This window comes from Thalassospira sp. SN3W (genome assembly GCF_038070535.1).
GTDB lineage: Bacteria > Pseudomonadota > Alphaproteobacteria > Rhodospirillales > Thalassospiraceae > Thalassospira > Thalassospira xiamenensis.
Genome location: NZ_CP121124.1, coordinates 1,836,228 through 2,758,973 on the forward strand (window position 1 = coordinate 1,836,228; position 922,746 = coordinate 2,758,973).

Genomic DNA, 922,746 nt, shown 5'->3' on the forward strand with positions numbered 1-922,746 from the left:
GCCGCATCCCTCACCCGGCATATATCGGCACAAGGAGCCTGTCGTGAATCTGATTTTCCGACTGATCCGTGTGCTGGTTCTGTCCTGGTTGCGGCCCGGCCTGCATCCGCTTGACCCGTCTGTCTTGTCATTCCGGGCGTGGCCATTGGATCTGGATATCAATGTCCATATGACCAATTCGCGCTACTTCGCATTGATGGATCTCGGACGAACCGAACTGATCCTGCGTAACGGCATTGCCAGACAGATGCTCAAACGCAAATGGCAGCCCGTCGTGTCCGGGTCCACCATGCGGTTCAAACGCGCGATCAAACCGTTCCAGCGCTTCAAACTCGAAACGCAGGCCCTTTATTGGGACGACAAGGGTTTCTATCTGGAACAGCGTTTTATCGCGAACGGCAAGACATTGGCACTCGGCATCGTAAAGGCCGTGTTTGTCGGCCCCGATGGCATCGTCCCGCCCGAACAGATTTGCAGGCTGGTGGGTGCGGATGAAACATCACCGGTCATGCCCGACTGGCTTTCAGGCTGGCCGGACATGGAAACCGCCATCGAAGCACGGCTTGCCGCCTGACAATAATAACCGGGCACAAACCCGCGGGAGGAATTCTTATGACTTCAAATGATGCCGTCTTGCTGTCGATCACCGATCAGATCGCAACGATCACCCTGAACCGGCCCGACCGGATGAATGCGCTTGATCAGTCCATGATCAAAGGATTTGGCACCGCCCTTGATCGGATCGAGGCCGACATTGCCAATATCGGCGCGGTCATTATCGAGGGATCAGGCGGCACGTTCATGGCCGGTGGCGATGTGAAGTTCTTTTATGAGCTATCAAAAAACCCGGTGGAAGAATCCCGGCCCCTGATCGAAAACATGATCAACCGGGTCCATGACATCATCATCCGCCTAACCGCCCTGCCCCGCCCCGTTATCGCAAAGCTCGAAGGGGCGGTTGCCGGGTTTGGCATCAGCCTGATGAATGCCTGCGACCTTGCGGTTGCCGCCGAAGAAACCGTTTTCACACTGGCTTATATCCATATCGGCACGTCACCAGACGGCGGATCAACCCATTCGCTGCCCCGCCTTGTCGGCATGAAAAAGGCCAAGGAAATTGCCTTTCTGGGTGACCGGTTCAACGCGACCGACGCCCACGAATGCGGTCTGGTCAACAAGGTCGTCCCCGCCGATCAGCTGGCATCCGCCACGGCCAAATATGCCGCCCGCCTTGCCGCCGGCCCACGCGATGCCCTTGCCCGAACCAAGGCGTTGCTCAACACCGCGCTTGAACATGATCTGGCCGAACAATTGGAACTGGAAGCCACCGCCTTCGCCGATTGCGCCGGAAGCCACGACTTCCGCGAAGGTGTCCGCGCCTTTGTCGAAAAACGCAGCCCGCAATTTGGCAAATCATAAGAAAATTCAGGGAAGAAAATCATGGCAAGTTTAGCTGGCAAAACACTGTTCATCACCGGCGCATCGCGCGGGATCGGCAAGGCAATCGCACTGCGTGCGGCACGCGACGGGGCAAATGTCGCGATCATCGCCAAAACCGATGAACCCCATCCCAAACTGCCCGGCACGATTCACAGTGCCGCCGCCGAGATAGAGGAAGCCGGTGGCAGAGCACTCGCCCTTAAAACCGACATTCGCGAAGAAGACCAGATCGCCGATGCCGTTGCCCGAACCGTCGAAACCTTTGGCGGGATCGACATCCTGATCAACAATGCCAGCGCGATCAATCTGACCCCGACCCTGCAAACACCGATGAAACGGTTCGATCTGATGTATCAGGTCAACACCCGGGCCAGTTTCGCCTGCGCGCAGGCCTGCCTGCCGCATCTGATGAAATCCGATAACCCGCATATCCTGACCATGTCGCCACCGCCCAACCTGTCGGCACAATGGTTTGCCAACCACACCGCCTATACGATTTCAAAATACGGTATGAGCTTGGTGACGCTGGGCCTTGCTGCGGAATTCGAAGACGAAGGTGTTGCTGTCAACTCGCTGTGGCCCGTCACCGTGATCGAAACCGCCGCCCTTAACATGATCCCCGGCCTTGAACAGGGTCGCGCGCGTAGCCCCGAAATCCTTGCCGATGCCGCGCACGCCATCCTGACATCGCCCGCACGCGACGTTACCGGGGGATTCTTCACCGATGAAAGCGTGCTGGAGGCCATCGGGATCACCGATTTCGAACCCTACAACCTGACACCGGGCAAGGCCCCCTATCCGGACTTCTTCCTTGAACTGGACCGGAACGGCAAAAACGATCCGGCCGTCGCCCGGCTTCTTGAAAAACTATCCGCCGCACGCAAAGCGGCCTGAACCTTTTTTCGTCGGCGTTGGGGAGTGTGTGCCCTGACGTCATCGGGATCTGATTTCATTCGGGATCAGGTCCCACTCGCCCGCTGAACTCGACCCGCCCTTTTGGGCGGGTTCTTTTTTTGCATGCCCCAAAACCAACAAAGCACCGCCTGTGTGGCAGTGCTTCATTGGGAATGCGCAAATGACGTTGAGGGTAAAACAAGTCAGCGCAAATCTTTAAATTATTCAGGATGCGGCGCGACGATCCAGCGACTGGCGCGGCATCACACAGCTTTTCACCGCCGGGGTCGGGCACATCATCTGTACCGACAGGGCAAGGGCAAGGTCGTTGTTGCTGTGTTCACGATCCAGAAAACGCTCGGACCAGGCGTTGTCGCAGTTGGCCGACAGAAACGCACAACGCATCATGGCAAAACCGGAAGAACCAAAACAGTTGTTCTGGCCGCTCAGATCAGCAAACCAGCTTGCGATGGCATCATGGGCCGCCTGATCAAGAATGTCCTGCATACTTTCTTTTTCCGTTGTCGCAACGGTGTCCTGCTGCAAGGCAGTACGCAATTCGTTCACCAGACGCTGATGAGCCTGCGGATTATCAACACTGAACGAACGCAACCACGCACGCGCGGTCTCGTCAATCAGGCGAGTCACAGCAGCAGATTCAAAAGCAGCGTAGGAAAAGCCTTTTGATGCGATGGTCAGATCAGTCATGTTTGCGGCCCCTTCGGGCTAAATGGCGACAATCGGTGATTAACTCTTTGGTAAGGATTATGATCACCTAAAAACCGCGGCATATTTTGATTAAATCAGGGCGTTTTTGTGGCGCGACCTATGCAAGAAAATCAATGCACTATGACGAATTAGCGGGCATTTTTGCGTTTTCGTCCTTTTTGCCAGCCATAATCTGATCAAGCGGTTTGACCGGCCACGATAGAATCTTGAGTTTCTCGTCTTTTGTCAGGCTTTCGACCCCCAACCGGGACAGCTTTTCATAGATGATCCCGATCTCGATCTGGGTACGACGATCGGGTTTACGCGCGGGCAAAAGGGCCGAATGCAACGCGTTGGCAAACGGGTCCTCGATCAGGCGCAGCAACCCGTCTTTGACATCTTCATCGGGCGCTTCCGCTGTCAGGCGCGCCAATGTCGCAAGTTCTTCGGGGGATTCGGTTTCTTCGGGTGTCACAAAAAGCTTCATCCGGCGCGCCGCACGCCCGATGGCAAGGCTGCTTGACCAATGCGTCAGCCACGGTGCCAGAACAAGCCCCGCCAGAATCGGCGACAGCCACCAGAAGAAGGCCGTATCCACAAACAGCGCTACCGCCCCCCAGATAAGGCCAATCACGATGATCGTCCGATGGGTTTTCAATGCCGCCTTAAACGGCACCCCCGTATCGTCACGTTCCTGTGCATCCCAACCCACCTGATTGCCGGTCAGAACCGAAAACACGAACTGCGCATGCAACATCATCATGATCGGTGCCTGCAAGGCGGAATACAGCGTTTCAAGAACACCACTCGCCAGCACCATGACCCCGCCATACTTCTTGCGGTCCCGCCCGAAACAAACCATCAGGATCGAGATGATTTTGGGCACCACCAGCATACCGATGGTAAAGACCAGCAACACCAGCATCTCGAACGACCGGTCAACCGGCCATTGCGGGAACATCGTGAACTGGCTGGGAAAGAAGCTATAGGTCAGTTGCGTGTTCTGCAGCGTCGCAATCGTCGAAGACAGCAACAGCAAAAGCCACAGCGGCGAGGAGCCAAAGCTCATGACCCCCATAAAGAAATGAAGACGGCTAAGCGGCCTGAATCCCGGCGCAAACAGAAGCCGCGCATGCTGCATATTGCCCTGGCACCAGCGGCGATCACGGATTGCATAGTCAATCAGGTTCGGCGGCAATTCTTCCCAGCTGCCTTCAAGCTGCGGGATCAGCCAGCAACGCCAGCCCGCCTTGCGCATAAAGGCGGCCTCGACAAAATCATGGCTCAGGATATGCCCGCCCATCGGCGGCTTGCCCGACAGAACCGGCAACCCGCAGCAATCAATGAACGCCTGCACGCGAATGATCGCGTTATGGCCCCAATAGTTCGAACTACCCATGCACCAGAACGAAAGACCCGCCGACATGGTCGGGCCATGAACGCGCGAAATGAATTGCAGGATACGGGCAAACAGGGTCTGGCGGCCGGTCGGCTGCGGCGGGCTCTGGATGATCCCGGCATCGGGATTGTTTTCCATCAGATAGGCCATATTCACCATGGCCTCGCCCGACATCACACTATCGGCATCAAAAACGATCATGTGATCGTAATGCGTCGCATAGGTTTCGCAGAATTCCTTAAGGTTCCCGGATTTGCGTTCGGTATTTTCAGCCCGACGGCGGAAGAATATCTTGCCGCGCGCTTTCAAATCCGCGCAGGCCTTGGCCCATGCGACTTCCTCGGCGATCCAGATATCGGGATCACGGGTATCGGACAGAACAAAGAAATCAAACGCATCGATTTCACCCGTCGCGACAAGGCTTTCATAACTCGCACGCAGTCCGGCAAAAACACGGTCCGGGTCTTCGTTATAAACCGGGATCACCACCACATTCCTGGATCTGAGCGACCCTTCGCGCGCAATCGGCTTCAACCGTTTCAGCGTAATCGCATCCAACCCGAACCCGCGCAGGAATATCCCGACAATCCCGGTAAAGAAGGACACTGAAATCCAGGCAAAGTTGATCGTAAAGAACGCAATAACCACCATTTCCATGACGGTCAGTTGGTCGGCCCCCAATACATCGGCCATCAGCCACGCGGCATAGGCGGTCGCAAAAATCGATGCGCCAAACAGGAAAATGCGCCGTGATCCAACACCCGGCCCACGCAGTTTGACTGTCGGGTCAAGGTCATCCTCGTTGACACCATGATTGGCTGCGCTATCAGGCATAGGATCGGAAATCCGGCTCATAAGGTTTTACTTTTCCCTGAATTCAACTTGCGACTGTCGGGCAAAACGCACCACACAGGCAATTGTGCCCGCATGATGGGGCCAAAGGCGTCAAAACACCCACGGCATTGTCCAGGTTTCACTCAGCACCCTGTCGTCATATTGCAGGAAGGCCCGTAAATTTGAACTTTGGGCGTCACCTGTCCCAATCAGATCAAAGATCACGCGAACACCACCGTTTTCCGAATCCTTCATGATACGGACATTACGTATTTCGGCATTGGACGCGCTGATATTGGCTTTAAGATTGTCGAGGTCAGCCAGATAATATTCAAGCTCTTCACCAGCAAAATTCAGGATGAAACGGGTTGCCGCCTGCGCGTCATCACCCTCAGGCTGGATACGCATGATGCGCGTATCTGTCGCCTGTGACAGCTTGTGCAGGTCGCTTCCATCCTGTGTTGCCGCAATCTTATATTCGAATGTCAGCTCGGTTCCCGCCTCGGGCTTGTTCTGCGGGACCCAGAAGGCAACAATATTGTCGTTACCTTCGCTCGGGCTTGGTATCTCGACCAGTTCAACATGCCCTTTGCCCCAATCACCTTTTGGCGTCACCCAATATCCCGGCTGCTGATCGAAACGGGTATCGAGATCCTGATAATGGTCAAAGTTCCGGTCACGCTGCAAAAGCCCGAAGCCGCGCGGATTTTCATCCAGGAACGAACTGATCTGCAAGTTGGCCGGGTTATCAAGCGGCCGCCAAAGCCATTCATTTTTGCCGTTATTGATCAAAAGACCATCACTTGAATGAACTTCGCCACGATAATCATCAAGGCGGCGGCGCTTCTGTTCGCCATAAAGGAACATGCTGTTCAATGGCGCAAGGCCGATCTTTTCGACACGATCCCGGAAGAAAAGCGTGCTGCTGACATCGACTTTGCTGTTGTTACCCGGACGAATATCAAACCGATAGGCACCGGTTACGCGCACGCTATCAAGAAGCGCAAATACCGTGATCGTACGCTCGCCTTGTTTGGGCGCAACGATCCAGAATTCACGAAATACCGGGATTTCTTCGCCGGACGGACCGGCAAGATCAATGGTCAGGCCGCGTGCCATCTGTCCGGCAACCTGATCACGCCCCTGAATACGGAAATAGGAAGCGCCAAGGAACGTCGCCAGTTCATCACTGCCTGCAACATTCCCCAACGGATACCGCAGACGGAAACCGGCATATCCCTGTGTCGAGAAATCATTACCCGAAAGGCCGGTCTCGCCAAAATCGAACAATCCCGCAGAATAGGGAACAGCCTGCACCTGACCTTCACGAATAAGGTTTATGGCAACCGGCACGTCATACATGTTGCCCGGATGATAAAGGTCCAGTGCGAAACCCGAATTCGCCTGACTGAAAAATGCTTTCTCGGATTTAAAGCGGATCTTCGCGTAATTATCGGAGCTAAGATTTGCCAGTGCTTCGGGCAGCTCACGATGCGGGTTCTCGAACGGTTGCTTTGCAAGATTGCGCGCCCGCTCGATCACCTGTGCGGGATCAAAGGCCACTGGCACGGAAACCGCCGGTTTTTCAGCTATCTCTGGTGCCGCCGCACCCTCAGCAGGTTGCACAGAATTATCAACAGAATCATCAGCAGGGGTTTGGGCACTATCCGCCGCCGGCTCTGTGCTTTCTGCTGCCGGGCTGGCCGTCTCGGCCTGTACGGGTACAGCAGGCTGCTCGCCTGACGAAGTTTCGGTCGTGGTGCTGCTATCCTGCGCGTGTACCGGGCCACTCGCCCCAAACGTTAAAAACCCCGCCAGCGCAACCGCAAGCAGAGCATGAACCGAGACACTGGTGACACGCTTTTGAAATCTGTACATATTTCCCGTCTGAGTTTTCCAACTGATCGGCGATTTTCCCGCCAAAGATGTTTTGCTTAAAGAACGGGGCAGCAATGTGACAGCATATTGATAAGAATCCGGTGCTGCCAGCATTTCAAATTCCGCATCTTGCGTCTTTACGCTTTTCCGGCCCAGACTCAAAGCAGCATTTTTGCATGGGCTATCCCCCTGAATTGCGGTGATTTCCATCTTGACGAACCGAAAAACATTAGCAGATCAAAATATCGGATTTTCATAAGAATTAAGGCCGGTCAAATTAATGACCGGCCTTTGCACCAGATGAATTAAGGGGAGCTCATCTGAATTGAGGATGGGAAGATTAATATCCGACGGCACAACCGTCTTTTCGCGGATCAGAACCGGCAACATATCCGGCATCGGTTTTCGCGATAAGCTGCGCACCACCAAAACCGAAATTGGTGCTATCGGGGGCCTCAACCTTGATCACATGCCCCTTGGTTTTCAGGGCATCGATCACATCCGCCCCGACCGAGGCCTCAACGGCAACCTCAAGCCCGGAAAGCGCCTGCCAGCGCGGCGCATCTGCCGCCGTTTGCGGGTCCTGCCCCCAAAGCTGGGTGCGAAGCGTCATCTGCAAATGGCCCTGTGACTGCATCGGGCCGCCCATCACGCCAAAGCTCATGACCGGGTTGCCGTCGTCCCCCATCAGGAAACCCGGAATGATCGTCTGGAACGGGCGTTTTCCGCCTGCCACCTGATTGGGATGACCGTCTTTCAGGGTGAAACCGAAACCACGGTTTTGCAGGCTGATTGATGTGCCCGGCACAACAACACCAGACCCGAAACCCATATAGTTCGACTGGATGAACGACACCATCATGCCGCTTTCATCCGCCGCCGTGACATAGACCGTGCCGCCATGCTTTGGCGCACCGGCCTTGAAATCCTGCGCCTTGTTGGCATCAATCAATGCCGCACGCGATTTCAGGTAATCATCGGACAGCAGATGTTCGACCGTCACATCGCGCATGTGATCCAGATCGGCGACATATTCATGCATATCCGCAAAGGCGAGCTTCATCGCCTCGATCTCAAGATGCAGGGCCTCGACCGAGTCCGGTGCATGATCGGCGATGTTGGTATGGCGCAAAATACCCAGCGCAATCAGGGCTGAAATCCCCTGCCCGTTTGGCGGGATTTCATGCAGCTTGACCTTGCCAAAGCTTTGCGAAATCGTTCCGACCCAGTCGGTTTTATGATTTCCAAGGTCCTCTTCGGTCAGGACCGCACCATTTTCCTTGGCAAAGGCCGCAATTTTGGCCGCCAGCCGCCCGCGATAGAAACTCTCGCCACCGGTTTCGGCAATATCTGTCAGGCTTTCCGCAATCGCACGGTTGATGAACAATTCACCCGCTTTCGGTGCCTTGCCACCGGGCAGAAACGCCTCGGCAAAGCCCGGTTGCTTCCCCAAAAGATTGCCGCCCTTTTCCCAAAGGGTCGCGATGATCGGGGAGACGGCAAAACCACGGCTGGCATATTCGATGGCTGGCTCGAACAGTTTTTCAAACGGCAATTTGCCGAACTTGTCGGAAATTTCGCGCCAGGCCGAAACCGCCCCCGGTACGGTAACCGATTCCCAGCCGCGTTGCGGCATGGCATCCGCCCCGGCAAAGCGTTCCGGCGACCATGCCGCGGGCGCACGACCCGATGCATTAAGCCCGTGCAGTTCCTTGCCATCCCAGATGATGGCATAGGCATCCGAACCAAGCCCATTGCCGGTCGGCTCAAGCACCGTCAATGCGATGGCGGATGCCAGCGCGGCATCGGCCGCATTTCCGCCCGCCAGCAACATGCGCAAACCGGCCTGTGCGGCCAATGGCTGGGATGTCGATACAACATTGCGCGCAAGCACCGGCGAGCGGCGTGAGGCATAAAGCGCGTCATGACGAAGTTTCATTGAAGTCTCCTGATCGGCTTAATCGCCGTCCTGTTCATCGGTGGCGGGACGGTTCTTTTTGCGCATTTTAAGGATGGAACGGACACTGAAGATAACCGACAGCAACGCTGCCGCCAGAAGGACGGCTGAAATCGGTCGGGTAAAGAAAGTCATCCAGTCGGGATCACTCATCAATGCGCGGCGTAAATTGGTTTCGGCAATCGGCCCCAGGATCACACCCAGCACCAGCGGTGCCAGCGGATAATCAAGGCATTTAAGGCCATAGCCAACCAACCCGATAATCCCCAGAAGATACAGGTCCGTCACACGGTTATTAAGCGCAAACGCCCCAATAACGCAGCAAATGATGACGGTCGGCACGATGAACTGTTTGGGAATGTCGGTCACCCGCAGGAACAGGCGCATGGAAGCGACACACACCACCAGCATCATCAGGCTTGAAACGATCATGGCAATGAACATGCCATAGGCCAGATCGGCATGATCCATGATCAGGCGCGGACCAACCGAAATGCCGTGCACCATAAGCGACGCCATCAGAATGGCATCAACCGCAGACCCCGGAATGCCCAAAGCAATCATCGGGATCAGACCACCACCCGCCGTGGCAGAATTCCCCGCCTCGGACGCAACCACACCATCGGCACAGCCTTCGCCGAATTTTTCCGGGTTTTTCGAACTGCGTTTGGCCTGATCATAGGCCAGCAGGTTGGCGATGGATCCACCCGCACCGGGCAGCGCCCCAATCAGAACCCCGATCATCGATGACCGGAACAGATTGACCGGTGCCATCAGGACTTCGCGCATGACTTTCCATGTTTTGAAGTCGATCACATCGGGGATCAACGCCTGATTGGTCTTCTTGCCATGAATTTCGACTTCGCTCAGCAGTTGGCTGATCGCGAAAATACCAATCAGCACGACAAGGAACGGCAAGCCCGGCATCAGAAGATCGGTATCAAAGGTCAGGCGCGATTTGCCCATCATCGGGTCCGGGCCGATGGTCGCAATGCCAAGGCCAATGACACCCGCGATCAAACCACGGATTAACGAGTTTCCGACAAGGCTTGCGACAATCGTCAGTGCAAAGACGATCAGCGCGAAATATTCCCACGGGCCAAGCTTGACCGCAATCAGCGCCAGCGGCGGGGCGGCCACGATCAGAACGATGGTCGAAATCACCGTCCCGAAGAACGATGCCCATACACCCAGTGAAAGGGCCCGGCCCGGTTCCCCCTTGCGTGCCATCGGAAAGGCATCAAAGGTTGTGGCAACCGAACTTGGTGTTCCGGGAATCCCCAGAAGGGCGGCACTGATCAGACCACCGGTATACCCACCAACATAAACCGACAGCATCACCGACACCCCCTGCAACGGTTCCATCGCAAAGGTCAGCGGCAGCGTCAGAATGATTGCCATTGTCACGGTAAAACCGGGGATGGCCGCGGCGACAATCCCGGCAACCGACCCGATCAGCATGTATGTCAGGGTATCAAAGGCAAATACCTGATGGGCCCCGGCAAGAAACGCATCCAGCATAATTTAAACTTTCCCGCCTAACCCGCGAACAGAACGCCGCGCGGTAAGAACACATTGAAAACTTCTGCAAACAGCAGGTTCAACCCGACCGAAAAAATCAGGGCGGCGATGATCGACTGCATGACCGTGCGTCGCGAAACACCCGCAATCATCAACTGCGCAATCAGCAGAAAGACAAAACTTGCAAGCGAAAACCCGGTCCAGGGCATGACACCAAGATAAACCGCAAACAGCGCAAACAGGCCGATGGATACCCGACGCACATAAAGCCACTGGGTAAAGGCAGCCCCCACACCCGCAAGACCACCCGCCCGCACGATTTCAATGATCGAGCGAATAGCCGCAATCAGGCAAAGCACCGCCAGCAGCGCAAAGACAAGTTTCGGGAAGGTGCCCGCCCCCAGCGGTTCCCAGCGTGACGTCGGCAAACCGGCCGCCATCGAGGACAGAACAACAGAAACGCCACCAAAAACGATATAGGAGATCAGCCGCGCCAATTCGGTGCGGGCGCGCGAAGCAGCGGATACACCTGTATCCGCTGCTGCTGCCTCCGTCACCTTGACGGTCATCCTTCGAGCTTGCCGACAAGCTTCGCGATGGTCGCATTAAGCTTTTCAAGATAGGCGCTGTATTTTTCCTGACCATAAAACACCGGATCGGCACCGGCATTTTTCATCAGCTTGATCACGTCTTCGCGCTGCATGACTTTTTCGATATGGGCTTCAAGCGCATCAACGGTTTCCTGCGGCGTACCTTTCGGCAGAACCACACCACGCGTGATCACCAGCTCGGCATCCATGCCAAGTTCCTTAAGCGTCGGAACGTCCGGTGCATCGTCGGTACGTTCCTCGGTACCAACGGCGGCATAAACCAGATCGCCATTGTCGACGAACTGCTTGGCCGACGAAATATCACCAATCGCGATATCGATGTTGCCACCCATCAGCGCACGGATACGCTCACCCGTATCGGTGTAACCGACATAGGAAAACTGAAGCCCCATGGCTTCTTCGATCATCGCGATATGAACATGCGGAATCCCGCCCAGCGTCACACCGGCGCGAACGGCACCCGGATGCGCCTTGGCATAGGCGACCATTTCTTCGAAGTTCGAAAAATTATCGTTCTTCGAAAGCGTCAGATACTGCGGCGACGATGCCACCAGTGCGACGGGGATAAAGCTGTCCCAGTTAAGCTCGGTAATTCCGGTCTGGCTCGATACCAGAAGACCTTCGTGAATCTGCGAAATGGTATAGCCATCTGCCGGACGTTTGGCGAATTCGGCAAGGCCGACATTGCCACCCACGCCGGGCATATTGATGACAGGAATGGCCTGACCGGTTTCTTCGGCAAGGCCCTGGGCAACGATACGCATCAACGTGTCACTGCCGCCACCCGGCCCCCACGGCACAATGAATTCAATCGGTTTTTCGGGATAGCTCTGCGCCTGCGCGGGTGCGGCAAAGGCAGCGGCCATCAAACCGGCGGCTACGGCAATCTTGCGGAACATATGTTCTGCCTCCTGATGAGATTTGATACCTGAGTCTGAACCAATTTATATTTGGTTTGTTCATTTTGTCGCCATATTGTTGGCATTCTTGCATTTGGTTCGCAACTATTAAATCTGGTTAATCGTGATTAATTGCCAGATTAAGCTGCTTAATGGCGCAAAACATTTGCCAACTACGACCAATCAGAGTTAGTACCAATACACCTAGATAGTCATTATTGGTTTGGATTGGTTCATCATGATTGAAATCGAAGGCACCATGAGCCTGTATCTGCTGTGGGGTGCGGCAATGCTGTTTGCCGGCATCGTCGGCGGCATCATGGCAGGGCTTCTGGGCGTCGGCGGCGGCATCGTCATTGTGCCGGTGCTGTATCATTTCCTGACCACCATGGGTGTCGATGAAAGCCTGCGCATGCAGGTTGCCGTTGCCACTTCGTTAACGACGATTATCGCCACCGCGATTTCATCCACCCGAAGCCACTACAAAAAGGGTTCGGTTGATATCGCCCTGCTCAAACACTGGGGCCCGGCAATTGTCGTCGGTGTCCTGATTGGCACCGCGATTGGTGGCTTTGCCGATGGCCGGGTTCTGACCATCGTGTTTGCCGTCGTCGCCCTGCTGGTTGCCGCCAATATGATTCTGGTCCGGGATCGCGAAACCGATACCCAGAAAAACCCGCCCAAATCCGTCTGGGCGATACTGGGTGTGATCGCAGGCAGCCTGTCGGCGATGATGGGGATCGGCGGTGGCACGATCTGCGTACCGGTATTAAGCTTCCTTGGATATGACATCCGCCGTGCGGTGGGCACATCGGCCGCAATCGGCCTGATCATCGCCCTGCCCGGCACCATCGGTTATGCGATGTCCGGGATCGGTGTGGACGGGCGCCCGCCCTTTTCGCTGGGATATGTAAACGTTCTGGCCGCGGCCCTGCTGATCCCGATGACGGTTCTTTTCGCACCGGTTGGCGCGCGCATCGCGCATTCCATCCCAAGGCGCGCGCTTCGCATCTGTTTTGGCCTGTTTCTGGCCATCACATCATTGCGCATGTTCTATGATCTGATTTCCTGATATCTGATTGGGATTGATGCTGTTCCGGGCTGACGAAACCGCAAGGGTGCAACATGCGGGCAACAGGCCGGAACAGATAAGATTTAAACGTCCAGATAACGATAAAAAAAGCCATGAATGACATAGCAACCCAGAGGTTGGCAGAAAAGCTGAGAACAAGCTTCGCCGCGGGAGAATTCGTCAAGAACGGGCGCGTCATCGCCGAACGCGAACTGGCCGAACAGCTTGATGTCGGGCGTCGTGCGCTCCGCAAGGCATTGGATCAGCTTGAATCTGATGGTCTGATCTGGCGTCGTCAGGGTCAGGGCACCTTTGTCGGCACCCCGCCAACACCGCGCCTTCGCAAACTCGAAGGACTGGCCACCCGAACAAGCCCGTTTGAAATCATGGAAGTCCGCCAGGAGATCGAGCCCTCCATGGCCCGGTTTGCCGCCCTTCGCGCCTCTCAGGCCGATATCGACACCATGCGCACCATGATCGAAAACGCCGCCAAAGCCCAAAATCAGGGCGAATATGAAAAATGGGACGCGGCCTTTCATCAGAAACTGGCCGAAAGTGTCCGCAACACCCTGTTTCTGGCAGTGTTCGAAGCCGTCAGTGCCGTCCGCCGCGAAGCCGCATGGGCCCGTATGCGCGAAAGCAGCCATTCCGACCGCCTGATCAATGACCTGAGCACCCAGCATCGCGAAATCGTCGACGCGATAGAACAGCGCGACCCGAAACGCGCAGAAGACGCCATGCGGCGTCATCTGGTTCAGGTTGAACAGGCGTTAAAGCAAATCTGACCGGAAATTTGATCGTCGATCACGCCACCGGGGCAAACGCGGCAAATATCCCGTCATAGGTTTTCACCGGCGGGCTGGCATACGCCCCCGCCTTGCTGGTCTGAAGCCCAAGCATCCCCATCGCTTCAATCAGCTTGACCGCCGCACTGACCCCGTCAATCACCGGCACGCCAAGCTCGGCCTGCAATCGCTCGGCAATATCGGTCATTCCGGCACAGCCCAGAACAATCGCCTCGGCACCATCTTCGGCAAGGCAGTTTTCCGCCGAAATTTTCAGCGCCAGATAGGCCATATCCGCATTTTCGCCCTCGAAATCGAGTGTCCGGACACCCGCCGCCCGCACCACACATTGCGATGACGCCCCATATTTCGACACCAGATGTTCAAGCGGACGCACCGATACCGCCATCGGGGTGACAATGGCAAAGCGCGACGCAACGATGGCCGCAAACCGAAGCGCCGCCTCGCATAACCCCATCACCGGCGCCTTGGTCAGGCAGCGCGCGGCATCAACACCGGTATCATCAAAACACGCCACGACATATCCGCTGATCTTCCCGCCCAATGCCCCGTCTGCCTCAAGCCCGCGCATCGCGGCAAGCAACCCGACGCTGGCAAACGCCTCGTCATAATAACCCTCGATACTGGCCGGGCCGAATTTCGGATTAAGGGCCAAAACCTCGGTCCCCGGTGCAACAATACGGCGCGCCTGCGCACCAACCTTTTCGGTAAACCCGACCGACATATTGGGATTGATAACCGCGATCCGGGTCATGCCTTTTGCCCCTTGCGATGCCGCAGGATCAGGACCGAACCAAGTGCGATGGCAATCACCACAAACGAAAAGCCCGTCGTCACCGTGCCCAGCGCATAAAGTACTGGTGTCGTCACGTTGGTTGTCATCCCGTAAATCTCAAGCGGTAGGGTATTAAGCGCGCCCGCCGTCATCAGCGTCCGGGCAAACTCGTCATAGGACAGGGTAAAGGAAAACATCGCGACCCCGATCAGGCTGGGGGCCACCATCGGCAGAACAATATGCCAGATGGTCTGCCAACTGCTCGCCCCCAGATCGCGTGCCGCTTCCTCATAAGACGGATCAAACCGGTTAAACACCGCAAACATGATCAGAAGCCCGAACGGGAAGGTCCATGTCAGATGCGCGCCAAGGGCTGATGTAAACCATTGCGGTTGCCAACTGACGATATTGAACAGCAACCCGATACCAAGCGAAATCAGGATCGACGGCACGATCAGGCTGGCAATCGCCAGATAGAAAATCACGCTGTCGCCCTTGAACCGCTTGCGAAACGCCAACCCCGCCATAAAGGACACCAGAACCGTCACCACCATGACAATCAGGCCAAGCTTGAGAGATCGCAGGAACGATCCGCCAAAATCCCCGACCGCCTGCTGTTCAAACAGATTGCCGAACCAATGGACCGACAATCCATTCATCGGAAAGGTCAGACCGCCATTCTCCCCTTGGAATGACAGGATAAAGATCGTCAGCATCGGCCCATACAGGAACAGCACAAACAGCGCAAAGAAAGCCGCCAGAAAATAGAAACTTGTCGGGCGCTTTTCACGGGTCTTCGCCATCTCAAAGCTCCTTCCTGATATCGACCATGCGCAGCAACGCCGTCACGATCAAAAGCACGGTCACCAGAAGCACCACCGCACTGGCCGCCGCCGCCGGATATTGCAGCAACCCGATCTCATTGGAAATCTGAAGCCCGACCGACGCACTCTGCCCGCCACTCATCAAACGCACCGTGATGAAATCACCCATCACGACCGTGATGACAAAGATCGAACCGATTGCAATGCCGGGCTTTGATAACGGCACAATCACGTGGCGCAGGGTTTCAAACCCCGATGCCCCGGCATCGCGCGCCGCCTCAATCAGGGACCGGTCAATGCGCATCATCGAATTGAAAATCGGCACCACCATAAACAGGGTGTAAAGATGCACATCCGCCAGAACGACCGCAAAATCCGAAAACAGCAGGAATTCAAGCGGCTCATCCACAATCCCCAGCCCCATCAGGGCGGAATTCAAAAGCCCGTTGCGCCCCAAAAACGGAATCCACGAAATCATGCGAATGATGTTCGATGTCCAGAACGGGATCGTGCACAACATGAACAGGACAATCTGCCATGTCAGGCTCCGCACATGGAACGCCAGGAAATAGGCAACCGTAAACCCGATCAGAAGGGTAAAGCCCCAGGTCAGGGCGGCATATTTGAAGGTATTAAGGTAAATCTGCCAGGTTACTGAAGACCCCAGCAGGTATTTGTAATTTTCAAAAATGAAGTCGGGCAGAATGCGGTATTCGTCATAGTCCCAGAAACTGACGACAATAATCGTCAGCAACGGCACGACCAGAAAGATCGCAAAGATCAGCGCCATCGGCGAGATCAGGAAATACGACGATCGTTTGGACATATCAAACGCCATTGTCTGCCCTTTGAACCGGAAAAATCATCAGGGAAATCAGGATATCGGGCGCAACCGAAGCTGCGCCCGATCAAATTCAGATGCCGTTAGGCGGCGATGAATTCGTTCCACTTGCGGACCATGTGCTTGTTCTCGTCCATGACAGAGTTCCAGCACGCAACCGATCCCATGCGTTCCTCGTACGAACCGCCATCGCGAACCGCACCGGCCTTTTCCATCACCTTGCCATCCGGGCTAAGGATATCGCCCTGGGCTTCCTTGCCTTCCATCCAGAAGCCCCATTCGTCTTCGGACATGAATTTCTGTGCGGTTGCCGGGGCTGCACTGTAATAACCCTGACGGTTAAGATACGCCCCGACCCAGCCCGACAGGTACCAGTCGATATATTCATACGCCGCCGCAAGTTCGAGGCCGGTAAGGTGCTTGGCAAGACCAATGCCACCACCCCATGCACGATACCCTTCCTTAAGCGGCTGGTATTTGCATGCAATGCCCTTGGACCGAACGGCGGCAACCGCCGGTGACCACATCGACTGGATCACGACTTCGCCCGATGCCATCAGGTTGACCGACTCATCGAAGCTCTTCCAGAATGCGCGGAACTGACCGGCTTTCTTGGCATCGATCATGATCGCAATCGTCTTGTCGATTTCTTCCTGGGTCATGTTGCCCTTGTCACCATAGGTGACTTCACCCATGGCTTCGCAAACCATGGCCGCATCCATGATCCCGATGGACGGAATGTTCAGGATCGACGCCTTGCCCTTGAAGGCCGGATCAAGCAGATCGGCCCAGCTATTGATCGGACGCTCGATCAGGTCCGGGCGAATGCCCAGCGTATCCGCATTGTAAATCGTCGGAACAAGGGTCATCCACTGGGTCGGCGCAGATGCAAATTCGACACTGTCGGCACCTTCGACAAAGCCAACCGTGTGCGGTGCCGTGCCCTGTGCGATCTCTGAATCCGGGGTCAGTTTGCCATCGATGAACAGCTTGGAGATATACTGATAGTTTTTAAGCTTGGTGGTATCCATCGGCTGCATGGTGCCCGCCGGGAAGACCTTCTTACAGATCCAGTATTCGATATCGGCAATATCAAACGATTTCGGCTGGGTTACCGCACGCTGGGCAACCGCATCGGAATCAAGGGCCGTCATCTGAAGCGTGAAACCAAGGTCTTCCTTAACCTTGTCGGCAACCGCATTGATGTTTGAAACACCCGTGCCGAACTGGCGCAATGTCACATCCTTGATGTTCTGCGCCCAGATGGTCGGGAAACCGGTGATCGCACCTGAACCAATCGCGACACCGGCAGTCGCAGCCGCACCCTTAACAAAACCGCGGCGGGTGACTTCCTTGGTCGAAAGCAGGTTTTTCGTCGTTTTGGAATTGTCGGTCGTCATGTGAAGCTCCTGATAAATGATGTTTTTTTAGGCCAGAACATGCGCGTGTTCGGGTTTCCAGTAGGCGATGAACTTTTCCTTCCGGCGCACGGGCGCCTGCCGAAATTCACTTTCGGTCTTCATCAGGGTGATTTCCTTGCCGTCATTGGTCGTCGCCACAATCCGCACCCAAAGGCCGAGATACTCGACCGTTGTGATTTCGACGGGAATCTGACCGTTTTCGGCATCACCGGGCGCTGTTTCACCCAGTCCGATCAGGTCGGTACGAATTGTGAATTCAAGATCCTCGCCCGTGGCACCACCGCCATAACCGGGCAGGAAGAAACTATCGGGACCACGGCTCAGAAGCGTTCCCGCCGGACTGCTTTCCGAAACCGTTCCCTTGAAGATATTCTGACCGCCCATGAAATTGGCGATGAAGCGCGAACGCGGCTTGTTGAATATTTCCTCGGGCGTGCCTTTCTGGCGAATAACACCGTCTTCCATGACAACAACCATGTCCGAAAGCGCAAGCGCCTCGTCCTGGGCATGGGTGACATGGACAAACGTGATGCCAAGCTCCTGCTGAAGGCGGCGCAATTCGTCGCGCATCCGCGCCCGCAGGAACGGATCAAGGGCCGAAAGCGGCTCGTCCAGCAACAGGACGGAGGGCTGCGTGATCAAGGCACGTGCAAGCGCAATGCGCTGCTGCTGCCCACCCGAAAGCTGATCGGGCTTGCGATCCGCAAATTTTTCCATATGGACGCGGGCCAGCATTTCCTTGGCCCGTTCATTGCGCTCTGCCGGGGAAACGCCCTGCATCCGCAGGCCGAACGCGACATTTTCCATGCAGGTCATATGCGGAAACAACGCATAATTCTGGAACATCATCGCCGTGCCGCGCTTGACCGGCGGAAGCTCGGTCACATTGCGATCCCCGATCAGAAGATCACCTTCGCTGATCACCTCATGCCCGGCGATCATGCGCAATGTCGTGGTTTTGCCGCAGCCGGATGGACCAATCAGGCAGCAATAGGCCCCTGCCGGTATTTTGAGGTCGATCGATTTGACTGCGATGGTACTGCCGTAATGCTTACTGACAGCGATCAACTCAATGGCCCCGTTACCCTTCATGCGCCCACCCGTTACTGCATGCAAAATTGTTAACAATCCATATTTTCGATTGTAGGCAAATTGCGTGCCATTTTCAGGATCGGCGGTTTTCCGCGAAGCGCATACAAAACCCCAAGGCGACAAAACCGGCCAATGCCCGATTCATACGCAACTTGTGCGCAATTTTTGCGCAGCAGCATTGTTTTGATCAAACCGAAGGCAAAGCCATTCCGACTCATCCGAAAGGGCTGTCACATTTTTTTGTTTTGCAGATAGTCAACAATTTTGTAGAAAAGAATTAACCCCTCGAATGAACAACCGGAAAGACGCGCCGCAATGGCCAACCCCGCACAGCCCACCCCCTATAAAGGCAGCGGTAAACTTCGCCCGGAAGAACTGATTTATCGGGAAATGCTCGACGCCATTCTTGACCGGCGACTGGAACCGGGCATGAAACTGATCGAAGAAGATCTTGCCAAAACATTCTCGGTCAGCCGTGCGCGCATCCGGGCCACCTTTTTACAGCTCGCCCATGACAAGCTGATCAATCTGGTCCCAAATCGCGGTGCCTTCATCGCCGAACCGACCATTGACGAGGCCATCGAAGTCTTTTCGGCGCGTCGCATGATCGAGGATGGGGTGGTCCGCAAAATCGCCGCCAACATGACGCCCGACCGCGCAAGCCAGATCCGCGAACATCTGGAACGCGAACATCAGGCCCACCACGCAGGCGACCACCGCGCCGCGATCATTCTTTCCGGGGAATTCCACCTTTTGCTGGCACGCCTTGCTGGCAATCTGGTGATCGAGGAATTTCTGGAACGCCTGATCCTGCGCAGTTCCCTGATCATCGCGATGTATGAAAGCCCGCAACCGGTTGATTGCTCTCACTCGGAACATGAAACGCTGTTAAACGCCCTTCTGGGCGGCGATCCGGACGCGGCAGCCGCCGAAATGGCCAAACATCTTGATGCCATTCGCGACCGGTTACAGCTTCAACGCCCCAAACCGGCCAAAACCGATTTCGCCAGCATCTTTGGCCGAAATCCCAAATCGGTTGCCAGCTAATCCGGCCAGTGATGGGTCGGGATTTTCAAATATCAGCACCCGCCATCGGCTTCCATAAGGCATGGGGCGGACCGCGCAGCTTCCGCCCGGACACGCCAGAAATCCTTGGCCAGAAATCCCTAGCCAGTAATCCTTGGCCGTAATGCGCGGCACAACACAGCGCAGCACTATACGGCACGGCACGGGCATACACGCCCGCAGGCTACTGACACAGCATTCCCAACCAGATCATCATTCCCACGACGGCGGGAATCCAGTCTGTTTCAATGGGATATGGATTCCGGGTCTGCGCGCCGCTTTGCCCGAAATGACGATTTTGATCCATTCCGGGCTTTGTCAGTAATCTGAATTCTGACGGACACACACGCCCGTCGCTTTCTCTGACCAAACATAATTGTATAAATTATCCAATGATGCTTAACTGTTTGAATCTCTACTTGCGGCTGCCGATGTCGATTTTGTCATATAATATGATATTTACATCGCCGCCCCGATTTCCTAAGCTGCGCCGAAGAAAACCGCGCAAATCGGGCGTTTGCAGATTACCGCAATCCACGGCCCAACCCTTTGCGCGGTATCATCATACAAACACGCCAACCCCACAGGAGGCTCCATGCTGAATGGACAGCACTATATTGCAGGCGAATGGCTGAACGGTCCGGATGTGTTTCAGGCCGACAATCCGTCGACGGGTGAAAAACTGCCAACAAAGTTCCAGCACGGCACCGAGGAACTGGTGGATCAGGCGGTTCAGGCGGCAAATGCCTGTGCCGAAGAATTTGCGGCGATGCTGCCGGCCAAACGCGCGGCCTTCCTGCGCGCGATTGCCGATGAAATTGATGCACGCGGCGATGAAATCACCGAAATCGGCAATCTTGAATCAGCCCTGCCCGCGGCACGCCTGACCGGCGAGCGCGGCCGCACCGTGGGCCAGTTGCGCTTCTTTGCCGACTGGATCGAAGAAGGATCATGGTTCGAAGCCCGTATCGAAACCGCCCAGCCGGATCGTCAACCCCTGCCAAAGCCCGACATCCGCGTGATGCACAAGGCACTTGGCCCGGTCGGTGTTTTCGGTGCGTCAAACTTCCCGCTGGCATTCTCGACTGCGGGCGGTGACACCGCATCGGCACTGGCTGCGGGTTGCCCGGTCGTGTTCAAGGGCCACGCGGCCCACCCCGGCACGTCCGAAGTCGTTGCCAAGGCCATCGAAGCCGCAATTAAAAAAACCGGCATGCCCAAAGGCGTATTCAGCCTGATCCATGGCGGCACCCGCAAGGTCGGTCAGGCGCTGGTCGCCCATCCGCTGATCAAGGCGGTTGGCTTTACCGGTTCGACCGGTGGCGGTCGTGCGCTGTTTGATATTGCCGTTTCGCGCCCGGAACCGATCCCGTTCTATGGCGAACTCGGCAGCAACAACCCGGTCTTCCTGATGCCCAAAGCAATGGGTGCCAAGGCCGTTGAAATCGCCAAGGGCTGGGTTGGGTCGCTCACCATGGGTGTTGGCCAGTTCTGCACCAATCCGGGTCTTCTGATCGCGCTTAAGGGTGCCGATCTTGACGCCTTTGTCGAAACTGCTGCCGCCGAACTCGGTCAGGTTGGCGGTGCCGCCATGCTGACGGATCGTGTATCAAGCGCCTATCATCATGTAACCGATGCCATGGCCGGTCACGCCAAGGTAACCTGCGCGCTTAAACGCCGCGACAGCGACGGCCCGTTCGAAGGCAGCCCGGCGATCTTCCGCACCACCGCTGCCGACTGGCAGGCCAACCCGGAACTGGCCGAAGAAATGTTCGGCCCGGCTGGCATCATTGTCGAATGCGACACGCCCGAAGAAATGGTTGCCCTGTCCGCCACCCTGATCGGGCAGTTGACCGCGACCGTTCATATGGTTGATGCCGATGCCGAACTGGCCGGGAAACTGCGCCCCGCCCTTGAAAAATGTGCGGGCCGCATCCTGATCAATGGCTGGCCAACCGGGGTCGAGGTCTGCCACTCCATGGTGCATGGCGGACCCTATCCGGCAAGCACGGATTCCCGTGCAACATCGGTCGGGTCGCTCGCGATCAAGCGTTTCATCCGCCCGGTCTCCTATCAGGCCTTCCCGGATGCATTGCTGCCCGAAGCCCTCAAGGACGCAAACCCGCTTAACATCCCGCGCCTTGTAAACGGCAAATGGCAGATGCCGAAATAATCCCGGCCACATCAAACAATCTGCAAAGGGCGCGTCACAAAGGCGCGCCCTTCTGCCTTATGAGGCGGTCAAGGACACCCGGATCATCCTGACGGCAATGGCAGGATAGAACGCCAGACTCCGAAAGCACGGCAACAGGCCGGCTTTCCCGTAAGCTGGCTCAATGCCCCGCCCGGCCAAAACACGGGCCTCCAACAGCCCCACCAACGAACGATCCACTGACAGCCACAGGCTTACCGCCCGCTCCAGTCCCATCCGCCAATGGCATGACCACGAAGCCCGGAAAAACCTCGGCTTCCATCAACGTCGCCAACAGACGACCATCAGGCTCACGGCCTGCTCCACGGCGACTTCCGGCGATGCAGGACTTCCGGCAACTCTGGACAAATCCCGGACTTTCGCCACCCTCGCCGACAGACGGCCTTCTGACGAATGCCCCACCTGTCAACTGTTGACGGATCACGACCCAATGCTGCCCCTGCTGCCTCTTCCGGCAAATCCTCCACGACGACTGGCAATGCGGAACTTCCAGCACCCCTCGACAAACCTCGGGCCTCCGCCAGCCCCACCACCAGACGGTCCACTGACGCCCACGACCTCCATGCCCACTCCAGCCCCTTTCGCCAATGCCATGACCACCAAGGACGAACTTCGGGCCTCCAGCAACCTCGCCAACTAACGCCCCACGGACCGCCCACAACCTCGCCGCCCGCTCCGACCCCTTTCGCCAATCCCATGATCACCGACGCCGGACAAACCTCGGGCCTCCAGCAACCGTCGCCGACGGACCACCACCGGCTCGCTGCCCACTTCGGTCACTTTCCGACCACGGCGGTAACCTGCCACCCCGACATCCAGACACACCTCGGACGTTCGCCATTTTCACCAGCAGACACTCTTCGGGCGCACTGCCCCCAACCTGCCCACCGCTGACGGGTCACAAATCACCGCCGCCACTGCTGCCATTGCTGCCATTGCTGCCGCTTCCGGCAAATTCGGGGTCCGTTCCCCAACAAGACGCACCTCTCCCGTCATGACAAATAAGCGTGTTTGAAACGTGTTAGAACTAACGCAGAATGCCGCCGTAATGGCTTCGCCATCCGCCGATGAGCATCCTGCGGATTGCCCCGCCGCCCTGCCTCAATCCTTGCCGCTGCATCCTGATCACCTCTTTGATCCCGCCCCAAACGCAAAAACCCGCGAGGCGCACAAGGCGCTTCGCGGGTTTCGGTCCGGGTGCATTTCTCCCGTTGACTTTGTCCTTATGCCACAATAAAAAGAACAAATCAAGAACTTTTTGAAAAACTTTATACCCGGTCAGAAAAGCGGGAAGCAGGCTACCATCCGGGGCTGTCCTGTATTTTCATAAACCCTATGCGTCGCGCGGCACCCCGTTCGGGTCCTCGCTGCCGCGATGGTATTTGAAGGTGCCGGTCGCGGTTGCGATCACTTCGCCCGCCGCGTTATAGGCCGTGGCTTCGGTAAAGACGATCTTGCGCCCGCCGCCCTGTTTGCGTCCCTCAACCCGCACCGTGCCGCCGGTTGCCATTCCGATGAAATTGGTCGTCAGTGACAGGGTCAAAGATTTACGGACATTCCCCGGAACGGCACAGTAACAGACGGCACAGCCCGACGCCGTATCCATCAGGGTCGCAATCACGCCACCATGCAGGATGCCCGCCCGATTGCGGTGATGATCCCTGATTTCAAGTTCCACCACGGCACGGTCTTCGTCCCATTCAACAACCTGATACCCCAGATAAGCCTGAAGCCCGCTACCATGCGCCTGTTCCCAGGCAAGATTGTCATTCACATCACTCATTGCGCCGACCTTTGCGTAAATCCTGTTTGCCAAGCTATAGCAGATAAATCCGACATTTTGGACCATGCGAGTTTGGCAATGGATTGTGCATTGCGATATAAATTTATCAATCAATATCAATTAGTTATATCTATCGTTCTCCAAACAAGAAGGGGATAGCGGTGAAACGAGAATAGTGGGTTCGAACGGCTTCTGGTACATCTGAAATCACCCCAGACGCAAAGGAACCTAACCATGGCAACGCTTGCACTTAAAGACACCACCACCATCGAACGCGAAGTTCGCGTCAACTGGTTCACCAACCTTGTTCATGCGCTTCAGGTCGCCGTGATCATGAAATCGTCGAAAGCACGCACCCATGATGAACTGATGACCGAATGGAACAATGCATGGCGTCAGGTCGAGGGCTAATTCGCCCTCTCTGACCCTGCGGGTTTGAGGATTGGCATCCAAAAGATGCTGTCAATTCATCGCCCTTGACGGTTTCAACCAAACAACCGAAAACGGTTGAATGCAAAAGTTTGATATCGTCACGATCCGGTTGTTTGTTGCCATTGTGCGCGCCGGAAGCATCAATGAAGCCGCCCGGCGCGAACATATCGCGACATCGGCTGTAAGTCGCCGCATCGGCGAACTTGAAGCCATGCTTGGCGTCAAGCTGCTGCGCCGTCTGCCCCGCGGTGTCGAACCGACGGAAGAAGGTGCCATTTTCGCGCGCTACGGCGAAAAGCTGCTGGGTGATCTTAATCACCTGTCAAACGAGCTGCGCGATTTCAACAGCGGCGAAAAGGGCAAGATTTATCTTGCTGCCGTAACCTCGGCAATCCTCACCGGACTGCCTGCATTTCTGGCCGATTTTCAACGTGATTTCCCCGATGTGACCGTCGATGTCCGCGAACTGACATCGCGCGAGTCCTCTGATGCCGTCCGCGAAGGCCGTGCCGATCTGGCGATCATGGCCGATAACGGCCCGTGTCAGGGTTTGTCGAACCACGTCTTTTGCGACGACCCGATCTGGGTCGTGACGCCCAAAGGCCATCCACTGATCCCCGATCCATCCAATCCGGCCCCGGTTACCTTTGCCGAAGCCGCAAAATACGACATCATTTCCCTGCATGAAGGCGGCGTGATTGATGACCTGATCAGCGAGGCCGCAGGCAAACTGCATCACGACATGCATCCGCATATCAAGGTCATGCGTTTCGGCTCCTTGCGCCAGATGATCGCCGCCGGACTTGGCATCGGCTTCCTGCGGCAAAGCTCGGTTGCCGGTTACATTGACCACATGAATATTTCCGGCGCGCCGATTGCCGATAGCTGGGCCAAACGCCAGTTGCTGATCGTGCATGACGGCGAAGATACCCTGACCAGTTCAGCGAAAATATTCCGGGACTATCTGTTAAAGAAATCGTCCGAAACAACAGTCAAACCGGGTCTTGGCTGATCACGCCATTTTATACAATGGCTGCACTGCTTGCGGCATGGCCGTCTTTGGCATTCGCGCTTAACCGCAGATTTGGCCTGCCCATTTCAGACCGGACGTATTTTGCGGCTTCCTTCAGGATCAAGTCGGGTAATTCGGCCCACTCGCCAATCGGATCAAGTATCTCAATGGCTTCATCGGGTTGCCCGGCAATCATTTCCGGCAGATCGGTAGTGGCGTGCGTGCCGCCGCCAGCCAGCATCGGAACAATCACAGCCCGTTCGCGCGAGCCAATTTTCCGCCAATCGCGAAGGGACGGGTTGCCTTCGATATTTCCAATGCAAATTTCTGCATCGGGGCAGAACTGACCCACTTCATTGGCAAGCCTGACGGTTTCCGGCAATGCTTTGGTCAGGGTTTTCAGGCCATGCGGCACAAGAAATACCGACGTTTCCGAACAATCCCAGCCACGCCGCACCATCGCGGAATTCACATGACGTGAAACCATCTCCGCGAAACCGAGCAAATTGATTGCAGGCGGCAGAATGACCGCACGATCAAGTCCGGCATCACGCAAATTGCGCGGCAATTCCTGAAACACCAGATAACCTTCACTGAAAAACAGCGGAAAGACGATCAGTTCGCTGGCGTCATGATTGCGTTTCAGCTTTGCCAATTGATCCGCAACCGAAGGCTGGCTACGCATATAGCCATGGTGCACAAAACCAGCCCAATGGTCGCGCACGGCTTCTGCCAGTGTTCCCGCAGGATCACCGCCATTACCACTGTTACCGTGCGACACAATCATCAGGGTCGGCATATCGAATTCCGCCATGTCCTTGAACAGTTCCAAAGCTGGTCCAGATCTAATGCTCAGTACGGATCTCGCAAGAGATCGGATTTCACCACAGGCAGATTATTGTACCAGATCCCAACGCGGTTGCCCGCCAAACCGGTCATAAAGAAAATCAACCAGAAGCCGGATACGCGCCGATAACTGCCGACTGGGCGGATACAACAGATACAGGAAAAGCTCTGGCGAGGTATAATCACACAAAACACTGACAAGATTGCCGCTTTGCAAATCCGGACCGGCGATAAAGGTCGGCAATAATGCCAATCCGAGATCAGCCAGGGCTGCATCACGCAGAACCTCGGCATTGTTGCAGCAGAACACGCCATTCACCTGCACCGAAACCGGTCCGTCCGGTCCGGTCATCTTCCAGCTCGACCCGGCGGGCAAGCTACCGTAATGCAAACAAGGCAAGGTTGCCAGATCACGGGGCGATACAGGTTCGCCATGCTTTCGGATGAATTGCGGCGATGCACACAGAACCCGGTTCATTGGAATGATTTCTTGATCAATCAGTGCCAATGTCTCGCTTGGCTGACTGATCCGCACCGTCATGTCGTAACCATCAGCAACCGGATCGATGAACCGGTCCGAAAGTGCCAGCTCCACCCGTATTTCAGGGTATTCACGGGCAAAATCGACCAAAGCAGGCCCCAGATGCAGGGTGCCAAAGGACATCGGCGCATTGATGCGAATATCCCCCGACGGGGTTGCGCGGTTTTCACGAATGGCTTCTTCTGCCTCGCGCAAGTCTGCCAAAACAGCCTTGGCCCGGTCATAAAAAGCGCGCCCGCTTGGCGTGACAGCAACCTGACGGGTCGTACGGTTCAAAAGCTGCACGCCCAGGTCTTCTTCAAGTGCAATAACAGCACGGTTAACCTGGGATCGTGACTGCCCGATGGCACGTGCCGCAGCGGCAAAGCTTCCTTCATCAACCACTTTTACAAAGGTTTGCAAGCTTACCAGCTTGTCCATCCGAACGCTCCATCTGGCGAAGGTCACAACAATTGTCGCATAATTTGCGACAGTATGCACATTATTACGATAATTGTCACTTTCATCGAAAAGCGTATTCTGGCTCCAACAAACGACAACCCAGCGATGGAGACCAACATGATTACCAAGATCGAATCTGCCGACCGTGGCCGCGCCCAGTTTGGCTGGCTTGACTCCCATCACACTTTTTCCTTCGGTCACTATTACGACCCGAAACGGATGGGCTGGGGCCCGCTGCGCGTGATTAACGAAGACCGGGTTATCCCCGGTGCCGGTTTTGACACCCACGGCCACAAGGATATGGAAATCATTTCCTATGTGCTTGATGGCGCGCTTGAACACAAAGACAGCCTTGGCACCGGTTCCGTTATCCGTCCGGGCCGCCTGCAACGCATGACTGCCGGTACCGGCATCCGTCATTCGGAATACAACCATTCCAAGGAGAAGCCGGTTCATTTCCTGCAAATCTGGGTCATACCCGAAGCCGCGAACCTCGAACCTGGTTACGAGGAAAAGAAAATCGCACGTTCCGATACGGGTTCGGGCCTGTCACTGATCGGCAGCCGCACCGGCCGGGATGGATCGATCACCATTCATCAGGATGTTGACCTTTACGTTGCTCATCTGGGTGAAGGTGAAACGGCATCCCATAAAATCGAACCGGGCCGGATTGCCTGGGTTCAGGTGGCACGCGGCATGCTGAAGGTTAATGGTGAAACCCTGAAGGCTGGCGATGGTGCCGCCATCCGGGACGAAGATGAACTTGTCTTCACCGACGCAACCGAAGCTGAAGCTCTTGTTTTTGACATGGTCGCCTGAGCCGGTCTTCCGGTCCGACCCTTCAAAGGAAAACGAATATGTCGTCCCTAGAACACACCAAACCACGTCCGATTATCCCGGCCCTTGGCAATCTGTGGACTGCCCTTGAACCTCTTTCACCCGTGATCGTCCGCGTCACCACGGGTCTTCTTCTGGTCCCGCACGGTGCACAGAAACTGTTTGGTGCCTTTGGTGGCTATGGCCTTGAAGGTACGGCTGGCTGGCTTGAAAGCATCGGCTTTGCCCCGGGCTTCCTGTTTGCCCTTCTGATCGGGCTTCTGGAATTCGTGGGCGGCCTGATGCTGACTGTGGGCCTTCTGACCCGTCCGGTTGCCGCCGCTGTGATTGCCTTTATGGCTGTTGCGGTCACCATTCATCTGCCCAACGGGTATGCATGGAACAATGCCGGGTTTGAAATGCCGGTCTTCTGGGGCCTGATGGCACTTTCAGTTCTGATCCGTGGCGGCGGAAAATATTCGATCGATCACAAGATTGGTATCGAATTCTGATCCTGCTCACCCCAACGCAACGACCTTCCCTCTTCCCTGAACAACGACTTCGGGCTGCCTTTGCCGGCAGCCCTTTTTTGTTTCCCTCCCTATATAGGGATATGTGGCTCTTCTCAATCGACGTAACATCCACACATAAAAGACTGCCAACTGAACCAGTATTTTGATCAACCGGTCTTCAGGAAACCATTACGGTCAGAGTTTGAGAAATGAACGCGATAAAATCCAATAGCCATAATGATATTGCCATTGCCGATGGCTTGCGTCGCTGTAAGGGTGACAATGCTTTTGGCAAACCGAACGCGCAGAAAAAGTTCCTGATCGTGGACGACAGTATCGAAGTCCGCTTCTCTATCCGTCGGATTTTGCGCAGCGGCGGAGCACAATCCGTCGATGTTGCAGAAAACGGTGAAACCGCACTTCAGATGATGGCGCAACTGTCGCGAAAACAGCAAAGCTATGACGTCATACTGATTGATTACATGATGCCCGGCATGTCGGGGATCGAAACGCTTTATGAAATCAAACGCCGACAAATCAAACATGCAGAAGGCACCCGCATGATCATGCTGACCGGCTTTTTTGATCCGGATATGGGCAAAGAAGCCGTATCGGTAGGAGCCGCATTTGTATTGTCAAAACCCTGCGATGCTGCCAGCCTGATGGCAGCAATTGCCTGAACCCTTCCGCGAAGGAGCCGGGATGCCAGAAAGCGCTTCAATCATTTTCGTCGATGATGATCCCCATGTCCTCAGCGGATTACGCCGCCGTATCGTGTCCAAACGCCCGAATTGGAAACTGCGGTTTTGCACCAGCGGCGCAGAAGCACTCGTAAATCTGGATCAGCATAGTGCAGATGTCATTGTTTCGGACATGCGCATGCCCGAGATGGACGGGGCAGAATTGCTTCGGTCTGTTGCCCGGAAATATCCGGATACCGCACGCATCCTGCTTTCCGGCTACGCCGATGAACAGGCTATCCAGACCGGTCTTGCGGCAACCCATCATTTCCTGATGAAACCCTGCAGCGATCAGGAAGTTATTCATGCCATCGAACGTGGCCTGATACTGCGCAACTATCTGCGAGACCCCCAGCTGATCAATATTCTGTACCGCATGCCTGCTGAACTTGTCTGGCCCCCGGTGTTTTACCGGCTTCATGCAATTCTGCAATATAAGGGACCACACAGTCAGAACGAACTACAGGAATTCTCCTTTGAAAATCCTGGTTTTATTATGCTGGTATGCGAAATGGCGCGGCGCGAAAAGCTGATCCTGCCAACAGAGGGTCCGGATCTCGTTACCCTGATTGACCTGTTCGGTCTTGAAACCATCAAGGCACTATGTGTCATTTGGACCTTGCATGGACAGCAAACCAGATTTGATCCTTACAATATCGACCAGCCAATAGATCGCTGCCTCATTCTGGGCAATATGGCGGCCGGGATCGCAAAACTTGAAGGCATGCCCTCAGAAACAATTGATCTGATTCGGGCAGCAGCATTGCTGTGTCATATCGGCCTGAATGTGATGGAGCATGTAATACCTGATCAGGTTGCTTTAAGCCGCAAGCAGGCCGACGACGATCAATGCGATATCATTTCCACTGAGATCGGCGAGATTGGAGTGTCTCATCCTGCCGTATCGGCATGCTTGGCCGCTCTCTGGGGTTTTAAACACGAAATTATCGAAAACATTGCTTTTCATCATCGCCCCGAAGCTGCGCCAACCCGTGACTCGCTGTCTCTTTTGATCGTTTATGCAGCCCAGCATTTTGCCCGCAAGTTTGGCAATGACCGTCATATCCGGGCGGCAAAATATGATCGCGCTTCGGGTTTCATCGCCCATTGTGATGCCCAGCAAAAATGGGCGAATTGGGAACGTCATTGTGCCCCACTTGGCGATAACCAAGCCTGACCAATCACCTTCTATCTCAGTCAAACGATACCAACGACCATGAACATCACGACCGGATGTCATAGAATTCATCGGTCGCAGTGTAATTCAATGCACTATCATCATCAGTTGATCGAATACCGGGTTTCGGAATTCGAATAACGAATTCCGCCCCTTCGCCGTCCGGAGCGGAAAGGGTCAAGTCACCGTTAAAATCGTCCTGAATCAATTTCCGACATATCGGCAAACCCTGCCCCGTCCCAACGCCCCGTTCCTTCGTCGTGAAGAAATAATCGAAAATTCGATCTCGTAAATCCTCGGGAACACCACCGCCATTATCCCGTAATCGGATAAAAACATTCTCAGCGTCCGATGTGACATTCAGTTTGATTTTGCCGAAACGTTGGCCCGATTCGCGGATCGCCTGCGAAGCATTGACGATCAGGTTGATCAGGGCCTGTGACAAATGGTTCCGCCGCCCTTCAACTTCGGTGACGTCCGTATCATAGCTTTGTTCGAGTTCGGCGACATGTTTGACCTGGTTGCGCGTCAACGTTATCGCTGTTTCAATTTCCTCGGCGATGGAAATCCGTTCCACAGAGTCCGTTGTAGGATGGGCAAATTTCCGGATACCACGAACAATTTCCGCTATGCGATCAAGCCCCTGAATACTCTCACGGATCGCAAGCGGTATTTCTTCGGTCATAAAATCGATCCGTTCCGGCGCCAGTTCAAGACGAACAGCTCCGTCACCTTCGTCTTTGCGGAGTGCATGAACGAAATCGTCAAAGCTGTCAGAGAGAAATTCAAGATTGTTCTGTATGTATTGGGCTGGGGTATTGATTTCATGTGCAACCCCACCAGCCAGCGTCCCCAAAGCATGCATTTTCGCGTAATCTGCAGCTTCTTCAATCACTTCCTGTTCCTGGCGTGCGCGTCTTGCATCGATATCAGCAGCAAATGCACGTTGACGGTGACGAATTACAAAGATCGCCAGGCCAATCATCACGATCATCCCGGAAAAGAATAGATATGACAGAATCTCTATGTCGGACTTTACGCTCGCGATGTTACTTGCATTGTAGACTGACACAAAATTTGTTGTCCGCACCACCGCCTGCTGCAAGGGATCATCGATCGACACAAGTTCTTCGCGGATAAATTCCACCAATGCAGTCGCGTTCGATACGCTTTTGATCCGCTCATCAATCCGTGCGATCTTTTTATCAAGCATCCCAAGCAAATCGCCAACTTCCGGGATTTGGGCTAAAACCTGAAACCCTTCGCCCTGCTTGACCAATAGGGTTCTGCTAACAAAGATTTCATATTCCAGTAAAACCTTTTCAAGCTCCTCCCTCTCAACAACGCCATCGGAACGGGCATACTCGATATACCGTTCGATTTCGAGGAACTGCCGCTGAATCTGGAAAACTGCCCATGCAAAATTTTCGCGATAGGCAAATTTCTCATCTTCGAGCTTTCTTACGATTGCGATCGAGAAAACCCCATAAAGAACAACGAACAGAGCCAAAATTGAAAAAATGGCCCTGTTCGATATTTTTGACAGAAAATTTCTAGTTTTGCCCATCAATCGACTTCACCTGCCAGACGGAATAAGACCAATAGGTATCAGTCTGGAAACGGGTATCGCTGTCATAGGGGAACACAACCCAAAACGGCCCTTTGTCTCGTACCGACATTTCCGCATCATTAAGTCGATAAACCAGGATGGCATTGTCACGACGCAGGACACCAGCCGGAACCATCACGCTATAATCATTTAGCGCAGAAACGCGGACTGTATCGGCGGTGATGCCATAGGTATCGAACAGAACGTCGAAATCGACACCCTGAAATTTCTGAACACCATCCGTCCATGGGGTCGAGGTGTAAAACTCGGTGCTTGGCAGTTTGGTCAATTCATCAAACGAGACAGTCACCGTTTCACCGCCCGTGTTTGAGAGCATTAGCTTTCCGGCTGCTCGGGCGTTTTCCGTTGAGAGAAAACCGATGACACACAAAGCCATCGTAAATTTAATGATCGTTTTCATCATCATAGTTGTACTCCGAAACTGATTTACACATTGGTCACGCCAAAGGGTTACCACAATAGCTGGACCGGAAAAAATGGCTGCATGGCCGGTTCATTTCGTAAAGATACTTGGAATATGTTCTTCAATCGGTTGTGGCATACCAAACAGATATCCCTGCAATTCATCAACGCCATAACTTCTGAGACGAAGGGCTGTTGCCTCATTTTCAACGCCGGTGGCGACGACCGAATAATCAATCTGTCGGCATATCTGGACAATCCAAGAAATAAACCTGCCCGTATCGTCATTTTCCATCACCTGGCGGATCAATCGACGATCAAGTTTAACGCCAACAAAAAATTCGTGGCGCAGCAACTCCAACGCCCCTTTATCAGCCCCAAACCCATCGATAAAAATTCGTATTCCGCGATCTGAGAGAAACCTCGCGTTTTTTATAAAATTTTCGTCAATCTTGCCGAGCTGCATTTCATGAATTTCAAACGCGACTTCCAAACCATATTTCTGCATTTCAGCAGCAAAACCAGACAAAGCCTGAACGAACTGGCGGTTGCAAACCGAGGTGTAATCAAGATTAAGTGACAACAGGGCACCTGAACCCAGAATTTTGCGATAAACAGGCGCTGAATTAATCGTCATATCCATCAAACACATCGTCAGACGATCCATGACAGGCTGATTTTGGCACTGCCTGATGATTGTCCCGATATCATAACCTTTATGCACATCAGACGTTCGGCAAAGAACCTCGCCCCCCGTTCGCGAAAAGTCTTCGGCTCTGACACGGGGCTGGAACGCGGTTGTGACTGCGGATCGATCAAGAAGCTCATTCAACGTATCGGCAATGAGTTGATCAGCATGATTTTCTTTGCGTTTGTCCTCAATCGTCTTGAAAAGCACTTCCTTGAAGGTCGCAATCGAAATCGGCTTTGTCAGAATTTTACTGACTTTTGCCAGACCGTTTGCTTCACGCATGGGAACTGCCGAAATATTTCCGGTTAGCAGAATCCTCGGAATATCGGGGGCGCACCGAAATGCACGTTTCAGAAAGCTGATTCCATCAATCGTCGGCATCACCAGATCAGCTACAATGATATTCACACCCGAACGATTTTTGGATAACCATTCAAGAGCCGCTTCACCATTGATATATTTGACTAAATTAAAGCTTCCGGACAAAGAACGGGATACCGAAGCCAGAAGATTCTCATCATCATCTACTATCAGAACCGTCGGAAGACCGGCTGCAGCAACGCTCATCTGAAACAACTCCGGTTAGTACGAAACCTTAAAGATTCTGGGCACGAACGATCTTCACCAGTTCATACAGGTCTTGATATACTGAAGAATAATGTCAGGATGGACGCACCAATATCCCCATATGTGGAGTGTGCATGACAATGGTGTCGGATCAGCCTGTCCGCATTGCTTTTGTCGATGATGATGAAAACCTTCTGTCATCGCACCGGCGGAATTTCGCGCGTCTCGCCCCGCATTGGCAGGGATTGTATTTCAACAATCCGCAAACCGCGCTGGCAGAAATTTCTGGTGATCCCGATGTTACGGCGGCGATCCTTGACATTCATATGCCGATCATGACCGGGCTTGAGCTGGCGGCCAAGCTTCGAAATCTTCGAAGCGATCTGATCATCGTCATGTTGACCGGCTATGCCGACCTGCAATCAGCATTAACCGCGGTCAATGAATTCGGTGTATTTCGGTTCTACCCCAAACCTACCGCCCTGAAGACGGTTCTTGAGGGCATCGAAACCGAAATCGCCCGCAAACGCGGAGAAAGCCGCGATACCATCCCCGCGGCATTCCTGGATCTCTTTCATCTGGGGCTGATTGCAACCGACAATCGGCTTGCGATTTCACATATGAATGCACAGGCTGCGGAAATGCTACGCCGATCACCCGCCATGCAGGTTAATCCTGAAAACCGGCTTCTGATCGACAATGCCCCGGATGATCTGGATCGGTTTCTGCACCCCCCCGCCGGTCGTGTCCCAGCGATGCAACGCGGTTTTTCGCTTGATCATGAACAGGGTGCCCTTTCGGTTTTCCTGCGCCGTGTGCGAAATGGTGCTGACAAGAAAGACAGTTTTGTGTTCATTCTGGTTGAACCGGAACGAATGGGGCCGCCAACAATTGATGATCTGATTGATGTGTTTGGTCTGACCCGGTCCGAGGCCAAACTGACACAAAAACTGGCAGAAGGAATGTCCCTTGATCAGGCCGCAGATCTGGTCGGTATTTCGCTAAGCTCGGCGCGCACCTATCTTAAAACGGTGTTTTCCAAAATCGGAGTTAACAGGCAGCCGCAATTAATGAAAACCGTGCTGTCGACCATCCCAGCCCTTCGCCGTTAAAGTGCGTTTTATTGGTCTGATGCCAACCGGAAACGCACCGAGAAGATCGCGCCGCTGTGATTTTCGGGTTCATCCAGCCCGATACGGGTATCGTGGCGCAAGGCGATTTCGCGCACGATAGACAGGCCAAGACCACATCCGTCTTCCCCGCCATCCGACACGCGATAGAACCGCTCAAACACATGCTTGCGATGTTCAAGCGCAATGCCCGGCCCATCATCCTCAACCACCAGCTTGATGAATGCAGTGTTACCTGCCTCGGGTATTAACCGAACCGTGACCGAACTGCCTTCTGGGCAATAGGTCAACGCATTGTGGATCAGGTTCTTCAGCAATTCCTCGATCAGCGTCGCATCGCCCATGATCGGGGCCGCCCCGTCAATCCCTTCGTATCCGAGATCAATACCGCGTTCCAGTGCCTCGGGCACCTTGCTGCCCGTGACCGCACGGGTGATCTCGCCCAGATCAATACGGACAAAGGGTCGTCCGGCCAGACCTTCGGGTGCGGACCGTGCAGATGCCAGCAACTGATTGGCAAGATGGGATGTCTGACGCGTTGATGCCGCCAGCTTTTCCATGACATCATGCAGCTTTTCCGGATCCTTTTCACGCAGTCCCAGCTCGGCCTGGGTAAGTAACGCCGCCAATGGTGTCCGCAACTGATGCGCGGCATCTGCGGTAAAGCGCTGCATGGTCGAAAGCGTATTTTCCAAACGTTTCAGCAAATGGTTGATCGCCCCGACAAGGTGGCGCACTTCGGTTGGGACATCATGCAAAATCGGCCTCAGGTCCGAAGGCGATCTGCGGTTAAGTGCTTCTTCCAATCGCGCCAGCGGTTTAAGCCCCTGCCCGATCCCAAACCAGACAATAAGAGCCGCAATCAGGATCAGTCCGAATTGCCGGACAGCGGCACGTGCCAGAATATCCTCGCTCAGGCTTTCGCGTGTTCCGGTAGTTTCCGCGACCAGTACGTGAAAACGGGTCGCCATCCTTGCACTGGCAACATACCGCGATAACGCCCCGATCCGCACACGTTCACCGTTATATTCCGCGTCATAAAATACCGGCTCTTCAAGTAGTGGCATCAGTTTTTCGGGAACCGGTGGTAATTCCTCATAACCAGTGATGAATTCACCTTGTGCGGTGCTGACCTGATAAAAAACCCGATCCTGTGCGGAGCTTGTCAACATCTCAAGCGCGACATAAGGCACGTCAACCTCGATCTGGCCGCCAATCAAAACCACACGATCAGCAATTGCCAGTGCAGAACTCAGAAGCGCACGATCAAACGCCTGATTGGCGGAATGCACGGCATTGCTGCGCACCTCGAACAGCATCAGCGAACTGATCAGAAGCAACGGGATCAGAAGCCAGATCAGCAATCGCCGGCGAAGGGATGCGTTACGCCACTTCATGTTTTTTTCAGCAGATAGCCAAGGCCGCGGATGGTCTGGATTTTGACATCAGCCGTTTCGACGCGTTTGCGCAATCGACTGATATAAAGTTCGACCGCGTTTGCACTGATATCATCCTCAAACCCGGCAAGCTGGTCTGTAATCTGTTCCTTGGATAAGACATGCCCAAGTCGCAGCAACAGAATCTCAAGGATATTCAGTTCTCGCCTTGGAATTTCGATATCCTCGCCGTCAATCATCGCACGACGGGCTACGGTATCATATGTCAGGCGGCCACAGGTGATCCGGGTATTATGCGTACCGGAATGGCGACGCATAAGGGCGCGCACACGCGCTTCAAGCTCGATCAGTTCAAACGGTTTTGCCAGATAATCATCCGCACCAAGATCAAGGCCGCGCACACGATCATCGATATCGTTGCGGGCCGTAAGGATCAACACCGCACTTTCTGACCCGCGATGACGCAACCGGCGTAGTATTTCAAGTCCGTCCATCCTGGGAAGGTTGAGATCAAGCACCACAAGACCGTATTCCTGTGTACGCAGAATTTCATCCGCTTCCTCGCCATCGGAAATCACATCAACTGCGTAGCCCGCCAACTGCAAGGAGCGGGCGATGCCATCGGCAAGTGCTGCGTGATCTTCTACGACAAGGACTCTCATTGTATCGGGTCCGGTCCCCTGTTAAACCAGAAAGGTCTGGTACATATTGCCCGAACCACATGAATTTTCCAGATTTTGCCGGATCGGGAAAGCCTTGATATAATCATCTGGCATCACGCCTGCGCGTAAACGGTTAATGAGGGCCTGTAAGCAATGAAACTGCGCAGTACTATCATTATTGCAGTTTTCTGCGCAGCAATTTTCCGCGTTTTTCCCGCGTCTGCCGAGTTGTTTGTTTTTCCTGCACAGCAAAATACAGGTCCCGGCGACCCGGAACAGAACCTGTTATCGGAAAGTCGAACTGTCGTCATTTATGGATCGGCCGACATCGAGGCCTTTCGCCCTGTGATTGATGGCTTCCAGCAAAGTAACCCTGAAATTCGCGTCGAATATCATCAGCTACAAACGCTGGAAATGTATCACCAGACCCTGGCGGAGCATGAAGCCGAAGAACCAAACGCCGATCTGGTGATCAGTTCTTCGATGGACTTGCAGATGAAACTGGCGAATGACGGTTATGCCATTTCCCATCAAAGCGATCAGACCCGCGCTTTGCCAAACTGGGCGCGCTGGCGCAACGAAGCATTTGCCGTCACGCAAGAACCCGCCGTAATGGCGTATAATCGGCAGTTCTTTCGCGAAAACAATCTCGAACCTCCAAGAACACGTAACGACCTCATCCGGCTTCTGAACGATCATGATGATCTGCTCAGCGAAAAAGTCACGACCTATGATATCGAGCGCAGCGGGGTTGGCTTCCTGTTTCTGGCACGCGATGAACGCTTTTTTTCGGGGATATGGGATTTTGTCCGCACACTGGGGCAGGCAAGGGTAAAACTGTATTCCAACACATCCCCGATGCTTGAAAAAATCGCCGACGGCCAGTTGGTCCTGGGATACAATTTGCTGGGATCATATGCAGAAACATTCAGTCGCCGAAACCCCAATCTTGGGGTGATCCTGCCTGATGATTTCATCGTTGTTTATTCCCGTATCGCCATCATTCCGCGCGGCGCGCGCAACCCGGAAACTGGCGGCAGATTCCTTGACTATATCCTTTCTATCGAAGGCCAGAGCATCCTGCAGGATGAAGGGAATTTTAACCCGGTCCGCCCCGATGTCCCACCCAGCCCGTTTTCGTCGCTGATTTTCGACCGCTACGGCGAACGGGTCCGATCATTCCCCGTAGGGCCAGGGCTTCTGGTTTATCTTGATCAGGCAAAACGCCAGCGGTTTTTAAGCCGTTGGCAGGATGCATTGCTTAATCGCCGGTAAAAAATTTTGTGCCGGCCGGAATAAAATACCATGCGGCGGTGTCTTGCTTGATGAAGGCGGATTTTCGATCCGTCCCTGTTCCAAGGAGGAATTCATGAAGAAGCTTATGATCGCTGCCGGCCTGTTCACTGTGATGTCCCTGCCGCTTTCGACCGTCGCCCTTGCTGCCCCCGATACCATGACCGTTGAAACCGGCATTGGCCCGGTACTTGCCGGTGGAAATGGCATGACCCTTTACACTTTTCGCAAGGACACGGACGGACAATCGAATTGCTATGATGCCTGCGCAAGTGCTTGGCCGCCCTTTATTGCCAAAGCCGGTGCAACTGCGGATGGCAACTTCGGCCTGATCCAGCGTAAAACCGGTGAAATGCAATGGGCCAAAGACGGAAAACCGCTCTATTTCTGGGTCAAAGACACTAAAAAAGGCGACACAACGGGTCATGGCTTCAAGGATATCTGGGATGCTGCCCGTCCTTAAGCGATCAATCCGTAACAGGTCTGACTGCAATTTGTTTTGCAAGTCTTCCGGGGCAGTACGAAATTCGTTTCGTGCTGCCCGGAGGATAATGTGATGTCGCGACAGAGTCAGGCGATGCTTGATCTGATCCCGCAATTGCGCCGCTATGCGCGCAGCCTGACCCGATCATCGCACGATGCCGAAGACCTGTTGCAGGACTGCCTGACAAATGCTGTAGAGAACGAGGCATCCTGGCGCGGCACCAATCTGCGCGCATGGATGACACGAATCATGACCAATCTGAATTACAATAACCTGCGCAAAAACCGCCGCACCCCGCCACATGTCCCAATCAATACCACCGACAGCGATCCGGGTCTGCAAAGTCCCAATCTGGCTGTCGAACATTATGCCTTTCGCCAGGCAGTGGAAAAACTGCCGGCCGATCAGCGATCTGTATTGATGCTGGTGGCGATTGAAGGATACAGCTATGGCGAAACTGCAGAGATTCTTGACATCCCGGTAGGCACGGTAATGTCACGCCTGTCACGTGCCCGTCACTTCCTTGCCAAACAGCTTTCCGGCAACAATATTGTTGAACTACGGAGTTCCAGATGAACGATAGGAACAACACATCCGTAACCGAAAATGATCTTCATGCGTGGGTCGACAACCAATTATCTGATGAACGTCGACAGACTGTCGACGACTGGCTTGAAACCCACCCTGAAGACCGGCAAAAGGTTGAAACCTGGCGCAGACAAAATGTAATTCTTAGGGGTCTGTTCCCCGAACCCGATGCAGATCTGGGACTTCCCCTATCACGACGTCGCGCATCAACAACAGAACATCATCGCACAATCTGGCGCAACCTTGCTGCGGCTTTGATCCTGTTTATCGCCGGAGGGGCCAGCACGCTTTTGGGACAAAAAATAATTGGCCCAACCAGCCTTGAAGCCTCCTATATCGACATCCTCCAACAGGCATCACGTGACGGATATGGAATTTATGCCAGCGAAGTTCGCCATCCGGTAGAAGTCTACGCCAATGAAAAGGATCATCTGGTCACGTGGCTAGGCAAACGTCTTGGCATGTCGATGACGGCGCCTGATCTGGAAACACAGGGTTTCGAACTCGTTGGTGGGCGATTGGTGCCCTTTGATGGCAAACCCGGTGCGCTTTTGATGTATCAGGATGGCAGTGGTGCAAGACTGACCGTAATGATCGCACGCGATCCTGATAATGGATCAACGGCATTTCGCTATGATCAGAAAGGGTCTATCGGCACCTTTTACTGGGTCGATCAGGGGATCGGTTATGCCTTAAGTGGCGAATTTGATCGGGATCTTCTGGAAAGTGCTGCGCGCAGCATCTACGCGCAGCTGCCGACCTGAAACCTTACTGATCGCCGACATCTTTCGGGAACGGGCGGCGTTCCGGACCGTCATAATTCCAGATCAGACGACGCGGAATTGGCCCCTTGTTGCGCCCCCCCTCATTGGTTTGCTCCCAGGCGTGGGCCAGTATCCCAACCGAACGGGACAAACAGAACAAGCCCCGTGCAAGAGGTGCTGCAAATCCAAGCTCGGCATATATCACCGCCGTCGCACCGTCGATATTCATCGGGATGCGTTTGCCTTTGCGTTGCAGAAGGGTTTCCTCGATCTGACTGGCGATCTGTCCAAAGCGCCCGGAAACGATGCCCTCCGCAGCCGCCTTTTCAACAAGCGACAATAAACGCGGGGCACGCGGATCAAGCGGATGGAAACGATGCCCAAATCCCGGAATATGTTTGCCATGTTCGGCAATCTGATGATCCAGACCAGCAGCTGTCGCATCGGCCAGGCTTGCGCCGCTATCCATGCGCGCGGCAATATCGTGGTAAAGTCCGACAGCCTGTTCGCCCGCCCCACCATGAACATCACCCAGAACATTTACAGCACTGGCCATCGCGTTATTCAACCCGACCCCGCAGGTCGCAGCCATTCGCGCGATTGCGATACTCGGTGCCTGCGGGCCATGATCGACTGCCGCGACAAGCGCGGCCTCAAGCAAGGCTGCCTGTCCCTTTGATGGTAACTCACCGCGCGTCATCAACCAAATCATACCGGGGAAACTGATATTGCCGATCAGGTCCTCAATGGCGTAACCGCTGAAATGGATTTTGCCCGGTTCCATATCGATGATGGATGTTTTCCACCAGTCGCTGACTTCGTTTTCAATGTCTTCTGCAGTTTTATCGCTCATAGCACGCCCTCGGCTTTCAAGGTGGCGACCTCCTCGGCGGAAAGACCAAGAGTGGCCAGAATGGTTTCGTTGTCCTGTCCCAGAACCGGTGGCGGCGCATTAACCGAAGGCGCGTCGCCATTCATCTTGATACCGGTACGCAGAATGCGGATGTCACGTTCGGCACCCGGTACATCGGTAAAATCGGCAAGCATCCCGCGATCAGCAATTTGTGGCAGCGAAAGTGCCTGCGGCACGGTCAAAACCGCGCCTGCCGGTACGCCAGCGGCGTTGAATTTTGAAACCCAGTGATCTGTTGAACGGGTTACGAGTATTCCTTCAAGCAGATCGCTTAGTTCCCTGCGATGCGACAGGCGTTCCGTTCGGGTAATGAAACGCGGATCGATTTTCAGGTCTGGCAATTCCAGAACATCACAAACGGCTTCAAACTGTTCCTGTTTGTTTGCTGCAATGTTGATCTTGCCATCCTGTGTGCGGAAAGTACCCGACGGCGAGGATGTGAAATTATCGTTTCCGTTGGCTGTTGGCTGTTTCCCGGCGATCAGGAAATTCGACACCACCCACCCCATGGTGGCAATTACGGATTCCAGCATCGAAATATCGATAAAACTGCCCTTGCCTTCATTGCTTCCCATGGCACGCCCGGCAAGTGCCGCTGTGATTGCGTATGCGGCGGTAAGGCCCCCTATCGTGTCAGCCATCGGATATCCGACACGATAGGTTTCCTTATCTTCTTCGCCGGTGATTGTCATAATGCCCGAAAGCCCCTGCACGATCTGGTCATAGGCAGGCAGCTTTTTCATCGGTCCGGTTTGCCCGAAACCCGAAATCGCACAGTAAACCAGCGCCGGATTTACTTTCGACAGCACATCATAGCCAAGGTCAAGCCGATCCATCACGCCGGGTCGGAAATTTTCGACAACGACATCCGCCTTCGCGACCAGCTTTTTGAGTATTTCCTTACCGCGCGGATCCTTGAGGTTCAGCGTGACGGATCGTTTCCCGGCATTCTGCGCCATGAACGAAACCCCCATCAGCTTTTCATTCAATCCCTGATCCGCGCCCAATTGACGTGCAAGGTCCCCCCGACCGGGTGCTTCGACTTTGATGACATCAGCCCCCAGATGGGCAAGCTGATGGCAGCAAAACGGGCCCGCCAGAACGTTGGTCAGGTCCAGAACGGTAATACCGGCAAGTGGTTTGGTCGTATCCATGAGATTTCCTTAAATTCTGTCTGGTAGAATTTCGTTCTATTATATAGAATTTTGACCAATCACAAAACGCCCAATAACATTGCATCGGGTCCAACCGTCACGCGGAAATCGGATTAATCATGTCAGAACAGAATGTTAGCGCGGTTGAACGTGCCCTGGTCATTCTTGATGCCTTTACAGATCGCGACGCCGATCTTTCGCTCAAGGACCTGGCTGAACGCACAGGGATGTATAAAAGCACGATCACCCGATTGGCTGGAACGCTGGAGTCGCGGGGGTTTCTGGCAATATCGGGGCGTGGACGTTACCGGCTGGGACCAGCATTGTGGCGTCTGGGGTCAATATATCGTCGTTCATTTCGTATGGATGACGTGGTTCGACCACATCTGTCGGCGCTTGTTTTGGCCAGCGGCGAAACAGCCTCTTTTTATGTGCCCGAAGGAGAAAACCGCCTGTGCCTGTTTCGCGAAAATTCCCCCAGCAGCCTGCGCCACCATCTGGAAGAAGGTGCGATACTCCCCTGTGATCGTGGCGCGGCCGGGCACGTGATACGCGCATGGGGTAATGGCGTCGATGATCATGCAATTGACGTTCTTGAAGCCGGTTTTTCCCAAAGCGAAGGCGAACGTGATCCGGATATATCAGCAATCGCAGTACCCGTTCTGGACCGGCAGAACAGGCTGCTTGGTGTTTTGACTCTTTCGGGACCGGTCAGCCGGTTCAATCAATCGAAACGCAAGGAAGCACTTCTTTTCCTGAAGAAACATGCCCTTGAGTGTGGACGAGCATTGTCGGCATAAACCGTTTTCCGCAGCGGCTTTTGCCGCATGATCATAAATGCTGTGAACTTTTTTCACTCTGTTTGGTGCGATGACAGGTTGGTGACAGGTTTGCCTGTTACCGTCTTCGCGCTGCCGATCCGTCAGGTCGAATGATCTGATATAAGGACAATCAAAAAGGATCATCGGCAAGGGAGGCCTTCAGCTGTTTGTTGTCATGGGGTACCGGCATGTCGCCGGAATGCAAGCGCAGCCAGACCTTCATTGCAGATGCCTTGTCCTGAACTGATCGGCCTGCCGCCAATCGGCGGCCAGGGAAGGTTTTTGTGTCTGGAGGAGACGACAACATGACGAAGCTGACGATGTTCTCACGTCGCGGATTCTTGGCTGCAGCAACTGCTGTTGCCGTTTCAACTGCTGCATTTGGCGCCTTTGATGCCAAAGCGCAGGAAGTTAATGATATCCACTTCATCGTTCCGGGTGGTGCCGGCGGTGGCTGGGACAGCACTGCACGTGGTACCGGTGAAGCCCTGACCAAATCTGGTCTGGTCGGTACGGCGTCTTATGAAAACATGTCTGGCGGCGGTGGTGGTAAAGCCATTGCCTACATGATCGAAGCTGCAGATCGCCTCGACAACACCCTGATGGTCAACTCCACCCCGATCATCATCCGTTCTTTGACCGGCGTATTCCCGCAGTCGTTCCGTGACCTGACCCCGATTGCCGGTGTTGTTGCTGAATATGCCGCGTTTGGCGTTCCGACTGACAGCCCTTACAAATCCTTTACCGATGTTGTCGAAGCGATCAAAGCTGATCCGAGCTCGGTCAAGTTTGGTGGCGGTTCGGTCCGCGGCGGTATGGATCACATTGTTGCGGCCTATGCTGTTCAGCAGGGCGGCGGTGATGCCAAACAGGTGAAATACATTCCTTACGACGCAGGTGGCAAAGCAATTGCCGGTCTCCTGTCGGGTGAAACCGAGGTCATTTCGACCGGTCTTGGCGAACTTCTTGAACTGCACAAAGCAGGTCAGATTCGTATTCTGGCTGTGACCTCGACCGATCGGATCGAAGTTGCTCCGGACGTTCCTTCGCTGGGTGAGCTTGGCATTAATGCTGAATTCATCAACTGGCGTGGTTATTTCGGTTCCCCGGCTCTTTCGGCTGAAAAGGCGGACGAATACGCCAAGATTCTGAAAGACGTTCAGGCAACCGAAGAATGGGAAGTCGTTCGCAAGCGTAACGGCTGGGAAAAGTTCTACAAGCCGCGTGCCGAGTTTTCCGCGTTCATGGAAAATCAGGAAAAAACGGTTGGCGATCTGATGCGTGAACTTGGCTTCCTGAAATAAGCCATCCCGACCTGCAATAAAAAAGACCTCTGAAGGAAACCACGCCATGTCCATCAATCGTGACAAGTTCGGCGCACTGCTCTTTTTGTGCCTTGCGCTGATCTATGGCTATTATGTTCGCGATATCCCGCTTCTGTTCGGTGACGAAGATGCCCCGTTCAATGCCCGGACCCTCCCTAATGCCGTGGCGTGGGTACTGGGTGTGGTTTCCTTCGTCCAACTGGTACTGCCGGCCAATCGAGAGGCCGGCAGCCTCCTTGCCGCATTCCGCGGCATGAAATGGAAACCGGTCATCATGCTTGCGGCATTGATGATCTTCTATGGCCTGACCATTCGCTATCTCGGCTTCCTGATCTCGACCACCATCTTCCTGATGGGCGGTTTTGCCGTTCTTGGCGAACGCCGCATCAAGGTCCTGCTGGGTGCAGCCGTACCTGTCGTTTTCGTGTTCTGGTTCCTGCTATCCCAGTTGATGGGGATTTATCTGGCACCGGGCGACATCTTCGAAATGCTGGGCTAAGGCGAAAGAAATGCTTGAAGGAATTTTCTCCGGTCTTTCGACCGCGGTCATGCCGATCAACCTTCTGATGGTTGTTGTCGGTTGTTTTGCCGGTACCTTTATCGGCATGTTGCCTGGTCTCGGTCCGATCACGGCCATTGCGCTGATGATCCCGATCACCTATGGCTTTGATCCTTCTACCGGCCTGATCCTTATGGCTGGTGTGTATTACGGCGCGATTTTTGGCGGGTCGACATCATCAATCCTGATCAATGCGCCCGGCGTTGCCGGAACCGTTGCCACGGCGTTTGACGGTTACCCGATGGCTCAGCAGGGCCATGCCGGCAAGGCGCTTGCCATCGCGGCCTATTCTTCCTTCTCTGGGGGCACGATCGCTGCCATCTTCCTTCTGGTTGCAGCACCGGCACTGGCTTCGGTTTCGCTGTCCTTCCAGTCGGCTGATTACTTTGCATTGATGGTTCTGGGCCTGACTGCCGTTTCCGCGTTCGCCGGAAAGGGACAGGTTCTGAAGGCAATCACGATGACCCTGTTTGGCATCATGCTATCAACCATCGGCACCGATCCGGCGGCTGGCGTTGCGCGCTTCACCTTTAGCAGCATGGACCTTGTCGACGGCATCAGCTTCCTGTTGCTGGCGATGTCGACATTTGCCCTGTCCGAAGCCCTTCTGCAGATTCTGCGTCCGACCAAGGATACCCGTACTGACGAACAAAAAGCACTTAGAAACCTCGGCTCTATGAAGCTGACGAAGGAAGAGGTCAAAATCATGACCCCGGTCATCGCCCGCTCCTCGGTGCTTGGTTTCTTCACCGGCGTTCTTCCGGGTGCCGGTGCAACGATCGCGTCCTTCCTTGCCTATGGCCTTGAACGCAACCTGGCCAGTGCCAAGGAAAAGCTCAAGTTTGGCAAGGGATCAATCCGGGGTCTCACAGCACCGGAAACGGCAAACAACGCGGCATGTTCCGGTTCGTTCGTCCCGCTTCTAACGCTTGGTATCCCGGGTTCGGGGACCACTGCCGTGATGATGGGTGCGCTGATTTCTTATGGTGTTCAGCCAGGTCCGCGTCTGTTCGTCGAACAGCCTGACGTGTTCTGGTCGGTCATCATTTCGATGTATATCGGCAATATCGTTCTGCTGGTTCTGAACCTGCCGCTGATCCCGTACATCTCGCGTTTGCTGGCACTGCCGCAACAGTTGCTGGTTCCGTTCGTCCTGTTCTTCTCGCTGATCGGTGTTTATCTGGTGACGTTTAACACCATGGATATTCACATGATGGTCTTGGCCGCGGCAATTGCCATTGGCCTGCGCCTGTTGAACTATCCGATGGCACCCATGCTGCTGGGCTTCATCCTGGGCGAAATGATGGAAGAAAACCTGCGTCGCGCATTGATGATCAGTGATGGTTCGATTTCCTTCCTTTGGGAACGCCCGATTACGCTTATAATCCTTTTGATCAGCATTGCCTTCCTGTTGGCACCTCTTGTCGGGAACACCCGTCAGTGGTTGCGCAACCGCAAGGCCGTTCCGAACGACGGCGAAATGTAAGACCAAATATCTTCGACGCGAAGGATACAAAAGCGATGCGTTTTCTCGATAATCTTTCAATCGGCCCGAAAACCCTTTTGGTTCCTGTTTTTCTGATGGTTGTGATCATTGCGATGGGTATCGCAACGGTTCTGACATTGGAAAGCGAAAAGGAAACGCTGAACAACCTTCGCGTCGAAGCTTATGAACGCCGTTCCGATGCACTGACACTCAGTGACGCACTGAACGAAGCGCACGGAAGCCTTTTCCGGATTCTGACGTGGGATTCCAACGGCGTTAATGCCGCCGCGGTTCCCGAACTTCGCGAAAAGGCCGGTAATCTGTCTACCGAACTGGCCCCGCTTGCCGAACGTCTGGCAGCAGTCGGCGGCGATGAATTTACCACCGCCTACGACACCTATATGAACGAAGTCGATCAGTTCCTGATCGAAAGCGAGATGAATATCTATGGCGCGCTTGAGGTTATTGCGCGTGCCGATGAGTCCTTCCGCGCACTGCAAGTACCGTTGCAGAAAATTCTCGCGCAGTCTCAGGAAGTTGCCACCACATCATTTGGCAACGCCCAAGCGCAGGCCGAAACACTTCAGAAGGTCTTCGTCATTGTCGCGATTGTCGTGATCTTTGTCGCGGCAGTCGTTTCAGTTTTTGTTTCACGCCGTATTTCGCGCCCGATGACCGATCTTGCGCAACTGATCGAACAGATTTCCAAGGGTGACCTTGATGTGGAAATTCGTGGTGTGCAGCGCCGTGACGAGATTGGCGTGGTTGCGCGCTCGGTAACCGTTCTTCGCGATCAGTCAAAAGAAGCCGAAACACTGCGTCATGAACGCGAACGCGTGCGAAAGATAGAACGCGAACGCCAGCTTGAACTGGTTAAGGCAACCGACAATTTCCAGCGTGCCGTCCAGGAAGCTCTCGGCGGATTTGACCGTGAATTCGGGTCACTGAACGGCTCGGCCAACGACATGGAACAGATTGCGACATCGGCCACCGCACGTGCTGCTGATGCCAACCATCATTCCGAAGCTGTCCTGCATCATATCGAGGCCGTATCACAAACCACCGCCAGCCTGTCAGAGGCCATCGGAGAAATTGGCCAGCAGGCACAGAAATCAGCCGAAGTTGCCGGACGCGCCCGCACTGAGAGTGAACATTCCCGCGCCCTGTTTGAACAGCTGACCGAAGCAACTCAGCGAATTGGTGATATTGTTACGCTGATCGAAGACATCGCCAACCAGACAAACCTTCTGGCATTGAACGCAACGATCGAGGCAGCACGTGCCGGTGACGCAGGCAAAGGCTTTGCCGTTGTCGCAGGCGAGGTTAAAAACCTTGCATCGCAAACCGCCCGCGCGACCGAGGATATTTCGGCACAGGTCGAAGAAATCCGCGGTCTGACGGACAATGTTGTCAGTGCTCTTGAATCCGTTGCCAATGTTATTGGTGAAGTTGATCAATCAGCCGCGGCCATTGCGGCGGCGGTGGAAGAACAACAAGCCTCGACCAATGGCATATCGACCAGCATCCATGATGCCAATGGTGGCATGCGAACGGTTGCCGATGCAGTTGGTGCATTGGACACGGAAACCGCCCGCGTTCACACCGGATCGGAAAACGTTTCGCGTGCGACAAACACCCTGAATGCCGAAGCTGCCCGCCTGCGTGATGCGATCGACGGCTTCCTTGACCAGATCAACAAGAACAAGGCCGAGGCATAATAATGAGCGTCCCGCCGGAAAGGCCCGCAGACGACAGTTGGATCAACCGCCTTTCCAGCAGCCTCACCCCGAAATTTTTCAAAAACCTGTTTGTGGCACTTGGCATTGGGCTTGTTGGCGGGTTGATCGCACACGGCATCAATATGCCGCTTGCCTGGATGATGGGGCCAATGCTCGCGACATTTGTCGCCAGCCTGCTGCGTGTCCGCATGGGTATCCCGATGCGATTTCGCTCCGTTATTCTGGGTGTGATCGGCGTATTTCTCGGCGCATCCTTTACCCCAGATACCCTTGATCAGGCGGCCCGATGGCCGATCAGTATGATTGCGGTTCTGCTTTACGTTCCGATCATCACGCTTGTTGTTACCTGGTTCTACAGCAAGGTCGCAAAACTTGATCCGGCAACAGCTTTGTTTTCAGCCACACCGGGCGGTTTGACGCCAATGGTGGTTCTGGGTGCCGCCGCAGGCGGCAACGAACAGGAAATCGCCCTCACACAGGGTTTGCGCGTTCTGCTTCTGGTCATGTCAGCACCATTGATCGTCCTTATGATCACCGGTGTCGTCGCAAGTGGTCATGGCGATAGCGAAGCCATCCAGATGACGTTGTCCGAGGGACTGATCACGGCATTCTGTGCGATTGCAACCGTCCTGGTTTTCCGAAAGATCGGCATTCCCGCCGCCGAAATGACCGGCGCCATGATGGCCAGCATGGTTTTGCATGTAACCGGCCTTGTGGAGGGCAATCTGCCCGGATGGTTATTGGCCGGAAGCCTTCTGATCCTCGGCTCGGCAATTGGCAGTCGCTTCGCCGGGGTAAAGCTTTCCTTCCTCGCCCGTCTTGCAGGTTATTCGATCTTTGCCACTGTGCTGATCCTTGCCTTCACCGGCGGAGTGGCCTGGTTTGTTTCTGACTGGCTGGATCTTGATTATATTGCTGTTCTGCTCGCCTTCGCACCGGGTGGCGTTGCGGAAATGTCCCTGATCGCGCTAGCGCTGAATGTCGAACCAAGCTTTGTTGCTTTCCATCATATCGTCCGCATTTTCGAGATCGTATTGCTGGCACCAATCATGGCAAAGTGGTTCGAACGATATCGTCAAAAGCGTTTAAACAACCTTTAGTTATAAAGCGTTGGCGTCTTACGATTAATTCGCTAATCTTTTCCTGCACATTCCGGGCGGGGAACAGAAAATGCAAACGAGGCTTTCGGGGCGGAGCTCGCAAACATCCGGCTTACACGGCCAAAGTCCTTTGCCGAAACGGCTCTTTGATATTTCAGTTGCCACAACCTTACTTATCGCGACCCTGCCTTTACTACTTTTGATAGCGATAGCCCTGAAATGCGATCATCGTGGCCCCGTATTTTTCAAACAGGTTCGCATCGGGTATCTTGGCAGGCCTTTCAATATTTATAAGTTCTGCACTCTTTGGGGTTCGATACGCCCGGACGGCACACCTCTGCCGCCGACAAAATTCTGTAATTTCATTCGGCGCTGGGGTCTGGACGAGCTGCCGCAGCTTTTCAATATCGTTCGTGGTGATATGTCACTTGTCGGGCCGCGCCCGCATACACCAGCGGACAATCACGATTTCGCCCGGCACTTTGCGCTTTATAATGCACGCCATCAGATGCCACCTGGCATCACAGGTCTGGCCCAGATCAATGGTTGGCGCGGCCCAATTCAGTCCAGTTTTGATCTGAAAAGCCGCCTTGACTGTGATCTTCTCTATATCAACCAGCAATCTTTGACATCTGACATACTTATTTTGATCTGCACAGTCACGCGCCCTTGGTACTGGGTGAATGGCCCAAAGCGCACATCCCCTGAAACACTGTCATCATGTCGTACCGGATGAAAAACGCTGGCTTTAAGACTGCTTTACTATGTTGCTGCATTCTGCTGGCCAACTGTTTCAATCCTGTGGCTTTTGCAAAGTCTGAAGCGACACAAAAGAACAGGCGAGATACAACAATTCAGCTTGGCCTTTTTGATTTGGTGCCATCGCTTTCGGTGACAGAGGAATTCAACGACAATATTTTTCTGTCCGATAGCTACCAAAAGTCCGACACCATTAGCCGGGTAGTACCTGCTTTAACCTTGCAATCAAATTGGCAACGGGCCCGCTTACGACTTGAAGCTCTTGGTGATGCTGGGTTTTACGCCAAATCAGGCGAAGATGATTATCTGGATGGCGAACTTGGTGTTTCCGCCGGATCGGATATCGGCCCGGCATTTGCTGTTGATGGCGATTTCCGTATCGCCAAAGGTCACGAAGATCGCGGCGGTGATGATATTCCGGCCGGTGCCAGCGAACCCGTCACCTATGACGAGAAAAATACTGAAATTGCCATTCGCTATTTTGCCGGTGATGTTCACTACCGAGCCGCCATGGCCTTTCGACAGCTTGATTTTGACGATACCGCGCTCACCAATGGGGGTATTGCCAATAATGATGATCGGGATCGGACTGAATTGCGGCTGATCATGCGGGCTTCTTATCAACTGGGACCAGGCCGCGAAGCTTATGGCGAGACCACCTTTAACCAGCGAGAATATGAAAATACCCCCGACGATCAGGGAATTTTTCGCAATTCAAACGGTTACCGATTGCTGGGCGGCATGACATTTGACCTTACCGATTTGATTAAGGCCGATCTCGGGGCTGGATGGATGTCGCAAATTTATGAGGATTCCCGTTTGCAAAATAACGAAGGGTTTTCACTTCGTGCCGCAACAACATGGAATATTACACGCATGACTGCGTTGGATTTCCGTGCCAAACGCGAAATCGGGGAAACCACCGTTACCGGTGCCAGCGGAATTATCGGTGAAAGCTTCGATGCCGGTATTGAACATGAACTACGGCGCTGGCTAAGCATCCGCCTTAACGCTGGCTATCAGCAGGATCGGTTTGAGGGGGCTGGACGGACTGACAAAGTAACGCGCTTTGGCGGAGGTGTGCGTTATGAACTCAACCGTTTTACGGAACTGGATGGTTCCTGGCGATATGACCAGCGTAAATCAAACGAAACCGGCCATGATTATCGACGCAATCGCGCTTTGCTGACGCTTCGGTTGAAAATGTGATGTCATGAAAAACATAATTCTGACTGCAATCCTTTTGTTCGCGGTTTCAGGTGGCGTTCATGCCCAGACCGTCTACACGATTGATAGCGGAGACGAGCTGCGTATCACGGTTTTCGACGAGGAATCTCTTTCAGGTGATTTCTCGGTCGGTGCAGACGGATCCGTCACTCTGCCCCTGATCGGAACGGTTACCTTGCGCGACCTCACGCCACAAGCTGCACAGCAAACCATCGCCAACGTCCTTGCAGACGGTTATCTACGCCATCCCGTTGTATCCATTGATGTTCTTCATTTCCGCCCCGTCTATATTATTGGCGAAGTCAATGAGCCCGGTGAGTACGGATATGCTTCAGGAATGAACGTATTGAATGCCGTCGCACTTGGTGGTGGTTACACTTATCGCGCCGATCAGGATGACATCATTATCATGCGTGGCCGCGACGATAATCGCGTCGAGATTCAGGCCAACGAGCAAAGCATTGTATTGCCTGGTGATATTATTCACATCACTGAACGGTATTTTTAAAATTCGTTGTAAGCGAATAAGCGATCAATCTAATTGGAACGATTTCAAAAGATTGACGAAAAAATCTGTTTCAAGGTGAACCCCATCTTTACGGGCCGGTTTAACCATGATGAAATCCGGTCACGCGCAAAAGCGCCCCACCAAGACAATGCGCATCTCAGGGAGCCCCGAATGTCGAATACTGCGGAAATGCGTCACGGCGGACGCATACTGGTCGATCAACTTGCCCTTCACGGCTGCGAACGGGTTTATCTTGTTCCCGGTGAAAGCTATCTGGCCGTTCTGGACGGTCTGGTCGACCATCCCGATATCGAACCAATCATCTGCCGTCAGGAAGGCGGTGCCGCCATCATGGCCGAGGCACACGGAAAACTGACCGGAAAGCCCGGCATCTGCATGGTCACGCGCGGTCCAGGTGCCACCAATGCATCAGCAGGCGTTCATGTCGCCCATCAGGACAGCACCCCGATGATCCTTCTGGTCGGGCAGATCGGACGGGACATGGTCGACCGTGAAGCATTCCAGGAAGTCGACTATCGCAAGATGTTCGAACCGCTTTGCAAGTGGGTCGCCCAGATCGATGACATCAACCGCATCCCTGAATATATCAGCCACGCCTATCATATCGCGACCTCCGGTCGCCCCGGACCGGTCGTGCTTGCCCTGCCGGAAGATATGCTGTCCTCGGCAGCCGAGATTGCCAATGCCAAACCCTATGTCCCGATCGAAGCCAAAGCCGCCCCCGAAGACGTCGCCCGTTTCCGTGGCGCACTGGCAGATGCAAAACGGCCGATCATGATCGTTGGCGGTGGTGGTTGGACCGCAGAAACCACTGAAAACCTTAAATCGTTTGCAAAACGAAACAATGTTGCGATCGCCACCAGTTTCCGTTGTCAGGACTATATTCCGAACACGCACAGCCATTTCATTGGCGATGTAGGCATCGGGATTAATCCAGAACTGGCGAAATTTATTCGCGAAAGCGACCTTGTGATCCTTGTCGGGTCGCGCATGGGGGAAATGACCAGCAGCGGTTACAGCCTGCTTGAAATCCCCTGCCCGAAACAGAAACTGATCCATGTTTACTCAGGCCCCGATGAACTGGGTCGTGTTTATCGTCCTGATATCGCAATCAATGCATCCCAACGATCATTCATCCGTGCGATTGCCATGATGGAACCGGTGGATGGAAGTGAACGTGAAGAACAGATTGAAACGGCCCACGCTTCATATCTGAAATTCTCGACCCCGCTTGATACGCCAGGCGATGTAAAGATGGCGCATGTTGTCGCAAAGCTTCGCGAAATCCTGCCCGAAGACGCCATTGTGACCAACGGGGCCGGCAACTATGCCGCCTTCCTGCATCGATTCTTCCGGTATGGCAAATATCGTACCGAACTTGCACCGACTTCGGGCTCGATGGGCTATGGCCTTCCGGCATCTGTGGCCGCCAAGCTGACACATCCGGACCGGCCGTCGATCTGCCTTGCCGGTGACGGATGCTTTTTGATGCACGGCCAGGAATTCGCAACAGCAGTTCAGTATGGTGCGAACATCATCGTAATCGTGGTCAATAACGGTATGTTCGGTACCATCCGCATGCATCAGGAACGCAATTATCCCGGTCGCGTTTCCGGTACCCAATTGCACAACCCGGATTTTGCGGCCTACGCCGTTGCCTTTGGCGGGCATGGCGAAACCGTCACCAAGACCAAAGATTTCGGCCCGGCTTTTGAGCGTGCCATGAATTCGGGAAAACCGGCGATTATCGAGGTACAGGTTGATCCGCAGGCATTAACCCCGATCAAGACACTGGATCAGATTCGCGCGGGCAGTTGATCTGTGAAGCTATGAAATACGACGAGGTCACTTACCATTCGGCAGGGTGATCTCGTCATTTTCAAGCGCCTTGCGCAACTTGCCAACCGCGGCTGCCAGCTTCTCATCAATGACATGCAAATAAGCTGTCCAATCCGAAAGCTTTTTGAGCTCTTCCTTGCCATCGGAAATTCCGCGCAAACCGATTAGCGGCACGTCAAACTTCTGGCAAACGCGCAGAATGGCATAGGTTTCCATATCGACCATATCGGCATCAATCGCGTCATAAGCGACACCCGATACAACGTTTGCGCCCGTAGACAAACGTGCTTCCGCGATACCTGAAATGCGATAAGGCAATTCCATAACTGCCGGAAGATTCAGATAGGGCGTAATCCCCTTCTCAAAACCAAGTGCTGAGCAATCCATATCGCGGTAAGACACAGATGACGCCTGATAAACCGCCGCCTGCTTAAGCGTGCGCGAACCTGCCGATCCAAGGGTTACCACCAGATCGGGCAAATCGCTCACCAATTTCAGCTCCGTCAAGGCTGCGCTCAGATTAAGTGCCGCCTCAACCGGACCGATGCCGATCATCAGTGGTTTGAACAGTTTTTCAAGATGAGGGCCATATTCCTGATTTGCCGCCATGGCAAACAGCACATTGGTTCCGGCAAAATCATGAAGATATCCGTGCATGTCTCATCCATCTCATCTGCGATTGATCAAGATGCAGATTAGTGGTCAGAAAACGCTTTGCCAGCCCTTAATTGGGCGGATTTGAAAATATTCTTGGGAAATTGGCGCACCCGACAGGATTCGAACCTGTGGCCTTTGCCTTCGGAGGGCAACGCTCTATCCAGCTGAGCTACGGGTGCGCAATAGGCATCGGGCAGCACGACCCGAGCGGTTGGGTGATACAGGTTTTGTCCGTCGCGGGCAAGGATTTTTGACGGCCCCTGCCAATCAGCATCCTGTCGACCGTTTGGTTAAATTCTGGTTGCTGCATATCACAGCGATCAGCTTTCGACATCACGTCGCTCATAGGGATCCCGTACGATCCAGGTCCCGTTCCATTCCCGGTCCTGTTCACGGCGCTGCAGACGTTCCATTCGGTTAAGCATGAGCTGGGCGGCAAAATCGCTGCCGATACCCTCCTGAACTTCCTCAAACAGCGGTTGCGCCTTATCAAACTGGCCCTCGCGATAAAGCGCAATCGCCATCTCATAGGTTTTGCGCCACTCGCGACGTTCATCGCTCAGCTGTCCGGACTGCGCCAGCACTTCATAGAGATAGACCACATGCTCGGTCCCCAGCAGCACGACATGGTCAAGATCACGCATCTCGATTTCGCCGGCTGCCATGCTGGCGGTTTCATGCGACGCCAGAATTTGCGTACCATAAATCCGGTTGGCCTTTTCAAGACGGTTGGCATAGTTCACACAGTCGCCGACCACCGTATAAGACCGTGATTTATCCGTCCCGATGGAGCCGACAACGACCTCGCCGGTTGCAATACCAACGCGAATATCAAGTCCGTGATCGCCAATCAGGTCGGCATATTTGGTCTTTAGCGCATTAAAGCGTGCCACCTGCTCCAACGCTGCCAGACAGGCATGCCCGGCATGGCTTTTTTCCCCACAGAAGGGCGGGCCCCAGAAACCGATCACCCGGTCCCCGACAAAGTTATCAATAATGCCGCTGTGGTTGGCAATCGGTTCGGTCATGGCGGTCAGATAATCATTCAGAAAATCGACGAGTTTCTCGGGCGGGATATGCTCCGCCATCCAGTCAAAATTGGTCAGGTTGACGACGCTAACCGTCATTACACGCTTCTGCGAGGTCTCAAGCGCGGTTTCCTGCGACAGCAGGTTATTGATAATCTTTGGATCAATATATTTGCCAAACCGTTCGCGCATCCGGAACCGGACACGTAATTCACGCGTCATTCGGTTAAAGGCATCCGCCAAACGGGCAAAATCGCCCTTGCCCTTGAAATCAAGGCTGGTATCGAGCTTTCCCGACTGCACGCTGTTTAACGCATTGGTCGTATCACGAACCGCTTTGACCACTGCCTGCGCCAGATAGTAGGCCAAGGAAATGCCAATCACCACCGCGGCCAGCATCATGATGAATTCGGCCTGGATCAGGAAATCTTCGCGGGCTGAGACATTTTCGACTGTTTCGCTGGAATATTTTTCCAGCAGCAAAATCTCGCTGCGCAGATCAAGCACGATATTGCGATGAATGCCACGCACCAGATTTTCCTGACGTTGCGCATCGTCAAGATCGCCATCGCGTACCCTGCCAAGCAGCCGTTCAACCCCCAGATTGAACTGGGCGGCAATATCGGCAAATTCACGCATCCGCACGTCAAGATCAAGCAAGACGCCCTGATCAAAATGACCTGATGCCTGTGCCCGGCCAAGGGCTGCCGATGTGAACGCCTTGCGAAAAGCCTGTTCGATCTGGGTCTGCTTGGCATCAATTTCGATTTCGATGCCACTCAAAAGCGATGCATCCGGTCCTTCATTCTCGACCACACGCATATAACGGTCGATCAGCGAAATCTGCTCAAGCTGACGGGAACGCACATCGGAAAGCGCATCCTTCACCGGCGTGACATAGCGCGACACCGCTTCAAGATCGCCATTGATCCCCAACGACTGAATGACGGAGAACCCGGTAGCCACCACAAGCCAAACGACAAAAAAGGCCGCGACACCCAGGAACTTCGCCCGAACGGTCCTTAGCATGCCGGTCCTGATCCTCCGAAAAACATGGCTGAAAGCACCACCAAATACGCAAAGGCGATAGGTGCCATATCGTGATGGTCGCACCGCGTAACAAGCATCGCAACCATATGCAACTGATTAAAAATGCTACCTGATCGGTGATCCACGGTCAAAATGCAATCAGTTGACCCGACACGAAAAATCCCGCGCGGTACCGCCACCCTTTATCCAACGTCCGATATCGCCGATCACCGTTGGCCCATTCAGGTCCCGCAACAGCATGTGATAGCCGTCGCGATAAAGACAAATCGTGCTTTGATCGCTATTTGACGCCCGCATGTTATCTGCAATCGCGGCAACCGCCCCCGGTGGAATAACCTGATCCTGCTGACCTGACATCAAAAGTGTCGGAATATCGATATCTCCACCGCGCTGATGCGCCAAATCCATCAAATCTGCCAGTCCTGCAACCATGTCGACCCGCACCGATTTCATCATGTACGGATCACGAGATAGACGACGAAGCATTTCTATATTGTCAGACGGCCATATATCAAGCCCCTGCCCCGACAGGGGCAACCACGGCAAACTATTGGAAATCATCGATAATGGCGCTGTCTGATACCATGGCATCATGTCGCGGTTCCAGACTGCCGGTGCGACCAGAATAACCCCGTCCATCCATTGGGGGCGCGACGCAGCTGTCACAATTGCAACTGCACCCCCCATCGAGTCCCCCATCAAATAGATCGGTCGCCCCGGATATCGCATGCGAAGAATGACGAGCATATCAGATGCATCATTGATCAGGCTTTGCGTTCCCGGCCAGAATGGCCGTGTCGCCGTGCGGCCAAATCCGCGCTGATCATAGGCAAAAAGCGCAATATTTTCAGAAGCTAACGCCGTTCCGGCTTCGTCAAACGCGTTCGCATAATCGCCAAACCCATGCAGACCAAGGATTACCGCATCCGGATCATCAACCGGCCCCCAATACTGCAACGGCAAAGATGCCCCATCAGACGCCATAAACGCATTTTCGGTCATTCTAACGCTGGCGATCGGATCGCCAGCGGGAATTACCGTCGGCGCGCAGCCCGCCAGCCAAAATGCGAACCCAAGCCCGACAAACCACGACAATGCCTTCTGAATGTGATGAATTGCCGTCCCCAAATCATGTTGCTTTGCATTTACAGATCAAATTAAGGCCAAAAAACAAAACCCTGCAAGCAACTTGCAGGGTTTTGAAGGATGGTGAGACGCCCCGAAAATCAGGCCGCCTTGCCCGCACGGGCCTTGTCGTTATCACGAGTCAGCATCAGGAAGATATCTTCAAGATCGCCCTCCTCGGTCGACAGGTCGGTAATCGCAAGACCGCAGCCCTGAATGGCGTTGAGAATTTCAGCCATCTGGGTGTTGCTGGGCCGGTAATTCAGCGCGATCTGGTTTGCGGCCTTAAGCTCAGCACCCCACGGGGTCAGTTCCTCGGGTACGGCATTGAGTGCATTTTTAACTGTCAGAATCAGGGTTTTATGATCGATACGACGCAGAAGACTGCGCTTGTCTTCATGGGCAATCACATTGCCCTTGTTGATGATCGCAATCTCGTCACAAAGCTCTTCGGCTTCTTCAAGGTAATGCGTGGTCAGAACAATCGTAACGCCCGCCTTGTTCAGTTCCTTCACATAGGCCCAAAGCTGCTGACGCAGTTCGATATCAACCCCGGCCGTAGGTTCATCCAACACCAGAACCGGCGGCATATGAACCATCGCCTTGCCGACAAGAAGACGTCGACGCATCCCGCCCGAAAGTGAGCGGGAATAGGAATCGGCCTTGTCAGACAGTCCAAGGGCGGCAAGAATCTCGTCCGTACGACGTTCCGCTTTGGGGACACCATACAGGCCTGCCTGCAATTCCATCGCCTGACGCGGCGTGAAAAATGCATCCAGATTAAGTTCCTGCGGCACGATCCCGATTGAGCAACGCGCAGCACGCATTTCGGTTTCGATATCGTAGCCCCAGATTTTTGCCGTACCGCTTGTCTTGGTGACAAGACCAGCCAGTATATTGATAAAAGTGGACTTTCCGGCACCATTCGGACCAAGAAGGGCAAAGAAAGAACCGCGTGGAATTTTCAACGACACATTGTCCAGTGCCAGTTTTTCGCCGTTCGCACCCTTATAGAGCTTGGTCAGCCCTTCGACTTCGATGGCGTAGTCGGGCATTGCAGTCATGAATGCGTGATCTCCGCTCTTTTCCGCGTGGCTTGTTTGCGCTAAGACCATGCGGAAGTGTTGATTGAATATGCGCAATCGGTATCATCCCCATGAAAGCGGGGTCAATGGCTCTTGGACCTGTTTCAGGCCGATGATCAACCGATGGCAACACCGATGCCTGTGCTAACTGGGAAGCTGGATATATGAAGATCACCGAAGAAATCAAAGTCGGCAGCCTCAATGTTGCCTGTGACGGCGGCAAAGGTCACCTTGGCCATCCCACCGTTTACCTCAATCTTGAGGAAAAGGGCGAGGTGGTCTGCCCATACTGCTCAAAGAAATATATTTTCGACAAATCCCAGGCCGAGCACGCAGCCCATTAATCTATTTTGCCTGACCACAGGTAAAAGGAACCAGCGCCAAAGCTGCCAATATCGTTCATCCCGGCAGCTTTTCGCTGACTTAATGACTGTCGCATGTCTTTGCCGTCGCGGCATTGTTCGCGGCACATCCACGGGGAAATCCTATGACGTCTGCACCAACCGCTCTTAACAGCTATCGTGCCCTTCCGGATCCGGACGGACATTTCGGCAATTTCGGAGGCCGCTTTGTCGCCGAGACCCTGATGCCGCTGATTCTCGAGCTTGAGCAGGCCTACAAGGATGCCAGGAAAGATCCGGCGTTTCAGAAAGAACTCGACTATTACCTGAAGCACTATGTCGGTCGCGCAAATCCGCTTTATTTCGCCGAACGCCTGACCGAACATCTTGGCGGTGCCAAGATCTATTTCAAGCGCGAGGACCTGAACCATACCGGCGCGCACAAGATCAATAACTGCATCGGTCAGATCCTTCTGGCCAAACGCATGGGCAAAACCCGCATCATCGCCGAGACCGGCGCGGGTCAGCACGGCGTTGCAACAGCGACAGTTTGCGCGCGCTTTGGTCTGCCCTGCACGGTTTATATGGGCTCGAAGGATATCGAACGTCAGTCGCCGAACGTTTTCCGCATGCGCCTGCTGGGTGCCGAAGTCAAACCAGTCAAATCCGGTTCCTGCTCGCTCAAGGATGCGATGAACGAGGCCCTTCGTGACTGGGTCACCAATGTCGAAGATACCTTCTACATCATCGGGACGGCGGCGGGTCCGCATCCCTATCCGGAACTGGTTCGCGATTTCCAATGCGTGATCGGCAACGAAGCCAAAGAACAGATTCTTGAGCAGGAAGGTCGCCTGCCCGATCAGGTAATCGCGGCCGTTGGTGGTGGATCAAACGCAATCGGTTTGTTCCACCCGTTCCTTGATGACAAGGATATCGAGGTGGTTGGAGTCGAAGCTGCCGGTCATGGCGTGCACACCGGTAAACATGCCGCCAGCCTGAGCGCTGGAAAACCGGGCGTTTTGCACGGGAACCGCACCTATCTGCTGATGGATGACGACGGACAGATCAAAGAGGCCGACTCGATTTCGGCCGGTCTTGATTATCCCGGTATTGGGCCGGAACATAGCTGGCTTAAAGATATTGGTCGTGCGCGTTACGAGCCGATCACCGACAAAGAAGCGCTGGAAGCTTTTAAACTGTGTTCGGAACTCGAAGGCATTATTCCCGCGCTGGAATGCAGTCACGCCATCGCGCAGATCATGAAAGAAGCCCCAAAAATGGGTAAAGACAAGATCATTCTCATGTGTTTGAGCGGCAGGGGCGACAAGGATATCTTTACCGTGGCCGAAGCACTGGGAGTAGAACTGTGAGCGACGCAATCATCGGCGGCCAAGACCGCATCGCCAAACGTTTCGCAAAGCTCAAAGAAGAAGGTCGTGCCGGTCTGGTCACGTTCATCACCGCAGGTGACCCCGACCCGGAAGCATCGTTTGAAATCCTTAAAGCCCTGCCTGCGGCAGGTGCGGACGTCATCGAACTCGGTATGCCATTTACCGATCCGATGGCTGATGGTCCCGCCATTCAGGAAGCCTCGATACGTGCCTTGGCAGCGGGGATGCACATGCGCAAGACCCTGTCGCTGGTCCGCGGTTTCCGCGATCAGGATCATGAAACGCCAATTATTCTGATGGGGTATTACAACCCGATTTATATTTATGGCGTGGCAGAGTTTCTTGAAGATGCCCGCAATGCCGGTGTTGATGGCCTGATCGTTGTTGATCTGCCGCCCGAAGAAGACGCCGAGCTTTGCGTCCCGACCGTGGAAAAAGGGTTGTCGTTCATTCGTCTGACGACACCGACCTCTGATGACAAGCGCCTGTCGAAACTCGTTCAGAATACGTCGGGCTTTGTTTATTATGTTTCAGTTGCCGGTGTTACCGGTGCCGGTTCAGCAACCAATGACCAGATTGTTGAAGCGATGGCGCGTCTGCGTCGCCACACGGATCTTCCGATTGCAGTTGGCTTTGGCATCAAGAACGCGACCCAGGCCGCAGAGGTTGCCCGGCAGGCCGATGCTGCTGTGGTCGGCTCAGCAATCGTATCAAAAATTGCCGAAAGTCTTGACGAAAACGGCAAGGCCACCGATAAGACCGCCTCTATGGTCACAGGCCTTGTTCGCGAACTTGCAGACGGGGTACGCAACGCGCGTAAATAACGCTGCGCGTTGCCGTGAAATGACCGATATAGGCAAAACCAAGGATCAGTATCCGATATGTCGTGGCTGACAGAATTCGTCCGTCCCAAGATTCAGAAACTTGTTCGCCGCACCGAAGTGCCCGAAAATCTCTGGCATAAGTGCCCGTCTTGCGAACAGATGATCTTCCACCGTGACCTGGCAAAGAACAAACATGTTTGCCAGCATTGCGGCCATCACATGCGCATTTCCGCCAAGGAACGTCTGGAACTCCTGTTCGATGATGGTAAATACCAGACCATCGAACTGCCGAACGTTCCGGTCGATCCGCTGAAATTCCGCGATCAGAAAAAGTACACCGACCGCCTGAAAGCAGCACAGGCCAAAGCAACCTATAAGGATGCACTGGCTGTTGCCCACGGGGAAGTCGGTGGCCATGCAACCGTCATTGCGGTATTCGATTTTTCCTTCATGGGCGGATCGATGGGTACTGCCGTTGGCGAAGGCATTGTTGCGGCTGCCGAACTGGCAACCGTTCAGGATGCGGCCCTCATCATCGTTCCGGCATCGGGCGGTGCACGCATGCAGGAAGGCATCCTTAGCCTGATGCAGATGGCGCGCACCACGGCCGCGATCGAGAAGGTCAAGGAAAAGGGCCTGCCCTATTTCGTCCTTCTGACCGATCCGACCACCGGTGGTGTTTCTGCATCCTTCGCCATGCTGGGTGACATCCAGATTGCCGAGCCAGGCGCACAGATCGGTTTTGCCGGTCGTCGCGTGATCGAAAACACCATTCGTGAAAAGCTTCCCGATGATTTCCAGACAGCAGAATATCTTCTGGATCACGGGATGGTCGATATGGTCGTGCCGCGCGGTGAGTTGAATGAAACCATCGGTCGCCTGATCGATATGATCCGCCGCACCAAGCCGGGTGCCGCGATCGTTCCGATCAAGGATGCAAAAAAGAAACCCGCGAAAAAGGCCGAGACCGAAGGTGACAACGCCAAGAAGTGACGCCATTCTTGCGCGTCTGGGCCAGCTTCATCCAAAAGTGATCGACCTTTCATTGGGTCGGATTACCCGCTTGCTCGACAAGCTGGGTAATCCGCACCTCAATCTGCCGCCAGTCATTCATCTGGCCGGAACCAATGGCAAGGGATCAACGCTGGCTTACCTGCGTGCCATCTATGAGGCCGCAGGCCTTCGTGTTCACACTTCGACCTCCCCGCACCTTGTTCGCTTTCACGAACGCATACGTCTGGCCGGTGAACTGATCAGCGAAGACATGCTGTGCGACCTTCTTGAAGAAGTCGAAGCAATCAATGATGGCGAACAGATAACCTTCTTTGAAATCACCCAGGCAGCAGCTTTTCTGGCCTATTCACGGGTTCCGGCAGACGTTGTTCTGCTTGAAACCGGTCTTGGCGGGCGGGTTGATGCATCCAACGTGATTGATAAACCGGCTTTGACCGTCATTACACCGATCTCGCTTGATCATCAGGGGTTCCTTGGCGATACGATTGCCAAAATCGCCTTTGAAAAGGCCGGAATCATGAAGCCGGGTGTGCCGTGTGTACTTGCGCCTCAAAGCCTTGAGGCATTTGATACGCTTGCCCGCCACGCTGGCGATATAGGCAGCCCCCTGATCACGAATTTCGCCGTTACCGCCGAGCGCGAGGATGGCTTCACACTTCGTATCACCGAAGAAGAATTTGATCTGCCCTTGCCCGCCTTGCCCGGTCGCCATCAATTCATCAATGCCGCAACCGCCATTATTGCCGCCCGCAAGGCCGGTATTCCGAATATCGCAGGCCCGGATTTGGCAACGATTTCCCGCGGCATTACCCAAGCCAGTTGGCCCGCCCGCCTTCAGAAGCTGACCAAAGGCCCGCTGTGCGATGCCATGCCTGACAAATGCGACCTGGTTCTGGATGGTGGCCACAACATCGCCGCCGCAGAAGTCATCGCAGACTGGCTTTCCCGACAATCCACGAGTGAAACGGTTGTGATTATGGGAATGCTCGACAACAGGGATCCCATCGCATTTCTGCGGCCGCTGGCCCCGCATATCGCATTATTTGCCGGGATTCCGATCCCGGGTGATCATGAAGTCCACAGTGCAGAAACATTGCGTGATGCTGCCGTTAAGGCCGGAATTGCCAATGCTTATGCCTGTAACACGTTGAATGATGCGCTGGCAGTTCTGAAAAACAGCATCAATCAACCCAAAAGGGTTTTGATTTTGGGTTCGCTCTATCTGGCGGGTGTTGTTCTGGAAAATCACACCTGAACTGACACATCCGGCAATCAGATTTCCGGCAAACGCACTTTGCTGTGTACCGCGGATGAATTGCCGCCGCCCATACCACTACCACTTGATGACCCGTCATCATCTTTACGCAGGCGAAGACTGCCAGCTTTGTGCACCTTGCGCCGGTCGCCGGTTACACCGGGCGGCAACCCACCCAAAGCAGTCTCTTGCGAAACCTGATTTCTGACTTGTCCGATCCGATCATAACGTTCGGCTTCACGCCGAACATTACGACCAGCGACCCATGTATAACCCAGCACATAAAGCAGAAATCCACCAACCCCGATGGTCAGGGTCAGGAACTGCAAAACTGGCAGGAAGCTTCCGAATAGCTGTCCGCCGCCGTAAATCATGAAAATGCAAACCGCCGCTACGGGTGCCAACGCAAGAAAGAATATTCCGCGCACCTTGTGACGGATCGGCCCGTAATGCATCAACATCGCATAAAACAGATACATCAGCGCGATGAACACGACGAGCTTGATCAGCAGCACAAAATGGTCGGCCGCAGGAAGGCGCTGATTGCGATCATAAACGCCAAAAACCACGAACAGACCGTGCAGGAAAAACCCGAAAATCCCAAAAGTAATCAGAAAGCGCAGCCACGAGGACACGCTAAAAAATCTGCGCCATCCCGATCCGTTGGATCGCGCAACCCGTTCAGCTTTCCTGATTTTTTTGTGCCGATTTGCCAGCTTCATGTCGTCATGAAGCTGGCGCGTCGGTTCTGCGGTTTCAATGCCGATGCCTTGCGGCTTGAAAACCGGTTTATCTTCCATCGCCGGCAATGACCGGTTCTCCCGTTTCCCAGAGCGAAGTTGCACCGCCATCGACCATATCAATCCCTTTGCATCCTGATAAGCCCAAAGCGACATGCTGCCGCAAATGGCAAGAATCATATCCTGATCAAAAATTTCATTTTGATTTCGATATGATATCAAAATACCTGTCATCAACTGACAAGCTCCTGTCAGAAGTAAAGCCGAAAACAGGTGACATATTCCCGCTTTCGACGATGCCCCACTCGACTTAGCCGACCGGATCGGGCATTCTGCGGACCATCAAATCACATGAATGAATGAGCATTAGACGCATGACAGATTCTGCGCCATCCACTGGCAAAGCCCCACGCCGCGTCGTTCTGGTTGACGGTTCCGGTTTTATCTTCCGGGCCTTTCACGCCTTGCCACCAATGACAAGCCCCGACGGTACGCCGGTGAATGCAGTGTATGGTTTCTGCACCATGCTGATGAAATTGCGCGAAGATACCAAGCCCGATCATATGGCGGTGATCTTCGACACCAAGGGAAAGTCGTTCAGAAACGATTTCTATCCCGAATACAAGGCGCACCGTCCGCCGCCGCCGGAAGAACTGGTTCCACAGTTCGGGCTTATCCGTGATGCGACGCGTGCCTTCAACCTGCCTTCGATCGAACTCGAAGGATACGAGGCCGACGACCTGATCGCGACCTACGCCCGACAGGCTGAGGCCGAAGGTTCTGATGTTATTATAGTATCTTCGGACAAGGATTTGATGCAACTTGTCTCAGACCGGGTGCAAATGTTTGATGCGATGAAGAATCGCACCATTGGCGCACCGGAAGTTCTGGAAAAATTCGGCGTCACACCGGATAAGGTCATTGATATCCAGGCGCTTGCTGGCGATTCCGTTGATAACGTTCCCGGCGTGCCCGGCATTGGCATTAAAACCGCGGCCCAACTGATTGACGAATATGGCGATTTGGATGGCCTGCTGGAACGTGCAAGCGAAATAAAGCAACCCAAGCGCCGCGAAAAACTGATCGAGAATGCCGAACTGGCGCGCATTTCACGCGATCTTGTGACCCTCAAAACCGATGTTCCGGTTGTCGAAAAGCTGGATGGTTTTGAACTGCGCGAACCTGATCCGGATGTTCTTTTAAGCTTTGTTTCAACACATGGCTTTAAATCACTGATTTCTAAAATAAAGGCAAAGTTCGGTGGCTCTGTTGATGCCGATGGCATTGTCGAACCGGGTACCGGTGTCAATGATATCAGTGTCGAAAAGGCAGAATATGAACTGGTGCAGGATGAAGACCGCCTAAAGCACTGGATTTCAATGGCTGAATATGCCGGTACGGTTGCTGTCGATACAGAAACCACATCGCTTAATGCCCATCAGGCCAAACTGGTTGGCATTTCGCTTTCGACCGAACCGGGCAATGGCTGCTATATCCCTGTTGGGCACGGACAGGGTCACGGCGAAAGTGGCGAAGCACAGGGAGGTTTCGATTTCGATGCCCCTGCCGAGGCACCGACAGAAATCGAAGTGCCAAAGCAAATCCCGCTGGATCGCGCGATTGCCTTGCTCAAACCCCTTCTGGAAGACCCGGGTGTTCTCAAGGTCGGCCAGAACCTGAAATACGATATGATCGTATTGTCCCGTCACGGCATTAATGTCGCCCCGATAGACGACACCATGGTGCTGTCCTATGTTCTGGACGGCACAAGCCACGGCCATGGCATGGATGAATTGGCCGAACTGCATCTGGATTACAAACCCATCAAGTTTTCCGATGTTTGCGGATCGGGCAAAACCCAGATCACCTTTGATCAGGTGCCGCTCGACAAGGCGCTTGATTACGCCGCCGAAGACGCCGATATCACGCTGCGCCTGCATCGACTTCTGAAGCCGCGGATTGCACAGGAACACATGGCCAGCGTTTATGAAACGCTGGATCGGCCACTCGTCCCGGTCCTGGCCAAAATGGAAAGCCTTGGCATCCGCATTGATGCCGACAAGCTCAAAACCCTGTCGAATGACTTTGCCAAGCGGATGGCTGCCCTTGAAGAAACCATCCATGAAATGGCCGGTGAACCGTTCAATCTCGGCAGCCCAAAACAGCTTGGCGAAATTCTGTTTGAAAAGATGAGCCTGCCGGGCGGGAAAAAAACCAAAACCGGTGCATGGCAGACTGGCGCGGATGTTCTTGAAGCATTGGCGGCTCAGGGACATGACCTGCCGACCAAAATCCTTGAATGGCGGCAGCTTTCAAAGCTCAAAAGCACCTATACCGATGCTCTTGCCAATCACATTAATCCTGAAACCGGCCGCGTTCACACAAGCTATGGCCAGACCAATGTGAATACCGGTCGCCTTTCGTCAAACGATCCCAATCTGCAAAACATCCCGATCCGAAGCGAGGAAGGCCGTAAAATCCGTACGGCCTTTATCTCGGAACCCGGTTGCAAACTGATTTCTGCCGACTATTCGCAGATCGAGTTGCGCCTTCTGGCGCATGTCGCCGAAATCGACGCCCTGCAGGATGCCTTTAAAAATGGCGAAGATATCCACGCCGCAACAGCATCCAAGGTGTTTGGCGTTCCGATTGAAGGCATGGACCCTATGGTCCGCCGCAAAGCCAAGGCCATTAATTTCGGCATCATTTACGGGATTTCGGCCTTTGGCCTAGCCAATCAGCTTGGTATCCCGCAAAAAGAAGCCAAGGCGTTTATCGAAGCCTATTTCGAAATCTATCCCGGTATTCGCGATTATATGGAACGGGCAAAAGACTTCGCCAAAAAGCATGGCTTTGTCAGGACCCTGTTTGGCCGTCATATTCATATCAACGGCATTAATGATAAAAACGGGATGCGGCGAAGCTTTGGCGAACGTGCGGCCATCAACGCCCCTATTCAGGGCGGTGCCGCTGACATCATCAAACGCGCCATGATTGCCGTTCCCGGTGCCCTTCTTGATGCGGGGCTTAAAACCCGCATGCTGCTTCAGGTTCATGATGAATTGATTTTCGAGGCCCCCGAAGATGAAACCGAAAAGGCCGTTAAGGTGATCCGCGAGGTTATGGAAAATGCCGCACACCTGTCCGTACCGCTTATCGCAGATGCCGGTATCGGGGATAGCTGGGCGGATGCACACTGATCAGTTCAATATCCAGATCCTTAATCATGACAAAAGCCCCGGCAGTACTGCCGGGGCTTTTGCGTAAAATGCGTCGATTGGCGATGGTTTATAGGCCCAGAACGTCACGCATTGAATAAAGACCGGGCTTCTTGCCCTCGGCCCATTTCGCGGCACGTACCGCCCCCTTGGCGAAAACTTCGCGTGATGATGCCTTATGAGTAATTTCGATCCGCTCACCCTCGCAGGCAAAAACAACCGTATGGTCGCCCACAACGTCGCCACCACGCAGCGTTGCAAAGCCAATGGTGCCGTTTTCGCGTGCGCCGGTATGCCCGTCGCGTGAGCGTACCGAAACCGCATCCAGATCGACCCCACGGCCCTTTGCCGCCGCTTCGCCAAGGCCAAGTGCCGTGCCGGAAGGTGCATCAACCTTGTGCTTGTGGTGCATTTCAACGATTTCAATATCAGCCGTATCCTTATCAAGGATCGCCGCAACCTTCTCGACCAGCGCAAAGGCAAGGTTCACACCGACACTCATATTCGGTGCGAAAATGATGGTTGCTGTTTTGGCTGCGACCTTAAGCTCTGCTTTCTGATCATTCGAAAGCCCGGTCGTGCCAATCACGAGGATTTTACCGGTTTCAGCTGCCAGCTTGGCATGGTTCATGGTTGCCGCCGGTGCGGTGAAGTCAATCACCGCATCAACAGCTTCAAACAAGGCCTTGGGATTGTCACCTACCAGAACACCGCTTTCTTCCAGACCGGCAATCAGGGTGACGTCCTTGCCAACAAAAGGGCTGTCTGGCAGATCGGTACCACCGCCAACCTCGCAGCCTTTGGTTTTGGCCGTTTCATTGACCAGCATGCGCCCCATTCGGCCGGCACATCCGACAATCCCGATCTTCATTTCCGCGTCTCCTAGCAACAAAGCGTGCAAATCATGCCTTTGCTTTAGCACAGGCCTCTAACCGCGCAAAACAAAACCCCCGACACGTCCGCCGGGGGTTTGAATTTCAGACTGAAATGCTGTGTTTGAACCTAGTCGGTCAGGTCTTTCCAGATTTCCTTCATCTTGGAAAAGAAACCTTCGCTTTCCGGGTTACTGCCCTCTTCGCGCGAAATCTCGTCAAACTCTTTCAAAAGTTCTTTCTGCCGCTCGGTCAGTCTGACCGGGGTTTCGACACTGATTTCAACGAACATGTCACCACGCGCCTGCGACCGCAGGATGGTCATGCCCTTGCCGCGCAGACGCAGCTGCTGTCCCGATTGCGTACCTTCAGGGATATTGATCCGGGTGCGCGTCCCCTCGATTGTTGGCACCTCAATGGTGCCGCCAAGGGCTGCCTTGCTCATCGGGATCGGAATCCGGCAGTACAGGTTCGCCCCGTCGCGCTGGAAGAAGCGATGATTCTGGATATCCAGGAAGATATACAGATCACCTGCCGGTGCACCATTGGCACCAGCTTCACCTTCGCCCGCCAGACGAATACGCGTACCATCCTCAACACCGGCCGGAATCGTCACCGACAGGGTCTTTTCCTGCTCAACGCGGCCAACACCATGACAGGATTTGCAAGGATTCTTGATGATTTTGCCTTTGCCATGACAGCTCGGGCAGGTGCGCTCGATCGTAAAGAAGCCCTGCTGCGCGCGGACCTTGCCGTGACCATTACAGGTCGGACAGGTTACCGGCTGCGAACCGGCCTCCGCACCGCTGCCATGGCATTCTTCACAGGCAACCGACCCCGGAATGGTGATCTCGGCCTTTTTGCCTTCAAACGCTTCTTCAAGCGAAATCGCCATATTGTAGCGAAGGTCGGCCCCGCGCGACGATCCACCACCACGACGACCACCGCCCATGGCACCGAAAATCTCGTCGAAAACGTCGGCAAACCCGCCGCCGCCGAAACCACCGCCAAAGCCGCCACCGAAACCACCGGCACCGCCCGGCCCACCTTGCTCAAACGCAGCGTGACCAAAACGGTCATAGGCAGCACGCTTTTCCTGATCTTTCAGGACTTCGTAGGCTTCGTTAACTTGCTTGAATTTTACTTCGGCTTCGGTATCGCCCGGATTTTTATCCGGATGATACTTCATAGCCTGTTTACGATAGGCGCTTTTGAGCGCGGCAGCATCGGCGTCTTTGCCAACACCCAACAGCTCGTAATAATCTTCTTTCGCCATCTGTAACTCCGAAACACGGTCGGGCCGTTCCCGCAATTCTCTGCGTCCGGAACGGCCCGATTTTTATTTACAGGGCGTCGTTCAAGACGACCTCTGCGGTCGCCTTACTTGTCTTTTTTGCTGTCATCGACTTCTTCGAAGTCGGCATCAACAACACCGTCATCGGCCTGTGCGGATGCGCCAGCAGATTCACCTTCGCCACCTTCTTCGGCCTGCTGTGCCTGATACATGGCTTCGCCAAGTTTCATTGCAGCCTGCTGAAGTTCGTTGACCTTCGTGGTGATTGCTTCCGGATCTTCGCCATCCTTGGCTTCTTTAAGCGCAGAAAGAGCGTCTTCGATCATCGATTTCGCACCGGCATCAACCTTGTCTCCGTGTTCGGCAAGGTTTTTCTCAGTCGAATGAATGACGGCTTCCGCCTGGTTACGGGCTTCGACAAGCGCTTTGCGCTTTTTGTCGGATTCCGCATTGGCTTCGGCATCCTTGACCATTTTTTCGATCTCGTCATCGCCAAGACCACCAGATGCCTGAATACGGATCTGCTGTTCCTTGTTGGTCGCCTTGTCTTTGGCAGACACGTTGACGATACCGTTGGCATCAATGTCAAAGGTCACTTCGATCTGCGGAACCCCACGCGGTGCCGGCGGGATACCGACCAGATCAAACTGGCCAAGCATCTTGTTGTCGGCAGCCATTTCACGTTCGCCCTGGAAGACGCGGATGGTCACGGCCGTCTGGTTGTCTTCAGCGGTCGAGAAGGTCTGCGACTTACGGGTCGGGATCGTGGTGTTACGGTCGATCAGACGGGTGAACACGCCGCCAAGGGTTTCAATACCCAGCGACAGCGGGGTCACGTCAAGCAGAAGAACGTCTTTTACGTCGCCCTGCAAAACGCCACCCTGAATTGCTGCACCAAGGGCAACAACTTCGTCCGGGTTTACACCTTTGTGCGGCTCACGACCGAAGAACTCTTTAACGCGTTCCTGAACCTTCGGCATACGGGTCATGCCGCCAACCAGGATAACATCGTCGATTTCGCCTGCAGTAATGCCAGCATCTTTAAGCGCGGCCTTACACGGGGTCATCGTGCGTTCGATCAGATCACCCACCAGACCTTCAAGCTTCGCACGCGACAGCTTGATGTTGAGGTGTTTCGGACCAGATGCATCAGCCGTGATGAACGGCAGGTTGACGTCGGTCTGCATCGACGAGGAAAGCTCGATCTTGGCTTTCTCTGCGGCTTCTTTCAGACGCTGCAGGGCCAGACGATCTTTGCGCAGGTCGATCTGCTGTTCTTTTTTGAACTCGTCAGCAAGATAGTCAATGATCTGTTTGTCGAAGTCTTCACCACCAAGGAAAGTATCGCCGTTGGTTGACTTAACTTCAAAGACACCGTCGCCGATTTCCAGAACCGAGACGTCAAAGGTACCGCCACCAAGGTCATAAACGACCACGGTGCCACCATCTTTCTTGTCCAGACCATATGCCAGTGCTGCTGCAGTCGGCTCGTTAATGATACGCTTTACTTCGAGACCGGCAATTTTACCGGCGTCCTTGGTTGCCTGACGCTGGCTGTCGTTGAAATATGCCGGAACGGTAATAACGGCTTCGGTTACCGGTTCACCCAGATGGGCTTCTGCGGTTTCCTTCATTTTCTGAAGCACCATGGCTGCGATCTGGCTCGGTGCCATTTTCTCGCCATTGACTTCAACCCATGCATCACCATTGTCACCCGCGACAATTTTGTACGGGACAAGGTCTTTGTCTTTTTCGACTTCCGGGTCACCATAACGACGACCGATCAGACGTTTAATCGCAAACAGGGTGTTTTCCGGGTTGGTCACTGCCTGGCGTTTCGCAGGCTGACCGACAAGGCGCTCACCGTCATTGGTGAATGCGACCATCGACGGAGTGGTACGGGCACCTTCGCTGTTCTCGATCACGCGGCCTTCTTTGCCGTCCATGACTGCGACGCAGGAGTTGGTGGTGCCAAGGTCGATACCGATAATCTTGCCCATAGTAAGTTCCTCTTTTAGCGGCCGGTCCGTCCCGCAGCCTTCACGATCTAAGCGCTGCGCAGGACCTCCTGGGACCAATGGTTGTAATAGTCTCAAAATTCATGGGGTAATTACCCCGCGCACCTATATATGAAAGTCATCAAAAACTCGCAAGCGGTGAAAACGGGGAATCTCGGGTGAATTTTACTCTGAAACGTGTATTTCGGTGTCCTGAACCGGTTCGAACACCGTTTCCCCGAACGAAATTACATCTTTTCCAGCTGTTTGCACGGACAAGGTTAATGAAATTCGCTGGAAGCATATCGGGGTTGCCGACACAGCAAAACCACTCAAAGAATCTCGAGAACCCGCTTCAAACCTCGACTTTCACTAATCACACTACACGAGGATCGGGACTGCATCGAGCCTGACGCAGCAGGCGATCAAGCTTCCCGGCAAGATCGGTTTTTTCTTCCGCACCCAAAAATCCCCCAATCTCGAAACGCTTTCCATGTGATCGCAAATAAAGTTCGCATCGGTCATCATCACCCCGTTCAAGCACCACCTGAAGCCAATAGGGTTGAAAATCAAATTCCTGTCGCGTCCCGCGCGCCGAAATTCTGGTGACCCGCAAATTGCCGTGACGCAATTCAATCCGCTCCTCTGCCCGTGCTGCACGGAAACTGAAATAAAAGGCAAGCGACAATAGTATCACGTCAACACCAAGAAAACCGATCACCGGCCACGCCCCGACCAACCAGAAAATAAGACCGATAGTCGATGTGACACACGCCATCGCAATAACGATATTGCGCGCCGCCCGCCTGCCAAGCGAACGCGGCGGATGCAGATTAACCCGAAATATCGGCATTTCTGTTCTTGGTACGGCTGGCATGGCTATCAACCGGTTTGCGGCATTTCCAATGTTTCAATTCTGGAACGCTTCCAGATCCGTCGCAATCAAAATTCGACCTTTGCAAAGCAGCCGTTTATATATGCTGATAGCAGGAGATCAGATCAGGAATGCGGAAAGTCAACCATCCCTTGTCCCGGAAATGACCGCAAAAATACGGCATCAACACAGAGACGAAAATCCATGTCCCGCCCGATGAGCAAAACCGCCATAGAAGAATTTTTTCAGCGTCTTTCGGATGCCGATCCGGAACCAAAGGGGGAGCTGGATTACACCAATCCCTATACGCTTCTGGTCGCTGTTGCACTATCAGCGCAGGCAACCGATGTTGGTGTCAACAAGGCCACCCAAAAGCTGTTCCAGATCGTCGAAACCCCGCAGGACATGCTTGACCTTGGCGAAGAAGCCCTGATCGAACACATCAAAACCATTGGGCTCTATCGCGGCAAGGCAAAGAATATCATGGCTGCTGCACGCATTCTTGTTGAAAAACATGGCGGGATCGTCCCCAACGATCAGGATGCGCTTGAAGAATTGCCCGGCGTTGGTCGCAAAACAGCCAATGTTGTCCGCAACATTGCGTGGGGCGAACACACGATGGCTGTTGATACCCATATTTTCCGGCTCGGTAACCGGACGGGGATGGCAAACGGCAAAAACGTGCTCGCTGTTGAAAAGGGTCTTTTGAAAAAGGTCCCGTCACGCTTCATGAACCATGCCCATCACTGGCTGATCCTGCATGGTCGTTATATTTGCAAGGCACGCAAACCACGCTGTGGTGACTGCATCGTCAATGACCTGTGCAATTACAAAGACAAAACACCCGCCGAAGCATAATCGGCGGGTGTTTGAGAGCGTTACAGCAGTCTCCAAATCCGAACAGATCAGAAAACCTGATCGAATGCAGCAGGTGCCGGTGCGACAACCTTTGCGCCATCAGGCTGGATTTGCATAACTGCATAGCCACGTTCCGAACGTCCCTGAGCCGTCAGACGGAAAATACCGTCCACCCCGACAAACCCGTTCGGGTTCGTAACAGCTTCGTTGGTCATCTGACCGGAATCGCGCGACAGCACAGCGGCAAGGGCCGCACTGTCATAGGCAAGGCTTGAAATACGCGGGGGTTGTTCACCAAAGGTCCGCTGGAAGCGATCCGAGAACAGTTTCCAGTTTTCGGGATCCAGTGCAGCAAAAATGCCGCCCTTAAGTGCCGGCTCGGAAAACAGGCCCGGATCATTCCAGCCGAATGTCCCGATAAACTGAACCTGCGCACCATCGACATCAAAATAGGCCAACAGCGCAGAAACCTGACGAAGCTCGCCACCGGTTGCCGGCAGGATCAACGCGTCAAAATCAAGTTCACCAAGTGTATCGACACCTTCCAAACGCTTCAAAGCACGTTGGGATGCTGCCGAACCATCGGCCTGCAATTCGCGTTTACGTGCCCGCAAGTTTGCCCGTCTGGCATCATAATTGGCAAAATCACGAATTGACTGTTCCAGATTTTCCGACCCCGGTGCATAGAACGCGACCCGGCCAAGGCTGCCACCGACACGTGAAACAACACCCTGCAATGCGCCTGCGATCTGGCGCCCATAGTCGTTTTGCGGCAGCAGGGCTGCAAATCGGTATTTACCCTGTGTTGTTGCATAGCCAGCAGCACGCGCAATCTGGTCTTCGGGGACAAAGCCGTTAACCCAGACACCGCTTTCGGCAACCCGCTGATTGTTCGAAAATGCGATTACCGGAACACCGGCGGCCTTGGCGATTTCACTGGCACCGCTAACCGATTCGGCAAAAAGCGGGCCAAGAATCATCTTTGCCCCGGCATTGATCGCCTGATGGGCTGCGGCCTGTCCACCCTGATAAGTTCCTGCCGTGTCAATCGGCATCAGGACGAAATCGTCACCGGCAACATCAAACATTGCAAGTTCGGCCGCATGGCGCATCGCCCGGCCAAGCTCCTCGTTTGGCCCGGAAAGCGGCAGCAGAAGTGCAACGCGCTTTTCATTTAATGCCGCTTCATCGTTATAAAGCGTCAGAATCTCCTGACCCTCTCCCTCCGGCAGGGCGGCATCGCCCGGCCAAGGGTTGGCATCCGTAATAAGCCCCTGATCGGGGGCTCTGGTCGGATCGTTTGCAGGGTTATTTGCCGTTTCCACAGGCGCCCCATCCCGTTGCATGCCCAACAGGTCCGTGATACTCGTGGTCGCGTTACATGCCGCAAGCCCCAGCGAAAGGACCACCACAGATGCCGTCCGGCGCGCGACCCGGCACCATGCCGAATTCCCGTCCTGATTCTGCAACGGATGACGTTTCGGAAAACCCACTCTCACCTCCCGATAGCTCGTTTCGCACGCAGGGTAATGCGCGCGACGGATCAAGTAAACCAGATGAACGACACTTGCCACTTTCATCAGGTCTTTATCTTGTCGCTACTCCAATCGGTAATTTGGGCGATATTACGTTTCGTGCGCTCGATATCCTCAAACGTGCCGATATTATCCTGTGTGAGGACACCAGAACATCGGGCAAGTTGTTGTCGCGATATGGCGTAAAAACCAAACGGATCGCCTATCACGAACATAACGCCGCCAAAATGCGCCCCGAAATCATGGAACGCCTTGGCAAGGGACAGGGACTTGCGCTGATTTCGGATGCCGGAACGCCCCTGATCAACGATCCCGGCTACAAGCTAGTCCGTGATTGCAAGGCAGAAGGCTTCAATGTCACTGCTGCCCCCGGCGCCTCGTCACCGATTGTGGCTCTTATTTTATCGGGACTTCCCAGTGACCACTTCTTTTATGCTGGCTTCCTACCCCCCAAGACATCGGCACGCAAAAAGGAACTGGCACGATTTTCAAGCATTCCCGGAAGCCTGATCTTTCTTGAGAGTCCCAAACGACTGGCAAGCAGTCTTGCCGATATGGCTGAAATGCTGGGCGAAGCGCGCGAAGCAGCCGTCACCCGCGAACTGACAAAAATGTTTGAGGAAGTTCGAACCGGAACACTTGGCAATCTGGCGGCTCATTACGCCACCGAAGGCACGCCCAAGGGCGAAATCATTGTTGTTGTCGGGCCGCAGAATGAACAGGACGCCGAACCCGACGCCGATGACATTGATGCGCGCCTGACCGGACTTCTGAAAACCCTGCGTACCAAAGAAGCAGCCGATCAGTTGGCCAAGGAAACCGGCCTTAAAAAGCGTGATCTTTATAATCGGGCGCTTGAACTTTCCAAACCATCCGGGGGATAGCCATGAAATCCGCCCGGACAACACGCGACACAGTCCGATCTGATCGTCGCAAGGCCGAGCAGGCCGGTAGACGTGCTGAATGGTTATGCGCAATGTGGCTTCGGCTATGCGGTTATCGTATTATCCAAACCCGGTATCGCTGCCCGGTCGGCGAAATCGATATCATCGTCAAAAAAGGCAATCTGATCGCCGCAATCGAAGTCAAAAATCGCGCTAACCTCGACGATGCGCTGCATGCTTTGCGACCCAAACAGCAACAACGCATTGCCCGCGCTCTTTCAAACTTCGCCTCAAACATAGGGCATCATGGCGATTTGCGGTTTGACATCATAGCCGTACGGAACGGCTGGCGTATCAGGCATTTGAAAAACGCCTGGATGCTGTGATCAGATTAATCACGGATGCATCTTTGCGCCCTTGATGATTTTGTCAGTCACCCGTTTTTCCGCGCGCAAAGCAATTCCGACCGCTTTGGCATCCTCTGGCGAAAACTGCCCGAAAGCATCGCGATTGGCTTCGTCATGACCGGTTGAAAACATTTCCTCGACATAAAGCGATGTGGTTACCCCACGCTCAAGGGCACGGCGGTGAATCTTTGCCATTGTCGCGGCATCAGCCGACAGAACGATCGCCGGTTGGCGGGACAAGGGGTTATAGATATTATTGTCACGGTCTTTATAGGGTTCCCCGATGATTTCGGGAAACTGGGCGACAATACCGCTCATTAGAAATGCCGTCACATTCAGCGATTGCCAATTTTCGAGATCATTGCGAAGAACAATGGCGACTTTGGTATCAAACATTTGCACATCCGTTGATTTTCAGGTTCGGGAGGTTGTCGGAAAAACCGTAATGCTGGATTCTGTAAACCAAACCCCATCTGACGGTCTTGAACGTTTGTGCAAACCGCGCGAGCACTTCATTTCTGCGGCCCCGCTGCCGGGGATCGAGCGAATGGAAGCCCTTTTCTTTGGTAATATGTTTGCCCCCCATCGCCACGATACCTATGCGCTGGGCATCACCATGCAGGGCGTTCAGACCTTCAATTATCGCGGCTCTTCCTGTGCCAGTCAGCCCGGTAATGTGATTATCCTTCACCCCGACGAGGTCCATGACGGAGGTGCAGGAACCGAGGACGGTTTGCGCTATCGCATGCTTTATCTCGAACCATCACTGCTACGGCAGGGCCTTGGCACGGATACGGCTTCCCTGCCCTTTGTTTCTGATCCCGTCATTGCCGACTCGCAGCTGGCAGCAACCCTTGCCTCAATGCTCGCCCATCTTGATGAAGATGTTGATCCCCTTCTGATAGATCAATTTATCTCTGACATCGCCACCGGCCTTGCGCGTCACACCAAAAACTCAATGAAACCGATTGGCTTTCTGGCGTTGGAACGCATGGAACGGGCCAGACAATATCTTGAAGACAACTTTGATCGCCCGGTACAGTCCGCCGAGCTTGAAGAGGTCACGGGACTTGATAGATATCGTCTTATCCGTCAATTCCGTGCCTGTTTTGGGACAACACCATATCGTTATCTGATAATGCGTCGCCTGCAAAAAGCCCGCATCCTTATCAGCCTTCGCCAGCCGATGGTCGATATTGCGGGCGATACCGGATTTGCGGATCAAAGCCATCTTAATCGGCATTTCAAACGTGCATTTGGTATCACACCCGGCCGTTGGGCCGAACTCACATGCGAAAAAAGTCATTAATCGTTCAAACCGCGCTTCGAGTTTAAAACTCCTTAACCGGCTGCGCTCATATTGGCAGTTGAGACGACGGGGGAACGCGGGGCGAGAAACCGATAGATGACATTGCTGTCACGCACATTGCGACGATCAAAGGGCCGTATTGTTAAAGTCAGGAATTATATTGCGCAGGCAGGACCCGTTCTGGTGATCCTTGCTTTTATGCCACTTGCGGGGTGCACGTCTCTTGCAGTGGGTGCAGGTGCAACTGCCGGTGTGGCCGCCCTACAGGAACGCGGATTTGGCGGCGCGGTCAGCGATACCGCAATCACGGCCGAGATCTGGCAGAAGTTCCTGACCGAAGATGAAAACCTGTTTCGCCGGATCGAAATCGAAGTAGTTGAGGGGGAAGTTCTGCTTGCCGGAACGGTTGAAAATACCGACAGCGAACTTAAAGCGGTCGAACTGGCCTGGCAGGTCAATGGCGTAAACCGTGTCATCAACGAAATCAATGTCGGTCAAGGCAGCAGTTTAATGGACAGCGCCAATGATCTTTTGATCACGACCCGCATCAAAACCGCACTGATGTTTGACACAGACGTCTATGCGATTAACTACAGTGTCGAAACCATCAATGGTACCGTCCATATCATGGGGATCGCGCAAAGCGAACATGAGCGCAACCTTGTCATCGCTCATGCACGCGCTACCAGTTATGTCAGACGCGTCGTCAGTCATGTAAGACTTAAGGACGACCCACAACGCCAGAGGACCTGAGCATTATTATTGATCGGGAAAAGGACATCACAGCAAAAGATCGCCAATGGCTTACCAATTACGGTAACGGCCAATATCCCGATGCAACTGCGGCCGAGGCCGCTTTGCATTTTGCACGGTTAAACGACCCCAGCCGTGATATCGCACCTTATATCGATTTGCTTGAAGCCATTTCTGGTGATGTCCGCAACCGGATTGGCTCCCTATCTGCGCAATCAAGAGATGAAGATGGCCGCGCCGCCATCGACCTAATCGTGCGGGCCATGCAGGATGTTATCCCCGGTCACTATCAGTTTCAGGGCGATGCGGAAAATTATGACGATATCGCCAATGCAGATTTGATGTCGGTCATTGATCGAAAGCGCGGTCTTCCTGTGGCGCTCGCATTGCTTTATGTACATGTCGCAAAACGTTGCCAGATAGAGATCACGGGCATCGATTTTCCTGGTCACTTTCTGCTGCGTCTGCAATCCGGGGGGGCGCGAAGAATGATCGATCCCTTCCATGGCGGCATCACATTGGGTTCTGCCGAGTTACGCGAATTGTTGAAGGCGTTTCAGGGGCTAGATGCAGAACTGCAACCCGCTCATTATCGTGAAGCATCTGATATTGCGATATTGTTACGACTTCAAAACAATATAAAGGTTAGGGCCCTTCGGCAGGGTGAGCTGGCCCTCGCCGCGCGTGTGATTGACAACAGTTTGCTGATTGCACCTGATCATGACGGGCTTTGGCATCAGCTCGGCGCGCTTTACGCCCGCCTGCACGAAGATGCAAAAGCACTCCATGCCTTCACCCGGTTCGTTAAACTGTGTAAGGACCCGATGCATCGGGCCCGCATAAGTGCTGTTGTCGAAGAACTGCGTGATCGCCTAGGTCATCAATCTTCTGACCGCAAGAATGACACGCGCGACGTGCCAAATTCAGATGCGCCAGTGCAGCTATATCCGATCCGGTCGCAAAACACGGATCACAAAAATCCCTCGGACAATCCTGATTCCGGTCAACCCTGAACTCCTCAGTAGTGTCAAGGCACGAGGAAGCCACTTCAGACTTAACAGCCACTTTTCCCAGCATAAGATTGATAGCATGTTCCTATATTGTAGTTTTTAGGGATTTTATGTATATCTAGATGAAGACATACCAGTCTGTTTGAATTTTAACACGCCTCTTATCTTCGCTAATTTCATAATTAAGATAAATAAAACGATCTTATAGTGAGATTTATGAGTGACAGCAGAGCACTAAAGACATCACATCGACAAACAATAGGTAAAGAGCCCTCATCATGCCTTGGAGGAGTCAAAAAGCGCGGTTTTCTGCGCATCGTGGAATCGGCGACCAGAGGTGCGACGAATCAATTTCCGACAATGGCAAAAAATTTCGGTCAACAAAGATTGAATTGATTTCGGAAAGCCGCGTGAAAAACTACGGATGCAGTTTTTTACGTCCTTAACGCAGGGTTAAAAGACCGGACGCGAAACGGTCGCGACGCTTGCACCGCGATTTTCATTCTCTATACTCCCGCTCCAGATCATCCGACCCATAAAGGCGATGGCAGCCAAGCACTATGACTTGCAGAACCTTGACTGTCGGGAAATACCGAAAAAAGCTTAGGAAATTCAAGTCAATGAGTGACACCAAATTCGACGTCGTCGGAATCGGCAATGCCATTGTCGACGTTCTTTCTCACTGCAAGGAAGAAGACCTTGGCCGTTTGAACCTTGTAAAGAACGCCATGACTCTGATCGACGCCGAAACCGCCGACAGTCTCTACGCCCAAATGGGCCCTGGCCTTGAAATGTCCGGTGGATCCGCTGGCAATACCATGGCGGGGATTGCGGCCCTTGGCGGCAAAGGTGCTTATATTGGCAAGGTGCGTAACGATCAGCTGGGTGAGGTTTTCCGCCACGATATCCGTGCCATCGGCGTTTCCTTTAATTCTACCCCTGCAACAAGCGGCTCCCCAACGGCGCGCTGCCTGATCTTCGTGACACCGGATGGTCATCGTACCATGAATACCTTCCTTGGTGCCTGCACGGAGCTTGGCCCGGATGATATCGATGCCGAACTGATCGCATCGGCCAAGGTCACCTACATGGAAGGATATCTTTGGGATCGGCCCGAAGCGAAGGAAGCTTTCATCAAGGCCGCACAGGTCGCGCACGATGCCGGACGACAGGTTTCGATCAGCCTGTCTGATTCCTTCTGTGTCGACCGTCATCGTGAATCGTTCCGCGATCTGGTCCATAATCATATCGACGTACTGTTTGCCAACGAAGACGAGATCAAATCGCTTTACGAGGTCGACACCTTCGAAGAAGCCCTGGCGGAAATCCGTAAACACTGCAAAGTCGCAGCCCTGACCCGCAGTGAAAAAGGTTCGGTCATTGTATCGGATGACGAAGTCATACAGGTTGATGCCGAACCGGTTGCCCGCGTGATTGACACCACCGGCGCAGGTGATCTTTTCGCATCGGGCTTCCTTTATGGCTACACACGTGGCGATAGTCTTGCGACATGTGGTCGCCTTGGCTCGATTTGTGCTGCCGAAGTGATTTCGCATATGGGCGCACGCCCCGATGCAGACCTTAAGGAACTGGTTGCGAAGACTCTTTGACCCTTCGCCATGGTTTCACGATAAAATTCACGGGACGGCAACATTTGGTTGCCGTCCCGTTTCTTTTGTAGCAATTGCCGGTATTCTGCCGTTTTGCAATGCACACAAAGATTGACTTTCTCCAGTTAATAGCGCAAGAACCCGGCATTGCATAAAAATCAACCCCGCATGGCATGCACAAGGCTGGTCATTCGCCTCGACATTGGCTATGACAGGGCGGCTTCCGAGCCAAACTGCAATTTGTCTTTTGGGCCAGTAAACATTCAGCATGTGCAGTGCTGCGCTAATGCGCGGGTTTGAACTTGCCGACCGGGCAACACCGGTCCTGCGGCAGCTGAATATCTACTGGCCTTGAAACTTTTACTGACCGATGCGCAAGGGATGTATCCCGGCGCGCGGCATTTTTATTCTGGAGTCCGCGCCAATGAACTTGCGCAATATCGCCATTATCGCACACGTCGACCATGGCAAAACCACCCTCGTCGACGCGATGTTCCGTCAGTCCGGTGTTTATCGTGACAACCAGCGTGTTGATGAACGCGCCATGGACAGTAACGATCTGGAACGCGAACGCGGCATCACCATCATGGCAAAGCCGACCGCAATTCAGTGGGGCGATACGCGTATCAATATCGTCGATACCCCGGGCCACGCCGATTTCGGTGGCGAAGTCGAACGTATCCTGTCGATGGTTGACGGTGTTGTTCTGCTGGTTGACTCGGCCGAAGGCCCGATGCCGCAGACTAAATTCGTTCTGGGTAAAGCCCTGAAACTCGGCCTGAAGCCCATCGTGATCATCAACAAGATCGACCGCCCGGACCAGCGCGCAGAAGAAGTTCTCGACGAGATATTTGATCTGTTCGTGTCGCTCGAAGCCAATGACGAACAACTTGATTTCCCGGTTCTGTATGCCTCCGGTCGTGATGGCTGGGCTGCCGAGGCACCGGAAGGCCCGAAAGAAAACCTGACACCGCTGATGAACCTGGTTCTGAACTATGTTCCGGCACCGAAGGCAGAAGTTGACGCGCCGTTCGCAATGATTGCGACCATGCTGCATGCTGATAACTTCCTTGGCCGTATCCTGACTGGCCGTGTCGCACAGGGCCGCGCAAAACTGAACATGCCGGTCAAGGTTCTGCGTGGTGATGGCACTGTCGAAACCGGTCGTCTTTCGAAATTGATGGGTTTCCGTGGTCTTGATCGTGTCCCGCAGGAAGAAGCTGTTGCTGGCGACATCATCGCGATTGCCGGTCTGACCGACGCAACCGTTGCCGACACCATTTGCGCACCGGAAGTCACCAGTGCAATTTCAAGCCAGCCGATTGATCCGCCGACCCTTGCCATGACTTTCTCGGTCAACAACTCTCCGCTTGCTGGGCAGGAAGGCGACAAGGTTACATCGCGCATGATCCGTGCCCGTCTGGAACGCGAAGTCGAAGGCAACATTGCCATTCAGCTGTCGGAAACCGCCGATAAGGACGCCTTTGAAGTTGCCGGTCGTGGTGAACTTCAGCTTGGCGTTCTGATCGAAACCATGCGTCGCGAAGGTTACGAACTGTCAATCTCGCGTCCGCGCGTTCTGATCAAGGAAATCGACGGCGTCCTGTCCGAGCCGTTCGAAGAAGTCCAGGTCGACGTGGACGAAGAATTTGCCGGTGCCGTCGTTGAAAAGATGAGCCTGCGCAAGGCCGAAATGACAGACATGCGCTCAAGCGGTGGCGGCAAGACCCGTATCATGTTCCTGGCACCGTCGCGTGGCCTGATCGGTTATCATGGCGAATTCCTGACCGATACCCGCGGTACCGGCGTGATGAACCGTGTGTTCCATTCCTATGGCCCGGTCAAAGGTTCGATTGCAGGTCGTCGTAATGGTGTTCTGATCTCGAACGATCAGGGCGATGCGGTTGCCTATGCCCTTTGGGGTCTCGAAGATCGCGGTTCGATGTTCATCAATCCAGGCGAACGTGTCTATGAAGGCATGATCATCGGCGAACACAACCGCAACAACGACCTTGAAGTTAACATTCTCAAGGGTAAAAAACTGACCAACGTCCGCGCATCGGGCAAGGATGATGCCATCACCCTGACCCCGCCGCGTCGTATGTCGCTTGAAGAAGCGCTGGCTTATATCCAGAACGACGAACTGGTTGAAGTTACCCCGCAAAGCATCCGTATTCGCAAGCTGCACCTCGACCCGAACGTGCGCAAACGCGAAAGCCGCAAATCGGAATCCGAAACCGTTTAAACCGGTTTGGGTCGTGATTTAGAAGGGTCGCCTGATTGGGCTACCCTTATACATTGAGAGGCACGAACATTTGCTATGATGTTCGTGCCTTTTTCATCAGGGGTCTCGTCCCGAAGTCGACATTGTCTGCGCCTATAGCTGACAACGTATTTCAGGACGAGACATACAATCGCCTGCACCGTTTCGGCATTCCTTAACGTGTTTCCGCTAATTTCGCACAAGGCCGCATTCAGACCGGGAATATCCATGCACGACACAGCCTTGCGCAGTTGGGGTGATTCATTTCGGGCGTTCATTCATCCACGCGTGATTACCATGCTGTTCATGGGACTGTCGGCCGGGATTCCCATCCTGCTGATTTTCTCAACCCTGTCGATCTGGCTACGCGAAGCCGGCGTGGACCGTTCTACCGTCACCTATTTCAGCTGGGCCGCCCTTGGTTATTCTTTCAAATTTGTCTGGGCCCCCCTTATTGACCGGCTGCCGTTCCCGATTTTGCATGGGGTTCTTGGACGTCGGCGAAGCTGGCTGATTATCGCCCAATGTGCCATTATCGGCGCCATCCTTTGGATGGGCTTTACCGATCCGGCCGAAAACCTGACTACTATGGCCTTTGCTGCTGTTGCGCTTGGCTTTGCATCGGCAACACAGGACATCGTGATTGACGCCTATCGCATCGAGGCAGCAGATACCGACCTGCAAGCCATGATGAGCTCGGCCTATATCGGTGGGTATCGTATCGGAATGATTGTCGCCGGTGCCGGAGCATTGACCATTGCCGGACTATTTGAGGCCGAAGGCAGTTATGAGCCGATTGCTTGGACAATTGCCTATGGCTGCATGGCTCTGGCCATGGGGATCGGCGTTATCACCACGCTGATCATTCGCGAACCCACCGTAAATCGGACTGACAGCAAGTATTTTCATAAAACATCCGATTACGGTCGTTTCCTTCTGATGTTTGCGCTGACTGTGATCGCCTTCATCATTGCCAACATTTATGCCAGCGACCTGACCGAGCCGTTAAAAACGGCTTTAGTCGAAAACGGAATGATCGACGAACTGGCTGGTTTCATCGCCGGGTTTCTCAAACTAGCCATCTCTGTCGCAGCCGCAATCCTTGTCGCATGGCTGACCACCCGTATCGGCGTAACCCCAACCGGCATGGTTCAGGAAACCTATCTCGCACCGGTTAAGGATTTCATCGACCGCTATGGCAAGGCTGCGATAGTTGTGCTGGCACTCATTGGCGTCTATCGGATTGCCGATATCGTCATGGGGGTCATGGCAAATGTTTTCTATACCGATCTGGGCTTTTCCAAGGAAGAAATAGCAGCTGTTTCCAAAACATTTGGCCTGTTCATGACCATCGCAGGCAGCTTCCTTGGCGGTCTTCTTTCGGTTCGCTACGGGGTCGTGCGTATCCTGTTTCTTGGCGCACTTCTCTCGGCAATTACCAACATCCTGTTTGCAATTATGGCTCATCTGGGCCCGAACACGATCATGTTTGCCGGTGTGATTATGGCTGACAACCTGTCAGGTGGTCTTGCAACAGCCGCCTTCATCGCCTACCTGTCGGGCCTGACCAATATTTCCTTTACCGCCATGCAATATGCGATCTTTAGCTCGATCATGACACTGTTCCCCAAAATCCTTGCCGGATTTTCGGGCAGTGTCGTCGATGCGTTCGGTTACAGCTGGTTCTTTATTGGCACAGCCCTGATTGGCATACCCGTGCTGTATCTCGTTGTCCTGGCCGGTAGGCTGATGACACAGAATACCGCAGAAAAAGCCGCGCACGCATCAGCGATAAACGAAGACGGGTAACCAACAGTTATTCATCAAGGCAAAATAAAACCGGGCACCACATAATGGCACCCGGTTTCAGATTTTCTGATTTCACGACGTTCAGGCGGCTTGTTCAGCCTCATCCTGTGTCAGCAGTGCATAGATTGCATCCGCAGAACCCGCACCGCGCAACTTGTCGCACATGCCCTGATTACGCAGAAGGCGGGAAATACGCGCCAGTGCTTTCAGGTGATCTGCACCTGCTTCTTCCGGGGCAATCAGCATGCAAAACAAATCGACAGGATGTTCGTCAACGGCATCGAACTCAATCGGGTTCTGAGCACGCGCAAAGATCATGTGCAACCGGTCAAGATCCGCCAGCTTGCCGTGTGGAATCGCGACACCACCACCTACGCCGGTGCTGCCAAGTTTTTCACGGTCAAGCAAAACGGAAAAAATCTCGCCCGCTTCACGCCCGGTGACGTCAGCTGCCTTTTCGGCAAGTTCCTCAAGGACAGCCTTTTTCGCACCGGACCGCAGGGCCGGTATTACCCCCGAAGGGGAAAGAATCGATGATATGTCCATTTTTCGCGTTGCGTTGTTTGGCTCGGAAGAATCTGTATCCGTCACGCTGCACCAGCCTCCTTATCGGATGGGTCAAGCCACCCGATATTGCCGTCAGCACGACGATATACAACATTCAATCCGCCATGTTTGCCATTCCGGAACATAAGTGCCGGAATGTCCCCCAAGTCGAGCCGCATAACAGCTTCTCCAACAGAGAGCGTATCAATGCGATCCGGTGTTTCAGCGACGATCACAGGCTCGAAGCCGTTGACATGTTCGTCATCTGAATGATCGTCGTCTTCCTGTGCGATCACATAATGTGTCGCATCAATTCTTGCCTGCTCATACTGATCACGGTTGGTATGATGGTCACGCAGACGCCGCTTGTAGCGTCGCAACTGTTTAGCGACACGATCACAGGCGGAATCGAAGGCAGGATACACTTCATTCGCTGATGCCTTCGCCTGAACCAACATGCCCTTGCCGACATGGACCGATATCTGCGTGATGTAGAGATGTGCCTCTTTGGTGATGGTCACCGTGGCTTCGATCGCGTGATCGAAATATTTCTCTACCGCAGGGTCCAACGTCTCGACGACGTGTTGACGGAGTGCGTTACCAACGTCGAGTTGTTTACCAATAACCGTAATTTGCATGGATCGCCTATCCCCAGTTGAGTGACTTCCCAGTACATATGGACATTCAGTGCCCCTCAATCAGGAGGCCGCACCATATTCCCTCGTTAATGCCAAGTCAACATTTGGGTATTATTGCTGAATATACAATACCTTAAGGTATATTTTGCAGTGTTTGACTGGCTAGGAAACCCGCGGCTTTTTTTCGCGCCGTCGCTGGACCGACGAGGGAATTCTCATCGATTCGCGGTATTTTGCCACTGTTCGGCGGGCGATGTCGATCCCTTCCTTTTGAAGCAGCTCGACAAGTTTGTCATCAGACAAAATCTTTTTCGGATCTTCCCCGTCTATCAATGACTTGATGCGATGACGCACAGATTCAGAAGAATGCGCATCTCCGCCATCCGCAGATGAAATTGCCGTGGTGAAAAAGTACTTCAACTCGTAAACGCCACGCGGGGTCGCCATAAACTTGCCATTGGTCACCCGTGAAACCGTGCTTTCATGCATGCCGATTGCTTCGGCAATATCGCGCAGGATCAACGGGCGCAAATGCGATACGCCGTAATTGAAGAATCCATCCTGCTGACGCACGATCTCGCTTGCGACTTTCATGATCGTGGTAGCACGTTGGTGCAGTGCCTTTACCAGCCAATTGGCGTTTTGAAGCTTCTCGCTAAGAAAACTTCGTTCCTCGCGATTACGCAGCCCCTGTCCTATCTTTACGGCGTAATCCTCGTTCACCAATACGCGCGGCAATGCATCGCTGTTCAGTTCAAGATGCCAGTTGCCGCTTCCGGCTGCGCGCATCAGAACATCGGGAATGACCGGCGTTGCCGGTTCCCCATCGGCGGTTCGCCCCGGACGCGGATCAAGGGTGCGAATTTCGGAAATCATGTCCGAAAGATCATCGTTATCCACGCCGCATATCCGGCGCAAGCGATCAAATTCACGACGCGCAAGCAAATCCAGATTGGACAGCAACGCTGCCATCGCCGGATCAAACCGATTAAGCTCACGCAATTGCAGTTCGAGGCATTGGGCAAGGTCGCGGGCGAAGATGCCCACTGGCTCAAATCCCTGCATAACGGCAAGAACGCGCAATACATCGCTCATTTCGCATTCAAGTGCCTCAGCAACCTCTTCAAGCGGCCCGGCGACATAGCCATTTTCATCAAGCATATCGATCAGGTAGCTGCCAATCATGCGTGAAATAGCATCCGCAAACGCGATGTTAAGCTGATCATCAAGTGACTGACGAAGTGTCGCCTTGTCGGCAAGCGTCTGTTCCAGGCCCGGCAGATCTTCGCCGCTGCCTCCACCACCCGTTCCACCGCTATAGGGCGACGAATAATCATGGTTTCCGGCAACCGGGGCACCATCGGGAGTGATTTCACCTTCGCCGTTGTAAAGGGCATCTGGCGCACAATCGAGCGGACCGGAATCGCCGGTGCTCGTGGTTTCACTTGACGTCAGGCGGTCGGTGCCAAAACGATCTTCTCGATCCGAAAAATCATCGCTGGTACGGGAATCGATACCCTGATCGCCATTCCCGACGGCCCCGTCACCTGTTTCGGCAAAGGTTTGCCCCGGATCTGCGCGTTCCAGCAGCGGATTTTCCAGCAATTCACTATCAATGAAATTGGAAAGTTCGATGTTGTTAAATTGCAGCAGTTTGATCGCCTGCTGCAACTGAGGCGTCATGACGAGAGACTGAGACTGACGAAGATCAAGCCGCGCCTTCAGGGCCATTATGAACTACCCCTCGTCAATCCGAACCCCCTAGAAACAAGGTGTGTGATCAAAGGCTGAAACGATCACCCAGATAAACCCTTCTGACATCGTCATTTCTGACGATTTCGTCAGGACCACCTTCCATCAAAACCCGACCGTCATGCAAGATATATGCCCGGTCAATGATGTCCAGAGTCTCGCGCACATTGTGGTCGGTAATCAAGACCCCAATGCCACGATCTTTCAGATGACGTACAAGATCGCGAATATCACCGACCGCAATCGGGTCAATCCCAGCCAGCGGCTCGTCCAGCAGAACGAAGTTCGGATGGGCCGCAAGGGCACGTGCAATCTCGCAACGGCGGCGTTCCCCACCCGACAGGGCAAGGGCAGGAGTGCGGCGCAAATGCTCGATGGCAAATTCCGCCAGAAGATCTTCCAGGTTCTGTTCACGCTTGATCCGGTCATCTTCCACGACCTCCAGAACCGCCATGATGTTCTGTTCGACCGTCATCCCGCGGAAAATCGATGCTTCCTGCGGCAAATAACCGATTCCCATGCGTGCACGCTGATACATCGGCATCATGGTGATATCGCGCCCATCAAGCGAAATATTCCCCCGATCCGGAGAAATCAGACCCGTGATGATATAAAAACTGGTTGTCTTTCCGGCGCCATTTGGTCCCAGAAGGCCGACGGCTTCGCCGCGTTGTACCGACATCGACACGTCTTTAAGCACCGGTCGCTTCTTGAAGCTCTTGCCAAGATTGTGCGCCACCAGCCCCTTGTTGGCTGTCACCAGCCGCGGGCCCGTACCGGAGGATGCATTGTTGCCACTACCGGTCTTTGGTGCATGTGTGTTGTCGGATTTTCCGCTTTTGCGCGACCAGAACAAATTCCCGACCCTTCGTCAGTTGCCATTCCCGGATTGGCCCGGGCTGTTTTCGTCGTCTTTTTCCGGCACAAGCAAACCGCGAACGCGGCTTTTGCCATCGCCATTTCCGTTGGCGGTCAATCGGCTGACACCTGTATTCAGGTCGACAACAGCGCGATCCCCATTCAGCTGGTTCTCGCCGCGCGTGATCTTAACCGATCCGACAAGGGTTGCGATACCCGTTTTCGCATCATAAACGCCTTGATTGCCAACTACAAAATCGGTTGACGTTCGGATGGTAACATTTCCATCACCGTCAATGCGGCTCAGTTCGTTTTCGCCATTCTTGCCTGCTTCGAACCGTGCCGTCAGAACATCACCGCGAAGGGTACGATCATCGGCAACGGCAACCGCATTACCGCGTGCAACCGCCATACGTTCGGTTTCCCAGTATTCAAGGCTTTCTTCAGCGGTCAGGGTTTCATTGGGTGTTTTGTATCGCAGATCTTTACCCGTCAAAACGACAACGGCATCGTCAATGTCATAGATCGCCTGATCACCGGTTGCGACATCGGTTTCTGAAGACAGTTTTACGTTGCCCGTGGCAATGATACGGTAAATCTCGCTTTGACCGTCACGATCCCGATAAAGGGCACGCAGTTCATCTGCGTCCACACGGGAATTGCCGCGTTTAGCCACAGCATTCCCTCGCGCAATCAGGACCTGCTCGTTACGACGCCATTCAATGCCGTTATCGGATTCGACCTCAAGCCCCCCGCTTCCTCTTTGGGCAAGACCAAGTGGATCGGCATATGCCGCCACTGAGGGAACCAGCAGCGCGCCCCCAAAAACTGTCGCCATCAAAAAACGGCGCACCGCAAAACGCGCAACTGCGATCATGATTTACCTTTCAAAGCACTATCGAAAATCACCAGACGAGCATTCCCCAAAAAGCGGATCACGGCACCCTTGTCCTCAAGCTCAAACCCGGTGTCAGATTTGATCGTCCCGAACGGTCCCTGTCCATCGACAGGTTCATTGCCTTTGGCACTGCCGCTATTCAATGCGATCTCGGCCTGCTCGGTATGAATTTCAAACCCCTGATCGTGATACATATTCACGGTCCCGACCAGATCAAGCAATTCATCGGACTCGGTATAAAAACCTTCATCCGCCGTAAGTGCAATCCACGAACCATCTTCAAGCGTTATATCAGCCTGTGGTGCATCAAGATGCACATGTGCCAGCCTCTCGCCGTTTTCCGGCTGCTCAACCGCGTCGTTGGCTGTCACAGTGAAGGGTTGCTTATTCCCATCCACGCCAAAAAAGCGCGGATTGCTCATGGTAACATTTTCCATCAAATCATCAGGTGTCGTCGAAAAGCCAAGACGAAAACCGCTTTCCTGAACCTTCTCGATTTGTGGCCACAGCACAACAAGAGCAACAAGCGATGCCGCAATCAACGGCAGCACAAGTTTCAGCATGTTAACGATCGAACGGCGAAACGGATTGATTCGCACGTCCCGCCGCCCGGACGGAAGACGATCGTTCATGCGCGCATTACGCGCGGCCCTTTCGATCTCGGCCTTCCGCTCTTCGCTCATGGATTACGCAACCCCCAGACGCAGAAGGTCATGGATATGCACAAGGCCAACCGGCTTGCCTGCATCATCAACGACAAACAAGGCGGTGATGCTGCGATCATTCATAATCGCAAGTGCCTCGACAGCCAGAACATCGGATTTGGTCGCCTTGGGATTGGGTGTCATCACATCACCGACCCGCATTGCCACCAGATTGTCTGCCATATGCCTGCGTAGATCACCATCCGTTACGATGCCGCTCATCAAGCCTGTATCGTCGAGCACACCGACACAGCCAAATGACTTGCCAGTCATGATGACCAATGCCTCGGACATCAGCGCATTTTCCCCAATCAGTGGAATATCCGCAACGTCATGCATAACGTCACCAACACGCAGCAATCGCTGCCCCAGTTTGCCACCAGGGTGGAATGTGCGGAAATCATCGGCGCTGAAACCACGACGCTCCATCAATGTCACAGCAAGCGCATCGGCAAAAGCCAGCATTGCTGTCGTCGACGTCGTCGGTGCCTGCTTGTTCGGGCAGGCTTCCGGGCTATTGGGCAGAATCAGCGGATAATCACATTGAGCTGCCAGCGAACTTTCCGGACGCCGGGTCATACCGATCAACGGCACGTTAAAGCGGCGCGTATACGCGATGATATCTGACAGTTCAGGTGTTTCGCCTGAATTCGACAGGGCCAAGACGGCATCATTTTTGCCAATCATCCCCAAATCGCCATGGCTGGCTTCAGCCGGATGGACAAAGAAGGATGGCGTTCCTGTCGAAGCAAAAGTTGCTGCGATCTTTTTGGCAATATGACCACTTTTACCCATGCCGGTTACGACAAGGCGGCCCGCAAGGCTCTCGATCAGATCAATTGCCTTGCAAAAATCGCCGTTTAAGGATTTTGCAAGATCACTGAGTGCATCGGCTTCAATTGCCAGAACCCGGCGGGCGACTTCAAGGTCTTTCTCCGATGCCGGTTCAGGCGTGTTTTGCGGTTTCGGGGTCACTGTCATCAGTTTCTTTATGCGTTTCCCGGCGGAACTAACTACGGGGAAAGATGGGCGGGATCATCTGCACTGGCAAGCGACAAAAGCAACGATCAGGTTAATGATGTCGCAGGGATCATTTCCTTACGCCAAAGGCCGTTGACGCAGAATTAACAATGCAGGCTCACCAGGAAAAATTTCAACACACCAAAAAGGCAAATCAGTGGGCAAAAATATCTATCTCTTCCCAGCCAGCAAGATCAAGCGCCGCCCGTGTCGGCAGGAAGTCAAAACAGGCCTGGGCCAGTTCCGTTCTTCCTTCGCGCGCCAAACGACGATCAAGCTCTTCCTTGGCCTTGTGCAGATACAGCACATCGGACGCGGCATATGCGATCTGTTCATCTGACAGATCAGAAGAACCCCAGTCAGAGCTCTGCTGTTGCTTGTCGAGGTTGATTCCAACCAGCTCCCTTACAAGGTCTTTTAAACCATGGCGGTCGGTGTAGGTGCGCACGAGTTTGGATGCAATCTTGGTGCAATAGACTGGTGCACACCGCACACCAAGATACTTGTCCATCACAGCAATATCGAACCGCCCAAAGTGAAACAGCTTCAAAACCGACGGATCGGACAAAAGCTTTTTAAGGTTGGGCGCTTCGTAGCTTTCCACGTCAAACTTCACCAGATGAGCATCGCCATCACCCGCCGAAAGCTGGACCACACAAAGACGATCACGATGCGGATTAAGGCCCATGGTTTCACTGTCAATGGCAACGGTTTTGCCAAGATCAAGCCCGTCGGGCAAGTCTCCATGATGAAGGAAATTGGTCATCGCACTTCTCCAGAATGCTGGTTTGACGCTGTCTTAACACAGCAGTACCAACGTCGCGATGCAAAAGACTCATCAAGATCAGCTTTTTACGTCGATGAAATTTCGCAAAAAGCCTAATCGATCACATAGATTTAATCTGATGCTTTTCAGACAAGCGCAACGCAGCAACGGCAACAGCAATCGAATTCCACGCAACAATCGCAGGCCAATTTGAAAATGCACTTTGTGTTGCCGCCAACGGAAATAAGGACAGAACCAGCGTACCGAAATACAAACCAGCGACCAGACTTTGGCGATCCCCGTTACGGAAATGGCGCAGCCCGGCCCAAACAAGTATTCCAACAAAAGCCAACCAAGGCAAAGTGCCCAGTAATCCAGTATCCGACAACCATTCTACATAGAAGTTATGCGGATGGGGATGACATTCGCTAATCAAGCCTTGTGCTTCGTAACTCGGACAAACCAGACCAAAGTTCCCCATACCGGTCCCGGTAATAGGATGTTCCGCGAACAAGCGCCAACCAAGTGATGTCAGCTCCCCATAGATCGAGTTGCTATAGTCATTAACAACGCTAACAAGCTCCATAACACGAGCAACGATACGATCACTCAAAAGAAGGAGTGCACCGATTCCAGCCGCAACAAAGATAGCGATTGTCGCTGCTGCATAGCGCCATTTCCCCCCGACAAGAAAAAGCCCGAACAGACCGCAGCTAATGGCCAAAAGAGAAAGAACACTTGCTGTGCGTTCCCCACTTAAGAATACGATTGCGAGTAAAAACGGAAAGCCTACCAGAGCGACATAAAGCTTGTTCTGTTTTGATGTCCGAACAAATTGCGCGCCTATCAGAGTAAGTGTGGCAAAACCAGTCTTCGCCAGATAAATCCCGACATTTGGTCTATCCAGCGGCCCTGTAAGACGACCTCCCTCCATAGGCTGCCCCCCCAAAAGGGAATAACCCAAAAAGAACTGATAGAACGCATCAGCAACCGCGACAGCAGCCGTTATCATAAAAGCCTTGCAAACCCATCGAACAGCTTTCTCATCAGCGAGAATCCAACGCGTTACCGCCGCATAGAAAATCACAAACCGTATCCAGCTCGCTGATCGCCCGAAACTTTTGCCAGTAAATTCGGCAAAGGGTGAAACCAGTAAATTCAGGATCAGCCAGATCATCAAAAGGATCGCGATATCTACTTCTCGCACCCAAGACCAATCCCGGTACACAGCACTACGCACGAGAAACAACAGTCCGATTAAAACCAAAGCACCATCAGCAACGCCACGCGCAAACAATAGGAAAGCTGGGATCGTGCAAAGGAAGAATGTCGCAGCAATGTGCATACGGCGATCAAACACACTGGAAGACTGGGCGGAAATCACGGTTTGATCGGCCTCCTGATGCCGGAAATTTGTTCAAAAACAGGCACGAAGCGGTTCAAACTCGTTGAATCAGCAGGGCCAATAGAAAGTTTGTTTGCCAGATATTGAAGCTGAAGATCAAGCCAATTGAACGGCGCACCATCACGCTTGGCTTTACGTGCCGCAGAAATACATTTGCCAAACACTTTGCGACGCTTCGCCAAGTCCAGCTCGGGATGGGCGCGTAAAAAGTTTGCATAGGCAAAAAAACGATCATGATGTTGCTGCATTTTATTTGCCGAGAGGTGGCTGCCTGCGTCCGGAACAAGTGTCACAACCATGTCGGCATCAACGACCCGACGACCATGGTACGACAATCTCAAAGGCAAAGACTCGTCCTGAATGAAGATGTTAGGGTCGCATCCCCCTGATTTTTCAAACAGCTTCCTCTCAACCAGCCAAGTCATTCTAACCATGCCCCGGCCTAAAATCCGCTCCAAGGCATCATCAAATATCTTGGCATCAATATTGTTGCCAATCATGTCGATGTTTGCCCGGGCAATTATCGCGTCAGTCTTTCGTCCGCGGCCATGCACCATGTCAGCATTGTATTCTTCGGCAAGCCGGAGCATGCAGGAAACCGCATCGGGCGCCAGAAGCTCGTCACAATCAAATAACGCAAGATATTTGCCACGCGCGCGTTCCGCGCCCTGATTTAGCCGGATCGCGGGACCGGCATTGTCATCATTGGCAATGACGCAAACAAAATCGTACTGCTTTGCAAAACCCTCCAAAACAGCACGCGAGCCATCGGTTGACGCATCATCGACAAATATCACCTCGCACGAAAATCCACCCTGTTGCGCAAGCAATGTCTCAAAAAAATGCGGCAAAGCATTTGCCTTGTTGAACACCGGCAGTACAAAACTGACATCAGGCATCACGCCATCAGAAGGAGAGGAAATCATCACAACTCTCAACTATGCAGATACTTCATCGTCTTAACACAGTGCTTGATGCGCCGCGACGCAAAAGTCATGTGTATCTATGGCTTTAAAGGTCCTAGAACGACAATACCCCAGCACATCGTCGATGTGCTGGGGTATGGTGCCCAGGAGAAGACTCGAACTTCCACGACCTTGCGGCCACTGGCACCTGAAGCCAGCGCGTCTACCAATTCCGCCACCTGGGCATAGGGGCTTGTGGTATTTGCCCGGCGTAATCCGCCGGAACGGGGCGCAATATACGCTGCCAAACTTCAGTGTCAACAACCTTTTTGAGGGTTTTGCAAAACGCGTCTTTGAAAATCGCCCACCGTCGCAAGACATAAGGAAAATCTTGATTTTCCCACTCATCCGCGATCACGCCGAATGGTCGAACAAGTATCTGAGAACCCCGTTCAAACGGTTCCGCCCCTGATCGGTCGTGCTCAATCCTGCCTGATCGCAAATCAGATCGCCCGACGCAATCAGGGTTTCAAGCCGTTCTGAATCCAATGCCTCGCGCGGGGCTTTGCCAATAATCCGCTCGAAGCGTCCCACCGGAATCGGTTCATTCAGGCGCAGCCCCATCATCACCATTTCAATAAGGCGTTCATCCGCAACCAAAGCGGTTTCTTCCTGCGTGCCGTGTCCCTGCTTTTCCACACGATCAAGCCAGATTTCCGGCGCACGATGACGGCGCACCGCCATTGGTTTCGTGTTGCCATCTGGCTGAATAACAGCTTCGCGGCCATGTGCACCCGGACCAATGCCAAGATAATCGCCATAGCGCCAGTATACGAGGTTATGGCGGCTTTCCTGCCCGGGTCGGGCATGGTTCGAAACCTCGTAACAACCATAACCGGCGGCTTTGGTTTCTTCCTGGGTGATTTCATAAAGATCGGTCGCAAGATCTTCATCGGGTACAACAAGATCACCGCGCTGATGCAAGGTATGGAACTGCGTTCCCGGTTCGATCGTCAACTGATAAAGCGAAATATGACCGCGCGCGATCTCAAGTGCTTCGCGCAGCTCATGGCGCCAGGCTTTCGGATCTTGTTCGGGCCGGGCATAAATCAGATCGAACGAAAACCGGTCAAACACATTCGCCGCAACATCAAGGGCACGCATGGCTTCAGCCGCATTGTGCTCCCGCCCCAGAAATTTAAGATCGCGGTCATTGAGCGCCTGAATGCCAATTGAGACCCGGTTGATGCCATTGGCAGCAAAAGACGAGAACCGGTTGATTTCAACCGTACCCGGATTGGCTTCAAGCGTGATTTCGATGTCATCGGTTACCGGCCAGAAGGTTTTGATATCGGCGATCAGGGCCCCTGCGGTTTCCGGATCCATCAGCGACGGTGTCCCACCACCAAAGAATACCGATCCGACCGTGCGGCCGGGATGACGCGCAGCACCTGCGGCAAGTTCCGCACGCAATGCCGCCCTCCAGCGCGCATGATCAACCTTGTCAGCAACATGACTATTGAAATCGCAATAGGGACATTTCGACAGGCAAAACGGCCAATGAATATAGATGCCAAACGGGACAGCTTCTGCGGTTGCTAGGGACACGCGGTTCTCGATCTTCGACTGCGGGAAAGACGGATAAAGTAACACGCACCACCGATAGTTACATCAGCGATGCGTGCATAGGTTCGATGCAGACAGTTAGCCGCCTAAAATCCTTACACGAAGCAAGCCTTGACCAGCTGGCGAAACGCATCCGCGCGATGGCTCATTGCATGTTTCTGTGCCGGGTCCATTTCCCCAAAGGTCTGCTCATAACCTTTTGGCTGGAAAATCGGATCATAGCCGAAACCGTGACGGCCACGTTTGGGCCAAACGATTTCACCTTCAACACGACCTTCAAAATTCTCCACATGACCGTCTGGCCAAGCCAGAGACAAGGCGCAGATAAAGGCCGCCCGGCGGTCAGGATGGTTCCCGATCCCGTTCTGGACCTTTTCCATCGCCATATCAAAATCCTTGTCCGGCCCGGCCCAGCGCGCTGAATAAATGCCCGGCGCCCCATCAAGGGCGGAAACCGCCATGCCGCTATCATCAGACAGGGCTGGCAGATTGGCGGCCTTTGTTGCCGCCAATGACTTCAGCTGTGCATTGCCAATAAAACTGTTTTCGCTTTCTTTGGGTTCGGGAAGATTCAAATCGCCTGCTGAAACCACTTCGATCCCGAACGGATCAAGCAGTTCGGCAATCTCCTTGATCTTGCCTTTGTTGTGGCTGGCGATAACGAGTTTTTTTTCCGTAAAGCGACGGGCCATGATGCTGCCTAGAGATATTCGGGTCGTTAAGACGAAGACGGGTGAAAACCGCAAAAACAATATCGGGCGAGCCATATCCCGGCTCGCCCGAATAAATTCTTAGATGCCAATCGCTGCTCGCTGTTTGGCAAACAGTTCCTTGCAGCCTTTTTCCGCCAGTTCAAACATCTTGTCATAAGCAGAACGATCAAACGGCACATCTTCCGCGGTCGCCTGAACCTCAACAATGCCGCCACTGCCCGCCAGAACAAAGTTCGCATCCGCACCCGCATTGCTGTCTTCGGCATAATCAAGATCAAGAACCGCTTCATCCTGATAAATACCGCACGAAATTGCGGCAACCGGCTGAGTCAACGGGATTTCCTTGATCAGGCCAAGACGGCGTACGCCCTGAAACGCTAGATGGGCGGCAACATAGGCACCCGTGATTGATGCGGTGCGTGTTCCGCCATCAGCCTGGATAACATCGCAATCAAGGCGCATCTGCATTTCACCCATGCCCTTAAGGTCAGCGACCGCACGGATCGAACGCCCGATCAGGCGCTGAATTTCCTGAGTCCGGCCCGACTGACCACCGCGTGCAGCTTCGCGCTGCATTCGGCTGTCGGTTGCACGCGGCAGCATGCCATATTCTGCAGTGATCCAACCCTTGCCGGAATTACGCATCCAGCCTGGCACCTTGTCCTCGACCGTCGCGGTACAAATCACATGGGTATCGCCAAATTTAATCAGGCAGGAGCCCTCTGCATATTTGGAAACACCTGTCTCAATGGAAACGTCGCGAAGCTGATCGAAATTACGGCCGGATGGACGCATGGGGTCTGAACCTCTTTGTTCTGAGTCGGATCAACCTGCATGGCTGATCAACGATGGCTGAAATTGCGGCCAAAGCTACTGAGCATCGTATCAAAGGTCCAGCAATTTCCCCGAAAATAACGGCAAAATCCCAGCAACACCATGCCTCAGATCCACGCGCAAAAACCATAAATGGCACTCGATTCGCGACGAATTCAAAGATTTGGCAGGACTAACTTGCTGATTGATACCATCGTTTTCCCGTCCACCAGCTATCACCAATCTGCCAGCTTCATTGACGCCTGCCCGACACCTTACTAAATTCCACGCTACACATTTGGTTTTGACAGGTTTGACATGGCGCTGTTTGACGACACATTGCTGGGCGACATGAACGCACGATCCCGCGAAGTCTTTCGCCAGATCGTAGATGCTTATGTCGAAACCGGCGAACCGATCGGATCTCGATCCATCGCACGCCGCATGTCAGAAAACCTCTCGGCGGCGACCATCCGCAATGTCATGTCCGATCTTGAGGAAATGGGGCTTCTGGTTGCTCCCCATGTTTCGGCCGGTCGATTGCCAAGCGAGAAAGGCCTGCGTCTTTTCGTCAATGCCCTGATGGAAGTCGGTGATCTGCCAAATGCCGAGCGCGATCAATTGACCAAAAATTGCGAGCAGGCCGGATATTCCCTTGATCAGATGCTGGGCGAGGCCACAAGTATGCTTTCAGGGCTGTCACGCTGTGCAGGGCTTGTGGTTGCACCGAAAACCGATGGAATCCGTTTAAAACAGATTGAATTTGTTGCGCTTTCGCCGGGCAAGGTCCTTGCGGTTCTGGTTTCGCAGACCGGTAATGTTGAAAACCGTATCCTTGATGTTCCGCCCGATTTGCCGACCTCGGCATTGACAGAAGCATCGAACTATCTAAATACCCGGTTGGCCGGAAAGACACTTGATGACGCCCGGCAATTGATGAGTTTGGAACGCGACCGCATCAAACAGGAACTCGACGAATTGTCGGCTGGACTGATTGATGCCGGACTTGCGACATGGGCCGGCGGGGTCAAGGGTTCGTCCCTGATCGTAAAGGGCCAGTCGCAATTGCTTGAAAATATCGACACGATCGAACAGCTCGAAACCGTAAGAAGGCTGTTCAACGTGCTCGAAGCACGCGATCAGATGATTGAATTGCTTGATGTCACCACGATTGCCCAAGGTGTGCAGATTTTCATCGGGTCCGAGAACAAATTGTTCGGCGGATCGGGGCTTTCGATGGTGATTTCGCCCTATCAGAATGCCGAAGGCAGCATTGTGGGCGCAATCGGGGTTGTCGGGCCGACCCGGATCAATTATGCCCGGATCATTCCGCTGGTCGATTACACCGCCAAGCTGGTCGGGCGACTGATTGGATAAACGTTGGCGCTGCGTGTCAGGCCACACAAATTGAAGGTACAGGTTAGCCATGTCGGAAACCGCAAAGAACAACCAGGACGATCTGCATGATGCCGCGTCGGCAGAAGAAACTGCCGCAGAGGATGTCGTCTCAGAAGCAACCGAAGCCGAAGGTGGCGAAGCCACCACAGATCCGGTTGCAGCACTTGAAGCAGAAGTTGCTGAGTTGAAAGACCGCCTATTGCGCGCCGTCGCCGAGGTGGAAAACACGCGCCGTCGCGCGAAGAAAGACGTCGAGGACGCCGGGAACTATGCGATTACCAAATTTGCCCGCGAACTGCTTGATGTAGGTGACAACCTCCGCCGCGCCCTTGAGGCTGCTGGCGACACGTCCAATGCCGACCCGACGATGAAAAAGCTGGTTGAAGGCGTTGAAATGACCGAACAGACGCTTCTTAAGGCACTGGAAAAGAACGGCGTTGAAAAGCTTGAACCGCTTGGGGAAAAACTTGACCCCAATCATCATCAAGCCGTGTTTGAAATGCCAAATCCTGCTTATCCAGACGGCCATGTCGCCCAGGTAATGCAGGCCGGTTACGTGCTCAAAGGTCGCCTTTTGCGCCCGGCAATGGTCGGGGTCACCAAAAACCCCGCCGGTCAGGCAGCCGCAAAAAACGACGAACCTGGCAGCAATGTTGACACCTCTGCCTGATAGCGCTGGCTGATTTCTGGTCGGGAATCCGCAAACCGGTTTTGAAAGATCAAATATTTAAACGGCCCTGCCATTTTCACGGCGGGCCGTTTTATTTTGTCCATTTCAGGTCTAATCTGGCTTGGTTGCAACAATGACATCGGAACACGCCATGCCGCTTCGTCCTGACATTATCAATATTCTGCGCGATGAAGCCGCAACGATTGTTATCTTGACCGGGGCCGGTATTTCGAAGGAAAGCGGCCTGCATACCTTCCGCGACCCAGATGGTATCTGGGCAAAATATGACATTTCCGAAGTCGCAACGCCTGAGGCATTCATCAACAATCCCGATCTCGTACATCACTTTTACAATGACAGACGCGCAGGGCTGCTTGACCCTGCGATACAGCCAAACAAGGCGCATCTTGCCCTTGCCCGGCTCGAAACCAGATGGCCAAGCGACGTTCTGCTGGTAACCCAGAATATCGACGATCTCCATGACCGCGCCGGATCAAAAAACCTTATCCATATGCATGGCGAATTGCTGAAAATCCGCTGCAATCATTGCGGGCTTCTGACGGTCTGGTCTGCACCACTGGGACGAGACACTCCCTGTACCTCCTGCACCAAAACCGGGGGCCTACGCCCACACGTTGTCTGGTTCGGGGAAATGCCGCTTGAAATGGAACGCATTTATGCTGCTCTTTCCAAATGTGGCCTATTCATTTCCATCGGCACATCAGGGAACGTTTATCCGGCTGCCGGGTTCGTCCAAATCGCCAGTGAAGAAGCTGGTGCAGAAACGGTCGAGATCAACCTGGAACCTGGTTCCGGGGCGTCCTTGTTTGATCACAGTTCATATGGCCTGGCGACTGAATTGGTTCCGGCACTGGTCGACAGCCTATTGATGGATCAAGTCTGACAACTATTAACTATCGCACAGCGCCTTGAAGTTGCGTTCGCCTTCGGGGCTGAAAATCACCACACGCGACTCCTTACTTCGGTGTGCCCAGCCCAGATCATAAAACCGGTCCAGTAACGCAGCACCAAACGACCCTGCCAAATGAGATTGTCGGGCGCTCCAATCCAGGCATTCCCGGCAAAGCGGCCTGCGGCTGGTGCGCAGTTCATTCAGATTAATCCCGAACGCCTCGGCGAAATCTGCACCGGCATCTGTCAAAGCCACGCCATTATGATCTGTCGAAATCAGTTTGCGGGCCTCAAGCCCCGAAAACAGGGCAACCCCCATTTCTCCGGCCAAATGATCATAGCAAACACGTGCCTTGCGCAATGCCGGGTCCTTCGGCCCGGTTCGGACCCGATTATGTCCGACCCGGCTGGCAATCCCCATCAGGACTTCCAATGCCTCAACAATATCGGGGCCCGAAAGCGTAAAATAACGATGCCGCCCCTGCTTTCGCGGGATAACGATCTGACCAGCCTCAAGCTTTGCAAGATGTGAACTCGCCGTTTGCGGCGTCACACCGGCCTCCTGTGCAAGTTCGGCCGCGGTCAGGGCTCGGCCACTCATCAGGGCGGTCAACATGTTCGCGCGTGCCGGATCGCCAAGCAATGCAGCCACGCGGGCAATATCTGGTCCTTCTTTCATAGTTCGATATTAATCGAAGCATTGGTCGCCAGCAATCGGTTATTTGTTCAGAATTGCCCCCGCCCCGGAGATCCGAATGACATCGTCCAAAATATCGCTACCCCTTGAAATCGGTTTGCTGACTTTGCTCGCCCTGCTTTGGGGATCGTCTTATCTGTTTATCAGAATCGCCCTAACCGACATCCCACCGGTTACGCTGATTGCGATCAGGGTTGGCATCGCATCGCTGTTTCTTCTAGTCGTCATGTGCTGCCGTAGCGAACGTTTTCCGCGCGATGGCAAGGTTATCGGCACATTGCTGATCCAGTCGGTTTTCAACAGCCTCGGCGCATGGACAATTCTTGCTTGGGGACAGCAACATGTCGAAAGCGGCCTTGCCAGTGTGCTGAATTCGACGTCACCGGTTTTTGTGTTCCTGTTCACGGCCCTTCTGACACGGCATGAACGGGTTGACCAGTTTCGTCTTGTCGGTGCGTGCCTTGGCGTTGCTGGTGTGGTTCTGATTGTCGGCCCCGGTGTGATTATCGGCCTGGGGCAGCATGTTGGCGGGCAGCTTGCCGTTCTGGCCGGAGCGATCCTCTATGCCGGAGCAGCAATCTATGGCAAGCGCTTCAACACCCTGCCCGCAACCGTTACCGCCGCCGCAACCATGATCTGGGCCAGCACCTTTCTGATCCCGGCCAGTCTGGTGCTGGATCGACCCTGGAACTTGACACCGTCAACGTCCGCCATTCTTGCAACGCTTGCCCTGTCGGTTTTTTGCACAGCAATCGCTTTGCTGATCTATTTCAGGCTGTTACGCACGCTTGGCTCAATGGGTGTTGCCAGTCAAAGCTACCTGCGTGCCGGGATCGGCGTCGTGCTTGGCAGCCTGTTGCTTGGCGAAACCATAAGTTCCCCGGTTCTTGCTGGAATCCTCTGCACGCTTGTCGGCGTCGCAATCATCAATCTGCCGCGCACATTCTGGCGACAGTCACCCTTTCCTAAATCGTAAAATCGTCTCCCAATAAGGATATAAAGCCAATGATCACGTGTTTCATCCGCTATGAAATCGACCCTTATAAGAAGAATGCTTTTGTGGAATATGCGCGTAACTGGGGCGAAGCAATTCCACGATGCGGTGCTGATCTGGTCGGCTATTTCGCGCCTCATGAAGGAACAATATCGACTGCTTACGCAGTTTATCATTTGCCGGATCTGGCAGCATATGAAGCCTATCGCGCCCGCCTGTCACAAGACCCACTGGGGCGTGAAAACTATCAGTTCGCCCAACGTGAAAAATTCATCCTGCGCGAAGAACGCCAGTTTTTCAAAATCGCCTCTACCCCGCATGCGGAGCTGGTCAAGCCATGATTGCCGTCATTTTCGAAGTCCTGCCTAACCCGCAACATCGTAACGAATATTTCTCGATCGCAAAGGACCTCCGGCCGGTACTTGAAACAATCGACGGCTTCATTTCCATCGAACGGTTCGAAAGCCTTAACGAGCCGGGCAAGGTTCTGTCTCTTTCGTTCTGGCGCGATGAAGAAGCCGTCATGGCATGGCGCAATGTCAGTGAACACCGCATTGCACAGCACAAAGGCCGTAACCGGATTTTCGACGATTATCGTCTGCGGGTCGCCCATGTCATGCGTGATTATGGAATGCATGAACGGGCCGAAACACCCGATGATTCCCGCAAGCAACACGACGACAGTTCATAACGGATAAACAGGTTTTCCGAAGAAAGGCTAAACTTTCGCCGTTGCGGCCTTGCGATTTCCATCACTTTCATCATCTTCGGCGGGCGCAACCGAAACCGGTTTTGCCCCGCCTCTGTAATCCAGCAAGGCAACCGCCAGCACGACAATCGCCGCCCCGACAAAAATCACCGGCACCGGAAACATGTCAAAGAAGATCAGATCCATTGCTACAGAAAACGGCAAGGCCGTATAGGCTGCAGGCGAAATGACACTGGCATCCGCAACCCGAACAGCCCGCAGAACCATGTAGTTGGTCAGCATGGCAAAGAAACCTGCACCCGCAGAATAAAGCCAGTCAGAAAAGGCCGCCGGTTGCCACATGATGACGGCAACCGGCACCCAGATCACGATGGCGATAATCTGGGGCCAGAACAGCATGGAGAAATTCGTCTCGGTCCGGGTCAGAACCTTGGCATAAAGCGTTTGCGCGGAAAAACAGAACGCCCCGACCAGGGCTGCGGCAACCCCCAATGGAACGCCAAATCCGTCCATTTTGGGAACGCACATCACCCAAACGCCAACAAGTCCAAGAAGGGTTGCGATTACTTTACGTGCCGTCAACTGCTCGCCAAGAATCACAACGGCAAGCATCACGGTCAGCAAGGCCTCAATGAACAGATAGGCATTTACCTCGGCAATACTCATCTGGCGAAGGGCAAAGAACACAAAAAACAACGATCCGTACCAAAGAACGCCGCGCGCCAGATGCGCATAAGGTCGCTTGGTCCGGATCGACCTGGTGCCAATAAACATCAGGATGATCACGAACACAGCCACCGTCGTCACTGCACGCATCGCGAGAATTTGTGCCGTCGGCACATCATGGGATACCAGCTTGGCACAGACATCGACAAAAACGCCCGATGCCATCGCCGCCGTCATCCACAAAACGCCGCGAAAATTGCCGCTGAGGCGCAAAAGCGTCCCGGTCATCACCTGATCCTGATCTCTGGAATTAAATTGGGTTTCCGACAGCGGGGAGACTGCTGCGGGGTGGCGCAAGGAGACTATCTATCGATCAGCCGGAAACCCTTTTCATTCGGCAGTGTGCCCGCAAAAATTGAAAAATGCGAATGAGGAGTTTTCAGCCATTGATGAGAATTTTTTGCCCCAAACCACATTCAGGCCTGTTACACAGGAATAAACTCTAAAAACCCTGTCCCACGGAAATGTTCGATGCGCCGCAAACTGCCCCCCTTACGCGCGCTTGTCGCTTTTGAAGCCACCGCCCGCCATCAAAGTGTGAAGGCAGCGGCGGAAGAATTGCATGTCACCCAAAGTGCGATCAGCCATCAATTGCGTCAGCTTGAAGAATGTCTTGGCGTTGTCCTGTTTGTTCGCAAGGGACGCGGGCTCAGTCTGACCAAATCGGCAACCCGTCTGCTCCCGCGCCTGACAGAAGCCCTTGATGGCATTGCCGATATCACCGGCGAAGTCGGGCCCGACAAGGGCAAGGCGATCCGTATAGGCGCATTGGCAACCCCTGCCTTGACCGTTCTGTTAAACGAGCTTGGTGACCTGCAGGCCCGTATGCCTGCCGATATTCCCGTTCAGTTTCGCAAGATCGAATTTGATGATGATCTTGATCCACTTGAAATCGACATCGCCCTTCAGATCGCACCAAAAGATTTGCCGGGGCTTGATGGCTGGATCACCGAACTTCTGACTCCCGAAATTTACAATGCCTTTGCTGCGCCTGAATGGCTGAAAAAACGCGGACTTGATCCCTGCAATATCGATGTCGGTTCACTTGGATCGCGCGATATCCTGCTGATCGACAGCGACAGCGAACAATTTTCGCAGATTGCCAACTGGTTTGATCGCGCCACCTTTTCACTCGATGATTGCTGGACCTTCAGCCATCATATCTGGGCACTCGAAGCAGCCCGTGCTGGACAAGGCATTGTTGCCAGCACCGATGTGATCGCCCGCAACTTTGTGGAACGCGGGGAACTGGTCTTGCTTAATTTCCCCGATTTCGTATCGCACTGGTGGTATCGCCTGCTGATACGCCCGGCCCGTGAAAAAGACCCGGCCGTCATCGCCACCGCCAACTGGATCCGCGAACTGATCAATCCACATACGGCGTCGCTGAAAGGCAAAATGCTTAAAAAATGATCTGCCAGACAGAATTCACCTAATCTGTATTTCTAATACGACCAAATCATTGGCTGGATATTGAACAGAACGGAAGCTATGGAAAAAATACTGGTAACAGGCGGCGCCGGATATATCGGATCTCATATATGCCTGAAATTGCGAGAAAGTGGCTATCTGCCGGTGGTTCTTGACAATTTGTCGAACGGTCACCGTGACGCGATTTCTGGTGATATCCCATTTGTTCATGCAGATATTCGTAATCGCACCGCTCTTGACGATACCTTTAAAAAATTCCAACCAGCTGCCGTCATTCATATGGCCGCCCTGATTGAGGCAGGTCTTTCAATGCAGGAACCAGCCAGCTTTTACGAGGTGAATACGACCGGCTCATTTAATCTGCTTGAAGCAATGCGTCATCATGAGTGTCGGCAGATCGTTTTCTCATCAACTGCCGCCATATACGGTAACACCAATCTCGACATGCTTGACGAGACTTTACCGGCTCAGCCTGAAAATCCCTACGGCCGCTCAAAGGCGATGGTTGAAACAATGATCGCGGACTATTGCGCGTTATATGGTTTTCGTTCCATTGCTCTGCGTTATTTTAATGCCGCGGGTGCGGACCCTTCAAGGCGAACCGGTGAAAGACATGATCCGGAAACTCACCTCATTCCGCTTGCTCTATTGGCGGCGGCCGGGCGAAGAGACGGTTTAAAAATATTCGGCAATGACTATGACACGCCGGATGGAACCTGCATTCGTGACTACGTTCACGTTGATGACCTGGCAGCGGCCCACGTCAAGGCACTTGAGCATATAACAGGCGAAACAAAACCATTTTTTGATTGCGTCAATATTGGGACGGGCAAAGGCTGTTCTGTACGTGAAATATTGATGCTTTGCAGAGAAGTTACGGGTATCGAGTTCCCGATATCTGACGCGGCACGCCGCCCGGGCGACCCCGTAAAACTGATTGCCAATCCGGCGAAAGCGAATTCACTATTAAACTGGAAACCGAAATATACAGACCCACGTGAAACGATTGCTCATGCTTGGGCCTATTATTGTTCTAACGCTCGAAAGTCTGAATGAACACAAATTGGTAACCTGTTCATGTGATATCCGATTTTAATATCTAGAACTTTTTTGTAATTGACGAGACGGAGCGGAAGTCGGCTCCATGCATTATGGACCAGAGGGGATACTGGTTGAATGCGTTCTGTAATTGGGGGGAAATTACGTGCATAAGGTTTCTGTGATCGTTTCGACCTATAATTGGCCCGAAGCGCTTGAGATGGTCTTGCAGTCGTTAATCGACCAGAAAGACAGGAACTTCGAGGTGATCGTCGCAGATGACGGGTCCGGCCCGGAGACGGCAAATACCATTATCCGCATGCAGAAAAAATCACCCGTGCCGATCAAACATTTCTGGCAAGAAGATATGGGCTATCGCCTGTCACGTGTCCGCAATGGTGCAATCAAACTCGCAGAGGGCGATATTGTTGTTTTCACCGATGGTGACTGTTGTCTTCTTCCTGATTTTGTCTCAAACCACCGAAAAGTTGCCGAACCAGGCTGCTTCGTGACCGGCAAGCGCGTTTTTCTTAAACGTCGCTTCACTGAATTCGTTATGAAAAAGCGCTTTTCATTTCACAAATGGCCTCGCATCCTTTTGTTCATGCTGGGTCTGATGGGACAATGCAATCGCCCCTTCCAGTTTGCCCCTCTCCCGCAAAACAAGAAAAGCCTTTGGGCGCATCAGAAATGCTGGAAAAAGGCACAAGGGTGCAATATTGCCGCCTTTCGAAATGACATTCTGGCAATCGGCGGTTTTGACGAAGCCTATGAGGGACACGGTCTCGAAGATTCCGATTTCGTGCTGCGCATGATTCGATCTGGCGTGAAACGCAAAAGCGTCGAATACTGCTCACCCGTTCTGCATCTGTATCACGGACGCTCCATAGGGCAACGTCACGCCAACAAATCAAACAACGGTATGTATTTTAACGAGCTAGAAGCAGACCCGAGCCGCTTCCAACCGAGACAGAGTGAACTTATTCCAATCGCCGCTTCAGCATAAAATAGTCCAGTTATCTGCGGGGCTTGGAACAACGCCAATTTCAAGATAAAAGGACCACCTGATTTTTGCATCCTCGATAGATTTCGAGTGTTTGTGCGTTGTGACAGCCCCGGCAACGGGGCACAGCCTTATCAAAAAGCGAAAGGGATTTTCCCACATGGATCTCAGCAAGATTGCCGTTGGCAAAGATGTTCCCTGGGACGTTAACGTCGTCATCGAAATCCCGCAGGGCGGACCGATCAAGTACGAAGTCCACAAAGACTCCGGTGCTGTCTTCGTTGACCGCTTCCTCCATACCTCGATGTATTATCCGGTAAATTACGGTTTCATCCCGAACACCCTTGGACTGGATGGTGATCCGGTCGATGCCATGGTCATGTTCCGTGAACCGGTTGTTGCTGGCTCGGTCATTCGCGCCCGTCCGGTCGGTGTTCTGATGATGGAAGACGAGGCCGGGCAGGATGAGAAACTGATCTGCGTGCCGCACGACAAGATCGATCCGTACTATACCGATATCAAATCCCACGAAGATCTTCCGCAGATTCTGCGCGATCAGATCCAGCATTTCTTCGAGCGTTACAAAGACCTCGAAAAAGGCAAATGGGTAAAAGTCACCGGTTGGGAAGGCGCTGAGAAGGCCGCCAAACTGATCGAAGAAGGTGTAGCCCGTCTCGGCAAATAAGCCGATTTATGTGCGATGGCTTTCTAACGCCCCGCCCGGATTCCGGTGCGGGGCGTTGTCATTTTAACATGACGCCAAAAAACATACATAATCTCAATTCGCTCGGGACTATTGGACAAAGGATTTGTTCCGTGCAGGCGAGGCACACCTGACGCAGGCATTAAGCCTTCCGCCCCTTTCCAAAGGTATTTTTGGTTACCTGCGAAACCTGACAGTCTGCATTCCCGTATCAACTTTGCGTGCAATCATTGTAGCCGATACGGCATTGCCACAAATTCACCTTTGTTGTTTCTCAACATCTTAAAGAAATTTTCTGCAAAACGCTTTGGCGACAGCACTTTAGACAACAGGAATTCAGAGTTTCAGACCAATGCAAAGCAACCTGCAAACCAGTACGCCGTCCGATCCGGTCGAAATGATTGTCTCGACAGATGGATTGCTGCGCTTTGAGGACCGGGAATTTCGCTGTGCAATTGGCAAAAACGGTGTGGTCTCTGCCGATGCCAAGACCGAAGGTGACGGTAAAACGCCGGCTGGAACCTGGCGACTGCGTTATGTTATGTATCGGTCTGATCGCCGTGCAAGCCCCCATACAGACCTTCCAGTCACCACTATTTCCTTTTCTGATGGCTGGTGCGACCATCCTACCCATCCGGACTATAATCGCCCCGTGCGGCTTCCGTTTGATGCCAGCCATGAGAAACTGTTTCGCGACGACGGGCTTTACAACCTCATCGTCGTACTTGGTCACAACGATGATCCTACCGTCCCGGGAAAAGGGTCGGCGATTTTCATGCATATTGCCCGCCCGGATTATACCGGTACCGAAGGCTGCGTTGCGCTTAGCGAAAAAGATCTCGAAACCGTTTTGTCCATGTGCACGACTGAAAGCTATATTCGGATCGATATGTAAAATCATGGACTTGCCGTTGTGGCAATGACACCCTAGTTTCATGCTGCAAGCCATTGACCGGGACGGATCATGATTGAAGACGATTATCTATACAAAAAGAACGGTATTTCCGGTTTCGGAGCACGCATCAGGCGTGTTTTCAGCTCCCGAAAGTTTTGGGTGGGCAGCCTTACCGTTATTGTGTTGGTCGCTGTCATCTATTATCCGGTCGGCATGGCACTGGTGCACAAGATCGACGACAATCCCGATTTCACTGGTAATTATCAGGGCGGCAGCCATTCGGTAAGCACCGCATCCGCACTGATAGATCGCGAAATCAATCAGAACCGTTGGACGGCGAACGATCCCTTCTTCCTGCCGAGTGCCGCACTGGACAATATGCCGAACTTCCAGACGGGTATCGTCTATGCCCTGTCACGCTTTGCAATCGAGTTGTCCGATCAGATTGGTCGTACGCGTGGCTCAAGCCAGGTTGACCCGGATCTGGATGATGCAGCAGGCCTTCTGAAATTCAGGGGTGACAAATGGGTCTTTGATCCCAGCGTGTCGCTTTTGCCCGGTGTAACCTCCGAACAGCAATACCGGCAGGCTATTGCAGCGCTTAACCGTTACAATCAGCGCCTGGCAGACGGTCAGGCCGTTTTTGAACGCCGTGCTGACAATCTGCAGGAAACGCTGAACCGTTTCGCCAATGATCTTGGATCAGCATCCGCACTGATTGATGACAAGGTCGAAGACCCATCCCTGTTTGATCGCACTGCTGATGATGTCTTTTATGCCACCAAGGGCCGTCTTTATGCCTATAGCCTGATCCTGCGTGACCTCGGCACCGATTTCGAACAGGTCATCAACGAACGTCAGGTAGCACCAGCCTGGGCGGAAATGATCGGCTCGTTGCAGGCAGCAGCGGCTCTTGATCCGCTGGTTGTGGTCAACGGTTCGGCCGATGGCATAATTTTCCCAAACCACTTGGCCGGGCTTGGTTTTTATCTGCTGCGCGCCCGTACCCAGATGCGCGAAATCAGCTCTATCCTGCAGCGATAAGACAGGTTCCCCGCACCGGGTGTCAGATCACGAATACCTGAGTTGCGCGCTCAGACTTGATCTTTTCCTGTTTTTGCCCCATTTAGGGCCTAACCAGATGAAATCGGGAACGCCGCGCGGGCAAGATTTGCTCCGGCCCCCAGAGTGAGAGGACAAGCCGACATGTTCATTCAAACCGAGCCGACTCCGAACCCGGCAACACTGAAATTCCTGCCCGGCGAAGATGTTATGGGCCGTCAAGGCACCGCCAACTTCACGGCAACCGATACAGATGTAAAATCACCGCTTGCCCGCAAGCTGTTTGAAGTTGAAGGCATCACAGGGGTGTTTCTGGGCGGTGACTTCATCACCATCACCAAGGATGATGCCAAAGACTGGCAGACACTGAAACCGCAAATCCTTGGCGGTATCATGGAGCATTACACCTCCGGACAGCCGGTTCTTGATCAGAATTCCGGTGCCGCCACCGGTGCCAGCACCGCATCAGATGGAGATGATGAACTGGTCAGCCAGATCAAGGAACTGCTTGATACCCGTGTCCGGCCGGCCGTCGCGCAGGATGGCGGCGATATCGTCTTCCACAAATTCGAAGACGGCGTTGTCTTCCTTGAAATGCACGGCGCATGCTCCGGCTGCCCGAGCAGCACGGCGACCCTTAAAATGGGCATCGAAAACATGCTGCGTTATTACGTGCCGGAAGTTCAGGCCGTAGAACCGGTCATGGCTGACTGATTTCCCGATTCGCAAAATTTTTTCCGCCCGGCGCGCACAAATCACGGTGCCGGGCGTTGTTATTGCGCGCGCGGACGCAAACGCGGTTAAGGAAAAATTAACCTTTTCGATATTGCAGGTTGCGATCCGCGTGACACGCAGGCATAGATAACGGCTCGCATGAACCGACAGTTTTACTGATCCTGGAGAAACAACATGAATAGCGCAAAAGAAGGAAGTTACCGTAAAATTGCGCTTGCTTCAGTGTTTGGAGCGGTAGGTTTACTGTATTTTGGTATTTTTGGCGGATGGGATATCTCCCCGTCGCCCAAAGGTATGAGCTTTGACGAGGTCGCAGCAGTTACCGTTGCACCAGAAAAGAAGAACGTCAAACCGCTCTACCGTCGCGATCCAGAAGTGATCGCGCTTAACCAGTATTATCAAAGCATCGGCTATAGCCTGTCGGGTGTGCAGGAAGTTCCACGCGTCTATATCAAACGCGTTCCCAAAGGCATGCGCGATCTGGCATCCGCAGACGAGCGCAAACAGATTTTCATTCGAATCATGCTGCCGCTGGCATTGCGTGTGAACGAGGAAATCACGGCGCGACGTGATCGCCTGATGGCCATACAGAGCAAGAAATATTCCGGCGACCCAATCAGTACGGCTGAAAAGGAATGGGTCGACCAGATGATGAAACGCTATCGCGTGACGGATGGTGGTGTCACCGCACTGCTTGAACGCATCGATATCATTCCGCCATCTCTGATGCTTGCTCAGTCCGCTGAGGAAAGCGGCTGGGGCACGTCGCGCTTCGTGCGCAAGGGTAATGCCCTGTTTGGCCAGTGGGCCTGGGATGAAGACGGCATCGTTCCAGAAGACCGTGCCGAAGGCAAAACCCACGTCATCAAATCGTTTAACAGCCTGATCGACAGTGTTCGTGCCTATGCACGCAACATCAACTCACACCCGGCATACGCCGAACTCCGTACTGAACGTGCCAAATTGCGTGAAGGCGGCGAAGTCGTGCTTGGTTGGGATCTGGCCGATACACTAACCAAATATTCCGAACGTGGTGAAGAATATGTCGACTCGCTTCACGCCATCATGCGCGTGAACGGTCTTGAAACATTCGACGGGATCGGCTTCGCGTCCGGCGATATCCCGCCACCGCCAAGTGTTCTGGCACTTCTTGAAGATTGATCGCACCAATCGTGGATAAAAAAGGGACCGTTTTCATGCGGTTCCTTTTCTTATTTCCGTAAATGGATATCTCCAGATTCTATGGCCGGTAAATCCAGCCTTTCTCGGATTTGACCAGCCGGATCTCGCTTTCGACAATGCGCCTGTCACCCGCCTTGAACTCGCCCTCCTTCAAGGCCAGCATCTTGGTCTTCACCAGATCAATTGCTTCACTGACAGTGTCACCAACCGTATCAAGGTCCCCGGCGGCCTTGCCCTTTTCCGTGACGTCATCGGCAAAATCCGCGACCGAGCGATCAAACACCAATTCGTAACGCACCATAACTGTCGTTTCATCGTCGGCTTCTTTGATGCTGTTGGTCTTTGTAACATTTTCGACATGACCAACTTTGGCATAAGGATCATCACGGAAACGTTCGATCACGGCCGTGGTGATCTCATTAGCTGTTGGGCCTTCGGTCTTTGTATCGTCGCACGCAGCCAGGGCCACAAGCGCCGGAACAAACAGAATAAATGCAAAAAAATGACTGATGCGATGCATCGACAAGTTCCTTATGCCTGAAATACGGTTATGGCGCTAACCTGTTACAGTCCGATGTGGCAGAAATCGGGTCGATCCACGCTATTGCCCAAACGATAAACGCCATCAGGGCTGCGCGATCCATTTGCCTTTGATCTTAACAAAATCGACGACCCGGGCGACGTCAAAGCGCTGATCTTTTTCAAATTCACCATAAAGGCTGGTCAGGCCCGTCAATTCAACAGTTCCAAGAATACCAAGATAATCACGAAACCGCTTACGCTCAGCTTCCGAAGCTGCCCCCGGATCGGCAACAATGCGAATGGCATTGGCAAAATCAATGTCAAACACCAGTTCGTATCGCACAGATACACGGCTGCGATTGTCGCCTGTACGCTCCGTATCGGATATCTCGATATTTTCCAGATGCGATAGCATGCCTATCAGGGCTTCATCGTGCAGTTCGTTCAAGCTGGACGTAATCAGTTCTGACGAAGGCTCGGAAGCATTGCACCCGAACAGAATCAAAAAAACTGTGCATAGCCCAAAACGCCATTTGCATGAAAAATTCAACGTCACGTTCCCACGATTACCGGTTGTTTTTTGTTATATTCCGGCCTCTTAAAGTAAAATGGCGGAAATTGCATCAGCAATTCCGCCATTTTAACAATATTGTTTAGCGCAACTTAGCCGTGTTCTGCCTCGTGTGCGGCCAGTGCTGCCAGGTTGACAAGGTCGTTAACCGTACTGCCCATCTGGGTGATCTGTGCCGGCTTTTCGAGCCCGATCATCACCGGACCAACAACCGTACCACCGCCCAGCTTGTCGAGAAGCTTTGACGCCGTTGTCGCCGCATGAAGGGCCGGCATTACAAGCACGTTGGCCGGGCCGGAAAGACGGCAGAACGGATAAAGCTTCAACAGTTCAGTATCAAGAGCCACATCAACCGCAATATCACCATCGAATTCAAAATCGACATTACTGCGCTCAAGGATACCGACCGCCTCGCGGATACGGTCGGTATCTGCACTCCACGGGTTGCCAAACGTCGAATGCGATACCATTGCCACACGCGGCTCGTGACCAAGCTGACGGGCTTTCTCGGCCGCCTGGATCGCAATCTCGGCAAGCTGCTCCGCATCGGGCATGTTATGCACGCGCGTATCGGCAATAAACACCGTCCGGCCTTTGGCAATTGCAATCGAAAGACCCATCGGGATTTCGCCCGACTTGGCATCGATCACCGAACTGATATCGGTAAAGCTGCGATGGAAGTTTCGCGTCAAGCCGGTAATCAGGCCATCGGCGTCACCCTTGGCCACCATGACGGCGGCAAAGACGTTACGCTTCTGGTTGACCATGCGTTGGCAATCGCGCCACAGGAAGCCTTTACGCTGCAGGCGACCATACAGGAACTCGGCATATTCCTTGTTCTTGTGAGAAAGGGCCGCGTTGCTGATTTCAACACCCTCAAGGCTTTCGATACCGAGCGATTTGGCCGATTCCGCGATCCGGTCCTCGCGCCCGATCAGGATCGGGGTACCATAACCGGAATTGCGATAGGCCACAGCCGCACGAATAACGGTTTCCTCTTCACCCTCGGCAAAGGCAATCCGTTTCGGATGCGCCCGCACATAATCGGAAATCAGTTGTAGATGGGCCGCCGTCGGATCAAGGCGACCGCGCAGCTGATTTTCATATTCCGCCATGTCAATGATCGGTCGGCGTGCAACACCACTGTCCATCGCGGCCTGTGCCACGGCCTTAGGCACCGCAATGATCAGGCGCGGATCAAACGGTGCCGGAATGATATATTCCGGACCATATTGCAGGCGACGGCCGGAATAAGCCGCAGCAACCTCGTCAGGCACATCTTCTCGCGCCAGTGACGCCACCGCATGGGCCGCGGCAATCTTCATTTCCTCGTTGATCGTGGATGCCTGAACGTCAAGCGCCCCGCGGAAGATATAAGGGAAACCAAGCACGTTATTGATCTGGTTGGCATAGTCCGAACGCCCGGTGGCACAGATCGCGTCATTTCGGATCGCGGCGACGTCTTCCGGGCTGATTTCCGGGTCCGGGTTTGCCATGGCAAAGATGATAGGCTGTTTGGCCATGCTTTTGACCATGGCCGCCGTCACCGCGCCCTTGACCGACAGGCCAAAGAACGCATCCGCCCCGTCCATCGCTTCTTCCAGCGTGCGGGCATCTGTTTCGGCCGCGTGCGCCGATTTCCACTGGTTCATGCCGTCTTCACGGCCCTTGTAAATCACCCCGCGCGAATCGCACATGATGACATTATCGGGTGTCACTCCCATGCTTTTGACCAGTTCGCAACATGCAATCGCCGCCGCACCCGCACCGTTGATCACAAGCTTGATGTCTTTAAGTTCGCGCCCCGTCAGGTCGCAGGCATTGATCAGGCCGGATGCGGCAATAATCGCCGTACCGTGCTGGTCGTCATGGAATACCGGAATATCCATCAGTTCGCGCAAGCGTTGCTCGATGATGAAGCATTCCGGGGCCTTGATGTCTTCAAGGTTGATCCCGCCGAACGACGCTCCAAGGAAGCGCACGCAATTGACGAACTCGTCAACATCCTCGGTCGACACTTCAAGGTCCAGCCCGTCAACATCGGCAAAACGCTTGAACAGGACCGCTTTGCCTTCCATTACCGGCTTGGATGCCAGCGCACCCAGATTGCCAAGCCCCAGAACGGCCGTACCATTCGAGATCACGGCGACGATATTGCCCTTGGACGTATAGTCATAGGCCGTTGCCGGATTCTTGGCGATTTCGAGGCATGGCACCGCCACACCTGGTGAATATGCAAGTGAAAGATCGCGCTGTGTGGTCAGCGGCTTCGACGGAGTGATTTCGATTTTTCCGGGGCGGCCACTTGAATGAAACAGCAGCGCTTCACGGTCACGAACCTTGATTTCTGAATCTGACATATATTTTCACTGACGCTTGCGTGGTGGATTGGAAAGCGGCGAGAACCTGTAAACTTTAACCCGACAATCAGGTGTGGAGCCGTCATGCCGGACCGCTCAATAAATCAGGCTTCTGGCCCCGGGTCAAAGGCGACGTTAACGGCAACCGCAAAATTACGTAGCGTTTTCCGTATGTTGCAGCGCATCATATGCCAACCGGAAATAAGAAAGGCGATCATTTCTGATCGCCTTTTACGTTTTAGCAAACCATGTCCGTCATGCCGAAAAATGCAAATACGCACTCAAAATCAAGGGATTATCCCTGATGCAGATGAATGTTTTCCGCGCCGTGCTTTTTCAGAATCGCGGTCGCCTTGGCTTCTGCATCGTCCTTGTCGGGATCAATCCGCACCCACAGGATCACCGACCCGGCATTGATCGCGCGGGCGAAATCTTCGGTATGCGGGGTTGATGTAACTTCCTCGATAAATTCGCGAAGCGCCACGGCGCCAACGCCCGCACCAACCGCAAGCGCCACCGGCGCGGTTGCCGCCCCGCCAAACAGTGCAATCGCCCCCGATGCCACCAAGGGCACCTCGTATTTTGCTTCACCGACCAGCGCGGTCAGCACATCGGACCAGGACCGGCCATCCGACCCGGCAACATCAATTGATTCATGGGAACTTAAAACTGACAGGTCCGTGCGCGAAAATCCGCTATCGCGCAATTCCCGAACCGCGGCATCAAAGCCGTCTTTTGTATCGAATAATCCAACCAGTTCCGGTGCCTGACGGGTCGCTTGGTCTGCTGCCATCTTCTTATCTCCTTGGTCACTGGTCAAAGGGCGGCAAATCGGCGATGATCGCGCTACTTTGCTGCCTGCGTATCTTAACATATTTTACAGAAAATCAGGCATTGCAATGGCATAGGTCAAAAACTGCTCCCGGGCCGTTTCATCCCCTCGTCAATGCCTTCAGGGTTTGCTATCACACTCGCTATGAACAATATTGCCGATCCTTCCGATACTCAGACCGTCCCCCTTTCGTTCGATACCGAAGGTGCGACCCCGATGATGATGCAGTTCCTTGAAATCAAGGAACAGTATCAGGACTGCCTGCTGTTTTACCGCATGGGCGACTTTTACGAGCTGTTCTTCGACGATGCCGTCAAGGCGGCCGAGGCACTCGATATCGCGCTGACAAAACGTGGCAAACATCAGGGTAACGAAATTCCCATGGCCGGTGTTCCCGTCCATAGCCACGAAACATATCTTCAGCGTCTGATTCGCAAGGGTTTCCGTGTCGCTGTCTGCGAACAGATGGAAGACCCGGCCGAGGCCAAGAAACGCGGCGCCAAATCTGTCGTCAAACGCGGCGTTGTCCGACTGATCACGCCCGGCACCCTGACCGAAGACAGCCTTCTGGATGCCCGGCGCCATAACTATCTGGCTGCGGTGTCCGAAGTTCGCGGCAAGGTCGGTCTAGCCTGGCTTGATATGTCGACCGGCGATTTTTATGTTCAGCCCTGTGATATGGGCGGGCTTCCTGCCGCCCTTGCCCGTCTTGACGCTGGTGAGCTTCTGATATCGGACAAACTTCTGAATCGTTCGGAAATGTTCGATATCTACGCCGAATACAAAAACGTCATCACACCGCAACCCGCATCACGCTTTGATGCCGAAAATGCCCAGCTGCGCCTTAAAAAACTATATGAAGTTGCGGCCCTGGACGCTTTTGGCGGATTCGAAATTGCCGAACTTTCGGCGGCCGGGGCGCTAATCGATTATGTCGATCTGACCCAGAAGGGTCAGATGCCGCGCCTTGCCCCACCGCAACGCATGGCTGCGGGTGCTGCAATGGAAATCGATGCCGCCACCCGCCGGTCACTGGAATTGACCCAGACCCAATCAGGTGAACGCAAGGGATCACTTTTATCGGTCATCGACCGTACCCGCACTGGCGCAGGTGCACGCTTGCTAGCCGCCCGTCTGTCCGCACCGCTGACCGATGCGGGCACGATCAATAAACGCCTTGATCTGGTCTCCTATTTCCATGATCGCGATGCCCTACGGTCCGATCTGCGCGCTGCCCTTGGCGAATGTCCGGATATCGAACGTGCATTGTCACGTCTGTCCGTCGGTCGTGGCGGCCCACGCGATCTGGCTGCCATGCGCGATGGTCTGTCCTGTGCCTTTTCGATTGGCAACCTTTTGCACAAACCCGATGGCGGCAATGACGGCCTGACCGCGCAACCTGCCGCCCTTGTCGATCATTTGACCGATATGGGCCATCATGGCGATCTGGTTGATCTTCTGCGCCGGTCGCTTAGCGAAAATCTGCCGTTGCTGGCGCGTGATGGCGGTTTTATCACAAGTGGCTATCACCCGCCGCTTGATGAATTGCGCATGCTTTCAAGCGAAAGCAAAAAGCTGATCGCCAATCTGCAGGCCCGATATACCGAACAAACGGCCATCACCAGCCTTAAGGTCAAACACAACAACGTCCTTGGCTACTTCATCGAAGTACCGGCCAAACAGGCTGACCGGATGATGGAAATCGATGAATTTATTCATCGCCAGACCATGGCCAATGCGGTTCGTTTCACCACGGTCGAGCTGTCCGAGCTCGAAAGCAAGGTTTCCAAGGCCGGGGATCAGGCGCTTGCACTTGAACTCGAACTGTTTGACTCACTGGTCACGGGCGTCCTTGAACATGCCGACGCCATCGCGCGCTGTGCACAGGCGCTTGCCGGGCTTGATGTGTCGGCCGCGTTGGCCGAACTGGCGCGTGATCAGGGATGTATCCGCCCGACCATTGATGATAGCCTTGCCTTTGATATCCGTGGCGGTCGCCATCCAGTGGTGGAAGCCGCCCTGCGCGAAAATGGCGACAGCCCCTTTGTCGCCAATGACTGCCGCCTTGAAGGCGAACAAAGCCTTTGGCTGATTACTGGTCCGAACATGGCCGGTAAATCGACCTTCCTGCGCCAGAATGCCCTGATTGCGGTTCTGGCCCAGATCGGTGCCTTTGTCCCGGCGGAAACAGCGCATATCGGTGTGATTGACCGGCTGTTTTCGCGTGTCGGGGCGGCGGATGATCTGGCGCGTGGCCGGTCGACCTTCATGGTCGAAATGGTCGAAACCGCCGCCATCCTTAATCAGGCATCCGATCGTTCGCTGGTTATCCTTGATGAAATCGGGCGCGGCACGGCAACATTTGATGGTCTTTCGATTGCCTGGGCGGTTGTTGAAAACCTGCATGAAGTCAATAAATGCCGTGGCCTTTTCGCAACCCACTATCATGAACTCACAGCCCTTGCCGCCAAGCTTGCCCATCTGTCCTGCCACACCATGCTGATCAAAGAATGGCAGGGCGAAGTCGTCTTCCTGCACGAAGTCGGTGCAGGAAGTGCGGATCGGTCTTATGGCATTCATGTTGCCCAGCTCGCAGGCCTGCCTAAACCAGTGATCAAACGCGCAGAACAGGTACTGAAAACCCTGGAGAAGGGCGAACAGGGCGGTGCGGTTTCCAAACTGGCCGATGACCTGCCGCTTTTTGCTGCCGCAATCGAGCAGGTCAAACAGGAAGAAAAAGCCAAATCCCCTGCATTGTCGCCGGAACAAAAGGCCCTTCTGGATGCTGTGGCTGAAATCGATCCCGATAACATGACCCCGCGCGAAGCACTTGATGCGCTATATCGCTTGCGCGCCATACGCGGTTGATTTCGCATCTGTCGCGAAAAATATCGGCCAACGCATTAAAAACAGGCACTTTGCCCTTATATCAGGCAGGTGCCTGTTTGCTTTTTGATGTTAAACTCCGGCGATCAGCCTAACACTGGCATCGGAAACACGGCATGCCATATGCATTGGGATGGACCCAATAGGGCAACCAACCCGTTCATGCCAGACCCGACCGAGGAAACCACTTCAAGTGACGTATAGAATCAAGAAACAGCGCGAAATCATCGACCGCCGCAAAATCTTTGCCGAGCTTGAAACCATCGCTGCCAATTCGGATCTGACATCCTTCAAACAGCGTGCGGAAATCCTTAAACACCTCAAAGCCGTTCTGGAAGATGGCCGCAAGGTCATCCGTGCCCGTTTCGAAGAAACCAATTCCGGGCAGGACGCGGTCTTTTCCAACAGTTTCCTGATCGATCAGATTGTCCGTCTGATCCATGATTTCGCCCTGAAATTCGTCTATCCGCTGCATAATCCAACCAATGAGCAACGCATGGCGGTTGTCGCGGTCGGCGGTTACGGTCGCGGCGATATGGCGCCGCAATCTGATGTCGATATCCTGTTTCTGTTCCCCTACAAACAAACTGCGCATGGCGAACAGGTTGTCGAATACATCCTTTATATGCTCTGGGATCTAGGGCTGAAGGTCGGTCATGCCACCCGTTCGATTGATGACTGCCTGCGCATGGGCAAACAGGACATCACAATTCGCACCAACCTGCTTGAAAGCCGGTTCGTATGGGCGGATGAAGAAGTCTATAAAGCCTTCCGCACCCGTTTCATGGAAGAACTGGTCAAGGGCACGGGGCTTGAATTCATCGAAGGCAAGCTGAACGAACGCGATGAACGCCACATTCGCATGGGTGATTCCCGCTATGTGGTTGAACCCAACGTCAAGGACGGCAAAGGCGGCCTTCGCGATCTTCATACCCTGTTCTGGATCGGCAAATATCTTTACCGTGTCAGCAACCCGCTTGAACTGGTCGACCTCAAAGTCCTGACCCGCAAGGAAGCACAAGGCTTTCTGAAAGCACAAAACTTCCTGTGGTCGGTGCGCTGCTGGCTGCATTACCTGACCGGACGCGAAGAAGACCGCCTGACATTTGATATGCAGCGCGATATTGCCGATAAGCTTGGCTATACCGACCATGCAGGCGCATCAGGTGTCGAACGCTTCATGAAACACTATTATCTGATGGTGAAACATGTCGGCAACCTGACCCGCATCTTCTGTGCCGCACTTGAAGAACGCCATCAACGCAAACCGCTAATCCGCTTCCCGGCACGTTTTTTCGGTAGCAAGGAAATCGACGGTTTCCAGTTGCGCAATGATCGCCTGACCGTCGACAGCCTCGAAACCCTGCAAAGTGACCCGATACAGATATTACGCCTATTCCTTGTCGCCCATCAGAACGGGGTCGGCATTCATCCCGAAACGCTGCGCTGGGTAACGCAAAGCCTGAAACTGGTCGATCACAAACTGCAAAAGGATCCGGCCGCGAACGAGGTCTTTCTTGAAATCCTGACACACCGCGATACCCCCGATATTCCGCTTCGCAAAATGAACGAAGCCGGGCTGCTTGGCCGTTTCATCCCGGATTTCGGCCGTGTCGTTGCCCAGATGCAATATGACATGTACCACACCTATACCGTGGACGAGCACACCATCCGTGCGATCGGCATATTGAACCAGATCGAACGCGGCGAACTGGCAGAAGAAGCCCCGGTCGCCACCCGTATCATGGAAAAGGTGATTTCGCGCCGCGTGCTTTATGTCGCGGTATTGCTTCATGATATCGCCAAGGGCCGAGGCGGTGATCATTCGGAACTCGGCGCCGAAGTCGCCGAAAAGCTTTGTCCGCGTCTCGGCCTGTCGCCTGCCGATACCGAAACCGTCGCTTGGCTGGTCAAAGCCCATTTGTGGATGAGCCTGACGGCATTCAAACGTGACCTGAATGACCCGACGACGATTCGCGCCTTTGCCGATCTGGTCCAGTCACAGGAAAGACTGCGTTTGCTGCTGTGTCTGACGGTCGCCGATATTCGCGCTGTTGGCCCGAATGTCTGGAACGGCTGGAAAGCGACCCTTCTGCGCGAACTGTTCTATGCCACCGATGATTTGCTTTCGGGCGGCCTGAATGCCGACAGTCGCGATTCGCGCGTCGCTCGTGCCCAGCAGAAATTGCGCGACGCCCTTGCCGCATCCGGTTCCAACTGGCCAGAACAGGATGTCGAGGACTTCATTGATCGCGGTTATCCGTCCTATTGGCTCAGTTTTGACACCGAAACCCATGTCCGTCATGCCCATCTGACCCGTGATGCCAAGGCAAGCGGTGCGGACATCACGATCGATATGCGAATCGAAACCGATATCGATGCCACCGAAATCATTGTCCACACCACCGATCATCCCGGGCTGTTTTCCCAGATTGCCGGATCGATGGCGCTGTGTGGCGCCAATGTCGTCGATGCCAAAATCCTGACCCTTGCCGACGGCATGGCACTTGATACCTTCTTTATCCAGGATACCAATGGCGAGGCCTTCAACGACAAATCCAAGCTTGATAAATTACGCAAAACGCTTGAACAGGTGATTTCAGGCCGTCTGCGACCGAGTCAGGAAATCGAACGTCGCCAGATCAAGGATAACAAGCACCGTACCGCCGTGTTCAAAGTCGAGCCAAACGTCATCATCGACAACAAGGCCAGCCGCACCCACACGGTCATTGAAATTACCGCGCGCGACCGGCAGGGTCTGCTTTACGACGTCACACGCACATTACGTGATCTTTCGCTGCAAATCGCATCGGCGCGTATTTCGACCTTTGGCGAACGCGCAGTCGATGTTTTCTACGTCAAGGACGTGTTTGGTCTGAAAATTGATAGCCGCACCAAATTCCTGCAGGTCAAGGAAACCCTGACCCAAACCTTGGAAAACGGCTGAACACCGACCCGAAAACACAAAATCCCCGCCCCTGCGATTGGCCAAACGCCAAATCGCCCCGGCAGGGATCCGTGTTCAATGGTGCAAGCACCATGATCGAATTTTGATTTGTATCGGAAGTTTGAACGGACGAGGGCTGGTCGGTCCTGAAACCTGATGTTATGGCCTGTTGTCCCGTAACATCATATTCCTCGGAGTGCAGCAGGTTGAGGTGGAGCGCCTTTATCCCTCGTCCGGTCAGAATAGCGAGGCTCGCGTCCCAACGAATCCTCAGCGAGTTGCAATGTATGAGTATTGCAGCATATTTTCTGTGACGGTTGTCACAACCCCGTGCATTTTTTACAAAACCACAGCCCATTTCACAAAAGTTCAATGTTTGTGCGCCCATTTAGGCAAAAATTATCGCGGCTCACTCACCGCTAATCCGCCGTCATTACGAGTTATTCACCTTCGACTGGCAGATTTCATGACTATCGAACCCGGTGGGACTCTTTGCCACGGTTAAAAACACATTCTGGTTCATAACTTTTTTGGATTTGATCGCGAATGTCGCTCGTACGTTCCATTGCCACAGTCAGTGGTTTTACCCTGATCTCGCGTCTTCTAGGTTTTGCCCGCGACATCATGATTGCCGGGATGCTAGGTGCCGGTGGCATGGCCGATGCCTTTTTCGTCGCCTTCAAATTTCCCAACCTGTTCCGCCGCCTGTTTGGCGAAGGCGCGTTTAACGCAGCCTTTGTACCTTTGCTCGCCGGTGATATCGAAAAACGCGGCCTTGATGTCGCGCGTGAATTTGCCGCACGCGCCATGTCGATGCTGATCCTGATTACCGGTTTTCTGGTCGCGATCATCGAAATCACCATGCCTTGGGCAATGCATGTCTTTGCGCCGGGCTTTGCCGAAGACCCGGAAAAATTCGCCCTTGCCGTCGAACTGTCGCGTATTACCTTCCCCTATCTCGCCTTCATTTCGGCTGTTGCCCTGATGTCGGGTGTACTTAACACCCTGCACCGCTATGCCGCGGCAGCGGGTGCGCCCATCATCCTCAATATCTGTCTGATCGCTGCCCTTCTGGGACTTACACCGATGACCGAAACCCCGGCCCATGCCCTGGCATGGGGGGTTGCGATTGCCGGTATCGCGCAGTTCATCTGTCTGATGATTGCCTGCAAACGCGCCGGTTTTGCCATCAAATGGCAATTGCCCAAAATTGATGACCGGATCAAGTTGCTGGGCAAACGCATGATCCCGGGCATGATCGGTGCAGGCGTCTATCAGTTGAACCTGCTGATCGATACCATGCTGGCATCTCTTGTTTCGGATGGTGCCGTATCCTGGCTTTACTATGCCGATCGCGTGCATCAATTACCGCTTGGCGTCATCGGGATCGCGATTGGCACGGCCCTTCTGCCGACCCTGTCACGCCAGCTTCAGGGCGCGGATGCCAAAACCGCGATGTATAGCCAGAATCGCGGCATCGAAATCGCATTGCTGCTGACCCTGCCTTCCGCGGTTGCGCTTGGCGTAATGGGTATTCCGATCATCAATGTCCTGTTTGAACGCGGTGCCTTTGGCGCCAGCGAAACGCTGATGACTGGCATGGCACTGACCATTTTTGCCTTTGGCCTGCCCGCGTCGGTTCTGGTCAAAGTTCTCGCGCCGGGATTCTTTGCGCGCGAAGATACCAAAACGCCCATCCGCATCGGCATTTCCGCCATGGTGATCAATATCGTTCTGATCATCGCCCTGATGCCGACCTTCGGCCATCTTGGCATTGCAGCAGCAACCTCGACCTCGGTCTGGATCAATGCAGGCGCGCTTGGCTGGATTCTGCACAAACGCGGTGATCTGGTCTTTGACGACCGGCTTAAACGCCGGGTACCACGCATCTTGCTGTCATCGGTTCTGATGGGGCTTGCCCTATGGTTTGCCATCGAATGGCTGTGGCAAAATGACGCCCTTTCAATCACGCGCGTCATCACCATGGCCGGGCTGGTCAGTGGCGGGTTGCTGATTTACGCCGTCACCGCGCAGCTTTCGGGCGCGACCAGTTTCTCGGAACTGAAAGCAACTCTTAAACGCGGCAACACTGCCTGAAGACGACTATTGCACCTTATTTCCGTCATTTCGGGACAAGCCGCTTGACCAAATCCGGTCCGGCGGCTTAACTCCCGCCCGAAGATTTGCAGGCTCGTCCGCCGGCGGGTGTCCAAAACCTGGCGGAGCATGCAGGTCACTCAACACATTTTTGGAAATGGACGATATCGTTATGGAACGTGTTTTTTCGGGTGCTCAGCCCACCGGTAACCTTCATCTTGGCAACTATCTTGGTGCGATCCGCAACTGGGTCGCGCTGCAGAAAGACTTCGAATGCATCTTCTGCGTCGTTGATCTGCATGCCATAACCGTCTGGCAAGAGCCCAATGAACTGCGTTCCAACATCCGCGAACTTGCTGCCAGCATGATTGCATCTGGCATCGATCCGGAAAAACATGTCCTGTTCAATCAAAGCCAAGTTTCGGCACATGCCGAACTGGCCTGGATTTTCAACTGTGTCGCGCGCATCGGCTGGCTGAACCGGATGACCCAGTTCAAGGAAAAGGCCGGCAAGAATCGTGAAAACGCATCACTTGGTCTTTATGCCTATCCCAGCCTGATGGCCGCCGACATTCTGGCCTACAAGGCGACCCATGTGCCGGTCGGCGAAGACCAGAAGCAGCATCTTGAACTGACCCGCGACATTGCGATCAAATTCAACAACGATTTTGGCGTCGAGTTTTTCCCACAGCCAGATCCGCTGATTCTTGGTCCGGCAACGCGCGTGATGTCACTACGTGACGGTTCGAAAAAGATGTCGAAATCCGATGCATCGGATATGTCGCGCATCAACATGACCGACGATGCCGACACGCTGGCAAAGAAAATCCGCAAGGCCAAAACCGATCCGGAACCGCTGCCAAGCGAGGCTGCGGGTCTTGAAGGCCGCCCCGAGGCCAAAAACCTGATCACCATCTATGCTGCACTGACCGATGCAAATGTTGCTGACGTTCTGGCAGAACATGGTGGAACCCAGTTCTCGGGCTTCAAACAGGCGCTGACCGATGTTGTTGTCGAAAAACTGGCACCAATCACCGAAGAAATGGCACGTCTTAAAGCCGACAATACCTATATCAACGCAGTTCTGGCAAAGGGTGCAGAACGTGCGGATGCCATTGCCCAGCCGATCCTTAAAGAGGTCAAGGAAATCGTCGGTTTCCTTAATCGCTAAAATCGCCAAGGATTCGTTACCAAATCAAAACAAAACCCGACATCAAACGATTGTCGGGTTTTTTGATACTTTATGATCAGGTAATCAGATTGAATTGCCTGCGGGCTGCTGGCGACCTTCCTGCATTGCCTGGTATTTCTTAAGCCCGTCCATCATGGTCTGACTGAACCAGACTCCGACCGGGGCGTCACTATTGCTGTGGCTTTGTGCTTTTTCCATCAATGGATGGACCATTTCGGCACTGCCTGCGCTATCATTGCGCGCTATGTCGCGCTCCAAATTTGCCCTATCATCGCGCTGAATCTGCTGACCTGATGCAGGCTTGTCCTGTGCCACCGCATTGGTCGATGCAACGGCATCATTTGCCATGGTTTGCGACCGATCACGGCCAAGGGCTGCGTTAAACCGTGCGGCCATTTCCGCAGCACTCAAGGGGCCCTGCTGCCCCGAACCTGCTTCTTGTGAATTTGCCGGTTTGGTTACGTCACCCTGCTTGATCTTGGCATATTTTGCCTCCCGGGCAGCAATTTCGGGCGCAACGCCAAATTGCGATGTTCCACGGCTTAACCGCCCGGAACTTTGCGCTCGTGCCCAGACCGTATCACCATTTTCGCTACTAAAGGATGCGCGCTGTATCATGCCCTGATGCCCATTGCGGCTGTCCTCTGCGGTGCGCATGGTCATGTTTGATGCAATATCACTCTGCCCGGCACGTGCAATTGCTACGGCCAGTTCGGCCGGATCGGCATCCTGCGCGTCGATATTGGTTCCGGCCACATCATCCCCTGCCTTGGCCAAAAGACGCTGGGCGGTCTGTATTGCGGGATCATCGCCTGCTGACATTGAAGCTGACGACGTTGCGACCTGCTGTCGGGCAACTGATTGCACCAAGGTTTGAGCATTAGAGACAGCCGGACTTGCAACTGGTTTAACAGCACCATAGGCAGCTGCGGCATTGGCATTGCTAACCGCCCCGCCCCAAGGCGTCACCAGATCAGCCGCATTATAGGCCATGGTACCTGTTTGGGTCGCAGTACCCGGCTGTTCGTTCATCGCCAGTGTCTCAACACCGGCCACCGGGGCAGCATCGGTAATCGTTGCTTGTTCGGCGGGATCGACCGGTAAACCGTCCTCGCCGGCCATTGACCTGTCACCAACCATCCACGGCAGGACAAGATCGCTTGCCCCGCCAGTTGGGCCACCTTCGAGCGATGCATCGGCCATCATCGGCTGATCTGCCGGGGCCTCGTCACCTTCAAACATCGCCATGATATGCGCACCGGTATCTTCACCGGTCGCCAGATCGACAACCGCATCAACCGCCGCACCGGCCAGACCAAAGATACCGCCAAACAGACCGCCACCAACAACGCGCGCACCATTGCCAAGCTCGTCGCCTGTGATGCTGCGGTAAACCATGCCCACACCGGGGATATGCTGCAAAGGATTGATCACATCGAGGAAATCGGTGAATTCAAAGCCGTCCTTTCCGAACATATATTCGGAAAAGCTGCGGCCTTCTTCGGCACCATCAACAAGCTGCTCGGCTGCACCCGATCCAGCAGACCCGCCGCCTGCCGTTCCGTTTGCGATGCTTGCCCCGTTACCGGGCGATATTTGCCGCCAATCTGCACCAATCGACATATCAGTCCTCCTCTTGCCAACTATTTTGCAAAAGGAGTGCCAGTTTTGTTTCTGGTTAAGGTATTGATTTTAAGGGAGTTTATTGAAAGAGAATTTGACGCAGAACTGCCTGTCGGAATCTTCTGCCGGGTAGCATCAGGCAGTCATAATCAGGCGGATTCCGTTATGCGCGACTCAAAACAGGTGGCCGGCGCGGTCCTTTTTGGTCTGAAGATAAAATTCGTTATGACCATTGGACGGAAACTTGTGCGGCACACGTTCGGCAACCGTCACGCCCCAGCTTTCAAGCCCGGTAAGCTTTTCGGGATTATTGGTCAGGAGCCGGACAGTTTCAAACCCCATCTGACGCAGCATTTCGGCAGCTGGCCGATAAACCCGTTCATCAGCATCAAAACCAAGTTCCTCGTTGGCATCCAGCGTATCAAAACCGCGGTCCTGCAATGCATAGGCGCGCAATTTGTTCACAAGCCCGATACCGCGCCCTTCCTGTCGCAGGTAAAGAATAATTCCGCCCTGCCCACTTTTCGCAATTTCGGCAATCGCTCCGCGCAATTGCGGTCCGCAATCACATCTCAGCGACCCGATCAAATCGCCGGTAAAGCATTCTGAATGCAGCCGGATCAAAACCGGCTGATCTTTTGCCGGCTCATCAATCACAATCGCCAGATGTTCCTGACCACCATCTTCCGGACGAAACGCGATAACCGTTGCGTTCTCGGCATTTTCCAACGGAACGCGCGCTTCGCTGACCTGGCGCAGGGTTGCGGCCGATGCGTCTTCGTATCCATTGATGCTCTCGGACTGAAGCACCAGAAGGTTCTGCGCCTTTGACAGCATTTCAAGCTGTTCGGGGTCAACCGGTGCTGTCACCACCGCCGGTAGCAACCGAGCCAGCTTCGCAAGGCGAATGGCCGCACTTTCGGCCATATTGACCGGACGCCACGCGCCAGCTGGCATGCTTTCAAGATCCAGCAACGGATTGGCTATCTCGGCCAACGCTTTCGCATCAACAGCGGATTTTTTGGCGCTGACAAAAGCAATGAAATGATCGTTTTTACAGGTCTTGCCGAGCGATCTGGCCCGCACGCGCGGCAAAACAATCGCGGTGTTTCCGCTTTTGCCAGCAATGTCATGAAGGCGCGCCAATCCGTGGTCGGAAAGCGGTTCGGCAGCAATCACCGCCACACAATGGGCAATGCCATTTGCCTGTCCCTGGACCAGAACGATTTCACCGCGCCGCAAATCGGCAACAGCACGCGATACGGTCACCAGATCGGTCGCGGAAACATTGGCTTTTGATGGCACGGCAGCAGATTGGGTCATTGCAGTCTTTGTTTCTTCTGGGTCATACACGGATGATCACAACATCGCGATCCGGTCGGTATGGGGCTGGATAAGGTGCACGTCAATGGGCTAAAGCGAAAACAGTTTGTTCTTCAAATCGCAGTATGAGACTCTAATCCTAAGTATATGGCGGGCCTACGAGAACAATGCCACAAAAAGAACCGTCGGCAGGCCCAGAATATAGGCGGGATTTAGCAAGCAGCAAGGGATGGCGAATGTCGACAGGTAAACAGGTTCTGGTGGTCGAAGATGACGCGGCACTTAGCCAGTCTCTCACCGAGCAGCTCCGGCTTCATGAGGAATTCGAATGTGTCGTCGCCAATAGTGGCCAAAACGCCCTCGAAGTCGCCAAAGAAAATTACTACGATATTATCCTTCTTGATGTCGGCCTGCCCGATATAGATGGTCGTGATGTCTGCAAACTGATGCGGCGCGCCGGGGTCAAATCCCCGATCATCATGCTGACCGGTGCCGACAGCGATTCTGATACGATCCTTGGCTTGGAGTCGGGTGCCAACGACTATGTCACCAAGCCGTTCCGCCTGAACGTGCTGCTGGCGCGTATTCGTGCCCATATTCGCCAGCATGAACAAAGCGAGGATGCGGTTTTCGTCATCGGCCCCTACAGCTTCCAACCCAGTGCCAAGCTTCTGATCGAAACCACGACCGAGAAAAAAGTCCGTCTGACGGAAAAGGAAACCTCGATCCTTAAATTCCTGTTCCGGGCGGGCGACAAACCGGTCACACGCGAAACCCTGCTTGACGAGGTCTGGGGCTATAACGCCGGGGTCACCACCCACACGCTGGAAACCCACGTTTATCGCCTGCGCCAGAAAATCGAAAAGGACCCGTCAAACGCGACGATCCTGGTCACCGAGCCTGGCGGCTACAAGCTCGTTCCATAACCAGACCCAGACAAACCGCAGAAATACAAATAATTTGCAAAAATCCCGCCGGGCTAAATTCACTTGGCGGGATTTTTGATTTTTTTCGTCACAAAACGGCTTTGAACGCGTCTTATACGTCCGGGCCAGTTATCCACATTTTCTGCCAAATTCGGGCAGTTGACCGAAATCACACCTTAAAGATAGAAAAATCGGCGTTTACAGCATCAGATTTGCGTCGAAAACAATAAAAACAGGGTTTCAGCCGTCTTTAAAAGGCTTCATCTGGCGATTTAATAGCCCCGTGAGCCGAAAACTGCTGTCCCGACACGGATATGGGTCGCGCCAAGCCGGATTGCTGCTTCGTAATCGCCACTCATGCCCATGCTTCGAATGGCCAAACCATGACGGTCGGCAATTTTGCCTAACAGGGCAAAATGCAGTGCCGGTTCCTCATCCACCGGCGGGATGCACATCAATCCCTTGATCGGCAATTTCAGGCGTTCGATGCAATCGATAATAAAATCATCGGCATCGGCCGGGGCTATTCCGGCTTTCTGCGGTTCTTCTCCGATATTGATCTGGATATAAAGATCAGGGCATTCGCCGGTCGTATCGCGATGCTTTGCCAGCGCATTGGCAAGTTTTGGACGATCAACGGTTTCGATCACATCAAATAACGCAACCGCATCTTTTAGCTTATTGGTCTGAAGCGGCCCGATCAGATGCAGTTCGATATCAGGGAATTCATCCCTCAGGCCCGGCCATTTCCCTGCTGCTTCCTGTACCCGGTTTTCACCAAACACCCGCCGCCCGTCGACAAGAGCGGGTCGCACATGATCGGCATCGTGGTTCTTGCTGACACAGATCAGGGTGACATCGCTGGGTGCGCGACCAACCGCTGTACAGGCTTTATCGATATTTTGCTGGATCTCGGCAAGATTGGCCGCGATGTCGGGATTGCCGGATGACAGATGCTGATCGCTCATGGATGATGGCCCAAATCGGTACAGGAATCGGTGAAACAGAATCGGGATACTATCAATGGATGCCACACTGGCAAAGCAGGCACGCCAACTCAATTTGCGCAATGGCGGTCCTGATTGCCTAATCCCGCCGATCATATTGATGACCGACGACAAACGCATGCCCGATCCGATCCCGGCAATCATCGGTCTGCCGCGCAGAAGCATGGTAATTTTCCGACACTACGGGCTCAACCCTAAGGACCGTGCAAACCTTGCCTACATCGTTCGGCGAACCTGTCGCCAATATGGTCACCTTTGCCTGATTGCCGATGATCTTGCACTGGCCTTGCGCCTAGATGCCGATGGTATTCATTTGCCGGAATACCGCATCGAGAAAAGACCACATATCTATCGGCAAATACCACACGACATGTTTGTGACATCCGCCTGCCACAGCTTGCAAACGCTGCGCAAGCTGGCACTTCTCGCACCCGATCAACGTCCCGATGGTGTTCTGATCTCGCCGGTTTTTGCCACCCAAAGCCATCCCGGTCAACCGGGCATGACGTTTTCGATATTCCTTCAAAGAACTGCTTTTTGCCTCAGTCTTGGCCTTATCCCCGTTGCCCTTGGCGGCATAAAACCCAACAATGTTGCCCTGTTAAGGGGATCGGGCGTTGCATCTTTGGCCGGGATCGGGTTCTCTGCCACATAACACCGAGCAAAAGGTGACCGGAGATCGCCCGAAAATGCCTGCACATCACCATCCCGCCCGTAAGAAATTTACCCGGTTTGCATCAAAACAGCCGTTTCAGTTCGGCCTGCCCAATGTCAGCCCGGACCTCATGCAGGCATCGGATAACAGCCCGGCCTATCTGACGCGCACCTCATCGCTTTTGCGCCAGCAAATTCTTGCCAATGCGCCATCAGTAAAAATCATATCAGATAGCGTTCAACCTGATGTGCTTGCCAGCGATGCATGGGCCGATACCGATTTTGACCGGAAACAGGTCCTGTTTTTGATCCCGGACGATGCGATTGGCGATTGTGTCGGCATGGTTCTGTTTCTGCGTGCCTTTGCAACAAAATATCCCGGCGCGAAAATCGCTGTGCTCAATAGCGGTACGGCGTCTGACATATTCGCCACCATCCCCGATATCACGATCTTTCAGCTTTTCATCTCCGCCAAACGCCTCAAAACATTCGACTATCTGATCGATTTCAGCGAGATGGAAGGCTGGAAAGATATCGCGACCATGCCGGTTAACCCGGAAGAGGCACTTTGCGAGGCATTCGGAGTTCCGCCGATCCCGCTTGCATCCGAACGCGCACCGAAACTGGCATCGGGTATGAAAATTGGCATCCTGCCAATGGCCTCATCCCCCCTTCGCACCCTTCCCCCGGAACTAGTGCACGAAACCACGGAACTCCTTGCACAAGCCGGATTTGAAACCACTCTGATCCTCAACGCCTATCAGGGGGTAATGAAGAAATATAAGGACACGATCGGGTCGTTCAACACACCGAATATCCGCGTCGTTGACGGTTTCAAAACCATTGGAAATCTCGTGTCCTTCATCCGGGAACAGAATTATGTCGTGCTGGCCGATAGCGGACCTGCCCATATCACCAAGCTGTTTCAAACGCCCGGCATTGGTATCTATAGCTCGGCCTCTGCCACCGTTTTACAGGGCCGCCATCACAACCTTTACCCTTGGCAAAGCAGTTATAAAGGCGAGTTCTGCGAAGCGCCCTGCGGGCTTGCAAAATTGCGCGCAACCACATCGGGTGAAATCGGCTGCATGGGTAGCCTCCGACTTCCAATGTCGGAACTCGGAAACCTGCCGGTCAATTCTGACAGGGCACTGGCCGAACGGCTTGTGACCGAAAATCCGGTTCCCTGCGTCGCCGACCTTGTCGCACAGAAAGACCGCTTTTTAGCTTTTCTGCGTCAGGATATCGGGATCTGAGCCAGAACAACGGATGTTGGACAAAAAAGAAAAGGGCGGAAAACCGCCCTTTTCAAATCACGCTAATTCCCAGGAATTAGAAGGTCAGTGCCAGACCGGTGACAACGCCGTAACCGTCATTGTCCTCTGCGCCATCGACTTCGTCATCGAACCAGAAGATCGATGATTTCCAGGCAACGCCGGCACCAAGGGTGTAGGCAAGGCCAAGGTCGGCGGTGCTAATTTCACCGGTACCGTTACCACGGCTGCCATTACCATATTCAGCATAGCCATAGGTCAGAGATACAGCTGCTGCATCCATTTCATAGGAAACACCAACGTCGAACTGATCGGTATCGTCCGGATTGCGGCTACCTTCGCTGAAGCCATAGTCATCGTCGGTATGGGAATAGGAGCCGCCAACGGTAAAGTTGCCGAAACCAACATTCAGACCGCCACCAAAAAGATTGCCTTCACCCCAGTTTTCGCCAATCGCGGAAACGCCAAGTGAAATACCGTTGAAGTCACCGGTATATTCAAGGGCACCAGAAACGATGTTGTCGCCAGAACCCGAGGTATCGGAATGCAATCCACCGATTGCGCCGTTCGAGACGTTTTTGTCGAAGGAACCATTTTTACCACTATCATCCGCAAAGGATACACCAGCGCGGAAGCCGCTGAAACTCGGCGTGAAGTACGTGACGCGATTCTGATCACCATTCGGGACAGTCGTGTCGATCAGATAGGAGTTAACCCAGATGTCGAGGTCGCCATCGTTAACGCCAACCGGACCTACTGCTGGCGCAACGATCTGCATCGAATCGGCTGCACTATCGTTTTTGCCCATCTCAATACGACCGAAATTACCGCTGACATACAGGTACTGTTCATCGATCTGGTCACTGGACGTTTCGCCTTCTAACTCGACCACCGCACCAACTTCAATACCATTATCAAGGGTGGTCGAGCCCTTGAAATGAATTTCGGTATCGGATTGGAAGGCATTGTTGCGATCACCGACTTCCTGATCGGCAAAACCGGCCCATTGGTTCATGTAACCACCAACCGACAATTTAATCGGCTCTGACGCCTGAGCCTGACCGGCAAATGCAACAGCGACAAGTGCACTGGAAGCAACAAGGATCTTTTTCATCTTACCCTCTTGGTTTTACGTGTGAACCGGACATTTGTATCGATATACATGCCCGAACTCTCCCGGCTGATAAAACGATTAAAATGACCGTCGGTCAATTACAATAAAGCCGCCGTCTTTATTTTGCCCCTCCCTTTGACATAATTGGCACACCCGACGATGACGCCTAATTTTTAGCGGAGAATCACGTTATTGAAGAAGGCCTTGCAAATTCGGCCCTACCTAATTATATGACCTATAGTCATTTAACTTTGATACCAAAAGCAACAAACACTGGAAAGATGGCCTTCCACACACATGGACAAAGATGACATTATCGCGCAGGCATTCCCTCTGCCTGCGCGAATTTTTGTTTCCACGGCATAAAACAAGCATAGGTCGTTTAATACCGACAAAAATATATCCGGCGGATAACCCCTTCGCAACCGACAGAAAAATCGATCATTTCTAAATAAAAATCCCGCTCAGCGTCTTTCAACGCAGCGGGATTGGCAATAAGAAGGGGGCTGAAAACCGCCCCCTTCAAATCGTACTAATTCTGGATGAATTAGAAGTCGAGACGCAGACCGGTTACAACACCGTAGCCGTCGTTATCAGCAGTGGTATCGTTCTCCTGATCGAACCAGAAGACCGACGAACGCCACGAAACGCCAGCACCAAGAGCATAGCGCAGACCAAGATCAACCGCGCTGACGTCACCGGTACCGAAATCTTCATAACCATAGGTCAGGGAAACGGCAGCAGCATCCATGGCGTAAGACACACCAATATCAAATGCGTCCAGATCCTGGCCGGCAGTGTCACGCGAGCTCAGACCATAATCGTCGTCGGTATGGCCATAAGAACCACCAACGGTGAAGTTGCCAAAGCCAACATTAGTACCAAAGCCGTACCAGTTGCCTTCACCCTGGTTTTCACCAACAGCCGACAGACCAAGCGATACACCACCGAAGTCACGGTTGAATTCCAGACCAGCGGAGATGATGTTGTCGCCAGCGCCCGAAGTATCGGAGCTCAGACCGCCAACAGTGGTTGAAGTACCTGAAGTGGTTACGGTTTTGTTGAAGGTACCGTTTTTGCCGCTATCATCAGCAAACGACACACCTGCACGGAAACCACCGAAGACCGGGGTGTAATAGGTCGCACGATTCTGGTCGCCGCTGGAGCGAACGGTGTCGATCAGATAAACGTTCGACCACTGGTCCATGTCACCGTCGTTGACGCCAACCGGGCCAACTGCCGGTGCGGTGATGCCCATGTCATCGGCGGCACTATCGTCTTTACCCAGTTTGAACTGACCGAAACCACCATTAATGTAAAGGTACTGTTCGTCGATCTGGTCAGAGGAGGTTTCACCTTCAAGTTCGATTACAGCTCCGATTTCAATGCCGTTATCAAGCGTGGTCGAACCTTTGAAGTGAACTTCTGTGTCCGACTGGAAGGCGTTTTTACGACCACCGGAAGCAGTGGTATCTTCGTCAGAGAAGCCAGCCCACTGTTCCATGTAACCGCCAACCGACAATTTGATCGGTTCGGAAGCGGAAGCTTGGCCTGCAAAAGCAACAGCAACGAGCGCGCTGGAAGCAACAAGAATCTTTTTCATCTTACCCTCTTTATAATCTGTAGCCGATCAGCAACACCGTATTCCACACAACATGTCAGCTGATCACTGAGCGAGAGTAAAGCGGATATAATGACTTATGGTCAATTGATTTAAATGACCGATGACCAGTTATGTCATTACGTGTGATATTTTAATCACAAATATTGCCGTTTTTTCGTCATTTTTTCTGACCGTAAGCTACAAGAATAAAACCCGATGGCCTCCGGTAAAATATGCTTCCAGATAAATGACCGCCTATCCATTTATGTGTGCTCGCTACGAAAGGCTGAATTATCAGTTCTAAGTCGTAAAACGAAGATCAGCCATGATGTCATAAAGATGATCTGACGTACCTAACCGCTCACAGCTTCCTAAAACAAAAAAAGAAGGGAGCGATTTCTCGCTCCCTTCTTCCGCTTCTAGCTCTCGATAGAGAATTATTAGAAGGACAGCGCGATACCGGTAATAGCACCGTAGCCGTCGTTGTCGCTGGTCGTACCAGCTTTGTCTTCGTCGAACCAGAAAACAGACGACTGCCAAGAAACTCCTGCACCGAGCGTATAGTTCAGACCAACCGAAGCACCCTGAGTTTCGGTGCTGCCGGTTTCCTGATAAGCATAGGTTGCCGAAACAGACGCTGCGTCCATGGCGTAGGAAACACCAAGGTCAAATGCATCGGTATCGTCAAGGCCAGCGGTGCTGTTACGCGAAGTCAGACCGTAATCTTCTTCTTTGGTGCCGTAAGAGCCGCCAACGGTGAAGTTGCCGAAGCCAACGTTTACGCCAGCGCCATACCAGTTACCTTCACCCTGGTTTTCACCTTCAAGCGACAGACCAAGCGAGAAACCATCGAAGTCATTCGAGTAAGCAACAGCAGCAGAGACGATGTTGTCACCAGCACCCGAAGTATCGGAGGTCAGGCCACCAACATTCGTAGAGGTAACGCCGTTGGACGTGGTGGTCGTTACGCTCTTGTCGAAAGTGCCGTTGGTACGGCTGTCATCAGCGAACGACACACCAGCCTGGAAACCGCCAAAGTTCGGGGTGTAGTAGGTAACGCGGTTCTGGTCACCAGAAGACGGAACGGTATCGATAATGGTCATATTGACCCAATCTTCCATACCACCATCGTTCGGACCAACCGGACCAACGCGCGGAGCGGTGACACCCATAGCGTCAGCCGCACTGTCGTTTTTACCCATTTCGATACGACCGAAGCCGCCGTTTACGAACAGGAACTGCTCGTCAACCTGGTCGGTCGAAGATTCGCCTTCGAGCTCGATACGAGCACCGATTTCGATGCCGTTATCAAGAGTGGTCGAACCGGTGAAGTAAACTTCGGTGTCAGACTGGAACGCGTTTACGCGACCACCAGCTGCATCGAGGTCCTGGTCAGCAAAACCAACCCACTGTTCCATAAAACCGCCAACCGACAGTTTAATCGGCTCAGAAGCCGAAGCCTGGCCTGCGAAAGCAACAGCGACGATTGCGCTGGAAGCAAACAGAATCTTTTTCATCTTTTCCCTCAACGTCTTTGCAAGTGCGGAAAACCGCCTACAAAAATTAGATGAACGACTTTTCGCCGTTCGGTTCGGGAGTAATGGAGCCAGTAAAACTATGGCGCGTCAACAACACTGTGATCGAAAAGATACATTTCCGCATCTTAGTTGCATATTTGACACACATGTTTTTGTTTGCTCCAAGCCGTGTCGGCCCTATAGTGCGGACAGAAATTCTGATGCCTTGGACAAGGAATGGACCGTGCGATTGTCTCTTGTTAAATTTTTTGCCCCGGTTGCAATATGTTTGCTGCTTGCAGCATGTGGTGCGGGCACCCAATCCGAATATGATAGTTATCCGGGCTCCGCGCCGGGTGACAAACGTGTTGGAACAACCGGCCGCTCGCAAACAATCGCGGATCAGAAAAAAGAAGGGACCCTGTTTGGTCCCGACGGCTTTAATTTTCTGGGTGGAGACGATAGCAAGAATCAAGGCGGAGGCACAGGTATAGGTGTGAACAGCTTCCTGTGGCGCGCATCGCTTGATACGCTGTCCTTCATGCCGCTCAATTCGGCCGATCCGTTTGGCGGTGTAATCATCACCGACTGGTACAGCCCGCCGGAAACACCAAACGAGCGTTTCAAGATTACCGGCTATATCCTAGGTACCGCCCTTCGCTCCGACGCAATCAAGGTCGCTGTATTCCGCCAGGTCCGCGTTGGCACGGACCAATGGGCGGATGCTGTGGTTGAACCAAGTACGGTAACCGCAATGGAAGACTCGATTCTGACCCGTGCGCGTCAACTGCGCATTGACAGCGCAACCGCACAATAAGCATTCTGTTTGGATATGCTAGACACACCTATATATGTGTCAGATCAATACAACCCCCATTCGCTGACACGTGAATGGGGGTTTGTCTTGGCCCTTCATCGACCTGCATTATCACAATACGGGGATGATCTGCGCGCTGGGCGACTTGCAATCGCGTGCGAAATTCTTGGCCTGCTTCCTGCTTGGGAAGAACAAAAGGATTTTCCCCGCCAGCCAAAAAATGCAGGATCGGTTTCAACAGACTTCATCGAAAACAATCTGGCAAAGCTTCATTCCCAGATAGGCAGTGATATCTTGTGCCTCACGCTTCTGGCAGATGTGCCACTTGATCGTCCTTTGCATATTACCCAAAGCAGCCTGATCGGCCATTGGCGATGGCTGCGTCAGGTTTGGAGCAAACTGGCGATAGGCGAGCAGCCCTTTACCTTTATGCCTGAAGCCCAGACTCACAGTTTACGAGATACGCCGAAAAGCAAAATTGTGGACGAGCTTGAAAAGGGTCGGTTCAATACGGCCATTGCGAACCTGCGCAGCGACTTCAAGTCTCTTTCAAATAACAGCGATTCAGCTAAAGATCTTGAACTCAGACTTTCTTTCATCACGAACCTAACTCTGTTTTGCCCTTTGATCGGATCGGAACTATTGTATCGTCTTGGTCATGCGCCTTTTGGCAAAAACCATCACGCAAAAAATAGCGAGGAATGACGTTGCGCGCCCTGTTATCGATTATCGCCGTGCTTGCCCTGACCGGCCTCACCGCTTGCGGCTTCCGCCCTCTTTATGCCGAGGATAAAGGCGGTGACAGTACCGCGGCCGATATGGCGAGGGTCAAAATATCGATGATGGAAGACCGAATCGGACAAATAACACGTAACGTTCTGGTCGAAACGCTGACCCCGCGCGGCCAAACTGTTCGGCCGGAATATACCCTCGATATTACTCTTGATGAATCAACTTCCGAACTCGGTTATACCAAGGACAATGAAGCAACCATTGCCGACTACATTTTGAGCGCCCAGTACCAACTTTCTCGAATTTCCGACTCAAGAATACTCCGTTCAGGCACGCTTCGCGCCCGAACAACTTACAACCTTGTCGACTCCGACTTTGCATCACTAGAAGCAGAGTCCGCCGCCCGCTCAGACGCTGCCCGGAATCTTGCCCGACAGCTTGCCAATCAGGTCGCCGTTGGCCTGCGCAGCGGACGTTAGGTAATATCACGCCATGAAGCTCAAGGCAGCACAGGCCGAAAATTTCCTTCGCGCTCCCGATGCCAAGGCGCAACTCGTCCTGATCTATGGCGAGGATGAGGGGCTTGTACGAGAACGTGCGGTCAGACTTGCCAAAACCGTGGTCGAGGATCTCAAGGACCCATTCCGCGTAATCGAACTTGGCACTGCCCAGCTTAAGGAAGACGCCAGCCGTCTGCGCGATGAAGCCGCCGCAATCAGTTTCGGCGGTGGGCGCCGTGTGATCCGAATCCGCGACATTGGCGAGGCACAGGCCCCCGTAATTGCCGATTTCCTTGCCGATCCCGCCGGTGATGCCCTGATCGTCATCGAAGCCGGCAGCCTTGCGTCCAAATCGAAACTGCGTCAGACGGTCGAGAAAGCCGGTAATGGTATGGCGCTGCCCTGCTATGCCGACAGCGGCCGGGATATCGAAGCCCTGATCAATTCCGTCATGGAAGATCACAAACTGCGCATTGATCGCGATGCCATACGCTATCTGGTCGGTAATCTCGGCTCTGACAGGATGATTTCACGAAGCGAACTTGAAAAACTGGCTCTTTACGCTCTGAAAGAAGGTCAGGTCACATTGGCTGACGCGATGGCCTGTGTCGGGGATAGTTCCGCCCGCCATTATGACGATGTCGTGCAAGCCGTATCCCAGGGCAATGTCGCAAGCCTCGATAGCGCCCTGACCCGCCTGGTCGAAGAAGGCCTCAATCCGGTTGGCGCACTTCGCATGATGATCGGCTATTTTCAAAAACTGCATCTGGTCAAAGGCCAGATGGCACAAGGCACGAATGCCGAACAGGCGATGAAATCGTTGCGGCCCCCCCTGTTTTTCAAGGCCGCAGATCAGTTTCGCGCCAATCTGCAGAATTGGGCATTGGGAAATCTGCAACGCGCCCTGCAAATCCTGCTAGAAGCCGAAAAGGATTGTAAAAGTGGGCTCGCCATCCCCGAAACGATCGCACACCGCGCGATGATCAAGGTCGCCGTTGCCCGCCAGAAGCAGGGCAGACGCTAACGACCGTACATATTTCGCAAAAAGAAAACAGCCCCGCTGACCGAGTCGTACGGGGCTGCTTATCGTTTGCGGATTGGCTATAAAAATCTATTCGTCGCTATTACTTAGGGCTCCATGAGCTTTACTCTTCAGGACTTTCGCGTCCGACAATGTCTCAAGCGCCTCTTCACCGACTTCATCCTGCTCAATCGGCATATCGCCTTCTGGCTCGTCTAGAAACGAGTCATCGGCATCCAGCGCGATCTCGGTCGCGTCGGCAATCGATTCGAGCTCGTCAGTCAGAAGATCATCATCGATAAACATCGAATCGAATTCGTTGTCCCCCTCACCTTCGGGAACAAGCGGATCATCCTCGTCATTAACCTGTGCCGACTCGCCCAACCGTCCCTGACTCAAACGTTTGAGAATATCGTCAAGTTGCTCAAGGGTTTCATACCTAACAGAGATTTTACCACCCGCCCCGTCAAAATCGATATTTACTGCCAACCCCAACATATTGCTAAGATCATGCTCCAGTGCCACTGTATCTGGATCTTTATCGCTTGTGCGTCCCGACGAAGGCTTCTTCTGGCGCGCGGTTTTACCGCCGTCACTTTTCACCAGTTTCTCGGTCTGGCGAACGTTTAGCCCCTTCTTGACGATCTGGTTTGCGAGCTCGACCGCGTTATTCGCCCCCAAAAGGGCCCGCGCATGACCGGGGCTCAGCACACGATCCGACAACATCTGCTTGATCGGTGAAGGAAGCGTCAACAAACGCAGGCTGTTCGCAATATGACTGCGGCTTTTGCCAAGCGCCTGAGCCAATGCCTCCTGGGTATGCGAAAAATCGCTCATCAGGCGGCTATAACCTTCGGATTCCTCGAGTGGCGACAAATCCTGCCTTTGCAGGTTTTCGATCAGGGCAATCTCGGCGGTTTCCCTGTCGTCAAAATCACGTACCAGAACCGGCACTTCGTGCAATTGCGCCCGCTGTGCAGCTCGCCAGCGACGTTCACCGGCAATGATCTCATAGCTGGTTTCACCTGTAGAGGACGCCCGCACAAGAATCGGCTGAATAATACCCTTCTGACGAATCGATGCCGCCAGATCGTCAATCGCCTCGTCATCAAAATTGCTGCGCGGCTGGAATGGTGATGGCTTCAGATCGGTGATGGCAATCAGCTGTGTGGTCCCGCCAGGGCCTGGATGAGCAACAGCCTCATTGCTACCAGCAACCGCTGCACCGACATCATCGTCTTCCTCGCCCAGCAGGGCCGATAGCCCCCGTCCCAAACCGCGTTTTTTTGCCTCACTCATGCCTTCACCCCTTCGCGTTTCAGAACTTCGCTTGCAAGATTAAGATATGCCCGCGACCCCGGACATTTCATATCATAGACAAGCACCGGCGTACCGTGGCTTGGCGCCTCTGATACACGGACATTGCGCGGGATCACCGTGCGGTAAACGACATCACCAAAATAGTCGCGTACGTCATTGGCTACCTGTGCTGACAGGTTGTTACGCTTGTCATACATCGTCAAAACAATGCCCTGAATTTCAAGAGCAGGGTTAAAAGCCTTTTTCACCCGCTTAATGGTGCGTACCAGATGGCTGATCCCCTCCAGTGCGAAAAACTCGCACTGCAGCGGCACCAGAACCGCATCACTGGCAACCAACGCATTAAGTGTCAGCAAGCCAAGTGACGGCGGGCAATCGATCAGCACATAATCGACATCATGCGGCAACCGACCGAGCGATTCTTTAAGCTGCATCTCGCGGCGTTCAAAATCGACAAGCTCGATCTCCGCCCCAGAAAGATCCATACCTGATGGCACAATCGTCAGGCGCGGAATAGCAGTTGCCTTGCGTGCTTCTTCCAGCGTGTTGCCGTTGATCAGCACGTCATAAGAACTTATCTGGCGCTCAGACGGACGCAGGCCCAAACCGGTGCTTGCGTTGCCCTGCGGATCAAGATCAACGATCAAAACCCGCTGGTTCACAGCCGCCAACGCAGTTGCCAGATTAATCGTGGTCGTGGTTTTACCAACCCCGCCCTTCTGGTTGGCCACGGCAATGATCCGCGGCCGGTGACCGGCCTCGGAAGAGATTGAAAGCGGCAAATCAATAACGTCGGTCACCGGTCAACTCCTTGCAAAATCAACACCACGCCTTCTGGATCAACCAGGCTGGCATGGGTGGTTACAGTGAATGCCCAACCGGCTGCACGTGCATCGGCCAGCTCTTCCTCAAAGGCACGTCCTTTTAGCAACACATAATGCCCGCCCGGTTTAAGATGCCGCTGCCCAAGCTCCAGAAGCTTTGGCAATGGCGCAAATGCACGGGCTGTAATCACGTCGGCTTCACGCGCGTTGGCGACTTCAATACGCTCGCGAGCAATTTCGATCTGGCCCAGCACCCCACAAACCCGCGCAGCTTCCAGCAGAAACACGGTTTTCTTGGTGTTTGATTCCATCAAAATCACGTCATTCGCACCCAAAATCGCCAAAACGATCCCTGGGAACCCTGCCCCGGAACCGAAATCGACAATTTTCCCGCCACGGGCAACGTCTTCCACATACGGCCAAAGTTGCGCAGAATCCTGTAAATGACGTGTCCAGACGTCATCAGCCGTGCTGGCACCAACGATATTGATCCTCGGCTGCCATTTGACAACAAGGTCAGCATAAAGGCCAAGACGGTCCAATGTTTCACGTGAAACATTCAAATCGGTCTCAAACCATGTTTTTACGGGTTCTGAAATGGATTGCATGTTCGAGTTATAATCCGCGTTAATGATTCGCACCAGACTTGATTTTTTAAGCAAACACGTTTTATCGCGTCGAAATCAATAATTTTTGGGAAAAACACGAAAATGTTTCACGTGAAACATTTTACAGACAAGTAAAAGCATCACGCGTGCAAAGCCGGTGGGCCAGAATAAGACCATGCAGATATTCAGATATTGTATTTAAAGCCCGCGGTGAATGAAGCCCCATCGTCAATGATAAACAGCGGCACATCAAAAAAGAGCAGCACACTTATACAAAATGTGCTGCCTTTCCGAAATTATGAACAACCCAACGTAAGTTCCAATCAGGCGCTGCGTATCGCCTTATGCTTGTGGCTTTTGATATGCCCAAGCAAGGCGGTCACTGCCGCGGGGGTGACACCTGGAATGCGTGATGCCGCACCAATAGTTTCGGGCTGGATTTCTTTCAGTTTCAGACGGATTTCCGCCGAGAGGCTGCCAACGCTATCGAAGTCAAGATCGCGCGGCAGACGCAATTCTTCATCCCGACGGAAGGCCGCAACATCGGCGGACTGGCGATCCAGATAGCCTTTATATTGCGCATCGATTGAAACCTGTTCTCGGATCGCCGGGGTAATTTCAGAAAGCTGCGGCCAGACGCGGGTCAAGGTATCGAAATCAATATCCGGATATGCCAGCAAGTCATACGCCGAGCGCCGCACACCATCCTGGTTGATTTTGATGTCATGCTTCGCCAGACCATTCGGGGTTTCGGTCAAATCGGAAACGGTGCGTTTGGCTGTTTCAAGCGAAAGTTTTTTATCACCCCAAACCTGCTGGCGGTGCGATGCCACGCAGCCGATGTCAAGACCACGATCCGTCAGACGCTGGTCAGCATTGTCCGCACGAAGCATCAAACGATACTCAGCGCGTGAGGTAAACATGCGATAAGGTTCGCGCGTGCCCAGCGTCACCAGATCATCAATCATCACGCCGATATAGGCGTCAGCACGATCAAGAACAAATTCGCGCTCAACCGCCCCTGCTGTGCTTCCGGCGACAAGGGCAGCATTAACACCCGCGACAAGTCCCTGCCCGGCAGCTTCTTCGTAACCGGTCGTGCCATTGATCTGCCCGGCAAAGAACAGTGCACTGACTTTCTTGGTTTCCAGCGTATGGCGCAGCTCGCGCGGATCAACAAAATCATATTCCACTGCGTAGCCAGGACGGAAAATCGCGACCTTCTCGAGACCCGGAATGGTGGCCAGCATCGCAAGCTGAACTTCTTCGGGAAGTGAGGTTGAAATGCCGTTCGGATAAACCGTCGGATCGTCGAGCCCTTCTGGCTCCAGAAAAATCTGGTGCTGGTTCTTTTCGGCGAAACGCACAACCTTGTCTTCGATCGACGGGCAATAACGCGGGCCACTGCTTTTGATCTGGCCACTATACATCGGAGCCCGATGCAGGTTTGCACGGATGATTTCGTGCGTCGCCTCAGTTGTCCAAGTCATGTGACACGAGATTTGCGGTACGGTGATTTCTTGGGTCAGGAAGGAAAACGGATCGGGCGGATTGTCACCCGGCTGTTCTTGAAGACTGGCCCAATCGATCATTCGGCCATCAAGCCGTGCCGGGGTGCCGGTTTTCAAACGCCCCAAACGGAAGCCGAATTTTTCCAAAGTTTCCGAAAGACCAAGTGCTGGCGCATCACCGATACGCCCGGCCGGAGTGGTTTTTTCGCCAATGTGAATAAGACCACGCAGGAATGTTCCCGTTGTCAGAACCACCGCACCGGCATCATATTCGCGCCCGTCTTCGGTGATCACACCGGTCACGCGGCTGTCATCGCCCTCGGCAATTTTAAGGTCGTGAACCGCGCCTTCGATGATCGTCAGGTTTTCCTGATTGGCCAGAATATCCTGCACCGCTTCGCGATACAGCTTCCGATCAGCCTGCGCGCGTGGGCCGCGCACAGCCGGTCCCTTGGAACGGTTCAGCATTCGGAATTGGATCCCAGCGCGGTCAATCGCACGACCCATCACACCGTCAAGCGCGTCGACCTCGCGAACCATATGCCCCTTGCCAAGCCCGCCAATAGCCGGGTTGCAAGACATTTCACCGATACGATCAGCACGGTGTGTGACCAATGCGGTTTTCGCCCCCATGCGCGCAGCCGCAGCCGCAGCCTCGCACCCGGCATGGCCCCCGCCAACAACAATCACATCAAATCGGTTATCCGACATCGAATTCCTCGTTGAATTCCTTGACTACGCCAAGCCATGACATCTGCTCAATGCAACACAGCTTGCGAGTCTTATTCAGGTCTTAATTCAAAACCACGTGTCATCGAAATGGCCGATGTTTCACGTGAAACAATTTCTGATAATCTTATTTGCCGATACAGAAGTCGCCGAAGATAATATCAAGCAGGTCTTCCACATCGACGCGTCCGGTGATTTTACCGATTTCACGCACGGCAAGGCGAACATCCTCGGCCGCCAATTCGGCAATATCGGTCTGCAATCCGCGATCCAGATGATCACTGGCACGCTCAAGTGCCTGGCGGTGCCGCAGCCGTGTCAGGGGAACTGGTCCCGCAAAACCGAGCCCTTCTTTTACGCGAGTCTCCAGCAGTTGCAAGAGGCTTTCCATCCCCTGCCCGGTCATGGCCGATATGGGCAAAACGGGCAGCTCAAGCCGATCACCTATTGCCGATTTTCCAGACCAGACTGTCGGGATATCGCCAACATCCACACCATCCACCTTATTGACCAGAAGGATCGTATTGGCATCAATCAGGCGCGCAGCCTCTGCGTCGATGTGGGGCCAGTCGGAACGATCCACCACAACAAGCCGCAAATCCGCATCCTCCGCGCGGGCGGTTGCACGGCGAACACCCTCGGTTTCGATCACATCGCCACTTTCGCGAAGGCCCGCAGTATCCACCATGGTGACGGGAAAACCACCAAGATCAAGATGGACTTCGATCATATCGCGCGTGGTTCCAGCGATCTCGGACACAATCGCCGCCTCACGCCTTGCCAGCCGGTTCAGAAGGCTTGATTTACCGGCATTAGGCGCACCGAGAATCACGATCTGGAAACCTTCGCGCAACCGTTCCCCGCGCCGGTTGTCGGCGAGATGTTTATCCATCTCGCCGTGAACGGATGACAAATCACCACGCACCACCGGCACAATACCACCAGGCAAATCTTCGTCCGGAAAATCGATATCCGCCTCGATGTAGGCCAATGCCTTCATTAAACGCGCGCGCCAGTTTTCGTAAAGGGCGCCCAATTCGCCTGCCATCTGGCGCACGGCCTGCCTGCGTTGGGCCGCAGTTTCGGCATCAATCAGATCGGCAATGCCCTCGGCCGCGGTCAGGTCCATTTTGCCATTTTCGAAGGCACGTCTGGTATATTCCCCCGGTTCGGCGATACGCAGGCCCGGTCGAGCGGCCAAGCAATCAAGAACACCGTCGATTACCGCACGCCCGCCATGAGTATGAAGCTCGACGACATCCTCGCCTGTAAAGCTGGCCGGACCTGCAAAATAGATCGCTACCGCATCATCAAGTCGCTCGTTCGTTTTCGGATCATGGATCGGCGCATAGATCGCATGACGTGGTTTTGGCAGGCTGTCGCGGCCCAGAAGCGCGCACAATGTCGCCCCAGCCATTGACCCGGATAGCCGGATAACCGCCACCCCGGCCCGCCCAGCGCCGCTGGAAAGGGCAAATATGGTGTCTGTCTGGCCCACTCGGATCGGGGTTCCACTGTCGGTCACGTTAATCGTCATCCGTTCTGCTATCCGTCACGCCATCTGAAGAAAAATGTTGCTGGCTGTCCATATCGGTCAGCATTCCGCGAAGGTCAACATATAGCTGCAATCACAAACGGGGCTTTAAGGCTGCACAAGATAGCTGAAAGCGGCATATCATCAGCTTTCTGACCACCAAACAATCCTCGCGGAAACCGGTTTCTAGTTTGATTTACAGATCTTTGGAAACGGCACCAACTTGTCACCGTTCTCGTTGCCGGAAAACACAAAACGACCCCTGTCGGAGCCGTTTGAAGTGATTGTCCTAATGATGATGCCGCGCATCGCGCCTTACCGGTTTATCGATCCGGGCTTAGGCGCAGCCGTTCAACCACCTTTCCCCCGACCAGATGGTCATTAAGGATGGTATCAATATCTTCGATCGTCTCGTAACGATACCAAGTGCCTTCGGGATAGATAACCATCACCGGCCCCAGTTCGCAGCGATCAAGACATCCAGCGGTATTGATACGAGTCATCGGCAGACCCAGTTCCTTGGCGCGAACCTTCATGTAATTGCGAAGCTTCGTAGCACCCTTGGAATTGCAGCATCCGCGTTCGTGCGTCGCGGGGCGCTCGTTCTGGCACACGAAAACATGCGCCTGATAAAAATGTGCCTCGGTCGTCAAGCTAGTCAGTCCTTGCTGTTCTTGCCAGTGGTGTTTCCGGCAGCGTTAAACTGGCTCCAGAAGGCTTTCTGAAGCTGTTCCCAGTTCTGCATGCCCTGCGGCAGCCAGGTATTGAGCATGGTTTCGGGATCCATCGCCGCAAGATTAGCTTTCATCCGGTCCTCGATATCTTTCATCAAGGCCTGCTGCATAGGCTGCACATCGGGCAGACCAAAAAAGGTGCGCAGTTCTTCCGGCGTGCAATCAATATCCACGGAAACTTTCATCGCCCTGATCTCCTCTGTTTGATCTTCTGCTTTTTATTGGGTCCATTATGGACGCCCGTGCGAAGTTCTCAATCACTATCGACCTCAGAGCACTTCCAATCAGTTAAAAGCCGATAAAATCGCAATATATTGCTAATCCAATCCCTTTACCCCCCTTGTCTTTCGCTTCAGGGGCTTTACCCTTACATCCATAGAATGAATATCAGCAATGGGATGGAACACTTCCCTTCCCGCAAACCATAAAAAGCCCGCCACCTTCACAGGAAATCCGGACGGGCACAGGATACGACGCCATGAAACTTGCGCAGAACAATCTTGGTTCGGAAACCAGCCCCTATCTTTTGCAGCACCGTGACAATCCGGTGCATTGGCAACCCTGGAGTACCGAGGTTCTTGCCGCGGCCAAGGCCGCAAACAAGCCTGTTCTGCTGTCGGTTGGCTATGCGGCGTGTCACTGGTGCCATGTTATGGCACATGAAAGTTTCGAGGACGATGGTATCGCGGCCCTGATGAACGAGCTGTTTGTGAATATTAAGCTAGACCGCGAGGAACGCCCCGATCTTGATAGTGTCTATCAGAATGCGCTGGCATTGCTGGGTCAGCAGGGCGGATGGCCGTTGACCATGTTCCTGACGCCGGATGGCGAACCGTTCTGGGGTGGGACCTATTTCCCCAAGGAGGCCCGGTATGGCCGCCCGGGATTTGCCGATGTTTTGAAGTCGGTTTCAGAAATCTATACCCAACAGCCGGATAACATCCGCCATAACGTTGCACAGATCGGTCAGGCGCTGATTAAAATGAATAGCGGTGCAACCGGGTCGATGCCGTCGCTCGCGATGATTGATCAGTGCGGTCATGGCTGCTTACAGATCATGGACGGCGAAAATGGCGGCACCAATGGTGCACCAAAATTCCCGCAACCAAGCCTTCTGGCCCTTATATGGCGTGTCGGAGTTCGCACCAACGATACCGATCTTAAACGCATCGTCCGCCACAGCCTTGATCGCATGTGCCAGGGCGGGATTTATGACCATGTCGGTGGCGGTTTTGCCCGTTATGCGGTCGATGACCAATGGCTGGTGCCGCATTTTGAAAAGATGCTGTATGATAATGCGCAGCTGATTGATCTTTTGTGTGATGTCTGGCGTGAAACCGGCAACACGCTTTATGAAGCCCGCATTTCCGAAACCATCGACTGGATACTGCGCGATATGCGAGTCCCCGGCGGAGCCTTTGCCGCCAGCCTTGATGCCGACAGCGAGGGTGTAGAAGGCAAGTTCTATGTCTGGGACGAAGCCGAAATTAACGCCATTCTTGGCAATGATGCCGCCCTGTTCAAGGATATCTATGACGTCAGTCCCTCGGGCAACTGGGAACATAAAAATATCCTGAACCGCACGCAATCGGGCCTTGGCCTTGCGGACCGAACGACGGAAAAGAAACTTTCGGAAACACGGACAAAGCTTTTGGCAGTGCGCAACAAGCGCATCTGGCCGGGATGGGATGACAAGGCTCTGACCGACTGGAACGCTATGACCATCGCAGCTTTGGCTGAAGCCGCAATGGTGTTCAAGCGCGCAGACTGGCTTGATTATGCAAAGCTTGCCTATAATTTTGTGATCAACAGCCTGATGACTGGCGAAAGCAATGACCGGCGCTTCCTGCATAGTTATCGCAATGGAAAGGCACAGCATGCCGGGATGCTCGAAGATTACGCGCACATGATCCGCGCTGCTTTGCGGCTTTATGAATGCTTTGGCGAGGATGCATACCTTCGCGAAGCCACCGAATGGTGCGAAGCAGTCGAAAACCTGTTTGCCGACACCAAAGGTGGTTATTTCCAATCGGCATCTGATGCCGATGATCTGGTTGTGCGCCAGAAACCGCATATGGATAATGCGGTTCCGGCTGGGAATTCGGTCATGGCACAAAATCTGGCGCGGCTTTATGCCCTGACCGGCGATACCAAATATCGCGACCGGGCGGAAATCACCATTGCCGCCTTTGCCGGGCGATTAAACGAACAATTTCCCAACATGCCTGGCCTTCTTCTGGCAGCCGAAATGCTGCAAAATCCGCTTCAGATCGTGCTGATCGCCAAGGAACGCAGCCAGATGTACATGGAAATGCGGCGTGCCATCTTTGCCGCCTATCTGCCAAACCGTGCGATCACCATTCTGGCCGACACCGATGCCCTGCCCGACCTGCACCCAGCCAAGGGAAAAACCGCGATTGACGGACATGAGACAGCCTATGTCTGTAAGGGGTCGGTCTGTTCCGCCCCGGTTACTAATGTCGCCGACCTTGCCAAGCTGCTTGCCAATTTACCAAATAAGTCGACATAAGAAGAGCCGCTGATACGATGCCTGCTCAACTCGGATGTTTCACGTGAAACATCCGATGGTTGGCCTCCTCCTCCGGCGTCCAAAAATTAATTATGCCTTTTACCCCTTCCCACAAGCCGCAGGATTTCGACCATGCCGCAGATTTCGATGAACAGCCCGGTCGGGGCGATTACAATTTTCGAATTCGACGATCAGATCGTCGCCGTCGATTGGGGCTTTGTCGAGAATATGGAACCGAGTCCGGTCCTGAGCGATGCCAAAGCGCAACTCAATGCCTATTTCGATGGCAAGCTTGATGCCTTCAACCTGCCGCTGGCGCCCGATGGCACCGATTTCCATAAGGCGGTATGGGATGCGATGTGCAAAATCCCGCGCGGCAAAACAGCGACTTATAAAGATTTGGCAATTGCCGCCGGGGCACCAACAGCCTATCAAGCGGTCGGCACAGCCTGCGGGCTTAATCCGATCCCGATCATCATTCCGTGTCACAGGGTTCTGGCAAGCGGCGGCAAACCGGGTGGTTATTCCGGCGATGGCGGGCTTGAAACAAAACGCGCGCTTTTGAAAATAGAAGGCATCGATCTGGTTATCCCAAGCGATCAGGGCAACCTGTTCTGAACAAAGCGGCTATCAGCCAATTTTGTCTGGCATTCCATCAGATGAAATACCGTCTTTTAACATCCGTCGGAACGGGCAAAACCAAACCTGCCGGATAGCAAAATGCCGTTTTCTGACATAGACTTGGTCCATTGATCAGACAAGCGCCAAAATGGCGCATTAACGGGAGGTCTCCATGACCAAAGCTTTCCGATTTTATGAAACCGGCGGCAGCGATGTCCTGCGTTTTGAAGATGTCGAGGTTGGTGCACCAAGTACCGGTGAAGTTCGCCTGCGACAGGAAGCCATCGGACTGAACTATATCGATATCTATTTCCGTTCCGGGGTTTATCCGGCCCCGTCCCTGCCATCGGGCCTAGGGCTTGAAGGTTCGGGCGTGATCGAGGCGGTTGGTGACGGCGTAGCCGACCTTGCAGTTGGTGATCGGGTTGCCTATGCTGCACAACCGCTTGGCGCCTATGCCGAGGCCCGCGTGATGCCAGCCAAGGGTCTGGTTAAAATCCCGGACGGAATCAGCTTTGATCTTGCAGCCGCCGCCATGTTGCAGGGCATGACGGCACAATATCTGCTGCGCCGAACCTATCACGTCAAAAAAGGCGATACGATCCTTATCCATGCGGCTGCAGGCGGGGTTGGCCAGATTGTCTGCCAGTGGGCCAAACATCTGGGTGCCACCGTAATAGGCACCGTCGGATCGAAGGAGAAAGCCGAGATCGCCAAATCCAAGGGCTGCGATTATCCGATCCTCTATCGGGAGGAAAAGGTATCCGAGCGCGTCAAAGAGATCACCAACGGCCAGGGCGTTGAAGTTGTTTATGATTCGGTCGGCAAGGATACCTTTGACGACTCGCTCGATTGCCTGAAACGTCTTGGCATGATGGTCAGTTTCGGCCAGTCATCAGGCGCCGTTCCGCCAATCCCGCTTAAGGCACTCGCACCCGGGGCCTATTTCCTGACCCGGCCAAGCGTCTTCCAGTATACCGCCACCCGCGAAGAGCTTCTGGCGACTGCAAACGAGCTGTTTGACGTCCTGAAAACTGGTGTGGTGAAGATTGATATCGGCGCGACATATGACCTTGCGGATGCAAAACACGCACATGACGACCTTGAAGGCCGCAAAACAACGGGCTCGGTCATCCTGAAACCGTAAGACGGTATCGCATTGAAAAACATCGATTCACGCCTTTGCGGAAATGATAGGAAAAGGAAGAGGCAGGGTTAAACCCCCGCCTCTTCCTTTTCCGTGTGCCAGGCACGAACATCGCGCGCGATAGCATCGAAACGATCCGACAGGCCGGAGCTAACCGCACGGCACGGAGCAATGACAGCTTCAGCCCAATCGACATAGCGCAGAATCTGTTCTCGGTCCCAACCAACCGGGGTATCGGTCAACATCGCGCCAACATTGGCGACCTTATCGGCCAGACGGACCAGTTTAGCCCCGTTACTAAGATGCGGGGCGGTTTCGATCTGGCGGGCTTTGCGCTCATCGCGCGGCAGCGCCTTGTCATCGCTGACTTCAAGGACGATATCGGCGATCATTTCATTGAAACAGGCGGCAATTTCATCGCGAGTCGCCCCGCAATCCTCGATCACATCATGCAGGACCGCAGCACAGAGCACGTATTCATCCGTATGCGGTTCACATTCGACGATCAGGCGCGATACCTCGATCGGGTGATTGATGTAGGGTTCATGGGCCGGGCCTTTGCGGCGCTGGTCACGATGCGCGCGGGCGGCAAAATCGACGGATTTCAGTAAAAGCTGCATCAGCCTTGAAAAAAGTAGTGGAAGAACGAGACCAGAGTCACATTTGATTGCGGCTACTGCAAGCATTGATGGCTATCGACATCAAAAATATATGCCCCACATACAGGAAAGAGCCAAAATCAAAGAGGTACGCGAGACATGCCCGAGGAAATGAATCTTAAACTAACCTTGCAAAATACCGGCACCGAACCTCTGCATTTAACCAGTCTGGCACCGCAAACCGGCTGGAAATCAGCCCCGCCCCATCATCTGGCCGCCAATAACCAAATCGATTGCGAAATCGTCGCTGCTGATGAGCTGACAATCACCCTTCGATACGGGGTGCATCATATAGGGCTTCATTTTGGTAATGGAAAGCTGCATGTCGAACCGGGTGATAGCAAACTGATTCGGCAGAAACTTGACGGTCACAATGCCGAACTAACATTGGCAATGACCTGAATAGCGAAGTGTTTCACATGAAACATCCCGCAAGGTTGCAGATCAGGCCCGGTTCCGGCGAGTGCCTGCCATTCGGCGGCCCGCACAGCACAGATATATTCATCGCGCAAAGGCAACCTGTCACTGTTCAAGCGAAGTAGATCACAGTGATCTACCGCACTCATAAACCTGTCGGATACCTCCTGTCGGCAAACAAAAACCCCCGACAGATTGTCGGGGGTTTTCCATGACGGGTCGATTACAGGATCGAACGGCGATCAGCCATTCATTGAATCGAAGAAATCGTCGTTGTTTTTTGTCGATTTGAGCTTACCGAGCAGGAATTCCATCGCATCCTGCGGCCCCATCGGGTTGAGGATACGGCGCAGAACCCACATTTTGGAGAGCGCGCTTTTTTCGACCAGCAGTTCTTCCTTACGGGTACCCGATTTAAGAATATCGATCGCCGGGAAGATACGTTTGTCGGACAGTTTGCGATCCAGAATAAGCTCGGAGTTACCAGTACCTTTGAATTCTTCAAAGATGACCTCGTCCATGCGCGAACCGGTATCAATCAGGGCAGTTGCGATGATGGTCAGCGAACCGCCTTCTTCTATGTTACGTGCCGCACCGAAAAAGCGTTTCGGACGCTGCAGGGCGTTGGCATCGACACCACCGGTCAGAACCTTGCCGGAGCTTGGAACGACAGTGTTGTAAGCACGTGCAAGACGAGTGATGGAGTCCAGCAGGATGACGACATCGTGCTTGTGCTCAACCAGGCGTTTTGCCTTTTCCAGAACCATTTCAGTGACCTGGACGTGACGCTGTGCGGGTTCGTCGAAGGTCGAACTGATGACCTCGCCCTTCACGGAACGGTCCATGTCGGTCACTTCTTCCGGGCGTTCATCAATCAGAAGAACGATCAGATAGGCTTCCGGGTGGTTTTCCTCAATCGCGTGCGCAATGTTTTGCAGCATCACGGTTTTACCGGTGCGCGGCGGTGCGACGATCAGGGCACGCTGACCTTTACCAAGCGGGGAAACAAGTTCAATCACACGGTTCGTGATGTCCTTGTTGCCTTCCTGATCAAGGTGGCGCTCCATCTTGAGCGGTTCGTCCGGGTAAAGCGGGGTCAGGTTATCGAAATTGATGCGATGGCGGACTTTTTCGGGCGCATCAAAGTTGACCTTGTCGACCTTGAGCAGCGCGAAATAACGCTCGCCCTCCTTGGGCGAACGAATCTGGCCTTCAACCGTATCGCCCGTGCGCAGACCAAAGCGCCTAACCTGGCTCGGCGAGACATAGATATCGTCCGGACCGGCAAGATAGTTTGCCTCGGGACTGCGCAGGAAGCCAAAGCCGTCTGGCAGAACCTCCAACACGCCTTCGCCGAAAATGGCATGATCGTTTTCGGCCAGCTGTTTGAGAATGGCAAACATCAGCTCCTGTTTACGGAGCGTGCTGGCGTTTTCGATTTCGAGTTCCTCGGACAGGGCAAGAAGCTCCGTCGGGGATTTCTTTTTGAGTTCCTGAAGATGCATATGTGCGTTTAATGATCTTGTGATTGCCGGGAAAGGCGATGATTGAAAGGAGAGGAGATATAGAGAGGAATACGGTTGACGATCAGGCAGATCATAGTTTCTGCGGACCGGTCAGAACCTTGTAGTTGTGAAGCAGACAGGACTGTTTCATGTTTCGGGTGTAAAACACCACAGATTGATAACGCCGATTGAACCAATAGTCAAACCGTGTTTCAAGCCATTAAGGCAATATCACGTGCACCTGTTGCAGAACTGCCATGCCATCGCCTGCCCAAGCTAAACCGGCGAAAGATATTCTTCAACCAACTGGCGAACCTTCGTGCATCTGTCTGGTCAACCAACCCGTTCGCGGACTATCGCCAGCATACGGGCAAGCTGATCATCGCTTAAACCGGCAATCCGTTCCGACAGAAGATTGGCAAGTTCGGTTGCCTCTGGCTCAAGCCCGGCGGTATCTACCGTTACCTTGGGATGAGAAAGCTGTGCCAGGCGTTTGATTTCGTCAACTTCATCCCAGACCAGATTGAAATAGCCGCAGATTTGCTGCACCAGACCCGGGCTTGGCCGGCCACGATGGCCATGTTCAAGCGCGGAAAGGTATGCTGGCGAGAGCTGCAAGGCGTTTGCCATATCGGTCAGGGTGACATTATGCCGCGCCCGTAATTCGCGAATACGATTGCCAAAGGGTGTCACGGGCGTCTCCGTTTCAGCAGAACATAAAAAGCGCCCGATCCGCCGTGCTGGATACGGGCTTCGCTGATGGCAAGAATACGGGTGCGGAGCCTTGGCGCGCTTAGCCATTGCGGGGTGCGTTGGCGCAAAAGACCGGTGCGGCCATATTCATCAGCACGCGATCCTTTGCCCGTAATCACCAGAACACACCGTTTTCCGGCCCGCCAGCTGTCTTCGATAAAAGCATTCAGTGCATGGTGGGCGACATCCTGGGTCATGCCGTGCAGATCGATACGTCCGTCGATTGACATCTGGCCTTTCTGGAATTTTTTGGCCGTCGACTTATCAATGTTATCGGTGACACCGGGTTCAAGTTCGGCCAAGGCGCGATTCTTTATCTGCGGGCCTCGATCAGCATTGCGTGCAGATGGCAGATTGCGCGCAGCCCGGACTTCTTCAGCCTTCTTGATTTCGCCTTGCAGGTCATCAGGAAGCGGCATCGCCGTATCGCTTTTGGGATGATCTTCGTCCAGTTCGAACACGGCGTCGCTGCCCTTGCGCTGTTTGGAATGCAGGGGTTTGACATCACGCGTGAAAATTTCCCAAAGGGCCTTTTCTTCGTCGCTGACGGAGCGCCGTCTTTTATGGGTTTTCTTTTGTGTCATCCACCAGAACGATATGCAAACGGCGCGGTCCGTGCGCGCCTAGCTGTATCGTCTGTTCGATATCGCCTGTTCGCGACGGGCCTGTCACCCAAAGGAATGTTCGCGGCATATTGCCGTTTCCTTCCCATTCGCGCAACCGTGCCCATACTTCTTCGTAAGTTCCGACGATGTCGCTGACTTTTAAAACGACAATACGGGTGTCGGGAAGCATATTGAGCGTAAAGGCATATCGGCCCAGAGTAAACCAAGCCATAGGCATGACCGCCAACCGCGCCATAAACCGAACAATGGTGGGTCCAAAGCCTGATGATCACTACATGTGCGAATGTTCATAAACCGTATCAATCATCCCGCCCGAAAAGATCAAGACAGGCAACACCGTTATTGTCGAGGTTCAACATTGCTCGCAGAAACGCACTGTCGGTATTCGAAGACAAGCCATGTCTCTCACGTAAATTAATGAATTGGCCACTTTGCTTAATCTTATCGAGAGAGTTCTGAAGTTTTTTGATCTCGTCAATCGGGGCCGCATTGCTGATGGCAATATAAAGAAAACAACTGCGATATGGTAAAATCCCGTCAATATCGCGTTGCTGAGCACTGGGATCGACAATGTCGCGATATTGGCGCAGAACCGAACCACCAATTGCAATCAGATCCACACGATCAGCATGTAACATAGGCAGTAAAAGCTCTTCGCGTGGAACCAGAACAAGCTGTTGTGCGCCGCGTTTACGTAAATAGGGTTCACGCGCCGATCCCAACAAAACACCGATCCGTGCCGAGGACAGGATGTTATCAAAGCTCATATCCTGCCATTTGGCACCGGCGTAACCATAAAGGTTCCAGATGGTGCGACTGATCGGCCCAACCCATTTGAAGCTGTCTTCGCGATCCGCGGTTCGAGTTGTCGGATAGATTACATGCCGGGTGCCCTGCACCGCCTGTTCCATAACCCGCTTCCAGGGTGCTTGCGCCGCAATGACATAGGGCAGACCAGCATCGTTAAACAGAGTCGTGACAAGATCATCAAAATAGCCCGGTTCGGGACGGACTTTATCACGACCGCCCTCAGACGCATGAATGGTATAGGCAAGTTCGCCATCGATGAGGGTGTCTGTTTGCTGCAACTGGATCGGGGATTGGTCACCCAATTGATATTGGGCGCTCGCATCGCGGGTTGGGATCCCCGACAGAAGCATTGCAGTGATCAAACATCCGATTACACCCGGCTTGTTGAAAAGCGGCGAGTTCAAGAACGGGAGTTCAAAAAGCAAAAAGACGATCTGACAAAAAAAAGAAGTTCTAAAAAAAACGGCATATCGGGAAAACATGCCGGTCACATCATACCTCTTCGTGCTTTAGCCAAAAGGCACCGGAAAGCTTTGTTTCAATATAGGCGCGATGTGCAGCCAATTCTTCGTCGCTGACGATATGGAGCCGTGGTTCAAGACGATTTTCCTTTGGCCCCACCACCATGCGCGGGGTATTCGCGGTCTCCTTTGCTTTGTCCTTGGCATTGGAATCAAGCAAAAGTCCATGTTGCCGCCCCCCCAGCAGTTCAAGATAAACCAGCGCCAACAGATCGGAATCGAGCAGTGCGCCGTGCAGGGTACGGTTCGAGTTATCGATCTTGAAACGACGACACAGCGCATCGAGGCTGACCGGAGAACCAGGGAATTTTTTGCGCGCCATCTGCACGGTGTCAATCGCGCGATTCATGTCAATTTTCGGCTTGCTCAGCCATTCAAGTTCTGCGTTCAGGAATTTCATATCGAACGCAGCGTTATGGATCACAAGAAGCGAATCATCACCGATAAATTCGAGGAAATCATCGACAATTTCGGCAAAAACAGGCTGGTCTTTAAGGAAATCGTCACCCAGACCGTGAACGTCAAATGCCTCTTTTGGCATCGGACGCTGTGGATTGATATATTGGTGATATTGCTGTCCCGTCGGCATGTGATTGATCAACTCGATGCAACCGATTTCCACCAGACGATGGTCTGCATATGGATCAAGGCCGGTGGTTTCCGTATCAAGGACAATTTCACGCATGTCGGGTCCGATTTTCCAGTTGGTCAACGATGGTCCGTATCTTAGCGAAAGTTACCGCCCGCCCCAAGCCTGTCGGGATGATGAAATCGGCTTTGCGACGTTTTTCGCGATCGGGCATCTGTTTGGCAAGAATGGCGGAAAATTTGGCCTCCGTCATCCCCGATCGCGCCATAACACGTTGGCGTTGAATGAACTCCGGCGCTGATACTACTGCAACTTGATCGCAGCGTTTTTCGCCCGCCGTTTCAAACAGAAGTGGGATATCAAGTACAACCAATGGTCTTTGCGCCAGACGGTTCTGCTTTAGAAATCGGTTTTCTTCACCGCGAACCAGCGGGTGCAGGATTGCTTCAAGACATTTCAGCGCATCGGAATCGGCAAAAACGATTGGTCCGAGTATCTGGCGATCAATACGGCCGTCTTGCAGGACATCAGGGAATGCCGAAATGATCGGTTCAAATGCCGCCCCATCCGGTGCCATCAAATGATGTACGCTGGCATCGGCATCATGAACCGGCACACCGAGATAGCGGAACATCCCCGCCGCTGTCGATTTACCCATGCCGATGGACCCGGTCAGTCCCAAAATCACCATAATAAATAGTGTCCTGTGATCTTAATTCGGATTAATCTGGCAAAAGCACGAATTCGCGAAGCTCTGGCGTAACCTCTGGATCAATCCCGAACCAGCGATGGAAACCCGGTCGTGCCTGATGCAGCAACATGCCTAACCCGTCAACCACTTGATTGCCGCGTTTTTTGGCCTGTGCCAGCAGATCGGTTATCAGCGGTGCATAAACGATATCGGTAACAAGGGCTGTTTGCGGCAAACCTTCAAGATCGATTTCAAGTTTCGGCTGTCCAACCATGCCAAGGCTTGTGGTATTGACCACAAGTGCCGCATCGGCAAGGCTTGCGGGATCAAGCGGCCAGTTCACAACATTTATCCGGGGATCATTAATCTCGGTCGCCAGATCTTCAGCGCGTTTGCGTGTACGATTGGCAATACGGATTTCGGGACTGCCTTCGTCAAGCAGGGCAATCAAAACCGCGCGCGATGCCCCACCCGCACCCAGCACCACCGCCGGACCAGACGCAAAATCGATATTCGGGGCTTCTTGGCAAAGGTTTTCGATAAAACCGAACCCATCGGTATTATCGCCCAGCATGCGGCCATCCTTGGCAAAGGTCACGGTATTGACTGCCCCAATGCGACGGGCACGGTTGGACAGTTCATCACATTCGGGCATCGCCATTTCCTTTTGCGGAATGGTGACATTGACCCCGGAAAAACCCAGATTACGCAAGGATTTCAGGGCATCCTGAAAATTATCCGGCTCTACCGGGAGCGGCATATAGCAACCGTCGATCCCGTATTTTGCCAGCCAGTAACCGTGCAGACGCGGCGATTTCGAGTGCGATACCGGCCAGCCCATCACACCGGCAAGGCGCGAGGTACCCGACAGGGTTCGATAAGGGGTTCGCGAAATCATAATGAAGAATTTCCTGCCTGAATGTCTTTTATTATGCCTTGAGAATACCGTGATCACGCAAGAAGCCAATCAGCGGCAAAAGAGGCAGGCCCAGAACGGTAAAATAGTCACCGCGTACTTCGGTGAAAAGCTGCGCGCCAATACCTTCAAGCTGATAACCTCCAACACAGTCGTAAATGTCGTCGCCGGCGGCATCAAGATAGTCTTCGAGCCATTCATCCGTAAAGTTGCGCATGGTCAGATGGGCGGTATCGATGGTGCCCCAGATACGTGATCCTTCCTTATAGATCACGGCCGCCGAAACCAGTTGATGGGTTTTACCGCGAAGCGCCAGAAGCTGGGCACGGGTATTGTCGCGGTCACGCGGCTTGTCAAACCAGATCCCGTTGCATTCCAGCATCTGATCCGCCGCAATAACGATACCATCGGGTTGCTGTCGATACATGCGCAATGCCTTCATTTCGGCGAGCGTTTCGGCGGCTTCGGCAGCACTGGCACCTTCGGCCTTCATTGATTGCTTGTAACCGTCTTCGTCGATCATGGAGGCAATTGCCTCGCAATCCACACCTGAATTTCTCAGCATGGAGTGGCGAGCTTTGCTGCTGGACGCCAGAATCAGTCTGGTCATGTATCGGTATCCTGTAATTTTCTGATGTCTTTGAATTAATCGAATTAATGACCGCGGCGATCATACATGGTCGATAGAATGATCGCCGCGGTTTCTTCGATGGATCGTCTGGTGACGTTGATAATCTTCCAGCTGCGATCAGTAAAATAACGGCGTGCCTGATGGACTTCGTTTCGCACGGCAACCGGGTCAACGTAATCTCCACCCTCGCCGCGCTCGATCTGGCGCAGTCGATTTTTGCGGATCGATACCAGTTGATCAACATCCTTGATCAGGCCAACAACCAGCGGATTTTTAAGCTTGTCGAGTTCAGGGGGCAACGGGCACCCCGGCACAAACGGCACATTGGCGGTTTTGATGCCACGATTTGCCAGATAGACGGAGGTCGGTGTCTTTGACGTACGCGAAACTCCGACAATCACGACATCGGCTTCTTCAAGATCCCAGGTCGATTGCCCGTCATCATGAGACAGCGTGTAATCAATGGCTTCGATCCGGTTGAAATAATCTTCGTCCATTTTATGAAGGGCGCCGGTGCGACCGCGTGATTGCTGTCCCAGATACCCCGCCATCATGGTAATGGTATTATCAAGCACATGGCTGTGCGGTACCTGCAAACGACGACAGCCTTCTTCGAGCTTACGGCGGATATCCATATCGAAAACCGTATAAAGCACGATACCGGGATTGCGTTCGATATCGGCAAGCACACGGGCAAGCTGCGCATCGGTTCGGATCAGCGACCAGACATGTTCATGGGCCCGGACATCGGGAAATTGTGCAATGCAGGCACGTGCCACCCCGTCAACGGTTTCACCGGTCGAGTCCGATACCAGATGGAGGTGAAAGATATTGTCGTCATCAATCATTGCAGACCCGCAATTTTCCAGCATTTCATATTACTTAACCGAAACCCGGTGTTCGATATTTCGATCATCTGCCATATGTCAGGGCACTGCAATCCCAACCATAAATTAAACTGACGGAGTCGGGCCTGTGGATAATTGTGGATAACGGGGGCGACTCCGGCCAAATGTTTTCCACAGATTTTATCCTGCACGTCATACAAAATTTCTCAATGCATTCGTCCCACGGGGGATAAGCGGAAAATTTTTTCCCTAATAGCAGGGATAACAGGGCGAAAACCAGATTAATCCCCGCTATCCCCATTATTCAAAAACGGCTTTTCCCAAGCTCATCCTTGGGAGTCGTTCGGATTCGTCCCCAGTTTTCCCCAAGACCGTTTGAGATGAATCATTTTTCCCGAGTCGCAATGTGGATAAGTTGTGCACCAAATTTGATCCCCGTTATCCACAGGGAACCACTAACAAACAACATCCTTTTTTATTAAAGAAGGTTTTGTTAGAGACACGGTGGAAAAACGGATTGGAAAGGCTTCAGGACACAATTAACGGGTCAGGAACCGGGAACCAGACATAAGCGCCAGATCATCGTGTCTGACAAAAGGATCGGGACTATCATACCCGGAAACAGCCAGCTAAAAGGCAGTTACCGGCAGTCAAACAGGAAACGTCATGCCAAAACCAAACAAGACCTTTTTGCGCGCCCTTGCCGGTGAAATATTGCCGGTACCTCCCATCTGGCTCATGCGTCAGGCGGGTCGCTATCTTCCGGAATATCGCGCAACACGGTCCGAAGCAGGTTCGTTCCTCGATCTTTGCTATAATCCTGATCTTGCGTGTGAAGTTACCTTGCAGCCGTTGCGGCGCTATGACTTCGATGCGGCTATTCTGTTCTCCGATATCCTCGTCATACCACAGGCACTTGGACAGCATTTGGCTTTCAAGCAGGGGGAAGGCCCGCAGCTTGAAGCCATTAGAGATGCTTCGGGACTTGGCATCCTAAATGTTGATCGTATCCATGACACACTGGGGCCGGTTTACGAGACGGTTGCAAAGCTCTCTGCATCCATTCCGTCTCATACCTCTCTCATTGGTTTTGCAGGGGCACCTTGGACGGTTGCGACCTATATGGTTGAAGGAAAGGGCAGCAAGGATTTTGCCAATATTCGCCGCTTTGCTTATGGCGATCCAGACGGGTTTTCACGTCTGATAGACATCCTGGTCGAAGCCACCACGCAATATCTGCTAAAACAGGTTGAAGCAGGTGCGGAATGCATCCAGCTTTTTGAAACTTGGGGCGGAGTACTGTCGGAAAACGGGTTTGAACGCTGGGTGATCGAACCGACCAAAAAGATTGTCGCAAATCTTAAGGTGGTACATCCGGATTTGCCTGTGATTGGCTTCCCAAGGGGTGCTGGCTTGCATCTGATCGACTTTAAACAGCAGACTGGTGTCGATGCCGTTGGTCTTGATAGTGGTGTTCCTTTGAAATGGGTTGCGAAAAAACTTCAGCCATTGGGCCCGGTGCAGGGTAATCTTGATCCGATGTATCTGATTACCGGTGGGGACGAAATGATTGATGAAACCCGCCGTATCCTAGATGTGCTGCGTGATGGTCCGTTCATTTTCAATCTTGGACACGGGATTACCCCGGAAACATCGCCGGAAAATGTCGGCAAGCTGGTCGATTTTATTCGAAATTATCGCTGATAATTGAAATCGATCAAATCGATTGAAAAATTCAATGCGTAAAATGGTTTAAACCCGTTGCACTTCGATACTGATTGGCCATTATAATCGGCAGGATTAAAAGAAGTGGGACGGGTTTATCCAGACAAAACTTCCGGGATGAACCGGACAGTTTCAAAACGCCATGAAGGATATGCCGATGTCCGAACTAAAGCGTAAAAAACGCGCGATCATTCTTTTCAATCTGGGCGGCCCGGATGGGCCGGATGCGGTTAAGCCGTTTCTTTTCAATCTCTTTAATGATCCGGCGATTATTAGCCTGCCCAATCCGTTCCGGTATTTTCTGGCAAAGCTTATTTCATCGCGCCGCGCACCGATTGCGCGCGAGATCTATAACCATATCGGCGGAAAATCGCCGCTGCTGGAATTGACTAAAGATCAGGCGGATGCGCTTGAAACAGCGCTTAACGGGCTTGATGACGGCTATGAAAATCGCTGTTTCATTGCCATGCGTTACTGGAAACCGTTTGCCGATGAAAGTGCGGCCGCGGTTAAGGCATGGGGTGCGGATGAACAGATTTTGTTGCCGCTTTATCCGCAATTTTCAACAACCACCAGCGGATCCTCGGTCAAGGACTGGAAACGGGCCTGTCACAAGGTTAGCCTTGCGGCGCCGATCAAAACCGCGTGTTGTTATCCAACCAATCCTGGCTTTATTGATGCATCGGCTGAAATGGTTAAGGCCGGGTATGAAAATGCCCTGAAAAAGGCTGCCGATCTTGGTGTTGGCAAGCCACGCCTGCTGTTTTCTGCCCATGGTGTGCCCAAGGCAGTGATTACCAAACGTGCTGATCCATATCAGTCGCAGATTGAAAAATCAGCACAAGCCGTGGTCGACAAGATGGCAATTGCCGATCTGGACTGGCTTGTGTGCTATCAAAGCCGTGTAGGGCCGATGGAATGGATTGGCCCGTCGACCGAGCATGAAATTGAACGTGCCGGCAAGGATGGCGTACCATTGGTGATTGTTCCGATTGCCTTTGTTACCGAGCATTCCGAAACGCTGGTCGAGCTGGACATTGAATATCGCGAAATTGCCGATGAGCTGAAAATCCCGGTTTACGAACGTGTTCGAACGGTTTGTTCGCATCCGCTGTTTATCAGTGGCTTGGTTGATGTGGTCAACGAAACCCAGCAGGAACTTGATCAGAACGGACCAGATGATTACGCGGTGGAAACACGTGGCTGGTGGTGCCCGGATGAACATAGCTGTGCGGTGGCCAAACAGCCGATGGGTGCGGGCCCTGCCTGATTATATTGCTGATCGGGCAATTTGACGTTTATCCTGTTTGAAACAAACAATATCGATTGCCCTGTGCCCCGAATCGACCAGAAGAGAGAGACATGGATACCTACAGCGTTATCAAATCCCTGCATGTCATCAGCATTATTGCCTGGATGGCAGGGCTTTTGTATCTGCCGCGGCTTTTTGTCTATCACTGCGAAGTGGCACCGGGTTCCGAAGCCAGCGAGAAGTTCAAGATCATGGAACGCCGGTTGCTGCGCGCGATCATGAATCCGGCGATGATTGCATCATGGATTTTCGGCGGTTATCTGATCCATGCAGCCGGTGTGATGACCGAGGGATGGTTCCACGTCAAATTGCTGTGCGTGGTGCTGATGACCGGGATGCATATGATGATGGCGCGCTATCGCCGTATGTTTGACGCCGATGCAAACACCAAGTCCCAGAAGTTCTTCAGAATTTTGAACGAGGGACCAACCATCCTGATGGTGATTATCGTCTTTATGGTCATTGCCCGCCCGTTCTGATCCGGATGATTTCAGGGTGATTTATCGATCATTTGAAAATCATTTCGGTATTAAAATAAAAAGGCCGCCCGTTTGGCGGCCTTTGTTTTGGTATCGTATCAAATTGACTCAAAGCAGGAAATCAGGCGTTGCCCGCAGGCTGACCTTCCATCTGTTTGGCGAATTTCTTGCGGAAAAGATCAGCAAAATCAATCTGCTGCATCATCAACGGTGGGAAGCCACCATCGGCAGTCAGGTCAGAGATGATTTTGCGTACATACGGGAACAGCATACGCGGAACTTCAATAAGAAGAACCGGCAAACGATGTTCGTCAGCCACATTAAGCGTCACGACGGCACCATAGTGAAGTTCGGCGATGAAGGCGACTTTGTCGGCAACGTCGGCTTTGACGTTGATCTTTACGGTGACTTCGTGAAGTTTCTGGTCTTGGGTCGTGCGCGCCTCGACATCGACATCGATGTTGATTTTCGGCTGCTGTTGCAGGGCTACGCTTTCCGGTGCATTCGGATTTTCGAAGGAAAGATCCTTTATGTACTGGGTGTGGATCGTGATCGGGTTGCCAGTCGGCTTCTGTTCTTCGCCGCCCTGTGCTGCACCGGTGGTGTTCTCGGCCATTAAAGTATAACTCCCTTAAATCTCGGTCTTGATCAGAAACAAGCCGTTCAGAACGTATCTGCCAGGGGATTGGCAGCATGGTCAGATGTTCTGAAACTGGCTGATATGCTTGTTTCTGACGCCGCAACCTTGCGGCATGTCCTTTCATGGCCTAGCATGTCTTCTGGATACGGGCAAGAAAATCGCCGTAACACCCGGTCTAGGTCACAAATGGCGCAAAAAGGCCACTTTGGGTGTGACCAGCAGTAGGTAGCCAAGCCTTGCAGAATGTCGCGCAAGACGTCGAATAGCCGCCAAAACGACAAAAGGTCCCAGCGCGTGGCCAAAGTCCTGTCAGGAACGATCAATGTGATCGGTTATGCCAAACGTGGCGAAGAATTGTCGTTATGAATTCTTGGGCGGCAGATTGCGGGGATCATCGTCATTTCTGCTGTGATCGGTTGTATCCCTGCTTTCGCCATTACCATTGGTGGGACTGACATTTTCGAAATCACCATCAATGATCGGTCCAGTACCCGGACGCCGTCCGCGGCCAGCAGAAGTACCGCCCGACGACGAGCTCTCATTGCTATAGGTTCGGCGCGAGAAATTGGTCCGGATATTGCCCGACTGAACCAGTTTCATGATGACGCCGGCACCAACCGCCTTTCGCAGCGGCGGGACCAGCAACAGAAAGCCCATGGTATCGGTGACAAAACCGGGGGTCAGCAGCAGCACACCAGCAACCAGAATGCAGATGCCGTCAAACAGCTCGCCAATCGGCATTTCGCCTTGATCTATCTGGGCCTGCGCACGTGCTAAGGTTTGCAAACCTTGGGCACGCATCAGTGAGGTTCCGACCACGGCGGTCAGGATGACGATGCCAATCGTTGGCCAAAGGCCAATCAGTTCGCCTGCCTGAATGAAGACGGCAATTTCGATGATCGGCATGGCCACGAAGATGGCCAGAAAATAAAAGCCCATTTTTGCTCCGCTCGGCTTTGCATTTGGTCGATGTGATCAGGTTTGATCACAGTCTGTCAGGTAAACATACTTTGACAGGACCTGTCCGCAAAGCGCAGTATTACATAAACATGTTGGTTTTCAGGTATTTCGCTTTAATCTGACCTGAAAGACTTTCTGAATTTGTCGGCAAATTAACGGTATAACTGGACGAAAATGCGGCAGTTTACCAACGTGTTCGCGACGATATGATGATTGTGCGAATGAACATGGTGAAACCGATCACATTTTAAATGCGATAGGGAGTTGCCCTTGCATTCGCTTCGGTTCATACCATTTCTCGACCACAGCAGTTTTGCTGTTTTTGGCGTTTTTCGAAACCTTACAGATCAAGAGTCCGGGCTTGCAGTATTTCGACATCATTCTTTTCGCATTGATCGCTGTTTTTCTGGTTTTGCGCCTGCGCAGTACCCTTGGGCGCCGCAATGGCGAGGAAAAACAGGGTCCAACGGATGTTTTTGGCCGTCGTTCGCACGAGGATGACAGCAAAGGTGCCACCAATGGCGCGCCACAGCCGACGGACAATGTCTATCGTCTGCCTGATGCCGACAAGGTAGTCGGAAAGGATGATGCAACTGTTGCGGTTGACAGCAGTGCCTTTAGTGTGTTGCGGCAAATCCAGAAAGCTGATCCCGACTTTACCCAGCAGGATTTCCTGAATGGGGCGCGGATGGCATTCGAAATGATCGTCGAATATTTTGCCAAGGGCGACAAAGACGGACTGAACCCGCTTCTTTCGGCCGAAGTCTATAAAAACTTTGCCGCCGCCATTGATGCTCGCGCCGAAAAGGGAGAGCGCGAGGAAACCACGCTGGTCGGAATCAAAAGTGCCACCATTCACGATGCCAGCCTTGAGGGCCGCACCGCCTATATCACGATCAAATTCGTCTCCGAGGAAGTATCAGTCATTCTCAATAATGAAGGTGATGTGATTTCCGGCGATCCGAATCAGGTGGTCGAGGCCGAAGACCTCTGGACGTTCGCACGCAATATTGAAAGCCGCGATCCAAACTGGCAGCTGGTTGCGACCGAAACGCCGGAAGAAGAGACCGCGCAGTAATTTGGCGGTCTCCACTGGCACTGAATTGATAAAGGTGATCCAGACGGGTCGCCTTTTTTATTGCCTGATTTTATGGATTTGATGGCCGTTGTGGGTTTCGATTATCGGCTTGTTAAGCATGTTTTTGGACAATCGCGGCAGATAGTTGAAATGGGCAAGCATGCGTCAAATCATCTTGCCGGTTCTGATCGGATTTTGCAGATAGCGGGTTTTGCCTTGAAAAGACGTCTGGTTTTGTCGCGACTTCTTTCATTCATTGCGGTTTTTATCGGGGCGACAGGTGCTCTTGTCTGGCTGTTTTGGACCGATATTGCCGGTTTTGTCGGATGGGGAGAGGTACCGGAAAAACCGGCAGATGCACTGACACTGAGTGCCACGGACTTTAATCATCTTGATGGTTGGCAGTCTGACGACATGCGCGGCAGCCTGAAAGCGTTTCAGCGGTCCTGTGCAGCAATGATCAAACGTTCTGATGACCGCGATATCGGCCCGGACCCGCGGATGGGAACGGTTGGTGACTGGCGCGGATTGTGCGAAACCGCGCTGGCACTTGAGCCCGATACGATACGCAAGGAAGACGCACGCACCTTTTTCCAAAGCAGATTCAAACCGTGGCTGGTGGGCAATAACGACGATCCCGAAGGATTGTTTACCGGTTATTTCGAACCGGAACTGCGCGGTAATCTGACCCGAGAAGGACCTTTCCAGACGGCGATTTACCTGAAACCTGACGATATGGTGTCAATTGATCTTGGCGCGTTTCGTGAGGATCTTAATGGCACAACACTGGTCGGTCGGATTGAGGGTAAAAATGTAAAGCCCTATTACGACCGTGCGGCGATTGAAAATGGTGCACTTGCCGGACGGGATCTTGAACTTGTCTGGGTTGATGACGCGATTGATGCATTTTTCCTGCAAATTCAGGGATCGGGCCGTGTTGTTTTGCCAGATGGCAGTGTTTTGCGCATCGGATATGCTGCGACCAACGGCCATCCCTATTTCGCAATTGGTCGGGAACTGATCGAACGGGGCGAGTTGACGCGCGAAACCGTATCTTTGCAAACCATCCGGCAATGGTTATCCGATCATCCCGATCAGGCAGCTGATGTTATGAATACCAACGCATCCTTTGTGTTTTTCAATCCGCTGAAAACCGACCCTGATGACCCTGATGCCGGGCCGCTTGGATCGCAGGGCGTACCGCTGGAAACAGGGCGGTCATTGGCTGTTGATCGGCGTTTCCATGCCATGGGGGTTCCGATCTGGCTTGAAACCGATGATGCGATGAATGCCGATGCCAGATTTCATCGTCTGATGGTTGCGCAAGATACGGGCGGCGCCATTCGTGGTCCGGTACGCGGGGATATTTTCTTTGGCCCTGGCGAGGATGCCGCCCTGCATGCCGGTCATATGAACCGCAAGGGACGCAAGTTTGTTCTGCTGCCGGCATCAATTGATCCGGTCAAACTGACAGAGGTTCAACCCTGATGCTGCGCCATATAGTCCTGCTTCAGATCAGTGATGCAGTTCCGGCATCGGAAATTGACGGATTACTCCGCGAATTATCCGAAGTGGCGCTTGAAACGCCGGGAATATGTGCCTTTGTTGGTGGTCCCAAAACACCGGGAAGCGGCATGAGCCAGGGTTTTACCCATGCCTTGACCATTGATTTCACCGATGCGCTGGCGCGCGATTCCTATTTATCAGGTCTGGATAAAGACGGGGTGGGTCGGCGTATTTCGGAAATGACAGTTGGGGGGCTTGGCGGAGTGTTGGCAATAAATATCGATATTTCAGATATGAAAGCACCTGACGACATGGCACCTAAAAAGCTTCAGGCGAAATGGGCCTGATGATAAATTAGAATCAATGGAATGATCCTGATGCGATTAAACCAGCTAAGAAGTGCTGATAGTTTTCTACTGAAAACGTTAATCAGAAAATCAAAATAAAACGGGCAGGATAACCTGCCCGTTTATAATTCCAGATGTTCGCTAGGTTGTACGGGTTAATTATTGCGCGGCAACGACATTGGCATTTTCACCATCGGATGCGTTGCCACAACCACCGACGCGTGATTTGCGTTGGCGCTGGCTTTCGGATTTCAACTGGCCGCAAGCTGCCAGGATATCGCGGCCGCGCGGCCAGCGGATCGGCGCTTCGTAGCCGAGTTCAAGCAGCGTATGTGCGAATTTCTTGATGTCGTTGGTCGGCGTGCATTCATAGTCCGAACCCGGCCATTTATTGAACGGGATCAGGTTGAATTTGCAATGAACGCCCTTGACCAGTTTTGCCAGTGCGCGTGCATGTTCAGGTTTGTCATTCACGCCTTTAAGCATCACATATTCCATGGTGATCGGGCGCGAATTGGACATGCCGGGATAATGGCGGCAGGCATCCATCAGTTCCTTGAGCGGGTATTTCTTGTTGATCGGCATGATCTCATTACGCAGATCATCATCAGGCGCATGCAGTGAAATTGCCAGACCAACACCGAGTTCCTCGCCACAACGCACGATTTCCGGCACAACGCCAGAAGTCGAGAGGGTAACGCGACGGCGCGAAATTGAAATTCCTTCACCATCCATGGCGATTTTCAGCGCTTCACGGACATTTTCATAGTTAAACAGCGGCTCTCCCATGCCCATCATAACGATGTTCGACAGGCGACGGATACCGTTCGCAGGGGTTGGCCATTCACCATAACTGTCACGGGCAACCATGAACTGGCTGATGATTTCGCCAGGGGTAAGGTTGCGCACCAGAAGCTGGGTACCGGTATGGCAGAATTTGCAGGTCAGTGTGCAGCCGACCTGCGATGAAATGCAGACAGCACCACGATCTTCGTTACGATCAGGGATATAGACGGTTTCGGCTTCGTTACCGTCATGGAACTTCATCAGCCATTTATGGGTATCGTCCGAGCTTTTCTGATCGGCTGTCAGAATCGGGCGGCCAATATAGAAGTCCTGCGACAGTCGATCGCGAAGCTTTTTGGAAATGTTGGTCATATCCTCGATGTCTTTGACACCGCGGTTATAAATCCAGTTCCACATCTGCTTGACGCGAAACTTGCTTTCACCCATTTCGCCAAGCAGTTCGGTCAACTGATCGCGCGACAGACCCACAAGATCACGACGTCCGTCAGCAGCCTGCCCGTTGGCGGCGCGCGTTACGAAATCGGTCAAAGTCGGGCCGGACGGTGTGGCACTGTTTTCGGCGTTCTGGGTCACGTTTTCGGACAGGACGTCGGTCATCCCGGGCACTCTCTTTGGTGTTTGGCGTTTATCGGCGTTTGTTCTTCGTTACTGGCAGCATCGTACTGTTTCCGGTTGTTTCCGGTTTTGTGCATCCGATGCGCGCCGATTTGCAACGGGGCGGGACTATAACAGATTTTCCCGCGAAATGCTTTTGGCGCATAAACCATGGCCCCGCATATAGCGGGGCCAGGGCAATTTACAAACGATAAAATTCACATTGCAGCTATTTGCCGAACGCGATGCAGCTATACAAGCGCCTACAACCACTGGGATTTATCGGTTTTCTGTTCGGTTAGTTAACCGGTTTGGCGTCGCAAGCCTTTGAAATTGCATTATAGGCAGCGGTGAAACCGGAAAGAGAATAAGTATCGGTAGTTTTCGTGCCGCGTGATGAGTTCCCGACAACAACCATCGTGCTGCCCGACTTCATGGCACTGACCAGTTTTCGGTCTTCTTCACCGTTCACGGCCCAAGCTGAATCTTCGTAGGTGAACAGCTTGAAGCTTTTGGAATCGATTCGAAGGTCAACATCGCTATCCTTTTCATAGGTATAGCCGGTGATGAAACTGACTTCGTTGAACAGTTTGAGCGCCGGGCGGTGCGTGACCATGACATAGATCTTGCCGCGCTGGGTGTAGTCACCTTTGGCCGAGGTCGGCTGACTTCCGATATAGCAAACTTTCTTGCCTTTCTCGGAATAGCTATAGGCCTCCCATTTTCCATATACATCAATTAGTTGCGGCGCATTTTGCGCAATCGCAGCCTGAGAGATCAAAGCGATAAGGGCGGCAGCTGCACCTGACAGCGAATTTCTGACAAGACGATGGGCGTGTTTTTTCATGGGCTCGCGTATCGTGTCTGAAGTTTCGGGACGAAGACCTTAAATCCACCCGATTTGGCGGATTCATGAGAAATTTTCCCAAGGGTGACGGGAAAAGGTAAATATTCGACCAAGGAAATAACGGCATATCGCGAAATTTGAAAAAATCGGCTGCGATATGGCAAAATGGTGCAAATACCTGTTCCTTTTGGGCTTTTAACCCTTGTTGTTTAGGGCAGATCGGGCTTTTACGACCTGATCGAGGCAATCTTGGACCGAGATTTTATCGGCACTTTTGCGTTTGCGGGCAAGCATATGGGTCATTTTGCGTTTTTGCCCTTCGGCAGCCGGGAAAAAGAACGCATCAAAGGAGCAGTCATCGGACCGGTATTGCCAAACCCGTGCGGGGCCTTCGCCGCGGGTCATTTCCGGTTCGCCGATTTTTTGTTCTACAGCGTCCTCCGAAAGACCCATCAGGGTTTCAGCCTTGATTGATTTGAAGGGAACAGGCGGAATGGCAACCGTGATATGCGGCGACTTCGATTTGGATGTGCCAGTCGAGCTTGCCGCGGGTTCTGTTGCCATTGCCGTCGTGCTACCAGTGGCAGACGCTTCGGGTTTTTTCGGGATGTCCTGGGTCACGCGCGGCGAACTGGCCGATGTAGCCTTGCCATAGTTCTGATTGGTACTGCCCGGCGGGAGGGCATTGCCGCCACATGCCACAAGCGATGTCGCGATCAGGATCATCGCGCAAAGAAGCCCGGCGGGGTGTGCTTCACCACGCCGGAGCTGTATCGGGGTCGTATGGACTGGTGATCGGTTTATGCCGGTCACGGATCAGATATCGTCGCTTTTGCGCGGAATGGTGATCGCAGCCGAATGACCTGTACGGCTGGTGCCGTCGTCGCTGCCTTCAACATATTCCAGCGAGCCCTTGATACGGGCACCGTTTTCGATCTGAAGTGCACCATAGGTGATCTTGCCGTTGATGTCGGCTGTGCCGATCACGATGACGCGGCGTGCTGTCAGATCGCCTTCGAAGGTGCCGCTGATTTCGGCTTCGTCGACCTGTGCGGTACCGACAAATGTCCCACCCTGGGAAACTTCAAGACGGGTGCATTCCTTGATCTGGGCTTCAACATGGCCCTCGACGACAAGTATGTCGCAGGAACCGATTTCGCCAGCCAGACGAATATCGCGGCCAACCGTCAGCTTCTTGCCTTCGGTGTTGTTTGGTGTTGCGCTCGGACGGCCAGCACTGCCGCGGGTCGGAATTTCAAGCGGGCGCTTCGGGATTTCCGGGCGGAAGCTGGTGGAATGCGGTTTGCTGGACATTTGCGGTTCTTCCTTTGTGCGCGGCTGGGTAAATAGCTGCGGCTCACTACGTTTTTCTGTTTTTGTGGCGGTATCGTTGCTGGCACTCGCACTTTCGTCCGAAGTCGACGTGTTCGGCGAGGAAGCTGTGCTGTTGGAAAGACCGCCTGAATTCAATCTGGAAGAAGATGTATCTGACGAAGCCGGGCTGCTGTCGACTGTTTTGTTGGCTTTTTTCTTTCCGAACATGGGGATGACCAAATCCTTGTCTTGCAGTTTTGTTTCAGGTTTCCGCCGTTTTATCCGATGCCCACCGGAATGGCGTCAGGCTGTGGTCCGGTTTTCGAACGCGCCCAGACGGACGGAGTAATGTACCATAAAGGCAGTCGCAATGATCGGAGCCACAAGGTTGACCAGCGGCACGGTCATCAGGAATGTCAGGCCGATCCCGGCAAACCACAGTTTCATCTGGCGGCTCTTGCGAATGGCATTCACCGTGTGCACATCATAACGACGTGCGGCGACCAGTTCAAAATATTCGCGCGAAAGCAGATACCCATTCATCGCATAGAACGCGATGATGTAGACCGGTCCGGCCAAAAGAAGCGGCAGTATCAGGATGTTAAGCGCCAAAGCGGTCAATGCGAATTTAAGGCCGCTGATCAGGGCTTCGGTGATCGGTTGCGGGCGGGTGTTGGGCAGGGTTGGATAATATTTATCTTCAACCGCATCGGCGATCTGATCAAGCAGCAGGCTTGAAATCAGCACGGTCGCTGCCGGGAACATCAACAGCACCAAAAATGCCAGACCAACGCCAAGCAGCCAGTCTGCCGCGGTTTCCATCCAGCCGCCATCGGCAAAAAAGGTTACCGAATTCAGGCCAAAGCCAATCAGCATCCAAAGCCCGACAATTGTTGCCAACGCGCCGGCAACGCCGATCCACACAACCTTGCGAAAACGCGGGTCGGAGAACTGGGAAACGGATTTCAGAAAGTCATTGATCATTGGCGGAATTTTATCCTGCTGGCACTGTCGTAAATACGTTCCAAGGGAATCATGCCAAACATTACTAGGCAATCAAAATTAACAGGCCGTGAAATCGGTAGCGGATTTGACAGATTTTTTGCCCAAAGCGTCGGATATCGTATGTGTTGGGCAGAAAAAAGGCGTCCGGTCAGGGGGGAGAACCGGACGCCAGCGCTCCGATGATCTGGAGCGTGAGGAAAGGTAGGGGAGACCTGTTCCTCACACTTGGCTCCCACATCAAAATTCGGGAACCTTGTGACAGATTTTCATATAGGGACTATAACCCCCGTCTGCCATAGATCAGGGCCGCTTATCGGCGATAAATTTCGTGGATGCCGGTGAAAAATGTCATACCGATTGATCGTTGCGAAACAACAATGTTTGCAAGAGTTTGAATCGGAATGCTTAACCGCTTTGGCAGGCAGATTTGACATTTTCGTGAAGTTGACCGGGAATTTTGAAATCAGCCGCGCTGATTGGGCCAGATGCGGTCAAATTTGAATAATGCCGGGTCCAGCTTCATGCCTTCTTCGGTATTGAACAGGGTCACGGTCGTTTCTACCCCGGCGGGGTCGGTGACAATCCATTGACGCAACTGCATCGGATTTTCCTGAAACACCAGTGTGACACTGCCAGCACCCGGATCGGATTTGCGCACCATTTCAACCCGCATGGTTTCGGCGGTACGTTTGAAATCAATAACCTTGACCTCTCGCGTCAGAGACACGTCCTTTGCCAGAATGATACCAGCTGGGGTTTCGTCGATATTGAAATAGGTCGGGGCGTTGATTTCCTTATCATAATAAATGAAATCAGACCCGGTGGAGACCAGCAGGATTTGAGCAGGCGGGTTATATTCAAACCGCATCTTGCCGGGCCGCTCCATATAAAGCTTGCCCTCTGCGGCACCACCATCCGACGAAATCTGGACGAAATCACCTTTCAGTGTGGTGATGTCCTCAAGATAGTTTTCGATTTTCTCGATGGTTGCCTGGTCCATCGCGCCTGACTGCGCCAAAGCACTTGCGGGCGTCAGGCTGATTGAAACCGGTGCGGCAATCACAAAGGCTGTGGCAAAGACAGATGCCGCCGTCATGGAGCGGAAGCGCGCGCCCACCTGTTTGATGCGGAATTTGCCGAATTTGCTGAAGAATGCCATGTGACAGCCTGTCTACCCGTTTTAAGAAATTCTGTGATCGCGATTGCGAAACCGGAATGGCGAATGATAAAAATTCAGCCAAATTGTAACCAACCACAATATGTACAACATATCGCATCATTTGGCCGGGAAGGCCAGCCGGGTCAAGTCACGCCCGCAAATGATCACAATTGGCCGGGTTTGGCCGCATTTGCAGCAGTGATCGGCTTTCCGGCAACAGGAGAAAGCGTTTTATGAGTCGTATCGTCGCAATTCAGATGGATCCAATCGCATCGATCGATATCAAGGGGGATTCAACCTTTGTGATGGGGCTCGAAGCCCAGTCACGCGGTTATGATCTTTTGCACTATCATCCCGATGACATGTTTTATGACCGCGGTCGGATCAAGGCCGAAGTCCGCCCGATGACGCTTCGTTACGACAAGGGCAATCACTATGATCTGGGTGAGGCAAAGATCATAGATCTCGCCAAAGAAACCGATGTGATCCTGATGCGTCAGGACCCGCCGTTTGACATGAATTACATCACGGCGACCCATCTGCTTGAAGCCGTTCATCCGGAAAGCTTCGTGGTCAACCACCCCGGCCATGTCCGCAATGCGCCGGAAAAGATTTTCGTTACAGAGTTTTCCGATCTGATGCCGCCGACCCTGATTACCCGGTCGGCTGCGCGTATTCGGGATTTCCGCGAGGAATTCAAGGACATCATTGTCAAGCCGCTGTTTGGCAATGGCGGGGCTGGTGTTTTCCATCTGAAACCGGGTGACGAAAACCTGAATTCGTTGTTGGAACTATTCGCCGCGCAGTCGCGCGAGCCTTTGATGGTGCAGGCTTACTTGCCCGATGTGCGCAAAGGCGACAAACGCATCATTTTGGTCGATGGCAAACCTGTCGGTGCGATCAACCGTGTCCCGGCCGAGGGCGAGGCACGGTCGAACATGCATGTTGGCGGCGTAGCGGAAAAATCCATGCTCACCCCGCGTGAACTTGAGATTTGCGAACGCATTGGGCCGGAACTGAAAAAGCGCGATCTGATCTTTGTCGGGATTGACGTGATTGGCGATTATATGACGGAAATCAACGTCACCTCGCCGACCGGGCTTCAGGAAGTGAACCGTTTTGACGGATCGAAACTGGAATCCCTGATCTGGGATGCGATTGAAACCCGCTTGTCCTGATCGGATTTGACGACGGGACGATTTTCGGGGCAAGTGGTTTAACCGCTTGCCCCTTTTTCTGGCCCCCCTGTCTGGTCGGAATGGATGGCCGCGAAATGGCCGGATTTCATCGGCAATTCTGCACCAATTTGCTGCCCATATCCGTTGATGTGACTGAATTCATGCCCGCAGGCTGGAACCAAACGCCTGTTTCTGCGTATGATTTTGGGATCAATCATCAACAAGGCGGAATCCGATTGCATGGCGGATAAGCAAAACAGCGCAATTTCAACAAACGGTACCTTTGGCCCGTTCCTGTTCGCGCGTGGCAGCGACGATAAAACGGCCCGTCTGGCCGCCCTTGTTGTGACGCCGGAAGGAGCCGATCCGGCCGAGTTTCGAATCATGGGTCAGGATATTGTAACCCCGACAAAGCTTGCGAACCGGTTCGGGCGTCATTACTGGCGTTATGATTTCGAGCTGCCGGTTGCGTCGGATGCGCGTTATAGTTTCGATATCGAAACATATTATGTGAATACCGATTTGACTCATGACCTTCGGATCGGGTTTGTCTCGTGTAACGGACAAGAAGACGGCGATTTGGACCGACCTTTGGCGGATCGTAATGCGCTGTGGATTGATTTGGCCCGCGAACATCAAAAACGGCCTTTTTCCCTGCTTTTGCATGGCGGGGACCAGATTTATGCCGACGGGGTCTGGGGATGCCATCCTGATATTGTCACCTGGAAAAAGACGAGACGTCAGCAGAAACTGGCAGCGAATTTCACCCCCGAGATGCGCAATAGTGTTCTGAAATTCTATCTGGAACATTATCTTGAAATTTATGGACAGCCGCAGATCAGCCATATACTGGCGCGGGTGCCCTCTTTGATGATGTGGGATGACCACGACATTTTTGACGGTTGGGGCAGTCACAAGAAATGGTTTCATGACAGCATGGTCGCAAAGGGCATGTTTGCCTGCGCGCGTGAAGCATTTTGCCTGATGCAGCTTTGCACCGCGCCCGACGAATTGCCGCAGAAAATACTGGACCGTTCGGGGCAAAGCCTGGGCTGGCGTACGGATTTCCCCGGATTTTCGGTGATTGCGCCCGACTTGCGGTCGGAACGGACCCCGCATGCGATCATGGGCGAACATGGTTGGCGGGACATGATTGCGGTACTCGATACGATTCCGGAACATCATCGTATTTTGTTGATGTCGAGTGTGCCGGTGATTGGCCCGCGCCTGTCACTGGTTGAGGCGATCCTGCATCTGATGCCCAGTGCGCAGAAATACGAAGATGACCTGCGCGATCAGTGGCAAAGCCGTTGGCATCGTAAGGAATGGTGCCGTTTTCTGGAAACCATTGAAGATGTCGTCGTCAAGGGCGGTTATGACATGACCATGCTTTCGGGGGAAATTCATGTGGCGACCCGCGGCACGTTTGAAACCCATGGCAAGTCCATTCACCAACTGGTGGCATCGGGCATTTCGCACACTGCCCCGCCGGTGGCGTTTGCGCGTGTGCTTGGTCTTTTGGCATGGATTGGCGATAATCCCCTGCCCGGTCGCCCGACCAAGCTTAAGCCGCTTCCTGGGCGGATTGGCACCTATTGCGCTGCACGCAATTACCTGACACTGGACCGAAAGGGCGAAAACTGGCGGGCCAACTGGCATCTGGAAAATATTGGCTGGACACCGGATTTAACGATCTAGGGAGGATCCCATAGTTCCTACCATGCAGCTTTACTATTCGCCGACATCGCCCTTTCCACGGAAGGTGCCGATCAATGTTCGCGAATTGGGATTGGAAGGCGATATTTCTGAAATTATGATCAATCCTTGGACGGATGCGGCTTTGCGTGACGGTATGATGTCCTCGACCGGGCGGTTATACGCCGATAGCAAACGCCCGGAAACTGAACGTTCCGATTTCGTAATGGATCGTCAGCGTGCCGCGGTTCATGCAAGCATTGACGCCATAGAAGCCGGGATCAGCAGCCTCGCAACAGATAGGCCAGATATCGGCACTCTTTCGGTGGTCGCGGCCCTTGAATATGTTGATTTCCGCTGGCCCGATGGGTGTTTTGCTGTTTCAGACGATCTGCGCCATTTGATGGCGGGCATGGCCAATCGCCCAGCCATGCTTGCCACGCGGTATCATTTGCTTCCGGTTTGACAGATCTGATCTGCATGGATGCAATATTGTCCGGGCCGGTTAAACAAGCTATAGCGTGGCGGGGCAGCGAGATGTGTTATGATGTCGGGCAGCAACTTTTCAGATGAAACGGGTTTCATGACCGACATTACCAAATCCATGCGTGAACGGGCCTGGGCCCGGGCCGGAAAAATTCAGGGTGAAGATTCCGCCGAAGTGCGCAAGCACCGTTCCAGCGGCATCACGATGAAAAAAGAAAGTTTTGGCAAGTTCCGCAATTTTGGCTGGACCGTTGTAGATGGCGTTGCTGTTCCATGCCGCAAGGAATTCCTACCGCCGCGTGACGGCGATGCGACTGATGGCGATGCATCTGAAGATATGGCCAAATCCGAACCGTCCGAAGACTGATCATCTGATTCTGTCCTAGCCATTCGTCAGGTTGATCAAATCTGTCAAAAGGTGGCGCGAATCGGAATTCGCGACCAGTGCGTTGAGGTCTTTCTGGGTCTTTTGCCAGATCGGAAAGGCTTTAACAATCAACGCCATTCCCTGATCGGTTAGAGTCAGCAAACGACTGCGTTTATCCTTGGGGTCGATATCGATTGCAACCAGCCCCCGTCGTTCCAGCGGTTTAAGATTGGCGGTCAGTGTTGTGCGATCCATCGCCAGCAAATCAGCAACATCTTGCATGTGCGGCGGGTGTGGCCGGTTAAGCGACATAAGCAAGGAATATTGCCCGCTGGTCAGGTCAAGCGGGCGAAAAGCATCGTCGAACCGGCGCGCAATCGTGCGCGCGGCCCGCCGCACATGCAGACAAAGACAACTGTCACGCACCATCAGCGTCGATGAAAACGGGACTTTATCGTTCTGGTTGAAATCTTTTTTTGACATGAATTAATTATGTTGATATCAACGTATTTGTCAAACGGGAAAATAAGAAAAAACTGATCAATCGTTTGGTTCATAAAGCGCCACCACGCTTTACCCGATTTGGAATTCACTTCTGAACGGCAAGGAGGAAGCCCGATGCAGAAGATCAGCCCCTTTCTATGGTTTGACGGCAACGCCGAAGAAGCCGTCAATTTTTATGCGTCCGTTTTTCCAAATGCCACGATCGGCAAAATTCTCCGCAGCAGCAAGGCCGGACCCGGACGGGAAGCCCATGTTTTGACCGTAAGTTTTGAGCTTGAAGGTCAACAATTCACAGCCCTTAACGGCGGGCCGCAGTTCAAGTTTACCGAGGCTGTTTCCTTCACCGTGTCCTGCAATGATCAGGCAGAAGTTGATTATTACTGGGACTGCCTTTCCGAAGGTGGGGAACTCAGACAGTGCGGCTGGCTAAAAGACAGGTTTGGCCTTTTCTGGCAGATCACTCCGGTTCGCCTGATCGAATTGATGAACGATCCCGATCCGGATGTAGCGGCCCGGGTGGCAACAACCATGATGTCGATGGAAAAATTCGATATCGCCGGGATTGAACGTGCCGCCAAAGGCATCTGAAAACTCCACGCAAAATTTTTGCCAATCCCTCGCACCACCAACGCAAGGAAATGCCCCCATGACTGATAAACAAAGCAAAGACAAAGTTGCTATCCGCGAGATTTTCACCCGCTGGTCAACGGCGGCGCGTAACAAGGATCTCGACGGTATCATGGCGTTATATAGCGATGATATCTGCTCCTATGACGCGGTTGGTCCATTACAATTCAAGGGCCGCGACGATTATCGTGCCCATTGGGAACGCTGCATGGCGTTCGATGACGAATTCATCATGGAACCGCAGGAACCCCTTATTCGCATTTCCGGGCATTTGGCAGTTGCACGGTTCCTGATCCGGTGCGGTATGCGCAAGGAAGATGGGACCGAACAGGCAAGCTGGATGCGGTCAAGCTATCACCTTGAAAAACACGATGGTCAATGGCGCATCATGCATGAACATTTTTCCGTGCCTTTTGACTTTGAAAACGGTTCCGCCCAGTTCGGGCTGCAGCCGTAAATCTCCAAACCAACCAGATTTTTACACATAAAGGAACGCTCCGATGAGACTGATCACCTATCTGAATTTCGATGGTAATTGCCGTCAGGCTTTTGAATTCTATCAATCGGTCCTGGGTGGTGAACTGATCATGATGCCGTTTGGCGATACGCCGATGGCCGGCGACACTGCGGAACTCAACGACAAAATCGCCCATGCATGTTTGATGGGGGATGGCTGGCACTTGATGGCGTCCGACTGCCCGCCGGGCTATTTTGCTAAAATGCAGGGTATGACAGCGTCCCTGCATTTTGAAAAAGCGACCGATGCCAGAAAAATGTTTGATACTCTCTCGTCAGGTGGCGAAGTCACCATGCCGTTCGAGGAAACCTTTTGGTCGCCGGGTTATGGCATGTTTACCGACAAGTTCGGTACGCCCTGGATGATCAATACCGAGATGTCGCCAGAAGACGGAGCAGGTTGTGCCTGATGACCGGGGATAAACGACTTGTTGCCTTGATCCCCGTTTCCCGCCAAAGTGGTATATATAACTTGGGGTTACGGGGATCAACACCACATGACAGCAAGGGTTATGACCGTCGCCTTTGCCGGGATTGATACAATTCCGGTCGATGTGCAGGTTCAGATGGCAAGCGGATTGCCCGCTTTTAGCGTGGTTGGCTTGCCCGACAAGGCGGTTTCCGAGGCGCGCGAACGTGTGCGATCCGCGCTTTCAGCGATGGGGCTGGCATTGCCGCCCAAGCGCATCACAATCAATCTGGCCCCCGCCGATTTACTAAAGGAAGGATCGCATTTCGATCTGCCGATTGCGTTGGGTCTTCTGGCCGAGATGGATGTGATCGGACACGAAGACATTGCGAATTTTGTCGTACTGGGTGAATTGGGGCTTGATGGCAGTATCACCGGCGTCGGCGGGATTTTACCGGCGGCCATGCAGGCAAGTGGCTTGGATCGGGGGATTATCTGCCCGGCAGATAACGGTGCGGAAGCGCTTTGGGCAGGGGAACTTGAAATTCTGGCACCATCGCGTTTGACCGGATTGATCAACCATTTCAAAGGAACTCAGATCCTGTCGCGGCCATGTGCGCCGAAAGTTAGCTCATCTCCCGTATCATTGCCAGATCTACGCGATATCAAGGGGCAGGAAAGTGCCAAACGTGCGCTCGAAATTGCTGCGGCTGGCGGTCATAATTTATTGATGAGCGGCCCGCCCGGTTCGGGAAAATCGATGCTTGCCGCTCGTCTGCCGGGGCTTTTGCCAGAATTGAATGCCAGACAGGCCCTTGAAACTACCGTGATCCATTCGGTTTCCGGGATGCTGCCCGAAGGCGGTCTTATCCGCACACGACCCTTCCGACAGCCCCACCATTCGGCATCCATGCCTGCACTTGTTGGCGGTGGCCATCGTGTCCGCCCTGGCGAGATTTCCTTAGCCCATCATGGCGTTCTGTTTTTGGATGAATTACCGGAATTTCAGCGCAATGTCCTTGATGCGTTGCGTCAGCCACTTGAAACCGGACAGGTATCGGTTGCGCGTGCCAATGCGCATGTAACCTATCCGGCGCGTGTGCAACTGGTTGCGGCAATGAATCCCTGCAGGTGCGGCTATTTGGGTGATAATGATCTGGCGTGCACGCGGGCACCGCGATGTGGCGAGGATTATCAGGCGCGGCTTTCCGGCCCGCTTCTGGATCGTTTTGATATCCAGATTGATGTTCCCGCAGTCACACCCGAAGAACTTGACCTTCCGGCGTCGGGCGAGACGACGCAGGTGGTGCGTAAACGGATTTTGGTGGCGCGCGAAACCCAGTCATTACGATATAAAAATGATAATATTTTGACCAATGCTGAAGCAGATGGCGAGGTCTTGCAAAAAGCAGCGGTTCTGGATGAGGATGGGCGTGCCTTGTTGCAGGATGCCACGCGTCAGATGAAGCTTTCAGCTCGCGGGTATCATCGTGTTTTGCGTGTTGCCCGCACGATTGCCGATTTGGCGGGCATGGATAACGTCAAGCGCGGGCATATCGCCGAAGCCCTTGGTTACCGGCATATGGCTTATCGGAGATGATCAGGCAACGCGGGAAATCCGGTAAACGGACGATGGTGGTACATTGCGCATGATCGTTCCGATCCGGCTGGCGCGAAGGCCCATCCGATCAAGAATGGTGCTTGGAATCGGGCAGCGTGGGCCATAGGTGAACTGATAGAGGGCACCGGTAGGTCCAAGATAACGGAATGCACCATTCAAAACGCCCATCACTTGGCGGGGTCGCATGGAAAGCAATGGCAGGCCGCTGATGGCAGCACCCAGATCATTGGATGGATAAAGCGGGTTTAAGGTGATCCGGCTGGCATCCATATGCAGCACCCTGGCACGTGGGTAACGATCTGAGAGCAATCGGGCAAATTCGGCCCCGGCTTCGACCAAGGTCAGATCGCCCTCATCAAGACCGCGCGCGATCAGGGCCCGTGTAAAAACACCGGTACCCGGACCAAGCTCAAGCACGGAGCCGGTTGCGGGGGAAATTTCGGATGTAATCAGTTCTGCCAATGCCGAACTGGAGGGGGAAATGGCCGAAACCCGTTTGGGATCGGCCACCCAGGCCCGAAAAAACGGCAACAGGTCCGACATCGCATTTACTGCCTTTTGATCGAATTTCGATAATGACGTCAATCTCATCATCCTTCATGTCGCCAAAAGTGCAGGTTTGTGTTCATTTTGTGAGAACACGTGAAAAACCGGGATATCGCGATTAATGTGTGTTCCGACGCAGATCATCAATCAACTGTGCCTTGGCTGGATCAGTATGAAAACTTGAAGGGATGATCATCATTCCCTTGGTGCCATCGCGGGCTTCGATCATATAAAGGGTGGCATCATCCCCTGGATCGGTACCTGCATCGACACTGTTGCTGTGCACGATTTTCAGATCTGCCGGATCATAGACCGGGCCGCCCCCATCACAACGCAATACGCCATCTTCATAAACGAATTGATGCGAAAAGCCGTGGCGGATGGCATTTTCCTGAAGTTCTGCGAGATTCATGACTTGGCTCCTTGCTCGTTTTGATATCCGTGTTTCATAAACGCGCAAAGAGAATGTCTGTTCCGTCAGGATTAAGGATTGCCCGATTTGCTTTCGCGTTGCTGACTTCGCAAATGGTCAATCAGTTCGGCTTTTTCATGTTCTGTGTAAAAGCTGCTCGGTACGATCAGGGTGCCACGCGTACCGTCGCGGGCCTCGATCATATAAAGCGTCGCATCATCACCCGGATCGGTGCCGCTATCGACGGATCGACTGTCGATAATAGTCAGATCATTGGCGGAATAGCTTACTTCCTTGCCATCGCAGGTAACATGGTTTCCAGCCGCACTGAAATGATGGGTGAAGCCCTTGAGTGTGGCAATTTCCTGCAGTTCGGAGAGATTCATGGTGTAAGCTCCGTTTGCCAGTGTTTCGTGGGATTTCAATCATAGCATGATAAGGCCGGGAAATATTGCCATTACTATGACAGAAAACCTCAGATTTCCTTTTTCATACCTTCGTGGCTGGCAACAAAACCAAGCCGTTCGTAAAAGCGGTGCGCATCCTTTCGGCTTTTATCGGTTGTGAATTGCACAAGCGATGCACCAAGTAATTTCGAAATCGAAATGGATTCGGTAATCAGCTTTTCCCCCACCTTCTGGCCGCGACATTTTGACGACACCCGCACCCCTTCGATCTGCGCACGCAGACGACCTTTGCGCGAAAGCCCGGCAATCAGGGTCAGTTGCAGACAACCGACAATCTCATCCCCGCGACACGCCAGCAGGTATTTGTTGGGAAGGGCTTGGGTGCTTTGGCTTTGCATGGCATCGAACGCGGCATAATAGACATCAGGCAGCGGATCGCGCAGTTCTTCGCGGGTTTTGCCCTTTTCGTCATCTGCCAGAAGCGCAACGATGGCAGGCAAATCTTCATGCGTGGCATAGCGGAAGGTAATATCGGTCATAAAGGCATCCTTGTTCGGGGCGTGGCCATCATGGGTTAAAATCAGGGGCTTGCCAATTTGCTCGGTGGAGTTTTTGCGAGTTTCTTGTCGCTGTTTTGGCAATAGGGCCTTCGTGGAACGGCAAAGGTGCCGTCCTCATGTTTTCAGGACGGCACCTTTGTGTAATCACCCTGTCGCGCGGGATCGGGGGAAAAGCGGTAGGGCAATCAATTTAATGATCAGGATCAGGCAAGGCCGCCATTGGCGCGCAGCGTCTGTCCATTGACCCAATCGGAATCCGGCCCAGCCAGGAAGGAGACAACACCGGCGATATCTTCTGGCTGTCCGAGGCGTTCAAGTGGCGGCATTTTGGAAAAATGTGTAATCTGTTCGTCGGTCTTGCCGTTCAGGAACAACTCGGTAGCAACCGGGCCGGGGGCAACGGCATTGACCGTGATATTGCGGCCGCGCAGTTCCTTGGCATAAACACCTGTCATGGCTTCAACCGCCGCCTTGGTTGCATTGTAGACCGCATAACCCGGCAATTTCAGATGAAGGGCCGTGGTTGAAAAGTTGATTACCCGACCGTTATTGCGCAGGCGTTTGGCCCCCTCGCGCAGCATGTTGAAGGTACCGCGTACATTGGTATCCATCATCGAGTCATAGACCGCGTCACTCATTTCCGAGATCGGCTGTGTGGTCATGACGCCAGCATTATTGACGATGACATCAACCCCGCCAAAACGGGTTTCGGCGTGATCGAACATCTGTTTGACGGCATCGGCATCGGTGATATCGGCCTTGATTGCCATCGCCTGATGGCCGCTTGTTGTCAGTTCGTCGACAAGGGCGTTTGCGCTGTTGGCACTGTTGGCATAGTTGATAACAACGGCAAACCCATTCTGTGCCAAGCGTTTGGCAAGGGCCACACCAATGCCACGTGCGGCACCGGTGATAATGGCGGTTCTGGTTTCATTTGCATTTGTCATGTCGGTTTTCCTGCCTGGTGATGAACCAATTTCGATGGGCGGAGTATGAACCGGATGACATTTGGGATAATTACCCCATAATCGACAATACTGTTCGATAAATCATAACAATTGGAAATGCGATGGACCGGTTTGAGGAAATGCGCAACTTCGTTCGAATTGTCGAGCGCAGAAGTTTTACCAAAGCAGCGACGGATCTTCAGATACCACGCGCCACGATGACCAACGCCATTCAGCGCCTTGAAGAACGGTTGGGTACTCGGCTTCTGAACCGCACCACCCGACAGGTTCGACCAACTCTGGACGGCGAAGCTTATTACAAGCGCTGTATCCGGATACTGGGCGAGCTGGAGGAAGCCGACGGCCTTTTTCGGCCTTGTGCGCCCAAGGGGCTTTTGCGCGTCAATCTTCAGGGGACACTGGCCCGGATGTTTGTCATTCCGGCCCTGCCGGGCTTTATGGATGAATATCCTGATATCACGCTTGTGGTGGCGGATGGTGATCGGTATGTCGATCTGGTTCATGAGGGATATGATTGCGTGTTGCGCAGTGGGGAACTGGTCGATTCATCCATGATCAGCCGTCGTTTGGCAACAATGCCCGAGGTGACGGTTGCAAGTCCTGGCTATCTTGAAAAATATGGCATACCCGAACGGATCGAGGATTTTGAACGCCAGGGACACCGGGTTGTTTCCTTCCTTTCCGGTGCGGATGCCAAGCCGATGCCGCTTGATTTCACGATTGACGGTCTTGTGCGGCAGGTGGAGATTCCTGCCAATATTTCCGTGACCGGGGCGGATTTATATATCGCGGCGGCTATTGCCGGGCTTGGGATCATTCAGGTCCCGTATTACCGCGCGGTGGCCGATCTGAAGGCTGGTCGGCTGGTCGAAATCCTGCCGCAATATCCGCCGGAATCGATGCCTGTATCGGTGCTGTATCCACATAACAGGCAACTTTCACCGCGCGTTCGCGTATTTACCGACTGGCTGGGGCAGCTTTTTGCCAATGGGGTCGAAGGACTGATGGCAAGCTGATTGCGGTTCGAGGTGACTAACGTTGGCAGGCAGAATGGACTGGCATAGCCAACCATTCTGCTCCTTTACCAACGATGCGGCTTAATATCCTGTTTTACGATCAACAAGGCCGCGCGGGGTTTCGCCGCGTGAGATGCGATCAATATTTTCGGCGATCTGATCGACCGATTCCTCAATCCGTGTCGCGGCCGCGATATGCGGCGTGATGCGGATTTTCGAATGATCCCAGAACGGGTGGCTTTCGGGTAGCGGTTCGGTTACCGCCACATCAAGGAACGCCCCGCGCAGATGCCCGGTATCTATCAGGCGCAGAAGATCCGCCTCCACAATCATCGCACCGCGCGCGGCATTGATCACTGCGGCATTTTTTGGCAATTGGGACAGAGTGTTTCCGTTCAAAACGCCCTCGGTTTCGGCAGTACGCGGCAACATGCAAACCAGGATGTCGGATTGTCCAAGGAACTCGTTGAGGGTTTCGGCCCCGGCATAGGTGGTGATGCCATCAATCGCCTTCATCGTGCGGCTCCAGCCGGATACGGCAAAGCCAAGCTGGGTCAGGGCGGTGGCGACCGCCGCACCAAGTGCACCCAGCCCCATCACCCCGACCCGGCATTTCGAAATACGTGCGACATCGTGCTGGGTCCAATCGGCCTTGGCCTGCTGACGGGCATAAATATCGAAATCGCGCATAAAATGCAGTGCGGCATACAGATGATATTGCACCATCTGATCGGCCATACCGGCATCTTCAAGGCGAATGACTGGCACTTCTGTCGGAAGGCTGGGCGCTGAAAGTACATGATCAACACCCGCGCCAAGTGAGAAGATCGCCTGAAGTCCCGTCAGGCTTTTAAGCAATCCCTGCGGCTGTTTCCACAACAAGGCAAAATCAATCGTTTTGGGATCGTAATTTTCATATTGTGTGACGATATTTGCATCCTGCAGGCGGGCGACCATGGCCTCTTTCCAGCGATCATCCTCGCCCGCCGCCGCAATCAGGATGCTGGGGGTTTTGCGGGTAGTATTGGCGGAACTGGCGGCGGACATGGGCAATTCTCCTGACGGACGGATGATGTGGATCGACGATTTAGGGATGTCGCGGATACCGATCAGAACCGGCATCGCTTATATTACCTGATCATATAACGCATTGCAGGGCAAAGCGTTCCGCGACATCAAAGCCAAAGTCGGATCATCTCTGCCTAAAATGCCAATTAATGCGCAAAAATCATCGCCGGATCGCGGAATGTCTTGAATTCCAGACCATTGCCGGCCGGGTCTTCCACAAAGAAAGTTCCCTGTTCGCCCGGTTCATCTTTAAAGCGGATTTTCGGCTCCAGCAGGAATTTAACCCCCGCTTCTTTCAGGCGATCTGCCAGATCATGCCATTTATCCCATTCCAGAACCGCGCCAAAATGCGGGATTGGCACCGCATCACCATCCACATTCCCCGCGCCCGCATTTTGTCCTGCTTCGGGGCGAACATGGGCAGAAAGCTGATGACCAAAGAAATCAAAATCAATCCATGCCTCGGTCGAACGACCTTCGTTACAACCAAGGATATCGATATAAAACGCGCGTGTATCGGCAATCGATTTAATCGGAAATGCCAGATGGAACGGGGACAGTGGCATGTGAACCTCGTAACGTTAAGGAAATTGCTGCGGCCTAGGCCTTTGGTTTTCGAAGATAAATGCTGTGCAACAAATGGTCTTTCTTCGGGCCAGTTATTTTTATTTTAGTTTCGAAATGATTTTCATCATGCCAGATCATGCAATGATGATAAAAATCATCACCACAGGGATGAATGTCGCGTGCACAAAGCACATCGGCTGCATCCTCTCCAAATTGCAGCAGGACATAGCGATTGCCAAAGCTTAACGGATCGCGAAACAGAAGCTCAATCCCGGGCGGGTCTTCATGCAGAACGAAGTCGTATTCGCGGTAACCGTCAAAGCGTTTGCCATCCCTGCGCTCAAGAACTCCTTCCTCCCGATAGCGTATAATTCCGGTCTTTTCAGGCTCTATCAGACGAAAAGTCACATCGCCTTTGAACTTTCCTGTGGGACCAATATCTCGCACAAGCGTCCAGTCACCCGGAAGGCTTTGGAAAATCTTAGCGGCGGACGAGATATCTCGGATCATGACATTCCGGTAAATCAAAAAGGCAGGGACGCCATAGCCGCCCTGCCCCGAATTCTAGTCTTGCAGGCGTCAACCTTAGTCTTTTGGCAACATCAGGCCCAGCTTTTTGCCGCCGATGATATGGACATGAAGATGCGGGACGTCCTGGCGGCCATGGTCGCGGGTATTGGCGATCAGGCGATAACCGTCCTCGACAACGCCTGCTGCGGTAGCGATTTTGCCGATTGCACGGGTATAGGCGATGACTTCTGCGTCCGATGCATTGGCTGCAAAGTCGTCATAGCTGGTGTAGGCACCCTTCGGGATCACAAGGATATGGGTCGGGGCCTGCGGGGCGATGTCGTGAAAGGCAAGGACATGATCGTCCTCAAAAACCTTGTTGCACGGGATTTCGCCACGAAGAATTTTGGCAAAGATGTTTTGCGGATCATAGGCAGAGACGGCCATGGGGATGCTCCTGATCTTGACGGGATATGACCCTATTTATCGGTGCGGGATGCCTTTTCGGCAATACCGGAAATACCCTGACGTTCGGCCAGTATGTTCCATACATCTTCCGGCTTTACCCCTTGATCAGCCCAAAGCACGGTCAGGTGATAGAGCAGATCGGCACTTTCGGATGCTACTTTTTGAGGTGTTTCGGCAAGGGCCGCGATCACGGTCTCAACGCCTTCTTCGCCGACTTTCTGGGCGATTTTTGCCGTGCCTTTGGCAAGAAGTCTTGCTGTATAGCTGGTTTCGGGATCTGCGCCCTTGCGTTCGGAAACCACAGCGTAAAGCTGATCAAGGATATGTTTATCAGTCATAATCACCCCTCGCGGACCGGGATGCCGGCGGCTTTCATGTGGTCCTTGACCTCGCGGATACGATAGGTCCCGAAATGGAAGATCGAGGCAGCCAGAACCGCCGAGGCATGGCCTTCGGTCACACCTTCGACCATATGGTCCAGCGTCCCGACACCGCCCGATGCAATCACCGGCACATGTACGGCATCCGCAATTGATCGCGTCAGCGGCAGGTTAAAGCCCGACTTGGTGCCATCGCGATCCATCGAGGTGACCAGGAGTTCCCCGGCGCCATATTCCGTCATTTGTTTTGCAAACGAAACGGCGTCAATCCCGGTTGGTTTGCGACCACCGTGGGTAAAGATTTCAAACTTGTCCGGGCCGGTCGATTTGGCGTCAATCGAAACCACAATACATTGTGATCCGAACTTGCGTGCTGCTTCGCGCACGAAATCGGGGTTATTGACCGCGGCCGTATTGATCGAAACCTTGTCGGCACCTGCCAAAAGCAGTTTGCGAATATCTTCAAGCGAACGCACGCCGCCACCGACTGTGACGGGCATAAAGCATGCCTCGGCGGTGCGGGCAACAACGTCGAAAATGGTATCGCGATTGTCGCTTGATGCGGTGATATCAAGGAAACAAAGCTCGTCTGCGCCTTCGGCGTCATAGATACGTGCTTGTTCCACTGGATCGCCGGCATCAATCAGATCAACGAAATTGACTCCCTTGACGACGCGACCGTCCTTGACGTCGAGACAGGGAATGACACGGGTTTTCAGCATGGTCGGTTTCCTGTTTGGGTCCGCTTAGGACAATGCCCTGATAGCTTCTGCCAGATCAATCCGGCCATCGTAAAGTGCGCGTCCGGAAATCGCGCCGTCAATCCCGGCATCGGTATGTTTGGCAACTGCAATCAGATCATCCAGCGATGAAACCCCGCCCGATACGATTACCGGGGTCGAAATGGCACTGGCAAGGGCTACCGTGCTTTCGATATTCGGGCCGCCCATTGCACCATCGCGGTCAATATCGGTAAAGATGATCGCGGTAACCCCGCAATCCTCGAATTTCTGCGCCAGTTCAAGTGCGGTGACTTCGGATGTTTCGGCCCAACCTTCAACCGCGACATAGCCATCGCGGGCGTCAATGCCAACCGCAATACGACCCGGCCATTTTGCACAGGCTTCTTTGACAAAATCCGGATTACGCAGGGCGACAGTGCCAAGGATCACACGGGTGATGCCCTTGTTAAGCCAGTAATCAACCGTTTCCATTGTGCGGATACCGCCGCCAAGCTGGGTTTTGGCCTTGCCTGCGACTGCGGCAATGATGCTGTCAACCGCAGCTCCATTGACCGGTTCACCGGCAAAAGCGCCGTTCAGATCGACGATATGGACCCAATGACAGCCGGCAGCGACAAATTCACCAGCCTGTGCACCCGGATCGTTGTTGAATACGGTGGCCTTGTCCATATCACCGCGCAGCAGGCGAACGCAGGCGCCATCTTTAAGGTCGATTGCCGGATAGAGATTCACTGGTCAGTGTCCTGTATTTTTTTGGTGTAGTAGTAACCTTCGACCATTTTACCGTTGACCATTGCGTAATAGGGATTGATGCCCCAACGGACATAACCCAGCCCGTTATAAAGTGCGATGGCAGCAGTCTGGGTTTCACGAAGATCAAGTTTCAAAACCGAATAACCGCGTTCGCGCGCATAAAATTCGATGCTGCGCACGATGGCCTTGCCATTACCGCGCCCGCGCGCCCACGGTGCCACGAAATGGCCGGTAATCTGGGCTGAATGCCGTTGTGCTTCAAGGTTGGACGGCGTTTCAAGCAACTGGGCCGCGCCGGAAATCACACCATCCACGCGCGATATAAACAGATGGCGCCCCGGCATCAGCAAAACGCCGCGCCAGTATTTTTCCATATCCGGACGATCCGGCGGGGTCAGCCAGCCAAAACCGCCGCCTTCGACGATTGCCTGGGTACAGGCATCGACGATGTCAGAAAGGTCGCCCGCGCTCAGTTCCGTAACGCGTTCGGCGGTAACACTGGGTTCGATCGTATTGCTGGGTGCGGTCATGGTTTCCATCCCAGGAAGTTACCAATGATGGTAAGTCCCGTTTTCTGGCTTTTTTCCGGATGGAATTGCGTGCCGATCATGTTGTCACGCCCGATCATTGCGGTCAGCGGCCCGCCATATTCGACCGATGCCAGACGCTCGGCCGGGTTTTGCACATGCATGTGATAACTGTGCACAAAATAGGCGTGATCGCCATCCGAAACGCCCGATAGCACGGCATGTTTCCTGCCCGACGGATCAAGTACCAGCTCGTTCCAGCCCATATGCGGGATTTTAAGCGATGGGTCTGCGGGTTCAATTGCAACCACTTCGCCCTTGATCCAGTCAAGACCCGGGGTGTCGGCAAATTCGCGACCAACCGTCGACATCAACTGCATGCCGACACAAATGCCAAAGAATGGCTTACCACCTTTGATGACCTGCTCGTTCAGAACTTCGACCATGCCGGTAACGGCATCAAGGCCGGCACGGCAATCGGCATAGGCACCAACACCGGGCAGGACGATATGGCTGGCATTGCGGACCTTTTCCGGATCATCGGTGACAATGATATCGTCGGAAAAGCCGGTTTCGCGGGCCGCGCGTTCAAACGCCTTGGCAGCAGAACGCAGGTTGCCTGAACCGTAATCGATAATCGCAACACTCATGGGTAGGGGGTGCTCCCGTATAAGGGGGTGGGCGCAGCATTTTGCAGGGTATCGTAAACAGCGCGTCCGCCACGCAGGCGATCAAAGAAACGATGTTCGGCTGCATTTTCGTTGGGGCCTGCGACAATTTCGACAAGCTTCCAGCCACCGGCCGCAAGCTTTTTGCGCCGCAAGTCATTGGCAATCAGGCCAAAACCGATGCCGGTCGCAAGGGCGAGGGCAAAATCCATTTCCGGACCGCCATCGAATAGATAGATCACAAGATTGCAAAACAGCGATACGCCGATCAGACCAAAAAAAGCGGCCCACAAACGATGATAAAGCGCCCAGATGCCGCTAAAAATAAAGGCCCAGAAATTAAAGCCTTCGCGGATCAGGATCGCATTTTCCATCGGATCGGCATCGCCGGGATGGGTATAGACTGTGTAAACCTTCATCGAAAACCGGCTTCCTGTTCCGGGTGATGGATCACCCGGTCAATCGGATCAGACCAAGGGCACCTGGCGGGTTAAAGCGACCCGCCGAGAACACCCTTGGTCGAGGGAATGGCATCGGATTTGCGCGGATCGATTTCGATCGCGGCGCGCAGGGATCGTGCCAGCGCCTTAAAGGCACTTTCGACGATATGATGGTTGTTATCGCCATACAGATTTTCAACATGCAGCGTCAGGCCTGCAGCCTGTGCAAAGCCCTGGAACCATTCGCGGAACAGTTCAGTGTCCATATCCCCGACCTTGTCGCGAGTAAACTCGACATTCCAGATCAGATAAGGACGGTTTGAGCAATCCAGCGCCACACGTGTCAGTGCCTCGTCCATCGGAAGCAAGCAACTGCCGTAACGATTGATGCCCTTTTTATCGCCCAGTGCTTGCGAAAACGCCTGACCGATTGCGATGCCTGTATCTTCGGTGGTGTGATGGAAATCGATATGCAGGTCGCCCTTGGCCCGGACTTTAAGGTCCATCAGGCTGTGGCGTGAAAGCTGTTCGAGCATGTGATCAAGGAAGCCAATCCCAGTCTCGACATCGTATATGCCGGTCCCGTCAAGATTAAGCTCGACCGTGATCTGTGTTTCGTTGGTATTGCGCTCTACGCGGGCCTTGCGCATGCAAAGCTCCTTTCCTGCAGGTATCAATGCATCTGTTGGGTCGTATTTAGCAATAACAGCAGCGAAAAGCCAGTTTAACCGGCTAAGTATTGGCCACAAAACGTAACCGGTATTTGTCATTGTTAAACTGTCTGGTTTGATGGCTTAGACAAAGTCGAACTTGTCGACGTCAAACAGGCCCTTGTCCGTCATTTTCAGGTGCGGGATTACCGGCAAGGCCAGGAAAGCGACCTGCAGGAACGGTTCTGGCAGGACACAGCCAAGATTCTTGGCGGCAGCGCGCAGCCTGATCAAGTCCTTCTCGACCACCTCAAACGGTTCCGTACTCATCAGTCCGGCAACGGGCAACGCCAGTTCGGCCGTGATCCTGCCTCCATCTGCAACGGCAAAGCCGCCACCCAGTTCAATCAGGCGATTGACCGCGGCGGCCATGTCGGCGTCATTGGCACCAACCACAGTGATATTGTGGCTGTCATGCCCGACCGAAGATGCAATTGCCCCGCGTTTCAAACCAAAACCACGGACGAAACTGCGCCCAATATTGCCGTTCTTGCCGTGGCGTTCGACAACGGCCACCTTGATCACATCCTTTTCAAGATCGGGTTTAAGGCCGTTATCGCCAATTTCAAGGGTGGCTTCACCTCGGAAGGTCAGGATCAGGCCCGGTTTGACGCGTATCACAGGCGTTTGGTTCTGACCCGGTTTGGGTTCGGCCATGAATGCCTCGGCGGTGACCGGTTTGGCCTTCATCGAGGTCAAGCCAATTGGCGCAACGGTTTCGCGGGCATCAAACAGACCGTTGGTGACCAGACGGCCACCGGCAATCACATCGCTGACCGCGCAGGTTTCCAAATCATCAAGTATGGCTATATCGGCCCGCCAACCAGGCCCGATCAGTCCGCGGTCACGCAAGCCGAAAATACGGGCCGCTGAATGCGATGCGGCGCGATAGACATGATGGATAGGGCAATTACGTGCTTTTAAATGACCGATTAATCGGTCAATAAGACTATCAAGGTGACCCTCTTCACCAATATCAAGCGGATTGCGGTCATCTGTGCATAGTGCAACGAAGCTTGACGTATTTTCATCCAGAATTTCGGCCAGCGCCTCAAGATCCTTGGAAACAGATCCTTCGCGGATCAGGATTGCCATGCCCTTGGCAAGCTTTTCGCGCGCTTCGGCGGCTGATGTTGCTTCGTGGTCGGTGCGGATGCCTGCGGCCATATAGCCGTTCAGTGCTGTGCCCAGAACCAGTGGTGCGTGACCGTCAATGTGACCATCCTGAAAGGCTTCAAGCTTGGCCATGATGCCGGTATTAAGGTTCAGCACACCCGGATAATTCATCATTTCGGCCAGTCCGACGACCTTGGGATGGCTTCGGAATTGCAGAAGATCATCGATTTCAAGCTGCGCACCTGATGTTTCAAAACTGGTGGCAGGAACGCAGGATGACAGATTAACGCGGATATCCATCACCGACCGTTCGGCACAATCCAGAAAGTATTTGATCCCGTCAGATCCCAGCACATTGGCGATTTCATGCGGATCACACAGGACCGTCGTCACACCATGCGGCAAAACACAGCGATCAAATTCAAGCGGCGTGACAAGCGAGCTTTCAATATGCAGATGCGTATCGATAAAGCCCGGGACGGCGAATTTACCGGCACAGTCAATTTCGCGGTCGCCCTCGTATTTGGCATGCGTACCAACAATCCGGTCACCCACAATGGCAATATCGGTTTCAGTTACCGTGCCGGTAATGACATCAAGCAATCCGATATTGCGCAGGACCAGATCAGCCTTGATCCTGCCCTGACCGGCCAGAATGCATTTGCCAAGATGGGTTTGCGCAAGGTCAGGATTGCCCATGATTATTTTCCTTCGTTCTTTGAAATTCTTTTGTGGTCTAAGGGTAAAGCATGTGGTGGTGATACGTCCTGAATTTTTTCTGTTCCGTCGCATTGAAACAGTGTTTGTGATCCGGGCATGGTGGTTCGCGGGGCTTGGCCCTTGACCGGGCGGTTGTGCGTGCTAACTCTTGATCGAACGCATTGGATGAAAATCTAGGGATTATTTATGAGCGAAAAATCGCAGCCGAGCTGGCATGGCACGACGATCCTGTCGGTGCGCAAGGGCAATGAAGTGGTGGTTGCCGGTGACGGTCAGGTTTCTTTGGGCCAGACCGTGATCAAGGGCAACGCCCGCAAGGTGCGCCGTATCGGCCAGAAAGGCGAGATCATCGTCGGATTTGCCGGGGCGACGGCGGATGCCTTTACCCTTTTGGAACGTCTTGAAGCCAAGCTGGATCGTCATCCAGGCCAGACCATGCGCGCCTGTGTCGAGCTGGCCAAGGACTGGCGCACGGATCGTTATCTGCGCAAGCTTGAAGCAATGATGGCGGTGGCCGACAAGGATGTTTCGCTGGTCCTGACCGGGATGGGCGATGTTCTTGAACCGGAAGACGGCATTATCTCCATCGGATCGGGCGGGAATTATGCCCTTGCCGCGGCGCGGGCCCTGATTGATCTGGACCTGAGTGCCGAGGAAATTGCCCGCAAAGCCATGGCGATTGCCGGTGATATCTGTGTTTATACCAATGACAGCGTTACGCTGGAAAAGATCGAGGATGCGAAATAAGGGTGCCGTTTCGGGCCTGACATCGCATTTCCGTCGCAAGAACTAACGGATAAATTTAATGACCCAACATTTCAGCCCGCGCGAGATCGTATCCGAGCTCGATCGCCATATCATCGGTCAGAAAGATGCCAAGCGGGCGGTCGCCATTGCCTTGCGCAACCGTTGGCGCCGCCAGCAGCTTGACGACACGATGCGCAATGAAGTGCTACCCAAAAACATTCTGATGATCGGCCCTACCGGTGTTGGCAAAACCGAAATCGCCCGGCGTCTTGCCAAACTGGCAGAGGCCCCGTTCATCAAGATCGAAGCCACCAAATTCACCGAAGTTGGTTATGTCGGTCGTGATGTTGAACAGATCGTTCGTGACCTTCTGGAAGTGTCGCTGGACCTGACGCGTGAAAGCATGCGCAAGAAAGTCCGTGCCAAGGCCGAAATGCAGGCCGAGGAACGCATTCTTGATGGTCTGGTTGGTGAAAATGCCTCGGCTGATACCCGTCAGAAATTCCGCAAGATGCTGCGAGAAGGCGAATTGCAGGACAAGGAAATTGAAATCCCTGTTCAGGAAAACAGTTCTTCTTCGATGCCGACCATTGATATTCCCGGCATGCCAGGCGCACAGATGGGGATGCTGAACCTGTCGGATGTGTTCGGCAAGGCCTTCGGCGGCCAGACCAAACCAAAACGCATGACCGTCGAGGAAGCGTTTGAACGCCTGATCGACGAGGAAGGCGACAAGCTTTTGGATATGGACAAGGTCACCGCCGAGGCCATCGAAAACGTTGAACAGAATGGTATCGTGTTCCTTGACGAGATCGATAAGATTACCGCTCGTTCCGAGCGTGGCGGTGATGTATCGCGCGAAGGTGTGCAGCGCGATTTACTGCCGTTGATCGAAGGGACAAGTGTCTCGACCAAACATGGTACGGTCAAAACCGACCATATCCTGTTTATCTGTTCGGGGGCATTCCATCTTTCAAAGCCATCGGACCTGCTGCCGGAATTGCAGGGCCGTTTGCCAATCCGGGTCGAGTTGAAAGCCCTGACCGAGGAAGATTTCCGCCGTATTCTGCTGGAACCGGAAGCATCGCTGATCAAGCAGTATGTCGCACTGCTGAAAACCGAGGATGTTACGCTGGAATTCGCCGACGATGCGGTTGATGAACTTGCCCGTATTTCGGCCAGCGTCAATGAAACGGTGGAAAATATCGGCGCACGTCGACTGCATACGGTGTTGGAAAAGCTTTTGGATGACATCAGCTTTACCGCAACTGACCGCGGCGGTGAAACGATTAAGATTGATGCGAATTACGTCCGCGAGCAGGTCGATGGCCTTGCCAAGGATGCGGATCTTTCGAAATTCATTCTCTGATCCGCGACAATCATGGAATGCAAAGACCGGCATATCGTTGCCGGTCTTATTTGTTTCATATGAAATATTCTGAATTTCCAGATGCCTTTGAGGCTGAAATCAGGCCCGATGCAAGGTGCGGATATTATCGCTGGCCTTGGCGGGCAGATAGACGGTGAATACCGAACCAACCCCCTGTTCGCTGTCGATGATCATGGTGCCACGGTGGCGTTGCACCAGATGTTTGACGATGGCGAGACCAAGACCGGTGCCACCAACGGCACGCGACCGTGCCGTATCGACCCTGTAAAACCGTTCAGTCAGGCGTGGTAGATGTTCGCGTGCGATTCCGTCGGAATGATCCCGGACGGCAACGGCCAGAACACGGTCATGCCGGTAACGGGCCAATGCACCCGGGGTCTTTTGGGCCAGTGTGATCGATACATCAATACTGGTTTTGGGATGTCCGTATTTGATGGCGTTTTCGACCAGATTGACAAAAACCTGGGTCATTTCCTTTTCCTCGCCAACAATTTCGGTGTTGTCGAGGTCGCAGGAAATCCTGATTTCCATGCCCTTGGCTTCGGCCTTCATCGCCAGTGTCTGGGCGACTTTGTCGATGATCTTGCCGATATCGCAATCATCAGATGGCGGTGTATGTTCGTTCAGCTCGATCCGTGCAAGTGACAGCAAATCTTCGATCAGGTGCTGCATACGCTGGCCCTGATCACGCATGACCGGCAGGAACTGGTGCAACGCATCGGGATCGTCCTTTGCCGGGCCTTCAAGCGTTTCGATAAAGCCCAGCAGCACCGAAAGCGGGGTGCGTAGTTCATGCCCGGCATCGGTCGCGAAATCGGCACGCATCTGTTCAAGTTTGCGAAGCTCTGTCAGGTCCGAGAAGGACAGAACAAAGTTCCGGTCCCCGGTTGCGGCTGGCAGGCGCGCGGTCAGAACATCGAAATGACGATGGGCGTCGCTTGCCAGAACGAATTCGGCATGTTTCATCTGTTCGCGTTCGCCCGCGACATCATCAAAGGCATCAAGCAGGATCGGATCGCGGATATAGCGTGTCAGATCGCGACCGATTTCCAGATTGTGGAACAGGCCGCGTGCCGCCTGGTTAAAACCGGTCACAACGCGTTGTCGGTTGACCATCACAACCGGATTCGGCAGGTGATCAAGGATTTCGGCATCGGTGCTGGTCTGGGCTTCAAGATGGGCGATGCGTTCGCGAAATGCGTTGGTGATCTGGGTATAAAGGGACGACAGCTCGGACGCCGCACCGAAAAAAAGATGCTGTGGCGGGGTGCCGCGGAACTTGTCACGCAATGCGGTGGCGTAACGCGCAACACGGCGCAGATCATCGAAATAGATACGTAAAACCCCGGCGACACCGACCCACGCCAAGACCGCACACAGAATCGCTGTGCCCCAGCCAAGCAATTCCATCGATGCCAGTACGATAAAGATCGCAGCATTGGGGAATGCAACCGCAAATGCGGTCATTAACAACTGGCGAAAGCCCAACGGATGCTCCTGATGTCGGGTACCCCAAGAGGGTACGCATTAACGCATGCAAAAAATTTCGACTAAAATGATTATGCGCCGGTAAAGATCAAATAAAAGTTAGATGACAGTTTTCAAGTATCGGAAAAGCTTGAAAAAATACGTCGTCCGAACCCTGATCATACAGGTGTATAATCCGATTTTGCCAAAAAATCTGCGAATGCGCCAGCGCGGCCATCCCGCGTCGGTTTCGACTTCAGATAGAAATCAGATAATTTCGGCACCGTCGTCAAACGCAAGGCGAGGGCTGCGATCAAACAGTTTTGAGGGGTCGCCATAGCCGATATTGATCAGGAAATTGCTTTTGACCGACGTGCCCGCGAAGAATTCCCCATCAACCTTGGCATTGTCAAAGCCTGACATCGGGCCGCAATCAAGTCCAAGGGCACGTAACGCCAGAATGAAGTAGGCTGCCTGTAATGTTCCGTTACGAAACGCAGTGGTGGCAATCAGGTCATCATTGCCTGAAAACCACGATTTTGCATCTGTGTGCGGGAACAGTTTCGGTAATTTTTCATGGAATTCCATGTCATAGGCAATGATGGCTGTGACCGGAGCTGCCAGGGTTTTTTCCCGATTTCCTTCGGAAAGTGCCGGTTCGAGACGTTGTTTGGCGTCCTGTGATTTAACAAACTTGATGCGCATCGGCTCGCAGTTGGCGCTGGTCGGGCCCATAACCGTAAGGTCCCACGCCTTTTTCAGAAGCGCTGTGTCGACATCGCGATCCTGCCAGCCATTGTGGGTTCTAGCTTCATTGAAAAGAATGTCCAGTGCGTCTGAATCCAGCATGCGAATCTCCGTTAATACTGCGGTTGAATTGAGTGCCTTTCAGGTAGGTTGCAGTGAACTATACACAAGCCGAGTGACGAAATTGTGGAAAAACAATTGGTTCGCTGGTAGGTTCACAAAAAACATAATTACCGGAAACCATAAAATGAAGACTGTGGTTTTGGGGGCTGCAGTGACCAATGAGTGGGGTCGCAACAAGATGGATGTGGCAATGCAAGCACAGACCAATGGGCAGCAAACTTCTGATGCTGTTGCGCGCGCCAAACGCGCAAACATGTTTCGTTGCATGGTATTCGGCACGGCCTTTGCGGTCGGTCTGACATTTGGTGTCTCGCCGGGCATGGCTCAGAATGCCGATACAAGCGGTACTACAACTGAAATACAACCTCCTGCTGCTGATGTGTTGCAGTCTGATAATCGCCAAAGCAACAATGATGCCTCCGGTGACGTACAGGCACCATCGGGTGATGCGACGTCGGCCGTTGTGTTTATGTATCATCGGTTCGCGGAAACCGATTTCCCGTCGACCAATATTCGTGGTCCGCAGTTCGAAGCCCATATCCGCGAACTGACAAGTGGCAAATATACGGTCATGGGCATCCCGGAAATCATTGATGCCATGCAAAATGGCAAAGGACTTCCCGATTATGCCGTCGGTATTACGGTCGATGACGCCTACCGTTCGGTTTATGACGTTGCGTGGCCAGCCTTTAAAAAGCACAATATCCCGATGACGGTATTCGTCGCGACCGAGCAGGTTGATGCTGGGTACGAGAACTACATGACCTGGGATATGTTGCGCGTACTGGTCAAAGACGGGGTAACCATTGGCGGCCACAGCCAGCATCATTCGCACTTGCCAAGCTTGCCAATCCAGGAAGTGAAGGCCGAACTTGCGCATTCGGCGCAGCGTTTCAGGGAAGAACTGGGCTTTGTCCCGGACATCTTTGCATATCCGTATGGCGAGGCCAGCGACGAAGTTGTCACCGCGGTCAAGGAAGCCGGTTACAAGGCGGCATTTGGCCAGCAAAGCGGCGCGATGAGTACGGAATCGGATATGATGTATTTGCCGCGCTTTGCCATGAACGAGAATTACGGCGAAATGGACCGCTTTATTCTGGCGGCAAATTCCCTCCCGTTATCGGTCAGCGATGTGACACCGCCAAATTACACGCTTGAACGTAATCCGCCAGCATTCGGCTTCACCCTTAAGCAGAAGGCAGCCCACATAGCCTGTTACCCTTCCGAGGGCGAACCGACCATGAATCGGCTGGGCGATGAGCGGGTTGAAATCCGTCTGGATGCCCCAGTTTCATCGGGGCGGTGGCGGATCAACTGTACTTCGATGGGGCCGAATGGACGGTGGCGCTGGTTTGGAATGCTTTATACTGTTCCCTGATAAGTAATTGAAAATCAACAATGAAATGGCGCCATGGGTTTTACGAACCTGTGGCGTTTTTTCTGATCACTTTGGACGCTTGCGCGCAATCAACGGAGAAGGTAGGTTAATCACACTTCTTCAACGTAAATAGCTGGTAACCACAGTGCAGGCAGGAAAAAATATCCTTCTGATCATCTCGGGCGGCATTGCCGCCTATAAGGTTCTTGAGGTGATCCGGCGGTTGCGCGACCGAGATATTAATATCCGCGCGATCCTGACCAAAGGCGGTGCAGAGTTCGTTACACCGCTGTCGGTGGCCGCCCTGACCGAGAACAAGGTTTATCAGGATCTTTTTTCTCTGACCGATGAGGCCGAAATGGGCCATATCCGCCTGTCGCGTGAGGCCGACCTTGTTCTGGTCGCCCCGGCAAGTGCCGATATCCTTGCGAAAATGGCCACCGGACAGGCGGGTGATCTTGCAACGACGGCCCTGTTGGCTACCAACAAGCCGGTGATGGTCGTTCCGGCGATGAATGTCGAAATGTGGAACCATGCGGCGACACAGGCAAATATCGCGACCCTTGAAGGGCGTGGCGTGATGCGTGTCGGGCCGGCGGCGGGTGATCTGGCTTGTGGTGAGACCGGATCGGGTCGTTTGGCAGAACCTGCTGAAATCATCGCAGCGGTTGTTGATTTTCTTGAAGGACAGCCGGTTTCAAAACCGCTTTCAGGGAAAAAGGCCGTTGTAACCAGTGGCCCGACATACGAGCCGATTGATCCGGTGCGCTACATCGCCAACCGGTCTTCTGGCAAGCAAGGGCATGCGATTGCCGCGGCTCTTGCTGCGGCGGGTGCAGATGTGACGCTGGTTAGCGGCCCGGTAAGCCTGCCTGATCCGATGGGTGTCAAAGTTGTGCGTATTGAAACAGCCCGCCAGATGCTTGATGCGGTGCTGGCCGCCCTGCCTGCCGATATCGCGGTTTGTGCTGCCGCAGTTGCAGATTGGCGTGTGGCCGAAGAAGCAGGTCAGAAGCTTAAAAAAGATGGCTCTGGTGTGATTGCAGACCTGAAGCTTTCGGAAAATCCGGATATTTTGGCGACACTCAGCCAGAAAGGTCCTAAACGCCCGCAATTGGTTGTTGGTTTCGCTGCCGAAACGGAAAATGTCATCGAACATGCCCGCGCCAAGCGCGCGCGCAAGGGGTGTGACTGGATTCTTGCAAATGATGTCGCCCCCGGAACCGGGACCTTTGGCGGTGATCATAATGAAATTTTCCTGATTTCCGGGGCGGACGCCACCAGTGACGAAACCTGGCCTCGCCAGGGCAAGAACGGTGTGGCGCGGGCGCTGGCAGAACGAATTATCCAGCATTTTGCATGATATTATGGATTTAACCCGGTCAGTGTTTGTGTGGCATTGCCACGCACCTGACCAGAAAAGTGAAGACAAGGATTGTTTATGACGCGTTTGACTGTCGATCTGAAACAGCTGCCCCATGGTGCGGATTTTCCGCTGCCCGATTATGCCACCGCACAGTCGGCGGCCGTCGATTTGCAGGCAGCGATTGACGATACGCTTGTGATTGCTCCGGGTAAACGGGCCATGGTTGAAACAGGTATTGCGATTGCCCTGCCCGCCGGGTTCGAAGCACAGGTTCGCCCGCGTTCGGGGCTGGCTGCGAAAAATGGCGTCACGGTTCTGAACAGCCCGGGGACGATCGATGCGGATTATCGCGGTGAAATCAAAGTAATCCTTATCAATCACGGTGACGCGGCATTCACCATCGAGCGGGGTATGCGCATCGCCCAGCTTGTGGTCGCACCGGTAACCCAGGTGGCGTGGAATGCGGTTGCCGATCTGGATGAAACGGCGCGTGGTGCAGGTGGCTTTGGATCGACCGGTGTTGCCGCACCGGCGGAAAAAACGGTCTGATTGCCGTTAAATACAGCAGCAATATCATCGAAAGCATTTGGGTTATCTGATGATGTTGCTGCGTTGTGAACTCTGATAATCGCCAGTCCCGATATTTCCGGGGGATCAGCGGGACTGCAAGGGGAGCATGAAAGAGACGATGTTAAAACTGTCAAAGAAGATGCTGTTCGCCATCGAGGCGGTGGTGGACATCGCCTATAACGCTGCGGGTGAACCGGTGCAAAGTCGCGATATCACTGCACGTCAGGGCATTCCGAAACGTTATCTTGAACAGACCCTGCAACAGTTAGTGCGTGCCGACATTCTGGTCGGTGTGCGCGGTCCGCGCGGCGGGTATCGTCTGGCACGTGAACGTCGGCGCATTACCCTTGCCGATATTGTATCCGTCATCCGGTCAATGGAAACATCCGACGACCCGATCGAGGATCCGGCAGGATCGCCGTTGGGTAAGGAAGTTGTCCGTCCGCTTTGGCGGGAATTGCAGGACGAAATGATGGTGGCGCTGACTCGGATCACGGTCGAGGATCTTTGCAACCGTGCGCGTGACGCAGGCCTGCGCAGCGGGATTGAGGAATCACCGGATTTCATTATTTAGTCGTCGGAACGGGCTGCGGATTGTTGTATCGTTAAACCACAAGAATCCGCTGCGGTTCATATCCAATACACAGGCATCGGAAACCGGCCAAACCAAGTTTTGCGTAAAAACTGTTTAAACCCAATTGACTTGGGTGTTAAACGGGATAAATACAAATCAAGAATGTGGTTGGTTTTAAATTACAAGAAATTGCGAGGAAAACATGACTGAGTTTCGCGGCAAGATTTACGACAGCATCATCGACACCATTGGTGCGACGCCGCTGGTTCGTCTTTCACGTCTGGCAGCGGCCGAGGGTGTGAAGGCCGACCTGATTGGCAAGCTTGAATTCTTCAACCCGCTGGCCTCGGTTAAAGACCGTATCGGTCTCGCAATGATCGAGGACGCCGAAAAGTCCGGTCGGATCAAGCCGGGTGCAACACTGGTCGAACCGACATCTGGCAATACCGGTATCGCGCTTGCTTTTGTTGCGGCGGCCAAGGGTTATAAGCTGATCCTGACCATGCCCGAAAGCATGTCGCTGGAACGCCGCAAGATGCTGATGCTTTTGGGCGCGCAGATTGACCTGACCCCGGCAGCCAAAGGCATGAAGGGTGCTGTTGCCCGCGCCGAGGAACTGGTCGCCGAGATTGATGGCGCGATCATGCTTCAGCAGTTTGAAAACCCGGCAAACCCGGAAATTCATCGCAATACGACGGCCGAGGAAATCATCAAGGATACCGCAGGCAAGATCGATATCTTTGTTGCCGGTGTCGGTACTGGCGGAACATTGACCGGTGTTGGTGAAGTCCTGAAAAAACATAATCCGAATATCCAGATCGTCGCGGTCGAGCCCGAAGACAGCCCGGTTATTTCCGGTGGCGCACCTGGACCGCATAAAATCCAGGGCATTGGTGCTGGTTTCATTCCAGGTAACCTTCATACCGATGTGATTGACAAGGTCATGACGATTGGCAATGAAACCGCCTTTGCCACCGCACGCAAACTTGCCAGCATCGAAGGTCTGCCGACCGGGATTTCGTCCGGTGCGGCCGTTGCTGCCGGTATCGAGCTTGGCCAGTTGCCGGAAAACGAAGGCAAACGTATCGTGATCATCATCCCGAGCTTTGCCGAACGTTATCTTTCGACCCCGCTGTTCGAAGGTCTGCAGTAATCCGGTTTTGCTGACCGACGCATCTTAAGAAGGCCCGGATTTTCCCGGGCCTTTCTTGTCTGTGCCATGCGCGCTATATGCAATGGCAGACCCGTTTGGCATGAATGAAAGAAACCGCCTGTGAGTGATTTTGATTTCAGCGAAAATGAAGTGCAGCGCTATGCCCGGCATATCGTTCTGAAGGATGTTGGCGGCACAGGGCAAATGAAGCTGAAGCGCGGGCGGGTGCTGATTGTCGGCGCGGGTGGACTTGGATCGCCATTGGCGATGTATCTGGCCGCGGCCGGGGTTGGCAGCATCGGGATCGTCGATGCGGATACGGTCGAACTTTCCAATCTGCAGCGCCAGATCGCGCATGGCATGAAAGACCTTGGCAGCCCTAAGGTCGAAAGCGCCAAATCAACCATGCTTGATATGAACCCGGAAATCACCGTGCAGACGCATAATGTGCGGCTTGATGCGTCCAATGTTATGGACCTGATTGCGGATTATGATGTGATTGCCGACGGGTCGGACAATTTCGAAACACGATTCCTGCTAAACGATGCATGCTATTTTGCGGGCAAAACACTAGTGTCGGGTGCGGCCCTTCGGTTTGACGGGCAGGTTTCGACATTCAAGGCGCATCTGGGCGATCCGCATCCCTGTTATCGCTGCATCTATCACAGTCCACCGCCCGAAGATGCCATTCCGTCCTGTGCGCAGGGCGGTGTTCTAGGTTCGGTCGTGGGAATGATTGGCGGGATTCAGGCAACCGAAATTCTCAAGGAACTGATGGGGATTGGCGATGGTCTGTCCGGCAGGCTTGTGATTGTCGATGCACTTGGTGCATCCTTCCGAAAGATTAAAGTCCCGCGTGATCCGGGCTGCCCGCTTTGTTCCGAAAATGCCAGTATCAAGGACCTGTCCATTCATGAGCACTGAAAACGCGAAACAGTCGGAAAGCCCACGGAAATTGTCACTGGTGGTGTTTTCAGGAAACTTTGAAAAGGTTCATTACGCACTCGTAATGGCGTCAGCTGCCCTTGCATCCGGGCGTGAGGCCACCCTGTTTTTCACTATGGAAGCCAGTCGTGCGGTCCTTGCGCCGTCGGGCTGGCGTCATCTTCGGACCGAGGCCGAGGGGGCAACTGCAACCTCGATTGACCTTAGTTATTCGATGCGCGGAATTGGCACTTTCGAGGAATTGCTGTCGGCCTGTGTGGCACTGGATGGGAAGTTCATGGTCTGCGATATGGGTCTTCGTGCGCTTGGCCTTGAAAACGAAGCAAAGCGCGAAGAGCTTAAAATCGAAACGGGCGGCGTGGTAACGTTTCTGAATGATGCCCGTCAACAGGGCGAAATGCTATTTATCTAAGACGTTGAAGAATTCAGTTGGTGCTTGTCAGTAGCTTGATGCCAAGTCCGGCAAGACACAGGCCCACACCACGTTCAACCCAGATTTTAATAGCTGCGATGCGCGCTTGCACCGAAGGCAGGGTCAACGCGACCGCGACCAGCGCAAACCAGATCATGTGGCATGCTGCGATATACAAACCGTAACCGATTTCCATCAAAACCGGTGTATCGGGTGAAATCATCTGACTGAACAAAGAAACGATGAACAGCATCGTCTTGGGGTTAAGGGCATTGCAGGCAAAACCGATCCAGAAAGCGGATCCGTTCCGTTTTCGATCTTCTTCCGGCCTGTTGGTGCTTTTGTTTGTCATTCGAGTCTGAAGTGCCGCGGGTCTTTTCGAAAATAAAGCCCGAATATCTGGCCAAAGTGCGGATATCCCCAGCCATATCAGATAGGCAGCACCCAGATAGCGCAAGCTGGTCAGAACCCAGACATTACTGGCAAATACAACGCCAAACCCGATCAGCGTATAGGCCAGATGTACTGAAACACCGCTGCCGATCCCGATAGCGCACAGAACACCAGCGCGACGACCCCGTGTAAGTGCAATACGCGTCACCATGGCGAAATCCGGTCCGGGGCTGATAACGGCAAGAATGGTGATGATGGCGACGGCAATGACTTCGATCTGGGCAATGACGGGCATGTTCGTGGTCCTTGATCTGTGAGTTGATTCAGTATCAAATTGAAAAGATCACCAGAAAATCGAAAATTCGTGGGAAATTTCGTGAGTAATTTTCACAGAAAGCGCAATCTGCCGCCACTTGCTGCGTTACCTGCCTTTGAGGCCGCCGCACGGCATCAAAGTTTTTCGCGCGCCGCCGAAGAATTGCACCTGACGCATGGTGCGATCAGCCGTGCAGTCGCGCAGATCGAGGAACGGCTGGGTATTGATCTGTTTGTTCGTCGCAACCGGCGTGTCTGGTTGACCCCGGCAGGCGAACGGCTTTTCAAGTCGGTCGTAACAGCGCTGGACGGGCTGGATGGCACGGTCGAGGAAATTCACCGCCATGACAGTGCATCGCCGATACTGTCAGTATCGTGCGAACCAAGCCTCGCCATGCGCTGGTTGATGCCAAGGCTGGGTGCGTTTCGCGAAGCCAATCCTGACTTGAATATCGATCTAAGGCTGGCCGGTGGGCCGGTTGATCTGCTGGTTGAGGGATGCGATCTGGCAATCCGGCGGGCTGATTTCGGCATTGCCGAGGATTACGAGGTAACCCGCCTTTGGCCGGAATTTGCCGGGCCGGTTTGTGACCCGGATTGCTGGGAAGGCATTCTGGTTCGCGATTTGTCCAATGCGCGATGGCTGCATAGTCGTACGCGGCCGGATGCCTGGGATATTTGGAAACGGGCGAGTGGAAGTAATGCAAGTCCGGCAAGCGAGCAATATTTCGACCATTTCTTTTTTACACTTCAAGCCGCTGTCAATCGTTTGGGGACTGCAATCGGGCCTTTGCCGCTGGTTTATGATGATCTCGTGGCTGGCCGATTGGTTGCGCCGCACGGTATGGCACCTACCGGCTATGACTATGTCCTGATTACATTGGATAGACCGGGGCGCGACCCGCGGATTTTGCGCTTCTTTGACTGGATGATGGTCGAAGCCAAGGGAATTGAAAGTGGAGTCGTGCCGCAAGACTGATTGATATCGGGCTGCCCGATTGACCGTTGGTGGAACAATGCACGAACAGGGCGCGTTTCGGTCTGTATATCAAACAGATTAAGCGCGAACTGGAAGCGGCATGACCAATCTTTCCTATCTTGCAACCGTCGAAGGCTATTTCGATATTGCGGTAATCGACATGATCCTGCGGCTGTGCGCGGCAACCGTCATTGGCATGCTGATCGGGTTAAACCGGGATGTGAATGGCAAGCCGACCGGCATGCGTACATTGGCATTGGTAGCACTTGGTGCGGCGGTTGTGTCGGTGGTTGCGGTGCATTTCGAGGATTTGATCGATCACCCTGATGCACTATCGCGCGTCGTGCAGGGGATTTTGCAGGGCGTTTTAACCGGCATCGGCTTTATCGGGGCGGGTGTTATTCTGCGCCATCCAAAGGATATGTCAGTCAGCGGCCTGACGACGGCGGCAACCGTCTGGATCACGGCGGCACTTGGCATCGCGTGCGCCCTTGCAGCCTGGCATATCGTGGTGATCGCGACGGTGTTGACGTTGATTGTCCTGATTGTTTTAAAACCGGTCGAACTGATGCTGGTTCGGCTTCTGGGTAGCGACGAAACGGTGGAAGATATCAGGAAAGACAACGAGGGGTGATTGCCATCGATCAGAAATCCTCCCCCTCCCGGAAAGCGGCAAGGTCATCAATCCGCCGATAAGGCAGCAGTGTTTGCAGTTCTTCGGCGGGTGTGCCGGTCATCAGGCTGTGCAAATGTTCTGACAGGACTTTTCCAACCTTGCGTTGCGGCTGGTAGTAATAGGCAAGTTTCTGTTTTGAAAGCATACGGAACGGCATGCCGCCAAAGCCGACAACACCAATTCCGTCACGGATCGTATCCATGTCCAGTTCCAGCAATGCTTCGAGTGCGCCAATCATTGTCATCTGACTTGCGCAGACCACGGCAGTAGCATCGCGCTGATCAGTCAGCAGGCGGATGGTGGCTTCGCGGGCCGCGCGGACGGAAACATCCGAGGTCATCCAGATCAGGCTTTCTGGATCAAGTCCTGCCTCGATCATGGCGCGGCGCGCACCGCGTTTGCGATATCCGAAAAAGGTCAGATCTTCAGGCGGATCAATCATGCCGATTTTGCGTTGGCCGTCATCAATCAGGCGTTTGACCGCATCATATGCCGCCTGTTCATCATCGTGATCGACAAAGGCATGCGGGGTTAAAAGTTCGGTCCGGCCAAAGCTGACAAAGGGAAAGTCATGTTGCAGGCAGTATTTGGCGCGGCTGTCCTGCAATGTGGTGCGCGAAAAGACAACCGCATCGGCCATGTGTTGCGTATGCACGCGGCGAACGGGTTCAAGTGGATCTTCGCTGCTGGTCTGGGCCAGGACAACCAGTGAATAGTGATCGGCCTCCAAACCTTTTGCCAGGCTTTCAACCTGGGCCAGAAAGCCCGGGTCGCCATAATCACCAACTTCGGGGGAATACAGGATCGAGCAGACCTGCATGGTTTTGCCGGTGCGCAGCATGACGCCACGGGCATCGGGGTGATAACCGATTTCGGCTGCCGCGGCTTTGACGCGTGCGACCGTATCAGGTTTGACCTCCGGCCCGTCTTTCAATGCACGAGAAACCGTTGTGACCGACAGGCCAAGACGGTCAGCAATAGTGCGAAGGTTCGGGCGGGAGGCTGACATACACAGGTCCGTTCATCTATTCTTTGGCGGACAATCTAATCGCCCGTTTGTGGTTAAGGCAATGCGTTGCTTTCGATCACGCGCCGCATGAAGTCATAAGACGCCTTTGGAGTCCGTTTCAGCGTGTTGTAATCGACATGCACCAACCCGAACCGCTTTTCATAGCCATATGCCCATTCGAAATTATCAAGCAGGGACCAGGGCATATATCCTTGCACATTTGCGCCTTCGTCAACGGCGCGCAAAAGAGCCGAGAGATATTCACTGTAGTAGGCAATGCGATCCTGATCGTCGATATAGCCGTCATGACCGGGAAGATCGATGAAGGCACCGCCATTCTCGGTCACGAAAACTGGCGGATTGCCGTAGTTCTCCTGCAGGATTTTCATGGTGCGATAGAAGCAGTCACCATCAATCGCCCACCCCATTTCTGTGCGGCGGAAATATTTTGGCGGTTCGGCGTGTTTGAACGGCCAGGCGCGTCCGTCGGTGGTTTCGATATAGCTTGGGAAATACTGGTTCAGGCCCTGAAAATCGACTTTGGTTTTGATCGTTTCAAGGTCGCCATCCTGAATATGGGGTTCCATGCGATCAATAATCAGCTCGGGATAGCGGCCGAAATAGACCGGATCAAGGAAGGTGCCATTCCATTTGGCTTCGAACAGATCGACCAGATGGGCGTCCTGTTCGCGCCGATGCGGCAGTGTATAGGCCTTGTGCATTGGCAAAACGAATCCGACCGGTGCATCCGGATAATGATGTTTGATCACGCGGGTCGCCCGCGCATGGCACATATTCAGATGATGGGCGACGCGCATCGCTGCGCGTGGATCGGTAATGCCCGGTGCGTGGCGGCCTTCTTCGTGACCGACCCATGCAACCACGTTGGGTTCGTTAAATGTAACCCATGATTTGACCCGGTCGCCAAACCGTTTCACAAGCAATTCGGTGTAATCGCCAAACCAGTCAACGATATCGCGATTCGCCCAGCCCCCGCGATCCTGCAAAGCCTGTGGCAAATCCCAGTGATAAAGACAAAGCCAAGGATCAAGACCGCGTTCGCACATTCCGTCAATCAGCCTGTCGTAAAACGCCATGCCGACTTCATTAACTTCGCCGGTGCCATTCGGTATGACCCGCGGCCACATGACAGAAAATCGATAATGTTTCGCGCCAAGCCGACGGATCAGGTCAAGATCCTCGGCCCAGCGATGGTAATGATCGCAGGCGACGCTGCCGTTGTCGCCATTGGCAACCCGGCCGGGTGTGGCGCAGTAGGTGTCCCAGATGCTGGCGCCGCGCCCGTCGTCGCTCGCGCCGCCTTCAATCTGATAGCTTGAGGTCGAGACACCCCAGCGGAAACCGTTGGGAAAAGGTTTGATCATGATTGTTTCCTTGCCCTGTCGCGGATCGCATTCGTTGGCAGATCCAAAATCGTAACGTTTCGGAAATTTCGGCAAAAAAATAATGCCGGGTCGATTTCGCCTTATTATGGCCGGGTTTTCTTGATTGACAAGAGTGAATAAAGCGCTTATCAAAAAAATCGAAACGTTACGAATTTTCGGCCATTAAGAAGTCGGGCGCGAACGTATCCATTAGGGAGGACATCCGTTATGAAGAAATTTTCAAGGGTCGCAGCACTTGCGACATTTCTGAGCGCCGGTGTTTCTGCCGGTGCGCTTCACGCCCAGACTGCCGAAGTTCTGCATTGGTGGACATCGGGCAGCGAGCAGGCTGCTTTGGGCGAAATCCGTACCGCTTTCGAAGCACAGGGCGGTAAATGGGTCGATACACCGATTGCGGGTGGCGGCAATGCCCGCGCGGCTGCGGTCAACCGCATGCTGGGCGGTGACCCGGCGACTGTTTTCCAGTTTTCCATCGGGCAGCAATTGCGTGAATTGGCCGATCAGGGGCTTCTGGCCGATGTGAATGCGGTGGCCGAGGAAGAAAACTGGGATGAAAAGCTGCCGCCACTTATCGTTCAGGCGGCAAAATATGATGGTGATTATATCGCGGCCCCGATCAACATCCATGGTGAAAACTGGATGTTCTACAACAAGGAAGCGCTTGAAAAAGCCGGGATCAAGGTGCCGAAAAGCTGGCCGGAATTCGTTGATGCGGCGAAAAAGCTTGAAGATGCCGGTGTGATTCCGATCGGCCTTGGCGGGCAGCCCTGGCAGGAACGCATCCTGTTTAACAGTGTCCTTCTCGGTGTTGGCGGGCGTGAATTCTACGCCAAGCTATACAGCACGCTGGATGATGAACTTCTGGCATCCGACACCATGCGCAAGGTGTTTGAAACCTTTGCAGCGCTCAAGCCCTTTGTCGATGAAGCGAGCCCGGGTCGTAACTGGAACGAAGCGACCAATATGGTCATCCGCGGCGACGCCGCGTTTCAGTTTATGGGTGACTGGGCCAAGGGTGAAATTATTGCGGCCGGTGTCGAACCGGGCACAACGGTCGGCTGTGCCCTCGCCCCGGCCATCGATACCGCCTATATCATGACGGTTGATGCCTTTGCCTTTTCCGCGATGGATAGCGAAGAAGCACAGGCGGCCCAGGAAAAAATGGCGCATGTGATGCTGGAGCCTGATGTCCAGATTGCGTTCAATAAGAAAAAGGGTTCGATCCCTGCCCTTCTTGATGTGCCGGGTGATAGTTTTGATGTCTGTGCACAAAAGGCCATGGCGACATTGCAGGACAAGAAAACCCATCTGGTCAGTACCGGTCTGTTTGGTGTTCCAAGTGCCGTTTCCGGGGCAATTGATGACAGTATCTCCAATTTCTGGAACAGTGCTGACATGAGTCCGGAACAGGGGCAGGAAGAATTCCGTCAGGCGATTTCCTACGCCAAGTAAGGCAGATGGAATGACACGGCTTTGCAGGTGTGCCGCTGCTTGATGCAGCGGCACCTTTACAAAGAAGCGAGATTACTTATGGCCGAACCGGCACAGGGTGCGTTGAAAACTTCGCACAACGGCAGACGGCGCTGGCGTCCGCAATGGACGGCAAGAATGGCGCTGATCCCTGCCATGACGATTACCATCGTCTGCTTTTATGGCTTTATTATCTGGACCTTTGTGATTTCGCTGACGCGGTCGCGTTTGTTGCCGGTCTATAAATTTACCGGCTTTGACCAATATGTGCGCCTGTTCGCCAATGAACGTTGGTGGACGGCAATGCAGAATATTGCCATTCATGGCTTCCTGTTTATCGGTGGATGTATCGTTTTCGGTTATTTGCTGGCGATTCTGATTGATCGCGGGATCAAGGCCGAGGGCATGTTTCGCACGGTTTTCATGCTGCCGCTTTCGATGTCTTTCATCGTGACAGGTGTCATCTGGCAATGGGTGATGAATCCGGGTTTGGGGCTTCAGGATGCTGTGCGCGAACTGGGCTGGACCACATTTGAATTCAACTGGATCGTGCGTCAGGATCGGGCGATCTATACCCTTGCCATTGCCGGAATCTGGCAGCAGGTCGGGCTGTGCATGGCACTATTTCTCGCAGGGCTGCGTAATGTAGATCCCAATATCTGGAAGGCATCACGAGTGGATGGCATTCCGGTCTGGCGGGTCTATCTGCATGTGATTACGCCGATGATGCGCACCGTATTCTTTACCGTATTCATCCTGATGAGCGCGATTGTCATGAAGGCCTATGACCTTGTCGTTGCCCTGACCGGCGGCGGGCCCGGCTTTTCATCGGATTTGCCGGCGAAATTTGTGGTCGATCATATCCTGAACCGGCAGGAACTTGGCCTTGGTGCGGCCGGTGCATTTGTATTGCTTTGTACCGTGATTGCAGTCATTTCGCCCTATATCCATTTTGAACTGCGCAAAGCACGCGACGGTGGAGGGCATTGACCATGCGATTTAACCGTCTTGCGCTTTATGGACTGCTCGGGATTGCTGCCCTGATGATTTTGGCGCCGGTTTTTATTATGGTGTCGACATCGCTTAAGCCGATGGATGAAATTCGTGATGGCAGCATCTTTGCCCTGCCGGTGGAACCAAGTTTTGACGCGTGGCGCGAAGCATGGTCTGGCGATTGTAGCCAAACCGCAGGCGGAAATTGCGGTGGTCTGTCATCCTCCTTCCTGACATCAGTCAAAATCGTCATTCCGGCGCTTTTCCTTTCGGTCGGACTTGGTGCGGTTACCGGTTATGCCTTGGCAGCGTGGAAAATGCGCGGGGTCAATCTGATGTTTGCCGCCCTTCTGGTTGGCATGTTCATCCCGCCACAGGTAACACTTTATCCCCTGATCATCATGGTGCGCGAACTGGGAATATTTGGATCCATTCCGGGATTGGTTCTAGTGCATGTCATATGGGGCGTCGCCTTTACCACCATGATGTTTCGTAACTTTTTCAAAACCGTTCCACAGGATCTGCTGAAAGCCGCCCGCATTGACGGAGCCGGTTTCTGGCCCTTGTTCTGGCATGTCATGTTGCCCATTTCGTTGCCGATCCTCGGTGTCGCGATGATTTTGCAGTTCACATATATCTGGAACGATTTTCTGTTGGGCCTGACCTTTGGTGGGCGATCCGGACAACCGATGACGGTTGCGCTCAATAACCTTGTCGGATCGCAGTTCGGCGAGAAGGAATATAACGTGGATATGGCTGCCACCATGCTGACGGCGCTTCCGACATTGGCTGTTTATCTGCTGTCGGGGCGGTTGTTTGTTCGCGGAATTGCGGCTGGTGCAGTGAAAGGATAACGGACATGAACGGCGTTGAATTACGTGGTGTGACCAAGGCCTATGCCGGTCTGACCGTGATGAAGGATATCAATCTCGAAATCGAGGATGGTGCGTTTCTGGTCCTGTTAGGGCCGTCGGGGTGCGGCAAATCGACGATCTTGAACATGATTGCCGGTCTGGAACCCGTCACCGGTGGATCAATCCACATCGCAGGGCGGGATGTCACGGAACTGGAGCCTGATGAACGCGATATCGCGATGGTGTTTCAGTCCTATGCGCTCTATCCGACCATGTCGGTGCGCAGGAATATCGGTTTTGGCCTTAAAATGCGTGGCATGCCCAAGGCCTATATCAAAAAGCGTGTCGATGACATTGGTGAACTTCTGCAAATCACCCCGCTTCTGGATCGCAAACCGTCGCAATTGTCCGGTGGGCAGCAGCAACGCGTGGCGATCGGCCGTGCGCTGGTGCGCGAACCATCGGTTTTCCTGTTTGACGAGCCTCTATCGAACCTTGATGCCAAATTGCGTGCCGATATGCGTGTCGAATTGAAACGCCTTCATGAACGGCTTGGCCGGACCATTGTCTATGTCACCCACGATCAGATCGAAGCCATGACGCTGGCAACCAAGGTTGTGGTGCTGGACAAAGGGTCTATCCAGCAGGCTGATACACCGGAAAATGTTTATCGCCGACCGGCCAACCGGTTTGTCGCCAGCTTCGTTGGTGCCCCGACCATGAATTTCATTGATGGCAAGCTGGTTCAGGTGGGTGACGGAATTGCGTTTGACGGGGGATCGGGCCAATTGCCATTGGTAGATTTGCCCGGCCGCGCCCGTGAACTTATCGGCTGCCCCATGACATTGGGCGCGCGGCCGGAACATCTTGTATTTGATGACTTTGGTGCAAATGCCCGGGTGCTTCTGGCAGAGCCGACCGGGCCTGATCAATATGTCCGTCTTGCCGTCGCCGGGGCGGAGGTTACGGCCCGTACAGGCCCCGAACAGCATTTCAGTTCCGGCAGTGATGCCCGGATCATGATTGATGGTGCGCGTGTATCGCTGTTTGATCCGGAAAGTGGTCAGGCCGTTCTATAGAAACCGGGCCAACCGCGTGCTTATTGCGGTTGGCCCGGCAACTTTGTTGCCCAATCAATTATTTCATCATGCTTTGCGGCAGGGAACTGTCGGAAAACAGGGGGTAATTGCTGCGTGCGTTGGGCAGTTGATAATGCCACCATTCGTGGTTGTAATATTCGAAACCCGCACTAACCATGATGCCCAGAAGCAGCAAACGGTTGGCCTCGGCGTCTTTTGAAAGCCCATCCGCTCCATGATAGGACCGGATATGCATTTCATCAAACCCTGCCCCCATGTCCAGTTCCTTGCCGTTTGCGTCCAACAGCGTTAGATCAATGGCAACACCACGGCCATGTGGCGATCCAAGATCGGGATTGGCGATGAAATCGGGATTGGGTGTATGGTTCCAAAGAGCCCGCTGGGCTTCTTGCGGGCGGAAGGCATCCAGAATGCGAATGCGTTTACCGTGACGTCGTGCCATGGCGACAGCCTTTTTCAGGCAGTCCGCCGCATCACGATGAAGATAGCAGGCAGGCCGTGAATAAATCGGTGCCCCGGTGAAATTGCGATCCGTGGCATAAACAATATCAATTTCGACATCATATTCTTGTGGCGTAATTTCGACCAGCGCCATTGCCGGAGGCCCCCTGTTCTTGTCGTTTACCGATTACATCAAAAAAATGCTGACCGGTCAGTTGCGTAACAATCCCCATAGCGCAGATCAGATCGCACCGCAAACGTCATCCGGGGCCATTGAAAAAACGGGCCCAACGCTTTTGGCTATCGACACCGCGTCAACGTCACTTTCAACTGCCGTGCTGGTCAATGGCGAGGTCAAGGGCGAGCTTTATGAGGATATGGAACGCGGGCAGGCAGAAAACCTGATGAGGTTTATTGCCGAAAGTCTGGATCAGGCGGGAATCACCTTTGACGAGGTTGATGGTGTCGCCGTCACCGTCGGACCGGGCGCTTTTACCGGTATGCGGATCGGCCTTGCGACCGCGCGTGCGCTTGGGCTAGCACGTAAAATTCCGGTGGTTGGTGTCAGTTCGCTTGAGGCGGTGGCCTATGGCGTTTCCGAACGTGATCAGCAGGGACGAAATATTCTAGTGGCACTCGACAGCAAGCGGAACGAAATTTTTGCCCAGGCCTTTGATGGCAAGAAGCGCCCGCTCAGTGCGCCGGAATGTGTTGCACCCCGACAGGCTCTGATGATGGCCCCACCGGGCGATACGCTTCTGGCCGGCGATGCTACTCCACGCCTTTTGACTGCGGCTGCCCACGCGCCGGATGCGTTTTATGACTGCACGGCGCCGGGGCTACCGCGAGCCGGAAATGTGGCGCGTATTGCCGCGGCGCGCTGGGGAACGGATGAAAACCTGCCGCCTGTGCCAATGTATCTGCGTGCACCCGATGCGCGCCGGATCGAGGATCAGGGACCGGCAAAAAACAAGCCGGTACATGAGGAATGAGTGCTTCATCCCACCAGCCGGAAGTTGAAGACGGGATTGAAGTCGTTCCCCTGACTGCGGCGTTTTGCAATGTTGCAAGTGCGCTTCATGCTGAAGGGTTCGAAGATCAGGATTGCTGGTCGGCGGATGAGATGATCGCACTGCTTGATGTGCCTGGGGCCTTTGGGTTTCTGGCCTTTGCACCGGGGAATGAGGCGGAAAACCGCCTTGATATCCCACTTGGTTTTATCCAGATGCAGGCAGTGCTGGACGAGGCGGAAATCAACACCATCGTTGTCGCCAAGGAAGCGCGTAAACGCGGCGTTGCGAGAAAGCTGCTGTCTGCGACCTTTGATCGCTTGCGCGAAACCGGTGTCGGGCGGATTTTACTGGAAGTGGCCGATGATAACGCACCGGCGATTGCGCTTTATCGTGATTGCGGCTTTGTCGAGATCGGGCGGCGCAAGAGATACTATCGCCGGAAGTCCGGGCGTGAGGTCGATGCGCTGATTATGGAGCGTGATCTTGGTGCTTGTGTTTTGGGCTGGGGCGATTAATGCAAGCTGGATGCATTCTATTTCGCTATATCCACATCAAATGTGTGGTTTTGACCGTCAAGCTGTTATAGTCTAGGCCTTGATGACGACGCGCGGGATTTGTTCAACCTTTTCGTATCGTTAAACGGTATGTGTTCGGTGCGTCGGCAAGTTCGACAAGGTCAATGACGGTGTCGCCCATTTCGGTGACAGAACGCGGAACGTTTTTTAACGGTTCGCCAGCGCCTAGTGTTACTTCGAGAACCTGACCCTGTGTCATGGTTTCAAGTTTCAGTCGGGTGCGAACAAATGTCATCGGGCAGACATCCTTTGTGATGTCGATCTTATGATCGGGCGTGATGTCGTCCATATGCTGTCTCCTGATTGGGCACCGGAAACGTGAAGTAGCGTTTCATCGGGCTGGAGGCAAGCTGGAGAGAACAAATTATCGCTATTTGTACCTTGCGATATGTGACAGTTTTCTCGATATTTAGCCCACATGAGAGCAAAAGCCTGGGAGCATCCTGGCTGGGGACAGGCGGAACCGGAAACGAGAAACAAGACTATGCTTACAGAATCAACCATCGAGCAGAAGTGCATCGACGCGGGTTTGAAAATGACCGGCCAACGCCGGGTGATTGCCCGGGTCCTGTCGGAATCAGAAGATCATCCCGATGTGGAGCTCGTTTATCGCCGGGCGACCGAAATTGACCCGAAGATTTCGATTGCAACCGTTTATCGGACCGTTCGCCTGTTTGAAGAGGCGGATATTCTTGAAAAACACGATTTCGGTGATGGCCGTGCACGTTACGAGGAATTGACCGAGGAACACCACGACCACCTGATTGATATGCGATCAGGTAACGTGATCGAGTTTTCGAACGAAAAAATCGAAAAGTTGCAGGAAGAGATCGCCAGAGAGCTTGGTTACAAGCTTGTCGGTCATCGACTGGAGCTTTACGGCGTTCCGATGAAGGACGAAAAGTAACCGATTTCTGACAATACGGTTGCGAAAATCGCAGATTTCAAGCCACCCGTTCATGCCGAGCGGGTGGTTTTTCATATTCCTGTTACGCGTTCTTAACAAAGCCTTCACTCGCCCCTGGCGCGAAACTTGCGCAAAATCTGCGCAGATGAACGAAAGGGAGTTGCGATGAGCGATGATCGACAGCAGCGGTTAGAGGTGCGCCTCGCCGAAACCGAGGACGAAATCCTCGCCAGTCAGAAACTTCGCTACAAGGTGTTCTATGAGGAACGCGGGGCAAAGCCCAGCGCGGAAATGGCTGCGGCCGAGCGCGACTTTGACAATTATGATCCTTTATGTGACCACCTGCTGGTAATCGATCATAATCGCGGCCAGGGACCAGACGGTGTTGTCGGAACCTATCGCCTGCTGCGTCAGTCGGTTGCCAATCAGCACGGCGGCTTTTACAGCGCTGATGAATACCACATCCAGTCAATGCTTGATGCGGCACAAGGCAGCGGCGAGATCATGGAACTTGGTCGTTCCTGCGTTGAAGAAGCCTATCGCACGATGCCGACCCTGCAACTTCTCTGGCAGGGAATTGCTGCCTATGTTTTCAAATACGATATCAAGCTGATGTTTGGCTGCGCATCTTTCCATGGCACTGATCCGGATGCCTTTGGTGATGTTCTGACCTATCTGCATCACAATCATCTGGCACCCGAAGAAATGCGACCGCGCGCAGTCGAAGGCCGGTACGAGCCGATGGCGCGCACGACGATTGATGCAATTGATGCACGACAGGCGCTTCGCGATCTGCCGCCATTGATCAAGGGCTATCTGCGATTGGGTGGTTTCGTCGGTGACGGTGCGGTGGTTGATCATCAGTTTAATACCACTGACATTTGCATCGTGTTACCGACGGAAAAGGTAACTGATCGTTATTACAAGCATTATGAGCGGACCGCGAGGGTATCGTGAACTGTTATGCGTGTGCAGCCATCCGGCTGTTGGCCTATGCTTTGCTGACTTTGATCCTGATACCGGTTCAGGTGATGGCGATTGCGTTTCGACTGCGATTGGCCGATGATCTGCCGCGGTTTTATCATGCGCTTTGCCTGAAAATCCTTCATATCGAGCTTCGCGTTTCCGGTGCAGAGTTGATGGATGGGCCGGGTGTTATTGTGGCCAACCACGCATCCTATCTCGATATTCCGGTGCTGGGGGCCTTGGTTCGCGGTAGTTTCATTGCCAAGACCGAGGTCGCCAGCTGGCCGATCTTCGGAACGCTTGCCAAGTTGCAGCGATCGACTTTTGTCGAACGTCGCCCGGCCCGCGCTCGCGACCAGAATGATCAGATTTCCCAGCGTCTTGCTGATGGGCACAAACTGATCCTGTTCCCGGAAGGCACAAGCAACGACGGCAACCGTGTGCTGCCGTTCAAATCGACTTTGTTTGGTGTTGCCGAACGCACCCTGCCCGATGGATCGCAGGTAAAAGTCCAGCCGGTTTCGATTGCGGCTACCCGTCTTGATGGAGCACCGATCGGACGCGATTTGCGTGCTTTCTATTCCTGGTACGGCGATATGGACTTGGCGCCGCATTTGTGGCAGTTTCTGGCTCTTGGCAAAGTAACGGTTGAGCTGGTTGTTCACCCGCCTGTGACCTTGGCCGATGCCGGGTCGCGCAAGGAACTTTCCCGGATGTGTGAAACAGCTGTTGCACGTGGACATCATGCAGCACTGACCGGCATGCATCAGGGGGTTGCGGTTCCGCTGATTGATAATGGACGTACCGGTGACCTGATTGGCTTTTCGCCGCTGGCCATTGTTTCCGAAGATTTTCGTCTGTTCGGACCGGATCGTCAGTTCGGCTCCTGACCGTTTTGCCGTATGATCCGATTGCGTGAATTGGGTTTCATGTAACCGGAATTTCAGATATCGAAGATGTCCGGTCTGCGGTGTGAGCTTTCACACCGCTTTTCGGCGTATTCGAGAAAGCAGAAAACGGATCCAGAAGTGAGTGTGACGAAAAAGCTTTTTGTAAAAACCTATGGCTGTCAGATGAATGTTTATGACAGCCAGCGCATGCAGGACGTATTGGCGCCGCTGGGTTACCAGCCGGTCGACGATGCCGCAGGTGCCGATATGGTTATCCTCAATACTTGCCACATCCGCGAAAAGGCTGCTGAGAAGGTCTTTTCTGATCTTGGCCGTATTCGTAAACACAAAAAAGCCAAGGAAGCCAATGGCACGGACAAGATGATTGTCGCTGTTGCCGGTTGTGTTGCGCAGGCCGAAGGTGCGGAATTGATGCGTCGCGAACCGATGGTCGATATGGTGTTCGGGCCGCAGACCTATCATCGTTTGCCGGAAATGGTAGCGCGCGCCAATCGCGCAGTCGGGCGTGATCGCATCATTGATACCGATTTCCCGGCCGAGGAAAAGTTTGACCACCTGCCTCAACAGGTTTCAAGACAGGGTTATTCGGCCTTTCTGGCGATTCAGGAAGGTTGCGATAAATTCTGTACCTTCTGTGTTGTGCCTTATACCCGTGGTGCCGAATATTCCCGACCGGGCATGGATATCATCAATGAAGCCCGCCAGCTCGTTGAAAAGGGCACCCGTGAAATCACTTTGTTGGGGCAGAACGTCAATGCGTATCATGGCGACGGCCCGAATGGCGGCGAATGGACGCTTGGTCGTCTGTTACGCGAATTGTCCGAGATTGATGGACTTGATCGCATTCGTTACACAACCTCGCACCCGCGCGATGTTGATGATGACCTGATTGCAGCCCATCGTGACCTTCCCAAACTGATGCCGTTTTTGCATCTTCCCATTCAGGCAGGGTCGGATCGTGTGTTGCAGGCGATGAACCGCAAGCATGATGGCGCATCTTATCGCGAAATCGTTACAAAACTCAAAGATGCCTGCCCTGATCTTGCGCTGTCGTCTGATTTTATCGTGGGTTTCCCCGGCGAATCCGACAAGGATTTCGAAGACACGATGCAAATGGTGCGCGATATCACCTTCATTCAGGCGTTCAGCTTTAAATACAGCCCGCGCCCCGGCACTCCGGCATCGGCCATGGAACTGCAGGTTCCCGAGCCAGTAAAGACCGAACGGATCATGCGTCTTCAGGCGCTTCTCGCCGAGCAGCAGCTTGAATTCAACCGAAAGTGTCTTGGTCGGGAAATGGATGTCCTGCTGGAACGCCACGGCAAACTTGAAGGACAGCTTGTCGGAAAAAGCCCTTATATGCAGCCGGCTCACGTCAGCGGTTTACCAGAATCCGCATTGGGACAGATCGTAAGGTTGAAAATCACCGAAGCACTGCCTAATTCCCTTGGCGGTGAACTGGTCGATGCCCCGGTTCAAAACCGGGATTCTGAAAGGAAAATTGCGTGACTGCCACTTCAGCCAAGGCAAAAAACACGACAAAAGCCAAGTCTTCGACCAAAGACACTGACCAGATCGAATTTGCAGATAATGCACTTGCCCAGCTTTTATATGGGCCGCAGGCCGAAAACCTGACCCGCCTTTCCGAAGGTACCGGCGTTCAGGTTTCCAGTCGTGGATCGGTTGTGACCCTTGCCGGGCAAGGTCCCAAAGTAGCCCAGGCCAAAAAGGTTCTTGGTCAGCTTTATGCGCGCTTGCGCGACAAGGAAATAGATCATGTCGATGTCGAAACAGTTGATGGTGCCATCCGTTTGTCCGAACCCGACGAAGCTGACCCTTGGACCGGGCAGACCAAAGATATGTTTGGCGGGTCGCGTCTGACCATCCAGACCAAAAAACGCCGGATTTCGCCGAGATCCAAACGCCAGAAGGATTATGTCGAGGCCATGCTTGATCACGAGCTGGTCTTTGGCATTGGTCCGGCCGGAACCGGCAAGACCTATCTGGCGGTCGCCATGGCGGTTCAATCGCTTATTCAGGGACAGGTTGATCGTATCGTCCTGTCACGTCCTGCGGTCGAGGCCGGCGAACGGCTTGGTTTCCTGCCGGGTGATCTGAAGGACAAGGTCGATCCGTATCTGCGTCCGCTTTATGATGCGCTGCATGACACCTTGCCTGGCGACGTCGTGATCAAGCGAATGGAAAGTGGTGAGATCGAAGTTGCCCCGCTTGCTTTTATGCGTGGCCGTACTTTGGCCCATGCCTTTGTCATTCTGGACGAAGCACAGAATACGACAGCCATGCAGATGAAAATGTTCCTGACCCGTCTCGGCGAAGGATCGCGGATGGTGGTGACGGGTGACCTGACTCAGGTCGATTTGCCCGATGGCACCAAATCGGGTCTGCGGGATGCGCTTGAAACCATCGCGGATGTCAAAGGTGTCGCGACGATCAAGTTTGATCAGCGCGACGTTGTTCGCCATGCGCTTGTCACCAAGATTGTTCAGGCTTATGACGCGGCAGATGCATTGCGGGACAGACTGAAAAAAGGCTATCGCGGAATCAAGGACGAGGGTCAGGGCGATGACAGCACCGCTTGATCTGGACCTTGATGTTGAAGCGGGTAATTGGACCAAGGCGGACATTGATGCGATTGAAAATGCTGTGCGTGCCGCCCTTGATGGCGCTGTGCGTGACGGTGCGCTTTGGGAAGAAGATGCGGCTCCAGCCGATGGCACACCCGACCAAGGAGATGGTGCATCGCTTTTAAGTATTGCGCCGGTGGTTGAGGTCGGTGTTCGGTTATCCGATGATGCGTCTGTCCGGATATTGAACCGTGATTATCGCGGCAAGGATAGTCCGACCAACGTTTTATCGTTCGCAGCCCTCGAAAGTGCGGATGATACAGCAGCTTTCATGATGTCATCCGATATGCCCCTGATGCTGGGTGATATCGTCATTGCACGTGAAACATGCGAACGTGAAGCTTCGGAACAGAACAAGACGCTGATAAATCATCTTGTTCATCTGACTGTACATGGCACGCTGCATCTTGTCGGCTATGATCATATGGTTGATGATGAAGCCGAAGAGATGGAAGAACTTGAACGGCAAATTCTTGCCGCACTAGGGATCGATGATCCCTATGAACCGATTGAAGATCAAGATATCGAAACAGGACAATGAACGAGAATAGTCAGCGCGACGACGACCACGAGAGTACGAGCCCTCGCCAGGGCGGGGAGAATGTTCAGGATTCCGATAACGGATCCTTGTGGGGAAATGTCGCATCGGCATTAGGCCTTAAGCGTGGCAAGCCAAGGAATGGCGAGGCATCGCTTTCCGACACACTTGAAGAACTTGCCGAGCGCAGTGAAGAAGATGACGAGCCCGTCTCGCTTCACGAACGGTCACTTTTTGAAAATATCATCGCACTCCGCGATATGACGGCCGAGGATGTCATGATTCCGCGGGCCGATATCGTTGCGGTCGAAAAAAACATCACGCTTGACGAGCTTGTTGACGTGATGGTGAAAAAAGCTCATTCACGCCTACCGGTTTATGGCGAGTCCCTCGATGAAATTGCCGGGATGGTTCATATCAAGGATGTGCTGGGCTGTGTCGCTGCCGGCAAGGAATTCAAGCTGCAATCCCTTTTGCGTCGGGTGTTGTTCGTATCGCCCGCCATTCGGGTGCTTGATCTTCTGTCCGAAATGCGTTTGTCGCGAACGCATATGGCATTGGTCGTCGACGAGTTTGGCGGCATTGACGGGCTGATCACGATCGAGGATCTGGTCGAGGAAATCGTTGGCGAGATTGATGACGAACATGACATTGATCAGACACCGAAACTGATCCGGCTTTCCGATGGCTGTTATATCGCCGATGCCCGCTACGAGGTCGAAGACCTTGAGGAAAAGCTGGGCTTCGGCCTGTTGGATGAAGACGAGGACGAAGATATCGATACATTGGGCGGGCTGGTCTTCTCGCTTGCGGGGCGTGTGCCTGCGCGTGGGGAACTGATCGAACATCCGTCCGGTATCCAGTTCGAAGTCCTTGATGCCGACCCGCGCCGAATTCGGCGTTTGCGTATTCATCTGGTCCGGACCGAACCGGCCGAGATTAGTGACGAAAGTTCCAAACAGGGATCATCGAATGATTGACAGACTAGCGGCGCGCCTCGCCAACCTTTCGGGTTGGCGCAGGCGCTTCCTGTGGTTGGTGTCTGGGGCGGTTGCGGTTTTGGCGTTACCGCCTTTCTTCTTTTTGCCGGCCTTGCCAGTGGCTTTTGCCATACTGCTCTGGTCGCTTGAGGGGGTTAAGTGCAACAAGGGGGCGCTGTCCGCCGGTTGGTGGTTTGGTGCCGGGCATTTTGCCGCTGGGTTCTATTGGATCAGTCATGCGTTTCTGGTTCAGCCGGAAATCTATGGATGGATGATTCCATTTGCTCTTTTGGGGCTAGGCGGCGGGCTGGCAATTTTCCCGATGGTCGCCGTTTGGGCAAGCTGGCGGTTGACGCGGCAAATCATTGGTCGTGCCATAATGCTTGCAACTCTTTGGGCTGTGGCGGAATTCCTGCGGGGCCATGTATTGACCGGATTTCCGTGGAATTTGCTGGCGCATGTCTGGGCTTTTGATCCAGCACCAATGCAGTTTGCCTCGATTGTCGGTGTTTACGGTCTATCCGTATTCACGGCTTTGTTTGCGACCCTGCCGGCAACGTTTATTGCCGGGCGCGTGGGCAGAATAAGCGCTATTGCCGGCATTATGATTGCGGTTCTGCTGTGGGGCGGTGGTGCCATTCGTTTGTCGCTGGTTGGTCCCGCGACAGCCGACGCAACGGTTTCTGACGATCTGCCCGTCATTCAGGTTGTTCAACCCAATATTCCCCAACGTGAAAAGTGGATTCCCGAACTTCAGGATCAGCATTTCGCAAAATTGCTGCGATTGTCGCGTCGCCCGGTTGATATGGCACCAGATCGAAAACGTATCGTGATTTGGCCAGAAACGGCTGCAACATTCTTTGTGGAAGCCCAACCTGTTCGTAGGTTGCAAATGGCATCGGTTCTTGGACCTGATGATATCCTGATTACCGGGGCACCTAGGACCTATCCGCGGGATACGAATGAATTCAAGGTTTGGAACGCCGTTCAGGTTCTTGACAGCAACGGGGAAATTGTTGCGAGTTTTGACAAGTTTCATCTTGTGCCATTTGGCGAATATGTACCTCTCAGGGAATGGATTCCGATCCCTAAGCTGACTGCTGGCCGCACAGATTTTTCATTTGGTGAAGGGCCACAGACCCTTGAAGTGGCCGGGATGCCAAGCTTCTCGCCGTTGATATGCTACGAGGTCATTTTCCCGGGCGCTGTTATTGACGATGCAAATCAGCCTGACTGGCTGCTCAATGTTACCAATGACGGGTGGTTTGGCAAAAGTGCCGGTCCGTATCAGCATCTGGCAGCAGCACGGTTCCGCAGCATCGAAGAAGGCCGACCGCTTGTCCGCGCTGCCTATACCGGGGTATCGGGAATGTATGACGCCTATGGTCGAGAACTGGCAAAACTCCCCTTAAGAACAGAGGAGATCATGGTTCACCCCCTTTCGGGGGTGTATAACCATACCACAGTATATTATTTGTGGCGCGATATTCTATTTTACGGTATTGTAACCTTTCTAGCCGTTCTCGTTTTGGGATATAGTAGGTTATTCAAATCCCTTAAAGCGGCTGTGTGAAGCACCGAACCGCTCCCTGATTGTCCCACCAAAAATAAGAGCGGGTAGGTCGGAGTGAGAGAAGGACAACACAAAATGTCGCCTAAGGATGAAAACACGATGGTCAAGAATACCCGTGGTAGAGGTCGGGGCCGGACCGCAAATGGCAAGCCGAACCCCGTCGACATTCATGTCGGTGCACGTGTTCGGTTGCGCAGAACCCTGCTTGGTATGAGCCAGGAAAAACTGGGTGAGGCCATTGGGCTGACATTCCAGCAGGTCCAGAAATACGAACGCGGTGCAAACCGTGTCGGTGCTTCGCGCCTTTATGATTTGTCGCGCGTTCTGGAAGTACCGGTTTCATTCTTCTTTGATGATATGCCTGACGAGATTTCGACGAAATCCGTGCATGAGCGTCGCGAAATGTCGGAAAGCCCGGATCCGTTCGATAATGATCCGATGAACCGCCGTGAAACCCTTGAACTGGTACGTGCATATTATCGGATCACCGATCCGACCCAGCGCAAGCGTGTTTTCGAGCTGGTTAAATCGATGGGCATTCTTGTTGCCGATAACGAAAATGCGAAATAGAAGACACCCGAAATTATGATTTCAAAAAGCGCATTTGCCAGAAAGTTGCAGATGCGCTTTTTCTTTGTTTCCTTCGAGTTTCTGGCCGAAATGCGTCAGGCGCGTTACGCTTATGCGTCGATCTTTCTTGACCCTAAAATGTCATTGGGGCAAAACCGCAGCTTGGGTGATAAGCCCGATTGAATACGTGGACGGATTTGGACCGCTTGCCACCACGTTAAAAAAGGCTAAGTGGGCGCAATTGGTGCAAACTTGTACCGATGCCCTCCGGTCCAGTTTTGGAACTCCTTTTTTACCGGAGAAGGTTTTAATGTCTCTTTCCGAATATCTTTTTACCAGTGAGTCGGTTTCCGAGGGTCACCCGGACAAGGTCTGTGACCGCATTTCCGATTCCATCGTTGATGCGTTTCTGGCCGCCGATGAAGATTCGCGCGTTGCCGTTGAGACTCTGGCAACTACCAATCGTGTGGTTCTGGCTGGCGAAGTTCGCGGTCCTGAAAGCGTTTCGAAGGAAGTCATGGTCGAAGCTGCACGCGAAGCCATTCGCGCCATTGGCTACGAGCAGGAAGGTTTCCACTGGAAAACGGCCGAGATTGAGTGCCACGTCCACGAACAGTCTGCAGATATCGCTCAGGGTGTCGACTCCGCTGGTGAAAAAGACCTCGGCGCGGGAGATCAGGGCATCATGTTCGGTTATGCCTGCAACGAAACGGATGAGCTGATGCCGGCTCCGATCCAGTTCTCGCACCGTATCCTGCGCAAAATGGCCGAAGACCGCCATTCTGGAAAATCGGCTGAGTTCGGTCCGGATGCAAAAAGCCAGGTTACCTTGCGCTATGTAGATGGCAAGCCGGTTGGGGCGACGTCGGTTGTTGTTTCGACCCAGCACGCAGATGGCCTTAATCAGGCCGATGTGCGCTCGCTTGTTATGCCCTATATCCAGAACATTCTGCCGGAAGGCTGGATGCCAGCCGAAGACGAGATTTACATCAACCCGACGGGTCGTTTTGTTATTGGTGGCCCTGATGGCGACGCCGGTTTGACCGGTCGTAAAATCATCGTTGATACCTATGGTGGCGCTGCACCGCATGGCGGTGGTGCATTCTCGGGCAAAGATCCGACCAAGGTTGACCGCTCGGCTGCTTATGCTGCGCGTTATCTCGCGAAAAACGTTGTTGCCTCTGGTCTTGCTGAACGTTGCACCATTCAGGTTGCTTATGCGATCGGTATTTCCAAGCCGCTGGCTCTTTATGTGAATAACCATGGCACCGGTAATGTGGATGAAATCAAGCTGGGCAGTGTGCTGCGTCAGTTGATGGATCTCAGCCCACGTGGCATTCGCGAACATCTTTCGCTGTGTCGTCCGATTTACACCCCGACTTCTGCGTACGGTCATTTTGGTCGTCAGCCGCAGGAAGATGGTCACTTCTCTTGGGAACGTACCGATCTGGTGGGTGATCTTAAGTCGGCATTCGGTGCCTGATTGGCTGAAAAGCCAACGCGCGATTTGCCAAAATCGTGTGACATGATATGAGGCGGGCGGCCCCGATACAGTTCCGGGGCCGCCCGTTTGATTTTGAACCCCTTTTCGAACCCGTCCTGACAGATAAGACAATGCGCAACAGCAACCGCCCGCTACCAACTCCGGATCGTCCAAATTTTTATGGCCGTCGTGGCAGCCGTCCTCTTAAGGACTCGCGCCGGGCGCTGGTCGACGAACTGTTGCCGAAAATCGGGATTACCTATCCCGATCAGGCTGATGTTGATCCGAATAGCTATTTCGAGGAGAAACCGGAACAGCTTTGGCTCGAGATCGGCTTTGGCGGGGGGGAACATCTGGCGGGCCAGGCTCAGGCCAACCCGCAGACGGGGATTATCGGGGCTGAACCGTTTATGGACGGGGTTGGCAGCCTGTTGCGCCATATCGATGAGCGCGGACTGACCAATGTTCGGGTCATTGCGGACGATTCCCGACCACTGCTTTATAAGCTGGCTGATGCCTGCTTTGATCGGGCATTCCTGCTGTTCCCGGATCCGTGGCCGAAAAAGCGTCATGCTGAACGTCGATTCATTGGCCCCAAAAACCTTGCATTGCTGGCGCGTCTTCTCAAAGATGGGGCCGAGTTCCGGGTGGCCAGCGACGATATGCAGTATATTTCCTGGACACTGCAACATCTGCACAATCATCCGGATTTCGAATGGCTTGCTGAAAGCCCCGAAGACTGGCGCAATCCGCCCGTTGATTGGGTCAAAACCCGTTATGAACAAAAAGCACTCCGTCAGGGCAAAAAGTGCAACTATTTGCGGTTTCGTCGTAAAAAGCGTTCCTGATCTGCACGGTTTTCTATTGTTATCTGAACCGCACCAAAGGCTTTTCGTTGTGTGCGGGTCTTCTTTTGCGTGAACAACATAACGGCACAATTTCAATAAGTTGAAATTTTAATTGAGAATGATTGTCATGTGCGATATTCATGTTGTTCCACTGATATGACATTGTCGCAAAAACGCTTGTGCCAAATGCCGGTAACAACAATTTTTGCGCATAATTCCAAAGGTCCGAACCGTGACACACTGGGATGTCAACATACTGTTCCGAACCTATCGCTCCCGGTTGCTGCATTTTGTGCAGCGGCGGAAGTTGTCGTGGCACATGGCCGACGACATCGTGCAGGACACCTTCCTTCGGGTTGTGACCACACCATCGCTACCCGATCCGCAATTTGCCCAGTCCTATCTTTTTAGGACGGCCCAAAATCTGGTGATCGATCATTTCCGGCGGGAACGAATACTGACCTTCGTTCAGGAACCCGATAAAGCATTTGAATTCGTTGCCGATGACGCTCCGTCCCCCGAACAGATCGCATGGTCTCGGCAGGAATTGCGCCATCTACAGGCTTCACTGAATGCTTTGCCAAAAAACCTTCGGACTGTTTTCATTCTTGCCCGGCTTGAAGGCAAAACATACGTCGAAATCGGCGAACAACTTGGCATTCCGACACAAACCGCGTTTAGCCGCATGGTCCGTGCCCTGACACTTGTCAAAGAGGCAATGGATAAATCGGAAAAAATTTGACTGTCAGATCAGAAATATGCGCTTCAGGTTCGTCCCAATAGTTGGGGTGTTTGTGTGATATGCCCAAAGACCATCTGATCAATGACGCACGGAACCCGGCATTCATGGCTATGACAGGTGAAAATCACCTCGCAAATCTGCCCGATACGGTGTCGGAGCAGGCGATCTATTGGTTTGCACTGTTGCTTGATGGCAGTGAAACCGAAGAAGACCGTCGGGCATTCGCCCGCTGGGTCGAGGCTGATGCGGCGCATCTTAAGGCCTTTGGCGAGATAGAAAGGCTTTGGAGTGGCAGTACTAGCCTTAATCTTTCAACAGGCAATAAGGTCGGTCGACGTGCCTTTATGACGGGAACGGCGGCAGCGCTTGTCATCAGTGCGGGTTGGGCATTCGCCCCGCGTCACCCTTTTGCCGATATCCGGACTGTAACCGGCGAACGGCATAGTTTTTCCCTTCCCGGCGGTGTTGAGGCCGAACTAGCGAGCGATACCGTTATGTCCTACGTCGCGCGTGACGGGATAAACGGTGTCGAACTCCATAGCGGCGAAGCATGGTTCAATCATTCGGCAACAGGCAACGCCTTTTTTGTTGCTGCTGCCCATGGCGCAAGCTGGTCGTGGGGCGGAAGGCTCGATGTGGCTGCTTATGATGGGGATGTCACGGTAATCGCCGAACAAAATCCGTTGATTGTTCGTGTTGGCGGCGCGCAAACCCAAGTGGCTGCGGGAAATGCCGTGCGCTATCGAGATGTGCAAATCGGGCGGCCTTACGAGGTTGATCTTTCGGCAGAGCTGGCCTGGCGGAACGGCCAGCTCGTCTTTATGGGGAGGCCGCTCGGCGAAGTCGTTCGCGTTTTGCAGCGCTGGCAGAACGGCAAGATCATGATCATCGGTGAAGAACTCAAATCCCGCCCGGTAACCCTTGTGGTCGACCTTGAACGGTCAAAGGATGTTCTGCCGGTTCTGGCCCGCGTTCTGTCGATCAATGTGCATCGGTTTACAGATTACCTGACCGTCATTCGCGCCGCCTGACCCTATCAAACTCCAAAATCACCAATCGATATGATCCCTCGGTTCGGTCAGAATATTTTGATAATAAAAATTATTATCAAAAAAAAGCAATGAATATCAGATATCTGAATTTCAGCCTCGTCTAACTGAGTAACGAAATAACGAATGAGACGCAATCTCATAGGTATGCATTCGTGACTCAGGAGACAAAAAGAATGCTCTCGAACGGGGTGGGTCGCATTGTCGACACCAACAAAATAATTCGTAAATCCAGTACACCTATTGGGGGTGTTCGCACAATTGCCCTGACAGCAGTTGGCAGTGGCATGATTGCTTTGATGCCGCTTGCCGTGGGGGCTCAAACCCGGGGCGCAGAAATATTGCAACAGGCTAACAAGGCTGAAATTGCGCAGGCCGCTGAAGGGGGCGTGACCTTGTCAAATGATATGCTCTCATTTGATATATCCGCACAACCGCTTGCCATGGCATTGGTCGATTTTTCGCGTGTATCGGGGATCGATGTTGCCGTGGACGGGACATTGCCCGACGGTACACAAAGCGTTGCCGTCCAGGGGAATATGACGGCTGGCGCAGCCCTTGATCGCATGTTGTCGCAAAGCGGTTTGATCTGGAATGCCGTCAATCCGACAACCATTTCCATCATTGATCCTGTACGGGAAGATGCCGGTAACGCCTCAATCATAACTGTTCCGGTCACCGTAACGGCGACTGAAAGGGCGCTTGGTCCTAATGGGGTACCGGACAAAGTGTATGAAACGCCGGGCTCGGTAGCGGTAATTACCCAGGAAAGTATGCGCAAGTCGCCCGTACGCGAAGCGCGCGAGATTTTCAACAATGTTGCCGGTGTGGATATTTCCAATGACGCGCGTGACCCCGGTTTGACAGTCAACGTTCGCGGTCAGCAGGAAATGGGGCGTGTGAACGTCAATATCGACGGCGCGCGTCAGAACTATAATCAGATGACACATGGCACATCTTCTCGTGTGTATCTGGACCCTGCTTTGTTGGCAGAAGTGGAGATCGAGAAATCCAATCTCAACCAGAATGGTGGTGCCGGGTCTTCTGCAGGTATCGTCACAATGCGTACCCTCAATACACAAGACATTCTTGATGATGGCGAAAAATGGGGCGGCAAGGTAAATGTCAGCCACGGCACGAATGATTACGAATTTGCGGGCGATGCTGCTGGAGGTGTTAGGCTTGCGCCAAGGTTTGACATCTCAGCCGCGGTAAGCCGGAAGGTCATTGGTGACTATAGTCCGGGGAAACGCAATCCAGCCCTGTTTACTGACGGAAACGGCAATTATCACGATGTACACAGTTCCAGACCTGAATACACTTTCCTTCGCCAGACATCCGGTTTGGTGAAAGCCAATGTCCATCTTACAGATGATCAGGAACTGAATCTTGGGTATGTTGGCTCAAAAAGCAATTACACCAAAACCAACGACGTCACGAATACAAGACCGGATCTGAACGAAACCAAAACCCATACCCTGACCGCCAAGCACAACTGGAATCCGTCGACTGATTTGGTCGATCTGGATACGCACGTTTATTGGACCCGAACAGAAAGTAACCAATACAGGCCAACCAGATTTAACACCAGTGGATCAGTTAGCCAGAACCCCTACGACACGGACTATACGCTTGATACGACAGGGCTTGATTTGGCCAACAGTAGCAAGTTCGAGCTATATTCAGTGGGTGATGGCCTGAGCAAGGTTAGCTTTGACTATGGTACCGAGTTCTTTCACGACAGGGCAAAGACAACCTCTGAGGTCGAGGACCTTGGAGGATCAGGTTCTGCCTATCAGGCAGAAGGAACAACCCCATCCGGGGAGCGTGATGTTTATGGTGGACATGTAACGGCGACGTATGGCTGGAACGACGTGTTTCAAATCAGTGGTGGTTTTCGCTACGACCGTTACGAATTGACAGGTGACTCGTATTGGTGTGAAGCGTTACCCGGTGGTTTTACATCACAGCAGTGCGGAAGCGGCAATGACGTACCTTTGGACGTTGATTTGTCGGAGGACCGGGTTTCGCCGTCTTTTGGTGCAAGCGTGACGCCATTCCCCGGTCTGCAATTCTTTGCCAACTATCGCGAAAACCTGCGGGCGCTGACAGTGATGGAAGCCATGTTCAAGGGCATGCATATCGGTGATCAGCCGGTTACCTATTTTTCGAACGCCAATCTCAAGGCTGAGGAAGTTGAAACCAAGGAAGTTGGTGTCAACTTCATGTTCGATAACGTCATAAAGCAGGGCGATGGATTCAGAGCCAAACTGTCCTACTACCGTTCAACAATCGATAATTATACGACTGTTGGTTTCGTGCCTTTGCCCTCACTGCCGTCAGTGAACTGGCCATCGGTTGGGGCGGGCATGGTCAACCTTAGTGACCCTGTCTATATGACCGGTACGGAGCTTGAGGCCTTCTATGATGCTGGTGAGTACTATTTTGGCGGTACGTTGACGACATCGGACATTGATCTGATCGGGAATTATAATCAGTTCATTCTTGATACCACCTATTCTACTGCAGCGCAGAACGCAGCTACTTACGGTACAGTTGGCGGATTGTTTGGCATTTATGCGCCGCCCAAACGCAAATACACGCTTGACGGCGGGTTCCGTCTTTTCGATCAGGATCTTGTCTTGGGAATGCGGGCGACATTCGTTTATCCGGAAGAAAACTATGGTTCCCAGGTCGGGTCGGTAAGTCTCTCGACCGTTGGTGGCGAATATTACAAGTACCGCGTATTCGACTTTTACAGTTCCTATGACATCAACGATGCCGTGAAACTGCGGTTCGCCGTCAATAACCTGTTCGATGAGGGATATGTTCAAGGAAGCGGGGGAACGTATGCCCCGGCACCGGGACGTACCGCGATCATCAGTCTCAGCGGCAACTTCTAGGCCGCTTAAAAGGAAAAATGCCAATCACCGGTCAGGTCATCGACCTGACCGGATAGGTTTGTCTTTCTTTCAACTAAGTATTTGATTTTAAACATTATTTTGTTGACTCATGATGATAATAATAGTCATCCTCATCATGTTGCTCCAATGGTTGGGGCGGAAACAAACCAGGAGATGTCTAAATGACTATTACAATTGATCTGAACGCAGATGGTTCCGGAAACGGTGTTGATCTGCATGGTCTGTTGGAAGATTTCGACGCCAACTTTTCCAAGGGATTGTTCAACTACGGCGAGTTTCTGAATGGTGGGCTCTTTGACGGTCCGCAATACTATCTCAGCGATGAAGACAGTTCATCAAGCTACACCGATGGCTTCCTTGCAACGACCGGTGGCGGAGATGACTTCACCTATGACATCAGCACCCATCAGATTGTCGGAAATCTTGATCAGCTTTCATTCGGGGAAACGTTGGTTCAGGATTCTAGCGGCGACTACAATCTTAGCGACTCGTCGGTCGATATTTCTGGCCTTGACCTAAGCAGCAGCAAGACTGGTATGGTCCTGACCGCGCTTTTTGGTGGTGACAGTTCAGAATTGCAGTCTGTTTTTGCCTCCGAAGGTGTCGAAATCAACGGCAGTTCCGGCGCGGATGTGATCGGCGGTTTTGCAGGTGACGACGTCCTGACTGGCAATGGCGGGGCAGACACTTTCGAGTTCGATACTTCGGCATCGTTCGGTGATGACACCGTTACCGACTTCACCGATGGCACCGATCTTCTCGATATCGATTACAACTCGGTCACGATTGGAGATGATGGTGCTGGCAATGCGCTCATTACCCATGCCAACGGCACCATCACCCTGACTGGTGTTGACTTCAACGACCTTGACGCAAGCGACTTCGTTTAACGAAGACGGCCCGCTCCGCAGGCGGCGGAACGGGCACAAGGTCTTTGATTGCAGGGCACCGCGGAACAGCGGTGCCCACCTCATCCTATCTTTTTCTTTTCCGGAATGGAAACAGCGTGTTCGAACAGGTCCATTCGCAACATTTGTCCAAATCGTCCGTATTCTCGCCGTTGGCGGCCGCCATTCGATCCGTGCGCGGAGCGTTCCTGTCGGTCGCGGCGTTAAGCGGCGTGTCAAATATCCTGATGCTGACTGGGCCGCTTTTCATGCTGCAGGTTTATGATCGGGTTCTGGCGAGCCGCAGTGTGCCGACGCTGGTCGCGCTCGTTGTTCTGATGCTGGCGCTATACATGTTTCTGGGAACTGTCGATGCGCTTCGGGCGCGGATGCTGGTGCGGATTGGCTGGCGGGTGGATGAGCAAGTTGGGCCTATGGCACTGGCAACTACACTCGATCAGGCGCTGCGAAATGATAATGCAACCTTAAGGCCGCTCAACGATCTTGATCAAATCCGACAGTTTCTGGGTGGTGCGGGCCCTATTGCGATTTGCGATATGCCTTGGATGCCGCTGTTTCTGGGGATCGTTTTTGCTTTTCATCCCTGGCTTGGTTTTCTTGCCCTTATTGGCGGTATCATTCTGGTGATTTTGACATTGATCAGCGAGCTTGCCACCCGTCGCCAGGTTGAACGGATGAACCGCCAAGCCGTTTCACGTGCAAATCTTGTCGAAGCTGGGCGTCGAAATGCCGAAGCCATTCGCGCGATGGGCATGCTGGCGAGTTTCACGGACTATTGGGCACGTCTGAATGACAGGTATTTACGCGACAATACCGGTGTCGGTGACGTCAATTCGACCTTCTCGGCCTATATCAAGGTCATTCGCCTTGCGATGCAGTCCGGCGTTCTGGCACTTGGTGCGTATCTGGCGATCCTGCAGGAAGTCACACCGGGTGTGATGGTTGCCGCCTCAATCCTGACAGCACGAGCATTGTCCCCGGTCGAACAGGCGATTGGCAACTGGCGCGGATTTGTTGGTGCCCGTCAATCGCGACAACGTCTTGAACGCTGCTTTGCCGACACACAAAAAACGTCTGAACGCCTCGAACTGCCTGCCCCGCAACAAAGCCTGCATGTTTCCAATCTGATCGTTCGGGCCCCTGCAAAGCGGGTGGAAGGAAAGCTGGCCGCACCGGGGCGCGTATTGCTGCGCATCAACGACGTGCTCCTGAAAGCAGGCGACGGGCTTGGCATTATTGGGCCAAGCGGATCGGGGAAATCGACATTCGGTCGCGCACTGGTCGGGATTGGTGCGATCCATAATGGCACCATCCGCCTGGATGGGGCGGAGCTTGACCACTGGGAGCCGGATCGGCTGGGGGTGCATGTCGGTTATTTGCCGCAGGACGTCGATCTGTTTGACGATACTGTTGCCCGCAATATTGCGAGGCTACGGAGCGATGTGGACTCTGCGGCAATCGTTAAGGCCGCGCAATTGGCCGGGGTGCATGACATGGTCCTGTCTCTGCCCAAGGGATATGACACGCCGATCGGAAGTGGCGGGCTTATTTTGTCGGGTGGGCAACGCCAACGGATCGGGCTGGCGCGTGCCCTGTTTGGTGATCCGTTCCTGATTGTCCTTGATGAACCCAATTCCAGTCTCGACAGTGCCGGGGAACAGGCCCTGATCGAAGCGGTCCGTCTGGCCCGGCAACGCGGGGCGATTGTTGTCATGATTGCCCATCGCCCCGGCGCACTGGCAACGGTCAATCTGGCGATGGTTATTAAGGATGGACGCCAGATTGCCTTTGGTGCGCGTGACGACATTCTGCGCAAAACCATGCGTCAGGTCGGAGAAAGCGCATGAGCCGAAAAAAGTCGCACACGTCGTCAAAAACTCCATTCGCCAGCCCTGCAATGCATAGTTTGCGTCGACATACCCTGTTTGGCGTATCCGTGATGCTGGCATTGTTTGCTGGTCTGGGAAGCTGGATGGCGTTGGCCAATCTTTCCGGGGCGGTGGTTGCTACCGGCAAACTGGTGGTCGAAAGCAATGTCAAGGATGTGCAGCACCCTGACGGAGGCATTATTGGTGAAATCCACGTGCGTGACGGGGATCGGGTGCAGGCCGGTGATCTTCTGATCCGGCTGGACGATACGATGGCACGCGCAAGCCTTGGCATTGTCGATAGCCAGATCGATGCCTTGCGGGCGCGCAAAATGCGTCTGGTTGCTGAACGGAACGAAGCGAAAATCGTTGCCGTGCCCGATTTGTTCGCGGCCCGTATGCAGGACCTGGCAATCGTTGAGCTGGTTGCGGCCGAGACAAAACTATTCGAAGCAAGGCGTAAAAGTCTGGAGGGTGAAAAGGCCCAGCTTGAGCAAAAACTGTTGCAGCTTTCGGAGACGATCATCGGGCTTGAGGCCCAGAAAGCTGCCAATGAAGAAGAAAGCCGCCATATTCGCGATGAACTTGACGGGCTTGAAATGCTTTACAAAAAGCAGCTTGTACCGATTACCCGTGTTGCGGCATTGCGTCGTGAACGCGCCAGTCTGAGGGGCAAACACGGGGAGTTGACGGCACAGATTGCCGCGACCGGCATGCAAATCTCGGAAACAGAAATGTCGATCCTGCAGCTTGACCGGAACCGCCAAACCGAAGTCCTGACGGAACTGGGTGACATTGATCAACAATTGGCTGAATTGATGCAAAAGCAGGTTGCGTTGCGCGATCAACTGCGTCGTGTCGACATCCGTGCCCCCTATGACGGGACGGTCTATCAGATGACGGTACATACGATTGGCGGCGTGGTTGCGGGCGGGGACCGGATCATGGGGATTGTGCCTGATCAGGATGAGCTGGTGATCGAAGCCCGAACCAACCCGCGCGATATTGACCAGGTCCATCCAGGGCAAAAGGCGATGCTGCGTTTTACTGCCTTTAATCAGCGCACAACGCCGGAACTTTCCGGGACGGTGTCCTTTGTGGCAGCGGACCTGTCACGCGATGAACTGACAGGCGAAACCTACTATAATGTCCGGGTGAAAATTGCCGGTGGCGAGATGGAAAAACTTGATGGGCAAGGTCTGATGCCCGGCATGCCGGTTGAAACCTTTATCGCAACGGGGGATCGCACCGCACTTAGCTATCTTGCCAAACCGCTTACCGATCAGTTTGCCCGCGCGTTCCGCGAAGAATAATTTTTCACCGGTTTCGGATATCGAACGCCCCGAATCGTTTCTGGTTTAAAGGGCTGCGAATTCATGCGGCATTTGCGGACAGGGACGAAAGGTAATCGGGATGACTTTGGATATAACAGCAGACGGTGTGATAAAAACCCGCCTTCAGAACCTCAAACAGGCAACAACCGGCGACCATCAGCACATTGATGACATGGTGATGGAAATGGCACCGTTTGAAAGCCGCGATAACTACGCCCGGTTTGTCGGGATGCAGTATGTGTTTCACCGCGCTGTAAAACCGCTTTATGACGCCAGTGACCTGAACGACCTGATACCCGGGCTTTCGATGCGCAGTCGGTTCAATCATGTCTGTGCAGATCTTGCAGACCTGCAATGCAGCCTACCTGAAAATACCAAACCATTTCCTGTTCCCCAAACCGGAATGGGTCGTCTGGGATGGTTATATGTTTGTGAAGGTTCGTCGCTTGGGGCGGCATTTTTGCTGAAAGCAGCCGGAAATATCGGGCTGAATGCCGAGTTTGGTGCCCGTCACCTGGCTGGGCACGAAGACGGTCGCGGCAAGCATTGGCGCGAATTTGTTGATCAGGTCAATGGCTTGGCTTTAAGCGCTAAACAAGAACAGGAAGTGATTGATGGTGCTATTGCTGCCTTTGACTTTTTCCGAACCCTTTTGATCGAAGATCGCAAGCTTGCCGCATAGGCGCAAATCCCTTGGTTGAAAGGCTTGCAGAGACAGGATCGTGACTTGATTTCTGGCAAAGTCGGCTGTATAAAGCCGCCAAGCTTTTTGTAAATTCTGACAAAGAGTGGGCCCTTCGCCCGCTCTTTTGTGCTTTTTGGGGTATGGCATCGCTATATGGCTGAGCTGATCGGACAACAGTTGAAAGACCCGCTGATGATGCGGATCACGGAGATTATCGAGCCGTCGATCAATGCGCTGGGTTTCGAACTGGTACGTGTGTCCATGATGGGCAAGGACAGTAATGTCTTGCAGATCATGGCAGATCGTGCGGATGGCAACGGCAGCATCAATGTAGAAGATTGCGCCGAAATCAGCCGTACCGTCTCTGCCCTGATGGATGTCGAGGACCCGATTTCCGGGGCTTATCACCTTGAAGTCAGTTCACCGGGTATTGACCGCCCGCTGACCCGTGCCAAGGACTTTGATGTCTGGCGCGGGTTCGAGGCAAAGGTCGAGCTGGTGATGGCCCAGAATGGCCGTCGCCGTTTCAGCGGAAAGCTGGATGGAGTTGAGGATGATGCGGTCGCCCTGATTGTCGATGGCGAACGTGAATTGTTGCCGTTGGCCGATATCGCAAAGTCGAAATTGGTGCTGACGGATGAATTGATCGCGCATGTCACCGGCAAGGGCCGGTCTGACGAAAACGCAGAATAGAGGTTGGATATGGAAGCAACTTCGGGAATGCCGCGGCCGGAACTTTTGCAGGTTGCAGATGCCGTTGCCCGTGAAAAGGGCATTGATCGTGATGAAGTTCTTGGCGCAATGGAGCAGGCCATCCAAAAGGCCGGCCGTTCCAGATATGGCCACGAGCATGACATCCGTGCCCATATCGACCGTAAAACCGGTGAAATCAAGCTGGCCCGTTTCATCGAGGTCACGGATGATATCGAAAACGACTTCACCCAGATGTCGCTGGAACAGGCGCGTATTCGCAACGAAAATATCCAGCTTGGTGAATTCCTGATTGATCCGCTGCCGCCGATCGATTTCGGACGTATTGCTGCGCAGACCGCAAAACAGGTTATCGTGCAGAAGGTCCGTGATGCGGAACGTGAGCGTCAGTTCGAAGAATATAAAGACCGTGCAGGTGAAGTGATCAACGGCGTCGTCAAACGAGTCGAGTTTGGTAATGTTTTGGTCGATATGGGCCGTGCAGAAGCCATTCTGCGCCGCGAAGAACTGATCCCGCGTGAAACTGTCCGTCAGGGTGATCGCGTTCGTGCGCTGATCCTTGATGTGCGTCGCGAACAGCGTGGGCCGCAAATCTTCCTGTCGCGTACCCATCCGACTTTCATGGCAAAACTGTTTGCCCAGGAAGTTCCGGAAATCTACGACGGTATTATCGAAATCAAATCGGTTGCCCGTGATCCGGGGTCGCGCGCCAAGATTTCCGTTCAGTCGTCGGATAACTCGATCGACCCGGTCGGGGCATGTGTCGGTATGCGTGGTTCGCGCGTGCAGGCTGTTGTTGGCGAACTTCAGGGCGAAAAAATCGACATCATCCAGTGGTCGGAAGACCCGGCAACCTTCGTTGTGAACGCATTGGCTCCGGCCGAGGTCACCAAGGTTGTTCTTGATGAAGAAACCAATCGTATCGAGGTTGTCGTTCCCGACGATCAGCTGAGCCTGGCCATTGGCCGTCGTGGTCAGAATGTGCGTCTGGCGTCCCAGCTGACCGGATGGGATATCGATATCCTGACCGAGGAAGACGAAAGCGAACGTCGCCAGGAAGAAGCCCGTAAACGGGCGGAGATGTTCATCAAGGCACTTGATGTTGATGAAGTCATTGCCCATCTCCTGGTCGCCGAAGGCTTTACCTCGATCGAGGAAGTCGGTTACGTGCCGTTGGCCGAACTGGCAGAGATTGAAGGTTTCGAAGAAGAAATCGCCGAAGAGCTGCGCACGCGCGCTCGTAACTTCCTTGCCGAAGAAGCCGAACGTCTTCAGAAGCGTCGTGAAGAGCTTAAGGTTGCCGATGACCTCGTCGAATTTGGCGGACTGTCGCTGGCCGTTGTTGTTCGCCTGGGCGAGAACGATGTCAAAACCCTTGAGGACTTTGCGGATCTCGCAAGCGACGAGCTGATCGAATATGTCGGTGATGCGGACAACATGACCATGGATCAGGCCAATGACCTGATCATGGACGCGCGTCGTCAGCTTGGCTGGTTCGAAGGACTTGAAGAAGAAGTTTCCGAAGATGCCGAAGAAGGCGAAGACGCCTGAGGGCTGATCGGAGGACGCCATGTCGCACCGTAAAGGCGGCAAGGTAGCCGAGGTTCCGGAACGCCGGTGTATCGTCACCGGCGAAGTCCGGCCCAAGGAAGACCTTCTTAGGGTTGTGATCGGACCGGATGATTCGGTTGTTCCCGACCTTGAGGAACGGTTGCCTGGACGGGGATTATGGTTGTGCCCGTCGCGGGATGTGATAAATACCGCCTGTGCAAAAAATGCCTTTGCCAAGGCGGCGCGGCAAAAAGTCGTGATTGATCCTGCGCTGGCAGACCGGATCGAGAAGCTTTTGCTTCAGAAAAGTCTCGATCTGCTGTCGCTTGCGCGCAGAGCCGGTCAGGCGGTTGCCGGTTACGAAAAAGTCAGGGCCCAGATTGACGAGGGCGCGGCAATGATATTGGCAGCCCGAGATGGTGCTGCGGACGGAAAATCCAAGATCGAGGCGAAAGCCCGGGATCTGCCGATTTATACCGTTCTGGATGCTGCCGAGATTGGCGCGGCCTTTGGCCGCGAAAAAGCAGTACATGTGGCTGTTGCGCCAGGTGGACTGGCAAAACAGTTAAGTCGCTCGCTTAGGCGGCTAGAAGGATTTCGCGCGGTCTGAAGGCAGGCTTGCGCAGAACGGACAGGACAGGACAGGCAAAGGATGCCGGTCCCGCAGGAAATGAGGAAGTTGGACGGATTATGAGTGATCGCGATCAGGAGAAGAAACCGCTGAGCCTCAACAGATCGAAACTTGAACTGAGCAAGACGGTCGAGGCTGGGCAGGTACGGCAAAGCTTCTCGCATGGACGGTCCAAATCTGTGACTGTCGAAGTGCGCAAGAAGCGGACTTTCGAAAAGAACGAATCCGGCCGCTTCCGTGAAGTGAAGAAGGATGCGGTTGCTGAACAGCAACCTGCCGCACCGGCGCCGGCAGCAAAACCCGAACCGGTTGCCAAACCGGAACCGGTTGAAGACCACGGCAATCTTACCGATAGCGAGCGTGCAGCACGCATGGCTGCCCTGAAAGCAGCCGAAGAGCGCCGCAAGCAGGAAGAAGCCGAAGCAGCCCTACGTGCCGCTGAGGAAAGCAAGCGCAAGGCAGAAGAAGCCGAACGTCGTAAACAGGAAGAGGCCGAAGTAGCAAAAGCTGCTGCGGCAGAAACCCCTGTGCTGGAAAAGGATGCCCCGGTTTCTGTAGAAGAAGTCGAGAAAGCCCTTGAAGCATCGACGACCAAAGGCAAATCCAAACCGAAGCCTGCTGCTGTTGCCAAGAAACAGGAAGAAATCATTCCTGGCGAACCGGCAGAACCGCTGGTTCCGGAAGAACGCCGTCGTGCCGATCCGTCCACCGTCAAGCCGAAAAGCCGCAAGGAACTGGACGAGGAAGAAGCCCGTACCGCAGCCGCACGCAAACGCGCCGAAGAGGAAGCTCTTGGCCGTGCCGCGCGTACGAAGGGTGACGAAGGTCGCCGTCGTGGCAAGCTTTCGATCAATAATGCGATGACCGGTGACGAAGGTGGCCGTCGTCGTTCGATGGCCTCGATCAAGCGTCAGCAGGCAAAAGCAAAGGCCCGTATGCAGGGCCAGCAGAAGCCGAAAGAGAAAATCGTGCGTGATGTTATCGTTCCGGACGTTATTACCGTTCAGGAACTTGCCAACCGTATGGCTGAACGTGCTGCCGACGTCATCAAGTGCCTGATGGGCCTTGGCGTTATGGCAACCATCAACCAAAGCCTTGATCCCGATACCGCACAGCTGGTTGTCGAGGAATTCGGCCACAAGATGAAACGCGTTTCGGATGCCGATGTTGAAGAAGCGCTGGTCAGTGCCGTTGACAACGAAGATCAGCTGATCGGTCGTCCGCCGGTTGTGACCGTCATGGGTCACGTTGACCATGGTAAAACCTCGTTGCTCGATGCCCTGCGCAAAACGGACGTTGTCAGTGGCGAAGCCGGCGGCATCACCCAGCATATCGGTGCCTATCAGGTGACGATGGAAACAGGATCGAAGATTACCTTCATCGATACCCCGGGCCACGCTGCCTTCACGGAAATGCGTTCGCGCGGTGCCAAGGTTACCGACATCGTCGTTCTGGTTGTTGCTGCTGACGACTCGGTCATGCCGCAGACGATCGAAGCCATCAGCCATGCGAAAGCAGCCGGTGTGCCGATGATCATTGCGATCAACAAGATCGACAAACCGGGTGCAAACCCGTCGAAGGTTAAAACCGAACTGCTTCAGCACGAAGTCGTCGTCGAGGAAATGGGCGGTGAAGTTCAGTGTCTTGAAGTTTCCGCCAAACAGGGCCTTGGCCTGACCGAGCTGGAAGAAGCCATTCTGCTTCAGGCCGAGGTTCTTGACCTTAAAGCCAACCCGGCACGTGTTGCTGACGGTGTTGTCGTTGAAGCCCGCATGGAAAAAGGTCGCGGCCCGGTTGCCACGGTTCTGGTTCAGCGCGGTACGCTTAAAAACGGTGATATCTTTGTTACGGGTGCCGAGTGGGGCCGCGTTCGTGCGTTGGTCAACGATCATGGTGTTCGCATCGAAGAAGCCATTCCGGGCATGCCGGTCGAAGTAACCGGTCTGAACGGCGTGCCGTCTGCCGGTGATGACTTCGTTGTTGTCGAAAACGAAGCCAAAGCGCGTGAGATTTCCGACTATCGTCAGCGTCGCATCCGCGAAACGCAGGCTGCTGCGATGAAGAAATCGGCACTTGAGAACATGTTCTCGAGCTCGGGCGACGTCAAGGAACTGCCGATCCTTATCAAAGGTGACGTGCAGGGTTCTGTCGAAGCGCTTATCGGTACCCTGCAGAAGCTGGGTAACGAGGAAGTCAGTGTACGCGTCCTGCATAGCGGCGTTGGCGGAATCAACGAGTCCGATGTCACGCTGGCGCGCGCGTCGAATGCGCTGATCATCGGCTTTAACGTGCGTGCCAATCAGCAGGCCCGTGAACAGTCCCGTCGCGACAATGTCGACATTCGTTATTATTCGATCATCTATGATGTTGCAGACGACATCAAAAAGATGCTGTCGGGCATGCTGTCGCCGGAAGTTCGCGAGAAGTTCCTGGGGTACGCAGAAATACGCGACATCTTTACCATCTCAGGCAACAAGATTGCCGGTTGTATGGTTACCGAGGGTACCGTCAAGCGTGGTGCGGGCGTTCGCCTGCTTCGCGACAACGTCGTGATCCATTCGGGCGAGCTGTCGACACTGCGTCGCTTCAAGGATGAAGTAAAAGAAGTCCGCGAGGGCTATGAATGTGGCATGTCATTCGCCAAGTATAATGACCTGCAGGTCGGCGATATGATCGAGTGCTTCGAGCAGGAGGAAATCGCCGTCGAACTTTAAGACGGTGGATTGACGATATGGCGAAGCAACCGGCCAAAGCACCAAGTCAGCGACAGTTGCGCGTGGCGGAGGAAATCCGCCAAGCCCTGTCGCAGGCACTTGAGCGCGGAGATATTTATGACCCGGACCTGACCCGGCGCCCGGTAACCATTACCGGCGTCAGTTTGAGCCCGGATATGCGCAATGCCATGGTATCCTTTACGCCGCTTGGCGGGGGCGAGGCGGAAACCTCGCTTAAGGCGCTAACGCGGCAGAAGGGCCATTTGCGTACCCATGTGGCGCGTACGGTTCATATGAAATACGTACCGGCGTTGCGTTTTGTGGAAGACAAAAGTTTCGATGTCGCCGACCATATCGGTGCCCTCCTGCGTGACCCTCATGTCGCACAGGATCTTGCGGCGGACCGGTCGGACGACCATGAGAATGAGGACGACTGATGGCGCGTCGGCGTCGCGGTAGAAGCATCAATGGCTGGCTGGCAGTCGACAAACCCTTGGAAATCACCTCTTCGACGGTGGTCAATCAGGTGCGTCGTCTGCTTGATGCGGCAAAGGCCGGTCACGGCGGGACACTTGACCCATTGGCGAGTGGTGTCCTGCCTATTGCATTTGGCGAGGCGACAAAAACGGTTGCCTATGTCATGGATGGCAGCAAAAGTTATCGTGTGACGCTTAAATTCGGCGAAGCACGCAGCACCGACGATGCCGAGGGCGAGGTTACTGCCACCTCGGATCATCGTCCGGATGCAGACGAAATAAAGGCCGTGCTGGGTGAGTTTATTGGCGAAATCCAGCAGGTGCCGCCAAAGTTTTCGGCGATCAAGGTTAATGGCAAGCGTGCCTATGATCTTGCCCGTCGCGATGAAGACGTGGTGCTTAAACCGCGTCCGATTCTGATCAAGGATCTTCGACTGGTCGATATGCCGGATCGCGATCATGCTGTTCTCGAAGTTGTTTCGGGCAAAGGGGCATATATGCGGTCTTTGGCGCGCGATATTGCGCTGCGCCTGGGTTCTGTCGGCCATATATCCGCCCTTCGCCGCACGTCGGCGGGGCCGTTTCCTGAAACGAGTTCCATTCCGCTTGCGGAGTTGCTTGAAATGGATCCGGATGCGGTGTTGGAGAAATTGCTTCCGGTCGAGACCGCGCTGGACGACATCCCGGCGCTGGCCCTGACCGAAGTCGAGGCGCAGCGTCTATCGAGTGGGCAACCTGTCGGGTTGTTGCCGGTGGCAAAACGCAGTGCCCTCGAAACCCCCGTCGTGCAGGACGATATCGTCTGCGCCATGCTCCATGACCGCGCGGTTGCGTTGGCGGAGATAAGTGGCGGCGAAATCCGGCCTGTACGTGTTTTTAATCTCTAAAGGCGAAAGGATGCCTGATGTCGATTACTGCTGAACGCAAAGCTGAGCTGATCAAAGAATACGCTCAGAAAGACGGTGACACCGGTTCCCCCGAAGTCCAGGTTGCAATCCTGACCGAGCGGATCAAGAACCTGACCGAACACATGAAAGAACATAACCACGACTTCCATAGCCGTCGTGGTCTTCTTATGATGGTTGGCCAGCGCCGTCGTCTGCTGAAGTACCTGCAGCGCAAAGACCAGTCGCGTTACGAGACCGTTATCGAACGCCTCGGTATTCGCCGCTGATATCGAACTGCGGCGGAGGTGGTTGATCCCCTCCGCCGTCGTTTTTTTAATGTCCCGAGCGGATCGGGAAACACGGGGAAGCAGGGTCGGATGGGCCGACCTCTTTGCTTGGTCCGGACCCATTAATTATGCAGCTTTTATGAAAGCCTCATAATTAATGTGTTCGGAACTCGTGTATGACTATCCGGGTCCGCTGAAGGTTTGTAAGAGGAAGAGAAAATAATGTTTAATGTCGTCCGCAAGGAAATGCAGTGGGGCAATGCCAAGCTGGTTCTCGAAACCGGTAAGGTCGCGCGCCAGGCCGATGGTGCCGTCATGGTCACCTACGGCGAGACCGTTGTGCTTTGTACCGCTGTTGGCGCGAAATCACCGCGCCCGGATATCGACTTTTTCCCGCTGACCGTGAACTATCAGGAAAAAGCATTTGCTGCCGGTAAAATCCCGGGTGGTTTCTTCAAGCGTGAAGGCCGTCCTTCGGAAAAGGAAACTCTGGTTTCGCGTCTGATCGACCGTCCGATCCGTCCGCTGTTTCACCCGCTTTATCGTAACGAAACCCAGATCGTTTGTACCGTTCTGTCCCATGACATGGAAAATGATCCGGACGTGGTTGCGATGATCGGTGCGTCTGCGGCGCTGACCATTTCCGGTCTGCCGTTCCTCGGCCCGATCGGTGCTGCGCGCGTCGGTTACAAAGACGGGGAATATATCCTGAACCCGGCAACCGAGTCGGTTAAGGAAAGCGACCTTGATCTGGTTGTTGCCGGTACCCGTGACGGTGTGATGATGGTTGAATCCGAAGCCAGCGAGCTTTCGGAAGAAATCATGCTTGGCGCCGTTAAATTCGGTCACGAGCAGTTCCAGTCGGTTCTTGATCTGATCATTTCGCTGGCCGAAGACGCCGCGAAAGAGCCGCGCGACATTGCAGAACTGCCGGAAGGCTATGATGAGCTGGTCGAAAAAGTCGCTGCCCTTGGCACCGACGGACTGACCAAAGCATACAGCCATGTCGTCAAGCAGGAGCGTTCAGCTGCTGTTTCTGACGCCAAAGCCGCGATTGCGGAAAAACTGGCCGAAGAAGAAATTGCCGATGCCCTGAAAGGCAAGGTTTCGTCGATCATCAAGGATCTGGAAAAAGACATCGTTCGCGGTGCGATCCTGAAAACCGGCAAACGTATTGATGGCCGTACAGGTGCTGACGTTCGCCCGATCCTTGGCGAAGTTTCGGTTCTGCCGCGTGCACACGGTTCCGCGATTTTCACCCGTGGTGAAACCCAGGCACTTGCCGTTGCCACCCTTGGCACCGGTCAGGATGAACAGATCGTTGACGCGCTTGACGGCGAATATCGCGAAAACTTCATGCTGCACTATAACTTCCCGCCCTACTCGGTTGGTGAAGCTGGTCGTATGGGTTCGCCAGGCCGTCGTGAAATCGGTCATGGTAAACTGGCATGGCGTGCCCTGCACCCGCTGATGCCGGGCAAGGACGCGTTCCCTTACACCATTCGTATCGTTTCTGAAGTAACCGAATCGAATGGTTCGTCCTCGATGGCGACCGTTTGCGCAACCTCGCTTGCGATGATGGATGCCGGTGTTCCGCTGGCACGTCCGGTTGCCGGTATTGCTATGGGTCTGATCAAGGAAGGCGATGATTTTGCCGTTCTGTCCGACATCATGGGTGATGAAGATCACCTTGGCGATATGGACTTCAAGGTTGCCGGTACCGAAAAAGGTATCACCTCGCTACAGATGGATATCAAGATCACCTCGGTGACTCCGGATATCATGCAGATCGCACTGGGCCAGGCCCGTGACGGCCGTCTGCACATCCTTGGCGAAATGTCCAAAGCACTTCCGGAAGCACGTGGTGAAGTTTCGGGCAATGCACCGACCATCACCCAGTTCTCGATCCCGCGTGACAAAATCCGTGACGTTATCGGGTCGGGCGGCAAGGTCATTCGCGAAATCTGCGAAGAAACCGGTGCGAAGGTCGATATCGAAGACGATGGCTCGATCACTGTTGCACATACCGACGGTGCAAAAGGCAAACAGGCAGTCGATTGGATCAAATCGATCGTTGCGGAACCTGAATTGAACCATATCTATGATGGTAAGGTTGTTAAGGCTGTCGACTTTGGTGCATTCGTCAATTTCTTTGGCGCGCGCGACGGTCTGGTCCATATCTCCGAACTGGCGCAGGAACGCGTCAAACAGGTTTCGGATATCGTCAAGGAAGGCGACGCGGTCAAGGTCAAGGTCATTGGCTTTGATGATCGCGGCAAGATCAAATTGTCGATGAAACGCGTTGACCAGGAAACCGGTGCCGATCTCGACGCCGGCGACGCTGAATAATCCGATCTGATAGACCGGACGGCGATAACAACAACACGCCGTCCGGTTTTCCAAATGCGATGCCGGGGCATCGCTGGCGATGAAAAGCCGAATGGGAGAGACGAATTTGAAAGCCCTTAAACCGCTCGTCATGTCGGGAAAAGAGGTCTTGCCACTGATTGAAGGTGGCAAAGGTATCGCTGTTTCGACGGGTAAAAGTTCCGGCGCATGGGCAGCTGCTGGTGGCATCGGGACGTTTTCCGCCGTCAATGCCGATTCTTATGACGAAAATGGCAATCTGGTTCCGGTCGAATATGCCGGAAAAACCCGCGGTGAGCGCCATCAGGAACTGATCGCCTATGGCATCCGCGGCGGTATCGCCCAGGCACAGATCGCACACGAAATGCGCGGCGGTGAAGGCCGCCTGCATATGAACGTTCTGTGGGAAATGGGCGGTGCGGAAGAAATTCTGCGTGGCGTGCTTGAGGGCACCAAGGGTCTTGTCCATGGTGTGACCTGTGGTGCGGGTATGCCTTACAAGGTATCGCAGATCGCAGCCCAGTATGGCGTGCATTATTACCCGATCGTCTCGTCGGCGCGCGCATTCCGTGCCTTGTGGCTGCGGTCGTATAAAAACACCCCGGAATGGCTTGGCGGCGTGGTCTACGAAGATCCATGGCGTGCCGGTGGCCACAATGGCCTGTCAAATTCCGAAGACCCGCTTGTGCCCGAAGACCCGTTCCCGCGGGTTGCAGCCCTTCGCGAATACATGAATTCGGTCGGCCTGAATGAAGTTCCGATCATTATGGCGGGTGGCGTCTGGTTCCTGCGTGACTACGAAGACTGGCTTGATAATCCGGAGGTTGCCCCGGTGGCGTTCCAGTTTGGAACCCGTCCGCTGCTGACCAAGGAAAGCGAAATTTCCGAAGAATGGAAAAACCGTCTTCTGACGCTGCAGAACGGCGACGTGTCGTTGCATAAATTCAGCCCGACCGGTTTTTACAGCTCGGCTGTTCGGAACGACTTTCTTGAAGACCTGCATCAGCGTTCCGATCGTCAGGTCCGTTATTCGCGCACCGCAGAGGCCGATCTGCATGTCGGTATTCCGCTGGGCCGTCGCGGTCGTCCAATCTATGTCCGCGAAGATGATGCCGACAAGGTTCGGGCATGGCTTGATGCTGGTTATACTGAAGGCATGCCGACACCCGATGAAACCATGGTGTTTGTCACGCCTGACAGTGCGCTGACGATCAAGAAAGACCAGATCGATTGCATGGGGTGCCTGTCACAGTGCCAGTTCTCGAACTGGGAACAGCATAGCGGCACCACCGGCAAGCGTGCCGATCCGCGTTCATTCTGCATCCAGAAAACGCTCCAGAACATTGCACATGGTGCGATGGTTGAAAACGAGCTGATGTTTGCCGGTCATAATGCCTATAAATTTGGTGAAGATCCGTTCTACGCCAACGGCTTTGTCCCGACGGTCAAACAGTTGGTCGACCGGATCGCCACGGGCGATTAGGTTGGACAACAAATCAGACACTGGTCTTTTACGGATCAAAAAGGGGTCGGGTTTCCGACCCCTTTTTGTTGTTTGATCCCCTATGGGCCATTGAAAATCGGTATGATTGGAGTTGATCAAAATCAAAGAAAGGTGCGTCTTGGTTCCTTAATATACGCTTGGATTTGATCGGGAACCGGGCATTGGCCGGTCCTGAAAAGCGTATGAAGGGACAATTTCATGACGACGAACCCGCGTCCTTACACCCATGCTCTGAACCGCCTGAAAGAGGCCGGGTTGCGCCCGACCCGTCAGCGCTTGGCATTGGCCCGCCTGCTGTTTGATAATGGTCATCGGCACATCACCGCCGAACAGCTTCATTCCGAAGCCATGAGCCAGAATATCAAGGTATCACTGGCGACCGTATACAATACGTTGCACCAGTTCACCGAGGCAGCGCTTCTGAATGAAATCGTGATTGATTCCGGTCGATCCTATTTCGATACCAATACCGCCCCGCATTACCACTTCTATTGCGAAGAAGACGGCATGCTCAGCGACATACCCGCTGATGCGGTGCAGCTTGCACGCGTCCCCAATATGCCCCGTGGTACGGAATTGGCATCGGTTGATCTGGTGTTTCGTTTGCGGCGCCAGTCGGCCCGCAACGCTGCCTGATTGCTATTGGGTCGGTTTATTCGGCAGGGCTGTGTCGCAAATATAGCGGTGCGGTGACAGCGAAATGACGCGTCGATGAAAACCGCCTGAAATGGCGCGAAACGTCCCTTCAGTGCTTGACGGGCAGGGTTTTCAAGACAAATACAGAGGCGACGGTTCCACATGGAACGGTCGCCCTTTTTTTACCTATGTGTGTGACAGCAACACCGCATATTTCAGACTTCAACGACAAAAAAGGAAGCCCGTAATGGTGCTCAAGGGAACACGGACCGAGGAACTTCTGCGTGCGGCATTCGCATCTGAAGCACAGGTCAATCGTCGTTATCTTTATTTCGCGCAGCAGGCTGATATCGAAGGCCATCCGGAAATTGCCGAAATGTTCCGCGCCACCGCCGAAGCCGAAACAGGCCATGCCTTTGGCCATCTCGAATTTCTTGAACAGGTCGGGGACCCTGCAACCGGGCAGCCGATTGGTACCACCAGGCTTAATCTTGAAGCCGCATTTGCCGATGAACAGAACGATGCCAGATCCCGATATCCCGAAATGGCCCGTATTGCGCGCGAAGAAGGTTTTAACGATATTGCCGACTGGTTTGAAAGCCTTGCGCGTGTCGAAGATGCCCATGCCGCCCGAATGGAACGCGCCCTGGCATCTTTTGGGACTGTTTCCGAACCGGTGGAATAAGGTTGAAGACAATCCGACGATGCCTTTACAGAAATAGCGCCTTTCTGCTTCTGGTGATGTTAATGGCACCGCTTGCGGCCAAGGCACAATCGTCGGTGGACCTTGACGATATCCTGACCCATGCGGGGCGTTTGGAGCCCTTGCATGCCGTGATTATCGCCCACCGTGGTGACGTGATCGCGACGCAGGGCTACCATGGTAGTTCCCCCGATCAGGCGGCCAATATCAAATCCGCATCGAAATCGATTATTTCGGCATTGGTTGGCATTGCCATAGAACGTGATGTTTTGACCGGTACGGATCAGAAAATCGCCCCCTTGCTGCGGGATCAGTTACCTGCCGATCCCGACCCCCGACTGTTTGATATTACCATCGGGCATCTTTTGTCGATGCAGGCCGGCCTGGGGCGGACATCGGGGCAATATTACGGTCAGTGGGTCGCGCAATCGAACTGGGTGCGTGCTGCTCTTGCCCGCCCGTTTGCCGACGATCCGGGTGGTGACATGCTGTATTCTACCGGCTCAAGCCACCTGCTGTCGGCCATCCTGACGCGCCAAACCGGAAAATCGACGCTGGAACTGGCGCGTGAATGGCTGGGGCCATTGGACGGTTTTGCTATTACCGCTTGGGATCGCGACCCTCAGGGTATTTACTTTGGTGGGAATCAGATGGCGATGAGCACCAGATCGCTTCTGGCTTTTGGCGAACTTTACCGGAATGGCGGGCGTACCGCGGATGGCAGACAGATCATCACGCAAAACTGGATCGATCAAAGCTGGCAGCATCGGACAAATTCACGCTTTACCGGCGATGAATACGGTTATGGTTGGTTTATGCGCGATCTTGCCGGGCAGGATGTGGTCTATGCGTGGGGATATGGTGGGCAGATGCTTTACATCGTTCCTAGCCTTGAATTGACCGTGGCGATGACATCGGACGAAACAAAACCCTCGGGCCGAACCGGATACCGCGATCAGCTGCATGGCTTAATGGCCGATATCATCGACAGGATAGAAGCAGATGCAGGCTGATCGGGGTGAGCGGACTTTTTATTGAGCCGCAATCCGTTCTGAAAGGTATTCGGCGGTGTGGCTATTGCCGGTGATCGGTCCGCGCAAAACAACATGCGGATGACCAAGCGAATTGCGTTCGACATGCCCATCAACCTGATACACATCACGCAAAAGATCACGATCAATCACATTGGCGCATTCGCCAAATGCCACCATGCGGCCATCGCGAATCGCCATGGCGTGATCACAATATTGCAGCGCATGGTTCAGATCGTGGATCGCGATCAGGACGATTATTTTCTGGCGCTTGGCGATATCGCGCATGAAAGACAGGACCTCCATCTGACGATGCAGATCAAGGGCTGAGGTCGGCTCGTCCATCAGCAGGATTTCGGGTTCACGCACCAGCGTCTGGGCAATGGCAACCAACTGGCGTTGACCACCACTAAGTTCGCCCAGATTGCGGGCAGCCAGATCAGAAATCCTAAGGGCGGCCAGAATATCGTCAATCCGGGCCAGTTCATCGGTCTGAACGCGCAATGACGATCCCTGTTTGGCAGCAAGGATAACCGACTCGTAAACAGAAAGAACCGCGTTTGATCCGGTGTCCTGCGGCATGTAGCAAATCGTGTTGCGGCTATAATTCGCCGTTTCGACATGCACTTTTCCGCCACCCTTGGCAAGACCGGCGACCCGTTTGAACAGGCTTGATTTGCCCGCTGCATTCGGGCCGATGACGGCAATTACGTCGCCCCCCGTCAGAACCGGTGTACTAACACCGGAAACCACCTCGGCGCGGCCATAACGGGTGCCAAGGTCTTCAAGACGAAGTGTTGTTACCATGATTTTCTCCGGCTTGCGAAAATCAGCGAGAAGAAGAACGGCACGCCGACAAGCGCGGTAATTACCCCAATGGGCAGGATCGCGCCGGGGACCAGAAGTTTTGACAGAACCGACGTCGCCGACAGGATCAACGCCCCGCACAGGACGGATGCCGGCAGGAAGAAACGCTGATCCTCGCCCACCAGCATGCGGGCGATATGCGGCCCGACCAGACCGATGAACCCGATGGTCCCGACAAAGGAAACCGGGATTGCCGCCAGCATACTGACCAGCAACATCGTCTTCAGGCGCAACGACTGGACATTGACGCCGAAACTTTCCGCCTTGGCATCGCCTAACCGAAGAGCGGTCAGTGCCCACGCCTGGCGGGTAAACAGCGGAAGGGCGATGGCAACCGCTATGGCCGTGATGGCAACCTTGGACCAGGTCGCTTTGACCAGACTGCCCATGGTCCAGAATACGACCGCGGCCAATGCCTGTTCGCTGGCGAGATATTGCAGCAACGCCAGAAGCGCGTTGAAGGTAAAGACCAGCGCGATCCCCAGAAGGACGATGGTTTCAACCGTGACACCGCGCATCCGGCTGAAGAAATGAATGATCAACGCGGTCGCCATCGCCATGAGAAAGGCATTGATCGGAATAATGAATTCGACAAAAGCCGGCAGGATCGCGACCCCGAGAACCAGTGCCAAGGCTGCACCGAAACCGGCCGCAGCCGAGATACCCAGCGTAAACGGGCTGGCGAGCGGGTTGGCCAGGATGGTTTGCATTTGCGCGCCCGCGGTCGAAAGGGCCGCACCCACGGTAAGCGCCATCAGGGCGACCGGCATGCGAATTTCCCAGATCACGACGCGCAACTGATCGCTGGCATCCGACGGGTTCAGCAGTGCGAAAATCACATCAGCCAGCGGATAATTGGCCGGGCCGGTTGCCAGATCAACAGCAAATGACAGGAACAGCGCAATTGTCATGCCGCTCAGGATCAGGATACGATGCAGGGAACGCGCCTTGTAATGCGCGCTCCCTGCCATAACGGTGGTTTGATCGGAGATCATGGAAATCAGTTCTGATCGCTGATGGAAATGAAGTAACCCGGCTGATAATCGATCGGTAGAAATCTTTCATGCAGTTCGCGGAATGATGCCTCCGGTTCGATATCGGCAAACAAATCCGGGTGGAACCATTTTGCCATTTGTTCGATCACCACGAACTGATAGGGGCTGTTATAGAATTGATGCCAAACGATGTGGATATTGTTGTTTTTGGTCGCCTTGATATCCCGGAATGCCGGGCGTTCTGTCAGGCCAATCAATTTGCGTTTGGCTTCTTTCATGTCAGCTCCGGGACCAACAGGAACCCAGCCCATGCCGGGTGCATATGCTTCCCAGTCACCGCCAGTACCGACAAACTGGTCTGGGTTGCTGGCAACAACCTGTTCCGGGTTAATTGTGCCGAAAGTGCCCGGAATGATATCGGCTGCAATGTTTTTGCCACCGGCAAGTTCAACCATTTTACCGAAATTCTCATTACCAAACGACATGCAGCATTCGTCGGAATAACCGGCAGCACGTTCGATGAAGACGTCGGGTATTTTGGGGTTGGCCTTGGCAAGGCGATCAGTGACCAGTTTGATATGATCGGCGCGGAATTTGATGAATTCCTCGGCGCGCGTTTCCAGACCGGTTAACTGACCAAGAATGCGCATACTGGTTTCCGTGTTCTTCATCGGTGATTCACGGAAGTCGATATAGACCAGCGGAATACCTACAGCAGCGAGTTTTTTGTCAAGGCTGGCATCATCGGTCGCACCCTTTGCTTCAAGGTTCATCACAATGACATCAGGTTTAAGCGATATGGCCTGTTCGACATCGAATGTCCCATCCTTGATACCGCCAAACGTCGGCAAGCTATCAATTTCCGGATACTTTGCTGCATATATGCCGTAACCTTGCGGATCGGCTTTTTTAAGATCATCGCGCCAGCCAACGACTCGCTTGAACGGCGCGTCGGTATCAAGCGTCGCGAGGCCATAAATCAGACGACCTTCGCCAAGAATAAGCTTTTTTGCCGGAACTTTGACCGAAACTTCGCGGCCTGCCACATCGGTGATCGTGACGGTTTCTGCTGCGTGAACGGTCCCTGCGACCATTAACGCAACGGCAGCAATAGCGCCAAAAATTTTCATCCCCGTACCCTTATTTAGGATTGCCTGACCGCGGCATTATCATTTATTGAGAATGCAAATCAATACTTTTCGCAATAATTGATTTTTTTATGGATTTGGTGATATTTGGCGCGGTATCTGCCGCCGTGTGATCCCCGCAAGATCGCGCGGCCTTTTGCAGAGACAGGCTATTGGGGATTCTTCGAACGATGACGACGCATTCAAGCAATTTCAATTTGCGTGACGAGATCAAGGAATACTGGTCAATGCGCGCCGCCACGTTCGACCAACAGCCCGGACACGAGATTTTTTCAGATCGGGAACGTCTGGCGTGGCACGATCTGTTTCGCCGTCATCTGGGCGACGGGACCGGCAAACGGGCGCTTGACCTTGCCAGTGGCACCGGGGTTATCAGCCATTTGATGCATGACATCGGTTTTGAGGTTACCGGGCTTGATTGGTCCGAAGCGATGCTGGAAAAGGCGCGCGCCAAATCGAAACAGCGTCAGTCCAATATCCGTTTCCTTCTGGGCGATGCGGAAAACACCCTTGAAGACGATAACAGCTATGACGCCATCGTCACCCGGCATCTGGTCTGGACGCTGGTTGATCCGGCTGCAGCCTTTGCCGAATGGTTCCGGGTTCTGAAACCGGGGGGCAAGCTGCTGGTGGTGGATGGTGATTTCGTCTCGCCCACTTGGATCAGTACGCTAAGCAAGGCGATAACGGGGTTCCTGCAATCCATCGGATTGAAGCGCGATGTTGCCGAAATCCCGCAACTCAAAACCCATCAAGATATTCTGTCGCGCGTTCATTTTTCGCAAGGTGCGCGGGCCGATGAAGTGACATCGATGTTGAAAACCGCCGGATTTGATCCGGTTGTTGCCGATTTCAACATGCGCCAGATTCACCGCGCCCAGTCAAAACACCTTACGCTTGCCAAGGGCTTGGAACGCGGAGCCCAGCACCGTTATGCCATCTGCGCGACCAAGCCGTAGAAGGTCACACAGAATTGGCTGATTGCAGGCGACCGGAAAACATTGCGATGTCGTGGCGCATCGCATCCAGCAACGGGTGAAGTAGCGCAAGTTGCGCATCTTCCGTGCCCAGCTTAACCGTCAGGTAATTTACCCTAATCAAGTTTGATGCTGATTTCGGTTTTGACCGAATTGGCAAGAAAGCAGGCCTCGTGGGCCGCGTGATGCAGTTCGGCCTCGACCTCGGCCGTCGGTGTTGCGGCGGCATAGGTGACCTTGGGGTAAAGTTCGACCCGGGTGATGATGGTTTTGCCGTCCTGCTTTTCCATGACACCGGTTGCAGCATCGACATAACTGTCGACGACGATTTTCCGGCGTGATGCGAAGTCAAGGAAGAACAGCATGTGACAGCTTGAAAGGGCCGCCACATAGGCTTCTTCGGGATCGACATTTTCGGCGACGGAATAGGGCAGTGGCACGACATGCGGGGATGAGGATGCCGGGACTTCGACCCCGCCGTCAAACCGCCAGAGATGACCACGGCTATAACGGCGGTCGGCAAAGTTTGCGCCGTCGCGTTGCCATGTGACTTCTGCACCGAAATTGCTCATTGTGGGGCTCCGCTTTCGGGGTGGACGACAAGTTGTCGTGATGTGATGCCGATGTGTTTTTCAATGATTTCGACGGCTTTGTTGACATCGCCAAGGCTGCATACGGCCAGCAAGTCATTATGTTCTTCATAAAACGCTTTGCGCGCCTGCGATCCTGCGGGTTGCCGGTGATAGGAACGGCGCGCTTCGCCGCGTAATTCGTCAATCATCTGCATCAGGCGACCATTACCACACGGGGCATACAGGGTCCGGTGAAACGCGATATCGAGCTCCTCGATGATCGCCGGGTCTTCTTCTTCAAAAAGATCGTCGTTCAGGCGGATCCCCTTGCGCAGGTCGCGTTGTGTCAGATGCGGGATCGAGAGGATAAGAGCGGTTGATTCAAGTGAAATACGTATTTGCGACAGTTCGTGGGCCTCGTTGGCGCTTAAACCGTTTACTGCGAGGCTGCGGTCGGAACGTTTGGTCAGTAATCCGTTTGCCAGCAAGCGTTCCAGCGCTTGACGCACCGGCTGGCGGCTGACGCCAAATCGTTCGGCCAGCCGTTCCTGTTTCAGGATTGTGCCGGGCGAAAGGGTGCCGTTTTCGATTTCGCTTTGAAGCGTTTCTGTAATTTTATTTGGATCCATGGATCCAAAATCAAGCAGATTTGCCAAAGAGTCAAGTGGGTTCGTTGGGATGAATTCACCCGAAATTTGATGCGACAGCATCGTAAATCCCGGTCGCATTTTATTTGTATGAGGATTTAACCTGGGGCATTGTCGATGTGGTGTGGACGTTGGGCGTTTGCCCGAGGGATGCTCAAGGGCTCCGGGGGCTAAGGGGCGGCGGCTTCGGCGGGCATTCCCTCGAGTTATTGGGCCGGGATGGCTGCGGTCAAGGTGCTGTCGGCCGGGGCGGTTTTGGAGACGAAGTCGATCACGCGATTGACCGCATTGTCGATATCCTCGTTCAGGATGCCGTGCCGGTCGGATGCGAGCATCTGGATATCCAGTTTGCTGCATCCTGTGGCGTGGCGTTTGATCAGGGTGGCACTGGCGGGGTCAACCACCTGATCGCCGTCGCCCTGCAAAATCAGGATCGGACAGGTGATATCGGGCAGACGGTTTTGCATTTCGGCAACCGTCTGGCGCAGATTGTGCAGGCCGCCAATCGGGATGTTGCGGTAATTGATATCGGGATGTTCGGATTCGTTAAGCCGGAAACTGAGCATTTCCTGTGCCGAAGGTACCCAGCCCATCAGTTTGTTGGCACCATAAAGCAACGGCACAAACATCAGGTTACGGTTTCGGAATTTAAGCGGTGTTGATGCCACGACGAGCCCGGCCAGTTTTTCGGGCCGGTCGGCTGCCAGAATGGCCGACAGCGCCCCGCCGGTTGAAAAGCCGACAATAATGATGTTGTCGCAAAAGGCCGACAGGATTTCATAGCCGCGCCGAACCGATGCCAGCCAGTCACCCCATGTGCGTTTTTGCAATTCATGCGGTGATGTGCCGTGCCCGGCAAGGCGCACCCCCATTACGGCATAATCGCGCGCGGCCAGCCGATCCCCAAGATTTCGAAGTTCTGCCGGGGAGGCAAGGAACCCGTGGACGACGAGAACGCCGGTGGTGAAATGTTCGTTGCCATTGGGCAGCAACAGATAGGGACGGCTATCGGCGGTTGCCGTTTCCTGATCATTGATCGCGGCGTATTTCGGTTTCTGGTATTTGGCGCGGTTCCATTGCCATGCACGGATTTCATCATCGAACCGGCGTTTGGCAAAATCGCGTGGTGTCAGATGATCGACTTCGTTCCGCGCCTTTTCAAGTGCAGTCCAGGCCGCATTGATCGGGGCCATTTCATTGGCATAGACCATCACCGGATTGTCCATGCGGATCTGGTCAAAAGTGGCTTCTTCCTGCAATTTCGGCAGGAAGCAATATTTGCCGTCAGCGCGTTCGATCAGGCCAAGTTGTACAGCGGCATCGATATATTCGCGGATTTGCGGGCATTTCAGATCAAAAATGCCAATATAATCTGCCGGGTTGCGCATGCCGCGATGCAGATGAACGCCTTCGGCCTGCTGGACATTTTTGATCGCCAGATAAAGGGTGCGGTCGAAATGGGCAATATCGACCTCGGTCACGCCATCGGCCAGCCACATCATGATCAGGCGCGATGCCAGATGACTGACATTGAGCGTGAGGTTCGAATACATCACCGCCATGCAATGATCGCGAAGCGGGCTGATATGGCGGGTAATGGCGTATTGCGTGATGCGATCCGGGATTTTTTCAAGCGTCTTGGCCGGGCGGAACAGATCATCGATGCAGGTCGCGGTTTCAACCCGATGGGCCAGCATACGCCGGTCAATCCAGTTGAATTGATGGCGTGGATCAACCGGATCGCCAAGCCGGATATCCATATCTGTGCGTTTGAACAGAAGATTGCCTTCGATGATCAGTTCTTCGGCCATCTTGGGGCTAAGCCCGCCGGCGAAAAGATCGGCACCGCGCGCCAGCAGGTTCTGATCAACGCGGAGCGGATGGAAGGTGATGTTGGCGGGAAACATCAGGGTCGGCTTGGCAAGGGCGGCTTTGAGAATTTCGGGCGTGGTATCAATCGCAGTTGCCCAGCGATCAAGTTCATCGTGTTTGCCTTTGTCCAGCAGCATCGACAAACCGGTTTTAAAACCATCGATGCAAAGTGCGAGCAGGGCCGCGCCGCTATGATGGGCGCGCCGTTGATCGGCGGAGCGGGAATAGATGCTGTAATCCGGGCGTTTGGGATGCGGACGTTCGGCGGCCAGAACGCGCCGGTCCTTGACCATGCCGCCTTCGGGAAAGATCACGACCTTACCGCCGCGCAGGATTTCTTCGGCAAGGAACGGCAGCAGACGTTCGTAATCATTGGGCACACCGCCAAGAGCCCGCAAGTACCGAGAAAATTTGTTGTCTTCGACGAAAAACTCGCCCGACGCGATGGACCGGCAAAACACCCCGGTTTCAAGCGCGATCAGATATTGCGGGATAAAGGTTTCAAACCGGGCGAAATGGTTGAACATGAAAATGTCGCCCTGGGCCAGATGATCGCGGTCGCCATGCATCTTGATGTTGATGTCGACCTTGGCGCGCAGTGCGGTCATGGCCCTGAGGGTCCATTCGCAAGTCTGGTTGCGGATCGCGAATTTTTCGCGCTCGATTTCCCGAAAGTTCTGATGCATGGGTGTTTCCGCCCCGAAGGCATGAATGCCGTGTTGATCGGCGTTATAATTAACTGCTGTTGTTTCCTTTAGGTCCTGATGCCTGAAACAGATATGTGTTTTCCCAACGGGTTTGAGAAGGCCAGATACACGCATCAGGCGAACAATCTGTGGCACGCATCTTTGCGTATCCCTATAATCGTTACGATACGTTAAATTACTGTTCTGTCCGGATAGCAGGCCATTTCGCCCCAAATATGGCCGTCAAATGCAACCGTCCGGTGCAACATGATCCCGCCCCGTCATGAAAACTGGAAAATCCGTGCTGCCACCAACCGCCGAGCCATCCCGGAAATCGATCTTTCAGGATCGCAACTTTGTCCTGTTTCTGATCGGGCAATGCATCACCACACAAGGACTTTGGGTGCAGAAAATCGCCATGTCGTGGTTGGCATGGTCATTGACCGGGTCGGCATTCTGGACAGGGTTGATTGCGGCACTTAATTTCGCCCCGGCTTTTATTCTGGGGCCGGTTTTCGGCGTGATGGCGGATCGGGTCAATCTACGCAAAACGGCGGTGACATTGAACCTTATGATGGCGGCGACGGCATTTCTGTTGATGATGCTGTCGATGGCAGGGCAAATCAATCTGTTCTGGATGGTGGTTCTGGCCGGGGCGAACGGGGTTTTGGCCAGTGCGATGACGCCCATTCGGCTTTCACTGGTGCCGGTGATTGTTCAACGCGAATTCATGAGCCGGGCGGTGGCCTATGCCGCGATGAATTTCAATATTTCACGTCTGGTCGGCCCAGCGGTGGGTGGTGTCGTGATCGCGACATGGGGAACCGGGGCGGCATTCATGATCAATGCGGCATCCTATATCCCGATGATCTTTGTTCTGGCGACTGTCAAAATCCATGTTGAACGGGCACCCGATGCCAAAAGCAAACGGGTGCTGGCTGCCCTTGTCGACGGGGCCAACTACGCCCTTCATCATCCGATGATCCGGTCTGTTCTGGCGCTATCGTGTTTTGTCGCACTGGTCGGAACCGGGATGGTTGAACTGATGCCGGTCTTCGCCGAGGCGGTTTATGACCGCGGCGTCACCGGGCTTGGCATGCTGGCATCGGCAAGCGGGGTTGGCGCAGTTGCATCGACATTCATGTTGTCGCGGGTCAGATCCGATCCGGCCGCCTTTCAGCGGGTGACGATTATCGGGGCCTTTGCCGCCGGATGCGGCATGCTGGGGCTTGGTTTTGCACCGTGGTACGAGCTTGCCGTGGTTCTGGTTGCGATTACCGGCTTTGGTTTGACGGCGGTCGGGGTTGGGTCGCAAACCGCATTGCAATTGACGGTGGATAACAAGCTGCGCGGTCGGGTGATGAGCTTCTGGAGTGCGACAAGCTTTGGCGGGATTGCCTTGGGCGGCACGATGCTGGGTGCGATATCGGAGGCCGGACACATTCAATATACCGCACGTGGATCAGGGATATTGATTTTGTGCGCGGCGGTTTTCGGGTTTTGGCGCTTGTATCGCATTGCGACAAATAGTTCGAAACCTGCCACAGAAACGGCAAAATGATCTTGTTTTTCGGGGCTCTTTGTAAACGCTTGTTTAAAACTCGTCGGGTTAGGGTGACGGATCATTTTGCATTTCTTGGGGGAATATCGCATGCGGCTGGCGGTCGTTATCGGATTTTGTATGCTTGTATCGGGATGCTTTGCATCTGCAAGTACGCCAAAACCCAATAGCGGCCTTGAAAGTGACGGCGTTTCGACCGTGACCAATGTCAGCTTGCCGTCATCGCGTCTGTTGCCCTTTGCCCCCACCGACGAATTTTTGCAATGCGTGCCTTATGCGCGTGCTGTGTCGGGCATTGAAATTTATGGCGATGCCTGGACATGGTGGGATCAGGCGAAAAATACCTATAACCGGGGCAAAAAACCCGAAGTCGGTGCGGTTCTGGCGCTGAAGAAGACATCGCGGTTGAGATACGGGCATGTGGCGGTGGTTGCCGCCATCCTCGACAGTCGCAAGATCATGGTCAATCATGCCAACTGGGGCAGCGATTCGCGTACGCGGGGCAAGGTGCATTATCGCCAGCCGGTTGTGGATGTTTCGCCCAATAATGACTGGTCCGAAGTGCGGATGATGAACACGATCGGCACATTCGGTCGGGTTTATCCGGCACATGGCTTTATCTATCAGCCACACGAAACCGCCGAAGCCCACTAGATTTTCCGTCCTTTTCCTGCCTGCTTTCCTCTTCCCGCTTTCCTGGCCCGGTTATAAAAAAGACGAAGGCCCGACTGAGGGGCGCTTCGCCAAGGGGAACATTGCGCGGGTGGGTCGCACAAGTTCGGGGGTTGATGTGGATATTGTCAGGCCACCGACGCCGGAATCGGGCCAAGGGCGGCGAACAGGGCGGTGTCGCAATCTTCTTCCGGGTTTGGTGTGGTCAGAAGTTTTTCGCCGTAAAACACCGAATTGGCCCCGGCCATCAGGCACATGATCTGGGCTTCGCGGGTAAGGTCGGTACGCCCGGCCGAGAGGCGGACGGTTGATTTTGGCATGGTGATGCGTGCGGTTGCGACCATGCGAACCAGTTCAAGGGCATCGACCGGGTCGCGGTCGGCAAGCGGTGTTCCGGCCACCGGCACCAGCGCGTTGATCGGTACACTTTCGGGATGTGGCGCGAAACCGGCCAGAACATGGAGCATCGATGCCCGGTCCCGGATGCTTTCGCCCATGCCGATGATCCCGCCGCAACACAGGTCAATCCCGGCACCGCGCACGGCAGCCAGCGTATCGAGCCGGTCCTGATAGGTCCGGGTGGAGATGATCTGGCTGTAATATTCCGGGCTGGTATCAAGATTGTGGTTATAGGCGGTGAGGCCTGCCCCGGCGAGGCGTTCGGCGTGGCGGGTTTCAAGCATGCCAAGGGTCACGCAGGCCTCCATGCCGAGGTTGCGGACACCGCGTACCATTTCGATCACCGCATCAAAGGCCGCACCATCGCGCACGCGACGCCATGCGGCCCCCATGCAGAAACGATCCGCCCCAGCGGCCTTGGCACGCGCCGCCATTTTCAAAACCATACCGGGGTCCATCAACTGTTCCCTGCCCAGCTTGACCTCGCGGTGGTGGGCTGATTGCGGGCAATAGGCGCAATCTTCGGGGCAGCCGCCGGTTTTGATCGACAGCAGGCTGGCCTTTTGCACTGCATTGGGATCGTGATGGGTGCGATGGACCGCGCTGGCGCGGCCCATCAGTTCAAGCAGGGGCAGGCGATAGATCGCCTCGATCTCGTCCACCGTCCAGTCGTGACGGAGGGTTTGATCGATTGCCGGGTTTTGTGCGGGAAGGCTGTTCATCAGGCGGTGCCGCCTTTGTTGTGTTTGATGAAGCGGGTGCAGGCCGCACTGCCAAGGGCAACGAGGGCGATTTTGATGGTGTCGCCCAGAATGAACGGGGTGAAGCCATATTCAGCAACCTTTTCAAGCGGCACAAAGGCGGCAAGCCATGCCAGACCCAGAAGATAAACCGGGATCATACCGGCCATCATGATGCCAAATCGCGCCAGCGTACCGCGCCCCTGTGCCAGTGCGCCGACCAGCCATGAGGCAATCAGATAACCCAGCAGATAGCCGCCGGTCGGCCCGGCCATATAGGCAAGCCCGATGCCACGTTCCGGCGTTCCGGCAAAGACCGGCAGACCAACCGCACCCGCTGCCAGATAACCCAGCATGGTGGCACAGGCGACGCGCGGACCGGTCGTCAGTGCAATTGCCATGATCGCCATGGTTTGCAGGGTCATTGGCACCGGCCAGAAGGGAACGGTGATTTTGGCGCTGGCGGTCAGGATGGCGATTCCGGCCAGAACCATCAGGCTGTATTTCATTCCCGATGATATGCGGGTTTCGGCCGGTTTGGAGACTGCATTGCTCATGGTGATTTCATCCTCCTCTGGATCGCATTCAAAATTATAGATAAAAAACGAATCTCATCTATTAATTACGCCGTGATCGGAGGGTGAAATCAATCCCCAAAATAGATAATTGGATGAAATTGGCCGATATTTGCGGAAATGTATCGTTAGTATATTGATTTATATGTTATATTTTTATCTATAAAATTGGAGATTTGCACATAAGCAGGTGTCCTGCATTGCCAAAACGCAGGCAGGAACAGGTTCGAACCGTGGATTTTGGGTTCGGGAGACAGTTCTGGAAGGGGTCAGGAAAGGGTTTGCGGGCGGATTTTAGGCCCCGGTTTGGTGCCGATCCATTTGACGTGACGCGCAAGGGTGGCGGCAGCAATGTCAAACTGCCGTTCGCGGAGCGCCTTCAGGATGGCGCGGTGATCCTGATCGGTCGGGGCTTCCCATTCCATGCGGAAGCCGGAAAACAGGAAACGGGCACTTGCGGCATGCAGATCGTCAATGGTTGCCAGCAGGCGGGGCATGCCGCACGGGGTCAGGATCAGGCGGTGGAAGGCGCGATTGGCTTCTTCCCATGCCCGGACATCGGGGGCATTTTCGCCCGCACGGTTGATCGCCTCTGCCTCGTCGAGAATGGCGCTGGTCAGGTGCGGGGCGGCATGGCGAAGGGCGAGGACTTCGAGGGATGCGCGCATTTCAGCGACTTCGCGGACTTCTGCGATATCAAAGCTGGCAACCCGCACACCGCGGCGCGGTTCGCTGACGACCAGCCCCTGTGCTTCGAGGCGGCGAAAGGCTTCGCGGACCGGCACGTGGCTTGCGCCGAATTCCTCGGCAAAATGGTCCTGGCGCAATTTCGTGCCCGGGGCGATGTTCCCGGCGATGATGCGGTCGGCCAGTTCGCGGGTGATCCTGCCGGTAACGGTATTGTCCATGTCGCTTTTCATGATTTTATAGATAATTTTTATTATCCGTTATGTCGAGAGTTTTAGGTTATTCTATGAAGCTTTCGTACTGTGGTTGATACTTCAAAGTTTAGGTCAGTGATGAGTGAAATTGGGCCATGGGCAGATCCGGCAAAAGCATTGATTGAACGTGTTTCTGATGCGATCGGAGGGATGTTGGTGCCATGGCAGATTGAGCGCACTGCCAAAGCTGAGGCCAATGCTAAAATTATTTCCGCTAAGGCAGAGCTAGAAGTGAGCTCACTACGTGATCGTGCTGAACGTCGAAAATATCACGAAGCAATAATTGATCAGAAAAACATCGAGAGTGTTGTTGTGCGGAGTCTTGTTTATCTGAATGAAGACGCTAGGCCAGAAAAAATACATGATGACTGGATAAGGATTTTTCTTAGCAAGTGTAAAATGTATTCTGACGAGGACATGCAGGATCTTTGGTCTAGAATACTTGCAGGAGAAGCAAACATTGCGAGTTCATTCTCTCGCAAGACGATAAATTTAGTATCGCTTTTGGATGAAATAGAGGCACGATATTTTGCTGCTCTATGTGATTTTTCTATCAAAGTAGATTATGGAAAAGGTGTCTATTTCCCATTCGTAAATAGCTTCGACGAGAATATACATCTTAATGCTGGGCTAAGTTTTTCGGTGCTGAAGAATCTTGAAAGTTTGGGGCTGGTTCACCTTTCCCAAGTGGGAGGATTTCGCGAGGGGTTGGGGAAAAACGAACTGGAATTTGAGTACTTTGAAGAAAAAATAAAGTATAATACCACAAAAGAGAAGTATTTTGATGCCGGTATAGTTAAATTTTCAAGTGTAGGTTTGGAATTGCGTCGGGTATGTGACGTTGGTCCAGTGAATGGGTTTGTTGATTATTTTAAAGAGAACTTTGAAAAAATTAATCCATCGCTGAAATTAGTAGATTTATAACATTTTTACGTATTTAATTTCTTCATAGATAATATTAATCGCGCGATATCAGGTTTAACAGTCCGGCGCACAATGTTCGTCGGGCATATCGGCGAATGCCTTGCGCAATGCCTGCGACCAGGCGTCCGAAAGGGCCTTGAACCCGGCATCTTCGGCATCAATCCGGCGATGTTCGGAGAATTGGCATGATCCTTCGGGCAGGACGGCAAGATCAAGCGGCATGCCGACTGAAAGGTTCGAACGCAATGTTGAATCCATCGACAGCAATGCGGCTTTGACGCCATCGGCAATCGGCGTTTCGGGGGTGATCACGCGATCAAGGATCGGTTTGCCGTATTTATGTTCGCCGATCTGAAGATAGGGGGTGTCTTCGGTGGCCTCTATAAAGTTGCCTGCCGCATAGACCAGAAACAGGCGCTGAGCCCCGCCCTTGCGCTGCCCGCCGACCATGATCGAGGCGGAGCTGCTTTCCTTGCGCTGTTCAAGGGTGTCCTGATATTTGTGCTGAACTTTCTGCATCGCCTCGCCCATCAGTTCAGCGACGCGGAACATGCTGGGTGCGCTCAGGATACAGTCGCCCGGTTCGGTTTCCGGGTTGTCGATGGCTTCCTGCAGGGTGCTCATGACTGCCTGCGTGATCGCGAGGTTGCCCGCCGTCAAAGCCACGATGGCGCGTTCGCCGGGGACTTCCCAAGTGAACATCTTGCGATAACGCGAAATGTTATCAAGCCCGGCATTGGTTCGGGTGTCGGAGAGGAACACCATCCCCTCATCAAGCATCAAGCCCACGCAGTAGGTCATATTCTATTCTCGGGTCCGGCTATTGCTGTGATTGCGCAACGATGACTGTTACATCCAAATCCTCGTTTGCACCACCAGTATGTACACCCCGTATAGGTGTGGCACCCTGCGCATCAAGTCCAGACCCCAGACGAATATAATAATCGGTCGGGCAGCAGCGGTTGGCCGGGTCAAACCCGACCCAGCCGAGTTCGGGCAAATGCAGTTCCGCCCACGCATGGGATGCTTCGTGTGATTTGCCATCCTGATCGGCAAACAGATAACCCGATACATAGCGTGCGGGAATGCCAAGATGGCGGGCGGCCGAAATCATGACATGGGCGTGGTCCTGACAGACGCCCTGACCATCGGCCAGGGCGTCGGCGGCCGTGGTATGGACATGGGTGCTGCCCGGGACATAGGCGACGGCATCGGACACGGCTGCCGAAAGGGCGTGGGCCCGTTCAAGCAGGTTATCCGGGCTGGTTTTCTTTTCGACTTTGGCGGCGAGTTTGCGGATCGCGGCACTGGATTTTGTTACGGGCGTTGAACGCAGGAACACGGTTGGAAAGGCGCGTTCCTTATGCCCGCGAAGCATGCCTGTGGTATCGGTGGTTTCGACTTCTCCGGACACAACGACATCAACAGAATCAACTGGCCCGGTTGCGGTCAGCGTGCTGATGGTGTCGCCATTGCCATCGACAAATTCTGAATTGATCACGCATCCCTCGGCCTTGATCGACCAGCGGATGATTTTTTGTCCGTCAAACAGGGACGGCGTCAGCTTCAGACTTTGCACGACATAGCGTGCCGACGGGGAAAACCGATAATGGGTGCGGTGTTCAACAGTCAGGCGCATCTTACTGGCCCCCGAAATAATAGGTTTCGGCAATTGCCGATGACAGGGTCTGATTTCGTTTGAGGAAATCAGACAGGAATTCGTGAAGGCCCTGGCTGAAAATTTCGTCCATGCGGGTTTGGGTCAGCAGGGAATATGTTTCGACTGCCAGGCTGTGCACCGGGCTTCGTTGGCCGTAATGGCGGGCCAGATGTTCCAGATGGTTGGTGATCTGTTCCGAACAATGGGCCAGCGACCGGGGACTGAACGGATTGAGGATCAGGAAGTGCGCGATGTGATAGGGTGAATAATCATCGCGATAAACCCAGTGGAAGGCACGCAGGGATGATGCCGCCCGCAGAACCGTCGTCCATTGGTAATTATCGACACCGTCGCCGACCATGCTGGTTTCGGGTAGCAGGACATAATATTTCACGTCAAGCAATCGTGCGGTGTTATCGGCGCGTTCGATGAAAATGCCAAGACGGATAAAATCGTACCCGTCGTTGCGCAGAATTGTTGAATCGGTCGCGCCGCGAAACAAGGCACCCTGCCGTTTGACCCAGTCGATGAATTCCGGCAGATCGGTTTTTGCAAGGTTATGCATTGCCGTTCGGCGCAATTCCATCAGGGCATTGTTCAATGCTTCCCACATTTCGGCGGTGATGGCGGTACGCATGGCGCGCGCGTTGGCGCGTGCATTTTCAAAACAGTTCAGGATCGAAGACGAATTATCGCGATTGAAAATCAGATAATCGGCAACCTCGGCCTGACGGAGCGGCATGGCGGGATCGTAACCCTGGGCGCAGCCCGATGCAGACAGGACGGAGGCCCATTCTGAGCGGTTACCGTCACCGGCGGCCGGCATCAGGGCCATGCGATAGCCCATTTCCATCAGCCGGGCCATGTTTTCGGCCCGTTCCACGTAACGGGACAACCAGAAAAGGTTGTCTGCTGTACGACTAAGCATGTGACTTCCCTTTCTTCTCTACTCGGCCATGATCCAGGTGTCTTTTACCCCGCCGCCCTGCGACGAGTTGACGACTAGTGATCCTTCGCGCATGGCAACGCGGGTCAGGCCACCCGGCGTCAGCCGGATGTCATCGCCGACAAGGCAGAAGGGCCGGAAATCGACATGGCGCGGGGCGATGCCGCTTTCAACGAAGGTTGGGCAGGCGGAAAGGGCAAGGGTCGGCTGGGCGATGAAATCGCCCGGATCGGCCTTGATGCGCTCGGCATAGGTCGTCTGTTCTTCCTTGGTGGAGGCCGGGCCAACCAGCATGCCGTACCCGCCCGAACCATGGACTTCCTTGACGACCAGTTCGCCAAGATTTTCCAGCACATATTTCAGATCGTCCGGGTTGGCGCATTTCCATGTCGGTACGTTATTCAGGATCGGTTCCTGCCCAAGGTAAAACCGGATCATGTCGGGCACATAGGTATAGATTGCCTTATCGTCGGCAACACCGGCGCCCGGTGCCGAACAGATCGCAACCCCGCCTGATCGATAGACATTCATCAGGCCGGGAACGCCCAGCACGGAATCGGGCCGGAAACAGAGCGGATCGATAAAGGCATCGTCGATCCGGCGATAAATCACATCAACCCGGGCGGGCCCGCGCGTTGTGCGCATATAGACGCGGCCTTCGGACACGAACAGATCCTGCCCTTCGACAAGCTCAACACCCATCTGGTCGGCAAGGAAGGAATGTTCGTAATAGGCGCTGTTCATTGCACCGGGTGTAAGGACCACGATATTTGGCTCGCGGTCGCACCGTTTGGGCGCGATGCTTTTGAGCGTCTTATGGAGCATGTCCGGATAGCTTTCGACCGGTTCGATCCGTAATTTCGAAAACAGTTCCGGGAACATCCGCATCATGATTTCGCGGTTTTCCAACATATAGGAAACGCCAGACGGGGTGCGGCAGTTATCTTCCAGCACATAGAAATCATCCGGGCCGACGCGCACGACATCAACGCCGACAATGTGGCTATAGACCTTGCGCGGGGGATCGATGCCGATCACGGCCGGCTCAAACGCGGCGTTCCTGAACACCAGATCGGCTGGGATGATCCCGGCCTTGATGATTTCGGCGTTGTGATAGACGTCATACAGGAAGGTGTTGAGCGCGCGTGCGCGCTGCTTGACGCCGCGTTCGAGCTTGCGCCATTCCATGGCGGTGAAAATGCGTGGAATAAGATCGAACGGGATCAGCCGTTCCGGATCGCCACCTTCGCCATAGACCGCGAAGGTGATGCCGATTTTGCGAAAAAGAGTTTCTGCCTCTAGTCGCTTCTGCTGGAGGGTTTCGGGCCCGCTGGCCTCCATCCAGTCAACCAGTGCGCGATAAGGTTCGCGTACTTCATCGTTCATCATCATTTCGTTGAACATGCACACTCCCCTTGCTTATCCTTTGATTAAAGGCGGTGCTGCAAGGGGCGGTCAAGCATGTTCACGGTTGAAATGTTTCTTTTTTCAGCAAAAACAGGATTTGCTGAAAATTTGGGCCGGGTCGTCTAACTGATTGTGCAAAAAACGGGCGTTTTACAGTTCGGTTACGGTTTTGCTGGCCGCAAAACATGGGTGTGATCGGCAGCATACAGGCGGGAATCGGTGAAATCCTTCCGCCCAAAGACCCCGCCCACCATGATCAGAGCCGTCCGGGTGATACCACTACCTTTGACCTTGGCGCGGATATTGCCAAGCGTGCCGTGGATGAATTGCTGATCGGGCCAGGTGACGCGATAGGCGACAACAACCGGGCAATCTTCCCCGTAATGCGGGATCAGATCGCGGACGACATTGACCAGATTATTGATCGACAGATGCACCGCAAGGGTGGCGCGCGAACGACCCAATTCGGCCAGACTTTCACCTTCGGGCATGCAGGATGATCGCATGGCGGTCCGCGTCAGGATGACGGTTTGCGAAATATCGGGCAGGGTCAGCTCTGCCCCCAGTTCGGCGGCAGTGGCGGCATAGGCCGAAACGCCCGGCGTGATGTCATATGGAATGCCAAGATCATCAAGCCTGCGGATCTGTTCGGCGATTGCGCCATAGATCGACGGATCGCCAGAATGCACGCGCGCGACATCCTGTCCAGCGGCGTGGGCGGCTTCAATCTCGGCCAGGATTTCATCAAGGTTCATCGGCGCGGTATCAATCACGCGCGCGCCGTCGGGGGCGGATTTGACGATTTCCTCGGGCACGAGTGACCCGGCATAGAGGCAGACCGGGCATTTTTCGATCAGTTTAAGCCCGCGAACGGTGATCAGATCGGGGGCGCCGGGACCGGCACCGATAAAATGAACGGTCATCAGTTTGCCTTATCGTTTTTGGGATCGTTTTTGGGATTATCGAGGCTGTGGACCGGGGCGTTTGCAGCGTCCGGGCCCTTTTTGGCATAGCCGCGCGGGGTATAGACCCAGCTGTTTTCGCCGCGTGTGATATGGCGGCTGTTGCTGGAGCCGACCAGAACGGTGGTCAGCATATCGACCATATCGACTTCAAGTTTCGCAAGCGGAACGACTGTTATCTGTTCGTCAGGGCGGCCAAGCTGTCGACCCAGCACGACCGGTGTTTCCGGCCCGCGATGTTCAAGCAGGATATCGCGGGCTTGTGCCAGAAGATCACGGCGGCGTTTGGATACCGGGTTATAGAAGGCGATGACAAAGTCGCCCTCGCCCGCGGCCTTGAGACGACGCAGGATATCCTCGCGCGGGGTCAGAAGGTCCGAAAGCGATATCGCACAGAAATCATGGCCCAGTGGCGCACCGATCCGTGATGCGGCGGCTTGCAGGGCGGAAATGCCCGGAGATACCTGCACGGCAACGCGGTTCCAGTCAGAACGATCTTCGCGATCCAGCAGTTCAAACACAAGCGTCGCCAGCGCATAAATCCCGGCATCGCCAGACCCGATCAGGGCGACGTCCCTGCCAGTGGCGGCCAGTTCAAGTGCGTGTCTGGCACGGGCTTCTTCAGCGCCAAGGTCGGAATGATGGCGGGATTTGCCGTCAATCAGTGGCCCCAGAAGATCAAGATACATCTGATAACCGACAATATCGGTCGCACGCGCAATCAGGCTGCTGGCTTCGGGACTGCGCCAGCCGGGCTGTCCAGGGCCGATGCCGACAATCGACAAACGTCCCTGCGGACGACCCGATTGCAGCGGATCAATGTCATCGATTGAAAGCCCGATGGCACAGGTGGCGCGTTTTGATTTCTGTTTCGAAACGATCAGAGTGCCGTTCGTGCCGATGGTGGCAAGGGCCGCGCCCTCAGCAACGCCGTGACAGCCGGTTTCGGCAAAGACGATTTCGGACGGATTGGCAAGGCGGGGGGCCTCGGCTTCGAGTGTTGCGGCGTCATAGAAACGCGCGGGGACGCCCAGATGATCGGCCAGTGCGTGAACGGCGGCTTCATCGGCCTTAAGATCGATGGACGCAATACAGGCAACGCTTTGCGCGCTCAGGCCATTTGCGGCGAGGGTTTCGGTGACGAGTTTTATCAGCTCGTCCGGTTCGCAATGACGTTCGCATCCGACGCCAAGCGCCAGAACCGGCGGGTGATAGACAATCTCGTGATTGTTCTTGTCGTCCCTGTTCGTGTCCATCGCCTTGGCGGTGGTGCGAATGATGACATTGCCAGTGTCGCTGCGTTCGATATTGCTGTTGGTCAGCCAGGCCGCCGATCCTGCCTCGATCTCGAACCGGGCGGTTTCACCAGCCAGAAGGGCTGCGGTGGCTGGTTTGACAGCTTGCGGATTAGCAAGATGCCAGCCGACCGGCAGTTCATCAAGGGCCAGTCCCAGCATCGCATCGCCGGGTGTGGTGATCGCCGCCTGCCCGCCCAGCCGTTCGGCCAGATCGCGCGCCAGCCGATTGCCGCCGTGATGGCCGCCCAGAAGCGGGATGAAGGTGCTGCCGGCTTCGTCGACGGCGATGACCGCCGCGTCCTGCCACTTGCCAGCCAGAAGCGGTGCCAGTGCGCGGATCAGGATGCCTGATGCGCAAACACCGATAATCACATGATCAGCCGAAAATGTTTGTTGCAGATGTGTAATGGTATCATCGAACGCGACATCGACATCGCTTGTCGAGACGCGTGTGCGCAGGCCGTGGACTGATGCACCCTGCAGGTTTGCGGCAATGCGTTTGGCGGTGGCAAGGGCGCGCTGCGTCAGACAGATGACCGCAATTGGCGCAATCGGGTCCGTCGGCAGGATCGGGTTGGTATTGCTGGCGGTGGGGATATTCGGGGGCGTCATCGCCATGCGTCTCCGCGACGGTGGATCAGGATCATCGAGAAATAGGGTGCTATGGTATCTTCCGGAAGGTCACCAAGCGGGACCATTTTCTGGGTTTCAAGCGTCGCGCGTTCGATATAGCGCGCCCGGTCGGTCAGGCCAAGTTCTTCGATCACCTTGCGGACTTTGGCGAAGTGACGGCCAAGTTTGATGATGGCGGCCGCATCGGTGTCGCCAAGCTGCGCGCGCAGGCGTTCTTCGGACAAGGGTCCCGGAATGACCTGCAACACATCGTTTCTGGCGGCAAGCGGTGCGCCAAGCTGGGCGGCGCAGGCCATCATGGAACTGACACCCGGCACGGTTTGAACCGGATGCCCGGCTTCGGCCAGACGGCCAAACAGATACATGAAGCTGCCATAGAAGAACGGATCGCCTTCGCACAGAACGGCAACGCTTTTTCCGGCTTTCAGATGGTCGCCGATTTCAAGGGCCGCGGCGTCATAGATCGGGTCGGCGGGCTGGCCCATGGTAATGCGGATGGCGATCTCTATCCGTCCTGTGGGGACATGCGGTGTGACGATTTGCCGGGCAAGACTGGCGCCGTCTTCGAGGGCGGGATAGGCAATCACATCCGCCTTTTGCAGTATGTTATAGGCTTTGAGCGTGATCAGGTCGGGTTCGCCCGGCCCGATGCCAAGGCCATAGGCCGTACCCGCCACGGGTAGTGCGCTGGCGGGTGTTGTGGCCGCGTCGCTCATGCTTTTACTCCGACATAGTGGGTGACGGGGGCAAGGTTGCTCCAGCCCCTGAAACTGCCGCGTGGAACCAGCCGGGAAACCGACAGGCGCGATAGGGTGCCACCGTTTTTATTGTAAAACCGTAATAATTCTTCTTCGCCTTCCAGCGTGACCGTATTGGCCACCAGCCGCCCATGCATCGGCAGGATATCCCAGCACCGATTCATCAGACCGGATGTCGTGATGCCGCCGCCAACGAAAATCGCATCGGGTGTCGGAAGTTGATCGGCGAAGGCAATCACATCCTCGATCCCCTTTTGGCGGATCATCAGATCTGGTGTACCAAGGCGGATGGCATTTTTTGCGATCAGGTCGCAGCGTTTTGCATCGCGTTCTATGGCGATGGCCTGCCCCCCGGCGCGCATCCATTCGATTGAAACCGAACCGCATCCCGCCCCCAGATCCCAAAGCATGGCATCGCGCCAAGGCGCAAGGGATGACAAGGTTTGGGCACGGATTTCGGATTTGGTGATCATCCCGTCATGGATGAAGGCATCATCGGGAAGACCGGCCCCATTGCCCAGAACGCGGCTTTTGGGACCGGCCACCAGATCAATCATGATCAGGTTCAGTGGATCAACCGGTTTGACATCGGGCATTGAGGTTGCCGTGGACTGCCATGTTTGGGCGGTCTGGGTGGTAATGCGTTCTTCTGTACCGCCCAGCCGTTCGCAAATCGTCATATGGCTTTGATCGTAGCCGGCTTCGCACAGCATGACGGCAACCAGTGCCGGGGTGCTGCCATCGGCACTGAGCGTGATCAGTTTGCCGCGCGGGCGCAGGTGCGATCGCAGGATTTCCGGGTCGCGCCCGTGCAATGTGATGACATCGCATTCGGCAAGCGCCCAACCCATGCGGGCGGCTGCCAGACTGATGCTGGACGGGTGTGGGATCACGGTAATTGATCTGGATCCGAAATAATTAACCAGTGTATTGCCGACACCAAAAAACATCGGGTTGCCACTGGCGAGAATGACCGGGTTCTGATCAAGGCAATCCTCGATCAGGGGCATATTGGCTTCGAACGGCGTGATCCAGCTGTTCTGGATGGCAATATTTGATCCGGGCAGCATGGCGATGTGGCGTTTGCCGCCAAAAATCACGCTGGCGGTTTCCAGAATCTGACGGGCAATCGGGCTTAGTCCGTCATAACCGTCTTCGCCAATGCCGATCACGGTGATTCTGCCGTTCAGGGGCGATTGTTCGTTCATTTGCCATTCCCCTTGTCAGGGTCGGTGGGTTTTGTGGCCGTGCCATCCGGTGTCTGCCCCGGCGATGCGAGGCGCGCCAATGCGTTAAGCGTTGCCGCGGTGACCGCACTGCCGCCAAACCGGCCGCGCAATGTGACGAACGGGATGTCACCGGCATGGGAAATCAGGGCTTCTTTGCTTTCCTCCGCACCGACAAAGCCCACCGGCATGCCGATGATCAATGCCGGTTTCGCCAGACGGTTCGAAATCAGGGCCTCAAGCAGATGAAAAAGCGCAGTTGGCGCGTTGCCGATGGCAATTATTGCACCATCGATATGATCTGCCCAATCTTCGATGGCGGCAGCCGACCGTGTGGTAGCAAACTTGGCTGCGCGTTCGGCGTTGCCATCTGTATTCAGGGTGCAAATGACCGGGTTCTGTTGGGGCAGAAGGCGGTAAATGATCCCGTGACGCACCATTTCCGCATCACACAGGATCGGTTTGCCATTTTGCAGGGACCTGATTGCTGCGGTCACCACGTCGCCGCCAAAAGCAATCAGATCTCCCTTTTCAACCATGCCACAGGCATGAATGATCCGTACGGCAACCGGCCGCAATTCTTCGGGAAAGCGGGCGAGATCGGCTTCGGCTTCGATGGTTGCAAAGCTTTGCCGATAGATTTCCTGCGGGTCCCGCAGATAGTCGAACATCGCCACACCTTTCGCAAAGGAACGAAGGGCGACCGGTTAGGAACCGGTCGCTTTATTGGTTTCGTGGCTGTGATCGTGGCTGTGCCCGTGATCATGGCTGTGGTCATGGCTGTGGTCATGGCTGTGGTCATGAGAATGATCATGAGAATGACCGTGGGAATGCCCATGATGATGGTGACCGTGATCATGACTGTGGCCGTGACTATGCCCGTCGGTGCCAATCCCCATCACATGATGATGATGGCCGACCTGCGGGGTTGCAACGTCGCCTTCATATCCAATGATCTGTTCGCGATATTTGCAAAGCTGGCAGTTCATATTGTTGTCGCCGGTGTCAATTTCAGCCAAGCGTTCGGCAAAGCTTTCCAGCACCAGCGGATGATCGCGCAGATATTCCGCCTTGATGAATTCAACATCTTGGAATTCGGCCGCGATTTCGTCTGTATGGGCGTAAATCCGGTCGATCAGAATGCCAGCAAACAGGAAATACGGGAATACCACCACACGCTTGTAGCCAAGCTTCATGGCTTCGCGCAGACCGGCATTGACGCGCGGATGGGCAACCCCGGAATAACTGATTTCGGTACGTCCGAAACCAAGCCCTTCCTGTAACATGCGTGCGACCTTATAGACGTTTGAATTGGCATCCGGGTCATTGGTGCCACGCCCGACGACCATCAAAAGCGTATCCTTGCGCGTGATGCTGTCGTCAGCCGTTGCAAGGGCTTCTTCGATGCGATCAGCACTGGCACGCAGAAGTTTCGGGTCAATCGCCAGATCACGTCCGAATTTAACGTCGATATCCGGGTTTTCATGGGCGAAATTGTTCACTTCGCTTGGCAGGTCATTTTTGACGTGACCGGCGGCAAACAACATGCCCGGCAGGGCATAAATCTTCTTGTGGCCCATAGCTTTGAGTTTTTCAAAGCCATCGCGCAGGATCGGGTGCGCAAATTCGAGAAAGCCGCTTTCGACATCATAATCGGCCAGATGGGTCTGCTTCATTGTTTCAACCATGGCGTTGAACTGTGAAACAGCGCGCTCATCACGCGAACCGTGTCCGCATATCATTACGGCGCCTTTGGGGGACATAAAAGGCTGCTCCTTTGTCTCTCTCGTGTTTTGGTGCATGGCGGTCACAAACCGCCACTGTACCCGATGCCACCCCCGTTTTCACCGATTGGCCTGCGGAATGCAAGCCACAGCTTATTGGATAATCGTTGTAAGGGCGGGTCGGATAGAAAATACAAACTGTTGTGGTTTGTTTTACGGGCGATTGCAGATGTTGTGGTCACAAATCTTGCTACCCGAAATGATGGAAGGGGTAAGTAACAGGTTTGAGGCCTCCTGATCTGGATGTTGAAGTGTTGTATGAAGAAAAAAATAAAAGTATGAAATACTTTTATCAAAGCCCGTACCGTTTGGCAAATCGTGCTGTTTGTTCGGTAATTTGCCCGTGTAATCCCGGATGATGATTGACGGGCATGTGCCTGCGACGCACATTGCCGCAATGGAAACCATGATTCTTGAATTTCTGATTCCGCAGCCCGGTTTCATGGGCCCGCTTTTCACCGTGCTGGTTCTGGCACTGGTGCTTGATGCGGTTTGTGGGGATTTCCCTTGGCTGTTCGGGCGGGTGCCGCATCCGGTGGTCTGGGTTGGCAATCTGATTGCGTGGTTTGAAAAACGCCTGAACAAACCGCGATATGGCAACAGTGATCGCTTTTTACGCGGAAGCCTTACCAGTCTGGCGGTCATTGCCTGTGCTGCGGCGTTTGGCGGCGTGATCCAACTGATATCGTCATTTGGCGATGTTTTCCGGTTTGCCGATATTCTGCTGCTTGCCATCCTGATTGCGCAAAAGGGGCTTTATCAACATGTCAAGGCCGTCTCGGTCGCGTTAAAGCGCGATGGCCTTGCAGGCGGACGGGAAGCGGTTTCGATGATTGTCGGCCGCGATCCGCAATCACTTGATGATGCCGGGGTCAGCCGGGCGGCGATTGAAAGCTGTGCGGAAAACTTTTCGGACGGGGTGGTCGCGCCGCTGTTCTGGTATGTGCTGGGCGGGCCGATCGGGCTTTGTGCCTATAAGGCGATCAATACACTTGATTCGATGATCGGTCATCGCAGTGACCGTTATCTTTATTTCGGCAAGTTCGCGGCACGTCTTGATGATGTTGCGAACTTTGTCCCTGCACGGATTGCCGGTGGGGTGATCTGCCTTGCCGCTGTGATGGGCCGCAAAACTTCCGGCGCGCATGCCTGGAAAATCATGCTGCGCGATGCGTCAAAACACAAATCGCCCAATGCCGGGTGGCAGGAAGCAGCCTTTGCCGGGGCGCTTGACCTATCGCTTGCCGGGCCGCGCCAATATGGCGCGGAACTGGTCGAAGACCCCTATATCGGTGATGGCAGGCGGGATGCGGATGCCAGCGACATCGACCGTGCGCTAAAACTTTACACCACGTCCTGTATTCTGAACGCGGCGTGGCCGGTGGTGTTAAAGATGATCTGGGTCGGGCTGGTCTAGTCTTTGCCCTGATTGATGCGCGCAATGGTCGATGTCGTCGAGAAGCCATCGGCGAGATTGGCTAGAACAACCTTGCCGCCATATCCTTGCACGATATCTGCGCCGACAACCTTGTCGATGGTGTAATCGGCACCCTTGACCAGAATATCGGGTTTTAGGGCCTCGATCACCGTGATCGGGGTGTCTTCGCCGAAAATCACCACACCGCTGACGGTTTCAAGAGACCCCAGGACAGCCGCACGCGCGGCTTCGGATTGCACGGGGCGTGCTTCGCCCTTAAGGCGTTTGACCGACGCATCGGAATTAAGCCCGACAATCAGCCGATCACAGTTGGATCGCGCCTGTTGCAGCAGGCTGAGATGGCCCGGATGCAGAAGATCAAAGCAGCCATTGGTGAAGCCGACCTTATAACCCTTGCGCCGCCAGCGTTCGACACGGTCCACCATGCGGTCAAGCGGCATCAGTTTGGCTTCGCCGATCATCAGGTCGTGATGATGCAGAACAGAAATCAGTTCGTCCGGATAAACAACAGCGGTGCCGATCTTGCCAACCACGATGCCCGCGGCAACATTGGCAATACGCGCAGCGTCTGAAAGTGATGCGCCCCCGGCAATCGCCGATGCAAGGCAGGCAACGACCGTGTCACCGGCCCCCGATACATCAAATACTTCGCGTGCTTCGGTCGGAAGGTGGGTTGCCTCACCTTTGCTGGTGACAAGCGTCATGCCATCCTGGCTTCGGGTCAGAAGGACGTTTTCAATACCGCATTCGGTTATGATTTTGGTGGCTGCGGCAATTGCATCCTCGTCACTTTGAATGTCGATGCCGGTTGCGGCCTGGGCTTCGGCTCGGTTCGGGGTGACGACCGTCGCACCGCGATAGATGCTGTAATCTGTACCCTTGGGATCGACAATAACCGGTTTTCCGGCCTTGCGCGCGGCAGCAATGGTTGCGGCGACAACGTCACCATGCAAAACGCCCTTACCATAATCGGAAAGGATAATGGCACTGACATCGGGCGCTAGTTGTGCAGCCAAGGCAGACAGGTTGCTGATGGTTGGGGCGGCAAGCGTTGCGGTGGTTTCGTTATCAGATCGTAACAATTGTTGTCCGCCCGCGATATAGCGGGTCTTGATCGTTGTCGGGCGGTTGCGTTCAATCTGGATATAGGGCTCGACACCCTTGTCATTGGCGACATATTCCATCACCTCCCGGCCTGGAAGATCATCACCGACAAGGGAAAGAAAACGAACCGATGCGCCAAGGGCCGTCACATTGCGGGCAACGTTGCCCGCACCACCCAGCATTGCACTTTCGCGTTCGACCCGGATGATCGGGATCGGTGCCTCGGGCGAAATACGGGTGACCGAGCCATAGACAAACCGGTCAAGCATCACATCGCCAATGCAAAGTACCTTGGCATTGGGCAGTTGTTCAACCAGTTGGGCCAGATGGCTAAGATCGGTCATGTGCGTATCGTCTTCTGTTCGTTAAATCGAAAGTGGCTCGGATCAGGCCTTGGTCAGGCCAAGGGTATGTTCGAGTGCGCCAACAAGCATTTGCCCGAGCTGTATATGCATTTCCTGAATACGGGCGGTGGTGTTGCTTGGCACGATCATCAACGGATCACACAGATCAACCATGGCGCCACCGGTTTTACCGGTCCAGCCAGTGGAAATCAGCCCCATCTCGCGCGCCTTTTCAAGGCCGAGATTGACGTTTTTGCTGTTGCCCGATGTCGAAATACCAATTGCGACATCTCCTGGCCGACCCAGTGCCTCGATCTGGCGGGAAAACAGATAATCAAATCCGAAATCATTGCCGATTGCGGTCAGTGCCGAGCTATCGGTTGTCAGGGCAATGGCCGGCAATGCACGCCGGTCATTGATGTAACGAACCGTGAATTCGGTTGCGATATGCTGCGCGTCGGCGGCCGATCCACCATTGCCAAAGAACAGGAGTTTGTTGCCTTCGTTCAGCGCATTGGTGCAGATCGATACCAGTTTTGCAAAGGGCGCACGCGTTGCTTCGCGGGTTTTGTCGACCAGGTCAAGATGCTCGTCAAATTCGGCATCGAAGAAGGCATTGATATCCATGTTTTGATCTCTGGAATGTTCGAGGCTGATGAAATCGGCCTGAAACTAGCAGCTTGGATGATCCATTGCCATGACTTATCGTTTTTAAAAGTGGTGTTTTCGGCAAATATCGGAACGTCAGGAAATGACTGATTTTCGGGTTTGGTTTCAATTTGTCACAATGATAAATACATAAGCTGTTAACGGCCCGCGAACTATTGTATTTCAATCGGGACTTTCGCCGCGCGTTGCACATTGGAAAATCTGGTCATCCTGTATGTCTGAAAGCACGTTACCCTCACCCGAAGCCTTTTTGGTCGATTATGTGCGCCGTCTTGAGCGTCGCAAGGATGGCGTGGGGGCGGTTCATGTGCATTTTTCAAAGCTGCTGCCGTTCAACCGGCGCGATCATCATATCCGGACGGCAATTGCATCATTCGAAGAAATCGTTCCTGATGTGACCGGGCGTATTTTCACGCTGTCCAATCAGGATCTGATTTTCATCTTTGATGCGGCCGAGATTGACGAGGTCAATGCAGTCATCTTCCGGCTCAAATTCCTTTTCAATGATGATCCGCTGATCAGTGACGGCAAGGATGAAAGCGGTGCGCCTGCGACCTTTACCGACTATTTCGATGTCGCACAGCAATACAAGGATTTCCTGCATCTGACACAAACGCTTGTGCGCTCAAACGCCAACCGTCCGCGTCAGGTCAGCAAGGCGGCCGAGCGTCACAACGACAGCCCGATGCTTGAAGATGATCGTGCACCGCTGACACCCAAAATACTGGGGCGTATTGACGAGGCATTGCGCAGGGCCGATCTTTCGAACCTGATGCGCAGGCAGGCGATTTGTGCGGTTGTCGGTGATGCGAACCCGACGCCGGTTTTTCACGAATTGTTCATTTCGATCAAGGATTTGCAGCAAACACTGCTGCCCGATGTCAATGTTTTGTCCAATCGCTGGCTGTTTCAGCATCTGACGGAAATTCTTGATCGTCGCATGTTGTCGTTGCTGACACGCAGCAATGACGCATCGGTGACCGGTTCGGTCAGTATCAATCTGAATGTTTCGACCCTGCTGTCGCCGGATTTCCTGACATTTGACAGCAACGTCAAGGCAGGTCAGCGCGGAACCATCGTGCTTGAACTGCAAAAGATCGATATATTTGCCGATCTTGGCGCATTCTTTTTTGCGCGTGATTTCTGCCGCGATCGTGGTTACCGGATTTGTATTGACGGGATCAGCCATCTTTCGCTGCCCTATATCAACCGCAACAAGCTTGGCGTTGATATGATCAAGATGATCTGGGACCCGGAAATGGAAAATCTGGACGAAAAGCACGGCAACGCCATGCGCGAAGCTGTGGCGCAATCAGGCGATACGCGCGTGATCATGTGCCGCTGCGATGATGAGCGGGCGATCAAATTTGGTCATTCGATCAATATCACCATGTTCCAGGGTCGCCATGTCGAGCATCTGCTGAGCGAGCGCACCAAAAAATAACGCCAGCAAACGGCCGGTACCTTTTTAATTCCGAAATCAAAACGATTACGCGTCGCGGCTTGTGACACCTGCCTTGGCAAAGGTTGCCATGCCGTTGTGGCATTCCGCCGATGCCCGCAATAGCGGAATGGCAAGGGCAGCACCCGATCCTTCGCCAAGGCGCATGCCAAAATCGAGAAGCGCCTGTTTTCCAAGCTTTTCGATCAGTCGTTTATGGCCCGGTTCGGCCGAAACATGCCCGACCAGACAATGGTCAAGGGCATCGCTGCGAAGAGTGCCAAGGATTGCCGCGGCTGCACAGGAAACATATCCATCAAGAAGAACCGGTACCCGTTGGTAACGCGCGGCCAGAATGGCACCGGCCATCGCGGCAATTTCGCGTCCGCCGACACAGCGCAGAACGTCGAATGCATCATGGAACTGATTTTTGTGCAGGATGATGGCATCCCCGACCACGCGTGTTTTGCGTTTAAGCGTTTCATCGTCGATGCCGGTGCCGCGTCCGGTCCAGTCGGTGGCTTCACCGCCAAACAGGGCATAGGCAATGGCGGCGGCCGAGGTGGTATTGCCGATCCCCATTTCACCGGGCACAAAAAGGTCAATCCCCTTTTCGATGGCGCTCATGCCAAAGGCCATTGCTTCGGCGCAGCCTTCGTCATCCATGGCGGGTTCTTGCGAGAAATCGTTGGTCGGGATTTCAAGGGCGACTTCCATCACGCGCAGTTCCGCGTCAACCGTTTTGCAGATCTGGTTGATTGCCGCACCGCCATTGATGAAGTTTTCAACCATCTGCTGGTTGACCTCGACCGGGAATGCCGACACACCCTGTGCACAGACGCCGTGGCTTCCGGCAAAGACCGTGACACGCGGGCGTGTCATGTTCGGTCGTGAATTTCCTTGCCACCCGGCCAGCCAAAGGCTGATATCTTCCATCCTGCCGAGCGCGCCTGCGGGCTTGGTCAATTGTGGCTCGCGCGTACTTACGGCTGCCTGTGCCTCTGCATCGACACCGGGCAATTGGGCCATCAGGGTGCGGATTTCATCAAGACTTTGGGGGGGATGCTTGGGATCGAACATGGAAAATCTCCGGCTGGCGGACAAGGATGCAAAGCGTCTTCTGCTTGGCTTCTGTCGCGCCCATGATTAGTCTGATTGCGTGCAAAATGCCAGTTCGAATATCGGAACACACCCGTGAACAATGATCATAATCAAGCCGGAATGAATTTGCAAAACCTTGATGATGATCAAGTTGATGCCAAAAAGCCAGAAACCGGATCTGAATCAGAACCTCAGCCTGAAGCACCCCCCACGGGGATGCTTGCTGATTTTTGGCGTGCTCTTGCCCTGCTAAGCCGGATACCGGTTTTCATTCCATGTGACTTCAGCGCGCATGCGATGGCACGATCAGTTTGGTGCTGGCCGCTGGTTGGGTTATTCATGGCTGGGATTGCGATCATTGCGGCCTACGTCATCGAGATTCTGACCGGCAATGTCATGATTACGGCCATTATCGCGACTTTTACCCTGATCGCGTTGACTGGGGCGATGCATGAGGATGGCATTGCCGATTGTGCCGACGGGTTTGGCGGTGGATTGGACCGTCAACGCAAGCTTGAAATCATGCGTGACAGCCGGATCGGGACTTATGGTGTTGTTGCGCTTGTTTTATGCCTAGCGATGCGCATCGCCCTTCTGGATGCTGCGGGTGAAAGTGGCAGCATGGCCGCCATCCTGATTGTGATGGCGACACTATCGCGTGCGGCGATGCCGATCGTGACCTATGTGTTTGATCCGGCGCGTGAAGATGGTCTTGGCAAAAGTGCCGGGCGACCCGACATTAAAGTGGTGAGCGCGGGTATTGCCATCGCCTTGGTTCTGGTGGTGATTGTTGCGGGTGCGGTGACCGCGTTCATGTGTCTGATTGCCATGATGGTCGGGGCATCGGTTGTCGGATGGATCGCCCGGTATCAGATTGGCGGCCATACTGGCGATGTGCTGGGCATGACTCAAATCATCTCCGAACTGCTTGTCGGTATTGCATTTATCGCGATACTGCAGATTGCCTGATGATAAGATCATGAAAAGGACCGTTCAAAACCGAGCCCAATCCCGGATCGTATTTTTCGACCGCATTTTTCCTTGGGGGAAGAATGGACAAAGCAGTGACAACCCGTTGGTGGCTTGTTCGCCATGCGCCGGTTCTCAACCCGGAACGGCTTGTCTATGGCCGAAGCGACATGCCGGTTGATCTTACCGATGAAAAGGCATTGCGTGCCCTGTCGCGCCATTTGCCAAACGACGCGGTCTGGATTACGAGCCACCTTTCGCGCACGCTTGATACCGCGCTTAAACTTCTTGAGCTGATGGATGAAAACATCCTGCCGACGCGTGAAACCGGCTTTGCCGAACAGCATTTTGGTGCATGGGAAAAGAAACACTGGAATGATCTGCCCAAAGGGGAAACCACCCGTTTCTGGGCCGATTTCGCGCGCCAGCATCCTCCGAATGGTGAAAGTTTCAGCGACGTTGTCGAACGGGTTGGGCCAATATTTGACCGGCTGACAAGATATTGGGCCGGGCGTGATATTGTCGCCGTTATTCACGGTGGGACGGTGCGCGCGGCCCTTGCCAATGCGCTCGGTCTGTCGCTTGAGGCGGCTTTATCATTTCATATCGATACGCTTGGCGTGACACGGATCGAACATATAAACGGCGTCGATCAGCCGGGCTGGCGGGTGACCGGTGTTAATCTGCGTTACTGATAAAAGGGGGGGGGGCTGGGCAGTACCCATCTGCCGATACCCTGTGGGGCTTGAATGACATGCCACACAGGGTATCAGTTTTCAGGCGGATTTCCGTTGATCGGTTTCCTGCGCATCGACAAGCGCATATTCCGACAAAAAGCGATCTACCATATCGGCAGAGACATCGTATCTGCCACAGATTGACGCGACATCGTCGAGATAGGCTTCGTAGTAGGGAATAGGCCGGCTGCGCGATTTGCCGCGAAGCTCGCTGATTTCCGTAAAGTCGGATGCAAATTCCGGTGCTTCGATAACCTGAATGATCGTGTCGTCGATGATGGCGGCGGGTTTGCCTTTGTATTTCTTACCACAGGCTGAAAGCATTTTGCTGGCGGTCGGGATGGATATCCCAGGCTGGCCCAGAAGCAGTGACATTTGATCTTCGTCGAAATCGTCATTTTCGAACAATTCCACGAGTTTCGTTAGGTCACGGACCAGAAGAGAAAGCGCATTTACGCGGATGCCACGCGCATGCGACCAAATGATGGTCGCGACAACACCACAGGTCGGACGGCTGGCATAAATGTTTCGAACATCACGACGCGCCAATGATATTTCACCATTTACAGCATGATGTTGCAGGAATTCGGGAAAGGATTGATCATTATAGCTCAATCTATCCAGCAGCCCGCGCCACATGTCTTCGCGTGATACGGTCTGCCAGGTTGTTGATTTCAGATTCCGAATTCGTTGAATTTGTTCATGAATTGCCATTTGATCAGCAAATTTCCAATTAACCCCAAGAAGTTTTTCCGAAACCCTTTGCGGTTTCGGCATCCGGACTTTGTTTGTTTTGTAATGTCCGGCGGTCACGCGGGCGGCTTTTGTCGGCTCTGATCCAACGTGACAAAATTATGTTCTCCTAAAGAATAACCGCCGACAAGCAGTCAATTCTTACAAATACTGACCTTATGGTTAGGTCGGAGTTTGGGCTTTGGTCGTGGGGGTAAAGCTGCTAGGTTCGGCGCTGCCGTTTGGTGATGGGAAACCGGTGTGATGCCGGTGCTGCCCCCGCAACTGTAACGGGTTGGGTGATCCGGGTGATGTGATGTCACAAGCCACCGGTAATGTTGATTTGCAGACAACATGCCGGGAAGGCGGATTGCTTTCATGCCCGCAGCCAGGAAACCAGCCATCGGTATCCCTGTTCGTAAGGATATGGGGTAACGCAATCCGGCCTCGGTGGGAGGTCAAAGCGAAGGAAGGCGGCTATGACCCATAATATGGCTGATAACAGCCAGTTTGCCGGGATCCATCTGATCCTTGGCGGTGCCAGATCGGGCAAAAGCCGGTTTGCCGAAAACCGGATCAACCATGCAGGCGGCGGTATTTATATCGCGACCGGCCGGGCATGGGACGAGGAAATGGCAAATCGCATCGAACTTCACAAATCATCGCGCGGCGAGATATGGCAAACGATTGAGGAACCGCTTGATCTTTTCGGTGTCCTGTCTGCCTGCAATCGCGACGGCAGCAAACCGGTACTGGTCGATTGCCTGACGCTTTGGCTGACCAATCTGATGCTGGAAGATCGCGATATCGAGGCCGAGTTTGACCGGCTTTGCGACCTTTTGCCGGAGCTGGATATCCCAGTTCTTCTGGTTTCGAACGAGGTCGGTTTCGGGATTGTGCCGGAAAATGCCATGGCGCGCAGCTTTCGCGATCATGCCGGACGATTGCATCAACGGATTGCCGAGCTTGCCGATCAGGTGACGCTTGTGGTTGCGGGCATTCCGATGTCGGTTAAATAGATCAGAATTCATAGATTTAAGGGTAATTGAATATGGCACAGCTTGGAAAAATTCCGGCAACAGTGATCACCGGTTTTCTTGGTGCAGGCAAAACCACGATGATCCGCAATATGCTGGAAAATGCCGGGGGTAAGCGGATTGCGCTGATCATCAACGAATTTGGTGATCTGGGCGTGGACCGCGAAGTGATAAATGGTTGTGGCATTTCGGGATGTGCCGAGGACGACGTTGTCGAACTTGCAAACGGTTGCATCTGTTGCACGGTGGCCGATGATTTCCTGCCGACCATCAAGGGCCTGATTGATCGCGACACGCCGCCTGATCATATCGTTATCGAAACATCAGGGTTGGCACTGCCAAAACCGTTGGTCAAGGCGTTCAACTGGCCGGAAATCCGTTCACGGGTCACGGTAGATGGTGTGGTGGCTGTTCTGGACGGGGCGGCATTGCGCGACGGGTTGTTTGCCCATGATCATTATGCGGTTCAGGCCCAACGCGAGGCGGATGATAATCTTGATCATGAAAGCCCGCTTGAGGAACTGTTTGAAGAGCAGCTTCATTGCGCCGATATGGTGGTTCTGAACAAAACCGATTTGCTGAGCGCTGCCGAAGTTGCCAAGGTCGAGGCAGATATCCGGGCCGAGCTGAAACGCCCATCGGTCAAGATCATCGCGACCGCGCATTCGAAGGTCGAAAATGCTGTTTTGCTGGGACTTGGAGCGGCGGCCGAAGACGATCTTGATAGCCGCCCCTCACATCATGACGATGGTCACGAACATGACCACGACGATTTTGAAAGCTTTGTCGTGTCACTTGACGCGGTTGACGATGCGGCCGTGCTTGAAAAACGCCTGATTGATGTCGTGCGTCAGTTCGATGTCCTGCGGATCAAGGGTTTTCTCGATATTCCCGGCAAGCCGATGCGCCAGGTTGTTCAGGGCGTTGGTGAGAGGTTCCAGCGTTATTTCGACCGGCCGTGGGCCGAAACCGAAACGCGCCGGTCGGAACTGGTGGTGATCGGCCTGCATGGCTTGGATCGCGGTGCCATCGAAGCGGCAATCAAGGCATCGTGACGTTTTGAAATTGTAAGATCATCCGGTCGACAACGTTGTGCGGGCGGATGATCTTGAACCAGCACACGATAAAAGAAACGGACATTTCCGATGCATCTGCTTGCCGCCCAGCCTGGACTTGTTACCGATGGAAGCGAAGCCGTCGATCTGGGGCAAAGCCCGGGCGATGTCGTTATCCTGTCGGCAGCAGAGTCCGAGCTTGCCTGTCTGGCCGGGGCGCAGGCGCGATTGCATTCAGCATTTGGCGACGCGACACCGTCGCTGCGATTGGCAAGTCTATTGCAGCTGGGTCACAACATGTCGGTCGATCTTTATGTCGAGGATGTTCTGACCGATGCCAAATTCATCATCGTGCGCATTCTGGGCGGGCGGGGATATTGGGAATACGGGATCGAACAGCTGGTCGAACTGGCCCGTCGCAACGACGTGCCGTTGGTACTGTTGCCAGGTGACGATCAACCCGATGCGGAACTGTTGTCGTTATCGACGGTAAAGGGTGCAACGTATCAGCAAATCTGGCGTTACCTGATCGAAGGTGGTCCGGGAAATGCTGAACATTTACTGCGTCTTATATATGAAAAATTGAACCCGTCTGTCAGTTGGGACTGGAAGCCGGCGGCACCATTGGTCAAGGCAGGCCTTTATTGGCCGGGGAAAATCACCGCAAATCTCGAAGAAATTGAACAGAATTGGAAACAAAATCATGCTGTTGTTCCGATCATCTTCTACCGTGCATTAATTCAGGCTGGTAATCTGGATGTAATTGATGCGCTGGTTGAGGAGTTGTTGGGTAATAGCCTCAATCCATTGCCTGTTTTTGTTGCCAGCCTCAAAGACCCGGTTGCGGCGGCCTTGGTTGAAGAATGGCTGGGGTCAACACGTGCGGATTTGATCCTGAACACCACCGGCTTCTCTCTTTCCGTTCCGGGTGTGGAACGAAAAGATGGGCCGTTTGATGTTGTCGATGCACCGGTTTTCCAGGTGGTGCTATCTGGCGGTGGTGAAGCATCGTGGCGGGATGGGGTGAACGGCCTTGCCGCGCGGGATATTGCGATGAATGTCGCACTTCCCGAAGTGGATGGCCGTATTTTATCGCGCGCCGTGTCGTTCAAGGGATCGGCGGGCAAGGATGCCCTGACCCAGATTGATCTGGTCAAATATATCCCGGTGCGCGATCGGGTGGCGTTTGTTGCCGAACTGGCGGCCAATTGGGTCAAATTGCGCAAGACGGATGCCCCGGTGCGCAAAGTTGCGATGATCATGGCCAATTATCCCAACAAGGATGCGCGCCTTGGCAATGGTGTGGGGCTTGATACACCGGCCGGGATGATTGAAACCCTTCGGGCGATGAAGGATGCCGGGTACAGGATTAATGAGCTGCCGGAAAATGGCGATGCCCTGATCGCGGCGGTCAAGGCCGGACCGACGAATGATTTCAAGTCGCTGGCGGATCGCACCGTTCGTGTGACGATCCCGGTTGCCGATTATCGCGCGGCATTTGCCGTCCTGCCCGCACGCATCCGTCAGCAGGTAACGGATGCCTGGGGAGAGCCGGAGAGTGATCCGTTTTATCTGCCAGATCGGTCGGCGATTGCCCTTTCGATCCTGCCGATGGGCAATGTTGTGGTTGGGCTGCAACCGGCACGCGGATACAATATCGATCCCCTTGAAAGCTATCATTCGCCCGATCTGGTGCCGCCGCATAACTATTTCGCGTTTTATATCTGGCTGCGCCATCATTTCGGGGCGCAGGCAGTCATTCATTTCGGCAAACACGGCAATATGGAATGGCTGCCGGGCAAGTCATTAGCGCTGTCGGAAGAATGCTTCCCCGAAGCCGTGTTTGGCCCGACACCGCATTTCTATCCCTTTATCGTCAATGATCCGGGGGAAGGCACACAGGCCAAGCGCCGTGCGCAGGCGGTGATCCTTGATCATCTGACCCCGCCTTTGACGCGAGCAGAGAGTTACGGACCCCTTAAGGATCTTGAGGCACTAGTTGATGAATATTACGACGCAGCAGCAGTTGATCCACGCAGATTGATCATCCTGAAGCGTGACATCCTTGAGCTTGCTATTCGCATCGGGCTTGACCGTGATTGCGGAATAGAGCCAGACGAGGACGAGGAAAGCGCGCTTGCCAAGCTTGATAACTATCTGTGCGAGTTGAAGGAACTTCAGATCCGCGATGGTCTGCATATCTTTGGTAAGGCACCGGAAGGCGATCTTTTGACCGATCTTCTGGTCGCACTAGCAAGATTGCCGCGCGGGGCGAGCGAGGGGTCGAAGGCGTCACTTCATCGGGCCTTGGCCGCCGATATCCTTGGTGATCCCGATTTTGATCCGCTTGATTGTGCCTTTGCCGAATTCTGGCCAGGAATTAGGCCCGAAATTCTTGCGCAATATGACGTTGGTGCGTGGCGTACCATGGGCGATACGGTGGAGCGGATCGAGCTTTTGGCGCGTGATCTGGTACGTGGGGAGGTGGTCGCGGATCAGGCATGGCAGCGGACAATTGAAGTTCTTTCCGATATCGAAATATCTATTCGTCCGGCAGTGACAGCCTGTGGCGAGGCAGAGATTGCCGGATTGCTGCGCGGTCTTGCGGGCAAATTTGTCGAACCGGGACCATCGGGGGCCCCAACGCGCGGCCGACCGGACGTGTTGCCGACCGGGCGAAATTTCTATTCGGTCGATACGCGCACTGTGCCGACCCCGGCAGCATGGCAATTGGGATGGAAATCCGCCGAATTGCTGTTGGAACGGCATGTGCAGGATCATGGTGAATGGCCCGTGGCCCTTGGCCTTTCGGTTTGGGGCACCAGCAATATGCGCACCGGTGGTGATGACATTGCCCAGGCGTTTGCCCTGATGGGTGTACGGCCAACATGGGACAGCGCATCGCGCCGTGTGACCGGGTTCGAGATTATGCCGATATCCCTGCTGGGGCGGCCGCGCGTTGATGTGACGTTGCGCATATCGGGGTTCTTCCGCGATGCATTCCCCGGCCTGATTGACCTGTTTGACAGCGCGGTACGTGCGGTCGCCGTGCAAACTGACGAAGCGCCCGACATGAACCCGATTGCGGTTGGGGTGGCGGCAGAAACGGCAAAGCTGTGTGACGCCGGGGCCAGTCCTGATCAAGCCAGAAAACAGGCAGCATATCGCGTGTTTGGTGCCAAACCCGGTGCCTATGGCGCGGGATTACAGGCAATGATTGATGAAGAGCTTTGGGAAGATGACGCCGATCTGGCGGATGCCTATCTGGCGTGGGGCAGTTATGCCTATGGCAACGGGGCGGAGGGCGAAGCCGCGCGTGATATGTTTGAAACACGGCTGTCGCGGGTTGATGCGATTGTCCATAATCAGGACAACCGCGAACATGATTTGCTGGATTCCGATGATTATTATCAGTTCGAAGGCGGAATGACATCGGCAGTTCGGCATCTGTCCGGCAAACAGCCGACGGTTTATCATAGCGACCATTCCCGCCCGGAAAGCCCGAAAATCCGTACATTGGAAGAAGAAATTGCCCGTGTGGTCCGGGCACGCGTGGTCAATCCGAAATGGATCAAAGGCGTAATGCGCCATGGTTACAAGGGCGCATTTGAGATGGCGGCGACGGTGGATTACCTGTTTGCCTTTGCCGCAACGGCGCGCTGTGTTGCGGATCATCATTTTGATCTGGTTTATGATGCGTATCTCGATGATACGGATGTGCGTGATTTTATCAGGGATTACAATCCCGACGCACTTTCTGATATCCGCAACCGCCTGCGCGAGGCGATTGATCGTGGTTTGTGGCAGCCGCGCCGAAATTCCGTATCAGTCGATCTGATGGGGAATGGCGCGGCATAACCGGGCCTTAGACGTTATCGTAAATCACGAGAATTTTACCGTTGAAATGGATGGTCGGAACAAACCGGGCGGTTGAAACGTTTCGTTTTCGCACCATATCTCTTTTAACCAAGTGTTAATCTATTGGTTGAGGGACGGGGCACACCTATCGAGCCGATAACCGCACAAGACGGATCGGCAACAGAGTTAGGAGGCCACTATGGAAAGAACGAAACACGTTCGTTTGCCTGACTATCTGCGGACACCTCTGCCGGTTCATGCCGGACATGCAGAAATTGTCGATTTCCTGCTTGCTGATGCCGACCTTCCTGACTGGTTACGTGCCGATTTGCACGGCCAGGGCCGTTATCGCCCGGCCCGCGGTGCGATCCATTCGGTTCTTGACCTGCGTGAACGGTTTCACGGCGTTCATGCACCGGTCAGTATTGAAGAATTCCGTGATGACCTGGACGAACTTGCGCGCCATCTGCCGGGGCCGGATCAAACAACCATTGAAATTGATGCCAAGGTCCGGATTTACTGGCGTTACCTGCAAGGTGTTGAACGCCAGATATGGCGTGCAACCATTTCAAGGGCCCATGTGGCGTTAAATCATTTCCCGGTGGTTCGCGAATTGAAGTCACTGATTGCGGATGTGGTTTCGACGCGCAACTGGCTTGAGCGTCGGCTTGAAGTGATCGAAAAAAGCTTCCAGAAACCGGTTCATGCCCCGAATGATGCGGTGCGCAAGGCATTGCTTCGCCTGCGTCAGATGTCGCCGGGCGACCGGTTGCAGTTATTTAACAAGGCGCGGATGCGTCGCCCCGAATTGCGTAATACCGACATGCGTGAGCCTGATAAATGGGCCGATTTGGTGACCGGCGACCTTGGTTTATCGTCAGGCTGAAGGGCTAAAAGATATATCGATTGACCGAGCCCGGCGGGTTTCGGGGGATCGCACCCGTTACGGGTGCAAGAGCGCGGCTGGAAACGGTCGCGTTTTCTTTTGGGAGGTTGTCTATCGCCCTTCAGACGGGCAAAGTCGCAAGATTGATTTTCCGGGGGTATTGATGCGCGCGTTTTTTACTGTTGCCGGTTTTGTTTTGCAATTTGGTGCCGGGGTCGGCATTGCGGCGGCGGATGACTGGTCAACGGTGCCGGACGGGCCGCTGCACTGGCAGTTGCAGGGCGACATTGAAATCGGCAGCAATATCCGCGTAATCGATAGCGATCTGTTTGAAACGACGGCCGAGCGGGTTCGGGAATGGCGCGCGGCCGGTATTTTTCCGATTTGCTATATCAATGTCGGTGCGGTCGAGGAATGGAACGAGGATTATACGCAATTCCCCAAAGATGTGATTGGCAACCCCTATTGGGGATGGGAAGGCGAAAACTGGCTTGATATCAGCCGGTTTGACCAATTCGCCCATATTATGGAAGCCCGGCTTGACCTGTGCCGGGAAAAGGGTTTTCTGGCTATTGAGCCGGATAACATTGATGCCTATGAAGCTGATACAACCAACAAGAAAACCGGGTTCAATCTGACACGGTCCGATCAGGTTCGATATATCGGATGGCTGATTGAGCAGGCGCATGCGCGCGGGCTTGCCATTGGGCAGAAAAATGCTGCCGAACTGGTGCCTGATCTGATCGACAGAATGGATTTCGCCCTGCTTGAATCATCCTATCGGTTTGGCTTCATGGATGCGTTTTTGTCCTATGTGCAGATGAACAAGCCGGTCTTTGCAATTGAATATATCGAAGAAGGGGTCAATCCGGACCGGTTCTGTCCCGAAGCCCGAAAATACGGTTTTCAGGGTGTCATCGCGCATGTCGAACTGGATCGAAAACCCGAAAACTGTCCTTGATCCGGCGTACGCTTCGCCGCATTGTTCGGGCAGAAATGCAAAGGGATGAAGCAATGACCGACACCAACACGCCCGATACCGATCTCAATACCCGCCACGACGAAAAAATGAAGAAGATCAAGGCCGCGCGCGACAAGATGATGGCGCAGAAGATCGACAAAAAGGGCCTGATCATCGTTCATACGGGTAAGGGGAAAGGCAAATCATCGTCGGCATTTGGCATGGCGATGCGCTGTGTCGGGCACGACATGAAAGTTGGCGTTGTTCAGTTCATCAAAGGCGGCTGGGAAACCGGCGAGGCAAAGCTTTTGAAGAAATTCCCCGATCTTTGCGAATTTCACGCCATGGGAGCGGGCTTTACCTGGGAAACCCAGAACAGGGCGCAGGATGTGGCTTTGGCGCGTGACGCCTTTAACAAGGCGCTTGAGATGATGCGTGATCCAAGCTTTGCCATGGTGATCCTCGACGAGATCAACATCGTTCTGCGCTATCATTTCCTGCCGCTTGATGATGTTCTGGCAGCCTTGGCCGACAAACTGCCCGACCAGCATGTAGTCCTGACCGGGCGTAATGCGCCTGATACCCTGATCGAGGCGGCAGACCTTGTGACCGAGATGACAATGATCAAACATCCGTTCCGCGAACAGGGCATCAAGGCACAGATCGGTGTCGAGTTCTGATTTGCGATCTTGGCATACAGCCAGATAAAAGAAAGTTTTGAAACCGGAATGAGCGCGCGCCCTGTTCCTGCTTTGATGTTGCAAGGTACCGGTTCGGATGTTGGAAAATCCTTGCTGGTGGCGGGCCTGTGCCGTGCCTTTGCGCGGCGGGGGCTTCGGGTGCGACCATTCAAACCGCAAAACATGTCCAATAATGCGGCCGTAACCGAAGATGGCGGCGAAATTGGCCGGGCACAGGCGTTGCAGGCGCGGGCGTGCGGTGTGCCTGCGTCGGTTCACATGAACCCGGTTCTGTTAAAACCCCAAAGTGAAATTGGTGCCCAGGTCGTGGTACAGGGCAAGGTCCTGACCAGTGCCAAGGCACGGGATTATTATCGGTTAAAACGCGATTTGATGCCGCGTGTGGTGGAAAGCTTTGATCTGGTTTCTGCTGATGCCGATCTTGTGCTGGTCGAAGGTGCCGGATCACCGGCCGAGGTTAATTTGCGTGCCGCCGATATTGCCAATATGGGCTTTGCCGAGGCGGCCAAAGTTCCGGTCGTTCTGGTGGGGGACATTGATCGGGGCGGGGTGATCGCATCAATCGTCGGTACGCATGCCCTGCTGTCCGAGGGGGACCGCCACTGGCTGCGTGGTTATATCATCAACAAGTTTCGGGGCGATGTATCGCTGTTCGAGCCTGCCCTGCAGATCATCCACGATCATACGGGGCTTGAAAGTTACGGTATCGCAACATATTGGCAGGGGGCCAATCGCCTGCCGGCCGAGGATGGCGTGGCGCTTGAAAAAGCCGGGCGTTATGTGCGGTCGGGCGTGGATGAGAACCGGATCAGGATTGCAGTGCCGCACCTGCCGCGGATTGCGAATTTTGATGATCTTGATCCACTTGCCGCCGAACGAGATATTGATCTTCTGATCATTAAACCGGGCGAAGTTATTCCTGCCGATATTGATCTGGTACTTTTGCCTGGCAGCAAATCGACCACATCCGACCTTCGTTTCCTGAAACAGCAGAGCTGGGATATTGACATTTTGGCGCATTACCGCCGGGGTGGCCATGTCGTCGGAATTTGCGGTGGTTATCAGATGTTGGGGCGCATGGTCCATGATCCCGATGGTATAGAAGGTGCGGCGGGATCAGAAGCCGGGCTTGGATTGCTTGACGTTGAAACCGTGATGGGCGGTGACAAGACGCTGCGTCAAACCACCGGGCTGGCGGGACTTGGTGGGGTTATGGCCGATATCCCGGTCAGTGGTTATGAAATCCATATGGGCGAGACAACCGGGCCGGATCGTGACCGAAGCTGGCTTTGTCTTGATGGCGGAATTATTGACGGTGCGCAAAGTGCCGATGGACGAGTTACGGGATGCTATTTACATGGCCTGTTTGGCAGTGATCCGTTCCGGTCGGCTTATCTGAGCGCGATCGTCAACCGGGACCGGAACAGTACCATCGATTTTGAAGCTGGCATTGATGCCGCCCTTGATGAACTGGCCGATCATGTTGGGGCGTGCCTTGATCTTGACGGGCTTTTGGCATTGGCACAAAGCCGGTCAGGATGACAGGATGACAAAAAGCGCAAGATTGGTGCTGTTTGGCGCGACAAAGCCTTTACATCGGCGCATTTGCGTGGTTTGAGAGAATTTGAAATTCCGGTCCTGTAATGAATGGCGCACAGACGCCATATGGTATCAAACTGCCATATGCGGCCCGGTTTGCAAAACGTTCATCCTTGGTTGGGTATCTTCAATTCCATGCGTCAATTACATCATTTCTGGCTATCACCGTTTTCGCGCAAAGTGCGTCTGGTTCTGGCCGAGAAGAAGCTTGAATTCGAGCTTAAGGCAGAACCGGTCTGGGAGCGACGCGATGCGTTTCTGTCGCTGAATCCGGCGGGTGAAGTGCCGGTTCTGGAAGAAGAAGATGGCACGGTGTTGTGCGATTCAACCGTCATCTGCGAATATCTGGATGAAGTTTATACCGACACGCCGCTTTTGGGTTCGGATGCCAAGGAACGTGCGGAAATCCGCCGCCTTGTTGCGTGGTTTGATGGTAAGTTCAACCGCGAGGTCACCGATCATCTGCTCGGCGAGAAGTTGTTGAAACGATTCTTTTCGACCGGGACGCCGGATACCAAAATCCTACGCGCCGGACGGACCAATGCGGCCTATCATCTGGATTATATCGGCTGGCTGTTTGAACGCCGGAACTGGCTGGCGGGCGAACATCTGACCATGGCTGATATTGCTGCTGCGGCACAGATTTCTGTCATTGATTATATGGGTGACATCAACTGGTCGAAACATCCGCGTGCCAAGGATTGGTATATGCGGATCAAAAGCCGCCCCGCGATGCGCGATATTCTGGCGGACCGGCAGGCAAGCTTCCCACCGTCTCCGCATTATGCAGATCTGGATTTTGAATGACGGGTTCATCGAAGGTCGACAGCTTTTACCCGCAAGGTGGCCTTAACGCCGCCAGCTACGACCTTCGTGCCGATCTTGATCGCAAATTATTCGAAGATCCGATTCCGTTTTATCGCGATATTGCCGTCAAAACCGGTGGCCCTGTTCTTGAACTGGGGTGTGGAACCGGGCGCATTGCGGCTGCCATTCACGAGGCCGGTATCGCGATTGAAGGACTTGATCTTTCCGATGCGATGCTGACCCAGGCACGGACGAAATATCCCGATATGGTCTGGCACAAGGGCGATATGTGCGACTTTGATCTGGGACGGAGATTTGCCCTGATCATCATCCCGTTTCGTGGTTTTCAGGAAATCACCGATGGCGAGGATCAGAGACGCTGCCTGATGACGGCCTTTGATCATTTGCTGCCTGGCGGGATGCTGGTTCTTGATCTGATTGATCCCGACCTTCGGTATTGCCTTCCGGAAGGTGATCCGGAAAGTGTTGAACTGCCGCTGTTTCCGATGCCAGAAGGTGTTGGAGCACAAGATAGCAGGTTGCGGATCACCGCAATGGAGCGCACAAGCGACCCCCTGACCCAGCGGTTTGAAGAACATTGGCGGTTCGAGGAAATTGATCCGTCAGGAAATGTTCTGCGATGCGAGGATTGCTGGCATCACATGCGATGGGTTCATCGTAGTGAAATGCGCCTGATGTTAGAGATTTCAGGTTTCATTTCGGTGTCGGAATTTTCGGATTTCAAAGGCAGCCCGCCGCGATATGCAGCCAATCAGGTCTGGATGGCAAAACGACCGGACTGATGTCCGGCCGTTTGTTCATCCATTTTGCGCGGGCTTAGTTCCCGACGAATTTCTTTGCCCCGGCAAGGGCGTCGGCACGTTCATCATCGGGCAACGGGACCAAGCCATTTTCGGCAAGCAGGCCTTCCTCGCCAATCACCGTGTCCGAGGTATAGGTCGAAATGAACGAGCCAAGCGTTCTGACCAGTTGCTGGTGATCATCTTTAACATACAGGTAAAGGGCGCGCGATCCAGGATAGCTTCCGTCAAGGATCGTATCGTAATCGGGGGCAACGCCATTGATCGATACACCCTGCATGGTGTCGCGATTGCGGTCCAGGTTGTTGAAACCCATAATGCCGTAGGACTTCGGGTCTTTCTCAAGTTTGCTGATGACCAGACGATCATTTTCACCGGCAGCGATATAGGCACCGTCTTCGCGGATGGTGCGGCACAGAAGGCGGAAGCTTTCGGGGTCGCTGGCTTCGAGGCTGGCGATGTCACTGAAAGTTGCGCATCCCTTGTCCATGAGAAGCTGTCCCATAAGGTCGCGTGTACCCGATGTCGGCGGCGGACCATAGACGCGTATCGGAATATCGGGCAGGTCGGCATCGATATCGGACCATTTGACATTCGGATTGGGAACGCTTGCGCCCTGAACCGGGACAGTACGGGCCAGTGCCAGATAAAGCTGCCGTGCGGTCAATGACATGGTCGGTGCATTACGTCCTCCCATAAGCACGATGCCGTCGTAACCGATTTTTATTTCGCTGATATTGCGTACCGAATTGGCAGCACAGATGGCGGTTTCCGACCCGGTGATCTGGCGTGATGCATCAACAATATCGGGATATTCCGCACCGATCCCGCCGCAGAACAGTTTAAAACCGCCACCAGAACCGGTGCTTTCAACCACCGGGGCGGGTTCACCGGTGGTCTTGCCAAAATATTCGGCGACCTTGGTGGTCAGCGGAAAGATGGTCGAAGAACCGACAATTCTTATCTGGTCACGCGCCTGCGCAGTGTTTGCGGCAAGCATCATGGATATGGACGCGGCGATGGCGGTCGTGGCAATCAAACGACGCATGGGGTCCCCCGGCTGAAAATCTGGCGATATGGTCCCGAAACCGACGGGCACATATCAAGTACGGATCAGAACCTATTCCGATCCGGTTTGAACATCCATCTTTTCTATATTCGCTCTTGCCGCATCAGCGACAGGGGTTCCGTTTGAATTTTCTATGACAGTTAGATAATCCTGACGCGCAAGGTCATTGTCTTTGTTGATCCGGTGCAGGTTCGCACGTTCAAAAAGCGCCTGAATATTTTGGGGCGAGAGTTCCAGCGCGCGTTGAATATCGGTCATGGCAAGGTCGTATGTTTCAAGCATGCGCCATGCCGTGCCGCGATAAATCAGTGCTTCGACATTGTTTGGATCAAGATCAAGCGCGTTGTTAAGGTCATCGATTGAATCCCAATATTGACCGGCCATGCCAAGTACCATTGCCCGATCAACCCAAAGGGTCGGATCGTTTTTAACAATGCCAAGTGCGCGGGACTGGTCGCGCCAGGCAAATTCCAGATTTCCCGCCATCATCCAGCTTTGTCCTGCTTGGGCCAAAAGCCCGGCGACAACCTGTTGGGGGGATGTGCTTTCATCGGCAAGTGCATCAAGGCGGGTTGCGGCTTCTTCGTATTTTTCAAGTGCAATCAGGGCGACCGCAACGCAATGTTTCGCCGGTTCACCGCCGCCCATATCGCGCCACGCGATGGCGCTTTCAAAACCGTCTTCGGGTTTCAGGCGGGCGAGTTTCAGGCAGTCCTGATATTGTTTGGCGTCCTCCGCGCTCATATCCGTGCCTTGCGCCAAGGCTTGCCTTTGAAGGCCGAGCGAAACCAGAACCATGCCAAACAAAGTCATCGTAACAAGGGATGATGCGCGCAGGGTTTTGCGTGCAAGCAGTTCAGACATGATGGGCCTTTCAGTTTGGCGTTGGTTGCAAGGCGGATCGATAATGATCAGCATAGGCGGATGTTGTCGATTCTGACCAGAAGCCGTTTATAAGGGCCGCATTGCAAATCATGAAAGCGGCAAGAAAATGATTGTGATTTCAAAGTTTCCGAAAACCGACCGGAAAGCTTTTGTCATGCGCGTTCAGGGCCGATAGTGTTCCACACAAAGATAGTCGCCCCGACATATGGATTTGATAATGACCGAAAAGCTGTTTTGCTTCGGATTGGGATTTTCAGCGCGCCTTGTCGCAAATCAGTTACGCGAAGAAGGCTGGGAAATTGCCGGTACCACGCGTAGCGCAGAAAAGGCCGATAAACTGCGCGCAGAGGGGATTGAGCCGCACATTTTTTCCGATGACAAGCCGGTTGCCGATATTCGCGATGCCTTGAAATATGTGACACATGTCCTGATTTCTGCACCGCCAGGTGGAAATGGTGATCCTGTTCTGGCCCATCATGCCGGTGATCTTGCCGCGCTGCCGGGGGGTACATGGATCGGATATCTGTCGACAACAGGTGTTTATGGCGATTACGACGGTGCGACCGTCACCGAAGATGACGACCTGATGCCAAGCGGCAAACGTGGTCGCAGACGGGTGGCCGCAGAAAAGGCATGGTTCGATCTGGGGCAGCGTCATGATCTTTGTGTGCAAAGTTTCCGATTGGCCGGGATTTACGGACCGGGACGTAATGCCCTGGAAACGGTTCGATCCGGACGGGCGCGGCGGGTTGTAAAGCCCGGACAGGTTTTTTCACGTATCCATGTCGAAGATATTGCACAGACGGTTCTGGCATCCATCAAACGTCCGAATGCCGGTGCGGCTTATAATGTGTGTGACGATGATGCCGCTCCTCCGCAGGATGTGATTGCGTATGCCTGTGGTTTGCTGGGTATGGACCCTCCGCCGGAGGAAGATTTCAAGACGGCATATCTGAGCCCGATGGCTGCAAGCTTTTATGAAGATAACAAGCGGGTTGCCAATGGCCGGATCAAGGCCGAACTTGGTGTGAAGCTGCGTTTTCCCGACTACAAGGCGGGTTTGCTGGCGCTCCATGATGAAATATTGGCCAAAATCAACGGGGGCGGGACACATGCGCTTTAAAAGCGCATTGTTGACGCACCCTATGGGTCGTATATAACCGCTTAGGAATTTTGATCGGGCCGATATCCGCATTTGGCCCTGATGGTACCCAGCGCCGGATCGTGATGGCGGGATCATCGCGACATTACCGACCGGCAAGGAGAGAGCAAGCATGGATCGTCGTATCGTAACCGTTTTTGGCGGCACCGGATTTGTCGGGCGTCATATCGTCAAGCGCCTGCTTGAGCGCGACTTTATCGTCCGCGTTCCGACCCGCAGCTTTGAGCGCGTCAAGAAACTGAAGCCGATGGGCTATCTTGGGCAGGTGGTTCCGGTGCATTGCGATGTCCGCAATGAAGAGTCGCTCAAAAGCGCGATCGAAGGTTCGGAAGCGGTGATTAATCTGCTGGGCATTCTGTATCAGCGCGGCAGCAGCAGTTTCATGAATATCCATGTCAAAGCGGCCAAGCGTATTGCCGAGGAAGCCAAGGCATGCGGTGTGAAAACCTTCCTGCATATGTCGGCGCTTGGTGTGGATAAGAACCCGCATGCGCTTTATGCGACTTCGAAACTGGCTGGTGAAAAAGCTGTTCGCGCAGCCTTCCCGGATGCGGTGATTTTCCGTCCGTCGGTTATCTTCGGCCCGGAAGACAATTTCCTGAACCAGTTTGCCACCATGGCGCGCTATTCCCCGGTTCTGCCGGTCATTGGTGCGCCGGGCTTGCCGAAGGTTGAACTCGACAAAGGCAAGGTCGACATGCTTGGCGATGGCGGACCGAAATTCCAGCCGGTCTATGTTGCCGACGTTGCCGAGGCATTCGTGACGGCACTGGTCGAGGGTAAATCTGCGGGTAAAACCTATGAACTGGGGGGGCCGGAAGTCTATAGCTTCATGGGACTCCTGCGCGATATGCTACAGATCACCCGCCAGCGCGCCATTCTGATGCCAGTGCCGTTTTGGCTGGCGTCGATCAAGGCGTTTCTCCTGCAATTCCTGCCAAAACCGCTTTTGACCCCGGATCAGGTTCGTCTGCTTAAAACCGATAATGTCGTTTCTGACGGTGCCGAAGGTTTTGCCGAGCTTGGCATTACGCCCAACAGCGTTGAAGCAATTGCGCCGACCTATCTGAAGCGTTTCTGCCCGCCGCGCAAAAGCGGTGAGTTCCGGCGTTTCGTCTAATCACTAAATCTTTCAGAACTGATATTAAAATCCCCGCCGATCATTTCGGCGGGGATTTTTGCTGATTTCAGGCATTCTCAAGCAGCCTAACCGGCGCGAACACGGGCTACAAAGCTGTTGGCTTCGTCCTGCAGACGATGGGCCTTTTGCAGAAGCTCTTCGGCAGTGTTGCGGGTTGAACCTGACAGGTCCTGAACCGCCTCGGCGGCACGTGATACATTGAGCATGTTTTCAGACACGTGACGCACACCGTTGGCGGCTTCTTCCGATCCGCTGGCAATCTCGGCCGTGGCAGCACCCTGTTGACGCATGGCGGCTGCGATCGAGCTTGAGATCGTATCGATTTCGCCGATAGTCCGGGCGATGGTCGAAATCATCTCGACGGCTTCGCTGCTGACCGAACGCATTTCTTCGATCTGCTTGCCGATATCCTCGGTCGCGCGCTGGGTTTGGGATGCCAGATTTTTGACCTCGTTTGCGACCACGGCAAAACCCTTGCCGGCATCACCGGCTCGCGCGGCTTCGATGGTAGCGTTAAGGGCCAGCAGGTTGGTTTGGTCAGCAATGGTCGTGATCAGTTCAATGACTTCGCCAATGCGATTTGCCGTGTCAGACATCTGGCGAACGGTTTCATCAGATTTGCGGGCTTCGGAAACGGCAGCGCGGGAAACTTCCTCTGCCTTGGAAACCTGTCGTTCGATTTCGGCAATCGATGCAGACAGTTCCTCGGTTGCGGACGAGACCGAGCTGACATTCTGGGATGCATTCTGGGATGCTTCGCTGACTTCGATTGCGCGGTGAACGTTGTCACCGGCGTTATGTGCCATGTTGTCGGCGGCATCGCGCATGTCACCAACCTGGGACAGCAGTTCCGTGACCAGCCCATTGACGGAGCTTTCAAAGCCGTTCGCCATTTCCAGCAATGCTTCGCGACGTTGTTGTTCCGCACGAATTTCTGCGGCTTTGTTTTCTTCCCGAAGACGTTCTGCTTCCTTCGCGTTTTCCCGGAACAATTCGACTGCCGATGCCATATCTGCAATTTCGTCGCTGCCATGATCGGTTACCGGTGTTTCAAGGTCGCCTTTGGTCAAGCGATCCATGGCAACGTTCAATCCGATCAGACGGGCCAAAAGATTGCGTTGGACATAAAACCATATGATCAGTGCAGAAATAATCAGTGCTGCGGTCGCAACCGCGATCATGATGTTTTTCGCAATGCCGATGGTGGTTGTAACCCCCTGATTGGCATCGTTGATTTTCGCGCGCATATCTTCCAGAAGTCGTTGCGCGGTTTGGGCCATTTGTTGGGATGTCTCTGTTGTTTGTGTCAACAGATCGGTCAGCAAAGCTTCGCTAACGAATTCGTTCTGACGCAAATTGAACAGATTGTTACTGCCGTTCGATGTCAGACCATTTGCAATTGTTTCAACCGACGATCTTGCCGTTTCGCGATCTTCATCCGACGGAATTTCATCTGAGCCACTTTGCATTTGGGGGATAAGCGGCGTTGATAAATTCTTGATCTTGTCGAGTTCTTCGGGGCTGCTTGCCGTGAAAGTCATGCGGGCCAGTGCGGGAATCTTAAGTGCCACCGCGCGCAGTTCCAGCATGTTCTTTGTTGTTGGCGCGTCCTCTCCACGAAGCGTATTCAGCGTTTGAAAGACTTCTTTGGTTTTCTCCGGATTGCGGACCAGGCCATATAGCTGGCTTAAGTTGTTTTCCAGATTGCTGTTCGCCATGTCACTGGCGCTGATTGTGATCGATTCAATTTCATTCACGGCGCGAATGATGTCACTCATGATAAGTTGACGCGTTTTCTGCGTGTCAAATCGTGACTTCATGATATCGGACAAGCTATTAATATTATTGATCATCTTCCCTGTTTGTTGGGAGAATGAGTTTAGTATTTCGCCATCAATATCGTATCTGGCCAACTCGGCGATTTGATCGTTCATGCGATTTTCGATCATGCCGAGTGCTTTGGTCGTGTTTTCCAACTGTGCTTCTGATTGCGCAGTTGTGACACGACGCGCCATGCCGGTGACGGCATCGCTAAACGCGCTTAGTTCCTGGCCGGAAATCAGGGCCGGGATAGCTTCTTCTGCTACGACTTTTTGCTGTTGTTCTGTGATTTGGAAAGAAAAAACCGCTAGGGCGGCGGCACATACAGCGAGCAAGGCGATTGGCACAATTGCCAGCATCAGCCTTCCGCGCAAACCAATTTTGCCGGTCATGACAATTCCCATTAAGGATTTCAGGGTGTCGGCGGCTTATTTTGCCCTTCTCGACTGTTGTTACTTGGACCGCCCTGAAAGGTCCAAATCACGAGAAGAAATATCTTTTTGAGTCAGTGTTTTGCAAGCGTATTTCTGATTTTTTCTATTATTTCTTGTATTTTCTCTGCTTGTTCAACCGGAGCTGCACCGGGCCGTTCAACCATGATGATCGGTATGTTCAGTTCGCGGGCAGCCAGAATCTTGGCTTCGGTAGCATCACCGCCGCTATTTTTGCTGACGATGACATCGATTTTGTGGCGTTGCAGAAGTTCGATTTCCCCTTCGACCGTGAAGGGACCACGGGCAATCAGCCATTCACCCAGAGTCAGATTGAATGGATCTTTGGGAGACTCGACAGTCCGCACAAGCAGCCATGTTTTTTCCAAGCCTTCGAAATGGGCAAGATCCTTGCGTCCGCTGGCGATCAAGGCGCGTTTTCCGTGTTCGGGCAGGATTTGAGCTGCCTCTGCGAGGCTTCTGACGATGATCCAGCGGTCTTTATCCGTTTTTTGCCATGCCGACCGCTGAAACTGAATGCAGGGTGTCGCCACCGCGTGACAGGCTTGGGCAATGTGGCTGGATATCTGTGTGGCATAGGGGTGAGTTGCATCGATCACGAGATCGATTTTTTCCGAACCCAGACAGGATATGATGCCTTCGGCTCCGCCAAAACCACCAATGCGGACGGGAATGCCATCCGGTAATCTTGGGGCACTGGTACGACCGGCAAGAGAAAGCTGCAGACGCACATCTGATCCAAATTCCTGTAACAGGTCAGCAGCTATACGGTTGGCATCCCCCGTGCCGCCAAAAATAAGAATGTTCAGCGGGGTTTCTGTGTTTCGAGGGGGAGTCATATGTTGCGGGCCTGTTCTTGTTCATTTTAAAGGTTTGGCTTTGTGCCTTCGGCAGGAAGAAAGGCGTCAAAATCACCATGTCCGGCACGGGCGATGATCCTGCCAACACGATCAACAACGACAATTTCGATGGCGGAAGCACCGTCGATGGTTGCGCGGGCGGTTTCAACAGCCTGAAGGGCAATGGTGCGTGCTATATCAACGTTTCTGGATGAGCAAAGTTCCAGAACCTGTTTGGCCGTATTGGCGTTGGCAATTTCAGATACCAGTTCGGCATCACCGCCAAGTGCGGCAACTGTATCAGAGAGCTTGTTGAAATCGACTTCGGACCGGCTGCTATGCAGATCCATATGGCCCTGCGCCAGTTTGACCAGTTTGGCAAATCCGCCTGAAATTGTGATATAATCGACTGGATGGCGACGCAGATATTTTAGCATGCCGCCAACAAAGTCGCCCATATCCAGGATAGCCTCGTCCGGCAGATTATAAAATTGCCGAATGGCTGCTTCGGACGTTTTGCCGGTGGCCCCGGCAACATGTTTGCGGCCGGTGGCGCGCGCGACATCAATGCCACGATGGATGGAATGAATCCACGCCGAACAGCTGAACGGAATCACCACGCCGGTGGTTCCCAGTACGGAAAGACCGCCAACAATTCCCAGTCGCGGGTTCCAGGTTTTCAGAGCGATTTCCCGCCCGCCGGGAATGGAAATTTCAATTTCGACATCGGTAGTCGCGTTAAACCTGTTTGCCAGTTCGACGATCTGCTGTGTCATCATTTCGCGCGGTTTGGGGTTGATCGCGGCTTCGCCCACCGGGATGGGCAGGCCAGGTTTCGTAATCATCCCGACACCGTCGCCGGCATGGAAGGTGATGCCGGACCCCTGTTGTCCATGGCGGATTGTTGCAATGATTTCCGCGCCATGGGTGACATCGGGATCATCGCCTGCATCCTTGATCACGCTTGCCCGTGCCCAGCCATCGCCGGTTTCAGCCTTGATCAGGTTAAAGGATGGTGTTTCACCCCGGGGAAGGATGATGGTGACCGGATCAGGAAATTCGCCAGACAAAAGCGCTTGCCACGCCGCGCGGGTTGCCGCGGTGGCACAGGCCCCCGTTGTCCATCCCTTGCGTAGTGGTCCGTCCGGTTTTCGGGTCATGGGGCGGGCGATCCCGGTTTAGGGCTTTGAAGATTTGGGTTAACCATTATTATGGCACCACGCATTTTTTGACAAAGCTCATATATTAAACATTATAAATGATGTGGTATTAGGTAAATAACGAAAAAAATACGGATTAATATGTTGGACGTAGCACCAAGATGCTGTTTAACATATCCAAACGATCCGGTCCTGCACAGATGGACCAGTTGGCTGAGAGATAAAGAATTCCGCAATGACGACACTTGGTCTTGATTTTCCGGTATTTGAGCCGGGTTGGGTTTGGCTGGTCGGCGCAGGTCCGGGTGATCCCGGTTTGCTGACGCTTCATGCTGTCAATGCGATGCAGCAGGCCGATATTGTTGTCTATGATGCGTTGGTTGATGACCGGATTCTCAATCTTTTGCGTTCGGATGCCAAGCGTGTTTATGCCGGGAAGCGCGGTGGTCGGCCGTCTTCAAAGCAAACGGATATATCCCTGCAGCTTGTTGATTACGCCAAGCAGGGCTTAAGGGTTCTGCGGCTTAAGGGTGGTGATCCGTTTGTTTTTGGTCGCGGTGGTGAAGAAGGCCTGACGCTGGTTGAACATAATGTGCCGTTCCGGGTCGTGCCGGGTATTACGGCGGGGATTGCCGGTGCGGCCTATGCCGGGATTCCAACAACGCATCGTGATTGCAATTCATCGGTAACCTTTGTCACAGGCCACGGTTCAAGTGGCGAAATGCCCGATAACATTAATTGGGCGGCTCTTGCCAAAGGGGCGCCGGTATTGGTGCTGTATATGGCGATGAAGCATTTGCGCCGTATTTCATCGGAACTGATGGCCAATGGACGATCCGGTGACGAACCACTTGCGGTTATCAATCAGGCAACAACCCCCAATCAGGGCATTCTGATTTCGACGCTTGCCAATGCGGCCGATGATGTCGAAAAAGCCGGTGTGGAACCGCCGGCAGTTTGTATTCTGGGCAAGGTGGTCGACTTGCGCGACCGGTTGAACTGGCTTTCGCCGCAGGATGACGTCAAAGCCGTGCGCCATGTTCCGTTCGAACAGGTTCTTGACCTTATTACCATGCCGGTGGATGCGAACGTTTCCAAATCCTGAGTTCCGGATTGATCTATATCGTTGTTCACAATGGATCGGCGCGTCACAATCGACGTAACTGATCATTCCGGGTGGATCATGGACGAACAACAGATACTGATCCGCATCATCGAAAGCGGCTGGGCACAATGCGTGACTGTTTTGCAAGAAGACAGCGGCGTTTTGGCGACAGCATTGATTGCCGGACTTGTCGGCAGTGCCACGCACTGTGTCGGGATGTGTGGGCCATTTGTGATCAGTCAGGTCACATCGCGCATGGAAAAGCTGCCGCTTGAAAAGATGAGCGAGCTTCGCCGACTTACCGGGGCCGCCTTATTGCCTTATCAGTTTGGCCGATTGACGACCTATACCCTGCTTGGTGTGATGGCGGGCTTTTTCGCCGATAGCATCACGGTGCTGACCAAAATCTGGTGGTTGGGGCCTATGTTGCTTTTGTGTGCGGCATTTTTCTTTCTGGTATTCGGGGTAATCGGTCTGGTGCCACATCTTGCCGGGCTGTTTCCAAACGTGGCTGGAGGAAACGCTGCGGGGGCATGGTGGAACCGTGTGGTTGGTGACCGAACCAAACCGCTATTTGGTGCGCCATTTGGCTGGCGGGGTTATCTGCTGGGGATCATGCTTGGATTTATTCCCTGCGGCCTGATTTATGGTGCGCTGGTTCTGGCGGCGGCAGGTGGCAATGCATTGACCGGCGGGTTCGTCATGGCGGTATTTGGTCTTGGCACCGTGCCGATGCTGTTTGCAACGGGCGTGATCGGCCAGTATGCCACCCGACGTTTTCGTGCTTTTATGGCACCGGTTGGGCGGGGGCTTATGGTCGTTAACGCCATCATCCTTGCCATGCTGGCATTTCATCAGATCGGATAGTTTTGCGAATTCGCAATGACGCTATTGTGAGCCATGGCACAGTCACGAGTCTTGCATGATCGTTTTGCGGATTTATAGTGCCCGCAAGACAGTGGGTTATTCATCCGGTTGATTGCGGCAAAGGTAATCCCGGGACAAAAGGAACAGGTAGCGGCGTGAGCAGGAAAACACTCGTAATCATTCTGGCGATTGCGCTGGTTCTAGGAATCGGATTGACCTATCGACTGATGATGATGGGATCGGAAACCGCATCTTCAAGTTCGGGTGCTGCGGCAATTGGCGGCCCGTTTGAACTGGTTGATCAAAATGGTCAGACCCGCACCGAACAAGATTTCCGCGGAAAATACATGCTGATTTATTTCGGTTATACCTATTGTCCGGACGTTTGCCCGACCGAATTGCAGGTGATGGGCAATGCGCTTGATGCCCTTGATCCCGAAATTGCCAATGAAGTAACACCGGTCTTTATTTCGGTTGATCCGGAACGCGATACAGTTGACGCGATTGCGGCTTATGTTCCCCATTTTCATAAACGTATGGTCGGCCTGACCGGAACGCTTGAACAGACTACAGCCGCGGCAAAGACTTTCCGTGTGTATTACGCCAAGGCATATGCCGACGGGGAAGCAAAGGATTCGGATGCCTATCTGATGGACCATTCGTCCTTTGTGTATCTGATGGGACGTGATGGGTCATTTATCCGTCACTTTAATTACGGAACAGCCCCGGAAGATATGGCAAAGGGCATTGCCGAAGTCGTTAAGAAGAACGGATGATTACCGCGTTTCTGTAGGGATCAGTTTGTGCGGCATGCAGGGAAACCGGAAGAATATGGAATTATCTGCAATGCAGCTTCCGGGCCTGATTATTGCCGCACCTTCGTCAAATAGCGGCAAGACGGTTCTGACGCTTGGCCTTTTGCGTGCACTTGCCAATCGGGGTGTTCGTGTAGTGGCGGCGAAAACCGGACCGGACTATATAGACCCGGCATTTCAGGCCGCTGCATGCCGAGAAAAATGTATCAATCTTGATCCCTGGGCGATGTCCGGTGATCAGATCGTTGCCCTTGCCCAGCGGCAGGCCGGAGAGAAGTCACTTCTTCTGTGCGAAGGCGTGATGGGGTTGTTTGACGGGGCGGCGGACGGCAGTGGGTCGACGGCCGATCTTGCGGCGATGATGAATTGGCCGGTGGTGCTGGTTATTGACGTCAAGGGGCAGTCGGCATCGGCTGCCGCGGTGATCGCCGGGTTCGCCGGCTTTCGCAAAGATGTGAAAATTGCGGCTGTGATCCTGAACCGGGTTGGCAGTGATCGGCATCGTATGATGATTGAAACGGCATGCCGCGAACATCTTCCGGAAATTCCTGTGATCGGGGCGGTCCGGCGCAGTGATGCATTATCGCTGCCCGAACGGCATCTTGGCCTTGTGCAGGCAGGCGAACATGACGCGCTTGATGTGTTTCTTGATCAGGCGGCCGGGATTATTGCCGAGGATGTCAATCTTGATCAGTTGATCGGTCTGGTACGCGGGCGGAAACTTGCGGTGGGGGCTGGTGATGGTTCGGATGCGGTTGGCATCGGTATCCCGCCATTGGGGCAGCATATCGCCATCGCACGGGATACGGCTTTTGCCTTTGCCTATCCCCATCTTCTTGAAGACTGGCGCCGTCAGGGGGCGGAATTATCGTTCTTTTCCCCGCTTGCCGATGAAACCCCAAGCAATGGGGCGAACGCGGTCTATCTGCCGGGCGGTTATCCGGAACTGCATGGGGAACAACTGGCGAATGCGGGAAATTTCAAAGCGGCACTCGCGGCGCTGGCAGCCAGAAATATCCCGATCTATGGCGAATGCGGTGGCTATATGATGCTGGGCGAGGCATTGATTGATGCAACTGGCCAACATCACCAGATGCTTGGGCTTTTGCCCCTTGTGACGAGCTTTGCTGATCGCAAGCTGCATTTGGGATATCGAACACTGGTTTTGTCCGGGGCAACAGCTTTGGGGCCGGTTGGGACCGTTCTTCGCGGGCACGAGTTTCACTATGCCTCGACCATCAAAGCCGATGGTACGCCCCTTGGAAACATGGCCACGGCAATTGGTGATGACCTTGGCAGTGCCGGTTTGATGAAGGGCAGTGTTTTCGGCTCGTTCTTTCATCTGATCTGCCAGTAGCTTCGATTGATGATCTTTGCGGTTTGGAAGTCCGCCATATGTTACAATCCAAAAATAATAAAATGATGCCGGACGAGAGAGACGATGACAGAGCCGACGGTTGAGACAGGGAATGAACCGTTTTGGGAAACCAAGACGCTTGATGAAATGACTACCGAGGAATGGGAGTCCATTTGCGACGGATGCGGCAAATGCTGTCTGCATAAGCTGCAGGATGAGGACACCGACTTTGTTTATTATACCTCGGTAGCCTGTCGATTACTCGATTGCGAAACCTGCAGTTGCAAGGATTATCCAAATCGAACCCAGCATGTTCCTGACTGTGTGCAACTTTCACAGGAAAACGTCACGACATTGTCCTGGATGCCATCGACATGTGCCTATCGTTTGATGGCCGAAGGAAAAGGATTACCTGACTGGCACCCACTAATTACAGGACGCACAGACTCAACGATTGCGGCGGGAATGTCGATCAAGGGAATGGTGATCTCAGAGGATGACGCCCACCCTGATCTGACCCGATATATTGTAAAATGGCCAGCTTGAACGTATAATCCAAAGTATGTTCACCTATGCTAAAATAGGCGGTTGATTACTTCATCGGTATAGATATCCTGTGATCCGAACAATTGCGCAGTATATGCGGAATTGTTCGTTTTGTTTTTATACAGGCCTCTAAATGACCGGGTCTTCAGTTAGAAACCCGGGCAACACAAGGAAGACATTTGGATGGGTTTTGCGTCACTTTTCAGTAATGACAAGTCGCAGGAAGGTCAGCAGATTGTAAATGCGCTTAGCCTGTCGATGGCTGTTATCGAGTTTTCGATTGATGGCAAGATTCTGACCGCCAATGATAATTTCCTGAAAACAATGGGTTTCTCGCTGGAGGAAATAGTTGGTCGGCATCATTCGATGTTTGTCCCGCGTGAAATCAGTAATGGCGAAGAATACCGGAAATTCTGGGAACAGCTTCGCAGCGGTAAATTCTCGTCGGGTGCTGTGCCGCGTGTGCGCAAAAATGGCGAGATGATATGGCTTGAAGCGACTTACAACCCGATTCTTGGCAAAGACGGAAAGCCGACGAAGGTCGTCAAATTTGCATCCGACATTACAGCGCGTCGCGTTGAGCGTGCGGTTTTGCAAAGTGTCTTTGACGCGATGGAAAAATCGCAGGCCGTGATCGAGTTTGACCTGAACGGCGTTATCCTTAAGGCAAACAAGAATTTTCTCGATGCCATGGGATACAGACTCGATGAAATTATCGGCAAGCATCACAGCATGTTTGTTGAGCCAGAATATCGTGACTCTGCCGAATATCGCTCGTTCTGGGAAACCCTGAAAACCGGGAATTTCCATACGGGCCAATTCAAACGCGTCGGCAAGGGCGGCAAGGAAATCTGGATTGAGGCGTCCTATAACCCGGTGCTTGATCCGGTTGGAAAGCCTTTCAAGGTGATCAAGTTCGCGACAGATATTACCGAGCAAACCCTTCTGTTGCTTGAGCTCAAGACCATGATCGATCAGAACTTTACCGAGATCGATAGTAACATCGCCGCTTTGGGCAATTCGGCCAATCAAAGTGTCAGCACATCCGAGGAAACCTCGCATACGGTGCAGACCGTTGCGGCAAGTGCCGAGCAGATGGCGGCATCAATTGCAGAAATTTCGCGTAGTATGGCGCAGTCTCGTGACGAAACAGAGCGCGCATTTGATCAGACGATCAGCGCCAACAGCTCGACCCAGCGTATGGCGGAGGTTGTCGAGTCAATGGGGAGCATCGTTGAAGTCATTCAGAATATTGCCGGGCAGATCAACCTTCTGGCATTGAATGCGACGATAGAGAGCGCGCGTGCGGGCGATGCTGGCAAGGGGTTTGCCGTTGTTGCCAACGAGGTCAAGAACCTGGCCAATCAGGCCGCTCGTGCGACCGAGCAGATTTCCGATGAAATTTCAGGCATTCAGTCGATCTCGTCGGAGGTTGTCGGTGCCCTTGAAACCATTCGTCGTTCGGTGGAAACGGTCAGGGACAGTGTCACCAACATATCCTCGGCGGTTGAGGAACAAAGTGCGGTGACTGAAGGCGTTTCGGAAAACATGCGCATGATGGCAGGTGCGGTTGACGGTCTTGCCCGGAACCTTGATAACATCAAGTCCACCACGGGTATGGTCGCCGACTCGGTCAGTCGAACTCGCAAGGCTGCGGAAGTCCTGGCGCGTTAACCGTCTGATTTCCTATACAGATGTATCGAACTGCAGGATGGCCGATGCATTCAGCCACCCAGTTTTCTTTGTGCGGTGACGGTTTTGAGACTTTATCGCGAAAACAAATCTGAACAGCTTGCCTAATGTTCACTGTCTCAGCAAAAATAGACACTCGTTGCAAATGATCCGCAAACAGCGCGGTGACAGGGAATGTCGAGTGAATATATGCGCATAGATGTTCTGGGTGTTGGCGAGGCATTCGATCCCGCCTTTGAAAACTCATCCGTCGTGGTGAGTGCAAATGGCTATCGGTTGATGATTGACTGTGGGGCAACGGTGCCCGGATTGCTGATGCGCAAGTTTCCCGATCCGGATGCCATTGATGCGATTTATTTCACCCACATGCATCCCGATCACGTTTTCGGACTGGTGCCGGTTATGCTGAACTGGCGCGATGACGGTCGATCAAAGCCGATCCATATCATCGCGACACCTGCGGTACGCAATCATCTGGAAAAGATCATGGAGCTTGGCTTTGCCGGGCTTGGAAGTGCGTGGCCGTTTGAAATTATCTGGCATGCGGTGCCGGAAACCACGCAGATAGGTCCGTTCGAAACCAAATTTGCCCGTTCCGATCACAGCGTTCAGAACCATGCAATTTTGCTGCGTTTCGAAAATAAGGGTTTTGCCTATTCCGGTGACGGTAATGTGACAGCCGATACTACAGCGCTTTTTACCGCTGCTGATCTGGTGTTTCAGGAAACATATTTGCCCAAGCATGATCCAAAACATGCCGCGCACTGCGATTTGGAAACTGTTCTGCAATTGGCATCTGATATGCCCGGATCACGTTTCTGGCTATATCACATCAAACGTGATGTAAGACGCGAGATCGCCGAACTTCTACGCGAAAATCCGCAGGTACGGGTTGCCGTACCTGGCGAAGTGATCGAAATTCGTTAGGGTGACACCTGATCAAACCCAGCAAAAAGGCAGCCCATCGGCTGCCTTCTGATTTCCGAGATATCCTGATCGGGTCGTCTTAGTGAACCGAACGCGGGTCCATGTCGTGCTGGCGGATTGCCGCATGGGCTACGGCCTGACTTTCGAACGATGCGATATGGGTACCATCGGCGGTAAATACCCCAAAGACCGTTTCGTTGCTTTCGTCTTCAGGATTGGCCATCGCGCGCACATAAGCAAAATCGTGAATGCCAAGCATGGCAAAATCACCAGACGAAAGCAGGTTCAAATCCTGTTCCGCGCCGCGGGTTTCTTTGGTCTCATGGTCTGAGATGCGATTGCTCATAAAACCACTCTCCTTGTTACGCCTTGCGGCTTTTATCTTCGACCGCGTCTGCGCCATTTTCAGCATCGACGGTCATATCTATGGTGCGTGACGAGACGGCTTTCTTCTTGGCAGAGTTGATCGCAATTTCACGTACAACCGGTTCAGGAACCGGACGGTTCAAATCCACATGCAAAAGTCCGTTATCAAGATGGGCGCCAACAACTTCAATACCCTCGGCCAGTACAAAGGAACGCTGGAACTGGCGGGATGCTATACCGCGATGGATATAGATGCGGTTGCTGTCGTCTTCCTGATGCTTGCCACGAATAATCAACTGGTTGTCTTCGGTCGTTACCGACAGATCGTCTTCGGCAAATCCTGCGACCGCGACCGTGATACGCAGATGGTTTTCGCCGATTTGCTCGATATTATAAGGCGGATAGCCTTCTGCCTTGGTTTTGGAAACCTGATCAAGAACACGTTCGATCTGGTCAAACCCCAACAGCAGCGGACTGTTAAACATTGAAATTCGTGACATAGGCAGCACCTCCTCAGTAGAGCGAGTGTGATATCGACCAGACCCCACGCTTTTGGCGTTTCGGGCGTCTGAACATCTGACCCGACCCGTTCGGCATCAGACATATCTATCTAATCGAATAAATGTGGTTTTCTATCGCATAGTCAAGACCCGGATTGATACTGTAACCGCGGAAACCTTGGGAATATGCGATATCAGACCTGTGTAATACGCAGATCATGACCGATAAGAGATGATCATACAACGCGTTCTGGCAGTTCGGGCATATTTTCCAGTGCATAGTAGGCAACAGTCTGATCCTTTCCGCGCAAGGCCACTTCATGCATCACCGCATTTTCAGGTAATGGAATTGGCCCATGGTCGAAAATTGCCTTTGATATCACCAGCGGCACACCATGCTTTTTGGTCTGGCTTTCCAGTCTTGCCGCCGTATTGATCGTGTCGCCGATGGCGCTGATGTTTTCGCGGCCGGGTGGCCCCATTTCGCCAACAATCGCTTCGCCCATGTGAATGCCAATACCGATGCGCAATGTATGCGGAAGCTCTGATTTCAAATGTTCATTCAGGTTTTCGATTCGGCGCAACATCCCCGCCGCCCCGTGAAGGGCATCACGGATCATGGTTTCCGTATCGTCCGTATCAAGACCATAAAGCGCCATCAGGCCATCACCGGTGAACTGGGCATAGAGCCCGCCACTTTCGCGCAAGGCTTCTGTCATTTCGGCAAAAAACTGGTTCAGGATGAACAGCACATCGTAGGGCATTTTCTTTTCGCCCAAACGTGTCGAATCCCGAAGGTCGGTGAATATGGAAACAACCTGACGTTCGCTACCGGACAGACCGCCGGGGCGGCGTCCATCCTGTGCGGTGGCGTTCGGCGGCAATAACGGCGCAACCGCAAGATCGTTTACCGGTTTGATCTGGCAGGCCAATCGCATACCACGCGGCGCGTGGATGCTCTCAAGCGCGGCTGCTTCGATCTTGCCGGGGGCTGCAAGCTGATCAATGCCCGATCCGCAATGGATGCGGCATGTCGTGCAACGACCATGTCCGCCACAAACCGATGCCATCTGCACACCGGCATCGCGAAGGGCTTCAAGTGCCGTTGCCCCGGGGGCGACGCGGATCAGCTTGCCGTTGGGCATCGATAGCATCGGTCCGCGTTTGATGCGATCAACGGTCTGGCGAATTTGCCGCACGACAAAGGGTGCCAAAGCCAGAGAAATGGCAATTATCGTGCCTGGGAGAAGCGCATTTTCATAAAATTTTACTGCCGCGTCATTGACGTTTGCGGCATCCAGAACACCAAAAACATATTTGCGTCCGCCTTCTTCGGTCCGGCGAATGATTTCAGCGGATGCCGCGCCAAATCCGGCCAGTGCCAGTGTCGGGACAAGTACTGCTGATGCGCCAAGCACACCACGCCAACGCGGGTAAAATGGCTTTAATCGCAGCCAGAAATGAATACCGATACAACCATGGGTCCAGACGACAATCACAGCGATTGCATGCAATACGCCCTGGCTCGGAATAAACACGGCAAGATCAAGCAAAACACGTTCAAACGCGGAATCAACACCAAATCCGAGGTCGATGATCCGTGTTGCGATGATATGGCGGAACAATAGAAATGGAATGCACAGACCAAGGACCATCTGTGTCCATTCGGATTTGCGCAGGCGCAGGGAGCGCCTGCTGGTCAGTCGAGCTGTCGCAAGAAGGAAATGCGTGATCGCAGCGCATAAAAGAAGAATTTCCAGCGGTGGGAATTGCCAGATACCGGTTGTAACCGGGACGATGGCTTCCATTGCTTCGGGCGAAATGATGCCAGCGGCCTGATTGATCAGATGCATGAAGACATATGCAAACAGCGTCAGACCGGAATAAAGCCGTAAATTATGGATCATGGCATTCCATTTTACTGGCAGAAATTTTGCTAAAGTCCAGTATCAGGCGCAATCATAAACAAATCGTATTGCAGAATGTTCTGAAAACTTCCAGCCGGTTGCGCATGCATCACTATATCTTAAAACGCAAAACGGACCGCCATCGAAATGCAGCGGTCCGTTATAAGGGTATAATGCCTTCCCGATCCTGGGTCAGGCGGCTTTAACCGCCCGATTACCCCGCAGGAAATTGAGCATCCATTTGGCAAACAGTTGGCTATCAAGCGTTTCGTCAAGTGACTTGGTTGCCTTTGAATGTACGTCTTCGGGCAACAATGTGTATCGTGCCTTCAGCAATGCTTCTTCATAGGGGCGCTGGAATTCCGGATGCGGCTGGATCGAAGCAGCGGTTTCGCCGTATTGAATAGCGGCATAGGGGCAGAATTCGGAGCTTGCCCAAACATTTGCGCCTTCGGGCAATTCTATAACCTGATCCTGATGGAATGCGTTCAGCTTGAACTTGGCCGGCGCATTTCCAAGCCAGATCGGGGCCGTTTTGCTGGTGGTGTATTCATGAACACCAATACCCCAGCCTTTGTCAGATTTGACGACCGTGCCACCAAGGGCGGCTGCCAGAATCTGGTGACCAAAGCAGACCCCGAAAACAGGAATTTGTGCGGCGACGATATCGCGAAGCAATTCCTGCAAACGGATCATCCAGGGTTCGTTTTCATAAACACCATGCTTTGATCCGGTCACAATCCAGGCATCGACGGCATTCAGGTCTTCGGGGAATTGATCCAAAAGTACAGTCCAGGTCTGGAAGGCAAGCTCGGGATCCAATGCGCCAAGCATGGTTTCGAACATGGATGGATAGCTTTTGAATTCATCGCGAAGTTCTTCCGGAACAAGACCGGTTTCAAGAATGCCGATTTTCATGCGAGGCCTTTGAAATCATACTGTGATGTTGTTTTGCACATATGCCAGTGTCGCTGCAAAGACAAGCATGTTGCAGCAAGATTTCAGGCTTTCCAGACTAGTCGCCACAAATTTTGAATGCTAACAGATTGATTTCCCTGCGAATGGCAATTTGTGGCGTATGGCTGGTTTGCGTGGCGCACTTGCCATAAAGGTTAAGGTTTTCGCTATTTTTGCGCGATTGCGGCCTGATCCAATGTGTTCATCATCAGTTTATGCACGATCATTCCGGCGATCATCGCGATCACAAAAATGATTGTTTCGATATGCCCAAAGGCAAGCGCACTAATCGCGGGACCCGGGCAATAGCCAACCATGCCCCACCCAATGCCGAACAATAGCCCGCCAATAACCAGATTGCGGTCAATGTCGCGTCGTTTCGGCAGTTCTATTGTCCCGCCGCAAATGGCAGTTCTGCGGGATTGGGCAAAGCGAAATATCGGGAATGCGATAACAAGGGCACCCGCCATGACGAACGCAAGGCTGGGGTCCCAGTTTCCGGTCTGGATCGCTGCGATATCAAGGAAACCAAGAACCTTTTGGGGGTCTGTCATCCCCGAAATGATTAGGCCCAAGCCAAACAGGGCGCCACAGAAAGCAGAAGCAAGAATACGCATTGATTTAGCCCCCGATAACATGACGAATGACAAAGGTACTGGCCATGCCCGCGCCCATGAAACACAGGGTGGCGACCATTGATCGTGCTGACAGACGCGACAGGCCGCAAATTCCGTGTCCGCTGGTGCAGCCACTGCCAAGTCTCGTGCCAAACCCGACGATCAAGCCGGCTGCAATAATGACCGGCCAGGAAGCGCTTACAATGCTTTGGGCATTGATCGGCGTGAGGGCCAACAGGATCATTGGCGCAATGATCATGCCAGAGATAAAGGCAAGTTTTTCAACGCGACCCGATGTCGGGCCTTTGCTGGTAAGTAGGCCTCCCAGGATGCCGCTGATGCCCGCAATGCGGCCATTGAGTAAAAGGTAAAGGCCTGAAGCCAGTCCGATCAGCGCACCACCCAGAAGTGCGGAATAAGGCGTAAAGTTTTCCATCTTGTTTCCCGGCAGCAAGAGGTTGAGGTAAATATTTATATTAATACATTATGTTTTAATCAAGTTATTCTGGTGATCGCCCGGATCATCCAAGACTATTCATCAACTGCGAAGTTTGTCGTGAATTCTGATGCAGAGGGACCAGATAAAATGATTTTGCAGCGTTCAAAAGCGATAAAATTAGATAAACATCTGATTTTAAATGATATTATCCATATTGCCAAAAGCGCGGATTCAGCTGATATAGCGATGATCGAGTTTTGATGCTGCCGGTCATTTGGCCGGAGCCTTTTCGGATTTCTTCATATACATGAGCAAAGATCGTTTGTTGGCCAGTCGGCGGCTTGATGTCGCGCTGGCGCTTGTCGGGCAGAATGATACCGAGGCCGCAATCGATGTGACCCGGGCGGCAATTTCGGCTGATCCCGATTGGGAAGAAGCACATTTTGTGCTGGGCGATATTTTCGAACGCATGGGACAGCACGAAAATGCGATCGAAGCTTTTCGTCAGTGCCTTGCTCTTGATCCGGTTGACCGTATGGGAGCCGAAGTTCGACTGACTTTGCTGGGGGCGGTTGCCATGCGCGATCGCTTGCCGCCTGATTATGTTCGGGCCCTGTTTGACGACTATGCACCACGTTTTGAAATCTCGTTGCGGGATCGCTTGGCCTATCGTGGGCCGGAGCTTCTTTTTGAAGCCATCCGGCCATACTTGCCGGAATTGTTGCGCCCGTTGCGGGTTCTTGATCTTGGTTGCGGTACAGGATTGGTCGCGGATGTTTTTGCGGGCCATGTTGACGTGATTGACGGTGTCGATCTATCGCCGCGCATGATTAACCGGGCAAAGGCAAAGGGTCTTTATCGAAATCTGATTGCCGCGGACATCACGGATTTGCCTGATGCGCTTGATCGCGACTATGGCTTGGTGGTTGCTGCTGATGTTCTGAATTATCTGGGCGATCTTGTCCCGGCGTTGCGGGCTGCCCACGACCGGCTTGTACCAGGTGGATTGATGGTTTTCTCACTTGAACATGGTGACACATTCCCGTTCGATCTTGGGCCGGGGCAAAGGTTCCGCCATCATGAACAGGCAATTCATGACTGGTTGAAAGATTGCCAGTTCGAAGTCATTGCCGATGTGATTGGAATTTTGCGACAGGAAAAGGGGACCCCTGTTTCAGGCCGTATTATGGTGGTTCGTGCAGGAGATGGTATCGCCGAATTGCTTGATGGTTTTGGACATCTTCCCGATCCGGAGCGTTCAATCGATCGCACCGTGCACTAAGCAGTATTTTGCATCCAGACGCTTTTGAAGGTCGTCCTTTGGACGGCCTTTTCATTTGGGAAAAGAATACTGAAACGACAAAACCCGTCGCTTTAGGCGACGGGTTTTGATGGTGGAGCCGATCAGGATCGAACTGACGACCTCTACAATGCCATTGTAGCGCTCTCCCAACTGAGCTACGGCCCCATTTTAGTCCGCGTCGCAACGATTTTGAGTGTTTCCGTTGCGGCGCGGGCGATATTTAGAAGGTTCACCAAATCTTGGCAAGACCTATTTTTAAAAAATCCTAGCGGTCGTCTTCGTCGCTTTCGACATGTTCGAGAACTTCGCCAAGATCATCGTCATCTTCACCAAGATCAGACGCATCCTCAAGGATATCGTCATCAATATCGGTGTCGACGTCGTCATCGAGATCGACGTCATCATCAAGATCTTCGTCTTCTTCCGGCTTCGGCTTTGCAACCGCGGCTTTCTTGATTTTGGTCACCCCGTCCGGGGTTGCGCATTTGGGGCACACGACCGGCGTACGATTCAAATCATAGTATTTGGTACCGCAGGCTTGGCAGTGACGTTTCTTACCGCGTGCTGACATTACGGCAAACCCTCTTAAATACCGTTTCATCAAAGAATGGGTTGAAGGCCGAATTCACCTTCTTCTAGTTGGCCCAATTGCCATCTTGGGGCGGGCTTGTCAAAAGGAAATTGTCCGATTTTATTCCAAGCCTCAAAAAGGCGGGATTCTGCGCTACGCGCCGCCATAAGCTTCAAGCAAAATTTGGCTTCGATACTGGTGCGTCAGAAGCGCATATGATACGAGTTTGCCCCCCGGCAATCGAACGTACCATTTGCGCCTGGACTTGCGGCGGCATCAAAGTGCGGTTCAATGGCCGGAAAACGATTATTTGATGGTCACAACAAGAATAGACAGGCAGGCCCGATGAGCTCTTCGCAGACCAAGCGTCCGCTTCAATCGCTGAATTCCCGTGCGCTTAAAGGCGATATCCGGGTTCCCGGCGACAAATCAATTTCCCATCGTTCCCTGATGTTTGGCGGCCTTGCCATTGGTGAGACGAAAATTACCGGCCTGCTCGAAGGTGAAGATGTACTGGCAACCGCAGAAGCCATGCGCAAGCTTGGCGCGACCGTTAATCGCGATAATGACGGGACCTGGCATGTGACTGGTGTCGGGGTTGGCGCCTTGCGGGAACCTGATAGCGTCATTGACATGGGCAATGCGGGAACCGGTATTCGCCTGATGGCCGGGATTGTTGCGACCCATCCGATCACCACTTTCTTTACCGGTGATGCGTCGCTTTGCAAACGTCCAATGGGGCGTGTTGCCGACCCGCTTGCTGAATTCGGTGCGCAATTCATCACGCGTGAACGTGGTCGCCCGCCGATGGCCGTCATTGGAACCGATGAAGCAAAACCGGTGACGTATACGCTGCCGATGGCATCCGCGCAGGTAAAATCAGCCGTGTTGCTTGCCGGTTTGAATACCGCCGGAACGACCACAGTGATCGAACCGAAACCATCGCGTGATCATACCGAACGCATGTTGCGTCATTTCGGTGTCGATGTTGATGTCAGCATCAATGACGATGGCGGCCGCACGGTCAGCCTGACCGGCCCGGTTGAAATGAAGGCGGCTGATATTGTGGTTCCCACAGATCCGAGCTCGGCGGCATTCCCGCTGGTGGCGGCTTTGATCAATCCGGAATCACAGGTTACCATCCGTGATGTCTGTTTAAACCCGTTGCGGACCGGCCTGATCACGACGCTTATTGAAATGGGCGGTGACATCACGATCACCAACGAACGTGAAGAAGCCGGTGAAACCATCGGTGATCTTGTTGTTAGTGGTAAAAACCGCCTGACCGGTATTGTTGTGCCAGCAGAACGTGCGCCATCAATGATTGACGAATATCCGGTGCTGGCTGTTGCTGCTGCTTATGCGCAGGGTGAAACCCGAATGTGCGGACTTGAAGAATTGCGGGTTAAAGAATCGGATCGTCTTGCCGCTGTGGCCGCGGGTCTGGCAGCAAACGGGATCATTCATCGTATCGAAGGTGACGACCTTATTGTTACGGGTGGCGATGTGCCGGGTGGCGGCATGGTTGAGACCCACCTTGATCATCGCATTGCCATGTCGTTCCTTGTTCTTGGACTGGGCGCGAATGATCCGGTTGCGGTTGATGATGCCAACCCGATTGCGACCAGTTTTCCGAGTTTCGAAGCGCTGATGCGCGAACTTGGGGCCAACCTTGCCCCGGCTGGTTCGTAATCTGTTTCGCGGGCGGGCTTCTCTATTCACATACCGGGGCTCGTAATGCCGTTATTGGCACACAAGTATTAAGTGACATCAAAACAAACAGGGGCACCCGCGCATGATCATCGCAATTGACGGACCGGCAGCATCGGGAAAAGGTACTTTGGCGCGTCGAGTCGCTGCAGCAATGGACTATGCCTACCTTGATACCGGACTTTTATACCGGGCAACGGGCGCAAAGGTTTTGGCGCTTGGGCTTGATCCTTCGAACGAGGACGCAGCGGTCGGGGTGGCAGAAAAACTTGGTGCCGACGATCTTGAGGGTGAAGAGCTTCGTAGCGAAGAAGTTGGAAGTGCCGCATCAAAAGTTGCAGCGATTCCAAAGGTTCGCGCGGTATTGCTAGCTTTTCAGCGCAACCTTGCCAGCAGCCCGCCTGATGGCAAACGTGGTGCTGTTCTGGATGGTCGTGACATTGGCACGGTTGTCTGTCCGGATGCCCCGATCAAGTTCTATTTGACGGCCAGTGTCGAAGAACGTGCAAACCGTCGGTTCAAACAGTTGCAGGAAAAAAATCCCGCTGCTATATACGAGCGCGTTCTCAAGGAGCTTGAAGAACGGGATGCTCGAGACAGTGCGCGGGACGTTGCACCGCTCAAGATGGCATCGGACGCAATCCACATCGATACGGATCGTCTGAATGCTGATGCGGTGTTTAATGCAGTCATGGCGCATATTCGGACCCATATGGGCGAGAATGACTGACACACGGGCGTTTTAACCGTCAAGCGACAGAACGATCTCAGGGGTTGTTACCCTAAGGTGAACGACATGTGCGTTCACCTTTTCGTCTATGGAAAACCGTTTGGTTTTTCGCGAACGGGATCGGGACATCGATTGGCAAAAACCCGCCACGATTTTGTGGCAAGACCATCGGATACAACCGATTGGCCGGAATAGTGACGATACACTCGAAAGGAAGTCTCTTTAATGACAACCGCTGAACAAGCACAATTCTCCACCGGCGAAGATTTCGCCGCCCTGCTGGCCGAAAGCCTCGGTTCTGAAGACGAGGGCTTTATTGGCCGCGTGATGACCGGTACGGTCGTCAAAACCACCGACGACGATGCAATCGTCGACGTGGGGCTGAAGTCCGAAGGCCGCGTGCCGCTTAAAGAATTTGGCGCAGGCGACGTTAATATCGGCGATACCGTTGATGTTTATGTCGATCGCTATGAAAACAAAGATGGCCTGATCGTTCTGTCGCGCGAAAAAGCGCGTCGCGAAGAAGCCTGGGTCGAGCTGGAAAAACAGTTCAACGAAGGCAAACGCGTCGACGGTACCATCTTTGGTCGTGTTAAAGGCGGCTTCACTGTCGACCTGTCGGGCGCCGTGGCATTCCTGCCGGGCAGCCAGGTTGACATCCGTCCGGTTCGCGACGTTACCCCGCTGATGAACAATCCGCAGCCGTTCCAGATCCTGAAAATGGATCGTTCGCGCGGTAACATCGTGGTTTCGCGTCGTGCCGTTCTCGAAGAAACCCGTGCTGAACAGCGCGCCGAACTGATCCAGAACCTCCAGGAAGGTCAGGTTCTTGACGGCGTTGTCAAAAACATCACCGATTACGGCGCATTCGTCGATCTCGGCGGTGTTGACGGCCTGCTGCACGTCACCGACATCGCATGGAAGCGTATCAACCATCCGTCTGAAGCCCTTCAGATCGGCCAGACCGTCAAGGTCCAGGTTATCCGCTTCAACAGCGAAACCCAGCGTATCTCGCTTGGCATGAAACAGCTTGAAGCTGATCCGTGGGAAGGTGTCGAAGCCAAATACCCGGTCGGTTCGAAATTCGAAGGCCGTGTCACCAACATCACCGATTACGGCGCATTCGTCGAACTCGAAGCTGGTGTCGAAGGTCTGGTCCACGTTTCCGAAATGTCCTGGACCAAGAAAAACATCCACCCGGGCAAAATCGTTTCGACCTCGCAGGAAGTCGAAGTCATGGTGCTCGACGTCGATGCACAGAAACGCCGTATTTCGCTTGGTCTCAAGCAGTGCACCTCGAACCCGTGGGATGCCTTCCTGGCCGCTCATCCGGTCGAGTCCGAGATCGAAGGCGAAGTCAAGAACATCACCGAATTCGGTCTGTTCATTGGCCTTCTGGGCGGTATCGACGGTATGGCGCACCTCTCGGACCTGTCATGGGACCGCGCTGGTGAAGAAGTCATCAAAGAATACAAAAAAGGTGACATCGTCAAAGCCAAGGTTCTTGACGTTGACGTCGAGAAAGAACGCATCTCGCTTGGTATCAAACAGCTTTCGGGTGACCCGTTCAAAGAAGCCGTTACCGGCATCAAACGCGGCGAAACCGTAACCTGTGAAATCACCGAAGTTAACGATGGTGGTATCGAGGTTGCTGTTGGTGGCACCGATCTTAAAGGCTTCATCCGCAAGGCTGAACTCGCACGTGACCGTTCGGACCAGCGTCCGGAACGTTTCGCAGTTGGCGAGAAAGTCGATGCGCGTGTGACCACGATCGACGCCAAAACCCGCAAGGTTACCCTCTCGGTCAAAGCTCTTGAAGTTGCAGACGAGAAGAAAGCCATGGCGGATTATGGTTCGGCTGACAGCGGTGCATCGCTTGGTGATATCCTTGGCGAAGCACTTCGCAAGAAACAGGAAGGTGCCGAATAAGGCATCTGTTCCTGATCGAACAGGGTCTGCTACGGCAGATCATGAAGACGGGTCGTGCATTGCACGGCCCGTTTTTTTTATCGCTTTTGTTGAAAATTCCCCGTTTGGACGCGACTTTGCCGTCGCCGTGTCATTTTTTAGCGAGAATTTTGGTTTCAAACAGTTTTTGTCCTTGCCAAGCGAATGAAGAAAAACCATTTGAAAAGGCAGGTTTTTGAAGCTGTTAGTTCATACTGAATGCCGGGGCACATTAAATGGCACTTGATGCCGATATCCTTCTTGATCGTCGACGTTTGAAAAAATCGATTTTCCGCTGGCGGGTCCTGGCGGTCGTTACCGTCATCATTGCCATTGTGATCGCCTTTGCACGCAGCGGCGCAAGTGACGCCGTATGGGGCAATATTGGTCCGCGCATTGTCGAGGTGAACATCGAAGGGGTGATTACAGAAGATCCCTATCTTCTGGATGCGCTGGAGGAGATTGAAGAAGACAGCGATGTCGCAGGTGTAATTGTCCATATCAACAGCCCCGGTGGCACCATGGTCGGTGGCGAGGCGCTGTTTGAAAGCCTGCGCCGGATTGGTGAAACCCGACCGATCGTTGCTGAAATGGGAACCGTGGCCGCATCGGGTGGTTATATGGCCGCCATTGCCGCCGATCATATTGTCGCCCATCGCGGGACGGTGACGGGATCGATTGGTGTGATTTTCCAGTCGATGAATTTCAACGGCACGCTGGAAAAGCTTGGTGTCGAGCCGCTAACGGTTAAAAGTGGGCCGCTTAAAGCCGTGCCAAACCCGTTTGAACCGACGGACGATGCCGCGCGAACGGCTATGGAAAGCCTGATTTCAGACATGTTTGGCGTGTTTGTCGACATGGTCGCTGAACGACGCGGCATGGATACCGATACCGTACGGAAATTGGCCGATGGTCGGGTTTATACCGGTCAGCAGGCCGTTGCGAACGGTCTGATCGACGAAATTGGTGGTCGACGCGAAGCTTTGCGTTGGTTGCAGGATGAAAAGGGTGTTGCACCCGATGTGGCAGTTGTGCCGCTTGAAATCGATTATCCGGATGACTCCCTCATGACTGTGTTATTCGAGGGAAATATCGGAAAAATGCTGTCATCTGAGGGGCTTAAACTTGACGGGTTGCTGACTGTCTGGCAACCTGAGTGAAAGCGCCGACGTGACGTAATCTAACCTTTGGTTGATTGGATATCTGTCAGAACGAACAGGATGGGGCCTGAATATGACAAAATCAGAACTGATCGCCCGGCTGGCCGAGATGAACCCGCATCTGTATCAGCGCGATGTGGAACGGATCGTGGCGACGATCTTTGACGAAATTACCGAGGCGCTGGCACGCGGGGATCGGGTTGAGCTGCGCGGCTTCGGCGCATTTTCCGTGAAACAGCGTGATTCCCGGGTCGGACGCAATCCGCGTACCGGTGAGGCTGTGCCTGTGGGCGAGAAAAAGGTTCCTTATTTCAAAACTGGGAAGCAGCTGCGCGAGCGTCTTAACTGACAGTTTACCGTTTTGAGCGGCTTGCTGTTCGTATGCAAACTGCGTTAAACCAAGCCTGCCGGGTTTTCACGGTGGCTGTAAAGTCATTTGAAAATATTTCCGTTTGACCATATCGGGTCCATGCTTTGGCTTGTCTGAGGTGTGGGCTATGACACCATGCCTTTTTGCCCGTCGGCACCAGGAGTTAAAATGCGCATTCTCTATTGGATCATTTCCATTCCGCTTGCGATCCTGATTGCGATTTTTGCCGTGTCGAACCGGGCGTTGGTGACATTGTCGTTGTGGCCGTTGCCCTATGAAGTCGATATGCCGCTTTTCCTGCCGATCATGGTCGCACTGTTGATCGGGCTTGGTATCGGGTTGACATATGAATGGCTGGTGCATGGCAAGCATCGTCGTGCGGTCAAGCGCATGGATACAGAATTGCGTCGATTGCGCCCGGAAGAAACCGGCAACGACACGCCAAATGACAACAAGGCGATCAGCCAGCAGAAAGCGTCCTGACAGGAAAGACTGCGACGCGCGGGCCAATATTGTGCCTAATTCGGGTTGGTATTTCGGTTAAAATCGGCTAAGTCATGCCCGGTCCGCCGCAACTTCGTGGGCCAATCATGAAATTCCAGCCCGCCGGAGGACCCATGACCCAAGCTATAGCCCCCCAAGACCGTATTTTTTGCGCCATCGACACCACTGATCTTGCACATGCAGTTGGTCTGGCTTCTCGTTTGTGCGGAGTGATTGGTGGGGCGAAGCTTGGCAAGGAGTTCTTTGCGGCCCACGGCCCGCAGGGCGTGCGTGAAGTTGCAAAAGCCGGGCTGCCGATTTTTCTGGATGTCAAATATCACGACATTCCCAATACCGTTGCTGGTGCCGTGCGTGCGGTAACGCCGCTTGGCCTCAGGATCGTGAATGTTCATGCCACGGGCGGCCTTGAGATGATGAAACGTGCTGGTGAAGCCGCACGTGAAGCCGCCGACAAAGCAGGTGTTAACGTGCCGTGGGTTATCGCGGTAACGATCCTGACCAGTCTGGATCAGGCTGACCTCGATGATGTTGGTCTGAGGGGACCGATCAGTGATCGTGTTGTCAAACTTGCCGAATTGACCCAGAAGGCCGGTCTGGACGGGGTTGTTTGTTCCGCACAGGAAATTACAGCGGCACGTGCGGCATGTGGACCTGATTTCAAATTGATCACACCGGGCATTCGGCCAACCTGGGCAAGTACCGATGATCAGAAACGCATTGTCACGCCGCACGATGCCATGGCGATGGGAACGGATGTGATGGTGATTGGTAGACCGATTACCAAAGCTGATGACCCGGTTGTGGCCGCAAAACGCATTGTTGCAGAACTCTCCTGATCCGATTTATCCATTTTGTAATTCACGCAGGTCCGGTGTTCAACCGGGCCTGTTTCAGTTGTGACGTAACCGCATAGTTTTTATGCCAATTTCGCGATGGTGGAATTTGTGCGCTGCACGCAGAATTGAATCGTTTCAAGCTTTCGGCTGATTAAAGCGCTTCGCAAACACGTCCGAAACTTGTCGCCCGACATTATCCCGCATTGGTGCGATGCACCCCTGGACATCCTGATCATGATAACTGCTGCTGCCCGTAATGGTTTCTTTGGAAACCTTCCGATCCTTGCTCTTGCGCTCGCATCCTTCGGGATCGGCACGACCGAATTTGTTATCATGGGATTGTTGCCGGATGTGGCGACAGATCTTGGTGTAAGTATTCCCGATGCCGGGTTGCTGGTTACCGGTTATGCGTTGGGTGTTACGTTTGGCGCGCCGTTTCTGGCGATTGCGACGTCAAAAATGGATCGTCGTCATGCCTTGCTGATGCTGATGGCAATTTTCATTTTCGGCAATTTCCTGTGTGCGATGGCACCGGACTACTGGCTTTTGATGGCGGCCCGTGTTGTGACCGCATTCTGCCATGGGGCATTCTTTGGTCTGGGGGCTGTTGTTGCGGCAAATCTTGTTGCGCCACATAAACGGGTACAGGCCATTGCCTTGATGTTTTCCGGTCTGACATTGGCGAATGTTCTTGGTGTCCCGTTTGGCACGGCACTTGGTCAGGAACTTGGTTGGCGTTCGACTTTCTGGGCGGTTGTCGGGATCGGGGTTTTTGCGGCTGTGGCACTTTATTTCTGTTTGCCGCGTAAAATCGCCGCATCGGGCGGTAGCTTGATTGCCGAAGCCCGGGCTCTGGCGAAAACCCAGGTTATCTTTGCCATGGCGATCAGTGTTCTGGCTTCTGCCAGCATGTTCAGCGTGTTTACCTATATCACCCCGATGTTGCAGAACATCACCGGCATTTCGGCACGGCAGGTGACCTATGTTCTGTTGCTGTTCGGTGCCGGTTTGACGATAGGCAACTATATCGGTGGCCGTCTGGGGGATTGGCGCCTGATGCCCGCGATCATTGCGACGTTTGTTCTCCTGATTGCGATACTGGTCGTATTTGCTGAAACCATCACCAATGTGATCCCTGCTGTGGTAACGGTTTTTGTCTGGGGGGTGGTTTCCTTTGCACTGGTTTCGCCGCTTCAGATGCGGGTGGTTAACGAAGCCACGGAGGCACCCAATCTTGCATCGACCCTTAATCAGGGGGCCTTCAATCTTGGTAATGCTTCTGGTGCCTGGTTTGGCGGTATCGCGATTACACAGGGCGTTTCCTATCAGGATATCCCATGGCTTGGTGCCGGGATTGCGGTGATTGCCTTAGTGTTTGCAGTCTGGAGCCACCTGATTGATCGCCGGGACGAGGCCTTTATCGAAACCGCAGCCAGCGCCTGACGGATTTCTGAACCAAATACAAAGCCCGCCGGAAACCATTCGGCGGGCTTTGTCGCATCGTAAATAAGCTATGTAGAACCTTATCCGGTCCAAACCTGCATCTGATCCCAATACTGGCTGATGGTGCTGCCGTACTGGTCGATGATCAGTTTGATCGAAATCGCGATAGAGGTGACAACCAGAAGCGGGCGTACGAGCCTTGCACCGACCTTCATCACCATATGCGATCCGATCTGGGCGCCGATCAAAGAGCCGACGGCCATAACCGCTCCGATGATCCAGACGACTTCGCCACCGGCAATGAACATGACCAGTGACGCGAAATTTGATGTGAAGTTCAGGACCTTGGTATGAGCAGTTGCCTTTGTCATGTTGAAGCCAAGCAAGGCGACAAAAGCGATGGAAAAGAATGATCCGGTACCCGGTCCGAAAAAGCCGTCGTAAAAGCCGATGCCAAATCCAGCCGTAAAGGCAAATACGGACTTGCTGATGATCTGATGGGCGTCAATGTCACCAACGCGCGGCGAGAAAAGGAAATAAAGCGCAATCAGGATCAACAGGGCCGGAAGGATTTTAAGCAGGATGCTGGCATCAAGCATCTGTACCAGCACGGTGCCAAGTGCTGATCCGGCAAATGTCAGGACAATCGCCAGTACCATATCGCGCGGATCAACATAACCCTTACGGATAAAGTTGATTGAAGATGTCAGGCTGCCAAAGCTGCCCTGCAGCTTGTTGGTTGCCAAAGCCTGTGCCGGGGTAATGCCCGCCCAGAGCAGGGCCGGGATGGTAATCAATCCACCGCCGCCGGCTATTGAATCAACCATGCCGGCGAAGGCTGCGACAGCAAAAAGTATCAGTAAAAGATCAACGCCAAATTCCATTGACTGAAATCCTGTGGATGGCACGTAAGGTGGGGCAGACGGGCCGGGTGGCAATAAACGGCGCAATCATATGTACTTGGCGGTCATCGTCCATTGTTACTTTGTAATGGCGACAATGTTGTTTGGTGTGCTGGCTTGCCAATCACCGGGCCGGGTTCTAGATATGTTTGACCCATTCATTTTGCGAGTTTTCCAATGCCTGAATTGCCTGAAGTCGAAACGGTGACACGCGGTCTGACGCCGGTGATGGAAGGTTTCGTGGTTGATCACGTTGTGCAACGCCGTCCAAACCTGCGTTTTCCATTTCCGGAAAATTTTGTGGAGCGCATGGCGGGGCGCCGGATCAATCAGCTGACCCGTCGGGCAAAATATATCCTGGGCTATCTGGATGACGGGCAGGTTCTGTTGGTCCATCTTGGAATGTCGGGCCGGATGACGATTTTTGATGATCCCTTGGTGCGGGTTCCGGCCCCTGCAAAGCACGATCACGTCGATTTTGTCATGCAGAGTGGCGCGGTTGTCCGGTTTGCCGATCCGCGGCGGTTCGGGGTTATCACCCTGATTGCTGCGGACGAGGTTAACACCCACAAGATGCTTGCCGATATTGGGCCGGAACCATTGGGCAACAGTTTTAATGCGACCGTTCTGGCGGCGGGAATAGCCAAACGCGCAAGTCCGATCAAAACGGTGCTGCTTGATCAGCGATTGGTTGCGGGACTTGGTAATATATATGTATGCGAAGCATTGTTCAGATCGGGCATCGCGCCGGACCGTTTGGCCAAGGATTTGAAACCGGACGAGATTGAACGTCTTTATCGTGAAATCCGGTTGGTTCTTGAGGACGCGATTGCCGCCGGAGGATCGAGCCTGAAAGATCATCGTCAGGCCAATGGCGAGCTTGGCTATTTTCAGCACAGCTTCCGCGTCTATGGCCGAGAGGGTGAGGGTTGCTTTGCCGATGGTTGCGGCAGCACCGTCGGGCGAATCGTTCAGTCAGGGCGATCAACCTTCTTCTGCCCGACATGTCAGAAATAAATCCCTGACCCGCATGTGAACCGGGAAACCGACCTGGTTATCATTTGATTCTGCCGGTTTGGTTGCGGCCAGCAAATAAAATCGGTAAAACAGTATCAAAATATGGTTTCGATCGAATCGGCCTGCTTTTGAATATGGGCGCGATTCTCCGACAAAGGATTAGCAGAATGTCATACGAGAACATCATTGCCGAGGTTAAGGGTAATGTCGGTCTGATTACCCTTAACCGCCCGCAGGCGCTGAACGCACTTTGTGCGGCACTGATTACCGATATCGGTGAAGCGCTTGATCAGTTCGAAAATGATGAAAACATTCGCGCCATCGTCATTACCGGATCGGAACGGGCCTTTGCCGCCGGGGCCGACATTAAGGAAATGGCCGATTACAATTACATGGATGTTTATAAGAACGACTTCATTACCAAGGGCTGGACGCGGGTGGCAAGCTGCCGCAAGCCGGTTATTGCCGCCGTAGCGGGCTTTGCGCTTGGCGGCGGTTGTGAGCTTGCGATGATGTGCGACATCATTCTTGCGGCTGACACCGCAAAGTTTGGCCAGCCCGAAATCACCATCGGAACCATCCCCGGCGCGGGTGGGACACAACGCCTTACTCGCGCCATTGGCAAATCCAAGGCAATGGAAATGTGTCTTACCGGTCGGATGATGGATGCAGAGGAAGCTGAACGTTCGGGGCTCGTTGCGCGAGTCGTCCCGGCCGACTCGCTTTTGGAAGAAGCCATGAAACTGGCCGATAAAATCGCTTCTTTCTCTGGTCCTGTTTCGATGAAGGTCAAAGAAAGTGTCAGCAAGTCCTATGAAATGACCCTGACCGAAGGGCTGATGTTTGAACGTCGCGAATTCCATTCGACCTTTGCCCTTGATGACCGTGCAGAAGGCATGAAAGCCTTTTCTGAAAAGAGAAAACCGGACTTCAAGCATCGTTGAATCTGATGGCTTATTGCCCCGGTACCGGCGATGTATTGCTGCCCGGTAGCAGTCAAGAGTCGTAAACCGCGGAAATTCACCGGGATTGAAGGTATCGGGGGTTGACGAGGGTTTCCGACGGAGCTATAAGCCGCGCTCCGAATTACGTAACATTTGTTTTAAGAGACAGGTTCGCAATGGCTCACCATAAATCGGCCAAGAAGCGCATTCGCCGCAACGCCGCACGTGCAGAAGTTAATGGTGCACGCATCGGTCGCATTCGTACCTTCGTTAAGAAGGTCGAGGCTGCGCTGAACGTTGGCGACAAAGATGCTGCTCTGGCTGCGCTGAAAATTGCAGAGCCGGAAATGGCGCGTGGCGCGCAGCTCGGCGTTCTGCATAAGAACACCGTCGCTCGCAAGGTCTCGCGTCTGACCGCTCGCGTCAAAGCGCTCTAATTTATCCCTTACGGGATGGCGAGTCGAAGGCCGTGCTTGTAGCACGGCCTTTTCGCTGCCCGGATTTCGTCGAATCACCTTTTGTTCCTTGGTTGCGGCATCGCAAAAAACCGCACAAACAAAGGACTGTTTTGGTGCCGAAATCCTTTTAACGTTCTGTTAAAGATCGCCTTGCCTGATGTGGATCGCATCAGTACAGTGTTTTGACTTCGCTGGCCGCGCAACGCGGCGAAAGACGAAGAACCAAAAAACAAAAGGCGCGAGTACGCTTCCAAGACTTGGTGGAAGACAGGCGTGTTGATCATGATCGTGATCAACGCGGGCGAGTACTTTTTTGTCTTTCGCGTTTTGTTTGGTAGTGAAGATTGATTAAGCGGGGAAAGGTTCTAACAGTGCAGCACGCCGTTAGGGGAACGCAATCGGCACTCGGGGAGTCCAACGGGGGGATTCCGGGTGACCAGCAGGCGGCACTAGACGATCACGCGAAAGCGACATGGCAGGTTGTCCGCGAAAAGCTTCGTTCGGAGTTTGGCGCGACTGCCTATCGCTATTGGCTTGATCCCGTCGCATTGATCGCCGTCGAAGCGGGGGTCGCACGTCTTGGTGCGCCAACGCGTGCGATGCGTGACTGGGTAACCCAGCACTATCTGGATCGTATTCAGTCCTTCTGGCATTCCGAGGATGAGAATATCCATTTTGTCGAGATTGTTGTTGTCCAACCGGCAAATGGAAACGGACAAAAAAACGCATCTTCTTCCGCAACTTCTAATTCAGTGGCCCAGTCTGCCAATAGCAGTGCACGCGGACGCATCTCTGACGATGTCGCACGACTGGATAAGGCTGCGAACGAGGTGACTGGTGCCGTGTCCTATGCGGGCAATGCAAAAGGGCTGGTGTCGGGTGGTCGCAAGGCAATTGGCACCATGTCCGACGACGGCATATCGGCGGCTCTTGATCCGCGATATACTTTCGACAATTTCGTGATCGGAAAGCCGAACGAATTCGCCTATGCGGCAGCACGCCGTTTGGCAGAGGCCGAATCGGTGCCATTCAACCCGCTGTTCCTTTACGGCGGCGTTGGCCTTGGTAAAACCCACCTGATGCACGCGATTGCATGGCATATTCGCCGCACGCAGCCGCACCGCACGGTGATTTACCTGTCTGCCGAAAAATTCATGTACCGCTTCATCCGGGCCCTGCGTGACAAGAACACCGTCGATTTCAAGGATCAGTTCCGGTCCGTCGATGTTCTGATGGTTGATGACGTTCAGTTCATTTCGGGCAAGGACTCGACCCAGGAAGAATTCTTCCACACCTTCAATGCGCTGGTGGATCAGGGGCGTCAGATCATCGTGTCTGCTGACAAGTCGCCATCCGATCTGGAAGATATCGAAGAACGCCTGCGTTCGCGTCTTGGCTCGGGCCTTGTTGCCGATATTCATGCTACGACCTATGAGCTGCGTCTGGGTATTCTCGAATCGAAGGCAGAGCGTCAGAACATAGAGCTGCCACAGCGTGTGATGGAGTTTCTGGCTCACAAGATCACCGCGAACGTGCGCGAGCTTGAAGGTGCGCTTAACCGCGTGATCGCCCATGCGCAGCTGGTCGGTCGTGAAATCAGTCTCGAGATGGTTCAGGACGTGCTGCACGATGTCCTGCGCGCATCCGAACGCCGGGTTTCAATTGAAGAAATTCAGAAAAAAGTTGCCGAGCATTTCAACATCAAGGTGTCGGACATGCATTCCGCCCGTCGCGCCCGGGCAGTTGCCCGTCCGCGTCAGGTTGCGATGTATCTGTCCAAACAATTGACGACGCATTCCCTACCGGAAATCGGTCGTAAATTTGGCGGTCGTGACCATACGACCGTCATGCATGCAGTTCGCAAGATCGAAGAGTTGCATGTGAGTGATCCGTCGCTGTCGGAAGACATCGACCTGTTGCGTCGTATGCTTGAAGGCTGATCGCAGTTTGAAAATACTCTACGGGTCACGGTCCAGGGGCGGTGACCCGTTCTGATTCCTGTCGGATATTTACGGTAATCGACGGGCTGAAAATCAGGCATCGCGCGGGGTTCCGCCTTTTGCGTGCATTGGGTGGAAAAATATACAACGACTCGTTTTGTTTGCTTGGGTTTAAGCCTTAAAAATCCTTCGATTTCCCAGCATGCATGTTATAATGCGTCTGCCTTGCCCGAAAGGGTGGAGCAAAAGCGACAAAACCGATTATAAATCAATTTGTTAAACCAATACTGACAGACGGATAGGACGGGCATGAAGCTGACCATTGAACGCGCGGCTCTGTTGAAATCTTTGACCCATGTTCAAAGTGTGGTCGAACGGCGCAATACCATTCCGATTCTGTCCAATATTTTGCTGCGGGCGGAGAATGACCAGCTTTCTCTGACGGCAACGGACATGGATCTTGAGGTGATTGAAACCACCACTGCAGAAGTCAGTGAAGCCGGTGCAACCACAACCCCCGCCCATACCCTTTACGAGATTGTCCGCAAGTTGCCGGAAGGCTCGCAGGTGCAAATCGCGCTTGAGCCAGGTGCAGGGCGTCTTACCCTGTCGGCGGGTCGTTCGAAATTCAATCTGGCGGTTCTTCCGGTTGATGACTTCCCGGTCATGTCTGGTGGTGAGCTTCCGGTCAGCTTCGGCCTTGCCGCGGCGGAACTTCGCGGTCTGATTGATCGTGCCGAATTTGCGATTTCGACCGAAGAAACCCGTTATTACCTGAACGGTATCTATTTTCATGCGACAGACGCCGAAGGAACCAAGATCCTGCGTGCGGTTGCAACCGATGGCCATCGGTTGGCGCGCGTCGAAGCACCGCTTCCCGATGGGGCGGAAAACATGCCGGGCGTCATTGTGCCGCGCAAAACCGTTGGCGAATTGCGCAAGCTGATCGAGGAAACCGGCGAAGCGGTCGATATCGCATTGTCCGATACCAAAATTCGCTTTGGTTTCGGAAAGGCGGTTCTGACCTCCAAACTGATCGATGGTACGTTCCCGGATTACGAGCGTGTCATTCCGTCTGGCAATGACAAGACCCTTGATATCGAATGCAAGGCTTTTGCAGACGCTGTTGACCGCGTTTCCGCCATTTCGATCGAAAAATCGCGTGCGGTCAAAGTCGTCATGTCGGGTAATACCCTGACCCTTTCCGCGTCGAGCCCGGAACACGGAACCGCATCCGAGGAACTCGAAATCAATTATGATGCTGATGACATCGAAATCGGTTTCAATTCGCGTTATTTGCTCGATATCGCCAAGCAGGTGAAGGGTGACACCCTGAACCTTCTGATGTCGGACGGATCATCGCCGACCATTCTGCGCGATACCGATGATCTGTCGGCATTGTATGTTCTGATGCCGATGCGCGTCTGACGGTTAGCGCACTTTTGCTGTGGCTGTTCTTGCCCATAATCTTCCACACCAAGACGGTACGTCGATGACGAACCGTCTTGCCGTTTCCCGTATACAGCTTGGTGACTTTCGGTGTTACGAAAGCCTGCGCCTGTCGCTTGACGGGGCTCCGGTGGTTTTGACCGGTCCGAACGGGGCCGGGAAAACCAATCTGCTTGAAGCGTTATCGCTTCTTTCGCCGGGAAGCGGGTTAAGGCGAGCCAAGCTGGGCGAGATATCGCGCAGGGTGCCGGGCGAAGACGAGGGTAGCGTAAGGGCCTGGGCCGTTTCAGCGCACCTGACCACACCGGATGGTGAATATCAGGTTGGATCAGGCCTTGATCCTGCGGCTCTTGCGCAGGGGCGCGAAAAACGCGCCGTGCGTATTGATGGTGAAAGCCAGCGTGGGCAGGCATCACTGGGCAGGGTTTGTGCCGCGGTCTGGCTGACACCTCAAATGGATCGTCTGTTTCTGGACGGCCCATCGGCCCGTCGCCGTTTTCTGGATCGTCTGGTTTATGGCCTTGATCCCGAACATAGCAGCCGGGTCGCCGCGTATGAACATAGTTTGCGCAGTCGTGCCAAGCTTTTGAAAGAAGGCAAAGGTGACGACAGGTGGCTGGCCTCGATCGAGGATTCGATGGTGCGTCATGGTATTGCCGTTGCGGTTGCGCGGGCTGAATTGCTGGCAAAGCTTGGCCGTGCCGGGACTATGGTTGTTGGGCCTTTTCCGGCGGCAAGACTTGCACTTGCAGGGGATCTTGAAAACTGGCTGGAGCAGTTGCCAGCGATCGAGGTTGAAGACAGGATGCGGGCGGCATTGCGCGATGGACGGTCACGCGATGCTACCTATGGCGGGGCTTCCGTCGGACCACAACGCAGTGATTTGCTGGTGTGGCATGATGCCAAGAACCAGTCGGCAGATCAGTGTTCGACGGGCGAACAAAAGGCCCTGCTGCTATCGATGATTATGGCCAATACCCGCTTGCAGAGCAAAGCACGCGGAGCTGGTCCGTTGCTGTTGCTTGACGAGGTTGTGGCGCATCTGGATGCAGAGCGTCGCCGCTACCTGTTTGATGAAATCGTGGCGCTTGGCGTCCAGGCCTGGATGACAGGCACGGACCGGGCGCTGTTTGAAGGTTTGGACGGACGTGCGCAATTCTTCCGCGTGGAAGATGCCACACTGACCGCTGAAACCACTCCGTGAATGCCGAGGTTGTGACGCTATGACCAACGAAACAGAAGCTCCGAAAACCGCCGAACAGCAGGCGCAGGATTACGGTGCAGAATCGATCAAGGTTCTTAAGGGCCTTGAAGCGGTGCGTAAACGCCCGGGCATGTATATCGGCGATACCGATGACGGCAGTGGCTTGCACCACATGATCTACGAAGTCGTCGATAACGCGATTGACGAGGCACTGGGCGGGTATTGCGATACTGTCTGGGTGCAGTTGAACGGTGATGGGTCGGCAACGATCCGCGATAACGGCCGTGGCATCCCGACCGATCTGCACAAGGAAGAAGGCGTTTCTGCAGCCGAGGTCATCATGACCCAGCTGCATGCCGGTGGTAAGTTTGACCAGAACTCCTATAAGGTTTCTGGCGGTCTGCATGGCGTGGGTGTGTCGGTTGTGAACGCCCTGTCGACTTTGCTGAAACTGCGCATCTGGCGTAATGGCAAGGAGCATTACATGGAATTCTCCGGTGGCGATGCGATCAAGCCGCTGGAAATTGTTGGTGATGCGCCGATGACGGCAGAGGGCAAGCCGCTGACCGGGACCGAAGTTACCTTCTATCCCGATGCCGAAATCTTCACGATGACCGAGTTCAACTTGCCGACGCTTGAACATCGTCTGCGCGAACTGGCTTTCCTGAACTCTGGCGTGATCCTGACGCTGCGTGATGAACGCCATGGCGAGCCGGTTGAAACCAAGCTGCATTACGAAGGTGGCATTCGTGCTTTTGTCGAATATCTCGATCGTAACAAGACACCGCAGATTGAGGAGCCAATCGCCATTGTGGGTGAAAAAGACGGTATTACCGTTGAAGTTTCCCTGCAGTGGAATGACAGCTATCACGAAACCACGCTGTGCTTTACCAACAACATTCCGCAGCGTGATGGCGGAACCCACATGGCCGGTTTCCGTGCGGCTCTGACCCGTCAGATCAACTCCTATGCGCAGGAAAGCGGAATTGTGAAAAAGGAAAAGGTCAGTCTTTCGGGGGATGATGCCCGGGAAGGCCTGACCTGTGTGATTTCGGTCAAGGTACCGGATCCGAAATTCTCATCCCAGACCAAGGATAAACTGGTTTCATCCGAAGTCCGTCCGGTCGTCGAGAACATCGTGAACGACAGGCTTCAGCAATGGCTGGAAGAACATCCGCAGGATGCACGCAAAATCGTCACCAAGGTTGTCGAAGCCGCGTCGGCCCGCGAAGCGGCGCGCAAGGCACGTGAACTGACCCGTCGTAAAGGTGCGCTTGATATCTCATCCCTGCCGGGCAAGCTTGCCGATTGTCAGGAACGTGATGCGTCCAAAGCCGAACTGTTCATCGTGGAGGGTGATTCCGCAGGTGGATCGGCCAAACAGGGCCGTGAACGTGGCTTCCAGGCAATCCTGCCATTGCGTGGTAAAATCCTGAACGTTGAGCGCGCGCGTTTCGATAAAATGCTTTCAAGTCAGGAAATCGGTACGCTGATTACCGCCCTTGGCACCGGGATTGGCCGCGATGATTTCAATATTGAAAAAACGCGCTACCACAAAATCATCATCATGACTGACGCCGACGTCGATGGTGCGCATATCCGAACCCTGCTTCTGACCTTCTTCTATCGTCAGATGCCTGAATTGGTTGAACGGGGATATCTCTATATCGCACAACCACCGCTTTATCGCGCCAAGCGAGGTAACTCGGTCCAGTACCTCAAAGATGACCGCGAGATGGAACAGTACCTGACCGCACAAGGGACCGAAGATGCGTTGCTGACGCTCAATGGCGGCGTGCAGGTTGCTGGTTCGGATCTGGTGCGGATTGTGGAACTGGCGCGCAAGGCCAAGGGACTGCTGGAGCCGCTTTCACTGAAATTGCCGATTTCGATTCTCGAACAGGCCGTGCTGGCGGGTGCCCTGAACCCGGCATTGCTTGACGATGATGCCAAACGTCAGGAAGCGGCGAATACGCTTGCTGGTCGGCTTGATCTTCTGTCCGAAGATTTTGATCGCGGCTGGAAGGGCGAAGCATCGCAGGATGAGATCGTCATGTGGCGTATACTGCGTGGGGTTGAAGAACGTCATGTTATTGATGGTAATATTTTGCGTTCTGCCGAAAGCCGTGCGATTGCCGGGTTGCTCGTTGAACTTCGCGAATTGTTCGAAAATGGCGCTGAATTCGGTGCCAAGGACAAGATCTGGAAAATCAATGGTCCGGTCGATCTTGTCAACGCGGTAATGGAATATGGTCGTCGCGGAATTTCGATCCAGCGCTATAAAGGTCTGGGCGAAATGAACCCCGATCAGCTTTGGGAAACCACCCTTGATCCGAATGTCCGTTCGCTCCTTCAGGTGCGTGTTGATCACGCGGACGAGGCAGAGGAAGTCTTCTCGACCCTGATGGGGGATGTCGTTGAGCCGCGTCGTGACTTCATCCAGTCCAATGCGCTCAAAGTTGCCAATCTCGACGTTTGATCGGTTCGGAAGTCGCAGAAATATGCAGGGCAGTCCATTGGGCTGCCCTGTTTGCGTTTGGGAGAAGTACTTTCTTAATAGCTTGTCGGTTTACTGTACGTTGGCATAGTAAACTTGTGGGAAAAGCGGAACCGGGCGTGGCAGAAGAAGAACGGGACGAACCGCAACGCGGTGGTGCAAATGCCGCGCAGGCGGCAATGCAGGAAATTGCAGAGCGTGAACTGCGTATCATCAGGCGCCGGCGTCGTCGTCGGCGCACGCTGCTGATCGGCTTTTTCTCGTTAATCGGGTTCGCTGCCGTGATGGCGATTGTACTGACAATTCAGTCCAATCTTGATTTCAGCCGCAACATGATCAGAAGCCCCGAAGTCCGTATCATGGGCTTTGATGGTGCAACGCTTGAAATTGTTCAGGGGCGATACAGCCAGGACGTATCCCTTACCACCATTCCGGAACGCATACAGAATGTGTTCGTCGCAGGAACCGATCCCGGATTTTATGGCCACTTCGGGGTATCGACCAGCGACTTTGTGCGTGTCTTTTCAAGCAACGATATTCCTGGTTCGACCATCACGATGCGGGTTGCACGAAGCTTCTTTAAAACCCCGGAAGTCAGTGCAGGTCGCCACTTGCAGGAACTTCTGGTTGCGCTATGGCTTGAGTTTAAATTCAACAAGAAAACCATTCTGCGCAGCTATCTTGAACGCAGCTATATGGGGCGCGGGATATTCGGGATCACTGCGGCATCGCGTATCTGGTACGGCAGTCCGGCCGAACGGATAACGCTGCATCAGGCCGCCGTTCTTGCGGCTGCGATGAATGACCCGAAAAAATTTGATCCGCTATATCATCCCCGTGACGCAGCGAATGCGGCCAACGAAATCCTTCTGAATATGGGGCGGTATAAATATATCGAACTTGATCGTGTATCCGCCCTTACACTGGTCGAGCCAAAGCTGGATGTTCAGTACAGGGATGGCGTGGTTTCAAGCTATGTTGTCGATATGGTGATGGATGAGGTCGCTTCTCGGATCGGTTATACAAGCCGCGATATCGAAGTCACCACCAGCATTGATTTGACCATTCAGCGTCTGGCGCAGGACGTCGTGCGCGAGGTTTCCAATCTTCGCCTGAAGCCCAAGGGCGTTGAGCAGGCGGCCTTGTTGTCCATGAGCCCGGATGGTCGTATTCGTGCGATTGTTGGCGGTGCCAGTTACAGCCCGTTTCGTCCCAACCGGGCATTGGATGTTCGCCATTTCCCGGGCCGGATGATCAAAATCGTTCCCTATTACTATGCGATGAATGAAAACAGTGATCCTGCCCAATGGGTGCGTGACAACCGTATGGCAGTGGGCGGCTGGCGACCGGTAAATCCGGATCACGAATATCGCGGACAGATTTCACTGCGCGAAGCCTTTGTGCGTGATGTCAATACTGTGCCGGTCAATCTGGCCGATCAGTTTGGTTTGCTCAAGGTCAAGGAATACGCCCAGGCCATCGGGGTCAAAAGCCCGCTTTCGAACGATATCCGGACGGTAGTGGGTCTTGATCCGGTGACCTTGGCCGATATCGCATCCATTCACGCCCTACCGCAAAATTCAGGTAAACCGGTACAGCTTAGTCTGGTCAACAGGGTGGCTTTTGCCGGAACCGGCGAATTGGTTTACCAGCGCGTCGAGCAAACGGTCCAAAAGCGCCTGACAGACGAAGCCATTCAGGGTGCCTATACGCTATTTTCCAGCGTCACAGACCCACAGCTTCGTCTGGACCGACCGTTTGCCGGGTATGGCACACAGGATAGCGGTGCGTCCGATGCTTGGTTTACCGGCTTTACGTCCGACCTGATTACGGTTGTCTGGGCGGGGAATGACGATAATAGCCGAATTCCGCAAATCCGCGGCGATGTAGAGCTTGCGTCTCTTTGGCGGTTATTTATGCTAGATGCACATGACGGTTTACCAATTCGTTCGATGATTCGAGCCGCATCACAACGACGCCGTGAAAGTGATGGCGTAGCAGATATGTGGAAAAACGATTTGTCGAATGAAAAGCAGTAAGATCGTCGAATGAGCAGGGGATTGGGGTCTTCTGCCGATGTTGGGGCATAACCTGTAAATTTCAGTCGAAATGGCTGAGTGGCGCGGTTTGGCACCTGTCGTCCGCAAATCTGGCAGATACGTTGACAGATCGGGCGTTCACGGGCACAAACCGGCGTCCCTATTTGATATCAAAGGTGCTTCGTGGCCCAAAGACCATTCAAACGACAGCAGACCGTGCGCAAGGGGGCAACGACGCCGCGTAAACGCAACAAGAAGCGCGTTAGCAGCGGAAGTAGTACCAGCAGCAAGAAAAACGGGTCGGGCATTTTAAGCAAAATCGGTGGGATGATCCCAGGGCCCGAGGCGATTGCACGTTTTATTGTTATTATGGGCATTTGGGCGCTGGTTATTGCTGGCGGAGTGGTTGCCTATTACGGTTACGGACTGCCTGAAAAGGTAAGCTTCGAGGTTGCCAGCGAACGTAAGCCTTCCATCCGCGTGGTCAGCGTTGATGGCGTGGTACTCGGTTCTTACGGTGATCGTTATGGTAGCCCGGTAGAGGTCGGAGATCTGCCGGACCATGTCGGACAGGCGTTTGTTTCCATCGAAGATCGCCGGTTTTACGATCACTTTGGTATCGATATTCTGGGGATTCTGCGTGCCAGCTGGGTCAATCTGATGTCAGGGCGTATTGCCGAGGGCGGCAGCACGATCACCCAGCAACTTGCAAAGAATCTGTTCCTGTCACCGGAACGCAATTTCGGGCGTAAAATCGAAGAAGTCCTGCTGGCGCTTTGGCTGGAATTCAAATTTTCCAAGCAACAGATTCTGTCGCTTTATCTGAACCGTATTTATTTCGGATCGGGGATGTATGGCATTGATGCCGCGTCCCGGCACTATTTCGGAACCGACCCTCGGCGCCTTAATCTTTACGAGGCGGCAGTTCTGGCTGGATTGCCAAAGGCGCCAAGTCGTTACAACCCGCTGGTTGATCCGGAAGATTCCGCAAAACGTGCCAATATTGTTCTCGATGCCATGGCATCAAATGGCGTGATTACTGGCGCGCGTGCCGAGCGCGCCAAACAACGGACTGTCCGTACCACTCGACAGGGAAAAAGCGGGCCCGGTGTCCGGTATTTTACCGATTGGGTGCTTGATCGTGTCCGTGATTACATCGGTTACGTTGATCAGGATTTGACGATCAACACCACACTTGATTCCCGTCTTCAGGAAATTGCCGAACTCAATCTTGAACGTGCTTTGGCAAGCCTCGTCGCGCAGCAAAAGCGTGTAGGCCAGGCATCCCTTCTGGCGATGACCCCGGATGGGGCCGTTCGCGCAATGGTTGGGGGGCGCAACTATTTCGAAAGCCAGTATAACCGTGTGACACAGGCACGGCGCCAGCCCGGTTCCGTGTTCAAACTGTTTGTGTATCTGGCAGCCTTGGATAAGGGGATCGGGTCGAACGACTGGATGCGCGACATGGCAATATCCGTTAACGGATGGGAACCGCGAAACTTTGATCGCAAACACCACGGCACCATGTCGATCCGCGATGCGGTGGCAACATCGAATAATTCAATCGCGGTTCAGGTCGCCATGGAAGTCGGGTTGGATAATGTGATCAAAAAGGCTCACGATATGGGTGTTTCTGCCGAACTCGGGCGGGAACCCAGTCTGGCACTGGGCACCAGCGAGGTTTCGATGCTTGAGCTGACCGGTGCCTATGCCATCGTCGCCAATGGCGGATTTTCGGTGTTTCCGCATGCGATCCGTAAAATTGTCGGTCAGGGCGGCGAAGTTCTATATGAGCGCAATGACGAATTCCCTGTCCGTCTGATGAACCCGCTGCACGCGGGGGAAATGAACAATATGCTGTCATCTGTTGTTGCCAAGGGCACGGGACGCAATGCGATCATTGATCGCCCTGCTGCGGGCAAGACGGGCACAACATCGGATTCCCGTGATGCGTGGTTCATTGGCTATACCGCTGAACTGGTTGCAGGGGTCTGGATGGGGAATGATAACGGCAGTCCGATGGATGATGTGTCCGGGGGGGACCTTCCAGCCAAGCTTTGGCATGATTTCATGCTGCATGCTCATCAGAACCTGCCTGTTCGCTCGCTTGGCAAGGCCGCGCTTGCGCGGTCGCAAAAGGTGGGCGAAGACGGCAGTTGGCGTGACTTTACTTCTGGCTTTACAACCGGCAACAAAAAGCAGTAACCGGCTTTGACACAAGTACCGCAAAGGTGCTTCAGGGGCGGTGCGGATGCATCGCCCCTTTTCGTTTCGGCCAAGAAAAAATGGCCGGTATCCGTTACGGAAAACCGGCCATCAAGTTTGCAGTTTGCATGGCTTCATCGGGGGAGTCCGACGAAGCCGAGGGAGGTCTCACCTGTCGAATATCGCGATGTGATCAAGGGTCAGGGGTGCAATCTTCCCCTTGCATCGCAAGGACATCCGCATGCACCGTTCAGGGCGGTACATCGGCGAGAGCATCAGGCCGCTACAGCCTGATCACTGAGCTTCTCGAGGAATTCCAGACATTCCTCGATCTGCGAAATTTCGATGAATTCATTGGCCTTATGGGCCTGTTTGATACTGCCAGGACCGCAGATGATCGACGGGATATTGCCCTGCTTTTCGAAAATCCCGCCTTCGGAACCGTAAGAAACCTTGCCCGAAACTTCCGGGACGATGTTGCGAACCAGCTCGAACGCCTCTGCATCCGTGCAATCACCCATTCCGGGATAGGAAAAGATTTCTTCCCATTCAAATCCGGTTTCGGCTTCTTTGGCTTTCATTTCCGCATCGAGGGTTTCAAGGATTTTCTTTTTGATCCCATCAAGAACTGCCTTGGCGTCGTGTTCCGGCAGATGGCGAATTTCGAACGTGAATTCACAGAAATCCGGTGTGACATTGGTCGCTGTTCCGCCGCCAATGGTGGTGGTCAGCATGGTGCTATGCGGCACAGTGAAGTCATTGTCGAAGGGGCCGTTTTCTTCAAATTCACGAGCCAGATCGGAAATCATCGTAATGGCGCGTGCCGCATATTCGATGGCGTTGACGTGGCGGGGGGCAAAGGATGAATGCCCGGCTGTTCCGGTGACGGCAACCCGCATCGAAAATTTGCCCTTCTGACCATTGATGACTTTCATCTCGGTCGGTTCGCCAATCACGGCAAGGCGTGGCGGAGTTTTAAGGTTTGCCAAATGATCGACCATCGAACCCACGCCAAGGCAACCGACTTCCTCGTCATAAGACAGGCAAAGATGGAACGGGATCGCCAGATCGCGTTTGACCAGTTCCGGAACCATTGCCAGCGCACAGGCCGAAAAACCTTTCATGTCGGCAGAACCGCGACCAAACAGTTTGCCGTCGCGTTCGGTCAGTTCAAATGCCGGGCTGATCCAGCTTTTTTCAAGGGCGGGAACCACGTCTGTATGCCCCGAAAGCGCGATGCCAGGGACATCCTTCGGACCGATGGTTGCCAGAAGGTTTGCCTTCTCGCCGGTTTCGTCATGGAACAGTGTGCTTTCGATGCCATATTGCGCAAGATAGTCACGGACAAAATGGATCAGACCGAGATTCGAGTTCTTGCTGGTGGTGTCGAACGCCACAAGTTTGCCAAGCAGATCAATGGCATTATGCAGGCGGGACATGTTTGGTTTGCTCATTTTATTATCGCTTCTCGTTTCTCGGAATGTTAGGCCGACTGCGCCGTATTGCGGGACTTCTCGCGCCATTTCTGCCATTCACGGCGAATGGTCAGGGCGATGAACAGGACGGTCAGGGCAAAGAACGCCCATGAAATCCACGAATGGAAGAATACGCCCAGATCGCCGCGCGAAATTGCCAGCGACCGGCGCATATTGTCTTCGAACATCGGCCCCAGAATGAAGGCAATCAGGAACGGTGCTGCCGGAATGTTCAGGATCATCATGACGAAGCCGACAATCCCCATGACCAGAAGGACGCTGACATCAAACGGGCTGGCACCGATCGAATAGATGCCAAACACGCACAGAACCAGAATGCAGGGCAAAAGCAGCGTCTGGGGAATGCGTGAAATTTTCGCAAAGGCACCTGCCGTCAGTTTGCCGGCAACAAACAGGAACACCGAACTGAACAGGATGCCGATAAACAGCGAATAGACTTCACCGATATTGTTCTGGAACAGCAGCGGACCCGGCGTCAGGCCATGGATCATAAATGCGCCCAGCATTACACCCGTAATGACGTCACCCGGAACACCGAGTGCGAGAAGCGGGATCATGGTCGCCCCGCAGCAGCCATTGTTGGCAGACTCGGATGCCGCAACGCCTTCCAGCTCGCCTTCGCCGAATTTATCGCCGTTTTTCGATGTCCGACGGGCTTCGCTATAGGAAAAGAAAGCGGCAGTTGACGGCCCGATGCCCGGAATGGCGCCGAGTATCACACCGATAACACTGCCCCGCAGGATCGATTTCACGCTGCCGCGGAATTCGGCCATGGTCAGGCGGTTATCGCCAAGCTTCATGGCCGCATTGTTGTCCTCGGGCCGGAAGACGATCATCTTGATCAGTTCCGGCAAGGCAAACAGGCCGATCAGCACCGGTACAACACCAAGACCCGATTTCATGTCCTCGGTTACGGCAAAGCGGAACGAACCATAAATATCCTCGCCCACGGTTGCCAGAAGCAAACCGATACAGGCGGAAATGATGCCAAGAACAAGTGACCGACCTGAAATGCTGGCAACGATGGTCAGTGAAAAGGCCATCAGCATGAAATATTCCGGCGGTCCGACCCGAAGTGCAAACATCGCAAGCGGCATCGCCAGGAAGAACAGCGAGATATTCGAAATAAAGTCGCCAATGCAGCTTGAAACCAGCGCCATATTAAGCGCCTTGCCACCTTTGCCCTGCTGGGCCAGCGGATAACCATCAAGAACGGTACAGGCCGCAGACGCGGTACCCGGTGTTTTGATCAGGATCGCCGAAATCGATCCGCCATAGGTCGACCCTTTGTAAAGGGCAACCAGAAGCAGAATGCTGGTGACCGGCGGCAGATAGAAGGTAAATGGCAGGGCAAGGGTCACGGCCATCGTACCGGTCATGCCCGGTATGGCACCGATGATCACACCACCCCAAATCCCGGCCGCCATGGCAATGAAGTTGGGCAGCGTTGCGACGGCTTCAAAGGCGTAAAGCAGTTCATTCCACATGAAGGGGCGCTTTCAAATCAGATCAGGGTCACGAAATTGGCTGTGATGGCCGAAAACAGATGGCCTTCGGGGAAAGGCGTGTGGGTGACTTCGGTGAAAACAAGATAAAGCAGGATCGGAAAAACGATTGTCAGTCCGATCATCCAGATTTTGCGGCTGTAATTGCCGGTCATCAGGAAAAGATAGGCGAGAAGCAGAATGGTCGCGGGGACAAAACCGATTTCCGGCATCGCGTAGGCAAATGCGGCAAAGCCGATCAGGACTCCGGCAAAACGCACAATCAGTTTACGATTTCGGTGCATTGTTGCGCCAATTGACATGACACGGTCGTTCGCTGTCGCCCGCATCTTTGGAATGGCAAAAAGAATGGCAAGGATGCCCATAACCAGCCCGACCACGGTAATAACACGTGGCCACATATCAGGTGGCGGGGCAAATCCGGGAATGAAAGACGGAACCTTCACATAGATCGGGATCAGGACGAACAGGACAAAGGCAAAGAATGCCGTTGCGATCAGTCCGGTATAAAAATCGCGATTGGGAGTCATGGTTCCGTCTCACATTCAGAAAATTAAGGGGTGCGGATTACTGAATGTAACCGAATTTCTTGGCCATGCCGTTATAGAGCTCGTACTGGCTCTTGACGAAGGCAGCCGGGTCCTGGTCACCAACGACGGAGACAGAGCCGCGTTTCTTGGCAAGATCAAGCCACTGGTCGTTGGTTGCAACGTTCGAAAGGATGTCTTTCCATTTTGCAACAACGTCTTCCGGCAGATCTTTCGGGGCGAACAATGCGCTCCAGCCGTCAACCTGTCCGGCAAGATTGTAACCAAGTTCCTTGGCAGTTGGAACGTCAGGAAGGGCATCCATGCGTTTCGGAGCGTAAACCATCAGTGCACGCATTTTGCCAGCTTCGATGTGAGGCATCAGCGAACCGGCCGCAATAGCCAGGAAGTCGACGTGACCGCCAAGAAGAGCTGCGGCAAGGGCGCTGCCGCCTTTGTATGGCACGAGGGTGGAAGCAGACAGCGGATCCAGATCGGCATCGGCGAGAAGGGCCTGAACCGTAAAGCCGTCAATCGCGGTGGGGCCGGATGCAGCATAGGTGGTCGCGCCATTGCTTGATTTGATTTTGGCAAGCAGCTCATCAACGGTTTTGATGTCCGAGTTTGCATTGACTGCAAGGATCATCGGGGTTGATTCAAGAATGCCAAGGAAGGTGTAATCATCCCAGGCAACCGGGCTGTCGGTGTAAACGGCCGGGTAAAGCGCCATGCCAACGCGTGACAGCAGCAGGGTGTAACCATCCGGCTTCTGTTCGGTGACGTAACGGGCACCATTCATGCCACCATTGCCGGTTTTGTTCACAACCACGACCGGCTGTTCGTTGGTGTAATTGCGCGCGGTTTCAGCCAGGGCACGACCGGCAAGATCCGATGCGCCACCTGCGCCATAAGGCACGACAAGGGTGATGGCTTTTTCTGGATAGTCAGCGGCCTGTGCGGTCGAAACCAGTGTTGTGGTTGCAAGAACTGCAGCCGCAAAAGTCGCGGCCTTTTTGAGCTGTCGAAACATTTTTCATGTCTCCCTGTTTGGTGGTGGCAGGATTGCCCGAGCTCGTCGTTTTTTGTTTTGTATACATTCCATCGCAAACTATAACTCGTGACGCAAAAAATTAATTTCAGTATAACTAATTTACATACTGAAATGAGTCGCGGGCCAACCAATGAATTTGCGAGAACTTGAAAGCTTCAACGCCTTTATGACCTACGGTTCCGTCACCAAGGCGGCACAGGCCATGAATATCAGTCAGCCCATGGTCAGTCGGTTGTTAAACAGTTTTGAAAAATCTGTCGGGTTTGCGTTGTTCAACCGCAAACGAAACCAGCTTTCGCCAACGACCGAGGCATTGCAGTTTCACACAACGGTTCTGCGGTCGCTTAATTCTCTGCGTGAAATCGAAACACAGGCCCGCGCCATTGCCAACGAGCAGCTTGGCAGCATCCGGATCGCGGCCCAGCCGATCTATGTTGATACCTATCTTCTTGATGTGGTCGCAAAGTTCAAGTGTGCCCATCCCAATGTTGCCGTCAGTATTACCGATACCGGTCTTGAAGGCATGCTTGATATGGTCACGACCCGGCAATGTGATTTGGGAATCGGCATCACGCTTGATCTTCAGGATCCCAATATGGAAGTCATGCCGCTTGCGCAATGTCGCGCGGTGTGCCTGATGCCGCGCAATCACCGGCTAGCTGGATTTGAAACCATTGATATCGATCTTTTGCGCGGTGAAAGCTTTGTCGAACTTTCGATCGGATCGCCGCTTCGCACCAAGATTGATTACATTTTCCAGATCGCAGGCTGGCCGCGCAAGATCGCGGTCGAAGCCCGCACCATCCGAACCATTTCCCGACTGGTTGAACGTAATGTCGGTATCGCTGTTATTGATCCGTTCGCCACTTTGCTGGTCGACGAGGAAAAGGTTGTCGCACGCCCGCTGACCCCGGCAATTGAATGGGATGTCGCACTTTTCCGATCATCGGGGGAACTCAGCGCGGTCGAACGCAGTTTTCTAAGCTTCCTGCGTGCTGAATTGCCCGACCTGCGAAAGGCGGGATGTGTTCTGTGATGTGTGTGCTATGCCCGTTTGTCAAAAGCCAGCCGGGCGGCAAGTGCAAGAAATACGCAACCGGTGAAGATCTGGAACGCGCGTGCCAACCGGGCCGAGCGTGACAGAAACTGGCCAAGCTTTCCGGCAAAACCGCCCACCAGACAGTTGATGATCGTGCCGCCGATATTGAGGATCACACCAAGGATCAGAAACTGCGCCAGCACCGATCCGCGTCCCGGATCGACGAATTGGGGAATGAAGGCGAGAACGAACACAATGATCTTGGGATTGAGCAGATTGACGACGATCCCGTCGCCCCAGGCTTTCATCGCGGTTGCCGGTGCGGTTTTCGTTGGTTTCAGAACGTCCCCGCGATCCCGGAAGGACTGAATGGCCAGCCATACCAGATAGCCAATCCCGGCCCATCGCAGAATTTCCAGCCCAACCGGATGGGCGGCCATCACGGCAGCCAGTCCCAAGCCGGCAAGAAGAGTATGGATCATTGCCCCCGTCGCAATCCCGAAGCTGGCGGCCAAACCGGCACGCGGACCGGATTTGATCCCTTGCCCCAGACAAAACAGCATGTCGTTACCCGGCGTCATGTTCAGCGCCAGCGCCGTCGGGATGAAAATCAACAGGGTTTCAACAGGGATCAGCATATCGGGGCTCCGTTGGGATCAAGTACCAGCACCATAACGATGCAGGGCTGAACCGTTCTTCTTTAACCAGTGCTGCTGTTTCTTTGATGGGCCATAAAGATCTTCGACGACAGCCCAGAAACGCGCACTATGGTTCAGTTCCTGAAGATGGGCGACTTCGTGGGCAACCACGTAATCCAGCACATCTTCAGGGGCGAGTACGAGTCGCCAGCTAAAGGACAGATTGCCATTCGATGAACAACTGCCCCAGCGCGTTCGCGTATCTTTCAGCGAAATGCGATTGACCTTCTTGCCGATCCGTTCGGCATAGGCGTGCGCACGGGGCGCGATTTCAAGCTTTGCCTGCTTTTTCAGCCAGTCGGAAACCCGGCGATTGGTATGCTCCGGAAGTCCCGAAACCCAGATGACACCTGCTTCGGCCCAAACACCGCGCTTGGCGTCGGGCACCGTGCGGATCGCATGTTCATTACCCATGAACGGCACCCAGGCCCCCGGAACGAACTGCACACGTTCAGGCAGGCGGCTCATATGGGCGGTGACCCAGTCGCCATGCTGATACAGCATCGAGATCGCTGTTTTGCGCGATATGCCGTTCGGAACGACGATTTCAACACCGTCAAAGGCCGGATCGATCCGCAATTTGAGTCGCGTCGCACGCGCGCTTGGCCGCAACCGGACCGGCAAGGGGCCGATTTGCGGCAGATCGATTTCGGTTTCTTCGATATCTCGCAGCATTCAGGGTGAATTTTTCCAAAAGCGGGGTGGAATTTTCGTACTTTTTGCGCCTTTTTGGCCGGAAGGGCATCTTGCCCCTTGCCCGGCAGTAGTGTTTTCCTATACTCCGCGCTCAAGGTCTAGGGGACTTTTGCAATGTATGTGTTGCAACCCCGCAAGGGACGTTGGCCTGAATGTGCCGCGCCCCGGTTTACATCGGAAGAAGAAAGGCGTCACTCCAATGAGCGATCAGGTCAAAAAGGTGGTGCTTGCCTATTCAGGCGGGCTTGATACCTCCATCATCCTGAAATGGCTGCGCGAAGAATATAACTGCGAAGTCGTGACTTTCACCGCCGATCTCGGCCAGGGCGAGGAACTGGAACCCGCCCGCAAGAAAGCCGAGATGTTTGGCGTCAAACAGATTTTCATCGAAGATCTGCGCGAAGAATTCGTTCGCGACTATGTCTTCCCGATGTTCCGTGCGAACGCCCTTTATGAAGGTGTGTATCTGCTCGGTACCTCAATCGCGCGTCCGCTGATTGCCAAACGCCAGATTGAAATCGCCGAAGAAGTCGGTGCAGATGCCGTTTCCCACGGTGCCACCGGCAAGGGCAACGATCAGGTCCGTTTCGAGCTTGGTTACTATGCCCTTAAGCCGAATGTAAAAGTCATTGCGCCTTGGCGTGAATGGAAACTGAATTCGCGTACCGCCCTTCTTAACTTTGCCCGCGAACATCAGATTCCGATCTCGGCTGACAAGCTGGGCGGGGATGAGCCCCCATATTCAACCGATGCCAACCTTCTGCACATTTCCTATGAAGGCAAGGCGCTGGAAGATCCGTGGGTCAAGCCGAACGAACAGATGTTCGAACGGACCGTATCGCCGCAGAACGCACCCGATGCGATCACCACGATTGAAATCGAGTTTGAACAGGGTAACCCGGTTGCCGTGAATGGCGAACGTATGAGCCCGGCTACCCTTCTGACCAAGCTGAACGACGTTGCGGGCAAAAACGGCATCGGTCGTCTTGATCTGGTCGAAAACCGTTATGTCGGCATGAAATCGCGCGGCGTTTACGAAACCCCGGGTGGCACCATCCTGTCGGTGGCGCACCGCGCAATGGAAAGCATTACGCTTGACCGTAATGCCGGTCACCTCAAGGACGAGCTCATGCCGCGTTACGCCGAGATGATCTATAATGGCTACTGGTGGTCGCCGGAGCGTCAGGCCCTGCAGCGCCTGATCGACGAAACCCAGAAAACCGTCAACGGTGTTGTTCGTCTTGACCTGTACAAGGGCAACGTCACGGTTACCGGCCGCAGGTCGCCGAACTCGATCTACTCCGAAGAGCATGTCACCTTCGAAGCAGATACTGTTTACAACCAGCGCGACGCAGAAGGCTTCATCAAACTGAATGCTCTTCGCCTGCGTCTTGGTTTTGATCGCGACGGCGTGAAGTAAGTTTCACTGTCGTGATGCATTACGAAACGAGGGGTGATGAACACCCCTCGTTTTTGTTTTGAAGCTTGGTTATAAGCACCCGATGCAGCGCTATAAATGTACCGTCGAATATAATGGGCGTCCCTATCACGGATGGCAGTTCCAGGACGAGGTGATCTCGGTCCAGCAGGTTTTTGAAACCGCGCTGGAAAAGTTCATCGGCGAATTTGTGCGCGTATATGTATCTGGCCGAACCGATGCCGGGGTACATGCCTTTGGCCAAGTCGTGCATTTTGACCTGCCCCGCACCTATCCGGCCGATGCCGTAATGAATGCAATCAATCATCACCTCAAACCTGACCCGGTTGCCGTGATTGACTGCGTTGAAGTCGGTGAAGACTTTCACGCCCGGTTTTCATCCAAGAAACGGTACTACATGTATCGCATCGTCAATCGGCGGGCGCCCCTAACCGTTGATGCCGGTCTTGCATGGGGCATTTTCAAGCCGCTTGATATTGATGCGATGAACGAAGCTGCGGCCTATCTTATCGGCACGCATGACTTCACAACCTTCCGCGCAAGCGAATGCCAGGCCAAAAGCCCGATCAAAACACTGGAAAAGCTTGTCGTGACGCGCAGCGAGCATGATCCGCTTGATATTCGTGTGCATACCGAAAGCCGGTCATTCCTGCATCATCAGGTCCGTAATATGGTCGGTACTCTTGTTCTGGTCGGCAAGGGCAACTGGAAGCCGATTGACGTCAAAACAGCACTGGAAGCTTGCGATCGTAAGGCAGGCGGCCCGACTGCTCCGGCTGACGGGCTTTATTTCGTCAAGGTCGATTACTGAACATTACGGATCTGCCGAAATTTGGCTTTCTGGTCGTTTTGATCATTTTTTGCACAAATGTTCAGTTGTTTTGATATTCTGTTATTGAACTGACAGTTAAAGAACACCAGATTCCAATAAGATAAATGCGATTTTTAAATCGCTATGTTGTTCAGGTCTGATCCATCCTGACTATCGGTCAGGATTATGGGTTGTGGGAGTTTTTTGCGTTGGTGTCTTGGGGGCCAGTGCAATGGGGTCAGGGGACGATCGATCATGTCCAGAAGTATTGTTTTCAAGGTTGCGTTGGCCGCTTTGATCATTTTGATCAGCGGTATTTTCCTGCTTGGTGTTGTGATCATGCAGCGCATTGATCAGCAGGTCAGTGATACCAGTCTGCAATCGCAAAAGCTCAACCTGCGTGTTGCCGCTCTTTTGTTGCAGAATGCCTATCCGGATTTGAAAGTTACCATTGGTGCAGACGGTGAAACGACCAAACTGGTTATGCCGGAAATTCCCGATCTTTCATCGCATAGCCTGATCGACCGTATCGGAACCGCCACAGGCCAGACGGCAACCGTGTTTTCCTGGGTGCCTGCCGAAAAGGACTTCATCCGCGTTTCGACCAATATCATCAAGCCGGATGGCCAGCGGGCCGTTGGTACGATGCTGGGGAATGGCAGTGCTGCCTATGGCCCTACCATCTCGGGAAAAACATTCCGTGGCGAGGCGGTCATTCTTGGCACCGCCTATATCACCCAATATACGCCGATCTTTAATCCGGGCGGTGATGTGATCGGCATTCTTTATGTCGGTATTGCCAAGGCCGAAGTTGCCGAAGTTGCAACTGCTATCGAGCTTCGTATCGCGATTGCAGGTATTGTCGTTGCCCTGATCGCCGGGGTGTTGCTGGTGGTTCTGTTGCGCTGGCAGCTTGGTCCGCTTCACGTTCTGGGCAATACCATTGTCCGGTTTGTCGACCGCGATTTTTCCGGCGATGTTGCCTATACGATGCGCAAGGATGAAATCGGCGTGATCGCCGATGGTCTTGTCCGCTGGAAAGAAACAGCAGGCCAGATCAAGGAAGCCGAAGAAGCACGCATCACAGCCGAAAAACGTAACGAGGATGAACGCGTTCAGCAACGCAACCGTCTTGCGAAGCAACTTGAGGAATCGGTCGGTCAGATCGTTTCGTCGGTGCGTCAGGCGACCGAGGGCATGATGCGCTCGACCCGTCAGATGCGGGATTCTGCCGATCATTCTGTCCGTCAAAGCAGCCATGTCAGCGAAGCCGCCAATGAGTCGGCCCGCAGTGTCCAGACGGTTGCCGCCGCGACCGAGGAACTTTCGGCATCAATTACAGGCATCGGAAGCCAGGTTGACGAATCGACATCAATTGCGGAGACCGCCGTTACTGAAGCATCGCGGGCCAACGAAATGGTTAGCGGCCTCGCCGAAGCTGCCGAGCGGATTGGCGAAGTCGTCAGTCTGATTAACGATATCGCGGCACAGACCAACCTTCTGGCACTAAACGCCACCATCGAGGCCGCCCGCGCTGGCGAGGCGGGCAAAGGCTTTGCTGTTGTTGCGCAGGAAGTCAAAAACCTTGCCAACCAGACGGCAAAGGCAACCGATGAAATTGCCCAGCAGATTGGCGCGATCCAAAGTGAAACCAAACTGACGGTCGAGGCCATTGAAAAAGTGACCCAGACCATCGCGACCATCAACGATATCACCAATGGCATTTCGTCGTCAGTGTCCGAACAGAATGCTGCTGTTGGTGAAATTGCCAATAGCGCCTCGACCGCATCGCGTGGTTCAAGCGAGGTCGTCAGCAATATCGAGGAAATCCATCAGGCCGCCAGCAGCAGCGGTGCTGCCGCAAACGAGCTTGATACAAATGTCGGTGCGTTGTCAGGACAGATCGAAACCCTGCACAGAACCGTATCCGACTTCCTCAAACAGCTGCGTGCCGGCTAATCTGCCTTTGGGCTTCGGGTGAGTTTCGGCTCACCCGAAGAACCAATGCCACAGAAACGGCAGGGTGAGCGCGGTGGCCAGCGTATTTAACCCCATTGCAAGACCCGAAAACGCCCCGGCCGTTTCATTGACCTGAAACGCCCGTGCTGTTCCGATCCCGTGTGCGGCAACCCCCATGGCAAATCCGCGCGCCCGCCAGTCTTTCAATCGTGCCAAGTTCATCACCATCGGACCGAGCGTTGCGCCGACAATGCCGGTTGCGATTACGCAAACCGCAGTCAGGGCCGGGACACCGCCAATTTCATCGGCAATACCCATAGCAACAGGTGTCGTAACTGATTTCGGTGCCAGTGACGCCAGTGTTTCCGGGCTGGCCCCAAGGGCCCAGGCCAGCACAACCGTGCTGACACTCGCAACCAGCGATCCGAACAGCACACCGAAAATAATCACCGGCAATGCCCTTTTCAGTGTCTCCATCTGGCGAAATAGCGGCACGGCAAGGGCGACCGTTGCCGGGCCCAAAAGAAAGTGCACAAACTGCGCCCCTTCGAAATAGGTGGCATAAGGCGTACCCGTGCTTTCCAGCAGAAGCGCAATCAACGCAATGGCGATCACCACCGGATTGCAAACCGGATTGCGGTTGGTTTTCTGATACAGCCAGAACCCGATGGAATAGGCGACAAGCGTAATGGTAAGGCCGGTCAACGGCTTGGTCGAAAGATAAACCCAAAGCTGTGTGATATCTGTCTCGCCCATTATTTTGCCTCCCCATCGCTAACGGATGCCTTCGGTTTGGGAAGAAGTTTCGACATCAGAAGGGCGGTCAGAACCATCGCAAGCAGGGTGGAAAAAATCAGGGCGGCGGTAATTGGCAACCAGTCCCCGCGCAGCCGGTCAAGCTGTGTCACGACACCGACACCGGCCGGAACGAACAGCAGCGAAAAATGGATCAGAAGGTTATCGGCTGCATCTGTCAAAACCTTGGGCGGGTGGCGTTTGACAATCAGCCCGATAAACAAAAGCCCAAGCCCGATCACCGGGCCGGGGACCGGCAGGTCAAACAGTTCCGATATTACCTCGCCAAACAGCTGGCAGACGAGGATCAGGGCAAACGCAGCAATCATCAGCAACCTCCCGACATCTATGTCTTTGGATTAGACATAATGACTTTGCGTCCGTTCGACTTTTATTAATAACGAAAAACGCCCGTGCGGAAATGGCACAGGCGTTTGAAGTCATTCGATATTTCAGGTGGCCCTAAAGAATTTCCAGAACACTTTCCGGCGGTCGCCCAATGGCGGCCTTGTGGCCATTGACCACAATCGGGCGTTCAATCGCGCGCGGATGGGCACAAAGGGCTTCGATCAGCGCGTCACCACGAAGATCGGCAATGCCTTCTTCTTTGGCTTCTTTTTTGCGCAGGATATCTTCTGGGGCCATGCCCAGCATGCCAAGAATTTCGTTTAATTCCTGCGGGGTGGGCGGCGTATCCAGATACTGGATCACGTCGGGGGTGATCCCCTGTTCCTCAATCAGTGCAAGCGTCTGGCGCGACTTGGAACAACGCGGATTGTGATAGATACGGACCATCATATTCATGGTTCTCCTTCACGTAAAAGGCAGCCTGTATCGGTTCTTTTTAGGGGCTCGATACCGATTGCACCAGTCTGTTGTTGCCTATTTCACCATCATCCAGATCGCCATCGCGACCATCATGATGTTTTCCGTCAGTGAAATGAAACCAAGCGGAACATTGCTGTCCCCACCGACACAGGCACATTTAAGATCGCGCTTATCGATATAAACCGCCTTGAAAACCGATATCGCCCCGATTGTCCCGATGAAAAGGGCAACGGGAACGGCAATCCACATAAGCGCGCCAACAATCATAAGCACACCTGCCAGTGCTTCACCAAACGGGTAAAGATAGGCATATCGCACCCACCGTTGCGCCAGCAGGTCATAACCCAGAAACATGTTGGAAAAACTTTCGATATCCCGAAGCTTCAGGATGGCAAGGATGCACATCGACGTTGCGATGAACCATTCAACTGCCCGAACAGTCAGAAAATCACCAAAAGCAGCCCAGCTAAGGCCCAGCGCCATAAGGGCTGCCATGCCAAAAACGGCAATGACCGGCTGATAGGTAACCGAATTGCCATCATTTACCGGCTTGCCGAAATATTCCCGCAATTCGTCATGGCCACCGATCCGTTCGCCATCAATGAATGTCTGCGGTGTCGTATCGACATTGTGTTCTGCCTGAAAGTCGTCGGTTTCTTTCCGGGTGGTCAGCCAGTGATCATCGACGGCGTATCCTTCGCTTTTCAAAAGATCGCGCGATTTCAGGCCGAACGGGCAGATATGCTCGTCCATCACCATCCGGTAAAGCGTTGCCTTGCGTGTCTGTGCGGTCATGACTTGATCTCTCTCGTCTTGCCTTTGGGTCTACGCTTTTATGGAACTTGTCGGGGCGGCATTTGTTCCACATAACGCAGAAACGCCTTCTTTCGGGGTTTGAAAAACGCCAGGGCAGTAATCAGATGCCGTCAATCATGGAGAGCAGATCGTTCAGGTGATCCAGATCGCCATCAATGATCCGGGTGGCGGTGTCATAGCCAAACGCCTGTCGTGCAAGTGCAGCCAGATCCTTGTCGCGTTTTTCATCGCGCTGTTCCGGGCGGCGAAACGGGCCAAGCCGACGGCGTCGGGCATAGGCCGCGGCGGCGGCAAGGTTGGGATCGGTACCCCGGACATCTTCGTAGGCCGCCTGATCGGCTTCCTGTCTGAGGTCGGTGATGGTGTCATCAATCATGTGCGATGCAATGCCGCGTGCATTCAGATCGGCGGCGATAACCCGCATGGCTTTGCCCTTGCGCAGAAGTGACCTTGCTCGTCCCTTGGCATAGGCGGTGTCATTGATAAATCCGGCATTCTCGCAAGTGTTCAGAACGCTTTTCATCCATTCTTCGGCTTCCTGCGGGTCGGTGCCGTATTCCGCAACCGAAAGCCTGATTTTGCCGCGCATCAGTTTTTCAAGCCGGGCGCGTGACGCGGCAAAGCGTTCCAGATACCAGGTGGCATAATTCATCAGATAGTCGCGCGTGACCCGGCGCGGCTTTTTGGGTTCGCGTGGGTTATGGTCTTTATCTTTAGCCCTGCCTTTGCCGGTAAAACTGGCGTTTCCGCCAAATTTTTCCGCTTGGCTGTCAGGCGCTAAATCACTGCGGTTTTCGTGTGATTCTTTCATTTCACCCAATGCTGATCGATACGCACCCTTGCACTTGATGCCCGACTCTCCCTATTTTACCGGCAATTGTCTGCATTTTTTCGAAGGATATTTCATGCAAGAGCTAGCACCGCGTCAAATGGGCGCGATCAACTGGCTCGGTCTGTGGACGCTTTATGCCAAGGAAGTTCGACGTTTTCTGAACGTTCATCTGCAAACCATCGGGGCCCCGGTGGTTACCAGCCTGTTATTCATGGCGGTCTTCCTTCTGGCACTCGGGCGCGCGGTCGAGACGGTCAATGGCGTTCCCTTCGCCACCTTCCTTGCCCCCGGTCTGGTCATGATGACCATGGCCCAAAACGCATTTGCCAATACCTCAAGCTCGATCATCATATCGAAAGTACAGGGCAATATTGTCGATGTTCTGATGCCGCCGCTTTCGGCCGGTGAAATGGTTGCCGGTTTTGCCTTCGGCGCGGTTACGCGCGGCATCATGGTGGGTGTCGCCACCACCATTGTCATGGCGTTCTTTGTTGATGTCGGCATCCATAATATCTGGGCTATCCTGTATTTCGGAATTTCTGCATCGCTGATGTTGTCGCTTCTGGGGATTGCCGGTGGTGTCTGGTCCGAGAAATTCGATCACATTGCTGTTGTTACCAACTTTGTCATCACCCCGCTTTCCTTCCTGTCGGGCACATTCTATAGCGCCGAAAATCTGCCCGAAGCCGGCAAGGTACTGGTCCATTACAACCCGTTCTTCTACATGATTGACGGGTTCCGCTATGGCTTTACCGGGGTTTCGGACGGCACGGTGATGACCGGAGTTGTGGTGCTGGCGGTGGTCAATGTCCTGCTTTGGATTCTGTGCTATCGGATGATCAAAAGCGGTTACAAGCTTAAGGCCTGATCGCCAAAACAGGGCGGATTTCAGCATTAAATTCCGTTTAAGGGCAGCATTCCGCATCGGATGCTGCCCTTTTTCATATCAGCCCTGTCTATCTAAGGGGTTTTGCGTCGTTGACAGAGGTCAGGAATCTCTTGATACTCCGCGGCTTCCCGGTATTCTGCCGGAGCTGACCTGTTGGTCAGGAATGATTTTTTACCCCTGATTGAGGAATGAAGAAGTGATTACTCCCGTCATGCCGACCTACGCGCGGGCCGATCTGGCCTTTGAGAAAGGTGAAGGACCTTATCTCTATGCGCAGGACGGCCGACGATTCCTCGATTTCGGGTCGGGTATTGCGGTGAATACCCTTGGCCATGCGCATCCGCATCTGGTCGAAGCCTTGACCGAACAGGCCAAAAAGGTTTGGCACACGTCGAACCTGTACCGGATTCCGGGGCAGGAAAAGCTGGCAGCACGTCTGGTTGAAAATACCTTTGCCGACACCGTGTTCTTCTGCAACTCCGGGGCGGAGGCTAACGAAGCCGGCATCAAGATGCTGCGCCGCTACCAGTATGTCAGCGGCCATGCCGAAAAGAACCGGATTTTGGTGGCAACCAATGCCTTCCACGGTCGGACTCTGGGCACCCTGACGGCTGGTTACAGCGATAAATACCGTGAGGGCTTTGGCCCGATGCCAGATGGTTTCGACCGCGTTGCATTTGGCAATCTGAACGAATTGCGCGATGCGATCACGCCCGAGACCGCCGGTATTCTGGTCGAACCGATCCAGGGTGAAGGTGGTATCTGCAAGGCCCCCGAAGGGTATCTTGAAGGGCTGCGCAAGGCTGCCGACGAGTTCGGCCTGCTGGTTATGTTTGACGAAGTCCAGACCGGCGTTGGTCGCACGGGCAAACTTTACGCCTATGAATGGTCGGACATGGTTCCCGATATCATTTCGTCGGCCAAGGGCCTTGGCGGTGGTTTCCCTGTCGGGGCTTTGCTTGCCAATGAAAAGGCGGCGGCTGCCCTGACGGCGGGTATGCATGGCACAACCTTTGGCGGCAACCCGCTTGCCATGGCGGCTGCAAATGCGGTCCTCGACGAAGTTCTTAAACCCGGTTTCATGGACAATGTTCTTGCCATGAGCCAGTTGATCCGTGACGGCCTTGCGGCCATTGCCCGCAAACATCCGGGCTTTATCGCGGAAGTTCGTGGCATGGGCCTGCTTTTGGGCATGAAAACTGTGCCGACCAATGTTGATGTTGTCGCCAAGTTGCGTGAACTGGGTCTTTTGACCGTTCCGGCAGGCGATAATGTGGTGCGCCTGTTGCCGCCGCTTAACATCACCAAAACCCATGTCGACGAGGCGCTGGCAGCAATCGATGCCGCCGCGGCAGCCTTGGCGCAATAAGGAAGACTAAAATGACTGATATCAGGCACTTTCTCGATCTCGACAAATTGTCGGCGGGAACGCTGAACGATATTCTTGAACTTGGAGCGGTGGAAAAGGCAGGCAAGGCACCGTTTGGTGACAAACCGCTGGCGGGCAAAACCCTTGCCCTGATCTTTGAAAAGCCGTCAACACGTACGCGTGTGTCTTTCGAAGTCGGCATGCGACAGCTTGGCGGTGACGTTGTGATCCTTGATGCCGCAAGTTCGCAACTTGGCCGTGGTGAAACCATTGCCGATACCGCGCGTGTCCTGTCGCGGTTTGTTGATGCGATCATGATCCGTACCACGGACGAATCGAAACTGCTGGAACTGGCGAAATATGCCACCGTTCCGGTGATCAATGGCCTGACCGATCAAAGCCACCCCTGCCAGATCATGGCCGACCTTATGACCGTCAAGGAACACAAGGGCCGCCTTGAAGGACTTAAATTCGCCTGGGTCGGGGATGGCAACAATGTTTCGGCGTCCTTTATTCATGCGTCGCCGAAATTCGGGTTCTCGCTTGATATGGCCTGTCCGGCTGGTTATCGCCCCAATCAGGGCCTGATCGAAACCGCTAATGCGGAGGGTGGCAAGGTTCGCATGACCGATATGGACAGTGCGCTGGACGGGGCCGACGTTATCGTTACCGATTGTTGGGTTTCGATGGGGGACGAGGACGCCGATGCCCGCATGGAAGCATTGGCCCCCTATCAGGTCAATTCCGCCGCGATGGCAAAGGCAAACAAGGATGCGATTTTCATGCATTGCCTGCCTGCCCACCGTAACGAGGAAGTCACCGACGATGTGATCGACGGGCCGCAATCGGTGGTGTTTGACGAAGCCGAAAACCGTCTGCATGCGCAGAAAGGGGTTCTGCTATACTGCTTTAATGGCTTGCCTTCCTGACGGTGCAGACTAAATAAGCATCAGAATTTTGGGGCGGACAGTGATGTTCGCCCCTTTGCTTTGGCGTGACATGGCTGGACAATGCGGTTCTGCTGTTGTTATACGCCCCGGAACACGTAAAAACGCGGAACCCGAAAATGCAGATCGCTGTCGATTTTTGTCAGCCCTTCACGCTGGATCATTCCAATATTCGCGGCCGTTTCGCACGGCTTGGCCCGACGGTGCAGACCATCATCGGTCAGCACAGCTATCCGTCGCTCGCAAATCATCTGCTGGGCGAGATTATCGGGCTGGCTGTCCTGCTGTCCTCGGCGCTGAAATACGAAGGCCTTTTCACCCTTCAGACCTCGTCTGATGGTCCGATTGGCATGATGGTTGTCGACGTCGATAGCGATGGCAACATTCGCGCCTGTGCGCGTGTTGACGAAGACCGCCTCAGCACCATGATTGCAGCCGAAGACGGCGGTGAAGACGCCCTGCGCGGACAGGTGCACAAGCTGATGGGGCATGGCCACATCGCTTTCACCGTGGACCAGGGCGGTGATCATGAACGCTATCAGGGTATTGTCTCGCTTGAAGGCAATACGCTTTCCGAATGTGCCGAGGCCTATTTCCGTCAGTCCGAACAGATCGAAGCTTCCTTCAAGCTTGAAGTCCATCAGGGTGAACAGGCCAATGACTGGTGGGTTGGCGGTCTGTTCCTGCAGCGTCTTCCGGCCAGTGCTTCGGGCGATGCTGCAACCCCGGAAGAAGCCGAAAAAATCACCGAGGACTGGAACCGCTCCAAGATCCTGATGGCAAGTGCGACCGAAAACGAACTGGTCGATATTTCGCTATCGGCGCATGATCTGATCTGGCGTCTGTTCCACGACGAAGAACCGCGCGTGTTTGATCAGACAGCGTTGCAGTTCAAATGCCGTTGTTCGCGCCAGAAGATCGAAGGCGCGCTTGTATCCTATCCGCTTGAAGAACTTCTGGATATGCGCGAACCCGACAGCGGCGAAGTCGCGGTTTCCTGCCAGTTCTGCAACACGCGATATGGCTTTAACGAGGCCGATCTGCGTGCGCTCAAATCCGGCGACGATGCATAAGTTTCTGCATCGGGGCGGTTTTTGATCGTCACAGCCTTGCCTTAATCATCAAGCAAACTCACCATGCCCACACAAAGGTATGGTGGCGTTTTTATTTGAGGCAGGAGAAAGACTTGATGAAGGCATTGTCCATCAATGGAATGCGCATGGCCCTGGCGGGTGCGGTTGTTGCTCTTCTGGCGGCCTGTACCAGCGCACCGGTGCAAACCTATCCCGATGTGACCTGGCGCCATCTCGACCCGATTGTATTTGCAGCCGGGCCGATTGAAAAAGTGGCAGCCTATCCGGCCGGGGGTGACAACAACCTTGAGAGCTATCTGCCGTTCAGCCTTGGCAAGATGGCGATGAACTGGCCTGATGACCGCATCCAGACGGCAGGCACCAGTGATGTTTTGCGTTATAGCGTGACGGAGGCATCAATTACCTCAAGCGTGCTTAAGACGAAGAAGGGTTTTTCGGGTGTTTTTACCGATGATCAGTCCGAAAAGGTCGAAATGAAAGTTTCGGCCAAGCTTGAAGTCCTTGATCCGAACGGCACCCAGAAGGGTGAAGTTGCTGCAACCGCAGTTCGCACCCGGACCCTCGCGGAATCGATGTCCGTCGCCGAACGTGAAAAGGCGGTCTATGACGAAACCGCAACGCTCCTGATGGACCTAGATCGTGAACTGGAACGCCAGATCAATAACAATCTGGGGCGTTTCCTGCTGCAGTGATCGACTTCCTGTTTGGGATTTGAACAAAGCCCAAAGACCGCGATGATCGGCCATCGCGGTCTTTTTTGTTGCGCGCCACTGCGACACGCGGGACAAACATCGAGTTACGATTTCCAGTTGCCAGATTGTGCCAAGCCTTATGTTTGAGATCCCGTTGCCCTTCGTTGTTGCCTTGTTGCTGGCGATTTTGCTGGTGCGCCTGACCCTGCGCGGTCCGGCCGGGCCTGTCGGGCGGAGCATGCGGATATTCGTTGCCGCCAGTCTGGCATTGGTGATTATGGTCGGGTTGCGCTGGCAATTTGATCTTTTGGTTTTCCGTTTCTTGCGACCCTTGTTTGCCGCGATGCTGCCGCCCATCGCCTGGATATGCTTTGCCGCACTCGGTTCGGAGGAGCGGTCGCAAACCAGATGGCGTTGGCTGCACATTATCCCGGTTTTGGCGATTTTCATCGCAAGTCTGACCTGGCGAAAATGGCATATCCAGGTTGATTTCCTGATTGCAGTGGAGTTTGCCGGATATGGTATTGCGCTAATGATTCTGGCCAGCCGCGGCGAAGACCGTTTTGCGCAGGCACGGCTGGGCGATATCGGATCGGTTCGGGGCATTGTTGCCGTGGTTGGCGGGGCGCTGATTTTCTCAGGGCTCGTTGACGGGCTAATCGCCCTTGATTTCAGCATCACGCAAGGCACAAACGTTACAACAATCGTCGGCTATGCGCAGTTGGTTGTTCTGGTGGTGTTGGCGTTGCTCATGGTCCGGTTAGAGCGGCTCAGTCCGCAGACCACGCAGTTGACTGACAGCGTGACCGAACCCGCACTTGCGCAGCATAAAGACGACCGCAAAGACAACAACGATATCGCCGGGGATGATGCCATCCTTGCCGCGATTGATGAGGTCATGCGCACGCAGCATCTGTATCGGGATCCTGATCTGACACTGGACCGGTTGGCGCGCCGTGTGGTGATCCCGGCGCGGCAAATTTCCGGGGCGATTAACCGCCGGTTCGGGCGCAATGTGTCACAGGTCGTCAATGAATACCGCGTGGCAGAGGCGCAAACTCTGTTGCAGACGACCGCTAAGCCGGTAACCGAAATCATGTTTGACTGCGGGTTTCAGACCAAATCGAACTTTAACCGCGAATTTGGTCGCGTGACCGGGATGGGTCCACGGGCATATCGCGACGCGGACCCAAGTTCTGATCAACTGGCCCCCGATCAACCGTTCGGTCCGATCAGGAAGCTGTTTTTAGAGAATGCAGAAAGTCGAGAATAAGCGTAATGGTCTGTTGATGCAGATCTGATCGATCCGTTGCGTCATCGCCATCGAGACAGATAATGCCATCACCCGGGACGTCCTGTTCAAGGAGGATCGCGGCATTTGGTTTGCATTCCGGCAGGAAGCTGAAATGCGCGGCACCGGGCAGGTCATGATATTGGACTAAGTTGGTCGGCATGTGTTGGATCAGATAACCCGATTCAAGTTCCTTGGGGATTTTCGGATTGGATGAACCGGCAGCAATGACCAGAACCGGGATGTCGATGGCCGCCAGACTTTCCGGGGTAAAACCACGGGCAAGGCCAAGATCAAGTGAGATCGCAGCACGAATGCGTTTGTCTTTAAGGTCGGCGGCAAGCTTTGTGCGTTCTTTTGGTGTACGGCCTACTTCAAGTTCTTTGAGGCCATCACAGGCGGCGAGTTCGGGATGCTGTTTGCAGTCCCCGTCCATGTGATCCATGTCCATCTGCGCGCCTGCGAGCTCAAGTGCAGTCCATCCGCCCAGTGAATGACCAATGACCGTGATGTTGGTTCCGTCCAGATGGGGCGACCATGCGAGATCTTCGGTCAGCGATGTGATCAGGTGACTGATATCAAGCGGGCGGAGCCATAATGCAGATCCGACTTCGGCGGTAACATCGCGGCTGGTGGTGCCGGGGTGATTGATCGCGGCCACCACATAGCCCGCCTGCGCCAGTGCGGTGGCAAGCCATCCCTGATTGCGCCAGTTGCCGCCAAACCCGTGCGACATCACGACCAAGGGATGGCGTCCGTCCTGAATTTTGGCATCAGGCTGCACCATCTGACCGAAAAAGACCGGGTTTTCGCCGACAGATACCGTTGGGTATGTATCGCTGGTCGGATACCAGATTGCACCAACCAATGCGCGGTTCCCATCGCTTGCGGCGATGGTGGTTTCCGTGAAACCAACGGCATAGGGCGCGCCATGAGATGGTGTGGCCATGACAAAAGCCGCCAGAGTGGCCAGCGTGGTGACGGTAAAACGCAACATGCTTGATCCTTCAAACCAAATGAAATGATGCGATGAGTTTTACCGGTCGGGGAGCTGTTGGCGTCCTGGATCGCGATCAAGGACCTTTCAGTGTGCCGTCCTAAAATACGTTGACGGTTTTTCCAGAAGCCAGCGGCCTAATCATCCGCTGGCTTTTTGATGCACGCATTCTGGTGTTTGCATTGCCAGAGCGATGTGCGGTCGCATGGTATTGTAAGCATTGATGGCTTCGTTGAACAGCTTGGCTAGATCTTCGAATGTTTTGCACCGGTGCAGGATGAACTCCTGTTTGAGAATGCCATTGACGCGCTCGGCCAAAGCGTTCTGATAACGGTCATATCCATCCGTCATCGACGGGGTGATTTGATTTTTCAAAATTTTTTCCAGCATCTGGGAATAATTGGGCCTGCCAGCTGTCTAACCTTTATGTCGTCATTGAACATAGAGGTCCCCCGATGTCCTACGCTTCGTTTTCGCCCCGTTCCTTTGTTGCGCGCCGCATCATGGCGTTTGGCGTATTTGCCTGTATGTCGGTTGCCGGAATTGTCGGCATGGCTATTGTCGCCAATGCCCATAACGGTGTTGATCATAGCAAACAGGGTTCAATGCCCCGTGATGATCACGAAGCCCATAGCGGGCATACCATGCCCGAAAGCGCATCGGCTGATATTCCCGAACATGAAAAGCCGTTTCTGGCAAAAAATGCGGCCGCCATGGACAAGATGATGGCTGATATGAATGTCGCGCCGACCGGCGATATTGATCGGGATTTTGTGGTCATGATGGTCCCGCATCATCAGGGGGCAATTGATATGTGCGCGGCCTATCTGCCTTATGCCGGCAATACGCAGCTTAAACGCCTGTGTCAGGAAATCATTGTGACCCAGCAACAGGAAATTGTTGCGATGTATCTCGCCATCGGGGCGGAATTGCCGCCTTCGGCCCCGGCATCGACTCGTTAACCACGAATGCCCATGCCTGCGCAGTGGCAACCGTTCACCGTCTAACATTGGCCGCCTGTTACCTGCCTATCGCCTTTCTTCGATATATTTCTACGCCTGCTGCATTTCCGTGCGCCATATCTCCGCCCCTGGTCAGAAGAAACCAAGGGCAGGGTAAGTCGCCTTACGCCAAGGAGTACTCATGAAGAATATTTTTGCCAGAACCCTTATGGCCAGAACCCTTATGGTCTGCACGCTTTTGGCGGGCAGTTCCGCCATCGTTCTCGCCGGACAGGCCCCCTATCCGGCGGCCAGCTCCGACCGGGTGCTGGGCCATCAGGATCGGGTTTATTCCGCCGACCAGTTTTCAAATACAGTGTCGGTGATTGACCCTGCCGATAATAAATTGCTGGGCGTGCTGCGCCTTGGCGATCCGCAGCCGCGCAACCTCAGCCCGCTGTATCGCGGGCAGTTGCTGGTGCATGGCTTGGGATTTTCGCCCGATGGCAAAACGCTGGCGGTTGTCGCGGTCGGCAGCAACGCCATCAGTTTTATCAACACCCATGACAACACTGTCCTGCACACCACCTATCTGGGCCGGTCCCCGCATGAAACCTTTTTCACACCCGATGGAAGTGAAATCTGGGTAACCATCCGCGGTGAGGATTATGTTCAGGTGCTGGATGCCAAGACATTCGAACCCAAAACCCGTATCCAGACCCCTGCCGGTCCGGGCATGCAGATTTTCTCGCCCGATGGGAAATATGGCTATATCTGTTCGTCTTTCAATCCGGAAACACTCGTGGTTTCGGTGGCCGATCACAAGATCGTCGGCCATGTGAAGCAGGCCAGCCCGTTCTGCCCGAACATTGCCGCCAACCCCGACGGCAGTCAGGTGTGGTTCACCCTTAAAGATATTGGCAAAGTACAGATATTTGATGCCAAACCGCCCTTTGATGTGATCAAGACGATTGATACCGGCCCGATCACCAACCATGTAAACTTTGCCCGCACGGCCAAGGGTAATTTTGCCTATGTCACGATTGGTGGCCTTAATCAGGTCAAGGTGTTTGATACGGAAACCTTTGAACAGGTGGCGACCATTCCGGTCGGGCGGCTGCCCCATGGTCTGTGGCCATCTGGTGATGGATCGCGGGTATATGTTGGGATTGAAAACGATGACCAGCTGATGGCGATTGATACCGCCACCAACAAGGTGATTGCATCCATTCCTGTCGGTCAGGCCCCGCAGGCCATTGCCTATGTCCCCGGTGCGGTAACCGAAGGGGCGGGAACCGACAATCTGGAACCGCTGAAGGCAACGGACAATTCGGTGCAGCTGTCATTGCGTGCGGTTGGCGGGGCCAGGGATGGTTCGGCCCCCAGCAACGTGTCGCTGTTTGATCAGGGCCTGACACAGGTGGTGCAGGCCTCGGTCACCGGTCTGGAACCAGGCAAGGAATACGTCCTTGCACTGGCGGGCAATCCGGATGGCAGCGGAACATTGCAGGCCCTGTCGAATTTCAAGGCCAACCCGACCGGGGCAAGTATTGTCAATGCGCTTGGTCCGATCCGCCAGTTGGTCAAGGGCGAGGATGAGCAGCCCAAACGTTATCTGGTAGTGGCCCCGAAAACCGCCGATGGTATTGGCGCACCGGTGCAGGTTCAGGCCGACTGACCCCATATGGTATTTCACCCCGGTTCCGATGCGGGCCGGGGTGAAACGGATTATATACGAAACGGATTGCATTATTTGTCCTGCAATCCGTTTGGTGTCCTTCATTGCCAGATGCCCGGCACCGTATTGGCAATGGAGGTGTCTGGCCCCAGCACAAGAATTACCAGTGCCACAACACGCCCCTGTCACAGGACGATAGGAATGCATGATGACATGATCCGGCGGATAGAACCGCTGATCCCGGCCCTTCGGCGATATGCGCGTGCCCTTTGCGGTGATCGCGCGCAGGCCGATGATCTGGTACAGGATTGTCTGGAACGCGCCATCAGCCGCTGGCACCAGCGCCGCGACGATGGCAACACACGCACATGGATGTTTACCATCCTGCATAATCTAGCGGTCAATTACTGGCGCCAAAACCGGTATCGCGGACCGCATATCGCTCTTGATGATACGGTCGAAACCGCATTTGCCCATGACGGCACACAGGAAAACAGCCTGCATTATCAGGATGTGATGGGCGCGATTGCAACCCTTCCCGATGATCAGCGCAGCATTCTGCTGCTGGTATCGATCGAAGATCTGTCCTATGCAGAAACGGCAAAGGTGCTGGATATACCGTTAGGGACGGTTATGTCGCGTCTGTCACGCGGGCGAGAAAGATTGCGCCAGATTCTGGATGGTGACAGGCGGAACAACGGGGATCGTCAAAGCACCCCAAATTTGCGGAGGGTCAAATGAGCCACAGCCCCATTTCAGAAGACGATCTGCATGCTTTTGTTGATGGTGCGCTTGATGGGGCGCGCCACGATGCGGTGGCGGCCTATATCGCGCAGCATCCCGATATTGCCAGACGGGTTGATGCCTATGCCCGGCATCGCGACCTGATGCGCGCGGCTTTTGCCCCGGTAGCCGATGAACCGGTGCCATCGCAATTGAATTTGCATCACCTGATCGAAAACCGCCGTCATGACGGCAAGTCGGTAACCGATCACCGTCAGGATGGATTTCAGGACGGGAATGCGGGCGGTCGGATTGCGTGGTTTGGCGGTTGGCAGGGGGCGGCAGCCGCGATTGCTTTGCTGTGTGTTGGTGGCGGGGCCGGATGGGGATTGCACGGATTTGTGCAAAATCCCGATGTGCCGGTTTTGACGGCATTGTCGGCACCTGAAGGGATTGGTGCTTTAGCACGCGAGGCATCGGCCAGCTATGTTGCCTATGCCCGAGATCGCAACCGGCCGGTCGAAATCCGGGCGGATAAAACCGATGATTTGCTGCGCTGGATCAGTGATCGTGTCGGAATGAATTTGCATGTACCCGATCTGACGGCGGATGGATACCGGTTTATGGGCGGGCGGGTTGTTGCTACCGATCACGGCCCGGCGGCAATGCTTATGTATGATGATGATCAGGGGGTGCGTCTGGTGATGCTGGCCCGACCGATGCAGGCTGACCAGAATGCCCCGATGCAGGAACATCATGCCGATGGTGTCACCGGTATTTCCTGGGCATCGATGGGCACGGGTTACAGTGTGGTCGGGCCGCTTTCCGATGACCTGTTGCACCCGGTTGCCGATCAAATGCGCAAACAGCTAACAACCCCGGCATAGGCCGGGACGGGTTGACGAGTACCGGATGCAGGACCGTTTTACACAGTCCGGCATCCGGGCCGGTGATAGAGGCCAGAACAGCGCGCTTAGCAACGACTGCGTTCGCTGCTGCCCGATCAGTCATTTAGCGGAACATCATTACCGGCACATGGCAGGACCGAACCATTTCGGTGGTGGTGCTGCCGATGATCAGGTTGCGGATGCGCGAATGGCCGTATGCGCCCATGATCAGAAGGTCGATGCCATCCGCCTCGATCCGGTTTTTGATCATGTCTTCGGGTTCACCGGCCTCGAAACCGGCGTCAACATCGTATCCTGCCTTGCGCAAAATGGTCGCCGCGTCATCAAGCTTTTCCTGAAGGCTATCTGTTGGTTTGCCAACGCAAAGCAAGACGCACGGAAGTCCGGTAAACAGCTTGCCACCCGCAATGTGGCGCACGGCCTTCATCGCACTTTCGCCGCCGTCAAACGCAATCAGGAACTTGTTGATCGGCTTGAATGCGCGCGATGCGACCAGAACCGGTTTGGTCGCAGACCGGACAACCCGTTCAAGATTTGATCCCAGATGCAGTTTGGCAAAATCGGCGGCCTCGCCCCTCTTGCCAATGATGATCAGGCCGGCATCGCCTTCAAACTCGCCAATTGCATCAATCAGATCGCCATGACGAAGCTTGGAGGTAACGGATGAAAGTCCGGCTTCTTCAAGGCCCGATTTGGCTTCTTCAAGCAACAGCCGCCCGCGTTTTAGCTCTAGCTTGGCCTTTTGTTCATCAAGGTCGGCCAGTTCCTGCAAAAGTGCGCTACGTGCACCAAGTTTGAGGTTACCACTAAGGTCGGCGGGTTCGGAGCCCACGCCGCGACGGCCCAGCACATGCATCAGCTCAACCGATGCCTCGGTGCGTTCCGCCACCCAGCAGGTCAGGTCGCGAACGCTTTGCGAATAGCTCGATCCGTCGATCAGTGCGATCAGATGTGTCATTGATCGTCCCCTTCCCTAATGGCCCATCAGGCGTTCAAAAGCGCCGGGCTTGTCATGTATGGCCAGTTTATCGACAATTGTTTCGCTGGCTTCATTGAGACCGATCAATTCGACTTCGGCCCCTTCACGGCGGAATTTCAGCACGACCATATCAAGGGCCGCAACACTTGAAATGTCCCAGATATGCGCATGGCTGACATCAATCGTGACCTTGTCCAGCGCTTCCTTGAAATTGAATGCCGCGGTGAAATCATCGGCAGAGGCAAAGAAAACCTGCCCTTCGACGTTATAGGTCCGATGCGTACCGTCTTGTGAAAGTGTGCTGGACACGCGGAAAATCTGCGAAATCTTCCACGCAAAGAAAATGCCGGACAGCAAAACCCCGATCAAAACGCCAATCGCAAGGTTATGGGTCGCGACGACCGTTACCACGGTTGCCAGCATCACGATGGACGAGCTTCTCGGATGGTCACGAAGGTTTTTGATCGAGGACCAACTGAATGTTCCGATCGAGACCATGATCATGATCGCAACAAGGGCTGCCATCGGAATGATGCTGACGATATCGCTTAACACGACGATCATGAAAAGCAGGAAAACCCCGGCAACAAAGGTCGATAAACGTCCGCGCCCGCCCGATTTCACATTGATCACGGATTGCCCGATCATCGCGCAGCCCGCCATGCCGCCGATAAAGCCGGTGGCGGTATTGGCAATGCCCTGGCCGATGCATTCGCGGTTCTTGTTGGACGGTGTATCGGTCAGATCATCGACGATCTGGGCCGTCATCAGACTTTCGAGCAAACCGACAACCGCAACAGCCGCCGAATAGGGCAGAATGATCATCAGGGTTTCAAGGTTCAGCGGAATGTCGGGGATCAGGAAGACCGGCAGGGTCGAAGGCAGTTCGCCCATATCACCCACGGTTCGCAGATCGGCATTGATAAACAGCGAAATCACCGTCAGTACAACGATACAGACCAAGGGTGACGGGATTGCTTTGGTAATGCGCGGGAACAGATAGATAATGGCAAGTCCGCCCGCAACCATCACATAAGTCACCCAGGTGACATTGGTCAATTCGGGCAACTGTGCCATGAAAATCAGGATGGCCAAGGCGTTGACAAAACCGGTCATCACGGATTTAGAGACAAACCGCATGACATAACCCAGCCGAAGCAATCCGGCCCCGATCTGTAACAACCCGGCCAATACGGTAGCCGCCAGCAGATATTCAAGACCATAATCGCGCACGAGCGTAACCATAAGTACAGCAGTCGCGGCGGTCGCGGCTGAAATCATGCCCGGTCGCCCGCCGACAATTGCGGTAATCACGGCAATCGAGAAGGACGCATAAAGTCCGATCTTCGGGTCGACCCCGGCAATGATCGAAAAGGCGATGGCCTCGGGGATCAGGGCAAGGGCAACGACAATCCCGGCGAGGATATCGCCGCGAATATTGCCAAACCATTCGGTCCGCAATTGCGGAAGGAAATCGGTGTTCACAGGCTTAACTCCAGTCTCGCAGTCCGCCAGCAATCCGGCAGACGGGTTTCTGTTATATGATCAGGGAATAAAAAGTGGGGCGGAAAGCTGTTTCGTCACTGCCACGCGATAACATCGGCGCTGTTGATACAGCCCGGTCGCAAGCAGGAATTATCGAAACAGTTCTTACATCGGCCCCGTGTCCGTCAAAGGATAAACAAGTTTTGCTGCGTCGCAACGCAGCCTATTTAAAGGAATTCCAGAACCGGCACAACCAACAATATTGGAAGGCTGCGGGTAAAGTGCTGTGATCCAACGTAAAAGACCCCGCTTAAATCAAAGCGGGGTCTTTGTGCATCAACAGGTTGGGCCTGAAATTCTATTTACGATTCTGGCGATTTTCGATCAGATCATCAACCACACCCGGATCGGCAAGGGTTGATGTATCGCCAAGCTGGTCATATTCGTTCGCCGCAATCTTGCGCAGGATACGGCGCATGATTTTGCCCGAACGGGTTTTCGGCAGCCCCGGCGACCACTGGATATAATCGGGGCTGGCAATCGGGCCGATTTCCTTGCGCACCCACTGAACCAGTTCCTTGCGCAGTTCTTCGGTCGGTTCTTCACCGGCATTCAGCGTGACATAAGCATAGATGCCCTGTCCTTTGATGTCGTGGGGAACACCGACCACGGCGGCCTCGGCCACCTTGGAATGTGCGACCAGTGCACTTTCAACCTCGGCGGTGCCCATCCGGTGGCCTGAAACGTTGATCACGTCATCAACGCGGCCCGTGATCCAGTAATAACCATCTTCGTCCCGTCGTGCACCGTCGCCGGTGGTATAGACATTGGCGAATGTGCTGAAATAGGTCTGGATGAACCGTTCATGATCGCCATAAACCGTGCGCATCTGCCCCGGCCAGCTATCCTTGATCACAAGGTTGCCATCGGTTGCGCCGGTAAGTTCCTTGCCTTCATTATCCAGAAGGGCGGGCTGCACACCAAAGAACGGAAGCGTCGCTGACCCCGGTTTAAGGTCGGTCGCACCCGGAAGCGGCGTAATCAGGATGCCGCCGGTTTCGGTCTGCCACCAGGTATCGACAATCGGGCATTTCCGTTTACCGACATGCTCGTGATACCATTCCCATGCCTCGGGGTTGATCGGCTCACCCACCGAACCAAGGATCCGCAGGGACGAAAGATCCGCCTTGTTGACCCAGCTTTCGCCTTCGCGCATCAGGGCACGGATCGCTGTCGGCGCGGTATAGAAGATATTGACCTTGTGCTTCTCGCACACCTGCCAGAAACGCGATGCATCCGGATAGCTCGGCACACCCTCAAACATCAGGGTCGTGGCACCATTGGCCAGCGGGCCATAAACGATATAGCTGTGCCCGGTGACCCAGCCAACATCGGCCGTACACCAGTAAATATCGCCTTCGTGATAATCAAAGACATACTGATGGGTCATTGATGCGTAAACAAGGTAACCGCCCGACGTATGCAAAACGCCCTTTGGCTTGCCGGTCGAACCCGACGTATACAGAACGAAAAGCGGGTCTTCGGCATTGACTTCGGTCGGCGGGCAGTCAGGGGATGCTGCCTCGCAGACCTCGTGATACCAGACGTCGCGGGCATCGTTCCACGCAATGTCCTTGCCGGTGTGCTTGACGACAACAAGCTTTTCGACGGATTTGACACCCGGATGCGAAAGCGCTTCGTCTGCATTGCGCTTCAGCGGCACACCGCGCCCGCCACGAAGGCCTTCATCCGATGTGATGACAACCTTCGCACCGCAATCTTCAACGCGGCCGGCCAATGCTTCGGGCGAAAAGCCGCCAAATACGATGGAATGGATCGCACCGATGCGCGCGCAGGCCAGCATCGAAACCGCTGCGGCCGGGATCATCGGCAGGTAAATGACAACGCGGTCGCCCTTGCCCACACCCATCGATTTAAGCGCGTTGGCAAACCGGCAGACACGTTCATGCAGGTCTTTATAGGTGATATGTTCGGAAACGGACGGATCGTCGCCTTCGAAAATGATCGCGGTCTGATCACCGCGTTTTGCCAGATGACGATCAAGGCAGTTGGCCGCAACGTTCAGCGTACCGTCTTCATACCATTTGATATAAAGGTCCTTGGTGTCAAAGCTGACATTCTTGACCTTGGTAAACGGCTTGATCCAGTCGATGCGTTTGCCATGTTCGCCCCAGAAGCCTTCGGGGTCTTCGACCGACTGCTTGTACATGGCGTCGTATTTTGCCTTGTCGATCAGCGCGCCCTTCGCGATGTCGTCGGATACGGGATAAACGTTCGCAGACATATGTGGCCTCTTGTTCGTTTCCTGTTGTCTGTACGTTCGCACCGGTTACCTGCCCGCTGAAAGGTCTTTGGGCCGGTGCGATATTCTTGTGCGTTTCAGGTACCGGTTTTCGCAGTCGCAATAATTGGTGCGGGACAACCGAACGGGCGATGCAAGATCATCCGGTCGATATGGCGTAAATCGGTTCCTGTCGCTTGCGCCCTATGCTAGTGCGCTGATGGATTTCAGGGAATACAACTTAAGACGGGGGGCAAAATGGCGCGCAACTGCCGCGGCACCGTTCTGATTTCCCTGCCTTGCGTTTGGATGCATTGTTGCAACACAACCAATCCATCCCAGCAATCCTGTCTGGATGCTGACAAACGAGCATTCCCTGAAGTAGGTAATTGAAACATAGTGATATTATTGCGATTTCGCCAGTCACGATCTGACGTTTTGCGACGTTTCACAGCGATATATCAAATCGGTTGCGTTCTGGATTTAATGGAACAAAACAGATACAAAGAAATCAGGCTATAACCAAACGGTGGGAATATGGATCCGATCTCTCTTGCAGCGGGCGCAATTGCGGCACTTGTCGTCGCACTGGTTTTCAGTGTGCTGATGGTCAAACGCACCAAAGAAGCCGTGATGGCAGAGGCAGAGTCGCGAACCGCCTTGCTGGCAGCACAACTCGATCAGGTCGATGCAACCCGGCGTGAACTGGCAAACGAATTGGCAACCACGCGTAACCGGCTTTCCGAAGAATCCGAAAAGCGTGCCATTGCCGAAACCAGACTGGAAAAAGAGCGCGAAGCCACCACCGAAAAGCTCGCGATGCTTGATGATGCGCGCACCAAACTGCTTGATAGCTTCAAGGCATTGTCGTCTGACGCGCTTAAAGTCAACAATGACGAGTTCATGAAGCTGGCACGTGAGAATTTCTCGCGCATGCAGGAAGGGGCCAAAGGCGATCTGGAAAAACGCCAGCAGGCCATCGACAGCCTCGTCAAACCGATTCAGGAACGTTTGCAGGCGTTTGATACCAAGGTCAATGAACTGGAAAATTCGCGCAAGGAAGCTTATGGCGAATTGCGTAATCAGGTCGGCCAGCTGGTTGAATCGCAAACCCGTCTGTCCAAGGAAACCCAGACGTTAAGCTCTGCCCTGCGGTCTAGTTCGTCGGTATCAGGCAAATGGGGTGAATTGCAGCTGCGCCGGATCGTTGAGCTGGCCGGCATGCTCAAACATTGCGATTTCGAAGAACAGGTGCATTTCAATACCGACGAAGGCGCGCAGAAGCCCGATATGGTCATTCATCTGCCGGGTGGTAAAAACATCGTCGTCGATGCCAAGGCCCCGACATCGGCCTATCTTGAGGCGATCGATGAAAAGCACGACGACATCCGTCGCGAGGCCCTGATGGGCACCTATGTGACCAATGTGCGCAAGGTGATTTCCGACCTGTCAAAAAAATCCTATTGGAAATCGGTCGATTCGCCCGAATTTGTTGTTCTGTTTCTGCCGGGCGAAAGCTTCTTTTCGGCGGCCCTTGAACGAGACCCCCGCCTGATCGAAGACAGCTTCCGCGATGGTGTCATTCTGGCGACCCCGACAACCTTGTTGGGACTTCTGAAGGCCGTGGCCTATGGCTGGCGCCAGGAAGCCTTGGCCGAAAATGCCCGCGATATCAGCGAAATCGGTCAGCAGCTTTTTGATCGTCTGGGGACCCTTGCCAAAAACTTTGCCTTGATGGGCAAGTCGCTTGAAAGCACGGTCAAAAACTACAACAAGACTCTTGGCACGCTTGAAGGAACGGTTCTGGTTTCAGCGCGCAAGCTCAAGGAAAAGCATATCGTTGCCGACGACCGCGCCATCGAAGAACCACTTCATGCTGAAACCCATGTGCGTGAAATCACCAAAACCGAATTGCTTGGCGCACCTTCTGATGTTTTGACGGCCCAAACCGATGATGATGACGATGAAACGCCCCATACCGCTACCGATCATGGGTGAGTTGCGCGTAAGTGCAGGGCTGTTGCTTGACTAAGCTGCGACGAAACCTTATCTCGAAGCGCTGATTTCGCTATAATGCGATGAACACATAGATTTCCAGACCGGACAAAAGACACATGGCCCTGCGCGACATTCTCATTGTTCCCGATCCCCGCCTTAAGCAGGAATGCGAAGAGGTGGCAGAGGTGAATGACGAAATCCGTGAATTGCTCGATGACATGCTTGAAACCATGTATGCGGCACCGGGTATCGGCCTTGCTGCGCCCCAGATCGGCGTGATGAAGCGTGTGGTTGTCATGGATGTGTCCGATGACAAGGAAAAGCCCCAGCCGCTGAAACTCGTGAACCCGGAAATCATCTGGGAATCCGAGGATACATCTGTCTATCAGGAAGGCTGCCTGTCGATCCCGGAACAATATGCCGATGTCGAACGCCCTGCCGAAGTTGGCCTGCGCTATCTGGATGAAAACGGCAAGGAGCATGAAATTGAGGCCGATGGCCTGCTTGCCACCTGCATCCAGCATGAACTTGATCACCTTGATGGCATTCTGTTCACGGATTATCTCAGTGCGCTTAAGCGCAACATGATCCTGAAAAAGGTGCAGAAGCTGCAAAAGACGAAAAAGTCTGCCTGAGTCGATCAGTTTTCAGTCTTAAGAAGGGCCGTATGATCGGCCCTTTCATTTTGTGCGCGGTTTGAGGGAGCCGATATCCATTCCGATGATCCAGCCTTCGCGTTTGCGGATGATCGGGCGATCAGGCAGATATTCGGGATGTTTGCCATCGGCAATAAGGATCAGTCCCAGGGCTCCGACCAGCGCATCAAACGCATCGTCCTTGCCCTCGTCGGGGCCGAAACCTGATTTGATGTCGGCCGCAACTGCGGTGTTTATTTCAATTCCATTTCCCACGGCATAGTCGATCAGGGTCGCAATAGCCAGAGTACGGCTTTTATGATTTGATTTGGTCACCTCATCAATGCCGAGCCAGCCATAGATTTCACCGGGATAGGTTTCAATCAGGGTTACGCCGTTCTGTTGGCAGCATGTCGAAAGATCACCGGTAAAGGGCCATATGTTAAATCCATCGCGATAGCCGGGAGTGATCAGATGTTCGAGCCCGTGCAACATTGCTTTGCCAACCTGATTGGCACCAAGGGTCCAGAAAGACGGGCAGGCGGCGGGGCGGTGATAGGTGGCACCTTCGCACAGGCGATAAAGCTTATCAAAGCTTGATACACCAAGGGCATCTGCAAGATGTTCACGCTTTACGCTGCCTTTTACGCGGGCTGTTTTGGGATAGAACGGTCTGTGATGGGTGATTTCGTCCGGGTTTGTACAGACGTCGGAAAAACTATCCCATTTGCCAGTGAAAATAATATCCAACAAAGATTTAAAGTCTTGAATATTCACGCCATCATACCAGTGATCGACAAAGCCGACCGGCATATCAAGACCAAGCCAAAGGGCGTGGTCCCGACCGTATTGTGAAAGTGACTGGCGAAACTGGTTTAACAGTCCGACCGGCTCGATCGCATAAATCAGCCACCCGGATGTATTGCGACGTGCTTTGGCGACCCATCGGGATTTGGCAGATATGCTCCAGTCCGCATGCCATATATGTTCGACCGGGTATTTGCGCGGCTCGGGAAAGGCTTGGCTTGTCATTTCCACAAGATAGCGCCAAATTGCCGACCAGTAATCGAAAAATACCCCCCGACATTGTGATGAATGGACGTGACCGATGACCAAGCTGCGCATTGCCTTTATGGGAACTCCGGATTTTGCCCTTGTGGCGTTAAAGCAACTGGTCGCAGCCGGTCATGATGTTGTCTGCGTCTATTCCCAGCCGCCACGCCCGGCCGGTCGTGGGCAAAAGGAAACGCCGACTCCGGTTCATGCATGGGCGCAAGAACAGGGGATCGAGGTCCGCACGCCTGTTTCCCTGAAATCAGATGACCAGAAACAGGCCTTTGCCGACCTTGATCTTGATGTTGCGGTGGTCGCGGCCTATGGCCTGATCCTGCCAAAGGCTATTCTCGATGCGCCGAAATATGGTTGTCTGAACATTCATGCGTCCCTGTTGCCGCGCTGGCGTGGTGCGGCCCCGATCCAGCGCGCCATACTGGCGGGGGATGACAAGACCGGTGTGACCATCATGCAGATGGATGTCGGGCTTGATACCGGTGACATGCTGTTGGGTGGTGATATTCCGATCACGTCCGAAACTTATGCCAATGCCCTTCATGACGATCTTGCCGAGCTGGGTGGCAAACTGATTGTCGAGGCGCTTGAAAAGCTTCCGGTCGGTGGATTACGGGCAACCAAACAGCCTGAAGACGGCGTGACCTACGCTGCCAAGCTTGAAAAATCCGAGGCAAAGCTTGATTTCACCGATGATGCTGCGGCACTTGAACGCAAGATCCGCGCATTTACCCCATGGCCGGGTGCCTATTTCGAATTTGGCAAGGAACGTATCAAGGTGCAGGCCGCCATCGTTACCGACCAGACCGGTCCGGCGGGCACCATCCTTGACGACAGTCTGACGATTGCGTGCGGCACCGGTGCGCTGCGCCCGACCCGCATTCAACGGCCGGGCAAGGCAGTTATGGATACCGATGCGGTTTTGCGCGGCTATGACAAGCTTGCCAAGGGCGTGGTTTTACAGGGCTAAGTCCATGGAAATGGTATTCGACATTCGCAAAGCCACTAACCGGGACGGCGATCAAATCGCAATCCTGATTGATGCGGTCTTTTCTGACTATCCCGGTTGCATCTTTGACCGTGCGGGCGAGTTTCCTGAACTTGATGCGATTGCCGATGATTTTACCGCCGGGAATGGTTGTATCTGGGTTGTCGAGGGGGATGGGCGTGTTTTGGGATGCCTTGGCATCAAATACGATCCGGCGCAAAAGCAGGCGGAATTGCACAAGGTCTATCTGGATCGTGCCACCCGCGGGCAGGGCGTTGCACAACGCATGCTGACAAAGGCACTTGATTGGCTGATGCAAACCCATCCCGATTGCACCGAACTTGTCCTGTGGACCGATACGCGGTTTGAAGCCGGACATCGCTTTTATGAAAAATGCGGGTTCACCCGAACTGGCGAAACCCGCATTCTTGATGATCTTAGTGCCTCGTCGGAATACCGGTTCAAAGCTCGACCGAACGATGTTCTGCTTCGGATTACCTGACCGTTTGCGAACTCAGCTTTGCAGCCCGGTAACCGGGGCTGCAATGGCCTTGGTTTCGGTACCGGCTTCGGGTTTGCGGACGGAACGAGCATCGCGCAGGCCCAGTTCCCATGGCGGGATCGGGGTGAATTTTTCGGCCAGAAAGTCTACAAAGGCACGAACCTTTGGCGACAGGTGACGTTTGTGTGGATACACAGCCGAAATCCACGCCAGATCGTGAACATATTCCGTCAGAACCGGCGTCAGGCGGCCCGCACGGATATCTTCATGGACCAGATATTCGGCCAGTCGCGCCATGCCCAGTCCGGCAACGACCGCTTCGTGCAATGCGTCACCGTCATTGGCGGAAAAACTGCCCTGTGCCCGGAACGAAACATGACCTTCGGGGGTATCGAAATGCCAGTCGTTGAAGCTTTCGCGCGAAGACAGATGCAGACAGTCGTGGTTTTCAAGTTCCTGGGGTTTACGCGGGATACCGTTCTTTTCCAGATATTCCGGCGATGCGACGATCATGCGGCGGTTGACCGCATATTTGCGCGCGATCAGCGATGAATCTTCAAGGGCTGACAGGCGAATCGCCAGATCGTAACCATCGTTGACCAGATCGGTGAATTTGTCATCGAGCGTCAATTCAATGCGGACATCGGGATAACGCGCCAGAAATTCCGGGATCAGCGGCACGACCTGATACTTGGTAAACGCCACTGAAGCATTGATGCGAAGCGTTCCGCGCGGGGCGGCATAAAGCTGGGTTACGACTTCTTCGGCTTCCTCGATCTCGTTTAGGATCGTGCGGGCGCGCTCGTAAAAGGCACGGCCTTCCTCGGTCAGGCTAAGCTGACGGGTTGTGCGCATCAAAAGTCGTGCGCCAAGCCTGTCTTCAAGGCGCGAAATGTATTTTGAAACCGCCGAAGGTGACAGACGCATGGTCCGTGCAGCAGCTGAAAAGCTGCCTTCTTCAACGGCATGGACAAAGATTTCCATTTCTGCGGCGCGATCCATCGGTATGTTTCCTATTTATGACGCATATTCACAAGTAATGTGCATATTGAGGTAATTCTCTTCTGCCGTAAAGGAAATTAGATTGGGTTCATCAAACGCGACACGTTGTCGCAATGAACCAAATTCTTAAAGGAGGTCTGCCATGACCACTTATGCTGACATCACCAAGCTGAACATCAAAACCAGCGAGATTGAAGCTGGCGTGCGCAAAGGCCAACAGCTTCGCGCTGAATATATCGGCAGCCTGTTCCGCAGCCTGTTCAAAGGCTCTGACAAGTCCGCCGACATCAAGCATCCGGCTGGCACCGTTGGCGGTGCTGCCTAATTGACGACCTCGCGGTCGAGCGACGTTTGATCTTCCTCCCCAAACGACGCTCCCGCGATGGACTACCGCGTTTTTTCTAGCGTCTTCCTCCCTAGACGACGCTGTTTTCCCGACTGGCCCGGGCTCTTTTGAGCTCCGGGCCATTTTTTTGTCTTATCGGCGATTTCCGACATTGAAATCCCCCGGCCTTATTCACCGGTTTGGCGGGCGACGCCCGGCGGGATATAGAAGCCCGGCCGTTCCGACATCCATGACAGCACCGAAACAACCGCCATTGCCACGATGGTGATCCAAAGCGTCGTCGCGATATCAATATCGGCGGCAAACATCCAGCCATAGATCGCCGGGCCAATCGCCGATGCCAGAACCATGACCGCAGTCAAAGTGCTTCGAACCGCACCAATTTCATCCAGTGGCACCAGTTCCGGGATAATCGCGGTACGTAATGTTGTGGCAAAGCCGGTGGTGATCCCCAGCATCCCCATATAAACCGGGATCATGACCGGGGTTTCGGTGATCGCCAGCAACGATACCGCCCCGATGGCCGGGATCAGATGATAGGGGAACAGCTTTCGTGCAGTATGGCTGTCAATCAGCGGTCCGCTGCCAAAGGCCCCGATCACCGATGTGATGGCGAAAACCGTAAAGCCCGCTGCAAACCAGGTGAGGTCGATGTCTTTACTGGCTGAAATCGATCCCTGATGGAAGAACAGGGCGGTCATCACCAGCGGCGGGGCGGCCAGCATCGGCATGCAGAACCAGATATAGCGTGACCGGAACAGGCGTGGATGGCTGCTTGTGGGTGACGTATCCCGGGCGACCTCCTGATTCGCACTAGCGGTCTTGCTGTTGTTTTCCATTTTGCCCGGTGCTTCGCGGAATTTCGCGTTATCGCGGATCAGCAGGATCGCAATCGGCATCAGGATAACCACGATGAAAATACCGGCCCCGGCATAGGTGGCCCGCCAGCCAAATCCGGCAATAAGTGCCAGCAGGGTTACCGGCATGATTGCCTCTGCCAATGGAAAGCCAAAGCTTGCAATGGCGAGGGCACGTCCACGACTGCGGTCAAAATAACGCGCAATGCCGGTCATGCTGACATGGCTCATCAATCCCTGCCCAGCCAGACGCAGAATAAACAGGGCCGCAATCAGCATCCAGGCCGACTGTGCAGCGGCAATCACAAGGCAGCCGATGGTCAGCAACACCATGGTCGCCAGGCTATAGCGCAGCATATCGATGCGGTCGATCAATCGCCCGATGAACGGCAGGCAAAGCGCGCTTGCGATGGTGATCCCGGCATAAATATTGGCAAACTCGGTTTCATTGATTGCAAGGCTGGCCCCGATGAACGGAACGAAAAGGGCGACCAGAAAGGTCTGGCCGAATGACGAGCCAAAACTATGAAGCGCCCCGAATGCCAACGGGCGGGGTGCCTGACGCAAAAGACTGAGGAATTGCATGAGGTTCAATCAATAGTATGAGGAATTCTTCCGGCGATATTATCTAGGGCGGTGAAAAGCGTCTACTGCCCGAATGCATAGGTATTATGTAAGCAAATAATAAGAAAAAACCCCCGCAAGAACATGTTCTTGCGGGGGTTTTCGGATCAAAAGTAAGTCGTTTCAGCGGTGAAATCAGGCAGCTATTTTGGCTGCCGGACCATCCGAATGACGGCTTTTCCACCAGTTCAGGCCCAGTATCGCCAGAATGACGACCGTGCCTGCGATCTCTGCCCGAATGTCAGGATAGAAGATGCCAATTGTCGCTGGAACAATCAGAATGCGTGACACCAGATCAATCTTGGCAAACATGAAGCCTTCGAGTGCGGCGGCAAAGGCTGCCAGCGACAGGATCGCGGTAAAACCAGTCCAGAGCACAAGCGGCAGCGGGCCACCAGTGATGATTTCCGGATTGAACACCATGAAGGCCGGGATCAGATAGAGGCCCTTGGCAAATTTCCAGGCCTGCATACTGGTTTCCAATGGACTTGCCCCGGCAATCGCGGCCCCGGCAAAACCGGCAAGCGCAATGGGCGGGGTCACGTTACTGTCCTGAGAATACCAGAACACCACCAGATGAGCGATCAGCAACGGAATGCCGAACTCGTTGGACAGTGCCGGTCCGACCAGAACGATCAGAACGATATAGGATGCCGTCACCGGCAGGCCCATACCGAGAATCAGGCTGGCGATCAACACCAGAACCAGTGCCAGAACAATATGGCCGCCCGAGAAAGCGATCATCATCGACGAGAATTTCAGACCCAAACCGGTCAGTCCGACGACGCCGACAATAATACCGGCAACAGCGCAGGCCATGCTGACCGCAACCGCATTTTTTGCACCGAGTTCAAGGGCGGCAATTGTAATCCTGACGCCATTGGCAAGGGCAACCTTCAGGCGATCATGGCTTGCCTTTTCGCCGTTCTGCGGCGCGACATAGAAGAACCAGATCGCGTAGCGCAGGGCGGCAACCGCAAGGACGGAAATGATCGCCCAGAAACCGACACGCATCGGTGAAATGTTCAGCACCAGAAGGTAAATCAGAACGCCAAGCGGCAGAATGAATTGCCAGCCTTCCTTAAGCACCTGCTTCCAATCGGGCAGTTCTTCGACCGGCATGCCGCGCATACCGTTTTTCAGCGCGACGATATGGACAAACAGATAAACCGTGCCGAGATACAGGATCGCCGGGAAGATCGAGACCATAACGATTTCAAGATACGGAACTTGTGTATACTCGGAAATCAGGAATGCACCTGCCCCCATGAGAGGTGGCGTGATCTGGCCGCCGGTCGAGGCGGCGGCTTCGATACCACCGGCCTGTGCGGGGCGATAACCCAATTTTTTCATCAGTGGAATGGTAAAGGCCCCGGTGGTGACAACGTTGGCAATCGCCGAACCGCTGATTGATCCCATACCGGCAGACGCCAGCACCGCGGCCTTTGCGGGACCGCCAGCCTTTCTGCCGGTCGCCGCATAGGCCATGTCGATAAAGAATTTACCCGCACCGGTCACTTCAAGGAATGCGCCAAACAGGACGAACATGAAGATGTAGGTCGCTGCAACTCCCATCGGCAGGCCATAAATGCCTTCCTGACCAAGATAAAGCTGACCGACTAGGCGATCCACATCAGCGCCCCGGTGGCTAAGGATGCCGGGCAGCCATTCACCAAGCCATGGCAATGCACCACGTGGACCGGAAAGTGCATAGACGATTGCAACGATGCCAATCACAGTCATGCCAAGGCCAACAGCACGACGGCTGGCTTCGAGTACGGTGACGGTCGCAATGATGCCGATGATCAGATCGGTACTGGTCCAGAAACCCGCCCGGTTGAAAATCTCGTCCAGATAGAAGGACAGATAGAACCCCGTAATGAACGCACCAGCCAGAAATCCCAGATCGATAACCCAACCCAGAACGCCCCGTTTGCGGTTCGATCCGAAAACGGGGAACATCAGAAAGGCCAGAAACATCACAAAGGCCAGATGGATCGAACGCTGATAAAACAGGCCAAGCGGCTCGATCCCAGCGCCATACATCTGGAACAGTGAAAGTGCAACGGCGACAACAGAAATTGCCAGTACAACCAGTTTGGGTTGTGGCAGTTTGTCCGCCAAGGACGGAAGCGGTGCCGGTTCAGACATGAAACTTATTCCCCGGTATCAAGGCGGATGGTGACACGGGTGTGTTCAGCCATCTTTGAAAGATATATTTCGTCACCCTCTGTCGTGACGATACGATGGTCGACTGCAAGACTTCCGACGCGCAGGGCATAGGCATTGCCCGGCACAGGTTCGTCGATGTCCTCGATCCAGTATCCGCCACCTTTGGCGCTGGTCAGGACTCCACGACCCGGATAATGGCCAAGACCTGCTGCAAAATCGGGTTGGTATGTACGATGCAGGACCATCCTGCCCAGATCATCGACATAACAATCGATAACCCCGTCACCAGTGACCGAATGGTTCCAGTAAAGGCACCAGCCAGATTGGCGTGGAATTCGTGTTCTGGCCAAAACCGATCCGTCAGCGGCAATGACTTCCAGATGGTCCGTTGCCGTACCCGGCGTGGTTTCAGCATGACGAGCTGGCCCGCTACATGCCGATATCAGAAGGGTAAAGGCGGCCAATGCTGGCCGCCCCCAATTTAGTGAAATCATGGATAAAGCTTAGGCGGAATCGGTGAACCGGTTTCTTCGTAGTAACGAAGGGCACCCGGATGCATCGGAATTGGCGTCGAGTTCAGAGCGAAATCAACGGTGGTGTCGTTGGCAGCCGGGTGAATGGCGATCAGTTCATCAACTTTTTCAAACAGGGTTTTGGTGATCTGATAGGCCAGTTCGTCATCCATTTCTGCATTCACGAACAGAACGTTCGGGGTTGAAACGGTGTTTACCGGTGCGGTTACACCGTCATAGAGCCCTTTGCGCAGCGCATAGGGTGCGAAGGTCGGTTCGGCATCAAGAGCAGCAACGATTTCCTCATCGCTGAGAGCGATCAGCTTGATCTCACGCGTGGTTGCGAGGTTGAGGATCGAGCTGGTGGGCGGGCCGACGCTCCAGAAACCTGCATCGATATCGCCGTCACGAAGTGCGTCGGCGGTTTCGTTGAAGTTCAGGCGCTGTTCTTCGATGTCATCATAAGAAATGCCGTTGGCTTCAAGCAGGGTTTTGGCAGAAACTTCGGTGCCGGAACCTGGCGCACCAACAGAAACGCGTTTGCCTTTAAGATCGGCAAGGCTGGTAATGCCGCTATCTGCCATGGTCACGATCTGAACGGCATTCGGATAGATCGAAGCCAAGGCGCGAACATTGTCAAGTTTGCGGCCTTCGAATTTGCCTGTACCCGTGAAGCCGGCATAAACAGTATCGGCCAGACCGATTGCAATGTCGCTGTCGCCACGGGAAATAAGGCCCATGTTTTCAACAGATGCACCGGTGACTTCGGCAACTGCGGTCGCACCGTCAACATATTTGCTGATCAGTTCCGCAAGACCGCCGCCATACGGATAATAAACGCCACCGGTACCGCCGGTCGCGATGGAAAGCTGACTTTGGGCGAATGCCGGGGCACCGAACATCATCAGTGCTGCCGCTGCAGAAAGCAGATTCCGCAATTTCATACTTAGTCCTCCCTAGGATTAGTGTTTACTGCGTTGATAACAACAGAAACGGTCAATAAAGAAATATTGGCAGTTATCTTTTGGTATCTCCTCAGTTGTTGGTCGTCCTGTTCTCTAACGAATTATGGTGTCGGGTGGGCACTTAACAGGTCGTCGGGATAATAAAGCAGTGTCCGATCCGGTCGCCAAATACGGCACGCGCAAATCGCCCGTGAAACTGATTCACAAGGATGCTGTCAGAAATCCGACAAAATGCGGTGGCATTCAGATGCGATTGACCCGTTATCGGGCCGATCAAGCGTCATGCGATGAAAGCATGCCTTCCCGGACATTGGTTATTCTCCCTGACGAATGTTGTTTATTGTTTTGCCCTGATGATTGGCAAACATCATGCCAACCGGGGATTCTATTTTTCTATTTATATATCAAGCAGATACAAAAATCAGCCCGATCATGTCGGCGGAATCTTGCCGATGTACCATTTCTTTTTCGGCGGATTTTTGCCGATAGACCCGATTCACAAATATCCTAACACTTTAAAGCTGCGGGACAAATTATCGCTCTTCAATGGTATCACGGCGAATGTTCAGCTTTTTCATTTTTTCGTTCAGGGTGCGACGCGGAATGTCGAGTTCGTCCATTACTGTTTTGACGTTGCCGTTATGGCGCGTCAGAGCATCGCGGATGATGTGCTGTTCGAAATGGCGAAGCTGATCTGCGAGTGATCCGGTTTTGTCGGCAGGGTCGGCGGCACCATTGCCAATGCTGTTGCCAAACAGGCGTGCCCAGCGTTCTTCGGCGTTGCCGGTCAGGAGCACATAGCGTTCCGCGAGATTTTTAAGTTCGCGCACATTTCCCGACCATTCATGAGCCAGAAGTCCGCCCCAAAGTTTTGCAGGCGGTTTTTCATAAGGGCGATCAAAATTTTCAGCCGCGCGTTCGGCAAAGATATCGAAAAGTAACGGCAGGTCATCCTTGCGCTGGCGAAGCGGGGCGATTTGCAGTTCGAATGTGTTGATCCGAAACAGAAGGTCTTCGCGGAAACGCTTATCAGCAACGGCGGTCGGCAAATCTTCGTTGGTGGCACAGATCAGCCGGAAATTGACCTTTACCGGGGTGTTTGACCCAAGGCGCACGACTTCGCGCTGTTCGATGACGCGCAGAAGCTTGGCCTGCAAGGCCAGCGGCATGCTTGATAATTCATCAAGAAACAGGGTGCCATTATCGGCATGTTCGATCCAGCCGATCCGGCGGTTGGTTGCGCCGGTAAAGGCCCCTTTTTCATGACCGAAAAGTTCGCTTTCGGCAGTGCTTTCAGGAATGGCCGCACAGTTGACGGCAACAAATCGCCGATCATGTCGGACACTCAGATCATGGATGGCGCGCGCTACAAGTTCCTTGCCGGTACCGGTTTCACCGGAAACCAGAACTGGAACTTCGGTCGGGGCGATATTGGCGATTTCGGCCTTTAGCGCACGCATCGACGGGCTGTTGCCGATCAGGCGGCTGTCAAGCGTGCCCTGTTGGGCGATTTGCGTGCGCAGGGCGCGGTTTTCGATGACAAGTTTGCGTTTTTCAATTGCGCGCTCAAGGCTTTCGAGGATGTCGTTCGGCTCAAACGGTTTTTCAACGAAATCATAGGCCCCGCTTTTCATCGCTTCGACCGCCATCGGGACATCGCCATGACCGGTCATCAGGATCACCGGAATGTCACGGTCGATTGCCAGAACCGATTTGGTAAAGGCGATGCCATCAAGCTTTGGCATTTTGACATCGGTCAGGATGACGCCGGCGAAATCGGGTGTGATATCTTCAAGGGCTGAAATCGCGTCGGCATGAACACAGATGGTGTAGCCTGACAGGTCAAGCCATTGCGACAGGGAAACGCGCAGGGCTTCTTCATCATCGACGATGATCACCTGTGCCGTTTGTGGTTTTGCGCTGGTGGTATCGATTTTCGAGTGCGGCATTACTTCTGCGTCCCCCGCATCAATGGCAATTGTATTTCAAAGCAGGCCCCGCCACCCGCCCGATTATAGGCGCGGATCGTTCCACCAAAGTCACGAACAATTCCATAGCTGACCGACAGGCCAAGCCCCACACCCTGTCCCGGGTCCTTGGTGGTGAAGAACGGGTCAAACAGCAAAGCCAGGCTTTCCTCGCCGATGCCAGGACCGGTATCGGAAATGCGAATGGTGGCTTTATCCCGGGTTTGCGTAAGATCGACGATGATGCGTTTTTCCGTCTTGCCGTTCGCATTATCCGTTCCCGGTATTTCGGCCATGGCATCAAGGGCATTGCGGATGATATTGACGAAAACCTGTTCGATCCGAACCAGATCGGCATGGACAATCAGATCACCGTCAAATGCCGACTGTTCAAGCACACAGCCTTCATTGTGCAGCTGTGATGACAGTAATTGTATCACATTATCAAGGGCAGCCCGGATATTGACGGGTTCAAGCACGCCGGTTGATTTGCGCGAGAAGGTTTTAAGTTGCCCGGTGATCGATCCCATGCGTTCGGTCAGGGCAGAAATCTGTTCGATATTGGTGCCCAGATTTTCGGGCTTTCCGCGTTCCAGCATCAATCTGGCACTGGCGCAAAAGGTTCGGATTGCGGCAATCGGCTGGTTGATTTCATGGGCGATTGCGGCGGACATCTGCCCAAGGGCGGCCAGTTTACCCGCCTGAACCAGTTCATCCTGTGTGCCGCGCAATTCGGCCTCGGTCTTGCGGCGTTCGGTGATTTCCTGTTCAAGACGGGTGTTAAGCGCCTGAATGCGGGCAAATTCCATGGATTTGCGCTGGGATGCCAGTTTCAATTCACGTTCGCGCAGGAACAGCACAATCAGGATGATCAATCCCGACCCGATCAGGGTGATCAGCATGACGCTTGTGCGTCGTTCTGCGACATAGTCCATCGGAGTCAGATAAAACAGATTCCATTCACTGCCGCTGATCGGTTTGATGTCAAACAGGAAGCGTTCATTACCGATTTCAAGCAAGCCATCCTCGCCAGAAGGATTTTCAGCAATGTTCAGTGACCGGAGTTCCTGACCGGAATATTGGCGATTGCGCAAGATGCGCTCACGATCGGTTTCGGTCAGCGGGCGAATGGTGCGATATTTCCAGTCGCCGCGACTGGTTAACATGATCACACCGTCGGCATCTGAAACAAAGACTGTTTCGCCCCCGTCCTGCCAGTTCCGTTCAAGCTCATCGAGTTCAATTTTGACAGCAACCACGCCGACAATTTCGCCGGATTTCGATATCGGATGGGAAATGAACAGGCCTGATCGCCCGGTGGTCACACCGATCCCGTAGAAAAATCCTTCCTGCCCGGCGAAAGCTTCGGTGAAATAGGGGCGGAAACTGTAATCCTGACCCACGAAACTGTCGGGTGTTCCCCAGTTGCTTGCCGCGACCGTTTTGCCGGTTCGGTCCATGACATAAAGTGCGGCCGCGCCCGACCGGCCGTTGACCTTTTGCAGATACTGGTTGGCAATATCCACAGTGCCGTTTCCGGTGACGACATTGACGATTTCATGATTCCGCGCAACGACATAGGGCAGATATCGATAGCGATCGACAGCGGCGCGCAATGTGCTTTCATAAAGTGCAAGGCGGGCCTGGGATGTTTGCTGTAACTGGCTGATGGCAAGGGTTTCGGTCGAATTGACAGCAAGCCAGACGACCAGTCCGGCGATGATAATCCCGGCAAAACTCAACGACGCGCGACTATAGGTGCTTAACCAGTAGAACAATCCTGCCTCTCGCGCGTTAGAGTTTGGTCTTTTGCTTCATACAGGGCGTTTTGGCGTCCGGCCTGTTGGCTGGGGTGTCCGGCTTCCTGTTCGGGTGCACGATAGTTATGTGGCATCGGGAGGGGGAGTCAATAAAGACGCAGGGCAGTACCGGTATTGAATGTCACTTTCCCATGGGGTGGAACGGCAGAAATCAGGTAGGGTCTTGGTGTCGTACATGAACAAAGCCTCAAATATGCCTCAAGTGGTTATTTTTTCGCCACAATGGGATGTATTTTGTTAGGCTTGTTTCAAATTTTAATCTGTCTAACTGACGAGGTTCAGGTGAGTAAGATCGCACTTGTTGATGACGACCGTAATATCCTGACATCGGTTTCGATGGCGCTTGAAGAAGAAGGGTATGAGGTCCAGACATATTCCGACGGGTCTGAAGCGCTGCATGCCTTGACCAAGGAAGAGCCCGATCTTGCCGTGCTCGATATCAAGATGCCGCGCATGGATGGCTTGGAGCTTCTGACGCATCTTCGCAAAAAGACCCAGATGCCGGTGATTTTTCTGACATCCAAGGATGACGAGGTCGACGAGCTGACCGGTCTGAGACTTGGGGCAGATGATTATATCAAAAAGCCGTTCTCTCAGCGTTTGCTGATAGAGCGTATCCGGACCTTGCTGCGTCGTGCCGAAATCATGCGCGCAGGCGGTGTTCGCCCGAGCGGTTCGGAAGACGTTATTCAGCGCGGGGAACTGGTTCTTGATCCATCCCGCCACATGTGCAGCTGGAAAGGCCAGCATGTGAACCTGACAGTGACGGAATTCCTGTTGATTCAGGCGTTGGCAAAGCATCCGGGCCACGTGAAAAACCGTGATCAGCTGATTGATGCGGCTTACGGCGAACATATTTATGTTGATGATCGTACCATCGACAGTCACATAAAACGTCTGCGCAAGAAATTCCGCGAGACAGACAAGGAATTCAAAGAAATCGAAACCCTGTATGGCGTTGGTTATCGTTACCGCGACACAGCGACGGTTGCGAGTTGAAGTCCTGAACACTCTTGTCGCAGTGCCGGGCCGATATTGGCCCGGCCAGAATTGCGGGTCTGAATGAGCGATTTACCTGCCTCGGCTGAACAGCAATCCGTGCCGCAACACGAAACCCGTGTTGCGCGGATAGAGGAACGCCACGGACTTTTTTCCCCGTTAACCTGGCGCATTCTGGCGGTGAATGCGCTGGCTCTTTTTGTGCTGGTCGCGGGTATCCTTTATCTTGGCCGTTACAAGCAGGAATTGATCCATTCCGAACTTGAAGCCATGGCCGTGCAGGCGGAAATGTATGCTGCGGCATTGTCGACCTCTGCCGTCGGGCAGGGTGATGATGCAACCAATCGGGTGAAGCTTGAAGTCGCGCGCGAAATGGTGCGCCGACTTGTCGGGATTACCGGGGCACGGGCACGGCTGTTCGGGGCGAATGGCCAATTGATCGCTGATAGCCGCAATGTCCGGACATTTGGCAGCGGTGCGGTTCAGGCAGAAGAGCTGCCAGCACCGGGTGAAGATGACCAGCTTGCCGAAATCATGCGCAAACTGACCGAGGGGATTCTGTCGCTTTTTGAGGGCGAGCAGCCGCTTCCGCTTTATGTAGACCCCCCGGTCGCAAGTGCCAGTGATTATCCGGAAGTACGTGCCGCCCTTGCCGGATATTCACGCGGCGTGGTCCGGGTGGATAGCCAGGGGCGCCGGGTTTTGTCGGTTTCGGTGCCAGTGCAGCGTTTCAAGCAGGTTCTGGCGTCGATCATGCTGACCAAAAATGGTGATGCGATTGAAAATGCCCTGCATGCGGTTCGGCTTGATATCCTGAAAATCTTTGTTTTTGCGTTTGGTATTACGGTTCTGCTGTCGATTTATCTGGCCGGGGTGATTACGCGCCCGTTAAACCGTTTGGCGCGTGCGGCCGAACGGGTCCGGCGCAGCAAGAACCGTCAGTTTACCATCCCCGATCTTTCGGATCGTCGCGATGAAATCGGCGATCTGTCGACGACGCTTCGCGATATGACCGAAACGCTTTGGGATCGTATGGACGCGATTGAACGTTTTGCCGCCGACGTCGCCCATGAAATCAAGAACCCGCTGACGTCACTTCGCAGTGCGGTTGAAACCGCGACCCGTCTGAAAGACCCGGAACGCCAGCGCCGTCTGATGGAAATCATTGCCGAAGACGTTCAGCGCCTTGATCGCCTGATCAGCGATATTTCCGATTATTCACGCATGGATGCCGAATTGTCGCGCGCTGAAACCGAAGAAGTTGATCTGCGTGTTTTGCTGCAAACCCTTTGCGAGCTTTATAACGCCGATGCGGATGGCCCGCCGGTCAAGGTATCGGTGCCTGAAAACCTCATTGTGCCGGCCCTTGAAAGCCGATTGGTGCAGGTGTTCCGCAACCTGATTTCAAACGCGATCACCTTTACCCCCGAAGGCGGGTCGGTGCGGGTGCGTGCGTGGCGGGACAAGGATCAGGCGGTGGTCACGGTCGAAGATGACGGACCCGGCATTCCGCCCGGCAAGGAAGAAGCGATTTTCAACCGGTTCTATACCGAACGCCCATCAGGCGAAAAATTTGGTCAGCATTCCGGTCTGGGGCTTTCGATTTCCAAACGTATCGCCGGGGCGCATAACGGCGACCTGACAGCGACAAACCGAATCCTCGATGGCGAGGTCAAGGGCGCGATCTTTACCCTGCGCTTGCCGCTTGAAGAAGGTGCGTAATCCGTCGAATTGCCGGTAATTTCTATCCATGAGGATAGACCTGCATGTTTCACGTTTGACAAGCCGGTATCACCCGCGCATCGTTTTGCCCGCTATGACACAAATCCATGCAAATTGTGTCGCGCTTGGGTCCTATGCGATTTTGTTGCGCGGGCCATCAGGCAGCGGCAAATCCAACCTTTCGCTGCGGCTTGTCCGGGCCGGAGGGCGGCTTGTTTCCGATGACAGGACCGACATTTTGGCGCGCGATGGCAAGCTGATTGCCAGCGCGCCGCCACAGATTGCACGATTGTGCGAAGTGCGCGGGATTGGTATCGTCCGCGGGCTTGCCCATCAGGCAGCCGGCGATGTGAGGGTTTTGTTCGATCTGGTGGCCGACCCGGCCGAGGTGGAACGGATGCCCGAGCCCCGTTTTGAAACGTTTTATGGTATTTCGATTCCGTCCTGGAAAATCTGGCCATTCGATATGGCAGTCGACGCCAAGATTGAGGTCGCCTTGTCCTTGGCAACAGGTGAGATGCAGCTCGAAACATGACCGATGCAGACAATGCAATAGGCCCGATAAACACCGATGGCGGCACCGGCGAGAATGGCGAGGATACGCGACTTGTCCTGGTGACCGGGGTTTCCGGTGCCGGACGAACGACGTCGCTGAAAATCTTCGAGGATTTCGGCTTTGACGCGGTCGACAATCTGCCGTTGCGGTTGCTGCCAGCTCTGCTGAGCGGGGGGACCGACCTTGATCAGCCGCTGGCGATTGGCCTTGATATCCGTACGCGCGATTTCGGTGTCGATCAGTTTGTCAACATCGTCAGCTCTTTGCGCGAGCAGCCCGGCGTTAACCCGATGGTGGTTTTTGTCGATGCCGAGACAGGCATTTTGCAGCGTCGCTTTACCGAAAGCAGACGGCCCCATCCTTTGACCCATGACCGGCCGCTTGTCGATGCGATTGAACATGAAAAACGCCTGATGGCGCCGATTGCGGCGACGGCGGATATGATTATCGATACCTCGCGGCTTAAATCGGCCGAGCTTCGCAAGATCCTTCAGGACCAGTTTGCGATTGGCGAAAAGGATGCGATGGCGATCTTTGTCAAAAGCTTTTCGTTCCGTCAGGGCGTGCCCGGCGAAGCCGACCTTGTTTTTGACGTTCGTTTTCTGCGTAACCCGCATTATGATCCCGAGCTTCGTTTGCTGACCGGGCTTGATGACCGGGTTGGTGCCTATATTGAAACGGATCAGGATTTCGCCGGTTTCATGGATCGGTTAAAAGGCCTTATCGGCCCTGTTCTGCCGCGTTATGCGCAGGAAGGGAAAAGCTATCTGACCATCGCGGTCGGTTGTACGGGCGGTCAGCATCGTTCCGTTTACATCGCGCGCATGCTAAACGACTGGATTGCCGGTCTGGGATATGATGTTCATCTCAGTCATCGTGACAAGCCAGATGAACCGAAACCGGGGGAGTGAATTGATGGAGAAAACGGCATGATCGGGATGGTGCTCGTCACCCATGGCGATCTCGCGAAGGAATTCGTATCGGCCTTGCAGCATGTTGTCGGCGAACAGGAAAATGTCGCTGCCGTCTGCATCGGACCCGACGACGACATGGAACAACGTCGTGCCGACATTCTTGCGAGTGTCGAGGCTGTCGACGATGGCAAGGGTGTTGTGCTGTTGACCGATATGTTCGGCGGCACGCCGTCGAATCTGGCAATTTCCATCATGGAACAGGCCAATGTCGAAGTGATTGCAGGGGTTAATTTACCTTTGTTGATCAAACTGGCATCGGTGCGCATCGATGGCACGCTGGCCGAAACGGTCAATGCAGCGCAGGAAGCGGGCCGGAAATATATCAATGTGGCGTCGCGCCTACTAAGCGGCGAGGAATAAACAACAAAAACAGAAGTTCGGGCGATCGGGGATGGCCCGGATCTTTTGAAAGTTTGCCGACGGGGACTTGAAGTCGGGACTAAGGCGGGACAAATATGGCGCAGACGGAAAAGCGGATCGTAACCATCAGCAATCAACGCGGATTGCACGCGCGGGCGGCCGCAAAATTTGTTAAACTTGCCGGTGAATTCGAATCCCGGATCATGGTTCGCAATCGCGGCACAGAGGTTTCAGGCGTGTCGATCATGGGGCTTATGATGCTTGCAGCATCGACGGGCACGGAAATCGAGATCGAAGCATCAGGCACGGATGCCAAAAAGGCGATTGATGCGCTTAACGAACTTGTTGATGCCAAGTTCCACGAAGAATAATACGCAGAATGAATAGGATTTCCGCATAGGCGGGAACGGGAATTTCTGGAAACAACAAGAACGAGTTGGCAGCAAACCAGGCTTGCAAGTTCCACCAAAAGACCAGACCACAATCGATGACCAGTCGCCGTCCGACCGCCGGGTAATTACAGGGCTTGGGGCATCGGGCGGGATTGTAATCGGTCGGGCCTTTGTCATGGACCGGCAATATGTCGATGTCAGTCGCACACGTATCGATGCGGCGGCCATCCCGACCGAAACCGAACGCCTGCACAAAGGCGTTTCGGAAAGTATCGAACAGCTTAAACGCCTTAAATTCCAATCGGCCAATGTCGGCGGGGCCGCATCCGAGGAGCTTGGATTCCTGCTGGATGCCTACGTTCATATGCTCACCCAGTCGCGCCTTGTCCGCGGGGCAGAAGAACTGATCCAGACGCGCCATATGAATGCGGTACACGCGGTCAGCGAGGTCATCGATGCCATCGCGACCCAGTTTTCCGGTATTGATGATCGTTACATCGCAGCACGCGCGTCCGACATCCGCGAGGTTGGCCTGCGTCTGATGCGGTGCCTGATCGGGGAAACTGACCGGGCATTTGAAACTGCGCCCAAAGGTGCCATTCTGATCGCCGAGGAAGTCAGCCCGGCCGATATGGCGCGCCTTCAACCCGGCCAGATTACAGCATTTGTCACCGCGCTTGGCGGGGCGGAAGGCCATACCGCGATCATGGCCCGGTCACTTGGCATTCCTGCGATTTTGGGTGCGGCCGATATCATTCACGGGGTTTCGGGCGGTGATCTGATCATTGTTGATGGCGGTCGGGGTGAAGTTATCCTGCGTCCGACCGAGGATGATCTGGTCCATTATAGCCAGCGTCGCGAAGACTGGCGGGCGGCACGCGCCAAACTGGCCAGCCTGCGCGATGTCCCATCGGCGACCCGCGACGGGGTCGAAATTGATCTTCATGCCAATATCGAACTGCCGATTGAACTGTCGGCGGCACTGGAAAATGGTGCGACCGGCATTGGGCTTCTGCGCAGCGAGTTCATGTTCATGAACAAGGACTACCTGCCGGACGAAGACGAACAATATGCCGAACTGGCCGATATCGTGACCCGGATGAATGGCAAGCCGGTCACGATCCGCACCCTTGATATCGGTGGTGAAAAGCTTGCGGTGTCATTACAGGCAGAAATCGGATCCGGCCCGAACCCGGCATTGGGGCTGCGTGGTATTCGGTTGTCATTGCGCAAGCCCGAATTGCTTGAAACACAATTGGCTGCGATCCTGCGCGCATCCCTTCATGGTTCTGTCCGGGTGTTGATACCGATGGTGGTTAGCGTTCATGAAATGAGCCGTGTACGCCAGATTTACCAATCGGTCGCAAAGCGACTGCGCAAGGAAGGTCATGCCATTCCGGATGATCTGCCGCCGTTGGGTGCCATGATTGAAATACCGGCCGCCGCACTTGCGATTGATGCTCTGGCGCGCGAAAGCGATTTCTTTGCCATCGGCACCAACGATCTGACGCAATATACGTTGGCGATTGATCGTACCGACGATCAGGTGGCCGGGCTTTATGACCCGCTGCATCCATCAGTTTTGCGCCTGATTCGCGACGTGATCAAATCATCGCGGGATCGTGACATCCCGATCAGTGTTTGCGGTGAAATGGCCGGTGATCCGCGATATACGCCGCTTTTCATCGGATTTGGATTACGTAATCTTTCGATGTCATCGGTCAGCCTTTTACCGGTCAAACAGCGCCTGCGCCGACTGGATACGCGAAATTCCGAACAGCAGGCAGCCCGTGTGATGGAACAATGGGATTCAGCGCGCATCGCCATGATGCTGGATGATTTCAACGATCTTGCCTGACCGGCGATCATAATACCTAATAAATCAATCGGTTATGAAATGGGCCCATACAGCATGGGCGCTCTGCCTGTGCGCGTATTTTTCCGGCATTGAAAATTCATCGAAGAAAAGACTTGAAATCGATATAAAGAAATCTTTATATGTCTTCTATCGCGAACGGGTAAACCGTCGCACAGGAATTTTCGGGCGTATCTGCAAGATCCATCTGGTCGGCGGTTGCGCTGTTTTTGTTTGATTGGAGACGACATGTCGAACTTTACCGATTGCAAGGTCGCAGACATCTCGCTGGCCGCATGGGGCCGCAAGGAAATCGCGATTGCCGAAACCGAGATGCCGGGCCTGATGGCGCTGCGTGAAGAATATGGCGCGGCCAAGCCGCTTGCCGGCGCGCGCATCGTCGGTTGCCTGCACATGACCATTCAGACTGCGGTTCTGATCGAAACCCTGACCGCACTTGGTGCAGAAGTTCGCTGGTCGTCGTGCAACATCTTCTCGACCCAGGATCAGGCTGCTGCGGCGATTGCGGCAACCGGCGTTCCTGTCTTTGCCTGGAAGGGCGAGACCGAGGAAGAATTCTGGTGGTGCATCGAGCAGACCATCACCGGCCCGAACGGCTGGAAACCGAACCTGATCCTGGATGACGGCGGCGATGTTACCCAGCTGATCCACGACAAGTATCCGGAACTTCTTGAAGACATCAAAGGTCTTTCCGAAGAAACCACCACCGGTGTGCACCGCCTGTATGAAATGGCGAAAAAGGGCACGCTCAAGGTTCCGGCGATCAACGTCAATGACTCTGTCACCAAGTCGAAATTCGACAACCTGTATGGCTGCCGCGAAAGCTTGGTTGATGGCATCAAACGTGCAACCGACGTCATGGTTGCCGGTAAAATCGGTGTGGTTGCCGGTTTTGGTGATGTTGGCAAAGGTTCGGCTGCGTCGCTGCGCAGCCAGGGTGCCCGCGTTCTTGTGACCGAAATCGATCCGATCTGCGCGCTGCAGGCCGCGATGGAAGGTTACGAAGTCACCACCATGGAAGATGCTGCACCGGTTGGTGATATCTTTGTCACCACCACGGGCAATATCGACATCATCACGCTCGACCATATGCGTGCGATGAAAGACCGTGCAATCGTTTGCAACATCGGTCACTTCGATTCCGAAATCCAGATCGGTTCGCTGCGTAATTACAAGTGGGACAATGTCAAGCCGCAGGTCGACGAAGTCGAATTCCCGGATGGCAAACGTCTGATCGTTCTGGCCGAAGGCCGTCTGGTCAACCTTGGTTGCGCAACCGGTCACCCGAGCTTCGTGATGTCGGCATCCTTCACCAACCAGGTGCTGGCCCAGATCGAACTTTGGAAAAACCACGCCAACTACGAAAACAAGGTTTATGTCCTGCCGAAACACCTCGACGAGAAAGTTGCCGCCCTGCATCTCGACCGTCTTGGTGTGAAACTGACCAAGCTTTCGAACGAACAGGCCGAATATATCGGCGTGCCGCAGGCTGGCCCGTTCAAGCCGGATCATTACCGCTACTAAGCGCAATCGCGTTTTGCATCAAAGCCGGTCCGTTCATTCGGACCGGCTTTTTTGTGTTTTGCGACGACGCGTTCGGGTAAGAAAGACAACACCACAACAGGGAAGCAAGCCATGCCCCAGCTTGAAATCGAATATTCCGCCAATTTGCCAATCGCCGAGCAGCTTCGCGGGTTGGCGATCAGCCTGCATCGTGAAATTGCCAAGGCAGCCGATGCCGATCTGGAAAGTTTCAAAACACGTTTATCGCCACTTGAAAATGTCGTGATTGCCGATGGCGGGCCAAAACATGGCATGGTGCATCTTGATGTGCGGCTGTTGTCGGGACGCTCTGACGATGTCAAACATGCCGTTGGTGCCATCGCACTTGAAACCGTGCGGGCGCATCTGGAAAATCTGGTCGGGAATTTCGATGTACAGTTTACTGTTGAAGTACATGATCTGGACCGGGCCAATTATCACAAGCATGTGACAAACGCCTGACGGCCCGATCGGGTTGGCAGTTACATCAAAAGTGCTTCATGGATCGGATGATCGGGGCCGTAACGATCATTCATCAGTTTGATCAGCTCGCGCGAAAACTGCTTGCCGGCATCCAGCAGGGAACGGAGTTCGGTGTCACTGCGATCATTCGGGTCGACTTTTTCAAGCCGTTTGCGGACATCCGGATCGCTGAGTTCGCTCAGAAACCGGTCATAGAGTTCGAGCGCGGGAAGGCTTTTGTTACCAAAAACCGTTTGAACACGTGTGATCGGCGGTAACTGCAAAAGTTCCGATAGTTTCGCCCGTTTGCCGATATAATCACGACCTGCGGTTTCCGCGGCTGCGATAATGCCGCCGAAATAAAGCATCTTACGCGAAAAGACGAGTTTAAGGCGTCTGGGGGCCCATGCCTTGCTGGCGTCGCCTTCGCGGGTTTTGATTTCGAAATCGACGCTGATGGTGCGGTAATAGCGGATGACGTCATTGACCAGAAAGCGTGCGATGGATTCCCGTGTAACCGTTTCGGTGACATAGTTGGCAATCAGTTCGTCAAAGAAGGCACGTTTGCCGACTTCGTTATAAAGCCATTCACATTCCAGCAGAAACAGCAGGCGGCGTGTGGTGATCGAATTGGTGTCGCCATCAAGGCCGATGCGGTTGACCAGTTCCTCGGCCGGGACATAGGATGAAAACGGGCCGTTAACGGCCGCCTTTTTGGTCACCATGGCACCAAGAATTTCGGAAACGTCACGGTGGGGGGCCAGATCACGGTCAACTTCACGACCGATGATGAAGTAATCCAGATCCGATTGTTCTGATGCCTCGTGCCGACCAAACGACCCGGTAACGACAACGCAGAAAGCGCTGCCATGCAGCTGATTGGCGAGTGCGCTTCGCATCTCGTCGAGCCGCTTTGCGGTATAGGCCTGATTGCTGGCGATGGTATCTGGCAACAAGATTGAAATGATTCCGTTGAATGCGGCAATTAATTCAGTATCGACCTAAAGGTGAAAGATTAAAACCGGGTTTATGGGATAACTGCGGAGTCCCTTGTAAAACCGGACCGGATTTCACAATCCGGCAGAGGCTTGGCACATAATTGCCATTACTTGCCGATAAAACGGCCTTAAAGTCGAATAACCCTGTGCCATATGTCGTTTGTCGGGGCCGTTGGCCAAAAGACCTTTTGCATATTTCCCCGATTGGAAATCACCCTGGATTATGGAGAAGTCCGATCAAAAATCTTCATCGCACCCTGCTTGCCGTTCCGCTTCTTGGCCTGATGGCAATGCCTGCCTTTGCCCAGTCCGCCGATATGAAATCGCCCGAGGAGATGAAGGATATGGAACCCGATGCGTTGCGCGACGGGATCGAAAATCGCCATCCATCGGCCTATTACATTCTGGCAGCCAAGCAGTTTAATGCAGGCGAACGTGATGACGCGGTTTTCTGGTTCTATACCGGCCAGTTGCGCTATCGCACGCTTTTGGGCTGCAAACCCGACCTTGCACCGGATCAGGACCCGGCATTGTTCGCGTCCCTGAACGAAACCGTCGGTCGCCCCCTTAATGGATATGCCTTTGGGGATGTGGAGGAACTAAGCAGCACGATCGAGGATGTTCTCGAATGGGATGCCGCGCATGCCAATGGCTATGTCGCCAAAGCCGAATGCGAACAGGTCATTACTGCCGAGCGCGCCGGACTGGACGAGTTGCGTGAAATGATCGTCGCCAAGGCAGATGAAATCCGCAAGCAGCGCGAAGAAAACGGGCTGGAAAACCGGTAAATCATTTTACGAAGATTGATAAAAGCCCGGTCCGCGTGCCGGGCTTTGTCTTTGGCTGGATGTGTTGACGGAAAGTTTGGAAACGCGATAGCGTCATGAAATTGTTATCCGGTTCCTGGTGGCAGTTGCCCCGCATATCTCTTGAAAGATTACCATGGAAATTTCCAATCTCCCGTTCGGCACGACCGACTGGTCGTCAATCACGCCAACCGAGCATTCCGGCGATACCGGCATGGCATATTGGCGCACACAGCAATTTGGTCCGATCCGGGTGCGGATGGTGACATATACGCCGGGCTATCTTGCCGATCATTGGTGCAAGAAGGGCCATATCCTGCTGTGTCTTGAAGGTGAATTGGTCACCGAACTGGAAGACGGGCGGGTTTTCACCCTTAAACCGGGCATGAGTTATCAGGTGGCTGATAACGCCGAAGCCCATCGTTCATCAACAGAGCCGGGTGCCACATTGTTTGTCGTTGACTGAACTGACGGTTTTGGGAATTACCCCAGATACACCTGACTTGACGGATAGGAAATGCGCGGCGGAACACGACGGGCAAGGAAGAATCCCAGTGTCAGCGGGCCGACACGGCCAATGAACATGATCAGTTCAATCACGATCCGGCCCAGTGTATCGAGTTCGTCGGTCGTCCCGCGCGAAAGACCGACCGTGCCAAAGGCCGACGTCACTTCAAAGACAAGATCAAGAAAATCGCCGTCGTGAGACATGGTGATCAGAAAGATACCGCTCATGACGACGAACATTGAAATCATCGTCAGGGCCAGCACCTTCATCACTTCTTCAAGGCCGATGCTGCGCCCAAAGGCATGCAACTGATTATGGCGTTTGAAAAAGGCGATGGTTGCCAGAACCAGTACGATAAAGGTGGTGACCTTGATCCCGCCTGCTGTTGATGTACTGCCCGCCCCGATCACCATCAGAAGGATGAACATCAATGCGGTGGTGTCGTGAATGGATCCGATATAGACCGTGTTGAACCCGGCAGTGCGGGTTGTCAGGCCTTGAAACCAGCTGATTTGAAGTTTGTCGATCGGGTTGGCAAAAGCCCCGAGCGTGTCGGGATTGTGCCATTCAAGGATGGCAAACATCGTGACAGACCAGACGATCAGAATGGCAGAGCCGGTCAGCATCAATTTGCTGTGCAGGGATAAATGACGCCAGCCGCGATGAATCCACAGATCGGAAATCACGCTGAACCCGATTCCGCCAATCAGAAGCAATGCCGGGATTGTCAGATTGATCACCGGGTTTGTGGCCCATCGGCTCAGGCTGTCGGGCATAAGGGCAAAGCCCGCATTGTTGAAGGCCGATACCGAATGGAATACCGCAAACCACGTTCCGCGTGCCCAGCCAAAATCGGGGACAAAAACGGTCAGCAACAGAATGCCGCCGATCAATTCGCAGAAAAGCACAACGGCAAGGATCGTTTTGACCAGACCCACGAGCTGATGCAGCGATGTCTGGTTCAAATCTTCGCGCAGGAAATTGTGATGACGCAGCCCAATTGGCAAGCCAAGTGCGGATAAAACAAGGGCTGCAAATGTCATCAGACCAAGACCGCCAAGCTGGATCAGGATCAGGATCATGGCTTGCCCGAACAGCGTGAAGCTTGACCCGGTATCAACCACGGCAAGGCCGGTGACGGTGACGGCGGACGTGGCCGTAAACAAGGCGTCGGAAAAGCTGATCGGATGGGTGACGGCAACAGGGAGCACCAAAACAACCGCACCGATCAGGATCAAGGCCAGATACAGGATGGCGAGCAAAAGCGGCGGTGGTATTCGGATCGGTTTTCCGGTGCGGTTCGGAAAATAAAAGGGCATGGCTCAGATGCCGTCGCTGAAGTCGCGCAAATTCTGGCGGCGACCAAGGATCAGGATCTTGTCACTGGCTTCCATCGTGACGGTCCCGGTATCACAGCCGATAAATTCCGATCCGCGCAAAATGCCCAGACAGCGCAGTTCGTGGGACTTTTCAAGATCAAGCGACTCAATGGTTTTCCCCGCCATGCTTTCCGGGACTTCCAGATTGATGACATGCATACCGTTACCAAGGCTAAGGTAATCGCGTACGGCGGGGTTATGCAGTTTCTGGGCGATGTGCTGGCCGATTTCCTGTTCGGGTAAAATGACCCGGTCGGGTTCAAGTTTGGTCAGGATGCGATGATGGGTTTTGTTGATCGCCTTTACCCAGACGGTTTTGACCCCCAGCATTTTGACATTCATCGTGCACAGGATATTGGCTTCAAGGTCTTCGCCAATGGCAATCAGGGCGACGTCATATTTATCGACCCCGGCCTCGCGAAGGGCTTCTTCATCGCGGCCATCGGCGATGATCGCTTCGGACAGGATATCCGACAGGGCGGCGACGGATTTTTCGTTGATGTCGATGCCCAGGACGTGATTGCCACTTCGTGCCAGATCGGTCGCAACCGTGCTACCAACGGTTCCAAGCCCGATGATGACAAAGGTTCGGTTGCGCTTCTTTTCGGTTTTGGGGGCCATATCGGTTACTCCCTTTGCAATGGATTGCCCGATGCAGCGAAATTCGCACGGCGATTTTACGTCCGACGGACGAGCATATCAGTCAAACAGACTTGCTGCAGCAGCCTGTTGTGCCGGATCGGTCAGATTGCCGACACGCCGCAGGAACGAGTTCTTTTCCTCGTAATAGCGTTTGCCAAGATCGGCAAAGCTTTTGACCTCGGCATTGGTATTGATGTGAAATTCGCGTTTGGGCACTTTGGTTGCGGTTTCATCCATCAGGACCGCGCTGATTTCCGGATCGATAACATCGGCAACACCGTCAAGCTCGATCCGGTTTTTCAGACTGAACAGAAACTTTTTGAAAGCCGGATGGCGCTGCAAAAATGCTTTTTCGGTCAGAAGGAAATCATTGGCGGCAAAGTCGGGTGCATTTTTGACAACGAATTCGCGGCAAAGATGATCGGTGGCAAAACACATCGGGCCGAAAATGAAATTGCGATAGATGTCTTCTTTAAGCTGCCAGAACTTATCAAGGCGTTTCAGGGCATCTTCATCAAGCTTTACCGCCGCCTCAAGCAACAGGCGCGGATGACAATGGACATAGTTCGGATGCACATAGGTCTTGGTCCGGCTGATGCCTTCGAGTGTGTCGATATTGACCGGGCCAGACAGCAGGCTGGCATGCGGGTGGGTCGATTTTTTTGACAGAAGGGCAATGACCTCGTCCGGATCAACACCGTGTTTGACCAGAAGATGATTGACTGACAGATCAAGCTGAACTTCGCCGGTGATGATCTTTTCGGTCAACTGGTGATGGTTCAGGTTGAACCGCCGGGCAAATTCCGGCTCCAGTGTATGCGAAAACGGGCCATGGCCGATATCATGCAAAAGGGCCGCTGCCCCCAGAAGATCGCGATCAGCCTCCGACAGGCCCATCAGACGGCAATATTGCTGCGACAGCAGGGCAACACCGATGGTGTGGTCATATCGGGAATGGCGGATATTGGCCGGGCGTCCGTTGGGATGGAACAGGTAATCAATCGCCCCCAAAAATGAGATTTCCCGCAGGCGTTCAAACGCGTGCGACGCGATCAGCTTTTTATGCAATGGGCGGTCAAAGGCCGACGCGATTTGCGAACGTTTGAAATGATAGTTGTATTGTGGCGCATCTCGAAACAGCAGTTCCCATTCTGCGATGTCATCGGCGCTGAAATTGGTGTCGAACAGATCGCGCATTTCCGGTCCCGCCGGTTTGGCCGCGGCAGACTCCTTTTGGGGCGCGACCGGTTTGGCGGCCACGCGCGGCGTAAAAAGGTCTAGCTGCGGTTTGGGACTCATTTTTGAAATGACGAGATCGTTATAGCTGTTGTTTCGACAATAGCGCAGACATAGCCCGATTTGGGGTATATGTCATCGCGGATTTTCCTGCGATCACGGGCGTTCGGCCGGGTATCGGGAAAACGTCGTGAAACAGTGGTAAAAGCAAGACGTTTTCACCATAATAATAGCTCATAAACACAAACGGTTAACAACACGTGACACGGGCTACATCCAACCATCAAAGGGGGAAAGAACCAATTGGTTCCCGCAAAGGGGGATCAAACAGGTTTGGTTTGTCCAGACTGTGGCAATGGGGATGCTATGGTCTGACGTCGCTTTTCATCGCAGCCGACCTGCATGCACAGGAAAAATTCCGTGTTGGCAGCGCACCGGAAGCCGCGCCGAACGCAGGCGCTGTATCAGACGCGGCCTCGATTTTAGGCAGTTTCGCCGATCTGAGTGATCGCGATTGGCTGGTTGTTGGTTTGGCGGCAATTGGTGGTGCTGCGATTGCCGGTGGAATCGGGTGGCGATTATCGCTGCGCATGCGCCGCCATCTTGAAGAGGCGGAAGATCACGAATCCGAATTGGCGGATTCGACCGAACAATTTACCCATCTGTTCTTTGCCGGGCCGGACCCGGTTTATTATTGGAGCCAGGCCGGCTTTGCCGAGGGGGCAAGCCCGTCGCTGAAACGTGCGTTCCAGCTTGGCAAGGATGGGCGTTTCCCCGATGTGCTTGACCAGTTGCGCGATGATGATGCCAGGACCCTTAAGGAACGTGTGCGAAACCTGAAATCCACCCACGAGCGGTTTGAGCTTTGGGTTACAGCTGTTGATGAACGCAAATTCCACGTCACCGGGGCGATGGCACGCAAGGATCGGACTTCGCCGGTTCTGGCCCATGCACTTTGGTTCCGTGATGAAACCCGCCATACCCGTGAACGCGAAAGCCAGTTCGGCGATTTTACCGCGCTCAAACGCGAAGTCAGCGGGTTGCGGCTTTTGATCGACAGTCTTCCGTTTCCGGTGTGGCGGCGCGATGGCGATTTGCGTTTGATTGATTGTAATGCGGCCTATGCGACCGCGGTGGAACTCGACACGGTCAAGGATGCCCTTGCCAGACAGGCGGAACTGGGCGGCGGGGTGATCCCCGATAAGGGCAAGTCATTGGCGGCGTCGGCATTGCGCAACGGCGAAACCATGACACGCGATTATCATATCGTGATCAAGGGTGACCGGAAGCTTCTGCGCATTACCGAATGTCCGTCACAAACGCCCGAAGACCTTGATGGTCTGATCGGCTTTGCGATTGATTGCACCGCGATCGAGGAACTGCAATCCGACCTGTCGCGTCATATTCGTGCCCATGCCGAAGTCTTGGAAAACCTTGGAACCGCGATTGCGATTTATGGCGGTGACAAGCGGCTTATCTTCTTTAACACCGCGTTCACCAAACTTTGGGATATGGACGAGGACTGGCTCTGGGCGGAACCGTCGCTTGATGATGTGCTGCGCCGGATGCGCGATGAACGCAAATTGCCCGAAGTCACCGACTTCACGCAGTTCCGCAATATCGAAAACCAGCGCTTTACCGATCTTCTCAAGCCAGAAGAAGATTTGATGCATCTGCCGAACGGCATGACCTTGCGCCGGTTCATTTCACCGCATCCGTTTGGCGGACTGATGTTCGCGTTCGAGGATGTCACCGACAAGCTGGTTCTCGAAAGCAGTTACAACACCCTGATCGCGGTTCAGCGCGAGACGCTTGAAAACCTGCATGAAGCGGTAGGCGTGATCAGCGGCGATGGTCGGTTGCGGCTTTACAATCACGGTTTTGCCGATGTCTGGGGCCTTGAAGACAGTTTCCTCTCAGGTGCGCCGCATATCAGCGAAGTGGTCGAAGAAGCCCGTGATTACTGGCACGAGCGCGAAGACTGGGACAAATTCAAAAGCCGGATGGTCGCGCGTATCACCAACCACGAACCCATGAGCGGTCGTATCGAGCGTGCCGATAACAGCATCATCGATTTTGCCATTGTACCGCTGCCTGACGGGGCGGTGATGATGTCTTATATCGATGTCACCGACACGATCCGGGTCGAACGGGCGCTTCGCGAACGCAACGAAGCGCTGCGGACCGCCGATCAGATGAAGTCGGACTTCATTTCGACCGTGTCGCGTGAACTGACCCGGCCGCTTGACCATATCAATGGCGAGGCAGATCGCCTTATTCCGCATTTACAGGGCAATGTCGCGCAGTCGGTTGAAACCATCCGGGCCGAAGCCCAAAGCATGCTGGCACTGGTGGATGACATGCGGGACCTTGCAACGCTGGGATCAGGGCAGGTCGCGCTTGAACTTGATACGGTCGATCCAAGGCGTTTGTTACGTTCGCTCGAAGCACTGACGCGGGCGCGCCTGGCGGAACTTAACGTTTCGCTACGCCTTTACTGTTCGCGCAATATCGGCTGGATGATTGCCGATGAACGCCGCCTTAAACAGGCGTTGTTCATTCTGGTGACCAATGTCCTGCGTACCGCCCCCGAAGGCAGTGAGGTTTCCGTGGTTGCCCGTCGTCGGGGCGAGGATATCGATATCAGCATTTCACTATCGGACGAAGCACCGCAACCGATGCTGTTTGAAGGATTGCGCGAGGGAGAATCACCATCTGCGCGCCGCGCACTTGGCATGGCAATGGTGCGCGCAGTGGTCGAAATCCACGGCGGCCGGGTCAAGGTCAGCCGGGATGGACATGAAATTTCCTGTATCCTGCCCGCAGGCGAAGAAAGCGATCTGGAATAACAAAAGGCGTCCATCGGTCGCCTTTTGTTCCAACATCATCAAACTTTGAACGGTACTTCCCTGCCGGCAATGAAGGCATCAATGTTATCAAGTGCCCGGAATCCCATAGCATTGCGGGTTTCGACCGTTGCCGATCCCAGATGGGGCAACAGGAACGTATTGGGCAGATCGCGATAGGTCGGCTCGATATTCGGTTCCCCGGCAAAAACATCAAGTCCGGCGGCGGTCAGTTTGCCCGATTTGAGTGCCGCGATCAGGTCCTTGTCATTGACGATATCACCGCGTGCCGTATTCACAATGATCGCCCCATCTGGCAGCTCGGCGATAAAATTGCGATTGACCATACCGCGTGTTTCCGGTGTTGACGGGCAATGCAGTGACAGGAAATCGCAATGGGGCAGAAGGTCATCAATGGTTGGGTGATAGGCCGCGCCGAATTCCTGATCTTCGGGCAGGCGGCGACGGTTGAAATAATGGACTTCCATATCAAAACCACGCGCACGTTTCGCGACGGCCTGTCCGATCCGTCCCATGCCGACAATGCCGAGTTTCTTGCCGGTCACTTGTGTGCCCATCAGATGGGTCGGACGCCAGCTTGACCAGGTTGCGTTGCGGACTTCGGCCTCGCCCTCGCTGGCGCGGCGTGCAGCACCCAGAATCAGAAGCCACGCAATATCCGCCGTTGCATCGGTCAGAACCCCGGGGGTATTGCCGATGACGAAACCGTTGGCTTTTGCCGCGGCCAGATCAATGTGGTCGGTGCCCACCGAAAAGGTGGCAATGATGCCAACCTTTTGGGGCAGGGCTGCAAAAAAGGCCGCATCAATCGGATCGCCAACCGAAACCAGGGCGGCATTTGCGTCTTTGCACAGGTCAAGAATCTGATCGCGTGACAGCGGATCATCGCCGTCCTGCATGCGCAGATCATAACTTTCGCGTGCGCGTTTTTCGACAGCTTCCGGCAGGCGTCTGGTGATGGCGAGAACCGGTTTCATTCTGATGCATCTCCCTGAATTTTAAGACTTGTTTGTTGATTGTGTCAGAATAGCTGGCCAAGTGCGAGACGAATGCCGATTGTCGTGATGGTCAATGATAGCAGGAAATCGGCTGCAACAATGGCACTTGCCGTGGCAATCGGGACCGCCAGTGTCAGTTTCGCAATATAAACCCCGTAAATCAGCATCGCGATCACGGCAATCAACACAAATCCACCAACGCCAAGCATCGGAAACGCCGCGCCAAGAAGCAGTGCCAGCAGATAAACGCCCATCTGCAAGACGCTTGACCAGTTATAGACGGTGATAAACGCGATATAGCGATTGGCGCGGCCAATCATTGGCGCGACATGCAGCATCAGCAGCGGAAAGGCGAACCATTTCATCACATAGGCGATGGTTTCCACCAGCATGTAACGACCAACCGGGAATTCATCGGGAACCGTGTCGAGATCATGCCAACGCAACAGCGCAAAGGCCGGAAAGACAATCACGGCGGCAAAGAAAGAACGCCAGAACGCTTCGATGGAATAATCAAAGAAAGCAAGGCCTTTGGCGTCACCACGCGCAATACGCCAGGTTCCATAAAGTGCGCGCAGGGTTTCAGTCGACATGGTCATGGAGGGTCGTCGTTTCACATAAAATGGGGCTGATAAAGAGGACGAAAATCTTGAACAGGGATCTCAATCACAGCTTATCCCTGTTTGACCCGTCTTCACAAGACGGGTGCTTGCCCGTCTGTTAACCGGCGCACATTGGTCCCGGAATTCAGGCAGAAGCAGGAAAAAGACATGTCGGACAAACTTGCCGGATATTTGCCGCGCCTGTCATTCCTGCGGGCGACGGAACCCGGTTCGTTAACGCTCGCACGTCTTTGTCTTGAAATGGCAACCGCACTCGATAAATCCGAACGGATGGTAGCCCTTTCCCTGTTTGACGAGGCAGATCAAATCTTTGCCTCCCACCTGCAAACGGCACCGGATGCCGCCCGTGCCGGATTGGCCCATAGCCTTAATAACAGGGCAGCCCTTGAAATCGGTGCAGAACAATGGGCGGATGCAGTTGATGCCGCATGCCAGGCTGTTGTACTTCGTCGTGATCGGCTGGCCAGGTTACCATCGGGGCAGAGCGAAGCCGCCCGACTTGATCTTGGATATTCGCAAGGCGCGCTTGTTTTGGCACTGCGGGGGGCCGGGCAGTTCGGGACCGCGCGTGAAATATGTGGCGAGGCCTTGGTTAATCTTGCGGTGTTTGCCGGAAAGAAAAACCAGCAGGCGTTTATCCTGCTGGCCAAACTGATTTGTCTTTATACCGAACTGTGCGGCATCACCGGCGAGAAACCCGACCCGGTCCTGCTGCTGCCGCTGGCCAAGGCCTTTTATGACAGCAACCAGACCGGATAAGTGGCCCGTTTTAAAGGTTATCGGGTACTTTTTACCGACCAGCTCAGATTGATTTCCTTGCCTGCCGGGACCTCGATGGTCCAGACAATCAGGTCTGGTTGCGGCTTGGTGTGTTTGTGGTCTTCGCCGGTAACAACCCAGTCGGCCGGAACATTTTCACGGATCGTAACGGTTTCGGTGCGTTCACCGCCATTGGTGATCGACCATTCCATGTTGGCGGTGATTTCATCAGGCAGATTTGGGCGTGCCTTGCGGTCAAATGCCGTGACCTTGCGCGTACCGGAAATATTGCTGGCCTGGCCAAGGCGGATGGTTGCCTTGCGTCCGACCGGGGTCAAAGACAGATTGTCTTCACCAAGGAAGCCGGTCACACCGCTTTGGGACTGGCCAAAGACGCGCACGGTTCCTGCGGGCCATGGGCTTTTTTCGTCCGGGCCACCATCGTTTTCAATTTCGATTTCAAGGTCAGGCCGGACAAATTCAGACACGTCACTTTGTCCGGCATAGTAAAGATTGGCACTGCCGTTAAAGGTGACCTTGCGGGTTGCAGGCAAGTTTTGCGATGCGATCAACGGCATCATCACGACATCACCATTGCGCATCGAAAGCCCGTCGAACGGCCCATATAAATGCAGGTTTTCCATGGTTTCGCGATCCGGCGCGCCGCCACCCGGTGCGCTATCTGCCATGGCTGACATCATCATTTCCCCGCGGGCGGCCTTTGCCATCGGGGTGTAGCTGACCCGGTTGGGATCACCGGCGACCAGACGCAGCTGGGCATTGTTGATTGCCGAGCCCGTCTGATTGGTAATGCGTGCCATTGCCGAAAGGTTCAGGACATTTTCCACACTGTCATACTGCCCGACATAGGCCGTCTGCCAAGAAACACCGCCGAGAAGGTAAGCAAGCGAGATGTGATCAAGTGCCGCATCCGAGCCAATGGTGGCTTCGATTGCCGGGCTGGTAGCGAAGTTGCCGGGCAGGTCGGAGATGATGATCTGCTCAACAGGGACCTGTTCAATACCATCAAGGGTGCGAACCAGTGCGCCACCGTCAATCGATAGCAACGTGCCTTCGACCAGTTCGTCATCCTTGCGCCGGATGGAAATGGTTTTGCCAACCTGATCTTGCAACAGGCGATACATGGTCGCTGGGCCATTTGCCGTATTGCGTAACGAATGCCAGACAAGATTGGCATCTTTCTGCGCGCCCATCACGAAGGTCTCGTCCATGATGGTTTGCGGCAAATTTTCGATCCGGAGTGTTTTGACCCCTTTGGGGATCGTGCCGTTACGTTGTTCGGCAATCATGCCAAGATTTCCGGGGTAAACGGTCAACTGCATTTTGCTGCGGCTTTCACCGGAAAGCGTGATGGTTTCTTCGGTCTTTTCGTCACCGGATTGGGCGGATGCCGGTTCGATGACGGGACCTGCAAAAAGGGCCGCGCTAAGAAGCGTGGCCATGGCAAAACGGTTGCGCAATTCTGATGACATCTCGAATCCCTTGTGTCGCTTGGTGCGTATTGTTCTTCAACAAGCTTTACGCGAAAAAGTGGCAGGATCAAGGACGTATCAAGATTATGGAAGGACCGTTATCGCAATTTCGGCCCTTCCGGAACGGTTCGGCATCGACGGGTTATTGACCCAGCGTTTGATGATAGGAATAGGACGCGTCGGGTAACAGATATTGGTATGCCGCCTGCCTGGATGTATCGATGATGATCGGTGCGCGCAGATTGACCGACATGATGGTATCACCGCCATCTTCCGGTTTATGCAGCGTCACAATCAGCAAAACCGCCCCTTCGTCCTTCTTTATGCCATGAACGGTAAAGGCCTGGGCGAGATGTTCGGCTTTGATGCTGTTGCTTTCCATATTGTAGGGCGCAACGATAAAAGCCAGTTCCTGTTCCGTCAGACTTTGCATGAGGATAAAGGAACCGTTGCTTTCGCCGGGGAAAGAAGCAAGGGCAAAGACGTTGTGATCAGGAAAGCCCTTTAGCCCAGCGGGAAAATAGATGGCTTTGTCCCACAGGAATTCCTTGTCCCCGAACAATGTCCGGATCGTAACAGAAGTCGGCACGCTTTCAGTTCCAGGTGACTGCGGTGTCGTGGAATCCGCCATACCTTCCTCCCGTGTTATGATTGTTTGGCGATCAAGTGGCATCTTGGACCTATTTCACCAGAATTCAAGGCCTTGGCACATCTTGACGGTCGAATTATTCGGTTATATCGACCGGGGTTGGAAGTGAACCCTAACCGCCTGGCTGAAACCTTTGACGTGAATTGCATCCTGCTTGGTAAAGCTGCGCATCAGGATGGATGTGGCAGAGGGTGCCTCGGACCGAAGTTTGTCGGCAAAGCTGTCACTGATAATGATGTCGGTATCAAGGGTTCTGGTGGCACGTTCCAGACGGGCTGCCAGATTGACGCTGGCGCCGATAACAGCGGGCGTAACGGCCTCGCCTTCGCCAATATCACCAACAACCGCCGGGCCAAAATTAAGGCCGATACCGATCTGAAGTGGCGTTGTGCTATCTGCTAGATCACCGTTTTGCCAGTCCCGGACATGGCTGACCATGGATTGCGCGGCCGATAACGCGTTTGCCGCCGGACAATTCATATCGTCAAATGCGCCAAAACTGGCCATGACGGCGTCGCCGATATATTTTTCGACAATCCCGCCATAGGCACCGATTTGTGTCGTCATGATCTGATGGAATTGGTTTAACAGACGCATCACATCCTGCGGATCGCGTTTTTCGGCATAACCGGAAAAACCGATGATATCGGCAAACAGGATCACGCATTCCCGTCGCGCGCCAACGCGAACCGGCTCATCGCGATCTGCCAGTTGGTCAGCGAGGGCCGCCGGGAAATATCGTGCCAGATTGCCATGCGCGCGTTCGGCGGCGGCAAACTGATTGATCAGGACACGTAACCGCGAAACCATCACCGCACAGGCCAGCGTAAACACCACGACAATCACGACCTGCTCGGCCAATGCCGAAATGTCGATAAATTCCGGCAGGGTATAGGTCGTGATGATTTCGTCCTGGGTTGGTGTCCAGTCATCGCCGAAATGCTGCGAAACGATGACACCGGGCCGGGTCATCAGCCAGACAATACTGGTGCTCCATGCGGCGAACAGCCAGAACCCGAACCAGATGATAAGACGCGGTGAAAAGGTCATGATGACCAGTGCCATCATGATCATGGAGAACACAACGCCCCGATCCCGAACGACGAAGCTGTATAGCCATGCCGGATGATCGGCAAATGGGTTCAGCGGGTCTGGAACGACCGACACATAAACGATCAGGGCCGCATCGGCGATTGCCAGAATATAAAGCAACCAGCGCCAGTTGCCGCCGCGAAAGGCGACAAAAAGCTGAACCAGAACACCCGGGATGAACCAGCCCAGAACTTCCAGTAGGGAATACAGCTCACCTGTTGGCGAATCCGGTTTGGAAAACAGCAGCAGGATGAAGGCAAGCATGCATATGCGTAGAAACGCCACAAGGATCAGGCCACGCTTTTCCTCGCGGGCGACCAGTCGATCAAACAGGGAACTGGGAGAAGGATCAGCTTTTGATTGCATCGGCGAGAAGGTTTTTCAGGCCGTCTGTATCGCGGATCACCAAACGCCCGTCACGGCGAGTAATCAGGTCGCGTTTTTCAAGGTCGCGCAGCTTTTTGTTTACCGCTTCGCGTGTCACACCCAGCATAAGGCCCAGTTCCTGTTGCGACAGCGGAAGGGCGATGCGGATGCCTTCCGGGTCTGGGCCACCGTGACGTTCAGCCAGCCACAAAAGGCGCTTGACCAGTCGTCCGGTAAGATCAAGGAAATTGGCGTCTTCCAAAAGGTCGCTGACCCAACGAAGGCGACGGCACAAAAGAGCCGTGATATGACGGCGGAGCGGTGCCTCGCGGTCAAAGATTTCAAAGAAATCATCACGTGAAATAAACAAAAGCCGTGTCGGGCCGACAGCACGCGCGGTTGCCGTGCGCGGCTCACCATCCAGAAGCGCGATCTCGCCAAATACCGCACCGGGGGCCAACACGTTCAAAACGATTTCCTTGCCGGTGTCTGAAACGGTCGAAATGCGGATTTTACCAGCCTCGACAGCGTATAATCCATCGGCAGGCGCGCCTTTTTCAAACAGCAATTCACCATCGTCCATCCGGCGGACACTTGCCTGATTCGAAAGTTGGGCAAGCAGTTCGGGATCGAGATCCTCGAACAGGAAACTGCCCGCAAGAATGCGCGAGGCAATTTTGGCCAGTTGGGGTGTTGCAGTACCGGTAACGCTGTTCACTGAGTTCACTTTTGAAATGGGCGTCGTTTCGATCATCGAATCGATGCATTGCTGGGCCAAAGTAGCATGAAATACCGGCTGCATCGCAAGTGTTTTACAGCAAATTCCATTGTGACGGCAGGGGGATGGCGAAGGAAGAGCATCCAGAAAGTTCGAATTGATCCGTCTTTGTCGTGGAAAGATGGATGGCGTGATGCCGATATTGGTACCGACAGGTGCATAACATCAAACAGGCATCGGCGCGGTTAGGATTTGGGAATGTGGGTTTGCCGAACATGTTCTAAATTATATTGATTCTAGAATATTTGACAAAATCTCCTATATTTTTTAAAGTCTCCCTATTCCGATAAGGGCCGATGCAGAACACCATGAATAATATCGGGCCAGCGGGATTGTTTTCATTCGGGAGGAAAAAAATGAAATTCGTTTCCAAAAGCACGCTGCTGGGCGCTGTTTCGCTTGCTGCTGCTTCTTTCGCCGTACCTGCCCAGGCTGCGGACATCACTTTGAATTTTGCCCATGTTGATCCGGCTGAATGGACGACCTCGAAGAAGGGGGCCGCAACACAGGTCTTTAAAAACATTGTCGAAGCTGAATCGGGTGGCCGCATCGAAGTTCAGCTTTTCCCGGCCGGTTCGCTTGGCGGGGAAACCGACCTGCTGCAGAATACCCAGGATGGCACGCTTGCCATGTCGATGATTTCCGGTCCGTTCTCGAAAGTCTGCCCCGAAGCTTCTGTTCTCGACATCCCTTATATGTTCCCGAACGCGAATGTCGCATGGAAGGTTCTGGATGGCGATTTCGGAAAACAGCTTGCCGAGCATTGCCTTGAAAAAACGGGCTTGCGCACCTTGGCCTATGGCGAAACCGGTTTCCGCAACTTCACCAATTCCAAGCGCGCAATTGCCGAGCCGAAAGACATGGAAGGCCTTAAAATCCGTGTCATGACGGTTCCGCTGTTCGTCGAAATGGTCAAGGCACTTGGGGGGGATCCCACCCCGATCCCGTGGCCCGAAGTGCCGACGGCACTGACAACTGGTACGGTCGATGGTCAGGAAAACCCGATCAGCGTGATCTATGCCAACAAGTTCTACGAAATGCAGAAATACCTGACGCTTGACCGTCACGTATATGGAACCGACTTCATCCTGATCAATGAAAGCGTTTATCAGGGCCTGACCGAAGGCGATCAGGCGCTTCTGCGGCGCGCGGCGGGGATTGCATCGAATGTTGGTCGTGCGGTCCAGCAGTTCAACTCGGCCGAAGGTGTCGCGAAACTTGCTGCCGAAGGGATGGAAGTCACAACCCCGACAGCGGAACAGCTGAAAGCGTTCCGTGATGTGGCCCAGCCAGCAGTTATCAATTGGCTGTCGGGCGAGATCGGTTCTGAATGGATCGAAAAACTGCAATCTGCTGTCGGTGAGGCTGAAGCCTCTATGTAACCGGCATTGGCAGGCCGGGTGCTCAGACCTCCTTTGAGCCCGGCCTGCCCTTTTTGTTCAGTGATCATCGCATCCGCGACAGGCACCAACAATTGTCGCGGTCATGTTGTCGGCTTCCCGTGTTCATCCAGAGGAACTTATGCAACGCGCAGAAAATGCTTTCAGGCATCTGCTTGCCGGGCTTTCGGGATTTAGCATCCTTGTCGTCTTTGGCGTCGTCTTTGCTGGCAGTGTCAGCCGCTACCTCTTTTCCGCGCCTCTGCAATGGAGCGAGGAAGTCGCGAAATATGCGATGATCTATGGCACCATGTTCGGAATGGCTTTTGCCTATCTGCAAGGTACACAGATTACGTTTAGCATATTCATTGATGCCGTTCCTGCCCCGATCCGCCGCAAGCTTGCGCTGGGTGTCGATGTCGCAACGCTGATACTGGGGGGCATTCTGGTCCATGCCGGTTTGATCTTTGCCGCCAAGCGCGGTGGGATTATGGCATCGGGCATCGGAATTCCGATGTATTGGGCGCAAATCGCCATGACGGTTGGCGGGGTCTGCCTTGTTATTGCGGCACTGTTTCGTCTCATTGCTTTCTTCACCCGCAAATCTTCAGGGGGTGAGGAATCATGATCACGGGGCTTGGCCTTTTTGTTCTGCTTGCCATTGGCGCGCCGGTGGCCTTTGCGATTGCGCTGGCGATTGCGATCTACATTGGTGGTGCGACATTCAGCATCGATCTTCTGCCCCAACGCATTTTTGCGGGGCTTGACAGCTTCACCATCCTTGCCATTCCACTTTTTGTTCTGGCCGGGGAATTGATGAATGCCAGTGGAATCACGTCGCGGGTCATCAATCTTGCCAATGCGCTTGTTGGCCATGCCAAAGCCGGTCTGGCCCAGGTCAATATCTGGTCCTCGGTGATTTTTGCGGGCCTTTCCGGGTCGGCGGTGGCCGATACATCGGCAATCGGGCGTATCTTCATCCCGTCGATGGAAAAAGAAGGTTATCCGCGCGATTTTGCCGCGGCTCTGACGGCGGCATCATCCGTAATCGGTCCGATTATTCCGCCCAGTATTCCTGTGATTATCTATGCGCTGATTACCAGCAATGTGTCGGTTCCAGCGCTGTTTCTGGCCGGGATTATTCCGGGCATCCTGCTTGCGATTGCGTTGTCGGTTTATGTCCGCATCTTTGCGGCCAATTATGCCACGCCGCGTGGCCGGATGAATATGCGCCAAAAGATGCGCGCCCTTTGGGATGGATTGATCCCGCTTTTCATGCCGGTCTTCGTGATCGGATCAATCCTGGCGGGGGTCGTGACCCCGACCGAGGCCGCAAGCTTTGCCGTGTTTTATGCACTGGTTGTCGGACTGTTTGTGTTTCGCGAACTCAAACCATCGGACCTGCCGGGTATTTTTGCCAACTCAATGCGTGATTCTTCAAGCATCCTGATCATTATGGGCACGGTCGCCGCGGCGAACTGGTTCATGACCTTTGCCGGGATTCCGCAGGCGGTCAGTTCGTTTGTGCTAGGCTATGTCGATAGCCCGACAATGTTCCTGATCCTGATCAACATCATGTTGCTTGGTGTCGGTCTGGTGCTTGAAGGCATTGCCGCAATGCTGGTTCTGGTGCCGATCCTGCATCCGATTGCGATCAGCCTTGGTATTGATCCGACCCATTTTGGCATTGTCGTGATCTTCAACCTGATGATCGGGCTGATCACACCACCAATGGGGCTTTGCCTGTTTGTTGCGGATGCCATCGCCAATGTTGGTATGGCCCGGATGATCAAATCGATCATGCCGTTGTTCCTGGTAGAATTGGCGGTTCTGATCCTGATCACCTTCGTGCCGCAACTTGTCACTTTCATGCCCAACCTGTTCGGATTTTAGGATTTCGCCCCATGTTGAAACTTGGTCTTATCGGTAAAGGCATATCACGCAGCCAATCGGCCAGACTGCATGTCTTGCTTGGCCGGATGTGCGGAATTGATGTGACCTATGACTATCTCGACAGTGAAAAGATCGCCGATTTCGATCTGATCGGGCAACTTGCAGCCTGTGCCAAGGCTGGTTATGCCGGGGTGAATGTTACCCATCCCTACAAAACCGAGGCCCGCAAGCTGATCCAGCGTCGCAAACGTCTTCCCGAGGCCCTTGGTGCGGTGAATACGGTGGTGTTCCGCGAAGATGGCTGGCGCGGGGACAATACCGACTATGTCGGTTTCATGCGCGGCTATCGCGGGCAGTTTGGCGATCAGGCACCGGGTACGGTGCTGCAGATGGGGGCTGGCGGCGTCGGCCTTGCCACGGCATTCGGGTTGCACGGGCTTGGTGCGGAACGCATCCTTATCCATGATAAGGATGTTGATCGTGGCCATACGCTGGTTGCGACCCTGAAGGCGGGCGGGGCCAACGTTGCCTTTGTTCCCGAACCTGAACTTTCCGATGCGATCCGCGATGCGGACGGTTTGATCAATTGTACGCCGGTTGGCATGAACCAGTATCCGGGCAGTCCGATTGATGCTGCTTTGCTGGGCGGACAGAAATGGGCGTTTGATGCGGTTTACACGCCGGTTGAAACATCATTCCTGCATTCCGCGCGAAAGGCCGGGCTTTCGGTCATGACCGGCTTTGAACTGTTCTTTTTTCAGGGTATTGAAGCGTTCGAGGTTTTCAGCGGGGCGCAGATCGACGGGGATGCCGCCCGGATCGAATATTTCAATGCCTATCCCGAGGCATTGACGGGGTAAGGGGAAAGTCCATGAGCAGCAGCACAGTTGCCGAGACCGTTTATAACGAAATCCGCGATGACATCCTGTATGGCGAACTCCAGCCCGGTGTGAAGCTGAAGCTTGATGCGTTGCGGGATCGTTATAATGCCGGGGTCAACACGCTCCGCGAGGTGCTGAACCGTCTTGTTGCGTCGGGTTTTGTTTTTGTCGAAGGGCAGAAAGGTTTTCGGGTTGTCGAAACGTCGCCCTCGAATTTCAAGGAACTGACCGCGATGCGGTTGCTGCTTGAAACCAACGGGCTTGCGAAATCGATTGATGCCGGGGATGTTGAGTGGGAAGGCCGTGTTGCCGCCGCCCATCACAAGCTTTCGGCCATTGAAAAACGGATGCTGACCGAGGACAGCCGTGAACTGACCGTCCGCTGGAGCCAGTATGACCGCGAATTTCATCAGGCGCTGATCTCGGCCTGCGGATCAGATCTGCATATGCGCATGCATCGTGAAATCTTTGACCAGTTCCGCCGCTATGTGGTGATCGAGCTGAAAACGCATGGTTTCCGTGCCGAAGACATCATTGATGAACATCGTAGCATTTGCGATCTGGCGCTGGCGCGCGACAAGAATGCCGCACTGGCAAAACTGACCGACCACATTGAAACCTATCGGCGTCGTTCGCAGGACTGATCGAACCGATCCTGCCGGGCAACGTGCCCGGAAGTCCTTCCGCGCGACGGTGCCGATGCGCCACACGACCATCCCGGAGGGATAAAATGCTGACTTCCATCGCGACCGTATCGCTATCGGGCGATCTTCAGGAAAAACTTGATGCCATTGCCGCTGCTGGTTTTGACGGTGTCGAGATTTTTGAAAATGACCTTCTGACCTTTGATGGCTCCCCCGAAGATGTCGGCAAGACCATCCGTGACCTTGGTTTGAAACTGGTCACCTTCCAGCCGTTCCGCGATTTTGAAGGCATGCCCGAACCCCAGCGCACCCGCGCGTTTGAACGTGCCGAACGCAAGTTCGATCTGATGGAAGAACTGGGTACCGATCTTTTGATGGTTTGCTCGAACGTCTCGCCGCATTCGCTGGGCGGGCTTGATCGTGCGGCAAAAGATCTGGCCGAACTTGGCGACCGCGCGGCAAAACGTGGGCTTCGCATTGCGTTCGAAGCCCTGTCCTGGGGCAAACATATCAGCGACTATCGCGACAGCTGGGAAGTTGTGCGGCGCGCCAATCACCCCAATGTCGGTCTGGTGCTTGATACCTTCCACATCATGGCGCGCAAGGTGCCACTTGATGCGATTGCATCGATCCCCGGCGACAGGATTTTTCTTGTGCAGGTCGCCGATGCCCCGATCCTTGAAATGGACCCGCTTTCATGGAGCCGCCATTTCAGGTGCTTTCCGGGGCAGGGGGACTTTCCCCTTGATGAATTCATGCGCAATCTGGCCCGGACCGGGTATGACGGGCCGCTATCACTTGAAATCTTCAATGACCAGTTCCGCTCAAGCTCGACCAAAAACGTTGCCAAGGATGGCTTGCGTTCCCTGATTTATCTGGGGGATGGGGTCGAAGGTGTAAAAATCGGGGAAAAGGCGGTTGCCCTGCCGCCAAAGGCGCATGCCCGCAATGTCGAGTTTGTTGAATTCGCGGTCGAAGAAGAAAACGCCGAAAAGCTTGCGGCCCTGTTTGCCGGGCTTGGATTTGAAAAACGCGGCAGCCATAAATCCAAGGCCGTCACATGGTGGAAGCAGGGCAATATCAACCTTGTGATCAATTGCGACAAGGATGGTTTCGCGCATTCCTATAACATCGTGCATGGCCCGTCGGTTTGCGCGGTGGGGCTTAAGGTCGATGATGCAAACGCATCGCTTAAACGCGCGCAATCCCTTTTGGCATCACCCTTTGTCCAGTCCGTTGGCCCGGGCGAAATCGAAATGCCCGCCATCCGCGGTGTGGGCGGCAGTCTGGTCTATTTCCTTGATGATCAAAGCGAACTGGCGCGCATCTGGGATGTCGAATTCGAAGCATCGACAACTGCCGACAAACCGGCAAATGACGCCAACCTGAAATCGGTCGATCACGTTTCCTATTCGATGCAGTACGAGGAAATGCTGACCTGGGTGCTGTATTTCACCTCGATCTTCGATCTTGGCAAAATGCCAACGGTCGATGTGCCCGATCCCGGCGGGCTTGTGCAAAGTCAGGTGGTTCAGGGTGAGGATGGCGGGGTGCGGCTGATCCTGAACGGATCGCAAAGCCCCCATACCCAGCATTCACAATTCCTAAGTGAGTTTTTCGGAAGCGGCGTGCAACATATCGCACTTTCAAGTGGCGATATTTTTGCCAGTGTCGATTTTTGCCGGAAAAATGGTGTTGAAGTTCTGCCAATCCCGGAAAATTACTATGATGACATCGAGGCGCGCTTTGGACTTGATCCCGATCTTCTGGATCGACTGAAGGCTGCCAACATCCTTTATGATCGTGATGATGACGGCGAGTATTTTCAGGTCTATACCAAGACCTTCGCCAACCGGTTCTTCTTTGAACTGGTCGAACGTCGCGATTATCGCGGGTTTGGTGCGGCCAATGCACCCATCCGGCTGGCATCGCAAACCCGTATGAACCGGCGCAGTCAGACGTCGAAATAAGCAAACCATTTCAGGGGATCAGGAAACCATGAGCGTTTCGGAAATTCTTGTCATTAACGGCCCCAACCTGAACCTTCTGGGGCAGCGGCAGCCGGAAATCTACGGCTATGACACTTTGGCAAGTATCGCGGATAAATGCGCGTCCCTTGCCGAAACGCTGGGGGTTTCCGTCCGGTTTGAACAGTCAAACCACGAAGGCAGCATTGTCGATTTCATCCATGATGCACGGCAACGATCAGATGCGATCATCATCAATGCCGGGGCCTATACCCATACATCAGCCGCCATTCATGACGCGCTGAAAACATTCGATGGCTATATCATCGAACTGCATATCTCCAACCCGCATGCCCGCGAAGAATTCCGCCACCACAGCTGGATCAGCCCGGTTGCCAATGCCGTGATGGCAGGTGCCGGTGCTTATGGCTATGAACTGGCAACGCGTCTTGCCGCGGAAAAGATTGCGCAGACCAAATAGGGTGATGGTGCCCGGGTCCGAAACAACAAAGGCAGCATCGAATGCTGCCTCGGACTGCTGAACAGCTCACAGATAACATTCCTTCAAGAGACAATTCCCGCAAAGCCTGCCCCCGTGAAAGCGGGGGCGGCAATTCCGTCTCCTGCAACAGGGTATGGATTTCGGGTCTGCGCTCTGCTCCGCCCGGAATGACGATTGTGATCAATCGCCAAAGCCAATCCCGCCAGCCAACCAACCCCGGACCGCTGACAAAGCCCCCCAACCAGATCGTCATTCCCGCGACGGCGGGAATCTAGTCTCTTTCAGCGGGGCATGGATTCCGGGTCTGCGCTGCGCTTCGTTTCGCCCGGAATGACGGTTTTGGTCAATCGCCAAACCAATCCCGCCAGCCAACCAACCCCTCTGCCCCGAACGACGCTCGCTCTCGGTTGCCCCAAAACGCACCTCACCCCAAGGGCAACAACGTTGCCGAATGGCAGGCACACAAATCCCGCCATCGATGACCCACGTTTCGGCATCTCCGAACGCACCACCAGCCCGCTGGCAACCGATCCTGCTAGCCGCTCCCCGCCAGCCAATCCCGGCAACCCGGCCGCCGATCCCGTGCTGATCCAATCCGGGCGCAATTCGGGCCCGCTGATTCTCGGCATTGTCACGCTTCATCGACCGGACTGGACCAAACCAGACCAGCCTCGCCCCGGCTCTCGCTACCCCGTTCAGACGCCCTTGCCCCAAGGACACATTTCTCCCGTCATGATAAACACCCGTTTTTCGCAAATTTCGCGTAGCCTTACGGCACGAACACACCACCGCCGTAATGGCTTTTCCATGCGCCAGTGATGCTCCTTTGGCGACGCCGTCCCCGCCATGTCATCCCGTCAGATCGCTGTCCCATCATCGTCTCATTCCTGTTTTGCCGCCCGAAACGCAAAAACCCGCAAAAGCGGATCACGTTTTGCGGGTTTTGTCTCCGGACCCATTTGTCCTGTTGACTTTATCTTTATGCCACAACCGAAAGAACAAATCAAGAACTTTTTTCAAAGAAAAACGGAAAAAATTCCCGGCCGATGCTTTGCGTGACCGAAAAGGTATATTTATCAATATCCTAGGCAGAATTAAATGCTGCCCTTCTGTTTTCATGAACGGTTTGCGATCAAACTGCGCTGCGTGATCGAAGGGCTGCGGCCAGCGTGCCGTCATCAAGGTAATCAAGTTCGCCACCAACCGGGACCCCGTGCGCCAGACGTGTAACCTTGACCCCGGTTTCGATCAGGCGTTCGGTGATGTAATGTGCCGTGGTCTGGCCATCAACGGTCGCGTTGGTCGCAAGGATAACTTCCGTCACAGCCTCGTCACGTGCCCGTTCGATCAACTGGTCGATACGCAGATCATCCGGCCCAACCCCGTCAAGCGGCGACAATGTCCCGCCCAGAACATGATATTGCCCCTTGAACGCCCCGGCACGTTCCAGCGCCCAAAGATCCTGCACCTCCTCGACCACGCAAATTGCATCGCGGGTGCGATTGCGGTCGGCACAGATGTGGCACGGATCGACAACATCAATATTGCCGCAAATGCCGCAATTGGTCATGGCATTGGCGGTTTCTTCCAGCGCGTGGGACAACGGGATCATCAGGGTTTCGGGCTTTTTGAGCATCTGCAAAACCGCACGCCGTGCCGACCGCGGGCCAAGCCCTGGCAGGCGTGACAGAAGCTTGATCAGATTTTCGATTTCCCGTCCGTTCATGATGGTCCCGTCTTGCGGTTGATCTTGTGATGACTGTTTCTGATAGCTTGTATCAAAAACAAAGGGCGGCGCAATGCCACCCTTTGATTTATGCGGCATGACCGCAATTTGATACCGGTTTTGCCGATCAGAACGGAAGTTTGAAACCTTCCGGCAGGTTCAACCCGCCGGTGACGTCCTTCATCTTGTCCTGAACAGCGGCCTCGACCTTGACCTTGGCGTCGTTATAGGCCGCAACGATCAGGTCTTCGAGGACTTCGGTATCCTCGGGATCGACAATGCTTTTGTCGAGTTTCAGGCCGCGCATCTCGCCCTTGCCGTTCAGCATGACCTTGACCATGCCAGCCCCGGACTGGCCTTCGATTTCAAGTGCAACAAGTCCTTCCTGCATTTCCTGCATTTTGGACTGCATCTGCTGGGCCTGTTTCAGCATCCCTGCAAGGTTCTTCATAGCTCGTCGTCTCCTTCGAGATAAAATGCATCATCGTAAACGGAACCGCTGTCATCCTGCTCGCCCTCGGTTTCTTCCTGTCCCGGTGGCAGATGGACGGCAACGATTTTTGCCTTTGGTAATCCGTCAAGGATCGCCTTGACCAGCGGATCAAGTGATGCATCCGCCTTGCGCTGTTCAAGTTCCTCGAGTTCCTGTTCCTTAAGGGTCGGCGCACCTTCTTCGCGTTCCGAAACACTGACCAGCCAACGATGACCGGTCAGATTGTTCAGGGTTTTGATAAGCTGGCTCGACAGATCCGCACGCGCTCCGCGCGCCGGACGGAATTCAATGCGACCCGGTTCGTATTTCACCAGATGCATATAGTTTTTAAGCTGGATCGCAAGTGCGGTTGTTTCCCGCTCTTTTGACAGCAATTCGGCGACTTCGGCAAAGGTTTCGGGCAGCTTGGCATAAACCTGCTGCGGGGCCTGTTCGGGCTCACCTAGCGGATCAGGGCGCGCATGGGCAACCGCCGCCCCGCCGCCATTAACCACCTGCATGCGCGGACCCGGTCCGCCACCACCATTGCTGCCGCCGCCACCTTGCGGTGCATTGCCGGATTTGTTCAGATCATTGCGCAGTTTCTTGATCAGATCGCCCGGGGGGGGCATTTCGGCGGCATAAGCCAGCCGGATCAGGATCATTTCGGCGGCCTGTATCGGACTTGGTGCAATGCGGGTTTCTTCAAGCCCTTTAAGCAGCATCTGCCATGCACGGGTGAGCTGCGGCATGGCAAGCTTGGCGGCAATTTCCTTGCCGCGGTCGCGTTCGATCTGCGACACGCCCGGATCATTTGCCGCCTCGGGTGACAGCTTCACACGCGTCAGCCAATGGGTCAGATCAAGCATATCCTGCAACATCACCGCCGGATCGCCGCCCAGTGCATATTGCGCCCCCAGCAATTCCAGCGCTTCGTTGATTTCGCCCTTCATGGTCCGGTCAAACAGATCGAAAATCCGCGACCGGTCTGACAGGCCCAGCATATCGCGAACCTGCTGGGTGGTGACTTTGCCCGCACCATGCGAAATCGCCTGATCCAGAAGGCTCATACCGTCACGAACCGATCCGTCAGCCGCGCGCGCGATCAGGGCCAGCGCCTCGTCCTCGATATCGGCATGTTCAAGGGTTGCGATGCGTTTGTAATGGGCGGCCAGTTCATCGGTCTGAACCCGGCGCAAATCAAAACGCTGGCAACGCGACAGAACGGTGATCGGAATTTTGCGGATTTCGGTGGTCGCAAAGATGAATTTCACATGCTCTGGCGGTTCTTCCAGCGTTTTCAAAAGCGCGTTGAACGCACTTTTCGACAGCATGTGCACTTCGTCGATGATGTAAATCTTGTAGCGGGCCGATGTCGGTCGATACCGAACGCCTTCGATCAGTTCGCGAATATCGTCAACACCCGTGCGTGACGCGGCATCCATTTCCAGAACGTCGACATGACGGTCTTCGGCAATCGCGCGGCAATGCTCGCAAACACCGCATGGCTCGATGGTGGCATTGCCTTTGCCATCCGGTCCGATGCAGTTCAGCGCGCGCGCAATGATGCGGGCGGTCGTGGTTTTACCGATCCCGCGCACCCCGGTCAGAACAAAGGCATGCGCCAGTCGGCCACTTTCAAGCGCATTCGACAGCGTCTTGACCATCGGCCCGTGGCCGATCAGCTCGTCAAAGGTTTTCGGGCGATATTTGCGGGCAAGAACCTGATATTCGCTTTTGGGCGCCTCTTCGGCCTTTGGCGCAGTCACAGATGCAGGTGCCGCTGCGGCGGGTTCCTGTTCCATATCAAGCTCTGGCGCCTCAGCCTCGGGCGTTTCTGGTGCTGACGTTTCGGTGCTGTCGATCTGATCCGTCATTCATCCGGTCCGGCATGTTTCAATGTGCTTTGGTTTTAGCAGCTTCGCCCCCGCATGGGAAAGACCAAGTGGGAAATTTCCCGCACAAAATTCCATAGCAGGCATGATGCTGCAAAGCATGGCGGAAACATGTGATTTTTGGGGGGATATAAAGGGTGAGAGACTGAACCGCGACCCGGAAAAACTCGTTACGGCTGCTACCTTCCGGTCCTGACCGGGTTGGCGAGCGGTCCGTCCACGGCCAGCCTCTCGCCCCCTATATCGCGCAAGGAACCATAAAACGCAAGGCCCGGCTTTGATTTTTTGATAAATCGCATGATCGTGGCTTTGATGGCGGGTTTGGTCGCGCTAATGTCGGTGCCCGTCACCTGAATATGCTGACCCACCATATTGAATTACGGGACTCGATCCCGTCTCTGGTGGATCCAACCAAGGAATTGCCCCGAAATGGACAGGCTGTTTTACGAAGCAACAGATCTGGATCGCGATGCCCAGTTGCGCACCCGGGAAAACTGGCGCGAGTTGTTGCTGGCTGAGGTAACCGTCAAAATCCTGATCTGCCATGGCGGTGATCCGCTTTTTGCCTGGCCCGAAGACATGAACGAACATGAACTGGTCGTTGTGGGCGGCCCGGCATTGCCGCATCTTGATCTCGAAATCGAACGGGCAAACTGGATCTATATCGGTCGACAGGGCGGCGAGGCGGTCATCGCGATTGATATCGAACCGGTTATTTCCGATCGTGATGATGCCATTCGTCGGCTTGGGGGCGGGTTTGGCGATATGCGAAGCCGCATGGCAGCCCTTTCCGAAGACGAGGCCGCCCTGGCGGCCCAGGCCCGTGCCATTTTCAACTGGCACCACAAGCACCGTTTTTGTGGTGTTTGTGGTCACCCCAACCATGTGATGGAAGCCGGTTACCGTCTGCAATGCAGTAATCCGGCATGTGGCACACCGCATTTCCCGCGGACTGATCCTGCGGTCATCATGCTGATCCATCACAATGATCATGTGTTGCTGGCGCGCTCACCACAGTTTCTTCCAGGGACCGTTTCTGTGCTTGCCGGGTTTGTCGAGCCGGGCGAAACCCTTGAACAGGCGGTTGCGCGCGAAGTGTTCGAAGAAGTCGGGATACGCATCAAACGTGCACGTTATATTGCATCTCAACCATGGCCTTTCCCCGGTTCATTGATGCTGGGTTTCGTCGCCGAGGCAGAAACGACCGACATCGTCATTGATGAAAAGGAAATTGAATTTGCGATGTGGGTGCATCGCGACGATGTTGCCGGGCTCCCCGAAAAGGACATCAACCTTCCCCGTCCGATTTCAATTGCACGCTACCTTCTGGAAAATTGGCGCGAAGGCCGCATATAGAAGGGACCAGCGTCATATCCTGATGCAAAATCCGGAGCCGACGCGCATTGGCAATTTATAGTGTGCGAAAAGGGAGAGGCTTCTGATGCAGGGGATATTTCGTTGGTTTTGTCATATGTCGAGCGTACTGGTTTGTTGGGTGGTTGCCACAGTGGCCAATGCTGACACCAAGAACGCGATACCTGTCAAGGTTGGCGCCTATGAATATGGCGTCGTCTATTTTTTTGAAAATGATAAACCTTCAGGTTTCACCCCGGAATTGATTGCAGACCTCAATGCCATCCAATCGAAATACTTTTTCGAATTGGTCGAAACATCGTCACGTCGTCGCTACAACGATCTTGCGATGGGGGGCTTCGATCTCATTTTGATGGAAAGTCCCGACTGGGATTGGAGAGATCAGGATGTTCTGTTTTCTGATCCCATTGTTGTCGAATATGATTTATTCATTGCCCGCAAGGAGGACGTTCCGGGGCCAGGTTGGTTCGACGATATAACCCGACATGAGCTTCTTTGCGTACTGGGGTTCCATTATAAATTTGCCTCTTTCAACGCCAATCCTGAGTATTTGCAAGATCATTTCGGTGTTTTGTTCCACTATGACGAACAACAATTGTTCGACCATTTGTTGGACGGAGAAGGTGACGTTGGCATTGTTTCAGCAGGATTTCTGGCAAGAGCCTATGCAAAAAATCCGGAACTGAGTCAGAGAGTATTTATTGGACCAAGCCCTGATTTCAGCTACGAGCTGGTTGCGGTTCTTTCAAAACAGTCGGCGATATCGCTGGCTGAGTTCAATGATTTAATCCGGATAGTGAAAAGGGAAGGAAATATCGCGCAGGAATGGCGCGATATGCACGGAAATTTGCCAACAGGTTAAGCTTTTGGCCTCAATTGCCGTCAGTCTAGTGGCGGGATTCGGGCAATCACATTGCGACGCAGACTTTCAGGACGTTCACGCCAAGGCACGATGCCGTCATCGGTTTCCGCGTATTTTGTGGCAAGTTCCTGCAGATCAGCGATCATGTTTTCCGGATCAATATTTCCGTAAACATAACCCCATTTTCCCATGCCATTCAGCGCAACCGAACAGCCCGACTTGCAATTGGTCAGGCATTCAACGGCCCTGATTTCAAACGGTATGTCCAGCGTCGCCCCGTTTTCGACCATTTTATCAAACAGTATCCGACCGTGACGTGGCTCGGTTGCCCCTTCGGTCGAGGATGCGGTGCAGGTCGTGCAGATATTCAGGCGGGCTTTTGGGGACATGGTATCCGTCATGATTATGGTGTTTGCGGGGGCGCATAAAATCAGCTTGCCGGTTATCGGGTCAAGCAATCATCTGGTGGCTCTATCGACCCTGAAGACCTTTGCCCGCAAGAATTCCGGCAACAGATTTTTCAATTCGGGATCTGCGTGTGGCCGATTGTTTGGCGCCAGAAAAATAAAGATTGTATCCCCGCTGCCGACCCGGCGTCAGGGCCTTGAACGCTTTTTCAAGATCAGGATTTTTTGCAAATTCATCCAAAAGTTCAGCCGGAAGCTCAAGATTTTCCTTTTCGCTGAAATCAATCTTCAGGCCGGATTTTTCGACTTCGATGGCCGCTTTGATATAGGCCTTCAGAGCATTTTCTTTTGCTCTGATTTCTTCAGCCGACGTAAAATGAATGCGGCGCATTGCTTGCGAATTTTCACCCGGTTTCGCAAGAACACCCTCAGGGTCCTCCATCAACGCGCCCTTGAAAAATCCAAGCGCGCAATCATCTTTCATCCCGTAAATCATAAGGATATTTTTGCCCTCCGACGTGTAGCAAAGATTACCCCACTTCACGTCTTCGGTCAGGCCCGATTCAAGAATGATCGTTCGCAGGGCCTTGCGTTCTTCGTGCCATTTCTCCTGTGCCAGAAGGGCCTCAATCTTTGATGTCAGACTATTCATTTTGTTGAATCTCCGGCGGACGCGTCTCCCCGGCGGAATAAAATCAGCTTGCCGCGCGTTTGGTCAAGTCGTCATCAACTACATACTCGCTGACAAAATTCTGTATTGCTGCGGCAAGTTGGCGATCAACAAGTGGATGAGACGTATCTGACAGCATCAGGGCTACGCCGACTGCGGGTAATGGTGGGAAACCGTCGCGACTTTCAAGAATCTGAAACTCATCGGTGACGCTTGCCGCTGCAAGGGCGGCGACACCCAAACCGTCACGCACCAGATGCAAAAGCGATGCGGCCTGTCGTGTGGTCGCAAGCAAGGTATATGGCCGGTCTGCCTTGGAAATCGCATCAATTGCCCATGCATGGAATTTGCAATCCTCTGCAGGCAGAACAAGTGATAATGGGTTTGCCAGATGTTGTCGGTGAATGGGGGATGAAACCCAGACACCGGGCTCATGACGCAAGAAATATCCTTCTTCACCCTGTTCCGACCGGCTGATGACGGATATATCAAGTTCCCCTTGGTCGAGCATCCGGCGCAGCAATATCGTCGGGTTGACGGAAATGAAGAATTTGGCATCGGGATGGACCTTGCGTATTGCACGCAGCACCACCGGCAGGATTTTCTGAGTGTAATCATCCGGGCATCCGATCCGGATCGGACGGCTGCTATCATGACCGCGCATCTTTCCCATGGCTTCGTCCTGCAACGACAGCATTCGCCTTGCATAACCGACAAAGGTGATGCCGTCCGCTGTCAGCAAAACATTGCGGCCCTCCCGTTCAAACAGCTTGTTTCCGACAAGATCTTCCAGCCGTTTCATCTGCATGGAAAATGCCGATGGAGTGCGGCCGATCCGATCCGCAGCACGGTTGAAACTGCCACATTCGGCAAAGGCGACAAAGCTTCGGAGCAGATCGGAATCCATGTGACTTCCTTTGATCAGTAAAAAAGATCAATAAAATTGAACGGTCAGGTCAAAACTATTCGATTGTTTGATCCTGGGCCAGAACCAATTATCTCCCTCGGCCGGCCAGTACGAAACCGTATGTGCCAAAGGAATACCGGAATGATACTTCACGATTTTTTACCGTCGGGAAACGGCTACAAGATTCGTTTGCTGCTGACCCTGCTTGGCAAATCATTTGATCTGGTCGAACATGACATCACCAAGGGTGAAACCCGCACACATGACTTCATGTCGCGGATCAACCCCAATGGCAAAATTCCTGCGCTGGAATTCGATGATGGTCGGGTTCTTGTCGAAAGCAACGCGATCCTGATCCATCTTGCCGATGGAACGCCTTATTTGCCGGCCGATGCGTGGGAACGCACGGAAGTCATGCAATGGTTGTTCTTTGAACAATATGATCATGAACCAACGATTGCTGTTTTGCGGTCATGGGTCGGGATCAAGGGCATGCCTGAACATGCCGATATTCTGGTGCCGATGAAGCGGGCTGGTGCGAAAAAGGCGCTGGATCTGATGGAAAAGCGGTTGTCGGGGCATAACTGGCTGGTCGGGGACGCCTTGACCATCGCTGATATATCCCTTTACGCCTACACCCACGTTGCCGAAGAGGGCGATATTGATCTGTCGGTCTATCCGGGCATCCAAGTATGGCTTGACCGCATTGCGGCGCTGCCGGGATATGTTCCGATCACGTGGAAGCCCTGACTCCACTCGCTTAATGAAAAACAGCCGCCCCGTCATCGGAAGGCATATTGGGGCATCCTTATCGGGGCGGCTGCAAGAACCGATGCGCGATCCCGGTAGCGCATCGGTGCAAAGAAAAAGATGGTTGTGAGTCCCTATGCCGACCGTAAAATCCGGTCGGGCAATAGCGGATCAGTTGCGGCTGCGGAATGGCGTGCCTGAAAACTGTTGAAAGCGGCATTTATATTTGGGACTTCTGCCAGAATTTCCGGCCCACCGGGCATTGCTTTCAGATACTGGATCATTGGCATGATCAGCATATCGGGGATGGTGAAACGCGGGCCGAACAACCAGCCGCCAGCATAATGCGGATCAATAACCTTGAGGTCTCCTGCAATCAGCTCGCCCATGCGGCTCATGCGTATGGCAAAGCCGGGATCGTTGCGCTGTTCTTCATCGGCAAAGACCATCGGAATGACAAATTGCCGCAGGATATGGGGATCAAGCCGGGTAAGCGCGACACTGATCCATTGTTCCATATGCGCGACCTTGTCCTGACGCACGGGGCGTAACAATGGTCCGTCAAAGGCATCGTCAATATACCGGCAGATCGCGGCTGTTTCGTATAGCACCAGACTGTCATGTACCAAAACCGGCACCTTGCCAAACGGGTTGAAGCGTAGCAATTCGGGCGTAGGGGATGAGCCGGAGGTTTGAATGCCCTTGGTGCGAAACTCGAACGAAATCTCTTTCTCGATACAGGCAATACGGACGGTGCGCGATAGGCTGCTACGCGGCATGCCGTAAATAATCACCTCGGACATCGCAAAATCCTTTGCATCAGTGATACGCGCATGAAACCGAAACAGGGCTTTGATGCGCGAAACTTGCCAACAGGATTGCGGACTACATAATATGTTCAAGAACATATTATAAAAATGTGCGAGCCTTGTTTCCAGCCACACCAATCGGAGCCAAAGCATGCCTTACAGCCCGGACCACAAACCAAAGACGAGGCAAAAAATCATCCGCTCGGCGGCCAAGCTTTTCAAAACGGTTGGCTATGAACATGTGACCATCGATCAGGTGATGGCTGATGCCGGGCTCACGCGCGGCGGATTTTATGCCCATTTCAAAAACAAGGAAGATCTGTTTGTCGCTACAGTCGAAAGCGGCATCGATCTTCTTGGTGAACCGATCCTGTCACGCTTGCGCAAGGCCGAAAAATTCGGACTTGATTGGACCACCACCTTTGCCGAGCTTTATCTGTCAAATCAGCATCTGCATCACCCCGGCAAGGGTTGTGCATTACCAACGCTTTCAACCGAAGTTGCCCGTTCAGGCGAGCGGGCACAGAAGGCTTTTTCCAAGGTTATCCGCGGGGCATGCGGCAAGCTTGCGGCGAAACTGGCACTTGAGGAACGGGGCATGGCGCCGATGACCCGCGAAGAAGGCGATATCTGGTTTGAAAATCCGCCGCTTGCTGAAATCGGTAAGGAACACCGCATCAATGCAACCGCGATGCTGTCGATGATGGTTGGTGCGATGGTGCTTGGCCGGGCTGTCGATGACGAAACGGCCGAACTGATCCTGAACTCCGTGCGAAAATCCGTGCCGCGTCTCAAGTCACTACAAGAAAGCGTGGAGAATACTGCGCGCCAATCCGCTGAAAGCCCTATCTAACGATCGATCAGCGTTTCATCGCAAGTGGTGCAACCTGGCCTTTGCGTTGTGCAATCATTTTCTGTTCTGCAATCGCACCGGCTTCATCGGTTAGGAAGGTAAATATCCCGAATCGGCGTCCCTTGGTCACCGGCATTGCTTCATGCAACAGTGAACAGGAAAATACGACGGCACCCCCGGCAGGCGGCGCGTAAAGGCCGCGACCATACTCGGGAAAACGAACCTGCCCGCCTTCGTAAGTTATCGGGTTCAGGTTCAGCGACACTGCAAATCGACGATGTGCGGTAAATGCGGTGCGATTGTCCCGGTGGCGACCGAAATGTCCCTTGTCGGCGGCGTCATAACACCCGATCCTTAGGGCTTCCATGCTTGCCGTTCTGAACTGGAATGCCTTGAACAGTTCCGGGATAACCCGCCCCACAAGTCGGCTTTTGACTTTCTCAAACAGCACTTCATCCAGAAGGACAACGTCATTGCGCTTTTTGATGTCGGATTTCGCCGTGCTGCTGTTTTCCGTCCCCTTGGATACACCATCCGCACGCTTTTCACCGGCTTCCCAATAGGAAATCAGTTCCTGACACAATTCCGGTTCCAGAATGTCATGCAGCAACATGACCGGTGCCTGGCGATTGATCACGTCTGATTTGCTTCCGGCGTGGATTGCCTTGCAGACGTCAATGCCGTTATCAACATCCGCAAACGATGCGTTGAACACCAGCCGATGATTTGGATCGATCAGAAGCATTGAGAGGCCAGTAACGCCAAACAGCTTTTTGACCGCGTTTTCCGCGTCATAAAGCTCGGTTGCCTTGGCGTTTGACTTTGCTGCCTTCCTGGGGCTTTTAGTGCCGCCGATGATCAGAAAAGTCAGGGTCTCGCAACCCGCGACCTGATCGAGAAACCGATCAATTTCCTGCCATGTTTCCTTGGTCGGTTTTTCATCCAGCAACCAAAGCGCAAGTGTGTTTCCCGCGATCAGTTGATCTGTCAGGTCGACCGTTTGTCCGGCGGTATCGGGCAGGACGATTTTCGGGACAATGTCACCTTTGGCAATCCGAATTGAACTGGTTGCGGCCTTCGGTGTCTCTGCCATTTCCCTGATCCCCCGATCCATTTAAATCTATCCGGCCTTTCTCAGACTTTCGCAAAGTACCCCGAAAGAATATCGGCGTAAATCACGACCAGTTTTTCGATATCATCAATCATCGCATGCTCATCGACCTTGTGCATGCTTTGCCCGACAAGGCCAAATTCCGCGACTTCGCAATATTTGTGGATGAAGCGCGCATCCGAAGTGCCACCCGTTGTGCTCATATCCGGTCGGTGGCCGGTGACTTTTTCCGAGGCGTCGGAAATAAGGGCTGCCAGTCTGCCGGGCTCGGATACAAAGGCTTCGCCGGAAATCTTGACTTTAAGGTCATGGGGACCGGCATGTGCGGCACAGGTTTCACGGATCCATTTTTCCAGATCGACGCCCTGATGCAGGTCATTGAAACGGATATTAAATGCAGCACTGACCTTTGACGGAACCACGTTGGTCGCCGGATTCCCGGCATCGATGGTGGTAACTTCCAGATTGCTTGGCTGGAAATGCGGGGTGCCTTGATCGAGTTCATGCGTGGTCAGTGCATTGAGGACCTTTAACATGCGCGGTACCGGGTTATCTGCCAGATGTGGATAGGCAACATGGCCCTGCGCGCCATAGATCGTCAGCCAGCCGGTGATGGAACCGCGGCGACCGACTTTCATCATCTCGCCGAGATATGTCGGATTGGTCGGCTCGCCAAGAAGGCAGACATCAAGTTTCTCGCCATGCTTGTCACACCAGTCCAGCAGCTTGATCGTGCCGTTCACCGCATCGGCTTCTTCATCACCGGTAATCAGGAAGCTGATGCTTTCGTCAAAATCGGGATGGGTCGCCAGAAAGGCGTCAACGGATTCAACGAAACAGGCAATGTTGGTTTTCATATCAACCGCGCCGCGCCCGAACAGACGGCCATCCTTGATTTCGCCACCAAATGGATCAACCGTCCAGGCCGCGACATCGCCCGCCGGAACCACATCAGTATGCCCGGCAAAACAAAAATTGCGCCCTTTGGTTCCCAGCCGCGCATAAAGGTTGTCTATGCTGTCCCAGCCGTCTTCGTGAAACACTTTTCGTTTGCAGTCAAAACCGCGTGCTTCAAGGGCTGTCTGCAAGACATCAAGCGCACCGGCATCCGCAGGGGTAACGGACGGGCAGCGGATCAGGGATTGGGCAAGATCAAGGGCGGCGGACATTTGATATTCTCTTGGCTTCTTGATGAATGAGTAGGATTAAAAATCCATCATGGATGTTTCAAGTGAAACATTTGATGTGCAAAGGGGCGAAACGGCATTCCGCTTCGCCCCTTATAGATCATTGGCAAATCCGGTGACAGAAATCAGTCACGCAGCAATTCGTTGATCGAGGTTTTCGAACGGGTTTTTTCATCCACACGTTTGATGATGACCGCGCAATACAGGCTCGGTCCCGGCTTGCCATCGGGCAATGGCTTGCCCGGAATGCTGCCCGGAACCACAACCGAGTATGCCGGAACGCGGCCGACAAAGGTCTCGCCAGTGGTGCGGTCGATGATCTTGGTTGAAGCGCCGATAAACACACCCATCGAAATCACGGCACCTTCTTCGACGATAACACCTTCGACGATTTCCGAACGCGCCCCGATAAAGGCGTTGTCTTCGATGATGACCGGACCGGCCTGAAGGGGTTCAAGCACGCCACCGATACCGGCACCACCGGAAAGATGAACGTTTTTGCCGATCTGTGCGCAGGAACCGACCGTTGCCCAGGTATCGACCATCACGCCGGTATCGACATAGGCACCAAGATTCACAAAGCTCGGCATCAGAACGGTGCCCGGTGCGACATAGGCCGAACGGCGCACGATGCTGCCCGGTACGGCGCGGAAGCCAGCATTTTTGAATTCAGCTTCACCCCAACCTTCAAATTTTGACGGGACCTTGTCCCACCAGTTGGTGTTTTCGCCGGGGCCGCCGGAAATGGTGGTCATGTCATTGAGACGGAAGGACAGAAGAACCGCCTTCTTGGCCCACTGATTGACAATCCACTTGCCGTCTGTCTTTTCGGCAACACGCAGTTTGCCGCTATCAAGTGCGGCAAGCGTCTGGTCGACGGCCTTGCGGATTTCACCCTGGGTGGCGGAGCCGATTTCGTCGCGGTTTTCCCATGCGACGTTGATCACGCCTTCAAGTTCTGTTCTGTCCATTTTCAGAAGTCCTTGCGGTCAGCCTTAATTTCATGTCGGGCGGAGAATGGTCAAAGCCTGCTGTGAAGTCAACTCCGCCAGTTTACGTAGTTCCGGCTTTTGGGTTCCCTGATTCTGACCCGCGCAAGAATTACCCGATCACGGCACCAAGCTCAATCTTGGAACCATGACAAATTTGCCCGAACCCGGTTTTAGGCCGGACCCTTGCCCAGTTCGCGTAAGAAATGCACCAGATTGTTGGTTTCGTGGTCGATCCTGGGATCGTCGCGGCCAACCTGCGCCCATTCCTCGTCAGTATGGACCCATACGGTCGTCATGCCCATGTCCTTTGCCGGAAGCAGATTTTTGGCCATGTCTTCGAAATAGATCGCGCGCGTTGGATCAATTGCATCGCGCGCAAGCAATCGGTCATAGGGCTGGCGTTCGGGTTTGGGGATATAGTCGGCGTCGACGATGTCAAAGATGGTTTCGAAATGGCTGGCAATGCCAAGGCGATCCATCACCCGTTCGGCATGCCCGCGCGACGCGTTGGTGAAGATCACCTTGCGGCATGGCAGCGCATCCAAAGCAGCCGCCAGTTCCGGCGCAGGATCCATCACGGACAGATCAATATTATGAACCTTGTTAAGGTAATCCGCCGGATCAATGTCATGTTCGGTCATCAGACCGCGCAGCGTCGTGCCATAGCGGTGAAAATAGCTTTTCTGGATCACATAGGCCTCGTCCGACGGAATCCGTAATGTATCACGCACATATTGCCCGATTAGATTCGAGACCTGCGAAAACAGGTCGCATGCCGAGGGATAGAGCGTGTTGTCGAGATCAAAGATCAGGACATTGTCCGGCGCAATACGCGGAATGACAGCAGTGGCAGAAACGATCGAGGGCATGTTGAAGCATTCCGGTTATGGGCGATGGTGGCACAAAGCTACGCGGCGTTCACGACGTTCTTTATTATGGGATTACATCCGGTTTGCAAAGGTGCCGACGGTGATTTTGCAATGCAGCATTGTAGGCATGCGGTTTTTGCAACAATTTCAGGCTCGAATAATTCGGGGTAGGGGTTTAAAAAGCGCAGCCTGAACAAAGATATAGTCAATCTGTGTTTGGAGCCGGGCGGTGCCAGGGGAATGTTCCGAATTTCGGCGCGTTACGCACCCGGAAATGTATTCGCGAAGTTCGAAATCTGTCGGTGCTGTAAAGGCGTTATTAAGGGTGCCATGCAGATGATAGGCGAATTCGTCTTTGCGGATGATGTGACTTCCTGAATTGGGGGCAGGAAGGCGCAAGGATTTCGAGGCAGCGCAAGAGGACCCTTTGGAAAAGCTTCTCAAAAGTCGAACGACGGCACTTCGGAACGAACGGAATCGTTTCGCTGCACTTGCGTTTGTGTGGGGGGATCTTCTGCTTGAACTGGATGACGATCTGAGGATCGTGTTCGCATCCGGGGCGGCAGATGGCATGATGGGCCGGTCCGCAGCCGACCTTGAAGGACATAGTCTGCAATCGGTTCTGGCCCCACAATTCCGGCCGCTGGTTCAGGAAATGCTGTATGTGGCGCGCCGTCGTGGCCGTATGGACAATATCCAGGTGCGGTTTATTCGCCCGGATGAGCAGTTAAGCGCCCCGGTTTCCATGAGTGGTTATTTCCTGCCCGATCTTGGCGATCATTTCTTTGTTGCCCTGCGCGTTGCGATCAATACGCTACCCCATGATGTGGCGCGATCAATCAGGCGCGATGAGGCAACCGGACTGATGGACGAGGAAAGCCTGTCCCGGGTGGTGACCGAACGCCTGATGGCGCAACGCGAAACCGGTGCAGAACACAAATTTACCCTGATGACATTGAATGCCTTTGATCCGCTTTGCAAACGCATGGAGCAGATCGAACGGGATGAAATGCTGTCCAGTATCGGTGCATTTCTAAGGGCGCATTCCGTTGCCGGGGATACTGCGGGCCGCCTGAATGGCAATCAGTTCGGTATGTTGCACCGGCCCGATGTGCCGGTTGGCGAACTTGAAGATCGGATTGCCGATTGTGCGCGGGACGCCGATCCGGAAGGCAAGGGGGTGGAGATTTCCACGTCCGTTACCGACTTTACGGCCGAAATGATCCCGCCTGGCGATCTTGCTCGCGGGGTGCTTTATTCTATCCGCCGGTTCTGTGACCGGCAGGAGCACGGATTTACATTTTCGCGCCTGATAGGGCAGACCCCCAATCTGGTGAATGATACCTTTTCGGCAATGCGCGATTTCGGCATGCGGGTTGACCGTCTGAAATTCGATGCGGTTTATCAGCCGATCGTGCGGTTGCCATCTGCGGAAATCCATCATTTCGAGGTCTTGGCGCGCTTTTATGATGACGATGGTAATCTTATTCCGACGGAACGACTGATCAGCTTTGCCGAACAGGTCAATATGATCCACAGGCTGGATCTGGCGATGATGCGCCGGACCCTCAAATGGATCCGTAACCAGCTGGACGAGGGCATCGATGCCCGTGTGGCGGTCAACGTTTCGGGTCATAGCATCGAAAACCCGGATTTCTGCCGGTCTGTGATTGCACTGTTTGAACGCAATCGCGACACGATGGGGCAGTTGATGATCGAGATTACCGAAACGGCCGAGATTACGGATATCGATACCGCATCAACCTGGATTTCACGGTTCCGCGATTTTGGTGTTGAAATCTGTCTGGATGATTTCGGTACAGGAGCATCGAATTTCCGATATCTCAGTGCGCTGGATGTTGATTATGTCAAAATAGACGGGGAATCGATCCGGCAGTCATTGAAGGCAACCAAAGGCCGTGCATTCCTTAAATCGCTGGTCGATCTTTGTCATGAACTGAAGGTCGAGGTCGTGGCCGAAATGATCGAAACCGAAACCATGCGCGAAATGGTCACCAAGGTCGGTTTTGACTATGCCCAAGGATATCTTTTCGGTAAGCCCGAAAAGGACATTACGCTTTACTGGCGCAATATTAATGATCCCAAACGGTAGTAAGTTCAGTATCCGTTAGTCACCGTAAAGGTCGCCATTCTGAGCCTGTGTCAAAACCCCGTTAGATTGTTAGCGGGGTTTTGCATAAGCGAGAGTGTTTTCATTTTGCCGGGAAGAGCGAGAGCCTTTCGATGATGTTTTTGACCCTCAGAATGTTGATTTAATTCGTTCTGGTACGATGTCGCCTGTGTCACCGCGTGATGGGCAATTAGTCCGTGGGGGTCATCTACCGCCGACTGAAAATTGTAGTCGACAACCACTTGCGTCTGCCCCATCTCTTCCATCAAAAGCACCGATTGGGTCAAATCGGCTTTCTGCGCACGCAGCTTTGCCAGTGTTGCACGCAGATCGCTCTGGCAATGCAAACAACAGAAAGCGTGCATCAAAAAGCCAGCGGATGATCGACCGCTGGCTTCAGGAAAAAACGTCAACGTATTTTAGGACGGCACAGCTCGGGCAGTTCCGTCGGTTGAAACGAGAATCAATTTTCTGTTTTCAGCAAAAAGGCCGATGCATGCACCGGCCTTTCTTAAATAACGGGTGTCAGTCGCCTTACTCGGCGGCTTTGACTTCGGCGTTGCTGCGGATTGCAGCATCGCGAACGTCGGCAGCGACATGTTCTTCGAACTTCGCGAAGTTCTTTTCGAACAGGCTGGTCAGGTTCGCGGCGGCTTTGTCATAGGCAGCCTTGTCTGACCAGCTTTCACGCGGGTTAAGGACTTCGGCGGGGATGTCACCACACGCGGTCGGGTATGCCAGACCGAAATACGGGTCGGTCGCGAAGTCGGCATTTTCGAGTTCGCCATTGAGCGCCGCGTTCAGAAGGCCGCGGGTATAGGCGATTTTCATGCGCGAACCGACACCATACGCACCACCGGACCAGCCGGTATTGACCAGCCAGCAATTTGCCTGATGTTTTTCCATCAGTTCGCCAAGCAGCTTGGCATAAACCGACGGATGACGCGGCATGAACGGTGCGCCAAAGCAGGCGGAAAACGCCGCGGTCGGTTCCTTGACGCCTTTTTCGGTGCCAGCAACTTTTGCGGTGTAACCCGACAGGAAGTGGTACATCGCCTGTGCCGAGGTCAGCTTGGCGATCGGCGGCAGAACGCCAAACGCATCGCAGGTGAGCATGATGATGTTTTTCGGGTGACCACCACGACCGTTTTCCGATGCATTCGGGATGAATTCGATCGGATAGCTTGAGCGGGTATTTTCGGTGTGACGGGCATCGTCGAGGTCAAGCTCGCGCGATTGCTTATTCATCACAACGTTTTCCAGAACCGTCCCGAAGGTTTGGGTTGTGGCATAGATTTCCGGTTCTGCCTCTTTGGAAAGCTTGATCACCTTGGCGTAGCAGCCGCCTTCGAAGTTGAAGACGCCATCTTCGCCCCAGCCATGTTCATCGTCACCGATAAGCGTGCGTGATGCGTCGGCCGACAGGGTGGTTTTGCCGGTACCCGACAGACCAAAGAAGATCGCGGTGTCGCCGTCCTTGCCCATATTGGCCGAGCAATGCATCGGCATGACGCCTTTGGCCGGAAGAATATGGTTAAGAACAGAGAAGATCGATTTCTTCATTTCGCCGGCATACCAAGTGCCGCCGATGATCACCATTTTGCGTTCGAACGAAACGACGACGAATACTTCGGAACGGGTGCCGTCGACTTCCGGATCAGCCTGCAGGCCAGGAGCGTGCAGAACGGTGAATTCCGGTGCGAAGTCGCGAAGTTCTTCTTTCTGCGGCTGAATGAACATGTTGCGCGCAAAAAGATTGTGCCATGCATTTTCGTTGATCACGCGAACCGGCAGGCGGAAACGCGGATCCGAACCGGCATAGCAGTCCTGAACGAACAGTTCGGTGCCCTGGAAGTAAGCGCGCACTTTTTGATACAGGCGCTCGAACACTTCCGGGCTGACCGGGCGGTTAACGTCGCCCCAGTCGATGTCATTCTTGGTGCCTGCCTCTTCGACGATAAAGCGATCCAGAGGGGAACGTCCGGTATGCTCGCCTGTCAGCGCAACAAATGCGCCACCCTTGGCAATTTTGCCTTCCTGACGACGGATTGCATGTTCGTAGAGGCCGGCAGCGTCCAAATTCCAGTGAACGGCGCCAAGATTCTTGAGGCCATGGGTTTCAAGGCCTACACGGCTGACAACGGGTCCTGATTGCAGCACGGATCTCTCCTGGTGGGAATTGAGTCTGGGGGTTAATAGTCAATTCTACACAATCGGTATGTGGGTTAACCGTTTGCGTCGCGACATATTGTTACAAAGGTGTCTCAAAAGCAACCTGTCCTTTGGCTCAATACCAAGGAAAACGTAGACGTTTTTGCGTTTGCGAAAAGTCACCTTTCGAAAGTGATAATTAAATCTTCGTTGCCAAATTCAGGACACCTGACCGCGCGATTTTTTACACATTTCGACCAGAATATCGCGCGCTTCGCCGGGGCTGCGGATTGTTTCGGTGAAGTTGACCCGCAAAGGTCGGGAATCGGCAGAATTGCATTCCAAATCCATTCCATCGCAATCAATGGCGACCATTTTCCAACCGTCATTCTTATCCTGATCGGTGAAATATCCGACAATGTCGGCTATCGCATCGGCATGATCGGAATTCATTTGGAAAATGACTTCATCATGGCCATCAATCAGTGGTTGGCAGCCATCAATCACAAACTGGTTCCCCGTTAGTCGGCGCTGTTTGCCAAACCCGCCAACCCAGTAAACCGCCTCTACCGCAACGTGGTAAAAGTCAAAATCGGCGAAATCGGCATATTGGGCGGCATCGGGATGGGTTTGAAGGTAGCGTTGGCGTGTTTCCGGTGCGTGATCGGCAACGGCCCGGCCAAAGATCGTCAGTCTGGCATTATCCGTATCGATCCGCTCGCTTTGTCCGGCATCGATATTGCCGTCGGTGAAAAGAAGCGACAGACGCGGATCACGTCGTAAATGACGGGTATGATCCGCCAGATCGGAAATCAGCAGAATGGGGCTGCCATCAATATGGGCGGCAGGAACGACCATTGATGTCACCGGCCAGCCATCGCCAACCTGTTTATGATCGCAGGCGGTTGTGGCCATGACGGCATGTGTGGCACGTCTTGTCATGCGCCGGAGTTCTGCCGCGGCATTTCCGTTGTGGTGTGCAATGTCCGACATGCCGTGTGTCCCTTTGATGAACAGGGCTTTTATTTGGGGTTGGTTGTTGCCGTCCGCAATGTCTGGTCTGGCTGGGTTACAGGTCTTTGTCCCCGGTCGTGATCAGCGGTTCGGAAGTGGTCGAAAGACGCCGTTTGCGGACGGTTTCCAGCAGCCGTTTCTTGCTGCCGTCACTCATGCCCATCCATGCACCAATTTCGTCGCCCGTACGAAAGCATCCGGTGCAGTAGCCAGCGGCGGGGCCAAGAACGCAAACGCCAATGCAGGGGGATTTGACAGGCATGATTTTCCAAGCTGGTAACAGGATTGATTGCCTGCATAGAAAACACAAAGCCCGCCAGGATCAAGAGGGTAATAATCCGGCGGGCTTAGTTATGTGTGGTAATCTGGTGGGGATGAAAGCCCTAGAGGCGGTCAAACCAGTTGCGGACCTGACGGTCGGCCTCTTCGCGTTTAACGCCATAGGCTTCCTGAACCAAGCCAACCAGTTTTTCCTGCTGGCCTTCGATCTCATCAAGATCATCGTCGGTGAGGCGGCCCCATTCGCGCTTGACGTGACCACGCATCTGTTTCCAACGGCCTTCAATCTGGTCCCAATTCATCAGGTGTTCTCCTGTTTCTTTCGGGGTGTTTGCTCGTTCGGTCCGGAAATTTTATCTGCATGCCAATGGCATGCTGCTTTTCCGGTTGCCTGATCATAAAACGGCTCGGAGTGTTTTTTGTTCCACGATGCCCGGATTGCTTCCTCTGTCGGGGCAGGGTTGTGGCCCGCTGACTTGCCATATTCGCCTTTGAGGGGTATAGCCGAGCCAGTTTTTTCATTGGAGTGTGTGTGAGCGCACCATCGGCGTGCAGCACGGAGGACAATATGCGCGGATATTTCGGGATCGGGATCGAAGGGGCCAGCAAGCCTTTTAACGTGGGCACGCTGTTTCGTTCCGCTCATGCGTTTGGTGCCAGCTTTGCCTTTACGGTCGATGCGGATTTCCGTGATGAACGGGCCAATGTGGCCGACACATCACGTGCGTCCGAGCAGATGCCCTACTATCACTTCCCGGATCACGATCATCTGTTCCTGCCCGATGGATGCCGGATGGTTGGTGTCGAACTGACACCTGATGCGATTGAACTGCCAAGTTTCAAACACCCGTCGCGCGCGGCCTATATTCTTGGCCCGGAACGCGGAAATCTGTCGCAGGAAATGCAGGATCAGTGCGATTTCATCATCAAAATCCCGATGAGCTTCTGCGTGAATGTCGCTATTGCTGCCAATATCGTGATGTATGACCGCCTGATCAGTCTGGGCCGGTTCGCCCCGCGCCCGGTACGTGCTGGTGCGCCGACCGAACCAAAGCCGGAAGCCTTTTATGGCGGCTGGATTTCGCGCACGCGTGACAAACGCAAAGCCGATCCGGAAAAGTTTCGTCAGGCTCCGCCACCCGATTACAGTGTGATCGACGGGACGCTGGATGACGACGACGATTAAGGCATGAAATGAAGCAACGGCCGCGAGGGAGGGGCGCGGCCGTCGCATTTTCCTGACCCGGTTTCATCGACAGGGGGAGGTCGATGGCAGGGGGATGGGTCAGGTAATCCGGTCTATCGTATCGCTTCAGGCGGCTTGGACTGTTGCTTCATCACCATCGAAAATCTCAGCCTTTTCGGGCAGAATGCCGTGCGGGTTGCGAAGCAGGTTGGCAATCATCCGCATTCCGACATCGCCTTGCAGGGTCAGCAGGCTTTCGGGATGGAACTGCACCGCACTGATCGGCAGACTTTGGTGGCGTATTCCCATCACAACCCCGTCGCTGCTGCGCGCGGTGACCTTAAGATCGGCAGGCAGGCTCGCCAGATCGGCAAATAGCGAGTGATAGCGACCGACGACGATTTCATCGGGAAGGCCTTCAAACAACGGATCAGACGGGTCCAGTTTCACCTTAGACGGTTTGCCATGCATCGGTGTGTCGAGTTGACCAAGTGATCCACCAAAAAATTCGACAATCCCCTGTAAACCAAGACAAACACCAAATACCGGAAGCCCCGCGGCAAGCGCACGTTCAATGCTTTGGCGCAGACCATAATCATCGGGGCGCCCCGGACCCGGGGACAGGAACACCAGATCCGGTTTGAAATCATCAAACGCCTCATCCGGGAAACCGGGGCGGAGCGTTAATGTTTCGGCACCAGTCGCACGGATATAGCTGGCAAGGTTTTGAACAAAGCTGTCTTCGTGATCGATCAGAAGCACGCGTTTGCCAACGCCCGAAATGGTCGGATCAATGGTGGCTTCGTCCTTGGCATCGCGGGTGACTGCATCAATCATGGCCGATGCCTTCAACACGGTTTCTGCTTCTTCGGCGGCAGATTCACTATCAAACAGTAATGTCGCACCCGCGCGAACTTCGGCGACACCCTGTTTGAGGCGCACGGTGCGCAATGTCAGGCCGGTATTCAAGTCGCCATTGCACAGAACCGCGCCGATGGCCCCGCCATACCATGCCCGCGGGCTGCGCTCGACTGTTTCGATATGTTTCATGGCTGCCCGTTTGGGGGCACCGGTTACGGTAACCGCCCAGCAATGCGTCAGGAAAGCATCAAGTGCATCAAAGCCTTCGCGCAGGCGGCCTTCGACGTGATCGACCGTGTGGATCAGGCGGGAATACATTTCGATCTGGCGACGGCCAAGAATACGGATGCTGCCGGGTTTGCAGACGCGTGCCTTGTCGTTGCGATCAACATCGGTGCACATTGTCAGTTCGGCTTCTTCCTTGGCCGAATTCAGAAGGGTTCGGATATTTTCCGCATCCTCGATCGCGTCGCGACCGCGCGCGATGGTGCCCGAAATCGGGCAGGTTTCAATACGCTGACCGGTGACGCGGACATACATTTCCGGCGATGCCCCGATCAGATGTTCACCATCCCCCAGATTGATCAGGAAACCATAAGGTGCCGGGTTGCGGCGTTTAAGGCGGCGGAAGATTGCCGACGGGGCAGTTTTGCATTCGGTCCGGAAGACGCGGCTTGGCACGACCTCAAACAGTTCACCGCGCGCAAATCGTGGCTTGGTATCATCGACGACGGCTGCGTATTCGCCGTCTTTCATATCATTTTCTACGATGCCGTTTGCACCATGTGATGGCGGGTGATCCTGGGCAATGCGATCTAGCCCGGCGGTACTATGGCCATCTGGTGCAATGAATTCATATTCAAAAAGGGTCGCGACCTTGGACGCATGATCGACCGTGATCATCTGGTCGGGTAGATAAAGATGGACATCCTTGTGATCACTGCTGCGGTTCTGGGTCAGTGCAATTTGTTCGAAATGAAGGGCGATGTCGTAGCCAAAGGCACCGTATAGACCCAAACGTTCCTCGCCCTTGTGGGCGAACAGATCGCGAATGGCCCGGACAACGGAAAACAGGCTGGGTTGTTGACTGCGTTCTTCTTCGGGGAACCAGGCGGCTGCTTTGCCGACATAGCCGTAAAGCCCGTCATCGCCCTTGGTCAGGCCTTCGATATGGGCATGATCGGCAAGGGCGTTTTCAATCACCGGCAAAAGCACCCGGCCGCGATCATTAAGCGCACGGATTGCAAAGCCGCGTTCGCGTCCGGTGATTTCCAGCGGTGGTTTGGCAAAGCCCATGTCCCAGCGCGAATAGCGACCCGGAAACTCGTAGCTTGAAGACAGCAAAACACCCTTGGTCCGATCAAGCGCGTCGATCAGGCTTTCGGTGGCATTTTCATAGGTGATTTCTGTCTGGCGGCGAATAACGGCGATGCCGCCATCCGTTGTATATCGATATTCGCTACTGGTTTCAGAAGTCGGGTTGGTCACGTCAAATACTCCGTTTGCGGGGCGCTGCCGCAGGAGCAATGTGACTTTTCAGCAAATAGGGAGAAGGTCTGAAAACACAAAGCCGCCTGCGAGGATCAGGCGGCCGGTTGTTTCAGGGCATGATAATTGGCCGCCCGCTTATGCGGACCACCACCAACGATTGGAAATAAGGATTGGGTTCATGCCGTGTGTTTTCATGTTTCAAACTATGATCAGCGATCAGGCGGGCGTCAAGCATTTTGATCAGACGATTATTCGCCCGGTTCGGAAACTTCGAAACGAAGCGGTTTATGGCAATGTGGACAGGACAAAAGATCGTCTTCGTGATTATGATGAATGTCGCGGATGTCGGATATGATGGACTGGGCCTGTTCATCGCTGATGCCAAGTTCGTCCTGATGGGATCGCAGCCTTTTTCGCACGGCCTCGGTCAGGCGTTTTCCCGAAAGCTGATGGGCAGCTTGTTGGCGATAGGCCTCTTCGCGGCGGCGCAGTTCACTGGAAAAGGCGGATGCCAGAATGCCGGCAGGCACCGCGACGATGCCGATACCCGTTAGTGAAATCAGACTTGCGATGATTTTACCGAGTGCTGTGATTGGTACGACATCCCCGTAACCGACGGTGGCAAGGGTGATAACGCTCCAGTAAAGGGCACTGGGCAGGTTGCCAAATGCGTCAGGTTGGGCTTCGTGTTCAGCAAGATAAATGGCGCCGGCGCTGAAAACCAGCATGCAGGCCAGCGCTGCGCTTGCGGCACCAAAGATGCCCATCTGCTGACGAAACACCATCAGCATCAGTTCAAGGCCGGTAGAATAGCGGGTGAACTTCAAAAGCCGAAGCAGACGGACAATGCGGATGAACCGCAGATCAATCGACGTGAAAAACAGCAAGAAGACCGGGAGGATCGCAATCAGATCAACCATTGCCATCGGTCGCAGCATATAACGCAAACGCCCCCATTTTCCGGAAAATTCCGGGTTATCGGGGGCCGACCATACGCGCAAGACATATTCAACTGTGAAAATCGCCGTGCAGATCAGCTCAATGACCAGAAACAGTATAAAAAACTGTTCGGCCAATTCATGAACGGTGTCGAGAATGACGCAGATAACATTGATCACGATCAGCGAAGCAAGGATCAGATGTACCGTCAATGACACCCGTGATTGACGGTCGACCCCATGCAGCAAATTCTGAACTTTTGATCGAAGCGTTCTTTCCATTTGACCCCATACGCTAACGGGGCACCAAACACCGCCCGCGATCGTCCGATAATTGCGGGGATCGCTTCAGAAATGGTTAAAGAGGATGCTGATACAGCGCGGTCGGGTACTAGTAACCCTTTGCCGCGCGAATGAAATCGGCAATCTTGCGCGCGTCTTTCACGCCTTTGGTCTTTTCAACGCCAGACGATACATCAACCCATGGTGCACCGGAAATGCGTACCGCATCGGTGACATTATCAGGGTCAAGCCCACCGGCGAGCATCCAGCTGCTTTTGAAACTGCGCCCGGTCAGAAGTGTCCAGTCAAAGCTGACGGCGTTGCCGCCGGGTAGAATGCTTTCTTTGGGCGGTTTGGCATCAAAAAGCAGAAAATCGGCGACGCCATCGAAGTTTGCCGCAGCGGCATCAATGTCATCGGACGTACTGACCGAAACGGCCTTCATGACGCGCAGACCGAATTTTTCTTTTACTTCTGCGACCCGTTCCGGGCTTTCCTTGCCATGCATCTGGATCACGTCAAGGCGACCGGCCTTGATCGCGTTTTCAAGGGCTTCGTCACCAGCTTCAACGAACAGGCCAACCTTAAGGATGCTGTCTGGTACGCGCTCGGTCAAAGTAGTGGCGCCGTTAAGCGATATGTGACGCGGGCTTGGTGGAAAAAAGACATAGCCCAAGGCATCAGCACCGGCACTCATCGCGGCCATTGCGGCGTCTTCGCTATTGATTCCACAGATTTTGACCATGCAGCTCATCGGAGTGTCCTGTCTTGTAGCCAATTCAAACTTCCGTCCAAGTCATTTGGTCCTAGCAGAAAGTGATCCCGACCAACAGGATATTTGCGAATTTAAGTGGCTTTCCACTGGCGAGATGGCGGTTGCTGCGCTATTTTCCCGGCCATGAACAAGCACACAGGCCCAGCCGGGGGCGAAAACGGCGAAAAGACAACCCATTTCGGTTTTCGGGATGTTCCGGAAAGCCAGAAGGCATCCATGGTGCGGGAGGTTTTCGATACCGTCGCGTCCAAATATGACTTGATGAACGATCTGATGAGCGGCGGTGTACACCGTTTGTGGAAAGATACGTTCATCAACGAGCTGAAGCCGCGTCCGGGCATGAAGCTGCTGGACGTTGCCGGTGGCACGGGGGACATTGCATTCCGGTTCCTGAAGAATGGTGGCGGCTCTGTCACGGTGTGCGACATTAACTATGAAATGCTGCATGTCGGTCGTGATCGCGCGGTGGATCACGGGTTGCTGAAAAACATCAACTGGACTGTTGGCGATGCGCAGAAACTGCCACTGCCCGATCATTCGGTTGATGCCTATACCATTGCTTTTGGCATTCGGAACGTGACGCGGATTACCGAAGCCCTTTCCGAAGCCTATCGTGTGCTCCGACCGGGTGGAAAATTCCAGTGTCTAGAGTTTTCCAAGGTGGTGGTGCCGGGGTTTGATAAACTTTACGACACATACTCCTTCAAGCTTTTGCCTGAAATCGGTCGCTTCATTGCCGGGAATCGCGAAGCATATCAGTATCTGGCCGAAAGCATCCGTCAGTTCCCCGATCAGGAAACTTTTGCATCCATGATCCGCGATGCCGGGTTCGAACGGGTGAAATATCGCAATCTTTCCGGTGGTATTGCCGCCATTCATTCCGGCTGGCGGGTATAGGTGGCGACTGAATGATACGGTTCGTTCGCAACAGCTTTCGACTGCTTGGAATGGCTAGGACTTTGGCGCGTCATGATGCGCTGTTTCCACTTGCCCTTGTGCCGGGTGGAAAGGTTCTGGCGTTTTTTGCCCGACTGACAGCACCATTTTCACGTCGATCCGATTTGCGGCCGGGGCGCCGGTTGGCCCGTGCGCTTGAAGAATTGGGCCCCGCATTCATCAAACTTGGCCAGACACTGGCCACGCGTGCCGATCTGATCGGGGATGATGTTGCGGCTGATTTATCAAGCCTGCAGGATAGATTGCCGCCATTTTCGGCCAAGATTGCCAAGCGGATCATTACCGAACAGCTTGACGGGCCTTTTGAAACCCTTTTTTCCGAGTTTGATGATACGCCTGTTGCGGCGGCATCCATCGCACAGGTACATTTTGCCACCACGTCCGATGGGCGAGAAGTTGCCGTCAAGGTGCTGCGCCCGGATATCAAGACGCGCTTTGCCCGTGACCTTGATCTGTTTTACTGGGTGGCGGAGATTGCCGAACTGACGCAACCGCGCTTGCGTCGTCTCAAACCGGTTGAAACCATCAAGACGCTGGAAGACAGCGTGCATCTTGAAATGGATTTGCGGTTTGAAGCATCGGCAGCATCCGAGTTCCGCGACAATTTCGAGGCTGATCCGACTTATTATGTGCCGCAGATCGATTGGGAACGGACGGCGGAACATGTGATCACCATGGAACGGGTCAAAGGTGTTCGCATCGACAATGTCGAGGCCCTGGATCGCATGGGTGTTGATCGCTCTGCCCTTCTGGCGAAGGCGGCGGGGGCATTTTTCCAACAGGTTTTCCGTGACGGCTTCTTCCACGCCGATATGCATCCGGGCAACCTGTTTGTCGACGAAACCGGTAAGGTCAGCATCGTTGATTTCGGTATCATGGGGCGTGTTGACCGTCAGACGCGCCTGTACCTCGCAGAAATGCTTCTTGGCTTTCTGACGCGTGATTATCGCCGTGTCGCCGAGGTGCATTTCGAAGCGGGATATGTCCCACGTAACCAGTCGCTTGAAAATTTCCAGCAGGCGTGCCGTTCCATCGGCGAGCCGATTCTGGGCAAGGAACTGGCCGATATTTCGGTCGGGCGCCTGTTGGGGCAGCTTTTCCAGATTACCGAAACCTTCGGGATGGAAACCCAGCCGCAGCTTCTGATGTTGCAGAAAACCATGATTGTCGCCGAGGGGCTTTCCCGTATTTTAAGCCCGAACGAGAATATGTGGGAATTGTCGCGTCCGCTGATTGAGGAATGGATGCGTGAAAACCTTGGCCCGGAAGCAAAGATTGCCGAAGCCACCCGACAGGCAGGGACCATGTTACGCCGGTTGCCGCGCGTTCTTGAGGCTGCCGAACAGGCATCGGCTGTCTTTACCGATCAGGGGTTGCGCCTGCATCCTGATACGGTTGCAGCGATGCGTGGCCGGTCAAACGGGCAGCGCAGTTCCGGTGGAGTTTCCAAGCAATCCATCCTGCTTTGGGTCGCGATTGCAGCACTTGCAGTCGCCCTGTTCGTCAAATAGAGGACGGCAATGAGCGAAATTGAGATCAGTTGTGATCGCGGTCGGCTGGACCTTGGATATTGCTATGATTTCATTGCCAATTCTTATTGGTCGCGGGGCAGGTCGCGCGGCGAGTTTGACCGTTCGGTTGAAATGTCGGTACCGGTTGGTGCCTATTGTGACGGGCGGCAGGTTGGTTTTGCCCGCGTCGTGACCGACTTCATCGCCATTGCCTATATCGCCGATGTGTTTGTTGACCCCGATTACCGTCGTCGGGGCATTGCATCCATGATGCTTGATGCCCTGCATGCTCATCCCGATATTGCGCGGGTCAAACGATGGATGCTGGCGACACATGATATGCAACCGGTTTATCGCCTTCATGGATATGAAGACCTGAATGAAACGATCATGATGCGGCTTGATGCAGAATCCGATGATCGGGAACCTTTGCTCTAGGTATGATTAAACCCGACATCTTTTAAAAGAAACGCCGCCACGGTCAGACCGGGCGGCGTTTTTGTTTCCGGCAATCTCGCAATCAGCTGGTGCGGACTTCATCAAGGAAGTTGCCGACCTCGCTGCGCAGCGTTCCTGATTGCGCGCCAAGTTTTTCGGAGGCATCAAGTACCTGTCGGGCGGCATCGCCGGTCTGGCGGGCCGCAGACTGCATTTCATGGATATGGCTTGTGACTTCCTGCGTACTCTGGACCGCCTGCTGCACGGAGTGTGAGATTTCGGACGTCGCCTGTCCCTGTTCCTGAACTGCGGCGGCAACCTCGGATGCGATTTCGTTCAGATTGGCGATGATGCTGGTGATGCCATCAATTGCACCAACAGCTTCCTGGGTCGATCCCTGAATGCCGGAAATCTGGGCTGAAATATCCTCGGTCGCGCGTGCTGTCTGATTGGCAAGGTTTTTGACCTCGTTGGCCACCACGGCAAAGCCTTTGCCCGCGTCACCGGCACGTGCGGCTTCGATCGTGGCGTTCAGCGCCAGAAGGTTGGTCTGTTCGGCAATGGCCTGAATGATCTGGACCACTTCGCCGACTTTCTGTGCTGAAACATCAAGCCCCTGAACCATTTCATTGACCCGATTGGCTTCGGTGCTGGCGTTGGCGGTAATGTTTGACGTGTCATTTACACGCGCACTGATATCGCGGATTGAAACAGATAGCTGTTCGGCAGCACTGGCAACCGTTTCGACGCTATGATTGGCCTGCTCAACTGCGGCAACCACTGCCTGCGAACCGGATTCGTTCTGATGAACGGCCGCAACCATTGTCTGGGCGACTTGCTGCATTTCGCTTGATGCGCCCGATACACCGTCGACAACACCCATGACGGTCTGTTCGAAACGACCGGCAAGGCCGTTCATTGCCTCTCGCCGTTTTATTTCTGCGCGCTCGCGTTCCTGTTCGCGTTCCCGATCAAGTTGGGCAACTCGGTTGGCATTTTCCTTGAATACTTCGACCGAGGCCGCCATCTGGCCAATTTCATCGGTGCGATGAACGCCAGGGATGTGAATCTCGCGATTGCCATCAGCAAGGGCCGCCATGGCACCATTGATTTTAACAAGCGGAGTAATGATCTGATTGCGCAGGACAAACCAGGTGCTGCCCAGAAGGACGGCAAGGATTGCCGCCGCAAGGGCCAACTGGATGATGACGGCCTGTTTTACCTCGGCATTTACGCGCTCCAGGCTCCATGCGGTCAGCAGCATGCCGCGATATTGATCTTCGTCCCGGCGTTTGGAATATTTGGTAATCGGCGCAGCAACAATGACCGCATCGTCAGAGATGAAGCTGACAACTTCCTTGTTTTCAAGCCGCTCCAGATAAGGTTCGGCAAGTGCAGCCAGATCGTGTTCGGGAAGGTTTTCGGATTGATAGGTCGCAATGGGTTCGCCGTCCGGATTGGCTGCCACCAGCGATGCCAGCTGTGATCCTTTCTTGTCGGTGATCTTGCGAAATTCTTTTTCGACCGAGTTGCCGTCCATGGCAATAAAGCCCGGTTGCACGGCTGTTGACAGCATTTCGGTTTTTTCGACCGACTCATTATACATGATTTCGATCATCGCATCGCGTTGCGAAACCGTCTGGATCGTCATCATTGCGCCGAAGCCGACAATCAACAATGCAACCACAACCAGAATAACTTTGCGTCCGACAGAGCCGCCGGATCGTTTGGTTTCGGCCATTTAAGGTCTCCCGTCCTTTGAAGCCTGATGAATTTTTGTTTCCTCGAAATCCTCTCGTCTGCCAGCGATCATTTGAGGCTGTCGTGGCATGAACGATCAGGATTGGTATCGTTCCGGCTGTCATCCGAATGGTGATTTCGGGGACCTGCCAAAGCGACGATATTTATTATTTCTGACTTCCCCTGATTTAAACTCCCCGGGGAACGGGAAGCTTTTTTATGCTTTCCTTCGGACCCCACAAAAAAGCTACTGCAAAGCGGCGGATAACCGAAATAATTAAAACAGGCTTGTTTGAAATTACCGGAAACTTGCGAAATGCGATAAAATCGTCCGGTATCATTCAAGTTTTTAGTAAATAATGCTGTTCGGGGAACCGGTGTTTCTCGTGATGCGAATCGCAGGCTGACTTCGTCGGTCCTAACATACCCATTCATATGGTGATGGTGGCTTGTCTTTTTGATGCTGTCCGATCACGATGCTGCAGTTTTTGCGGGACGGGGAACCCGAATGGCTAAGTCCAGAACCATAACAAAATCGCGTGCCACCAAAAAAGATAGGAAAACCATGGCTATTTCCGGGGTGAAAAGCCCTGTGACCAAGCCCGCGGGTGATGACAGTCCAAAACTGCCCAAAGGCGAAATCGGTGCCCTTGATCAAATGCGAGGCGATGAACCCGGATCAGCAAGTGTATCGTCCCGACCGGCACCGGATATTGCGGTTAACCGTTCTGACAAATCGGAACTTTTTGCGCGCGCGCTTGAAGCCCATCGGGCGGGCAGGATTGACGAAGCGATTGCGCTTTATGGTGCTGTCCTTCGCCAGAACCCGGATCAACCCGATGTCTGGAACAATCTGGGCGTGGCACTTCGCCGCAGCAAACGCCATGATGCGTCACTTGTTGCTTATCGTCGCGCGGCGGAGTTAAGGCCGGGAAATGCCGGGCTTTGGTCAAATATGGGCAACTGCCTGCGTGAAATGATGCGTTTTGAAGAAGCCACGGCAGCGCATGACAAGGCCCTCGAACTTGATGCTTCGATCAAATCGCATCCGTTTAATGCCGGTCTTGTTTTTCGAGATACCAACCGTTTCGAGCAGGCAATCCGGCATTTTGATGCAGCATTGGCGATTGATCCCGACTATGTCGACGCCAACTGGGACAAGGCATTGGCCCTTCTGGCGATGGGGCAATATGAGGCTGGCTGGGCGGGATATGAAACGCGCCGCAAACTGGCCGATAACCCTATCCGTCCTCTTGAAGGTGCTCCGGAATGGGACGGCAAGGCTGATTTGCGTGGCAAAAGACTGCTGCTGCGCGCCGAGCAGGGCTTTGGCGACATGATACAGTTTGCCCGTTTTGTGCCAATGGTCGGGAAGAAGGCCGCGCATATTATCCTTGAATGCCGATCAGAATTGATCCCGGTGATGCGTACGATTGCCGGTGTCGGAACAATTGTTGAAAAGGGCGCAAAACTGCCGCCCTTTGATCTGCATGTACCGTTGCTAAGTCTGCCGCATGTTATGAAAATCAACGAAGCGGAATTACACCGCGTATCTGCCGAACCCTATTTGAGTGCACCGAAAGGCAAGCAGGCACGGCTGAGCCCGCCACCGGGAACGGTGCTTAAGGTCGGACTGATATGGGCAGGCAAACTTAATCCGCGTGACCGATCCTGCCCGCTTGAAAAGTTGATGCCGCTTATGGCTCAGAAAGGGGCCTGTTTTTACAGTTTTCAGGTCGATGAACGGCGTGGTGACATAGCAAAACTTGGTGCCAATGCCCTGATTACCGACATGGGTGAACATATTCATGATTTCGGTGACAGTGCCGCGTTGATGAAGGCGATGGATCTGATCATCACAATTGATAGTGCCCCGGCCCATCTTGCCGGCGCGCTTGGTGTACCGGTCTGGATGTTGCAGCTTTATACAACGGATTGGCGGTGGATGGTCGGGCGGGCCGACAGCCCGTGGTACCCGACGATGCGGATTTATCGGCAAGAAGCACCGGGGGATTGGGCTACTCCGATTGAACACCTGGCAAGAGATTTTGATGTGTTGCTGCAAGCACGGATAAGAAAAAAACCGAAAGATGCATGATACTAAGGTGTTTGGCTCTAAAGAGTAGCTTTAAGCTAATCTTATGGGTAGTTCCGTTTTTTGTTTGGTTTATGCAAGAATGCTTAAATTGGGGGAGATTTCAAAAGGGGGATAGAATTTTGCAGCGAGTAATCTTGCATTTGGCTTTATTGGCGGCGACTCTGTTTCTATATGCGGGCGAAAATCCAGTTGCTTCCGCAGATTTTGTTTTGTCCAAAGCAGAAGTCAAATATCCAAAATACAAGGTCGAGTTGTATGCTGGACCAGGGGCGCAGGACCCGGTGCTTGATGAACGTAGGGGGGATCAGTTTCCGGAGATTGTCCAATATTTCGGGACATCAACGGTTGCCGGGCGTATGCATCACATCCGTTTTGAAGGTGACCCAAAAGATTATTGGGTTGCTGGGGATCAGGTTCTGATCGAAGCGGAAAGCAGCAAGGTCAAGATTACATGCGACGCTGGCCAAGCCACTGCGACTGGAAATCTTGGTCGTGGTGTCGGGACCGAAGTCGTTTGCGACAACTGATCATTTTGGGAAATACCATGAAAAAATCATATGTTTCGCTGCTCGCGGCATCTTTTCTGCTGACTGGATGTGTTACAAACCAGACTGGAATGGATCTTCCTTTTTTAAGCTCCATTCCCGATGAGGGAAAATACATAGATACCGTTTCGGTACCGACGGCCAAGTCATTTAGCGCAGAAGAAATCCGGAAGGCGAAACTTGAAGTTCTTGCAAATTCCAAAGGCATTGCACCATTGGAAGGGCTGCAAAGCTACGCTCAGTCGGTGCTCGACAAGATAATCACCAATGCGCCAGAGCCAGCCACGCCGGCGAAGGTATACCTTTTGGCGAATGCTAGTGCTGGGGCGATGGCGCTACCCGAAAGGATGATCTTCCTGCATCATTCGGTCTTTAACTATCTTCAATCCGAGGATCAGTTGGCGTTTGTTCTGGCGCATGAATACAGCCATGTTCTTTTACAGCATAATCCGGATTCCCTGTTGCGGACATTGCGTCCCTATATGGTGACGGCAATGGACGTTGCTGTTTCGCAAGCCGCTGGCGACAATCAGGCCCGTAAGGCAATCCAGCTTTACGGCAGCGATATACTGACACGTGACCTGTTGTTGCCAGTGTGGGATCGCGCTGATGAACGTCAGGCAGATCACTTGGGCGTCGATCTTATGGTGCGTGCTGGCTACAATCCCTCCGAGGTGGACAGTTTTTTCCAAGTATTGGACAAATACGAACAGCAGTATGACAATCTGTTCCAAGACACCCGGAACTATCTTGAAAAACAGTTGGAGGCAGAATTCGACGCAACTCGGAAGAACAGTGACAATGCACTGTTCAATCAGTTCCTGACTGAATTTGGCAATGCGTTAACCTCTATGCAGGAAACCTTGGCAGATCGGCATGGTGAAGCCAAAGAACGTGCCGAAGCGTTATTTGCCTACAATATGCGCGAATATTCTACCGAGCGTCGACAGCCGGTTCAGGCCGATGCCTTTTTGGCGATGGTAAGCAAAAACCGGGAAACGCTTGACAAGTACGATGTGGCAAACAACATCATGGCCGCCCTTCAGAACGAAGAAGTCACCCCCGACTACAGAGCTCTTGAACAAAAAGCCCGGATGACCGTCAGCGGCGAAACATCAACCCACCCCTATGTCCGCTGGGCTTTTGCCAATCTTCGCGAAAAGCAGGGAGAGCCCAAAAAGGCGATTCAGAATATCGACCTTGTCGAAAGCGAGAGTTTTCTGCCGCTGCCGTTTGAGATCAAGCGTGCAACTTTACAGGATTCGCTTGGGCAAACGGAGCTGGCTGTAGCAAGGATTGAGGCTGTCGCAGACTATTACGGTTGGCCAATTGAGGTTTACGAGTTTCTTTATCCCCATGTAAAGCAAAGCGGTAACACGGTGCGTGCAAATGAACTTGTAATGGGATGTACGCTTCGTTACCCGCAGCAGCGCGCTCTTTGCAGTGGTATGAGCGAATACTGATCCATTATGAACTCAAGAGATCAGGGAAAGGCTGAACTACATCTTCTGCCGAGCCGACGACATATCGTCTGGATACTGTCGATTGTCGTGGGAGCCGGATTTTTCATGTTTATGGAACCGGAGGAATTTTCAAAGCCGGTTGATGAATATTCGTACGCGTTATTTAATCGCATATTCTCCAGCGTTGTTTACGACGCTGAGAATTCAGACACCATTGGTGTTGTGATTGCCGATGACGATGCGCTTCGTGATATGGCGTCAAGTTGGCCGATCCCGTATGGCCTGCATGCAAGAGTTTTGGAGGGCATATTCTATGAGAAGCCGCTTGCCGTTTTTCTTGATTTCACCCTGCGTGACCGTCGCGGGCCTCCATTAAGCGCTACAGACACAGAAAAAGTTGGCTCTTATCCAGAGAATTATGTCCTTGATCAAAGCCTGAATAGGTTGGTTCGGGTATTTAGAAAATATTGGGATGAGGGGATTCCCGTTTTCATTACTGCGGCTGAGTTGAAAAGCTGGGAGCAGCACGAGGTTCTGGCAGAAATCTCTGATTATGTGACTCCTGTGGCCGGGTGGGGGGATGCCAAAAGTCAGTCTGATGTTCGGGGAATCACATATAGCCTTTATCCTGAAAAACCCAATCAGAATGACAGTCGTAATGCGGACCAAAGCCAGAGAAAATCTGCAGCGTTGACGCTTTATGAAAATCTGTGTCTGCGTCAGGAGTCTTTGCTGACATCGGTAAAACGGGATCCCGAGGCATTTGATCAATCAGTTGTTAGGAATATCGAAAACTGGAACTGCGAAAATGTGATTGATCGTGACGAGGAGTCAGAACAGCCACATATTAAGGATGAATGGCAAAAATATAGTCGTGAACGTCCAATGTGGTTGGTTTGGCCAGACAAGCAACCAAACTACAAGGGGTGGTCTCAAGGCATAAGCGACATTGACCTGAACGATGAGGTCGGAAGCGATACAATACCGCCCCGTCCATATCGGTGCCCGTTCGCAGGAACATCGGATGGGTCAAAAATGTACCAGCTCGGCAGAAATATTGTTTATGTACTGGGTATTGGCGAGCGCTCGGATGTTCTGTGCGCACCTTTCGATACCATTTCGTCGGCTCATGTTTTGTTCGAGGCACCAAAACCTCGAACATACGGCGAGGAAGCAATCTCAAGTCAGTCCGAACCGCTTCGAAGCTGGCGAAGCCAGTTTTCCGGTCGCGTTGTAATGTATGGCTTTAATCTTCAGGGTTTTCAGGATGTCATCCAGCCACCAACAATAGATACAGGTGTGGCCGGGGTTTACTTGCATGCGATGGCGTTGGAGAATCTCCTGACGAAAGGTCGGGGCTACATCTCTGATCGGGCCAGTGTCAGAGATCCGAAGCAAGGGAGTAGTTTTACCGTTGATATCGAAAAGGTGGAGTTTCTGACCTTGATTGCGGTATTTGGCTTCCGTCTTCTTGTCATGTGGGGAATGCGTCACTGGTGGCCAGCGCACCCTAAACAGGAAAGGCAGATAAAGCATGTCGGTTTATTTGAATTCTTGTGTCGCATGCTGGCTTCTGCAATCGGTACCATTCGGGCTATTCCATCAAGCTTGACTGATGTGGAAGGCAAACAAAAATTACGCCGGATACTGTTCGTACTATTGCTGCTTTTGCTTGATGCGGTTGTCGTTATGGGAATCGTCGTATTTAGCGCGTTCTGGATCGAATATAATTACCTTGCCTTAGCACCAGCTAACTGGCTTGGAATTCTTGGGCTGGCATTTTTGACCTATCCGGTTTTTGTTGTTGCCCTGTTTCGTGACGGTATGCAGAGAGAAAACAGCACAACAATCAACTAGGCCCTACCCATTCGCCGGGGTGTACCGCTGTTTCCTTCAACCAATGCAATCCCCTTGTGTTTGGCTGTGACTCAGCGTAGGAAAGCGCCTTAAATTTACGAAGAATATCGACCGCTGTCCGGTCTTTCTCCTGATTTGGTATGACAGACAGCAGGCGATCCGTTTTTTGCGCAGGAGAAAGCTTGTGAGCGAAGCTGCTTATAACAAAGGTTTCCCGGTTTCCTGGGAACAGATGCATCGCGACGCACGTGCATTGGCGTGGCGTCTGCTTGAAAAAGGTCCGTACAAGGGCATTATTGCGATTACCCGTGGCGGTTTGGTCCCGGCGGCCATCATCGCACGCGAACTTGATATTCGTCTGATTGATACGGTTTGCGTTCGCAGCTACTCTGACAAGTCGCGCGGTGATCTTGAATGGCTTAAGGGGATCGAAGGTGACGGCACGGACATGCTGATCATCGATGATCTGGTCGATACCGGCAAAACCGCAAAGGCTGTGCGTGAAAAACTGCCAAATGCGCATTTTGCGACTGTTTATGCCAAGCCGCTTGGACGCGAGATCGTCGACAGCTTTGTGACCGAAGTTTCCCAGGATACGTGGATTTATTTCCCGTGGGATATGGAGCTTTCGGTTAACGCACCGATATCCGAACGCGTCCGCTAATCGGTCTTGAAGATCTGATCGTATCTTTCTCAAGGCCCGTTGGACCGAAAAGGAGGACACGATGCAAAATCAAAATTGCCCGGCCTGCTATCGTCAACCGTCATTAACGGTCCGATGGGCCGGGCGTTTGTTTTTTATGCTGGGATTCTGCGCCCTGAGTATTCTCGGTGCAGTTGTTCCGGCATTGGCAGATAATTTGCCGCTGCAGACCGCGAAGGCGATGTCACTGCTAAGGCCGGAAAGCGGCTACAGGCTTGAATTATTCGCCGCGGTAAATAATGCGCGCTCTATTGCTGTTGCCCCGGAACTGAAGGGTATTTTCGTCGGAACGCGTGGTCCCAATCTTTATTTCGTGCGTGATGCGGATGGGGATGGCAAGGGCGAGGAAGTCAATCTGATTGCTGATGACTTCAAGATGGCGAATGGCATTGCCTATAAGCCCGGAACCCTGTTTGTAGCCGATCAGCACCGCGTTGTGTCCTATGATCTTTCAGATTTTGACGGGACAGCATTGGGACGCGCGCGCATCCTGTTTACCAATCTGCCGGACAAGCGCCATCATGGCTGGCGATACGCCGCACTTTCCCCGGATCAAAGCCGCCTGTTCATCGCCGTTGGCGCGCCGTGCAATATCTGCAAGGTTGGTGGGCTGGAAGGTACGATTATTTCCATGCCGATCAGCGGTGGGGCACCCAAAATCTATGCCAGCGGTATCCGTAATTCCGTAGGGCTGACGTTCCATCCCGACACCGGAGATTTGTGGTTTACCGATAATGGCGGGGATAACCTTGGTGACGATGTCCCGCGCGAGGAACTGAACCATGCCACCGCCGAAGGGCTGTTTTATGGATATCCCTGGTATGCCGGAAACGATACGCGTTCCCCGCAGTTTGCCGATGAAACTCCACCGGCTGAGGTTACCTTTCCTGCCTTTACCTTTAATGCGCACAATGCAGCGCTTGGTCTTACCTTTGACGATGGTGATGCACTTGTGGCGTTGCACGGATCATGGAACCGGACAATTCCGGATGGTTACAAGGTTGTGCGGGTGGAATTTCGCAATGGTGAACCTGTGGCGACCAATCCGTTCCTTGATGGTTTTCTGCGCAGCAACGGCGAAGTTGTTGGCCGCCCGGTAGACGTAAAGCATTATATTGATGGATCGATTCTGGTGTCGGACGACCACGCCAGTGCGGTTTGGCGACTGGTTCCGACAAAGAAATGACACGGGCATGACAGGTTTAAATAAATCATTCCGGTATCGGGGATGGGCTTGCACCCATCCTGAAACCGGGCTATAAAACCGCCGCTTAGCGGGTGTAGTTCAATGGTAGAACGGCAGCTTCCCAAGCTGCATACGAGGGTTCGATTCCCTTCACCCGCTCCAAGCTTTCCAAATATTTCGATGCCAGATTGACGTGCAGGGACGGTTGCTTAAAGAAACCGTTCGGTCAGATCGGCTTACTTTTGTATCGGCGCGTAAGAAAGGCTCTGTTTGCGGGCTTGTTCATCGCTACACAGAAGTTTTGCCTTATCCGTGACGAGCTCCTCATAGCGGGGGTCCAGGGTGCTGACATAGTGCCCATTGACCACTGTGGCGAAAAGACAGCGTCCGCTTTCACCATCAAGCCGTTTGCCTGATCTCCATTCGGATGGCGGGATCATATCGCCGCCCTGAATGCCGATCCCTGCATTATCGGCTTCTTTCGAAAGACCGTCATATCGGTGGGAATATCCTTCGATCGGAAAGGCTTCGCCGTCACTGACCATCGCTGCGGCCACATCGCGTTCGCCAATGCCGCATTCGACAATCGGGAAATCGTCACCTTTGCCAGAATGTTGCTGATCACCGGGCCAGCAGCGCACCGTGAAGGGGGCCATGGCGAAATATTTGCGAAGCTGCATGGCCGATGACATGCCGCAATCCCAAAAACTACCGTTATGCAGGCATTGCTGTCCAAGTTCCGGTGCATCGATCCCGGCAATATCGGCGACGACGCCATCAATCATGATTGTATCACCGTCAATGACCAGAACATCGCGTCCTTCTGCCTCCAGCGCTATTTGATCGCTTTTTTGCTTGTCACCCCCGGCCGCTTGAACTGGTTTGTCCTGCAAATAGACGGCAAGTAAAAAAGCAACAGGAATGGCAAGCAGGATAATCAGGCGGAAAAAGCGGTTCAAAGTGACCTCGATGGTTTGGTGATTGGACAGAGGCGATGCAATCGAGATACAGAATGGCATGAATGGCTTTGATAAGGACAGCCGAAAACAACGGCAAAATAATGACCCGCAATATCGGGAAATTTGCGGCTCTGATTCCTTCTGTGAAGGTGCATCTGCGATAACAGGATGCAATCGCTGTCGTTTGGCTGTAAAAGCGGATTTCCCGAGTTAGGCACGGACACTGTTCTTGTTTCGACTGCAACCCATCTTTTTCGTCGTAGGTATCATGGTCATCATCATCGGTGTGTCGATGATGATCCCGGCTGCGGTCGATTTGTATTACGGTAACCCGGATTGGAAAATCTTCGCGCAGGCGTCGATGACCAGTATCGGGCTTGGTGGTATGGCGTGTCTTGCCTGCCGGTCTGAAATGGGCCCGCGTGTGACAGCCCGGCAGGGATATGTCCTGACAGTTTTTTCATGGGTCGCGATCAGTCTGACCGGGGCATTGCCCCTTTGGTTTTCATCTCTTGATATCAGTTTCTGCGATGCGGTCTTCGAGACTGTTTCGGGGCTGACGACAACCGGATCGACAATTTTGTCCGGGCTGGATGATATGCCGCCCGGGTTGTTGCTTTGGCGGTCGATCCTGCAGTGGCTGGGCGGCATCGGGATTATTGTTACAGCGCTTGCATTGTTGCCTATGATGCGGGTTGGCGGAATGCAGCTCTTTCAAATGGAAAGTTCGGACCGTTCGGAAAAGCTGAGTCCGCGCATTCGTGACATGTGCCTGCAAATCGTGATGATTTATGTCGGCCTTAGCGTCATCTGCATGGTGTTGTACCGGATTTTTGGCATGACCTGGTTTGATGCGATCAATCATGGCATGTCGACTTTGGCGACTGGCGGTTATTCAACATCCGATCTCTCATTTGCCAAATTCGATTCCAGTTTGGCGCTGCACTGGGTCGGCATCATTTTCATGTTTGCTGGTGCCCTGCCTTTTACGGCCTATGCCGTTCTGATTCGTAAACGCGATATCAGCGCGATAATAAGTAATCAGCAAATAAGGCTTTTTCTGCTTGTCATTGCCGTTTTCACCGGGCTTTTGACACTGAGGCTGATGCATATTTCTGATGACGGCTTTTTCAGGTCACTGACCATGGCTGCGTTTAACCTTGTTTCGGTGATCACGACAACCGGTTACGCGTCGGGCGACTATCTGCAATGGGGACCAGCGGCGATCATGCTGTTCTTCTTTGCGACATTTATTGGCGGGTGTTCCGGCTCTACGGCCGGCGGATTCAAGATGTTCCGGCTTTATGTCGTGTTCACCGGACTTAAAGCCCATTTCATGCGGCTTCGCAGTCCTTCGGCAGTAATAGTAAGCCGGATCGATAAACATGAAATCACTTCTGATATCTATAATGCGGTAACGGTCTACGTCTTCCTGCTAACGATCAGCTATATCGCGATCAGTGTCGCATTGGCTTTTACCGGCCTTGATCTGGTGACCTCGATGAGTGCTGCGGCGACGTCACTTGCCAACGTTGGTCCGGGCCTTGGCCCGATTGTCGGTCCGGCAGGGAACTTCCAGTCATTGCCTGATGCGGCAAAATGGATTCTTGATATCGCGATGGTGCTTGGGCGGCTGGAATTTGAAACATTTCTTGTGCTTCTGATGCCAGCCTTCTGGCGGGACTGATTTCGGTCATTTGTGACGAATGCCCGCAGCATTGCCGTGGTTTTGCCCGATACGGGCAGTCGTTTTCATCTGAACAAATTAACGAAGGACACGCAAATGGCAAAATGGAACATTCCCGGTCGTAAACTCGTTCTTGGCTTGTCGGTTTTGATGGTGGCCGGGGCGCTCGGTGCCTGTTCGCCAGAGGTTGGCAGCAAGGAGTGGTGCGAGGACATGAAAGCAAAGCCAAAAGGCGACTGGACGGCCAACGAGGCAACAGACTTCGCCAAGCATTGCGTTTTCTGATCTTCGATTACCTGTTGCATGGGGGGCTTTGGCCCGACACCCTCTAATGATGCCCTTTGGCTGCCGGATGTCGGGAAAAACGCCAAAGGGCAGAATTTTGCGTAAAACCCGAATAAAAATGAATGGAACAACTCGTTTAGAGTGGCGTTTGAGTTTCAAGATTGCCGTGTATGCGTGCGATGCAGCAAGCTGCATTTGCCAACGCACGAGAAATCCCTATAATGCGCGGCCCGCGAGCAATCGCGTAAGTCGAGAATGACACCAATTTTTATACGAGGTTAGACAATTATTATGAGTGCCGAAAATCTCCATGTCGGTGTGATCGGCGCAACCGGTGCGGTTGGCGTCGAGCTGATCAATGTTATGTTTGATCGCAACTTCCCTGTGGGTGAACTTACCCTGTTCGCATCCGAGCGTTCTGCAGGCAAGACCGTGGAGACTAAGTACGGTACTAAGACCATCGCACTGTTTTCGGTTGAAGAAGCCAAGCAGTGTGACATTGTCTTCCTTGCAGTTTCCGGTGATTTCGCCAAGGAATTCGCCCCGCAGATTGCCGAGGGCGCGCTGGTGATCGACAACTCTTCGGCGTTCCGTCTGAATGACGATGTGCCGTTGATCGTGCCGGAAATCAATGGTGATCTTGCCAAGACTGCCAAGCTTATTGCCAATCCGAACTGCACCACTGCGATTGCAGCCGTGGCTCTTTGGCCGCTGCACAAGGCATTTGGTCTGAAAAAGGTGTTTGTATCCACCTATCAGGCGGCGTCTGGTGCGGGGCAGCCGGGCATGAACGAACTGCGTGAAGGTTTGGCCGCAGGTCTTGAAGGCAAGCCGGTTCCGGCCGAGGTGTTTGCTCATCCGCTGGCTTTCAACGTTATCCCGCATATCGATAGCTTCCAGGAAAATGGCTATACCCGCGAAGAGATGAAGGTTACCTGGGAAACCCGCAAAATCTTTGGTACGCCGAACCTGCCAGTATCGTGCACGGCTGTGCGTATTCCGACCGAGCGTACCCATTCGGAGTCCATCGTGATCGAAACCGAAAAGGTTGTGACCCCGGCGGCCGCGCGTGAGGCACTGGCGAATGCCAAGGGCGTTAAACTGGTCGATGATCCGGCAAACAATGTCTATCCGATGCCGATCAACGCGACCAAGCAGTATGACGTCGAAGTCGGTCGTATCCGGTCAAACCTGATCTTTGGTGATCATGGTCTGGAACTGTTCGTTGCCGGTGACCAGTTGCTTAAAGGTGCCGCGTTGAACGCAGTCCAGATCGCTGAAGCCTATATCGCGGATTAAGCGATATAACGGATGCTAAATGAAAACGGCCCCGATTTCGGGGGCCGTTTTTGTTTGTGAAATCACCGTATTCAGGCGACAGAGATGTGATCCCGTCCAGTATTTTTGGCGGTATAAAGCGCATTATCAACACGTGTGATTAGCGTTTCAAACTCCTCGCCATCACGATATTCCGTGATGCCGGCGCTGACTGTGACCAGAATGTTATCCCGCCCGAAACGTATCGGATGTTCGCGAATGGCATCAGCAATTTCGCGTGCCTTGGTCATGGCTTCCTGCCGGTTGAGTCCGGGCAGAAGAAGAACGAATTCATCACCACCCCAACGGCATAGCGTATCTGATTCCCGCGAATGATGGCGAATGGTGGTGGCAACTTCCTTAAGCGTTGCATCGCCTCCCGGATGGCCGAAGGTATCGTTGACCTCTTTGAATTCATCAAGATCAATACAGACGATGCCAAGCGGTTCTGCCCGGCGTTTGCAGGATTTGGCCACACCTTCAAATACCAGATCAAAAACCTGTCGATTGCACGCACCGGTCAGCTTATCGCGCGATGCCAGTTCTTCCAGGCGGTTCTGATAATTGCGGATCGTCAGATATGCGGCAATGCCGACAATTGCCGTGATCAGAAGAGATATGGCGATATTGATCAGGAAGGTGGTTTCAATCTGCTGATCACCGATATGTTCCTTTTGTTCAACCAGCAATAGCCAGCCGAATTCGGGAACAAGGCGACTGTTGACGAAATAGGTTTCACCATGGTCCTCGTAGGTGATCGAAGAGCCCGGAGACGTCAGAATCTGCGTCGCATGAATACGAATGCCATCGCGATCATGCAATGTTTCGGACGTGCCAAAGCCACTGCCGTGCAGGGTGATGCGGCCTTCCTGATCAACAAAGTAAATCGTCCGGCCATACCGTTTCTGATAGGTTTCTATCAGGCGGGTCACAGAGTTGACGGATAGGCCAACACCGGTAATGCCGATGACATTGCCATCATAATCGCGCACCTGATAATTGACGAAAACGGCCAGGCGCGACCGGTCTGCGGTATCGTGATCAACATTGATTTCATAAGGTTTTTGATTGTCGCGGGCCTGAAAATACCAGAAATCAGCCGGATCATCTCTGGATACCTGCTTGATCATGCCGGTCGGGTGATAATAGTTCCGGGTTTTATCCGAGATGAAATAAGCAGTGACCGTGTCATAGCGCATCTGGATTTCGCTGAGATAGCGAATGATTTGTTCGGGATCATTTTCCCCGCCAAGCGTCCAGTCGCGGACAAAGGTATCCTGCGCCATCAGTGACGAAATAAAGATCGGTTGCAACAGGTCGCGCTGGATTTCCGAATAGATGTTGTCACTGGTGAGTGGCAGGGTGCTCTCGGAAATCTGCTGTTCCAGCGATTGTCGCGCGACATAGAAGCTGACAAAACTCGTGGTCAGAAATCCGACAACGAGCAAAATGCATAAGACGACGGCGAAATAGATTTTCTTTCCCGGCACGGAAAGCCCCCAAGGTAGTTTCAGGGCAACGATATTCGTTGCAAGTTATTGTTATTTTGGGAATTTTATTTTTCCCGAGTATAATTTATTCGATAATTTTCATGTTTTCTATCGGCCATTTCGCCGAATTAACGAATTACTTTCATACGTAGTAAATTATATCAAAAAATAAACCGCCAGTCATTAAGGCTGGCGGTTTGATGAGAGATTGTGGTTTCGCGTCTGTGTTTTATCGACGGAAGACGACGGTCTTGCTGCCATTGCGGAAAACACGATGTTCGCAATGCATCTGAATTGCGCGCGAGAAGACGACGGATTCAATATCGCGCCCGATTTCAACCATGTCTTCGGCCGTCATCGTATGATCGACATGTTCGATGGCCTGGTGGATGATCGGTCCTTCATCAAGGTCGGCTGTGACATAGTGCGCAGTTGCCCCGATCAGTTTCACGCCCCGCGAATGCGCCTGATGATAAGGTTTGGCACCCTTGAAGCTGGGCAGGAAGGAGTGATGAATATTGATGCAGCGACCTTCAAGTTCGCGGCACAGATCGGTTGAAAGAACCTGCATATAGCGCGCCAAACCAACCAGATCGGCATCGTGTTCGTCGACGATATCAAGCAGTTTGGCTTCCTGGGTTGCTTTGGTTTCTTTGGTCACCGGGAGGTGATAGTAAGGAATTCCGTACCATTCGACGATTCCGCGCATGTCTTCGTGGTTTGAAACAATGGCCGGGATTTCGATATGCACATTGTTTGAGGCAACCCGGTGCAACAGATCGTTCAGGCAGTGGCCAAACTTTGACACCATCAGCAACACTTTTGGCTTCCGATGGAAATCGTGAAGTTCCCACTGCATCGTGAATTTTTCTGCGATGGTGGCGAATTTATCGGCAAATTCGGCCTTTGTGCGTAGGGCACGACCGGCATCGAATTTCACGCGCATGAAAAAGCGATTGCTCTGCGGGTCGCCGAATTGCTCCAGCTTGTTGACGAACGCGCCTTCTTCGGCAAGGAAGCTGGTGACACCGGCGACGATCCCGAACGTATCCGGGCAGGTGATCGTCAGGATGAAGGTTTTGGCGAGTTCGGACATTTCCGCTTTGTCTTTCGGTTTATGAATTTTGACCTGCATGCGATATACCGGCGTTGGCAGGCCGTGCCAACCCGGAATTGGCGTTAAACAAGCTCTGCCAACGCTGATAGACCTAATACGCATAGCTCTATGATTGAAGGCATGAAATTACGATCAAGCAAGGAGCCACACGTTTAAAAGCTGGACATTGGCAGGGCATGTGCGAAGAATTCCGCTTCGTTTGCTGGAAGATGATGCAAACGAACCGGTTTTTCGGTTATGCAGTGCAGCTTGTCGGGATAATCGCGAAGACATGTCATGCCCGGTTCAATGGGAACGGGCGTAAAACATGGTACGGGGCTTTTCATTGATCGATTTTCGTCCAATCCTTTTCATTATCGGCATTTTGCTGTGCACCCTGTCGATCGGGATGTTCATCCCTGCCTTGGTTGATATGTATTACGGGCAACGGGATTGGTTGGTGTTTTCAGCCGCGTCGGCCGTATCGCTGTTCATCGGCGGTGCGCTAGTGATGATGAACCGGACCGAGAATCTCAAAATCACATCGCGACAGGCTTTTATCCTGACCACAACAAGCTGGCTTGTTCTGACTGCCGTATCCGCATTGCCGTTTGCGTTTTCCGACCTTGATATGAGCTACACGGACGCGTTCTTTGAAGCGATGTCGGGGATTTCGACGACCGGTTCGACCGTGATCGTCGGACTTGATACTGCCCCACCAGGCATTTTGCTATGGCGCGCACTTTTGCAGTGGCTTGGTGGGATTGGAATCATTGTGATGGCAATTGCCGTCATGCCGATGCTGCGTGTTGGCGGTATGCAGCTTTTCCGGATGGAAAACTCTGACAAGTCCGATAAGGCTTTTCCGCGTGCAACCCAGATCGCCATTGGTATCGCCAGTTTGTATCTGGGCTTTACCATAATTTGGGCGTTTCTTTTGTGGTGGGCGGGTATGCCCGGATTTGATGCGATTGCCCATGCGATGACGACGATTGCGACCGGTGGCTTTTCGACCAAGGACGCATCGGTCGGGCATTTTGATAATGCCGCAGTTGATGTGATCATCACATTGGGTATGGCAACGGGCGCATTGCCCTTTATCCTTTACCTTCAAATGCTGCGTGGCAGGACCTTGGCGCTTTTTATGGATGGTCAGGTTCGCTGGTTCGTTGCGATTGCCAGTTCGATTATTCTGGGTCTGACCATCTGGCATTCGCAAACAAACGATGTCGCCTTCCTGAATGCGCTTCGATACACGTCGTTTAACATCATTTCCGTGATGACGGGGACTGGCTACGCCACAACCGATTATGGCCTTTGGGGGCCATTTGCCGTTACGGTATTCTTTTTTGTGATGTTTATCGGCGGCTGTGCCGGCTCAACGACCTGCGGGGTCAAGATATTCCGACTGCAGGTGCTTTACGAAATCGCCAAGGTTCAGCTTTCTCATATGCTGCGGCCTCACGGTGTTTTCATTGCTTATTATAACCGGAAACCGCTTTCCGAAGACGTTACGGAATCGGTGCTCAGCTTTTTCTTCCTGTTCGTCTTCTGCTTTGTGGTTCTGGCGGCGGCTCTTGGCGCAATGGGTCTTGATTTCATTACGGCGGTTTCAAGTGCCGGTACAGCGATTGCCAATGTCGGTCCCGGACTTGGTCCGATTGTCGGTCCGTCCGGTAACTTCGCAACCCTGCCAGACGGGGCAAAGTGGTTGATGTCGATCGGTATGCTGATTGGCCGGTTGGAGGTCTTCACCGTTCTGGTGCTGCTGTTCCCGGCTTTCTGGCGCGACTGATTTTGCTCTTCCAGCCTGCCATGATGCCCCGCCTTTGTGCGGGGTTTTCTTTTTCTTTCTAAGTTGATTGTCACCGAAACCCGTTGCGATTTGATTGATTGACAGATTAGGTCATTTGTTCTAAATCTCAAATAGGGCAATTGTCCTAGTCGGGTTTCAAACACCCATTATTCAGGTCGAACAGGCATGATCATGGAACAGGGCACGCGCGAACGGATTGTCGAAGCTGCGGATCAGCTGTTTTATCAACAGGGGTTCGAGCCGACCTCCTTTGCGGATATTGCGGCCAAGGTCGGCATATCGCGTGGCAATTTCTATTATCACTTCAAAACCAAGGACGAGATTCTTGATGCCGTGATCAATCGGCGCCTGACCAATACCGAACAGATGCTTGATCACTGGGAAGCCACCGGAGAAGACCCGGTCGCCCGCATTCGAAGTTTCATTTATATTCTGATCGTCAACGGGGAAAAAATCCGACGCTACGGATGCCCGGTCGGAACACTTTCTGCCGAACTGGCAAAGCTCAATCATGCTGCGCAAAGTGACGCGGCGGGACTTTTTACCCTTTTCCGCGTCTGGCTAGGTCGGCAGTTCACACGACTTGGCTTTGCAGAACGATCGGACGGTATGGCGATGCATTTGCTTGCGCGCAGTCAGGGTGTGGCGGCGCTTGCCAATGCGTTTGGTGATGAAAAATTCGTCCAGTACGAAGTCGATCAGATGTGTGACTGGCTGGATGGACAGATGCGGTCGCTTCGTACCCGGAACAACAATGCAGCAACCAAATGATCAGGGATAATAACGATGTTCACCATTTTACTGACGTTTTCGGAGAATCGAGCGAAGGCATCGCAGTTTATGGAGGGCCATAAACAATGGATCAGCCAGGGGTTTGATGAGGGCGTGTTTCTGGTGGTCGGCAATCTCCAACCCAGTCGGGGAGGGGGAATTCTTGCGCACAATACGACGATGGAAGAGTTAACGGAACGTCTGAATGCCGACCCGTTTGTTATCGAAAAAATCGTCGAGGCCGAAATCATCGAAATCACCCCGGCCAGAACGGATGAACGTTTGGAATTCCTGATGGCGTGATATCTCCGGGAATAAGAAAAGAGGGGGCAGTATGGGAACCACAACGATCAGCGCAGACGGCAAAACACGCTGTAAATGGTGTGATGCAGCACCAGAATTTGATGTCTATCACGATACGGAATGGGGCTTTCCTGTTGGTGATGATCGCCGGTTATTTGAAAAGGTCTGTCTGGAAGGTTTTCAGTCCGGCCTTAGTTGGCGCACCATTCTGTCCAAACGCGAGAATTTCCGCACAGTATTCCATAACTTCGATTTTGATCTTGTTGCTGAGTTTACAGATCGTGATGTTGAGCGGCTGCTTCGGGATTCGGGCATTATTCGCCACCGTGGCAAGATCGAAGCCGTCATCAACAACGCCAAACGTGCGCGTGAAATGGTGGCACTAGAAGGATCGCTTGCCGCTTACTTCTGGCAGTTCGAGCCAAGGGAGGATTCTGTTGCAAAGCCGCAGACTGCATCCATGTCTGAAATTTCGGCCGCACTTTCAAAGGATCTGAAAAAACGGGGTTGGAAGTTTGTTGGCCCAACGACCGTCTATGCCTTTATGCAGGCAATGGGCATGATTAACGATCATGCAGAAGGATGCTTTATGCGACCGGTAATCGATGCTGCGCGCCGGGAATTTGAACGGCCGTGATTTTAGAGAAGGTGGCGATGCCAGACCTAGGGTCAGGAGCGGATCGGGGATCGGGATATTGGTCCAGCATCGCCTTGACCCAACAATGCCAAATGAAATTCATTTGGTGAAATCGAATGTAAATTTAATTTTGATAGAAAAAATCTATTATTGTTGATTCTTTAGCGGGAGCCGACAACTTCACATTATGACCCGGAGCTGCACGCAAAACGTGGCGCCATCCGGTCCTGTTGCGCTCAGGCGAAGGTCCCCTTCATGGGCCAGAATCAGTTCCCTTGCGATGGCAAGACCAAGACCGGTTCCGCCTTTCCTGCCGGTTGCGGCGAACGGGACAAACAGATTTTTGATTGCCTTTTCAGGTAAGCCGGGCCCGTTATCCATGATCAGGATTTCAGCAAACGCGTCCTCTTTATTCTGATCATTTGCGGGTGCCAGTTTGACGGTCACCTCCGTTGCCCCGGCATCTAACGGATTGCGGATCAGGTTGCTGAAGGCACGAAAAAGCTGATCATAATCGGCTTCAATCATCAGTTCCGGCGGCAACTCGATATGGATTTTGGCCTTGCAGGGTTCCTTGGCCGTATCGAGGCTTTCCGGCGCCAGAAGACTTTCACCACCATTCTGCAACAGCACCTGATCGCGCACTTCCTCGAGCAATTCGATCAGGGTAAATCGTGCGATATCAAGTGTTGGTGGTGCTTCACGGGCAAAAGACAGCGTTTGTTCGCTGATATAAACCGCACGCTCCATCGATGATAACAGGCGGGGGACGACGGCACGGACTTCCTGATCCTCGCTTTGGGCGAGCTTCTCGGTCATCAGCATTGAGGTTGCCAATGCATTGCGCAGGTCGTGGCTGATTTTTGTTGCCGCGGTTCCAAGAGCCGCAAGACGACGACGTTGGTTTAACATTGCCTGCAAATCGTGCTGCATATTGGCCAGTTCGTGCCGGGCGATGCCAATTTCATCGTCACGATCATCTGGCACGATGACTGATCCCTGATCCTGCGGATTTTCGCGAAAACGGATCATGTCGCTGGTTAATGTTCGCATCGGCCGGACCAGAAGCCGGTTCAACGCAAAATAAACCAGCCCGGCGGTAAAGAAAGAGATCACCAGCGATAGTCCCATCACCCGCCAGCCGAAATTGCGCATGTCTTCTGCCAGACCGTGTTCATGAACCAGTATTTCGATTTCGAAGTCCGGTGCCATGGATGGCATGCCAACCACACGCAGCATGCGATCATGCGGCTGGGTCAGGGTCGAAAGACCTTCATACAATGCCATCAGGATGGAAAAGGTCGTCAGATCGACGTCATGATCGACCTTTGCGGGCATATCATCGCGCTGAAGCAGCAATTTGCGATCATCACGGCGTAAAATAACCGCTTCTATCCCGGCATTGGACAACAGTTCCTTTTCCAGATCATCGGGAATCATCTGATCGGGTGTGGCTTCCAGTGCCAGTGCCGCCAGGTAACCGGAATCAAGGTGCGCCTTAAGCCAGTCGACCCGATAGCGGGCAACAGACGGTGCAAAGACGAAAATTTCGGCAAGCATCACAAACCCCACAGTCAGCACGAGCAAACGTGCCGACAGCGATTTGGCCCATGGGGGCAGTTTGAGATGCGGGCGTTCCATGACAAATGTTAGCCAGAGACGGGGAAAAATGTACAGTGTTTCAGAAGCTTGCCCCCACTCTGACCGTCCTAGCCGAATTTCAGCAGGAAGCGGACGATCTTGCGAGTCTTTTCGCTAAACAGGCTGGGTGTGTACCACGCCCCGGCAACGCGTTTGGACAATTCGCCCAGAGTCGGATAAGGCGCAATCATTCCGGCAATCGCCCCGATTTTCATTTTCTGGGATATGGCCAGCGACCAGAGGCCGATAAGTTCCCCGGCTTGGTGACCAACAATACCGGCACCAAGGATTTTACCGCGTGTTGTGGTCACGATTTTGATAAAGCCTTTGGTTCGGGCTTCGGCCCGTGCGCGATCATTTTCCGCGTATTGCCAGGTAACGACCCTGATTGCATCGCCAAATTTTTCGCGTGCTGCGGTTTCGCTCAAGCCAACCTGTGCCAATTCAGGATTGGTATAAGTCACCCATGGAACGGCTTTGTGATCGACTTTGGCTGGCAGGCGGAACAAGGCGTTACGAATCACAATGCCAGCATCGTAACCCGCCATATGGGTAAATTGCAGACCACCTGTGACATCGCCAATGGCAAAGATTTTGGAATTGCTGGTGCGTAATCTTTTGTCGACGTTGATCCCGCGCGCACTGTATGTCACCCCGGCCGCGTCGAGGCCAAGATCATCGATAGTCGGTTTCCGTCCTGTTGCAATCAGAAGGTGGCTGCCTTCGATGGTGATATCTGCACCGTTATGCTCGATGATAACGCGTATCTGATCGTCATGTGTCTCCACCCGCTTGGTTTTGATCTTTTCATACAGGCTTATGCCAGAAGACTCGATCATATCGCGAACCACAGCCACAAGATCGGGATCGTCCTTTGGCAGGATCGTTGCCATTTCGATTACGGTGACTTTTGCGCCAAGCTGCTGGTGTGCCTGTGCCATTTCAAGGCCGATGGGGCCACCGCCAATGATGATCAGGTGATCAGGGCAAATCCGGTTTTCAAAGATGGTTTCGTTGGTAAAATACGGGACGGCGTCAATCCCGTCGATTGGTGGAACGGCTGCACGTGACCCGGTCGCAATCACAAACCGTTTGGCGTGAATGCGTTTGCCGTCGGCGATGACCTCGTTCGGGCCGGTAAAATGTGCTTTGGCCTCGATAACCCGACAGCCGAGTTTTTCAAATCTTTCAACCGAGTCATGCGGTGCAATACCGGCGATGACAGAATGGACATGATCCATGGCGCGCGCAAAGTCGATTGCCAACGGGTCGGTGCCGACACCAAATTGAAATGCTGTCCGGGCATTCTCGGCCGCGTGTGCCGCAGCCAGCAATGCCTTGGACGGAACGCAACCGGTATTCAGGCAGTCGCCGCCCATCTTGCCCTTTTCTATCAGGACAACATCGGCACCCATCTGGACCGCGCCGGCAGCAACCGAAAGCCCGCCTGATCCGGCGCCAATGATACAGATGTCTGTTTTGATTATATCGCTCATCGGGTGTTTGCCCCGCTATTGCGGTTACGGAATTTTTTATAGGCCACCGGGATCATTGCCAGCACAGCCAGGCCGATGATCGGGGTTAGAATGCGGGGTTCAAAAATAATGCCAAGATCGGGCGTCTTGCCCTGATCAAACAGTGCACCCAAACCATCCCCGATTGAAACATACACAAAGGTGCCCGGGATAATGCCAACCGCCGTACCCACAACAAATGACCGAAATTTTACCCCCAGCAGAGCCGGGACCAGATTAACCAGCCAGAACGGAAATAACGGTACAAGCCGCAGGACCATAAGGTAGCTGAATGCGTTTTCGGCAAAGCCAGCTTCCATTTTACGGATTGCACTTCCGGCCTTGGCACGCATGAGGTCATAAAAGGCATAGCGTGCGGCAAGATAAACGACTGTTGCGCCAATAGTTGCGGCAATCACGACATAACCCGTGCCCAGCCACGCCCCGAACAGAAACCCGCCAACAATGGTCAGTATCGACCCCACCGGAAGCGACAGGGCAACGGCAATGGCGTAGCCCGCCATAAAGGTAGCAACGCTCAGAACCGGATTATCCGCGACGAAATTCTGCAAAATATCGCGATTCTCGCGCAGGGTTTCGAACGATAAATAATCCACCGCACCAAATAGCCACGCGAGCACCAATCCGGCAAACAGGATCGAGACCGGCAGAAATTTGCGCCAAAGTGGCGTTCTGACGCTGGTGGCTTGCCCGGACTTGAAATGATCTTTGGTCGTGTGCTCTGACGTCATTGAATGTGTCTTGGTCATTGATTTTACTGTCTTAACCGCCTCTCTGAGGGAAGCGGCTTTTAAAGGATTGCATGTCTTGGCCGAACAATAGAGCGAAAAAGCACGAGATGCTTATGAACTGCTTTCACCATTGCGTGAGGCCACCAGGAAACTCCCATATGGATTCAAAGACGGACAGGTATGATTGTCGGGTGCGTGATGCTTGACGTCGGGGAAACCAAGTCGTATCGTCGGGTTTCTTCGTGGGATTTGTCGACCGGCTTGCGACCACGTAAAAAATCGCTAAAGAGGGTAATCGTGGCTTCGGCCCTGACCCATCGTGCCGGTCAGGGTTTTTTTGTGTCCGGGTCATCCCAATATGACCGGGCATATAGGAGCAAGACGATGACAACCGAAAAAAAGGCTTCTGATAAATGGCGTGCGGCTACCCGTGCAGTTCGCGGCGGCACGGCGCGTAGCGGGTTTAATGAAACCTCCGAAGCCATTTTTATGAATTCCGGCTATGTCTATGACAGTGCTGCCGAAGCTGAAGCATCTTTTGATGGTACCGGCCCGGAACGCTTTGTGTATTCGCGTTTTGCCAACCCGACGGTGGGGATGTTCGAAGAACGTCTGGCGCTGCTCGAAGGTGCCGCATATTGCCGTGCAACCGCATCTGGCATGTCTGCTGTTTGGAATGCCCTGATCGCGTGCACAAAGGCAGGCGGCCGTGTTGTTGGTTCGCGGGCACTTTTCGGTTCGTGCGAGTTTATCCTGACGACCCTTTTGCCCCGGTTCGGGGTTGAAACCGAACTGGTGGACGGCACAGACCATGCTGCGTGGGAAAAGGCATTGTCGAAATCGGCTGATGCCGTTTTCCTTGAAACGCCGTCCAACCCGACATTGGAAGTCATCGATATCGCATTTGTTGCCGATCTGGCGCATAAGGCCGGTGCCAAGGTTGTTGTTGATAACGTTTTTGCGACACCGATCCTGCAAAAGCCGATGGAATTGGGCGCTGACATTGTTGTCTATTCCGCGACCAAGCATATCGATGGTCAGGGACGCTGTCTTGGTGGCGCGATCCTTTTCAATGACAAGGAATGGCACGATAACCACCTGACAACGTTCCTGCGCCACACCGGTCCCAGTATGAGCCCCTTCAACGCATGGGTTCTGCTTAAAGGTCTGGAAACGCTTGGTCTGCGTGTTGATCAGCATATTCGCAATGCAACAGCACTTGCCGGGTTCCTTTCGGAACAGCCGCAGGTATCGCGCGTTATCTATCCAGGGCTCGAAAGCCATCCGCAACATGAACTGGCGATGAAACAGATGTCGGGGCGTGGTGGGGGATTGATCGCGATCGAGCTTGCCGGTGGAAAGTCGGCTGCTTTTTCGTTGCTCGATAATCTTCAGCTTATTGATATTTCGAACAATCTTGGTGATGCCAAAAGCCTTGCGACCCATCCGTGGACCACGACCCACCAACGTGTTCCGGCTGAAGACAAGATCACTATGGGCATTACCGAGGGCATGCTGCGATTGTCTGTCGGTCTCGAAGATATTGATGATCTGAAAGAAGATCTGTCTGCCGCGTTGCGCGTATAACAGTAAGCAGGTTCGGCGATATGCCTATGTCAGGCGGTCCGTATCTGCACGGGCCGCCTTTTGCTTAGCCGAGAAAATACGTGATCGGGATGGCAAATTGGTGGCAGACATCTGGTACTTGGGGCATTGACTGTCTAAATATGACCTAGGTAAAGCAAAAAAGCGCAACGCCCTTGGCAGAAGGAACGCAATAAGAATTGGCCTGGAGTTTTGCATGTATTCATCCGTGACCCGAGACATAAAAGTATCCGTGCAACCTGTGTTCCTTGACGAACAGTCAGACCCGGACACCCATCGTTATGTCTGGGCCTATCGGGTTGTCATCGAAAATCATGGCCCGAAAACAGTACAACTTTTGAACCGTTACTGGCGTATTACCGATTCCCGGGGATCAACCCAGGAAGTCCGGGGATCAGGTGTGGTCGGCGAGCAGCCGGTTCTGGCAAGTGGCGAAAGTTTCAATTACACAAGCGGCGCGCCATTGGCGACGCCAAGCGGTTTCATGGTTGGGACATATGAAATGACTGACATGGATGGAAACCGGTTTGATATTGAAATCCCGGCATTTTCGCTCGACAGTCCGCATAGCAAGCGCACACTTAATTAAACGAACCAAGATCAGGGTCGGGAGCACATGACCCACAGGACAGAATTATAAAGAGGAAGCCAAATGTGCAGCGAAACCAGCGCCGTTAAACGCCCATCGCAAGAAGAAGCAGAAGAAGCCGTTCGTACCCTGCTTCGTTGGGCAGGAGATGATCCTGATCGTGAAGGACTGCGCGGAACGCCAGACCGTGTTGTGAGGTCTTACGGTGAATTTTTCGCAGGTTACCAGCAGGATCCGGCAGAAATTTTACGTCGCACCTTCGAGGAAACCGACGGCTATGACGAGATGGTCGTGCTGCGTGATATCCGTGTTGAGTCTTATTGTGAACATCACATGGTGCCGATTATCGGTGTTGCGCATGTCGCCTATCTGCCGCGCCGCCGGGTCGTTGGTATTTCCAAGCTGGCCCGTGTCGTCGAAGTTTACGCAAAGCGCCTGCAGATTCAGGAAAAAATGACCGCACAGGTCGCCAATACCATTCAGGAAGAACTTGATCCGCTGGGTGTTGCCGTCGTGATTGACGCCAACCATCAATGCATGAGCACACGCGGCATTCACAAGACCGGGGTGTCGATGGTGACCAGCCGGATGCTTGGGGCCTTTCGCGATGATCCGATCACCCGGCGCGAGTTTTTCGCGATGATCGGTCGATAGGGTTTATTTCGAATATAATGAATAGAGGCCGCCTTTCGGGGGGGCCTTTGTCATATGCACGGTTATGTTCAGTCGGCACGAAACTGCTGATGGCAGGATTTGCAGGTTTGCAGCACGTTGCGGAATGCATCAGTTAAACTGACCAGCATCGTCGCTGCCTCTGATGGTGCATCGGCGCTAGCACTTGGTAACAGTTCGGTAAAAGCCGATCCTGCATGGCTGCTGATTTTGCCCGTCATACCCCAAAACGGGCGAGAATGCGATCCACGGAACCGACATAAGACCCGCCGAAAAGACGAACATGCACCAGAAGCGGGTAAAGGTTGTAAAGTTCACGGCGTTCTTCAAAGAAGCCCGGCAGGATCGGGAAAATTTCCGAATACCGATCAAAGAATGCAGGTGTAAGGTCACCAAACAATGTGCCGAAGGAAAGCTCGATCTCCCGATCACCAAAATAAACTGCCGGATCAACCAATCCGGCGATCTTTCCCTGTTGGCACAGAATGTTGCCACCCCACAGATCGCCATGCAGCAAGGATGGTTTGCAGTCTGATGGCAAAAGACCACCAAGTTTGGCCGACAGGGTTTCGATCCGTGATAAAAAATGCCCTGGCAGTCGTCCGCAACTTTCTGCCTGCTGGGCCATGTAAAGCAGACGGTGATCGCGAAAGAAGGTGATCCAGTCGACCGTAAGGGGATTGGGCTGATCAAGGCCGCCAATAAGCGTGTCAAAGGACAACCCAAACCGGCCTTGTGTAACCTGATGTTGACTGGCCAATAGAACGGCAAGGTCACTTTGAACCTGACCGTTCATGTGACCATCATTTTCTATGAAATGCATGATCAGCAATCCGGGCTCGGCATGTAACACGGCCGGAAATGGAATGGGGGAATGAGTGCCCAGATAGTCAAGCATCCGGCCTTCAATTTCCAGATTTGCCTCACCGCCCTGTTTGATGACGAGTTTGCGACCATCGCGAAGATCGGCCCGCTTCACATCGGAAACGCACCCTCCCGAAAGCTGGTGATAGGCCGCAACCTCGCTTCCGGTAATGTCTTTAATCCGTTGTGTAATCATCGGCGATGCCATCGCTCAAATTCCATGCTTTTCCCTGATGTGGATTAGCAAGGCACCTGACGTTTCCTCAATCATATCAAAAACCGATTTGAAGCCGTTTGCCCCACCATAATAGGGATCAGGAACGCTTTGTCCTTTGCGGTTCGGGTGGTAATCCAAAAACAGTTCCAGCTTATCGCGATACTGGGAGGGACATTGGTTTTGCATATCGGCCAGATGTCCGTCATCCATTGCAAGGATGTAATCAAACTCGCTGTAATCACTTGAAGTGATTTTACGAGATCGGATCAGGGACAGGTCATAACCGCGACTGGCGGCCATTTCGCGTGATCGCGGATCAGCCTGTTCACCGGCGTGATATCCCGAAAGGCCGCAGCTATCGACTTTGATGGCATCATCCATCCCTGCTTTGCTGACCATGGTCTTGAAAATGCCATCGGCGGTGGGAGAACGGCATATATTGCCGGTACAGACAAACAGAACTTTAATCACGATATGGCTTTCCGTTGAGTCGGGACCTTGCCAGACTGGCACATTCGGTGCCTTCGGCGCAATGATATCTACGGTAACTGCGCGAAACACCAAATGATCAATGTAACAGCTTCGTGACATTTTCTACGATAAGCTGACAGCCATCTCATATGTTTGTATGATCGCGCCAAGTGGTGGTTCAAGAATGTGATTGGTAATGCAGGAATTCGTTTCGTTTGGTTTGCATATCGCCCTGATCCGGCAGCTGGCGTGGTTGCCAAAGGGATATGATCTTGTGCCGGAAGGCACGGTCATCACCAGTGCTCGCCTGCGCAGCATTCTGCTTGCTCTTGAAGAAGCTAACGGGCCTTCGGTATTGGTCCGGCTGGGTCGTCATCTGGCGCTTAAGGAACAGCAACCGGTTTTGACCATGTTGCGCCAGGGGGCAACGCCCGAATTGATCGCGGATCGCTGGCATCGGCTTGAAGGTTATTCCCATGCCCGCAGTCGCACCGATTATCAGGCCGCCGGAAAATCATTGACCCTGCATCGTGGTGCTGTCCGTGGCCAGCCGCCCGCACGGGTCGAAAACCTTTTAATGCATGGTTTCATGGTTGGTCTGCTCGAAGCGGTCGGTGTCGAAAATGTCAGCAGCGCAATCCTGCCCAGCCATGGTCCTTCCATTCCGGTGATCCGAAATGGAAAACTGATCAAGAAACTCGATTTTGCCGGGCGCGCTTTACGTTTTCGCATCAGTTGGCAAAGCTATGTCGCGATTTCATCGGGCTATCCCTTTATGGCGAATATGCCCGGAACGGCGCCGACCGTCGGGAACAGTCGGCCGGTCGTGCAAAAGCTTTGCGCTGTGCTTGAACATGATATCGGGCGCAGCTGGACGATTGAAGATGTTGCCAATGCGCTTGATACATCTGGCCGGACTTTGCAGCGTCGTCTGCAACAGGCCAACAGCCGCTTTTCCGATCTCCTGCGTCTGATGCGGGTACGCGAGGCGTGCCGCCTTCTGGCTGGCACCAGCCTGATGGTTGGTGAAATCGGATTTTGGTGCGGTTTTACCGACAATGCGCATTTCAGCCGTGATTTCCGCCGTCTGGTGGGGATGCCTCCCTCGGTATATCGCGAAGCCAGTCTTGGTCATGCCGGTCTGACGCGCGCCTGATTAAATTGCTGCGGCAATTGACCGGTCCGATTTCCTTGGGTATCAGCACGCCAGCAACCATTGCGCCACTGTCGCCGCCCAGACTGCGAGGCTATCCATGACCGATACATCCGCAAACGATCAGTATGCAGGTTTCCTGCCGCCATTCTTCCGGGATCGCCCGGATGCAGAGGATGTGATGATCCGGACCTGGCAGGTCGGGGATCCGCTTGGCGATCATGATGTGCCTGAATTACCAGCACCGATTGCCATGTTCTTTGATCTGGTTGTGCCTGCGGCTGAGCGGGCCGGGTCAAACGGGTTTGCCCATTTGTGGCTGGATCGCCATCCGCATGAACAACCGGGTTGGCGGCTTTCTGTTGGCCATGTCGGTTCTGCCGATGAACTTGATGCCGCTATTGCCAAACCCCTTGCCCGGCTGGGGGGGGGCATGGCGATGGCTCTGATCGAAACCGAAAGCTGGCATGTGACCCGTCCGCTTTGGCGCAAGCGTGCCGAACCGGTTCGACTGACCTTCTGGGGGGCATTTGGCAAGCATGCGCGTGGCTTGATCGGTCATCGGGATGCGTCCGGTTATTATCAGCCGGTGGGGGCAGGACTTCGTTCCGATCATGTGTTTGCAGCCTTGCCCTTGCTTGAAGATATGCTAGGCGATCCGTTCCTTCGCGGCGGGATGGGATTTGAAGACGCGCTTCGTATTGGCATATCGCTTGGACGGGCGCACCTGCTTGAAAGCTGGATAGAGGCTGGCGGCGCGGAAAAGGAACCCTATTTCAGACCAATGCAAATCTGGCATCAGGCTTGGCTTGCCAATGCGCTGATTGATCCGGCGGTGGCCACTCTTGCGATGTCGGCTCAACCCCCGATGCCAGCCCTTGATTTCAGCCGTTCGGCATCTCCGCAAACGCGGCGTGCCGCGCTTGACGATCTTTCTGGCTGGCTAACAGCGGTGTTTTTCAATGATGCCAATCCGGCTCTTCGCAATGCGTTCATTGCCGGGGTGCAAAATGCCGTCTGGCTTGATCCCGATTTGCAGCAATATGTTCAGCCCCAACAACGTGCCGAAATTCTGCAAGGCTTGATGCCCTATTGCCGCTGGTTCCTTGCTATGGCGCTTTATAACCATCTCGGTAATCTTGCTGCGGGGACTGCGCGTAAAGATCAGGTCGTATTTTACGCAGCCCTTGTCGAAGCCCTGCCGGAACTTTCACCCTTGGGCGAATTTGCAACCCAGCGTGATATCGAGCAGCACATCATCCGCATTGATGCCGCACGGGCGGCTTCGGCTCTGGATACGCTGGTTCTGCCATTTTGTGATCTGCTGATGACGCGCCTTAAACTCGATGCGGTGCGCGCATAGCTTTGCATGTAGGCAAACGCGCAAAATAAAAGGCCCGCTGAGGGTATTCGGCGGACCTTTCTTTTGGCGATAAGGCGCTTGGTCTATTGCTGATAAGCTTTGATCGGACGGCTCGATACAATCGCAAACCGGATGGCAAGGCCGCTAACCGCGACAAGGCTTGCAATCACAATCCCCCAGAACAGCCCGGCAACACCAAGCCCGACCACAAAGGTCAGATAGTACCCGGTGGGTATCATCACACATATATATGACACCAGATGCAGGATCGTCGGAACCCATTTATCCCCGGCACCGCGCAATGCGCTGATTGCGGCATTCTGTCCGCCGTCGGTCGGGAAAATGATCGGCATCAGAACCAGAACACCGGCTGTCGTGGCAATCACGGTGGCGTCCTGCGTAAACAGGTGTGCCACCATCCCCGGAAGCAAATAAAGCGGCGTGCTGAGCAACAGCATCACGGCCATGGTTGTCAAAAGCCCGATCCACCCGGCCAATGCCATATCGGGTCGGTCACGTCTGCCGTAGGCAATGCCGACCCGAACGGATGTCGCCGATGCCAGTCCAAGGGCGACCATGAACATCAATGCCAGCATCGTCATGGTGATACCGTAACTTGCCGCGGCCACGACCCCAAGGCGTCCTGCGAAAAGCTGCATGGCGGCAAAGGCGCTGGTTTCCATGCCTTGGCTGGCGCCTGCGGCATATCCCATGTGGCGGGCATTACGCGAATGGCGCCACCAACCGGCAAAACCGTTCCGAATGCCGTAATCGACATGACTGCGCATCAGCAGGATATAACCAAGCAGACTGATCGCCATAAGCCAGCGAATTACGGTTGATGTCCATGCTGCGCCCTCTGCTCCCATTTCCGGAAAGCCAAACGCGCCATAAACCAGTCCATAATCCAGTACCAGATTAATAAAATTAGCCCCGATCATCAGCATCATGCCGGGTAATGGACGTTGAAGTCCTTCGAGGAAAAAGCTGCACACAATATAGATCATTGCGGCGGGCATTCCGATCGACAGGATGACCGAAAGGTTGCTGGCATGCTCGGTGATATCTTCTGGTTGGCCGGTGGCGATAAACAGCCATTCGGATTTCCAGGTCACAAGCATGAAGGCAATGCCAATCAGCATGCCATAGGGCAGACAGGCCCGCCATGTCTGTCCCGCTTCAAGAAGATTGTTTCGTCCCACCGAATGTGACGTCAGGATCATCACCCCGGTCAGAAGCCCGATGCCGGTAACCATCAATGATGTAAAGGGTGCATGCGCAATATTGAGATAGGCCAGACTGGCACTGTCATAATTGCCAACAACGATCGTATCGACAACCGACATGATCAGCATGCCAAGCCGCGCAATCACAACCGGCAGCGCCAAACGGAATAGTTCGCTTAAATGACGCCGAACGCGACTATGCGGGTATAGGGGAACCGGCGGAACATTCGGTGGCAACCCTGCCGGATGATTGGGGGGCATACCCGGTGGGGCGCCGGGTGGTGTGATCGTCATAGTCTTCGTTTCCTCGTTATCATTGACGCGCGGCAGTCATTGCGGTGGCGGTGCAATGGCGGGTGGGTGGCGCGTAGCGCGTGATTATTATCTTGCCTGTCGGCTTATTTGTTCTGGTCCTGCGGGTTGGGATGACTCGGGATTGCGGCAATCATCTTTGCGGGATCATCGGTAATGACCGATGTTACCCCCCATCCAAACAGCTCTTTGGCACGGGCCGGATCATTGACGGTATAACAGACCAGCGGCACATTGGCCGCAACGATTTCAGCGGCCTTTTCGGGATCAAGTGCCTTGTGATCGATATGAAGCGCACTTGCGCCAAGCTGGGTATATCCGTCATGCCAATTGTCGGGTAGTGTCTCCAGAAGCCAGCCACACGGCATGTCGGGCAAAAGGCGCCTGATTTCGGCAACGGCACTGTCATCAAAACTTGAAAGCAGGATCGGAAGCTTCTTTGCCCGATCAAGTTCTTTTGCAACTTCCTGGCACAGCCGCACAGGATCACAGCCCGATGGCTTGATTTCAAGATTGGCCCCCATATCCATAAAGAACAGGGTTTCAAGCGTGTCGCTCAGTGTCGGGATACGTTCGCCTTTATATATGTCTGAAAACCATGAGCCGGCATCAAGCTCGCGCAGCACGCTTAACGGCTGTTTGTGGATCGGACCTGTGCCGTTGGTGGTCCGTTCAAGTGTGTCGTCATGAATAAGTACACACTGGTTATCGGCACTCAGCGTTACGTCGCATTCAATCCACTTGGCCTGACGCGCACCAGCGACCCGAAAGGCAGCAATGGTGTTTTCCGGGGCTTCGATGGACGCGCCGCGATGGGCGACAATATGGGGAATCTCGATCACGGTTCGGACCTTCTGTATATCGGGTGGCAAATGTGTTTCAGAACCGGGTGATCGTGTTTCACGCGAAACCGTTTTGCCCGGGCCGACTGATTAGATTGGCATTGCGATTCTCATACGCCTGATGCTTTCTGTAAAAAAGCGAAAATCTTGTGTCGATTTGAACGTAACTCTTTTCATATTCGCACTGAAGTCATTGGACTCCATACCGGATTCCCGCATTGATCCGATTGTTTTTTCCGGATTTCCTGTGTTTCACGACTGTTTCACATGGGCAGTGTCATGTTCTTCGATTAAGGGATTTCAATGCAAAACCCCGGAAAGACCAGTGTTTGTGCGGACCGTTTCGGGGGTGAAAAAAACAATCTGCAAAAATCTCAGAAAAACTTCAAAAAAGGTGTTTACAGGTCCGGCGAGGGGCCCTATAACCCGCCTCCACCGACGGGGTGCGGCGCCAAGGAGACGGCGACGCGGACCGGAAGGTTAAGGGCTACGGCTCTAGAGTTCTTTGACATTGTTGATCAGTAGGAAGGGATGCGCGGGCAGCGTTATGGCGCAAAGTCTGTGCATCCTGGAGACGACGGACCGGTTTGGTTTAGGCCAGATTGGTTTGTGGTAACCACCAAAATGTGCAGACGTCGGTTTTTAAGAGTTTGTCTATGAGACAAGCTTGGATTGAACATGAGAGTTTGATCCTGGCTCAGAACGAACGCTGGCGGCAGGCCTAACACATGCAAGTCGTACGAGAAGGTTCCTTCGGGAACTGGAGAGTGGCGCACGGGTGAGTAACGCGTGGGGACCTACCTCTTAGTGGGGGATAACGGTTGGAAACGACCGCTAATACCGCATACGCCCTTCGGGGGAAAGATTTATCGCTAAGAGATGGACCCGCGTTGGATTAGATAGTTGGTGAGGTAACGGCTCACCAAGTCAGCGATCCATAGCTGGTTTGAGAGGATGATCAGCCACACTGGGACTGAGACACGGCCCAGACTCCTACGGGAGGCAGCAGTGGGGAATATTGGACAATGGGCGGAAGCCTGATCCAGCCATGCCGCGTGAGTGAAGAAGGCCTTCGGGTTGTAAAGCTCTTTCAGATGCGAAGATGATGACGGTAACATCAGAAGAAGCCCCGGCTAATTTCGTGCCAGCAGCCGCGGTAATACGAAAGGGGCAAGCGTTGTTCGGATTTACTGGGCGTAAAGGGCACGCAGGCGGTCTTGCCAGTCAGGGGTGAAAGCCCGGGGCTCAACCCCGGAACTGCCTCTGATACTGCAGGACTAGAGACTAGGAGAGGGTGGTGGAATTCCCAGTGTAGAGGTGAAATTCGTAGATATTGGGAGGAACACCAGAGGCGAAGGCGGCCACCTGGACTAGATCTGACGCTCAGGTGCGAAAGCGTGGGGAGCAAACAGGATTAGATACCCTGGTAGTCCACGCCGTAAACGATGAGTGCTAGTTGTCGGGATTTCGATTTCGGTGACGCAGCTAACGCATTAAGCACTCCGCCTGGGGAGTACGGTCGCAAGATTAAAACTCAAAGGAATTGACGGGGCCCGCACAAGCGGTGGAGCATGTGGTTTAATTCGAAGCAACGCGCAGAACCTTACCAACCCTTGACATCCCTATCGCGATTTCCAGAGATGGATATCATCAGTTCGGCTGGATAGGTGACAGGTGCTGCATGGCTGTCGTCAGCTCGTGTCGTGAGATGTTGGGTTAAGTCCCGCAACGAGCGCAACCCCTGTTCCTAGTTGCCAGCATTCAGTTGGGCACTCTAGGGAGACTGCCGGTGACAAGCCGGAGGAAGGCGGGGATGACGTCAAGTCCTCATGGCCCTTACGGGTTGGGCTACACACGTGCTACAATGGTAACTACAGAGGGCAGCGACTTAGCGATAAGTAGCCAATCCCAAAAAGTTATCTCAGTTCGGATTGCACTCTGCAACTCGAGTGCATGAAGTTGGAATCGCTAGTAATCGTGGATCAGCATGCCACGGTGAATACGTTCCCGGGCCTTGTACACACCGCCCGTCACACCATGGGAGTTGGTTTTACCCGAAGACGGTGGGCTAACCTTTTAGGAGGCAGCCGGCCACGGTAAGGTCAGCGACTGGGGTGAAGTCGTAACAAGGTAGCCGTAGGGGAACCTGCGGCTGGATCACCTCCTTTCAAGGATGAGGGTGGATTTATCTCTATCCTCTCTAGCAAAAGAAAAGACCATGGCGCTGTCCGCGCATCCCTTCCGGACCTCGAATTTGTTTGGCCCAGCCAGGCACGTTAAGCCCCTGCACAGCAGGTTGGCTGGCGGTGCTGTGCAGGGGCTAATGCAAAGGCTACGGGCCTGTAGCTCAGTTGGTTAGAGCGCACCCCTGATAAGGGTGAGGTCAGAAGTTCAACTCTTCTCAGGCCCACCACTTTTATGTGTGTGTGCGAAGCGACCGACTGCTGACTTACAGTCCATACGAAGACTGGGGTGTAGCTCAGTTGGAGAGCGCCTGCTTTGCAAGCAGGAGGTCATCGGTTCGATCCCGTTCACCTCCACCATTATCTGGTGGTTGCGCGCTGCAAAGCGTGGCAGACAGATCGCCGATGAAAGTAGCGGCAACGAGAGTTGTTACGAGGTTTGGAAGATACTGAGATATCTGGTCTTAAATGACCGGATTAGAGATGTTTGACATTGTGAATAGGGAATATGAAGAGAACGGATCTTTCCGTTGTGATTTTTCGCAACGAAAGAACGTGATCGCGATACTGGCTGTATTGTGTGTTGGCAGGGTTTTACCCCTGCGCAAGACGCAGAACAGTTAGCTGAGGGATCTCTCAAGCATAATAAGGGCATTTGGTGGATGCCTTGGCGTTAAGAGGCGATGAAAGACGTGGCACTCTGCGATAAGCTACGGTGAGCCGAGAGCAGGCTTTGACCCGTAGATTTCTGAATGGGGAAACCCCGCCCAATAGGGTGATCATAACGTGAATACATAGCGTTATGAGGCGAACCCGGGGAACTGAAACATCTCAGTACCCGGAGGAAAGGACATCAACAGAGACTCTGCTAGTAGCGGCGAGCGAACGCGGACCAGGCCAGTGGCCTGTATGTAAGAACCGGAACAATCTGGAAAGGTTGGCCAAAGTGGGTGATAGCCCCGTACGGGTAGAAAGCATACAGGTCCTCGAGTAGGGCGGGACACGTGAAATCCTGTCTGAACATGGGGACCACCCTCCAAGCCTAAGTACTCCTTAACGACCGATAGTGTACCAGTACCGTGAGGGAAAGGTGAAAAGCACCCCGATAAGGGGAGTGAAATAGTTCCTGAAACCGGATGCCTACAAGCAGTTGGAGCCTCTATATGGGGTGACAGCGTACCTCTTGCATAATGGGTCAGCGAGTTAGTCTTACAAGCGAGCTTAAGCCGTTAGGTGTAGGCGCAGCGAAAGCGAGTCTGAATAGGGCGATTGAGTTTGTGGGATTAGACCCGAAACCAGGTGATCTAGCCATGAGCAGGTTGAAGGTGATGTAACAGTCACTGGAGGACCGAACCCACGTCTGTTGAAAAAGACGGGGATGACTTGTGGTTAGGGGTGAAAGGCCAATCAAACCTGGAGATAGCTGGTTCTCCGCGAAATCTATTTAGGTAGAGCGTCAGACGAATACCATCGGGGTAGAGCACTGAATGGGCTAGGGGCCTTACCGGCTTACCAAACCTAATCAAACTCCGAATACCGATGAGTACTATCTGGCAGACAGACTACGGGTGCTAAGGTCCGTGGTCGAGAGGAAACAGCCCAGACCGCCAGTTAAGGTCCCAAAGTTGTGGCTAAGTGGGAAAGGATGTAGGACGGCCAAGACAACCAGGACGTTGGCTTAGAAGCAGCCATCGTTTAAAGAAAGCGTAACAGCTCACTGGTCTAAATAAGCTGTCCCGCGCCGAAGATGTACCGGGGCTCAAGCCACACACCGAAACTGCGGATTTGTTCTTTATTGAACAAGTGGTAGCGGAGCGTTCCGTAAGCCTGTGAAGGTGTACCGTAAGGTATGCTGGAGGTATCGGAAGCGAGAATGCTGACATGAGTAGCGACAAAGGGAGTGAGAACCTCCCTCGCCGAAAGCCCAAGGGTTCCTGCGCAAGGCCAATCCGCGCAGGGTGAGTCGGCCCCTAAGACGAGGCGGAAACGCGTAGTCGATGGGAAACAGGTTAATATTCCTGTACCCGTGAGAAGTGACGGCCTCTGGAAGTAGTTTTTCCTTATTGGATTGGAGAAGCTGCCAAGGAGGTCCAGGAAATAACTCTCACATATGGACCGTACCCGAAACCGACACAGGTGGGCAGGTTGAATATACCAAGGCGCTTGAGAGAACGATGTTGAAGGAACTCGGCAAATTGCCCCCGTAACTTCGGGAGAAGGGGGCCCACCGTGAAGGCAACTTTACGGTGGGGGCACAGACCAGGGGGTGGCGACTGTTTACTAAAAACACAGGGCTCTGCGAAGTCGCAAGACGACGTATAGGGTCTGACGCCTGCCCGGTGCCGGAAGGTTAAGAGGAGATGTGCAAGCATTGAATTGAAGCCCCGGTAAACGGCGGCCGTAACTATAACGGTCCTAAGGTAGCGAAATTCCTTGTCGGGTAAGTTCCGACCTGCACGAATGGCGTAACGACTTCCCCACTGTCTCCAACATCGACTCAGCGAAATTGAATTCTCCGTGAAGATGCGGAGTACCCGCGGTCAGACGGAAAGACCCCGTGCACCTTTACTACAGCTTTGCAGTGGTATCAGGATGTGAATGTGCAGAATAGGCGGGAGGCTATGAACCCGAAGCGCCAGCTTCGGTGGAGCCACCTTTGAGATACCGCCCTTTTGCTTCCTGATATCTAACCGAGGTCCGTTATCCGGATCCGGGACCCTGCATGGCGGGTAGTTTGACTGGGGCGGTCGCCTCCCAAAGAGTAACGGAGGCGCGCGATGGTAGGCTCAGGCTGGTCGGACATCAGCTTAAGAGTGCAATGGCAAAAGCCTGCCTGACTGCGAGACTGACAAGTCGAGCAGAGACGAAAGTCGGTCATAGTGATCCGGTGGTCCCGCGTGGAAGGGCCATCGCTCAACGGATAAAAGGTACGCCGGGGATAACAGGCTGATACTCCCCAAGAGTCCACATCGACGGGAGTGTTTGGCACCTCGATGTCGGCTCATCACATCCTGGGGCTGGAGCAGGTCCCAAGGGTTTGGCTGTTCGCCAATTAAAGTGGTACGTGAGCTGGGTTTAGAACGTCGTGAGACAGTTCGGTCCCTATCTGCCGTGGGCGCAGGATACTTGAGAAGAGCTGTCCCTAGTACGAGAGGACCGGGATGGACGCACCTCTGGTGTACCGGTTGTTCCGCCAGGAGCATCGCCGGGTAGCTAAGTGCGGAAGGGATAACCGCTGAAAGCATCTAAGCGGGAAGCCCCCTTCAAGACTAGGTATCCCTATCAGATCCCTGGAAGACCACCAGGTTGATAGGCTGGGTGTGGAAGCGTGGCAACACGTGAAGCTAACCAGTACTAATTGATCGATCGGCTTGATTGATCCCTCTTGCTAATTGAACACTTCTGACTTCTTGCGCAGCGGTAAAACCCGCAAATACGCAATCAACCAATATCGCACCTAAATCACATTCCGATCTCTTCGCTGTGTTTCGACGGCCCGGTGGCCATAGCGGCCGGGAACCACCTGATCCCATCCCGAACTCAGAAGTGAAACCTGCCTGCGCCGATGGTACTTTGTCTTAAGGCACGGGAGAGTAGGTCACCGCCGGGCCTTCAAAACACAGATCAATATTCCCTAATCACACAAAACATCCAGCGCCGCCTCACTCCATGATGCGGCGTTATCTATTTAACCCACCGGTTAATCATCACCCTGACGCGGGGTGGAGCAGCCCGGTAGCTCGTCAGGCTCATAACCTGAAGGTCAGAGGTTCAAATCCTCTCCCCGCAACCAACATTAAGAAAGCCTGCCCTCGTGGCGGGCTTTTTTAATGTCTGGTAGGTGGGTGCGGTCATTTTGAGCCTCTTGTTCAAACCAAGCAAAGCATCGCTTTGCGCCGGTTCAGCGTAGCGCAATGCGCGTAGCTAAATCCTCTCCCCGCAACCAAACGATCAAACCCCGCTATCCGGCGGGGTTTTGTCGTTTTGGCTTTGGGTCAGAATTAGAATCTGTAGTCTTCCTGTGTTCTGAGCCTGTGCGCAGACTGCGGAGGTTCGACGCATTCTCGAACCTGACAGTAATCCGCTCCCATATCTTTTTCCAAGAAGTTCTTGATTTGTTCTTTTGTTTATGGCATAAGATAAAAGTCAACGGGGGAAATGCACCCGGACCGAAACCCGCGAGGCCTTGAGCCTTGCGGGTTTTTGCGTTTGGGGACGGATGAAAGAGGTGATCAGGATGATGCGGCAAAGGGACGGACAGAGACAGAGACACGGGCCGTGCGGCGGGGTGCTCCGCAGGATATGGGGTGGCGGATGGCGGAGCCGTTACGGCGGGATTCTGCCCAAGGACTAAGGGGACTACCCCGGTCATTTGTCATGACGGGAGAGGTGCGTCTTGTTGGAAAAGGAGCGTTAGATTTGCCGGGAGCGGCAGCAATGGCAGCAGGGGGCAGCGGTGATCTGTGACCCTTCGATGGTGGACCAGTGGGGCCGTGCGCTCGAAGTGTGTCCGGGCTTCATCGGTTGCGGGAAGTTCGCCTTTGCCGAAGTGATGGGAGCGGGTAGTGGACTAGAAGGTCGTCAGTTGGCGAGGATGGTGGAGGCCCGAGGTTTGTCCGGGCTCCATCGGTTGCCGGAAGAGTCGTGATGGCCGGGAGTGACCGGAGCGTGCGGTGAGTCCGAGGTCGTCTGCTGGCGAGGATGGTGGAGGCCCGAGGTGTGTCCGGGCACCATCGGTTGTCGGAAATGTCGCCATGGCCGGAGGGTGATCGGAGTGGGCCGTGAGCCCGAGGTGGTCAGTTGGCGAGGATGGTGGAGGCCCGAGGTTTGTCGGGGCTTCATCAATTGCCGGAAATGTCGCTATGGCCGGGAGTGATCGGAGCGAGGGGGGAGCCTGAAGGTCGTCTGTTGGCGAGGCTGTCGGAGGTCCGAGCTCTGTCTGGGTCTCAGTGGTTGCCGGAAGTGCCACCATGGTCGGGAAGTGACCGGAGTGGGCCGTGAGCCCGATGGTTGCCTGCTGGTGAAGCTGGTGGAGGCCTGCGGTTTGTGTCCGGCGTCTGTGGTTGCCGGAGGAAGTTCGGTTTTACGATGCCTTTACCGTCAAACGGGATCGGGCCAAGGATAGCGCATTTCGCGAGAAACGGATCGACTGTATCAAGGGGGCTGATCTGGCATCCTTTGGCTGTACCCGAAGATACAGCCAAAGTGATCTTTATGCGTGGTCGGGAATAAGAAACCAGCCGGCCTTAGCCGGTGTTATGCGTCGATCCGGTGCGGATGCATCAGACCTTTATGCGAAACAGTTTTTCCGCATTTCGGAACGCAATTTTTTCCTTGGTTTCCCGGGGCAGATCGACTGCGCGAAACCAGTCGGTGCCCTGCTTCATGTCGGCAAACGGATAATCGGTTCCAAACATCACGCGGTCCACACTGATGTATTTCAGCAAAAGATGAAGCAGTTCATCCTGGAAAAATGCGCTGGTCGTGTACCAGAAATTGTCATTGAAATACTGCCCGATAGGCCTGTTGAGCGAGCCTTCGGTCACATCGCCCAAATCTCCGACGATACGCTCGTAATAGAACGGAAGGCCTTCTCCCATGTGGCCGATGATCATCTGCAGTTTGGGGAATCTGTCGAACGTTCCGGTCATGATCAGTCGAAGGCATTGCGTAAGCACTTCCTGATGCCAACCATATCCTGAGCCACTGAGAATGTAGTCCTGATATGCGTCATTATATCCGGGCCGCGCAATGCGGTAGTAAATGTCGAAGACTTCCTTGGGCGGGAAACCCGGATGCAGGTATATCGGCACGCCCAGTGCCTCGGCACGTGCCAGAAGGGGCTCGAAATCGGGATGGTCGAGAAACTTTTTGCCAATGAAGCCATTGGTCATGGCGCCGACAAAGCCATCCCTGCTAACGGCGCGTTCCAGTTCGTCTGCTGATGCCGCCGGGTCCTGCAGCGGCAGGGTTGCATAGGCCCGGAACCGCCCCGGATAGGTGACCATCGGGCCCGTGGCAATCATCCTGTTGAGGCGATAGGCAAAATCGATGCCTTCCTGACCCGCGAGATCCTGCACACCCGGCGTATGTGCCGAGAGGATCTGAACATTGATCCCCGCCTGATCCATGGCCCCGATGCGGCCAGGGCCGAGTTCGGCAAGGCCGGTTTCCCTGAGGTATTCGACGTGATCATCGTTAATCGCGTTCAGCGCAATCAGCTCGTCGGTGGTATAGGTTTCTTCGGTGGCGATAAAGGGCAGGTCGTGGTCTCGCAACGCGATGATCGAGGACGTCTCTGTCGCAGCCGCGCGGGAGATAATGGCAGGTGCGGCCAATCCGGCACCAACACCAAGTGCCGCCGCGCCCCCCAGAAAGCTGCGGCGTCCGATTGTGAGGCTATGTTGGGGTTTTTCGGTCGGTTTCATGTCAATTTCCAATCCGCTTTTGTTGTGGTGTGCAGTTCGGGTGCTGTTTTCGTCATCATGTTGGCGTGAAGGGCTGGCCGCCCGTGTGTGCACCAGACATCGGATCAACGGGCAAAAGAGATGCTTCTTCGGGGGATTGGCACAGACCCAAGACCGCAAGGCGGGATACAAAGTCGGATACATGGCGGGATAAAAGACAGGTCATCTATCCGCCGCTATCAACCGCCCAGCCGCCTCAGGCTAACCGGGACACCCTGTTGAGGTTCGACAGCTAGGGCAGATAGATCAGCGGTTTCAGCCATCCCTCATCCTGCATCAGCTTGATGCCCTCAAATATCGGTCCGGCAACCAGAAACCACATCGCATCGCGTGTTGTGGTTAAAAACAGTGCCGGTTTGCACAGCAGGTTTTCCTCATCCCGCCAGCGAAACCAGGTCGGGCGAAAGCGCGGGACGGTATTTTGATAGCGCCGGAATGCCTTGCCAAAACGTTCCGATAGCAAGGCCTCTTCGTGCGCGACAACATTGCGAAACACCATCCAGCACAGGCCGGCAAACAAACAGCCAAGCACGACACTGCCGGTCTGTGCCCCGACACCGAAGGCGCCGATCATGTTGAAAACATAAAGCGGATTTCGGCAGCTGGAATAAGGCCCGGTGGTGACAAGCTCTGTTTTCTTGCGCCCGCCGATATAAAGGGAGCACCAGCCACGCCCAAAGATGCAGACGCCAATCGCAAACAGCCCGGTGGCCTCGATCATGTCGTGAAGCTCGCTCTGGCGCTCCGCCATCGCCCGGCTTACGGCCACAAGAACCAGAAGCACGACAACGCCAATTCGAAGAACACGTTTTCGCCGGCGCTGTATGGTGCGCAGAGCCGCGCCATCGGAGAGCACCTCCGGCGTCTGGTCTGATGGGTCTTTACGGGCGGAACGGAGTTCGGCCGAACGCGACATGAAATTCACTCCTGCAAGATCAAGCCACAGAAGTCATATCGTCAGGGGCCGGTTCTGGCGTCCGATACTGCATATCCGGTCGTTCGGATGGTCCTCCCGGACGTATGGTCGCCGACCATATGCCTGGGCGGGGTGCCAAGCCCCTTTCCGGCGGCATACAAAGTTTTTTCAAAAAGTTCTTGATTTGTTCTTTTGTTTGTGGCATAAAAGAAAAGTCAACGGGAGAAAACCGCCCGGACCGAAACCCGCGAGGCCTTGAGCCTCGCGGGTTTTTGCGTTTGGGGCCGGATGAAAGAGGGGATCAGGATGCAGCGGCAAAGATACGGACACAGACACGGGCAGGGTGGCGGGGTGCTCCGCAGGGTATGGATCGGCGGATGGCGGAGCCATTACGGCGGTATTCTGCCCCAGGACTAGAGCAGAGGACTAAGGGGACTAACCCGATCATTTGTCATGACGGGAGAGGTGCGTCTTGTTGAGGAGGAAGCGTTCAATCTGCCGGGAGCGGCAGCGATGGCAGTAGCGGGCAGCGTTGAGCGTGGCCCGTCGATGGTGGACCACTGGGGGCCGTACGCCCGAAGTTTGTCCGGACCTCGGCGGTTGGCGGAAAGTGCGGCCATTGCCGAAAGTGACCGGAGCGGGTAGTGGGCCCGGAGATCGTCAGTTGGCGAGGATGGCAGATGCCCGAGGTTTGTCCGGGCTTCATCGGTTGCCTGAAGTCCAGTTTCGGGTTGGGAGCCTGCTGTCACACCGGTCATCGGCTGGCGGCCGCTTGAGTTCCGTGGTCGTTGTCCAGACAGGTAAAGGCCATTGGCCGAAGTGTCATACCGCAGCGGTAGTTTGCCGGTTACGCAAAGAACGTGTGATCTTCCTGTGTTCATTACCTAATGATTTGGAGAGGGTGGGGGTGGATCCGGCGGAGCAGCGTCAGTTCTGAGAATAGATTTTGAGCCGGAGGTCTAGCGTGACGAAGCTGAGATCAGACTTCGCTTATGCCTCGCTTCAAATGCGAGCGGATTTGAGGCATCAAAAGCCGATCACCAAGGTTCACTGCACAACGAGTAACCAGAAATTAAAAAAGATCTGGGACAAGGTTGGTCGCTTTCTTTTGTTGTGTAGATGCATGAAGAAAGTTGGTATGAGAGACGTTGAAGAACGTAAAATCGAAAATTACATTAATTTTCGCGATTTTGTTTGATCCAAAAGCTCTTTTGATTGTGTGCCATGTGATGCCAAAATATCTCGATTTGTTTTCTGGGTGCGGGGGCTTGTCATTGGGGTTGTCCAATGCCGGCTTTCGGGGCGTTGCAGCGATTGAAGCAAATCCAGATGCTTTCGAAACTTACCGAACGAATTTGTTATGCTCAAACAGAGAGGCGTACGCCTGGCCAGAATGGTTGGACTGTAGCTATAACGATATAGTTGCGGTAGTGGAAAAGCACGCAGGCGATCTTGCTGAACTTCATGGCGAAGTTGATCTTCTAGCTGGGGGGCCACCTTGCCAAGGTTTCTCAATGAATGGACGCCGTGATCCTAGTGACCCCCGCAACACACTAGTAAAAGCGTACATCCGAATGGTGGAGTTGATCAGGCCAAAAGTCGTACTGATAGAAAACGTGCGCGGTTTTACGTCTATGCCTCATAGTGAAGGGGGAACCTACAATAAATTTGTGGAAAACCTCTTAGATGGGCTTGGCTATAATACTTGGTCAGACGTACTGATGGCGTCCGATTGGGGGGTGCCTCAGCGACGGCCTCGCTATATCTGTATTGCCATTCAAAAGAATATACTGAGCAATATCAATCCTCTTGAGCGACTAAGAGTTTCAAGGAAAAAGTTTTTGGCTGCTCGCGGTCTTGATGGCAAACCAGTGACCGTTGGCGAAGCGATCTCAGATTTTATAATGAAAGGAAATAAGCGGCAAAGAGATCCTGTTTGGGGAAGCAAAGGATATTTTGCAGTTACTCGCCGTGATGATGTTACGCTGTCCAGTTATCAGCAATTGATGCGGGGCAGCACCATAGTGCAGCCTGAAGACAGGCGTTTGGCCCGTCATAGAGATGAAACGGTCAAAAAATTCTCTCAGATATTAGAAACGTGTGAGAAGGGGCGAAGCTTAAGTCCCGAGGATCGGAAAAGGCTAAGCATCGGAAAGCGTTCAACCACGCCTTTAAGTGCTGCTATGCCAAGTCCAACAGTGACGACCTTGCCCGATGACATGATACATTACAAAGAACCGAGAACTTTAAGTGTTAGAGAGATTGCTCGTTTGCAATCCTTTCCTGATTGGTTCTCCTTCAAGGGACCATATACAACAGGGGGGGACAGGCGAAAAACTGCATGCCCTCGGTACACACAAGTGGGCAATGCTGTTCCTCCGCTCTTAGCCGAAGCAATTGGAGAGATGTTAATTAGCCTCTTCAGAGAGCACGAGGCTTTTGAGGCGGCGAATGGCTTCGAGGTAATTGAGAAAATCTCGTCGATACCTCTCGAAGTCGCGAATTGTTAAATCACTAGCGCCACTAGGGCGTTTTATTATCCATCCATCTTCCGTAGATTCTTCTAAAGAATGCGCTAAAGTATTTCTGCGACCGAGAATGTCGTAAGGATAATTGCGGAGTTCTCTGCGAACTTCCTTAATCTCATCTGAGGCGTCGTCTCCTCCGGTAATATCTTTAATAACCCGAAAAAGAATGCCGCTAGAGGTGACCGGGCTCATTAGTATCTCATCGAGATCTTCTACATCTTTCATGCGTTCGATTTGATTCGAACTCTGGATATTTATGTGATCACGAATCTTATTAACTAACTCTGATTTCTTGTTATCGCGCACGCCAACTTTTATTATTATACTGCGGAATTCTCGGTCGCACTCCGCGACTACACGAGAAGCTAAGCCACGCATTCCCGCTAGTCTGTTTAATGCTGGTGAAAGATGAGAAACTAACTCTCCAACACGTGTGGACAAATTGGCTCGATGAGCGCAGTACGCTCCTTCAATTAGTTTGTCCGCCATCATCTTCCGCAAATTGGTTTCGTCCTCAGAACTGTAGAACAAAATTGGTGTTGAGCGAAAACTGTTGCGAACTTGCGGCGCAAGCTCATCGCCCCTTAAGCCGTTACCAAGGCGCAGGTCCAGAAGGATTAGTTCGAAATCCTGAAAATGTTTTTGGCGATTGGCGAACTCTTCGATTTTGTTGTGCTCTTGAATACGCTCAATACTAGGTTCAAACCCAGCAGATCGGATAGCATCCTCGATCGCTTGATTTTCTGCGTCACTAGCTTGGTCCTCAATCCAGCACACACCAAAAGTCAGGTTCATTTTAGTCTCTTTTTGTAAGCTGAATTAAGAAATCTGCTCTACCCAATGTTCGGTTGGGAGATAAAATAATATCGCCATTCATTTCTTTTAGGACTTTCTTGGTGTGATATAGACCGAGGCCTGTTCCATGGCGATCAGACGTGTAGCCTTTCTCAAAGATCTGACTAACGTCGATATTGTGTTCATCTATACCTCTACCATCATCCGTGACAAGTATTTCAACTTGTTTTGCGGATTTAGCACGGGCCGTCAGAGACAATTGAGTCGCGCCATGTTTTCGCGCGTTGTCCATGAGATTGTCGATGATTAAAACAAGGTCCACAGCTCTAAATCTCGTTTCAAGAGATACGTCGTTAGCCTCAAAAACAATTGAGTCAAAGCCATCTCGACCCGGTCTAACCTCGTTTACGTATTCACTTAAGAACTCAATTATGTCGCCAGTCAATTGATCCGTTTGTAAGTCAAAGCGTGCATTGGACGCAAAGCGTGCTACTGCTGTCAGGCGATCATTCTCTAAATGAATATATTCCAGATCATCAGCTATTCGCCGGTTTCTTGCTCTAATGTAACCGGCTGTATCTGCAAGGTCTTCATTCATGCCATCCGCTTCTAGTTCTAGCGCCGCATTTCTAACGTCCGAGCTTAACTTTAGTGCTCGGTCAACAGCACTTCCGATATGGCCTGCATATATTAGGACTTGGTGCAGAAGTAGAGTCATCTGCTCTACTGTCATGTCTTGTGTTGAGGCAAGGTAACGTGCCTGCTGTTCCAAGCGGGCAATACGCTCGTCGGCGCGTGCACGCTCTTCAATGGCTCTTTTTGCCGCTTGCGCAGCTTCGAACTCCGATTCTTCGAGTTCTTTGATTCTGGCGCGTGTTTCCTCCACCCTTTTGAGAAGATTTTCATCTCCTTGGGCTTCGGCAATAGCAACTAATGATTTAAGTGAGCTTTCTGTTGAACGTGCATCTTGTTCGAAAACATCTATTGCTTCTTCGTCATAGTATTGAAGTTGGATATTAGATGATGCAGCAAGTTGTCCGATTAAACTGACAACGCGATTTCTGGTGCTTAACTGTTCTAGACCGCTAGCATCCTCTCGCAATGCGTCGAGCTTGTCTTGCCAGGTTATGCCAACCACGTAACGCTCTAAGCGTACTATCGCTTTGCGCCTAATCGCTTCATAAAGATCACGTGTATTTGCATCTTCAATAAGTCCGCTATCTCTGCTTGATGCTTCGCGAAACACTCTTGTTTCTGCGACTATATCGACACGTCCCATGACGTCTCGAGTACCAAAATACCTTGATGACCCTTGCTGCTTTCTTCGGTTTAAACCGAAGGTATCATCAGTTTCCTCACCAACCGGAAAGATACGGAAACCGTTTAAGAATAAGAAAATACTACCAAACTCTACCGGTCTGACGCCCATGCGGCGCGTGAATGTATCTTTTGCACTTTTATTTAAATAATAGATTTCTGCACTAACTCTAGCAGACTTCAATCCTTCATATATATTTTCCTCCGCGATCCTGTATATAGTTCGTCCACGGTCAACTAATTCTGAATATATGCTTCCTTGATCAAAAAGTACTTTTATCCGAGTTGTTTTTTGATCCAGTAGATCGCGAATTTCATTCGCGATTGGCCCCTCAATCTTAGCCAATTGCTCATCAGTGAGAGTTGGATCATTGACGCTGATAGAGACAGGGACGTCATCTGTTGTTCCGAACGGGTCTATCAGCTTTCCTAGATAACTTCTAAGTGCTGCTATACGTTCGAAGTCCCATGTTCCCCTAAGGTCAGAGATTTCAAGTATTGTGCCAGAGCCCTTAGGGATGTTTACCAGAGCCGAAACTGGAAACTGATCCGTTGCTGTTAAGGAAACACCGATCTTATTGAAGAGGTCCCTGTTGTTTTCTTCAAATGACTCCCAGGATATGTCCAAGACATTAACGGCAGCATCTTCTGGCGATTTTGTATACATTTTGAGCGATGAGCCCAGAGTGTCACAAGAAAAGCGGCCTATACCCTTGCTGCCAGCATATTGTCCTGCGGGTCGAATTTTATTTCGATAACCCTGAGTATCTGCGGTATCTTCCGTACCATCTGCTTTGGCGGAGTAAGCTACAAACAACCATCTATCTTTGATGGTGTCTCTGTCCATACCCTTACCATCATCCGCGAGCCAAATGCGACCATGTTCAATATCAAAACAGATCTGAACATTGCGAGCGTGAGCATCAAATGAATTCTTCACAAGTTCGAAAACTGCAACGAATTCATTCGTGACTAAGTCGCGTCCAATGATGTCTTTTAAGTGCGAACTGATTCGAAAATGTTCATGCGTCATGGTAACTTAAGATACATTGCAACAATAAATTGTCGAGTGCGAATTTCTACTTTCACAGGTGGCGTTAGTCCGCACATAGGAACTAGTTCTTGAAGTCAAAAAACACCCCCAGCCTCACGACTGGGGGTGTTCGTTTGTCAGAGCCCGCAAGCTCCAATCCAGATCATTTCAAAGGCACGTTGCCTTACGCAGCCAGATCAAATCGGTCGGCGTTCATCACTTTGGTCCAAGCCGCGACGAAGTCCTTGACGAACTTCTCGTGGTTGTCGTCCTGGGCGTAGACTTCGGCGTAAGCGCGCAGGATGGCGTTTGAGCCGAAGACGAGGTCAACGCGGGTCGCTGTCCATTTGGTCTGGCCGGTTTTGCGATCAACGATGTTGTAAAGGTTGTCGCCCGCCGGTTTCCAGCTATAGGCCATGTCGGTCAGATTGACGAAGAAGTCGGTCGTCAGTTTGCCGACACGGTCGGTAAAGACGCCGTGCTTGGTGCCGCCATGGTTGGTGCCAAGAACGCGCATGCCACCGACCAGTGCGGTCATTTCCGGTGCGGTCAGGCCCATGAGCTGGGTGCGGTCCAGCATCATTTCTTCGGGCGAGACCACATAATCGTCTTTCAGCCAGTTGCGATAGCCATCGGCCAGCGGTTCGAGCGGCTCGAAACTTGCGGCGTCGGTCATTTCGGCCGTGGCATCGCCGCGGCCCGGTGCGAACGGGACGGTGATGTTGACACCGGCATCCTTCGCGGCCTTTTCAACCGCCGCAGTCCCACCCAGCACGATCAGATCGGCGAGGCTTACTTTCTTGGCAAGACCGGCCTGAATGCCCTCTAAGGTTTTGAGGACCTTGGCAAGGCGTTCGGGCTCGTTCCCGGCCCAGTCCTTTTGCGGGGCCAGACGGATACGCGCACCATTGGCACCACCCCGCATGTCCGAACCGCGATAGGTCCGGGCAGAGTCCCAAGCGGTGTTGATCAGTTCGGCACTGGTCAGGCCGGATGACAGCAGCTTGGATTTCAGGTCGGCGATTTCGGCGTCCGAGAGGGTGTAATCGACCGACGGGATCGGGTCCTGCCAGATCAGGTCTTCCTTGGGCACGTCCGGGCCGACATAGCGGACCTTCGGGCCCATGTCGCGATGGGTCAGTTTGAACCATGCACGGGCAAAGGTTTCGGAGAAATATTCCGGGTCCTTCATGAATTTCTGGCAGATGGCGTTATAGGTCGGGTCGACCTTCATCGCCATATCGGCATCGGTCATGATCGGTTTGCAGCGGATCGAGGGATCCTCGACATCGACCGGCATGTCTTCTTCCTTGATGTCGGTCGGTTCCCACTGCCATGCGCCAGCCGGGCTTTTTTTCAGCTCCCACTCGTGGCCAAACAGCATATCGAACCAGCCCATATCCCATTTGGTCGGGTTGGTGGTCCATGCACCTTCGATGCCCGAAACCATGGTATCGCGGCCAATGCCACGGCCATTGGTTTTCATCCAGCCGATGCCCTGATATTCGACGTCGGCGGCTTCTGGTTCGGGGCTGAGGTCCGAGGGGGAGCCATTGCCGTGTGATTTGCCGATGGTGTGGCCGCCGGCGGTCAGGGCCGCTGTTTCCTCGTCATCCATTGCCATGCGGGCAAAGGTTTCGCGGACCTGAGCGGCGGTTTTCATCGGGTCGGGCTGCCCGTTCACCCCTTCCGGGTTCACATAGATCAGGCCCATCTGGACTGCGGCAAGCGGGTTTTGCATGGTGTCGGGGCGGGTGATGTCCTCATAACGGCTGTCACTTGGGGCCAGCCATTCCTTTTCCGCACCCCAATAGGTGTCCTTTTCCGGGTGCCAGACATCTTCGCGGCCAAAGGCGAAGCCATAGGTTTTAAGACCGGCGACTTCATAGGCAATCGTACCGGCCAGGATCATCAGATCGGCCCAGGAGATTTTGTTGCCATATTTGCGCTTGATCGGCCAGAGCAGACGGCGGCCCTTGTCGGTGTTGACGTTATCAGGCCAGGAGTTGAGCGGTGCGAAACGCTGGTTGCCGGTGCCGCCGCCACCACGGCCATCGGCCAGACGGTAGGAACCTGCGGAATGCCATGCGACACGGGCGAACATGCCAACATAGCTGCCCCAGTCGGCGGGCCACCATTCCTGGCTTTCATTCATCAGGGCGCGAAGGTCGTTTTTCAGGCCTTCGACGTCGAGCTTTTTGAGTTCTTCGCGGTAGTTGAAATCCTTGCCCAGCGGATTGGTTTTGATGTCGTGCTGATGCAGGATGTCGAAGTTAAGCGCATTCGGCCACCAATCCATGACCGTGGTGCCCAGGGCGGTCATACCGCCATGCATGACCGGGCATTTCCCTGCTGTGTGTTTTCCGTCCATTTTTCTCTCTCCCGTAATGGCTGGCTGTTCTTGCTTTCCTGACCTGATCAGGTGTCTCTCTCCGGGCGGGTCGTGGGGCCGTCATATCGAGCGCAGGAACATTTGAATATTCTGGTGAACATTTCGGCGTGAGGCTTCCCTGTTCAAGGTAATGTCTAAACTTGTGATCGCAACAAGACGAGATTGTTAAATCATTGGGCGTCATGTGAGGCGATGCTGTCAAGCAGGCTAACGCGGTTTGGGTGCATAGGTTAAATAGTTATTTATGAAATTTTCGATAGATTTTATCGATGGTATTGCGGGCTGATTTTGGGTGCCTCCGGTTTTTGCTTTTAATCGGTGGGGCGGGGCCGGATAATCGGCCCGCGAAATAATGCTGTTTTGACAGGGGTTTGTGATGAAGGTCGGGATTGTCGGGGCGGGAATGGTTGGCAGTTCGGCGGGTTATGCGCTTGCCCTGATGGGGATCGTCAGTTCGGTCGTTCTGGTCGATCACAATGCCGAACTTGCGATTGCGCAGGCCGAGGACATTGCTCATGCGGTGCCGTTCATGTCGTCCTGTGTGGTGGAGGCCGGGGATTATGACCGCCTTTCAGGTGCGTCGGTCGTGATCCTTGCCGCCGGGGTCAGCCAGAAGCCCGGTGAAACGCGCCTGGCGTTGCTGGAACGCAATGCGGCGGTGTTTCGCGATGTGGTGGGCAATGTGTTGCGCGTCGCCCCCGATGCGATTTTGCTGATTGCGTCGAACCCGGTTGATATCATGACCCAGATCACGGTGCGGCTCTCGGGGCTTCCGGCCGCCAAGGTGATCGGATCGGGCACGATCCTTGATACCGCACGGTTCAGGAGTTTGCTGGGCCGGCATCTGGGGATTTCGCCGCAATCAGTGCATGCCTATGTCCTTGGCGAACATGGCGATAGCGAGGTTCTGGCGTGGTCGAATGCACGGGCCGGGTCGCTTTCACTGGCGGGGTTTGCCGCCCAGGTCGGATCGGCGATTACCGCCGATGTCCGGGCCCGGATTGATGATGGGGTGCGCAATGCGGCCTATAAGATCATCAAGGGCAAGGGGGCGACCTATTACGGGATTGGCGCGGGGCTTGCGCGGATCGTCAAGGCGATTGCGCAGGATCAGCAGGAAGTCCTGACGGTATCGATGGTCAATCGCGAGATCGAAGGGGTGGCCGATGTCGCGCTGTCGATTCCGCGCGTGATCGGGGCCACGGGCATCATGACCGATCTTTTCCCCGATCTGGACGCAGAGGAAAGGGCGGCCCTTCATCGCAGTGCGGCGTTGCTGAAAGCAACGGTCGAGGCGGTTTCGCTTTGATTCCGCTTTGATCTTGTGCGGGGCTGAATTTCAAAAGACATAATTGCCCGCTTTTCACAGCAGGGGCGAACGCGTTAGGCTTGCGGATAGATCAATCAAACATCATTGGGGAAGTTGTGCGACATGGACGGGTCCGATCAGGCGGTGCCGGATATCGCCTATAGCCCGATGCCCGACGAAGCAGGCATCCGTGACTTCATCGCCAGATGCGACCGGCTTTATCCGCCCGATGCGGTTGCCGCCGATATTGCGCAGCAACGCAAATGGTATGGCGCGCTTTGTGATGCGTTTGCCTATCCCCATCCGCCGGGGCTTCTGAGCCGTGATGACCATATTGCCGGGGTGGCGGTCAGGATGTATTACCCGGCCAAGATTCGCACAACGCGGAAGTTGCTTTACCTGCATGGCGGCGGGTTTATCGTCGGATCGCTGGATAGCCATGATGCGATCTGTGCCGAGATTGCCGAGGCGGCGGGGGCGGAAATGATTTCGGTCGATTACCGGCTGGCCCCCGAACATCTTTGGCCGGCTGCGCATCAGGATGCGTTTGCGGTTGCGCGCGATGTGCTGTCGCGCGGTGCGGAGATCGTCCTGATCGGGGACAGTGCCGGGGCGACATTGGCAGGCGGCCTTGCGATCCGGGCGCGCGACGAGGGGCTTGGCGCAGGCGTGATCGGGCAGGTTCTGATTTATCCGGCCCTTGGCGGTGATCTTGGTTGGCCATCCTATGGGCAGATGGCATCCGCCCCCGGATTAAGTACCGATGATGTGATTTATTATCGCGATGTCCTGAAGGCACCGATGGATGATCCGGTGGCCTATCCGTTATCGGCGGAGGATCTGCGGGGATTGCCGCCGACCTATATCACGGCGGCCTATTTTGATCCGCTACGCGATGACGGGCGGGAATATGCCGCGCGCCTTGCCCGGGCCGGGATTGACGTGACGTACCGCGAAGAACCGCAGATGATCCATGGCTGGCTGCGTGCGCGGTATATGAGCGACGGGGCGGCGACCGGGTTCCGGTTTTTGTGTGACGCGATAAAGCGCATGGCAGCGGAATAATCGCGCAGAATGTTGCGGTAATTTTCACAAGATAGATAATGATCCGGGGTTGATCGTACAGATGAGTGGCCTGATTTATTTGGCTGTTTCTTTCGATTGATTGGCGCGGTTTTGTTCCTGTATTCACCCGTGTTGTAAAATCCCCCTGCGATGGGTTTTTTGATAATTTCCTGTTCTGGTGATAGTCTTGGTCGCCTCATCTGTTTCGAAGGTGTGTTTCGCCCGTTAGGGCACCCGTAGAACGGAGGCAGGGAATGTATCGCAAGATCATGGTACCCGTGGATCTGACGCATATCGACAGGCTGGAAAAGGCGCTTTCGACGGCGGCGGATCTGGCAAAGCATTATGGCGCGGAAATCTGCTTTTTCGGGGTCGGGACAAATACCCCATCCCCCATTGCGCACAATCCGGCGGAATATGATCGCAAGATGGCCGCCTTCGCCCAAGAGCAGGGCAAGAAGACCGGTATCAGCTGTTCGGGCATGACCCGCATTTCACATGATCCGGCGATTGATCTGAGCGAAATCATTGTTGATGCGGCAACAGAGGCCAGGGCGGATATGATCGTCATGGCATCCCATGTGCCGGGTATTGCCGATCATATTTTTGCATCCCACGGCGGATATGTTGCGTCGCATTGGGATCATTCCGTGTTCTTGGTGCGTTAATAGCAGGCAAATCGGAAAAATTGCGGCCGGGGGTGGCCGCAAATATGCTTTTCAAGGGAGATTTTCATGGGATCGAATGCCGAGACGGGCATCGAAAGCCCGGATGGTGCCGCCAATCCGATCGAGACCGATTATGAGATCGGGCAGGATAACATCACCACACAGATCGGGCCGTTCGGGCTTGATGTTCATAACCCCGTCTTTCTGATATCGGGCTTGTCGATTGTGGCGTTCGTGTTTCTGACACTGGCGTTTCAGGACAGTGTGGGGCCGATGTTCAATGACATGCGGGGCTGGCTGACATCGACGCTTGACTGGTTTTTCCTGTCGGCGGCGAATGTGTTTGTTCTGTTGTGTCTGTTTCTGATCGTCTCCCCGCTGGGCAAGGTGCGGCTTGGCGGGCAGGATGCGACGCCCGATTATTCCTATAGTGGCTGGTTTGCCATGCTGTTTGCCGCAGGCATGGGCATCGGCCTTATGTTCTATGGCGTGTCAGAACCGATTTCGCATTTCACCACCTCGATGGGGGGTGCGGTTGTTGGTGATGGCGGGGCCCGGACGGACTGGGCACCGCTTGGCGGGGCGATGGGCGATGCGGATGCTGCCTTTGACCTTGGCATGGCGGCAACGATTTTCCATTGGGGCCTTCATCCGTGGGCGATTTATGCCACCGTGGCGCTCGCACTTGCGCTGTTTTCGTTTAACAAGGGCCTGCCATTGACCATGCGGTCGGTGTTTTATCCGATCTTTGGCGAACGGGTATGGGGCTGGACCGGGCATGTGATTGATATCATGGCGGTATTTGCCACCCTGTTCGGGCTTGCGACGTCGCTTGGTTTTGGGGCGGAACAGGCTAATGCCGGGCTTCAATTCCTGTTCGGGTTACCGGAATCCGACGGATCGAAGGTGTTCCTGATCATCGGGATTACCGGCATTGCGCTGATTTCTGTCCTTGCCGGGCTTGATGCCGGGGTCAAGCGGCTTTCGGAAATCAATATGGTTCTGGCGGCATTGCTTTTGCTGTTTGTCGTGCTGGTCGGGCCGACGATGGATATCATCAAGGGCTTTTTCACAAGCCTTGTCGCCTATGTCGAATATCTGCCGGCGCTTTCGAACCCGATCGGGCGCGAGGATGCCAATTTCAGCCAGGGCTGGACGTCATTCTATTGGGCGTGGTGGATTTCGTGGTCGCCGTTTGTCGGTATGTTCATCGCGCGCGTATCGCGGGGCCGGACGGTGCGGGAATTCATTACCTGTGTTCTGATCATTCCGTCGCTGGTTTGTGTGCTGTGGATGACCGCATTTGGCGGCACGGCGGTGCATATGGTCAATGAAGGCGTTCAGGCGATTGCCGATGCCGCCCTTCCGATCAAGCTTTTCACCATGCTTGAACAATTGCCGTTGCACTCGATCACGTCCTTTATCGGCATTGTTCTGGTGATCGTGTTCTTTGTCACGTCATCGGATTCCGGGTCGCTGGTGATCGATACGATTACCGCGGGCGGCAAGGTCGATGCCCCGGTGCCCCAGCGTATATTCTGGTGCACGTTTGAAGGACTGGTTGCGATTGCGCTGCTGCTTGGCGGCGGATTGGGAGCCTTGCAGGCGATGGCGGTTTCAACCGGTTTCCCGTTTGCGATCATTCTTCTGCTGGCGTGTTATTCCATCATTCAGGGATTGCGCAGCGAACCACGCTGAACGGCAGATCGATAGACGTAAAAAAGGGGCGCAGAAAATTGCGCCCCTTTTATTTTGCGGTTTGTTTTGCACTGACCCGTCGATTACGGCTTGATCCGTTCGAAGGTCATGATCGATTTGTTGCTGCCATCGACCAGCAGCAGGTCGTCTTCCTGCAATTTCCAGCCTTTGACATCGGACATGGCGGCGATGAAGGCGTCTTCGATCTCCATCGCATTTTCCATGCACATCATTTTGGTGCTGCCAAGCGGGGAGACATCAAGGGCGGTGTCATTTCGGGTGTAATTCCCGAAATAGCGGTTGCAACCGGTCGATCCGGCAACCTTACCGTCCTTGGTGAAATTCACACTGGCGAGGATCGGCGTCATTGGCATCAGGGTTTTGTCTTTGGCCTCTATCCGCATCAATTGCCAGTCGCGATCCGCGATGGCCGACCAGTCGGCGGGGGATTTTTCCTCGGCCGGTTTGGTCGTGGCTGCACAACCGGCAAGCCACAGGCTGCTGGCGATGCCAAATGCGGCGAAGGTTAAAGAGGTTGCTTTGCGCATTGGAAATATCCTGTGTTTGGAGGCTGTCCGGGTCTGAATGCCGTGTTTCGGGCAGCATGAACCATGCCGGGATACTCATACGACTTTGCGGCGAAATTTTAGCAGGGGCACGGTGCGATTTTATAGTGGTGTCATAAGGGGTTGGCAGGGTTGCGGTGCACAAGACCTTTGCGCTTGGCGGTGCCGGGGGCTATGGTATCCGGGCCCGCCACCATCTTAAGGTCACCATCATGAAGCTTTCCCTGTCTGACGCACATGCGCTTGTGTGTGATATCCTGCTGCGTTGCAAGGTTGATCCCGACAATGCCAGATCGGTGGCAACCGCCCTGATCACGGCCGAGGCCGCAGGCCAGGGCGGGCACGGTTTGCGCCGCGTTCCGGCCTATGCCGCGCAGGCCCGTGCAGGCAAGGTGGACGGGTTTGCCAAACCGGTTGCTGATCAGCCGTTTCCCGCCGTGTTGCGGATTGATGCGCAGTTCGGCTTTGCCTATCCGGCACTTGACCTGATGATCGAAAGATTGCCCGATATCGCGCGTGCGCAGGGGATTGCGGTGGCGGCAATCCATAAATCCCACCATGCCGGGGTGATGGGACTTACCGTGGAAAGACTGGCCGAGGCGGGGCTGGCGGCGATGATGTTTGCCAATGCCCCGGCCGCGATGGCGCCCTGGGGTGGTCGCCGCCCGATGTTTGGCACCAACCCGATTGCCTTTGCCACCCCGATCGGCGATGGCGATCCGATCGTGATTGATCTGGCATTGTCTAAGGTTGCGCGCGGCAAGATCATGGCGGCCAAGCAGAAAGGGGTTCCGATCCCCGATGACTGGGCATTGGATGCAGACGGCAATCCGACGACGGATGCGGTCAGGGCGCTTGAAGGCACGATGGTTCCGGCAGGCGGGGTCAAGGGTGCGGCACTTGCCATGATGGTCGAAATGCTGGCCGCGGGGTTGACCGGTGCGCAATTCGGGCATCAGTCATCGTCGCTTTTTGATGACAAGGGTGCGCCGCCCGCATTGGGCCAGCTGGTGATTGCCATTGATCCGGTTGCAGTCGGTGGGGCGGGGATACTTGATCATTTGCGCTATATCGCAGATGAAATCGCGCTTGAGGAAGCCGTGCGGTTGCCGGGGCGGCGCGGGCAGAATGCGCGGCGGGATGCGGAAATTCAGGGGCTTGATATCGAAGATGATGTCATCGCCGCGATTGAGGCGATCAAGTAAATCCATACGCGATCAGGCGGAATATAAGACCCCGGCAGTTTCTTTCTGTCGGGGTTTTTCGTGATCTGGCTCGCCTGTATCGCTATTTGTGAACGTGGTCACAAGTAATAATTGAATTATTACACTGCCATTTCTTGGACGAACATTTTTTTATTTGAAGAATATATTGATGTATAGACAAGTTTGATTGTTGTCGGTGAAATGAAGGCGTCGTAATCATCGAACTGTAACATCATCGTCACCATAGAGTCGCGGTTTGTGCGTAGCTTCTTGACCAGCGAAACACAAGCAGGCGGACTTTAATGCTGGTCGTAGATATTTCCGGACTGAACAAGAGCTTCTCGCGCGATAAACGGGCATTGAACAATGTCAGTTTACAGGTCCGCGAGGGCGAGATGGTCGCGCTGATCGGGGCGTCCGGTTCGGGTAAATCCACCCTGATCCGTCATATTGCCGGTTTGCTGCGCGGGGATCGCGATGGTGGCAAGATCGAAGTATTCGGTGAAGTCATCCAGCAGAACGGCCGTATTGCAAGGGGTGCGCGCAAGGTGCGGGCCGATATTGGTGTTGTGTTTCAGCAATTCAATCTGGTCAGCCGCCTGACGGTTCTGACCAATGTTCTGACCGGGATGCTGGGCCGGGTGCCGGCATGGCGTGGGTCGTTATGCCTGTTCACCAAGGCCGAGCGCATGCGGGCAATGACCGCGTTAAAGCGTGTCGGTATCGATGGTCATGCGACAAAGAAAGCCCGCAACCTTTCGGGCGGGCAGCAGCAGCGTGCCGCGATTGCGCGCACGATCACACAGGGTGCACGCCTTATTCTGGCCGATGAGCCGATTGCATCGCTTGATCCGGCGTCATCACGCAAGGTGATGAATACGCTTGATCGGGTCAATCGCGAAGACAATGTCACCGTGATCGTATCGCTGCATCAGGTCGATTATGCCCGTGATTATTGTGCGCGCACGATTGCGATGCGCGATGGCGAAGTCGTTTTTGACGGCCCATCCACCGAACTGACGCCGGAATTCCTGCGCGAACTTTACGGCGAATATTCTTCCGAGCTTTTCGCACCTGCCCCGGATCAAGTTCCGGCCAAGAGCAGGGTTGCGGAGAAGGATCTGGCGTTCGCTTCAAGCTAGATCAGGACGATTCCTCTCTGCCTTACCTCTTTTTATTTCACCTCTACCAACCAACCTGACGGGGGACTTCCCATGATCCGCAAGACAATTGCATCCGCAGCCCTTGCTGCCAGCATGCTCGTAACCGGCGTGGCCTATGCCGATGTCGAATTCAAGCCGCTTGAAAAAGACCCGGAAACCATCGTTTTCGGCTTTATCTCAACTGAATCCAGCTCGAACCTGAAAGCCCAGTGGCAGCCGTTGATCGAGGATTTGGAAGAAGCCCTTGGCAAGGATGTCGAAGCATTCTTCGCGCCGGATTATGCCGGGATCATCGAAGGCATGCGTTTTGGCAAGGTTCACGTTGGCTGGTTCGGTAACAAGTCGGCGATGGAAGCCGTTGATCGTGCGGGCGGCGAAGTTTTCGTCCAGACGTCCAAAAGCGATGGTACGAACGGCTATTATTCCCACATCATCACCCAGGCCGATAACGACAAGCTCAACACGCTTGCCGATATGCTGAAATGCGACGGCACGCTTAACTTCGGTATCGGTGATCCGAACTCGACCTCCGGCTTCCTGGTTCCGACCTATTACGTCTTTGCGCAGAACGGCGTTGATCCGAAAAACTGCTTCAAAACCGTTCGCAATGCCAACCACGAAACCAACCTGATGGCGACTGCCAATAATCAGGTTGATGTTGCAGCCAACAATTCCGAACAACTTGCGCGCACCCAGATGGTCAAGCCGGAAATCACCGACAAGGTCAAGGTTATCTGGACCTCGCCGCTGATCCCGTCTGATCCGATGGTTTATCGCAAGGATATGTCGCGCGAACTGAAATCCGAAATCAAGGCGTTCTTCCTTGGTTATGGTCGCCTGGGCAATGTTGAAGAAGCCAACAAGGTTCTTGGCGGCATTCAGGACGGCATGGGCAAGTTCATGGAAAGCAGCAATGCGCAGCTTTACCCGATCCGTCAGCTTGAACTGTATAAAAACAAGCTGAAAATCGAGAACACGGCAGAATTGTCGGCGGATGAAAAAGCTGCCCGCATTGCCGAGATCGACATGAAACTGGCCGAACTCGACATTCTGGTTTCTTACGAGTAACCGGTTTTATGGCAGGGGGCCCGCATGCGGGCTCCCTGTTTGCTTTTTTACCATCCGGGATTAACACCATGAACAGCAGTATTTCTTCTGCCGCGGCGGCACCGGCGGAACTTCCGCCACGCGATCTGAAACGATCCGCTGCCAATATTCTTTTATGGACCATCATCATGGGTCTTCTGGCCTGGTCCTGGGAAGGCGCGGATATGCGTCCGATGGCGCTGGTGGAAAACAGTGGCAACATGGTCGATTTTGCCGATGGCTTTTTCCCGCCGGATTTCCTGATGTGGAAAACCTATGTCAGCGAAATGTGGATCACCATCCAGATTGCGATCTGGGGTACGGCGCTTGCTATTATCTGTTCGATCCCGTTTGGCATTCTGTCTTCTGAAAACATCGTTCCGTTCTGGGTTTATCAGCCGGTACGCCGCCTGATGGATTCCTTCCGCGCGATCAATGAAATGGTTTTTGCCATGCTGTTTGTTGTCGCGGTTGGTCTTGGACCGTTTGCCGGGGTGCTGGCATTGTGGATTCATACCACCGGGATTCTCGCGAAACTGTTTTCCGAGGCGGTTGAGGCCATCGATCCCGAACCGGTTGAAGGCATTCGGGCAACGGGTGCAAATGCGCTTCAGGAAGTGATATTCGGGGTGATCCCGCAGGTTCTTCCGCTTTGGATTTCGTATTCGCTGTATCGGTTTGAAAGCAATGTGCGCTCGGCAACCGTTCTGGGTATTGTTGGTGCCGGCGGTATTGGTGCAATTCTTTGGGAATATATCCGCGCATTTTATTACGCGGAAACGGCGGCGGTCATGATCATCATCATCCTGTCGGTCAGCCTGCTTGATATCGCATCCCAGCGTTTGCGCAAACTGGTGACCTGATCCATGACGTTCAAGATTACGCAGGCCAAACCGGCAATGAAACAATTGTCGGAGGCCCCGACGATTGATCCGAGTGCGGTGGTGGTTGATTGCGAATTTGGTGTCTGGACCGAAATTGGCCCGCGCACCAGCATCCGCGAAAGCGTGATGGGTGATTATTCCTATGTCGTCAATGACAGCGAGATCATCTATTCCGACATCGGAAAATTCGTAAATATCGCCGCCCACACGCGGATCAATCCGGGGCAGCACCCGATGGACCGGGCATCGATGCATCATTTCCAGTACCGGTCGAGTGCCTATGAGCTTGGCGATGATGATCCGGCATTTTTTGACTGGCGCCGGGAAAAGCGCGTCAAACTCGATCATGATGTCTGGATCGGACATGGCGCGATTGTTCAGGGTGGGGTTACCATCGGGATCGGCTCCGTCGTTGGTTCGGGTGCGGTGGTGACCAAGGATGTGCCGCCCTACACCATTGTCACCGGCATTCCGGCAACGCCGCTTCGGCCGCGATTTGATGCGGAAATTGTTGATGCGCTGCTTCGCATTTGCTGGTGGGACTGGGATCATGCAACATTGGCAGACCGGCTTGACGATTTTCGTCGTCTGCCGGTGCGGGATTTCTGTCTGAAATACGATCTGCGATAAATCGACATCCAATTCGAGGCCCCATGACCGACTATCAGCGTTATGCTGTTTATTATGCACCAAAAGCCGACAGTGATCTGGCGGATTTTGGCAATGCCTGGCTGGGGCGTGATCCGGCAACCGGGCGGGAAATCGCGCGCCCGGATGTTGCGGGACTTGACCGGGACGAGATCGCATCGATCACCGTTTCCCCGTCGCGATACGGGTTTCATGGCACCCTGAAACCGCCATTTGCCTTAAAGGATGGACAGACACGCGCGCAGCTTGAAAGCGCGATTGTCGACTATTGTGCGGCGGCGTCTTCGGTGACGTGTGGCCCGCTTTTGCTGAAATCGATTGGCAGTTTTATTGCCCTGATCCCGACTGCGCCGACCGATCAGCTTGGTGCGCTGGCGTCTGGTCTTGTGCAAGTGCTTGACGGTTTTCGTCAGCCCGAAGACGAAGCCGCGATGAATAAACGCCGTGCATCGGGGTTAAGTGATCGACAGGAAGAATATCTGGTCCGGTGGGGTTATCCCTATGTGATGGAAGAATTCCGTTTTCACCTGACCCTGACCGGCAAGCTTGATCCGGATCGGATGATGCGGGTGCGCGATGAGCTTGCCCCGATTGTTGCACCGTTGTGCGAGGCACCATTTACGATCAGCGATGTCTGTCTTTTTGGTGATCCGGGGGATGGAAAGCCGTTTGATTTGTTGCGACGCTTTGCGCTTGGATGACGGGTGATTGCGCCGTGGGAAATAAAAAATGCAGTGTTTTGCTGCAGCATTTTTTGTTTAGACTGCCCGGTTTCCGGGCGATTGGTCCTTTGGGGCCGGGCGATGGAAAATGGCATCGATGAAACGGCCAATACCGGTTTCAAGGTCATTGTCATTTTCAACGGCGATCACGTTGGGACCATCGACCTGATAGGCCGATGCACGCCGCAGGCGTTGTTCGATATCGTCGGAACTTTCGCGGCCACGGGCCACAAGGCGTTGGCGAAGGGCATCCTCGCCCGCGCGGATGCTGATGACCCGGACGTGATCGGAACCCAGAAGATCGCGGGCATCGTCAATCACGCTGCGTGATGCGTTGACGACAACGATTTTGCCGTTGGCGACGTCGTTCTGGACATGATTGGGAATGCCGTAACAAAGATTGTGCGCCCGCCAGCTCAGCAGGAAGGCCCCCTGCTTTGCCATCGAAGCAAAATCCTCGGCGCGGACAGGAATATGGATTTCGCCAACCGACCCGGCCGGGCGGGTAATGCAGCGACGGGGAAACAGGATGGTTTCATCGTCGTGCAAACGTGTCCTTGCCGCATCCAATAGGGTATCCTTGCCAACCCCGCTGGGGCCGACGACAAGAATCAGCAATCCATTTTCCGAAACGCCATGAGGGGTGTCATGGCGCACGGTCATGACACGCGGCTTCCCAGACGCCACACACCGCGCACAATCGGATGATGCGGTGAATGATGGACCCGGATCAGATCGCCGCGTTTGCCAACCGCGATCTCGCCCCGGTCATCAAGGCCGACCTGTTTTGCCGGGGTCAGGGTCGCGGTGCGGACCGCACGCGGCAGGTCATAGGCATCGAAATCATCAAACAGTTTCATGACGCCATGCAGCAGGCTGTGCGGGACATAGTCGCTTGAAATAATGTCGAGATAGCCGTGCTTTGCCAGATCGCCCGCCGCAACGTTGCCGCTGTGCGAGCCGCCGCGCACAAGGTTCGGCCCGCCCATCATCACGCCAAGACCGCCTTCGTGCGATGCCTTGGCAGCCGCCAGGGTCGTCGGGAATTCGGCCACCGTCATTTTATCGGCGACGGCTTCGGCAACGTGTTCCTCGGTCGCGTCATCGTGGCTTGCCAGTGCAAGGCCCCGGCTATGGGCGACGTCGACAACGTGACGGCGATGTTTGGCGGAATACAGTTCGGAATCACGTTTGCGGCTGGCGACGAATTTGCGCATTTCCTCGTCCGAGAGGCCGTATTTGCCCTGATAATAGGTGTAATAGGCATCCAGACTGACGAATTGGCGTTGGCCCGGCGTGTGATCCATCACCGAGAGCATCTTGACCAGAGGCAGATCAACCAGATTATCGAGCGCCTCGACCAGCCCACCATAGGACGTTTCACAGCGCAGATGCAGTTTGTGATCTGCACGCAAAAGGTTGTTCTCGAGCGCATGCTGAAGGGCGGTCACTGATTCAACCAGTCGTTCGATCCGTTCTGATCCGTCTGAGACGTCGCCGACAGAGATGGCATCAAAGACCGTTGTGATGCCGGCACTGGCGACCTGATTGTCGTGCGCAATCACGGCGGCGGTGGCGGGCCAGCGGGTTTTGGGGCGCGGGGTCAGGTGTTTTTCGAGATTGTCGGTATGCAGTTCGACCAGACCGGGCATCAGATAATCGCCGCCCATGTCTTCGGCACCGGGCAGATTGGACGGGCGGTCCGAGATATCGGTGATCAGTCCGTCTTTGATCTGAACGGCACCTTCGATGACATCATTGGCGAGGACAATTTTGGCATTGGTAAAAATCTGTTCAGTCATTGGCCCCAACTTTAAACGAAGTCACATCAAACGATCCCGTGCAGACCGCATCGCGGGTGTCGTGATCATGGAAAATACCGGCAATGGCAGCGCCGCGTGCCTTGGCTTCTTCAATCAATGCCAGAACCGTGGCACGATTTTGGGTGTCAAGCGATGCGGTCGGTTCATCAAGCAGCATGATCGGATAGTCGGCGATGAAACCGCGCGCGATATTCACGCGTTGCTGTTCGCCCCCGGAAAAGGTCAGGGGGGAAAGTTGCCACAGACGTTCGGGAATGCGCAAGCGGGTCAGAAGATCGCGGGCCTTTGCCAGTGCCGTTTCGCGGGCCGTACCCAGCGCGATCAGGGGCTCGGCGACGATTTCAAGCGTTGGCACACGCGGAATGACGCGCAGGAACTGGCTGACATAGCCCATGGTGCGTTTACGCATATCAAGGATCGCATGCGGGCTTGCGGTGGTGATATCGAGCCAGTCGCCATCGTGCAGCACGCTGATCGTGCCGCTTGAGCAGGTGTAATTGGCATAAAGCATGCGCATGAAGGTGCTTTTCCCCGATCCGGATTCACCGGTCAGCGCGATGCATTCACCGGCATTGAGGTGGAATTCCACCCCTTCGAATACCGGGATCGTGACGCTGCCCTGAGTATGGAGGGTAAAGCCCTTGGCGACGTTTGTGGCGTGAAGCATTTCAGACATTTCAATCGCCCTAGTTTTGCAGGATGGAAGAAACAAGCAACTGGGTATAGGCGTGCTGCGGATCGTCGAGCACCTGATCGGTCAGGCCGCTTTCGATCACTTCGCCGTTCTGCATGACCATCAGGCGATGCGATAGCAGGCGGGCAACCGCCAGATCGTGGGTGACGATGATCACCGCCAGATTAAGGTCGTGAACCAGCCCGCGCAGCAGATCGAGCAGGCGGGCCTGAACCGAGACGTCCAGACCACCCGTGGGTTCGTCCATGAAAACGAGACGCGGGCTGGTTACGAGGTTGCGGGCGATTTGCAGGCGTTGCTGCATGCCACCCGAAAAGGTTGAGGGCAGATCATCAAGGCGTTCGGTGGCAATTTCGACCTTGCCAAGCCAGTTTTCGGCGGTGCTTCGGATATTGCCGTAATGACGGTCACCCACCGCCATCAGGCGTTCGCCGATATTGGCCCCGGCACTGACATTCATGCGCAATCCATCGCGGGCATTCTGGTGAACAAACGCCCAGTCGGTGCGCATCAGCAATCGACGTTGCGCTTCGGACATCTGGTAGACATCGCGGATGCCATCGATGCGGGTGTGATATTCGACGGTGCCCTTGGTCGGTTCCTGTTGGGCTGCAATGCTGCGCAGCAAAGTTGATTTGCCAGAGCCGGATTCACCAACAATGCCAAGCACTTCGCCGGGGCGGAGTTCGAAGCTGACATTGCGGCAACCGACCCGGTCGCCATACATCATGGTCAGGTCGGAAACGCGCAGAAGCGGTTCATGTGAGCGGGTCATTATTCTGCGGCCTTTCCGTTGCTGTGGCTGGTGCCAAGGGGCTGATCATGATGTTGCGGGCCGCGATGGCCGGCTTCCTGCCGTTCGCTGCAATAATCGGTGTCCGAGCAGACGAACATCCGGTTGCCCCTGTCATCGAGGATGACCTCGTCAAGGTAGCTGTCGGTTGCGCCGCACATGCCGCATTCGTCTTTCCAGCTTTGCACCTCGAACGGGTGATCTTCGAAATCGAGGCTTTTGACCTTTGTGTAAGGCGGCAGGGCATAGATGCGTTTTTCACGTCCGGCCCCGAAAAGCTGCAGGGCGGCCATCATGTCCATTTTCGGATTGTCGAATTTCGGTGTCGGCGACGGGTCCATGACATAGCGATCATCGACCATTACCGGATAGGCATAGGTGGTGGCGATATGGCCGTGACGCGAAATGTCTTCATAGAGCTTCACATGCATCAGGCCATATTCTTCGAGCGCGTGCATCTTGCGCGTTTCGGTTTCGCGCGGTTCAAGGAAGCGAAGCGGTTCGGGGATCGGCACCTGATAGACAAGGATCTGGTCTTCGCGCAGTTCCTTTTCGGGAATGCGGTGGCGGGTCTGGATGATCGATGCCTCGGCGGTTTTTTCGGTGGTGGCGACATTGGCGGTCTTGGCAAAGAACTGCCGGATCGATACCGCATTGGTGGTGTCATCCGCGCCCTGATCGATGACTTTAAGGGTATCGTCCGGGCCGATGACGGCAGCCGTGACCTGCACCCCGCCGGTACCCCAGCCATAGGGCATCGGCATTTCGCGGCCGGCAAACGGCACCTGATATCCGGGGATGGCAACGGCCTTTAGCAGCGCGCGCCGGATCATGCGTTTGGTTTGTTCATCAAGATAGGCAAAATTATAGGCCGAAGATGCTTGCGCCGGATTATTTACGGTCTGTTCCATATTGGTTACTCCGCGGCTTCGGGTTGTGATCTGGCATTTTGGGCGTCTGCTGCGTCCGCCTTTGCCAGACGTTCCAGCACTTCGGCACGCATGCGCCGGACAAGTTCAAGTTCGCCCTGGAAATCGACATAGTGCGGCAGCTTGATATGTTCGACAAAGCCGGTTGCCTGCACATTGTCGCTATGTTCCATGACGAATTCTTCGTCCTGGGCCGGGCCCATGACCTGTTCGCCCATTTCGCGCGCGCGCATGGCGCGATCCACCAGTGCCATCGAAATCGACTTGCGTTCGTTCTGACCGAAGACAAGCCCGTAGCCACGGGTGAATTGCGGCAGTTTGGTTTTGGAACCCTTGAACTTGTTGACGGTTTCGCATTCGGTCAGTTCGATATCGCCGATATCAATGGCAAAGCCGAGTTCTTCGGGTTCGATTTCGACCGCAACGCTGCCATAGCGGATTTCACCGACAAAGGCGTGGCTGTTGGCGTAGCCGCGCTGGGTGGAATAACCCAGTGCCAGAACAAAGCCCTCGTCGCCGCGGGCCAGGTTTTGCAGGCGAAGATCGCGATCCGCCGGGAATTTGACCGGCTCGCGCGTCAGATCGGCGACTGGCGCATCATCATTGGTCGGGTTGGGTTCGTCCTGTATCAGGCCCTCGTAATTCAGAAGGTCGTCAAGAACGCGGGGCATGGTTTCATCCACCGGGTGATCGGCGGTGTGGGCGGTTGCCGGTTCCTCGCCATTGGCCATCAGGGTGAAATCAAGCAGGCGGTGGGTGTAGTCGAATGTCGGGCCCAGAATCTGCCCGCCCGGCAGATCCTTGAAGGTTGCGGAAATGCGGCGTGCGATATCCATTTCGGCGGTTTTGACCGGTTTGGAAAAGGCAAAGCGCGGCAATGTCGTGCGATAGGCGCGCATCAGAAAGATTGCCTCGATCAGATCACCGCGCGCCTGCTTGATGGCAAGGGCGGCCAGATCGCGGTCATAAAGCGATCCTTCGGCCATGACGCGGGTGACCGAAAGCGACAATTGCTGTTCGATCTGGCTGGTTTCAATTTCGGCAACGTCCCTGTCGCCACGGCGTTTTTCGGCCAGAAGCCGGTGGGCATTGTTGATGGCGCGTTCGCCACCTTTGACGGCTACATACATTTTATCTGACCTCGATCCGGGTAGTGCGCGGAAGGGCGGCGATTTTGCGATCTGCGGCAAAGACGACATCGACACCGCAGGGGAACAGATGATGGTTTTCCGCGCGCCATGCGTGGAAGGCGGCAGGCAGGCCGGGCACGGAAAGGTTCTGGCTGTCCTTGATGCCGGGGCCCCGCAGGATCATGTCGGCCTTGTCCGATATGTCTTCGACCATCAGGATCAGGGTTGCCGACTGATCGGGATATTCTGCATTGCCGATGGGCAGTTCCTTGATGAAGGCGAGATCACCATCAAGGCGGGCGAAGGCAAAATCGGCAGCGGACGGTGTGCCGGTGATCGGGCTGCCGCAATGGAATTTCAGATGGGCGTTTGCCGCGTCCGATGCGCAATCAGGTGACAGCCAGATTGTCGTATCCATATCGGCCATCGCCAGCAGAAATGCGGTTGCGGATTTGTTCAGCCCGGCCGGTGCAGGGAGATCAAGCGGCAGATCGTAAATCCGACCGGGATGGGCCATGGCATCCAGAATGGTGCGAAAAACGGCATTGGACTCAAAGGCGGCATTTTCAAAACCACGCAGCAATTCGCCTGTCCGGGATTGTATGGTCATTCGTCTTCTCCGCGGACAAGGGTAAAGAAATCGACCTTGGTGGCGGCAACCTTGCGGCCGTTTTCGCGTTTTGCCTCGGCCTGCTGGCGGGCGAGCATGTCGATGAAATCGGACGCACCATCGTCGCGTTGCATGATGGCATCAAACAGGGCGGCATATTGCGCCTGTATGCGGTCCCGTCCCTTGACATAGGCATGGCCGACCGTGCCATCGGGCAGGGTGACTGCGCAGCGTGTGACCGTCATTTCGCCAAGGTTGAAGCGTTGCCCGGCCCCACCGGCACGACCGCGCACCATAACCATGCCGATTTGCGGTTCGCGCAGGTGGCTCCATTGCACATCGGCAAAATGATCGTGCCATTCCTGTTCAAGAATTGCGCGGTTCGTGCGGGCCAGCACCGCCATCCAGCGTTGGCGTGCCTGTGTGGCGGGATCGATGTTCGATCCCTGGTCTGATCCGGATTGCGGGGCGGGTTGCGCCGTCATCTGTTTGATCCTTCTATGCGGGTATCGACAAATTCAAAATTTGTCTAGACGTCTATACATATTCACGTTATAAGACGATTACGCGGGCTTGGCAAAGGCCTTGCGGTGAAAGTTTTGTGAATGGGGATTTCGATGGATTGGGAAGCCGGGCTATCTATCTGGAAGCAAATCGAAAAACAGCTTCTTGCCGATATTGCCAGCGGGGTATTCGCACCCGGCGATAAAATGCCGACCGAGATGGAACTGGTCCGCCGATTCGGTGTTAACCGGCATACGGTGCGACGCGCGATGTCAGCCCTTGTCGATGCCAATGTCGTGCGTGTCGAACAGGGACGGGGGGCATTTGTTCAGGAACAGATTCTGGATTATCCGCTTGGTGCCAAAACGCGGTTTTCCCAGATCGTATCGGGCCGTCATCGACTGCCGGACAAACGATTGATTTCGTCTGAAATCCTGAAAGCCAGTGCGACCATCGCCCAGTTTCTGGATGTCAAACCGGGCACGCGGGTTGTTGAACTGTTTTCAGTATCGGAGGCGGATGGCATTCCGCTGGCGGTGGCGACCAGCTACCTTCCGGTTGCCCGGTTCGAGGGGATTGTCGAGATATTTACCCAGACAAAATCCCTGACCGAAGCGTTCAGGCATTTCGGGATTGATGATTACAGCCGCAAAACCACCCGCATCAGCGCCCAACTGCCATCATCACGCGTTGCCAGCCTGCTGAAACAGGCGAAAAACCGGCCGGTGATATCGACGGAAAGTGTTGATGTCGATTCTGCCGGTGTACCGATTGAATACGGGATTACCGCCTTTTCCAGCGACCGGGTGCAGTTGATTGTCGAGTAGCAGACAGGTTCAGTATTCCCGCCCCGGACGGGCCTTATAGACCGGGAAGCTCAGTTTAAACCATATGGCACTTGCGCGCAGGGCGAAGGAGCACAGGAACGCGATCAGGGCGACCGGGGCACGGGGAAGCGACAGAATATCGGTGCCGATCACATAGATTGATGCGCCGAGAAGCGCGCAGGTGATGTAAATTTCCGGGCGCAGGATCAGCGGGATTTCGTTACACACCACATCACGGACCATGCCGCCAAATGTTGCCGTGATGGTGCCAAGGATGATGGCAACCAATGGCGATACGCCAAGGTTAAGGCCGATAGCCGCCCCCGTCACGCCAAACATCGCAAGCCCGAGAGCATCAAGCCAGATCAGCGCGACATAACGCCGTTCAACCAGATGGGCGGTGAAATAGGTGAAGACGGCACTGCCGATACAGGTAATGACCCAGGCCGGGTCCCTGATCCAGAAAACCGGCGTCGCGCCAGTGATCACGTCGCGTACCGTGCCGCCGCCGATGCCAGTAAAGGTCGCGATCAAAACGAAGCCGACAATATCCATCTGGCGCCGCGATGCTTCCAGCGCGCCGGTCACGGCAAAAACGGCAACGCCGGTCAGTTCGAGCCAATAAATAATCTGGGTAATTGTCATAATGTCGCTTCAACACCGTTTCAGATATTCAGTCTTATCGGATCGATCTGACTTGCCGGATGGCATAGAATTTCAGTATCACCGATTTTTCAGTATGTTTGGTGCCATCATGCCAAACGTAAGATGGCTTTGGAAAATGTTTTCCCCGTTCGTCTTAAAAAGCCGAGAGCGCGGTCTTATATGCAGCACACGATAAGCCGCATGTATTAAAAATGACGGCATATAAATAGGGCAATCGCAAATAAGGCTGCCCGTAGGGAAGTGAGAGGATTGACTGTGAAAAGCTTTTCGCAGGTGGGTATCCGTATCCAGATCGCGCTGGTCACTGCTGTGCTTGTTGCGGCGCTTGCCGGCATCATGAGCTATGTCGTTGGTCAAAGGTCGGCCGACGTTCTGACAAGGCAGATCGGCACTGGTGTGGCCGATGTTGCCCTGCAAATGGCAGACGAGCTTGATCGCACGATGTGGACCCATCGCGGTGAAGTCGCGGTTCTTAGTACCTTGCGCGCGATCCGAAACCTGAATGACATTGATCAGGCCAGCGAACTGATCAACCGGTTGCAGCATGAATTGCCAATTTTCACATGGATCGGCGTGCTGGATGCGGATGGCACCGTTGTTGCCGCTACGGGGGATATTCTGGTCGGCACGGATGCTTCGGCACGGCCGGTTTTTGAGTTTGGCCGCAAGGAGATGTTCATTGGCGATGTCCATGACGCCAAACTGCTGGCCGAGAAATTCCCGAGCCCGACCGGCGAGCCGATCCAGTTTGTTGATATTGCCGTTCCGTTGCTAAACGATGCCGGTAACTTCAATGGGGTTCTGGCAACGCATCTGAGCTGGGAATGGGCGAATACGGTAAGGCGCAATCTGTTCGCAGGCCAGGGTCTGCATCGGAGCGTTGATATCTTTGTCATCAGTGCCAATGGCACGATCCTGCTTGCGCCGGATTTTGAAAGGGCGGGCCAGAAGCTTGATCTTGATCTGAAAAGTGCAAATGACACGCCGAATGCGGGCTGGCAGATTGCCCGCTGGCCCGATGGCAATGACTATCTTACGGGGGCGGCACCGGCCGATGGCCACCTTGATTATGCCGGGCTTGGCTGGACTGTGCTTGTGCGCCAGCCGGTAACCTCGGCATTGATGCCGGTCAACGATTTGCGTTCCGATATTCTGGCGCTGGGCCTTGGTCTTGCGGTGCTGTTTAGCATCATTGCCTGGTGGGGGGCTGGTTTCATCGTCGGCCCGCTGGTCAGGATCGCGAATGCCGCCGGGGAGCTTAAACGTGGTGAGATCGAAAACCTGCCACAGGTTGCAGGGGCGCGCGAAATCCGCACGCTTTCAAGCAGCCTGAACAGTCTGGTCGTCAAACTGACCGAGAAGGACAACGCCCTTGGCGAGATGAAGCATATTGCGCATCATGATCCCCTGACCGGGCTTGGCAACCGTCTGGCACTGGATGTTTATTTCGAACATGCGCTGGCGCAGGCCAACCGCCAGCGCAGTCAGCTTGGCGTTCTTGTTCTTGATCTGGACGATTTCAAACCGATCAATGACCGGCTGGGGCATGCGGCAGGGGACGAGGTGCTATGTGAAGTTGCCCGTCGGCTGCGTCGCTGTGTGCGCGGTGGGGATCTGGTTGCCCGCACCGGCGGAGACGAGATGGTCATTGTTTCGCATCTTGGCGAAAACGGTGTGACCGAAATAGGTGCATTGGCCGAAAGAATCCTTAATGACATTCTGATGCCGTTCATTACCGGCGGAAACCGGATATCGATCAATATCAGCATCGGTATTGCTGTTTATCCCGATCATGCCACCCGCCCGGAGACGCTGCTGGAGCAGGCCGATCAGGCGCTTTATGTGGCCAAAAGCAAGGGCAAGCATCGCTATGTCATTCATGGCGATGAAAACCGCGCGCAGAATTCCGGCTCACGCGCCTGAAATCGGGTCAGATATGACCATCCAATGGCTTGACTTGGTGGTGATTGCTAAGCATTAAGCAATCCATGACCATTTCATCAGAAACCGAACTTGAACATCTGCGCCGTATTGGACGCATCTGTGCGCGTGCGCGCGACGTGATGGGGGCTGCGGCCGTTGCCGGAATGACCACGGCCGAACTTGATGCCATTGGCCGCAAGGTCCTTGAGGATGCCGGGGCGGTTTCCGCACCCGAAAGCGAATATGATTTTCCCGGTGCGACCTGCATCAGTGTGAATGAGGAAGTCGCACACGGTATTCCCGGTGATCGGGTTCTGGCCGATGGCGATCTTGTGAATATCGATGTGTCGGCGTCGCTTGACGGCTATTTTTCCGATACCGGTGCCAGCTTTATCGTCGGAACGCCGCGCCCTGAAATCGTGAAGCTGTGCGATGATGGCAAAAAGGCAATGTGGGCGGGGATCAAGGTTGTGCGTGACAAGGCACCGATCCGTGAAATCGGTCTTCGGATCGAAAATTTTGCCCGAAAGGGCGGTTACAGCCTGATTAAAAATCTGGCCAGTCACGGGATCGGCAAATCATTGCACGAAGCACCGGAAACCATCCCGACATGGGATGATCCGCGCGAACGCCGGTCGCTGAAAAAAGGTCAGGTCATCACCATCGAACCGTTCCTGTCGCGGGGGTCGAATTGGGCGCTTGACGGGGATGATGGCTGGACGCTCTATGCCGATACCGGTGCACCGACCGTACAATACGAACATACGCTGGTGGTAACCCAGAATGGCTATGAAATCATGACATTGGCCGGATAAACCCGACCGGTTTATATTGCGCTGCATGATGGATATGAAAAAGGCCGCCCGGAACATGTCGGGCGGCCTTTTTAGTGCGGTATTGATGGCAGTTATGCGCCGTATTTTGCCTTGGCTTCGCGGCGACGCGCGTGCAGGACCGGTTCGGTATAGCCGTTTGGCTGTTCGCGGCCCTTGAACACCAGATCACAGGCGGCAGCAAAGGCAACACTGTCATCAAAGTTCGGTGCCATGTTGCGATATTCCGGGTCGCCTTCGTTCTGTTTGTCGACGACGGCGGCCATGCGTTTCATGGTTTCCATCACCTGATCCTTGGTGCAAAGCCCGTGATGGAGCCAGTTGGCGATATGCTGGCTGGAAATGCGCAATGTGGCGCGGTCTTCCATCAGGCCGACATTGTTGATATCGGGCACTTTGGAGCAGCCAACCCCGGCATCGATCCAGCGGACAACATAGCCAAGAATGCCTTGGGCGTTGTTATCAAGTTCTTCCTGGATTTCGCTTGGCATCGGGTTGATGTCGCCAAGACGCGGGATCGAGAGGATATCATCGAGGCTGGCGCGTTCGCGTTTGCCAACTTCGTCCTGTACGGCACGGACATCGACCTGATGGTAATGCATGGCATGCAGGGTGGCCGCAGTGGGGGATGGAACCCATGCGCAGTTGGCCCCGGCTTTGGGATGGCCGATTTTGGCGGTCATCATTTCGGCCATGCGATCCGGTTTGGCCCACATGCCCTTGCCAATCTGGGCGATGCCCTTCATGCCGCATTCAAGGCCGACATCGACATTCCAGTTTTCATAGGCCGAAATCCAGTACTGGTCTTTCATCGCTTCCTTGCGAACGACCGGGCCGGCTTCCATGCTGGTGTGGATTTCATCGCCGGTGCGGTCAAGGAACCCGGTATTGATGAAAACTACACGGTCCTGGGCAGCACGGATGCATTCCTTGAGGTTCACCGTCGTGCGGCGTTCCTCGTCCATGATGCCGACCTTAAGGGTATTTTCCGGCAGGCCGATTTCACGTTCGACAAAGGCAAACAGATCATTGGTCAGGGCGACTTCTTCGGGCCCGTGCATTTTCGGCTTCACGATATAGACGCTGCCATGGCGCGAGTTTGAAACGCTGCTGTTGCCGTCAATGTCGTGTTTGGCGATCAGGCTGGTAAACATCGCATCAAGGAAGCCTTCGGGGACTTCGTTGCCATTGGCGTCAAGCACCGCGTCGCTTGTCATCAGGTGGCCAACATTGCGCACCAGCATCAGACTGCGCCCCGGCAGGACAACATTGTGGCCATCAAACCCCTGATAGGAACGATCCGGGTTGAGGCGGCGGGTAACGGTTTTGCCGCCCTTTTCAAAGCTTTCTTCCAGCGTGCCTTTCATCAGGCCAAGCCAGTTGCGATACACCGCAACCTTGTCTTCGGCATCAACGGCGGCAACCGAATCCTCGCAATCCTGAATGGTGGTCAGGGCGGATTCCATGATCACATCGCAGACACCGGCCGCATGGGTTTTGCCAATCGGGTGCGTGGGATCAATGCGGATTTCCAGATGCAGGCCATGATTGCGCAGAAGAACTTCGGAAAGCGCACCGTCTTTTTCGTTGTAGCCGATGAATTGCGATGGCTGTGCCAGCGATGTTTCGCTGCCGTCTGACAGGGTCACCACCAATGTCCACCAGCCAGAACCGTCTTCGCGGACTTCGTATTTGGCGACATCTGCATGTTTGCCATTGGCCAGCGGCACCGCCTGATCAAGGAATTTTGCGGCATAGGCAACGACAGCCGCGCCGCGCTTGGCATTGAAGCCCTTGGTCTTTTCCTTGCCATCGGCATCGTCAATGACATCGGTGCCATAAAGCGCGTCATAAAGGCTGCCCCAGCGGGCATTGGCGGCATTAAGGGCATAGCGCGCATTCATCACCGGCACGACCAGCTGCGGGCCGGCAACACGGGCGATTTCCGGGTCAACATTGGTGGTCGAAATATAGAAATCGTCGCCTTCGGGCAGAAGATAGCCGATTTCCTTGAGGAATTCCTTGTAGGCCAGCGGGTCGCGGGCCTGATCCTGCCGAGACAGGTGCCATTCGTCGATTTTGGCCTGCAACTCGTCGCGCTTTGCCAGCAGCGAACGGTTGCGCGGGCCAAGTTCGTTCACGAGCTTTTCGAACGATGCCCAGAACTGGTCGGAGGAGACACCGGTGCCCGGGGTGATTTCGTTGGCAACCAGATCATGCAGAACGGTTGCGATCTGAAGGCCGCCTTTGGTGATACGTTGGGTCATGTTTCCTCTCGACAGGCTTGAAGTCTTCTGCACGGCCCGATGTGACCGATGCATATCTTTGTCACAACATATGGGCTGGAAGCGGGCAGGGTCCACAGCCGGTTTCACTTTCGTGGGATGTTTTCCGTATTGTGGAAACGATACCGACACCCGGCGGGTGATTATTGCCGTTATATGCCGCTATATTTTGCCCAAAGACGGGGTGTTAAGGATTGTGTCTGTGTTGATTTGGGCCTTGATCCGGGGCAGAACCCGCCTGATCAGCAGTGTCATCTGTCGCGGGATGGCCGATATCGTCCGGTCGGTCGGCGGCATGTGACGCACTTCCGTCTTCTTCCTCGACGATGTCATCGGTGATGGGCGACATTTCAAGTGCCATGGGCGTGGTGCGCGGAACGGCGACAAACTGACCCTGTTCCTTGATCGTGATGCGGCGACCGAAACCGGCACGATAGATGGCAAAGCTTGCCACCAGCACGCCGACAATCGCAAACAGAACCGGCATGCCCCACGGACCAAAATGACCAATGGCAAGCGACCCGATGATCGGCCCGGTGGCAGCAGACCCGCCATAAATGATCAAGAGGCCACCGGATGCGGAAACGATCTGGTCCGGTTGCAGATAGTCATTCACATAGGCGACCGACAGGCCATAAACCGGCATGATAAAGATGCCGATGATCGCGCCCCACACAGTAAGATTGGCGCGCACGACTTCCGGCGCGACAAGCGGGAACAGCCCGCAGATGGCAAGCCCGATCAGCACGGCGATCATGACATACTGGCGCGGGACAATGTCGGACAGGCGGCCAATCGGCCATTGCATGATCATGCCGCCCAGAATGACGAAGGCCATGAAGTTGGCGACCTCATTGGTTGCCAATCCAAGGTCGGAGGCAAAGATCGGACCGACGCCATAAATCGCACCGGACAGAACGCCACTGCCGGCGGCGGCGACAAAGCCGAGCGGCGAAATGGCGTATAGCTGGCGGAATTTCATGCGTGCGCCACTGACCGCGGCGGGCGGGGGCTGCCGGGTGAGTGCAATCGGCACCAGAGACAGCGACAAAAGGACCGATGCCACGGTAAACAGTTCGAAACTGCCAATCGGTGACACGTTCAGCAACAGCTGCCCGATGGCAAGACCCGCCAGCGACACGGTCATGTAGGCGGCAATCATGCCGCCGCGCGATGTATTGTCGACCTGTTCGTTCAGCCAGCTTTCAATCACCAGATACAGGGCCGAAATGCACAGGCCCGTCATGGCACGGAACAGCGACCACGTAATCGGATCGACAAAAACCGCATGCAAAAGTGTAATCGCCGACCCGGTCGATGCCAGTGCCGCAAAGGTTCTGATATGGCCGACCCGGTTGACAAGCCCGGCCCCCCAGATGATCCCGCCGATAAACCCGGCATAATAGGATGCCATGATGATGCCGGTATAGATCGGGGCAAATCCCTCCGACGAGGCGCGCAACGCCAGCAGCGAGGATTGCAGCGACGCCCCGGTATTGAGGGTGAAGGCTGCAAACAATGTCGCAGATAATGCGATGATCAGTGCGACCGGCGAACGGGGCATTGCTATCCTCTGGTGGTAAAGTCGCGGCAGGGTCTACCCTGCGCGAAGGTCGGGAACCCTGTCAATCTTTACAAGGTGCTGTTCTGAAAGGTTTTGTCAGCCTTGCGGGACATGTGACGGATCGAACGTTACGGCGCATAAGATGTTCCGCAGAATTTCAAGCATTGAATTAAAGTCGAAGCCCTGCCGCGAACAGTACCGGTTTTGCGCAACTGCCATGTTAAAAGTGCGATAAGGTTGAAACCGGTAAAGGGTGGGCTGAGCGAATAACCGGCTTGACCTTCGGCCCTTTGATGCGCTCTATGACTTGGAATTGGAAGCAATTTGCCAAAATCCGTTGCCGTAAAGACGGATTTTTGCGTTGATCGCCACTATTGGCCCGATCCGCACCCAAGTTCGGTATTTGCAAACCGACCGGTGCCCGGGTTCTGCAAGGGGAGGAAACCTTGAACATTCTTCGTACAATCGGCGCAATCGCGACCGGTATTGTTGCCCTGTCGGCCGTAAGTGCCGCCCAGGCAGAAACCCGCGTCACTTTCAAATCGGCCAAGGCGGCATCATCCTATTATCAGATGGCAGCCCAGTTCGCAGAAGCGATCAAGACCGGCACGGACGGCGAAATCATCGTCACGGTCGAGGAAAGCCAGGGATCGGTCCAGAACGTGATGGAAGCATCGGTTCGCCCGGGCAATTATCTTTTCACAAGCCCGCCCGCACTTGTTGGCCTTGCCCAGGCAGGGAAGGGGGCGTTTGAAGGGCGTCCGACCGAAAAATTCAATGAAGTCCGGGCCCTGTTCCCGATCCCGTCGCTGACCATGCATTTCGTGATGCGTGCCGATGCCGGTGTGACCGACTTTGCCGGACTTGAAGGGAAAACCATTCTGCTTGGCAAGGGGTCGTTTGGTGCGAATGAGGGTGAAAAATACCTCGATCTGTTCGGGCTTAAAGATAAGGTGACACTGTCAGAAGCGGAGCTGTCCAACGCGGTTGCTGCCCTTAAAAACGGTCAGATTGACGGTTTTGTCACTGCCGGTTCCTGGCCCGCGCCGAACGTGATCGAGGCCGCGGCGGGCACGGATGTCAATATCCTGTCGCTTTCCGATGACCAGCTTGCGATGACAAAGCGCGATCTGACGGTGATCCCGGCCGGGACCTATAACGGTCAGAAGGATGATATCCGCACGTCTTCCCTGTCGGTGGTTGCCTATGCCACGACCGAGATGGATGATGAAACCGCCTATCAGCTGACCAAAACTTACTGGGGCCAGAAATCCGCCATGAGCTCGAACGCGTCATGGTGGAAAGGTGTGACCCAGGAAATGCTGGCCAATATCAAGGGTAAAATTCACCCCGGCGCGCTTCGTTTTTACGCCGAAGCCGGTTTCCCGGTTCGCGACGATCAGAATTGATCGCCGATTGGCAATAATGTGATGACAGGCCCGGCCGCCACAGCCGGGCCGTTCTTTATCGGACGTATCAGGATTACGATGTCTGCTGTTTCCCGCCCTTTCTGGATTGCGCTTGGCGCGGTATCCATCTTTTTTCATCTCTGGCTGATTTTTTCGGGGCTGGTTCCCAATCTGGTCAGTCGGCCGTTGCATATGGCTTTGGCGCTGCCTTGGGCATTGGTGTTTGTTGCCAAAACACCGTGGCAGAAAATCAGCGGTCTGATCCTGACCGTGATCGGGCTTGCAGCGTGTTTGTGGGTGGCGTTCAATCACGGCATGCTGGGTGATCAATACGGGTTCCTGGTCGGGAATCTGCAAATTGCCATATCATTTGCCCTGCTGGGCATTGTTCTTGAAATGGCACGGCGCGCCATCGGATGGCCTTTGCCGAGTGTGGCGGCGATTGCGCTGCTTTATGGGTTCTTTGGCGAATATATTCCCGGTGAATTCGGCCATGGCGGGCTTCCGATTGAAAGCATGCTGGGTACGCTAACCATTGCCGAAGGCGGCCTTTGGGGAAGCCTGACCGGGGTTTCGGTCAGCATCGTTGCGATCTTTGTCATCTTTGGCGCGATCCTGAATGGCGGCGAAGCCGGGCAGGGCTTCATGAATGTTGCCGGTGCGGCTGCGGGGCGGCTGCGTGGTGGCGCGGCCAAGGTTTCGGTGATTTCGTCGGCGTTGTTTGGCTCCATTTCCGGGTCTGCGTCGGCCAATGTGGCGTCCACCGGGGCGATTACCCTTCCGGCGATGACCAAGCTTGGCTATCCGAAAAAACTGGCCGCTGCGGTCGAGGCGGTGGCATCGTCGGGCGGGCAGATCATGCCGCCCTTGATGGGGGCCGGGGCCTTTGTCATGGTCGAGCTGACCGGGCGGCCCTATGTCGAGATCATGGTTGCGGCCATTTTGCCGGCAATCCTTTATTTTCTGGCGGTGTGGGTCGGGATCAATGCCTTTGCGCTTCGCTATGATTTGCCCGGTGTGCCGGAAAAAGACCGGCCTGATACCCGTGCTGTGATTGTGACGTCGGCGTTTTTCCTTGTGCCGTTTGCCATATTGCTTTGGGGCATGTTTGGCGGTGGCTATACGCCGCAATATGCCGCCTGCCTTGCGATGATTGCCGGTGCGGCCCTGCTGTTTTTAGATGGCAATCTGCAATTCAGTCTGAAACGGACGGGCGAAAGATTTACCGAGGTCTGCCTGAGCGCCGGGCGGCAGGTATCGATGATTGCTGCGATCATTTTGTGCGCGTCCATCGTTATCGGTGTTTTGGGTCTGACCGGGCTTGGCGTGAAGATCACGTCGCTTCTGCTGTCGGGATCGGGCGGGATGCTTTGGCCGGCCTTGCTGCTGACGGCGGTGGCGTGTCTGATCCTTGGCATGGAAGTGCCGACCACGGCGGCCTATGTGATCTGTGTTTCGGTGGCCGGACCCGCCCTGACCGAGCTTGGGCTTGATCCGTTGCAGGCGCATCTTTTCGTGTTCTGGTTTGCCCTGCTGTCGACGATTACCCCGCCGGTTTGCGGTGCGGTGTTCATTGCCGCGGGCATGGTCGAGGAAAACTGGCTGAAGGTGGCCGGAACGGCAATGGCGCTTGGCGTCGGGCTTTACATCGTGCCACTGGCGATGGTGGCAAACGGGTCATTGATTGATCTTGCGGCCAATCCGGTTTGGGCGTTGGTTGCCGGGCTTAAGGTTGCGGTTGGTCTGACGGCGATTTCCTATGGCTTGATATCGCCGCGCCCGGTTCTGGTCCGCATCGCATCGGGTGTTCTGGGTGGGCTTGTCATTTTTGTTGCCGGGGTTTAACCCCGGCGGCTTCCCTGTTGGTCCTGCGTCTGACTGAAATCATCAAGCAGCTTCATGAAATCATCGACATCCGGGAAGCCCGTGAAGCTGTGCTGTGCCGGGATGCTGACCCATGGCAGTTTTTCAGATGTCATGGTTTCGATGAAGGGTGTGGCAAGGGACTTCTGATCAAACAGGGTCGGGCGGACATTGACAAAATCATCCATGCCGGTGATTCGGGTAAACATCCATGTCTTGCAGTCCGGGCAGAAAAAATGATCCAGTTCGGGGCCTTGAGCGCCGCCTTTCACCGGTGTCCCGGACAGGACCCGAAAGCTGTCTGATTTGCACATCGCGGTCAGCGAAAAGGCGCTTGAGCTCATTTTCTGGCAACCACGACAATGGCAGGCTGCGGTCAGGACCGGGGGTGCTGCCAGCGCGATTTCAAGTTTCCCGCAACGGCAGGATCCTGTGACGGGATAGGAAATCTTGTCCATCGACTGGCACCCGGTTGTAATTGCGCACAAAAAAGGTCAGGCATGCAAATTAATGCGTGCCTGACCGGAATGCCAACAGGTTCTTCGCTAGGGTGCTTTGTCCCTGGCGGCTATTGGGTGCTGTTAGTGATTTCTGCGTTAAGCGCGTCCGCTACGCGGACCGGCAAACAGCCAGATGATCAGGCCGAGAACCGGCAACACGAGGATCAGAATCGTCCAGATGATTTTTGAACCGGTGCTGGCACCGCTGCCCATGACATTGATGATCGCCCAGATATCGGCAATCAGAATGATCAGACCGAGAATTCCACCATATTCCATAACCCAACCTCATTTTTCTGTGTCAGCAGACAGGAAAGCTGTCGGCTGTTCTTGAAAGTCAAACGGCTTGGATGGGAAGTTGTTCCCGCAGGGTATTTTGCGACCAAATGGCGAAATTACCTAGACGACTTGTCCGGCCGACCAGCCCGATGACCAGGCCCACTGGAAATTGAACCCGCCAAGATGGCCGGTAACATCGACGACTTCACCGATGAAATAAAGGCCGGGGGCATCGCGGCATTCCATGGTTTTCGATGACAGGGCGTTGGTGTCGACCCCGCCCAGCGTGACCTCGGCGGTGCGATAGCCTTCGGATCCCTGCGGCATGACCGACCACTGATTGACATCGGTTGCAAGCAGACGAAGCGCCTTGTCCCCGGTTTCACCAATCGGGCGATCAAGCCCGTGGCGGGCGGTGATCATCTGAGCCAGACGGTTTGGCAGAATACGCGAGAGCACATTATGCACGGCCTGTTTCGGGCTTTCGGCTTTGGCCGATTTCAGAAGATCAAAGGCGTCTTCTTCGGGGTTCAGATTGACCGTGATGGCATCGCCTTCATCCCAATAGGATGAAATCTGCAGGATTGAAGGGCCGCTGAGCCCGCGATGGGTGAACAGCAATCCTTCGCGGAACTGCTTTTTGTGGCACTGGACAATCGCATCAACCGAAATGCCGGAAAGCTGACCCAGATCGGCCCGCATATCCGGATCGAAGGTCAGGGGCACGAGGGCCGCCCTGGTCGGAACGATGTCGATGCCAAACTGTCGGGCAATCTGATAGCCAAAGCCGGTTGCGCCGATTTTGGGAATGGAAAGGCCGCCACAAGCCACTACAAGGGATTGACAGGTCCATTGCGCGCCGGTGCGTGTGGTGACATCGAACCCGGCATCATCGCGGCGGATGATGTTGCTGATTTCGGTGTTCAGGCGCAGCTCGACATTGGCGGCATCACATTCATCGAGCAGCATGTCGATGATCTGGAACGAGGATTCATCGCAGAAAAGCTGGCCCAGTGTTTTTTCATGCCAGGCAATGTCATGGCGATTGACCAGATCGATGAAGTCAAACTGGGTGTAACGTTTGAGTGCCGAGACGCAGAAACGCTTGTTTTGCGAAATGAAATTTTCCGGGCTGGCATGCAGATTGGTGAAGTTGCAGCGACCGCCCCCGGAAATCCGGATTTTTTCAGCCGGTTTCGCCGAATGATCGACAATCACAACCGAACGGCCGCGTTTTCCGGCTTCGATTGCACACATAAGGCCGGCGGCACCGGCACCAATCACAAGGACATCAATCTTCTTCACGCAGCAGGCCAATCTTTCGGGGAAAACGACCTGCCTTATACGGATAAATTGGTGTTCTGTCAGTGCCTGTCAGGCGTAACGCTGCTTTTTGGGCTGGGGCGTTGTGATATCGGGTGTCTGGGCCGTCGGATGGGCATCTGCAATCTGGCGTTCGGTTGCAACCCGGTTGCGGCCTTTGGCCTTGGCCAGATAAAGCGCCTGATCGGCGCGTTCGATGAAGCGGCCAAGCGGCTCGCCATAGGCAAAGGTGCTGACCCCGATTGACACGGTGACCTTGCCCAGTTCTTCATGGCGGATGCGGCTGACCACCTTGCGGGTTTCGACATTGTGGCGGATATGTTCGGCCAACTGGCGGGCGCAGCCAAGACCGGTCATCGGCAGGATGACGGCAAATTCCTCCCCACCGTAACGGGCGGCGGTGTCGCGGCCCTTGACGTTCTGCTGAAGGGTCTGGGCCATCAGCCGAATGACCTGATCGCCGGCCTGATGGCCGTGAGTATCGTTGAAAGTTTTGAAATGGTCGATATCGATCAGAAGCAGGCTAAGCGGTTTGCCGGTTTCCATCGACTGCATCGCGCAATCGCGTAATCGCAGATCAAATGCCTTGCGGTTGGCAATGCCGGTCAGACAGTCGGTCATGGCCTCGCGCTTCATGTCTTCGAGGTCCCGGCGCAGTTTCGATATTTCAGTCGAGGTATTATCAAGCCGGGTTTCAAGAAGGCGGTTTACGCCTTCGATGTCGCGGGTCGCACCGAGCAGCGTTTTAAGCGCCTGTTCCAGATTGGTGAAATCCTTGTCCCCGATATATTCGCAGAAATGATCAAGGGCCTCGCCATAGGCACAGGTGTCAATTCCCGCGTTGCGCACGGTTTCCAGAACCGATGTCAACTGATTGCGCAGATCTTCGGTGATGCGGGTGACGATTTCGCGTTCATTCACGGTGTCAAAAAACCGCGTGAAAAGGTCGCGGCACTGCAATTCGTCGAATTCGCGATTGTTGCTGCGCAGGATATCAATCGTCTGCGTAAGATCGGGTTCTTCGCCAGACAGGTAATTGAAAAAGATCGTAAAATTGTTCGGATGCGCGATAACGCCCAGTTCGGACATCATAGCGAGGGCTGCGTTTGACAATTGCTGTGCCCGATCCGGGCTGGTGCCGTATTCGATCATCGATACCTGCGCGACTTTCCAAAAAATGTATGTTTTGGCAGGGGCAATATATCGTTACAGTCCAATCATAACGTTGATTTGGATCATGGCCGAAGCCGGGTTACAAAAGCCCCGCCAACAAAACCAAGCCATAAAAAAGAAACAGGGAAGCAGCAGGAAATGACGTTACGGTTTGAACGCATGGTCGCCGGTATCATCGTGATGATGGTGGTTCTGGTCTCATCACCGGTTCTGGCGCAGGATGGCATGGGGGCTGCCCCTGCAACATCTGGCACATCTGGCACGTCATCGGGCGATACGTTGCCACCAGTCGATTTTCGTCCGATTGAAGCTGGTGAACGCACCAATATGCCGCCGCTTATGGAACGCTATGTACTTGACGAGTTAAAGGCATTGCGGACCGAAATGCAGGGCATGCGCGCCGAATTGCTGCGCGAGGTTGTTAACCGGCAGCTTGAGGCCATCGACAAGGCGATTTCCTATTCGTCGAACACGGTGACCTATTTCTTCTATTTTGTGGCCGCCGTCGGTGCACTTCTGACCATGCTGGGCTGGCAGTCGTTGCGGGAACTTAAATCAAGTGTGCGTAACCTTGCCGATACGGAATTGCGCCGCCTGTCCGAAGAATTTGAAACACGTCTGAGCGCGCTTGAAGACGAGCTGCGCCAGAAAAGCATGGTGATCAACGATCATCAGCAGGAAATCGAAAATACCCAGACCATTCATGCCTTCTGGCTGCAGGCGAACAAGGTGACCAATCCGCGGTCCAAGATCGAGATTTACGACAAGATCCTTGAACTGTCGCCGGGCGATCCGGAAGTCATGGCCTATAAGGCGGATGCCGCCCTTCAGCTGGGTGATCGTGACTGGGCGCTTAGCCTGTGTAACCGGCTCCTGGCCGAGGCGCCGGATAATGCCAATGGTTATTATCAGCGGGCGTGCGCCAATGCAGGGCTGGGTTACCCGGAAGCCGCCCTTGCCGATTTGCAGCGTGCGGTGGCCCTTTCGGATGCGATGCGTCAGCCTGCCTGGACCGAGGTTGAGTTTGAGCCGCTTCGCAATTTGCGGGAATTTGCCGAAATTCTTGGTAATCCCGAGAGTGCTGCGCCCGCGGAATAACGTCGAGGGCATTTCACGCCCCCAAGCCAAAAACAAACCCCCGGCAGTCCACACTGCCGGGGGGTTTGCATATCAGTTGATCGGTGATCTTAACCGGCCAGTTCATTCCACAGCGGATGGATCGGCGCGACATCGTTTTCGATTTCGCTGAACCGGGCGTCGCAGTCAAAGAAGTAGTTGTCGGCAAGGTCATCATTGACCTGCGATACTTCGCCAACGATCACCGGGCCTTTGCCTTCTTCGCCATAGAAGCGATGCACAAGCGTGCGCGGCAGGGTGACACTTTGACCGGGTTCGAGCACGACCTTGCCACCGGCCGGAAGGATATTGAGCTTGCCATCGGTGCGGACATGCACGTCATTGACCATGTCCATTTTGCCGTCTTCGGTCAGATTGGTCAGTTCGATCACCAGATTGCCGCCGCCACGCACAATGATGTCTTCCATTTTGACCTTGTGGTAATGCCACGGGCATTCCTGATTTTCGCCGACAATCATGATTTTTTCGGCATAGGGGACTTCGCCCGGCTGGCGCAGGATGCCATTGCGCAGGCAAAACAGGATCAGGCCGCGACGGGCGAAATCGCCTTCGCCGTAATCGGTTACGTCCCAGCCCATCTGATGGGCACGGCACCATTTCGCAAGATCAGGCTCGGCATCCCACTGCGCCGGGGAATAGTGGCCCCAGACGGGCAGTTTGAAGGAAATGGACTCGAACAGTTCCTTGGCATGCGTGATATGTGCATTGATATCGGAACGGCGCATGGACGACCTCGTAAAGCTTTTGCGTTTTTGAATGGTTGGCCGCGCGATGCGCAGGCGTTGCTGGCTTTTAGCATGTTCGAAAAAGGATTGCGACCCAATTTGAATGCATTCAAATGCCCGTTATCCGATTTCGCAAACCTGCAAAATGACTGCCCTGATTTTGTCGATTTTGTTCCGTCTGATAAGGTGTTCAAAACAAAAGCTATGCGTTTAGCGGAACAACAATAATCAAGGAAACACGGGCATGTCTTCTTCTTCGGGATTTGCGAAATTTGTTGCGGCGGTTGTGGTCAGTGCCGGTATTGCCGGTGCCGGATGGCTGGTCGGCAAGGGATTGTCCGACATGCGGTCGCTTGACCGGTTCGTGACCGTCAAGGGATTGGCCGAACGCGATGTCATGGCGGATCGCGCGGTGTGGCCGATTACCTATGTTGCGACCGATGATGTTCTGCAAAACGCACAGGCCAAGATCGAAAGCGATACAACCGCCCTTCTGGTGTTTCTTGAAACGCATGGCATCACCAAGGACATGACCGAACTGCAAAGCCTTCAGGTCACTGATCAGCTTGCGCAATCCTATCGTTCCGGGCCGATTGAAAGCCGTTATATCGTCAGTCAGACGATCCAGGTCCGCACCGACAAGATCGACGCAGTCGTTGCGGCAACGCAGGATATTGGAAAATTGCTTCAGGGCGGGATTGTTCTGGGCGGGCAGGGTTATAACCCCGGTCCGAGTTTCATGTTCACCAAGCTTAATGACATCAAACCGGAAATGATTGCGGCGGCCACGGCCAATGCGCGTGAAAGTGCGCAGCAATTCGCAACCGATTCCGGTGGTCATCTGGGCGGTATTCGCCGCGCAACGCAAGGGTTGTTCCAGATCCTTCCGGCTGATGGTGCCCCCAATACGATGGAAAGCCAGCAGATCAATAAAACCGTGCGTGTTGTCACCACCATGGAATATCTGATCGAGGATTGATCACGTTCGGCCAGACTGGTCGACTTGCCCGGTTGACTTGCCCAGTTGACTTGTACGGCAAAAATGGTTCTATGCGGCGCATGGCGCAGCTGATCCTTTTTAACAAGCCGTATGGCGTTTTGACCCAGTTTACCGACCGTGAAAACGGTCGGGCGACGTTGGCTGATTATATCGATCTGCCCGGTGTCTATGCCGCCGGGCGGCTGGATCGCGATAGCGAAGGGTTGCTGCTGCTGACCGATAACGGGCCGCTTAATGCCCAGATCGCCCATCCGAAATTCAAAAAACCGAAAACCTATTGGGTTCAGGTCGAGGGCGAGCCGACCGAGGAAGCCCTTGCCGCGCTTCGTAACGGGGTTGAGTTGAAAGACGGCATGACCCGCCCAGCGCGTGCGCGCCTGATGGGGGAGCCCGAAAATCTTTGGCCGCGTGATCCGCCCGTGCGGTTTCGCAAATCCGTACCGACAAGCTGGATCGAGCTTAGCATTACCGAAGGCCGCAACCGGCAGGTCCGCAGGATGACGGCGGCTGTCGGATTTCCGACCCTGCGTCTGATCCGCTATGCGATTGGTGACTGGACGCTGGATGATCTTGCGCCCGGTGACTGGCAGGCCATCGAGGTCAGTGCACCGGAAGCGGCCCCGATACAGGTCAAGCCCCTGCCCGGGAACATGCAGGCCAACAGTCGGCCCCGCACCGAGGGTGACGGCAAAAGCACATTCCGGCCCGCACGACCGCAAAAGTCGCGCAACCATAAACAGTCACGCGGCGGCAAGCCGCGCGCACCCAAAGGATAAAGGCAATGCTGAGCTATCTGCACGGCTTTCACGCGGGCAATTTTGCCGATATTCACAAGCATGCCGCGATGCGGATCATCCTTGATTATCTGTGCAAAAAGGAAAAACCGTTCTGCGTGATTGATACCCATGCCGGGTCAGGCTGGTACGATCTTGGCAGTGCCCAGTCGGCGAAAACCGGTGAATGGAAAAACGGCATCGCCGCCGCCCAGCAAAAGGGAAATGCCCCCAAACAGATGCAGCCCTTCCTTGATCAGATCGCGGCATTTGATCCGATTGCCAAGGGGCGCGATTACGGCGTGTTTGAAGATGATGACCTTAAGGGGCCGTTTTATCCGGGATCGCCGTTTATCATGCGCGAATTGCTGCGTGATCATGATGAAATGATCCTGATGGAATTGCATCCACGCGAATATGACCTGCTGGAATACAGCGTTGAACGCGATCCGCGTATTCACCTGCACAAGCGCGATGGGTATGAGGGACTGGTTGGCATGATGCCACCGACCATTCGGCGCGGTCTGGTTCTGATGGATCCCAGTTACGACGTGAAACAGGATTATCAGAAGGCGGCGAGTTCGATCAAACGTGCCTGGGAACGGTGGGAAAATGGCATCTTCATGCTGTGGTATCCGATCCTTGAGGCCGGATTTGATGCCGAACTGCGTGAAAACTTTGCCCGGATCAAAGCCAAGGGTGGCGTGCTTTGTGCGGAGCTTTCGACCAATCAGGGCGGGGCGAAGGGGCGCATGCGCGGCACCGGACTTATGATCATCAACCCGCCTTATGGCTTTGATCAGCAGTTTGATGAAATCGGCCAGTGGCTGTGCGATGCCGTCAAACTGCCCGGTCCGGCAACGCACCGGACCCATTGGCTGGTACCGTCGCAATAGGCCCGCGGGCGAGACGGCGCAGGATTCAAATTAAAAGGCCGCGGACATCGGTGTGTCCGCGGCCTTTCTGCGTTGGGACGCAGTTTGACTTATATGCCGATGAAGGGCTGCAACAGTTTGGGCAGCAGACGGTTGAACTTCATCGGGGCATCGGTGGCAATCAGACAGATGCATTCCTCGGCGGTGTCGGCAATTGGCTGATGATCGACATCGTTGCCAAGATCGGCGACGTCACCGGCACGGAACCGGCCGATTTCATCGATATAGGACCCTTTAAGCAACAGGGTCATTTCATGACCGTGATGCCCGTGATCAGGGATCGAGACGCCCGGTGCGATTTTCATCAAACGCACGGTGCCTTTGCTTTCGATAGATTTAAGCTGGTAATGCTTCACACCCGGTGCCAGCGACTTCCACGGAATGTCTTCGAGGGAAAGAACATTATCAGGCAAAAGATCGGCCAACGGGCGTGGGACGGACGGAATGGCAGACCCGGTGATGCTTTCCCCGACGGCAACGCGCCGCGTGGACGGCATTTCGCGGAAGACGACATTTTCGTTGGCGGTTTCGCGTTCGATCATGGCCATGACATGGTCAAGCGCATGGGCATCCATCGACATGACATTTGCCGTTTCCAGCGCCGCACCACCAAGGGTCTCGAATTCCGCGACCTTTTCACGGCATTTCGGGCACAGTGTCATATGCGTTGCCACGAGCAGCTCCATCGCCTGCGACAGCTTGCCACTGGCGTAATCCATCAATGTCTGGTCTGTCGGGTGGTGTTTGATATTCATGCTACACCCTCCAATCCACCACGAAGTTTGGTTAAGGCCAATCGCAATCGCGATTTGACGGTGCCCAGCGGAATATCGAGCTGTTCGGCAATTTCGCTGTGCGAGAGATCTTCAAAAAACGACAATTCAACAACCACTTTCTGATCGGCGGGTAATTCTTCCATCGCGGATTTGACGAGAACGGCATGTTCATCCCGGTCTACGATTTCGTCGGCAAGCGGGCTATCGTCAATAATCAGCGTCGGATCGGAATCATCCACCTCGATATGTTTGCGTTGCCGGAAACGATCAATGCGAAGGTTTCGGGCGATTGTAAAAATCCATGTACTGGCGGCGGCCTTTTGCGGATCAAACAGATGCGCCTTGCGCCAGACCTGCATCATGGCTTCCTGAGCGAGTTCTTCGGCATTTTCGGAATTGCCGCCAAACCGGAACATGTAGGCTTTGACGCGGGGGGCAAAATGGGCAAACAGCTGTGCAAATGCCTCACGGTCCTGCGTCGCCGCAACCGCAACAATCCAGCTGGCACATCGCTTGGCCTCGGCGGGGTCAGCCGGTCCGGGCCTTGTTCTTGTCGTGCCGCTCATTTTCGTTTCTGGTCCCCTTCGGGGCCGCGTCATGATGGTGTTCATGGATCATCATACGTCGGCCGGAAAATTTTGGATCAAACGAATTTGTACGTTTTCTGCCAATTACTTACAATTATCAGCATTCGTTGTTATGCAGTGATCCGCAACTTGCTGTCATGCGTAATCATATGTAGTTCAAACAATAACACTGCAAGCAGGCGCGGCACATATGACGCTTCGATCATCGGGGAAACTCAATATAGCTGTTGTTGGTTCGGGTATTTCCGGGCTGTCGGCGGCCTGGTTGCTCAGCCAGTCCCACACTGTCACGCTTTATGAAAAGGATGACCGTCCCGGCGGGCATTCCAACACCGTGGATGCAGGTCAAACACCGGTTGATACCGGTTTCATTGTCTATAACACCCGTTGTTATCCCAATCTTTGCGCGCTGTTTGATCATCTTGGTGTGCAAACGGCTGCGACCGATATGTCCTTTGCCGCGTCGATGGACAGGGGTGGGCTGGAATATGGCGGATCTGATCTGGCATCATTGATCGCGCAGAAACGCAATATTTTCCGCCCGCGCTTCTGGCGGATGGTACGTGATATTCTGCGATTTTATCGCGAAGCGCCGCTTGCGCTTGAAACCGGGCAGGCGGAAACGCAGAGCCTTGGTGATTATCTGACGGCCAATCGTTATTCAAAATCCTTTATCAATGATCATCTGTTGCCGATGGGGGCCGCGATCTGGTCCACGCCCGTTGATACGATGATGGATTATCCGTTGGCGGCGTTTGTCCGGTTCTGTCAGAACCACGGGCTTTTGCAGATCAAGGACCGGCCGCAATGGCGCACCGTTGTTGGCGGATCGCGCCAGTATGTCGGCAAGATGATCAAGGATATTTCCGGTGGCGTGATCCTTGATAGCGCCATTGCCCAGGTCGGACCGAATGGCAAGGGGGGCGTATTCATCGAAGACCGTTACGGCGTGCGGACGGACTACGACCATGTTGTTCTGGCGTGTCATGGTGATCAGGCCCTTGCGCTTCAGGCCAATCCGGCGCCCGCGGTGCGCGATCTTTTGTCAGCGTTTCAGTATGAACGCAATCTGGCGATCCTGCATGATGATGACAGCCTGATGCCGCAAACGCGCAAGGTCTGGTCAAGCTGGAACTACCTTGCCGAGGAGCATGACGGGGAACCGAAAGTCTGTGTGACTTACTGGATGAACCGGTTGCAGCATCTTGACGAAGGCCAGCCGCTTTTTGTGACCCTGAACCCGGCACGCCCGCCGCGCGAGGGCAGTGTTATTCGATCCTTCCTGTATGATCATCCGGTTTTTGATGCCGCGGCAATGGATGCCCAGAAACGGCTTTGGTCGATCCAGGGGCAGGATAACATCTGGTATTGCGGCAGTTATTTTGGATATGGCTTCCACGAAGACGGCATTCAGTCGGGCCTTGCGGTGGCAGAAGCACTGGGCAATGTCCGGCGGCCATGGAACGTTGAAAATGAAAGCGGTCGTATTCATCTGGGGCCCATCAATATCGCGCAAAAAGAAGCTGCCGAATGACAGGTACATGGACATCCGCCCTGTTTGAAGGATCGGTGATGCATCATCGCCTTCGCCCGCGCGATCACAAATTGCGCTATCGGGTGTTTTCCTTTTTGTTCGATCTTGATGAAATCGATGGCTTGGCCAGGTCGCTGAAACTGTTTAGCCGCAACCGGTTCAACCTGTTTTCATTCCACGACCGCGACCATGCGGACCGCGATCATGGGGATATCCGCACACGCCTCGAAGACATCCTGAAAAAGCACGATCTGGGCGATTGTACGCACCGGATCGAATTGCTGTGTTATCCGCGGATTCTGGGCTTCGTTTTCAATCCGCTATCGGTTTATTTCTGCCATCGTGCCGATGGGTCGGTCGGCGCGGTCCTGTATGAGGTGTCCAATACATTCGGGGATCGACACAGTTATCTGATCCCGGTCAGCCCGGATGCGATTGATGAAAAAGGCGTGCTGCGCCAGAGCTGTGCGAAGGGATTTTATGTTTCGCCCTTCATCGATATGCAGGCCGATTATCATTTCCGCATTTGCATGCCAGACGAAAAGGTCGCGGTGGCCATCCGTGAAACTGACAGGGACGGTGCATTTCTGAATGCGGCCTTTGTCGGTGATCGAACCGCGCTTTCTGATCGTAATCTGTTTATGGCTTTTGTTCGCTATCCGCTGATGACGATTAAGGTGGTGGCGGGCATTCATTACGAGGCGCTGCATCTGTGGCGCAAAGGCGTGAAGTTCCATAAACGTCCAAAGCCGCCAGCACATGATGTGACTTATGTGTTTGCTGCCAATAGCCAGACGGCCGAAGCCGCAAAAAGGTAATCAGGAAATGCCGGAACGCAATCGATCCTCTTCGACAATAGTCCGCCCGTTTCGTGACAGGTTCCTGCCCGTCATCGGGGGCATGACCGGAAGTCGCAATCTGCTGAAAATCATGCTGAAACGCATTCTGGCACATTTGCATTACGGTCGATTGACGATTGTTTTGCCCGATGGGGACACGTTGCAGTTTACCGGGCAGGAGCAGACCGAAATCCGCGCGGTTCTTCATATTCATGACTGGAAGGCGATCCGCAGGCTTGCGACCGGTGGCGATGTTGCCTTTGCCGAGGCCTATATGGATGGGGCATGGACAAGCCCCGATCTGACCAATGTGATGCGGGTGGCGATGTTAAACGAAAATATCGTTCGCGCCCGACTTGCAGGCGGCATGATTTCCCGGCTGGTGGCCCGGATCGGGCATTTGCGAAATGCCAATACGGTCGAAGGATCAAAACGCAACATTGCCTATCACTATGACCTTGGAAACCGGTTCTATCAGGAATGGCTTGATCCGGGGATGACCTATTCATCCGGTCTTTATCGCCGCCAGGACATGACGCTTGAGGCCGCACAGGATGCGAAATACCGCCGGATTTGTGAACTTGCATCGCTGCAACCCGGCGAACGGGTTCTGGAAGTCGGCTGTGGTTGGGGCGGGTTTGCCGAAATGGCGGCAGGGCAGCATCGCTGCCATGTCACGGGGCTGACGCTTTCGCGCGAACAGCATGCGTTTGCGCATCATCGCCTTTTGACACTTGGCCTGTCGGATCGCACCAATATCGAGCTTCGCGATTATCGCCATCAGGACGGGCAGTTCGACAAGATCGTTTCAATCGAGATGTTCGAGGCGGTTGGTGAAGAACATTGGCCGATCTATTTCGATATGATCCGCAAGCGGTTGAAACCGGGCGGCAAGGCGGTTTTGCAAATCATCACCATTGATCATGACCGGTTCGAGGATTACCGCAAGGGGGCGGATTTCATCCAGCGCTATATCTTCCCGGGCGGGATGCTGCCCTCGCCGGAGGCGCTTGGTACGGCGATTGCCAATGCCGGTCTTTCGCTTTGTCATTCCGAATTTTTCGGCAAATCCTATGCCCGCACACTGGCCGAATGGCAGCGCCGTTTCCAGCATGGATGGGACAGCATCGCCGAGCAGGGATTTGATATCCGTTTCAAACGGATGTGGGAATATTACCTGTCCTATTGCGAAACCGGATTTGATGAAGGGTCGATCGATGTCGGGTTCTTTGTGATCGAACATCGCGAAAATGCCGCAACCTGATCGGGGCCGCAAAACGGCGTTTTATTATGCGCTGCCAGCAATGGCGGCGGCGGTGCCGACGATTCCCGCCTATGTCCTGTTACCCAGTTATTATGGCGATGATCTTGGCCTTGGGCTTGCCCTTACGGGGGCGATCCTTCTGGCGGTGCGAATCATCGATATGCTGACCGATCCGCTTGCCGGGTGGCTTTCGGATTATACGGGACGGCGCAAAATCTGGGTCGGGTTTGGTGCGGTGATTGCCGGGATCGGGATCTGGATGCTTTTTGTGCCGCCCGATCAGCCCGGTGGCGGGCATCTTTTTGTTTCGGCAAGCATCCTTTTCCTTGGCTGGACGCTGTTTCAGGTGCCCTATCTGGCATGGGGGGCAGACCTTTCGGGGGATTACCGGGAGCGGACGTTGATCACGTCCCTTCGTGAAGGAGCGGGGCTGATTGGTATTGTCATTGCCGGGGCGATCCCGGTTGTGATGATCAATGCATCCCGGGCCGATGAAATCCGAACCCTTGCGATGATGACCATTGTTGCGGGGGCGGTTTTCGTTACGATTCTGATCATCAAGGTCCCAGACAGCGCAGCCCGCCCGGGGCGCGGCCGTACTGCCGATACCCAACAGGCGGGTGTTTCCCTTCGTGCCCGGTTTACCCAGTCGCTTCGCAGTCTGCGCCAGAACCGGCTTTTTGTGCGGCTTTTGGCGGCATGGATGATCAATGGTCTTGCCGGCGGATTGCCCGCGGTCTGTTTCCCGCTTTTTGTGCGCTATTACCTGAAGCTTGATACGGATACGGAAAACGCCCTGATCCTTTTGTATTTTGTTGCGGCCATTGCGGCCATTCCGTTTTGGGTGTTTCTGGCCGGTAAAATCAGCAAACACCGGGTCTGGTGCGTGGCGATGATCATGGCGGTGTCGGCATTCGCGTTCGTGCCGTTTCTGTCAGCCGGGGACTGGGCGGGGTTTGCGGTGATCTGTGTCTTTACCGGGGCGGCCTTGGGGGCGGATCTGGCGCTGCCACCCGCTATTCAGGCCGATGTCGATGACTGGGACCGGTACCGGTTTCATGCGAGCCGGACCGGTGTTCTGTTTGCGCTTTGGAACATGACCAACAAGCTTGCGATGGCGTTGGCGGCGGGAATTGCCCTGCCAATTCTGGGGGCTTTTGGCCTGACGGATGGGGGCGCTGAAAATTCCGCGGCTTTGATCGCACTTGTCATGATCTATGCGGTGCTGCCCATCGTACTGAAAGCAGGAGCAATCGGGATGATGTGGCGTTTTCCATTGGATCGCGTTCATCAGGTTGCAATTCGTCGGCGTCTGGCTCGCCGCACCTTCTGATCCTTGTATCCTTTGCGGGAGAAAGCTGATGCTGCGATCTTTTACGGCGCTTGTGATGGTTTTGATACTTACCGGGTGTGGGTCAATGAAACCGCAGGATTTTGCGCAAAAAGAACCCCGCTTCGACGTGTTTGAATACTTCGAAGGCAATAGTCGGGCGTGGGGCATTTTTGAGGACCGGTTCGGCAAGCTGCGGCGCCAGTTCACGGTTGATATCACTGGAACCGTCAATGATGGTGTTCTGACGCTGGAAGAAGATTTTCTGTATGACGATGGTGAACAGGACCGCCGTGTATGGACGATCCGCAAGACCGGTGAGCACAGCCTGAGCGGAGAGGCCGATGACATCATCGGCACGGCCGCGGGCGTGCAGTATGGCAATGCGTTGAACTGGAGCTACGACATGGACCTGAAGGTTGGTGATGGTAGCTGGCGGGTGACGTTTGACGACTGGATGTTTTTGCAGGGCGACGGGGTTCTTGTGAACCGGGCGCGTGTGCGCAAATGGGGGTTCGAGATCGGCGAGGTCACCCTGTTCTTTACGAAACAGCCATCCGTGCTGCGAGCCGCCGAATAAACCAGCCCAGCAGCGGAATGCGGGCATAAAAGGCCATGCCGGAATCCCAGTGATCGACATGGGATGAAATGCGCGTGCCGTCATCGGAAAACGTTACCGCCGACATGCCGGTGACATCCCAATTCCCCAGAACCGAAATCCTGGCCGTAAAGCGCCAGCGCAGAAAACCGAGATCATCATCAAGCGCGTGATGGGTGACGATGAATTGCGGATTTTCGGTGTCGCGAAACATCTTATCGAGATAGGCACAGACCCGATCCGGGCCATTGATGGTGTTGAACGGATCGGTAAAACTGTAATCCGGTGTGACGAGATGATGCAGGTTTTCAATGGATTCCGGGCTTAGTTGCGCAAAATAATCGCCATAGGATTTCAGCGTTTCGAGCCTGGTTGCGTTCTGTTCATCCATTGGATTTTCCCATCACTTTGCGGATCAGTTTGAAGTAAAGCCGATAGGGCAGAATGCGGGCAAGTTTTAGCTGTCGGACAAAGGGCGGCGGGAAGGAGATTTCAAAACCGTTGCCGCCCGTCAGGCCGCGATAAACATAGTCGGCTGCCTGCGCGGGCGTTTGCAGATAGGGCATATCGAAATCGTTTTTGTCGGTCAGGCGGGTTTTGACAAAGCCCGGATTGATCACCCGAAGACAGACACCCGTTTCCCCCAATTCGGCGCGCAGGGTTTCGCACAGATTGATCAGGGCGGCCTTGGTCGGGCCATAGGCCCCGGCCTTTGGCAGGCCGCGATAACCGGCGACGGAGGCGACAACCGCGATCTCGCCCGAACCGCGTTGACGCATTTTCGGGATCAGGGTTTCAAGGCAATTGACCGTGCCGAAATAATTGACGTCGAAATGGTCGTGGATGGTTTTGGCGGAAAATTCATCGACAGGCATCGGGGAATAGATTCCGGCGGCCAGAACCACCAGATCGGGCAGGCCAAACCGATCTTCGATCAGGGCAATCGCATCGCGAACCGCATCGGGTTTGGTCACATCAAGCGGCACGGCATGGATGTTTTCCGACGATGCCGCCAGATCGGACAGCGCATCGGCGGAGCGTGCCGATGCGATAATCGTCGTGTTTGCGCCCGCATCGGATTTTGCGAATTTTTCGACAAGTGCCGCCCCGATCCCGGCGGAGGCACCGACGATCCAGATGGTTTTGAAATGTTTGATCATCCGCGGATATCCTTTTGTGCCGTGTCGGTCTGGCAGCTTGTGCAGCGATAGGTGATTTCAGAGCCATCGCGCGCCTTGAAGCGCAATCCAACCCACCGGCCATCGGCATCGTACCACGCATTGGTTTGCAATTGGCCATCATAGGTGAAGTGGGTGGCGTTGATCATGCCGTTGCCAACGGCCAGGCGTTCGCGGCCTGTCTGGGATATGGTGACCGCGTTGGGATTGCCGGTCAGCGTATTAAGAACCTGATCGGTTTGCAGAACACCGCAATGCCAGTGATCGGTCGGAAAAATACCGGGCGGCAGGGATTTCTTACCATCGGGGCCATCGACGACAAGCTGATCGTTTTCGCGCCGGGCCGCGATGCTGGTTTGATCGCCATCATCATCGACCTTGACCGACAGGGTGGATAATTGACCATCCTGCCAGATGCTTTCGGATCGATAGCGGAAGCTATAGGCGTTAAAGCCCAGAAACGAGATATCGATATTGCTTTGGGCGACGACCTGAAGACCGTCCTGACCGCGATTGAAGCGCACGATATGCTGCCCGACCGGGGCATCATTGCGGCGGATCTGAAACGCCAGTTCATTGCCGTATCGCGCAATCGGATCGAAGTTGCGACAGGCCGCGTTACGATCAAGGCCGTTGGATTGTGCGGGGGTAAGGGCCGAAATCTCGCCGTTTTGTGCCAGCGCCGAACCGGCATTCTGGACTGCCAGAACGGCAAGCGTCGCAAGCAGATATTTAAGGGGTTTCGGGCGTGGCATGTGGTGGCGTACCCTGCTGTTGGCCCCGGCGATCAGGACGCGATCAAGCCGGATTTCGAAAACGGAATGCTGCTACTGTTACGCATGGAAATGCGGTTCAGATCAGGTTTGCCGTGCCCTGCCCGTGTGCCGGGTGATTGCGGTGCGCCCGGCTTTGAGGTAAAGCAGGGCCAACAATGAAAGGCCGACCATGCCCCATCCGATAGCCGAAGACCTGATCGCAAGCGTTCTGCATCGCGATTCAAACGTCATCGTTCTGAACAAGCCGCCGGGATTGGCATCGCATGGCGGGCCGAAAACCTATTTCCATGTCGATGCGTATCTGCCCGACCTTAAATTCGGCATTCAGCCCGAACCGACCCTGGCGCACCGGCTTGACCGCGATACGGCCGGGTGCCTGTTGCTGTGCCGGCATCCGAAATCATCGAAAAAGATCACTCGCCTGTTTACCGAAAAACTGATCGGGAAAACCTATTGGGCGGTGGTGCGCGGTGCGGTTGCCGATGATCACGGCTTTATCGACGCGCCGATTGGCAAGACCAATGATGAAAGCGGCTGGCGGATGCTGGTCCATGAAGACGGGCAGCCATCAAAGACCGAATATCAGGTGCTGGGGCGCGGCAAGGACGAAGCGGGCGATGATATCACCTGGCTTGCCTTAACACCCCATACGGGCCGCACGCACCAGCTGCGTGTACATCTGGATCATATCGGGCATCCGGTGCTGGGCGATCCGTTTTATGGTCGGGGGGATGAACCGCCGATTTTTGGACAGCCGCCGACCCTGATGCTTTTGTCGCGCCAGATCGTGGTGCCGTTCCATGCCGACCGCGACCCGGTGGTGGTCGATGCACCGCCGCCCGAATTGATGCGGCCGGGGCTTTCGGCATGCGGTTACGTGGGCGACTATGCCCCGCATGCGGCGTCAGTTGATGCTCAGTATGGCGGCGATGGCAGCGATGCTGAAAGCGGACAGGAGGGTTTCGAGGGTGATGATTGAGGCCATGGCCTCGGGATCGCCATTAAGCTGCCGGGCGAGGATATAGGCGTTGCCTGCGCACGGCATCCCGGCATAAAGCACCCCCATCGCCAGAACCATGCCCTCCACCGCGGCCAGATGCAGCGCAATGCCGGTGATCAGCGGCAGGAGGGCGAGCTTGATCGTGGTTGAAAGGGCAATCGCGCCCAATGCCTGTTTGCTCAGGATAAATCGCAATCCGGCCCCGACCGACAGCAGGCTGAGCGGCAGGGCTGCGGTTTTGAAAAGGGCTGCGGTATTTTCAATCGGCAGCGGCACGTGAATGTTGCTGATATTAAGCACCGCACCGGCCCCGGCGGCGATGATGATCGGGTTTTGTGCAAGCCCGATCATGATGCGTTTGAAGCTGCCCTTGCCACCGGCAAAGGCATTCAGCACCACAACCGCCAGCATGTTGGTGGCAATCACCATCACGGCAATAAAGACAATCGCCAGTGCCAAGCCTTCGCTGCCATAAAGCGCATCGGCGACGGCCAGCAGGACATAGCTGTTATAGCGGACCGATCCCTGAAAGATCGAGGTAAACAGCGGCGTGTTGCGGGTGATGAGCGGGCGCAGAAGCAGCAAAACCGCCGCAAGGGCAAGGGTCGCGCCCAATGTGACCATGACCGCAGTGCCCGCGTGCCCGGAGCCAAAATCGGCACGGTAAATTTCGACAATCAGAAGCGACGGCAGCAACAGGTAATAGGTCAGCCGATCAATCCCGGCCCAGATGTCAGACCCTGTGATCAGATAACGTTTGAGTGCCGCCCCGACCAGAATGGCGGCGAAGATCGGGAAGATGGCGGCGATCAGGTCATAGGCGAGTTGCATGGGGCGGTCGCATCAGTTTGATGTGGGGTGGGCCAAGCCGGGTGGCAGAGCGGACCGGGGGATGTCTCAAACCTTGCGGTTCTGGTATTCGGCAAAAACCTGTTCGGGTGAATGGCCGCGATATTGTTCGCAGATTTCCTCGAATTTCGGGTTGCTGATCAGAAGGTCGGCGGTGCTGCGGTTGCAGGCAATCGGCACTTCATACATGTTGGCCAGCCGGATCAGGGCGCGGACATCGACATCGTGGGGTTGGGGTGTCATCGGGTCGGTGAAGAAAAACATCGCCTGCAATTCGCCATGCGCAATCATCGAGCCAAGCTGCTGATCACCGCCGAACGGGCCGCTTTTAAGCGCCACGATATCAAGGTCGGGAAAGCGTTCCTGAAGCACGCGCCCGGTGGTGCCGGTGGCAAAAATCCGGGTGCCGGAAAACTGTGATTTGTGGGTTTCCAGCCAATCGGCCATTTCGCGTTTGCGACGGTCGTGGGCGACAAGTCCGATCGAAAGCGTCATGGGTGGTTTCTCCTGCGTCTTGATCCGGGCGATCCCGGCGGGTGATCTTAGCGGACCGGTCCATCATAGGGCAATATGATGGCATAGTTTATTGAAAATAAACGAGAATTTTTGCCAGAACCGGACGGCGAAAATTTTTGCAAAATGTTCTTGATTTGTTCTTTTATTTGTGGCATAAAGATAAAGTCAACAGGACAAATGGGTCCGGAGACATAACCCGCCAAGCGTGATTCGCTTTGGCGGGTTTTTGCGTTTCGGGGTCGGATTGTTTGTCAAAAGCAGGGGATGAAGTGATGAAAAAGCGACGATGTTAAGTGGTTAAGTAGCAGGCGATCACCGCCAAGCGCGGAAGATCCGTGTGGGGTAAAGTCATTACGGCAGGAGTGCGTCCGGGCATTGAAACGGCCCGGGAAACGGCGGCGTAAAGTTTGACAAACCGGAAAGACAGAACGGGAGAGGTGCGCCTGCCGGGAAGGGCGCGGGCCAGATTTGGGCCGATGCGGGGCCGGATGCGGATCGAGCCGACGATTGGGCAGATCAGCAGCGGAGCAGGGGTGGTTCGGGTGCGATGTCATCACGCCCGTGCCGGGATCGGAGCGTGGGTCAACACGGGTGAGTTCCGTTCACGCCGCAATATTTGGCGAAACTGGCGAGAGCGGCAGGAGGCGCGATCAGCGGGGAGCCGTCGCCATCGGTGGGCAGGGCCAGCATCGGTGAGCGCATCGGCCATCAGACCGGCCCCCCCCGGTAGGCATCATTAGCACCTGCGGTACCTGCCGCGAGAGCGGCAGTATCGGCATCGTCTCCGGCGGGAGGAGCTTGCCGGGTGTCACTCTTGCGACTGTTTGCAGGCCGGGGGCAGAGCAGGACAAGGGTAGATCGGAGCATACCAAGACGAGGCATTTGGCCCGGACTTGGGTCAGGTATCCGGGAGGTCAATTATTTTTTCTTCACGTTTCAATCCCGGTAATCGCGGATAGCCGTTTGGTCGAGCTTCCGGGCGGGCACGAGCCGATAGTGTTTTTCGTCGACAACTTTGACCTCGCCGTCCTGAAGCATAAGTTCGAAAAGCGCAACGATATCGCCATCCATAAACTGAGCAGCGATGGCGCGGCAGCGCATATCTGGAAACTTATCCTGGACGAAGCGGATATCTTGCGATGTCTGTACAATCCCGATCTGATCCTTGCCGCCCTTGGCCTGGACCGGGATGATGTAGTGACAGCCGCGCTTGTCGATACCTACATAAAGTTCGTCTATCTCGATCTGTCCTATGCCCTTGACCGTCGTTCGCAGGTGGTTCTGAAGGCTGTAGGTTGTGAGGCTGAGGAAGGTGTCGATCAAGCGATTGTAGCGGACAATTGCAAGAAGTGCCTGTTCATCGTCAAGGGCATATGCCCGGATGATTTCGGGCGTCGCATCCGGAATATTAATTCTGGCAAGGTCTTCGCGAGGAAGAACACGGTTAATTTTTACCAACCGAAACTTGTAAATAGCCCGGCCTGCCAGTTCGATTACCCATTCCATTCCTTCGGGTTGCGTCGCAACTATTTTCTCGGGCAGCGCAATGCGAAAACGGAACGCGTAAAGTACATCTCCCAGATTTTTAGGCAGTTTGATGTCAAGTTCGTCAGCGGCATCCTCGATATCCGTTCTGGCAAACTCGAGTTCGGTTTTTCCGGCCTGATAGCGATCAAGGAAAATCTTTTCGATGAGCGATAGATAGCGATTGGGTGTCTTATCCATGTACTAACTGCCCTGACAAGCGTTCGCGTTCGATCTCGATTTGTTTGCGCTTTTTTGCACCGCTTTTCTTGTCGCGGCGGTTACTTGGCGGTTGGACGCCGAAATGTTCTGCTGCACGGGAAAGGTCGAGCGAGAGGAGTGCTTCGTTTCCAAGTTCCAGTGTTGTATCCGGGTGGATCGGCTGAACGCCAAGTGCGTTCATCACTTCGGTAGCAACAGCCCGGGCGAGGGGCGGCGGAACGGCATTGCCAATCTGTCGGCCCCCATGCCATTTGGTGACATTTAATCGAAACCAGTCAGGAAAGCCGTGCAAGCGCGCCATTTCCCGAACAGTAATGCATCGGTCATATTTGTAGTGGATCGGCCGGGGACTGGTGAACGCGCCGCGTGCGCCGTCTGTTCCTGCCCGCAAAGTGTTTGATACGCCCTGCATCGGCAATTTAAAGAAGCGGCTGATTGGTTCGACGGTACCGGGTTCGGTTTCTGAAAATCTGCGGCGCGATATCTCGGTGTGCTCGGTCCGGGCACTAGATGTGAGCTTCATCGGATTCCAGTCACGAACATAGCTGTAGTGCCACGCACTATTTTTCATGCAGCGCAGCCCGGCAGCGTAATCAGAAGGTTCGCCGTAGGTGGAGGTTTTTACTGAATCGGAAGACAGCAGTGCTCCAAATTGATCCGCATCAGGTAAGTCGCCAATCGCATCCATACATGTCGGACCATCAGGTAGCCCTTCAATTTTTCGCGCGCGTCCAGCGAGATTGGTGCTTTCAACCGGATACTCGGGTAGTTTCTCGCCTTTACGACAGCCGAGCAGGATTAAACGTTCACGAAATTGAGGCGTCCCAAAATTTCCGGCATTGAGAACCTTCCACGGGATACGAACATCATAACCTGCTGCATCAAAGGCGGCGACGAGCTCTTTAAGAAAAGCTTTATGTTTTCCTACTGTGAGGCCCTTTACATTCTCGAATACAAATGTTCGGGCTTTGAGCTCCGACACAATTCGCACGAATTCTAGAACGAGTTTGTTGCGCGGGTCGTCGAGTACGCGATGGCCGATCAACGAAAACCCTTGGCAGGGCGCGCCACCAAATACGCAATCTACAGTGGCGTTGCCGATATTTGCTGCTTCACGAATGAGGTCTGCACTGAGTCCTTCGACTGAGCGCGGGATGATTGCAGTTTGGGGAAAGTTGTACTTGTGAACGGCGCAATGCACCGGATCGATTTCCACCGCAGCTGCAACATTGAACCCAGCTTGCTCAAAGCCAAGGCTTAACCCACCTGCTCCAGCAAAAAGATCGATCCCGATGGGCCTCATTTGCATCCAATCTCTTGCATTATACTCGACGATTCTCTGTACCGGAACTAGCACAGGATGTCGATCGCTTTCTACTATTCATTCTGGATTTGTTCTGAAAAGCCGGGAGCGGATACTTTTCACTCGGCGTTCGTGAGCCAGTAGCGGATTGCTGATAAAGTGTTGCGGGCGGACATAAAAAACGGCCGCCCCATTGGAGCGGCCGTTTCACGGATCGGGTTTTCCCAATCAGGATTACATGTGGATCGCGCGTTTGTCGGCGTCCAGGGCGGCTTCCTTGACGGATTCGCCAAGGGCCGGGTGGGCGTGGCAGGTGCGTGCAATGTCTTCGGCAGAGGCGCCGTATTCCATCGCCAGCACAACCTCGGCAATCAGATCGCCAGCCGCCGGGCCGACAATATGTGCGCCGACGACGCGGTGGGTTTTCTTGTCTTCGAGGATTTTGACAAACCCCTCGGTGCTTTCCATTGCCTTGGCGCGACCGTTGGCAGTGAAGGGGAATTTGCCGACCTTGTAGTCGACGCCTTCTTCCTTGAGCTGCTCTTCGGTTTTGCCAACAGCGGCGACTTCGGGCCAGGTGTAAACAACACCCGGGACCTTGCCGTAATCGACATGGCCTTCTTCGCCAGCGAGCATTTCGGCCAGCGCAACACCGTCTTCCTCGGCCTTGTGGGCCAGCATCGGACCGATGATGGCGTCCCCAATGGCAAAGATGCCCTGCACGTTGGTCTGGAAATGTTCGTCGGTCTTGACGCGACCGCGATCATCAAGTTCGACGCCGACCTTATCAAGGCCAAGGCCCTTGACGAACGGACGGCGGCCAATGGCGACCAGAACGACGTCGGCCTTGACTTCCTCGGCATCGCCGCCCTTGGACGGTTCAACCGTGAGCGTCACGCCAGACTTGCCGGTTTTCGCACCGGTGACCTTGTGGCCCAGTTTGAATTCAAGGCCCTGTTTGGCAAAGATGCGCTGGGTCTGTTTGACCAGTTCGCCGTCCATGCCCGGCAGGATGCGGTCGAGATATTCGATCACGGTGACTTCGGAACCAAGCCGACGCCAGACCGAACCGAGTTCGAGACCGATCACGCCAGCCCCGATGACAACCATCTTTTTCGGCACTTTCGGGAGCACCAGACCACCGGTCGAGGAGACGATGTTTTTCTCGTCAATCTCGACACCCGGCAGCGGGGTGACTTCCGAACCCGTGGCGATCACGATGTTCTTGGCATTGATGGTTTCTTCGCCGCCGTCCAGAAGGGCAACCTTGACCGAGGTGGGCGAGGTGATTTCGCCAGCACCCTTGACATAGGTGACCTTGTTCTTCTTGAACAGGAATTCAATGCCCTTGACATTGCTGTCAACGACCTTGTCCTTGCGGGCCATCATCTTTTCGAGATTGACCTTCGGCTTGGAGACTTCGATGCCATGGGTATCGAAATGTTCCGTCGCTTCCTCGAACAGGTGGGAGGAATGAAGCAGGGCCTTGGACGGGATGCAGCCCACATTGAGGCAGGTACCGCCAAGGGTGCCGCGTTTTTCAACGCAGGCAACCTTGAGACCAAGCTGTGCGGCGCGGATGGCGCAAACATAACCGCCAGGACCGCCACCGATCACGACAACGTCGTAGTTCTCAGCCATGAGTTCTTTGATCCTTTTGTCTGATCAGATGTCGAGCAGGATGCGTTCCGGGTTCTCGATGCATTCCTTGACGCGTACCAGGAAGGAAACGGCTTCGCGGCCGTCAATGATACGGTGGTCATAGGACAGTGCGAGATACATCATCGGACGGATTTCGACCTTGCCGTCGATCGCGACCGGGCGCATCTGGGTTTTGTGCATGCCGAGGATACCGGACTGCGGCGCATTCAGGATCGGGGATGACAGAAGGGAGCCAAACACGCCACCATTCGAAATGGTGAACGAGCCGCCGGTCATTTCATCCATGCCCAGTTTGCCGTCACGTGCGCGTTTGCCGAAATCGACAATCGTGCTTTCGAGGTCGGCAAAACTTTTCTTTTCCGCCGAACGGATCACCGGAACAACCAGACCCTGCGGGGTACCAACGGCAACGCCGATATCGCAGTAGTTTTTATAGATGAAGCTGTTGCCATCAATCTCGGCATTGACCGCCGGCCATTCATTAAGCGCCGTGGTGCAGGCCTTGATGAAGAAGGACATGAAGCCGAGCTTCACGCCGTGTTTCTTTTCAAAGCCGTCCTTGTACTGGTTACGGCAGGCCAGAAGGTTGGTCATGTCCACTTCGTTATAAGTGGTCAGCATGGCCGCGGTGTTCTGGGCTTCTTTCAGGCGGCGCGCGATGGTCTGGCGCAGCTTGGACATCTTGACGCGTTCTTCGCCTTCGCGCAGTTCGCGTTCGGGCTTCGGTGCAGCAGGTGCCGCCGGTGCAGCAGCCGCTGCGCGCGGCGCCGATCCACCATTTTCGAGGAAGTTCAGAACGTCGCCCTTGGTCAGGCGGCCGTCTTTGCCCGATGCCGGAATTTTCGACGGGTCGAGATTTTTGTCTTCGACCAGTTTGCGAACGGCAGGCGGCAGCGGATGATCGGCATTGGCCGAGGTCGAAGCCGCCGGTGCGCTTGCTGCCGGGGCAGCAGCCGGTTTGGCTTCTTCTTTTTTCGGCTCTTCTTTCTTTGGCTCTTCCTTGGCTTCGGCTTTTTCTTCCTTGGCCGGAGCAGCGCCTTCGGCACCTTCCTTGATCATGGCGATCAGGGCGCCGACTTCGACTTCGTCACCTTCCTGGGCGACCAGTTCGGCAATCGCGCCGGCGACCGGTGCGTTGACTTCGACGGTGACCTTGTCGGTTTCAAGTTCGACAATCGGTTCATCGGCTGCAACTGCATCACCGACTTTTTTGTACCATTTCGCAATTGTTGCTTCGGTAACAGACTCGCCCAGCGTGGGAACTTTAACTTCAGTCGCCATTTTTTCCTCGACCGTTTTTTCAATCAGACAGTTTGGGCCTGCCCGAATACGAATGAATTCTGAATGTGCGGGTCGAACGGGCGGTTTCCCGCCCGTCCGATAAAGTTATTTTACGCTCAGCGCGGCATCGACCAGTTCGGCCTGTTCGCGCAGGTGAGCCTTGAGCAAGCCCGTTGCCGGGGACGCGGCAGCCTTGCGACCGACATAGATCGGGCGACCGGCCTTGTGTTTGATTTCAGACAGCACGCCTTCGATACGACGATCGACGAAGTACCAGGACCCCATGTTTTCGGGTTCTTCCTGACACCAGACCACGTCAGCATTGGGATATTTGGCAAGTTCTTCTGCCAGTTCCTTGGCCGGCCACGGATAGAGCTGTTCGACGCGCACCAGGGCAACATCGTCAATCCCGCGGTTTTCGCGTTCAGCCAGCAGATCGTAATAGACCTTGCCCGCCGACAGGACGACGCGTTTGACCTTTTTGGCATCGGTCAGTTTGCCGGTTTCGCTGATCACTGATTTGAAGACGGTCCCCGGTCCGAATTCGGACAGCGAGGAGACCGCCTGTTTGTGACGCAGAAGCGATTTCGGCGTCATCAGGATCAGAGGCTTGCGGAACGAACGGCGGATCTGGCGGCGCAGGATGTGGTAATAGTTTGCAGGGGTCGTGACGTTGGCCACCTGCATGTTGTTTTCACCACAAAGCTGCAGATACCGTTCCAGACGGGCGGAGCTGTGTTCCGGGCCCTGACCTTCGTAACCGTGCGGCAACAGCATCACCAGACCCGACATGCGCAGCCATTTGGCTTCGCCCGAGCTGATGAACTGGTCAATGATGACCTGTGCACCGTTGGCAAAATCACCGAACTGGGCTTCCCACAGAACCAGCGAATGCGGTTCGGCAAGGGTGATGCCATATTCGAAGCCCAGAACACCGGCTTCGGACAGGGGCGAGTTGAGGACTTCAAGCTCGGCCTGGCCGGTACGGATGTTGTTGAGCGGGGTGTATTTTGCCTCGTTGGTCTGATCGACCAGTTTTGCGTGACGCTGCGAGAAAGTGCCGCGCTGGCAATCCTGACCGGACAGACGCACCGGAGTGCCTTCGCACATCAGGGTGCCGAATGCGAGGGCTTCGCCGGTTGCCCAGTCGATGCCTTCGCCGGTTTCGAACATCTTGGCCTTGGCCTTGAGCTGGCGCAGGATTTTCTTGTTGATGTCATAGTCGCTGGGCGGGGTCGAAAGTGCCCGGCCAACTTCCTGCAACAAGTCGTTTTCCACACCGGTCTGACCGGTCCAGTCCGCATCTTCGCCGTGCGAGGAGGCGAGGCCCGACCATTTGCCTTCGAGCCAGTCTGCCTTGTTCGGGCGATAGGCTTCGGAGGCCTTGAATTCGTCGTCAAGGTGGCTCTGGAATTTCTGATCCAGTTCCTTGACGCGTTCTTCGGTCAGAAGACCTTCCTTGACCAGCTTCTGGGCGTAGATGTCCTTGGTGGTCGGGTGTTTGCCGATCACGTCATACATCTTGGGCTGGGTGAAGGCCGGTTCGTCGCTTTCGTTGTGGCCAAAGCGGCGATAGCAGAACATGTCGATGACAACGTCCTGTTTGAATTCCTGACGGAATTCGGTCGCGATGCGTGCGGCGTGAACCACGGCTTCTGGGTCGTCACCATTGACATGGATGATCGGCGCCTGAACGACCTTGGCAATATCCGAGCAGTAAGGCGAAGAACGGCTATCGGACGGCTTGGTGGTGAAACCGATCTGGTTGTTGACGACAAAGTGGATCGTACCGCCGGTACGATAGCCTTTGAGGTGCGACAGATCGAAGGTTTCAGCGACAAGACCCTGACCGGCAAAGGCCGCATCCCCGTGAAGGAGGATACCCATGACCTGTTCGCGGTTGGTGTCCTTGCGCTGTGCCTGTTTGGCGCGGACCTTGCCCAGAACGACGGTGTTTACCGCTTCGAGGTGGGACGGGTTCGCGGTCAGCGACAGGTGAACAACGTTGCCGTCAAATTCGCGGTCAGCGGACGTGCCAAGGTGATATTTGACGTCACCCGAGCCCATCACGTCGTCCGGCTTGGACGGGTTGCCCATGAATTCCGAGAAGATCGCCTGGAACGGTTTGTTGAGCACATTGGCCAGAACGTTCAGACGACCACGGTGCGGCATGCCGAACACGACCTCGCGGATGCCAAGCTGGCTGCCGCGTTTGAGGATCTGTTCAAGGGCCGGCATCAGGGCTTCGCCACCGTCGATGCCGAAACGCTTGGTGCCGACATATTTGGTGTGCAGATAGTTTTCGAAACCTTCGGCTTCGACCAGACGTTCAAGGATGGCTTCCTTGCCGCGTGCGGTAAACTGTGTCTGGTTGCCGATGCTTTCGACGCGCTGCTGAATCCAGGATTTCTGTTCAGGTTCCTGGATATGCATGAATTCGATGCCGATCGAGCCGCAATAGGTTTTGCGTGCCAACGATACGATCTGACGAACGGTCGCGGTTTCAAGGCCAAGAACATTGGCGATGTAGATCGGACGATCCATGTCGGCTTCGGTGAAGCCATAGGTTTTCGGATCGAGTTCCGGGTGCGGATCGCGCGGGGCAAGGCCCAGCGGATCAAGATTCGCTTCGAGATGGCCGCGCACGCGATAGGAGCGGATCAGCATCAGGGCGCGAATCGAATCATGTGCCGCGGCACGGATGGCGTCGGAGCTGACCGGCGCGGTCTGTTGTGCGGCGTGGGCCGCCGGTGCGTAACCGCCATTGGCGGGACGTTCGGCGTGACCCTGTGAGACGTCGTAACCTTCCATACCGCCAACAACCTTGGTTTCCCGCGGCTGCCAGCTGGGTCCCTGCATTTCGGCAAGGAGATCGGAGGCGTCGTCCTGCAACCCGTCAAAAAACTCGGCCCAGCTCTGATCAACCGCAGTTGGGTTGCTCTGATACCGGGCATAAAGTTCAGCGATGTAGGTTGCGTTCGACTCGTTCAGAATCGTGTCGATATCTTGAGGTTTCATTTGTGGTCTTGGAAGGCATGGTCCCGAAAGAGACCACGCCTCCCCCTGCCTTTCCTCTGACTACCCTGATTACCCGTTCAAAGCCTTGAGCATGGTCGAGCCAAGGCTTGCCGGGGAATCGGCAACAAGAATACCAGCGCTGCGCATTGCTTCCATTTTCGCATCCGCAGTGCCCTTACCGCCGGAGATGATCGCACCGGCATGGCCCATGCGTTTACCCGGAGGTGCGGTGACACCGGCAATGAAGCCAGCAACCGGCTTTTTGACTTTGGAAGCCTGCAGGAATTCGCATGCTTCTTCTTCGGCGGAACCACCGATTTCACCGATCATGATGATGCCCTGGGTTTCAGGGTCATTCAGGAACAGTTCAAGGCAATCGATGAAGTTGGTGCCGTTGACCGGGTCACCACCGATACCGATACAGGTCGACTGACCGAGCCCTGCGGCGGTGGTCTGTGCGACTGCTTCGTAGGTCAGCGTACCGGAACGTGAAACGATACCGATTTTGCCGCGACGGTGAATGTGGCCCGGCATGATGCCGATCTTGCATTCGTCCGGCGTGATGACACCCGGGCAGTTCGGACCGATCAGACGGGTGTTCGAACCCGAAAGGGCGCGCTTGACGCGAACCATGTCGGCAACCGGAATGCCTTCGGTGATGCAGACAGCCAGTTCGACCTTGGCGTCGATGGCTTCGAGAATTGCATCAGCCGCGAAGGGCGGCGGAACATAGATCACCGATGCATTGGCACCGGTCACATGGACTGCTTCGTCAACGGTGTTGAAGACCGGCAGGTCAAGGTGCTTGGTGCCGCCTTTACCCGGGGTTACGCCGCCAACCATTTTGGTGCCATAGGCAATTGCCTGTTCGCTGTGGAAGGTACCCTGCGAACCGGTGAAACCCTGGCAGATAACTTTGGTGTTTTTATCGACGAGAACAGCCATAGTTACGCGGCCTCCTTCACAGCTTTGACCACCTTTTCGGCGGCATCGGCAAGGTTATCGGCCGAAACAATCGGCAGACCCGATTCTTCGAGGATTTTCTTGCCAAGTTCGACATTCGTGCCTTCGAGGCGAACGACCAGCGGAACGTTCAGGCTGACTTCGCGGGCTGCTGCCACAACGCCGTCTGCGATCACGTCACAACGCATGATGCCGCCAAAGATGTTGACCAGGATGCCTTCGACATTCGGATCAGACAGGATCAGTTTGAACGCGGTCGTAACGCGTTCCTTGGTGGCCCCGCCGCCAACGTCGAGGAAGTTTGCCGGTGCGCCGCCATAAAGCTTGATGATGTCCATGGTTGCCATGGCAAGGCCTGCGCCGTTGACCATGCAGCCGATGGTGCCATCGAGCTTGATGTAGTTGAGGCTGTGTTTTGCAGCTTCGAGCTCGGCCGGGTTTTCTTCGTCTTCGTCGCGCAGTTCTTCGATGTCGGGATGACGGAACAGCGCGTTGTCGTCGAAGTTCATTTTGCAATCGAGCGCGATGATGTCGCCATCACCGGTAACGACCAGCGGGTTGATTTCAACCATGGCGGCATCGGTTTCGAGGAAGCAGTTATACATGGCGGTCATGAATTTGACGGCCTTGGAAACCTGTTTGCCTTCGAGACCCAGTGCGAATGCCAGTTTGCGACCATGGAAGCCCGAGAAACCGGCAGCCGGATCGATGTCAACGGTGACGATCTTTTCCGGGGTTGCTTCGGCAACTTCTTCGATGTCCATGCCGCCTTCGGTGGAGGCCATGAAGATCACGCGCGAAGTGGCACGGTCAACAAGCAGCGAAAGATAAAGTTCGCGTGCGATGTCGCAGCCTTCTTCGATATAGACGCGTTTGACTTCCTTGCCATCCGGGCCGGTCTGGTGGGTGACCAGGGTCGCGCCGAGCATCTGACCGGCATTGGTGCCGACTTCCTCGACGCTTTTGACGACGCGAACGCCGCCCTTGTCGCCAGCGGTTGCTTCCTTGAAGGTGCCTTTACCGCGGCCGCCTGCATGGATCTGTGATTTCACCACGTAAACCGGGCCAGCCAGAGACTGGGCCGCTTCGGTGGCTTCCTGAGCGGTGTATGCAACCTTGCCGTTCGGCACGGTCACACCGTATTTGCGAAGAATTTCTTTCGCCTGGTACTCATGAATATTCATGTTCGGTCGCTTTCTTGCCTTCCGTACGATTTCCTGTGGGTCAGAAATCGTGGTTTCAATGTCCCTGCTTCATAACGGGACGTTGTTGCGAGGCCCGCGTTCATTGACGTTATAATAACGACAATGAATGAAAAACGGGCCGGTCACTGACCAGCCCGCTTCGCGATCTTAGAGCATGCCCTTGGCAGCTTCGACGAGGCCGCGAACTGCGTTCACGGAGTTGTCGAAGTTTGCCTTTTCGGACTCGTCGAGGTTGATTTCGACGATGCGTTCAACACCGCCAGCGCCCAGAACGACCGGGACGCCGACATACAGGCCGTCAACGCCGTATTCGCCGCTAAGGTAAGCAGCAACCGGCATGACGCGTTTCTGGTCTTTCAGGTAGCTTTCGGCCATCGCGATTGCCGAAGCAGCCGGGGCGTAGAAAGCGGAACCGGTTTTCAGAAGAGCGACGATTTCAGCACCACCGTCACGGGTGCGCTGAACGATCTGGTCGATCTTTTCCTGGGTGGTCCAGCCCATTTTGATCAGGTCGGGAACCGGGATACCGGCAACGGTCGAATAACGGATCGACGGGACCATGGTATCGCCGTGACCGCCCAGAACGAAGGCGGTGACATCCTTGACCGATACATTGAATTCTTCGGCGAGGAAGTAACGGAAGCGGGCAGAGTCCAGAACGCCAGCCATGCCGACAACTTTTTTCGGATCGAAGCCGGTTGCCTGCTGCATCACCCAGACCATCGCATCAAGCGGGTTGGTGATGACGATGACGAATGCGTCCGGGGCATGTTCCTTGATGCCCTGACCAACCTGGGTCATGACCTTGGTATTGATGCCGATGAGGTCATCACGGCTCATACCGGGTTTGCGGGCCACACCGGCAGTCACGATAACGACATCAGCGCCTGCGATGTCCTTATAGTCACTGGTGCCCTTGAGGTCGGCATCAAACATGTCGACGGGGGAGGATTCAGCAATGTCGAGAGACTTGCCCTGTGGCATGCCATCAACGATGTCGAAAAGGACGACGTCGCCAAGCTCTTTCAGGCCGACGAGGTGGGCCAGAGTACCACCAATATTGCCGGCACCGACGAGCGCGATCTTGTTGCGGGCCATTCCGTTACCTTCTTCCCTATTGCGCTTCCGAGGCGTCGAAACTCAACTTGGGAGCGCGATTGAAAATTTAAACCTGCGAACGCGAAAGAATCGTTCGTAAACACCGAGTGTCGTAAACTGATTCGGCCGCTTTTACAAGGGGAAACGCCGCTGTTTTCACGAGGAAAACCGCCGGTTCCCGGTTTGTTGCAACTATTGTCTAAACGCTTAAAAACCAATCATGTTGCAGATGCGAATAAATGCAAATCGGCAGCAAAACCAAAGCCTGTTTGCGCCTTGGCGCTGCCTAAAGGAAAGGCAGGTCGCGCTTTTGCCGCGAATTGATGCGCATGATCTTATCTTTTGACGTCCAGCCTTGCAGGAAACGGCCATCTGCCATGCGGCAGGCGGTGCATGAGGAAATCGTGCTTCAGGCAGATTCTGCATTTTTGCAAAGACAAATGCACGCCAGACGCAAGAATCGGCATGCCAACCCGCACCTGCTGGTGATTTTTTGTGCCAAAATTAAACCTGTGTGGGTGGAGTCGTTTTTGAGGCGTTCAAATTCGCCCGAAGTGTGCCCGGTTCGGGTGTTACGTCAGATGCGGCATGTCGAGATATTCCTGGCTGCGCATTTCGGTCATGCGCGACACGGTGCGCTGAAATTCAAACGAATAATCGCCGTCGGTATAGATTTCCGACGGATCGCATTCAATCGCACAGATCAGCTTGGTTTTATGTTCATACATCGCATCGATGAGGGTTCCGAACCGTTTGGCCCAATCACGGCGCGAGTCCGGCAGTTTCGGGATCAGGTCGATGACGATGGTGTGGAAATGGGTGGCAATCGCGATGTAATCGCCCGGTCCGAGCGGCTTGGTGCAAAGTTCATCAAAGGTAAAGCGCGCCACACCGGCCCCGGCGGCGGAAATTTCGATCTTGCGGCCCTTGTTGGTCAGGCTGTCGGGGGCGACGCGCGCACCTTCGGTGACGGTTGCGAACATCTCGTCAATTTTCGCCTTCGCATCGGGACCTGCCGGGAACAGGAAGACGTCGGCCGCCGTCAGATTGCGCATGCGGTAATCGGTCGGGCTGGCGAGTTCGAGCACATCAAGTTTCTGTTTGATCATGTCGATGAAGGGCAGGAAGTTCTGACGTTGCAGGCCGTCCTTGTAAAGATCATCGGGCATGCGGTTGGATGTGGTGACAATCACCACCCCATGATCAAAAAGCTGTTCGAACAGGCGGCCCAGAATCATCGCATCGGTGATGTCGGTGACCTGCATTTCATCAAAGCATAAAAGCCACGCATCATTGGCCAGATCCTTGGCAATTGGCGGGATCGGGTCGGCATCGTCCTTTGATTTGGTTTTGCGGAAACGGTGCATGCGATCATGCACGTCCTGCATGAAATCGTGGAAATGCACCCGGCGTTTGCGATCCACGGCGACGGTTTCGTAAAACAGGTCCATCAGCATCGATTTGCCGCGCCCGACTTCACCGTAAATATAAAGGCCCTGCGGCGGTTCGGGTTCTTCGCGGCGGCGCGTCAGGCCAAACCGTTCGCGCCAGCCGCCCGACCCGGTGTGCGGTTCGTAATGGTTCAGCGCCTTGAACAGGCTTTGCAGTTTTTCGGCACAGAGTTCCTGCATGGGATCGTGGGACAGTTCGCCCGCGGTGATTTTCGCGCGGTAACGTGAAAGCGGGCCGTCGTTCATCAGGGATCTCGTCATGCAGTGAAAGGGAATAAGGAGGCAAAGTCATAGCGCCAAGCAGCTTTGCAATGCAACATGCTGATGTGACATAGGTGTTTATGCCGTGTTTTGGAATCAGATCAGGCGCATCTTTTTAAACAGCCAGATTTCAAACAGAATGATACCGGCCAGAATGATCGACACGCCGGTAAAGCCAAACGGGCTTTCGGCGGCGGGAATTCCGCCGACATTGATGCCCAGAAGTCCGGTGACGAAACTGATCGGCAGGAACAGACCGGCGATCACGGTCAGCCAGTACATGGTGCGGTTCATGCGTTCGGTTTCCAGCGCCATCATGTTTTCATTGACGATCTGGATGCGTTCGCGAAGGGAGTCAAATTCTTCGACCAGACGGATGGTTTTATCGGTCAGTGTGCGCGCACGGCGTTTATAGCGTTTATCAAGCCAGGCGGTTTTATGTTCGACATATTGCGCCAGCGCATCGCGTTGCGGGGACAGGTGGCGGCGCAGACGCAAAAGCTGATTGCGGACATCCGAACAGCGCCGACGCAGCGGCAGGGTTTTGTTTTCAGGCGTGCCTTCCTGATCGTCTTCGATGGTGTCGACTTCGTCTTCGAGGCCAAGCACGACATTGTCGACGCGAAATACCAGCCGTTCGGCCACGGTGAGGACGAAATCATCGGGATTGCGCGGCGCGTTATTCTGGGCAATCGCGGCCCGGATATCATCAAATGCCTTCAGCGACCGGTTGCGCAGCGTAATCACCAGATTGCCCGATACCCAGAAGCGGGCCGAAATCATATCGGCGGGATCATTTTCGGCGTTCAGATTGACGCCCCGCAAATTCATCGAATAGCCATGATCATAAAAGAAGACCGATGGCCGGGTGCCGCGCGTGGACAGGTTATCGGCGATGGTGGGGTCAAGTCCGACAATATCGATCAGCCAGCGCCGGACGCCATCGGCCATCCAGTCGAGATGCACCCAGAGAAATTCATGTTCACCGGTTTGGGGAAGGTTTTTGCTGATGTCCTGCCATTCAATGGGCGTTCCGTTGCCGTCGCTATCGAGTTTAAAAGCATTGATCAGGGCGGATGAAGGCATGTGGGGCTCCGTCTGGTGCTTGAAGACAGGTTGGGGCCGGTCCGGGAACGAAACGGGACGTGATTCGTTATCGACGACAGTGTAACCTGTTTGCAAATCAGGAAAAACGGGTTTTGGGCATTCGCCCGCCAGAGGTCAGTATGGAATATCTATCATGACGACAGTTCGACCGATTGTAGTGTGGATTATGGCGACAATAATGTCCGCCATCCTGATCAGTGGCGGCGCATATGCGCAGGACAAGACACAGGAAAATCCCCAGAAGATCGAACTGGATCAAAGCCAGAAACTGATATCTGGCTGGAATGACGGTCTTGATGACATTGATGCGGCCCTGTCGGACGGTGAAGCCAGCGGGCGGTTGTTAAATGAAAGCCGGGCCCAGGTCGAAAAGATCACCGAGGGCAGTGCGACATTGCAGTCAAGTGCGGCGGAGCGTCTGAACCGCCTGAATGCCGCCCTTGGCAAACTGGGCGAACCGCCCGCCGAAGGCCAAAGTGAAGTCCCCGCGGTTGCCGCCGAACGATCCCGTCTTAACGATGCCATTGCCGAGATCAGCGGCGTGATCAAGCAGGTTGAACTGGTTGATTTCCGTGCGACCGAGGTTTCCGACCATCTGGCGCGGATTTCGCGCGAACGGTTTACGCGGCGTATTCTGGGCCGGGTTGACGTGCCGTGGGACGGCGAAACCTGGGGCCAGGTATGGTCGGGCGCGATTGAGCTGCCCGACATGGTGCGCAGCCGCTATGCCGATCTTGATCTTAAAGGCCAGATTGGCGACGAGCTGGCAGAGGTCGCGCCGGGGCTGGTGTTGCTGGCGTTTATCGTGATGGCCGCCCTGATCGGCGGCGAGGTCGCGGTGCTGCGCTGGTTGCCGGAAAGATGGCAGCATGTGCCAAAGGAAGACCGGGTTTCATTGATATCGGGGACGCGGTTCCTGTTTACGGCGATGGTGCCGGGTATCGCACTTGTCATTGCCTATCAGATCGTTAATCGACAGCCCGACCTTCTGGCCGGAAGCATGGGTGATTTCATCTATCAGTGCTTTGCCGCGCTTTTGTTCCTGCTGTTTGTCGGGGCGGCGATCCGCAGTATTTATTCCCCGTTCCTGCCGGGGATGCGGCGTGCGGGCACAACCGCGACGGGGGCGCGGGTTGTCGGGCTTTTATCGTTGCTGGCGGCGGTGATTTACGCATCCGATCTGGTGCTGCTGCAGGGTGCGACCACGCTTGGCACGTCGCTTGAAATCGCGCTGGTGCAAAGTGTTTCCAACGTTTTCCTGATTTCGGTCATTCTGTTTGTCTGTTCGCTTGGCGTGTTCTGGGAACATGGCGAACCGGACCGGCACGAATTATGGGCCAAGGTCGAAAGACGGTCGCGCCGCGGATTGCGGATCGTGGCGGTCCTGCTGCCGGTACTGACGCTTCTGGGCTATGTGGCGCTCGCACGGTTCATCCTTGAAAACCTGATGACCGGGCTTGCGTTTATCACCAGTTACTGGCTGTTGCGTGGCTATGCGCGCGCCCTTGTGCATACCTATCTGGTGAAACCGTCATCGCCCGATGATGACGGGGCCAGTGATGCGGTGCATGGCACGCTTTATTTCTGGCTGCGTGTGACGATTGATGTCGTGATGTTTTCGGTTGCCGTGCCGCTGGCGGTGCTGATCTTTACCGACATTGCGTGGGCGGATTTGCTTGATGCCGCCGAAAAGGCGTTTATCGGGATACAGGTGGGCGGGATCAATTTCTCGCTCCGCGCCATTCTGATCGCGATTTTGCTGTTCCTTGCGGTTCTGGGCGTCATGCGGTTTTTCCAGCGGATGCTCAATACGCGCGTTCTGCCCAACACCAAGCTTGACGAAGGTTTGCAGCATTCGGTTTCGGCGATTTTCGGCTATGCCGGGATTTGCCTTGCGGTGTTGCTGGCGATTTCGGCGGCGGGGATGGATTTGTCCAACCTTGCGATCATTGCCGGTGCGATTTCGGTCGGTATCGGTTTTGGCATGCAAAGTATTGTCAGTAACTTTGTGTCGGGCCTGATCCTTCTGATCGAACGGCCGATCAAGGTGGGTGACTGGATCGTGGTCGGGGCCGATCAGGGGCTGGTCAAGGATATCCGGGTGCGCGCGACCGAGATCGAAACCTTTGACCGGTCATCGGTGGTGATCCCGAACTCCGAACTGATTTCCAACCGGGTGATGAACTGGACGCTTAAGGATCGCAGCGGGCGGGGGATTATCCGTATCGGGGTTTCCTATGGATCGGATGCCAACAAGGTGCGTGAAATCCTGCTTGAGATCGCGGACAAGCGCCGCGAAATCCTGAGTTACCCGGCACCCCAGGTGGTGTTTATGGATTTCGGGGCCAGCTCGCTTGATTTCGAATTGCGCTATTTCCTGCGCGATATCGGTGATGTCCTGTCGGTGGGCAGTGCGGTGCGGTTTGAGATCCTTGAACGGTTCCGAGCCGAAGGTGTTGAAATTCCGTTCCCGCAGCAGGATGTGCATTTCCGCGATATCGACAGACTGGCCGACGCCATCCGCGATGCCGGGCATGGCAATGCCAAGCCGGTGATCGAGGCGACGGATGATATCCCAGAGGCGAGCGCCGAACCAGGTGATGGCGAGGGAGCCGACCCGGCCACACCGCCATCAACCGCCAAGGATGAAAACCGCGACAAGGATGCGGCGGCGCGCAGTATCCCCGATGCCGGGGGTGATGCGGACGGGGATGGGCCACGTTAAGCGGGTGGCGGTTCAGGCGCGGTTTTCGGCGTGAATTGACATTTTGCAGTACTGCATATATGTTACATGTAACGTTATGGAGGGCTGTCATGCCAACCTCTGTCAATGAGCGCGTTCAGAAAAGACGCGATGCGATGCGGGCCGCTGGTTTGCGACCCGTTCAGATTTGGGTGCCGGATGCGCGCAAACCCGGCTTTGCGGCGGAGTGCCGACGCCAGTCGCGGATCGTTGCCCAGTCCGACCTGCATGATCTTGAGCTTCAGGGCTTTATGGATGCTGCCCTGATGGATCTGGATGACGAGGATGGTGCGTGAAGCGTGGTGATCTTGTGACTGTTGCCGTGCCGGGCGATTTCGGGAAACCGCGACCGGCACTTGTCGTTCAGGCGGATCATTTTCAGGAAATGGCAACCGTGACGGTTCTGCTTGTCACAAGCACGCTTGTTGATGCCCCGCTTATTCGTCTGACTATCGAACCGACCCCGGAAAACGGGCTTCTCAGCCGGTCGCAGATCATGGTCGACAAGATCATGACCGTGCGGCGTGACAAGCTGGGCGCGCCGTTTGGCCATGTCGATGAGGATATGACAATCGCGGTTAACCGCGCGATGGCGCTGTTTCTGGGCTTTGCCTGAGCCATTTCGGTGCTGCAGCAGGATGTGCCTTTGCGCGATATCGCGGATCAGATATCGAAAAGCGCAGCCGTGATCTTTTGGCCCATCGGGGCCATCAGGTGGCGGTCGCGTTGCGAGAGCCAGCGCATTTCGGCGATTTCGCGTGATGGGGTCAATGTGCCGGTGAAGCGGGCGGCGAAGCATTGCATGCGGACAATAACCCCAGATGGCTGGTTATGGCCGCGACCGGCATGGATGCCCAGTGGGCGGATGGATTTTTCGATCAGCATTACGCCGAGTTCTTCGCGGATTTCACGGATCAGGGCTTCGATGGCGGTTTCGTCCGCATCGACCTTGCCACCCGGAAGGTAAAAACGATCCCGTCCGTGGCTTCTTACCGACAGGATTTTGCCGCCGTCGCGGAAAATCCAGTTGGCGGTTTCGACAATCCTTGGGGCTGGTCTGATAGCGTTCATCGTGATCCGCCCCGATCAGAGAATGGCGACATCCAGCCCGATATCGACCGCCGGGGCCGATTGGGTGATGCGCCCGACCGAGACATAATCCACACCCGTGGCGGCAATCGCACCAATGGTTTGCAGGTTCACACCACCCGATGCCTCTGTCTTGCAGCGACCCGCGACAATCGCGACGGCCTGACGGAGCATATCCGGGCCCATGTTATCAAGCAGGATGATGTCGGCACCGGCATCTGTGGCTTCACGGACCTGATCAAGCGTGTCGCATTCGACTTCGATCTTGGGAAGGTTTGCCGCACGGGCCGATCTGACGCATTCGGTGATCGAGCCGACAACGCCGATATGGTTATCCTTGATCATCACCCCGTCATACAGACCCATGCGATGGTTCTGCGCACCGCCCATGCGGGTGGCGTATTTTTCCATCTTGCGCCAGCCCGGAAGGGTTTTGCGGGTATCAAGCAATCTGGCCGTCGTATCGCCCATCGCGGCGACATAGCTGCGTGTGGTGGTGGCGATGCCCGATAGATGTTGCAGGGTATTGAGTGCTGTGCGTTCCGCGGTCAGGATGCCGCGTGCATTGCCTTCGACCACGGCCAGCACGTCCTTGGCGGCAATCGCATCGCCGTCCTCGCAATGCTTGGTGATTTTGGCATCGGGGACCAGTTTGCGGAAACATTCAAGGGCGATATCCAGACCGGCAACCACGATATCCTCCCGCGTTTCAAGGGCGACGCGCAGGCGCGCATCGGCGGGGATGACATTGTCCGATGTGATGTCACCGGGGCCGATATCCTCGGCAAAGGCGCGGTCGATGAATTCGGAAATTTCAGCCTGGGTCAGGACGGTCATGGTGGGGCGCATCTTTTTGGGGGAGGGGGATGGAAAACAGCCCCGCGAAACGAGATTTCTGCGGGGCTGTTGACAAGGTCGAATTAGGCCGCGTTTTCTTTTTTCAGCGGAATGCCTTTTGACATTTCCAGCATCCGTTCAAGCGGTTTGACCGCGGCAACACGCAAATCTTCGGGCATGATGATCTGCGGGCCGTTATTGACCAGACACAGATAAAGCTTTTCCAGCGTGTTCAGTTCCATGAACGGGCAATTGTTGCACGCGCACGACCCATCGGCGCCAGGCACGGGAATGAATTCCTTGTGCGGAGCGGCTTTTTCCATCTGGTGGATGATGTGGGGTTCGGTCGCGATCAGGTATTTCTGATCCGGGCCGTTGATCACATATTCCAGAATGGCGCGGGTCGATCCGATGTGATCGGCATGTTTCAGAATGCCGTCATGGCATTCCGGGTGGGCGGCGATTTTCGCATCCGGGTTCTGGGTTTTAAGGCGGATCAGTTCGCGTTCGGAAAACTGTTCATGCACGATGCACGAGCCGTTCCACAGCGTCATGTCACGGCCGGTTTTTTTCGCCAGATAGGTGCCAAGATGGCGGTCCGGTGCCCACAGGATCGGTTTATCAAGCGGGATCTGATCGATGATTTCGGCGGCATTGGACGAGGTCACGATGATATCGGACGCGGCCTTTACCTCGGCCGAGCAATTGATATAGGTGACCGATACGTGATCGGGATGCTGTTCGCGAAATTTGCGGAACGGTTCGGGCTGGCACGAATCTTCGAGCGAGCAGCCGGCCTTTGAATCGGGCAGCAGCACGGTTTTGTTCGGGCTGAGGATTTTGGCGACCTCGGCCATGAAACGCACACCGCAGAACACGATGACATCGGCATCGGTTTCGGCGGCCTTGCGCGACAGATCAAGGCTGTCACCGACAAAGTCGGCCAGATCCTGAATTTCTCCGTCCTGATAATAATGGGCCAGAATGATCGCGTTTTTCTCTTTCTTGAGGCGGGCGATTTCCGCTTCAAGATCAAGGGTCGGATCAATCTGCATTTCAGACATTGCGCCGGGCGCAGCCTCGGCGATGGTGGCAATCTGGTTCATGGCGTCGTCTCATCTCGCCTGTTGCAAGCCGGAGATAAGCAGCGGGTCCCGGCATTGCAAGTTAATGACAGTTTGAAACCTCAATATCGCCATTGGGCCGGGATGGCAAGGAATTGGGGGATGACGGTGTGCTTTGTTGAAGGGCACTTCACCGTAATATAACCGCCCGGCCTATAATCGCGGGGCAGCCGCGACCTGCTGCTACATATCTGCGTTGCAGAACGGGAAGTGTGCATTTGCCCAGGATGGGGGCATAACACGCGCAGCTGATGCAGATGAGAGTCTTTGATATGGATTGGGTCCCTATAGCCTTTGGTACGTTCAAGGGTGTCGCGTTGGGCACGGGCATGTTCTTTGCCATCAAGTGGCATTACGATCAGGGAAAGAAGATCGGCAGGCGGAAGGTGCTGATTGCGACTGCCAAGATGGCGGCAATCTTCGTGCTGGCGGTTCTGGTCCTTGGGCTCGTTACCTTCGGGCTTGGCGATATGCTTGGTCTGGATCTGAGTTACTGACAGCATCACCTGTCCGGTCCGAACAATGGCCCCGTCTTACGGTGATGGGGAATGCCAGATACAGAACCGGATAAATAAATCGCAAAAGACTATCGGGGAACTGCGCGCCGGATCATTTTCGGGCGATGGTTTTCTGTGCCGATTCCATGATGACGTAAAAATAAAAATAAGTTCGTTGTAAAATATCGAAATCGATTCATATAAGTAAAAATCGGCGGGATATTTTCGCGATTTACCAGAATCGCAAATTTTATTTGTTCAAAAACGCATCGGATATTTTTGGGGCGTTGATTTTTTGAAGAATAAAGTCCGCTTCCGCGTGCCTGCATACACCTGAAATAAACTGTGGTTATTTGGCGACGGGATTGATTCCTGTCGTTTTTCTTAACCAATGCGCATCTGCGCGCTAGGAGCTATTTTGACAAACCGTACCACATCGAAAATCCTGAATTTCGCGCGGCCGTTCAGTCTGCGCGGTCTGGCAGAAGTACTGCCAGCCGGGGCCTATAAGGTGATTACCGAAGAATCGCTTCCGGAAAATGTGACCTATCCGACCTATCAGTGGGTTTCGACCAAGATGCACCTGCATGCCAATGCGGACCGTGCGGGCGACATCCGCATGATGAATGTTGATCCGCGTGATCTTGAAGTCGCCCATCTGCGCGATCAGAAAATGATGGATTCCCGCCCGCGGGTCGCGTTTTCAGCGCACAAATCCAACAACCGCGCCAAACGCGTCTTCTGATTCTGGTCCCCGGTCAGGAAAGCCTGACCGGTAAACCGGTCAAATTTCAGACCGAAAACCCGTAATATTCCCATTCCGCTGCACTGACCTTGAGCGCCATATGTTCGTATTCGGCCTGCTTTATGCGGGTGAAGGCGGTGTGGAAGCGGGTGCCCAGCGTGCGTTTGTTGAAATCGGAGGCACCGAAGCGGTCAATGGCGTCAAGCCAGTGACGCGGCAGGTCGTTGGGGCCTTTGTCGTGGCCGATTTCATCGGTACTTGGCTGGCCGGGATCGATTTTGTTTTCGATGCCGTCAAGGGCCGCCCCAAGGGTGACGGCGGCGACCAGATAGGGGTTGGCGTCAACGCCCGCAATGCGGTGTTCGAAATGTCGCGTCTTGCCCGGTGTGCCCGGCACACGAAGCGCCACGGTGCGGTTTTCAACACCCCAGTCATCGGATGCCGGGGAATACATGGCGGATGCAAATCTGCGCCATGAATTCATGAAGGGGGCCAGGATCAGCATGGTGTCGCCAATCGTGCCGCGAATGCCGCCAATGGCGTTGAGCATAAGGGGGCTCAAGCTCCCGTCCGGCTGATCGGCAAACAGGTTATTGCCGTTTTCGTCCGCCAATGAGAGATGCAGGTGCATGCCAGAACCGGCTTCGGCACCAAACGGTTTGGGCATAAAGACGGCCTCCATCCCGAAACGGCGTGCCGCGGTACGGATCAGGCGTTTGGCGATGATGACGTCATCGGCCGCGCGCATCAGGTCGCGATAGCGGATCGTCATTTCATACTGGCCCGGCCCATATTCGGAAATCAGGGTTTCAAGCGTCAGATCAAGATGCTTCGCCCCTTCGTAAACCGCATCAAACAGCGGCGACATTTCATCGATTTCATCGACCGACATGGTGTTGCGCAGCAGCGAGCGGCGTTTGGTCATCGCGTAGGATGCCGGGTGATAAAGCCCGCCCGCGTCTGCTTCGCGGTCGACCAGATAAAATTCCAGTTCGAACGCGCCCATCGGGACAAAACCAAGTACATTGGCGCGGTTGACCTGAGTGAGGAACACATTGCGCGGATCGACATCGTGCGGGGTTGCGTCCTCGTTATACATGCTGATCAGAAGCTGCCCGCGGCCCGTGTGGGGCAGATAGCCCAGCGTGCCCGGCACTGGCCAGCAACGACCATCGCCGCCGCCGCCGGTCTGCACCAGACCGCAATCATCGACATCCTCGCCCGTGACGTCCTGCCCGAAGATCGAGGTCGGCAATCCGCGCCCGGATTTATAGATGCCTTCAAGCTCGTGACGGCGGATCATCTTGCCGCGTCCGATGCCGTGAAAATCGGTCAGGATGATGTCGATGGCCTCGACATCGGGGTATTTGGCAAGGAATGCCGCGGCCTCGGACATATTGGAGCCGCTGGGGGATGAGGGGGCAGGGGCGTTGGTGCTGGACACGGGTCGAATTCCTGATGGGGGGCGGTTTTGGTTTTAGCCCTGATAACGGCGGAAGAAATAGCGATCCTGCGGGACGCCTTCGGGGAGCGGTTCGGCGATGGTGCCGGGCACATCGATTTTCTGATCGGAGGCGACAATCGCGCCCTTGATCAGGGACGGCGGCAGGGTTTTGCCGATGAAAGAGGCGATTTTGGCATTGAGCGCCTCGTCCCCCGTCCCGACATCGGAATGAACCAGTGCGACCTTGCCAGCGAAGCGTTCAACCGCCATTGGCAGGGTTTCGAAAATGTCGCCCAGAAACAGGTGATCGTCATCGGGGATGCATTTCGGGTGGGCGGCGATCTGGCGGTCAAAGACAAAGATTTCGCGATCCGGCATGATTTCACGCAAATGATCGAAGGTGCGGCCATTGCCAAGCCCGATTTCAAGAACAATACCGTCATGGTCCTTGATCATTTCGGCGGCGGCATTCAGGCAGTCGCGCTGGGCCTGCAGGCGGCGGATGACGCTGTTAAGGCGGGACATTTATTCTTGTTCTCCGGGCGGTGAAGGTGAAATCGCGATGTAAGCCGAACGCGGCCCGGTGCAAAGTGGTTAACCCGCACCGGGGGCTTTTGAACGGGCGTGTCAGCCTTTGAAGATGGTCGCGTCAAAGGCCGGGACGCGGGCACGGAAGGCATCGAGCCATGTGACGAGGGCCGGATAAGTTTCGCGCCATTTGCCATCAAAGCGCAGATCAAGATAACCGAGCGCACAGGCAACCGCGACATGGCCGATGGTCAGGTTGCCTGCCAGTGACGGCGGGCTGGCTTCGAGCTGATCAAGGGCGCGTTTGACCTTGTCGGACTGATAGGACAGCCAGTCGGCATGGCGTTTTTCTTCGGGGCGCATGCGGTTTTCGTAGACTTGCAGGATTGCGGCATCGACGATGCCATCGCCCAGCGCCTGAAGGGTCAATGCTTCCCACCGGGCGTCGCCTTCGGTCGGATGCAGGGTGACGCCATCGACCTGCGCGTCGAGATATTCGCAGATCACGCGGCTATCGAAAATCTTGCGGCCATCATCAAGGATCAGGATCGGGATTTTACCCAGCGGGTTTTGTGCGCGCAGGCTGTCAGCCGGATCGTTGGTGTTGGCCAGCTCGATGGTCAATTGATCGTAGGTGCCAAGAATTTTGGCGACAATCTTGACCTTGCGGCCAAAGGGGGACGGGTCGCTGGAGCGCAGGATCATTGGGGTGCCTCGATATAATTCAACAGTTTGAACGCAGTGTAAGGGGGAAATGCCGTTTCGAAGAACCCCAAATTTCGCGTTTCTGGAAATCTGGCCGGGAAAGGTTATGTCAGCCCCGTCGGTCATCAGGGGAATTGCCGGTTTCTGTAGCGGTTTCTGTGGCGGTTTCGCCAAGGCGGGCAAGGTGCAGTTCACGCGCCAGGCGGATGGAGGGCCGCAGGGCAAAACACACCGACCCGATGATGAAAAGCCACGTTCCGGTGTGCATCAGATCATCATAAAGGAACATGATGCTGCCGATGACGAACAGAACCGCGGCCAGCCAGTCGACGGTGGTATAGGCGATTTCATAGGCGCTATAAACCTGCCGGTGGCGTGAGGATGCGTCAAAGCGGCGGCTTTGGAAAAGCTTCATGCGTGGCTCCCGTTTTGGGGTGGGTTGTTTTTCCGTAACGCATGATGGCGGCAAACGTTCTTGAATATGTGGCCTATCGCCGCGCACGGGGATGGGTCCCCTGATAGACGGCCATCAGGCGTTCGGTATCGACCGAGGTATAGCGTTGGGTGGTCGAGAGCGAGGCGTGGCCCAGCAGATCCTGAATGGTGCGCAGATCACCGCCGCCAGCAAGAAGGTGGGTGGCAAAGGAATGGCGCATGGCGTGCGGGGTGGCGGTATCGGGCAGGTTCAGCAAGCCCCGGATTTTGCGCATTTCGCGTTGGGCGACCTGTGCGACCAGCCGCCCGCCGCGCGCGCCAACAAAAAGCGGTTCATTGCCGTTCGGCGCATAGGGGCAGGTGTGGACATAATCATCAATCGCATCGCGGACGATTTGCAGGACCGGGACAAGGCGCTGTTTGTTGCCCTTGCCGGTGATGACCATCGAGTCGCCCGTCGGGCGTTGATTGGCGTTAAGGTCGAGTGCCTCGGATATGCGCAGGCCACAGCCATAAAGCAGGGTGAAAAGGGCAAGGTTGCGTTTGGCAAGCCACGGTTCATCCTGCCACGCGCCGGCATTGTCAAGGACGGCCATCGCATCGGCGGGGCTAAGCGGTTTGGGGACCGATTGCGGCAGTTTCGGATTGCGGATCGAATTGACCGCCGCGTTCTGGCCGCGCCCGGTGCGATCCAGAAAGCGATAGAAATTGCGCAGTGATGACAGCGCACGCGCGGTCGAGCTTTTGGCCATGCCATCCATGCTGCGCCGGGCAAGCCAGCTTCGGAAATCGCGCGGGTTTAATTGCAGAAGAACGGCGATATCGGGTGTGTCGCCCTTATGCCCCCGGACAAAACCAAGGAAGGCGTAGAGATCGGCGAGATAATTTTCGGTCGTGTGGTTTGATGCGCGGCGTTCGGCGGAAAGCCATTGCCGCCAGTCGGCAATGGCATCGCGCACATCTTCGGGCAGGGTCAGGGCCATAAGCCCCTTATTCATTGCGCCGGTGTCAGCCATCGACGCACACCAAATTCGATCACGGAGGCGAGGAACATGATCAGGTCATGAGCCTGTGCCGGGCTGAAATAATCGGGTTCGGCGACGCCAAAGGCGACAATCCCGACCGGATCACCATAAAAGGGTGCGACGCGGACAATGGCGGCAGAGCGGATATTATCGGCCTGCGGGCCAAAAATCGCCTCGTCCCCGGCATTGTCGGGCAGAAGCCAGACATCGTTTTCCTCGCCCAGAACCTGATCAACCGCACCGGCGGTCAGACGACGGACACGACCGCCGCAACGCGGCACCGTGGCGTCTTCGCTTTCTTCAAAGCACAATGCGATGGCGTCAAGATCAAGCAGTTCGGGCACAAGGTCCTGCAGGGCTTCGACGAAAACCTCGAACCCGCGGGCATTCAGAAGCGCCAGAACCGCACGATGGATGCGGCTTTGGGTTTCGAGGTTGGATTTGGAGATATTGATCAGTTCGCTTGTGGCACCGCGCAGCTTTTCGCGTTCATCACGCAGGCGGGTGACGACATATTGCTGCATGTCGGCAATGCCTGAGCCCAGTTCGCGCACCGGCATGTCGAGGCTGTCAAGCAGGTCCGGCCGGTTGGCAAAAAAGTCGGGATGTTCGGCGAGGTAGGCCGCGACGTCGTCGGCGCGCAATGCTGTCTTTTCCATCTGATCCGGTAATTTGCAGTGAAACGAAAAACCCGGCAGCCACAATGCGGGCTGCCGGGTTAAATGCGTGTTAAGGACCGGTAATAAACCTGATCCTTGGCCTGATTTGTCGGTCTTAGAGGATCGACTGGCCGGTTTTTGCCCAATCGGCGACAAAGGTTTCAAGGCCCTTGTCGGTCAGCGGGTGTTTGAACAGCTGGCCAAGAACCTGCGGCGGGATGGTGACGACGTCGGCACCCAGACGGGCCGAATCGACAACATGCTGCGGGCCGCGTGCGGACGCGACGAGGATTTCGGTCTGCCAGTTCGGGTAGTTGTTGTAAACTTCGGCGATGTCGGCAATCAGCTGCATGCCATCGGACGAAATATCGTCAAGGCGGCCAACGAACGGCGACACATAGGTCGCACCGGCCTTGGCGGCGAGAATGGCCTGACCGACCGAGAAGCAAAGGGTGACGTTGGTCTGGATGCCTTCGTCGGTGAAGGTACGGCAGGCTTTGAGCCCGTCCGGGGTCAGCGGCAGCTTGACGACGACATTGTCAGCGATTTTCGCAAGTTTGCGGCCTTCGGCAACCATGGTTTCATAGTCGGTCGCGGCAACTTCGGCGCTGACCGGGCCGTCAACCACGTCACAGATTTCCTTGATCAGATCAAGGAACGAACGGCCGGTTTTGGCAACCAGCGACGGGTTGGTGGTCACGCCATCAACGAGGCCGGATTTGGCGATTTCGCGGATTGCGTCGATGTCGGCGGTGTCGATGAAAAACTTCATTGGATTTCCTGCTCAGGAGCTTTTGAAGATCGTTGTTCGATGATGCGGTTAGCTGATAGGGTCCGGTTCCATTCAAATGACGGTACCAGACGCCCAGTGCTGTGGGACCGTTTTCTTTTGTGCCACAAGCCGGTTATGCATAATCATGCGACCAACCCAGAGGCATCCTGACGGGGTTTATAATATATGAGCGCCGCAAAGGCCATATCGGGAAATCTGTTTGGTGATGATCCGGCCTTTCAGGTGACGGGTGAAACGATCAGTGTTCTGCCGCCGCTGCCCTTGGCGGGCCCGTATGATTATCTTGTCCCCGAGGGTCTGAGCGTTCAGCCCGGCGACTTTGTCGAAATTCCACTGGGCCGTCAGACCCAGCGCGGCGTCGTCTGGGGTAAGGCCAGGGGCGACGTCGATCCGGCCAAGCTGCGCGAAATTTATGGCGTTTTGCAGGCACCGCCAATGGCCGATGTGACGCGAAAGTTCGTCGATTGGGTGTCGGCCTATACCATGGCGCCGCAGGGGGCGGTGTTGCGCATGGCGATGAGTGTTGCCGACGCGCTGGAGCCGCCCAAGCCGATTTTCAGATTTACCCTTGCCGATCCGGCAGATGGCGATGGGGATGCCAGCGTTCGCATGACGCCGCCGCGCAAGCGGGTGATGGCGTTCTTGCGTGACCATCCGCCGATGGAACAGGCCGATATCATGCGCGAAACCGGTGCCGGGGCCAGCGTGATCAAGGGGCTGGTCGAAGCAGGCGTCGTCCGGCGTTTGATGGTCACCCCGCCATCGCCGTTTGACGACCCCGACCTTGATATTGCGCGCCCGCATTTGTCGGAGGCACAGGAACGCGCGGCAGACATGCTGTGTGCCAAGGTGGCGGGGGATGGGTTTTCGGTCACGTTGCTTGATGGTGTGACCGGGTCGGGCAAGACCGAAGTTTATTTCGAGGCAATCCGAACCGCGTTGGAGGCGGGACGGCAGGTGGTGGTCCTGTTGCCGGAAATCGCCCTTTCGGCGCAATGGTTGCAGCGGTTCCGCGACCGATTCGGCGTTGAGCCCGCCCTTTGGCATTCCGAAGTCGGGCAGGCGCGGCGACGCGATACATGGCGGGCGGTGGCCGATGGATCGGCAAAGCTTGTGGTCGGGGCAAGGTCCGCGCTGTTTCTGCCCTATGCCAATCTGGGCCTGATCGTGGTGGATGAAGAACACGAACATGCGTTCAAGCAGGAAGACGGCGTGATTTATCATGCGCGTGACATGGCGGTTGCGCGTGCGCATCTGGGCGGTATTCCGGCGATTCTGGCGTCCGCCACCCCGTCGCTTGAGACTTTGGCGAATGTCGAAGCCGGACGGTATGAGCGGGTCGAGCTTTCGGAGCGGCACGGCATGGCGGTTTTGCCAAGTGTCGAGATTGTCGATATCCGGCAGGACAGGCCGGAGCGGCAACGCTGGATCACGCCGACCTTGAAAAAGCGGCTGGCGGAAACATTTGCCGCCGGGGAACAGGCGATGCTGTTCTTAAACCGGCGCGGTTATGCGCCGCTGACGCTTTGCCGGGCCTGCGGGCATCGGTTCCAGTGCCCGAACTGTACGGCGTGGCTGGTGGAACATCGGGCATGGGGCAAATTGCAATGCCATCATTGCGGCTATCAGGCCAAGGCCCCCGATAGCTGCCCGGCCTGTGGGGCGGAGGAAAAGCTTGCGGCGTGCGGGCCGGGGGTGGAACGGCTTTATGAGGAAGCGGTCGAGACATTCCCGCAAATCCGCATCGAGGTCGCGACATCGGACAATATCGCCGGGCCAAAGGCGGCGGCGGAGCTTGTCAATCGGGTGCATAATCACGAGGTTGATTTGCTGATCGGCACGCAGATTTTGGCCAAGGGCTATCATTTCCCGATGCTGACCCTTGTGGGGGTGGTAGATGCCGATCTTGGCCTTGCGGGTGGGGATTTGCGCGCGGCCGAACGCAGTTATCAGTTGATGACACAGGTGGCGGGGCGGGCCGGACGCGGGGATCGACCCGGCACGGTGTTGCTGCAAACCGCCGACCCGTCCAACCGGGTGATCAAGGCGATTGCGGCGGGCGATCGCGATGCGTTTAACGAGGTTGAATTATCGCAGCGCATGACGCATGGCATGCCGCCGCATGGAAGGTTGGCCGCCCTGATCATTTCGGGGAAAAAGGAAAACGAGGTCGACGAAGCCGCATGGCGGATTGGCCGGGCGGCACCGCGCGGTGATGGCATTGTCGTTCTGGGACCGGCCCCGGCCCCGTTATCGTTGCTGCGCGGGCGGTATCGCCGCCGTTTCCTGATCCGGGCGGATAAACAGGTGCGGTTGCAGGCGATGATCCATGACTGGTTATCAAAGGTGAAAACACCGGGCAGTGTCCGGGTGCAGATCGATATCGATCCTTACAGCTTTATGTAGGGTCGGTTCGGATTCAGTTCTGATATTGGGACTGCCACCAGTCGAGGCCATCCGGGCCGAGGTAATCCTGAAAGATGGTGGCGAGGCGGCCATCATTGCGCATTTCGCGGATGATCTGGTCATAGCGTTTGAGAAACGCGTCCTTGTCCGGGTAATCCGACGCCTTTGAAAACACGTTATAATAGGGCGCGCGGCGAAGCGGCGGATAGATGAAGGCGATTTTTTCGCGTTGCCCGTTGCGCAGGGTTTCGTAAAGCGTGCTGAGGTAATTGACCGGCACGACATCAAAACGGTTTTCCAGCAGCATCGGGATCAGCAGATCGTTTTTGGCGACGATTTCGATATCAAGCCCGGATTGCCAGAAGGTATCGGTATAGGAATATTCCGCTGCCGCCCCGACGCGGTGGCGCGCCAGATCGGAAAAATTATCGAAGGTGATCCGGTCCCGGTCTTCAATCCGCACGGCAAAGCGCCAATCGAGCAGAAGATGGGCTTCGTCGGGATAGTGCAGATACTGGCTGCGTTCGGTGTTTTGCGACAGGGTCAGGATGATGTCGCTGCTGCCGGTCTGGGCATTATGCAGAAGACGACGGCCATTATCGACAAGCTGAAAGCGGTAATCGGTGATGCCCATATCGTTGAGCACTTCGGTCATGATGTCGATATCAATGCCACGCGGATCACGGTCGACCATCCATTTCAGCGGGGCTTCGGATAGGCCTTCGATGATCAGGGTGCGGGCATTTGCGGCCAAAGGAAAAGCAATAACGCACAATGTTGCGGTCAGGGCGCACAAATTCTGTAGGCGATATCGGAGCAACCTCGCCATATGCACGAACTTCCGGCATCGTGCCATATATTGTCTCCCGTCATGCTTGCGGGTTATGGATAGCCCAGATTTTTATATTCCATGGATAAGATTTGATGACGAATGTTAAAAATTCAACAAGCCTGCGCGAAAGCCAGCAAAGCATATGTGACTGGGCCGAAAAGATTTTTGGCCCGGTTGCCGATCCCCGTGCGCTTGTTACGCGTGCGATGACGGAGATGAAAGAGCTTGATGAGGCGGTTGTTGACCGCGATCTTTCGGAAATCGGGCGCGAAGCGGCGGATGTGATGATTTTGCTGTATCGGCTGGTCGATCAGTTCGGTCTGGACCTTGATCACGAAGTGCAGGCGAAAATGGCGATCAACCGGGCGCGGCAATGGTCGGCCAAGGGCGATGGCACCGGGTCGCATATCTAGGGTCCTGACCCTGATTGGCGGATCGGGCCACCGGTAGGGTGACCCGACGCGATGATATCAGTTGGCGCTGTAGACCTTGCTGGACTTGCTGGTGAGCCAGGCCGGGATGGATTGCTTTTTGGAGCCGACGGTGGCGCTGTTGAAATTGTCAGCTTCGAGATAGACGTGGGTGGGGCTGATGCCCTCGGCACTCATCCAGCTATCGGAGGGCACATCTTCAGCCGGGGTTTCGGACAGCGGGGCGGTCACGGCATCGCAGGCGATTTTGTAAACCGTGGTTTTACCGCCGAATGCATTGAGGCGGCTGTCGGCCATGGCCTTGTAATCCGCCGATGTCAGATCGACAAAAACGGAAATTGCGGTTCCGGCCTGATCCTGATCATCGTAATAGGCGCGCGAGGCGGATGGCACGAAGGGGTTGGCGGTGCCGGTTTCGACAAAACGGAAATAGCCGGTGCTACACGCGAAGGCGTTGATCGGAAGCAGCAGGGCAAGGCCTGCAATCAGCAGGCCGGCCAGAGGGGACATCGAGGGCAGTTTCATTTGAACCTCCTTGGGGATGACATGGGTGTCCGGAATTGACGCCGGGAAGGTTCGGATGTGATGTCGATTACACTTTTTGATCGGAAAAAACGGTTATCGATCAGGGGTTGTATGGGCCGCATCGTCGGAAAAATCGGGGATTCGTTCCTTAAAGGTGATTTCCCAAAGACAGAATCCGCCGATGGCGGGAGAGGCGGCATTATAAAATAGTTGTAAAAAGCCTCGAAACGCGAGCGATCCGGGGCTGTTTTGCCCCAACTTCAGTAAAGAATGAAAAAGACCGCCCAAATGGCGTTGCGCGGGGGTTGCCCCTGTCATGGACATGTGATACCAAACGCTCGCTTCTCGGCGGGAACACCTTCCGAGAGACCATTTTTTTATACGTATCCGAGTCGTTCTCATAACCAGAATTGAGGGCTTTCACCGGTGTCCCAAAATACTGCCGCGACCGGGCTTCAAGGGCGTTACGCCACAGCATTATTCGAATTGGCCCAGTCGGCCGATGCGCTTGATGCTGTCAAAAGCGATCTTGAATTGCTCGACCAGGCCATCGTCGAAAGCGATGACCTGCGGAATGTGCTCCGTAGTCCCGTGATTTCCCGGGATGTGCAGGCCAAGGCAATGGCGGCCCTTCTGGACAAGCTTGGCGTTTCCGAGTTGACCAAGAAGACCGTTGGCGTTCTGTGTCAGAAACGCCGCCTTTTCGTTCTGCCGGATGTTATCAGTTCCTACCTTTCCATGCTCTCAGCTTTCAAAGGCGAAGTGACCGCACAGGTGACGTCGGCTTCCGAGCTGAAGAAAGAGCAAATCGAAGCCGTTACCGGCGCTCTTAAAGAAGTTGTCGGTGCCACTGTCAAAGTGGACCTGAATGTCGATCCGGCGGTTCTTGGCGGCCTTGTCGTCAAGGTCGGTTCCCGGGTTTTTGATGCCTCGCTTCGTACCAAATTGCAGAAGCTCGAGCTCGCTATGAAAGGGGTTGCGTGATGGAAATCCGCGCCGCGGAAATCTCCGCTATTCTTAAGGATCAGATCGCCAATTTTGGCGCTGAAGCCGAAGTTGCCGAAGTCGGTCAGGTTCTGTCTGTCGGTGACGGTATCGCCCGTGTTCATGGTCTTGACAATGTTCAGGCCGGTGAACTGGTCGACTTCCCGGGTGGCATCAAGGGCATGGCCCTGAACCTTGAGGAAGACAATGTCGGTATCGTTATTTTCGGTTCTGACCGTACCATCAAGGAAGGCGACCAGGTCAAGCGTACCGGTGCCATCGTTGACGTGCCGGTTGGCAAGGAATTGCTGGGCCGCGTTGTTGACGCGCTTGGCAACCCGATCGACGGTAAAGGTGAACTGGGTGCGAAAGAACGTCGCCTTGCCGACGTCAAGGCACCGGGCATCATCCCGCGCAAATCGGTTCATGAGCCGGTCCAGACCGGTATCAAGTCGATTGACTCGCTGATCCCGATTGGCCGTGGCCAGCGCGAGCTGATCATTGGTGACCGTCAGACCGGTAAAACCGCGATCATCATCGACACCATCCTGAACCAGAAGCCGGTGAACGATGCCGCGAAATCCGACAGCGACAAGATGTTCTGCATCTATGTTGCGGTTGGTCAGAAACGTTCGACCGTTGCTCAGGTTGTGAAGGTTCTTGAAGAACGTGGTGCGATGGAAAACACCATCGTTGTTGCCGCGACCGCTTCTGATCCGGCGCCGATGCAGTTCCTGGCACCGTTCGTTGCCTGCGCAATGGGTGAATATTTCCGCGACAATGGCATGCATGCCACCATCTTCTATGATGATCTGTCGAAACAGGCTGTTGCCTATCGCCAGATGTCGCTGCTTCTTCGCCGCCCGCCGGGACGTGAAGCTTTCCCGGGCGACGTTTTCTATCTGCACTCCCGTCTGCTGGAACGTGCTGCGAAAATGAATGACGAAAACGGCGCTGGCTCGCTGACCGCACTGCCGGTTATCGAAACCCAGGGTAACGACGTTTCGGCGTTTATTCCGACCAACGTGATTTCGATCACCGACGGTCAGATCTTCCTTGAAACCGACCTGTTCTATAAGGGTGTTCGCCCGGCTGTGAACGTTGGTCTGTCGGTTTCGCGTGTGGGTTCGTCCGCGCAGATCAAGGCAATGAAACAGGTTGCCGGTTCGATCAAGCTGGAACTTGCCCAGTATCGTGAAATGGAAGCTTTCGCACAGTTCGCATCGGATCTTGATCCGGCGACCCAGAAACTGCTGGCACGTGGCGCACGTCTGACGGAACTGCTCAAGCAGCCGCAGTATTCGCCGCTTAAAGTGGAAGAACAGGTTGTTGTGATCTATGCCGGTGTGAAGGGTTACCTTGACGGCGTGGAAGTTGGCAAAATTCGTGCTTTCGAAGAACAGTTCCTGAACGATATCCGTTCGACCGGTTCTGACATTCTTGATGCGATCCGCACCGAGAAGGTTCTTTCGGAAGCCACCGAAACGAAGCTCAAAGCGTTCCTCGACAAGTTCGCGAAAACCTTCGCGTAAGTCTGAAATTTAGGCGAAGGAGGAAACGCAATGGCTAGTTTGAAGGATCTGCGCTCGCGCATTGCCAGCGTCAAATCGACGAAGAAAATTACTTCGGCGATGAAGATGGTGGCGGCCTCCAAGCTCCGCCGTTCGCAGGATGCAGCAGAAGCAGCCCGTCCCTATGCGGATCGCATGGGGACGATGCTGGGACGGCTTGCAGCCGCGGTTGGTGGCGCACAGGGGGCACCGAAGCTTCTGGCAGGTACCGGCAAGGATGATGTGCATCTGCTCGTCGTCTTTACCGCGGACCGTGGCCTTTGCGGTGGTTTCAACGCATCGATCATCAAAGCAACCCGTATCAAGGTCCGCGCCCTTCGCGCGGCTGGCAAAACGGTGAAGCTGATCTGTGTTGGCCGCAAGGGTGCCGATGCGCTCAAGCGTGAATTTGGTGATGCGATTGTCGCCCGGTATACTGGCGTCGAAGGCAAGAAGGGGATTGATTTCTCTGCTGCTACCGACGTTGCCGACAAAGTTCTGGCGCTGTACGAAGAAGGCGAATTTGACGTCTGCTCGATCTTCTATAACAAGTTCGTGTCAGCAATTTCGCAAGTCGTGACCGAACAGCAGCTGGTACCGTTCGCGGTGCCGGAAGCCGACGGGCAGGAAGAAGCTACCGGTTCTTCTGCGGTTTATGAATATGAACCGTCCGAAGAAGCCATTCTGGCTGATCTGCTGCCGCGTAATGTCGGGGTCCAGATTTTCGGTGCGATGCTGGAAAGCAGTGCATCCGAGCACGGTGCGCGTATGTCCGCGATGGATAACGCAACCCGCAATGCCGGCGATATGATCGACCGACTGAGCATCCAGTACAACCGCTCACGTCAGGCCCAGATCACCAACGAACTGATTGAAATCATTTCCGGCGCCGAGGCTTTGTAAGCGGGTCGCAGGAACTAACGGATAGTTTTGTCCGAGCAGGAGACAATACCTATGGCGAACAAGAAGGCGGGGAAAATTTCCCAGGTTATGGGCGCCGTCGTCGACGTTAAATTCGACGGCGATCTGCCTCCCATTCTGAACGCGCTGCATGTTGACAACAACGGCCAGCGTCTGGTTCTTGAAGTTGCACAGCACCTTGGTGAGAATGCCGTCCGTACCATCGCGATGGACACCACCGAAGGTCTGCGTCGCGGTCAGGAAGTCATTGATACCGGTGACGCGATCCTGGTTCCGGTTGGTCCGGAAACCCTTGGTCGTATCCTGAACGTCATCGGCGAGCCGGTCGACGAACGTGGTCCGGTCAACGCGAAAATGACCTCCCCGATCCACCGTGAAGCACCGTCTTTCACCGATCAGTCAACCGACACCGAAATCCTGGTTACCGGCATCAAGGTCATCGACCTGATCGCGCCGTACACCAAGGGTGGTAAAATCGGTCTGTTCGGTGGCGCGGGCGTGGGTAAAACCGTTCTCATCATGGAACTGATCAACAACGTGGCAAAAGGCCACGGCGGTTATTCGGTTTTCGCAGGTGTTGGTGAACGTACCCGTGAAGGTAACGACCTCTATCACGAGATGATGGATTCGGGCGTTATCAACCCGGAAGGTGCATCCAAAGCCGCACTGGTTTATGGCCAGATGAACGAACCCCCGGGAGCACGTGCACGTGTCGCCCTGACCGGTCTGACGATTGCGGAATATTTCCGTGATGAAGAAGGCCAGGACGTTCTGTTCTTCGTCGATAATATCTTCCGCTTTACCCAGGCGGGTTCGGAAGTGTCGGCACTTCTGGGTCGTATCCCGTCTGCCGTGGGTTATCAGCCCACACTCGCAACCGACATGGGTGCGCTTCAGGAACGTATTACCTCGACCAAAAAAGGTTCCATTACCTCGGTCCAGGCCATTTACGTCCCTGCCGATGACTTGACCGACCCGGCACCGGCAACCTCGTTTGCCCACCTTGATGCGACCACGACGCTCAACCGTCAGATCGCCGAGCTTGGCATCTATCCGGCTGTTGATCCGCTCGACAGTACCTCGCGTGCGCTTGATCCGGGCGTTATCGGCAAGGAACACTACGAGACCGCCCGTGAAGTGCAGCGTATCCTTCAGACCTATAAGGGTCTTCAGGACATCATCGCAATTCTCGGCATGGACGAGCTTTCGGAAGAAGACAAACTGGTCGTGGCCCGTGCCCGTAAGATCCAGCGTTTCCTTTCGCAGCCGTTCCACGTTGCAGAAGTCTTTACCGGTACTCCGGGCGTGTTCGTTCAGCTCGAAGACACCATCAAGGCATTCAAGGCCATCTGTGCTGGTGAATATGACCACATGCCTGAACAGGCATTCTACATGGTCGGCACCATCGAAGAAGCCATCGAGAAAGCCAAGAAGATGGCCGAAGCTGCCTAAGGCAGCTTCGGTCCCCCTTCCCATACGGGAGAGAGGACTGTCATGACTGATACGACTGTATTGGAACTTGTTTCGCCGTCTGCCCTGCTCAAATCCGAGCCGGTCGAGATGGTCGTTGTTCCGGGCACGGACGGGAATTTTGGCGTGCTGCCGAAGCATTCGCCGATGATCTCGACCATTCGCCCCGGTGTCATCGACATCTATGCAGGTGGCAAGGTTTCCGAACGTATCTTCGTTGCCGGTGGCGTCGCCGAGGTTAACCCCGAGCGTTGCACCATTCTGGCCGAAGAAGCGGTTCCGGTTTCCGATATCAAGGCCGATGAAGCCCAGGCACGTCTTGAGACCGCGCAGGCGGATCTGAAGGCGGCAACCACGGCGCATGACAAGGCGAATGCCGAGCGTGCGCTTGAGGTTGCCCGTGCGCAGATTGCCGCACTGTCCAACTGATCATCGATCTTCGACTTTGTTAAAAAGGCCGCTGTTGTGCAGACAGCGGCCTTTTTGCTTTTGGCATGTCAGAAGGGCTGATCGGGAAAGCGTGATGGGGGTAGCCGCAACCGGCGGCGGGATCAGGGGGACGGGGTCAGGGCAAGACCGAGCCAGAAAGATTCGATCATCTTCATCAGTTCGATGAATTCCGTGACATCGACCGGTTTGCGCAGATAGCAGTTCGCCCCCGCCGCATAGCACAGATCCACATCATGTTCGGCCCCCGACGTGGTCAGCACGATCACAGGGATCGAGGCGGATGACGGATCATTCCGGATTTCGCGCAGCATTTCGCGGCCATCCTTGCGGGGCATGTTCAGGTCCAGCAGGATCAGGCGGGGTCTTGGCGCATTGCGATAGGGGCCATCCTGTTGCAGGAACTGGCGCGCGGTCATCGCATCCTTGACATGATGCAGCGTAACCGGGTGGGTGAATTCACGGAGCGCTTCCTGAACCAATCGGGCGTCGCCCGGATTGTCTTCTATCAGCAGCAAATTGCTTACGGCCCCGCTTGCACCGGCGATCATGCGACGTCCTTATTCTTTTGGATGGGGAATGTCGGAAACTCCCCCTTTTGATAGATGAGAATTATAGTCAATCTTTTAGGGGAATTGAAGAAAAAGACAGAATAAATTCAATCTTGTAGGCGAAAAGTTTGAAATTTCTGAATCCGGTTCACTTTTTCAACGGGTCAAATTTGAGGAAACAGAACGCCAAATCAATAGGATACAGGCGAAAGTTTGATCAAAATACTATCCTTGCGTATTATTTGGTTGGCTGCATTCGTATGGGTGTAAACAGAAAAAACGCACCGCGATTTTTCACGGTGCGTTCGATTCTGGGTGATGAATGATGGTGGCCGTTTGGGGCCGGTCAATTCGCAGGGATGCCCAGTTCATCGGCCAACCCGGCAAAGCGGGTCAGAAGATCGGTATCATCGGAAAATACCTGCCGGGCGTTGTCATAGGCCTGCTTTGCCTGATCGGGTTGGCCGATCACCATATAGGCGCGGATCAGACGGGCCCAGCCTTCGGGGTTTTCCGGGTTTTCCGCCAGTTTGTCGGCCAGCTGCGACACCATGCCAAGGATCATTTCCTGACGTTCTTCGGGCGACATTTCGGCGGCGGCTTCCATGTCTTCGCGCGAGGGTCCCCCGGGCCCGGCAGGGGCGTTTGAGGCCATTGGCGGGGTGATCTTGATCCGGCCGGTAATGTCGATCCCCTGGGCGAGGGCGGCTTCGTCGATCCGGGCCAGCACCATCGGAAGCCATCCGGCATCGGACGGCGCACCATTCACCAGCACGATCCAGCGATCAATCGCGGCAGCGACATTGCCGTTCTGCGCATCGGCAAGACCGAGGAAATACTGGATGCGGGGGTCCTTGCTGCCGGATTGGGCGGCTTCTTCGAGTGCGCCGCGGGCGATTGTGTTGACCTGGCCGTTATTCGCCCGGATGACGCTTTCGGCATACATCGCCAGATAATCACCATCGCGACCGGATTGCTTGACCGCTTCGAGGAAGGCGGTCTGGGCTTCTTCGGCGCGCCCAAGTGCCATCAGACTGGCGCCAAGCAGTTCCCAGCCCTTGAGGTCATCGGGATTTTCAAGCAGGCGGTTTGACAGGTCCTGTACGGCGCGGTTCAGCGCGTCATTGCGGCTGGCGTCATTTTCGCTGGCCTGCCGGGCGGCCATGATTTCGTCAGTACGGCTGGCCATGGGGCGATCACGAAGGTCGGGGCGGCCAAGATCCAGATAAAGGCCGATACCGCCGACAAACAGAAGCAGGGTAAAGATCGCAACAGCCGGGCGCAGGCGGGAGATGCGCGTTGCGGCCTCGCCGGATTGCTGGCGGGTGCTGATGCGCTGATCGGTGGCAAGGATGCGGCGCTGGACTTCGGTGCGGGCGGCGTCGGCCTGTTCGCCGGTCAGAACGCCGCGTTCGATGTCGCGTCCGATTTCGGCAAGCTGGTCGCGGTAAACCGCAAGATCGCGTTGCAGTTCGTCTTCGTCCATGTCGGCAAGGTGATCATCACCCGCATCGGCACTGGCGGAACGCGCATTTCGCAAGATCGGCCAGAGGACGTAACCCGCCACCAGAGCCGTCAAGGCGCCAAGAACAATCCAGATGGTCATTGAGAATCCTATTCGGCGGGTACGGTGTGAACCGTTTTGGTGGAGCGGGCAGGGGCACCGACGCGATAACGACGATCGGAGAGCGACATCAGACCACCCAGCACCATGATGATGCCACCGGCCCACATCCACGGGATCATCGGTTTGACATAGAAGCGCGTCACCCATTTGCCGCTGGCGTCTTCATCGCCGATGACAGCATAGATATCGCCGGTGAAACCGGACCGGATTCCGGCCTCGGTCGTGGGCATGCCTTCTACGGTGTAGACGCGCTTTTCCGGGGTAAGCGTTATGGTGCGTTCGCCCGGGGTTGCGATGGTGATGGTGGCCTCGCGGGCGAAGAAGTTCGGCCCCTGATATTCGCGAAGGCTGCTGAGCGTGAAGGTATGGCCCGAAACAACCGTGCTTTCACCGATGGCAAGCGATTGAACCGATTCTTCGGTCCATGCCTGTGATCCGGTGATCCCGGCAATGACAATCGCCATCCCGGCATGAGCCAGCATGGTGCCGTGTGCCGAGCGTGGCAGATTGCGCATCCGGCGGAAGCTGGTCGAGAGCGGTTCGCGGAAAAGCTTGATCCGTCCGGCCCATTCCAGCATCGTTCCAACAAACAGCCAGATCGCCAGCCCCATGCCAAACAGGGCAAAGGCCGGACCACCGGCAAGCCAGTAGGTGACGATCAGAACGAGGATCACGGCGGCAATGGCGATTTTGAGCTTGCCCAGAACCGCAAACAGATCGGCACGTTTCCAAGGCATCATCGGCCCGAATGCCATGGCAATGATCAGGGGCGTCATGATCGGAACGAAGGTGGAATTGAAGAACGGCGCGCCGACCGAAATCTTTTCACCGGTCAGGGTTTCAAGCAGCAGCGGATAAAGGGTGCCGAGCAGCACCATGGCCGCGGCAATCGAGAGCAGCACGTTGTTGAAAACAAGTGCGCCTTCGCGCGAGATCGGCTGAAACAGACCGCCGCCCTTCAGGGTTGGCGCGCGCCACGCATAAAGGGCCAGCGACCCGCCCACCGTCAGACACAGCAGGAACAGGATAAACACCCCGCGCGTCGGATCGGTGGCAAAGGCATGAACCGATGTCAGCGCGCCCGACCGCACAAGGAAGGTGCCGAGCAGCGAGAAGGAAAAGGCAAGGATCGACAGGAAGATCGTCCAGCTTTTGAGCGCGTCACGTTTTTCAACGACAATCGCCGAATGCAAAAGCGCGGTTCCGGCCAGCCACGGCATGAAGGATGCGTTTTCAACCGGATCCCAGAACCACCAGCCACCCCAGCCGAGTTCGTAATAGGCCCACCAGGAGCCAAGCCCGATCCCGGCGGTCAGGAACATCCATGCGGCCAGCGTCCAGGGACGGACCCAGCGCGCCCATGCCGGATCAACCCGGCCTTCGATGAGTGCGGCAACGGCAAAGGCAAAGGCCACCGAGAAACCGACATAGCCGAGATAAAGGAACGGCGGGTGAATGGCGATGCCGGGGTCCTGAAGCAGCGGGTTCATGCCTTCGCCGTTGAGCGGCGGATTAATCACGCGTTCGAACGGGTTAGACGTCAGAAGGATGAACAGCAGGAAGCCGAGGGCTATCAAGCCCATGACGCCGACGACGCGCGCCAGAAGGCTTGGTGGCAGGTTCTGGCCAAAGCCCGCGACGGCAGCCGAAAACAGGGTCAGGATCATCACCCAGAGCAGCATCGAGCCTTCGTGGTTGGCCCAGACGCCAGTGATTTTATAGATCAGCGGTTTGGAGGTGTGGCTGTTGGCGACCACATTGACGACCGAGAAATCGGATGTGACATAGGCATATGTCAGGGCGGCAAAGCTTGTACCGACAAGGGCAAAGCAGGCAATCGCCAGACGTGGCGCAATTTTCAGAAGTGCGACATCACGCCGCGATGCGGCCAGAAACGGGATGGTCGACTGTGCCAATGCCACCACGAGTGACAGCACCAGGGCATAATGTCCGATTTCAACAATCATAAGTGGGCCTGTTGTTTGCTCTTATCCGCCTGCGGGGCTGATATAGTCGCTCCGGTCTGGTTTGAAAACCTTGCGGAATATCAAATATGCGCTATTTGCTGCACAGGCGAAGGTCAAAGTATGGCAATAGTCATTACATATTACGCCAATTCACGATATAAAACCGCAATCAGCGAGCGGAAATTGAAGACCAAGGGTCTGTAGAACATGAGTCAATGTCCTGTCATTGACATCGCGCAAAGGGAAATATGGGCACGTCGGGCAACCACGGCCTCTATTGTCATTGCTGCGACGCTGATTGCCATCAAGGCCGCCGGTTGGTTCATGACCGATTCCGTCAGCCTTCTGTCTTCGATGATTGATAGCATGCTTGATGTCGGGACGTCTGTGATCAACTTCATGGCGGTCCGAAGCGCATGGCGCCCGGCCGATCACGATCACCGTTTTGGCCATGGCAAGGCCGAACCGCTGGCGGGGCTTTTCCAGTCTGCCTTCATGATCGGGGCGGCCATTCTGGTTCTGGCGGAGGCCGGATCGCGTCTTGCGGAACCGCAGCCGATCCGGTTTGCGGTTGAAGGCGTGTGGATCATGTCGATCTCGCTTGTCATGACCGTCGGGCTTGTGTTGCTGCAACGAAAAGCGGTGCGGATGTCCGGGTCGTTGGCGGTTGACGCCGATTCGATGCATTACACCAGCGACATCCTGTCCAATCTGGCGGTGATTGTTGCCCTTGTTGCAGGTTTTTCCGGCCTGAACTGGGCCGATCCGGCGATTGGCGGCATGGTGGCGCTTTTCCTGCTTTATTCCGCGGTCAAGGTCGGGCGCAATTCGGTTTCGGTCCTGATGGATCAGGAATTGCCGGAATCAGACAGCCAGCGGATCATCGAACTGACGATGAAAAACGCGTCCGTGATCGGCATTCACCGTCTGCGCACCCGGTCATCGGGCGTGCATCGCTTTGCCGAGATCGAACTGATCATGGATGGCGGGATGCTGATGCGGGAATCGCACACCATCTGCCATCAGGTGATGGACAGCATCCGGGCGGAATATCCCGATCTGGATATCACGATCCATCCCGAACCGCCCGAAGACATCCATCTCGACGAGTTCAGTGGTTATACCGAAGACCCGGAATTCTGGCATACGGGCCGGGCGCGCAAGGCCGGTCAGGACAGTATTCCGGCGTCAAATGGCGAGCTGGCGACGGGGCGCTAGGTTTCGGGTGTCGGGTGTTTTCCACCAATTGACATTACCCGCATAACTTGTAACCCTGCAATCGATCACCTGGGGAGCCCCGACAAGGGGCTGAGAAACTGCTGGCTTTGCAGCGCAGTGACCCTTTGAACCTGATCCAGTTCATACTGGCGTAGGGATGGTGCGGATGCCGGCATATTTACCTGTTTTGATACTGTGGGTACGCCCCGTTTGTCATGGCGGTTTTCCCATCACCGGTCGGCATTTTTCATCAGCAGCCTCTCGCAGAACTGGGTCTCCATTGCCTTGATTGCAAAGGGGCCTTTTATGTCTGTTCCATCTACCAAAACCGATATCAGTATTGATGTCACCAGCGATGTTACAACCGGGCCGTTGCCCGCATCGCGCAAAATCCACATTACGGGATCGCACTTTCCCGATATTTGCGTACCGATGCGTGAAATTGCGGTTCATGCCACCGCAGGCGAACCGCCGATCAGGGTTTATGACCCGTCGGGGCCCTATACCGACCCAGATGTCACGATTGACATTGCCAAGGGACTGCCACGACTGCGCCGAAGCTGGATCGCGGCGCGTGCTGATACCGAACGATATGCCGGGCGCGACATCAAACCCGAAGATAACGGCTTTGTCGAAAGTGAAAGCCATGCGGTTCCGGCATTTCCGCAAAGCCATGCGCCGTTGCGCGCAACTGGCGGGCGGGCAGTGACGCAGCTGGCCTATGCCCGGGCCGGAATCATTACCGCCGAAATGGAATATGTCGCGATCCGTGAAAATCTGGGCCGGGCGGAAATGCGCGCCAATGCCAAGCGTGATGGCGAGGCATTCGGGGCGGTGATCCCCGATCATGTGACGCCCGAATTCGTGCGTGAAGAAATTGCACGGGGGCGCGCGATCATCCCAGCCAATATCAACCATCCAGAAGCCGAACCGATGATCATCGGACGGAATTTTCTGGTCAAGATCAATGCCAATATCGGCAATTCGGCGGTCACATCATCAATGGCCGAAGAGGTTGAAAAGATGGTCTGGGCGACGCGATGGGGGGCGGATACGGTCATGGATCTGTCGACCGGGCGCAATATCCACAATATCCGCGACTGGATCATCCGCAATTCGCCGGTGCCCATCGGGACGGTGCCGATCTATCAGGCTTTGGAAAAGGTCGGCGGGATTGCCGAGGACCTGACATGGGAAATATTCCGCGACACATTGATCGAGCAGGCCGAACAGGGGGTGGATTATTTTACCATCCATGCCGGATTGCGATTACATCACATCCCGTTAACCGTGGACCGGGTGACCGGCATCGTATCGCGGGGCGGGTCGATCATGGCGAAATGGTGCCTGCATCATCATCGCGAAAGTTTCCTGTATGAGAATTTCGCCGAGATTTGCGATATCTGCCGGGCGTATGACGTTTCCTTTTCGCTGGGCGATGGATTGCGGCCGGGATCGATTGCCGATGCCAATGATGCCGCCCAATTTGCCGAACTGGAAACACTGGGCGAATTGACCCGCATTGCATGGGATCGTGATTGCCAGGTGATGATCGAGGGGCCGGGCCATGTGCCGATGCATAAAATCCGCGAAAACATGGACAAGCAATTGTCGATTTGCGGCGAAGCACCGTTTTACACGCTGGGGCCGCTAACCACCGATATTGCGCCCGGCTATGATCACATTACATCGGGGATCGGGGCGGCGATGATCGGCTGGTTCGGGACCGCAATGCTGTGTTACGTGACGCCCAAGGAACATCTGGGCCTGCCGGACCGGGATGATGTGAAGACCGGGGTGATTACCTATAAGATTGCCGCCCATGCCGCCGATCTTGCCAAGGGCCACCCGGCAGCGAAGGCACGCGATGATGCGCTTTCGCGTGCGCGGTTTGAATTTCGCTGGGAAGATCAGTTCAACCTGTCGCTGGACCCGGAAACCGCACGGGCATTTCATGATCAGACCCTGCCGAAAGAGGCGCACAAGGTGGCGCATTTCTGTTCGATGTGCGGGCCGAAATTCTGTTCGATGCGGATTTCACACGAAATAAGGGCCGATGTGCAGAAGGAAGGCATGGCGGCGATGGCGGAAAAATACCGTGATGGCGGGGATTTATACATGCCCCGAAACATCGGGAAATAAGCCTGTGAAAATGGCGGGCCCGGTGACGGACCCGCCTTCTTCTTTTGGTTTGCCGTGCCGAAAGGTTAAAGGACGGTCAGCATGCTGGCGACCAGCGGATGACGGACGATGTCCCGATCAGCCAGTTTGACGCAGGCGATGTCTTCGACATTTTCAAGACGGTCGGACATTTCCGACAGGCCCGACATTTCCGGCAGAAGGTCTGTCTGGTCCGGGTCGCCGGTCAGGATCATGGTTGAATTCCAGCCAAGGCGGGTGACCAGCATCTTGAGCTGTCCGTAGGTGCAGTTCTGGGCCTCGTCAATCACGACGAAGGCATTGTTGAGTGTGCGGCCACGCATATAGCCAATCGGTGCGATTTCGATCGTGCCGTCCGAAAGGTACTGCCGCAGGCGTTTGGCACCGAGACGGTCATTCAGTGCATCGTAAAGCGGGCGAAGATAGGGGGCCATTTTGGCTTCGACGTCGCCGGGCAGGAAGCCGATATTTTCGCCAGCCTCGACCGCGGGGCGGGCCAGAACGATGCGGCCGATTTCGCCCTTGTCCAGCGCTTCGACGGCCTTGGAAACAGCGATGAAGGTTTTCCCGGTTCCCGCCGGGCCAAGTGCAAGGATGAGGTTGAAGGCATCGATTGCTTCCATCAGGGCCGCCTGATTTTCGCTTTTCGGGCGAATGTGGCGGCGGAAGCTTTGATCGCGTTGGCCGTTCTGAGGGACGTCACCCTGACCGTTCAGGGGATGCCAGTTTGACTTGTCACCGTCAAACAGCTCGTGAACGTTGGTGTCTGCCTGTTGCGGACGGCTACGACGGCGTGCTGCGCGCTTACCCATAAGTCACCTCATCAATTGTGCCAATAAAGCAAAACGCGCCATTCCATCATGGAAAGGCGCGCATTCAATTTTCATCTTGCGATGGAAGTGGCGGGTGGGTTCACCGCCGTTCGCAGCAACATGTTGCATCTGCGATCCGGGGGGCGAAAAATTCCGTTTTACAACGTGCTCTCGCGTCACTCGGGAACCCCTCCTGCGGTCCAGTTATTGACCGTACAACAGAATCGTACGCCTACATCCTGTGTTTTGTCACTGTTTTTTATCTGATTAAATTTAAATGAAATCGGAAAGTGAGTCTTTTCAGAGATTTATGCCGCATCTGCGAGATAACTTTTTTCTAATGCAGTGCTTCGGGCGTCCCGGATTGGTGTTTTGGCAGGCCAAAACTGATTATCCAGCCGATCAGAAGGAAGGCGGCCGAGACGGCCAGACAGCCAACCAGACCGCCATACATATAGGCCAGTCCCGACAGGATGGTGCCAGTCAGTCGCCCGACGGCATTGGACATGTAATAGAACCCGACATTCATCGCGACCCTGTCACCATCGGCATAGGCAAGGATCAGATAGGAATGCAGCGATGAATTGACCGCAAAGACCAGCCCGAAGACCATCAAACCGCCCAGAACGGCAATTTCGGGCGAGATATCAAATTGCACGGCGGCCGCAATGCCCGCGGTCACGATGATCAGGGCGAAAATCCACAGGCGCGCACTTTGTCCGTCCGGGGCATGGGTGCCTGCGCGCAGGATTTTGGGCGCAATCGTCTGGATGAAGCCATAGCCGATCACCCACAGCGCCATATAGGTGCCGACCTCGATATGGCCCCAGCCAAGATGGGTTGCCAGAAAGACCGGTAATCCGACGACAAACCAGATATCGCGCGATCCGAACAGGAACATGCGGGCGGCTGACAGGATATTGATCTTGCGATCCTTGGAGAAGACTTCGCGGAATTTGGGTTTCGGTTTGTTGGCCGGGGCGGCCATTTCGGGACCGATGGACAGGGCCACCGCAATCAGGATGACGGTCAGCCCGGTTGCCATCGCGAGCAACGCCCCGCCAAAACCAAGCCAGGCCAGAAGCGCACCGCCCATGAAAAAACCGGCCCCTTTGAGCGCGTTTTTCGATCCGGTCAGTAGGGCCACCCAGCGAAACAATGCCCCGTCGGCATTTTCGGGCACCAGAACCTTGATGGCCGACTTGCTGGACATTTTGGTCAGGTCCTTGGCGACACCCGATGCGGCCTGCAGGCCCATGACATAGGCAACCGATATCCACGGCAGCCAGTTTTCATTGGTCAGGGACAGGGCGGAAAGGGCGGCGATCTGGGTGATCAGCCCGGCAAACAGGGTAAAGCGGAGCCCGCGCGCCTGTGCCAGCCAGCCACCGACCAGATTGGTGATGACCCCGGCACATTCATAAAGGACAAACAGAAGGGCGATTTCAAAGGCCGAATATCCAAGGTCATTGAAATGCAGCAGAACCAGCATACGCAAAGCCCCGTCCGTCAGGGTAAATCCCCAATAGGCGGATGTGACAAGGGCATAATTGCGAATGGCCGATGACATGAAAATGATCCTAAAGGCTTTGGGCGACTTTGGCGGCCAGATCAACCATCCGGCAGACATAGCCCCATTCATTGTCATACCAGGCGAATATTTTGACCTGCCGTTTGTCGATCACCATGGTTGATCCGGCATCGATGATCGAGGAGCGCGGATCGTTGAGATAATCGCAACTGACCAGCGGGCGTTCCTCGTATCCGAGAATCCCGGCAAGATAGGTTTCCGATGCGGTGCGCAGCAGGTTATTGACCGTTTCGACATCGGTGTCGCAGGCGACTTCGAACACGCAATCAGTCAGCGACGCGTTCAGCAGCGGCACGCGCACGGCAATGCCGTTCAGCTTTCCGGCCAGTTCCGGGTAGATCATGGTGATGGCGGTGGCCGAGCCGGTGCTGGTGGGGATCAGCGATTGCAGGCTGGACCGGGCGCGGCGCAGATCCTTGTGCGGCAGGTCAACCACGGTCTGGGTGTTGGTCACATCATGGATGGTGGTGATGGCACCATGCACGATACCCAGTTTTTCGTGGATGACCTTGACCACCGGGGCCAGACAGTTTGTCGTACAGCTTGCCGCGGTCAGAAGGTGATGGATTGCCGGATCATAGAGATCGTCATTGACGCCATAAACGATGTTAAGCGCGCCTTCCTTGACCGGGGCGGCGACGATGACTTTTTTCACCCCCTGATCAAAATAGGGCTGAAGCGTTTCGGGGGTTTTGAATTTGCCGGTGCATTCGAAAACGATGTCGCAGCCCTGCCCGACCCAGTCGGTATCGCCCGGTGTGGCATTTTCCGAAAAGGTCAGGGTGGTTTGGCCATCAATGACAACAGTATCATCGATGCAGGTTACCGGATGATCCCAGCGTCCATGCACGGAATCGAATTCCAGCAGATGGGCGGCGGTTTTCGCCCCGCCGCTGATTTCGTTGATATGGACGAATTCAAGGCCGGGATGGCCCCAGCCCGCGCGCAAGGCAAGACGCCCCATGCGGCCAAAGCCGTTGATGCCGATACGGATTTTGCGGCTCATTTCGAGGACTCCTGAATATCAGGTCACTAACGGGGGCCGTTAGTGACCGTTTCGCGTTTTATGCGCTTTCGTTCGCGGGCATTCCGGTTTTGCCAATGTCGTCGAGCTTCTGTTGCAGCGACATCCGGTCAAGGGATGCGAAAGGCAGGCTCATGAAAATTGAAATCCGGTTGCGCAGCATGCGATAGGCATCGGCGAAGGCAAGGCGGATTTCGGCCTCGGTTCCGGTGGCACTTGCCGGATCGGGTACGCCCCAATGGGCGGTCATCGGGGAGCCGGGGAAAATCGGGCAGCTTTCCTTTGCCGTCTGGTCGCAGACCGTAAAGATGAAGTCGAATTTGATTTCGTCCTGCGCGGAATAGACTTCCATCGGCTTGGAGGAAAAGACAGACGGATCATCGCCCAGACTTTTGAGAAGGTCGATTGTATAGGGATGCAGATTGCCGCGCGGATGTGCCCCGGCGCTATAGGCATGAAAATGCCCTGCGCCTTCACGGTTCATGATGGCCTCGGCCATGATGGAACGTGCGGAATTCCCCTGACACAGGAACAGGATGTTATAGGTACCGCCAGTCATGATGATGTCTCCGTCCGGTTATGCCGGTTTGGCGTTTCAACAGCAGGTCGAGGTCGATGTTTTGCCGGAAACCGCGATACCGCAAAGTTCCGGGCGGCCCTGACAGCAATCATCGGCAAGAAATCCCAAAAGATCACGCATAACATCGGGGACGATCCGATAGATGATCGACCGGCCATTGCGTTGTGATGTGATCAGTCCGGCCTGGCTTAGAACCGACAGATGGGTGGACATGGTGTTGTGCGGGACCGCAAGGCTGCGTGCGAGGTCGCCTGCGGCCATGCCGTCTTCGCCCACGCGCACCAGAATCCTGAATGCTGCCAGACGGTGTTCCTGTGCCAGTGCGCCAAGGGCGCTGATTGCTGTATTTATTTCCATATGTCGGGAAATATTGACATATTATGCAGAAGTCAAATGACGAATTTGTTTCAGCGATGGATGCGATCATGCCCGATATGACGATTTCACGGTGGCATGCGCGCCAAAAATCAGTACAGTGCGCGCCAACCCGAAATCATGATCAATGGATGAACCATGCCGACGATCGACGAGCAGGTATCGCGCCGCCGTACCTTTGCCATCATTGCCCACCCGGATGCGGGTAAAACGACACTGACTGAAAAGCTGCTGCTTTTCGGGGGTGCCATTCAGATGGCCGGTGCGGTGAAGGCGAAAAAGGAACAGCGTGGCGCACGTTCGGACTTCATGAAGATCGAACAGGATCGCGGTATTTCGGTGTCATCCGCCGTCATGACGTTCGAGTTTGAAAAGAACATCTTCAACCTGCTTGATACGCCGGGCCACGAAGACTTTTCCGAAGATACATACCGCGTTCTGACCGCAGTTGATTCCGCCGTCATGGTGATTGATGGTGCCAAGGGGATCGAGGCCCAGACGCGCAAGCTGTTTGAGGTCTGCCGCCTGCGCGATGTGCCGATCACGACGTTTGTTAACAAGCTTGACCGTGAATCACGTGATTTCTTTGAACTGATTGATCAGATCGAACGTGACCTTGCGCTTGATGTGTCGCCGGTGACATGGCCGATTGGATCGGGCCGGGATTTCCATGGCTGTTACGATCTGGTCAATGATCAGCTTCTGTTCATGGAAAAAGGCGGCAATGTCGTCAAGGAAGCCATTCCGATCAAGGGGCTTGATGATCCGAAGCTTGATGAACTGATCCCGGATTACCTTCTGGAGAAGCTGCGCGAAGAAGTCGAAATGGTGCGCGAAATCTGTCCGCCATTTGATTTGCAAAGCTACCGCGAGGGGCATCTGACGCCGGTATTTTTTGGCTCGGCGGTCAATAACTTTGGTGTGCGTGAATTGCTGCGCGGACTTGGCGATATCGCACCGACCCCGCGCCCGCAGGAAGCGGCAACGCGCCTTGTCGAAGCCAACGAGACAAAGGTTTCGGGCTTTGTGTTCAAGGTGCAGGCCAATATCGACCCGAACCATCGTGACCGTATCGCGTTCATCCGCCTGTGTTCCGGCCACTTCAAACGTGGCATGAAATTGAAGCACGTGCGCGCGGGAAAACAGATGGCGGTGCATAACCCGATGCTGTTCTTTGCCAATGAACGCGACATTGCCGAAGAAGCCTGGCCGGGCGATATCATCGGCATTCCGAACCACGGCACATTGCGCATCGGCGATACTCTGACCGAGGGCGAAGACCTTCGTTTCCGGGGGGTTCCGGCCTTTGCCCCGGAATTGTTGCAGAAGGTGCGCCTTGATGATCCGCTGAAGGGCAAACATCTTCAGCGCGCGCTTGAACAGCTTGCCGAAGAAGGCGCATCACAGGTGTTCAAGCCGATGATGGGGGCGGACTGGATCGTTGGTGTGGTCGGGCAGCTTCAGTTCGAGGTTCTGAAAGAACGCATCGCGGCCGAATACGGCATCAAGGTGCATTTCGAACCGACACCGGCCTATGCCGCGCGCTGGGTGATGGGCAGCGATCCGCTGGAAATCAAGAAATTCCGCGATGCCAACCAGTCGGCCCTGTTCGAGGATCACGACGAAACGCTGGTGTTTATCGCGCGCAATGCCTGGCATCTTGAAACCACGCAACGCGATTGGCCGAACCTGAAATTCGAAGCCACGCGCGAGCAGAATATGGTTGCGGCGTAAAGCCAACCACGATCACGAAAAAGGCCGCCCGGAATTTTCGGGGCGGCCTTTTTGCATGTTTGCGTGTTGTGTCTTTAGCCGAGGAAATACCGCCCCGCCGCGACAAGCACCATGCCCGCGACCATCGCGGCAAACAGGTTGCGCACAAAGATCATGGTGATCACGGTGGCGGCGGCACCGGCGATGCCAATCGCACCGGCAGATAATGCGCTTGGCACCCAGACGGAAATCAGGACCGCACCCGGAAGGCGTTCAAGCACATGCGCCCAGCGGCCGTGTTGCGGCAGGCGGTCGGCCATCAGAAGACCGCCAAGGCGCATGCCATAGGTCACAATCGCCATGCCAAGAATGGTCAGGACCGAGGCGGTGCTGAAGGTGGTCAGATCAGCGAAACTCATCATTTGCCAGCCTCCGTCGAATAGGTGCCTTCGGGGGCGCCATAAGCATCTGCTGCTATTTCAGTTTCGGGTGCGGTGTCGTCCATGTCCTCGCGCCATGTCAGGGCGGCCACAATCACCCCGGCCCCGGCTCCGGCAAGGATCGACCATGTGCCGGGCAAGGTGTAATGTCCGATCAATGATCCGATGGCGGCGGCCAGCCACGGCAGAAGATCAACCCGGCCCTTCCACATGCCAACCGTGAGTGCGGCAAAGACCGCGGTAAAGGCGAAATCAAGCGCATAGACATTCGGGTCGGGTATGCCCCCGCCCAGCAGATATCCGATGGTGTTGCCCGCCGCCCAGACAACGCCAAGGAAAATGCCGCCGCCCAGCAGGAAGCCCGGATTGGCAGGGTTTTCCTGGGTCATGGTCACCGCCCAGTTTTCATCAGCCACCATATGCATGCCGCAGATTTTGACCCAGAGCGGACGGCCACGAAACACCGGGCGCAGGGATGCCCCGATCAGGACATAGCGCAGATTGATCACCGCGGTTGCGACAATGATCGTCACACTGGGGATGGTTTCGCGCCACAGATCGACCGAAACGAATTGTGCCGATCCGGCAAAGACCGTGAGGCTCATGAACAGAAGTTCACCCAGCGACAGACCGCGCTGGGTGGCGAGCACGCCAAGCACCGCACCAAAGATCATGGTGCTGGGCAGCAGGGGCAGACAGGCGATGGCACCGCGTCTTATGGTGTCGGCATCGAAATGCCGGGTCGGGGCAGATCCGGGGCGAGACATCTTGTGCGTTTCCGTTTCAGTCTTTTCATTGTGATCGCTGGTGGCGACTTATGACTATTGGTGGTGGGCGAGGAGCCTGCCCTTAATCTAGGGAAGTTCCAAACAGGAATATTGGATAATATTGCTATTGCGATTTAACGGATTTCATCGCCAGCATGGCCAAAATCATCGATCAGCATGTCGAGAAACAGCTTGGTGATCGGATCGGTCTGTTTGCTGTCATCAAAGCATGCCTGAAAGGTGACTTTGACCGTGAACTGGTCGCGTTGGATCATGCGCATGCGTCCGTCGTCGACGAATTGCCGGGCATAGTGTTCGGGCAGATACCCCAGATACGCCCCTGACAGGATCAGGCGGGCTTCGGCCTCCATATCGGATACGGTTGCATGTGGCCGGGCGATTGCGAATTCCTTTAAATCACGCCCCAGCCAAGGTTTGCGCCCGATCAGGCGATAACGCCGTATTTCATCAATATTGATTTCGGGGTCGGGCCGCGCAAACAGCGGATGCGCCGACCCGCAGTAAAAGCGATGGATTTCGGTATAAAGCGGGATATAGCGCAGGCCGAGAACCGTTTTGGGAAAACTGCAAATCCCGATCTGGATATTGTCGGTCACCACCTCGCGCAGCAGATCATTGGGCGGGAGGGTTTCCACATTCAGTGTGACATCGGGGGCGCGTTCGATGAACCGGGCGATGGTTTTTTCAAATCGGCGCGTGCCAGGATCGGTGATGGTGTTATCGGTCAACCCGATGGTCAGCGTGCCACTTAGCTTGTCACGCAGGGCACGCATCTTGGTTTCATATTGTGCAATAGATTTGAAAATCCGGTGGGCTTCGTCAAATACGACCTGACCCTCGGCAGTCAGGGCAAAGCCGCTGCGCCCGCGTTTGCACAGCGTAAATCCCAAGCGGGTTTCAAGGGCAGTGACATAGCTTGAGATTGTTGAAAGTGAAAGGTTCAGATCGCTTTGCGCGGCGGCAAATCCCCCAGCCTCTACAATGGTTGCGAAGATGCGCAACAGTTTCAGATCGGCCTGTTCTGTGATCACCGGGCGGTTTCCCCACGCAAATGAAATTACTTTGATAATTACCAAAGTAAAGTTCAGGAATATGTGATTTTTTTAGAGCGTGCAATTTGATCTGATGGCCCGATCAGACAAATTCTGCGGTCCTGCCTGTTTGTGCGGGGCAAAGGGCGTGCAGTGATCAGGAGGTTCCATGTTCACAGATGACAAGCTTGTCAGGCTGCGCGAAAAATATGGCAATGCCAAAGGGGCGGATGTGTTCGATACGCATTTCAGCGAGGTTGCCCGGTCGCAGTTTTCTGAAAGTGGCGGGCGGAAATGGCCGTTTGCCGGGGTGCCGACCTTTCTGGATGCGCCATATGCCGTCGATGCGGCACAAAACAACTTTGCCGGTCTGGATGTCGTGCTTGTTGGTGTCCCGATGGATTTGGGGGTTAGTAACCGCGCAGGCGCACGCCTTGGCCCGCGCGCCGTGCGCAATATTGAACGGATTGGCCCATATGAACATGTGATGCGCATGGTGCCGGGGGCGATTGCCCGTATTGCCGATATCGGCGATGTGCCATTTCGCAGCCGTTATTCGCTGGAAAAATGTCACGAGGATATCGAGGCCTATTTCAACAGGATTGTTGATGCGGGGGTGATCCCGATTGCAGTCGGCGGCGATCATTCGATCAGCTATTCGATCCTGAAGGCGATTGGCCGGGATCGTCCGGTTGGCATGATCCATCTTGATGCCCATTGTGATACCTGTGGGGCATATGATGGTTCGAAATTCCATCACGGCGGGCCGTTCCGTGAGGCGGTGATGGATGGCGTTCTGGACCCCGAACGCACCATTCAGATCGGTATTCGTGGGCCGTCGGAATATGTCTGGGAGTTTTCCTATGACAGCGGCATGACCGTGATCCATGCCGAAGACGTGCCCCAGATGGGCGTGGAAGCCGTCATTGCCAGGGCTTGCAAAGTTATTGGCGATGGTCCGGTTTACCTGTCGTTTGATGTGGACTGCCTTGATCCGTCATTTGCACCGGGTACGGGGACACCCGAAATCGGCGGCCTGACTTCGCGCGAGGCATTGGCGATTTTGCGCGGGTTGCGCGGTCTTGATTTTGTTGGTGCGGATGTTGTCGAAGTTGCCCCGCAATATGACGCGACAAGCAACACGGCCCATGTCGGGGCACAGATTTTGTTCGAGGAACTTTGCCTGATTGCAGACAGCCTGAAGACCCGCGCGGCAAGGTCGGAAGCCTGACGCGGAACATTCCCGGTGCGGTTTAACCCGGTTTGTGTCCCAGATTAGCGATGAAGGCACCGGGGCTGACACCCCACATGGTTTTGAAATGACGGTTGAGGTGGCTTTGATCGGCATAGCCGGTGGCCGCCGCGACATCGGCGATGCCAAAGCCGTCAAACAGCATGCGTTTTGCCCGGCGCAGGCGCATGTGATTGAAATAGGTGTGCGGTGGCAAGCCGGTGGCGTGGCGGAAGACGCGTAGCAGGTGAAAGCGGCTGAGCCCGGTCAGGCTTGCCAGTTCATCAAGCGATATGTTGGCATCAAGATGGTCGGCCATATAGTCGATGACCGCACGCACACGTTTGTCTTCGGAGCCCGGTTGATAGGAAAAGGGCGGCGCATCGGCATGGCGAAGGGCGAGGCGGGCGGCACTGTATAGAAGCTGGCTGTCACGTTCGAGCAGGGTTGTTGTCTGATCAAGGTCGGGGCGGAACATGCGGTGCAGGGATTGCAGTTGCAGATGCAGTTCCGGGTCATCGACCACATGATTGCCAAAAAACGGCAGCCCGGTACTGTTGGGGGAGAGTTCGGCCACCAGATCGCCAAAGATTTCAGGCGCGATAAACATGATCTGATACTGGTAACCGTCATCGGATGCCGGGCCGCCGTCATGAACCTGCATCGGGTTCATCATCAGCAACTGCCCGCGTCTGGCGACATAGTTGGTGCCGCCGGTCATGAATTGTTCGGCTCCGTTCAGGATGGTGCCGAACGCATAATAATCATGACTGTGTTTGGGAAAGGAAAACCGTTTGTAATCGGCTTCGAACAAATCAATGCCGTCTGCCGCCCGCCAGTGACGGGCGACTTCGCGGGAGGGATTTGATTTCCGTGCGCCGCGCGACGGATCATGTCGAAGTGAATGCGCCATGGCGCAAGTATAAACATCCGATGGCCTTTCGGCTTGGACAATATTGTCACCGATACATTTGCCGGTTTTGTCGGTTTGATCGACCAGAAGCGAATCGGTAAACAGAGTGTAAATTTTGCCCGAAAGGGCCGCGGACATACGGATATGGTGCGCCTGAACGATGGTATAGAGTGCTTTCGTGTCGGGGATTTTGCGGCGCGGCAAATGTTCGAATGAACATTCAAAAGTCCCCATCTGTCCGTGTTGGCATAGACAAATGCGGATTTCATCTAACTGTTACAAAAACGACGGGAAACTCGGGTTAGAGACACGGGAAATATGTCCCCCATTCCGGATCATTGGAGATCCCATGTTTCTTGACCGTATTCGTATCGGTTACCGCATTTTTGCTGGGTTTCTTGCGCTTGTCATCATGCTGATCGGGTTAAGCGCCCTTTCATCATGGTATCTGCTGGGTTTTGGTGGTCATGCAGACCGTATTGCCAAAAGCACCCAGCTTGTCGGGCTTGCAAACGAATATGCGTTGAAGCTTGAACGGTTGTCGAACCAGGTTCTGCTGTTTGCCCAGACGGTTGATCCGCTGGACCGCGAAGGTATTGCGACAATTCGTGAAAGTGCAGAAGCCAGTGGTGCCGCGCTGATTGGTCAGCTTCGCGCCGAGGGCGATACCGAAAAAGCCGACGCGCTTGAAAGCCTGAATGCGGAATATATCGCAACCCTGGAGCCGCTTGTCCTGCGTGCCGAGAATTTGACGGCAGCGTCCGATACCATGCTGCTTGGTGCGCATCAGCTTGGCAAGTCGGCAGGCGAGCTGGTGGATTTCATCAGCAAACGTGATCCGGCACTGGCGGAAAAATATGCTGATAAACTTGGTGCCGCCAACCTGAGCGCAATTGTGAACAATCTGCAATATGCGATCCTGCGGACACCTGAATCGCTTGATACGGCGCGTACGCAAACCTCGGCGTTGACCGATCTTCAGGAAGAAATCAAAGGCTCGGTCGATGGGTTGAAACGCGCGGATAAAAAGCTGTTTTCCTATGCGATCCGCGATAATGACCTTTTAAAGCAGGGTGCGAACCAGCTTGAAGGGTCGATCGCGGGGTTCCGTCAGTCGATGGATGACTTCAAATCCGCCGTTCGCGAAGTTCAGGCAATTACCCAGAATATCCGCGAGGAAGCGGTTGCCGGTCAGAACATGCTGGTCGAGGCGGCGCATAGCGAGTCCGAAAGCAAGGCGATCACCAATATGGTGGTGGCCGGGATCGGGGCGCTGATTGCCTTTGGTCTGGCGATTGGCATCGCACTTAGCATTCTGCGTCCATTGGGACGTGTGAATGGCGATATGACGCGGTTGAGCGAAAACAACACCGATATCGACCTGATTGATTTCAATCGTGGTGATGAATTTGGCGCGATGTCACGCACGGTGGCGATTTTCCGCGAAAATGCCCTTAAGATCGAACAGATGGCCGAGGAACGCATCGCCCTTCAGCGGGAGGAAGAGGAAAAACGCCGGGCGTCGCTGGGTGCGATGGCCGAAACCATCGAAGGCGAAACCGCGGGGCTTGTGCAGTCGGTCACCCATCAGGTCACAAGGATGCGGGATGCGGTTGGCGAAGTGGCCGCCGCCGCAGAACGTGTGACAGGCCAGACCGAAATGGCAACCAGTGCGGCCACGCAAAGCCAGTCGCACGCCCATTCGATCAGCGAGGCGGCGACACGGTTGTCCGATGCCATCGGATCGATTGCCAACCGGGTGGATCGGCAGCGCGCCATTGCGCAGAATGCGGTTAGTTCGACCAAGCAATCCGCAGAGGCGGTCGATGACCTTCGCGAAGTGGCAACCAGTATCGAGCAGATTGTCGATCTGATCCGCGGGATTGCCGGGCAGACCAACCTTCTGGCGCTGAACGCGACCATCGAGGCCGCACGCGCGGGCGAAGCGGGCAAAGGATTTGCCGTGGTGGCCGCCGAGGTCAAGAACCTTGCAGGCCAGACGGCACAGGCAACCGAACAGATCACCGCCCATGTCAGTGCGATGGGCAATGTGACCGACCGTTGTGTGCGGTCGATGGAAGAGGTCGGTGTGACCGTGCGCGACATGATGTCGATTTCCGAAGAAGTGGCAGGTGACGTTGAACATCAGCGCCGCGAGACAGAGGAAATCAGCCTTGCGATTGCATCAGCGAGCGATGCGGCCCTTCATGTCAGCAACGCCATACAGGAGGTATCGCGCGATATCGAGGTCACGCGGAAACTGAGCGTTGATCTGACCCGCCGGGCCGATGAGGTTGACCGTAATGTGACGGAACTTTCGGGGTCGCTTGACCGGGCGGTGGAATCGGCTGCCAGCGACGAAAGCCGCGATGATGGCAGCGATGCCAATGATGCCGACATCGTCGAAAAGGACGCGCAATCCAATCTTGTTGATTTTCCGGCGCAATATATGCGCGGGGCGGCCTGAACCAGACGGTTTTCGCCGTTTTTGACAACGGATTTCATGGTTGATGAGCCAAAAGCCTGTGCAGATCGTGCACGGGCTTTTGTGCTTTTGGGACGGCGGGAGTGATCCGGATCGGTTGAAGGAGCCTATTACCTGATGAGTACAAGTTGCGACATTTCTGATACAATTTTACGGTCGCTGCCCTTGGGGAACTAAAGTAAGTTCTATAGTCTTGAATTCAAGACATATTTAGCGATGTCTTTGTATCTTTCCAGAACACACAAGAACGGGCATTTGATGTCACGCACAGGTAGGCTAGCCGTATTTCTGTTGATTATTGCCGCAGTCGGGGGCGGCTGGTTTGCCTATGACAAAGGGATGCTGCCCTTTGTTGCGTCAAAAAGCCAAACCGAAGGCGATGCTGCAAAGCGCACCGGCAACCCGGCGCTGCCGGTGATTGCCGAATATGCCAGCATCATGGAAGAAAAGACGGTTGTTGAAGCCGTTGGAACCGGCCGGTCAACATTGGGTGTTTCGATTTATCCGGCGGTTTCGGGCGAAGTCAGTGATGTTCTGTTTCATGCCGGTGAAAAGGTATCGCGCGGGCAGGTTTTGCTGATCCTTGATTCGGATCGCGAACGGCTGGCGCGGGATCTGGCGTCCGTGCAGGTCAAGGATGCCAAGCAGCTTCTGGATCGTTACGAGCAGGCAAGGCCGCTTGGCGCGGTATCGGCAAGCGAGGTTGATGCGGCACGCACCGCCCTTGCCGAGGCGCGCATCCGGCTCGATCAGGCGGAAGTGGACCTGGCCGACCGGACCATTCTGGCACCGTTCAACGGCACGGTTGGTATTCCGCAGGTGGAGCCGGGCGACCGTGTGGACAGTTCCACATTGATCGCGACACTGGATAACGTTGAAAGTGTTCTGGTGGATTTCGAGGTTCCCGAAACCCGGTTTGAAAATGTGAAGATCGGCCAGTCGCTTCGGGTTGAGACATGGAGCCTTCCGGGGGAGTGGTTTGAAGGCACGGTCGATTCCATCGCCAGCCGTATTGATGCGGAAAGCCGCACCTTCAAGGTGCGTGCGCGCATTCCGAACCCGACCGGGCGGCTTTTGTCGGGCATGTCCTTTGCGGTTTATGTCGATATCGAAGGTAAAACCTATCCGTCGGTGCCGGAAATTTCCGTCCTGTGGGGCGATGGTGGCACCTATATCTGGCGGATCAAGGATGACAAGGTCGAACGTGTTCCGGTCCGCGTCGTAAAGCGGACACAGGGGCGCATCCTGCTTGAGGGGCCGATTGCCAAGGGTGATCTGATTGTGGTCGAAGGCGTGCTTCGCCTGCGGCCCGGCAGGGATGTGGCGGCAACCATCCGTGGTGGCGATGAAACCGGCGTTGCGCAGCGCAACGGCACCGGCGAAGGGTCGTAACATGCAGGACGGAAATCAGAACGAAAACCAGAATGATCTGGCGTCACTCAGCATCCGTCGCCCTGTTCTTATTTCCGTGGTGTCGCTTCTGATCATTCTGGCGGGCCTTGCGGCGATGCTCGGCGTTGAAATTCGTGAATTGCCCAACGTGGATCAGCCGACCGTGACGGTTTATGCGACCTATGACGGGGCTTCGCCGGAAACGGTTGATGCCGAGGTGACCAGCATCCTAGAAGGGGCGGCATCGCGGGTCAGCGGTGTCAAACGCATCAGTTCCAACAGCGAAGAAGCCACATCGCGGGTTCGGGTTGAATTTTATCCCGATGTTGAAATCAATGACGCCGCCAATGACATCCGCGAGGCGGTCAGCCGTGCGTCAAGAAGCCTTCCGGACGAGGTCGAGGATGTCCGCGTGGTCAAGGCCGATGCCGATGCCAGCGCGATCATGCGCCTTGCCGTGGTCAGCAACCGCCTGACCGAGGAAGAGCTTGCCAATATCGTGGATGACCAGATCAGCCCGGCGCTGCTTTCGGTGCCCGGTGTGGCCGAAATCACCGTCAATGGCGAACGCGAGAAGGTTTTGCATGTCCGGGTCGATCCGCTGCGTCTGGCCAGTTACGGTTTTTCGGTTCAGGACGTTGCGGATGTCCTGAAAACCGCCAAGTTCGACATTCCCGCCGGCAGTTTTGATTCCAGTGATCAGAAGCTTTTTGTCCGTGCCGATGCGTCGGTCTGGGAGGTCGAGGACGTCAAACAGATGTTTATCCGCAATCAGGTCCGGCTGGGCGATGTGGCGGATGTCTATTACGGGCCCGATGATGCAACCTCCTATGTGCGTCTGGACGGCCGGACCGTGATCGGGCTTGGCGTCGTGCGCCAGGCGCAATCGAACACGATTGCGATATCGGACGGCATTCGCGAGGTGGCCGAACGCCTGAACAATCAGTACGACGATATCAATGTTTTCGTGAATTCCGACGATGCGGTGTTTATCGAAGGCGCGCTTTGGGAAGTTCTGAACAGTCTGGCGTTGGCGATTATCATCGTGATCGGCGTGCTTTATCTGTTCCTGCGGTCCTTTACCGCGACGCTGATCCCGACGGTGACCATTCCGATTGCGCTGGTCGGGACGGTGGCCGCGATCTGGATGATGGGCTTTTCGATCAATATCCTGACATTGCTGGCGCTTGTTCTGGCAACGGGGATGATTGTCGATGATGCGATTGTGGTTCTGGAAAATATCCAGCGCCGCCGTCATCAGGGATTGGGATCGATGGCGGCCGCGGTTCTGGGCACGCGGCAGGTGTTTTTTGCGGTGATTGCCACCACCCTGACGCTGGTATCGGTGTTCGTGCCGATTTCGTTTTTGCCGAGCACGGCGGGGCGGCTTTTCAGGGAATTCGGGTTCGTACTGGCGTTTTCGGTGGCGGTGTCGTCGTTTGTGGCACTTTCGCTGTGTCCGATGCTGGCGTCGCGCTTAAAGCATATTGACCCGCATGACGGGGACAAGGATGCCAAGCCGAATTTTCTGGAACGGGTCGGGTTTTACTGTTCGGGGATTTACAAAAACATTCTTGAATGGGTTTTGCGGTTCCCGCTGATTACCCTGATCGTGTCGATCTTTGCCGGTGTGCTGGCCTTTGGGGTTTATAACAGCGTCACGCAGGAACTTCTGCCCGACGAGGATCGCGGACGTATTCTGGTGTCGCTGCGCGGGCCGGACGGGGTTGGCATTGATTACATGGACCGGCAGGTCGAAACGGTTGAAAACATCCTGCGTCCGATTGTCGAGGCCGGCGATGCCCATAACATCTATACGATTGTCGGTCTTTGGGACCCGAACCGTGCGCTGGTGATTGCGCCCCTGGTGCCGTGGGATGAACGCAGCCGCAGCCAGCAGGAAATCACCGGTTCGATCCGTGGGGCGCTTGATGCACTGCCCGGTGTGCAGGCCTTTGTCTATCAGCCCAACAGCCTTGGGCTTCGCGGCGGGACCGGCGAAGGATTTGAATTTGCCCTGACCGGGACGAATTATCGTACGCTGGCGGCGAATGCGCGCACCATGCAGCAGGAGCTTGAGGCGAATTATCCGCAGTTTGTCGGGCTTCGGGTTTCCTATCAGACGACACAGCCGCAATTGCTGGTCAATATTGACCGGCAGCGGGCATCCGACCTTGGCATTCCGATCGAAAGCCTTGATACGACGCTACGTGCGATGATCGAGGGATATGAAGTTACCGAGATTACGGTCGATGATGAAAACATCCCGGTCAAACTGCGCAGCAGTGCGGGCAGCATCAATGATCCGTCGGATCTGGAGAATCTGTTTGTCAGCAACCGGGATGGTCGTATTTTACCGCTATCTTCGGTGATCAATCTGAGCGAAGAGGCGGTGGCATCGGAACTGGATCGCGAGGGACAGCAGCGCGCAGTCAAGATTTCGGGCAACCTTGCGCCGGGATATACGTTGCAGCAGGCAGTGGTCGATATTGATCAGGTCGGTGACAAGGTCCTGCCGCCCGGGGTGAATGTTCTGTTCCTGGGCGATGCGGCGACACTGGGCGAAACATCGCATGATGTGCAGATCACCTTCCTGATTGCGGTTCTTGTGGTGTTGCTGGTTCTCGCCGCACAGTTTGAAAGCTTCATGTCTGCCCTTGTCGTGGTTCTGACCGTTCCGTTCGGTCTGGCGGCGGCGATTTATGCGCTGGGCATCAGTGGCACATCGATCAATATCTATAGTCAGATCGGGTTGGTGATGCTGGTCGGGCTTATGGCCAAGAACGGTATTCTTGTTGTCGAATTTGCCGACCAGTTGCGCGATGCAGGGAAATCCGTGCGCGAAGCGGTGCATGATGCGGCGATGATCCGCCTGCGCCCGATCATGATGACAATGATTTCAACCGTGCTGGGTGGTTTGCCGCTTGTGCTCGGCACCGGGGCCGGGGCGGAGGCGCGTGCCGCGATTGGCTGGGTAGTGTTTGGCGGGCTTGGTTTTGCGACGGTCTTTACCCTGTTCTTAACACCGGTTTTATACCTTTTGCTGGCGCCGCTGGTGTCAGCCCGTGCCGATGGCGGCAAGAAACTGCAAAGCCAGTTGCGGGCTGCGGAAAGCATCCCGGACAAGGGCGAGGTCGAAGGAAGTGCCAGCTAGAATGTCTGTAAAACGTCTTTCAATCTGTTGTGCCCTGCCGCTTATGATCGGACTTTCGGCCTGTCAGACGGTCGGCCCGGATTATGTTGCGCCGAAATTTGATCTTGTCGGGGCCTATACCCCGGCAGTACCGGTGATCGCCGCCAATCAGGCCGATCATGGCCGTTGGTGGGAAAGTACGCGTGATCCGGTTCTTTCTGAGCTGATTGCGCTTGGACTTGCCAATAACCTTGATTTGCGGATCGCGGCCAGCCGGATCGAAGAAGCCCGGGCGGTGGCGCGCGGTGTTTCGGGGGCAAATGGCATCGAGGTCGGTGCCAGTGTTAACGGCGATGCCGAACGCGGCACATCGTCGCGCGAACGCGGCAGCCAGACCACCGATATCGGATACCGGGCCGGGATTGATTTTTCATGGACGGCGGATGTCTGGGGCGGGCAGCAGCGCGAGGACGAAGTCGCGTTGGCGGATTATCTGGAACAGGTTTATTTGCGCGAAGACGTTTACCTGACGGTGATTGCCGATATCGTACGCAACTATATCGAGCTGCGCGGCACGCAGAAACGGCAGGAATTGCTGCGCAGTTCGCTTGATCTGCAACGTCAGACCAGCAACATCGTTGAGGTCCGGATGCAGACGGGGCTGGCGTCCGAACTTGATCTTTCGCGCGCGCGCGCCGAGGTTTCCGATATTGAGGCGACATTGCCGACATTGCAGACCGATATTGATCGGTCGATCAATGCGATTGGAATCCTTCTGGGGGCGCAGCCGGGAAGCTATCGCGACCGTCTGGTCGATGTGCAGCCCCTGCCGGAATTTGACAGTGCGCCGCCGATTGGCATTCCAGCCGACCTTTTGCGCCGTCGCCCCGATGTCCGCGCGGCCGAGCTTTCATTGATTTCCGCCACCGCCGAAATCGGGGTTCAGACCGCCGATCTTTATCCTGAATTGACGCTGGACGGGTCACTTGCCCTTGGGGCGACGGGGTATGGCACCGGGCCGATTGTCCGTACTGCAATGGCCGCCATCGGGGCGCTGATTGATGCGACGCTTTATGATGGCGGTGCCAGACAGGCCGATATCGATGTTGCCGAACAACAGGCGCAGCAGGCATTTTATGGCTATCAGCAGACGCTTCTGGTCGCCATTCAGGATGTTGAAAGTGCGATTTACGGCTATGTCGGGGCGGTCCAGCAGCGCGATTCCCTGATTTCATCGGTGCAGTATCACCGTCAGGCGTTCGAGCAGTCGCGGGTGCGTTATGTTCAGGGGCTTTCAAACTTCCTTGATGTTCTTGATTCGCAGCGCACCCTGACGCAGTCGCAGCAGGACCTGGCGGATGCGGAAACCGATCTGGAACTGGAAACCATCAATCTTTATGCCGCGGTCGGACTTAGCGTTGATGATGTCGAACGTTATGCCGACAAGGCCGGGATTGACATGAATAATGGCTAGCGCCGCCAAACATCTGTAATAACGCTGATTTCCATAAGCTGTTGCTTGTTTTCGCCGCCAGTTCGGCCTAGGTCTTGGGTATCGTGAACCGGGGAAGAAAATGACGGGCGATCTGTTTGCCAATGAGCCACCACACAATCTGCTGCCCTTTGATGGGGAGGCATTGCTGCTGCGTGAGGTTATGGCCGCAGGCGACGCGGATCGAACGTTTGAGCGGCTTTTAAGCGGCATTGTCTGGCAGCAGGAAGTTGCCAGATTGATGGGGCGCGAAATTGCCGTGCCGCGATTGACGGCGTGGTATGGCGATGTGGCCTATCGTTATAGCGGTGTCTATCACCCGGCATCACCATTTCCGAAAATTGTCGTGCCACTTCGTGAACTGGTCGAAGAAAAATCCGATGCGTCGTTCAACACGGTTCTGCTGAACCAGTATCGCGACGGGCGCGACAGCGTTGCATGGCATGCCGATGACGAGGATGTGCTGGGCGAAAATCCGATTATTGCCAGTCTGTCGTTTGGTGAGGAACGCCGGTTCCATTTCCGGCACAAGAAAACCGGTGATCGGGTCAGTGTCGATCTGCCGCATAATTCGCTGCTGATCATGCGGGGCGCGACACAGCATCACTGGTTGCATCAGATTCCCAAAACCGCGCGTCAGATCGGGCCCCGGATCAACCTGACATTCCGTCATACCGCACCGGAAAACAAGGTGCGCGGTCGATGAGTTCGGGGGGCTCCGAAAAAAGCCGCCCCGGTCAGGGCGGCTTGAAGTCAGCAATTCGAGATTGCCGGGAAAACCGTCAACACCGGGGTGCAAACGGACAAACATATCGGTGGTTGCGCAATCGGCGCGCACAATAATGAATCGATTCAATGAATGCAGTGTGGCGGTCCGAAAGGGGTTCTGTCAATATCGGGATGAACCGATTCAAAAAAATGTCACGTGATTGCCGGTTAATCCGTAAGCCGGGGTGAATGAAGGGGAGACATCGCAAGCATGGCAGAACGGGTACGTCTTCTGGATGTGGCCAAGGCGGCCGGGGTATCGCAAGGCACGGCATCAAATGCCTTTGGCAAGCCCGATCTGGTCCGCAAGGAAGTCCGGGAACGCATTCTGGACGTTGCCAAAGAGCTTGGCTATCGCGGGCCGCATGTGATGGCGCGGATGCTCCGCACCGGCAAGGCCGGGGCGCTTGGCGTGGTGTTTCCCGATAACCTTGAATATGCGTTCAGTGATCCGGTGGCGATTGAGCTTCTGCGCGGTGTCGGGCGGGAATGTGCCCGTCAGGCGGTCAATATGATGATCATTTCCGCAGAAAACCCCGAACAGGCAATTACCGCGATCAACAATGCCGCGGTTGATGCCTTTCTGGTGCATTGCTATTCCGATGACAATGACATCATTTCCGCCATTCAGCGCCGCAACCAGCCGCTGGTCTGCATCGATACCGATATTGCCGGGGCGGCGGGCACCGTGGTGCTTGATGATTTTGCCGGTGCGGAAATGGCGGCCCAGCATTTGATTGATTGTGGTGCGCGCAAATTCGCCATCCTGTCCCTGCAGGCCAACAAGGCGGAAAATTTCGGCCCGATGAATGCCAAGCGCCGCGGGGCGGTCAGCCACCGTGTGGTGCGCGAACGGCTTGGTGGATATCACGCCAGTCTTAAAAAGGCGGGGATCGCGATCGAGGATGTCGTCCATATCGAATGCGAAAACATGTCATCGCACAGTGCCGAAATGGTCGAAACCATGTTACGCGACCACCCGGAAATTGACGGGATTCTGGCGATGTCCGATGTGATTGCCATCGGGGCACTTGATGGTGCACGCGCAAGCGGGCGCAAAATCCCCGATGATCTTAAGGTGATTGGCTTTGACGGAATCGCGGAGGGCGAACGCACCGACCCGCCATTATCGAGCATCCGTCAGGATTCCGTTGAAAAGGGACGTCTGGCCGCCGAAATGGCGCTTGGCGAAGCGCAGGGCGACAACAACCGCGTGCTTGAAACCAGTCTGCTTGTCAGGGGATCGACGCGTTAAGCCGAAAGTGCCGGGTAGCAGTGGCAATCGGTGGTGTGGTCCATCACAAGGCCGGTGGCCTGCATGAAGGAATAGATGATTGTCGTGCCGACAAACTTCATGCCGCGTTTTTTGAGGTCCTTGGACAGGGCGTCGCTGAGTTCCGTCGATACGGGCACGTCGGACATGGCTTTCCAGTGGTTGATGATGGGTTTGCCGCCGATGAAATCCCAGATATAGGCATCAAAACTGCCAAATTCCTTCTGGATTTCGATGAAGGCTCTGGCATTAAGGATGCTTGCCGCGACCTTGGCCCGGTTGCGGATGATGCCGGGATCGGCCAGAAGTGTTTGTTGTTTGGCCTCGTCATATTTCGCGATTTTCTGGACATCAAAATTGTCATAGGCCGCGCGATAGGTGTCGCGCCGGGCAAGGATCGTCAGCCAGCTTAAACCGGCCTGCGCGCCTTCAAGGATCAGCATTTCGAAAAAATGCCGGTCATCATGAACCGGAACACCCCATTCCTGATCGTGGTAATCGACGTAAAACGGCTTGTCGAGATGGGTTTCGGCCCATTTGCAACGGGGGAGCGTGTTTGCCGACATGGTCGATCCTTTTTTGTCGTTTGATGGCGGGGCATTGTTGGATGGGATCGGTGGGCCTTGCAAGCCTGATGACTTTATCCTGACATTTCTCCTGACAGAAACTGTCGGGGCGGGGATGTTCTCGAACCATTTTGGCGAAAAGGTCGTGCCAAAATCGCGCAATGTCTGGTGAAGCATGTCACATCATGTGGAAAACTTGATGAAAGCATCGGAAAATAGGTGCTCTGTGCTTGCGCCCGGAGCCAAGGCCGACTAGGTTTTGCAGCGTGTTAACACAATTCCGATCAGATCGGCCCGATCTGGACCGACTGCTACAAGGAGCGGCGATGCTGGCGATTTTTTGGCTTATTGACACCGTTATCGGTATCTACATTTTCATGCTGATTGCGTCGGCAATCCTGTCATGGCTTGTGGCATTTGACGTGATCAATTCCAGCAACCGGTTCGTTTATATGGTTGGCGATTTCCTCTATCGGATTACCGAACCGGCATTGCGACCGATCCGCCGGATCATTCCGAATCTGGGCGGCATTGATATTTCGCCGATCATCCTGATCCTGATCCTGCAGTTTGCCAATATGCTGATCCAGACAGACGTGCGTGCGGCGTTGCTGGGTTACTAAGCCCGTAGATGGGTAAACCGTTCTGCGAGAAGCTTTCGGATGGCACCGGCATCAAGGTGTTTTTGCGTCTGACGCCAAAGGCTTCGCGCAATGCGATTGCCGGGGTTGGCGTTGATGGTAACGGGCAGCAGCAGGTCAGGGCGACGGTTACGGCGGTGCCTGAAAATGGCAAGGCGAATACAGCCCTGATAAAGCTTTTGGCAAAAACGGCCAAATGGCCTAAATCGTCAGTCGAAATTGTTGCCGGGCATACGGACCGCAACAAGGTGCTGGAAATTTCAGGCGATCCGGACGCACTGATTGCGCAACTTCATGAATTGACGGGCGGACAAGACATATGAGCGACGCAAAAATCATCGACGGCAAAGCATTCGCAGCCAAATTGCGCGGCGATATCGCAGCAGAAGTGGCCAAGATCAAAGATGCGCACGGCATCACGCCGGGCCTTGCGGTTATTCTGGTCGGTGAAGACCCGGCAAGCCAGGTTTATGTCCGTAACAAGGGCAAGCAGACCCTTGAATGCGGCATGAATTCGTATGAGCACAAGCTTTCCGCCGATACGTCGCAGGAAGAGCTTCTGGCGCTGATTGCGAAGCTGAACGCTGATCCGAATGTGCATGGTATCCTGTGCCAGTTGCCGGTGCCCAAACATATCGACGATCAGGCGATCCTTGCCGCGATTGATCCGGCCAAGGATGTTGACGGCTTCCATGTCGTTAATGCCGGTGCACTGGCAACCGGGGGCGAGGGATTTGCGCCCTGCACGCCTTATGGCTGCCTGATGCTGCTTAAGGACACGCTTGGTGATCTTTCGGGGATGCGCGCGGTGGTTGTTGGCCGGTCCAACATCGTCGGCAAGCCGATGGCGCAGTTGCTTCTGAAAGAAAGCTGCACGGTGACCATCGCGCATTCGCGCACCCGTGACCTGCCCGAAGAAGTCCGCCGGGCGGACATCGTCGTTGCCGCCGTCGGCCGCCCCAACATGATCAAGGGCGACTGGATCGCGCCCGGTGCTACCGTGATTGATGTCGGCATCAACCGGGTTGAAGGGGCCGAAGGCAAGATGAAGCTGGTTGGCGATGTCGAATTTGAAACCGCATCCAAAGTCGCCGGTGCGATTACCCCGGTTCCGGGCGGTGTTGGCCCGATGACGATTGCGTGTTTGCTCAACAACACCCTGATTTCGGCGTGTCGTGCCAATGGGCTTGCGGTGCCGAATCTTGGCTTTGACAGCTAAGTTATTCGAGTAGAAAATGAGGCAGTCTTTTGAACTGTCTCATTTTTCTAGGTGCTCGTGAAAATATTTTCCAGAGACGAGATAATACGATCCGCTGGCAAAATGGCCTTGCTGTTGGTTGTTTTCACGGGCCTGACCGGGTGCCAAACAAGCAACCCATTGTATCAGACGTTAAAAGATGTCTGCGTTGCGCATATCGGTGACGAAGCAGGTATGAAACTTGCTATTGCGAAAGCGTCCCAATTGGGCAGTCCCGAAGTGACGTCACGCGCTTACAAGCATGTAATGCGCGGCCCAACTGTATTGGAAGCCCGTTGGTATTCCTTTGCAGGATTTGGTGATCTGGTTGTGGCAGATGACGGCAGCTACTGCCGTATCGGCCAGTTTCAGGACGATCCAATAACCGTTCTTGTCAATACAAGAGAGTTTGAAGAGGTCGAGACCTTGAAGAATAAAAGATTACCGAACGGTTATCAGAATGCGTTGCTAAGATTGCTGCCTTCCGGCGCTATTGTGGACGTGTCTGAAGGATCTCATGCCAATTTTCTTCATGTCATGACGCCGGGCCTTTATCTGCGTCAGCGTTCATATGATGATCCGGCGCTTGATTGACTTAACCTAGCGGCCAAACCCACAACAACATTGGCACCCCAACCGCCACCACTATGATTTCAATCGGCAGGCCGAGCCGCCAGTAATCGCCAAAGCGGAAGCCGCCGGGGCCGAGGATCAGGGTGTTGTTCTGGTGGCCGATCGGGGTCAGGAAGGCGCAGGATGCGCCGATAGCGACCGCCATCAGGAAGGCGTCGGGATTGGCGTCGAGTTGCGCGGCACTGCCAATTGCAATCGGGCACATGACGGCCGCCGTGGCGGCGTTGTTCATGAAATCCGAGAGCGTCATGGTGATGATCAGGATCAGGCCAAGGGCAATAATGGCATTCCCCTGTGCGACCCAGTTTAGCAGGAAGCGGGCAATCAGATCGGCCGTGCCGGTGGTTTCCATGGCAGTTGCCACCGGGATCAGGGCGGCAAGCAGGACAATTACCGGCCAGTCCACCGCGTCATAGACATTGCGCGGGGCGACCACGCGGGTCACCATGGCGATCAGAACCCCGATGGCAAAGGCAACGGCAGCGGGCATGACGCCAAAGGCGGCGGCACCGATGGCCGCGGCCATGATGCCCGTGGCCTTTAGCGCCTGTGCATTGTCGGGGATGCGAAGCGCGCGTTGCGCCAGCGGCACACAGCCAAGGCGCGATGCAAAATCATGAATGGCTTCGGGCGGACCTTGCATCAAAAGCACGTCGCCGGCCTTCATTGACATGGTACGCAACCGCGCCATCGAGCGTTGCCCCTGCCGCGACACCGCCAAAAGGTTTACGCCATACCGGGTGCGCAGATGGATATCGGTGGCGGACCGGCCGATAAAGCCGGAGTTCGGCAAAATCGCCAGTTCCATAAGCGCAATGTCATCGGACTGGATCGCGCCGCGGCGGCCATCATCGGGCTTTTGCGTATCGGTTTCGGGCGTGTCAGCTTTCTTTTCGGCCTTTGCTGATTTGGTGGCAATTGTCTTTGTATTTTTGGCTTCCGGGGCTTCCGGTGCATCCGTATCGCCTTTATCTTCCGGTTGTTCCGCCGCCTTTGCCTGTGCCTCCAGATCGCGTAATTCTTCCTCAAGCTTCAAATCAAGGGCGGACAGGGCAATGGCCAGTGCTTCGGGATCGGCTTCGATGATCAGGATGTCGTTTTCATGCAGTTCGCGATAAGGGTTGGGGGCGGGAATGCGTTTTTCGTTGCGGATCAGGCCGATGACCTGCGCGTCGCCCTTTTCAAGTTCGCGGTTTACATCGCGCAGCATCATGCCGATTGCCTTGCTGCCCGCGGCAATGCGCGCCTCGGTCAGGTAGGAACCGGTTTCAAAGCCCTCTGCCCCGGCGCGTTCACGGGTGGGAACAAGCCAGCGGCCAAACACCATGACGAAAATCAGACCAGCGGCGGCCACAACAATCCCGACTGGAGTGTAGTCAAACATCGTAAAGCCGCCCTCGCCCGCCTCGGCGCGGAACCCAGCAACGATCAGGTTGGGCGGGGTCCCGATCAGGGTGGTCATGCCGCCCAAGATCGATCCGAAGGCCAGAGGCATCAGGATTTTGCCCGGTGGCAGGTTCTGTTTGGCGGCGATTTGCAGGGCGACGGGCATCAGAAGCGCCAGCGCGCCGACATTGTTCATGAAGGCCGACAGGATGGCCGCCAGCAGGCTGAGGGCGGCCATGGTGACAACCGGCCCGGCGGATTGCGGTAGAACCATGCGGGTCAGGTTATCGACCGCGCCCGATTGCTGTAGTGCGGATGACAGGATCAGGATACAGGCAACCGTGATCACCGCCGGATGACCGAAACCCTGAAAGGCCCCATCAACCGGCACCAGCCCCGCGACCACGCAACATAGCAGGGATGCCATCGCAACCATGTCATGACGCCAGCGGCCCCACAGGAACATCACGACCGTTCCGACAAGAATGGCAAGGATCAGAATTTGTTCGAGTTCCATGGATGCCTGTCTGGTTGCTTCATCGGGTTGAAAACATGGTCAGGATCAAAGATGGCAGAAACATAGATGCCACAGGGAATAGAAACCGCAGGGAATAGAAACCGGCCATAGGAAACGATCCGACCCACCGAAATGTTCCTGTAACCTCCTGCCATTATTGTCAGGAGGTAGGGGCTGGACCCATTGATTTGATTGGAATGGCAGGTGCTATATTTGCGAAATCCAAGAAAAAGCCCGCCGTGCGGGTCGGTATCCCGGACAAGGGCTTTGACGCCGGAGTTCGCAAATATAGCACCTGTCCTTCGGATCAATCGGATTTGCACGGACTACTTTGTCGCAAAACCTTGAAAGATATATATCTTCCTTCGATTTTGCTTCGCGTATCCGCACAAATCTGATTGACCATTTCAAACAAATCAATGGGGCCAGCCCCTATGTTACCATCACACTGTTTTTCTTTGCGATTTTTCAAAGGCCACCATGATTAACGACAAAGCCGCGATTTCCGTATCCGCCCGGCAGGCGCGCAATCTGGCCCTTGCCGCACAGGGGTTTGATCAGGACGAAAGCCGCCCGGTGACGAAGCGCCGGATCATGAAAGCCATTCGCCAGACCGGCATGTTGCAGGTCGACAGTGTCAATGTTCTGACGCGTGCGCATTACATGCCGGTCTTTTCGCGGCTTGGCGTTTATGACCCGGCGGACCTTGATCAACTGAGCTGGGGCAACGCCCGGCAGCGGCGATTGTTTGAATATTGGGGCCACGAGGCATCGATGATCCCGGTTGAGGATTACGGGCTTTATCGATGGCGCATGGCGGATGCCGCCGAGGGCAAAGGCACCTGGGGGCAGATCGCCAAAATGATCCGTGATCATCCTGAATTTGTGCGCAGCATTCTGGACCGGATCGAAAAGGAAGGGGCACTTGCCGCCAGTGATCTGGAACAGGAAGGCGCATCAAGTTCGAAATGGTGGGGATGGTCGAAAACCAAAACCGCGATGGAATTCCTGTTCTGGAGCGGGCAGGTGATGGCGCGCAAACGGCGCACCAGTTTCGAGCGGGTTTATGACCTGCCCGAACGGATCATCGGCCCGGAGGCGCTTGAACCGCGGATGCCGCGTGCCGAGGCCCAGCGTGCCCTGATCCGCAACGGGATTGCCGCGATGGGGATCGCGACCGAGGCCGATCTTCGGAAGTATTTCCGCCTGCCGACCGACGATGCCAAGGCGCGCGTTGCCGAAATGGTCGAGGACGGCACGTTGTTGCAGGCGAATGTCGAGGGTTGGAAACAGCCGGGATATTTGTGTCCGCATGTCAACCCGCGGTGCCGCGCAAAACCGACCGCCTTGATGGTACCGTTCGATCCGATCATGTGGGAACGCGACCGGGTGGAACGGATATTCGGCTTCAATTACCGCATCGAAATCTATGTTCCCGCGGAAAAGCGGCAATATGGCTATTACGTTCTGCCGTTCATGCAGAACGGCGAATTTGTTGCGCGTGTCGATCTGAAAGCGGATCGGCAGGAAGGGGTTCTCCGGGTGCAGAGCGCACATCTGGAAGACGGGTGTGATGCGGTAACTGTTGCGGGTGATCTGATGGTGAATCTGTCACGACTGGCGCGGTTTCTGGGGCTTTCGGGCGTTGTCGTTGTCCCGTGCAATCCGTTTTCGGTGTGTCTTGGCCGACAAATTCAAGGCTGAAAAGGTGAACGGGGCGAAGGTCCCACAACCACGCCCCGTTCTACCACAGTCCTGACCTGATCGCAGAAGCTTCAGGACAATGCGATCAACAGTTTTACCTGTGCCTTACCAGCAGGTATAACCCCCATCAGCCAGGACAATGGAGCCGGTCATCAGGCTGGACGCGTCGGATGCCAGGAACAGCACAACCGATCCGATTTCCTCGGTCAGGCCAAGGCGGGCCATCGGGGTGCCATTGATCCAGGCGTCATACATGTCCGGCTTGGATTTCACGAATTCATTTAGCGGTGTTGCGATATAGGTCGGTGCAACCGCATTGACGCGCACGCCACGTCCGCCCCATTCGGCAGCCAGCGATTTGGTCAAATGATGCACGGCGGCCTTGGATGCGTTGTAATAGGCCTGTTCCTGCGGTTTGTTGACGATGAAGCCCGACATGGAGCCGACATTGACGATCACGCCGTTTTTCTTGGCCAGCATCTGTTTGCCAAATTCGCGGCAGCACCAGAATGTGCCGTTCAGGTTGACGTCAATGACGTTGAGCCAATGTTCATCGGTGACGGTTTCGGCCGGGGTTTCGGAACGTGCGATACCGGCATTGTTGACCAGAATATCAACGCCGCCTTCACGGCCCATTTTTTCGGCACTGGTGCGGACCTGATCAGTGTTGGTGACGTCCATGATGTCGATATCGGCGGTGTAACCCTTTGATTTCAGGTAATCACGGCCTTCTTCGGCGACGCCTTCGCTGATGTCACCGATAATGACATGCGCGCCTGCTTCTGCCAGTGCCTCGCAGCATGACAGGCCAATTGCGCGACCGCCCCCGGTGACATAGGCGCGGCGTCCGGTAAGATCGAACTTTTTGAGATACATTTTGGTCTCACATTCTTGTGGTGGTCAGGCTGGGTCGCATGGCGTATGGGGCAATGCGATCCGGTTTTTTGAAAGTCTCAGGGGTTTCCAAGAGCGATACCGTTCGCATCAAAACGATGGATGCGGTCCTGTTCCGGGGTCAGCCAGATTTTGTCATGTTCGCCCAGCGGCACTTCGCCGGTTGCGCGCACCGTCATCGGGCCAAAGCCGTCGGCATTGACGTGCAGATAGGTTTCGGCACCAAGATGTTCGGCAATCTTGACGGTTGCGGGAAGATCGCCGCTTTCGGTACTGACCGCGACATGTTCGGGGCGAATGCCGACTTCGTGGCAGTCATATTTTCGGGCGTAGTCGCCACCGAGGAAGTTCATTTTCGGTGACCCGATAAAGCCCGCGACAAACTTGTTGGCGGGATTGTTATACAGTTCCATCGGTTTGCCGACCTGTTCGACCCGGCCGGCCTGCAACACGACGATCTTGTCGGCCATGGTCATGGCTTCGACCTGATCATGGGTCACATAGATCATCGTGGTTTTCAGTTCCTGATGAAGGCCGGTGATTTCAAGGCGCATATTGACGCGAAGGGCGGCATCAAGGTTTGACAACGGTTCGTCAAACAGGAAGGCCGCCGGGTTACGCACAATCGCACGACCGATTGCGACACGCTGGCGCTGTCCCCCGGAAAGCGCGCCGGGGCGGCGTTCCAGATAATCCGTCAGGTTAAGGATTTTGGCCGCGTTCTGGACCTTTTCATCGATGACGGCCTTGCTTTCCCCGGCCATTTTCAGGCCAAAGGCGATGTTGTTATAGACCGTCATGTGCGGATAAAGCGCATATGACTGAAACACCATCGAAAGACCGCGTTTTGCCGGTGCCTCGTTGGCGACGTCGGTACCGTTGATCAGGATTTTGCCATCAGTGACGTCTTCAAGACCGGCGATCAGGCGCAGCAAAGTGGATTTGCCACAGCCCGACGGGCCGACAAAGACAACAAATTCACCATCATTGATATCAAGGTCCACACCCGGAATAACATCCAGCGTTCCGAAGGTTTTCTTGACTTTTTCCAGTCGGATAGCACCCATTTCGGTGTTCCTTCTTGTTGAATTTCGATCAGGCGGCGGTTACTTGACCGCGCCAAATGTCAGGCCACGAACAAGCTGTTTCTGCGAGAACCAGCCGATGATCAGAATCGGTGCAACCGCCATCGTCGATGCGGCTGAAAGCTTTGCCCAGAACAGCCCTTCGGGGCTGGAATAGGAGGCAATGAAAGCGGTCAGCGGGGCAGCATCGGCGGTGGTCAGGTTCAGGGTCCAGAAAGCTTCGTTCCAGGCCAGGATGATGTTGAGCAGCATGGTCGATGCGATGCCCGGAACCGCCATTGGCAACAGCACAAAGATGATTTCCTTGGGCAAAGTGGCCCCATCCATGCGGGCGGCTTCAAGGATGTCGGCCGGGATTTCCTTGAAATAGGTGTAAAGCATCCAGACCATGATCGGCAGGTTCATCAGGAACAGAACCATGATCAGACCGAACCGGGTATCAAGCAGGCCCCAGTCGCGAAACACCAGATAGATCGGGACCAATACGCCAACTGGCGGCATCATCTTGGTCGACAGCATCCAGAGTAGGGCATCCTTGGTCCGTTTGGTCGGATTGAAGGCCATCGCCCATGCGCAGGGCACGGCAAAAAGAAGACCCACCAGGGTAGAGCCAACCGAGAGGATCACCGAATTCATGGCAAACCGGAAATAATCGGACCGCGCCTGTACCTCGGCATAGTTTTCGAGCGTCCAGTCAAACGAAATGAAGCTTGGCGGGATCGATACCGCTTCAAGCTCGGTCTTGAAGCTGGTCAGGACCATCCAGAAGATCGGGAAGAAGATCAGAAGCCCGACAATCCAGGCAAAGATCGAAAAACCGATATGGCCAAGGGCTGTTTGTTTGTTTTCCATCTCGTGTCCCCTACCTGTCCAGGTTCTTGCCAATGAGGCGGATCAGGAAGATCGCCACGATATTTGCCAGAACGACAGCGACGATTCCGCCCGCCGATGCGCCGCCAACGTCGTATTGCAGCAGGGCCTGCGTATAGACGAGGAAGGCAATATTGGTGGTTGCAAGGCCGGGACCGCCGCCGGTTGTCACGAAAATCTCGGCAAACACGGTCAGCAGGAAGATCGTTTCGATCAGCACGACCACCGTGATCGCGCGGCTGAGATGGGGCAGCGTGATATAGAAGAAAATCGAAACCGGGCCGGCACCATCCATCTGGGCAGCTTCCTTCTGATCGCGGTCAAGCGATTGAAGGGCGGTCAGCAGGATCAGCACGGCAAAGGGCAGCCATTGCCACGATACCATGATGATGATGGCCGTCAGGGGGGCTTCGGAAAACCAGTCGATTGACTGGAAGCCAAGCGAATTGGCGATCCAGGCAAACATGCCCGATACCGGATGCATCAGAAGGTTTTTCCAAACCAGCGCATTCACGGTCGGCATGATGAAGAAGGGGGCAATCACCAGCAGGCGCAGGATGCCACGGCCGAAAATCGGCTGATCCAGCATCAGGCCCAGCAGAACACCGCCGACCACCGTGATCACAAGTACCGATCCGACGAGCAGAAGCGTATTGGCCAGCGACGCAAAGAAGGCCGGGTCGGTCAGGAAGAATTCATAGTTCAGCGTACCAACCCATTCTTCCATACCGGGCGAAAGAAGGTTGTAACGCAGGAACGAAAAATAAATTGTCATGCCCAACGGCACGATCATCCACAAGAAAAGGGCGATGATCGACGGTGCAGACATAATGCGCCCGGTCAGGGTAGAGGACCGTGTCGACATGATGTGCTCCCTGTTTGAAGTCCCTGTTGCCTCGATCCGGATGGAAAGAGGGTGGCGGTCAGAAGTGCCGCCACCCCAAGTTCATCAGGTCAAGGAGGCACAGGCCAGAATTCATTGCACTAGGTGCGGCATCCTGGCCCGTCATGCATCAGTAGTAACCAGCCTTGCGCATGGTGCGGTCGGTGCTGGACTGTGCGGATGCAAGCGCATCTTCAACAGTCGAGGAACCGGCCAATGCGGCAGAGAACTGCTGGCCTACCGTGGTGCCGATACCCTGGAATTCAGGGATCGCGGCAAACTGAACGCCGACATAGGGCTTCGGCTTCATGGTCGAATTGATCGGGTCGGCACTGTCGATGGCGAGAAGGGTTTCGTCAGCGAACGGTGCGGCTTCCAGATATTTCGGGTTTTCGTACAGGGACATACGGGTACCCGGCGGAACGTTGGCCCAGCCTTCTTTGGAGGCTACGAGTTCCAGATAGTCTTTCGAGGTTGCCCAGGCGATGAATTTCTGGGCGGCTTCGACTTTCTGGGAGCCGGTCGGAATGCCAAGGTTCCATGCCCAGAGCCAGTTTGCACCAGTGCAGGTTTCAGCACAGGGGGCTTCGGTGAAGCCGACCTTGTCGGCAACGGTCGATTCTTTGGGGTTGCTGACAAAGGATGCTGCAACGGTTGCATCAATCCACATGCCGCATTTGCCCGAGTTGAACAGCGAAAGGTTTTCGTTAAAGCCGTTCGACGTTGCCCCCGGAGGACCATATTTGCCGAGGATTTCGACATACATGTCGAGGGCGTTTTTCCATTCGGCACTGTCGAAGGTCGGGTTCCAGTTCTCGTCAAACAGGCGCGCGCCATAGGCATTGCCCATGGTGGTGATCAGCGCCATGTTTTCGCCCCAGCCAGCCTTGCCGCGCAGGCAGATGCCATAAACACCGTTATCCGGGTCATGAAGCTTTTTGGCGATGTCGAGAGTCTGGTCCCAGGTCAGGCGGCCATTGATCGAAACGCCTGCTTTTTCAAACAGATCGGTGCGGTACATCATCATCGAGCTTTCTGCGTAGAAAGGTGCCGCAAAAAGCTGATCATCCTTGCTTACCGCAGCGCGGATCGCAGGCATGATGTCGTCGGTATCGTAATCGGCACCAAGTTTATCAAGCGGTGCCAGCCAGCCCTTTTCCGCCCAGATCGGAACCTCGTAGGTGCCAATCGTCATGATGTCATACTGACCGCCCTTGGTGGCGATGTCGGTGGTGACACGCTGACGCAGGGTGTTTTCTTCGAGCGTAACCCATTCAAGGGAAATGTCGGGGTTTTTGGAGGTGAAGTCATCCGTCAGCTTCTGCATGCGGATCATGTCACCGTTGTTCACGGTAGCAATGGTAAGTTTTGTTTCGGCATTGGCGGAGAATGCGACACCGCCTGCCAACAGCGCGCAAAGCGCTGCTCCCGTTACGCGTTTCATAGTTCCTCCCAAAGGACTGTGTACCCGATGGGCAAATTATCTTGCCCGTTTGATCATTTGTTCAGGTAATGAGCATTCACTCAATTTAAGGATGCCTTGTCAAACGAAATCGTTTTTGCGCTGCAACAAGAAAACCCCGCCAAAAGCTTTGGCGGGGTTGATTTCTGTATTGATTCAAAACGTGTTTTGCGGTGCCTAGCTTTGCAGCAAAGCTTCGGCAGTGGCTTCGTCGGTGATCAGTGTGGTGATCAGTTTGCCGCGCATTGCCCCGCGAATCGCGGCGACCTTTTTGGCCCCCTTGGCGACGGCAATCGTGTTTTGCGCGGGAATATGGATTGGCGCACTGGTGACGCGGTGATTGACATCGTGATCAAGGATCGCGCCGTTTTCATCAAATGACCAGCTGACGACTTCGCCGATACCGCCGTTTTTTTGCAGGGATTGCAATTCATCCCTGCTGATGAAGCCATCGATATAAAGCGGTGCATCGGCGCCAAGATCACCCACCCCGACAAAACGCACATCGGCCTTGGCGGCAAGATGCATGATATTGTCCATCGGCGGCTGTTGCTGCATCTGGGCGCGCACCTCGGCACTTTCGACAATTACCGGGATCGGCAATGGATAGTGAGGCGCGCGGGTGCGATCCGCCAGATCGGTGACCGCATCATAGAAACTTGCAGCCCCGTCATGGGCAATGGTCCCGACAAGGGATACGATCTTGTGATGGCGGGCATCGACGCGTTGAACTTCATCGACCATGCCGCGCATCGCACGCCCGGTGCCAATCGCAATGATCTTGGGATCGGGGGATTGCAGAACGCGTTCAAGATAGGTCGCGGCCGTCTGCGCCATGCCAAACATGGCATCGGGGGCGGCGGGATCGGTCGGCACCACTTCGCAGTTGGCTAGGCCAAATTGCTCGCACAGCGATGCAGCCAGTTCCATGCAGCGCGCAATCGGATGATCAAGGCGGACTTTGACCAGACCTTCGCTAATGGCGGCCGATACCAGACGCTGTGCGGTCGGACGCGAAACGCCAAGTTTGGTGGCGATTTCGTCCTGGGTGTTGCCGGCGCAATAATAAAGCCAACCCGCGCGGGCGGCTTCGTCAAGCCTTGCAGCTTCTTTGCGTGTTCGTTTTACCATCCCTGAAAACTTGTTTGTTGTTGTTTCAGTTTCTTTTCCCTAGCTCTTTTTTGCATGCAAGGCTAGGCATTTGGCTTTTTGCCAGTGAAAATGGGTATTGCCAGGCAGCAGAATGGCGCGAACTTCGATTTAGTTTGATAATCATTATCATTTTCATTAATCATTGCGATTATATCGACGGCCGTCCGCACTTATTGGCCGGTTTTAATAATGATTGAGGCGCTTTTACGTGTCGGACCCGGATAACAGGTTAAAGCTATTTCTTGCTCACGAGGCGGCGCTTGTCGAATATGCTGCGCCGATTGTCGGTGATCGCGGGCGGGCCGAAGACATTGTTCAGGAAGCTTTCATCCGTTTTAATCCCGGTCATGAGAACGGTGGCAATCCAGAGAGTACGGATTTGCGGCAGCCGGTAGCATATCTGTATCGGATCGTTCGCAATCTGGCGTTTGACTGGGTGCGTCGGCGGGCGACAGAGCGTCGCTACGAACATCTGGAAACGACCGAGCATGAATTAGCAGAAAGTGTGTCTGTTTCCCCTGAACAGGAAATTATCCGCAAGCAAACCGCAATTAGCGTTCGCAATGCGTTGGCCATGCTTGATGAAAAAACCCGCCTTGCTTTGGAAATGCATCGTATACACGGTAAAACCTTGACCGAGATCGCGGCGCACTTTGATATATCTGTTGCTACGGCGCATCGATTGATCCGTAGCGGGATCGTCCAGCTGACCCTTGCATTGACGCATGAGGATGAGGACGCGTGAAAAAAGCATCGGATCATGAAAAATTAGGCCGTTCTATACGTCACAGTATTGGTGGGATTCAAAATGAAGAGCCGAATTGTCCACCCGAAGGCGTGAGAGAGAGAATTGGCGTGACCGACGCAGAACGCAAATTGGTTTATGAACAGGCCGCCGACTGGTTGCTTGAACTTGAGGCAGCCCCAAAGGACGCCGGTTTGCGACAGGCATTTGAAGCATGGGTTGACGCACACCCGGTACACGCCAAGGCTTGGTCTCGAGTGGCATCAACCTGGTTTGCACTTGGCGAGCCTGTGGAACCCAAGGCCGTTGGGCATGTGTCTGCGCCTTCAAAAGCTGTTCATCGGTCAAGAACAGACAGAGGCACTATCGGTCCGAGCCGCGAAGCGTCAATCTGGAGACGGATTCCGGTACGGGGACGGGTGGCTTCGGGAGTTTTTCTTGCTCTAGCGGTGCTGGCGTTCCTGCCCTTTGCCGAGAGGTTGCAGTATGATGATTACACGACCGGTATCGGTGAAACCCATCTGGTGACGCTTGATGATGGATCGATGGTTTATCTGGCACCCGATAGTGCGATTGATGTTGATTTCACGCCAGACCAACGTTTGTTGCACTTAAAAAGGGGGGAAGCCTTTTTTGATGTGAACAAAGATCCTGCACGTCCTTTTAAGGTTGAAACCGACCATGTGACGGTCAGCGTTGTCGGAACCGCCTTCGATGTAAGTCTGAGTGATGACAGTCTTGCGGTTGAAGTCGAACACGGCATTGTCAGTGTTCACAACAATGCGGTTTCCGGACTTGAGCAGGATGATTTGCGACTGACGGCCGGCCAATCGGTATCCATTGATTTCGAGTCAGGCAAAGCTGACCGTTACAATGCACCTGCTGAAATGATCGCCGAATGGCGTGAGGGATTGCTGATGGTCGAGGGTGTAACAATCGGCGATGTTGTGGATACCTTGCAGCGTTACAAATCCGGCTGGATCGTTTTTGGTGATCAGAAATTGTCAGAGGGGCGTGTCACAGGTCTTTATGATCTTCGTGATCCGGACCGGGCTTTGAACGCCTTGGTCAAGGCCCATGACGGGAAGGTTACGCAAGTCACACCGTTCCTTACGGTTTTGTCATTTAAATAAGGCCCGTTGACCGGCCGCCTTTAAAAAATTTCCAAAAAATGATCCCGGCGTGAAAAATCGTCATCACTTCTGCGTCTATGTCATGAAAGTGCGAATTATTTGCACTTTGAGCATCTACAAGCAGGAGTGATCTGTAAAATGGGGGGACGGAAAATATCCGTTTCGGATGGATATCGGATGAACGGTCATCAACCGGTATCGCGCTGGACTGTAAGTATTGCCAGCATGATCATTGCACTTTCGACAGTTGGACATGCAACAGCTCAAGAGAGTGCAAACGGGGGAACGCCGGTTGAGGCGGCACAAGCTGCAACCACAGTGCATGAATTCAACATCACCGCACAGCCGCTTGCCAGTGCGCTTAACCTTTTTGGCCGTCAGGCTGGCTTGCAGGTCAGTTTTGACAGTGCGCTTGTCAGTGGCGCACAGGCAAAAGCTGTCAGGGGAACGATGCGGTCCGATGTGGCCTTGCAGGAGCTTCTTCGTGACAGTGATGTCACCGGGCAGATCACATCAGATGGCATCGTGGTTCTGTTCCGTGACACAGATCCGCAGGCAACCATGATTGATCCGGTTGTCGTCGAGGGTGAACGTCAGGTGGTGTCGTCTGACTATGACGGTTACGTCGCCTATCGCAGCAGATCCGGGACGAAAACCGGCACTTCGATCATGCGCACGCCACAAGCGGTCAATGTAATCACAAAGGACGAAATCGAAGACAAGGGCGCGACGACTGTCACCCAGGCATTGGAATATACGCCCGGGGTCATCAGCCAATATGGCAATACGGATTTACGCCACGACTGGTTGTCCGTGCGCGGTTTCGTGCCAGGCCGTTATATGGACGGATTGCGCCTTTCATTCGGTGCGCGTGGATATGCACAGCCGAAAATCGAACCCTATGGACTGGAACAGATCGAAGTCCTCAAGGGACCTTCGTCGGTGCTGTATGGACAGAACAGCCCGGGTGGTCTTTTGAACATGCAAAGCAAAAGACCGACCGCGGAAAGCTTACGCGAAGTTTTTGTGCAGTACGGTTCCTATAATCATCGCGAAGCTGGATTTGACGTAGGCGGTGCCGCAACAGAGGATGGCACACTGCAATTCCGATTGACCGGTGTCGGGCGGATGGCTGATGCGCAAGCCGATTATGTCAGCGAGGATCGTGTCTTTATTGCACCGGCGCTGACATGGCAACCAACCGATGAGACCCGGCTGACCATTCTGACACAGTATCAGAAAATCGAAGCCGACGGCGGCGGCGCGCCGCCCGCATTACCGGCAAGTGGAACATTGTGGGACAATCCGTCATACAGTCTTGGCCCGAGCACCTATATTGGTGAACCTGATTATGACCGTTTCACGAACGAACAAATGTCGGCAGGTTACGAGTTTGAACACAAGTTCAACGACACTTGGGAGTTCAAACAGAATCTGCGCGTGGGGAATGTTGATACTTATACGCAGCGTGTTCAGGCAGGAGCGCTCGTTGGCAATAGTCTGATCCGCTATGCGTGGGCTTTCCCGGAAGAATCAACCACCGTCAATGTCGATAACCAGCTGATTTCGCGATTCAGCACAGGCGACATCAATCATACGGTATTGGGCGGTGTGGATTATCTTTGGGAGGATTCAGCCTATGACGAATCTTTCGTCAGCCCGCTGACCCAGACAACTGTCGGGTCGCTCGATCTGACCGATATTGTTTATACCGGCGATGCCACCACGCCGCCATTATCGACGACCGTCCGACAAGATCGTTATCAGGTTGGTTTCTATTTGCAGGAAGAAGCAAACATAGACAATTGGACGGTTTTGCTGGGCGGAAGATATGATCTTGCGCGGGCGACGACTGATACCACCACGGTTAGTACGGGTGTGACCAGCACGGCGAAGCAGGATGACAATGCCTTTAGTGGTCGTGCCGGACTTGTTTACGAGTTTGACAATGGTTTTGCCCCTTATGCCAGCTATGCGCAGTCCTTTACCCCGACATCAGGTTCTGATCGCAGTGGCGCGCCTTTCGATCCGACAGAAGGTGAACAGTTCGAGCTTGGCGTACGCTATCAGCCTGAAAACACCAATAGCCTGATTACCGTTTCGGCATATCAGTTGACGCAGACCAACGTTTTGACCCCCGATCCGGTTAACACCAGCTTCCGCACCCAAACAGGTGAAGTCCGTGTTCGCGGGATCGAGGTTGAAGGCAAGGCAAATCTTGATAACGGGATCGAGCTTTCAGCTTCCTATTCTTTGAGCGATAGCGAAGTAACAAAGGCCAATGCGAACAGTAGTAACGTAACAACCAAAGGCAAAGAGCAGCCTTTTATCCCCCGTCATCAGGCGGCTGCCTGGGTTGGGTATAATTTCCAGCAGGCCGATCTGGCCGGGTTGGGGATTGGCGGCGGTGTTCGCTTTATCGGATCGTCCTATGGGGATGCCAACAATCTGTATCAGGCCCCGGGTGTGACCCTGTTTGATGCAGCACTGCATTATGATCTGGGCCATAACTGGCAACAGCTTGCGGGGACCAGCCTGTCTCTGACTGCTAACAATCTGTTGGACGAGGAATATATCTCGACCTGTATTTCGGCAACCGGTTGCTATTACGGCAATGGCCGGACGGTCATGGCGACTCTGAAATACCGTTGGTGAACGCGGCTTTTCAACACGGGGCATGTGCGATTCAGCGCATGCCCCGTGTCTTTTATGATTGATACGAAAATGACTGGTTTTCCCGACGTGATTCAAGCTTTTGCCATTACATCGCGCGTCATTCTGGCAGTTTTTGGTGGTTACGCAGTCGCAGCCATGATCGCTGTTCTGTTGTCGGTTGCGTTGCCGATGCCGCGTGTTGATGCAACCCTTTTTGGCATGCTCATCAGCTTTATTGTTTGGGCGGCAGTGGCGACCGCAGTGTTTCTTGTCCGACGCACTACAGTTGCGTGGCTGATGACGCTGTTATTTGTCGCTGTCCCGGGGATTGCCTTTTATTGGCTGCAGGCAGGGGGAGATATCTAGCATGAAAGCTGGCATTCGCCAATCGGCTGCGTGGCTGCATAGTTGGGGCGGGTTGGTGCTTGGATGGTTGTGCTTTGCGATTTTTCTGACGGGAACCCTTGCATATTACCGCCCGGAAATTTCATTATGGATGCGCCCTGAACTGGCACAAACCAATCTGTTTGATCCAACCGCACTTGATCATATTGCCGATGATCTGGCACGTACCGCGCAGGATGCGCAAATGTGGCAGTTCAACCTTCCCGATGATCGTCATCGTACCATCCGGGTTTTTTATACCGATGCTGCAGGCACATATCACAGTTCCCTGCGTGATCCGGGAACAGGACAGATATTGTATCCCCGGGATACGGAGGGAGGAGATTTCTTTTACAGGTTCCACTTTGAACTAATGTTTGCCCCGACATCTGGCCGGATCGTCTCGGGAATTTGCGCAATGTTCATGCTGGTTGCCATTATCAGTGGTATCATCACGCATCGCCGGTTTTTCCGGGATTTCTTTACGTTCCGACCGGCTTCCAATCCGCAACGTTCGTGGCTTGACGGGCATAATATTCTGGGGGTTGTCGGGCTGCCGTTCCACATTCTGATCATATACAGCGGCCTTGCGACGCTGATGTTTCTATATATGCCTTGGGGGGCTTGGGTCGCCTATGGCGGAGACCGGGCGGCATTTTTCACCGAGGCTTATGACAGTGCCCCTCCGAACGAACCGGCGGGGGAACAGGCAGAAATGGTTTTGTTATCCGATAACCTTCTGCGTTTCCAAAACAGTATGGCGGATTTCACCCCGGGACGACTGGTTATCAATCATCCGGGAGATGCCAACGCAACGATACAGGTTTTTGCATCGGAAACGGGCGGGCTTTCGGTGCGACCGGGGTCAATCCTGATTGATGGCGTTAACGGAACCGAATTGTCACGCCGGTTTGAGACATCGACAGTGCGTGAAAGCTGGAATGTTATCTATGGTCTGCATCTGGGGCGGTTTGCCGATCCCGTGTTTCGGTTTGTTCTTTTCGTAATGGGATTGGGCGGGACGGCAATGGTCGGAACCGGTTTGATCCTGTGGTCGGTGAAACGTCAGCGGAATGGAGCTTTCGGTAGGGGTGGCAGAATAGTTCACGTGTTGAACGTTGCGACCTTGGCCGGGTTGCCGCTTGCCGTTGCCGTGTTCTTCACTGCGAACCGTCTGCTACCAACCGATATTGCCGGAAGGGCGGGTTATGAAGTAACCGGGTTTTACCTCGCTGTCGGTGCGGCCCTGGCATATGCGATGTTCTGTCCGGCGCGTCGGATATGGCGCGATCTTTTCGCGTTGATTGCCGGATTGTTTCTGATGTTGCCTGTGTTTGGCGGAATACTCGGTTTTCAAGGAGGAATCAGCGATCTGTCGGATGCCGACACCGTTTTCCTGTGGATGGACATTTCCATGTTGATTGCTGCGGGAGCGTCTGGCGCGCTGGCATGGCGGCTTCATGTGAAGGGTAACAGGGCAAGTTACAGATGATGTTTCTGATCAGCTTTCTTTGGGCCTCAGCAGGGATGGGGACGTTGTGCCTGGCAATGGACCGTCATGCAAAGCAGGCAGGATATTTCCCGGCAAAAGCAGGGGCGGGTGGCATGCGATTGTTTGGCACGATGTGTCTTGCCGGTGCATTATATCTGACTATTACTGATCTGGGGATTGGTATGGGGACAGCTTTATGGGGCTGTCAGGTCAGCCTTGCCGGTTGGCTGATCGCGATTATTTTACCTTATCGTGCCAAATGGGTCCCCGGTATAGTTGCAGGGAGCGCCATAGTAGCAATGGCAGGGATCCTGATTTACATTGTGGCAGGATGGGCGCCGCAGATCGGTTAGGTTTATAATCTGCGGCGCCGATTGATCCCTATTTCTTTGGCAGATATTCCGCAACCAGCATTTCGGCGATCTGGACCGCGTTAAGGGCGGCCCCTTTGCGCAGGTTGTCACCAACACACCAAAGCGAAAGCCCGTTTTCAACCGTCGGGTCCTTGCGCACGCGCGAAACGAAAACATTGTCTTCGCCCTGGACTTCCTGCGGCGTGACATATCCCTCGTCCTGGCGGTAATCCACCACGGAAACACCGGGGAAAGCTTTCATTGCCTTGCGGGCTTCTTCGACGGTGACTGGCTGTTCGAATTCGATATTGATGGCTTCGGCATGACCGACAAAGACCGGCACCCGCACGCAGGTCGCATGGACCGCGATATCCGGATCAAGGATTTTGCGGGTTTCGGCGGTCATTTTCCATTCTTCGCGGGTAGCACCATCATCCATGAATTCGTCGATATGCGGGATGACGTTAAAGGCGATCTGTTTGGTGAACTGTTCTTTGACCGGCAGATCGTTGACGTAAATGCCTTTGGTCTGATTGAACAGTTCATCCATCGCCAACCGACCGGCACCGGAAACCGACTGATAGGTTGCAACGACAACGCGTTTGATCGGTTGCAGGTCATGCAGGGGTTTAAGCGCCATGACCATCTGAATGGTCGAGCAGTTCGGATTGGCGATGATGTTTTTCTTGGCGTAACCGGCCAGCGCGGCACCATTTACCTCTGGCACGACCAGCGGTACACCGGGCTCCATCCGCCAGTAGCTGGAATTGTCGATGACAACGCAACCCGCAGCAGCAGCCTTGGGCGCAAGCGTTTTGGCCGTTGTACCACCGGCAGAGAACAGCGCGATATCGACCTTGGAAAAATCGAAGGTCGCGGCATCTACGACCTTGATTTCCTTGTCACCGTAATCCAGTTCGCGGCCAACCGAACGCGAGGAGGCGAGTGCGAAAATTTCATCGGCCGGAAATTGGCGTTCTTCAAGCGTATTGAGCATCTCGCGCCCGACATTTCCGGTCGCGCCGACAACGGCGATTTTATAGCCCATCAGGAGCCTCTTTCAGTCTTTCTGGCATTGCTTATACGCGTTGCCCCTCTTTGGTATGGGGCGTCGTGATTTGCATATGCCTGTGGATAATCGTCTGTACAGTATGGGGCGAGATGTAAGGTTTTATCGAGTACCACGCAAGGAGTTCGTTGGCTTTTACCTCTTGAGATTGCAAAAAATTCTGGCAGAATTACCCACGGGGTTCGAGTACCGAACCCTAAATCAGAATCGTTCGGCCCCGGCTTTGAGTTTTCTGTTTTCAATGTCTGTGGGTAAGTTGCCTGCGACTGTGCTGTTTCCGCATTTCCTCCTTCGAACGATTGACCAGACGATCCTGATTTAGGGTCCGGTGCTTATGTGAAATCCGGAAACGGGTTTTATGTGGGGCGATGGCATTTCCGGCTTAAAAAGGACGGCAGATGACGTACCCGATGACATTGGACTGGACACAGAAAAAGGTTCTCGATTTTTTCCGGGAACATGTCACGCGCGGAACACTGGTATTCCGGGCGGACGATAGACACGAGATTGTTCTGGGTGATGGCAGCGATCCCAGGGCAACAATGACTGTACCGAACTGGACCGACACATTGAAAATGGCGCTAAGTCCCGACCCGGGATTTGGTGAAGCCTATATGCGTGGCGGTTTTGACGTTGTTTCAGGCGAGATGGAAGATCTGATCAGGGTCTTGCGGCTTAATTTCGAAGGCGGCCATTCAGCAAACGGATTTGGCCTGTTTATCGAAAAGCTGCAATCGCTTAAATTCCAGATCGCGCAATTTACCTCGGTCAAGGCCGCGTCCCGGCGCGTGCGCCATCATTATGATATCGGCAATGACCTTTATACCCGTTTCCTTGATCCGGAAATGCAGTATTCCTGCGCCTTCTGGGACGATGGTGCCCAGACGCTGGAAGAGGCGCAGAACCGCAAAATGACTTTGACCACCCAGCGGCTGAAGATTGACCAGCCGGGCCTTCGGGTGGTTGATGTCGGGTGCGGCTGGGGCGGGTTGAGCCGCTTTATCCGGCGGACCACCGGGGCGGAGGTGCACGGTATTACGCTTTCGACCGAGCAATATAACTGGGCGCTGGAACGCAAAGAGGAACTGCCCGATAACTTCCACGAAGGTCTTGGATATCATCTTCTGGATTACCGGCTGTTTGCCGATGCGAATGAAGGGAAATACGACCGGGTTGTTTCGGTTGGCATGTTTGAACATGTCGGGCGGCCACAGTTCAAAACCTATTTCGAGAAGGTCGGCAAATTGCTGAAAGCCGGGGGGCGGGCGGTGATCCATACGATCATCAAGCCGCGCCCGGAATTCACATCGCCGTGGATTGATCGCTATATTTTCCCCGGTGGTTATATTCCGGCGGTGCATGAAGTGATCGAGGCCGCGGAAAACGCCGACCTTAAAGTCGAAGCATCGCATTTCCATGCCGGACTGAACTATGCCCGAACTTTGGTTGCGTGGCGCGACCGGTTCCGCGAGATTGCCGATCAGCTTGACCCGGAAAAATACGACACCGAATTCAAACGGATGTGGGAGTTTTATCTGGCGGGCTGCATCAATGCCTTTGACGAGCGTGAAGGCGGTGGCGGGATGCGGGTCGGGCAGTTTGTTTTCACCAAACCCGGTTATCGTTTTACGTAAAAACGCATCGGTCGGACTGTCGTTTTGCGGCAGTCCGACCCATATAGAATTATTAACGGGCCAAAGAGCCCGGACAGCGTGAACCGTGAAACAACCGGCACGGTGTAGAACGCGACCAACCGGTTGTTCCTTCGGGAGGAAACAACATGCAGAACATGACACACCGGGAAACCCCGGGCGCACGTGCATATTCCACCCAGATCACCCATCGTACCGGCCCCCATATCGGCCGCGTTGAGGACTATGTCCGGGCGCTTCAATCCATTGATATGTCAAGTTGCGAACGCGACATGCTGCGTGCCCATGCCAAGGCACCGGGGCGCGAAATTACCGGTAATCAACTGGCAAATACGATTGGTCATTTCGGGTCCCGGATCGGGAACAGGAAATACGGCAAACTGGCGCAAAAAATCGCCCTCGCGGCCGAATTGCCGATGTGCAAATCCGATGTCAGCGATTATCTGGCGGCGGTCTTTACGCTGGCAGATGGTGAACAGCAAAATAGCGAAGACTGGCATTGGGTCATGCATGACGAGGTGGTCGAGGCGCTTAAAAAGGCGCGGATCGTCTAGTTTTTGTGGGCGGCCAAAGTTTTGTCCATGTGTGTAACACGGGGCTAAGCTGTCTCGTCCTGATTGCAAAGGGGGATTTTCCCCGGTTTGCAACAAGGACGAAACATGATGAGCCGTTTTGACTTTCCGAAATCCAGCCCTAAACTTTTCGAAGCCATGCTTGGACTGGCTGGCAAGCTTGACGACAACCCGAGAATCCCGCGTGTTTTGCGCGATCTGGTGGAATGCCGGGTGTCGCAGATCAATGGATGTTCGCATTGCCTGCGCATGCATGCCAAAAGCCATGCCGATCACGGTGGGGACGCCATCAAGGTGACCATGCTGGCGGTCTGGCGCGCGGCCAAGGGATATGACGAGGCCGAACGTGCCGCACTTGATTGGGCCGAATGCCTGACCGACGCGGTTGATCAGGACCGCATTTCGCAAAGCTATCGCAATCTTGTCGATCATTTCGAAGCAGACGCCATTTCCGAACTGACTTGCATCATTTCAACGATGAATGCATGGAACCGTCTTGGTATTGCGCAGCATGAGCTTGCCTGATCGCAATCCCCCATCCGATAGGCCCTTTGCTTCAACGGACCTATCGGGCAGGATGACAACCCAATCGGCGATACGGGCCTGTCCCGTATCGCTTCATGTGTTTGACAGGGATCGCATGGCAGATCAGGTTTTCGAAACCCATCGCGGGCGGCTGCATGCCCTGGCCTATCGTATGCTGGGCAGCCATGCCGATGCCGAAGATGCCGTGCAGGATGTCTGGTTACGCTGGCGGGCGGCGGCAAAGGATGACATCCGCGATGCGACCGGCTGGCTGGTGCGGGTCTGCAGCAATATCTGCCTTGATGTTCTGAAATCGGCACGTCGAAGGCGTGAACATTATGTTGGGCAATGGTTGCCCGAACCCTGGGTGCCGCCAGTTTTTCCTGAAGCGGAAAACAACCTGATCGAACGGGATGGTCTGGGGCAGGCCTATGTCATGATGCTGGAACGGTTGGGGCCGGTTGAACGGGTGGCACTTGTTCTGCACGACGTTTTTGACTGGTCACACGAAGATATCGCCCCGGTGATCGAGCGGACCGAAAACAATACCCGCCAGATCCTGTTTCGCGCACGCCGCAAGGTGAACCGCGAAGACGACCGTGATCCAACCCCCGTTCCAGACAGCGAGACCGCAAACAGGGAACAGGTCACAGCCTTTGTCGATGCCCTGATCCACGGTGATCTGAACGCGTTGATCGGGCAACTGGCCCCGAACGTGATCATGCATTCCGATGGCGGAGGCAAGGCAAGTGCGGCGGTTAATCCGATATTCGGTGCAGATAAGGTTGCGCGGTTCTTTGTCGGTATCTGGCGCAAGAATCCGGTGCACGACATTGAATTCAGGGCCGTTGACGGGCGGGAATACTGGGTGCTTGTGCGTGAAGGCGACCGGGTGGCGACCGCCATCAGTATGGCCATGCACCAAAACGCAATAACGGATGTTTTCATCCACCGAAACCCCGACAAACTGGCGCGCTTCGATGAACTTGGATCGCGAACATGATAAAGGGCCGGATCATTACGATCCGGCCCGTTAATTTTTATTCTGCGGCTGTCATTGGCCGTTGGCGGTGATACGAAGGCCCAGCATTTGCGCCCCCATCTGCGGGAACATCAGGCCACCGGCCGCCATGCCCATCGCAACCGGTTCCTGCGGTGCCAGTTCGATCAGCAAGTGGCGCGGATCATCAACCCATGCCAGCAATTCGCCGAACGCATCATAAAGCGTTGCGTCATCGGCAAATTGTTCCTGCGCCTGCATCAGGTTCATGGTGACCAGCATTTTCATGTCTTCGGCGGTGTTGCCATTAAGCAGGGAGGCAACGCCCAGGGCAAAAGGCAACATTTTCTCACCTGAAATTTCAAGGCGTGCACCGCGGAAGGCCGCGTCGACCGTCAGGGCCTGTTCGAGTGCCGCGTCATCGCCGATCCGGGTTTTCAGAAGACCGGTCATGACGTCATCGTTGATCCCGGTGACCGTGACCGAAAGGCCGATCTGGCCGATATCGCGCAGGGCAACCTTGTCGATGCTGTAAACAAAATCGCCAGCCGTCTCATCCCAGATAATGCTGTTGGAGACATCCAGCACAAGATCATCGAAGCTGTTGATACCAAGGTAGATTGCGGTATCGTTGCCACCGGTAATGCTGTCATCAAGGGTGGCATGCAGCCCTTCGAGGGTGCTGTTGTTGATTTTGACAAATGTCAGTGCGCTGTTTTCAGGGGTGAAAGGCTTTTCAAGGGTGCTTTTGAAGCTGTCGAGCCGGATTTCGACCTTTTCACCGTCCGGCGCGCCCGAGAATGAGAGGCCATTCATGGAAAACGCACCGTAAAGCGCCTGACTGAGCGGCAGGTTCATCTGACCCAGTGTGAAATCTTCGAACTGGTCGATATGTTGACCAACCATTTCATCGGCAACGTCGTAAATTTCGCCAAAGCCGGTAATTGCCATTAAATCCAGATCGGTGACGGAAAGTCCGTCCAGACCGAAATTGGCGGGGCCGTCCGGGGTTTTCTGCGTGATGTGGCTTCCGGTGATGTCGATCCCGGCAAGCCTGCCATCACGCATGTCGCGCAATGTGACATTATCGAGCGCGATTTCGACTTCCTCGTCGGAAATTACCGGATTTTTGACGATGATTGTCTGGAAGGAGGTGTTTTCGACCATCTTCCTGGCGTCCGCCATGCTGAGTCTTGTATCAAGATCAATCATGTCACCCGTCAGATCGACGCGGAAATCAGCAAGTGAGATTTCGCCAATGGCAAGCCTGGCAGGATTGTCTGGCTGCTGCATCGACAGACCGGTCAGCGTGCCGGATTTGATCACCCGGGATTCCAGACCCGACAGGGCAATTGCATCAACCGACATTTCCAGGCCTGCGTCATCGGCAAACGACAAGGTGGTGGCCGAAATATCGTCACAGATGGCGAAATCGCGGGCAATGTCGGGATCGAAACTGGCGATCAGATCGGCCGGTCCGGCACAGCCGGCAAAGGTCATATTGTCGATGTTGCTGGTGATTTTTGTTTCCTGATCATCCATTTTCCAGCCGGTAATTTTCAGGGCATCGATATTGGCCGAACCGGCATTTTCTGCCAGCAGGTGATCAATATTGATGCGGCGGATGTTGCCATCCGAAATGGTCAGGTTTTGCAGATCAGCACGACCGGTGGTGATGTCGAAATTGCGCGAAGCCAGATCCATCGCAAGATCGCCAAGTTCCGCCTTCGGGGTGGTGATGCCATAGGCATCATGGGCAATTGCCAGTTCTTCGAGATCGGCCTGACCGGCAATGCCGTTGCCAAACGGGTTTGCCCCGATCAGGGTCAGCCAGTTGACCTGCTTGAGATGCATTGATCCGATGGTGTAGGTCACACCGTTAGGATCGATCAGTTTGACGTTCTTGGCGGCCAATGTGCGGCCCAGAAGCGACATTTCGAAATCGGAAAATTCACCGCGAAGGTCTGAGTCCGGGCTGCTGAGGATCGTGCGGAACCGGTTTTCGAGATAGGCCGGTGCCTTGTAGTGAAGACCGGCACCCGCGGCCGCCAGAACGGCAAGGCCACCGACAAGAAGAACTGTTTTTTTGCTCATGTTATCCAGCTTTTATTATGTTTCTGCACGTATTGGATGCAGACAGTAGTTGCCTGGGCAACATCTTTGTTGTCGCGCAACAAGTCAAGGAAACGTGCTTATGGCAAAGGCCGGATCATTGACCCGGCCTTTGTTTTTTTGAAGCGTGATCGGAAAGATCAGGCGATCTTGTCAAGTTCGTTGATCAGGGATTCGCCCATGACGGTGGTCGAAACCTTTGCCATGCCCGGCTGCATGATATCAGCGGTGCGAAGCCCGCCTTTCAGAACGTTCTGAACAGCGGTTTCGATCATGGTTGCATCATCGCCCATGTCGAACGAGTAACGCAGCATCATGGCGAAGGACAGGATGGTTGCCAGCGGGTTTGCGATGTCCTGACCGGCGATGTCCGGGGCGGAGCCGTGCACCGGCTCGTAAAGCGCCTTGCGGGCACCGCTTGCATCGGCAGCACCCAGCGATGCGGACGGTAGCATGCCAAGCGATCCGGTCAGCATGGCGGCACAATCGGAAAGGATGTCGCCAAACATGTTGGTGGTGACCATCACGTCGAACTGTTTCGGGTTACGGACCAGCTGCATGGATGCGTTATCGACATACATGTGGCTGACCTCGACTTCCGGGAAGTCCTTGGCAACGCGTTCAACAACTTCGCGCCACAGGACGGTCGATTCCAGAACGTTGGCCTTATCGACCGAACACAGGCGTTTGTTGCGTTTCATGGCCATGTCAAAGGCGACACGGGCAATACGTTCAACTTCCGGCTCGGAATAAACCAGCGTGTTGAAGCCAAAACGCACACCGTCGCGTTCTTCGATGCCGCGCGGCTGACCGAAATAGATGCCGCCGGTCAATTCGCGCAGGATCATGATATCCAGACCCTTGACGATTTCTTCCTTCAGGGTCGAGGCACCGACAAGCGCATCAAACACCAGGGCCGGACGGAGGTTGGCAAACAGGCCCATTTCCTTGCGGATTTTAAGCAACCCGCGTTCCGGTTTGATATCGAAGGGAAGATTGTCCCATTTCGGGCCACCGACAGCACCAAGCAGAACCGCATCGGCCGCCATGGCATCGGCAAGCGTTTCGTCGGTCAGCGGGTTGTTGTGCGCATCAATTGATGCGCCGCCGATCAGACCTTCGGTGATTTCGAAATTGACGTTACGCTTTTTGGCCATCCAGTCCATGACGCGCTGAACCTGGCGCATGACTTCGGGGCCAATGCCGTCGCCGGGCAGCATCAGAACTTTTTTGGTGGTGCTCATCAAACAATCCTTCCCAGATATTATCGGGGTCGTTCACCCCGTATCGACAAAAAGGGCGGCAGACCGATCTGGACTGCCGCCACTTTGAATTACAGCGACAGCCAGGGCTGCGACGCAGCGCGCTTGGCTTCGAAATCGTTGATCGCGTCGCCCTTTTGCAGGGTCAGGCCAATGTCATCGAGGCCGTTCAACAGGCAATGTTTGCGGAACGGTTCGACATCAAACGTGATGCAACCGCCATCCGGACCATGGATTTCCTGTTTTTCAAGATCAATGGTGATGGTGGCGTTTTCGCCGCGTTCGGCATCATCCATCAGCTTGTCGACATCTTCCTGTGGCAGACGGATCGGCAGAATGCCGTTCTTGAAGCAGTTGTTATAGAAAATGTCGGCAAAGCTTGGCGCGATGATGCAGCGAATGCCGAAATCAAGCAGCGACCACGGCGCATGTTCGCGCGATGAACCACAGCCGAAGTTGTCGCCTGATACGATGATCTTGGCATTGCGATAGGCCGGTTTGTTCAGGACGAAATCCGGGATTTCGTTGCCCTTGTCGTCATAGCGCATTTCATCAAACAGGTTCTTGCCAAGGCCCGAACGTTTGATGGTTTTAAGGAACTGTTTCGGGATGATCATGTCGGTATCGACATTGATCATCGGCAGCGGTGCTGCCACACCGGTGAGGGTCGTGAACTTATCCATTAATCTTATCCCTTGCTTCCAGTTTCCCAGGCAAGACCGAGGGCCTCGATCAGTTCCTCGGTTGCGTCGATATCCTTCGCAACGAATTCGGGCAGGTTGATCCCGGTCAGCTGCGGGAGCAGCTGTTCAAGGATCGGTGCCCGGCCGCAGCGCGCTGCGCCGTCACGGAAACTGATGAATGCTCGTTCTGCCATGGGTTTCTGCCTTAACCGAGTTTGCGGACGTCAGTCAGATGACCGGTGACTGCTGCGGCCACGGCCATCGCCGGGCTGAGCAGGTGGGTACGGCCACCACGGCCCTGACGGCCTTCGAAGTTACGGTTGGAGGTCGATGCGCAACGCTCGCCCGGCTCCAGTCGGTCCGGGTTCATCGCCAGACACATCGAGCAGCCCGGTTCACGCCATTCAAAACCGGCTTCGAGGAAAATCTCGTGCAGGCCTTCGGCCTCGGCCTGTTCCTTGACCAGACCGGAACCCGGAACGACCATGGCACTGACGTGATCGGCAACCTTGCGACCCTTGGCGATAACCGCCGCGGCGCGCAGGTCTTCGATACGACCATTGGTGCAGGAACCGATAAAGACGCGATCAATCCTGATGTCTTCGATGTTGGTGCCAGCCGTCAGGCCCATATATTCGAGCGAACGGGCGATGGCTTTCTGTTTGCCGGGATCCTTGGCGTCGGACGGTGCCGGGACTTTGCCGTTAACCGGTACGACGTCTTCCGGGCTGGTGCCCCAGGTGACCTGCGGGATGATGTCGGCAGCATCGATTTCGACGATCTTGTCGTAATGCGCGCCTTCGTCAGACGGAAGGGTCTTCCAGTATTCGACGGCCTGTTCGAATGCGGCCCCTTTGGGTGCCATCGGGCGGCCCTTGATATATTCAAAGGTTTTTTCGTCCGGTGCGATCAGGCCCGCGCGTGCGCCGCCTTCGATCGACATGTTGCAGACGGTCATGCGGCCTTCCATCGACAGCGACCGAATGGCCGAACCGGCATATTCGATCACATAACCGGTGCCGCCAGCCGTGCCGATGCGTCCGATGATGGCAAGGGTGATGTCCTTGGCGGTAACGCCCGGATGCAGATCGCCTTCGACCTTGACCAGCATGTTTTTTGCCGGTTTCTGAACCAGCGTCTGGGTGGCCAGAACATGTTCGACTTCGGACGTGCCGATGCCAAATGCCAGGGTGCCGAATGCACCGTGGGTCGAGGTGTGCGAATCGCCGCAGACCATGGTGACACCCGGCAGGGTGAAACCTTCTTCCGGGCCGACAATGTGGACGATGCCCTGACGCAGGTCATTCATCGGGAAGTAATGGATACCGGTATCCTTGGCGTTTTGGTCAAGGGTGTTGACCTGGATACGGCTGTCTTCTTCCTTGATGCCTTCGGAACGGTCCGTGGTCGGAACGTTATGATCCGGAACGGCAAGGGTCAGTTCCGGGTGGCGCACTTTGCGGCCGGCGTTGCGAAGGCCTTCGAAAGCCTGCGGGCTGGTCACTTCATGAACGAGATGGCGGTCAATATAAATCAGGCAGGTACCATCATCCTGCGTATCGACCACGTGACTTTCCCAAATCTTGTCAAAAAGGGTTTTAGGCGCACCCATCTCGACCTCCTCTTAAAATCGATCTTTTATGCAGCGACGACCAGACAGTAGTGCCGGCAAAGGACATTAAACCGGGGATGTTTTTTACGACGGCAATCCTGGGATTGCGATGTCATGTGGCGCACGGCGTCGCCTGTTCCTCCGGGCATCCGGGTTTGTCCCGATATGCGAAATTTTATTATCCAGAACCGCACGGACTTGATCGTTTTTGCCGCGGGAGTGCCTTTATACACTCAAGCTTCCAAATCGCAAGCAACCCGGCGCGTGTTTTTTTACGCTACTGCATCTCAAAGTAGATTCAGGGAAAATTGAGCATCTTGTGGTAGCCAAAACTACCAGATTCCGGGGTGAGGCAGCCAAAGCAGGGATAGCTGATATAAAATAAAGTTATATGTTATTCGCAAGGTTTCCGCGCGTTACACCGATCAGGCATGAAAACCGGCGATTCGATATGATGCACGCATAAAGTGTATTTGTCGGTTGTTTGTCGCCCGAAACCACAGGCAATAGAAACAGCCCAAAAGAAACGGGCCCACCCGAAGGTGAGCCCGCCAATCATTCCGACAATGCGGAACGCAGATTATTTCTTGCGTTCTGCAGCCGTCAGTTTGCCTTTGTGACCGGTGGTCTGTTCGGCGATACGCGCCGATTTACCGGTACGGCCACGCAGGTAGTAAAGTTTTGCGCGACGAACGTCACCGCGACGGACGACTTCGATTTTGTCGATCGCCGGGGAGTAGTTCTGGAAGATACGCTCGACACCTTCGCCCGATGCGATTTTACGCAGGGTGAAGGACGAGTTCAGGCCGCGGTTTTTCTTGGCGATGCAGACGCCTTCGAACTGCTGGATACGTTCGCGGGTACCTTCAACGACTTTCAGGTGAACACGGACGGTGTCGCCTGCGTCGAATTCCGGAACTTCGCGTTTTGCAGCGATTTTATCGAGCTGATCTTTTTCGATCTGCTGGATGATTGCGTTGGTCATGGTTTAACCCTCTTTGATGTGCCCGCGTGCGACATACTGATCCCAAAGGTCAGGACGCCGAGCACGGGTAATTTCTTCTGCCTGAGCATGCCGCCAGGCTTGTACCTTGGCATGATGTCCGGAAAGCAAGATCTCCGGCACGTCACGCCCGTTCCAATTGGCCGGGCGCGTGTAATGCGGATATTCAAGCAACCCGGTTTCAAAGCTTTCCTCGTCGACGGATTCGGTCTTGTTGACCACACCTTCGATAAGGCGAATGCACGATTCAATCAGGACCATGGCCGGCAGTTCGCCGCCCATGAGGATGTAGTCGCCAATGCTGATTTCCTCGACCTGATGTTCATCAAGTACGCGCTGGTCGATACCTTCGTAGCGACCACACAACAGGATGGCACCCGGTCCCGCTGCCAGTTCGCGGCAACGTTTCTGGTTCAGCATTTTCCCGCGCGGGCTGAGATAAATCAGCGGCAATTGCGGAGCTTCCGCACGCAATTCACGCAGGGTGGCGTCGACAATATCCGGGCGCATGACCATACCGGCCCCACCCCCGAAAGGATTGTCGTCAACAGTGCGGTGACGGTCGGTTGCATGATCACGGATGTCTTTGACATCCAGCGACCAGATCCCGTTTTCCAGTGCCCGTCCGGCCAGAGACTGACCAAGCGCGCCCGGGAACATTTCCGGGAACAGGGTTGCAACCTTGGCCTGCCACACAGACATCGATCAGGCCTCCTTTCCGCTGCCGGTCGCATTTTCTGCGCCTACTGCATCGGCAGTGACGGCATCAGAATCGCGGTCGGCCTGAGAGTCCTTGCGGGAGCTGCCCGGACGGCGGGTACGATTTCCCGGTCCTTCTTCTTCCTGCAAAAGCCCCTCGGGCGGATTTACCACCAGCTTGCGTTCCGAAAGCACCACATCGGGCACGACTTCCTTGGTAAACGGCAGGACGACGACTTTGCCACGGACTTCTTCCAGCGCGATTTCGATCACATCGCCCGCGCCAAAATCAGCCACACCCCGTACGGTCCCGAACAGCGAACCATCAACATGATGGGCTTTCAGGCCGACAAGATCGGCAAGATAGAATTCGTCTTCGTCTTCCGTTTCCGGCAGGGCCGTCCGCGGTACGTAAAGCTTGGTTCCCCGCAGCCGTTCGGCGGCGTCCCGGTCGTTCACACCATCGATCTTGGCGATCAGCTGGTCGCGAACATGTCCGACAGGAGACAGTTTGAATTTCGCCTGTCCCTTGGCGTCGAACAACGGGCCGTAACCGACAAGGTTATCCGGATCGACGGTATAGCTTTTGACGCGCACGGCACCACGCACCCCGTGCGGGGCGGTGATCATGCCGACGCAGACAAATGCATCGTCGGTTTTGGATTTGCGGGTATCAGCCATTTCGGTTCACAAATTTCCGGTATCTGATCAAAGCGTGCGAAAAGCTTATTCTTCGCTGGCAGCTTCTTCAGCAGGAGCCGCAGCAGCTTCGGCAGCTGCAGCAGCAGCGGCTTCGGCTTTTTCAGCTTTCTCACGAAGACGTTCCTGGGCTTTCGCTTTCGGAGCCGACTTCTGGGGCTGTTCGGTCGGTTTGAACGCGTCAGCCAGGCCAGCTTTGCCCAGGAAACGTGCAACACGATCGGTCGGCTGTGCGCCAACGCCCAGCCAATATTTGATGCGCTCTTCTTTGAAGGTCACGCGGTTGTCAGCATCCTTCGGGAGCATCGGATCATAGGTACCGACTTTCTCGATGAAGCTGCCGTCACGCGGGGCACGGGCATCTGCAACTACGATACGGTAGTACGGACGCTTTTTGGCACCGCCACGGGAAAGACGAATCTTGACAGCCATTCGGATAAGTTCCTTTCAGCTTGGGTTTGTAGTCTTCAAGTTACGATCCCGGAGGATCAATTTATTCCGGTTCAGGGAACCGGGGTGTTTGGTTCTTTCGAAAAATCTTGAGAACCGGGGGCTTGGCTATTTCTTTTTACCGAACCCCGGAAATCCCGGCGGCAAACCGCCGCCGCCCAATCCCGGGAACCCGGGCGGTAATCCGCCCCCGGCACCGGGAAATCCTTTTGGCAACTTGCTCATATCGGGCATGTCGCCGCCTTCGAGCATCGAGGGATCCATTTTCGGCATACCGCCAAACAGTCCCTTTTTGCCCATCTTGCCCATCTTTTTGATCATGGTGGACATGGTCTGATACTGTTTGAGCAGCTTGTTCACATCCTGAACCGAAAGACCGCAACCTGCGGCAATACGCTTTTTGCGCGATGCCTTGATCAGGGCCGGGTTTTCTCGTTCCTTGGGCGTCATCGACAGGATGATCGCCTCCTGATGGGTCAGAAGTTTGGGATCAAGCTTGGTCTGCGACATCTGTTTTTTCAGCGCGCCCATGCCCGGCAGCATCCCCATGATGCCGGAAAGATCACCCATTTTCTGAAGCTGCTTGAGCTGGGAAAGAAGATCGTTCAGGTCAAACTGACCCTTTGCGAGCTTCTTCGCCATTTTCTCGGCGTCTTCCTGCTTGATCGTTTCGGCAGCCTTTTCGACAAGGCTGACGACATCGCCCATCCCGAGGATGCGGTTGGCGATACGATCCGGATGGAAGGCTTCCATCTCGTCTATTTTTTCACCGGTACCGAGCATCTTGATCGGGCAGCCGGTGATCTGGCGCATCGACAGGGCCGCACCACCACGTGCATCACCGTCGATACGGGTCAGAACGATACCGGTGATGCCGACCTTGTCGGCGAATTCCTTGGCCACATTGACCGAGTCCTGACCGGTCATCGCATCGGTGACCAGAAGGGTCTCGGCCGGGTTGACCGCGTCACGGACCTGGGCGACTTCGCTCATCAGTTCCATATCGATATGCAGGCGCCCTGCGGTATCGAGGATGACGGCGTCATAGCCTTCCTTGCGGCCCATATCCATTGCGCGTTTTGCGATCGATACCGGCTTTTCGCCCATAATGATCGGCAGAACGTTCAGGCCGTTATTGTCGGCCAGAATTTTCAACTGCTGCTGGGCGGCCGGGCGATAGATATCAAGCGACGCCAGCAGGACTTTCTTGTTGCGCTTTTTGGTCAGATGCAGTGCGATCTTGGCCGAGCTCGTGGTTTTGCCTGAACCCTGCAAACCGACCATCAGGATCGGAACCGGCGGGGTGGCCGCAAGGTTGATATCCTCGCCTTCGCCCAGCATGTTTTTCAGTTCGTCATGAACGATCTTGACGACCATCTGGCCCGGTGTGACCGAACGCAGAACGTCCTGACCAACTGCACGTTCGGTTGCATTGGTGATGAATGATTTGACGACCGGCAGCGCCACGTCAGCCTCAAGCAGGGCGACGCGTACTTCGCGCATGGCTTCCTTGACGTCGGATTCTTTCAGCGCGCCACGTCTGCGCAGCTTATCAAGAACCCCGCCAAGGCGATCGCTTAGTCCTTCAAACATTCCAAATCCCGTCTGTGTTTCCGGTGTTTCCACCGTGTGCGCACAAAAAACTAAAACCCAGTGCTCGACAACTCGAGGACTGGGGGAGTCACCCCTTGGGCGACCTTTGTTGCGCAGGGTTTATGCGATAGGGGGGATAGAGTCAAGCGCAATCAGGCGCAAAAGCGCGATGTTCTGCGCTTTTGATGCCAATCGCATCGCAATCCGCGATTCATCGCGGCCAAGCCGCTGTTTAACCCGTGATGTTGATCGGGTCGATGGCGTGATTGTCGATCAGACGGGCTTTGCCAAGATGGGCGGCGACAAAGACGCGGCTACGTTTGCGCACCCGATCTTCGACCCGTTCAAGCGTATCTGCGTCGCGGATTTCAAGGTAGTCAATCGATTTGAAACCGGCGTTCAGAATATCTTCGCGTCCCTTGGCCAGAAGCGGGGCGATTTCAGCACCCCTTGCCGCGGCTGTGGTGATTTCGCCCAAAACCCGGTCAAGTGTCGGGGCAATCGCGCGTTCTTCCGGTGTCAGATAGCGGTTGCGCGATGACATCGCCAGCCCGTCATCTTCGCGCAGGATCGGTGCGCCGATAATTTCGACCGGGATGTTCAGGTCGGTGGTGAAACGGCGGATGACCATCAGCTGCTGATAGTCTTTCTGGCCGAATATCGCGCAATCGGGCAGGGCTTGCAGCAGAAGTTTGGTGACGATCTGGGCAACGCCGTCGAAATGGCCGGGGCGGGAAGCACCGCACAGGACGTTGGTAAATGATCCATCGACGCTGACACGGGTGGCAAAGCCATCGGGATACATTTCTTCGACCGAGGGGGCAAAGCACAGCTCCACCCCGGCGGCATCGAGCATTTTCTGATCGTCTGGCAATGTACGGGGATAGGCACCGAAATCCTCGTTCGGGCCGAACTGCGTCGGATTGACGAAGATGCTGACAATGACGCGGTCGGCGTGATTGCGGACATGATCGGTCAGGCTGATATGACCGGCATGAAGAGCACCCATCGTCGGGACCAGTGCCACACGCAATCCTCGCGCGCGCCACCCGGCAACAACCGCGCGCAGTTCTGCAACGCTGTGAACGGTTTTAAGCGTCATGTTCGTCTTGTCGATCGTCTGTTGGGCAAAAAGGCGGCACCGTTATTTTACGGCGCGCAATTTGCCGGGTTTGGTCACGCCAAAGCAATGATCGTCGGTCGGGAACTGACGGTTCCGGACTTCGGTGGCATAGCTTTCAACCGCTTTGGAGACCTGATCGCCCAGATCGGCATAGCGTTTGACGAATTTCGGGGTGAAATCGGAAAACAGGCCAAGGATATCCTCGGTCACCAGCACCTGCCCGTCGCAGGCAACAGATGCACCGATGCCAATCGTCGGAATGTCGATTTCCGTGGTGATAAGCCGTGCAACGGCCTCGACCGTGCCTTCGACAACCACTGAAAATGCACCGGCTTTGGCGACGGCCTTGGCATCGGCAATCACCTTGGCAGCAGCTTCTTCGCCGCGACCCTGGCTTTTGAAGCCGCCCATGGTGTTGACCTGCTGGGGCATCAGGCCGATATGGGCCATGACGGGAATGCCCCGCTGGCTGAGGAATTCGACGGTGTCAGCCAGTTCGGCACCACCTTCAAGTTTCACCCCCGCGCATCCGGTTTCGGCAAGAATGCGCGATGCCGTGCGAAAAGCCTGTTCTTTGGATTCCTGATAGCTGCCAAAAGGCAGATCGACGATCACGCAGGCGTTGGAACTGCCGCGCATGACGGCCTTGCCGTGGTTGATCATCATGTCGACGGTGACGGCAAGCGTGCTTTCCATGCCGTACACAACCATGCCCAGTGAATCCCCGACCAGAAGAAGATCGCAATGCGGGTCAAGGCGTTGCGCCATCGGCGTGGTATAGGCCGTCAGGCAGACAATCGGTTCTGCACCCTTGCGGGCGCGAATGGCAGGAACCGTGATGCGGCCCTGTTTTCTGGTGGTGGCACTCATGACGTTTCTCCCCCGGTGTTACCGGATTTGGCTGCCCGATCTATGTCAGGCGTGCCGTCATGTTTACAATATGATGACCATTTGCGGGAACTGTTTTTTCGCAATCGCGAAACAGGCTTTTGGTCGAATAGCCTTTAACAGGAAGGGTTCCCTATTGTTGCCGCAGGATATTCTGTCCATTTCGGGATTTGTTGTGCAATTGCACAACGCAATCACAAGCCTTCGGCAAGATCTTCAAGCATATCAATGCCGACGGCTTCGATATGGCGATTATCCTTAAGCGTGATCGTTGCTTCCTTGCGCAGCTGCGTCAGGGTGCGTGAAACCGTTTCGATGGTCAGGCCAAGGTAATCGGCGATGTCCGAGCGGCTCATCGGGACCTGGATCGTGTCGCTTTCCTCGCCGCGATGTTCCTGACGGCGGGCCAGCATCAAAAGGAAGGACGCAACCTTTTCCTTGGCTGTCTTGCGGCCCAGCAGCAGCATCTGATCCTGTGCGGCGGCAAGTTCGTCAACCGCCATGCCCAGCATGCGTTTTTCAAGACGCGGGAATTCGTCAAACAGCTTTTCAAGCTTTTCGCGCGGGAAACGGCAGGCGGTTACCGGCTCGATTGCCTCGGCGGTGTAGCTGTATGTGGTGTTCAGCGCCAGACCAAGGAAATCACCAGGGAACAGGAAACCGGTGATCTGGCGGCGGCCGTCGCCCAGAAGTTTGTATAGTTTTACCGAACCCGACGTGACGTTAAACACGTAATCGGCATCTTCGGCTTCGTGGAAAATCGTGCTGTGCGGATCGAACTGAACATGGGTCAGCATCTGGCGCAAACGATCATGCTCCGTGCCCTGCAAAGAAGAGCAGAAGGTCAGGTCCTTGATTCCGCAGGCCTCACAAAGCTGGGAACGGACAGACATGGCAAACTCCGGAGCTACATGTACTTAAGATGTCAGATTGGAATTAATCTATGCGATCTGACTGCATCAGTTCAAGCGATACTAACGTTTGTCTCCGTTGTTTTTCGTATGGCTGTCCTGCGGTTGCTGTTCATCGTCATCAAAAAGGATGCGATTGGCGGCTCCTTCCATGTCATCGAACTGCCCCGATTTAAGCGACCATAGAAATGCTGCCAATCCGAGAAGCCCCAGAAACAGGGCGATTGGTATCAGAAGTAATAGGTTGCTCATACTGACGGCGCTCCTGCCTCTTGGGCATGCACGGGGAGGGCGGAAGGATCTCCGGCCCGCTGTTTGTCTCTTCCAGATCGCAGGCGCAATGCGTTGGCAATCACAATCAAAGAGGATGAAGACATCGCAATGGCGGCAATCAGTGGTGTGACCATGCCCGATACTGCCAATGGAATCGTGATCAGGTTATAGGCAAATGACAGGGTGAAATTCTGTCGGACAAGCCGGTCGGATTTCCTGGCAACGTCGATGGCCTCGATCACGGCCGAAAGGCGGTCGCCCTGAAACACGATATCGGCGACATTCTGGCTGATTTCGGCTGCACTTGCCGGTGACATGGATGCATAGGCTGCGGCAAGTGCCGGCGCATCATTAATGCCGTCACCGACCATCAGGTCACATTTGCCATTTTCGGCGCGACGGGCGATTTCGTTTGCCTTGTCCGCCGGTGAAAGCTGCGCCTTCCAATCGCGAATGCCCAGTGTTTCCGCAAGTCGAGCAACCGTCACGGCCCGGTCCCCCGATAGCAGCGATATGTCAAAACCACGCGAAGACAGGGTTTCGATGACCTGTTCGGCATCATGACGCGGGGCATCGCGGAAAACAAAACGGGTTGCGGCCCGGCCCGGTTCCTGTAACCACATTTCGGGGCCTGCAATGTGGCTGGACAGGTCGGCATTTTCTGCAATACCGCAAAATGCCCGGCTGCCCAATCGGACCGTGCCAGCGGGCAATTCTGCTGAGAGTCCCTGGCCGGGATGTTCCGAAACATTGGCGATTGGCGTTACATTTCCGGCGGCCCGTACAAGGGCGCGCGACAGTGGGTGGGTGCTATTGGCCGCGATGGATGCAGCCAGTTCAAGCGCAGTGTCATCGTCCGGATTGGAGATCAATTCGGGCTTGCCGGTGGTCAATGTGCCGGTCTTATCAAAAATGACACCGCGAATACGGGTCAGTCTTTCAAGGGCCGTGGCTGATTTGACCAAGATACCAGCGCGCAACAGCCGCCCGGTCGCAATCACCTGAACAACCGGCACGGCAAGGGCAAGGGCACAGGGGCAGGTGATGATCAGAACGGCAATCGCATTCATCAGGGCATCCTGCCAGCCAATCCCGCCAATGAGCCACCAGCCGAGAAATGTCGTGCCCGAAAGAAGATGGACCACCGGGGCATAGGATTTGGCGACACGGTCGGCAAGGGCGACATATCGGGCGCGTCCCTGTTCGGCATTTTCCATTAACCGGACAATTTCAGCCAGAAGCGTTGTTTGACCGGTCGCAGTAACGCGGATGCGCAACGGAGCCGATATATTGGTTGTTCCGGCGAAAACGGTTGTGCCCGGTTTGGCGGTGTTCGGGATGCTTTCCCCCGTGATCAGGCTGGTATCGATATCCGATTGACCATCAAGGATTTCACCATCAATGCCGATCCGCTCCCCCGCTGCCACCAGAACGATCATGCCCGGTTTGGCCTTGTCCGGTGCGATCAGTCGGCGGGTGCCATCGTCAGCCAGAACCGTGACCGAGCGCGCATTCAGCGATAGCAGATGTTCGGCGGCTGATCGGGCCTGACCACGGGCGCGGCTGTCAAGATATCGGCCAACCAGCAGGAAAAACAAAAGCGTTATGGCAGAATCGAAATAGGCATGGGGGCCGCCGCGCATGGTTTCAGCCAGACTCATGCCAAGCGCAAGAATGACCCCCAGGCTGATCGGCACATCCATATTGACCCGGCGATTGCGGATCGCACCCCATGCGGACCGGTAAAACGGCATTCCGGCATAGACGGCTGCCGGAAGGGCAATCAGGGCCGATATCCAATGGAAAAGATCGCGGGTTGCCCCGCCCATTCCCTGAAAATATCCGGCCCAGACAGAAACCGACAGCAGCATGACGTTGCCCGCGGCAAATCCGGCAACCGCCAGACAGCGCAGCAATTCGCTGTTGCGGGCCTGTGTTGCCTGTTCTAGCGCTGCGGGATCGAACGGGATCAGCCGGTATCCCATCTGCAGAACCGGTTTAACCAGGTCATCCACATCGGCAATGTCACCGTTCCATGTCAGCCGTAACCGGCGGGTGGTCATATTGACGCGCGCATGCAGGACAGACGGATTTTTTTGCAGCAGGGTTTCGATCAGCCAGACACAGGCCGCACAATGTATGCCATCCACCATCAGGTTAAGATGATGAACGCCTTCGTCGTCGGTGCTGACAAGATCGGTGAAATTAACCGCAGCGATTTCATCGCTATCGGGGCGCAATGGCCGGGCTTTGGGATCGATGCTTCGGCGGCTGTAATAGGATTTAAGACCCAGATCGCCCAGAAGTTCAAACGCACCTGCACATCCCCGACAGCAAAAGTCAGGCCCGACCGGTGACATCGAGGTCACCGGATCTCCACAATGGCGGCAGGTGGTTTGGGGGGTCATGGTTTTACGACAACGGTCTCGACAGTCTGATAATCATCACCAAGGGCGTGCGCAATGGTCCGGATTTCCCAACGGCCATAAACCGGGAACGCGGCACTTGCCCGATATTCCCCGGGCGCGATTTCCGCCATTCGCACGGTCTGGTCAAGATCGTCACGGTCCGAACGCCGCAAAACGATTTCCATTTTGGCACCGCTGATCGGTTGGGAATCGCGATCCCGGAACAGGACAGTAACCGTCGCAGACTGATTGATCAGACCCTCGACCGACAGTTTGCTGCGCCATCCCAATTCGGCCTGACGCTGCGCGCCCGACATTGCGGCGTTATAATTGTTGCCTTCTTCGAAGGCGTGTTTGGTGACAAGCCCGTTCCAGCTTGTCATTGAAAACGTGATCAGCGAGATGTTGGCGATCAGCATGATCGCGAAACCGCCAACAAAGTACCACGGGATCAGGCGATCCGATTTGCGCGGACCCGCGACAGAGGATGGTGAGGTTGTGGTCTGGGTCGTCATCTTTCTATCTCCTGTCCGGGGCGACATGATCGGCCGCCGGATCGTCAGGCGGGTGCCGGTTATTTCGGACCGGCAAACACGGTATCATAAGTTTCGCGAATATTGTCCTTTGGATCGGTCACGCTGAACTCGAACGGTGTGGCTTCGCCGTCCAGTGCTTCTGGATCGGCCGCAACAAAGACACGGAAACTGCCAACGCGGTCCGGGGCAACATCCAGGCTGAATGTGCCATCCTGGTTAGGTGTCAGACCGATAACCTGGAAATCGGTGGCATCAAGCCCTTCGATTGTAAGGATATAGGTTTTGGCAGCCTGTTCCTTGTTCAGGACCTTTAAGGTGTAGCCATTTCGGACATCACCATCGGACAGTCGGACGAATATCGGGTTGCGATCCCGCAAAACGTTGACTTCAAGTGTCGTGCGATTGAACAGGCCAAAGGCCATTACGCCTGCGACCAGCATCACGATGATCGAATAGAAAATGGTACGCGGCCGGACAATGCGGATTTTTGTCGCCTTGCCATGCGCGCGCAACTGGCTGTTTTGCACCGAATCAAACCGGACCAGATCACGCGGGAAGCCGACCTTGTCCATCATTTCGTTACACGCATCGATACACAGGCCACAGCCGATGCATTCCATCTGCAATCCGTCACGGATATCGATCCCCGTCGGACAGACGTTAAAGCAGGCATAGCAATCAATGCAGTGGCCGACTTCCGGGACTTCGCCGCGGACAAGGTTCTTGCGCTTGATCGGACCACGCGGTTCGCCGCGCCAGCCTTCATAGGTGACGATCATCGACTCGTCATCAAGCATCGCCGACTGGAAACGCGGCCACGGGCACATATAGGTGCAAACCTGTTCGCGCGCCCACCCGGCCAGCAGATAGGTCGAAAAAGTCAGGAACGCGATGGTGACATAAACACCCAGTGACGCATCACCGGTAAAGATATCGACCATGACCGTCGGCGCATCGTGGAAATAAAGCACAAACGCACCGCCGGTTGCCGCGGCAATCACCAGCCATGAAAGATGGGTCGCGCCGATTTTCCAGACTTTTTCGAATGTCCAGGGCGATTTGTCCAGACGCATGCGCGCATTGCGATCCCCCTGGATATGACGTTCGACCAGCATGAAAAGATCGGTCCACACCGTTTGCGGACAGCCATAACCGCACCAGATACGGCCAAACAGCGACGTTGCCAGAAACAGACCGATCGCGGCAAGGATCAGAAGGCCGGTGATGTAATAGACTTCCTGCGGCCAGATCTCGATAAAGAAGAAATAGGCGCGGCCAAGATCCATGTCGATCAGCACGGCCTGATCCGGTGCCGAAGGTCCGCGGTCCCAGCGCAGCCAAGGAACAATCCAGTAAATGGCAAGCAGAGCGACCAGTGCAAACCATTTCAGGTTACGGAAACGACCCGAGACCCGTTTCGGATAGACCTTGTCGCGGGTTTTATAAAGTGGTTGGTCGCGGTCATCTTCCGGCAGTGTATCGTTTTGCGGGACCGGATGTGCGGGATCGGGCTGTTGCAAATGGGGCATGGCCATTGTCGCTACCTGACTGTTGGGCCGCATCGCCGATAACTGCTCTCTTGTGGCTTTGGGGCCACCAGTTATCTGCATGGTGCACAACATGGCATGCGGCATGCCATGTCGGATTAGGATTATTCAAATTGCAGTGCCAACATACGAAAAACCCGCCGCACCCCACCATGACACAAATCAATTTTTGATCAGATCACAGTGTATAAAGGTGCGGCGGGCAGAAGATTTTAAAGGTTACTGACCGCCACCAAGCGAGTGGACATAAACCGTCAGCATCTTGATGGTTTCTTCGTCAAGACGACCACCCCATGCAGGCATGACGCCACCACGAGAATTGGTCACGGTTTCGGTAATGGTTGCGGCATCGCCACCATACAGCCAGATCGCATCCGTCAGGTTCGGTGCCCCCAATTCCTGAACACCCTTGGCGTCTTCGCCATGGCAGGATGCGCAGTTATCGGCGAAGACCTCCATGCCGCGGGTTGCTGCGGCCTTGTCGGTTTCGCGTCCGGTAAAGGACAGGACATACTGAACAACATCATTGATGCCTTCGCGTTCCAGTATTTCGTCACGACCAAAGGCAGGCATCGCATTGAAACGCGTATCGTCATTGGCATCCCAGCGGACACCGACATGCAGCGTTTCATTGATGGTTTCAAGCGAACCACCCCACAGCCAGTCATCGTCCTGAAGGGATGGGAAGCCCGGGTTGCCCGAACCGCCGGTGCCATGACACGGTGCGCAGTTTTCTGCGAACACGGCCTTGCCACCTGCCATCGAGAAGTTCAGCAATTCGCTGTCATTAACGATTTCATCCAGATCCAGTGCTGCCAGACGCTCCATATACGGTGCGCGTTCGGCGGCAACATTGGCCATGGTTTCATGCAGTTGGGTCCGGTTGGTGGTTTCGAACATACCGGTAAGGTAGCTCGTTGCCGTCGGCCAGGACGGATAAACCACCCAATAGCCGACCGACCAGACGATTGTGGCCCAGAAAACATAGACCCACCAGGACGGCAGCGGTGTATTCAGCTCTTTGATGCCATCCCATTCATGACCGGTTGTTTCGTGGCCCGAAACCTGGTCTTTTTCGACATGTGTCGACATAGCTCGGTTCTCCCCCTATTCCTCATCCCGAAACGGAATCCGGGCATGCTCTTCCATGTCTTTCCGGCGCTTTTTGCTGGGCCACATGACCCAGGCAATGATCGCCCCGAAAAGCAGCATCAGCCACAGACCCCACAAGGGTCGGAAAAAGTCAGCGAGTTGCGTAAAGAATTCCATGACGTTCCCCTTCGCCTTAGCGCAGGTTCAGTTGCGGGTTGTAGGTGGTGAAATCGACCATGCGACCCAGGACCTGCAGATACGCGACCAGCGCATCCATTTCGGTCAGTTTCGCGGGGTTTCCGTCAAAGTCACCGGTTGCCGCATTCGGATAACGTGCAAGGAGTTCATCGTAATCCTCGTCCGCCATCGCCTGCAGATACAGGTCGGCCTTGGCATTCTCGATCTGCTCGTCGGTATAAGGAACACCAACCATTTTAAGCGTTTCAAGATGGGCCTGGGCGTCATCGAACTTCAATTCGCGTTCCGCCAGGAACGGATAGCCCGGCATGATCGATTCCGGCACGACAGAGCGCGGATCTTTCAGGTGGGCAACATGCCAGTCGTTGGAATATTTGGCTCCAACGCGGGCAAGGTCCGGTCCGGTACGTTTCGATCCCCACTGGAACGGATGGTCATACATCGATTCCGCGGCAAGGCTGTAATGGCCATAACGTTCGACCTCGTCACGGAACGGACGGATCTGCTGGGAATGGCAGTTATAGCACCCTTCGCGGAGATAGATGTTGCGACCCGCCTGTTCGAGCGGTGAATAGGGACGGACCCCTTCGACCTTCTCGATGGTCTGTTCCATCGTGAACAACGGCACGATTTCGACAATACCACCGATGATGATGGTCAGGAAAATCCCGAGGATGAGAACAAAGACGTTCTTCTCAACAATGTGGTGTTTTTTCAGAAGCATTTTTCACATCCCCCTTATTCGGCTGCTACGGTAGCAGGTGTGCCGATCGGTGCTTCGCGACGCAGATCACCCTTGATCGTCTTGTAGACGTTCCAGACCATGATCAGCGATCCGAGCAGGAAGAGCAGGCCACCGGTTGCACGAATGATGTAGTAGGGGTGCATTGCTTCAACGGTTTCGATGAAGGAATACTGCAGGAAGCCAAGATCGTCGTAGGCACGCCACATCAGGCCCTGCATGATCCCCGAAACCCACATCGACGTGATGTAAAGAACGATACCGATGGTACCCAGCCAGAAGTGATAGGCAACCAGACGCATCGAATAGAGGCGTTCACGATGCCACAGGACCGGGATCAGGTGATAGATCGCACCGAAGGAAACGAAAGCCACCCAGCCAAGCGCGCCGGAATGAACATGTCCAATGGTCCAGTCGGTATAATGCGACAGGCCGTTGACGGCCTTGATCGACATGACCGGGCCTTCGAAGGTCGACATGCCATAGAAACCGACGGCAGCAACCATGAAGCGCAGGACAGGGTCGGTACGCAGTTTGTCCCAGGCACCCGAAAGCGTCATCAGGCCGTTGATCATCCCGCCCCAGGACGGCATCCACAACATGATCGAGAAGGTCATGCCAAGGGTCTGCGCCCAGTCTGGAAGGGCCGTGTAGTGCAGGTGGTGCGGACCAGCCCAGATATAAAGGAAGATCAGCGCCCAGAAGTGAATGATCGACAGGCGATAGGAATAAACCGGACGTTCGGCACGTTTCGGAATGAAATAGTACATCATCCCAAGGAAGCCGGCCGTCAGGAAGAAGCCCACCGCGTTATGGCCATACCACCACTGCGTCAGCGCATCCTGCACACCCGAGAACAGCGAGTAGGATTTGGTCCCCATGAAGGAAACCGGAATCGCCAGGTTGTTGCCCAGATGCAGCATTGCGATCGTCACGATGAAGGCCAGATAGAACCAGTTCGCAACATAGATATGCGGCTCATGACGCTTCAGCAGGGTTCCGACGAACATCGCCAGATACGCAACCCACACCACGGTGATCCAGATATCAACAAACCATTCCGGTTCGGCATATTCGCGACCCTGGGTAACCCCCATCACATAGCCGAGTGCGGCCATGACGATGAACAGCTGATAGCCCCAGAAAACGAATGCCGGAAGCGCCTTGCCGCCGTAAAGCGGCGTGCGGCAGGTCCGTTGCACGACATAGAACGACGTTGCCAGAAGGGCGTTACCGCCAAAGGCAAAAATCACCGCCGAAGTATGCAACGGCCGCAGGCGACCGAAATTCAGAAATTCATTATCGAAATTAAGCGCCGGAAATGCGAGCTGCCAGGCGATGAAATCGCCCGCCAGAAATCCGACGACGCCCCAAAATACGGTCGCCAGTGCGCCCCAGCGCACAACGTCCATATTATAATTAACAGCAACTGGCGTTGATGCTGTCTGTGCCATGCTCCCCTGGCTCATGCTTGACTCCCGTTCAAGGTGTTCGGGTGAGTTGTCCCCAATCCGATCGGTCAACTCCATCAGTCCCGGCGGTGACCGGGTGCGACACATGTCATTCCCTTGCCACCTGCACCAAAAGCCCCACCGCTGCCGTGATGCGCTTTTGGCAGCATCACATGCAAAACGGACGAGGCTTTCGATTGTCAGGTGATTATGCGGGCTGAAGCCTTACGCGCCATTGATCCACGTCAATATTGGCTCGTAAAACCGCGGAACCCCTCAATCTCAAGACAAAGCTCGCCCGCATTGCGGGACAATTGATTGCTAAGCGTGTTTATGCGCGTTTGGGTCTGTAAAGGTGTTGATACAGGTCAAGGTCAACACGAAATCTTTGCGCCATGATTGCTGAAAATCGTGGGAAGAGTAGCAATCATGTCAACAACCTATCAGGCAAGACCCCTAACACATCACACGGCGGATATGACTTTTCCGCTCGTGCAGATGATGCAGACCGGTCTTACGTTTGAGCGCTGGCGTGAATTTGTTGCCGAATTCTGCACTGATCGCGCCAATAGCATGATCGGGGCCGGATGCGACGATATCCTGTGGCAACGCCCGCGTGGCATCATCGTGATTGCCAATGAACGGGGGTATATCCACGGTCTGTTTTCCTATCAGGTGCGTGACGACATGTCCGAGGGACTTGTCCTGCATGTCGACAACATCATGGCCGTCGAGATTGTTTCACGACCCTATGTGCTTGATGCGATGCGCGACGCGATGAACCGGCTGGTTCTGGATCATCATTGTGCGGCGGTTCATGTTTCGGTCGGTGAAATGGAAGAACGCCTGCGCGACTATTTCAGCGGGGCCGGCTTTGTGCCGCGCAAAATCCGTTATTGTGCCCCGGCTGCCCAGCATTGACGGCGCTGACTTTGGTGGACGATATCCGCTGACACCGTTATAAGGCGGTTATGAACGGTATTCCTTTTGTCAAAATGCATGGTCTGGGAAATGATTTCGTTGTCTTTGACGGACGACGCGATCCCGCCGTGCTTGATCTTGATAACGCAACCGCGGCCCGCATCGCCGACCGCAAAACCGGAGTCGGTTGTGATCAGCTGATCGTGATCGAACCCGCCCGCGATGATCTTGCCGATGCCTTCATGCGCATTCGCAACAATGACGGGGGCGAGGTCCAGGCCTGTGGCAATGCCACGCGCTGTGTGGCGAGCATCGTCATGGGCGAACTTGGCCGCAAGGATGTCATTATCCAGACCGTCGTCGGATTGCTTGATGCCAATGGTCTGGCCGATGGTCGTGTTACCGTCGATATGGGGCAGGTCAAGCTGGACTGGCGCGATATCCCGCTGGGTCAGGCGGTTGATACCAACCATATTCCGCTGTCCTTGGGCGGTTTGTCGGATGCGGTCGGGGTCAATGTCGGCAATCCGCATGCGGTGTTCTTTGTTGACGATGCCGAGTCGATTGATATCGAAAAGCTTGGCCCTGTCCTTGAACATCATGAAATGTTCCCCGAACGCGCCAATATTGAGGTTTGCAGCATCATTGGCGAAGACCGGATTCGCATGCGGGTCTGGGAACGTGGTGTGGGGGTGACGCGGGCCTGTGGTACGGGTGCCTGTGCGGCCGGTGTTGCCGCTGCGCGCCGCGGTTTGACGGGGCGGAAAACCGAAATCATTCTGGATGGTGGTCCGCTGACCATCGAATGGCTGCCCGACGATCATGTTCTGATGACCGGGCCGGTCGCGACCAGTTTCTCGGGCTTTTTGCACGGATCCCTTCTGGGACAGCATTGATTGAATTTCTGGTGCCGACCCGCAGGTAGCCTGATGGGTCGGTATCGTTCTGAATGGTTTCCCCGGTTGCACAATGCCTGTTCGTCGGGCAAAAGGGCGCAAACGGGTTCTTCGTTCAACCCATGTCGGGACGCCCCCTCCCGTTTTCTGTGAAACTCAAAAGCAGGTTCAGATAATGGCTGACTTCAATACGCTTGACGGTGTCAATGTCGCTGGCAAGCGCGTTTTGCTGCGCGCTGATCTTAACGTTCCAATGAAAGACGGCGTTGTGGGTGATACCACCCGCATCGAACGGACGGTTCCGGGGTTGATCGAACTGGCGGATGCCGGTGCGAAACTTGTCGTGATCACCCATTTTGGCCGTCCCAAGGGCGAACGCATTGCTGAAATGTCGCTTAAACCGGTTGCCGATGCGCTGGCCAAGCAGCTTGGGCGTCCGGTGAAATTCGCCGATGATTGCATTGGTGCGGCCGCAGCAGACGTCGTGAACAGCCTTAAGGACGGCGAAATCGCGGTTCTGGAAAACCTTCGTTACCACGCCGCAGAGGAAAAGAACGATCCGGCCTTTGTCGCCGAACTGGCAAAGCTTGGCGACATTTACGTCAATGATGCCTTTTCGTGCGCGCACCGTGCCCATGCCTCGACCGAGGGGCTGGCCCACAAACTTCCGGCCTATGCCGGTCGTCTGATGCAGGCGGAACTTGAAGCCCTTGGCAATGCGCTTGAAGCGCCGAAACATCCGGTGATGGCTATCGTCGGCGGTGCCAAGATTTCAACTAAACTGGATCTGCTTGGCAATCTGGTTGCCAAGGTCGATCAGCTGGTGATCGGTGGCGGCATGGCCAATACCTTCCTTGCGGCCAAGGGTGTCAATGTTGGTAAATCGCTGTGCGAACATGACCTTCTGGCAACGGCGCGCGAGATTTTTGCCAAGGCCGAAGCCGCCAATTGCGAAATCGTTCTGCCGGTCGATGGTCTGGTCGCCAAGGAATTCAAAGCGCATGCCGATCACACCGTATCTGACATCAACGATGTTGATGCCGATGGCATGATCCTTGATGCCGGGCCGAAAACCATTGTCGATCTGAACAAACGTCTCGAGTCCTGTGAAACGCTGGTCTGGAACGGTCCGCTGGGTGCGTTTGAAATCGCACCGTTCGATACGGCAACCGTTTCCGTCGCCCAGCAGGCGGCAAAACTGACCAAGGCCGGTAAACTTCTGTCGGTCGCGGGTGGTGGTGATACGGTTGCGGCCCTGCGTCACGCCGATGCCGATCAGGATTTCTCCTATGTCTCAACCGCGGGCGGTGCCTTCCTTGAATGGCTAGAAGGCAAGGAATTGCCGGGCGTTGCAGCCCTGCGTGGCTGATCCGCAAACTGCTGATTGTTAAATGCAAGACCCCGCCAATCGGCGGGGTCTTGCTGCTGACAAAGCATTCCCAATCATCCGAAATAAACCACGACGGCGGGAATCCCGTCTCTTTCAATGGGCCATGGATTCCGGGGCTGCACTCCGCTTCGCCCGGCATGACGATTTTGATCAACCGCCAAGCCACCCCAGCTCAAACCAAGCCAACCACCCCCGCTGCCCCCGGTATCGCCAAACGCCACCGACCGGACGGACCACGCCCCGGACCCTGCTGTCCCGAACAAACACCCGTCGCTCTCGGTTGCCCCGAAACGCAACTCACCCCAAGGGCAACAGCGTTGCTGCATGGCAGGCACACGTCCCGCCCATGATGACCGACCTTTCGGCATCTCCAAACGGATCCATCGGCCCGCTGGCAACCGATCCTGCCAGCCGATCCCCGCCAGCCAATCCCGGCAACCCGGCCAGCCGACCCCGTGCCGATCCAATCCGGGCGCAATTCGGGCCCGCTGATTCTCGGCATTGTCACGCTTCACCGACCGGGCTGAACTGGACTGAACCAAATTGGCCCCGGCTCTCGCTGCCCCGTTCAAACGCCCTTGCCCCAAGGGCACAACTCTCCCGTCATGATAAACCACAGTTTTTCGCAAATATCCGACGGCCTTACGGCCTGATCGCACCACCCCCGTAATGACTTTTCCAAGCGCCATGAAAGTCCCTTTGGCGATACCGCACCCGCCATTTCATCCCGTCAGATCGCTGCCCTGTCATCGTCTCATTCCTGTTTTTGCCGCCCGAAACGCAAAAAACCCGCAAAAGCGAATCACGCTTTGCGGGTTTTGTCTCCGGACCCATTTGTCCTGTTGACTTTATCCTTATGCCACAAGCCAAAGAACAAATCAAGAACTATTTTCCAAAAACCCGGAAAAAGTTCCCGAAAAAAGCTCAGCACGGCAAAAAAGGTATATTTTTTAATACCTTGGGTAAGACCATCTTACTCCGCCGCATCGACTTTCAGAACGCCGCGACGGATCTGGTCTTCTTCGATCTGGCTTTGGTCATCGGTTGATTCGTTCAGCGGAATATGGATTTTGCCGCACGCGATGTGATCGCCCGGGCCCCGCCAATCGGCGGGGTCTTTGCTATCCGGGAAGGCTGTTGTTGGCGGTTTGCGCGATGATTGTGTCGCGGTCCTTCAGGAACGCCGCATATCCGTTATCCATCATCGCACTGGCCAGTTCGATATAGACGGCAAACAGGCGTGACAGGGTGTCGGTTTCTTCCGCATCAAGGATCGCCAGAAGTTCAGCCGACCGGGCCTGCCCGGTTTCAAAATGTTCCCACGCGCGTTCCAGCAGAATGGTGCCCAGGCGGTCCAGTTCGTCATATTTCTTCTGCCCGATGGCATTGCGGATTTCGCCAAGCGTGATATCGGCGGCAATCAGGATTTCGGCTGGTATCGTCACCAGCCTGTCCGGGCCTTTGATATCGTCTGGAAGGTCGCGCAGGATATGCACCACGTAACAGAAAATCGCCATGTCGCGCGCATGATAAAGCGGTGGGTTGGTCAGGGGGGATGTATATCCGATTTCGTTATCGAATCGTGCCGATAGCAGATAAACAAAAATTGATGCCGGGGCGGCGGTTGCCCCCTCGCAATAGGCGATGAAATCGTCCCATTCATCCATCGGGTCTTCGGCAACATCGCGGCGCAATGCATCGGCCAGATCAACCCACGGATCAACTTCCAGATCGCTTCGGCCCAAAGTCAGACGCAGGGCATCAAATACCTGCTGGCTGAGCGGGCCGCTTTCGGGATGGGGGTTATCAGCGTCGATCTTGGCAGCCTGGATTTGCTGCTGCCAGTGATCAATCGCAATCAGGGTGTCTTCGCGGGCATAGTCGCGTTCATGATCGGTCAGTTCAAGGAACCCGTCATCGACAATATCGTCGATCACCCGCATCGATGCATAGGCCGCCAGAAAGAAACGCTGCCGTTCCGGGCCAAGGCGCATGGCCGCACGGTAAAGATTGGCATTTTTTGCCGCGGCAAGGTCGTTGCAGGCGGAAAAGGCATCGGCATTCGGCCCGTCTATCGGTGCTGGCATTCTTGTCATGCGGCGTTTCGTCTTTTCCTGATGATCCTTCTAGGAGTCATACAGCCTCGTTCGGGCAGGCAAAAGGGGAATTGAGCATTTCGTAAAAGATCACGTCCAAATTAAGGGGGCCTGATCCTAGAATTCCAGGCGATATCCGGCGGTCAGACCCAGCATCGCGTCAAAGCGATCAAGCGCACCGGTATTCGGATCAGGGGCAAGATCACTGGTCAATCGACCATGTAACCCGATCCAGATATCCTGAAACGGCATATAGGACAGGCTGGCGGCAATGCCCGCATCATCCGTGCCCGAAGGGGTGCCAGGATTGCTCGAAAAGTTCTGGCGGTAAAAGCCACCGGGGTGGTGTGTGGGGGTGACATCAAAATCATTGCGTTGGTCGGTGCCAATGCTTTGCCCGAGCGGGCCATTCAGTTCGAAAACCGGGCCAAAGGCAAAGCCCAGATTCGGGCGTGGGGCGTAGCCAATTCCGAACTGGGCCGCAATGCCGTTGTTTGTTGTTGGCTGGCTGTCGATTTCAAACCACAGAAGCGATGGGTCACTTTCCCCATCGCTGGATGGATTGTTCAGGACAATGCCGTGATTTCGACGAGGGGCGAAATAATTGCTCATCCCGCCAGGCAACGCGGGGGGCAGTATTCCGGGGACCAGTGAATTTGGCGAACTGTCAGTCTGGGGCATGCCAATTGTCACACCGGTTTCATCTGGCGTGGCGGGCTGGATCGACTGGGCACGGGCCGCGTGCGAAAAACCGCCCGTTGTCGCGGCAACGGAAAGAATCGCAACAGACCACGCAATTGGACTTGATACATGCATATCTCGTGTTCCGACAACCTGATCGCAACTGGTGCACATCCCCTTGTGCAAACAAATTCTGGATGTTTCCGGCCCCGGTTTGTCAGTCGGCAAGGAACGCCTTGATGGCTTTTATCTGTTCCTCGTCATTCAAATGGGGTGCATGTCCGCAATTTGCTACAGTTAAAATCGGCATTTCCGGTTTTTGTTCCCGCATTTTTTCGACAATGGCGGGGGGAATCAGATCAGATTTCGCACCGCTGATCAGCATCACCGGGCAAGAAATAGCGTTGAATTGATCCCATGCATCAAAAGAATCAATATGTTCGGCAAAGACGCGCATGACTTCGGGATCATAATGCATCATGAAATTTCCGTTCGGCAGACGTCGCACCGAGCGCGCGGAAATAAATGACCAGGTGGCTTCGTCGGTGATGCCAAACGGCGCATAGATCAGTTTGACGATTTCTTCGACATCATGGATCGTTTCAAATTCCGGGGTGGCCCCGACATAGGATTTGATCCGTGCGACTGCCGCAGTGTCAAGTTCCGGTCCGATGTCATTTAAAACCAGCTTTTCGATCCATCCCGCGGCTTCGGCGGTCATGGCAAGCCCGATCAGCCCGCCCATTGACGTTCCGATCCACTTGCAGCTTGAAATCCTGAAATGTTCAAGCATTTCGAAGGTCTGTGCGACATAGAAGGGCAGGGTATATTCCCGGTCGGGATTCTTGGCCCATCCCGAAAGCCCGCGTCCGATCATGGACGGGCACAGGACAAAATACGTATCAGTGAAATTCGGCGCGACATGATCAAAATCATCGGCCAGTCGCGCCAGACCGTGGCTCATGACAAGGGCCGGTTTTTGGGGATCGCCCCACGTCCTGACATGAATTTCATAGCCGCAACAGGGAATAAAATGGTCACGAAAGGCGGGCATGGGGTGCTCCGTTTGTAATGCCCGCCAATAGAGACTTTAGCGTTGAATTTATGCGTCGCGTTTGCGGGCGATCATGAATAACCGGTTGAATGGAAACAGTGTGACGCCATCATCACGCGGCGGATAGACCTGTTTCAAGCGGGTTTTGTATTTTTCACAAAATGCGGCGCGCGCATCATCATCGGGCAGGGCGGCAAGAACCGGGCGCAAGGCGGTCGATGATGTCCAATCGAAAACGGGGTCTTCCCCATGCAGGACATGGCAATACTGGGTCTGCCACAGGTCAATGGCATCGCAATCGATGGACAGGACATCAAAATAGTCGCCCGGTCGCATGATCCGGATTTGCTGGGTCGCCCCGGCAACCGCATCGCGCCATTCAATTCCGGCTTCGCCAATCAACTGATGACTGGGTGCAAGGAAATTGTTCGGCACCTGAATGGCCAACAGTCCGCCGGGACGCAAAAACCGTGTCAGGCGGGGGAACAGTTTGGCGTGTTCGGGAATCCATTGCAGGGCGGCATTGGAAAACAGGATATCAACGGGGTTATCCGCTTCCCATTGCGCGATATCGGCCTGTTGCCATTCGATATTCTCGTCGCGCTTGGCGGCTGTTTCCAACATTTCTGCCGAAGAATCGATCCCGACAATCTGGACATCGGGATTTTCCGGTGTGCGATACGCCTGATCAAGCAACGCGGTGATGGATCCCGGCCCGCAGCCAAGATCGACAATGTGACGTGGCAAAAAGCCATCCGCCGGTTTGGGCAGACGGGCAATCAGGTCTTTTGCCGGGCGACGACGTTCATCGCCAAACAGACCGTAACGAACAGGATCCCAGTGTGTATTGCTCATACCCTGATCCATAACGTGCCCGGTCCCGAAAGAAAACCTTAAAGGCGATATCTACCGATATCTCGGCGGCAGACCTTATTTATACCCGTCTTTTTCCAGCTGGTCATAATGTCCCTTGATCAGTGCGAACATGAACAGCACCGCACCAAAGAACAATGCTAGGCCCACAAAATAGGAATATCCATCATGTGATCCCGAAGCATAGAACAGGCCGAAAATCCCCACCACAATCGTCAGGACACCGAAGATCAAGCGATCCGCACCCATCTTAGAACTCCTCTAAACTTCTGATGTATCTTGATTTTCTGCAATCTATCGATTTGAGCGTATTGATCAAGAAATAACGTGGCGTCTTATGCCGTCCCCAAATTTCGAATTCTTTGAGGTACATCACGAAAGATTTCGACAAGTTGCAAATAAACCGGTCTTTTGAACGGGACAATCAGATCGGGCAAAGTTCCGAAATCGGTCCAGCGCCATGCATCAAATTCAGGATGGGGAACATCAATTTTGATATGTTTTTCCTTGCCCGTAAAGTGCATGGCAAACCATTTCTGTTTCTGGCCGCGATACTTGCCGCCAAATGCCTTGCCAATCAGGTGATCGGGTAAATCATAGGTCAGCCAGTCGGGCGTTTCGGCAACGATTTCCGCCTTGTCGGTGCCGATTTCTTCGGACAATTCGCGAAGCGCTGCCTGTTCGGCGGTTTCGCCATCATCTATCCCGCCCTGTGGCAATTGCCATGCGCCTTCAAACCCGATCCGGTTGCCGATCCAGACCTGTCCCTCATCGTTAAAAAGTGCGATCCCGACACAGGGGCGATAAGGCAGGTCTTCTGCGGTCAGCGTTGATTTGTCCGTGCTGCCGGTTTTTATCTTCTGATCCCCGGCCTTCTGATCATCGTCGGCTTTGGCTGCCTTCTTTGATTTGCCGCCCGATTTCTTCGCCATCAATACCCCCTGACAAACCGCATACGGTGGCGGTGTCATCAATTTTCGATTGTTTCACTTTCGCCGTCACCAGTATCGGACGGGGCGGCATCCTTTTGGGCGCGTTCTTCGGCCAATGCGGCGTCACGCCGGGCGGCTTCCGCCTCGTCCGCAGACTGCGGTGTGACCTGCAATTTTGCAAGCGCCGAAACCGGTGCAAGCTGAACGCCCTGGCGGGCAAGTCGTGACGACCAGTTCCGAAGGCGCTGTATGGTCACCGGATAGGATTGCGCAATTCCGACGGCAACGCCGTTGCTTTTTGCCAGTTCGACCAGATCGTTAAGCCGGGCGTCGATTTGTCGGCGACTTGGAATTTCGTCGATCATGATGTTGCCAACGGCATTCGGACTATCGGCATTCGATGCCAATTGCGCGCCAAGGCTCACGGACCCGGAATTGGTACCTTCAACATACATAAGACCGGTCCGGTCGACGAATTCGATCACTGGACGGATGGCGCTATCGAGGCTTCCGAATTTCGACCCAAGATAACTGACGACGCCCGCATAGCCCGGGAACCGTGCGAGCAACCATTCAAGTCGCACAAGGTTTTCCCCTTCCGGCAGGCTGGTCAAAAGCGCGCGCGGACCGGGATCAGATAGCGGGAAGTCGATCGGCTCCATCGGCAACTGCAAGAATATCTCGTGGCCCATGGCGCGCGCATCGGCGGCGACCTGTTGCAGATTGTTGGCATAGGGCGAAAGCGCCAGCGAAATATTCAGCGGCAAATCTTCGATTGCCGCCTTCGTTCTGGTGCTGTTCAGGCCTATACCGGTCACGATGATCGCGACATAGGGCTGGCCTTCAACCCGTTCGAAGGGCCGTTTATAGGCATCAAACGGCGTCGTGCCATCATCGGCAATCCGCGGAATACGACCGAAACTGCCTTCTTCATCCAGACCAGGAAGCGGAGCCGGGCGCAGGGGATCGGGTTCTATCGGCTGATCAAGTGCGCCTTCTTCGGCAAGGGCGGCGAGTTCTTCCGGGGTTGGTGTTGTCGTGCCATCCACTGCGCCCTCCTGACCGGGGGTGCCAACCAGATCTGAAACGCCTTCAAGCTGTCTGGCGATGTCTTCGGCACTTTGCGGATTGTTGGGATCACTAGCGGCTTTGGCCAGTGCTTCCTGCTCGGCGCGCGTGCGTTCTTCGACGTCGCGTACGCCTTTGGCGATTTCTTCCTGAAGCTCGCGCTCGGTCCCGGGAACGGCGACGATGGTTTTGGGTGATCCAAGATGAAACAGCCGCCAGCCGGTTTCAGGATCAAGGATCGGGATAAGTCCGACACCCGCCGCGGCAATCGGGCTTAAAAACAGCGCAATTATCAGGAGTTTTGACAGCCACCAGCGCCGTGATGGCGGATGCTTGGGCAGACGTTCCCATTGAACCTCGATCGGCAGCTCGTTAAAGGGAAGATCCTCGTCCGACAGAGCGTCTGAAACATCATCTGTTTCAGGATTGCCCATGTCATCAAGAGGATCCCGTTCCTTCTTTCGGCCAAACCGTAAGGATTTTATGAGTTTCCTGATCACGAAAGGTCAGTCTCTTTCGGTCTGCGGATCGCACCTCACCCTTGCGGGCGGGGTGCGAACAGGGCGATGCCCCGGATCATATCAAGTGCACGGGACAGCTGATAATCTTCCAGCGCTATTTCCTCGGCAGCATTGCGGCGATCATTGGCATCGCTTTCGGCGTTGCTGATGGTTTCATCCTCGTTGCGCAATGCACCATTCAGATCGGCTTCGGATCGGCGCTGGGCGGCTTCGATGCTTTCGACACGGGCCTGCGGGACGATGATGTCAGGCACGATGCCGACTTCCTGGATCGATTTGCCCGACGGCGTGTAATAGCGTGCCGTGGTCAGACGCAGTGCCACATTGCCGGGCATCGGAAGGATTGTCTGAACCGATCCCTTGCCGAAACTGCGTGTTCCCATGATGACCGCGCGGCGGTGATCCTGAAGGGCACCGGCAACGATTTCGGATGCGGATGCCGAACCGTCATTGATCAGAACGATCATGGGAAGTCCGTCGGCAAGATCGCCCGGACGGGCATTGTAACGTTCGGTATTTTCGGTATCGCGCGGGCGGGTTGATACGATTTCACCCTTATCAAGGAATGCGTCCGAAACCGAAATCGCCTGATCGAGCAACCCACCAGGATTGTTGCGCATGTCAATCACAAGGCCCTTGATTTCCGGGCCGATCTGATCGCGCAACTCGGTGATCGCACGTTGCAGGCCGCTAAAGGTCTGCTCGTTGAATTTGGTGATACGGATATATCCGACATCATCCTTTGCTTCGGATCTAACCGACTGGATCTTGATCACGGCCCGGGTCAGGGTGACATCAAACGGTGCGGTTTCACCCTTGCGCATGATGGTCAGGATAATGTCCGTATTGACCTTGCCGCGCATCATTTCAACCGCTTCGTTCAGGCCAAGACCACGGATCGGTTTGCCGTCGATATGGGTGATGAAGTCACCAGGTTGCAAACCGGCCTTTTCGGCGGGCGTGTCATAAATCGGGGAAATGACTTTGACAAAGCCTTCTTCCATCGTGACTTCGATACCAAGCCCGCCGAACTCGCCGCGGGTATCGACCTGCATTTCCTCGAAATTATCCATATTCAGATAGGAGGAATGCGGATCAAGCGATGTCAGCATGCCGTTGATGGCCGCTTCGATCAGCTGCTTGTCATCTACTTCTTCGACATATTTCGATTTCACCTGTTCAAACACATCGCCAAACAGGTTCAGCAGCCGATAGGTTTCGGCTGATGTTGTTGGTGAAGATTGCGCCAGCGCGGGCGAAGCAAGGCCCAAAGTCATGCCGGTAGCGAGTGCGAATACTGCCAATCGAGAGGTTTTCATCCACTTACCTTGCCGTTTTTCGAGGCCAGCCAGGGAAGCGGATTGATCGCTTCACCGTCATGGCGCATCTCCAGATAGAGTTTAGGCGATAATTCACCCATTATTCCAACAGGTTCACCCGCCAACAGATATTGTCCTACCACACTGTCGAGCCGATCAAAACCAGCGATAAGGCTATGGTATCCTTCGCCGTGTTCGATAATCAAGAGGCGGCCATAGCCACGGAAGGGCCCGGCGAATACAACTTTGCCGTCAAAGGGCGATACGACCTGCGCGTTTGGGCGTGTGTCGATCTCGATCCCTTTGGAATGTGTAACCGCCAGTCCGTCCGGTCCGCGGGACCGTTCACCAAACAATGTAACGACCTTGCCGCTTGCGGGCATACGCAATTGTCCGTGTGCCAGCGTGATCGAACTGCCGACAGAAAGCTCTTCATCATTTGCCGATGGTGCCTTGCTGGCAGGGGCTGTTTTTTCCGCAGGGGTGGCGGGCGGCTCGTTTCTGGCAATTGTCGATGGGGCCGGGGCCGGTTCGGGTTCCGTGCGCTTGGCGATCTGGCGTTCCGGTTTCATGCGGGGTTCGGGAACGCCTTCCGCCCGCTTTTTCAGGCTTTCCAGAAGATCGCCCAATGATTTTGCCTCGGTCGCCAGTTCATTGACGGCGCGCGATGCCATTTTGGCCTCGGCCTCGGTTTCCGAACGCAGTTTGCGCTTTTCGTTAAGCAGGGCGGCCAGTGACTGGCGCTCTGCCTGTAATTCTTTGGTGGCGGCTGCCATTTCGCTGCGGCGCGTGCGGATGTCTTCGCGAAGGGTGCCAATTTCTTCAAGCTCGGCGCGCAAATCGCGCGCATGCTGTTCAACACCGGGCAGGGCGGCCTTTAACAGGATGGCTGACCGCAATGTATCCTGCGGGCTGGTAGGAAGGGCGATCACAGCTTCGGGCGGGGTGGTCGACAAACGCTGCAATGCCATCAGGATGCGGGCATATTGCCCGGCTTTGTCTTCAAGGCTGGTGGCGGCCCGCTTTTCGCGCACTTCAAGTTCGGCAAGCTGATCTTCAAGATCGGTCAGGGTTGTTTCAAGGCGCTGGGCGCGTCTGGCGACCGAAATGGCTTCGGATTGAAGCGCCTGTTCCTCGGTCCAGAGTTCGCGCGATTTACGCGCCAGGAATTCTTCCTGCTTTTGCTGCTCTGACAGCTGGCTTTCAAGTTTATCAAGCTGACTGTCGACCTTGCGTAGCGACTGGGCAAAAGACGGCGCTGCCCCGCCCGCGATCATGGCTGCAATCACAGCCAGCGCAGGCAGGGCGGTCTTGGAACGCAGATCAGTTCGCAAGAAGCGCATCATTCCCTTTCAAACCCTTGATCAACGGTTTGCCGGTCATTTCCGCCGGTTGCGGTAGCCCGAGAAGCTGCAACAAAGTCGGTGCCACGTCGGCCAGGCGACCATTTTCCAGTGTCGCGCCTTCGGGTCCATTCACCAGAATGGTCGGCACCAGATTAAGCGTATGCGCGGTGTGCGGCTCGCCGGTTTCCGGATCCACCATCATCTCACAGTTCCCGTGATCGGCGGTAACGAACATCACGCCGCCCACCGATTTAACCGCATCAACAACCTGCCCAAGGCAGGTATCGACGGCTTCGGCGGCCTTCATCGCGGCGGACAAAATGCCGCTATGGCCGACCATGTCGGGGTTGGCAAAGTTCAGAATGATCGCGTCATAGGTTTCAGCCCTGATCGCCGCCACCAGCTTTTCGGTCACTTCCGGGGCCGACATTTCCGGCTGCAAATCATAGGTCGCGACCTTGGGCGATGGCACCAGAATACGGTCTTCGCCCTCGAAAACCTGTTCTTCGCCGCCGTTAAAGAAGAAGGACACATGCGGATATTTTTCGGTTTCCGCGATGCGCAACTGCTTCATGCCAGCCCTGGAAACGACTTCACCAAAGATATTTGGCAACACCTGCGGCGGATAGATCGCATCCATATATTTTGCATGGTCGGATGAATATTCAACCATACCGGCCTGCACGGCAAATCTGATCGGGGTGCCACGGTTAAACCCGTCAAAGTCCGGTGCGCAGATCGCGGCCAGAATTTCACGCGCGCGGTCGGCCCGGAAATTGGTCATCAAAATCCCGTCGCCGTCTTTCATGCCGGCATAATCGCCAATCACGGTCGGCAGAACGAATTCATCCGTGGTGTCGGCATCATAGGCTGCCCTGATTGCGCCTTCGGCACTTTCAGCGGTGCGGCCATCGGCGTAATTCTTGCCCTTTACCATCGTGAAATAGGCCTGGCTGACGCGTTCCCAGCGATTGTCGCGGTCCATCGCGTAATAGCGCCCGGTAACGGTCACGATTTCAACATTGGCATCACCAATCTGTGCGCGGAATTTTTCAAGGAATTTGGCGGCACTTTTGGGGGCGGTATCGCGGCCATCCAGATAGGCATGGATTTTTACCGGCACACCGGCCGATGCGATGATTTTGGCAAGGGCAGCCATATGGGCCTGATGGGAATGCACCCCGCCTTCGGACAGAAGCCCCGCGATATGACAGACACCCCCGCTTTCTTTCAGCTTGGCGATAACCTTTTTGACCGTATCGGTATCTGCGATCGAACCGGTTTTGACAGCCTCGTCAATTTTTGGCAGTTCCTGCATCACAACCCGGCCGGCACCAAGATTCATATGGCCGACTTCGGAATTGCCCATCTGTCCTTCGGGCAGGCCGACATCAAGACCGCAGGCTTTCAGAAAGCCGGTCGGATTGTTGGCATAAAGCGCGTCCCAAACAGGGGTATTGGCCAATGCAACCGCATTGTCCTTGCTTTCCTCGCGATAACCCCAGCCATCCAGAATGCACAGCACCACCGGACGCGGGCGCTTTACGGTATTTGATACAGTCACAATCATAATCCCACGAACTAAAGTACACGAAATAAGGTAAAAGGCTGAATTACCGGTAAAGATGGTTATTTTCCGGTAATTTTGCCATCCGTACAAAGACGCCGGGCGCGGTGGGTCCGCCATCAGACGCTGCCAATCATAGCATTTTCAACGCGCAATCTATCATGAATGCCGGTATTGAACAGCCTTCCGACCGGGTATTTTTTGTGTGCTTGCAAAGTCGCTTTTTGACAAGGATCATCACCTGCCTGTAATCTCGGGCGTTACGGTGATACCTCGAATAACCGCGATGGGAGAGCCCGCTTTGATCCCGCGATCAGATCGGCGCCGAAGGAGCAATAGCCCCGAAAACTCTCAGGCAGATGGACCGTTGCGGATTGAGGCTCTGGAGAGAGAAAGCGGTACGGGGCCAACGCCCGGCACCATATTTCCACCGAAGGATGAAGCCATGGCGTCAAAGACTTCTTTGTTTTTGGCAACAGGGCGCACAATCTCAGGTCAAGGGACAGAGGGGGCAAGACACCGGTTCTATAACGTCATGTGGCATTGATCCGCATGACAAAGAGCCGTGGGAGGCCCATTTGACCGAAGAAAATAAGCAGCGTCCGCAAGACGTTAATCTTTCCGTTGTCGATCTTTATACCATCGGCATAGGCCCATCGAGTTCGCATACGGTCGGCCCGATGCGCGCGGGCTATCGGTTCTGTCTGGAACTCGAAGCCCGGAATCTTTTGGAAAAAATCGGCTCGGTAATTGTTGATCTTTACGGATCGCTTGCCCTGACCGGCAAGGGGCACGCCACCGATACCGCGGTGATCATGGGGCTTTCGGGGGAACGACCGCGTTCGGTTGATCCCGACCGGATCGCACCGACAATGGATGCGATTGATAAAGATCACGCATTACAGCTTTACGGCGCGCATCCGGTTGCTTTCAACCGGGATACCAACCTTGTTTTCCATATGACCGAAAGCCTGCCCGAACATCCCAATGGCATGCGGATCACCGCCTTTGACCGTGACGGTGTTGTTTTGCACAAACAGGAATATTTTTCGGTTGGGGGTGGGTTTATCGTCTCGGGCGATGATCGCGGGGCGGAATATTCCGGCGATAATATCACGCTGCCTTATCCCTTTTCCTCGGCCGATGAACTGATGGCGATCTGTAAAAAGGAAAAGCTGTCGATTGCCGAAGTCATGGCCGAAAACGAAAAAAGCTGGCGTGAACCTGACGAGACCGAGGAATTTGTCGACCGCGTGCATCGCGCGATGATGGATTGTATTGAGCGTGGCTGCAAAACCGATGGCATCCTGCCCGGCGGGCTGAATGTCAAACGGCGTGCGCGCAAACTTTACCTTGAGCTGACGGAACGGCCAGAAGCGGGGCTTAAGGACCCGTTGACCGTGATCGACTGGGTCAATCTTTATGCCCTTGCGGTTAACGAAGAAAATGCTGCCGGTTCGCGCGTCGTGACCGCCCCGACCAACGGGGCGGCGGGTGTTATTCCCGCCGTGCTGCGCTATTACGAACGGTTCGGGGCCAATGTGACACAGGGGAAAATACGCGAATTCCTGTTAACGGCGGCGGCCATTGGTTCGATCTATAAAAAGCGTGCGTCGATTTCTGCCGCCGAAGTCGGTTGTCAGGGCGAGGTCGGTGTGGCCTGCTCAATGGCGGCAGGCGCGCTTTGTGCCGTCATGGGCGGTACGCCCGAACAGGTTGAAAACGCCGCCGAAATTGGCATGGAACACAACCTTGGCCTGACCTGTGATCCGATTGGCGGTCTGGTGCAGGTACCCTGCATCGAACGCAACACCATGGGGGCGGTCAAGGCGATCAATGCTGCCCGTCTGGCGATGCGCGGCGATGGTCAGCATACCGTGTCACTCGACAAGGTGATCGAAACCATGCGCCAGACCGGCATTGATATGCAAAGCAAATACAAGGAAACCAGTCAGGGCGGGCTGGCAGTCAATGTCAACGTGGTCGAATGTTGAGCTGACAGTTTGAAATACCGACCAAACACCCTCGAAGCCGCCGTTTCGGGGGTGTTTTTCATCCGGCCTGATTCTTGCCACCTTGCGCCTGCAATCTGATATCATTGAGAAATCAAAAACGGGGCAAAGACCCCGAACAGGTTGGGCAAAGCATGAAAAAGAAACTGTTCCGCATCTATATCGCGGTCAGTCTGGATGGCTATATCGCGCGCGCCAATGGCGCGGTTGACTGGCTTGATCAATTCGATCCGGTCGAGTTCGATTTCGAGGGCTTTCTGGGCACCGTGGGAACACTGATCATCGGGCGAAAAACCTTTGATCAGGTGATGGAATTTGGCGACTGGCCCTATGAAGATCGCCGCACGATTGTCCTGACATCGCGCGATTTGCCCGATAACCGCCCGGCCAATACAGAGGCCTATGGCGGTAGTCTTGTGGAACTGGCAAGCCAGCTTCGCGATGACAGGTCCGATACCGGCGATATCTGGATCGTCGGTGGGGCCAGTGTTGTGACCCAATTCCTGTTTGGCGGCCTTGTCGATCAGCTTGAAATGTTCATCATCCCCGAAATTCTCGGTGATGGCATCCGGCTGTTTGGCAGGGATGCTGTGGGCACGACACTGAAACTGGTGGCATCGGAGCACTACAAGTCCGGTGTCGTGCGCATGCAGTATGATTTGCGTTAAAGCCGGTTACTTAAGCGTTTCCAGTTTTTCGGTAATCTTTGAGGAAAGTTCGCGTAGGGCATTAACAGCACTGCTTTGCCAGTCGCTGTCGAGGACCATCTGCATCTTTTCCTGATAGCTGTCGGTGACAGTAACCGGTTCGCCCTTGTTCAGTTCGTTGCCCTTCAACGTCACTTCGGACTTGTTATGCACCGTGACCTGCCAGAAACCGGGTTCGAACCATGACCAGAACTTGATCAGGTCGGCATCGACGGAGTCGGCGCTGTCATATTCGGCGTCCCCCGGTTCAAGAACACGGTATCCGGCCTGTTTGAAGCCGTTGGAGATTGCCTTGTTGACAGCATCGGCAACGGTTTTGCCTTCGGGTAGCAAAACATCCCCCAGTGCCATTCCATAGGTGTTGCGTTTGCGGGCATAGGCACGCGATGTAAAGGTGACATCATCAATCTCGTCATTCGACAGCGACGGGATATCCGGTGTTGACGGATCAATCTCGAATTGGCGTTTGTCTTCGACCGAAACGATTTTAACGGCCGGCCCAGTCGCCGGGTTCTCAATTTTGGCCGGTTCCTGAATTTCGACAACGCTACGCGAAGCTGCGCACGCGCCGGTCAGCATTGCCAAACCGATAGCGGCGGCAATCTTTAAGTATCTGTTTTGCATCGTTAATTCCCCTACTCAAACAGATAGAGAAATACCCATGGACAAATTTTGAAACAACTTATCCAAGAGTGGGGGAACCAATGCTTTTGGTGACTTTGAGGATTATTCCCGGTGATAGGGATGGTTGGTCTGGATGGCGTGGGCGCGGAAAAGCTGTTCGGCAATCAGGGCGCGGACCAGCATATGGGGCCATGTCGCCTTGCCAAGTGACCAAAGCGTATTGGCGCGTGTTTTGATGGCGTCCCCATGCCCGTCGGCCCCGCCAATGGCAAAGGCGATATTTCCGGCATATTGATCGATCCAGCCTTCAAGCTTTGCGGCAAAATCGATGGAGCCATATTCGCGGCCATGCTCGTCAAGTGCGATCAAAAAGGCATTTTCGGGGATGACGCCCAGTAAAAGCTCCGCCTCGCGGTCTTTGAGCTGATTGGGGGGCAGCTTTTTCTTCTCTTCGACTTCCCGCACGGCAAAGGGCCAGCGCAGGCGGGCTGCGTAATGGTCAAAAAGATCTTTCTCGGGGCCGTTCTTCATCCGGCCCACTGCCGCAAGGGTAATTTGCATCTTTCCGATCTGGCTCCGGCCCGCAAGGGGACCACCGATGGCCAATCCTCGCGGTGGTCAGGGCAAACCGGGGCGGACTGTATTAATACAGTCGCGCCGCCTGCTGTTTAAGCGCCGGATTTTCAACGCCCCACATCTGTTCTATGTTGTAGAAAGCGCGAACTTCCGGGCGGAACAGATGGACGATGACATCGCCGGCATCAACCAGAACCCAGTCGCCCTGTTCCTTGCCTTCGGCCTGGGCACGGCCCTGACCTGCTTCTTTCAGCTTTTCGACAATATGCTCTGCCATCGACGCCACCCGTCTGGAGGATGACCCGGTTGCAATGATCATATGATCGGCAAGGGAGGTTTTATCGATCAGATTAATGGTGACAAGGTCTTCGGCCTTGTCGTCTTCTAGCGTGCTCTGGATAAGGGCAAGAAGCTCGCCCGGGGTCAGAGTCTTTTTTGCGGTACCTATGGTCGCCACCTCAATTTACGCAAGAGAGCCCGATCCGTTTCGGATCCGGGGAACTCCCGCCGGTCAAACCTGCCATCTGCCTTCGGCGCGGATTGCGGTCGAAGAAGCCGGATGGCGCTTTATTGGCAGGTAAACCCAGGCCGGAACATCGAGATCGGCCAGCAAACCCGCCCTGTCCGATGGGATGCGCCAGCGTTCCATACGCTTGGCTGCCGTCCCGGACAATGCCTTGTTAGAATACCCCTCGCGGTCAAGAACCGCAATGGGAGCGCGCAAAATCAACCTGTCCCACCATTTCCATTTATGAAACTGGGCCAGATTGTCCGCCCCCATCAGCCATACGAACCGCGTTCGGGTAAAACGACGCTGCAAGGCTGCGAGAGTGTCGGCCGTATAACGGGTTCCCAGTTCGGATTCAATTGCAGAAACAACAATGCGGGGATGCTTTGCCATCATCAGCGCCGAATCGAACCGGTCGGCAAGGTCGGCCATACCCTGGGCGGGCTTGAGCGGGTTTTGCGGCGACACCAGCCACCAGACTGCATCAAGTTGCAGGGTTTTCAAGGCTTCCAGCGATATATGCAGATGCCCTTCATGCGCCGGGTTAAACGACCCGCCCAGCAATCCGACGCGGGGCGGGGCACTATGACTTCTGGGCGTCGAAAAACTCATGGGCGGGTCTGGCCGGTGCCGCGCACGATGTATTTATAGCTGGTCAGCTGTTCGACTCCGACCGGGCCGCGTGCATGCAGCTTGCCCGTCGAAATGCCAATCTCGGCCCCCATGCCAAATTCGCCGCCATCGGCGAACTGTGTCGATGCATTGACGATCACGATGCCGGAATCAACACCATTGAGGAACGTCGCGGTCGCATCGGTATCCTCGGCCAAAATGGCGTCGGTATGATGCGATCCATATGTGTTGATATGGTTGACCGCTTCTTCGACGCCATTGATGACCTTGATCGACACAATGGCATCAAGATATTCGGTGATCCAATCATCGTCCGTGGCAGGCAGGATGCGGGTGTCTGCCTTTTGCGCGCTGGCATCGCCACGCATTTCACATCCCTTGTCGGCAAGGGCCGCGGCAATTTTCGGCAACAGATCATCGGCAACCACCTGATCAATCAGGATGGTTTCGGTCGCACCGCAAATGCCGGTCCGGCGCATCTTGGCATTCACCACGATATCGACGACTTTGGTCACATCCGCACTGGTATGGACATAGGTATGGCAAAGCCCTTCCAGATGCTTGAACAGGGGAATCCGGCTTTCATCGGTAATGCGCGATATCAGCGACTTGCCGCCGCGCGGGACGATGACGTCGATGTAATCGGACAGTTTCAGCATCTCGCCAACGGCGGCGCGATCCGTCACCGGGATCATCTGAAGCGCATGTTCGGGCAAACCGGCATCGAGAATACCGGCAAGCATGCAGTCAAAAATCGCGCGGGATGAATGGAAGCTTTCCGAACCACCGCGCAGGATGGCGGCATTGCCCGATTTGACGCACATGGCACCGGCATCGGCCGTCACATTCGGGCGGCTTTCATAAATGATACCGATCACGCCAAGCGGCACAGACACGCGCGTGATATCAAGACCGTTGCGCTCTGGGCTCCAGCGGGCAAGTTCGCGACCAACCGGATCGGGAAGGTCGGCAACTGCCTCGACCCCGGCGGCCATGCCTTCGATACGGGCGGGATCAAGTGCAAGACGATCCAGTAGTGCCGGCGTCAGGCCCTTTGCACGGCCTGCTTCCATGTCGCGTGCATTGGCGGCCAGTATGATATCGGCATTTTCGCGCAATTTGCGTGCGGCTGCTTTAAGGGCGTTGGTTTTTGGTTCGGATGGGACCTGCGCCAGTTTCAGCGAAGCTTCACGGGCATTGATGCCCATGTCGTGCATCAGTGCTGCGATGTCCTGGGTTTCGATGCTGGCAAGTGCCGTCATGGTCCTGGTTCCGTTCCTTGAAGATGTCCCGCAGGCCGGAATTCCCGGGGCGGGCTTATCGCAATTTTATCGACAATTTGACAAAATATCCCTCTGACCGCGTAACTGCAATCATCTAGGAACGATAAATCAATGTTTTGCGAACTATTCCGTAGACGGCAAGACATGCTTTCTTGTCCGACTTGCTTGCCAAATCATTGATTACGGGCCATCTGTTGTTTTGGGAAAGCGGGACGTCAATCGGAAAGCCGGGGCTGTGTCGGACATGTCACATGGTACCCACCAGGGGATAAAAACTTGAAAAATATGGGTGATAGCCAGCCAACAGCCCGCGCTGAATTTGGTGTTGTTAAAACTTTTCTGCCGTATCTTTGGCCGCGTGGCGAGTTCGAGCTCAAGGTTCGTGTGGTTATCGCCCTGCTGTTTCTGGTCGGGGCAAAGGTCGCCAACGTTTATGTCCCGGTTTTGTATAAATACGCGGTCGATGCGCTTGACGGCGGTGGCAAGGCCGGTGCTTCGTCCGGTGGTGCCGATGCGACATCCCTGATTGTTGTGCCGGTGGGGATGATTGTCGCCTATGGGCTGGTGCGGGTTTTATCCTCGGCCTTCGGGGAATTGCGCGATGCCGTCTTTGCCAAGGTCGCGCAACGTGCCATCCGGACATCCGCCCTTGGCGTTTTTGAACATTTGCATGCCCTGTCGCTGCGCTTTCATCTGGATCGTCAGATGGGCGGGCTTTCGCGCGCGATTGAACGCGGGGTCAAGGGGATTGAATTCCTTTTGTCCTTCATGCTGTTCAACATTCTGCCGACCCTGCTTGAAATCTTCATGGTGTCGGGCATTCTGTGGGTGCTTTATGATTTCTGGTTCGCGCTGATCACGTTTGTCACCATCGTGATCTATATCGCGTTCACCCTGATCGTGACCGAATGGCGCATGAAGTTCCGCCGCGAAATGAACCAGCGCGATGACGAAGCCAACACCAAGGCCATCGACAGTCTGATCAATTATGAAACGGTCAAGTATTTCAATAACGAGGATCACGAATCCCGGCGTTACGACAATGCCTTGCGCGGTTACGAAACGGCGGCGGTGAAGTCACAGGAATCCCTGTCCAAGCTCAATATCGGGCAGGGTGCCATCATTGCGGTTGGTCTGGTTCTGAACATGCTTCTGGCGGCCAAGGGCGTTCAGGATGGCAACATGACCATTGGCGACTTTGTGCTGGTGAATACCTATTTGTTGCAGCTTTACATGCCGCTGAACTTCCTTGGTTTTGTCTATCGGCAGATCAAACAGTCGCTGACCGACATGGAACGCATGTTTTCGTTACTCGACGTCGAAAAGGAAGTCGAAGACAAGGACGGGGCACCTGCGTTGGTTTGTGCGGATGCGGCAATCCGGTTCGAGGATGTCAAATTCGCCTATAACCCGGATCGTCAGATTCTGAAGGGTGTCAGTTTCGAAGTTCCGGCGGGCAAAACCGTTGCTGTTGTCGGGCCAAGCGGGGCGGGCAAATCGACCCTGACCCGCCTGATGTTCCGTTTCTATGACGTCTCGAGCGGTCGGATCACGATTGACGGGCAGGATATCCGCGATGTGTCGCAGACATCCCTGCGCCGTTCGATCGGTATCGTGCCGCAGGATACGGTCCTGTTTAACGATACGATTGCCTATAACATCGCTTATGGTCGCCCCGGCGCGGAAGAGGCGGAAATCACCAATGCCGCCAAACTCGCCAGCATCGATGGCTTCATCGCCGCCCTGCCACAGGGCTTTAAAACCATGGTCGGCGAACGCGGGCTTAAACTTTCCGGCGGCGAAAAACAGCGTGTGTCGATTGCGCGCATGTTGCTCAAACGCCCGAAAGTCATGATCTTTGACGAGGCAACATCGGCCCTTGATACCCGTACCGAAAAGGATATCCAGCAGGCGCTTCGCGATGTGTCACGCGGGCATACGACGCTTGTGATCGCGCACCGGCTTTCGACCGTGATTGATGCCGATGAAATCATCGTGCTGCGCGACGGGCAGGTCGCCGAACGCGGCCGCCATCAGGACCTTCTGGCACAGGACGGGCTTTATGCCGAAATGTGGGCCCAGCAGCAGGAAATCCGCGAGGCTGAAGAAATCCTTGCCCATGCCGGGGATGTCAAGGCATAGGTCCAAAAACCTGCGTGGTGTCAAGCAGCCAAAGGGCGGTTGATATGGTGATGAAGGATAGAGACGTCGCGATCATAAGCGATGCGGCACAGAGTCCTTCATGGCCATAACGTTGTCCAAAGACCGCATAGATGCTCAGCATCGGCGAACAGGCAAAACTGACCGCGGCAATTTGCAGGACCGGCTCCATCGGCGGCATCAGCCAGACAAGGGAAAATACGATCAGCGGATGCAGGATCAGTTTGCCAGTAACGATCCGCGCCATATCAACGCGCATACCCCGGATTTTAAGCCCGACAAGACCCGCTCCAATCACAAACAGCGCCACCGGTCCCGATGACATTGCCAGCATGTCGATGGCTTTCAGTGCCGGGGCGGGCAATTCAATCCCGGTCAGCGAAAGACAAAGGCCTGCAAAAATCGCGATGATGATAGGTGTTTTGCACAGGTTTTTTAGTGCCTTGCCAAAAACCTGAAGCCGTCCCTGTCCGTTATTGTTCGCACTGTCGCCCAGCACAAGAACCAGCGGCATCATCACCAGCGTTTCGATCATCATGCACAGTGTTAATGCTATCGCTGCCGGTGGCCCCAGCACCTGAAGTGCGATCGGATAGCCGATAAATCCGCTATTGGAGAATGACATGCCCAAACCCTGCAGGGTCGCATTGGCAAAGGATTTCCGGGCGATAAAGCGCGTATAGGCAATCCCGATTGTCAGAATGATTAACGAGCCGCCGCCATAGGCAATCAGAAATTCGCCATGAATGATGTCGGCAATCGGCCGCCCTGAAAGCGTTTTGACCAGAAGGGCCGGTAGGGCAAAATTCATCACAAACGCCCCCATGCCGCGCGCTACATCCTGCGCGATGATATTTTGCCTGACCGCGACATAACCCAGTGCGATAATCAGGAAGATGGGGCTGGTGATCGCCAGAATATCAAGCATATTGGGGCATATTCCGAAACCGGCGCGGATGATCTGATCGACAGACCGCGGTTGTGCCAAAAATATTTGATTTTATTACATATCCCGTGCAATGCCGGGCGGGTCAAGAAATGGAATGGATTTATCAATGAACCAGACCGGAATGGATTGGCCCGAAAGCCTGATGCCCAATGCCTTTCGCGGTCTTGATTTGTTGCGATCCGTTTCCGTGCGTGGTCAAAAGGCGGCCGGTCTGATTTCAGGACATGGTGTCTGGGATGGGCTTGCCGGGTTTGATCCGATTGTCGCCGGAACTTTTCCGATCAATCTTGATATTGATGGATCGGATATCGACATCCTTTGCCATTGCACGGATTTTGATGGTTTCGAAGCCCACGTACAGGCTGTCTTTGGTCATCATGATGATTTTGGATTGCATCGCCGCCCGGCAACGCAACATGTCGCGCAGGCCATTGTCGTGCGGTTTGTTCTGGATGATTTGCCGGTCGAAATTTTTGCCACCGGCACGCCATCGCAATGCCAGTTCGGCTTCCGCCATATGCTGGTCGAGGCACGGTTGATATATCTTCTGGGGTCGCAGCTTTCCGAAGAAATCCGGAAAATGAAACGGGCCGGTTTCAAAACCGAACCTGCCTTCGCCATCATTCTTGAACTGGGCGCCGATCCCTATCTCGTGCTGGACGAAATGTATGATCTGGGGCCGCTTGCATTAAAAAGCAGGGTGGGGCGGTTCATCCTTTAAGGTCGTCAAGGCTGCCATGGCTGTCCAGCGCGTGATAGCGGACCGTATCGCGCCCGCTTTCCTTGGCTTCATAAAGGGCCTCGTCGGCAATCCGCAGTACATCGAGCGGTTCATAAAGATCGGTCGTTTCACTGGAAATCCAGGTCGCCCCGACGCTGACCGTGATCGAAACCGCATTGCCGTCCATATCGCTGACCCGGCATTGATCACGCACCGCATTGCACAACTTGTAACCAAGATACATCGTCTGTTCGAGGCGAATGCCTGGCAGGACACAAACGAATTCCTCTCCCCCGAAACGTCCGACGATGTCATGATCGCGAAGGCAAGATGACATGATGGCGGCAATGTCCTGTAATACCTTGTCGCCGATCAGATGGCCATGTGTATCATTGACCTGCTTGAAATGGTCGATATCAAGCATGAATACCCCGGCCGAGCCACCTTTGATCCGGGAACTCGTCATTTCGCGCGCCAGCAATTCTTCAAGTCCGCGCCGGTTCCAGACCCCGGTCAGGCTGTCGATCATCATGTCGCGATGTGCTGCATCCAGATCGGCCAGAAGCTGTCTCTGGCTGCGTTCGCTATAGCGAAGGGCAAGAACCGTTTCGACCCAATGGGCAAGGTCCTTGAGCGTTTCGATCTCGCTTTCGGAAAAATTGCGGGTTTTTGAATCAATAATGCACAGCGTGCCAAGCTTGTAGCCTTCGCGATTGGAAAGCGGCACACCGGCATAGGACCGGATATGGGGTGCCCCCACCACTAGCGGATTGTCGCTGAAACGTTCGTCATCGATGGCATTGCCAACAACAAGCGGCGCGTCATGCATGATCGCATGCCCGCAAAACGAAATGTCACGCGGCGTTTCGGGAACGCCCAGATTGATCCGGGATTTGAAAAACTGCCGGTCGCCATCAATCAGGGAAATGGCGACGATTTCGGTGTTGAAAATGCGTTCGGCAAGGCGCGTAATCCGGTCAAGTTCAGGGTCGCGCGGTGTTGACAGAATACCCATGCTTTCAAGCGATTTCTGCCGCTCGTTCTCGTTATCCGGCGTGGGCGCGATTTTCAAGACGGTTCTCCCGTTACAGCATGTTGTTGTTCCAGGTTGATTTTAATACTGTTCAAATAGTCCTTCGTTGTGCTGTTCATTGGCGTTGGGTGTGAACACCACCCGGTCGCGCCCGCTTTGTTTCGCGCGATATAGTGCGGCATCGGCAATTTCGAAGATGGCCTTGCGGTTGTCGTTGCTGCAACCTGCCGCAATCCATGTGGCCCCGATGGAAATAGTTACGCCAAGGGTTTTACCCTCGCTGGTGTTGATCGGTGTATTGCGCAGGATATTGCAAAGTTTTTCAGCAATTTTCGGGGTCGTTTCGCGCGTGATACCGGGAATGACACAGACAAATTCCTCGCCGCCGACACGTGCAATGATGTCATTTTCGCGCAAATGATTTTTGAGCATCCCGGCAATGCTGATGATGACCTCATCGCCAATCAGATGTCCGTGCGTATCATTGACGCATTTGAAATGATCGATATCACATAACAAAATCCCGCAGGGTTCGGTCAATGGCACGCCTTCGGGGGCGAGTTCACGATCAAGTATCTCATCAAGCCCGCGCCGGTTCCAAAGCCCGGTCATCGGATCGATCATGCTTTGACGAACCGCTTCATCAAGGCTTTGCATCAACCGTTTCTGGCTGAATTGTGCAAACCGCAGCAACAGAACCATATCGACCAGATAGGCAAGGTCCTTGAGGTTATCGATATCGCGCTGGCTCATTTCGCGCGGTTTGTCGTCAAAAATGCAAAGTGTCCCGACCGGTTGTCCTTCGTGATGATGCACTGGCATCCCGGCGTAAAAAATCACTGGCGTATCGCAGATCACCAACGGATTGTCGGAAAAACGGGGATCGATCCGGGCATCCTTGATCACCATCGGCTCGGTCTGGGTGATTGCATGCCCGCAGAACGAAATATCGCGGCGGCTTTCCAGCTTTTCGAAATTGGCCCGGGATTTGAAAATCTGTCGGTCATGATCGATTACCGTCATCGTGGCCGATTTGACGTCAAATATCCGTTTGGCAAGTGACGTGATGCGATCAAGTTCGGGTTCGGCATCAAAAGTCGCGATACGCATGCGCGTGATGATGCCCTGACGTTCGGCTTCGTTATGCGGTATTGGTGCAAGTTCCATCCAGATCCCCGACCATGCTGCTGCCTTTTAAGTGGGAAGCCGACAGGGGATTTCCAGATGGGCCAGTCCCGATTAACCAGGATAATCAGTCAACAATAACCGTATCGCCCACCCGGATCGCACCGGGTTCAATCGCACGGCATGTAACCCCGCCCCGCCAGTCCGGTGTCAGGGCCTTTTCAAGGCCCGGTGCTGCGGCTTCCATCCGGTTGCACGGATCGGTTTCGCCGGTGATTTCAAGGACCAGTTCCCCTATCCGGATGCGCGTACCGGGCGTTTGCGGCAATTTCACACCTCGTACCAGCAGATTGGCGCGCCGCGTGGTCCAGGGCAAATCCATACGGTCAATTTCACCGCAGGCCGCTTGCCAGTCTTCCTCAGTCAAGACCGTGATCTGGCGTTTGCGAAGCTTGCCGCGATAATCGCCATCAACCCCAAAATCAAGACTGACAGAAACACCATCAAGCGTTTCCATTGGCGCACGTGAACGGGCCTTTCGCGCGATACCAATCAGGGTGGCGGTCATGACAATCTCCGTCTTTGATCCGATTAACGTGGGGGAATGACGTCTTCGCCGATCAGGTCTTCCATTGGCCCGATACAACCCAGCGACCGGCAAAGTTTTCCGGCACAAGAATGGTCTGGCGGGGCGTCGCGCTGTCATCACGTTCCGGATAATCGGTGGTGTAATGCAGGCCGCGGCTTTCATGGCGCCAAAGGGCCGACTGGATGATCAGCTTGGCAACCACCGAAAGGTTACGCAACTCAAGCAGGTCATTGGTCACACGGAAATTGCCGTAATATTCGTCAATCTCCGACAGCAACAGATCAATGCGATGCTGCGCGCGTTGCAGACGTTTGGTCGTGCGCACGATGCCGACAAAGTCCCACATCACGTTGCGCAACTGTTCCCAGTTATGGGCGACAATGACTTCCTCGTCGGAATCGGTAATCCCGGTTTCATCCCAGTCCGGCAGGTCCTTGAACCGGTCATCGACCGGAAGGGCTTCGACAATGTCGCGTGCTGCGGCCTCGCCAAATACCAGGCATTCCAGAAGCGAATTTGACGCCAGCCGGTTCGCCCCGTGAAGGCCCGTGCCTGCACATTCACCAATCGCATAAAGCCCGGTCAGATCGGTGCGGCCGCGAAGATCGGTCAAAACCCCGCCGCATGTATAATGTGCTGCCGGAACAACCGGGATCGGCTGTTTGGTCATGTCGATGCCGTACGACAGGCAGGTTTCATGGATGGTCGGGAAATGCTCCCGGATGAAATCCTCGCCCTTGTGCGTGATATCAAGGTACACGCAATCCGCACCCAGCCGCTTCATTTCATGGTCAATCGCGCGCGCAACAATATCGCGCGGGGCCAGTTCGCCGCGTTCGTCAAACCGGTCCATGAAACGCGTGCCATCGGCCAGCAGCAATTTGCCGCCTTCGCCGCGCACGGCCTCGGTAATCAGGAATGATTTGGCCTGCGGATGATACAGGCAGGTCGGGTGAAACTGGCTGAATTCCATATTCATCACCCGGCAACCCGCACGCCATGCCATGGCAATGCCATCGCCCGTCGATCCGTCCGGGTTGGACGTAAACCGGTACACCTTGCTGGCCCCCCCGGTGGCAAGCACCACGGTACGCGCATTGAACGACCGGACCTTGCCCGTTGTCAGATCAAGCGCATAGGCCCCGATGCACCGGCGGCCTTCACCGCCAAGCTTACGGTCGGTCACCAGATCAATCGCAAGGTAATTTTCAAAAATCCTGATGTTCGGATGTTTGGCGGCCTCACCCTGCAAGGTGGTCTGTACCGCCCGCCCGGTGGCATCGGCGGCATGAACAATGCGGCGATGGCTATGCCCGCCTTCCCGTGTCAGGTGAAACGGCTGATCATTGCCGCCTTCCGGATCACGCGTCAACTGAATGCCAAGATCATCCAGCCATTTGATGGCATTGGGCGCGTTGCGTGCGACAAATTCAACAGTGTCGCGTTTGCACAATCCGGCACCGGCAACAAGTGTGTCTTCGACATGGTTTTCGATGCTGTCGGCGGCATCAAGCACGGCGGCAATTCCGCCCTGTGCCCAGTTGGTCGAACCGTCATCGATCTTGCCTTTCGACAGGACGGCAACCTTGACATGCGGAGCAAGCTTGAGTGCGGTGGACAAACCGGCAGCGCCACTGCCGATGACAAGCACATCATAATGGAAGGACAGATCGGTCATGATATCCCATCGCTTGTGAAGCAAGGCGACGGATGGCATCTGGCGCGGTGGCGTCATCATCCGGGGCCCGAACAGAAGCGGCAGAATAGGACTGCTTTGGGCGAAGCTCAAACATTATCGTCGCAATATTGCCCGCAATAACATCGATATTGCCACAAGCCATGCTTGCATGATGCCCGAATTGGTCCAGATACTGTTTAACAAGACAGCATCTGTAACCAGGCTGCGTTCCGCCTGCCCGATCAGAAGAGGAAGGTTTGATGAGCACATCGACACCAGCGCTAAGCACGATGACCGGCGGTTGCCATTGCGGCGAAGTTCGTTATGAAGTGCGCGGCAAACTGCATGACGCCAAAATGTGCCATTGTGGCCTGTGCCGCAAACTGCACGGTCATGTCAGTTCCTATGCCCGGGTGGAAAAGGATGCACTGCATCTAACCCGTGACGAAGGATTGCGCTGGTATCGCCTTTCTGATCAAAGCGACCGGGGCTTTTGCAAGGAATGCGGATCATCGCTGTTCTGGCGTCCCGTCCGGTCGCAGGAAGTCGCAATCACCCCTGGCACGCTTGACGGCGCATCAGGCATATCGACATCCGCCCAGATGTTTTGCAAGGACAAGGGCGATTATTACCCGATTGATGCGGCTATCCCCGCCTATGACGGGGATGATCAGGACTGATTGACTTGCAATCAGTCCTGATCTGTAACACCGGGGACCTTCATCCAGGTCAGTTCGTGCTTGTTGTTGTATAGATGCACGACCTTTGACCCGGGAATATCGGCAAACTGGGTAATGGCGGCGTAATCTGTGTCGCCCTGCAGCTTGATGGTGCAGATGAAATTGGTTGCCATACCGGCATCCATCCACTGATTGACCAGCTGGAACAGCCGGTCCGGATAACAGATCACATCCGAACACAGCCAGTCGATATAACCGATTTCTTCGGGGTTAAGTCCGAACGCGCTTTCCTGTCGGAAATCAACACGCGGCAGGGTGGCGATTTTCGGATCAAGACGGGCCTTGTCGATGCTGATCACATCGGTGCCGAATTCATGCAAAACCCATGTCCATCCGCCGGGGCTGCCGCCCAGATCCATCGTGCGGTCGCCAACTTCGGGTCCAACGCCAAGACGGGTGAAGGCTTCCCAAAGTTTCAGATAGGCACGGTTGGGCGGGGTGGTCTTGTCTTCTTCAAACTCGACCTCGCCATTTTTCCACGGGCTGGAACAATCCATCGATGCGATGATCGTATCGGGATCGATCAATGTCCATGACCCCAGCGGGGCGGTCGGGGCCGGTTCGCCAAAGACCTGTCGTTTGGCTGATACATGCGGCAAGTTGGCTTCGATCAGTTTCGCGCGCGAAAAATGATCGAACTTGAACATGGCCCAGTTGCGCTGATTGAATTTCAGGATTTTGGCCGCACCCTTGATCGACGGGATCGCCATTCGGACCGGATTGCGCCAGACATTCTGCGCCCAGAAGACACGGCGTTCGGGGCCGGGGGCAAACATCAGCCGGTCATGGTTTTCGATCACGTCGCCAAGTTCGGCGCGCAACTGATCTTCAAAGCCGACAGGGGCCAGATAGCCGGTCGCATCCATCGGCTCAATGACCGCATCGATGCCATCGGGGATGTCAAAAGTCTGGAGGGTGTTTGTGTCCTGTTTCATAGGGCTGCTTTTACCGCGCTTTATCAGCCGGTAAAAGCAGCAAATTGTCGGTGTCGGAAAAGCCGACCCAAGTCGGATTTATTGCAGGACAGGACGGGCAAACACGCTTTGTACCGGGCGATTGTTTGGCCCGTGCTGCGTACCGGCAAATGCCGCCAGTTGGGTTTCTGAAATCGTTTGCGGCTGTTTCTGAACAAGCCACGTGACGCCTTCGCTGCATGGCGGTGTCGTCAGCGATCCGTTGAAACGATAATAATCGCGGTCTTCCGCCAATATGCTGGCGATGGTCGTGTTGTCCGGTGTGGCTTCGCTGTCACCAGCTTTTTGCGGCATGTTTGCCCAGAACGAAGCCAGTGCGGTATTTTCGGCACCGATGTCATACATGATTGCAACCACGGCAAGGTTCCCGTCTTGGTCGGCATGCACCAGATGTGCTTCAAGCGCAAAGGACTTGCCGCCGATATGGTTCTCGCTCGGGGCGTGGAAATGCATCTGGATCAGGTCAAACCGATGCTCGTTCAGGGTGATATAGGCCCCCGAATTCATGTTGATTTGGATCGTATGGCCGTTATTGACGATTTCCCTGGCGGTGACGTCGTAATGGAAATCGATTGGCGGTAAATCCGCATCGATATTGTTTGCAAGATTGATCGGGCTTTGGTTTTTGCCGGACCCGCAAAGCTGATAGGCGGGATCAAGTGTCGACCAGTACTCTGGCGCACCGGAACCGTCATATCCCCATTTCGAATGGGTCTGTTCTGCGGGTACAGAGGAACAGCCTGCCAACAAAAGTGAAAATGCCAGCAAGCCGGTCGGGGAAATTGCTTTTCGCATGCTGCGATCCTGTCTGAGAGAAGGTGCCGTGCCATGGCATCGAAAGAATATGATCATTCTTTCGTGTGCAGATATTATCCCAGTTTTGAAAAATACCAGCTTATCGCATTGCTTTATTTATTTGAAATCGATCAGTCGTTCGAATGCAGGAACCGTTTTCCGGGCGTGAAAAAGGGCAAGCAACCTGTGGCTACTTGCCCGTAAATCTTCGAAAGTCGATGATCAGAACTTGTCGGCCTGAACCAGACCGTCGATCAGAAGCACCTTGGTGGCGTCACCCTTGATGCCGAAATCGTTGTCATTGATCAGGGCCAGTGCACCGTCGCCCATAACCGCAAGACCTTCGATCTTGGTCGGGGCCATCGGGTAATCGGCACTGTCAAAACGAAGCGTTTTGACAACTGCCTTCAGGTCAAGCTTCGACAGGTTGTTCTCCTGTTCAAGCGACGGGTTGGTCGACATATCGTCCCAGCGCGATGCCAGAATGTTTGATGCACCATCCAGTTTGACTTCATGCAGCTTGGTGGTGCCATCGGTCCGTTCCAGAACCAGCAGGCGGTCATCACCAAGTGCCATGACTTCGGAAATGCGCGGTGCGTTCTGTTTGTCGGATGGATCGTTGCGGAAGGTCTGCGGATCATCCAGCTGATAGATATATTCGCCGGCAAGTTCGCCCTTCATGCGGTCATACACGAACAGGCGGGTGTTCTTTGCCTTTTTGTAGGCATCTGCATTCGGGTTGGCCAGCGGGTTCTGAACCATGAAATACAGTTTGCTTTCATCGGGCGATACGGCCATCGATTCAATGCCGCGGTTGGTCTGGCGGGTCACAAGGATCGCCGGAAGACCGCCGGTGATCTTATAGGCCGCACCTTCGAAATCCTTTTCCGAACCTGCTGGAACGATACGTTCATTGACCGTACCGTCGGCGGCAACATGCAGGATCGACGGACCGTTTTCTTCACCGATCCAGTACGAACCATCCGACAGGCGAATGATGCCTTCGGCGTCAATTGCCGACACCGACTGTGCCAGTTCCTTGCCATTGGCATCGACCGGCTTTTCGGTTTTGGCAACCGACAGCTTGTTGGTCAAACCGGTGAGGGGCACGCCATTCTGGTCCTTAAGCGCGATAACGTCCTTGACGTCAAAGCTGCCGTTATCGTTCAGGAAAATGGTATAGATCGACGGCGAATAATCAGGCGTCGGATAGACGCGCACCTTGCGGCCCTGACAAACGACGTCTTCGGAGACGCCAAGAATGTCCTGCACATCACCGCAAACAAAGTTCGGGCCACGGTCGGAAACGGCATAGAACATATTGGACGGATCACCCGGACGGCGATAGGCCCCCGAACCGAAACCAACCGTCAGGTCGCGTGCCTTGCCGCCATCCACCATGACAGTCGACAGATTGTTAATCGGACTTTTGGTTTCGAAAACCTTGACGTCACCCGCCATTGACGTTGTCGCAAGAAGCATGGCCGCAATACCGGCAAAACCGGCTGCAATCGTCCGTTTCATGGTGTGATCCCCCACATCGTGTAATCCATACGAAGAAACGCCCGAACCCGGTTATGCATCGGTTCAGGCGCAAGTGATGAGGATCACATTAGAATTTTACTGTGACAGTTTGTTTGCGTTTGCGGGTCGTTTCCGTGAAACAACAGAAAGTCGTAACCTCTCGCCGTAAAGCAGCGGGCTGTTTACCAGAAATCCTCGCGCCGGACGGTAAATGTTTCCGCGACACTGGCATATTCGTGATAGCCCAGACGTGCCAGCGGCTCGAACAGGGTGACATCGACCATGCCGTCACGGATGATTGCATCATCAATATGCAGACCGACCACTGTACCGATCACCATCGCGTTTTTGCTTTGCGGGGTGGGGCCGGGCAGATCGACAATCTGGAATACCTTGCATTCCATATGGATTGGCACTCCCTTGATCCGATGGGCGGCGACCGTTTGACCCGGTTCCTTTTCTAGACCGGCATAATCAAATTCGTCCTGTTCGGGCGGAAGCGGTGCCGAACAGAAATTGATTTCGCGCAGCATAGCGCGTGGGGCGACGGCGGCAATAAATTCACCGGTTTCACGCGCGTTGTTCAGACTGTCAATCGATCCGCCAGATGCAAACATGACCATCGGCGGATTGCCGCAGACTGCATTGAAAAACGAATAGGGGGCCAGATTGGCGCACCCCTGTTTATCGACCGTCGAAATCCAGCCAATCGGGCGTGGGGCCACACAGGCCTTGAACGGATCATGCGGCAGGTTATGTGGCGTTTTGCCCGGTTCGTAAAACATGGTGGTTCTCGATAATGTGCGTTGACCCCCATCATATGGGGTGTAACGGCGAATGGATCACGTGACGAAATCGTTTCACGTGTGCGATTTGCTATTTCCCCGGGGCATAATCATCGCCGCGCACCGTTTCCGGCCGTTCCGAAAGATGCAGGCGGGTTTGCTGTAACGGGGTTTCGGCGATGATGTTGCCGCGCCGAATGACATAAAGCCGGTTGGCGCGAAGCCGGATGGCTTCGATCGTATCGCGGGCCTGTAACACGACGAAATCGGCATTGTTGCCAACCGCAATCCCGTATCCTTCAAGCCCCATGATTTTTGCCGGTTCGGTTGTCACCGCGTCAAAACAGGCCCGGATATCATCGCGTGACGTCATCTGTGCGACATGAAGCCCCATCGATGCGACTTCAAGCATATCGCCCGATCCCATCGAATACCATGGGTCCATCACGCAATCATGGCCAAACGCCACGGTAAGCCCTGCCTTGCGCAATTCCGGCACGCGCGTCATGCCGCGACGTTTGGGATATGTATCGTGGCGGCCCTGAAGGGTGATGTTGATCAATGGGTTGGCAATCGCGCTGACCTCGGCCTCGGTCATCAGGGCGATCAGTTTCGAGACGTAATAATTATCCATCGAATGCATCGATGTCAGATGCGACCCGGCAACGCGCCCCTGAAGGCCAAGGCGCTGCGTTTCATAAGCCAGCATTTCTATATGACGCGATAGTGGGTCATCGGTTTCATCGCAATGCATATCAACCCGGAGGCCGCGTTTGGCCGCCATTTCGCAAAGTTCGGTAATGCTTTGCGCGCCGTCTGCCATGGTGCGTTCGAAATGCGGGATGCCGCCGACAACATCGACCCCTTTATCCAGTGCGCGAATGACATTCTGCTTTGCCGTCGGGCTGCGCAGATAGCCATCCTGGGGAAACGCCACCAGTTGTAGGTCGATATAGGGGGCGACCTGTTTTTTGACCTCAAGCAACGCATCAACCGCCAGTAGACGGTCATCGCAGACATCAACATGCGTTCGGATGGCAAGCAGGCCCTTCGATACGGCCAGATCGCAGTAACGAAGTGCGCGTTCAATCACCGCCTCGATGGTCAAAATCGGCTTAAGTTCGCCCCAAAGCGCGATGCCTTCCAGCAGCGTGCCCGACTCATTCATCCTTGGCAGGCCCAGCGACAGGGTGGCATCCATGTGGAAATGGCTATCGACAAAGGGCGGGCTGACCAGCATCCCGTCGCAATCGATTTCCTCGGCCGCCAGGATCAGCAATTTCGGCCCGATTTCGATGATCTTGCCATTCTTGCAGGCGATATCAACACCGGTGTGGCCATCAGGCAGATTGGCATTTTTAAGGATCAGATCGGCTTGCATGGCGGCGTCCTTCGGTAATGGGATATTTTAATCATCAGGCTATTTGTTTCGGGTCGAAAATCAACGCTGTCCCTTGAACCACGGCACCAGCAATGCCTTGGGATAATCGGCCTTGCGCGCCACAATGATCAGGGCGGCAATCGATAGCAGATAGGGCATCATCAGGAAAACCTGCGATGGCAGAAACGCGCCAACTTCGGTTTGCAGGCGGACCTGAAACGCATCAAACGCACCAAACAGCAACGCGCCCAGCAATGCCTTGCCCGGTCGCCAGCTTGCAAACACCGTAAGCGCAATGCAAACCCAGCCACGGCCATTGATCATGCCAAAGAAAAACGCATCAAACGCCGACATGGTCAGAAACGCGCCGCCCAGCGCCATCAGACTCGATCCGGCAACCACGGCCCCGATGCGTAGCGCATAAACCGATAACCCTTGCGCCTCGACCGAGGACGGATTATCGCCAACCGCCCGGATCGCAAGGCCAAGCGGGGTGCGATACAAGACCCAGCCGGTGACAAACACCATGACAAGCGCCAGCATTGTAAGAGCCGTTTGCGAAAACAGCGCCGGGCCGATAAACGGCAAATCCGACAGGATCGGAATATCAAGCGGCTGGAACGGAATGATCCGCGGCGGTGACGACACATCGGGCAATGCCGTGCGATAGGTAAAATACGACAGGCTGGTCGCCAGCAGCGTTACCCCGATCCCCGACACATGCTGCGACAGGCCAAGCGGTACGGTCAGGATTGCGTGGATCAGGCCGAAAAACCCACCGGCCAAGGCGGCAACCAGAACGCCGCCCCACAATCCGGCACCCAGCCAGACCGCCATCCATCCGGCCATCGCCCCGGCTGTAAAAATCCCCTCGATGCCAAGGTTAAGAACTCCGGCGCGCTCACAAATCAGCGCGCCCAGCACCCCGAAAATCAGCGGGGTGGCAATACGAAGCGCTGCGGACCAGAAATTTGCGGTCAAAAGGATGTCGATGATTTCCATTTTCTTTCCCCTTAACCTGCTGATTTCTGGCGTTCGAAATGGACCTTGAACCGGGTCAGAAATCCGCCAATCAGAACGCATAACAACGACATCGCGACAATCAGATCGGCCAGATAACTTGAAACGCCGATTGCGCGGCTCATGGAATCAGCACCGACAAAAACCGATGCCACAAACACGGCGGATATGATCACGCCAACCGGTGAAAGGCGGGCCAGCATTGCAACGACAATCCCGGCATAACCGTACCCCGGCGACAGATCGGTCGCGAGGTAACCCCGCGTTCCCGCGACTTCGGATACACCGGCAAGCCCGGCCAAACCGCCCGACAGCATCGCGACCAGTACCATGGTTTTGGTTACCGAAATTCCGGAAAATCTGGCTGCGGCGGCATTTTCACCGACCGCACGAATTTCAAATCCCCAGACGGTGCGTTTAACGAAAATCGCCAGCGCCACGGCGCAGGTCAGCGCGATCACCAGCCCCAGATGCACCCGCATCCGTTCGATCAGCGGCGGCAAAACAGCATTATCGATTACCGGTTCGGACTGTGGCCAGCCCATCGACATCGGGTCTTTTAGCGCACCTTCCAGCATCATCTGCACAAACAGAATGACGATGAAATTCAAAAGCAGGGTGGTGACAACCTCGTCCACCCCTAACCGCGTTTTCAAAAGCGTCGGCCCGATCAGCATCACCGCCCCGGCGAGCGCCCCGGCAATCAGCACCACCGGGATCATGATATAGCTTGGCCCGTCAATGACGCCCGATCCGATGGCAACGGCGGCCATGGCTCCCATGTAAAGCTGCCCCTCCGCCCCGATATTCCAAAGCTTGGCCCGAAACGCGATGGCGGCCGCCAACCCGGTCAGGATCAGCGGGGTCGCACGTGTCAGCATTTCCGAAATCGAAAACATCGATCCAAACGCGCCGCTTATCATCAGGTCATAGGCGTTTATGATCGGTGCTCCGGCAAGGGCAAGCGGGATCGCTGCCAGAAGAATGGCGATAGTTGCCGCCATGACGGGGACGCCATAAACCATGATTGCGGATGGATTGGTGCGGGGTTCAAACCAGATCACGCCGGGTCTCCTGATTTTGGGGCATTTTCATCGGTTTTTGCGCTGGCCTTTGTGCTGGGCTCAAATTTACCGGACCCGAAATCGGCATCGCTTTTTTTCTGTCCGGCCATCATCAGGCCAAGCTCTGATCGGTCAATATCGTTTGCCGCAATCCCGGCCGATACATGACCGGCATGGATCACCGCAATCTGATCGGACAGGGTCAGAAGTTCATCGAGATCCTCGGATATCAGAACCACCGCTGCCCCGCCTTCGCGCGCTTCAAGAAGCCGTCTATGGACTTCTGACTGCGCGCCAACGTCAAGCCCGCGCGATGGCTGGTTGGCAAGGATTAGTTTTGGTGATTTTTCAAGAACACGTGCAAGGATGAGTTTTTGAATATTCCCGCCAGATAGCAGGCGTGCGGGGGCGTCCGGGCCGGGGCAGCGCACATCGTAATCGGCAATGGCATGTTCGGCACGCTTGCGGATTGCCTCGAAGTCAAGGAAGCCGAACTTCTGATAATCGCGGGATCGGACATCTTCGATGACGATGTTTTCCGCCACCGTCATCGAGCCCACCATGCCATCATGATGGCGGTCTTCGGGGATACGCGCGATGCCGTTCTGGGCGAACTTGTGAGCATCGAATTTGGCAACTTTTTCACCAAAAATCTCGACTGTGCCACCATCGGGCCTATCCAGCCCGGCAATCAGTTGCGCCAACGCCGCCTGCCCGTTACCCGATACCCCGGCAATGCCAAGAATTTCGCCTTCGCGCGCCAGAAGGTTCACCCCATGCAGGGAACGTCTGGCATCGCCACGATCAATCGTTACATCCCGAAGCTCGATGATCGGCTTGCCCGGTACGCGTTCGCTTCGGCGGCTGCCCGGAACATCGCGGCCAACCATCAGTTCGGCAATCGAACGTCTGTCGGCCTGATCGGTTGCCATTTCGCCGACTTTTTTGCCGCCGCGCAGCACCGCGATGCGATGGGAAACCGCCAGAACCTCGGCCAGTTTATGGGCAATGATAATGACCGAAAGCCCGGTCGTGGCAAGCTTGCGAAGGATCGCAAAAAGGCTGTCTGCCTCCTGCGGCGTCAGAACCGCAGTTGGTTCATCCAGCACCAGCAAACGGGCATCGCGATAAAGAGCCTTGAGGATTTCAACGCGCTGCTTTTCGCCGACGGTCAGTTTATGAACCGGCTGATCCAGATCGACATTGAGACCCGATCCCGCCATCAGTTTTGACAGTTTGGCGCGTGCCTTGGTCCGGTCGCGGCGTAGGCGAAAAATCGGTTCTGTGCCAAGGACGATATTATCAAGGCCGCTTAGATTTTCGGCCAGTGTGAAATGCTGATGAACCATGCCGATCCCGGCATCAAGGGCCGCCTGCGGTGCGCCGGGTTCAAGCGGGGCAAGGATACCATCCGTCCCCGCGACCATCACGGTCCCCGTATCCGCAACATAATGGCCAAACAGGATATTCATCAGGGTGGTTTTGCCCGCACCGTTTTCGCCAAGCAGTGCAACGATTTCGCCCTTGTGCACATCAAGGTCGATGGCGTCATTGGCGATCAGCGGGCCGAATTTCTTGGTGATTGCAGCCAGTTGCAGCAGCAATTGCGGGGATGATTCCAAAGATGGGGTGGCAGCAGATGACATCCGGCTGATCCGTTAATATTTATGTGTCACGCCTTGGGCTATATTGGCGTATCGGGTGCATGGCTGGATCGCCTCGAAAAACGAAAGGCAGTCCGATGTTTAAACCGGACTGCCTGCAAAGTGGAAGAAATCTTACATGGAAGATTTCGGTTCTTCGTCATTCACCTTGACGGTAAAGCTGCCATCCAGAATTTCTGCCTGTTTGGTGTCAACTTCGGCAACAGTACCTTCGGGCAGAAGGGAGCTATCAAGAACGACGGTGCCGCCGCCCGGTGCCATATAGCTGAGTTTGCCGTAATCTTCGGCCTTGAATTCACCAGCTTTGACCGCTGCAATCGCATGATCCACCGTCGGCTCCATGTGCCAAAGGGCCGAACCCAGAATGGTGCCCGGATAGTCTGCCGCGGTATCGATCACGTTGCCAACAGCCAGAACGCCGCGTTCCTTCGCGGCATCCGAAACGCCAAAGCGTTCGGCATACATGACATCCGCACCCTTATCGATCATCGCAAAGGCGGCTTCTTTGGCTTTGGGCGGATCGTACCAACTGTTGATGAAGGTCACGGTAAATTCGACATCAGGATTGACCGATTTGGCACCTTCCATGAAGGCATTCATCAGGCGGTTGACTTCCGGAATGGCAAAACCGCCAACCATGCCGATTTTGTTCGATTTGGTCGCCTTGCCAGCTGCCATGCCAACAAGATAGCTTGGTTCATGGATATAGTTGTCAAAGACCGAGAAATTGTCGCCTTCGGGGCCGAAGCTTGAGCCCATCAGAAACGCGGTTTCGGGATAATCGGCGGCAACCTTGCGGGCCGCGCGTTCAACACCGAAAACTTCGCCCAGAATAAGGGCCGAGCCATTTTCGGCATATTCACGCATCACGCGTTCATAGTCGGTATTGGCGACGTTTTCGGAAAATTCATAGGTGATGTCGCCGCGTTCCTGAGCGGCATTCAGCGCCTTGTGGATACGCGAAACCCACTGCTGTTCGACCGGAACGGTGTAAATCGCCGAAACCTTGATCGGGTCGGCTGCCATTGCCGGTGCCGGTACGCCAAGGCCAAAAGATACCACCGCGGCTGCTGCGGCCATGGCCGATAGCATTGCGCGACGGGAAAGACGGAAAGTGCCAGACTTCATGATGTCCCCCTGCAGGTTATTGCCAATCTTGAAAATTCTATTTTTCTGCGTATTTGATATGCAGATTGTATACATGATCATAAGAAGGGCAAATGCAGAGTTGTCCAAACGGTCAAATTACCGTTTTCGGCTAAATTGCTGTAACGCAATTCACATCAGGATGTATTGAACTACGTGAATATACGGATGCGCGCGTTAGCTATCTGCGAATTCACATTTGAATTCTTGCCGCACATACCCGGTCAGACCAGAACGAAGTCAAGGAGTCCGATGAAGATATGCGGGGTTTTTGACCGCTACTGTCCGGGATGAAAATCTTCCTGTTTTTGGGCCGAACCGGTTAAGATTGTCTAAACGGCTGAAATTACTTTGAAACTGTGGCGACTCCTTGGAAATTTTCGGAGTCTATTAACTTTTTGCGGTGATGCTTTCCTCAAGAAATATGGGGGAACCTGGAACGCATCATGACAAAGAAAACATCCTTACCGCTTGATCAGGTTATGGTCGGGGACTGCATCGAACTGATGAACAGCCTGCCGGAAAAGTCGGTCGATCTGATTTTCGCCGATCCGCCCTATAACCTGCAGCTGGGTGGTGATCTGCTGCGCCCTAATAATTCCAAGGTCGACGCGGTTGACGATCATTGGGACCAGTTTGACAGTTTCCGTCACTATGACGATTTCACCCGTGACTGGCTGACCGCCGCGCGCCGTGTCCTTAAGGATACCGGTGCGATCTGGGTGATCGGTTCGTATCACAACATTTATCGCGTCGGCACGGTGATGCAGGATATCGGTTACTGGATCCTGAACGACATCGTGTGGCGCAAAACCAACCCGATGCCGAATTTCCGTGGCAAACGTTTCTGCAATGCGCATGAAACCCTGCTGTGGTGTTCGAAAAATGCCGAGCAGAAAGCGATCACGTTCAATTACGAAGCGATGAAGCAGCTCAACGAAGGATTGCAGATGCGGTCCGACTGGTTGCTGCCGATCTGTTCCGGGTCCGAGCGCCTGAAGAATGAAAAGGGTAAAAAGGTCCATCCGACCCAGAAACCCGAAGCATTGTTGCAGCGTGTTCTGCTGGCGACGACCCGTCAGGGCGACGTTGTACTTGATCCGTTCTTTGGTACCGGCACCACCGGTGCGGCAGCGCGCCGCCTTGGCCGTCACTTCATCGGGCTTGAGCGCGAGGAAGAATATGCAAAGGCCGCCAAGGAACGCATTGCCAAGGTCCAGATGCTTGATGGTGAAAGCCTTGAGATGACGGAGTCGAAGCGATCACTTCCGCGTATTCCGTTCGGTGCGGTCATTGAACGCGGTCTTCTGGCACCGGGCGACAAGATTTATGACAACCGCGGCAATGTTGCAGCGCTTGTTCGTGCCGATGGCTCAATCAGTCACAAGGACAATGCCGGTTCGATTCATCAGATCGGGGCCCATGTTCAGGGCGCACAGGCTTGTAATGGCTGGACTTACTGGCATTACAAGTGTGACGGGCGATTGGTTGTGATCGACAATCTGCGCAGTCAGCTTCGCAAGGAAATGGGGCAGGTTTCCGCCTGATTTCGTGCGGTGCAGCACGCTTAAAATGATCTGATCTGGAAGGCCGGGATGGTTGTGAAACCTTCCGGCCTTTTGCATTCGGGGGCAATTCTTGCTATATATTGAATCTTGGAATTATCCGTAAGGATAGATGGAGAGCCCCATGCAGGTTGGCGCAACAGGTAGTGCCGCTTACGCACCGAACCCGGTCCAGATCCAGCAGGCAGCTGCACCGATCGCCGAAACCGGTGGTAACGATCTTCAATCACCGCCGACCCAGCGGGTCGATCAGGTGGCAGAAAGCGACACGTCACAACAATCGGCCCCGCCGAGCAGCACGGGCCGTGGGCAGGTTATTGATATATACGCCTGACCACCTGATTAACGATTTAAAAGGCCCGCGCCGGAATGGCAACGGGCCTTCTTTTTGCGTTTTGAACGTTCGCTTGACGCCGACCTAGCGGTATTTCAGCGCGTGACGCACGATTTTTTTCATCACCGTCGGCAGGGCGAATTCCGATAACCCGTCAATCGTTGTCCAGCTGCCATCAAGTTTTGCTGCGTCGCTTTCAGCTATATTGGCGGCAAGGACCGTCACATCGAGATGGAAATGGGTGAAAGTGTGCCCGACAGTACCATCTAGTTCAGTCCAACTTGCCTTGATCGGGGCTTCGGACAACATCACATCGTCCGGGGCCTCAATCGCACGCCAGTCACTGCCCGGCACTTCGTAAAGTCCACCCAGCAGACCCTTTTCCGGGCGGCGCCGGACCAGGATTTTACCGTCTTCGCGCCGTATCCAGAAGGCATAGCCAACCCGGGTTGGTTTGGCGGGTTTCTTACGTTTTTTGGGTAGTTCCGGAGCAATGCCCGATTTGCGGCCTTCGCAGGAAGCCTGCCACGGGCAAATGCCACATGCCGGATTGCGTGGCGTGCAGATCGTTGCGCCCAAATCCATCAGCGCCTGCGCATAGTCGCCCGGCCGGTCGGACGGGGTCAGGGCCGCCGACTTTTCCTTGATTTCGGGTTTGACGTCGGGCAGTGGGGTTTCAAGCGCAAAAAGACGGGATATGACCCGTTCGATATTGCCATCGACCGGGCTTGAATGACGGTTAAAGGCGATGGCTGCAACGGCGGCGGCGGTATAGGGACCGATGCCGGGCAGCTTCAGAAGGCCTTCTTCGGTATCGGGGAACTGGCCGTCATATTCATCGGCAACAACCTTGGCGCATTTGTGCAGGTTGCGTGCGCGTGCATAATATCCCAGACCTTGCCAGGCATGCAGAACTTCATCGAGATCGGCATTGGCAAGATCGGTTACGGTCGGCCAGCGTTGCAGGAATGCTGCGAAATAGGGACCGACCGTAATCACGGTGGTCTGTTGCAGCATGATTTCGCTAAGCCAGACGCGGTAAGGGTCCTGTGCGTCGCCCGGTTCGGCACGCCATGGAAGGGTGCGATGATGACGGTCATACCAGTCCAGCATGGTCCGACCGAGGTGATGGATTTCGTCGTTGGTGAAATGCACGGCGTTCCCGTGTTATGTTGCGGGGATGAAAACGGGTAATTACGTTTAGGTCAGATTCAGACCCTACGAAAGAAGCGGGCGTGAGCAAGCAAAAAGATATGACCGATACGCCGACACATAGCACGCCAGATCAGCGTGCCGATATGGTTGCGGCAAAAAATGCGGTCAAAAAGAAACAAAAGATTACCCCGATGGGCAGTTCGGAACGCCGCATGGGCCTGCGCAATATTGCCGCCATGGTTGGCAATCTGACACGTCCGCTGGTCCGCAAACGCGGTTTCTTTCAGGCCGAAATCATTTTGCACTGGTCCGAAATTGTCGGTCGCGATCTTGAACAATTCACCATGCCGGTCAAATACAATCCGCCGCGCGGCGAAAATGCCGGGGGCGGAACCCTTGTGATCCGGGTGATGGGACCGGTGGCGATTGAATTACAGCACCGCATGCCGCAGATCATCGACCGGGTGAATACCTATTTCGGATATCGCGCGGTTGAACGCATCAAGATGATGCAGGGCGATATTTCCCGCCCAGAGCGCACCGTCAAACGGCCGGAAAATGTGCCCGAAGGTCCGATCCGCGAAACCAGCGAGATCGATATCGCCAAAATCGAAGACCCGCATCTGCGCGAAGTGCTGACCCGGCTTGGACGCCGCATTTCGGGGGATGTTCACGCGCGGGGGCAACCGGGACAGAAGAAATAGCCGGTGAAATTGCGTTTAAAATCACGTGTAAGTCATTTGCCAATCGGTGCCCCAAAGCCTTATTCCGATGCGGGCCGGATCGAATCATTTTCCCATAATGTTTGATCACGGAGTTGCCGCATTTCCAAACGATGTTGGCGACTCGTTGGCTCATTAGCGCTTTTGGGGGGCGTGTTGACTCCCGCGCTGCAACAGGCTTGTAATCACAAAATATTGTTTTAACGGAGGTTTCCTTGCTGAAGGCAGTTAAGTTTTTTGCGGTCGCATGTGCATTTGCGATTGGTGTTGTCGGGGCGCAGCAGGCCGAGGCTGTAGAATATAAGGAACATGTGCTTGGCAATCCGGATGCGCCGGTGACGATCATCGAATATGCGTCGCTGACCTGCCCGCATTGCGCCACGTTCCATAATGAAACCCTGCCGGAGATCAAGAAATCGTTGATCGATACCGGCAAGGCCAAGCTGATCTTCCGCGATTATCCGCTTGATGGTGTTGCGGTTCGTGCGGCTGCTGTTGCGCAATGTGCCGGTGATGACCGTTATTTCGGTGTTCTGGGCATGCTGTTCAAATCGCAGATGACCTGGGCACGGGCCGCGGACCCGATTGAAGGCATCAAACAGGTGGTTCGTTTTGCCGGTATGGATGGCGATGCGGTTGATGCCTGCATGGCGGACGAGGCCCTGATCGACGGGATCGTTGCATCGCGCATGCGCGGCGAACAGGAATTCAAGGTCAATTCAACGCCGAGCTTTGTGATTGATGGTGAAACCTTTGCCGGTTCGCGCGATCTGAAGTTCTTTGAAGATAAAGTCGAAGATCTGACCAACTGATAAATATGATCCTGCCGGATGCTGCAGATGCGACATCCGGCAATCAGGGGAAGGGACGGATCGGGGGCATGATTGGTCCAGTTTAAATCGCTACGGCTGACGGGGTTCAAATCCTTCGTCGATTCAACCGAATTGCTGGTTGAAGACGGGCTGACAGGTGTTGTCGGCCCGAATGGCTGTGGCAAATCCAATCTTGTCGAGGCCCTGCGCTGGGTCATGGGGGAAACCTCTGCCAAGCAGATGCGCGGCTCGGACATGTCCGACGTTATTTTTGGCGGGACATCGTCCCGTCCTGCCCGAAATGTTGCCGAGGTCACAGTCGTTCTGGATAATGCCGAACGCAAAGCACCGGCGATGTTCAACGATCACGAAACGCTTGAGGTCGTGCGACGTATTGAACGCAGCGGCGGGTCGAATTATCGGGTCAATGGCAAGGATGTCCGTGCGCGTGACGTCCAATTGCTGTTTGCCGATGCCGCGACCGGGGCGCGGTCAAACGCCATGGTGTCGCAGGGCAAGATCGGTGCGCTGATCGGGGCGAAACCAAGTCAGCGCAGACTGGTTCTGGAGGAAGCCGCCGGTATTACCGGTCTGCATTCACGCCGCCACGAGGCCGAGCTTCGACTTAAAAATGCCGAACAGAATATGGAACGCCTTGAAGACGTTCTGGTCACACTCGATAGCCAGATCGCGTCTCTGCAAAAGCAGGCGCGACAGGCCGAACGGTATCGCAAACTTTCCGAAAGCATCCGCCAGACGGAGGCTCTGCTATTCCACATCCGCTGGACCGATGCCGAAAAACGGCAAGCAGATGCCCGTGAATTGCTGGTGCTGGGCGAAAGTGCCGTGCGTGACCTGACCGGTCAGGTGACCGAGGCAACGACCATTCAGGCCCATATTGCGGCAAGCCTTCCGGATCTTCGCAAAAAGGAAAGCGATGCGGCAGCGGCCTTGCAGCGCATGCTGATCGAGCGTGAGGGACTGGACAAGGACAAGGCACAGATCGAAACCCAAATGTCGCAGCTTCGTGCGCGCATCCAGCAGATTGATGCCGACCTTGCGCGTGAAGCCGAACTGGCAAGCGACGCCGAAGGGGCGTTGAACAAGCTTAAGGCAGAACTCGAAGAGCTGGGTCAAGCCCAGGACGGCGAGGATGACGAGCTCGACGAGGCAAAGGAACGCGCCGTCGCGCAGGCCGCAAGGGTTGAAACGCTGGAAGGGCAGGTTGACGAACTGACCAACCGGGCAGCCGCCGAAGAAGCCCGGCTTAAAAGTGTTCAGCAGCGGTTAAGCGAGCTTTCCGCCCGCCGGTCACGTTTGACCGAACGCTATGACGAGGCCGTTGCCCGCCTTGATGATATCCGGGTTGAAGCCGATTTTACCGACGCCCTCGAAGAGGCCGGTCTGGCGCTTGAGGAATGCGAAGAACTTTGCGAGCAGCGCAAGCTTGCCATCGAAGATGCCGAAATGCGTCTTGCCGAATTGCGCGACCGTGAAGACAGCCTGAAAACGGCGGAAACCGAATCGCGCGATGCCCTGCGTGATGTCGAAAGCCGCAAGGCACGGCTTGTCGCCGAGATCGAGGCGCTTGAAAGTCTGGTCAAGGGCAATGCAGATCAGCAGTTCCCGGCGGTGATCGAAAAGCTTTCGGTGACCAGCGGCCTTGAAATGGCGATGGCGGCGGCACTTGGCGAGGACCTTGACGCGCCCGATGCCGAAGATGCCCCGATGCACTGGTCGGCGGTTGACCCCGACGCAGATGACCCTGCCCTGCCCGAAGGGGTCCAGGCACTGGCGAAATTTGTTGACGGTCCGGCATTGCTGAACCGACGCCTTTGGCAGATCGGGGTTGTTGATGACGAGGCAACCGGTAACTGGCTGGCCAAGACGTTGAAAACCGGGCAGCGGTTGGTGTCGCGTGAAGGTGCGCTTTGGCGTTGGGACGGGTATCGGATCAAGGTTGGCGCGGAGCTTCCGGCAGCCGCACGTTTGCGACAGCGTAATCGACTTGAAGAATTACGCCTTGAGCTTGAAGAGATCGACGACGCGGTCGAGCTTGCAGCGGAAAAGGCCGATACAACGCGGGGAAATGTTGAACGTCTTGAAGAAGATGTTGAAGCCGCACGCAACGGCGAACAGGAAGCCCACCGTGCCCTTCGCGAGGCAGAGGGATCATTGGCCCGCGCGCGAGAAGAAATTGCCAATATCAAACGTGACGCCAGTGCCATTGAAGGACGCCTGCAAAACGCCGAAGAAGCCGAAAAGCGTGCCAAGCAGGACCTTGATGAACTGATCGCCGAGCAGGAAGAACTGGCGGCAACGCCCGAGGAATCGAGCGAAGGCCTGATGGAAATCAAGGCTGAGCTGATTGAAAAACGTGCCGAGCTTTCGGATGCGCGCGCCGATCAGATGGAAGCGCGCAGCCAGCTTGAACGCATGCAGCGTGATGCATCGGGGCGTCGCAAGCGACTTGAATTTGTTGAAAGCGAAATCGCATCCTGGAATGATCGCGCATCGGGGGCAGGCGAACGTGTGGCCCAGCTTCGTGAACGTCAGGAAGAAGCGCGCATGGAGATCGAGGAGCTTGAACTTAAGCCCGACGAGATCGAAGAGCGCCGCGCGATCCTTTCCGACCGTATCGAGATTGCCGATCAGGCACGCAAGGACGCGGCGGATGAACTGGTGCGTGCCGAAAATGCGCAGCGCGAAGCAGATCACAACCTGAAAGAAGCGGAACAGAAACTGGCCGAGGCCCGCGAAGGCCGGGTTAGGTGTGAAGCCCTTCTGGAGCAGGCAGAACAGCACCGCCGAGATTTGATTGAACGCATTCGCGAACGGGTTAATGCCACGCCTGATCAGCTTGTAGAGCTGGCCGAAATCGATCAGACCAAGGAATTGCCATCCGAAGACGATATCGAGGCCCGTTTGCAGCGTCAGTCGCGCGAACGCGAAAACCTTGGTGCGGTTAACCTGAGGGCCGAGGTCGAACTGGCCGAGATGGAAGAACAGAAAGACACACTGGTTTCCGAACGCGATGACCTGATCGCCGCCATTGATAAATTACGCAATGGTATCAACCAGCTGAACCGCGAAGCACGCAACCGCCTGAAAGCGGCATTTGACGAAGTCGACAAACATTTCCAGCAGTTGTTTGTCCGCCTGTTTGGCGGTGGCGGGGCGCATCTGATGCTGACCGATGCGGACGATCCGCTGGAAGCCGGGCTTGAGATCATGGCATCCCCGCCGGGCAAGAAATTGCAGCACCTTTCATTGCTGTCTGGTGGCGAGCAGGCATTGACCGCTGTTGCGCTTCTGTTTGCGGTGTTCCTGACCAACCCGGCACCGATTTGCGTGCTCGACGAAGTTGACGCACCACTTGATGACGCCAACGTCGACCGGTTCTGTAAATTGCTTGAAGCGATTGGTCGTCACGCCAATACGCGTTTCCTTGTGATTACCCACCATCGCATGACCATGGCCCGCATGAACCGCCTGTTCGGGGTGACGATGGCGGAACGTGGTGTTTCCTCGCTGGTGTCGGTCGATTTGCGCCAGGCCGAGGTATATTCCCAGAAAGAGCAAAAAGAGCTCGATTTTACCAATTGATGATTTTTCCGGTATTTGGGTTTCGTTCGTCTCTGCCTTTGGGTTAAGAGGGAGGCTTGGCGAGATACTCCAACCGGGAAAATTGCGAAAATGTCCAAAGAAGTCCGTGCGTTATACGAGCAATTTCCTTATCCCATGCGTGACCCGCAGGAGGAAAAGGAACGGTTGCTGATGCCGCCGATGGACACCCTTTCGCGGGTCAATCATTACGGTTTCGGCGGACGCAAGAAGATTGATGCGAGATTTCGTGCGCTTGTTGCCGGGGGCGGTACAGGTGACAGTCTTGTCTGGCTGGCCGAACAACTGCGCGATTGCGGCGGGCAGGTTACATATCTGGAACCATCAAGTGCGAGCACCAAGGTGGCGCGTGCCCGCGCCGAAGCACGTGGGTTGACCAATATTACCTATGTGAATGCAACGATTGGCGAGTTTGCCGCGACCGCACCGGAAAAGTTCGATTACATCAATTGTGCCGGTGTGCTGCATCACCTTGAGGTTCCCGAACAAGGTCTTCATGATCTGGTGTCGGTTCTGGCCAATGATGGTTGCATCGGTACCATGCTGTATGGGGAACATGGCCGCCTTGCCGTGACCGAGTGGCGCAAGATGGTTGCACCGCTTCTGCCCGGAAAGACGCTTGATGAGCAGCTTGCCATGACCCGAAGCCTTCTTTCGATGCTTCCCGAAGGCAACATGCTGCTTAAAATGGGGGGTGGTCCGGGCTTTATTAAAGGGTTGCTGGAAAACGATCCCGAGATTGTCGATCTGCTGCTGCATCCGGTTGAATGTGCCTATGACGTGCACGGGGTCTATGACTTTGCTGCCTCGGCAGGGCTTGATGTTGCTGCCTTTACCGGCTTTTTCGGTTTTGGCGGCACTGGAAAGGCGCATTACAGCATTGAAAACCATGTTGCGGACCCGAAAATCCTGCGGGATCTGACGGCTTTGCCGCTTCGCGATCAGCAGGCATTTTGTGAACGTTACAGCTGTGCGATGCCGTTGCATGCCTTTTATCTTACACGTTCTGATGCCAAACGTGCGGCGGGAACAACGACAATGCCGGATCGTGATTTGTGCCCGTGGTTCTTTGTCGCCCCTTCTGACGGTTTCTTTGACGATATGCTGACCAATGCAGGCAAACCGATTATCCTTGCGGATGGAACCGGTAATGCGGTCGATCTGACCGGTGGACCTGACTTGGCCAGGCTTTTAGCGCTGTTTGATGGCAAGACGTCCTTTGGCGATATATCAGCCCGGTTGCGTGACGAAATCCTGCACAAACAGCCCATCGATATGAACCAGATTGCAGACAATACATTGGCCGCTGTCTGGGCGCTGTTTCACAAGTTCGACTGGATGCTGGCATCGTCATCCGAAAGCGGCTGGCAGCAGCAGGATGGACAACGCCGTTTGTCGGTTAATTTGCCGAAGTGATCCTTGATCGGTGTTTTTGCGGCTAACGGTGCGGGCGGATTTGTGATGAATCGGCATGGCTGATGACTGCGTGTTCCAGCCCGTATCGGACCTTGGGCGGGATACCGGTGCCAAAACACGGTACAAAAGGCGGAAATCAATAAAAAGCGATTGAATTCACAATGGTTACTCAGAAGCCCAATTCAGCGGTTCAACGGGCCAGGAACCAAGGGAAACCGCCGGTTGCAAGCGGTTGTTTATGGAAAACTCTGATAAATGCGGCTGCGACTATCGCCTAACATCAAATGTGAATGATCACACATTTCGACGGTAAAATTGTTATAAAACAGATGTTTAATGTCAATTTTGTGCCCCCGGCAAGGTGGGGTTTTACGGCTTGACAGCCTATGGGGCGCTAAGTATGTTGCCCGCGCATTTCCTTGCGACGTTTGCAAGGTTGCCACAGCGGGGTTCACGACAATGAGCGATGATAAAGATCGCGCTTCATTAGCAGAGCTTGAAAGCAAGTTGGTGGCCGTAGCAAGCAAGCGTGAAGAAACGCACAGCCCGAACCGGGCGACCGGCAAACCATCCCAAGGGATGGCATTAGGAATGAGAATTTCGGCGGAAATGATCGCTGCTGTTCTTGTTGGACTATTGATTGGCTGGGCGCTGGATCGGGTGCTTGGTACGACGCCCTGGCTGCTTGTTCTGTTTGTATTTCTCGGAGCAGGTGCTGGTGGTCTTAACGCTTATCGGGTGGCCAAAGGATTCGACAGTGCAGTCGGACTTGGACGCGCGATGGGGGAGCGCAAGCAGGGGGACAAGGATTAGCCTTGGCCCTCAAAAGATTGAGCGAGGATTACGGTGGCTGGACCGCTAGAGCAGTTTGAAATCAAGCCCTTGGCCGAGCTTTCGGTTGCCGGCATTGATGTTTCCTTCACCAACTCCGCACTTTGGATGGTGATCGCAGCCGTTCTCGTAACGGGCTTCATGACGCTCAGCATGCGTCGTGGGGCATTGGTACCTGGCCGTTGGCAGGGTGCCGCCGAGGTGATGTATGAATTCGTCGCCAATATGTTGAAAGATAACGTGGGGACCGCGGGGCGCAAGTATTTCCCGTTCGTTTTCACCCTGTTTATGTTTGTTCTGTTCGGGAACCTGCTTGGCATGATCCCGCACAGCTTTACTTTTACGAGCCATATCGCTGTGACTTTTGCGATGGCTCTGGTGATCTTTATCGGTGTGACCATTATCGGCTTCGTTCGCCACGGTACGCATTACTTCCGGATGTTCTTCCCGGCAGGTGCGCCGATTGCAACGGCCTTCATTCTGATCCCGATTGAAATCATCTCCTATTTCTCTCGTCCGTTCAGCTTGGCGATCCGACTGTTTGCGAACATGACCGTCGGACACATCATGCTGAAAGTGATTGGCGGGTTCGTCGGCCTGATCGGCATCTTCGGCGTCCTTCCGTTTGCTCTTCTGACGGGGATTACGGTTCTGGAGTTCGGCATTGCTGCGCTTCAGGCTTATGTCTACACCATTCTCACCTGCATCTATCTCCATGATGCAATCCACATGCACTAATGCTAGTGGACCGGTGTGATCTCTTCTGATTGCCTTTAAGAAATTCGAAAGGGTGAAGTTATGGAACTCGATGCTGCTAAGATGATCGGTGCTGGCCTGGCTGCTATTGGCATGATTGGTGCCGGTATCGGGGTTGGTAACATCTGGTCGAGCCTGATTGCGACTGTTGGCCGTAACCCGGCTGCAAAAGGCGACGTTGAACTGTATGGCTGGATCGGCTTTGCCGTTACCGAAGCTATTGCACTGTTCGCACTCGTCGTTGCGCTGATCGTTCTGTTCGGCTAATCGGCGCCTTTTGCGCGAATACTCGGCCCGGCGAGGATACCCCTCGCCGGAGTCGTTGAATTCGGGAGTAGGCTATGCCGCAGTTTGATATTGCGACGTTCTCGGAACAGATTTTCTGGCTGTTCGTTATTTTTGGCATCCTGTATTTCCTGATGTCGAAAATCGCGCTGCCGAAGGTTGGCGAAGTTCTGGAACGCCGTCACAAGACCATTGAAGACAATCTTGGCAAGGCCCGGGCGTTGAAAGACGAAACCGATGCCGCCATAGCGAAGTACGAGGCTGCCTTGGCAGAAGCTCGTGATGCCGCACAGGCAGATATTCGCGAAGCAACGGAAAAAGCAGCTGCAGAGCAAGCTGCGAAAACCGAAGCGCTGGTCAAGAAACTGTCGAAAAAGACCGCTGATGCCGAAAAGGCAATTGCCGGTGCGAAAGACGACGCAATGAAAGGTGTGGCCGAAGCTGCATCCGAAATCGCCCGTGAAGCAACCGACAAGCTTATCGGTGTCAAGGTTCAGGCCAAAACTGCCGACAAGGCCGTTTCGGCGATCGTAGGAGAGTAAGAAGATGGCAACCCCGCACGAGGTTACGTTCCTTACCGATCCTTACACCTGGACCACGCTTTCTTTCTTGCTGGTTGCCGGTTTCGGCGGCTTCAAGGCTGTTAAGGGTATTTCCGGTGCACTCGACAAGCGTGCGCAGAAAATCTCGGAAGAGCTGGATGAAGCACAGCGCCTGCGTGAAGAAGCTCAGGAGCTTCTGGCCAAGTATCAGGCCAAACAGCGCGAAGCATTGAAGGAAGCGGATGAAATCCGCGCCCATGCCAAGGTGGAAGCCGACCGCATGCTGGAGAACGCCCAGGCTGAACTGAAAGCGTCGCTCAAGCGTCGTGAACAGCAGGCCATGGACCGTATTGCCAATCTCGAAACTCAGGCCATTGCCGAAGTTCGTGCCCGTGTGGCCGAAATCGCGGCACAGGCCACATTTGCACTGGTTTCCGAAAAGGTTACTGCTGCAAAGGCAGACGAGCTTGTCGATAGCGCAATTGCGGAAATCAAAGGTCGCCTGAATTAATAGTTTCCGGTTTTCGGAATGCAAAACCCCCGCAGAACTTCTGCGGGGGTTTTTGTTTGGGCGTGGTGTTGTCAGCCAACAAATCGTATCTATCCGGCGAACTGTTTGTCCCGGCCATGTGGCATAGCAAGATCGAGAACAGGTCCCTTGGGCACGATGCCCGTCGGGTTGATCATCAGGTGGCTTTCATAATAGTGGCCCTTGATATGTTCAAAGAACACGGTCTGTTTGATGCCGGGCACCTGATATAGTTCGCGCGTATAGGCCCAAAGATTGGGATAGTCCTTCAGCATTTTCAGGTTGCATTTGAAATGCCCGTGATAGACCGGATCAAACCGGATCAGGGTGGTGAATAGCCGCCAGTCGGCCTCTGTCAGACGATCACCCGCCAGATAGCGATGGGTCGACAGACGGTCTTCCAGCCAGTCCAGCGTGCCAAAAAGCGTTGCCACAGCGTCTTCATACGCATCCTGAGCGGTCGCAAAGCCGGATTTGTAGACACCATTATTCACATCGTCATAGACGCGGCCATTGATCGCATCGATTTCGCTGCGCAGATCTTCGGGATAGTAATCGCCGGGTTTGGCTCCCAGATCATCAAAGGCAGAGTTGAGCATCCGGATGATTTCGGCAGATTCGTTGCTGACAATCCGGTTGGTTTTCTTGTCCCAAAGAACCGGCACCGTAACCCGTCCAGTATAATCAGGTTTTGCCGCAGTATAAATCTGATGCATGAAACCGTGATTGCCAAGATGGTCGGGCAGCCCGTCATCAGGGGAAAATTCCCAGCCATTTTCAAGCATGCGCCAATGCACGACCGAAACTGAAATCATGTCTTCCAGTCCCTTGAGGGCGCGGAAGATCAGCGTGCGATGTGCCCACGGGCAGGCATAGGAAACATACAGGTGATAACGACCAGCTTCGGCAGGAAATTCGGCGTCCTTGTCTTTCGACAGCCAGTTCCGAAAAGCGGCGTCCTGACGTTTGAACTTACCACCGGTCGATTTCGTGTCGTACCATTGGTCTTTCCATTCTCCATCGACCAAAAGGCCCATAATCGTATCCTCCGGTTTTTTGTGGTCCCGTGATATGCCGATTACGCGCGGCCGGGGTCGTTGTTCCCATCATCGTCATTTCCTCGTTGAATGCAATCGGGCGATATGACATTAATTTGTTTCCAAATGGGCAACAATTATTCGGTACTCGGACAGGGGCAAAGCAATGCTGATCGGCAATCTGGATGGAATGACGGTTTTTGCTCGTGTCGTCGAGGAGCAAAGCTTTTCCGGCGCCGCGCGCAAACTTGCCATGTCCAAATCCGCGGTGAGCAAGCATGTCACCAAGCTTGAAGACAGTCTTGGCATTCGTTTGCTTAATCGCACGACACGCCGGTTGAGCCTGACCGACGCGGGTGCAACTTTTTATCAGCACTGCGCGCGCGTGGTTGAGGAAATCGAAACAGCCGAACATGCCCTGACCGATTTACGGGGCACGCCGCGGGGTACGCTCCGGATTTCGGCTCCGCTGACATTTGGCCAGCGGTATATGCCCGATCTGGTGTCTGAATTCATGGGCCTGCATCCGGGGTTGCATGTCGATATTCATCTGGCCGATCACATGGTTGATCTGGTTGCCGAAGGGTTCGATATGGCCATCCGCATCACCCGGTTAAAGGATTCCAGCCTGATTGCCCGCAAGCTTGCCGACTTTAACGGTTACGTCGTGGCATCGCCGGGCTACATCGCCGAACATGGTGAACCCAAACACCCGACCGAACTGGCCAATCACCGGACACTTGCCTATACCAACCTTCCCAGCCCGAATGTCTGGGAATTTGAAGGACCCGAAGGCCAGATTAATGTCCGCGTCAATCCGGTCATGTCGTGTAACAATGGTGATTTTACCTCGTTCGCAGCGATCCGGGGCCTTGGTATCGCGCGTGAACCGGAATTCATCGTTGCCGAGGCGCTTCAAAAAGGGTCGCTGGTCGAAATCCTTAAGGAATATAATTCGCTGGCCAGTGGCGGGATTTATGCCGTATATCCGGAACGACGCCATCTTCCGACCAAGGTGCGTATTTTCATTGATTTTCTGGTGGAAAAGTTTCGCGGTGGATTATGTAATTTCCACAAAACGATGTATCCGGTCGACTAAGGCTATTTGCTTTCGATCCGCCAGCCGATCAGACACATCAACCCCAGAAGAATAGCAACGACCGGAAGAGGCAACAGATTGGTAATGCCGCCAATCACTGTGCGATAGCTTTCCGTTTCCATCAAGCCTGCCCAGTTTGTGCCAAACCAGACACGTTCTTCTTTCACCCGACGGAAATCGGGAAGCCCTTTTTCGATGCGATCAATATATCCGCCATTGGCCAGAACCAGTTCGCGTAACAGGTCTGATGTCGAGTTGGTGTTGCGACGTTCACTGGTCAGAACATCGCGGTCGACATGCAATGCCGACTGGGTAACGCCGTCGCGATCAAGGGCCTGAACGCGGATCAGGCCGCGCTCTGCGATGGGCAGGGTGGCCTGCCATGTCTGATCCGATGTTCGTTCAAATGTTGTGCGCACGACTTTGCCGGTTTCCGGATCGGCACCGGTTGCGGTTGTCGGTTCAGCCCCGATCTTGCGCCAGCTCAGGGTCAGACTTTTACCATCGGCACTGCGTTCGGTGGCAATGGTGTTTTCGTCAAGGGCCGGTTCCTTCATAAGCCAGTGCGACAATCGGCGTAGTAATTCGGCAATCGGTCCGCCACCATCATGGCCGCGCTGCCACAACCACATCTGATCCGAACTCAGCATAGCTGCCCGGCCTTCTTCAACACGCCGCAAGGACAATAGGGGTAATTGATCCACACCGGTCAAAAGCGTCATGACGTCATTGTCAGTTTCCCGGGTTTCGATTTGCCGATACCAGCGGCCCCATTTTGGCGGGGTATTGATTGAACCGGCAATCGGGGCTGTCACCGGATGAATGCGTCCGGCTGTGTTCACGCGCGGCGCAAAAGGTTGTTCAATGACACGGCCCGTTGCCCGAACCGGCATCAAATCACCCAGAACCGTGTTTGAAAGCCCATCAGGTCCAAGATATTCCGGCCCGGCGACAACAAGGGCGGCACCACCCCATCGGACATAATCCACCACCTTTTCCAGATAGTGGGCAGGCAAAACCCCGCGCATCTGATAGCGATCAAAAATGATCAGATCGAACTGCCGCAGGCGCACTTCAAACAGATCACGGATCGGAAATGGGATCAGAGCCAATTCGTTTATCGGGGTATCGTCGCCTTTTTCCGGTGGGCGCAGGATCGTGAAATGCACCAGATCAACACCGGGATCGGCACGCAGAAGGTTCCGCCATGCCCGTTCGCCGGGATGCGGTTCGCCCGAAAGCAGCAGGACACGGAGCCGATCACGAACGCCGGTCGTTTCAAGGATCAGCCGGTTGTTGGTCTGATCTGTTTCGTCAGGATTTTCATCCATGCGCAATTCAGCGATCACCGGCCCGGCGTGGGGCACAGGAATGGTGACGCGGTGCGGTTCGTTGGCCGGCAGCGTCAGGTTCCGTTCGGTGCCATCTTCATGCAGCATGCGGACCGATACCGGACTTCCTGTCTCAAGGTTGTGATCAATGGCTTCGACCATGAAATCCGCGTTCTTGCCAACGATACCGTAATCGGCGGTCTGGCGAATTTGCAAACGCCGGTCATGTTCATCTTCGCGCCCGGTAATGAGCGCATGCAGGGGCGCACCCAGATCCAGACTGGCGGGAATATCGTGAATTTGCCCATCGGTAATCATGACGACACCACCCAGTCGTTCGCGCGGGATTCCGCCAAGAAGCCGGTCAAGGGCGGCAAACATCAGGGTGTCGGTTTCGCCCGGCACTTCTTCGATACGCAGTTCGATACTTTGATCATCGGCAAAGCGGTTGCGTATCTGCGAGATCGCGGCATCCGTCTGGTCGGTGCGGCTACCGATATTCTGGCTATTGGAACGATCCACCAGCACAAGGACGATGTCGCTTAGTTTTTCACGGTTCTGATCGGTAAATTGCGGCGCAATCAGTGCAAGCAGCATGACCGCCATCGCGATTGCCCGCCAGATCGTGCCCCGCAGGCGAAATACCGCAAAAAGCAGGATGGCGGCTACACAGGCGATGGCAAGTATTTGCAGCAGCCCGATATCAAGTAATGGTGCGATCTGAAAATCCTGCCAGCTTCTGTTCATCGGCCAAGCCTTTCAAGGATTGCCGGTAAATGAACCTGATCCCCCTTATAACTGCCGGTAAGCGCATACATCACCAGGTTGACCCCGAAACGCCAGGCCATTTCGCGCTGGCGCGGGGAAATGTCATCGGTGCGGCTCTCTGTCTGGATGCCTTCGTTCAGCATCCAGGCCGATGCCCAGTCATTCCCGCCAAACAGAACAGACGCAACACCGTCCAACCGTTGATCGGGCCGTGCATCAAGCCAAAGCGGCGCGGCAAAGCGGCCATAGGCATGGTCCAGCAGATAGAAACTGCGAAACAGGATATGATCCCCGGGCGCCTTATCAAGGATCGGGATTTCCAGCCCGGCCAGTAATCGGCGCAGGCGGGCGGGTTCGACTTCCTGATCACGGCTGTCAATCAGGATCATGCCGCCGCTATCGAGATATCGGTTGATACGCGTCCGGGCAAAGTCCGAAAAAGGTTGCTGTCCGTCAACCAGCGGCCAATAGATCAGCGGATAAAAGCTGAGATCGTTGGCTTCGGGGTCAATGGCATCCGGGGCGGCCAGGTCAGCGGCCGTTCGCCGACGCAGGATTTCGGTCAAGCCGGCAAGTCCCGACTGGCTGAGACGGTCAATCGGGGCAACATCCGTCTTGAGATAGGCGAGACGCGGTTGCAAGGCAGCGGCCTGTGTTTCGACCGCCTTGGCGTCGCGGCCACCCAGCAGCATCGTTGCCGAAGCACCGATAAATGCCAGCAGAAGGAAAGATGTCAGCGCATCTTTATGCCGGGCACGTCTCAGACTGACGTGATGGACGAGTATCAGGGCAACCCCGTCAAGGATCAGAAGCAGCATCGCAGCCATCAGGCACATCGAGGCAAGATCGATTTGGTCCTGATCGGTGATTTCACGTATGACCGTGCCGGACGGCCAGCGGACCTGACTGTCAAGATTTTCAAGGAATGAGCCAAGGTTAAGCGCAACGGCCTGACCATTTTTGCCGTATATCCCCGGCGGATGCCGTGGATCGGGCATCGGCAACGGTGTGCGCAAGGGCAGGGTCGTTGCATCAGGTTGATGAGCACGGCCAAAGCCATCGAGCACGGATTGGGCCGGCAGGCTTGTTTGCAGTTCGGCCTCAGACCGGTCACTTGGGCTTGCAAGGGGTAAAAGGCGTTGCCAGATTTCGACAAACAGGCCCGACATCGGAAGGTTCGACCAATCGGCCCACGGGGTCACATGGAAAAGAACAATTCGCCCGGCATTGCGCGGGGCACTTGTAATCAGCGGGGTGCCATCAGTCAGGCGGGCCCATGTTTTGGCAACAATTTCCGGATCGGGTTCGGCAAGAAGTTGCCGATTGATGGTGATTTCCTCGGGAATCAGGACGCCGAAAAATGGACTGGTTTCCGGAAATGCCAAAAGTCGTTTCGGTTTTTCCCATGACATCGATCCGCCGAAATCCCGATTGCCAAGACGCAGCGTCACAGGCAGGAATTCCGGTTCGACCTCGGTCGTGCTGTCCCCTGCGAAACGCACCAACATACCGCCATCGCGGACCCAGCGCTCAAGGGCTGAATATTGGCTGCCAAGGCCGGAAATCGGCCCTGTGGCGACAAGGATATCCATCCCGCTTTCAAGCAGCTTTCCAAGTGGTGCATAGGTCAAGTCGGCATAGGGGGAAATTGCCCGGTCCAGAAAGAAATACCGATCCGACAGCAGCACCGGACTATCTCCGGAACTGACAATCACACCGACTTTTCGCTGTTGCCAGCGGGCACCGGTTTGAAAGACCGTGGCAGCGGATTCTATACCTTCTATTCCTACGGACTGTATCGAATTGGTGATGTCGCTGGGTAGTGGGATTTGGGTTCTGGTCTGATGGGTTGCTGGTTCAATTTTTACAGTGTGACGCAACAGGACCTGACCACGTTCATTGCGCGCAAGAAGGGCAAATTCGCCTGGCGCATTCATATTCTGATGGGCCAGGGTGATATCAAGTCCGGTACGGTTGCGTTTCAGCGATTGAACCGCGATGCGGTTTTCACGTTTGGGACCAAGTACGGTAATCGGTGCAATGGTACCAAGTTCGTTGGCAAGATCCGCCTTTGCGGGGTGTTCCATATTATCCGTCAGCCACATAATGCTGCCGATGGAATTGGCCATATGCTGGTGATCGGCGATCCGGTTTGACAGAGCCGTATAATCGGGAGCCCATGGGCGCGGATGCAGTCGATCAATAAAACGGTCAGCTTCGTGCGGCGATATCGGGCCGATAATATCGGGTAATCTTGTTGTTGTTGCGCCGGATGCCTCGGGTGCGGTTTGTGCGATATAGATGCTGCGCAAATCCAGCCGTGCCTGATTGATGATCTGGCTAAGGCCGGTGCGATATTCCTGCCAGTTTGCTGCTGATGACCAGCTGTTTTCGGCAATGATCAGAATAGCGCCCTCGTCGCGCGAGAATTCTGTTCTGTTAAGGACTGGTCGCGCGGCAGCGAGGATCAGCATGGTCAGGATCAGGCAGCGTAAAAGCGTTTGCCAGATTGGTGCGCGTTGCATGTCACGCCGGTTGGCACGAAGCCCCCGCAACAACCGGGCCGCCGGAAACACGACTTGTTTGGGCGACCTTGGTGCGGATCTGATGATCAGCCAGACAATCGGCAGAACCAGAAGACCGGCCAGCATCGCAGGATATAAAAAGGTGATGGCCGCAAGGTTCATCGCGGCCTCGTCGGGCTGTTGCGGTTCATTGCCGGACGACCACGTCCGTTAGAGCCACTTTGGCTTTGGCGTTCGCTTAGATGCTGATAAAGCGCAAGCAGGGTCGGGCTTGCACTTTCCGAAGTCACATGCTGGTCACACAGCCAGTCGTTTTCACGCGCGGCGTCGCGGATGTCGGCACGCCAGGTTTTGGCCCGCTGCCGGAAACCTTCCCGAAGGTCTTCAAACCGTTCGCTGCGGTAAATCATCTGATCGTCGGTATCCATGAAATTGACCCGACCGGTAAAGGGGGGCTCGATTTCAGCGGGATCAAGAACATGCACCAGCGCACCGTCATTCTGATACTGGCCAAGGGTCTTGATCGCGCGGACCGGCGACTGCTTGCTATCGACGAATTCCAGAAAATCACCCAGCACCAGAACGGAATGTTTGCGACCGGCATGCATCGAACCGGCATGGTCGGTGATGTTGCCCGGGCTTGCCAGCATGGCGTGGGCCAGTTTTTCAAGATGTTCGGCAGATGTGATGCGGGTCCGTTCGGCATCGAATGTTCCGACCGTTTCCCCGTTGCGCAGCAGCAGATCGGCAAGTGCGATGGAAATGACAAGGGTGCGTTCGGCCTTGAAAGGGATGTCTCGTGCCGATGACCAATACATGGATGGCGATAGAACCGGCCAGATCCAGTAATTGTGGCTGGCCTGCCATTCGGTCTGACGGATAAAGGTATGATCGCTACGCGCGGAACGACGCCAGTCGATCTGGTTGGTCGGGTCGCCAGTGATGTAGGGGCGGAACTGCCAGAAATCGCTGCCAGGGCCGACTTTGCGGTTGCCGTGAAGGCCGCTTCGCAAGCTGATCGCCATGCGTCGGCTTTCATCGATCAGTTGCGGCAATCGGGCCGCCAGTGCACGTGCGGCTGCAACATGATCGTGGACCGCGGCCAATGCCAATTCTTATTTCTCCTGCAGATATTCCAACGCGTTGGTGATCAGGCCTCTGGCGGTGAAACCCTCGGCACGTGCCCCATAGGTCAAGCCGAAACGATGGCGAAGCACCGGAACGGCAAGGGCTTCGATATCTTCGATCGAGGGGGCGAAGCGGCCAAACAGCATGGCACGGGCACGACAGGCAAGCGACAGGGCCTGTGCCGCACGCGTGCCGGGGCCCCAGGCAACATTATCGCGGATATCGGCCATATGCGTGCTTTCCGGTCGGCATTCGCGGCAAAGTGCAATGATGGTATCCAGCACCCGGTCGGGCATTGGCAGACGCCGGACGAAATCCTGTGCTTCGGCCAGATCGTCGGCCTGAAGCACCTGCCGTGGGCGCACAGGATAGCGGCCAGTGGTTTCGGTTACGATGCGTCGTTCTTCATCTTGATCGGGATAGCCCAGCCGGACTTCCAGAAGGAAACGATCAAGCTGTGCCTCGGGTAGGGGATAGGTGCCTTCCTGTTCCAGCGGGTTCTGGGTTGCCAGAACGTGGAACGGTTCCGGAAGCTTGTGGCTGTAACCGGCGACGGATACTTCGCGTTCCTGCATGGCCTGCAACAGGGCGGACTGGGTGCGCGGGCTGGCGCGGTTGATTTCATCGGCCAGAAGCAACTGGCAGAAAACCGGGCCTTTGATGAAACGAAATGCACGTTTGCCGTCCGCGCCTTCTTCCAGAACTTCGGAGCCAAGGATATCGGCTGGCATCAGGTCGGGTGTGAACTGGATACGCTTATCAAGCAGGCCAAGGACTTTTCCCAATGTATGGGCCAGTAATGACTTGCCAAGTCCGGGCGCACCGACCATCAGGACATGTCCGCCGGATAAAATGCCGATAAGTGTTTGCTCTATGGCTTCATTCTGCCCAAATATAACAGATGAAACCATCTTGCGGGCTTCGTCCAACCGGCCAACACAGGCGTCAAGCCGCCCTGCGTCGCGTTCAAGACTGCTGTCTTGTGAAAGACCCATTTCTTCGGGAAAACGTGGCGCGTTTGTCATGACAGGAAACTTTGCTTCCTCTGTTGTGCCGGTAATCGAAGCCGGCTACCCAATAAGGATGGTATCAGCGTTATAAAAGCGCGCAATCTTTTGGTTTCGGACCTAAGTGTATAGCATGAGCAGTAACGAAAAAACCGTCGATCTTGCCGAAAAGCTCTGGACCCGCCTTCGCGCCGGAAAACCGGCAGGCGGACGCCATCCACAGATCTGTGGCGACATTCCCATGTCTATAGGTCGTGATGGAACCTGGTTCTATCAAGGTGGGCCGATTGGCCGTATCGAACTTGTCAAACTTTTCGCATCTGTCCTGCAACGCGACGAGGAAGGCGGGCACTGGCTGGTGACCCCGGCCGAAATGGCGCGGATTGAGGTCGAAGATGTTGCTTTCATTGCGGTCGAGCTGGAAAAAACCGGCGAGAGTACGGCATCTGTCATCCGTTTTCGAACCAATATTGATCAGTGGGTCGAGCTTGATGAAAATCATGGTTTAAGGGTTGAACACGATCCCGAAACCGGTCAACCGTCGCCCTATGTGAAGCTTGATCACGGTCTTGAGGCCCGACTGAACCGGGCTGTATTTTATCAGCTGGTCGATATGGCCGACGAGCTTAAAGAACCGGAGACCGGCAAAATGCGTATTGGTGTTTACAGTCACAATCAGTTCTTCGAGATCGGAACGCTGGAGGCTGGCGAATGACACCGGCCCAGATCATTGCCGCACTGAATGCGCCGCGTGATGATATTCTTCAACGGCGAGGGGACCATGCGGTTGACTATCCGGGATCAGAATCACGCGCGCGCGACTTTGCCGAGGGGGAACTGATTGCGCGTCCGGCAGCCGTTCTTGTGCCGCTTGTGCGTCGCGACGAAGGCCTGCATGTGATTTTGACGCGCCGCACCGATCATCTGAGCGATCATGCCGGTCAGATCAGTTTTCCCGGTGGTCGTCAGGAAGACCATGACAATACGCTTGAGGAAACCGCCCTGCGAGAGACCGAGGAAGAAATTGGGCTGTCGCGCGCACACATCGAGTTGGTGGGTCGTCTGGACGATTATTACACTGTAACCGGATATCGGGTGACGCCGGTTGTTGGGCTGATCACACCGCCTTTCGACCTTGCACCCGATGCACATGAAGTGGCAGAAGTATTTGAAGTACCGTTGGAATTCATTGTTGAACCGCAGAACCAGAAACTTCAGACCGTGACCTTCGAAGGGGCAAAGCGCCGCTATTTTGCCATCCCGTATCAGGAATATTACATCTGGGGGGCAACGGCCGGAATGCTGGTGAATTTCAGCGAGGTTCTTAAGGCGAGTACTGAACGGTAATGATTGGAGACTATCGGTAATGCTGCGACAGATTATTCAGATTGCCATTCCCGTAATCCTGCCGTTTCTTGTTTACGGTCTTTGGCTTAAATGGGCACGTGCAAAGGCGATTCGAGAAGGGCATGATGTTATTCCGCCCTGGGACAAAGGGCCGTGGCTTTTGCTGCTTGGTATTGGTGTGGCGCTGGCGGCGGCAATCCTGATTGTAACGGCACTCGGGACTGGTGCATCACCTGACTCCATTTATCATCCGCCGGTATTAAAGGATGGTGTCGTTCAGCCAGGATTTTTCGAACCCAAGGAATAACCCGGAAAAAAGACATCCGCCTGCAAGGTTTCAGGCCAGCAAAGATTTACCGATGACCGAACTGACAGCAACCGGGCATCTGCAGCCCTACGGGGTGATGACGCATCCCGACACAGCACGTGTATTTGATGCGATTGCAGCACATGGTGGCACGGCCCGCTTTGTTGGCGGGATCGTACGCGATGCGCTTTTGAAACGTGATCTGATCGATGTGGATATCGCGTGCGACCTGAAGCCGGAAGAGACCGTTATTGCCCTTGAAAAGGCGGGGCTCAAAGTTATCCCCACTGGGCTTAAACACGGCACGGTGACGGCGATTACCGATGCATCGGCCTATGAAATCACGACGCTGCGCATTGATGTCACGACCGATGGCCGTCATGCAGAAGTTGCCTTTACTGATAGCTGGCTTGGCGATGCCAGACGTCGTGATTTTACATTCAATGCGCTTTATTGCGATCTGGACGGGACGATCTATGATCCGTTTGACGGTGAAACGGATTTGCGCGAAGGCCGGGTACGTTTCATCGGTATTGCCGAAGACCGGATTGAAGAAGACTACCTTCGTATTCTGCGATTTTTCCGGTTTCAGGCATGGTTTGGTCGACCACCACTTGACCCGATTGGTGCGGAAGCATGCCGCAAGGGGGCGCAAGGGCTTCGGGATATTTCACCCGAACGCATTCGCGATGAGATGTTTAAATTACTGCGTTCACGCAGCCCGGCTGCCACGATTAAAGAAATGATCGGCTTTAATGTGTTGCCGGTTATCTTGCCGGATTTGGCAGATACACCGCGACTTCGCATGATGGAATGGCTTGATAGTACGGCTCTTGCCGATTCTGCAATCAAGCCCGATCCATTGCGTCGTCTGGCGGCCTTGTACTGTGCGCCGGAAAATGCCGATGACGATTTGCAGGCGGCAACCGAATTTGGCAGGGCATTGCGATTGTCCAACGACGAAGCCGACCGTTTCGCGGCAATGATTTCCAATGCCAATCTTATCAGTGCCGATTTGTCCGAGGATACGATCCGGCGTGATCTTTATCGCATCGGGCCGGATGCCTTTCGCGATGCGGTTTTGATTGCCTGGGCGGCGCGTGCGGCGATCCCGCCACGGGCCAGCAGTGCCGAAAACCGCGATTGGCAAGCTTTGTTGCAGGCGGCAACAGACTGGGTCGATGTTAAAATGCCAATTCAGGGGCGGGATCTTCTCGCAGCGGGTCTTGTGACCGCCGGGCCGACAATGGGCTGGTTATTGAAGATGGCGGAAGAATACTGGATTGCAAATGCCTTTGCGCCCGGTCGCGAGGAACTGATGAATTATTTGGCGGCGCAGAATGCCGCAAAGTTGCAGGAGTAATCATGGCCGAAGGCGTTACAGGTCATCGCATTTGCTGTTTTGGGGACAGTCTGGTCAATGGTGTGCGCGACGGGGATAAAGGCGGTTGGCCAATACGGCTAGGCCGCCGGTTGCTGGACGAGGCCAAGCGCGAAACGACGATCTATAATCTGGGCATTCGTGCCGAAACCAGCGAGGGCTTGAAAGCCCGTTGGAAGTTTGAGGCTGAACTTCGCATGGTGCCGGAATTCCCGACGGTTTTGATGTTCAGTTTTGGTGTGAATGATGCCAACCATGCCGAAGACCGTGGCGAGGAAACCACCATGCGGGTTTCCCCCGCCAAATCGGCGGCAAATGCAGCAGAGATCATAGGCGAGGCATCCAAATTGGCACCGACCTTGTGGATCGGACCGCAGGCAGTCATTGACGGCGGCAAGTCCAGTAAGGAAATCAACGAACGCCTTGAAGGGCTAAACCAGATATATGCCGAAACGGCGCGGGGGTTTGACGTGCCTTATCTTGATCTGCATGCAACCACGCTTGCCGATCAGGATTGGCAGCGCGCGCTTCGTCGTGGGGATGGCTATCACCCGGACCGGGCCGGTTATGACCGGATTGCCGAACTGATCTGGAACTGGGATGGGTGGAAACGTACCCTTGGGCTTTAAGGCCGGGTTATCGTTGCTGTCAGGTTAGACGTAGAAATCAACAAGATTGCCACGGTTGTTGGTACCGCTGGCGAAGGTGTGACTGGACTTCCCATTGGCCCCGTAGCTGTTGGCGGCATCATCGGTCTGATTATTTTCAAGTGTCAGGGCAGTCTGGCTATCCTGAAACCGGCGTTCATTGCGTACCGTTTCCGCAGCACGCTGAACGCGTTCGATTTCTTCGTCAGAAAGCTGGATCGAGTTTGCGACCTGCTCGACGGATTGCTTCTGTTCCTGCTGCGTCTGGGATGCACGTGGCGATACCGGACTTGCCGGGCGGACCGGAATCGGCGGCAGAATTTCAGAAGTGCTGGTAACGCTGACCATGATGGCAGGACGGCTCGCTACATTTGTTATGACGGGCAGCAAAACAGGTGTGCTGTATTTTCCGGATTTTAGCGTCAGTGATTTTAAAGAAAAGCGTTATTTGCAACGATAACGCGTATCACCTGTTATCCGGGTTCCTGTATCATCGGCGCGATATTGTCCGGCGCGTCATAATGGCCCGCGGCAAAGCGGGTCACGCTATTTTTGGCAATCGTTTTGAGTTTCGCGGCCTCGATCGAGATATGGTCAAGCGTAATGTCTGTGCGTTCCGGCGGGATACGTACCAATGCAGCACTAACCGTCATCAAAGGAAATTCGCTGCTTTCACCGTTGCGCCCCTTGCCGATCAGGTAACCCTGATCGCGGGTTTGGGCGTCATAGAAGCTTTTGATCTGTTCATCGAACATGGATTGGGCACGTTGAACCGCACTTACGGCATCCTCGAAGTCAATTGACTGGACATAGGCAAAGAAATCATCGCCGCCGATGTGACCAACAAACCAGTCATTCTGGCTTAGCGCTTTGCCCAATATATCCTTGAAAAGCAGTATCGCGCGATCCCCTTGCCGGAAACCGTAAAGGTCGTTGAAGGGTTTGAAATTGTCAAAATCAAAGTAAACGGCAAAGCGACGGCGGCGCGGTTTGGCAAGTGCGTTGGCAGCATAGCGATAAATCGCACTGTTTCCCGGAAGACGGGTCAGCGGATTTTCATCGCGTGCATTTAGCGTATTGCGTTCATTAACCGCGCGCAGCAGCGCACTTTGATCAAGCACGCCAAGGTAAACCCCCTTTTCAGTCAGGATCACACCATCAAGCGAGTTTGCCGCGACAAAGGTTTCAAGCAGTTCTGACAGACTGGTATTGATATCGGCAATCGGGCAGCGGCGCAAAAAACGGCTGATATTTGTGCGGTTGGCCGGGTTTTGCAAAAGCTCGCGACCAAATGGCGTGTATATGAAAGCCTTGAAATCCGAATCCCGGATCACGCCAAGCGGTTCGCCCTGCCTATTGATAACCGGTGCAATGGCGATGTCGGTATTTTTCTGGAAATAGGACAGGATTTCCACCGGATTGATGTTGTTTTCTATCGGTGGCGTCTCGAGCAAGTAGGACCGCAAAACATCGCCGTCGCGTTCTACCCCGCGCCGGTTTTCTATCGCAACCCCGGAAATGGCAGGGACGATATCTGTGCGCTCCGGCAGGTCGACCGATGGCCGTGCAATGAAAAATCCCTGCACCAGATCGCATCCGATCCGTCGACAGCACAAAAACTCTTCGCGGGTTTCAACGCCTTCGGCCACGACCTGTGCGGCAATCATATGCGCGAAAGCCGTGATTTGGGATACAAACAGTTCCTTGCGCCGGTCGCGATCAATCCCGTCGATAAAGAACCGGTCAATCTTGATGATGTCTGGTTCACATTCGTAAAGCGCGCGAAGCTGGGCAAAGCCGCTGCCATAGTCGTCGATCGCAACTTTGAAACCCTGACTGCGATATCGCGTCAGAATATCCTGAAGGTATTGGGCGTTGCTGATGTCGTGACGTTCTGAAATTTCAAGAAAGATGGTGTCGCGTTCAAGACCGGCTTTACGCAGCAATTCGGCGGTGCGGCCCGGCTGATAATCCGGGGTACGGACAACACGACTGTCAAAATTGTAAAACAGTTTCAATCGGCGTGCTTCGGGCAGGCGGGCAAACTTTGCAATCGCCTTTTCGCGCAACATCATGTCAACGCCGTGCAGATTGCCGGTTTCCCACGCCGTATCGAAAAGGGACTGGATCGACTCAAAGCCGCTGTCTTCCCAGCGACGCAAAAGCGCTTCGTAGCCAAATATGTGCCCGGTATGCGGGTTGACGATCGGTTGAAAGGCAAAGTCGACTTTTTCGACGATCTGCTTCCAGTTCCGAAGGCGGAGTGCCGAGCCGGCAGCTCTGTCCGCGGTCAGTTCATCCTCCGCATCAAATGCCAAGGCTATTCCCCGATCTTGAAAAATTTACTGAATCCTCTGAACGGCAGGAGCATCACGGTACATGCAAAGCTCCTAACGCAGGATCGGCAACAACCTGATGACAGTACAGTTACGAATATATGACATCCGCAGAAAACCGACACTTTTCACAGCATTTGGTCGAGGTTTCTTATACAGAGAGCTAGACAAATTTTGTGATTCCGGCGGGAGAAGTCAGCCACGTTGCAGTTGAACAAGTGGATGGTGTTCCTGCACAAGGCCGCGTAAACGCGATTCGAGGACGTGGGTATAGATTTGTGTCGTTGAAATATCCGAATGGCCCAGCATCTGTTGCAGGCTGCGCAAATCGGCCCCGTTTGCCAGAAGGTGGCTGGCAAAGGAATGACGCAAGACGTGCGGGGAAACCCGTGACGGGGCAATTCCGGCTTCGGCGGCAAGGTCCTTGACCATATTGAGGAACATCTGGCGCGTCAGATGACCCGATTTGCCGCGCGACGGAAACAGATAGGGTGATTGGCCGGGCTGGTTTGCCTTGGTGACCGGAATAAACGATGCCCGGACTTCAAGATAATCCCTTAAGGCATCACGGGCAGGATCGGACAGCGGAACGAGCCGCTCCTTGTTTCCCTTGCCCCGAACGATCAGCATTTGCGGGTCACGCGCCGCAGCGGCAAAAGGCAGTTCAACCAGTTCGGAGACGCGCATGCCGGTGGCATACATCAGTTCTACCATCGCCAGAAGGCGTTTGCCCTTGATGCCGTCATGATTGGTGGCGGTGACAATCAGTCGATCAATTTCATCAATGGTCAGGAATTTTGGCAATGTATTGCCCTGCCTGGGGCTGTCGATATGGGCAGATGGATCGTCATTGCGATATCCATCGGCATAAAGGAATTTGTGGAACTGCCGGACGGCGGACAGCCGACGGGCCTGGGTTCGCGGCGCCAAACCGGCATCGCCAAGCGATGCCATATATTTCCGGACATGGATGTCCTGCGCACCGATCAGATCCGATTTTTGCGTTTTCAGGCTTGCAACATAATCTTCCAGATCACGGCGATACGCGTCGAGCGTATGAATGCTTGCCCCACGTTCTGCTGCCATCATTTCCAGAAAGGCCGCGACAAGATTGCTATTAAGCGGCTGTGCCACGATATCTGTCCGTTATTGGCTTCGAGCCATCAGGATTTCGACGGCAAGACGGCGCGCCTCGCGGTTAAGCCCGATATGGTTGAGTGCGGCAACCGCGTCCGAAAGATCCTTCGGATCACCGTTGGGAACCCCTGCAACCTGCTGCGCATGAATGGCAAGGGCGACGGTTTTGCCGCGCTGCATATTCATTGCTGCGGTTTCCAGATGATGGTTGACTGCCGTGCTTACGGTTTGGCGTTCATCAAGATAGGGCGCGGTCAAAAGCGCATCCCAAAGTGCAATCGGGACTTCAATGCCAAAGCCGTCAAACAGGCTAAAGATCAGTTCTGAATCACGTTTTGCCTGAATCTGATCGCCGCGGGCGGCGTCCATTTCCTGCCATTCGGTCATACGGGCGCGGTGTTTGGCCTGTGCGTCGTTCATCGGTGCAGAAGTTTTGGCAGGTGGCGTAAGAGTTACAGCACCGCCCAGTCCATAACGGACAGGCGTTGTTGCCCCATCGTCGGGCAGATTAACCGTGACACTGCCATTCGACCCGTCGGCCATTTCGGTGGCGGTTGGTGTTCCGGTATCTTCAAGTCCGGCAAGTGCCAGAACCGGATAAAGAAGGATCAGACGGGATTCGATATCGTTGCCCGGATTGGAACTGTTTTTGGCGGTTTGCAGCCAACCGGACGCACGTTCCATATTGTTTGCCGCAATCGAGGATTTTAGCGCATCAATCGCAAACCACGAAAAATCACTATTCACCGGGATATCGGTCAGCAGATCGGACGTCAGGCGTGATACCTGAACGAAATCACCATTGATGATTGCAGATTCATAAAGCGCAGCAAGGATTTCCGCACGGACTGCTGCAACATCACTTTTGGTGGCCGCCTGATACAGTTTGGCATATTGGCGGGCCTGCACCCCTTCGGGGGCATCGTCAAGCGCATTGGTTATCGCATCTGCGTCAAAAGAGACGTCGCTATAAATCTTGCGCAACTGCGCGGCTTCGATCAGGCCAAGTTTTTCAGCCTTGCGGGCGGCTTCAAGGCGCACATCGGTCGACGTTGCACGCGCATTGATCATGCCCAGAATGGCGGCGGCATTACTGGTTTCAAGCTGATTGGTCGGAATGCTTTGCTTGGCGATTTCAAGAAGCGCAATATCGATCGGGCGCAACGTGTTCAGCGAGTTCAGAATGTCTTGCGACGGGGCCGATCCATTTCGGATGGCTGATACCAGACCAAAGAAGGTTTTGTCGGTTTCGCCTTCCATTTCGCGGACCAGATCTGTCGAAAACGATGCCGATGTCCGGTCATTGGCATGAAGCGCGCACATGACAGCGGCTTTGAGCCAGAAAATATCGTCGAAGTTGTTGCTGTAACCATCGATTGCCGCACAGGCATCATCAAGTTTTCCAGCAATCATCAAAGCATTGACTTCTGCCTGTGCCAGCAGCGAGCCCCGTGCCCCTTGTGGTGTGGCGCGGACCAGATCAATCGCACCGTCCAGTTCACCCATATTGATCAGCTTGGCAGCACGCGTTTCAAGCATGCTGATTTCCTTGTGGTCATCGGGAACGGCCGCGACGCTTAACAACAGGCGACGTGCAAGGTCGCGGCCCGTATGCGTTGCGGGCATTGCCGGAATATCTGTCAGAAGACGTGCCGCCGTTTCCCGGCTTGTGCCGTTCCACATATCGGCACCAAATCCGCCACGTTCACGTCCCAGTGTACCAACGGCCTCGGCATCAACAGCTTGCAACGTAACCGTCTGGACCGCGTCGGGGTCGCTTGGGAATGTATCTGGTAGTGTACCGGTACCCTGACCAAAATTGCTGTTTTGGCCCGAATTGCCGCCTGTTGCAGGGGCGGTCGCATCCGGTTGCGAATTTGCGTTCTGTTCTGCTTCCTGTTTCAAAAACAGCGGCACCGGTGCCTGCGCGTTGGCAAAAGCCACGGGCAAGGTGATTCCTGTCCCTGCCATCATTGTGACGAAACAGGATTGCATCAGCAGGCGAGAACGCAAGCGCATGTCAGTTGAACCTCGAATTCGGGATGGTTTCTTCCATCTGGGTCGTTGGCGATGGAATATCCCAAGTGACCAAAAATGTTGCGCCACCAGCGATGACAGCAATGATCAGCAATAAAATGAGACGCGAAATTATCTTCATGGTTATCCAGACTTCGGTGCGTTGGTTCTATATGCGCAAAGATCAGTATGCGGGGCCCGGTAAAAGATGCAAGACAGAGCCGAACCGCTTTGGCCTAAAGCCATGAATTCAGCCTGTGATTTCTCCAACCCCGTTCCCCGAACCTTTTCCCTGACATTCCAATTCGGCGATATAAAGGCAGTTTAGGGTCCGGGTCCTCACAGAGGGTTAACGCGATGGCCAAAAGTTTTCAGCGGGTGCGCAAATCTCGCTGCGTACCGGAATTGCTCAGATCCCTTGTGTAGCGAAGGAATTTGTCGGTGAACAGCGCGGTTTGCTTGCGTTCAGGCTGCAGCTGGCCTAAAGAAATGGGTAAATTGTGTGATAACCGGATTAAAGACAGGACTGCAAACCGATCATGGAGAGCAATATTGCCGAGTCGGGTTTGCGCGATGACGTGATTGCAAATATCCGGACAGGGCTGAAAGGCCGACCGCTGGTGTTTATCGGTCTGATGGGGGCCGGGAAAAGCTGCATCGGACGTATGGTCGCCAAGGCACTTGATCTGGATTTTGTTGATGCTGATCGTGAAATCGAGGAAGCCGCAGGCTGTTCGATTGCCGACATCTTCAAGCTATACGGCGAAGAAGCATTTCGCGAAGGTGAAGAACGCGTAATCGCGCGTCTGCTGGATGGCGAGCCGCTTGTGCTAGCGACCGGTGGTGGTGCTTTTATTCGCGAAAAAACCCGGGAACTTATTCTGGAAAAATCGGTCTCGGTCTGGTTGCGTGCCGACCTTGATCTGTTGCTGCAACGTACCAGCGGGCGAACGCATCGTCCGCTGCTCAATAATGGCGATCCGCGTCAGATTCTTGGCGATCTGATCGAGGCGCGCTATCCGGTTTATGCCGGAGCAGACATCATTTTTGACTGTGACGAATCCTCCAAGGAAGAAACGCGCGACGGGGTTATTGCCCTGCTTGGCCGTTCATTTGATAAAGACGGGAATATAATCCGGTGAGCAATCAGACGTCTCCTCTTGCGGCAAATCATGACGTTTTGCGCGTCGAACTTGGTGCGCGCAGCTATGATATTCTGGTCGGAAGCAATCTTTTGGCAGATACCGCAAGCCATATCGCGCCGTTCGTCAGAAAGGCCGGTGTCGTCGTTATCAGTGACGCGACGTTGGCGGAACGCCATCTTCCGGTGGTTCTGGCATCGCTTGACGGGGCGGGTATCGCGCATCGCGAAGTGATCGTTCCTGCCGGTGAAAAATCCAAAAGCTTTGCCGTATTTGAAGATGTTATCGAACAGATTCTGGCGATGGGGATCGAACGTTCGACCCTGATCATGGCACTTGGTGGTGGGGTGGTTGGCGATCTTGCGGGTTATGTTGCAGCGTCGCTTTTGCGTGGTCTTGATTTCGTTCAAATTCCGACAACCCTGCTTTCACAGGTCGATAGTTCGGTTGGTGGCAAAACAGGCATCAATTCGAAATCGGGCAAAAACCTTATCGGTGCATTCCATCAGCCGCGCCTTGTTTTGGCAGACACGGCGGTTCTTGATACATTGCCGCGCCGCGAAATGCTTGCCGGGTACGCCGAGGTTGTTAAATACGGCCTGATTGATGATCCGGAATTCTTTGACTGGCTTGAACAGAACGCCGAAGCCGTTTTGAGCAACGATGGTGCGGAGCGCCGCGAAGCCGTGATGCGCAGTTGTGCGGCCAAGGCGCGGATCGTCTCTCAGGATGAACGCGAGTCCGGGAAACGTGCCCTATTGAATTTGGGCCACACGTTTGGGCATGCGCTGGAAGCGGAAACCGGATACGGCGCAAAGCTTCTGCATGGCGAAGCCGTTGCGATGGGGATGGTCATCGCCCATGACGTTTGCGCGGCAATGGGCATGGCCCCGGCTGGCGAAAAAGAACGGATTGCAAGTCATCTGAAATCGGTTGGTTTGCCGGTATGTGCGTCCGAAGTTCCGGGCATGCATTGGGATATTGATCGTTTGATCGGCCATATGTCGCGCGATAAAAAAGTTCGTGACGGTGAAATCACGTTTGTCATGACGCGTGGTATCGGCAAGGCTTTTACATCCAAGGCGATGGACATTCAGAAAATGCGTGCTGCCATTACCCGTTCCTGCCACGGCTAAGGCAGAAGTTCGGGGCAATAGCGACTGTGAACTTGATGACTTGTCCGATCAGAGATTGACCTGATACGCCGCAACAGCACAAAGTAAATATCTGTTGCGTACACTCATTGGAGACGAACCTGAATGACAATCACGATTGTCGTGATTTTTATCCTGCTGATGCTTTCGGCGTTCTTTTCTGGCTCGGAGACTGCGCTGACAGCAGCATCAAAGCCAGTCATGCATCACAAGGAACAGGATGGAGATCAGCGGGCAGGGATCGTCAACCGGTTGCGCCAGTATCAGGAGCGGTTGATCGGTGCCATTCTGCTGGGTAACAACCTTGTCAACATTCTGGCATCTGCCTTGGCAACGTCTGTCATGATCGAGCTTTTTGGTGAACGCGGTGTCGTTTATGCGACCGCGGCCATGACGGCACTTGTGCTTATATTTTCTGAAATTCTGCCAAAGACCTATGCGCTTCAGCATGCAGACAGCATGGCGCTGCGCGTTGCCCGGCCGATGAGTATTCTGGTTGTTGTTTTTGCGCCGGTTACCCAGACCATTCAGGTGCTGGTACGTGCCACCCTGCATCTTTTTGGCAGCGGCGACGGCCCGGGAACCGACCGCGAGCGTGAATTGCGCGGTGCCATTGAATTGCATGCGGATGACGTCGTTGTTGGTGATCATCATGCCGAACGCACGATGTTGCATGGGGTTCTTGACCTTGAGGATGTCGGGGTCTGGGAAATCATGGTGCACCGTCGCAAGGTGCAGATGATTGATATCACGCGCCCGATGGAAGAAATCCTTGATACGGTATTGGCAAGCCCGCATACGCGTATTCCGATCTATGACAAGGATCCGGATAACATCGTTGGCGTTTTGCATGCGCGTGAGGCGCTGAAAGCGATCGTCCGCGGGGCAAAGCCTGAAACGGCAGAAGATGTTCGCATGCTGAGTTCCGAACCCTGGTTCATCCCCGATAGCACCACGCTTGCCGATCAGCTTAAGGCGTTCAAGGAACGTCACGAGCATTTCGCGATTGTCGTCGATGAATATGGGGCGTTCGAAGGCGTCGTGTCGCTTGAAGATATCCTTGAAGAAATTGTTGGCGATATCGCCGATGAAACCGACGTCGAGGTTGTTGGTGTTCAGCCGCAAACCGATGGATCGGTCATTGTGCGCGGTGATGTGACCATTCGTGACCTTAATCGTCGTTTTGGCTGGCGTTTGCCCGACGAAGAGGCCGCAACCGTTGCCGGGTTGTTGCTTTATGAAACCCGCCGTATTCCCGATGTCGGACAGCAGTTCCGATTCCATGGACTGGAATTCGAAGTCCTGCGTCGCATTCGAAATCAGATAACCCGCATCAAATTACGTGAAGTGCGCGAAGTCGCAACCGACGATACGAACTAGCATTGATTGCACCAAAACAAACGGGCTGCAAGGGAAACCGGGCGGCCCTTTTTGTTTCCTGGGTGTAAATATGTTCTTTTAAATCTACTTATCGGTTAAAATGATCGACAAAGGTCTTGATCGATGTGATTGCAGGGCCAATTGCAAATAAGGGCCCCGGACGCATTTGATGCGTTGTTTTCAGCAATCTGATCGGGGCAGGGCACGTGGCAACAGCAACCCGCAGAGGGAAAAACATGGATACGAAAATCGTACCTGGTGTGGTCAAAGAGCAGTCGATCGCAACCTTGAACCCAGCAGACTCGGTCATGGACGCCGTTAATATGATGACCGAACGCAAGATCGGTGCCGTGATCATTGTCGATAACAATGCCAGGCTTGCTGGCATCTTCACAGAGCGTGACCTTGTAAACCGGGTTGTCGCAAAGGGTCTTGATGCGGCTTCTACCCCCCTTAAACAGGTTATGACGGCCAATCCCGATACACTCGCACCCGGCGATACGGCGATGAATGCCCTTGAATTGATGAGTGCGCGCCGCTACCGACATCTTCCGGTGCTTGATGGGGAAAATGTCGTCGGCATGGTGTCGATCCGCGATCTGTTCAATGTCGTGAAGGCACAGCTTGAAGAAGATTTGCGCGAACGCGAAAAGTTCATTTTCGGGTCCGATTACGGCGTCGCGTAAATCAGGTTTAGTCCATGAAATATGCTTTGGGCGGCTGATGCGGAGGTTTCGCATCAGCCGTTCTGCGTTTTTGAAGGTTGACAACGTGCCAGTTACTGTCTTTACGTTTACGTAAAGGAGATATACGCCATGCCCTTATCCAGCCCTGCGGAACGTGACCATATCCATACCCGCAACGTTACCTGCACCGGATATCGTCGCAAGGACGGTCTTTGGGATATCGAAGGCCATATCACCGATACCAAGACATACGGGTTTGAAAATAACGACCGCGGCGAAATTCCCGCCGGTGTACCGATCCATGAAATGTGGCTGCGCATTACTGTGGGGGATGACATGGTGATAAGTGCGGTTGAAGCCGTCACTGATCATGCCCCGTTCAATGCCTGTGATGAAATTGCCCCGAACTACGCAGCACTGGTCGGACTTCGGATCGGGCCGGGGTTGAAACAGCAGATTCGCGAACGGGTTGGAGGCATTCACGGATGCACGCATCTGACCGAACTGATGGGACCGGTGGCAACGACTGCGTTTCAGACAATCTTTCCGATCCGCGCCCGCGAGGCCGAAGAACGCCGAAAGCAGGCGGAAAAGGATGGCACGGTGCCAAACCCGCCGAAAAAGCGCCGATCTCCATTGGTGAATAGCTGCCACGGGTGGCGAAGTGACGGTGCGGCGGTCAAACGCATTGCGCCCGATATGTATACCGGTGACTAAGCGGTCAGTCTTGTAACGCTGTTATTACACACAATATCACCGGTGACGGGGTTTGGTGAATGTCAGGTGTTGCATGAGACGCCATACACAGCCATCAGGACAAAATCTTTCGCGGCGATTTGCGTCGGCCTATAGCTGTATTTTGCTGCTTGGCCTGATGGCATGCGTGTTTGTGATTACGCTCAAAGGCCTTCCCGCACAGGGGCAGGAACAAGCACAGGATTCTACCGGCTCATCGGACGAGAACGCATTCCTCATTCTTCAAACCAATCTTCAGCCTCCCTATCAGCAATTGCAGAACGGCATTTTGCGAGGCTATTCCATCGCAGTATTGAATTGCGCGTTTGAACGGATCGGGGTTGGGTACGGGATCGCGATTGCACCCCGCCAGCGCAATCGGGAAATGGTGCGAAATGGGCAGGCGGACGGGTTCTTTCTGGCGCGGATCAGCACCTTCATGGACCAATACGCCGAGCCGACCTTGCCGCTAGCACTTGAAAAATGGGTCTGGATTTCAGCTGCCGGACAACAGGGCAGTTTCGCGTCAAGCCCGACACCCGACAGTCTGCTTTCTGTTGGTGCCATCCTTGGCTCCAACGAAGCAGAATGGCTGGCAGAGCAGGGGTATCAGGAAATTGCCAAGGCACCGTCCATCAACTCCCTGATTTCGCAGGTCCTGGCCGGGCGCGTTGAATACGCCTTGGTCGACAAACAGACATTCGAGGCCGCGCGCGACAGCATGGGCAACCATGAAGATCAGTTCAACGTCCAGTTCGAACGATATGCCCCGCTTGTTGTTTATATTGGGCGGGAATATACCCGCCTTAATCCCGGGCTAATTGCGTCGCTGAATACGGCGCTGGGTGCATGCGAAACCTTACCCATGCAGCTTGAGGATTGGGAACGTGATCTGATTACTCGTCAGCAGTTACCGGCGATCCGCGCCATGGCGGCGAATGCGGAACTTGTTGGGGGGTACGGTCCGCAATGGGTCGAGCACAAATTCAGCCTGATGCGATTGTCGAAATCGATCGCGAATGGCGTCAGGGCAGCGAAGGCGGGATTGCCAGCCCGAAGGCAACCGAAATCCTTGAAAATCCGCTTTCCGATATCTTGCGGGCCTTTCAGGAAAGCGACGCCGACAATATTGCTGAAATATTCGTATTCGATACCAACGGCGCGGTTATCGGCATGAACCGGTTGACGACCGATTTCGATCAATCAGATGAGCAGAAATTCGAGGTCGCCATTAGCCATGACCCGGATATAAGTCAGATCGCCGACATCTATTTTGATGGATCAACCCGCGCCTTTCTGTCGCAGGTTACGGTTCCGATCATCAATCCGGAAACCGGAGATGTTATCGCGGCAATGACGGTTGGCCTTGATGTTTCAGGGGCACTGCGACCCGACAGCTGATTTCGGTTTCAGTTCGGTTTGGTCGGATCGGTGATGTTGATCGTAATCGCACTGTACCAGTCTGCTGCGGTCTGCATTCCTTTATCGTCAAGCTCGGTTGCAATTGGCGACATGATGTCATGACTACGCTTGCCGTTTCGGAACGCTTTTAACTGTGTTTCGAGATAGATATTGGTTTCACCGGCAAGGTTGGGAACGTCCGGCATTTCCGAAATCCCGTTTGAACCATGGCAGGCGCTGCAAAGTTCCGGGGCATCATTGGGGTTTTTCCCGGCTGGCAGTGTGGCAGTCACATCAAAATGGTTATACCAGGCCGCGGCGTCGGCGATCTGCTGGTCGGTTAAACTTCTGGCAACCACGGTCATCATTTCATGTTCCCGGCTGCCATCGCGAAACGCGCGCAATTGGGTTTCAATATATGCCGCGGGTTCGCCGCCGATATGCGGTGCAATCGGGATGCGGGCAAATCCGTTCAGACCGTGACAGGTTCGGCATATGCCCGCAACTTTCCGGCCGGCATCAATGTCCTGTGCCAAGGAAGCCCCGGCGGGCAAAAGCCCGCCGAGAATCACGATAAGCAATATCCGCATTATTTCCCCTCGTACCAGATGCGGTACAGGGCACCGGCAAGGTCGTCCGATACAATCAGGGACCCGTCGCGCAGCTGGGCGACATCAACCGGGCGGCCAAGATATTCCCCGTTTTCATCGATCCAGCCTTCGGCGAAGGGCTCTATGCGGGCCGTGCCGTCACTGTCGATAAAGGTTACCATCACGCGCGCGCCGACCGGCGTGGTGCGGTTCCACGATCCGTGCTGGGCCGAGAAAATCGCATTCTTGTATTTGGCCGGGAACATCTTGCCCGTGTAGAAGGACATGCCAAGGTCGGCAGCATGTGCAATGGTTTCGACCGCGGGCATCACGACATCATAGGGAACTTCTTCACCGGCATATTCATTTGTGCGAACGTTGCCGCCGCCATACCAGGGATGGCCGAAATGCTGACCGGCTGCTGTCTGGTGATTGATTTCGCCGGGCGGAATGTCATCGCCCATGCCGTCAACCTGATTGTCCGTCCACCATAGTTCGCCGGTTTCCGGATGGAAGTCATGACCGACGGAGTTCCGGACCCCGTATGTGTATACTTCACGGCCGGTTCCATCGATGTTGATGCGTATAATACCGCCTATCCCGTGTTGGCGATAAAGATCAAGCTTGTCCTTGGGGGAAACGTTAAAGGGTTGTCCAAGCGAGATATAAAGTTTGCCATCCGGGCCGATTTTGCAAACACGTGCGGTGTGATTGTAGCTTTCTTCGGACGGTGGAATCAGCTCACCCTGCTTAACGACATTGAATGCCGCGACATCGGGGCTTTCATAGAAAAATTCGGCGGCGGGGAAGGTCAGAACCCTGTTTTGCTCTGCGATATAGAGCATGCCATCGGGAGAGAAGCACGGACCGTTGGGAATGGAGAACCGCAAGGACGGGGCGAAGTCCTTGACCTCGTCGGCAACACGGTCCTTGTTGCGGTCGGTTACCGACCAGACCTTGTCCTTGCGCGTGCCGACAAATGTCACAACCCCTTGCGGGCCAACGGCGATATGGCGGGCATCGGGAACAACGGCATAAAGGGCAATCTTGAAACCGTCCGGCAGAGTAATGCGTTCAAGCGTTTTCTTGATGCCGTCAGCATAGTCACCGGTTTGCTCGATTCTTGTGAACTCGCTGGTGCCTGTAGACTGGAAATTGGAGAGTTTTTCTAGATTGTCTGGAGCGGGGGCCTGTGCGTAGGCCGTTCCAGACATAAACAGGGCGACGCTTGCCCCGATAAGGCGCGTTCTCATAACCTAGTCCTCCCGTTTGTATCGGGCGCAGATTTGACCGGCGCCCGTGCCCCATATGCAGGAGACTGCGCATCGGGCTTCTGGGCTATTATTGCGCCGAAAAACAACGGTCGTCTAAGTTGATTTCACGATGCGGAATAAACGCTTTGGTTATTTTTGGGTCGCAGCCGCTGCATATTCGGAAGGTGTCATGGTTTTCAAAGCCAGCGCGTGAACGCGATCTTTCAGAAGCTGATCAAGGGCTGCGTAAACCAGCCGCTGGCGATTGACCCGGTTTTCGCCATCAAATTTTTGGGAAACGACCAGTACGGAAAAATGCGACTCTCCGCGTGGGTCGGCGCCTGAATGACCGGCATGTTTTGACGAATCATCGATGATTTCGAGTTTCTCGGGGGCGAATTCCGCGGTCAGGATATCGCTAATCTGTTGGGCTACCTGCATGACAATGGCCTCATGTTTCGGTGTGTTTCGCATGAATTAATGCGAAAATCTGACTGTTGGCACCGTTGTGGCACGCGATGGCAGTTTTTCAAGCCTTTTATCGCATTAAAACGGTTCGTATGATATTGCGAAGCTTGATGATCAGAACATATAAACGCAGATGAACCGCGGCCAACGCAACAAACGCAAAACCCTTTACCATGAAGAACCAGACCTGCCCGTATGTGAATGGCCGGGATGTGAAGGTCATGGGGAATTTCGTGCGCCTAAGGACCGCAAGCTTCGCGAGTACTATAAGTTCTGTCTCGACCATGTCCGGGAATACAACAAGTCCTGGAACTATTACGAGGGCATGAAAGCCGAAGACATCGAAAACGATGTCCGGCGTGATACCCATTGGCAACGCCCGACATGGCGGTTCGGGCATATTCGCGGTGCCAAGAAACCGTTCAACTTCAAATTCAGCGACGGTTTCGGCTTCTTTAATGAAGATGGTGATCCGACCCATCATGGCCCAGGGGGTGACCCCGCGGGGGATCGCCGACGCAAAAGCGAAGATGCCCAGCGTCGCGCGGGGGCTATGGGCATGCCATTCGAACAGCAACAGGCCATGGCAACGCTTGATCTTCCTTGGCCGTTTTCCAAGGACGAGCTTAAGTCAAAATACAAGGCGCTGTCGAAAAAATACCATCCCGACGCCAATGGCGGCGACAAGGTTGCCGAAGAACGCTTTAAGAAAATCAGTGCAGCCTATTCGTCGCTGATGAGATACATCCGTGATCTGGAAGCACGTGTTTCCACGTAATCAGGGACTGGTATCGGGCGAAATTTGATAAAATCTGCCTTGCAATTCGTGCCGCGGACCTTTTCATTGTTCGATCCATTGGCGGCGATAGATTTTTTTTGCGCATCTTCCCTTTGTCACGCGCATCTTAGCCGCTATTAATGAGCTAGTTTCAAACGAGACCGCGTCACCGGTCCGACAAATGCGCGAGTACTTATGAGCCAAGGTTACGAAGCGACAGGTGCAGCCGCCGAACATCCGCTGGATGCACCAGACATCAAAATCTCCGTTCGTGAAGCGTTCGGGATTGATTCCGACATGAAGGTTCCGGCATTCAGCCAGGGCAGCGAACATGTTCCCATGATTGATCCGACCTATCGGTTTGATCGCGATACCACGTTGGCCATTCTGGCGGGCTTCGCCCATAACCGCCGCGTGATGATCCAAGGGTATCACGGTACGGGTAAGTCGACCCATATCGAACAGGTTGCTGCACGTCTGAACTGGCCTTGTGTTCGTGTAAACCTTGATAGCCACATTTCGCGTATCGACCTGATCGGCAAAGATGCCATCGTGTTGCGCGATGGCAAACAGATCACGGAATTCCGCGAAGGCATTTTGCCCTGGGCGCTTAAACGTCCGGTTGCGATGGTTTTTGATGAATATGATGCCGGTCGCCCCGATGTGATGTTCGTTATCCAGCGTGTTCTGGAAGTCGATGGCAAGCTGACCCTGCTTGATCAGAACAAGGTCATCCATCCGCATCCGAACTTCCGCCTGTTTGCGACGTCAAACACGGTCGGCCTTGGCGATACCACAGGCCTATATCACGGGACCCAGCAGATCAACCAGGCCCAGATGGACCGTTGGTCGATTGTTGCGACCCTTAACTATCTGTCGGTTGCCGATGAAACCAACATCGTGACCGCCAAGGTGCCGTCGTTCGACAATGCCGAAGGCCGCAAGAAGATCGAGGCCATGGTTGCACTTGCCAACCTGACCCGCCAGGGATTTGTCGCAGGCGACATTTCGACTGTCATGAGCCCGCGTACCGTTATTACGCTTGCGGAAAACGCCGAGATTTTCGGGGAAATTTCCTATGCGTTTCGCGTGACGTTCCTTAACCGTTGCGATGAGGTCGAACGCCCGATCCTTGCTGAATATTATCAGCGGTGCTTTGGCGAGGAACTTCCCGAAGAAGCCATCAATGTGATGGTCCGTTAGGATCATCCATTGTTAAAGCAAATCGGCGACCTGATTCCAGAAGCGAGTAGAGCAATGAAGAATGATGAAGCGCTTTCCGGATTTTTGCGCGGCACAGCGGCGACATTTCGTGCGCTTGCCGGACGCAATGATCTTGAAGTCGGCTTTGTCAAAGGCGGCCGGGCAGGTGGCTATGGCGAACATGTGCGCCTGCCGATGCCCAAACAGGCGCTGCCGAAGGACGAGGTTGCCGACCTGCGCGGGGTTGCCGATGGCTGGGCGTTGAAACTGCGTCACCATGATGTGGCCCTTCATGCCCGCCGTATGCCCGAAACCGCCGAGGCACAGGCCGTTTACGACGCGCTGGAAACGGCCCGTTGCGAGGCAGTTGGTTCGCGTTATTTCCCCGGTGTGCGCAAGAACCTGCGTGAACATGCCGAACAGGATTGCCGTGCCAAAAACTTCCATCGGTTGACGGCGCGCGAAGATGCCCCGTTTGCTGATGCAATCGGGATGCTGGCGCGCGAGATTTTTACTGGCGAACCCGCCCCGTCATCGGCCCGCCCGCTGATCGATCTGTGGCGTGCCCATATCGAAGAAAATGCCGGTACAGACCTGAACGATCTGCGCGATCTGATTGACGATCAGGATGCGTTTGCGCGGGGATTGCGCCGCCTGCTTGATCATTTGTCTCTTGAAGATGATATCGACGAAGCCCCGCCTGAAAATGACGGCGAGGATGAGGACGAAAAAGAAGGCGAAACCGACCCGGACGAGGAACTTGACAGTCAGGGTGGCCAGCAGGGGCAGGCCGACGAGTCCGAACCTGATGGTGATGATCAGCAGCAGGATGCCGGTACCGAAGAAGCCGAAGCCGGTGAAGGCGATATCGATGACCAGCAGCTTGAAGCGATGTCGCAGGAAGAACAGCCTGCCGGACCGGGCGAACAGCCGGAATTTGACGGTCGGAACGAACCGATTGAACGCGGCTATGAACCCTTTACGCGTGAATTTGATGAAATCGTAACTGCCGACGAGCTTTGCGAAGGCCTGGAGCTTTCGCGTCTGCGCGCCATGCTCGATAAGCAGCTTGCGAATTTGCAGAATGTCGTTTCGCGCCTTGCCAACCGCTTGCAGCGCCGCCTGATGGCGCAGCAAAATCGTGGCTGGGACTTCGACCTTGAAGAAGGCATCCTTGATGCGGCGAAGCTGGCGCGTATTGTTTCAACACCTTCGACCTCGCTGTCCTTCAAACAGGAACAGGATACAGATTTCCGGGATACGGTCGTGACGCTGCTGATCGATAATTCCGGTTCCATGCGCGGGCGCCCGATTACGATTGCCGCACTATCTGCCGACATTCTGGCACGTACCCTTGAACGGTGCGGGGTGAAGGTCGAAATCCTTGGTTTCACTACCCGTCAGTGGAAAGGCGGGCAATCGCGCGAAAAATGGGTTGAAAGTGGCAAGCCGCCAAAACCGGGCCGTCTCAACGACCTGCGACACATCATCTATAAAGCGGCCGATACCCCGTGGCGGCGCGCGCGCAAGAATCTTGGCCTGATGCTGCGCGAAGGATTGCTTAAGGAAAATATCGACGGCGAAGCCCTGCTTTGGGCGCACGAACGCCTTCTGGGCCGCTCGGAACAACGCCGGATTTTGATGGTGATTTCCGACGGCGCGCCGGTCGATGATTCGACCCTGTCGGTGAATTCCGGAAATTACCTTGAACGGCACTTGCGCGAGGTCATCGACTGGATTCAGACCCGTTCGCCAGTTGAACTGCTTGCGATCGGGATCGGACATGATGTGACCCGCTATTACCAGCGTGCGGTAACGATCAACGACCCCGAAGAACTTGGCGGGACGATGTTGCGTGAATTGTCCGATCTGTTCGATGAACAGGGGGGCCGTCAACCCAAACGTCCGATGCGTCATGTGCCTGCGGATACCGCCAAGGACAAGGCGACCGGTGATCGTGACCGCTGGTAGGTCATGGGGATAGGGCCGTTATGACAGCCATTACCCGCTTTGCCCCCAGTCCGACCGGGTTTCTGCATATTGGTCATGCGGCCTCGGCCCTGTTTTCCGCAAAACAGGCCGGTCCGAATGGTCGTTTCCTTTTGCGGATCGAAGATATAGATCAAACCCGCTGTCGCCCGGAATATGTTGATGCGATCTTTGAGGACCTTGCTTGGCTCGGGCTTCAATGGGAAAACCCTGTCCGTATACAGTCACAGCATTTCCGTGATTATGAGAAGGTGCTGGATCGTTTGACCGATGCCGGGCTGCTTTATCCGTGCTTTTGCACGCGAAAAGACATTCAGGAAGAAATCGCGCGGATTGGAAATGCGCCGCATGGGCCGGATGGTGTGCTTTACCCGGGGACCTGTCGTAATCGGAGTGCTTCCGAGCGCGCAGATCGTGTTGCGACGGGGGAAAGCTATGCGCTGCGTCTGGATATGGTGCGTGCCCTTAGACAGGTCGCCAGCCCGTTATCGTGGTATGACCGCAAGGTTGGCAAACAGGATGCAACGCCGGAAATATTTGGCGATGTTGTTCTGGCGCGCAAGGACACGCCGACAAGCTACCATCTATCGGTAACCCATGATGATCATTTGCAGGGCATCAACCTTGTCACCCGCGGTCAGGATCTGTTTTTTGCAAGCCACCTGCATCGCCTGTTACAGGAATTGCTGGGGTATGATGTTCCTGAATATCATCATCATGGTCTGCTTGCGGGCCCGGATGGCAAACGGTTTGCCAAGCGCGACAAATCAAAAACACTGCGATCCATGCGTGACGAGGGCATGAGCGCCGAAGAGGTTATTGCGCTGAGCGGATATGTCTAGGTGACGTCGTTCTGGTTTCCAGAAGGTCAGGACGTTCGACGAACCAGCTGCGAATAAAATCAATCATCAACCGGTTTTTGACCGGCAGGTTTTCCTGATAGGGGTAAACCAGATAGATCGGTCGTAACGGCGATGAATAGCCATCCAGTGCCGTTTCAAGCAATCCGTCGAAGATTGCCGGAAGGGCAACATACCGGGGCAGCCGGGCAACGCCCAATCCGCGGATCGCGGCATTGCGCAACAGCGGATAATGGTTAAGGCGCAGATTGCCCTGTGCCGGAACTGATTGTGCGCCATCATCGGAAAAGAAAACCCAGTTGCCGTCCTTGTAGTACTGAAAATTCAGCAGGCAATTGTGATTTACCAGATCGGCGGGGGTTTCGGGTTTCGTATGCTTTGCCCAGTAGGTAGGGCTTGCGCAGATCAGTTCGGACAATTGACCCAGCGGAATGGCAACCTGTTCTGGGTCGTCGGTTAATCCGACGCGAATGGCGATATCGATATGGGCAGATTGCAGCGCGCGGAAGGTGTTTTCCAGTTCCATTTCGATCTGTATGCGCGGATGTGCTTTTTGAAATGCGACGATGATGTCATCAAGAAACATCTCGCCAAAGGAAACGGGCACCGTAATGCGAACGGTGCCGACCGGTTCGCCGCGCAGAGCCTCGACGGCTTCGAATGCGGCGGCGGCACTTTGGGTGATGTTTTGGCAATAACCCAGAAATGTGATCCCGATTTCGGTTGGTTCTACCTTGCGGGTTGACCGGAACAGCAATTGCGCCCCCAGCTCTGATTCCAGTCTTTTGACATGCTGACTGATCAGGCCCTTGGACACGCCAAGTGCCTTGGCGGCGTGGGTAAAGCCACCGTTTTCCATGACGGCCGCAAAGCTGCGCATTTCATTCAGATAATCTTTCATTGTTTAGAATATTAAACAAAATGTTTGGAAATAACCAGATTATCCTTGCAATTGTCTCATGAGACAATCCTTCCATCGAAGCACTTCCAAGGATGGAGGATCAGATGAAAGTTCTTTTGGTAGGCGCATCGGGGATTGTCGGGCGCGGGATTGATTCCGAGTTGTCCCAACGCCACGACATTATCCGTGCGTCCCGCGCAAGTGGAGACGTTAATGTTGACCTGACGGATATCGCATCAATCCGTGCGATGTTTGAAAAGGTTGGCAAAGTCGATGCGGTTATTTCTGCGACCGGAAAGGTTCATTTCGGTGATTTCGCCGAAATGGACGATGACAAATACCGCATCGGGATCAATGACAAACTGATGGGGCAGGTCAATCTGGTGCTGGTTGGGCGTGATCACGTGGCAGACAATGCATCATTCACGCTGACCACTGGTATCCTGTCCAAAGATCCGATCCGTTACGGTAGCTCGGCCTCGATGGTGAATGGCGCAATCGAGTCTTTTGTGCGGGCTGCTGCAATCGAAATGAAACCGGGGCTTCGCATCAACGCGGTCAGCCCCGGTGTGATCCTTGAGGCCATGGAAGGCTATGCACCGTATTTCCGCGGGCATGATCCCGTTCCGGCGGCACGTGCGGCCCTTGGCTATGCCAAATCGGTCGAGGGTCTTCAGACCGGGCAAGTCTTCGAGATATTCTGAGGGTATATTCTGACGATCTGGCATCGAAAGCCGACCGGGGTAAAACCGGGTCCTGGTCGACTTTGGGGCTTACAAGGGGCATTGCTTCAAAAAAACCGCACTTTCTATCTGGAATTATTTAGGGTGACTGCTTACCATCCAAATAGCTAATGTTGCGCATCCGATTGTTAAGCGTGTAAACGGCTATAACGGAATTTCCGGATGGGGCAGTTCACAGCCAGGATGGCTGACACCTTGAAACGGCTGCTTTTGGAACCCGGACACGGGACCGAAGCAGCGCCGAAATTGCAAAAGAAGGTTCGCGCGGACCTTCTTGATCTTGCCTATCGCAACAACTGGGCGAATGTCCTTGTCAATCTGTCGGCCGGAAGTGGTCTTGTCGGGACGCTTTGGTTTCAATCCGAACTATCATTTGGCATGACCGTCTGGATTTGCGTGATTTTTGCAACGACGGTGATCCGGCTTTTTATCGGGTATCGCTATCATGTCGAACGACGGCTGGTTTCGGCATTTGATGATGCGGAATTCCATAGATGGTTTATGCGATATGCCTGTGGTGTTTGTTCCGGCGCTATCCTTTGGGCGTTGGCGTCAATCTTTGACTTGCCAACGCAAAGTAATGAAAGCCGTTTCGTAACCCTGATCATATTGGCGGGGCTTGCCGGTGGCGCGACAGGAATTCTTGCACCTGTTTTCAGGGTCGGCCGGTTCTATCTTCTGATGTTGCTACTGCCTGCCTGTATTGTTCTGATTGTCATGCCGGAGCCGAATTACGTTCTGTCGGGGCTTGGCTTCATCTTTGTAACCGTCATGATGATCACCCATCGCAATAATCACGGTATTCTGTATCGGTCGCTTGTGCTGAAGCACGAAAATGACTCTCTGGTTGACGACCTGCGCGAGAAAAACCGGATAACCGAGAACTGGAATGCGACACTTGAAGCTCGGGTGGCGAAACGAACCCGTGAACTTCGCAATCTTCTGGTGCGCGACACCCTGACAGGATTGCTGAACCGTGATGGCATCGTTTCCTGGTTTGAAGAAGCGCGCGCAAGCTGGGGCAATCGTGCCTATGCCGTTCTGTTCATTGATCTTGATCATTTCAAACAGATCAATGACGGGCTCAGTCATGCGATCGGTGATCTGGTGCTTAAGGAAGTTTCGCACCGTTTACGGGAATATGTCGATGATCGTCATGCTGTCGGGCGGTGGGGTGGTGATGAATTCATCATGATTCTGACTGATCAGCCGGAAAATCTGCATCAGCTGGTGGACCAAACCATCGCCGAGGTCCGGGCGGCGGTTAACCGGCCAATCCATATCGCACGGCAGACATTGCATGTCGGTTTCAGCACTGGTGTGGCATTTGGTATGGAGGAGAACCCGCAGATTGCGGAATTGATCCATTGGGCCGATCTGGCCGCAGCCGAGGTTAAGCGGTCCGGGCGTGGCAGCGTGCAAAGTTATGACAGCAAGTTGCTTGTTGAGCAGGAACGTCGATTGGCGATCAATCAGGCCCTGCGTCAGGCTTTGTCCGCCAATGAGCTTTTTCTTGAATATCAGCCGGTCGTCAGTGCGAAGACGGGCGACATTACCGCCTATGAAGTGTTGCTGCGCTGGGAAAGTGCAGAGCTAGGCCGTGTAGCACCAGACGAGTTTATTCCGATTGCCGAGGAATCGGCACTGATTGTCGATATCGGTGAATGGGTGATGCGCGAAGCCTGCAAAACGATCTTGGACTGGTCCGGCTTTGCCGGTGGGCCCAAGATTGCGGTTAACGTATCGGTGCGTCAGATCGTTGTACCGCGTTTTGCCCGTATGGTGGAAAATCTGCTGCTTGAAACGGGTCTGCCAGCCAACCGTCTGACTATTGAAGTGACAGAATCGATCTTTGATATCCGGCGCACACAACTGATTTCAGAAGTCCTGTCTGATCTGCATGATCAGGGAGTGGAGGTTCATATTGATGATTTCGGTACGGGCTATTCATCGCTTTCCCGCCTGCATCAGATCCGCGTCGATGCGGTCAAAATCGATAAATCTTTCATCCTGAAAATGGATGTCAATTCACGTGCGGTGATCGAAGGCGCCATTCTGATTGCGCATCGGTTCGGTCTTGATGTTATTGCCGAGGGTATTGAGACCGAGCAGCAACGTAGCGAACTTGCGGCGATGGGGGTTGATGCCTATCAGGGATATTTCTTTGCCCGCCCGTCGGCGGGGCCTTGTGAAAATCCCCATTGGCAACAAAGAGGTTCAGCCGTCTGATCGTGATTTTTCAGGCGAAAGCCCCCCTAAAACAATAAAACGGCCAGCCGAAACTGGCAGGCCGTTTTATTGTTTGCAGACAGCGCGCAGGATTAGCGGCTGAAATCCAGAAGCACGAGGAAGACGACCGGGACCAGTGCGAGTGCGACGTAAATCCAGACCGATGCAATCGGCACACCGAAATGCGCAAGCACATAGCCGGCCAGATACAAAACAAGGCCGATCACAGCGACCAGCAGAATGCCCAAAAGGGGCAAGGATACCTTGGAATCGGTTTTCATCATGCGCAGTGCTCCCCAAGCGTGTGCGGAATAACTATGACGGCACGCTAACACCGAATGCGCGATGATGTTTTGACAAGGATCAATCTGGGTGACCTTGGGTGTTCTGACCTCTACCTTCTGAATCCTTATAAAGAACGTAACGTCAAAGAGCCAATATGGGCAGCGAGAAGGCCTGAACCCGACTTTATATATGTTTGTCTTTGCCGGATGCCGTCCAGAATCGGGTCGCATCATCGTTATGTAATTGCTAAACCGAACCGGGGGTATGGCTGTGTGCCGGGGAAAATCGCTTGATTGCGTGTGGTTGAGATGGGAAAAGCCGTCCTTGCGTGATGCAATATGAACGGATTGCGCAAAACAGGTGTTTTTGTCGCGTAAAAGCGTGGATGAAGGCTTGACGGCATCTGTCAGAGACGGTAATAACCCGGCTCCAAGCGCGGGCCTGCCTGTCAGGCCAAGCGTCCTTTTGCGAATTATAGACCAGGAGATCAGGTCATGGCACGTCGCTGCCCGGTATCCGGCAAAGGCGTTTTGGTCGGCATGAATGTGAGCCACGCCCACAACCGCACCAAACGTCGTTTCCTTCCGAACCTTCAGCCGGCTTCGCTGCTGAGCGAAGCGCTGGGTCGTTCGGTGCGTCTGCGTCTGACCACCAATGCGATCCGCACCATTGAAAAACGTGGTGGTCTGGATGCATATGTGCTCGGCACAGCAGCTTCCAAGCTGTCGGCAGAGCTGGTGAAAGTCAAACGCCAGATCGCCAAAGCTGTTGAAGCGAAAGCTGCCTAAGGCAGACTTTTGCTTTAAGAATTACGAAGGCTCGCGATTGCGGGCCTTTCGTTTTTCAAAGATTTCAGATCGCCCTGTTCCGGGGCCATAAAAGGGTCGTGCATCATCGATGCGCGGCCTTTTTGTTTGTCCGGGCGTTGATGTGACTGATTGCGAGTCGTACCTGGTGCCGCCGGTTTTGCGTAAATGTTTGCGACTCGGCCTCAAGCGGGATTTGCGCTTTGCGAAAATTGGTCTATACTTTTCTCTATCAGTGATTTACGTGACCGCGTCGCATGGATTGATGAAACGTCATGATATGTTCATCACCCGCGATTCGCGAACCTGCTAAATAGTGGGTGCGACTCGGTAAACACGGTGGAGCGGATGATATGCATTTATCGCCCAATGCGTGTCCGGCACTTGTCCTTAACGCCGATTTCCGGCCGTTAAGCTATTTCCCGCTGTCCTTGTGGTCCTGGCAGGATACGCTTAAGGCAGTGTTTCTGGAACGCGTTGATGTTCTCTCGGAATATGATCGCGAAGTCCATTCCCCGTCTTTCAAAATGAAACTGCCGAGTGTCATATCGCTCAAGGAATATGTATCGCTCAAAAGCAGTCCGGCCTTTACCCGGTTCAACGTTTTCCTGCGTGACCAGTTTTCCTGCCAGTATTGCGGGGATCGTCTGCCGACCAGTGACCTGACATTCGATCACGTCATTCCGAGGTCGCGGGGCGGGCGAACGAACTGGTCCAATATTGTGACTGCCTGTTCGGACTGTAACCTTTTCAAGGGTAGCCGATCGATCAGGGAAGCCGGACTCCGGCTGCGCAGGACCCCCGAACAGCCGAGCATGCACGAACTCCAGACCATCGGACGCCGCTTCCCGCCAAACTATCTTCACGAAAGTTGGCGGGATTTTTTGTATTGGGATACCGAACTGGAATACGACTTCTGATCCGGGTCCGGTATATGTGGACAAAGTAAAAGCACCGTCGTTTCCGGCGGTGCTTTTATGTTTTACGAAGTCTTTCGCAATCTGACTACCAGCGATATTTGACCGTGGCGAGAATCGTGCGTCCCTGACCGTAGTAGCAGGCATTTGTTCCCGAGCAACTTGCGACCCAACGTTCATCCGTCAGGTTGGTCGCATTCAATGCCAGAAGGTAGCCTTCAATCTCATAGTGGATGCCGGCATCAAACAGAGTGGTTGACGGGACTTCAACGGTGTTTGACTGATCAGCGTACTGTTTACCGAGATAGCGAACGCCACCATTGAACCCAAAGCCGCTCATTGCGCCGGACTGTAAGGTATAATCAGCCCAAAGAGATGCTGTATGTTCCGGAACGCCGACCGGGGCTTTGCCCTGATAGCCATCGTTGTCTTTGGTGACTTCGGCATCGTTGAAACTGTATGCAGCTTTGCCAACCAACCCTTCAAAAGGCTCAATGGTTGCTTCCAGTTCGATACCGCGCGAGCGGACCTCGCCTGACTGGATTTTACGTGCTGTATCGTCAGGGTCGGTTGTCGTGACATTTTGACGGCGCAGATCATATAAGGCAGCGGTTAACAGGCCATCGAAGCTTTCAGGTTCGTATTTGGCACCAATTTCGTATTGCTGACCTGTTTCAGGATCAAAGTTTTGCGTTCCCTGACTGGCGGCGGGGGTAAAGGATTCCGAGTAGCTGATATATGGCGTAAGGCCGAGTTCGGTTTTGTAAACGAGCCCGGCCTGACCGGAAAAGGCATGATCGTTTTTGCTGCTCTCTGCACCGTTATTCGCGTTGTCGTATTTTTTCTCGTCTGACCAGTCCTGGCGACCGCCAAGGGTCAATACCCAATGTTCATCAAACTCGATCTGATCTTGTGCATAAACACCAAGCTGGCGAAGCGTTACATCGTCATCGTACCAAGTCGTCAGGGCAGACAGAGTTCCGCCGTAGGACGGGTTATAGACGTTTAGCGCCGACGCACTGCCGAACGCTGCATAACGATCATAGATGTAATGCTGATAATCCAGTCCGGTCAGAAGGGTGTGATTGACAGTTCCGGTTTCAAACCGGGTTTCCAGCTGGTTATCAATTGTAATGGCATGTGCATTCTGGTCGGTGCGCAGGAGACTGCGGTTTAGCGTGCCAGCATTTACATCTGCCCAGCCGTTTCCGTAGATTGTTTTGTAATCGACATCAACAAAGGCATATCGCGCGTTCTGGCGGAATGTAAGATCATTCGTGAAGTCATGGCTGAGCTCGTAACCGAGTGAATACTGAATGCGCTTGTAGCCCTCAAACGCCGGTTCCCCGGTAAAGACATCAACTGGAATTGCACCATTGGGGGCGCCAAAGATTGTTCCGACGGCGGGCAGCCAGTTGTTTGCCGAGCCGGTATCGTCTTCCTGATAATGGGTGAGAAGGGTCAAGGAAGTGTCGTCATTTTCCCATTTCAGCGATGGCGCAAGATAAATCCTTTTGTCATCGACCATATCGGTCTGGGTGCCGGAATCTTTGACGAGGCCTGTAACGCGGTAAAGAACGCTTCCGTCTTCAACCAGCTTGTCGCCGATGTCAAAGGCCCCTTGTTTGTGATCGAAGCTGCCGGTTTGCAGTTCTACTTCGTTCAGCATGTCTGCATGAGGGCGCTTGGAAACGACGTTGACGATACCGCCCGGCGCATTCTGACCATAAAGAACCGATGTCGGGCCACGCAGGAGTTCAATGCGTTCTGCCCCATATGCCTCTTGCTTGAATGACGCATAACCCGATGAGCGAAGCTGCATACCATCGCGGTAAAGGCCTATGTCCTGTTGGGCGAAGCCCCGCACCTTGAACCAGTCATAGCGGGTGTCGTAACCATACAAATCCGGTTGAATGCCCGGCGAATATTTAAGGGCATCCATAACGGTCTGGGCTTGGCGTGTTTCGATCTCTTTTTTTGAGATGACCGATATGGCGCGGGGCGTTTCCGAGATCGCGGTACCGGTTTTGGTTGCTGTTGCACTTTGCTTTGCAACATATCCCTTAACAGGTGACGTTGCTGTTTCACTTTGTTGGTCGGCTTCGATCACGATGGGATCAACAAGGATTTCGTCTTTGGCCTGCTGTGCGAAAGCCTGCATTGGTGATGTTGCGAAAATCATTGCAACACTGCCAAGAAGAGCGGCTCTTAAGTTCTTGTCTCTGAAGGACTTCATTGGGTCTGTTCTCTGCGTCAGTTGTCACGTGTGACGTCCCGATAGCACGCAGCGAAAGGGGAAATATTGAACCCTATTTGGCTATATTGAACGGTTTTTGGTTTAATTTATGATAGCCTGTTCGCGGCGCCATGCGCCGGGTGTGGTGCCTGTGATGCGGCGGAATACCCGTGTGAGATGGGCCTGATCTGCAAAGCCGATTTGGGTTGCGATGGATGCCAAAGGAGTATCGCATTTACGCAGCATGGTTTTGGCACGTTCTATTCTGGCTTTCATCTGCCACTGGTGGGGCGGCATGCCTGTGCTCTCGCGAAAAGCCGAGCAGAAATAAGATTGAGACAGTCCTGCAAGTTCGGCTAATTCATCCAGACGAATAACGCGACCGCAATTTTGTTCAATATAATCGACAGTCCTGCGTAGCTGGAACGGGGCGAGCCTGCCGCGTTTGCGTGTCGTATCGGTTTCTGGCATCGGTGCCAGAAGGGCGCTGGTCAGTGCGGTCAAAAGTCCTTCACCATATAGCGCCGGTGATGGGCTATCGGTTGCGATGTCGTCGGCAATCATGCGCACAAGCGCATTGATGCGCTGATCATAAAAGCCGATCCGCGGCATTTCGAGGACGCTGGAATCTGCCTTGTAGCCAAGACATTGTTCAAGCCGTTGTGTATCAAGATGGATGTCAAGATGGCGCAGCCGGCATGAGCCCTGTACCTCAGAGGTGACATGCATGCCGGCTGGAATATAGAACAGGCACCCCTGATCACCGCGGCCTTCACCAGTATGGTTTTTGTTCGCGCGAATGCAAAATTGCGCATCCCCGGCACATTCCAGAATGGCAACCAGTCGCGGCGCTTCCGAGACATAACTGCCACCCGAGGTTTCTGCACATTGCACATGCCATAGATCGGTAATCCCTGTGTTCCAGCGTCTGAAACGAAGTTCTTCCAGGAATGTGATTCCTTCGATCTTGGTTGTCATATGGGGATGGAATGTCTGGTCTGGCATTCCTGCCTATATCCTCGCTGGGTATATTTTCTCTTCGGTCGTGCTCGATCAGCGCAGACCTATCTGGTTCGGTATTCCTTAAGGCCGCGGATATTATAAGAAGAATTTTATGCAAACAAGAATAATTCGCATTATTATTTAACGGAGGGAAAAAGAATATCTCGTGTCCGCAATCTGGTGTGTTTTTCGCAAAAAAAAGCCTGCCAGCAAAACGTCTGGCAGGCCGGATTTCGGGTTTGACTTTGATCGTTCTAGCGTTTCATCCACCGTGATGGAGCGATCAGGCAAAGGATCGTCAGCGCGGCCGAGAAGAAGACATTGACTGTCGGCATAGTGATGCCAAACAGGGCCCAGTCGATCTTGTCACAGCGGACAATCGGCTGGGCCATCAGTTGCGCTTTCAGGTCGGCGACCGATGCCGCGCCGCTGGTAAGGCCGCCACACATGGCCGGACCTTCCCACCAGAGTTCCTGAACGCCGACATGATAGAGCGCAATTCCGGTACCAATGGCAAAGGCAACACCGCATAGATAAACAAGAACCCGCGAAGCACCCGGTATGCGCAGCAGCAAAAGGGCAAGAATGGCAAGGCCACCGGCAACATAAAACGGTACGCGTTGATAAAGGCATAACACACAGGGCAAAAGCTTCTGCACATACTGCGCATAGAAGGCAAAGCCGAGGCTTCCGGCAGAAATCAGGAAAATGGCAACAGGTGGCAGGGCTGGGGCATAATGTGCGCGAAGCAATTTGATCATCGGATTGTTCCGTTATCGTTTTTCGGTGTTAACCGTGCGGGATCAGTTTGATGGCGGCAAATCCACCGACAAGAACCACGACAAATATGGTAAAAACGAGGCCAAGCCGCCTTTCGATAAAGTCGCGAATGACCGGGCCAAACTTCCAGATCAGGGCTGCAATAATGAAGAAGCGCAAACCACGCGCCAGAACCGATGCGACCATGAATATTGCCGGATCAAGTGCTGTCACACCCGACAGGATGGTAATGACCTTGTAGGGGAACGGGCTTATCCCGGCGATGAACACAGCCCAGGCACCCCATTCGTTATAATAATCGCGGAATACATCGAACTTGGCGCTATAGCCGTAAAGTTGCAATACCGGTTGGCCGATGCTTTCAAAAAGGAAGTAGCCGATGCCATAACCGGCAATGCCGCCAAGAACAGACCCGACAAGGCAGATTAACGCATAGCGCCATGCGCGTGTTGGCGCGGCAATGATCATCGGGATCAGAAGAACGTCCGGCGGGATTGGAAAAACCGAACTTTCGACAAAGGCGATAATGAAAAGTGCAATGGCAGCGTGGCGATGGGCGGCCAGGCCAAGGGTCCAGTCATAAAGGCTGCGCAGCACGGAAACGCCCTTTGCATTTAAGACGATAAAAACAATACGGCACTATGGCCCAGGAACGGCTGATGTAACCGCATTTGGGGCCGTCTCGCAATGCCGTTTTCCCGAGAAAAGTCCGCTGCGGCCAAAGATGTAATTTTTGCGCAAAGCCCCATTGACCGGACGAAAATTACAGCTATTATCCGCCCCCACGATGGCGGGTGCGCTAATGCACCCATATGTGCCTGCCCCTGTGGCGGAATTGGTAGACGCGGCAGACTCAAAATCTGTTTCTCTTTGAGAGTGGGAGTTCGATTCTCCCCGGGGGCACCATCGCTTTTTCAAAATCAATCTCCAAGAAATGCTCGTGGTATCCCGTGTCGTGTTTGCGGGCTGTTGCGCGCTAACCGATCATTCTAAGTCTTGAGTTGATCGATATCCGCTCCCTTTTTCGGTGGAAATGCTGATTTGCGTCACCTTTTTGTTGGCACGACAATTGCCACTCTCTGAGTGCTTATCAACTTAGGGAGGAATAAATGCAAAAAGCAAAAATCCTGATTTCTGCATCAATAATATTGGGTTTCATCGGAGCTGCCGGCAGTGCATCGGCAGATGACAGGTTCATCTCGCGGTTTGGTCCGGATGATCAGATCGGAGCCGCAAACTATCTTTCATCAGATGTAACCCTTGCGGCAAGCAAGCTGATTTCCAAGGGAAAAGTCTACTCATTGGGTATGGAAATTTCGCGCGATACGCCTGCATTCGCACCGCGTGGTGTGGCTGTAACGGTTTTCTCGCCCGGGCAAAGTGGCAACAAGACCATCGGCAGCAATGCCGGAACCTATAATGACGACATGTTTACCGGTTGGCTCGGCGTGGGAACCCAGATTGATGGCCTTGGTCATCTTGGAGATCACCACACTTACTATAACAATAATCACGCCGAAGACATGGTCGCTGCCACCGGATTGACCAAGCTGGGTATTGAAAATGTTCCGCCAATGGCAACCCGTGGTGTGCTGCTGAACGTTGCCGCGATAAAGGGAGCCGCCCGGTTGGAAGGTGGATATGTCATTACCCTGGATGATATCATGGCCGCCCAAAAGGCGGCTGGGACTGAAATCCGCAAGGGTGACGTTGTTCTGATCCATACCGGCTGGCTTGATCTGGTGGGTAAGGATAATGCGCTTTATGGCAAGACCGAACCCGGTATCGGGCTGGAAGCAGCGGAATGGCTGGCTACGCGGGGTGTGGTCGCGGTTGGCGGAGATACATGGGGCCTCGAAGCGGTTCCTCACGAGGACCCGAATGCCTTCTTCCCGGTTCATGTGAAGCTTCTGGCAGAAAACGGCGTTTATATCCTTGAAAACATCGTCACCAAGGATCTGGCAGCAGACCGCGCCCACGAGTTTCTTTTTGTTCTGGGGCAGGCAAAGTTAAAAGGCGCAGTCCAGATGATCATCAACCCGGTTGCCATTCGGTAATCCGGGATCGCCTCAATTGATTTTAAGAACCGGCGGCCAAGCGACCAAACAGGCCGCCGGTTCTTTGCCACTGTATAAATCGGAGTTCACAAGCGGCTAAATCAGAAAACGCTGCGGTAAATGGCTTCAATATCGTTTATCGTCATATCGCGCGGATTGCTCTCGATCAGGCGATGGATTTTGGTAAAAACCTCCTCGGCCATTTCAGGCAGAGAGTCTTCGGTGATCCCCAGTTCATGCAATCGTGTTTCAAGGCCGCTGGCAAGGACCATTGCCTCAATCCGGCGAACAAAGGCCTCTGCGGCATCTTCATCGGATGAGAAATCGGCATCTTCGATCAGACAGGGCGCAAGTTCGGCATAGAGTTTACTTGCGGCGGGCAGGTTGAAACGCAAAACTTGCGCCATTACCAGTGCATTGGCGTGTCCGTGCGGAATATGAAACCGTGCACCCAACGGATAAGCCAGCCCATGGACGGCTGCGACTGACGCATTGGCAAAGGCCATCCCGGCAATCAGTGAGCCCTGAAGCATTGCAGATCGGGCTTCCTTGTCGCCGGGGTTTTCAATCACCTTCATCAGGTTCTTGCCGAGCAGAGAAAGCGCGGTGATTGCCATGCCATCAGCAATCGGGTTTTTGCGTGTGCGGCTGGTGTATCCTTCGATGGCATGAACCATCGCATCAAGACCGGTTGCCGCGGTGACTTTCTGTGGCAACCCATAGGTCAGTTCAGCATCCAGAAGCGCGATATCGGGCATCAGTTGCGGGGTATAAACAACCTGTTTCAGATTATTGTTATCGGTGATGACCGACACCCAGGTGACTTCCGATCCGGTGCCAGCGGTTGTCGGGATCTGGATCAGGGGCAAACGGTCGCCGGTTGCCTTGTCGATCCCGTAAATGCCTTCGATTGTCTGATCGCTATTGGCAAGCAGCGCGACAAGTTTGGCACTATCAAGCGAACTGCCACCCCCAAGACCAACCACACCATCAGCCTGCCACTCCTTGGCACCATCAATGGCCTGCTGAACGATATTCTGGGGGGGATCAGCTTTAACATCGGAGAATATCTGAACGGCAATACCAGCCGCTTCCAACGATTTTTGCACCTGATCGGCAAAGCCAAGTGTGACAATGCCCGGATCGCAAACAACAGTGACGCGGGTTGCGCCAAGTTCTTTCATCAGGGTGCCGGTTCTGGCAATGCCGCCCGCCTCGCATACGATGCGCGGGACACTACGAAACATGAAACTCATGGTGGGGCTCCTTGTTGCCGGTCAGTTGGCTTTCCCGGCAAGACCGCCGAGACACATATATTTGATTTCGACAAAATCATCGATGCCATATTTCGATCCTTCGCGGCCGATACCGGATTCTTTCACACCGCCAAACGGGGCTGATTCTGTGGAAATGATCCCTTCATTGATACCGACAATGCCGTATTCCAGTGCTTCGCCAACCCGCCAGATACGACCGATATCACGGGCATAGAAATAGGCCGCCAGTCCAAAGGGCGTATCATTGGCCATACGAATGGCGTCTGCCTCGTCGCGGAACCTGAACAGGGGGGCAACCGGGCCAAAAATTTCCTCGGAGAAAATCCGCATGTCGGCGGTAACACCGGTCAGGATGGTCGGGCTGAAGAAGTTGCTACCCGGTTTGGCGCGTGCGCCACCCAATACTGCTTTTGCGCCACAACTGATCGCGTCATTGACAAGGGTTTCGACCTTCTCAATGGCCTTGGTATTGATCAGCGGCCCCTGGGTTACACCCTCCTCGGTGCCGGGACCGACACGCAGCCTGGCAACGGCGGCGGCAAGTTTTTCGGCAAAGGCGTCATAGACACCTTCCTGCACCAGAATGCGGTTGGCACAAACGCAAGTCTGTCCGGCATTGCGGTATTTCGATGCGATGGCACCGGCAACGGCCTCGTCAAGATCGGCATCATCAAAGACAATAAATGGCGCATTTCCGCCAAGTTCCAGACTGACCTTTTTGACCGTATCAGCACATTGCCGCATCAGAAGCTTGCCGACCTGGGTTGAACCGGTAAAGGACAGTTTGCGCACAATCGGATTGCCGGTCAGTTCATTGCCGATATCCGCCCCGTGCGATGCGGTCACCACATTGATCACGCCATCGGGGAAACCCGCACGCTTTGCGAGTTCGGCAAGGGCAAGGGCGGTCAAGGGCGTGTCTTCGGCAGGTTTGATGACAACGGTACAGCCCGCGGCAAGTGCCGGGGCACATTTGCGGGTGATCATGGCCATCGGGAAATTCCAGGGCGTGATCGCAGCAACAACGCCAATCGGTTGTTTGACCGTGATGATGCGTTTATCCGCACCGTGCGAGGGAATGACATCGCCATAAATGCGTTTACCTTCTTCGGCAAACCATTCAAGGAATGACGCGCCATAGGCCACTTCGCCACGGGCCTCGGCAAGGGGTTTTCCCTGTTCGCGAGTCATCAGCAAGGCAAGGTCTTCCTGTGCGGCCATGCACATGTCAAACCATTTGCGAAGGATGTTTGCCCGTTCCTTGGCAGTATTTGTCCGCCATGCCGGAAGGGCGGCATTGGCGGCATCAATCGCCAGCCGGGTTTCGGATGCCCCCATATCGGGAACATCGGCAAGATATGCGCCGGTTGCCGGATCTGTCACTGAAAAGGTTATACCATTTTCAGCCGACACCCATTTGCCATTGATATGACCAAGGGTTTGCCAAAGACCGGTATCATTGAGTTCAATCGTCATGGGGCTATCCTGCGGTTAAAGCACGGAGGCATATATGTTGCGGGCGGCTTCAAAGGTCATCTCGCGCGGATTATTGATCAAAAGACGTTCGACCTTCATCGCGTCCGTCGCCAACATGTCGAGATCGGACTCGGTCACGCCGACATCGCGCAGCTGTCGGGTAAACGGCATGCGTTCGACCATGTCGGTCATGTAGCTGATAAAGCGATCACAGGCGGCATTATCATCGGCAAACCGTTCACCCGGCAGAACAGCACGGGCCAGTTCCGCATATTGTACGTGGGCGGCATCGCGGTTGAATTTAAGAACCTCGATCAGGACAAGCGCATTACTGTGACCATGCGGCACATGAAAATGCCCACCCAGCGGATAGGCCAGCGCATGAACAGCTGCGACCGGGGCATTGGCGAATGCCATGCCGGCCATCATTGATCCTTGCAACATGGCTTCGCGGGCTTCGCGTGATGGTGTTGCCGATACCGCATCATCAATATGGGCGGTCATCAGCTGCATCGCGCGAATGGCCAAACCATCAGACAGCGCGTTTTTCTTGTGCTTGGTTGTATAGGCCTCTATTGCATGAACCATCGCATCAATACCGGTCATTGCCGTAATCGATGCAGGAAGACCCATCGTCAGTTTGGCATCAAGCAATGCGACATCCGGATAAAGAAGCGGCGATACAACGCCCTTTTTCTCCTGGGTCGGAGTGGTAACGATGGAAATGGGCGTGACTTCGGAACCGGTGCCTGCGGTAGTTGGAACCTGAATAAGCGGTAGTCTCGGTCCTTTTGCCAGACCGATCCCATAGATCGCATCAAGTTGCTGCGGGTTGCCACACAGCAAGGCCACCAGCTTGGCGGTATCCATCGATGATCCACCACCCAGGCCGATAATGATGTCGGCCGCGAAATCCATCGCGCCCTTTACGGCATCAAGGATGGTGCTTTCAGGCGGGTCGGCTTCAACACGTGTCCACAGAAGAGTATCGATCCCGTCATCAATAAGGGCCTGATAGGGGGCATCAATCAATCCGGCTTTCTGCAGGCCCGGATCGGTGATGAGGATGGCGCGTTTTGCGCCGAACTCGTTACACAGGCTGCCCAACTGAAGTGCGCCATCAAACTCGCAGATGACGCGGGGCGTGGTTTCAAATGTAAAATCTGACATGGGGGTCCTCGCGTTGGCCGGTTCAGGCGAACTGGGTTGCTGATGGGGAAACTGTGCCGCGTTCGATGCGGTAGCTGCCTGTCACCAGATCGGCGGAATGGGTGTCATCTGACTCGGAAATCAGGACGCACAAACCGCTGCTGCCAAGGTTGGAAATGACTTCGGACAGGCGGCGTGACAGAACCGGGGCAACACCTTCGAACGGTTCATCAAGCAGCAACAACTTCCGGCCCGGCATAAGGGCGCGGCCAAGTGCGACCAGCTTTTGCTGTCCCCCCGAAAGCTGTAAGGCGCGGCGCGCCCGGAACTGCGCAATTTCCGGAAGCAGGTCATAAACCCATTCCAGACGTTCCCTGGCATCGGCAATGCCGTTGGCCCATGCAGGCAGAAGAATATTTTCCTCAACCGTAAGTGACGGGATCAGGCGGCGGTCTTCGGGCATGTAACTGATACCGCCTTTTGCCCGACCAAAATCAGCCGTTTTGCGCAGATCCTTGCCATCAAAGGTAATGGAACCATCGTCGGCCTCAAGCAATCCCATGATGGCACGCATCAATGTGGTTTTGCCTGCACCATTATGACCGATCAGACCAAACATCTGCCCAGACGGAACGGTCAGCGAAACATCACGCAGGATCGGAATGTTGCCGATTGAAACATTCAGGTTCTTGATTTCAAGCGTCATGATGCGCCATTCCCCTTTTTGTGAGTGGGACGATGGCCGGTCACGAGATCACGCACGCGTTCTTCGGCAAGAACCGCCGACGGGTTGCCGTCGGCGATGATTTCACCGCTATAGAAGGCCAGAACACGCGAAACGTAACGTTCGACCACATCCATGTCATGTTCAACAAACAGCACTGTCACACCATGCTGGCGGACGGCATTCATCACGGTGTCCATCAGGGCGGTTTTCTCGTCCATGCTGACGCCACTGGTCGGTTCATCCAGCAAAAGCATCTGCGGATTGCCAATCAGGGCCATGGCGATATCCACCAGTTTGCGTGCACCTTGCGGAACTGCCGTCACCAATGAATCACGATAATTTTCGACACCGAATTCACGCAGGATGTCTTCGGCCCGTGCGATGCGTTTGTCGCTGCGAAGCGGGCTCAGGAAGCTTGGGCGTGGACTTTCGGCAGCGGCAAGGGCAACGATCAGATTGTCGATTACCGTCATTTCAGGAAATAGTTGTGCAACCTGAAATGAACGTGCCATGCCAGCACGGGTGATGGCACGTGGCGAACGGCCAAGAATAGACTTGCCGTTAAACTGTATTTCACCACGGGTCGGCTTAAGATAACCGGTCACCATATTGATGAAGGTTGTCTTGCCCGCGCCGTTGGACCCGATGACGCCAACGATTTCACCTTTGGAAATCCGGACATCAAGGTCCTTTGCGGCGATGACCGCCCCAAATTCCTTGTTTAGCGATCTGGTTTCAAGAATGACAGTCATGCACGTTCTCCTGACTTTTTCCGTGATACCAGGCTCCAGAGCCCTTTAGGCAGGAAGACGATGACACCCAAAAGGGTAAATCCGAGGATCATCTGCCAGGTATGGGGAACCAGTTCGATTGCATAGGTCCGCACGACCGAGAAAACCACGGCAGCAATGAACGGAGCGGCGACATGACCCAGCCCGCCGAGAAGAGCGATAAAGATGAATTCGCCCGATGTGGTCCAATAGGCCATTTCAGGGTCGACATGCCCGGTGGCCAGGGCAGTCAATCCACCGCCAAGTGCGGAAACTGCTGCGGCACAGACATAGTTGCCGTACAGTAGCCAGCGCGGCGAGAGACCAAGATATTCTACGCGGACTTCGTTTTCGCGAACGGCTTCGCAGATCACGCCGATCCCGGCCTTGGTATAACGGTGGATCAGAACGGCAATGACCAGACCTGCCAGAACGGTCAGGGTGAATACAGTAAGCTGACTGCCTTCGCCGCCTTCTGGTGCCCAGCCAAAGACGGTCCAGTTATGCACGTTAAATCCGTCCGTACTGCCCAGTTCAGGGCTTTTGACAAGGATGCCGAACAGGATCATCGAAAATGCCAGCGACAGCATTGCAAAGAAGATGTCCCGATATCGGGTCAGCAACAGCCCCAGCAACATGGCAACCGCAATTGCCACCAGCATGCCAAGGGCCAGGGCAGCAATTGCATCATGGATGCCAAAGAACTGGCCACCCATGCCGACGGTATATCCACCAATGCAGTAAAATAGGCCCTGGCCAAACGATACCAGGCCGGAGCGCATCTGCATGACAACGCCTTGCACAACGAGGGCTTTGGCAAAGGCGATGGTCAAAAGGAAGATCAGCCAGCCGGGCGATACAAACCCGAACAGCACGCAGGCAATCGCAATTGCAGCAAGCGAGATTTCAGTTTTATCGAAGCGCATGTCAGATTTTCCTCGCCAAAGTACGGCCAAAAAGGCCTTCGGGGCGGAACGCCAGAACCAGCGACATCACGCCGTAAATGACGAAAAGTTCGAATTCAGGGGCATAATGAACGGCAGCGGCGCGGCTCAATCCAACCAGAAGGGCACCAACCGCGGCACCGCCGATGCTGCCAAGTCCACCAATCACGACCACGGCAAAGGCCAGAACGATGACTTCAATCCCGATACCCGGCACAACCGAGATGGCAGGTGCGGTCAGCGCACCGGCAAGTGCACCAAGGATGGTACCGATGACAAAGGTGATGGTGAACATGAGGCGGACATTAACGCCCATCGCCACCGCGATCTCGCGGTCATGGATCACCGCGCGCAATACCTTGCCGGTATTGGTGCGTTCGAGCAGTCCCCACAAAACAAGGCCAATGACGGCCGAAACCCCGACCAGTGACAGGTCGTAATTCGAAACCTTAAGCAGTCCAAAAGACGTTCGGCCGAGTTCGGAATAGGGCTGATAGGCGAAATACGGATTGACCCCCCAGACGATTTTCATCGTGTCTTCAAGGATAAGCAAAAGCGCATAGGTAATGATCACCATCAGGATTTCGTCGCGGCCGTACATCAGGCGCAGCAATCCGCGTTCAATGATCACGCCGACAATCAGTCCGGCAACCAGTGCCGCACCAATCAGCAAAAGATAACTGATCCAGGCCGGGCCGATACCGTTGTTGAAATACCAGCCAACAAGGGATGCTGCCGAATAGGCGCCAATGGCATAGAAGCTGCCGTGCGCCATGTTCAGGATGCGCATCACCCCGTAAATCACGGTCAGGCCAGCGGCCACGAGAAACAGCCACGATGCATAGATCGAGCCATCAATCAGGACGGCAAGAAGACTTGTCATCACAAATATCCAGTGTGCAGGGAAAAGGGCGGGCATCCCGCAAAAGAGATGCCCGCATCGCAGGAAGATTGCGTTTAGTTACACTGAGCGCCCGGGAAGCCCTGGGCAATCCAGTCTGCGGCAGAAACACCTTCTGGCGGAGTTACGCATTCGCCTGAGAATGAAACGGTATTGACGATGGACGCCTTGCCGTCTTCATAGTGGTATTCGCCATAGGTGATGCCCTGCATCGCCTGATGACCATTGCCGCGCGCCATTTCGACAGTACCCGAAACGGATTCAAAGGTTGCCCCCTTGAGGCCCGTCGCAAGCTGATCTGCGGTCGGGATTTCCTTGTTGGCAAGGCCTGCATTTTCAGCGGCAAATTTCAGGCCGAGGATCGCTTGTGCCATCTTGGTTGCCGGGTAAACCGGATCAAGATCATAGGCGGCGTTATAAGCACCCTTGAACCAGGTGTTCAGGGCGTTGTCCGGCGCAAATGCACCGAACGGACCGCGCGCACCGATGATCATGCCATTTGGTGCCTGATCTTTATAGGTGGCAAGGCTCGCTTCACCGCAGGTTAGCAAACCGGTGGCGTCTTCAAGAAGGCCACGGGCATTTGCCTGAAGAACCAGGGCTTCCATGTCGCCACCCCAGAAGGAGCTGTGGACGATTTCCGGACGTTTGACCGACAGGGCAGAGATTTCTGCGCCATACTGGCCCTGATAGATTTTTGGGAACTGTTCTTCGACGATTTCTGATTCCGGCAGCAGTTTTGCCGCTGCAGCGGTAAAGTCAGCCCAGCTGTCCTGACCCCAGGAATAGTTCTGCTGAATACCTGACAGACGGGTTACGTCCGGACGGGTTGCTTTGAGATAGCGAACGGCACCGATATTGTCGACCGATGCATCAAGGCCGGTACGGAACATATATTGTGCATCGGGGTTATCCGCAAACAGGCGGGGAGTGCCGCAATCATACGCAATAGTGAAGGTTTTCAGTTCTTCTGCTACAGGAGCAACTGCGAGGCAATCACCCGAAGACACATAGCCGATCACGGCATCAACTTTTTGGCGCTGGACAAGGTTGCGGTATTCTTCAACCTGCTTGGTTGCACCACCAGCCTCATCAATAATAACTGCTTCGATTTCCGCCCCATTGATGCCAAGCTTGTTATAAGGTGCCGGTACTTCTCCCTTGTTAAGCGCTTCGACAAGAATTTTGGCGGCATTCGCAGAAGGAACGCCAAACGGACCAGCAGCCGGGCCAGACAGGAAGGTGACGATGCCGACGCGGAATTTGCCGTTTTCGGCAGCCGATGCAGCTGATGCAAGGCCGGCCGTCAAGGCAAGGGCAGCGACGCCCGAAACCAGATAATTGCTGAAAGTTGTTTTATTATTCTTCACTTTTTTCCTCCCTTGGGAAAGGTCTATGGAGATGGCGGTGGAACAGCCTCAGACCCACCGGCCACGGCATCGCGGCGGCGTTTGACCATCTCTTTTGACGGTTTGAGGTCTTCGGCGTCATAGATCGCCCAATTCCCCACCATCAGTTTCGATGGCGGAAAATCTTCGTTATGGACGACCGTGCCCACGGCTTGCGCCTGGACAATCTGGTGGGTGTCGGGATCGATATAGGATGCAAAGCCCGGCGGGTCTTCGGGCAGGGCCAGTTGCAACCCTTCGAGTGCGGTAATCAGTGCCCTGTCATCGTCTGAGCCGCCCGCCTTTTCGATGGCACGCGCAATTGCAATAATGCCGGTATAGGCACCCTCGGCGGCATAAGTCGGATAACGACCGGTCAGGTGATGGAATTGCGCGACAAATCGTTTGTTACGTCCGGTTTCTGGCCAATTATTGTGATGACGAGCCGAAAGGATCAGGCCGGGATAGGGCTGATTACCCAGCGCCATCATCACGTCGTAATTGGCACCGGTATCAAAATTGGCCAGACGGGTGGTTTCAAAGAAACGGGTCGTTGATGCCTGTTTGATGAAGGCAATGAAATCTCCACCCCAAAGTGCGGTGACAACGACGTCCGGCTTCGCCGATTGCAGGGCATTGATATAGATCGAATAGTCCGGCTCATAGAGCTTGGGCCATAATGCGCTGACGGTTTCATATTCAACACCAAGGCCATCGAGTGCCAGTTGCAAGTCCGTCCAGGAAACATGCCCATAATCATAGTCGGGCCCCACAAAGGCCAGCCGTTTCCAGCCAGTTTCCTTTTGAATGTCGCGCAGATAGCGCGCCCCTGCGGCCATACTGGTCCAGCTGTCATTTGTGACCCGGAAATAATAATCATGACCGGCTTCGATGCTGAGCCGAGAAGATGCATGATCGGTTCCGATCATGATGACTTTTTCCTGACGGGCAAGGTCGCTTACTGCGTGGGCAACGCCTGATGATACGATCCCGCAGAAAAACCGGGCTTTATCCTTGGCGATGAAGTCCTGTGCCAAACGCACGGCATAAGAAGCCTTTGATCGCGGATCATCGGCAATGATGCGAAGCTTTGGTGGGGTTAGTCCTGCCTTGGTTTCAGCGGCAAGGTCATCAAGTGCGATTTGAATGCCGACGATGCTGTCTCGACCATAGGTCGCTGATCGACCGGTCATGGGGTACAAACAGCCGATCACCGCATCCGCTTCTTTGGCTGATGCGCCCAGCTCAAAACGTTCGGCTTGTGCGCTATTGGCGACAAGCATTGTGAACGTGGCAATAATTATGGTGATGCACCCGGAAACCGGGCGTTTGAGCATCTCCATGATGTATCCTCCCTACGAATGGTTGTTCCATTCGTGTTTGTACCTTTGTCCCACTGATTGGCAAAGGCTGTGCCAACTGATCACTAAAAGGAAAAAGGCAGGGAGATTGCGGTTTTGTGCGATGGATGTGCGGGCGCTCACAAACAATGCGCGCGGTTATGAGCGGTTGGCGCTCCGAACGGAAAAAGCCATTGAGCGGTTTTCGCTCAATGGCTTTTGATTTCGTGAATGGCCGGAACCGCCCTTTTTGTTATTGAAGTCCCAGTCTTTGCAGCCTTCGCTTTAAGGCGTGTCGTGAAATGCCAAGGATTTCTGCCGCCCGGCCCTTGTGCCCGTTTGCCTGATCAAGCGCGTCCCGCACCAGAGTGCGTTCCGTGGTATCAAGGCGATCCTGCAATTGCGGCGCGTTAGAGCTTGCGGGCTGATGGGGTTCCCGTTCGTCATGCAACTCGTCTTCATGAAATTCGGCAGGCAGGAGTTCCGGGTAAATCATCTTTGCCGGATACAAAATGGTCAGCCGTTCGATCAGGTTCTTGAGTTCGCGTACATTCCCGCGCCAGTGATGTGCAAGCAAAATATCAACCGTTTCCAGTGCAAACTTGATCGGTTGGCATCCCTCGGCCTTTGCCTGTTTATCGGCAAAATGTTCGACCAGTTTGATGATGTCGTCCCCCCGTTCCCGAAGGGCCGGGATATCAATGGTAATGACATTCAACCGATAGAACAGGTCTTCGCGGAAATTGCCTAGACGGACTTCTTCGGCAAGGTCGCGGTTGGTTGCCGCAATCACACGTACATCGGCCGATGCCGAATGCTCGCTGCCAACCGGGCGATAAGCACCATTTTCCAGGAAGTGCAGGAATTTAGCCTGCAGAGCCAGCGGAAGTTCGCCGATCTCGTCGAGAAACAGGCTGCCACCATCTGCGAGCTTTACCAGACCGGTACGTTTCTGATGGGCACCTGTATAGGAGCCTTTTTCCGCGCCAAAGAGTTCGGACTCAATCAGTTGCTCGGGCAATGCTGCGCAGTTCACCTCGATGAAGGCGCGCGATGATCGTGGGCTTTCGCCATGGATTGCCCGTGCGACCAATGCCTTGCCAGTGCCGGACTCTCCCAGCAAAAGAATACGGCTGGCACTACTTTTGGCGACGCGTTCAATAGTGGTGCGCAGGTTGTTCATGACTGTGCAATCGCCGATCAGGCCGTTGGCCGGAACATCGCGTTTACGATGATATTCCAGTTCCAGTGCCGTCTGATTTTGATCCAGAACGGTATTGATCGTGTGGATCAGCTCATCAAGTTCGAACGGCTTGCTAAGATAGTCTGCGGCCCCAAGCTTGACGGCCTTGACTGCCGCACGGGTATCGCCATGCGCCGAGATCATGATCGCAGGTATATCAATGTCAAGATTACGGATACTGTTCAGGACCTCCATGCCATCGGCGCCGGGCAGGCGCAGATCAAGCAGGATAATGTCGAACTGGTTCTTCCGAACTTCGAGAAAGGCATCTTCGCCGGAATGAACGCCCGTGACGTCCATACCTTCTGTTCTTAGTGCAAAACTCAAAGAACGAACGAACGATTCCTCATCGTCGACGATCAGTATTCTGATCTTCTGGGACATTTTCGGGATATTCCTCCTCGGAAGTTCCTACTTTTGCGGCGAGGAACTTCAATGTAATTGTCGTGCCCTCTTGCGGGGCGCTTTCAATATGAATGGTACCTTGATTGGCCTCGACGAGCTGCTGGCTGATCGTCAGGCCAAGACCGGTCCCTTTGCTTTTCATGGTAAAAAATGGTTGTACCACGTCAAGCAAATGCTGTTTGGGGATGCCCGCGCCATCGTCTGTGACGCGGATTTCTACCCACTCTTCGTTCTGTTCTGCCCGCAAACCGACGGTGCCGCCGACCTTACAGGCCTGAATGGCATTGATGCCAAGATTAAGCAGAACCTGCAAAACCTGATCCGGGTCGATATGAAGCTTCAGCCCGGAATCGCCGCTGGTGTAAAACCGGACATTCGCTTCTTTGGCAATCGGTTCAAGAACTCGGGAAGACTGACGAAACAGCTCGCGAACTTCGGCATTTTGCAGATTGGCCTCTCCCGGGCGTCCATAAGCCAGAAGATCGTTCACCACGCGTGAAAGGCGATCAATCTGATGGCCCATGTCGTCAAGCAAGACCTTGCGTTCACCATCCTGTTCCTTGCGGGTGAGGGCCTGAACGGTGGTTTTCATCGTGGCCAATGGATTGCGAACTTCGTGGGCAACGCCCGTTGCAAACTGTCCAAGTACTGCAAGTTTTTCGGCGCGAACGGTTCGGTCAATCAGGTCTTTAAGCTGCCATGCCATGGTGTTGAATGCTTTGGCAACCGTACTGATTTCATCACGGCGGCGGCCTTCGGGCAGACGGTAATATAGATCGCCCGATGCAATGCTGTGCGCGCCCTGAACCAGTGTATCAACCCTTCGCCGCAGGCTGCGCGACAGGGCAAAAAAGATTGCCAGAATGACCAGGATTATAAGGGTCGCTGTGACATAAAGCCAAAACCGGGTCTGATCAATCGGTTGCAAAATGGTGCCTGGATGAACACTCATGACGATATTCCAGCCCGGAAGAATGCTGGGGCCTTCAATCAGTTCACCGGTGACTTCGGCCGGACGGCCCGTTGGGTCCAGAACAACACCACCTGGCGTTCGCAAAAGCGGTTCAATCACCCCGGCAACACCAGCACTGACAAGGAGTTCGGTCAGGGATGCAAGACGCATATGAAGCGCAACAGACGTATTCTGGCCGAGCCCGTTATCGCGAATATGCTGACGCATCAAAATCCAGCCGGAATTCCCATTTTCGGGCAGTTGCGGCCCGATGAATTCGATACCTTCATGTTCGACGCGGGGAAGACCTCGGATATCCCAACCGGTTTTGGACCAATATGGCGGGCCGGACGCGGCTTGCCCGGCAACCAGTCTGTCCAGATTATCATTCCAGTCAAAAAATAGCACGCCATACAAATCAGGTGAATCCGCCTCGACCCGCAGCAATGCAAGCGCCTCTTCTGCCTGCGGTGAATTTGGCGCATCAATGAAGGCCGGTAACGCCGGGTGGTTTGACAGGGTCACCAATTGATAAATGCGGGCGTCCAGAAATGCGGAAAGTTTGTTTGATGTTGCTGCAACCTGCGCGCTCAGGCGCTCACCCGTCAGGCGGTCAATCAGTTCATTGGAAAAACGCTGATAAAAGAAGCTCAGTGCGACAAGCGCACATATGACAACGCCGACCGATAAAAGCGTGTATCGGCCAACCAAACTCATACGCTGATTGCGCGACCAATGGAAACCGGACACTTAGCGCCTCCCATGCGCTGGTTTTACCAACGCGCATTGTTCATTTGCTTAGTTCTGTCGGAATTGTCTTCATCCGGCAAGTCAAACGTCTCTTTTGCCCAAGGACGACAATTTAACAAGTCGTCCTAGAATGTGACGCACATCAATCTTCAGCCGCGTGCCGGGGGGGGCAAGATGGCAAACCTGCCAGACGTTTCATCGGGCCTAACTAGGGGGCCTCATGAAGAAGGCTGTGACATGAATAATGCCACAGCCTTCTTGGTATCCGGATAAACAGGAAGCAAGTTCAATTGGCGAAAGACAATTGAACTTTAACCGATTTGCTTCGATCTCGTGCGACGTCAAACGCTTCTTGTGCGGTTTCAAGCGGATAGGTTTGGGTGATGATTGGGGTGACATTTATGTCACCGCGGTCAATCAGGCGCACAGCATCGGCAAATTCCGCGTGGAATCGGAAGGTTCCGGTGATCGTGATTTCCTTGGCGACCAGCGGGTTGAAGGGGACAGGGATTTCACCTGCAACCCCGACCTGAACCAGAATACCCTGCGGCCGCAAAACACTGATTGCAGACCGCAATGCCGCCGGGGCGGCTGAGCATTCCAGGCAAACGTCAAACAGACCTTTGTCCTGTTCATAGGCTTTCAGGTCGTCCGCGGCATTGGCGATATTGATGGTGCGGGTTGCACCCATTTGCTGCGCAACATTCAGCGCGAAATCCTGCAAATCGGTAACAACAATTTCACTGGCCCCCGCACGTTTGGCCGCGGCGGCACAAAGGCTTCCAATCGGGCCAGCCCCGGTAATCAGAACCTTTTTCCCCGAAAGGTCGCCAGCACGCGCCACGGCATGCAGACAGACTGCCAGTGGTTCTGCACAGGCGGCATGGCCGATATCTGTTTGATTGCTGATCGCAAAGCACTGGTCTTGCCGGACATTGACCAGATCACGGAATGCTCCCTGAATATGGGGCATTGGCATTGCAGAGCCGAAGAACTTCATGTTCAGGCAATGCTGCTGCAGGTTTTTCTTGCAATAGCTGCAAGTGCCGCATGGGTGACTTGGATTGATCGCGACCTTTTGTCCGATGGCAAGCCCGGTAACATCGGGGCCAAGCGCAACAATCGTCCCAGCGGCTTCGTGGCCCAGAATGATCGGTTCGCGCACGCGGATCTGGCCGATACCGCCTTCGAAATAATAATGCATATCCGAACCACACACACCGCCGGCCCCGACGCGGATAAGAACTTCGTCATGGGCGGGAGCAGGGGCGTTTTCAGTTTCGATCCGCAGATCGTCTTGGCCATACAGACGGCAAACACGTGTTTGCATAGATTACTCCATCAGGGACGGCAGCCAGGTTGACAGCGCCGGGATATAGGAAACAAGAAACAGGATCAGGATGTTCGTCAGAAGGAACGGCGTCAGGGCCCGGATCACCGTGGTGACCGGTGCCTTGGCAATGTTTGCACAGATAAACATGCAAATCCCGACCGGCGGAGTTGTCAGACCGATCATCAGGTTGAGAACCGCAAACACGGCAAAGTGGATCGGATCAACGCCGACATTGGTCGCCAGTGTCAGAAGCGGCACAAACAGGATGATCAGGGCTGCGATGGTTTCCATGAACATGCCGACGACAAGCAGCACCAGATTGATCAGTAGAATGACGACATATTTATTGTCGGTCACGGACAAGACCGCATTCGAGATCATCTGGGGAATGCGTTCAGAAACCAAAATCCAGCCAAACACGTTGGCCAAACCGACAAGGGCCAGAATGGCCGCCGCAGTGACGGCACTATCGACAATGATTTTTGGAACCCTGCGCAGTGGCAGTTCACGATAAATGAAGCAGCCCACAATCAGGGCATAGAGGCTTGCGATGACGGCGGTTTCTGTAGGCGTGACTATGCCGCTTAGCAGACCGCCAACGATTAGTGCCGTCATGGCAAGAGCCCAGAAGGCCCCCATGAAGGAGCGAAGCAGTTCGCCAAAGCCCTGCCATGGCTGGTGGGGGAATTTGCGACGAACAGCGATGATGTAGCAGGTAATCATCATGGCAATGCCCATCAGGATGCCCGGGATGGCTCCGGCGATGAACATTTTGCCAACAGAGATACCCGAAAGTGCGCCGACGATGATCATTGGCATACTTGGCGGGATGATCGGGCCAACCGTAGATGAGGCCGCGGTCACCGCAGCAGAAAAGGCAGGGGTATAACCGGCGCGCACCATGCCGGGAATCATCATGCCACCGATGGAAGCAGCATCGGCAACCGCAGTACCAGAAATGCCACCAAACAGCATGGAGCCGGTAACGTTGGTAAGGCCCAGCCCACCGCGCATCCAGCCCACCATTGCATTGGCGAACCGGACGATGCGCGGCGTGATGCCACCCCCATTCATCAGGTTCCCGGCAAGGATGAAGCCAGGGATGCAAAGCAGAACAAAGACGTCCATCCCAGCGAACATTTTTTGCGGGATGACGACGAGCGGAATGCCTTCAATGAGCAGATAACAAAGCGAAGACAGGCCCAAAGTAACGGCAACGGGAAGCCCGATAACAAGGCCGAGGGCGAAAACGCCAAGTAAGATTGCAAGGCTCATGGAAAGTCCTTTGTCGTGTCTTCGGGTTTTCCGTCAGATACACCGGCGATAACACGGATCATACGCAAGGTTGCGAAAAGGCTAAGCAGCACGAGAAGGATGAATACCGTCGCGTGGATAAAGTCCATTCGGACCCCGAGTGCAGGCGAGGTTTGCATGACACCGATGGAAACGAACCTCCATGCGGGGGATACCAGAATCAGGCAGAAGCCAGTGGTTAGTGCGGCTGAAACGAACATGAGCGCTCGCTGTATGCGCAGGGGTAGCATTTCGCATACGATATCAACATTGACCAATTCACCATTGCGGAACGAGAGACCAACGCCGAAAGCGGCGAGAAATAGCAGGGCATAGCGCGTTAGTTCTTCTGTCCAGACCGGAGAGCTGGGCATGAAGGTGCGCGAAAAGACCTGTATCAGAACCGTGCACATCAGGATGCTGAAGGCAGCCCCCGTTGCGATGCGACACAGTGCGATAATGAACGCGTATAATCTGGCAAAAAACACGTTGCTTCCCCGTCGGAAAGAGATCGGTCACGCGAAGTGACCGATCCCGCACATTTTATTTTGTGAAGAGTTCTTCGACGAACGGACGAATTTCGTCGGAAACATTGGCGAGAACTGCATCTTTAGCTTTTGCAGCAAAGGCCTTTTTGTCGACTTCAACAAAGGTCATGCCTTTTTCCTGAAGTTCTTTGGTCAGGCGTTCTTCGTCCGCGGCGAACAGGTCGCGTTCGTAAGCTTGTGCGCGTTTTGCGGCCTCGGTCACTGCAGCCTTGTCTTCGTCAGACAGGTTGTTCCAGGTGATTTCCGAAATGGTCAGGTAGATCCATGAACGAACATGCTCGGTTTTGTTCACGAATTTCTGAACTTCATCGAAGCTGGCGGAATCGATGAGCGCAAGCGGGTTTTCCTGCGCGTCAATCGTGCCAGCCTGAAGCGAGGTAAAGACTTCGGAGAAGGCCATCGGTGTCGGCTGTGCACCAAGCGCCTTCCAGACATCGAGGAACAGCGGCACGTTCGGAACGCGCATTTTCAGACCATTGAGATCATCCGGGCTTTTGATTTCACGGTTCGAGGTCAGGTTACGCGGACCACGTGCAAAATAGGCGATCGGACGAATCTGTGCCTTTTCGACGATCTGATCTTCGATTTTTGAACCGATTTCGCCGCTGGCAACCGCATCCATGTCTTCTAGCGTGGGATAGGCGTAAGGCACAGCCAGAAGGGCCGCCATCGGAGCCCAGTTCTGAAGGCTTTCACCGGTAATGGTCATGTCGACCGAACCAAGCTGCATGCCGTTGATCAGGTCGATTTCCTTGCCGAGCGTTTCGTTCGGGAAGACCTGAACATCAATGCGGCCGTCGGTAAGGCTTGAGAGTTCTTCGCCGAATTTGACCGCAGCCTTGTGCCAGGAATTCTGTTCATTGGCGAGATGGCCAAGTTTGAGGGTCATTTCAGCCGCAATCGCAGAACTGCTCATCATCATGGCTGCGACACCAGCGATCATAAGTTTTTTGGTCGTTTTTTTAAGCATATTTTCCTCCCAGTTCGGTTGACGTCTCAGGATGACAACGCAGAATTGGCGTCATCAAAAAGCTCCGTTTTGGAGCGGGCAATATCAGGCAGCGTATGCAGGATTTCACGGAGGTGTTCACGCATGGCTGCGCTGGCTGTTTCGGGATCACGGGCTGTGATCGCCGCAACAATTCGGACATGCTGTTCGATGATTTCGTCCATCGGAAACTGGAAGTAGCTCAGATACCGTACCCGGTCGAGCTGGGCGCGGACATCTTCAACGACCTTCCACGCATATGTTCTTCCTGCGGCCTCCGCCAGGCAGTGATGAAAATCATGATCCAGTTTCAGAAACGACCGTGCATCGCCTTTCATTGCTTTGCGCTGATCGGAAATCAGTTGTTCGAGACGGGCAAGAAACGCGTCGTCAGGTTCTTTTGCAACAAAGCGTGCAATGTCGGCTTCAATGGCTTCGCGGACAAATCGTGCGTCAAGAACAGCGGCAACAGAAATTTTCCGCACATAGGTTCCGCGCTGCGGACGAACTTCCAAAAGACCCTCGTCGGCAAGCTTGATGAAAGCTTCGCGGACCGGTTGGCGGCTGACATTAAAATGTTTTGCAAGTTCTGCTTCGGACAGGCGCACACCGGGAAGCAGGTCCGTACACACGATCCGTTCGCGTATGATGCGATGGATCTGTGGGCCGACAGCCTGATCGTGCGTGATTTCCCAGTCGTTTTGTTCGGGATCGCCCATCAATCTCTCCTTGCTTTTCTGAGTCATGATGCATACTACCATACTAGTCAACAAAATTATGTCGTGATACTGTTCACAACCGTTATAGTCGGTGTTGAAGACACCACGCCAATACAGAGAGAAACACATGAAACAAACCTGGAGATGGTTCGGCCCGAGTGACCTGGTCAGCATTGACGATATTTGTCAGGCCGGTGCACATGGTGTGGTTTCCGCCCTTCATCATGTGCCGAGTGGCGCTGTCTGGACTTCCGATGAAATCGCCAGGCGTCATGCCGAAATCGCGACCATGAAAGATGGTGCGCCGTCGGGACTGACCTGGGATGTTGTTGAAAGTCTCCCGGTTTCCGAATCGATCAAACGTCAGGTTGGTCCGTGGCGTGATCACATCGAAGCTTACAAGCAAAGCCTTCGCAACCTTGCCGATTCTGGCATCAGTATTGTCTGTTACAACTTCATGCCGGTTCTTGACTGGACACGCACCCATCTGAATTGGCGACTATCCAACGGTGCGACCTGTATGCGTTTTGACCTGACCGATTTCGTCGCGTTTGACCTGTTCATACTGAACCGTGCCGGTGCGGAAAATGACTATCCCGCCGGAATCGTTGCCGAAGCCAAAAACCGTTTTGCCGAAATGACGGACAAACGCCGTGCCGAGCTGGAACAAACGGTTGCCTTTGGTTTGCCGGGGTCGGTTGAAAACCTCTCTCTGGATGATCTGCGTGCTCTGCTTGAAACCTACGCCGCGATCGACGCCGATAAGCTGCGGGCCAATCTGGTCGCGTTTCTCGAAGAAGTTGTTCCGGTCGCGCGCGAGGTTGGTATTCGTATGTGTTGCCATCCCGATGATCCCCCCTTCGCGCTTCTGGGGCTGCCGCGGATCATGTCGACCGAAGACGATTACGCCTTTATCATGCGTGCTATCGATATCCCGGAGAACGGTATTACGTTGTGTTCCGGCTCGCTTGGTGTCCGTCCTGAAAATGACCTGCCGGGGATGATGAGGCGCTGGGGGGATCGCGTGCATTTCATCCATTTGCGCAATACCAAACGCGAAAGCGAAGGCTTGCCGTGCAGTTTCCACGAGGCAGAGCACTTGGACGGTGACACCAATATGGTCGATCTGATCGAGGAAATCCTGCGAGAGGAAGCACGCCGGAAGGCTGCGGGACGTGCGGACTGGAACATCCCCATGCGTCCGGATCACGGGCAGGATATTCTTGATGACCTGAACCGGAAGGGACAGCCGGGTTATCCGGCGATCGGGCGTCTCAAGGGCCTTGCCGAGTTGCGGGGGGTAATGACGGCACTTTCTGCAAGGTTTGATTTGCTTGGGGCCCAAAAATGACACCTTCGGATAATTCCGCTGCTGCCCCTCATGCAGATATGGCAACGGCCGGTATCGTGCATATCGGTATTGGTGCTTTTCACCGCGCCCATCAGGCGGTTTATACCGACTTGGCGATGCAGGCCAAAGGCGGGAACTGGCGCATCATCGGTGTCAGTCTGCGCAGCACTGATATTGTCGACGCCCTGAATGCCCAGGACTGCGCCTTTACGGTGATTGAACGTCATCCGGATGGCCCCAAGGCCCGCAGGATCACCAGCCTGTCAAAGGCAATAGCGGCTTCGCGTGATGTTGCACCGGTTTTGGATGCGCTTGCCGATCCGGCAATCCGGATTGTTACCATCACGGTCACCGAAAAGGCATATGGCATTGATCGGGTGTCGGGGACGGTTCAGGCGGAACATCCGGCTGTAAAACATGATCTGGTAAATCCCGCCACGCCAACCGGGCTTCTCGGGATATTGGTTGCCGGGCTGAAGCGCCGCAAACAGGCCGGCATTCGTCCATTTACAATCGTTTCTTGTGACAACCTGCCATCGAACGGGGTGTTGTTGCGCAATGGTGTGATTGACTTTGCCAAGCGGAGCGACCCGGACCTTGCAGGCTGGATCAAGGATAATGTGTCCTTCCCTTCGACGATGGTTGACCGGATTACCCCGGCTGCGACAGCGACAACGCTTTCGGATACCAGGCGTTTAACCGGGATGGACGACCCGGCGGCAATTGAAACCGAACCCTTTTCGCAATGGGTTATCGAGGATGATTTCCCCGATGGCAGGCCCGCCTGGGAAGAAGCAGGTGCAATTCTGGTTCACGATGTAGAGCCATACGAGCTTATGAAGCTTCGTATGCTTAACGGCAGCCATTCCCTGATCGCCTATTTGGGGCAAGTCGGTGATTATCGCTATGTCCGCGACGCCATGTCGAACGAGGCTTTCTCGCAACTTGTTGCGCAGCATATGGAAAATGCTGCTGCAACGATGGCACCGCTTGCCGGGATTGATTTTTCGAATTACGGGGCCGAACTGGTCGCGCGTTTCCGTAACCCGGAAATCGCACATGAAACCCGCCAGATCGCCATGGATGGCACCGAAAAACTCCCGCAGCGGATTTTTGCCCCGGCCTGCGACCTGCCACAGGACAGCAAGAAGATCGGCACATTTGCCCTTTGTTTTGCTGCCTGGATGGCTGTGATGCGCCAGCGTGTCAACACTGCGCCAGACGCAGCTGCCGAACTTCTAAATGACCCGCGTGCGGACGAAATAATAGAAGCATTGGCCGGTTATCAGGATGCAGCAGATATATATGAAAATCTTGCGAAGCTTCCCGGCTGGATGCCCAGACAGTTGCAGGATAGTCCGTTCTGGCGTGAAGCCGTAATTGAACGTTTGGCCATGTTATTGTCGGACGGCGCCGATGCTGCCATTACCCACGAGATCAATGCGTGACTTTGCCCTGATTAATTGTGGTCGGTGAATGGGCGATCGAAAGGGCATCTGATCAGCTAAGGCATCGCCACTTATCGATGCTTCGCATGTTTTGATTGGTGTGGTTACAAAAAGCATCAACAATATTGAAAATGATTATCATTACTGATACTTTCCGCTCGTCACCGTTGTGGGGGCTGTCTGTCCGGGCGCGCGAAACGGGCCATAGGGCGGAGTTTCATAGGTAATGATAGAACATACGCATGAGTTTCTGGCGGAACACACTTGCAAAGCTGTTCGAAGACCATCGGCGTCAGCTTATCGCGATGGTTGTTCGGCGGATACGTGATCGTGAAGTTGCGGCCGAACTTGTGCAGGATGTCTATGCGCGTCTGATGCAGTCCGGTGATTGCGGCGAGCCGGAAGCCAATACCAAGATGCTTTATGCGTCAGTACGCAATGCCGTCATTGATCATCACCGCAGCACCTTTGGCCGCGCGAAGGCCATGAACGGGGTCCTTCCGGATCAGATATGGCAGTGTGAAACGACGTCTCCTTACGATCATGCCGAAGCCCGTCAGGCGCTTTCCGCGCTTGACCGTGCCTTGCTGGAACTTTCGCCAAAGGCGCGCGAGATGTTCATCCTTCATCGTGTCGATGGCATATCCAACGCGAAATTGGCGAAAAAGTATGGCATTTCCGTCAGTGCGGTGGAAAAACAACTGGCCCGGACCATGCGCCATTGTCAGGAACGGCTGGCAGTCTATCGCGACGACGTCTTATAAATCCCATACGTGCTATGAGGATATTTTATCGTCATCCGTTATTGTTTATAGAAAGGGAATTTGGCGGATCACATCATTTACTGATATGAACGCCAGATCATGACGGGCGAACCGGGAACCTATGCAAGGCGCTTTTGAACCGACTGAACAGCAAAAGGACGAAGCTGCACTCTGGCACGCAAGACGGGCAGGTGGTTCGCTGTCGGCTGAGCAGGAATACGAGTTCGAACAATGGCTGAATACAGACCGCAATAACCGGCTGGCCTTCGATCAGATGCGCGTGCTTTGGGCCCGGATCGAGGAGCCGGCAAGACGTCTTTCTGAAACCCAAAGGAAGCCAGCACTTTCCGGTTTCCTCTCATGGTTCCGCCCGCGGCGCTCTTTTGCCGTCCTTGCGGGAATGGCATTTGTCGCGGGCGCGGTCTTTTTCCTTCATCCCGATTTCATCGATAACATCCAGGCCGATATCGTTACCGGTCAGTCAAATGTCACTGCAATTGAATTGCCCGATGGTTCGGTTGTGCGGCTTGCGGCCAACAGTGCGTTATCGACCGACTTCGATGAAGGCCACCGGGAAATACAATTATTGCGGGGACAGGCATTTTTTGAAGTTGTCCACCGTAATGGCGATCCGTTCCGGGTGCGGACCGGCGATGCCACGGTAAAGGTCGTTGGCACCCGATTCAATGTGGATCGCCTTTCACAACAGACTGTTGTGGTTGTCGAGGATGGGGCTGTTCGCGTATCAAGCGGGCTGAATGAAAACGGTGTTCTGCTGGGACCGGGGCAGCGGGTTATTGTCAATAACGGAACACTTTCGCCATCCGAAATCGGCGATGTCGGACTCGCACTATCCTGGATGAAGGGGCGGCTTAGTGTGCACAACATGTCCGTTTCAGAGCTGACCGCCCGGTTGGAAAACTTTGATGAAGGCCGCATCGTTGTGATTGGCGATGTAGGAACACTCAGCATTTCCGGTAGTTTCCCGACGACCGATATTCCCGGATCGCTTGAAACTGTTGCCGATGCGATTGGCGCAAAGGTCGTCAGAACCTCGCCCTGGTTGACTGTTGTTTACTGAGATTGCGAAAAATTCGCAAAAAATCATTCTCCGATGTGAGGACTCTTATTTCCCGTTCGTTTGTCCTTTTAGATGCAGGGGGGACCTGCCTGAAAGAAAAGACGTTTATGGAGCGGGAAGTTGGAATTCAAACAAGCAAGAACAAGAACATACTCTCTGATTTCGGCATTGCTGGTTTCCACGGCAATGGTCGTTCCAGCGACATCGGGGGCGCTGGCGGCAAATGTGCAGACCGAAATTGCACAGGCGACCTATTCATTTGATATCTCGGTTTCCTCCCTTGCCGAAGGGATTGCTGAAATCGGCGCCGCTTCGGGATGGCGGATTGCCTATACGATTGATCTGCCGTCTATCGATGGTGCGCGCGCAATCCGCGGGGATATGACGGTTCCCGCCGCAATTGATACATTGCTACGCGGTACCGGGCTTTCCTATCGTGAAACTGGCGAAAATTCCCTGATCCTGATCGACCCTGCGACGGAAGCAGGGCAAAGCGGTGCTGCGGCTATTGATCCGATCCGGGTTGAAGCCAACAGCACGCAATCCGATCTGCCACCTGCCTATGCCGGTGGCCAGATCGCGACCGGTGGCCGTCTTGGCATGCTGGGCAATACGGACATCATGGATGCACCCGTCAGCATCACCAGTTACACCAGCGAAAAGATTGCCGATCAGCAGGCTCAGACGATTGCCGATGTCTTAAAGCATGATCCATCCGTTCGGTCGCCAAACAGTAGTGGCGGGATGCTTGATACCTATCAAATCCGTGGTTTCAACATGAATACCGGTAACTCTGGCGAAGTTTCCTTCAATGGGGTTTACGGTGTTGCACCAACATATCGTGCGCAGACTGGTTATGCCGAGCGTATCGAAGTTCTTAAAGGCCCCGCTGCGCTTCTGGGGGGAATGGCACCTAATAGTGGTGTTGGTGGTGTGATCAATATCGTTCCCAAACGTGCCGGAGACGAAGACCTGAACCGGGTCAGTACCGATTACGGACTTGGTGAGCAGGTAGGGGGTAACGTTGATTTCGGTCGTCGCTTTGGCGACGAGAATCAGGTGGGCGTCCGCTTCAATGGTGGCTACCACAACGGCGATACATACCTTGATCATCAGGAACGAGAAGCATCGTTAGGGGCGCTTGCCCTTGATTATCGTGGTGATGATTTCAGAGCAACACTTGACCTGATTGATCAACGTGAAAACCTGAATGCGCCATTCCGGGAATTTCTGGTGGATGGAGCTGTTACCTCGATGCCAAATGCGCCAGATGGGAATAGAAACGTTGCTAATGAGTGGGAATGGTCCGAGGTAACCGATCAGTCAGCTCTTCTTGGGGCCGAATATGATCTTACCGAAAAAATGACTTTGTTCGGTAGTTTCGGTGCCGGGAAAACCCAGGTAGAGCGCCTGTTCGGCTATCCTGAAATCCAGAATTCTGCCGGGGATACAACCGACACCGTTTCGTACGCAAAGTTCCAAACCAAGCGCTGGACTGCGGATGCGGGAGTCCACGGAGAGTTTGAAACAGGTTTTGTCGGACATAAAGCAACTTTCCAAGTCAGCCGTTACTCGGATGAATTTAGCCGGGGATTGCGGAACGGCGATGATACTCTGAATTCCAACATATATTCACCTGTTGCCAATCCGATGGATGCTGTCGCGGTTCCGGCAGGCCGCCCAAAACTCTCAGAAACCGATCTGAGCGGGATTGCCATCGCAGATACCCTGTCGATGTGGGATGATTTCATGCAAGTGACAGTGGGCGCTCGTCACCAGCGCATTGAGACGGACAACTTCAATGCCTCGACCGGGGCGATAACTTCAAGTTATGACGATAGCGTCGTGACCCCGATGGTTGGTGTTGTCGTGAAACCAAACAATTCGCTGTCGGTTTATGCCAACTATCTTGAAGGGCTCAGCCGCGGCAGCATTGCACCAAATACAGCGACCAATGCCGGCGAAGCAATGGCACCATACGTTGCCAAGCAGATCGAGACAGGTGTGAAGCTTGATTACGGTAATTTCGGTGCTACGGCGGCGATATTCCAGATCACGAAACCATCGGGACAGTTGGTAAATAACGTTTACAATTCCGATGCAGAGCAGCGAAATCGTGGTATTGAGCTTGGTGTTTTCGGTGAAGTTGTGCCCAATGTGCGATTGCTTGGCGGCGTCATGTTCCTGGATGCGGAACTGACCAAAACCAATAGTGCGACAACAAAGGGAAATCAGGCTGTTGGTGCACCGGAAATGTCAATCAACCTGACGGCCGAATGGGATACACCATTTGCGCAGGGGCTGACGCTAAGTGGAACGGTCAACCACGTTTCCGAGCAATATGTCAACACAACGAATACGTTGGATATCCCGGATTCTACGACGCTGGACTTGGGCCTCCGTTACAAAACAATCTTCGCAGAAACACCAGTTACCTTCCGGGCGACGATCCAGAATGTAACGGACGAGGACTATTGGGCGGGAGTCAACGAATTCAGCATGGTCTCTGTCGGAGCACCTCGTACGGCTCTGCTGTCTGTAACGGCTGATTTCTAGTCGGATGTCCGTTCGCTGGCAGATACATCTTCTGTTTATCATCCAACTGGTCTCGATGGGTGCGATGGAGATGAGCGGGCCGTTCTGGCCCGTTCATTTGCATTCATTAAGCCATTCGGACGACCTGTTCACATTTGCCAGTATTGCGGTCTATGTCGGGCCGATGCTGGGCATCATGCTGACCAGCACGTTATGGGGGCGGCTTGGGGATCGGTTCGGTCATAAGGCGATGATGATGCGCGCCCTTTTCGGGCTTGCGATTACCCAGCTTGCGCTCGCCTATGCCAATGACGTTTGGCTGATCCTGATGTTGCGGTTCCTGCAAGGGGCTTGTGCTGGGTATATTGCACCGGCACAGGCTTATGGCGTCAGTATCGAAAGTCCGGCAAGACGGGCAAAGCTGTTTGCCTATCTTCAGGTCTCAACCAATGTCGGCTCGCTTGGCGGTGCGTTGGTGGGGGGCGTGATCCTTGATCATGCGGCTTTCTTCTGGATCAACTTTTCCGCGGCCATTCTTTGCACGATCTGTTTGATCTCGGTTTGGGTATTGCTGCCGGTTGTAACGCCAAAAGGTACAAACCGTGATGCTGCCCCGGATGCAACGCCCGTCGCAAAGATCAGTATTTTGCGATCACCACAGATCATCCCCATTCTGACCATTCTCGGCATTTTGCTACTCGGCAGAATGGTAACCCAATCGCCGTTTTCGATTTATGTGCTGAACATCTTTGATGTTGGCAACTGGGTCGTCGGTTTTTGCTATGGCTTGCTGGCACTTGGTTTTGTTGTTTCGGCATCCCTTTGGGCGCGCTATTTCGAAGGGCGTGCGGCGCGCGATATTCTGGGCGGCATGTGTCTGGTGATTGCCGGATGTGTGGTGGTGACCGGGCTTGCCGGTGCCACCCGGTCGATCTTTGTTTTTACCACGATGTATTTTATCTGGGGTGTGTTGCTTGGTGCGACGACGCCGGTACTGACCGCCCTTGTGTCACGTGCGGTGGGCGACCACCGCCAGGGTCACGTCCTTGGTCTTGCGCAAAGTACGGCGCAATTTGCCTCCATCGCGGGTATCGCCCTTGGCGGTTGGTTCAGTCAGGCCGCCGGACTTTCAAATATCTATTTCCTTGTCGGATTTGTTTACGCCATCGGGTTTGTCCTGACCGTTTTTGCACGTGCGCGTGCAGAAACGATTGCCCGACCATCAGAAATTCCCGGAGAATAATAATGATCGTAAAAACGATATCACGCCTGATTGCTGCCGCAGGTTTAAGCCTGCTTCTTATCCAGATAGCACAGGCCGAAATGATCACCGTCACCGACATTGCCGGACGCGAGGTCGGGGTTAATATGCCGATCCAAAGGGCTGTCTTGGGTGAAGGGCGGCAGCTTTATATCATCGCCGCATTGGATCGTGAAAATCCGGCGAAACGGATTGTTGGCTGGCGCAAGGACCTGATTGAGGCAGACCCGGCTACTTATCAGGCCTATCTGGAGAAGTTCCCGGCATTTGGCGATATTCCGGCTTTTGCCGGGCTGGAACAAAGCTTGATTGATATCGAAACCACGATTGCGCAAAAGCCTGACGTCGTGTTCCTGAACCTTGAAACACAACAGGCCGTTGACGAGGCGAACTATGTTGAGAAGCTTGGTGCGCTTGGCATTCCGGTGATCTATGTCGATTTCCGGCATGACCCGGAACGCAATACGGAGCCATCAATCAGGCTGTTTGGCAAATTGTTCGATCAGGAAGCCCGTGCAGAAGAGTTCATTACATTCCGCGCCGCCGAAATTGCCCGCGTGACCGATAAACTGGCGGAAGCCAATCCGGCGCGTCCCAAAGTCTTTATCGATCGGGCCGCCGGTTTTTACGAGGATTGCTGCCATTCGTTTGGCGACGGCAATTTCGGTGCGATGGTTGAAATGGCGGGGGGAGATAACATTGCCAAGGACCTGATCCCCGCAACGTTCGGGCAAATCAATGCCGAACAGGTTCTGGTTTCAAGTCCCGATCATGTGATTGTCACCAGTGCCGCGTGGGATGCCTATGTGCCGGGCGGGAAATGGGTGCCGGTCGGGCCGGGGGCGGATGCGCAACTGGTTGAGAAGAAGCTGGAATATTATCCGGCACGTTCGGCCTATCTTGGAATTGCGGCGCAAAAAACGCAAGCATTCCATGCTGTCTGGCACCAATTTTATAATAGCCCCTATCAGTTCGTTGCGATCCAGCAGATGGCAAAATGGTTCCATCCTGACCTGTTTGCCGATCTTGATCCCGATGAAACGTTCCGCCAACTGCATGACCGGTTCCTGCCGATCAATTATCAGCCGGGTTATTTTGCGTCACTGGACGCGGCGAAGTAATAGGCGATTCCCCGCGATAACATGATGGATATCGCGGGGTATTTGGCGATCTATAAGCCTTCGAGAACCGGCGTGGTCAGAAGTTGACCGGTGGTAACATCGCCGATCCCGCGGTCGGTTTGGTGCGGGCCGGGATTGCAGGCCAACGTTGCGCCAAACAGGGCCTTGAAAACCAGATAGGGCGGTTGCCAGTTGACAATCGCATCCGCGGCGGTTCGGATATCGGCAAATTGCTGCGCAACATGATCCATGGGGGCGTCCGAAACCAGCCCGCAAAGCGGCAGGGGAAGAAGAGCATCAAGCTTGCCGTTTGATGCCACCGCCATACCGCCACCGGCACGGATGACGGCATTGGCCGCCACCATCATGTCGCGCGGGTTGCCGCCAAACACCGTAACGTTGTGGCTGTCATGCGAGACGGTGGTGCAAACAGCACCTTTCCAGTCACCCCATCCGGTCAGGAAGCCGACGCGTGGTTTGCTGTCCGCCTTTCCGTGGCGATGGGCAACCGCGATCATGGTCGTGCCCGAAGGTGGCACAACATAGCCGTCTTTTACATCGGTGTCAGCCGTCGCCCAGCGGGTAAAGCGCGGTCGGTCGATGATGGCAATCCGGACGCGATCCCCGGACGCAGGCACGCGAAAATCATCAATGCTCAGGACATCCATCTTCATTGTGTCGGAAAGGGGGGCGGGATCAATCGAAACGGCTTTCGCCGTCATTTCACCTGCCTCGGAAACAGTCTCGCCATTTGCGATGACATGGCGCGCCTGAAAATCGGTCAGGTCGTCATAGACGACAATATCGGCACGCCGTCCGGCGGCAATCAGACCAAGATCGGAACGGCCAAGGCGCATCGCAGCATTCAGGGTTGCCGCCCGCAACGCCCATTCCGGTTTCATGCCATAACGGACCAGGCGACGCACCACATCATCAAGCCCGCCAGCATTGAACAGGTCGTCGGGGAAGACGTCATCGGTACAAAGCGTGACGGTTTGTGGCAGGAAACCCAATTCATTAAGCGTTTCGACAAAACCCGGCAGCAGATGGTCGTGCGATCCGCGCATTTCAATCGCAAGACCGGCACGCAGTTTTGCCATCAGATCATCGTTTGAAACCAGTTCATGATCAGAACTGACCCCGGCCGTCATAAAGGCGGCAAGATCAGGTCCTTCAAGGCCGCGTGCATGACCGCAGACAAGTTTCCCCGATGCAAGCCCTGCCTGCATGATATTGGTCATGCGCGGATCGCGATCAATCACACCGCGCATATTCATGACTTCGGCAACCCCGGCGATTTCGGGCCAGGACAGCATTTCGGCCATGGCATCACCGTCAAAATCAGAACCGGACATTTCAAGGCCGGGCGCAGCAGGAACGCAGGACGGTGCCAGAACAAGTACGCGCAATGGCAGGTCACGTGTTGCTTCAATCGCCCAGCGGACACCGCCAAGCCCCCGCACATTGCCAAATTCATGCGGATCCCAGACGATTGTGGTGACGCCGCGGGCAACGACCGTTTCGGCATAGATCGCCGGTGTGACCATCGAGCTTTCGATATGCATGTGTGTATCGATCAGGCCGGGGCTGACATAACCGCCCCGGGCGCTGATGATTTTGCGGGTGTCGCTTCTGGTTGCCGGTTCATGGACGCTTGCGATCATTGGCCCGATCAGGCCAATATCGGCCTTGCGAATTTCACCGGTCACCATATCGACGAGCTTGCCACCGGTAATCAGGATATCGAACGGTTCATCGCCGCGTGCGGCGGCGACGGCACGTGTGCGCAATTTATGGCAGGTCAGATCTCCGGGTTCTGTCGTGCGGTTATTCATTTCGCTGCTTCCGCCTTCAGGGCTGAAAAGATCAGGTCGCGCGCGCGTTTTGTGTCAACAGAAACGGCATATTGCGCGTTTTTGATCGCGGTCGGGTGTAGGTCAACAATGGTTTGCCCACGCGAAGGACCGTGGCTGGTATCAATTTCGATATGTGCATCGGCAAAGCTGATCGCATCCTGATCAATTACCGCGACCGCCGCGCAAGGATCGAAAATCGCCATCGCATCGCGCCCGCGTGATAGGGCAATATTGATGTATCCTTCGGTCAAGTCCGCCAGAAGACAGGCATTTTTTCCGCCAGCATTGCGGATAGGTGTCACATCATTCGGGGTGGCCAGTACCTGCCGACAGAGATCAAGATCCACCATGCGCAGGGGCACCTGATGGGACAGGGTAATGGCAACAGCTTCGGGGTCGGCAAAGGCATTATATTCGGCGAGTGCGGTATGATTGCCGCGCGTTACGGCACCCCCCATCCATGTCACGCGGTCGATTTTGCGCGCCAGATCAGGCCGGGCCAGAACCAGGGATGCAATATTGCCAAGCGGGCCAAGGGCCAGAATATGGCGTTCATCATCCGGTCCGGATTTGCCTTCAAGCCAGTTGCAAATACCGTCGAACGCGCTGCTTTCGGCAACCGGACGGCAATCGGGCAGGTGTGCGCCGCTTGATTGCATGCCAAGGGGGCCAAGAATCCGTTCGGCGGTTTCAAGTCCACCCATAACCGCCGTTTCCCGGCCGGTATAGATTTTGAAACCCCAGCCAAACTGGCGTGCGGCACTGGCTGCATTGATCCGCACGCGTTCAAGCGGGGAATTCCCGGCAATCAGGGACATTCCGTCGATCCGCTTTCCGGCATGGATGACAATCAGCACCGCGGCCAGATCGTCAAAGCCCATATCGGTGTCGATCCAAAGTCCCATCAAAGGCTCCCGACGCGCGATAGGGGTGCGGCCTGCGATACAGGCAGATCAAATTTCAGGACAGAACCGAATTCATGGGCCGGAAGGCTGGCATCGCATTCCGCCTTGATCGGGCCAAGTGGGGTATCAAGCAGGTATTCCCGTGTGCCCCCGGCAAATGACGTACCGCGTATCGCGCCCTCGAACGGTCCGCTGCCAAGGGAAACCATCGACGGCCGCCAGGCAAGGCCTTTGGCATCAAGCGGGGGCGTGCCCGAAAGTTCGACAGTTCCGGTTGCGGTTTTGAGTTTGCCGTCTTCAAGCGCGAAGACATTTTCAAACCCGACGAAGTCCGCAACAAAATCGGAAACCGGGCGGTTATAGATATCTTCGGGCGTGCCGATCTGTTCGATATGACCATCAAGCATCACGATAATCCGGTCGGCCATGGCAAGGGCTTCGACCTGATCGTGGGTGACGAAGATCATCGTGACACCGCTTTCCTTTTGTACGCGCTGTAATTCGGTGCGCATTTCAAGGCGGAGCCGTGCATCAAGGTTTGAGAGCGGTTCGTCAAGCAACAGCACCTTGGGTTCCATCACCATCGAACGCGCCAGCGAGACGCGCTGCTGCTGGCCGCCGGAAAGCTCGGCGGGTTTGCGGGTGGCGAATTTGGACAGGCCGACAGTCCGAAGGCCTTCCTGCACCTTGTCGTCCAGTTCCTTGCCGCGAACACCCATCAGTTTCAGGCCGAAGGCCACGTTTTCATAGACATTAAGGTGCGGGAACAGGGCATAGGATTGGAACACCAGCCCGACCGACCGTTTGTTGGCGGGGGTTCGGGTGATATCGATATTATCAAGGATGATCTTGCCCGATGACGGCTCCATCAACCCGGCAATTGCGCGCATGGTTGTGGTTTTGCCACAACCCGACGGGCCAAGCAGGGCAACCAGTTCACCCTTGCCGATATCTAGATCCATTTCCGGCACGGCAACGTTTTTGCCGTAGGACAGGGTCAGTTTTTCAAGGCAGAGAAAGCGGGCATCAGACATAGCGGGAAAATCCTAGGAAACGTTCGGCCAGAAAGACAATGCCCAGCGACATGAAGGCCAGCAGCGCGGACAGGGCTGCGACCGACGGGTCATAGGTGATTTCCATATAGGCGAGCATGTCGATGGGAAGGGTTCGGACACCGGGGCCCGACAAAAACAGGGAAACCGGCACCTGATTGAAGCTGGTGACAAAGCCCAGAATGAAGGCAGCAAGAATACCGCCACGGATATTGGGCATCACCACGCGGAAAAAGGCGCCAATCCGCGATGACCCCAAAAGCACGGCGGCTTCTTCGATGTCAGATCGCAAATTGTTCAGGCTGGCCGACACCACGCGCACCGCATAGGGCAGGATCAGTGCGGTATGGGCCAGAAACAGCGCAAACAGAATGCCGAAATTGAAAGGTACAACGAAATAACGCAGCAGTGCCAAACCGACGATGATACCCGGGACAATGATCGGCGACGATACGATGGTCCGGATGGTTTCCGCACCGGGGACCTTGTAGCGCGACAGCGCATAACTTGCCGGAATGCCAAGGATCAGGGCGGCAAGCGTGCCGCCGATGGCAAGAAACATGGAAATACCGAAACTCGCACGGAAGCTTTCGACTTCGAAGACTTTCAGCACCCAGCGCAGGGACAGTCCCTGCGGCGGGAAGGCAAGCGTTTCACCAGCCGAAAGCGACGCGGCAATAATGATCAGGAACGGACCGATCAGAAAGGCCAGTACCAGCAAAAGAATGATAGGAGAAAACAGCTTGTTGGTCATCGCTTGTTCCTCGCGGTGGCAAGGCGTTTGAGTAGAAGGTTGGCCGCAAATGCCATGACGATCAGGATCAGGGCGATCACACTGGCTGATACGAAATCATTGGCCACGGTCACGCGCTGATACAGCAGGGTTTCAAGCATCAGGACCTTGGACCCGCCGAGAATGGCCGGGGTGATATAGGCGGTCATTGATCCGGTAAAGACCAGCGTGCCACCGATCACAAGGCCTTCTTTGGTTAGTGGCAGGATGACTTTGGTGAAAACCTGTAACCAGTTGGCACCAAGAACACGGGCGGCCGGCACCGCATCGCGCGGCATGTTTTCAAGCGCACTGATCAGTGAAATGATCATGAGTGGCAGGAACAGTTGCAGCAAGCCGATGAAAACGGCGGTTTCGGTGAACAGGAAGCGGATCGGTTCATCCGATAGCCCGACGGCAACCAGTGCCTTGTTCACAAATCCGGTCCGGCCAAGGATCACCAGCCACGCATATGTGCGTGCTACTGGTGAAATCATCAGCGGCAAAACAACAAGCCCGGTGATCCGGCCCTTGCCCTTTGGCGGCAGGTTCACGATTGCAAAGGCCGCGGCATAGCCGATGACGGCCGAGGCGGCCGTGACCATCGCTGCCAGTTTGAGCGTGCGCAAAAAGACGGTCTGATTAAGCGACTGGGAAAAGAAATCGATATAGGCCTGTATCGTCCAGCTATCGCCCGATCGAAAACCTTCGGACAGAAGAATCAGAACCGGGGCCAGAAAGACCACAGCGGCAAAGATCGCGGCAGGGAGGACCAGCGCAAAGGCTTCGGCCCGGTTCTGAAACATCTCGGCAACCTTGTCTTCGGTTAAAGTCAATAAGTGATGGCGCGAGCAAGGCTCGCCGGATCGGGGCAAATGGCGACCTGCCCCGATCCGATAATGATCATGGTGGCGATTACTGGCCGACCTTGTTGTTCCATTCCGACAACCAGGTTTCCTGATTGTCGATGGCAACCTGTGACGGGATCAGATGCAGATTGGCAACGGTATCGGCCCCATAGGTCAGGTTCTCGGCAATCTCGTCGGAAACCTTGACGTCCTTGTTTGCCGGGCTGTCGACAAGGTTTTCCGCCAATGCCGTCTGGATTTCGGTCGAAAGCCAGAAATCCATGAATTCAAGCGCAAGATCGCGGTTCTTGCTGCCTTTGGTCAGGACCATGACATTCATGCCGCCGGACTGGCCTTCCTTCGGGGTTGCCCATTTGATCGGCAAATCCATTTTCGAGAAGCCGGACCATGCAAAACGCCCGATGGGTGCGGCCCAGATTTCTTCCTGCTGCATCAACTGCACCAGTTGGGAAGAACGGACATAGAAGGTGACGATCTCGTCCTTCTTTTCGCCAACGGCGGCAATCGGGGTTTTGAGCGACGGGTCTTCATCGCCAAGGGCCTTGCCGAGCATATAAAGCGTCAGCGGGCCCTGTGTGGTGGTGACGTTCGGAAGGGCAACATGATCGACGACATCATCGGCCAGGAGGTCCGCCCAGCTTTCGACTGTCATCTTGTCAGAACGATAGGCAATCGAGCTGGCATAGAAGGTGTAGCCAACACTCATGCCATCGTCATTCGGGTCTTTGGCAATGTCATAAAGCTTGTCAAAGTTCGACAGTTTTGATGTATCGACCTTGTCGGTCAGGCCGTCCTTGGCAGCTGCCAGTGCATCACGCATGGAAATAACCGCAAGGTCAATGACCGGTTCGGCTTTGTTGGCTTCGATTTTGGCAAGACGTTCGACCGAGTTGCCGGTTTCGACAACCAGTTCGCAACCGCATTTTTCTTCGAACGGGTCATACAGGATTTTCTTGAATTCATCCTGTGCAAAACCATAGACCGAAATGGTCAGGGTCTTTTCCTGAGCCTTTGCCGCACTTACGGACAGCAAAAGGGCAGCAGAAGCCATAAGCAGTTTTTTCATCGGCATCACAGCGTTTCTCCGGTTGGGAAGGGTGCGTCAGGGGAAACCGCCGGTCCGCTTGACGCGCGGACCATCAGTTCCATCGAAACCTTGGATATGTCGGCAGTGACGGTACGTTTTAACGTCTTGCCGGTTGGGGCAGTGGATTTGGCCTGCTCGATTTCGCACACAAGGGCGGCAATCGCCAATTCTGCAATTCGGGCCATATCCATATGCACCGTGGTCAACGAAGGGGTCACCACGGGCGAGAAAATAAGGTCGTCAAAGCCGGTCACGCTGACCTGTTGCGGGACCTTGATCCCGGCAGTCTGCAATTCGGTCAGAACGCGAAGGGCGTGTAAATCCGAAACGGCTGCAATTGCTGTGACCCCGTTTTGAACGTGGTCAATCAGGCCAAGCGATGCCCCTTCGCCACGTTCGCGCATCAATGTTTCAAGCCAGATCGTCGTATGATGGATATTGCGGCCAAGTGCCGATTTCATGCCGCCGATGCGGTCATTTTGTACATTCGATGCCGGATCATGCCCGATCAGAAGAAAGTTCTTATGACCCAGATCGACCAGATGACGCGCGACCTTGGCCCCGCCTTCCCAATGGTCCGCCGAAACGGTGTTGCCCGGTGTCGACGGGGTATCGACCATTGCAACAGGGCATCCAACATCGCCGATCCGTGTGCCACGACGCGGAATGACGACCAAGCCATCAACGCCACGTTCGATCAGACGGCTGATGGCCTGTGTCTGGGTGGTGACATTGCCACGCGAGTCCGCAATCAGAACCCCGTAACCGGCATTTGACGCGGCCGTTTCCATCGCCTGCGCGATTTGCGGGAACAGCGGGTTGGAAATATCGGGAAGGACAAGGCCCAGAACATTTGATCGACCCGTGCGCAGTGCCCGGCCCGCATTGCTGGGGACATAACCAAGTTCGTCGGCTTTTTTGCGGATTTTATCGACCAGATCGGCCGATACCCGGCCCTTTCCCGACAGCGCGTTCGATACGGTTGCCGAAGACACACCCAAGGCGTCGGCAATCATGCTCATATTCGGTCCGGAACGCGGTGAAGCCACTTAATACCCCCGTCAAACATCCAAAAGATGTGATCTGGCATCATTGATTAGCTGGTTAATCGATTAATCATACGCTACCGGACTCTTTTTGAAGAGTCGAGGGTAAATTTATACAATATCCTGTTCACAGCGTTCTGCGCGGACTTGTCGGTCGTCGATTTTTGAAGTTGTTCAGGAAATAGCTGCTCTATAATGGCATTTCTTTTCCATACCGGGTCCTGGCGTGCCGTGGGGCCTCAGTTGTGGTTGCTGACTGTGAAGATTGCGCGCATGCCGCCCGCGGCAAGGAAGGTTGTATCGCAATGCCAGTTGCAGCGTTCGCAAATCCGGCGCACCAGATGCAGGCCGATGCCTTCGCCCTGATCGCGGACATAATCGCCGGCACAGGTCATCAGGTTGTTTTCGACAATCAGTCTGTTGGCTTCAAGCCGGACCGTAACCCGCCCCTTGGGCGTGTGTTCGAACGCATTGCGGATCAGGTTGGATACGACAATCATCAGGGCGGCAGGTGATGCTGTGATCGCGCCGCTTTCATCATCGGCACTGAATTCGCATGTCAGGTTCTTGCCGTCTGTCAGATAGGCAAGATCGACGATGGCTTCGCGCACGAAGGCCGGATAGTCGATCTTTTCCTGGATACCGTTCGGTGTTGCTTCGCGCCCCAGCCAAAGCAGGGTTTCAATCAATTGCTGCATGTTGCGGTTGGCGCGTTTGATGCGCGCGGCCAGCCGGACCTGAATTTCGTTTAACGGTGTTTTATCGAGCAATTCGACATTGCCGCTGACGATGGTGACGGGTGTTCGCAATTCATGGCTGGCCTGACGCAGGAATTCGCGTTCACGTGTCACGAACTTATCGACCCTGACCAATGACTGATGCAGTTCCTTGGCCACATCATTCAGTTCGGTAAAGCCGAAATCGGGGACCGGTTGATCGAGATTTTCCGTCGACAGGGTTTTAGCCCAGCTTTGCAGGTTTTCCGATGGCTGCGTCATGCGTTTGCCGATCAGCCAAAGCACATAGGCAAATATCGCAACAACACCAAGCGCAAACGGGATGGAAAGAAGGGCCAGTTTGTGCAATCGCGAAAAATAGACGCTGTCCTCATCACCCGCGTGATAGGTCTGCAGCAGCATGATTTGCGTGCCGTTGGCAAGAATATGGGGAAACACCAGAAAGACCGGGTTGTCGGGGTCTTTTTGCGCGGCATATTTATCGGTGTTCAGATAGTAAAGCTCGCCCGGGTCGATATCTTTGGGCTTGTAGCGGTCGCGCAGCCGTTCCGGCAAAGCGTCATAATCCGTGAAGGTCTGGATGTTAAAGCCGTTGGGAAGCGGGGTCGTTGGGTCTTTGGCGCGCATTTCATCATATTGTTCCGCGATGGTCTGCAACTGGAAACTCGCAACCATCCACTTGCCATACAGCATGTAGAAATTAACCACACCGGTATAGATCACCAGCGTAATGACAAGTGCCAGCAAAACGTAGTTCCGTACAAAGCGGGAAAAGGTTTTCTGGATCGGTGCGCAGGAATGCATGTCTTTTTTACTCGCGAAGGGCCACGCCCTGGCCGGCAACTGTATGGATCAGGTTTTGATTGAATGGTTTGTCGATGCGCATCCGCAATTTGTAAAGATGCGTCTTGAGCGCATTGGTATCTGGCGGGTCTCCCTGCCACAGCGCCATCGACAGTCGTGATCGTGTCACAACATGCGGGCTGTTTTGCGCGAGAACTTCCAGAATGGTCCAGCTTGTTGGGGAAAGACTGATTGCCTGCCCGGATCGTGCGACCTGTCTGTTTTCGAAATCAACAATCAGATCGCCAAGTGAAAACCGCCGGATTTCACCACTGCGGCGGCGCGACAGGACCCGTGTGCGCATCAGAAGTTCTTCAAGGGCAAAGGGTTTGACCAGATAGTCATCGGCCCCGGCACTGAAACCTTCAAGCTTGTCAGACAGCGTATCGCGTGCCGTCAGCATCAGAACCGGCGTGTCGATCCCTTCGTTGCGCAATGCATTGCAGATGCTGATGCCATCGCGAAACGGCAGCATGATATCAAGTAATATCACATCATATTCGCCGGTAAGTGCGCGCTGAAAACCCGTTTCACCGTCAAAGGCATGATCGCATTCGATGCCTTCTATCGTCAGGTAGTCGCTGATTGTTCCGGCAATATCCATGTTGTCCTCGACCAGAAGGACCATGATGTTGGCGGTTGATTTCATAAATGCGCGGTTCCGGTTGCGGCGTTTTTCGCCAGATGCTGAAGATATCCAGATTGCCTTAAAATCGGTTGCAGGTCAGCTTGCTTCGAAAAGCTGGCTGGAAAACAGTTTCAGATCTTCCGGGGTATCGATATCGAATTCTGCATTTGGTATGGCAATCGCACTGATATTGTAACTGCTGTTATTAAGCACCTGTTGTGCGCCACGCGCGCCACCCATCATGGCAAGTTCCGGAAAATGTCTGGCGGGAAACAGTGCAGGAACGCCGTTCAGATTCTTGTAGCGCGACGCAATAATGTGGCTTCCGTCAAAGGCATTGATGAGTTTCCGGTAGTCGTCGCCGGTCAATCCGACCTGATCGACAAGGGCAATCAGGATACCGTCATATGTTCCTGCGGCGCAAATTCCGGCAATCCCGGCTGCAATCGACGATCCCATGCCGGATTGCCAGTTATCGTTGGTGATGGTTTTGGCACGATTGCCGATCACCGAGAGGATTTCATCGCGATAGGCACCCAGCACGACATAAAGATCATCTTCGAAGATCGGGCGAAGCTGATCAATTGCGTGTTCAAGCATCGGCTTGCCATCAATATCGGCAAGCTGTTTGCGTCCGCCAAATCGCGTGCTTTCACCTGCGGCAATCATAAGAGCGGCGATTTTCATCATTCCGCTGCCTGTGCCAGTGCGGGGGCGGCGCAATGTTTGTAAAGTGCCGCGTGAATGCCTGATAACATCGAAAGTGCTATGCTTTCAGGCAGTTGTCCGCCGATATCAATTCCGGCCGGGCTTGCCACCGGGAAGGGAAGGGCAGGTTCGGCAAGGTCCGCACGTTCAAGAACATCGACGAAACGATGGCGCGGACCGAGCATCGAAACATGACGCAACTGGCTGGATTTCAGAATTTGAAGCGCCTTGGCATCGATATCAATGCTATGTGACATCAGGATTGCGGCATCAACACGATGTTGCGCAACATAATCAACAAGGGTCGCGTCCATCTGACGCAGGATCGCGTCTGCCTTGGCGAAATGTTCCGGGCGGGCATTTGCGGGGCGCGGATCAACCAATGTGGTTTTCCAACCCATTTCATGCGCGATGGAAACTACAGGCCGGGCATCCAGTCCGCCCCCGACAATCAGGATATGCGGTTCGGGTACAATCGGGGTGACAAGCCAGTCACCATCAATGCGGTCCTCGACATAGGCGGAGCGCTGACCGGTGTGGTCGGTGCGTTTGAAATATCCGCGCGTGTCGCCGATTTTCTGGAAATACAGACCGCTTTGGCGCACTGCCAAAGCATCGCAAAGGTCGGAAAGCCCAAGGTCGTTTGCGGGGTCAAGCGGTTGCAGCATGATAAATACCTTGCCGCCGCAGCCGACACCAAGCCGGAAGGACAGATCGTCTTCGTCATTGCCGTCATAAACCAGCATGACTGTTTTGCCGGTTACCATGGCACGTCGGGCATTGCGGATGATGTCGGCTTCAAGGCAGCCGCCGCTAAGCAGCCCGAATTGTTGCCCGTGCCCGTTGATCAGCATCATTGCCCCGGCCTTGCGATAGGCCGAACCCTCGGTGCGATAAACCGTACCCAGAACCCATTCGGTATCTGTTTTGCCTTCCTGCCAGGCGCGTAGCATGGCCGATAACTGGTTACTCATGATCTGCTCCCGCAAAAGGGACTGCCCGGGGAATGGGTGGGGGACCCGAAAGTGATCCCCCGGGCAGCATGCCTTACACGAAGTCGAAACCGGCTTTGGTCATCGGAAGATCCGTGATCCGTTTTCCGGTTTTGGCAAAAATGGCGTTGGCAACGGCCGGGGCGGTCGGGGGGACGCCCGGTTCACCAACGCCCGTAGGGGCATTGTTCGATTGAACAATCGCCACTTCGATAGCAGGCATTTCGGCATTTCGAAGCAGTTCATAGTCCGGGAAGTTGGACTGGTCGACTTCACCATCGGTCAGGGTGATTTCGTTGCGGAAGGCAGCACATAATGCATAGCCCGCACCACCTTCCATCTGTGCCCGGATGACATCGGGGTTAACAGCTACCCCGCATTCAACCGCCATGAACAGTTTGTTCACATGCACACTGGTGTCTTCGACCGTGACGTCGGCAACAACCGCAACGCAGGTATTGAACGAAATATGTGCGGCAAAACCGCGTGTGTCGCCCTTTTCCCATCCGGATATTTCGCGGACAAGCTTGATGGCCTCGATCATGCGGGCCTGATTGGCCCCGGCCGGATCAAGCATCGCAAGACGCATTTCAATGGGATCCTGCCCGGTTTCGGTGGCAAGCATATCCATCAGTGTTTCCATGACATATCCGGTGTGGGTATGTCCCACCGAACGCCACCACAGTACAGGCGTCGGGGTCTGGAAGTCGCTTAACCCGATGCCATGATTGGGGATGGTGTAAAGACTTTCGGTGACACCTTCGACCGAGGTCGGATCGATGCCATTTTGTACCATGCCTTCCATCGGGCCGCCCTTCATGATGGATTTGACGGCCAGCCGGTGATCCCAGCCAACAATCTTGCCGTCGCTATCCAGACCGATTTTTGCCCGGTGTGCCGCCATCGGGCGGTAATAGCCACCGCGAATATCGTCTTCGCGGCTCCAGACCAGTTTGACCGGAACTTTGCGACCTGAAACGGCAAAGGCCATTGCGGCTTCGACATTATAGTCGGAGGCGCCGTTGGCGCGACGACCGAACGAACCACCGGCATAAAGCGTTCTGATCTCGACCTGTGACGGCTCCAGCCCAAGGGCTGCCGCGACCATCGGCCGGGTCAGGGTCGGGAACTGGCAGCCATCATGGAGGCGAACGCCATTTTCGGTCGGCTCGATGATGCAGTTTTCCGGTTCCAGCGGGGCGTGAGCCAGGAAGGGGAAGGTGAATTCTGCATCAATGGTTTTGGCGGCATTGGCCAGAAGCGGTTCAACGGATGCCAGCGGGACTTCATGATTGGCGTCAAACTGCGGCGCATCAAGCAGTGCCTTGTGATCGGCAATCATGGCATCCGTGCTGCGTGTTTCGGCCTGGCTGAAATCCCATTCGACAGACAGGGCATCGCGTGCCTGAAAGGCCGACCAGGTGTTTTTGCCAAAGGCCACAACCCCCGCCTTGTTTGGCAGAACCTGTGCGGCAATAAAACCTGCAACGTCTTTGGCACCGCTGTCATCAAACGAAACGACGGTGCCGCCGAATTTTGGACTGCGCATGATCGCGGCATAGATCATGCCCGGCAGATTGACATCCATGGCAAACATTGCCGTGCCGTTGATTTTGCCGGAATTGTCCTTGCGGTGGAGTTTTTCGCTGCCGATCAGTTTGAACTGATCCGGTGTTTTGATGGTTGGCTTTTCCACGGCTTCAAGGGTTGATGCAATCGCAACAAATTCCCCGAAGTGGCCGGAATTGCCACCGGATTTCAGCATGCCGTTGTCAACGGTGATGCTGCTGGCATCGACACCCCAGCTTTGAGCAGCCGCACGGACCATAAGATCGCGCGCAGCAGCACCAGCTTCGCGGTATTGCATGAAGGAATTGGCGATGGAGGTTGAGCCACCGGTTCCCTGCGCATGGAAAAACAAATTGGCATAACGTTCATTATCGGCAGGGGCGAAGGCGGTCTGAACCGTGTCCCAGTCAGCGTCGAGTTCCTCGGCCACCAGAGTGGTCAGGCCGGTTGTCGTGCCCTGGCCCATTTCGAAATGTTTGATAATGACGGTGACGGTGCCGTCCGCATCGATTTTGACAAACGGGTTAAGGTCGGTTGCCGCAGCCACACTGCCGCCCGAGGCAAGAGCACCTTTGGCATTGACGCCGACCAGTAGGGCAGCGGTACCGGCGGCTGATCCGATCATGAAGCCGCGACGTGATACATTGATTGTCATGACTTATGCCTCCAGCTTTTCAGACGCCAGTTTGATGGCTTCGTTGATCCGAACATAGGTCACACAACGACACGCATTGCCGTACATGTATTCCTTGATTTCGTCGTCGGTCGGTTTCGGGTTTTCAGTCAGAAGGCCGATGGCCGACATGATCTGGCCGGATTGGCACCAGCCACATTGCACAACGTCCTTTTCCTGCCATGCAGCCTGAACGGCTTGGGCGATTTTATCGGTTGCGCCTTCGATGGTGGTGATTTCGCTGTCGACAGCGTCTTCAATGAAAGTCTGGCAGGAACGGGTCGGGTACCCATCGATATGAACGGTGCACGCGCCGCAATAGGCAACGCCACATCCGAATTTGGTGCCGGTAAGTTCCAGGCCGTCACGCAGAACCCATAATAGCGGGGTGCCGGGTTCTGCTTCGACGGTGCGGGATTCTCCGTTTATTTTCAGCTGATACTGCATGGCCGCCTCATCTCTCTCGATAAACTGTGATTTATCTTCGGATGAGTTGGGGTAACCGATGGGTAAACGCCCCTGAGGAGCGGCCTGCCATCGGGCTTATTGCGGATTGACGGCCAGTCCCTCAAAGTCCTTGAGCACGTTTAGCACAATCGAGGTTTTGACATGCTGCACGGAATCGTGCGGCAGCAAAACCTCGTTTACGAAATGCGAAAGGGCGGCAAGATCCCTGGTCACGACCTTCAGGTGATAATCCATTTCCCCGGTCAGGGAATAGGCTTCCAGTACTTCGGGAAGGTCTGCCAGCAGTTCGGCAAACCGTTTGGCATTGTCGCGATTATGGGTGGCCAGGGTTACGGAAATCACCACCATCAGGCCAAGGCCCATTTTTTGCCGGTCAATATCGGCGCGGTATCCGCGAATGAAACCTTCGGCCTCAAGCCGGGCGCGGCGGCGCGAACATTGCGACGGCGATAGGGCGATCCGTTCTGACAGGTCATTGTTGGTCAGGCGTCCGTCGCGCTGCAATTCGGCAAGCAGTTTCAGATCAAGTTTATCAAGTTGCGTCATTCATGCACCATTTCGATGATTTATGCATGATATGTGTATGAAATGGCGAAAATCAACCGGGAATGCACGCACATTGCGGACGATCTGGCGCAAGATGGGTCCATAACAAGAACCATTCCAATTCCAGATCAAGGAGCCTTCGATGGGACCGTTTCCACATGATGCCCCCCGCGCAACAATCACGGCCGATAACCCGGCCGGAACCGATGGCTTTGAGTTTGTCGAATTTGCCCATGAAGAGGCCGAGAAGCTTGAAACCCTGTTTGCGCGCATGGGCTATACGCCGGTTGCCAAGCACAAATCAAAAAACATCATCGTCTGGCGTCAGGGTGACATCAACTACATCCTGAATGCCGAGCCCGGTTCGCATGGTATGAAGTTTGTTGAAAAGCATGGCCCCTGTGCGCCGTCGATGGCTTGGCGGGTGGTGGATGCCAAGCATGCCTTTGATCACGCGGTTTCCAAGGGGGCGGAGCCGTATACGGGCGACGACAAAACCCTTGATGTCCCGGCGATTGTCGGCATTGGCGGATCGATTTTGTATTTCATCGATGCGTATGGTGAAACCGGTTCGGCCTATGACGCGGAATTTGACTGGCTTGGCGAACGTGACCCGAAACCCGAAGGGGTCGGTTTTTATTATCTCGACCATCTGACGCATAATGTCTATCGCGGCAACATGGATAAATGGTGGGATTTCTATCGGGAGCTTTTCAATTTCAAGCAGATCCACTTCTTTGATATTGCGGGTAAAATCACCGGTCTGGTCAGCCGTGCGATTACATCGCCGTGCGGCAAGATCCGTATTCCGCTAAACGAATCAACCGATGATAAAAGCCAGATCGAGGAGTACCTCAAAAAATACAAAGGCGAGGGCATTCAGCATATCGCGGTCGGGACGGATGGTATCTATGACGCCACCGACAGGCTTGCGGCCAATGACCTTAAATTCATGCCGGGTCCGCCCGATACCTATTACGAACAATCCCATGATCGCGTGCAGGGCCATGACGAGCCGATTGAGCGGATGAAAAAACACGGCATCCTGATCGATGGCGAGGGCGTTGTCGATGGCGGCATGACCAAAATCCTGTTGCAGATTTTCTCGAAAACCGTGATCGGCCCGATCTTCTTTGAATTCATCCAGCGCAAAGGCGATGAAGGCTTTGGCGAGGGGAATTTCCGAGCCCTGTTTGAAAGCATCGAAGAAGACCAGATCCGTCGCGGCGTTCTGAAAGTCGATGCGGCGGAATAGGGCAGTTGAGCAGGGCAGGCGGATTAAATTGCGCCTGCCCAAGTTATTGAAAAGTATATCATTTTCACCGTATTGAGCTTTGGTTGGGAACTTTTTCCGGTTTTCCGGAAAATTGTTCTTGATTTGTTCTTTTGGTTGTGTCATAAAGATAATGTCAACAGGACAAATGGGTCCGGAGACAAAACCCGCAAAGCGTGATTCGCTTTTGCGGGTTTTTGCGTTTCGGGCGGCAAAAACAGGAATGGGATGATGATGGGACAGCGATCTGACGGGATGACATGGCGGGGACGGCGTCGCCGAAGGGACATTAACGGCGCATGGAAAAGTCATTACGGCGGTGGTGCGTCCGGGCCGTGAGGCCGCCGGAAATTTGCGAAAAACTGTGGTTTATCATGACGGGAGAAATGTGCCCTTAGGGTAAGGGTGTTGGTTCGGAGCAGGGATAGCCGGGGCGAGGTGAAGTTCGTCCGGTCCGTTTAGTCCAGTCCGGTCGGTGAAGCGTGACAATGCCGAGAATCAGCGGGCCCGAATTGCGCCCGGATTGGATCGGCACGGGATCGGCTGGCCGGGGTGCCGGAGTGCCGGGGTGGCAGGCAGGGTCGGTTGCCAGCGGGCCGATGGTGCGTTCGGAGGTGCCGAAAGGCTGGTGATCGATGGCGGGAGTTGTGTGCCTGTCATGCGGCAACGTGTGGCCCTTGGGGTGAGGTGCGTTTGCGGCGTCAACCGAGGGCGGCGGGTGTTTGCTCGGGGCGTGGTTTGTCCGGTCGGTGAAGTGTGAGAATGCTGAGGAGCAGCGGGCCCGAATTGCGCCCGGATTGGGTCGGCACGGGATTGTATGGCCGGGTTGCCGGGATTGGCTGGTGGTGGGCGGTTGCCAGCGGGCTGGTGGATCGTTCGGAGGTGCCGAAAGGTTGGTCATCGATGGCGGGATTTGTGTGTCTGCCATGCGACAACGCGGTTGCCCTTTGGGGGGAGGTGCGTTTTCGGTGTTCATCGAAAGCCAGAGGTGTTTGTTTGGGGCAGCGGGGACTGGGGGAGGCCGGTTTGGTGCTGCCTGGTTGAGTTCATCCCCGTCTCGTCCTGTTCGCTTTCGTCTGGCCCACCCGGTCGGTGGCGTTTGGCGATTCCGGGGGCTGCGGGGTGGCTGGATTGGTTTGGTGGCTGATCAAATCGTCATTCCGGGCGCAGTGGAGCGCAGACCCGGAATCCGTGCCCGATTGAAAGAGACTGGATTCCCGCCTTCGCGGGAATGACGATCAGGTTGGGAATGCTTTGTCAGCGGTCTGAGGTTGGATGGGGGCGGGATCGTCGTTGCCTGGCGTTGTTGGTGATTGGGCCGATGGAGCGTTCGGACATGCCGAAAGGCTGATCATCGATGGCGGGGTGTGTGTCCTGCCATCGATGATGCTGTTGCCCTTGTCCGGGGTTGGGGCGGGTTTCCGGCATGGGTCGAAAACGGTTACACCGGGTCCGATCGCTAGTAGGCACCAAACCCCAGAAGATGCGGCAGCCACAAAACCAGACCGGGGATGGCGACCATCAGGATGACGCGGATGAAATCGGCGGCGAGGAAGGGCAGGATGCCGCGCGACAGGGTGGTGATCGTCATGTCGGATGACACGCCCTGAATGATGAACAGGTTCATGCCAATCGGCGGCGTGATCAGGCCGATTTCAACAACCGATACCAGAACAACCCCGAACCAGATCGGATCATAACCAACCCCGGTGATCACGCCATATGCCGGAACCACGGTGAGGAGGATCATGGAAAGGCTGTCCATGAAGCATCCGAGTACGACGTAAAACACCAGAAGGGCGATTAGCACGACAAGCGGCGAATAGCCCTGTGTCGTGATCCAGTCGACGAGGGTTTGGGTCAGGCCGCTGGTTTCGATGAAGAAATTGAAAAGTGCGGCCCCGATAAGGATCAGGAAGATCATCCCGGTCATGCCAGCGGTTTCGCGAATGCCGGTGCGTAAAACCGTCCAGTTCAGGCGTTTGCGCAGGAACGCAAATAGCAGGGCACCACCGGCACCAACGGCTGCGGCTTCTGTGGGGGAAAACAGGCCGGCATAAATCCCGCCGATCACCAGAACGATCAAGACGATGGCATCCCACATGCGCAGCAAGGCGCCCCAACGTTGAGACCAGGGGACATAGTCACTGACCGGGGCGAGGGAAGGATTTCGCATCACCTGAATGCGGATGGAGACGATGTAAAGCACTGTTGCCAGAAGGCCCGGGATCATCGCACCGGCAAACAGGGCACCGATGGATTGTTCGGTCATGAGCGCGTAAATCACGAGCAGGATCGAGGGCGGGATCAGGACGCCAAGGGTGCCGCCCGCAGCAATCGATGCCCCGGCGAGACTTTTGGCATAGCCGCGTTCGCGCATTTCAGGAAGGGCGACGCGGCCCATGGTCGCACAGGTCGCAAGGGACGATCCGCAAATTGCGCCAAATACCGCGCTGGCCCCGATGCTGGATGCTGCCAGGCCGCCCGGACGATGGCCGGAAAATGCGGTGATGCCGCGAAACAGATTGTTTGATAGCCCGGAATGGGAGGCAAACACGCCCATGAAAATGAAGAGCGGCACCACCGAAAGGCCATAGGGAAATATCGCCTCGAACGGGAGGCTTGCCATGACGTAGCTTGCCGACATCCAGTCGGTCAGAAGCAGGGTGCCGATGATGCCGACAAGTGCCATTGCGACCGCGACCGGTACACGCAAAAGGGCCAGTGCGAGTGCGGCCACAAACCCGATCAATCCCGCCCATTCCGTCGCCATCAGTTCTTCTCGTCCGTTAAAAGCAGTTTTAGAAATTGCACAAGACACACCAGTGTCGAGATCGCCATGCCGGTCAGAAGGAAGGCCCAGAACAGGATCATCGGGATCGCAAGGTTTTGCGATACATCCCCATAGGTCCATTGTTCCATTGCGCGCCCCCATGACAGATACAGCAGGAAGGCCATCAATCCGGCGCATAAAAGCGGGATCAATCGATCAATGGTTTTAAACAGGATGCGAAGGCGGTTCTTGCCGATCAGATCAACGGTGACATGGGCATGCGCGCTAAAGGCATAGGGGATGGCCCATGAGGCGGCGGCCATAACGCAAAACTGTGTCAGGTCAACCGCCCCGACCAGCGATTGCCCGCCAATACGCCGCCAGATGATATCGACAACCACAATGGCAATCGCCCCGATCAAGGCCGCCATGCCGACAAAGGCCAGCATATCGGTCAGCCGGTTCATCAAGTGATCCATTTGGTGAACCGCGGCATAAAGCCGCGATCCACCGGATTTTTCAGCCCGTTGCGTCATTTGTCGCCAGCGTGATATTTGGCATCAAATTCCGCGATCAGAGCTTGCGCGCGTTTATAGATGGCGTCGGGGTCGGAGACGCCCTTTTCCTTCAGCCCGGCCAGATATTCCTTGATCATCGGCTGGGATGCTTCCTGCCAGTTGGCGCGGGTGGCGTCATCAATCGTGATGATTTCATTGCCGTGTTTTTCCGCATCGGCCTTGCCGACGGCTTCCCATTTGGTCCACCAGTCACCAAATTTGCCGACAAGGACATCGCCCGAAATTTCGTCAATCGCGGCACGGACATCATCGGGCAGGCTGTCATATTTTTTCTGGTTCATCACGAAGTAGAAGCCGGCGGTATAGGCCGCGGCATCGGTGTGATATTTCAGAAGTTCGTTGGCCTTGACCGCGTTGACCAGATCCCAGGTGGCAACCAGACCTTCGATATTGCCCTTTTGCAGGTTTTCATAAATCGCCGCTGGCGGCAGGCCGACCGGGGATGCGCCAAAGGATTCCAGCATGGCCGAAATCGCCGGGCTTGGCGTTCTGAGGCGCAGGCCCTTGAGATCGTCAAGGGTCCGAACCGGGTTATCAAGGGTGTGGATCAGGCCGCCCGGGTGGGTGAACAGGCCGAGCACCTTGAAATCATTATAATCGGTGCCAAGCAGGCCTTCCTTGTAAAGCGTCCAAAGGGTTTCAGACCCGGAATCGGCATATTTCACCAGAAATGGCAGTTCAATGATCGAGGCTGCCGGATAGCGGTCACGCGGAATGCCGTTCAGGCCGACGGCCATATCCATCACACCTGCGCGGACCTGATCGGCCTGTCGGTCGATTTTGCCAAAGGCCGATGTCGCGTCATAGATTTTGACGTCGACCTTGCCGTTGGTTTTTTCCGACAGTTCCTTGCCCCAGCTTTCGAGGAAGTCTTTCTGGAAGCCGTGGCTTGGCGGCAGATAGTGGCTGACCTTGAGCGTGATGTCGGCGGCATGGGCCATGCCCGCACCGGCCAGAATGGTTGCCCCGGCCAGAAGCCCCAGCAATGTGTTGCGAAGTTTCATCGGTTTCATGTTCCTCTCCCTGTTTTTTTGATCATGTGTTTGGTCGGGCTTTTGATCGGGCGGGTGCCAAGGGCGCATCGGTTGCTGATGGGTTTTCCGCGTCCTGATCATCGGTATCTGATCTGTTGTGGTCTGTATGGAATGCTGTTTTTTCTTTGAATTGGAATTATGATATATATAATCAATTACGCAATATGAAATTTATGCAGGTAAATTTTGACCAAAGCCCCATCGAAAAACATCCCGGTTGCGGATAGCGACATCGATATTTCGGACGCAGTTGATGCCGTTGACGTGGCCGATACGCGCAAGGGCATTCAGTCGGTCGAGGTCAGCGGCGTGATCATTGCGGCATTGTGCGATTTCAAATTCCCGGTGCCGTTAAAGGATCTGGCGGCGGCGGTGGATATGCCACCGGCCAAGGTTCACCGCTATCTGGCGAGTTTGGTGCGGATCGGTCTTGCCTGGCAGGATGATCTGACCGGGCTTTATGGCCTGGGGCCGATGGCGTTGCGGATGGGCATTTCGGCGATTGAACGCAATGATGTGGTGATGCGGGCCGGGCGACTTTTGCGCAATCTGGCGATTGAATTGCGGTCGTCCGGGCATCTGGCGATCTGGGGCGAACGGGGACCGGTCCTGATCCGGACCGAGCATGGCGGGCCGCCGATCATATCGACCATGGGGCTTGGCACGGTGATGCCGTTATTACGCTCCGCCACCGGGCAGGCGTTTTTATCGACCATGCCGCGCGGGGCGATTGAGCATGTGATCCGGGCCGAGCAGGATATCCTGCATTGGGATGATGCCACGGTGGATCGGCTGATTATCGAAACGCGCGAACGCGGTGCGGCGGTGATCGAGGGCGATATCGTGCCGGGTTTATCGGCGATCAGTGCGCCGGTCTATAATCTGGACGGGGCGGTGGCGTGTTGCGTGACCCTGATGAACCCGAAGGCCAATTATTTTCAGCCGGGGCAACCGGCCTTTGACGTGTTTTTGCGCGCGATTGCCGATTTCACCCAAAGCTGGGGCGGGAAGCCGCGCGATGAGGCCGAGGACAGTCAAACAGCACATGTCACAGGAAATGTCACAGGGACCATCAAAGATCGTTCAGCTTTGTCAGGAGGTCGGAAAGGCGTTTGAAATCCGCATCGCCCAGAAAATCGCGGACCTTTTTGTCATAGGCCACGCCCGCCTCGCACAGTGATTGAAAGGCCGATTGGCCCTGCGAGGTCAGTTCAAGGCGATGAACGCGACGATCATTTTCGTTCTGGACGCGTCGGAGCCAGCGGCGTTGTTCGATGGAGAAAACGGCGCGCGATACCTTGGTTTTATGAAGGCCCGTATGGGTGACGATTTCGGTCGCGGTAAGCGCGCCATATTGCCCAAGGGTTGCCAGAACACGCCATTCGGATCGCGTCATCCGGTATTGGTCGCGATAGATGTCGCGAAAGCCAAGACTGACCTTTTCGCTGGCGTGATGCATCAGAAACGGCAGAAAGCGGTGCAGATCGAATTCGGATTTCTCGGATTTCATGGTTTTAAAAGGCTGTTTGATAGTTACAAAAATTACAGTTACGGATGTAACTATATCGAAGATTGGTAGGAAAAAGGCAATGACGGATCACAAGGTTACGACTGGAACCGCCGGAAATGCTGCAAACGGCGTTGCGAACGATCTGCGTTACATGCCCGGTTTTGGCAATGATTTTGAAACCGAAAGCCTGCCCGGCGCCTTGCCGCAGGGGCAGAACAGCCCGCAGAAATGCGCCTATGGGCTTTATGCCGAACAGCTTTCGGGATCGCCCTTTACCGCGCCGCGTGGCACCAATGAACGGTCGTGGCTGTATCGCATGCGGCCCAGCGTGCGCCATAACGGGCGGTTCAAATCCTTTGCCCTGCCGGAATGGAAAACCGCCCCGTGTGTGAATGACCATAGCCTTGCGCTTGGTCAGTTGCGCTGGGACCCGGTGCCGATGCCAAGCAAACCCACCGATTTCATTTCGGGTATGCGCACGGTGACCACGGCCGGGGACGCCATGACCCAGACCGGCATGGCAAGCCACGTTTATGTGTGCAACACCGATATGGTGGATGATTATTTTTTCAATGCGGATGGCGAATTGCTGGTGGTGCCCGAAAGCGGCACGCTTCGCATCTTTACCGAACTTGGCATCATGGATGTTGCGCCGCTTGAAATCGCGCTGATCCCGCGCGGCATGATGTTCAAGGTGTCGATCCTGACGCCGGGGATTGATGGTGGTGCGCGCGGCTATGTCTGCGAAAATTACGGGGCGAAATTCACCCTGCCGGAACGCGGGCCGATCGGGGCGAACTGCCTTGCCAATCCGCGTGATTTCAAAACGCCTGTGGCGGCCTATGAGGATAAGGAAACCCCGTGCCGGATCCTGATCAAATGGTGCGGGCAGTTTCATGAAACCGGGATCGGGCATTCGCCGCTTGATGTGGTGGCGTGGCATGGCAACTATACCCCGTTCAAATATGATCTTCGGACATTTTCGCCGGTGGGTGCGATCCTGTTTGATCATCCCGATCCGTCGATCTTTACCGTGCTAACCGCCCCATCGGGCGAGGCGGGGACGGCCAATATCGATTTTGTCATCTTCCCGCCGCGCTGGATGGTGGCGGAACATACCTTCCGCCCGCCATGGTATCATCGCAATATCATGTCGGAATTCATGGGGCTGATTTGCGGGCAATATGATGCCAAGGAAAAGGGTTTCGTTCCCGGTGGCATGAGCCTGCATAACATGATGCTGGCCCATGGGCCCGATGCATTCGGGTTTGAAAAGGCATCAAACGGGGAGCTTGGCCCGCAGAAGCTTGAGGGCACGATGGCCTTCATGTTTGAAACCCGTTTTCCGCAGCAATTGACGAAATTTGCCGCCGAACTTGAAACGCTTCAGGATGATTATCTTGAATGCTGGGACGGGCTGGAGCGCAAATTTGATGGCACGCCGGAAGGCCGCCCCTAATCGATAAAAAGAACATCACAGGACTTAACGACAGGAATGCCGGAGGCATAAAACCGATGAAACTCGCAACCCTTAAAAACGGCACCCGTGACGGCCAGCTTGTTCTGGTGACCAAAGACCTTGGCGAATATGTCGATGCCAGTGCGATTGCGCCGACATTGCAGGCAGCGCTTGATAACTGGGGCGATGTTGCGCCGCGCCTGAAAGAACTGGCCGATGAAATCGCCGCCGGATCAACGATTGCCAAACGTTTTACGCTTGATGAAACCAAGCTGCATTCACCCCTGCCGCGGGCGTTTCAGTGGGCGGATGGATCGGCCTATGTCAATCATGTCGAGCTGGTGCGCAAGGCGCGCGGGGCGGAAATGCCCGACACCTTCTGGACCGATCCGCTGATGTATCAGGGTGGTTCTGACAGTTTCCTGGGACCGCGTGATGATATCGCCATGGCCGATACGGCATGGGGCATTGATATGGAAGGCGAGATTGCGGTTATCACGGGTGACGTGCCGATGGGCGCATCGATTGATCAGGCGCGCGATGCGATCCGTTTGATCATGCTGGTTAATGATGTGTCGTTGCGGGGTCTGATCCCCGGTGAGCTTGCCAAGGGGTTTGGTTTCTTCCAGTCCAAGCCGTCCTCGGCCTTTTCGCCGGTTGCGGTGACGCCCGATGAACTTGGCGATGCGTGGGATGGTGGCAAGGTTCACCTGCCGCTTTGCGTTGATCTGAATGGCAAGCCATTTGGCCGGGCCAATGCCGGGGTCGATATGACCTTTGATTTTGCCCAACTGATTGCGCATGCCGCGAAAACCCGCCCGCTTTGTGCGGGCACCATCATCGGGTCGGGCACGGTTTCGAACAAGCTTGACGGCGGGCCGGGCAAGCCGGTGGCGCAGGGCGGGGCGGGATATTCCTGCATTGCCGAAATCCGCATGATCGAAACCATTGAAAATGGCAAACCGGAAACGCCGTTCATGCAGTTTGGGGATCAGGTCAGGATCGAGATGCGCGATGCCAATGGTCAGTCGATCTTTGGTGCGATTGACCAGAGCGTTGTGAAGTACGAAGCATGAGCGACGTCATCCTGTATGATTATTGGCGGTCTTCGGCCAGCTATCGGGTCAGGATTGCGCTTTCGCTGATGGATATGGCGTATCAGACCGTTGCGATTGACCTTGTGGCGGGGGCGCATAAAGCGCCTGATTTCCGCAAGCGTAATCCGCAGGGATTGGTGCCGGCCCTTGAGGTCGACGGGTTGGTGTTGACCCAGTCACTTGCAATCATCGAATATCTTGATGAAACCCGAAAGGATGCGGGGTTCCTGCCGAAGGATGCGGTCGGGCGGCAGCGGGTGCGCGCACTTTCGCATGCGATTGCGATGGATATTCACCCAGTCTGTAATCTGGGTGTTGTCGGCAATGTCATGAAACAGGCCGAGGCCCATGGCGAGGACCCGGCCAAGGTGCGGCTGGCATGGATGGGGAAATATATCGGCGCGGGGCTTGAAGCGTTTGAACGGCTTCTGGATCATCCGGGCACAGGCAGCTTTTGCCATGGGGATCAGCCTTCGATGGCCGATATCTGTCTGATCCCGCAGATTTATAATGCGCGGCGGTGGGAGGTTGATTTAAGCCACCTTCCGATGGTCAACCAGATTGCCGAGCGGTGCCTTGCGATGGACGCGTTTGCGCGCGCCCATCCTGATCTTTGTCCGCGTTAATTGCTGCTGGCAGGTTTGCCGGTCTGGCAGGCCTGTTCAATAGTGCTGCGGTCAAGTCCGATATCGCGCAGCATGAAATCGGGATAGTCGCGCAGCAATGCGGCATCGCGGGCGATCTTGCGGCGGTGCGCAACCGTCTGAACGGAAAGGACGAGCCAGCGCCAGACAAATGTGCCAAACGACGCGTGCGCGGTCGGCCCGGCATGGGGGGTGGTGGCGACGAGGGAGTTTGTCGTGATCTGTGCTGGCATGATGCTGGCTCGCTAGTTTGCTTTTGCTAATGAGTTCGAGATCGGTTTCGAACACAGGTAAAAGTTAGCCTGCCTTGCGCGAGTTCGGTGCGCAAAGATCGCAAAAGCGTGCGAAATTTCCGCAAATTTTACGTAAAAACGATTTTTCTTATCGGCCCGGTTCGGTCATTGTTTCGGGCGTATTGAAGACCATGGGTTTGGGGCAGGGGCATTTTGACCGAACTTGATAAATTCGACTATCGCCTGCTGGAACTGTTGCAGCAGAACAGTCGCCTGACGGGAAATGAATTGTCGGCACAGGTGGGATTGTCATCGGCGGCGTGTCTTCGCCGGGTGCAGCGTTTGCGCGAAACCGGCGTCATCGAACGCGACGTTGCGATTGTGTCGCCAAAGGTATTTGGCAAACGGATGATGATCATTGTGTTGCTGACCATGGATCGCGACCGGCCGGATCGGTACATGCTGATGCGCGAGGAATTCGGCAAAATGCCCGAAGTCGTGCAATGCCATCATGTGACCGGGGCGCATGATTTTGTCCTGCGCATTCAGGTCGCCGATATGGATGAATATAGCGCGTTCGTGGATCGGGTTTTTCATCAGCCCTATATCAAGCGCTATGAGAGCCTCGCGGTTCTGGGGTCGCTTAAATAAAAACGGCGGGCATCAAAGCCCGCCGTTCGTATTTTGGATCATCAGGATTATGGCTTAGGCGAAATCAAGCGCCCGGTCGCCATTGGTATCCTTGATGCGGGTCGGGAGACCCATGTGGTTGAGCAGGTTCAGGAACGGTTTGGATGGCAGTTCTTCGACATTTGCCATCTTTTTCACATCCCATTCGCCGGTTGCGATCAGCATGGCGGCTGCGACGGGCGGAACGCCAGCGGTATAGGAAATGCCCTGGCTTCCGACTTCCTCGTACGCGTCCTTGTGGTCCGCGACGTTATAGATCAGGACTTCGGTTTCCTTGCCATCCTTGCTGCCCTTGACCAGATCGCCGATGCAGGTTTTGCCGGTATAGTCCGGTGCCAGCGAGCTTGGATCGGGCAGGCAGGCCTTGACGACCTTGAGCGGCACGACTTCGAGGCCCTCGGCCGTCGTCACCGGCTTTTCCGAGAGCAGGCCGATATTGTTCAGGACCGTGAAGACATTGACGTAATGATCGCCAAAGCCCATCCAGAAACGGACATTTGGCACGTCCAGATTCTGTGACAGGGAATGGACCTCGTCATGGCCGGTCATGAAGGTCTGGCTTTCGCCGACGACCGGCATGTCCCAGATTTTCTTGACCTCGAACATCCTGTTTTCCTGCCAGGCGTTGTTCTGCCAGGAATAGACCGTGCCGGTAAATTCGCGGAAATTGATTTCCGGGTCGAAGTTGGTGGCAAAATATTTGCCGTGGCTGCCGGCATTGATGTCGATGATGTCAATCGAGTCAATTTTATCGAAGTAATCCTCGACCGCCAGTTTGGCATAGGCATTGACCACGCCCGGATCGAAACCGATGCCCAAAATCGCGGTGATACCGGCCTTTTCGCATTCTTCACGGCGTTTCCACTCGTAATTTGCGTACCAGGGCGGGGTTTCGCAGATTTTGTCCTGTTCTTCATGGATGGCGGTATCAAGATAGGCAACGCCCGCCTTGATGCAGGCCGACATGACCGGCATGTTGATGAAGGCGGAACCGACATTGATGACGATTTCGCAGCCGGTTTTCTTGATCAGGGCGACGGTGGCATCGATATCGGTTGCGTCAAGCGCATGACCTTCGAGCGTGCCGGCATTCTTCAGGTTTTTCTTTTCATGAATGCTGTCGATGATTTTCTGGCATTTTTCCGCCGTGCGCGACGCAATATGGATATCGCCAAGCACATCATTATGCTGTGCACATTTGTGCGCGACGACCTGTGCGACGCCACCTGCGCCGATAATCAGAACATTCTTCTTCATTTCGGGCCAAAAACTCCCTTTTTCGAATAGATGAAACCCAAAGCGCCTTTTTACGAAAGGCTCGAAACATAATCATCGAAGGTGAATTCGCGTATAACGCGTTCGCTGCCGTCAAGTTCCTTGATCACGATGGACGGCATGCCGACACCGTTGAACCAGTTCTTTTTGACCATGGTGTAACCGGCGGCATCCTGAATGGAAATGCGGTCGCCGACCCTGATCTCGTTTTCGAAATTGAATTCGCCAAAAACGTCGCCGGCAAGGCAGGATTTGCCGCAGATCATATAGGCATGATCGCCCGTGTTCGGCTCGATCTTGGCGGTTTCGCGATAGATCAGAAGATCGAGCATGTGGGCTTCGATCGAGCTATCGACAATTGCAAGGTTCTTGCCATTGAACAGGGTATCAAGCACGGTGACTTCAAGGGTGGTGCTTTTGGTGATCGATGCTTCGCCCGGTTCAAGATAAACCTGAACGCCGTATTTTTGCGAAAAGGCTTTCAGCCGGGCGCAGAATTTATCGAGCGGGTAATTGTCACCGGTGAAGTGAATGCCGCCGCCGAGGCTGACCCATTCGACGCGGGACAGAAGCGATCCGAATTTGGTTTCGATATCGCCCAGCATTTTGTCGAACAGATCGAAATCGGCGTTTTCGCAGTTATTGTGGATCATGAAGCCGGAAATGCGGTCCATGACGGCCTCGACCTTGGTGACGTCCCATTCGCCCAGACGCGAAAACGGGCGGGCCGGATCGGCCAGATCGAAGCTGGAACTTGAAACCTGCGGGTTCAGGCGAAGGCCGCGCACGATGCCCGATGCGGCATCGGCAAAGCGGTTAAGCTGGCTGATGGAATTGAAGATGATCTTATCGGCATTTTCGATGACTTCATCGATTTCGGAATCGGCATAGGCCACGCTATAGGCATGGGTTTCCTTGCCGAATTTCTTGCGGCCCAGTTTGACTTCGTGCAGCGACGAGGACGTCGTGCCATCCATATAGTCCGACATGAAATCGAAGACCGACCAGGTTGCAAAGCATTTCAATGCCAGCAAGGCCTTTGCGCCGGAATGTTCGCGCACATAGGCGATCTTTTCCATGTTGCGCAGCAGTTTCGATTTATCGATCAGATAATAAGGCGTATGCGGCATCGTATTCTGGTTCCTCGACCGAAGGCCCTGTTTTCAGGGACCGAAAAGACAACACGGAAAACGTCCGTCGACCGGCAAACATTCCCCGCAAGGTTCGGCATTCAAGCCCGGTTTGCGCCAACGAATTTCATACCATCGATGCGAAGGCGTTCTGTGCCTGTATCGCATGCGCCGCGACCCAATAGCAGCGGCGCGCACATGGGTCAACAGTATGACCGCATCCGATGATCGCATGGCCTGTTGATCGGCGCGGTTGGCGGGGCGTTTAAAGCAGGGTTTGCGGCATTAACAGTTTGATTCCATAGGGAAACAGGCCGCGATCACATGCAGGTTTCCGTTTCGTGAAACTTGGCGCGGTCCGGCGGGGCTTTGCGCATGTCCGATTTCCGACAATATCACCAAATCGCGGATTTTGCATGGTAGGGGGGCAAAAAGCCCGAACGGGATTTTGGCGATTGCTTTTTTGTACCGATTGGAACATAGTTTACCAATTGGTACAAAATGAAGGAGAAAATCATGTCCGAACTACGTCAACCCCTGCCGCCCTTTACGCGGGAAACCGCAATCCAGAAAGTTCGTATGGCCGAAGATGGTTGGAACAGCTGTGATCCGGCGCGGGTGTCGCTGGCCTATACGGTCGATACGATCTGGCGGAACCGTGCGGAATTTGCCAATGGCCGCGAGGAGGTCATTGCCTTTCTGACCCGCAAATGGAACAAGGAGCTTGAATATCGATTGATCAAAGAGTTGTGGGCGCATGACGGCAACCGGATCGCGGTGCGTTTTGCCTATGAGTATCGCGATGATTCGGGGAACTGGTATCGGGCCTATGGCAACGAGAATTGGGAATTTGCCGACAATGGCCAGATGCATCGCCGGTTTGCCTGCATCAACGAGATGCCGATCCGCGAAGAAGATCGCAAATTCTTCTGGGATCGTTCGGGGCCGCGTCCGGCGGATCATCCGGGCTTGTCCGATCTGGGATTATAAGTAAGCCATGCCAAAGATTATCGCGGAGCGTTCCGATGTTATTCCCGTCCTTGCGGAGATTTTCCGCGAGTATGGTTATGAAGGGGCGAGCCTTTCACTGATCGGGAGCCGGACGGGTCTGGGAAAGGGCAGTCTTTACCATTTCTTTCCCGGCGGCAAAGAGCAGATGGCATCCGAAGTGCTTCGCGAGATCGATGGCTGGTTCGAGGACGCGGTTTATAAACCGCTGCGTGACGGGGATAACCCGCGGGCGGCGATTTTGGAAATGTGCCGGTCGGTTGCGACCTATTTCCGGTCGGGAAAGCGGGTTTGCCTGATTGGGGCGTTTGCACTTGATAATGTGCGTGACCGTTTTTCCGACGCAATCCGCGATTATTTTGCGGTTTGGCAGAGTTCGTTGCAGCAGGCGCTTGTGCGGATCGGCCATGATGCGGACCGGGCATCGGACATTGCCGAAGATGCGATTTTATCGATCCAGGGGGCGCTGGTTTTGTCGCGTGCGCTTGACGATACGGCGGTGTTTGAGCGCGCCATGGCGCGGGTTGAAGCCGGGTTGCTGGCCGGGCCCGGTCAGGGGGCCTGAGGCACAGCGCCAAATGGCGGCCGATACCATTGAGGGTGTCGAAAATGACAGGTTGCCAGACGTTTGACCCTTGATCATCGGGATCGGATGACTAAGTTTTATAATGATTTAGGGGCCTGAGCCCCAATCACCCAAGCGACAAATGAGGAGGCGTCCATGCCTGCACCCGTCAGTGTCGATCACTTGGCCTTTCCCACCCGCGATCTTGCGGCGACGGATGATTTTTATTCCCGTGTTCTGAGGGCCCGGCTGGTTCATGCCGAAAGCGGTTACAGTCCATCGTGGAAAAGCGATTATCTGCTGATTACCTTTGCGCTTTCTGATGGGACGCGGCTGTCATTCTTTGACTGGCCAGCCGATACCGGGCCGTATCCCGATGATCCCGATATGCCAGATGACGTGTTTCATATCGGGTTGCGCTGCGATGCGCCGCGCGATGTGATTGCCTGGCAGAACCATTTGTTCCAGCACAAGGTGGTTTATCACAACGAGGATGACGGGAAATCGCGGCGGTTGTTCATCCGTGATCCAAACGGCATCCGGTTTGAAATCTTTGCCGCCGATCAGCCGAAATACAGCAACGATCACGAAGATCGGGCGCGGGCCGTTTACGAGGAATGGCAGAAGATCGCCAATCGCTGATTAATTTGGGCGGGGACCGGTGCTTTGGCGGATGATCAGTTCGGTCGGCACAATGACCGGATTTTCCGCCGGTTCGGGAATGGTTCCGGTTTTATCGAGCCGTGCGAGAAGCAGCGAAATCGCCTGTTCGCCCAGACGTCGGCGCGGTTGACGCACGGTTGTCAGGGGCGGGTCGTAATTGGCGGCGAGATGGATATCATCGAAGCCAACCACGGAAACATCGTGGGGCACGCGAAGCCCAAGTTCCTTGGCCGCGACAATGACGCCGATTGCCATGCCGTCCGACGCGCAGAAAAACGCCGTCGGGCGGTTTTTGATGTCTTTGAGCAAGGCGCGGGCCGCCGAGATACCCGATTCAATCGAAAAATCGCCGCTATAGATCAGGGACGGGTTGGCTTCGATGCCGCTGCTTGATAGTGCGCGGCGATATCCGGCGACGCGATCCGTCGTCAGGATGTTGCTGGCGGGGCCGGCGATATGGGCGATGCGGCTGTGGCCGAGGTCGAGCAGATGTTTGGTCGCGCTAAAGGCGGCCTTTTCATTGTCGATGATCACGGTCGGCAGGTTGCAGCCCGGAATGCGTTCGCAGGCAATGACCACGGGCGGGATTATCCCGCGCGGGGTGTTGGCCAGCGGTGCGGGCAGGCGACCGTTTAGCAGGATCATGGCATCGGCCTGATTGCTGCGCAGATAGGCGGCGTAGGTGGCCTCGCGTTCGGGTTCGTTCTGGGTGTCGCCGATCAGGACGTTATAGCCCGCCTTGCTGGCGCCCTGTTCGATGCCTGATAGAATTTCCGAAAAGAAGGGGTTGCCGATATCGGGTACGAGCAAAAGGATCATGCCAGACCGGTTGAGCCGCAGGTTTCGGGCCATGACATTGGCGGTATAGCCGGTCGCGGCGATGGCGGTTTGCACCTTTTCGCGCGTGGTTTCGGAAACCACATGGGGTTTGTGCAAGGCGCGGCTGACGGTGGCAATGGATACCCCGGCATGTTCGGCAACATCTTCAATCGTCGCGATTTTTTCGATCATGCTTCTTCCTACTCTGCCGCTGATACGCTGTCCAGCGGCATTGATGCCCGTGCGAAGGCCGGATTTCCGACGTGATTTTCATCACAACACGATAAATGTAAAGGTTTACATAAATAATGAAAACGTTTACACAAGAGGCAATCAAAAGTTGATCGCATCAATGCGACGCTAGGGAGGTTACATAGATGACGGATGCGGCTGTTCATGCCGTTAATCCCGGCACGGAGGGCAAAATACGCCTGTCCGGTCGGAAGATTTGCAAGTCCTTTGGCCCGGCCCAGGTGCTTTTCGATGTTTCCATCGATCTGTATGCGGGGGAAGTGCATGCGCTTTTGGGCGAAAACGGTGCAGGCAAATCAACACTGGTTAAAATCCTGTCGGGCTATCACGAACCGACCGAGGGCGGGCTTGTCCTTGACGGGGCGGAGGTCAGCTTTGCCGATAGCGAGGCGGGCGAGGGGCATGGGGTTATCCTGATTCATCAGGAACTTAACCTTGCCGAGCAGCTTAGCGTTGAAGAAAACATCTTTCTGGGTCGTGAGATCAAGCGGGGATGGTTCCTTGATAAAACCGCGATGCGCGCAGAGGTCAAGCGGCTTCTGGAACAGCTGCAATGCAATATCGATCCACGCACCCGCATTCGTGATCTTGCGGTTTCCGATCGCCAGATGGTGGAAATTGCCAAGGCGCTGAGCAAAAAGGCCGATATCCTGATCCTGGATGAACCGACGGCGGTTCTGACCGGGCGGGAGGTCGAGATCCTGTTTGATCAGATCCGGCGTCTGCGCGAACAGGGTGTTGCGATCCTGTATATTTCCCACAAGCTTGATGAAATCAAAGCCATTGCCGACCGTGTGACCGTGTTGCGCGATGGCCGCCATATCGTGACCGAGCCGGTGGCCGGGCTTAGCAAGGATGACATGGCGCGGCTTATGGTCGGGCGCGATATCAAACAGATGTTCCCGCACCGGGTTTCCGATACCAGCGCGCCGGTTGTTTTATCGGTGCGTGATCTTTCGGTTCCGGGGCAGGTGCGCGACGCCAGTTTCGACCTGCATAAGGGCGAGGTGCTTGGTTTTGCCGGGATTGTCGGGGCGGGGCGGACCGCCCTGATGGAGGCGATCATCGGCCTTCGTGAAAGATCGTCGGGGACGATTGAACGCGATGGCAAGCCGGTGCGGATCACAAGTTTGCAGGATGCCAAAAACAGCGGCATTGTCTATCTGACCAAGGATCGCAAGGGCAGCGGGTTGTTGCTGAATATGGATATGCGGCCCAACCTGACCTTGCTGGCGCTGGAAAAATTCGGGCGCGTGATTGTTGATCGCAAGGCGGAAGAAGCCGCCCTTGAAAAGGCGATTGAGGCGTTTGACATCCGGGCGGCGGACCGCAAGGCCAAGGTCGGCGATTTTTCCGGGGGCAATCAGCAGAAGCTGTTGCTGGCGAAGGTCATGGAAACCGACCCGGATATCGTGATCATCGACGAGCCGACACGCGGCATCGATATCGGCACCAAAAGCCAGATTTACCATTTTATCGGCGATCTGACTGATCGCGGAAAATCCGTCATTCTCCTGTCGTCGGAAATGCCTGAAATGCTGGGCCTGTCAGATCGCATCGCGGTCATGGCGGCCGGACGCATTACCGGCATTCTTGAAGGAAACGACCGCAACGAACATGAAATCATGCGGCACGCGACAGGAATATCAGGCCAGGAGGGAGTGTCTGTTCATGAGTAGCCTTGAGCGCCGCGAGGCCAGTGCCTCGCCCCGTTTTTCCATCGATTTCAAGGCGCTTGGCCCGTTTATGGCCCTTGTCGTGCTGTTTGTTCTGGGAACGGCGATCAATGACGCCTTCCTGAGTGGCGGCAACCTTTCGAATATTTTCACCCGTGCGGCCTTTATCGGCATTATCGCGGTCGGCGCGACCTTTGTGATCACGGCGGGCGGGATTGATCTTTCGGTTGGTTCGATGGCGGCGTTTATTTCTGGTGCGATGATTGTCGTTATGAATACGCTGGTCGAGACACTCGGACCGGGGCTTGAAACCGTTCTGATCGGGATTGTGGTAAGCGTCATTCTTGGCATCGGGGCCGGGGCGGTGAATGGCCTGGTCAGTACCAAGGGCAAGATCGAGGCCTTTATCGTCACCCTTGGCACGATGGGGATTTATCGGTCGCTTGTGACCTATATGGCCGATGGCGGGACGCTTTCGCTTGATTTTGAAATTCGCGGGACCTATCGCCCGGTTTATTACGGCGAATTGCTGGGCATTCCGGTGCCGGTTCTGGTGTTCCTTGCCGTGGCGGTGGCGGGTTATGTGTTGCTCAACATGACGCCGTTCGGGCGCAAATGTTTTGCCATTGGCTCGAACGAGCAGGTGGCGCGTTATTCCGCGATCCATGTCGACCGGGTCAAGACGATGACCTATGTCATTCAGGGGCTTTGTGTGTCGATTGCGACCATTATTTATGTGCCGCGCCTTGGGTCGGCATCGAGTTCGACCGGTGTCCTTTGGGAACTTGAAGCGATTGCAGCGGTGATCATCGGCGGCACGATGCTTAAGGGCGGTTATGGCCGTATCTGGGGCACGGTGGTCGGGGCGATCATGCTGACCACGATTGGCAATATCCTTAACCTTACCGATGCGATCAGCAATTACCTGAACGGGGCTGTTCAGGGCTTGATCATTATCGTTGCCGTGTTCCTGCAACGCGGGGACTGGCGACGCAAGAAAAGCAAATAACCGGCGATCAACGTCCGGTTCAAGATGACGTACAGAATCATTTTTTGATCAGGAGGAAGCTTGAATGAAAACGATTACAAAGTTTCTTGGGGCGGCCTGCGTTGTGGGTCTTGGTCTTGCATCGACCTTGGCATCGACCACGGCACTGGCACAGGAAAAAATCAAGATCGGGGTTTCGATCCCGGCGGCGACCCATGGCTGGGCCGGTGGTCTGAACTATCACGCCGAACAGGCCGAAAAGCGCCTTGAGGCGACCTATCCGAACCTTGATATCATCGTTGTTACCGCCAATGGCGCGGGCGAACAGGCCAACGATCTTGAAGATCTGGTATCGGTTCAGAATATCGATGCACTGGTGGTTCTGCCGTTTGAATCCGATCCGCTGACCGTGCCGGTCCAGCAGGTCAAGGAAGCGGGTAAGTTTGTCACCGTGGTTGACCGTGGCCTTTCGCTGCCGGGGATCGAGGATGTTTATGTTGCGGGTAACAACCCGGAACTGGGCCGTGTATCGGGCGAATACATCAAGGATCGTCTGGACGGCAAAGGCAAGATCGTCATCCTGCGCGGCATTCCGACCGTGATTGACGAGGAACGCGTCGAAGGTTTCATGACGGCAATCGAAGGATCGGATATCGAGGTCCTTGATATGAAGCACGCCAACTGGAACCGTGATGACGGTTATGAAGTCATGCAGGACTTCCTGTCGCGCTTCCCGGAAATCGATGCTGTCTGGGCGCAGGATGATGACATCGCGCTTGGCGTGATCGAAGCCGTCAAGCAGGCCGACCGGACCGATGAACTGTTCATCGTTGGCGGGGCTGGCATGAAGGACATCATCAAGCGCGTGATGGATGGTGATGAACTGACCCCGATTGACGTTCTGTATCCGCCATCGATGATCGCAACCGCGATGGATATCACGGCGATGAAGTTCGTTTCCAATGCGGCGGTCGAAGGCCGTTACATTCTGGGGGCGACCGTCGTGACCCAGGAAAATGCCGAGAACTTCTATTTCCCGGATAGCCCGTTCTGATCTGGCTGTTCTGATGCGAATTGGCGTTGTTGAATAAACGCGAGCAAGCAGAAGGAACCCCGCCCTGTCACGACAGGCCGGGCGGGGTTTGATTTTACATCACATTCGTCACCAGATGACATCCGGGCCACCCGGAAAAACCACACGAGGTCAGTATGAAAACGCTTAAGGGACCGGCGATTTTCCTTGCCCAGTTTGCCGGGGACGAGGCCCCGTTTGACAGCCTTTCCAATATCGGACGCTGGGCGGCGTCGCTTGGCTATAAGGGGGTGCAGATCCCGAGCTGGGACAAGCGCCTGTTCGATGTTGAGAAGGCTGCCCAAAGCAAGGATTACTGTGACGAGGCCAAGGGTATTCTGGCCGAACATGGTGTCGAGATTACCGAGCTTTCGACCCATCTGCAGGGGCAGCTTGTGGCGGTGCATCCGGCCTATGACGAGATGTTTGACGGGTTTGCCGTCCCCGAAGTGCGCGGCAACCCGAAGGCGCGCCAGGAATGGGCGGTCAATCAGGTCAAGGCCGCGATCCGGGCATCACGCCATCTGGGCATTGGCGACCATGCGACATTTTCCGGTGCGCTTGCGTGGCCTTATGTCTATCCGTGGCCGCAACGCCCGGCGGGTCTGATTGAAACCGCGTTTGACGAACTGGCGAAACGCTGGTTGCCGATCCTTGATGTGGCCGAGGAAAATGGCGTCAATGTCTGCTATGAAATTCATCCGGGTGAAGACCTGTTTGATGGCGTGACGTTCGAGATGTTCCTTGAGCGGGTCAAAAACCACGCGCGGTGCAACATCCTTTATGATCCGAGCCACTTTGTGTTGCAGCAGCTCGATTACCTTGATTTCATCGATATCTATGCCGAGCGGATCAAGATGTTCCACGTCAAGGATGCGGAGTTCAATCCGACCGGGCGGCAGGGCGTTTATTCCGGGTATCAAAGCTGGGTCGGGCGTGCGGGGCGGTTCCGGTCGCTTGGCGACGGGCAGGTTGATTTTGGCGCGATCTTTTCGAAACTTGCGGCGATTGATTTCGATGGCTGGGCCGTGCTGGAATGGGAATGTGCGCTTAAACATCCCGAAGACGGCGCGCGCGAAGGGGCCGATTTCATTCGCAACCACATTATCCGCGTGACCGAAAAGGCGTTTGACGATTTCGCCGATGGCGGTGCGGACGAGGCCACCAATCGTCGCCTGCTGGGGCTTGATTAAGTCGGCGGTAGAAAACCATTCAGGACGGAGATTGACATGACTGAGACGAAAAATCCGGCGCGGCGCATCCGCCTTGGCATGGTTGGCGGCGGGCAGGGGGCGTTTATCGGGGCGGTGCATCGCATTGCGGCGCGTCTGGATGACCGGTACGAACTGGTTGCCGGGGCGTTGTCGTCCAAACCCGATATTGCGCGTGCGTCGGCGGCGGAACTGTTTATTGCACCGGACCGGTCCTATGACAGTTTTGCCGACATGGCCAAACAGGAAGCCGCCCGCGCGGACGGCATTGATGCCTGTGCGATTGTCACGCCAAACCACCTGCATTTTCCGGCCGCCATGGCGATGCTGGATGCCGGTATTCATGTGATTTGCGACAAGCCGCTTTGTCTGAATGTTGAAGAGGCCGAATTGCTGGCAGCCAAGGTGCGCGAAACCGGGCTTCTGTTTGCGTTGACGCATAATTACACTGCCTATCCGATGGTGCGCGAAGCCCGTCAGATGGTGCGTGATGGCAAGCTTGGCGATATCCGGTTAGTACAGGTTGAATATCCGCAGGGCTGGATGGCAACCCGTGTCGAGGATACCGACAACAAACAGGCCCATTGGCGTGCCGATCCGGCCAAGGCCGGGATGGGCGGGGCGTTGGGCGATATCGGAACACATGCCCATAACCTTGCCGATTTTGTCACCGGGCTTGAGATTTCGGAATTGTGCGCGGATATCGACGCCATCGTGCCGGGCCGCAAGCTTGACGATAATGTCCAGATCCTGCTGCGGTATGACAATGGTGCGCGCGGGATGCTTTGGGCAAGCCAGGTTGCCATTGGCCATGAAAATGGCCTCAGGCTTCGGGTTTATGGCGACAAGGGTGGTATTGAATGGGCGCAGGAACATCCCAACCATCTGCATTTCCGCCCGCTTGATGGTCGCCCGGAACTGATGACACGCGGCGGGGCGGGGATCGGATCGGCCGGATTGCGCGGCGTGCGTGTGCCGCCGGGCCACCCGGAAGGTTATCTTGAAGGTTTTGCCAATCTTTACACCGATTTCGCCGATCAGCTGATCGCGCGGATTACCAATGGCAAGGCCGATCCGGCATCGATGCTGATCCCGGGGATCGATGAAGGTGTCAAAGGCATGAAATTTGTCGAGGCGGTGGTACGTTCCAGTCAGCGTGGCGCTGTGTGGGTCAGCTTCTAGGTTCTGGCGACGGGACCACCACGCAAATCGGAACATCCGGGGAGAGACAGGCGGCGGTCCTTGTGATCGGCCGCCTGCTTTTTTATCTGCGTTGTGATGCCGTTACGGAAAGGGCGATTCGGGCGGCTTTGGCGTGAAGCGTATCACTATCTGGTATTCCATCTGGTGGAAAAAACACCCCGATGAGTTGATCGTCTATTGCCCTGTTTGTCGCAAAGGTGTTTCATTGCATTATAAATAAAACTGCAATCCATGCAGGAAACAGGGAGTAGACGATGGCGGGAAAGCCGGTGCTACTGATCACCCGGCGTTTGACCGATGCGGTGCAGGCGCGTGCGGCGCGTGATTATCAGGTCATTCTGAACGAAGCGGATCATGTGTTTTCACGTGAGGAGCTGCTTGCGCGCTGTCAGGATGTTGACGCGGTTCTTCCCTGTCATTCCGAACATTTCAGCGCCGATGTCATTGCCGATCTTGGTGATCGGTTACGGATCATTGCCAATCATTCGGTCGGTGTTGACCATGTTGATCTGGAGGCGGCGAAAAAGGCCGGTATCGTGGTCACCAACACCCCCGATGTTCTTTCCGATGCCACGGCCGAAATCGCCATGCTGTGCATGCTGGGTGCAGCCCGGCGTGGGGCCGAGGGCGATGCGATGGTGCGGGCCGGAAAGTGGGATTTCTGGTCACCGGCCTTCATGGTCGGGCGGCAGGTAACCGGCAAGCGGTTCGGTGTTCTTGGCATGGGCCGTGTCGGGCAGGCGGCCGCCGAACGCGCACGCGGCTTTGGTATGGAAGTGCATTATCACAACCGGACCCGTTTACCCGACCCCCTTGAAAAAGGGGCCGTTTTCCACGACACGGTCGAAGGGCTTCTGGCGGTATCGGATGTTTTGTCGCTGCATTGCCCGGCAACCCCGGAAACCACCGGCATCATCAACGAGAAAACCATCGCAATGCTGCCCGATCGGGCGATCCTGATCAATACGGCGCGCGGCAATCTTCTTGACGAGGCCGCACTGGTCAAGGCGCTTCAAAGTGGCAAACTGTTTGCCGCGGGGCTGGATGTTTTCCGCAATGAACCGGGGGGAAACCCGGATCTGGCCGCCCTTAGAAACGTGTTCCTGTTACCGCATATCGGCTCCGCGACCGAAGAGACGCGTGATGCCATGGGGTTTCGGGCACTTGATAATCTTGATGCCTTCTTTTCCGGTGGGCAACCACGGGATCGCGTTGCCTGATCGCGGCGCCAAAAACAAAAACATGCTGCATCCCGGAATTCATCAGGGTCCGGGAAATAACAATCGAAGAAAGTTTTCCACATGGTGGAAGGCCAAATATTCGATGTTCCTTGTATCGGGTCTGTCCCTATGTAAGGCTTAAAATCATCGCCAGTTTTCCGCCAATTAGTTGTCGGTCGCGGCGATAATTCTGGGAGGAAGTAATGAAAAAGATACCTACGCCTGAAGACGTGAAGTCCAAGCAAGTGTCCCGCCGTTCGTTCCTTACCAAGGGTGCGACCGGTGTTGTCGCCGGTGGTGCTGCTGCTTCGGGGCTGTTTGCCGCCCCGGCAGTTCATGCACAACCGGCACCTTTGGTCGTCAAAATGCAGACGTCCTGGCCGTCATCCGATATCTGGATGACGTTTGCCAAGCAATATGCCGATCGTGTCGAAGCCATGTCGGGTGGTCGCCTGAAGGTTGACCTTTTACCGGCTGGTGCTGTTATCGGGGCGTTCCAGGTTCTCGATGGCGTCAATGATGGTGTGATCGATATCGCTCATTCCGTGCCGGTTTACTGGTACGGCAAGAACAAGGCGGCGTCGCTGTTTGGTACCGGTCCGGTGTTTGGTGGTTCTGCCACCACCATGCTGAGCTGGTTCTATGCCGGTGGCGGGGAGGAATTCTATCGCGAGCTGACCCAGGACGTTATGGGGCTGAACGTGATCGGTCTTCTTGGCTTCCCGATGCCAGCCCAGCCGTTCGGCTGGTTCAAGGGGCAGGTCAATTCTGTCGCCGATATCCAGGGCTTCAAATACCGTACCGTGGGTCTGGCGGCTGATCTGCTGCAATCGATGGGCATGTCGGTCGCACAGTTGCCGGGTGGCGAGATCGTCCCGGCGATGGAACGCGGTGTGATTGACGCGTTCGAATTCAACAACCCGTCATCGGACATGCGTTTCGGTGCGCAGGATGTGGCGAAGAACTACTATCTGTCGTCCTATCATCAGGCGTCCGAAAGCTTCGAGTTTATCTTCAACCGTGATTTCTATGAAGATCTCGAACCTGATCTACAGGCGATCCTGCGCTATGGCGTAGAGGCTGCTTCGACGTCGAACACGGCACTGGCGATGGATAACTATTCGTCCGATCTTCAGAAACTTGCGGATGAAGGCGTTACCATCCATCGTACATCGAAGGAAATTCTTGCCGCACAGCTTGAAGCCTGGGACAAGCTGATCCCGCAGCTTGAAGAAGATCCGTTCATGAAAAAGGTTCTTGATAGCCAGCGTGCCTGGGTTGAGCGCGTGACCTATTATGAACTGATGAACTCGCCAGATTATCAGCTGGCCTACGATCACTACTTCCCGGGCAAACTGAAACTGTAATGAAACCGGTCGGTTTCATACGGTTTGTCTGACCCAAAGGCTGCCCCGGGGACCAGTGGTTTCCGGGGCGGTTGCGACGGTAACGGAAAAGACTTCATGATCAGTTTTATTGAATTCGCGGACAAGCTTTCGGCCTGGTTTGGCAAGGCTTTCGGGTGGCTCATCATCCTGATGACGTTGGGAATGAGTTACGAAGTGATGGCGCGTTATGTTTTCAACGCACCGACGACATGGTCACTTGATGTGTCCTTCATCATGTATGGTTCGTTATTCATGATGGGCGGGGCCTATACGCTTTCACGCGGCGGTCATGTGCGGGGTGATTTCCTTTATCGTCTCTGGAAGCCAAGGACACAGGCGAGTGTCGATCTTGTGCTTTACATCTTCTTTTTCTTTCCCGGTATCACCGCCCTGATCCTGTCGGGCTGGAAATATTCGTCACGGTCGTGGGGATACGGGGAAGTCAGCGTGAACAGCCCGGCGGGTGTTCCGATTTTCCAGTTCAAGTCGATCATGGTGGCCGCAGGCATTCTTCTGTTCATTCAGGGGATCGCACAGGTCATGCGCTGCATCATGTGTATCCGCGAAGGATACTGGCGGGGTGCTGATGACGATGTCCAAGAAACCGAAGAATTGCTGATGAAGCAGCATGTCGCAAAAGACAATTAACCAAATCGAATTCCGCGATAACCGGTCCGAACGGAGCTGCAAACGTGATTGACGCACATGTCGCCCTGATGATGCTTGGCATCTTCATTATGCTTGTTTTCCTTGGCTTTCCCGTTGCGTTTACGCTGATGGCGCTGGGGATCGGTTTTGGTTACTACGCCTATTTTGACGCAGGACGCATGTGGCGTGCCTTTAACCGTCTGGCCGAGGACAGCGATAGTCTGACATCGGCGATCACCTGGGTCGAAGGGGCGGTGAATAACCGGATATTCGATCTGTTCATCAACCAGACATATACGGTGATGTCCAACGAGGTCCTGACCGCGGTTCCGCTGTTCCTGTTCATGGGCTACATCGTTGAACGCGCCAATATCGTCAATCGGTTGTTTTCGACACTTAATATTGCGGCCAAAAATGTGCCCGGTTCGTTGGGGGTTGCGGCCCTTGTGACCTGCGCGCTGTTTGCCACCGCGACCGGGATTGTCGGTGCGGTGGTGACCCTGATGGGGATGCTGGCACTGCCCGCGATGCTGAAAGCGCGTTATGACAAAAGCTTTGCCACCGGCATCATCTGTGCTGGCGGGACGCTGGGTATTCTGATCCCGCCATCGATCATGCTGATTGTTTATGCCGCGGCGTCGGGGGTATCGATCGTGCGGCTTTATGCCGGTGCATTGTTGCCGGGACTGACACTTGTCGGGTTGTATCTGGTTTATGTCATGGGGCGTGCCCTGTTGCAGCCCAAAGCCGCGCCGCGTCCGACATCGGATGAAATTCCCGATGTTCCCCTGCTCAAGGTTCTCTGGTTGCTGGCGACATCGTTCTTCCCGCTGGCATTCCTTATTCTGGCGGTTCTGGGATCGATCCTGTTTGGTCTGGCAACCCCGACCGAGGCGGCATCCATCGGGGCGCTGGGCGGGATGGTTCTGGCGCTGGCGTATCGTGCGCTGACCTTTGACCGGTTGCGGGAATCTGTTTATCTGACGGTGCGGACATCGGCGATGGTGTGCTGGCTGTTTGTCGGGTCTTATACTTTCTCGTCGGTGTTCTCGTATCTGGGGGGCGAGCATGTCATTGCCGAATTCGTTGGCGGACTTGATCTGACGCCGCTTCAGTTTCTGCTGCTGGCGCAGTTGATCATCTTCCTGCTGGGCTGGCCGCTGGAATGGTCGGAGATCATCATCATCTTCGTGCCGATCTTCCTGCCGCTGCTGCCGCTGTTTGATATTGATCCGCTGTTCTTTGGCATTCTGGTTGCGCTGAACCTTCAGACATCCTTCCTGACGCCGCCAATGGCAATGTCGGCCTATTACCTCAAGGGGGTTTCGCCTCCGGGTGTTTTGCTGACGGATATTTTCAAGGGAATCATGCCATTCCTGTTCATGGTGATTGTCAGCATGGTGCTGATGTATACCTTCCCCCAGATCGTGTTCCATCTGCCTGATCTGTTCTATGGTGCACGATAGGAGGATGTGGTCATGACCCTTAATCCGTTGCTTAATCTTGATGTTGTTGAATTGCGCGACCGTCTGGCAAGTGGGGCGGTGCGCGCCGTGGAATATGCCGAAGCCTGCCTAGAGCGGATTGCGGCCCTTGAACCTGAAATTCAGGCATGGGCCTATCTGGATGGTGATTACGTGATGGCGCAGGCCCGTGCACTTGATGCGCGCCGCCAGTCTGGCATGCCCATCGGGCCGTTGCATGGGCTGCCGGTCGGGTTGAAGGATGTGATTGATACCGCCCGGATGCCGACCGAAAACGGTACCCCGCTTGATGCCGGGCGGGTGCCGACCGAGGATGCGGTGCTTGTCGAACGGCTGCGTGCGGCGGGTGCGATTATCATGGGGAAAACCGTTTCGACCGAAATGGCCTTCATGTGCCCGTCGAAAACCCGAAATCCGCACAACACATCCCATACACCGGGGGGATCATCGGCCGGATCGGCGGCGGCGGTGGCCGCGGCGATGGTGCCGCTTGCCGTGGGGACGCAAACCGGCGGGTCGGTGATCCGACCAGCATCCTTTTGCGGGGTGGTCGGGTTAAAGCCGACCTTTGGCGCGATTGCCCGCACGGGGGTTCTGACCCAGTCGCCGACACTTGATACCATTGGTGTTTTTGCCCGGTCGGTTGAAGGGGCGGCATTGATTGCCGAAATCCTGTTTGGTCATGATGCCCGTGACCCCGCGACCATGCCGCAGCCGGTGCCAAGGTTGCTTCAAACGGCCCGGACCGAGCCGCTGGTGACGCCGACACTGGCTTTTGTTCGTCCGCCGCAATTTGACACCGTGGCCGACGACGATACCGTGATGGCGTTTCGCGAATTGACCAGTGCGCTTGGCGAACAGTGTTTCGAAGCCCCGTTGCCCAAGGCATTTGATGATGCGGCGGATTTGCGCGCCAAGATCAATTTTGCCGAAATGGCGAAATGTTATTACAGCTATGAAAAGCGCGGGCGCGATCAATTGTCCCCGCAGATGACAGAGGCGCTTGATGCCGGGAACAGGGTAACGGCGCGGGATTATCTTGCGGCACTTGATTGGCGCGATCTTTACAATGTTGCGCTTGATGAAGTGTTCCAGCGTTGCGATGCGATCATTACCCCGGCAGCGCCGGGGCCAGCGCCCGGAAACCTTGATACGACGGGAAATGCCATTTTCAACGGTCTTTGGACGTTGTGCGGCACGCCTGCGATTACGGTGCCGTTGCTTTGGGCGGAAAACGGATTGCCGATGGGCGTGCAGCTTGTCGGGCGGCGCGGCGATGATGCGCGGTTGCTTCGAACGGCGCGCTGGCTTGTTGAATTTTTGTCGAATTCTGAAAATGAAGGAGCATCGTCATGACCACGTCACGTCTTGATCAGGCAATGGCGATCCTGGCCTTTATCGTGTTTGCCGGTTTTCTTGGCATTCTGTTTGGCTATGTCACGCGCTGGGACCTTGGCATTATGGTCGGGATCACGCTGGCGCTTTGTGGCTGGGATTTCTGGCATATGGGCACAGGGCGCAAAAGCGACCATCACTGATCGCTTTTGCCAGATATCGGATATCGGATATCGATTGATTCAGGACGCGCCGGGGATTTGAAAATCCCTAGGCGCGTTTTGTTTTTGCGACACCTGCACCGTCCTGCTGTGTGCCGTCATAGCCGAAACGGGCCGCGGCAATTGCGGTGACATCGCGGATCAGATCAATTTCATCATCGCTGAATTTCGGGCGGTAATAGGTCGGCGCGTGAATGGTCGGGGCGACTTCATTGATGATCGGTTCGGCGTCGGGCAGATCAACATGGTCAAACAGGCGGCGCAACTGATTTGCCGGGTCGGCGACGAAATCCTCGTACCGGACCACCAGTGTTGCATCTTTAAGGGCCTTGTTCACGGTCATGCGATCGGCAATGTAATGGTGCAGGTCGGTCCAGTAATGGGCCCAGCCGGCAACTTCTTCGCCGTCTTTCCAGTGTTTCATGATCTGTCGGGTGGCATGCAGATCGCCGGTATTGATCGGACGACGATCAAGGCCGAACTCGTAATGGCCGACACGCTGCATATGGGCAATCGCACGCGGGTTATCCTGTTCGCCCTTGCAGAACAGGTCGTGCTGCTTGGCAAGGGATGCGATATGCCATAACGGGTCACGCACCGGCAGAACGAACCGGGCATCGGGGAAGAGCGAGAGCAGATATTCCATCCGGGTGACCAGATAATTCGCCTTGGAGATATAACGTTTGCCACCGCGAATATGGATCAGTTTGCGGATGTGATCGCGATAGAATTTCTCGAACGCCGGGTTTCTGATCTGACCGTCAAGGACGTTGCTTTCATTGACGTCATGCAGGTGGCGGAAAAACGCCATCCAGATCATTTCCTCGAACGCTTCGGGGCTTTCGGGCGTGATGTTGATGCCGTCCGCATGGGTGCGTTCAACCGCGACTTCCTTGCCCTTGGGGGCAAGATCGACAAACTTGTTCCAAAGATAGGGCGTGAAAACCGGCGGATAGTCGCGGTAACGATGGGTTGCGGCATCCTGATGGCGGGCGAGCGTTTCCAGAAGGATCGTGCTGCCGGATCGGGCGAGCCCTGCGACAAAGACCGGCTTTTCTATTTGGACATCTTCAATCGCATCACTGGCAAGTTTCGTTTCGAAATTGCCAAGTCTGATCCATTGCATCGGATGGCGGGCAATCAGGCCGCTTAGCCAGTTATCCCAGCCCGATACATGGAAGGCTGCGCCATTAGACGCGGGTGTGGTTGATTTTTCGGATGTTGTTTGGCCCGTCATTCGATGCGAAATCCTTTTTTGATCGCCAGCGACCCCAATATGAGGGCAAGGAAGAAAGTCAGTTCCCAGCCACGCGCCCAGTCGGGGCCGGCGCTGATGATGTGTTGGGTTGGCAATTCGAAACGAAGCTGTGTTACCGGGCTGTCGTCGGGCAGATAGCCCGCCGGGTTGCCGATGATGAAATTCCACCACTGTTTTTGATGGATCACGGGAATGGCGGCGGCCGGTGCCACCAGATAGGTTTCGCCGTCATTGGCACCGGGCACCTGAACGACGGGGCAGGCACCGTCTTCCAATCCGGTCGGATTGATGCCGACCTGTTCGATGGTGGCATTTTCCGGCTGGGTGGTGATCGAAACCTGCTGTCCGGGGGGCGGGCAGCTATACCCATATTGCCCGTCCAGCCAGACAATCAGGGCAAGGGCCGGCAGGGATGCGACAACCGCCGGGCCGATGACAAAACCGACCAGTTTCAGCGATTGGGCCAACTGCGCCTTGGCCAGCTTCATGCCTTCGGCAAAGTCTTCGCCGTCGTCTTCGGCCATGGCCTGACGGGCTTCTTTCAGCCGTTCCTTGATCGCCTTGATGCGGGTTTGCGGTGACAGCCATTTATAGAGCAGCATCGATATCACGGCACAGATCAACGCCCAGATCAGGACACGGCCAAACGGCCCAAGGGCATCTGCCATCAGGGTATCAAGCGCACCAAAGGCGGGGGCGGGCCAATCGAGTATTCCCATGCTTTATTCTTTCCGTCGCTGTTCCCGATCAGGCTTTGGGCTGATGGGATGCACTGGAAGATGCCGAATGCGAGGCGGTATTGGATGTGCCCTGCTGCGCACGTTTGCGGTTGCGCATCATCTTGCGGATCGGCCACAGCAGGACAAAGCCAACCGCGACAAACACGGCGGCCAGAACCGCCCACAAAGCGGACAGCAAGCTAAGCCCGGCACCCGGTCCGACATAGGCCTGTGCGGGCAGGGCGGTCAGAAGGGTGGTAGCCGCAATCGTCACGGTTCCGATGGAAAGCAGTTTCATGTTCTGTTTCATTGGGTGTCTCCATTCGTGGAGGTCGGGGTGAAGTCGGTATCGCGATAAAGGGCCGCGCGTTCGTCGCTGATGCGCTCGGCCTGCGACACAACGGGGATCAGTTTCTTGCCCGGATTATCGGGATCATCACGGCGGATCGGATTGTGGAATTCCCAGACGATCTCGCCTTCCGGGGTGACTTCGAGCAGTCGTCCGCCGCTTGATTCGGTAATCAGTGTATTGCCATTGGCAAGGCGTTGCTGATCAGCGCGTATGTTGCTGTCGAATTTCTGTTCGGCTGTGCCCTTGTATTCCCAGGTGATGCCGTTGGTTTCCGGATCGATTTGCAGGATGCGCGATTGTCCGGCTTGCGGATCGGCAAGCTGGCCCTGATTGTCAAACAGCAGGATATCGCCATTTGGCAGGACATCCGGGTCATGCTGGCCAAGCCATGGGCCGCGTGTTGCCCAAACGACTTTTTCGGCATCCATATCAAGCACGGCAATGATGCCAAGATCACGGAAGGACAGAACCACATCTCCCGCCTTGCCCTTGGCAAAGTTTTGCGCGGTTTCCTCGCTAATCAGTTGGATGGTGTTGGTGTGCAGCACGTCCTCGTTCGAGAAATAGGGCGCGAAATCGACCATGTTGGCGTAGCTTGAATTGATCAGCGCATCGAGGATCGAGACACGTTTGATTTCCTTGCCTTCGGGGGACAGGATCACCGCGAAATCATCAAGCCGCGGCGGGGTCAGCTGTTTGCGGTTGGGATATGTGTTAAAGCGGAATTCCTGTGTCAGGGCATAAACCCGGCCATCGGGCGCAATCGAAAAATCGTGATGCGCGGTCCCCAGATATTTCCAGACCGGTTTGGAGTTGCGGTCGATCTTGGCCATGCCATAGCCATAGGGCGTATCGCCCGCCGCGGTATATTGCACGATCAGGTCGCCATCCGGTGCCATTTTGGCGGTGTGCCAATGCATGAAATCGTCTTTTTGCGGGTTGGGGATCGGCGATGTTTCATCGTGGATTTCGCTAAACGGCATGCGCCATTCATGGACGATGTTGCCATCCATATCGATCAGAACGGCATGCGGCCCGTCACCCGACGAATACAGGGTCAGACCTTTCTGGGTCTTGTCCGTTTTATTGATCGTGACACCGGTTTCTTCGGTGCGGGCCGGGGACCAGAAATCAAGCCGTTCGACGCTGCTATATTTGGTGCGCTGTTCCCATAATGCCGTGCCCGCGCGCCAGGCATTTTTCATCGACTGGTAGGGCGGGACTTCGGCCAGTATGACAAACGCACCGATGCCAAAGCTGATCGCGGCGATGCCGGTCATGAAAGCAGCAAAAAAGATTTTATCGCCGCGGTTGTTTTCCGCAGACTCACTGGTTTTTTCAGGTGCAGACACGCAACAATCTCCTTGTCATCTGACAAAAATGTTACGTGTGCCTGTGGGCAAATTTGCGGCCAATATCAAGGGGATTGGGGCGGTTTGGCCGCTTTTCGCCTTTGTTTCGCCCAAGAGTTTAATTGCAGGTAGGGATGTTTTCGGGCGGTTTGTTCGTTTGATTACTGCCGGTATTCGACCCCGTCCATGACCAGAAGATTACCGTCAAAACGGCATGGTACGGTGCCTGATGGCACACTCATGCGTTGCAGGACCTGCCCGGTTGCCGCATCGCTATAGGTGCCGTTGCCATAGGTGACCGAAATGCTGTCGGGCGTGGTGACATAGGTGAAACCGATCTCGAACCGGTATTTCTGGGCACTGCCATAGGTGTACGTGATGAAATTACCACTCCCCTGTCCGGGGGAGTCGAGTTGAAGGGTGGAATTGCCGGTATTGTCGCGGAATGTGCCGCTGGCATTGCGGCAGCCGCCTTGGGCTGCGACCTGCTGTTGGGTGGCTTCGGTTGCGGCTTTTTGTGCGGCGGCTTCGGCGGCTTTTGCGGCAAGTTGACGATCACGTTCGATCAGGGCGGCCAGTTCGTCCGGCCCCGAAAGCTTTTTGCCGCCATAATAATAGCATTCACCGGCCGCGACGGTTTCCCCGCCGCAGACGAATTCGCCGGTCTGGCTTGGGAATGCCGATCCTTCGGGCAGTTCCATCCAGCCGCCTTCCCACCAGGTCAGGCGCCCCTGACCAGAAGGCTTGCGTTCGCGCACCGGTCCCTGCCAGACATTGCCGTCCGCCATGCGCAATTCACCTTCAAGCGGGTCAAACAGGCGATAGGTACCGGTAAAGCTTGTGCCATCGGGCCATTTGGTCGTGCTGCCCGGTTCGATCTGGCGGCTGTCGCTTAGATATTCGCCGTCCACCACGCGGCCATCGGCATATTCGATGTCGCCAGTGATTTTTTCGCCGGTAATGTCGGCATTGTCGATTTCGGCAAAGGGCTGCCCGTTGCGGGTGATTTCGACCGTGCCGGTGCCGACCGGATTGCCGTTATTTTGCGGGCCGGTATATTCCGCCTGGTATCCGTTATCGGTAAAAAGGGTTTCCGGGCCATAGGTGATGCTGATCGGTATGCGCCATATCGTGGTGTCGATATTCGGATCAATCCGGGCAGGGTCGGGTTCGCGGCTGATTTTGACGTCTTCGGAAAACAGACCGTAATCGGCATAAACCACCGTCACTTCGCCGGGGAGCACATCGACCCAGCTTTCCGATTTCAGTTCACCCAGTCGATAGACCCTGACCTGATAGCTGTCGGGCCACAGGGTGTATTCCTTCATCTGTCCGGCGGAAAGCTGTTCGGTGGTGAAGGGCTTGAACCCCTTGTTGCGCGCCGCCTTTACGATCTGCATCTGCCAGCCGTAATAGGCCCCGTTGCCCGACGGGTTAATCCGAAAGGCGATGCTGCCGGGATCGGAAACATTGGCCGGGGCAAGGGGTGTTTGCGACGGGACGGGCGAGGGTGCCGGGGCGGATGGGGATGGGGTGACCGTCTGGCAGGCGGCAAGGCCGATAGCCAAAATGCCGACGGTCATGGTCCTGATCATCGTAACGCCCGGTTTCATCACCCATCCCCCATAGGCCATCTGATAAAACCGATTTCGCCACAAGTTTGGCAGGTTGGGAAGCGTTTAAATTCAGGGGATAGGGTGTTTCGCCCGTCAATGTTGGGTATTGGGTGTTAGGTGTTATTTTCGTCCCCCGGAATCGAGAAGGGCGTCAATCGGCGGGACCGGTGTTACCTTGACCTTTTTGGTGACGATATAGGTGAAATAGCGGTCAATGCCGATCCCCGCGATCAGAAGCCCGTCGATCAGACGCTGATAGGCATCGACATCACGACACAGCACCTTGAGCATGTAATCCACCCCGCCGCCAAGGGCGTAGCATTCGACGATTTCCGGGATATCCTGAACCGCCTTTTCGAAAATCGCGAAATCCTCGTGCTGGTGATGGCGCAATGTCACCTCGGTCATCACAAGGGTCGGCTTGACCAGCATTTCCAGATTGATATGCGCGTGATAGCCCGAAATCACGCCAAGGTCTTCAAGGCGTTTGAGCCGTTCCCAGCACGGGCTTGGCGAGAGGTTCACCGCCTCGGCCAGTTTGACCTTGGTGATGCGCCCCTCGCGTTGCAGCGTGAGCAGGATTTTCAGATCCTGATCATCCAGCCTGATCATTTCCCGACCACCTCGGCAATGACGGCAAGACAATCGCCGGTCTTGATCAGGCCGGGGAAATGGCGACAGGCGACAATACCGTCGCGCGGTGCCTTGTATTCGGTTGGCACCCCGCCGGTCCGGTTGGCATCGTAAACACGCGCAATCAGATCACCGCGCAGCACCGTTTCACCCAGATCGACGCAGGGTTCGAACAGGCCGCCTGAAACCGACGCGACAAAGCAATTGCCGTCCGGCATATCAAGCATGACGCTGCCCTCGTCGGGGACGTCCGGTTCACCGGTCAGAATACCGGCATGGATCAGAAGGTTGCGCACCCCGCGATCCGCAATCGCCACCCGTTCGGCCGTGGTCGAGCCGCCGCCGCCCAGTTCGGTGGTGACGAATGTTTTGCCGGCTTCTTCGACCACGGTGTCAAACATGCCGACCGAATCAAGTTCGAGCATCATCATCGAATAGGGGGCAGCAAAGGCCTTCATCGCGCTTATGCAGCGGGCTTCCTGTTCCTTGTCTTCAAGGACGTGGACGGCGGCAAACGGAATGAAGTCCAGCGTCTTGCCGCCGGAATGCAGATCAAGGACGATGTCGGCTTCGGGCACCAGATGGCGCAGAACGTAATCGGCGATTTTCTGTGTCACCGTGCCGTCGGCCTTGCCGGGGAAGCTGCGGTTAAGGTTGCCCTTGTCAATCGGGGATGTCCGCGATGCATTGAGGAATGCCGGGAAGTTCATGGCGGGCAGGATGATGACGCGCCCGCGGATTTCGGCGGGCGAGAGCTTCCCCGCCAGTTTGAACAGCGATACCAGTCCTTCGTATTCGTCGCCGTGATTGCCGCCGGTCAGAAGGGCGGTTGGTCCATCGCCGTTGCGAATGACCGTAATCGGGATCATCACGGCCCCCCACGCGGAATCGTCACGCGAATAGGGCAGCTTTAAAAAGCCGTGATGAACGCCATCCTGATCGAACGGGATGGTTGGCGTAATCGGGGATTTCTTTGTCATGGCCGTTTCCTTGCATAATGCAGGATACCGCGACCGTCGGTATCCTGCGTGGCAGTCTTGCACCGGCATTTTATCTGCGGTGCGATTTTGATCGGCGGTATTCGCGTCAGTTTTTGACGAATAACTGCCTTGGATAACTGGTCAGTGTCTTGCTGCCGGTTTCCGTGATCATCATGCTTTCGGTGATCTCGATCCCCCAGTCATCAAACCAGAGACCGGGCATGAAATGGAATGTCATGCCGGGTTCAAGAACCGTGCGATCACCGGGGCGCAGGCTCATGGTGCGTTCGCCCCAGTCGGGCGGATAGGAAAGCCCGATGGGGTATCCGCAGCGGCTGTCTTTGTGGATGCCGTATTTTTGCAGCACGCCAAAGAAGGCAATGGCGATATCTTCGCAGACATTGCCGGGTTTGGCGGCTTCGAGCCCGGCCTGAAGGCCTTCGATCAGGGCACTTTCGGCATCAAGGAAACGCTGTTCGGGCTGCCCCAGATAGACCGTGCGCGACAGCGGCGCGTGATAGCGTTTATAGCAACCGGCAATCTCGAAAAACGTCCCTGCATCGCCCGGTATCGGTTTGTCATCCCAGGTCAGATGCGGCGCACCGGCATCGGCACCCGACGGCAGCAGCGGCACAATCGCCGGGTAATCGCCGCCGATCCCGTCAATGCCGACAATCCCCGAACGATAGATTTCGGCCACCAGTTCGTTTTTCTTCATGCCCGGTTCAACGACTTCGAAAATGCGTTCATGCATGTTTTCGACGATGCGGGCCGCCTGACGCATATAGAAAATCTCGGTCTCGGACTTTACGGCACGCTGCCAGTTCACCAGTGCCGTGGCATCATGGAACTTTGCATTGGGCAGATGGGCCTGCAATTGGGCGTAACATCTGGCGGAGAAATAGTAGTTATCCATTTCAACACCGATATTGCGCGTGCCCCAGCCGCGATGTTCGATCACCTCGGACAGGTAATCCATAGGGTGATGGGTGGTCGATTGCACATAGTAATCGGCATAGGGGATGATGCGATCATGGGTCATATAGACCGTGCGCTTTGCCCCGTTTGCATCCTGTGATCGCCCGAACCAGATCGGGTCGTCCTCTATCGGGACAAGCACGCATTGGTGAACATAAAACGACCAGCCGTCATAGCCGGTCAGCCAGGCCATGTTTGATGGGTCGGTCACGATCAGAAGATCGAGCCCCTTTTCCACCATGGCTTTTTTTGTTTTTTCCAGACGCTCGGCATATTCCTCGCGCGTGAAATTCAATTCAACCTGGCTCATTGCAGGCCTCCAAAAAAAGGCGGGGTTTCAGTTTTTCCTGACCCTGTTTCCCTTTGTTATTACGACGTGATCTCGGTCCCGGCCTTGGCTGCATCGCAGCGCGCCCGGGCGAGGGTGGCGATTGCGGTGTCCTGGACACCCGTACCGGTCAGATCGGCAACCGTGATCGCATCGTCGGAAGCACGTCCCGACGCCGATCCGGCAATAATCTGCCCCAGTTCTGGAAATGTGTGGTCGGCCCTGATGATCCGGGCATCAATGGCATGATGCAATTCACCCAGAATCCGGCATTGCGAAAGGCTGTCGCACACATAAAGGTCTGCCCGGCCGATCAATGCCGGGTCGATTTCGTTTTTATGTTCCGCATCCGACCCCATGGCGGTGATATGGGTGCCGGGTTTGACCCAGTCCGATAAAAGGACGGGTTCACGTGCGGGGGTGGTGGTGACGATGATATCAGCATCCTGTGCCGCGGCCCGGCCATCGGGCGTTGCGGTTACGGAAAGGCCAAGTTCGCTGGCGCAGGCGGCGGCACAGATTTCGGCCTTGGCCATATCGCGTGCCCAGATGGCGGCCGATGTGATGCCGCGTATCAGTTTAAGCGCCTTTAGCTGCAATTTCGCCTGCACACCGGCCCCGAAGATCGCGGCATGTTTGGCATCCTTGCGCGCCAGATGTTTGGCGGCAACGCCCCCGGCGGCGGCGGTGCGGATATCGGTCAGATAACCGTTATCGAGCATCACGGCTTCGAGCAGGCCGGTTTTGGCCGAAAACAGGTTCATCAACCCGTTGACCGACGGCAGGCCAAGCTTGGGATTGTCAAAGAAGCCGGGGCTGATTTTGATGGCGAAACTGTCGAGCCCCGGCACATAGGCGGTTTTGACATCGACCTCGCCATTGTGATCGTCGATATCAAGCCGAAGGATCGGCGGCATGCGGACATCCTTGGTCGCCAGTGCCAGAAAGGCATTTTCGATACAGGCAATCGCATCGGTATCAAGGGTGATAACGTTGCGAAGGTCGGTTTCGGTCAGAATTCTGATGTTGGGCATATCGGTTACTCCGCCATCAGGTCGACGTCTTCGCCGCCGACAATACGTTTATGCAAATCCATGTCGATATTGCAGCCGGTGGACAGAACCACCGTGGTGCCGGGATTGTCGATCAATCCGGCGCGAAGGGCCGCGATGCCAACGGCAGCCGCCCCTTCGATGACCTGCTGGTCATCGTGATAGGCGGCGCGGATGCCGTCCGCGATCTGGGTTTCATTCACCAGAACAAAGTCATCGGTCAGATCGGCACACATATCGAAGGTGTATTGGTTGTTTTGCCCGATGCCGCCGCCCAGACTGTCGGCCAGTGTCGGCAGTTCCTTAACCGCGGTCGGTTTGCCTTCCTGAAGGCTTGTGATCATCGCACAGCCGCGTTCCATCGAAATGCCGACAACCCGGATCGCCGGATTGATCGACTTTGCGGCAAGGGCCACACCGGCCAGAAGCCCGCCACCGGACAGGGGCACCAGAAGAGTGTCGGTTTCGGGAAGCTGTTCAAGGATTTCAAGGCCAAGGGTTCCCTGCCCGGCGATGATGTCGGCATGGTCGAAGGGGGGCAGCATGGTCATGCCGTTTTCCGCAACCAGACGATCCACTTCCTTTTGGGCTTCGTCCTGTGACGTGCCGGAAATGCATATTTCGGCCCCTTGGGCGCGAATGCCTTCGACCTTGTTTTTCGGGACCAGTTCGGACATGCAGATCACGGCGCGAACCCCGGCATTGAGTGCCGCATTGGCAAGGGCGCGGCCATAATTGCCGGTCGATACCCCGACAACGCCCTTTTCCTTTTGTTCGGGCGACAGTTTCAGAACGGCATTCGCCGCCCCGCGCAGCTTGAAGCTGCCGGTATATTGCTGGTGTTCGCATTTCAGCCACACGGGCGATCCGATCCGCTCAGACAGGCTGGCAGACGGACGCAGTGGTGTATGGATCACGTGTCCCGCGATGGTCTTGCGGGCAGAAAGCACATCACCAAGTGTGATGGGTTCTTTCATGGCGACCTCGTTACGATTTGTGTGGGGCGTGGTTAAACAGGGTTCCGAACCCTGTGACCGGTTTGTCGTATTTCATCAGATTCAGCGCGTGCCAGATCATGGCCTGATTGCTGGTAATTACCGGCTTGCCCAAAAGCTTTTCCGCACGTTCGGCAATCTCGGCGGAGCGGATGGCCGTGCAGGAAATGAACACGGCATCGGCATCCGGGCTGTTGGCCTGTAATGCCGCAGCCAACAGAGCATCGGGCGGGATTGCCGTCATATCAATATCGTTTTCAAGCCCGAAACCCAACAGCCGGGTCACATCGAAACCGCGCACGATCAGCTGTTCGGCAACGGAACGGGTGACATCAAGAACATAGGGGGCGACCACGGCGATTTTTTGCGCACCGATTGTTCGCAATGCGACATCGGCCGCCAGCAACGGATTGGTCACCGCCGTACCGGGCATGCCCATATTGATCAGGGCTTCGATCCGGTCCGATCCATTCACCGCCGTCCCCGATGTGCAGCCGAAAATGGCGACATCGACACCATATCCCGGCAACAGGGTGCGGGCGGCACGTGGCAGATCGTCGGCCATGCTGCGCAGGGTGTCGACCGTGATGGGATTGGCATTTTCAATGCGGGTGGTGAACAGGCCAACATCATGGGGAATGATGCGGCGCAGGTCATCCTCGCCGTTGAAATCGGTGGCGAGCGTGATCAATCCGATCCGCCCGGCCGGGGCAACCGGATCGGGCAAATAGGACAGGTCTACCGGCTCTGGCGTGACCGCGGGGGCAACGGACATCGTCCTGAACTCCTTAATGGGGCGGGGCAATGAATGCCCGCACCCCGGTTTGATATTGTGGTTCGTCTTTTCCGGGACGATCCCGGAGCCCTGCCGATTAACGGAATGCCATGGTCGGCAGGAACAATGCGATCTGCGGAACAAGGACCAGAATCACGGCTGCCAGCAGAAGCATGAAGATAAAGGGCGGCGTGCCCCGGATGACCTCGTAATAAGGTCGCCTGAAGATCGCGATGGCGGTGAAAATATCGCACCCGAACGGGGGCGTTGCCGACCCGATGGCGACCTGAAGCGTCACCAGCGTGCCAACCAGAACCGGGTCAAGTCCGGCATCACGCACCAGCGGCATGAAGATCGGTGTCAGAACCAGAATGACAACAATCGGATCAACAAACATGCAACCGATAAAGAACGCGATGCAGATTGCCGCCAGGATCAGATAGCTGTTTGCACCTTCAAGGCCCAATGCACCGATCACGTGCTGCGGGATCTGGGCAAAGGAAATCACGAACGAGAATGTTGTCCCCGCGCCGACAAGGATGAAGACCACAGCGGTAATCAGGCCGGTCGAACGGGCAATTTCCAGAAGTTCGGACCATTTCACCGACTTGAAGATCATGACTTCAAGAATGATGGCATAGACCACGGAAACGGCTGCGACTTCGGTCGGGCTGACCCAGCCGAGATAAATGCCACCAACAATCAGAACCGGGAACATGATGGCCGGACCGGCATTGATGACGGCCTTGCCACGTTCGGCCCAGCCCATGCGCGGGATGGTCGGGATGTTGTTCTTTTTCGCGTAGTAAATGCAATAAGCCGAAAACATCAGCAGGATCAGGATGCCTGGGCCGATACCAGCCAGGAACAATTCACCGATGGATACCTTGCCCACCACGCCAAACACGATCATGCCGATGGAAGGCGGGATCAGAAACGCGATGTCGCTGGCATTGATGATCAGGGCCATGGCAAAGCTGTCTTTGTAACCGGCTTTCAGCATTTTGGGACGCAGCGGGCCGCCCATCGCGACCACGGTGGCCTGTGTCGAACCCGACACGGCCCCAAACATCGTGCAGCCAAGGGCGGTGGTGACCGCAAGGCCGCCGCGGACATGGCCCACAAAGGTCATGGCAAGGTCGATAAGCCGGTTGGCCGTATGCCCCTTTGTCACGATATCGGCGGCAAAGATGAACATCGGCACGGCAATCAGTGCCACCGGCGAGATCCCCGTCACCATTTGCTGGATCAGAATTTTGGGATCAATCGGCATGTAGAAGGTGAAAGCGACGACGCTGGCCATGGTCAGCGGCACCATCATCGGGAAGCCCAGCACCAGAAGGACGAGCATCACAATCAGAATTGTGGTTCCAAGATCCATTTTCCGTCCCCTTACAGATGATGATCGTCAGCGTCGGAAAACGTATCTTCCACCCGGTAGGACAGATGCGTCCCCGGTCTGAAGATATTCGTTGCCGCGGCAAGTACGAACTGGATTCCCGTGACCGTCAGGCCAAAGGGTACGATGAGGACGGTGAAATAATAGGGGATGCGAAGGGCCGGTGTCAGGCGGTTCGACTGGATCAGGGATGAAACATAGCCGACGGAGTACCATGCCAGAAGAAACAGAAGGGCGGCTGTACCCAGCGTGATGATGATCATCATGATCTTGCTGGCCTGCGGGCCCAGCATATCGGTAAAGGCCGACATGCGAATGTGGCGACCCATGCGGGCGGCCTCGCTGATGCCGACAAACGTGACAAGAATGATCAGAAATTGATTGAGCTCTTCGGAAAAGAAGATGCTCGAACTGAAACCCAGCCGCATGATCACATTGGCGACCGTATTGACGGCCATGATCACGATGCTCCACCCCAGCAACTGACGCTCGACAACGGATAAACCGTCATCAAGCCGTTTCAGCACCGACAGCACCCCGCCTTGTGGCGAGGGAGCCTCCCCGTTAGAATCTGACATACGACCTCCATGATGCGCGTGCGAGACATTCTTGCTGAACGTTGTGTGTGGTTATTGGTTCCCTCCCACACGTTTCCTGTTCGCTTCGCGCCAGACCGTCAGAATAAAAACGGTTTGTGACGGTTCAATCAGATTTTTGTCATGACACAAAAATCAATACATAACGTCGAAGGCATGGACACCCGGCATCTGTTCCATCGTATGGCGGATCTGCATCAGCCCGTGATGCAGGGACGGGGTATCCACCGCCCCGCCGACACAAATCCGGATGGCATTCGGGCGGGGGACCTTGACCGTCATGAACGGATCGGAAATCGTCACGGCAACGCCGTTTTTCCTCAGTTCTGATGCGAACCATTCTTCCTGCCAGTGATGCGGAATGCGCACCCAGGCGCTTAGCGATGTGGGGTGATGGCGGACCACGGCATCCCCCAGTATTTCGGCAACAAGGGCCTGTCTTTCACGCATCAGGGCGCGTTGGACCGTCACCGCCTGATCAACGGTGCCATCGGTGATCCAGCGCGCGCCGATCTCGGCCATCAGGGGGGTGCCCATCCAGCCGGTGACTCGCAAAACGCTGCTGGCACGGATCGACAGATGCTGTGGCACGACCAGAAAACCGGTGCGAAGCCCCGGCATGACGATCTTGGTCAGGCTGGAAACATGGAAGCCCAGCCGCGGCAGGAAACTTGTGATCGGGGGCAGGTTCTGTTCCAGAAGCGGGCGATACACATCGTCTTCGATGACGTAAACGCCGTAATGTTCGGCGATCTCGGCGATTCGTTTGCGCCGTTCCAGCCCCATCAGGCAGTTGGTCGGATTGGTATAGATCGGGGTCACGACAAGGGCGCGAATGTGGCGTGCACGGCATTCACGTTCAAACGCGTCGGGCAGAATGCCTTCGTCATCGGTTGGCAATGCGCCCAGCTTGAAGCGAAGGATGCTGGCGGTGCCAATGACACCATGATCGGTCAGGCTTTCGGTCAGCACGACATCGTCGGGCTGAACCACGGTGGCAAGGGCGGTAAACACCCCCTGTGCCGCGCCATTGGTGATCAGGATGTTGGGAAGCTCGGCCGAAATTCCCATCGATGCCAGCCATTTGCTGCCGATTTCGCGGTGGTATTCGAACCCTGCGACCGGGCGGCAGCTTTCCATCCAGTTGTGATGGGTTTCCTCGGCCAGTTTGCTGTGAATCTGGCGCGACAGATCATTGTGGAAATCGGTATAGGCCGTGCGCACAATCGACAGGTCGATCAGGTCGGGCTGGCGATTATCCAGAATGAAGGTCGATGCGCGATCTGTCAGGCGTGCCTGAACGAATGTGCCGCGACGTCGTTCCGACCTGAGATAACCCTGTCGTTCGACTTCCTTATAGGCGGCACTGACGGTTTGCACGCTGACATGCAGCCGATAGGCCAGTTCACGATGGGTCGGCATGCGGACATCATGGCGAAGGCGTCCTGCCTCGATATCGGTGATGATCGCTTCGACAAGGGCCTTGTATTTCGGTCCCGTATCGCCGCTCAGGTCAATATTTGGCAGCCACATCCTGTTGATTTCCAGCCTTTTCTACCCTTGTGCCCCCTTGGGGGTTTTCCAACCCTAACATGACCTGAGGGTTAATGTGTAGACGTCAATGTTATTTTGTCATGATACAAAACTAACATTGACCTGATGCAGGAACATTCCAACACTTTGCGCGTTCATAACATTGATGTGCCAACTAATCGCCGCCGATTAAGGGTTAGATCCCGGTCGTCGCGGCACAATAAGGGAGACTTCGATATGAGTTTGAACAAGCTCTTCAAGGCGACCCTGTCTGCCGCCGCAATCTTTGCGGTTGCCGGGACAGCCGCCCAAGCCGAAGAATGGAAATTTGCGCATGAAGAAAGCCCGGGCGATGTGCAGGACCTGTATGCACAGGAATTCAAGCGCCTGGTCGAGGAAAAAACCAACGGTGATGTGACGGTTACCGTCTACACCTATGGCCAGTTGGGTACCGAAAACGACATTACCGAACTGACGACGGCGGGGGCTGTCCAGTTCTCGAACGCGTCGCCGGGCCATCTGGGCACCTTTGTTCCGGAAATTCAGGTTTTCGGCGTTCCCTACCTGCTGTCGCAGGATAACGAGGTGAACAAGGAAGTCCTGTCGAGCAGCCCGACGATCTATGACGGTCTGTCGAAGGATTTTGAGTCCAAGGGTCTTAAGCTTTATACCATGTATCCCGAAGGCGAGATGGTCTGGACCACCAAGAAAAAGGTGACCCAGCCGTCCGAATTTGACGGGGTGAAATTCCGTGTCATGACGTCGCCGATCCTGATCGAAAGCTATGAGTCCTTCGGTGCCGATCCGGTGGCGTTGCCTTGGGGTGAAGTTTATTCCGGTCTTCAGACCAGCGTTATCGATGCGCAGGTCAACCCGATCTTCTTCATCGAAAGTGCGAAATTCTATGAAGTTACCGACTATCTGATCTATGCCGGTCAGCAGCAATATACCACCACCGTGGTATCAAATGCCGCCTTCTATGAAGGTCTGTCGGATGAACGCAAAGAGATGCTGGCCGAAGTAAAGGCCGAACTGGATGACTTCATCTACGAAGCCCAGGAAAAGGCAAATGCCGAGGCACTTGATCGCATCAAGAAAGCCAAGCCGGAAATCGAAGTCATTCGTCTGAATGATGAACAGCGCGCGGCATTCAAAAAGGCGTCGGCCGGTATTGGTGACAGCCTTGTCAGCGAAGTCGGTGGTGACACCGAAGAAGTGCTGAAAGCGCTCCGCAAGGAATTCGGGACCGAGATGTAATCATCTCTGACCGCAATTCCCCCTTAGCGGGATGATATCGGAAACCCCTGCCATGTTGGCCGCAGGGGTTTCTTTTTGTCTGCTTTTGGCGGGGCGCTTATCACAGGCTGCTATTGATCCGAAGCGGACGCTGGAAGGTGATGGCGGCAAATAGCGCACCCGCCGCAAGTGTCATAAGCGATCCGATGATGGCGGCTACTTCTGGTCCGCCCTGATGGGCGATGGCAATACCAACGCCCATAACGACCGATCCGACAATCGCGCAACCAACCTGAACGCTGGCAATCATCGAACGTGTCAGCCCGATCAGCCGGTAATAGGTGCCATAAAGCGCCAGACTGACCCAGCCCAGAAGATTGAGATGGGCATGGGCCGCAAGATTGCTGTGATCGCCGCTTCCGGCCATCTGCATGCCCCAAGCCATACCTGCAAGCCCCAGACAGGCGGAAACTGTCCAGCAAATGCGTGGCAAATTATTCATCGCGGTTTCCCCGACATGTGTTAAGAATGACCCCTAAAAATGAAACTGTACGGTACAGTTTCATTTTTGACAAATGAAAAATGTGGTCTGATTGCGTCCAAGGACTTACAAAACGGATTGCTTCGAAACGGAACCGTACAGTTCTGTTTGGCGGTTTGCCGTGCCGGGGCGCGAATTCCTGATCAGGGGTGAGCCCGCCCGTTTGATGTCCCTTTTGATGCCTGTGATGATGCTCAAGACGAAACCAGAAACAAGGAACCCGGTTACATGTCTGCCGAAAACCTGACCCCAAAACAGCAGGAACGCCGCACCCGGATCCTTGAGGCGGCCGCGACCGAGCTGCTTGATATGCGTGACGACAGCACGGCGGTGGATCGGATTGCCGCGCGTGCCGGGACGTCAAAGGCGACCATCTATCGGTATTTTGGCGACAAGATCGGGTTGGAGCGGGCAATGGTCGCGTGGCTGTGCGAACGTGCCCGCGATCCTTTGGAAGGGGTCACCGTCTGGCCACACAATCCGCGTGCGACCCTGATTGCAATTGCCACGGCCTTTGCCGACGGAATTTTACGTGCCCCGGTGATGGATTTGCATCGTTATGTCGTTGCACGGACTCCGACCCACCCGGAACTGGGCAAAATCTTTTGGGATGCGGGGCCAGAGGCAACCTATGAGAAAGCGGCAAAGCTGATGACGCAAATCCATTTGCCGTCAAACCTGCGGGCGATTGCCCCGCGCCAGTTTGCCGAACTGTTTATCAACATGCTGACCGGCAGCATCCAGCTTGGCTATTTCTGCAAAGGTCCGATTGTGCTTGAGCAGGATGACATGGCCAAACGGATCGAGGACGCGGTAAACGCGGTCGGTTTTCCGTCGTGATTTCATAAAGTGCTACCGAGATCAGCACGTCAAACAGATCACAGCCAATCCCGCCTTGCGTCAGATATCGGCAATTTCATGCAATCTTGAAAGGAATGCTGATGAAAAGATATCTGATGCTGGCAATCGTCTTGCTGTTTGGTTTCTCAACCCAGGCATTTGCGCAGAATTACAATAATGTCCATGTCGGCAGTGCGAATGATTACGTGCAGATCACAGACAACCAGCTGGCACTTGCATCGACAGACAACGAGAAAACAACGGTCGCTCAGACGATTGCCAATTCAAACGAGCAGTCCATCTTGAATGCCTATAACGGAGTAGGTGGTACCGAACTTCTGGTGACCAAGTTCTGGCATATCGGTGGGGATATGTATTACGACAAGACGTGGCAGCACATTACGATCGAGGTCTATAAGAACAATAGCTATGTCAAAACCTGCCACGCTTATTCATTCAAAACCGCACTGAATGGGCCATATCAGGCAACTTGTGGGCAGAAGGCACAATAACCCAGCGGATATGTTGCGCAAAAAAAACAGAGGCCGGCATGGGTCCGGCCTCTGAAAGCATCCGGTCGGGAGAATGAGCCGACCGGATGGGGGCGTTCTTTGTCGGTGATGCCGATTACTTGCCGCTTGCGACCTCGTTAGCAACCGCATCGACGGCCTGTTTGGCGATGTCGATGACCTTGTCGATTTCGGCCTTGGTGATGCAAAGCGGCGGGGCAAAGCCCAGAATATCGCCATGGGGCATCGCACGTGCGATCATGCCGCGTTCAAGGCAGGCGGCCGAAACGCGCGGACCGATTTTCGCATTCGGATCGAACCGTTCCTTTTTGGTTTTATCGGCGACAAATTCCAGTGCGGCCATCAGGCCGACACCGCGCGCCTCGCCAACCAGCGGATGCTCGTTAAAGGTTTCGCGCAGGCGTTTCTGGAAATAGCCCCCGGTATCAGCCGCATTGCCGGTCAGGTTTTCACCATCGACAATATCAAGGTTGGCATTGGCGGCAGCAGCACAGACCGGATGGGCGGAATAGGTCCAGCCATGGCCGATCGGCCCCATCTGATCCGACCCCTGTTCCAGAACCTTCCAGACGCGTTCGCCAATGATCACACCCGAAAGCGGCAGGTAGCCAGATGTAACACCCTTGGCAATCGTGATCAGGTCGGGCTTCATGCCGTAATGGTGCGAGCCGAAATAGGACCCGGTACGGCCAAAGGCGGTCACAACCTCGTCGGCGACCAGAAGAACATCATATTTGTTCAGCACCTTCTGGATCGCGTCCCAGTATCCTTCGGGCGGGGTGATGATGCCGCCCGTACCCATGACCGGCTCGCCGATGAAGGCGGCAACGGTTTCCGGGCCTTCGCGCAGGATCATTTTTTCAAGGTCATCGGCACAGCGTTTGGCAAATTCGGCCTCTGTCTCGCCCGCGTCGGCATTCCAGTAGTGATGCGGGCAGGTGGTGTGCAGGATTGGCGCGCGTGGTAGGTCAAACGCGTTGTGGAAGGCGGCCAGACCCGTAAGGCTGCCGGTCATGATGCCCGAACCATGGTAACCGCGCCAGCGCGAGATGATTTTCTTCTTCTGCGGCAGGCCGCGGATATTGTTGTAATACCAGATCAGTTTGATGTTGGTTTCGTTCGCATCCGACCCCGACATGCCGTAATAGACGCGCTGCATGCCTTCGGGGGCGGATTTGACGATGCGATCCGACAGGCGGATGACCGGCTCGTTCCCGTGCCCGACATAGGTGTGGTAATAGGCCAGTTCCTTGGCCTGGGCGTAAATCGCATCGGCGATTTCAGTACGGCCATAACCGACATTCACACAGTAAAGACCGGCGAAGGCATCAAGGGATTCCTTGCCTTCGGTATCATGGATATAGATGCCCTTGCCGCCATTGATGATGCGGTTGGGGGTTTCGCCCGCCGCGTGCTGGCGCATATGGGTCGAGGGATGCATGAAATGGGCGCGATCCATTTCCTGCAGATCGGCGGTGGTGTTTTTGATGACATTCATTTTGCTTCTCCCATGTGAATGCGGTGGCTGCTGCGCATGTTACTGTTTGAACGCGGCGCAGACATATTTGAGTTCTGTGAATTCTTCGAGGCCGTGGCGCGACCCTTCGCGGCCAAGGCCGGATTGCTTGACCCCGCCAAACGGGATCGGTGCGCCGGTGATTTTCACGCAGTTCAGTGCGACCATGCCGTATTCAAGTGCGTTTGAAACACGTGCGGCGCGATCATGATCCCTGGTATAGACATAGGCTGCCAGACCATATTCGCTATCATTGGCGCGGCTGATGACTTCTTCCTCGGTATCGAACGGGATGACCGGGGCAACCGGGCCAAAGGTTTCCTCGTGATAGATTTTCATATCTTCGGTCACATCGGCCAGAAGGGTCGGGGCATAGAACAGCCCGCCCATTTTCTTGCCACCGGTCAGAACGCGGGCACCCTTGGCGCGGGCATCTGCAACATGTTCATCGCATTTGGCAACCGCACGGTCATGCATGAGCGGACCGATTTCGGTGGTGTCATCAAGCCCGTTGCCAACGCGCAGTTCGCCGATTGCCTTGGCATATTTGTCAAGGAACGCATCATAGATATCACGATGGACAAAGATGCGGTTCGCCGCAAGGCAATCCTGCCCGCTGGTGGCGAATTTGGCACCAACGGCGTGATTGACAGCCTCATCAAGATCGACATCGGGGAACAGGATGAACGGCGCATGTCCGCCCAGTTCCATCGACATCTTTTTGACGGTCTGAGCCCCTTGCGACAGCAGCAGTCGGCCGACTTCGGTCGAGCCGGTGAAGGACAGCGCGCGCACAACCGGGTTGCCGCAAAGTTCGCCGACAACCGGATTGGGATCGCCGGTCACGACGTTAAAGACACCGGCCGGGATACCGGCCCGTTCGGCCAGTTCGGCAAGGGCGGTGGCCGAAAACGGCGTTTCGGTCGCCGGGCGGACAATCATGGTGCAACCGGCTGCCAGTGCGGCGGCGGCCTTGCGCGTGATCATCGCACACGGGAAGTTCCACGGTGTTACTGCCGCGGTGACGCCAACCGGTTCGCGTTTGACACTCATATTCCGGCCGGGCAGGTGGGATGAGATGTTTTCGACATTCACCCGTTTGGCTTCTTCGGCGAAGAATTCGATGAAGCTTGCGGCATAGTCAATCTCGCCAAGGGATTCCGAAATCGGTTTGCCCTGTTCAAGCGTCATCAGAAGGGCGAGGTCTTCCTTGTTTTCAATCAGAAGATCAAACCAGCGGCGCAGACGCGCGGCGCGATCCTGCGGCAGAAGGGCGGCCCATGCCGGAAAGGCCGCATGGGCCGCGGCAATGGCGTTACGGGTTTCGGCAATGCCCATATTTGGCACGGTACCAAGAAACGCACCGTCGAACGGATTGGTGACTTCGATAACCTGACGGTTGTCGGCCGAGCACCAGCGCCCGTCAATATAAGCGTGTTCGCGCAGAAGCCGAAGATCGGACAGCTGGCTTAACGACACGCAGCGCTGTTCTTTGAGTTGTGCCGTCATGAAAACCTCCTTGAAACAAGGCCGCGCCTTTTGGCGTCAGCCCCTGTTTTGTTGAACTGCCCGCAGGCTATCAACAAGCTGGCAGAGGAGGTCTCCGAACTCGATGCGATTTGATGCGGTTTTTTTGGCAAGCCCCGGTCGAAAGCAGATGTTTTTTCTGTCGGGGGCTGTGCGGATATTCAATCGTCGGCGTTATCTTTGAGAAAAGCGCGCATTTCGCGGCGTTCGCGCCGTTTCTCGATGACGGTGCGGATGATGATCACGGCAAAGAACAGCACAACGATGCTGGTGGACATCGGAAAGGCGACCGGGATGCCGATGATAAAGACAATGGCACCCAAAAGCCCGCCGCCGATCATCGCCGCCATTCCGCCAAGCAAGGCGATGGCGAAAACGGCGGCGATGATGATGGAGGCAAGCTTGTTCATAACAGGTCCGGTGGAGTGCAATTCACTCAGCCACTGCGGCTGGTAAGCTGTTTGGTGGTGACATCAACGCGGTGGGCCAGAACGCGGATCAGCTGAACGGCAACCGCCTGGTCCTGTCGGACAAGGCCAAGGAACTCGTTTTTATCGAGTTTCAGGACCGTCATTTCCTCGACCGCGCGAATGGTTGCGGAACGCGGTGCATCGACCAGAAGGGCGATTTCACCAATGACTTCCTTGGGTTCGACATCGCGAAGCTTGATTGTTTGGGCTTCGTCGGTCGTCAGCCAGATTTCACCGCGCCCGGAAATCACGATAAAGGCCGCATCCCCCGGGTCGCCCTGTTTGACCAGAACCTCGCCGCGTTTGAAGGTCAGACGCGGGCTGGTAAAGGCAAGCAGCTTGATCACGCTGGGGTCAAGGCCGGCAAACAGCGGAATGGTCCGAAGCAGCCGGACTTCCTGTTCGATGCTGCCATCATTTGTATCAGATGCGGTTTCGGCGACTTCGTCTTCGGCCTGTTCGGCGGTGGCACCGTCGATTGCATGGCTTTGGCGTTTAACGATTTTGCCGTTCGCCATATGCAGATAGGTTCCGAAACGCTGGCTGTCGGTTTCATCACCATCAACCCAGATCACACTGCGATGTTCGGATTGCCCGGTCAGCCAGTCAATGACCTGTTCGCGTGTTTCACGGTCCAATGCCGAAAGGGCTTCGTCCACAACCATCAGATCGGGATTCTTGACCAGGGCACGGACCAGCGCGATTTTCTGACGCAGGCTTTGTGAAACGCGGCTGCCGCCGACACCAACCTGACTATCAAGGCCAAGTGTGACAAGCGCCTCGTAAAGGCCGCCCTCATGGGCAATTTCAAACAGTACTTCGCCAACACGTTCTTCGGAATTTGCACGGCCATAGGCAAAACGACCGAACAGAAGGTTGTCGATGACGGGGGCCGCGGCGGCATATTCATCGACTTTGAAGAAGTCGATCATATCCGCCAGATCGTCGGGCAGTTTGCCATAGAATTTCGGACGCGCTTTCAGGACCAGCTTGCGGAATTCGTCATCAATGACGCGCAAACGATGGCGTGCAGGGGTCAGGTTCATGGCGACGTCAAGGAGGCGTAGCTTGTCCTCGGCGCGCATATCCGTGATCGCGACCCCGTCGGTGCGTTTCAGCATGTTTTTGACCTCGGGCAGTTCGTCGGCCGAGATAAAGCTGTAACGGTCAAAGAATTCGTGTCCGGGCGGCAGACCGGTAAACAGTTCGACCATCAGATCAAGCGTGTCGCGGCCCATGCTGATCATGACGTCGTAAAGCCCGGTTTCGCGCAGGGCTTCCTGCATATAGGGATGCGACAGAAATGCCGTGCGTTCGAAATCGGACCGGGCCGGGGCACCAAACAGAATGTTGACGCCGACCGGTGCGTTGTCGTTGTAAAGATCAATGTCATAGGGTTCGACCAGATCGGACAGGCCACGTTCGGCAAGGATTTCCTTGAGTTTCGGGCGGGCCGTCAGAACGGCTTCGACCAGATCCGGGCGTTCTTTCGGATCAATGCGGCGTTGCAGGCCGATGCGGTAAATATCGCGGTCAAGCTGCACGACTTCAAGCAGGCGCATCAGTTCGGCCTTCAATTCATCAATCGAATTGAAGCCCGGACCGATATAGTCGATCCATTCTGCCGCCGGGTCATAGGGGATATTACCGGACCGCTTGATTTCGTCGTACATCTCGTCGGTCAGACGCCACGGCAGATCGGTCGGATCGGTCAGTTCGATATGGTCGACAAATTTCGGCAGCGGCAGTTTCAGATTTTCGTCATCGCCGTCACCGTCACCGTCTTTTTCATCGCCGGTTTTGATAGCAAGGATCGGACGGTGTTTCAGGCCATAAAACAGGTTGTCGGCGATGGTGCCGTTAAACAGATAGGCGTCATTGCCGATATAGGCCAGACGTTGCCCGAATGTGGATGCCGGAAGGTCTTCGGCATTGCGGTCGCTGAACTGGATGCGGCCACCGGTCGGGGTCAGTAACCGCGCGATCAGGCGGGCCAGTTGTGACTTTCCGCTGTCAGCCGAGCCGGTCAGAAGGGCCGAGCCCGGCAAGGGCATGTTGAACGACACATTTTCAACAACCCGGGTGCCGTCATCATCGACCCATGACAGGGCCGCGACATCGAGCGGTCCGGGCAGGCGTTCGGATTTCGGCGCGATCAGTTCGTGTTCACGGCCAAGATCAGGCAGTTCGAACTGTTCGTGAAGCTGTTCATATTTGATCCGCGCATCGGCAAGGCGCTGGTAATAGGCCAGAAGCTCTTTCCAGGGGGCCGACATATCCTTGTAGGCGGCAAGGGCCGCGACCAGCGCGCCGAAGCTGAGATCCCCCATGATCACCAGATAGCCGCCGATGGAATAGAAGAAGAACGGCGTGATCTGGGCGATGAAGTTGTTCAGGAACTTGATAAAGAATTTGCGGAAATAGATTTCCTTGCGGATTTCGAAAATCCGGCCCATCCGCTGGGTGAAATGGGTCAGCTCGAAACCTTGCGTTTCATGGGCGCGGATATCGGTCGCGCCGGCAACGACTTCGCCGATATGTTCAGACATCCGGCGCACATTCTGCACGCGCTGTTTGCCAAGCTGGTTCACGCGGCGTTGCAGTTTCGGGATCAGGTAGCCCTGCAACGGATAAAACGAAATTGCCGCCAGCCCCATCAACGGGTCCTGAATAAAGATAAAGGCGGTGATCGTGACCAGAATACCGCCCTGATAAAGCGGCAGCGAAAACGCTTCGCCAAAGAAACCGCCAAGCGGTTCTGCTTCGGCGGTGATCATGGAAACGATTTCGCCCTGGCTGGTTTTACGGAAATGCGGCAGCGGAAAACGCAGAACCCGTTCAAACAGGGTATAGCGCAACCGGCGCAAAAGCCGTTCGGACATCACGCCGACATAGACGTTGATGAAATATTTGAACCCGCCATTGATGAAGACCAGCGCGAGAAAGATACCAGACAGGGTGAACAGATATTCGATCTGGTTCAGTTCGATGCCAAGAACATCATAAGGTTCGCCAGCGCCACCGATTGCCTGGTTGACGATCAGCTTTGGCAAATCCAGCGAGTAATACAGAAATGGAAAGGAGATCACCGTGACCAAAGTCAGGATAATCTGCTGTAAGCTGCTGTGTTGCCAGATATAGGCAAAAACCGACTTTGGCATTCACGGGTCCCGTATTCTTGTCGGAACGGATTTTTTACCCGTTCCTATTGCTCGTTTTGATGCAGAATGTACCCGGCCTTTAAGGTTTTAGCCAAGTTCGAAACTTTGACCCGGTTCAACAAAGCCGCAAAAGCCGTCAGCAACCGCATCGGGCTTTGGATAGGCCTGATAGTGATAGAGCCACATTTTGGCTTTGATATCGGCAGGAAGGGTCACAAGCTGTTCGTAATGGGCATGAACGCCTGAATGGCGGGGACCAAGTTCGCAGTCCTGAAAAATGATATCTGCTTTCTGGTACAGCGGCATATGGGCATCAGGATTGAAAATCGCATCTGTCGTCAGGAAGAAGCTTTGTTTTTTTCCATGCCCGAACAGCGCGTAGGAAAGCATCGTCCCCTGGGACGTCACGATATGTTCAACCGGGATGACATCAAAATGCACGCCCTGCCAGTCAAACCCCTTGGCCGGGCTGAGTTCATTGACCTTGAAATAGGATGACAGGCTGTTGTTGCCCTGATCGCTGATCTGAAGTCCGCCGCGCAGGCTGTGTTCCCAAAGCGGTTCAAGCAGGTCGTGAACGGCAAACAGTTTGGCCTGATGACCTTCGAAAATGAAATAATTGGCCAGTGCCATCCATTCCAGACCGCCAATATGATCCGAATGCAGATGGCTGATATAAACAGCATCAAAGTCATTGGGCATATAGCCCAGATTGCGCAGCGAGTGCCGTGCATCTGAACCACAGTCAATCAACATGCGTGCCGGTTGGTCACTGCCGGGCTGAACTGCTTCCAGAACCATATTGCTCTGGAAATTGTCAGCCGCCATGCAGAATGCCGAACCTGTCCCCGCAAACGTAAGCTTCATTCCCCGATCTCCCGACATTTTGTCGAAAGATTAGACGAGGTTTGGGGCAAAGAACCACCCCCTTTGATGGGGAAATGCTAATTTTCCGGATAAAAGCAGCGGGCTGACCCGCGGTTCAGCAAGGCATAGCGCGCTATTCGCCGGGTTGGCGAACCGTTTCAATGTCCTTTTTGCCATCGGCCAGACGGGTGACTTCGGCACGCAATTCCCGCAATTCCCGCAGGATTTCGTGATGATCAAGGCCAAGTTCATTGCGAGTCTGCGTTTCTTCGACGTCTACATGGGTGGCCATGGCATCAACGACGATGGCAATGAACAGGTTCAGAACGGCAAAGGTGGTGACCAGGATGAAAGGCACGAAAAACAGCCACGCCAGCGGATAGATTTCCATAACCGGGCGGACGATTCCCATCGACCAGCTTTCGAGCGTCATGATCTGGAACAGGGAATAAAGTGACGCGCCGATGGTGCCAAACCATTCGGGGAAGCCCGATCCGAACAGCTTGGTCGCCATGACGGCAGACACATAAAACACCAGCAACAGCAGGGTCAGGACCGACACCATACCGGGAATGGCCTTCATCAGGGCTTCGACGACCTTGCGCATGGAGGGTACCGTCGAAATCAGGCGGAAGGCACGCAGGATTCGAAGGGCACGCAAGACCGATACGCCCTGCCCCATCGGCAGCAGGGTGATGGCGACAATGGTAAAATCAAAGATGTTCCATGATCGCCGGAAAAAGCCCAGCCGATACACGGCCAGTTTCATCAGAAGTTCGATGACGAAAATCGCGACCGCGATCTGATCAAGCAGATACAGGATCGATCCGGCGGCATTCATGACGGTTTGGGAAGTTTCAAGTCCGAGAATGATCGCGTTGATCGCAATGACCGCAGTGATGAAATTCTGGAACTTTGAAGATTCGACGATCCGGCGCAGCGTTTCCATTAAACCCTCCCGGTGGGTACCGGTTCAAAAGGCGCGGCAGCCGGGGTTTTCACCGACGGGCGGGACTGCGCCGGAAAGAAAACACGAACAGGGCGCAGATCAGACTTGCTGACGACTGCGCCCTGCGAAATCAGTTCAGACCGTGACGGCCCATATCAAGGAACTTGTCACGACGACGCGCCTTGAGCACACCGCCTTCGACATTGTCCATGGCTTCAAGTGCTTTGACGATTGCGGTGCCAACACGTTTGCAGGCATCAACCGGCGAACGTTGTGCGCCACCCAGCGGTTCGGTAATGATTTCATCAATCACACCCAGCTGGTGAAGGTCCTGCGCGGTCAGGCGAAGGGCTTCGGCCGCCGTTTTGGCCTCGTCACCCGAACGCCACAGGATCGAGGCGCAGCCTTCCGGCGAGATCACGGAATAGATCGAGTTTTCAAGCATCATGACCGAGTTTGCGACCGCAAGCGCGATGGCACCGCCCGATCCGCCTTCGCCGATAATGACCGAAATCAGCGGAACCTTGATATCAAGGCAGGCTTCGATTGACCGTGCGATGGCTTCGGACTGTCCGCGCGCCTCGGCATCGGCACCGGGGAAGGCACCGGCCGTATCAACCAGTGTGATAACCGGAATGCCAAAACGTTCGGCCATGCGCATCAGGCGGATCGCCTTGCGATAGCCTTCTGGTTTGGCCATGCCGAAATTGTGCTTTACGCGGGATTCGGTATCGCGGCCCTTTTCATGACCGATCACCATGACGCTGCGCCCCTGCAAGCGGGCCAGACCACCAATGATGGCTTCGTCTTCGCCAAACAGGCGGTCACCGGCAAGCGGGGTGAAACCCTCGAACAGGTGGGCGACGTAATCGGTGAAATGCGGGCGATCAGGATGACGGGCAACCTGCGTTTTCTGCCATGCGGTCAGCTTGCCATAGGTGCTTTGCAGCAGCTTGGTCAGCTTGTCCTGCAGGCGTGCGACCTCGTCGGCGATGTTGACTTCATCATTGCCGGTCAGGTGGCGCAATTCTTCGATCTTGCCTTCGAGTTCGGCGATCGGCTTTTCAAAATCCAGAAAGTTATGCATCAGGGCATCATATCCGGCTGGGAAACAATGAGGCGGAACATAGTTGATCAACCCGTCACGTCAAGGGTTGAGGTCCGATAGGCATATAAATTCCATCCTTGCACGAATTATATCGTATATTTCGCGCTGCACAGTGACAGTTTTGCACGCGGAAATCCATGACGTCCAGTATCGAGATCACATCGCCCAGCGATCCCGCCCTTGTTCCGTTCGACCGGCTTGTTGAAATTCTGCTGGCCGCCTTTGCCTTTCAGGACGATATCGTCGATCCGCCAAGTTCGGCAAAATCGGTCAATATTGCCGAACTTCAATGGCGGTTTGCCCGTGATACGCTGTTTCTGGCGCATGATTCAGCAGGTCGTGTCATTGGTCAGGTCTGGATCGAGGATGTTGGCAAAGACGCCTATCTTTATAAATTGTCGGTTGAACCGTCCATTCAGGGCGGCGGCATTGGCAAGGCACTGGTCGAGGCGGCCTGCGCCCATGCCGAAAAGGCGGGCAAGGCAAACATGCGGCTCCACGTTCGGGTTGAACTGACCGGTAATATTGCCTTTTTCAAGTCGCGCGGCTTTGAAATCGCCGGTGAAGGCGTTCACGATGGTTATGATCGCACGACATTCTGGAAAATGGCGCGGCCTTTACAGATGGCGAAATCGGCCTGATCAGACTGGAAATCAGGCGACGTCGGTTTCGGTTTTGGTGGCATAATAGGGAACGTGGGTTTCGCCCCAGTCCTTGAGCGCCACGATAATATGGCGCAGCGTCTCGCCCTTGGCCGTCAGGCTGTATTCCACGCGCGGCGGGACTTCGGCATAGACTTCGCGGTGGATCAGGCCGTCGGCCTCCATCTCGCGCAGTTGGCGGGTCAGCATGCGCTGTGTCACGCCGGGCATCAGACGACGCAATTGATTGAACCGTTTTGTCCCGTCCAGCAGATGGAACAGGACGACACCCTTCCATTTGCCACCAATCACGTCCAGTGTCCCTTCGACCGGGCAACCGGGGCTGCGATCCGGGGGGCAGGCCAATCTCGATGCCATCAAATGGCTCCTTAAATCCGCAGAAAAGGTCAATAGTATACAAAATGACACTATTGGTCCAAATTGTGCTTACTTACGATTATCGCTATAATGCGCTAGGTCTGGTGCATTCGCAATTCAAACCTTTGATCAAAAGGATGACATGATGAAAGCAATCGGACTTTATAAAGTAGCCCCCGTCGAGACGGACGGGTTGTTCCGTGAAATCGATATGGAAACTCCAAAGGCCGAGGGCCGGGATATTCTGGTCCGGGTCAAGGGTGTTGCCGTCAACCCGGTCGATTTCAAGGTGCGCCGCGGCAAGGCGGATGATGGCAATTTCAAAATCCTCGGCTGGGATGCGGCCGGTGTTGTTGAAGCGGTTGGCGAGGATGTCACCCTGTTTCGTCCGGGTGATGCGGTCTGGTATGCCGGGGATGTGACCCGGTCTGGCAGCAATGCTCAGTTCCAGCTTGTCGATGAACGGATCGTTGGGCCAAAGCCAAAGTCGCTTGGCTTTGCCGATGCAGCGGCACTGCCATTGACCACGATTACGGCGTGGGAGGCCCTGTTTGACCGGATGATGATTGATCGCAACGCCAGGGACGCCAATGCGGGCAAGGTGCTTTTGGTGATTGGCGGGGCTGGCGGGGTTGGCTCGATTGCGATCCAGCTTGGCAAACTGGCGGGATTGACCGTGATTGCAACCGCATCGCGCCCGGAAACCATCGACTGGGTCAAAAAACTTGGTGCCGATCAGGTGATCAACCATCGCAATCCGTTGAATGACGAGCTAACGGCAATCGGCATTGCCCATGTCGATTACATTCTGTGCACGTCGGAAACCGATCAGTATTTCGATGTCATGGCCGAAATCATCGCCCCGCAAGGTCGGATCGCGACGATCACCGAGGCCAGCGAAAACCATAATGTCGATCTGCTGAAGGCGAAATCGGCCAGCTTTTCCTATGAATTCATGTTTACCCGTTCGATGTTCCAGACCCCGGACATGATCGAACAGCACAAATTGCTGGCGACCGTGGCCGATCTGATCGATGCCGGAACCTTGAAAAATACCGCAAATGAAAGTTTCGGGGCCTTGATACCCGAAAGCCTGCGCAAGGCGCATGCGTTGCTGGAATCCGGCAAGGCCATTGGCAAGATCACCTTTGAGGGCATCGCGGATTAATCTGTTGCGGTTGCCATAAAAACAAAGGGAAAGGGGTGCCGGGCGGCACCCCTTCTTGTTTGGCAGAGTGTAATGATTTATCCCGCGTCGCGTGCGGCAATGGCTTCGGCCTGTCGGACCATGACTTCGGCCTGTTTGATGGATGCGATATCGATCAGTCGGCCATCAAGGGCGACGGCACCGGCACCTTCGGCCTGTGCCTTGGTCATGGCTTCAAGGATGCGTTTGGCTTTGGTGACCTCGGCCTCGGACGGGGAATAGACATCGTTGGCAAGGGTGATCTGGCTGGGATGAATGGCCCATTTGCCTTCGCAGCCCAGCACCATGGCGCGTGCGGCTTGGGCGCGATAGCCATCCGGGTCGGAAAAATCGCCAAACGGGCCGTCAATCGGGCGCAGGCCATTGGCGCGTGCGGCCACCACCATGCGGGCGATGGCATAGTGCCACATATCGCCCCAGTGATAATCGCGGGGATTGTCGCCGTCCTTGTCAGTCAGAACGCCATAATGCGGGTTCGGGCCGCCGATGCCGGTTGTCATGGCCTTGGTCGAGGCGGCGTAATCGGCAACCCCGAAATGCAGGCTTTCATTGCGTTTGGAGGCACCGGCAATTTCGTGGACATTCTGCATGCCAAGGGCGGTTTCAATGATCAGTTCGAACCCGATGCGTTTTTTGCGGCCTTTGGCGGCCTCGATCTGGGTTGCCATCATATCAAGTGCATAAACATCGGCGGCCGTGCCGACCTTGGGGATCATGATCAGGTCAAGCCGGTCACCGGCCTGTTCGAGCACATCCACGACATCGCGATACATATAATGTGTATCAAGACCATTGATGCGGACCGAAAGCACCTTGTCGCCCCAGTCGATGTCATTGATCGCGGCAATGATGTTTTTGCGGGCCTGTTCCTTGTCGCTTGGCGCAACCGCGTCCTCAAGATCAAGGAAGATCGCATCGGCCTTTGATCTGGCGGCCTTTTCAAACAGTTCGATGCGGCTGCCCGGAACGGCCAGTTCGGACCGGTTCAGGCGTGCTGGTGCCGGGGTCGGTGTGGTGAAGCTCATGGTAACGTCTCTCCAAAGCCTGTCATTCTGGAAGGATCGGCCTGTTTGTGTCTGGGCCAAGCTTCCGGCGTTAAATGCTTTTGTCCCGTTTTCGGGATCGTACCGTGGCCGCCGTGACAGAAGTCTGCGCCTGCGATCATTGTGCGCCGCAGTGAGATAGAGCGAATTTGATCCAATTTATGGTGCGCATGCTAACAGATGCAAGCCATTTTGCGCACACGACCATTGTCTGATGCCAACCGGAAGGCAACCCTGATGCGGGTCTGTCCGACTGGATTAGAAAAAACGCAGAAACAAGGCATAAAGCAATGGCCCGTTAAGGGCGCAGTGGTTAGATTACCCGGAATATTGCGGATCGGCTGTGCCCGTTTCCGTATCCTTGGGGGAATTTCAGGCAGAACCACACCGCCCATGCGTCGCGCTTATTCCATTCTTGTCTCTGCCGGGCTGGCACCCTTTCTGATTTTGGGGGCTTGCCTTGTGCTTGCGCTTTCGCCGGGGCTGGTGCCGGGTGAACTGGCAGGGCTTGTGCGATATGGCCCCTTTATTCTGGCCCTTCTGGGCGGTGCGATCGGCTGGTGGTTTAACCGCGGGCGGGCGGTTTTCGTCATGATCCTGTTTCTGGTTTGCTACTGGTTGCTGGTGGGAAATGGCGGCGGATTTTCAGCCGATGGTTTGGCATTCCTGCGCATTGCGACGCTTTATCTGATCCCGGTTAATCTGCTGGTTCTGGGATTTACCGCAGAACGCGGGGTTCTTAATCCACGCGGTATTGCGCGGATGCTGGTGCTGGGATTGCAGCTTTTTGTCATGCTGATGCTGGCCGGCAAGGCCGATGTCGGGGCGGCGCTTTATCAGGTGCTTAATTACCGGCTGATCGATACCGGAAGTTTTATGGCCGACATGCCGCAACCGGCCCTTATCCTGTCGATCCTGTCGGTCGGTATTCTGCTTGTGCTGCATCGGCCGCTTGAAACCAGCTTTGCCGCCGCGATCATTGCTATTGCGGTGGCAACTGTCATGGGCCCCGGTTTTATCAAGTTCGGTTATCTGGCGGCAACCGGTGTGGTTCTGGCCGGGTTGGCACAGGAAGCCTGGCGGATGGCATTTGTCGATGATCTGACCGGGTTGCCCGGGCGGCGTGCCTTGGGCCATGCCTTGGCCGAACTAGGCAGCCAGTATGCGATTGCCATGCTTGATGTCGATCATTTCAAGAAATTCAACGATACCTATGGCCATGATGTCGGTGACATCGTGCTGCGCAAGGTTTCACGCGAACTGGCGCGGGTTGGCGGCGGTGGGAAAGCTTTCCGCTATGGTGGCGAGGAATTCACCGTTGTCTTTGCCGGACGGAGTGCTGAAAAAGCCCACGAGCCGCTTGAAGCTCTTCGCAAGCGGATTGCCGCAACAAAAATTACCCCGCCCGACAAAAACAAGACGGTTTCCGTGACAATTTCGGTTGGTCTTTCGGAACGTGACGAGGATGTTGACGATCCGTGGGCGGTGCTGAAACAGGCAGACGAAAAACTTTATGCCGCCAAGCAGGCCGGGCGCAACCGGGTTGTGGTTTAAGGGCGTCGATGGCGCGGTGTCGTGCCATTACTGGCAGAAAACCCGCATTTCCGGTTGAAAATCGAACTATATTTTAGGTTTTATTTTCCTTTTTAGAATCACCCATAGGGCGTACCGTTGAGTCGTTTCATTCAACGACAGGAGGCCTTCCATGGCACGGATCATCGGTACAAACGAAGACGACGTGTTGAACCATACCTCTCGTGGTCGTGACATTATTTATGGGCTGGATGGTGATGACGAAATCCATTTCAGCCAGTCAGACACGGTGATCGGTGGAGCCGGGGCCGACAGCTTTTTCGTCAGTGGGCGATCTGACGATTACGTATTGTCCTATGCGACGTCGCGCGAACCGCTAACCTTCAAATTCTACAATAACGAAGATGCCCCGTCTGGCGAACAGGTGGCCGAGCTTGACGTCAGTGGTGGTGATGCGGATGGCGATCAGCTGATTGTTGGAGAGTATGGCGACCATATCTCCCAGAAGCTGGGCGTGATTGGTACTGACGGAGACGATTATTTTGAAGGAGAAATAAGTGTGGTCGAAGGTGGCGGCGGTGCCGATACCATCAACTTTGATTTCCGCGATATCTTTCCTTCTTCCTATTCCCGCTATGCGCCGACTGTTGCCTATGGCAGTTCGCCCGAAGCCATTTACTTCGATCAGGACAGCATGAAGGGTTATGGCGGGGATGCAGAGGGGGACAGAATTTCCTTTGCCGACGATAGCGAGCTTCGCGATCTGAACATACGCGGATCAAATCATGATGACCTGCTGATTGGTGGGGAGGAGCGCGGTGGCACCCTGTTTGGCGCGGGGGGCGATGATCTGATGATCGGTCGCGGTGGTGACAATACAATGGTTGGCGATACCGGCAATGACACCCTGATGGGAAATGATGGTGATGACCACCTGACAGGCGGCAGTGGGGCCGATTTCCTTGATGGCGGCAGCGGGCAGGACACGATCAGCTATCAGACGTCTGCCGAGGCTGTGCATATTGATCTTGGCGCGGGCATTGCCGAAGGTGGGGATGCCAACGGGGATGTCCTGATTGATGTCGAGGACATTTTCGGAACCAGCCATCGCGATCTTTTGATCGGTGACGATCAGGACAACAATATTGATGGCTATTTCGGGAATGACACCATCTATGGCAAGGGCGGTGATGACACGCTAACCGGGGCGACGGCCTATGGTGGTGACGGCAACGATACCCTTTCTGGCACGGAATATGGCCAGCCTGATCGCGACTACCTTTATGGTGATGCCGGTGATGACACCATTCTGGGTAATGAAGGTGGCGATTATCTATATGGCGGCGAGGGCAATGACACGGTTCTGGCTGGTGAAGTGTATTATGACGATGATCTCTTTCCGCCGGACGGCACCCATGCCGATGGCGGAGACGGAGATGACATTGTCAAAGGCCACAATGCGGACGACTTTCTTTATGGCGGCGCCGGGAATGACCTTATCGAAGGGGGTATGGGTGACGACGCAATGTATGGCAACGATGGTCAGGACATCATGCGCGGGGATCACGGCGATGATCAGTTGGTGGCGGGTGCTGGTCGCGACCTTCTGGAAGGTGGTCGCGGCGCGGACCGGATGTTCGGGCAAGACGGGCATGATGTCCTGCGCGGGGACTATGGCGAAGATGCGCTGTTTGGCGGGGATGGCAATGATCTTCTGACCGGCGGTGCATCGTCGGACAATTTCGTCTGGGTCCGGTTCGAAGGCGGGGCGGAACGCGATCGCATTACCGATTTCGAAGCAGGCGAAAATGGTGACAGGCTTTTGCTGGGCAAGACATTCCAGGAAAAAAGCGGCATCGATGATTTTGATGATTTCATCCATCACGCCGAACAGAACGACACAGGTGTTTATGTCGATTTCAGTGGTGGTCGACATTACAGCTATGGCGTTCAGATCGACGGGATCGAGATCGGCGATCTGGTTGAAGGCAACGTAACCTTTGATGTCGATGATTACGGAAGCTTGTAAACCGCGACGCTATTTCAGTTCTTCAAACCGGAACAGCATGCGCATTGACCCGGCGGTGTTGGCAAGCGTTGCCAGACAGGCAGCCGCACGGTCGGCCGGGATGGCAACCGCAAAGCGCGTTGTATAGATGCGCGCGTCTTTTTCATCGGTTGCCGATGCCGCCAGTTGCACGATATTGGCGTTGAATTCGATGAAAATTTCCGACAGTCGGGCGATCAGGCCGGGTTGATCAATGCCGGAACATTCAATCATATGCGTGGCCCCCGGTGCGCGGGTCAGAAGCGGGGCGGACTGAATTTCCTCGACGGTGATTTCGGCCTGTTCCATCGGCAGTTCACAAAGGGCTGCCTCGCATTCGGTGATCGGGCAGGTGTCGGGCAATTCGCAGGTGGTGACAAAATTCGCGCGCCCCTGATCGAGCACAAAGCTGGTCGGCCCCAGATTGGCACCGATATCAAACAGACGACCGGATATATCCGATACCAGACCGACACGATCAGTGCAGGAAATGGTGATGCGCGTGTTGGCATTCATGCGTGGGGCTCCTTGAGGCGATCATAAGATGGCATCAAGCATAGCATTCCTTGCCGTTTCCGGGCACCGGCTTTTTCCCGTTTTCAAGACGCACAATCGATGCTGTACGCAGGATGGCCCTGTGTGGATGTCGGGCGGTCATCACAATTAAATGATGGATCAGAATGGATCCGCTGGGTGCGAAGGGTGCGTACGGATTTCGACAGCACAAATGTCGGGAACATCCGACGACATATGGACAGGAGTTCGAAACATGACTGCTTTGAAGAAAACCGTGATCGCAACCGTTACCGCCGCGGCACTCGCATTGGCAACCCTTCCGGCAAAGGCCGCCGACATCGTGGATACAGCTGTATCTGCCGGGTCCTTTAAGACGCTTGTTGCTGCGGTTCAGGCAGCCGGGCTTGTCGAAACCCTTAAGGGTGAAGGACCCTTTACCGTTTTCGCGCCGACCGATGATGCGTTTGCCAAGCTGCCAGCAGGAACTGTCGACGACCTTCTGAAACCGGAAAACAAGGAAAAGCTGGTGGCCATCCTGACCTATCATGTGGTGCCGGGCAAGGTTATGTCGACGGACATCGCGGGCAAGGAAATGGAAGTTGCCAGCGTTCAGGGCGACACCATTGATGTAAATGCGACCAGTGGTGTCATGGTTGACGGTGCAACGGTAACCCAGGCCGATATCGAGGCCGATAACGGCGTTATCCACGTTATCGATACCGTCATCATGCCGGGTATGTAATCGGCCAGCATATATTTGCGCAAAGTCAGGCCCGGGCGGGATCGTCCGGGCCTTTGTGTGTTATGTCGGCTGGTTTGTTATCTGGTGGCGAATTCGCGCCGTGCGCCTTCGGCCTGTGTGTCAAGATGGGCCCGCAATTCGCCAGGCAGGCCAAGGCAACCGGCAAGCCGGTCAAGATATTGCTGTTCGACCTGTTCATCGGGATCAATCGACAGGCTGGATGCCAGATAGATTTCGGCACCCTGTTCGCTGGTCCGTGCGAGACGGGCAATCGCCAGCGGATCGGCATCGGCGGAAAATGCATCAAACACAAACGCCTTTTCCGATGCGCCCAGTTCAAACTGTTCGATCTGGGCGGCAATGCGTTTGTGTTCTGCCTGATCGATATGTCCGTCGGATTTGGCGGCGGCAATCATGGCGCGCACCAATGCAAGGCGGAAATCAACATCATCCTCGCCGCGTTCCTGCTCCGGGGCAAAGCCGCTATCGGCTGGAATACTGGCAAGATCGGTGTCGCGTGCATGGTTTTGTGGTTTCTGCCGGTTGCTGTAATCGCGCCATGCTTTGTAGGCAAGGCCCGCGACCAGTGCCGTGCCGCCGTACGCCAGCACTTTGCCGCCCATCTTGCGGCCCTTTTTTGAACCAAGAACCGCAGATATCAGCCCGCCGCTTAGCGCGCCACCAACGAGACCGCCGCCCAAGCCGCCGCCCAAGCCGCCGCCCAATCCACCGGATGTAACCTGCCTGATTTGGTTGCCTATTTGCCCGGAACTTTTCGAGCCGAGCACATCGCCGAGAATCTTGCCGATATCCATTCCTGTCTCCTTGCGGACCTTGGTGCTGTTTCCTTCAGATATGTCTGAGGAGGCAGACGGGGCAAGGATGACGGGGGCAAGTTACGTCAAACGAGGGGGGAATCGGGTCTGGGATGTAATCCGCTTCACATTTCTGCGTTCCGAAAGACCGGACAGCGAAAGCGCGATAAATTTTGATCCGGAAATGGCAAAGGCCCGACGCGATAACGTCGGGCCTTTGAATGGCGCGCCCGGAAGGATTCGAACCTCCGGCCTTCTGATTCGTAGTCAGATGCTCTATCCAGCTGAGCTACGGGCGCTTTGCCTTGGTTTCCGCCGGTTTGCGTTGAGTGCTCCCCGTCGGCGGAGCGGAACTTATGCAAACGAGCGGGGCATTGCAAGCGGTAAATTTCAAAAAACCGTATTTTTTCCGAATGCAGGTTTTTTACCGCTGCTAGGGCCTTGTTCTGCCCCGGTTTGTTGCTTTTGACAACGATATGACAAACTATGGCTAAAAAAGGGGCAAATGCGTCTTGTTCCACACGTGGTCGTGGACTAAGATGCATTCAATCCCGGGGGAGCAGGGGCTTGTTTCAATTCATAAAAAAGCAGGCCCAGGGAGATTCGCTTATTCCTACTTAGGTAATAGATCGAAATGGCCGTTCGTAAAACCTACCTCGCCGTAATCGGCGCCGCCCTTTTGCTGGGGGGATGTTCTTTTTCTTCAGAGGCCCTTTGGCCGACTTTGGCTGGCGAAGAGAATGCCGGCTCTGAAAATTCAGCAGCAATGGCTGATACAAGCGGGGCAGATGCTACGACATCAAGCGATGTTGCGCGCAGTTCCCAACCGCTTACAGGCATTTCGCAGACCGGAACCTTTGTCGGTTCCAGGGTCGAAAACATGCAGTCCGAGCTTAACCGCCTGAAGGCTGCGCTGAATGACCACAACAACGAATTGCAGCAGCTTCGTGCGCAGACAGTTCGCAATTCGCAGGCCTATCACGGGACTGTGGCAGCGATCAGCGCACGTTTGCAGGTTGGTACCACGCCGGGCAACCCGGTTCTGGTGCAGCAGTGGAATACTGCGCAGCAGGAACTTGATCGTGTGAATGACGACATTGCGGCGATGAATTCGCTGGCCAACAAAGTGGCCGCTGATTCGACCCTGTCGACCTTCCTGCTGGAATCAGTCCGGTCTGCCTATCAGGTTTCCGGTGCTGTTGACGAAGATCACCGTCAGCTCGCACTGCTTGAAGACGAAACCAATCGCACCACGGTTCTGATTGATCGTCTTCTGAATGAAATCAGCGAAGGCCTTGCCCGTCAGACGTCTTATGTCAGCAACGAGCGTGCAAACCTCAATGCGCTGGCACTGGCCGTCAAGAATGGCGAGATTTTCGGTGATGCGCTTTCCAAGCGTGTCTTCCAGTCACAGGCTGCACCGGCATCTGCCGGTGCCAGCATGGCATCGACCAGCGAACGTCCGCTGGTGGTTATCCGTTTCGACAGCGCAAGCGTGAAATACGAGCAGGCGCTTTATAACGCGGTCAACCGCGTTCTGGAGCGTCGCCCGCAGGCCAGCTTTGATGTTGTTGCGGTAACGCCGAATCGTGGTACCCCGGCGCAGGTTGCGCTGAACAGCAACAAATCAAAACGCAATGCGCAGTCGGTTCTGCGTTCCCTGACAGATATGGGAATGCCCAGCACGCGTGTACGTGTTTCTGATGCGACCAGTGCCTCGGTTTCGGCCAACGAGGTACATGTCTTCGTCCGCTAAGGCGGTTTGAGGCAGCAGGTTTTATCAACGGTTTGCCAAGCTTCCAGGCGGGTGCCCTGATCATTCAGGGTGCCCGTTTGTCATTTCAGGCCGCGATGAAAGGGGACGTCCGCATGGGCGATCTTGTCAATCTGCGTCAGGCGCGCAAGCAGAAGAAGCGCACAGCCAAGGAAAAACAGGCCGATGCCAATCGTGCCCTGCATGGCCGCACACGCGGCGAGCGCACGAAAAAAGACGCCGAGGACCGCAAGGCCGACAGGCAGCATGATGGCCATTATCGCGGTGGTTCCGAACCGTCTGAAAATACCGGATCTGATAAAACCGGCGATGAAACCGAATCCGCAGTTGCCGGGGGCGGGAAAAATCCCGATGACGTCGATATGGCATCTTCGGACACCGACACCAAAACCGACGCTGGTAGCGACAACGTGATTTCGTTTTTCCGCGCCGCCAATCCGAATTCCAGACCCGACAACGATTAAACCGGTTCTTGCGCCAGAGCCGCCGCCTGATGGCTTTGCTATCTGGCGTCGCGATACATCTTTGGGAAATTGGGTGACGCATACTGGTTGCCCTGCTGTTGGCTGGGCCTGTACGCATTCGTACCCGGGAACAGTCGGCGGGCAATATGTGGCCATCGGACGGGCATCCGGGCCAACCGGATCAATTCCGGTGTGGTCAATTCCGGCACCGCCCTAAAGCGTTTTGTGTTTAATCTGCTCCATTATGTTTGTTTTTGGCGTGCCGTTTGGCAAGGCACAGCGTGCAGAGCGATGCGGCGCATCGGTCAAACGGTGTAACGCCGCGAAACGCCGCCAAAAACAAACCCTGCGGGCCGGGATAACCTTCCGCCCCACAGCGTCAAGCCCCTGGAACGTAGCCCCGCTACGTCCTGCGGCTCTTTCCTCGTTGGACAGAAGGTTATCTCCGGCAAAATGGTGCAGATTAAACACAAAACGCTTTAGTTCCCCCAAATGGTGCCGGTCGCAGCTTTTCATGCCGGGCCGCATTCATGGCCGGAATGATTGCCTATCTTACAAGCGTTTCGGCTTCGCGTTTGCTTTGATCAAGCGCTTCGTCCCAGCCCATCAGCCAGTCTTCATGATCGCGGCTGTCGGATGGATAGGGATTCTCGGTTAACCGATGGGACCCCAGTCCCGCCGAGAAACCCGATCCATAAGCGGGATTGGGAAGGTGCCGTTCATGCACAACCGGGGCATTGGTATCGTAAATCTGATTGCGAAAGGCCGGTAGCGAACACAATACACCATCATCAATGCCCATCGGATAGGCCATCATCATGGCCCTGCCAAGGGATGTGATGGACAGGCTGTTATCCGTTGCCGTCTCCACCAGACCGGCAATTTTCAGATGCGAAATTGCGTTATTGATGCGTCGTCGCAAGGCGGGTGAGTCTTCGACAATGATCTGATTGCCGTCATCATCCGTGCAAAACAGGGATAAAATGCGTTCAAGCAGGATGTTTTGGTCAAGGTTGCCGTCGGCACCGCGGAGTACCGTCAGCATCAAGGCGGGATCGCCAGGCACGAAATCCGTCGCAGTGGACATCAGGGGCCTCCGTTCTGTCCGAACCGAATTCCCTCCCATAGGCAGCGTTTTCTCTCTCGTTTTCGGGGCCGTCGCCGGACCCTGCTGCCTTTTATTATTATAGTTTGCAGATATGTTTCCATCTTGTGAAGACAAGATTGCGCTTTGGTAGAATTTTTTGATTTTTAAATAGATTTTGACGCAAATCGCGCGCTACCCCGCAAGAAATGCGGTGGATTCAACGCGATATCCCATGTCCGGATCGCGTCGCTAAAAACGATCACATTTTCGATATCGGCTGCGGTACTCAGGCGTCGGATTTCGATCCGTCGGTTTTGCCGGTATTCTTGGGGCCATCGGGATTGCGCCAGACCCGGACCTTGTTCCGGCCGCCTTCCTTGGCGGCATAGAGCGCCTGATCGGCCTTTTCGATGATCTGTTCGATCGTGCGGGTTTTGGTCATCGGGGCCGCCCCGATAGAGGCCGTGACCGGCAAAATCGTACCATCATTAAGCGTCACCGGGGATGCTTCGATAACCCGGCGCAGGCGTTCAAGAACGCGTGCGGATTGCTTCATGTCGGCATTTGGCAGGCAAATCAGGAATTCTTCACCGCCATAACGATAGACCTTGTCGAACGGGCGGACATGCGATTGCAGGATACCGGCAACCGATTGCAGCACCAGATCGCCGGCCTGATGGCCATGTGTGTCATTCACCGCTTTGAAGTGATCCAGATCGACCAGGGCAATCGCGGTTGGTGTATCGGTGCGCACAGAACGTTCGCGTTCATTGCCAAGGTCGCCCAGCATGGTTTGCCGGTTATAGGTGCCCGTCAGCGGGTCGACATCGGAACGCGCGGTCCGGAAGGCCCGTTCAAGCCGACGAAGCTGGGCAAAAAACGATTCGGCGCGCAGTGACAGCATTTCGAATTCGGCTTCGTCGACGCTGCCATCAATTTCGTGGCCGTCCAGAAGCCGTCTGGCGGACGCATGAAGCTGTTCATGGGTTGTGGCAAGCGCATGCATCGCAGGCTGGTCTATGAGCCTGTTATGGCGATTAAGCGCATACCATGCCCCGAAGTCGCAATCGTGGTCTTCGCTATGGTCGTGGGCTGTTGTGGGGGGCTGTTTGCCCGCGGGCAGGGTCAGGCGGCGGCACCATCCCAGCAGAAGCGAGATATGTTCGCTAAGCGCCTTGTCGAGTTCTGCCAGAATATCACGTTCCGCATCAGCCATGCCGACTTCGGCGATGCTTTCGCCCATCTTCCGGGAACTGCCCGGTTTGGCTTTGCTGTTTCTGGCACCCCTGTTCTGGCTGTCACTCATCTGCGAATCCGGGGAATACATCGACAAAGGTCTGTTTTAACAGCCTATCGAGTTCCGCCATAGAAATATCGACGCCCAGATCGGCAAGGCTTGTAACCCCGTGATCGGAAATGCCGCATGGGACAATGCCGCCGAAATGCGATAAATCGGGATTAACATTGATCGCGATGCCATGGAACGTGACCCAGCGTCGCACCCGCACACCGATGGCGGCGATCTTGTCTTCGCGTCCCCCATCGCGCACAACCCAGATACCGACCCGACCATCCCGGCGTTCGCCGGTAACCCCCAGCAATGCCAGGGTGCGAATCACCCATTCTTCAAGGTTATGGACATAGGCCCGAACGTCCCGACCGCGCTTTTTTAAGTCCAGCATCAGGTAAACGGTGCGCTGTCCGGGGCCGTGATAGGTATATTGCCCGCCGCGTCCCGCGTCATAGACGGGGAAGCGATCCGGATCGACAAGATCTTCGACATGCGCGCTGGTTCCGGCCGTATATAGCGGCGGATGTTCCAGAAACCATACCAGTTCCGTGGCTTTGCCGTCATGGATGGCTTCGGCGCGCGCTTCCATTTCGGCCAGCGCTTCGGGGTAGGAAACCAACCCGGAGGCGGTGCGCCAGTCGGGAATTTGCGCGGTAGGGGCGATGGTTTGCATTTTTCCTGTCAAATAAGTGAAATGAGCCCTTGATCAGGGGTAACCTTTTTGCTATCTCCCTTTCCGCACCAAGGCAAGCCCACAAAATTACCTCAACGGGCTTGCAGACAAGACATATGCGGTCGTGGCGGAATTGGTAGACGCGCAGCGTTGAGGTCGCTGTGGGCTAACCCCCGTGGAAGTTCGAGTCTTCTCGACCGCACCATTATCTGGATCCCTCCTTCGGGAAGGGTCATGAAAAGAACCCGCCAGCGATGGCGGGTTTTTTCGTTTCGGATGATCCCCATATGAAACGGGACCGCTATTTGGTCGGTAACGAGGAAAGTTGCAGTGTGGCGTTGAAAATTATGCAATGCTGACCCTTGTCGTGTTTGGGCGGTTCTTTGAACTGAATGCTTCAAACCGGCTTGAAAGTACTTTACGCTGTGCGCCCCACTTAAAGACAAAATAATCAGGATTTAACCAGTTTACGGTTAATTTGGCTCAAATACCTGAAATTAAAAGGTATTCTTATGGCAAACAGAAATGACAAGCTGCGCGAAGCAGCTTTGGACTATCACCGGTATCCCACCCCGGGGAAGCTGTCCGTTACGGCAACCACAACGCTTGCAAACCAGCGTGACCTTGCGCTGGCCTATTCGCCCGGTGTCGCGTTCGCCTGCGAGGAAATCGTCAAAGACCCTGAAACCGCAGCCGAATATACCGCGCGCGGCAATCTGGTCGGTGTGATTTCCAACGGCACGGCGGTTCTGGGCCTTGGCCCGATTGGCCCGCTGGCATCCAAGCCGGTGATGGAAGGCAAGGCGGTTCTGTTCAAGAAATTCGCCAATATTGATGTCTTCGATCTTGAAGTGAACGAAACCGATCCACAGAAATTCATCGATATTGTTGCAGCCCTTGAGCCGACATTTGGCGGTGTTAACCTGGAAGACATTAAGGCACCGGAATGCTTCATTATCGAGAAGGCATTGCGCGAACGTTGCAACATTCCGATTTTCCACGATGACCAGCATGGTACGGCGATTTGCGTTGCCGCAGCCGTGCGCAACGGCCTTCGGGTTGTTGGCAAGGATATCAGCAAGGTACGCCTTGTGGCATCTGGTGCCGGGGCGGCGGCACTTGCGTGCCTTAACCTTCTGGTTTCCATGGGGCTGCCGCGCGAAAACATCACCGTAACCGACCGGTTCGGTGTGGTTTACAAGGGGCGCAAGGAAGAGATGGATCCGTGGAAAGCGGAATATGCCATCGACACCAATGCACGGACCCTGAGCGATGTGATCGAGGGGGCCGATGTGTTCCTTGGTCTTTCGGCGCCGAACATCATGGGCGAGGAAGAACTGCGCAAGATGGGCGAACGCCCGATCATCATGGCGCTGGCTAACCCGACCCCGGAAGTTTCACCCGAACTGGTCAAGGAAATCCGCCCGGATGCGGTTATGGCGACCGGACGGACGGATTATCCGAACCAGGTTAACAACGTTCTTTGTTTCCCGTTCCTGTTCCGTGGTGCGCTTGACGTTGCCGCGACCGAGATCAACGAGGAAATGAAAATCGCCGCGGTCGAGGCCATTGCCGATCTGGCAACTGCCGAGGTTTCCGACATTGTGGCGGCTGCCTATGGCGGGCAGGAGCTGCGTTTTGGGCCGGAATATCTTATTCCCAAACCGTTTGACCCGCGCCTGATGCTAGAAATCCCGCCGCGCGTGGCAAAGGCCGCAATGGATAGTGGCGTTGCCAAACGTCCGATCACGGATTTCGATGCGTATCGTCAGCAGCTTGAAGGCTTTGTCTTCCGGTCCGGTCTGGTGATGAAGCCGGTGTTTGATATGGCGCGTTCGCAGAAAAAACGCGTTGTCTATCCCGAAGGCGAATCGCGCCGTGTTCTGCAGGCCTGTCAGGTTCTGGTTGATGATGGTGTGTGTCATCCGGTTCTGATCGGTCGTCGTGATGTGATCCTTGAACGCATTGCAGAACTTGGTTTGCGCCTGATCCCCGACGAACAGGTTGAAATCCATGATCCGGAAGACAATCCGCATTTCGAACAGGATTGGCAGGATTTCCACAACATCATGGGCCGCCGTGGTATCAACCCGGAATATGCGCGTTCCATCGTGCGGACCCGTCCGACCGTGATTGCCGCCCTGATGCTGCGCCGTGGCGAAGTCGATGCGATGCTGTGCGGGTGCCAGGGCGGTTTCCTGCGTCATCTGCGCTATGTGCGGAACCTTGTCGGCGTGCAGAAGGGGGTTACCGACTTCTCGACCGTCAATATGATGATCATGAAGCAGGGGACATTCTTCCTGACCGATACCTATGTGTCGGTTGATCCGACGCCGGAACATGTTGCGGAAACCGCGATCATGGCGGCTGATGTGGTCAAGCGTTTCGGGATTACGCCGAAGGCCGCGCTGATTTCGCATTCGAACTTTGGCAGCCATGAAAACAAGTCGGCCTGCAAGATGCGCGATGCGTTGCAGCTGATCCGTACCCTGGCACCCGACCTTGAGGTTGAGGGTGAAATGCATGCCGATGCCGCGATTTCCGAAGAAATCCGGTCACGCATTTTCCCGAATTCGATGCTGAAAGGTTCGGCAAACCTTCTGGTGATGCCGACGCTTGATGCGGCGAACATTTCCTACAACATGGTCAAGATGCTGGGCGATGGTTTGCCGGTTGGCCCGATTCTGGTCGGTGCGGCCAAACCGGCCCACGTGGTCAGCCCGTCGATCACGGTGCGTGGGATTGTCAATATGAGTGCGATTGCGGTGGTTGATGCCATCAATCGCAGTCAGGAACACAGTTAACCGCACATTGCTATCGCGCGGCCCTTGACCGGGCCTGACCGATAGCGCAGAAACAGCCGTGCCGGACAACTGGTCCGGCACGGCATTTTTAATTGAAGTGCAGGAACGAACTTAGCGCGCAACACAATCAGGGGAGGGGCAGATGACGGATCAGGTCGAAGAACTGGAACGTCCGGCGGAAAATACGTCGTCTGGTGACGAGTATGTCGATCTTACTCCTGAATATGCGCGCGAGATTCTTGATGCACTGGGCGACGATGATGTATCGCGCGCCGAAGAACTGATTTCCGAACTTCACTTTGCCGACATTGCCGACCTTCTGGGCTGGGCCAGCAGCAGCCAGCGCGTCAAGCTGGTCGATCTGATCCGTCCGGATTTCGATCCGGAACTTCTGACCGAACTTGATGACGAGCTGCGCGAAGAGGTCATTTCGCTGCTGGGTACCGAGGCGGTGGCCGAAGCGATTTCCGAACTCGATTCGGATGACGTGGTCGAGGTTGTCGAATATCTGGAAGAAGAAGACCAGAAAGAACTTCTGGGTGCCCTTTCCGATATCGAACGCGCCCGCGTTGAAGAAGCGCTGTCCTATCCGGAATATACCGCTGGTCGTATCATGCAGCGCGAGCTGGTGGCGATTCCGGATTACTGGTCGGTCGGGCAGACCATCGATTTCCTGCGGTCGGCGAAAAACCTTCCCGATGATTTTTATGACATCATCGTGGTTGATCCGCGATACAGCCCGGTGGGGATCGTTCCGCTCTCACGTGCCATCCGTACCAACCGTCCGGTGCTTATCCGCGATGTGATGGATTCTGAGAACATGCGCACGGTTGTCGTGACCGAGGAACAGGAAAACGTCGCCCACCTGTTCCGTCAGCGCGACCTTATTTCGGCACCGGTTGTCGACGATAGCGGCCGACTGGTCGGTGTGATCACGGTCGATGACGTGGTTGACGTCATCGATGAAGAATATGAAGAAGACATGATGCGCCTTGCCGGTGTTGGCGAGGAAGACGACCTTTCAAGTGCGATTTTTGATACCACCCGATCGCGATTTACCTGGTTGCTGGTCAATCTTTTTACCGCCATTGCGGCATCGATGGTCATTGGCGTGTTTGAAGCAACCATCCAGCAGCTTGTTGCGCTGGCGGTTCTGATGCCGATTGTGGCCTCGATGGGGGGCAATGCCGGGACCCAGACCCTGACCGTTGCCGTGCGTGCGATTGCCACACGTGAACTGACCAGCACCAACGCCTGGCGTGTTATCCGAAAGGAAGTCGCCGTGTGCGGTTTGAACGGGATTGCCTTTGCCGTTCTGACCGGGGCTGTGACGTGGTTCTGGTTTGATGATGTCATGCTTGGTGGTGTGATCGGGGCAGCAATGATCATCAATCTGCTGTTTGCCGGATTGTTTGGCGCGCTGATCCCGCTTGGTCTGGAACGGGCCGGGATCGACCCGGCGGTGTCTTCATCGGTATTTCTGACGACGATTACCGATGTGGTTGGCTTCTTTGCCTTCCTTGGGTTGGCCGCGACCTTCCTGCTGTAACAGCGCCAAATGCAAAAAACGGCAAGGCCGGGCATTTTACCCGGCCTTGCTGTTTGTGGTTCATCCTGAAAGTCCGCGAAATTCAGCTTCGCGGCGGTGACTTTTCTGCCGGGTTCTGATGGCTGAGCAGTGCGGTCGTTTCAATCGCATCGACCGGCGGCGACAGCAGGAAGCCCTGCAATTCGTCGCAATCGGCGGATTGCAGGACGGCAAGCTGATCCTCGGTTTCGACGCCGACAGCAACCACTTTGCGGTTAAGGCTTTTGCACAACCGGATGGCCGGTTGCAGGATGCTGTTTTCGGGCTGTTCATCAAGCGCGATGTTAAACAATGCCTTGGACAATTTGATCCGCTGCACCGGGAAGCGTTTCAGATAGCGAAGCGATGTGTTGGCCGCAGCAAAATGATCGAGTGTCAGACCAATCCCGGCCTCGGCAAAGCGATAGAACTGGCCAAGTGCGCGTTCGGGATCACGCATGGCAATTTCTTCGGAGACTTCGATCTCGATCATCGCCGGGTCGATTTCATATGCCTTGGTAAGCTCGACAATGCTTTTAAGCAGATCGGCCTGAATAAACTGGCGGCTTGAGACGTTCAGGGCCACCGGAACCGGGATGTAACCCTCGTCCCGCCATTGCGCAATTTGTTTGCAGGCGGTTTCGATGATCCAGCGTCCCAGCGGGGTCAGCAGGCCGGTGCGATCGGCAACGGCAATGAAATCAGGCGGCAGGCGTCTTTTTCCGCTTTCATCGATCCAGCGCAGCAGGGCCTCAAAGCCGGTAAGGGTCCGGTCAGATGTGCGATAGCGCGGCTGGAATTCCAGAACAAAGCGCTTTTCATCGACCGCCCGACGCAATTGCGTTTCCATCGACAGGCGGGCATGCATCACGCTGTTCATTGTCTCGACAAAGAAGCAATAGGACGACTCTGCTGATTTTTGTGCGCGATACATCGCGGCATCGGCATTGGCCAGCAATTGCGAAGGTGCCCTGGCATCGTTGGGGTAAAGGGCAACGCCCACACTTACATGCAGGCGGATTTCATCATTGCCACCGGCCTGGATCGGCTGGGACATGGACTCGACAATTCGTTCTGCGACAAGGGCCGCCCCTTCGGCCTCGGACAGGTCGGTTGCAATGACGGCAAACATATCGCCCGAAAAACGCGCACAACTGTCTTTTTCCCGAACCGTCGCGCGCAAGCGACCGGAAACCGTGCGCAATGTTTCATCGCCGATATCCGATCCGAACCGGTCATTGATGGCACGGAAATTATCGATATCCACCACCAGAACCGCCAGAAGCTTTTCATAACGTTTGGCATGGGCAACGGCCTGATTAAGCCGGTCATCAAACAGTGCGCGGTTTGGCAGGCCGGTCATCGGATCATGCGTTGCCAGATAGCGCAGGCGATTGACCGATGCATTGGCAGCCGGATTGTGGTGCAGGGTGATATCAACGCAGTCATCGTGATTGACAGATGGCCGCATCGACAGGTCGCAGACCACATGAACACCCTCAGCACTGCGGACAACCCATTCGCGACGAAGTTCTTCGTCCCCGCGGCTCAGCGCAAGCAGCATCTTTTCCTGTGCCCGGCGTGATGCCGTGCCGTCGGACTGGAATTCCGGTGCCAGATTGTAAAACCGGATAAAGCCGTAATCTTCTTCGCGCAGGTCAAAGAAATCAGCCGTTTCCGGCGTCATGGATTTCAGGTGACCATCCAGCCGCGTGATGGCAAGCGACAGATCGCTGATATCGTCAGGCGCACGCATGTGATGGATGATGCGTCCAGATGATCGCGGTTGGCGGTTGGCAAGCACGAAGACAATCATCGTCATGATGATCGTGATCGCCGCCCCGATAAACAGCACCGTTTCCGGGCTGAACATCGCCTGGTTGGCAAGGGTCGGGTCGGCGGTAACATCAATGTGCCATTGGCGACCGGCAATATCGACCGCCGTGGTCTGTTTCAGCTCCGGATCGTCGCCTTCGCCCTGAAGGTCAAACAGGACGGTGTCGCCTTCGCGGACACGGACCGAATACCCCATGATCCCGTCGTCATCGATAACCGATGTCAGCATTGTGCGGATACGAATAACACCGTTGATCACGCCGATGATCTGCCCATCGGGGCTCAGTACCGGGGCATAGACGGCAAATCCGCGCCCGCCCTGCAGCAGTTCAAGGGTGGGTGTGATCTGTGTGCGGCGCTGATCGAGCGCAATATCAAGCACCGGCCCGGCAAGCGGATGGCGTTTCAGGTCCGCACCCATCGCCGGGACATTCCCCTTGATCGGGGCGACATACATGATGATGTAGTTCGGTGTGACCCAGTTGACGGCCTGAAGGGCGGGGAAACGGGCCTGCAACGGGGTGGCGAGGCTCAGATAATCGCGTTCTTCCGCAGGTGGGCCGTCCTGCCAGTTATCGGCAAAGGTTTCGAGCACATGCAGATTGTTATCGACGATCTGTTTGACCTGCTGTGCAATGCCAGAAGACATGATCCGGGCCGCAGACAGCAACATGGTATCGCGATTCTGAAGCGCGTTGCTCCAGAGCAGAAAAGTCGCGAGGGCAAGCAGCACGCCGGTCATGAAGCTGGCAAGAAGGGCCTGCTTGCGGATGCCGGTTTTGCGCTCGGTTGCTGATTCTTCGGTTGGCCGGTTATCGTCTTGCATGTCTTCCCCAAGTCTCACGATCATTGATTAATCGTGATTTTATTCTGCGCCTCAGCCTGATGAGACAGATTGCATTGCCGGGATGGTGTTCGTGCAATTGTCGAAAATAGCGTGCCAGCGCTTTGTGGCCCCGAAATTTAATCCACTACGCTGTTTATGTGGGCATTCTTACACGATTTTAAGGGTTTGAGCGTGTGCAAAAGTGAATAAAGGCTAAATTCAACTGACCCGATGATCACTTGTGATGCTGGGAAAGGCGGATTTGGGGCTGTCAGGCAGCCATGCATTGTGCGGGTCTGTTCGTGATTGCATATCTGGTGTATGTCGATGCCGATGCGCCATCCCGCAAGGTGCAGCAGAAGCCGGATCAAAGAGAGAGTTCATGAAACATCATCACCGCAATCCCCGTGCCCGCGGTGGGCGTCGTAAATCCGCGCCGCGCCGCGATCCGTTGATCGGGTTCGAGGCGACAACGACAATCCGCGAAATCGGCGCGCGGGGCGACGGCATTGCAAGCATCACGGGGCCGGATGGTTCCAGCATCATTGCCTATGTCGATTGTGTCCTGCCCGGTGATGACGTGCGTGTGGCCCTGCGGCAAAAACGCGGCGATGGATATGGTGCGGAACTGGTCGAACTGATTGCGCGCAGTGCGCCTGCCAGTGCCCCGCGGTGCAGCCATTATGAAAGCTGCGGCGGATGTGCGCTTCAGCATCTTGATGATGACAGCTATCGCAACTGGAAACGCCAGAAGGCATTAACCGCGGTCCAGCGTGCCGGACTTGATCCCGACGAGGCCGAGGAACTGGTGGGAGATGTCGAAATTTCACCACCGGCAAGCCGTCGCCGGGCCGGTTTTGCGGTTCATGTGGGGGCAACCGGTGTGCATGTCGGTTTCCATGGCCGGTTCAGCCATACGGTCATCGACATTACCGACTGTGCCGTTCTGCATCCGGACCTGATGGCGTTCCGTGATGCCTTTGCGGCCTTTCTTGGCAAATGTGATCCGGATGCCGCAAAGACCGTCAAGGAAGTGTTTGTGACCCGTGCGGATAACGGCCTTGATGTGGTGATACATGCAGGTGTCGAACCCGGGCTTGATATGCGGCAGGATCTGGCCGAATTTGCCGAAAATATTGATCTGGCAAGGCTAAGCTGGAAGGTCGGTGACGCCAATGATGAACCGGTGGCAGCGCGCCGTACCCCAACCGTTGCCTTCGAAGGTATCGATGTGCCCGTGCCGCCGGGGGGCTTCCTGCAGGCGACCCGGAATGGCGAGGCATCCCTGACCAATGCGATCAAGGTGGCGTTGCAACGTATCCCGGCCCGCCATGTGGCGGACCTGTTTTGCGGGATTGGCAGCTTTACCTTTGCGCTTGCATTGGGGGGGGATCGCCGCAATGTCGTCGCGGTGGAAAGCGATCCGCGTGCCGTGCGCAGCCTGCAATATGCCGTCGGACAATCGTCGAGTCCGATCAAGGTTGTCGAACGCGATCTATTTCGCCGTCCCCTTGATAAGGCCGACTTGTCCGGACTTGATCTTGTCCTGTTTGATCCCCCGCGTGCCGGTGCATTGGCGCAGTGTGAAAACCTTGCGATTGACGGGCCTGAATGGGTGATCGCGGTGTCGTGCAATCCGGCGACATTTTCCCGCGATATCAGGGTGTTGCGCAATGGTGGATATGAACTGACGCGGGTTGTTCCGGTCGATCAGTTCCTGTGGTCATCGCATCTTGAGATGTTCGCAATCCTGAATCGAAACAAAACATCGGCCTGATTGAACGCGCCAGTTGTTTGTTTTGGCTTAATATTTCGTTCCAAATACACTATACTTATGTCTGGTTTTTCCGCCGGACTTCCAGGATGGGCTGCCCGGCTTCGGATCAATGTGATTCGGACCGGCTCGTGGCATGTAGCTGCATAACCGGCTTGTTTGTGCGGAAACGACATTGCAGGCAGTTGGTAGTCCTTATCCGGTCTATACTGACACTGCGCGCGCCATCGCGCCGCAGAACCGGCTGCTTGCGTCCGTCGAGAGCATCCAAAGCCGCAATTCCCCGAACACCAGCCTTAGTAACGATGCCCTTCGCAATAGCAGTGCTGCATCCCGGAGCCTGCGGGGCTCGCTTGGTCGTGCGGATGATTTTCTTAAAGTTGCCGCCGATGATCTTTCGCGGATCGGCTCTGCTTTGGACGAAGTCGATACACTGGTCAGCAGCGTTGAAAACAATCCATCACTGTCACGCGTCGAACGTGGGTTCATCACAGCGCAAATTCAGGATTATCTTGATCAGATCGACGAAATCGCCACCAGCAGCAATTATGATGGCAAAAACCTGCTGGACAGTGATCAGACAATTGAATTGCAGATCGGATCGGGGACGTCATCAGGCAACCGTCTGAATGTTGAACTGTATGCATCCGGGACCGAAGGACTGGCAACCGGGCTATCCGCCATCGACATTTCCGATGATGCCGCGGTTTCCAACGCGCGTGACCGTGTGGATGCCGCGCAGGAAGCGCTTTCAAACCGGGAAATATCCCTACAGGCAGACCGCGAAAGCATTGCCGGGGCGGCTGATCGCAGCCGGGTTTCCGAGGTTGCAGGTAACAACATCCTTCAGGCGCAACTTGCTGCAACCGAACCCGGCGACGCCGATCAGGTGCGGCGCGGAATCATAGAAGCTTTTCAGGGCTATCTTGGCGAAATATCGGCACGTTTGCAGGATCAGACCGTGACGATTGGTGGCATCAGTCTGCCAGAACCGCAACCAAGACCTGAGCCGGTTACCGAGCGTGATGATCCGTTTGCCTATGATCCGAACGCGGATCCATTCGGGCGTGATGATGGGCAATACTTCGCGCCGACAACAGGAAGAAATACCAACGATCCAGTCCCGTCCAGCACGTTTGGCGGCTATGACAGCAACGGTGGTGGGACGGGTATTGGCGGCACCTTGTCAGGTGGTGGCGGGGCTGATCAATCCAGCGCGCCCCGCGTATCGATAGAAGCCTGAATGATATAGGCCCTGGTCGGACAAGACATAAAGCCTATTCGATATATTCCCCGTCATAAATGCCCCAGTAGCCCTGACGCGGGGCCCATCCTTCGAAATCGCCAAACTGCAACTGACACCAGTCAACCGAACGCGGGCAGGTTTCGATTTTGCCAATCACCGAATTGGAAACAAGGGCGATCTTGCGGGCATTTTCATCGGCGGCGGAATAAAGCGTGATGGTATCGGCGGTAACAATCACATGACGTGATCCCAGCAAAAGACTTTGATGCACCCATCCTTCGCTGCCTTCCCAGTCGCGAACCTTGCGCCAGGTATCAAATTCCGAAATGACTTCCATCGGCATGTTGCGGCGCTGATAGATCCAGACCTTTGGGTAACGCAGGCCGGGCCCGGATCGCAGGTGAACCTTGTCTGACCGCAATGCAACAAAGCGCGGGATCGGCAGGCCTGATTCCTGCGCGCTGGCGACAATCGGTGCGCCAAGGCTGCCAAGGATCGCCATGGCGATAAAAGTATGAAGGAATTTACGGATGATCCGCGGCATTGTGACGGTTTTCCCTGCTCTTTCTTCTGCTGCCGGAATAGAACTTCGGAACCGGCGAACCTTGCTCTTTAAGAAATAAAATTACAAAAATGACGTCAAAATTCTTGCTTTAATACCCTGTGACGTGGCATCACTGCATTGCGGCAAGAGCGCATTTGGCGCAAGAAACCCATCTTGTCAGCAAAAGAGTTAAAAGACCGCATAGGAACGGCAGATGACCAAGAAAAAACCCCTCGTCATCGTGACCCGCAAACTGCCGGAAGCGATTGAAACCCGCATGATGGAACTGTTTGATGCACGTCTGAACATCGACGATGTCCCGATGTCCAAGGCCGAATTGATCGAGGCGGTCAAACAGGCCGATGTTCTTGTCCCGACGGTGACAGACAGAATCGATTCCGCCGTTCTTGCCCATGCGGGGCCGAATTTGCGCCTGATTGCCAATTTCGGGACGGGTGTTGACCATGTCGATCTGCAAACCGCGCGGTCACGAGGCATCACCGTCACCAACACCCCCGATGTCCTGACCGAAGACACCGCCGACATGACAATGGCGCTGATCCTTGCAGTATCGCGCCGTGTTGCCGAAGGCGAACGCATGATTCGCAGCGGCGAATGGACGGGCTGGGCACCGACATCGATGCTGGGGCATCGCATCTGGGGCAAGCGGCTTGGCATTGTCGGCATGGGGCGCATTGGCCGGGCCTTGGCCCGCCGGGCAAAAGGTTTTGGTCTTTCGGTGCATTATCATAACCGCCGCCGTGTTCATCCCGATACCGAGGCGGAACTCGATGCGACCTGGTGGGAAAGCCTGGATCAGATGTTGGCCCATGTTGATGTTGTGTCAGTCAACTGCCCGCATACACCGGCAACCTATCATCTGCTGTCGGCCCGTCGCCTTAAACTGATGCAGCCGCACGCCATTCTGGTCAATACGGCCCGTGGCGAGATTGTCGATGAACCGGCATTGACCCGGATGCTGGCCGATCGTGAAATTGCCGGGGCCGGGCTTGATGTGTTCGAACATGAACCGGCCGTGAACCCGAAACTGCTTGAATTGCAGAACGCCGTTCTGTTGCCGCATATGGGGTCGGCGACCATTGAGGGACGTGTCGATATGGGCGAAAAGGTGCTGATCAATATCAAGACCTTTGTCGATGGTCACACGCCGCCGGATCGGGTGATTGAAGGGCTTCTGTAAGGACCTGATATATATATCCTTTGGCGATACCTGTGGGGGAATTGATGTGCCGGGTACTGTTATCCGGCACATTGCGTTTCGTAGGGTGATTGGCCTTAAGACGACACAGGTTGCTTTGCCGGTTTGGTGAATATTTTCGCGGCCTGCCCGATAACCAGCGGTACCAGACTTCCCCCGATCACCAGAAGCCATCCCGTTCCGCTGGGCGGGTCAATCATGAGCAGCCGGGACAATGCGGGAACATAAAGCGTCAACCCGATCAGGAGCACGCAAATTCCCAAGGCAATCCAGATGAAAGGGTTGCGGGTAACATCGTTGAAAATCCAGCCGGAAGATCGGGCACGCATGTTGAAAACATGCAGCAACTGTGCGGTTGCAAGGGTCAGGAACGATACTGACAAAGCTTCCTGATCCCCAAGGTTGAAAACATGCAGTGCCATGGCAAAAGCACCAAGTACTCCGACCGTAATCAATGCGCCGTAAAAAAGAATGCCGCCCCAATCCTGTTTGGTCAGAACCGGTGTTTTGGGATCGCGCGGGGGCTGGTTCATCACATGCCGGTCTCCTTCGCCAATACCAAGTGCGAAAGCCGGAAACACGTCCGTTACAAGGTTAAGATACAAAATCTGCAACGGCAGAAGCGGTAAGGGAAGACCGCTTGGCACGGCAAGGCCGATCACGAGTATCTCGCTGAGATTGCATGACATCAGATACAGCACAAAGGTGCGTATATTGGCAAAAATAACCCGTCCCTGATGCATCGCGGTTACGATTGACGGGAAGGCATCGTCACGCAGAACCATGTCTGCGGCTTCGCGGGCGACGTCTGTGCCTCTTTTGCCCATGGCGATGCCGATATCAGCCTTTTTAAGCGCGGGGGCATCGTTAACGCCATCACCGGTCATGGCAACAATGGCACCTGCCTGCTGGTGAAGGGAAACCAGATTTAATTTTGCTTCGGGGCTGACCCTTGCAAAAACGGGGGTGGCAAGAATGCGGTCACGTTCTGTTTTCTGTGTCAGGTCGATTGCCTGAAGCATCCTGCCTTCAAGCCCGGATGCCGTTGCATTGCAAAGTCCGACTTGCGTCGCAATATTCCCGGCGGTGCCGATATGATCGCCCGTTACCATGATGACCCGCACCCCCGCCGCATGACAGGCCTGTATTGCGGCTGGCACATCTTCTCGCGGGGGATCAAGAAGGGCGATCAGGCCAATCAGGATCAGATCCTGATAGGGGGGCGTATCGACCGCAGGGGCATTTTTCATCGCAAGGGCAAGAACGCGCAAGCCCTTCTGCGTCATGTCATTGCTTAAATCCGACCAGCGCCGCCGGGCTTTTTCGTCCATTTCACGCAGGCCATTATTTTCAAGGAAGCCGGTGCTGTTTTTAATGACGGCTTCGGGTGCGCCCTTGATCGCAACAAACAGGGTATCGGGGTTGTTTTGATCGCGATGAAAGGTTGCCATCATGCGGGTCTGCGCGCTGAAAGCTTCCTTGGCGATTTCGGGGTATCTGGCTTGTTGTTCTGTCTGATCAATGCCCGCATTCCGGGCGACTTCAAGCAGGGCCAGTTCCATCGGGTCGCCAATATGCTTTTCCGTGCTGCCAGATGGCAGCAGAATTGCGTCGTTGCACAAAACGGCAATCCGTATGGCCAGTTCTTCGGGGCTGTTTGCTGCCAGCAATGCGCCAGGAGATGACGTAAAATCAACCTCGTTTCCCGAGGTCCGGAGGGCTACGACCGTCATCCGGTTTTCGGTCAGCGTTCCGGTTTTATCGGTCATGATAACCGTGGTCGCACCCAGCGTTTCAACGGCTGACAGGTTCTTGATCAATGCATTGCGTTTCGCCATCCGCCACATCCCGCGGGCAAGGGCAACCGTTGCAACAATCGGCAATCCTTCTGGGACGGCGGCAATCGCAAGGGCGATACCGGTCTTGAGCATCATCACCATGTCTTTGCCGACATAAATGCCGACAATGGCGATGCATATGGTCAGTCCCAAAGTGGCCCAGATAAGATGACCAGCCAGCGTATCAAGACGTTTTTCAAGTGGTGATGTTTCGGCTTCTGCCATTTCGGTCATCGCCGCGATATGACCAAGTTCGGTTGTCATTCCGGTGGCAACACAGACGCCCGATCCATCCCCGCGGCTGATGGCCGTGCCCTTGAACACCATATTCGTGCGATCACCAAGTGGCAGGTTTTCATCGGTTCTGGCATCATCGGGCAGGTTGATGGTTTTGTCCGTCGGAACGGACTCCCCTGTCAAAGCAGATTCATCTGCCTGCAGGTTGCTGCATTCTATCAAACGGATATCAGCCGGAATAATGTCGCCCGCTTCAAAGATAACAATATCGCCCGGTACGATGTCGCGGGCCTCCAGCACGTGGATTTGCCCATCCCGCCTTACTTTGGCGTGAACACTTGAAAGCTTTCGCAATGCCTCCATCGAACGGATGGCCCTGAATTCGGATGTAAAGCCGATGGCTGCATTGATGATCAGCACCACGACGATGGCAATGCCCTCGGTCAGGTCGCCGAAATAAAATGAAAGGGCCGCGGCACCGGCCAGCATATAGACAATCAGCCCCGCAAACTGCCGGATCAGGATGTTCCAGAAAGAGACGTGCTTCTGGTCCTTAAGGCTGTTCCTGCCGTATTTCTTCCGGCGTTCTGTGGCGTCCGTTTCCGAAAGGCCGACCTCGGGGGAAACATTCAGATGTGCAAGGATTTCCGGTAATGGCTGAATATGATGATCGGACATGCAGAAACCTTTGCAATCAGCAACGAGCAGACGGGCAGGCACCAGCCAACTAGGTCACTAAATCAGTGACCGGTCAAGCAACCGGCCATTTAAGGGCACCTGATTTGATGGTGCAGCATCCTCCTGACAGCTTCTGACAGGGAGGCGGATTAAATCCGTACTCAAAGCATTTCAATTTATCAGCAGCTTGGGTATCAGTAAGGACAATATTTCCATCAGGATTTCCTTCAAGGGGGCCACCATGAATTTTGTCTTTCCCTCAGCCACGCCGGTTACCGTTCCGGTGCAGAATTCGGATCAGCTTTTCCCGGTCAATCGCATCTTCTGCATTGGCAAGAACTATGCCGACCATGTGCGCGAAATGGGCTCCGACCCGGCCGACACCCCGCCTTGCATCTTCATGAAGCCGACGGATTGCCTGAAGGTTGGCAACGGTGATCTAGCCTATCCGTCGGGAACCGAAGACCTCCATTACGAGGGGGAGCTTGTTGTGGCCCTTGGTGCGGGGGGCAAGAACCTTGATCATGCGGCGGTTGAAGCCGCCATTTTCGGATATGCTGCGGGCCTTGATATGACCCGCCGTGATGTGCAGGCCGGCCTTAAGGACCGTCGCCTGCCGTGGGATATGGCCAAATCCTTTGACGATTGTGCCGCGATTTCGGCAATCCGGCCCAAGGCCGATGCAGGCAATCCGCAGGCAACCAACCTGAAACTGTCGGTCAATGGCACGGTCAAACAGGATGATACCACCGCCAAGATGATCTGGCCGATGGTTGACGCATTGGTGCATCTGTCGACCCTGATCGAGCTTAAGGCAGGTGATCTTTTGTTTACCGGAACCCCCGAAGGTGTCGGTCAGGTGGTGCGCGGTGACCGCATGGATGTGGTGATTGCCGATGTCGCCGAACTGTCGGTTACGCTGAAATAGCATCAGGATATCAAGATACAGGGATTAAAGGGTCAGGGCCCACTCACCTCATCAGGAAACGGAGTCCGTTTTGAAAATCGTCAGTTGGAATATCAATTCCGTTCGATTGCGCATCGAACAGGTCATAAAGTTTTTAGAAGAACAACAACCCGATGCGCTGTGTCTTCAGGAACTGAAATGCCCGGACGAGCATTTCCCCCACGAGGCATTTGAAGCCGCCGGTTACATTCATCGTCATAACCATGGCATGAAAAGCTATAACGGTGTTGCGATCCTGTCGCGGTTGCCGTTTGCGGAAGTCGACATCAAGCATTTCTGTGGCAAGGAAGATCGCCGTCACTGTATGGTGACGTTTGAAAACGGGGTCGAGCTGCACAATTTCTACATCCCGGCCGGGGGCGACGAACCGGACGTGACAATCAATGAAAAGTTTGCCCACAAGCTTTCCTTCCTTGATGAAATGACCGCATGGTGGGCGGAACGCCGGGTTGCCGGCCCGGATCGCAAGGCCATTCTGGTCGGGGATTTCAATATTGCCCCGTCGGAAAATGACGTCTGGTCGCACAAGCAGCTTTTGAAAGTTGTCAGCCACACACCGATCGAAGTTGAAAAGCTCGAAGCATTCCGTAAATCCGGTGATTTCGTGGACTCTGTGCGTGAAATCGTCGAAGAGCCGGAAAAACTGTTTAGCTGGTGGAGCTATCGTTCACGCGACTGGCGGGCCAGCAACAAGGGGCGTCGTCTGGATCATGTCTGGATGACACCGAATATGGCCGGATCGGTCCGGACCGCATCGGTCTATGATCTTGCCCGTGACTGGGAAAAACCATCCGATCATGCACCGGTGGTTGTCGAGTTCAATATCTGAATACCGTTTTTTCAGCACCAAACAGCGGGCCGGATTTATCCAGTCCGCTGTTTTTTTGTCTAAAAGGTCTTGATCACGGGACGTGCCGGGGTGAAGCTTCTGATTGAACCCGGAAACGAACGTCCCCAATTCTTTAAGCAATTTTATCCCGATGAAACAAAAAACAGGATACGGGCAATGAAAAAGATCCTCATCGCGTTGGCAGCCATCATTTTGCTGGTCGTTGCCGGACTGGTGTATGTCTATGTCAATCTTGACAATATCGTCAAAGCAACCATCGAAGAGGCTGGAACCCGTGTGACGCTGGCCGATGTGACGGTGGATAATGTCAAGATTGAAACCACCCAGAACACGGCATCCATTGGCGGGCTGGTTGTCGGGAACCCGGATGGTTTTGAAACCGACCATGCCTTTTCGCTGGGCAATATTTCGGTGCGACTGGATGGTTCGACCCTTACCAGCAATACCATCCGCGTGATCGAGGTGATCGTGGATGCGCCCAGTGTGACCTATGAATTGGGGCAGGGTTCGTCAAACATCGCGACCATTCAGCGCAATGTTGAAAGCTTTGTCCAGCGTGTCTCCGGCCCGACCGGTGCAGGTGGCGACAAGGCAGATACCGCCGCCGATGACGGTTCGGGTACCAAGGTCGTGATTGATAATGTCTATATCCGCAACGGCAATGTCAGTGTGTCGGCCGCGATGCTGCAGGGTAAAAAACTGTCTTCGGGACTTCCTGAAATCCACCTTAAGGACATTGGCAAGCAAGAAGGCGGGGCGACACCGGCGCAAGTCGCCGAAGAAATCATCACCGCCCTTAACACCGCGGTGTTCAAATCGGTTTCCAGTCTGAATGTCGATGGACTTTTGCAGGGGGTCGGTGACCTTGGCAAGGGTGTGACCGGATTGATTGGCGGTGCTGCAACCGGAACCGGCGGCGTGGTCAAGGACGGTGCGGGTGCCGTCGGTGATGCGGTCAAGGGACTGTTTGGCGGTTCGTCCGAATAACGGGACTCGGAACCGGAATTACGGGATATTTCAATAATATCCTTATAATCAATGTCTTGGCGGAAGGGGCGGTTATCGCTCCTTCCGTTTTTCTTTTTAACGGCGAATTGACGGTACTGCCGCACCGCACAAGGACAATCCGCATATTACTGATGTGAGATTTTCTCTATCTCCCTGCTTTTTTTCATGAATTTGGTTTCCATATATTTTGGGGTATGGAAACATTTCACCAATGGACGGTGTCGTCTTGGGGAATCTTGTTCGGCAATATGAACCGGAAAGATTATTTTCGGGGTCTGGTCACTCTTCCGATCTGGTCATCGACAACGATTTACACCGCCAAACAAAGATCGATGCATTGCATTGGTTACGCGGCGTTTGCCATCAAGCCGGATCAACCGGTTGGTTATGCGCCCTGAAAATAAAATATTGGGATTGGGATCATTATTGTCGTCATCCAGACAAGGAGTGAAGACCGATGAGAGCTAAACTGCTTTTTGCTGTTTCCGCAGCTGCCTTTCTTGCGGCCTGTGCGAACATGGATATTCCGGGCGTTCGCGGGATGACCGATACGGGGTCGGCATTTGATGCAGCCCTTCATCAGGCGTATTCCGACCTTGCGCAAGCCGAATATGACGAAGCGGACTGGGCGGATGCGCGTTACTTCACCAACCGCGCGAAAACGGCGGCGATGGGACAGGATACAGGTCCGCAGCCATTGGCAGATCGCAATCTGCCCCAGGAAGGCCTGGCAGAAATCAGTGTTGCACGGGCTGATTTGATGGCGGCCTTTGATGCGGGCGGACGGGACAAGGCACCAGAAGCCGCCGCACGGGCCCAGGCTGCTTTCGATTGCTGGATGCAGGAACTTGAAGAAAACATTCAGCAGGAAGACATCGATAATTGCCGTGCCTCGTTCTATCAGGCACTTGCCCTTGTTCAGGCGGAACTTGATCAAAAGCCGATGGCCGCGGCTGCGCCGATGATGATGCCTGAACCGATGAAAATCTACTTTGCGTTCGACAGTGCCGTTCTTGGTGACAAGGCGATGCCGGTTATTGACGGGATTGTCGAAGCATATGAAAAATACGACCCGAAAATGATCAGTCTTACAGCCTATGCTGACCGGGCCGGTGATCCGATGTATAATGACATCCTTGCCAAATCGCGCGTTGATGCGGTGGTCAAGGCATTGCGTGATCATGGCGTCAGCCCCAGCAGGCTTGCCATCAGCATCAGCGGCGAGGCCAATGTACCGGTTCCGACTGCCGATGGTGTCGCGGAAAAAGGCAACAGGGTTGTTACGGTGAAATTTGAAGACGGCATGTAAGCCGACATAACAAAGAGGATGAATATATGCGGTTACTCATCGCGCTTCTGCTGCCATGGTTGTTGTTCTTTACCATCGGGCGGCCCATTGCAGGTATCATCTGCCTGATCTTGCAGATTACCCTTCTGGGGTGGATTCCGGCGGCAATCTGGGCTGTCTATGCGTTGAGCCAGTACAACACCGACAAAAAAATCAGTCAGGCCATGGGCGGTGGGCAGGGTTAATTCCCCATACCCCATTCGATGGTGTTGATGATTGGCGGTTGAACCGCATAGGATATGAAAGGCAGGCTTCCGGGCCTGCCTTTTTTGTTAATGCATGTGGCGACGAACCCCGCCGATAAACCGCGATATCAGCCGTGAAACGGTAAAACGTGTGATGGCAAACGTAACGAAACCGGCAATCCCGGGCCAGTACCATGCCTGTATTTCGGGCCGCGTGCTTTGTTCAACCAACCCGTAAACGACGGCCGCCAATCCTGCGCCCGCCATAAAAGCCAGACGCCTGCGATAGCGACCGATGAACGGGGCAAATAACCACATCGTCCCGTTTCCTATGCTTGCGTCCGGCCGTTACGATTGTCGCGCATCAATGCTGCCCGCCGCCGATATCGCGCGCAAGGCGGGCGGCAAAGTCGTCGGTCATGCCCGATATGTAATCAAGGATCGTCAGATACAGGTTGTAAAGCGGTGCGCCGACCGGCATCGAATCATTGCCGATCAGTTCGCGAACCCGTCCGGTACGATAGGAAAGCTCTGCGTCATCCTTGGCCTGATGGATTTCAAGGGCCGTCTTGCAGAAGGTATCAAGCAGCGTTTCAAGGCAGGCAAATGCGCCGACCTCGATCTGGACTTTGCGCCGGTTCAGAATGATCTGCTTTTCTGAAAACTGTTTGGCGGTCGCGATCATTTCGTTGAACGGACCATCGGCACAGGACAGAAGATCACCATCGACTGCCCCGTTCAGCAACTGCTCCTCGCGCAAGACAAAGGCATCGGTCAGCGCATCAAGAAGCCCGGTGATGATCTTGCCACGCAGGAAGGTCATCTTGCGCCGGATGTTGGTTTCGCGGTGATATTCGCTAGGAATGTCGCCCGGGATGCAGGGCAATAACAGGTTTTCAAAGACGCTGAAATCAACCAGTTCCAGTTCGACGCCGTCCTCGATATCAATCAGCGCATAACAGACATCATCGGCCGCCTCGACCAGATAAACCAGCGGATGACGGCAAAACGATTGTGCCCCGGTGCGGATCAGGCCGGTGGCATCGGCAACCTCGGTCAGCAAATCCATTTCGCGCTGAAACGCACCGAATTTCATTTTTTCGGGATAAGGACTGCCAATCGCCGACCATGGATATTTCACAAAACTTGCCAGCGTCGCATAGGTCAGGCGCATGCCGCCGTCATAAAGGCCACTTCGTTTATGGGTCAGTAACCTGAACCCCTGCGCATTGCCTTCAAAGGTGGTCAGATCGGCGCGTTCTGCCTCGGACAGCGGCGCAAGATATTTGGGATCGGCATCCAGAAACCACTGACGAACGGCATATTCCCCGGCATGGCCGAATGGCGGGTTGCCGATATCATGGGCAAGGGCGGCGGCCTGAACAATGGCGGCCATATGATCGGGTTCAATCCCGTCGGGCAGGTGGCCTTTTTCGGCCAGCTGATGGCCGACCATAAGTCCCATGGACCGTGCAACACAGGATACTTCAAGGCTATGGGTCAGGCGGGTATGGACATTGTCGTTTTCAGGCAGCGGATGAACCTGCGTCTTGCGTTGCAGACGCCGGAAAGCCGACGAAAAAATGATCCGGTCGTAATCCTTGTGAAAATCGGATCGACCGAACGCGCCGACACTTGAATGTCGTGTGCCCAGACGTTCGGGCGACAGCAATTTTTGCCAGTTCATCATCGGTCCGAATTTCCCGTATGCCAAAGTCTGTTTGCCTAATGTGGTGGTTATATGCCGGTGTTTGGTAAAGAACCGTTTTAAATTTGCAGAATCTGCAAAAGAAAACGGCGCATCGAATGACACGCCGTTTTGGTTGTCCATAAAACAGGGAAAGCTTAGCTACCCAAACCCTTTTCCATCACCAGATCAAGGCGACGGGCGAAGCTGACCGGGTCGGGCAGGGCTTCGCCTTCAAGGATGCGGGCCTGATCAAGCAACAGCAGGGCGGCGTCATGAAGGATCGGGGTCTTGGCGTCCTTGATGGCAATGTCCGACAGCTTTTTGATCAGGCTGTGTTTCGGGTTGATTTCAAGGATGCGCGGGCTGATTTCATCAACACGGTTATGCTGCTTCATCAGGCGTTCCATCCGCAAATCCATGCCGGTTTCATCGGCAATCAGACAGCAGGCCGAACTGGTCAGGCGATCTGATTCACGGACGTCCTTGATGCTGGTGCCAAGTGCGATCTTGATCGATGCGATCAGGGCATCAAGGGACGCATCGGATGCGGCATCGTCTTTCTTGTCGTCCTTGGCATCATCCTTGTCATCGGATTTGACGTCGGCAAGGTCCGCACCGCCACGGGTGACCGATTTGAAGTCTTTTTCTTCAAACTGGCCAACAGATGGCAACCAGAATTCATCCACCGGATCGGTCAGCAGCAGAACTTCGATGCCCTTGGCGGCAAAACCTTCAAGCTGCGGGCTGCGTTTGAGCGCATCGACGTCTTCGCCGCTGATATAGTAGATCGCCTTCTGACCATCCTTCATGCGGGTGACATAGTCGGCAAGCGTTGTCCAGCCATCCGAATGCGTGGAACGGAAACGTGCCAGTTTCAGGATGCGGTCTCGGTTGGTGTAGTCTTCATACAGGCCTTCCTTGACGACAGAACCGAAGTTTTCCCAGAAGGTTTCGAAACCTTTCGAGTCTTTATTCGATGCGGTTTCAAGTTCGGACAGGAGTTTTTTGGTCAGGCCGTTTTTGATTTTGGTCAGGACCGGGTTGTGTTGCAGCATTTCGCGCGAAATGTTCAGCGGCAGATCCTGGCTGTCGACGACACCGGACACAAACCGCAACCACGGCGGCAGAAGGTCATCGGCACCTTCGGTGATGAAGACCTTGCGGACATAAAGTTTCAGATGACCTTTGCGCGCCGGATCATAAAGATCGAACGGGCGCATGGTCGGCAGGAACAGAAGACCGGTATATTCAATCGCACCTTCGGCCTGATAGTGGATGGTTTTCCACGGATCGTCGAAGGCGTGCGAATTGTGTTTGTAGAACTCTTTGTACTGTTCGTCGGTAATGTCGGATTTCGGACGGGTCCAGAGTGCCGATGCCTCGTTCAGGGTTTCGTCATTGCCGTCCGCCTTCATCAGGACAACCGGGATGCCGATATGATCGGAATAGGTTTTGACGATATGACGCAGGCGATATTCTTCGGTGAATTCCTTGAAATCATCGGTCAGATGCAGGGTGATCTGGGTGCCGTGGCCTTCCATTTCGGCTTCGGCGATGGTGTATTCGCCCTTGCCGTCCGATGACCATTTCCACGCCTGATCTTCACCGGCTTTTTTCGTGACGACGTCGACCTGACCCGCAACCATGAAGGCGGAATAGAAACCGACACCGAACTGACCGATCAGGTCAACATCCTTTGCCTTGTCGGATTTCGACAGGGCCTCGACGAATTTCGCGGTGCCTGAATTGGCAATCGTGCCGAGGTTTTCAATCAGGTCGGTTTTGTTCATCCCGATCCCGTTATCGGCAATCGTCAGAACATTACGGACGTTATCGGTCAGAAGACGAACCTTGAATTCTGAATCCCCTGCGAGCAGTTCCGGTTTTGCAATCGCCTCGTAGCGCAGCTTGTCGCAGGCATCCGACGCATTGGAAATGAGCTCGCGCAGGAAGATGTCCTTGTTCGAATAAAGCGAATGGACAACGATATCGAGCAGGCGGCTGACTTCAGCCTCGAACCGCATTTTTTCTTCCGTCATGACCTCTGTGTTCTCCTGTAATTTCAATCCACTATGTGCAATTTGCGCCGTTGGGTCCCGATTTGGCAACCTTCAGGCAGTGCTTGATATGCGTCAACGCATCTTGCAGCGCAAGCCCTGTATCCTAAGTATATAAAAAGACGGTTTCATTACAGGGCGCGAGGCTTGCGGAAGTTGTCTTGGGTCCTGTCCTGCCCCGAAACGGCAAACGTTTCGGATAATTGCAAGGTGCAACGCCTTGTGAATGTCTCAGGCTCTATAACAGGAGGCCGCAATATGAAGGTTCCCGTTCAAATCACCTACCGTGATGTTGATCAATCAGATGCGCTGGACGAGCGGATCCGCTTCAAGGTGCAAAAACTGGAAGAAACCTTCGACCGCATGACAAGTTGTCATGTCATCGTGGAAAGACCCCATGCATCCCACGCACAGGGAAACCGCTATGCGGTTCATTTCGGAATTCATGTGCCGGGTAAGGAGATTATGGTTAAGCGCGACAGTGCCGATCATGCCCACGAGGATGTCTATATCGCGCTCAAAAACAGCTATCAGGCCGCGCGCCGTCAACTCAAGGAATATGTCGACCGGATGCGCGCCCACTAGGGTTCCTGTTAACAACAGCGAGTAATTGAAATGACGGGGCGGTCAGTTGACCGCCCCGTTCATGATATCGTGACCTCCGGCATTTCGGCCCGGGCTTGTGGATAGCGGCCCTCGCGCAATGTGCGCGCCCACCATTTCAGATCATTGACCATGTGTTTAAGGGCCGCCTCGGACCCGGCTTTGTCGATCGGATAACCATTCGGATCAAACTGGTCCCAGACATTGGCAAAGCTGACAACGTCGCGCATGGTCACGACATGCAATTCGGCAAAAACCAGTCGCAATTGTTCGACCGCCCGCAAACCACCCGACATTCCGCCATAGGATACAAATGCCAATGGTTTTCGGCACCATTCGGGCTTGGCAGCGTCGATCAGCAATTTCAGTTCGCCGGTAAAGCTGTGATTGTATTCCGGGGTGACAACGAGGAAGGCATCGGCTTCGGCAAGAACGGATTGGAGTTCGGCAACACCGGGATGCGTATTGCCGACATGACGGGATGGCAGATCGAGCTTCGCCGGATCGATAATATCAACCGACAGATCCGGATCTGTTTTCAGGATTTTGATCGCCCAGTCGGCAACTGTGTCGCAGAACCGGTCTTCACGGGCACTGCCATAGATCAGTGCAAGATTGAAAGTCTCTTTCATGACGTCACTCCTTGATTATTTCGCAGCAAGGAGTAAATCTATAGAACCTTAACAATAGTTGAGGTCAATGATGAATTTCAAGCGCATCAGAACGCCATGAAAAAATAACGGAAAGGGCAGGAAAATGGTGAAACCCGGGCCATTGCACCGCTATCTCAGTGTGGGTGAAGTCGCCAAAAGAAGCGGACTTGCCGTATCGGCGATCCATTTTTACGAGCGTAAGGGGCTGATCGCCTCGATCAGAACGGATGGCAATCAGCGACGCTTTCCACGCGGTATCCTGCGCCGGGTTGCGATCATCAAGGTCGCACAACGCACCGGCATTCCGTTGGCCGAAATCGGGAATGCGTTATCGGGGCTGCCAATTAACCGGGCCCCGACGACACAGGACTGGGAAAAGCTTTCGTCGCGGTGGCGTGATGATCTTGATGCCCGGATCGAACAATTGACCCTGCTGCGCGATCAATTGGGCAAATGCATCGGGTGTGGTTGCCTTTCGATCAGCGACTGCCCGCTTCGCAACCCGTCGGATGAACTGGCAACGGATGGTCCCGGCGCGCGGTTGCTTGAACTTGATGACGCACAGGATCACGAACCATCAGATGGAACGTCTTGATCCGTAACGGAATGCATTGGGATACTCTTGCCGATGCGGCAGAATGCTTGACATTGTGCGATGCGGCGTGTTGAAAGGCGCATTGATCTAGGCGCGCGAAATCATCCGCGATGCCTGCTGGAAAAGTTTGATGCAGATTTCAACCCGAACCGGTCCCCGTATCCTTGCCATATTGGGGCCCACCAACACCGGCAAGACCCATCTGGCCATGGAACGGATGTTGGCGCATACCTCGGGTATGATCGGTTTTCCGCTGCGGCTTCTGGCGCGCGAAAACTATGATCGCGCGGTCGCCCGTGTTGGCAAGGGTGCGGTGGCCCTGATCACCGGCGAAGAACGCATTCTTCCGAAATCAGCACGCTATTTCCTGTGTACGGTCGAAGCCATGCCGGTCAACAAGCAGGTTGATTTTCTGGCCATCGATGAAATCCAGATGTGTGCCGATCCCGAACGCGGGCACGTCTTTACCGACCGGCTGTTGCATGCGCGCGGTATCAGCGAAACCATGTTCATGGGGGCGGAAACCATCCGTCCGGTGATCCGTCAACTGATCGACAATGTCGAATTTGATACGCGCGCACGGTTTTCGACTCTGACCTATAACGGATCGAAAAAGATTCAGCGTCTGCCATCCCAGTCGGCCGTCGTGACATTTTCCGCACAGGAAGTTTACGCCGTTGCCGAATTGGTCCGCCGCCAGAAGGGCGGGGCGGCCGTCGTGCTTGGCGCGCTTAGCCCGCGCACGCGCAATGCCCAGGTCGAGATGTTCCAGAATGGCGAGGTCGAACACCTGATTGCGACCGACGCGATTGGCATGGGGCTTAACCTTGAACTGAACCATGTGGCCTTTGCGGCCCTTCACAAGTTTGACGGTCAGTTCAATCGCGGGCTTTCGGCGGCGGAAACCGCCCAGATCGCCGGGCGCGCCGGACGTCATATGAATGACGGCACCTTTGGGGTGACGGGCAATCTTTCGGGGATCGATCCCGATATTATCGAACAGATCGAAGCCCACGAATTCGAACCGCTTGCCAAAGTCTTCTGGCGCAATGCGCGACTGGATTTCAGAACCGTCGATGCCTTGCAGAAATCGCTGCGCAAGCGGTCGGACAATCCGACACTTGTTCTGGCGCGCGAACCGGTCGATGAAGTCATGCTGGCGCATTTATCGCAGAACGAAGACGTCGCGCGCATCGCATCGGCCCCGGATCGGGTGCAATTATTGTGGGAAGTCTGCCAGATTCCGGACTTCAGAAATATCCATACCGATGCGCATCCAAGGCTGCTAACATCTATCTATCGCTATCTGGCAAAACCAAATAGTAAACTGCCGGTCGACTGGTTGGGCGAACAAGTCTTGCGCCTGGACCGTTATGATGGTGATATCGATCAGTTGTCATCACGGTTGGCGGGTATTCGCGTCTGGACTTATGTATCGCACAAGCATCACTGGCTCGAAGATGCCAATCATTGGCAGGAACGTACGCGGGCCATTGAGGATAAGCTCTCTGATGTGCTACATGAACGCCTGACCCAAAGGTTCGTTGACAGACGAACTTCGGTTTTATTGAAAAGTCTCAAGGACAAGTCTGAACTCATGTCTACCATCACTGCGAATGGTGAAGTCCAGGTCGAAGGTGAATACGTCGGCCGACTGGAAGGATTCCGTTTCATCGCCGATGAAACCGATGCTGCGTTTGAAGGCAAGGCAATCGCCAGTGCTGCACGTCGTGCACTGACTGGCGAGATTGCGCAGCGTGTCAAACAACTGGAAACCGATGAAGACGACAAATTCGCGGTGAATGGTCAACTGGAAGTCCTGTGGAACGGGGCGGTTGTCGGTGGGCTGAAAAAGGGCGACACCGTCCTCAGCCCCGACGTCCAGGTCATTGACAGCGAGTTTTTTGACGGTCCGACCCGCGAACGCGTAAGGACCCGGCTTCAGAATTTCGTCAACGCCCATATCGAAGCGCGCCTGAAAATGCTGACCCGCCTGCGCGATTGTCAGCTTCCCGGTCCGATTCGCGGCCTTCTGTTCCAATTGAACGAAGGTCTGGGCTGTGTGCCGCGTGCCGATCTTGAAAGCCTGATCAAGGATCTTTCGGATGAAGACCGCAAGGCGCTGGCCAAGCTTGGCGTGCGGTTGGGGGTTGAAACGGTTCATGTGCTTGACGCGCTGAAACCCGATCCCGTCGAACTGCGTGGCATCCTTTGGGCGATTTCGCGCGAACTTGATGCGCTTCCCGAACTGCCACCGGCAGGTCGCACATCGGTTCCAAATGATCGCAGCAATTCCAAGGGCTTCTATCTGGCCGCCGGTTACATGCCGGTCGGGCCGCTTGCCGCACGCGTCGACATGCTCGAACGTTTTGCCGCATTGCTGCGCCAGAAGGCGCGCGAAAATGATGGCAAGGTAAAACCCGATCCCGATCTGCTGTCGCTTCTGGGCTGCACGGTCGAGCAGGCCGAAGGCGTGTTTACCGCACTTGGCTGGCGTGCCGAGGTGGTCAAGGTCAGCAAGGCTGAACTTGATGCCAAGGAAGCTGCTAAAAAGGCTTCTGAACCTGCTTCTGAACCTGCTGCTGTGAGTGCAGATGCACCGGAAGCTCCTGCTGAAGCCGCAAGCGCCGATGAAGCAGCCAAAGAAGCACCGGCCGACGCCGTCAGCGAAACGCCCGCCGAAGAAGCTGCCCCGGTAGCCGGTGAAGCCGAAGCCGAGCCGGAATTCGTCGAGGTTAAATATTTTGTCCGTGTCGACCGCCGCAAGCGCGGTGGTGCAGGCAAAGGCCAGCGTGGCGGTCCGCGTCAGGAAGCCCATGGCAAAGGCGCGCCGAAAGGCAAAGGCGGTCAACGCCCGAACCGTGGCGGCCCGAACAAGGGCGGCGACCGTGGCGGCAAAGGTCAGGGGCGTCCGAACAATGCACCGGCCAAAAACAATCAGATCAACGAGGATTCGCCATTTGCCAAGCTGAAGGAAATGCTGGCGGCAAAGGGCTGATCCCGACCTGTTTTCTGTGATGCGGCGACCCTTTGCGGGGTCGCCGCATTGCGTTTGGGATGGTAAAATCAATCCATGACACTTGATCAGACAGGCAGCAAAGTCCGTATCGATAAATGGCTATGGTATGCGCGGTTCTATAAGACCCGTTCGCTTGCCAGCAAGGCATGCCAGTCGGGCCATATCGTTCTGAACGGTCAGTCCGTCTCCAAAGCCAGCGTTACGGTCGTTGTTGGGGATCGGCTGCAATTCTTTCAGGGCCCGCATCTGCGCGTGATCGAAGTGGTGGCACCTGGCGAACGACGTGGCCCCGCCCCCGAAGCCCAGCAGCTTTACGTTGATCACTCGCCACCACGTGTGGCGAAAAAAGAGGTCGCGGCCGATATCCGAACCGCTCCGATTGCTGAACGCGAAGCGGGCAGCGGACGTCCGACCAAGGCCGAAAGGCGCGCAACGGACCGGTTGCGCGGCGATGAATAACTTTTACAGGCTGTAATCTGATCTGACACCAGGTACGGCGCGAACAACATACCGGGTTGTAGAACCTTCAGGATTTTCTTGCCTCCAGCATAGGCATGGGCTATTGATCCTATATCAAGGTATAATACACCTACTTTAGTATGGTTTCGCTTTGACTTGGAGAATGACTGCGTTATGAAACGCAAGCCTGGCCTGCATATCGGCACTTTGTCACATCTGGGGGCAGGCCGTTTTGCCATATTGCTCGCAGCATTTGTGATCAACCTGCTGTCGCTGGCACTGCCGGTGACCCTGTTGCAGGTCTATGACCGTGTGCTGCCCCATAATGCCATCCCGACTTTGACCTTGCTTATACTCGGGGTTTTTGGCGCGTTGGTGCTTGAAGCGGCTTTGCGCCTTGGTCGGGCCTATATATCGTCGCTGTCGGCGGCAAAGTTCGAACATAAAAGTTCGCAGGCTGCTGTCGGTCATTTGTTGGCGACCAGTCTTTCCGATTACGAAAAAACCGCACCTGGCCTGCATCTTCAGCGGCTGAACAGTCTGAATGTCCTGCGTGACTTTTATGCCGGGCAGGCAATCGGGGCGGTGATCGATCTGCCGTTCATTATCCTGTTCCTTGGTTTGATTGCCATTATCGGTGGCAAGCTTGTGCTGGTACCGCTGGGCATTCTGTTTGCCTTCATGCTGACCGCGATGATCCTGGGGCGGCGGTTGCGTCGCGCGCTTGATGAACGCAGTCAGGCCGACGAGCGGCGCTATAATTTCATTATCGAAACCCTGACCGGCATTCACACCATCAAGGCGATGGCGATGGAAAACCTGATGATCCGTCGCCATGATCAACTGCAAATCCAGTGTTCCGAGGATGACCTTGCCGCCGCGCGCTGCGCCCATGCCGCAATCAATTCAAGTGCCAGCTTTTCGATGATCACGATGATCCTTGTTGCCGGTGTTGGCAGCCTTCTGGTTATCAATGCTGATCTGACAGTGGGCGGGCTTGCCGCCTGCACGATGCTGGCCGGGCGTTCGATCCAGCCGCTGCAACGGGCGATGGGGCTCTGGACCCAGTTCCAAAGCATTCGGGTTGCGCGTGACCGTTGTCGCGAACTTTTCCGTCTGCCGCCCGAAGATGCCGACGATGCTGCTGAAATGCCGCCGCTTGAAGGGCGCATCGAGCTTGATGATGTCAGTTTCTCGCACGCGGGCGGGGACACAGTTTTTGAAAACCTGACGCTTGCGATACAGCCCGGTGAATCTGTTGCAATCACCGGTGAAAACGGCACCGGTAAAACCACCTTGCTGTGGCTTCTGATGGGGGCGTTACGCCCTGATCGCGGTTCGGTCCGGCTGGATGGTCGTGATCCGAATAAATATGCATCGGAATCGATCCGCCGCCAGATTGCCTATCTGCCGCAACATGGGGTGATGTTCAAGGGAACGATCCTTGAAAACATCACATCCTTCCGCAAGGAAATTGGCACGGATCGTGTCGTGGAAATCTCGCGGCGTCTGGGGCTTGATGAAATCGTCATGCGCATGCCCAACGGTTACGATACCGAAGTGGGCGGACAGGCATCCGAAACCCTGCCGCGCGGCGTAAAGCAGCGTATCGCCATTGCCCGTGCCCTGATCGACTATCCGCGCATCGTGCTGTTTGACGAAGCCAACAGTTCGCTTGATATCGCGGGCGATAACATTCTTGCCGGTCTTCTGATTGAACTTCGCAAACACTGCACGCTGGTGATGGTTTCTCATCGGCCGTCATTGATTGCTCTGGCCGACAGACAATATCGCCTGATTGAAAAACGTCTGGTGCCGGTCCTGCGGCGCAGCGGCACCCAGCCGGTGATCGAGGCAGAAGAAGTCGTACGCGCAGGAGGCCGGTCATGAATATCGAAAACATGGACTTCGCGCTGAATTACCGCATGGGCCTTGCCAGCAATGACGCACAGTCGGATTTCGATGCCTGCCTGTGGCCTTTGTTGCAGGCGCTTGGCTGGCGTGGGCTGCCCCGTCAGGTCGCAGAAGCATTGCCGCATATGGACGAGGCCCTTGATCTGACCGATTTTCGCAATGTGCTGGCGAACCTGAATTACCGGTCGCGCGAAATCGATACCACATTTGATCGGATCGATGATCGGTTGATGCCCTGTCTGTTCGTGCCCGATAACGGCACCGCACTTGTGGTGATCAAGCCGGAAAATGCTGGCATCCGGGTGTTTGATGGCGGCACCAGCCGCGAAATGGTGATCAAGCCCGGCAATCTTCCGGGGCGGTTGTTCCAGTTTACCCAGGCTGGGCGTCACGAACGGTTTTTTGAAGATGACAAACGCGGCTGGTTTGGCGGAATAACCGACCGGTTTTCCGCCCTCGGTGGACAGCTTTTGCTGATTACCCTGATGCTGAACCTGATGGCGCTGGCCAGCCCGATTTTCGTAATGGGGATCTATGACCGGGTCATTGGAACGCGGTCGATCCCCATGTTGATCCAGTTCGGGATCGGCATGGGGATTGTCCTGATCCTTGACTGGGTCCTGCGCAATCTGCGCAGCCAGATGGTCAGCCATTTTGGGGCGCGCCTTGATACACTTGTCAGCAGTGCCATTTTCGAACGGCTCCTGTCCCTGCCACCCGCCTTTACCGAACGTGCCCCGGTCGGGGTTCAGATTTCGCGGATTCGCGATTTTGAAAGCGTCCGCGAATTCTTTAGCGGCCCGATGGCGCTTGTCATTCTGGAAATGCCCTTCCTGCCGATCTTCCTGATTGTTCTGGCGATTCTCGGGGGGTGGCTTGCGCTTATTCCGATTGGGCTGATCGTTGTTTTTGTCCTGATCGGGCTGGTGTCTTTTCCGGTGGTGTCACGACGGGTTTCGGAACTTGGCCGCAATGGTGCGAACCGGCAGGAATTTCTGGTCGAGACGGTCGGCAAGATGCAGGCGTTGAAATATACAGGCACAGAACATCGCTGGCTGTCGCGTTTCCGCGATATTTCGGCCGATACGGCTTATGCCGGGTTCCGGGTGGCAATGATCAATAATGTGATCAACACATCGGCACAGATTCTGATGGTCTCATCCGGGGCGCTTATCCTTGCCTTTGGCGCGGTTCAGGTCATGGCGGGTTCAATGACCGTCGGCGCACTTGTGGCATCGATGATGCTGGCATGGCGTGTACTTGGCCCGATCAATCAGGCCTTTGTCGGTATGCCGCGGCTGGCACAGCTTCGCGGGTCTGTCCGGCAGATAAACCGTCTGATGACGCTGGCGCCGGAACGTGATCTGGTGCCGCGCACGGTTGGCCAACGCCGTTTCGAGGGCAATGTTACCTTCTCGCGTGTCAGCTTCCGATATACGCCGGACTCCGATCCGGCTCTGGTCGGGGTGAATTTCGATATCAAGGCCGGACAGGTGGTTGCGCTTGTCGGATCGAACGGGGCGGGCAAGTCATCGCTGATCAAATTGATCGCCGGGATGTATCAGCCACAGGCCGGTGCTGTTCTGATCGACGGCGCGGACATTCGCCAGATGGATCCGCAAACCTTGCGCCAGTCCATTTCCTATGTGCCCCAGGATGTTGAATTTTTCCGTGGATCAATTGCGCAAAACCTGCGCCTTGCCAATCCGATCGCATCGCCCGATGAATTGCGGATGGCCTGTATGTCGGCGGGTATTCTTTCGGAAATCGAAGCCCTGCCCGACGGTTTTGAAACACGGATCGGCGATCAGCATTCCTCGCGCTTTTCGACAAGCTTCCTGCAACGCCTGGCACTTGCGCGTGCCTTTGTCCGCGAAGCACCGATCATCCTGTTTGACGAGCCGACCAATGGCCTTGACCAGAAAGCGGATCGGGCATTCCAGCATGCGATCAACCGTCTGCGCGGCGGATCGACGATTTTCCTGATTACCCATCGGCCAAGCCATCTTGATCTGGCCGACCGCATCATTGTTCTTGAAGCAGGCCAGGTGCGCGCCGATGCGCCGCCAGCACGCATCAAGCAGCAGGTGCTTGACGGAGGTTTCCTATGAGCGAAGCAGTTCAGAACACCGCAATTGAACGGTTCCGCCAGTCGCGCCGTATGGCACGCTATCTGTCACATGCCGTCTTGCTCGAAGAAGGCGGGATTTCGGTTTTTGTCCGTTCGGCAATGGTGATGCTTTCGGTTGGCTTTATCGCGCTGATCGCGTGGGCGGCAACCACCCAGATCAAGGAAACGGCAACCACCTTCGGGCAGGTCATGCCGACCGGGGCGGTTAACAAGATCCAGCATCTTGAAGGCGGTATCATTTCCGAAATCATGGTGCGGGATGGTGACTTGGTTGAAAAAGAACAGGTTCTGATGCGGTTGAAACCCGAAGCATCACAGGCCGAACTGTCGCAGGCCGAAACCAGACAGGCCAGCCTGCGTCTTGAAGCCGAACGTTATCGCGCACTTGCCGAATCGCGCGATCCCGACTTCACCCAACTGATGGACCAGTATCCGGAACTGGCAAAAAACCAGCAGGAAATCTATCGGATCAAAACCGACCTTGATAGCAGCCAGCGCGAAATCCTTGACGTTCAGATCAAGGAACGCAACGCCGAACTGGCCCAGCTCCAGCAGCAGGAAGGGACTTTGCGCCGTTCTGTCGAATTGCTTAACCAAGAAGTGACGATGCGCCGCTCGCTGTATGAACAGGGGCTGAACTCCAAGGTCCTGTTCCTCAATATCCAGCGTGAATTGAACGAAGCGCAGGGCAATCTTTCAAGTGTCATTGCGGAAATGGCGCGTGCGCGCGAAACCATCGCCGAAGCCAATCTGCGCCAGAACGAACTTCGAAACAGCCAGCGCGAGGAAGCGCTAAGTGAACTGGGGCGGCTTGGCGGTGAAATTGCCCAGGCCGATGAAGCGCTGCGCAAGCTTAAGGACCGTGTCGCGCGACTTGAAATCCGCGCTCCGTCCAAGGGCTATATCAAAGGGCTGCAATTTACCACGATCGGCGGGGTGATTGCCCCGGCACAGGTGGTCATGGAGCTGGTTCCGACCGATGATGCACTGGTCGCGGAAACCCGGATTTCGACCGAGGATATCGGTCATGTTCATCTTGGACAGCCGGTGACTGTTAAAGTCAGCGCATTTGACTATATACGATATGGTAGTATTAGTGGTGAATTGGTATCGATATCGGCCTCTACTTTTGTTGATGAAGATGGACGACCGTATTATAAAGGACGGGTGGCACTTGATTCCGACCGGGTCGGTGAGGGTGCCCGCGCTCAGCCGATTATCCCTGGCATGACGGTTCAGGCCGACATCCAGACGGGTGAAAGGACATTGCTGCAATATCTGCTCAAGCCGGTTTATGTCTCGCTTGATCAGGCATTTAGCGAACGCTGAGTTTTCATAATGGTCCCGCTGGAAATGTTCATTTCATTTCTACTGCCTGGCCGCACGTTTCTCTGGTAAAACAGAGGATTCTATACTTTTGTATAGAAATGCGGATCAGGGATTCCCGTCCCGCATTTCTCGGAGAATGGGCTAGATGGCGGACGATCCTCGCGACGCAGAAGACACTCGCAACGAACTGGGCGGAAACCGGGCAGATACCGGTACCGGCGGTGATGATCTTATGCGTGATGATCGCAGTGGCGATGATCCGGACGAGCATGTCGAACTGCATGGTGATCAGAATGGCGATGGCGGCATTCCCAACGAACAGTTGGGCAGTGTTCATTATGGCAATCAGGTCAATAACCCGCAGGGCGAAGACCAACGCCAGTTCCGCCAGCGCAACGCGGGAGATCAACGGGCCGAGGAAACAACCCAGGCCGACGCCACGGAAAAGCAGACTCTGGCCGAAGCCGAGCGCACCGAGCTCGAAAACAATATAGATACGGTTGGCGATGGTTCCGATTCTGCTGATGGCAGTTCTGGAAACGACCCGGTTTCCCTGCGGTCAAACGATGCAGGTGGTGCTGATAACCCGCAACCGGTTTCAACACCCGATACGACCATTGTGCCTGGCGCCCGCGAAGGCGGTGGTGGCCGCTCCGGTCAAAATATTGAAACTGATTTTGCGCCCCGGTCCGCACCGGCATCAGAGGCTGCTGTTGCGGCGGCTGATGTCAGTGCTGCGGCTTCCGCCGAACTGGACGAGGTTCTGGAACTCGAAACCCGGAACGAGGTGCCAAAAGTCGCCGACGCACCAAGCCTTTCTGCTACGGATGTTACCGGTGACGAAGACAGTGCGATCTCGCTTGATGTCTCTGCCGCTCTTCGTGATCTTGATGGCGGCGATGAAACCCTTTCGATCACGATTTCCGGCGTGCCTGATGGGGCGGTTTTATCGGCCGGTACGGATAACGGCGATGGCACATGGTCACTGACGCCAGACCAGCTCGCGGGCCTCACGATCACACCGGGGGGGAACTACAATGGCAGCTTTGATCTTTCGGTAACCGCAACCAGCACCGAGGCCAATGGCAGCACATCATCGACAAGCACAAGCTTCACGGTCGATGTCGAAGCCGTTGCCGATGGTGCAACGCTTGATGTCCGCGATGCCGCCGGTGCCGAAGACAGTGCGATTGCCCTCTCGATTGATACCGAACTGCTTGATGCGAACGAGGGCATCTCGATCACCATCTCAGGCGTTCCCGATGGTGCAACCCTGTCCGCCGGAACCGACAATGGTGACGGCACCTGGACCCTCGACGTCGCCGATCTCGACGGCTTGACAATCACGCCGGGCGAAAATTTCAGCGGCAGCTTCGACCTGACCGTATCTGTCTCGACAACTGACGGCACCGATAGCGCAGTCGTTGTCGAAGAGATTACGGTTGATGTTGCGGGGATCGCAGACGCGCCGACATTGGATGTGTCGGATGCGAGCGGGTCCGAAGACAATGCGATTGCACTCGACATTGATGCGGGCCTGACGGACAGCGGCGAAGTTCTGAGTGTTACGATCAGTGGCGTGCCAGAAGGTGCGATCTTGTCTGCGGGTACAGATAACGGCGATGGCAGTTGGACTCTAAGTCCCGATCAGCTCGCAGGCCTGACGATTACCCCGTCGGATGATTTCTCCGGCAGCTTCGAGCTTGGTGTGACGGCAACGTCTGCCGATGGCGAAGATATCGCGACCACAACGGGCAGTATTACGGTTGATGTCGCAGGTGTCGCCGATACGCCGACGTTGGATGTCTCTGACACCAGTGGTTCAGAAGATTCTGCCATTTCGCTTGATATTGATGCTGGTCTCACGGACTCCAGCGAAGTTCTCACCGTTACGATCAGCGGCGTGCCAGAAGGTGCGACGTTGTCTGCCGGTACCGACAATGGTGATGGTAGCTGGACTCTGAGTTCCGATCAGCTTGCAGGCCTGACGATCACGCCAGCAGATGATTTCTCCGGCAGCTTCGAGCTTGGTGTGACGGCAACGTCTGCCGATGGCGAAGATATCGCGACCACAACGGGCAGTATTACTGTTGATGTCGCAGGTGTCGCCGATGCGCCGACGTTGGATGTTACGGATGCATCTGGCAACGAAGATTCTGCGATTGCACTCGACATTGATGCAGGCCTGACGGACAGCGGTGAAGTTCTAACCGTTACGATCAGCGGCGTGCCAGAAGGTGCTACCTTGTCTGCAGGTACCGATAACGGTGATGGCAGTTGGACGCTGTCAGCAACCGACCTGAACGGCCTGACGATCACACCAGCGGACGATTTCAGCGGATCGTTTGACCTGATGGTCACCGCGCAATCTGCGGATGGTGATGATGTTGCGACCACAACAGGCAGCATTACGGTTGATGTTGCCGGTGTTGCCGATGCTCCGACGCTGGATGTCTCCGACGCCAGTGGTTTGGAAGATTCGGCCATTACGCTCGACATTGACGCAGGCCTGACGGACAGCTCCGAAGTTCTGAGTGTCACGATCAGCGGCGTACCAGAAGGCGCGACACTGTCTGCGGGCACCGATAACGGTGATGGCAGCTGGACGCTATCTGCTGCCGACCTGAATGGTCTGACGATTACACCAGCGGATGATTTTAGCGGATCGTTTGATCTGACAGTCACCGCGCAGTCGGCTGATGGCAGCGATATCGCCACCGCGACGGATACGATTACGGTTGGTGTCGCGGGTGTCGCCGATGCGCCGACTTTGGACGTCTCTGATGCCAGTGGTTCAGAAGATTCGGCGATTACGCTCGACATTGACGCAGGCCTGACGGACAGCGGTGAAGTTCTAACCGTTACGATCAGTGGCGTGCCAGAAGGTGCTGCCTTGTCGGCTGGTACGGACAACGGTGACGGGACCTGGACCTTGTCGGCGGCTGACCTGAACGGTCTGACGATCACGCCTGCGAATGACTTCAGTGGTTCGTTTGATTTGACGGTGACGGCGCAGTCGGCTGATGGTGACGATGTTGCGACGAGCAGCGGCACGATCACTGTTGATGTTGCCGGTGTGGCAGATGCGCCGACTTTGGACGTCTCTGATGCCAGTGGTTCAGAAGATTCGGCGATTACGCTCGACATTGACGCAGGCCTGACGGACAGCGGTGAAGTTCTAACCGTTACGATCAGTGGCGTGCCAGAAGGTGCCGCCTTGTCGGCTGGTACGGACAACGGTGACGGGACTTGGACCTTGTCGGCGGCTGACCTGAACGGTCTGACGATCACACCAGCGGATGATTTCAGCGGATCGTTTGATTTGACGGTGACGGCGCAGTCGGCTGATGGTGACGATGTTGCGACGAGCAGCGGCACGATCACTGTTGATGTTGCCGGTGTGGCAGATACGCCGACATTGGACGTTTCTGATGCCAGTGGTTCAGAAGATTCGGCGATTGCACTCGACATTGATGCAGGCCTGACGGACAGCGGTGAAGTTCTAACCGTTACGATCAGTGGTGTGCCAGAAGGTGCGGCCTTATCTGCCGGTACCGATAACGGTGATGGCAGCTGGACTCTAAGTCCCGATCAGCTTGCAGGCCTGACGATCACGCCAGCGGATGACTTCAGCGGGTCGTTTGATCTGACAGTCACCGCTCAATCTGCGGATGGCAGCGACATTGCGACAGCTACGGATACGATTACGGTTGATGTTGCCGGTGTCGCCGATACGCCGACGCTGGATGTCTCTGACACCAGTGGTTCAGAAGATTCTGCCATCGCGCTGGATATTGATGCTGGTCTCACGGACTCCAGCGAAGTTCTCACCGTTACGATCGGCGGCGTGCCAGAAGGTGCGACGTTGTCTGCCGGTACCGACAATGGTGATGGTAGCTGGACTCTGAGTTCCGATCAGCTTGCAGGCCTGACGATCACACCCGCGGATGATTTTAGCGGATCGTTTGACCTGACAGTCACCGCGCAATCTGCGGATGGCAGCGACATTGCGACAGCGACGGATACGATTACGGTTGACGTTACAGGTGTTGCTGACGCACCTACTTTGAACGTCTCTGACGCCAGTGGTTCAGAAGATTCTGCCATTTCGCTTGATATTGACGCGGGTCTGACGGATTCCAGCGAAGTGCTGACGGTGACCATCTCTGGTGTCCCGGAAGGGGCAACTTTGTCCGCGGGCACCGATAACGGTGACGGCACCTGGACTCTTGGTTCCGATCAACTCGCAGGCCTGACGATCACGCCAGCAGATGATTTCTCCGGCAGCTTCGAGCTTGGTGTGACCGCAACGTCGGCAGATGGTTCTGATGTAGCAACCACGACCGGTTCAATCACGGTTGATGTTGCCGGTGTGGCCGATGCACCGACGCTGGAAGTATCGGATGCTTCGGGTTACGAAGACCGGCCAATTGCGCTTGATCTTGACGCTGTCCTGACAGACGCCAGTGAAGTTCTCTCTGTCACCATCTCCGGTTTTCCGGATGGCGCAAGGCTCTCTGCCGGTACGAACAATGGTGACGGCAGCTGGACGCTGAGCCCGGATCAACTTGATGGCCTCAGAGTCAGGCCACCGTACAACTATAGTGGCGCGTTTGAGCTTGATGTAACGGCCCAGTCTGTGGACGGGTCGGATATTGCCACGACAAGCGGCTCAATCACGGTTGATGTCGAAGGCGTCGCAGACCGACCGACGCTTGATGTGTCGGATGCGCAGGGTCTTGAGGATACAGCGATTGCGCTCGATATTGATGCCGCGCTGACAGATTCCAGCGAGGTGTTGAGCGTCACCGTAAGCGGTGTGCCCGATGGTGCGGAACTGTCTGCCGGGATCGACAATGGTGATGGCACATGGACGTTGGATGCCGATGAGCTTGCAGGACTGACGATCACACCACCGGAAAACTTCAGTGGCGCGTTTGATCTTAAGGTGGTCGCACGATCCACAGATGGCGATTCTGTTGCATCAACATCCGATCCGGTGCGTCTTCTGACGCGCAGCGGCAACAGCACAATTACCGTTGAGGTGACCGGTGTCGCGGATGCTCCGACACTCGAAGTAAGTGATGCGTCTGGCAACGAGGACAATGTTATTGCCCTCGACATTGATGCCGGTCTGACGGATTCCAGCGAAACTCTGACGGTCACGATCTCTGGTGTTCCGAATGGTGCAACCCTGTCTGCGGGCACCGACAATGGTGATGGCACCTGGACGCTGGGCTCTGATCAGCTTGAAGGTTTGACGATCACCCCGGCGGATGACTTCAGCGGTTCGTTTGATCTGGGTGTGACGGCGACCTCTGCCGATGGTTCAGACGTTGCGACCACGACGGGTTCGATTACGGTTGATGTTGCCGGTGTTGCGGATGCACCGACGCTCGGCGTCAGTGATGCCAGCGGCAACGAAGACAGTGCCATTGCTTTGAATATTGACGCTGGTTTGGCTGATTCCACTGAAACGCTGACAATTACGATTAGCGGGGTCCCAGAAGGTGCGACGCTGTCGGTAGGTACTGACAACGGTGACGGTACATGGACACTGACAAGTGATGAACTGGAAGGTATCAGCGTTACACCACCGTCTGATTTCAGCGGTAGTTTTGACCTTGAAATTACTGCAAGTACGCAGGATGGCACCGATATCGCATCGGTTACCGACACCGTTATGGTGGACGTGGCCGGTGTGGCCGACGCGCCGACGCTTGATGTCAGTGACGCGTCTGGCAACGAGGACAATGGTATCGCCCTCGACATCGACGCCGCTCTTGCTGACAGCTCGGAGACTCTCACTGTCACCATTAGGGGCGTTCCGAATGGCGCGACCCTGTCGGCAGGGACCGATAATGGCGATGGGACCTGGACGCTGGGTTCGGATCAGCTTGACGGTCTGACGATTACGCCTGCGGATGACTTCAGTGGTTCGTTTGATCTTGATGTGACGGCGTCCTCTGCCGATGGTTCAGACGTTGCGACCACGACGGGTTCGATTACGGTTGATGTCGCTGGTGTTGCGGATGCGCCGACACTGGAAGTGTCTGACGCCTCTGGCGACGAAGACAGTGCGATTGCGCTCGATATTGACGCAGGCCTCACCGACAGCTCAGAAGTAATGACAGTGACCATCTCCGGTGTTCCGGATGGGGCAACCCTGTCTGCGGGCACCGATAACGGAGATGGCACCTGGACGTTGACCCCTGCACAGCTTGAAGCGCTTACGATCACACCATCGGAAAACTATTGGGGCAACTTTGAGCTGACCGTTACGGCCACATCGGTTGATGGTGAGGACAGTGCAAGCATCTCACAGGTGCTGCAGATCGAAGTGATTGACGATCCGAATGAGAGCGTGATTGGTACGGCCGGTTCTGATGAAATCACGACCGCTGAAGGTAATGATTATGTAGAAGCCCTGAGCGGCAACGATATTATCAATTCCGGTGCAGGTAATGATACCAACTATGGCGGCAGCGGCGATGACATTATTGATGCAGGCGAGGGTAATGATATCGTCTATGGCGGCAGCGGCCATGACATCATTGATGCCGGTCAGGGTAATGATACCGTCCATGGCGGCAGCGGACGTGACACGATCAGCGGCGGCGAGGGTGAGGATTATATCAATGCCGGTGGCTCGGATGACATTGTAACTGGCGGTGCCGGAGACGACACGATCTACGGTGGCAACGGTCGTGACACGGTTTCGGGCGGCGACGGCAGTGATTACATCAATGCCGGAAATTCTGATGACATCGTGGATGGCGGTGCAGGTAACGACACCGTTATTGGCGGCGGCGGCAAGGATACCCTTGATGGGGGTGACGGCACGGATACGCTTTATGGCGGTAGTTCCAACGACAGGCTGACAGGGTCGGGCGATGACAGGCTTTATGGCGAGGCCGGAAATGACGAGATCAATTACACCGTCGATCTGAGCGCAGAGGGAACCGGCATTGTCGATGGCGGTTCAAACACCGATACATTGAAGCTTTATCTGAGTTCGGATCAGCTTTCAGGCGAGGGTGTTCTTGAAGCATTGCAGGACCTCAAAGCCCATGTCGAAAGCGGTGAGGGCGGCAGCCTGATGCTTGACGCACTCGGGGTCGAGGTCAGCAATATCGAGAATCTCGAAATTTATGTCGATGGTGCGTCCTATAACCCGGCGGCAGAGGCTCCGGCACTGGATGTCGCTGATGCCACGGGTGCCGAGGATGGCGGCGCGATTGCCCTTGATATTGATGCGTCGCTTGGCGACGCAACCGAAATACTGGGCATCACCATTTCTGGTGTGCCCGAAGGTGCCACCCTGTCTGCCGGAACCGATAACGGAGACGGTAGCTGGACGCTGGAGGCCGCAGACCTTGAAGGTTTGACGATTACACCGGCCGATGATTACAGCGGTACATTCGATCTTACCGTTACGGCAACTTCAAGTGCTGGCGATGACAGTGCATCGACCAGCCAGGTCATCAATGTTGATGTCAGTGCAGTTGCAGATGCACCGACTTTGACCGTGTCGGATGCATCGGGCAGCGAAGACAGCGCGATTGGTCTGGATGTCGATGCGGGGCTGACAGATACCAGCGAAACGATGACCATCACCATCAGCGGTGTTCCCGATGGGGCCAGCCTGTCGGCCGGGACCAGTAACGGTGATGGCAGCTGGACATTGAGTGCTAGTGATCTTGAAGGTCTGAGCATCACCCCGAGCGGTGATTACAGCGGCAGCTTTGATCTGACCGTCACGGTAACATCGCAGGACGGCAACGACACGGCATCGATCAGCGATACCATTACGGTTGCTGTCGCCGGTGTCGCGGACAAGCCAGCACTGGATGTATCAAATGTATCCGGCACCGAAGACAGTGCCATTGCGCTCGATATCGATGCCGGCCTGACAGATGCATCTGAACTCCTGACCGTCACGATCAGTGGCGTTCCGGAAGGTGCCGCCTTGTCGGCAGGTACGGATAACGGCGATGGCAGCTGGACCTTGTCGGCGGCCGACCTGAACGGACTGACGATCACACCAGCGGATGATTTTAGCGGATCGTTCGATCTGACGGTGACCGCGCAGGCGGCTGATGGCAGCGATATCGCCACCGCGACGGATACGATTACGGTTGATGTCGCGGGTGTCGCCGATGCGCCGACTTTGGACGTCTCTGATGCCAGTGGTTCAGAAGATTCGGCCATTACGCTCGATATTGACGCAGGCCTGACGGACAGCTCCGAAGTTCTCACCGTTACGATTAGTGGCGTGCCAGAAGGTGCAACCTTGTCGGCAGGTACGGATAACGGCGATGGCAGCTGGACCTTGTCGACGGTCGACCTCAACGGTCTGTCGATTACCCCGGCGGAGGACTTTAGTGGTTCATTTGATCTGACGGTGACCGCGCAGGCGGCTGATGGCAGCGATATCGCCACCGCGACGGATACGATTACGGTTGATGTCGCCGGTGTCGCCGATACGCCGACGTTGGATGTCTCTGACACCAGTGGTTCAGAAGATTCTGCCATCGCGCTGGATATTGATGCTGGTCTCACGGACTCCAGCGAAGTTCTCACCGTTACGATCAGCGGCGTGCCAGAAGGTGCGAACCTGTCTGCGGGCACCGATAACGGTGATGGCAGCTGGACGCTATCTGCTGCCGACCTGAACGGTCTGACGATTACCCCGGCGGAGGACTTCAGCGGATCGCTTGACCTGACGGTCACCGCGCAATCTGCGGATGGTGAAGATGTTGCGACGAGCAGCGGCACGATCACTGTTGATGTCACGGGTGTCGCCGATGCGCCGACTTTGGGAGTCTCTGACGCCAGTGGTTCGGAAGATTCGGCGATTGCACTCGACATTGACGCAGGCCTGACGGACAGCTCCGAAGTTCTAAGTGTCACGATCAGCGGCGTGCCAGAGGGCGCGACCCTGTCAGCCGGTACCGATAACGGTGATGGCAGTTGGACTCTAAGTCCCGATCAGCTTGCAGGCCTGACGATCACGCCAGCTGATGATTTTAGCGGATCGTTTGATCTGATGGTGACGGCAACGTCTGCCGATGGCGAAGATATCGCGACCACAACAGACAGCATTACGGTTGATGTTGCCGGTGTCGCCGATGCGCCGACGCTGGAAGTCTCTGACACCAGTGGTTCAGAAGATTCGGCGATTACGCTCGACATTGACGCAGGCCTGACGGACAGCTCCGAAGTTCTGAGTGTCACGATCAGCGGCGTGCCAGAGGGCGCGACCTTGTCTGCCGGAACCAACAACGGCGATGGCAGCTGGACATTATCTGCTGCCGACCTGAATGGTTTGACGATCACACCAGCGGATGATTTTAGCGGATCGTTCGATCTGACGGTGACTGCGCAGTCAGCGGATGGCAGCGACATTGCGACAGCGACGGATACGATCACGGTTGACGTCACAGGTGTAGCAGATTTACCGACGCTTGATGCCGCAGATGCCTCTGGCTCCGAAGACAGCGCGATTGCTCTGGATATTGATGCCGGTCTGACGGACAGCTCCGAAGTTCTCACCGTTACGATTAGTGGCGTGCCAGAAGGTGCAACCTTGTCGGCAGGTACGGATAACGGCGATGGCAGCTGGACCTTGTCGACGGTCGACCTCAACGGTCTGTCGATTACCCCGGCGGAGGACTTTAGTGGTTCATTTGATCTGACGGTGACCGCGCAGTCTGCTGATGGCAGCGATATCGCCACCGCTACGGATACGATTACGGTTGATGTGGCGGGTGTCGCCGATGCGCCGACACTGGAAGTATCCGATGCAAGCGGATACGAAGACAGGACAATTGCGCTGGACATCGATGCGGGCGTAACGGATTCGAGCGAAGCCTTGATCGTTACCATTTCCGGCGTTCCGGATGGTGCAACCCTTTCGTCAGGCACGAACAATGGTGATGGAAGCTGGACTCTTGATGCTGGAGACCTGGATGGTCTCAGGATCCGTCCGGTTCACAACTATAGTGGTTCGTTTGATCTTGGTGTCACGGCACAATCTGCGGATGGAAGCGATATTGCCAGCGCAAGCGGCATCATCACAGTTGAGGTTGCGGGCGTTGCCGACAGGCCATTGCTTGATGTGTCTGATGCATCGGGCAATGAAGATTCAGCTATCGCTCTGGATATTGATGCATCGCTCACCGATGATAGCGAAGTTCTGACAGTTACGGTAAGCGGCGTTCCGGAGGGAGCCATCCTCTCGGCAGGCACCAATAATGGCGATGGCAGCTGGACGCTGGGGGCTGACGACCTTGAAGGTCTGACGATCACCCCGCCTGAAAACTTTAGCGGTTCTTTCGACCTTTCTGTTGTTGCCCGGTCCACAGACGGAGATTCTTCGGCATCGACATCAGACCCAATTCGGTTAACGCGCACCCCACATTTTGGAAGCAACACGATCACCGTAGAGGTCACGGGGGTTGCCGATGCCCCGACACTTGATGTTGCGGACGCCAGTGGCTCCGAAGGCAGCGCAATTGCACTCGACATTGATGCAGGTCTGACGGATAGCTCCGAAGTTCTGACCGTTACGATCAGCGGCGTGCCAGAGGGCGCGACCCTGTCAGCCGGTACCGATAACGGTGATGGCAGTTGGACTCTAAGTCCCGATCAGCTTGCAGGCCTGACGATTAACCCTTCGGATGATTTCTCCGGCAGCTTCGAGCTTGGTGTGACGGCAACGTCTGCGGATGGCAGTGACATTGCGACAGCGACGGATACGATCACGGTTGATGTTGCAGGCGTTGCCGATGCCCCGACATTGGGCGTTTCTGATGCCAGTGGTTCAGAAGACACGGCGATTACGCTCGATATTGACGCGGGTCTGACGGACAGCTCCGAAGTGCTGACGGTGACCATCTCCGGTGTTCCGGAAGGGGCAACTTTGTCCGCGGGCACCGATAACGGTGACGGCACCTGGACTCTTGGTTCCGATCAGCTTGCAGGCCTGACGATTACACCAGCGGATGACTTTAGCGGATCGTTTGATCTGGCGGTCACCGCGCAATCTGCGGATGGTGAAGATGTTGCGACGAGCAGCGGCACGATCACTGTTGATGTTGCAGGTATTGCCGATGTTCCGACGTTGGATGTCTCTGACGCCAGTGGTTCAGAAGATTCGGCGATTGCACTCGACATTGATGCAGGCCTGACGGACAGCTCCGAAGTTCTAACCGTTACGATCAGTGGCGTGCCAGAAGGTGCGAACCTTTCTGCCGGTACCGATAACGGTGACGGCAGCTGGACACTGTCGGCGGCTGACCTGAACGGTCTGACGATCACGCCAGCGGATGATTTTAGCGGATCGTTTGATCTGACGGTGACTGCGCAGTCGGCTGATGGTGACGATGTTGAGACCACAACAGGCAGCATTACGGTTGATGTTGCTGGTGTTGCCGATGCGCCGACGCTGGAAGTCTCTGACACCCGTGGTTCAGAAGATTCGGCGATTGCGCTCGACATTGACGCCGGTCTGAATGACAGCAGTGAAATCCTGACCATCACGATCTCTGGTGTTCCGGAAGGTGCGACCTTGTCTGCTGGAACAGATAACGGTGATGGCACATGGACGCTGGGTTCGGGCGATCTTGAAGGCCTGACGATCACGCCAGCGGATGACTTCAGCGGATCGCTTGACCTGACGGTCACCGCGCAGTCGGCTGATGGCAGCGATATCGCCACCGCGACGGATACGATTACGGTTGGTGTCGCGGGTGTCGCCGATGCGCCGACTTTGGACGTCTCTGATGCCAGTGGTTCAGAAGATTCGGCGATTACGCTCGACATTGACGCAGGCCTGACGGACAGCGGTGAAGTTCTGAGTGTCACGATCAGCGGCGTGCCAGAAGGTGCGACCTTGTCTGCCGGTACCGATAACGGTGATGGCAGTTGGACGCTGTCAGCAACCGACCTGAACGGCCTGACGATCACACCAGCGGACGATTTCAGCGGATCGTTTGACCTGATGGTCACCGCGCAATCTGCGGATGGTGAAGATGTTGCGACCACAACAGGCAGCATTACGGTTGATGTTGCCGGTGTTGCCGATGCTCCGACGCTGGATGTCTCCGACGCCAGTGGTTTGGAAGATTCGGCCATTACGCTCGACATTGACGCAGGCCTGACGGACAGCTCCGAAGTTCTGAGTGTCACGATCAGCGGCGTACCAGAAGGCGCGACCCTGTCTGCGGGCACCGATAACGGTGATGGCAGCTGGACGCTATCTGCTGCCGACCTGAATGGTCTGACGATTACACCAGCGGATGATTTTAGCGGATCGTTTGATCTGACAGTCACCGCTCAATCTGCGGATGGCAACGATGTTGCGACCACAACGGGCCGCATTACGGTTGATGTTGCAGATGTTGCCGATGCTCCGACGCTGGAAGTTTCGGATGCATCTGGTAACGAAGATTCGGCCATTGCGCTCGATATTGACGCAGGCCTGACGGACAGCTCCGAAGTTCTAACCGTTACGATCAGCGGCGTTCCGGATGGTGCAACCTTGTCGGCTGGAACCAATAATGGTGATGGCAGCTGGACGCTATCTGCTGCCGACCTGAACGGCCTGTCGATTACCCCGGCGGAGGACTTTAGTGGATCGTTTGATCTGACCGTCACCGCGCAGTCTGCGGATGGCAACGATGTTGCGACCACAACGGGCCGGATTACTGTTGATGTTGCCGGTGTGGCCGATGCGCCGACACTTGATATGTCTGATGCCAGTGGGGACGAGGGCAATGCTGTCGCGCTTGATATCGACGCAGGCCTGACGGACAGCAGTGAGACCCTGACGATTATCATCAGTGGTGTACCGGGCGGTGCGACCCTGTCTGCCGGGACCGATAACGGGAACGGTACCTGGACGCTGAGCCCGGCCCAGTTGAGTGGCCTGAGCCTGACGCCGGCAAGTGATTATTTCGGGACGTTCGAGCTGACGGTCTCGGCCCAGTCGCGTGATGGCAGCGATACCGCCACGACGACCGCGATCCTTCTGGTCACGATTGAGGAAGAAGCCGCCGATCCGAATGAAACCCGCTGGGGCACGGAAGCAGACGAGATGTTCCAGACCGGTTCCGGCAACGATACCATCGGCGCGGGTGGCGGTCATGACACCATCTGGACCAATGCGGGCAACGATACGATCTGGGCCGGGAACGGCAATGACGTCATTTATGCCGGTGACGGTGATGACAGCATCACCGGCGATGGTGGCAGCGATTATATTGATGCCGGTGCGGGCAATGACATCGTCCATGGTGGCGAGGGCACGAATACGATCTATGCCGGAGAAGGTAATGACTATGTCACCGGCGGCAGCGGCGATGATAAAATCCACGCCAGCGGTGGTGACAATATTGTCTATGCCGGAGAAGGTACGAACACCGTTCAGACCGGTGAGGGCAACGACACCATCTATACCGGTAGCGGTCGGGACACCATTGTTGGGGGTGATGGCAACAACATCGTCAATGCAGGTGAAGGCGATAACCGCATCTGGACCGGGGCCGGCAATGACACGATCAGTGTCGGAAGCGATGACGATTATATCGATGCCGGGGATGGCGACAACACGATCACGGGCGGCGAAGGCCGCAATACCATCCTTGGCGGCAGTGGCGATGACAGCATCACGACCGGCAGCGGTAAGGATACGGTCGCGTCTGGTGACGGCAATGATCGCATTGATGTTGGCGGCGGGGATAATACCGTATGGGGCGAGGGCGGCAACGACTCGATCCATGGCGGATACGGTGATGACACCTTCCTTGGCGGTGACGGTAACGACATCCTGAACGCGGACGGCGGATCGAACTATTTTGACGGCGGATCGGGCAACGATACGCTAACCACCGGCTGGGGGCGCGATACGCTGTATGGCGGATCGGGTGACGACACGATTGATGGCGGTGGCGACAAAGACCGTCTTTATGGTGACGATGGCAATGACACCCTGATTGGCGGTGCGGGGAAAGATACCCTGTCTGGTGGTGCCGGGAATGACATGCTGCTGGGCGGGGATGATGACGACACGCTGATTGGCGGCACCGGCGATGACCAGCTTTACGGTGGTGGCGGGTCGGATCTGTTTATTTTCAACATGGGTGACGGGGCGGACCATGTGGACGGTGGGGCCAATGGATGGACCACTGATACCATCGAATTGCATAGTGCCAATGGTGGCAATATCGATTCGAGTGACTGGACCCTGGTTCTGGATGAAGGCAGCATTACGAAATCGAAGCACAACTATATGGAACTATCCACCGATTCGTCGGGAACCATTGTGTTTTCTGATGGAACCGAGTTGACATTTTCCAATGTCGAACGTATCGAGTGGTGACGAAAAGACGATTTGGATGCCGTCGGGACGCAATCTCGGCGGCATTGTCGGTTTTCTGGGGGAACTCACCCTGTCGCGATTGACAGCCATGGTGTGAAGTCCTATACAGCGGACCTCGAATTTTATCGGATTACCTTTATTAGAACGGAGTAAGTGCAGTGAAGCGCACCTACCAGCCAAGCAAACTCGTACGGAAACGCCGCCACGGCTTCCGTTCCCGCAGCGCGACCGTCGGTGGCCGCCGTGTGCTTACCGCACGCCGCGCCAAGGGCCGCAAGCGTCTGTCGGCCTAATGTTGTGACCGTTTCGGTGGAACGCTTGAAAAAGCGCGCAGAGTTTCTTCGCGTCGCAGGCACCCGCCGGAAATGGGTTACACAAGGATTGATCCTTCAGGGCGCTCCGCGTCCCGGGATCAAACCGGACACAGAATACGCCGGTGAAGATCGACTTGCACGAGTCGGGTTTACCGTCACCAAAAAGGTGGGCAAGGCCGTCGTTCGCAATCGCGTTCGGCGGCGTTTGCGTGCTGTGGCGGACCAATTGATGGCGGATATGGCATTGCCCGGTTGGGATTATGTCGTGATCGGTCGTCAGCAGACCATTGACCGGGATTTTGAAAAACTGGTTGATGATATGCGGTTTGCCCTGCGGCGTATTCCGGATGCCAAACCTTCCGCCCCCGATAGCCAGCGCCCCCGCAAGGGACGTGGATCAAGGCCCGGTGGTGCGACGAAGGCAGGAGACTCTGCTAAATGAGTAACCTTCCCGGATCGAATGTGGGCCCCTTGGCGCGTCTTCTTCAAATCGCGGTTCGCGGCTACCAGCTCTTTTTATCGCCCTATATCGGGTGGTCCTGCAGATATCAGCCGACCTGTTCGGCTTATATGATCGAGGCACTTGCCCGCCATGGGGCAATAAAAGGCGGCTGGATGGGTTTTAAACGGATAATGCGTTGCCATCCATGGGGTGGTCATGGTTATGATCCCGTGCCCGGATGTGGCTGTGAACAAAACAAAGCGCCGTCGGAGGATGAACTCCGGTTAACGGCGCTTTAGTCATGTAAATAGAATACCGGTCAGGCGTCTTGCGCCGCCGGACGAAAGCGGAAAGAGGCGATGAACGAACAACGTAACCTGTGGATTGCGATTGCAGCTTCGGTCGCAATCCTTGTCGGGTTCCAATTCTTTTTCGCTCCCGAACCTGCGCCGCAGGATCGAGAAGCGCAAGTTCGCGAACAACTTGACGTCAATGGCAATACTGCACCGCAGTCTGCCTCGAACGTGCCCAGCGTACCAGGTGGTGCAGCACCGGCGGCTCCGGTCGTCAACCGCGACGCAGCACTTGCAAAAGCTCCGCGTATCAAGATTGAAACCCCGCGCGTCGAGGGTTCGATCCGTCTGGTTGGTGGCGTGATTGACGACATCCAGTTGCAGGATTACCGCGAGACCGAAGAACCGGACAGCCCGCTGATCCACGTTCTGAACCCGACCGGTAGCGACAATGCGTACTTTGCCGAATTCGGCTGGGTTGCCGCAGACAGGTCGGTCAGTGTTCCCAATAGCGACACCCAGTGGACGGCAAGCTCCAACGAGCTTACCCCGTCAAAACCGGTAACGCTGAGCTGGAACAACGGCAGCGGCCTGACCTTCAACCGCGAGATTTCGATCGACGACAATTATATGTTCTCGATCAAGCAGTCGGTGAAAAACGACAGCGGTTCGGACGTTACGCTGTATCCGTACGGCCTGATTTCGCGCAAGGGCAAGCCGACCACGGCAGGGTTCTATATCCTGCATGAAGGTCCGCTTGGTGTCATTGACGGCACCCTGACCGAAATCGATTATGATGATCTTGCCGAAGACGGTGCCGTGGAAAAGAAAACCACTGGCGGCTGGCTTGGCATTACCGACAAATACTGGCTGGTTGCGCTGGCACCGTCCTCGGACGAGGCCCTGACCACGCGTTTCAGCCACCATGTTGCCGAGAATTCCGACAAGTACCAGACGGATTATCTTGGTGCGGCCCGCAACGTTGCGGCCGGCTCGGAAGCCGCTTCGGAAACCCGTCTGTTTGCCGGTGCCAAGGAAGTGTCGCTTCTTGATCAGTATGCCAATGACTATGGTATTAAGAATTTCGACCTCGCGATTGATTTCGGCTGGTTCTACTTCCTGACCAAACCGTTCTTCCTGTTCCTGCAGTGGCTGAACCATCTGGTGGGCAACTTCGGCGTTTCCATCCTGATCTTCACGGTTCTGGTGAAGGCGGTGATGTTCCCGCTGGCCAACAAGTCGTACAAATCCATGAGTGCGATGAAGAAACTGCAGCCGCAAATCACCAAGATGCGTGAGCAGTTCAAGGATGACCGTCAGCGTCAGCAGCAGGAAATGATGGCGCTTTACAAGCGCGAGAAGATCAACCCGGCATCGGGTTGCCTGCCGATCGTCGTTCAGATTCCGGTGTTCTTCGCACTTTACAAGGTGCTGTTCGTGAACATCGAAATGCGCCACGCACCGTTCTTTGGCTGGATTCAGGACCTTTCGGCACCGGATCCAACCTCGCTGTTCAACCTGTTTGGTCTGATCCCGTGGGATCCGCCGCAGATGCTGATGATCGGTGTCTGGCCGCTGATCATGGGGATCACCATGTTCCTGCAGCAGAAACTGAACCCGGCACCGGCTGATCCGACGCAGGCCAAGATCATGATGTTCCTGCCGCTGATCTTTACCTTCATGCTGGCAAGCTTCCCGGCGGGTCTTGTGATCTACTGGGCATGGAACAACACGCTGTCGATCGCACAGCAGCGCTACATCATGTACAAGATGGGGGTTTGATCCCCCATCCTTCCCGCAGGGGCGTGTTACGCCCCGCGGGGCTCAAGGAACGACAATGACCGAAGAAAAATTGCCATCGGCAACTGCAATCCCGACATTTGAATCGGCTCAGATCGAAGCCGGGCGGAAACTGTTTTCCCGCCCGGTTACTTTCATGTTGGGGGTGGCGCAACTTGAACAGTTGCCCCCCGAAGACAAGATCGAAATCTGCCTTGCCGGGCGGTCCAATGTGGGAAAATCCAGCCTTTTTAATGCCATAACCGGTCGCAAGGATATGGCCCGGACGTCGAACACGCCCGGCCGGACCCAGCAGTTGAACTATTTCGATCTGGATGGGGCGCTTAATATCGTCGATCTGCCGGGCTATGGATTTGCCAAGGCCCCCAAGGATATCGTCGATACATGGCAGAATGTGATCAAGCAATATCTGCGCGGACGGGTCACGTTGCGGCGCGTGTTTGTTTTGATCGATTCCCGGCACGGCTTCATGAAAGCCGATCTTGAAATGATGAAGATGCTGGATGAAGCCGCCGTGTCTTATCAGATCGTTCTGACCAAGGCCGACAAGCTTAAAAAAGGCCAGATGGAAAAACGCATTCGCGAAGTGGTCGAAGCGGTGAAAAAACACCCTGCCGCCCTGTCGCAGCTTTTTGCGACATCAAGCGAAAAAGGCACCGGCCTTGAAGCGCTTCGCGCAGAAATCGCAACGCTGCTATAATCACCCGATAGCGCTCGTATAACATTGGGGAGAAGACATGAACGAAGAAGTCCGTTCTGAAGAAGAAAGCTCGGAATCCAACGCTTACCGGACATTGGCTCGCGCCAAGGTCCTGTCCGAGGCTCTTCCCTATATGCGACGCTATAACGGTCAGACGATCGTGGTTAAATATGGCGGGCATGCCATGGGGGACCCGGAACTGGCCCGCCTGTTTGCCCAGGATATGGTCCTGTTAAAGCAGGTCGGCATGAACCCGATTGTGGTTCATGGCGGCGGTCCGCAGATCGGCCAGATGCTCAAGGAACTTAACATTCAGTCCGAGTTTGTTGATGGCCTTCGCGTCACCGATCAGCAGACCATTGACGTTGTCGAAATGGTTCTGGCTGGCAAGATCAACAAGGAAATCGTTTCGAACATCAACCGGGCCGGGGGTGTCAGCGTTGGTCTGTGTGGCAAGGATGCCCATCTGATCAAGGCGCGCAAACTTCAACGCACCAAACGCGATCCCGAAAGCAATATCGAGAAGGTCCTTGATCTGGGCTTTGTCGGCGAACCGGTCGAGGTCAATCCGCATGTGCTTGATTGCTTCATCAATACCGACATTATTCCGGTAATTGCACCGATAGGGGTTGGTGAAGACGGTCAGACATACAATATCAATGCTGATACGGCTGCTGGTGCCATTGCACAGGCTGTCGGTGCCCGTCGCCTTTATATGCTGACTGATGTCAAAGGTATCCTTGATGCCGACAAGCAACTGGTGCGTGACGCGGATATCGACAGTATCAATGCAATGATTGCCGATGGCACGATCCAGGGCGGTATGATCCCGAAAACGGAAACCTGCATGGATGCAGTCCGCAATGGGGTCGAGGCCGCGGTAATCGTCGATGGTCGTGCACCGCATGCGGTCCTGCTTGAACTCTTCACCGAACGCGGGGCCGGTACAATGATCCGGAGCAGCTGATTTAAGTCCTTTCGGCTGTAGATCACCGAGTGATTACCATTATGGATGCGTGGCTGAGGCCCGCGGATTAGGCTAAGTTCCTTGCGAACAGGATGCCTCCGCGGGCTCAGGCTCTCTGAAATATGATGGGCAATCAACAGGTGGAGTACCGTTGTGACAGCGACGGATCATTATGTCTCGAAGCACTGGGATTATGCCAAGGCAACGCTGGATGCTTTGCGCGATCACGGGCTGCGTCCGACACCCGAACTTTACCATGTCTGGTTCGTTTATTACGCCGAGGAAAACCCGGAAATCCTCCGCGTGATTGATGCTGTCAAAGCAACCGGCGAGACGATTGGCGAAGAAACGCTGCTGCAACTTTACTACCGCTATATCTTTGACCGGCAGGCGGCTGATTTTCTTCAGCGCGGCATGGAAGATTTTTCCGATGTTGTCGAAAATAGCGATGCCAGCCTTTCCAGCACCCGCGACGAGCTACGTGTTTACAGCGATGTGCTGGGGAGGGCGGAAACATCCCTTAAAAGCGGTGAAAAGGCCGACGAAGTCATTCACAATGTGGTCCTGCATACCGGGCGGATGCAAACGACTGTCGAAAGCCTGCATGAACAGCTTGGCGACTATCTGAAGACAATCGCCCATCTGCAACGTGAACTGCATGAAACCCGCGAACGATCCTACACCGATGGCCTGACCCGTGTTTCCAACCGGATGCATTTCGAGGAAGTCCTGGCCAGTTGCTGCGTCGAGTTTGATAGCGGGAACATTGACGAACCATTTTGCGTGATGATGGTCGATCTTGATCAGTTCAAGGCGGTGAACGACAAATACGGTCACCGGATCGGCGATGAAATCCTTGTTCTGATCGCGTCCATGATCAAAGCCAATACCAAGGGGCGGGATCTGGTGGCGCGCTATGGCGGGGACGAGTTTGCAATCCTGCTGCCACAAACACCGCTCAGGGATGCGATGATGCTGGCCGATGATATGAGCAAGCGCATTGCCGCCCGCGAGGTGCGCGCCAAATCAAGCGGGACGTCATTCGGTCACATGACCGTTTCGGTCGGTGTGGCCGAATATGTTAAGGGCGAAGGGGCCGCCAAGGTCGTTGATCGCGCGGATAGTGCGCTCTATCGGGCCAAGAGGGATGGCCGCAATCGCAATTTTGCCGCCGAATAGAATTCCGTCCGTGCTTGATGCATGTGTGCCATGAACCGGCCAGACTTGCATTAAAACTGCTAAAAGCGTATGTAACCAGCGCCCGGCAAGGCGATTGAGCTTGCCGGACTTTCCGTACTGGCAGCAGGCAAATCATTGGCTGGCGCCGACGGAAGTGTTTTCCAAACCGGAATGGATCATTAAAAGGGCGAGCATGACAGAGCCGCGCGTCGTTACATTTGGTTGTCGCCTGAACACCTATGAATCCGAGGTGATGCGCGACCATGCCAAAAATGCCGGTCTTGATGATGCGATCATTATCAATACATGCGCGGTTACGACCGAGGCAGAACGCCAGGCCCGTCAAAGCATCCGTCGCCTGCGTCGCGAAAACCCCAATGCCAAGATTTTCGTGACCGGCTGCGCTGTTCAGGTCAATCCCGACAAATTCGCCAAAATGACCGAGATCGACCGCATCTTTGGCAACGATGCCAAGATGAAGGCCGAAACCTTCCTGATGCCCGAACATGAACGTGTTGTCGTCAATGACATCATGTCGGTCGAGGAAACCGCAAGCCATCTGGTTTCAGGCTTCGAAGGCCGCGCACGCGCCTTTGTGCAGGTCCAGAACGGCTGTGATCATCGCTGCACATTCTGCATCATCCCGTTTGGCCGCGGCAATTCGCGCAGCGTGCCGATGGGCGAGATTGTAACTCAGGTCCGCGAACTGGTCGCCAACGGTTACGGCGAAGTGGTTCTGACCGGGGTGGATATCACCTCCTATGGTCATGATCTGCCGGGCAAGCCGACATTGGGGCAGATGGCGCGCCGTCTTCTGGCCCAGGTGCCCGAACTGCCGCGCCTGCGGATTTCATCGATTGACCCGGTCGAGGTCGACGAGGATATCTTCCGCCTGATCGAAACCGAACCACGCCTGATGCCCCATATGCATATCAGCCTTCAGGCGGGTGACGACATGGTGCTCAAACGCATGAAACGTCGCCATCTGCGTCAGGATGTCATCGATTTCTGTGACAAGGTCCGTGCGCTTCGCGCCGATGTGACCTTCGGGGCGGATATCATTGCCGGTTTCCCGACCGAAACCGACGAAATGGCGGAAAATACCCTGCGTCTTGTCGATGAATGCGGGTTGATTTACCTGCATGTGTTCCCCTATTCCGCCCGTCCGGGAACACCGGCGGCCCGTATGCCCCAGGTGCCCAAGGATATCCGCAAGGAACGCGCAGGCGCGCTTCGTGATGCCGGTGAAATTCAGTTGAACAATTTCCTGAAATCACGCATCGGCCTGACCGAAAATGTGTTGGTGGAAAAGGAAAATACCGGACATACGGAGCATTTTGCTCCCGTTACGCTCGATCGCGTGATAGAACCGGGCTCGATTGCAAAGGCCAAAGTCATTGGCGTTGAAGACGGAAAATTGAAAGCGGAGCTTGCGGGATGAGTGAAGAGGGGAAAAAAAGCTGGTTTGCCCGACTGAAAGACGGGTTGAAACGCTCCTCCTCGAAACTGACCACCGGGATTGCAGATATCTTCACCAAGCGCCGTCTGGATGACGATGCGCTTGAAGAATTCGAAGATCTGCTGATCACATCCGATCTGGGTGTCACCACGGCGGCAAAACTGGGTGCGGAGCTGTCGCGTACCCGTTTCGACAAGGAAGTCGATCCCGCCGAGATTCAGGAATTCATCGCCACCGAAGTCGCCAAAATTCTCGAACCCGTGGCAAAGCCGCTGGTGATTGATGCGACCAAAAAGCCCCATGTGATCCTTGTGGTTGGCGTTAATGGATCGGGCAAAACCACCACAATCGGAAAACTTGCCAAAACCTACCGCGATCAGGGGCTTAAGGTCATGATGGCGGCGGGCGATACATTCCGTGCCGCCGCTGTTGAACAGCTCAAAGTCTGGGGCGAACGGACCGGGTGCCCGGTGATT

At 54.7% G+C, this 922,746-nt stretch carries 842 protein-coding genes, 9 tRNA genes, 3 rRNA genes, 1 other RNA gene, 1 pseudogene and 5 riboswitches (1 of these 861 cut by a window edge); of the genes and pseudogenes, 426 read left to right on the plus strand and 430 right to left on the minus strand.

Features of this window, described 5'->3' with window-relative positions; genetic code table 11:
• The first annotated feature begins 43 nt into the window (after window positions 1-43).
• From P8T57_RS08115 to P8T57_RS08125, 3 genes are read left to right on the plus strand one after another with little or no spacing between them, the layout of a single operon-like run.
• A complete protein-coding gene (locus P8T57_RS08115; RefSeq protein WP_341365123.1) occupies window positions 44-574 on the plus strand; it encodes an acyl-CoA thioesterase in 531 nt (176 codons plus the stop codon).
• Between the two features lie 38 nt (window positions 575-612).
• On the plus strand, window positions 613-1,419 hold the full coding sequence (locus tag P8T57_RS08120; RefSeq protein ID WP_341365124.1) for an enoyl-CoA hydratase: 807 nt from the start codon (window positions 613-615) through the stop codon (window positions 1,417-1,419).
• A gap of 21 nt (window positions 1,420-1,440) precedes the next feature.
• Window positions 1,441-2,334, plus strand: a complete 894-nt coding sequence (locus P8T57_RS08125; RefSeq protein ID WP_007088651.1) for an NAD(P)-dependent oxidoreductase — start codon at window positions 1,441-1,443, stop codon at window positions 2,332-2,334.
• Between the two features lie 225 nt (window positions 2,335-2,559).
• On the opposite strand, the gene P8T57_RS08130 is transcribed toward P8T57_RS08125, so the two are convergent.
• The 7 genes from P8T57_RS08130 to P8T57_RS08160 form a co-directional block, all read right to left on the minus strand.
• Entirely contained in the window at window positions 2,560-3,042 is a 483-nt protein-coding gene (locus P8T57_RS08130) for a hypothetical protein (protein WP_341365125.1), read from the minus strand.
• Window positions 3,043-3,181: 139 nt separating this feature from the next.
• Window positions 3,182-5,275, minus strand: coding sequence for a glucans biosynthesis glucosyltransferase MdoH (gene mdoH, locus P8T57_RS08135; protein WP_341365126.1), 2,094 nt, complete (start codon window positions 5,273-5,275; stop codon window positions 3,182-3,184).
• A gap of 111 nt (window positions 5,276-5,386) precedes the next feature.
• Window positions 5,387-7,153 carry a glucan biosynthesis protein gene (locus P8T57_RS08140; RefSeq protein ID WP_341365127.1) on the minus strand — a complete coding sequence of 589 codons (1,767 nt, stop codon included), beginning with the start codon at window positions 7,151-7,153 and terminating at the stop codon, window positions 5,387-5,389.
• Between the two features lie 340 nt (window positions 7,154-7,493).
• Window positions 7,494-9,092, minus strand: a complete 1,599-nt coding sequence (locus tag P8T57_RS08145; protein ID WP_341365128.1) for a gamma-glutamyltransferase family protein — start codon at window positions 9,090-9,092, stop codon at window positions 7,494-7,496.
• A gap of 18 nt (window positions 9,093-9,110) precedes the next feature.
• The gene (locus P8T57_RS08150) at window positions 9,111-10,631 is read right to left on the minus strand and encodes a tripartite tricarboxylate transporter permease (RefSeq protein WP_341365129.1); all 1,521 of its coding nucleotides are present in this window, start codon (window positions 10,629-10,631) and stop codon (window positions 9,111-9,113) included.
• A gap of 17 nt (window positions 10,632-10,648) precedes the next feature.
• A complete protein-coding gene (locus tag P8T57_RS08155) occupies window positions 10,649-11,188 on the minus strand; it encodes a tripartite tricarboxylate transporter TctB family protein (protein ID WP_341365130.1) in 540 nt (179 codons plus the stop codon).
• 8 nt (window positions 11,189-11,196) lie between these two features.
• Complete coding sequence (locus P8T57_RS08160) at window positions 11,197-12,141, minus strand: tripartite tricarboxylate transporter substrate binding protein (RefSeq protein WP_341365131.1); 945 nt, start codon at window positions 12,139-12,141, stop codon at window positions 11,197-11,199.
• 238 nt (window positions 12,142-12,379) lie between these two features.
• Here P8T57_RS08160 and P8T57_RS08165 point away from each other — a divergent pair, with 238 nt between their 5' ends.
• Entirely contained in the window at window positions 12,380-13,213 is an 834-nt protein-coding gene (locus tag P8T57_RS08165) for a sulfite exporter TauE/SafE family protein (protein ID WP_037988410.1), read from the plus strand.
• Between the two features lie 113 nt (window positions 13,214-13,326).
• Entirely contained in the window at window positions 13,327-13,998 is a 672-nt protein-coding gene (locus P8T57_RS08170; RefSeq protein WP_341365132.1) for a FadR/GntR family transcriptional regulator, read from the plus strand.
• A gap of 19 nt (window positions 13,999-14,017) precedes the next feature.
• On the opposite strand, the gene P8T57_RS08175 is transcribed toward P8T57_RS08170, so the two are convergent.
• From P8T57_RS08175 to P8T57_RS08195, 5 genes are all read right to left on the minus strand, one after another.
• Window positions 14,018-14,773 (minus strand): aspartate/glutamate racemase family protein, encoded by a 756-nt coding sequence (locus P8T57_RS08175; protein ID WP_341365133.1) that lies wholly within the window; start codon window positions 14,771-14,773, stop codon window positions 14,018-14,020.
• A complete protein-coding gene (locus P8T57_RS08180) occupies window positions 14,770-15,597 on the minus strand; it encodes an ABC transporter permease (RefSeq protein ID WP_341365134.1) in 828 nt (275 codons plus the stop codon). Before P8T57_RS08180 ends, P8T57_RS08175 begins: the two co-directional genes overlap by 4 nt.
• A gap of 1 nt (window position 15,598) precedes the next feature.
• Window positions 15,599-16,444: an ABC transporter permease gene (locus tag P8T57_RS08185; RefSeq protein WP_223304904.1), complete on the minus strand. Its 846-nt coding sequence runs from the start codon at window positions 16,442-16,444 to the stop codon at window positions 15,599-15,601.
• A 98-nt stretch (window positions 16,445-16,542) separates the two neighbouring features.
• Window positions 16,543-17,859, minus strand: coding sequence for a PotD/PotF family extracellular solute-binding protein (locus P8T57_RS08190; protein WP_341365135.1), 1,317 nt, complete (start codon window positions 17,857-17,859; stop codon window positions 16,543-16,545).
• A gap of 27 nt (window positions 17,860-17,886) precedes the next feature.
• A complete protein-coding gene (locus P8T57_RS08195; protein ID WP_007088635.1) occupies window positions 17,887-18,972 on the minus strand; it encodes an ABC transporter ATP-binding protein in 1,086 nt (361 codons plus the stop codon).
• Window positions 18,973-19,287: 315 nt separating this feature from the next.
• Here P8T57_RS08195 and P8T57_RS08200 point away from each other — a divergent pair, with 315 nt between their 5' ends.
• Together P8T57_RS08200 and P8T57_RS08205 are read left to right on the plus strand one after the other, a co-directional pair.
• Window positions 19,288-20,019 (plus strand): GntR family transcriptional regulator, encoded by a 732-nt coding sequence (locus P8T57_RS08200; protein ID WP_341365136.1) that lies wholly within the window; start codon window positions 19,288-19,290, stop codon window positions 20,017-20,019.
• A 613-nt stretch (window positions 20,020-20,632) separates the two neighbouring features.
• Window positions 20,633-22,210 (plus strand): aldehyde dehydrogenase (NADP(+)), encoded by a 1,578-nt coding sequence (locus P8T57_RS08205; RefSeq protein WP_007088632.1) that lies wholly within the window; start codon window positions 20,633-20,635, stop codon window positions 22,208-22,210.
• A 1,372-nt stretch (window positions 22,211-23,582) separates the two neighbouring features.
• Here P8T57_RS08205 and P8T57_RS08210 read toward each other — a convergent pair.
• A complete protein-coding gene (locus P8T57_RS08210; protein WP_341365137.1) occupies window positions 23,583-24,032 on the minus strand; it encodes a PaaI family thioesterase in 450 nt (149 codons plus the stop codon).
• Window positions 24,033-24,266: 234 nt separating this feature from the next.
• Between P8T57_RS08210 and P8T57_RS08215 the strand changes: the two genes are divergently transcribed.
• Window positions 24,267-24,443, plus strand: coding sequence for a hypothetical protein (locus P8T57_RS08215; protein ID WP_156486474.1), 177 nt, complete (start codon window positions 24,267-24,269; stop codon window positions 24,441-24,443).
• Window positions 24,444-24,543: 100 nt separating this feature from the next.
• Window positions 24,544-25,476 (plus strand): LysR family transcriptional regulator, encoded by a 933-nt coding sequence (locus P8T57_RS08220; protein WP_341365138.1) that lies wholly within the window; start codon window positions 24,544-24,546, stop codon window positions 25,474-25,476.
• A gap of 10 nt (window positions 25,477-25,486) precedes the next feature.
• On the opposite strand, the gene P8T57_RS08225 is transcribed toward P8T57_RS08220, so the two are convergent.
• Window positions 25,487-26,308, minus strand: a complete 822-nt coding sequence (locus P8T57_RS08225; RefSeq protein WP_341365139.1) for a CbiX/SirB N-terminal domain-containing protein — start codon at window positions 26,306-26,308, stop codon at window positions 25,487-25,489.
• A gap of 63 nt (window positions 26,309-26,371) precedes the next feature.
• The gene (locus P8T57_RS08230; protein WP_341365140.1) at window positions 26,372-27,283 is read right to left on the minus strand and encodes a LysR family transcriptional regulator; all 912 of its coding nucleotides are present in this window, start codon (window positions 27,281-27,283) and stop codon (window positions 26,372-26,374) included.
• Between the two features lie 138 nt (window positions 27,284-27,421).
• Between P8T57_RS08230 and P8T57_RS08235 the strand changes: the two genes are divergently transcribed.
• From P8T57_RS08235 to P8T57_RS08250, 4 genes are all read left to right on the plus strand, one after another.
• The gene (locus P8T57_RS08235) at window positions 27,422-28,123 is read left to right on the plus strand and encodes a pirin family protein (RefSeq protein WP_341365141.1); all 702 of its coding nucleotides are present in this window, start codon (window positions 27,422-27,424) and stop codon (window positions 28,121-28,123) included.
• Between the two features lie 38 nt (window positions 28,124-28,161).
• Entirely contained in the window at window positions 28,162-28,632 is a 471-nt protein-coding gene (locus P8T57_RS08240) for a DoxX family protein (RefSeq protein ID WP_341365142.1), read from the plus strand.
• Between the two features lie 209 nt (window positions 28,633-28,841).
• Window positions 28,842-29,312, plus strand: coding sequence for a response regulator (locus P8T57_RS08245; protein WP_007088624.1), 471 nt, complete (start codon window positions 28,842-28,844; stop codon window positions 29,310-29,312).
• Window positions 29,313-29,334: 22 nt separating this feature from the next.
• Window positions 29,335-30,549, plus strand: a complete 1,215-nt coding sequence (locus P8T57_RS08250; RefSeq protein ID WP_341365143.1) for a response regulator — start codon at window positions 29,335-29,337, stop codon at window positions 30,547-30,549.
• Window positions 30,550-30,595: 46 nt separating this feature from the next.
• Here P8T57_RS08250 and P8T57_RS08255 read toward each other — a convergent pair whose 3' ends face one another.
• The 3 genes from P8T57_RS08255 to P8T57_RS08265 form a co-directional block, all read right to left on the minus strand.
• Window positions 30,596-32,116, minus strand: a complete 1,521-nt coding sequence (locus P8T57_RS08255; protein ID WP_341365369.1) for an ATP-binding protein — start codon at window positions 32,114-32,116, stop codon at window positions 30,596-30,598.
• On the minus strand, window positions 32,103-32,495 hold the full coding sequence (locus P8T57_RS08260) for a hypothetical protein (protein ID WP_233421808.1): 393 nt from the start codon (window positions 32,493-32,495) through the stop codon (window positions 32,103-32,105). Before P8T57_RS08260 ends, P8T57_RS08255 begins: the two co-directional genes overlap by 14 nt.
• Before the next feature lie 177 nt (window positions 32,496-32,672).
• Window positions 32,673-33,839 carry an EAL domain-containing protein gene (locus P8T57_RS08265; protein WP_341365144.1) on the minus strand — a complete coding sequence of 389 codons (1,167 nt, stop codon included), beginning with the start codon at window positions 33,837-33,839 and terminating at the stop codon, window positions 32,673-32,675.
• Window positions 33,840-33,973: 134 nt separating this feature from the next.
• On the opposite strand from P8T57_RS08265, the gene P8T57_RS08270 reads away from it, so the two are divergent.
• Complete coding sequence (locus tag P8T57_RS08270) at window positions 33,974-34,951, plus strand: response regulator (protein WP_240478774.1); 978 nt, start codon at window positions 33,974-33,976, stop codon at window positions 34,949-34,951.
• Between the two features lie 8 nt (window positions 34,952-34,959).
• Here P8T57_RS08270 and P8T57_RS08275 read toward each other — a convergent pair whose 3' ends face one another.
• Window positions 34,960-36,366, minus strand: a complete 1,407-nt coding sequence (locus P8T57_RS08275; RefSeq protein ID WP_341365145.1) for a sensor histidine kinase — start codon at window positions 36,364-36,366, stop codon at window positions 34,960-34,962.
• A complete protein-coding gene (locus tag P8T57_RS08280) occupies window positions 36,363-37,028 on the minus strand; it encodes a response regulator transcription factor (RefSeq protein ID WP_007088617.1) in 666 nt (221 codons plus the stop codon). The genes P8T57_RS08275 and P8T57_RS08280 overlap by 4 nt, the downstream gene beginning before the upstream one ends.
• Before the next feature lie 153 nt (window positions 37,029-37,181).
• Between P8T57_RS08280 and P8T57_RS08285 the strand changes: the two genes are divergently transcribed.
• The 4 genes from P8T57_RS08285 (at window position 37,182) to P8T57_RS08300 (ending at window position 40,157) form a co-directional block, all read left to right on the plus strand.
• Window positions 37,182-38,303: an ABC transporter substrate-binding protein gene (locus P8T57_RS08285; protein ID WP_341365146.1), complete on the plus strand. Its 1,122-nt coding sequence runs from the start codon at window positions 37,182-37,184 to the stop codon at window positions 38,301-38,303.
• A gap of 94 nt (window positions 38,304-38,397) precedes the next feature.
• On the plus strand, window positions 38,398-38,784 hold the full coding sequence (locus P8T57_RS08290) for a hypothetical protein (protein ID WP_110252574.1): 387 nt from the start codon (window positions 38,398-38,400) through the stop codon (window positions 38,782-38,784).
• A gap of 93 nt (window positions 38,785-38,877) precedes the next feature.
• Window positions 38,878-39,381 carry an RNA polymerase sigma factor gene (locus tag P8T57_RS08295; protein WP_341365147.1) on the plus strand — a complete coding sequence of 168 codons (504 nt, stop codon included), beginning with the start codon at window positions 38,878-38,880 and terminating at the stop codon, window positions 39,379-39,381.
• On the plus strand, window positions 39,378-40,157 hold the full coding sequence (locus P8T57_RS08300) for an anti-sigma factor (RefSeq protein ID WP_341365148.1): 780 nt from the start codon (window positions 39,378-39,380) through the stop codon (window positions 40,155-40,157). The genes P8T57_RS08295 and P8T57_RS08300 overlap by 4 nt, the downstream gene beginning before the upstream one ends.
• A gap of 4 nt (window positions 40,158-40,161) precedes the next feature.
• On the opposite strand, the gene P8T57_RS08305 is transcribed toward P8T57_RS08300, so the two are convergent.
• Together P8T57_RS08305 and P8T57_RS08310 are read right to left on the minus strand one after the other, a co-directional pair.
• Window positions 40,162-41,010 (minus strand): citryl-CoA lyase, encoded by an 849-nt coding sequence (locus tag P8T57_RS08305; RefSeq protein ID WP_341365149.1) that lies wholly within the window; start codon window positions 41,008-41,010, stop codon window positions 40,162-40,164.
• Window positions 41,007-42,224 carry a CaiB/BaiF CoA-transferase family protein gene (locus P8T57_RS08310; RefSeq protein ID WP_341365150.1) on the minus strand — a complete coding sequence of 406 codons (1,218 nt, stop codon included), beginning with the start codon at window positions 42,222-42,224 and terminating at the stop codon, window positions 41,007-41,009. Before P8T57_RS08310 ends, P8T57_RS08305 begins: the two co-directional genes overlap by 4 nt.
• Window positions 42,225-42,343: 119 nt before the next feature.
• Between P8T57_RS08310 and P8T57_RS08315 the strand changes: the two genes are divergently transcribed.
• The 10 genes from P8T57_RS08315 to P8T57_RS08360 all read left to right on the plus strand — a co-directional run bounded on the left by P8T57_RS08315 (window position 42,344) and on the right by P8T57_RS08360 (window position 53,587).
• Window positions 42,344-43,024 (plus strand): IclR family transcriptional regulator, encoded by a 681-nt coding sequence (locus tag P8T57_RS08315; RefSeq protein WP_007088610.1) that lies wholly within the window; start codon window positions 42,344-42,346, stop codon window positions 43,022-43,024.
• Between the two features lie 326 nt (window positions 43,025-43,350).
• A complete protein-coding gene (locus P8T57_RS08320) occupies window positions 43,351-44,349 on the plus strand; it encodes a tripartite tricarboxylate transporter substrate-binding protein (RefSeq protein WP_341365151.1) in 999 nt (332 codons plus the stop codon).
• A 46-nt stretch (window positions 44,350-44,395) separates the two neighbouring features.
• The gene (locus tag P8T57_RS08325; RefSeq protein ID WP_007088608.1) at window positions 44,396-44,869 is read left to right on the plus strand and encodes a tripartite tricarboxylate transporter TctB family protein; all 474 of its coding nucleotides are present in this window, start codon (window positions 44,396-44,398) and stop codon (window positions 44,867-44,869) included.
• Window positions 44,870-44,879: 10 nt separating this feature from the next.
• Window positions 44,880-46,415, plus strand: coding sequence for a tripartite tricarboxylate transporter permease (locus P8T57_RS08330; RefSeq protein WP_341365152.1), 1,536 nt, complete (start codon window positions 44,880-44,882; stop codon window positions 46,413-46,415).
• Between the two features lie 35 nt (window positions 46,416-46,450).
• Window positions 46,451-48,133 carry a HAMP domain-containing methyl-accepting chemotaxis protein gene (locus P8T57_RS08335; protein WP_341365153.1) on the plus strand — a complete coding sequence of 561 codons (1,683 nt, stop codon included), beginning with the start codon at window positions 46,451-46,453 and terminating at the stop codon, window positions 48,131-48,133.
• Window positions 48,134-48,135: 2 nt separating this feature from the next.
• Window positions 48,136-49,254: an AbrB family transcriptional regulator gene (locus P8T57_RS08340; protein WP_114094663.1), complete on the plus strand. Its 1,119-nt coding sequence runs from the start codon at window positions 48,136-48,138 to the stop codon at window positions 49,252-49,254.
• A 70-nt stretch (window positions 49,255-49,324) separates the two neighbouring features.
• A complete protein-coding gene (locus P8T57_RS08345; RefSeq protein ID WP_341365154.1) occupies window positions 49,325-49,990 on the plus strand; it encodes a sugar transferase in 666 nt (221 codons plus the stop codon).
• Window positions 49,987-51,222, plus strand: a complete 1,236-nt coding sequence (locus tag P8T57_RS08350) for an outer membrane beta-barrel protein (RefSeq protein WP_341365155.1) — start codon at window positions 49,987-49,989, stop codon at window positions 51,220-51,222. Before P8T57_RS08345 ends, P8T57_RS08350 begins: the two co-directional genes overlap by 4 nt.
• A 4-nt stretch (window positions 51,223-51,226) precedes the next feature.
• The gene (locus P8T57_RS08355) at window positions 51,227-51,748 is read left to right on the plus strand and encodes a polysaccharide biosynthesis/export family protein (RefSeq protein WP_007088602.1); all 522 of its coding nucleotides are present in this window, start codon (window positions 51,227-51,229) and stop codon (window positions 51,746-51,748) included.
• 171 nt (window positions 51,749-51,919) lie between these two features.
• Window positions 51,920-53,587, plus strand: coding sequence for a thiamine pyrophosphate-binding protein (locus P8T57_RS08360; protein WP_341365156.1), 1,668 nt, complete (start codon window positions 51,920-51,922; stop codon window positions 53,585-53,587).
• Between the two features lie 27 nt (window positions 53,588-53,614).
• Here P8T57_RS08360 and P8T57_RS08365 read toward each other — a convergent pair whose 3' ends face one another.
• From P8T57_RS08365 to P8T57_RS08385, 5 genes are all read right to left on the minus strand, one after another.
• Window positions 53,615-54,265, minus strand: coding sequence for a 5'-methylthioadenosine/S-adenosylhomocysteine nucleosidase (locus tag P8T57_RS08365; protein ID WP_341365157.1), 651 nt, complete (start codon window positions 54,263-54,265; stop codon window positions 53,615-53,617).
• A 102-nt stretch (window positions 54,266-54,367) separates the two neighbouring features.
• Window positions 54,368-54,444: transfer RNA gene (locus tag P8T57_RS08370), tRNA-Arg, on the minus strand.
• Between the two features lie 141 nt (window positions 54,445-54,585).
• On the minus strand, window positions 54,586-56,322 hold the full coding sequence (locus P8T57_RS08375; protein ID WP_063092325.1) for an adenylate/guanylate cyclase domain-containing protein: 1,737 nt from the start codon (window positions 56,320-56,322) through the stop codon (window positions 54,586-54,588).
• Window positions 56,323-56,481: 159 nt separating this feature from the next.
• Window positions 56,482-57,345: an alpha/beta hydrolase gene (locus P8T57_RS08380; protein ID WP_139328097.1), complete on the minus strand. Its 864-nt coding sequence runs from the start codon at window positions 57,343-57,345 to the stop codon at window positions 56,482-56,484.
• Between the two features lie 224 nt (window positions 57,346-57,569).
• Window positions 57,570-58,532, minus strand: coding sequence for an ABC transporter ATP-binding protein (locus tag P8T57_RS08385; RefSeq protein ID WP_156962654.1), 963 nt, complete (start codon window positions 58,530-58,532; stop codon window positions 57,570-57,572).
• Between the two features lie 185 nt (window positions 58,533-58,717).
• On the opposite strand from P8T57_RS08385, the gene P8T57_RS08390 reads away from it, so the two are divergent.
• The 5 genes from P8T57_RS08390 (at window position 58,718) to P8T57_RS08410 (ending at window position 63,378) form a co-directional block, all read left to right on the plus strand.
• Window positions 58,718-58,897, plus strand: a complete 180-nt coding sequence (locus P8T57_RS08390) for a zinc-finger domain-containing protein (RefSeq protein WP_007088596.1) — start codon at window positions 58,718-58,720, stop codon at window positions 58,895-58,897.
• A gap of 143 nt (window positions 58,898-59,040) precedes the next feature.
• Window positions 59,041-60,264, plus strand: a complete 1,224-nt coding sequence (gene trpB / locus P8T57_RS08395) for a tryptophan synthase subunit beta (protein WP_007088595.1) — start codon at window positions 59,041-59,043, stop codon at window positions 60,262-60,264.
• A complete protein-coding gene (trpA, locus tag P8T57_RS08400; RefSeq protein ID WP_007088594.1) occupies window positions 60,261-61,109 on the plus strand; it encodes a tryptophan synthase subunit alpha in 849 nt (282 codons plus the stop codon). Before trpB ends, trpA begins: the two co-directional genes overlap by 4 nt.
• Window positions 61,110-61,166: 57 nt before the next feature.
• The gene (gene accD / locus P8T57_RS08405) at window positions 61,167-62,102 is read left to right on the plus strand and encodes an acetyl-CoA carboxylase, carboxyltransferase subunit beta (RefSeq protein WP_007088593.1); all 936 of its coding nucleotides are present in this window, start codon (window positions 61,167-61,169) and stop codon (window positions 62,100-62,102) included.
• A complete protein-coding gene (locus tag P8T57_RS08410) occupies window positions 62,083-63,378 on the plus strand; it encodes a folylpolyglutamate synthase/dihydrofolate synthase family protein (RefSeq protein WP_341365158.1) in 1,296 nt (431 codons plus the stop codon). The genes accD and P8T57_RS08410 overlap by 20 nt, the downstream gene beginning before the upstream one ends.
• 17 nt (window positions 63,379-63,395) lie before the next feature.
• Here P8T57_RS08410 and P8T57_RS08415 read toward each other — a convergent pair whose 3' ends face one another.
• Window positions 63,396-64,298 (minus strand): hypothetical protein, encoded by a 903-nt coding sequence (locus P8T57_RS08415; RefSeq protein WP_341365159.1) that lies wholly within the window; start codon window positions 64,296-64,298, stop codon window positions 63,396-63,398.
• A 194-nt stretch (window positions 64,299-64,492) separates the two neighbouring features.
• Between P8T57_RS08415 and polA the strand changes: the two genes are divergently transcribed.
• Window positions 64,493-67,318, plus strand: coding sequence for a DNA polymerase I (polA, locus tag P8T57_RS08420; RefSeq protein WP_341365160.1), 2,826 nt, complete (start codon window positions 64,493-64,495; stop codon window positions 67,316-67,318).
• A gap of 88 nt (window positions 67,319-67,406) precedes the next feature.
• On the opposite strand, the gene dapB is transcribed toward polA, so the two are convergent.
• The 4 genes from dapB to P8T57_RS08440 all read right to left on the minus strand — a co-directional run bounded on the left by dapB (window position 67,407) and on the right by P8T57_RS08440 (window position 72,352).
• On the minus strand, window positions 67,407-68,207 hold the full coding sequence (dapB, locus tag P8T57_RS08425; protein WP_341365161.1) for a 4-hydroxy-tetrahydrodipicolinate reductase: 801 nt from the start codon (window positions 68,205-68,207) through the stop codon (window positions 67,407-67,409).
• A gap of 131 nt (window positions 68,208-68,338) precedes the next feature.
• Window positions 68,339-69,484, minus strand: a complete 1,146-nt coding sequence (gene dnaJ, locus P8T57_RS08430; protein WP_007088588.1) for a molecular chaperone DnaJ — start codon at window positions 69,482-69,484, stop codon at window positions 68,339-68,341.
• A gap of 104 nt (window positions 69,485-69,588) precedes the next feature.
• Entirely contained in the window at window positions 69,589-71,502 is a 1,914-nt protein-coding gene (gene dnaK / locus P8T57_RS08435; RefSeq protein ID WP_037988934.1) for a molecular chaperone DnaK, read from the minus strand.
• 373 nt (window positions 71,503-71,875) lie between these two features.
• Window positions 71,876-72,352 (minus strand): DUF2244 domain-containing protein, encoded by a 477-nt coding sequence (locus P8T57_RS08440; protein ID WP_341365162.1) that lies wholly within the window; start codon window positions 72,350-72,352, stop codon window positions 71,876-71,878.
• A 237-nt stretch (window positions 72,353-72,589) separates the two neighbouring features.
• Here P8T57_RS08440 and nth point away from each other — a divergent pair, with 237 nt between their 5' ends.
• The gene (gene nth / locus P8T57_RS08445; protein WP_341365370.1) at window positions 72,590-73,231 is read left to right on the plus strand and encodes an endonuclease III; all 642 of its coding nucleotides are present in this window, start codon (window positions 72,590-72,592) and stop codon (window positions 73,229-73,231) included.
• A 47-nt stretch (window positions 73,232-73,278) separates the two neighbouring features.
• Here the strand turns inward: nth and P8T57_RS08450 are convergent, their stop codons facing one another.
• The gene (locus tag P8T57_RS08450) at window positions 73,279-74,724 is read right to left on the minus strand and encodes a penicillin-binding protein activator (protein WP_341365163.1); all 1,446 of its coding nucleotides are present in this window, start codon (window positions 74,722-74,724) and stop codon (window positions 73,279-73,281) included.
• Between the two features lie 74 nt (window positions 74,725-74,798).
• Between P8T57_RS08450 and rsmI the strand changes: the two genes are divergently transcribed.
• Together rsmI and P8T57_RS08460 are read left to right on the plus strand one after the other, a co-directional pair.
• Window positions 74,799-75,650 (plus strand): 16S rRNA (cytidine(1402)-2'-O)-methyltransferase, encoded by an 852-nt coding sequence (gene rsmI / locus P8T57_RS08455; RefSeq protein ID WP_063092318.1) that lies wholly within the window; start codon window positions 74,799-74,801, stop codon window positions 75,648-75,650.
• A 2-nt stretch (window positions 75,651-75,652) separates the two neighbouring features.
• Window positions 75,653-76,036, plus strand: a complete 384-nt coding sequence (locus tag P8T57_RS08460; RefSeq protein WP_341365164.1) for a YraN family protein — start codon at window positions 75,653-75,655, stop codon at window positions 76,034-76,036.
• A 9-nt stretch (window positions 76,037-76,045) separates the two neighbouring features.
• Here P8T57_RS08460 and P8T57_RS08465 read toward each other — a convergent pair whose 3' ends face one another.
• Window positions 76,046-76,453, minus strand: coding sequence for a DUF2000 family protein (locus P8T57_RS08465; protein ID WP_037989228.1), 408 nt, complete (start codon window positions 76,451-76,453; stop codon window positions 76,046-76,048).
• Window positions 76,454-76,502: 49 nt separating this feature from the next.
• On the opposite strand from P8T57_RS08465, the gene P8T57_RS08470 reads away from it, so the two are divergent.
• The 6 genes from P8T57_RS08470 to P8T57_RS08495 all read left to right on the plus strand — a co-directional run bounded on the left by P8T57_RS08470 (window position 76,503) and on the right by P8T57_RS08495 (window position 84,811).
• On the plus strand, window positions 76,503-77,366 hold the full coding sequence (locus P8T57_RS08470) for an AraC family transcriptional regulator (protein WP_341365165.1): 864 nt from the start codon (window positions 76,503-76,505) through the stop codon (window positions 77,364-77,366).
• Window positions 77,367-77,462: 96 nt separating this feature from the next.
• Window positions 77,463-78,119, plus strand: coding sequence for a BON domain-containing protein (locus tag P8T57_RS08475; protein WP_341365166.1), 657 nt, complete (start codon window positions 77,463-77,465; stop codon window positions 78,117-78,119).
• A 104-nt stretch (window positions 78,120-78,223) separates the two neighbouring features.
• The gene (locus P8T57_RS08480; protein ID WP_341365167.1) at window positions 78,224-79,132 is read left to right on the plus strand and encodes a transglutaminase-like domain-containing protein; all 909 of its coding nucleotides are present in this window, start codon (window positions 78,224-78,226) and stop codon (window positions 79,130-79,132) included.
• A gap of 617 nt (window positions 79,133-79,749) precedes the next feature.
• The gene (locus P8T57_RS08485; RefSeq protein ID WP_341365168.1) at window positions 79,750-80,739 is read left to right on the plus strand and encodes an adenosine kinase; all 990 of its coding nucleotides are present in this window, start codon (window positions 79,750-79,752) and stop codon (window positions 80,737-80,739) included.
• A gap of 424 nt (window positions 80,740-81,163) precedes the next feature.
• Window positions 81,164-82,984, plus strand: coding sequence for a translational GTPase TypA (typA, locus tag P8T57_RS08490; protein ID WP_007088576.1), 1,821 nt, complete (start codon window positions 81,164-81,166; stop codon window positions 82,982-82,984).
• Window positions 82,985-83,230: 246 nt separating this feature from the next.
• On the plus strand, window positions 83,231-84,811 hold the full coding sequence (locus P8T57_RS08495) for an MFS transporter (RefSeq protein WP_341365169.1): 1,581 nt from the start codon (window positions 83,231-83,233) through the stop codon (window positions 84,809-84,811).
• Between the two features lie 81 nt (window positions 84,812-84,892).
• Here P8T57_RS08495 and ptsN read toward each other — a convergent pair whose 3' ends face one another.
• The 14 genes from ptsN to rph all read right to left on the minus strand — a co-directional run bounded on the left by ptsN (window position 84,893) and on the right by rph (window position 97,437).
• Entirely contained in the window at window positions 84,893-85,357 is a 465-nt protein-coding gene (ptsN, locus tag P8T57_RS08500; protein WP_007088574.1) for a PTS IIA-like nitrogen regulatory protein PtsN, read from the minus strand.
• 41 nt (window positions 85,358-85,398) lie between these two features.
• A complete protein-coding gene (gene raiA, locus P8T57_RS08505; protein ID WP_037988948.1) occupies window positions 85,399-85,995 on the minus strand; it encodes a ribosome-associated translation inhibitor RaiA in 597 nt (198 codons plus the stop codon).
• Between the two features lie 162 nt (window positions 85,996-86,157).
• Window positions 86,158-87,726, minus strand: a complete 1,569-nt coding sequence (gene rpoN, locus P8T57_RS08510) for an RNA polymerase factor sigma-54 (protein WP_341365170.1) — start codon at window positions 87,724-87,726, stop codon at window positions 86,158-86,160.
• Window positions 87,727-87,775: 49 nt separating this feature from the next.
• Window positions 87,776-88,603 (minus strand): LPS export ABC transporter ATP-binding protein, encoded by an 828-nt coding sequence (gene lptB / locus P8T57_RS08515; RefSeq protein WP_341365171.1) that lies wholly within the window; start codon window positions 88,601-88,603, stop codon window positions 87,776-87,778.
• Between the two features lie 15 nt (window positions 88,604-88,618).
• Window positions 88,619-89,482 carry an LptA/OstA family protein gene (locus tag P8T57_RS08520; RefSeq protein WP_341365172.1) on the minus strand — a complete coding sequence of 288 codons (864 nt, stop codon included), beginning with the start codon at window positions 89,480-89,482 and terminating at the stop codon, window positions 88,619-88,621.
• Window positions 89,479-90,186 carry an LPS export ABC transporter periplasmic protein LptC gene (lptC, locus tag P8T57_RS08525; RefSeq protein WP_085642698.1) on the minus strand — a complete coding sequence of 236 codons (708 nt, stop codon included), beginning with the start codon at window positions 90,184-90,186 and terminating at the stop codon, window positions 89,479-89,481. The genes P8T57_RS08520 and lptC overlap by 4 nt, the downstream gene beginning before the upstream one ends.
• Window positions 90,187-90,189: 3 nt before the next feature.
• On the minus strand, window positions 90,190-91,188 hold the full coding sequence (locus P8T57_RS08530; RefSeq protein ID WP_114094259.1) for a KpsF/GutQ family sugar-phosphate isomerase: 999 nt from the start codon (window positions 91,186-91,188) through the stop codon (window positions 90,190-90,192).
• 193 nt (window positions 91,189-91,381) lie between these two features.
• Entirely contained in the window at window positions 91,382-91,993 is a 612-nt protein-coding gene (locus P8T57_RS08535) for a ribonuclease D (RefSeq protein WP_114094258.1), read from the minus strand.
• 121 nt (window positions 91,994-92,114) lie between these two features.
• Window positions 92,115-93,377, minus strand: a complete 1,263-nt coding sequence (locus P8T57_RS08540; RefSeq protein WP_341365173.1) for an O-antigen ligase family protein — start codon at window positions 93,375-93,377, stop codon at window positions 92,115-92,117.
• Window positions 93,374-94,324, minus strand: a complete 951-nt coding sequence (locus P8T57_RS08545) for a glycosyltransferase family 2 protein (protein ID WP_341365174.1) — start codon at window positions 94,322-94,324, stop codon at window positions 93,374-93,376. The genes P8T57_RS08540 and P8T57_RS08545 overlap by 4 nt, the downstream gene beginning before the upstream one ends.
• A gap of 137 nt (window positions 94,325-94,461) precedes the next feature.
• Window positions 94,462-94,548 (minus strand) — tRNA-Leu (locus tag P8T57_RS08550).
• A gap of 169 nt (window positions 94,549-94,717) precedes the next feature.
• Window positions 94,718-95,911 carry a radical SAM family heme chaperone HemW gene (gene hemW / locus P8T57_RS08555; protein ID WP_341365175.1) on the minus strand — a complete coding sequence of 398 codons (1,194 nt, stop codon included), beginning with the start codon at window positions 95,909-95,911 and terminating at the stop codon, window positions 94,718-94,720.
• Between the two features lie 113 nt (window positions 95,912-96,024).
• Complete coding sequence (rdgB, locus tag P8T57_RS08560; RefSeq protein ID WP_341365176.1) at window positions 96,025-96,621, minus strand: RdgB/HAM1 family non-canonical purine NTP pyrophosphatase; 597 nt, start codon at window positions 96,619-96,621, stop codon at window positions 96,025-96,027.
• 99 nt (window positions 96,622-96,720) lie between these two features.
• A complete protein-coding gene (gene rph / locus P8T57_RS08565; protein ID WP_341365177.1) occupies window positions 96,721-97,437 on the minus strand; it encodes a ribonuclease PH in 717 nt (238 codons plus the stop codon).
• Window positions 97,438-97,773: 336 nt separating this feature from the next.
• On the opposite strand from rph, the gene hrcA reads away from it, so the two are divergent.
• The 3 genes from hrcA (at window position 97,774) to P8T57_RS08580 (ending at window position 100,427) form a co-directional block, all read left to right on the plus strand.
• Complete coding sequence (gene hrcA / locus P8T57_RS08570) at window positions 97,774-98,832, plus strand: heat-inducible transcriptional repressor HrcA (RefSeq protein WP_007088561.1); 1,059 nt, start codon at window positions 97,774-97,776, stop codon at window positions 98,830-98,832.
• A gap of 49 nt (window positions 98,833-98,881) precedes the next feature.
• Complete coding sequence (gene grpE / locus P8T57_RS08575) at window positions 98,882-99,523, plus strand: nucleotide exchange factor GrpE (RefSeq protein WP_341365178.1); 642 nt, start codon at window positions 98,882-98,884, stop codon at window positions 99,521-99,523.
• 151 nt (window positions 99,524-99,674) lie between these two features.
• Complete coding sequence (locus tag P8T57_RS08580) at window positions 99,675-100,427, plus strand: NAD-dependent deacylase (RefSeq protein WP_341365179.1); 753 nt, start codon at window positions 99,675-99,677, stop codon at window positions 100,425-100,427.
• Window positions 100,428-100,433: 6 nt separating this feature from the next.
• Here the strand turns inward: P8T57_RS08580 and P8T57_RS08585 are convergent, their stop codons facing one another.
• Window positions 100,434-101,087: a winged helix-turn-helix domain-containing protein gene (locus tag P8T57_RS08585; protein ID WP_338057849.1), complete on the minus strand. Its 654-nt coding sequence runs from the start codon at window positions 101,085-101,087 to the stop codon at window positions 100,434-100,436.
• 103 nt (window positions 101,088-101,190) lie between these two features.
• Between P8T57_RS08585 and P8T57_RS08590 the strand changes: the two genes are divergently transcribed.
• The 3 genes from P8T57_RS08590 to P8T57_RS08600 are packed head-to-tail and all read left to right on the plus strand — an operon-like array spanning window position 101,191 to window position 102,817.
• Complete coding sequence (locus P8T57_RS08590) at window positions 101,191-102,108, plus strand: EamA family transporter (RefSeq protein WP_341365180.1); 918 nt, start codon at window positions 101,191-101,193, stop codon at window positions 102,106-102,108.
• 29 nt (window positions 102,109-102,137) lie between these two features.
• Window positions 102,138-102,467, plus strand: coding sequence for an NIPSNAP family protein (locus P8T57_RS08595; protein WP_007088556.1), 330 nt, complete (start codon window positions 102,138-102,140; stop codon window positions 102,465-102,467).
• Window positions 102,464-102,817, plus strand: coding sequence for an antibiotic biosynthesis monooxygenase (locus P8T57_RS08600; protein ID WP_037988957.1), 354 nt, complete (start codon window positions 102,464-102,466; stop codon window positions 102,815-102,817). Before P8T57_RS08595 ends, P8T57_RS08600 begins: the two co-directional genes overlap by 4 nt.
• A gap of 27 nt (window positions 102,818-102,844) precedes the next feature.
• Here P8T57_RS08600 and P8T57_RS08605 read toward each other — a convergent pair whose 3' ends face one another.
• The gene (locus tag P8T57_RS08605) at window positions 102,845-103,789 is read right to left on the minus strand and encodes a DMT family transporter (RefSeq protein WP_341365181.1); all 945 of its coding nucleotides are present in this window, start codon (window positions 103,787-103,789) and stop codon (window positions 102,845-102,847) included.
• Between the two features lie 243 nt (window positions 103,790-104,032).
• Between P8T57_RS08605 and P8T57_RS08610 the strand changes: the two genes are divergently transcribed.
• The 8 genes from P8T57_RS08610 (at window position 104,033) to P8T57_RS08645 (ending at window position 111,589) form a co-directional block, all read left to right on the plus strand.
• On the plus strand, window positions 104,033-104,974 hold the full coding sequence (locus P8T57_RS08610) for a LysR family transcriptional regulator (RefSeq protein ID WP_007088553.1): 942 nt from the start codon (window positions 104,033-104,035) through the stop codon (window positions 104,972-104,974).
• A 78-nt stretch (window positions 104,975-105,052) separates the two neighbouring features.
• On the plus strand, window positions 105,053-106,048 hold the full coding sequence (galE, locus tag P8T57_RS08615) for a UDP-glucose 4-epimerase GalE (protein ID WP_114094250.1): 996 nt from the start codon (window positions 105,053-105,055) through the stop codon (window positions 106,046-106,048).
• Between the two features lie 148 nt (window positions 106,049-106,196).
• Window positions 106,197-107,036: a glycosyltransferase family 2 protein gene (locus P8T57_RS08620; protein WP_341365182.1), complete on the plus strand. Its 840-nt coding sequence runs from the start codon at window positions 106,197-106,199 to the stop codon at window positions 107,034-107,036.
• A 157-nt stretch (window positions 107,037-107,193) separates the two neighbouring features.
• Window positions 107,194-107,718 carry an inorganic diphosphatase gene (gene ppa, locus P8T57_RS08625; RefSeq protein WP_341365183.1) on the plus strand — a complete coding sequence of 175 codons (525 nt, stop codon included), beginning with the start codon at window positions 107,194-107,196 and terminating at the stop codon, window positions 107,716-107,718.
• A 370-nt stretch (window positions 107,719-108,088) separates the two neighbouring features.
• Window positions 108,089-108,631 (plus strand): L,D-transpeptidase family protein, encoded by a 543-nt coding sequence (locus tag P8T57_RS08630; protein ID WP_341365184.1) that lies wholly within the window; start codon window positions 108,089-108,091, stop codon window positions 108,629-108,631.
• Window positions 108,632-108,700: 69 nt separating this feature from the next.
• A complete protein-coding gene (locus P8T57_RS08635; protein WP_037988967.1) occupies window positions 108,701-109,675 on the plus strand; it encodes a DUF2333 family protein in 975 nt (324 codons plus the stop codon).
• Between the two features lie 162 nt (window positions 109,676-109,837).
• Window positions 109,838-110,407, plus strand: a complete 570-nt coding sequence (locus tag P8T57_RS08640; protein WP_007088547.1) for a NifU N-terminal domain-containing protein — start codon at window positions 109,838-109,840, stop codon at window positions 110,405-110,407.
• A 195-nt stretch (window positions 110,408-110,602) separates the two neighbouring features.
• Complete coding sequence (locus tag P8T57_RS08645) at window positions 110,603-111,589, plus strand: glucosaminidase domain-containing protein (RefSeq protein ID WP_341365185.1); 987 nt, start codon at window positions 110,603-110,605, stop codon at window positions 111,587-111,589.
• A 79-nt stretch (window positions 111,590-111,668) separates the two neighbouring features.
• Here the strand turns inward: P8T57_RS08645 and P8T57_RS08650 are convergent, their stop codons facing one another.
• The 4 genes from P8T57_RS08650 to P8T57_RS08665 form a co-directional block, all read right to left on the minus strand.
• On the minus strand, window positions 111,669-112,130 hold the full coding sequence (locus P8T57_RS08650) for a hypothetical protein (protein WP_037988971.1): 462 nt from the start codon (window positions 112,128-112,130) through the stop codon (window positions 111,669-111,671).
• Between the two features lie 105 nt (window positions 112,131-112,235).
• On the minus strand, window positions 112,236-112,682 hold the full coding sequence (locus P8T57_RS08655) for a hypothetical protein (protein WP_147262131.1): 447 nt from the start codon (window positions 112,680-112,682) through the stop codon (window positions 112,236-112,238).
• A 113-nt stretch (window positions 112,683-112,795) separates the two neighbouring features.
• Window positions 112,796-115,063, minus strand: coding sequence for an NADP-dependent malic enzyme (locus P8T57_RS08660; RefSeq protein ID WP_037988975.1), 2,268 nt, complete (start codon window positions 115,061-115,063; stop codon window positions 112,796-112,798).
• A 295-nt stretch (window positions 115,064-115,358) separates the two neighbouring features.
• Window positions 115,359-115,856, minus strand: coding sequence for a hypothetical protein (locus P8T57_RS08665; RefSeq protein ID WP_007088542.1), 498 nt, complete (start codon window positions 115,854-115,856; stop codon window positions 115,359-115,361).
• Between the two features lie 183 nt (window positions 115,857-116,039).
• On the opposite strand from P8T57_RS08665, the gene mutS reads away from it, so the two are divergent.
• The 4 genes from mutS (at window position 116,040) to trpS (ending at window position 124,996) form a co-directional block, all read left to right on the plus strand.
• The gene (gene mutS / locus P8T57_RS08670) at window positions 116,040-118,763 is read left to right on the plus strand and encodes a DNA mismatch repair protein MutS (RefSeq protein WP_341365186.1); all 2,724 of its coding nucleotides are present in this window, start codon (window positions 116,040-116,042) and stop codon (window positions 118,761-118,763) included.
• Between the two features lie 211 nt (window positions 118,764-118,974).
• Window positions 118,975-121,728 (plus strand): [protein-PII] uridylyltransferase, encoded by a 2,754-nt coding sequence (locus P8T57_RS08675; RefSeq protein ID WP_341365187.1) that lies wholly within the window; start codon window positions 118,975-118,977, stop codon window positions 121,726-121,728.
• A 546-nt stretch (window positions 121,729-122,274) separates the two neighbouring features.
• A complete protein-coding gene (gene murJ, locus P8T57_RS08680; protein WP_114094242.1) occupies window positions 122,275-123,825 on the plus strand; it encodes a murein biosynthesis integral membrane protein MurJ in 1,551 nt (516 codons plus the stop codon).
• Between the two features lie 172 nt (window positions 123,826-123,997).
• A complete protein-coding gene (gene trpS / locus P8T57_RS08685) occupies window positions 123,998-124,996 on the plus strand; it encodes a tryptophan--tRNA ligase (RefSeq protein WP_341365188.1) in 999 nt (332 codons plus the stop codon).
• A gap of 84 nt (window positions 124,997-125,080) precedes the next feature.
• On the opposite strand, the gene P8T57_RS08690 is transcribed toward trpS, so the two are convergent.
• Window positions 125,081-126,640 carry a hypothetical protein gene (locus tag P8T57_RS08690; RefSeq protein WP_341365189.1) on the minus strand — a complete coding sequence of 520 codons (1,560 nt, stop codon included), beginning with the start codon at window positions 126,638-126,640 and terminating at the stop codon, window positions 125,081-125,083.
• A 174-nt stretch (window positions 126,641-126,814) separates the two neighbouring features.
• Window positions 126,815-127,963 carry a GTP cyclohydrolase II gene (gene ribA / locus P8T57_RS08695; RefSeq protein ID WP_037988982.1) on the minus strand — a complete coding sequence of 383 codons (1,149 nt, stop codon included), beginning with the start codon at window positions 127,961-127,963 and terminating at the stop codon, window positions 126,815-126,817.
• 236 nt (window positions 127,964-128,199) lie between these two features.
• Between ribA and P8T57_RS08700 the strand changes: the two genes are divergently transcribed.
• Entirely contained in the window at window positions 128,200-128,889 is a 690-nt protein-coding gene (locus P8T57_RS08700; protein ID WP_341365190.1) for a response regulator transcription factor, read from the plus strand.
• A gap of 272 nt (window positions 128,890-129,161) precedes the next feature.
• Here the strand turns inward: P8T57_RS08700 and P8T57_RS08705 are convergent, their stop codons facing one another.
• Window positions 129,162-129,857, minus strand: coding sequence for a YggS family pyridoxal phosphate-dependent enzyme (locus P8T57_RS08705; RefSeq protein WP_051682175.1), 696 nt, complete (start codon window positions 129,855-129,857; stop codon window positions 129,162-129,164).
• A 55-nt stretch (window positions 129,858-129,912) separates the two neighbouring features.
• Here P8T57_RS08705 and P8T57_RS08710 point away from each other — a divergent pair, with 55 nt between their 5' ends.
• Window positions 129,913-130,551: a thiamine phosphate synthase gene (locus P8T57_RS08710; protein WP_341365191.1), complete on the plus strand. Its 639-nt coding sequence runs from the start codon at window positions 129,913-129,915 to the stop codon at window positions 130,549-130,551.
• 34 nt (window positions 130,552-130,585) lie between these two features.
• On the plus strand, window positions 130,586-131,806 hold the full coding sequence (locus P8T57_RS08715; RefSeq protein WP_341365192.1) for a glycosyltransferase family 9 protein: 1,221 nt from the start codon (window positions 130,586-130,588) through the stop codon (window positions 131,804-131,806).
• 76 nt (window positions 131,807-131,882) lie between these two features.
• Here the strand turns inward: P8T57_RS08715 and P8T57_RS08720 are convergent, their stop codons facing one another.
• From P8T57_RS08720 to P8T57_RS08730, 3 genes are all read right to left on the minus strand, one after another.
• Entirely contained in the window at window positions 131,883-132,938 is a 1,056-nt protein-coding gene (locus P8T57_RS08720) for a porin (RefSeq protein WP_341365193.1), read from the minus strand.
• Window positions 132,939-133,485: 547 nt separating this feature from the next.
• Window positions 133,486-134,541, minus strand: a complete 1,056-nt coding sequence (locus P8T57_RS08725; RefSeq protein WP_341365194.1) for a porin — start codon at window positions 134,539-134,541, stop codon at window positions 133,486-133,488.
• 440 nt (window positions 134,542-134,981) lie between these two features.
• Window positions 134,982-136,058, minus strand: coding sequence for a porin (locus tag P8T57_RS08730; protein WP_341365371.1), 1,077 nt, complete (start codon window positions 136,056-136,058; stop codon window positions 134,982-134,984).
• A 250-nt stretch (window positions 136,059-136,308) separates the two neighbouring features.
• Between P8T57_RS08730 and P8T57_RS08735 the strand changes: the two genes are divergently transcribed.
• The 4 genes from P8T57_RS08735 to holA all read left to right on the plus strand — a co-directional run bounded on the left by P8T57_RS08735 (window position 136,309) and on the right by holA (window position 139,131).
• The gene (locus P8T57_RS08735; protein WP_341365195.1) at window positions 136,309-136,875 is read left to right on the plus strand and encodes a DUF3576 domain-containing protein; all 567 of its coding nucleotides are present in this window, start codon (window positions 136,309-136,311) and stop codon (window positions 136,873-136,875) included.
• 87 nt (window positions 136,876-136,962) lie between these two features.
• Window positions 136,963-137,580, plus strand: coding sequence for a hypothetical protein (locus P8T57_RS08740; RefSeq protein ID WP_341365196.1), 618 nt, complete (start codon window positions 136,963-136,965; stop codon window positions 137,578-137,580).
• Window positions 137,577-138,086: an LPS assembly lipoprotein LptE gene (gene lptE / locus P8T57_RS08745; RefSeq protein WP_062950074.1), complete on the plus strand. Its 510-nt coding sequence runs from the start codon at window positions 137,577-137,579 to the stop codon at window positions 138,084-138,086. Before P8T57_RS08740 ends, lptE begins: the two co-directional genes overlap by 4 nt.
• Window positions 138,087-138,099: 13 nt before the next feature.
• Complete coding sequence (gene holA / locus P8T57_RS08750; protein WP_341365197.1) at window positions 138,100-139,131, plus strand: DNA polymerase III subunit delta; 1,032 nt, start codon at window positions 138,100-138,102, stop codon at window positions 139,129-139,131.
• A gap of 87 nt (window positions 139,132-139,218) precedes the next feature.
• Here holA and P8T57_RS08755 read toward each other — a convergent pair whose 3' ends face one another.
• From P8T57_RS08755 to P8T57_RS08785, 7 genes are all read right to left on the minus strand, one after another.
• A complete protein-coding gene (locus tag P8T57_RS08755; protein ID WP_341365198.1) occupies window positions 139,219-140,427 on the minus strand; it encodes a ParB/RepB/Spo0J family partition protein in 1,209 nt (402 codons plus the stop codon).
• Window positions 140,424-141,248, minus strand: a complete 825-nt coding sequence (locus P8T57_RS08760) for a ParA family protein (protein WP_007088522.1) — start codon at window positions 141,246-141,248, stop codon at window positions 140,424-140,426. Before P8T57_RS08760 ends, P8T57_RS08755 begins: the two co-directional genes overlap by 4 nt.
• Window positions 141,245-141,880 (minus strand): 16S rRNA (guanine(527)-N(7))-methyltransferase RsmG, encoded by a 636-nt coding sequence (rsmG, locus tag P8T57_RS08765; RefSeq protein WP_341365199.1) that lies wholly within the window; start codon window positions 141,878-141,880, stop codon window positions 141,245-141,247. The genes P8T57_RS08760 and rsmG overlap by 4 nt, the downstream gene beginning before the upstream one ends.
• Window positions 141,881-142,203: 323 nt before the next feature.
• The gene (mnmG, locus tag P8T57_RS08770) at window positions 142,204-144,102 is read right to left on the minus strand and encodes a tRNA uridine-5-carboxymethylaminomethyl(34) synthesis enzyme MnmG (RefSeq protein WP_341365200.1); all 1,899 of its coding nucleotides are present in this window, start codon (window positions 144,100-144,102) and stop codon (window positions 142,204-142,206) included.
• Window positions 144,103-144,247: 145 nt separating this feature from the next.
• On the minus strand, window positions 144,248-145,657 hold the full coding sequence (mnmE, locus tag P8T57_RS08775; protein ID WP_341365201.1) for a tRNA uridine-5-carboxymethylaminomethyl(34) synthesis GTPase MnmE: 1,410 nt from the start codon (window positions 145,655-145,657) through the stop codon (window positions 144,248-144,250).
• Window positions 145,658-145,977: 320 nt separating this feature from the next.
• Window positions 145,978-146,307, minus strand: coding sequence for a (2Fe-2S) ferredoxin domain-containing protein (locus tag P8T57_RS08780; protein WP_341365202.1), 330 nt, complete (start codon window positions 146,305-146,307; stop codon window positions 145,978-145,980).
• 5 nt (window positions 146,308-146,312) lie between these two features.
• Entirely contained in the window at window positions 146,313-146,573 is a 261-nt protein-coding gene (locus P8T57_RS08785) for a DUF6489 family protein (protein WP_341365203.1), read from the minus strand.
• 293 nt (window positions 146,574-146,866) lie between these two features.
• Here P8T57_RS08785 and P8T57_RS08790 point away from each other — a divergent pair, with 293 nt between their 5' ends.
• From P8T57_RS08790 to P8T57_RS08800, 3 genes are all read left to right on the plus strand, one after another.
• Window positions 146,867-148,918 carry a thioredoxin domain-containing protein gene (locus P8T57_RS08790; RefSeq protein WP_341365204.1) on the plus strand — a complete coding sequence of 684 codons (2,052 nt, stop codon included), beginning with the start codon at window positions 146,867-146,869 and terminating at the stop codon, window positions 148,916-148,918.
• A gap of 132 nt (window positions 148,919-149,050) precedes the next feature.
• Window positions 149,051-149,536, plus strand: a complete 486-nt coding sequence (locus P8T57_RS08795; protein ID WP_341365205.1) for a methylated-DNA--[protein]-cysteine S-methyltransferase — start codon at window positions 149,051-149,053, stop codon at window positions 149,534-149,536.
• A gap of 175 nt (window positions 149,537-149,711) precedes the next feature.
• The gene (locus P8T57_RS08800) at window positions 149,712-150,686 is read left to right on the plus strand and encodes a quinone oxidoreductase (protein WP_341365206.1); all 975 of its coding nucleotides are present in this window, start codon (window positions 149,712-149,714) and stop codon (window positions 150,684-150,686) included.
• Window positions 150,687-150,754: 68 nt separating this feature from the next.
• Here the strand turns inward: P8T57_RS08800 and P8T57_RS08805 are convergent, their stop codons facing one another.
• Window positions 150,755-151,306 (minus strand): HD domain-containing protein, encoded by a 552-nt coding sequence (locus P8T57_RS08805; RefSeq protein ID WP_341365207.1) that lies wholly within the window; start codon window positions 151,304-151,306, stop codon window positions 150,755-150,757.
• Between the two features lie 138 nt (window positions 151,307-151,444).
• On the opposite strand from P8T57_RS08805, the gene P8T57_RS08810 reads away from it, so the two are divergent.
• Complete coding sequence (locus P8T57_RS08810; protein WP_341365208.1) at window positions 151,445-151,747, plus strand: hypothetical protein; 303 nt, start codon at window positions 151,445-151,447, stop codon at window positions 151,745-151,747.
• A 257-nt stretch (window positions 151,748-152,004) separates the two neighbouring features.
• On the opposite strand, the gene rho is transcribed toward P8T57_RS08810, so the two are convergent.
• The 10 genes from rho to P8T57_RS08860 form a co-directional block, all read right to left on the minus strand.
• On the minus strand, window positions 152,005-153,267 hold the full coding sequence (rho, locus tag P8T57_RS08815; protein ID WP_007088512.1) for a transcription termination factor Rho: 1,263 nt from the start codon (window positions 153,265-153,267) through the stop codon (window positions 152,005-152,007).
• Window positions 153,268-153,600: 333 nt separating this feature from the next.
• The gene (locus P8T57_RS08820) at window positions 153,601-153,960 is read right to left on the minus strand and encodes a helix-turn-helix domain-containing protein (protein WP_037989003.1); all 360 of its coding nucleotides are present in this window, start codon (window positions 153,958-153,960) and stop codon (window positions 153,601-153,603) included.
• Window positions 153,957-154,604 carry a Smr/MutS family protein gene (locus P8T57_RS08825; RefSeq protein WP_063092272.1) on the minus strand — a complete coding sequence of 216 codons (648 nt, stop codon included), beginning with the start codon at window positions 154,602-154,604 and terminating at the stop codon, window positions 153,957-153,959. Before P8T57_RS08825 ends, P8T57_RS08820 begins: the two co-directional genes overlap by 4 nt.
• Complete coding sequence (locus P8T57_RS08830) at window positions 154,582-154,857, minus strand: LUD domain-containing protein (RefSeq protein ID WP_223304925.1); 276 nt, start codon at window positions 154,855-154,857, stop codon at window positions 154,582-154,584. Before P8T57_RS08830 ends, P8T57_RS08825 begins: the two co-directional genes overlap by 23 nt.
• Window positions 154,858-154,945: 88 nt before the next feature.
• Window positions 154,946-155,758, minus strand: a complete 813-nt coding sequence (locus tag P8T57_RS08835) for a transporter substrate-binding domain-containing protein (RefSeq protein ID WP_223304927.1) — start codon at window positions 155,756-155,758, stop codon at window positions 154,946-154,948.
• Window positions 155,759-155,948: 190 nt separating this feature from the next.
• Window positions 155,949-156,662: a DNA polymerase III subunit epsilon gene (dnaQ, locus tag P8T57_RS08840; protein WP_341365209.1), complete on the minus strand. Its 714-nt coding sequence runs from the start codon at window positions 156,660-156,662 to the stop codon at window positions 155,949-155,951.
• Complete coding sequence (coaE, locus tag P8T57_RS08845) at window positions 156,655-157,257, minus strand: dephospho-CoA kinase (RefSeq protein ID WP_341365210.1); 603 nt, start codon at window positions 157,255-157,257, stop codon at window positions 156,655-156,657. The genes dnaQ and coaE overlap by 8 nt, the downstream gene beginning before the upstream one ends.
• Before the next feature lie 31 nt (window positions 157,258-157,288).
• Window positions 157,289-158,155: a shikimate dehydrogenase gene (locus P8T57_RS08850; protein ID WP_063092267.1), complete on the minus strand. Its 867-nt coding sequence runs from the start codon at window positions 158,153-158,155 to the stop codon at window positions 157,289-157,291.
• Between the two features lie 31 nt (window positions 158,156-158,186).
• Window positions 158,187-158,783, minus strand: a complete 597-nt coding sequence (locus P8T57_RS08855; RefSeq protein ID WP_341365211.1) for a Maf family protein — start codon at window positions 158,781-158,783, stop codon at window positions 158,187-158,189.
• A gap of 44 nt (window positions 158,784-158,827) precedes the next feature.
• Complete coding sequence (locus P8T57_RS08860; RefSeq protein ID WP_037989244.1) at window positions 158,828-159,652, minus strand: pyruvate, water dikinase regulatory protein; 825 nt, start codon at window positions 159,650-159,652, stop codon at window positions 158,828-158,830.
• Between the two features lie 666 nt (window positions 159,653-160,318).
• On the opposite strand from P8T57_RS08860, the gene hemE reads away from it, so the two are divergent.
• The 3 genes from hemE to hemJ all read left to right on the plus strand — a co-directional run bounded on the left by hemE (window position 160,319) and on the right by hemJ (window position 163,168).
• A complete protein-coding gene (gene hemE, locus P8T57_RS08865; RefSeq protein WP_341365212.1) occupies window positions 160,319-161,356 on the plus strand; it encodes a uroporphyrinogen decarboxylase in 1,038 nt (345 codons plus the stop codon).
• Window positions 161,357-161,534: 178 nt separating this feature from the next.
• Complete coding sequence (gene hemH / locus P8T57_RS08870) at window positions 161,535-162,647, plus strand: ferrochelatase (RefSeq protein ID WP_341365213.1); 1,113 nt, start codon at window positions 161,535-161,537, stop codon at window positions 162,645-162,647.
• 92 nt (window positions 162,648-162,739) lie between these two features.
• Window positions 162,740-163,168 carry a protoporphyrinogen oxidase HemJ gene (hemJ, locus tag P8T57_RS08875; RefSeq protein WP_037989028.1) on the plus strand — a complete coding sequence of 143 codons (429 nt, stop codon included), beginning with the start codon at window positions 162,740-162,742 and terminating at the stop codon, window positions 163,166-163,168.
• Window positions 163,169-163,289: 121 nt separating this feature from the next.
• Here hemJ and secB read toward each other — a convergent pair whose 3' ends face one another.
• Together secB and P8T57_RS08885 are read right to left on the minus strand one after the other, a co-directional pair.
• On the minus strand, window positions 163,290-163,784 hold the full coding sequence (secB, locus tag P8T57_RS08880; RefSeq protein ID WP_007088499.1) for a protein-export chaperone SecB: 495 nt from the start codon (window positions 163,782-163,784) through the stop codon (window positions 163,290-163,292).
• Between the two features lie 384 nt (window positions 163,785-164,168).
• Entirely contained in the window at window positions 164,169-164,747 is a 579-nt protein-coding gene (locus P8T57_RS08885; protein ID WP_341365214.1) for an FxsA family protein, read from the minus strand.
• A 382-nt stretch (window positions 164,748-165,129) separates the two neighbouring features.
• Between P8T57_RS08885 and P8T57_RS08890 the strand changes: the two genes are divergently transcribed.
• From P8T57_RS08890 to P8T57_RS08900, 3 genes are all read left to right on the plus strand, one after another.
• A complete protein-coding gene (locus P8T57_RS08890; protein WP_341365215.1) occupies window positions 165,130-165,846 on the plus strand; it encodes a Tim44/TimA family putative adaptor protein in 717 nt (238 codons plus the stop codon).
• 234 nt (window positions 165,847-166,080) lie between these two features.
• Window positions 166,081-167,334, plus strand: coding sequence for a murein transglycosylase A (locus tag P8T57_RS08895; RefSeq protein WP_341365216.1), 1,254 nt, complete (start codon window positions 166,081-166,083; stop codon window positions 167,332-167,334).
• Complete coding sequence (locus P8T57_RS08900) at window positions 167,334-167,699, plus strand: Dabb family protein (RefSeq protein ID WP_037989035.1); 366 nt, start codon at window positions 167,334-167,336, stop codon at window positions 167,697-167,699. Before P8T57_RS08895 ends, P8T57_RS08900 begins: the two co-directional genes overlap by 1 nt.
• A 159-nt stretch (window positions 167,700-167,858) precedes the next feature.
• On the opposite strand, the gene rlmN is transcribed toward P8T57_RS08900, so the two are convergent.
• From rlmN to P8T57_RS08920, 4 genes are all read right to left on the minus strand, one after another.
• Entirely contained in the window at window positions 167,859-169,103 is a 1,245-nt protein-coding gene (gene rlmN, locus P8T57_RS08905; RefSeq protein WP_341365217.1) for a 23S rRNA (adenine(2503)-C(2))-methyltransferase RlmN, read from the minus strand.
• Window positions 169,104-169,398: 295 nt separating this feature from the next.
• Window positions 169,399-169,947 (minus strand): invasion associated locus B family protein, encoded by a 549-nt coding sequence (locus tag P8T57_RS08910; protein ID WP_007088493.1) that lies wholly within the window; start codon window positions 169,945-169,947, stop codon window positions 169,399-169,401.
• Between the two features lie 195 nt (window positions 169,948-170,142).
• Window positions 170,143-170,760, minus strand: coding sequence for a hypothetical protein (locus P8T57_RS08915; RefSeq protein ID WP_341365218.1), 618 nt, complete (start codon window positions 170,758-170,760; stop codon window positions 170,143-170,145).
• Window positions 170,761-170,763: 3 nt separating this feature from the next.
• Window positions 170,764-171,261: a polymer-forming cytoskeletal protein gene (locus P8T57_RS08920; protein WP_233421814.1), complete on the minus strand. Its 498-nt coding sequence runs from the start codon at window positions 171,259-171,261 to the stop codon at window positions 170,764-170,766.
• Between P8T57_RS08920 and P8T57_RS08925 the strand changes: the two genes are divergently transcribed.
• Window positions 171,251-171,610 (plus strand): hypothetical protein, encoded by a 360-nt coding sequence (locus tag P8T57_RS08925; protein WP_341365219.1) that lies wholly within the window; start codon window positions 171,251-171,253, stop codon window positions 171,608-171,610. The genes P8T57_RS08920 and P8T57_RS08925 overlap by 11 nt on opposite strands.
• Here the strand turns inward: P8T57_RS08925 and P8T57_RS08930 are convergent.
• Both P8T57_RS08930 and P8T57_RS08935 read right to left on the minus strand, forming a co-directional pair.
• Complete coding sequence (locus P8T57_RS08930; protein ID WP_341365220.1) at window positions 171,565-172,245, minus strand: EI24 domain-containing protein; 681 nt, start codon at window positions 172,243-172,245, stop codon at window positions 171,565-171,567. The genes P8T57_RS08925 and P8T57_RS08930 overlap by 46 nt on opposite strands.
• 484 nt (window positions 172,246-172,729) lie before the next feature.
• Window positions 172,730-173,425 carry an outer membrane lipoprotein carrier protein LolA gene (locus P8T57_RS08935; RefSeq protein ID WP_341365221.1) on the minus strand — a complete coding sequence of 232 codons (696 nt, stop codon included), beginning with the start codon at window positions 173,423-173,425 and terminating at the stop codon, window positions 172,730-172,732.
• Window positions 173,426-173,658: 233 nt separating this feature from the next.
• Here P8T57_RS08935 and gshB point away from each other — a divergent pair, with 233 nt between their 5' ends.
• A complete protein-coding gene (gshB, locus tag P8T57_RS08940) occupies window positions 173,659-174,603 on the plus strand; it encodes a glutathione synthase (RefSeq protein WP_341365222.1) in 945 nt (314 codons plus the stop codon).
• Between the two features lie 38 nt (window positions 174,604-174,641).
• On the opposite strand, the gene P8T57_RS08945 is transcribed toward gshB, so the two are convergent.
• A complete protein-coding gene (locus P8T57_RS08945) occupies window positions 174,642-174,821 on the minus strand; it encodes a hypothetical protein (protein WP_341365223.1) in 180 nt (59 codons plus the stop codon).
• 22 nt (window positions 174,822-174,843) lie between these two features.
• Between P8T57_RS08945 and P8T57_RS08950 the strand changes: the two genes are divergently transcribed.
• The 3 genes from P8T57_RS08950 to P8T57_RS08960 all read left to right on the plus strand — a co-directional run bounded on the left by P8T57_RS08950 (window position 174,844) and on the right by P8T57_RS08960 (window position 177,151).
• Window positions 174,844-176,301, plus strand: coding sequence for an alkaline phosphatase D family protein (locus tag P8T57_RS08950; RefSeq protein WP_341365224.1), 1,458 nt, complete (start codon window positions 174,844-174,846; stop codon window positions 176,299-176,301).
• Window positions 176,302-176,323: 22 nt separating this feature from the next.
• Window positions 176,324-176,764, plus strand: coding sequence for a hypothetical protein (locus tag P8T57_RS08955; protein WP_341365225.1), 441 nt, complete (start codon window positions 176,324-176,326; stop codon window positions 176,762-176,764).
• A 117-nt stretch (window positions 176,765-176,881) separates the two neighbouring features.
• Complete coding sequence (locus tag P8T57_RS08960; RefSeq protein WP_258548415.1) at window positions 176,882-177,151, plus strand: hypothetical protein; 270 nt, start codon at window positions 176,882-176,884, stop codon at window positions 177,149-177,151.
• A gap of 15 nt (window positions 177,152-177,166) precedes the next feature.
• Here the strand turns inward: P8T57_RS08960 and P8T57_RS08965 are convergent, their stop codons facing one another.
• The gene (locus P8T57_RS08965; protein ID WP_341365226.1) at window positions 177,167-177,634 is read right to left on the minus strand and encodes a MarR family transcriptional regulator; all 468 of its coding nucleotides are present in this window, start codon (window positions 177,632-177,634) and stop codon (window positions 177,167-177,169) included.
• Between the two features lie 135 nt (window positions 177,635-177,769).
• Here P8T57_RS08965 and P8T57_RS08970 point away from each other — a divergent pair, with 135 nt between their 5' ends.
• The 4 genes from P8T57_RS08970 to P8T57_RS08985 all read left to right on the plus strand — a co-directional run bounded on the left by P8T57_RS08970 (window position 177,770) and on the right by P8T57_RS08985 (window position 180,807).
• A complete protein-coding gene (locus P8T57_RS08970; RefSeq protein WP_341365227.1) occupies window positions 177,770-178,243 on the plus strand; it encodes a VOC family protein in 474 nt (157 codons plus the stop codon).
• A 58-nt stretch (window positions 178,244-178,301) separates the two neighbouring features.
• Entirely contained in the window at window positions 178,302-178,739 is a 438-nt protein-coding gene (locus P8T57_RS08975) for an SgcJ/EcaC family oxidoreductase (protein ID WP_341365228.1), read from the plus strand.
• Window positions 178,740-178,782: 43 nt separating this feature from the next.
• A complete protein-coding gene (locus tag P8T57_RS08980) occupies window positions 178,783-179,208 on the plus strand; it encodes a VOC family protein (protein ID WP_341365229.1) in 426 nt (141 codons plus the stop codon).
• Window positions 179,209-179,295: 87 nt separating this feature from the next.
• A complete protein-coding gene (locus P8T57_RS08985) occupies window positions 179,296-180,807 on the plus strand; it encodes a YifB family Mg chelatase-like AAA ATPase (RefSeq protein ID WP_114094203.1) in 1,512 nt (503 codons plus the stop codon).
• Here P8T57_RS08985 and P8T57_RS08990 read toward each other — a convergent pair whose 3' ends face one another.
• The 5 genes from P8T57_RS08990 to P8T57_RS09010 all read right to left on the minus strand — a co-directional run bounded on the left by P8T57_RS08990 (window position 180,808) and on the right by P8T57_RS09010 (window position 183,700).
• Window positions 180,808-181,419, minus strand: coding sequence for an SAM-dependent methyltransferase (locus P8T57_RS08990; RefSeq protein ID WP_063092241.1), 612 nt, complete (start codon window positions 181,417-181,419; stop codon window positions 180,808-180,810).
• A 73-nt stretch (window positions 181,420-181,492) separates the two neighbouring features.
• The gene (locus P8T57_RS08995; protein ID WP_063092240.1) at window positions 181,493-181,786 is read right to left on the minus strand and encodes a hypothetical protein; all 294 of its coding nucleotides are present in this window, start codon (window positions 181,784-181,786) and stop codon (window positions 181,493-181,495) included.
• 71 nt (window positions 181,787-181,857) lie between these two features.
• Window positions 181,858-182,172 carry a phosphoribosylpyrophosphate synthetase gene (locus P8T57_RS09000; protein ID WP_341365230.1) on the minus strand — a complete coding sequence of 105 codons (315 nt, stop codon included), beginning with the start codon at window positions 182,170-182,172 and terminating at the stop codon, window positions 181,858-181,860.
• An 89-nt stretch (window positions 182,173-182,261) separates the two neighbouring features.
• Window positions 182,262-182,732: a GNAT family N-acetyltransferase gene (locus P8T57_RS09005; RefSeq protein WP_341365231.1), complete on the minus strand. Its 471-nt coding sequence runs from the start codon at window positions 182,730-182,732 to the stop codon at window positions 182,262-182,264.
• A gap of 224 nt (window positions 182,733-182,956) precedes the next feature.
• Entirely contained in the window at window positions 182,957-183,700 is a 744-nt protein-coding gene (locus P8T57_RS09010) for an SDR family oxidoreductase (RefSeq protein WP_341365232.1), read from the minus strand.
• A gap of 122 nt (window positions 183,701-183,822) precedes the next feature.
• Between P8T57_RS09010 and P8T57_RS09015 the strand changes: the two genes are divergently transcribed.
• Window positions 183,823-184,737, plus strand: a complete 915-nt coding sequence (locus P8T57_RS09015; protein WP_341365233.1) for a LysR family transcriptional regulator — start codon at window positions 183,823-183,825, stop codon at window positions 184,735-184,737.
• An 81-nt stretch (window positions 184,738-184,818) separates the two neighbouring features.
• Here P8T57_RS09015 and P8T57_RS09020 read toward each other — a convergent pair whose 3' ends face one another.
• The 12 genes from P8T57_RS09020 to ade all read right to left on the minus strand — a co-directional run bounded on the left by P8T57_RS09020 (window position 184,819) and on the right by ade (window position 193,386).
• Window positions 184,819-185,784 (minus strand): glyoxylate/hydroxypyruvate reductase A, encoded by a 966-nt coding sequence (locus P8T57_RS09020; protein WP_341365234.1) that lies wholly within the window; start codon window positions 185,782-185,784, stop codon window positions 184,819-184,821.
• Between the two features lie 167 nt (window positions 185,785-185,951).
• A complete protein-coding gene (locus P8T57_RS09025) occupies window positions 185,952-186,371 on the minus strand; it encodes a VOC family protein (RefSeq protein WP_341365235.1) in 420 nt (139 codons plus the stop codon).
• 34 nt (window positions 186,372-186,405) lie between these two features.
• A complete protein-coding gene (locus P8T57_RS09030) occupies window positions 186,406-186,882 on the minus strand; it encodes a DUF6314 family protein (protein ID WP_007088472.1) in 477 nt (158 codons plus the stop codon).
• 75 nt (window positions 186,883-186,957) lie between these two features.
• On the minus strand, window positions 186,958-187,329 hold the full coding sequence (locus tag P8T57_RS09035; RefSeq protein WP_341365236.1) for a histidine triad nucleotide-binding protein: 372 nt from the start codon (window positions 187,327-187,329) through the stop codon (window positions 186,958-186,960).
• Between the two features lie 32 nt (window positions 187,330-187,361).
• A complete protein-coding gene (locus tag P8T57_RS09040; protein ID WP_037989257.1) occupies window positions 187,362-187,688 on the minus strand; it encodes a phosphoribosyl-ATP diphosphatase in 327 nt (108 codons plus the stop codon).
• 2 nt (window positions 187,689-187,690) lie between these two features.
• Window positions 187,691-188,452, minus strand: coding sequence for an imidazole glycerol phosphate synthase subunit HisF (gene hisF, locus P8T57_RS09045; RefSeq protein ID WP_063092231.1), 762 nt, complete (start codon window positions 188,450-188,452; stop codon window positions 187,691-187,693).
• 24 nt (window positions 188,453-188,476) lie between these two features.
• Window positions 188,477-189,205 carry a 1-(5-phosphoribosyl)-5-[(5-phosphoribosylamino)methylideneamino]imidazole-4-carboxamide isomerase gene (gene hisA / locus P8T57_RS09050; protein WP_114094190.1) on the minus strand — a complete coding sequence of 243 codons (729 nt, stop codon included), beginning with the start codon at window positions 189,203-189,205 and terminating at the stop codon, window positions 188,477-188,479.
• A complete protein-coding gene (locus P8T57_RS09055; protein ID WP_341365237.1) occupies window positions 189,202-189,756 on the minus strand; it encodes a GNAT family N-acetyltransferase in 555 nt (184 codons plus the stop codon). The genes hisA and P8T57_RS09055 overlap by 4 nt, the downstream gene beginning before the upstream one ends.
• Window positions 189,753-190,403, minus strand: coding sequence for an imidazole glycerol phosphate synthase subunit HisH (hisH, locus tag P8T57_RS09060; RefSeq protein WP_341365238.1), 651 nt, complete (start codon window positions 190,401-190,403; stop codon window positions 189,753-189,755). Before hisH ends, P8T57_RS09055 begins: the two co-directional genes overlap by 4 nt.
• The gene (locus P8T57_RS09065; protein ID WP_341365239.1) at window positions 190,400-190,840 is read right to left on the minus strand and encodes a DUF2628 domain-containing protein; all 441 of its coding nucleotides are present in this window, start codon (window positions 190,838-190,840) and stop codon (window positions 190,400-190,402) included. The genes hisH and P8T57_RS09065 overlap by 4 nt, the downstream gene beginning before the upstream one ends.
• Before the next feature lie 71 nt (window positions 190,841-190,911).
• The gene (gene hisB, locus P8T57_RS09070; protein WP_007088464.1) at window positions 190,912-191,511 is read right to left on the minus strand and encodes an imidazoleglycerol-phosphate dehydratase HisB; all 600 of its coding nucleotides are present in this window, start codon (window positions 191,509-191,511) and stop codon (window positions 190,912-190,914) included.
• A 144-nt stretch (window positions 191,512-191,655) separates the two neighbouring features.
• Window positions 191,656-193,386, minus strand: coding sequence for an adenine deaminase (ade, locus tag P8T57_RS09075; protein WP_341365240.1), 1,731 nt, complete (start codon window positions 193,384-193,386; stop codon window positions 191,656-191,658).
• A gap of 207 nt (window positions 193,387-193,593) precedes the next feature.
• Here ade and hslV point away from each other — a divergent pair, with 207 nt between their 5' ends.
• Entirely contained in the window at window positions 193,594-194,154 is a 561-nt protein-coding gene (gene hslV / locus P8T57_RS09080) for an ATP-dependent protease subunit HslV (protein ID WP_341365241.1), read from the plus strand.
• Window positions 194,155-194,212: 58 nt separating this feature from the next.
• On the plus strand, window positions 194,213-195,523 hold the full coding sequence (hslU, locus tag P8T57_RS09085; RefSeq protein WP_007088461.1) for an ATP-dependent protease ATPase subunit HslU: 1,311 nt from the start codon (window positions 194,213-194,215) through the stop codon (window positions 195,521-195,523).
• 99 nt (window positions 195,524-195,622) lie between these two features.
• On the opposite strand, the gene P8T57_RS09090 is transcribed toward hslU, so the two are convergent.
• Both P8T57_RS09090 and P8T57_RS09095 read right to left on the minus strand, forming a co-directional pair.
• Window positions 195,623-197,032 (minus strand): ATP-binding protein, encoded by a 1,410-nt coding sequence (locus tag P8T57_RS09090; RefSeq protein ID WP_341365242.1) that lies wholly within the window; start codon window positions 197,030-197,032, stop codon window positions 195,623-195,625.
• A 246-nt stretch (window positions 197,033-197,278) separates the two neighbouring features.
• Window positions 197,279-197,860, minus strand: a complete 582-nt coding sequence (locus tag P8T57_RS09095) for a malonic semialdehyde reductase (RefSeq protein WP_114094187.1) — start codon at window positions 197,858-197,860, stop codon at window positions 197,279-197,281.
• 145 nt (window positions 197,861-198,005) lie between these two features.
• Here P8T57_RS09095 and P8T57_RS09100 point away from each other — a divergent pair, with 145 nt between their 5' ends.
• The 7 genes from P8T57_RS09100 to P8T57_RS09130 all read left to right on the plus strand — a co-directional run bounded on the left by P8T57_RS09100 (window position 198,006) and on the right by P8T57_RS09130 (window position 204,279).
• Entirely contained in the window at window positions 198,006-199,259 is a 1,254-nt protein-coding gene (locus P8T57_RS09100) for a polysaccharide deacetylase family protein (protein WP_341365243.1), read from the plus strand.
• Between the two features lie 145 nt (window positions 199,260-199,404).
• A complete protein-coding gene (coaBC, locus tag P8T57_RS09105; protein ID WP_341365244.1) occupies window positions 199,405-200,622 on the plus strand; it encodes a bifunctional phosphopantothenoylcysteine decarboxylase/phosphopantothenate--cysteine ligase CoaBC in 1,218 nt (405 codons plus the stop codon).
• A 78-nt stretch (window positions 200,623-200,700) separates the two neighbouring features.
• Window positions 200,701-201,174: a dUTP diphosphatase gene (gene dut / locus P8T57_RS09110; protein WP_114094184.1), complete on the plus strand. Its 474-nt coding sequence runs from the start codon at window positions 200,701-200,703 to the stop codon at window positions 201,172-201,174.
• 139 nt (window positions 201,175-201,313) lie between these two features.
• Window positions 201,314-201,769 carry an Rrf2 family transcriptional regulator gene (locus P8T57_RS09115; protein WP_007088455.1) on the plus strand — a complete coding sequence of 152 codons (456 nt, stop codon included), beginning with the start codon at window positions 201,314-201,316 and terminating at the stop codon, window positions 201,767-201,769.
• A gap of 202 nt (window positions 201,770-201,971) precedes the next feature.
• Window positions 201,972-202,922, plus strand: a complete 951-nt coding sequence (gene cysK / locus P8T57_RS09120; protein WP_007088454.1) for a cysteine synthase A — start codon at window positions 201,972-201,974, stop codon at window positions 202,920-202,922.
• Between the two features lie 120 nt (window positions 202,923-203,042).
• Entirely contained in the window at window positions 203,043-203,846 is an 804-nt protein-coding gene (gene moeB, locus P8T57_RS09125; RefSeq protein WP_341365245.1) for a molybdopterin-synthase adenylyltransferase MoeB, read from the plus strand.
• The gene (locus tag P8T57_RS09130; RefSeq protein ID WP_341365246.1) at window positions 203,836-204,279 is read left to right on the plus strand and encodes a hypothetical protein; all 444 of its coding nucleotides are present in this window, start codon (window positions 203,836-203,838) and stop codon (window positions 204,277-204,279) included. The genes moeB and P8T57_RS09130 overlap by 11 nt, the downstream gene beginning before the upstream one ends.
• Before the next feature lie 13 nt (window positions 204,280-204,292).
• Here the strand turns inward: P8T57_RS09130 and P8T57_RS09135 are convergent, their stop codons facing one another.
• Window positions 204,293-204,967: a LysE family translocator gene (locus P8T57_RS09135; RefSeq protein ID WP_341365247.1), complete on the minus strand. Its 675-nt coding sequence runs from the start codon at window positions 204,965-204,967 to the stop codon at window positions 204,293-204,295.
• 81 nt (window positions 204,968-205,048) lie between these two features.
• On the opposite strand from P8T57_RS09135, the gene P8T57_RS09140 reads away from it, so the two are divergent.
• Window positions 205,049-205,966 (plus strand): LysR substrate-binding domain-containing protein, encoded by a 918-nt coding sequence (locus P8T57_RS09140; RefSeq protein ID WP_341365248.1) that lies wholly within the window; start codon window positions 205,049-205,051, stop codon window positions 205,964-205,966.
• A gap of 100 nt (window positions 205,967-206,066) precedes the next feature.
• On the plus strand, window positions 206,067-206,600 hold the full coding sequence (locus tag P8T57_RS09145; protein WP_063092218.1) for an MgtC/SapB family protein: 534 nt from the start codon (window positions 206,067-206,069) through the stop codon (window positions 206,598-206,600).
• Window positions 206,601-206,610: 10 nt separating this feature from the next.
• Here P8T57_RS09145 and P8T57_RS09150 read toward each other — a convergent pair whose 3' ends face one another.
• Window positions 206,611-207,651 carry a LacI family DNA-binding transcriptional regulator gene (locus P8T57_RS09150; RefSeq protein ID WP_341365249.1) on the minus strand — a complete coding sequence of 347 codons (1,041 nt, stop codon included), beginning with the start codon at window positions 207,649-207,651 and terminating at the stop codon, window positions 206,611-206,613.
• A gap of 53 nt (window positions 207,652-207,704) precedes the next feature.
• Entirely contained in the window at window positions 207,705-209,036 is a 1,332-nt protein-coding gene (locus P8T57_RS09155) for a GH1 family beta-glucosidase (RefSeq protein WP_341365250.1), read from the minus strand.
• A 228-nt stretch (window positions 209,037-209,264) separates the two neighbouring features.
• Between P8T57_RS09155 and P8T57_RS09160 the strand changes: the two genes are divergently transcribed.
• From P8T57_RS09160 to ugpC, 4 genes are all read left to right on the plus strand, one after another.
• Window positions 209,265-210,509 carry an ABC transporter substrate-binding protein gene (locus tag P8T57_RS09160; RefSeq protein ID WP_341365251.1) on the plus strand — a complete coding sequence of 415 codons (1,245 nt, stop codon included), beginning with the start codon at window positions 209,265-209,267 and terminating at the stop codon, window positions 210,507-210,509.
• Window positions 210,510-210,665: 156 nt separating this feature from the next.
• Entirely contained in the window at window positions 210,666-211,517 is an 852-nt protein-coding gene (locus P8T57_RS09165) for a sugar ABC transporter permease (RefSeq protein ID WP_063092353.1), read from the plus strand.
• A gap of 2 nt (window positions 211,518-211,519) precedes the next feature.
• On the plus strand, window positions 211,520-212,374 hold the full coding sequence (locus P8T57_RS09170; protein ID WP_341365252.1) for a carbohydrate ABC transporter permease: 855 nt from the start codon (window positions 211,520-211,522) through the stop codon (window positions 212,372-212,374).
• Window positions 212,375-212,379: 5 nt separating this feature from the next.
• Window positions 212,380-213,453, plus strand: a complete 1,074-nt coding sequence (gene ugpC / locus P8T57_RS09175) for a sn-glycerol-3-phosphate ABC transporter ATP-binding protein UgpC (RefSeq protein WP_341365253.1) — start codon at window positions 212,380-212,382, stop codon at window positions 213,451-213,453.
• 58 nt (window positions 213,454-213,511) lie between these two features.
• On the opposite strand, the gene ddpX is transcribed toward ugpC, so the two are convergent.
• Entirely contained in the window at window positions 213,512-214,069 is a 558-nt protein-coding gene (gene ddpX / locus P8T57_RS09180; RefSeq protein ID WP_341365254.1) for a D-alanyl-D-alanine dipeptidase, read from the minus strand.
• A 19-nt stretch (window positions 214,070-214,088) separates the two neighbouring features.
• On the opposite strand from ddpX, the gene tsaB reads away from it, so the two are divergent.
• Both tsaB and P8T57_RS09190 read left to right on the plus strand, forming a co-directional pair.
• Window positions 214,089-214,907, plus strand: coding sequence for a tRNA (adenosine(37)-N6)-threonylcarbamoyltransferase complex dimerization subunit type 1 TsaB (gene tsaB / locus P8T57_RS09185; protein ID WP_341365255.1), 819 nt, complete (start codon window positions 214,089-214,091; stop codon window positions 214,905-214,907).
• Window positions 214,904-215,443 (plus strand): GNAT family N-acetyltransferase, encoded by a 540-nt coding sequence (locus tag P8T57_RS09190; RefSeq protein ID WP_341365256.1) that lies wholly within the window; start codon window positions 214,904-214,906, stop codon window positions 215,441-215,443. The genes tsaB and P8T57_RS09190 overlap by 4 nt, the downstream gene beginning before the upstream one ends.
• A 103-nt stretch (window positions 215,444-215,546) precedes the next feature.
• On the opposite strand, the gene P8T57_RS09195 is transcribed toward P8T57_RS09190, so the two are convergent.
• Window positions 215,547-215,792, minus strand: coding sequence for a sulfurtransferase TusA family protein (locus P8T57_RS09195; RefSeq protein WP_007088439.1), 246 nt, complete (start codon window positions 215,790-215,792; stop codon window positions 215,547-215,549).
• 195 nt (window positions 215,793-215,987) lie between these two features.
• Here P8T57_RS09195 and P8T57_RS09200 point away from each other — a divergent pair, with 195 nt between their 5' ends.
• The 30 genes from P8T57_RS09200 to P8T57_RS09345 all read left to right on the plus strand — a co-directional run bounded on the left by P8T57_RS09200 (window position 215,988) and on the right by P8T57_RS09345 (window position 249,914).
• Entirely contained in the window at window positions 215,988-216,410 is a 423-nt protein-coding gene (locus P8T57_RS09200; RefSeq protein ID WP_007088438.1) for a Fur family transcriptional regulator, read from the plus strand.
• A gap of 165 nt (window positions 216,411-216,575) precedes the next feature.
• On the plus strand, window positions 216,576-217,367 hold the full coding sequence (locus P8T57_RS09205) for a GNAT family N-acyltransferase (protein ID WP_007088437.1): 792 nt from the start codon (window positions 216,576-216,578) through the stop codon (window positions 217,365-217,367).
• Entirely contained in the window at window positions 217,364-218,266 is a 903-nt protein-coding gene (locus P8T57_RS09210; RefSeq protein WP_341365257.1) for a lysophospholipid acyltransferase family protein, read from the plus strand. Before P8T57_RS09205 ends, P8T57_RS09210 begins: the two co-directional genes overlap by 4 nt.
• Before the next feature lie 144 nt (window positions 218,267-218,410).
• Window positions 218,411-219,796 (plus strand): tRNA (N6-isopentenyl adenosine(37)-C2)-methylthiotransferase MiaB, encoded by a 1,386-nt coding sequence (miaB, locus tag P8T57_RS09215; protein WP_341365372.1) that lies wholly within the window; start codon window positions 218,411-218,413, stop codon window positions 219,794-219,796.
• Window positions 219,793-220,887 (plus strand): PhoH family protein, encoded by a 1,095-nt coding sequence (locus P8T57_RS09220; protein WP_114094169.1) that lies wholly within the window; start codon window positions 219,793-219,795, stop codon window positions 220,885-220,887. The genes miaB and P8T57_RS09220 overlap by 4 nt, the downstream gene beginning before the upstream one ends.
• Window positions 220,871-221,473, plus strand: coding sequence for an rRNA maturation RNase YbeY (gene ybeY / locus P8T57_RS09225; RefSeq protein WP_341365258.1), 603 nt, complete (start codon window positions 220,871-220,873; stop codon window positions 221,471-221,473). Before P8T57_RS09220 ends, ybeY begins: the two co-directional genes overlap by 17 nt.
• On the plus strand, window positions 221,470-222,450 hold the full coding sequence (locus tag P8T57_RS09230; RefSeq protein WP_341365259.1) for a hemolysin family protein: 981 nt from the start codon (window positions 221,470-221,472) through the stop codon (window positions 222,448-222,450). Before ybeY ends, P8T57_RS09230 begins: the two co-directional genes overlap by 4 nt.
• A complete protein-coding gene (gene lnt, locus P8T57_RS09235) occupies window positions 222,443-224,023 on the plus strand; it encodes an apolipoprotein N-acyltransferase (RefSeq protein WP_341365260.1) in 1,581 nt (526 codons plus the stop codon). Before P8T57_RS09230 ends, lnt begins: the two co-directional genes overlap by 8 nt.
• 99 nt (window positions 224,024-224,122) lie before the next feature.
• Window positions 224,123-224,593, plus strand: a complete 471-nt coding sequence (locus P8T57_RS09240; RefSeq protein WP_037989098.1) for a helix-turn-helix domain-containing protein — start codon at window positions 224,123-224,125, stop codon at window positions 224,591-224,593.
• A gap of 310 nt (window positions 224,594-224,903) precedes the next feature.
• Window positions 224,904-226,076: a methionine adenosyltransferase gene (gene metK / locus P8T57_RS09245; RefSeq protein WP_341365261.1), complete on the plus strand. Its 1,173-nt coding sequence runs from the start codon at window positions 224,904-224,906 to the stop codon at window positions 226,074-226,076.
• Window positions 226,077-226,207: 131 nt separating this feature from the next.
• Entirely contained in the window at window positions 226,208-226,924 is a 717-nt protein-coding gene (gene trmB, locus P8T57_RS09250) for a tRNA (guanosine(46)-N7)-methyltransferase TrmB (RefSeq protein WP_341365262.1), read from the plus strand.
• A 232-nt stretch (window positions 226,925-227,156) separates the two neighbouring features.
• Window positions 227,157-227,666: an RNA polymerase sigma factor gene (locus P8T57_RS09255; RefSeq protein WP_065701880.1), complete on the plus strand. Its 510-nt coding sequence runs from the start codon at window positions 227,157-227,159 to the stop codon at window positions 227,664-227,666.
• A 59-nt stretch (window positions 227,667-227,725) separates the two neighbouring features.
• A complete protein-coding gene (locus P8T57_RS09260; RefSeq protein ID WP_341365263.1) occupies window positions 227,726-228,697 on the plus strand; it encodes a DUF4880 domain-containing protein in 972 nt (323 codons plus the stop codon).
• Window positions 228,698-228,891: 194 nt separating this feature from the next.
• Entirely contained in the window at window positions 228,892-231,618 is a 2,727-nt protein-coding gene (locus tag P8T57_RS09265) for a TonB-dependent receptor (RefSeq protein WP_341365264.1), read from the plus strand.
• A gap of 182 nt (window positions 231,619-231,800) precedes the next feature.
• Entirely contained in the window at window positions 231,801-232,529 is a 729-nt protein-coding gene (locus P8T57_RS09270; RefSeq protein ID WP_063092204.1) for a heme acquisition protein HasA, read from the plus strand.
• Between the two features lie 116 nt (window positions 232,530-232,645).
• Window positions 232,646-234,394 (plus strand): type I secretion system permease/ATPase, encoded by a 1,749-nt coding sequence (locus P8T57_RS09275; protein ID WP_084716539.1) that lies wholly within the window; start codon window positions 232,646-232,648, stop codon window positions 234,392-234,394.
• Window positions 234,391-235,728: an HlyD family type I secretion periplasmic adaptor subunit gene (locus tag P8T57_RS09280; protein WP_037989103.1), complete on the plus strand. Its 1,338-nt coding sequence runs from the start codon at window positions 234,391-234,393 to the stop codon at window positions 235,726-235,728. The genes P8T57_RS09275 and P8T57_RS09280 overlap by 4 nt, the downstream gene beginning before the upstream one ends.
• A gap of 100 nt (window positions 235,729-235,828) precedes the next feature.
• Complete coding sequence (locus P8T57_RS09285; RefSeq protein WP_007088421.1) at window positions 235,829-236,431, plus strand: biliverdin-producing heme oxygenase; 603 nt, start codon at window positions 235,829-235,831, stop codon at window positions 236,429-236,431.
• A gap of 156 nt (window positions 236,432-236,587) precedes the next feature.
• Window positions 236,588-237,127, plus strand: a complete 540-nt coding sequence (rimP, locus tag P8T57_RS09290) for a ribosome maturation factor RimP (RefSeq protein WP_082822658.1) — start codon at window positions 236,588-236,590, stop codon at window positions 237,125-237,127.
• A gap of 9 nt (window positions 237,128-237,136) precedes the next feature.
• Complete coding sequence (nusA, locus tag P8T57_RS09295) at window positions 237,137-238,696, plus strand: transcription termination factor NusA (protein ID WP_037989105.1); 1,560 nt, start codon at window positions 237,137-237,139, stop codon at window positions 238,694-238,696.
• Between the two features lie 19 nt (window positions 238,697-238,715).
• Window positions 238,716-239,306 (plus strand): RNA-binding protein, encoded by a 591-nt coding sequence (locus tag P8T57_RS09300; protein ID WP_007088418.1) that lies wholly within the window; start codon window positions 238,716-238,718, stop codon window positions 239,304-239,306.
• Window positions 239,307-239,386: 80 nt separating this feature from the next.
• Window positions 239,387-242,041: a translation initiation factor IF-2 gene (gene infB, locus P8T57_RS09305; protein ID WP_037989106.1), complete on the plus strand. Its 2,655-nt coding sequence runs from the start codon at window positions 239,387-239,389 to the stop codon at window positions 242,039-242,041.
• A 17-nt stretch (window positions 242,042-242,058) separates the two neighbouring features.
• Entirely contained in the window at window positions 242,059-242,478 is a 420-nt protein-coding gene (gene rbfA, locus P8T57_RS09310; protein ID WP_007088416.1) for a 30S ribosome-binding factor RbfA, read from the plus strand.
• Window positions 242,478-243,404, plus strand: a complete 927-nt coding sequence (gene truB / locus P8T57_RS09315; protein WP_007088415.1) for a tRNA pseudouridine(55) synthase TruB — start codon at window positions 242,478-242,480, stop codon at window positions 243,402-243,404. Before rbfA ends, truB begins: the two co-directional genes overlap by 1 nt.
• A 17-nt stretch (window positions 243,405-243,421) precedes the next feature.
• Window positions 243,422-243,691: a 30S ribosomal protein S15 gene (rpsO, locus tag P8T57_RS09320; protein ID WP_007088414.1), complete on the plus strand. Its 270-nt coding sequence runs from the start codon at window positions 243,422-243,424 to the stop codon at window positions 243,689-243,691.
• A gap of 222 nt (window positions 243,692-243,913) precedes the next feature.
• Complete coding sequence (pnp, locus tag P8T57_RS09325; RefSeq protein WP_037989107.1) at window positions 243,914-246,040, plus strand: polyribonucleotide nucleotidyltransferase; 2,127 nt, start codon at window positions 243,914-243,916, stop codon at window positions 246,038-246,040.
• Window positions 246,041-246,146: 106 nt separating this feature from the next.
• Window positions 246,147-247,541, plus strand: a complete 1,395-nt coding sequence (locus tag P8T57_RS09330; RefSeq protein ID WP_037989291.1) for a nitronate monooxygenase — start codon at window positions 246,147-246,149, stop codon at window positions 247,539-247,541.
• A 219-nt stretch (window positions 247,542-247,760) separates the two neighbouring features.
• Complete coding sequence (irrA, locus tag P8T57_RS09335) at window positions 247,761-248,198, plus strand: iron response transcriptional regulator IrrA (protein WP_007088411.1); 438 nt, start codon at window positions 247,761-247,763, stop codon at window positions 248,196-248,198.
• Window positions 248,199-248,445: 247 nt separating this feature from the next.
• Window positions 248,446-248,883 carry a rubrerythrin family protein gene (locus P8T57_RS09340; protein WP_007088410.1) on the plus strand — a complete coding sequence of 146 codons (438 nt, stop codon included), beginning with the start codon at window positions 248,446-248,448 and terminating at the stop codon, window positions 248,881-248,883.
• Window positions 248,884-248,945: 62 nt separating this feature from the next.
• The gene (locus P8T57_RS09345) at window positions 248,946-249,914 is read left to right on the plus strand and encodes a serine hydrolase (RefSeq protein WP_341365265.1); all 969 of its coding nucleotides are present in this window, start codon (window positions 248,946-248,948) and stop codon (window positions 249,912-249,914) included.
• Window positions 249,915-249,932: 18 nt separating this feature from the next.
• On the opposite strand, the gene P8T57_RS09350 is transcribed toward P8T57_RS09345, so the two are convergent.
• The 3 genes from P8T57_RS09350 to P8T57_RS09360 are packed head-to-tail and all read right to left on the minus strand — an operon-like array spanning window position 249,933 to window position 252,924.
• Window positions 249,933-250,739, minus strand: coding sequence for an ABC transporter ATP-binding protein (locus tag P8T57_RS09350; protein WP_037989110.1), 807 nt, complete (start codon window positions 250,737-250,739; stop codon window positions 249,933-249,935).
• A complete protein-coding gene (locus P8T57_RS09355; RefSeq protein ID WP_341365266.1) occupies window positions 250,733-251,794 on the minus strand; it encodes an iron ABC transporter permease in 1,062 nt (353 codons plus the stop codon). Before P8T57_RS09355 ends, P8T57_RS09350 begins: the two co-directional genes overlap by 7 nt.
• A 5-nt stretch (window positions 251,795-251,799) precedes the next feature.
• Window positions 251,800-252,924, minus strand: coding sequence for an ABC transporter substrate-binding protein (locus P8T57_RS09360; RefSeq protein ID WP_114094155.1), 1,125 nt, complete (start codon window positions 252,922-252,924; stop codon window positions 251,800-251,802).
• 188 nt (window positions 252,925-253,112) lie between these two features.
• Here P8T57_RS09360 and P8T57_RS09365 point away from each other — a divergent pair, with 188 nt between their 5' ends.
• The gene (locus P8T57_RS09365; protein ID WP_341365267.1) at window positions 253,113-253,901 is read left to right on the plus strand and encodes a class I SAM-dependent methyltransferase; all 789 of its coding nucleotides are present in this window, start codon (window positions 253,113-253,115) and stop codon (window positions 253,899-253,901) included.
• A 134-nt stretch (window positions 253,902-254,035) separates the two neighbouring features.
• Here the strand turns inward: P8T57_RS09365 and P8T57_RS09370 are convergent, their stop codons facing one another.
• The 3 genes from P8T57_RS09370 to P8T57_RS09380 all read right to left on the minus strand — a co-directional run bounded on the left by P8T57_RS09370 (window position 254,036) and on the right by P8T57_RS09380 (window position 257,696).
• Window positions 254,036-254,491 (minus strand): OsmC family protein, encoded by a 456-nt coding sequence (locus P8T57_RS09370; protein WP_341365268.1) that lies wholly within the window; start codon window positions 254,489-254,491, stop codon window positions 254,036-254,038.
• Window positions 254,488-255,120 (minus strand): GntR family transcriptional regulator, encoded by a 633-nt coding sequence (locus P8T57_RS09375; protein WP_341365269.1) that lies wholly within the window; start codon window positions 255,118-255,120, stop codon window positions 254,488-254,490. Before P8T57_RS09375 ends, P8T57_RS09370 begins: the two co-directional genes overlap by 4 nt.
• A 224-nt stretch (window positions 255,121-255,344) precedes the next feature.
• The gene (locus tag P8T57_RS09380) at window positions 255,345-257,696 is read right to left on the minus strand and encodes an alpha/beta fold hydrolase (RefSeq protein ID WP_341365270.1); all 2,352 of its coding nucleotides are present in this window, start codon (window positions 257,694-257,696) and stop codon (window positions 255,345-255,347) included.
• Between the two features lie 283 nt (window positions 257,697-257,979).
• Here P8T57_RS09380 and P8T57_RS09385 point away from each other — a divergent pair, with 283 nt between their 5' ends.
• Both P8T57_RS09385 and P8T57_RS09390 read left to right on the plus strand, forming a co-directional pair.
• Window positions 257,980-259,257, plus strand: coding sequence for an MFS transporter (locus P8T57_RS09385; RefSeq protein ID WP_341365271.1), 1,278 nt, complete (start codon window positions 257,980-257,982; stop codon window positions 259,255-259,257).
• A 120-nt stretch (window positions 259,258-259,377) separates the two neighbouring features.
• Window positions 259,378-259,911, plus strand: coding sequence for a CHAP domain-containing protein (locus P8T57_RS09390; protein WP_231858550.1), 534 nt, complete (start codon window positions 259,378-259,380; stop codon window positions 259,909-259,911).
• Window positions 259,912-260,057: 146 nt separating this feature from the next.
• Here P8T57_RS09390 and bioB read toward each other — a convergent pair whose 3' ends face one another.
• From bioB to P8T57_RS09405, 3 genes are all read right to left on the minus strand, one after another.
• A complete protein-coding gene (bioB, locus tag P8T57_RS09395; protein ID WP_341365272.1) occupies window positions 260,058-261,050 on the minus strand; it encodes a biotin synthase BioB in 993 nt (330 codons plus the stop codon).
• Window positions 261,050-261,625: a biotin transporter BioY gene (locus tag P8T57_RS09400; protein ID WP_341365273.1), complete on the minus strand. Its 576-nt coding sequence runs from the start codon at window positions 261,623-261,625 to the stop codon at window positions 261,050-261,052. Before P8T57_RS09400 ends, bioB begins: the two co-directional genes overlap by 1 nt.
• Before the next feature lie 287 nt (window positions 261,626-261,912).
• Window positions 261,913-262,551 carry a GntR family transcriptional regulator gene (locus tag P8T57_RS09405; protein WP_341365274.1) on the minus strand — a complete coding sequence of 213 codons (639 nt, stop codon included), beginning with the start codon at window positions 262,549-262,551 and terminating at the stop codon, window positions 261,913-261,915.
• Between the two features lie 111 nt (window positions 262,552-262,662).
• On the opposite strand from P8T57_RS09405, the gene P8T57_RS09410 reads away from it, so the two are divergent.
• The gene (locus P8T57_RS09410; protein ID WP_341365275.1) at window positions 262,663-263,508 is read left to right on the plus strand and encodes a DUF2806 domain-containing protein; all 846 of its coding nucleotides are present in this window, start codon (window positions 262,663-262,665) and stop codon (window positions 263,506-263,508) included.
• Window positions 263,509-263,562: 54 nt separating this feature from the next.
• Here P8T57_RS09410 and P8T57_RS09415 read toward each other — a convergent pair whose 3' ends face one another.
• From P8T57_RS09415 to P8T57_RS09460, 10 genes are all read right to left on the minus strand, one after another.
• Window positions 263,563-264,309, minus strand: a complete 747-nt coding sequence (locus P8T57_RS09415) for a proteasome-type protease (protein ID WP_341365276.1) — start codon at window positions 264,307-264,309, stop codon at window positions 263,563-263,565.
• A 19-nt stretch (window positions 264,310-264,328) separates the two neighbouring features.
• The gene (locus P8T57_RS09420) at window positions 264,329-265,147 is read right to left on the minus strand and encodes a transglutaminase family protein (protein ID WP_063092187.1); all 819 of its coding nucleotides are present in this window, start codon (window positions 265,145-265,147) and stop codon (window positions 264,329-264,331) included.
• 1 nt (window position 265,148) lies between these two features.
• Window positions 265,149-266,096, minus strand: coding sequence for an alpha-E domain-containing protein (locus tag P8T57_RS09425; protein ID WP_063092186.1), 948 nt, complete (start codon window positions 266,094-266,096; stop codon window positions 265,149-265,151).
• Window positions 266,097-266,114: 18 nt separating this feature from the next.
• Window positions 266,115-267,518 carry a circularly permuted type 2 ATP-grasp protein gene (locus tag P8T57_RS09430; RefSeq protein ID WP_341365277.1) on the minus strand — a complete coding sequence of 468 codons (1,404 nt, stop codon included), beginning with the start codon at window positions 267,516-267,518 and terminating at the stop codon, window positions 266,115-266,117.
• A 164-nt stretch (window positions 267,519-267,682) separates the two neighbouring features.
• Entirely contained in the window at window positions 267,683-268,444 is a 762-nt protein-coding gene (gene cobM / locus P8T57_RS09435) for a precorrin-4 C(11)-methyltransferase (protein ID WP_341365278.1), read from the minus strand.
• Entirely contained in the window at window positions 268,444-270,393 is a 1,950-nt protein-coding gene (gene cobJ, locus P8T57_RS09440; protein ID WP_341365279.1) for a precorrin-3B C(17)-methyltransferase, read from the minus strand. Before cobJ ends, cobM begins: the two co-directional genes overlap by 1 nt.
• Entirely contained in the window at window positions 270,390-271,130 is a 741-nt protein-coding gene (gene cobI / locus P8T57_RS09445) for a precorrin-2 C(20)-methyltransferase (RefSeq protein ID WP_063092182.1), read from the minus strand. The genes cobJ and cobI overlap by 4 nt, the downstream gene beginning before the upstream one ends.
• Complete coding sequence (cbiE, locus tag P8T57_RS09450; protein ID WP_341365280.1) at window positions 271,127-272,380, minus strand: precorrin-6y C5,15-methyltransferase (decarboxylating) subunit CbiE; 1,254 nt, start codon at window positions 272,378-272,380, stop codon at window positions 271,127-271,129. The genes cobI and cbiE overlap by 4 nt, the downstream gene beginning before the upstream one ends.
• A complete protein-coding gene (locus P8T57_RS09455) occupies window positions 272,377-273,069 on the minus strand; it encodes a precorrin-8X methylmutase (RefSeq protein ID WP_341365281.1) in 693 nt (230 codons plus the stop codon). Before P8T57_RS09455 ends, cbiE begins: the two co-directional genes overlap by 4 nt.
• Before the next feature lie 36 nt (window positions 273,070-273,105).
• Entirely contained in the window at window positions 273,106-274,161 is a 1,056-nt protein-coding gene (locus P8T57_RS09460) for a sirohydrochlorin chelatase (RefSeq protein WP_341365282.1), read from the minus strand.
• Window positions 274,162-274,579: 418 nt separating this feature from the next.
• Here P8T57_RS09460 and cbiB point away from each other — a divergent pair, with 418 nt between their 5' ends.
• Window positions 274,580-275,599 (plus strand): adenosylcobinamide-phosphate synthase CbiB, encoded by a 1,020-nt coding sequence (gene cbiB, locus P8T57_RS09465; protein WP_341365283.1) that lies wholly within the window; start codon window positions 274,580-274,582, stop codon window positions 275,597-275,599.
• On the opposite strand, the gene rfaE1 is transcribed toward cbiB, so the two are convergent.
• Entirely contained in the window at window positions 275,596-277,068 is a 1,473-nt protein-coding gene (rfaE1, locus tag P8T57_RS09470) for a D-glycero-beta-D-manno-heptose-7-phosphate kinase (protein WP_341365284.1), read from the minus strand. The two genes, cbiB and rfaE1, sit on opposite strands and share 4 nt — an antisense overlap.
• Window positions 277,069-277,110: 42 nt before the next feature.
• Complete coding sequence (locus P8T57_RS09475; RefSeq protein ID WP_114094141.1) at window positions 277,111-277,695, minus strand: D-sedoheptulose 7-phosphate isomerase; 585 nt, start codon at window positions 277,693-277,695, stop codon at window positions 277,111-277,113.
• Between the two features lie 256 nt (window positions 277,696-277,951).
• Here P8T57_RS09475 and P8T57_RS09480 point away from each other — a divergent pair, with 256 nt between their 5' ends.
• Complete coding sequence (locus P8T57_RS09480; RefSeq protein WP_341365285.1) at window positions 277,952-279,181, plus strand: hypothetical protein; 1,230 nt, start codon at window positions 277,952-277,954, stop codon at window positions 279,179-279,181.
• A gap of 45 nt (window positions 279,182-279,226) precedes the next feature.
• On the opposite strand, the gene cobT (P8T57_RS09485) is transcribed toward P8T57_RS09480, so the two are convergent.
• On the minus strand, window positions 279,227-280,258 hold the full coding sequence (gene cobT / locus P8T57_RS09485; protein WP_341365286.1) for a nicotinate-nucleotide--dimethylbenzimidazole phosphoribosyltransferase: 1,032 nt from the start codon (window positions 280,256-280,258) through the stop codon (window positions 279,227-279,229).
• A gap of 237 nt (window positions 280,259-280,495) precedes the next feature.
• Here cobT (P8T57_RS09485) and cobS (P8T57_RS09490) point away from each other — a divergent pair, with 237 nt between their 5' ends.
• Together cobS (P8T57_RS09490) and P8T57_RS09495 are read left to right on the plus strand one after the other, a co-directional pair.
• Window positions 280,496-281,248 (plus strand): adenosylcobinamide-GDP ribazoletransferase, encoded by a 753-nt coding sequence (gene cobS / locus P8T57_RS09490; RefSeq protein ID WP_341365287.1) that lies wholly within the window; start codon window positions 280,496-280,498, stop codon window positions 281,246-281,248.
• Between the two features lie 83 nt (window positions 281,249-281,331).
• Window positions 281,332-281,943 carry a histidine phosphatase family protein gene (locus P8T57_RS09495; protein ID WP_341365288.1) on the plus strand — a complete coding sequence of 204 codons (612 nt, stop codon included), beginning with the start codon at window positions 281,332-281,334 and terminating at the stop codon, window positions 281,941-281,943.
• A gap of 81 nt (window positions 281,944-282,024) precedes the next feature.
• On the opposite strand, the gene P8T57_RS09500 is transcribed toward P8T57_RS09495, so the two are convergent.
• Window positions 282,025-282,600: a hypothetical protein gene (locus P8T57_RS09500; RefSeq protein ID WP_341365289.1), complete on the minus strand. Its 576-nt coding sequence runs from the start codon at window positions 282,598-282,600 to the stop codon at window positions 282,025-282,027.
• 312 nt (window positions 282,601-282,912) lie between these two features.
• Window positions 282,913-283,137, plus strand: a riboswitch (cobalamin riboswitch).
• A gap of 59 nt (window positions 283,138-283,196) precedes the next feature.
• Between P8T57_RS09500 and cobU the strand changes: the two genes are divergently transcribed.
• The 9 genes from cobU (at window position 283,197) to P8T57_RS09545 (ending at window position 294,424) form a co-directional block, all read left to right on the plus strand.
• Window positions 283,197-283,736, plus strand: a complete 540-nt coding sequence (gene cobU, locus P8T57_RS09505; RefSeq protein ID WP_341365290.1) for a bifunctional adenosylcobinamide kinase/adenosylcobinamide-phosphate guanylyltransferase — start codon at window positions 283,197-283,199, stop codon at window positions 283,734-283,736.
• 32 nt (window positions 283,737-283,768) lie between these two features.
• Window positions 283,769-284,809 carry a cobalamin biosynthesis protein CobW gene (gene cobW, locus P8T57_RS09510; protein WP_341365291.1) on the plus strand — a complete coding sequence of 347 codons (1,041 nt, stop codon included), beginning with the start codon at window positions 283,769-283,771 and terminating at the stop codon, window positions 284,807-284,809.
• Between the two features lie 90 nt (window positions 284,810-284,899).
• Complete coding sequence (cobN, locus tag P8T57_RS09515; protein ID WP_341365292.1) at window positions 284,900-288,667, plus strand: cobaltochelatase subunit CobN; 3,768 nt, start codon at window positions 284,900-284,902, stop codon at window positions 288,665-288,667.
• 199 nt (window positions 288,668-288,866) lie between these two features.
• Window positions 288,867-289,553, plus strand: a complete 687-nt coding sequence (locus P8T57_RS09520; RefSeq protein ID WP_341365293.1) for a hypothetical protein — start codon at window positions 288,867-288,869, stop codon at window positions 289,551-289,553.
• Between the two features lie 163 nt (window positions 289,554-289,716).
• On the plus strand, window positions 289,717-290,514 hold the full coding sequence (locus tag P8T57_RS09525) for an endo alpha-1,4 polygalactosaminidase (protein WP_240478784.1): 798 nt from the start codon (window positions 289,717-289,719) through the stop codon (window positions 290,512-290,514).
• 53 nt (window positions 290,515-290,567) lie between these two features.
• Complete coding sequence (cobO, locus tag P8T57_RS09530) at window positions 290,568-291,194, plus strand: cob(I)yrinic acid a,c-diamide adenosyltransferase (protein WP_341365294.1); 627 nt, start codon at window positions 290,568-290,570, stop codon at window positions 291,192-291,194.
• Between the two features lie 48 nt (window positions 291,195-291,242).
• Window positions 291,243-292,757 (plus strand): cobyric acid synthase, encoded by a 1,515-nt coding sequence (locus tag P8T57_RS09535; protein WP_114094276.1) that lies wholly within the window; start codon window positions 291,243-291,245, stop codon window positions 292,755-292,757.
• A gap of 192 nt (window positions 292,758-292,949) precedes the next feature.
• The gene (locus P8T57_RS09540) at window positions 292,950-293,621 is read left to right on the plus strand and encodes a glutathione S-transferase family protein (RefSeq protein ID WP_037989310.1); all 672 of its coding nucleotides are present in this window, start codon (window positions 292,950-292,952) and stop codon (window positions 293,619-293,621) included.
• Window positions 293,618-294,424 (plus strand): class I SAM-dependent methyltransferase, encoded by an 807-nt coding sequence (locus P8T57_RS09545; protein ID WP_114094134.1) that lies wholly within the window; start codon window positions 293,618-293,620, stop codon window positions 294,422-294,424. Before P8T57_RS09540 ends, P8T57_RS09545 begins: the two co-directional genes overlap by 4 nt.
• A 34-nt stretch (window positions 294,425-294,458) precedes the next feature.
• Here P8T57_RS09545 and P8T57_RS09550 read toward each other — a convergent pair whose 3' ends face one another.
• Together P8T57_RS09550 and P8T57_RS09555 are read right to left on the minus strand one after the other, a co-directional pair.
• Complete coding sequence (locus P8T57_RS09550; RefSeq protein ID WP_007088368.1) at window positions 294,459-295,490, minus strand: substrate-binding domain-containing protein; 1,032 nt, start codon at window positions 295,488-295,490, stop codon at window positions 294,459-294,461.
• 72 nt (window positions 295,491-295,562) lie between these two features.
• Window positions 295,563-296,375, minus strand: a complete 813-nt coding sequence (locus P8T57_RS09555) for a tetratricopeptide repeat protein (RefSeq protein ID WP_223304946.1) — start codon at window positions 296,373-296,375, stop codon at window positions 295,563-295,565.
• A 238-nt stretch (window positions 296,376-296,613) separates the two neighbouring features.
• Here P8T57_RS09555 and P8T57_RS09560 point away from each other — a divergent pair, with 238 nt between their 5' ends.
• Together P8T57_RS09560 and P8T57_RS09565 are read left to right on the plus strand one after the other, a co-directional pair.
• Window positions 296,614-297,519 carry an SDR family oxidoreductase gene (locus tag P8T57_RS09560; RefSeq protein WP_114094133.1) on the plus strand — a complete coding sequence of 302 codons (906 nt, stop codon included), beginning with the start codon at window positions 296,614-296,616 and terminating at the stop codon, window positions 297,517-297,519.
• A gap of 151 nt (window positions 297,520-297,670) precedes the next feature.
• Window positions 297,671-298,678: a complex I NDUFA9 subunit family protein gene (locus tag P8T57_RS09565; protein ID WP_341365295.1), complete on the plus strand. Its 1,008-nt coding sequence runs from the start codon at window positions 297,671-297,673 to the stop codon at window positions 298,676-298,678.
• Between the two features lie 86 nt (window positions 298,679-298,764).
• Here P8T57_RS09565 and P8T57_RS09570 read toward each other — a convergent pair whose 3' ends face one another.
• The 3 genes from P8T57_RS09570 to P8T57_RS09580 all read right to left on the minus strand — a co-directional run bounded on the left by P8T57_RS09570 (window position 298,765) and on the right by P8T57_RS09580 (window position 302,971).
• Complete coding sequence (locus P8T57_RS09570) at window positions 298,765-300,912, minus strand: methyl-accepting chemotaxis protein (RefSeq protein WP_051682188.1); 2,148 nt, start codon at window positions 300,910-300,912, stop codon at window positions 298,765-298,767.
• Between the two features lie 113 nt (window positions 300,913-301,025).
• Entirely contained in the window at window positions 301,026-301,811 is a 786-nt protein-coding gene (locus tag P8T57_RS09575; protein WP_051682189.1) for a cobalt-precorrin-6A reductase, read from the minus strand.
• A gap of 26 nt (window positions 301,812-301,837) precedes the next feature.
• The gene (locus tag P8T57_RS09580; RefSeq protein WP_341365296.1) at window positions 301,838-302,971 is read right to left on the minus strand and encodes a cobalt-precorrin-5B (C(1))-methyltransferase; all 1,134 of its coding nucleotides are present in this window, start codon (window positions 302,969-302,971) and stop codon (window positions 301,838-301,840) included.
• 235 nt (window positions 302,972-303,206) lie between these two features.
• Between P8T57_RS09580 and cobA the strand changes: the two genes are divergently transcribed.
• The 7 genes from cobA (at window position 303,207) to P8T57_RS09615 (ending at window position 310,280) form a co-directional block, all read left to right on the plus strand.
• Entirely contained in the window at window positions 303,207-304,076 is an 870-nt protein-coding gene (cobA, locus tag P8T57_RS09585; RefSeq protein ID WP_037989148.1) for a uroporphyrinogen-III C-methyltransferase, read from the plus strand.
• Between the two features lie 78 nt (window positions 304,077-304,154).
• Complete coding sequence (locus P8T57_RS09590) at window positions 304,155-304,943, plus strand: sulfite exporter TauE/SafE family protein (RefSeq protein ID WP_341365297.1); 789 nt, start codon at window positions 304,155-304,157, stop codon at window positions 304,941-304,943.
• A gap of 155 nt (window positions 304,944-305,098) precedes the next feature.
• A complete protein-coding gene (locus tag P8T57_RS09595) occupies window positions 305,099-305,719 on the plus strand; it encodes an SCO family protein (RefSeq protein WP_341365298.1) in 621 nt (206 codons plus the stop codon).
• Between the two features lie 55 nt (window positions 305,720-305,774).
• On the plus strand, window positions 305,775-307,115 hold the full coding sequence (locus P8T57_RS09600) for a cobyrinate a,c-diamide synthase (RefSeq protein ID WP_341365299.1): 1,341 nt from the start codon (window positions 305,775-305,777) through the stop codon (window positions 307,113-307,115).
• Window positions 307,116-307,199: 84 nt separating this feature from the next.
• Window positions 307,200-307,661, plus strand: a complete 462-nt coding sequence (locus tag P8T57_RS09605) for a YcgN family cysteine cluster protein (RefSeq protein WP_341365300.1) — start codon at window positions 307,200-307,202, stop codon at window positions 307,659-307,661.
• A 183-nt stretch (window positions 307,662-307,844) separates the two neighbouring features.
• A complete protein-coding gene (locus P8T57_RS09610; RefSeq protein WP_341365301.1) occupies window positions 307,845-309,335 on the plus strand; it encodes a PAS domain-containing methyl-accepting chemotaxis protein in 1,491 nt (496 codons plus the stop codon).
• Between the two features lie 192 nt (window positions 309,336-309,527).
• Complete coding sequence (locus P8T57_RS09615) at window positions 309,528-310,280, plus strand: MBL fold metallo-hydrolase (protein ID WP_139328086.1); 753 nt, start codon at window positions 309,528-309,530, stop codon at window positions 310,278-310,280.
• A gap of 79 nt (window positions 310,281-310,359) precedes the next feature.
• Here the strand turns inward: P8T57_RS09615 and P8T57_RS09620 are convergent, their stop codons facing one another.
• From P8T57_RS09620 to P8T57_RS09645, 6 genes are all read right to left on the minus strand, one after another.
• A complete protein-coding gene (locus P8T57_RS09620) occupies window positions 310,360-310,626 on the minus strand; it encodes a DUF1150 family protein (RefSeq protein ID WP_007088354.1) in 267 nt (88 codons plus the stop codon).
• A 16-nt stretch (window positions 310,627-310,642) separates the two neighbouring features.
• On the minus strand, window positions 310,643-311,146 hold the full coding sequence (locus P8T57_RS09625) for an Hsp20 family protein (protein ID WP_007088353.1): 504 nt from the start codon (window positions 311,144-311,146) through the stop codon (window positions 310,643-310,645).
• 236 nt (window positions 311,147-311,382) lie between these two features.
• Window positions 311,383-313,053: an adenylate/guanylate cyclase domain-containing protein gene (locus P8T57_RS09630; RefSeq protein WP_341365302.1), complete on the minus strand. Its 1,671-nt coding sequence runs from the start codon at window positions 313,051-313,053 to the stop codon at window positions 311,383-311,385.
• A gap of 192 nt (window positions 313,054-313,245) precedes the next feature.
• A complete protein-coding gene (locus P8T57_RS09635) occupies window positions 313,246-313,971 on the minus strand; it encodes a gamma-glutamyl-gamma-aminobutyrate hydrolase family protein (protein WP_037989154.1) in 726 nt (241 codons plus the stop codon).
• A 206-nt stretch (window positions 313,972-314,177) separates the two neighbouring features.
• Entirely contained in the window at window positions 314,178-314,627 is a 450-nt protein-coding gene (locus P8T57_RS09640; RefSeq protein WP_007088350.1) for a YeeE/YedE family protein, read from the minus strand.
• Between the two features lie 4 nt (window positions 314,628-314,631).
• Window positions 314,632-315,063 (minus strand): YeeE/YedE family protein, encoded by a 432-nt coding sequence (locus P8T57_RS09645; RefSeq protein ID WP_037989156.1) that lies wholly within the window; start codon window positions 315,061-315,063, stop codon window positions 314,632-314,634.
• A 120-nt stretch (window positions 315,064-315,183) separates the two neighbouring features.
• Between P8T57_RS09645 and P8T57_RS09650 the strand changes: the two genes are divergently transcribed.
• Together P8T57_RS09650 and P8T57_RS09655 are read left to right on the plus strand one after the other, a co-directional pair.
• The gene (locus P8T57_RS09650) at window positions 315,184-315,327 is read left to right on the plus strand and encodes a hypothetical protein (RefSeq protein WP_181849890.1); all 144 of its coding nucleotides are present in this window, start codon (window positions 315,184-315,186) and stop codon (window positions 315,325-315,327) included.
• A 46-nt stretch (window positions 315,328-315,373) separates the two neighbouring features.
• Window positions 315,374-316,348, plus strand: a complete 975-nt coding sequence (locus tag P8T57_RS09655; protein ID WP_341365303.1) for a methyltransferase domain-containing protein — start codon at window positions 315,374-315,376, stop codon at window positions 316,346-316,348.
• Window positions 316,349-316,458: 110 nt separating this feature from the next.
• On the opposite strand, the gene P8T57_RS09660 is transcribed toward P8T57_RS09655, so the two are convergent.
• Both P8T57_RS09660 and P8T57_RS09665 read right to left on the minus strand, forming a co-directional pair.
• A tRNA-Ala gene (locus P8T57_RS09660) sits at window positions 316,459-316,534 on the minus strand.
• 100 nt (window positions 316,535-316,634) lie between these two features.
• The gene (locus P8T57_RS09665; RefSeq protein WP_007088347.1) at window positions 316,635-316,940 is read right to left on the minus strand and encodes an FYDLN acid domain-containing protein; all 306 of its coding nucleotides are present in this window, start codon (window positions 316,938-316,940) and stop codon (window positions 316,635-316,637) included.
• 345 nt (window positions 316,941-317,285) lie between these two features.
• On the opposite strand from P8T57_RS09665, the gene aroA reads away from it, so the two are divergent.
• The 8 genes from aroA to P8T57_RS09705 all read left to right on the plus strand — a co-directional run bounded on the left by aroA (window position 317,286) and on the right by P8T57_RS09705 (window position 325,640).
• A complete protein-coding gene (gene aroA / locus P8T57_RS09670; protein ID WP_037989161.1) occupies window positions 317,286-318,632 on the plus strand; it encodes a 3-phosphoshikimate 1-carboxyvinyltransferase in 1,347 nt (448 codons plus the stop codon).
• Between the two features lie 103 nt (window positions 318,633-318,735).
• Complete coding sequence (cmk, locus tag P8T57_RS09675; RefSeq protein WP_114094123.1) at window positions 318,736-319,380, plus strand: (d)CMP kinase; 645 nt, start codon at window positions 318,736-318,738, stop codon at window positions 319,378-319,380.
• Window positions 319,381-319,605: 225 nt separating this feature from the next.
• Window positions 319,606-321,309 carry a 30S ribosomal protein S1 gene (gene rpsA, locus P8T57_RS09680; protein WP_007088344.1) on the plus strand — a complete coding sequence of 568 codons (1,704 nt, stop codon included), beginning with the start codon at window positions 319,606-319,608 and terminating at the stop codon, window positions 321,307-321,309.
• Window positions 321,310-321,563: 254 nt separating this feature from the next.
• Window positions 321,564-322,487, plus strand: coding sequence for a signal peptide peptidase SppA (gene sppA, locus P8T57_RS09685; RefSeq protein ID WP_341365304.1), 924 nt, complete (start codon window positions 321,564-321,566; stop codon window positions 322,485-322,487).
• 73 nt (window positions 322,488-322,560) lie between these two features.
• Window positions 322,561-322,836, plus strand: a complete 276-nt coding sequence (ihfB, locus tag P8T57_RS09690; RefSeq protein WP_007088342.1) for an integration host factor subunit beta — start codon at window positions 322,561-322,563, stop codon at window positions 322,834-322,836.
• Between the two features lie 189 nt (window positions 322,837-323,025).
• Entirely contained in the window at window positions 323,026-323,340 is a 315-nt protein-coding gene (locus P8T57_RS09695; RefSeq protein WP_007088341.1) for a LapA family protein, read from the plus strand.
• Window positions 323,341-323,474: 134 nt separating this feature from the next.
• Window positions 323,475-324,197 (plus strand): orotidine-5'-phosphate decarboxylase, encoded by a 723-nt coding sequence (gene pyrF / locus P8T57_RS09700; RefSeq protein WP_341365305.1) that lies wholly within the window; start codon window positions 323,475-323,477, stop codon window positions 324,195-324,197.
• Window positions 324,198-324,431: 234 nt separating this feature from the next.
• Window positions 324,432-325,640: an MFS transporter gene (locus P8T57_RS09705; RefSeq protein WP_341365306.1), complete on the plus strand. Its 1,209-nt coding sequence runs from the start codon at window positions 324,432-324,434 to the stop codon at window positions 325,638-325,640.
• An 80-nt stretch (window positions 325,641-325,720) separates the two neighbouring features.
• On the opposite strand, the gene P8T57_RS09710 is transcribed toward P8T57_RS09705, so the two are convergent.
• Window positions 325,721-326,524, minus strand: a complete 804-nt coding sequence (locus tag P8T57_RS09710) for a TSUP family transporter (protein WP_063092087.1) — start codon at window positions 326,522-326,524, stop codon at window positions 325,721-325,723.
• A 195-nt stretch (window positions 326,525-326,719) separates the two neighbouring features.
• Here P8T57_RS09710 and mutM point away from each other — a divergent pair, with 195 nt between their 5' ends.
• From mutM to P8T57_RS09755, 9 genes are all read left to right on the plus strand, one after another.
• Window positions 326,720-327,559 (plus strand): bifunctional DNA-formamidopyrimidine glycosylase/DNA-(apurinic or apyrimidinic site) lyase, encoded by an 840-nt coding sequence (mutM, locus tag P8T57_RS09715; RefSeq protein WP_341365307.1) that lies wholly within the window; start codon window positions 326,720-326,722, stop codon window positions 327,557-327,559.
• Between the two features lie 167 nt (window positions 327,560-327,726).
• The gene (locus P8T57_RS09720) at window positions 327,727-328,503 is read left to right on the plus strand and encodes an enoyl-CoA hydratase (RefSeq protein WP_341365308.1); all 777 of its coding nucleotides are present in this window, start codon (window positions 327,727-327,729) and stop codon (window positions 328,501-328,503) included.
• A 176-nt stretch (window positions 328,504-328,679) separates the two neighbouring features.
• On the plus strand, window positions 328,680-328,940 hold the full coding sequence (rpsT, locus tag P8T57_RS09725) for a 30S ribosomal protein S20 (protein ID WP_007088335.1): 261 nt from the start codon (window positions 328,680-328,682) through the stop codon (window positions 328,938-328,940).
• Window positions 328,941-329,332: 392 nt separating this feature from the next.
• Window positions 329,333-330,901 carry a chromosomal replication initiator protein DnaA gene (gene dnaA, locus P8T57_RS09730; protein ID WP_341365309.1) on the plus strand — a complete coding sequence of 523 codons (1,569 nt, stop codon included), beginning with the start codon at window positions 329,333-329,335 and terminating at the stop codon, window positions 330,899-330,901.
• A 309-nt stretch (window positions 330,902-331,210) separates the two neighbouring features.
• Complete coding sequence (gene dnaN, locus P8T57_RS09735; RefSeq protein WP_007088333.1) at window positions 331,211-332,329, plus strand: DNA polymerase III subunit beta; 1,119 nt, start codon at window positions 331,211-331,213, stop codon at window positions 332,327-332,329.
• A 64-nt stretch (window positions 332,330-332,393) separates the two neighbouring features.
• Entirely contained in the window at window positions 332,394-333,554 is a 1,161-nt protein-coding gene (gene recF, locus P8T57_RS09740) for a DNA replication/repair protein RecF (RefSeq protein WP_007088332.1), read from the plus strand.
• A gap of 19 nt (window positions 333,555-333,573) precedes the next feature.
• Window positions 333,574-336,033 carry a DNA topoisomerase (ATP-hydrolyzing) subunit B gene (gene gyrB / locus P8T57_RS09745; RefSeq protein ID WP_341365310.1) on the plus strand — a complete coding sequence of 820 codons (2,460 nt, stop codon included), beginning with the start codon at window positions 333,574-333,576 and terminating at the stop codon, window positions 336,031-336,033.
• A gap of 137 nt (window positions 336,034-336,170) precedes the next feature.
• Window positions 336,171-338,090: a transglycosylase domain-containing protein gene (locus P8T57_RS09750; RefSeq protein ID WP_341365311.1), complete on the plus strand. Its 1,920-nt coding sequence runs from the start codon at window positions 336,171-336,173 to the stop codon at window positions 338,088-338,090.
• Between the two features lie 327 nt (window positions 338,091-338,417).
• Window positions 338,418-340,295 carry a PBP1A family penicillin-binding protein gene (locus P8T57_RS09755; RefSeq protein WP_341365312.1) on the plus strand — a complete coding sequence of 626 codons (1,878 nt, stop codon included), beginning with the start codon at window positions 338,418-338,420 and terminating at the stop codon, window positions 340,293-340,295.
• A gap of 275 nt (window positions 340,296-340,570) precedes the next feature.
• On the opposite strand, the gene argE is transcribed toward P8T57_RS09755, so the two are convergent.
• Genes argE through P8T57_RS09775 form a run of 4 tightly spaced genes read right to left on the minus strand, consistent with a single transcriptional unit; the run spans window position 340,571 to window position 344,853 of the window.
• On the minus strand, window positions 340,571-341,749 hold the full coding sequence (gene argE, locus P8T57_RS09760) for an acetylornithine deacetylase (RefSeq protein WP_341365313.1): 1,179 nt from the start codon (window positions 341,747-341,749) through the stop codon (window positions 340,571-340,573).
• Window positions 341,750-341,778: 29 nt separating this feature from the next.
• Window positions 341,779-343,278, minus strand: a complete 1,500-nt coding sequence (locus P8T57_RS09765; protein WP_063092093.1) for a tripartite tricarboxylate transporter permease — start codon at window positions 343,276-343,278, stop codon at window positions 341,779-341,781.
• Between the two features lie 17 nt (window positions 343,279-343,295).
• A complete protein-coding gene (locus P8T57_RS09770; RefSeq protein WP_341365314.1) occupies window positions 343,296-343,826 on the minus strand; it encodes a tripartite tricarboxylate transporter TctB family protein in 531 nt (176 codons plus the stop codon).
• Between the two features lie 37 nt (window positions 343,827-343,863).
• The gene (locus tag P8T57_RS09775; protein ID WP_007088307.1) at window positions 343,864-344,853 is read right to left on the minus strand and encodes a tripartite tricarboxylate transporter substrate binding protein; all 990 of its coding nucleotides are present in this window, start codon (window positions 344,851-344,853) and stop codon (window positions 343,864-343,866) included.
• Window positions 344,854-345,004: 151 nt separating this feature from the next.
• Here P8T57_RS09775 and P8T57_RS09780 point away from each other — a divergent pair, with 151 nt between their 5' ends.
• Window positions 345,005-345,910 (plus strand): LysR substrate-binding domain-containing protein, encoded by a 906-nt coding sequence (locus P8T57_RS09780; protein WP_037989177.1) that lies wholly within the window; start codon window positions 345,005-345,007, stop codon window positions 345,908-345,910.
• A gap of 8 nt (window positions 345,911-345,918) precedes the next feature.
• Here P8T57_RS09780 and P8T57_RS09785 read toward each other — a convergent pair whose 3' ends face one another.
• Window positions 345,919-346,551, minus strand: coding sequence for a LysE family translocator (locus P8T57_RS09785; protein ID WP_341365315.1), 633 nt, complete (start codon window positions 346,549-346,551; stop codon window positions 345,919-345,921).
• A gap of 18 nt (window positions 346,552-346,569) precedes the next feature.
• Window positions 346,570-347,286, minus strand: a complete 717-nt coding sequence (locus tag P8T57_RS09790) for a SprT family zinc-dependent metalloprotease (RefSeq protein ID WP_341365316.1) — start codon at window positions 347,284-347,286, stop codon at window positions 346,570-346,572.
• 220 nt (window positions 347,287-347,506) lie between these two features.
• Here P8T57_RS09790 and P8T57_RS09795 point away from each other — a divergent pair, with 220 nt between their 5' ends.
• The 3 genes from P8T57_RS09795 to P8T57_RS09805 all read left to right on the plus strand — a co-directional run bounded on the left by P8T57_RS09795 (window position 347,507) and on the right by P8T57_RS09805 (window position 351,515).
• On the plus strand, window positions 347,507-348,727 hold the full coding sequence (locus P8T57_RS09795; RefSeq protein WP_341365317.1) for an argininosuccinate synthase: 1,221 nt from the start codon (window positions 347,507-347,509) through the stop codon (window positions 348,725-348,727).
• Between the two features lie 82 nt (window positions 348,728-348,809).
• Complete coding sequence (gene truA / locus P8T57_RS09800; RefSeq protein ID WP_341365318.1) at window positions 348,810-349,556, plus strand: tRNA pseudouridine(38-40) synthase TruA; 747 nt, start codon at window positions 348,810-348,812, stop codon at window positions 349,554-349,556.
• Between the two features lie 255 nt (window positions 349,557-349,811).
• Window positions 349,812-351,515, plus strand: coding sequence for a methyl-accepting chemotaxis protein (locus P8T57_RS09805; protein ID WP_341365319.1), 1,704 nt, complete (start codon window positions 349,812-349,814; stop codon window positions 351,513-351,515).
• 30 nt (window positions 351,516-351,545) lie between these two features.
• On the opposite strand, the gene P8T57_RS09810 is transcribed toward P8T57_RS09805, so the two are convergent.
• The 5 genes from P8T57_RS09810 to P8T57_RS09830 all read right to left on the minus strand — a co-directional run bounded on the left by P8T57_RS09810 (window position 351,546) and on the right by P8T57_RS09830 (window position 354,765).
• Window positions 351,546-352,271, minus strand: a complete 726-nt coding sequence (locus P8T57_RS09810) for an LrgB family protein (RefSeq protein WP_007088300.1) — start codon at window positions 352,269-352,271, stop codon at window positions 351,546-351,548.
• Window positions 352,271-352,639, minus strand: coding sequence for a CidA/LrgA family protein (locus tag P8T57_RS09815; RefSeq protein ID WP_037989338.1), 369 nt, complete (start codon window positions 352,637-352,639; stop codon window positions 352,271-352,273). Before P8T57_RS09815 ends, P8T57_RS09810 begins: the two co-directional genes overlap by 1 nt.
• A gap of 133 nt (window positions 352,640-352,772) precedes the next feature.
• Window positions 352,773-353,114 carry an arsenate reductase (glutaredoxin) gene (gene arsC, locus P8T57_RS09820; protein WP_037989187.1) on the minus strand — a complete coding sequence of 114 codons (342 nt, stop codon included), beginning with the start codon at window positions 353,112-353,114 and terminating at the stop codon, window positions 352,773-352,775.
• Between the two features lie 78 nt (window positions 353,115-353,192).
• Window positions 353,193-353,933 (minus strand): MauE/DoxX family redox-associated membrane protein, encoded by a 741-nt coding sequence (locus P8T57_RS09825; RefSeq protein ID WP_341365320.1) that lies wholly within the window; start codon window positions 353,931-353,933, stop codon window positions 353,193-353,195.
• A gap of 121 nt (window positions 353,934-354,054) precedes the next feature.
• Window positions 354,055-354,765, minus strand: coding sequence for a RecX family transcriptional regulator (locus tag P8T57_RS09830; RefSeq protein WP_341365321.1), 711 nt, complete (start codon window positions 354,763-354,765; stop codon window positions 354,055-354,057).
• Between the two features lie 94 nt (window positions 354,766-354,859).
• Between P8T57_RS09830 and P8T57_RS09835 the strand changes: the two genes are divergently transcribed.
• The 6 genes from P8T57_RS09835 to P8T57_RS09860 all read left to right on the plus strand — a co-directional run bounded on the left by P8T57_RS09835 (window position 354,860) and on the right by P8T57_RS09860 (window position 361,050).
• A complete protein-coding gene (locus P8T57_RS09835) occupies window positions 354,860-355,654 on the plus strand; it encodes an ABC transporter permease (protein ID WP_037989340.1) in 795 nt (264 codons plus the stop codon).
• A 232-nt stretch (window positions 355,655-355,886) separates the two neighbouring features.
• On the plus strand, window positions 355,887-357,044 hold the full coding sequence (locus P8T57_RS09840) for an aspartate aminotransferase family protein (protein WP_037989194.1): 1,158 nt from the start codon (window positions 355,887-355,889) through the stop codon (window positions 357,042-357,044).
• Between the two features lie 11 nt (window positions 357,045-357,055).
• Window positions 357,056-357,973, plus strand: coding sequence for an ornithine carbamoyltransferase (gene argF, locus P8T57_RS09845; RefSeq protein WP_114094104.1), 918 nt, complete (start codon window positions 357,056-357,058; stop codon window positions 357,971-357,973).
• Window positions 357,974-358,110: 137 nt separating this feature from the next.
• Entirely contained in the window at window positions 358,111-359,064 is a 954-nt protein-coding gene (locus P8T57_RS09850) for an Hsp33 family molecular chaperone HslO (protein ID WP_037989342.1), read from the plus strand.
• A gap of 116 nt (window positions 359,065-359,180) precedes the next feature.
• On the plus strand, window positions 359,181-359,777 hold the full coding sequence (locus P8T57_RS09855) for a hypothetical protein (protein ID WP_341365322.1): 597 nt from the start codon (window positions 359,181-359,183) through the stop codon (window positions 359,775-359,777).
• Window positions 359,778-359,916: 139 nt separating this feature from the next.
• Window positions 359,917-361,050, plus strand: coding sequence for an AraC family transcriptional regulator (locus P8T57_RS09860; protein ID WP_051682198.1), 1,134 nt, complete (start codon window positions 359,917-359,919; stop codon window positions 361,048-361,050).
• Here the strand turns inward: P8T57_RS09860 and P8T57_RS09865 are convergent.
• Both P8T57_RS09865 and P8T57_RS09870 read right to left on the minus strand, forming a co-directional pair.
• Window positions 361,010-362,065 (minus strand): alpha/beta fold hydrolase, encoded by a 1,056-nt coding sequence (locus P8T57_RS09865; RefSeq protein WP_341365323.1) that lies wholly within the window; start codon window positions 362,063-362,065, stop codon window positions 361,010-361,012. The genes P8T57_RS09860 and P8T57_RS09865 overlap by 41 nt on opposite strands.
• Before the next feature lie 141 nt (window positions 362,066-362,206).
• A pseudogene (locus P8T57_RS09870) lies at window positions 362,207-362,440 on the minus strand (integrase core domain-containing protein); the annotation flags it as partial.
• An 80-nt stretch (window positions 362,441-362,520) separates the two neighbouring features.
• Between P8T57_RS09870 and P8T57_RS09875 the strand changes: the two are divergent.
• From P8T57_RS09875 to P8T57_RS09890, 4 genes are all read left to right on the plus strand, one after another.
• Complete coding sequence (locus P8T57_RS09875; protein WP_341365324.1) at window positions 362,521-363,027, plus strand: DUF305 domain-containing protein; 507 nt, start codon at window positions 362,521-362,523, stop codon at window positions 363,025-363,027.
• Between the two features lie 181 nt (window positions 363,028-363,208).
• The gene (locus tag P8T57_RS09880; protein ID WP_341365325.1) at window positions 363,209-364,684 is read left to right on the plus strand and encodes a beta-propeller fold lactonase family protein; all 1,476 of its coding nucleotides are present in this window, start codon (window positions 363,209-363,211) and stop codon (window positions 364,682-364,684) included.
• A gap of 201 nt (window positions 364,685-364,885) precedes the next feature.
• Complete coding sequence (locus P8T57_RS09885) at window positions 364,886-365,425, plus strand: sigma-70 family RNA polymerase sigma factor (protein WP_037992063.1); 540 nt, start codon at window positions 364,886-364,888, stop codon at window positions 365,423-365,425.
• A complete protein-coding gene (locus P8T57_RS09890) occupies window positions 365,422-366,294 on the plus strand; it encodes an anti-sigma factor (RefSeq protein WP_341365326.1) in 873 nt (290 codons plus the stop codon). The genes P8T57_RS09885 and P8T57_RS09890 overlap by 4 nt, the downstream gene beginning before the upstream one ends.
• A gap of 124 nt (window positions 366,295-366,418) precedes the next feature.
• On the opposite strand, the gene P8T57_RS09895 is transcribed toward P8T57_RS09890, so the two are convergent.
• From P8T57_RS09895 to acs, 3 genes are all read right to left on the minus strand, one after another.
• Entirely contained in the window at window positions 366,419-367,273 is an 855-nt protein-coding gene (locus P8T57_RS09895) for a universal stress protein (protein ID WP_341365327.1), read from the minus strand.
• A 15-nt stretch (window positions 367,274-367,288) separates the two neighbouring features.
• On the minus strand, window positions 367,289-368,779 hold the full coding sequence (locus P8T57_RS09900; RefSeq protein ID WP_007088285.1) for a SulP family inorganic anion transporter: 1,491 nt from the start codon (window positions 368,777-368,779) through the stop codon (window positions 367,289-367,291).
• Window positions 368,780-369,137: 358 nt separating this feature from the next.
• Window positions 369,138-371,084, minus strand: coding sequence for an acetate--CoA ligase (acs, locus tag P8T57_RS09905; RefSeq protein ID WP_341365328.1), 1,947 nt, complete (start codon window positions 371,082-371,084; stop codon window positions 369,138-369,140).
• 534 nt (window positions 371,085-371,618) lie between these two features.
• Between acs and rmuC the strand changes: the two genes are divergently transcribed.
• Together rmuC and def are read left to right on the plus strand one after the other, a co-directional pair.
• Window positions 371,619-373,079, plus strand: coding sequence for a DNA recombination protein RmuC (rmuC, locus tag P8T57_RS09910; protein WP_341365329.1), 1,461 nt, complete (start codon window positions 371,619-371,621; stop codon window positions 373,077-373,079).
• A 116-nt stretch (window positions 373,080-373,195) separates the two neighbouring features.
• Window positions 373,196-373,714: a peptide deformylase gene (gene def, locus P8T57_RS09915; RefSeq protein ID WP_037989353.1), complete on the plus strand. Its 519-nt coding sequence runs from the start codon at window positions 373,196-373,198 to the stop codon at window positions 373,712-373,714.
• 45 nt (window positions 373,715-373,759) lie between these two features.
• Here def and P8T57_RS09920 read toward each other — a convergent pair whose 3' ends face one another.
• Entirely contained in the window at window positions 373,760-374,746 is a 987-nt protein-coding gene (locus P8T57_RS09920) for a methyltransferase type 12 (protein WP_341365330.1), read from the minus strand.
• A gap of 76 nt (window positions 374,747-374,822) precedes the next feature.
• Between P8T57_RS09920 and fmt the strand changes: the two genes are divergently transcribed.
• Window positions 374,823-375,752, plus strand: a complete 930-nt coding sequence (fmt, locus tag P8T57_RS09925; protein WP_341365331.1) for a methionyl-tRNA formyltransferase — start codon at window positions 374,823-374,825, stop codon at window positions 375,750-375,752.
• A 4-nt stretch (window positions 375,753-375,756) separates the two neighbouring features.
• Window positions 375,757-376,272 carry a GNAT family N-acetyltransferase gene (locus tag P8T57_RS09930; RefSeq protein WP_341365332.1) on the plus strand — a complete coding sequence of 172 codons (516 nt, stop codon included), beginning with the start codon at window positions 375,757-375,759 and terminating at the stop codon, window positions 376,270-376,272.
• A 12-nt stretch (window positions 376,273-376,284) separates the two neighbouring features.
• On the opposite strand, the gene P8T57_RS09935 is transcribed toward P8T57_RS09930, so the two are convergent.
• Window positions 376,285-377,274, minus strand: a complete 990-nt coding sequence (locus P8T57_RS09935) for a LysR family transcriptional regulator (RefSeq protein WP_341365333.1) — start codon at window positions 377,272-377,274, stop codon at window positions 376,285-376,287.
• 142 nt (window positions 377,275-377,416) lie between these two features.
• Between P8T57_RS09935 and P8T57_RS09940 the strand changes: the two genes are divergently transcribed.
• A complete protein-coding gene (locus P8T57_RS09940; protein WP_007088277.1) occupies window positions 377,417-377,599 on the plus strand; it encodes a hypothetical protein in 183 nt (60 codons plus the stop codon).
• Between the two features lie 188 nt (window positions 377,600-377,787).
• Here P8T57_RS09940 and P8T57_RS09945 read toward each other — a convergent pair whose 3' ends face one another.
• The 6 genes from P8T57_RS09945 to P8T57_RS09970 form a co-directional block, all read right to left on the minus strand.
• Complete coding sequence (locus P8T57_RS09945; protein WP_341365334.1) at window positions 377,788-379,062, minus strand: MFS transporter; 1,275 nt, start codon at window positions 379,060-379,062, stop codon at window positions 377,788-377,790.
• A 174-nt stretch (window positions 379,063-379,236) separates the two neighbouring features.
• The gene (locus P8T57_RS09950) at window positions 379,237-381,252 is read right to left on the minus strand and encodes a TRAP transporter permease (RefSeq protein ID WP_341365335.1); all 2,016 of its coding nucleotides are present in this window, start codon (window positions 381,250-381,252) and stop codon (window positions 379,237-379,239) included.
• 5 nt (window positions 381,253-381,257) lie between these two features.
• Window positions 381,258-381,767 (minus strand): DUF1850 domain-containing protein, encoded by a 510-nt coding sequence (locus tag P8T57_RS09955; protein WP_040059364.1) that lies wholly within the window; start codon window positions 381,765-381,767, stop codon window positions 381,258-381,260.
• The gene (locus P8T57_RS09960) at window positions 381,764-382,729 is read right to left on the minus strand and encodes a TAXI family TRAP transporter solute-binding subunit (RefSeq protein WP_063092118.1); all 966 of its coding nucleotides are present in this window, start codon (window positions 382,727-382,729) and stop codon (window positions 381,764-381,766) included. Before P8T57_RS09960 ends, P8T57_RS09955 begins: the two co-directional genes overlap by 4 nt.
• 554 nt (window positions 382,730-383,283) lie before the next feature.
• A complete protein-coding gene (locus P8T57_RS09965; protein ID WP_341365336.1) occupies window positions 383,284-384,699 on the minus strand; it encodes a sigma-54 dependent transcriptional regulator in 1,416 nt (471 codons plus the stop codon).
• Window positions 384,699-386,495 (minus strand): ATP-binding protein, encoded by a 1,797-nt coding sequence (locus P8T57_RS09970; RefSeq protein ID WP_037989361.1) that lies wholly within the window; start codon window positions 386,493-386,495, stop codon window positions 384,699-384,701. Before P8T57_RS09970 ends, P8T57_RS09965 begins: the two co-directional genes overlap by 1 nt.
• Window positions 386,496-386,819: 324 nt before the next feature.
• On the opposite strand from P8T57_RS09970, the gene P8T57_RS09975 reads away from it, so the two are divergent.
• The 9 genes from P8T57_RS09975 (at window position 386,820) to P8T57_RS10015 (ending at window position 395,420) form a co-directional block, all read left to right on the plus strand.
• Window positions 386,820-387,536, plus strand: coding sequence for a response regulator transcription factor (locus tag P8T57_RS09975; RefSeq protein ID WP_007088270.1), 717 nt, complete (start codon window positions 386,820-386,822; stop codon window positions 387,534-387,536).
• A 63-nt stretch (window positions 387,537-387,599) separates the two neighbouring features.
• Complete coding sequence (locus P8T57_RS09980; RefSeq protein WP_037989362.1) at window positions 387,600-389,258, plus strand: stimulus-sensing domain-containing protein; 1,659 nt, start codon at window positions 387,600-387,602, stop codon at window positions 389,256-389,258.
• A gap of 94 nt (window positions 389,259-389,352) precedes the next feature.
• Window positions 389,353-389,793: an HPr kinase/phosphatase C-terminal domain-containing protein gene (locus P8T57_RS09985; RefSeq protein ID WP_037989363.1), complete on the plus strand. Its 441-nt coding sequence runs from the start codon at window positions 389,353-389,355 to the stop codon at window positions 389,791-389,793.
• Entirely contained in the window at window positions 389,790-390,725 is a 936-nt protein-coding gene (gene rapZ, locus P8T57_RS09990; protein WP_037989364.1) for an RNase adapter RapZ, read from the plus strand. Before P8T57_RS09985 ends, rapZ begins: the two co-directional genes overlap by 4 nt.
• Window positions 390,726-390,743: 18 nt before the next feature.
• The gene (locus tag P8T57_RS09995; protein WP_037989365.1) at window positions 390,744-391,148 is read left to right on the plus strand and encodes a PTS sugar transporter subunit IIA; all 405 of its coding nucleotides are present in this window, start codon (window positions 390,744-390,746) and stop codon (window positions 391,146-391,148) included.
• A gap of 95 nt (window positions 391,149-391,243) precedes the next feature.
• A complete protein-coding gene (locus tag P8T57_RS10000; RefSeq protein WP_341365337.1) occupies window positions 391,244-391,519 on the plus strand; it encodes an HPr family phosphocarrier protein in 276 nt (91 codons plus the stop codon).
• Between the two features lie 82 nt (window positions 391,520-391,601).
• On the plus strand, window positions 391,602-393,398 hold the full coding sequence (gene ptsP / locus P8T57_RS10005; protein WP_341365338.1) for a phosphoenolpyruvate--protein phosphotransferase: 1,797 nt from the start codon (window positions 391,602-391,604) through the stop codon (window positions 393,396-393,398).
• A 246-nt stretch (window positions 393,399-393,644) separates the two neighbouring features.
• Window positions 393,645-394,940: an adenosylhomocysteinase gene (gene ahcY, locus P8T57_RS10010; protein WP_007088263.1), complete on the plus strand. Its 1,296-nt coding sequence runs from the start codon at window positions 393,645-393,647 to the stop codon at window positions 394,938-394,940.
• A 111-nt stretch (window positions 394,941-395,051) separates the two neighbouring features.
• A complete protein-coding gene (locus tag P8T57_RS10015; protein WP_037989367.1) occupies window positions 395,052-395,420 on the plus strand; it encodes a 5-carboxymethyl-2-hydroxymuconate isomerase in 369 nt (122 codons plus the stop codon).
• Window positions 395,421-395,440: 20 nt separating this feature from the next.
• Here the strand turns inward: P8T57_RS10015 and P8T57_RS10020 are convergent, their stop codons facing one another.
• Window positions 395,441-396,376: a DUF294 nucleotidyltransferase-like domain-containing protein gene (locus P8T57_RS10020; RefSeq protein WP_341365339.1), complete on the minus strand. Its 936-nt coding sequence runs from the start codon at window positions 396,374-396,376 to the stop codon at window positions 395,441-395,443.
• 332 nt (window positions 396,377-396,708) lie between these two features.
• Between P8T57_RS10020 and P8T57_RS10025 the strand changes: the two genes are divergently transcribed.
• Both P8T57_RS10025 and P8T57_RS10030 read left to right on the plus strand, forming a co-directional pair.
• Complete coding sequence (locus P8T57_RS10025; protein WP_341365340.1) at window positions 396,709-397,206, plus strand: hypothetical protein; 498 nt, start codon at window positions 396,709-396,711, stop codon at window positions 397,204-397,206.
• Window positions 397,207-397,360: 154 nt separating this feature from the next.
• Window positions 397,361-397,690, plus strand: coding sequence for a DHCW motif cupin fold protein (locus tag P8T57_RS10030; protein ID WP_007088259.1), 330 nt, complete (start codon window positions 397,361-397,363; stop codon window positions 397,688-397,690).
• Between the two features lie 17 nt (window positions 397,691-397,707).
• Here the strand turns inward: P8T57_RS10030 and P8T57_RS10035 are convergent, their stop codons facing one another.
• The 3 genes from P8T57_RS10035 to P8T57_RS10045 all read right to left on the minus strand — a co-directional run bounded on the left by P8T57_RS10035 (window position 397,708) and on the right by P8T57_RS10045 (window position 401,052).
• On the minus strand, window positions 397,708-399,051 hold the full coding sequence (locus tag P8T57_RS10035; protein ID WP_341365341.1) for a TrkH family potassium uptake protein: 1,344 nt from the start codon (window positions 399,049-399,051) through the stop codon (window positions 397,708-397,710).
• 3 nt (window positions 399,052-399,054) lie between these two features.
• Window positions 399,055-399,732 carry a TrkA family potassium uptake protein gene (locus P8T57_RS10040; protein WP_007088257.1) on the minus strand — a complete coding sequence of 226 codons (678 nt, stop codon included), beginning with the start codon at window positions 399,730-399,732 and terminating at the stop codon, window positions 399,055-399,057.
• A 78-nt stretch (window positions 399,733-399,810) separates the two neighbouring features.
• A complete protein-coding gene (locus tag P8T57_RS10045; protein WP_037989370.1) occupies window positions 399,811-401,052 on the minus strand; it encodes an HD domain-containing protein in 1,242 nt (413 codons plus the stop codon).
• A gap of 275 nt (window positions 401,053-401,327) precedes the next feature.
• Between P8T57_RS10045 and P8T57_RS10050 the strand changes: the two genes are divergently transcribed.
• Complete coding sequence (locus tag P8T57_RS10050; RefSeq protein WP_341365342.1) at window positions 401,328-403,838, plus strand: PAS-domain containing protein; 2,511 nt, start codon at window positions 401,328-401,330, stop codon at window positions 403,836-403,838.
• 38 nt (window positions 403,839-403,876) lie between these two features.
• On the opposite strand, the gene P8T57_RS10055 is transcribed toward P8T57_RS10050, so the two are convergent.
• Both P8T57_RS10055 and P8T57_RS10060 read right to left on the minus strand, forming a co-directional pair.
• Window positions 403,877-404,833: a D-glycerate dehydrogenase gene (locus P8T57_RS10055; protein ID WP_341365343.1), complete on the minus strand. Its 957-nt coding sequence runs from the start codon at window positions 404,831-404,833 to the stop codon at window positions 403,877-403,879.
• A 44-nt stretch (window positions 404,834-404,877) separates the two neighbouring features.
• A complete protein-coding gene (locus tag P8T57_RS10060) occupies window positions 404,878-405,453 on the minus strand; it encodes a hypothetical protein (protein ID WP_007088253.1) in 576 nt (191 codons plus the stop codon).
• Window positions 405,454-405,624: 171 nt separating this feature from the next.
• Here P8T57_RS10060 and P8T57_RS10065 point away from each other — a divergent pair, with 171 nt between their 5' ends.
• Window positions 405,625-406,236 (plus strand): hypothetical protein, encoded by a 612-nt coding sequence (locus P8T57_RS10065; RefSeq protein WP_341365344.1) that lies wholly within the window; start codon window positions 405,625-405,627, stop codon window positions 406,234-406,236.
• 17 nt (window positions 406,237-406,253) lie between these two features.
• Here the strand turns inward: P8T57_RS10065 and P8T57_RS10070 are convergent, their stop codons facing one another.
• The 4 genes from P8T57_RS10070 to P8T57_RS10085 form a co-directional block, all read right to left on the minus strand.
• Window positions 406,254-407,729 carry a DUF4139 domain-containing protein gene (locus P8T57_RS10070; RefSeq protein ID WP_341365345.1) on the minus strand — a complete coding sequence of 492 codons (1,476 nt, stop codon included), beginning with the start codon at window positions 407,727-407,729 and terminating at the stop codon, window positions 406,254-406,256.
• Between the two features lie 142 nt (window positions 407,730-407,871).
• Entirely contained in the window at window positions 407,872-408,360 is a 489-nt protein-coding gene (locus P8T57_RS10075; RefSeq protein ID WP_063092136.1) for a flagellar assembly protein FliW, read from the minus strand.
• A gap of 102 nt (window positions 408,361-408,462) precedes the next feature.
• Window positions 408,463-409,836: an adenylate/guanylate cyclase domain-containing protein gene (locus tag P8T57_RS10080; RefSeq protein ID WP_341365346.1), complete on the minus strand. Its 1,374-nt coding sequence runs from the start codon at window positions 409,834-409,836 to the stop codon at window positions 408,463-408,465.
• On the minus strand, window positions 409,820-410,554 hold the full coding sequence (locus P8T57_RS10085) for a Crp/Fnr family transcriptional regulator (protein WP_110252833.1): 735 nt from the start codon (window positions 410,552-410,554) through the stop codon (window positions 409,820-409,822). Before P8T57_RS10085 ends, P8T57_RS10080 begins: the two co-directional genes overlap by 17 nt.
• A gap of 416 nt (window positions 410,555-410,970) precedes the next feature.
• Between P8T57_RS10085 and P8T57_RS10090 the strand changes: the two genes are divergently transcribed.
• The 7 genes from P8T57_RS10090 to aroQ all read left to right on the plus strand — a co-directional run bounded on the left by P8T57_RS10090 (window position 410,971) and on the right by aroQ (window position 417,859).
• A complete protein-coding gene (locus P8T57_RS10090; protein WP_007088248.1) occupies window positions 410,971-411,996 on the plus strand; it encodes a DctP family TRAP transporter solute-binding subunit in 1,026 nt (341 codons plus the stop codon).
• A gap of 139 nt (window positions 411,997-412,135) precedes the next feature.
• Entirely contained in the window at window positions 412,136-412,621 is a 486-nt protein-coding gene (locus P8T57_RS10095) for a TRAP transporter small permease (RefSeq protein ID WP_037989435.1), read from the plus strand.
• A complete protein-coding gene (locus P8T57_RS10100) occupies window positions 412,618-413,886 on the plus strand; it encodes a TRAP transporter large permease (protein WP_341365347.1) in 1,269 nt (422 codons plus the stop codon). The genes P8T57_RS10095 and P8T57_RS10100 overlap by 4 nt, the downstream gene beginning before the upstream one ends.
• An 11-nt stretch (window positions 413,887-413,897) precedes the next feature.
• Window positions 413,898-414,746, plus strand: a complete 849-nt coding sequence (locus P8T57_RS10105) for a shikimate dehydrogenase (RefSeq protein WP_341365348.1) — start codon at window positions 413,898-413,900, stop codon at window positions 414,744-414,746.
• Between the two features lie 11 nt (window positions 414,747-414,757).
• Complete coding sequence (locus tag P8T57_RS10110; RefSeq protein WP_063092140.1) at window positions 414,758-415,411, plus strand: GntR family transcriptional regulator; 654 nt, start codon at window positions 414,758-414,760, stop codon at window positions 415,409-415,411.
• A gap of 86 nt (window positions 415,412-415,497) precedes the next feature.
• Complete coding sequence (locus P8T57_RS10115; RefSeq protein ID WP_341365349.1) at window positions 415,498-417,381, plus strand: TIM barrel protein; 1,884 nt, start codon at window positions 415,498-415,500, stop codon at window positions 417,379-417,381.
• Between the two features lie 28 nt (window positions 417,382-417,409).
• On the plus strand, window positions 417,410-417,859 hold the full coding sequence (aroQ, locus tag P8T57_RS10120) for a type II 3-dehydroquinate dehydratase (protein ID WP_114094074.1): 450 nt from the start codon (window positions 417,410-417,412) through the stop codon (window positions 417,857-417,859).
• Between the two features lie 1,153 nt (window positions 417,860-419,012).
• Here aroQ and recR read toward each other — a convergent pair.
• The 4 genes from recR to ffs all read right to left on the minus strand — a co-directional run bounded on the left by recR (window position 419,013) and on the right by ffs (window position 422,205).
• Entirely contained in the window at window positions 419,013-419,606 is a 594-nt protein-coding gene (recR, locus tag P8T57_RS10125; protein ID WP_040060315.1) for a recombination mediator RecR, read from the minus strand.
• Between the two features lie 127 nt (window positions 419,607-419,733).
• Window positions 419,734-420,057 carry a YbaB/EbfC family nucleoid-associated protein gene (locus tag P8T57_RS10130; protein ID WP_007091823.1) on the minus strand — a complete coding sequence of 108 codons (324 nt, stop codon included), beginning with the start codon at window positions 420,055-420,057 and terminating at the stop codon, window positions 419,734-419,736.
• On the minus strand, window positions 420,054-421,955 hold the full coding sequence (locus P8T57_RS10135; RefSeq protein ID WP_341365350.1) for a DNA polymerase III subunit gamma/tau: 1,902 nt from the start codon (window positions 421,953-421,955) through the stop codon (window positions 420,054-420,056). The genes P8T57_RS10130 and P8T57_RS10135 overlap by 4 nt, the downstream gene beginning before the upstream one ends.
• A 155-nt stretch (window positions 421,956-422,110) precedes the next feature.
• Window positions 422,111-422,205: signal recognition particle sRNA small type (ffs, locus tag P8T57_RS10140), an RNA gene on the minus strand.
• A gap of 197 nt (window positions 422,206-422,402) precedes the next feature.
• Here ffs and nudC point away from each other — a divergent pair.
• Window positions 422,403-423,329 carry an NAD(+) diphosphatase gene (nudC, locus tag P8T57_RS10145; protein WP_341365351.1) on the plus strand — a complete coding sequence of 309 codons (927 nt, stop codon included), beginning with the start codon at window positions 422,403-422,405 and terminating at the stop codon, window positions 423,327-423,329.
• A gap of 85 nt (window positions 423,330-423,414) precedes the next feature.
• The gene (locus P8T57_RS10150) at window positions 423,415-424,209 is read left to right on the plus strand and encodes a transporter substrate-binding domain-containing protein (RefSeq protein ID WP_341365352.1); all 795 of its coding nucleotides are present in this window, start codon (window positions 423,415-423,417) and stop codon (window positions 424,207-424,209) included.
• A gap of 20 nt (window positions 424,210-424,229) precedes the next feature.
• On the opposite strand, the gene P8T57_RS10155 is transcribed toward P8T57_RS10150, so the two are convergent.
• The 3 genes from P8T57_RS10155 to P8T57_RS10165 form a co-directional block, all read right to left on the minus strand.
• Window positions 424,230-424,598 (minus strand): DUF1636 domain-containing protein, encoded by a 369-nt coding sequence (locus tag P8T57_RS10155; RefSeq protein ID WP_037989438.1) that lies wholly within the window; start codon window positions 424,596-424,598, stop codon window positions 424,230-424,232.
• Between the two features lie 82 nt (window positions 424,599-424,680).
• On the minus strand, window positions 424,681-425,268 hold the full coding sequence (locus P8T57_RS10160) for a DUF1801 domain-containing protein (RefSeq protein ID WP_341365353.1): 588 nt from the start codon (window positions 425,266-425,268) through the stop codon (window positions 424,681-424,683).
• 43 nt (window positions 425,269-425,311) lie between these two features.
• Entirely contained in the window at window positions 425,312-426,193 is an 882-nt protein-coding gene (locus P8T57_RS10165) for a LysR family transcriptional regulator (RefSeq protein WP_341365354.1), read from the minus strand.
• A 141-nt stretch (window positions 426,194-426,334) separates the two neighbouring features.
• Here P8T57_RS10165 and P8T57_RS10170 point away from each other — a divergent pair, with 141 nt between their 5' ends.
• A complete protein-coding gene (locus tag P8T57_RS10170; protein WP_341365355.1) occupies window positions 426,335-426,943 on the plus strand; it encodes a glutathione S-transferase family protein in 609 nt (202 codons plus the stop codon).
• A 134-nt stretch (window positions 426,944-427,077) separates the two neighbouring features.
• Here P8T57_RS10170 and P8T57_RS10175 read toward each other — a convergent pair whose 3' ends face one another.
• Window positions 427,078-427,746 carry a glutathione S-transferase family protein gene (locus tag P8T57_RS10175; protein WP_341363024.1) on the minus strand — a complete coding sequence of 223 codons (669 nt, stop codon included), beginning with the start codon at window positions 427,744-427,746 and terminating at the stop codon, window positions 427,078-427,080.
• A gap of 157 nt (window positions 427,747-427,903) precedes the next feature.
• On the opposite strand from P8T57_RS10175, the gene P8T57_RS10180 reads away from it, so the two are divergent.
• Window positions 427,904-428,605 carry a TetR/AcrR family transcriptional regulator gene (locus P8T57_RS10180; RefSeq protein ID WP_341363025.1) on the plus strand — a complete coding sequence of 234 codons (702 nt, stop codon included), beginning with the start codon at window positions 427,904-427,906 and terminating at the stop codon, window positions 428,603-428,605.
• 7 nt (window positions 428,606-428,612) lie between these two features.
• On the opposite strand, the gene P8T57_RS10185 is transcribed toward P8T57_RS10180, so the two are convergent.
• From P8T57_RS10185 to P8T57_RS10200, 4 genes are all read right to left on the minus strand, one after another.
• The gene (locus P8T57_RS10185) at window positions 428,613-429,698 is read right to left on the minus strand and encodes a 2OG-Fe(II) oxygenase (RefSeq protein WP_341363026.1); all 1,086 of its coding nucleotides are present in this window, start codon (window positions 429,696-429,698) and stop codon (window positions 428,613-428,615) included.
• A 41-nt stretch (window positions 429,699-429,739) separates the two neighbouring features.
• The gene (dapE, locus tag P8T57_RS10190; protein WP_341363027.1) at window positions 429,740-430,885 is read right to left on the minus strand and encodes a succinyl-diaminopimelate desuccinylase; all 1,146 of its coding nucleotides are present in this window, start codon (window positions 430,883-430,885) and stop codon (window positions 429,740-429,742) included.
• Between the two features lie 143 nt (window positions 430,886-431,028).
• A complete protein-coding gene (gene dapD, locus P8T57_RS10195) occupies window positions 431,029-431,874 on the minus strand; it encodes a 2,3,4,5-tetrahydropyridine-2,6-dicarboxylate N-succinyltransferase (protein ID WP_007091836.1) in 846 nt (281 codons plus the stop codon).
• 191 nt (window positions 431,875-432,065) lie between these two features.
• Entirely contained in the window at window positions 432,066-432,764 is a 699-nt protein-coding gene (locus tag P8T57_RS10200; protein ID WP_341363028.1) for a pyrimidine 5'-nucleotidase, read from the minus strand.
• A gap of 427 nt (window positions 432,765-433,191) precedes the next feature.
• Here P8T57_RS10200 and P8T57_RS10205 point away from each other — a divergent pair, with 427 nt between their 5' ends.
• Window positions 433,192-434,877 carry an EAL domain-containing protein gene (locus P8T57_RS10205; protein ID WP_037989404.1) on the plus strand — a complete coding sequence of 562 codons (1,686 nt, stop codon included), beginning with the start codon at window positions 433,192-433,194 and terminating at the stop codon, window positions 434,875-434,877.
• Between the two features lie 50 nt (window positions 434,878-434,927).
• On the opposite strand, the gene P8T57_RS10210 is transcribed toward P8T57_RS10205, so the two are convergent.
• The 5 genes from P8T57_RS10210 to P8T57_RS10230 form a co-directional block, all read right to left on the minus strand.
• The gene (locus tag P8T57_RS10210) at window positions 434,928-435,308 is read right to left on the minus strand and encodes a hypothetical protein (protein WP_076519636.1); all 381 of its coding nucleotides are present in this window, start codon (window positions 435,306-435,308) and stop codon (window positions 434,928-434,930) included.
• A 121-nt stretch (window positions 435,309-435,429) separates the two neighbouring features.
• Window positions 435,430-437,055: a phosphoenolpyruvate carboxykinase gene (locus P8T57_RS10215; protein WP_341363029.1), complete on the minus strand. Its 1,626-nt coding sequence runs from the start codon at window positions 437,053-437,055 to the stop codon at window positions 435,430-435,432.
• A 210-nt stretch (window positions 437,056-437,265) separates the two neighbouring features.
• Window positions 437,266-438,039 (minus strand): DUF2470 domain-containing protein, encoded by a 774-nt coding sequence (locus tag P8T57_RS10220; protein ID WP_114095595.1) that lies wholly within the window; start codon window positions 438,037-438,039, stop codon window positions 437,266-437,268.
• A 76-nt stretch (window positions 438,040-438,115) separates the two neighbouring features.
• Window positions 438,116-438,322, minus strand: a complete 207-nt coding sequence (locus tag P8T57_RS10225; protein ID WP_114095594.1) for a DUF1289 domain-containing protein — start codon at window positions 438,320-438,322, stop codon at window positions 438,116-438,118.
• A 121-nt stretch (window positions 438,323-438,443) separates the two neighbouring features.
• Complete coding sequence (locus P8T57_RS10230) at window positions 438,444-438,641, minus strand: CsbD family protein (RefSeq protein WP_037989411.1); 198 nt, start codon at window positions 438,639-438,641, stop codon at window positions 438,444-438,446.
• Between the two features lie 230 nt (window positions 438,642-438,871).
• On the opposite strand from P8T57_RS10230, the gene P8T57_RS10235 reads away from it, so the two are divergent.
• Window positions 438,872-439,525, plus strand: coding sequence for an RNA methyltransferase (locus P8T57_RS10235; protein ID WP_230729497.1), 654 nt, complete (start codon window positions 438,872-438,874; stop codon window positions 439,523-439,525).
• A 126-nt stretch (window positions 439,526-439,651) separates the two neighbouring features.
• On the opposite strand, the gene P8T57_RS10240 is transcribed toward P8T57_RS10235, so the two are convergent.
• The 3 genes from P8T57_RS10240 to P8T57_RS10250 form a co-directional block, all read right to left on the minus strand.
• Window positions 439,652-441,874, minus strand: coding sequence for an anthranilate synthase component I (locus tag P8T57_RS10240; RefSeq protein ID WP_341363030.1), 2,223 nt, complete (start codon window positions 441,872-441,874; stop codon window positions 439,652-439,654).
• A 251-nt stretch (window positions 441,875-442,125) separates the two neighbouring features.
• A complete protein-coding gene (locus P8T57_RS10245) occupies window positions 442,126-443,097 on the minus strand; it encodes an ion transporter (RefSeq protein WP_007091846.1) in 972 nt (323 codons plus the stop codon).
• Between the two features lie 109 nt (window positions 443,098-443,206).
• On the minus strand, window positions 443,207-443,851 hold the full coding sequence (locus P8T57_RS10250; protein ID WP_007091847.1) for a phosphoribosylanthranilate isomerase: 645 nt from the start codon (window positions 443,849-443,851) through the stop codon (window positions 443,207-443,209).
• 144 nt (window positions 443,852-443,995) lie between these two features.
• On the opposite strand from P8T57_RS10250, the gene ubiE reads away from it, so the two are divergent.
• From ubiE to P8T57_RS10265, 3 genes are read left to right on the plus strand one after another with little or no spacing between them, the layout of a single operon-like run.
• Complete coding sequence (gene ubiE, locus P8T57_RS10255) at window positions 443,996-444,769, plus strand: bifunctional demethylmenaquinone methyltransferase/2-methoxy-6-polyprenyl-1,4-benzoquinol methylase UbiE (RefSeq protein ID WP_341363031.1); 774 nt, start codon at window positions 443,996-443,998, stop codon at window positions 444,767-444,769.
• A gap of 11 nt (window positions 444,770-444,780) precedes the next feature.
• Window positions 444,781-446,340 carry a 2-polyprenylphenol 6-hydroxylase gene (gene ubiB, locus P8T57_RS10260; protein ID WP_037989415.1) on the plus strand — a complete coding sequence of 520 codons (1,560 nt, stop codon included), beginning with the start codon at window positions 444,781-444,783 and terminating at the stop codon, window positions 446,338-446,340.
• A gap of 9 nt (window positions 446,341-446,349) precedes the next feature.
• Complete coding sequence (locus P8T57_RS10265; RefSeq protein WP_007091850.1) at window positions 446,350-446,778, plus strand: GNAT family N-acetyltransferase; 429 nt, start codon at window positions 446,350-446,352, stop codon at window positions 446,776-446,778.
• 82 nt (window positions 446,779-446,860) lie between these two features.
• On the opposite strand, the gene P8T57_RS10270 is transcribed toward P8T57_RS10265, so the two are convergent.
• Window positions 446,861-448,519 (minus strand): HAMP domain-containing methyl-accepting chemotaxis protein, encoded by a 1,659-nt coding sequence (locus P8T57_RS10270; protein WP_341363032.1) that lies wholly within the window; start codon window positions 448,517-448,519, stop codon window positions 446,861-446,863.
• 564 nt (window positions 448,520-449,083) lie between these two features.
• On the opposite strand from P8T57_RS10270, the gene P8T57_RS10275 reads away from it, so the two are divergent.
• From P8T57_RS10275 to P8T57_RS10305, 7 genes are all read left to right on the plus strand, one after another.
• A complete protein-coding gene (locus P8T57_RS10275) occupies window positions 449,084-450,616 on the plus strand; it encodes a tetratricopeptide repeat-containing glycosyltransferase family protein (RefSeq protein ID WP_341363033.1) in 1,533 nt (510 codons plus the stop codon).
• A 119-nt stretch (window positions 450,617-450,735) separates the two neighbouring features.
• Window positions 450,736-451,143, plus strand: a complete 408-nt coding sequence (locus P8T57_RS10280; RefSeq protein ID WP_341363034.1) for a hypothetical protein — start codon at window positions 450,736-450,738, stop codon at window positions 451,141-451,143.
• A 17-nt stretch (window positions 451,144-451,160) separates the two neighbouring features.
• Window positions 451,161-452,624 carry a M48 family metallopeptidase gene (locus P8T57_RS10285; RefSeq protein WP_341363035.1) on the plus strand — a complete coding sequence of 488 codons (1,464 nt, stop codon included), beginning with the start codon at window positions 451,161-451,163 and terminating at the stop codon, window positions 452,622-452,624.
• Window positions 452,625-452,729: 105 nt separating this feature from the next.
• Entirely contained in the window at window positions 452,730-454,481 is a 1,752-nt protein-coding gene (locus tag P8T57_RS10290; RefSeq protein ID WP_341363036.1) for a CHASE2 domain-containing protein, read from the plus strand.
• Between the two features lie 184 nt (window positions 454,482-454,665).
• Window positions 454,666-455,145, plus strand: coding sequence for a xanthine phosphoribosyltransferase (gene gpt / locus P8T57_RS10295; RefSeq protein ID WP_007091853.1), 480 nt, complete (start codon window positions 454,666-454,668; stop codon window positions 455,143-455,145).
• Window positions 455,146-455,281: 136 nt separating this feature from the next.
• On the plus strand, window positions 455,282-456,370 hold the full coding sequence (locus P8T57_RS10300) for a PQQ-dependent sugar dehydrogenase (protein ID WP_341363037.1): 1,089 nt from the start codon (window positions 455,282-455,284) through the stop codon (window positions 456,368-456,370).
• A gap of 88 nt (window positions 456,371-456,458) precedes the next feature.
• A tRNA-Gly gene (locus P8T57_RS10305) sits at window positions 456,459-456,532 on the plus strand.
• A 74-nt stretch (window positions 456,533-456,606) separates the two neighbouring features.
• Here P8T57_RS10305 and P8T57_RS10310 read toward each other — a convergent pair.
• A complete protein-coding gene (locus P8T57_RS10310; RefSeq protein ID WP_341363038.1) occupies window positions 456,607-457,389 on the minus strand; it encodes a thermonuclease family protein in 783 nt (260 codons plus the stop codon).
• A gap of 169 nt (window positions 457,390-457,558) precedes the next feature.
• Between P8T57_RS10310 and P8T57_RS10315 the strand changes: the two genes are divergently transcribed.
• From P8T57_RS10315 to P8T57_RS10325, 3 genes are all read left to right on the plus strand, one after another.
• Window positions 457,559-459,016, plus strand: a complete 1,458-nt coding sequence (locus P8T57_RS10315; RefSeq protein WP_230729495.1) for a TrkH family potassium uptake protein — start codon at window positions 457,559-457,561, stop codon at window positions 459,014-459,016.
• A 96-nt stretch (window positions 459,017-459,112) separates the two neighbouring features.
• Complete coding sequence (locus P8T57_RS10320) at window positions 459,113-459,301, plus strand: DUF3012 domain-containing protein (RefSeq protein WP_037991106.1); 189 nt, start codon at window positions 459,113-459,115, stop codon at window positions 459,299-459,301.
• Window positions 459,302-459,592: 291 nt separating this feature from the next.
• Entirely contained in the window at window positions 459,593-460,600 is a 1,008-nt protein-coding gene (locus tag P8T57_RS10325) for an aspartate-semialdehyde dehydrogenase (protein ID WP_341363039.1), read from the plus strand.
• 71 nt (window positions 460,601-460,671) lie between these two features.
• On the opposite strand, the gene P8T57_RS10330 is transcribed toward P8T57_RS10325, so the two are convergent.
• Entirely contained in the window at window positions 460,672-462,108 is a 1,437-nt protein-coding gene (locus P8T57_RS10330) for a sensor domain-containing diguanylate cyclase (RefSeq protein ID WP_063093234.1), read from the minus strand.
• Window positions 462,109-462,337: 229 nt separating this feature from the next.
• On the minus strand, window positions 462,338-463,204 hold the full coding sequence (gene purU / locus P8T57_RS10335; protein WP_037991108.1) for a formyltetrahydrofolate deformylase: 867 nt from the start codon (window positions 463,202-463,204) through the stop codon (window positions 462,338-462,340).
• 346 nt (window positions 463,205-463,550) lie between these two features.
• Here purU and P8T57_RS10340 point away from each other — a divergent pair, with 346 nt between their 5' ends.
• The 4 genes from P8T57_RS10340 to P8T57_RS10355 all read left to right on the plus strand — a co-directional run bounded on the left by P8T57_RS10340 (window position 463,551) and on the right by P8T57_RS10355 (window position 466,731).
• Complete coding sequence (locus tag P8T57_RS10340) at window positions 463,551-464,999, plus strand: TrkH family potassium uptake protein (protein WP_083379278.1); 1,449 nt, start codon at window positions 463,551-463,553, stop codon at window positions 464,997-464,999.
• A gap of 186 nt (window positions 465,000-465,185) precedes the next feature.
• Complete coding sequence (locus P8T57_RS10345; RefSeq protein ID WP_341363040.1) at window positions 465,186-465,791, plus strand: TetR/AcrR family transcriptional regulator; 606 nt, start codon at window positions 465,186-465,188, stop codon at window positions 465,789-465,791.
• Between the two features lie 15 nt (window positions 465,792-465,806).
• Window positions 465,807-466,094 carry a hypothetical protein gene (locus P8T57_RS10350; RefSeq protein ID WP_341363041.1) on the plus strand — a complete coding sequence of 96 codons (288 nt, stop codon included), beginning with the start codon at window positions 465,807-465,809 and terminating at the stop codon, window positions 466,092-466,094.
• 31 nt (window positions 466,095-466,125) lie between these two features.
• Window positions 466,126-466,731 carry a DNA-3-methyladenine glycosylase I gene (locus P8T57_RS10355; RefSeq protein ID WP_341363042.1) on the plus strand — a complete coding sequence of 202 codons (606 nt, stop codon included), beginning with the start codon at window positions 466,126-466,128 and terminating at the stop codon, window positions 466,729-466,731.
• A 180-nt stretch (window positions 466,732-466,911) separates the two neighbouring features.
• On the opposite strand, the gene P8T57_RS10360 is transcribed toward P8T57_RS10355, so the two are convergent.
• From P8T57_RS10360 to P8T57_RS10370, 3 genes are all read right to left on the minus strand, one after another.
• Entirely contained in the window at window positions 466,912-468,372 is a 1,461-nt protein-coding gene (locus P8T57_RS10360; RefSeq protein ID WP_341363043.1) for a HAMP domain-containing sensor histidine kinase, read from the minus strand.
• Window positions 468,373-468,440: 68 nt separating this feature from the next.
• Window positions 468,441-469,868, minus strand: coding sequence for an FAD-dependent oxidoreductase (locus P8T57_RS10365; protein WP_341363044.1), 1,428 nt, complete (start codon window positions 469,866-469,868; stop codon window positions 468,441-468,443).
• Window positions 469,865-470,638 (minus strand): TVP38/TMEM64 family protein, encoded by a 774-nt coding sequence (locus P8T57_RS10370; RefSeq protein ID WP_247643509.1) that lies wholly within the window; start codon window positions 470,636-470,638, stop codon window positions 469,865-469,867. The genes P8T57_RS10365 and P8T57_RS10370 overlap by 4 nt, the downstream gene beginning before the upstream one ends.
• A 232-nt stretch (window positions 470,639-470,870) precedes the next feature.
• Window positions 470,871-470,945: riboswitch (SAM riboswitch) on the plus strand.
• Between the two features lie 77 nt (window positions 470,946-471,022).
• On the opposite strand from P8T57_RS10370, the gene metZ reads away from it, so the two are divergent.
• The 3 genes from metZ (at window position 471,023) to folE (ending at window position 473,486) form a co-directional block, all read left to right on the plus strand.
• Window positions 471,023-472,225, plus strand: coding sequence for an O-succinylhomoserine sulfhydrylase (metZ, locus tag P8T57_RS10375; RefSeq protein ID WP_341363045.1), 1,203 nt, complete (start codon window positions 471,023-471,025; stop codon window positions 472,223-472,225).
• A gap of 214 nt (window positions 472,226-472,439) precedes the next feature.
• Entirely contained in the window at window positions 472,440-472,832 is a 393-nt protein-coding gene (gene apaG / locus P8T57_RS10380) for a Co2+/Mg2+ efflux protein ApaG (RefSeq protein WP_007091869.1), read from the plus strand.
• A 63-nt stretch (window positions 472,833-472,895) separates the two neighbouring features.
• Window positions 472,896-473,486: a GTP cyclohydrolase I FolE gene (folE, locus tag P8T57_RS10385; protein ID WP_007091870.1), complete on the plus strand. Its 591-nt coding sequence runs from the start codon at window positions 472,896-472,898 to the stop codon at window positions 473,484-473,486.
• Window positions 473,487-473,721: 235 nt separating this feature from the next.
• Here the strand turns inward: folE and P8T57_RS10390 are convergent, their stop codons facing one another.
• Both P8T57_RS10390 and P8T57_RS10395 read right to left on the minus strand, forming a co-directional pair.
• On the minus strand, window positions 473,722-474,576 hold the full coding sequence (locus tag P8T57_RS10390; RefSeq protein ID WP_071239377.1) for a fructosamine kinase family protein: 855 nt from the start codon (window positions 474,574-474,576) through the stop codon (window positions 473,722-473,724).
• 3 nt (window positions 474,577-474,579) lie between these two features.
• Window positions 474,580-475,056 (minus strand): low molecular weight protein-tyrosine-phosphatase, encoded by a 477-nt coding sequence (locus tag P8T57_RS10395; RefSeq protein WP_063093226.1) that lies wholly within the window; start codon window positions 475,054-475,056, stop codon window positions 474,580-474,582.
• Window positions 475,057-475,252: 196 nt separating this feature from the next.
• On the opposite strand from P8T57_RS10395, the gene P8T57_RS10400 reads away from it, so the two are divergent.
• Together P8T57_RS10400 and P8T57_RS10405 are read left to right on the plus strand one after the other, a co-directional pair.
• The gene (locus P8T57_RS10400) at window positions 475,253-476,212 is read left to right on the plus strand and encodes an AraC family transcriptional regulator (protein WP_007091873.1); all 960 of its coding nucleotides are present in this window, start codon (window positions 475,253-475,255) and stop codon (window positions 476,210-476,212) included.
• Between the two features lie 97 nt (window positions 476,213-476,309).
• Window positions 476,310-477,572, plus strand: a complete 1,263-nt coding sequence (locus tag P8T57_RS10405; protein WP_341363046.1) for a hypothetical protein — start codon at window positions 476,310-476,312, stop codon at window positions 477,570-477,572.
• 83 nt (window positions 477,573-477,655) lie between these two features.
• On the opposite strand, the gene P8T57_RS10410 is transcribed toward P8T57_RS10405, so the two are convergent.
• A complete protein-coding gene (locus tag P8T57_RS10410; RefSeq protein WP_341363047.1) occupies window positions 477,656-479,092 on the minus strand; it encodes an MATE family efflux transporter in 1,437 nt (478 codons plus the stop codon).
• 104 nt (window positions 479,093-479,196) lie between these two features.
• Window positions 479,197-479,952 (minus strand): glycerophosphodiester phosphodiesterase family protein, encoded by a 756-nt coding sequence (locus P8T57_RS10415; protein WP_341363048.1) that lies wholly within the window; start codon window positions 479,950-479,952, stop codon window positions 479,197-479,199.
• 674 nt (window positions 479,953-480,626) lie between these two features.
• On the opposite strand from P8T57_RS10415, the gene P8T57_RS10420 reads away from it, so the two are divergent.
• The 5 genes from P8T57_RS10420 to P8T57_RS10440 all read left to right on the plus strand — a co-directional run bounded on the left by P8T57_RS10420 (window position 480,627) and on the right by P8T57_RS10440 (window position 485,928).
• A 16S ribosomal RNA gene (locus P8T57_RS10420) occupies window positions 480,627-482,120 on the plus strand.
• Window positions 482,121-482,288: 168 nt separating this feature from the next.
• Window positions 482,289-482,365: transfer RNA gene (locus P8T57_RS10425), tRNA-Ile, on the plus strand.
• 404 nt (window positions 482,366-482,769) lie between these two features.
• Window positions 482,770-485,514, plus strand: a 23S ribosomal RNA gene (locus P8T57_RS10430).
• A gap of 116 nt (window positions 485,515-485,630) precedes the next feature.
• Window positions 485,631-485,745 (plus strand): 5S ribosomal RNA (rrf, locus tag P8T57_RS10435).
• Together the 16S, 23S and 5S rRNA genes with 2 tRNA genes alongside form the textbook arrangement of a ribosomal RNA operon.
• 106 nt (window positions 485,746-485,851) lie before the next feature.
• Window positions 485,852-485,928 (plus strand) — tRNA-Met (locus tag P8T57_RS10440).
• A 1,489-nt stretch (window positions 485,929-487,417) separates the two neighbouring features.
• On the opposite strand, the gene P8T57_RS10445 is transcribed toward P8T57_RS10440, so the two are convergent.
• Both P8T57_RS10445 and P8T57_RS10450 read right to left on the minus strand, forming a co-directional pair.
• A complete protein-coding gene (locus P8T57_RS10445) occupies window positions 487,418-488,563 on the minus strand; it encodes an amidohydrolase family protein (protein ID WP_341363049.1) in 1,146 nt (381 codons plus the stop codon).
• 271 nt (window positions 488,564-488,834) lie between these two features.
• On the minus strand, window positions 488,835-489,518 hold the full coding sequence (locus P8T57_RS10450) for an isoprenylcysteine carboxylmethyltransferase family protein (RefSeq protein ID WP_341363050.1): 684 nt from the start codon (window positions 489,516-489,518) through the stop codon (window positions 488,835-488,837).
• A 1,148-nt stretch (window positions 489,519-490,666) separates the two neighbouring features.
• Between P8T57_RS10450 and P8T57_RS10455 the strand changes: the two genes are divergently transcribed.
• A complete protein-coding gene (locus tag P8T57_RS10455; protein ID WP_341363051.1) occupies window positions 490,667-492,028 on the plus strand; it encodes a DNA cytosine methyltransferase in 1,362 nt (453 codons plus the stop codon).
• On the opposite strand, the gene P8T57_RS10460 is transcribed toward P8T57_RS10455, so the two are convergent.
• From P8T57_RS10460 to katG, 3 genes are all read right to left on the minus strand, one after another.
• Window positions 491,927-492,841, minus strand: coding sequence for a hypothetical protein (locus P8T57_RS10460; RefSeq protein ID WP_341363052.1), 915 nt, complete (start codon window positions 492,839-492,841; stop codon window positions 491,927-491,929). The genes P8T57_RS10455 and P8T57_RS10460 overlap by 102 nt on opposite strands.
• Before the next feature lies 1 nt (window position 492,842).
• The gene (locus tag P8T57_RS10465; protein WP_341363053.1) at window positions 492,843-495,191 is read right to left on the minus strand and encodes an ATP-binding protein; all 2,349 of its coding nucleotides are present in this window, start codon (window positions 495,189-495,191) and stop codon (window positions 492,843-492,845) included.
• Window positions 495,192-495,375: 184 nt separating this feature from the next.
• On the minus strand, window positions 495,376-497,562 hold the full coding sequence (gene katG / locus P8T57_RS10470; RefSeq protein WP_341363054.1) for a catalase/peroxidase HPI: 2,187 nt from the start codon (window positions 497,560-497,562) through the stop codon (window positions 495,376-495,378).
• Between the two features lie 397 nt (window positions 497,563-497,959).
• Here katG and P8T57_RS10475 point away from each other — a divergent pair, with 397 nt between their 5' ends.
• From P8T57_RS10475 to P8T57_RS10490, 4 genes are all read left to right on the plus strand, one after another.
• A complete protein-coding gene (locus tag P8T57_RS10475) occupies window positions 497,960-498,892 on the plus strand; it encodes an L-lactate dehydrogenase (RefSeq protein WP_037990363.1) in 933 nt (310 codons plus the stop codon).
• 123 nt (window positions 498,893-499,015) lie between these two features.
• Window positions 499,016-499,957 (plus strand): alpha/beta hydrolase, encoded by a 942-nt coding sequence (locus P8T57_RS10480; RefSeq protein WP_341363055.1) that lies wholly within the window; start codon window positions 499,016-499,018, stop codon window positions 499,955-499,957.
• Between the two features lie 254 nt (window positions 499,958-500,211).
• The gene (locus P8T57_RS10485; protein ID WP_063093596.1) at window positions 500,212-500,625 is read left to right on the plus strand and encodes a universal stress protein; all 414 of its coding nucleotides are present in this window, start codon (window positions 500,212-500,214) and stop codon (window positions 500,623-500,625) included.
• Between the two features lie 66 nt (window positions 500,626-500,691).
• Entirely contained in the window at window positions 500,692-502,323 is a 1,632-nt protein-coding gene (locus tag P8T57_RS10490) for a BCCT family transporter (protein ID WP_341363056.1), read from the plus strand.
• A gap of 83 nt (window positions 502,324-502,406) precedes the next feature.
• Here the strand turns inward: P8T57_RS10490 and P8T57_RS10495 are convergent, their stop codons facing one another.
• On the minus strand, window positions 502,407-502,871 hold the full coding sequence (locus P8T57_RS10495; RefSeq protein WP_341363057.1) for an META domain-containing protein: 465 nt from the start codon (window positions 502,869-502,871) through the stop codon (window positions 502,407-502,409).
• 155 nt (window positions 502,872-503,026) lie between these two features.
• On the opposite strand from P8T57_RS10495, the gene P8T57_RS10500 reads away from it, so the two are divergent.
• From P8T57_RS10500 to P8T57_RS10525, 6 genes are all read left to right on the plus strand, one after another.
• Window positions 503,027-504,094: an Ldh family oxidoreductase gene (locus tag P8T57_RS10500; RefSeq protein WP_341363058.1), complete on the plus strand. Its 1,068-nt coding sequence runs from the start codon at window positions 503,027-503,029 to the stop codon at window positions 504,092-504,094.
• 302 nt (window positions 504,095-504,396) lie between these two features.
• Window positions 504,397-505,236 (plus strand): phosphonate ABC transporter ATP-binding protein, encoded by an 840-nt coding sequence (gene phnC / locus P8T57_RS10505; RefSeq protein WP_037990367.1) that lies wholly within the window; start codon window positions 504,397-504,399, stop codon window positions 505,234-505,236.
• A gap of 72 nt (window positions 505,237-505,308) precedes the next feature.
• Window positions 505,309-506,325, plus strand: coding sequence for a phosphonate ABC transporter substrate-binding protein (phnD, locus tag P8T57_RS10510; RefSeq protein WP_063093600.1), 1,017 nt, complete (start codon window positions 505,309-505,311; stop codon window positions 506,323-506,325).
• A gap of 68 nt (window positions 506,326-506,393) precedes the next feature.
• Window positions 506,394-507,206, plus strand: a complete 813-nt coding sequence (gene phnE, locus P8T57_RS10515) for a phosphonate ABC transporter, permease protein PhnE (protein WP_341363059.1) — start codon at window positions 506,394-506,396, stop codon at window positions 507,204-507,206.
• A 3-nt stretch (window positions 507,207-507,209) separates the two neighbouring features.
• The gene (locus P8T57_RS10520; protein ID WP_341363060.1) at window positions 507,210-507,857 is read left to right on the plus strand and encodes a chloramphenicol acetyltransferase; all 648 of its coding nucleotides are present in this window, start codon (window positions 507,210-507,212) and stop codon (window positions 507,855-507,857) included.
• Window positions 507,858-507,880: 23 nt separating this feature from the next.
• The gene (locus tag P8T57_RS10525) at window positions 507,881-508,576 is read left to right on the plus strand and encodes a DUF1045 domain-containing protein (protein ID WP_341363061.1); all 696 of its coding nucleotides are present in this window, start codon (window positions 507,881-507,883) and stop codon (window positions 508,574-508,576) included.
• Window positions 508,577-508,633: 57 nt separating this feature from the next.
• On the opposite strand, the gene phnN is transcribed toward P8T57_RS10525, so the two are convergent.
• Genes phnN through phnG form a run of 8 tightly spaced genes read right to left on the minus strand, consistent with a single transcriptional unit; the run spans window position 508,634 to window position 515,061 of the window.
• Entirely contained in the window at window positions 508,634-509,260 is a 627-nt protein-coding gene (phnN, locus tag P8T57_RS10530) for a phosphonate metabolism protein/1,5-bisphosphokinase (PRPP-forming) PhnN (protein WP_341363062.1), read from the minus strand.
• The gene (locus tag P8T57_RS10535; protein ID WP_063093604.1) at window positions 509,257-510,399 is read right to left on the minus strand and encodes an alpha-D-ribose 1-methylphosphonate 5-triphosphate diphosphatase; all 1,143 of its coding nucleotides are present in this window, start codon (window positions 510,397-510,399) and stop codon (window positions 509,257-509,259) included. Before P8T57_RS10535 ends, phnN begins: the two co-directional genes overlap by 4 nt.
• On the minus strand, window positions 510,392-511,096 hold the full coding sequence (gene phnL, locus P8T57_RS10540; RefSeq protein WP_341363063.1) for a phosphonate C-P lyase system protein PhnL: 705 nt from the start codon (window positions 511,094-511,096) through the stop codon (window positions 510,392-510,394). The genes P8T57_RS10535 and phnL overlap by 8 nt, the downstream gene beginning before the upstream one ends.
• Window positions 511,097-511,106: 10 nt before the next feature.
• Complete coding sequence (gene phnK / locus P8T57_RS10545; protein WP_341363064.1) at window positions 511,107-511,889, minus strand: phosphonate C-P lyase system protein PhnK; 783 nt, start codon at window positions 511,887-511,889, stop codon at window positions 511,107-511,109.
• Window positions 511,889-512,818 (minus strand): alpha-D-ribose 1-methylphosphonate 5-phosphate C-P-lyase PhnJ, encoded by a 930-nt coding sequence (locus P8T57_RS10550; protein WP_341363065.1) that lies wholly within the window; start codon window positions 512,816-512,818, stop codon window positions 511,889-511,891. Before P8T57_RS10550 ends, phnK begins: the two co-directional genes overlap by 1 nt.
• A 5-nt stretch (window positions 512,819-512,823) precedes the next feature.
• Window positions 512,824-513,966, minus strand: coding sequence for a carbon-phosphorus lyase complex subunit PhnI (locus P8T57_RS10555; protein WP_341363066.1), 1,143 nt, complete (start codon window positions 513,964-513,966; stop codon window positions 512,824-512,826).
• 1 nt (window position 513,967) lies between these two features.
• A complete protein-coding gene (gene phnH / locus P8T57_RS10560) occupies window positions 513,968-514,576 on the minus strand; it encodes a phosphonate C-P lyase system protein PhnH (RefSeq protein ID WP_341363067.1) in 609 nt (202 codons plus the stop codon).
• Entirely contained in the window at window positions 514,573-515,061 is a 489-nt protein-coding gene (gene phnG / locus P8T57_RS10565) for a phosphonate C-P lyase system protein PhnG (RefSeq protein WP_071239724.1), read from the minus strand. The genes phnH and phnG overlap by 4 nt, the downstream gene beginning before the upstream one ends.
• A gap of 132 nt (window positions 515,062-515,193) precedes the next feature.
• On the opposite strand from phnG, the gene phnF reads away from it, so the two are divergent.
• Complete coding sequence (gene phnF, locus P8T57_RS10570) at window positions 515,194-515,907, plus strand: phosphonate metabolism transcriptional regulator PhnF (RefSeq protein WP_341363068.1); 714 nt, start codon at window positions 515,194-515,196, stop codon at window positions 515,905-515,907.
• Between the two features lie 9 nt (window positions 515,908-515,916).
• Here phnF and P8T57_RS10575 read toward each other — a convergent pair whose 3' ends face one another.
• Window positions 515,917-516,552: a trimeric intracellular cation channel family protein gene (locus P8T57_RS10575; protein WP_341363069.1), complete on the minus strand. Its 636-nt coding sequence runs from the start codon at window positions 516,550-516,552 to the stop codon at window positions 515,917-515,919.
• Between the two features lie 276 nt (window positions 516,553-516,828).
• Between P8T57_RS10575 and P8T57_RS10580 the strand changes: the two genes are divergently transcribed.
• Together P8T57_RS10580 and map are read left to right on the plus strand one after the other, a co-directional pair.
• Window positions 516,829-518,496 carry a GGDEF domain-containing protein gene (locus P8T57_RS10580; protein ID WP_341363070.1) on the plus strand — a complete coding sequence of 556 codons (1,668 nt, stop codon included), beginning with the start codon at window positions 516,829-516,831 and terminating at the stop codon, window positions 518,494-518,496.
• Window positions 518,497-518,561: 65 nt separating this feature from the next.
• Entirely contained in the window at window positions 518,562-519,311 is a 750-nt protein-coding gene (gene map, locus P8T57_RS10585) for a type I methionyl aminopeptidase (RefSeq protein WP_007089240.1), read from the plus strand.
• Between the two features lie 92 nt (window positions 519,312-519,403).
• Here map and P8T57_RS10590 read toward each other — a convergent pair whose 3' ends face one another.
• Together P8T57_RS10590 and P8T57_RS10595 are read right to left on the minus strand one after the other, a co-directional pair.
• The gene (locus P8T57_RS10590; RefSeq protein ID WP_341363071.1) at window positions 519,404-521,596 is read right to left on the minus strand and encodes a malate synthase G; all 2,193 of its coding nucleotides are present in this window, start codon (window positions 521,594-521,596) and stop codon (window positions 519,404-519,406) included.
• Between the two features lie 205 nt (window positions 521,597-521,801).
• Window positions 521,802-523,178 (minus strand): MFS transporter, encoded by a 1,377-nt coding sequence (locus P8T57_RS10595; RefSeq protein WP_341363072.1) that lies wholly within the window; start codon window positions 523,176-523,178, stop codon window positions 521,802-521,804.
• Window positions 523,179-523,624: 446 nt separating this feature from the next.
• On the opposite strand from P8T57_RS10595, the gene P8T57_RS10600 reads away from it, so the two are divergent.
• On the plus strand, window positions 523,625-524,587 hold the full coding sequence (locus P8T57_RS10600) for a TAXI family TRAP transporter solute-binding subunit (RefSeq protein ID WP_071239731.1): 963 nt from the start codon (window positions 523,625-523,627) through the stop codon (window positions 524,585-524,587).
• Window positions 524,588-524,608: 21 nt separating this feature from the next.
• Window positions 524,609-526,432 carry a TRAP transporter fused permease subunit gene (locus P8T57_RS10605; protein ID WP_341363073.1) on the plus strand — a complete coding sequence of 608 codons (1,824 nt, stop codon included), beginning with the start codon at window positions 524,609-524,611 and terminating at the stop codon, window positions 526,430-526,432.
• On the opposite strand, the gene P8T57_RS10610 is transcribed toward P8T57_RS10605, so the two are convergent.
• The 4 genes from P8T57_RS10610 to P8T57_RS10625 all read right to left on the minus strand — a co-directional run bounded on the left by P8T57_RS10610 (window position 526,429) and on the right by P8T57_RS10625 (window position 529,704).
• The gene (locus tag P8T57_RS10610) at window positions 526,429-526,908 is read right to left on the minus strand and encodes a GFA family protein (RefSeq protein ID WP_341363074.1); all 480 of its coding nucleotides are present in this window, start codon (window positions 526,906-526,908) and stop codon (window positions 526,429-526,431) included. The genes P8T57_RS10605 and P8T57_RS10610 overlap by 4 nt on opposite strands.
• Before the next feature lie 138 nt (window positions 526,909-527,046).
• Entirely contained in the window at window positions 527,047-527,229 is a 183-nt protein-coding gene (locus tag P8T57_RS10615; protein WP_007089234.1) for a PLD nuclease N-terminal domain-containing protein, read from the minus strand.
• Window positions 527,230-527,349: 120 nt separating this feature from the next.
• Window positions 527,350-528,534 (minus strand): NAD(P)/FAD-dependent oxidoreductase, encoded by a 1,185-nt coding sequence (locus P8T57_RS10620; RefSeq protein WP_341363075.1) that lies wholly within the window; start codon window positions 528,532-528,534, stop codon window positions 527,350-527,352.
• A 69-nt stretch (window positions 528,535-528,603) separates the two neighbouring features.
• Window positions 528,604-529,704 (minus strand): GGDEF domain-containing protein, encoded by a 1,101-nt coding sequence (locus P8T57_RS10625; protein WP_071239717.1) that lies wholly within the window; start codon window positions 529,702-529,704, stop codon window positions 528,604-528,606.
• A 159-nt stretch (window positions 529,705-529,863) separates the two neighbouring features.
• Between P8T57_RS10625 and P8T57_RS10630 the strand changes: the two genes are divergently transcribed.
• Window positions 529,864-530,823: a tetratricopeptide repeat protein gene (locus tag P8T57_RS10630; protein ID WP_037990649.1), complete on the plus strand. Its 960-nt coding sequence runs from the start codon at window positions 529,864-529,866 to the stop codon at window positions 530,821-530,823.
• An 89-nt stretch (window positions 530,824-530,912) separates the two neighbouring features.
• On the opposite strand, the gene P8T57_RS10635 is transcribed toward P8T57_RS10630, so the two are convergent.
• Window positions 530,913-531,587 (minus strand): D-lyxose/D-mannose family sugar isomerase, encoded by a 675-nt coding sequence (locus P8T57_RS10635; protein ID WP_037990402.1) that lies wholly within the window; start codon window positions 531,585-531,587, stop codon window positions 530,913-530,915.
• On the opposite strand from P8T57_RS10635, the gene P8T57_RS10640 reads away from it, so the two are divergent.
• From P8T57_RS10640 to rlmJ, 4 genes are all read left to right on the plus strand, one after another.
• On the plus strand, window positions 531,561-531,815 hold the full coding sequence (locus P8T57_RS10640) for a hypothetical protein (RefSeq protein WP_341363076.1): 255 nt from the start codon (window positions 531,561-531,563) through the stop codon (window positions 531,813-531,815). The two genes, P8T57_RS10635 and P8T57_RS10640, sit on opposite strands and share 27 nt — an antisense overlap.
• Window positions 531,816-531,831: 16 nt before the next feature.
• Window positions 531,832-532,566, plus strand: a complete 735-nt coding sequence (locus tag P8T57_RS10645; RefSeq protein WP_341363077.1) for an SIMPL domain-containing protein — start codon at window positions 531,832-531,834, stop codon at window positions 532,564-532,566.
• Between the two features lie 80 nt (window positions 532,567-532,646).
• Window positions 532,647-533,363: an rRNA large subunit pseudouridine synthase E gene (locus P8T57_RS10650; RefSeq protein ID WP_341363078.1), complete on the plus strand. Its 717-nt coding sequence runs from the start codon at window positions 532,647-532,649 to the stop codon at window positions 533,361-533,363.
• Window positions 533,364-533,368: 5 nt separating this feature from the next.
• Complete coding sequence (rlmJ, locus tag P8T57_RS10655) at window positions 533,369-534,256, plus strand: 23S rRNA (adenine(2030)-N(6))-methyltransferase RlmJ (protein ID WP_341363079.1); 888 nt, start codon at window positions 533,369-533,371, stop codon at window positions 534,254-534,256.
• A gap of 89 nt (window positions 534,257-534,345) precedes the next feature.
• On the opposite strand, the gene P8T57_RS10660 is transcribed toward rlmJ, so the two are convergent.
• Both P8T57_RS10660 and P8T57_RS10665 read right to left on the minus strand, forming a co-directional pair.
• Window positions 534,346-535,050: a ChrR family anti-sigma-E factor gene (locus tag P8T57_RS10660; protein ID WP_062953184.1), complete on the minus strand. Its 705-nt coding sequence runs from the start codon at window positions 535,048-535,050 to the stop codon at window positions 534,346-534,348.
• Window positions 535,047-535,637, minus strand: coding sequence for a sigma-70 family RNA polymerase sigma factor (locus P8T57_RS10665; RefSeq protein WP_231858353.1), 591 nt, complete (start codon window positions 535,635-535,637; stop codon window positions 535,047-535,049). Before P8T57_RS10665 ends, P8T57_RS10660 begins: the two co-directional genes overlap by 4 nt.
• A 211-nt stretch (window positions 535,638-535,848) precedes the next feature.
• On the opposite strand from P8T57_RS10665, the gene P8T57_RS10670 reads away from it, so the two are divergent.
• The 5 genes from P8T57_RS10670 to P8T57_RS10690 are packed head-to-tail and all read left to right on the plus strand — an operon-like array spanning window position 535,849 to window position 541,205.
• Complete coding sequence (locus P8T57_RS10670) at window positions 535,849-537,192, plus strand: FAD-dependent oxidoreductase (protein ID WP_341363080.1); 1,344 nt, start codon at window positions 535,849-535,851, stop codon at window positions 537,190-537,192.
• On the plus strand, window positions 537,189-538,010 hold the full coding sequence (locus P8T57_RS10675; RefSeq protein WP_341363081.1) for a DUF1365 family protein: 822 nt from the start codon (window positions 537,189-537,191) through the stop codon (window positions 538,008-538,010). The genes P8T57_RS10670 and P8T57_RS10675 overlap by 4 nt, the downstream gene beginning before the upstream one ends.
• A 7-nt stretch (window positions 538,011-538,017) precedes the next feature.
• Window positions 538,018-539,295, plus strand: coding sequence for a cyclopropane-fatty-acyl-phospholipid synthase family protein (locus tag P8T57_RS10680; RefSeq protein WP_037990414.1), 1,278 nt, complete (start codon window positions 538,018-538,020; stop codon window positions 539,293-539,295).
• Window positions 539,282-540,628: an MFS transporter gene (locus P8T57_RS10685; protein WP_341363082.1), complete on the plus strand. Its 1,347-nt coding sequence runs from the start codon at window positions 539,282-539,284 to the stop codon at window positions 540,626-540,628. The genes P8T57_RS10680 and P8T57_RS10685 overlap by 14 nt, the downstream gene beginning before the upstream one ends.
• Before the next feature lie 28 nt (window positions 540,629-540,656).
• Window positions 540,657-541,205 carry a DUF3833 domain-containing protein gene (locus P8T57_RS10690; protein WP_341363083.1) on the plus strand — a complete coding sequence of 183 codons (549 nt, stop codon included), beginning with the start codon at window positions 540,657-540,659 and terminating at the stop codon, window positions 541,203-541,205.
• Here P8T57_RS10690 and P8T57_RS10695 read toward each other — a convergent pair.
• From P8T57_RS10695 to P8T57_RS10705, 3 genes are read right to left on the minus strand one after another with little or no spacing between them, the layout of a single operon-like run.
• On the minus strand, window positions 541,168-541,614 hold the full coding sequence (locus tag P8T57_RS10695; protein ID WP_114093823.1) for a nuclear transport factor 2 family protein: 447 nt from the start codon (window positions 541,612-541,614) through the stop codon (window positions 541,168-541,170). The genes P8T57_RS10690 and P8T57_RS10695 overlap by 38 nt on opposite strands.
• Window positions 541,607-542,383 (minus strand): SDR family NAD(P)-dependent oxidoreductase, encoded by a 777-nt coding sequence (locus P8T57_RS10700; protein WP_341363084.1) that lies wholly within the window; start codon window positions 542,381-542,383, stop codon window positions 541,607-541,609. Before P8T57_RS10700 ends, P8T57_RS10695 begins: the two co-directional genes overlap by 8 nt.
• Complete coding sequence (locus P8T57_RS10705; protein WP_341363085.1) at window positions 542,380-543,156, minus strand: DUF6134 family protein; 777 nt, start codon at window positions 543,154-543,156, stop codon at window positions 542,380-542,382. Before P8T57_RS10705 ends, P8T57_RS10700 begins: the two co-directional genes overlap by 4 nt.
• Before the next feature lie 190 nt (window positions 543,157-543,346).
• On the opposite strand from P8T57_RS10705, the gene P8T57_RS10710 reads away from it, so the two are divergent.
• The gene (locus tag P8T57_RS10710) at window positions 543,347-544,156 is read left to right on the plus strand and encodes an RluA family pseudouridine synthase (protein WP_341363086.1); all 810 of its coding nucleotides are present in this window, start codon (window positions 543,347-543,349) and stop codon (window positions 544,154-544,156) included.
• Here P8T57_RS10710 and P8T57_RS10715 read toward each other — a convergent pair.
• From P8T57_RS10715 to P8T57_RS10770, 12 genes are all read right to left on the minus strand, one after another.
• Window positions 544,082-545,008: an AEC family transporter gene (locus P8T57_RS10715; protein ID WP_341363087.1), complete on the minus strand. Its 927-nt coding sequence runs from the start codon at window positions 545,006-545,008 to the stop codon at window positions 544,082-544,084. The genes P8T57_RS10710 and P8T57_RS10715 overlap by 75 nt on opposite strands.
• A 66-nt stretch (window positions 545,009-545,074) precedes the next feature.
• Window positions 545,075-545,521 (minus strand): methylglyoxal synthase, encoded by a 447-nt coding sequence (locus P8T57_RS10720; protein WP_007089211.1) that lies wholly within the window; start codon window positions 545,519-545,521, stop codon window positions 545,075-545,077.
• A 957-nt stretch (window positions 545,522-546,478) separates the two neighbouring features.
• The gene (locus P8T57_RS10725) at window positions 546,479-547,267 is read right to left on the minus strand and encodes a hypothetical protein (protein ID WP_341363088.1); all 789 of its coding nucleotides are present in this window, start codon (window positions 547,265-547,267) and stop codon (window positions 546,479-546,481) included.
• Window positions 547,260-548,597 (minus strand): DNA cytosine methyltransferase, encoded by a 1,338-nt coding sequence (locus tag P8T57_RS10730; protein WP_341363089.1) that lies wholly within the window; start codon window positions 548,595-548,597, stop codon window positions 547,260-547,262. Before P8T57_RS10730 ends, P8T57_RS10725 begins: the two co-directional genes overlap by 8 nt.
• Window positions 548,598-548,825: 228 nt before the next feature.
• Window positions 548,826-550,232, minus strand: coding sequence for a dihydrolipoyl dehydrogenase (gene lpdA / locus P8T57_RS10735; RefSeq protein ID WP_341363090.1), 1,407 nt, complete (start codon window positions 550,230-550,232; stop codon window positions 548,826-548,828).
• A 24-nt stretch (window positions 550,233-550,256) separates the two neighbouring features.
• On the minus strand, window positions 550,257-551,534 hold the full coding sequence (gene odhB / locus P8T57_RS10740; RefSeq protein ID WP_037990442.1) for a 2-oxoglutarate dehydrogenase complex dihydrolipoyllysine-residue succinyltransferase: 1,278 nt from the start codon (window positions 551,532-551,534) through the stop codon (window positions 550,257-550,259).
• A 105-nt stretch (window positions 551,535-551,639) separates the two neighbouring features.
• Window positions 551,640-554,552, minus strand: coding sequence for a 2-oxoglutarate dehydrogenase E1 component (locus P8T57_RS10745; protein WP_341363091.1), 2,913 nt, complete (start codon window positions 554,550-554,552; stop codon window positions 551,640-551,642).
• Window positions 554,553-554,621: 69 nt separating this feature from the next.
• Window positions 554,622-555,497, minus strand: coding sequence for a succinate--CoA ligase subunit alpha (gene sucD / locus P8T57_RS10750; protein ID WP_085642343.1), 876 nt, complete (start codon window positions 555,495-555,497; stop codon window positions 554,622-554,624).
• Between the two features lie 2 nt (window positions 555,498-555,499).
• Window positions 555,500-556,729 (minus strand): ADP-forming succinate--CoA ligase subunit beta, encoded by a 1,230-nt coding sequence (sucC, locus tag P8T57_RS10755; RefSeq protein WP_258547382.1) that lies wholly within the window; start codon window positions 556,727-556,729, stop codon window positions 555,500-555,502.
• A 138-nt stretch (window positions 556,730-556,867) separates the two neighbouring features.
• A complete protein-coding gene (gene mdh / locus P8T57_RS10760) occupies window positions 556,868-557,818 on the minus strand; it encodes a malate dehydrogenase (RefSeq protein WP_007089203.1) in 951 nt (316 codons plus the stop codon).
• 572 nt (window positions 557,819-558,390) lie between these two features.
• Window positions 558,391-559,515: a cell division protein ZapE gene (gene zapE / locus P8T57_RS10765; RefSeq protein WP_341363092.1), complete on the minus strand. Its 1,125-nt coding sequence runs from the start codon at window positions 559,513-559,515 to the stop codon at window positions 558,391-558,393.
• A 111-nt stretch (window positions 559,516-559,626) separates the two neighbouring features.
• The gene (locus tag P8T57_RS10770) at window positions 559,627-560,616 is read right to left on the minus strand and encodes a zinc transporter ZntB (RefSeq protein WP_341363093.1); all 990 of its coding nucleotides are present in this window, start codon (window positions 560,614-560,616) and stop codon (window positions 559,627-559,629) included.
• Between the two features lie 154 nt (window positions 560,617-560,770).
• On the opposite strand from P8T57_RS10770, the gene P8T57_RS10775 reads away from it, so the two are divergent.
• The 3 genes from P8T57_RS10775 to P8T57_RS10785 all read left to right on the plus strand — a co-directional run bounded on the left by P8T57_RS10775 (window position 560,771) and on the right by P8T57_RS10785 (window position 563,996).
• Window positions 560,771-563,362, plus strand: coding sequence for a DUF3772 domain-containing protein (locus P8T57_RS10775; protein WP_341363094.1), 2,592 nt, complete (start codon window positions 560,771-560,773; stop codon window positions 563,360-563,362).
• 89 nt (window positions 563,363-563,451) lie between these two features.
• Window positions 563,452-563,676 carry an antitoxin MazE family protein gene (locus P8T57_RS10780; protein ID WP_341363095.1) on the plus strand — a complete coding sequence of 75 codons (225 nt, stop codon included), beginning with the start codon at window positions 563,452-563,454 and terminating at the stop codon, window positions 563,674-563,676.
• On the plus strand, window positions 563,673-563,996 hold the full coding sequence (locus tag P8T57_RS10785) for a type II toxin-antitoxin system PemK/MazF family toxin (RefSeq protein WP_341363096.1): 324 nt from the start codon (window positions 563,673-563,675) through the stop codon (window positions 563,994-563,996). The genes P8T57_RS10780 and P8T57_RS10785 overlap by 4 nt, the downstream gene beginning before the upstream one ends.
• 47 nt (window positions 563,997-564,043) lie before the next feature.
• Here the strand turns inward: P8T57_RS10785 and P8T57_RS10790 are convergent, their stop codons facing one another.
• The 3 genes from P8T57_RS10790 to nadA all read right to left on the minus strand — a co-directional run bounded on the left by P8T57_RS10790 (window position 564,044) and on the right by nadA (window position 566,412).
• Window positions 564,044-564,451 carry an NUDIX domain-containing protein gene (locus P8T57_RS10790; protein WP_341363097.1) on the minus strand — a complete coding sequence of 136 codons (408 nt, stop codon included), beginning with the start codon at window positions 564,449-564,451 and terminating at the stop codon, window positions 564,044-564,046.
• A 15-nt stretch (window positions 564,452-564,466) separates the two neighbouring features.
• The gene (nadC, locus tag P8T57_RS10795) at window positions 564,467-565,318 is read right to left on the minus strand and encodes a carboxylating nicotinate-nucleotide diphosphorylase (protein ID WP_341363098.1); all 852 of its coding nucleotides are present in this window, start codon (window positions 565,316-565,318) and stop codon (window positions 564,467-564,469) included.
• 71 nt (window positions 565,319-565,389) lie between these two features.
• Window positions 565,390-566,412 (minus strand): quinolinate synthase NadA, encoded by a 1,023-nt coding sequence (nadA, locus tag P8T57_RS10800; RefSeq protein WP_007089196.1) that lies wholly within the window; start codon window positions 566,410-566,412, stop codon window positions 565,390-565,392.
• A gap of 290 nt (window positions 566,413-566,702) precedes the next feature.
• Between nadA and P8T57_RS10805 the strand changes: the two genes are divergently transcribed.
• Both P8T57_RS10805 and P8T57_RS10810 read left to right on the plus strand, forming a co-directional pair.
• Entirely contained in the window at window positions 566,703-566,927 is a 225-nt protein-coding gene (locus P8T57_RS10805; RefSeq protein ID WP_341363099.1) for a hypothetical protein, read from the plus strand.
• Window positions 566,928-567,345: 418 nt separating this feature from the next.
• The gene (locus P8T57_RS10810) at window positions 567,346-567,672 is read left to right on the plus strand and encodes a hypothetical protein (protein WP_007089193.1); all 327 of its coding nucleotides are present in this window, start codon (window positions 567,346-567,348) and stop codon (window positions 567,670-567,672) included.
• 46 nt (window positions 567,673-567,718) lie between these two features.
• Here P8T57_RS10810 and P8T57_RS10815 read toward each other — a convergent pair whose 3' ends face one another.
• The 7 genes from P8T57_RS10815 to fsa all read right to left on the minus strand — a co-directional run bounded on the left by P8T57_RS10815 (window position 567,719) and on the right by fsa (window position 573,240).
• Entirely contained in the window at window positions 567,719-569,116 is a 1,398-nt protein-coding gene (locus P8T57_RS10815) for a glutamine synthetase family protein (RefSeq protein ID WP_341363100.1), read from the minus strand.
• 33 nt (window positions 569,117-569,149) lie between these two features.
• Window positions 569,150-569,641, minus strand: a complete 492-nt coding sequence (locus P8T57_RS10820) for a class I SAM-dependent methyltransferase (RefSeq protein WP_037990466.1) — start codon at window positions 569,639-569,641, stop codon at window positions 569,150-569,152.
• Between the two features lie 102 nt (window positions 569,642-569,743).
• Window positions 569,744-570,349 (minus strand): glutathione S-transferase family protein, encoded by a 606-nt coding sequence (locus P8T57_RS10825; protein ID WP_341363101.1) that lies wholly within the window; start codon window positions 570,347-570,349, stop codon window positions 569,744-569,746.
• Window positions 570,350-570,458: 109 nt separating this feature from the next.
• Window positions 570,459-570,764 (minus strand): YrhK family protein, encoded by a 306-nt coding sequence (locus tag P8T57_RS10830; protein WP_341363102.1) that lies wholly within the window; start codon window positions 570,762-570,764, stop codon window positions 570,459-570,461.
• A gap of 73 nt (window positions 570,765-570,837) precedes the next feature.
• The gene (locus P8T57_RS10835) at window positions 570,838-571,800 is read right to left on the minus strand and encodes a tyrosine recombinase XerC (protein WP_341363103.1); all 963 of its coding nucleotides are present in this window, start codon (window positions 571,798-571,800) and stop codon (window positions 570,838-570,840) included.
• The gene (locus tag P8T57_RS10840) at window positions 571,779-572,468 is read right to left on the minus strand and encodes a DUF484 family protein (RefSeq protein WP_071240933.1); all 690 of its coding nucleotides are present in this window, start codon (window positions 572,466-572,468) and stop codon (window positions 571,779-571,781) included. The genes P8T57_RS10835 and P8T57_RS10840 overlap by 22 nt, the downstream gene beginning before the upstream one ends.
• Window positions 572,469-572,583: 115 nt before the next feature.
• A complete protein-coding gene (gene fsa / locus P8T57_RS10845) occupies window positions 572,584-573,240 on the minus strand; it encodes a fructose-6-phosphate aldolase (RefSeq protein WP_037990470.1) in 657 nt (218 codons plus the stop codon).
• 186 nt (window positions 573,241-573,426) lie between these two features.
• On the opposite strand from fsa, the gene P8T57_RS10850 reads away from it, so the two are divergent.
• Complete coding sequence (locus P8T57_RS10850; RefSeq protein WP_341363104.1) at window positions 573,427-575,667, plus strand: primosomal protein N'; 2,241 nt, start codon at window positions 573,427-573,429, stop codon at window positions 575,665-575,667.
• A gap of 13 nt (window positions 575,668-575,680) precedes the next feature.
• Here the strand turns inward: P8T57_RS10850 and P8T57_RS10855 are convergent, their stop codons facing one another.
• Window positions 575,681-576,496 (minus strand): ABC transporter substrate-binding protein, encoded by an 816-nt coding sequence (locus P8T57_RS10855; protein WP_341363105.1) that lies wholly within the window; start codon window positions 576,494-576,496, stop codon window positions 575,681-575,683.
• A gap of 95 nt (window positions 576,497-576,591) precedes the next feature.
• On the opposite strand from P8T57_RS10855, the gene P8T57_RS10860 reads away from it, so the two are divergent.
• The gene (locus tag P8T57_RS10860) at window positions 576,592-576,912 is read left to right on the plus strand and encodes a DUF550 domain-containing protein (RefSeq protein ID WP_083379432.1); all 321 of its coding nucleotides are present in this window, start codon (window positions 576,592-576,594) and stop codon (window positions 576,910-576,912) included.
• A gap of 57 nt (window positions 576,913-576,969) precedes the next feature.
• Here P8T57_RS10860 and P8T57_RS10865 read toward each other — a convergent pair whose 3' ends face one another.
• The gene (locus P8T57_RS10865; RefSeq protein WP_341363106.1) at window positions 576,970-577,455 is read right to left on the minus strand and encodes a hypothetical protein; all 486 of its coding nucleotides are present in this window, start codon (window positions 577,453-577,455) and stop codon (window positions 576,970-576,972) included.
• Window positions 577,456-577,881: 426 nt separating this feature from the next.
• On the opposite strand from P8T57_RS10865, the gene P8T57_RS10870 reads away from it, so the two are divergent.
• From P8T57_RS10870 to atpC, 5 genes are read left to right on the plus strand one after another with little or no spacing between them, the layout of a single operon-like run.
• Window positions 577,882-578,439 carry a F0F1 ATP synthase subunit delta gene (locus P8T57_RS10870; RefSeq protein ID WP_007089181.1) on the plus strand — a complete coding sequence of 186 codons (558 nt, stop codon included), beginning with the start codon at window positions 577,882-577,884 and terminating at the stop codon, window positions 578,437-578,439.
• Window positions 578,439-579,971, plus strand: coding sequence for a F0F1 ATP synthase subunit alpha (atpA, locus tag P8T57_RS10875; protein WP_007089180.1), 1,533 nt, complete (start codon window positions 578,439-578,441; stop codon window positions 579,969-579,971). The genes P8T57_RS10870 and atpA overlap by 1 nt, the downstream gene beginning before the upstream one ends.
• A gap of 30 nt (window positions 579,972-580,001) precedes the next feature.
• A complete protein-coding gene (locus P8T57_RS10880) occupies window positions 580,002-580,892 on the plus strand; it encodes a F0F1 ATP synthase subunit gamma (RefSeq protein ID WP_007089179.1) in 891 nt (296 codons plus the stop codon).
• 51 nt (window positions 580,893-580,943) lie between these two features.
• On the plus strand, window positions 580,944-582,362 hold the full coding sequence (atpD, locus tag P8T57_RS10885) for a F0F1 ATP synthase subunit beta (RefSeq protein ID WP_007089178.1): 1,419 nt from the start codon (window positions 580,944-580,946) through the stop codon (window positions 582,360-582,362).
• Window positions 582,363-582,404: 42 nt separating this feature from the next.
• Complete coding sequence (gene atpC, locus P8T57_RS10890) at window positions 582,405-582,809, plus strand: ATP synthase F1 subunit epsilon (RefSeq protein WP_007089177.1); 405 nt, start codon at window positions 582,405-582,407, stop codon at window positions 582,807-582,809.
• 122 nt (window positions 582,810-582,931) lie between these two features.
• Here the strand turns inward: atpC and P8T57_RS10895 are convergent, their stop codons facing one another.
• The 3 genes from P8T57_RS10895 to P8T57_RS10905 form a co-directional block, all read right to left on the minus strand.
• Window positions 582,932-583,378, minus strand: a complete 447-nt coding sequence (locus P8T57_RS10895; RefSeq protein WP_007089176.1) for a response regulator — start codon at window positions 583,376-583,378, stop codon at window positions 582,932-582,934.
• A 346-nt stretch (window positions 583,379-583,724) separates the two neighbouring features.
• Entirely contained in the window at window positions 583,725-584,984 is a 1,260-nt protein-coding gene (gene ccmI / locus P8T57_RS10900) for a c-type cytochrome biogenesis protein CcmI (RefSeq protein WP_341363107.1), read from the minus strand.
• Between the two features lie 8 nt (window positions 584,985-584,992).
• Window positions 584,993-586,972 carry a heme lyase CcmF/NrfE family subunit gene (locus P8T57_RS10905; protein ID WP_037990475.1) on the minus strand — a complete coding sequence of 660 codons (1,980 nt, stop codon included), beginning with the start codon at window positions 586,970-586,972 and terminating at the stop codon, window positions 584,993-584,995.
• Window positions 586,973-587,179: 207 nt separating this feature from the next.
• On the opposite strand from P8T57_RS10905, the gene P8T57_RS10910 reads away from it, so the two are divergent.
• Window positions 587,180-588,190 (plus strand): cation diffusion facilitator family transporter, encoded by a 1,011-nt coding sequence (locus P8T57_RS10910; protein ID WP_007089173.1) that lies wholly within the window; start codon window positions 587,180-587,182, stop codon window positions 588,188-588,190.
• 60 nt (window positions 588,191-588,250) lie between these two features.
• Window positions 588,251-588,366, plus strand: a riboswitch (TPP riboswitch).
• 130 nt (window positions 588,367-588,496) lie between these two features.
• The gene (thiC, locus tag P8T57_RS10915; protein WP_341363108.1) at window positions 588,497-590,332 is read left to right on the plus strand and encodes a phosphomethylpyrimidine synthase ThiC; all 1,836 of its coding nucleotides are present in this window, start codon (window positions 588,497-588,499) and stop codon (window positions 590,330-590,332) included.
• 65 nt (window positions 590,333-590,397) lie between these two features.
• On the opposite strand, the gene P8T57_RS10920 is transcribed toward thiC, so the two are convergent.
• From P8T57_RS10920 to P8T57_RS10940, 5 genes are all read right to left on the minus strand, one after another.
• Window positions 590,398-591,162: a PhoH family protein gene (locus P8T57_RS10920; RefSeq protein ID WP_007089171.1), complete on the minus strand. Its 765-nt coding sequence runs from the start codon at window positions 591,160-591,162 to the stop codon at window positions 590,398-590,400.
• A 337-nt stretch (window positions 591,163-591,499) separates the two neighbouring features.
• A complete protein-coding gene (gene arsJ / locus P8T57_RS10925) occupies window positions 591,500-592,732 on the minus strand; it encodes an organoarsenical effux MFS transporter ArsJ (protein WP_082822616.1) in 1,233 nt (410 codons plus the stop codon).
• Between the two features lie 10 nt (window positions 592,733-592,742).
• Window positions 592,743-593,759 carry an ArsJ-associated glyceraldehyde-3-phosphate dehydrogenase gene (locus P8T57_RS10930; protein ID WP_341363109.1) on the minus strand — a complete coding sequence of 339 codons (1,017 nt, stop codon included), beginning with the start codon at window positions 593,757-593,759 and terminating at the stop codon, window positions 592,743-592,745.
• Between the two features lie 58 nt (window positions 593,760-593,817).
• A complete protein-coding gene (locus P8T57_RS10935; RefSeq protein WP_007089168.1) occupies window positions 593,818-594,336 on the minus strand; it encodes an arsenate reductase ArsC in 519 nt (172 codons plus the stop codon).
• 36 nt (window positions 594,337-594,372) lie between these two features.
• Entirely contained in the window at window positions 594,373-594,714 is a 342-nt protein-coding gene (locus P8T57_RS10940; RefSeq protein WP_071240899.1) for a metalloregulator ArsR/SmtB family transcription factor, read from the minus strand.
• A gap of 156 nt (window positions 594,715-594,870) precedes the next feature.
• On the opposite strand from P8T57_RS10940, the gene P8T57_RS10945 reads away from it, so the two are divergent.
• Entirely contained in the window at window positions 594,871-596,466 is a 1,596-nt protein-coding gene (locus P8T57_RS10945; RefSeq protein WP_007089166.1) for a peptide chain release factor 3, read from the plus strand.
• A gap of 74 nt (window positions 596,467-596,540) precedes the next feature.
• Here the strand turns inward: P8T57_RS10945 and P8T57_RS10950 are convergent, their stop codons facing one another.
• From P8T57_RS10950 to P8T57_RS10960, 3 genes are all read right to left on the minus strand, one after another.
• Window positions 596,541-596,867: an AzlD domain-containing protein gene (locus P8T57_RS10950; protein ID WP_341363110.1), complete on the minus strand. Its 327-nt coding sequence runs from the start codon at window positions 596,865-596,867 to the stop codon at window positions 596,541-596,543.
• Window positions 596,864-597,652 carry an AzlC family ABC transporter permease gene (locus P8T57_RS10955; RefSeq protein ID WP_341363111.1) on the minus strand — a complete coding sequence of 263 codons (789 nt, stop codon included), beginning with the start codon at window positions 597,650-597,652 and terminating at the stop codon, window positions 596,864-596,866. The genes P8T57_RS10950 and P8T57_RS10955 overlap by 4 nt, the downstream gene beginning before the upstream one ends.
• A gap of 134 nt (window positions 597,653-597,786) precedes the next feature.
• Window positions 597,787-598,704 carry a LysR family transcriptional regulator gene (locus tag P8T57_RS10960; protein WP_341363112.1) on the minus strand — a complete coding sequence of 306 codons (918 nt, stop codon included), beginning with the start codon at window positions 598,702-598,704 and terminating at the stop codon, window positions 597,787-597,789.
• A gap of 169 nt (window positions 598,705-598,873) precedes the next feature.
• Here P8T57_RS10960 and speB point away from each other — a divergent pair, with 169 nt between their 5' ends.
• The gene (speB, locus tag P8T57_RS10965; protein WP_341363113.1) at window positions 598,874-599,935 is read left to right on the plus strand and encodes an agmatinase; all 1,062 of its coding nucleotides are present in this window, start codon (window positions 598,874-598,876) and stop codon (window positions 599,933-599,935) included.
• 22 nt (window positions 599,936-599,957) lie between these two features.
• Here the strand turns inward: speB and P8T57_RS10970 are convergent, their stop codons facing one another.
• Window positions 599,958-601,082 carry an AraC family transcriptional regulator gene (locus tag P8T57_RS10970; RefSeq protein ID WP_341363114.1) on the minus strand — a complete coding sequence of 375 codons (1,125 nt, stop codon included), beginning with the start codon at window positions 601,080-601,082 and terminating at the stop codon, window positions 599,958-599,960.
• A 115-nt stretch (window positions 601,083-601,197) separates the two neighbouring features.
• Between P8T57_RS10970 and P8T57_RS10975 the strand changes: the two genes are divergently transcribed.
• The 6 genes from P8T57_RS10975 (at window position 601,198) to P8T57_RS11000 (ending at window position 611,373) form a co-directional block, all read left to right on the plus strand.
• Window positions 601,198-603,315, plus strand: coding sequence for a methyl-accepting chemotaxis protein (locus P8T57_RS10975; RefSeq protein ID WP_037990482.1), 2,118 nt, complete (start codon window positions 601,198-601,200; stop codon window positions 603,313-603,315).
• A gap of 276 nt (window positions 603,316-603,591) precedes the next feature.
• Window positions 603,592-604,725, plus strand: a complete 1,134-nt coding sequence (locus P8T57_RS10980) for an efflux RND transporter periplasmic adaptor subunit (protein WP_341363115.1) — start codon at window positions 603,592-603,594, stop codon at window positions 604,723-604,725.
• 1 nt (window position 604,726) lies between these two features.
• Window positions 604,727-607,879: an efflux RND transporter permease subunit gene (locus P8T57_RS10985; protein ID WP_341363116.1), complete on the plus strand. Its 3,153-nt coding sequence runs from the start codon at window positions 604,727-604,729 to the stop codon at window positions 607,877-607,879.
• Between the two features lies 1 nt (window position 607,880).
• Window positions 607,881-609,332: an efflux transporter outer membrane subunit gene (locus P8T57_RS10990; RefSeq protein ID WP_037990484.1), complete on the plus strand. Its 1,452-nt coding sequence runs from the start codon at window positions 607,881-607,883 to the stop codon at window positions 609,330-609,332.
• Between the two features lie 100 nt (window positions 609,333-609,432).
• Window positions 609,433-610,056 (plus strand): alpha-ketoglutarate-dependent dioxygenase AlkB, encoded by a 624-nt coding sequence (locus P8T57_RS10995; RefSeq protein WP_063093663.1) that lies wholly within the window; start codon window positions 609,433-609,435, stop codon window positions 610,054-610,056.
• A 273-nt stretch (window positions 610,057-610,329) separates the two neighbouring features.
• The gene (locus tag P8T57_RS11000; RefSeq protein WP_341363117.1) at window positions 610,330-611,373 is read left to right on the plus strand and encodes a LacI family DNA-binding transcriptional regulator; all 1,044 of its coding nucleotides are present in this window, start codon (window positions 610,330-610,332) and stop codon (window positions 611,371-611,373) included.
• On the opposite strand, the gene P8T57_RS11005 is transcribed toward P8T57_RS11000, so the two are convergent.
• On the minus strand, window positions 611,370-611,957 hold the full coding sequence (locus tag P8T57_RS11005) for a DNA-3-methyladenine glycosylase I (protein ID WP_341363118.1): 588 nt from the start codon (window positions 611,955-611,957) through the stop codon (window positions 611,370-611,372). The genes P8T57_RS11000 and P8T57_RS11005 overlap by 4 nt on opposite strands.
• On the opposite strand from P8T57_RS11005, the gene P8T57_RS11010 reads away from it, so the two are divergent.
• From P8T57_RS11010 to P8T57_RS11030, 5 genes are all read left to right on the plus strand, one after another.
• Window positions 611,956-612,129 carry a hypothetical protein gene (locus tag P8T57_RS11010; protein WP_341363119.1) on the plus strand — a complete coding sequence of 58 codons (174 nt, stop codon included), beginning with the start codon at window positions 611,956-611,958 and terminating at the stop codon, window positions 612,127-612,129. The genes P8T57_RS11005 and P8T57_RS11010 overlap by 2 nt on opposite strands.
• 154 nt (window positions 612,130-612,283) lie before the next feature.
• Window positions 612,284-612,580, plus strand: a complete 297-nt coding sequence (locus P8T57_RS11015) for a YggT family protein (protein ID WP_007089155.1) — start codon at window positions 612,284-612,286, stop codon at window positions 612,578-612,580.
• A gap of 8 nt (window positions 612,581-612,588) precedes the next feature.
• Window positions 612,589-612,921, plus strand: coding sequence for a DUF167 family protein (locus P8T57_RS11020; RefSeq protein WP_063093666.1), 333 nt, complete (start codon window positions 612,589-612,591; stop codon window positions 612,919-612,921).
• On the plus strand, window positions 612,918-613,817 hold the full coding sequence (gene folD / locus P8T57_RS11025) for a bifunctional methylenetetrahydrofolate dehydrogenase/methenyltetrahydrofolate cyclohydrolase FolD (protein ID WP_037990490.1): 900 nt from the start codon (window positions 612,918-612,920) through the stop codon (window positions 613,815-613,817). Before P8T57_RS11020 ends, folD begins: the two co-directional genes overlap by 4 nt.
• 102 nt (window positions 613,818-613,919) lie before the next feature.
• Window positions 613,920-614,429: a hypothetical protein gene (locus P8T57_RS11030; protein ID WP_341363120.1), complete on the plus strand. Its 510-nt coding sequence runs from the start codon at window positions 613,920-613,922 to the stop codon at window positions 614,427-614,429.
• Window position 614,430: 1 nt separating this feature from the next.
• On the opposite strand, the gene P8T57_RS11035 is transcribed toward P8T57_RS11030, so the two are convergent.
• Window positions 614,431-616,371, minus strand: a complete 1,941-nt coding sequence (locus P8T57_RS11035; RefSeq protein ID WP_341363121.1) for an SLC13 family permease — start codon at window positions 616,369-616,371, stop codon at window positions 614,431-614,433.
• 480 nt (window positions 616,372-616,851) lie between these two features.
• Here P8T57_RS11035 and P8T57_RS11040 point away from each other — a divergent pair, with 480 nt between their 5' ends.
• A complete protein-coding gene (locus P8T57_RS11040; protein WP_341363122.1) occupies window positions 616,852-618,075 on the plus strand; it encodes a crosslink repair DNA glycosylase YcaQ family protein in 1,224 nt (407 codons plus the stop codon).
• A 105-nt stretch (window positions 618,076-618,180) separates the two neighbouring features.
• Here the strand turns inward: P8T57_RS11040 and P8T57_RS11045 are convergent, their stop codons facing one another.
• The 6 genes from P8T57_RS11045 to P8T57_RS11070 all read right to left on the minus strand — a co-directional run bounded on the left by P8T57_RS11045 (window position 618,181) and on the right by P8T57_RS11070 (window position 624,400).
• Complete coding sequence (locus P8T57_RS11045) at window positions 618,181-618,951, minus strand: SDR family oxidoreductase (protein WP_007089149.1); 771 nt, start codon at window positions 618,949-618,951, stop codon at window positions 618,181-618,183.
• A gap of 77 nt (window positions 618,952-619,028) precedes the next feature.
• Complete coding sequence (locus P8T57_RS11050; RefSeq protein WP_071240881.1) at window positions 619,029-620,036, minus strand: ABC transporter ATP-binding protein; 1,008 nt, start codon at window positions 620,034-620,036, stop codon at window positions 619,029-619,031.
• A gap of 39 nt (window positions 620,037-620,075) precedes the next feature.
• The gene (locus P8T57_RS11055; protein ID WP_051682277.1) at window positions 620,076-620,906 is read right to left on the minus strand and encodes a carbohydrate ABC transporter permease; all 831 of its coding nucleotides are present in this window, start codon (window positions 620,904-620,906) and stop codon (window positions 620,076-620,078) included.
• A gap of 10 nt (window positions 620,907-620,916) precedes the next feature.
• Window positions 620,917-621,789 (minus strand): sugar ABC transporter permease, encoded by an 873-nt coding sequence (locus tag P8T57_RS11060; RefSeq protein ID WP_062951631.1) that lies wholly within the window; start codon window positions 621,787-621,789, stop codon window positions 620,917-620,919.
• Between the two features lie 148 nt (window positions 621,790-621,937).
• Window positions 621,938-623,251, minus strand: coding sequence for a sugar ABC transporter substrate-binding protein (locus P8T57_RS11065; RefSeq protein WP_114093785.1), 1,314 nt, complete (start codon window positions 623,249-623,251; stop codon window positions 621,938-621,940).
• Between the two features lie 195 nt (window positions 623,252-623,446).
• A complete protein-coding gene (locus P8T57_RS11070; protein ID WP_063093672.1) occupies window positions 623,447-624,400 on the minus strand; it encodes a sugar-binding transcriptional regulator in 954 nt (317 codons plus the stop codon).
• 229 nt (window positions 624,401-624,629) lie between these two features.
• On the opposite strand from P8T57_RS11070, the gene P8T57_RS11075 reads away from it, so the two are divergent.
• The 6 genes from P8T57_RS11075 to P8T57_RS11100 all read left to right on the plus strand — a co-directional run bounded on the left by P8T57_RS11075 (window position 624,630) and on the right by P8T57_RS11100 (window position 631,183).
• Window positions 624,630-625,166, plus strand: coding sequence for a sigma-70 family RNA polymerase sigma factor (locus tag P8T57_RS11075; protein WP_341363123.1), 537 nt, complete (start codon window positions 624,630-624,632; stop codon window positions 625,164-625,166).
• Window positions 625,163-626,299, plus strand: coding sequence for a FecR family protein (locus tag P8T57_RS11080; RefSeq protein WP_341363124.1), 1,137 nt, complete (start codon window positions 625,163-625,165; stop codon window positions 626,297-626,299). Before P8T57_RS11075 ends, P8T57_RS11080 begins: the two co-directional genes overlap by 4 nt.
• A gap of 177 nt (window positions 626,300-626,476) precedes the next feature.
• A complete protein-coding gene (locus P8T57_RS11085) occupies window positions 626,477-628,954 on the plus strand; it encodes a TonB-dependent siderophore receptor (protein WP_233421826.1) in 2,478 nt (825 codons plus the stop codon).
• Window positions 628,955-629,008: 54 nt separating this feature from the next.
• Window positions 629,009-629,320, plus strand: a complete 312-nt coding sequence (locus P8T57_RS11090) for a DUF3649 domain-containing protein (RefSeq protein WP_202965954.1) — start codon at window positions 629,009-629,011, stop codon at window positions 629,318-629,320.
• Window position 629,321: 1 nt separating this feature from the next.
• Entirely contained in the window at window positions 629,322-630,830 is a 1,509-nt protein-coding gene (locus P8T57_RS11095; RefSeq protein WP_341363125.1) for a PepSY-associated TM helix domain-containing protein, read from the plus strand.
• On the plus strand, window positions 630,827-631,183 hold the full coding sequence (locus tag P8T57_RS11100; protein WP_247794201.1) for a DUF3325 domain-containing protein: 357 nt from the start codon (window positions 630,827-630,829) through the stop codon (window positions 631,181-631,183). The genes P8T57_RS11095 and P8T57_RS11100 overlap by 4 nt, the downstream gene beginning before the upstream one ends.
• A 28-nt stretch (window positions 631,184-631,211) precedes the next feature.
• Here the strand turns inward: P8T57_RS11100 and P8T57_RS11105 are convergent, their stop codons facing one another.
• Window positions 631,212-632,231 (minus strand): aspartate-semialdehyde dehydrogenase, encoded by a 1,020-nt coding sequence (locus P8T57_RS11105; RefSeq protein ID WP_037990495.1) that lies wholly within the window; start codon window positions 632,229-632,231, stop codon window positions 631,212-631,214.
• Window positions 632,232-632,650: 419 nt separating this feature from the next.
• Here P8T57_RS11105 and P8T57_RS11110 point away from each other — a divergent pair, with 419 nt between their 5' ends.
• The 4 genes from P8T57_RS11110 to sigJ all read left to right on the plus strand — a co-directional run bounded on the left by P8T57_RS11110 (window position 632,651) and on the right by sigJ (window position 636,004).
• Window positions 632,651-633,886, plus strand: a complete 1,236-nt coding sequence (locus tag P8T57_RS11110; protein ID WP_240478823.1) for a cyclopropane-fatty-acyl-phospholipid synthase family protein — start codon at window positions 632,651-632,653, stop codon at window positions 633,884-633,886.
• Between the two features lie 146 nt (window positions 633,887-634,032).
• Window positions 634,033-634,458, plus strand: coding sequence for a hypothetical protein (locus P8T57_RS11115; RefSeq protein ID WP_341363126.1), 426 nt, complete (start codon window positions 634,033-634,035; stop codon window positions 634,456-634,458).
• A 105-nt stretch (window positions 634,459-634,563) separates the two neighbouring features.
• A complete protein-coding gene (locus tag P8T57_RS11120; protein WP_247643602.1) occupies window positions 634,564-635,001 on the plus strand; it encodes a carboxymuconolactone decarboxylase family protein in 438 nt (145 codons plus the stop codon).
• 52 nt (window positions 635,002-635,053) lie between these two features.
• The gene (gene sigJ / locus P8T57_RS11125; RefSeq protein ID WP_341363127.1) at window positions 635,054-636,004 is read left to right on the plus strand and encodes an RNA polymerase sigma factor SigJ; all 951 of its coding nucleotides are present in this window, start codon (window positions 635,054-635,056) and stop codon (window positions 636,002-636,004) included.
• Window positions 636,005-636,055: 51 nt separating this feature from the next.
• Here the strand turns inward: sigJ and P8T57_RS11130 are convergent, their stop codons facing one another.
• The 21 genes from P8T57_RS11130 to ccoN form a co-directional block, all read right to left on the minus strand.
• Window positions 636,056-638,095 (minus strand): hypothetical protein, encoded by a 2,040-nt coding sequence (locus tag P8T57_RS11130; protein ID WP_341363128.1) that lies wholly within the window; start codon window positions 638,093-638,095, stop codon window positions 636,056-636,058.
• Between the two features lie 158 nt (window positions 638,096-638,253).
• Complete coding sequence (gene leuB / locus P8T57_RS11135; protein WP_071240876.1) at window positions 638,254-639,357, minus strand: 3-isopropylmalate dehydrogenase; 1,104 nt, start codon at window positions 639,355-639,357, stop codon at window positions 638,254-638,256.
• An 89-nt stretch (window positions 639,358-639,446) separates the two neighbouring features.
• The gene (gene leuD, locus P8T57_RS11140; protein WP_007089130.1) at window positions 639,447-640,058 is read right to left on the minus strand and encodes a 3-isopropylmalate dehydratase small subunit; all 612 of its coding nucleotides are present in this window, start codon (window positions 640,056-640,058) and stop codon (window positions 639,447-639,449) included.
• Between the two features lie 5 nt (window positions 640,059-640,063).
• Window positions 640,064-640,252: a hypothetical protein gene (locus P8T57_RS11145; protein ID WP_007089129.1), complete on the minus strand. Its 189-nt coding sequence runs from the start codon at window positions 640,250-640,252 to the stop codon at window positions 640,064-640,066.
• Window positions 640,253-640,263: 11 nt separating this feature from the next.
• A complete protein-coding gene (gene leuC / locus P8T57_RS11150) occupies window positions 640,264-641,670 on the minus strand; it encodes a 3-isopropylmalate dehydratase large subunit (protein WP_007089128.1) in 1,407 nt (468 codons plus the stop codon).
• A gap of 580 nt (window positions 641,671-642,250) precedes the next feature.
• Window positions 642,251-642,655: a 50S ribosomal protein L19 gene (gene rplS / locus P8T57_RS11155; protein WP_007089127.1), complete on the minus strand. Its 405-nt coding sequence runs from the start codon at window positions 642,653-642,655 to the stop codon at window positions 642,251-642,253.
• Between the two features lie 3 nt (window positions 642,656-642,658).
• On the minus strand, window positions 642,659-643,375 hold the full coding sequence (gene trmD, locus P8T57_RS11160; RefSeq protein ID WP_007089126.1) for a tRNA (guanosine(37)-N1)-methyltransferase TrmD: 717 nt from the start codon (window positions 643,373-643,375) through the stop codon (window positions 642,659-642,661).
• Window positions 643,376-643,378: 3 nt separating this feature from the next.
• On the minus strand, window positions 643,379-644,053 hold the full coding sequence (gene rimM, locus P8T57_RS11165; protein ID WP_062951619.1) for a ribosome maturation factor RimM: 675 nt from the start codon (window positions 644,051-644,053) through the stop codon (window positions 643,379-643,381).
• A 45-nt stretch (window positions 644,054-644,098) separates the two neighbouring features.
• Window positions 644,099-644,503, minus strand: coding sequence for a 30S ribosomal protein S16 (gene rpsP, locus P8T57_RS11170; protein WP_007089124.1), 405 nt, complete (start codon window positions 644,501-644,503; stop codon window positions 644,099-644,101).
• A 126-nt stretch (window positions 644,504-644,629) separates the two neighbouring features.
• Window positions 644,630-646,114 carry a signal recognition particle protein gene (gene ffh, locus P8T57_RS11175; RefSeq protein WP_037990688.1) on the minus strand — a complete coding sequence of 495 codons (1,485 nt, stop codon included), beginning with the start codon at window positions 646,112-646,114 and terminating at the stop codon, window positions 644,630-644,632.
• A 232-nt stretch (window positions 646,115-646,346) separates the two neighbouring features.
• Window positions 646,347-647,216, minus strand: coding sequence for a pantoate--beta-alanine ligase (gene panC, locus P8T57_RS11180; RefSeq protein ID WP_341363129.1), 870 nt, complete (start codon window positions 647,214-647,216; stop codon window positions 646,347-646,349).
• Window positions 647,217-647,258: 42 nt separating this feature from the next.
• Window positions 647,259-648,107 carry a 3-methyl-2-oxobutanoate hydroxymethyltransferase gene (gene panB, locus P8T57_RS11185; RefSeq protein WP_007089121.1) on the minus strand — a complete coding sequence of 283 codons (849 nt, stop codon included), beginning with the start codon at window positions 648,105-648,107 and terminating at the stop codon, window positions 647,259-647,261.
• Between the two features lie 212 nt (window positions 648,108-648,319).
• Complete coding sequence (locus P8T57_RS11190; protein WP_007089120.1) at window positions 648,320-649,018, minus strand: cyclic nucleotide-binding domain-containing protein; 699 nt, start codon at window positions 649,016-649,018, stop codon at window positions 648,320-648,322.
• Window positions 649,019-649,099: 81 nt separating this feature from the next.
• Complete coding sequence (ccoS, locus tag P8T57_RS11195; protein WP_007089119.1) at window positions 649,100-649,288, minus strand: cbb3-type cytochrome oxidase assembly protein CcoS; 189 nt, start codon at window positions 649,286-649,288, stop codon at window positions 649,100-649,102.
• Entirely contained in the window at window positions 649,285-651,717 is a 2,433-nt protein-coding gene (locus P8T57_RS11200; protein ID WP_341363130.1) for a heavy metal translocating P-type ATPase metal-binding domain-containing protein, read from the minus strand. Before P8T57_RS11200 ends, ccoS begins: the two co-directional genes overlap by 4 nt.
• Window positions 651,714-652,232, minus strand: a complete 519-nt coding sequence (locus P8T57_RS11205) for a FixH family protein (protein ID WP_007089117.1) — start codon at window positions 652,230-652,232, stop codon at window positions 651,714-651,716. Before P8T57_RS11205 ends, P8T57_RS11200 begins: the two co-directional genes overlap by 4 nt.
• 59 nt (window positions 652,233-652,291) lie before the next feature.
• Window positions 652,292-653,788, minus strand: coding sequence for a cytochrome c oxidase accessory protein CcoG (gene ccoG / locus P8T57_RS11210; RefSeq protein WP_341363131.1), 1,497 nt, complete (start codon window positions 653,786-653,788; stop codon window positions 652,292-652,294).
• A 231-nt stretch (window positions 653,789-654,019) separates the two neighbouring features.
• A complete protein-coding gene (gene ccoP / locus P8T57_RS11215; protein WP_341363132.1) occupies window positions 654,020-654,892 on the minus strand; it encodes a cytochrome-c oxidase, cbb3-type subunit III in 873 nt (290 codons plus the stop codon).
• A gap of 15 nt (window positions 654,893-654,907) precedes the next feature.
• Window positions 654,908-655,069, minus strand: coding sequence for a cbb3-type cytochrome c oxidase subunit 3 (locus P8T57_RS11220; protein WP_007089114.1), 162 nt, complete (start codon window positions 655,067-655,069; stop codon window positions 654,908-654,910).
• A 16-nt stretch (window positions 655,070-655,085) separates the two neighbouring features.
• Window positions 655,086-655,814, minus strand: a complete 729-nt coding sequence (gene ccoO, locus P8T57_RS11225; protein ID WP_007089113.1) for a cytochrome-c oxidase, cbb3-type subunit II — start codon at window positions 655,812-655,814, stop codon at window positions 655,086-655,088.
• 14 nt (window positions 655,815-655,828) lie between these two features.
• Window positions 655,829-657,286 carry a cytochrome-c oxidase, cbb3-type subunit I gene (gene ccoN, locus P8T57_RS11230; protein ID WP_037990692.1) on the minus strand — a complete coding sequence of 486 codons (1,458 nt, stop codon included), beginning with the start codon at window positions 657,284-657,286 and terminating at the stop codon, window positions 655,829-655,831.
• A gap of 474 nt (window positions 657,287-657,760) precedes the next feature.
• On the opposite strand from ccoN, the gene P8T57_RS11235 reads away from it, so the two are divergent.
• From P8T57_RS11235 to P8T57_RS11250, 4 genes are all read left to right on the plus strand, one after another.
• Window positions 657,761-658,204, plus strand: a complete 444-nt coding sequence (locus P8T57_RS11235; RefSeq protein WP_051682292.1) for a hypothetical protein — start codon at window positions 657,761-657,763, stop codon at window positions 658,202-658,204.
• A gap of 50 nt (window positions 658,205-658,254) precedes the next feature.
• Window positions 658,255-659,100: a diaminopimelate epimerase gene (gene dapF, locus P8T57_RS11240; RefSeq protein WP_007089110.1), complete on the plus strand. Its 846-nt coding sequence runs from the start codon at window positions 658,255-658,257 to the stop codon at window positions 659,098-659,100.
• Between the two features lie 175 nt (window positions 659,101-659,275).
• Complete coding sequence (locus tag P8T57_RS11245; protein WP_341363133.1) at window positions 659,276-660,469, plus strand: phosphoglycerate kinase; 1,194 nt, start codon at window positions 659,276-659,278, stop codon at window positions 660,467-660,469.
• A 787-nt stretch (window positions 660,470-661,256) separates the two neighbouring features.
• Window positions 661,257-661,538, plus strand: coding sequence for a hypothetical protein (locus P8T57_RS11250; protein WP_341363134.1), 282 nt, complete (start codon window positions 661,257-661,259; stop codon window positions 661,536-661,538).
• A gap of 73 nt (window positions 661,539-661,611) precedes the next feature.
• On the opposite strand, the gene P8T57_RS11255 is transcribed toward P8T57_RS11250, so the two are convergent.
• From P8T57_RS11255 to gpmI, 10 genes are all read right to left on the minus strand, one after another.
• Window positions 661,612-662,586, minus strand: coding sequence for a squalene/phytoene synthase family protein (locus P8T57_RS11255; protein ID WP_007089107.1), 975 nt, complete (start codon window positions 662,584-662,586; stop codon window positions 661,612-661,614).
• Window positions 662,587-662,703: 117 nt separating this feature from the next.
• Window positions 662,704-663,402, minus strand: coding sequence for a hypothetical protein (locus P8T57_RS11260; protein ID WP_341363135.1), 699 nt, complete (start codon window positions 663,400-663,402; stop codon window positions 662,704-662,706).
• An 82-nt stretch (window positions 663,403-663,484) separates the two neighbouring features.
• Complete coding sequence (locus P8T57_RS11265; RefSeq protein WP_341363136.1) at window positions 663,485-664,321, minus strand: alpha/beta hydrolase; 837 nt, start codon at window positions 664,319-664,321, stop codon at window positions 663,485-663,487.
• Between the two features lie 48 nt (window positions 664,322-664,369).
• A complete protein-coding gene (locus P8T57_RS11270) occupies window positions 664,370-665,176 on the minus strand; it encodes a methyltransferase domain-containing protein (protein ID WP_341363137.1) in 807 nt (268 codons plus the stop codon).
• A 75-nt stretch (window positions 665,177-665,251) separates the two neighbouring features.
• The gene (locus P8T57_RS11275) at window positions 665,252-665,443 is read right to left on the minus strand and encodes a hypothetical protein (protein ID WP_341363138.1); all 192 of its coding nucleotides are present in this window, start codon (window positions 665,441-665,443) and stop codon (window positions 665,252-665,254) included.
• Between the two features lie 86 nt (window positions 665,444-665,529).
• Complete coding sequence (locus P8T57_RS11280; RefSeq protein ID WP_083379426.1) at window positions 665,530-666,126, minus strand: RNA pyrophosphohydrolase; 597 nt, start codon at window positions 666,124-666,126, stop codon at window positions 665,530-665,532.
• A 38-nt stretch (window positions 666,127-666,164) separates the two neighbouring features.
• Entirely contained in the window at window positions 666,165-667,628 is a 1,464-nt protein-coding gene (locus tag P8T57_RS11285) for a divergent polysaccharide deacetylase family protein (protein WP_341363139.1), read from the minus strand.
• A 101-nt stretch (window positions 667,629-667,729) separates the two neighbouring features.
• The gene (locus tag P8T57_RS11290) at window positions 667,730-668,992 is read right to left on the minus strand and encodes a S41 family peptidase (protein WP_110252604.1); all 1,263 of its coding nucleotides are present in this window, start codon (window positions 668,990-668,992) and stop codon (window positions 667,730-667,732) included.
• 38 nt (window positions 668,993-669,030) lie between these two features.
• Window positions 669,031-670,377 (minus strand): peptidoglycan DD-metalloendopeptidase family protein, encoded by a 1,347-nt coding sequence (locus tag P8T57_RS11295; protein WP_341365373.1) that lies wholly within the window; start codon window positions 670,375-670,377, stop codon window positions 669,031-669,033.
• Complete coding sequence (gpmI, locus tag P8T57_RS11300; protein ID WP_341363140.1) at window positions 670,358-671,950, minus strand: 2,3-bisphosphoglycerate-independent phosphoglycerate mutase; 1,593 nt, start codon at window positions 671,948-671,950, stop codon at window positions 670,358-670,360. Before gpmI ends, P8T57_RS11295 begins: the two co-directional genes overlap by 20 nt.
• 274 nt (window positions 671,951-672,224) lie before the next feature.
• Window positions 672,225-672,324: riboswitch (glycine riboswitch) on the plus strand.
• A gap of 3 nt (window positions 672,325-672,327) precedes the next feature.
• A riboswitch (glycine riboswitch) is annotated at window positions 672,328-672,455 on the plus strand.
• A 70-nt stretch (window positions 672,456-672,525) separates the two neighbouring features.
• Here gpmI and P8T57_RS11305 point away from each other — a divergent pair.
• Both P8T57_RS11305 and P8T57_RS11310 read left to right on the plus strand, forming a co-directional pair.
• On the plus strand, window positions 672,526-673,941 hold the full coding sequence (locus tag P8T57_RS11305) for an L-serine ammonia-lyase (RefSeq protein WP_341363141.1): 1,416 nt from the start codon (window positions 672,526-672,528) through the stop codon (window positions 673,939-673,941).
• A gap of 152 nt (window positions 673,942-674,093) precedes the next feature.
• Complete coding sequence (locus P8T57_RS11310; RefSeq protein ID WP_341363142.1) at window positions 674,094-674,627, plus strand: dihydrofolate reductase family protein; 534 nt, start codon at window positions 674,094-674,096, stop codon at window positions 674,625-674,627.
• Between the two features lie 6 nt (window positions 674,628-674,633).
• Here P8T57_RS11310 and P8T57_RS11315 read toward each other — a convergent pair whose 3' ends face one another.
• From P8T57_RS11315 to P8T57_RS11335, 5 genes are all read right to left on the minus strand, one after another.
• Complete coding sequence (locus P8T57_RS11315; protein ID WP_083379425.1) at window positions 674,634-675,290, minus strand: hypothetical protein; 657 nt, start codon at window positions 675,288-675,290, stop codon at window positions 674,634-674,636.
• A 102-nt stretch (window positions 675,291-675,392) separates the two neighbouring features.
• Complete coding sequence (rlmH, locus tag P8T57_RS11320) at window positions 675,393-675,851, minus strand: 23S rRNA (pseudouridine(1915)-N(3))-methyltransferase RlmH (protein ID WP_007089094.1); 459 nt, start codon at window positions 675,849-675,851, stop codon at window positions 675,393-675,395.
• An 82-nt stretch (window positions 675,852-675,933) separates the two neighbouring features.
• Entirely contained in the window at window positions 675,934-676,323 is a 390-nt protein-coding gene (rsfS, locus tag P8T57_RS11325; RefSeq protein WP_007089093.1) for a ribosome silencing factor, read from the minus strand.
• A gap of 54 nt (window positions 676,324-676,377) precedes the next feature.
• Entirely contained in the window at window positions 676,378-676,986 is a 609-nt protein-coding gene (locus tag P8T57_RS11330) for a nicotinate-nucleotide adenylyltransferase (RefSeq protein WP_007089092.1), read from the minus strand.
• Window positions 676,983-678,269, minus strand: coding sequence for a glutamate-5-semialdehyde dehydrogenase (locus P8T57_RS11335; protein ID WP_341363143.1), 1,287 nt, complete (start codon window positions 678,267-678,269; stop codon window positions 676,983-676,985). The genes P8T57_RS11330 and P8T57_RS11335 overlap by 4 nt, the downstream gene beginning before the upstream one ends.
• Window positions 678,270-678,575: 306 nt before the next feature.
• Between P8T57_RS11335 and P8T57_RS11340 the strand changes: the two genes are divergently transcribed.
• A complete protein-coding gene (locus tag P8T57_RS11340; protein ID WP_063095371.1) occupies window positions 678,576-680,432 on the plus strand; it encodes an ABC transporter ATP-binding protein/permease in 1,857 nt (618 codons plus the stop codon).
• On the opposite strand, the gene P8T57_RS11345 is transcribed toward P8T57_RS11340, so the two are convergent.
• Window positions 680,422-681,378, minus strand: a complete 957-nt coding sequence (locus P8T57_RS11345) for an AEC family transporter (RefSeq protein WP_341363144.1) — start codon at window positions 681,376-681,378, stop codon at window positions 680,422-680,424. The two genes, P8T57_RS11340 and P8T57_RS11345, sit on opposite strands and share 11 nt — an antisense overlap.
• Window positions 681,379-681,505: 127 nt before the next feature.
• On the opposite strand from P8T57_RS11345, the gene P8T57_RS11350 reads away from it, so the two are divergent.
• Window positions 681,506-682,120, plus strand: a complete 615-nt coding sequence (locus tag P8T57_RS11350) for a DUF4269 domain-containing protein (RefSeq protein WP_341363145.1) — start codon at window positions 681,506-681,508, stop codon at window positions 682,118-682,120.
• Here P8T57_RS11350 and P8T57_RS11355 read toward each other — a convergent pair.
• From P8T57_RS11355 to nadB, 4 genes are all read right to left on the minus strand, one after another.
• Complete coding sequence (locus P8T57_RS11355; protein WP_341363146.1) at window positions 682,110-683,192, minus strand: sensor domain-containing diguanylate cyclase; 1,083 nt, start codon at window positions 683,190-683,192, stop codon at window positions 682,110-682,112. The two genes, P8T57_RS11350 and P8T57_RS11355, sit on opposite strands and share 11 nt — an antisense overlap.
• A 42-nt stretch (window positions 683,193-683,234) precedes the next feature.
• Window positions 683,235-684,320: a sensor domain-containing diguanylate cyclase gene (locus tag P8T57_RS11360; RefSeq protein WP_341363147.1), complete on the minus strand. Its 1,086-nt coding sequence runs from the start codon at window positions 684,318-684,320 to the stop codon at window positions 683,235-683,237.
• 85 nt (window positions 684,321-684,405) lie between these two features.
• A complete protein-coding gene (locus P8T57_RS11365; RefSeq protein ID WP_341363148.1) occupies window positions 684,406-684,846 on the minus strand; it encodes an MOSC domain-containing protein in 441 nt (146 codons plus the stop codon).
• Window positions 684,847-684,898: 52 nt separating this feature from the next.
• Window positions 684,899-686,545: an L-aspartate oxidase gene (gene nadB, locus P8T57_RS11370; protein WP_341363149.1), complete on the minus strand. Its 1,647-nt coding sequence runs from the start codon at window positions 686,543-686,545 to the stop codon at window positions 684,899-684,901.
• Between the two features lie 260 nt (window positions 686,546-686,805).
• Between nadB and P8T57_RS11375 the strand changes: the two genes are divergently transcribed.
• The gene (locus P8T57_RS11375; protein WP_071240855.1) at window positions 686,806-687,225 is read left to right on the plus strand and encodes a GFA family protein; all 420 of its coding nucleotides are present in this window, start codon (window positions 686,806-686,808) and stop codon (window positions 687,223-687,225) included.
• Window positions 687,226-687,236: 11 nt separating this feature from the next.
• Here P8T57_RS11375 and P8T57_RS11380 read toward each other — a convergent pair whose 3' ends face one another.
• The 9 genes from P8T57_RS11380 to P8T57_RS11420 form a co-directional block, all read right to left on the minus strand.
• Window positions 687,237-688,220 (minus strand): SAM-dependent methyltransferase, encoded by a 984-nt coding sequence (locus P8T57_RS11380; protein WP_341363150.1) that lies wholly within the window; start codon window positions 688,218-688,220, stop codon window positions 687,237-687,239.
• A 78-nt stretch (window positions 688,221-688,298) separates the two neighbouring features.
• Window positions 688,299-689,054 carry a carbonic anhydrase family protein gene (locus P8T57_RS11385; protein WP_341363151.1) on the minus strand — a complete coding sequence of 252 codons (756 nt, stop codon included), beginning with the start codon at window positions 689,052-689,054 and terminating at the stop codon, window positions 688,299-688,301.
• A 222-nt stretch (window positions 689,055-689,276) separates the two neighbouring features.
• Window positions 689,277-690,578 carry an esterase-like activity of phytase family protein gene (locus tag P8T57_RS11390; protein WP_341363152.1) on the minus strand — a complete coding sequence of 434 codons (1,302 nt, stop codon included), beginning with the start codon at window positions 690,576-690,578 and terminating at the stop codon, window positions 689,277-689,279.
• A 182-nt stretch (window positions 690,579-690,760) separates the two neighbouring features.
• Window positions 690,761-691,363 (minus strand): flavin reductase family protein, encoded by a 603-nt coding sequence (locus P8T57_RS11395; RefSeq protein WP_063095333.1) that lies wholly within the window; start codon window positions 691,361-691,363, stop codon window positions 690,761-690,763.
• 91 nt (window positions 691,364-691,454) lie between these two features.
• The gene (locus tag P8T57_RS11400) at window positions 691,455-692,744 is read right to left on the minus strand and encodes an amidohydrolase family protein (RefSeq protein WP_341363153.1); all 1,290 of its coding nucleotides are present in this window, start codon (window positions 692,742-692,744) and stop codon (window positions 691,455-691,457) included.
• A 60-nt stretch (window positions 692,745-692,804) separates the two neighbouring features.
• Entirely contained in the window at window positions 692,805-693,746 is a 942-nt protein-coding gene (locus P8T57_RS11405) for an ABC transporter permease (protein WP_341363154.1), read from the minus strand.
• Window positions 693,747-693,757: 11 nt separating this feature from the next.
• Entirely contained in the window at window positions 693,758-694,828 is a 1,071-nt protein-coding gene (locus tag P8T57_RS11410; RefSeq protein WP_341363155.1) for an ABC transporter permease, read from the minus strand.
• A complete protein-coding gene (locus P8T57_RS11415; RefSeq protein WP_341363156.1) occupies window positions 694,825-696,474 on the minus strand; it encodes an ABC transporter ATP-binding protein in 1,650 nt (549 codons plus the stop codon). The genes P8T57_RS11410 and P8T57_RS11415 overlap by 4 nt, the downstream gene beginning before the upstream one ends.
• A gap of 132 nt (window positions 696,475-696,606) precedes the next feature.
• On the minus strand, window positions 696,607-697,620 hold the full coding sequence (locus P8T57_RS11420; protein WP_063095368.1) for a BMP family protein: 1,014 nt from the start codon (window positions 697,618-697,620) through the stop codon (window positions 696,607-696,609).
• A 464-nt stretch (window positions 697,621-698,084) separates the two neighbouring features.
• Here P8T57_RS11420 and P8T57_RS11425 point away from each other — a divergent pair, with 464 nt between their 5' ends.
• Both P8T57_RS11425 and P8T57_RS11430 read left to right on the plus strand, forming a co-directional pair.
• Window positions 698,085-699,185 carry a site-specific DNA-methyltransferase gene (locus P8T57_RS11425; protein ID WP_037990538.1) on the plus strand — a complete coding sequence of 367 codons (1,101 nt, stop codon included), beginning with the start codon at window positions 698,085-698,087 and terminating at the stop codon, window positions 699,183-699,185.
• A 142-nt stretch (window positions 699,186-699,327) separates the two neighbouring features.
• Entirely contained in the window at window positions 699,328-699,537 is a 210-nt protein-coding gene (locus P8T57_RS11430; protein WP_341363157.1) for a hypothetical protein, read from the plus strand.
• An 84-nt stretch (window positions 699,538-699,621) separates the two neighbouring features.
• On the opposite strand, the gene mutY is transcribed toward P8T57_RS11430, so the two are convergent.
• Window positions 699,622-700,692, minus strand: coding sequence for an A/G-specific adenine glycosylase (mutY, locus tag P8T57_RS11435; RefSeq protein WP_341363158.1), 1,071 nt, complete (start codon window positions 700,690-700,692; stop codon window positions 699,622-699,624).
• A gap of 80 nt (window positions 700,693-700,772) precedes the next feature.
• Here mutY and P8T57_RS11440 point away from each other — a divergent pair, with 80 nt between their 5' ends.
• The 9 genes from P8T57_RS11440 (at window position 700,773) to P8T57_RS11480 (ending at window position 710,191) form a co-directional block, all read left to right on the plus strand.
• Window positions 700,773-701,396 (plus strand): DciA family protein, encoded by a 624-nt coding sequence (locus P8T57_RS11440; RefSeq protein WP_007089071.1) that lies wholly within the window; start codon window positions 700,773-700,775, stop codon window positions 701,394-701,396.
• Between the two features lie 233 nt (window positions 701,397-701,629).
• Window positions 701,630-702,226, plus strand: coding sequence for a thioredoxin domain-containing protein (locus P8T57_RS11445; protein WP_063095328.1), 597 nt, complete (start codon window positions 701,630-701,632; stop codon window positions 702,224-702,226).
• Window positions 702,227-702,298: 72 nt separating this feature from the next.
• Window positions 702,299-705,832: a chromosome segregation protein SMC gene (gene smc / locus P8T57_RS11450; RefSeq protein WP_341363159.1), complete on the plus strand. Its 3,534-nt coding sequence runs from the start codon at window positions 702,299-702,301 to the stop codon at window positions 705,830-705,832.
• 90 nt (window positions 705,833-705,922) lie between these two features.
• Window positions 705,923-707,266: a class I SAM-dependent methyltransferase gene (locus P8T57_RS11455; RefSeq protein ID WP_341363160.1), complete on the plus strand. Its 1,344-nt coding sequence runs from the start codon at window positions 705,923-705,925 to the stop codon at window positions 707,264-707,266.
• Window positions 707,267-707,725: 459 nt separating this feature from the next.
• Window positions 707,726-708,079: an AtpZ/AtpI family protein gene (locus tag P8T57_RS11460; protein WP_007089068.1), complete on the plus strand. Its 354-nt coding sequence runs from the start codon at window positions 707,726-707,728 to the stop codon at window positions 708,077-708,079.
• Between the two features lie 33 nt (window positions 708,080-708,112).
• Window positions 708,113-708,835, plus strand: a complete 723-nt coding sequence (locus P8T57_RS11465; RefSeq protein WP_007089067.1) for a F0F1 ATP synthase subunit A — start codon at window positions 708,113-708,115, stop codon at window positions 708,833-708,835.
• Between the two features lie 60 nt (window positions 708,836-708,895).
• The gene (locus P8T57_RS11470; RefSeq protein WP_007089066.1) at window positions 708,896-709,120 is read left to right on the plus strand and encodes an ATP synthase subunit C family protein; all 225 of its coding nucleotides are present in this window, start codon (window positions 708,896-708,898) and stop codon (window positions 709,118-709,120) included.
• Between the two features lie 74 nt (window positions 709,121-709,194).
• Window positions 709,195-709,680, plus strand: coding sequence for an ATP synthase subunit B' (locus P8T57_RS11475; protein WP_007089065.1), 486 nt, complete (start codon window positions 709,195-709,197; stop codon window positions 709,678-709,680).
• Window positions 709,681-709,684: 4 nt separating this feature from the next.
• Entirely contained in the window at window positions 709,685-710,191 is a 507-nt protein-coding gene (locus P8T57_RS11480; RefSeq protein ID WP_007089064.1) for a F0F1 ATP synthase subunit B, read from the plus strand.
• An 89-nt stretch (window positions 710,192-710,280) separates the two neighbouring features.
• On the opposite strand, the gene P8T57_RS11485 is transcribed toward P8T57_RS11480, so the two are convergent.
• Window positions 710,281-711,246, minus strand: coding sequence for a glutathione S-transferase family protein (locus P8T57_RS11485; protein WP_341363161.1), 966 nt, complete (start codon window positions 711,244-711,246; stop codon window positions 710,281-710,283).
• 166 nt (window positions 711,247-711,412) lie between these two features.
• Here P8T57_RS11485 and P8T57_RS11490 point away from each other — a divergent pair, with 166 nt between their 5' ends.
• Window positions 711,413-712,345: a LysR family transcriptional regulator gene (locus P8T57_RS11490; RefSeq protein ID WP_037990543.1), complete on the plus strand. Its 933-nt coding sequence runs from the start codon at window positions 711,413-711,415 to the stop codon at window positions 712,343-712,345.
• A gap of 2 nt (window positions 712,346-712,347) precedes the next feature.
• Here P8T57_RS11490 and P8T57_RS11495 read toward each other — a convergent pair whose 3' ends face one another.
• Genes P8T57_RS11495 through P8T57_RS11510 form a run of 4 tightly spaced genes read right to left on the minus strand, consistent with a single transcriptional unit; the run spans window position 712,348 to window position 719,122 of the window.
• Window positions 712,348-714,423 (minus strand): hypothetical protein, encoded by a 2,076-nt coding sequence (locus P8T57_RS11495; protein ID WP_341363162.1) that lies wholly within the window; start codon window positions 714,421-714,423, stop codon window positions 712,348-712,350.
• A complete protein-coding gene (locus P8T57_RS11500; RefSeq protein WP_341363163.1) occupies window positions 714,420-717,131 on the minus strand; it encodes a DUF4159 domain-containing protein in 2,712 nt (903 codons plus the stop codon). Before P8T57_RS11500 ends, P8T57_RS11495 begins: the two co-directional genes overlap by 4 nt.
• Window positions 717,128-718,081: a DUF58 domain-containing protein gene (locus P8T57_RS11505; RefSeq protein WP_007089059.1), complete on the minus strand. Its 954-nt coding sequence runs from the start codon at window positions 718,079-718,081 to the stop codon at window positions 717,128-717,130. Before P8T57_RS11505 ends, P8T57_RS11500 begins: the two co-directional genes overlap by 4 nt.
• 3 nt (window positions 718,082-718,084) lie before the next feature.
• Window positions 718,085-719,122, minus strand: coding sequence for a MoxR family ATPase (locus tag P8T57_RS11510; protein WP_007089058.1), 1,038 nt, complete (start codon window positions 719,120-719,122; stop codon window positions 718,085-718,087).
• 115 nt (window positions 719,123-719,237) lie between these two features.
• Here P8T57_RS11510 and P8T57_RS11515 point away from each other — a divergent pair, with 115 nt between their 5' ends.
• Genes P8T57_RS11515 through P8T57_RS11535 form a run of 5 tightly spaced genes read left to right on the plus strand, consistent with a single transcriptional unit; the run spans window position 719,238 to window position 722,768 of the window.
• Window positions 719,238-719,819: a DUF1285 domain-containing protein gene (locus P8T57_RS11515; protein ID WP_341363164.1), complete on the plus strand. Its 582-nt coding sequence runs from the start codon at window positions 719,238-719,240 to the stop codon at window positions 719,817-719,819.
• Window positions 719,816-720,451: a CoA pyrophosphatase gene (locus P8T57_RS11520; RefSeq protein ID WP_341363165.1), complete on the plus strand. Its 636-nt coding sequence runs from the start codon at window positions 719,816-719,818 to the stop codon at window positions 720,449-720,451. Before P8T57_RS11515 ends, P8T57_RS11520 begins: the two co-directional genes overlap by 4 nt.
• A 19-nt stretch (window positions 720,452-720,470) precedes the next feature.
• Entirely contained in the window at window positions 720,471-720,758 is a 288-nt protein-coding gene (locus tag P8T57_RS11525) for a hypothetical protein (protein WP_007089055.1), read from the plus strand.
• A gap of 52 nt (window positions 720,759-720,810) precedes the next feature.
• Window positions 720,811-722,121, plus strand: a complete 1,311-nt coding sequence (locus P8T57_RS11530; RefSeq protein ID WP_341363166.1) for a CCA tRNA nucleotidyltransferase — start codon at window positions 720,811-720,813, stop codon at window positions 722,119-722,121.
• A 2-nt stretch (window positions 722,122-722,123) separates the two neighbouring features.
• Complete coding sequence (locus P8T57_RS11535) at window positions 722,124-722,768, plus strand: GDSL-type esterase/lipase family protein (protein WP_007089053.1); 645 nt, start codon at window positions 722,124-722,126, stop codon at window positions 722,766-722,768.
• Window positions 722,769-722,792: 24 nt separating this feature from the next.
• Here the strand turns inward: P8T57_RS11535 and P8T57_RS11540 are convergent, their stop codons facing one another.
• The 4 genes from P8T57_RS11540 to P8T57_RS11555 form a co-directional block, all read right to left on the minus strand.
• Window positions 722,793-723,134 (minus strand): hypothetical protein, encoded by a 342-nt coding sequence (locus tag P8T57_RS11540; RefSeq protein WP_341363167.1) that lies wholly within the window; start codon window positions 723,132-723,134, stop codon window positions 722,793-722,795.
• Between the two features lie 125 nt (window positions 723,135-723,259).
• Window positions 723,260-725,104 carry a GGDEF domain-containing protein gene (locus P8T57_RS11545; protein WP_037990557.1) on the minus strand — a complete coding sequence of 615 codons (1,845 nt, stop codon included), beginning with the start codon at window positions 725,102-725,104 and terminating at the stop codon, window positions 723,260-723,262.
• 213 nt (window positions 725,105-725,317) lie between these two features.
• Window positions 725,318-726,256: a site-specific tyrosine recombinase XerD gene (xerD, locus tag P8T57_RS11550; RefSeq protein WP_341363168.1), complete on the minus strand. Its 939-nt coding sequence runs from the start codon at window positions 726,254-726,256 to the stop codon at window positions 725,318-725,320.
• A 12-nt stretch (window positions 726,257-726,268) separates the two neighbouring features.
• Entirely contained in the window at window positions 726,269-728,203 is a 1,935-nt protein-coding gene (locus P8T57_RS11555; protein ID WP_341363169.1) for an antifreeze glycopeptide, read from the minus strand.
• 611 nt (window positions 728,204-728,814) lie between these two features.
• Between P8T57_RS11555 and P8T57_RS11560 the strand changes: the two genes are divergently transcribed.
• From P8T57_RS11560 to P8T57_RS11590, 7 genes are all read left to right on the plus strand, one after another.
• Entirely contained in the window at window positions 728,815-729,417 is a 603-nt protein-coding gene (locus P8T57_RS11560) for a shikimate kinase (protein ID WP_007089047.1), read from the plus strand.
• On the plus strand, window positions 729,414-730,553 hold the full coding sequence (gene aroB / locus P8T57_RS11565) for a 3-dehydroquinate synthase (protein ID WP_341363170.1): 1,140 nt from the start codon (window positions 729,414-729,416) through the stop codon (window positions 730,551-730,553). Before P8T57_RS11560 ends, aroB begins: the two co-directional genes overlap by 4 nt.
• A gap of 123 nt (window positions 730,554-730,676) precedes the next feature.
• Window positions 730,677-731,951 (plus strand): HlyC/CorC family transporter, encoded by a 1,275-nt coding sequence (locus P8T57_RS11570; RefSeq protein ID WP_007089045.1) that lies wholly within the window; start codon window positions 730,677-730,679, stop codon window positions 731,949-731,951.
• A gap of 236 nt (window positions 731,952-732,187) precedes the next feature.
• A complete protein-coding gene (locus tag P8T57_RS11575; protein ID WP_007089044.1) occupies window positions 732,188-732,637 on the plus strand; it encodes a CBS domain-containing protein in 450 nt (149 codons plus the stop codon).
• A 129-nt stretch (window positions 732,638-732,766) separates the two neighbouring features.
• Window positions 732,767-733,354: a DUF2889 domain-containing protein gene (locus P8T57_RS11580; protein WP_037990562.1), complete on the plus strand. Its 588-nt coding sequence runs from the start codon at window positions 732,767-732,769 to the stop codon at window positions 733,352-733,354.
• Window positions 733,355-733,427: 73 nt separating this feature from the next.
• Complete coding sequence (locus tag P8T57_RS11585) at window positions 733,428-734,549, plus strand: hypothetical protein (protein WP_341363171.1); 1,122 nt, start codon at window positions 733,428-733,430, stop codon at window positions 734,547-734,549.
• Complete coding sequence (locus P8T57_RS11590) at window positions 734,546-734,773, plus strand: hypothetical protein (protein ID WP_341363172.1); 228 nt, start codon at window positions 734,546-734,548, stop codon at window positions 734,771-734,773. The genes P8T57_RS11585 and P8T57_RS11590 overlap by 4 nt, the downstream gene beginning before the upstream one ends.
• 8 nt (window positions 734,774-734,781) lie before the next feature.
• Here P8T57_RS11590 and P8T57_RS11595 read toward each other — a convergent pair whose 3' ends face one another.
• From P8T57_RS11595 to P8T57_RS11605, 3 genes are all read right to left on the minus strand, one after another.
• Window positions 734,782-735,363, minus strand: a complete 582-nt coding sequence (locus P8T57_RS11595) for a c-type cytochrome (RefSeq protein ID WP_341363173.1) — start codon at window positions 735,361-735,363, stop codon at window positions 734,782-734,784.
• Window positions 735,363-736,616, minus strand: coding sequence for a PQQ-dependent sugar dehydrogenase (locus P8T57_RS11600; protein WP_007089040.1), 1,254 nt, complete (start codon window positions 736,614-736,616; stop codon window positions 735,363-735,365). Before P8T57_RS11600 ends, P8T57_RS11595 begins: the two co-directional genes overlap by 1 nt.
• A 150-nt stretch (window positions 736,617-736,766) precedes the next feature.
• On the minus strand, window positions 736,767-737,057 hold the full coding sequence (locus tag P8T57_RS11605; RefSeq protein ID WP_040060428.1) for a BolA family protein: 291 nt from the start codon (window positions 737,055-737,057) through the stop codon (window positions 736,767-736,769).
• Window positions 737,058-737,217: 160 nt separating this feature from the next.
• Here P8T57_RS11605 and P8T57_RS11610 point away from each other — a divergent pair, with 160 nt between their 5' ends.
• The 4 genes from P8T57_RS11610 (at window position 737,218) to gluQRS (ending at window position 741,896) form a co-directional block, all read left to right on the plus strand.
• Window positions 737,218-737,862: a DnaJ domain-containing protein gene (locus P8T57_RS11610; protein WP_341363174.1), complete on the plus strand. Its 645-nt coding sequence runs from the start codon at window positions 737,218-737,220 to the stop codon at window positions 737,860-737,862.
• 195 nt (window positions 737,863-738,057) lie between these two features.
• The gene (cobS, locus tag P8T57_RS11615; protein WP_007089037.1) at window positions 738,058-739,065 is read left to right on the plus strand and encodes a cobaltochelatase subunit CobS; all 1,008 of its coding nucleotides are present in this window, start codon (window positions 738,058-738,060) and stop codon (window positions 739,063-739,065) included.
• Between the two features lie 54 nt (window positions 739,066-739,119).
• Window positions 739,120-741,036 (plus strand): cobaltochelatase subunit CobT, encoded by a 1,917-nt coding sequence (gene cobT / locus P8T57_RS11620; protein WP_037990567.1) that lies wholly within the window; start codon window positions 739,120-739,122, stop codon window positions 741,034-741,036.
• A gap of 20 nt (window positions 741,037-741,056) precedes the next feature.
• Window positions 741,057-741,896 (plus strand): tRNA glutamyl-Q(34) synthetase GluQRS, encoded by an 840-nt coding sequence (gene gluQRS, locus P8T57_RS11625; RefSeq protein WP_341363175.1) that lies wholly within the window; start codon window positions 741,057-741,059, stop codon window positions 741,894-741,896.
• Here gluQRS and P8T57_RS11630 read toward each other — a convergent pair.
• Window positions 741,871-742,794, minus strand: a complete 924-nt coding sequence (locus P8T57_RS11630) for a LysR family transcriptional regulator (protein WP_341363176.1) — start codon at window positions 742,792-742,794, stop codon at window positions 741,871-741,873. The genes gluQRS and P8T57_RS11630 overlap by 26 nt on opposite strands.
• A 125-nt stretch (window positions 742,795-742,919) precedes the next feature.
• Here P8T57_RS11630 and P8T57_RS11635 point away from each other — a divergent pair, with 125 nt between their 5' ends.
• Both P8T57_RS11635 and P8T57_RS11640 read left to right on the plus strand, forming a co-directional pair.
• Window positions 742,920-743,519, plus strand: a complete 600-nt coding sequence (locus P8T57_RS11635; protein WP_341363177.1) for a short chain dehydrogenase — start codon at window positions 742,920-742,922, stop codon at window positions 743,517-743,519.
• A gap of 234 nt (window positions 743,520-743,753) precedes the next feature.
• Complete coding sequence (locus P8T57_RS11640; RefSeq protein WP_341363178.1) at window positions 743,754-745,787, plus strand: bifunctional diguanylate cyclase/phosphodiesterase; 2,034 nt, start codon at window positions 743,754-743,756, stop codon at window positions 745,785-745,787.
• Between the two features lie 92 nt (window positions 745,788-745,879).
• On the opposite strand, the gene P8T57_RS11645 is transcribed toward P8T57_RS11640, so the two are convergent.
• Window positions 745,880-746,071: a hypothetical protein gene (locus P8T57_RS11645; RefSeq protein ID WP_007089031.1), complete on the minus strand. Its 192-nt coding sequence runs from the start codon at window positions 746,069-746,071 to the stop codon at window positions 745,880-745,882.
• A gap of 495 nt (window positions 746,072-746,566) precedes the next feature.
• Between P8T57_RS11645 and rpmB the strand changes: the two genes are divergently transcribed.
• A complete protein-coding gene (rpmB, locus tag P8T57_RS11650) occupies window positions 746,567-746,860 on the plus strand; it encodes a 50S ribosomal protein L28 (RefSeq protein ID WP_037990572.1) in 294 nt (97 codons plus the stop codon).
• A 371-nt stretch (window positions 746,861-747,231) separates the two neighbouring features.
• Window positions 747,232-747,798: an HNH endonuclease gene (locus P8T57_RS11655; protein ID WP_007089028.1), complete on the plus strand. Its 567-nt coding sequence runs from the start codon at window positions 747,232-747,234 to the stop codon at window positions 747,796-747,798.
• Between the two features lie 85 nt (window positions 747,799-747,883).
• Here the strand turns inward: P8T57_RS11655 and P8T57_RS11660 are convergent, their stop codons facing one another.
• The 4 genes from P8T57_RS11660 to P8T57_RS11675 all read right to left on the minus strand — a co-directional run bounded on the left by P8T57_RS11660 (window position 747,884) and on the right by P8T57_RS11675 (window position 752,410).
• The gene (locus tag P8T57_RS11660; RefSeq protein WP_341363179.1) at window positions 747,884-750,031 is read right to left on the minus strand and encodes a TonB-dependent siderophore receptor; all 2,148 of its coding nucleotides are present in this window, start codon (window positions 750,029-750,031) and stop codon (window positions 747,884-747,886) included.
• A 102-nt stretch (window positions 750,032-750,133) separates the two neighbouring features.
• Window positions 750,134-751,036: an AraC family transcriptional regulator gene (locus P8T57_RS11665; protein ID WP_341363180.1), complete on the minus strand. Its 903-nt coding sequence runs from the start codon at window positions 751,034-751,036 to the stop codon at window positions 750,134-750,136.
• Window positions 751,037-751,287: 251 nt separating this feature from the next.
• Window positions 751,288-751,794 (minus strand): disulfide bond formation protein B, encoded by a 507-nt coding sequence (locus P8T57_RS11670; protein ID WP_063095265.1) that lies wholly within the window; start codon window positions 751,792-751,794, stop codon window positions 751,288-751,290.
• 28 nt (window positions 751,795-751,822) lie between these two features.
• A complete protein-coding gene (locus tag P8T57_RS11675) occupies window positions 751,823-752,410 on the minus strand; it encodes a YqaA family protein (RefSeq protein WP_037990576.1) in 588 nt (195 codons plus the stop codon).
• Between the two features lie 223 nt (window positions 752,411-752,633).
• Between P8T57_RS11675 and P8T57_RS11680 the strand changes: the two genes are divergently transcribed.
• Together P8T57_RS11680 and P8T57_RS11685 are read left to right on the plus strand one after the other, a co-directional pair.
• Window positions 752,634-752,719, plus strand: a tRNA-Leu gene (locus P8T57_RS11680).
• 203 nt (window positions 752,720-752,922) lie between these two features.
• Entirely contained in the window at window positions 752,923-753,870 is a 948-nt protein-coding gene (locus tag P8T57_RS11685; protein ID WP_341363181.1) for a cyclase family protein, read from the plus strand.
• Window positions 753,871-753,971: 101 nt separating this feature from the next.
• On the opposite strand, the gene P8T57_RS11690 is transcribed toward P8T57_RS11685, so the two are convergent.
• The 16 genes from P8T57_RS11690 to P8T57_RS11765 all read right to left on the minus strand — a co-directional run bounded on the left by P8T57_RS11690 (window position 753,972) and on the right by P8T57_RS11765 (window position 772,073).
• A complete protein-coding gene (locus tag P8T57_RS11690; RefSeq protein ID WP_341363182.1) occupies window positions 753,972-755,126 on the minus strand; it encodes an iron-containing alcohol dehydrogenase in 1,155 nt (384 codons plus the stop codon).
• Between the two features lie 21 nt (window positions 755,127-755,147).
• On the minus strand, window positions 755,148-756,623 hold the full coding sequence (locus tag P8T57_RS11695; protein ID WP_341363183.1) for an NAD-dependent succinate-semialdehyde dehydrogenase: 1,476 nt from the start codon (window positions 756,621-756,623) through the stop codon (window positions 755,148-755,150).
• A gap of 15 nt (window positions 756,624-756,638) precedes the next feature.
• Complete coding sequence (locus P8T57_RS11700; protein WP_063095262.1) at window positions 756,639-757,793, minus strand: iron-containing alcohol dehydrogenase; 1,155 nt, start codon at window positions 757,791-757,793, stop codon at window positions 756,639-756,641.
• A 22-nt stretch (window positions 757,794-757,815) separates the two neighbouring features.
• Window positions 757,816-758,478 carry an ATP-binding cassette domain-containing protein gene (locus tag P8T57_RS11705; protein WP_007089019.1) on the minus strand — a complete coding sequence of 221 codons (663 nt, stop codon included), beginning with the start codon at window positions 758,476-758,478 and terminating at the stop codon, window positions 757,816-757,818.
• Window positions 758,475-759,251 (minus strand): ABC transporter ATP-binding protein, encoded by a 777-nt coding sequence (locus P8T57_RS11710; protein WP_007089018.1) that lies wholly within the window; start codon window positions 759,249-759,251, stop codon window positions 758,475-758,477. Before P8T57_RS11710 ends, P8T57_RS11705 begins: the two co-directional genes overlap by 4 nt.
• Window positions 759,248-760,195, minus strand: coding sequence for a branched-chain amino acid ABC transporter permease (locus P8T57_RS11715; RefSeq protein WP_071240819.1), 948 nt, complete (start codon window positions 760,193-760,195; stop codon window positions 759,248-759,250). Before P8T57_RS11715 ends, P8T57_RS11710 begins: the two co-directional genes overlap by 4 nt.
• Before the next feature lies 1 nt (window position 760,196).
• Complete coding sequence (locus tag P8T57_RS11720) at window positions 760,197-761,096, minus strand: branched-chain amino acid ABC transporter permease (RefSeq protein WP_341363184.1); 900 nt, start codon at window positions 761,094-761,096, stop codon at window positions 760,197-760,199.
• A gap of 74 nt (window positions 761,097-761,170) precedes the next feature.
• Window positions 761,171-762,484: an ABC transporter substrate-binding protein gene (locus P8T57_RS11725; protein ID WP_341363185.1), complete on the minus strand. Its 1,314-nt coding sequence runs from the start codon at window positions 762,482-762,484 to the stop codon at window positions 761,171-761,173.
• Window positions 762,485-762,507: 23 nt separating this feature from the next.
• Window positions 762,508-763,845, minus strand: a complete 1,338-nt coding sequence (locus tag P8T57_RS11730) for an ABC transporter substrate-binding protein (protein ID WP_007089014.1) — start codon at window positions 763,843-763,845, stop codon at window positions 762,508-762,510.
• A 250-nt stretch (window positions 763,846-764,095) separates the two neighbouring features.
• Window positions 764,096-765,469, minus strand: coding sequence for a sigma-54 dependent transcriptional regulator (locus tag P8T57_RS11735; protein ID WP_063095254.1), 1,374 nt, complete (start codon window positions 765,467-765,469; stop codon window positions 764,096-764,098).
• Entirely contained in the window at window positions 765,432-767,192 is a 1,761-nt protein-coding gene (locus P8T57_RS11740) for a HAMP domain-containing sensor histidine kinase (protein ID WP_063095252.1), read from the minus strand. Before P8T57_RS11740 ends, P8T57_RS11735 begins: the two co-directional genes overlap by 38 nt.
• A gap of 286 nt (window positions 767,193-767,478) precedes the next feature.
• The gene (locus P8T57_RS11745) at window positions 767,479-768,522 is read right to left on the minus strand and encodes an L-idonate 5-dehydrogenase (RefSeq protein ID WP_341363186.1); all 1,044 of its coding nucleotides are present in this window, start codon (window positions 768,520-768,522) and stop codon (window positions 767,479-767,481) included.
• 3 nt (window positions 768,523-768,525) lie between these two features.
• Entirely contained in the window at window positions 768,526-769,800 is a 1,275-nt protein-coding gene (locus P8T57_RS11750; RefSeq protein WP_341363187.1) for a TRAP transporter large permease, read from the minus strand.
• Entirely contained in the window at window positions 769,797-770,306 is a 510-nt protein-coding gene (locus P8T57_RS11755) for a TRAP transporter small permease (protein WP_007089008.1), read from the minus strand. Before P8T57_RS11755 ends, P8T57_RS11750 begins: the two co-directional genes overlap by 4 nt.
• A gap of 55 nt (window positions 770,307-770,361) precedes the next feature.
• Window positions 770,362-771,336 (minus strand): TRAP transporter substrate-binding protein, encoded by a 975-nt coding sequence (locus tag P8T57_RS11760; protein WP_007089007.1) that lies wholly within the window; start codon window positions 771,334-771,336, stop codon window positions 770,362-770,364.
• 26 nt (window positions 771,337-771,362) lie between these two features.
• A complete protein-coding gene (locus tag P8T57_RS11765) occupies window positions 771,363-772,073 on the minus strand; it encodes a GntR family transcriptional regulator (RefSeq protein ID WP_007089006.1) in 711 nt (236 codons plus the stop codon).
• A gap of 127 nt (window positions 772,074-772,200) precedes the next feature.
• Between P8T57_RS11765 and uxuA the strand changes: the two genes are divergently transcribed.
• The 7 genes from uxuA to P8T57_RS11800 all read left to right on the plus strand — a co-directional run bounded on the left by uxuA (window position 772,201) and on the right by P8T57_RS11800 (window position 781,634).
• Window positions 772,201-773,424, plus strand: coding sequence for a mannonate dehydratase (uxuA, locus tag P8T57_RS11770; protein WP_341363188.1), 1,224 nt, complete (start codon window positions 772,201-772,203; stop codon window positions 773,422-773,424).
• A complete protein-coding gene (locus P8T57_RS11775; protein WP_341363189.1) occupies window positions 773,421-774,872 on the plus strand; it encodes a mannitol dehydrogenase family protein in 1,452 nt (483 codons plus the stop codon). Before uxuA ends, P8T57_RS11775 begins: the two co-directional genes overlap by 4 nt.
• 242 nt (window positions 774,873-775,114) lie before the next feature.
• Window positions 775,115-775,636, plus strand: a complete 522-nt coding sequence (locus P8T57_RS11780; protein ID WP_341363190.1) for a sigma-70 family RNA polymerase sigma factor — start codon at window positions 775,115-775,117, stop codon at window positions 775,634-775,636.
• 121 nt (window positions 775,637-775,757) lie between these two features.
• Window positions 775,758-776,717, plus strand: coding sequence for a FecR domain-containing protein (locus P8T57_RS11785; RefSeq protein ID WP_341363191.1), 960 nt, complete (start codon window positions 775,758-775,760; stop codon window positions 776,715-776,717).
• A gap of 120 nt (window positions 776,718-776,837) precedes the next feature.
• On the plus strand, window positions 776,838-779,273 hold the full coding sequence (locus tag P8T57_RS11790; RefSeq protein WP_341363192.1) for a TonB-dependent receptor: 2,436 nt from the start codon (window positions 776,838-776,840) through the stop codon (window positions 779,271-779,273).
• Between the two features lie 4 nt (window positions 779,274-779,277).
• Window positions 779,278-780,495 carry an MFS transporter gene (locus P8T57_RS11795; RefSeq protein WP_341363193.1) on the plus strand — a complete coding sequence of 406 codons (1,218 nt, stop codon included), beginning with the start codon at window positions 779,278-779,280 and terminating at the stop codon, window positions 780,493-780,495.
• Between the two features lie 2 nt (window positions 780,496-780,497).
• On the plus strand, window positions 780,498-781,634 hold the full coding sequence (locus P8T57_RS11800) for an ABC transporter substrate-binding protein (protein WP_341363194.1): 1,137 nt from the start codon (window positions 780,498-780,500) through the stop codon (window positions 781,632-781,634).
• 50 nt (window positions 781,635-781,684) lie between these two features.
• Here the strand turns inward: P8T57_RS11800 and P8T57_RS11805 are convergent, their stop codons facing one another.
• The 14 genes from P8T57_RS11805 to P8T57_RS11870 all read right to left on the minus strand — a co-directional run bounded on the left by P8T57_RS11805 (window position 781,685) and on the right by P8T57_RS11870 (window position 796,385).
• Window positions 781,685-783,469, minus strand: coding sequence for an adenine deaminase (locus P8T57_RS11805; protein WP_341363195.1), 1,785 nt, complete (start codon window positions 783,467-783,469; stop codon window positions 781,685-781,687).
• Window positions 783,466-784,395, minus strand: a complete 930-nt coding sequence (locus P8T57_RS11810) for a nucleoside hydrolase (protein WP_341363196.1) — start codon at window positions 784,393-784,395, stop codon at window positions 783,466-783,468. Before P8T57_RS11810 ends, P8T57_RS11805 begins: the two co-directional genes overlap by 4 nt.
• Window positions 784,395-785,429, minus strand: a complete 1,035-nt coding sequence (locus P8T57_RS11815; RefSeq protein WP_341363197.1) for an ABC transporter ATP-binding protein — start codon at window positions 785,427-785,429, stop codon at window positions 784,395-784,397. The genes P8T57_RS11810 and P8T57_RS11815 overlap by 1 nt, the downstream gene beginning before the upstream one ends.
• Window positions 785,422-786,201 carry an ABC transporter permease gene (locus P8T57_RS11820; RefSeq protein WP_037990613.1) on the minus strand — a complete coding sequence of 260 codons (780 nt, stop codon included), beginning with the start codon at window positions 786,199-786,201 and terminating at the stop codon, window positions 785,422-785,424. Before P8T57_RS11820 ends, P8T57_RS11815 begins: the two co-directional genes overlap by 8 nt.
• Window positions 786,198-787,025 (minus strand): ABC transporter permease, encoded by an 828-nt coding sequence (locus P8T57_RS11825; RefSeq protein ID WP_007088994.1) that lies wholly within the window; start codon window positions 787,023-787,025, stop codon window positions 786,198-786,200. The genes P8T57_RS11820 and P8T57_RS11825 overlap by 4 nt, the downstream gene beginning before the upstream one ends.
• A 109-nt stretch (window positions 787,026-787,134) precedes the next feature.
• A complete protein-coding gene (locus P8T57_RS11830; RefSeq protein ID WP_341363198.1) occupies window positions 787,135-788,160 on the minus strand; it encodes an ABC transporter substrate-binding protein in 1,026 nt (341 codons plus the stop codon).
• Window positions 788,160-789,197, minus strand: a complete 1,038-nt coding sequence (locus tag P8T57_RS11835; protein WP_341363199.1) for a LacI family DNA-binding transcriptional regulator — start codon at window positions 789,195-789,197, stop codon at window positions 788,160-788,162. The genes P8T57_RS11830 and P8T57_RS11835 overlap by 1 nt, the downstream gene beginning before the upstream one ends.
• Before the next feature lie 263 nt (window positions 789,198-789,460).
• Window positions 789,461-790,705, minus strand: a complete 1,245-nt coding sequence (locus P8T57_RS11840) for a HAMP domain-containing sensor histidine kinase (RefSeq protein ID WP_341363200.1) — start codon at window positions 790,703-790,705, stop codon at window positions 789,461-789,463.
• A gap of 64 nt (window positions 790,706-790,769) precedes the next feature.
• Window positions 790,770-791,450: a response regulator transcription factor gene (locus P8T57_RS11845; RefSeq protein WP_341363201.1), complete on the minus strand. Its 681-nt coding sequence runs from the start codon at window positions 791,448-791,450 to the stop codon at window positions 790,770-790,772.
• A 75-nt stretch (window positions 791,451-791,525) separates the two neighbouring features.
• On the minus strand, window positions 791,526-792,119 hold the full coding sequence (locus P8T57_RS11850) for a nucleotidyltransferase family protein (protein WP_341363202.1): 594 nt from the start codon (window positions 792,117-792,119) through the stop codon (window positions 791,526-791,528).
• The gene (locus P8T57_RS11855; RefSeq protein WP_341363203.1) at window positions 792,116-793,111 is read right to left on the minus strand and encodes an XdhC family protein; all 996 of its coding nucleotides are present in this window, start codon (window positions 793,109-793,111) and stop codon (window positions 792,116-792,118) included. Before P8T57_RS11855 ends, P8T57_RS11850 begins: the two co-directional genes overlap by 4 nt.
• Before the next feature lie 73 nt (window positions 793,112-793,184).
• The gene (locus P8T57_RS11860) at window positions 793,185-795,353 is read right to left on the minus strand and encodes a xanthine dehydrogenase family protein molybdopterin-binding subunit (RefSeq protein ID WP_341363204.1); all 2,169 of its coding nucleotides are present in this window, start codon (window positions 795,351-795,353) and stop codon (window positions 793,185-793,187) included.
• A gap of 3 nt (window positions 795,354-795,356) precedes the next feature.
• Entirely contained in the window at window positions 795,357-795,818 is a 462-nt protein-coding gene (locus tag P8T57_RS11865) for a (2Fe-2S)-binding protein (protein WP_007088986.1), read from the minus strand.
• A 96-nt stretch (window positions 795,819-795,914) separates the two neighbouring features.
• Entirely contained in the window at window positions 795,915-796,385 is a 471-nt protein-coding gene (locus P8T57_RS11870; RefSeq protein ID WP_341363205.1) for an Lrp/AsnC family transcriptional regulator, read from the minus strand.
• A 142-nt stretch (window positions 796,386-796,527) separates the two neighbouring features.
• Between P8T57_RS11870 and hppD the strand changes: the two genes are divergently transcribed.
• Window positions 796,528-797,640, plus strand: coding sequence for a 4-hydroxyphenylpyruvate dioxygenase (hppD, locus tag P8T57_RS11875; RefSeq protein WP_341363206.1), 1,113 nt, complete (start codon window positions 796,528-796,530; stop codon window positions 797,638-797,640).
• 780 nt (window positions 797,641-798,420) lie between these two features.
• The gene (locus P8T57_RS11880; RefSeq protein ID WP_341363207.1) at window positions 798,421-798,702 is read left to right on the plus strand and encodes a hypothetical protein; all 282 of its coding nucleotides are present in this window, start codon (window positions 798,421-798,423) and stop codon (window positions 798,700-798,702) included.
• Window positions 798,703-799,117: 415 nt separating this feature from the next.
• On the opposite strand, the gene P8T57_RS11885 is transcribed toward P8T57_RS11880, so the two are convergent.
• The 3 genes from P8T57_RS11885 to P8T57_RS11895 are packed head-to-tail and all read right to left on the minus strand — an operon-like array spanning window position 799,118 to window position 802,022.
• Entirely contained in the window at window positions 799,118-800,431 is a 1,314-nt protein-coding gene (locus tag P8T57_RS11885) for a TRAP transporter large permease (protein WP_341363208.1), read from the minus strand.
• Complete coding sequence (locus tag P8T57_RS11890; protein ID WP_341363209.1) at window positions 800,431-800,967, minus strand: TRAP transporter small permease; 537 nt, start codon at window positions 800,965-800,967, stop codon at window positions 800,431-800,433. The genes P8T57_RS11885 and P8T57_RS11890 overlap by 1 nt, the downstream gene beginning before the upstream one ends.
• Complete coding sequence (locus P8T57_RS11895; protein ID WP_341363210.1) at window positions 800,964-802,022, minus strand: TRAP transporter substrate-binding protein; 1,059 nt, start codon at window positions 802,020-802,022, stop codon at window positions 800,964-800,966. Before P8T57_RS11895 ends, P8T57_RS11890 begins: the two co-directional genes overlap by 4 nt.
• A 207-nt stretch (window positions 802,023-802,229) precedes the next feature.
• Between P8T57_RS11895 and P8T57_RS11900 the strand changes: the two genes are divergently transcribed.
• Window positions 802,230-803,159, plus strand: coding sequence for an IclR family transcriptional regulator (locus tag P8T57_RS11900; RefSeq protein ID WP_341363211.1), 930 nt, complete (start codon window positions 802,230-802,232; stop codon window positions 803,157-803,159).
• Here the strand turns inward: P8T57_RS11900 and P8T57_RS11905 are convergent.
• Complete coding sequence (locus P8T57_RS11905; protein ID WP_341363212.1) at window positions 803,116-803,553, minus strand: MarR family transcriptional regulator; 438 nt, start codon at window positions 803,551-803,553, stop codon at window positions 803,116-803,118. The two genes, P8T57_RS11900 and P8T57_RS11905, sit on opposite strands and share 44 nt — an antisense overlap.
• 79 nt (window positions 803,554-803,632) lie before the next feature.
• Between P8T57_RS11905 and hmgA the strand changes: the two genes are divergently transcribed.
• From hmgA to maiA, 3 genes are read left to right on the plus strand one after another with little or no spacing between them, the layout of a single operon-like run.
• Window positions 803,633-805,012, plus strand: a complete 1,380-nt coding sequence (hmgA, locus tag P8T57_RS11910; RefSeq protein ID WP_341363213.1) for a homogentisate 1,2-dioxygenase — start codon at window positions 803,633-803,635, stop codon at window positions 805,010-805,012.
• A 56-nt stretch (window positions 805,013-805,068) separates the two neighbouring features.
• Entirely contained in the window at window positions 805,069-806,088 is a 1,020-nt protein-coding gene (locus P8T57_RS11915) for a fumarylacetoacetate hydrolase family protein (RefSeq protein WP_341363214.1), read from the plus strand.
• Window positions 806,085-806,735 (plus strand): maleylacetoacetate isomerase, encoded by a 651-nt coding sequence (maiA, locus tag P8T57_RS11920; RefSeq protein ID WP_341363215.1) that lies wholly within the window; start codon window positions 806,085-806,087, stop codon window positions 806,733-806,735. Before P8T57_RS11915 ends, maiA begins: the two co-directional genes overlap by 4 nt.
• On the opposite strand, the gene P8T57_RS11925 is transcribed toward maiA, so the two are convergent.
• On the minus strand, window positions 806,732-806,986 hold the full coding sequence (locus tag P8T57_RS11925) for a hypothetical protein (protein ID WP_341363216.1): 255 nt from the start codon (window positions 806,984-806,986) through the stop codon (window positions 806,732-806,734). The genes maiA and P8T57_RS11925 overlap by 4 nt on opposite strands.
• Before the next feature lie 213 nt (window positions 806,987-807,199).
• On the opposite strand from P8T57_RS11925, the gene P8T57_RS11930 reads away from it, so the two are divergent.
• On the plus strand, window positions 807,200-807,637 hold the full coding sequence (locus tag P8T57_RS11930; protein ID WP_341363217.1) for an Lrp/AsnC family transcriptional regulator: 438 nt from the start codon (window positions 807,200-807,202) through the stop codon (window positions 807,635-807,637).
• A 54-nt stretch (window positions 807,638-807,691) separates the two neighbouring features.
• Here P8T57_RS11930 and P8T57_RS11935 read toward each other — a convergent pair whose 3' ends face one another.
• Window positions 807,692-808,933 carry a saccharopine dehydrogenase family protein gene (locus P8T57_RS11935; RefSeq protein ID WP_341363218.1) on the minus strand — a complete coding sequence of 414 codons (1,242 nt, stop codon included), beginning with the start codon at window positions 808,931-808,933 and terminating at the stop codon, window positions 807,692-807,694.
• Window positions 808,934-808,983: 50 nt separating this feature from the next.
• Entirely contained in the window at window positions 808,984-810,081 is a 1,098-nt protein-coding gene (locus P8T57_RS11940) for a carboxynorspermidine decarboxylase (protein ID WP_341363219.1), read from the minus strand.
• Between the two features lie 516 nt (window positions 810,082-810,597).
• Here P8T57_RS11940 and P8T57_RS11945 point away from each other — a divergent pair.
• From P8T57_RS11945 to P8T57_RS11955, 3 genes are all read left to right on the plus strand, one after another.
• Window positions 810,598-811,071, plus strand: a complete 474-nt coding sequence (locus P8T57_RS11945) for a nuclear transport factor 2 family protein (protein WP_341363220.1) — start codon at window positions 810,598-810,600, stop codon at window positions 811,069-811,071.
• Window positions 811,072-811,078: 7 nt separating this feature from the next.
• Window positions 811,079-811,654 carry a TetR/AcrR family transcriptional regulator gene (locus P8T57_RS11950; RefSeq protein WP_341363221.1) on the plus strand — a complete coding sequence of 192 codons (576 nt, stop codon included), beginning with the start codon at window positions 811,079-811,081 and terminating at the stop codon, window positions 811,652-811,654.
• A gap of 156 nt (window positions 811,655-811,810) precedes the next feature.
• Window positions 811,811-812,296 carry a VOC family protein gene (locus P8T57_RS11955; protein ID WP_341363222.1) on the plus strand — a complete coding sequence of 162 codons (486 nt, stop codon included), beginning with the start codon at window positions 811,811-811,813 and terminating at the stop codon, window positions 812,294-812,296.
• On the opposite strand, the gene P8T57_RS11960 is transcribed toward P8T57_RS11955, so the two are convergent.
• On the minus strand, window positions 812,297-813,328 hold the full coding sequence (locus P8T57_RS11960; RefSeq protein WP_341363223.1) for a LacI family DNA-binding transcriptional regulator: 1,032 nt from the start codon (window positions 813,326-813,328) through the stop codon (window positions 812,297-812,299).
• A gap of 185 nt (window positions 813,329-813,513) precedes the next feature.
• Here P8T57_RS11960 and P8T57_RS11965 point away from each other — a divergent pair, with 185 nt between their 5' ends.
• The 11 genes from P8T57_RS11965 to P8T57_RS12015 all read left to right on the plus strand — a co-directional run bounded on the left by P8T57_RS11965 (window position 813,514) and on the right by P8T57_RS12015 (window position 825,816).
• Entirely contained in the window at window positions 813,514-815,067 is a 1,554-nt protein-coding gene (locus P8T57_RS11965) for a sugar ABC transporter ATP-binding protein (RefSeq protein WP_341363224.1), read from the plus strand.
• Window positions 815,060-816,073: an ABC transporter permease gene (locus P8T57_RS11970; RefSeq protein WP_341363225.1), complete on the plus strand. Its 1,014-nt coding sequence runs from the start codon at window positions 815,060-815,062 to the stop codon at window positions 816,071-816,073. The genes P8T57_RS11965 and P8T57_RS11970 overlap by 8 nt, the downstream gene beginning before the upstream one ends.
• A 64-nt stretch (window positions 816,074-816,137) precedes the next feature.
• Window positions 816,138-817,106 carry an ABC transporter substrate-binding protein gene (locus P8T57_RS11975; protein WP_341363226.1) on the plus strand — a complete coding sequence of 323 codons (969 nt, stop codon included), beginning with the start codon at window positions 816,138-816,140 and terminating at the stop codon, window positions 817,104-817,106.
• Between the two features lie 155 nt (window positions 817,107-817,261).
• Complete coding sequence (locus tag P8T57_RS11980) at window positions 817,262-818,317, plus strand: sugar phosphate isomerase/epimerase (protein ID WP_341363227.1); 1,056 nt, start codon at window positions 817,262-817,264, stop codon at window positions 818,315-818,317.
• A 36-nt stretch (window positions 818,318-818,353) separates the two neighbouring features.
• A complete protein-coding gene (locus tag P8T57_RS11985) occupies window positions 818,354-819,517 on the plus strand; it encodes a Gfo/Idh/MocA family oxidoreductase (RefSeq protein WP_341363228.1) in 1,164 nt (387 codons plus the stop codon).
• 275 nt (window positions 819,518-819,792) lie between these two features.
• Window positions 819,793-820,758, plus strand: a complete 966-nt coding sequence (locus tag P8T57_RS11990) for a D-glycerate dehydrogenase (protein ID WP_341363229.1) — start codon at window positions 819,793-819,795, stop codon at window positions 820,756-820,758.
• 203 nt (window positions 820,759-820,961) lie between these two features.
• Window positions 820,962-822,125, plus strand: coding sequence for a TRAP transporter substrate-binding protein (locus P8T57_RS11995; RefSeq protein ID WP_051682137.1), 1,164 nt, complete (start codon window positions 820,962-820,964; stop codon window positions 822,123-822,125).
• A 96-nt stretch (window positions 822,126-822,221) separates the two neighbouring features.
• Window positions 822,222-822,794: a TRAP transporter small permease subunit gene (locus P8T57_RS12000; RefSeq protein ID WP_007088957.1), complete on the plus strand. Its 573-nt coding sequence runs from the start codon at window positions 822,222-822,224 to the stop codon at window positions 822,792-822,794.
• A gap of 44 nt (window positions 822,795-822,838) precedes the next feature.
• Entirely contained in the window at window positions 822,839-824,260 is a 1,422-nt protein-coding gene (locus tag P8T57_RS12005) for a TRAP transporter large permease subunit (RefSeq protein WP_007088956.1), read from the plus strand.
• A 12-nt stretch (window positions 824,261-824,272) separates the two neighbouring features.
• A complete protein-coding gene (locus P8T57_RS12010) occupies window positions 824,273-825,634 on the plus strand; it encodes an amidase (RefSeq protein WP_341363230.1) in 1,362 nt (453 codons plus the stop codon).
• Window positions 825,631-825,816, plus strand: a complete 186-nt coding sequence (locus P8T57_RS12015) for a hypothetical protein (RefSeq protein WP_007088954.1) — start codon at window positions 825,631-825,633, stop codon at window positions 825,814-825,816. The genes P8T57_RS12010 and P8T57_RS12015 overlap by 4 nt, the downstream gene beginning before the upstream one ends.
• A gap of 67 nt (window positions 825,817-825,883) precedes the next feature.
• Here P8T57_RS12015 and P8T57_RS12020 read toward each other — a convergent pair whose 3' ends face one another.
• The 14 genes from P8T57_RS12020 to P8T57_RS12085 form a co-directional block, all read right to left on the minus strand.
• Window positions 825,884-827,071, minus strand: a complete 1,188-nt coding sequence (locus tag P8T57_RS12020; RefSeq protein ID WP_341363231.1) for a sulfotransferase — start codon at window positions 827,069-827,071, stop codon at window positions 825,884-825,886.
• Window positions 827,068-827,811 (minus strand): hypothetical protein, encoded by a 744-nt coding sequence (locus P8T57_RS12025; RefSeq protein WP_341363232.1) that lies wholly within the window; start codon window positions 827,809-827,811, stop codon window positions 827,068-827,070. The genes P8T57_RS12020 and P8T57_RS12025 overlap by 4 nt, the downstream gene beginning before the upstream one ends.
• 28 nt (window positions 827,812-827,839) lie before the next feature.
• A complete protein-coding gene (locus P8T57_RS12030; RefSeq protein ID WP_037988199.1) occupies window positions 827,840-828,121 on the minus strand; it encodes a hypothetical protein in 282 nt (93 codons plus the stop codon).
• Complete coding sequence (locus tag P8T57_RS12035) at window positions 828,118-829,515, minus strand: arylsulfotransferase family protein (protein ID WP_341363233.1); 1,398 nt, start codon at window positions 829,513-829,515, stop codon at window positions 828,118-828,120. The genes P8T57_RS12030 and P8T57_RS12035 overlap by 4 nt, the downstream gene beginning before the upstream one ends.
• A 161-nt stretch (window positions 829,516-829,676) precedes the next feature.
• Complete coding sequence (locus tag P8T57_RS12040; protein ID WP_341363234.1) at window positions 829,677-831,128, minus strand: hypothetical protein; 1,452 nt, start codon at window positions 831,126-831,128, stop codon at window positions 829,677-829,679.
• A gap of 123 nt (window positions 831,129-831,251) precedes the next feature.
• On the minus strand, window positions 831,252-831,743 hold the full coding sequence (locus P8T57_RS12045) for an Lrp/AsnC family transcriptional regulator (RefSeq protein ID WP_063093082.1): 492 nt from the start codon (window positions 831,741-831,743) through the stop codon (window positions 831,252-831,254).
• Window positions 831,740-832,744, minus strand: coding sequence for a N(2)-acetyl-L-2,4-diaminobutanoate deacetylase DoeB (gene doeB, locus P8T57_RS12050; protein ID WP_007088947.1), 1,005 nt, complete (start codon window positions 832,742-832,744; stop codon window positions 831,740-831,742). Before doeB ends, P8T57_RS12045 begins: the two co-directional genes overlap by 4 nt.
• Window positions 832,745-832,850: 106 nt before the next feature.
• Window positions 832,851-834,032 (minus strand): ectoine hydrolase DoeA, encoded by a 1,182-nt coding sequence (gene doeA, locus P8T57_RS12055; protein WP_071239610.1) that lies wholly within the window; start codon window positions 834,030-834,032, stop codon window positions 832,851-832,853.
• A 59-nt stretch (window positions 834,033-834,091) separates the two neighbouring features.
• Window positions 834,092-835,084 (minus strand): ectoine utilization protein EutC, encoded by a 993-nt coding sequence (gene eutC / locus P8T57_RS12060; protein ID WP_341363235.1) that lies wholly within the window; start codon window positions 835,082-835,084, stop codon window positions 834,092-834,094.
• A gap of 5 nt (window positions 835,085-835,089) precedes the next feature.
• Entirely contained in the window at window positions 835,090-836,079 is a 990-nt protein-coding gene (gene eutB / locus P8T57_RS12065; protein WP_341363236.1) for a hydroxyectoine utilization dehydratase EutB, read from the minus strand.
• A gap of 10 nt (window positions 836,080-836,089) precedes the next feature.
• Window positions 836,090-836,872, minus strand: coding sequence for an Asp/Glu racemase (locus P8T57_RS12070; protein WP_341363237.1), 783 nt, complete (start codon window positions 836,870-836,872; stop codon window positions 836,090-836,092).
• A 97-nt stretch (window positions 836,873-836,969) separates the two neighbouring features.
• Entirely contained in the window at window positions 836,970-838,253 is a 1,284-nt protein-coding gene (locus P8T57_RS12075) for a TRAP transporter large permease (protein WP_063093078.1), read from the minus strand.
• An 11-nt stretch (window positions 838,254-838,264) separates the two neighbouring features.
• Window positions 838,265-838,849, minus strand: coding sequence for a TRAP transporter small permease (locus P8T57_RS12080; protein ID WP_223304984.1), 585 nt, complete (start codon window positions 838,847-838,849; stop codon window positions 838,265-838,267).
• A 153-nt stretch (window positions 838,850-839,002) separates the two neighbouring features.
• Window positions 839,003-840,400 carry a PLP-dependent aminotransferase family protein gene (locus P8T57_RS12085; protein WP_063093077.1) on the minus strand — a complete coding sequence of 466 codons (1,398 nt, stop codon included), beginning with the start codon at window positions 840,398-840,400 and terminating at the stop codon, window positions 839,003-839,005.
• Window positions 840,401-840,637: 237 nt separating this feature from the next.
• Here P8T57_RS12085 and dctP point away from each other — a divergent pair, with 237 nt between their 5' ends.
• On the plus strand, window positions 840,638-841,657 hold the full coding sequence (dctP, locus tag P8T57_RS12090; RefSeq protein ID WP_341363238.1) for a TRAP transporter substrate-binding protein DctP: 1,020 nt from the start codon (window positions 840,638-840,640) through the stop codon (window positions 841,655-841,657).
• Between the two features lie 100 nt (window positions 841,658-841,757).
• Here dctP and P8T57_RS12095 read toward each other — a convergent pair whose 3' ends face one another.
• The gene (locus P8T57_RS12095) at window positions 841,758-842,138 is read right to left on the minus strand and encodes a hypothetical protein (RefSeq protein ID WP_341363239.1); all 381 of its coding nucleotides are present in this window, start codon (window positions 842,136-842,138) and stop codon (window positions 841,758-841,760) included.
• A 267-nt stretch (window positions 842,139-842,405) separates the two neighbouring features.
• Here P8T57_RS12095 and P8T57_RS12100 point away from each other — a divergent pair, with 267 nt between their 5' ends.
• Together P8T57_RS12100 and P8T57_RS12105 are read left to right on the plus strand one after the other, a co-directional pair.
• Window positions 842,406-843,017, plus strand: coding sequence for a TetR/AcrR family transcriptional regulator (locus P8T57_RS12100; protein WP_341363240.1), 612 nt, complete (start codon window positions 842,406-842,408; stop codon window positions 843,015-843,017).
• 101 nt (window positions 843,018-843,118) lie between these two features.
• Entirely contained in the window at window positions 843,119-843,529 is a 411-nt protein-coding gene (locus P8T57_RS12105; protein WP_341363241.1) for a hypothetical protein, read from the plus strand.
• A gap of 115 nt (window positions 843,530-843,644) precedes the next feature.
• Here the strand turns inward: P8T57_RS12105 and P8T57_RS12110 are convergent, their stop codons facing one another.
• The 7 genes from P8T57_RS12110 to P8T57_RS12140 all read right to left on the minus strand — a co-directional run bounded on the left by P8T57_RS12110 (window position 843,645) and on the right by P8T57_RS12140 (window position 853,124).
• Window positions 843,645-845,045, minus strand: a complete 1,401-nt coding sequence (locus P8T57_RS12110) for an aspartate aminotransferase family protein (protein WP_007088938.1) — start codon at window positions 845,043-845,045, stop codon at window positions 843,645-843,647.
• 39 nt (window positions 845,046-845,084) lie between these two features.
• Complete coding sequence (locus P8T57_RS12115; protein WP_341363242.1) at window positions 845,085-846,572, minus strand: NAD-dependent succinate-semialdehyde dehydrogenase; 1,488 nt, start codon at window positions 846,570-846,572, stop codon at window positions 845,085-845,087.
• Between the two features lie 179 nt (window positions 846,573-846,751).
• Window positions 846,752-847,000 (minus strand): hypothetical protein, encoded by a 249-nt coding sequence (locus tag P8T57_RS12120; protein WP_007088936.1) that lies wholly within the window; start codon window positions 846,998-847,000, stop codon window positions 846,752-846,754.
• 26 nt (window positions 847,001-847,026) lie between these two features.
• Window positions 847,027-850,221 (minus strand): ABC transporter transmembrane domain-containing protein, encoded by a 3,195-nt coding sequence (locus P8T57_RS12125; RefSeq protein ID WP_341363243.1) that lies wholly within the window; start codon window positions 850,219-850,221, stop codon window positions 847,027-847,029.
• Between the two features lie 87 nt (window positions 850,222-850,308).
• Window positions 850,309-851,088, minus strand: coding sequence for an MBL fold metallo-hydrolase (locus P8T57_RS12130; RefSeq protein ID WP_037988163.1), 780 nt, complete (start codon window positions 851,086-851,088; stop codon window positions 850,309-850,311).
• Between the two features lie 133 nt (window positions 851,089-851,221).
• A complete protein-coding gene (locus P8T57_RS12135) occupies window positions 851,222-852,037 on the minus strand; it encodes an ion transporter (protein WP_341363244.1) in 816 nt (271 codons plus the stop codon).
• A gap of 130 nt (window positions 852,038-852,167) precedes the next feature.
• Window positions 852,168-853,124, minus strand: coding sequence for an acetyl-CoA carboxylase carboxyltransferase subunit alpha (locus tag P8T57_RS12140; protein WP_007088932.1), 957 nt, complete (start codon window positions 853,122-853,124; stop codon window positions 852,168-852,170).
• Window positions 853,125-853,282: 158 nt separating this feature from the next.
• Here P8T57_RS12140 and P8T57_RS12145 point away from each other — a divergent pair, with 158 nt between their 5' ends.
• Complete coding sequence (locus P8T57_RS12145) at window positions 853,283-853,786, plus strand: GNAT family N-acetyltransferase (RefSeq protein ID WP_341363245.1); 504 nt, start codon at window positions 853,283-853,285, stop codon at window positions 853,784-853,786.
• Between the two features lie 12 nt (window positions 853,787-853,798).
• Here the strand turns inward: P8T57_RS12145 and P8T57_RS12150 are convergent, their stop codons facing one another.
• The gene (locus P8T57_RS12150; protein ID WP_341363246.1) at window positions 853,799-854,164 is read right to left on the minus strand and encodes a helix-turn-helix domain-containing protein; all 366 of its coding nucleotides are present in this window, start codon (window positions 854,162-854,164) and stop codon (window positions 853,799-853,801) included.
• 145 nt (window positions 854,165-854,309) lie between these two features.
• Between P8T57_RS12150 and P8T57_RS12155 the strand changes: the two genes are divergently transcribed.
• A complete protein-coding gene (locus P8T57_RS12155; RefSeq protein WP_341365374.1) occupies window positions 854,310-855,332 on the plus strand; it encodes a zinc-binding alcohol dehydrogenase family protein in 1,023 nt (340 codons plus the stop codon).
• A 77-nt stretch (window positions 855,333-855,409) separates the two neighbouring features.
• On the opposite strand, the gene P8T57_RS12160 is transcribed toward P8T57_RS12155, so the two are convergent.
• Entirely contained in the window at window positions 855,410-856,396 is a 987-nt protein-coding gene (locus P8T57_RS12160) for a CoA ester lyase (RefSeq protein WP_341363247.1), read from the minus strand.
• A gap of 411 nt (window positions 856,397-856,807) precedes the next feature.
• Between P8T57_RS12160 and P8T57_RS12165 the strand changes: the two genes are divergently transcribed.
• Window positions 856,808-857,968, plus strand: coding sequence for a GGDEF domain-containing protein (locus P8T57_RS12165; protein ID WP_341363248.1), 1,161 nt, complete (start codon window positions 856,808-856,810; stop codon window positions 857,966-857,968).
• 151 nt (window positions 857,969-858,119) lie between these two features.
• Window positions 858,120-859,976, plus strand: a complete 1,857-nt coding sequence (locus P8T57_RS12170) for a calcium-binding protein (protein ID WP_341363249.1) — start codon at window positions 858,120-858,122, stop codon at window positions 859,974-859,976.
• A 9-nt stretch (window positions 859,977-859,985) separates the two neighbouring features.
• On the opposite strand, the gene P8T57_RS12175 is transcribed toward P8T57_RS12170, so the two are convergent.
• On the minus strand, window positions 859,986-860,510 hold the full coding sequence (locus P8T57_RS12175) for a hypothetical protein (protein WP_341363250.1): 525 nt from the start codon (window positions 860,508-860,510) through the stop codon (window positions 859,986-859,988).
• Between the two features lie 253 nt (window positions 860,511-860,763).
• Between P8T57_RS12175 and P8T57_RS12180 the strand changes: the two genes are divergently transcribed.
• A complete protein-coding gene (locus tag P8T57_RS12180) occupies window positions 860,764-861,252 on the plus strand; it encodes a fasciclin domain-containing protein (RefSeq protein ID WP_063093066.1) in 489 nt (162 codons plus the stop codon).
• A 77-nt stretch (window positions 861,253-861,329) separates the two neighbouring features.
• Here P8T57_RS12180 and P8T57_RS12185 read toward each other — a convergent pair whose 3' ends face one another.
• Together P8T57_RS12185 and P8T57_RS12190 are read right to left on the minus strand one after the other, a co-directional pair.
• Window positions 861,330-862,067, minus strand: a complete 738-nt coding sequence (locus tag P8T57_RS12185) for a tellurite resistance TerB family protein (RefSeq protein WP_341363251.1) — start codon at window positions 862,065-862,067, stop codon at window positions 861,330-861,332.
• Window positions 862,068-862,289: 222 nt separating this feature from the next.
• Window positions 862,290-862,366 (minus strand) — tRNA-Arg (locus P8T57_RS12190).
• Window positions 862,367-862,701: 335 nt separating this feature from the next.
• Between P8T57_RS12190 and P8T57_RS12195 the strand changes: the two genes are divergently transcribed.
• Both P8T57_RS12195 and P8T57_RS12200 read left to right on the plus strand, forming a co-directional pair.
• On the plus strand, window positions 862,702-863,823 hold the full coding sequence (locus tag P8T57_RS12195) for a hypothetical protein (RefSeq protein WP_007088922.1): 1,122 nt from the start codon (window positions 862,702-862,704) through the stop codon (window positions 863,821-863,823).
• Window positions 863,824-863,936: 113 nt separating this feature from the next.
• A complete protein-coding gene (locus P8T57_RS12200) occupies window positions 863,937-864,305 on the plus strand; it encodes a DUF4169 family protein (RefSeq protein WP_341363252.1) in 369 nt (122 codons plus the stop codon).
• Window positions 864,306-864,852: 547 nt separating this feature from the next.
• On the opposite strand, the gene P8T57_RS12205 is transcribed toward P8T57_RS12200, so the two are convergent.
• The 3 genes from P8T57_RS12205 to lipB all read right to left on the minus strand — a co-directional run bounded on the left by P8T57_RS12205 (window position 864,853) and on the right by lipB (window position 867,356).
• The gene (locus P8T57_RS12205; RefSeq protein WP_114093679.1) at window positions 864,853-865,392 is read right to left on the minus strand and encodes a hypothetical protein; all 540 of its coding nucleotides are present in this window, start codon (window positions 865,390-865,392) and stop codon (window positions 864,853-864,855) included.
• A gap of 286 nt (window positions 865,393-865,678) precedes the next feature.
• Window positions 865,679-866,698 carry a diguanylate cyclase gene (locus P8T57_RS12210; RefSeq protein WP_114093678.1) on the minus strand — a complete coding sequence of 340 codons (1,020 nt, stop codon included), beginning with the start codon at window positions 866,696-866,698 and terminating at the stop codon, window positions 865,679-865,681.
• Entirely contained in the window at window positions 866,691-867,356 is a 666-nt protein-coding gene (gene lipB / locus P8T57_RS12215) for a lipoyl(octanoyl) transferase LipB (RefSeq protein ID WP_037988144.1), read from the minus strand. Before lipB ends, P8T57_RS12210 begins: the two co-directional genes overlap by 8 nt.
• A 118-nt stretch (window positions 867,357-867,474) precedes the next feature.
• On the opposite strand from lipB, the gene P8T57_RS12220 reads away from it, so the two are divergent.
• The 3 genes from P8T57_RS12220 to mgtE all read left to right on the plus strand — a co-directional run bounded on the left by P8T57_RS12220 (window position 867,475) and on the right by mgtE (window position 871,709).
• Window positions 867,475-867,561, plus strand: a tRNA-Leu gene (locus P8T57_RS12220).
• A 307-nt stretch (window positions 867,562-867,868) separates the two neighbouring features.
• Entirely contained in the window at window positions 867,869-870,160 is a 2,292-nt protein-coding gene (locus tag P8T57_RS12225; RefSeq protein WP_007088917.1) for an NADP-dependent malic enzyme, read from the plus strand.
• A 142-nt stretch (window positions 870,161-870,302) separates the two neighbouring features.
• Window positions 870,303-871,709: a magnesium transporter gene (gene mgtE / locus P8T57_RS12230; RefSeq protein WP_007088916.1), complete on the plus strand. Its 1,407-nt coding sequence runs from the start codon at window positions 870,303-870,305 to the stop codon at window positions 871,707-871,709.
• Between the two features lie 82 nt (window positions 871,710-871,791).
• Here mgtE and P8T57_RS12235 read toward each other — a convergent pair whose 3' ends face one another.
• Entirely contained in the window at window positions 871,792-874,389 is a 2,598-nt protein-coding gene (locus P8T57_RS12235) for an EAL domain-containing protein (RefSeq protein ID WP_341363253.1), read from the minus strand.
• A 382-nt stretch (window positions 874,390-874,771) separates the two neighbouring features.
• On the opposite strand from P8T57_RS12235, the gene P8T57_RS12240 reads away from it, so the two are divergent.
• Both P8T57_RS12240 and P8T57_RS12245 read left to right on the plus strand, forming a co-directional pair.
• On the plus strand, window positions 874,772-876,166 hold the full coding sequence (locus tag P8T57_RS12240; RefSeq protein ID WP_341363254.1) for a methyltransferase: 1,395 nt from the start codon (window positions 874,772-874,774) through the stop codon (window positions 876,164-876,166).
• Between the two features lie 172 nt (window positions 876,167-876,338).
• The gene (locus tag P8T57_RS12245; RefSeq protein WP_341363255.1) at window positions 876,339-877,406 is read left to right on the plus strand and encodes a hypothetical protein; all 1,068 of its coding nucleotides are present in this window, start codon (window positions 876,339-876,341) and stop codon (window positions 877,404-877,406) included.
• Between the two features lie 34 nt (window positions 877,407-877,440).
• Here the strand turns inward: P8T57_RS12245 and P8T57_RS12250 are convergent, their stop codons facing one another.
• Window positions 877,441-877,953 carry an SH3 domain-containing protein gene (locus P8T57_RS12250; RefSeq protein WP_037988139.1) on the minus strand — a complete coding sequence of 171 codons (513 nt, stop codon included), beginning with the start codon at window positions 877,951-877,953 and terminating at the stop codon, window positions 877,441-877,443.
• Window positions 877,954-878,167: 214 nt separating this feature from the next.
• Between P8T57_RS12250 and P8T57_RS12255 the strand changes: the two genes are divergently transcribed.
• The gene (locus P8T57_RS12255) at window positions 878,168-879,154 is read left to right on the plus strand and encodes a D-glycerate dehydrogenase (RefSeq protein ID WP_007088911.1); all 987 of its coding nucleotides are present in this window, start codon (window positions 878,168-878,170) and stop codon (window positions 879,152-879,154) included.
• Window positions 879,155-879,249: 95 nt separating this feature from the next.
• Here P8T57_RS12255 and P8T57_RS12260 read toward each other — a convergent pair whose 3' ends face one another.
• Window positions 879,250-881,925, minus strand: coding sequence for a cation-transporting P-type ATPase (locus P8T57_RS12260; protein WP_341363256.1), 2,676 nt, complete (start codon window positions 881,923-881,925; stop codon window positions 879,250-879,252).
• A 241-nt stretch (window positions 881,926-882,166) separates the two neighbouring features.
• Here P8T57_RS12260 and P8T57_RS12265 point away from each other — a divergent pair, with 241 nt between their 5' ends.
• From P8T57_RS12265 to P8T57_RS12285, 5 genes are all read left to right on the plus strand, one after another.
• A complete protein-coding gene (locus P8T57_RS12265) occupies window positions 882,167-882,853 on the plus strand; it encodes a fumarylacetoacetate hydrolase family protein (protein WP_341363257.1) in 687 nt (228 codons plus the stop codon).
• Between the two features lie 70 nt (window positions 882,854-882,923).
• Window positions 882,924-883,721, plus strand: coding sequence for an exodeoxyribonuclease III (xth, locus tag P8T57_RS12270; RefSeq protein WP_341363258.1), 798 nt, complete (start codon window positions 882,924-882,926; stop codon window positions 883,719-883,721).
• Window positions 883,722-883,898: 177 nt separating this feature from the next.
• Window positions 883,899-884,729: a hypothetical protein gene (locus tag P8T57_RS12275; RefSeq protein WP_007088907.1), complete on the plus strand. Its 831-nt coding sequence runs from the start codon at window positions 883,899-883,901 to the stop codon at window positions 884,727-884,729.
• A 478-nt stretch (window positions 884,730-885,207) separates the two neighbouring features.
• The gene (locus tag P8T57_RS12280; protein ID WP_063093058.1) at window positions 885,208-886,059 is read left to right on the plus strand and encodes an OmpA family protein; all 852 of its coding nucleotides are present in this window, start codon (window positions 885,208-885,210) and stop codon (window positions 886,057-886,059) included.
• 26 nt (window positions 886,060-886,085) lie between these two features.
• Complete coding sequence (locus P8T57_RS12285) at window positions 886,086-886,283, plus strand: YqaE/Pmp3 family membrane protein (RefSeq protein WP_007088905.1); 198 nt, start codon at window positions 886,086-886,088, stop codon at window positions 886,281-886,283.
• An 87-nt stretch (window positions 886,284-886,370) separates the two neighbouring features.
• Here P8T57_RS12285 and P8T57_RS12290 read toward each other — a convergent pair whose 3' ends face one another.
• The 3 genes from P8T57_RS12290 to htpG all read right to left on the minus strand — a co-directional run bounded on the left by P8T57_RS12290 (window position 886,371) and on the right by htpG (window position 890,012).
• Window positions 886,371-886,601 carry a hypothetical protein gene (locus P8T57_RS12290; protein WP_341363259.1) on the minus strand — a complete coding sequence of 77 codons (231 nt, stop codon included), beginning with the start codon at window positions 886,599-886,601 and terminating at the stop codon, window positions 886,371-886,373.
• A gap of 46 nt (window positions 886,602-886,647) precedes the next feature.
• Complete coding sequence (locus P8T57_RS12295; protein WP_062958824.1) at window positions 886,648-887,973, minus strand: deoxyguanosinetriphosphate triphosphohydrolase; 1,326 nt, start codon at window positions 887,971-887,973, stop codon at window positions 886,648-886,650.
• Window positions 887,974-888,128: 155 nt separating this feature from the next.
• Window positions 888,129-890,012 (minus strand): molecular chaperone HtpG, encoded by a 1,884-nt coding sequence (gene htpG, locus P8T57_RS12300; RefSeq protein WP_007088901.1) that lies wholly within the window; start codon window positions 890,010-890,012, stop codon window positions 888,129-888,131.
• A gap of 276 nt (window positions 890,013-890,288) precedes the next feature.
• On the opposite strand from htpG, the gene P8T57_RS12305 reads away from it, so the two are divergent.
• Window positions 890,289-890,615: an HPF/RaiA family ribosome-associated protein gene (locus P8T57_RS12305; protein WP_007088900.1), complete on the plus strand. Its 327-nt coding sequence runs from the start codon at window positions 890,289-890,291 to the stop codon at window positions 890,613-890,615.
• 59 nt (window positions 890,616-890,674) lie between these two features.
• Here P8T57_RS12305 and P8T57_RS12310 read toward each other — a convergent pair whose 3' ends face one another.
• Complete coding sequence (locus P8T57_RS12310) at window positions 890,675-891,265, minus strand: NAD(P)H-dependent oxidoreductase (RefSeq protein WP_341363260.1); 591 nt, start codon at window positions 891,263-891,265, stop codon at window positions 890,675-890,677.
• A 124-nt stretch (window positions 891,266-891,389) separates the two neighbouring features.
• On the opposite strand from P8T57_RS12310, the gene soxR reads away from it, so the two are divergent.
• The 16 genes from soxR to ftsY form a co-directional block, all read left to right on the plus strand.
• Window positions 891,390-891,881 carry a redox-sensitive transcriptional activator SoxR gene (soxR, locus tag P8T57_RS12315; protein WP_007088898.1) on the plus strand — a complete coding sequence of 164 codons (492 nt, stop codon included), beginning with the start codon at window positions 891,390-891,392 and terminating at the stop codon, window positions 891,879-891,881.
• A 130-nt stretch (window positions 891,882-892,011) separates the two neighbouring features.
• Window positions 892,012-894,879: a helicase-related protein gene (locus P8T57_RS12320; RefSeq protein ID WP_341363261.1), complete on the plus strand. Its 2,868-nt coding sequence runs from the start codon at window positions 892,012-892,014 to the stop codon at window positions 894,877-894,879.
• A gap of 75 nt (window positions 894,880-894,954) precedes the next feature.
• Window positions 894,955-895,359, plus strand: coding sequence for an RNA-binding S4 domain-containing protein (locus P8T57_RS12325; RefSeq protein ID WP_063093053.1), 405 nt, complete (start codon window positions 894,955-894,957; stop codon window positions 895,357-895,359).
• A gap of 174 nt (window positions 895,360-895,533) precedes the next feature.
• Window positions 895,534-897,249 (plus strand): ABC transporter transmembrane domain-containing protein, encoded by a 1,716-nt coding sequence (locus P8T57_RS12330; RefSeq protein WP_341363262.1) that lies wholly within the window; start codon window positions 895,534-895,536, stop codon window positions 897,247-897,249.
• Entirely contained in the window at window positions 897,246-899,384 is a 2,139-nt protein-coding gene (locus tag P8T57_RS12335; protein ID WP_341363263.1) for an ATP-binding cassette domain-containing protein, read from the plus strand. Before P8T57_RS12330 ends, P8T57_RS12335 begins: the two co-directional genes overlap by 4 nt.
• Complete coding sequence (locus P8T57_RS12340; protein ID WP_341363264.1) at window positions 899,381-900,733, plus strand: HlyD family type I secretion periplasmic adaptor subunit; 1,353 nt, start codon at window positions 899,381-899,383, stop codon at window positions 900,731-900,733. The genes P8T57_RS12335 and P8T57_RS12340 overlap by 4 nt, the downstream gene beginning before the upstream one ends.
• Window positions 900,734-900,878: 145 nt before the next feature.
• On the plus strand, window positions 900,879-915,116 hold the full coding sequence (locus P8T57_RS12345; protein WP_341363265.1) for an Ig-like domain-containing protein: 14,238 nt from the start codon (window positions 900,879-900,881) through the stop codon (window positions 915,114-915,116).
• A gap of 158 nt (window positions 915,117-915,274) precedes the next feature.
• Window positions 915,275-915,409 (plus strand): 50S ribosomal protein L34, encoded by a 135-nt coding sequence (gene rpmH / locus P8T57_RS12350; RefSeq protein WP_007091264.1) that lies wholly within the window; start codon window positions 915,275-915,277, stop codon window positions 915,407-915,409.
• A 16-nt stretch (window positions 915,410-915,425) separates the two neighbouring features.
• Window positions 915,426-915,872, plus strand: coding sequence for a ribonuclease P protein component (gene rnpA / locus P8T57_RS12355; protein ID WP_230729395.1), 447 nt, complete (start codon window positions 915,426-915,428; stop codon window positions 915,870-915,872).
• Window positions 915,869-916,171 (plus strand): membrane protein insertion efficiency factor YidD, encoded by a 303-nt coding sequence (gene yidD / locus P8T57_RS12360; RefSeq protein WP_341363266.1) that lies wholly within the window; start codon window positions 915,869-915,871, stop codon window positions 916,169-916,171. Before rnpA ends, yidD begins: the two co-directional genes overlap by 4 nt.
• Window positions 916,172-916,231: 60 nt before the next feature.
• A complete protein-coding gene (gene yidC, locus P8T57_RS12365) occupies window positions 916,232-917,947 on the plus strand; it encodes a membrane protein insertase YidC (protein ID WP_341363267.1) in 1,716 nt (571 codons plus the stop codon).
• A gap of 55 nt (window positions 917,948-918,002) precedes the next feature.
• The gene (gene yihA, locus P8T57_RS12370; RefSeq protein ID WP_007091260.1) at window positions 918,003-918,665 is read left to right on the plus strand and encodes a ribosome biogenesis GTP-binding protein YihA/YsxC; all 663 of its coding nucleotides are present in this window, start codon (window positions 918,003-918,005) and stop codon (window positions 918,663-918,665) included.
• A 37-nt stretch (window positions 918,666-918,702) separates the two neighbouring features.
• Complete coding sequence (argB, locus tag P8T57_RS12375; RefSeq protein WP_007091259.1) at window positions 918,703-919,632, plus strand: acetylglutamate kinase; 930 nt, start codon at window positions 918,703-918,705, stop codon at window positions 919,630-919,632.
• A 153-nt stretch (window positions 919,633-919,785) separates the two neighbouring features.
• Complete coding sequence (locus P8T57_RS12380) at window positions 919,786-920,811, plus strand: GGDEF domain-containing protein (protein WP_341363268.1); 1,026 nt, start codon at window positions 919,786-919,788, stop codon at window positions 920,809-920,811.
• A 193-nt stretch (window positions 920,812-921,004) separates the two neighbouring features.
• The gene (gene mtaB, locus P8T57_RS12385) at window positions 921,005-922,252 is read left to right on the plus strand and encodes a tRNA (N(6)-L-threonylcarbamoyladenosine(37)-C(2))-methylthiotransferase MtaB (RefSeq protein ID WP_341363269.1); all 1,248 of its coding nucleotides are present in this window, start codon (window positions 921,005-921,007) and stop codon (window positions 922,250-922,252) included.
• Window positions 922,249-922,746: the 5' portion of a signal recognition particle-docking protein FtsY gene (gene ftsY, locus P8T57_RS12390; protein WP_007091256.1), read on the plus strand. It continues 438 nt past the right edge of the window; 498 of the gene's 936 nt are visible here — the first part of the coding sequence; the start codon lies at window positions 922,249-922,251; the stop codon falls past the right edge of the window. The genes mtaB and ftsY overlap by 4 nt, the downstream gene beginning before the upstream one ends.

Bases quoted from the DNA above. Each gene is read 5' to 3' on its own strand.
- P8T57_RS08120 (WP_341365124.1), top strand. From the start codon at position 613: ATGACTTCAAATGATGCCGTCTTGCTGTCGATCACCGATCAGATCGCA.
- P8T57_RS08125 (WP_007088651.1), top strand. From the start codon at position 1,441: ATGGCAAGTTTAGCTGGCAAAACACTGTTCATCACCGGCGCATCGCGC.
- P8T57_RS08130 (WP_341365125.1), bottom strand. From the start codon at position 3,042: ATGACTGATCTGACCATCGCATCAAAAGGCTTTTCCTACGCTGCTTTT.
- mdoH (WP_341365126.1), bottom strand. From the start codon at position 5,275: ATGCCTGATAGCGCAGCCAATCATGGTGTCAACGAGGATGACCTTGAC.
- P8T57_RS08140 (WP_341365127.1), bottom strand. From the start codon at position 7,153: ATGTACAGATTTCAAAAGCGTGTCACCAGTGTCTCGGTTCATGCTCTG.
- P8T57_RS08145 (WP_341365128.1), bottom strand. From the start codon at position 9,092: ATGAAACTTCGTCATGACGCGCTTTATGCCTCACGCCGCTCGCCGGTG.
- P8T57_RS08150 (WP_341365129.1), bottom strand. From the start codon at position 10,631: ATGCTGGATGCGTTTCTTGCCGGGGCCCATCAGGTATTTGCCTTTGAT.
- P8T57_RS08160 (WP_341365131.1), bottom strand. From the start codon at position 12,141: ATGTTCCGCAAGATTGCCGTAGCCGCCGGTTTGATGGCCGCTGCCTTT.
- P8T57_RS08165 (WP_037988410.1), top strand. From the start codon at position 12,380: ATGATTGAAATCGAAGGCACCATGAGCCTGTATCTGCTGTGGGGTGCG.
- P8T57_RS08170 (WP_341365132.1), top strand. From the start codon at position 13,327: ATGAATGACATAGCAACCCAGAGGTTGGCAGAAAAGCTGAGAACAAGC.
- P8T57_RS08175 (WP_341365133.1), bottom strand. From the start codon at position 14,773: ATGACCCGGATCGCGGTTATCAATCCCAATATGTCGGTCGGGTTTACC.
- P8T57_RS08180 (WP_341365134.1), bottom strand. From the start codon at position 15,597: ATGGCGAAGACCCGTGAAAAGCGCCCGACAAGTTTCTATTTTCTGGCG.
- P8T57_RS08185 (WP_223304904.1), bottom strand. From the start codon at position 16,444: ATGTCCAAACGATCGTCGTATTTCCTGATCTCGCCGATGGCGCTGATC.
- P8T57_RS08190 (WP_341365135.1), bottom strand. From the start codon at position 17,859: ATGACGACCGACAATTCCAAAACGACGAAAAACCTGCTTTCGACCAAG.
- P8T57_RS08195 (WP_007088635.1), bottom strand. From the start codon at position 18,972: ATGAAGGGTAACGGGGCCATTGAGTTGATCGCTGTCAGTAAGCATTAC.
- P8T57_RS08200 (WP_341365136.1), top strand. From the start codon at position 19,288: ATGGCCAACCCCGCACAGCCCACCCCCTATAAAGGCAGCGGTAAACTT.
- P8T57_RS08205 (WP_007088632.1), top strand. From the start codon at position 20,633: ATGCTGAATGGACAGCACTATATTGCAGGCGAATGGCTGAACGGTCCG.
- P8T57_RS08210 (WP_341365137.1), bottom strand. From the start codon at position 24,032: ATGAGTGATGTGAATGACAATCTTGCCTGGGAACAGGCGCATGGTAGC.
- P8T57_RS08215 (WP_156486474.1), top strand. From the start codon at position 24,267: ATGGCAACGCTTGCACTTAAAGACACCACCACCATCGAACGCGAAGTT.
- P8T57_RS08220 (WP_341365138.1), top strand. From the start codon at position 24,544: ATGCAAAAGTTTGATATCGTCACGATCCGGTTGTTTGTTGCCATTGTG.
- P8T57_RS08230 (WP_341365140.1), bottom strand. From the start codon at position 27,283: ATGGACAAGCTGGTAAGCTTGCAAACCTTTGTAAAAGTGGTTGATGAA.
- P8T57_RS08235 (WP_341365141.1), top strand. From the start codon at position 27,422: ATGATTACCAAGATCGAATCTGCCGACCGTGGCCGCGCCCAGTTTGGC.
- P8T57_RS08240 (WP_341365142.1), top strand. From the start codon at position 28,162: ATGTCGTCCCTAGAACACACCAAACCACGTCCGATTATCCCGGCCCTT.
- P8T57_RS08245 (WP_007088624.1), top strand. From the start codon at position 28,842: ATGAACGCGATAAAATCCAATAGCCATAATGATATTGCCATTGCCGAT.
- P8T57_RS08250 (WP_341365143.1), top strand. From the start codon at position 29,335: ATGCCAGAAAGCGCTTCAATCATTTTCGTCGATGATGATCCCCATGTC.
- P8T57_RS08255 (WP_341365369.1), bottom strand. From the start codon at position 32,116: ATGGGCAAAACTAGAAATTTTCTGTCAAAAATATCGAACAGGGCCATT.
- P8T57_RS08260 (WP_233421808.1), bottom strand. From the start codon at position 32,495: ATGCTCTCAAACACGGGCGGTGAAACGGTGACTGTCTCGTTTGATGAA.
- P8T57_RS08265 (WP_341365144.1), bottom strand. From the start codon at position 33,839: ATGAGCGTTGCTGCAGCCGGTCTTCCGACGGTTCTGATAGTAGATGAT.
- P8T57_RS08270 (WP_240478774.1), top strand. From the start codon at position 33,974: ATGACAATGGTGTCGGATCAGCCTGTCCGCATTGCTTTTGTCGATGAT.
- P8T57_RS08275 (WP_341365145.1), bottom strand. From the start codon at position 36,366: ATGAAGTGGCGTAACGCATCCCTTCGCCGGCGATTGCTGATCTGGCTT.
- P8T57_RS08280 (WP_007088617.1), bottom strand. From the start codon at position 37,028: ATGAGAGTCCTTGTCGTAGAAGATCACGCAGCACTTGCCGATGGCATC.
- P8T57_RS08285 (WP_341365146.1), top strand. From the start codon at position 37,182: ATGAAACTGCGCAGTACTATCATTATTGCAGTTTTCTGCGCAGCAATT.
- P8T57_RS08290 (WP_110252574.1), top strand. From the start codon at position 38,398: ATGAAGAAGCTTATGATCGCTGCCGGCCTGTTCACTGTGATGTCCCTG.
- P8T57_RS08295 (WP_341365147.1), top strand. From the start codon at position 38,878: ATGTCGCGACAGAGTCAGGCGATGCTTGATCTGATCCCGCAATTGCGC.
- P8T57_RS08300 (WP_341365148.1), top strand. From the start codon at position 39,378: ATGAACGATAGGAACAACACATCCGTAACCGAAAATGATCTTCATGCG.
- P8T57_RS08305 (WP_341365149.1), bottom strand. From the start codon at position 41,010: ATGAGCGATAAAACTGCAGAAGACATTGAAAACGAAGTCAGCGACTGG.
- P8T57_RS08310 (WP_341365150.1), bottom strand. From the start codon at position 42,224: ATGGATACGACCAAACCACTTGCCGGTATTACCGTTCTGGACCTGACC.
- P8T57_RS08315 (WP_007088610.1), top strand. From the start codon at position 42,344: ATGTCAGAACAGAATGTTAGCGCGGTTGAACGTGCCCTGGTCATTCTT.
- P8T57_RS08320 (WP_341365151.1), top strand. From the start codon at position 43,351: ATGACGAAGCTGACGATGTTCTCACGTCGCGGATTCTTGGCTGCAGCA.
- P8T57_RS08325 (WP_007088608.1), top strand. From the start codon at position 44,396: ATGTCCATCAATCGTGACAAGTTCGGCGCACTGCTCTTTTTGTGCCTT.
- P8T57_RS08330 (WP_341365152.1), top strand. From the start codon at position 44,880: ATGCTTGAAGGAATTTTCTCCGGTCTTTCGACCGCGGTCATGCCGATC.
- P8T57_RS08335 (WP_341365153.1), top strand. From the start codon at position 46,451: ATGCGTTTTCTCGATAATCTTTCAATCGGCCCGAAAACCCTTTTGGTT.
- P8T57_RS08340 (WP_114094663.1), top strand. From the start codon at position 48,136: ATGAGCGTCCCGCCGGAAAGGCCCGCAGACGACAGTTGGATCAACCGC.
- P8T57_RS08345 (WP_341365154.1), top strand. From the start codon at position 49,325: ATGCAAACGAGGCTTTCGGGGCGGAGCTCGCAAACATCCGGCTTACAC.
- P8T57_RS08350 (WP_341365155.1), top strand. From the start codon at position 49,987: ATGAAAAACGCTGGCTTTAAGACTGCTTTACTATGTTGCTGCATTCTG.
- P8T57_RS08355 (WP_007088602.1), top strand. From the start codon at position 51,227: ATGAAAAACATAATTCTGACTGCAATCCTTTTGTTCGCGGTTTCAGGT.
- P8T57_RS08360 (WP_341365156.1), top strand. From the start codon at position 51,920: ATGTCGAATACTGCGGAAATGCGTCACGGCGGACGCATACTGGTCGAT.
- P8T57_RS08365 (WP_341365157.1), bottom strand. From the start codon at position 54,265: ATGCACGGATATCTTCATGATTTTGCCGGAACCAATGTGCTGTTTGCC.
- P8T57_RS08375 (WP_063092325.1), bottom strand. From the start codon at position 56,322: ATGCTAAGGACCGTTCGGGCGAAGTTCCTGGGTGTCGCGGCCTTTTTT.
- P8T57_RS08380 (WP_139328097.1), bottom strand. From the start codon at position 57,345: ATGACCGAAAATGCGTTTATGGCGTCTGATGGGGCATCTTTGCCGTTG.
- P8T57_RS08385 (WP_156962654.1), bottom strand. From the start codon at position 58,532: ATGACTGCAATGCCCGACTACGCCATCGAAGTCGAAGGGCTGACCAAG.
- P8T57_RS08390 (WP_007088596.1), top strand. From the start codon at position 58,718: ATGAAGATCACCGAAGAAATCAAAGTCGGCAGCCTCAATGTTGCCTGT.
- trpB (WP_007088595.1), top strand. From the start codon at position 59,041: ATGACGTCTGCACCAACCGCTCTTAACAGCTATCGTGCCCTTCCGGAT.
- accD (WP_007088593.1), top strand. From the start codon at position 61,167: ATGTCGTGGCTGACAGAATTCGTCCGTCCCAAGATTCAGAAACTTGTT.
- P8T57_RS08415 (WP_341365159.1), bottom strand. From the start codon at position 64,298: ATGATTCTTGCCATTTGCGGCAGCATGTCGCTTTGGGCTTATCAGGAT.
- polA (WP_341365160.1), top strand. From the start codon at position 64,493: ATGACAGATTCTGCGCCATCCACTGGCAAAGCCCCACGCCGCGTCGTT.
- dapB (WP_341365161.1), bottom strand. From the start codon at position 68,207: ATGAAGATCGGGATTGTCGGATGTGCCGGCCGAATGGGGCGCATGCTG.
- dnaJ (WP_007088588.1), bottom strand. From the start codon at position 69,484: ATGGCGAAAGAAGATTATTACGAGCTGTTGGGTGTTGGCAAAGACGCC.
- dnaK (WP_037988934.1), bottom strand. From the start codon at position 71,502: ATGGGCAAGATTATCGGTATCGACCTTGGCACCACCAACTCCTGCGTC.
- P8T57_RS08440 (WP_341365162.1), bottom strand. From the start codon at position 72,352: ATGCCGATATTTCGGGTTAATCTGCATCCGCCGCGTTCGCTTGGCAGG.
- nth (WP_341365370.1), top strand. From the start codon at position 72,590: ATGAGCAAAACCGCCATAGAAGAATTTTTTCAGCGTCTTTCGGATGCC.
- P8T57_RS08460 (WP_341365164.1), top strand. From the start codon at position 75,653: ATGAAATCCGCCCGGACAACACGCGACACAGTCCGATCTGATCGTCGC.
- P8T57_RS08465 (WP_037989228.1), bottom strand. From the start codon at position 76,453: ATGTTTGATACCAAAGTCGCCATTGTTCTTCGCAATGATCTCGAAAAT.
- P8T57_RS08470 (WP_341365165.1), top strand. From the start codon at position 76,503: ATGCTGGATTCTGTAAACCAAACCCCATCTGACGGTCTTGAACGTTTG.
- P8T57_RS08475 (WP_341365166.1), top strand. From the start codon at position 77,463: ATGACATTGCTGTCACGCACATTGCGACGATCAAAGGGCCGTATTGTT.
- P8T57_RS08485 (WP_341365168.1), top strand. From the start codon at position 79,750: ATGAGTGACACCAAATTCGACGTCGTCGGAATCGGCAATGCCATTGTC.
- typA (WP_007088576.1), top strand. From the start codon at position 81,164: ATGAACTTGCGCAATATCGCCATTATCGCACACGTCGACCATGGCAAA.
- P8T57_RS08495 (WP_341365169.1), top strand. From the start codon at position 83,231: ATGCACGACACAGCCTTGCGCAGTTGGGGTGATTCATTTCGGGCGTTC.
- ptsN (WP_007088574.1), bottom strand. From the start codon at position 85,357: ATGGACATATCATCGATTCTTTCCCCTTCGGGGGTAATACCGGCCCTG.
- raiA (WP_037988948.1), bottom strand. From the start codon at position 85,995: ATGCAAATTACGGTTATTGGTAAACAACTCGACGTTGGTAACGCACTC.
- rpoN (WP_341365170.1), bottom strand. From the start codon at position 87,726: ATGGCCCTGAAGGCGCGGCTTGATCTTCGTCAGTCTCAGTCTCTCGTC.
- P8T57_RS08520 (WP_341365172.1), bottom strand. From the start codon at position 89,482: ATGATCGCAGTTGCGCGTTTTGCGGTGCGCCGTTTTTTGATGGCGACA.
- lptC (WP_085642698.1), bottom strand. From the start codon at position 90,186: ATGAGCGAAGAGCGGAAGGCCGAGATCGAAAGGGCCGCGCGTAATGCG.
- P8T57_RS08530 (WP_114094259.1), bottom strand. From the start codon at position 91,188: ATGACAGTGACCCCGAAACCGCAAAACACGCCTGAACCGGCATCGGAG.
- P8T57_RS08535 (WP_114094258.1), bottom strand. From the start codon at position 91,993: ATGACCAATTTCCTTCATCATGGAGACTTGCCCGACGGGCTTGATCTT.
- P8T57_RS08545 (WP_341365174.1), bottom strand. From the start codon at position 94,324: ATGATTTCCTCTCCTTCTGATGGCGTGATGCCTGATGTCAGTTTTGTA.
- rdgB (WP_341365176.1), bottom strand. From the start codon at position 96,621: ATGGCCCGTCGCTTTACGGAAAAAAAACTCGTTATCGCCAGCCACAAC.
- rph (WP_341365177.1), bottom strand. From the start codon at position 97,437: ATGCGTCCATCCGGCCGTAATTTCGATCAGCTTCGCGACGTTTCCATT.
- hrcA (WP_007088561.1), top strand. From the start codon at position 97,774: ATGGCGCTGTTTGACGACACATTGCTGGGCGACATGAACGCACGATCC.
- grpE (WP_341365178.1), top strand. From the start codon at position 98,882: ATGTCGGAAACCGCAAAGAACAACCAGGACGATCTGCATGATGCCGCG.
- P8T57_RS08580 (WP_341365179.1), top strand. From the start codon at position 99,675: ATGCCGCTTCGTCCTGACATTATCAATATTCTGCGCGATGAAGCCGCA.
- P8T57_RS08590 (WP_341365180.1), top strand. From the start codon at position 101,191: ATGACATCGTCCAAAATATCGCTACCCCTTGAAATCGGTTTGCTGACT.
- P8T57_RS08595 (WP_007088556.1), top strand. From the start codon at position 102,138: ATGATCACGTGTTTCATCCGCTATGAAATCGACCCTTATAAGAAGAAT.
- P8T57_RS08600 (WP_037988957.1), top strand. From the start codon at position 102,464: ATGATTGCCGTCATTTTCGAAGTCCTGCCTAACCCGCAACATCGTAAC.
- P8T57_RS08605 (WP_341365181.1), bottom strand. From the start codon at position 103,789: ATGACCGGGACGCTTTTGCGCCTCAGCGGCAATTTTCGCGGCGTTTTG.
- P8T57_RS08610 (WP_007088553.1), top strand. From the start codon at position 104,033: ATGCGCCGCAAACTGCCCCCCTTACGCGCGCTTGTCGCTTTTGAAGCC.
- galE (WP_114094250.1), top strand. From the start codon at position 105,053: ATGGAAAAAATACTGGTAACAGGCGGCGCCGGATATATCGGATCTCAT.
- ppa (WP_341365183.1), top strand. From the start codon at position 107,194: ATGGATCTCAGCAAGATTGCCGTTGGCAAAGATGTTCCCTGGGACGTT.
- P8T57_RS08630 (WP_341365184.1), top strand. From the start codon at position 108,089: ATGCAAAGCAACCTGCAAACCAGTACGCCGTCCGATCCGGTCGAAATG.
- P8T57_RS08635 (WP_037988967.1), top strand. From the start codon at position 108,701: ATGATTGAAGACGATTATCTATACAAAAAGAACGGTATTTCCGGTTTC.
- P8T57_RS08640 (WP_007088547.1), top strand. From the start codon at position 109,838: ATGTTCATTCAAACCGAGCCGACTCCGAACCCGGCAACACTGAAATTC.
- P8T57_RS08645 (WP_341365185.1), top strand. From the start codon at position 110,603: ATGAATAGCGCAAAAGAAGGAAGTTACCGTAAAATTGCGCTTGCTTCA.
- P8T57_RS08650 (WP_037988971.1), bottom strand. From the start codon at position 112,130: ATGCATCGCATCAGTCATTTTTTTGCATTTATTCTGTTTGTTCCGGCG.
- P8T57_RS08660 (WP_037988975.1), bottom strand. From the start codon at position 115,063: ATGTCAGATTCAGAAATCAAGGTTCGTGACCGTGAAGCGCTGCTGTTT.
- P8T57_RS08665 (WP_007088542.1), bottom strand. From the start codon at position 115,856: ATGGCAGCAGACCAAGCGACCCGTCAGGCACCGGAACTGGTTGGATTA.
- mutS (WP_341365186.1), top strand. From the start codon at position 116,040: ATGAACAATATTGCCGATCCTTCCGATACTCAGACCGTCCCCCTTTCG.
- murJ (WP_114094242.1), top strand. From the start codon at position 122,275: ATGTCGCTCGTACGTTCCATTGCCACAGTCAGTGGTTTTACCCTGATC.
- trpS (WP_341365188.1), top strand. From the start codon at position 123,998: ATGGAACGTGTTTTTTCGGGTGCTCAGCCCACCGGTAACCTTCATCTT.
- P8T57_RS08690 (WP_341365189.1), bottom strand. From the start codon at position 126,640: ATGTCGATTGGTGCAGATTGGCGGCAAATATCGCCCGGTAACGGGGCA.
- ribA (WP_037988982.1), bottom strand. From the start codon at position 127,963: ATGACCCAATCTGCTGCCGTGCCATCAAAAGCCAATGTTTCCGCGACC.
- P8T57_RS08700 (WP_341365190.1), top strand. From the start codon at position 128,200: ATGTCGACAGGTAAACAGGTTCTGGTGGTCGAAGATGACGCGGCACTT.
- P8T57_RS08705 (WP_051682175.1), bottom strand. From the start codon at position 129,857: ATGAGCGATCAGCATCTGTCATCCGGCAATCCCGACATCGCGGCCAAT.
- P8T57_RS08710 (WP_341365191.1), top strand. From the start codon at position 129,913: ATGGATGCCACACTGGCAAAGCAGGCACGCCAACTCAATTTGCGCAAT.
- P8T57_RS08715 (WP_341365192.1), top strand. From the start codon at position 130,586: ATGCCTGCACATCACCATCCCGCCCGTAAGAAATTTACCCGGTTTGCA.
- P8T57_RS08720 (WP_341365193.1), bottom strand. From the start codon at position 132,938: ATGAAAAAGATCCTTGTTGCTTCCAGTGCACTTGTCGCTGTTGCATTT.
- P8T57_RS08725 (WP_341365194.1), bottom strand. From the start codon at position 134,541: ATGAAAAAGATTCTTGTTGCTTCCAGCGCGCTCGTTGCTGTTGCTTTT.
- P8T57_RS08730 (WP_341365371.1), bottom strand. From the start codon at position 136,058: ATGAAAAAGATTCTGTTTGCTTCCAGCGCAATCGTCGCTGTTGCTTTC.
- lptE (WP_062950074.1), top strand. From the start codon at position 137,577: ATGACGTTGCGCGCCCTGTTATCGATTATCGCCGTGCTTGCCCTGACC.
- holA (WP_341365197.1), top strand. From the start codon at position 138,100: ATGAAGCTCAAGGCAGCACAGGCCGAAAATTTCCTTCGCGCTCCCGAT.
- P8T57_RS08755 (WP_341365198.1), bottom strand. From the start codon at position 140,427: ATGAGTGAGGCAAAAAAACGCGGTTTGGGACGGGGGCTATCGGCCCTG.
- rsmG (WP_341365199.1), bottom strand. From the start codon at position 141,880: ATGCAATCCATTTCAGAACCCGTAAAAACATGGTTTGAGACCGATTTG.
- mnmG (WP_341365200.1), bottom strand. From the start codon at position 144,102: ATGTCGGATAACCGATTTGATGTGATTGTTGTTGGCGGGGGCCATGCC.
- mnmE (WP_341365201.1), bottom strand. From the start codon at position 145,657: ATGACGATTAACGTGACCGACAGTGGAACCCCGATCCGAGTGGGCCAG.
- P8T57_RS08785 (WP_341365203.1), bottom strand. From the start codon at position 146,573: ATGAAAGTTTCCGTGGATATTGATTGCACGCCGGAAGAACTGCGCACC.
- P8T57_RS08790 (WP_341365204.1), top strand. From the start codon at position 146,867: ATGAAACTTGCGCAGAACAATCTTGGTTCGGAAACCAGCCCCTATCTT.
- P8T57_RS08795 (WP_341365205.1), top strand. From the start codon at position 149,051: ATGCCGCAGATTTCGATGAACAGCCCGGTCGGGGCGATTACAATTTTC.
- P8T57_RS08800 (WP_341365206.1), top strand. From the start codon at position 149,712: ATGACCAAAGCTTTCCGATTTTATGAAACCGGCGGCAGCGATGTCCTG.
- P8T57_RS08805 (WP_341365207.1), bottom strand. From the start codon at position 151,306: ATGCAGCTTTTACTGAAATCCGTCGATTTTGCCGCCCGCGCGCATCGT.
- P8T57_RS08810 (WP_341365208.1), top strand. From the start codon at position 151,445: ATGCCCGAGGAAATGAATCTTAAACTAACCTTGCAAAATACCGGCACC.
- rho (WP_007088512.1), bottom strand. From the start codon at position 153,267: ATGCATCTTCAGGAACTCAAAAAGAAATCCCCGACGGAGCTTCTTGCC.
- P8T57_RS08825 (WP_063092272.1), bottom strand. From the start codon at position 154,604: ATGACACAAAAGAAAACCCATAAAAGACGGCGCTCCGTCAGCGACGAA.
- P8T57_RS08830 (WP_223304925.1), bottom strand. From the start codon at position 154,857: ATGGCTTGGTTTACTCTGGGCCGATATGCCTTTACGCTCAATATGCTT.
- dnaQ (WP_341365209.1), bottom strand. From the start codon at position 156,662: ATGCGTGAAATTGTCCTTGATACGGAAACCACCGGCCTTGATCCATAT.
- coaE (WP_341365210.1), bottom strand. From the start codon at position 157,257: ATGGTGATTTTGGGACTGACCGGGTCCATCGGCATGGGTAAATCGACA.
- P8T57_RS08850 (WP_063092267.1), bottom strand. From the start codon at position 158,155: ATGATTTCGCGAACCCCTTATCGAACCCTGTCGGGTACCTCGCGCCTT.
- P8T57_RS08855 (WP_341365211.1), bottom strand. From the start codon at position 158,783: ATGACCAGACTGATTCTGGCGTCCAGCAGCAAAGCTCGCCACTCCATG.
- P8T57_RS08860 (WP_037989244.1), bottom strand. From the start codon at position 159,652: ATGATTGATGACGACAATATCTTTCACCTCCATCTGGTATCGGACTCG.
- hemE (WP_341365212.1), top strand. From the start codon at position 160,319: ATGCCAAAACCAAACAAGACCTTTTTGCGCGCCCTTGCCGGTGAAATA.
- hemH (WP_341365213.1), top strand. From the start codon at position 161,535: ATGTCCGAACTAAAGCGTAAAAAACGCGCGATCATTCTTTTCAATCTG.
- hemJ (WP_037989028.1), top strand. From the start codon at position 162,740: ATGGATACCTACAGCGTTATCAAATCCCTGCATGTCATCAGCATTATT.
- secB (WP_007088499.1), bottom strand. From the start codon at position 163,784: ATGGCCGAGAACACCACCGGTGCAGCACAGGGCGGCGAAGAACAGAAG.
- P8T57_RS08885 (WP_341365214.1), bottom strand. From the start codon at position 164,747: ATGGGCTTTTATTTTCTGGCCATCTTCGTGGCCATGCCGATCATCGAA.
- P8T57_RS08900 (WP_037989035.1), top strand. From the start codon at position 167,334: ATGCTGCGCCATATAGTCCTGCTTCAGATCAGTGATGCAGTTCCGGCA.
- rlmN (WP_341365217.1), bottom strand. From the start codon at position 169,103: ATGACCGACGTCCTGTCCGAAAACGTGACCCAGAACGCCGAAAACAGT.
- P8T57_RS08910 (WP_007088493.1), bottom strand. From the start codon at position 169,947: ATGAAAAAACACGCCCATCGTCTTGTCAGAAATTCGCTGTCAGGTGCA.
- P8T57_RS08920 (WP_233421814.1), bottom strand. From the start codon at position 171,261: ATGTCCAGCAAACCGCATTCCACCAGCTTCCGCCCGGAAATCCCGAAG.
- P8T57_RS08930 (WP_341365220.1), bottom strand. From the start codon at position 172,245: ATGATCAATGACTTTCTGAAATCCGTTTCCCAGTTCTCCGACCCGCGT.
- P8T57_RS08935 (WP_341365221.1), bottom strand. From the start codon at position 173,425: ATGGCATTCTTCAGCAAATTCGGCAAATTCCGCATCAAACAGGTGGGC.
- gshB (WP_341365222.1), top strand. From the start codon at position 173,659: ATGAGTCGTATCGTCGCAATTCAGATGGATCCAATCGCATCGATCGAT.
- P8T57_RS08945 (WP_341365223.1), bottom strand. From the start codon at position 174,821: ATGATTGATCCCAAAATCATACGCAGAAACAGGCGTTTGGTTCCAGCC.
- P8T57_RS08950 (WP_341365224.1), top strand. From the start codon at position 174,844: ATGGCGGATAAGCAAAACAGCGCAATTTCAACAAACGGTACCTTTGGC.
- P8T57_RS08955 (WP_341365225.1), top strand. From the start codon at position 176,324: ATGCAGCTTTACTATTCGCCGACATCGCCCTTTCCACGGAAGGTGCCG.
- P8T57_RS08960 (WP_258548415.1), top strand. From the start codon at position 176,882: ATGACCGACATTACCAAATCCATGCGTGAACGGGCCTGGGCCCGGGCC.
- P8T57_RS08965 (WP_341365226.1), bottom strand. From the start codon at position 177,634: ATGTCAAAAAAAGATTTCAACCAGAACGATAAAGTCCCGTTTTCATCG.
- P8T57_RS08970 (WP_341365227.1), top strand. From the start codon at position 177,770: ATGCAGAAGATCAGCCCCTTTCTATGGTTTGACGGCAACGCCGAAGAA.
- P8T57_RS08975 (WP_341365228.1), top strand. From the start codon at position 178,302: ATGACTGATAAACAAAGCAAAGACAAAGTTGCTATCCGCGAGATTTTC.
- P8T57_RS08980 (WP_341365229.1), top strand. From the start codon at position 178,783: ATGAGACTGATCACCTATCTGAATTTCGATGGTAATTGCCGTCAGGCT.
- P8T57_RS08985 (WP_114094203.1), top strand. From the start codon at position 179,296: ATGACAGCAAGGGTTATGACCGTCGCCTTTGCCGGGATTGATACAATT.
- P8T57_RS08990 (WP_063092241.1), bottom strand. From the start codon at position 181,419: ATGAGATTGACGTCATTATCGAAATTCGATCAAAAGGCAGTAAATGCG.
- P8T57_RS08995 (WP_063092240.1), bottom strand. From the start codon at position 181,786: ATGAATCTCGCAGAACTTCAGGAAAATGCCATCCGCCACGGCTTTTCG.
- P8T57_RS09000 (WP_341365230.1), bottom strand. From the start codon at position 182,172: ATGAATCTCTCCGAACTGCAGGAAATTGCCACACTCAAGGGCTTCACC.
- P8T57_RS09005 (WP_341365231.1), bottom strand. From the start codon at position 182,732: ATGACCGATATTACCTTCCGCTATGCCACGCATGAAGATTTGCCTGCC.
- P8T57_RS09010 (WP_341365232.1), bottom strand. From the start codon at position 183,700: ATGACAAATGCAAATGAAACCAGAACCGCCATTATCACCGGTGCCGCA.
- P8T57_RS09015 (WP_341365233.1), top strand. From the start codon at position 183,823: ATGGACCGGTTTGAGGAAATGCGCAACTTCGTTCGAATTGTCGAGCGC.
- P8T57_RS09020 (WP_341365234.1), bottom strand. From the start codon at position 185,784: ATGTCCGCCGCCAGTTCCGCCAATACTACCCGCAAAACCCCCAGCATC.
- P8T57_RS09025 (WP_341365235.1), bottom strand. From the start codon at position 186,371: ATGCCACTGTCCCCGTTCCATCTGGCATTTCCGATTAAATCGATTGCC.
- P8T57_RS09030 (WP_007088472.1), bottom strand. From the start codon at position 186,882: ATGATCCGAGATATCTCGTCCGCCGCTAAGATTTTCCAAAGCCTTCCG.
- P8T57_RS09035 (WP_341365236.1), bottom strand. From the start codon at position 187,329: ATGGCCGTCTCTGCCTATGATCCGCAAAACATCTTTGCCAAAATTCTT.
- P8T57_RS09040 (WP_037989257.1), bottom strand. From the start codon at position 187,688: ATGACTGATAAACATATCCTTGATCAGCTTTACGCTGTGGTTTCCGAA.
- hisF (WP_063092231.1), bottom strand. From the start codon at position 188,452: ATGCTGAAAACCCGTGTCATTCCCTGTCTCGACGTCAAGGACGGTCGC.
- P8T57_RS09055 (WP_341365237.1), bottom strand. From the start codon at position 189,756: ATGACCGCACCCAGCAATACGATCGAACCCAGTGTTACCGCCGAACGC.
- hisH (WP_341365238.1), bottom strand. From the start codon at position 190,403: ATGAGTGTTGCGATTATCGATTACGGTTCAGGCAACCTGCGTTCTGCT.
- P8T57_RS09065 (WP_341365239.1), bottom strand. From the start codon at position 190,840: ATGAAGGTTTACACAGTCTATACCCATCCCGGCGATGCCGATCCGATG.
- hisB (WP_007088464.1), bottom strand. From the start codon at position 191,511: ATGCGCAAGGCCCGCGTAGAGCGCAATACCAACGAAACACAGATCACG.
- ade (WP_341365240.1), bottom strand. From the start codon at position 193,386: ATGGGCAATCCTGACCTTGCGCAAACCCATCTTGGCAAATGCATTCTG.
- hslV (WP_341365241.1), top strand. From the start codon at position 193,594: ATGAGCGAAAAATCGCAGCCGAGCTGGCATGGCACGACGATCCTGTCG.
- hslU (WP_007088461.1), top strand. From the start codon at position 194,213: ATGACCCAACATTTCAGCCCGCGCGAGATCGTATCCGAGCTCGATCGC.
- P8T57_RS09095 (WP_114094187.1), bottom strand. From the start codon at position 197,860: ATGCTGGATTCAGACGCACTGGACATTCTTTTCAATGAAGCTAGAACC.
- P8T57_RS09100 (WP_341365243.1), top strand. From the start codon at position 198,006: ATGAAGACTGTGGTTTTGGGGGCTGCAGTGACCAATGAGTGGGGTCGC.
- dut (WP_114094184.1), top strand. From the start codon at position 200,701: ATGACGCGTTTGACTGTCGATCTGAAACAGCTGCCCCATGGTGCGGAT.
- P8T57_RS09115 (WP_007088455.1), top strand. From the start codon at position 201,314: ATGTTAAAACTGTCAAAGAAGATGCTGTTCGCCATCGAGGCGGTGGTG.
- cysK (WP_007088454.1), top strand. From the start codon at position 201,972: ATGACTGAGTTTCGCGGCAAGATTTACGACAGCATCATCGACACCATT.
- P8T57_RS09130 (WP_341365246.1), top strand. From the start codon at position 203,836: ATGAGCACTGAAAACGCGAAACAGTCGGAAAGCCCACGGAAATTGTCA.
- P8T57_RS09135 (WP_341365247.1), bottom strand. From the start codon at position 204,967: ATGCCCGTCATTGCCCAGATCGAAGTCATTGCCGTCGCCATCATCACC.
- P8T57_RS09145 (WP_063092218.1), top strand. From the start codon at position 206,067: ATGACCAATCTTTCCTATCTTGCAACCGTCGAAGGCTATTTCGATATT.
- P8T57_RS09150 (WP_341365249.1), bottom strand. From the start codon at position 207,651: ATGTCAGCCTCCCGCCCGAACCTTCGCACTATTGCTGACCGTCTTGGC.
- P8T57_RS09155 (WP_341365250.1), bottom strand. From the start codon at position 209,036: ATGATCAAACCTTTTCCCAACGGTTTCCGCTGGGGTGTCTCGACCTCA.
- P8T57_RS09160 (WP_341365251.1), top strand. From the start codon at position 209,265: ATGAAGAAATTTTCAAGGGTCGCAGCACTTGCGACATTTCTGAGCGCC.
- P8T57_RS09165 (WP_063092353.1), top strand. From the start codon at position 210,666: ATGGCGCTGATCCCTGCCATGACGATTACCATCGTCTGCTTTTATGGC.
- P8T57_RS09170 (WP_341365252.1), top strand. From the start codon at position 211,520: ATGCGATTTAACCGTCTTGCGCTTTATGGACTGCTCGGGATTGCTGCC.
- ugpC (WP_341365253.1), top strand. From the start codon at position 212,380: ATGAACGGCGTTGAATTACGTGGTGTGACCAAGGCCTATGCCGGTCTG.
- ddpX (WP_341365254.1), bottom strand. From the start codon at position 214,069: ATGGCGCTGGTCGAAATTACGCCACAAGAATATGATGTCGAAATTGAT.
- P8T57_RS09190 (WP_341365256.1), top strand. From the start codon at position 214,904: ATGAGTGCTTCATCCCACCAGCCGGAAGTTGAAGACGGGATTGAAGTC.
- P8T57_RS09195 (WP_007088439.1), bottom strand. From the start codon at position 215,792: ATGGACGACATCACGCCCGATCATAAGATCGACATCACAAAGGATGTC.
- P8T57_RS09200 (WP_007088438.1), top strand. From the start codon at position 215,988: ATGCTTACAGAATCAACCATCGAGCAGAAGTGCATCGACGCGGGTTTG.
- P8T57_RS09205 (WP_007088437.1), top strand. From the start codon at position 216,576: ATGAGCGATGATCGACAGCAGCGGTTAGAGGTGCGCCTCGCCGAAACC.
- ybeY (WP_341365258.1), top strand. From the start codon at position 220,871: ATGACAGCACCGCTTGATCTGGACCTTGATGTTGAAGCGGGTAATTGG.
- P8T57_RS09230 (WP_341365259.1), top strand. From the start codon at position 221,470: ATGAACGAGAATAGTCAGCGCGACGACGACCACGAGAGTACGAGCCCT.
- lnt (WP_341365260.1), top strand. From the start codon at position 222,443: ATGATTGACAGACTAGCGGCGCGCCTCGCCAACCTTTCGGGTTGGCGC.
- P8T57_RS09240 (WP_037989098.1), top strand. From the start codon at position 224,123: ATGGTCAAGAATACCCGTGGTAGAGGTCGGGGCCGGACCGCAAATGGC.
- metK (WP_341365261.1), top strand. From the start codon at position 224,904: ATGTCTCTTTCCGAATATCTTTTTACCAGTGAGTCGGTTTCCGAGGGT.
- trmB (WP_341365262.1), top strand. From the start codon at position 226,208: ATGCGCAACAGCAACCGCCCGCTACCAACTCCGGATCGTCCAAATTTT.
- P8T57_RS09260 (WP_341365263.1), top strand. From the start codon at position 227,726: ATGCCCAAAGACCATCTGATCAATGACGCACGGAACCCGGCATTCATG.
- P8T57_RS09265 (WP_341365264.1), top strand. From the start codon at position 228,892: ATGCTCTCGAACGGGGTGGGTCGCATTGTCGACACCAACAAAATAATT.
- P8T57_RS09270 (WP_063092204.1), top strand. From the start codon at position 231,801: ATGACTATTACAATTGATCTGAACGCAGATGGTTCCGGAAACGGTGTT.
- P8T57_RS09280 (WP_037989103.1), top strand. From the start codon at position 234,391: ATGAGCCGAAAAAAGTCGCACACGTCGTCAAAAACTCCATTCGCCAGC.
- P8T57_RS09285 (WP_007088421.1), top strand. From the start codon at position 235,829: ATGACTTTGGATATAACAGCAGACGGTGTGATAAAAACCCGCCTTCAG.
- rimP (WP_082822658.1), top strand. From the start codon at position 236,588: ATGGCTGAGCTGATCGGACAACAGTTGAAAGACCCGCTGATGATGCGG.
- nusA (WP_037989105.1), top strand. From the start codon at position 237,137: ATGGAAGCAACTTCGGGAATGCCGCGGCCGGAACTTTTGCAGGTTGCA.
- P8T57_RS09300 (WP_007088418.1), top strand. From the start codon at position 238,716: ATGTCGCACCGTAAAGGCGGCAAGGTAGCCGAGGTTCCGGAACGCCGG.
- infB (WP_037989106.1), top strand. From the start codon at position 239,387: ATGAGTGATCGCGATCAGGAGAAGAAACCGCTGAGCCTCAACAGATCG.
- rbfA (WP_007088416.1), top strand. From the start codon at position 242,059: ATGGCGAAGCAACCGGCCAAAGCACCAAGTCAGCGACAGTTGCGCGTG.
- truB (WP_007088415.1), top strand. From the start codon at position 242,478: ATGGCGCGTCGGCGTCGCGGTAGAAGCATCAATGGCTGGCTGGCAGTC.
- rpsO (WP_007088414.1), top strand. From the start codon at position 243,422: ATGTCGATTACTGCTGAACGCAAAGCTGAGCTGATCAAAGAATACGCT.
- pnp (WP_037989107.1), top strand. From the start codon at position 243,914: ATGTTTAATGTCGTCCGCAAGGAAATGCAGTGGGGCAATGCCAAGCTG.
- irrA (WP_007088411.1), top strand. From the start codon at position 247,761: ATGACGACGAACCCGCGTCCTTACACCCATGCTCTGAACCGCCTGAAA.
- P8T57_RS09340 (WP_007088410.1), top strand. From the start codon at position 248,446: ATGGTGCTCAAGGGAACACGGACCGAGGAACTTCTGCGTGCGGCATTC.
- P8T57_RS09345 (WP_341365265.1), top strand. From the start codon at position 248,946: ATGGCACCGCTTGCGGCCAAGGCACAATCGTCGGTGGACCTTGACGAT.
- P8T57_RS09350 (WP_037989110.1), bottom strand. From the start codon at position 250,739: ATGGTAACAACACTTCGTCTTGAAGACCTTGGCACCCGTTATGGCCGC.
- P8T57_RS09355 (WP_341365266.1), bottom strand. From the start codon at position 251,794: ATGATCTCCGATCAAACCACCGTTATGGCAGGGAGCGCGCATTACAAG.
- P8T57_RS09360 (WP_114094155.1), bottom strand. From the start codon at position 252,924: ATGAAAATTTTTGGCGCTATTGCTGCCGTTGCGTTAATGGTCGCAGGG.
- P8T57_RS09365 (WP_341365267.1), top strand. From the start codon at position 253,113: ATGACGACGCATTCAAGCAATTTCAATTTGCGTGACGAGATCAAGGAA.
- P8T57_RS09370 (WP_341365268.1), bottom strand. From the start codon at position 254,491: ATGAGCAATTTCGGTGCAGAAGTCACATGGCAACGCGACGGCGCAAAC.
- P8T57_RS09375 (WP_341365269.1), bottom strand. From the start codon at position 255,120: ATGGATCCAAATAAAATTACAGAAACGCTTCAAAGCGAAATCGAAAAC.
- P8T57_RS09380 (WP_341365270.1), bottom strand. From the start codon at position 257,696: ATGCATCAGAACTTTCGGGAAATCGAGCGCGAAAAATTCGCGATCCGC.
- P8T57_RS09385 (WP_341365271.1), top strand. From the start codon at position 257,980: ATGAAAACTGGAAAATCCGTGCTGCCACCAACCGCCGAGCCATCCCGG.
- P8T57_RS09390 (WP_231858550.1), top strand. From the start codon at position 259,378: ATGCTTGTATCGGGATGCTTTGCATCTGCAAGTACGCCAAAACCCAAT.
- bioB (WP_341365272.1), bottom strand. From the start codon at position 261,050: ATGAACAGCCTTCCCGCACAAAACCCGGCAATCGATCAAACCCTCCGT.
- P8T57_RS09400 (WP_341365273.1), bottom strand. From the start codon at position 261,625: ATGAGCAATGCAGTCTCCAAACCGGCCGAAACCCGCATATCATCGGGA.
- P8T57_RS09405 (WP_341365274.1), bottom strand. From the start codon at position 262,551: ATGGACAATACCGTTACCGGCAGGATCACCCGCGAACTGGCCGACCGC.
- P8T57_RS09410 (WP_341365275.1), top strand. From the start codon at position 262,663: ATGAGTGAAATTGGGCCATGGGCAGATCCGGCAAAAGCATTGATTGAA.
- P8T57_RS09415 (WP_341365276.1), bottom strand. From the start codon at position 264,309: ATGACCTACTGCGTGGGCTTGATGCTTGATGAGGGGATGGTGTTCCTC.
- P8T57_RS09420 (WP_063092187.1), bottom strand. From the start codon at position 265,147: ATGCGCCTGACTGTTGAACACCGCACCCATTATCGGTTTTCCCCGTCG.
- P8T57_RS09425 (WP_063092186.1), bottom strand. From the start codon at position 266,096: ATGCTTAGTCGTACAGCAGACAACCTTTTCTGGTTGTCCCGTTACGTG.
- P8T57_RS09430 (WP_341365277.1), bottom strand. From the start codon at position 267,518: ATGTTCAACGAAATGATGATGAACGATGAAGTACGCGAACCTTATCGC.
- cobM (WP_341365278.1), bottom strand. From the start codon at position 268,444: ATGACCGTTCATTTTATCGGTGCCGGTCCCGGCGCCCCCGATCTGATC.
- cobJ (WP_341365279.1), bottom strand. From the start codon at position 270,393: ATGACGCCCCCGAATATCCCCACCGCCAGCAATACCAACCCGATCCTG.
- cobI (WP_063092182.1), bottom strand. From the start codon at position 271,130: ATGAGCGACGCGGCCACAACACCCGCCAGCGCACTACCCGTGGCGGGT.
- cbiE (WP_341365280.1), bottom strand. From the start codon at position 272,380: ATGAACGAACAATCGCCCCTGAACGGCAGAATCACCGTGATCGGCATT.
- P8T57_RS09455 (WP_341365281.1), bottom strand. From the start codon at position 273,069: ATGTTCGACTATCTGCGGGACCCGCAGGAAATCTATCGGCAAAGCTTT.
- P8T57_RS09460 (WP_341365282.1), bottom strand. From the start codon at position 274,161: ATGTCCCCCAAAGGCGCCGTAATGATATGCGGACACGGTTCGCGTGAT.
- cbiB (WP_341365283.1), top strand. From the start codon at position 274,580: ATGGAAACCATGATTCTTGAATTTCTGATTCCGCAGCCCGGTTTCATG.
- rfaE1 (WP_341365284.1), bottom strand. From the start codon at position 277,068: ATGACCGATCTTAGCCATCTGGCCCAACTGGTTGAACAACTGCCCAAT.
- P8T57_RS09475 (WP_114094141.1), bottom strand. From the start codon at position 277,695: ATGGATATCAATGCCTTCTTCGATGCCGAATTTGACGAGCATCTTGAC.
- P8T57_RS09480 (WP_341365285.1), top strand. From the start codon at position 277,952: ATGTCTGAAAGCACGTTACCCTCACCCGAAGCCTTTTTGGTCGATTAT.
- cobT (WP_341365286.1), bottom strand. From the start codon at position 280,258: ATGTTCGATCCCAAGCATCCCCCCCAAAGTCTTGATGAAATCCGCACC.
- cobS (WP_341365287.1), top strand. From the start codon at position 280,496: ATGCTTGCTGATTTTTGGCGTGCTCTTGCCCTGCTAAGCCGGATACCG.
- P8T57_RS09495 (WP_341365288.1), top strand. From the start codon at position 281,332: ATGGACAAAGCAGTGACAACCCGTTGGTGGCTTGTTCGCCATGCGCCG.
- cobU (WP_341365290.1), top strand. From the start codon at position 283,197: ATGACCCATAATATGGCTGATAACAGCCAGTTTGCCGGGATCCATCTG.
- cobW (WP_341365291.1), top strand. From the start codon at position 283,769: ATGGCACAGCTTGGAAAAATTCCGGCAACAGTGATCACCGGTTTTCTT.
- cobN (WP_341365292.1), top strand. From the start codon at position 284,900: ATGCATCTGCTTGCCGCCCAGCCTGGACTTGTTACCGATGGAAGCGAA.
- P8T57_RS09520 (WP_341365293.1), top strand. From the start codon at position 288,867: ATGGAAAGAACGAAACACGTTCGTTTGCCTGACTATCTGCGGACACCT.
- P8T57_RS09525 (WP_240478784.1), top strand. From the start codon at position 289,717: ATGCGCGCGTTTTTTACTGTTGCCGGTTTTGTTTTGCAATTTGGTGCC.
- cobO (WP_341365294.1), top strand. From the start codon at position 290,568: ATGACCGACACCAACACGCCCGATACCGATCTCAATACCCGCCACGAC.
- P8T57_RS09535 (WP_114094276.1), top strand. From the start codon at position 291,243: ATGAGCGCGCGCCCTGTTCCTGCTTTGATGTTGCAAGGTACCGGTTCG.
- P8T57_RS09540 (WP_037989310.1), top strand. From the start codon at position 292,950: ATGCGTCAATTACATCATTTCTGGCTATCACCGTTTTCGCGCAAAGTG.
- P8T57_RS09545 (WP_114094134.1), top strand. From the start codon at position 293,618: ATGACGGGTTCATCGAAGGTCGACAGCTTTTACCCGCAAGGTGGCCTT.
- P8T57_RS09550 (WP_007088368.1), bottom strand. From the start codon at position 295,490: ATGCGTCGTTTGATTGCCACGACCGCCATCGCCGCGTCCATATCCATG.
- P8T57_RS09555 (WP_223304946.1), bottom strand. From the start codon at position 296,375: ATGTCTGAACTGCTTGCACGCAAAACCCTGCGCGCATCATCCCTTGTT.
- P8T57_RS09560 (WP_114094133.1), top strand. From the start codon at position 296,614: ATGACCGAAAAGCTGTTTTGCTTCGGATTGGGATTTTCAGCGCGCCTT.
- P8T57_RS09565 (WP_341365295.1), top strand. From the start codon at position 297,671: ATGGATCGTCGTATCGTAACCGTTTTTGGCGGCACCGGATTTGTCGGG.
- P8T57_RS09570 (WP_051682188.1), bottom strand. From the start codon at position 300,912: ATGACCGGCAAAATTGGTTTGCGCGGAAGGCTGATGCTGGCAATTGTG.
- P8T57_RS09575 (WP_051682189.1), bottom strand. From the start codon at position 301,811: ATGACTCCCCCTCGAAACACAGAAACCCCGCTGAACATTCTTATTTTT.
- P8T57_RS09580 (WP_341365296.1), bottom strand. From the start codon at position 302,971: ATGACCCGAAAACCGGACGGACCACTACGCAAGGGATGGACAACGGGG.
- cobA (WP_037989148.1), top strand. From the start codon at position 303,207: ATGACGACACTTGGTCTTGATTTTCCGGTATTTGAGCCGGGTTGGGTT.
- P8T57_RS09590 (WP_341365297.1), top strand. From the start codon at position 304,155: ATGGACGAACAACAGATACTGATCCGCATCATCGAAAGCGGCTGGGCA.
- P8T57_RS09600 (WP_341365299.1), top strand. From the start codon at position 305,775: ATGGAATTATCTGCAATGCAGCTTCCGGGCCTGATTATTGCCGCACCT.
- P8T57_RS09605 (WP_341365300.1), top strand. From the start codon at position 307,200: ATGACAGAGCCGACGGTTGAGACAGGGAATGAACCGTTTTGGGAAACC.
- P8T57_RS09610 (WP_341365301.1), top strand. From the start codon at position 307,845: ATGGGTTTTGCGTCACTTTTCAGTAATGACAAGTCGCAGGAAGGTCAG.
- P8T57_RS09615 (WP_139328086.1), top strand. From the start codon at position 309,528: ATGTCGAGTGAATATATGCGCATAGATGTTCTGGGTGTTGGCGAGGCA.
- P8T57_RS09620 (WP_007088354.1), bottom strand. From the start codon at position 310,626: ATGAGCAATCGCATCTCAGACCATGAGACCAAAGAAACCCGCGGCGCG.
- P8T57_RS09625 (WP_007088353.1), bottom strand. From the start codon at position 311,146: ATGTCACGAATTTCAATGTTTAACAGTCCGCTGCTGTTGGGGTTTGAC.
- P8T57_RS09630 (WP_341365302.1), bottom strand. From the start codon at position 313,053: ATGATCCATAATTTACGGCTTTATTCCGGTCTGACGCTGTTTGCATAT.
- P8T57_RS09635 (WP_037989154.1), bottom strand. From the start codon at position 313,971: ATGAAAATCGGCATTCTTGAAACCGGTCTTGTTCCGGAAGAACTTCGC.
- P8T57_RS09640 (WP_007088350.1), bottom strand. From the start codon at position 314,627: ATGCGTATTCTTGCTTCTGCTTTCTGTGGCGCCCTGTTTGGCTTGGGC.
- P8T57_RS09645 (WP_037989156.1), bottom strand. From the start codon at position 315,063: ATGGAAAACTTTACGCCTTATTCCGCACTTCTGGGTGGTGCGCTGATC.
- P8T57_RS09655 (WP_341365303.1), top strand. From the start codon at position 315,374: ATGAGCAAAGATCGTTTGTTGGCCAGTCGGCGGCTTGATGTCGCGCTG.
- P8T57_RS09665 (WP_007088347.1), bottom strand. From the start codon at position 316,940: ATGTCAGCACGCGGTAAGAAACGTCACTGCCAAGCCTGCGGTACCAAA.
- aroA (WP_037989161.1), top strand. From the start codon at position 317,286: ATGAGCTCTTCGCAGACCAAGCGTCCGCTTCAATCGCTGAATTCCCGT.
- cmk (WP_114094123.1), top strand. From the start codon at position 318,736: ATGATCATCGCAATTGACGGACCGGCAGCATCGGGAAAAGGTACTTTG.
- rpsA (WP_007088344.1), top strand. From the start codon at position 319,606: ATGACAACCGCTGAACAAGCACAATTCTCCACCGGCGAAGATTTCGCC.
- sppA (WP_341365304.1), top strand. From the start codon at position 321,564: ATGGCACTTGATGCCGATATCCTTCTTGATCGTCGACGTTTGAAAAAA.
- ihfB (WP_007088342.1), top strand. From the start codon at position 322,561: ATGACAAAATCAGAACTGATCGCCCGGCTGGCCGAGATGAACCCGCAT.
- P8T57_RS09695 (WP_007088341.1), top strand. From the start codon at position 323,026: ATGCGCATTCTCTATTGGATCATTTCCATTCCGCTTGCGATCCTGATT.
- pyrF (WP_341365305.1), top strand. From the start codon at position 323,475: ATGACCCAAGCTATAGCCCCCCAAGACCGTATTTTTTGCGCCATCGAC.
- P8T57_RS09705 (WP_341365306.1), top strand. From the start codon at position 324,432: ATGATAACTGCTGCTGCCCGTAATGGTTTCTTTGGAAACCTTCCGATC.
- P8T57_RS09710 (WP_063092087.1), bottom strand. From the start codon at position 326,524: ATGGAATTTGGCGTTGATCTTTTACTGATACTTTTTGCTGTCGCAGCC.
- mutM (WP_341365307.1), top strand. From the start codon at position 326,720: ATGCCTGAATTGCCTGAAGTCGAAACGGTGACACGCGGTCTGACGCCG.
- P8T57_RS09720 (WP_341365308.1), top strand. From the start codon at position 327,727: ATGTCATACGAGAACATCATTGCCGAGGTTAAGGGTAATGTCGGTCTG.
- rpsT (WP_007088335.1), top strand. From the start codon at position 328,680: ATGGCTCACCATAAATCGGCCAAGAAGCGCATTCGCCGCAACGCCGCA.
- dnaN (WP_007088333.1), top strand. From the start codon at position 331,211: ATGAAGCTGACCATTGAACGCGCGGCTCTGTTGAAATCTTTGACCCAT.
- recF (WP_007088332.1), top strand. From the start codon at position 332,394: ATGACGAACCGTCTTGCCGTTTCCCGTATACAGCTTGGTGACTTTCGG.
- gyrB (WP_341365310.1), top strand. From the start codon at position 333,574: ATGACCAACGAAACAGAAGCTCCGAAAACCGCCGAACAGCAGGCGCAG.
- P8T57_RS09755 (WP_341365312.1), top strand. From the start codon at position 338,418: ATGATCCCAGGGCCCGAGGCGATTGCACGTTTTATTGTTATTATGGGC.
- argE (WP_341365313.1), bottom strand. From the start codon at position 341,749: ATGAGCAAACCAAACATGTCCCGCCTGCATAATGCCATTGATCTGCTT.
- P8T57_RS09765 (WP_063092093.1), bottom strand. From the start codon at position 343,278: ATGTGGAATGAACTGCTTTACGCCTTTGAAGCCGTCGCAACGCTGCCC.
- P8T57_RS09770 (WP_341365314.1), bottom strand. From the start codon at position 343,826: ATGACTCCCAATCGCGATTTTTATACCGGACTGATCGCAACGGCATTC.
- P8T57_RS09775 (WP_007088307.1), bottom strand. From the start codon at position 344,853: ATGTTTCGACAGCTCAAAAAGGCCGCGACTTTTGCGGCTGCAGTTCTT.
- P8T57_RS09780 (WP_037989177.1), top strand. From the start codon at position 345,005: ATGAATTTGCGAGAACTTGAAAGCTTCAACGCCTTTATGACCTACGGT.
- P8T57_RS09785 (WP_341365315.1), bottom strand. From the start codon at position 346,551: ATGCTGATCCCTGTTGAAACCCTGTTGATTTTCATCCCGACGGCGCTG.
- P8T57_RS09790 (WP_341365316.1), bottom strand. From the start codon at position 347,286: ATGCTGCGAGATATCGAAGAAACCGAAATCGATCTGCCGCAAATCGGC.
- P8T57_RS09795 (WP_341365317.1), top strand. From the start codon at position 347,507: ATGAGCGATCAGGTCAAAAAGGTGGTGCTTGCCTATTCAGGCGGGCTT.
- truA (WP_341365318.1), top strand. From the start codon at position 348,810: ATGCAGCGCTATAAATGTACCGTCGAATATAATGGGCGTCCCTATCAC.
- P8T57_RS09805 (WP_341365319.1), top strand. From the start codon at position 349,812: ATGTCCAGAAGTATTGTTTTCAAGGTTGCGTTGGCCGCTTTGATCATT.
- P8T57_RS09810 (WP_007088300.1), bottom strand. From the start codon at position 352,271: ATGGGCGAGACAGATATCACACAGCTTTGGGTTTATCTTTCGACCAAG.
- P8T57_RS09815 (WP_037989338.1), bottom strand. From the start codon at position 352,639: ATGATTGCTGCGTTTGCCCTGATCCTCGTCTGCCAGCTGTTTGGCGAG.
- arsC (WP_037989187.1), bottom strand. From the start codon at position 353,114: ATGAATATGATGGTCCGTATCTATCACAATCCGCGTTGTTCCAAGTCG.
- P8T57_RS09825 (WP_341365320.1), bottom strand. From the start codon at position 353,933: ATGACCGCACAGACACGCAAGGCAACGCTTTACCGGATGGTGATGGAC.
- P8T57_RS09830 (WP_341365321.1), bottom strand. From the start codon at position 354,765: ATGAAAGAATCACACGAAAACCGCAGTGATTTAGCGCCTGACAGCCAA.
- P8T57_RS09835 (WP_037989340.1), top strand. From the start codon at position 354,860: ATGCAAGAGCTAGCACCGCGTCAAATGGGCGCGATCAACTGGCTCGGT.
- P8T57_RS09840 (WP_037989194.1), top strand. From the start codon at position 355,887: ATGCCGACCTACGCGCGGGCCGATCTGGCCTTTGAGAAAGGTGAAGGA.
- argF (WP_114094104.1), top strand. From the start codon at position 357,056: ATGACTGATATCAGGCACTTTCTCGATCTCGACAAATTGTCGGCGGGA.
- P8T57_RS09850 (WP_037989342.1), top strand. From the start codon at position 358,111: ATGCAGATCGCTGTCGATTTTTGTCAGCCCTTCACGCTGGATCATTCC.
- P8T57_RS09855 (WP_341365322.1), top strand. From the start codon at position 359,181: ATGAAGGCATTGTCCATCAATGGAATGCGCATGGCCCTGGCGGGTGCG.
- P8T57_RS09860 (WP_051682198.1), top strand. From the start codon at position 359,917: ATGTTTGAGATCCCGTTGCCCTTCGTTGTTGCCTTGTTGCTGGCGATT.
- P8T57_RS09865 (WP_341365323.1), bottom strand. From the start codon at position 362,065: ATGTTGCGTTTTACCGTCACCACGCTGGCCACTCTGGCGGCTTTTGTC.
- P8T57_RS09875 (WP_341365324.1), top strand. From the start codon at position 362,521: ATGTCCTACGCTTCGTTTTCGCCCCGTTCCTTTGTTGCGCGCCGCATC.
- P8T57_RS09880 (WP_341365325.1), top strand. From the start codon at position 363,209: ATGAAGAATATTTTTGCCAGAACCCTTATGGCCAGAACCCTTATGGTC.
- P8T57_RS09885 (WP_037992063.1), top strand. From the start codon at position 364,886: ATGCATGATGACATGATCCGGCGGATAGAACCGCTGATCCCGGCCCTT.
- P8T57_RS09890 (WP_341365326.1), top strand. From the start codon at position 365,422: ATGAGCCACAGCCCCATTTCAGAAGACGATCTGCATGCTTTTGTTGAT.
- P8T57_RS09895 (WP_341365327.1), bottom strand. From the start codon at position 367,273: ATGACACATCTGATCGCACTGATCGACGGATCGAGCTATTCGCAAAGC.
- acs (WP_341365328.1), bottom strand. From the start codon at position 371,084: ATGTCTGCGAACGTTTATCCCGTATCCGACGACATCGCGAAGGGCGCG.
- rmuC (WP_341365329.1), top strand. From the start codon at position 371,619: ATGGATCCGATCTCTCTTGCAGCGGGCGCAATTGCGGCACTTGTCGTC.
- def (WP_037989353.1), top strand. From the start codon at position 373,196: ATGGCCCTGCGCGACATTCTCATTGTTCCCGATCCCCGCCTTAAGCAG.
- P8T57_RS09920 (WP_341365330.1), bottom strand. From the start codon at position 374,746: ATGACAAGCCAAGCCTTTCCCGAGCCGCGCAAATACCCGGTCGAACAT.
- fmt (WP_341365331.1), top strand. From the start codon at position 374,823: ATGACCAAGCTGCGCATTGCCTTTATGGGAACTCCGGATTTTGCCCTT.
- P8T57_RS09930 (WP_341365332.1), top strand. From the start codon at position 375,757: ATGGAAATGGTATTCGACATTCGCAAAGCCACTAACCGGGACGGCGAT.
- P8T57_RS09935 (WP_341365333.1), bottom strand. From the start codon at position 377,274: ATGGATCGCGCCGCAGAAATGGAAATCTTTGTCCATGCCGTTGAAGAA.
- P8T57_RS09940 (WP_007088277.1), top strand. From the start codon at position 377,417: ATGACCACTTATGCTGACATCACCAAGCTGAACATCAAAACCAGCGAG.
- P8T57_RS09945 (WP_341365334.1), bottom strand. From the start codon at position 379,062: ATGCAATTCCTCAGTCTTTTGCGTCAGGCACCCCGCCCGTTGGCATTC.
- P8T57_RS09950 (WP_341365335.1), bottom strand. From the start codon at position 381,252: ATGTCTGAACCGGCACCGCTTCCGTCCTTGGCGGACAAACTGCCACAA.
- P8T57_RS09955 (WP_040059364.1), bottom strand. From the start codon at position 381,767: ATGATTTCACTAAATTGGGGGCGGCCAGCATTGGCCGCCTTTACCCTT.
- P8T57_RS09960 (WP_063092118.1), bottom strand. From the start codon at position 382,729: ATGAAATTGCGGAATCTGCTTTCTGCAGCGGCAGCACTGATGATGTTC.
- P8T57_RS09965 (WP_341365336.1), bottom strand. From the start codon at position 384,699: ATGCCGCACTCGAAAATCGATACCACCAGCGCAAAACCACAAACGGCA.
- P8T57_RS09980 (WP_037989362.1), top strand. From the start codon at position 387,600: ATGAGCGATTTACCTGCCTCGGCTGAACAGCAATCCGTGCCGCAACAC.
- P8T57_RS09985 (WP_037989363.1), top strand. From the start codon at position 389,353: ATGACACAAATCCATGCAAATTGTGTCGCGCTTGGGTCCTATGCGATT.
- rapZ (WP_037989364.1), top strand. From the start codon at position 389,790: ATGACCGATGCAGACAATGCAATAGGCCCGATAAACACCGATGGCGGC.
- P8T57_RS09995 (WP_037989365.1), top strand. From the start codon at position 390,744: ATGATCGGGATGGTGCTCGTCACCCATGGCGATCTCGCGAAGGAATTC.
- P8T57_RS10000 (WP_341365337.1), top strand. From the start codon at position 391,244: ATGGCGCAGACGGAAAAGCGGATCGTAACCATCAGCAATCAACGCGGA.
- ahcY (WP_007088263.1), top strand. From the start codon at position 393,645: ATGTCGAACTTTACCGATTGCAAGGTCGCAGACATCTCGCTGGCCGCA.
- P8T57_RS10015 (WP_037989367.1), top strand. From the start codon at position 395,052: ATGCCCCAGCTTGAAATCGAATATTCCGCCAATTTGCCAATCGCCGAG.
- P8T57_RS10025 (WP_341365340.1), top strand. From the start codon at position 396,709: ATGCCTGCCTTTGCCCAGTCCGCCGATATGAAATCGCCCGAGGAGATG.
- P8T57_RS10030 (WP_007088259.1), top strand. From the start codon at position 397,361: ATGGAAATTTCCAATCTCCCGTTCGGCACGACCGACTGGTCGTCAATC.
- P8T57_RS10035 (WP_341365341.1), bottom strand. From the start codon at position 399,051: ATGCCCTTTTATTTTCCGAACCGCACCGGAAAACCGATCCGAATACCA.
- P8T57_RS10040 (WP_007088257.1), bottom strand. From the start codon at position 399,732: ATGGCCCCCAAAACCGAAAAGAAGCGCAACCGAACCTTTGTCATCATC.
- P8T57_RS10045 (WP_037989370.1), bottom strand. From the start codon at position 401,052: ATGAGTCCCAAACCGCAGCTAGACCTTTTTACGCCGCGCGTGGCCGCC.
- P8T57_RS10055 (WP_341365343.1), bottom strand. From the start codon at position 404,833: ATGAAACCGGTTCTCGCCATCACCAGACGCCTGCCGGAAGCTGTCGAA.
- P8T57_RS10060 (WP_007088253.1), bottom strand. From the start codon at position 405,453: ATGACCATGTCGACTGAAACCCTGCGCGCACTTTATGGAACCTGGCGT.
- P8T57_RS10065 (WP_341365344.1), top strand. From the start codon at position 405,625: ATGTCGGACAAACTTGCCGGATATTTGCCGCGCCTGTCATTCCTGCGG.
- P8T57_RS10070 (WP_341365345.1), bottom strand. From the start codon at position 407,729: ATGTCATCAGAATTGCGCAACCGTTTTGCCATGGCCACGCTTCTTAGC.
- P8T57_RS10075 (WP_063092136.1), bottom strand. From the start codon at position 408,360: ATGGCGGATTCCACGACACCGCAGTCACCTGGAACTGAAAGCGTGCCG.
- P8T57_RS10080 (WP_341365346.1), bottom strand. From the start codon at position 409,836: ATGCAATCAAAAGCTGATCCTTCTCCCAGTTCCCTGTTTGATCGACTG.
- P8T57_RS10090 (WP_007088248.1), top strand. From the start codon at position 410,971: ATGAAATTCGTTTCCAAAAGCACGCTGCTGGGCGCTGTTTCGCTTGCT.
- P8T57_RS10095 (WP_037989435.1), top strand. From the start codon at position 412,136: ATGCAACGCGCAGAAAATGCTTTCAGGCATCTGCTTGCCGGGCTTTCG.
- P8T57_RS10100 (WP_341365347.1), top strand. From the start codon at position 412,618: ATGATCACGGGGCTTGGCCTTTTTGTTCTGCTTGCCATTGGCGCGCCG.
- P8T57_RS10105 (WP_341365348.1), top strand. From the start codon at position 413,898: ATGTTGAAACTTGGTCTTATCGGTAAAGGCATATCACGCAGCCAATCG.
- P8T57_RS10110 (WP_063092140.1), top strand. From the start codon at position 414,758: ATGAGCAGCAGCACAGTTGCCGAGACCGTTTATAACGAAATCCGCGAT.
- P8T57_RS10115 (WP_341365349.1), top strand. From the start codon at position 415,498: ATGCTGACTTCCATCGCGACCGTATCGCTATCGGGCGATCTTCAGGAA.
- aroQ (WP_114094074.1), top strand. From the start codon at position 417,410: ATGAGCGTTTCGGAAATTCTTGTCATTAACGGCCCCAACCTGAACCTT.
- recR (WP_040060315.1), bottom strand. From the start codon at position 419,606: ATGAACGGACGGGAAATCGAAAATCTGATCAAGCTTCTGTCACGCCTG.
- P8T57_RS10130 (WP_007091823.1), bottom strand. From the start codon at position 420,057: ATGAAGAACCTTGCAGGGATGCTGAAACAGGCCCAGCAGATGCAGTCC.
- P8T57_RS10135 (WP_341365350.1), bottom strand. From the start codon at position 421,955: ATGACGGATCAGATCGACAGCACCGAAACGTCAGCACCAGAAACGCCC.
- nudC (WP_341365351.1), top strand. From the start codon at position 422,403: ATGGACAGGCTGTTTTACGAAGCAACAGATCTGGATCGCGATGCCCAG.
- P8T57_RS10150 (WP_341365352.1), top strand. From the start codon at position 423,415: ATGCAGGGGATATTTCGTTGGTTTTGTCATATGTCGAGCGTACTGGTT.
- P8T57_RS10155 (WP_037989438.1), bottom strand. From the start codon at position 424,598: ATGTCCCCAAAAGCCCGCCTGAATATCTGCACGACCTGCACCGCATCC.
- P8T57_RS10160 (WP_341365353.1), bottom strand. From the start codon at position 425,268: ATGAATAGTCTGACATCAAAGATTGAGGCCCTTCTGGCACAGGAGAAA.
- P8T57_RS10165 (WP_341365354.1), bottom strand. From the start codon at position 426,193: ATGGATTCCGATCTGCTCCGAAGCTTTGTCGCCTTTGCCGAATGTGGC.
- P8T57_RS10170 (WP_341365355.1), top strand. From the start codon at position 426,335: ATGATACTTCACGATTTTTTACCGTCGGGAAACGGCTACAAGATTCGT.
- P8T57_RS10175 (WP_341363024.1), bottom strand. From the start codon at position 427,746: ATGTCCGAGGTGATTATTTACGGCATGCCGCGTAGCAGCCTATCGCGC.
- P8T57_RS10180 (WP_341363025.1), top strand. From the start codon at position 427,904: ATGCCTTACAGCCCGGACCACAAACCAAAGACGAGGCAAAAAATCATC.
- P8T57_RS10185 (WP_341363026.1), bottom strand. From the start codon at position 429,698: ATGGCAGAGACACCGAAGGCCGCAACCAGTTCAATTCGGATTGCCAAA.
- dapE (WP_341363027.1), bottom strand. From the start codon at position 430,885: ATGTCCGCCGCCCTTGATCTTGCCCAATCCCTGATCCGCTGCCCGTCC.
- dapD (WP_007091836.1), bottom strand. From the start codon at position 431,874: ATGGACAGAACAGAACTTGAAGGCGTGATCAACGTCGCATGGGAAAAC.
- P8T57_RS10200 (WP_341363028.1), bottom strand. From the start codon at position 432,764: ATGCCCTCGATCGTTTCTGCCACTGCTGTCATTCCGCGTATTGCGCCG.
- P8T57_RS10220 (WP_114095595.1), bottom strand. From the start codon at position 438,039: ATGTCGGACATTGCACACCACAACGGAAATGCCGCGGCAGAACTCCGG.
- P8T57_RS10225 (WP_114095594.1), bottom strand. From the start codon at position 438,322: ATGCCTGTCAAATCCCCCTGCATTGGCGTTTGCGTTCTTGGCCCCGCC.
- P8T57_RS10230 (WP_037989411.1), bottom strand. From the start codon at position 438,641: ATGAATTGGGACCAGATTGAAGGCCGTTGGAAACAGATGCGTGGTCAC.
- P8T57_RS10245 (WP_007091846.1), bottom strand. From the start codon at position 443,097: ATGGAAAGAACGCTTCGATCAAAAGTTCAGAATTTGCTGCATGGGGTC.
- P8T57_RS10250 (WP_007091847.1), bottom strand. From the start codon at position 443,851: ATGAGCTGCATGGTCAAAATCTGTGGAATCAATAGCGAAGACGCCGCA.
- ubiE (WP_341363031.1), top strand. From the start codon at position 443,996: ATGAACAAGCACACAGGCCCAGCCGGGGGCGAAAACGGCGAAAAGACA.
- ubiB (WP_037989415.1), top strand. From the start codon at position 444,781: ATGATACGGTTCGTTCGCAACAGCTTTCGACTGCTTGGAATGGCTAGG.
- P8T57_RS10265 (WP_007091850.1), top strand. From the start codon at position 446,350: ATGAGCGAAATTGAGATCAGTTGTGATCGCGGTCGGCTGGACCTTGGA.
- P8T57_RS10270 (WP_341363032.1), bottom strand. From the start codon at position 448,519: ATGGCCGAAACCAAACGATCCGGCGGCTCTGTCGGACGCAAAGTTATT.
- P8T57_RS10275 (WP_341363033.1), top strand. From the start codon at position 449,084: ATGGCTATTTCCGGGGTGAAAAGCCCTGTGACCAAGCCCGCGGGTGAT.
- P8T57_RS10285 (WP_341363035.1), top strand. From the start codon at position 451,161: ATGAAAAAATCATATGTTTCGCTGCTCGCGGCATCTTTTCTGCTGACT.
- P8T57_RS10290 (WP_341363036.1), top strand. From the start codon at position 452,730: ATGTTTATGGAACCGGAGGAATTTTCAAAGCCGGTTGATGAATATTCG.
- P8T57_RS10300 (WP_341363037.1), top strand. From the start codon at position 455,282: ATGCTGGGATTCTGCGCCCTGAGTATTCTCGGTGCAGTTGTTCCGGCA.
- P8T57_RS10310 (WP_341363038.1), bottom strand. From the start codon at position 457,389: ATGCCATTCTGTATCTCGATTGCATCGCCTCTGTCCAATCACCAAACC.
- P8T57_RS10320 (WP_037991106.1), top strand. From the start codon at position 459,113: ATGGCAAAATGGAACATTCCCGGTCGTAAACTCGTTCTTGGCTTGTCG.
- P8T57_RS10325 (WP_341363039.1), top strand. From the start codon at position 459,593: ATGAGTGCCGAAAATCTCCATGTCGGTGTGATCGGCGCAACCGGTGCG.
- purU (WP_037991108.1), bottom strand. From the start codon at position 463,204: ATGTCCGAACTCGCCAAAACCTTCATCCTGACGATCACCTGCCCGGAT.
- P8T57_RS10345 (WP_341363040.1), top strand. From the start codon at position 465,186: ATGATCATGGAACAGGGCACGCGCGAACGGATTGTCGAAGCTGCGGAT.
- P8T57_RS10350 (WP_341363041.1), top strand. From the start codon at position 465,807: ATGTTCACCATTTTACTGACGTTTTCGGAGAATCGAGCGAAGGCATCG.
- P8T57_RS10355 (WP_341363042.1), top strand. From the start codon at position 466,126: ATGGGAACCACAACGATCAGCGCAGACGGCAAAACACGCTGTAAATGG.
- P8T57_RS10360 (WP_341363043.1), bottom strand. From the start codon at position 468,372: ATGGAACGCCCGCATCTCAAACTGCCCCCATGGGCCAAATCGCTGTCG.
- P8T57_RS10365 (WP_341363044.1), bottom strand. From the start codon at position 469,868: ATGAGCGATATAATCAAAACAGACATCTGTATCATTGGCGCCGGATCA.
- P8T57_RS10370 (WP_247643509.1), bottom strand. From the start codon at position 470,638: ATGACGTCAGAGCACACGACCAAAGATCATTTCAAGTCCGGGCAAGCC.
- metZ (WP_341363045.1), top strand. From the start codon at position 471,023: ATGACAACCGAAAAAAAGGCTTCTGATAAATGGCGTGCGGCTACCCGT.
- apaG (WP_007091869.1), top strand. From the start codon at position 472,440: ATGTATTCATCCGTGACCCGAGACATAAAAGTATCCGTGCAACCTGTG.
- folE (WP_007091870.1), top strand. From the start codon at position 472,896: ATGTGCAGCGAAACCAGCGCCGTTAAACGCCCATCGCAAGAAGAAGCA.
- P8T57_RS10390 (WP_071239377.1), bottom strand. From the start codon at position 474,576: ATGGCATCGCCGATGATTACACAACGGATTAAAGACATTACCGGAAGC.
- P8T57_RS10400 (WP_007091873.1), top strand. From the start codon at position 475,253: ATGCAGGAATTCGTTTCGTTTGGTTTGCATATCGCCCTGATCCGGCAG.
- P8T57_RS10405 (WP_341363046.1), top strand. From the start codon at position 476,310: ATGACCGATACATCCGCAAACGATCAGTATGCAGGTTTCCTGCCGCCA.
- P8T57_RS10410 (WP_341363047.1), bottom strand. From the start codon at position 479,092: ATGACGATCACACCACCCGGCGCCCCACCGGGTATGCCCCCCAATCAT.
- P8T57_RS10445 (WP_341363049.1), bottom strand. From the start codon at position 488,563: ATGAAACCGACCGAAAAACCCCAACATAGCCTCACAATCGGACGCCGC.
- P8T57_RS10450 (WP_341363050.1), bottom strand. From the start codon at position 489,518: ATGTCGCGTTCGGCCGAACTCCGTTCCGCCCGTAAAGACCCATCAGAC.
- P8T57_RS10460 (WP_341363052.1), bottom strand. From the start codon at position 492,841: ATGAACCTGACTTTTGGTGTGTGCTGGATTGAGGACCAAGCTAGTGAC.
- P8T57_RS10465 (WP_341363053.1), bottom strand. From the start codon at position 495,191: ATGACGCATGAACATTTTCGAATCAGTTCGCACTTAAAAGACATCATT.
- katG (WP_341363054.1), bottom strand. From the start codon at position 497,562: ATGGACGGAAAACACACAGCAGGGAAATGCCCGGTCATGCATGGCGGT.
- P8T57_RS10475 (WP_037990363.1), top strand. From the start codon at position 497,960: ATGAAGGTCGGGATTGTCGGGGCGGGAATGGTTGGCAGTTCGGCGGGT.
- P8T57_RS10480 (WP_341363055.1), top strand. From the start codon at position 499,016: ATGGACGGGTCCGATCAGGCGGTGCCGGATATCGCCTATAGCCCGATG.
- P8T57_RS10485 (WP_063093596.1), top strand. From the start codon at position 500,212: ATGTATCGCAAGATCATGGTACCCGTGGATCTGACGCATATCGACAGG.
- P8T57_RS10490 (WP_341363056.1), top strand. From the start codon at position 500,692: ATGGGATCGAATGCCGAGACGGGCATCGAAAGCCCGGATGGTGCCGCC.
- P8T57_RS10495 (WP_341363057.1), bottom strand. From the start codon at position 502,871: ATGCGCAAAGCAACCTCTTTAACCTTCGCCGCATTTGGCATCGCCAGC.
- phnC (WP_037990367.1), top strand. From the start codon at position 504,397: ATGCTGGTCGTAGATATTTCCGGACTGAACAAGAGCTTCTCGCGCGAT.
- phnD (WP_063093600.1), top strand. From the start codon at position 505,309: ATGATCCGCAAGACAATTGCATCCGCAGCCCTTGCTGCCAGCATGCTC.
- phnE (WP_341363059.1), top strand. From the start codon at position 506,394: ATGAACAGCAGTATTTCTTCTGCCGCGGCGGCACCGGCGGAACTTCCG.
- P8T57_RS10520 (WP_341363060.1), top strand. From the start codon at position 507,210: ATGACGTTCAAGATTACGCAGGCCAAACCGGCAATGAAACAATTGTCG.
- P8T57_RS10525 (WP_341363061.1), top strand. From the start codon at position 507,881: ATGACCGACTATCAGCGTTATGCTGTTTATTATGCACCAAAAGCCGAC.
- phnN (WP_341363062.1), bottom strand. From the start codon at position 509,260: ATGACCGTGCGCCATGACACCCCTCATGGCGTTTCGGAAAATGGATTG.
- P8T57_RS10535 (WP_063093604.1), bottom strand. From the start codon at position 510,399: ATGACTGAACAGATTTTTACCAATGCCAAAATTGTCCTCGCCAATGAT.
- phnL (WP_341363063.1), bottom strand. From the start codon at position 511,096: ATGTCTGAAATGCTTCACGCCACAAACGTCGCCAAGGGCTTTACCCTC.
- phnK (WP_341363064.1), bottom strand. From the start codon at position 511,889: ATGACCCGCTCACATGAACCGCTTCTGCGCGTTTCCGACCTGACCATG.
- P8T57_RS10550 (WP_341363065.1), bottom strand. From the start codon at position 512,818: ATGGAACAGACCGTAAATAATCCGGCGCAAGCATCTTCGGCCTATAAT.
- P8T57_RS10555 (WP_341363066.1), bottom strand. From the start codon at position 513,966: ATGTATGTAGCCGTCAAAGGTGGCGAACGCGCCATCAACAATGCCCAC.
- phnH (WP_341363067.1), bottom strand. From the start codon at position 514,576: ATGACCATACAATCCCGGACAGGCGAATTGCTGCGTGGTTTTGAAAAT.
- phnG (WP_071239724.1), bottom strand. From the start codon at position 515,061: ATGACGGCGCAACCCGCCCCGCAATCCGGATCAGACCAGGGATCGAAC.
- phnF (WP_341363068.1), top strand. From the start codon at position 515,194: ATGGATTGGGAAGCCGGGCTATCTATCTGGAAGCAAATCGAAAAACAG.
- P8T57_RS10575 (WP_341363069.1), bottom strand. From the start codon at position 516,552: ATGACAATTACCCAGATTATTTATTGGCTCGAACTGACCGGCGTTGCC.
- map (WP_007089240.1), top strand. From the start codon at position 518,562: ATGACCATTTCATCAGAAACCGAACTTGAACATCTGCGCCGTATTGGA.
- P8T57_RS10590 (WP_341363071.1), bottom strand. From the start codon at position 521,596: ATGACCCAACGTATCACCAAAGGCGGCCTTCAGATCGCAACCGTTCTG.
- P8T57_RS10595 (WP_341363072.1), bottom strand. From the start codon at position 523,178: ATGCCCCGTTCGCCGGTCGCACTGATCATCGCATTATCTGCGACATTG.
- P8T57_RS10605 (WP_341363073.1), top strand. From the start codon at position 524,609: ATGACAGGCCCGGCCGCCACAGCCGGGCCGTTCTTTATCGGACGTATC.
- P8T57_RS10610 (WP_341363074.1), bottom strand. From the start codon at position 526,908: ATGGACAAGATTTCCTATCCCGTCACAGGATCCTGCCGTTGCGGGAAA.
- P8T57_RS10615 (WP_007089234.1), bottom strand. From the start codon at position 527,229: ATGGAATATGGTGGAATTCTCGGTCTGATCATTCTGATTGCCGATATC.
- P8T57_RS10625 (WP_071239717.1), bottom strand. From the start codon at position 529,704: ATGATCGAATACGGCACCAGCCCGGATCGGGCACAGCAATTGTCAAAC.
- P8T57_RS10630 (WP_037990649.1), top strand. From the start codon at position 529,864: ATGACGTTACGGTTTGAACGCATGGTCGCCGGTATCATCGTGATGATG.
- P8T57_RS10640 (WP_341363076.1), top strand. From the start codon at position 531,561: ATGTGCATTGATATCGGAACGGCGCATGGACGACCTCGTAAAGCTTTT.
- P8T57_RS10635 (WP_037990402.1), bottom strand. From the start codon at position 531,587: ATGCGCCGTTCCGATATCAATGCACATATCACGCATGCCAAGGAACTG.
- P8T57_RS10645 (WP_341363077.1), top strand. From the start codon at position 531,832: ATGTCTTCTTCTTCGGGATTTGCGAAATTTGTTGCGGCGGTTGTGGTC.
- P8T57_RS10650 (WP_341363078.1), top strand. From the start codon at position 532,647: ATGGCGCAGCTGATCCTTTTTAACAAGCCGTATGGCGTTTTGACCCAG.
- rlmJ (WP_341363079.1), top strand. From the start codon at position 533,369: ATGCTGAGCTATCTGCACGGCTTTCACGCGGGCAATTTTGCCGATATT.
- P8T57_RS10660 (WP_062953184.1), bottom strand. From the start codon at position 535,050: ATGAATATCAAACACCACCCGACAGACCAGACATTGATGGATTACGCC.
- P8T57_RS10665 (WP_231858353.1), bottom strand. From the start codon at position 535,637: ATGAGCGGCACGACAAGAACAAGGCCCGGACCGGCTGACCCCGCCGAG.
- P8T57_RS10670 (WP_341363080.1), top strand. From the start codon at position 535,849: ATGACGCTTCGATCATCGGGGAAACTCAATATAGCTGTTGTTGGTTCG.
- P8T57_RS10675 (WP_341363081.1), top strand. From the start codon at position 537,189: ATGACAGGTACATGGACATCCGCCCTGTTTGAAGGATCGGTGATGCAT.
- P8T57_RS10680 (WP_037990414.1), top strand. From the start codon at position 538,018: ATGCCGGAACGCAATCGATCCTCTTCGACAATAGTCCGCCCGTTTCGT.
- P8T57_RS10685 (WP_341363082.1), top strand. From the start codon at position 539,282: ATGCCGCAACCTGATCGGGGCCGCAAAACGGCGTTTTATTATGCGCTG.
- P8T57_RS10690 (WP_341363083.1), top strand. From the start codon at position 540,657: ATGCTGCGATCTTTTACGGCGCTTGTGATGGTTTTGATACTTACCGGG.
- P8T57_RS10695 (WP_114093823.1), bottom strand. From the start codon at position 541,614: ATGGATGAACAGAACGCAACCAGGCTCGAAACGCTGAAATCCTATGGC.
- P8T57_RS10700 (WP_341363084.1), bottom strand. From the start codon at position 542,383: ATGATCAAACATTTCAAAACCATCTGGATCGTCGGTGCCTCCGCCGGG.
- P8T57_RS10705 (WP_341363085.1), bottom strand. From the start codon at position 543,156: ATGCCACGCCCGAAACCCCTTAAATATCTGCTTGCGACGCTTGCCGTT.
- P8T57_RS10710 (WP_341363086.1), top strand. From the start codon at position 543,347: ATGCCCCATCCGATAGCCGAAGACCTGATCGCAAGCGTTCTGCATCGC.
- P8T57_RS10715 (WP_341363087.1), bottom strand. From the start codon at position 545,008: ATGCAACTCGCCTATGACCTGATCGCCGCCATCTTCCCGATCTTCGCC.
- P8T57_RS10720 (WP_007089211.1), bottom strand. From the start codon at position 545,521: ATGACGCTTTCGATCGGACTTGTCGCCCACGACCGTCGCAAACGCGAA.
- P8T57_RS10725 (WP_341363088.1), bottom strand. From the start codon at position 547,267: ATGGATAAGACACCCAATCGCTATCTATCGCTCATCGAAAAGATTTTC.
- P8T57_RS10730 (WP_341363089.1), bottom strand. From the start codon at position 548,597: ATGCAAATGAGGCCCATCGGGATCGATCTTTTTGCTGGAGCAGGTGGG.
- lpdA (WP_341363090.1), bottom strand. From the start codon at position 550,232: ATGGCTGAGAACTACGACGTTGTCGTGATCGGTGGCGGTCCTGGCGGT.
- odhB (WP_037990442.1), bottom strand. From the start codon at position 551,534: ATGGCGACTGAAGTTAAAGTTCCCACGCTGGGCGAGTCTGTTACCGAA.
- P8T57_RS10745 (WP_341363091.1), bottom strand. From the start codon at position 554,552: ATGAAACCTCAAGATATCGACACGATTCTGAACGAGTCGAACGCAACC.
- sucD (WP_085642343.1), bottom strand. From the start codon at position 555,497: ATGGCTGTTCTCGTCGATAAAAACACCAAAGTTATCTGCCAGGGTTTC.
- mdh (WP_007089203.1), bottom strand. From the start codon at position 557,818: ATGGCCCGCAACAAGATCGCGCTCGTCGGTGCCGGCAATATTGGTGGT.
- zapE (WP_341363092.1), bottom strand. From the start codon at position 559,515: ATGAACGACGGCCCGCTTTCACGTTACCGCGCGAAAATCACCGCGGGC.
- P8T57_RS10770 (WP_341363093.1), bottom strand. From the start codon at position 560,616: ATGCCTTCATCCGCCCTGATCAATGCTTTTAAACTCGATAGCGACGGC.
- P8T57_RS10775 (WP_341363094.1), top strand. From the start codon at position 560,771: ATGACGACAGTTCGACCGATTGTAGTGTGGATTATGGCGACAATAATG.
- P8T57_RS10780 (WP_341363095.1), top strand. From the start codon at position 563,452: ATGCCAACCTCTGTCAATGAGCGCGTTCAGAAAAGACGCGATGCGATG.
- P8T57_RS10790 (WP_341363097.1), bottom strand. From the start codon at position 564,451: ATGAACGCTATCAGACCAGCCCCAAGGATTGTCGAAACCGCCAACTGG.
- nadC (WP_341363098.1), bottom strand. From the start codon at position 565,318: ATGCGCCCCACCATGACCGTCCTGACCCAGGCTGAAATTTCCGAATTC.
- nadA (WP_007089196.1), bottom strand. From the start codon at position 566,412: ATGAACCAGATTGCCACCATCGCCGAGGCTGCGCCCGGCGCAATGTCT.
- P8T57_RS10805 (WP_341363099.1), top strand. From the start codon at position 566,703: ATGGATTGGGTCCCTATAGCCTTTGGTACGTTCAAGGGTGTCGCGTTG.
- P8T57_RS10820 (WP_037990466.1), bottom strand. From the start codon at position 569,641: ATGTCCCGCCTTAACAGCGTCATCCGCCGCCTGCAGGCCCAGCGCGAC.
- P8T57_RS10825 (WP_341363101.1), bottom strand. From the start codon at position 570,349: ATGATCCTGCGCTCCAGCGACCCGTCCCCCTTTGGCCGCAAGGTCAAG.
- P8T57_RS10830 (WP_341363102.1), bottom strand. From the start codon at position 570,764: ATGAAGCTTTTCCAAAGCCGCCGCTTTGACGCATCCTCACGCCACCGG.
- P8T57_RS10835 (WP_341363103.1), bottom strand. From the start codon at position 571,800: ATGGCTGACACCGGCGCAATGAATAAGGGGCTTATGGCCCTGACCCTG.
- P8T57_RS10840 (WP_071240933.1), bottom strand. From the start codon at position 572,468: ATGGAAAAGACAGCATTGCGCGCCGACGACGTCGCGGCCTACCTCGCC.
- fsa (WP_037990470.1), bottom strand. From the start codon at position 573,240: ATGAAGTTTTTCATCGACACCGCCGACATCGACGCAATCCGCGAAATC.
- P8T57_RS10850 (WP_341363104.1), top strand. From the start codon at position 573,427: ATGAGCGCCGCAAAGGCCATATCGGGAAATCTGTTTGGTGATGATCCG.
- P8T57_RS10855 (WP_341363105.1), bottom strand. From the start codon at position 576,496: ATGGCGAGGTTGCTCCGATATCGCCTACAGAATTTGTGCGCCCTGACC.
- P8T57_RS10860 (WP_083379432.1), top strand. From the start codon at position 576,592: ATGACGAATGTTAAAAATTCAACAAGCCTGCGCGAAAGCCAGCAAAGC.
- P8T57_RS10865 (WP_341363106.1), bottom strand. From the start codon at position 577,455: ATGAAACTGCCCTCGATGTCCCCTCTGGCCGGCCTGCTGATTGCAGGC.
- atpA (WP_007089180.1), top strand. From the start codon at position 578,439: ATGGAAATCCGCGCCGCGGAAATCTCCGCTATTCTTAAGGATCAGATC.
- P8T57_RS10880 (WP_007089179.1), top strand. From the start codon at position 580,002: ATGGCTAGTTTGAAGGATCTGCGCTCGCGCATTGCCAGCGTCAAATCG.
- atpD (WP_007089178.1), top strand. From the start codon at position 580,944: ATGGCGAACAAGAAGGCGGGGAAAATTTCCCAGGTTATGGGCGCCGTC.
- atpC (WP_007089177.1), top strand. From the start codon at position 582,405: ATGACTGATACGACTGTATTGGAACTTGTTTCGCCGTCTGCCCTGCTC.
- P8T57_RS10895 (WP_007089176.1), bottom strand. From the start codon at position 583,378: ATGATCGCCGGTGCAAGCGGGGCCGTAAGCAATTTGCTGCTGATAGAA.
- ccmI (WP_341363107.1), bottom strand. From the start codon at position 584,984: ATGACCATCTGGATTGTTCTTGGCGCCTTGACGGCTCTGGTGGCGGGT.
- P8T57_RS10905 (WP_037990475.1), bottom strand. From the start codon at position 586,972: ATGATTGTTGAAATCGGACATTATGCCCTGGTGCTGTCACTCGTGGTG.
- P8T57_RS10910 (WP_007089173.1), top strand. From the start codon at position 587,180: ATGAGTCAATGTCCTGTCATTGACATCGCGCAAAGGGAAATATGGGCA.
- thiC (WP_341363108.1), top strand. From the start codon at position 588,497: ATGTCTGTTCCATCTACCAAAACCGATATCAGTATTGATGTCACCAGC.
- P8T57_RS10920 (WP_007089171.1), bottom strand. From the start codon at position 591,162: ATGGGTAAGCGCGCAGCACGCCGTCGTAGCCGTCCGCAACAGGCAGAC.
- arsJ (WP_082822616.1), bottom strand. From the start codon at position 592,732: ATGTCATCGGCCATTCGCAATTATGCCCTTGTCACATCCGCCTATTGG.
- P8T57_RS10930 (WP_341363109.1), bottom strand. From the start codon at position 593,759: ATGAGCCGCAAAATCCGTATCGGCATCAACGGCTTTGGCCGCATGGGG.
- P8T57_RS10935 (WP_007089168.1), bottom strand. From the start codon at position 594,336: ATGACTGGCGGTACCTATAACATCCTGTTCCTGTGTCAGGGGAATTCC.
- P8T57_RS10940 (WP_071240899.1), bottom strand. From the start codon at position 594,714: ATGGAAATAAATACAGCAATCAGCGCCCTTGGCGCACTGGCACAGGAA.
- P8T57_RS10945 (WP_007089166.1), top strand. From the start codon at position 594,871: ATGCCGACGATCGACGAGCAGGTATCGCGCCGCCGTACCTTTGCCATC.
- P8T57_RS10950 (WP_341363110.1), bottom strand. From the start codon at position 596,867: ATGATGAGTTTCGCTGATCTGACCACCTTCAGCACCGCCTCGGTCCTG.
- P8T57_RS10955 (WP_341363111.1), bottom strand. From the start codon at position 597,652: ATGTCTCGCCCCGGATCTGCCCCGACCCGGCATTTCGATGCCGACACC.
- speB (WP_341363113.1), top strand. From the start codon at position 598,874: ATGTTCACAGATGACAAGCTTGTCAGGCTGCGCGAAAAATATGGCAAT.
- P8T57_RS10970 (WP_341363114.1), bottom strand. From the start codon at position 601,082: ATGGGGACTTTTGAATGTTCATTCGAACATTTGCCGCGCCGCAAAATC.
- P8T57_RS10975 (WP_037990482.1), top strand. From the start codon at position 601,198: ATGTTTCTTGACCGTATTCGTATCGGTTACCGCATTTTTGCTGGGTTT.
- P8T57_RS10980 (WP_341363115.1), top strand. From the start codon at position 603,592: ATGTCACGCACAGGTAGGCTAGCCGTATTTCTGTTGATTATTGCCGCA.
- P8T57_RS10985 (WP_341363116.1), top strand. From the start codon at position 604,727: ATGCAGGACGGAAATCAGAACGAAAACCAGAATGATCTGGCGTCACTC.
- P8T57_RS10990 (WP_037990484.1), top strand. From the start codon at position 607,881: ATGTCTGTAAAACGTCTTTCAATCTGTTGTGCCCTGCCGCTTATGATC.
- P8T57_RS10995 (WP_063093663.1), top strand. From the start codon at position 609,433: ATGACGGGCGATCTGTTTGCCAATGAGCCACCACACAATCTGCTGCCC.
- P8T57_RS11000 (WP_341363117.1), top strand. From the start codon at position 610,330: ATGGCAGAACGGGTACGTCTTCTGGATGTGGCCAAGGCGGCCGGGGTA.
- P8T57_RS11010 (WP_341363119.1), top strand. From the start codon at position 611,956: ATGGTCGATCCTTTTTTGTCGTTTGATGGCGGGGCATTGTTGGATGGG.
- P8T57_RS11005 (WP_341363118.1), bottom strand. From the start codon at position 611,957: ATGTCGGCAAACACGCTCCCCCGTTGCAAATGGGCCGAAACCCATCTC.
- P8T57_RS11015 (WP_007089155.1), top strand. From the start codon at position 612,284: ATGCTGGCGATTTTTTGGCTTATTGACACCGTTATCGGTATCTACATT.
- P8T57_RS11020 (WP_063093666.1), top strand. From the start codon at position 612,589: ATGGGTAAACCGTTCTGCGAGAAGCTTTCGGATGGCACCGGCATCAAG.
- folD (WP_037990490.1), top strand. From the start codon at position 612,918: ATGAGCGACGCAAAAATCATCGACGGCAAAGCATTCGCAGCCAAATTG.
- P8T57_RS11030 (WP_341363120.1), top strand. From the start codon at position 613,920: ATGGCCTTGCTGTTGGTTGTTTTCACGGGCCTGACCGGGTGCCAAACA.
- P8T57_RS11035 (WP_341363121.1), bottom strand. From the start codon at position 616,371: ATGGAACTCGAACAAATTCTGATCCTTGCCATTCTTGTCGGAACGGTC.
- P8T57_RS11040 (WP_341363122.1), top strand. From the start codon at position 616,852: ATGATTAACGACAAAGCCGCGATTTCCGTATCCGCCCGGCAGGCGCGC.
- P8T57_RS11045 (WP_007089149.1), bottom strand. From the start codon at position 618,951: ATGTATCTCAAAAAGTTCGATCTTACCGGACGCCGCGCCTATGTCACC.
- P8T57_RS11050 (WP_071240881.1), bottom strand. From the start codon at position 620,036: ATGGGTGCTATCCGACTGGAAAAAGTCAAGAAAACCTTCGGAACGCTG.
- P8T57_RS11055 (WP_051682277.1), bottom strand. From the start codon at position 620,906: ATGGAAAACAAACAAACAGCCCTTGGCCATATCGGTTTTTCGATCTTT.
- P8T57_RS11060 (WP_062951631.1), bottom strand. From the start codon at position 621,789: ATGTCGACACGGTCCTCTACCCTGACCGGGCGCATTATGTCTGCACCG.
- P8T57_RS11065 (WP_114093785.1), bottom strand. From the start codon at position 623,251: ATGAAACGCGTAACGGGAGCAGCGCTTTGCGCGCTGTTGGCAGGCGGT.
- P8T57_RS11070 (WP_063093672.1), bottom strand. From the start codon at position 624,400: ATGGTAAAACGAACACGCAAAGAAGCTGCAAGGCTTGACGAAGCCGCC.
- P8T57_RS11085 (WP_233421826.1), top strand. From the start codon at position 626,477: ATGAACGGTCATCAACCGGTATCGCGCTGGACTGTAAGTATTGCCAGC.
- P8T57_RS11090 (WP_202965954.1), top strand. From the start codon at position 629,009: ATGATTGATACGAAAATGACTGGTTTTCCCGACGTGATTCAAGCTTTT.
- P8T57_RS11095 (WP_341363125.1), top strand. From the start codon at position 629,322: ATGAAAGCTGGCATTCGCCAATCGGCTGCGTGGCTGCATAGTTGGGGC.
- P8T57_RS11100 (WP_247794201.1), top strand. From the start codon at position 630,827: ATGATGTTTCTGATCAGCTTTCTTTGGGCCTCAGCAGGGATGGGGACG.
- P8T57_RS11105 (WP_037990495.1), bottom strand. From the start codon at position 632,231: ATGGGCTATAAAATCGCCGTTGTCGGCGCGACCGGAAATGTCGGGCGC.
- P8T57_RS11110 (WP_240478823.1), top strand. From the start codon at position 632,651: ATGACGTACCCGATGACATTGGACTGGACACAGAAAAAGGTTCTCGAT.
- P8T57_RS11115 (WP_341363126.1), top strand. From the start codon at position 634,033: ATGCAGAACATGACACACCGGGAAACCCCGGGCGCACGTGCATATTCC.
- P8T57_RS11120 (WP_247643602.1), top strand. From the start codon at position 634,564: ATGATGAGCCGTTTTGACTTTCCGAAATCCAGCCCTAAACTTTTCGAA.
- sigJ (WP_341363127.1), top strand. From the start codon at position 635,054: ATGACAACCCAATCGGCGATACGGGCCTGTCCCGTATCGCTTCATGTG.
- P8T57_RS11130 (WP_341363128.1), bottom strand. From the start codon at position 638,095: ATGAGCAAAAAAACAGTTCTTCTTGTCGGTGGCCTTGCCGTTCTGGCG.
- leuB (WP_071240876.1), bottom strand. From the start codon at position 639,357: ATGAGCACCACCAAAAAAGTTCTGATGCTGCCCGGCGACGGCATTGGC.
- leuD (WP_007089130.1), bottom strand. From the start codon at position 640,058: ATGGATAAGTTCACGACCCTCACCGGTGTGGCAGCACCGCTGCCGATG.
- P8T57_RS11145 (WP_007089129.1), bottom strand. From the start codon at position 640,252: ATGGCAGAACGAGCATTCATCAGTTTCCGTGACGGCGCAGCGCGCTGC.
- leuC (WP_007089128.1), bottom strand. From the start codon at position 641,670: ATGGGTGCGCCTAAAACCCTTTTTGACAAGATTTGGGAAAGTCACGTG.
- rplS (WP_007089127.1), bottom strand. From the start codon at position 642,655: ATGACCAACGCAATCATCCAGCAGATCGAAAAAGATCAGCTCGATAAA.
- trmD (WP_007089126.1), bottom strand. From the start codon at position 643,375: ATGTCTGTGTGGCAGGCCAAGGTTGCAACCCTGTTCCCGGAAATGTTC.
- rimM (WP_062951619.1), bottom strand. From the start codon at position 644,053: ATGGCTGATACCCGCAAATCCAAAACCGACGATGCATTTGTCTGCGTC.
- rpsP (WP_007089124.1), bottom strand. From the start codon at position 644,503: ATGGCTGTCAAGATTCGTCTTTCCCGTGGCGGTGCCAAAAAGCGTCCG.
- ffh (WP_037990688.1), bottom strand. From the start codon at position 646,114: ATGTTTGAAGGACTAAGCGATCGCCTTGGCGGGGTTCTTGATAAGCTG.
- panC (WP_341363129.1), bottom strand. From the start codon at position 647,216: ATGACGCTTAAAACCGTTCACAGCGTTGCAGAACTGCGCGCGGTTGTT.
- panB (WP_007089121.1), bottom strand. From the start codon at position 648,107: ATGAGTGCCACCACCAGAAAACAGGGCCGCATCACGGTTCCTGCCATT.
- P8T57_RS11190 (WP_007089120.1), bottom strand. From the start codon at position 649,018: ATGTCTGTCCGTTCCCAGCTTTGTGAGGCCTGCGGAATCAAGGACCTG.
- ccoS (WP_007089119.1), bottom strand. From the start codon at position 649,288: ATGAGCAACCTATTACTTCTGATACCAATCGCCCTGTTTCTGGGGCTT.
- P8T57_RS11200 (WP_341363130.1), bottom strand. From the start codon at position 651,717: ATGACCCCCCAAACCACCTGCCGCCATTGTGGAGATCCGGTGACCTCG.
- P8T57_RS11205 (WP_007089117.1), bottom strand. From the start codon at position 652,232: ATGACGACCCAGACCACAACCTCACCATCCTCTGTCGCGGGTCCGCGC.
- ccoG (WP_341363131.1), bottom strand. From the start codon at position 653,788: ATGGCCATGCCCCATTTGCAACAGCCCGATCCCGCACATCCGGTCCCG.
- ccoP (WP_341363132.1), bottom strand. From the start codon at position 654,892: ATGTCGACACATGTCGAAAAAGACCAGGTTTCGGGCCACGAAACAACC.
- P8T57_RS11220 (WP_007089114.1), bottom strand. From the start codon at position 655,069: ATGGAATTCTTTACGCAACTCGCTGACTTTTTCCGACCCTTGTGGGGT.
- ccoO (WP_007089113.1), bottom strand. From the start codon at position 655,814: ATGCTTCTGAAAAAACACCACATTGTTGAGAAGAACGTCTTTGTTCTC.
- ccoN (WP_037990692.1), bottom strand. From the start codon at position 657,286: ATGGCACAGACAGCATCAACGCCAGTTGCTGTTAATTATAATATGGAC.
- P8T57_RS11235 (WP_051682292.1), top strand. From the start codon at position 657,761: ATGACTTTTCCGCTCGTGCAGATGATGCAGACCGGTCTTACGTTTGAG.
- dapF (WP_007089110.1), top strand. From the start codon at position 658,255: ATGAACGGTATTCCTTTTGTCAAAATGCATGGTCTGGGAAATGATTTC.
- P8T57_RS11245 (WP_341363133.1), top strand. From the start codon at position 659,276: ATGGCTGACTTCAATACGCTTGACGGTGTCAATGTCGCTGGCAAGCGC.
- P8T57_RS11255 (WP_007089107.1), bottom strand. From the start codon at position 662,586: ATGACAAGAATGCCAGCACCGATAGACGGGCCGAATGCCGATGCCTTT.
- P8T57_RS11260 (WP_341363135.1), bottom strand. From the start codon at position 663,402: ATGCATGTATCAAGTCCAATTGCGTGGTCTGTTGCGATTCTTTCCGTT.
- P8T57_RS11265 (WP_341363136.1), bottom strand. From the start codon at position 664,321: ATGCCCGCCTTTCGTGACCATTTTATTCCCTGTTGCGGCTATGAAATT.
- P8T57_RS11270 (WP_341363137.1), bottom strand. From the start codon at position 665,176: ATGAGCAATACACACTGGGATCCTGTTCGTTACGGTCTGTTTGGCGAT.
- P8T57_RS11275 (WP_341363138.1), bottom strand. From the start codon at position 665,443: ATGGGTGCGGATCGCTTGATCTTCGGTGTCCTGACGATTGTGGTGGGG.
- P8T57_RS11280 (WP_083379426.1), bottom strand. From the start codon at position 666,126: ATGGCGAAGAAATCGGGCGGCAAATCAAAGAAGGCAGCCAAAGCCGAC.
- P8T57_RS11285 (WP_341363139.1), bottom strand. From the start codon at position 667,628: ATGGGCAATCCTGAAACAGATGATGTTTCAGACGCTCTGTCGGACGAG.
- P8T57_RS11290 (WP_110252604.1), bottom strand. From the start codon at position 668,992: ATGACTTTGGGCCTTGCTTCGCCCGCGCTGGCGCAATCTTCACCAACA.
- P8T57_RS11295 (WP_341365373.1), bottom strand. From the start codon at position 670,377: ATGCGCTTCTTGCGAACTGATCTGCGTTCCAAGACCGCCCTGCCTGCG.
- gpmI (WP_341363140.1), bottom strand. From the start codon at position 671,950: ATGATTGTGACTGTATCAAATACCGTAAAGCGCCCGCGTCCGGTGGTG.
- P8T57_RS11310 (WP_341363142.1), top strand. From the start codon at position 674,094: ATGAAAAAGAAACTGTTCCGCATCTATATCGCGGTCAGTCTGGATGGC.
- P8T57_RS11315 (WP_083379425.1), bottom strand. From the start codon at position 675,290: ATGCAAAACAGATACTTAAAGATTGCCGCCGCTATCGGTTTGGCAATG.
- rlmH (WP_007089094.1), bottom strand. From the start codon at position 675,851: ATGCAAATTACCCTTGCGGCAGTGGGCCGGATGAAGAACGGCCCCGAG.
- P8T57_RS11330 (WP_007089092.1), bottom strand. From the start codon at position 676,986: ATGAGTTTTTCGACGCCCAGAAGTCATAGTGCCCCGCCCCGCGTCGGA.
- P8T57_RS11335 (WP_341363143.1), bottom strand. From the start codon at position 678,269: ATGACGGCACTTGCCAGCATCGAAACCCAGGACATCGCAGCACTGATG.
- P8T57_RS11340 (WP_063095371.1), top strand. From the start codon at position 678,576: ATGGGTGATAGCCAGCCAACAGCCCGCGCTGAATTTGGTGTTGTTAAA.
- P8T57_RS11345 (WP_341363144.1), bottom strand. From the start codon at position 681,378: ATGCTTGATATTCTGGCGATCACCAGCCCCATCTTCCTGATTATCGCA.
- P8T57_RS11350 (WP_341363145.1), top strand. From the start codon at position 681,506: ATGAACCAGACCGGAATGGATTGGCCCGAAAGCCTGATGCCCAATGCC.
- P8T57_RS11360 (WP_341363147.1), bottom strand. From the start codon at position 684,320: ATGGAACTTGCACCAATACCGCATAACGAAGCCGAACGTCAGGGCATC.
- P8T57_RS11365 (WP_341363148.1), bottom strand. From the start codon at position 684,846: ATGACCGCCACCCTGATTGGTATCGCGCGAAAGGCCCGTTCACGTGCG.
- nadB (WP_341363149.1), bottom strand. From the start codon at position 686,545: ATGACCGATCTGTCCTTCCATTATGATGTGCTTGTCATCGGCAGTGGC.
- P8T57_RS11375 (WP_071240855.1), top strand. From the start codon at position 686,806: ATGAGCACATCGACACCAGCGCTAAGCACGATGACCGGCGGTTGCCAT.
- P8T57_RS11380 (WP_341363150.1), bottom strand. From the start codon at position 688,220: ATGAAACAGGACACAAACACCCTCCAGACTTTTGACATCCCCGATGGC.
- P8T57_RS11385 (WP_341363151.1), bottom strand. From the start codon at position 689,054: ATGCGAAAAGCAATTTCCCCGACCGGCTTGCTGGCATTTTCACTTTTG.
- P8T57_RS11390 (WP_341363152.1), bottom strand. From the start codon at position 690,578: ATGAAACGGACGATTGCAGCCGGTTTTGCCGGTATTGCGGCCATGCTT.
- P8T57_RS11395 (WP_063095333.1), bottom strand. From the start codon at position 691,363: ATGTTTTACGAACCGGGCAAAACGCCACATAACCTGCCGCATGATCCG.
- P8T57_RS11400 (WP_341363153.1), bottom strand. From the start codon at position 692,744: ATGCAAGCCGATCTGATCCTTAAAAATGCCAATCTGCCTGATGGCCAC.
- P8T57_RS11405 (WP_341363154.1), bottom strand. From the start codon at position 693,746: ATGGAAATCATCGACATCCTTTTGACCGCAAATTTCTGGTCCGCAGCG.
- P8T57_RS11415 (WP_341363156.1), bottom strand. From the start codon at position 696,474: ATGTCATCTGCTGCCACCCCATCTTTGGAATCATCCCCGCAATTGCTG.
- P8T57_RS11420 (WP_063095368.1), bottom strand. From the start codon at position 697,620: ATGAAGTCTGGCACTTTCCGTCTTTCCCGTCGCGCAATGCTATCGGCC.
- P8T57_RS11425 (WP_037990538.1), top strand. From the start codon at position 698,085: ATGACAAAGAAAACATCCTTACCGCTTGATCAGGTTATGGTCGGGGAC.
- P8T57_RS11430 (WP_341363157.1), top strand. From the start codon at position 699,328: ATGCAGGTTGGCGCAACAGGTAGTGCCGCTTACGCACCGAACCCGGTC.
- P8T57_RS11455 (WP_341363160.1), top strand. From the start codon at position 705,923: ATGTCCAAAGAAGTCCGTGCGTTATACGAGCAATTTCCTTATCCCATG.
- P8T57_RS11460 (WP_007089068.1), top strand. From the start codon at position 707,726: ATGAGCGATGATAAAGATCGCGCTTCATTAGCAGAGCTTGAAAGCAAG.
- P8T57_RS11470 (WP_007089066.1), top strand. From the start codon at position 708,896: ATGGAACTCGATGCTGCTAAGATGATCGGTGCTGGCCTGGCTGCTATT.
- P8T57_RS11475 (WP_007089065.1), top strand. From the start codon at position 709,195: ATGCCGCAGTTTGATATTGCGACGTTCTCGGAACAGATTTTCTGGCTG.
- P8T57_RS11480 (WP_007089064.1), top strand. From the start codon at position 709,685: ATGGCAACCCCGCACGAGGTTACGTTCCTTACCGATCCTTACACCTGG.
- P8T57_RS11485 (WP_341363161.1), bottom strand. From the start codon at position 711,246: ATGGGCCTTTTGGTCGATGGAGAATGGAAAGACCAATGGTACGACACG.
- P8T57_RS11490 (WP_037990543.1), top strand. From the start codon at position 711,413: ATGCTGATCGGCAATCTGGATGGAATGACGGTTTTTGCTCGTGTCGTC.
- P8T57_RS11495 (WP_341363162.1), bottom strand. From the start codon at position 714,423: ATGAACAGAAGCTGGCAGGATTTTCAGATCGCACCATTACTTGATATC.
- P8T57_RS11500 (WP_341363163.1), bottom strand. From the start codon at position 717,131: ATGAACCTTGCGGCCATCACCTTTTTATATCCTGCGATGCTGGCCGGT.
- P8T57_RS11510 (WP_007089058.1), bottom strand. From the start codon at position 719,122: ATGACAAACGCGCCACGTTTTCCCGAAGAAATGGGTCTTTCACAAGAC.
- P8T57_RS11515 (WP_341363164.1), top strand. From the start codon at position 719,238: ATGAGCAGTAACGAAAAAACCGTCGATCTTGCCGAAAAGCTCTGGACC.
- P8T57_RS11520 (WP_341363165.1), top strand. From the start codon at position 719,816: ATGACACCGGCCCAGATCATTGCCGCACTGAATGCGCCGCGTGATGAT.
- P8T57_RS11525 (WP_007089055.1), top strand. From the start codon at position 720,471: ATGCTGCGACAGATTATTCAGATTGCCATTCCCGTAATCCTGCCGTTT.
- P8T57_RS11530 (WP_341363166.1), top strand. From the start codon at position 720,811: ATGACCGAACTGACAGCAACCGGGCATCTGCAGCCCTACGGGGTGATG.
- P8T57_RS11535 (WP_007089053.1), top strand. From the start codon at position 722,124: ATGGCCGAAGGCGTTACAGGTCATCGCATTTGCTGTTTTGGGGACAGT.
- P8T57_RS11540 (WP_341363167.1), bottom strand. From the start codon at position 723,134: ATGGTCAGCGTTACCAGCACTTCTGAAATTCTGCCGCCGATTCCGGTC.
- P8T57_RS11560 (WP_007089047.1), top strand. From the start codon at position 728,815: ATGGAGAGCAATATTGCCGAGTCGGGTTTGCGCGATGACGTGATTGCA.
- P8T57_RS11570 (WP_007089045.1), top strand. From the start codon at position 730,677: ATGACAATCACGATTGTCGTGATTTTTATCCTGCTGATGCTTTCGGCG.
- P8T57_RS11575 (WP_007089044.1), top strand. From the start codon at position 732,188: ATGGATACGAAAATCGTACCTGGTGTGGTCAAAGAGCAGTCGATCGCA.
- P8T57_RS11580 (WP_037990562.1), top strand. From the start codon at position 732,767: ATGCCCTTATCCAGCCCTGCGGAACGTGACCATATCCATACCCGCAAC.
- P8T57_RS11585 (WP_341363171.1), top strand. From the start codon at position 733,428: ATGAGACGCCATACACAGCCATCAGGACAAAATCTTTCGCGGCGATTT.
- P8T57_RS11590 (WP_341363172.1), top strand. From the start codon at position 734,546: ATGAACCGGTTGACGACCGATTTCGATCAATCAGATGAGCAGAAATTC.
- P8T57_RS11595 (WP_341363173.1), bottom strand. From the start codon at position 735,363: ATGCGGATATTGCTTATCGTGATTCTCGGCGGGCTTTTGCCCGCCGGG.
- P8T57_RS11600 (WP_007089040.1), bottom strand. From the start codon at position 736,616: ATGAGAACGCGCCTTATCGGGGCAAGCGTCGCCCTGTTTATGTCTGGA.
- P8T57_RS11605 (WP_040060428.1), bottom strand. From the start codon at position 737,057: ATGCAGGTAGCCCAACAGATTAGCGATATCCTGACCGCGGAATTCGCC.
- P8T57_RS11610 (WP_341363174.1), top strand. From the start codon at position 737,218: ATGAACCGCGGCCAACGCAACAAACGCAAAACCCTTTACCATGAAGAA.
- cobS (WP_007089037.1), top strand. From the start codon at position 738,058: ATGAGCCAAGGTTACGAAGCGACAGGTGCAGCCGCCGAACATCCGCTG.
- cobT (WP_037990567.1), top strand. From the start codon at position 739,120: ATGAAGAATGATGAAGCGCTTTCCGGATTTTTGCGCGGCACAGCGGCG.
- gluQRS (WP_341363175.1), top strand. From the start codon at position 741,057: ATGACAGCCATTACCCGCTTTGCCCCCAGTCCGACCGGGTTTCTGCAT.
- P8T57_RS11630 (WP_341363176.1), bottom strand. From the start codon at position 742,794: ATGCGCAGCTTTGCGGCCGTCATGGAAAACGGTGGCTTTACCCACGCC.
- P8T57_RS11635 (WP_341363177.1), top strand. From the start codon at position 742,920: ATGAAAGTTCTTTTGGTAGGCGCATCGGGGATTGTCGGGCGCGGGATT.
- P8T57_RS11645 (WP_007089031.1), bottom strand. From the start codon at position 746,071: ATGATGAAAACCGATTCCAAGGTATCCTTGCCCCTTTTGGGCATTCTG.
- rpmB (WP_037990572.1), top strand. From the start codon at position 746,567: ATGGCACGTCGCTGCCCGGTATCCGGCAAAGGCGTTTTGGTCGGCATG.
- P8T57_RS11655 (WP_007089028.1), top strand. From the start codon at position 747,232: ATGCATTTATCGCCCAATGCGTGTCCGGCACTTGTCCTTAACGCCGAT.
- P8T57_RS11660 (WP_341363179.1), bottom strand. From the start codon at position 750,031: ATGAAGTCCTTCAGAGACAAGAACTTAAGAGCCGCTCTTCTTGGCAGT.
- P8T57_RS11665 (WP_341363180.1), bottom strand. From the start codon at position 751,036: ATGCCAGACCAGACATTCCATCCCCATATGACAACCAAGATCGAAGGA.
- P8T57_RS11670 (WP_063095265.1), bottom strand. From the start codon at position 751,794: ATGATCAAATTGCTTCGCGCACATTATGCCCCAGCCCTGCCACCTGTT.
- P8T57_RS11685 (WP_341363181.1), top strand. From the start codon at position 752,923: ATGCAAAAAGCAAAAATCCTGATTTCTGCATCAATAATATTGGGTTTC.
- P8T57_RS11690 (WP_341363182.1), bottom strand. From the start codon at position 755,126: ATGAGTTTCATGTTTCGTAGTGTCCCGCGCATCGTATGCGAGGCGGGC.
- P8T57_RS11695 (WP_341363183.1), bottom strand. From the start codon at position 756,623: ATGACGATTGAACTCAATGATACCGGTCTTTGGCAAACCCTTGGTCAT.
- P8T57_RS11700 (WP_063095262.1), bottom strand. From the start codon at position 757,793: ATGTCAGATTTTACATTTGAAACCACGCCCCGCGTCATCTGCGAGTTT.
- P8T57_RS11705 (WP_007089019.1), bottom strand. From the start codon at position 758,478: ATGACGCTTGAAATCAAGAACCTGAATGTTTCAATCGGCAACATTCCG.
- P8T57_RS11710 (WP_007089018.1), bottom strand. From the start codon at position 759,251: ATGACTGTCATTCTTGAAACCAGATCGCTAAACAAGGAATTTGGGGCG.
- P8T57_RS11715 (WP_071240819.1), bottom strand. From the start codon at position 760,195: ATGCGCTTCGATAAAACTGAAATCTCGCTTGCTGCAATTGCGATTGCC.
- P8T57_RS11720 (WP_341363184.1), bottom strand. From the start codon at position 761,096: ATGACAAGTCTTCTTGCCGTCCTGATTGATGGCTCGATCTATGCATCG.
- P8T57_RS11730 (WP_007089014.1), bottom strand. From the start codon at position 763,845: ATGGAGATGCTCAAACGCCCGGTTTCCGGGTGCATCACCATAATTATT.
- P8T57_RS11735 (WP_063095254.1), bottom strand. From the start codon at position 765,469: ATGTCCCAGAAGATCAGAATACTGATCGTCGACGATGAGGAATCGTTC.
- P8T57_RS11745 (WP_341363186.1), bottom strand. From the start codon at position 768,522: ATGCAAACACGTGTTTGCCGTCTGTATGGCCAAGACGATCTGCGGATC.
- P8T57_RS11750 (WP_341363187.1), bottom strand. From the start codon at position 769,800: ATGAGCCTTGCAATCTTACTTGGCGTTTTCGCCCTCGGCCTTGTTATC.
- P8T57_RS11760 (WP_007089007.1), bottom strand. From the start codon at position 771,336: ATGCTTAAAAAAACGACCAAAAAACTTATGATCGCTGGTGTCGCAGCC.
- P8T57_RS11765 (WP_007089006.1), bottom strand. From the start codon at position 772,073: ATGGGCGATCCCGAACAAAACGACTGGGAAATCACGCACGATCAGGCT.
- uxuA (WP_341363188.1), top strand. From the start codon at position 772,201: ATGAAACAAACCTGGAGATGGTTCGGCCCGAGTGACCTGGTCAGCATT.
- P8T57_RS11775 (WP_341363189.1), top strand. From the start codon at position 773,421: ATGACACCTTCGGATAATTCCGCTGCTGCCCCTCATGCAGATATGGCA.
- P8T57_RS11780 (WP_341363190.1), top strand. From the start codon at position 775,115: ATGAGTTTCTGGCGGAACACACTTGCAAAGCTGTTCGAAGACCATCGG.
- P8T57_RS11785 (WP_341363191.1), top strand. From the start codon at position 775,758: ATGCAAGGCGCTTTTGAACCGACTGAACAGCAAAAGGACGAAGCTGCA.
- P8T57_RS11795 (WP_341363193.1), top strand. From the start codon at position 779,278: ATGTCCGTTCGCTGGCAGATACATCTTCTGTTTATCATCCAACTGGTC.
- P8T57_RS11800 (WP_341363194.1), top strand. From the start codon at position 780,498: ATGATCGTAAAAACGATATCACGCCTGATTGCTGCCGCAGGTTTAAGC.
- P8T57_RS11805 (WP_341363195.1), bottom strand. From the start codon at position 783,469: ATGAATAACCGCACGACAGAACCCGGAGATCTGACCTGCCATAAATTG.
- P8T57_RS11810 (WP_341363196.1), bottom strand. From the start codon at position 784,395: ATGGGACTTTGGATCGACACCGATATGGGCTTTGACGATCTGGCCGCG.
- P8T57_RS11815 (WP_341363197.1), bottom strand. From the start codon at position 785,429: ATGTCTGATGCCCGCTTTCTCTGCCTTGAAAAACTGACCCTGTCCTAC.
- P8T57_RS11820 (WP_037990613.1), bottom strand. From the start codon at position 786,201: ATGACCAACAAGCTGTTTTCTCCTATCATTCTTTTGCTGGTACTGGCC.
- P8T57_RS11825 (WP_007088994.1), bottom strand. From the start codon at position 787,025: ATGTTTCAGAACCGGGCCGAAGCCTTTGCGCTGGTCCTCCCTGCCGCG.
- P8T57_RS11830 (WP_341363198.1), bottom strand. From the start codon at position 788,160: ATGCCGATGAAAAAACTGCTTATGGCTTCTGCTGCCCTTTTGCTGTCC.
- P8T57_RS11835 (WP_341363199.1), bottom strand. From the start codon at position 789,197: ATGAGCATGATTGCCGACGCCTTGGGTGTGTCTTCGGCAACCGTATCG.
- P8T57_RS11845 (WP_341363201.1), bottom strand. From the start codon at position 791,450: ATGAAATCAACCGCCAACATCATGGTCCTTCTGGTCGAGGACAACATG.
- P8T57_RS11850 (WP_341363202.1), bottom strand. From the start codon at position 792,119: ATGATGAAAATCGCCGCTCTTATGATTGCCGCAGGTGAAAGCACGCGA.
- P8T57_RS11855 (WP_341363203.1), bottom strand. From the start codon at position 793,111: ATGAGTAACCAGTTATCGGCCATGCTACGCGCCTGGCAGGAAGGCAAA.
- P8T57_RS11860 (WP_341363204.1), bottom strand. From the start codon at position 795,353: ATGACAATCAATGTATCACGTCGCGGCTTCATGATCGGATCAGCCGCC.
- P8T57_RS11865 (WP_007088986.1), bottom strand. From the start codon at position 795,818: ATGCAGTATCAGCTGAAAATAAACGGAGAATCCCGCACCGTCGAAGCA.
- P8T57_RS11870 (WP_341363205.1), bottom strand. From the start codon at position 796,385: ATGACGCAACTTGATAAACTTGATCTGAAACTGCTTGCCGAATTGCAG.
- hppD (WP_341363206.1), top strand. From the start codon at position 796,528: ATGGGACCGTTTCCACATGATGCCCCCCGCGCAACAATCACGGCCGAT.
- P8T57_RS11880 (WP_341363207.1), top strand. From the start codon at position 798,421: ATGCTGAGGAGCAGCGGGCCCGAATTGCGCCCGGATTGGGTCGGCACG.
- P8T57_RS11885 (WP_341363208.1), bottom strand. From the start codon at position 800,431: ATGGCGACGGAATGGGCGGGATTGATCGGGTTTGTGGCCGCACTCGCA.
- P8T57_RS11890 (WP_341363209.1), bottom strand. From the start codon at position 800,967: ATGACGCAACGGGCTGAAAAATCCGGTGGATCGCGGCTTTATGCCGCG.
- P8T57_RS11895 (WP_341363210.1), bottom strand. From the start codon at position 802,022: ATGAAACCGATGAAACTTCGCAACACATTGCTGGGGCTTCTGGCCGGG.
- P8T57_RS11905 (WP_341363212.1), bottom strand. From the start codon at position 803,553: ATGAAATCCGAGAAATCCGAATTCGATCTGCACCGCTTTCTGCCGTTT.
- hmgA (WP_341363213.1), top strand. From the start codon at position 803,633: ATGACGGATCACAAGGTTACGACTGGAACCGCCGGAAATGCTGCAAAC.
- P8T57_RS11915 (WP_341363214.1), top strand. From the start codon at position 805,069: ATGAAACTCGCAACCCTTAAAAACGGCACCCGTGACGGCCAGCTTGTT.
- maiA (WP_341363215.1), top strand. From the start codon at position 806,085: ATGAGCGACGTCATCCTGTATGATTATTGGCGGTCTTCGGCCAGCTAT.
- P8T57_RS11925 (WP_341363216.1), bottom strand. From the start codon at position 806,986: ATGCCAGCACAGATCACGACAAACTCCCTCGTCGCCACCACCCCCCAT.
- P8T57_RS11935 (WP_341363218.1), bottom strand. From the start codon at position 808,933: ATGAAGAAGAATGTTCTGATTATCGGCGCAGGTGGCGTCGCACAGGTC.
- P8T57_RS11940 (WP_341363219.1), bottom strand. From the start codon at position 810,081: ATGCCGCATACGCCTTATTATCTGATCGATAAATCGAAACTGCTGCGC.
- P8T57_RS11945 (WP_341363220.1), top strand. From the start codon at position 810,598: ATGTCCGAACTACGTCAACCCCTGCCGCCCTTTACGCGGGAAACCGCA.
- P8T57_RS11950 (WP_341363221.1), top strand. From the start codon at position 811,079: ATGCCAAAGATTATCGCGGAGCGTTCCGATGTTATTCCCGTCCTTGCG.
- P8T57_RS11955 (WP_341363222.1), top strand. From the start codon at position 811,811: ATGCCTGCACCCGTCAGTGTCGATCACTTGGCCTTTCCCACCCGCGAT.
- P8T57_RS11960 (WP_341363223.1), bottom strand. From the start codon at position 813,328: ATGATCGAAAAAATCGCGACGATTGAAGATGTTGCCGAACATGCCGGG.
- P8T57_RS11965 (WP_341363224.1), top strand. From the start codon at position 813,514: ATGACGGATGCGGCTGTTCATGCCGTTAATCCCGGCACGGAGGGCAAA.
- P8T57_RS11970 (WP_341363225.1), top strand. From the start codon at position 815,060: ATGAGTAGCCTTGAGCGCCGCGAGGCCAGTGCCTCGCCCCGTTTTTCC.
- P8T57_RS11975 (WP_341363226.1), top strand. From the start codon at position 816,138: ATGAAAACGATTACAAAGTTTCTTGGGGCGGCCTGCGTTGTGGGTCTT.
- P8T57_RS11980 (WP_341363227.1), top strand. From the start codon at position 817,262: ATGAAAACGCTTAAGGGACCGGCGATTTTCCTTGCCCAGTTTGCCGGG.
- P8T57_RS11985 (WP_341363228.1), top strand. From the start codon at position 818,354: ATGACTGAGACGAAAAATCCGGCGCGGCGCATCCGCCTTGGCATGGTT.
- P8T57_RS11990 (WP_341363229.1), top strand. From the start codon at position 819,793: ATGGCGGGAAAGCCGGTGCTACTGATCACCCGGCGTTTGACCGATGCG.
- P8T57_RS11995 (WP_051682137.1), top strand. From the start codon at position 820,962: ATGAAAAAGATACCTACGCCTGAAGACGTGAAGTCCAAGCAAGTGTCC.
- P8T57_RS12000 (WP_007088957.1), top strand. From the start codon at position 822,222: ATGATCAGTTTTATTGAATTCGCGGACAAGCTTTCGGCCTGGTTTGGC.
- P8T57_RS12010 (WP_341363230.1), top strand. From the start codon at position 824,273: ATGACCCTTAATCCGTTGCTTAATCTTGATGTTGTTGAATTGCGCGAC.
- P8T57_RS12015 (WP_007088954.1), top strand. From the start codon at position 825,631: ATGACCACGTCACGTCTTGATCAGGCAATGGCGATCCTGGCCTTTATC.
- P8T57_RS12020 (WP_341363231.1), bottom strand. From the start codon at position 827,071: ATGACGGGCCAAACAACATCCGAAAAATCAACCACACCCGCGTCTAAT.
- P8T57_RS12025 (WP_341363232.1), bottom strand. From the start codon at position 827,811: ATGGGAATACTCGATTGGCCCGCCCCCGCCTTTGGTGCGCTTGATACC.
- P8T57_RS12030 (WP_037988199.1), bottom strand. From the start codon at position 828,121: ATGAAACAGAACATGAAACTGCTTTCCATCGGAACCGTGACGATTGCG.
- P8T57_RS12040 (WP_341363234.1), bottom strand. From the start codon at position 831,128: ATGAAACCGGGCGTTACGATGATCAGGACCATGACCGTCGGCATTTTG.
- P8T57_RS12045 (WP_063093082.1), bottom strand. From the start codon at position 831,743: ATGATCAGGCTGGATGATCAGGATCTGAAAATCCTGCTCACGCTGCAA.
- doeB (WP_007088947.1), bottom strand. From the start codon at position 832,744: ATGACAAAGAAATCCCCGATTACGCCAACCATCCCGTTCGATCAGGAT.
- doeA (WP_071239610.1), bottom strand. From the start codon at position 834,032: ATGAGCCAGGTTGAATTGAATTTCACGCGCGAGGAATATGCCGAGCGT.
- eutC (WP_341363235.1), bottom strand. From the start codon at position 835,084: ATGCCCAACATCAGAATTCTGACCGAAACCGACCTTCGCAACGTTATC.
- eutB (WP_341363236.1), bottom strand. From the start codon at position 836,079: ATGAAAGAACCCATCACACTTGGTGATGTGCTTTCTGCCCGCAAGACC.
- P8T57_RS12070 (WP_341363237.1), bottom strand. From the start codon at position 836,872: ATGTCCGTTGCCCCCGCGGTCACGCCAGAGCCGGTAGACCTGTCCTAT.
- P8T57_RS12075 (WP_063093078.1), bottom strand. From the start codon at position 838,253: ATGGATCTTGGAACCACAATTCTGATTGTGATGCTCGTCCTTCTGGTG.
- P8T57_RS12080 (WP_223304984.1), bottom strand. From the start codon at position 838,849: ATGTCAGATTCTAACGGGGAGGCTCCCTCGCCACAAGGCGGGGTGCTG.
- P8T57_RS12085 (WP_063093077.1), bottom strand. From the start codon at position 840,400: ATGTGGCTGCCAAATATTGACCTGAGCGGCGATACGGGACCGAAATAC.
- dctP (WP_341363238.1), top strand. From the start codon at position 840,638: ATGAGTTTGAACAAGCTCTTCAAGGCGACCCTGTCTGCCGCCGCAATC.
- P8T57_RS12095 (WP_341363239.1), bottom strand. From the start codon at position 842,138: ATGAATAATTTGCCACGCATTTGCTGGACAGTTTCCGCCTGTCTGGGG.
- P8T57_RS12100 (WP_341363240.1), top strand. From the start codon at position 842,406: ATGTCTGCCGAAAACCTGACCCCAAAACAGCAGGAACGCCGCACCCGG.
- P8T57_RS12105 (WP_341363241.1), top strand. From the start codon at position 843,119: ATGAAAAGATATCTGATGCTGGCAATCGTCTTGCTGTTTGGTTTCTCA.
- P8T57_RS12110 (WP_007088938.1), bottom strand. From the start codon at position 845,045: ATGAATGTCATCAAAAACACCACCGCCGATCTGCAGGAAATGGATCGC.
- P8T57_RS12115 (WP_341363242.1), bottom strand. From the start codon at position 846,572: ATGACGGCACAACTCAAAGAACAGCGCTGCGTGTCGTTAAGCCAGCTG.
- P8T57_RS12120 (WP_007088936.1), bottom strand. From the start codon at position 847,000: ATGAACAAGCTTGCCTCCATCATCATCGCCGCCGTTTTCGCCATCGCC.
- P8T57_RS12125 (WP_341363243.1), bottom strand. From the start codon at position 850,221: ATGCCAAAGTCGGTTTTTGCCTATATCTGGCAACACAGCAGCTTACAG.
- P8T57_RS12130 (WP_037988163.1), bottom strand. From the start codon at position 851,088: ATGAAGCTTACGTTTGCGGGGACAGGTTCGGCATTCTGCATGGCGGCT.
- P8T57_RS12135 (WP_341363244.1), bottom strand. From the start codon at position 852,037: ATGGAAACGCTGCGCCGGATCGTCGAATCTTCAAAGTTCCAGAATTTC.
- P8T57_RS12140 (WP_007088932.1), bottom strand. From the start codon at position 853,124: ATGCATAACTTTCTGGATTTTGAAAAGCCGATCGCCGAACTCGAAGGC.
- P8T57_RS12145 (WP_341363245.1), top strand. From the start codon at position 853,283: ATGACGTCCAGTATCGAGATCACATCGCCCAGCGATCCCGCCCTTGTT.
- P8T57_RS12150 (WP_341363246.1), bottom strand. From the start codon at position 854,164: ATGGCATCGAGATTGGCCTGCCCCCCGGATCGCAGCCCCGGTTGCCCG.
- P8T57_RS12155 (WP_341365374.1), top strand. From the start codon at position 854,310: ATGAAAGCAATCGGACTTTATAAAGTAGCCCCCGTCGAGACGGACGGG.
- P8T57_RS12160 (WP_341363247.1), bottom strand. From the start codon at position 856,396: ATGAGCTTCACCACACCGACCCCGGCACCAGCACGCCTGAACCGGTCC.
- P8T57_RS12165 (WP_341363248.1), top strand. From the start codon at position 856,808: ATGCGTCGCGCTTATTCCATTCTTGTCTCTGCCGGGCTGGCACCCTTT.
- P8T57_RS12170 (WP_341363249.1), top strand. From the start codon at position 858,120: ATGGCACGGATCATCGGTACAAACGAAGACGACGTGTTGAACCATACC.
- P8T57_RS12175 (WP_341363250.1), bottom strand. From the start codon at position 860,510: ATGAATGCCAACACGCGCATCACCATTTCCTGCACTGATCGTGTCGGT.
- P8T57_RS12180 (WP_063093066.1), top strand. From the start codon at position 860,764: ATGACTGCTTTGAAGAAAACCGTGATCGCAACCGTTACCGCCGCGGCA.
- P8T57_RS12185 (WP_341363251.1), bottom strand. From the start codon at position 862,067: ATGGATATCGGCAAGATTCTCGGCGATGTGCTCGGCTCGAAAAGTTCC.
- P8T57_RS12195 (WP_007088922.1), top strand. From the start codon at position 862,702: ATGGCCGTTCGTAAAACCTACCTCGCCGTAATCGGCGCCGCCCTTTTG.
- P8T57_RS12200 (WP_341363252.1), top strand. From the start codon at position 863,937: ATGGGCGATCTTGTCAATCTGCGTCAGGCGCGCAAGCAGAAGAAGCGC.
- P8T57_RS12205 (WP_114093679.1), bottom strand. From the start codon at position 865,392: ATGTCCACTGCGACGGATTTCGTGCCTGGCGATCCCGCCTTGATGCTG.
- P8T57_RS12210 (WP_114093678.1), bottom strand. From the start codon at position 866,698: ATGAGTGACAGCCAGAACAGGGGTGCCAGAAACAGCAAAGCCAAACCG.
- lipB (WP_037988144.1), bottom strand. From the start codon at position 867,356: ATGCAAACCATCGCCCCTACCGCGCAAATTCCCGACTGGCGCACCGCC.
- P8T57_RS12225 (WP_007088917.1), top strand. From the start codon at position 867,869: ATGGCAAACAGAAATGACAAGCTGCGCGAAGCAGCTTTGGACTATCAC.
- mgtE (WP_007088916.1), top strand. From the start codon at position 870,303: ATGACGGATCAGGTCGAAGAACTGGAACGTCCGGCGGAAAATACGTCG.
- P8T57_RS12235 (WP_341363253.1), bottom strand. From the start codon at position 874,389: ATGCAAGACGATAACCGGCCAACCGAAGAATCAGCAACCGAGCGCAAA.
- P8T57_RS12240 (WP_341363254.1), top strand. From the start codon at position 874,772: ATGAAACATCATCACCGCAATCCCCGTGCCCGCGGTGGGCGTCGTAAA.
- P8T57_RS12250 (WP_037988139.1), bottom strand. From the start codon at position 877,953: ATGCCGCGGATCATCCGTAAATTCCTTCATACTTTTATCGCCATGGCG.
- P8T57_RS12255 (WP_007088911.1), top strand. From the start codon at position 878,168: ATGACCAAGAAAAAACCCCTCGTCATCGTGACCCGCAAACTGCCGGAA.
- P8T57_RS12260 (WP_341363256.1), bottom strand. From the start codon at position 881,925: ATGTCCGATCATCATATTCAGCCATTACCGGAAATCCTTGCACATCTG.
- P8T57_RS12265 (WP_341363257.1), top strand. From the start codon at position 882,167: ATGAATTTTGTCTTTCCCTCAGCCACGCCGGTTACCGTTCCGGTGCAG.
- P8T57_RS12275 (WP_007088907.1), top strand. From the start codon at position 883,899: ATGAAAAAGATCCTCATCGCGTTGGCAGCCATCATTTTGCTGGTCGTT.
- P8T57_RS12280 (WP_063093058.1), top strand. From the start codon at position 885,208: ATGAGAGCTAAACTGCTTTTTGCTGTTTCCGCAGCTGCCTTTCTTGCG.
- P8T57_RS12285 (WP_007088905.1), top strand. From the start codon at position 886,086: ATGCGGTTACTCATCGCGCTTCTGCTGCCATGGTTGTTGTTCTTTACC.
- P8T57_RS12290 (WP_341363259.1), bottom strand. From the start codon at position 886,601: ATGTGGTTATTTGCCCCGTTCATCGGTCGCTATCGCAGGCGTCTGGCT.
- P8T57_RS12295 (WP_062958824.1), bottom strand. From the start codon at position 887,973: ATGATGAACTGGCAAAAATTGCTGTCGCCCGAACGTCTGGGCACACGA.
- htpG (WP_007088901.1), bottom strand. From the start codon at position 890,012: ATGACGGAAGAAAAAATGCGGTTCGAGGCTGAAGTCAGCCGCCTGCTC.
- P8T57_RS12305 (WP_007088900.1), top strand. From the start codon at position 890,289: ATGAAGGTTCCCGTTCAAATCACCTACCGTGATGTTGATCAATCAGAT.
- P8T57_RS12310 (WP_341363260.1), bottom strand. From the start codon at position 891,265: ATGAAAGAGACTTTCAATCTTGCACTGATCTATGGCAGTGCCCGTGAA.
- soxR (WP_007088898.1), top strand. From the start codon at position 891,390: ATGGTGAAACCCGGGCCATTGCACCGCTATCTCAGTGTGGGTGAAGTC.
- P8T57_RS12320 (WP_341363261.1), top strand. From the start codon at position 892,012: ATGCAGATTTCAACCCGAACCGGTCCCCGTATCCTTGCCATATTGGGG.
- P8T57_RS12325 (WP_063093053.1), top strand. From the start codon at position 894,955: ATGACACTTGATCAGACAGGCAGCAAAGTCCGTATCGATAAATGGCTA.
- P8T57_RS12330 (WP_341363262.1), top strand. From the start codon at position 895,534: ATGAAACGCAAGCCTGGCCTGCATATCGGCACTTTGTCACATCTGGGG.
- P8T57_RS12335 (WP_341363263.1), top strand. From the start codon at position 897,246: ATGAATATCGAAAACATGGACTTCGCGCTGAATTACCGCATGGGCCTT.
- P8T57_RS12340 (WP_341363264.1), top strand. From the start codon at position 899,381: ATGAGCGAAGCAGTTCAGAACACCGCAATTGAACGGTTCCGCCAGTCG.
- P8T57_RS12345 (WP_341363265.1), top strand. From the start codon at position 900,879: ATGGCGGACGATCCTCGCGACGCAGAAGACACTCGCAACGAACTGGGC.
- yidD (WP_341363266.1), top strand. From the start codon at position 915,869: ATGAGTAACCTTCCCGGATCGAATGTGGGCCCCTTGGCGCGTCTTCTT.
- yidC (WP_341363267.1), top strand. From the start codon at position 916,232: ATGAACGAACAACGTAACCTGTGGATTGCGATTGCAGCTTCGGTCGCA.
- yihA (WP_007091260.1), top strand. From the start codon at position 918,003: ATGACCGAAGAAAAATTGCCATCGGCAACTGCAATCCCGACATTTGAA.
- argB (WP_007091259.1), top strand. From the start codon at position 918,703: ATGAACGAAGAAGTCCGTTCTGAAGAAGAAAGCTCGGAATCCAACGCT.
- mtaB (WP_341363269.1), top strand. From the start codon at position 921,005: ATGACAGAGCCGCGCGTCGTTACATTTGGTTGTCGCCTGAACACCTAT.